Source organism: Neobacillus sp. D3-1R (assembly GCF_052180215.1).
Taxonomy (GTDB): Bacteria; Bacillota; Bacilli; order Bacillales; family Cytobacillaceae; genus Pseudoneobacillus.
In genome coordinates this window covers 1440107-2362852 of record NZ_CP197471.1, presented here as the reverse complement: position 1 = coordinate 2362852, position 922746 = coordinate 1440107, and the positions used below count along the sequence as shown (strand labels likewise).

The following is a 922746-nucleotide window of genomic DNA, read 5'->3' as shown; positions in this document are numbered from 1 at the left end:
ATGAGTCCTACAGAGATTGGTTCCTACACAAAGCGTCCTGATCGTGTAATGGCTATGCATTTTTTCAATCCTGTGCAAAAAATGCGCCTTGTTGAAATGGTACGCGGCCTAGAAACTAGCGATGAAACGGTTGAAAAGGTGAAGCTAGCCGCTGAAAGAATGGGGAAAGAAACGGTTACCATCAATGAATTCCCTGGATTTGTAACGAGTCGTATCAGTGCTTTAGTTGGAAACGAAGCGTTTTATATGCTTCAAGAAGGAGTTGGAACTCCAGAAGAAATTGATAAGGCTATTAAACTAGGACTTAATTATCCGATGGGCCCTTTTGAGCTTGGAGACTTAGTTGGGTTAGATACTAGACTTAATAATTTAAAATATTTGCATGAAAAGCTTGGGGAAAAGTATCGTCCAGCTCCTTTACTAGAGCAGTATGTAAAAGCGGGAAGATTAGGCAGGAAAGCTGGACGGGGAGTTTACGATTACAGAAAACAAGAATAGAAGGGAGGTTATTGGATGAAGGAAGTAGTCATTGTTGATGCAGTAAGAACACCAATTGGGCGCTACAAGGGGGCCTTAAAAAGCATCCGCCCAGATGATTTAGGAGCTATTGTTATAAAAGCATTATTAGAGCGTAACCCATGCTTAAATCCCCTCGACTTCGAGGAAGTTGTACTAGGTAATGCGAATCAGGCTGGTGAAGATAATCGTAATGTGGCTCGAATGTCTTCCCTTTTAGCTGGGCTTCCCATTGGGGTTGCTGGTACCACAGTCAATCGTCTTTGCGGGTCTGGTTTGGATGCGGTTAATTATGTTGCTAGGGCAATTATGGCAGGCGAAGGAGATATTTTTATCGCGGGTGGAACGGAAAGTATGACAAGGGCTCCGTTTGTCATGGCAAAGCCAAATGATGATTTCCCACGTGGTAATATGGAAATGTTTGATACAACGATAGGTTGGAGATTTACAAATCCTGTTTTAAAAGAAATGTATGGTGTTGATAGTATGCCGGAGACGGCTGATAATGTCGCCAATCGATATGAAATCTCACGAGAAGATCAGGATTTGTTTGCCTTTGAAAGTCAGCAGAGGGCCGCAAAAGCAATGGAGAGTGGATTTTTTCAAGATGAAATCATCCCTGTCCATTACAAGGATCGAAAAGGGAATGTGATAACAATCGAAACCGATGAACATCCGCGTCCTGATACGACTCTAGAAAAACTAGCAAAATTAAAGCCTCTTTTTCCAAATGGATCTGTTACAGCGGGTAATGCTTCAGGGGTAAATGATGGGGCAGCCGCCTTATTATTGATGAGTGCTGAAAAAGCTCAACAACTAGGTTTGAAACCATTAGCTAAGTATGTCGTTTCTGCTGTTGCTGGTGTTGAGCCATCTTGTATGGGGCTAGGTCCAATTGAGTCCACACGAAAAGCATTAAAGCGGACCAACCTTTCGATTGAAGACCTAGACTTGATTGAGCTAAATGAAGCTTTTGCTTCACAATCTTTAGCTTGTATTCGTGAATTAGGACTTGATAAAGAGAAGGTGAATGTAAACGGTGGTGCGATAGCATATGGGCATCCATTAGGTGCGAGTGGGGCGAGGATATTAACAACCCTTATTTATGAAATGAAACGACGCCGCTCTCGCTATGGTTTAGCAACCATGTGTGTAGGGGTAGGGCAGGGAATCTCAACGATTGTCGAAAATATTTCTCACGAATAAGGGGTGAACAGGGTGAAAAATATTCTTCTTGAAGTAAAGAATTATATTGCCTATGTGACGATTAATCGACCGAACGTTTTAAATTGCTTTAATTATGAAACGCTGCGTGAGCTTGGTAACCTAGTGGATGAATTATCGTCTAATCAAACCGTTCGTGTTGTCATTTTTACTGGTGCGGGGGATAAAGCTTTTAGTGCTGGTGCAGACCTAAAGGAGAGACAAGGACTGACTGAGCCTGAGGTAAAACGAAATGTACGGAAAATTCGTGAGGTCTTCCAAGCGATTGCGGATATGCCGCAACCAACTATTGCAGCAGTAAACGGTTTTGCCTTTGGTGGCGGGTTTGAACTACTATTAGCCTGTGATTTTCGCTTTGCGGTTGAACAGGCCAAAATGGGATTGACGGAAGTTAGTTGGGGGATTATTCCTGGAGCAGGAGGAACCCAGCGTTTAACAAGATTAATAGGAGAAATGAAGGCAAAGGAACTTATTTTTACCGCTCGAAAAATTTCAGCCTATGAGGCTTTCCATTATGGAATTCTCACAAAAGTGGTATCCAAAAATAGTTTAATGTCTTCCTGTGAAAAGTTAGCTGAAGAAATATTACAGAATGCACCGATTGCCATTAGACAAGCTAAGTATGCCATTCAACAAGGAAGCACCGTTGATATTTTAACAGGGTTGGAAATCGAGTCAAAGGCATATGAAGTGACCATACCAACTAGTGATCGATTAGAGGCCCTAACGGCTTTTAATGAAAAAAGAAAACCTGTTTTTACTGGGAAATAACTTTTAATAGCAACCACAGAATACTCTGTGGTTCTTTTATCATTATTTTCAAAAAACATTTTCTAATTCTCTGATTTTTAGTAAAATAGTGCTAAGGTCTATTTAGAGTGGATAGAAAGAGGATGAATGCAACGATGAATACAAGATCAATGATTTTTACATTATATGGAGATTATATTTCTCATTATGGAAATAAAATTTGGATTGGTAGTTTAATTCGATTTTTACATGAATTTGGCCATAATGATCAATCAGTTCGGGCGGCTATTTCGAGAATGAACAAACAAGGATGGGTACAAGCAGAGAAAATTGGAAATAAAAGCTATTATTCTTTATCAGATCGTGGGGTTAGAAGAATTGAAGAAGCATCCCAGCGTATATTTAAATTAAAGCCTGAAAAGTGGGATGGGAAATGGCGTATATTCATGTATTCTATCCCTGAGGAAATCCGTAATATCCGTGATGAGTTACGGAAGGAGCTTGTTTGGAGTGGTTTTGGTACGATGTCCAACAGCTGCTGGGTTTCTGCTAACATTAATGACTCACAAGTTCAAGATTTAATTGAGAAGTATGATATTGCTCCATATGTAGACTTTTTCGTAGCCGAATACAAAGGTCCTCATGAAGATCATAACATCGTTGAAAAAAGCTGGAATTTAGATGAAATTAATCAAAAGTATCAAGAGTTTATTGGAGAGTATTCGCAAAAATACGTAATTGATCGCAATAAAATTCAAAAAGGTCACATGACTGATGCAGAATGCTTCGTTGAAAGAACTAAGCTTGTTCATGAGTACCGAAAGTTTTTATTCGTTGATCCTGGGTTGCCGGAGGAATTATTGCCTGAAAAATGGTTAGGTGGTCATGCAGCTGCATTATTTAGTGAATATTACAAAGAACTAGCCGAACCTGCTTTGCGTTTTTTTGAGAGTGTTTTTCAAGAGGCTAACGAATTGAATCAAAAGGATGAAGCTTATGATGTCATGGATCATCCTTATATGATTGAATAACTAATCTACATGTAAAAACCGCACACCATAAAACGGGGTACGGTTTTTATTTTTCGGATTTTAAGAACTGCTTATATTCCTTCCCTTTTTGTACATATGAATCTATCGAGAGTTGGATTAATTCTAAATCTCGATCTGTTAACTCGCGTACTACTTTTGCAGGAGAACCAACAACAAGAGAGCGTGGAGGAATTTTTTTACCATTCGGGATTAAAGAATTGGCTCCGATAATACACTCTTCTCCTACTTCGACACCATCTAAGATGGTTGAACCCATTCCAATAATACTTCTGTTTCCAATTTTGCATCCATGGAGAATGGCGTTATGGCCAACTGTTACCTCATCCCCAACTACTAATGGGCTTCCTTCATATAAATGGCAGGTAACATTATCTTGAATACTAGTACGTTCTCCAATTGTAATCGGTCCTTCGTCGCCACGTAATACGGCATTGAACCAAATAGTAGATTCTTTCCCGATGGTGACATCTCCAATGATATGGGAACCTGGTGCAGTAAACACGGACTCGTGTACTTTAGGCTTTTTATCCAAATACGTATATTTCATACGAATTTCCCCCTTAACCAATTTTGATATTGTCCTAATATTAAAAATAGTATAACATTTAATTCACGAAGGGGGAATTTTTGTGCATCGGTTAACTAATCTATTAAACATCCAATACCCAATCATCCAGGGAGGTATGGGGAATATCAGTAACGCTCCTCTTGCAGCAGCCGTTTCAGAAGCTGGCGGGCTCGGAACAATAGGTGTCGGAACGATGACTCCAGAAGAAGTGGAGTCCATTTTAATAGATGTAAAAAAACGAACCAATAAACCATTTGCGATAAATATACCGATAACGGTGACTCCGTATTTAAAAGAAATGCTTTCACTTGCAGTTCAATATCAAGTACCGGTTGTTTCCTTATCCGCAGGAAATCCTGCCCCATTTATCGAAAAACTTCATGCTAATCATATAAAAGTAATCGCTGTTGTAGCTTCAGTAAAACACGCTTTAAAGGCAGAAGCATCAGGTGTTGATATTGTTGTTGCAGAAGGGTATGAGGCTGCGGGAATCAATTCTCCATTTGAATCTACAACGTTAACGCTTATTCCGCAAATTGTCGATCACGTTCGTATTCCTGTGATTGCAGCAGGTGGGATAGCGGATGGACGAGGATTAGCCGCCATGCTTACACTTGGTGCAAGTGGTGTACAAATGGGCACAAGATTTATCGCCACACAAGAGGCACCTTTCCACTTGAATTATAAAGAGAAATTAGTTTCTTCTGATGATACGAGTACAGTCATTGTCGGAAGAACGGTTGGGCGAATTCGACGTTTATTACAGACTCCTTATTCAGAAAAGCTTATTCATCTGGAGCAACAAGGGATGTCAGTGGATGATTATTTAGCTTTAACCTCTGAGGATTATCACAAAAAAGGAGCTATTGAAGGAAATGTAACGGACGGGTTTATGAATGCAGGGCAAATTGCTGGCTTAGTAGATAGTATTCCTACAGTAAAACAATTAATGGATGAAATGATGGATGGAGCAAGATTACATCTCGAAAGGTCATTTCAGTTATTTCAATAGTGGATAAGCGTACAGTTAATCGAATACTGTACGTTTTTTTAATTTTTTTAAGTATGCCAAATTTTTAGAATATTGTTGACTTTTATCACAATAGAATGATAGTATAACGATATATTTACGGTGTTAATAGTAAATATCATATTAGTTTTGGAAGCGATTACATACGAGCCGTTTTTCAGCAAGATCCAAGACATATCAAACAAAGAAACTTAATTTTAGGGGGAACTAAAATGAAAAAGAAGTTTCAAGCTTTGTCTTTTGCTTTAGCTGGAATGCTTTTGTTAGCAGGTTGCAGTAGTAGTACATCCTCTGGTGATAGTAAAAAAGACGATGAAAAGAAAACGTACAAAATTGGTTTAACTCAGTTCGGTCAACATCCATCACTGGATGCAGCTACGGAAGGATTTAAAAAGGCTCTAGAAGACCAAGGCTTTAAAGAAGGGGATAATGTAACCTTCGATGTGCAAGACGCGCAATTTGATATGAACAATACGAAAACAATTGCTGATAATTATGTAGGAGATAAAGTGGATTTAATTTTCGCCAACGCTACTCCAAGTGCTGTTGCGGCATTAAATGCAACAAAAGATATTCCTATTGTGTTCACTTCAGTTACAGATCCAGTTGGTTCAGGTTTAGTAGCAGCACTTGACCAGCCAGGTGGAAACATTACAGGGACAACGGATAATCATCCAGATGCAACGAAAACGACGATTGATTTTATTACAAAAGAAATTGGAGCTAAGAAGATTGGTGTTGTTTACAACTCAGGTGAACAGAATTCTGAAGTACAGGTAAAGGCTGTAGAAGAATTAGCTGCTGCAAACGGTGCTTCATTAGAGAAAGCATCTGTATCAACATCTGCTGAAGTAAAACAAGCAACCGAATCTTTAGTTGGTCGTGTTGACGCGATCTATATTCCAACTGATAACACTGTTGTTTCTGCATTAGAGTCTGTTATTTCTGTCGCAAATGATAAAAAGATTCCATTATTTGTTGGTGAGCTTGATTCAATGAAAAAAGGCGCTGTGGCTGCAAGTGGATTTGACTACTATGACTTAGGTTATGAAACTGGCTTGATGGCAGCTCAAATTCTAAAAGGTGAAAAGAAACCTTCAGAAATTCCGGTTGCTCTTCCTAAAACTCTTACTCTAGTTATTAATAAGAAAGCCGCTGAAGCTCAAGGGGTAGAAATTAAGTCAGAGTGGGAATCTAAATATGAAATGTATGATGGAGAATAATTTTTGCTAGAAAAAACATAAGCTTGACCGTTAAATGAGACGGTCGAGCTTATGCAAAAGGACAAATTCCAAATTAATACAGAAAGGATGAGGCCTATTGTTTACCGCTATATTCGGTTCCTTTGAGTCAGGCATCATCTATGCCATTATGGCTCTAGGAGTATATTTATCTTTTAGAATTCTAGATTTTCCAGACTTAACTGTAGACGGAAGCTTTGTTACAGGAGCTGCCATCTCAGCTGTTCTCATTATTTCTGGAGTGAATCCATTTTTAGCAACCGCATGTGCACTAGTTGTTGGATTTTTAGCAGGATGTTTAACGGGAATTATCCATACTTTTGGAAAAATTAACGCCTTACTCTCTGGGATATTAATGATGATCGCTTTATATTCTATTAATCTTCGAATTATGGGGCGTTCTAATATTCCATTGCTAAATCAGGAAACGGCTTTAACAAAGGTGCAAGAAGTATGGGAGAAAACAGGGATTGATACCTTTTTAAATAACATGCTAGTAGCTGTTGGTTTAGGTGATTACTTGCCAAAAACCTGGGGAATATTGATCTTCATGTTTGTCATTACTTTTGCGATTAAGTTTTTAACGGATGCCTTCTTGAAAACCGAAGTGGGGCTTGCCTTAAGAGCTACAGGTGACAACAAACGAATGATTCGCAGTTTCTCAGCAAATACGAATATGACGATTATATTAGGTTTAGGACTTTCCAATGCGATGGTGGCTTTTTCGGGGGCTATTATTGCCCAGCAAGGCGGTTTTGCTGATGTTGGAATGGGAATTGGAATGATTATTATCGGATTAGCTTCTGTCATTATTGGGGAAGCCTTATTCGGAACAAAGTCTATTGCCCGAACAACTTTCGCTGTTATCGGTGGATCGATTATTTATCGCATTGTTGTTTCCATGGCACTTCGAGTTGATTTTCTCAACCCAGGGGATATGAAATTAATTACAGCAACCATTGTTATTATTGCATTAGTAATGCCAAAAATGTTGGATTCCTATCGTGAGAAAAAGAGGAAGTCCCTTCGTAAAGCAGCGGCACAGTTACATGCTAGCAGTATTGCTTTAGAAAGAAAGGGGGAAGCCAATGCTGGACTTAATTCAGATTCATAAAGTATTTAATGAAGGAACACCAGATGAAAAAGTCGCTCTAGACCATGTTAGTCTTTCTTTAAAGCAAGGTGATTTTGTTACGGTTATCGGAAGTAATGGTGCAGGGAAATCCACTCTAATGAACATGATATCTGGCGTTTTACAGCCTGATATTGGAACCATTCATTTAGATGGTAAAAATGTGACGTTTTTATCAGAATACAAGAGAGCTAGAATGATTGGTCGCGTTTTTCAGGATCCGATGGCAGGAACAGCTCCATCCATGACGATTGAAGAGAATTTGGCGATGGCCTATTCCCGTAATAAACGCCGTACCTTAAGGTGGGGAGTAACAAAAGCGAGAAGAGATTATTTCCGCGAAGTTTTAGAATCCCTTCATTTAGGTCTAGAAAATCGCTTATCAGCTAAAGTGGGGTTGTTATCTGGAGGAGAACGACAAGCACTTTCCTTACTAATGGCAACATTTACTGAGCCTGCAATCCTTTTATTAGATGAACATACAGCTGCATTAGATCCTTCACGCGCCGAATTAATTACTCAGCTTACGAAAGAGATTGTTGAAAAATATGGACTAACAACCTTAATGGTTACTCATAATATGCAGCAGGCTATAGACCTAGGAAATCGCCTCATTATGATGGATAAGGGGCAGATTATTTTAGAAGTGAACGAAGAAGATAAGAAAAAATTAACGATTAATGATTTATTAGAAGAGTTCCAACGTATCCGCGGTTCAAAAATGACTAACGATCGAGCTCTTTTATCTTAAGCGTGTAAGGAGGGTTCGCTGGTGAAACCAGGTTTAGAAATAGGTCAAACTGCAACCATCCAAACGAAGGTTACTCCAGATATGTTTGCTCAATTTGATGGAAAAGTGGTTCACCCTGCCTATTCCACTGTATCGATGATTTATCACATGGAATGGGCATCTAGGGAGATTATCTTACCTTTCTTAGAAGAACATGAAGAAGGGATGGGTGGCGCTGTTTCAGCAAAGCATATTAGCCCTTCTATTGCGGGAGACGAACTTACGATTACGGCGGAATTAATACGTTACGATGCAAATATAGTAATAACAGAGGTTTCTGTTTTTCAGGATACTAATTTAGTGGGAATCGGCGAGGTTAAACAAGTCATCCTACCTAAACAAAAAATTGCTGAGATGTTAAAACAACAAATGAACCCATATGAAAAGAACGGCCTCTAAAGAGGTTGGTTTTTTTGTTTATAGGACTTTTACATTCTTTAAAGCGGTAAAGTGGTGGGGATCAGTCCCCCATCGCGTTAAAGCGACGGGGGACTGACCCCCGATGCTTTAAAGGAAGAAAGCGCTGTCATATTTATAAGGAGGAATTAAAAATGAATGTGTTTGAAAAAATTCGTGAACATGAACAGGTTGTATTTTGTAACGATGAAACAACAGGCTTACGGGCCATTATAGCAATACATAGTACGAAACTTGGTCCCGCTTTGGGCGGATGCCGCATGCTTCCATATAAAAGTGAAGAAGAAGCACTTGAAGATGTTTTGAGATTATCAAAAGGAATGACTTATAAATGTGCTGCGGCTGACGTGGATTTCGGCGGAGGCAAGGCAGTTATTATTGGAGATCCCCTAAAGGATAAAAGTCCGGAGTTATTTCGAGCTTTTGGTCAGTTTGTAGAATCATTGAATGGACGTTTTTATACGGGGACTGATATGGGAACAACACCAGATGACTTTGTTCATGCCTTAAAAGAAACAAATTGTATTGTAGGTGTGGATGAAGCTTATGGTGGAAGCGGTGACTCATCCATTCCAACCGCTCATGGGGTTATTTACGGAATCCAAGCCACCAACCAATTTATTTGGGGAACAGATGAGTTAGCAAATAAGAGTTACTCCATACAAGGACTTGGAAAAGTAGGCTACAAAGTTGCGGAACATCTATTAGAAGAAGGTGCAGACCTTTATGTAACAGACATTAATCAAGCTGCTATTGATCAACTTGTTGCGAAAGCAAAGGAATTAGGTGCTGGAATTAAAGTCGTTTCAAGTGAAGAAATCTATAGCTGCCCTGCGGATGTATTTATTCCATGTGCCATGGGTGGAATCATCAATGATGATACGATTGATCAATTACAAGTAAAGGCAATCGTTGGTTCTGCTAATAATCAATTATTGGAAGTTCGCCATGGAAAGATCCTTCATCAAAAAGGCATTCTTTATGCACCAGACTATATCGTTAATGGTGGCGGTCTAATTCAAGTAGCTGATGAATTGTATACACCAAATAAAGACCGTGTCTTACAAAAAACAAGAGCCATTTATACTTCACTACTGGATATTTACAAACAAACAGCGGATTCAGAAATTACAACAGTTGAAGCGGCTAATGCATTCTGTGAAAAAAGAATTGATACGCGAACTCGTCGTAATAGCTTTTTTTCCCATATGAAACGTCCTAAATGGGCCGTTAGAACATAATGAAAATAATTTATTCCTATTTAAGGAGTGAAGAAATGATTGAACAATTTCCAATCAAACAGATTCTTGATGAAAACGGATATGTTGTAAATGATGAATACTCTACCTTATTAAATGAAAAGATGGCTAAGAACTTTTACCGCCATTTATTACGAATACGTACCTTTGACCGCAAGGCAATTAGTTTACAACGTCAAGGTCGAATTGGAACCTATGCACCCTTTGAAGGGCAAGAAGCTTCTCAAGTTGGCAGTGCTCTTGCGTTAGAGGAAGATGACTGGCTATTTCCAACTTATCGTGACCATGGAGCAGCCATGACTTTTGGCCATTCACTTCGAAATATTTTGTTATTTTGGAATGGTCGAAACGAGGGCTGTGTTCCTCCTGAAGGGAAAAAAATATTCCCGCCTGGGATTCCGATTGCAACTCAAATTCCACATGCAGCAGGTGCAGCTTATGCCGAAAAACAAAAAGGAACAAAAAATGCTGCAATTGTTTATTTTGGTGATGGAGCTACTTCAGAGGGAGATTTTCATGAAGGAATTAACTTTGCCAGCGTAATGAAGGCTCCTGTTGTTCTATTTAATCAAAATAATGGATATGCGATTTCGGTTCCTTTGAGTAAGCAAATGAGTACTGAAACCATTGCACAGAAAGCTCTTGCCTATGATATTCCTGGTGTTCGCATTGATGGTAACGATGTATTTGTGGTCTATGTTGAAACATTAAAAGCGCTTGAGAGAGCGAGAAATGGCGAAGGTCCTACCTTAATTGAGGCGGTTACTTGGAGATATGGTGCTCATACAACAGCTGATGACCCATCGAAGTATCGCAATCAAGAAGAAAGCCAAATTCGCCGTCATACGACAGACCCATTATTACGTTTAGAAAAATATATGAAGCAACAAGGGTTTTATGATGAAACATGGGTAAGTGAGGTAGAGGAGCAGGCGCAAGCTGAGGTGGATAAGGCTGTGGAGGAAATGGAACAATACCCTGCAGCTAATCCAGCAGATATATTTGATCATGTTTTTGCACAACCAACATGGGGAATTCAAAAGCAAAAAGAGGAATATCTTAGATTAATAGGGGTGAACCCATGATGAAATCAGCGGTTGAAACGAAAACTCTTACCCTTGTTCAAGCCATTAATGATGCGATGGATTGCATGCTCCATGAAGATGAGAATGTCATTCTCCTTGGGGAAGATATCGGTAAAAACGGTGGTGTCTTCCGAGCAACCGATCAGCTTCAGGAGAAATACGGTGAAGACCGTGTGGTAGATACTCCTCTTAGTGAGGCTGGATTTGTTGGTGCAGCTATCGGAATGGCGGTTAATGGATTTCGCCCAGTAGTAGAAATTCAGTTTTTAGGATTTATCTATCCAGCCTATGAACAACTCATGACCCATGCATCGAGACTGCGGATGCGAACAATGGGCCACTTTACCGTTCCAATGGTTATTCGCGCTCCATATGGAGCTGGAGTACGTGCACCAGAAATTCATTGTGATAGTACCGAAGCGATTTTTACCCATATGCCAGGTCTAAAAGTTGTTTGCCCATCCAATCCGTATGATGCAAAAGGTCTGTTAATTGCGGCTATTGAGGATCCGGATCCTGTCCTATTTTTAGAACCGATGCGCTCATATCGCAGTAGTCGTGAAGAAGTTCCTGAAGGGAAGTATATCGTTGAAATTGGCAAAGGAAAGCGGCTTTTAGAAGGAGAAGATGTCACCGTTATTTCTTGGGGAGCTATGGTTCCAGTTGCCATGAAAGCAGCTCAGGAGATGAAAGAAAGAGGAGTCCATTGTGATGTCCTTGATCTAAGGACGCTTTATCCTTTAGACCATGAGCTTATTTCAGAATCTGTACAAAAAACGGGTAGAACCGTCATCGTTCATGAAGCCCACGCCACTGGCGGTGTCGGAAATGACGTCATTTCGATTATTAATGATACAGCTTTTTTATATCAAAAGGCGCCTGTCGAAAGAGTAACTGGATTTGATACTCCCGTACCTTATTTCGGCTTTGAAGACCATTACCTGCCTACTCCAAAACGAGTCATCCATGCGATTGAGAAGGTAATCAAGTTCTAGGAAGGTGATTATATGGAAGTTAAATTAAGTGATATAGGGGAAGGGATGACAGAAGCAACGTTAAATTGCTTTTTTGTTAAACCAGGTGATTTTGTCAAAGCAGACCAGCCTCTTGTTGAGGTGCAGACAGATAAAATGACAGCTGAAATACCCGCTCCAACTTCTGGCATTGTCAAGGAACTTAAGGTAGCGGCAGGAGAAAATATATTAGTAGGAACGACCCTATTAATTTTAGAAAAAGATAAGACTGAAACACTCAAAACCACCGTATCAGTTGTTCATTCGAGTAACGTTAAAGGGAGAGTAATGGCTTCTCCTTATACGAGAAAAATTGCTCGTGAAAACAGAGTGATGATTGAAGAAGTTGTCGGGACTGGACCAAGTGGTCGCATTACCGATGAAGATGTTTATCGATTCCTTGAACAACAATCATTACCAGAACAAAAGCAAAAGATTGAGCCACCAAATAAGGAAGTTGATTTTATTAAAGAGATTTATGTACCAACGGACGAAGAGTCTCAACAGGATATGATTCCTTTCCGTGGCAGACGAAAGCAAATCGCCAAAAAAATGGTTCAGTCACTTCAGACGATTGCTCATTGCACCCATTTTGAGGAAATTGATGTAAGTGCACTGCTGGAGTTTAGAAATGAATTAAAAAATAACAATCGAAATATGACTGTCACTGCCTTTTTCCTCAAAGCTTTATCGCTTTGTTTGAAGGAATTTCCAATTTTTAACGCGAACTTAAATGAAGAGCAAGAAGCTATTTATTTAAAGAAAGAGCATCATATTGGAGTAGCGGTTGATACAAAAGAAGGTCTAATTGTACCAGTCATGCGTCATGTGGAACGAAAATCGATTAGCCAATTACACCAAGAAATAAAGCTGATGACGGAAAAAGCTTTGCAAGATCAATTAACTGTTAAAGAGATTACGGGAGGAACGTTTACGATTAGTAATGTCGGTCCATTAGGAGGCAGTATTGGTGCAACACCAATTATCCAGCATCCTGAAGTGGCCCTTGTTTCCTTCCATAAAACAAAGAAAAGACCAGTTGTAACGGATGATGACCAAATTGTAATTCGTTCCATGATGAATGTATCTATGTCATTTGACCATCGTGTTGCAGATGGTGCTATGGCAGTTGCTTTTACCAACCGTCTTGCTGAGTTCATAGAAAATCCTAAACTAATGATACTGGAGTTGGTTTAATGGTAGTCGGTGAACTTGCTTATGAAAAAGACTTAGTCATTATTGGCGGTGGACCAGGCGGTTATCATGCAGCCATCCGTGCAGCTCAGCTTGGCTTAAAAGTTACTTTAATTGAAAAGGAAAAGCTAGGTGGCGTTTGTTTAAATGAAGGGTGTATTCCATCGAAAATCCTGACTTCAGCTGCGAGCAGATTAAATCTGCTGCGGGATAGTGAGGAAATGGGTATAGGTAGCTCTCAACCTACTTTTCAATATGAAAAGTTAAGAAACTATCAACAAAAAGTGATAGATCAATTACGGAACGGTGTTCAAAGTTTAATTCAGGCCAATAAGATTGAATTGGTTAAAGGAAATGCCTACTTCCTAAGTGATGACCGTATTGGGGTAGAAGGAAATGATCAATACGAGGTCTATCAATTTAAGAAAGCCATCATCGCTACAGGAACCCAGCAGCCAGTAATAAGTGGAGTTCAAATAGATGGAAATAGAATTTTTCACACGAAAATGCTGCAAGCAATACCTGTTATCCCGAAACACCTCTTAATCTATGGGCATAATGAGATTGCTTTAGAAATGGCAAGTTCATTTCATTCATTTGGATCTGAGGTAACGATTTTACTAGATAAAGAGAATTTTGGTTTTGATTCATCTATTGAAAAAGAGCTCAAACGAGTACTGAAGAAAAAGAAAATTCAAATTTTAAAAAATGCTCAATTAATGGGGGTTCAATACGCCGACCAAAATCTTCTCGTAGAGTTGCAGATTCAAGATGAAAAAATAAGCTTGAATGGGACCCATTTATTAATATCGACATCGGGCGTTCCAAACACGCGAGACTTAGGAATTGAGAGAATTGGGGTTTCTGTAAATGAAAGTAGATATATTCAGACCAATAAGCAATGTCAGACCACTGTTCCTAACATTTATGCTGTTGGAGATGTAGCGGATGGTCCTGCTATAGCGGTTAAGGCTATTTCTCAAGGTAAAATGGCTGCGGAGTCCATTGCTGGAAAGTTGGTAGAGTTCGATCCTAACTTTCTACCAAAAGTGGTTCATTTTCAACCACCTATTGCCTCTGTGGGGTTAACAGAAGAAGAAGCAGTAGAACTTGGAATGGACGTGAAAATGGGGCAATTCCCGCTAGCAAGTAATGGTTACGCCACAATATTAGGGAAAAAGGATGGATTGGTGAAGATAATTTCCGACTCTCAGACCGACACCTTACTCGGAGTCCATATGATGGGTGAGGGAGCCATTGAGCTTATATCTAGTGGAGTACTTTCATTGGAAATGGTTGCAAGAGAAGAAGATCTGAGATTCCCTTTTTATCCGCATCCAAGTATAAACGAAGGTATGCTAGAGGCAATCGAAGCATTAAATGGGGAGGCTGTTCATATGCCTCCAAAGAAAAATTCCAAAAAAGAATTGATAAAATAAGGAGGAAATATAAATGAAAGAACAAACATCTGTTACAAATCAAAAGGTAGAGGACTTTTTTCCAGTTCAAGACGTGGATTATTTAGAAATTTACACAGGAAACGCAAAGCAAGCAACCCACTATTTCTGTACGGCATTCGGTTTTAAGCCAGTTGCTTATTCTGGACTAGAAACAGGTAGTCGCGATACCGTTTCTTATGTACTTCAACAACGTAAAATTCGTCTAGTGATTACAGGATCATATAAGGAAGATACACGTGTTTCTCAATTTGTAAAGCTACATGGGGATGGAGTAAAGGACATTGCCTTATTATTTAATGATGTGGAAAAGGCTTATAATGAAGCGGTTTCACGTGGAGCTATTGCGATTACTCCTCCTTATGAAATAAAGGATGAATTTGGAACTGTGAAGAAGGCTGTCATTGGTACATATGGTGACACCATCCATACACTAGTTGAACGTAAGGATTATAAAGGGCCATTTATGCCTGGATATGTTGCTTATGAGGGAAGCCTTCCAGTCAAAGATGCTGGTTTAATTGCGATTGACCATGTTGTAGGTAATGTGGAAAGAATGCCTGAATGGGTAGATTATTATGCAAATGTAATGGGCTTTAAAGAAATGAAGCATTTCACAGACAAAGATATTACAACAGAATATTCAGCTTTAATGTCTAAGGTTATGCATAATGGCGGACGTATTAAATTCCCAATTAATGAGCCGGCAGAAGGAAAAAGAAAATCTCAAATTCAAGAGTATTTAGAGTTCTATAATGGACCAGGGGTTCAGCATTTAGCCATTTTAACAGAGGATATTATCGAAACAGTCCGCATTCTTCGTGATAATGGGGTTGAGTTCTTATCCACTCCAGATTCTTATTATGAAATGCTTTCAGAGCGTGTAGGGGAAATTGATGAGGAAATTGAAAAAATTCGCGAACTAAATATTTTAGTGGACCGTGATGATGAGGGCTATTTATTACAGATTTTCACAAAGCCAGTTGTAGATAGACCAACACTTTTTGTTGAAATTATTCAACGAAAAGGAGCTCGTGGATTTGGTGAGGGTAACTTCAAAGCATTATTCGAATCGATTGAACGTGAACAAGAGAGACGTGGAAATCTATAAAATAGCGTATAAGCGCTAAACCCTTGTTGTAAAAATTAAAGGGAGGGATCTTTTCCCTCCCTTTTCCTGAGGTGTTTAATATGAACGTAAAAACTAAAATCGAAATTGAAAGTATCAAACCTTATCCATTAGGAAAAACATTAGAGGATATTCAAAGAGAATATCAACCTAAATCCTTACGGAAGCTTTCTGACAATGAAAATGTTTACGGTTTTTCACCTTTGGTAGCGAAGGAGCTTCACGATTCGTTTCAATCTTTGTCTCTTTATCCAGATGGGACAACATCCAGGCTTTGTGAACAATTATCCAATCACCATCATCTACCAAAGGATCATTTTTTAATCAGCAATGGTTCTGAGGAACTAATTCGTCTCCTAACAAGAGCTTTTATTGCTAAAGGTGATGAAGCGATTATGGCCGAAATCACGTTTCCTATCTACCGTTCTAATATCGTCATTGAAGGTGGTACACCGATTTTAGTGCCAATATTGGATGGAACACACAATTTGGATGCGATGTACGAAGCCATTACAGAAAAAACAAAAATGATCTTTATCTGTAATCCGAACAACCCGACGGGAACTTGTGTTGACCCAGAAAAACTAAAGGGTTTTATTGAAAAAATCCCTTCTCACATTTTAGTAGTCCTTGACGAAGCGTATGATGAGTATATGGAAAGTGAGTTTAAATTAGATTCCATCCAAATGTTATCTAATACTGAAAACCTTGTCATTTTGCGTACATTTTCAAAAATTTATGGGTTAGCAGCTTTAAGAGTTGGGTATGGGATGATGGTACCATCTGTTATTGAACAGCTAGTAAAGGTTAAAGAAGTGTTTAATGTCAATCAAATGGCGCAAAATGCAGCGGCAGTTGCGATAAAGGATCAAGTGTTTGTTGAAGAGTGTGCCCAAAAAAATTTAATAGAAAGAAACTATCTTTCTACTAAATTACGTCATTACAATATTTCATTCTTTCCTTCACAAACAAACTTCTTATTCCTATATAATTTAGGAGACGTCGATGGATTGAATAAGGCGTTATTAAAAAAGGGGTTGGTTGTACGATTCTTCCCAATCCCGGCTTACAATGGATGTATGCGTTTAACCTTGGGAACGCGTCAAGATCATGATGAATTATTAGAAGTATTCCAGCACTTCTATTACCCCAAGGAAGTTATAAATAATGGGGATTAATCCCAGTTTATAGGAAAGCGATTAAGATAAGAAAAGCGCAAGCGCCTTGATCAGCCCCGACAAGCAAATGTTCTCAAGCGTAAGAAGCCTGAACTTTGACTTCTTACACTTGGGGTTATTTGACCTCGAGGGGCTAGGCGATGGAGCTAGACAATTTTCGAAGTCCCAAAAAGTTATACTTTCTTACCTATTAAAAAAAACTCGGCTTCTATCGTTGCCGAGTTTTTGACTTTTCATTATTTAGTGTTCCAGATAATGCCAATGGTTCCTTCTCCAGCATGTACGGCAATGGTAGAGCTAATATCACCGATAAAAATATCGAGTTTAGGATAGATAGATCTAATTTCTGTGGCAAGTTCCTGTGCTTTATTCTCTACATTTCCGTGCATAATTTGTATTTGCGAAATGACATTTCTGTCATAGGATTCTTTTAAGAGTTCAATCATTCTTGCCATGGCCTTCTTTTCTGAACGAACCTTCTCGAATAATTCAAACTCACCATTACGGTTTACGCGAATGATCGGTTTGATTTTTAAAATACTGCCTAATAAATAGGATGTTCCTGACATACGGCCACCCTTATAAAATTGATCTAAACTACCTAATAAAATATAGTTTTCGGAGTGATCAGCTATTTCCCTTAGGCTTTTTACAATATCGCTATATTCAATACCTTTTTCATTCATCTCTATTCCCTTTTCAAGAAGAAAGGTAATAGCATATGACATAAATTTTGAATCGATTGCTTCTAAGGGGAATTGTGCCATTTCTGCACCAGCCTTACAGCTTGCAAGGGTTCCGCTAAGTTTACTTGAAATATGAACAGATATAGCATGATCATATTCACCTTTTAATCTTTCGAATAGTTCAGCAAAACGTCCTGATGAGGGCTGTGAGGTTTTGGGTATTTCTTTATCTGAACGAATGCGCTGGTATAATTCATCTGTGTCTAAATCAATCCCATCTTCAAAGGCTTGATCTCCAAATATAATTCCAAGGGGAACGACGTACACATCAGGGTGATTTTTTAATTCATCTGTTATGAATGCTGTACTATCTGTAATCCAAGCAATTTTTTTCTTCATTTATATATAATCTTCCTTTACAACAAGAGATTTTTTTCTTTCATAAATAAATTCATTATAACTGATAATCGACAGTTTGTTACTTTTTCAAACAAGTTTATAGAAAAAACTATAAAAAATGTTGAAAATTCTACACATTTTTTAAAAAGCCAAATTTTCAATAATTGCCAAAAGTTTAATATAAAGGGTAAAATAGGCTGAATAATAAATGTTTTCGTAAAAATAGTAGAATGTTGATTTTTCGCTACAATCAACTGGTAAAACTTTTGATATAACCTTCATATTAAAGACAGAGGAGATAAACCGATGATTACGCTTGAAAAAATAACTGAATCTGAAGAACAAACTTTACATAATTTAATGCAATTTTATATTTACGAATTTAGTAACTATATCCCAGCTATTAAGCTTGAAGATAATGGATCTTTTAAACCCTTTGAATTAAACCAATATTGGCAACAAGAACATTATCATGCTTATTTTATTAAAGCAGAAAGTGAATTAATTGGTTTTGCTTTAGTAGAAGAGGGGACCAATGGTGAGCCTCATTCTATTAACGAATTCTTTGTCATGAAAAAATACTCTGGTAAAGGGCATGGAGCGATTGCGGCAATGACCCTTTTTGATGAATACAAAGGTAAATGGAAAATTACCCAAATATCAAACAATTATCCTGCTCAAGCCTTTTGGAGAAAGGTTATATACGTTTATACGAACGGCGATTATCGAGAATATTATGATGAACGGCGTTGCTCCATACAAGAATTTATTAGTGAATAATAGAAAGAGGAGACTGCCATGAGGAAAATAATGGTTATTGGGGTTTCCTCCGGAGTGGGTAAAACAACCTTTTCTCTTGAACTAGGAAAAGTCCTAGGTATAAAGGTTTACCATTTAGATGCCCTTTTTTGGAAGCCGGGATGGGTGGAGTCCTCACTGGAAGAATTTTCAGCAGCTCAGGAAAAAATACTGCAGTTGGATGAATGGATTATGGAAGGTAATTACAGCAATACCTTTAATCAACGGATGGAGCATGCAGATACGATGATTTACCTTGAACTCCCTTTATACGTATGTTTATATCGGGTTTTAAAAAGGTGGGTTCAGAATTTTGGTAAAACGAGACCGGATGTTGGGGAAGGCTGTACAGAAAAAATTGACTGGGCATTTATAAAATTTATTATGACAACCCACGGAGCGCGAAAAGAAAAAATGCTCAAAAGATTGAGGGTGTTTGGAGAAAATGGAGATGGACGAAAAACGTATATCTTAAAAAATAAAAAAGAGGTTGGCCAATTTTTACTAGAATTAAAGGAAGGAGTGTCCACAAAATGAATATACAGATTGTCGGAATACCAAGCCAAGCCGGGGCTTTATACGAAGGAACGGAATTAGCTCCTGAAGCCATTAGAGCAGCGGGGCTTATTCAAAAACTAACTGAACAAGGATTCTCTGTGAAAGATTTGGGGGATATTATTTCCGTCTCAAGTCTTCCAAGACATAATATTGGGCCAGTTCGTAATTGGCCTGCACCAAGAATCGTTTGGGAGGAATTAGATAATCGGGCGAAAGAACTTTTCCAAAACAACTCCTTTACGATTCTTTTAGGTGGAGATTGTAGTTTAGAGGTAGGAACCTTTCATGCCTTTCAAAAGGTATTTGGTTCAGACAGTCATCTTCTTGTCCTAGATGCCCATGTCGATACAATGGAGCCAAATGGTGATGTTTGTATAGGTGCAGCAGGAATGGGTCTTTGGTTTTTACAACAAAAAGAAAATCGTTGGTGGAAAGGGGAAGCCATTCCTTCTGAATCTATTTCGATTATTGGACCTCAACAAAATACGATTTTGAACCCAAATTTAAAAATAATATCCTATGAAGAATCTTGTCAGCCAAATGGTTTAACTAAAGTCAAGGAACATCTTAATTCCATTTCAGCCAGCTCCATTTTGGTTCATTTGGATGTTGATGTGCTACATAATAGCATTATGCCTGCAGCCTATGCGCCTAGTGAAATTGGATTTGAGCTACCTCAAATTGTAGAAATATTAACAACCATTTTGGCGGATCCGCGCGTTAAAGGGATAGAGGTTACTGAATTCTCTGCTAATAAAGATAAAGACCAAGCATGTGCACAATTGCTCGTGGATTTATTATGCCTTCTATCTATAAAAATGAATCAATAAACATCTTTCTTTTAGGCTCTTTTCTGAAACTTTGTTGCTTTTTGTAACTAATAAGTAGGCAAATCACAAATAGGGTGTGGTAAACTCATTTGAAAATGAAGAAAAGAGCTAGGCACTTCTTAAGAGAGCCTGTAAAAATCCGGCTTTAGGGATTTTTACGAAAACTACAATCTATACGAAAACAGCTTTCTTTTACAAAAGACGTCCAATTGTAAACGCAATGTAAAGATTATGTAAATTTTTAAGGGTAAATCTTTTCAAATTCGACATTTTTCGTATAAAATGATAAAGCTTGGCTTAAAATCATTTTACTGGGTATAAAAAAATGGGGGTAAAAAAAGATGGCTCTTAAGAAAAAGGATAAGTTTTCAAGTTTATTAAGTGACATGGCAGTCAATCTTAAAGAAAGTGCAAACTATTTTGCAGATTACAAGCTGAAAAATGTTAGTGACTTACAAATCTTTTTTGAAAAGATGAAGGAATATGAAACAAAAGGTGATACATACGTTCACGAAGTGATTAAAGAATTAAACAACGCTTTCATCACTCCTATTGAGAGAGAAGATATTTTACATCTTGCGATGAGTATTGACGATGTATTAGATGGTTTTGAGCATACAGCAGCTTTATTTGAAATGTATTCCATCATCCAAGCTGATGAGTATATGTTGAAAATGGTTGATGCCATTCGAAACGCTGCTATTGAAATTGAAAAAGCAATTGAACTATTAGCGAATAAGAAGTTATTACAAATCCGTGAACACGCGATTATTATTAAAGATTATGAATCAAAATGTGATGGTATTTTGAGACAATCTATTAAGCAATTATTTGCTGTTGAAAAGGATCCAATCCGTATTATTCAATATAAAGAAATTTATGAAAACCTAGAGGAAATTGCTGACGACTGTCAAGGTGTGGCAAATACATTAGAAACCATCATTATGAAAAACGCTTAAGGAGCTTAATTAAATGGATGCATTATTTATCTTAACGATGTTAGTTGTCATCTGCGCCTTAGCATTTGATTTCATAAATGGTTTTCATGATACGGCTAATGCTATTGCAACCTCTGTGTCAACTAAGGCATTAAAGCCGCGCCATGCCATCATCTTGGCAGGGGTTATGAACTTCGCTGGTGCAATGACCTTTACAGGTGTAGCAAAAACAATTACAACAGATATTATTGACCCAACTAAATTAGAAGCGGGTTCTCTGTTTATTCTGGCTGCTTTACTTGCAGCGATAGCATGGAATTTAATTACCTGGTATTATGGTATTCCTAGTAGTTCTTCTCATGCCATCATTGGAGCTATTGCTGGAGCAGGTATTACTGCTGCAGGATTTGGAGCTTTGAAGGCTGAGGGATTTATTAAAATTTTAAAAGCACTTATTATTTCACCACTTTTGGCATTTGTTATCGGTTTTATCCTTTATAGTATTTTTAAAGTTGTATTTAAAAACTTTAATTTAACGAAAACAAATCGTAATTTCCGTTTTATCCAAATTGCCACAGCAGCATTGCAATCCTTCACACATGGTACCAATGATGCTCAAAAGGCTATGGGGATCATTACGATGGCTCTAATTGCCGCTAACTACCAACAATCAACAGACATTCAATTATGGGTACAGGTATCCTGTGCACTTGCAATGGGTCTTGGAACATCTGTAGGTGGTTGGAGAATTATTAAGACTGTTGGCGGAAAGATTATGAAAATTCGTCCTGTCAATGGGGTTGCTGCTGACTTAACAGGTGCTGCTGTTATTTTTGGTGCTTCATACATTCACTTACCTGTAAGTACGACACATGTTATTTCTTCTTCTATCTTAGGGGTAGGTTCCGCTCATCGCTTAAAAGGTGTTAAGTGGGGTACAGCACAACGTATGGTGATTACCTGGTTTATTACTTTACCAATTTCAGGAACACTTGCAGCTATCATTTACTATATACTGAATTTATTCTTCTAAAAAAAACCCGGAAATGATCTTCATTTCCGGGTTTTCTTTATGGATACGTATGTGTTTTTTCTACTTTCTTATTTTGCTGCCTTTCTAAACCATTCGGAAAAGAAATCGGCTACAAAAACAAGTACTAAGTAGCAAAGCAATAATAAAGTGATTTCACTGTAATGAAAAAAACTCATGCTTAGTTTAAATTCTTGGCCTAAACCACCAGCTCCGATAAATCCAACAACAATTGTTGTTCGCATGATTACTTCCCAACGGTAAAAAATATAGGACAAAAATTTAGGCATGACAGTGGGGAATACACCATAAATTAACATTTGTGCTTTACTAGCTCCGGATGTGGCAAGATTTCGAACTGGTTTCTCATCCATTTCCTCTATGACCTCAGCGCAAAGCTTACCAAGTATTCCAAAGTTATGCAAAGCAAGAGCTAAAGCACCTGGAAGCAATCCAGGCTGAAGGATAAAGACGATAAGCATCGCCCATATTAACTCTGGAACTGCTCTTGAAAAAATATAGGAAATTCGAATAATCCCAAAGGCTATCCATTGCCAACCTTTTTTCGTTAACGTCAAGGAACCGTTGGCGAAATTTCGCGATGCTGGAATGACGGTTAAGAAACTTACCACAGACGCGATTCCTATGGCTATGACACTCATAACCAATGTTTCCCATGTTAGTCCAATAGCTGTTTTCCAGTTAGACCATACAAGATAGGCAGGTGGGTTTTCATCAACCCCAAGTAAGCCAGTGAAAAATCTTTTAGCATACTGCAAATTTTCTGCTGTGAACAGCTGTAGCAGATTAGCTTGTTGAGTAACGATAATATGATACCAGGATGTTATGATTAATAGACCGATGGCGAAGACAGAGACTCTTTTAGCGGTTAATCGATTATGGACTGTAGAGTTCATACCTCTTCTAAGTAGACTACTCCACAAATCCACTAGAACAACGAGAACAATTAAGAAAAATAAAAATGTCCAAACCTCATCGAATGCTAAATCCGCTAATGAAAGCTGAATTTGATAACCTAAGCCACCTAGACCAACAAAACTCATAATAGTGGAGGATCTAATGGAGCATTCAAATCGATATAAGGTATAGCTAATCATAGTTGCCCAAACGTATGGCATGTAGCCATAAATGAAACATTGCCAGTTCGAGGCACCTGCTGCTTTTAGCGCTTGTATAGGCTCGTTTGGAACATCATTTAATGCATCAGCCATAATTCTTCCTAAAATACCGCCATAAGGAATTGCTAATGCAAAGATAGCTGCATATGGAGAGAGTCCAAAGGAAGCGACAAACAGCCAAGCCCAAACGAGTTCGTGTATCGCTCTAGTAAAACTTAAGACCCCACGAAAAAAAGTAACTGTGAGTTTTTTTAGAGTAGGACTTTTCACAAGTATTCCTGAAGCCAAGGTTCCTGCCATAAATCCATATAGGATCGCTAATGTCATGCCAGCTACTGCATAAACTAAAGTAATCCATGTTGCTTTCAATGCAAGATTTATCATTTCTAGTGATAGGTTAGGTTGTAGAATGCTTTTTAAAATTTGTAGAATCATGATTCCACCACCAGGGTGAATGAGATCATCATTCCAATTAATCGCCGTAAAACTTAACAAAAAGGCTAGAATCAATAATAGATTTAAAAATAACCGTCTCCGGTGATCAGATGTAGTAAGAAGTTCATTCATCCTGGTTAAACTCCTTTAAACGGTATAAATCCTCCAATAAAGAGGGAGTTACCTCATCTGATGGCAGATCGAAAAACAAGTGGCCATTTTTAAGAGCGATCATTCTTGTAAAATATTTTGTCGCAAATTCAACAGAATGCAAGGTAGTAATTAATGTTTGATTATCCTCATCTGCTAATTTGGTCAGCATTTTTATTACATCCTCAGCGCGTGCTGGATCCAAAGATGAAACGGGTTCATCCGCTAAAACAATCTCTGGACTTTGAACTAATAGCCGGGCTAGTGCAACACGCTGTTGTTCCCCACCTGAAAGAGAAGACGTTCTTACATATATCTTGTCTTCAATCCCAACCCTTTTTAAAGCTTGGTAGGCAACTTGTTTGTCCTGAGGGAAAACGAAAGACCAAAGGGATTTGAAAAAACCCCAATCCTTTAATCGTCCGACTAAGACATTTTGAATAACAGGCAGGGATTCAACAAGATCAAATTGCTGGCGTATGACTCCAACTTTATTTGCCAGTTGTTTTTTTCTTTGCCAATAATCCAACGCTTGGCCATCTATAAGAATGGTACCTTCATAAGGAGAAACAATCCCCGTTAACAAATTAAAGAGAGTGGTTTTACCTGCACCACTCGGCCCAATAATAGCAATTTTTTCGCCCTTTTTGACTGAAAAAGAAAGGGAAGATAAAGATATCTTCCGCTCAAATGTTTTACCTAGGTTCTTCACCTCTAAGATCGTGGAGGTAGTCATGATGGTAATCACCTTCTATTTAATAATACCTAATTGCTTTGCCACTTTTTCGATTTCTTTGTAATTTTCATTGTTCGTTTCTATAAAGCTATCGGTTTGTAATAAATTCATCAATTCGCTGTCATCGCTTTTTATTGAAAGAATAGCTTCTTTGACCTTATCTTTAGTACCTTTACCGTACTGATCGTCTAAGTTGTTAATCGTCCAATTATAATCATAGTAAGGGGGAGTTGTGTAGAAAACTTCAACCTTATTTGTATCTACTTTACCTTCTTTCACAGCTGCTTCCCAAACAGAAATATTTAATGCTCCTGTTTCATAAGCTCCTGATTCAACTAGTTTGTAAGTGGTATCATGTGAACCAGAGTAGTTGGGCTTGCTCTTGAAATCCTTATCTGCATCAATACCTGCTTCCATTAAAAAGTAGCGTGGCATTAAATGTCCAGAAGTAGAGCTTTCACTTCCGAAAGTAAAGCTTTTTCCTTTTAAATCTGCAAGAGAATGAATAGGTAAACCTTTTTGTTTTATAAAAACAGATTCAAATTTTTCATCTGTTGGGCGTTGTGCAATTGCTTCTGCTCCTGGTACAACGTTTCTAGCTTGAACTCCGGTTAATCCCCCAAACCAGGCTAATTGAATTTCTCCACGTTCGAAGCCTGTCACTAAGGCAGAATAATCAACCGAAGGAACAAATTTTACATTTAATCCTGTTTTTTCAGATAAATAGGCAGCAAAATCATCCATGCTTCGATTAATATCAGCCACATTTTGATCCGGAATCATTCCAATATTAAAAACATCTTTTTTAGCATCTGTAGATTTTTCTCCCTGAGAACATGCAACTAAATTAATTAGTAACATGATCGTCATAAAAGGATAAAGCCATTTTCTCATAATATCCCCCTTTGTGTCCGTAACATAACAAACTTATTTTACAGGAATAAGGGGAATTTTCAAGAGAAGTGACAAATCATTACAAAAACAGGGAAAAAAGATTAAAAATAAAAAACCCCCTTACGTATTAAGTAGGGGGTAATCAAATAAAGGAGGGGAGAAGAATCGTTCTTTCACTTCTAATTTAGGAATCCATTTGTACGGTTCTTCCCTTGTAATAGCGCTTTTCCTCTACTAATTCATTTTCCTTTGCTGTTAAATTATCGGTTTTAATTTCAATGATTGACGTTTTACTGCCAAGTGAAGAACGATATCTTTCTACATGTGTCTGCGAAAGAGGCTGATCATAATAATCAGGAACATACTTTTCCAGCATTTTTTGCATGACGGCTGTCGCTTTTGGTAAATCTGTTAATGTTTTTGCTTCTCCAAAAATCATGACACTCATATAGGCAGTATCCGTTTTGGCTGGAACAGGGTCTGTCATCGTTCCATAGCTCGCACTTACGGTAAAACAAACATTTTGGTTTTCTGCTAAAATCTCCATCTTTTTCCCCTCAGAGGCTCCATGAAAATAAATATTTCCATTATGCCAAACAAAGTTTAAAGGAACGACATACGGGAAATCGTTTAATGATAGACCTAGGAACCCAGTATCAGTGTTTTCTAGGAAAGTATTTATTTTCTCTTGATTGGTACATTCTAATTTTTTCATTCTAATCATTTTCCATATCCTCCATAATTTTCATGATACAATCATTTTAGATAGAGATTGACCTTATCTAAAGTGACAGTTTTTAAAAATTTATAAAGGTCAGATGGAGTGGGAGAAATGGATAGAACCCCCTTTTTAAATAGTAAATTGAGGATTCCGTTATATGTACAATTGTATGAATACTTTAAAGAAGAAGTAGAAAGTGGGAGAATTTTAGAAAATACAAAACTACCATCTATTCGACAACTTGCCTTACATCTAAAGATCAGTCGGAATACAGTTGAAACAGCCTATCAACAGTTAATTGCTGAAGGGTATGTGGAAAGTAGACCTAAAAGTGGAGTAATCGTTTTAAAAATGGAAACCAAAGTGTCAACACCTGAAAAAGATAAAGTAACAGAGGAGATAGTGACTACTGAGAAAAAATCGTTTATCGATTTTCAATATGGAGATATAGAAGTAGAAAAATTCCCAATGAGGGAATGGCGTCGAAGTATTGTAAATGCAGTCAGTTATTCTAATGAGGCTTTGTTTACCTATGGAGATAAGCAGGGCCATCATGGATTACGAAAAGAAATTGCAAGCTATTTATTCGAAGCTAGAGGGATTGATTGCGATGCGTCTGAAATTGTCTTATGCGCTGGTACTCAACAATCCATCCTATTGGTTAGCTATCTCTTAGAATTATTTAATGAAAAGGTTGCCATGGAGGAACCAGGTTATGATGGTGTTCGTTCCGTCTTTGAGAAGCATCATTGCAATATAGAATCCATTCCTCTTGAGCATGATGGAGTAAATATTCAAAAGGTTAAAAGCAGTAAGGCAAAAGCTTTATATTTAACGCCATCTCATCAGTTTCCTTTAGGAATGGTTCTATCGATATCGAAAAGAAAAACATTACTGGAATGGGCCAATGAAGAAAACAGTTACTTAATAGAAGATGATTATGATAGTGAATTCCGCTATATTGGTCAACCCATTCCTTCTTTAAAATCACTCGATTCTTTTGAACGAGTTATCTATCTCGGTACGTTTTCAAAAGCTTTTTTACCCGCAGCAAGGGTTAGTTATATTGTTTTACCTAAGGTTTTGATACATAAATATAAAGAAGAATATTCATTCCTCCACCAGGCAATTTCACCTATCATTCAGGAAGCACTATATCAGTTTATGAAAAATGGTGAATTTGCGAAGCATATAAGAAAAATGAGGAAAACTTATCAATCCAAACACAAAAAACTTAATGAATGTCTGCATAAATATTTAGGTGAACATGTAACGATTATCGGTCAAAAAGCTGGCCTTCATCTACTCATTCAGATCAAAAACCAAAAGGTGGCTGATCTCATTTTGAAAGCTGAAAAAGCTGGAGTTAAGGTTTACCCAGCTCATACTTTTTGGAAGGGGAAGGTTAAAACCGTTGATGAAAGCTTAATGCTCGGATATGGTGGGTTATCAGAAGCGGAAATAGAGGATGGAGTAATTAAACTAAAAAGGGCTTGGTTAGGATAAACTTATGGAAGGTCAGTTAAACTGGAGGTATTGATATGTCAGGGAAAAAATTTATTGTTGTTCTCGTACTGGCGTTTGTATTTTCAGCCCTACTATCTTTTTTAAATATTAATCCTGTATTAATTTTTATTTTAACTTTTTTACTCATTTTCATTTTTTTCAACCCTAGGTTGGTTTATTTTTCCAATAACCTTAAAGAAATAGAGAAATTTCTTATAAAAAATCGAAAAATCCCTGAATATCAGCTTTTTTATGGTGCAGCTAATCATATTGAGGAAGATGTTCGTGAGGCGATTGGGAAGCTTCTAAAGAACTCGATTTTAAGATCCCAGTTTCCCACATATGAAACCATCCTAGCCCTTTTTAATAAGGATGTCGAAGAAGCTAAAAGACACATTGAGAAAATCAAACCATTACAATATCAACTATATTACCGTGCAATTATTTTAACAGAAGAGAATCAATTAGAAGAGGCAAGAGAACTAGTCAAAAGAATGAATAAGCTCTGGATGATTGAAGCGGTTAAAGTGGAATTGGCTAAAAAGGATGATCAACCTAAGATAGCAGAGGAACATGCCAAAAAGGCTGTTTCTCTGGCAAGGGGACTACAAAAATATGTATTGGCCAAAACATTTGAAAGAGAACTAGGTTTAAAAATTATATAATTTTTTTGTCCTCTTCACATGTACATTTTTAAAAAATATGATACAGTTATATTTATAATAAGTGTTGGTATATAAACAAAGAAAGCGATTACATCTGTCCTTTCTGTATGTACAATTGTTTATCCTGTAATGACATTGAAAGCGAATTAAAGGAGGAAATTAAATGTCAAGTCACAAACTAAATCAGTTTTTAACTGAAAACTTAGAAGATCTAAAAAGTAAAGGTTTATATAACGTTATTGACCCTCTTGAAAGTCCAAACGGTCCAATGATAAAAATTAAAGGCAAAGAATTAATTAATCTTTCCTCCAATAACTATCTTGGTTTAGCTACTGACGAACGATTGAAGAAGGTAGCTGAGGAAGCAATCGAGAAGTTTGGGGTAGGAGCAGGCGCTGTTCGAACCATTAACGGAACATTAGAATTACATACTCGTTTAGAAGAAAAATTAGCGGAATTCAAACATACAGAAGCAGCTATTGCTTATCAATCAGGTTTCAATTGTAATATGGCCGCTATTTCGGCTGTAATGGATAAAAATGATGCTATTCTATCCGATGAACTAAACCATGCCTCTATTATTGACGGTTGCCGTTTATCAAGAGCCAAAATCATTCGGTATAACCATTCAGATATGGACGATTTACGTGCAAGGGCAAAGGAAGCTACCGAATCGGGTCAATATAATAAGGTAATGGTTATTACCGACGGAGTTTTTTCAATGGATGGGGATATCGCGAAATTACCTGAAATTGTAGAAATCGCGGAAGAATTCGACCTTATTACCTATGTCGATGATGCACACGGTTCAGGTGTATTAGGAAAAGGTGCAGGTACAGTAAAGCATTTTGGGTTATCTGACAAAATTGACTTCCAAATTGGTACTCTTTCTAAGGCAATAGGTGTGGTCGGTGGTTATGTTGCAGGTAAAAAGGACTTAATTGATTGGTTAAAGGTTCGTAGCCGCCCATTCCTTTTCTCTACATCCTTAACCCCAGCAGACGTTGCTGCGAGCATTAGATCCATAGAGATTTTAATGGAAAGCACAGAATTAAATGAGCGTTTATGGGAAAACGGCAATTATTTGAAAAAGGGTCTTAAAAATCTAGGTTTTGATATTGGAGACAGTGAAACACCAATTACACCTTGTATCATTGGGGACGAAGTAAAAACTCAGCAATTTAGTAAACGTCTGTATGAAGAAGGTGTATATGCGAAGGCAATTGTATTCCCAACAGTACCACAAGGAACTGGCCGAGTACGTAATATGCCTTCAGCCGCACATACGAAGGAAATGCTTGATAAGGCCATTTCCATGTATGAAAAAGTGGGTAAAGAGTTAGGGATTATTTAATTTTTGTAATAAAGAAAACACTTCCTTGGAGGATTATATATGAAAAAGATTTTTATTACGGGAGCTCTTGGACAAATCGGATCGGAACTTACCTCAGCACTGCGTAGAATATATGGGGGAGATAATGTTGTTGCAACAGATATACGTAAAAATGATAGTGAAGCAGCAAATAATGGTCCTTTTGAGATTTTAGATGTAATGGATGGAAATAAGATGGTCGAATTGGCCAAAAAGCATAATGCTGATACAATCATCCATCTAGCAGCCTTATTATCTGCTACTGCTGAAGCTAAACCGCTATTTGCATGGAATTTAAATATGGGCGGTTTAATGAACGCATTGGAGACAGCGCGTGAACTAGATTGTCAATTCTTCACTCCAAGTTCAATAGGGGCATTTGGTCCATCAACACCAAAGGACAATACTCCACAGGATACCATTCAACGTCCGACAACCATGTATGGGGTTAATAAAGTAGCGGGAGAATTACTTGCTGATTATTATTATCATAAATTTGGTGTCGACACACGCGGTTTACGATTCCCTGGATTAATTTCTTATGTTACACCTCCAGGTGGCGGTACAACGGATTATGCAGTTGAGATTTATTATGAAGCGATTAAAAATGGTTCCTATACGTCATACATCGGCCAAGGAACATATATGGATATGATGTATATGCCTGATGCTCTTAATGCGATAGTAAACTTAATGGAAGCAGATGCGAGCAAACTTAAGCATCGCAATTCGTTTAACGTAACAGCCATGAGCTTTGCTCCAGAAGAAATTGCCGCTGAAATCAAAAAACATATTTCAGGATTTGAAATGAATTACCAAGTTGATCCGATTCGTCAAGGAATTGCGGACAGCTGGCCTAATTCCATTGATGCTTCAGCAGCAACCGAAGAGTGGGGATTCAAAGCTGATTATGATTTAGCAAAAATGACGAAGGATATGCTTGATAAGCTTTCTGTTAAACTTAAATAATTATTTTAAAAGGAACCCAATTTTGGGTTCTTTTTTTAGGGGGGAAAAGTTCTGCTTTTACCTTTACCAGAAGGGTTGGTAGTTGGAGTTTATCAGAGAAAAAGGCCTAACCATATGGTTAAGCCTTTACTATTTTACATAAATTAATTTTTCCTTAGCTTCTGTTACCTTTCCAATTATAGAAGCGTGGGATAAACCGTTTGCTTTAAGGTCGTTAATGTATAAAACGGCATCAGCTTCTGATAAAGACACTAATAGACCGCCAGAAGTAATTGCATCACATAAAATCAATTGATGTTCCACCGATAAAGAATCAAAATCAAGCTCATTTTCTAACCATTTTAAATTTGACTTCGACCCTCCTGGGACAACCCCATCTTTAGCAAGTTGATAGGTACCATCTAACACAGGTACATCTAAATGGTTGATTTCAAAACTTACATTGCTTCCACGAGCCATTTCACTGCCATGGCCTAATAGTCCAAATCCAGTGACATCCGTAACAGCATTTGGCTGGTGATTTTTCAAAAGCTCTGCAGCTGTTTTATTAAGCATGGCCATGGTTTCAGTGACGATTTTTTCTTGTTCAACTGTCACCGCGCCACGTTTAATACCAGTGGTTTGAATTCCTACACCTATAGGTTTCGTTATGACTAATACATCGCCTGGTTTTGCCCCAACATTTTTCCATACTTTATTAGGGTGTACGATCCCTGTGACAGATAATCCGAATTTCGGCTCTTGGTCATCAATCGAGTGACCACCAATAGTAATTGCGCCAGCTTCATGGACTTTGTCAGCTGCTCCAGTCAAAATTTGTGCTAATATTTCTGAACCTAATTTTTTAATCGGATAGCCAACAATATTTAGAACCGTTTTCGGTTCACCGCCCATAGCATAAACATCACTTAAGGCATTTGCTGCTGCGATTTGGCCAAACATATATGGATCATCAACAATTGGTGTAAAATAGTCAAGTGTTTGAATTAAGGCGATATCATCCGTTAATTGATAAACACCAGCATCATCAGATGTCTCATGACCAACTAGTAATTCTGGAACAGGATCAAATTTTGGTAATAGACGCAACACTTGCGCCAAGTCCTCAGGACCTATTTTGCATCCTCAGCCAGCTTTTGTTGATAATGAAGTTAGGCGAATTTTTTCATGTTCACTCATTTTTTCCACCTCCAAGGACAAGTATATAACTAAATGACTCCATATACCTAATAGAAACAAAATATTTGCCACAAAATATTACATATACTAAAATGACAATACATTCACAATATTGGAATATTCGTGAAATATGATGTAGGAGTGAAAATAAATGAGCACGTATGAAGTAAAAGTCGAATTCTGCATGAAGTGAAACTATGCACCAAAAGTCGCGAGTTTCGCGGAAGCGCTATTTACTCATTTCCGACACAATGTAACAAAGCTAGAACTAGTCCCTATTTCAGGAGGAGCGTTCGAAGTTACGGTAAATGGAAACAAAATTTATTCTAAATTGGATACAGGTATTTTCCCAAATACGCAAGAATTAATTCAAAAAATAGAAACACTATGACATCATCACAATAACGCATTAACGTGCCGGGGGTCTGACCCCCGGCACGTTAATGCGTTATTATGTTAAAGTTATTTGGCGGTTTTTAGGTTGTACTTGCTGTTTTTTGGATATAGATATTTCTAGTATGTCATTGGAATAAGTTGCATTTACCTTTTGGGCGTTTATCACAAAGGGAAAGGTGACAGTTCTTTCTCTTGTTTGGCCAGAAGATTCACAAGCTTTAATAATTATATGTGAATCATTTATGAAAATAGTGATATTTGCAGAAGAATAATTAGGAAGAAGCGCCTCAATAATCATCTCTGTTTCAGAGTCATATAAATCTATACGGAATTGGCTTTGATCTAAAAAACTTGTATTTGGATCTAAAAATAGAGATTCCAACCATTTCTCTAGCTCATTATCTGGGTCAAAAATCTCATCCTTTTGGTTTGAATTCATCATTTCTACGCTCCTTTCCTTCATATCATATTCCTCTGATATGCATAGGTGAGAAAAGTGATATACTAGAAAAGTACTATATTTGAAGGGGTTTTTCATTTGAAAGAGTGGCTACGTTTTATTCCTGCAATACATGAATTAAAATCTAATAAATCTTTTCAACATATACTCGAACATTCAGGACTTGATGACCTTGAATTAACCAAGCAATTGCGTTTTCTCGTCGATACGATTCGGGAACAATTATTAAACGAAAGTTGGTCCGGAGCTCATCCAAGTTCTGGTGCATTTATCGATGAACTTTTTGGACTTCTTGAAAAAAATGTTACGCAACAATATGCTTATACATTAAAAAGAGTTATTAACGCAACGGGTACCATTTTACATACAAATTTAGGAAGAGCTCGGCTTAGTCAAAACGCCATCTTTCATATGATTGATACAGCAAGACATTACTCCAATTTGGAATATAAGTTGGAGGAGGGCGAGAGAGGTTCTAGACATTCACATATAGAGGTATTGCTAAAAGTATTAACGGGTGCTGAATCAGCAATGGTTGTTAATAATAATGCAGCTGCCGTGTATTTAATTTTAAGGGCTTTAGCTAAAGATAAAGAAGTAATTGTCTCTCGTGGACAACTAGTGGAAATTGGTGGTTCTTTCCGTATATCTTCTATTATGGAGGAAAGTGGTGCCACACTTGTGGAAGTGGGGACGACGAACAAAACTCATTTATTTGATTATGAAAATGCAATAAATGAACATACAAAAATGATTTTAAAAGTACATACCTCTAATTTTAAAACAATTGGATTTACTAAAACTGTTGAAAGTGAAGAATTAGTCAATCTTTCCTCTCAGCACGAAAATATTATTTTTTATGAGGATTTAGGTAGTGGCGTCTTATATGATTTTACACAGCATAGAATAGGGGACGAGCCTGTCGTAAAAAGGATCGTTGAATTAGGTGCTGATCTTGTTTCATTTAGTGGTGACAAACTTTTAGGTGGTCCACAAGCGGGAATCATTGTTGGAAAAAAAGAATTAGTGGAAAAGCTCAAAAAGCATCAATTAGCACGTGTCCTTCGTGTAGATAAAATGACATTAGCAGCTTTGGAGGGAACTCTACTTGATTATTTAAAAGGCGAAAACGGCAGAATGAACATACCTACCTTAAGAGATATGCTATGGTGTAAAGAGGAAATAAAAAGCAGAGCGACTGATTTGATAAAAAAGCTTTTGGAAATGGCTCCTGAGTATGAAGTAGCCTTGATGGAAAGTACAAGTCAAGTTGGCGGGGGAACCATGCCAGATGTTGAACTTCCAACTGTTGTTCTTACAATCAAACACCCTAGAGTGTCTTCTGCAGCACTAGCCAAAAAATTACGCGTTGATTGCCAACCCGCTATTGTGACACGGGTTCAAAACGATGAATTACTTATTGACCTGCGAACAGTTGAGCCGGAAGAGGAAGAATTAATCCTAAATGCTCTTCAAATAGTAGGAAATTCAATTATATAGTAGAAAGCTACAGGTACTCGAAATAACCTGTAGCTTTTTTATTTAGATTTTATTACATATCATGGTGAGAATTGTGTTTTTGTCTTGTGTGGTTTCGGTTTTTAACCTTTTTAGATCCACTCATCGGTTCAGGTTGACCAGATTGTTTTGGTGCGTTTTTACGCATATCCTTACTGTCATTTTTGTTTGTCATCTTTTATCCCTCCTCAAAATTAGGATGTGAAGCGACGATTTTTTTATTCCAATATAACCTTGAATAATTTTCGCATGTTTGCACAATTTAACGTTACATAATTCAACAAGGAGTGAGATAAAAATGCCTTATCACAAGGATAAACAACAAGCTTTTCAAGCAGCTCAACAGGGAGTAGAGGATGCACAAGAGCTTTATCATGAAATCGTTCGTGATAGTGCTAGTTATGGTCATCAGTTAAAGCACTTAAAGCAAGAAGTAAATGAAGCATACCAATCCATTGAAAACGCCTTAGAAGTAGCTTCTGAACACCAAAGAAAGCAATTAGAAAGATTCCAGCAAGATTTGCAACAAATGGTTAATGAAGTCAATATGGATGAATAAAAATTTATCTTTTTCAAATAGAGGGAACAAAATAACCTCCACGTGTTGTGGGGGTTATTTTTACGAAATAAAAACAAAAAAGGTCTCCATTTAAGGAGACCTCCCAGATTACTGATTTTTCTTCCGCTTTTTATTATTTAATTTCTGAGCGGCGGTTAAAGGTTCATTGGAAAATTCCTGATTATATCCAGCACCCATTCCTTGAGCACTTGCTGCATTTGCCCCTGGAATAACATGATTTGCTTTACGTTTACCCATTAAAATTCCTCCTATCTTTCACTAAAGGACGATATAGGAGATTCATCTCCTAATGGTATTAGCATATCCTTCGATAAAAAAAGGTTACATGGAAAAATGTTTTAGTACAAAAATGGTTTTCCTTTATAAATAAATATGAAAAACTTCACGATTTATTGATTTAACCTTATTTTCTACTATTTATAATAAGAAAAACTTATTAAAAACTATAACATACTTGTTATTTACTTATGTAATTGGTTGTATTAAGATAAGAATTGTAAGAAAAGTAAGGATGGATGGGAATATTCTAACTTTTCGACCTTTCATATATTTTATGTGTACATATTGTCAAGGGGGTAAGAAAGATGTCTAAAGATGTTTTTAATGCACGCAGTTCATTTGAACTAAACGGCAAACGCTATCATTATTACAAATTAGCGGCCTTAGAAGATGCAGGAATTAAAAATGTATCAAAATTACCTTATTCAATTAAAGTGTTACTTGAATCTGTACTTCGCCAACAAGATGGTCGTGTTATTACTAAGGAACACGTGGAAAATTTAGCTAAATGGGGAACAGACGAGTTGAAGGAAGTAGATGTACCATTTAAGCCTTCTCGTGTTATTCTTCAAGATTTTACAGGTGTACCAGCAGTAGTAGACCTTGCTTCTTTACGTAAAGCAATGGCTGATATGGGTGGAGACCCTGATAAAATTAACCCTGAAAAGACTGTAGATCTTGTTATCGACCACTCTGTTCAGGTTGACCAATACGGAACGCCAGATTCTTTAGAAGCTAACATGGTGTTAGAATTTGAACGTAACGCTGAGCGTTATCAGTTCCTAAGCTGGGCACAAAAAGCATTCAATAACTACCGCGCTGTTCCACCTGCAACAGGTATTGTTCACCAAGTAAACCTAGAGTTTCTTGCTGATGTTGTTCATGTTGCTGAAACAGCAGATGGTGAATTTGAAGCTTATCCGGATACATTAGTAGGTACTGACTCTCATACAACGATGATCAACGGTATCGGTGTTCTTGGATGGGGTGTTGGTGGTATTGAAGCAGAAGCTGGAATGCTTGGACAGCCATCTTACTTCCCAGTACCAGAGGTTGTTGGGGTTAAATTAGTTGGAGAACTTCCAAACGGTGCAACAGCAACTGACTTAGCATTAAAAGTAACTCAAGTATTACGTAGCGCAGGTGTAGTAGGTAAATTCGTTGAATTCTTCGGACCTGGGGTTTTATCATTACCATTAGCTGACCGTGCAACAGTTGCTAACATGGCTCCTGAATACGGTGCAACTTGTGGATTCTTCCCAGTTGACGCAGAATCTCTTGATTACCTTCGTTTAACTGGCCGTGATGAAGAGCAAGTTCAAGTGGTTGAACAATATTGTAAAGAAAACGGATTATTCTTTGATCCAAGTTTTGAACCTGTTTACACTGATGTAATTGAAATTGATCTTTCTGTAATTGAAGCAAATCTTTCTGGTCCTAAGCGTCCACAAGATTTAATTCCTTTATCACAAATGAAAGATACTTTTGTTAAAGCTGTAAGTGCACCTCAAGGAAACCAAGGATTTGGTTTAACAGATGCTGAGCTTGACAGAGAGACAACTGTTCAATTCAATAACGGTGACCAAACGGTTATGAAGACTGGAGCAGTTGCAATCGCTTCTATCACTAGCTGTACAAATACTTCTAACCCATATGTACTTGTAGGTGCGGGTCTAGTTGCGAAAAAAGCAGTGGAATTAGGTTTAGAGGTACCTAAATTTGTTAAAACATCTTTAGCTCCTGGTTCTAAGGTTGTAACTGGATATCTTCGTGATTCTGGATTACTTCCATACTTAGAGCAATTAGGCTTCAACCTTGTTGGATATGGATGTACAACATGTATCGGTAACTCTGGTCCATTAAAGGATGAAATCGAAAAGGCTGTTTCTGAAAGCGACTTACTTGTAACATCTGTTCTTTCAGGTAACCGTAACTTCGAAGGCCGTATTCACCCGCTTGTTAAAGCAAACTATTTAGCTTCACCACCATTAGTAGTCGCTTATGCTCTTGCAGGTAACGTGAACATTGACCTACAAAAAGAAGCAATCGGTAAAGATCGTAATGGTAATGACGTCTTCTTAAAAGAAATCTGGCCAACAACTGCTGAAGTGGCTGATGTTGTTAAACAAACCGTTACTCCTGAGTTGTTCCGTAGAGAATATGAAAATGTATTTGGAGACAATGCTCGTTGGAACGAAATCAAAACTAGCAATGAACCTTTATATACATTTGATGATAAATCAACATATATCCAAAATCCTCCATTCTTTGAAGGATTATCTGCAGAACCAGGTGAAGTTAAACCTTTATCAGGACTTCGTGTAGTTGGAAAATTCGGTGATTCTGTAACAACTGACCATATTTCTCCTGCAGGTTCTATTGGAAGAAACACGCCAGCTGGAAAATATTTATTAGAAAACGGTGTAGAGCCTCGTGACTTTAACTCTTATGGATCTCGTCGTGGTAACCATGAAGTTATGATGCGTGGAACATTTGCAAACATTCGTATTCGTAACCAAATCGCTCCTGGTACAGAAGGTGGAGTCACTACTTACTGGCCAACTGGCGAAGTAACATCTATTTATGATGCTTGCATGCAGTATAAACAAGATGGCACTGGTCTAGTTGTATTAGCAGGAAAAGATTACGGTATGGGATCTTCTCGTGACTGGGCAGCAAAAGGTACTAACCTTCTTGGAATCAAGACCGTTATTGCTGAAAGCTTTGAGCGTATCCACCGTTCTAACCTTGTATTAATGGGTGTTCTTCCTCTTCAATTTAAAGAAGGCGAAAACGCTGATACTTTAGGATTAACTGGAAAAGAAACAATCGATGTTCAAGTTGACGAAAATGTAAGACCACGCGACCTTCTAAAAGTGACAGCAACTGATGAAGCTGGTAACAAGAAGGAGTTCGAAGTTCTTGTACGTTTCGATTCAGAAGTTGAAATCGACTACTACCGTCATGGTGGAATTTTACCAATGGTATTACGTGAAAAATTAAAAGCGTAATCACCTATTCTAGTCTATAAACCACTCTACAATGTGTAGAGTGGTTTTTTATTGACTTATTTCTTTACCAAATTTATACTTATGTTACATATACAAGAAAGGGATGAAAAAAGGGGAATGAAGTTATAATCTTATTTTTCAAATGATGATTCGAATAATCGAACATTCAGGAACTTGAAGAATAGGATTAGTCTGCCCTTTTTCCATACACGTGAAAAAACGATTGTGCTTGTTTAGGCATATCGTCTTATTTTGGTGTGATTTTTTTGTCATAAAGGCATTCTTAACCTCTTCAGGTTTCTGAAGAGGTTTTTATTTTTTAATAAATGCTTGAGGTGACATATATGAACGTGATGAAAATAAGAAATATAAAAAAGAGTTTTGGAGAAGTTGATGTATTAAATGATGTTCATTTTGATATAGCAGAGAACGCTACAATTGGCTTGGTTGGTTATAATGGAACCGGTAAAACGACTTTAGCCAATGTTATTGCCGGTAAATCACAGCCTGACTCTGGAACAATAGAAACCATTCAATCATTAAAAATTGGCTATTTAACACAATCGGTTGAGTATCAATTATTTGATTATCAAAAAGGGCTATTGGAATTAGATAATAAAGGATATTTGGAAGTGACTAGTCATTTAGGACTCGATAAGGTCCACAATTGGGAGGAAGATCGTTTTCATCATCTAAGTGGTGGAGAGAAACTAAAAATTGTTTTAGCCCAAATATGGAACTCTAAGCCGAATTTTTTATTATTGGATGAACCAACGAATCACCTTGATTTACAGGGTATAAACTGGCTTATTGATGAATTAAAAGGTTTTCAAGGCCCAGTAATCATTATATCTCATGACCGTTATTTTTTAGATGAGATTGCCACAAGCATTATCGAGCTAGATGATGGTCAAATAAATGAATATACGGGAAATTACACGAAATATCGTCATGAAAAAGATCTTCGTAAAAAAATACAACTGCATCATTATGAAGAACAGCAAAGATACAAGCAAAAAATAGAGAATCAAATGGAGCAATTACGGACATGGTCAGATAAAGCCCATCGTGAATCAACAAAAGGTGGAAGTCCTTCTGAAAGAAGACAAATTGGATTTAAGGAATACAATCGTAAAAAAGCAAAGAAAATGGATAATCAAGTGAAATCCAAAATGAAAAGATTAGAAAAAGAGTTAGAGAAAAAACAAATCCTAAAGCCGAAAGATGATCCTTCATTAGCCTTTCAATTTCAAGCGGAAGGTAAAAAAGGAAAAAGAGTCGTCGAAGCAAAGAATATAGGCAAATCATTTAACGGCAAATCACTATTTCATAACAGCCAGTTTTATATAAAGTTTGGGGAGAAGATAGGGATTATTGGACCAAACGGTTGTGGTAAGACTACTTTAATACGTATGCTCCTGGGTGAAGAAGAAATAAGCAATGGTGAGCTTTGGAAAAGTCCCAATCTAAAATTGGCATACTTGAGTCAAGATTTATTAGATCTAAATCCAGAGCAAACCGTACTAGAGTCATTTGGTAACCTTAATCGAGATGAAATATTCTCAGCAAGAACATTGATTTCGAATATAGGTTTACCTAGAGAAATCGTAGATAAAAAAATTGAGACATTAAGTTTAGGACAAAGAATTAGAGTGAAAATAGTTGATATGTTACTAAAGGAATACGATATATTAATCCTAGATGAACCAACTAATCATCTTGATCTCCCCAGTCGTGAACAATTAGAAAGCACACTTAAAGATTTTAAGGGGACGATTTTGACCGTCTCACATGATTATTATTTTATTAATAGTGTTTGTGATACTTTATTAGTGTTTGAACAAAACCGCATCAAACGGGTTGAAAAAACATTAGCTGAATACCAACATTATAAAAATGTGGACCAGGATACAAAGAAAAAAGAGGAAGAATTATTGATTATTGATAATCGATTAACAACGATCCTTGGTCAATTAAGTCTTCTGACTCCATCAGATGCAAAATACTCTGAATTAGATTCGCAATTTAAACAGCTTCTCCAATTAAAGAAGAAATTATCGTAAGTAGTCAAAATAGTAGCAATTATTCACATTTCTTAAACTTTTATTTCTCATCGATATTTTTCATGTTAAAATGAGCAAGTATATCGGAGATTGTCGAGTGAGAGAGGAGCAAGTAATAGTCATGACCGAAGCTTTTTTACAATCCGTTTCATATGAAAATGGAATCTTAACCATTTTAGATCAGACCAAACTACCAAATATAACTGAATTTATTCAAATAGAACGTATTGAGGATGCATGGGATGCCATTAAACAATTAAAGGTAAGAGGCGCACCTGCAATAGGGATAGCAGCGGCTTATGGACTTTTACTTGGAATTAGGGATGTAAGTGAAGAAAATTTTGAATCTTTTTACCATGAGTTTCAGAAGCATTCTGAGTATTTAGCATCATCAAGACCTACTGCGGTTAATTTATTTTGGGCTTTACAGCGAATGAATGATAGGGTGTTAAAAGAAAAAGACCTTCCTGTTTCCAAAATTAAAGAAAAATTAGAACAAGAAGCCCATTTAATTCGACAAGAGGACGAGGAAGTTTGTCGCTCCATTGGCGAGCATGCTCTTACACTTTTTAAAGATGGCATGGGAATCTTAACACATTGTAATGCAGGTGGGATAGCGACAGCCAAATATGGAACAGCTTTAGCGCCGATTTATTTAGCAAAGGAAAAAGGCTGGGATATTAAGGTGTTTGCAGATGAAACAAGACCATTGTTACAAGGTGCTCGTTTAACTACTTGGGAATTGATGCAGGCAGGTATCGATGTGACTCTTATAACAGATAGTATGGCCGCAATGGTGATGAGTAAAGGTTTGGTGCAAGCGGTTATTGTTGGCTGTGACCGTGTTGCAGCAAATGGAGATGTTGCCAATAAAATTGGGACATATGGAGTAGCATTATTAGCAAAGGCTCACAATATTCCATTCTATGTAGCTGCTCCGCTTTCTACAGTTGACCTTTCAACGAAAAACGGTAATGAAATACCGATTGAAGAGAGAGGGTCCCAAGAGATTACGGAGGGATTTGGTAAACTTACGGCACCAGAAGGAGTTAAAGTATTTAATCCTGCTTTTGACGTAACACCGGCAGAAAATATTACAGCTATCATCACAGAAAAAGGTGTTATAAAAGGTAATTACCAAGAGGAATTAGCAAAGCTATTTCAATAGGATAATGAGAAGGCAGGGAAATTATGATTTCGGAAATTAAACTAAAAACACAAATTTGTGATATCGGTAAACGGGTTTATGATAAAGGGTTTGTGGCTGCTAATGACGGCAACATATCGGTACGTGTCGATGAGAACACCTTTTTGGTCACTCCTACAGGGGTTAGTAAAGGGTTTATGACTCCTGAAATGTTGATTAAAATCGACAGTGAAGGAAATGTACTGGAGGGCGTTTGCAAGCCTACGTCTGAGATAAAATTACATTTACAGGTATATAAGGAACGTCCGGACATTCATTCGGTCGTGCATGTTCATCCACCCTATGCAACGGCATTTGCTATTGCAGGAATACCCTTAAATCAAGCCACAATGCCTGAGTCGATTGTGACTCTTGGAAGCATTCCGATTGCGGAATATGGAACACCTTCAACAGATGAACTATCAAAGTCTATCTGTCCACATATTCACAATCATAACGGTGCTCTTTTAGAAAATCACGGTGCATTAACATGGGGAGCTACTCTCGACCAAGCATATTTCCGTATGGAATCACTCGAATTCTGTGCCAAGGTAAATTGGATTGCACGTCAAATGAATGGAGATCGAGAACTTTCCTTTGCCAATGTTGAGAAACTCCTTGCTTTAAAGACCCAGCTTGGAATCACGGGAGAGTCTCCTGATGGAGTAATGACGAACAAACAAGCTGAAAAAGTGACTCCTCCACTTGAACGAAGTTTATCCTCAAAGGATATTGATACGATTGTGGAGAAAGTAACACAAGCAATAGCGAATCTAATAAAATAGATATAGATAAAAAAGGGACTAAACTGTTAGTCCCTTTTTGTCTATTTTGTACACCTTTTCGATCATCAGTGGTTATATTAAATGAATGTTTACGGATTCGTCACATTTATAACTAGTTTCTACGTTGTGCAAACTATCTTTTCCTTGTTAATATAGGGTAAATGGACTTCTTACAACAGTTGAGGGGGAAGCAGCAATGGTTAAAAAGGTAATAGCAGCAGTTGTCTTAATTGTCCTGTTTACAGTGGCTATTGTACAAGCTATGGACCGACCGGAATCATCTGTAACAAATAAAACGGGTACTGAAATAAAAGATAAGGCGCCTGATTTTGAATTAAAGACATTAGATGGAAAAACCGTTAAGCTATCAGAGCTTAGAGGAAAAAAGGTTATCTTAAATTTTTGGGCAACATGGTGTCCGCCATGTAAAGCTGAAATGCCAGAGATGCAAAAATTTCACGAAGAAGTTGGAGATGAAGTGATTATTCTTGCTGTTAACATCGATCCGCAATTAGATGTACAAAAATTTGTGGATGATATGGGAATTACCTTTACCATCCCTTTAGATGATGAAGACTTAGTTAATGCTGACTACCAAGTCGTCTCCATTCCAACCACCTATTTTATTGATACAAAAGGTGTTATTCAAGGAAAACATGTTGGAGCTATGACCTATGACAATATGAAGAACTACACGTCTAAATTAAAATGATGTGGGAAAGAACTTAACAATTTCGTTGAGTTCTTTTTTTATTATGAGCATTTATTTCAATAAATTATTTCAAAAATAAACTGTATTTTATTTAAGGCCTAAATTTTCAAAAAGTTGTAATAATTAAGAGCGTTTCTGGAAATAATAACTGATATTATAGAGATAAGGATGGTGATTACCTTGAGAAAACCAAGAAAACGTTCGTTTGCTGAACTTGTATTAGAAAATAAGCGCCAGCTTATGAAGGATAGAGATGCTATGGAGAGAATTGAGGAAAGAATTGAAGAGAAGAGACTAGGCAAAGCGGAGTAACCATACAATTCCAAACATGAGTCCTTCTTAAAGCGGGCATACTCCTATTGAGGAGGGATAACCATGGGAAATATGAAAGGACAACATCCAAAGCGTTTTAAGCCAGACCATATTGGTACTCAATCAAGAGGCTTTGGTGGAAATAAAGGCAAACAAATGCAGGATACATCAGGAGAACATGCACAAGTCATTCAAACTAAAGGTGAATAATTATTACATGACTCAAACCTCACTAGCCATTGTCTAGTGAGGTTTTTTTATCAAATAGTTAGCGGGTGCATTGTTCTTTTATTATAACTGGCGCAACGCTTTTCTTATTTGGTAAGAAAGCATAACTTTTTGGGACCTCGAAAATTGTCTAGCTCCAGCTGGGAAGAAAAGCAATTCATTTCTTCCTGCCTAGCCCCTCGATGGAAGAAGAAAAATCACTTCTTCCTTGGTCAAATAACCTCCCGCGTAAGAAGTCAAAGTTCAGACTTCTTACGCGAGAGAACATTTGCTTGTCGGGGCTTACCAAGGTGCTTACGCTTTTCTTTATTCCAAAATTTATCTGTGTGATAAAATCATTTTTTTCACATACTACTTCTGTAATGCATTATCTTTATGGGAGGAAGAAATATGACATACAACAATAAGCCAAATCCGGACGATCGTTCTGATAACGTAGAAAAGCTTCAATCCATGATTTTTCATACGATTCAAAACATGGAGGAAGCAGAGAAGTCATTAGAATATGCAAATGATGATACACAACGCGCCCAAATCGAAGCAAAAAATGAACGACGTCGTGAAAGTATTGATTCATTCCGAGCAGAGATTAAAGATGAGGCACATGCACAGGAAAACAAATACGAATAATCAAAGTAACGAGGGAGCTAAAAGACAAGCTCTCTCTTTTCATGTTCTAGTCTAAATATGTTAAGATAGAACGGAAAAATTTAAATAAAAAGTAGTGATCGTATGAATCAGCGAAAAACACAATTGTCTATAAATAATGAAATAAATCATTTAATATCCAAATGGGACCAAGAAATGGATGAAAATGGTTTTATAAAGGATGAGAGTGAAATCTATTCCGTTTTAAAGGATATGGACGAAACAGAAGAACCAAAGGTTTACTCCTATTTACTAACATTAATTGCCAGAGCAAAAAATAAAAAAGCAGGACATTCACCTGTTATTACTTCCCTTTTAGAAAAGGCATTTGCCCTTGATCCTAAAAATCAATTTGCAAAAGATTATTTATTTAAAGATCAATGGAAGACCTTTGAAGATCGATTAGAAATGTTGAATTTCCCTATTTTTAGAGAAACGGATAATCGAACAGCAAAGAAAAAATTGGTTGATGAGTATATTATGATTTGCCGCGAGTTCTTATCGTTAGCGGATGAAACCCTAGATGATATTAACAAACAATATGAACAGAGTCTTCGTCAAGACGAAAATGGTTACCTAAACAAGTTAGAAGCCATCCAGAATCTCTTTAATCAGATGTTTGATGAAGTAAGTAATCTCCTTAAAGCAGTAACTGAATTTAGCGAATCATTTTCTGGCGTTTTTTATGCTTCCGTACATTATGAGAGTATTAAACTTCATCTGGAAACCATTCAATCAATCAAAGAAGAATGGGAAGTTTTGTTTAAAGAGGATGAACCTGAATCTAATAGGAATCAGGATCAAAATGCACTAGAACAATTACACCATATGATTGGTCTTCAAACTGTAAAGGAACGGATTAATGCTTTTTATTCTTTCTTAAAATACCAGAAATTACGTCATTCACTAGGTTTTAAGACGAAGGATGAATTAAGTTTAAATATGATTATTACCGGAAATCCAGGTACAGGTAAAACAACATTAGCGAGACTTTTAGCAAAGATTTACTATGAATTAGGTGTTTTACCTAGAGAGGAAGTTATTGAAACAAATCGTTCTCAGTTAGTTGGGGCATTTGTAGGACAAACAGAGGAGAATGTACTATCCATCGTAAAAAAGGCTGTTGGTGGTGTCTTGTTTATTGATGAAGCCTACAGCTTGAAAAGAGAAGGGCAGTCCGGAAGTGATTATGGACAAGCAGCCATCGATACCCTTGTGTCTTTAATGACAGGTCATGAATATGGTGGGAAATTTGCGGTTATATTGGCAGGATACACGGAAGAAATGCGACAATTTTTAGAGGCAAATACTGGACTAAGAAGCCGTTTTCCTCAATCAAACCATATCCATCTTCCAAACTACACAAATGATGAATTAATTTCTATTGCTGAATCCATTGCAGACGAAAATGATTATATCCTTACAAGTGAAGCGAAAATGGAATTAGCTTCTCGAATTGAAAAAGAAAAAGTAGACGAAACCTTTGGAAATGCACGAACAGTAAAAAATATTGTGTTGGAGGCTATTTTTCAAAAGGGGTCTAAGAATATTGACAATCATGCTTCTTTTTTTCAATATACACTACTTGACCGAGAAGACTTTTTAGTAAAAAGTGAAGGAATGAATAAGGATCCTCATGAGCAACTAAAGAATCTTATTGGTTTAGAAAATGTGAAAAAAGAAGTAGAATCACTAATTGCCTATGTTAAAATGCAACAGGTTCGAAGAGAAAATGGTTTACCTAGTGTACCGATTCAGCTTCATTCGATTTTTAGCGGAAATCCAGGTACAGGTAAAACAACCGTTGCCAACATTTACGCCGAATTACTAAAGGAATGTGGAATTTTAAAAAGAGGTCATTTAATTATTACAAGTAGAGCAGATTTTGTTGCGGGCTATGTCGGTCAAACAGCTATTAAAACAAAGAAAAAGATTAGAGAGGCTCTAGGCGGTGTTTTGTTTATTGATGAGGCTTATTCCTTACTAAGTCAAACGAGTGGCGATTTCGGCAAGGAAATGATTGATACTCTAGTGGATGAAATGACGAAGCATAACGAAAATCTTGTTGTGGTTTTAGCAGGCTATCCTAATGAAATGGAAAAGCTTTTAGAAAGTAATCCTGGTCTCCGTTCTCGTTTTAAAAAATTCTTTCATTTTCCTGATTACTCCATTGATGAGTTAGTTGAAATGATGGAGAAATATGGAGAACGTTATCAATACCATTTAACAGAAAAAGCAAAGGATTATTTGCATGCTACACTACCTCAATTAGATTTAAGTGGAAATGGCCGTTTTGCGACAAATTTAATGGATGAGGCTTTCCAGGCTCAAGCCCTACGATTAATGGATGAAAATCTAGATGACCTTATTACACCTGCAATGTACATTGAGCAAGTAGATATAGAAAATGCGATTAGAAAATTAGGAAGGGGAGATTTTTGATGCTAGTATCAACAAAGGAGATAGAAGTTCGTTATGCTGAAACGGATCAAATGGGAGTTGTCTATCATGCTAACTACCTTGTGTGGATGGAGGTAGGGAGAACAAAACTAATTCAAGATTTAGGGTTTAACTATGCGGAAATGGAAAAGGATGGGATTATTTCACCTGTCCTTGATATTCAAATATCCTATAAAAAGCCATTACGTTATGGGGAAACAGCAAAAGTAAATACATGGATTGAAGAGTATGATGGAATTCGAGTTCTCTATGGATATGAAATCTTTACAAATGAAGGAGAATTAGCCGTTACGGCCACTTCAAAACATGTTTGTGTTAAGAAAGAAAGTTTTCGCCCAATTGTGATTCGTAAGCTTTATCCTGATTGGCATCAAGCTTATGAAAAGGCTAAAAAGTAGGTGACAATGCTATGGCCTTTGGTTTAAAAAAGGAACATTTAGATGATTGGAAACGAAAAATTGATAATGGGGAAATTGCATTTTTGACTCATTATTGGCAAGATGACCGTTTTCCTGGATGCAAAACGGTTACTAAAGTAGGCTGTTCTGATTTAGAAAAGTTAGCTGAATGGGGAAAAAAATATCAGCTACAAAAGGCATGGATTCACCATCGTAAAGATGGATACTCGCATTTTGATTTACTGGGAGATAAACAAAAGCAAATTCTTCGTGAAGAAGGTTTAATGGAACATATATGGTAAATGTAAAAACGAGCACTTGGATAAGTGCTCGTTTTATAAGATCATTTCTACTTTATTCCGTCCACGGTCTTTTGCAAGGTATAATGCGACGTCAGCTCGTTTTAATAAATCTTTGGCTCTTTCTTTTTCTCTGTATTCTGCCACTCCAAAGCTTGCTGTCACTTTAATTTGGTTTGTGAATTGAAAGTCTTCAATTAACTTACGAATTCTCTCGGAAAACGCGGCCGTTTGTTTACCATTCAAACCTGTTGCAAGGATGATGAATTCTTCGCCACCCCAACGTCCTACAATATCTTTCTCTCTCATATTGTCCTTCAATAAAAAAGCAAATTCTTTTAATACAGTATCACCAACATCATGTCCATATGTATCATTTATATGTTTAAAATAATCTATATCAAATAAGATGACAGAGAAGGATTCCTCATTATCCATGTATTGATGGATGCTTTTTTCCACATAACGACGATTCGGAAGCTTTGTCAGATAATCTGTATTGGCTAGCTGCTGGATAGCTTCTTTTTGAATAAATGCTGTTTTTAAGCTTTGTAAAAAATAAAGCGCGAAAATATAGGTTGCATTTGAAAGATAAAATTGAATCAACGAATCATAGGTCTGAATTTGAAACGAATGATGATAGGTAAAGCTCATCACCAGACCAATAAGTAAAGTGGCAGTAAAAACCGTCATGGCGATAAAAAGGGCTATTTTCTGATCAAAAATTAAAAACATAAAAATAAAAAATAGAGGAACCCAGTTGGTAAACTCGCCGAGACCGCCACTTAAAGAACCTGCCTTTAGGTTTAAGCTCATGGTATTGGCAAACCAAATACAATAAATTAGAGTGACAAAGACCAAAGAGATGATTTCTATAAATCTAGGTAAATGCTTTTTAACTAGTAGAAAAATAAAACAAAATAGTAACCAAATATCTAAAATTGGAAACAAGAAGAAATCAAGGGTTATTTCTACATTCGTGTTTACTAAATCCATTGTCCAACCTACACCAGTGGCAAAAATGATGAAGGGAAGGATGAACAAATAGATTTTTACCTTTAACCGGTCTAAGATGTATTCTTCATTTGAATTTTCCATAGATTCACCTAAATATAAATAAAATAATTTCTAAATTAATGCTTCAATGTTTAATTTTATCTGTCGAAAGATAAGGATGCAAGAGAGATATGATGAATTCAAGATATTTTTTATAAAATGAAATAAACAGACGCTTTATCGCGTCTGCTCGGTTTCAAATTCGAATTCAGGCTCATCTATCTTCGCATTGTAATGGACTAGTAAATCATGGTCAGAAAAATACCACAGATCCTTTTCCTCAATAAAAAATGTGATTCCTTCAACGGTTGCAGATGCCCCCATATCAAAGGGTTCTTCCTTTTCAACGCCTAAAGAAAATCCTCGATGAACGGTACTATGTCCTCCGTAACGGACAAAAAAACGAATTTTATCGCCATCTTTTAATAGCATTTCAGATTTATACCATTTTGCTGCTTCATTCGTGATTTGTATGTTCATTTCAATCTCCCTTTCTAAGCTGCTTCCTTCATTATAACAAAGGGGTGTTCAAAAAGAAAAATGACAGGACTTTTATGAATTCAATCAAAAAAGCCCCGTTTGGTTAACGGAGCCATTGTGTCATATGGTTCATAATTTCTTTATTTTTATTCGCTGCATCTTTTAGACCAAATGGGGCCGCATCCTTTAAAGGAACAATTCTGTATTCCTTTAAGTGCTTATTGGAAACATAGGTTGGCAAAAATTGAGGATTAGAAAGTTGGATCTCTGTTCCTTCGGGACTAACTTTTTTCAGAATATCGATAGTAGCCATACCCCCGATATCTTTATAATCCCACATTTGTCCAGATAAAAAGTTTCCAAGCGAATAAACGATAAAGGCATTTCGATGATCCTTTGTTTTTAGCATTTTCATGGGCTGAAGTACGTGAGGATGATGACCAAAGACAATATCAACACCTTCATCAACTAAAAACTGACCTAATTCTTGTTGTTGATCGGTTGGGATACGCTGATATTCATTCCCCCAATGAATACTCATCACAACCACGTCAGCTAAGTCTCTTGCTTTATGGATCTCCGCTTTCATCTTGTTTCGATCAATCAGGTTGACTAAATAATCTTTTCCTTCCGGGACTGGAATTCCATTTGTACCGTAAGAATAAGCTAAGTAAGCAATTTTTACACCATTTTTATGGATGACTCTTATGGTGCTTTGATCCTGCTTATCTTTAAAAAAGCCGACATAAGGTAATCCTACTTTTTCGTAATAACGGATAGAGGTTAAAATACCTTTTTCTCCTCTATCCAATGAATGATTATTGGCCGTAGAAACGATATCAACGCCAGCATCTATAATAGCATCGCCTACTTCTTGGGGGCTATTAAACATAGGGTAGCTGGAAAGCCCTAAATCAACTCCACCTAATACGGTTTCTTGGTTGGCTAACAACACGTCTGGCCCTTGTAAGGATGGCTTCATATATTGAAACATTGGCTTAAAATTATAGCCTGATCCAGTATAGGCATCCTCGTACACCCAATCATGTATTAAGATATCTCCGATTGCCCCTAATGTAATGCTTGTAGTAAATTCTTTTCCACTTAAGGAAACTTCTTTTGAAACATGGTTGGAGGCTGTAAAAACGGGGATTTCCTTTGAATCCTGATACATTTTTACTAGAATAGTAGATGATATGATAACTAGCCCGGCCATAAAAAGAATAGAGTAGATATAAGAACGCTTTTTCATTTGTTTCCCCTTTTTAAAATTAGGTTTTATTCCTTAAAAATACTATAATATATTTAATTGTCGAATGGTGTAATTTTTTAAAAATTTTCTGAAAGTAGAAGGGGGAATCTACATGTTTCAATTAACAGGAAGTGCCTATAAAAAGCTTGAGGAAATACTTCAATCAGAAAAGGAAACATTAGATGAAAAGCTATATATTCGCTTATCCATGGGAATCGGTTGAGGGGGGCCACAACTAAAGCTGTCTCTGGAGGAGCGGCCATTATCTGTAGACCTCGTTTTTGAGTTTAATGACTTAGAAATACTAATCCACCCAAATGATAGCGTCTATTTCGAAAATACGAAGTTAGATTATATTCAAAATGTTTTAGGTCAAGGTCAATACAAATTGTTAAAAATGTAAAACCGGGTTCTTATTACAAGACCCGGTTTTTAATAAATTTATTCTATTTAATTTGCTTTTTCATCTTCCCATTCTTCTAATAGGGAGATGAGATCATCAAAATTCTTTATCTGCCTATAATGGGAACCTTCACAACAATTCTCCATGTTATATTCAAATATTTCCACAAAAAAATCTTCCTCAGAAGTAACCTCTCCGCTATTAGTTGAAAATACATAATTATGTTGGTTCTTTTCCATGAGCTCGTGCTCCTTTCGAAAGTGGAAAAATGGTTCCTATTATTATTTTAGCTGAAAAAGGTCGAATCCTTTTTATTATTTTTTGACAAATTTTCGAATCCTTTCGAGTTGTAGAACGATTATCCTTCATAAACTGGCAATTGAATTCGAAAGGTGGTACCTGTTCCTTCGATACTTTCCACTAAAATGGTGCCGTTGTGTTCCTCGATCCATTTTTTACACATGCTTAACCCTATACCCGTCCCGTTTGTTTTCGTAGTATAAAAGGGATGGAATAGTTGCTTGGCAAGGGTTTTACTCATTCCACAGCCATTATCATGAATGCTTATTTGCACTTTGTTCTCTATCATCTCTGTTATAAGTTGGATCGTACCGCTAGAAATTTTATCACCTTCTATAATGGCCTCTATTGCATTTTTTACTAGATTAATCATCACTTGTTTTATTTTCTTTGGATTCGCCAATACGTAATCATTAATCCCTGTAAGATCCATACTTATCTCAATATGATGTAGCAGCGCTTCACCTTCATAAAGAAATGCAATGTCCTTCACTAATTGATTGATTGAAAGGGGTACAATTTTATCTTCAGACGGTTTGGAAGCATTTAAAAATTCAGAGATGATTTCATTTGCTCTTTTTAGTTCATCTATAGCGATATCTGCATATCGTTCTTTATCACTTTCTTTTAAGTAAGGTTTAAGAAGTTGGAGAAATCCAGAAACGGTTGTTAACGGATTTCGAATTTCATGAACAATACCAGCCGCTAATTTTTCAACCTGTTGATGATAACTATTTGTATTCATCCAGTTATTCAGCTCTATCAGGGTTTGGTCTATATATTGTTTTTTATCTTTTAGTTCTTGGTCAAAGCGAGTCAATTTACATTCGATTTGTTCTAATATATTTTCTACCAAACTTAATTCATTTTCACAATTCATAGAAATCATCCTTTTATCTGTTTTAAAATTAGAGAGTGAATGTCGTTCCATTCTATTTATATTTAACTATGTGTGAAAAATTACTAGATTGATAAATTTCGACATAAAACAAAGCTGTTTTCGTATAGAATGTGGTTTTCGTAAAAATCCCTAAAGCCGGATTTTTACAGGTGCTCTTAATAAGAGTGCTCAGCTCTTTTCTTAATTTTCAAATGAGTTTAACACCCTATATTGTGAAAAGCCCAATTATTAGTTACAAAAGGCAACAAAGTTTCAGAAAAGAGCCTAAACAAGACAAAAAAAACAGCAGAATTTTCTGCTGTTACATCCATTTTATTTTTGGTTCAGTTTTATTTAGAATTCTTTTTACATTCGTTCGATGCCTATAGATCACAAAAATGGCTAAAATGGACACGACATAAATTAATGGTTTGTCCCAAACGATTAATGCATAAATAAGGGCAGAAATCGCCGCTAGCATGGAAGATAGAGACACATATTTAGTGAGATATAAACATAAAAAGAAAATGCCAAGCATAATGACAAACATGACCGGTGCATAACATAATAATACGCCTCCGGAAGTAGCCACTGCTTTTCCACCACGGAAATTTGCAAAAACTGGATACATATGTCCTACTACAGCAAAGATTCCTACAAGTAATGGGTGTAGATCAAGGTCAAAGAAGAACGGTAATGACGTTGCCAGAGTTCCTTTTAAAATATCTGCAATGGTTACAGCCATTCCAGCTTTGACGCCTAACGTCCGAAAGGTATTGGTACCCCCAAGATTCCCACTGCCGTGTTCGCGAATATCTTTACCGTAAAACACTTTCCCAACGATGAGTCCAGAAGGGATTGACCCAAGAAGATAAGCTAAAATGATTACGATTATGTACATTGCCATGAAAATTTCCCCTTCAAATAATGTTCGTGCTTTATATTGTAACATTAATTGAACATGAATATCTATACATCCAACGTTATTTTTAAGAACCATCATAAACACTCATGATGTAAGATTCATTTTTGATTTCCATGAAAAAATGATTTCCATTTGCTAAATATATAGTACGATGAAAGAAGGGAGGAGAGAAAAGATGTCACGAGTAGAAACTTACCGTAAAACACCAATCCCAAAGAGGTGGATTATATCAGGGCTAATTTTAGCCATTGCGATGATTACCTCTGCAATTCTATTACTTTTATATCCTTTTGCTTCCAAAGAAAAGAATCACTATTTTACCGGAGAAAACCCTATACTTTATCAAAATAAACAACATGGGAATGCACTTATTATTAGAGATGCTGTTTTCATACCTATTGATTTTATAAAGGATAACTTAGATGATTCTATAATCTTTGATGAAAGCTCTCAATCTATTATTTTAACGACGAAAAATAAAGTCGTTCAAATGCCAACAGAATCATTAACCTACTACGTAAATGAAAAACCAGTTAAACTTCATGTTCCGACGACGCAAACTTCTAACGGCGAATTATATGTGGCTGTTGAACCGTTACTGAGCTATTATCCAATTCAATATGAAATATTAACGGAAACAAACGCAGTATGGGTTCAACAAAATGGAGATGAGCTAGTCCATGCGAAAGTGAGTGAAAAAGAGGTTCATCCTGAAAAGCTACGTTTACGAGTGAACCCAACACTACGGTCACCTTATCTTGCTGTCGTAATAGAAGGAGAAAAGCTTTTCTATGAGGGAGAAAAGGAGAAATACTACCTTGTTCGAAAAGAAAATGGTATTAGAGGCTATCTGCAAAAGGAGCTAGTCGATAAGGGGAAATCGGAAAAAATCTCGATTATTCGTGAAGAAAAGTCGGTTGTTCTCAAAAAGATCGATGGTCCGATAAAGTTAACATGGGAAGCAGTATACAATCGAAACCCGGATCCAACCAAATTACCTAAAATGCCAGGTATTAACGTTGTTTCACCAACTTGGTTTGAACTTGAAAATTCAGATGGAAATATTAAAAATCTAGGCTCCTTGGATTATGTAAAATGGGCCCATAAAAGAGAGTATCAAGTTTGGGCTTTATTTTCAAATGCCTTTGATCCCGAACTAACTCATTTAGCCTTTAAAAATTATGAAACGAGGCAAAAAATGATTCGTGAGCTCCTTCATTATAGTCAAATGTATCATTTGGATGGGATTAATTTTGATATTGAAAATGTAAATTTAGAGGATGGACCATTTATTACACAATTTATGAGGGAGGCTACACCTCTTCTTCATGAAGCGGGGCTAACCGTCTCTATGGATATTACTTTTATCTCTTCTAGCAGCAATTGGTCTGCTTTTTATGAAAGAGAGAAACTCGGTACGATCGTCGATTACCTAATGGTCATGGCTTATGATGAACATTGGGGATCATCGCCAATAGCTGGTAGTGTAGCAAGCTTACCTTGGGTGGAGGAAAATATGGAGGAGCTTTTAAAAATAGTCCCTCACGAAAAATTAATCCTAGGTGTACCGCTATATACAAGACTTTGGAAGGAAGAAATACTGACTGACGGACAAACCAAGGTTTCCTCTAAAGCATTTTCTATGACTAAAATAAAAGAATGGTTAGTAGAAAATAAATTAAAACCTTCATACGATCATCTTTCTGGTCAAAATTATGCTGAAGTCTTTCTAAAAGAAGAGAATGCAACTTATAGAGTTTGGTTAGAGGATGAATTGTCATTAAAAAAACGAGCTGATTTAGTATTAAAATATGAATTAGCGGGAGTGGCTAGTTGGTCACGTTTCTTTGCTGATGATACGGCTTGGGTAGCTTTACACTCCAATAAAAGTTTCACAAAAGCAGATAAAAAATAGTTTCGAGCAAATAACTAGTCATGAATTTTCCTAACAAGGTAAGATTAAGATAGAATGATTTCACGTATCTAGGAGTGATGAATTTGAGTATTTCTATACCGTCTCGTTCTGAGCTAGGAACGATTTTAAAAAAAGCAAAACGGATTGCGGTTGTAGGATTAAGCGCTGATCCTAATCGAACTTCCTATATGGTATCAGAAGCCATGCAGAAAGCTGGGTATGAGATTATTCCTGTGAATCCAACTGCTGACGAAGTATTGGGTGTTAAGGCTGTTGCTTCTCTAAAAGAGATTGAAGGTCATATTGATATCGTAAATGTTTTCCGTCGTTCAGAGTTTTTAATGGATGTGGCAAAAGAGTTTATCGAAATGGATGCGGATGTATTTTGGGCTCAATTGGGGTTAGTCAATGAAGAGGCCTATCACTTTTTAAAGGACAAAGGCTATGAAGTGGTCATGGACCGATGTATTAAAGTGGAACACGCACTAACGAAATAAACGTTGAAAAAGTGTAGGTTTTGATAACCTATGCTTTTTTATTAGGCTCTTATCTTAAACTTTGTTGCTTTTCTAATTTATTAAAAGGGGATTTCTCAAAGTAGAATGAAAAACTCGTATAAAAAATCTATTAATTGCTTTTTAAAAAGTTTCAAGTCGAATAATCCTTGACTTTATTGGTTTTTTTTATAATAAAATAGTAAATAGGCATTTGCCAAATTCCAATTAATCGCTAAAATAAACGGTAGACATTGCTAAAACTATGCTAAAATAGAGCTTGAGAACGAACGTTCTATTTGTGTAATGAAACATTTTTAAAGGAAAAAAGGGTATTTTCGCGAATACATAAGCGAAGTATAACTTAATACTTTTAATACATTTATTTCGTGAAAGAAGTAAGTACATTTTTTCTGGTATCAAAATGAGAGAGAGAAGCTTTAAACATTGAAAGGGGTATATTAGTGGCAAAAAATCAGCAAGCCTTTGAATACAATGATGATGCCATACAAGTGCTCGAAGGCCTAGAAGCCGTACGAAAAAGACCCGGTATGTATATCGGTAGTACAGATAGCCGCGGACTTCATCATTTAGTTTATGAAATAGTAGACAATTCTGTAGACGAAGCATTAGGAGGATATGGAAATCATATCACTGTTAAGATACATAAGGATAACTCGATTAGTGTTATCGATAGAGGACGCGGAATGCCTACTGGAATGCATAAGCTCGGTAAACCGACTCCAGAAGTCATTCTAACGGTTTTACACGCTGGTGGAAAATTTGGTCAAGGGGGCTATAAAACCAGCGGAGGATTACATGGTGTTGGTGCTTCCGTTGTAAACGCCTTATCAGAATGGCTGACCGTTAAAATTAAACGTGATGGTTTTGTTTATGAGCAACGCTTTGAAAACGGGGGTAAACCTGTAACCACTCTTGAAAAAGTGGGGAAAACAAATCAAACAGGTACAACCATTCATTTTAAACCTGATCCTCAAATCTTCTCAGCCACCACTTATAATTATGAAACCCTTTGTGAACGTCTAAGAGAATCAGCTTTTCTTTTAAAGGGATTAAAAATTGAAATTATGGATGAACGCCATGACGTACAAGATGTCTATCATTATGAAAATGGTGTAGAGGCATTCGTTGAGTATTTAAACGAAGAAAAAGATGTTCTCCATCCTGTTGTCAGCTTTGAAGGGGAACAAAATGGAATTGAAGCAGAATTTGCCTTCCAATTTAACGACGGGTATTCAGAAAATGTCTTATCATTTGTTAATAATGTTCGCACCAAAGATGGTGGTACACATGAAGCGGGAGCCAAGACTGCACTGACTAGAATTTTTAACGAATATTCTCGTAAAGTGGGATTATTAAAAGAAAAAGATAAAAACCTTGATGGTTCTGATATACGTGAAGGTCTTTCTGCGATTATTTCTGTTAGAATTCCTGAGGAACTACTTCAATTTGAAGGACAAACAAAAGGAAAATTGGGGACAAGTGAAGCAAGATCTGCTGTTGATGCGGTTGTATCTGAACATTTATCTTATTTTCTAGAAGAGAATCCTGATATAAGCTCCCTTTTAATAAAAAAGGCTATCAAGGCTTACCAAGCACGTGAAGCTGCTCGCAAGGCTCGTGAAGAAGCAAGAAGCGGTAAAAAACGTAAACGTTCTGAAGCCGTTTTATCAGGTAAGTTAACTCCAGCACAGTCGAGAAATCCTCAAAAGAATGAATTATATCTAGTTGAGGGAGATTCAGCCGGCGGTTCAGCCAAACAAGGCCGTGACCGCAGATTTCAAGCGATACTGCCGCTACGAGGGAAAGTTATCAATACAGAAAAGGCCAAGCTTTCTGATATCTTTAAAAATGAAGAAATCAACACGATTATTCATGCTATCGGAGCGGGTGTTGGTTCTGATTTTAGTATTGATGATATTAACTACGATAAAATTATTATCATGACAGATGCCGATACGGATGGAGCCCATATTCAAGTCCTTTTACTTACGTTCTTCTACCGTTATATGAAACCTCTTATCGAGGCAGGTAAGGTGTATATTGCTTTACCTCCACTTTATAAAGTAAGTAGAGGAACTGGAAAAAAAGAAGTCATTGAATATGCTTGGACTGATGATGATTTACAGGATGCTATTAAAAAGGTCGGCCGAGGATATATATTACAACGTTACAAGGGACTTGGAGAAATGAATGCAGATCAGCTTTGGGATACAACAATGGATCCAGAGACGCGTACTCTAATTCGTGTAAGAATTGATGATGCTGCTCGAGCCGAACGTCGTGTAACAACGCTGATGGGCGATAAAGTAGAACCACGTCGTAAATGGATTGAATCTAATGTCGCTTTTGGGTTAGAAGAGGATGGTAATATCCTAGAAAATGAAAATATTACTGCAATAGAGGAGGATTCTGAAGAATGAGTTTAGGAGAAAAATTTCGGGATCTCCCTCTTGAAGATGTTATAGGAGACCGATTTGGTCGATATAGTAAATATATTATTCAAGAACGTGCCCTACCGGACGCTCGTGACGGTTTAAAACCAGTGCAACGAAGAATTTTATATGCGATGCACGTAGATGGAAATACTCAAGATAAAGGGTTCAGGAAATCCGCTAAAACGGTTGGTAACGTAATTGGTAATTACCATCCTCATGGTGACTCGTCTGTATATGATGCAATGGTACGTTTAAGCCAGGATTGGAAAGTTCGTAATCTTCTAATTGAGATGCATGGAAATAACGGGAGTATGGATGGAGATCCTCCTGCCGCAATGCGTTATACAGAGGCAAGACTTTCTGCGATTTCTGGGGAACTTCTTCGTGATATCGAAAAAGAAACGGTAGAATTTATACCAAACTTTGATGATACCTCAAAAGAACCAACCGTATTACCTGCGATGTTCCCCAATTTATTGGTTAATGGCTCAACAGGAATCTCAGCAGGTTATGCTACAGATATCCCTCCGCACCATCTTGGAGAAGTCATTGATGCCGTTATTATGAAAATGGAAAAGCCTGATGCTTCTGTAGACGATTTAATGACCGTTATGAAGGGACCTGACTTTCCGACCGGTGGTATTATCCAAGGGGTAGAAGGAATTAAGAAGGCTTATGAAACGGGTAAAGGAAAAATTATTATTCGTGCCAAAACAGAGATTGAAGAAATTCGTGGTGGCAAACAACAAATCGTGATAACAGAAATTCCTTTTGAAGTAAACAAAGCCAATTTAGTTAAAAAAATGGATGAATTCCGACTTGATCGCAAGGTGGAAGGAATCTCAGAAATTCGCGATGAAACAGATCGTACTGGTCTTCGTATCGTCATAGAATTGAAAAAAGATGCAATTGCAGAGGGAGTTCTAAACTTCTTATATAAAAACAGTGATCTTCAAGTGGCTTATAATTTTAATATGGTGGCCATCAATCATAAACGTCCGATGCTTATGGGTCTTCGCGAACTGTTAAGTGCTTATATTGATCACCAAAAGGAAGTAGTCACAAGAAGATCGGAGTACGAGCTTAGAAAAGCGAGTGAACGTCAGCATATTGTTGATGGTTTAATGAAGGCTCTCTCTATTCTAGATGAAGTGATTGCAACGATCCGCGCTTCAAAAGATAAAAGAGATGCTAAGGACAATTTAATTGCCAAATATATGTTCACTGAGCCACAGGCTGAAGCGATTGTGTCTTTACAGTTATATCGTTTAACGAATACAGATATCACTGCTCTTCAAAATGAAGCCAATGAATTAGCGAAGAAGATTGAAGAACTAACAGCTATTTTAAATAGTGAAACAAAACTTCTTTCCGTTATTAAAAAGGATTTAAAAGAAGTGAAGAAAAAATATGCTGATGATCGACGTTCTAAGGTTGAAGCAGAAATTGAAGATATCAAAATTAACCTTGAAGTCATGGTTCCAAATGAAGATGTTATTGTAACTGTGACAAAGGAAGGGTATGTGAAACGTACAAGTCAACGTTCCTATGCTGCTTCAAATGGACAAGACTTTGGAATGAAGGATTCGGATCGTTTACTGGCCAAGATAGATACCAATACAACAGATGTTGTTCTGTTATTTACAAACAAAGGGAATTACCTATATTGCCCAGTACATGAATTACCAGATATTCGTTGGAAGGATTTAGGCCAGCATATTTCCAACATTATTCAATTAGATCGAGAAGAATTCATTATTAAGGCAATGCCAATAAAAGACTTTGAACAACCATCTTATTTATTATTTGTTACAAGAAATGGCATGGTTAAAAAAACGGAGCTAAATCAATATAAGGCTCAAAGATATTCCAAGCCATTAGTAGCCGTGAATCTTAAGGATGAAGATGAGCTTATTGATGTTCATTTAACAGATGGTACCCAGGACGTATTTTTAACTACTCATTTCGGTTACGCCCTATGGTTTTCGGAGGAAGAAGTTAATATCGTTGGGGCACGTGCAGCTGGAGTAAAAGGGATTAATTTAAAGGATGGAGATTATGTTGTTGGGGGGAAAATAATTTCTCCAACAGAAAATAAAGCCGTTGTGATTGTTACTCAACGTGGAGCCATCAAACGAATGAAATTAAGCGAGTTCGAGAGAGCATCCAGAGCAAAACGTGGAGTCATTATTTTACGAGAACTAAAGTCAAATCCTCATCGTGTCATTGGTTTTGCTCTTGTAAATGAGGGTGACAAAGTCTTTTTACAGTCCGAAAAAGGGGTTATTGAAAGCATTAATTCATCAGAATTACGCTTTAATGATCGATATTCTAACGGTTCATTCCTCTTAGATGAAACAGAAGCAGGTTCAACTAAGGAGATATGGCTAGTAGAAAAGGAAACTTCAGAAACACCGACTGAATAACAAAAAAAGAACTGGTTCTAGAAGAGCCAGTTCTTTTTTTGTTTTGGGGAATATTCAAAAATTTATTTAGTATACAAATATTTTAATATTTATTAGTTTTTCTTAAGAATATTGACTGATGGTATTAATTTTTTTCGTATACATGAAGAAAAATATAAATATATTATGCAAAAAGGAAATATTTATTACTTGTTTAGAATAATAAATTTTGCTAGATTATTAACTATATAGTTTAGCTGAGTAAAGTAAATAGAGTGGGATTTCATAAGAAATAAGGGGGAAAAGGAATGACTTTTATTGATTCAGTCATTGGTTTTTTAAATAATCTGTTATGGGCTTATATACTCATTGCAGTACTTGTTATCTCTGGTTTATTTTTTTCATTTAAATCGAAGTTTGTTCAGTTTACTAACTTCACAGAAATGTTCCGAATATTAGGAGATAAAGCATTATTATTAGCTGATGGGAAGAAAGGGATATCATCTTTTCAGGCATTTTGTATTAGTGCTGCTTCCCGGGTAGGAACGGGGAATATTGCCGGTGTCGCAACAGCGATTGCAGCTGGTGGACCAGGTGCCGTATTCTGGATGTGGATGATTGCCTTCTTAGGTGGAGCTTCTAGTTTTATTGAAAGTACTTTAGCACAGATTTATAAAGTAAAAGACAAAGACGGATTCCGTGGTGGCCCTGCGTATTACATGGAAAAAGGGTTAAAAAAGCGCTGGATGGGAATTACGTTTGCTGTCATCATTACGTTTTGTTTTGGTTTAGTATTTAACTCTGTTCAGTCAAACACGATATCGATTGCCTTTCACGATTCCTTTGGATTAAGTAAAATGACGATCGGACTGATCCTTGCTTCGTTAACAGCGATTATTATTTTTGGTGGGGTTAAGCGCGTAGCACAAGTATCATCCGTCATTGTTCCAGTAATGGCTGCAATCTACCTGATATTAGCCATTGTGGTTATTTTAATGAACATTACTGCTATACCAACGGTGTTAACTCTTATTATTAAAAATGCATTTGGTATGGACCAAGTAGTTGGCGGCGGTATTGGTGCGGCTATTATGATGGGAATTAAACGTGGACTATTTTCAAACGAAGCTGGTATGGGTAGTGCACCAAACGCAGCAGCTACAGCAACCGTTTCACATCCTGTAAAGCAAGGGCTTATTCAAACATTGGGTGTTTTTGTTGATACCATTTTAATCTGTTCTGCAACGGCTTTTATTATCTTATTATCCGATGCCTATACGAATCCAGATTTAACGGGGATCCAACTTACACAATCTGCATTAAGTGAACATATCGGTTCATGGGCAACGATGTTCTTAGCCATTGCTATTTTCTTATTTGCCTTCAGCTCCATTATTGGTAACTACTATTATGGGGAAACGAATATAGAATTTATTAAAAATAGTCCAACAGCTATCTTTGTTTATCGTGTAGCAGTTGTTTTAATGGTTGTATTTGGCGCTGTTGCTGAATTGACGACTGTATGGAACCTAGCTGATTTAACAATGGGCATTATGGCTCTTATCAACATCGTAGCTATCTTTATGCTTTCCAAAATTGCTCTAGCAGCCCTTAAAGACTATTTAGCACAAAGAAAACAAGGAAAAAACCCTGTATTCTATGTTGATAGTATTCCAGGCTTAGAAGGTATTGAAAGCTGGGAAAAGAAAAGCTCACAAAATATGAAAAAAGCACAATAAAAATAATGAGGAAACCTCTCTTACGTAAGAGAGGTTTTTTTATGGAATCGATCTGCTATTTTTCCTGTTTTACATGATTTTCCCATAAATGGTTACACTAAAAACGGATGACTATTTGGGAGGGATAATGATGAAAAAAGAATTACTTTTTGCGTTTATGGCGTTTTTTCTTATGTCCTTAACAGCAATCACTGGTGTGTATGCAACAAATAATGATGAAACAAAGAAAACGACACTTTTAAATAAACAAGTCGACATCACAGGGGATGGAAAGAAAGAAGAAATTATCATTTATGGAATTCCAAATAATAAAGATGAAAAGGTGTATAAAAAGATCCACTTAACGATAAAAACGGCGAACGGTAAAAACCTTGAAAAAAAATATGAATATGGTCTAGATCCAAAATTAAAGTTAATTGATTTTAATCATGACGGAGTAAAAGATGTATTTTTAACGATTCAAAGAAGTGAAAGTGGGGAAGGGAATGGAGGAGTAAAGGATTATTACTTATATTCATTTAAAGATATGATATTTGTAGAGCTGCCACTTCCAGAGACAATGGAGATAGAGGGACAGTTCACCAATGGTTATAAAGCCAAAATTTCTATACCTGATACAAATAAAAAAGTGGTTTTTGATTTAATGTTTAAAAAAGACCAATATGATAATCTTGGCATGTATCAAAATGGTAAATTAAACGAACCAACAGAATTAATTATACTCCCTTATGGGAAATTAACACCATTCATAACAAAAGATAACCATTTTGGACTTAGTGAAATGCAGCAAATTAGTGGAGTATCTGATTCTGACACTATTGCTTTTGTTGATTCCAAATGGTTTTATAAAAATGGCAAATGGATGCTATATGAAACAAAGATTCGGGGAGTTAGGAAATAAATGATATAGGATCTAGACTTCATCATGTACCTAAGTACGTGAAGATGTACTAAAGTACGTCAAATCTACTTAAGTATGTAAGGCGTAATAAAATACACCAACATTTTTAATCTAAGTAGTAACTTTCAATGTTGTATTAGGCTACTGTCACGATTGTTTATGTATTTTCATAGGATATGGTAAGCGCGGAAATATTTGAAAGGAGATGCTTGCCATGTCCCTTTTTATTCCTTCGAAACTTTCAGTATCCTATTTGCCACCTGCCACTCCTTTTAGACCACTTGATAATCGAAAATATACATTAACACATTCAGATACAACGGGTGAATTGTTTTTAACAATAGGCTGTCAATACGATAAAAATAAAATAAATATGAAATTAAGAGACGAAGTTTTAGCCGAATGGCTACCGCAAACAGGAGAATTTCAACTATGGGGAAATGTTTATATCAGTGGCGGAGAATTCGATGAATCCTATGCAAAAGTAAGGTTCATGATCTTTCAAAAAGAGCTTGAATTAGCAATAAAAGCCATTGTGTATGGAGATCAATCGTTTTATTCCTGTTATCCATGGTTATTAGACTCTCCGATTTATATCCGTTTTGATTCTGTGTATCCTCAATTCCAACAAGTACTTTATTATGGAACACCAAGACAGTACTTAACCGCAATATTTCAACAACCAGTTATAAAAACATAATTTCAATAATATTATTATGTAAACTAAAATATAAAAAATGACCGTATAAAGCGGTCTTTTTTTATGATTGGACTGGACGGATTTTGTTTTAACAGCTGTTTTTTATCATAGCAAAGAAAATATACGACCTTAATCCTTAATTTATAGTAAAAACATGCATAAATAGGATATTGATGCAAAAAATACATTTGAGGTGTATATATATATGAGAAATGATGATTTGGATCAAGCTGAAAAGGAATTAACCAGTGCTAGTTTATTAGGAGCTAAAGAAGACATCATTCATAAAAGTAATTCGGATGAAGGTCATGACTTAAGAGTTGCAAACCGATATGGAACAAATCTAATGCAAGAATCTGAATAAAACATGAAAAATCTCTGGCATAAATTCACCGGAGGTTTTTTTATTGATAATACAAATTTAAAGCATAAACATTTATATTTTTAAAAAATTTCATTTCGTCTCACTAATTTAAGTATACTTAGATATTGAGACCTCTATTAATTCCCACTCCGCAACTTCCTAGAATTTATATTATGTAAACTAGAAAATGGATAAAAAGGACATCTAGAATTGGTCCACCCCCTGCTCCTTACTATTTCTGTTGCATTTAAAATTACGTATAAAAAAATAGAAACACCCACATTATCAAATTTGAGTGTTTCTATTTTATTCCTCTTGGTTAATACTTTTTGTTTTTTCATAAAAAATCTAATGGCTTTATTTTAGATTGAATATTATATAGTCTGTTTAGGCAAATCACCATTTTTTTAGCAGCTTTGAAATCTGCTGTTTTCCAGGCTTCATTTTGATCAACGGTATAAACAAGGGAATTTTTATCTTTAAAATTGGCAAAGTACACACCGTCTAACACTTCTACAATAAGGTACTCTCTCATATTCACTCCCCCACTTCATTCTCATTGTTTAACATAAGAATGCCAAATATAAATGATCGTGGGTGTGATGTATGTTATATGTTTTAAGATTATTTATGTCGAAATTGTTAAAGAATTTAAGGGCTACTCTGCCTCTCTTTAATCTAATGCTAATACATATAAAAATGTAAATAAAAAGACATAGAATCCTGACGATTTTTTGAAAAAACGGTTTAATTTGTCAAATAATTCCTTTGATACATTAAGATGTATTAAGGAGGTGGTTTTGTTGAAAAATCAAATTTTATCCGTTTTTGGGTGGACCTTAATCATCCTTAGTTTGCTTGGTATATGGAATAGCATACTTGAAAATCCAACTGTTTTTATGAAAAAGTTCACGGTGATGTTGTTAGTTGGAATACTTCTTTATTTTATATATAAAATCTTTGGTCAATCTCTTGCTAAGAAAAAAGGAAAGATCATATTTCTGAGGGCAGCAAGAAATAGAAAAGTAAAAACTAATAATGTGAAAAAGACTATACCCATTATAAAACGAACCAGTTTAAACAAATTAACTGCATCACATCTAACTGTTATTAAAGGCAAAAATAAAAAGAAGAAACATCGAGTTTCTTCTTAGTTGATATAGTACTTTAGGGTGGGTTGCTCCCACCCTTTTATTGTTTATAAAGCATCCATTTATGAGTGAGTATTTTTTAGCCATTGAAAAATGAGGGGGCTTTAGTTATATGGATTGAAGATCGGAGACGGTTCTTTCATTTACTTGATTTCCTGTATTAAGAGTGGTTTTTGGTTCAAATAATAGAACATGAACTTCCTCTTCCGCAACTGGCAGGTGTTCAACCCCTTTAGGAACAATAATGAATTCACCTTCATTAATCCAAACATCTTTGTCCCTGAATTTTATTAATAACTGCCCCTTCACAACAAAGAACATTTCATCTTCATGTTCATGGAGATGCCAAATGAACTCCCCTTTTAATTTTGCAAGTTTCACATGTGTATCATTGATTTCTCCAGCAATTTTTGGACTCCAATATTCGTTAAATAAAGAAAATTTTTCGTTGATATTTACTTTTTCCATAAAAAACCCCACCTGTTATTGATTTTATTTAATTTTACCTCTAATTTTAGTTAAATAAAACTATCTTGTTTCCCTATGCACAATTTATGAAAAAACACCAATCGCTTATTGCGCGATTGGTGTGGAACATTGTCGGGCCGTTGCTTTTAAAATTTTTCTTTTGGAAATATAAAATCTTAGTTTTCGTAGTATTCAGCTATATTGTTCCATTCTTCTTTTATTTTAATGTCTATTTCTTTAGCAGAGTCTTTGTTGATTAATAACTTTAAGTTTTGAGGATATTGAACAGGCATTTCAGCGGGTGTTTTTTCCCCTTTTAGTATTTGTGCAGCCATTTCTCCAGCTTCATAACCAATATCGTAATATTCAAAACCGTATGCAGCAAATCCACCTCGTTTTACTGAATCTAATTCTCCTACAAATAATGGGATTTTTTGATCTTTTGCAAGTTTAACTACTGATTCTAGTGCAGTAACCACTGTGTTATCCCCGATAATGTAGATAGCATCGGCACGTCCTTTTAAAGAATCAGCTGCCTGCTGAACCTCAGATGAAGTTGAGACAGTTACCTTTACTAATTCAATTCCTGTTCCTTTTAATTCTTTTTCAACCATTTCAATTTGAGCCACCGAATTTTGTTCTCCTGAATTGTAAATGGTTCCGATTTTTTTTACATTGAATTGTTCTTTGATAAACTTAATTGTATTTGGAATTGCTTCTGGATGAGTATCTGTTGTACCAGTAACATTACCGCCTGGATTTTCCATTGATGCCACTAGTTGTGCTCCCACAGGATCTGTGACGGAAGTAAAAATAATCGGAATGTCTTTAGTTGCACTTAATGCTCCTTGTGCGCTTGGAGTAGAATTAGCAAAAATTAAGTCTACATTTTTACTCTTTAAATTATTTGCTATGGATTGGTTATTACTCATATCACCTTGAGCAATTTGAACATCAAATGTAAGGTTTTCCCCTTCTTTTAATCCATTATCTTCTAAAGCCTTTTTAAACCCATCAAAAGCAGCATCTAAAGATGGATGTTCAACAATTTGGGTTACACCAATGGTATACTGCTTTCCTTCTTTATTTTTCTCACTTTTTGTGCTAGCTTTTTCATTTGTAGCTCCACAAGCAGTTATTATCCCTAACATAAAAAATAAAACGATATAGTGAAAAATTTTATATTTATTTTTCATTTGGACACCCCAATTAATTAAGATATAATAAATCTTATTCTTTCTAATTTTGATATATTATTTTTTCACATATTCTATACATAGACTCAGTAGGAGTAATTCCTAGTTCTTTGGCATTTAGTAGATTTTCCCATGTTTTTACTGGAACTGTCTCTCTTATTCTATTGATTAAGCTATCGTAGTTAGCATTTTCGCCTTCTAAGTATTCTTCTGCTCCACATATGACACCAGCAACATTATGCCACCATGATTCTTGGAATAATATTCCTCGTTCTGAAATCAGTCTTGATAATCTTATTTCTTCATTTTGATTACTTGCTTTAAGTTGATTATTAGCCGGACCAAATATAATATCAAAGTTCAGGTTAGGAATGTTATCTTCACTTAAAATTCCGCCAATGGCACATGGGCATAATATATCAGCTTTTATTTTTAATATTTCGCTAGGATCTACGTATTTAATATCTTTATCTGGATGTTGATTTAAAAACTCTTCTACTCTTTCCTTATTAACATCAGTAATAATTAAATAGGTGTTTTCACTTGCAAGATGTTCTGCCATATACCAGCCAACAGCTCCTAATCCCTGAACAGCTATGGTTAAACCATCAAGTCTTTCAGTACCCTTTAGGAATTTAACAGCTTGCTTTAATGCTAAATATGTACCAAATGCTGTAGGCTTTCCAGTTTCACCTAAGGGACCTTTTGGCCCTCCAGTATATTGGATTGAAAAGTGTTCCTTCATCACATCTGCCATTTCAGTCGGAAAGTTCATATCTGGTCCTGTCATACTCCTTGTTTTATCCAAGGAAAATGCCAAAAATCCCATCATTTCAAGATTATTTAGGTCGAGAGGCTCCATTTGAACAGTCGTTTTGCAACCTCCAAATGCAAGATTTGCGGCAACATTTTTAAAGCTCATTGCCCTAGCTAAGTTAAGTCCATTTATGATGACATCCTTCTCCACGTGATCAAAACCATAACGTCGAATTCCGCCAGCTAGGGTTGCGTGTAATCTATTGTTAATTCCTAAAGCTAAACTGTGTATATTTCCCATAAACCTGATATTGTATTGGTCATTATAATAACAATCCATTCCGAAATGTTTACCTTGAATTAGTAAGTCTATTACTTGTTCTAGGTATTCTAATAAATCGTATTTTTCATATAGTTCTTTAACTTCGATGGTATTTAAATATCTAGCTTCATCAGTCAAAATACTCTCATTGTAGAAGGTTTTATTGTATGTAGAAAAATCAAAATCTTTTTCCCATTCCTTTGCTGCAAATAGATTTATACGTTGCTCTTTCCAATTGTATCTCAGCTTTAGGGTAGTTAATCCTTCCTTTTTTAATGGTGTAAAAAGACTTTTCATAAACTGAAATCATCCTCCTTCAAAAAAACATAGTATACTATGTTTTCATTAAATTAAGTTTAGCATTTTATGGAAGTAATCTCAATAAATATTTTAAAAATTCATTATTATCTGAAAATAACACTTTTAATATAATTGTCAGAATTGTAATTAAACATAAAAAAGCCTATATATTATAGGCTAGAAGTTCTTTAATTTATCCTTAATATCTAATTTTTAAGACTGATTTCATACTATTCTTATAGTGAAGATTTAATTTATCCTCTACATCCTCACATTTATTACTTTTAATTGATTCTAATAAGTCTTTATGTTCTTTTAAACTATTCATTTTATTCTTATTTTCTGTATGAAAATCTTGAACAACCAGATAAAATAGATCATTTAAGTTATTAAGAATTGAAATTAGCCGTTCATTTTCAGAAATAGTAACTAGACATTCATCAAATTTTATGGAGTACTCTAAAAATTTTGGGTTATTACCATCTTTAAAATATTGTTCCTGTTTTTGATAACACTCTTCCATGGCAGTGATTAATTCCTTTTGTTTTGATTGCTCTATACATAATTTATAACCACCGATAAGTAAAATTGCTATGGCATTTGAAATTTCTGTTATATCTCTTTTTGTTAGTTTAATTACCGTTATTCCATGCTTTGTATCATATTCGATAAGCCCTTCCTTCTTTAACATATTTACAGCTTCTCTAAGGGGGGTATTACTAATTTCAAGTGCTTTCGCTAATTTTTCAAGATTGATTCGTGTTCCTTGCTTATATTCACCTGATAATATTTTATCTTTTAAATAAAAGTATGCTTGGTCTTTTATGGTTTTTTTTTCTACTAATCCCATATTTTACACCTTTCTCCATATTAAAAGTTGATCGCAAAGTTTATTTACAACCTCAATACTTCTTTTATTATTGGATTCTTTTATAAGATTTTGGAATAGTGATATAGCTTCCATTATTTCATCTGTACTAGCGTTATGTTCGATTGAGATATTCTGTCCAGTTATCTTATTTAAGATATCGAGGATTTCAAGGACATCGTCATACTTAATATCAACTACTCTTGTACCTACATTTGTTTTATATATAAGTAATCCTTCTTGCTGAAGCATAAATATTGCCTCTCTAATTGGAATTTTACTTACTCCTAATGACTTTACCAATTCATCTATATTTATCTTCTCATTTTTTAGAATTTTACCAGATAAAATTTTCTTTTTTATATCCTTATATACTTTTTCAGTATACGATTCTTTTTTAAACATAACTAATTCTCCAAACTATAGATAGTATACTATTTAGTTTAATCTAAATTTTTAGTCAAATCAATTCGTGTTTTATACTTATCTGTATGGAGATAAACTTGTGAGAGAAATCACCTTGAAAATTAAGGATTAGCACAAAAAAACCCTCTATCGAGAGAGGGGTAAGAAAATAGACTTACTCTTAATTTATCTACTAAACAGCTAAAATAAATCAACTAGATCCAGTAAATCTTCTATACAATAATCATAATGACTTACTTCACCAAATCCATATTTCGCGTATACAAAGGGAATACCAGCAAATTCTGCTCCTTTTAAATCCCCTTCTGTATCCCCCACATAGACAGGAGAAGTTAAATTATTTCTTTCCATTATTAATTTAATATTTTCCCCTTTTGTAAGTCCCGTTCGGCCGGGATTCTCATAATCTACAAAGAATGTACCTAACTGATGATATTGAAAAAAAGATTCAATGTACCCTTCTTGACAATTGCTAACGATAAATAGCTTATACTTTTGGGATAAAGCCTTTAGAACTTCTTCTAAATTAGGATAGAGTGAACCCCCATGTTGTTCTAAAAAGTTACATTCAAGGTCACAACACGATTTTAAAAGGTGGTCACGCTTCTCGTCATTAAGACTAGGAAAAAGAATTTTACCAATATCTTTTACCTGGAGTCCCATCGTTTTTTTAAAATCTTCCTTTGTTAGCTCTATATTAAGTTCCTTACTTTCCTTAATTACCTTATTCCAGGCTATCAGAACCGTTTCTCTTGAATCCCAAAGAGTTCCATCCAAATCAAAAATGATACTATCCATCGCTCTATCTCCTAACATTTCTTATTCATGTTTACTACTAGACAAGAATTATTTTAGTAATAGTGCTTTTTCACTGCTTAGTAATATTTCGTACAGTTCCTCTAATTTTTGAATCTCATAGGTTGGTATGATTTCCGAATTTTTTACCTTTAAGTTAGGATTAAACCAGCATGTATCTAGACCGACCTGTTGTCCTCCCTTTATATCAGCACCCAATGAATCACCGATGATTAATGTTTGGTCCAATGAAAAGTTTGGTATTCGATTAAAGACATAATCGAAAAATTCTTTCATTGGTTTTTGATAACCAGTATCCTCTGAAACAAAAATCCCTTTAAATAACGGGAACAGTCCTGAATCACGTAAACGTTTATACTGAGTCCTAGATACTCCGTTCGTTACAATATATAGGTCATAATGGTTTTGGAGTTTGCTAATCATTTCAAAGGCCCCTTCAATCAGTTGATGGCCTTGTTCTAAATAATGACGATAATTTTTTTCGAGTAAAGTACCGTTCACTTCTTTACCTAGCTCCTTAAATAATAAGGAAAAACGTGTATTTACTACCTCATCGCGGCTCAATTTTCCTTCTTCAAAGGATTGCCATAAACCTTGATTGATCTTTTTATACATTTTTTCAATCTCAGGAGTTAAAATATGATTTTGCTCTTGAAAAAGTAGTTTCAAGGCTAATGTTTCTGCAGCACCAAAATCTAGTAATGTATCGTCTAAGTCAAATAATAATGTCTTGTAGTCTTTCATAAATATCTCTCCCGTGATGTCATTGATAGTTCATGTAAAATATTTAAAGGAATTAATTATAAATTTTACTGCACCTTTTGGAGTTTTTCTCTCGTGTTTAAATCGCTTAATTTAAAGACTAAGATACCGGCAATAATAATGAATACGCCGATCAAATCCTTAAAAGTAAAAGGAACCTTATGCAATCCAAACCAGCCTAATGAATCTAATATTAATGCAAATCCTAGCTGGGAGGACAGTGTAATGGATGTGGCGAAGGTAGGACCTAATAGTCTAATACTTTGTACTAAACAACTTACCACTCCAATTCCTATTATACCGCTAAACCAGTACCAGACTTTCATATTTTCTAAAATAAATAGATGTTTTCCTTCAAGAAATAATCCGATCGTAAACGAAGCAAGTGCGCCTAGTCCTAGTACGATGGCTGTTGTTGTCCATGTTCCTATCTGTTCATTTACCTTACTATTAAAGATGCTCTGTAGGCTGACCATTAAACCTGCTACAATGGCAAAGAATAATCCCAAAATCATTCTTGTTCTCTCCTCTTTGGTGGTTTACTAGATTAGACTATTCATAAATATTATCGCCAGCTAACAACTTTAATCCTTCTCTATCCTTTATGAAGAGGAATCCTTTCTTGCGCTCTATCACTCCATTAAGACAAAACTGATGAATGACACGATTCAGATGTCTATAGCTGGTTCCGATTAAGTTTGCTATATCAGTTAAATGAGAAGTACTTATTTGACCGTTAAGTTGTAGATTATCTTCATCAACGTTTATGGAAAGTAAATAGCTTGCTAGTCGAACTTCTACGGGATACATTAAATTAAAGCTCATGGAGTTAGATTTCAGATAAAATTTTTGTGTAATGATATCCAATAAAAATTGTAGAAATGGCGAATAATCTTTTAAGAAACTATTAAGTTTATCATGATGGACCCCGATCATATAACCGGCAGAAACAGCCTCAACGGTGTTAATGATATCAATCCCCTGTACGTATTCTATATCCCCAATCACTTCAAGCGGGTTCTTGAAGGATAGGATTAACGTTTTTCCTTCAGAAGAGGTGGTAAAGATTTTCACTTTCCCTTTAACGAGAACATATAGAAATTCAGTAGAATCTCCCTGAGAACAAATAAGCTCTCCTTGTTCAAAATGGTAAAGTGATAAGTAGGGTTTAATTTCATTATTGAATATAGAATCTATATTAAATGCCTTTAAATATGATTCTAATTGATCGCTATTATTTATTTTTCTCAAACTTTTATTCACATCCTGCTTTGTGTTAAAACTTTAATATTACTACTCCAACGATCATCATGCCAATTCCAATCAACTGTTGGATTTGAACTCTTTGTTTCAAATAACCAAACCAACCATTTTGATCGATTAAATACGTTAAGAATAGTTGGGCTATCAGTAAAATGGCTATTGACAGTGTAACACCAATTTGAATGATAGCGGTGATATTACAAAAAATAATGATTGCGCCAAAAGAACCCCCAGTTATAAATAAAGGTTTAACGTGTTTAAGCTTTTTCCAAGATGGGTCAGGGACAATAGTTAAGAGAAATATCGTCACTATAAATCCAATAAACTGTGTAAGAGAAGCTGTTTGCCAAGTACCGATATCTTCGCTAATTTTGGCGTTAAAAACCCCTTGAATCGTTATAAGCGCTCCCGCTAAAAATGCCAATAAACTACCTTTCAAATTAATCGCCCCATTTATTAAAGTTCTAAACTAATTAAAAAATAGTTATAAGCATTTTGAGAAGGACATATGTCCTAATTGGAAAAAGTATCTAATTAAATTTTAAACTGTAAGTGGAAGCTAGGAAAAAACGCAATTCACCTTATGAATTGCGCCTAAAGCCCTTCCTTATTTATGCTAACAACGATAAACCTTCTTCCGAACCTTTTCTGCCTCTTTAATATTTTCCTTTAAATACTCTGGAATATCTAGATGATTTACTATTTCTGAAGTGGACAACCAAACCACCTCATCGACCTCTTCAGGACTTTTAACAAAGGCCTCTCCCGCTTTTAGTTCACATTGAAAAACGATGTCCACTACATGTAAACCTGTTTCCGTAACAAAAGAGGAGCTATTTACATAGTTCAGATTCTGTATTTCTACCCCTACCTCTTCAAAGACTTCCCGCTGCAGAGTTCTTTCTAATATTTCAGTGGAGTTCCCTTCTGTATCCACCTTCCCTCCAACTAAGGAAAGGCTCCCTCCTGCATGTTCCTCTTTTTTACTTCTTAGAACTAATAACCATTTTTCATGATCGTAAATGGCCGCTTCTACATTAACAATAAACACATGATTACCTCCTAGTTAATGGTTAGTTAATTCCTTTACTTTTTCCAACCATTCTGTTAAAAACTCTTTTCAACATTCGTGTATCAATTTCAGTTGGGATACATACGTCTATTGTGAAAAAAATATTTTGGGGGTGGATTAATATAATCTATCTATATGAAACTCATATTACCATTAAGTGGTGAAAAAGGAAGGATTACCCACTCTATTAATCCATCTTTTAAAAATACCTTCAAAAAAAAGTGCCAGGTACCTTTTAATGGTTTCCTGACACTCTCTTTTTTTAGTGCAATTATGGATGAATGACTGCTTTCGTTTCTTTAATTTGCTCAATGTGTCGTTGCTCGTGTAAATAAATTAATTCAACCCATTGATGTAAACGAAGTTCTCCGAAGACTGGGTGTTTTGCTGACTTCTCTTCTAAACTGGATGGGTCTTTTATATTACTCAGGACATCTATTATTCTCTTTCTAGAATCATTTAATAAAGTAATGATTGGCTCAACCTCCATTAATTCCCTACTTGGATACACGATTTCAGGAGCGGGTAACTTTGTTGTTCGATCCAAGGCTAGGCTTACATTCTTAGAATTGGTAGGTTGACTGTTTTGTTTATTTAAACCATATACAATGGCATCGGCAAATACTTTTTCAGTTAAATATAAGTGATGACATATTTGGGCGATACTCCAGGTATGTGGATTGGGTTTATTGTTGAACTCATCAAATGGAAGTAAAACGATTTCGTTTATTAGATTAGTTCTTGTATGTGATAGTTGATCCGAAAATATATAATTCATGATATTTCCCCCTCTTGTACGAATGTTGTTTAATAAAGTCCCTATCATTTTCATATTCACAAACATACTAAATATTCCAAGGGATCATTTTATTAAATCACAAATACATAGGAACTTATTTAAAAACCTTATTAATCTCAACTCGATCATAATCTAATATCCAATCATTATATTCTTGATATTAAGGCAGAATAGTTTCTTTTTCTTTTGCAATAACATCACAACCACTATGACTAAAATGTTTACATTAAAAAAGAAAGCTGCCCAGGGGTAGCTTTCTGTAAGAGTATTTGGGATAAAATTGATTAAACCTTCTTTACGTATTCAGATTTTAATGACATAGCCCCAAACCCATCGATTTTACAATCGATATTGTGGTCCCCATCTACTAAACGAATACTTTTAACTTTGGTACCTACTTTTAAAACGGATGAACTTCCTTTTACTTTTAGGTCTTTGATAACTGTTACAGTATCACCATCGTTTAAGATATTACCGTTTGCATCTTTCACAACGTTCTGTTCCTCGTTATTTTCAGTTTCTATTTCTGTACTCCACTCATGTGCACATTCGGGGCATACGTAGAGATTACCATCTTCATAAGTATATTCGGAATGACATTTTGGGCAATTTGGCAACATAAATTTCTTCCTCCAAGATTGTATATGCCTTTATAGTGTCATACTATTATTACAATGACAAGGCTTCCATCAAAATCTTTTTTAATCGCTACAAAGATCTATGTCTAAAGATTGGCAGTATATATGATTAATTTCTTGGTGCAAACAGAATGACAGAAGCACCAATCAAGCATATAAACGCGCCAAGCCAGTCATAAAAATCCGGTGTCTTTTTATCGATTCCCCACCCCCATAATATGGATAGTACGATAAATACACCACCGTATGCTGCATATACCCTTCCGAATGATGGGAACGTTTGTAGCGTGGCAATAACCCCGTACAAAGCTAAAATAAAGCCCCCTATGACTCCCATATAAAGTGGTTGTCCTTCGCGTAACCATAACCAAATTAAATAGCCTCCTCCAATTTCAGCTAAACCTGCTACTATAAATAATACTATCGAGTATGTGATGTAAACCACTTCCTAAAAAATTTCACTATGGTTAGTATAATCTTAATTATTTTTAACAAACAACAAATAAAAAGCTGCCATGTGCGGCAGCTTAAAATTTATTTATCCGAAAGTTCACTTTCTGTCACCCATTTATGATTGGTTACTTTTTCCCCGCCATTTGTGGGTATATAATCAACCATGTAAACAGTCGTCTTTTCAGCCGATTCAACGACAGCAATGGCCCCCTTCATACCCTCCATATGGTCAGCTTCTACGGTTACTTCTTCTCCAGACTTATAAGGTGCGTTACGAGGATCCCTTATTTCTTCATGGATCACCCATTTATGATTGGTTACTCTTTCTCCGCCAATAATTGGGTCATAAGAGATGACATAAGCTATCGTATCATAGGCACCAACAATGGTAGCTTCTGCTCCCTTCATTCCTTCCATGTGATCGGCATTTATGATAGCTGTGTCTCCTACTTTGTACTTTGGATTTTGAGCTACTTTCAGACCCTCTGGAACATCAGCGGAACCTGTATGGTTCATTCCTTCATGTCCTCCATGACTGGAATTTTCTTGAGTGCTTTTTTCTATATTATCCATACTTTCCTGATTATTCTTTTGATCAGAATTGGAACATGCTACTAACAATAGTGAAGCAAAGATCGAAATCAGAAAAAATTTTAAACTTTTCATTTTATTCTCCTCCAGATAATCTGATTGCACAATAGTACAGAATAAATTTGGAGAATTTATGCAGTACGTTTGCTTATAATTGAATTTGGTGCTTTTGTCATAAACATAACTGGATTAGTCCATTATTGTTTTTTATAATTAAATTAATAGACAATATTTAGAGGAGATATACATGATAATCAGAAGAGTAAACGTTTCAGACGCTGAAAACTTTCTTGAACTAAACAAAACGTTAGATCAAGAATCCACGTTTATGATGCTCGAACCGTGGGAAAGAAAAACAACTATTCTAGAGCAAACAGAGTACATAAAACAAATCCTAGAAGAAGATTTGTCTTTAATACTTATTTGCGAAATAGATGGGGAAATTGTGGGTTATATAAGTGCTAATAAAGAAAATTTTAATAGAATGCGTCATAGTGTTTATATCGTGATCGGAATTCGGAAGGATTACACCGGTTTAGGTATTGGTACGAAGCTTTTTAATGAGATGGAAAACTGGGCAAGAATAAAAAATATCCATCGTCTTGAGCTTACCGTAATGTGTCATAATGAGGCTGGTATTGCTCTATACAAGAAAATGGGCTTTGAGATTGAAGGTATTAAAAAACATTCGTTAGTCGTTGATAATCAGTTTGTTGATGAGTTATATATGGCGAAATTAATTTAAAATCAGATAAACGAAAAAGAGATCGTTTTTAATGATAACGGTCTCTTTGGCATTAATAGGATGAAATGATTAACTTGTAGATTACAAACTCGCAAAATTCAGTTTGACCACCTAGGAAAAATTAACACTTACAAATCATTAATTGATTACCGTCTGGGTCTTTAATCGTAAAATAATGATCATGTTGTATTTCTGAGGTGATTGGAACTCCCTTCTTTAATAGAAAGGAATAGGCCTCTTCAATATTTTCGGAATTGAAATGAAATAAAGGGGTTTTTATTGTGTTTTCTTCTGAATAAATTTTGCTGTCTAAGACAATTCCTATTCCCTTCATTGGTAAAATATATAGATGACCAAACAGAATTTCCCCATCTGCTTCTAATGCTAAAATGTCACAATACCAATTTCTTGCCTTTTCTATGTCACTTACGGGGATAAAAACGGTCCCAATTTGGTTTAGGATAGGGCTTGTCATGAAAAACCTCCAGAAATTTTTTTGCTAACCCTTATGTATTCTTCATTTTAGCTGACTATCCTGCCTGTTTTAAAAAATAGGAATTATATAAAATATTAGTTCTTTACGATAATTCTTAAGGAAAAATGAAAACAGGTGATAATGTAAATATTCATGAATGACGCTCCCCTTTATTTAGATGTTAAGCTCTTTTTTAACCAAGTCCATTTATTCTCAAATACTTCATTTAAATATGGGTCAATGATAAAATCACATTTTAAATAGCATTGAAGAGCTGATTGATTATTTGGATTCACTCGCATATAAATTACTGGAAATGGAAAAAGCTTTGCTTTTTCCTCTAATTGACTAATAAGAATTTTTCCAAGACCTTTATTTCTCATAGAAGGATGTATAATTAAGTGGGCAAATTCAAGGTCTCCTTCGCTTTCATCCACCCATATTTCTCCATATCCAACAACCTGGTTATGTTCATTTATTAAGCTAAAGCAGTGTTGGTCATCCGCTCCTAGCCACTTCAAATAATCTTCTGTCAGAAATTCTTCTTTATTTGTAACAAGAAAGCATTCTTCCTTATTCTGTAACCAATGTTCTAAAATAGCGGCATCTTTTTCTGTCGCCTCTCTTATGTACATCAAGTCTCATCTCCCCCAAAATGACATAAATCTCCCAATAAAAAAAGACGATTAATCATATGGAAAAGTTTCATACCCTTCTTATGTCGAATCATGTAAAACCCCCATTTCCAAATTGGAATGGGGGTTTTACATGATTAAAGTCCTCCGCAAGAAGAAGGATGGTCAGTATTATTATTTTCCCCAGTTGGGTTAGTAACGGATTCTAGTCCATAACCGGTTGAACTAATTTCTAATCCTTCAGATTCATTCATTTGGGCATAGGTTCTTGAAGTTACGTCATCAGGCTGGTTTGTATTTTCCTTTTTCATGATTACCTCCGAATGTTTGTCTCTCCTATTATTGTTTCTTGATACATCCAGTGACATACGGGAAACCTACAAAATATTGCTTTTTTACAACAGCCCTAGGAAACATAAACTATTTTTTTCTAGGTGATAATAGTATAGAGGTGATTGAAAATGAATTTAAATCGAGTGAAAGAAATTTTGAATTCTGAAGATGAAATTAATGTTCATTATCATGGAGTACCTGTATGGATAGAAAGCATAGATGCTACATCAAGTATGGCTAAGGTCTCAGCAAGAGGAAATCATGATCACAGTAGACTGGTTGCTATTGATGTACTGGATGAAGGATAATCAATAAAAATCGTGAAGTAAAACAGCCCATGTAGATAAACTACATGGGTCCTTTATGTAATTCCTGATCCAACTTGTTAAGGGTTTCTCCAATCGATTCTTGTATCACATAGGAATCTCTTTGGAAATCGTACGGTGTTTTCCCTTTGTTAATGATAATAAGTGGAACACCCTCTCGTCTAAATCTAGGAAATATAGAGAATGGTGTCACTTGGAGACTAGTTCCTAAAACGAATACAACATCCGCATGATGTAGAATCTGAGTAATCGTTTGAAACCCTTCATCTGTAAACCAATCGCCTGTGTCCCCAAACAACACAACATTCGGTTTTATGTACCGAGTTCTTTTTTGTTTCGTTTCGCAGGCAGTACAGACGTAAAATTCCTCGGTTTCATTCATTAGCTCCACTAATTCATCGGTTGAATATTGTTTTCCGCAGTTGGTACAAGACAATGTCTTCATCGTTCCATGAAATTCAATGACCTGCTGACTCCCTGCCTTTTGATGAAGTCCATCAATGTTTTGCGTGATCACGTTTTTTACTTTCCCTTCTTTTTCCCATTTCGCAATGATCTCGTGACCTATGTTTGGCAATGCTTTTGGATGGTACAGATTCTCAATAGCAAATTCGTAAAATTTCCGAGGATGTTTATAGAAATAGTCCAGTGAAAGGATATATTCCGGAGCCAATTGATAAAGGCCGGTTCTCGAGCGGAAGTCCTTTATTCCAGACTCCGTACTGATCCCTGCCCCTGTTAATACCACAATGTTCTGAGCTTCTTTTAGTAAATGGCTACATGTATGTATCATCTTTGAATCCATCATTGACTCTCCTATTCTGTTCTATTCAACTTCATTCTTAAGATCCCTTAAACCTAACCTGCCGTTTTCATAGGAAATATGTAAACGAGGCAATTTGGATGCAACATCATCTTTATAGTAGATCGTTAATCCGTTCACTTCTTTATGGAAATCCCCTGTTTTTAACTCATCCAGAGTTAATTTAAATTTGGACAATCCTCAGTTGCTTTTTTCATTATAGCCAATACGAACACCTGTTTTGTTTCTTTTTTTCATAAATTGTTTCAAAAATTGGCTAGCTTCGTTCGAGATAAACAGAAGATTCCCCTCCATTTTTTAAGAAATTTATTAATAGTTTATCACAAAGATCCAAGGATTCAGATGCATTGAAAAAAACCTCCTTATTCAAAGGAGGTTCTTTAGTGGTTAATGACTATCCTTTTTATATTCATCTCGTGCCCGATATTGCTGCGGCGCCCGTGAAGGATATCGAACTGGAAAACTGAACATATGAACAAGTTTAGTAAATGGTATCGCTGCAAATAAAATAAACGAAACGATGATATGGACTTTAAATAAAGTTGGTACACCAAGCATCAAATCTGCTTTCGGATTAAAGGTAAATAAACTTCTGAACCATGGTCCAATCGATAGCCTATATTCATACTCACCTACAGTTGTATTGTAGATTAAAGTCATATAGGTTCCTAATCCAGCTGCGAGCAGCAGCCATAGAATTGTAAAATATCCACCAAACGTCGTATGTGCTCCCACACTAGGGAAAACAAATTTCCGAAGAAGGATCACAACTAAACCAAAAACGACCATCAAACCTGCGACCCCACCGCCGGCAATAGCAAAAAGGTGATACATATCATCTGTGACACCAATGGCATTATAGAACTCTAACGGGATTAATACTCCCATGACATGACCTAGAAAAGCAAAGATAATCCCATAGTGAAAAATAACGGAACCGACTCTCAACCATTTTTTTTCAAAAATTTCCGTGGAAGGAGCTGTCCAGCTTTTTCCTCGATAGATAAAGCGATAAAATGTTGCAACGATTAAAATGGTCCCACATATATAAGGAAAAACGGTCCACCAAAAAATGACTTCCATAACTGTGCCACCTCCCTTTATCGATACATTAATGGATATGGTAATTCGTCTAAATCTGCTTCCTCACGTTCCTTTTCAAGCAACGTAATATCTTCGGAAGATGGAATTTCGAATACAAACATCATTAAAAGCTCCATCACTCTGTAATAAGGGTGACTAGCAGGGAGATGATTCATAACACGATGAATCGCAAAGGCTAACCTTTTCGATAGGCGATTTACTGCTTCTCCTTCCGGGGCAACGGCTAGAAATTCCAACAGCATTGGAATATAGTCTGCTAATTCTTTCCCTTCGTACTCAAATCCGCTTTCGTAAATCAATTTCTGCAATTTGATTAATGCATCGCCCCGTTTTCGGCTATCTCCAAGCTCATGAGAAGTTAGATAAAGGCTGGTTTTATCCTTATAATCAAACGTTTCCACATAGAGTTTTTGGAGGTCTACTAAAGATAGCTGATAAAGTGATCTTAGGCGACTCATGATTTCCTTTTGAGTTTTCTTTGATGGAAGATTTTCTTTTATGAATTCTTCAATCATTGTACGCTCTTGCTCAAAATCATGATCAGGATATACCATTATTTTCGATAGGGTTAACAAAATCACTTTTTCCTCATTTGTCATGCATTTTCACTTCTCTCAAATGGATATGTGGTCATTCCTTCTGGCGGAGCCAAATATTCAATACTGCAAGCGCCTTGTCTGTAGTGAAGATCTTCTCTCATTTCCCTACGAGCCGTTGGTATGACGAATCGTTCGTTGTACTTCGCAACGGCAAGTAATCTTGCCATGTCCTCAATTTCTTCAGCGGTCGTATCGGCTTCTTGAAGAAGGGTTCTCACTTTAGTCTCATCCATTCCGCCAACGTTTTTCTGGCGCATGTATACACGCATTGCTGACATTTTTAATAAAACCTTTCGAATAACGCTCGTATCATCTGCTGATAAGATCGAAGCTAAATACTCCATAGGAATTCTCATTTGGTCCACCGCTGGAATATAGCCATCTGCACTTAATTCATGTTCATTTGTAATATGATTCATGATTGGACTAAGTGGCGGAACATACCATACCATCGGTAATGTTCGATATTCAGGATGCAGAGGCAAAGCAATTTTCCACTTTATGGCCATCTTATAGACAGGTGAATCTTGGGCACTTTGAATCCAACTATAATTGATGCCTTGTTTCTGTGCCTCTTCAATGACTTCTGGGTTAAAAGGGTCTAGGAAGACAGAAAGCTGTGACTCGTATAGCTCCTTGGGATCTTTAACGGAAGCGGCTTCCTTTACTCGATCTGCATCATATAAAACTACTCCGATATAACGAATACGCCCAACGCAGGTTTCGGAACAAATGGTTGGTAGGCCAGCCTCTGTTCTTGGATAGCAAAAATTACATTTCTCCGCTTTGTGAGTATTCCAGTTATAATACACCTTATGGTAAGGACATCCATTCATACAAAAACGCCAGCCGCGACAAGCATCTTGATCAACGAGAACGATTCCGTCTTCATCTCGTTTATATAACGCACCGGAAGGACAAGATGCCACACAGGATGGATTTAAACAATGCTCACATATCCGTGGCAAATACATCATAAAGGTTTTTTCGTATTCCATGGCAATATGTTCTTGCAGCTTACGTACGTTAGGATCCAACGGAACGGTTTCACTACCGCCCGCTAAATCGTCATCCCAGTTCGGACCCCATTCTGGCTTATCCATGTATTTTCCTGTAATCATGGACCTTGGTCTTGCTACTGGAATACTTTCACCTTTTTCTCTTTTGTGTAGATGCTGAAAATCATAGGTCCATGGCTCGTAAAAATCATTCATTTCTGCCATGTTTGGATTATAAAAGATGTTTGCCAGTTTCGATACGGGTCCTCCTGCTCGTAAATGCAGTTTGCCATTACGTAACACCCAACCACCTTTATAACGGTCTGTGTTTTCCCATTCCTTAGGATATCCAGCCCCAGGGCGTGTTTCTACATTGTTAAACCATACATACTCTGTACCTGGCCGGTTGGTCCATACATTTTTACACGTAACTGAACATGTATGGCAGCCGATACATTTATCCAAATGCATGACCATCGCAACTTGTGCTTTAATCCTCAAGCCAATCGACCTCCTTTAACGGTCGGATAATTGTCATGGTGTCTCTCTGACTTCCAGTAGGACCATAATAATTGAAGCCATAGCTTAATTGAGAATAGCCGCCAATCATATGGGTATTTTTCGGGTAGATACGTGTCACACTGTTGTGAGTCCCACCGCGTACTTTATTGATGCTATTTCCAGGTACCCCCATGGTTCGGTCCTGGGCATGATACATATAAACAGCCCCTCTTGGCATTCGATAGGTTAAGACGGCTCTTGCTACCACGACTCCGTTACGATTGAACAATTCGATCCAATCATTATCCTTAATCCCAATAGAAACAGCATCCTCTTCGTTCATCCAAACAACTTGCCATCCACGGAATAGCTGTACCATATGATTGGTATCCGTAAACATCGTATGAATGCCCCATTTTTGATGAGGCGTCATAAAGCGTAATGTAATCGATTTCCCATCATTTTTGATTTCAGGATCACCTTTAATAAATGCTCCTCTCGTAATAGGAGGAATATACACAGGAAGTCCTTCACCATAATCCAACATTACTTCATGATCCAAATAGAAGCTTTGTCGACCTGTTAGGGTATGCCAAGGAATATGGTATTCCTTATTGACCGTAAATGGTGAATAACGACGATTATCATTTTCTAAGCCGCTCCAAACAGGTGTAGATATAGCAGGGCGTGGCTGGACGGTTAAGGCATCTAATGTGTAATCTTCCTCTTCACGACCTTCAGAAATATGGCTAAGCTTTTTACCTGTCTTCTCCTCCATTGACTTCCAGCCCTCAACAGCACGCTTTCCATTCGTTGCACCGGACATAAGAAGAATCGCATTAATCGCTTTTTTATCAGAATATAAATCTGGATATCCTTTGCCTATTCCTTCGTGTTTAGATGGTCCCAGTCGGTCTAATAATTCCTTGTACACCTTGTCACCTGGAATTTTAACGCCCTTTGTTCCATAACCATTTTTGATATTAGGTCCGACTGTTATCCACATGTCATATACATTTGGGTAATCTCGTTTGACAAAATTGAAGTTAGGTAATGTTTTACCTGGTATAGCTTCGACTTCACCTTTTCGCCAATCCTTCACTTTTCCAAATGGCTGGGCAATCTCATTAATCGTGTCATGAGCAAGCGGTGACATAACAAGGTCTTCTTGTGCTGGAAGGTGATCCTTGGCAAGCTCTGAAAAAGCTTTCGCAATTTCTCGGAAGGCATCCCAGTCACTTCTTGTATCCCATGGCGGGCTAATGGCTGCATTAAATGGATGGACAAAAGGATGTAAATCAGTACTGCTAATATCATATTTTTCATACCAAGTCGCAGCTGGCAAAATGATATCTGAGAATAGACCAGAGCTGGTCATTCTGAAATCCATGGCAATAAACAAATCAGTTTTTCCTTCAGGCGGCTTTTCTGTCACATTGACATTCTCTGGCTGCCAGGAATTTTCACTATCTGTTAAAACAGAATCACTAGAACCGATGAGATGTTTAACAAAATACTCATGGCCTTTCCCGCTATCTCCTAATAAATTCGAACGCCAATTAAAGAATACGCGCGGGAAGTTCCGTGGATCATTTGGATTTTCAATGGCAAAATCTAATTTGCCTTCCGTAAGCTGCTTAGCAATATCAGCTGTAACAGCTTGATCATCACTGTTGCGTTCACGAGCCTCTCTCATCACGTCTAAAGAATTTTGCGAAAGCTGTGGGAAACTTGGTAGCCAGCCTAGGCGTGCAGAAAGTGCATTAAAATCTGCGGGATGCATATTCGAATACCTACTGCCCCACTCTGTTTGTTCTTCGTTTTTGTCATATTCATACCGGAATTGTTCAGTTGCAAAATAGAAGAAGGACGTTCCGTTCATAAATCTTGGTGACTTCACCCAGTCATTGGCAAAGGCAATTTGTGAAAAACCTTCTAATGGACGAACCTTTTCTTGGCCTACATAATGTGCCCATCCACCACCGTTAACCCCTTGAGTGCCTGTTAATAAAACAAGGTTCAAAATCGAACGATAAATTTGATCACTATGAAACCAATGGTTCGTTCCTCCACCCATGGCGATCATGGATTTTCCTTTTGTCAGAGCGGCATTTTCAGCAAATTCACGGGCAACTTGAATGACATGTTCCTTTTTCACTCCCGTAATACTTTCCTGCCAAGCGGGTGTATAAGGCCTATCGACATCATTGTAGTCAGCGGGATAATCTCCTGGTAAACCTCTTCCTACCCCTGTATGAGCAAGCATGAGATCATAAACAGTTGTAACAATTAATTCATTCCCGGAAATATCCTTCATTTTCTTAAAAGGAACGCCACGTTTAATGGTACCTCCGTCCTTTTCGCCAAAATAAGGAAATTCGACAAGTGCTACACCGTCGGAATCGTTCATAAAGCTCATCTTTGGGTTTATATTGTCTAAATCTAGATTCCACTTATTCCCTTGATCCCATCTGAATCCTTCACTACCATTCGGAAAAGCAGGCTGATTTGTCGTTTCATCCCAAACAACGGTCTTCCATTCACCAAGCTCCTGTTGGTCTGTCAGATCAGAAGCTCTTAAAAAACGGTCTGAACGGTAGGCTTCATTTTGATTCTGATGGTTCAGAGTGACTAGAAATGGTAAGTCTGTGTACTGTTTTACGTACTCTAAGAAATAAGGAGTTTCTTTATCAACATAGAATTCTTTTAAAATGACATGGGTCATGGCCATGGCAAGGGCACCGTCAGTCCCAGCTTTTGCTGGCAGCCACATATCGGCAAATTTTTCGTATTCGGCATAATCAGGGCTTACCCCAACCACCTTAGTTCCGTTGTATCTAGACTCCACCATAAAGTGGGCATCTGGTGTACGTGTTTGCGGAATGTTGGTACCCCAAATGATGAAATACTTTGTGTTGTACCAGTCTCCGCTTTCTGGAACATCTGTTTGATCACCCCAAACCTGCGGAGAAGCGGGAGGTAAATCTGCATACCAATCATAAAAGCTAAGGATTGTTCCCCCGATTAAAGATAGGAATCTAGAACCTCCCGAATAGCTAACCATCGACATGGCCGGAATCGGGCTAAATCCTAAGACACGATCGGGCCCGTACTTTTTAATCGTATAAATGGTAGCGGCTGCTATCATTTCGGTAATCTCTTTCCACGTGCCTCGGACAAAGCCGCCTTTTCCACGTGCCTTGACATATTGCTCGCGTTTTTTAGGGTTTGTGACAATATTTTCCCATGCTTCTACCGGGTTATTAGCTCTTGCTAATTCATCCTTCCATAATGCATAGAGATCCCCTCGTATATATGGATATTTCACCCTGGTAGGGCTATAGGTATACCAGGAAAAGCTTGCCCCACGTGGACAGCCCCTTGGTTCATACTCAGGAAAATCATCACCAGTGGAAGGATAATCCGTTTGCTGAGTTTCCCATGTGATGATGCCGTCTTTCACATGGATCTTCCAACTGCAGGAACCGGTACAGTTTACGCCGTGGGTAGAACGGACGGTTTTATCATGACCCCAACGATTCCGATAAATGGATTCCCAATCACGAGGACGTGGATTCTCCTCTGTCCATCCATCGTTTATTCGTTCACCTCTGACTAAGTGTTTAAGGGAATTGAAAAATTTATTTTTATTTTTCTCCATATCTAGCATCCTTTCCTTTCATCTCACTAAGCGGATTAAATTCTTCACCTAAGAGACGAAATGAACCTTCGCCATCCTGTAATTCCTTTATAAAAACACCCCAGGATGTTGCATTGGCCGCGGCCAATATCAGTCTTTGCAAGGTATTCATATCAGAGATTTGATAGATTTTTTCAACTAACTCCCCTGGAATGGTTCCAAATCTCATTTGCAGCACAGCAATGAGGTCTTCTCTGTCATCGACAAACATGGCGTCACTTTCAAAAGAAAACAATGGTATTCAACTCCTTCTACAGCTTGATCATTTTATAGTAGTCTGAAATTAACTTAGACTTACATTTTTCAGCTGTTTCTTTGAAAAATTGTGTCATTGACTCATCTGGGTTTGAAGCTTGTGCACTGCTAAAGTGAATGGAGACTTCTTCAAAAAATTGGGCAGAAAAACGAAGCATCACCTCAATTCCATCCTCCTTTTTCACAACCGTTCCATGAACGTCGTAAGAATGGATATTATGATCTGAAAATACCTCTATCATTTTTTGATAGATGGCAGGGGCAGCGAATCGTAATAATTTTTCTTCAAGTTTGGGTTTAGGAGCCATACTTTAGGTCCCTTGCATGATTATCAAGATACGAACGTTTGTCATTCGCTAGCAATTGATTCATTTCATCTTCATTATGTAATTCATCAATAATGATTAAACTTTCAATTAAGCTGATGAACCCTAGGTCAACTTTTTCCTGCGATAAAGTTTCCTTCATCATTCCAACAATACGACGCATCAAATCGTGATCACGTGTTAATTGATTTACTAATTTTTCCATATGAGGATGATCTCGGACCATATCTTTATAAAGTCCCTCTTCCTCCGCTTCCGCATGCTTTAGCGTTCGTGATTCCCAATGTTCAATCATGATGTCTGCTATCTGAAGTGCTTTGTCTTGGCTCGCATCCTCAATGGACCTTTGTAATAAATGCTTTAATTCTATCGCTTCATATAATGCAGCCTCATGGATAGAGGAATGTGCATCCTGCATTCTCAAGCTCGGACCTGACATCTTTTTCTTCCCTCCTATTTTTTCCATTCCTCATTAGCGTTACCAAAAAAACATTTCCTAAAACTGTCAGTATTGTTTTTCAAAATAGAAAAAAGCTGAGGTTTCTTCCCTCAGCTTTTTTGCTCTGTCATATCACTAAATAATCCAAGATAATATTTGGTTTCTCCTGCATCGTTTTTCACTTCACTGATGGTGAGCCACTCTAAATAAATGTCTCCATTTTTACGTTTATTCCATATTTCACCTTGCCAGTATCCATCTTGCTGGAGGGAATCCCACATTCGTTGATAAAAGGTTTGATCATGTTTGCCAGATTGGAGAATATTAGGCTTTTTACCGATAACCTCTTCAGCGGGGTAACCTGTTACCTTTGTAAAGGCATAGTTTACTTTTTCGATGGTACCGGCTACATTTGTAACCATCATACTTTGTCCGACATTCTCCATGATTTTCGTTTCTAATCCTATTTTTTCTAGATGATACATCCAGACGATAATCACAAAGCTTGCCAAGGCAAACATCGCCAGCGACATAAATCCAATCGCGTAATGCCCGGTAATTTTAAACACGATGGATAGAACGATAGGTGGAAAAAATCCCCCTAATCCCCCCATTGCCGAAACAATCCCGTTCACAATACCGGCTTGTTTGGAAAAATAATACGGTACAAGTTTGAATATCGTTCCATTCCCAATACCAGCACATAAAGCGATGGTGAGACAGCCGACGGTGTATAAGGTAATATTCGGTGAAAAGGACAATATTACACCTGAGAAGGTCAAAATATTAAACACGAACCCTAATATAACGAAGGGATTGAAGCGGTCCCCTAACCATCCTCCAATAGGTCGCATGATTGTGGCAATGGTTATGAACCCAGCTGTCCGCAATCCAGCATCGACCGAAGTTAACCCAAAGTTCGAAACAAGGAAATTTGGTAAATAAACGGTAAACGCAACAAAGGAACCAAACGTAACAAAATAAAATAAGCTTAAAAACCAAAGCTTCTCATTTTTATATACACTTTTAATTTGTCCCGAAAGCGGCTTATTGACCTTAGCTTCCTTTCTGTCACCAAAGAGAAAATTTAATAAAGCAAACAAAATAATTGGGATAAGAAATAAGCGAACGGTATTAGACCAGCCCAACTGGTTGGCTAAAACAGGAGCGGAAAAAGCAGTAATAGCGGTACCAATATTCCCCGCACCATATATCCCATTTACAAATCCGTGCTTTTCTTTTGGGTAATATTTAGGCAATGAAGTAACCCCAATCGAGAAAACAGCCCCACCCATCCCCAACACTAATCCGCCAATGATTAAATCCGTCATGGAGTTAGCTAAGCTGATATAAAAAACGGGAAATAGTATTATGATGAAGCTGATGACAAACATGATTCGGGCTCCAAAACGGTTTGCCCAATATCCTAAAAGGATTCGCATCAGAGAGCCTAAAATGACTGGGACAGCTGTCACTAAGGCTACCTCATTATCTGTAAGGGGAATATCCTTTTTTATGTATGGCATTAAAGATGAAATAAGCACCCAAACCATAAAGCCAACAACAAGGCTTAGCGTTTGAAGAGGGAGTTGTATTTTTCCTGAATGCATTGGTAATCTTCTCCTTTCAAAAAAAATCGTTTCTCTTCATTCCTCTTATTGTACGAAAGAATAAAGAAATAAAACCTTATTTTTATAATTTTTACCTATTTAAACAAAAAAAGGATGACATCATTCTATCATCCTTTTTAAAAATAAAATGTAACATTTCTTACATATTATTTAATCCTATTTTCTTACGAATCTCTTTCATAAACGGTACACTTTTCTTTCTTGCTTTTTCGGCACCAGCCATTAAAATTTCATTTAATTGATTTGGTGCAGCCATTAACTCGTTATATTTTTCACGAGGACCTTCCAAAAAGGCATTCATAACGCTAAACAATTCCTTCTTTGCATCTCCCCAGCCAATTCCATTAGCGTATTCCTCCCTCATCCGTTGCACCTGATCTGGTGTAGCAAATTCATTATAAAGAGAGAATATAATGGAATCATTCGGATCCTTTGGTTCGTTTGGCGGTGTCGAATCCGTTTTAATTTTCTTAATGAGCTTATACAGGGAGTCCTCATTTTCAAATAATGGAATCGTGTTATTATAGCTTTTACTCATTTTTCTGCCATCTAATCCTGGCAGAACTGCTGTCTCCTCTTCTACAATAAATTCCGGTAGGGTGAAGGTTTCTCCGTAATTTTTATTAAAATGCTCGGCAATATCCCGTGCGATTTCAACATGCTGAATTTGATCCTTTCCGACAGGGACAAGATTAGATTGAAACATTAAGATATCAGCTGCCATCAAAATAGGATACGTAAATATACCCATATTTACACCATCATCGGGTTCTTTATCGGCTAGTTTATTTTGGTCCACTAGAGCTTTATAGGCATGGGCACGATTCATAAGACCTTTTGGAGAAAAGCAAGCTAAGATCCAGGATAGCTCGAAGATTTCAGGGATATCAGATTGACGGTAAAAAATCACTTTTTCTGGGTCAAGTCCTAGTGCTAACCAAGAGGCTGCTACACCCATTGATAGCTCGCGAAGCTCGTTTGCATTTTGCGTTTTCGTTAAACCATGGTAATCCGCAACAAAGTAAACAGGTTGGTAGTCTGGATTGGTTGCCAGCTGAAGGGCAGGTTTGATCGCTCCGATATAGTTTCCTAAATGTATTTTTCCTGTCGGTTTAATTCCTGTTAAGACCGTTTTCATTTATAATCCTCCCTATTTTTTGGAACACAAAAAGGCTCCCCATCCTAAAAAGGACGGGAAGCCCGTGGTACCACCTTTATTCGTTTATCTTTTTTGATAAACGCACTCTAACCGCACGGAAAGTTCATTTCGATGCGTTGTCTCTTTTAACGGTAAGACCGATCCGCCCAACCTACTTGTACTTCGTACTTGTGTTCAGTCAGGAAGCTCAGAAGCCCATTCAACATAAGTCCCACACTGATTTTCACCAACCATCAGCTCTCTAAAGTGTTCCTTTATGCCTACTTTTCTTCGTCATTGCTCTACTTTATATTATTATGGTTATTTTAAAAGATAAAATAGTAAATTTCAATAGTTAGTTGGTGTTTTAAACGTTATCTAACCTTAAATTGAGTAACCTTTCCTTGCAGTTCATCAGCCATGGATGCCAAAGTATCAGTGGCAGCAGAAATTTCTTCAACTGAAGCAGTTGTTTCTTCTGTAGCTGCTGCTACTTCTGTTGCATAATTTGCAGACTGTTTAATATAATTTTCCAGTTCTTCTACTTGCTGCACCATTGTAGAGGCTTTAAGTTTTGTTTCTTCGATTGATTGTGAGACAGTAAATGTCTTGGAAGAAACTTGGTCAATCGTAGTGATAATTTCCTTAAACTTTTCTCCTGCTTCGTGAGCTAGAAGGATTCCATTACTTACTACCTCATTTTCACGTTGCATTACATCTTTGGCATTTTTTGATGAGTTTTGAATTTCGTTAATTAATTGACTAATTTTTGTTGCGCTTTCACCTGATTGTTCTGCTAATTTGCGTACCTCGTCTGCAACGACCGCAAACCCTTTACCATGTTCACCTGCTCTTGCAGCTTCAATGGCAGCATTTAAAGCGAGTAAGTTTGTTTGATTAGAGATTGATGTTATCATGGAAATAATTTCACTAATTTCATTTGATTTATTTGCTAATAGAGTAATGACGTCATCCATTTGTTTAGAATGATCACCAATAATGTCCATTTGTCCAATAACAGCTTCTATGGCTGTGTTACCCTCATTTGATTTTTTGTTTGCAATGTTCGTACTCTCACTTACCCAGTGTATTGTATGGTTGATTTGTTCCAACTGGTTATAAAAAGTTCTAAACAATCCAGATAAAATATCCATTCTTTCCATTTGTTTTTCGTTTCCAGCAGCAACTTCTTGTATGGAATTAGCTACATCCTCTGTTACCTTACTTGTTTCATCTGTAATGGCATTTAATTGAGCTGAAGAGGAAGCAACATGTTCAATCGTCTTAGTAACATCTTCAATGAAGATCTTAAACTTATTTGTTAATGTATTTACATCCTTACATAATTGCCCGATTTCGTCATTTGATTTAATAGGTAAATCTTCTAAAGCTAAATTACCATTTGATATTTCATTTAAGTGATTACCAATTAAAGTAATAGGGGCTGTAAATCGTTTGCTAAATAATAGAATAAGTACAATTCCAATGACTAAGGAAATAAAGATGATGATAGATACAAAATAGAGTAATTGATGACTATTAATTCGATACTCATCCATATATTGAGCAGATGAGACTAACCAACCCCATGTTGGTTCCTTTTCAGTATAGGCTATTTTCGTTTTAGTCACATCGGGTTTATCTGGAAGTGGAAACTCAAAATAGGAATAGCCTCCTCCATTCATAGCTTTAGAGATCATATCTTGGCCCCATAGAGTACCATCCTCTGTTTTTGCTTCCCAAATATTCTTACCTTCTGCGGCAGGATGAGCGAGAATATCTCCCTTTTCATTAAGGATAACCACATATCCATAATCGCCAATAGCAATTTCCTTGTTAATTGGTCGTTTACCCTCGGCATTTTTTTCTCCGAGCACGGATACTTTTACTCTTTCTTGAGCTTCTTCTAAACTAATAGAACCTTCTTTAACTAGTTTATCCATGGATTCTATCATTTGGATAACCATTTTTGTTTGTAACTTTAATCGTTCAGCAGCAATTTCATCTAAACTGTTTTGCGACTTATAAAAACTACCAACTCCGATAATGGAGCTTGGAACTAATAATAATACTAACGAGAAAATTATTAGTTTACTTTTAATACTTTTTAAAACTTTCATCCATATTCCCCTTTTTATAGTAAAATATTACTATTTTTTGAAAAACTAGTAGTATTTTCCCATATAGAAAAAGGATTGTTAAGCGTTAATTTTCGACAAATCCAACCATATTTCTTTAAAATTCCTCTTTTTTATATATTAATATAGAATATCCAGTCTATTAAAATAATAGAGTTGATTAACGCCTCTATCTTTTTACAATTATTTCAAAATTCATATGATAAGAGAAACTATTTCAAAATAAATAGCTCCAATAAATATTCTTTATCTTTAGTCTTTTCTGTTAATTGAAATATGTCCATTTTGGATAAAAAGAGATTAAAAGTATGGAGAATAAAAAAATCTTCATCTGTGCATCAGATGAAGATTTTTTTGTTTTCATTTGTAGATTATAGGGCTTTATTTTGTAGTATTAACTTTTCTTTTACATCTTTGTTTACAAGGTACGTTGGATAATATCCTGACAATACATCAGCTACGTTTTCAGCAGTCTTACGTTTTAATTCTAATTCTGCTTCTACTGAATAGAAGGCTGAATGTGGGTTAAGGATGACATTGTCCATTTTCAAAAGTGGATTATTAGGGTCAATAGGTTCTACTTCTAATACGTCTAATCCAGCTCCAGTAATTTTTCCTTCTTGAAGAGCTTCAATTAATGCTTGCTCATCAATAACTGGTCCACGAGCGGTATTAATGATGAATGCTTCTTTTTTCATCTTATTGAATTGATCATGGCTAATAATTTTTTCTGTGTGTTTGTTTAATGGCAAATGAACAGAAATGTAATCGGATTTTTCACAAAGCTCATCTAAGCTAACTAGTTTAACATTTAAATTTTCAGCCACTTCTTTTGGAACGAATGGATCATAAGCAATGACATTTAGTCCAAACGCTTGTGCTTTTTTAGTTACACTTTGAGGAATGTTACCAAATCCTACTAAACCAAGAGTACGTCCTCTTAAACGGAAAATAGGTACAGATACTTTGAAATCCCATGTTCCACTTTTTACAGCATTATTCATTAAGGTTACTTTACGAACACTTGATAAAAGTAGGGCCATTGCATGGTCAGACACTTCATCTAAGCAATAGTCAGTTACATTCCCAACCGCAATTCCCTTTTCAGTTGCCGCTTCGATATCAATGGTGTTAAAGCCTACTCCATAACGAGAGATCACTTTACAGTTATCTAGTTGTTCAATTACTTTTCTGCCAATAGGTGCATATTGGTTGATAAGTGCGTCTGCATCTTTACATGCTTCAATTACTTCATCCTCTGTTTTGCATTGGGCAAAAGTAAGTTCAATGCCAAGTTTGTTTAATACTTCATTTTCAGGTACAAAAGAATCGTATTCGTAATCTGTTACTACTACTTTAAATTTGCTCATTTTATATTCTCCATTCTATTGGTTATCTGATTACATCTTTAGCTTCATTAGTTGGCTTCATAAATTGTTCCACAGCTTCAAAGGTTGGCAGGCCTTCATAATCGCCTCTCATTCCAACGACGATGGCACCGATAGCATTCGCTCGTTTGACAATTAGTGGCCATGGGTCTTTTCGTAAAATTCCACTGATAATGCCGGCTGCAAACCCATCTCCTGCGCCTACTGGATCAACAACCTGCTGTACAGGAAATCCTTCAATATAGGCTTGTTCATTTTTAGTGTGCAAGTAAGCGCCTTTGCTGCCAAGCTTGATGATGATGGTTTTGTCCTGATCCCCCATTAAAGCTGCTGCTACTTCCTCCGGTTTGGTGAACCCAGTCATCAATTCACCTTCGTCCAGTCCTGGTAAAATCACATCCGCATGGGAAGCGATTTCAGTTAAGACCTGTTTTGCTTTTTCTTTTGACCAAAGTTTTAATCGTACATTGGGATCAAACACAATTAACATCTGATGTTTTTTAGCAATCTCGATGGCTTTCATAACAGCGTTATAACTGGATTCGCTTAAGGCAGGTGTAATTCCAGTAAGATGTAAAATTTTCGCTTGAGAAATATACTTCTCATTTAAATCCTCTGGTTCTATTAAACTTGCAGCAGAGCCTTTTCGATAATAATAAACATTCATATGATCTGCTGATAATTGTTCTTTAAAAATCAATCCAGTGGGTGCTTGGTCTGTAAAAAGACAAGTGGACGTTTCAACGCCTTCGCCACGAACCGTTTTAAGTATACACCTTCCAAAAGGATCATTCCCCAGCTTACTAAACCAACCAACTTTGTGACCAAGCCGCGTTAAGCCAATGGCCACGTTGGTTTCTGCTCCACCCATTCCCTTAGGAAATTGGTTGATATATTCCAAAGGCATCATTTGTTCTGGCTGGAACAAAACCATCGTTTCTCCAAAAGTAAAAACATCTAATTTATTCATATTATCAACCTGTTTTCTATATCAATTTTTGGTTAATATTTTGACACCGTTATCTTCACCCACGATGACGATGTCTGTCATATTTATAAATAATCCTGTCTCTACTACTCCAAGCAATTGTTTGATTTGGTGATGAAGAGTTACAGGATCCGAAATAGAGGTAAAATCACAATCCAAAATATAATTCCCATTATTGGAAACAAAGACTTCATTATCTCTGATTCTTAATTTTGGTTGGCAGCCAAGCTGTTCTAATTTACGAGCCGTATTTTGCCAGCCAAACTGCACGACCTCCACTGGTAAAGGAAAAGCTCCAAGTTTATCCACTAGTTTGCTATCATCTACGACAATTATTAGTTGGTCTGCAGCGTCGTTAACTAGCTTTTCTCTTAGTAAGGAACCGCCGCCTCCTTTTGTAAGGTTAAAATTGGGATCCACTTCATCAGCACCGTCAATGGCTAAATCTAAGCGGCTAACTTCGGAAAAATAGACTAATGGAACGCCAAATTCCTTTGCCCATCCCTCTGTCCTCACTGATGAAGGGACGCCTCTTACATTTAGTCCTTGTTTCACCAATTCACCTAATTTTTTCATCATCCAGTAGACAGTTGATCCAGAACCTAAACCGATCGTCATACCATCTTTTATATACTCAGTCGCTTTTTCGCCAACTACTTTTTTCTTTTCGTCGATCTTATTTAACATGGGTATCACCTCAAGTTCTTCATACAGCGTATGAAATACATTTTTGCTATTTTGAAGCTGCTATTTGTTCTTCATAAGGCCTATGAAATACATTTTTTCCATTATCAAAGTTCTGTTTGTTTTTCATATCATCAAATTAAAATTAGGTACTTTTTCTTTTAACTAATTCAACAGGTAATACCATAATGGACTGTTTGGGTCTTTCTTTTTTCTCAATAATATTTAGGAGAATTTCAGAAGCTTTTTCACCTAACCCTACTTTATCCTGATGAATGGTTGTTAATTCTGGAAAACTATATTTTCCAAAGGTGATATTGTCAAAACCGACGACCTTAATATCCTCTGGTATCCTTTTTCCATGCTCTCTTAAAGCTTGCATTGCTCCAAAGGCAAGCATATCGCTACAGGCAAATATGCCATCGAAATGTATTTGATTGCGAATAAGGTTTTGAACACATTCGTCTGCTTTTGAAACGTTAAAAGGGATTGGCTGTATCAATTCAAGATTTAGCGATAGGCCCCTCTTTTTTAATGCGTCACAATATCCCCTATATCGTTCATTCATCGGTACAATATCCCGTTCATCACGAATAATGATAATGCTTTTACAGCCTTTATTAAGGAGTTCTTCCGTTGCAATGAATCCTCCTTGATAGTTATCCGATTCAATGACGGTTATCTCCTGGCTCATTTCTTCTCGGCGGTTTACGCAGACAATGGGTAAGCGCTTTTTTAATGCTTCCTGGGGAACGCTCATTTTTCCTGATATGTAAATGAGCCCATCTACCCCACGTGATTCTAAATCTCTGATTAAAAGTTTTTCTTTTTCTGGATCTTCATCCGTATTGTAAATATAAATGGAGTAGCCTCTAGGTGCACAATATTTCTCAATGGCAAGGGCAATTAACGCATAATATTCGTTGGTAATATCAGGTACAATAATCCCAATCGTGTTTGTAAGGCTCGTACGTAAACTTTTGGCAACGACATTCATTTGATAATTAAATTTATCTAAGATTTCTAATACTCGTTGCTTCGTTTCGTCGGAATATCCGCCGCTATTATTTAACACTCTTGAAACCGTTGCAGTGGATACCCCTGCTAATTTAGCAATTTCCTTTATTGTGATAGTTGCCATCTAATTGAATTCACCCACTCTATATGAATACCCCTATTTTTTTAAAAAAATATAGCGTAATCGATTACGTACCTATACACATAATAATTAAAAATGAATACAACTTTCATATATTACTAAGATGTATTCTAAAATATATACGAATTTTAATTAACGTAATCGATTACGTAAATAATATAAATAATCATATAGTAAGTGCTTTCATTTTTCAATCTCTTTTTTAAAAAATTCTAACTCTGAATGGAAGGTTATCAGCCTATCTTGGAATTGGACATTCACCCATAGCAACTAAATTTGAATATATTGTAGGAGTCTATGGAGGTGATTTCATGAAAAAATTATATAGAGACGATCCCTCCCATCGTAACGAGCTGCAACAATGGGAAAAAGATGCATTAGAAAAATTTGAAGTGAAAATGAAAGATAAGTTAAGACCCTTCCCGTGTATACCTGCGACGATAGGATTTTCGACAAACCAACTAAGATATGGATTTGTTGGTGACCCTAGAAATTCTTCAACTTTAAAGGAAGTTGCTGAATTACTTAAAAAATATACCCACTCATCGAGAGAATTTGGCAACTATACCTCCCTAATCATTTTTTATGAAACTCCTAAAAATGTAAAAGAGACCCATACTGTCCAACAGTTTGAACAGTTATTTTGGGAACAATTAAGCGGTTTAGGTACTTTAGATGAGTTAGATTGGCCGCAGCATATCCCTGCCAATCCTCATAATCCAGTTTGGGAATTTTGTTTTCATGGAGAACCTTATTTTATGTACTGTGCTACCCCGTCCCATCAAAATAGACAAAGCCGACATTTTGATCATTTTATGCTCGCGATTACACCTAGGTGGGTCCTTCAAGAGTTTAATAAGTCTGAGTCATATGCTAAAAGTATTAAATCACAAGTTCGAAAAAGGTTAGAAAAATATGATTCTATTGAGATTCACCCTGATTTAAATAGCTATGGAAAAGAAGATAATTTTGAGTGGAAACAATACTTTTTACGCGACGATGATACCTCGTTGTTGAAATGTCCCTTTCATCAAATGCTCAAGGATCATATTGAATAACCAAAAAAGCGCAAAATCATCTGCGCTTTTTTGGACTTGGAGGGAGTGTTTAGAAACAATTATTTCACCTCCTTTTCCCATACAGTTTATGTATATCTGTGAACTTTGCATTATTTTGTCTTATATTCAAAAGTTTTGTCGAAGCTCTAGTAATCTTATCTTTTTTTGTTCATAATAAATTTCATGTTTAATATTTCTATAGGCGAAATTTTGAGGTTAATCGATGAATGCGACAATAAATGATAATGAATTATTAGAACAAATCGATTTATTACGAATGAAAATGATAGAAATAGGTATTGAAAAAGGGCTTAATAACATTGAAACCATTTCTATTAGTATGGAACTTGACCAACTACTTTTTACTTATCAATCACTAAGTCTAGTTAATAGAAATCTATCTGAATGACATTCTTTTGATGAAAGAAAATAAACTCACTTTTTTCGTTTAAAGTGAGTTTTTGTTATTGCTTATTTTTGACCATTCAAACTCAATGATTTCTTTCATTTCTTTGTTTCCGATAATTCCAGAATGGAAAGTGTTCGTATCTGCCCAGTAAAGTTGTCTAAAGGTTACGCCATTGTTTAGTTCTATCTCTAAAAAGACACGTTTCCCGTCTAACTTTCCCTTTTTAATTAAACTACCTACATCCTCTAATGTTAAAGAATACCAAGCATTTAAAAACTCTTCCTTCGAAGATTCTGAAAAGGTATGGATTCGACTTCCATCCTCTGTGCTTTCAAAATAGATATTTTTCACTAAATTTTTCATAGGGAATAATTCTCCCGCTGTTTTGGCCTTTTTGTTTTGGTCTGCTACATATACTTTGTCGTTAGCTAGAACTAAAAAGGACTTTGGATAACCTTTTAATGCATAAATGGGTGTTCCTTTTTCTAAGTATGCTGCATCGCCGTTCTTCATTTGGTGATTACTACAAGCGTTATCAGCCATTTTGTAGGTTACTTCCCCAAGTTTATCCCCTTTTTCGATTGTAAGAGGTATATTCTCTTTGTTTGGTTCAGGGAAATGATGCTCGTATTTAATATCATTGACCATAACCATATCGACCCATTCAATGATTCCATCTGGGCAACCGCGTATTGCATCAACTGGACTGCAAGAGGTTAATAAAACAATCAAAATAACAAGTGTTGAGATCACTTTTAAGAGTTTCATTGTCTCCCCCACTTCACTTTTCCATATTATAACATAATTGCCTTTATCTATTAATAATTCTTTGTGTCTATCAAGATTGATTGTTAAAATTTCAAAACTGCATAGAAAATGCATATTATTCTTATATAATACTAATTGGGGTATTTTTTAATACGTTTTTAAAAAATATTATTCGTTTTAATAGATTGTGAGGCATGGATTATGAAGAAAATTATTTTTGCAGCAATCATTATTATTCTTATTTTGGTACTAGGTGGATCGTTTTTCATGAAAAATATGAATATGGGAGGAAATATGCCAAGCTCAGGTATGAAGTACTCTGCTGAAGATAGTCAAAACAGCTTGGAATTTATTAGTGAAATCCCTTTACCTATCCCTCCACTACTGAAAGATGAAAATCCTGATCCAAATAAAGCAGAATTTACCCTTGTTGCTCAAAAAGGGAAAATGGAATTTTTAAAAGGAAAACAGACCCCTACTTACGGTTACAATGGTGATTTTTTAGGACCAGTCATTCGTGTTAAAAAGGGAGATGAGGTTTTAGTTAAGGTTAAAAATTCTTTGGACGAAGCTACCACTCTTCACTGGCATGGATTAGAGGTAGATGGTGATCAGGATGGCGGTCCTCATAATGGAATTCAACCGGGAACAATTTGGACCCCGGGTTTTAAAATCGAGCAGCCTGCTGCGACATTATGGTATCATCCCCACTTGTTTCATAAGACAGCTGAACACGTATATAAAGGTCTTGCAGGTTTGTTTTATATCGATGATGAAATATCGAATCGTTTAGATATCCCAAAAGATTACGGAGTTAACGATATACCTCTTGTCATTCAGGATAGAAAATTCAGTTCAAATGGAAAAATGGAATACGAACTCTCTATGCACGATGGCATGATGGGACTACAGGGAGATACCATTTTGGTAAATGGAGCCATTAATCCATACTTAGAGGTCCCTAAGGGAAAAGTAAGACTGCGTTTATTAAATGGTTCTAATGCAAGAATTTATCAATTTTATTTAACTAATAATCAAGAGTTTTTACAAATAGCTAGTGATGGTGGTCTTCTGGAAAATCCAGTTAAAATATCAAAGTTGATTTTAAGCCCTGGTGAAAGAGCAGAAATTATAGTAGACTTTTCAAGTTTACGCAATGGAGATACTTTGGATTTAACTGATCAGGGTTTCCCTTTTATGAAATTTAAAATAAATAAAAGTAAAGAGAATCAACAGTTTGTAATTCCAAACAAATTGACGGATATTCCGAAAATTGATCCATCTACTGCCGTAACTACAAGAAAATTTGTTCTCCAAGGAATGGGACCAAATGTAAATATTAATGGTAAGCAAATGGACATGGATAGAATAGATGAAACTCTTAAACTTCATGATACAGAAATTTGGGAAATAACCAATGAAAGTACTGGTATGATGGGAATGGCGCACCCATTTCATGCGCATGGAGTTCAATTTCAACTAATGGATAGGGATGGAAATCCTCCTCCAATGAATGAAACCGGTTGGAAGGATACGATTCTAATTTATCCCGGTGAAAAGGTAAGAGTGATTGCTACCTTTGATAAGAAGGGCATATTCATGTATCACTGCCATATACTTGAACATGAGGATGCCGGAATGATGGGACAATTTTTGGTGGAATAAATACTAAAAATGCTGCTTATTTGCAGCTTTTTTGAGGATTCAAATGTAATAACAATCTGGAATAACAAAAATGGATTGGATTAAATATTTCTTATATTGGTTAAAACAATCTTAGTAGGATATTATGAAAGATTGTGGTGATTTTATGTTAGAAATAACACAGAATAGATTTTGTGAACATTGTCAAAAAGAAACACTGCATCAAATTAGAGAAGATGCAACCGAAATTGAATACCGGTGCACAGTATGTAATTCAGAAGAAAATCAAATAAAGAGTTTCTTTTAACCTACCAATGTAAAAAGTCATTTAGCGTTTGCTAAATGACTTTAGTAATTTATACTAGGTTTTCTTTTAACGCTTTTTCAATAATCGCTTTAATAAAAGGTTCTTTTTTCTTTGTATAAGTGGGGCGATCGAATTGATATCGGGCAGCGAGTTTCCTTTTTAAAACAGAATACTCTCTAGCGGCTTGTGGATGTAATCTTAAGTAGTTACGAAATAATAGTTTATCTTTCCATTCAGTACTATTGAATTCACATAAATGTAAATGACAGGTCCCCTTCCCCCATTCTCCCTTCCTGAAAAATCTTCTATCCTTCAGTTCCGGTTTAGGAACATATTCATATTCAATCTCACTTAAAGGTATGATCAATTCCTGTAGAACATTTAAATCATCTACTCCAACCATAATATCTATGATTGGTTTTGCATCTAATTCTTTTATGGAGGTGCTACCTATATGTTTAATCTCTATTACTCTATGACCAATAACATTCATAATCCTTGCTTTTTCATTTTCAAATTGTAACTCCCAATTAGGATTATATGTTTCTAGATGAACCATTGGTTGTGTCATTCCTTTTCACCCTACCGATTAATCTTGACTTTCTAAAACGAAGTGAAATTCTTTAATACTGTTTAAGGTTAAATTGGGTTGCACGGTAAACTGGACAGTCTGGAAATTCGGTAACCATTGAACTCCAATGGTATAGATATTTGCTTGCTTTCCGGCGCTAATATCTGCATCACTATCACCAATAAAAATAGCTTCGTGATTTTGAACACCTAACATAGCTAATGCTTTATTAAGTCCCTCGGGATGAGGCTTTGGGATAGTAACATCATCACCAGTAATAATAACGTCAAACATTTCCTGCATCTGTAGTTCTTCTAAGGATATGTCTAGACTTCTGCTGCCTTTTCCTGTTACGACTCCTAATTTGTAGCCTTGACTTTTTAAATGGTTTAACAAGTCGTTTATTTCTTGATTATCCTGAACAATTTGAGGATGATGCTCCCGATATTTTTCATAATATCGTTCAATGGCCAGATCATGATTTTGATTTTTTAGATTTTCTTTAATGATCCCCGTTTCTGATGGTCCAAACATAGCGACAATTTCTTTTTCATTAATTTCAAGATTATCAAATTCTTTAAATACTGCTTGAAAGGCGTAAAAGCATACGGGTAATGTATCTGCAAGTGTACCATCAAAATCAAAAATAACAGCTTTTATTTTTAACACATCCTTTATTAGTTGTTCCGGTGGTAGTCTAGTATTCTAGAGAGGGTTTAGGAGCCTTTTATGATGTCACAAAAGGAACCATAATCACTTTGAATGAATGCTGCTCCGAAAGGTATTCGCCTCTCTTACTTCTAAGAATTCTTCTTCACTGATTTCTTGTTTTTCATCCAGTAAGATGGATTGAAAATTCTTATACAATAGTTGAATTTCAGCGTATTCATTTATCATTTTCATAGCTTTATTGTATTCTTCTTCATTTTTATATCTTGAAATTTCTACCCATTTTGTTTCTTCAGCTTTGCTTTTTAAGATGAAGGATTGAAACTCTATGTACTTACTATAGATTTCAGATGCTTGATCTTGGATTTTTATGTATTCATCGATTTTATCGGATTTAATATGAAACTGATAAACTTTTACAAACAGAGTTCTCCCCACCTTTTTAGGTCCATTAGTAAAAAATTCATTGTTTAAGAATTCGATTCGATAAAACATTTTTCCTCCAATTTCCAAAAGTAATGGTTAGGAACTTGAATCAATGGTCTTTATCTCTTTAATGCAAAACATTGAAAAGTCCCCATTGCGAATAAATTACGATATAATATACATAAAAAGCTAAAGGATTTGTTATGAAGATACAAATGAAGTTTCCATTCGTCGGAGGAAGAATTGTTAAAACGGGCATAGCTGTTATCATAACAGCTTTTATATGTCATATCCTGAATTGGCCAGCTATGTTTGCAGTCATAACGGCCATTGTAACGATAGAACCAACAACGGGAAATTCCGTTAGAAAAGCGTTTGTTCGTTTTCCAGCTTCAGCAATAGGAGCTGCCTTTTCTGTTTTATTCACTTTTTTATTTGGAGATAGTCCATACTCCTATGCTTTTGTTTCGCTATTTACGATTATTGCCTGTCATAAACTTAAATTACATGATGGAACATTAGTGGCAACATTAACTGGAGTAGCGATGATTTCAACTGTACATGAACATTACTTATCATCTTTCTTTATTAGGCTGGGAACTACTAGTACGGGGCTCATTGTGTCCTCATTTGTTAATTATTTAGTGATGCCTCCAAGATATTCAGAGATTATTTCTACGAAAATACATAGCCATTTCGAAGTTGCAGGAGATATTTTATATAAAAGAGGTTTAGAATTATCTCATATACAAGGTTGTCATAAAGAGATTCGACAGCAGTATCAAAACCTAATCAGTGAGATGGACAAAACAGAAACACTTTGCGGTTATCAAAAAGATGAATGGAAATACCACCGTTTTAACCGTAAAGATGTAAGAGAATTTCATTACGAATATAAAAAGCTAGATATTTTACGACAGATTACCTATCACCTTGGCAATCTTATCTACCTCCCTTCTCAATATGTTGAGATGGATCAAGGTAAAAATGAACAAATAATGTCTACTATTCAATCTATTAAAAACATTTTTAATGATGAAAAATTTTCGATATCAGATGAGCATCTTGAAAATATGACAAAAATAACAGAGCGGTTTACACATAGTAGGCAAAACCATTCCAGCATTAACCAAAAGCAGCATCATTTCTTATTACCTGAAACGGCCATTTTATATGAATTACTTTCGATTCATGATTTAACCGTGGAACTAAGTCAGTTACACAATCTGGAATTTCAGCATCATCAGCTTTTAGAAGGCAGATAAACAAGGGCTTCCCCTTGTTTATTTTTTTATTTCATTTTGAATCATAGCTGTAATCTGTTCCGTTCTTTCATGAGAATGTTCTTTTGGATTAGCTGTAATAATTATGGCTAACTCTATTGAAGGACATAGTAAGAGTTGCTGCCCTCCTGTACCAAGTCCGCGAATAATCGTGTGGTTCCCTAAATCTTTGATCCACCATCCTAAACCATAATCACCATATGCCATCGATGTTTGAACTCTATAAGCGAATGATTTATTTAACCAATTTTCTGAAATAATTCTTTTGTTATTGTATAGACCCCCATTTAAAAAGAGCTGCCCAATCTTTAATAAATCTTCTGCTTGTAATTGTAGTGATGTGCTCCCTAATGATATTCCAGATGGGTCGTTAGGCCAGACTGCATTTTTTATTCCAAGTGGATGAAACAGATTTTCATTGGCAAAATGCAAAGCTGATTGTTTTGTAATTTTCGTAATTAATCCGGAAAGAAGATGATAATCTACACCTTGGTAACAAAAATCTGGATTATGATTAACGGGTAACTCTAAAATATCCTGAATCCAATTACTGCTTTTCTTAGCAAGTTCATTCATTTCCCCATCTGGCAGATGAATACCGGATTTCATGTTTAAAAGGTGTTTGATTGTAATAGATGTAGGCGCATCGATGAAATAATAATGTAAAGATGTATCCATGCTTTCGATTTGTTTTTTTGAAAATAAGATTCCTATTAACACGGATATAATTGTTTTCGTTAAGGAACGAATATCGGCTGGTTTTCCATCTTCTTTTATATAACGGTAGATAGTTTCCTTCTGATTAGCGACAATTAAACTATTTATCCCCGGGAATTGATCGATAATAGTATCAAAATTCTTCTCCAATGTTGATCCTCCCTTTTATCAAGTATCTAAACTATTCATTGAAAAATAAAAAAATCCTCCTATATGGGAGGATTTTAATTATTTTTTATAGGTAGTTTATTTGTTTTACTAAATTTTCGTATTAAAAGGGTGAACCAATAAGCTGTATAGGCAATCAAGACATCAATAGCGAAAAGATGTAATTGATTAAATCCTTTATTTAAAATGAGTAAGCCCGACATTTTTTCAATGGAGGCAAAAATGAAAGCAAAAATGGCACTTAATAATACGGTATAGAGATAAAAATTTTTATGATGATTGGTGCAGTATTGATATATTAGCAAAAATCCCACCGGTAATAGGGACCCAGTAACATCTATAGTTTTAGGTAGTAGTGGTGTAAGATAAAAAGTATGGAAAAAATAATTATGATTTTCGAGGGCGATATCAATATAGGTCCACATTATATGGACGGTATAGCCGAAAAAGAAAATTTCAAAAATCTTTTTTCTATCTATTTTTTTGTATAGGATAATGAGTGGTACAAATAAAAGCAAAACAGCTACCCAAAATGGCCATGTATCAAAATCAGAATAATGGTTCCAGTAAGAGTCGAAAAGATCATTCAACTCTTTATTTTTCGCAAATATCTCTTGTAAAAACTTATCCTTCCCCATAAGTAACCTCCAAAAAGAAACGAATCTATTAGTTATGTTTTCCATTGAAAGAAAAAAATACACATCAATCGACATTTTTCTACAATTAGAGGAATAAAAAAATCCCCCATTATTGGAGGATGAAGGTTTATTCACGATCTGGACTATTTACCATAATACCGGCAACTTGTGTTAATCGATCATAAAAGGCTGGGCCAGCAGGATTATCAAATAATCCTATTTCTTCAAAAGCTTCTTTCATACAACGAAGCCAAGCACGTGCTCTTTTCGGAGTCACTTCAAATGGAAGATGACGATCCCGCATGGCAGGTGGGCCAAATTCCATGCTATATAATGCAGGGCCACCTAAAAATTGAGGCAAAAACATACGTTGCTTTCTCTTAATTTCATCCATATCCCCTTCAAATAAAGGTGCTAAATCATTATCCGCATAGACACGTGGATAAAATGCTTCAACTAATTGATCAATGGTTTCTTGTCCGCCTATTTCACTATATAGAGATTTAAATGGATATTCCAAGTTTTACACCTACTTTTGTTTTTTCTTGATTATATAGCGATAACAAATGATTTTTTGTGATATACATCACACCTAGTAAAAAAGTATTGTTTTCAATGAATTGAATTTTTCGCTTCAATCGATAAAAACATCCCATTAAAATATTTTTCTATATTTAAAATTTCTATTTGATGATCCCTCAACAATTTGACTGTGTCTTTATTTAAACAACAGCCTCCAGCTACTTTTTTCCAAGCGGGTGTAAAAAGATTTTGCATAGAAGCTAGAAGGTGATTCTCCATGATGACGTGTTCAAATAGCAGTATGTTGCCGCCAGGCTTACAAACCCTTTGTATTTCCTTGATGGCCTTTTCACCGTCTGGAATGGTACAAAATACTAATGTCGCCACAATACTATCAAAGTGATGATCTTGAAATGGCAGGTGTTCAGCACCAGTTTGAATGACTTCGATAGGGATTGTTGCCAGTTTCATTTTAGCGGATGATTGTTTAATCATGTATGGATTGGGTTCAATTGCTATTACAGAATCAGCTTGTTTATATAAAGGAAAATTAATTCCTGTGCCAGCCCCAATTTCTAACACTTTCCCTTTGGCTTTAGAAAGCAATTTTTTGCGTATTTCTAGAAATTTATTTTTCTCTAACGGATTCATAATCAAATCATACCAATTTGCAAATGTACGCTCCATTTTTCCCACTCCATATGATTGTTGGTTTTTTATAATAAATTCACCAATCTTAAGTGAAGCTCCTTTTGTCTATTAGCCTTCAATTAAAGCAAGATAGACGATTTCTTGCCCATTGTTTTCGACAATGAGAAATCCAACACCTTTGCTACTGGTTTGATAAATTTTTGTTCCTACTGGTAATTGACTAGAGACACCGTCAGTAAATAGACGGCCATTATGGGTCCTGTTAATAATTTTTCCAAGGAGCTCCCCTTTTTTGAACTCCTTTTCTTGAACCCAATCTAATTGAGACGCGTTTGAATAGATTAAACCTTCATACTGAAAAATATCTGCTTTCGGGTTTTCTTTTAAAACTTCAATGGCTGTAGGATTGTGAGTGCTATAGGAATGTTCGATTAGAGGGGAACAACCTGAAAGGAAAATGGTTAATACGGTTATGCTGAGGATTCTCATGGGGATACCTCCCTTTTAATTTTGTGGCTAAAAGTTGATAAATTTTAATAGCGGTTGATAAATGGTTCATTGCGGTTGATAAAATCCTGTTTTCGGTTGATAAAGTTTAAAAATCGGTTGATAAATGGATTATTGAAAGACTTTCAGGTGTCTGCAAGAAAATCATACCTTTTTAGCGAATCGTTTGTCTAATAAAAATTAAGGAGTTTCATGAAGGCATGCATTTTGCAAGCAATACTTGATTTGGAAAAATTTTTATAATAAAAAGAAGGACAAAGACCGGTAGTGGTCTTTGTCCTTTTAGCTTTCAGATAGAGAACGAATTCTTCGAAGTGACGGAAATAAATACATCCATAAACCTGCGACAACAATCGTTCCAAGGCCGCCGATGAAGGCTGCTGGTACTGCACCAACAAATCCCGCTAATGTCCCTGACTCGAACTCACCTAATTGGTTGGAAGTTCCAATAAAAAGAGAGTTAACTGCATTCACTCTGCCGCGCATCTCGTCTGGCGTTTGCAACTGCACAAGTGAAGACCGAATAACCACACTAATGACATCGGAAGCGCCAATCATTAGTAAAGCGACGAGCGATAAAATAAGATTGGTGGATACCGCGAACAGCATGGTTGATAACCCGAAAATGGCGAGTGCACCAAACAATGTGGGTCCAAAAGCTCTTTTTAGTGGATAATAGGCTAAAATGAGCGACATCAATAAGGCGCCGACAGCTGGTGCCGTACGCATTAATCCTAAGCCCCATGGGCCTGTATGTAAGATGTCTTGTGCAAATATCGGTAAAAGCGCTGTGGCTCCCCCAAGTAAAACGGCAAAAAGATCAAGTGAAATGGTACCTAAAATAACAGGTTTACGAAATACAAATTCTAAGCCGGAAAAAATCGAACGTAATGTGACTGGCTCTGCTTGTCGGATTGATTGTTCTACACGAATGAAAAAAGTTAAAATGGCTGCGACTAATAAAGCAATCGTTGAAGTACTGTATACAAAGGCAGGTCCAATTGAAAATAAGACTCCACCTAGGGACGGGCCCAATATTTGTGATGTTTGCCCGGCTGTCGTACTGATGGAGATGGCTTGCTGCAAAATCTTTTTTGGCACCAACATCGGTAAAAGTGCTGAGGATGTTGGTCCTTCGAAAGCTCGACAGGCACCGAGAATGGCAGCCGCTAATAATATTTGTTCACGACCTAGCCAACCGGCAAAATTTCCGTAAAGTAAAAGACCCGCAATCACACTTTCAATAATCTGACAGATAAACACAATTTTCCGACGGTCAAACCTGTCTGCCACTTGACCGACTACTAATGTAAGTAAAACCATTGGCACAAATTGAGCGAGTCCAACTAAGCCTAAGCTGAATGCATCATGAGTCAAATCATACATTTGCCATCCAATCGCGACGGATAGCATTTGAAAGGATGTCGACGATAAAATTCGCGAGAACCAAAAGTTCCTAAATGATGGTTGACTGAGAAGCGTTGTTCTGGATTGAAGCAAAATATAATTCACACCCTTTTTTTAAAAACGATTAAAAGAATTTCGGAACCCGAGGTATATTATACAATTTTTATTACGTAGTAGATAATTGTTTTTTTCGAATGGAGGGAATTTTTTATAAAGGAAATGGCTAATACAAGAGGGAAGATTTAAATGGCGCACCATCCTCCTGGTACGCCATTTTTTATACTATATAAAACTCATATCTCCCCAGCTAGTACTCTTTCTAATTAGAGTTTCTAGTAAAAGGAAGCCGTGTTCAAAATCATTTAAGTTTGCAACTTCCACTGGGGAATGGGAGTATCTGCGCGGGAATGTTAGCGCTCCTCCGAGAATGCCTTCTTTCACTAAATGTACCGCAGATAGATCGCTTGTTCCCATTGGAATGACAGATAGCTGATATGGAATATCTAATTGTTTAGCGAACCGAGTAAATAATTCCCTCATTTGCGGAGCCATAATGTTTCCCATAGCCCCTCCTCCTGACATTAAAGGCAGAACTGGGCCTTTGCCGATTGCGATTGGATAATGGTTCCCATCAGGTGTGTCAGCACATGCAATCGTATCTAAAACGATTGCGTAGTCAGGATTAACTTTGTAGGCGGCAGTAGTTGCCCCTCTTAACCCTACCTCCTCTTGTACGGCTACTAATCCAACTAGTGTTCCACTAAACTCTTTGTCTTGCAGTTTTTTGAACAATTCTACTAATAATACACAGCAGCTTCTATTATCAATAGCCTTCCCACAGATTAAATCTTGGTTACTAAATCGATCGAGATCACTTATGTAAGTAACAGAGTCTCCAATTTGTATTCCCATTGAAAGAACTTCTTCCCTTGAACTTGCCCCGATATCAACATAGAGATTCTCAATTCTTGGAATCTTTGTTTTTTCTTCAGGGGTTTGTAAATGGCCTGCCTTTACCCCTACCACACCAAAATGGCCGTTTACATTCACTTTTCGGCCAACTAATAGGGATTCAATCATTCCACCTGTTCGTTCCATTCGTAAAAAGCCTTTCTCATCGATGGCGCTCACCATACAGCCAATTTCATCTGAGTGGGCAGATACCATAATCGTAGGACCAGGCTTGTTTCCTTCAAGGACCGCATAAATATTCCCCATATGGTCCACTTCAACCTTGTCAGCGTATGGCTTCATCATTTCAAACAAACTTCTAACCACCAGTTGTTCTCGACCAGGACTACCGGGAATAGCTGCTAACTCTTTTAAACTTTGAAAAAAGGATTCTTTAAACATAATATCCCCCATTTATTTTGCTATTTTCTTAACTATATCACTTTTCTGAATATTTAGTAAGACGAAGTATCGTGGGTGTGTCCATTTTGTTAAAAGTTGATAATTTTGCATAACGGTTGATAAATGTTTGAAGTCGGTTGATAAATCTCTATATCGGTTGATAAGAATTCAAAAATGGTTGATAAATGAGATTTTGAGGTCCTAGTACTAATATTTTGCCATGTATTGTATGCTGATAACGTATTCCAAAATGGCATAGAAAAAGGAGGTGCTTTACACAACTCCCATCATTCGAGTAATTTTTATAATAAAATTAACAAGCATATTTCCTTATTCATCATAAGACAAATCTCGCAATATTAACCGACTCAAATACTTCATACAAAGTAAGCTGACTTGTATCCATATCCAACTAAAAACCATTGAGAATGTAAGAATTCCCAGTAAAAGATTCACACTTATCTCTGTCCATTCTGGTCCTAGGACAGGAAATTGAAACAAAGTTAGGAGCAGAACGATTCCGATGGATAAGCTGAGACCTCCAATACTTGTTACCGTTATGGTGCGTTTAAAGTGCTTGAGTCCAAGACCAATTCCAACTCCGAGGATCCCTGTTGTAAATAGAAACACTAAAACTTCTGTTGGTTGAATGATGAGTAACAGTATTCCAGTTAATAGATAAGTGAGTAAGCCGATTCGAACGGAAAGGATGGTTGCTAGAATAATTGGACCAGTAGCTAGTGTACTAAAAATGTACCCAATACCTGTAAAAAGTCCTGCAGATTGTAAAAGTCCAGCCATTGCTCCCAATATGCTCCCCAAAACTATTTTATTTGTTTTTGAATAGTTTTTGGTTACGATGTTGTGCTTTCCGCTAAATAAATGCACAAATTTTTTATTCATACACACCCTCCTCAATATAAGGTAGTGCGTTCCGTTACTGGATATTCCACCTAAACCTCTTCTTTATACAAAATAGAGATAGGGCCATATCAAGCATATACTTCTGAAGTTGTTCAAAAAAAGGCGATAATTCTTCTCAGCAATATCGCCTTAATACCAGTTTTTCCTTATCTTTTTAATGAAAATACTTAATCAATCTTCTAGATGTTATATTTTTCTTCCATAAGATTTATCTATCTTCTTGGCCTATCCATTGACTACCGTGATGTTCTCACTAAAATAATTTGCTTTAGATGGCAGCAATATAGTTGTTAAGAGAACTAATGCAAGTAATACCCCAACTGCCGAAAATGTAATACATACGAATTGTAAAGAGAACCAATCAGAGAAAAAACCTAAAGTGAGAGTAAACCCAATTTGGATCAATCCTTGTAACATATCAGCTATGCTTCCGAACCTCCCCATAATCGTCACTGGTACATTGTTTTGGAAAAAGGTTGCGTAACCTGTATTAGCAAATGCCATAAAAAAACCTAAAAAGGCAAATGCAACCGTTGCTGTTACAAAGTTATGGGACGAATAAAAGAAAACATAACCAATTGAAGTTAAAAGCATCCCAGCTCCTAGATAAAATTTTAACGGAACCTTCTTTGTTACCAGTGCCGAAATAAAGGCGCCAACTAAAGCACCAGCCCCGGTTATGCTAACAATAAGTCCGTAATCTCGATCTGATAAATGAAGGGTTTGTTTGATAAAGGTTACCTCTTGTGAATCTAAAGCAAACCCGATTAACATTGCAGCTTGAAATAATAAATAAACGATAATGAAAAATTTAGCTTTCGTGGCGAACTCTTTAACTGCTTTCCAATCTTCTAAAAGAGTTTGCATACGTATGGGGTCTCGTACATTTTCAATATTTTCATCTACGTTAGGAAGAAGATAAATGAAGAAGGCACAAATAATAAAACTAATAGCATTAATGATGATACATAGCTCAGTACCTACATACATAATTAAGATTCCAGCGATTGCTGGACCTAACAGAAAGGCACCTGAATTTGTCATACTCATAATAGAATTAAATTTTTTTCGATTTTCTGATGGAACCAATTTTGTTATATATACAGATGAACTTGGTCCAAAAAAGGCGCCTACCATATTGATTAAAAGCAGAATCATATAAATAATCCATATGTTGGCGATAAAAGGAATGAACAGCACCAATAACCCTCGTATCATATCAATCCATATCATCAATTTTCTTTTGTTTACTCGATCAATCACACTACCAGACCAAGTATTAGTGATCAAAATGGCGATAGGTCTAATGATAAAAAGACCCGCGACTGCTGCAGCAGATCCAGTCAAATCCAGAACGGAAATATTAAGGGCAACCAAATAAATCCAGTTTCCTAAATAGGATATTCCAATTCCTGAAATTAAAAGTATAGGATTCTTCCAAGCTTGCATTTACTCACCCTGTTCCTTAAAGAAATATTAAATATACCTTTTATTCAATAAACCATTTTTTATCAAATTCAAGGTTTAATGCATTGCCTAGATAAATGCCAAATCTAATAAAACCTCTTCCTCTTGCCGTTATGATATTTCCATCTTGTACGACAATGTCATCTGAGTAATTTTCTTTTTCAAAGATACCTAACTTCTCCATATCTTCCACCGTTAAACCAACCGTGTACTTTTTACCTCGTAACAGTCCTGCCTTTGCTAGAAGGAATGGAGAACTCGATATACTTGCGATGATTGTATCTTCTGAAGTTGCTTTTTTTATAAACTCTATTAATCCCTGTTCATCTATAAGTGTCATAATATCCATACAGCCTGGTAACAATAGACTATCAATCTCATCATCGTTTATTTCATGAATAGTAGTATCAGCTACACAAGTTAAACCAGACTCACCTTTTATAGGTTGTTTGCTTAGTCCAACAGTAACAATTGGCTTATTCCCCTGCATTAATATGGATAAAGCTACACTTAACTCATATTCGCTAAATTGTGGATATAATAAAACAGCAGTTTTTTTCAATAAACTTCTCTCCTAGTTTAACCTTTGGTTTTCTTATGTTTCATATTGTAACCTCCAAATGGTGGAACAATAATTCCCTGTGCTTAGTGAAAAACTTAAAAAAAGGCGTTAATCCTCTTAGGATCAACGCACTTTAAGGTCAGTTCTTAATATTTGCAATAAACTCCCCAACATTAATACCCAGTTGATAGAATCCAAACCAAATCCAAATGGTTAGAAATACCGAGGTTAGGACTGGATGATCTTCTGATATTCTTTTAAGTTCTTTTGAAAAATGATCCATCTAAAAAGTCCCCTATCCTATATTACGAATTTCCTATAATTTCATACTAAGCAAAATATTTACAATTAAATTATGGCATAAAATATCTTTTTACTCAAGATTTATCCTTTCATTTCCATTAAGCAAGCCCATAGAAAGTCTTCACCAAATATATCATCTGGTTGAATGATCTTTTTCATTCTTCTAAAATTCTTAATAGTAAATTCCTTTTCAAATATTTCTTTTAACCTTTCTTCCGTATAACCTATTCCGCCTTTTAAACTACGTTCTTTATATACTTCCCAATCAGGTGTGTCTAAAGCACCTTCAGTATTAAAGCATACAATTCCAAAATATCCATCTATTTTAAGTGCTTTTTTGATGATGTCTAGATAAGTTAAACGGCGATGTGGTGCTAAGTGATGAAACATTCCACAATCGTAAATAAAATCAAATGAATGCTTCTCAAATTCAAAATCAAAAAGGGAAACGCAGTGAAAATCAATATTTTCTCCTTCTTCATTGGCCCTTTCTTTAGCCCACTCCACTGCATTTTCAGATATATCTAATGCAGTTACACTACACCCCTGCTTAGCCATATAAATGGCATTTCTCCCAGGTCCAGAACCTATTTCTAAAACCTTTTTAGGAGCAATTCCCCTACTAAAATATTCAACTAGATTTTCGTCAGGTCCTTTTACCTTAAAAAAAGGAATATCCTTTGTTCTATCTTCATAAAAATTATCCCAAAATTCTTTAGGTTCTCTTAAAAAATCATCCAACATATCTAGTAAATCTTCATAATTTAAAATGGCTTTCTCCAATCTGATCCCCCTCCCTTAACTCTACTCCTATTTTACCAAAATCTTACTTTGGACTTGTTACAGCAAGGTTAAAATATGATGATATCGATGAAGTTAAGGACTGGAAATCTACTGTTAAAATAGCTTTTATTCTCTTTAATTTTGTTTATATCCTTCGATAATCCCCTTTTAATACATATACATGACAGAGTGGTTAAATCGTTCTGTTAGCTAATAAAACAATTCTGGGAAACTATCTTATTTATATGTTTCATTTTATTTGTCATATTTGTAACAATACTGTAATAATCTTATTCGTCTAAAGTGTTACTCTACTTCCAAAAATTAGGAGGTGTTAAATCTCGTTGTGGTTTGGTGGAGAAAAAATGAAAATTTGGCTAAATGGCTAAGCAGCATTGTCAAATACCTATAACCACTTAAGCTTTGCGAACTTATAGGACACACGTTCCGTTATTTAACTAAAATGCTTGGTTTTTTAGAGGTTATCGGACTGTGGTTCCTCTATTCATGAAAAATCATGATCTTTTCAATGATTATTTGGGAATAACGGATCCTGTGTCCTATAACATATAGAAAGACCTTGATTTTTACGAAATAACGGATTCTCTGTCCGATGACAACTAAAAAATCAACACAACTCTTTTAAAACAGCCAAAAAATAAAAGAATTCTACCATTTACCAAATTGTTTGATTTCTTTCCCTACCAATCTACCTAGCCCTATTCGGTGGTGCTAAAAAATAAATTTAAATCATTATATAACCAATCCCTGATTGACCAGTGTATGCTAAAAATAGCAAAAAATGTTAAGAAAGTAATTCTATTACCTGATAGTATTAGTAATAGGAGGTATGGGAATGGATTATGAAGTTTGTATTGGGCGAACACTTGATTACATTGAAGACAACCTGCAAGAAACAATCTCACTCGAAACACTAGCAGTAATTGCCTGTTTTTCACCTTTCCATTATCATCGTGTATTTCAAGCCCTAGTTGGAGAATCAGTCATGGATTATGTGAGAAAAAGACGGCTTACACGGGCAGCAGAACAACTTTTTTATTCGGATGTAAGAGTGGTGGATATTGCACTGGATGTCGGTTTTCAATACCAAGAGTCATTCAACAGGGCTTTCAAAAAAGTTTATGGCGTTTCGCCTAATCAATATCGATCAGCCAATGCACTATCTGGTCCTTTACGCGGAAAAGCCTACCTCAATAAAACGATCGTTCAAGGAGGACATATTATGGAACCAAAATTAATCACGAAACCAAAATTTCATGTCATTGGGTATGAACTGAAAACAAGAAATATAGATGGTCAAAACAATAAAGACATTCCTGAATTTTGGCAGTTATACCTTCAAAAGAAATTATATGAAAACATTCCGAATCCACTAAACTGCAAAGAGGAGCTTGGTATCTGCACTGATTTCTCCCCTGAAACGGGTGAGTTTGTATATTTAATTGGAATGGAAGTAGCAGAAGATACTCCAGCACCTGAAGGGTTAGTGTACAGAAGCTTTCCAGAGATGCAATATGCTGTGTTTACTACTCCAGAATCAGATAATGAAAAATTCTCTAGTTCTATTCAGTCCTCATGGAATTATGTTTTTACGGAATGGTTCCCTCATTCGGGTTATGAACATGCGGGGGTCCTTGATTTTGAGCTGTATGATGAAAGATGTCATGGGACTGAGATCAAAGTAATGGATATCTATATTCCGATAAAAAAACAAACAGTTAAGGCATAAAAAAAGGATGGTTCCTTGCTAGATTTAGAAGCAAATGAACCATCCTTTTAATCTTATTCAACGACTATATTGTTTGATTATGGTGTCTTTTTTACTTTATTTTATAGGAATGGTTTTATATGGGAAAAGTAGAATGAAAGGATGGTGTGTTGAAATGACTCTACTGGTTCAATCACTTGGTTTTGGGGTGGTATATGGGTTCATCATGTTGATTAGTAATTTTAAAAAGCCGAATAAATTCCGTTTAGCCCTTAAATATTTAATTTTAGGGACTTTAGGATATTTTTTATACAAATGGGCGCTTTATCTATGGTTTAGCTAATAATACCTTTGAAGCATTACGTTAAAAAAGTTTTTTACAAACTTAGGATAGTCAAGCTTTACGGCTATTCTTGTTTTACCTGTCTGACTTCCCGGCCGTAAATCTATATAAGATAACCCTTTGCCTTCTACCGTTCCATCAATCACCTTGGCATCATAGTAAATATACTCCACTATGGATGGATCATCTACTACCATTAACGTTACCAAATCATGGATGGGTGCACCTTGGATACCAGGCACCAATTTTTGGTAGGCATGATAATAAAATTCAAAAATAGGAGCAATTAAAAACTCAAAGGGTGTATTGGCTTCTTGAGTTAAATAATTCACCATATCAGAGGTTAGGATCGCGTATTGAGTTACATTTAGAGGTGTAATGGTTAAATTATGGGCAAATTTTAAAACATAGTTACTCGATGTAGGATCTCCATAAAAATTGGCCTCCGCTAAGGCTGTGACATTTCCTGGAACAAAAAAGGCGCCACCCATGACATAAAAAGCACCAACTTTTTTAATTTCTTCATTAAAAAGAATAAAGGCAGTTGCTAAACTGGTCGATCTACCTGTATCCACAATAATTAAATCCTTCTGATATCGATTGATAATATGTTTGATCGTATCAAAGGGATATTCCTGATACTTCATTTCACTTGGCGGATGAATAGGACCTATCCCCTCTGCTCCATGAATTTCTGGGTAGTATTTGACTGGTTCTTGTTGTACGGGGTTGGAAGCACCAGGAATAATTGGGATTTGTGTTTGATTAATGAGTTGAAGTAAATAATACGTATTTGCAGTTGCTTGTTGTTTGGTCACATTCCCGTAACTCGTTACGATTCCAACTAGCTCAAGGTTTGGGTTTAACAGTGTATAAATGATGGCCAATGAATCATCTATCCCAGGATCACAAAATAATAAGATTTTTTTCTTCATCCAATCCCCCCTTTCATCACTATTACATTATTCCGAGAAGAAAAGAATCATGTTTGAGAATAAAAAAAGCCAGCTTTCTTAAAAAGAAAACTGACTTTATATTTTTAACTCGGAAATAAGTCGGATGATAGGTAACGTTCGCCTGTATCTGGTGCTAAACATAATACTCTAGCTGACGATGGTAGTTCTTTTGCAATCTTGACAGCAAAATGAGCGGTAGCTGCTCCCGATGCACCTACGAAAATCCCTTCTTTGGCAGCAAGATTACGTGCCATTTGTTGAGCATCTTCATCATGGATATGAAGGATTTCATCGTAAATGTCACGATTTAATATTTTCGGAATGAACCCTGGGCCTGTTCCTGGAATTTTATGAGGACCGGGCTGTCCGCCTGATAAAACAGGTGAGCCAAATGGTTCAACTACGTATATTTTTATATTTGGGATTGATTTCTTTAATTCTTCTCCTACCCCAGTGACCGTACCGCCTGTTCCTGCTGTTACAACTAGGGCATCTAATTTCCCTTCAAATGCTTCCATAATTTCGACAGCGGTTGTTTGGCGGTGAGCATCGGCATTGGCGTAATTTTCAAACTGCATCGGAATAAAGCTATTAGGAATATCCTTTGCTAATCGATTAGCTTCTTCGATTGCACCGGTCATACGTTGGCTTGCAGGGGTTAAATGAACTTCTGCCCCATATGCTTTTAGTATTTTTACACGCTCTAATGTTGCGTTATCTGGCATGGTGATAATGCAACGATATCCTTTTACCGCACAAACCATCGCGATTCCGATTCCAGTATTCCCGGATGTCGGTTCAATGACCGTACTTTTTCCTGGAATTAACTTTCCTTCCGCTTCAGCACGATTGATCATGTTAGAAGCCGCACGGTCTTTTACACTTCCTCCGGGATTGAAGGATTCAAGTTTTATATAAACTTCAGCGCCAGATTCATCTGGTAATTTATTAAGTTTGACGATGGGTGTGTTCCCTATTAGATCAAGGACAGAGTTATAAAGCTTCAATTTTTGTCACCTCTAGATTTGTAATATCTTTATTATTGATTCTTTTATAGAAAAATGCAATTTTACTGTTTAAGTTACATCTTAATATCACCATAAAAAGCGGTTCATTATCCAACAAAAAGGAAGAGGATGCTAAGATTTTGCTCCTTAGCACCCCTCCCAATCGATTAGTTAATAAATTGAGTATCAATTAAAGAAGCAAAGTCTGGCTTTTCTTTTAAGAAGTGAAGATCAAAAGAAGAGTCAGCGAACTGTTGAATAACATCTTGATTGACTTCATCTGTAAAGCGGATATGTGTCCAAGCAGTATCTACTACGTCTTTGTCTAGGTCTTGTTTGGTGATTTCTTTAATACTCTTAATCGTAATTTCTTTCGCTTCTTCTGGATTTTGTTTGATGAATGCGATGGCTTCTTCTTGAGCTTTTACAATTTTAGCAATCACATCTTTGTTCTTTTCGATTTTTTTACCGCTAGAAACTAAAATCGTATTTGGTAATGTTTTACCATAAGCGATTTCGTTGCTATCAACAATAATTTTTGCGCCAACGTCTTTTACTAACTGAGAAGCCCATGGCTCTGGAACAGCAGCTAAATCAACTTTGCCTGATTCAAACATGCTTGCGTATTGAGCGGGATTTCCTGTTACATGCTTTAATGAACCGCCAATTCTTGCAGAAGTCACACCGTATTCTTGTAAAAAAGTTTCCATTTGAACATCATGTGTACATCCTACACCAGGAGTGATAAACGTTTTTCCACCGAAATCTTCAATGGAATCGATCCCACTCTTCTTGCTAGCAACAATCGCAGTCCCACCTGATGAAGCACCAGCAATAATTTTGACATCAGCACCGTTTGTAAAGTTGTTCATAACCGGACCTGGTCCAACTAAACCTGCATCAATATCACCCGTTTTTAGTGCTGTCATAAAAGCACCGCCATCTGGGAATGTTTTGTATTCTATATGAACATCTGAACCTAATTCCTTTTCATAATAGCCTTTTTCTTTTGCAACCATCGCTGGAGCATGATCAATATTTGGGAAATAACCAATTACAACCGTTTTTTCAGCTTTATCAGAACCAGCGCTGCCATTTGTGCTATCTGTGCCGCAACCTGCTAATAATCCCATACTTAGTAAAAATGATGCCCCTAAAATTTTTGTTTTCTTATTCATGTGTCTTCCCCCTTAGTTACTTGTTTCTAATCCCCAACGACGAATAACATTTTGTTCAATTCGTTGGAAGAAAATAATATCTACAATGGTGCCGATGACACCAATAATGATCATGATGCCAATTACCATACTCATGTTTCCGAAGTCTGAGGCATACTTAAGTGTGTAACCTAATCCAGGTCCCGTACTTAAAATCTCCCCTGCCATTAATGCGCGCCATGCAAAAGCCCAACCAAGTCTCACGCCAGTTACCGCGTATGGGATGGATGCTGGGAAAATCACCTTTGTAAACATATCAATTCCTCTAGAACCCATCGTTTGTGCTGCTTTAATGTAAAGCGGCGGTACATTCTTAATTCCAATTCTCATATTGATGGTCATAACAAGAGTGGCCCCCAATATAACAATAAAAATAACGGAGCTTTCATTTAGACCAAACCACATGATGGCAATTGGCAGCCAAACAATACTTGGTACACTTTGTAGGGCTAATATTAAGGTGCCTAATGTTTCGTCGGCTGTTTTATTTTTGGCTAAAAGAATTCCTAAACCAATTCCAATCACAATCGCAATACTTAAACCAATCGCTAATCTTCTAAAACTTGCCAAAATATCATAAATTAATGTTTTATCTGAAAATCCTTGGACTAGTGCGTTGGATACGTCTGTTGGTGCTGGCATCAGTGCGGATGAAATATCTAATCCTCTTACAACCATTTGCCAAATCACAAGCAAAAGTGCAAAGAATATAATTCGTTTAATTGTTCGCTGCATAAGCTAATTCCTCTTTCACGACTTTATCAATTTCTAGTTGTAGTAAGCCCATAATTTTTTCTTCCAATTTTGCAACCGCTTGTGGATGTGAGGCACGTGGTCTAGGAATCTTTACTTGAATATCTTCAAGTACGACTCCTGGTCTTGTTCCCATCACGATAATTCTGTCAGATAACTTAATGGACTCACTAATACTATGCGTAACAAATAAAATGGTCTTTTTCGTTTCCAACCAGATCTTTTCTAACTCATGATGAAGCCTTGAGCGTGTTTGTTCGTCAAGGGCGCCAAATGGTTCATCCATAAGTAATACCTTCGGATTCATCGAAAGGGCTCTCGCAATGGCGACACGCTGTTGCATCCCGCCGGATAACTCATGTGGAGAATGCTTGGTATAATTACTTAGCTGAACCATCTGTAAATAGTGATGAGCCAATTCTCTTGCTTCACTTTTTTTCATTTCTTTTCTTAATGGAAACATGACATTTTCTTCTACTGTCATCCATGGAAACAATGCGGCTTGTTGAAAAACCATTCCTCGGTCTTTTCCGGGTTTTTTAATCGGATTTCCATTTAGCAGCACCTCACCGCTTGTCGGTTTTGTTAATCCTGCCACAATGGATAATAAGGTAGATTTTCCACAGCCTGATGGGCCTAAAATGCAAACAAACTCCCCTTCTTTAATATCTAAATCAATATGTTTAAGAACATCACTGGTTTGTTTTTGATTGGTAAATTGTTTATTTATGTTTTTCATTTGTAAGAACATATCATCACCGCTTTTCGTATAATTCACATTAGTTTAATCGGAATTAAATCACTTAGTTTATTATATAATGGTTTAGGCTAATGTCAACTATTTTTATCGGAATTTGTGACTTTTAATGGCGAAATAAAAAAACACCTATTTCTTAGAAATAGATGCTGAATTTATTAATGAAAATAATCATAAGTGTTTTTAGCTAATAATAAAAAAGTAACTAGTATGAATAGTGCTCGAACATAGCCTGTCCCTTGTTTGATGGCAAATTTGGAGCCCACTATTGCTCCTGCCAACTGGGCAAGTCCCATTGGCAAACCGTATGCATAATTGATTTGTCCTAAATACATGAACATCAATAAAGCTGCAACATTGCTTCCGAAGTTTAAAAACTTTGCATTACCAGCTGCTTTTAAGAAATCAAAACCAAGCATTAAAAAAGCAAAGATTAAAAAGGAACCTGTACCTGGACCAATAAATCCATCATAAAAACCAATCGTAAAGATTAAAACGACAAATAAAATCATGTGATAAATCGATAATTCTTTTTTAACCGAAATCGTGCCCCAATTTTTTTTGAAAATGGTGTAAACCGCTACACCAGCGAGCATGACAAGCATTAAAGGCTTAAGGACTTCAGGATTCATTAAATGGACGATCCATGCCCCAATCATCGAGCCAATAAAAGTTAGTGGAAACAGCTTATACACCGATTTTATATCAAGCTTACCAGAACGATAAAACATAATCGTACTTGTTAGGGAGCCCATCGTTCCTGCGAGTTTATTGGTTGCAACCGCTGAAGCTGGGGAAAGACCTGTAAAAAGTAAAGCCGGCAAAGCAATTAATCCGCCGCCACCGACAACCGAATCAATAAATGCAGCTAAGAAGCCAAAAACAACTAATATCATTAATATTGACGGATCTAAATCAAACGGCATCAAATCATCCTTTTTTTCATGTAAGTTCTATGTTAGAAATCAAATTTAGTCTTCGTAAAGCATCCCACCGCATTTGGAACATCTTCTACCACCACTGTCTCTTACTTTTTTCTTACATGAATAACAAATAATTTTTCGCTCATTATAAAGAACCTTGTACATATAAGAAAAGCCCAACCAAAATAAAAACATCACAAAGGCATAGATTAGTATCATCATTCCTACTGACATGGTATTTTATCCTCCTACTCTATTTATTCTATAAGTCTAAATAGAAGCAAGCAAGATAGCGATAAAAATTTATATGAACTTTAAATAGACATAATAGTAATTTTAATACTAGTCAAAATGAAATAGTTAGTGTTAGTATAGAAAACGGATTTTAAAATGAAGGTTAACCGATAAGTTTTATCAACAATTAAAAATATGGGAGGTTTTACATGAAAAGCCTGCTTGAAAGTTCCAAAAAGGAAGCACCTAGATTTTCACTCCAGACAAATTCCTTTTTTTCGAAAAATATTCCTGGGATTGTATTTGTAATGGTAATTGGTTTTATAGCCAATTCCTTAGGGGAAGATTTTCCATTAATTGGTGGAGCTGTCATGGCTATTATTCTCGGAATTCTGATTAGACAATTTTTAGGGGTTCCTCAAATATTCTTGGATGGCATTAGCTATACGCTGAAAAAATTACTAAAACTAGCGATTATTTTACTGGGGTTCAGCTTTAGTTTTACTCAAATATTTAAGGTTGGTCTGAATGCGATTACCATCATACTCGTTGCCGTAATTGCTGGGATCTTTTTAACCTACTTTATTGGAAGATTGTTTAAATTAGAGGGCAATATTCCGTTATTAATCAGTTTAGGAACGGGGATATGTGGAGCCACGGCGATCGCTACTTCTGGGCCGATTATCAAAGCAACAGATGAGGATATCGTTTATGCCGTCAACACCATCTTTGCTTTTAACGTATTAGCTGTCCTGATTTATCCGTTTATAGGTCATGTTTTATCTATGCCAGATCATCAGTTTGGTGTTTGGGCAGGAACCGCTATTCATGATACCTCTTCTGTTGTGGCTGCCGGATATAGCTATAGCGGTCCTGCTGGGGATACCTCTGTTGTCGTGAAATTAATTCGAACATTAATGCTTGTTCCTGTGTCCATCATTTTATCCATCTATATTTCTATGAAAAATAGTAAGGTAGATTCGAATAAAAGTAAGCTGAAAATAAGTAAAGTCTTCCCTTTTTTCATTTTAATTTTTGCAGGGGCCGCCGCTTTAAATACCATTTTTCCTTTACCAACAACCTTTGTTCATATTTCTTCAGATGTGGCTAAGTTTATCATCTTAATGGTGATGGCAAGCGTTGGATTAGGAACTGATTTTAAAAAAATCAAAGCGGTTGGGATTCGACCGCTCCTTGTTGGGTTAATCTCGTCTTGTATTATGGGTACTGTTAGTCTATTTTTGGTTAAATTACTTTTTTAAAAGAAATGGGTCACCGTGTTCTACGGTGACCTTTTTTAGATGATAAGTATTTTATAATGTTGCTATTTCTTTAAATAAAAATAGATTAAGTTATCTTGTAGTTCTTCTTCTCTAGTAAATCCTAATTTCGTCATTAATTGAATAGACCTCTGGTTTTCTGGTTCTACGGTTGCATCTATCTTGGTAAGTCCCATTTGATTAAATCCATAGGCTATTACTTCTCTTATTGCTTCAGACATAATCCCTTTACCCCAGTATCTCTTTGCTAAATCAAATCCAATTTCGGCAATGAATTCATCAGTTGTTCTTCTGATATAGTGATAGCCGAGTGTTCCCATTAACTCAGAACTGTCTTTAGCAAATACTCCCCATCTGCATCCTGTATCCTGGAGATGAAAGTTAATAATTTCTTCAGCTTCTTCTATATTTTTACATGGATTAATATCCATAAACTCTGTAACATCCGGGTCGGAAAAATGTGTAAAAACGGCTTTGGCATCTTCCAAATTTAATATTTGAAGGTTTAGTCGATCTGTTTCAAGTGATGGATAATCCATAATACTTTTCGTCATGATATAAATCCTCTCATTCTTTTATATGTAATCCTATTTCTCTATTTTAAAAGGAAATTCCTTCTTTTCACCAAATGAAAAAAGATGAAATCAACTAGAATTTCATCTCTTTTCGTAGATATTTAAATACTCTCCTGCTTTAATACATCAATGATATTTTCCTTTTTCACCTTACTCATGGAGTAAATCATCGCTGAGCCGACAATGATAAAAATGGCTAAAATCACATAGAAAATACTTAACCATGGCAGAGTGAAACCATAATCAAATGTGTTTATTAGCGCACGATAGATGAGTGCCATAACCCCTATGCTAATTGGAATCCCATATAAAAGTGCCTTTAAACCATAGAAGATGCTTTCATAATGAATCATTTTTTGAAAGCTTTTTGGTGTCATGCCGACTGATTTTAACATGGCAAATTCACGTTTTCGCAGGGAAATGCTTGTTGAAATGGTATTGAAAATATTTGCCATCGAAATCAAGGTTATTAATACAATAAACCCATAGGTAAAGATAGACATTAGCATGACGATTTGTTGTTCCTGCTGTCGGGATTGGTAGATATTATAAATATGCATATCTGTTGTTTTTACATCCTCAAGTGCCTCTTGTGTTTCCATCGGGTCGGATGAATTCAAATACGCCATGGATTGGATTTGACTGTATAAATCCTTTGTGATGATGGAATTTATGGTTTCCTCAGGAACAATAATATCTAAACGGGCTGGTCCTCCCTGGTATTCGCCTACCGGAATTTTTTCAGTTAGGGCTCCTATCTTTATTTTACTAAAAAATTCTTCTTCACCATTTTCTGTATTTAATGAAAATAAATCAATGACTTGACCAGGTTTTGTATGAATGGATTTCGTCTCAATGACCTTATTGTTTACATAATCGTCATAAGAAATCTGGTCGATAACAATGGCAGATGGAATCTTAGAATCTTTTATTTCTCCCCAATTAACTCCTACATTTTGGGCATAATCAGCAAAGCTCTCTTGATCTAATCCATTCAGGATGACCATATAAGGATACTTCCCATCCTTCAAAATGCTTCTATCTTGAGCTAAATTCTCCTTTAATTCCTTTGAAATCATTGATTCATCTAGCCATGTAGTGAGATTGATTCTTTTCACAACAGAGTTATTGGTGACATTTTGAAGATTGGAAAAGCTTTTGAATACCTCTGCATTTTCAGCTTTACCACTATAAACTTGGATATCAAAATTAAAGTTATCTTGTGAAAGCACCAATGATTTCTTTAAATTTGTGGTAAAAAAGGAAACAGATAAAAATAGGACGATACTAATAATCAAGGAAAACACGGTAGCTTGATATCTTCGCTTATTTCTTTTTAAATTCTTTAACCCTATTTCCGCTTCAAATCCAAATAGCTTCCGAATGAACTTGGATGTTTTGACGGCTTTTCCGGTCAAATTAACATCTTGAGTCTGACGTATGGCATCAATGGCGGTTATCTGTGAAGCTTTTCGAGCAGGCAAGTAAGTTGAAATAAATATGGTAGTAATCGAGATGACACAAGATATAAGAATCGAAACGGGAGTCACAATCAACTTTAATTTTTCAGAAGTTCCGAGAGCATCTTCTAAAAAGGAATTGATAACCCAAAAGGTGACTCCTATTCCAACTAATCCTGATACAATTCCAATTGGGATACTAATGGTTCCAATCACGAATCCTTCAAAGAAAACGGAATTACGCTTTTGCTTTTTCGTCGCGCCTACACTTGAAAGCATTCCTAAATGTCTGGCTCGTTCTGAAACACTAATGGCAAAAGCATTATAAATTAAAGCAATAGAACCAATTATGATAACTCCCATAATCATAGCAGCTAACCCAAATAAGGTTGTTCTCAAATTGTCATTGTCGGTTACCCCATAGAAACGCAGCAAATTATCATTAAAATATATCTTCTCAATGCCAAGATGATGGGCTAAAGATTCAGCATGCTGAAACAATGAGGTTTTTATTTTTTTCACCACAACGATGGCATCTGCTTGATCTGTATCACCTAACAATCCTTTCTCCACATAACCAAGAACCGTGTACCCAGGAGACCAGGTTGGCTCCCAATTCGGACGTTCAATAATTCCAACAATCGTGAAGGAAGCGTTTTTTCCATCCTTTATCGTTTCGTTTATCTTATCTCCATCCCATTGTATGGATTCATTTTGTGTAAGTTCTTTCGAATCACCTTTGATAAAATGGCGAGAACCGATTTCTAACGAAATTTGATCGCCAATCTTGTACAGCTCTTTCGCGTTTTTGGCAATCTCCTCAGAAAGTAGAACTTCATTTTCTTTGGTAGGAAAGCGACCTTCTAGTAAGGAAATGGGAAAATTCTTAAACCCTTGTTTGTTAAATTCCTTTATAAATAGATAGGGTTTGTTATCATTTTTCGAACCTTCTAACCTGGCATAGCCGCGGTTCCTTGAAATCACTAGTTCTTTCGTTGCTTCGTCTTTTTCAATCTGTTCAATCTGATTGGGACTAGCATTCTTATATTGAACATGCCATTCACCGTCTGTTGATATCGTTTGTCTAATCAATAAATTTAAAAAGGAAACGCCAAGAGTGGCCACTGCCGTTACCATTGCTACCGATATAATGACACCGATAATCGTTACGAGTGTTCTTTTTTTGTTTTCTTTTAAATGTCTGATCGTCAGTTTGTTGATGATGTTCATGGACGAATCACCTCATCCTTTACAAGCTTTCCATCTTCAATCGCGATAACACGATCAGCTTGTAAGGCAATGCGTTCGTCATGAGTGATGACAATGAGTGTTTGCTTATAGGTTTTATTAAACATTTTTAACAGATCCATAATTTCACTGCTGTTTTTAGTATCAAGATTCCCGGTCGGTTCATCCGCCAGCATGATGGCTGGATTACTAATAATCGCTCTGCCAATGGAAACACGCTGCTGCTGTCCTCCTGATAGCTGGTTCGGCAAATGCTTTAAACGATTGGATAAACCTAATGTTTCAACCACTTTATGAAATTGGTTTGAATCCACCTTCTGTTCATCCAACAACATCGGAAGGGTGATATTTTCCTCTACTGTTAAAATCGGGATTAAGTTATAAAATTGATAAATTAAACCTATTTGTCTTCGTCTGAAGATTGCAAGCTGTGTCTCATTTAAATTATAAATATCCGTTTGATTTACTAACACTTGACCGCTGGTTGGTCGGTCTACCCCACCCAATAAATGCAGTAAGGTTGATTTGCCAGATCCAGACGGACCGATAATGACAACGAATTCTCCTTTTTTTACCGAAAAAGAAACATCATCTAAAGCTTTAACAGCCGTTTCACCTTTTCCATAGACTTTAGAGAGATTCTTTATTTCTAAAATATTCATTGTTTTTCCTCCAAAATGTTGATGATGTCTCTCAGTATATCTACCTAAGATGACTTTACGGTGACTATTTAGTGACAATTTAGTCACTTAAGGTTTTATACGACTAAGGCATAAAACTTAATATGAAACCTTGTTCCGTATTCCCTATCACTCGTAACCTCGATATCACCATTTTGGGAGGTAATAATGCTATATGCCATGGCTAAGCCAATTCCTACGCTATCTTCTCCTGCATTCTCGCCTCGATAAAAGCGTTTAAAGATATAAGGAATATCCTTATTCGCTATTCCTATTCCAGTGTCCTCAATGATGATCTCTGTGAATAGTGGGTTCTTAGCATAAGAAATGGATATGACTCCACCTTCTGGGGTATGTTCGACGGCATTTTTTAAAATATTTACGATAGCCTCCGTCGTCCAGTTTAAGTCTCCCACAAAGGTGACATCTTCTGCCCCATTTATCTTTAAACTCTGTTGTTTGATATCCATTGGAATTAAAGTAGACTCCGCTGCTTTTTCAATTAAACGATGAACGAACACCTGTTCCTTCTTGAAAATGGCAGTACCAGCATCAATTTTGGAAAGTTTTAATAAGGAAGAGACAAGCCACTGCATTCTCTCCAATTGGATACGAATATTTTGGGTAAACTCTCGTCTTTTTTCTTCAGGTAACTTCCCATCATTTAATAGATCAGCCATAATCATCATCGAGGTTAATGGTGTCTTTAGTTGATGTGAAATATCTGATATCGCATTCGTTAATTTCACCTTGTCCTGTTGTAAAAACGAGCTATGTTCTGAAAGCATTAAGGTTACTTTGTAAATCTCATTTTTTAAAATACTAAGTTCCCCTTCATCTTGTTCACGTACATCTAAAGTGTAATCACCATGACTAATTTTCCGTAAATAATGGGAAAGCTTGCTGATTTCCTGATAGCGCCATTTTGTAAAAATGAAATGACAGCCCACGAGGGAAATCGCCGTGACGAAAACAAATATTGAAATCTTAAAAGAGAAAAAAATAGCAGCTATTATAAAAGCTACTAGACTAATGGAACTTTGAATAAAAAGATAAATTTGAATCTCTCGGTTACGGAGCATGCTAATCACCAACCTTATAGCCCATACCGCGAACGGTTTTGATGATGATTGGATTCTGAGGATCCTCCTCAAGCTTTTCTCTTAATCTTTTTATATAAACTGTTAGGGTGTTGTCATTGACAAAATCACCTGCTACATCCCAAATTCGCTCTAATAATTGGCTTCTTGTTAAAACTTGTCCTATGTGGTTAGCAAAAATCAAAAATAAGCGATACTCTAATGCGGTTACGAATACTTCTGAACCATCTCGATAAATCTTTCCTTCCAAAGTATTTACTTTAATATTTTTAATTTCGATGATGGAATTTGTTTGAATCTGTTTGTTGTAGCGACGCAGTACAGATTTTATTCGTGATAACAGCTCCCGAATTCGAAACGGCTTCGTAATATAGTCATCTGCCCCCATATCAAGTCCCATCACGACATTCACTTCATCATCAAAGGCTGTTAAAAAAATGACGGGCTTATCAGAAAGCTTCTTCACAAGAGAACATAAATCATAGCCACTTCCATCCGGCAAAGATAAATCAAACAGACATAAATCGAGTGAATCTATCTGATTAGTAATAACCTGTTTGGCCTCTGCTGCATGATGACAAAGAATCGTTTCATAGTTCTCCTGCTGCAAGGAATACTCTAATCCTGAGGCAATGGTTCTATCATCTTCCACAATTAATATTTTCATAGATAACATCCTAACATTTACTTTATTTTCCTATTTATTTTAGATAAAAATCTTACTTGCGTCAAAATTACGCCAAAGTTACTTTTTTGGACTTTAATTTATCAACCGCTTTTTCAACTTTTATTAACCGCTTTGAAATGTTTATCAACCAGATTCAATGATTTTACGACCACTATCCTGTTTTATCGTCTTGATTCCACTCCACTTTTGTATTTTCATATTTTTAAGTTTTTTATTTTAGTATGTTGGTCTAAATTTGACTATAATTCTATATTTTTAAAATGTAAGTATTCCTAATAAATCCAAACCATTAAAGAAGGTGAAACCAGATGTTTGTTGTATCTTTTTATGAAAACAAAAATGTTTTATTGAGTCAGTTGCGTAAGAGTGTACCAGCAGTTGGAGATGATTTGACGATCAAAGGTCGTAAAGGTAAAGTTTCTAGCGTGGATACGATTGATGAGAAAAATGTTCATGTTCAAGTGACTTTGGAAAAGGTTTTGAAAAACAAACTGGCTGCCGAAGATCCGAAAAAGAAAAAACGATAAATAAGAAAGAGCGAACATTCAGCTAGTTAGATGTTCGCTCTTTTTTTGGTCTATATCATTGTGAAAAACCGAAACATAATCGATTCTCTTCAATACATCTTATCGAAATCTGCGAATTACAAAAACAAATAAAGTAACTGCAAATGCAATAGCTAGTTTATAGATATAATTTTCGGTAATACCATTTATAACAGACCCTGTTATTTTTTGAAAAAACGATGCTTCAGGAACCCAATCAATAACCACAAACCCTACTCCTAGAATGTCTGGAAGAGATACTAAAAGATAAATAGTTAAAAAAATGATCAACAATCGCTTATAACTCATATTTATCCCCCCTCTGTATCTGTCATTTTCTAGTGAAAAAAATTAGCTATGTGGGAATTGAGTCTTCTTCCGCAATCCCTCGCTCAGTAAATAAAAGGAGAACGAAGAAAAGGCAATAAACAAAGATGTCCAAAATGGGATCCATGGATGAATCCGAATATCTTGAATGACGTTGGTTAAGAGCATCGGCCATGTAATCGATGTATTCATCACATTAAAGGTGTCTAGTCCTGCCATGGCTACCTCGTGTGAAATGAATATTGAAAAAATCCCTAATTGCCCGATTAAAAAAATAGTTCTAGAAACATCTAATGAAAAGTTAATAACGATTTGCGGCAAAGTATGCGGCCAAAAATAGCGGACTACTAAACCACTAAATCGGTTTCCAACCATGATACCTGCACTTACAAAATCCTCTGATTTAATTTTTTCAATTTGTGCACTGACAAACTCCGATACTCTTCCGACTTCTATGAGGGCAATCAAAGCGATCATCCAATAGGTCCGTTTTTCTGAAAATAAAACGAATGGACTGTTTGCCAGAAGGATAATAATGAATATGGTTGGAACATACGATGATAACTTACTCCATATTTGAACGATTGTACGAAGATATTGTGGTCCGCTGGGATTGGAGACAATCAAACCAATGGGTACAGCAAGCAAATATCTCAATATGCATACATAAAGAACAAAGGAAAGGGTCGGTCTAGTCCCAACAATTAATAAACTAAGGAGATCCCGCCCGTTTTTATCTGACCCGAGTAAATAATCGGATGATGGTGCATAAGGTGCCACCTCCATGACCCCATTGTGATAGCGGAAAAATGGTTTTTCTTCTATTAAGTTAGAATCAACAATGGGTAAATAAGGACCTATAAAAGAGACGAATAAAATGATTAGCATCCCAATCGTTCCTAAAGTAAGAATTCGATTTTTTCTCATAAAATCACCTTCATCAATACACTTGAGACCATTTGAACAGGGATAAAATCTAAATCTCGAGGTAACAAGATAATCAAAGTGAGAATAACACCAACGATTAAAAATAACAGTAAAGAGCTAAACACATCTGTCATTTTTATCTGACTCGAGGGTACTACATAAGCCTTGATAATATTACTCACCCATAAGGCTACAAATAAGAATAATAGGAACATGACAATGATCCCTATCACCATAGTGGTTTCAATTTCAACAGACATAGGTTGGACCATTACTGGCGTGATTCCGAAAGCCTCTATCAGTCTTCGCGCTGCACCTCGATAAAATGTGAGGAATTCTACAATTGGTAAACTACCAATTAATAAAACCATGACCGTAAAAAAGTGAGAAAGAATGGTTAACATAGCATTTTTTAACATATGCTGTAAAAGTATATTTCTAGTTGAAGTACCTTTTGACCTGGCTGTTCGAACATAATCTTTGTTTTCCTCTGTTGCTAGAGCCGAGGAAGTAATCCGAGCTATGTAAAATAAGGGATACATCGATAAAAATACGATTGGAAAAAAGATGTTGTACCAATGGTCGTATCCGAATAAATCTAGTTTTGGAAACCCGATTCTTATCAACAATAACAGCACATATTGGATGGAAATGACAAAAAAGAAATCTGGCAAAGATTGTCCTAACCAAGTGGAGCCATTACCTATGACATTCCATTTTTTATCGGAAAAATAATAATCAAAGATCCCTTTTGCTATTCCTAGTAAAATACTTAAAAAGAAGGCTGGAAAAACAATCCAAAGACTTCGAGAAAAGTAATGTTTGATTTCCGTCGAAACAGGTACGTGATACTTTGATAAACCAAGCCCATGCTCAGTCTGTAACAAATGAACAAAATTATTTATATTATTTTGGTAGATATCCATGGAAAAGTGATAGACAGGTTTTACCTCTCTTTGAATAAGTATTTGATCTGTTTTCCCTGGTATGAGAAAAAGGATTAATATAATGGCTAAGATCAACCACCTTACCATTGAGTTTTTCCATAAAAAATTCATTGTTCCCTCTCCTGTTGCTGTACTATTAAACCTCTTTCTTTCAAACTGTCCATATTTTACCATAAATACCCTGAGTTGGTATATAATATGTATCCTTCCTGTTCTGTATGCACTCGTTTATAGTCCCTCGATTTTCAGAACTCCCCGTAGAAAATATGATGAAAAGATTTTTCTTTAGTTTCACATTATATTCAAAAAATAAAAGTACCCCAAATAAATGATTTTTCTATGCATTTATATTTTCTTTAAGGAGCTTTTTATTCAATTTTCCTAAAGATGTATAGGGCATTTGCTCCATAAAGATGATGTCCTTTGGGACCTGGAATCTAGCAACCCTTTGTTGTAACCATTCAAAAAGCTCAGCTTTTGATAGTTTACTATTATTAACAAGAGTAACAAAGGCTACTAATCTTTGCCCGAATAATTCATCGTTCACCCCGATAACGGCTGCCTCTTCTATTTCTGGATGATATAAGAATACATGTTCGAGTTGGTTAGGATAGACATTTTCACCAGCAGATACAATCATTTCATCCGTTCTTCCGCATAAAAAGAAATACCCTTTTGAATCTTGGTAACCTAAGTCGCCAGTTTTGATCCAAGACTTGTTTTTCATTATCCAAGAATTCTTCACACAAAATTGACCAACAGTCCCAATCGGAACCTTTTTCTTATGATCATCCAATACGTGTAAGAGGACTCCTTTTATTATTTTTCCTAATGTCTCTGGAGAGTATTTTAAATCCTTAGGTGTGGCAATCATACATAACCCTGCTTCAGTAGTACCGTACAAATTATAAAGAACTTCTCCAAGTTGTCTAAAAACCTCATTGACCAGCTTCGGGTTTAGTTTCGCTCCTCCTGAGGCAATACAAGCAAGGGGTTTTAAATCATTAACATTATGTTTTAGCATTTTATGTATCATTAGTGGTACAACAGTTATAACCTCAACTTCATGCTCACGAATCAAATGACAGGCTTTTTCTGCTTTAAATCCTTTGCATATTACTATTTTTTTTCCTAAAGCGATAAATAATAATAAAATGGCGATACCATATCCATGATAAATCGGAGTCGCAATGTAGGCCGTTTTATAGTGTAAGAGCCTTAATTTATGGAGTAAACTGACAAAGGGATTTAGATATTGAATCAATGATGGTTTGTGGGCTATTCTTTTCGATTCTCCTGTTGTCCCTCCGGTTAGTAACATCAGTTTACTAGTGGAATTTCTCCATAATCTGATTTTATCATCGGCAATGCTTAGTAATAAGTTATTGATGGCAGGTAATGTCGAATGATAACTTAAAATCTTCACTTTGTTATAGTCTGTTAATTCGATCATGGAAGTTATTTCATAATCGTAGACAAGATAATCAAAGTCATGCTGCGCCAATAATGATTTGAATTGCTCCCTGCTCATTTCTGCATTCAGTAAATAGAGGTCTGCACCTAATCGAGAAAACGCAAAAATAGACTGAACGAGTGAGGCATGATTTTTACATAAAAATGCTACCTTCTCTCCGTTCTTTACCTTATAGTTTTGCGATAGATTCATAGATAGTTTTTCGCAGAAGGTAAATAATTGATGGTAAGTGAAGGTCTCGTTTTCATCTACCAAGGCGGTATTATCCGGATAAATTTTACTGGCGAAACTTAATAGAGTCAATAAATTGATGCCACTACTAAAAATGGCTGAACTTAACTTAAAAATACCGATTGGGGAAAGTAATCTCATTTTAAAGAGGACATATATTAGCTTAATTATCTTCATATTCTCCCCCTTTTTTTCTAATAAATATAGCGAGTAATCGTTCCAAGTATTTACCGAAAATGAGTGATGCAAATTGTCCGAAAATGATCCACCACGGCTTATAGGTTTTCTTTTTCGTATACATAGATTTACATACTATTTTTGCCACATGCTGCGAACTCATTGCTGGCATGGTTTGATAAGCTCTAGTCGGTTGTATCATAGGTGTTTTTACTAATGGGAGATAAATAGTAGAGGTCGAAATACCAAGTGCATGTAATTCAGGACCTACTGAGCGAAACCACGTATCAAATGCCGTTTTTGAGGCTTGATATGCTGCCCAATAAGGGAATGGCCATAATAAGGCATTTATAGTTGAAATATTAATAATCTGCCCCTGATTTTTTTGTAATAAAGGGATCAAAGATAGAAGTAATTGTACAGGTGCAAAATAGTTAATGGCCATCGTTCGAGTAAAATCGTGGTAACGATCTAATGAATGAAAGATAGATCTTCTTATCGATTTACCTGCATTGCTCACAACAATATCTAGTCCTGCAGGAAGTTGATGAATGAACGCTAACAGATTTTGCACTTCTTCTTGATTTCGAAGATCAGCTGAAAATACACTTACTTTTGCTGTGCGCTTTTCAATTTGGGTTTTGAGGGTTAAAAGCTTTTCTTCTCTTCTGGCAACTAAAATCAATTGTACGGGGAAATCACCAAGAAAATCAGCAACCTGCTCTCCGATTCCTGAACTAGCACCGGTGATAAGGATCGTTTTACCTTGGAGTTTGTTTTTTAGTTTTTCTCGGTTTATATAAGTAGGAAAAAATAAAAATCTTTCGATAAGGTTATATTTAGGCATAATGATAGATCCTTTATTCTAATTTGGTATGGTCTTTAAACCTAAAAGTCTTCCAAGTAATTAACAAAGAAATGGAAAACGTAATCAAACTTGCAATAAAAAATCCGATTGCATAGGATGGAATACTCTCTTCAGTGACGTGATCATTTATTTCAATACCGAAAAAATGGATTCCTACGCCATCTCCATCCACAGCTGTACCCAAAGACCATAAGTGTACCCCTTTTAAGAATAAAAAGACTGTTATAAAAGAAAGAAAAACGATGATTAACAGACGATTTTTGTTGCTCATACAATTCCCTCCTTGATTTTATAATAGCATATTTTTTCCATTTTTTTTAAGGGTCTAAATAATTGGTAATGATGCAAATTACAAAATTTTTAAAAAGTCATTAAGGACAAAACCCCTTTAAATAGGATATGATTCGTTCATCATAAAGTCTCTGATGGACAAAACTGCTTTAGAATGGGGTCGAAATGTCCATCATATGGCCTCTGATGGACAAAACTGCTTTAGAATGGGGTCGAAATGTCCATCATATGGCCTCTGATGGACAAAACTGCTTTAGAATGGGGTCAGAATGTCCATCATAAGGCTTCTGATGGACAAAACTGCTTTAGAAAAGGAGTATAATGTCCTTCATATGTAACTTTATGGAAAAATAATTCTATAACATGTAAAATTGCTTGGTGTTATCTAGAACTTTTTCTGAAACCTCATTTTCTGATAGTTGTTTTATTTTAGCGATTATTGAAATTGATTCCTTCATCATCTTAGGATGAGTCATTTTTCCTGAAAAAGGACCATCGAATGGCCATGGACCGTCTGTTTCAATCATGATTAACTCTAGTGGGTAGGTTTGAACTAGCTTTTGAATTTTTTCCTTATAGACAATCTCTGGTGTAACGGAAATATAATATCCATTTTTAATCATCCTCGTAATGGTTTTCTCATCCCCTTTAAACCAATGAAAATGGGCTTTTTTCACTGAATGTTTTTCAAGAAGATCACAAACGATTGGGGCATCCTCATAAACGGCATGCAGTACTACTGGCTTATCCCATTTCTTAGCCAACTTCACGAACGTCTCTAATAGGTCAAAATATCGTCCATACTGGAAATTTGAAACCTTTTGATCCTGTCTTAAGTAATAGGGTAAACCTACCTCTCCAACAGCCATCATTTCACTAAGATGCAGATTCATCCAATCAATGAGTCTATTAAGCTCCGCTTCAGTTGGGAGACTTTGTTCGGGATGAAACCCAAATGCAGGCTTTACTTTATGATATTTTCTTGATAATTCAAGATTTCGCTTACAAGATTCAAAATCGTAGGAAACAGTCAATAATGCTTGAATCCAGTCCGAACCCTCCAGTATGAAATCAATTTCGTTATCCTTATATCGATCTAAATGTATATGAGAATCAATCATTTTCATATTGTTTTTTCACTTCCTAAATAGATTGTTTAAAAAAGCACCTCTGACATTTTTAATACTGGGAACGGACATAGGATCCGTTATTCTACTGAAAACCTATGATTTTTGTAACTAATCTACTCATTCCGATATGCTGTTATTTTGAAGCTTTTCTAACTGATTTTTGGCAAATAACGGAACTGGTGTCCGCAAATGATACAAATTAGAGGCATTTTTACAAAATAAGAGATTCTCTGTCCGCTACAAGAGGTATTCTAAAATACTCGTGGCTTTAGCGAGGAAGCAGAATAATAAAAAGACAAGCTCAGAGCATTAGAAACTCTGAGCTTGATGGGTTTATCTTAAACTGACGTACTACTTTTTAGGGATTTCACAACCATTTTCATCGCAGATAACTCCATCCTGGTCGTTTAATACCACGATTGCATCCTCTGCAATTACTTTCTTGAGTGCTTGAACGAATACTTCAGTTGGTTGTGCTCCAGTAAGGGCATATTTTTTATTAATAAGGAAGAAAGGAACTCCTGTAATTCCATATTGTTGCGCGGTTTGCTCATCCGCACGTACAGCTTCTGTCATATCATCGCTAGCAAGCATTTTTTCAACAGCATCTCGATTCAATCCGACTTCTACTGCTAATTCTGTTAATGTTTTATGGTCACCAATATGTTTGGATTCGGTAAAATGAGCACGTAAAATTCGTTCTGTCATTTCTTTCATTAAGCCCTGTGTTTGGGCAAACATCGTCAAACGATGAGCATCAAAGGTATTCGTTAATATTAGAGTATCCATTTGATAATCTAATCCAACTTCCTTCGCCATTTGGACCATGTTTTGTGTATTGGCTTTGGCTTGTGCTACACTCATGCCATATTTCTTTGATAATTTTTCATAGATATTTTCTTTAATATCTCTTTCTGTGTTTGGATCCAACTCGAAGCATCGATAGGTCACTTCAATTGGATGATTTATCTGTTTAATGGCATCCTCCAGACGCCTTTTGCCAATATAGCAAAATGGTCAAGCGTAATCAGTCCACATTTCAATATGCATGATTGTTCCCCCCAATTCATTATTCTTTTCTAGTATAAGAGGTATCCTCTAAATTTACACGTAACACGACTTGTTTACTCATAGTTATGAATCTATATGTGAGTATAAAAAGAAAGCCTGTAGTCTCGTCTATATACTCTAGACTTTTCTACAAGCAGCAAGTATTTCCCTTTTCGCTTTTTTACCTTATTTTACATATTGCATTAACGTTTCAGGATCAAAACCTAGTACCCAATGGCCATTTACCTTTGTCTGGGGTACACCCATCTGTCCGGTTTCTTGCACTAGCTTTTGAGCAGCTGCTTGATCCTCCTGAACATTTACTTCTTTATAAGTTAATCCTTGACCCTCAAGGAATTGTTTCATCATTGTGCAATAGGGTCAAGTATTGGTTGTATATACTGTAATATCATTCATATTACATTGCTCCTTTCTATTTTAATTGCCTTCTAATTTATATTATTATTTCCTTATTAATCAATAATATGATCTTTTCATTTTTTCGATTAAAAACTGTACTCCATATAAAATATAGGCTTTATAGTGGAGGTAAATAAAAAATTGAAAATGACTTAACCGATTGAGGCGAATAATTTTTAACCTTTTCAAAACATCCATAAAGAAAAACGCAAAAAGCCCATCTGAAATCACATTCAATAATATAAATTTTTTAAAGTTTCCGTATGACAATTTAAGTAGCCACATGGAAAGTGGCATATATGGCCCTATACTAAAAGGAAGTTCGTCCTTAATAAAGGATTTACGCTTGTCATAAAATTTCCACCATTTTTTTTTGTGTCCATAGAGATGGTTTATGATTTCAAAAATGACAATAAACACGCCTGTTAGTGAAAAGCGTTTTATACTGCGCTTCCCGATAAATAACAACGATAACCATGGAATAACGATAATAGATAAGTTAAATAATTTGTGCCTCTTTGATGCCATAAAAAGATTTCACCTCTACCTTTTTTTTATACCTTTTTTATCGTATCCAAAATTTAGAAAAAAAACCGTTCTTTGGATGTCAATTTCAATAACTGTAGCAAAGGAAATAAAAAAACCGTCTCTAAATCGAAAACGGTTTTTTGAGAGGTATGGGATTTAATTCCTTTTTTCCATAACGGCAAAATAATTATTTTCACTGTCTGCAAAATTAAATACCCTTCCGGAAGGCATATTAACAATTTCTCCTACAGTTACATGATTATTTTTTAAGTTGGTATATAATGGATCGAGTTCGTTTGTAAAAAATAATAAAGAAGGTGTCCCAAGATTTAATTCAGGCTCCATCTTCGCAATGAATTCCTTGTTGTGTAGTATTATACTCGTTTCAACTTCCTTTGTTGGAGCTATCTCGATCCATCGCATTCCTTCGCCGTTATTCTCTTCTGAAATGACTGTAAATCCTACTTTTTCTGTCCAAAACTTAACTGCTTCATCTTGGTTAGACACATATACCATAATTTGCCCTATTTTATTAATCAATGACCTTTCTCCTTTATGTTAGTTTAGAACTCGACATCCATAGTTTAAGTAAACATATCTTTTGTTTAAATGATTGACCTGCTAGAGCAATTTTTATCACTCTAAATCCATTTCCTTAACAACCAAATAATATACGACTCTTTTACATTCCTTTTGATATTGGACTGATTCGTTAAAAAATCTTTAATTTGAAGTTTTCTATTTGGTATTAATAAAAACGGAACTTTTTCTGGATGGAACCAAGCTAAATTGGATGTTTCAGTCCCGCACTTTATAGGTTTACCACCAACAATTTTAGCTGCGAATAGATGCTGGGTATCGTTATATTGTGGGCGATGATATTCTCCTACCTTTTTAATAATCTTAACTTGAAACCCGGTTTCCTATCTTGTCTCTCTAATTGCACATTGTTCTAAGGACTCTTCTTGTTCTAGTCTACCACCCGGTAAATCCCAAAGTGGATAATCAGTCCTTTTCACTAATAACAATTGATGGTCTTCATTTAAGACAATGGTAAAACAACCTTGTGTGTTCATAATTACTCCAAAATAAAAAATTTATTTCCATGATAAATTCGATAAATATTGGAATAACCCTCTTTAAATTTTTAATCAAATGCCCTCCTTTATAATAAAAAAAGTCCGAATACGTCATTTCCTGACGTATTCGGACTTTTCCATAGGAGGAGGTTATAAGAATAATCCTACAATTGTTCCAGTTAGGACCGAACCCATTGTCGCTACTAATAGAACCTTTAATCCAACTTTAGCTAACTGACTTGCTTTTTCATTATTGATAGCTTGTACCGTTCCTAGGATAATTCCAATTGAAGAGAAATTCGCAAATGATACTAAGAATGCTGAGATAATCCCAACCGTTTTAGGATCTAATTTAGGGATCATTTTCATGAAATCAAGCATCGCCACAAATTCGTTTGCTGCCACTTTTGTTCCCATTACCGAGCCGGCTTTTACGATTTCAGAGGTAGGAATTCCCATGATAAATGCTACTGGTGCAAACACGTATCCAACGATTTCTTGGAACGTCAAACCTACTATTTTGTTTAAAATGAAGTTAACCATGGCAAGCAATGCAATATAAGTAATTAACATTGCTCCTACAATTAATGCTGTTTTTCCGCCGATTATAGCTCCGTTACCAATAGCTTCAAATAAAGATTTTTCAGGAATCATTTCCTCGATATCAATATCTTCGTCCTCTTCTTTTGTTACGGGACATACCATTGACGATAAAATTAATCCGGAAAAAACGTTGATTGGTAAAGCAACTAATACATACTCAGCTGGTATCATCTGCATGTAGGCACCTAAGATCGAACAAGAAACAGCCACTAGAGATGAGGTAACCACAATAAACAAACGATTTGGAGAAAGTTTGTGTAACTGAGTTTTAACAGAAAGAATCGCGGTAGTATCACCAAAAACCATTGAGTTCACCGCTACAAAAGATTCAATCTTTGGTAGACCAGTAACTTTAGCTACAGCACCACCAATGTATTTTATCGCTAAAGGTAATATCTTTGTATACGTTAAAATGGAAAGTAGTGCAGACACGAAAATAATCATCATTAAAACATTGATGAAAAAATAGCCTTTTGTGGACAAATCACCGAATACAAAGGAAATACCTTCATTACCAAATGAAAGAACCTTGTTAAAAACATCAACGATTTTTTGTAAAACCTTTTTACCTATGGATGTATTTAGCATAAACCAAGCAATAAACAACTGTACCACCAGCATAATCGCGATAGCGCGGTAGTTAATATTTTTCTTATCATTAGACATTAACCAAGCAATTCCTATAAGGGCAAGAATTCCTATGATTCCAATTAAGATAGACATGATGTTACCTCCGAAATATTGATTCCTGTTTTAGAATGACTCTTTTTATTTAGTATTTCTTACGTTTAGACGAACAATCAAAAATAAAACGTGTATAGGATTTGAAATCAATCCTATTCGTCAACTATTGGTTTATTAAAATAATGATTTACTTTTCTGTTCAGGAAATAAAATCAGATTTACATTTGACTTAGTTAACGCTTCCATTTTTGATAATGTTATCTCGGGATAATAATAACATATTTTTCGAACATTTGTTAATAAGTAAATGAACATAATTTCTTTTTTATTTTTTTCCAATCCTCTATTTTTACCCACATACCTATATATCCCAATGAAAATATTCGGTGAATTCATAAAAAGGTGAAATTTTGTTCATCTTAAAATAAAAAAAAGACCGTCTTTGACGATCCAATCCTGTAACTCTTATTTTTTTATATAAAAATGCTTATAACAAAGTGCACTAATAATAAGGCCATTTAAAATGACACAGATATTCTGAAGGAATCCATTTTGAACAAAATGGCTAAAATACATAGCCATAAGCTTATCCCTCCATGTGGTTTATATTATACGTTTCTATTCTCTTGGTAATTATATGTAATGTAAGAAAAAATGGTTCCTATCATTTTCAGGAAATTGCTGATATAAGTGGGTATATAAAGGAATGAGAATAAGGTAAGGTACATTCTAATGAAGCCTTATAAACCAAAAATGGTCGCCATAAATTATTTATAGCGACCATCAAGAAATATTTTTTAGAAAATGACGATTATGACGTTTGCGGATGAATGTCTCTGTTCAATCATTTTTTCATTAATTTTCGTTTTTCAAGATAATAAGTAGGAACGATGATGGCTCCCCAGATAGCAAAGTAAGTCAGGATGACAAGGAATGGGTTATGGTTTCCGCCATGTCCTTCTCTTCTATGAAATTCACCCTTAGGTGGTCCTTCATGAAAATCATCTGACTGTGTATATAAATTATGACTCTCTTTACCATCGAAAAATGGATTTTTTTCGCCCTCTTTTTTAAAATCACTAATGTTGGATGCACTTGTTGTAGAGTACCATTGGATTCCGGTAGTTAATATAGCAAGTGATACAATCACCGCAACAATCATACCCTTTCTTAGTTTTCCATCCTTCGTTTTAAATACCTTTGTACAAATGGTTAGAATCCACTGCCAATGTAATCCAATATGAAGGCCGACTATGGCGAGTGTGGCGTCAGCTGATAATCCATGAATTTCTCGAATTTCATGTCCTCCTGTAAAGGCAAGGTTTGGGAATAGGACTTTTGAAATGAAAATTCCAGTAATAATCACCGTTGCCATTGAGAGTAATAAAAGTATGTTTAAAAGTAAACTAATTCGAGTTTTTTTAGCAAGTTGGGGATCAAATATTTTTTTAGTAGTCGTGATTACCCAACGGTAGTTTAATCCAATGTGTATCAGAATGGCCAGTCCAATGACCAAGCCAGCGATTTCATGAAATGGTAATCCGTTTAAAACTTTTGGCTCCATTAACAACACAAAGGTAATGGCCATTAATAAATCAAGTACAATTTTCAGATAGTTCTTTTTCAAGCTATTTCCTCCAATCCAATCTACGATTAGCTGCCTCAGATATATTTTTTTAATACGTCTCTCGACATTGGAACTCATGTCTTCCATTGTATTTTGCGCCTTGAAGCTGAAATCAGATTGAAGGAAATCTGAGAGTTTGCTGAAAGTTATGTGGAAAAAATCAAATGAAATTTTCATTGTTACTCCTCTATGCTGAAGATTATTAAATGAAAAATTGGAAAAAATATGGTTAGAATAAAAAGGAAGTGAACATTGCCTTTTCTCTTTTTAGAAAGATCTAGTATGATTCTACTTATTTGATTAGCAAATTTAAGATGTAAACAATAAATTTATTGGGGTAATGTTATGAATGATGACCAATTAAAAAAACTACATGATTTAGAAGAAACATCAAAGGATTTAGGGGAAGAATGGATAGATTATTGGCAGAAGTATTCTAATTTAGATACATGGCAATTCTGGGTTAATGTGGCACTTTTAGTTATACCTTTAGTCGTACTTTTTCTAAAACTTAATCGAAAAAGGGCATTTCATCTTGGTTTTTATGGATTTAGTGTTCACGTCTTCTCTACCTATGTTGATTCCTATTCTACCCGATTTGGAAACTGGGAATATCCCTATCAAGTTATTCCTTTTTTACCTATGAACTTTGGACTTGATACATCATTAATACCAGTTGTTTATATGCTAACTTACCAATGGACCATAAACCATAAGAAGAATTATTATATAGCCATATTTATTGCGGCTGCAATATTTTCCTTTTTATTTAAACCCTTTATGTCTTATTTACATTTGTTTCAATTATCCAATGGGACAACCTATTTACACCTCTTTTTTTGGTACTTATTAGGAGGTTTTGTTTCAAAATGGATCACTAATTTGTTTCTCTACTTTGAAAAGGGTTCAAACAGTAGATAACCTAACGTATTTTTAAAATATAACGTACTCCAAATCGGCTAAAGTGAGAAGTAAAGCAAAACGCATGGATATTATCCATGCGTTTAAAAGTTCCTATCAAATTTTGTATTCATATTTTTACTTATTCCAATAGGCTTTTGCTTCTTCCTCCAATACCTTTAACCTTCTATAATAATCCGGAAACTCATTGAGATGAGCCAATGCAATTTTTCCAGTAGTAATGGGATTATCGTTAGTAACGTTGGTCTGATTAGACCTCATTCCATGTTCAAGTTCTGTGTTAACACCCATCCAAAACTCATTTAAATTAAATTTACTCGTATTAAAATCAATTCCTAATAATAAAGCAATGGCAGCTGCTTCTTCCTTTGTAAAACTAGTTTTAATGGGAGTTGAATTTGTTGTCGAAGGATATCTATTTGGATTGTGGAATTGCCCATTATTATATCGAGAATCTTTTTTTGATGCCATCGCATCCGCTTTGGTCAAATGTACGGTACTAAAAGGATGGTTAGGTGGAAATGGTTTACCATAGTTGTATGGTGGCGTATGAACATGTTGTAGATGTTGGTTAGGAACATAATACATGATTTTCAATCCCTTCACATTTTATAGAAATATCGTATGCACTTGTAAAGGGAATGTACGTAGAAGAATCCTTTTGAATTCAAGAAGGATTCTTCTGTATGTATACAGGAGATTAGCACCATTAATCCTGTATGAATTTTTTAAATTCCTCCCGTGTCTTCTCATCATCTTCCTTATTTTTATAGGCAATTGAGCTTGCTTCGTTAGCTCTTGAAATACCTGGAAGATTTTGAATGGGTGTAAGAATTTCTATGGCATGATTGGCATATTTAATAATCTCATCAGGATCAACTTTTATTAGACCTTTGTTTCCTAAATCCGCTAAAATAATCCAATACCAGCCTACTCCCTGCTTATGGTCATAGGTATCTCCATCTTCAAATGATTTTTTGGCTTCGTTTAATAAACTCAATCCTTCTTCCATCTGCCTGTTGGATAGAAGGTTAATACCCGTTGAAAATAAACTCTGAGCATAGGCTATAGTACTGTCAGAAAGTCTAGCACTTTCTATTTCTTTTTTATTGATTACATTTGCTTCTTCTATCCTTCCTAACTGACGCAGCATTCCTGCTTGACGCAGGTAACATTGGGCTAACAGTTTATAAGCTTCGTTAGTTGGGACCATCTTATGTTCAATCATTTTACATACGTCTGTTTCAACTTGTTTATATTGCTCTAAGGCCATATCATATTTCCCTGTTTGTTCATATAAAATTAACGATTCTTCTAATCTTTTCTCTAAAGATAGTAGCTTATCTGACATTTTACTCCCCCCAAAATTGGTTTCTTTCTAATAGACGATTGATTTTTTTAAAAGTTACTTTTAAATTATAGACGGGGTTATGTAAGAAACATGTCGATTTACAACTTTAAGGGATTTTCATTATGAAAAAGCCCAACTTCTCTGCTTGTTAAAATAGAGAAGTTGGGCTTTTCCGAATTGTTTCTTCATGAGGCTTACCATTTTCATTTTGCTAACTCATCACGATCAGCTGCCATTGGAGGTTGCTCCATCCAACCGTTGTTAATTAAAATTTTGGCTCCATCTTCCGCGTATTTCGCAATCTCCACCATTAAACGAGTATACATGACACCTAAATCTCGTCTTGGACTTGTTGAAATGGCTGTTCCATATTGTCCAATCCCAGAAGCAACTAGCCCTGCAATATGAAACATCATCAATTTATCAGAGAACGGGGAAACTGTAGATTCGGACACCTCGGAAGTAATATTCTTCGTTGTCGATAAATTTTCTTTGTATAAAACTTTGCTAAATACTTCAAAATGTTTACCTGAAATTTCCCTTCCGCGTACCATATATTGACGAACCTCTTTTGATTTAGCAACTTGGCTGAAACCTGCAATCAAAGCTGCTCCTAAAGAATTTCTTTCTGCATTATAAACCAGGTTAGCGATTTCGATTCCTAAAAGAGGTCTTCGATCACCAAGCCATCCATTTAAAAAACTTTGTTTCTTTACGAAATCTACCTGATCTGGGATTGGTAAATAAGGTGCACGAATAAAAATTCCTTTCTCAATAGCTAGTTTTCTACCTTCATCTGCCAGTTTTTTGGATTGATCCAAACATTCAAGATAAAAGTGAGCAATGTCATCTCTAGCCGAGAACGAATAAAATAGGCTTTCCCCTGTAAGGCTAAATCTTCCCATATTCATCATATACCATAGGATGATCGAATCCGAGTAAAGTCGGGGTGCTTTTGTATCCACATCTTGATCGGTAAAACCTACTGGTATTGGGTAATTTTCTTTTTTCAAAATTTGTGTGATGGTCTGAATTCGTTTTTGAGTAAAGTCTAAAGCGTACTGTAAAAGTTTGTGTATGTTATCATCATCGACAGTTGCTAAAAAATACTTCACACCACAAATAACCATGGTGCTGGCTTGGTAAGATGTCCAAAGGCTTGATATTTCAGCAGAAGTTAATTTAGTATGATGATTGGATTCCATGCTTATCCCTCCTCTTTACCATGAGTTCAACTCATTTATAGTGTTTCTGCATGAAAGGTATCTCCACCCTCAATGCTACCGTTTTGAAATCCCTTATAAAACCATCGCTCCCTTTGTTCGGAAGTACCGTGTGTAAAGCTATCCGGTACCACATAGCCTTGTGCTTTTTTCTGGATATTATCATCCCCGACTGCATGTGCTGCATTTAGCGCTTCTTCAAGGTCTCCTTTTTCAAGGTAACCATTTCCTTGGGCGTAATGTGCCCAAACACCTGCCAAGTAATCTGCTTGTAATTCAAATCGGACTGAATAATCATTCGTACGTTTTTGTTTCGGTGATGCTTCTCCTCCTGTATTTAGAAGGGTCTGGACGTGATGGCCAACTTCATGGGCAATCACATACGCCATCGCAAAATCACCAGGTGCCTGGAACCTTTGTTTAAGTTCCTCGTAAAAACTTAAATCAATATAAAGCTTGTGATCACCCGGACAGTAGAATGGTCCTACAGCAGAACTGGTGTTTCCGCATGCAGATTGGACTACATCTCTATATAAAACAAGCTTCGGCTCTTCGTAAGTCAATCCTCTTTTCTCAAATTGTTCAGTCCATACATCTTCCGTATCAGCAAGGACGACTGAAACAAAGTTTGCGAGTTCCTCTTCTTGAGGTGACACATTCATAGGAACATTTGATTCGTTAGGTGGTGGAGGGTTACCTGCTAAATCATCCGGGTTACCTCCAAGTAGGGTAAAGAGGAGTACGATGATGATTCCCCCAATCCCTCCTCCAACCATTGTTTTGCCGCCAACACGCATTCCTCTACGATCTTCCACGTTTGAACTTTGCCTTCTTCCTTTCCATTTCATTTTTTACCCTCCTAATGGTTTTGGTTATGTATCAAACAGGATATTTTCTTCCATATTACTTTTTAACAATTCCTTTATTTAATAGTTATTTTTTGACTTATTTCCTAAATTTATTAATTGATGAAGGAAATCATCTAATTTAAGCCTTTAAAATCAAAAAAGAGCATCTCTTTAGTAAGAAATGCTCTTTCATTTTTGGTTTATTTCATTCTTTATTTTGAATTACTCGTTTTTCTCGTTTGTACCACCGAATGCCATACAATATTCGTCAGGGTCTACAACAGCAAACTCTTTCCAAGGACCGCCTGCTTGGTCAACCCAAGGTTCAATCACGACTTTTGCACCCTTATTTTTGAATTCCTCATAAAGTTCATCCAGTGCATTCCAATTTTCAACATAACAATAAATATCGGGTACAGGTTTTTGATTTTCCGTCATTATACCATTAGGTCGTACTTTTTCTTTTGTTTCAGCTTGAATCAGCTTGATGCCTAAACCTGAAAATCCATCACGAATCGCCCACCATTCTGTAACCTCGCAACCCATTACATCATTATAAAATTTCATAGATTTTTCTAAGTTTGAAACTAATAATACTTTTAATGAACTGTGAATTTTTTTACTCATTTTCAAACCTCTTTTCAAGTTATTTTTTTAAAAAACTATCACTGGTATCCATATAAATCTTTACTTTCTATCCAACTCTGAAAGTAGGAATTCTTTGCAAAATAATAATTCAACAAAAACGGCATTAATCCTTCTGGGATCAATGCCGCTCGTTAAAGATATGAGGTTAGTAATTGCTCGATGTTATTGAAAGTCCTTTTTCAATCCAATACTCTTCATCGGAATTTTTGATAATGATGTCAAAGTTTTGATGGTAGGGATGCATAAATAATTGGTATTGAATTCTGCGTTCTTCATGTGATTTTTTTAAATAATTGATATCTGTTCCTCTCTCAGATACATCACGTATACTTCTTCTCATGAACTCGGTTTCGCCATCGGTATAAAAGTAAATTTTAAGATCGTACAAATTAGGGTTTGTAAAGGTAACCGTCATGCCCTCTACGATATTCACTTTATTTTGCGCGGAAATGAATCTACTCTCTGTATAATTCGATCCTATTGTATAAATATCTAAACCTTTTTTTAGCATATGAATATCTCTTTCTAAAGCATATGTATGATGGGCAGATGGATGACACGCTGTCATTTTATCCTCATGAAGTTCATTCTGATATTCATAGTTGATCAGAGTGAACTTTCTAAGATGGGAACCGATGATATAAGTATCTGTATTAATATAATTCACATCGTCTTGCCCCAATATTTTCAATAGATTTTGAGCAAATGTTGTCTTTCCAGACGCACCATGACCTGAAATACCAATGGTCATTCTATTGTCATTCTTTTTTATCAAACTCGCTATCTCATGTAAAACCTTATCCATAAATTCCTCCCTTTTGAAATCACATATATTAATAAAAACGTTCATTGACCAATATGTGTTCCCTTTTATCTTTTTTTATATTTTTTATTTCAAAAAATTCTAGAACTTCTTTATAATAATCCTTGTTTTCCCTTTTGAGTTTATTTAACCTAGCCATATCTTCATCCTCTATGGGATAAATAAACACAGGGACATCTCCTTGTTGACTTAACTGCTTCTTTAGTTGCTTTAGTTCATCTAAATTAATGTTATCAATCCAATGAGACTTATTTTTGTAAAGATAAACTAATTTAATTTCAAAGGATGTCTCCCTTCTACTGACGTGTTTACTTGGCATAAATGCTACTTCCTGCATATCTTCCCACTTGATAACAGAAGGACTAACCTGAAAGTAAGGATTGGTCTCTACACCTTTGTAGGTAATCATGTCATAATTAAAAAATAATAGTACAAACGCTAAAAATGGAACAATCATAAATAAAAGAAATCGTTTGGCACCGTTCACCCAATACATGCAAGCAAAGGTCCAAAGGGTAATAAATATCATAACTAATATGGAAACACTATATTGAGTTGAAAATCCGATTGCATCATCTGTTTTAAAAAAGTGTTCCTTTATTAATGGTGGACCCACAAAAAAGAATGCTAATAAACTTAAACCTACTATCACTAGTAGTATGAGAGTCGAACATCCAAATATAGTATTCTTTACAGGATTTTTTACTGGTTGTTTATTCTTTATCTTTAATTCATCTATGCTATTATTATTTTCCATATTTAACCTCTTCTGACTAAAAAAATGAAATGTTGAACCTCATACTATTACATTATGGTTGTGTTAATATATGGCAGTCAATAGAAATATTGGAAGAAGAATAATCAGACTATTTATTTTCCATTCTTTTTATTATAAGATTTGAAAATTAACCAGACCGATGCCAATATCACAGCTATGAGGATTCCACTTGTAAGAAGTGTTTCTATTTTAAATAAAAAATGATGTAATTTCATCTGTTTCCCCCACATTCAATTTTTACTAACATAGACGAATTTTCCAAGAATCGGTTACAAAAGTATAACTGGAGTTTATGGAGTTCCATTTACGAGGAGAAAAGAGGATCGATTCAAGGTAATAATCATAGATTGATAGGGAAAGTTGGACTGATGCGAGTGAGAATCTATAAATAGCGGATTGTAGGTCTGATAAATGTTTTCTCTTATTTTTATCGGACACAGCGTACGTTATTTGTGTCAATTACGCTATTTTGGAGGTGTTATCGGACACAGGGTACGCTATTGGTTTATCAACGCACAAAAAAGGCACCTATTACCTCGATAGCGGAACGTGTGTCCTATAAGGGTGTGAAAACATCTATTTTTTTATAAATAACGGATTCTAGGTCCGATAAATGTTTTTTCTTATTTTTAGGACACAGCTTACGTTAGTTTGGACACATTAACAGCTAAAACAGCACTAGAATCAAGCGGATGACAATATCTATTGTCAAGTCCACCCGAATCAGGGTGCTGTTTACTATTCTATTTACAATGTTTCTCCTCAAAAGGGAGGTTTTATTCCCTTATTACTTTGCAGGTGGACCGAATTTTCCGTTATGAAAATCTCGATAAGCTTCTTTAATTTCTTCCATTGTATTCATGACAAAGGGTCCATAAGGAACAATATCCTCATTAATTGGTACACCAGAATAAATAAGTACTTTACATCTTCTACTTTTTGCCTCGATAACGAATTCAGTTAGTTCTTGTTCAGAACCAACTTCGTTATAGGTTAACGTGGCAACTCCATGTTTTTTTAGATTGACTTTATTTTCACCAAAATCCATATCTCCTGATAAGACATATAAGAAGGCATTATGGTTTTCTGGTAAACGATGGATATAGGTTGTCCCTTTTGATAATGATATTTCAGATAATGTGATCGGAACTTTTGCATCCATTGGACCTTTAACGTCTGCGATTTCCCCAGAAAAAACCTTTACAGAGCCACCTTCAAACTCTACAACAGGTGCATCCTCAGAATAAATATTTTGATAAGAAGTTTCTGTATGCTTTAAATGTTTTGGAAGGTTTAACCATAACTGCAGTGTATGGGCAATGTCATCACCAACCCCTTCTTCGGCGTGTCTAGCCGCCCATCCCGCATTCATATATTGGACATCACCGGGTTCAAGAATATCCCTTCCACCAGCATTATCTATATGTTCAAGTCTACCGTCTACAACATACGTTATGGTTTGAAAACCTCTGTGAGGATGGTCTGAAAACGTGCCCCGTTTAAACCAATCTTCGGCCATTAAAATAAACGGGTCAAAATCTGCCCAGCTTCCGACCGGTAGGACCCATCCCTTTTGTATCGAAGGAAAAGCTGTTTCTTCATATTTCACATACCAATGGTCCTTAATACTTCTTTTAAATTCTGTATGCAATTTGAAACACTCCTAACTTATTTTTCGTTTAGGGTAAACGAGAATCATTTTTACCATATAAAAAAGAATCATCACGATTACGATTACATTCACTATTTTGTTATTTTCGATCATAAGATTGCTTATCGTCCAAAAAATAATGGGTATGGTTAACGAAAAGGTCGTCATTTTCCAAAGCAAAGGAAATCTTAATTTTCTTTGAAAGAGTTTACTTAGCCCCCAACCTAGTAAAGTGAAAAGAGAGATTCCAATCAAGGCATAAAACATCATAAAAAAAGGATATAAAATGAGTACTGGCGAAACCGAATCACTCTTATTTTCAAAAAATAACTTTAACTCCATGGGGAATATCCAAACAAGCATCAATAGAAAAAAATAATAAAAAGTAGTTTTCATTTCTACTTTATTTAGTCGTAAAACAGCTTCACGTTTTGGAAGCGATAAGCAATTTTTAAATAAATCGAATAGGTTCATTCATCTTAAGCTCCATTTCATTTGATAAACTAGTTAAGCGTAAAAGGCCAATTCCTCTTCAATTTGCACTTTTATTTTATCAAGACATTCTTCCGCTGTAGAAGCAAAAATACGTTTTCCATTCACAATCGCATACGGTTTTTTCGCACACATTCCACAAAAGGATAAGCAACTGCTCTCGATTACTGCCACTTCAGAATAGTCTTGTTCTAAGGTTTTTTCAATATTTATTTCATTAATCAAACTTCCATCACAGATCTCAACCACTACGATTCCCATGTTACCCCTCCTTTAAATGGTTTAATATCGTTTTCAACTCTTCCGTTTTTTTATAGTTCTAGATTATCTGAATATAGTTGTTGTAGCAACTAATTGAGCATAAATGATACATTCAATGTAGCATAATTCCTTTCGGCTGTATTCGTCATAATTGATGAGTATGGTCTACGACTTTTGATGTAGTTGAGTGCAGAGTAGCCAATTGTTCCTATGCTTGTAAATTGACATAACCTTTTCATTTTTCTATACTTATTTTACAAATAGTATGTATAGCAACTAAATTTGCTCATCGTGAGGCGATCTTTTTGAAATTAACCTTAACGGAATATATTAGTATTAAATTACATAAAACCGATTTAATGCTTACTAGTTTCATTAAATCTAAATTGGATCCTTTTAACCTTGCACCCGAGCAAAATTTAATCATGATGTTACTTTGGGAAAAAGATGGATTAACCCAAAATCAACTAGTGGAAAGTTTGAACAAAGATAAAACCAATATTGCGAGAATGGCTTCCAATCTCGAAAATAAAGGTTTTATTAAGCGTGTCAATTGTGATGAGGACCGCCGCGCTGTTCGACTTTACTTAACGAAAGCTGGAAAAGAACTTGGCGAAAAGGTCATTCCGATAGCAGAAGAGTTCAATGATATTATTTGTCATGGAATCAGCAAAGAAGAACTAGTGGTAATGGAAAAAGTTCTTTCAAAAATGAATTCCAATGTTCAAAACTTAATGTAATTCCTTTTTGTTGTTTAGTAGGTACAAGAATATGATTTAAGGATAATACTATAAATAGAAGGATTACGCCTCTCTATTTATATATTATATAAATTTTAATTGGAGGTATTTTTCCTATGTATGAAATTGCAATTATCGGAGGCGGCCCTGCTGGTGTAAGTGCGGCTATCTTTGCTGCTAAAGCGGGCAAGAAAACATTGGTATTTGATAGCGGAAAAAGTATGACAGCTAGAGCTTGGATTGAAAACCACTATGGTGTAGCTGAAACAACGGGCCCTGCCCTACTTGAAACAGGAAGAAATCAAGCCACTAAATTTGGAGCAGAATTTGTGACAGATGCGGTTGTAGATATAACTCCAGAAGGCGAAGGATTTGTTGTGAAAACCGAAGGCCAAGAGTTTCAAGCTAAGCATGTTCTAATTGCTACAGGTGCCTTAACAGACCTTGCTGAAAAAGTTGGTTTAAACCTTGTTCCGGGTACAGAGCCAAGAATCAAATCAAATATTGAAGTAGATAAAGATGGACGTACGAATGTTAAAGGTATCTGGGCAGCTGGTACTGTAGCTGGTGTGAGTGTTCACACAATCATTACAGCTGGACACGGCGCAGCAGTAGCAATTAACATCATTAGTGAATTAAATGGTGAGCGTTACGTTGATCATGACGTTCTAAAATAAGAAGAAAAGGACAACGTTTTATGACGTTGTCCTTTTTCTTTTTATTAGGTATGAAAGCAGATTTTTGAGACTTCGAAAATGGTTTAGCTCCAGCATGGAAGAAAGCAATTCATTTCTTCCTAACTAGCCCCTCGAGGGAAGAAAACACTACATTTCTTCCTTGGTCAAATAACCTCTAGCCTTCTAGAATATTAGTAAAATGCTCTAAAATTTTCGAGTTTAAAAGTCTCCATAACATTGATAAAAGTAGTAATTATCAACATAATGGTCGATCCCCGCTTTAATATAGGCCATTAGGTTTTTTGTGGCTATTTGTCACATAAAAAATTCGTATGAATCGTTCTTTCCATTGTTATCATATTAAAATAGCTGGGTATATCTATTAAAAAGGAGTGTCTGTGTATGAACAGTAAAACAATGACTCCGAATATAGAGTTAAAAATTAAACTATTACGAAATAAGATGATAAGAATTGGATGTCAATGTGGATTAACAAATCAAGAGACATTAAGGTACAGTCAAAAATTGGACAAACTCATCTTTGAGTATCAATCTCAAAAAAATCAAATTAGATAATATGTTTAACTTGATTCCCTTTCCTTTATAGTACATAAAAAAACGATTCCTATATGGAATAGGAATCGCCAGTTCGTTAACGTTTTTTAAAATTTATGCATTGAGTCGACACGTAGAAATTTACATGATCAATTCTCTAGAATTTTCACTGCTTTTTCTAATGCCTCATCTTTTCCATCTGCTATCCCTTCTATCGTTCTTTCTACAGCGATAGTAGGATTAATCCCTTGGGCATGTGATACAGTTCCATCCCCATGCGTGACTTTCATATTGGTCCAATTAAAGGTTAGTTCCCCAGGAAGTTTTGTGGTGTGAATCCATCCATTCGTTCCTGCAGTTGTTTGCCCAACTATCTCTCCTAATTGGTTAGCAGATACAAATTCAAGGTAAGATTCTGCATCAGCAATTGAACCAGAGTAAGATAAGAATACGGCTTTCCCTTTGAATTTTGGTGTAGCTGGGTTTAACAACCATTGTTGCCCCACTGTTTCATCATAGCTAGGAACGTATTGGAAATTTGGATAAATCACTTGTGCCACTTTAAATCTTGATGCTTCTGTAGGCTCTGATAAGTAATGCTGCAGTAATTCCCTCGTAGATAAATCTGGTTTCCCTCTTAAATCAAAAATGACTCCTTTTGCCTGAGCGAGCTTTGGAAGAAATGGAACGATGTTTTCCATTTTGGTTTGATTTAAGTTCACATAATAGATTCCTATTTTCAGCTCTTTTACAGCTTCCTCTGTTCTTCCAAATTCATCAAGTTGATAGGTTTTTGTATTAAATAAGGTAATCCGTTTCTTTAAGCCATTGCGCTTTACCTTAAATATCACTTGATCGCCTCTAGTTCCTGTTGTGAATAATTCAAGAGCTCTATGAACCTTCCATTGTGTCGTACCTGAAAGGACACTCCCTTCTTTTTTTACAGCATCTAAGGCGTTGATACCGTCTTTTTCTAAAATGATATCTCCTTTTTGGAATTCTGATTCTGGGTCAGCAGCGGTAACAACCACGTCCCCTTTTATATATTCCGCCAAAAATGGTAAACGAACGAGTCTGCCTCCACCTTCATCCTCTTCACTCCAAATGCGGGTTTGACCGTCATTCATCGGAATGAGCAGTTGATTGATCACTGGTAAAAACTCATCTTTATTTTTAGTTTTTAAAGCTGTTTCTAAAGCAAGAGGCAATTCTTCCACCCATGGTTCTCTATCTTTGTCAAAGTAAGGATAGAAATGTTGGATTTGATTCCAGGCAATGATGGTATCGGCTAATCTTACCTCTTCATCATCAAAATCAACAGTTTTTAAATCGATCGTTTTTAGTTTTTCGATTAAGATGGTGAACTTTTGTCTTGAATCCTCTGTAAAACCTAGAGTCACATTATCTTTATCACTGTAAAGAATTTGCGGAATAACGGCTCTGATATTCTCACTTATTAGTTCATCAATATATTCTTTTGGTTTTGGTAAGGTTTCAAATAATAGGTCTGTTGTTTGGGTTTGATCTAAATTCGAATAAACGAGCTGACTTTTAAATAATTCTTCTTCAGGTGTTTTAATTGCATCCTTATCGAAAAATTTAGTTGGATCAAAATCCGGGCCAAGCCCTTGATGCTGCCACGTGACTAATCTCAAAGTTGGGTCATCTAGTTTTAAATCCTTAAATGGTTCGTTAATTTTTTCGTCTCTTGTATACAACTTCATGGTTGGAGCGATTGGAAAAAATAGTTCCTCTAGTTTTTTCTTTAATTCCTTTTCGTCTTTCGCGTTTTTCACTTGATCGACCCCATAAATGGCAAACCGATTCCAACCAAGATAAGATGCTTCGACACTCGGGTGAAAATAGCGAACATAGCCATAAAGCTTCGAAAAAGCACTAATATTTTCAATCAGTTGCTCTTCGCTCACTGCTATACTTCCACTGGCAGCATCTTTATTTCCAAATAGATATCCTTTTTGTACCAAAAAGACGCCACTAGCTGTTAAAAGAACAACGGCAATTCCTGTAGAAAGAAATAATTTTTGTGGTGAGATCTCTTTCAATCCTTCAATGAAATGGTCTGCCCATCTCTCAACTTTCTCTCTATCTGCTCGCGTTCTCTTTTTCGAAAATAAGGTTCTGAATCCTTCTCCTAAGATGGTAAACGAGATAATCGTAAAGGCGATACAAAGTGAAGTGAAAAACGGTATCCAAATGGCTTGGCGAATATCTTTAATAGCGTTCGATAAGTATATCGGCCATGATAGATATGTATTTTGATAGGACCACTGTCCTTCATCATTTTGCACATAATCATGTGATAAAAAGACGGAAACAAACCCTAATTGGGCTAGTAAAAACAGTGTTCTTCCTAATTCTGTTGTAAAATAAACAACTGTTTGCTGACGCATCTGCGGGAAATAATAATTGGTAAATAGCTTCAAACCCTTTGTCCCCGTGGTGATTCCAGCTAAGACATATTCTTGCTCACCAATTCTTTCAAATTCTTCTTTATAAATATTACCTAATCTCCCTACTTCGACAATCGCTATTAAGAAAATCATCCAATAAGGTCGTGCATCTGTATTCATAAAATAAGGGATGATCATAATAATCATGACTAAAAACAAGATAGGAAAAAAAGAAAATACCATTTGCAGCATTTTTAAAATAGCTGAAAACGGACCAATCTTTCTTGATGCTAAATAACCGAGTGGTATCGCCATTAGGAATCGAACAACCGTAATAATACAGACCATTAAAAGTGTCGCTTTTGCACCTAATACTAGTAAACTAAAAAGATCTTTTCCATTTCGGTCGGTACCGAACCAATATTCATGTGATGGTGGTAAGGGTGGTACCATGATTTTTCCATTCTCTAATTTTTTGTACATGAATTCTTTTAAATCTTTGTCTACAAAGTCCATGTTCGGTCCAATAAAGGAAAAATATAATAGGAAGAAAACTAGTAAGGAACTAACCACAAAAAGTGGGTACTGTCTGATAAACAGAACGACATTCCATAAAAAAGTGACAAGTGATACGAGAGGCTTTTTCAGCTTTCCTATTCTCTGTGGTTTCATCGATTTGTTTTCCCCGACGACAAAAGGCACCAGCAAATGGGAGGCTAAATCACTAATAAATAAGGTAATCCACATCATAATCAGAAAAGGAAATAATAACCCAATCGAGAGCATGATATCTTGATTTTGTATTGCTTTTAATAATTGATAACCCATTCCTGGATAAAAGGCAAGAAGTTCAATAATCGGTAGGCTTGTCAGTAAATACAACATAACCGTTTTCGTATTGGTAAAAATAGTACCCCAAATATTCCATAGCAAGTGGACAAAAATAATATACGTTTCTGACTTCCCTTTGGATTTAACCGTTACAACGTAATCTTTTACTGCCTCCGCTTCTAATTTAGAAAAGGTAATTCGATACATATAGAGAATCGGATATAAGCTTAGGGTAATAATCGGCAGTATAGTATTGTACCAATGTTCATGACCATACAAATCTAGTTGAGGAAAGCCAATTCGTATGGCTAATAATAGGCCATATTGAATAAGAATAAAGGCAAAAAAGTCCGGCAATGAGCTAAAAATAAGATTAAAATTCTTAATCAATTTTCCAAATAGATTAGATTGATTTCTATAGGCAAAGAGCCCGAGTAGTATTCCAATGATCATGCTGAAGAAAAAAGCCGGTAAAATAATTTTAATACTCCTTAATGTAAACCGAATCACCTGATCGGAAATAAGTCCCCCTGTCACTGACCTGCCAAGACCTTCTCCTGTTAAAATGTTGAGAACCGTAAATTTAAACATCTCAAACACAGACTTAAAATTTATCTGAGTAAGATGAAAAAAATTCTCTCTTTGAATATGAATCACAAAGATGAGGATGAGTGCGACACTCACCATGATAAGCAGGTTTTTTACCTGTTTTAATAATAAAATCAAAATTTAATACCCCTTTTATCGAAATAATTAGACTTCTCCTTTTACCTAATTAAGTTAGACGTAATATGTAGTGAAAAAGTTTCAATTTTTTTACATATTACTGGAATTTTTATTCCAATATTCTAAAATAAATCTTTCTTTCTCACATAACCCTAAAAAAAATAGCAAACTTCTAATCAAGAAGATTGCTATTTTTACTTTTATACAAATAAGATTTTCGATAAATAAACGACAATGGTTACTGTGATCATGCTAAATACGGTTGACATTAAAACGGCTTGGGCAGCATATTCTGGGTGATTTCCATATTCCAGGGCAAAGAGCGAGCTGTTTCTAGATGTTGGAAATGAGCTGGCGATAAACAATGCTTGAGCGGTGGTCCCTTCTAAATCTAATGTGAAAATGACCGCAAGCGCGCGATACAAGGTATCAACTTAATTGGGGAATTTATCAACCGCTTTTTCGATTTTATCAACCGATGAGATGGCTCTATTAAACTTTCACCTAATTTTATAAAAATAGACAAACTTCTCAAGCACAAACCTGTCTTGTACATACAATACAGTACAAGGCATATTGACATCTCCTCTAGCGATTACTTAAAAGCATTAAGTAATCGCCTTTTTTGGGCTCCGTATAAAATACAGGCACTGCCAGTAGAATGTTTGCTTCTACAAGCAGTGCCTGTTATTAATGATGTTTGATATATTAGTTATCTTTATCGGACACAGATTCCGTTATTTCCGTAAAATAGAGGTTTTTTCGTAGTCTATCGGACTGTGATACCGTTATTTACTATAATTCAATGGAAAAAGACATAGTTTAGGTGCAATAACGGAACCATAGTCCGATAACCCTTAAAAAACAACCCATTTCGTAAAATAACGGAACGTGAGTCCTTTAAATCAAATCTTAATTTTTATAAACCATTAATTGTCCTTTTCCGACGGGAACGACCATGGAGGAATAATTTTCGGAACGGTTAATCACGCTCATAAAGTCTTCTACTTCTGTACGATGTGAAATCACATTATCGATCACCATTAATGATCGAGGTTTTAGGACTCTATCTAAATCATTCCACCAATTCATATACTGACTTCTATCTGAATCTAGGAAAATAAAATCATAAGTTGCTTCATCTTGCTCTTTTAAAAATTCACCGGCATCTCCGACATGAAGAGTGATATATTCATCTAAGTGAGCTTTTGCAAAATTAGCCTCTGCCATTTTGGCTTTTTGGTTGTCAAATTCAAGTGTCGTGACATGTCCATCGGTTCCAATAAAGTTTTGGGCTAGCCAAATGGTCGAATATCCATTTGAGGTTCCTACTTCTAAAACCTTTTTAGCCCTACTGCTCTTTATTAAAATAGACAGAAATTCACCAGTGTCTTTCGTGATATTTTTCATTCTAAATCGACTTTCCGTTTCAACCTTGTCATTTTCAATTCCGAATAACTCTAATTCATTTAGTAAACTTTCAATTGTTCTCTCCATTTTGACCTCCTAATTACGTAAGCTACCTATTTTTTGATAAAAGCTAAAATGATCAACCGGATTTGAAAATTTATCAACCGCTTTGAAAAATTAACAACCGAAATCAAGTTATTATCAACCAGTTATAAGGTTTATAAAAAAAAGAGTAGAAAAAAGCCTCTATATAAAGGTTCTTCTACTCTTTTTATTTACAGCTACATAATTCTTATGAATTCGGTAATTCTTTCACCATATCATACCAAACGACTCCGCCGAGGATAGAGGTTGAAATACCTTTGTTCACATAGTTGTGTTTTTCATAGTAGGGAATTAATCCTTCTTTACAGGTGAGAGTGATCGTTTTGCGTTTTTTGGAAGTAGCCTCCCTTTCCAGGTGGTTAAGTAAAGCAGATGCGATGCCTTTTTTTTGAAATAATGGCGACACAGCTATCCCTAAGATACTTTGGTGGTCACCGCTCGATGGATTAGGCTCTATTTCTACGAATAAATCATCTGTAATGTATGCGTCTTTAATTACTGGACCATTAACAAAACCGATGATTGTTCCCTCTTCTTCTGCTACAAAGAAACTATCGGGAATTCTTAAAATACGTTTTTCAAGCGCTTCTTTGGTTGCTGCTTCATCTTTTGCAAAACATGTTTGTTCAATCATAAAAATATCATCTAAATCATGAATGTTCGCATTTCGTATGATCATTTCCACTTCTCCTCATTAAAATCTGACTGTACTTTGGAATTTATTTCTACTTACGAAATATCTCTATATTATCAGTCTAGCAAGTTTATTAGGAAAATTCTATTTATTTTTGTTAAATATAAAAAAATGGTCATATTTAAAACTGGCTATCTTGAGTTCAAGGTTTTCGATTGTTAAATTAGAAATGGTTAAATTCATGGAAAAAAGGAGCAATCGTATGATTAATAAATTTGGGAAAATCACGGTATATGTTAATGATCAACAAGAGGCAAAAGACTTTTGGTTAAACAAAATGAACTTTGTTTTAAAATTTGAACAAGCTATGGGTCCGAATATTTCTTGGATTGAAGTTGGGCCAAGTGAAGACGAATTTACAACTTTAGTTCTTTATTCTAAAGCTGCCATGGAAAAACAAAATCCATCTAAGGTTGCACATCCTTCCATTCTTTTCAGCACAACAGATGTTGAAGCGTCTTATGAAAAAATGAAGCAAAACGGTGTTGAAGTCGAAAACATGCTTCGCATGCCATTTGGAACGATGTTTACCTTTAAAGACCAAGATGGAAATGAGTACATATTAAGAGAAGATAAATAGTTATTAATAAAAAAAATCCTCACCATTTATGAATAAATGACATAATTGGCAATAAAAATGGCGTGCAAACTGATTACAGTTTTACACGCCATTTTTATTTTTAAAATTAATGTTGTTTTGCTAGACTATCTATGAAAAATTAAAACGGCCTCCGTTCCTGCCCCTTCCTTACTGGAAATCTTAATTTCTCCTTTGTGCAATTTCATAATACTCTTGGCAATATGGAGTCCTAAACCAGAGCCCCCAGTTTCTCTACTTCTTGACTTATCCACCCGATAAAAGCGTTCAAAAATTTGATCAATTTCATCCTCTGGGATTCCGATACCTTTATCTTTTAGCTTTATAATGGCGTGATGGTCAGTTTGTTCGATTAAAACCTGTATTTTGCCATTACTGTATTTAATGGCATTATCAAGTAGTATAATGATTACCTGTTTTATTTTTAATTCATCCGCAGAAATGATAATTGGATCATGATCATACTGTAAAGTGATTTCGCGCTTATAAACATCTTTGAGTTGTTTTAAAATATTTTGGCATAAAGTGACCAAATTCACCTGTATCATTTCTAAAACATTTTCTTTCTCTAGGTTAGCTATGTCAAGAAAAGTCTCAGTCATTTTTTGGATTCTAGTAGCTTCTGAATGAATGGCCTGAATCGCTTCTTCAGCGATTTCTTTATTTTCTATTCCATGCCTTCTTAAAAGATTTGCATAGCTTTTTATGACGGTTAATGGTGTCTTTAATTCATGTGAGGCATCTGATACAAACTGTGATTGCTTCGTTAGATTTTCCAGTATTCTATTAATCATCCGGTTAAATGTTTGAGCCATTGTTTGGAGTTCGTCTTTGGCTTTATTTTCAATGGGAATGGTCTTAGGAACACCACTAGTTTCAATTTCCTCCATTGTTTTTATCATATTAGAAATCGGTCTCATAATGGTACTAGCTAGCCATCTTCCTCCCAGCAAGGATAATACAGCAGCCAATATTATGCACATAATCATAATGGCTCTCAGAGTTTCTTTCCTTGCTTCTAGACCTACGAGTCGTTCTCCAATTTCTAAACTTTGGTTATCATTTTTCATTGGGACATGAACAATCAATATCTGCTCTTCTCCATGTTCTGTGGAGATGATATGAGTCTTAGCTTGTTTTTTTATTGTGAAATTTCCCTTTATTTTATGAGCAAGTACCTTATCATTCGTTACTTGATACATCATCTTATCATTAGGTCCCATAATTCGAATATAGGAATGTTCCGTTAAATGATCTCTAAAAGTTTCCTCTATTTCATTTGATGTTTGTTTTCCATCAATATCTTTTAATATATCTCCGGCCTTTTGATACTGCATATCTTCTTCCATATTTACGGTAGTTTGCATAAATAAAAAATAAACGACAAAATTAATGATAATTAAGATACAAAGCATCCATGCGGTAGTTAAAAGATTAATCTTTGTCGTAATCTTCATCCGTTTTCTCCTTCATGGTGAAACCTACCCCTCTTACGGTCGTAATCAGTTGAATAGGGAATTCTTCATCAATCTTTTTTCTTAGATGTCTTATAAAAACATCTATGACATTCGTTTCGCCTTCGTAATCATATCCCCAAACGTTCAAAATAATGTTCTCGCGTGTAACGACTTTATTTTTATTGATAACTAAGTAAACGAGAAAATCATACTCTTTTGGTGTTAAAGTGATGGATTTTCTACCTCTTTTTACTTCTCTTGTTTCTGTGTTTATGACCAAGTCCCCAACTATTAATAGGGTTTCATCTTCTTTGGAATCTGTATGGTAATATTTTCGAAGACAAACACGAATGCGCGCTAATAATTCTTCAATTTCAAAAGGCTTTGTCACATAATCATTGGCCCCTTGATCCAATCCAGACACTTTATCGAATGTTGTATTCCGAGCAGTCAACAGAATAACAGGTGTTTCGTTGTTTTCCTTCCTTAATCGCCTTAAGACTTCAATTCCACTTAAACCAGGTAACATGACATCCAATATAATCAAATCAATTTCTGATTGTAACGCCCTTTCAAGTCCTTTTTTACCTTCATGTTCCACTGTCACTTGATACCCTTCATATTCAAGCTCCATTTTTAACACACGAGCAATTTGAATCTCATCCTCCACTACAAGAATATGTTTTTTCAATACTCCCCCATCCTCTCTTTATACTTTTCTAAGACAAGCCTCAACATTTCAAACAACAAAAAGTTAAAGAATATCCAAACACCGCCATATACATATCCGCCCATAATATCACTTGGAAGTGTACTAGTTGATTCAATTTTTACAATGGCTATACCAGCCAATATAAGCAGAAACAATAAAGAAGTAAATATGGCTGTATAGCTCTTTTTCGAGTGACGGACAAGTAAAAAAAAGCTTGTCCCGTAAATGATGAACATAATAAAGGCATTCATATCAGGAAAATCCGCTGAGTGGAATTTCCCAAAGAACCCGAATGATTGAAGGTAAGTAAATGTCTTACTGATTAAATCATGGAAAGGCTTTGCTCCAGCTGTGGAAACGCCGAGTAGCAGATATTCTAGGAATCGGTTCCGTCCATTACTCCAAATCCAGATCATAGTTATGGCTATAATGGAAACCAATGAAATTGGGGATTGGAATACAACAAACCCTTTCATCCAGTCCGTATATACGACAGATTCTACCATATATTCAGCCAATTCGTTGAACTTACTAAACTCATCATCTAAATAATCTTGAGCAAGTCCAAGCATTAAGCTAACCATTCCGATTAAAACGAATGTAAGGAAAATGAGAAATAATTCCGTTGCTCTAATGGTTTTTAAACGTTCCATCAACCGTTTCAATAGATTGGTAAAAAAGTATTCGATTTGAATTTTAAAAAACCGGTAAGCAAAAAAGCCTGTTACCAATACAACAATGACAATAATGAAAATAACGAAATATTTACTTGCTGCTTCATGGAAAACTTTCCATTCAGGTCCTAAGACTTTCCCTAGAGTAATAAAACAAACGCCCCATAGAAATGCACCTGCATAAGCAGGAATGATAAATTTTCGAAATGGAATTCTAGATATTCCGGATACATAACCGGTAAAATGCCTAATTCCCGGAATGAAATAAGCAAAAACTAATAATTTACTGCCTGAGTGTTCAAACCAAGAAGAGACTTTTTTATATCTCTCAGGTCCTAGGTGGATATATTTCCCGTATTTTTCAATTAGTTTATATCCTCCTGCCTTCCCAATCCAGTAGGTTACAGTAATTCCAGCACCCCCTGATAAAAAAACGGTTAGAAGTGCCAAAATGTAATTCATTTTCCCCTGGTAAACAAAATACCCAGCGTAACTCATTAAGAATTCACCAGAAATGGGCAAAGCCATGAGTTCAAGAAAAATACCTAAGAACAAGATCAGATAACTGTGTTGTTCAAATAAATGTATTAAATATGACATCTAACTGCCTCCGTATATAGCAAAGATCCTACTTATATTGGTTTATACACTTCCATTTTGTTCTATATAAAAACAATGTAGCACGATAAAGAAACGCATTTTCAAAATTAATGGATTCTTAATGATGAATTAATTAAAAAAATAGATTGTTGGCTGTAAAAATAAAAAACCTATTCCCTTTGCGAACAGGTTACTAGCTTTTTCACATTGAATCTCAGTTAAAGTTTTTTTACTCTTATGGGGCTTACCATTAAAACAGCAAGGATGATGGTAATCCATGCATTACTATAGGAAAAGAATCCCATTGCAGCGATTGGCAATCCAGCAGCTGGAATAGGCAACCCGCTAAAATACCCTATAGTTGGTTTGACATTAAACCTTGCTAATCTTAATGCTCCTAATAAGGGGAAAAGGATAAATGCCAATGAAGTCAAAATAGACGGTGCAGCTATTGTGTGAAATAACAACGCAGGAGCAACACCAAAACTAACTATATCTGCTAAGGAATCCAATTGTACACCTAATTCACTGTTCACTTTTAATCCTCTAGCAATCCTTCCGTCAAGAAGATCAAAAATTGCTGAAATAAAAATGAAAACGGAAGCTACTTCTAAATAGCCACTCATATTACAGGTAATGGAAAGGACCCCGCACAATAAATTTCCCAATGTAAATAAATTGGGTACTGCTTTTGCTACTTGACTAAACAAGGTTATCTCTCCTGACCTTAAAATCATTTTATTTTGATTTTCTAGCTGTTCCCTTTTCTTTATTTTTAAACGACCTTTTGCATTTTAATGAAATATTAATGTTTTATTAGTGGAATATACAGATTCCTTTTGTATTATTAACTTGCCCAGATTGATTGAAGTACCATACTTGAATTCTCTACAAAAACGAAAAAGTTATTTGGGTTCTATTAATATAAGTCTTGGGAGGAAAAACAATGAAAAGACTTGTAGAGGCGACCATGCAAAGAGCCATTCTTATGATTGTATGTGTGGTCATTATCTTAGCTTGGGGAGGTATATCTGCTTACCAGATGCAAAGAGATTATTTGCCTGGAATTAACAATACTACCCTTTCTGTAAGTATGAGGGTATCTGGTTTACAAGCTGCACAGGTAAAGCAACTAGTAACAGATAATTTGGCAAGTGCCGTCAAAACAGTGGATGGTTTATCCAATGTAGAAACCACATCTTATGACGGTGGATTATTTATGAGTTTATATTTTCCAATGAATACAGACATGAAATTAGCCGAAGATCAAGTTAATAAAGCGTTGGCAAATGCAGACCTTCCGTCAACGATTACAAGCACTCCTTCGGTTACCCGATTAACAACTAGTTCATTCCCCATTTTGACTTATAGCGTAACTAGTTCAGTATTAGATGAACAAACATTACGTTCAACTGCCACACAAGAAATGGTCAAACAATTAAAGTCTGTGCCAGGTGTATCGGATGTATCAGTTATTGGTGGAGCAAAAGATGGATTAGTATTAACGGTTCGAATGAAAGACCTCGTGAAAAATGGATTGACTTTGGATGATGTGAATAAATCGTTTGCATTGGCTGTTCCATCCTTACCACAAGGAAATATCGTTAACAACCAATTATCCATACCCGTTTCTTTTGATGGATTACCATTAACACTAGAACAGATGGAGAACGCAACGATTAAGAATAAGGAAGGAAAAGCCATTCCGGTTTCAGCATTTGGAACCATTATTCATTCATTAAATGATGTTAAAACAGTTTCTAGAACAAATGGAGCACCAAGTGTTACGTTAAACGTTATTAAGACACCGTCTGCGAATATTACAGATGTAGCTGACCAAGTAAAGGATCGTGTTGCACATCTTCACTTAGATACTGTAAATCCAAAGGATGTATCGTTTAACGTATTACTTGACCGAGAAGAAGAATTAAACAGCTCTCTTTTCGGATTAGTTCGTGAAGGTTTACTAGGTTGTTTATTCTCTATGATTAGTGTGTTCTTCTTCTTCCGAAATATAAGAAGCACATTATTAATTACTATTTCATTACCAATTTCTTTGTTAGCAACCACAGCTTTTTTAAAGTCAATGGGTATTACGTTAAATATATTAACGGTATCAGGTTTGATTGTAGCAATGGGTCGTATTGTCGATGATTCGATTGTTATTTTAGATAACATGTATCGTAAACGTGAGGAAAACAAGGATAAATCTATGCTGTCTGTCCTTGCATCATCTGTTATCGAAATGATTCCTGCCATTTTAGGGTCTACGTTAACGACAATCGCCGTTTATATTCCGATTGCTTTTGTCGGTGGAGTAATTAGTGCATCATATAGTGGATTTGCTTGGTCAGTCGTAATAGCACTTATGATTTCTTTCTTTGTTGCTATGCTCGTCATCCCTGCTCTTGCTTTTATGGGATGGAAAGGTGGAAACGGAGAAAAACAAACAGTTACACTCGATGCAAAAATGAAACCCATTTTGCAATCAGCGTTTAAACACAAAAAAGCCATGATTATGGTTTCTATAGTCGTCTTTTTAGGTGCTGGTTTCTATTCTGCTTTTCTCCCAGTAAGCTTATTGCCAAGTGGGAAAATTGGACAAATTGCCATCAAAGCAGAATTGCCTAAAGGAAGTACATTAATTCAAGTAGATTCTGAAGTTCAAAAAATCGAAAAAACATTAAAGGAAAATCCCAAAGTGGATGCTTATTCAGCTAATTTCGGTTCCACTATGACACCACAAAGTGATGATGTTTTTGACCAAGGCGGAGGTTTTATCACCTATCCAAACGTGGCAAACCTAGCTGTAGTGTTGAAAAACGACAAAGATGCTAATTCTGTTATTAAACAATTACAACAAGAGCTACCGTCATTATCTAAGAATGTTATTTATACAGTAACCAGCCAGAATATATCTGGTGATGACTCACAAATGCGGATCCTTTTTACTGGTTCAGACCAAGCTACTTTGGATCAGGTAGCTCAAGAAGCAAGAACCCATTTATCAAATATAGATAACTTAAGTGTAGATGGAAAAGTAGATTTAACGAATGGTTCGCCTAGATATAAAGTCACTTTTGACCAAAAAGCAATTCAAGATAAAGGCATGAAAGTGGCAGACATTTTAACGGTCATTAATCGTTATATGTCCTCATCGAAAGATGCTACTGTTACAATGGATCATAAAGCTTTTCCTGTAGATCAATTTTTGGATCAAATTTCAACTGGAACAAACTCATCCATTTCGTTAAACGCAACGGCCGATGATGTGTTAGCTTCTCTTGGAGGTGAAACATTAAAAGGTCATAACGGCGAAATGGTACGTCTTGACCAAATAGCTAAGATTGAAAAGGATCAGTCACCTTCAACCATTAGCGAGCGAGATGGTCAACCATTTTCCTTAGTTACAGCACAAATCACATCAAATGATATTGGTAAAGTTTCAAGCCAAGCAGAAAAAGCTTTAAGTCATATGAAACTACCAAAAGATGTAACGTACTCATTGGGTGGAATTTCTGAACAAGTAAAAGACATGATTTTCGATATGTCTGTAGCCGTTGCTTTTTCTATTCTTTTGGTATTACTAATCACTTCTTCCATTTTCAAGGGATGGAGAGCACCTTTATCAGTACTATTAAGCATTCCGCTTGCTTTAAGCGGCGTAGTGATTTCACTTATTCTATTCCATGGCGAATGGAACTTAGCCGCATTAATTGGTGTTCTAATGCTTACTGGAATCGTGGTTACGAACGGTATTGTATTAATTGATAAAATCGAAAGAAATCGCAAAGAAGGAATGCTGGTTCAAGACGCTGTATTAAATGGTAGCCTTTCAAGGATTAGACCGATTTTAATGACAGCAGCTGCAACCGTTCTAACGTTGTTACCACTTGCCTTTACTCATAATGCCGATACGGTCATTTCACAAACGCTTGGAATTGTCGTAATAGGTGGTATGGTAACTTCAACTATCAACAGCTTTATCATCATTCCGATCATTTATGAATGGTTGCATAAAAAATCATCAACAAATGTATCTTTCGATGCAAAAAGTATGAACTAATAACTTCAAAAAGGCTGAGAGGTTTTCCTCCAGCCTTTAGTTTTTATGATTATCTTTTACATGGACTCGAAAAAACTTCTGGTTGTAATATGAAAATTGATTCTCCATTTAAAGTAATGAACCCAACGGGTATGGAGTATTGCTTTCTTTATCATTACAACCACTAACTAATAATGCCATTATAAAAACCGATAAAAATATCTGTTTCATATAACACCTCCGCTTAATTAGACGGAAAACAAATAAAATATGTTCCAAAAAATATAGAATGAGTTTTCTTCTTGAACAATCCTGCTCTACATTGGTTCTCATGACAAAAAGCCGAGATAACCAAGTCTTTATGAATAAAAACTTGTATAATCTTGGCTATAGCCATAAACATCTTATGGCATAATCGCTCTTGATTAGTGAATTAAGAAGTTTAGAAACTTTCATATTCCCTAATCCCCTTTTTAAAGTAATAATTACTTTTATTATGACGTTCTGACATTAACCTAACATTTGTAAGACTACAAGTTTGGCAAGAGGGACATTCAATACGCCAAGTGTCTATATAGACTTCTATTTCTTCAAAAGGCTTTTTTTGTAGAGTTAATGCGTGGTTCATTATACCTTCGTATACAACAATATCATATATGTTAGAAAGGATAGTATAGGAATGTTCACCATCTATTTCACCATTATATTCCCAATACTTTTCTAACTTCGTATGCTCATACCTACATTCTTCACATTTCAACATTTTCCCTCCGTTCAGTTTCTTAGGTGAAATTAAAACTCTTCGTTAGTTAAAATTGTCCTCTTTTTTTGGGATTCTCATATTCTTTTCTTTTAAAAAAGTCTGATGAGATTAAAAGGCCTGAACCGATAATAATCAAGATTATTATCATTGGCTTACTCATTTAAGTTAGAATATTTAGTTTTTTTAGAAATATTGGAACAAGAAAAATAGCTAAACCAAGTAATTTCATCAATAAAGATCATTTTGTGTTGTTTAATCATTGTTTTCCCCCCCACAAATTTCATACTGTTAAATATTAACTACTCCTAAAATTAATTCCTTGTTAAACTCAGCAGCCTAATTATCCTACTCACAAGAGTGGTCTAGAAGAGAAGTAGATACAAATAAAACTTTCCTATTCTGGACTTCTTCAAATAATTTGTTGAGGAACAATTTCTCACCTTTAAAACATTAAAAGACTCTACAACTTATTGAAGTAAAGCTCATCGTTACTTAAGCAAGATCTATCTTATTCTGGACTATCTAAGTTTTGTAATGCTTCAAACAATCTATTTTGTATACTTTCATTATCACTTACATAAAACACCAATATGTTATTTATTCCATATGCTTTATGTTTTATCACTTCTGCTGTTGCTGTCATCTCTTCAAACCTTTGAATTCCTTTACCTCTATCACTCGCAGAGGGAAAAACATATACTGAAAATGTATTATCTTCTAAATTATATACTTCAGGAACAATACCGTTTAATTCTTTAATAAACACATTATCACTTGGTAAATCCATCTTTTCTAATTCAAATCCTTGCTCTTTTATTACAGTTTCTAGATCTTTTAAAGATATATCGGTTGTTTCGGAATGTGCTTCTGCAACTGGTTGGCTACAAGCCACAAAACTTCCAAAAATGAATAAAAACGAAAATAGTAAACTTAAGAATTTCAATTTTAAACCTCCTAATTTGCTCTCCCATTATTTTACCAAATATCGTTGTTGTAAAGTTCAAATAATTTTTGCATCCTCAATTAATCTGGATCTTTACACCTTTAAGGTATGAAAATAAGCCAAAGATAAACAAGTTATGTATAAAAACTTGTTTATTTTTGGCTTTATAAAATCCATGTTAATGGAAGGATAGCTCATCGTTTGTTGAATAAGAATAACACAAATTTTTGAGTGTTTTGTCCTATTTCAAATATTTCTTGTAAGTTGGATATTTGGGCATCTAAGTACCTCCACAACTTTTTTCTAATATTCACTGATGCATTAGATATTTCTATAAAAAGACCAACATCTCTTTGCCGTTGTTTATGTCTTTCGTAAAATTCCTGATGCACTGGATACCTTTTGTCTCTCAATGCCTGGTAAAATTCATCTACATTTTCATCAATCACTTTTTCCTTATTTGCAGGATGTAGATATTCGATTTTATCTGATAGATTGGCTTGAGAATAGTAAGGATTAGGATAACACTACATAATGTATACAAACAAATTAAGAATAAATTTTTCATTTAGGCTTACTCCTTTTTAAAAGTAATGTGACTTAAATGTTTTTTTAAACTAACCTTCTCCCATACTTTCCGAAGGCTAAATAAAAAGCTGAAAACACAAGTAGTGAATAAAAACTTGTATGTTTTCAGCTTATTGGGATCGTTTTTTATAAAAGAACAGCTCTTACGTTACTTCCTTATGGTCAATACTATTCTCGTTTAACTCCTATATCTCCCTTACCTTCTTTATCGAAGATTGCAGCAACCAAAAACCTAAAAATGTAATTACCACACTTAGAAAAAGCCAATAATCTGGAGTTTTGATTGTTTTTGAAACATCTAATAAACAACCCAAAAACCCACTAGAAAAACCAAAGTAAAAAATTATTAATCCGAATTTACTAATGTACGATAAATTTCCCCACTTACTAGGTTTATAACTAATTTTTATTACATACCTTCCAAATTGTCATTTTCCTCTATTTCTATAAATTGGATTATTCCAAAAATATATAAACAATAAGGAGTAGAGTACACTTCCGCCTAAATAAAGATATGAAGCAATTTTGCCAATAGTATTTTTAGGTCTAAGAAACCTTAATAACTTTTTCAAAAAAACACCACCATTATTTGTAATTACATCAATATTAATTACTTTTATTCCTACTTAAAAATATATCATTGGAACTCATTTTACATCTTAGGTAAAATAATCCAAACCTAAGAGAAATAAAGTAAAATAACTTCGCCAATTGCACAAAAAAGCCTTACTCCTATTAAAGTAGTAAAGCTCTCCGGTAACGTATACATTTGAAAAAGTATTGTTTATTAACTTCTGATACTTATTAACTATTTCCTACAAAAAGCCTCATATTGTTCATTGGATATGTTTTCAACTTGATCTACATTTTCCAAATGAAAATCGAATGGTTGCTCAGGACCACTAGGACTGTCCATGAAAGTTATGATATATAAATCATTGGGAGGATTATGAGGCCCCGTAAAAGTAGTTAACCCTACTCTAATTAAATGCTTATTATCAAATCTTTCAATACTGAGGATCTTTTTACAATCATATAATCGGTTTGTTATCTTTAATAAATGTGAAGCATAATGCTGAAATAAAACGTCTTCCATCATTTCTTCTTTTGTTGATGCCGGATTAATTTTATTTGCTGCATATGCTCCTGGATCACTAGTAAAAACAAATATCAACAAAGCTAAGAAAAACTTCTGCATTGGTTTTTTCACCCTTTAAGATTTATTTATTTTACTTAGCATTCTCAAGAGTGTACTATTAGAGTCGTTTATACATAAAAGGAATTGTTATAAGCCACTGCTTTCCATTTTTCCATAATAAAAAGTAGATGCATTAGCAACTATGATATTTCACTAATGCTCTTACGTTAGTTCCTTTAATTTTCATCCATCTCATTTTCTGCTTTTATTTTCGTTTTTCTTAGATCAATATACATAAGGATATTAAACCAAAACAGACTAAGTAAAATATGTGTATTCGTATTAACATTATTAAAGAATATCATTGATAAATAACCTAATATAAAACTTATAATAACACCTACAATAATAGCCATTATTTTCATCCTCATCATTTATCTCCCGATCCATACTTAATTTATTATTTCAACAAAAAAAGCCTTACTTCCTGCTTTTGGCAGTAAAGCTCACCGTTACTTTAAGTACAATCCTTCACAAACTTTCTATAGAATATAAAAAGCGACCTACTATTTGTATAAACGCTCAATTGACTAACTATTTATCAGTAATATTTAAAGTAATGGTTGGATAAATTGAAACAACATCATTAAAATAAGACCGATTACGAACAAGATTGAAATAATTTTATATGGCTTCTGATACCATTTCGGAAATTGCTCTATTTTTTTGGGGGATTGAAAACCATTTACAATGTCGCCATGCTTTATCACATCATTAAAAGGTGTCCTGTCTAGTTCCATTGAATTTATTAATTGTTGAGGATTTTGGTGAGGCTCTATAGTATGATGAAAATCTTTTTCTTCTAAAATCTGCTTTGAGGAATTTTCCATTATCATTCCCTCCTTTCAATAAGTGCTAAGCTCTTTCTTCATTTTTATATGAGTTTAACACCTATATATGTATTGCCTATTTACTAGTTACAAAAACCAACAAAGTTTCAGAAAAGAGTTTTTTTAAAAAAAAGCACTAATTTACACTAATGCCTTTAAGGGTTAATTTTCAATTCGCTTTTCTAGAATAAAAAGTCTCTTAATCTATCATTCATTTCAACCAATAAATCCAAAATTTGATTTTCCATTCCGGTCACCTACCATTTCATATAAGGTATTTATTAATACCTTACTACTCTTTTAATAGACATTTCTCTTTTTAAACTATTTTTTACTTTGAATAAGTTTGTTATTAGGTTGTGGCAATATCTCATATGTTTTAGCTAATGCATATTTTTGACTAATCCAAAGTTTACCTTGTGCAATAAAAACCTCCGTTAGTTGCCCAAGGAAATATTGTTGCGAATTCTTTCTTTCCGTTAAGAATTCTATTAATTTTAATTAATAATTCTAAATTATATTGGGTAGATGTTAGCTGTAACAAGCATAGAAACCCATACTCCAATATATAAAGGAATGGAATACACGACTCAAACTTTAATTTTTGTTTCAATTGAGATTGCTACCTCTACTCATTTCGCAATACGTGTTCTCCACAATTTGAGAACATCTTCTTTAGTCATACCGGGTAATGCACAAACTCAAGTTGCACAATGGTGTACTTTAACGATGGTCCTTAAATGGAGAAACTTTTATCGTCCCAAATAGGGACGATCTTTTTATTTTGTCATCTTTATGTTAACCAAACTTTAGTTCGCTTTTTGGGTCAATTTTGACATAAGCATAGTATATCTAAGTAATTTACAAAAATAAACAAAGAGTAAACAATTGATAAGTAAAAACATACGTTCTCTGCAGATTAAGGCATACGTACATAGAATTAAACTAATCAATAGTTCTTATAACCAATTAGTTAAATGCCCATTCCTCTTTGAACATGGACACATACACTATTTTTGAAACAATTTGAGGAGGAGATATAAAATGGAAAGACAATTCTTTGGCGGTTACCCTGGTTATGGTATGGGTTATGGCGGTATGGGTTATGGCGGTATGGGTTATGGCGGTATGGGTTATGGTGGCATGGGTTATGGCGGTATGGGTTATGGCGGTATGGGTTATGGTGGCATGGGTTATGGCGGTCATGGTATGGGTTATGGTGGCATGGGTTATGGCGGTATGGGTTATGGTGGCATGGGTTATGGCGGTATGGGTTATGGTGGTCACGGTATGGGGTTTGGCGGTCATAGATAGGATTTCACTTAAAAAAATAAGTATTATTGTTAGTTTTACCACATAAAAAGCATTTGATTCCACGAATGTGGTTTAAGTCCAATAACATAAAAAATTTTACAGCTGTTTATATACATAACCTGTATATAAATGGCTTGTTTTGTTTTCTATGCCCACAAAACATACTGCCGGAACCAACACCTTAGATTGCAAATACATAAAAAAAAATTAAATTTAAGGGTATGCAATTTTTTCACCTGCTTTTGATGGGTGTATTTGTTATAAAACTCATCCAAAAATCTCTATATCTTCTGCTACTTAACTCCCCATTAACACAACAACAAAAGGAGCTGCTGCCACAACTCCTTGTAAGCTCTAGCTCCCCGTTAACTTAATAATAATTTCTTTAATTGTTAATTATAAGAGAAACTTGGAATGGAGGTTTTTTTATGAGAAAAAGCCGTTTCATATTGATTGCCTGCTTAACTCTTTTCTCTTATTCACCTGTTAAAGCTGAAACGGTAACTAAAAATGATGTACAGTTGCGTGATGACTTGATTTTCATTATGCTTTATCCCTCGATTCAACAGGAATTGAAGAAACAATATGGCGAAATTAAACAAAATATGTGTGGTAAAATAACCTAAATTAAGAAGCTGCCAATAGGCACTTACTTATTTAATGTCAGAGTGCAGGTAACGACATTTGAAGGTGCACACAGCCCCCCACATGATTTAGTGACAATCACTTTTAGTAATGAAAAAACCAAAGAGTGGCAGGCTATTGATTTCAAAAAAAGAAGGTTAAAACCAAATGAAATAACTAAATGCAGGCATCCTTTGTAAAAAAGGGTGTTTTTATTCTGATATTCATCAAATAAACTGCTACCGTTAGTACATTAAAAAAGACTCTACTCCTTATTGCCCAAAGCGTTCTTGCTTATGATAAAACCGCCTATCGTTAATGAAATAAAAGATAAATATTAATAGTACAAAAAGGCTAATTTCAAAATACCTATCATTGATATTTGGTAAATAATGTATAATAATAAGGAGGTGGTATTTTATGCCACTATGGAGTTTTATATTAATGATCTCTGGAGGATTAATTGGAATAGGCGTTATTAAATATCACCCTACAGTTATTTTAGGTGTATTTTTACCAAGAAAATTTCATTTATTCTTAAGCAACTAACCTTCCTCGTTAGTTTAAGTGAATTTATTCACAAGCTCATATTCAAAGGTTCCAACAATAAAACTGTTAAACTAATGCTGTAATTCCAATTATAGCGACTTTGAATTATCACGAATAATATTTTGGAAACGAATAAGCATGATGAGTTAATTCACCATGCTTTTTACAAGGTTATTTATACTGTTATGTATGATTTTGCTGTTCAAAAGAAAAACCGTTATTAATAGGTGGTGATCATTTTTTAAAACTATTAAGTAGATTTGAAATAATGATTGATTTCTTGCATATGTTTCCCCCATGTTGCTAGGGATTTCAGCGAAGGAACTAAATCCTCCCCCTCTTTTGTCAGTGAGTATTCCACTCTTGGAGGGATCTCCATGTACTGCTTTCGGAAAATTAGTCCGTATTCTTCCATTTCTTTTAAAGATTGAGATAATACCATATTGGTAATTCCATCTACTTGACGCTTCAATTCGTTATAACGGAGAGTTTTGTTTTGTCATAAAGCCCAAATAATCGGAAGGCGCCATTTTCCGCCAATAATATTCAAGGCATAATTTAATGGGCAATCTTCTTTTTTGGTGATTCCAGCTGGTGCACTATCCATGGAAAAACTCCTTTTAATTAGCATTTATTATTAAGTCAGTTTTTTCTGACCTACTCATCTTTTTCTGCGTACTTGATTTCATTTAGTCGTATCTTTAAATTATATAGTAGATACATAATTAATAGTTATAAAAGGAGAGGAAAATATGAATCTTACCTATGAAGTGATTCCTGAGGAAAAAAGTGAGTACTGCAGAGAATTATGCAATGAACTTATGACCTTTCAAAAATCAGTAGCCTCCATAAAACCGGAACTGTTTGATAACATGAATTTTGATACTAGAATGGTTCCATCCTTAAAGAATGCATCACACAATTATATTGTGGTTGTAAAAGATGAAGAAAAAGTAGTTGGTTACGTCTATTCTAATATCTCTCCAAAAGAAGTCTATTCCAATGAATTTGCTACATTTTTTGACCTTTCCTCGGTTAGTAAAAATCATGTCGGCTGCTTATCTCAATTTTACATTAAAGAAAATTACCGTAAATATGGCGTGGGCTCTACCCTCTTCAAGATGTCAATGGAATGGCTGAAAGGTTTTGAAGATGTAGAGGATTATTTTATCTATGTCTCTAACGGGAATCAAGATGCGTTAGAATTCTATAAGCGCAAAGGCTTTTTCGTTAGCCATGATATTTTAGGCGGGTTTATTACCGTTTTAAGAAATAAAGCTTTATAAATAACCTATTAAAACAAAAGACGTGCTTCCTTAAAAGCACGTCTTTTTCTAGTCCCTCTACCCTTTTATCAAAAGAGTCAGTTATTTTTCTTTTAAAAATTCACTATTTTCTTAAATTAGATTTTTTCTCAAGATTTGCAACTGTTTTGTTCAGCCAATAGGCAAACTTTTCTTTTTCTTCAAATTGAGGATAATGTGCAGAATGGTCGAATAGAACAAAATCTTTTACTGGAGCCTCAAGTTGGTCATAATAAGATTTTGCAGCATCTACAGAGGTCATATAATCATATTTTCCCATAACAAAATAAAATGGAATCTCCAGTCTATTTACGATCCTTGTAATATTAAGTTCTTTTTCTTCAGGTATCAAAATCTTCTGTGAAAGAGATACGCCTAACAAATAGCGGACAACATCAAGCAAGTTATATTCTGGACTAAAAAGAAAGCCAATATAATAATCCAAATTGTCATTAATATTTCTTGCTGCTCCACCATATTTTCGAACCAAATTTCTAGGCGTGATCTTTTCTCCACTTTCAATGGAGTCTCGAAGCCTTTCAAGTTTTTGAACATCTTTCTCGTTTTCGGCTAGTTCTGCCTGTTGGATGGTGTAGGCTAAGCTGTCCTTTTCGCTTTGAATGGTATCCGCTACTTGGCCGATACCAATATAGGCTTCAAATTTATCTGGTGCTTTGGCAGCCGCTTTCATTCCAATATACGTACCAAAGGAATGGCCAATCAGCAATACCTTTTTTTGATTAAACTGATCTGTCACATAATTTGTCAATTCCAGTAAATCTTCTACATGTAAATCAGTTGATAAATAGGAATAATCCTCGAAGAAATGATAGGATTTACCGCTTCCTCTCTGATCATAATGAACAATCGTATAATTTTTTTCTAGTAAATTTTGATACTTCCTGACATATGGAATCTCAGAACAGCCTGGTCCCCCATGAACAAAAATAATAATTGGATTTCTCCGGTCCGTCCCTCTTATCATTACTTCTAGTTTTGTCCCATTGATTTCAATTTGTTCCAATGAACTAATGCTATGATCACCTTTTATTTTTGGGGTCCAAGTAGGAAAAAGGAATCCCAATAAACATAAGATATTGAGGATTCTTATAATAATCTTCCATACTTTCAATTTATTCACACCTTTTAAAATCTAAAGTTACTGGACACATTATTGCTCCATCTTCTTTTTACGGTCTTTTATGAACATGAAAATGCTCAAGGTAGAAAAAGAAAGGCCGCCAATCATGAATATAATAAATTGTGTCCAGATTATGATGACCATCTTATCTGTTAAACCATTCCCGATTGGGCCAACTTTCGGTGCATAGGCGTAATATAATTGATAGGTTGATATCCCCATATAAATAAGTGCACTAAACATTAAGATGTATTTCCTCATTACGTTTCACCTCTTCCTTAATTTTACATTAACGAAACAATAAATTCCAAAAATGACAATCTGATTCCACTCTATGTACAGTATAATTTAGAGGAAGGAGTGATACTTTTGTTGGTAAAACCCATGCGTTTTTTGATTACTAGTCTAATTCTCTTTTCTATATAGGACAGGGAATCCGTTATTTTTATAAATAAGGCTATTTTAGAAGTCTTATCGGACACACAGTACGCTAATTGGTATTATCAGCCCAAAAAGACCACTTTTTACCTAAATAGAGGATCGTGTGTCCTATACAAAGGGAAAAACACTATGTTTTTCACAAATAACGGAATCTGTGTCCGATAAATTACTCTAATATTAATACTCATTTGATTCAGTCATAATTATTTTTTTAAGTAAAAGTTATTTTCATGCAGCTATTATCCTTTATTTTCTGAAAAGAAGCAAAAGTACATAAATTTCGCTTTACTAAATTCTTGTCAGCGTTAATAATAAAGAAACAGGTGCTTTAAAATACAAGAATAGGAGATGAATCCATGTTTAATTTTCCAATACCAAGTATCGAAAGCTATTTTCGCACTTTAAATATTATGGATTTTGATGTAAAGCCAGATGAAGAAGAAATTGTATACTCTACTAATCTAAACGGATATTACAATCTTTGGGCGATAAATCCTGATAAGCCTTATCCTTACCAGTTAACGACGGCCAATCAAATGAATTCCTTTGTGAAGTATGATCCTAAGAGCAGACATTTATTAACGGGGTATGACCATGATGGAGACGAAGATTACCATATTTATGCGGTCCCTCCTGCTGGTGGCGAAACCGCTCCCCTTTTACAAGCAAAGGGTGAAAAGTTCTATTACGGTGACTTATCAAAGGATGGCCGTACTCTTTATTACATAACAAGCGTGGATAATCCTAATTTTCTAAATATCTGCCGATTAAATTTAGAAACAGGCGAAAAAGAAGTACTGTTACGTGGTGAAGAAGGACCAAGTTATCTATTCTCCGTTAGTCCTGATGAGACTTCATTTACCTATTCAAAACAACTGGGAAATACAAGTTCATTTGGATATATTCTAAAAAATGGAGAGCCTATTCTCCTCACTCCTTCAAATGAAGAAGCCCATCGTGTGAATCAGGTTGAATATCTAGACAATGATACCGTTCTTATGGTCACCAACTACCAAAATGAATTTAGTTATTTAGCATCTTTTTCATTGAATACACGTAGCTTTGAAAAAGTAGTGGTGATTGAAGGCTATGAACTTACCAATCTAACATTGGATCAAGCTGGAAATAAAGTCTACTTTGTGGCTCAAAGAGGTGTGGAGGACTTACTTTACAGCTTTGACCTTGAGACAAAGCAATTGCAACAAATAGAGAAACCATTTGATATGGTAGATAAGCTAGTTGTAGGAAAAAAGGGAACAATTTTTGCATCTGGAAGATCGGCAACTCAGCCTGCTAATCTCTTCCGTACTTCTGATTTAAATGCTTGGGAGCAATTGACAAAGCATCAAATCATTGGAGTAAGTCAGAGTGAATTAACAGAACCTGAAGTAGGAACTTACGAAAGCTTTGATGGACTGGAAATGGAAGCTTTATTTTATCCAGCTAATCCTGAAACGAGTAATGGTCACACGGTTTTATGGCCACACGGCGGTCCACAGCATGCCGTTCGTAAAAACTTTACACCATTATTCCAATACCTTTGTGCACAGGGCTTCAATGTATTTGCCCCTAACTTCCGTGGAAGTACGGGTTACGGCGAAACATTTATGAAGTTAGTAAACAAAGATTGGGGTGGCGGTCCTCGTTTAGATATTGTCGCGGGAATGGACTGGTTAGATCAACAAGGCAAGTCTAGTTCTGACAAATGGTTCTGTATTGGTGGAAGCTATGGTGGTTACATGACCCTCCTTCTTCATGGTCGTCATGCTGATAAGTTCAAAGCGTTTGTTGATATCTTTGGACCTAGTAATCTATTTACAACGATTGAAACGGCACCTGAGCATTGGAAAGCTGCTGACAGAGAATTGATTGGTGATCCAGTGGAAGACCGAGAAAAACTGATCGAAGATTCACCAATGACTTATATTGAACAAATGACAAAGCCAATGCTTGTTATTCAAGGAAAGAACGACCCTCGTGTTGTAAAAGTGGAATCAGACGTGATTGTGGAAGCAATGGAACAACGCGGACAAGATGTGGAATATCTCGTTTTGGAAGACGAAGGACATGGCTTCTCCAAAACCGAAAATGCCATCAAAGTCTATAAAACAATGGTTGAGTTTTTAGGAAAATATATATAAGAGACACGGGGCCGGTTCTCATGCTTCAAAATGAAGCATAAGAACCGGCCCGTGTTTTTTTTGTTTGTGTTTTGGACAAGAATGAAAATAATAATGATTTCTTTTTTTAACATAGCATATGAAACCACTAATAACTCAAACTAAATAAACAATATGCATTTATTCCCTTTTACTCGTATGGTTTGAATGATTACTTTTCAAATTCAACGTTAAATAGAAGTCGTAAAACTTTTCGCCATTCTTTCTTTTAGGAGGATTATATGAAGGTATCTAATCTGATAGTAAGTTGTTTGGAAAATGAAGGTGTGGAATATGTATTCGGGATTGTAGGTAAGGAAATTCTTGACCTCGCTGATGCGTTATCAAAATCTACACAAATTCATTTTGTTAATGTTAGACATGAACAAGGTGCTGCATTTATGGCAGATGTTTATGGGAGATTGTCAAATAAAGTCGGTGTTTGTTTATCCACTTTGGGCCCAGGGGCAACAAATCTTTTGACTGGTATTGCCAGTGCTCAACTGGATCATTCTCCCGTGCTCGCATTGATTGGACAAGCAGGTGTCGAACGGAACCATAATGAGTCACATCAATATTTAGATATTGTTAAAATATTTGAACCAGCAACAAAATGGAGTACACAAATCAAGGATTCACAGACGATATCGACGGTGATTCGAAAGGGATTCAAAGAGGCAATGATGGAAAAGCCAGGTTCTGTTGCCGTTGTAATTCCTGAGAATTTTGCCACACAAGTGATTTCGAATACACCTATTCCGGTAACACCATTACCAGAAAGTGTTCCTGTAAAGGAAGTTATAAAGGATGCATCTACCCTAATCCATAAATGTACAAAGCCTTTTATTCTTATCGGTAACGGTGTAATTAGACAAAATGCAACTCCTGAGGTTTTGTCCTTTATAAATACCCTTCAATCCCCTGTTACACATAGCTTTATGGCAAAAGGAGTATTAGATAAAGAACATCCTTCCAATTATTTCACCTTTGGATTTAATGAAAATGATGAAGTATTAGAAGGGATCAATCAAGCTGATTTATTCATTACCATAGGTTTGGACTTTGTTGAAAAATTACCAAAGGATTGGAATCAAAAGAAAATACCCATTTTACATATTGATACCCTGCCAGCAGAAACAAATGAGTATTATCCTATTGAGGTTGAACTAGTTGGAAATATCAAAAAGACCATTCAACTACTTAATGAATCAAATCTCCCCGTCAAATCATGGGAACCTTTCGGAAATTTGAAAAGTAAAATATATAAAGCTTATCAAATAAATACGAATCAACCAAAATTGAACACTTTGCCATTGACGATTGAAAATATTCTTCATTGTATAGAAGATTACACATCAGATAACACGATTGTCGTTTCAGATGTTGGAGCCCATAAAGTTTCCATTGCCCGAACCTACCAGCCAAAAAATCCAAATCGGTTAATCATCTCAAACGGATTGGCCTCGATGGGAATCGCTATTCCGGGGTCAATTGGAGCTAAGTTAGCTTGTCCTAATGACCCTGTTATTTGTATTACCGGAGATGGTGGAGCACTAATGAATTTTGCTGAAATCGAAACCGCAAAGAGACTGGGTCTTTCATTCATCTTGATTGTATTAAATGATTCGAAGTTAAAACTTGAAATGCAGCAAATGGATAAATTGTTTGGAGATAGTTACGGTGTAACCTTTGAAAACCCCGATTTTGTTAAATTAGCTGATGGATATGGAATCAAAGGAGTGCGGGTTAGGACCTTAGTCGAATTTCAGACCGTGCTAAAAGAGTCTTTGATTAATTTAAAAGATATTGTACTAATTGAGGTTTTCCTACAATAACTACAACACAAAAAAGCCTTCTTTTTTATGTATTCTTACTAAAAAGAAGGCTTTTTACTATTCGGTTATTTCATTTTTACAGGTGTTACAACTGCATATAAACTTTCAGTTGGGTCCGATACATTCCATTCAATGATTCGATTCCCGCTTCCTGAATTTATGTTTTCATTCTTAATAATGATATTTGCTTGGTTGTTAGTCATTGTTGTACATCCTTCCTTCTGATTTCTCACACAGAAGTTAATATATGCTGGATTTTATAAAATGTTCCATTTCTTTTTAAAAAATTAGAAGGAGCTTCCAGTGAACAAAAGTTTTATGAAAGGAATTCATGTTTAAGTATACTCATTCTTAAACGGTCAATGAACTCGGTGTTTCTTAATCGGTCTTGCCTTAAAATTCCTTCCTCAATAAAACCGATTCTTTTATAAGACTTTATCGCTTTTTCATTATCTACTTCTACTCTTAGCCAAATCTTATTAAGTTTCAATTCATTAAACCCGAAGTGAAGCATTTCCTTCATGGCAGATAAACCATATCCTTTTCCCCAATAAGTTTGATCCCCGATGGTGATACCCAATTCAGCGTGTTGATTTAATTTATCGATATTCTTTAAGTCAATCCAGCCAATATGGTTTTCTTGCTCTGTCATGATTGCCTTCTGTATATAACCATTGGAGCGTTCTATACACATCCGAATCCACTGCTTGGTTTCCTCTAATGAAAAAGGCGGATACTTATCAGGCATATTAAGATGTTTTGTGACCTCTTTGTCTAAACACCATTTATAGCGGTCTTCTGCGTCTTCTATCTTTAATTCTCTTAAAATCACTTTCGGTAGTGTTTTTTTAGTCATTTTTTTCACCTATTTATATTTTTATGTAAGTTTTCCCATTCACTTAAAGAAAGAAATACTTGTTCAATATCGTTTCTTGGTCCTTCTGGTAACATCGCCAAAAATTCTAACCTGTTTCCGTCGTAATCATTAAAGAACACTGATGCACTGCCTAACCATGGATACACCATTGGTTCTTTCGTGATAGCTCCATCCCATCCTGGCAGGATCGTGATATTCCTATCTTCAAGAAAAGGAATCATGTTTGCTAGATTTTTAATATGAACCCGAAATGCCATGTGGCGAAGATTGGGATTTTCTTTCTCTACAATAGAAATCATGGATAGAGATTCATCACCCATGAGATAGAAAGCTCTTCTTCTTTCTTGATCAAGTAACCCTAATTTTAGTCCAATTTTTTCATAAAACTCCATAGATTTCTCTAAGTTTTTTACCTCTAAATGCGTTTCAAAAATTCCTTCTATGATGGTCATATCCGTCTCCTCCTAATGTTTAGTCTTTACTTGTCATCTTACAGATGAACGGCAAAGAGCGCATTAGAATTTAGATGTAACTTATCTCATTCAAAAGACTGAGGAGAGAATTTAATTAGAGAAACTACCCTTAATAATTACAATGATTCCACTAATAATGGTTAAAATGGCTATGATTCTATAAATAGATAAAGCTATAGTCGTTGGCTCTGAATCTTTTATTTGCCATCCAATATAAAGATACCAAGCAAGATAAGGCTTAATTGCTACAAATACACCGATAATCAATAGAATAATCCCGATTAACATCTCACACACCACCCGAAAATCATAATACTATTACTGTTTTTACTTATATTAAGCGACTTAAACCGATTTTTATTTTGCTTGTTTCCTTTTAGTCAATAGCTCTTGAACAGTCTCATAACATACTTCTAATTCTTCCGGGCTCACCACCGATGGATTATGTTCAAATGTAACATGGAATAAATCATTCTTTTTAGATAGATAAGATAAATAACTTAGCGAATCACCATAATTTGTGTCCGTTTCATGGAAAGGCAATACTGGCAGATGTCGTTGGTGCTTCTCTCCAAAACGAACATTACTATAATGAACTAGGTAGACATATTGATAGATTTGGTCCAACCATTTATATGGATCAAAACCAGGAAATGTTCTTTTATTGTGCTCCATTCTTTGAGTATCAATGACTAATTGTAACTGAGGATACTTTTCAAACATTCTACTAAAAACATCTTTGTATTCAGCGAAAAAATCATATTCTAAAACTATTTTTTGTTGATATTTATCTTGCAGTACTGACAGATCTTCAAATAACCGTTCACTTATGTACTTGAAATGATCTTCACCATAGTTTTCCGAATAATAATAAGCGTGATCAGGTGCACCATCCCAGTAACATCTATCAACTAGAGTGGAATAAATAGGAGGAAACGGATAATGGAGTAGTAGATAATCTGCTCCATAGTCTGCTGATACTTTCACTTGTTCTTCAACTGATAATATAGCTTTTTGATAAACCTCTTTATCTAATGAAGTGACTTCAGGAAGAGTCTTGTCATTCCCAAATACGGGTGTATGAATTCCAAATTTAAGGCTGTTATTGTTACAAAATAAGGATGCCTTTTCTAATTCAGAAATATCCTGATATTGGCTAATTTCTAGTCCAGTTATTTTATCGCTTTTATATTGATTCCATTGGTCTTCGCTGAATAGATGCCACATTCCCATTTGTAATCTTCTCATTGTTCCTCCTGCATACATTAGAACTCTTTTAATGATCATTTCGATGATGAATGTAAACTAGTAAACTATGTTTTCATAGTCTTGCTTTAGAAGCCCATAAATCTCTAAATCAACAATCCCTTTTCCTGACCAAAGAGTAGCTTGTCTCAATGTTCCTTCTTTAATAAAACCATTTTTTAATAATACATTTTTTGATTTGCTATTCGGAGGCATGACTTCTGCTTGAATTCGATTCACCTTTACTTGTGTAAATAAGAATTCGACTAATAAACGGACAGCTTCTGTAGCCAATCCTTTTCCCCAAGAGGTTTCTGCTAAAAAGTACCCGATTGTGACCATATTTACTTTTTGATTAAAATCCATTGCCTCTATAATACCCACTAATTTACGATCTTCGTTGGTATATATCCCCCATTTGATCCTCATTTTTTTAAGATAATCCCGTTCGAAGTGACCTATCATTTTTTTGACTGTTTCTTTGTTATGTTTAGGAATTATGCCACAAAATTCAAAAACGTTGTCATTGCTATATATTTCGAATACTTCTTCAATGTCATGAGGTTCTATTTTTTTTAGTGTTAGGAGATCTGACTTTAAAACAAGGAGTATATCGAATACAGTTGTTAGATTCATAGATAATTCCTTTCTATATGCCCATGTAGTATTATTTCCCTTGAAAATTTATATACCTTAGCTAGTTATTTTTTCGAAACAGTAGTTTTGGTTCTATTGTAAATCGATAAAAAAATAGAGTGCCTATTGAAGCGAACATATCAGTCAAAATGAAGAACGGCATTTTGTTCTCTGAAAATAAAGTGCAACTTAAAAAAGATAGAGAACTAAGATAAGAGAATAGACTTGCCAATAAAAAAAGTTTATATTTATCCAATTTTATCACCGGCATTATTTTACCATAAAAGACCATAATTGGTATAAAAACTTAAATTTGTAGGATAACTTTGTGATTAGATATTTCCCCTCGTTGATATGTTTGACATTCGATATTTTGGCCATTATATATTTAATGGATATCACTTTTAAATAAATATAGGTGAACATATATGAGTACTATTGAGAAATTAGATAAGTTAACGAAGGAAACTCATGAAATTGTAAAACAGATCATTGATCTATGGAGCCAGGAAGTGATTTTTACATGGCGTTGGTGGTTTGGTGTCATTTTAACCGTTCTTACATGGTTGCTTTGGTTTAAATTTCATAAAAAAGAGAGTAGATATCGATTGTTGTTAGCTGGATTTTTTGTCATGACAGTTTCGGTTAGCTTAGATGCCATTGGAGTACAATTGGGATTGTGGTCTTATCGATACGAGGTGTTTCCTCTTATCCCTGCATATTTGCCGTATGACCTTGCCTTAATGCCAGTTGTCATTATGAGCTTAATTCAGTTCAAACCCCATATTTCAACATTTAAAAAGGCCATAATATTCGGGCTTCTAACTTCATTTATTGGTGAACCGCTTATTGTCTGGATTGATATTTATAAACCGCTACATTGGAAGTTTTTTTATTCCTTTCCCATTTATATGGCCATTTATCTAATAGCTGAGTGGTTTATTTCTAGAAGAAAATTCGAGGATCTCAATAAGTGATAGTCCCTCTTTACCAAAAGTATTGATAAGAGTAATGTACTCCACTAGCAAAATCATAAAAAACGCTGATAATGTCAGCGTTTTTTTAAAACAGAGAAGTTAAAGAGATGGTTCTATTGCTAATATGAAACCAAAAGAACCGTCTACGTGCTTTATTCACTTTTCACATAAATGACTGGAGCAGAATCTACATCCTTCATCCAAATATGCTCTACGCCATTTAGCCCATCCTTCATCCACACATCACCTATAGCTAGGTTGTGATTCTTACGAAACCAAGTAAGATAAGACCCAACCACTTGGGGATCTCGATCCAATTCATTCTTTTTAGGAAATGAAATTTGTTTTTGTTCATTTGTTTTAATATTGATTGAAAAAAGTGATGTGTACATGGTTGGGACTGGTCCTTCTTTCCAATCCTTGTTTTCCTTTGAACGGGCTACAATGACGTCTTCTTGTGAAAACCACTCCAAACCTAGGTCAACATAACCTGTAGGTGTGTACTCCTTTTGTTGATGAAAGATGGGAATATCTACGATTTTTGTTTTTTTGTTATCAACGAAAAATCTACCTTCACCTGAAATATAGGCTAATTGGTTCGAGATGGGAGCCCACTTGACCCATTCTTTGTACCATAGCATTTTTCCAACAATCTGAAAATGTTCTCCTTGTGGTGATATCACACATAAGGTATTGCTATCGTTGGCCCAGGAAGCGGTTGGGATTGCTAAAAAACTAATCCACTTTCCATCTGAACTCCATTTAAAATAGTCTGCATCAATCGCAAACAAATCCTTTCCATCGGTCTTAATGGTATACAAATGCTTCATTTTACTCGCATCAAGATTGGCGTTCACTGGAATTTTATAAAGTGGAATTGGTCCCCATCCAGTAGGACGCAGCTTCGATTGCGATGAAACAATGAATTCTTGCCCGTTTGGATACCATTCAAAACCACTCACTCCTAATGAAACATTTTCAAATCCGGACGGGCGACCATTTTTCATTTTGGTTACATTTAATAAACCATGATCTGTATAAGCCAATTGATTTTTGGTTGGTGACCATTTAAAGTCGGAAGTTACAACTCTAACATAAGGCTGGTAGTTTACGTTATCCTTCGTATCATAGATGAATAAATCCGATTTTTCTCCCTTTTCATCACCATCAATATATGCAGTAAAACGACCGTCATAGGACCATTTTGGATTATACACATAACTATTTTTTGTGATCTGCATTTCTTTTTTTTCCATCTTGATCCATAGCTGATGGTCACGGATAAATGCAGCAGTGAGTTCAGTTTCAGCATGAATGATTGTTGAAAAAGGAAAACAGATCATGATAATAAAAATTAATAAAATCCGAATCATCAAGAATATCCCTCCTTTTTTAATAGGATGTCCTGATTTAATTTGGATTCTCACGAAAATTTTATACTCAAAGTAAATGTTTCTTAACAAAATAAAATCTATTTTATTCATCATCCGGAAAAGACCACTTCATATAAAGTGGTCTTTTCTAGATGATCTTTAAGATACAACTTCTTTTAAAAAACAGTAACAGATCGAGGACTTCTTATCTCAAGAAAATCCTTTATTTCATGAGTATGGTTAACTTCAACAACTGGAGCCTTTATCTTTGTGTTCGTCATATCGTTGATGGGGCTCATTTCTTCTGGGTCTCCCATATGCTTCATAGCTAAAGGATCGTTTTGATGTGTTGCCATTATTACCACCTCCAATTTTAGTATGACTTTTTTGTGGAAGTTTTACTTTTATTATTTAGATAAAAATGATGGTATTTGTTAGCCGTTTCAGTAGAAATTCTAAGTGGTAAAAATACAAATTAAAAAAGGAATACCCATTATAGATATTCCATTTGGAAAAGGTTTTAACTTCTTTTATTATTTGGTCCCTTTTCTTCTTTCTCAGGGAAATCCCCTTCATCTACTCGATCATTTTCTAAATTTTTTCGAATACTAACCGTGTATTTTCCTTCTTTGTATGATTTAACTCTCCACGATTTATCAGTCATTTATATCACCTTTCAAATTTAAAAGTATCTTAATGATATCTTCTCCAACAATATGATGATTAAGTATTTTAGGAAAGAATTTTTCATTTTCTTCCTACTTTTCGTGTTTGATTATCATACACCCTGTTAAATATAGAAAAAGTATTTGATTCACAAACTGATTTTCAGAGGAACCATTGAATATATAAAAATTTTTCGTTATTCTACTAAAGTATCAAAGTTTCAACAAACAAATACTTACAAAAGGTGAATGGTAAGGAGATAAGTATGAAGAAATATTTATACCCAGTTCTAGCGACGATTCCATTAATTGCTGGTTGTTCATCATCCTCTGATGAACATTCCGCTAGTGAACACCAACAACAAGGTGTTCCAGTTTTGACATACCAAAAAGGAAGCGATGATTGGTCCGTTATCACTTCAAATACTGACAGCCCAAAAATTTTGGAAGCCTATCAGTTCGCTGTAGAACATCCAGAAGTGCTGAATTATATGCCATGTTATTGTGGATGTTATGAAGAAGACGGTCATACAAGTAACACAAATTGCTTTGTCGATCATGTAAAAGAAAATACGGTTACCCTTGATACAATGGGCTTTGGCTGAGGAGTTTGTGTGGATATAGCCCGTGAGGCTAAAGCAGAGTATGAAAAGGGAACACCTTTAAAAGATATTCGAACGATGATTGACAAAAAATATGAAGGTCTAGGGACGCAAGCTACTCCTACGCCATTGCCAAAATCATAAAAAACGCTGATGCTGTCAGCGTTTTTTTAATAACAGAAAAACCAGAGCGATGGTTCTATTGAAACAGAAGAACCGTCCCCGTGCTTTTCTAGTTTCTTTAATACATAATGGTTCGCCCTTCATGTGCAGATTGATAAGCACACTCGATTAAACGGGTTAGCTGAATCGCAGCATCTATATCAAATTCGGGTAGAGACTCCCTATCAGAGGATAAAAGCTTTATAAATTGAGCACTTGGTGATTCTTCGTCCTTTGGTAAGTCTTCCACCGCAACTGGCATCAGATTTTCATACCCTTCAATATGTTTAGATTGAAGGAGTATTCGAAAATTAGAAGGAGTGGTTCCCGAGATGACTAAGCTTCCTTCTGTTCCAATAATCTCGAGCATATTATCTAAACGATAGGATACAAACGATGTATGAGCTGTTCCAATGGCGCCGCCTTCAAACTCCATGATGGTGGTAGAATTTTCATCACTGCCAGTGCCGAATAGTTCATTCATCAAACAGGTGATTTTTTTAGGAGTTCCACAAAAATACGGTAAAAGGTATAACCCGTGACAACCCAAATCCAAAGTCACTCCTCCCCCCGTCTGTTCCTTATCAAACCAATAATCTGGAAGCATATCGCGGTCTAAGGCTGCTTGGTGGGCACGTCGAAAATAAACAGCTGTTATCTTGCCAAGCTTTCCTTCGTCTACTAACTTTTTTGCATACTGATATGCACCAATGGTCTTTGACTCTAACGAAACCATAAATCTGACTTGATTTTCTTCAATGGATTGCTTTATTTCTAAACAGTCCTCCACGGTAAGAGCCAAGGCTTTATCTGTAAAGATATGCTTTTTAGCATTGGCAGCTCTTATAATGACGTCTTTATGTTGGGTCGTTACACACTCCACCATAACGGCATCCACATCTTCTCTTTTTAAAACTTTTCCCAATTCTTTTTCAAACGGTACTCCAAATTCTTTAGCAATCGCTTTTCCTCTTGTTGCATCCTCATCCCAGACGACGGTTAACTCCGCCAATCCAGTTTTTAAGGCATTCTCTAAAAATCCTTTTGTATGTACGTGCCATGCTCCTAATAAAGCTAACTGAATCATTTTTCTTTCTCCTTCTGTTTTGTCCTCTTTGCTAAATGATAAGCTGAGACTCTTTAATGTGTAAAGTTTTGCCTGAAGAAGAAAAAGATCACTCGTATGACGTTGCACGTATTCCTCGATCACATCAATTCCTTTTACAAAATCATCCACCAATAGATATGTGTATTTTTCATCCCATTCAAACTGGTTGATTCGATGAAGCTCTTCGGCAATTAATGGAAACCTATACTCCTCTATCAACAGCTTAACCTGATACAACTTATCTGGATTAAGACGGAAATGATTTTTTTCATGATATTTTTTAACCATTTTTATAAAAGCACGAATATGTTGAGACAACATGATTGCTTTTTGCATTTCAAAGTTCATTTCATCATCTCCTTAATGTATGTTTCAAATACATCAATTAAGAAAAGTGTATGATTTGGTAGGAAAATCTAATACATGAAAAGAGCCAGACTACACACTTAATGTCTGGCTCTTGGGTTTGGAAATTTTGATTTTATTTTTTTATCAACCGCTTATTACACTTTATCAACCTCATGATGAGTTTTTTCAACTGTTCTTGATAAACTAGTCATTTTGACCAAGAATTTCTTCCGGTATCTTCCAAAGATAATAATGTCTTGTAAACTGTCTTGTTTCCATAACGATCACTTTTTCATTTTTAACGAAAACAAGGGCTGACCCCAATTGCTCATGGAAATTCCAGCCTATATCACTCATATATTCTTTCAATATTTCATATGGATAATTTTCTTTGAATTCAGAGACATATTTTTCATCTGATATTTTTTCATAACCACTATTGGATAATTCTAGTTTCATAATGGATGTTAAAATCGGAATAGGATTGCCTTCTTGTGTTAATGCAGTTCCAAAACGAATGAATATGAATCCAAAACATAGAACAAATACAAACAAAACAGCAATTAGAACTTTCCTCAATCGTTATAACCTCCATTCCATAGGTCAACTAGTTATATTCCACACCTATTAAGACGATTGATTATGAGGAAAGGTTGCATTGCCTTTAGAAAAATTACTTATTTTTAAAAGTGTACGAGTTTAATAAAAATGCAATTAAAGCTTATGAAAAGTCAGGATTTGTCCATTGTAGTCGAAGTAGAGAGGCTCATGTGATCGGTGTGGTCAGAAATGGGATATTATATACATGGAAGCTTTAGCAACAGAATTCGAAAGTACGGTTATTAAAAAAGAACTTTTCTTTTGAGGCATCGGGAATATCTTCCCCATCGCTTTAGCTCCCCTCCATGTATAACAAAAAAAGGTAGCCAATTGGTTACCTTTTTTTAGTTATGAACTTGAAGTTTATTCCCTGTTGGATCGAAGAAATGAAAAAACAGATGGCCATTGTCCTCTTGTATTTCATCCACTACTACATCTTGATTAGTTAAATTTTCATGTAGCTGGTTAATATCTGATGTCGTGAAACCAATCGAAAACTCCGGCTGATGATTAATCGTAAAATGACCTCTGGATTCTTGATCCGCTTTCACTAAGACTAATAATGGGCCGCTAGTAAGCTCCAAAACAGCTAAACTGTCATTTTGATGTCTTAGCTTAAACCCTAAAATATTGGTGTACCACTGAATCGATTCAGATAAATCAATTACCGGTAACCTAAAATAATGCATTTCATTAATCAAAGTTGGTTCCATTATTTATCACCTCAAAATAATTAGTCTTGTAGAACATTCGCGACCGGACGGTTTAAATCCTTTTATTTCATTTGATAATAAAACTAATCATTTTATCTATTCATTGCACTTTTGGCCGATTATATTAGGAAAATTGACAAGAAATAAAATAATCCCACTCGTTTTTTCTTCGAGTGGGATTATTTTTGATTGTTAATTATTATTAATCATTTTACCTGCTGATAATGATCTGCGGTCAGATGCCCTTGGCGGTTCTTCTAACCAGCCATTTTCAATCATTATGTTTACCCCTTCTTCCCCATATTTGGTCAGTTCTGCGGTAAATATACCATATTGCAGGGCTAAATCTCTTCTTGAGGTAACACTTAAAGCTGCACCATAAAAAGCGATCGCTACTTGTGTAGACAATTGTACCTGATACATCATAAATTTATCGGAAAAAGGTGAATCAGATGAGTCTGTCACGAGTGATTGCCAAGTGATAGGCGAATTAAGTTTTTCTTCAAAGAATAAAGAGATGAATGTTTCAATTTGTTTATTGGATGTTTCCATCCCCTGTTTGATGTATTTTCTTATTTTATTAGAAGCACATACTTGACTATAGGCAAGCTTTAAGGCAACATGCAAATTCATTTTATTCATATTAAAGGTAATGTCTCCAATTTCCATTCCAGTTAAAGGGCGGCGTTCACCAAACCACCCAGTTAAGAAGCTTTTATGTTTAACAAAATCAATTTTCTTAGGAGGTGATAGCACTGGAGGACGTGAGAACAGCCCTTTTGATAACAAGGTATCCATAATTGTATCGTAATAGGACATGGTTTCTGTGTTGCAGGCTATGTAATATTTTCTTAGGTCCGCACGAATGGATGTACCTACAGAAAGGGAATAACCAGTTAATCCTTGCAGTGTCATGATATAGATGTAATACAAGTAAAAAGTATCTTGGAATAGACGAGGTGCTTTTACATTTACATCATCTTCTGAAAAACCTTGTGGTATTGGATATTTTTCTCCCTCAAAAAAGGTCTTGATTTGTAAGACATGCTGTTCTGATAACTGCAGCCCGGTCGAATATATTTCTTTAATATCTTTATCCTCGATATGTTCAAGCGCATACTTAAAAAAACAAATCGACATCGTTTCAAACAAATATTGTGTCCAAAGACTTGAAATTTCTGGAGCCGTTAAACGAATGCTGTTAGATTCCATTTCATCCATCCTTCTGGTAATTATTGTTATATACATACCATTTCCACTGTCATTATTTCTATACCCTTTAGGATGGATTCATTCTAATGTTTGTTTAATTTCTAGCCTGTGAACAGTTCTTATATTTTTAGAAACTTGCTCATAAAAATATCATCCACATATTCATTAGGACCTAATTTAGCTGCTTTTTTTCGTCTGCCTTCTTCTACAAAACCAAGCTTCGAATATAAGTGGATTGCTCTTTTGTTATTTGAGAAAACCTCAAGGGATATCTTCTCCACTCGGGGGTCTGCTTCAGCCCATTTTAAAAGCTCTTGGATTAAAGCCCTACCTATCCCTTTATTCGTGTAAGCTTCTTGTATGCTCATCCCAAATAACCCTTGATGTTGAAATTTTTTCTTACTTGATAAACGAAAATTTAGGAAACCAATGATTGTTTTATCCATTTCTGCCACTAATATAAGTCCATGCTCTTCATGGGTCTTTATAAATTCCCTTTCCTTTTCAACTGTTATGGAAAATTCCTCTAAACTCGTTCCCATAAATGGCGAATTCTCTTCTAACACTTTTTTCGTGTGTTGGATGATTTGCTCTGCATCCTTTTCTTCTGCTTTCCGAATGATAAAATGGCTTGTCAATGAAGGATCCTCCCTATTTTTATATGATTGATTCTGTTTTCCCCATTATAATCCTTTTAAAAATATCTTACTTACAAATTTTAAAAACAATTGAAATCATTTGAATTAAATGATATTTTTACCATGTGACTTTTTACCTACTATATTCTCGGTTTTAAAGATTCATAGAACTAACTAACTCGAAAGGAATTTGATATGAACTATAACCCTATTCTTTACATCATCATTCTTGTTGCTGCTTTTATTTTTTACCGTCAAGTCCTCACCATGTACAAACCGATTAAAGGGAAAGGAATTCGGATCATTAGTACATTATTTTTATTAACACCAGGATATTCACTAATCATGAATCCAAAAGCATCGGCAAGTTCGCTCGAAGTGGCTATCGCCATAGTGGTAGGTTTAATTATGTCTATCCCTTTAATTGTCACAACTGACTATGAAAGACGAATAGACGGAAAAATCTATGTAAAGAAAAGCATGCTATTCGTCATATTATTTGTCCTTCTATTTGCATTACGTTGGACAGTTCGTGGACTCCTTGATATGGATTCGGATACATGTATGATGCTCTTCTTCATTACGGCATGCAGCTACCTGCTTCCTTGGAAACTATCAAGTTTTTATAAGTTTCGCAAAGTTTACTCATCTAAATCAGATACGAATAACAGCCATCATATAACTGCTTAATTAACAATAAGGAACTTTAAAAGGTTCCTTATTTTTTTATGGCTGTTTTTAAATCGGTTTATGTTAAAACATGCATTCTTATCGGACACAGAATCCGTTATTATACGAAAAATGCTTGTTTTTAAGGATTATCGGACTGTGGTTCCGTTATGGTATCTAAAATATGCCTTTTCCCAATGTTTTATAGCGAATAACGGATTCTGTGTCCTATAAATTAGAAAAAACTTCGATTTTACCGAAATAGCGGTTTCTGTGTCCTATAAACCACGACTAATCTCAAACACAGCTTTTTTAATATCAGTCTATCCCATTTTTTTACAAACAAAATATCAATCTCATAAGCTCATTTATGTTATGATATTAAATGTACTTAATTTCGAAAGGAGCTAAATACATGTTAAAAAAATTAGCAAGTGAAGCTTTAGGCCTTAGTGATATTGGTACTATTATCAAACCAGCAGACTTTGACAAAACGGAGTCCGATGATTTTGTTCTAAGTGAAGATAATGAGAAGATTTTCTTCCTAATTAAATCAAAGAAAGATGAATATTGCTTTACCAATTTAGCACTTATTCATGTGGATGGAGAATCTGCGATTAGCTCCAAAAGAACGCTCAGACGTTATGATTATTACTTAAATGATATTACGGGAGTAAGTATTGAGACAGCTGGCACGATCGACTTAGACATCGAGTTGAAATTTACGATTGGCGGCTCTACATTATCAATTGATGTTCACAAGAAGCATTCTACAGAAGTGGCCGATATCTACAAAGCACTTCTTGCCATTTCTAAAATACAAAAAGAGAATGCAAGACTTCGTTCTTACGGTGATAAGAGCCTTCAGGTGGCGGAAGAAGTGATTCGCAATAATCGTACGATGGAAGCGAATGTGTCACAAGAATTTAACCAAATTGCTAAATTCGTCCATACATGGTTAACAGATATTCATCAAACACATACTACAAAAGACTTTTCTGATGTGTTCCAAAAATACATTCAAAATTAATCTTATCGAAATCATAGGTGTGTAATGTTTACACACCACACGAAAAAAGGTGCTTAGACGTAATTACGCCTAAGCACCTTTTTTTATATGAATTTATAACATTAGCACCAAGCAGCGCCAACAATAATCAGTAAAATAAATAATACGACAATTAAAGTAAATGTTCCTCTACCTGCTACAGGTCCAACTGGACCACCAAATCCACATCCACCATATCCGTATCCATATCCATACATAAGAATTCCTCCTTTTTTATTTTTGAGTTGTGTTTATCTTAGTATCGAACATAAGCAGAACCAACGATGATTAACAAGATAAATAACACTACGATTAAAGCAAATCCGCCACCAGCTACACCACTCATGACAACACCTCCTTAAAAAATCGTGTTTTCTCTGCTGTTTCAATTCAATCGACTAAATATATAAACCCAATCCTACAATCTTTTTCTGTGTTAATTACTTTCTATACTTATAACCTATTAAACATAGCCCGTCTTCGGTTGGGCCAATGAACATTTTTTTCGAAAATGATGAAAATGCCTATTTACTAAATGATGGAAATTTATGATGAAAGCACTCCGCTAATTGTCAGCTATACTTCTGCTAGCAGATAGATACATACAAAAAGACGGCCCTCATGCACATTTGCTTTGGCAAATGAAACACAAGAACCGTCCCCCTGATTTATTCTACTTCTTCTGTTGTGATTTCGGTATTTTCACTATATACCTTTAGGTAGTCTAGTACACGTTGGGCCATAAGTTTATAGCCGCTTGTGTTGGGATGAAAGTAATCATCGGATAATAGAGATAAGTCTGGATTCACAAATAAGTCCTTTGTTGGAACAAAAATCACATTATCATACTCTTCTGATACGGATCTCCCTGTCTCATTCCAAGTGTCGATGATAATACCTAATTCTTCAATATCACTAAAATATAGTTCAAATGGATTGTAAAAACCGATTATATAGATTTGGGCATCTGGATTTAACTCATTAATTTTATTGAAAATGGCTTTTAACCGTTCGACATAGCCTTCTCTTTCTTCTTGAAATTGTTCAATTTTTAGATGGGTAATATTGTTTTTTACCACCTTCATAATGTCGTTGGCACCAATGGTAATTAAAACAATATCAGCCTCTTTAATCGAGGAAGCGATCTTTTTTTCATCTAATCGTTTTAAAAGCTGATCGGAGCGATTTCCTCTTTTTCCGTAATTCTCTATTGTAATATTTATGTGATTATCTTCAAACGTGTGGTTCAGAATTCCGACATAACCGCCGCTCTCCGTTTCATCTCCGACACCTTGCGTGAGGGAATCGCCGATAGCCACAATCTTTTCATCTTTTTTAAAAATTTCAATGGCTCCTTCTAATACGGCCCTGACTTTTTCTTTAATTTCCTCTGTTACAGGTTTGGTCGTCTCGTCTTCTTCTTGCAGAGATTGCTCTTCTTCTGTAACAGAATTCTCTGATACAGCTTTCTCTACTTGTTTTTTCATAACAGAAGCTGGAGCATCCAAACTCACACTTACTTGCTTGGAAGGATTAAAATCAGGAAGAAACAAATATAGAAGGAAAGCCAGTGTCAGAAGACTAGCAATCAAAATAATCGCTTTCTTTCTATACATGCTAACACCACCATTTATCGTAATCTCATTTACTATAAGTATAGCAAAATAATACCTAGTTAATTTATACTATTCATTTTATCATGTATTTCTTATCGAAATTGTTAATAAATTATGGTAAAAACATACGAATGATTAAGAAGTAATCCCGTTTTGACAGCAAATAAAAAACCCCCAATCACTTGGGGTTAGAACGATCCATTAATCATTACCTTGCGCTTTTTTTTTCTTCCGACGCTTCATATCTTTTAATAAAAATCCGCCTTTAAAGGTTTTCGGCTCATAGGCTATGATGAAGGCAGCTGGTTCATAATCGCGGATCATTTCAAATAAACCTTCTTCTTGGTTGCGTTTCGTTAAAACTTCTAACTTATACCGTAAGGCGTCTTTCCCTTCACCCTCATAAACCGTTACACCGTAACCCTCTATACGAAGTTGATCCACCAGCTGCTTATTACGGTGACTTAAAACAACCTGTATGGTCGTATATCCAATAGCAAGTCGTTCTTCAATAAGTGAACCAATGATGATCCCTATACCAAAACCAAGCGCATAGACAATCATCACCACCATATTTTGTTCGCCATTAAATACTATCGCTAATCCAAAAATATAAATGAGAGATTCGATTAAGCCTAAAAGAGCCGCTTTCATTCGTAAACCCTTTACCAAAAAAATGGTTCTAAGCGTAAAAGCAGGAACATAAACCAATTGAAGAACGAGGACTAAAATAATATCTTTTAACATACCTGTTCCTCCTTTCTTTTTTTCATAATAAGGCTTAATTAGTAAATAAAAATGATTGTCTTTTTATCTTAACATTTATAAATAAAGATTTAAAACAAGAGAGTGTTCAACGTCAATTGCTAAAATACATAGATAAAAAATCGAGAAACATACTAATACCAAAAACAAATCAGTGTAGGTGAAGGAAAATGCTTCCTTGGATATTTATTGGCTTGGCACTTTTCTTTGGGGTTTTTTGGTTTTCTGGTAACGCTGCAAATATTTTAATCATTTATGTCATAGGATTAACAGGAATGGGAGTATTTTTGGTATTAACCAGTCTAACAATCTCCAAACAGTCAAACTTGCTTAAAAAAGCCTTTGAAACAGAAAAAAATTACCCACCTCTTTTGGTTAAGGCAATTCTTCTATTTGCAGGAATAGGGATGTTGTTTGGTTCAATCCGTTACTGGCAGGATGTCCCTTTCTATCAGGATCAAAATTTTTCGGTTATTAGTGGAAAACCTTCTTCGATTGATGAATATAATTCAAAAGGAACTGTTACCGAACTTTATGTTGAAATCAAAGGACATACCTTTGTATTAGATGCCGATATGCCACAGTTTCCAAAATATAAGAAATATGAAGAATTATTGGACAAGCATTTTACTATCTTATATCTGCCAAACTCTAATTGGATCATCGATTATAAGGTGGAATGATTCGTTTGCCTTACTATAATTGTATAGTTTGTTTTTTGGTTTACATAATTAAATTATGTTATACCTGGAACCCATATAGTCTACTCATTATTTTATTTATCACTTCGGATATGTTTACTAAGTGGTAATGATAATTCTTTTATTCCTTCCACAACGAGTTTTGCGATTTCCTTCGCACCCTTCTTTTGGAAATGGACATTATCTGCAATGCCACTTGGATAGTTATTAGAAACACCCGGATCTAGGAATAAAAATAGTTCCTTTGTTTGATCTGGACCTAGTTGTTGAAAGTAGATTTTGCTTTTCGCGGTAAGGTCAATAACCCGAACCTTTTCTTCCCTGCCAAGTTCTTTCATGGCAGAAGGATATTCTCCATGGGTGTCCATTACCTGTCCATCTTCCGTAAAGCTTCTTCTTTCTACTGGTGTAATAAGAATGGGGATGGCTCCTCTTTTTCTTGCACCATCAATATATGTTTTTAAATATTCTTTGTAGGTTGTATTTGGTTCCGTGTATCGACTTGGATCCTGGATTTTTTGATCATTATGACCAAATTGAATGAAGAGATAATCACCTGGTTGGATTTGTTTTAAAAGTGTGTCCAAGCGACCTTCCGCAATAAAACTTTTGCTACTTCTTCCGGGAACCGCAACATTTTTTACCACAACCTGCTCATCAAACATTCCCTCAATCATCTGTCCCCAACCGGCTTTCGGAGACTTTGAAAGCGGATAATTAGAAACAGTTGAATCACCAGCAAGATAAACGGTTACCTTTTTCTGTTCCGTTTGTGCTTTACTACGATAAAAATCCTTGAAAACCAACATGCCAACAACTAGAATAACAGTGCTTATGAACAACCATTTCCTTTTCAAAGATGTTCCCTCCGAAGATGTCCAAATGATAAAAACCTTCACACTCATGAAGGTTTTGTGATAGTACGTATTTTATCATAAAAATTTTCATACATTATGAATTTTCTTCATTTTCGTAAGCAATTAATACGACATTCTTATTTGCTTGCTCACTTAACTTTTCTTCGAGTAAATGAATTTCACTAATTAACTCTGGGGAAAGTGAGGCTGCTATAAAATTATTATCTTTGTCCATGTTAAACTAGCCCTCCATAACCTACTAAATCATTGGTTTACCAGCATCTGGGGACAAATTAGGGTCACCACCACCAGTGATCATCACACTATCTGTCTGAATATCGTTATTTTCTAAATTCACTTCAACGTCTTTACTGCTTGGATTTTCTTTTCCCTTATTTTGAAATTCCTGAGGGATATTTTGGTTATCTTTTTCCATGTTTTACACCACCTTTTAAATGGTAGTGTTTGATTTAATTAATATATTATGTATCGGGAATCTGCTCCTTTTGTTATTTAAAAAAAGGAAAACTAAAACCTCTACCCAATTGGATAGAGGTTTATTAAACTATGCTTCAACGGTTGTCACTGCTTGTTTCTTTTGCTTCTTTGGTGTTTCATACTTAGTCATGGTTAACCCTGTTATTCCATAGAACAGGGAAACTAATGGTGTGATAAGCGCCAAGAAACAGAATGGAAGATAGGCACCAGTTGCGATACCTAGTGCACCTGAGGTGTACAAGCCGCTTCCCGTCCAAGGAACAAGTGAAGCACTTTGGGTTCCGGTATCTTCCAAGATTCTTGAAAGATTTTCAGGCTTTAAATTTAATCGTTCAAAAATTGGTCTCATTAATGTTCCGCCCATTACGGTTGAAAAGTAAACGGATCCACCGATGGCCAATGTCGCATAACTCACCATGATCGTTACAAAAACAAGTGTTCCTGTGTGATGAATTTTATCAGCAAATGAAGCAATTAAGGCTTCTAATACACCTGATTCCGCTAGCATTCCACCCAATCCAAGGGCAAATAAGAATAAGGCAATCAAAGGAAGCATACTAGTTAAACCACCACGTTGAAGTAAACTATCGACCATTTCAATACCTGACTCTACTTGATATCCGCTATAGAAAATAGTTATTGTATCAGAAAAGCTGAATCCTTGGTAAATCATAGCGATGATTCCACCAACTGCTGCTCCGATAAAAATGGATGGAATCGCTGGTTTCTTTAAGACTAATAAAGCAATAAGAACCACAATGGGAATTAACGGAACAATCCCTAGATGAAAGTTTTCTTTTAAATAAGTAGTTAATTGAAGTACGTTCTCTGCGTCAACAGTGCCTGCATGATATTTTAACCCGATAAAGGTAAAAATCAAGGCTGTTATAATATAGGCCGGAATCGTAGTCCAAAGCATATGCTTGATATGAGAGAAGAGTTCTCCTCCTGTAACAGTTGGTGCTAAGTTCGTTGTATCAGATAACGGGGACATCTTATCTCCAAAATAGGCACCACTAATGATAGCTCCAGCTGTAAGACCAACCGGAATACCTAAAGTTGTTCCTACTCCCATCATGGCAACCCCTGCTGTACCGATGGTTCCCCAGGAAGTCCCGGTAGCAACGGATACAAGAGAACAGAAAAGTAACGTTGTCACTAAAAAGAACTGTGGTGATATCGCATGAATACCGTAATAAATTAGTGTAGGTACGGTACCCGAAGCAATCCATGCACCGATTAAAATGCCGACGGTCAACAAAATGATACCAGGCTGTAAGGCCTTCCCCATCGACGTCATCATCGATTTTTCTACTTGTTTGTACGTAAAACCTAACCCCATCATAAATGGAATCAAAACAAGCATACTGATAAACATCAGAATTTGAATCGGTGCATCAAAGGCAAGAATGCCAATTGATATGACAGCAATCGCTGCAACTAACATAGATAATGCATACATAAATGAAGGTTTTCTTAGATTATCGGTAACCAACAAACCACTCCTTTTTGATTTTTTTATATAGAGCTCTTTTCTGAAACTTTGTTGTTTTTTCTATTAATAAATAAGCATTACACCTTATAGGGTGTTAAACTCATATAAGTATGAAGAAAAGAGCTGAGCACTTATTAAGAGAGCTTGTAAAAATCCGGCATTAGGGATTTTTACGAAAACAACAATCTATACGAAAACAGCTTTTATAAAGATATCTAGGATAACTTTATGACATGGGTAGAGAAAAACGTGTGATTTTAAAACGCGGTTTCGAAAGGAATAAATGGAGAATGGAAGTTCCAAACGGTATATAAAAAGCTTACTATAGATGCCCATATCAGTAAAATTGAATATACATTCATATTTTAGGATTAAGTTTGCTGAGAGCTTTTGAGCAATACTCACCTATGAGAATACATAGAAATCCTTTCATATCCTCCAAGATGGTGTGGGATAGGAAGTGTGTTTGCTAGGTTTTTTATCAAAAAAAAGAAGATTGAATTCGCTTTGAATGGCTTTATGAAGCCTTAATTGGCTTATAAAAGCGAAATGGTAGCGGATCTGATCTTCCTTATATATATTTTCCAATCATTTGAATTGTGTATATTTATAGGACATACGTTCGGCTATTGCAGGTAAAACGCCGTGTTTTTGAGATATATAGGACATACGTTCCGCTATTAAGCGATTTAGAGCTATTTTTGATAGATTTTTAGCAAATAACGGATCTGGTGTCCTTTAACTTTGATAAAATGGGGAAAAATTAACAAATAACGGATTCTGTGTCCTATAGTGATAAACCGGGTGCCAAAGCACCCGATTTATTACTCCACTAATTGTGCATTTAACAGCAAGAAAATTCCGATTGCTTCCCCTGATTTATACCGCAACCAACAAATCCTTCCGGCGGTACACACTTAAAACCACACCTATTAAAACCGCATTTAATAAGGTAGGCATAATACCGTAACTCATGAATGGTAGAGATATCCCTACCAACGGGAAAATTCCCAAAATCATGGCTACATTGGTTGCTAACTGCGCTAGGTATAGAGCCACCGCTCCAACTAACAACAATTTGCCGTAAGAATCTTTGATGTTATAGGTTACCAATACAATTCTTAGTGCAAACAACGCTAAAACCAAAACTAAAGCTGCTGCCAGTAACCAGCCATAGTAATACGTGAAGGTAACAAATACAAAATCAGTATGCGCATCCGGGATAAATTCTTTTCTCCCGGTAGCCCCAAACCATCCTGCTTTCGATAGAAACTCCTCTATTCGTAAGTAAAGATACCCAGACGTGTCCGAGTAGTCCTCAGGTTTTAAAAAAGAGAGCCATCTTACTTTTTGGTATTCCTTGAGATAGTTCCATAAAAAGATACCCATTAGCAGAACAGAACCGATGCCTACACCTAATAGACTGATGACCGTTTTTCGACTAAATTGACTCCAATAAAGCATGATGCCAACCATTATCGTGTAAATATAAACACTTGTGACACTTGGTATGGCTAGAAACAATAACACAGGGAATATAAATAAAACGATAAACTGCCAAATTTTAAAACGAGCATGATTAAAAAAACTGGCCCATGCTAACATAAAAAATGGAACGGCCATTAAATTTTCAATCGTTAATGGTCCTATGTCAATTCGCGGGATGCCATTGATGATTTGATTCGGCAAAAACCGAATCGCTAAAAGAATGGATACCCCTATTCCGTAAAACACCCACCCTCTCTTTTGCCACTTACGATAATCGATGAACATGATTCCAACAGCTACTAAAGCACCTAAAATCACAATGATCACTTTATTTTGCATAAAGATTGGTGTTCCCAAATAGCCGTTTTGGTCTAGAGCCACTAATGGCAGGAACCCTAGAAGGAGAACTACCCCAAGCAGCGTGACCATCCACCAGTCCACTTTTGGTCGGTGTAGTTTGTTCATTTGGATACCAAGTTTAGTGGGACTGCCCATTTGCTCAATCGATTTCGCTTCAGCCTCTAGGTCCGTTAGACCTTTCTCTGTCCACGTTTTCTGAGCTTCATTGATGTGGTGCTTTAATTCATCAGCTACAAACTTTTTGGCTTCTTTTGATTTAATTTGTTGGGTGACTTCATTTAGAAAATCCTGCATTTTACTATTCGTCAATGAATCCACCACCTTCTAACAGTGCTTTAAACACCACTTGTTTCTTTGTTTGCTTTTTGTCTGCTTTCTTTAATAATTTTCTGCCTTTATCATTTAACTCATAATATTTAGCTCCTGAATCATCCCAGTTTGAATGTAAATATCCAGTCTGCTCCAATCGATGCAAGATTGTGTATATAGCGCCTTCCTTATTTTCAAATGCCCTAATTCCACGACCTCTTAAAAGAGCTGTTAGTTCAAATCCAGTTTTAGCTTGAACTAACAATTGTAGGACAGCCAGTTGAATATCTTCGTCTGTTTCGATGTGACGAGTTGCTTTTTCGAAAATGTTCTTCTTATGTTTTTCCGAAAAGGTAAAGTCCTGAAAGGTTCGCTGATCCATGATTTTCTTAAGGTTCTTTAAACGATCCTCCATTACAAATCCTCCAATCTTTCTTTTAGTAGTTCTTTTGCTCGTCGGAGTCTAGTTTTCACCGTATTATCACCAGTATCTGTAAGAACGGCGATTTCTTTTATTGGCAATTCCTCGTAATAGAACAGATAAATCACTTCTCTATATTTGATAGGAAGCATCATAATGGCCTGAATGAGTTGATCATCCTCCTCTTTTTGAACGACTGTCTCTTCAACCAAACCCATTTTTAAACCATTATCTGTCATGCTATCATCATTGGTTATGACCACATTTTTCTTATACCAGCTTCTAAGGAAATCTTTACAATGATTGATGGCAATTCGCCATAGCCACGTTCTTAGCTTCGACTTACCATTAAAGGTGTCGAATGACTTGAAACATTTGACAAATATATCCTGCGTCAAATCCTCAGCAATCGATTTATCTTTTACATAAGAATAAACAAGTTGTAAGATCTCTTGTCCATATCGATTCATCATTTCATCTAAAAGGATTTCTTTATCCTCGGCTTCCATTGCTGCAGCAACGATTTCTTCCATAAAGCCTAGCCTCCTCTCTACAAATCTTAGACGTAGTACTCTGGGAAGAAGTTTTTATAAAATAAAAAATTTCTTTCATTCTATTATTAAGGAATGAAATTCTATTAGGTTATGTAAAAAGTCTTTGTTAATCAGGGGCTAAAATTTTGAAAAATGAATCCGCTAAACATACTTATCGGACACTCATTCCGTTATTCTATAAAAATACTGCCTTTTTAGAGGTTTATCGGACTATGGTTCCGTTATTGCTCCTAAAGTATACCTATTTCTATGAAATATAGTGAATAACGGAACCTGTGTCCTTAAGACCAGGAAAAAACATCATTTTTACTAGAATAACGGAACCTGTGTCCTATAAAACAACAAGCATATCATTATATAAAAAAAGCATGCCAACAACATCAGCATGCTCCAATAATCTATACAGTAACTTCTTGTTCTATAGGCTTTTTCTTTAACCAAGGTTGGGATAGCCAACGTTTTAAGGCAAATACTCCTCGCACCCATTCATCAAGCCCTTGCGCTAGCCAAATTCCTAATAAGCCCAATCCAAGTGTGATTCCGAAGATGTAACTAAATACAACTGCTACTCCCCACATACAGATAATTCCGATGATAACAGGGAATCTTACATCCCCTACTGATTTTAAGGAACCCATTAGCACGATATTCATGGCACGACCAGGCTCGATAAACACAATCGCCCATAGTACGGGTAAAGCAATTGCCATAATAGTTGAATCCGTTGTAAATACATTCAAAACAGGCTTACCGATTAAGGCAATTGTGAGAGAAACAGCCGCTGATACGATGACAGAAATTTTTAACGTTTTAAGGCCTCTCTTAAGTGCTCTATCATATTGTTTAGCACCGATATACCGAGCAATTAAAAGCTGTGTCCCTTGAGCAATGGCGAATGTAAACAGGAAGCAAAGCATGGATATATTTAAAATGTATATACGTGCTGCCAATGCACCATCTCCAATTAGGGCCACAAAACTTGTAATCATCACTTGTGATAATTGGTAGGATAGATTTTCTCCTGCAGAAGGAACCCCAATAGAAAGCAGTCCCTTTACGTCTGTTTTATCGATTTTAAAAATATCCTTTATATGAAACTTTAAAGCTAGTTGCTTATAAACAAAGTAAAAGAGCGCGACAATGATAAAAACTCTTGCTACCACCATGGAATATGCTACTCCCGCCACCCCAGTTACAGGAAGACCGAATAAACCTTTAATGGCTATAAATGAACCGATGATGTTGATCACATTCATAATCACTGTCACAACCATCGTTTCTTTTGTATGTCCATAACTGCGTAATACCGCACTTAAAGCTAACGAAATAGCTTCTAGAAAAAGAGATAAACCTGTGATAGTTAAGAAGGTTAATGCAAAATCATACACTTCTCCGCTAAGTCCGTAAAATTTTAGAAACGTTCCACCAAATGCTGCCACCACAACGGCCATCGCAATTCCAACCCAAACATTTACACCAAATGCGGATTTGGCAAGGCGCCTTGCACGTTCCAAATGGTTGGCTCCTAAATTTTGGCCGATAAGGATGGTCGCCCCAATCGCCGTAACGTTAAAAACTAAAATAAAAATATTAATAATTTGATTAGCTACCCCAACCCCTGCCACAGCGTTATCGGAATAACCGCTCAGAATTAACGTAGAAATAATCCCCATACTCATATGAAGAGAAATCTCGATAAATAAAGGCCACGTGATGCTAAATAATGACTGATCCTGAAACTTGTTGTTTTTTATACTCAATGTCTTCGCCTTCTTTTTATAAATATAAACCCTATTTTAACGACATTTCAGCGAAAATGATACAAAAAAATGATGGAAACGTTTACACTTCATGCAGTATCCCACGTATTATTCTAGCTCATTTTACATCCAACTTATAAACATAAGGTCACAAGAAAAGGACCGCCAATGACGGTCCTTCGAAATTAATATTGTCCCAATCTAAAAATATAGCCTTCATTATTTTGCACACAGAATAAAACTATTTAACGATTGTTCGTCGCCATTGGAAGCATTCATAAGTTGATAATAACTTGTAATCATCGTTTGGATCATGGTTGGAACTTCATTAAATCGCTGCCGAATACTATTTGCATATCCCTTTTCCCACTGGCCATCTTGTAAATAGGTTGCATCCACCGTACTTTGTTTGTCGATAATAAACCCTGCTTTTTCAAGTAAGTGTTGAATTTGAGCTTTATCAAATAAATTTTGTATATTTCCATCATTATGTACGAAATTGGAATACATCGCTAGGATGGAGACGGCACAAAAATGAGCACGTTGATGAATGTGAGTAAATTCAAGATCCCATTCTGCAAAACAAATTCGTTTTACCATTCCTCGTAATTTTATAAAGTATTTTAGTAAATCTTCTGGTCTCTTAAAATACCAGGAAGAATGAGATAAAACAGCAATATCAAATGGAGTTTCCAATTCAAAGTCATTCAAATCCATTTCTAAATGGAAGGAAACACGATCACCTAATAATGACTTCTTAATCCGATCTGTTGCTTGACCAAGGGTGAAGGGTGCACCGTAATCAGGATGAGCAATATCTATGGCCACCACAAAGCCGCTTTCACCAACCGCATCGGCTAAGGCAACCGTTGTGTCACCTTGGCCACATCCTATTTCTAATACACGCATTCCTTTTTGAATCTCAAAATTCTCTACTAAATCCAAACGATGCTGTAACTGGATTTGTTGAACTGGATCATCTTCAAATAAAGAATAGTTGGATATAAAAGCGTCTGTTTTTTCGTTTAGTTGAAATGACTTCATCTATAACTCCCCTCCTTTAACCATCATCAATATATATTAGTAAAAGGGTATTTTGAATAAAAACCCTACGTTCTTATGTGATAACCATTAACAAAATACTCGATAGTTTCTAGTTCATCTTCCGTTAATTCTCGATTAAGAGATTGACCATATTCTTCCTTTATTTTCTCCTCATTGCCCCTACATGTCTCGGTATAGTGTGCAATCGATTTTAACAGTTGAGTTTCCTGTAAAAACTCTTCTTTTGTAATAGCTTTCCAATGAGATAGAATATAGGTTTCTGCATCAAATTCTTCCAACTGTTTGATTAATTCTAACGTTCGTTTCTTCGTATAGTTTCGTTTAGGTGAAAAAATGTCCGCATAAATGCAATCAGCTAAAAATAAAATTTTCTCTTCTTTTATATATATCACAATCGAATCGGGTGCATGATCTCCACCTACATGTTTCAATATACATGTCACACCGCCAAGATTGATTTCCATACGCTGTTTAAAGGTTATTTTAGGTAAAGCAATGTGTATATTTCTTTGATCACCATATTCTTTTTTGATACAACTAGCACAAAATTCAATTTCGGTCCCCTCTTGAACTCGCTGATCTAAAGCCTCATCTGTCCATTCATATGTTGATAGTTTCAACATCTCTTCTTTCGTGTCTACTGAGGAAATAGATAAAGCATTTTTTAAGGCGGATAGTCCAAATATATGATCCCAATGCCAATGAGTTAATACAACCAAATCTGGCTTGCTTATATTTTGTTCAGCAATTTTTTCTAAAAATAACTGCGCATGTGCTTCCGAATTTCCTGCATCAATCATCAAGGTCAAATCGTTGCCAACGACCATGCCTAATATCGGTCTGTCTGTTTCAGACACAGGAGTCAAATACCAAAATGATTCTCCAATTCTATTTAATTGCTGCATAGTTTCTCTCTCTTTTCATCGTTTATGGTATGTAAATAGGAACTTTATTCGAGATTTTGTTAGACTTCTTTATTATCTACTTTAATCATAAATCCATATTTTTTCAGTATTTCTGCTAACTTCATTGCATCTTCTAATTTCATATCTTTTATTTCTAAATACTCCTGCATCATCGCAGAAAAGATATTTTTTCTTCTTGTATAAAACTTAACCTTCTTTTCCATTCTTTTCACCTGCCTGAACATAAATACGGAAAGAATGAATGAAAGTTTCTCCAGCATCCATGTGGACTTAAAATTTATATGTATCATCAATAATGTTATACCAATGATATGGTTGCAACTCCGATAGGGTTTTAAAAATGACATCCCCAGTCTTTGATGAAATAGCTGCTTTCACATCCTTACCCCAATAAAAAAGTCTTTCCTGACATATGCCACAAGGTGAGAATATTTGAAAATGAGAATTCTCATCTTCTCTAAAAACGCAAATAGAATGAGTAATTTTTTTATTTAACTTGTGCGCCTCACATATGGCACCTGTCTCCACACAAATTTCAGTAGAAGGGTTAAATGTATGCGGAGCAACACTAGTTAAAATTTGACCATCTTCCGTAAGCATGGCAGCTGCATAGCCGTCTCCTTTAGGGTATCTAACTTTAATTAAGTTAGCCGCTGCATCAAACAATTCTTTTTCAATATTCATCTTTATATACTCCCTCAATATGATTGGTGATATTTATCTTTATATTGGCAATACCATAAGTGTTAATTGCAGCAAAATTCCTTTATCCTACTCATCTGCTTGAGTTTTCTCATTTTGTCCTTCCATGACGAAAAGGCTTGGATGGAACTGCTATGATGAATTAATCCATATTATACCTAAAATGTATTGTATTTGGCGAATTTGTCTTTTCAAATGCACCTAAAATCTATTTTAAAAAATCTACATCAAAGTGGGCTTTTTTTCATACTATATTTTGGAGGTGTAAGTATGCCAAGAGTAAATTACAGAACTTCTGATATTGCCTTGATGGCAAGGATGATGAGAGCAGAAGCCGAAGGTGAAGGAAAACAGGGAATGTTATATGTGGGGAATGTCATTGTCAATCGCCTGAAAGCCAATTGTTTAGATTTTAAAAATTTGCGAACCGTTTCCCATGTTATTTTTCAAGTTCAAGGAGGAAATTATTCCTTTGAAGCTGTTCAAAAAGGGAATGTATTTTATCAAAGAGCACGATCGGTTGAAAAAAATTTAGCGAAAAAAAATTTAGATTATTGGAGAGAACAGCCAGCGAAATTTGCACTTTGGTATTTTAATCCATATGCTCCATGTCCTCCAACATGGTTCGGTCAACCTTTTGCTGGGCAATATAAAAACCATTGTTATTATGAACCAAAAGGTGGAACCTGTGATGCGGTTTACAGCGGTTAAGCTTACTCTCTTGAGTAAGCTTTTTCTTTGATTCATCGAAAGGTTTGGCAATCACTAAGCTTTTTTCTAATTCATAATTTTAAAAAGAGGATAAATGATTCAGTAATGTCCCTTCAAAGTAAGAGGCTTTATTTCATCAAGAGTCTAGCTTGGCGAACTAGCGTTTCCACTAAGACTCCTCGCCTAAACGTCAAGATTTTTACCAAAACCACAATTTTTAGGAAAACATCCTTTATAAAAAAACGAATTTTATTTTTTATTATTCCTTTTAAGAAAAAGATAAATCATTACAAGAATCGGAAGAATATATACTAGTAAAACCATTCCTACAATCCAAGCAATAGAAAGAATATACTCCACATTCGTACAACCTAAACTTCCACAGACGGTTGTTCGAAACCCTCTTTCAGCTACATTTGTAATAAAACCAAGCAACCCAAAAAATCCGAAGCCAATGGCTACAAGTAACCATAATACAATGGGAATAATCAGTTTATTCTTATGACGGAACATAGTTTCACCTCATATGTTAAAATATCCCTTACCCTATCTTACATTCCTACCACCTATATTCTCTCTCCTGACAATTAATCATAATACTTAATATTTTTCGTTAGTTTATCCTAAATTATATTAGAATAATGTTTGTAATGAAATTGTAATATGTATGTGATGTCCCTGTTACATCATCCTAGTATATTAGAAATGCAAATCACACTAGGAGGTAACAATCATGCTAAAGAAAATCATCGTAACCTTTTTCTTGATCGTTTCTGGTGGCTCTTTGTTTGCTAACATGGGTGATAAAGCAGAAGCTGCTTATTACAATACAAAAGCAGTATCAGTGGCTAAATCTAATCTTGGAGTACCTTATGTATGGGGTGGAATTTCCCCTAGCGGTTTTGATTGTTCAGGTCTTGTAAAATATTCCTATGCAAAAGCGGGAAAGACATTAAACCGAACAGCTGCACAAATGTATTATGGAAATGGCTATCGTATTTATACGAATATACAGCCAGGTGATTTAATGTTCTATGCACCAACGAAAGCGAGTAGACCAACACACGTAGCGATGTATATCGGGTACGGTAAAATGATCATGGCATCATCTTCAAAAGGAGTCATGATTACTTATACAAACAATTCTTATTGGCATTCAAGGTACATCGGAACAAAACGCGTATAACGATATCCTTTTTTAATAAAAATGGTAAAAACTTTTAACTTTATATATATAAAAGCCTGTATCTAAGATGACTATTCTTGTACAGGCTTTTTATTATATTCCTTATTGCATTCGGAATAGGGTGTTTTATCTATGGTTTTCTTACACAAATGGATCTATTCGATGACATAAAAAACCTCCATCCAGAGAGGATAGAGCATTGGTTGTTCTTTGGAGGTAATTTTCTGAGCTTAGAATTTTTCAGCTTATCCTTGAACGCCATTGGAAAAACTAATGCCACTATAGGTATTAATATTACTTCCACTATTGGAAGATCCTGCACCATACCATGCTTTACTGACGGACTTGGGAGAAATAAATTGGACAGGACCAAATTGGACAATGGCTGATCCACCAACACTATCTATTGTGATTGGTCCAATATTTGTCATAAGCAATCATTCCTTTTGTCATATACTTCTAAAATATTCTTTAGTGGAAAGGTTGTGCACAGAACTGATTAAAATGGATTTCTGTTTAATCTTTCTCTTATTGTACCTTTTCTTTAAATTCGTCATATTTTTGTTTGTATTCTTCTGCGGTTACAGCATGAAATGTGAGTATATCGTCTGTTGCCCAAAACGACAGCTTCATTTCATTAACACTATTAAGGAATTTCCCCTCTAACTTTGTCTCTTTTCCTTCTACAGTTGTGTAGAACCTAACTCCATTTCCTCCCGTGACTCCGTTTAAAACATAGTTGTTTTCTTCATACGGATGGTCTTTATTCCCTGTTTCAGCCACCATAAGAAGAGAGCCTGTTAACTCACCTTCCAATAAAGCTTCGTCGATTTTGATAAATAATTGATACGAACTATTTTCTGAGGTATAGAGATATGCATAGACCTTACGAAGCTCGGTGAAAAATTTCCGTAATTGCTCGTTTTCTCTTTCTTCCTTGTAATAGTCAAGTAACGCTTTTTCATATTCATTGAGCTCTTTCTGGTCAACAGGATTGTATAATATACGCTCTTCATTCCCCTGCATTTGAATAGAAAGATGTGGTCCAGAAAACGATGCGTCATAGGAGAGCATTTTCTCACCTTTTTTAACTTGAAACACATACCCTTTTTCAATTACCTTTCCTGTTAGTGGGTACTTTTTTTTCTCAATAAATGGTGCTTTTCCCATTTCATCTATGAGCTTTTCCTCATGAAGGTTTCCTTCCACTTTTCCTTTATGACTCGTTAGCTCAAACCAATACAGCTTAGCATTATTACTGTATACAAACGCATCAGATTGATTCAGTGGTTCTATGAGGTCTTTAAACTTAGATATGCCCCACCATAAACCGATTATTAGCAGTATTCCGATAAACGGAAACATTCCCCTATATGTAAATTTCTTCATTTTTGTTTCCCCTCCCATTTTAAAAAAGGGTATGTTATTTTTTAAAAATATATGGTCATAATAATATTTATGTATGATTTATTTCTTAAATCAAAAGAAATTATTTGAGGTAAATAATAACCAAATTCGTCTTTAGGAGTGAAATAATGTCTGTTATTGTTTATCAAACCTTTCAAATCCAACAAAGCAAATTTAAAGAAGGTATAGATAACCTATTAGAAATTAAAAAATACCGAAATGGTAATTTTGACCATAATATAGAAATACTATCACCAATTACTGGGCAAGACCATACATATTCCTTATTAGCTACTTATGAAGGATTAGCTGAAATGGAATTGCAAAACAAAAAAATGTTTGATGATGAAGAGTATTTAAAATTGATTGGTGAGTTTTTTCTTGAAAACATTGTGCAAGGAAGTATGAATACGCAGATCTACCGTACGATGCCTAATAAGAAGGTTGAAAATTTGGGGAAAGATAAGAAGGAATAACGACTGTCTTATAAGTCGTTAAAAAAAGCAAGTGGGGAAAAAGCATGTCGTTTTTCTCCACTTGCTTTTTTTCATTCATGCCTATATCTTATTGAAGATCATCCTGTTTCTTATCAATATACAACGAACCATCCTGCTGTACTTCCCCATAAAAGATTTCAGAAATATCCTCCACTCCTGATTGCTTTAATTGTTGATCGACCCAATTTTGGTCTAGATTTAATTTTGTTAAATTTTTTTGATCAATGATTCCGTTTGAAATGATTGGTGTCGACATAGAATAGATATTTGGTTGTTTGGGTTTTCCCTTTACATCACTTACTGTTGCAGGCTGTTTGTTGCTTTTTTTCAACACCGAAAGCTTACCGTCCGTTTCAAAAATAGCAAATTCCACATCTGCCATGGAGAACACATTTTTCTGCCTCAGCATGGCGGTTAAACTGTTCGTACTAAGCCGAGTTTTCTTTAGTGATTGTTCCATAATTTTTCCACTCTTTACCAAAACTAATGGTTCTCCTTCTATGACTTTTCTTGCTTCTTTTGATTTAATATCCATGATCCCCATGGCAACGGTGAAGACACTCCACAATACTAAAGCAATGACACCAAAGGAAATCTTTAGGTCTGACATGGTAGCAAGACTGGCTGTTATAGAACCAATGGCAATAGCGGAAACAAAATTAAAAAAGGTCATTTGACTTATTTCTTTTCTTCCCATAATCCTAGTGAGTATAAATAATATAAAAAATGATAACCCAACCCTAATTATTAATTCCGGAAGCCCCAAATTGTCCACCTCTTCAATAAATTTATCTTTCTATTAGCTATTTCCAATTTAGGGTAATTTATTAAAAAATTACTTAGTTGTATCAATGTTATCATCACCTTGATTTTTCTTAGACCAAGTTCTTTTCAAGTATGATTTTATGTAAACCGTTTTCATCTGTATAAGTATCTAGTACATCAAACCCATTTTTAATATTCAAAATTAACATATTCCGCCATTTATTCATGGTTTTAGTTTGAACCACTTTATAACCCTTTTCCTTTAAATATTGATGTTGTTTTGCCATTAGCATGGATGCAACACCGTGTTTCCGGTAGTTTTTATCTACTCCACCTAACCAACTATAAAATGTAGTACGATTCAATTCATATCCAATCTTATATCCAACAATTTTTTTCTCATCCATCGCAGTGACAACTACCAGTTTAGGTTTATGATTCATTTTTTCAATCAAGTCATCTGAAGAACCGAAAATGTCTTCATGGAGTTTTAAAATACCATCTAATACATCTCTATGTGGGATGGAATGAAAAATCGTATAATCAAAATTCATGTGTCAAACTCCCCTCCCTAAAAATCTAAAATTTATCTATCTCTATTTTCTAAGTAAATCTTAAAAAAATGAAGCTGGATATAAAAACAAAAATAGTTTGTGGTTCCAATGTCAAACCCCCAAATAAAGTGCCTAAATCCCTAGTAAGTTTGCTAGTAGTTTTTGGTAAATATCATAATTTATCCTTCGTTTCGAACTACCAGAGAATAGAACGAAAAAAACTGTTTTTAACATTAATGGGGATTATTATCGGACATCAGTTCCGTTATTCGTTTGAAATTTGCTGTTTTTCCTCTTTTATCGATTAAGTCCTTATAATTGTGTAAAAAGAAAATGAGTCATTTTATTCCTTCTTGTCAACAATGTTTAACGACCAAGAAAAACATTGAAAAGAGGTATATAAAATGACTCAATTACAGTTTAACCTAGATATGGACCTTTTAAAAGACTCCATAATGAATTCTAATATTGAAACAGTGGTAAAGTCTGCAATCGTTTTAGTTTTAAATGAGTATATGGAAAAAGAACGAGATAATTATTTACAAGTTGGTTCCTATCAACGCTCATCAGAGCGCCGTGATTACAGAAATGGTTATTATGAAAGAGAACTTATTATCAGTATTGGAAAGATTAAATTACGAGTCCCTCGGACTAGGGAGGGTGAGTTCTCTCCAACAGTTTTTGAGAAATACTCACGGGTTGATCAAGCCCTTGTTCTCTCTATGTTAGAAATGGTGGTTAACGGTGTTTCTACACGTAAAGTTACAAATATAATTGAACAGCTTTGTGGTGAAGCTGTCTCAAAATCTTTCGTTTCATCATTAACGGAGAAGCTTGATCCTATTGTAAATAAGTGGGCTAATCGCCCTCTTAATGTTCAATATTATCCTTATTTATTTGCAGATGCTATGTATATTAAGGTGCGTGAGCATAATAAAGTCGTCTCAAAAGCAGTTTATATTGTTACGGCTATGAATGAGAAGAAAAAAAGAGAGATTCTTGGATTGAAAATTGATCATGTTGAAAGTTTTGAAGCCTGGCAAGGCTTCTTGCAGAGTTTAAAAGCGCGAGGTCTACAGTCCCCTAAACTTGTTATCTCCGATGCTCATAAAGGATTAAAGAAAGCAATTGAACGCGAGTTTATTGGAACGGCTTGGCAAAGGTGTACCGTTCATTTCAAGCGTAATATCATAAACAAGCTCCCTAAAAAGGAAATGAGTCAAGTTATCGCAGATATGAGAAGAATCTTTCAAACTATATCTTGTGAAGAAGCTAGATTATTTAAAGATGAATTTATTAAACGTTACGAAGATAACCCCAAAATTAAAAATGCAATTGAAATATTAGAGGATGGATTCGAAGATTCCATCCAATATTTTAATGAGCCAGAGACATACCATCGTCATCTTGCGAGTACAAACTCATTAGAACGATTAAACCAAGAAATCAGAAGACGAGAAAGAGTGATTCGTATATTCCCCAATACACAGTCGGCATTTCGTCTTATAGGAGCACTTTTAATGGAGAATGAAAATCTTATCGTGTTAAATAAAAGATACACGCAACGAAATTAATATAGAGAAACTCGAAGCGAAATTTGGATTACTGGAAAGGGGGGCCCCCCTTTCCAGTAATCCAAATTATAAAACACTAAATAACATATATAGGTTGTAACATTGGAGATAGGAATTTACACAATTGTTAGGACTTGACTCTTTTATCGGACACACGTTCCGCTAAGTAGGTGATTGGATATCATTTTAGGTAGTTTTTTAGTAAATAACGAACTGTGTGTCCTATAATAACTCTAATATAGCGTTTTTTATGAGAATAACGGATTCCCTGTCCGCTAAAATTTTGAATAGGACAAGAAAACCAAAAAAGCTATGATTGCCGTATGATTTAATAACAAATGATGGAATCTATTGATTTTTCGCTAAAAAAAACAAGGTGTGCTTTAGCAACACCTTGTTTCGTTCTAGTCCTTGATAGTTATGTAGAAAACGTTTATCTTTTTTAAAATCAAAAGATCTTAAACCCTTAGCGAGCCGCGGAAACCCCTGGCAGCATAGTAGGAGTCTGCTCCATTATGATACACAAAGACCGTGTCGTAGCGACGATCACAAAAGATTGCCCCGCCGAGTTTTCTAATATTTGCAGGTGTTTTCACCCAACTCGATGTTTTCGTATCGAAATTTCCTAGCTTCTGTAACTCACGGTATTCATCTTCCGTTAAAAGTTCAATGCCCATTGCAGCAGCCATATCCATAACAGTATTTTCTGGTTTATGGTTTTTCCTCGACTCTAGCGCTTCACGATCGTAGCAAACACTTCTGCGGCCTTTAGGACTTTCCGCGGAACAGTCATAAAAAATGTATTCGTCCTTCTCTATATCATAACCAACGACATCAGGTTCACCGTCAGTGCTTTCCATTTCATAAAGCGACCAAAGTTTATCATGATTTGCTAATAGCTTTTCTTCGACTTTAGCCCATCCAACACCTTCATGTCGGTTCATGTTTTTTTCAAAACGTACTTTCAATGCTGAAAGTAGTTCTTCCCTTTGTTCTACGGACAACTCCTTGTTCGCGATTGTCATATTAATTTCCCCCTTATTTTTTTCTCAAAATAGTTTACGGACAAAACAGCTTTATCTATTCTTTTTTGTTCACAGAATAATTGATATATATCGAGGGCGCTGTTTTCGATTATTTAATAAAATAATTAGAAATATTGTATAAACCATGTAATAAAATACTTGGATAAACGGACTCTGTTTTTTTACGAATCCAAGAAAAGATTGTGCCAAGTAAAAATGTGACTACACCATAGGCAATTGCGTTTATGAGTGTATTGCCAGCAGCTAAAGTGGATAAAAAGTGAATGATTCCAAACCCTATAGATGAATACCAAAAACCAAATTGTTTTTGTACAAAACCTCTCCAAAACAGTTCTTCTCCTATGGACACAAAGAGCAGTTGAAACAAAACGGTACTTAAAGATGGTAAGTAAAAGATCAATTCAACTTTAGAAAAATAATCACTTAATTTAGAAAGAAATAAAACACCAAAAGAGATTAAACTATACCAAACGATATTTTCTTTCCATTTACCTACTTGTAAACCTAATTCCCCCATCTTACTTTTTGTAATGTTCACAAGCAAAATAAATAAAATATAATTAAAAGAGACACCGATGTAATTCCATTCCCATGTGTTTCGTTGCCAAGCCATCAGATTGAAATCATTTATATGAATGTAAGTCGGAATGGATAGGGACAAAAATAAAGCTAAAATTAATAATATAAAAAATAATGTTTTCTTCAAACAAAATCCCCTTTTGATCTGGCTTCAATAAAATACTAATTTAATTTTACAATAGAATGATATAATTTCCAATTTTAGTACTATTAAACTGTTGTAACTCTATTATTTTTCAACAAAAATAGCGATGCCTTATGATAGCATCGCCAAACAATACAATTTGCCATTCACCTACTTTTTGACGTGGTCCCCCTATTATTTCATCATTTGTTGATAAATATAATATTTATAGATTGCTGGAATAATGAAAGCTAGAGTGAAACAAATGGTGGCTGCTATTTTAGATTGTTTAATGATTCGTTCTTCTCCCTTGCGCAACTGTTCAAAAAAAGTAAGAGTAAAATAAAAACATAGGATTATTAGACAAGTTGTAAGGATCCCAATCCAATTTCCAACACCAAGCATTCCAGAAGTTGACATCTATACCATCCTTTAAAGTTATTATCTTTACTAATTCTACTTTTATAAATAACTTCCTTCTTGAATCTTGCTTTTGCTCAAATCATCAAAAAAGAATTGCCCAAAACAACAAAGTTTAACACTATTTTCTTATTATATCCCGATAAAAAAGCAAGGCCACGTTAGGCCTTGCTTGTTATTGGACAACTACTTGTCCAACCATTCCTTCTCTATAATGGTACCGACAGATTAGTTCATATGTACCAGGCTTTTTCGGGTTCACGGTAATGGTTACTTCTTTTCCAGGTTGGATTTCCTCGTCAATTCCGAGCTTTTCCACTGTGAAGGTATGTTCTTTTACACCTGCGTTTTTCAATATCAACTTTGTTGCTTTTCCATTAGGGATCGTGATCACTTTCGGATTAAAGGAATCATCGTTCAACTGTACATCAACCGCTTGTACTGTCACCGCAGGTTGATTATCGTTACTAGTTTGAGCAACTACGCTATATGTTCCGAGCGTTGTGAGAACTACCATCATGGCAGGAAAAACAACCAATCCTGTTAACCACTTTTTTATAGACATTCGCAATCCCTCCTTTCCTAAACCATATTTTTTCCAATTTAACAAGTTTTATCAATAAATGAATTAGATTTTCACAGGCCTAATTTGGTACTTATAGAACCGTACTAATCATATTCTTATAAAAGAAATCAATAAGAAGGAGGTCATCTAAGTTGAAAAAAGTGAAGGTTAGTTTACGGCCAATCTTGAGCAAGATAAATTTGCCTACTGTTATAAAAACAACTATACTCCCAGGTGACTCTATAGAAAGATTATTTGTTGCAACCCAGGTTGGAGAAATCTTTTATATAGGAAACGGAAGTGTGAAGACTTTTTTAGACATCCGCCAGCGAATTTTAAAACTGGGAGGTTCTAGCGGTGGCTATGATGAGAGGGGCTTGTTAGGGCTCGCGTTTCATCCCTATTTTTATAATAACGGCCTATTTTATCTTCATTATTCAGTAGCTGGATCAGAAGGCCATGGTGCTCTTCCTGGTGGTTTTAAACCTGACCCGTGTGATCCTCAAACGTTATCCTTAAGCTGGATAAATAGAGAAACTCAATATGACCATATTGATACAGTAGAAGAATGGATTTTACAATCGAATGGTCAACCTCGAAAACGACGGACATTACTAAACATAAGGAGACCATTTTTTAATCATAATGGTGTCAATAGTTTAAACTTTTCACCTGAAACAGGAAAACTTGTTTTAACAACTGGAGATGGCGGCGCAGGTTATGATCCATTCAACTTAAGTCAGGACAATCTAGAAATCGCTGGGAAAATTATTGAAATTGATGTGAGTAAAAATACAACCATTAAGAATCCACCCATTGTCACACGTTTTAATGAACTCCCCCCTACGATTCAGGAAACCCTCTCGGTAATGGCCAAAGGGGTTCGGAATATACCAGGCATTTCTTTTCAAAAGTTTCATAATCAGTATTTGAAGTATGTAGGAAATGTCGGACAGGATTTGGTTGAATCCATCTTTTCATTCGTTCAATATCAACCAATTCCCGTTACTCAACTAATTCAAGCCTCTACCCAAACTTCTACTTTTAACCAAAAAGGATTAGTTAACTTTGGCTGGCGTGGATGGGAAGGTGCTTTTCCTACTTCAATCAATAGAGACTGCACAAAAAATCCGAATTTAGATGAGAAAGCAATCGCCTATTATAATGAAGCAGTCACCCTTTCAGGCAGTCGACTGCAACCTTTAACTAGTTATTATCACGAAGACGCCAGAACAGATAAGTTTGAAGGAACGGCACTTACAGGGGTGCAAGCTTATATGGGGAATGGAATCCCTGATTTAACAGGTAGCGTTGTATTTACGGATGTTGCTCGGAAGAAATCCCAACCTCAGGTTAGAGGGGCTTTAGCTTATACCCGCGTTAGACCAGATGGTAAACAAAATGATTTTAGTGTCATTCAAACAAACTATGATTTTGGATCTCCATCCGCTTATTATGTAAGTTTAGGTGCCAATCTGAATCAAACACGATTATATTTAGGAGTTTATGGCTCAATGAAAGTAACGGATTTTCATCAAGGCACTGTTTTTGAAATCATTCCTTAGCTCCCGTGATTTGGGAAATTTATTTAAAGGCACATTATTTCTCTTTTTGGAAATGAATGTTACGTTGCAAAGTAGCACCTAATATTGATATGCCGATTAAATATGGAACAATAAACATGCCATAACCAGTACCGTACTCAGTAATATCTGAAGTAGCATGAAGAAACACACCCCATAAAATATAAACAACATATCCAATAGTCATAGTGAAAAACCAAGTCCATTTTTTGGTGAGGAGTGGAAAAAGTAACGGACAAAGAAGAATGACAATTTGTGTAAAACTTATAGACATAATGTAACCTCTTTCGAATATCTCAATTTGAGTTCTGTATGCTAACCAATCCTTAAATCTTAAAATGAACAATACCTTAAGTTCATTCTTTAGTAGTTCAGGTGAAAGATAATCACATAAAGTTGAATATTCACGCTCTTAATTTTTTTTTTCAATATCCCTGTAAAACTTCTATTAAATAACTCAACTTTCTAAAAAACTTTTTAAAAAGTTTTAGTCATGATAAAGTCTGTTTGTTTTTCATCACCCATATAAAAGGAGTGGGCTCCAGTTTGGACGAACCCCATTTTCTTATAAAAGGCAATCGCATTTTCATTTTTTTCCCAAACACCAAGCCAAATTTTCTTTTTATTTTGTTCCTTCGCCAATTCAATCGCTTTATTAAAAAGATTTTTACCAAGTCCGTGTTTTTGTAATTTGTTCTTTATATAAATCCTTTCAATTTCTAGGGATTCATCACCCATTTCTTCTGACTGAGCATCATCGGTATTAACCTTTAAATATCCAGCAACTTCATTATGAAAATAAACAAAATAGAATTGTGAAGAAGGATCGGATAATTCTTTTTCTAATTGTTTTAAGTTAAATGCCTTTTCCAAATAGGCTTTCATATTTTCAGGTGAGTTCTGGTCCTTAAATGTATCATTAAATGTTTCGTAACTAATTTTTTGAAGGATGAATAAATCTTCAAGCTTGCACTCTTGTATGTTCATTGTCATTTTGTATGTCGCTCCTTTATATGATCAATAAATTCTTTTATTTCCTTTTTTAACGTATTCCCAGTCCACTTCTACATTTTTCCTCACTCTTTGAAGAAGATGATAGATGGTCTCCACTTCTACCTCAGAAAAACCCTCTAACGCAACTTTATTGGAAAAATCATTTTCTTTTTTGATGAACGGATAAACATTTTTTCCTTTCTCTGTTGGAAAGAGTTTTTTTATCTTTTGGTTTTGTTCATCGTCTTTCTTTTCTATAAATCCATTTTCTTCAAGCTTTTTTATCGCACGAGATGCAGTTGTTCGATCTACTTTTATCATCTCAGCTAACTTTTCTTGAATGATTCCCGGATTTTCACATATTCGCACAAGATACAAATACTGCCCTTTAGTAAGGTCATATTCTTTAAATTCGATATTACTTATAGAATCTAATGCCCTTGCTATCATCCCTATTTCACGGAGAATTTCCTTCATGCTGACCTCCTTAGCTCGTATTAATGTTGTAAATACAACAATAATAATATGAATTAAATTTAACTTAAATTTGTTGTATTTGCAACAAACTGTAATGATAAGAGGATCAAAATTTATTTTCCCGTTAACCTGATTCGAGGTATTTGAACAAAGAATAACCCAGAGTCTTATAGTCCTGGGTTTTACCTCTTTTCATCATCTTATACCATTAAGGCTCCTGATAACTGAGTAAAATTACTGAAACAAACCGAATATCCAAACAATCAAATACACAGGAACGGCAACAATCAACATTCCTGCAAGTAAATAACTAACAGATCTTATTATAAACTTAATAGCATTATATATAGCTCCAGCTAAGTCATCCACAAACCTCAACACTAATATAAACCTCCTAAAACGATAACTGTTATCCTAATTTTAGTATTACTTTCCTTGGAAAAATCAAATTAATTAGAGTTCATTTATCATTAATAGATTTATTTGAATAGATCAAATAATACAGGTAATAAAATAAGAATCATGATACTTTGAAAAAAGGTTAAAATAATATCTTTTTTCCACGTGTTCTTTTTGGGAAATCGATTCGTAACTCTTTGAAAAACAAGCAATATTAGCCACCAAAACAATAATGTTGATAATACGGTATGAAAGTCTTCATAGAACAAATGACTCCCCCCCTTTATTTTACGTTTATTAAACTACATACGTTTAAGAAAGGTATAAGTTCCCTTTAATCTTTATTTCGACCAGATTTTAAACCCAAGACACGGTTACAATCCTTGAAAAATGAATAAAATCCGTTGAATTTGTAACCATAAAACTAAAAAGAAGGTTTTCCGAATGAAAATAGTCATTTCCATACTATTAGTTTTTTTCTTTTTCTTTCCTGTATATAGGGCTACACCCCATTCGTCAAATATTGTATTTGCAGAACCAGATATACCTACCTATGCTAAATGGGGGAAAATCGCCATGCAAAAAACGAAGGAAAGGTATCCTAAAGCTGATATTATCGATTATCTTCATGTTGGTAGGGAAAAAGGATCAAAAACATCTACCGAAAAGTTTAAACTATGGCTAAAAGAAGGCAGTAAAGAATATGGAGTATATATTGATATTCAATTCGATAATAAAACAGAAAAAATCACTAACATTAAATATAAAAAAACAACTAAGTAAATAGGCTTATCAATATTTCTCTGAAACTAAAAAATGCTTATTGATATGTCAATACCGTTAGTTGTTACCTCTTAATAATGAAAAACGACCTTTACTCTTAAGCAAAGGTCGTTTAATTGTTTTCTTGAAGGGTGTTAAGAAAGCCCATTCTTTACACCATCTATACGTTTATAGCCTTACGTGTTTCTCTTCGAACGATTGGAGCTACTTCTGTCGCTAACAATTCAATTCCCTCGATTATTTTTTTAAATGGAACTCCGCCTATATCGATCTGCGCCATAAAACGCTGATGCCCAAAAAGTTCGTATTGTTGAAGGATTTTTTCTGCAATCTGTTGAGGGCTTCCCACAAATAACGCAGTATCAGGACCTGTCATTAGCTCAAAATCAGATTTGGATATTCTACCACTTGCTATACCTCGCTGACGATTTACATAAGACCGGTAATTGGAGTAATAAGGGTAAAATTCCTCCCTGGCTTGTTGGGTTGTCTTTGAGATATAACCATGACCGGTTACGCCTACTTGAAGTTTGTTAACATCATGTCCAGCTTCAATACCTGTTTTACGGTATAGGTCAATCAGTGGTTTAAATCGCATGGGATCACCACCAAGTATAGCTAAAGCCATCCCGACACCTAATCTGCCAGCACGAGCTGCACTTTCTGGAGTGCCTCCTACACCAACCCAAATGGGGATCTGACTTTGTAACGGTCTTGGGGCTATTTCAGCGTTTCTTAACGGAGAACGAAAGCTTCCATTCCATGTAACTGTCTCGTTTTCGTTAAGTTTTAAGAATAACTCCATATTTTCAGAGAATAAAGCATCATAGTCATCTAAGTCATAACCGAAAAGAGAAAAGGATTCCACAAATGCCCCACGGCCCGCAATGATTTCGGCACGTCCGTCTGAAACCAAATCTAAAGTAGCATAGTCTTCAAATAGCCGAACAGGATCAACCGTGCTTAATACAGTCGTTGCACTTGTCAACTTGATTCGTTTTGTTATTTGAGCGATCGCTGCTAAAACTACTGGAACGGCAGAAGTGGCATAGTCTAAACGGTGATGTTCACCTACTCCAAACACATCAAGTCCAGCTTCATCGGCAAGTTTAGCAGCTTCCATAATTTCTTTTATTCTTTGACTCGCACTAATGGGTTTACCCGAAAGAGGGTCTAAACTCATATCTCCTAGTGTATAAAGACCAATTTCTATTTCTGAATTATTATATCCTTCAAATTTTTTCATGATAGTAAATTCCTCCAACTTAAACTTTCAGGATCATTCGATTACCTGATGGATCAAAAGTAACATAAGAACCATTTACTTCAGTAATGGATGCGTCAATACTCTTTAACTTAGTAATCATTTTCAAAAATTTTCTCTAAAAATACGTATGATTTATCATAAAGTTACTTTACGTAAGTAAGTATATAATTATATTTAAATAAAATCAAAGTTAGCATTTTTTATATAAATTTTGTGTAAAGAAAGAATTTACATTGTAGAACCATTAGGTGATTTTGAAAATGATCCGAATTTAACTGACAAAAAATTTCATGGAAACCCAACACGTTCTTATAGGTCATTTATAAATTCATAACATTATAGTTTACGATACAGTTATCCCTGTATTAAGTCAGCGGCTTAACTCCTTTAAGGAATGAAAATAAGCCAAAGATAAACAAGTTATATATAAAACTTGAATTGAAAAAATCGAAAGAAACCGAAAAAAAGGAATGTCTGTTAAAGAAGCAATAATTCATATGATTATCACTAATATCGTTTTCAAAAAATACTTCTGATGGTGATGATTTAGTAAATTAATATTTTCCCATTAAATTTATAAATTTTCGTAGTTTCTCAGGAGGAATGGGTCTGCTAAATAAAAATCCCTGAATGGCATCACACGCATTCTCTTTAATCCGTTTCAATTGATCATCCGTCTCCACCCCTTCTGCAACGACCTTTAGTTTGAGATCGTGTGCCAAAGTGATAATAGCATGTGTCACAGCCTGATTGTTTTCATTTAGTGTTAGGTCTCGAATAAAAGATCGGTCTATTTTTAAAGTATCAACTGGTAATTCCGTAAGATAAGTTAAAGACGAATACCCCGTACCAAAATCGTCAATCGATAAATGGATACCCATTTCCCTCAACTTCTTCAATACAGTCACAGCTTTTTTCCTATCCTGCATTATGGCACTTTCTGTAATTTCCAACTCAAGCCACTGTGCATCCAGCCCGGTTTCCTTTAGAATTTTGGCTACTTTCTGTGGCAAATCTTGCTGCAATATTTGGATCGCAGATAAATTAGCAGCCACACGGATTGGAGGATATCCTTTTTGTTGCATTTCCTTGTTCTGCTGGCATGCCGTACGAATGACCCATTCCCCCATAGATAGTATTAAACCGCTTTCTTCTGCAAGCGGAATAAAATCACTTGGAGATATTAACCCTAATTCAGGATGTTGCCACCGTATGAGTGCTTCCATAGAAATAATTCGATTATGTTTTAAATCTAATTGTGGCTGATAATATAGTAATAATTGATTTTGAAGCAATGCCTTGTGTAAACTACTCTGTAAAATTAATCGCTCGAAACTACCTGCATGAACTTCAGCCCTAGCCCATTCATAATTATTTCTCCCTTGTCTTTTAGCACGATACATGGCTTCATCAGCACTTGTAATTAAAGATTCACTATCATCTCCATCATAAGGATAACGACTAATACCTATGCTTGCCGAAATATAAATTTCTTGCCCGTGAAGAAAAAAAGGCAGTGATAAAACATCTAAAATATGTTGAGCTACTGTTTCTACATCTCCTTCATCCCCAATGTTGTATAGTAAACAGAGGAACTCATCTCCACCCATTCTGGCAATTGTATCACCCTTTCGAAGACATGACTTTAAACGTTGAGCAGCCTCCATTAAAAGTTCGTCCCCAGAAGAATGTCCAAGAGTATCATTGACAAACTTAAAGCGATCTAAATCTACATAAAGAACGGCAAAAATTTTGTCGTGTGTATGGGCCATAGCTAAAGTTCTAATCATACAATGTTGAAAACAGCGCCGATTGGGGAGCTGAGTAAGTGAATCTCGGTAAGTTGTTGGATGGAAATCCCTATAGGTGTACATATGAAAATAAGTTTCATTTCCGTCGTTAATTAAGATTATTTCGAGTAATTGCATACGTACATCGCCATTTTTTTGAAGGACTAGAACCTCCCCCTGCCAATGCTGCTTATTAGTAGATTGTTGGAACCCTTCAAAAGGTTCATTATGAATTCCTAGTTCTTGAGCTTTTTTCCCTTCCACTTCCTTTTTTGAATATCCTGTCATATGTAAAAAGTATGGATTAGCCAATAGAATTTTCCCTGTAAGATCACAAACGAGAATTCCTTGATTAATTTGGTTAAATACATGATTTGAAAGATTGTTTGTGTTTAATATATCCATCATAAGTAAGACCTCTTTCATTTTCCTTCACTCTAACTTAAAGAACTTGTTGATTCCTTGATGTAAATCAAGTGAATTTAACCCTTTTCTTGAGATAATGAGACATAAGCATAGGGTTTATAGGAGGAATTAGTATGGAAAACTTTACATTTGAGGATATGAAAAAAATTAAACGGGAAGTTCTGGGAGATCATGTTCCTTTGGAATTATTTCGTGCAATTAGATTAATTGGTATGTATCAGGGACTCCCTATGCAAGGAAAAAGCACAACCATTACGGTTGGCCGAAAGATTGGTGAGAGTCTACCAGTAGAATCTATGGAAGATGTACTAGATTTGTTTACTCAATTAAAAATTGGAATCCCCCACATCATATATGAAGATGAAAATGAATTACACATTGCAGTGGATGATTGTTTCTGCGAAGGGTTACCATCACAAGGCGGTAAAATGGTATGTGATTTAGAAGGGGCTATTCTTGAAGGTGCCCTTACGAAAGTATGGAACCGGAAGATTTCTATTCGTGAGACAAAGTGTAATGTGAACGGAGACGATTATTGCGAATATAAGGTTAGCAAGCTTTAAATTTGAACAAATTCTATTTTTTCTTAAACTCCCTTTTCATATTATAGGATTAGCGTTACTTTTCTAGTTGAGTAAATTTTATTTGGTTTCACTTTTACGGTAGCTAGTGTAGTGTAGAGAGTCCCACCTTGGGAGGGACTTTCAATACTTACAAAACACTTCCAAATTACATAATTTACTGGTAACTTATTCAACCTTGTAATGTTTTAATATATTTCCCCTGCAATCTTTTTTATCTTTTCTTCAGCATTACACATTTTTGGTCAAATACACTGTTTTGGAGGAGTTGGCGGACTAAGGGTACGTTATTTGAGTCCTTAGTTCATCATTTAATTATATTTTAGTACCTGATCAGCCCGCTGTTAAACTAACTAGTTAATACATTCATTGATAAAAACACTTTTTTTATCATGTGTTTTAGTTTGCTTAACAGGATTTATATGTGATGAACTATTATTTTTTGCCAGGTAGACTTCCAATTTTTCTTAATAATCCGTTCCTCATAAATGGCAGCCCGTTCTATGGTTTCAATAAAAAAGGATGTTGGCTTGACTTCTAAATGGATTACATCATCAATTCCGCATGGAGCAGTTAGAATCACATGATCTTTCTCATCTAATTTTACTCCAAGAGCCGTTGCTGTTTCTGGAAATTTAGATATAGCATCAACTGAAGAAGTATAAGGTGGTAAATGGTTTACAATGTGCATTCTAGCTTCATTTTTTACGGACCAAGGTATATCAGGAATAATACTCCGTAATTGATCTTCCAAGTTCTTTTCTATTTTTTCATCGATATTTTCTTTATCAAAATAAATAACGTCCACATCCGGTGTTTTCGTTCTGTTATGAAAACCATGTAATGTATCCCAAATTTTAGAACGTACAAAACCCGCACAAATCCACCAGTCTGGTAAATCTAGTGATTTTACAGCCTTTAATACCTCCAGCATCCATTTATCTTCAGATATAATCTTTATTACATCCTCTTCTGTTTTTAACATCTTATCACCCCTACCGAACATATATTTCTATTGTAGCTTAAGGCACCTTTAATTAACTCTTGAAAAAAAGTTATTCCTTTTTCATTATTTTTTCAAAATGAAATACTGTATCGATAAGATACTTATCTGTAACTACATTACCACCATTACTGAACACTTTTACCTCAACCGTTTTATTTCCTTCAAGTATAATTCTTCCATCAGGACCGTGTTCGAATTGGATTTTGGTTATATCCTTTCTCAAACCCGTGTTGATTTTTTTAATGTATTCATCGATAACGTCTTTTTCAGTAATCACATATGGACCTTCTGTATCCCGGTTCAAATAAATGGTCATCTTCGTAAAGTTACTGCCCTTAATCGGTTGATTTAACCACTGATAGAATAGGATCCCAACCAGTGCTAAAATGATGGCAGTAACAGTTGGCAATACAAAATGACGATGTCTCATATTATCCCTCCCTTTTGCACATAGTAAAGGCTCTGTTCATCTTGGTTCTTGATTTCTTCCACTAAACTCCCGTGCTGTGAAGAAAAGGCGACCCCTCGTGATAGAAGAATCGCCCTTTTCTAGTTTCTAATCTCTACCTATTTTGATAGAGCTATTTTTACCTAAGTTTTATCTTCTAGCTATCATCTCGATTTCAACCTGTGCACCAAGTGGTAGGGATGACACACCTATAGTTGTACGAGCAGGATATGGCTCAGAAAATTGTTGAGCATAAACTTCATTCATTGCTGTGAAATGATTCATATCAGTTAAGAATACATTCACTTTTTGAACATGATCAGGTGTTAAACCTGCTGCTTCCAATACATTGAAAAGATTTTTAAAACATTGATTTGTTTGTTCAACAATATCACCTTCTACAAGCTTTCCAGTCTGTGAGTCTACTGGGGTTTGCCCAGATAAAAATATTATATCACCTGTTTCAATTGCATGTGAATAAGGACCAACAGCAACAGCTCCAGATGCACTAAAAGCTTCTCTTGACATATAAAACTCCTCCTTTAGATATAAAGAAAAAAATAGATAAATGGTGGAATTGTAAGGCATATGGAATATATGAGAAATATAACCGTCCCATCCAAGCAATACCTTTAGATGACCATCGTTTTATTATTTAAATATCAACCAATTATACCGAAGATAATTCTTATTAAAATATAGCACTTGAGTTTTCTTTAATAATCTTTGAATATTGTTCCATTTCATTTAATACCCTTGCTCTACCCTTTTCACTTTGGGTCCATTTGGTCGGTATGATTTCTCTGTCATCTTGAAGAGGTAATATATCTAGTACCTTCTCTTCATTTGCGTAAATAGATGCCAATAAATAAAATCGTCTACTAAAAAAGGACTTCCCAGCCAATAAAATATTTTTATGGCTTGTATTATTGAGGTAATCAAAAGCGGATTGAATGACTCCGTCCACGCCTTTTAAATCATGAGTAATAGGAATGGAAAGCAGCTTCTCTTTTTCGATCCCTCTGTTTACTAACAACGGAGCATAATAATCATATTCATTACACTCTAAGAACTGGTTAAAAACTCCAGGAATCATGATGACTTTTGCTCCAAATTGATGATAGTAATCTAGTAATTGTTCATTTAGTTCTGGAAAGTGACCGGGATGATAGAGAATCACATCCGGTTTTTCAAAAAGATTCAATTTTTCCATAAAGACAAGGTCATCTATACATTGAATGGTTGATTTTTTCATTGTCTGATACCCCCAACAAGATAGCTTAGCTCCATCATTAATTCTCTTAAAAATCAAAAGTTCCTGCTAGTTCTTGAAGTAAGGGGTTGTTTAGTTGCCATGAAACCAACATTATCATGAAAATCTTTCAGAAATTGAAAACCAAGACCAATTATTTGGTATTGATTCTAAATTTAACTTATCCCGTTAATATATCTTCGTTAGGATATTTTATCTTAGCTTTTTCAGGTCTTGCTAATGAGAACGCAAGAGTAAGTGGACCAATTTTACCTAAAAACATAATAAAAATAATGACTATTTTACCGATAAATGATAGTGATCCTGTTATCCCCATTGATAAACCAACCGTTCCAAAAGCAGAAATGACCTCAAATAGAATGGGTAGGAAAGATGCCTTTTCGGTGATATTTAAGATAAAAACCGCTACAAAAATAAAAACAATTCCAATCGTTGAAATCGCTAAAGAACGAACGATAAACGATTCATCGATAGATCTTTTGGCAATGACTATTTCTCGTTTACCTTTTAAGAAAGTTATTACACTAAAAATAATGATCATAAAGGTCGTTAATTTAATTCCGCCACCTGTAGAAGCACTTCCTGCCCCAACAAACATTAGGAGCAGCATTAAAAAGATCGTATCTTCATTTAAACTTCCTATGTCTAACGAATTGAATCCAGCCGTTCTAGGAGTAACAGCTTGAAAATAAGAAGCCCATAACTTATCACCAAGAGTAGGCAGTCCAGCCAATGTATTAGGATTTCCATATTCCAATGCAAAAATGAAAAGCATGGCAACCACGTTTATAACGAGAGTTCCGATGATCATAATTTTGGAATGAAGACTTAATTTACGAAAGGTATTTTTATATTTTAAATCTGCTAATACAGTAAAACCGATTCCACCTATTATAAATAACAACGAAATCACAATATTAATAGTCGGATCCCCAACAAATCTCATCAGACTATCTGACCATAGTGCAAATCCTGCGTTATTAAAAGCTGATATGGAATGAAAAATACTATAATAAAACCCTTTTCCCCAACCAAACTCTGGAACCCATCTATACGCCAGTAGGAGCATGGCTATAAATTCGACTGTGAAGGAAAATAAAAAAAGAGTTTTGACTAATTTTATAATTCCACCTATAGATGTCTGGTTTAAGGCTTGTTGTATTAATATCCGTTCCTTAATACCAATTTTTTTTCCTAACATAATATAAATTAATACAGCAAAGGACATGATTCCTAATCCGCCAAGTTGAATCAAGAATAAAATGACAATCTCTCCAAATAAGGTGTAAGTTTGTGCTGTATCAACGACTGCGAGGCCCGTTACTGTCATCGCAGATGTCGTTGTGAATAAAGCATCAATCCATGTAATTGGTTCGGTTGTAGCGAAAGGCAATTTTAATAATAGCGTTCCTATAAAGATAAAAATAAGAAAGATTATGCTTAATAACTGATAAGGCGAAAGGTTAATATTTTTATACTTCATGTTAAACGCCTTCTTCCTCGAACCTATGTATATCTGCATTATGACCAAGAACGATTAGTACATCCCCTTTGTAGATCATATCTTCTGCCGAAGGGGCAACAACAATTTCTTCTCCTCTTTGAAATCCAACAATATTACAGCCGTATTTTGCACGTACATCTAGGTCCATTAAGGTTTTATTATGGATTTTATCACTAGCTCGAATCTCTACCATACTGTAATTTTTGGATAACTCAATATAATCAATGATTTTATCAGTAACGATATGATTAGCTATTCTTTTAGCCATATCTCTTTCCGGATGAATAACACGATCTACCCCAACTTTTTCTAAAACCTTTTGATGATAATCATTCTGAGCCTTTGACCATACAATAGGAACTCCCAATTCTTTAAGCAATAGTGATGTTAAAATACTTGATTCAATATTGTCCCCAAAAGAAACGAATGCGTGATCAAAGTTTCTAACCCCTAATGCTTTTAGTGTAGACTCATCAATGGCATTACATTGGACTGCATGTGTGGCTATCATGGAATATTCATTTACCTTATCTTGATCTATATCGATTGCCATTACCTCAACACCAAGTTCTGAAAACTCTTTTACTAAACTTCCACCAAAACGCCCTAGACCAAAAACTGCAAACATTTTCTTCATTTAATATGATTTCTCCTTCCTAATGAACACAAAAAGACCACTCTTAAGAAAAGAATGGTCAATGAAATCATTAACCCTTCCCTCAAAACGCTTACGGAGTTAGCTGTCGGATTAGGGATTGAGAGTATCCCTTCTTAACTTAATATGTTAAGATTCACCCCAAGATAAACATGGTTTATCAAAAATTGGTTCCCCCGCTCAATTGATTCAGCAAAAAGGTTGAATTATAAAGATAAATATAAAATACGACTATTAACAAATTGTGTCAATAAAAAATTATCCATTATTTCTTTCTTAAAATCTGACAAGACTAGCTTTATTTCGAATTAGGTCTCTGTGAGCTAATTTCCATGCAACCTTTAGTTCAGAGGTACATACCCCGACAAGTCTACGATCTTTTGCCCTTGTTTGGATAGCATCCAATTAATAAATGTTTCAATATGAGGATTTTTACTATCAGCCGTGATAGCATAAAATTCAGCGACAATGGGATAGGTATTATTTTGGATATTTTCTTTTGTCGGTAATACACCTTCAACGGCAATATTTTTGATTTTTCCATTATGAACCATTTCCTGTGAAAAATGTCTGAAGGAAAAACCAATCGCATTTTTTCTATTTTGATAATTAGTCGTTTCTCTAATAATACCGCCCATTGCTGAGACAATATCTTCGGATGGAGCATCCATTAAAGGAGTACTACCCATAAACTTTTTCAACGTTGTTTGACTTCCGCTTCCTTCAGGTCGTTGAAAGGCACGTATTTCTTCCCTACTTCCCCCTACTTCCTCCCAATTTGTGATTTCACCGGAATAAATTCCTAGAATTTGTTTGAGTGAAAGTTGATCAACTGGATTTTTTGAATGGACAAAGAACACAAATGCTTCTCTGCCAATGGGAGTCAGGGTTAACTTTTTCCCTAATCTCTCAGCACGATTCATTTGTTCTTCTGAAGGGTGTGCCATAAAAATGATGTCAACTTCTCCGTTCATTAGACGGTCAAACGCACCGTTAGTTTGGCTGGAAACAACCTCGCCTTCATATAAGGGATACTCTTTTTTCGGGTAAACGGCTTGAACAAAAGATGAATATACAGGGTATAATGCCGTGGCGCCATCTAGTTTTGGGAGATTGTCTTTTATTTTAAAAGTGGAGGGATTATCTAAAGATACCGCTTTTGTTTCTTCAACAAATGGCCGATATTCAGACAGATTAACATCTTGGGTGCTTACTACTTCGAGACTCCTTAAATATGAATGATAGCCTTCAAAACCCATTATGGAAACCGCACTTATTCCAACAAAACCAATGGCACAAATCTTGGGTACTTTTTTCTTTAATTGACCATAGATTGCTAGAATAATAATGACAATGATACCAAACGTCATGATAGGGATCCCTAAGCCATAGAACTCATCATTCCCTGAAAGTAATGCCACTATAGTGCCCACAAATCCAAATAAACTAAAAACAATTATGGTCAATATGGAGCCAAACAATCTCATTCATCCATCTCCTATTGGTAGTAATATATTTTTAATAAATAATTCCAATTTTATTATACCAATTGGAACTCTTACTGTATGTTTATTTCAGTACTCACATCACTTTTGCTACACCGAGTGCGTAATGACTAAATAGGATATTCTCCACTAACTCTCCTTGAGATTCATTACAGTCCACGATCATAATAATCTCAGAATGGAATCCTTTTAATAATCTTCGTCTTTTTTTTATCACTATTTCTGTAAATAGACGAAGAGCTAAGCCAACGATAAATCCGATACATGCAGCTATTAACCCCCAATAGATTGGTCCCCCAAGCAAGCTTAAAACCTATACTTGCACCTATAACTGAAAAGGCAGTCGCAAGAGCCGCACCTATATCGACAAGTGAGGTACCGTCTGATCGATGGATGGTATCAAATAATTTACGTTCCTCGGTTCGGTTATCAAGAGGAAGTAAATAAAAAACCCTTCCAATCTTATGAAAAAATCGTAGTTTTATCGTTCACTTTTTATTGGTTTAAGAATGCGGTAAATTCTAATTTTATATACAAATTGGAACTCTTATAATATATTTATTGGAAGCTTTCTTTTACATAAAAGGTGATGAAATGAGACTAAATAACTTTTCAAAAAGTATCATCGTATTGGCGATTCCAGCCATCATTGAAAGCCTTCTTCAAAGTATGGTAGGTTTTGTTGATACGTTGTTTATTTCAAAATTAGGATTAAAAGAAGTCGCCGCAGTTGGGATTTCGAACGCCATTCTTCAAATATACTTCGCGGTATTTTTGGCTTTAGGAACGGCATCGTCCGTATTCGTATCCAGATATAATGGCGTAAATGATGAAAAGAGCGTTAAAGTGATTGCTACGCAATCTCTTATTCTAACCGTCATCATCGGAGGTATCTTTGGTGCCATATCCTTCTTCTTTTCAGAACAATTGTTAAGAGTAATGGGTGCGGATAAAGAAGTGTTAGAAGTTGGTACTACCTATTTTAGAATGGTAGCTACTCCTTCCATTCTTATATCCATGATGTACACAATTGGAGCCATTTTAAGAGGTTCGGGAGATACAAAAGCCCCCATGCGTGTCGGAGTACAGATGAATATAGTGCATTTCGTATTAGATTATGTACTGATTTTTGGCGTGTTTTTTAATGGACTTGGAATAGAAGGTGCGGCACTCGCAAGTATTTTGGCGCGTTTATTTGGTGTTATCTTGTTGCTTCGTCATTTATGGTTAAATGATTTCATCACTAGTAATTTGAAAAATTGGAAAATCAAAATAAATGTTATCAAGGATTTAGTGAGGATTGGGCTCCCAGCATCTTTAGAACGATTGTTCATGAGGTTCGGACAAATCATTTATTTCGGAATGATCATCCGGATGGGAACCGAAGTGTATGCCGCTCATACTCTTGCAGGCAACTTTACTATTTTTGCATCTGTCATTGGTACAGGATTTGCTACTGCCACGACTACGCTCGTGGGGAAAAGTATTGGTGCTGGGGATATCGAAAGTGCAAAGAAGTATAGCGTCTCTTCCATTAAATTATTAATCGTATCCATGACATTCATGTTATTTATTGTCTATTTATCTTCTCCACTAGTAAGTCCCATTTTTACAAAAAACTCCATTGTAATTGGCTTGATTACCAGTGTTCTATTGATTGATGTCATTACTCAACCAGCTACTGCAATTGTTACATCCCTAACGGCCACCTTACAGGCCGGAGGAGACACCAAGTACCCGATGTATATAACCGCTATTGGAATTTGGACCATTCGCACTGTAGGTGTGTATATATTGGGTGTTTATTTCCATTTAGGGCTCGTTGGGGTATGGATTTCCATTGGAATCGATAATTACATTAGAGCGATTCTGTTGATTTTGCGGTATCGATCTTTTAGATGGATTAAAAAACTGAATTAATTCAAAAAGAGCATCTAGATTGAAAGGATGCTCTTTTTTAGATGTATTTTTGATAAACGGTTAGTGAAAATGGATGGTGTTTTACTGTCGAGGAATTTTATCGGACTTACATTCCGCTATTGATAGAAATATGGGTGTTTTCACATCAGTATCGGACATACGATCCGTTATTTAGCTAAAAGTTTGCTATTTTGGTAGATTTAAACCCTGATAACGTACCCTGTGTCCGATAACATCTTGAAAATAGCCTTTTTTTTGAAAATAACGGATCTGGTGTCCGATAAAAAATGAAGAGTCCGCCATCCAAACAAAAAACGCATTTAATCTCATATGATCCATACGTTTTAAGTGCTATTACTATTTTTTCATTTTCTAAATGCAGAATTAAACGAACGATTTAAGAATTCGGAAGTGACCTTTACCAGGCACGTAGCCAAAGCTTCTATTAATTGATTGCATCGGAGCGTTATTTTCTTCCGAATCCGTGGTCATCGTATGTGCACCTAACTTAACCGCCTCATCAATCGAAATACGTTTTAACGCTTTGGCGATGCCGCGGCCACGATATTCTTTTTTAACAGCTGTGTAGTTCGTATAAAGCACACCATCATCTTCCGTGTTGAATAATTGAGTCACGCCCACGAATCGCGCACCGTCTACTGCAAGAAAAACCCAATCTTGACGTGAAATATCTTCTGGGAAAAACTCTTTTCGCCATTCCGCAAATGGAGGAAGGTTTGCGTATTGACCAGGATTATCTTTGGATGTTTCCACACATAATTCGTATAATTTATGTTCTGATTCCTCTCCTGGAAGGTCCGCTAACGTAACCAACTGAATACCTGACTTTATTGCTAGTTCTACTGAATCCGGATATTTAGTAGAGTCAAATTCTTTAAGATTTAGTTCTAAATCAAATACATGAGCATCCAACACAAAGCCTCGCTTTTGAGCAAAAGATAGTGATCCATCAATCCAATCCATGACGATTGAGGATAAAACGGAGGCTTGATGTTCATTCGCCCAATTTTCAAGATGTGATAGAATCAGATTCCCCACACCCTGCCCACGAAAATCGGGATCTACACAGAAAATACTAGCAAGTTGACCAGGTGCGGCCCAAGGAGCACGGAAGGCGGCACCATACCCAATGATTTGACCCTCTTCGTTTTCAGCTACAACTCGTGTTCTTCCGAAACCAACCAAGCAGCCATCCTCATTTTTTTTCAAATGAGAAGTAGTAGGCATATGCTGATCTTCTTCCTCAAGGGATTGAGCTGTGGTCGAACCAGGTTCAATCAAATTAAAAAGCTTGGCAATTGGTTCATAATCTTCAGGAATTAAAATCTCTCGTAGTCTAGCAACAAGAGGAGTCTTACTAGATTGATTTGAAGACATATTTTTCACCCCACATATTTAAGACTCTTAGTACGTTCCAGCTGATTGAAAACTGCCTTCACCCTTCACATAACTATTAAAAAATTCCAGAACGATTCCATTCATCTTTTGAAGAACTTTGTATTTATCAGCCGTTTCCGTAGTGTTGCCCTTATCTGATGATCCATTAATCAAGTTGGCGAGAACCGGTGATACAAGTGGTAAATCAGTAAGACTCAAGTGATTAGTTCCTTTGATATACACCTCATAGGCATCTGGAGCCGTATCCGAAATATACTGTTGCGGAAGGACGATACTTGGGTCCGTCACATCATCCATTAAATTCTTCATCGTATCAGAATAAATACTAAGTAAAGGGACTGGATAAATATCTTTATTGATGATTGGCTTTCCATTTTCAACTTCAAGATACTCTCCAAGTAAATCTGCATCAAGATTGATTACAGCAGCAATATCTTGACGATCTCTACCAAGCTTCTCAGCAGCTGCACCACCTAAGGAATGACCCATTAAACCAATTTTATTCGTGTCGATATGCTGATATACTTCATCTGTAGTCTGTGTTCCCGCTTGTTGTTTAATCGAATCAATGACAAAATTGATGTCGTCTGTTCTCAATTTCAACCATTTTTGCTCGAGCTCAAAGGTTTTTGCATCGTCATATACACCATTATTGACATCTTCTACTTCTTGCATAAAGGATTGATCTCCTAGCGTCATCTTTCCGACCGTATCTCTCGTAAACAAAGAGTGATAAGGATGGTCTATCGACACCACTACATATCCATTACTTGCTAGATTTTCATAGGTAGACGTATTACTTGCTTTAATTCCAAACGCACCGTGTGAAAAAACGATGAGTGGATATTTTCCATCAGCATTCTTTGGGTACCAAAATTCAATATTTACTTTTCTTTTTTCACCTGAATCAGTGAACGTTTCGATTCGACTGTCATCTGTTAACGTATACGATTTTGTCGTGAAAGCAAGGTTGCCGCTAGCTTCTACTTCCTTATGCTGAGGAAAAATGATCGCAGGTAACAACGCAACGGCGATTAATGCCCACATCCCGACTGCCTTAAAAAGGTTCCCAACAGGGCGATATTTTTTCTCTTCTTTATTCCGTAGTAATGAAATAACTGCTACGATTCCAAAAAGCAAAAGGACCGCAGCGGGTATCTCCCACTTTAAACTCCAGTTAATAATCGTTACAAAAACAACAAAAACGATCAAACTACTAATGCGTACCCAATTTCGAATGCGCTTTTGATTAGATTTCGTAACGATACTGTATATGAGTAATCCAACCTCCAAAATTCCAGCTAAAATAAGTAAAATGATTCCCATTTTTTCCTCCCTATTCCAAGCCATCTAGAACTCAACTACTGTCACTTAATGGATTGTTTACCTTTTTTTATGAAAAGAGTATAAGCTATCTAGTTTGAAAAGTATATATTTTTAATAGATTTGTAGTGCTAATTAACTAGAAAATAGAAAAGCACGCAAAAAAATAGCTTTACCTCTTTTATAGAAGTAAAGCTTTTCGTGAGTGATGTTGTTTCCATAACTTAGTGGACACAGGATAAATTATTTTTGAGGTATTAAAGGACACCAGGTCCGCTATTTATAAAAATAACGCAAGTTTTGAGGTGTTAAAGGACACCAGATACGTTATTTGCTTTTTACAAGCAAAAATACCTGCTTTTTATCTAAATAGAGGATCCTATGTCCGATACAACTGTAAAATCACCCCAAATGTCACAAATAGCGGAATGTAAGTCCGGTAAAAGTTCACCACCTAATCTTAATGAACATTTTTCTTTTTGAAATTCCCACCTTTTACTTCTGCCACATCATAAACGGTAACAAAGGCAGATGGATCAATTTCATTAATGATTTCCTTTAATTTTGTTTCTTCTAAACGGTTGATAACACAGGTAATTTCCTTAAACTTTTCATGGGAAAAACCGCCGTAGGCTTCTTTGTATGTTGCACTTCGCCCTAATCGATCCCGAATCGTTTCTACCATGTGTGCTGGTTGAGTTGTAATAATTTGAAAGGTTTTAGACCCGCTTAATCCTTCTTCCACAATATGTATCACTTTTGATGCAATAAAATAGGCGATTGCTGAAAGGATGGCCCCTTGTAAACCGAAAACGAATGTAACAAATATAAATACAAAAATATTTAAGAAAAGAATAAGATCACTTGTACCAAAAGGTAATTTTCGAGATAAAAGTACCGCAAGCATATCAATACCATCTAATGCTCCGCCATTACGTAAGGCCAACCCCATTCCAAAACCGAGGATAATACCACCCACAACGGTAATTAACAAAGTATCCCCTTCAATAATAGCTGGTGTATGATGCATTAAACTTGTCCCTGTTGCTAACGAAATAATACCGATAATCGATAAAACCGCAAAGCTTTTTCCGATTTGCTTATATCCTAACCAGATAAAAGGTATGTTTAGTAGAGCGATGAGAATTCCCAAAGGTACATGAAATAGTTGGGATCCAACGATACTAAGACCCGTCACACCACCATCAGACACGTGATTTGGGATTAATACGGTTTCTAAACCATATGCTGCGATAAATCCGCCCAAAATCACCATTAATCCACGTAAAGCAAATTTTAGTTTATTGGGCTTAAGTTTTCGAATTGTACTCATTTTTTTCCTCGTTTCATCTATATTTCATTTTTAAGTCTACCATAAATTGATACTTTCATTCTTTGTGCTGTATGTCATCCGTAAAGCAACCCTCCTCATTCAACATTCCCTTTAATCCACGGCATACTTCGAGTGATTTTTAAAAATAATAAGAATGAAATGACGAAAGGTAGGAGGAGTTGTATGCAACAAAATCAAGAAAATATGGGTTCTGTTATGAGCCCAAAATTCGCTGGAACGGATGCACAAAAAGTAAAACAAGAAATTCAAAAAGATGTCAGTGAAGGACAAGGGGCGATGACCTCTCGAGAGGCAGGAGCCATGAAAAAAGATTAAAAAAACCACTCCCGGGTGGTTTTTTATTTTTTCCATTATTAGATTCGATCATTTTCTATTCTTTATCATCTGAAAATATTTTAAATGCTCCCATTACTAATACTAATGGTAATAGAATCAGCACGAACCTGAGAAAATAAATTTCTAAGATAAAACTTAAAAGAACAAAAGGTAATCCAATCATAGACGTCATCGATGCAAATTTCGTATAACGGATGGCTGTTTTAGATATTTCGGGTTCCTCTTTATACATCCAGCGATTTCCAAATAATATACTTTCTTCTGGACAGCGGTAAGTCCAGATTAATACACCATATAAAGGAATTAAAATTATGACTGCAAAATAAATGTTTACAAACATAAGTCTTCCCCCCTACTCCATAAGAGTCCTCCTATGTTTACGATTTCGACTTGAAAAAGTTTCAATTTATCCAGTGTGTTACTTCGATTATTTTTCGAACTCGTTTCATTCTTTTTCTTGATTCAAGAAGAAAATACAAAAACGGCCCTCCGCTCAAATAGATTAGCAGAAAAACCGTCCCCGTGATTACATTAATTGCATGGTTGTGATGCACGTATTGTCGCCTTCAAAAGTAGAAAGTTCACCTTCTACTACTTTGTCCCCATGCTCTATTTTGGTTTTATATTTTTTATCTCTTGGTAACCATAAATCGATAAATCCATTAGGTTGTGATTTCATTTCCTTATCTAAAATCACATTACCATCCATATCTTCAATGTATACATTGAAATCTTCATTTACTAATTCACCTTGACAACCTGTCAAGCTATGGTTGGTTCAAGGATGGGTTTGATTTTCATACGGAGCAATCGAAACAAAAAACTCTCCATCCGTTAAGTCATAAGTCTTTTCGTTTCCATCCTTTTCAGTCACCATCAATTGTTCTGAAGTGATCGAGGCAGACTCTGCATCTATTGTTTTAGAACTAAACCCTTGAACTAATTCTTTTATATTAACAGGTTCTTTTTCTTTAGAAACTTCTTCGTCACTATTCGTTCCGTTACAAGCAGCTAATATTCCAGTAGCCAATAATGTGATCGCTAATAGATTACGTTTCATTTGTATTCACCACCTTGTCTATTGCTAGGTTTCAGTTTCTTTCCTAGAAAGGAATAGGTTTATCATACCTATTGTATAGTAGCATAAAAACTTGCAGAAATTGTGGAGGAATTGTGAAAAAATAGAGACGGTTCTTCCGAATAGAAGAACCGCTCCCTTTATTACAATGTTTCTGTCTCTAGTTTAAAGCCTTCAATCAATATATCTTCATTGAGCTCTATCAGAAGGCAACGTTTTCCGTTGTACATAATATATTTCACATTTTTTAACTCTTTCGGATTAATCGATAGGTTAGCTACATCCGTTTTCACCTTAATCGATTTTGGTACTAAGCTTTTCGCTTTAAATTCATGTTTTTCATCAGAGATAACATCTTTGAAGGCATGTTCCACTTTATCTTCATCTACATTTTCGACTCCGCTTACCTCTAAAATGCGGCTAACGTCCTTATAGTCTAGTTTCGGTGGTTCACTTTCTTCAGCTTCAGCACTTTCCTGGACAATTTTATCAATTTCCTCATAAACATTGGCGATAACTCTAGTATCTACTTGGTCTCCTACCACTTTATTAAGGATGACCTCAAAAATGTCCTTATCCTCTGCCGCAGTGATGATATCCTCACAATTGAGAACCGACTCAATATAAGATACATCTGGTTGATTGACTTTCCCCGCATAATAAAGAATACGATTGACATCTGCCGCATTGTCATTAAAAGCCGGGAACATAAATCCAGACATTGGTGCAGCTAAATTAAGAATCGGATCTGAGGCATTATTCGGCTTAAATTCTTTTTCAATATAATCAAACACTAACGCTTTTTTCGGCTGGTCCGTTTTATTGAGACTGCAAAGGGTAAAGTGGCTAGAATACACTTCATCATCTCCACCGTCTTCTGATTCCATATCCCGTTTTCGCGTCGGTTTACGATATTCACCGCGGATAAAAGTAACCACCGTATCAAATTCGTATTTAGCATGAGCAAACATTTTTTCAACGATTTGCAGCATACTTTCTTGCCAGTCTAGTGTACCGCCTTGCGTACCTTGAAATAGAAGGGTTTGTGTGCTGTCCTCTACACCATGCTGAAACTTTAGCTCAAACAGCTTGGAATCCACATCACCTGTCAGCACCTTTTTAAAATTGGCCAAAAACAATTCCTGAGTTTCTTTTTCTAACATTTGAAACGGTTGACAAAAATGATGATAGATTTCACCCGATTCCTTCTGAACATATACTGTAAAAAGTTCACGGATCACTAAAAGGTTGTTATTTAGCTTAAATTGCTTCCGGATATTTGCGATGTCTTTTTTATTCATTTATCTCAACTCCCATCCATGATTATACTGTTCAAAGAAAAAAATAGTAATACTTGAAATTTTTTTGATTTTGATAGCAATGATTAAAATTGGTGTTTGATTTTTTGGGTGAAAGGAGTTTGAAAATGTGGGTGGTCGGGAATTATCGGACTCTGGTTCCGTTATATTGGTGAAAAAGAGGGCTTTCTTGTTGTTAAAGGACCGTGGTTCCGTTATGTGGCAAAATAATGCGTTATTTTTGTATTTTTAAGCGAATAGCGGATTCTCTGTCCCATAATTTTTTTACACAACATAATTCATCATTGATTAAGGTTTCCCACCGTAGAAACTTTTTAATACCATTGATAAAAACAAGTTTACAAGATATATTCCTTGATAGAGAGATAAAAAGTTTACTAAAAAGGTGTGTATAGATATGTCTAATAAAGTAGTCGTAATAACCGGTGCCAATAGTGGATTAGGATTGGAAACGGCAAAATATTTTGTCAAAACAGGATACGAAGTCGTTATGACAGTGCGAGATGTAAAAAAAGGAGAAACAGCCAAAAAAAATCTCCTTCAATTATTTTCTGAAGGCAAAATTCATGTACGCTATTTGGATTTATCCAAATTAGCCAGTGTTCATAAATTTGCAGAAAAAATTTCAGAAGAATATCAATCATTGGATTTGCTGATTAATAATGCCGGGGTCATGATCCCGCCTTATTCCAAAACGGAAGATGGATTTGAACTCCAATTTGGCTGTAATCATTTAGGACATTTTGCTTTAACCGGTTTACTGCTCCCTTTACTGGAAAAAGGCCAGCATCCACGCGTGGTGACACTAAGCTCCCTTGCTCATCGAAGTGGTGTGATTGATTTTGATAATTTGGATGGCTCAAAGGGATACAAAGCGATGAAATTCTATAGCCAAAGTAAACTGGGGAACCTGTTGTTTGCCAAAGAGCTAGACAATCGTTTAAAAAGGAACGGATACAAAACGATCAGTTTAGCCGCGCACCCAGGAATATCAGCTACGAATCTATTTAGAATTGGAAAAGAAAAGACTCCTTGGTACGTTGATCCGATTATCAAACTAATTGCCCAACCTGCTGAAAAAGGAGCTTTGCCTTCGATAATGGCAGCAACGGACAATACATTAACGGGTGGAGAATATATTGGTCCTGACGGTCGAGGAAATCGAAAAGGAAACCCTGCAATTGAGGTACCGCACAAAAACGTCTATAACAAAGAAACGATGAAGAAATTGTGGGATGTTTCGGAGCAATTGACTTCGGTTTGTTATAACCTGAACTAGGAAATGAAGTTTCCAAAAAGAAACGGGACGGTTCAAATGAAGCAACAGAACCGTCCCCATGTTTCAATTTAAAAGAGTCAGTACACTGAAAAAGTGCATAATACTACCAGCAATGACGAAGAGGTGCCACACAGCGTGGTGGAACTTAAACCCTCTCCATATGTAAAAAACAGATCCTAACGTATACAATACTCCACCAATAATCAAATACAATAAACCGATAGAACTCATATTTTCGGAAATAGGTTTCCAAGCTAAAACAATAAGCCAACCCATTAGAACGTATAACGCCGTTGAAGTGAATAAAAACTTTTTCACAAAAAAAGATTTAAAAATGGTACCGCCAATAGCGATTCCCCATACTACCCCAAAAATCGTCCACCCTAACCAACCTTTAACGACTACAAACATAAATGGTGTATAAGTTCCAGCGATAAAGAAATAAATAGATGAATGGTCAAATATTTCGAATAGGTCTTTCACTCTACTTCCTTCAGGAAAGGCATGTAACAAAGTAGACGATGTATACATCAAAAACATGGTCGTACCAAATACCGTAAAGCTTATAATATGCCACGCGTTACCATACAGTGAAGAAAATACAATTAGTAACACAAGGGCAGATATACTTAAAAGAGCACCTATCCCATGCGTAATAGAATTTGCTATTTCTTCCCCCTTGCTGAAACTGTGTGTGTTAGCCATCATAATCATCCTTTACCATTGAATACCTTATTTATGGATCACGTAGCGTTTTAATTTTTTTTCAAAAAAGTTCCGTTCCCCGATTACCCCTTCTTTAATTAAGAAGTGAAAAGAAATGTACAATACTAGTATAACAATAATTAGCTATCTATAAGAAATATTATGAATATATAAATCAATTATCTTAGCAGTTATAGTACCGGGAAATCTTTTGAAGTGCAAAAAATTTCATGTACAAAAAAACATCGTGCAGAACCACGATGTTTAAGGGTTAGGACTATCAACGTTTCCGATAACTTGGTTCAAATGTGCTTGTTTTAAGATTAGGTCAGCTTCACTTGTATTTTTTGACCCATTACTTCGTTCAAATCTATATCCTTTTTTCTTTGCGATGAAATCCGTAAATACGCCAAACAAAATCAATGTAACGGAAAAGATTAATAATAACATCCATAGTGTCATAATAAATCACTCCTTTATATTTATTATACACAATATTTGGAAATTATCATTCCGTATTTTGAGAAATTCTATTTTACTATTTTTGATAACAACATTGGATCGTTGCCATTGAACTCATCTTAGAATCACTACATTCCTGAATGATAAAATGTAGACTGCCACTATCGAGAGTTAAAATCAAATCTGGTCCAAGAATTTACGAATGACTGCCGCAAACTCTTCTGGTTTTTCCAAAGGTAAGTGATGATATGCCCCTTCTATCTCATACAGTGTCCCACTGGTGATTTTTGTGAGCTGTTTGGCCTCTTCAGCCGGCATTACCACGCTATCTTTTGCTCGAACGAACGAGGTTGGGCAGCTAACCTGTCCGGCCAGTACCAATGTTTCCACTTTTTCAATGGCAAGTGTCCGCCGATCAAATCGCTCACCAAAGTGCCCATCTTCCTGTTCACGAAAACACTCCCCTGCAACTTGCTCAACACGCTCCATAGGCGCTGTATGCTGAGGTGGCAGCAGCTTATAACGGGCAACCGCGTCTTGCAGAGTATCGTAAATTCGTCCACTCTTCTCGGCAGCTTTGTGTAAGCCAGCCAGTTCTTCTTCCGAAGAGTCGATTTTTACATCAGCTACTAGTAAAGCGGAAGGTGGACAAATCTCGCGACTAGCTACTTTTAGCCCTATGTAACCACCCATTGAATGGCCAATCATAGCATAAGGACGGTCTAACTTCTTAACAAGCTCTTCAATATCCTCAGCGTAATCATCGTACCGATAGCTCTCCGCCCAAGTGCTCTGACCGTGTCCTCGCAAATCGGGAGCAATCACATAGTACTTTTTTTCCAAATAAGGCGCTACCCACCTCCACCATCCACTGTGACAGGCAAGTGCGTGTAAAAGTAATAGTGGTGGATTTTCAGGATTCCCCCAAGTGCGAACATTCATTTCCATTCTTTTTTTCCTCCATTCGATATTAATTTTTCAATCTAGAAATATGAATGACAAGTAAAATCCAAATGATGCTAAAAGGTAAATATTTTATTGCCTGGATCAAATCCCAGGTAATACTTCCATTAGAGAACCTATAAATCATTAAATCTCCTAAAATGGTTAAGGCAGCTAATAAACCTAAGAGGATAGTCAAAAGGCTAATAAGACGAAAAGAGCCATTCCTATATAGTTTAATTCCCAAAATAACCATTCCAACCGTAAATAGGAACCACGATAGATTTTGTAATAACCACCCTATAATCGCAATAGGTGTATTCCATTCAGTATGTGGATCTACTAACACGTTTTGCATAATTAAAGACACTAGAAGAAAAACAATACTTACTAGCACTATTTTATGTGAAAACCGATCGATTTTCTCATTTTTCAAAACGTATTTATTAAGACTAATTAAGGTTATTCCTAAACATATGTAAAAAAGAAATGCGATGGCTGTCAAAACAACAGCTTGATCCAAGCCGAAAATGGGTAACATTCTATTTTGTGGAGTCGTACCATGTGAGTAAGCAAAAATGACACCAAAGAGGAAAAATAGAATCCCTCCTAGAATTCCAGTAAACTTATAAAAATTGGACAAGTACGATTTGGTCATATCACTACTCCCCCCTCTTTATGTTTTGAGTAGAGCTCCCATTCAAGATTGGATATGTTACACAAACTAACTTTATAAACGAACAATGATAATATATTCCCTAAATACCTGGAAATTCCTCTTTATCTCTGTACTTAACAAAAGATTAGCCATACTTCGATTCTTGAAGTATGGCCACAATATATTTTCTACAAAGATCTCTTTTCTTTCACAAGAAGAACTCCTATCAAACCAAACATGGCGAAGATTACAGGCGTGATGAATCCGTAAAAATAACCTAGACTTATATCGGTTGAAACGACTTGAAAATGGTCCAATATTTTTCCAAAAATAATTGGCAGCAATACGGCGCTTAGAAATCCACCTGTATTGGCAAAGCCAGAGACAATGCCAGATTCTTTTAAAGGGAACGTTTGGCGAACAGTAGCAAATGTTAAGGCATTGGCGCCATAGGCAAGACCAATGATAAAAAATAGCGTGAACAGTAAATACAAAGGCGGATTCCCTTTCATCAGGAGAAAGACCGACCATGTTAAGAAAGAAATAAGGTGTACCACAATATATGGGCGTTTTAGGGCTCCTAATTGACTGGAAATCCAACCAGCAAGAGGAGCGCCAATAAGAGCCCCAATGAGACCAATCATCGTAAGCTGACTCGCATCGGTCCGTGTCATTTCATAAACATTCATTCCATAAGGCACTCCCCACGAACTGATGAATCCGACATAGGTTCCAACCAGCCCAAAATGACAAAGGAATAAGGCCCATGCTTGTCGTGTTGAAAAAATTCTTCGTAAAAGCGGCAAGATTTTTTCACGCTGTTGTGTTTCCACTTGGATAAAGAAAGTTTGCTTCGGTTTTTTTAGAAGGACAAAATAAAGGAAAATGCCACATAATGTTAAAAGGATTCCCGATGATAAGAAGGCCGCTCTCCAACCTACGAGGTCAATCAATACAGAAAAAGGAACCGTTGCCACTAGGAAACCAAGACTTCCTGTCATGGCAGCAATACCGATTAAACGAGTAAATTCCTTTGCATTGAACCATTGGCATAATATTAACACCATATTAACCCAAATGGTCGCGTCCCCCGTTCCGGTCAAAATTCTCGCAAAAAACAAGACAAACTCATGTGTGCCAAGACTATAAATGATTGTCCCTACCCCTGTAAGGATGGCACCAATAATCAGAAAAAAATTAGGGCCATATCGATCGGCCATGATCCCCATCGGAATCTGCAATCCTGTATACACAAAAAATTGGATACTTGTTAGTAACCCAATGGTTGTGGCTGTTACATGAAAATCCAACATGACTTGCTCGGTAATCAAACCGGGAGCCGTTCGTTGGCTCGAAATGATTAAGTAGGTAAATAAGACAGAAGCGAAAACAACCCATCTATATCGGCTATTTTGTTTTTCCAAATGCGATCTACTCCTGTTAGGCTTTTACACTATATATATGGGGTTTTAAGGTGGGGGGAACTTGTTTCTTAATCTTTAAACGTATAGAATTTTGATCTATCGGACACACGTTCCGCTATTTTACTAAAATGATAGTTTTTTTGGGGGTTATCGGACTATGGTTCCGTTATGAACCAAAAATAGACGTTTTTTCTTTGATTTATGGTGATTAGCGGAACCTGTGTCCTAAAAACTATAAAAATACCTCTTTTTTATATAAATAGCGGATTCTGTGTCCGATAATGTCAACTAAGAAGAAACGTTCCCATATCTCCTATTGAATGAAACCGCTTCTATAACAAAAATCATACATCAAAACAAAATAGAGCTCCATCCACAACTGAAGACTCTTTACTGTTTTATACGGTAATACCCTCTACAAAACTTTTTACAGGGACATAGCCATTGTAACTGTCTTAGTTTTAAATCCTAATTTTTCATACAATTTAATAGCGTGGTTCCCTTCAAATACACTAAGTCGAACTTCTGAATAACCATCTTGTTTTAGCTGGTCAATGCCTGTTTTCAATAACCTTTTAGAAATTCCTTGTCCTCTAAAGTTATCTAAAACAAATAGCTCATAAATAAAACCATTCACCTTATCGGTAATTTGGTCCTTACTTTTTCCTAAAAGAATCCACCCCATTAAAGTATCATTTTCTGTTGCTATTAGATAATAGCATCCCTTTTTTAAGAGTGGCACAATGAGTTGTTCAATTTTTTCGTTAGAAGGTTTAATCATACCTAATGTTCCATCATATATAGCTCGCGGGGAGAGGGACAAAATCTCTTTGAGTTCCAAGTCATTTGGTTTTCTTATATCCATTGCTTTAATCCACCCTTCAAAAATCTTATTGCTCATCTTTCAGTTAAAATGTCCTCTATAAATTCGTTACTTAGATTAATTTTCCTTCTTATGCTAACCTGCCTTATACTTTCCACAAAAAACAAAAAACCGAGATTATACAAAGGATGAATAATATCCCGTATAGTCTCGGCTTTATCGGATCAATCATTATGGAAGTTTAGCTCCCGAATGTTTATATATTCAAAAACATATGTCAGTCCAAAAACCCCTACCAACCATAAACTTCGATTAACACGCATATAAATCAATCTCTCTACTTACATTATACTGCAAATGATAAATGATTTATAGACTACACTTCTTAAATTTCCTGCCCTATACTGTTATATACAAATCTAAAAATATAAGAGGTGTATCATATGAATGACAAAAAAGTTGTCTTGGATAATGGTCCTTTTTTTCATGGTACTAAAGCAGAACTAAAAATTGGTGATTTGTTAGAACCGCAACACTTATCAAATTACCAAGACAAAAAATCGAACTATATATACTTCACTGGAACATTAGAGGCGGCTAAATGGGGTGCTGAATTAGCAACATCTAACTCAAAGGAAAGAATTTACATTGTAGAACCATTAGGTGATTTTGAAAATGATCCGAACTTAACTGACAAAAAATTTCCAGGGAACCCAACACGTTCTTATAGATCTAAATCGCCTTTGAAAATAATAGCTGAATTAGGTTCATGGGAAAGACATTCCGAGGAACAAATAAATCATATGCTTACAGCTCTAAAAAAGTTACGTGAACAAGGAAAAGCTGTAATAGACGACTAATCTAACATGATAGGTTGTTAACGAGAGGCTTCTTGGTCCAATATAGGTAAAGCGGCATGGTGTTATACCTTAAGCCTTAATAAGGTCGATTAACTTAATTTTATCGGACACACGTTCCGCTATTTTACTTAAATGATAGCTTTTTAGGTGGTTATCGGACTATGATTCCGTTATGAATCAAAAATAGGCAATTTCCCTTGGATTTAGGTTGAATAACGGAACCAGTGTCCTATAAACCATGAAAATACTCTTTTTTATAGAAATAGCGGATTCTGTGTCCTATAAAATCCTAGCTAAGAAGAAGCGTCGCCATAAATCCTAATGAATGAAATCGTCCCTTTAACAAAATCACACATCAAAAAAAGAGCCCCCGCTGCTACTGGTAGCTCTTTATACAACTATATGTAAGTAGTGGAGTGGCCTAAGGCGAAAAAATTCAACTTCTATCAGCTATATTTCAGGTGCTCAAAACACTTGACGCAATTCGATCTGGCCTTCCCCATTTCCTTGCGGGTCTGGCATTCGCATGGCCCACTCGATGGCTTCTTCCCTCGACTTCACATCAATCAAAATAAATCCGGCAATCAATTCTTCTGTTTCCGTAAATGGTCCTTCCGTAACCACCGACTTTTCCCCTGATTTTGGAAAGGAAAGTCGAATCCCATTTGAACTTGGATGAAGTCCTTTAGCCATAACCCGCACGCCTGCATTAACTAATTCCTCGTTATACTTCGTCATGGCTTCCATGAGTTCTGGGCTCGGGAGATTTCCGGCTTCAGAATTCTTCGAGGCTTTGACAATCATCATAAACAGCATAAAATACCTCCTTTATTTTTAGAGGCAAATTCTCGAAAATAACCTCTTTAAAAAAACCGCTATGTCAAAATCTTTCCTTCTAATTATTCAATAAAATATTTGGATATTCCTTCAATCTCCTCTTCCACTATCCCGTATCGGAAACGATATATTCTCCAAAAGTTACCAACCGTAAGACAGGTAAATAAATTTGCTTTTTTTAGAATTTAATAATGATTTTGGTGAAAAATAACTAAAAATACACTTGAAGGTAGGAGAAAAGAATGGGAAGTAAAATACTAAGATTACCTATCATTTTCCAAATGATCGCTTTATTGTTTATTGTTCTTTATCATTCGGAAGTCCGTGCCGACACGAATGTTCCACCAGATTTCGGTGCGAAAGGAGCCCTTCAGGATTCATCGATTACTTTAGAAGAAGCGTTAACTTATGCCATTCAAGATGAGTATCTTGCACAAGCTAGATACGATGCTATCATTGCAAAATTTGGTTCAAAAAGACCTTTTACAAATATTAAGTCCGCAGAACAAAGGCATATTTCAGCACTTCTTACGTTGTTTAAAAAATATAATGTAAAAGTTCCCGTAGACAATGCGAAACAGTATTCAAAAGAACCTGGATCCTTAAAAGAAGCTTTTCAAGCTGGCGTTGAAGGTGAAGTTGACAATATTGCCATGTATAATAAATTAGGATCATTACCAAATTTACCCCAAGATGTTAAAGCTGTTATGAAACAGCTTGGTGATGCCTCCCAAAATCATTTAGCAGCATTCAAAAGAGGTCTTAGTCAATATCAGTAAACTATAATCAAAAAACCCCTTTTTGGGGTTTTTTACTTTAGGTGTGCGTTGTTAGTTTTATATGTAAAACCATGTTCTTTTTTGCAGTACCTTATAGGTCATGTAGAAAGGCTTCTTGGTCCAATATAGGTAAAGTAGCATTGTTTTATACCTAAATCCTAGATAAGTTCGTTTACATTTAATATTATCGGACACACGTTCCGCTATTCTACTAAAATGATGGTTTTTTAGAGGACTATAGGACTATGGTTCCGTTATTAATCAAAATTAGGCGATTTTCCTTTGATTTATGTTGAATAACGGAACCAGTGTCCTAAAAACGATAAAATTACCTCTTTTTTATGGAAATAACGGATTCTGTGTCCGATAACATGGTAGCTAAGTATAAACGTCCCTCAAATGAACTGTTTCTTTACTTAACTACATCATAAAAGACTACCTCAGTTAAAAAAACGGGACCTATGAATCTAAAAAAAGGCAATATAGCTTTCATTACAGTACTTTATCTTTTATTAATATTTCCCACTCATCGAGAGTACAAGAAGCGTGGTTCCTTAAATGCTCAGGAATAGGAACAGAACACATAAATTCTAAACTATTTCCATCCGGGTCTTTGAAATATACTGACGCATTACCTTGATAGGGTCTAATAAAAGGATCAATCTTTTCCCTTGTCCCAAAAGGTACTGCTTCTATATTTCTCTCTTTTAACCAATTTAAAGATTGTTTCATAAATTCATATTCAACGCGAAAAGCTATATGTCTTAACGACGGGTGGTATGGTGTTTGAACTTCCTTTCCTTCCCAAAGACCAAGCCAACTCATTCCTTTTTCAATCCAAAAGAATGCTGTTTCCTCATCTCTATAGGCCATGTCTAAACCTAATTTTTTATAAAAATGAATGGATGATTCTAAATTACTTACTGGTAAATGTGCTTCAAATAGTCCCTTTATCATTTTTTCTCTCCAACCCTTTCTATTACTCCTTGGATTCACTTGATACTATAACTATATCAATACCAAATAACCCTGAATTCGATAGAAGGATTGAATTTTGATACAACTTTAGTCGGAGATTTTATAGACTCCGCAATAATGATAGAACCAATCGTAACACAGTCTCCCCAAAAACAAAGTAACCAACACATAAGCTTGGTTGATATAGAGAACTACATATTTTCGCTTATTAGAAAAATATCAAATCAAAGTAAAGAGCTCTTACGATAGTTGAACAAGGGCGTTTCAAATTAGTTGCTCATTATACACGCTAATTGGGTGTATTTTCTCTTGTAATAAGTTATTCATTATTTGCTTCATTACACTGGATTCTCGTAAGTCTTTGTTTTCAAATGTTATAAGCTCATTTACTTTTATCCACTTGCTGTCAGAAATTACATCTTCTTCGAGATTTAGAGAACCTCCTGTCACCTCACCAATAAAATGAAATAAAATAACTTGATCGTTTGTACTACTAACAAAATTATATACACCAGTAGTACCGATTAGTTTTACATCAAAACCTGTTTCCTCTTTAACTTCCCGCTTAGCTGAAAAGAGAATGTCTTCACCGTTTTCGACATGACCACTTGGAAAGTTCCACTTATCAATTGCAGTAGGTTTATTCTCTTTTATAATTAAGACTTTATCGTCATTAAAGATTGACACACTTGCTACTAAAACAATCCCATCTTGCGACATCTGATTCTCCCCAATTCCCTCTTAAATAGGTAATTAATTACCTTTTGAAAATGGTAGTATTAATTTATTCAGTAGCCAATAAACAATAAATACAACGATTGCTATACTTACTATTGAAAGCAAGTAATTGAAAAAAAGAATATCTGTTGGATGTTCTCTTGGATCCAACAGTCCTAACTTAAACGGGAAACTTTCATTTAACGGTGTCAAGGTTGTATGTTGTTCAATGATAGGCAGCGGAAAACCGAGTCTATGATGTTCTACTTGATTATAGTTAGTCACTAACACCGAATCGAATATTGGGGATATTGTAACAATCATAAATGCAATAATGAAAGAAAAAATATAACCTCTTTGTTTCATATCAAAGTCCCCTTTTATTCCCAATCTATGTATCTTATATCCCCACCAAATAATTTGTCTGCTATTAAGTTTCCAGCTTTATCAAATGCCCTAATTGTCCATGTATCCTCTGTATAATTATCTAAAACAAATAGAACATAATGATCTTTAACAGTCTTTATATTGTAAGAATCAGGATTCTTCTTTATATCATCAATAGATAACTCATAGGTAGTGGACGGAGTTACATTTTCCATGTGATTTCCAATGACAATATATTCGATATTTGAATTTTCAGCTGTTTTTACGGCTACTAAAAAAGCATGTTCATCTCCAATTCCAGTAGCTTGAAATGGTTTACCTTCTTCTATACTATAACCAAATGAACCACCATCATATCGGTATAGAAAACCAAACTTTTTCTCTAAACTAGCTACGCCAAAGGAATGATGGGTTTTATCTTCAAACAACACGGCTTTTCCATAGTCATCAATATCATAGGATTGTATTTTTTTAACATCGCCTCGAATGGCACCAATTTCTTTAAAATGATATCCACTTAACATACCTACTAATAGCAAACCTGATAATAGGCAAACAATTATTAAAACCTTTTTCATTCTCAATCCTCCAAATTCGTCGAAGTTCCAAATGGACAGGAAAGTAGTTACATTTAAACCCATATAGAATCTCAAATCTAACATTCAATCTATCTATCGGACACACGTTCCGCTATTTTACTAAAATGATTGCTTTTTATGGGGGTATCGGACTATGGTTCCGTTATTAAGCCAAAAATTGCTCTTTTCCGAAGAATTAGGGTGAATAACGGAATCTGTGTCCTATAAACTATGAAAATACCAATTTTTTATGTGAATAGCGGATGCTGAGTCCGATAACATGACTATAGCAAAGCAATTAATCATACAGAATGAACATTAGCTTTGCTACTTAATCAATCTTGATTCCCCACTTGAAAATTTAACAACCTGGTTTTCGAAACCATTCCAGCACTTTCAAGCGTTAATTTTGAATTAGTGTTATAGTACCAGCACCCACAAATCGGTGTTATCTCATTTTGATAGCACCATTCTTTTAAATGATGAATAATAGTACGGCCAATCCCTTGCTTCCGGAATGCATCATTCACAAACATGCCCACACTTGCGTATCCCTCTTGTAAAATACTTTTCTCCACAATCCCAACACCTAATAGTGTATTCTCATTCATCAACACATAAATTTGTCCTTCTTCAATACGATCTTCTAATCGATCAAAGAAGTCCTGGCTCACTTCCATAATCAGTTCTGCATCACTAAGCTCAGCCTTCCTAAATTGACCGCCTTCATATAATTTTTCCTGTAAAACTGGTACTTTACTATCTTGAAAAAAGTAAGCTTGTTTGGTCAGTTTGAAATCCTGATCTAAAACGGTACTTAATAAGAACTCATCACTTGTTGGCACAAAGATAGAGGAAATCGGGTGGCTGGCAAGTACTTGTTTAAAAAGCTCTTGGCTACTACTATACATCGATACTTTTAGAAAAAATTGAGTGAGTAATTGGTTTTTGAAAATTGCATAGTAACCAATTGCTTCTTCACCCGTGGTTATGCTATAAAAATTAGAGTTTAATATATGTTCTTCTAAAAATGAATCAAATGGAGATTGTAAGGTAGAAACATATTCATGTATCATTTCCTTTATTTCTTCTTTATTGCATAGTTTCAAGTCAAAGTTCATTTGTGTACTCCTATTCATTCGAAATTCTTACCATTTAAATAATAAGCAGATTCTAAAAAGACGGTAAAAGCTATTTCCACTTCAGCAATGCCGAGTGACTGAATATGTTTTGTCGTAATGTTTGCAAATTCATCCTGAATGTCCTGGCCGCGTTCAAACCACTTCACTTCTATGAATGGAAATCCTGGGACCTCCTCTTGATTAAAAACAAAAGTAGAATGAGTGATTTCTAATGTAAAATTATCTGTATCACAATCACAAAGCTCAGCAAGCTCCTGCACCAAAGGGGTACTAATTTTTTTCACTTGATCAACCGTTATTCCTTTAAAAATTAATTGCGGCATGTTGAGACCTCCAAAATTAAATGACTATTTAAATAAAATTTTTATAATTCCTCTTTTTTATAAATTTTAGCATAAAATGGAATTTCAATGGGTAAATATCTAGATTCTTATCAACAAGAAACAGAGCTAATTCATATGCGAATGGCTTTTATTCGATACTGTTATAAGTGTGTATTAAATTCCCTATCTAATTTAATAATTGGAACCTGTCGCATGCCCCTTTTAACATCATACGAGTTTTCTGGAACGAATGACTTTAAACTGGTATGGGGTGGTATCAATACTTAAATAAAGCAATCTTAAAGGACACACGTTCCGCTATTTTACTAAAATGATTGTTTTTTAGGAGGTTATCGGACTATGGTTCCGTTATTAACCAAAAATAGGCGATTTTCCTTTGTATTATGATGAATAACGGATTCTGTGTCCTATAAACTATGAAAATACATCATTTTTATGGAAATAGCGGATTCTGAGTCCGATACATGTCAGTATAAAACAAACGTCCTCAATGTTCCTCTTGAATGAAGCTAATCTTTACTTTATTTGGAAACATGTTATAATTTTAGTAATAAAACATAAATTAAAAAAGAGCTCCAGCTGCAACTGGAAGCTCTTTATACAGCTATCTGCAAGAAGTGCAGTGGCCTGAGGGCGAAATAATCCACCTACTCTACCAAAAAGCAGGGTGGGTTATTTCTTTTTACCTGAAGAAATCCCAACAGCGATTACTGCCACGATTAAACTTGCAAAACCAATCATAAGACTGATCCCTTCGTAAACAGTAAACATCAGCGTCACCCCCTTTACACAGGAAGTGCCACTGCCCACCCAACTTTTAGCTGTACTTCTAAATTATACCACATTAATCAAATATACGAATATATGTTTGTGTTTTAAAAGAATATTACCCCAACTTCATTATCTTATTCAAAGTATCAAAGTTTATTATTCTATTTACCCTTTATCAATGAAATTGCTTTTTCAAGAACTTCATCTTTATTTTGTTTAATTCCATCGATAGTCGGTGTTACAGTAATATCCGGAATAATCCCAACCCTTTGTGTGTCTGATCCATCTGAGTTATAGATACCGATACCTGATATAGCAGTTTGAATCCCACCAGGAAGCACGAAACGAGTCACATCCCCGTCTGCACCTGCTGTGGTACTTCCTAGCACCACCGAACCCGGAGCTTTTCTAAACGCCATAGCCAGAAATTCTGCTGCACTTTGGGTTTGTTCATTTATAAGAATAATTACCTTTCCTTTATAATAATCTTTATTTGTTCTACCAGCCTCCATTTCAAAAGCAGTTTTAAATAAACCTGGCTTTGCTAAGCTACCAGCAGAGAACTTAGCAAACTTTGTTTTTTCTGGTAGTAAATATTCTGATAGACTAAATCTGAGATCATCCGAAGGATACCCTCTTAGATCAATGATTAACCCATTGGTTCCTTGGATTTTAGCCATTATATCTGGAAAATCACTGTTGAAAATATCATCAATGTAAAAATAGGCAATGTCAGAATCCAACATTTGAAACCCTTCTTTATCGAGAGCTATATATCCTGTAGGATTTCCAAAAACAGACAATGGATAAACATCTAATTTAGCTTGTTCTGTTTTACCACTCCGGATAAACTCAATATTCAATTTTTCCTCATTTGTCCGTAATAATTTGGGTGCTATGTCTCTTAATTTTGTTGGGTAGTTGGAGGCAGGGATATACTTTAATTTTTCCTTAAAGATTCCTTCGACAGTTTCTCCATTAATTTTGGAAATGACATCACCATTAATTAAACCAGATTGCTTCCCGAATTCATCATCATAATACCCCGTAACAACTGGTTTATTTTCAATAAAAGATAGTCTCACAGGTGCGGAGTTCACTCCCCAAAACTCATCTAATGTAGCGTCCTCCATCCAAATATTTGCATGAGAATCATGAACCCGCCCAATAAGTTCTAAAACAGCTAGTTTATATTCCAGTTCATTCGAAGCAGATATGAATTTTGGAATAGAATCTTGGAGGACTACATCCCAGTCTTCTTCTATCAAATTTCTATATGGGTAAAAGTATTCAATAATATTCCAGTATCGAAATAATGCAAGTAAGCGGAAACCTTCATTTTCGTAATTCATTGAGTCATATTCCGCTTCATTAAATACAGGAAGCATGGGGTTCCCATCATATTCGACTAAAGTTACATATTTTTGCTTGTTAGGTTTTTTAGCATTTTTTACTTGGGTCAATTTTGATTCTAAGGGTTCACCAAGATTTAATTCGGTGATCCATTCTAAATCAGGTGCTATTACTACATCTTTATCGACTACTGGAGTTTTTTCCTCTTTAAACGAACCTAAATCTGTAATCCAATCTGCCAAAATCAAATCTCTATCTTGCGAACTACCGGATTCAAGAATTTTAGGGATGATTTTAAACAATTCGGCATCCCAATCCCATTGTCCTGTTGCAACATTCGGATGGTAATACTTTAAAAATCCCCATACTTTACCTAATATGTATAAATTACTTTTCGCTTGTTCCGATTGTATTATTTCACTATTAAACTCCACACTTTTAACATAAGTATTTATATCCACTTGTTTAACAGTATCTTTAGCAGGAGTACAACCTGTTATTAAAATACATATCAATGTAATTAGCCATAACTTCTTCATTTTTTCTCCCCTTTCCATTTAGATTGATTAGTATTACATATTTGACATACGTATAAGGAACCCTTTAAATATGTAAAAAATATACATAAACGTTAGGAATATTTTAATTTTATTTTTATGTCTGATAATAAATTGGACTATAATGGAAATGGACTTTAGGTATCCCTTTTAGACCTATGGTATATTAGGGAAGAGCAGTCTCATAAAGTTTAAAAATAGGAACTACTTTTATATTAAAGAAAAAAAGCTTGTGGTGTTTCTCAAGTTTTTGTGTGCTATTTGTATTGCTAAATTCCTTGTTATTTATGTTACGAAATCGTATATTATTTTTGTTGCGATAAGATTTTCTTCACATTATCGGAATTACTTATAAGGAGAAGATCATCCTTTAAATTTACTTTTAAAAAATGGGGAAACCAAGATGAATAAAAAAACCGCACTAATTGCAGGAGCTACTGGTTTGGTCGGAAATGAATTACTTCATATCTTACTAAACAGTCAAAAATATGAAAAAATTTTTGCTTTAGTTAGAAGACCACTTAAAGTGAAACATCCTAACCTTATGGAGGTCATTTGTGATTTTGAGCGACTGGAAGAATTCGAGCAATACTTTGCAGTTGATGATGTGTTTTGTACATTAGGAACAACTATCAAGAAGGCTAAGACTAAAGAAGCCATGTATCGGATTGATGTAGAATACCCGATTGCGATTGCTGAATTGGCAAAGGAGAAAGGTGCCAAGCACTTCCTCATTGTAAGTTCTGTTAATGCAAATAAAAATTCACGTATATGGTACTCAAAGATGAAAGGCGAACTAGAGGAGAAATTAAAAGAAATTCCGTATGAAACCATGTCTATTTTCCAACCTTCCCTGCTATTAGGGAATCGTAGTGAGTTTCGCTTGCTCGAAAAAATAGGTATTGGTATTGTTCGTGGTTTGGGTTCTCTATTGGGTAATGAATTAAGGAGTCGAATGGGAATAGAAGCGAATACAGTTGCAAATGCAATGTTTCATGTTGCTCAGATAGATCAAAAAGGTATCCATATTTATTCTTCTGGAGATATGGACAGCATCCAAAAAGCTAATCTTTAACTTACTCCACAAAATAGCAGAGTTAGTTCTTATACGAACTTCTCTGCTATTTTTAATGCTTTTATATTGTTTTGAAAGCTGCGAGTAATTACATAGTAATGGAATCAAGAATTCAGGGGAAGGCACTTAAATTGACGAGTAAATCCGTTACTTGTTACGATATATTAGTTGATTTGTAAATTGTGATACAGAGAGACATTTTCCTTCTCCAAATGACTGTACAGAAAGGTGAAAACAACATGAATAAACCTGTAGGATCGAAACGGTTACAACTTGCCATACTTTTAGGATCACTTGGACTCCTGGGGCCATTCACCATTGATATGTATTTACCATCATTTCCTACGATTGTTAATGATTATGGAACAACAGCATCTTTAGTACAAATCAGTTTAACAACATGTCTGTTAGGACTTGGACTGGGACAATTAATTATTGGCCCAATGAGTGATGTACAAGGTCGAAGAAAGCCATTGCTTATTTTTCTCACCTTATATTTAATCGCTTCTATTACGTGTTCCTTTGCCCCTTCTATTTATCTATTTATTGCAGCTCGTTTTATACAAGGATTTGCCGCAGCGGGAGGTCTCGTTATTTCTAGAGCCATTGTCCGGGATATCTATAGTGGAAGGGAATTGACCAAGTTTTTTTCTTTATTAATGTTGGTGGGGAACCTTGGTCCTATTGTCGCACCGATTATTGGTGGAGGAGTCCTGGCTGTTACGAATTGGAATGGAGTATTTATCGTATTAGCTGTTGTTGGCTTAGTATTGTTTCTTACGGTTTCCGTAAAACTTGAAGAATCTTTGCCGGTGGAAAAGCGTGTTCCAAGTAACCTAACTCAAGTATTAAAGAATTTTGAATCATTATTCAAAGATCGAGAATTCCTTGGTTATGCCCTTACACAAGGTTTTATAATTGCAGGAATCTTTGCATACGTTTCAGGCATTCCTTTTGTTTATCAAAATATTTATGGGGTTTCTCCTCAAGTATTTAGTTTACTATTTGGAGTGAATGGTTTGGCTTTAATTATTGGCACCCAATCAGTCGGCCGTTTAGCAGATATTATCCCAGAAAGAACTTTCTTGAAATTCGGATTATTTCTTTCCACTACAGCAGGCGCTTTTTTATTAGCTGCTCTTCTGTTAAAAGCACCACTTCTAGCAGTTGCTATTCCGATTTTCTTTTTAGTATGTTCTATTGGGATTATTGCCACAACTTCCTTCGCATTAGCGATTGAGACACAAGGACATATCGCTGGAAGTGCCTCAGCACTATTAGGGTTACTGCCATTTGTGCTTGGTTCGATCACTTCACCACTTGTAGGGGTAGCAGGAGAATATTCCGCGATTCCAATGGGTGTTGTCATTTTAACAGCAAGCTTACTAGCTCTTCTTTCCTATTTTGGGCTAGTTCGGAGAGCAACCATTCGTGTACAGACCGCAAAATAGAGTTCTTTTTAATTCATTTTACCTACTGATTCAGAAGTATTTAAATGTATAGGAAAAAATATACTTTTGTAAAAATCAAACACCTCTTATGTCGTATAGATTCTTCCATACGACATAAGAGGTGTTTTTAAATCATTTTCAATTAAAACGACCTCCCTCTGTCCCCCTGTGTTTTTAGCCGATTAAAATTCTTGCGAACGGTGTGGTAATAGATAGGAAAATATACGCATAGATTGTGCCCAAGTTAATGTCCCTTTAACATTTACACCTGTATTTCCTCCATCAATAATCTCCTTGTTCAACTAGGACCGAATGCTTCTAAAAAATAACTATTTTGGCATAAGATCTTGCATTACGGTTAAAATGATGAAGAACTACCCAGAACGGAGGAATACCATGAATGACAACAAGCTTACGAAAAAAGAACTACATAAGGTTATTGAAAAAAGAAGCACAGGAAAGACCAGTTTTGCTGAATTTTTGGATGAATTATCCAATATCGGGGTCATTCAATATGATATTGATGTTTCCACTGGTGAAGTCACTTACAAGAGCAAGCACTCAGAGCTAAAAACAGAACCTCAAGTTAACTTTTTGATTTCCAATCATTTTAATAAGGACGAGGCAATAGAAATAATCGCAAACATATCACTACCCTTTTTAGACTTCCTAAAAGAGTTAGCAAACGTAGGAATCGCAACCTATACGATAAATATATCTAATAAAAAAGCTACTTATGTGGGAATGAAGGGAGAACAAATAGTAGTAGAACTTCAACTTTAAAATGGGACAAGTGCCTGTCCCTCTGACCCATGTTTTTAGATAAGGGTACCTACGATCCCAAGGTACTCCTCTTTATCTCTGATAGATTTCCTTTTCAAAAACCTCTCCATTTTTAAAATAAACCTTGATAACTAATCGGTTAAAGTTATCTGGATCCACTTGGTTCAAGGAAAAATGAGCACCTTCAGATTGCATTTCTTCCTCATCAACAAGAGTTTTATTTTGATACTGAAGAAGTTCAACTTTTTTTATTAAACCCTCTTCATAATTAGAGACAAAAATTGAATTATGTTCTCCCTGGAAGTCCAAATCTACATTTATCACTCCGTAAGACTGAGACCCAAAGTCTCCTAAATATTGAGTCTGAATCTCAGAACTTTTCACGATATCATCTTGCGTAACTGAAACAAAATACTTCAATGACTGTTGTGCATATTCTTCTTGTAATTTTTCTTCAATTTTTTGTTTTGAATTTCCTGAGTCATTGCTTCTTTCCATCAAGTGAATTTCAAATCGTGGTACTACTGCCACATTGAGAGGTACTTCCACCTTATAAAATCCAGTTTGTGTTTCTTTTGGGACGATGGTTGTATACTCTTCCTGATCACCAAAATTATAATGAAATGTAACTTTGCTGTCCTTAGTGAATTCTTTTATTTGCCAATCAAAGTTAACATCTGTTTCTCCTTTTTCCAAACCTTGTGAGTTTATATCCATATTAATTTCACTAATCCAGCTTTGCTGTTTTTGTATATCATCCATGACCACTCGAATTTCACCGGCTTGACCATCGACGCGACTTATGATTTGTTGTTGCTGATTGGCCAAATTCATTAATTGATTTTCTACACTCTCTAAATGATTCAGCAATTTTACATTTATAATCAAACTAACCAATAGCATCATTGCAACAACATAGTTAAAATACTTCATATTTACTCCCTTCTGTACTATTCTTTATAAAATAATACGGAAAGGATTGGAAAAAGTTTCATAGAAAGTACACTGAGGGTTCTCTAACATTGGTTTAATATAGAGTGAGCACCCATTCTTGATATCCATTAAAACTATATAAAAAAACGTTTCTTTTGCAACCAAATTGGAAGCATAAGAAACGCCAATTTTTTTATTCAACATTTAACCCGTTTACTAGTTTACTTAACACATAGCTTTCACGTTGAATCCAGTCATTGGGATTTGGTTGGGTAAGAGCTTGATGGTTTTCCTTAATAGCTTCCTCTATGGTTACCCATTTCGGTGTAAATTGTTGAATCGATTCGTAGCCTTCTAGTTTTAAGGCAACTTTCTCTTCATCTATCAGATCACACACATAATAATGGGAAGTCATTTGAAAATATGCATTGGGCTCTTCCACATATTCGTCTATTTGTCTCTCAACCACTACCCCAATTTTATTTTTCACTACAGCGTTTATGTAACCCGTCTCTTCTGCAATTTCTCGCAAAAGAGCATGATCATGGGATTCACCCTTTTCCACTCCACCCCCGGGAAACTTATAATCCCCCTTGTTGGAATGAATAAGTAGAATTTGACCATCTCGGACAATGACAGCCCTCACTGCTTCTCTATACCGTATATTATGTTTCGATTCATCTAAACTACTAATTCCAAAAACCTCGTCGAATAACATAGTTCCTCCTCGTAAGTAGAAATGAAGGCTACTTGCCACTTCTAGTCCTAATATAACTCTTTTTTGTAAAAATTTAAATTCTATAATATAAATCAAAATCGGTTATTTTGCTTCATTTGAAGTAAGAATAACGTTTCTTTTCATCACAGTATTCGAAAACAATCCTTAACATAAAAAGAAAAATGCTTAATAAAAGCGGATAATAAACTGTATATACTATTTATCTGAACACGCTTGGATCAATACTTTAACGAGTCTGAAACAATTGTCCAAGTTCCTCCATCTCATCAACCGCCAATATACTCTCTGCCAACGGAAACAGCACTTTTTCTTCATTCGCGAAATGTTGTATTAAGGTAGTATAAGCCTGGACAGCTGATACGCTAATCCATTGCGCTTCAGTTTCATTAATGTCTTTTCCCTTGTTTTCAGCTTCAGTTAGAAAATCCTGTAGATGCTGCTCCGCCTTCTCATGTTCAAATTCCATGGTTGGGATTGTTCTGTCATTCTCACCTAGGTGGCGGGCCATCAAAGGGAATAACCCTTCTTCCTCACGTTTGGAATGTGCCTTCAACTTATCCGTGAAAGACGAAATCTGCTGGTACAATTCCGCAAACAGTTGAATCACAGCAGGACCAGCCTCACATTCTATCTCTTCTGTGGTCTCATAAAAAGAATTCATATCTGCTCTCAATGACCTATGCTCGTCCTTTAATTGGTGCAGTGGAGCACTTAAAACACCGTTCGTAGCATCCATCGGCAAATCCCTCCTCAAACTTCCTTACCATATCTCTATTTTACTTATATAGCTATTATTCATCTTGTTACTCTACTTAAAGCATATCCTAATAGTGTTAACTATTTAGTGATAGTAATCACGCAAAAAATCAGGTTAATTGATGTAATAACGCGTTAAATAAAAAAGGACTCGTGCATACTAGCATCGAATCCTTGACTTATTTTACTAAATAAAGACACAGAAATAATTAGCTAAATATCTTTTAAATTCTTAATCTTATCTAAAATAAATTGGTTTCTAGGATCCTTAAATAATTTATTCATCTCTCCAAATAATTCTTCTTCATTATCCCAATTATTAATAACCTTTGATATGGAAAACAATCTTGTATATCTTGCATATGGATCCTTTGATTTGGAAGAAAAATGGATACCTTGTATTTCAAGGGCTTTAATAATTGCTAATCGTTGATCTGGTTGTATTGGGCCAAGTTCTAGTGTTAATTTTAACCGGTCATCTTTTAATCGATCATACCAAAAGGTAAACACACTATTATGCCACCACCATTTTTCCCTTGTGGTCCCGTAAGTTTTTTCAAGTTCCCGAAATAATGGAAGAAGAAATGATGCATTACGATTTTGAATACGAAATAAATCTGAAGGTATTTCTAACTCATTTGCAAATTTTATAAATGGTCCCTTTGGAAACTTCCCTTTTTCTTGATAAACAGTATATTCAATACTTTCAATATCAGCTTTATCCTCTTGGTGGTTGTTCATTGTTTCTATAGCACTGGCTATATTTTTAAACATGGAATTTATATCTTGATCATGATATAAACGTTCCATTCCATCAACAATCTCTTTCTTATTAGCCCAATCCGAAACAATAGTTGTTTGTGTAAAAATTTTTGTATATTTTTTTCCTTCCATTTTAGCGGATTGTCTTAGTGATACTCCTTGGCTCTCAAGAGCAGTTAATAGCTTGTATCTTTTTTCAAAAGGGATTGGCCCAACTTCGATTGTTATTTTTAACCTGTCATCCCAAGTCCGTTCAAACCAATTAATTAAACCATAACCTAACCAATAACCTTGTTCTGGTTCACCAATCGATTCTTTAAAATCAACCCAATCAGGTAAAATAAAACTAGGTACTTGAACATGTGCCTTATATAAATCCTCTGGGATATTCTCTAATTTAATAAATGTTAAAAAAGCTTCTCGTAATACATTACTACCTATTTTAAAAATATAATTAATGGCTTGCTTCTTTTTTTCATAGATTTTTTTTAATGATTCATGGTACTGTTCCGGATACATATCCAACTCCAGATATATTTCACGATAACGTGGCTGTTTACGAAACTCATTGTGTTGACAAAGATAAAGAAAATCGATTGCAGCCTGATTGATTTCATAAACATCTAGAGCGAGTTGCACAGACTCCTCATCATGAACAAGTTCTTCTTTTAAGATATTTGTATAATATATTAAAAACTCATATACATTTTCAGACATTGTTTCACGATGTAGCTCAAGATGTAATAAAATAATTTCTAATACATCATGATAATCTAATATCCAGTAGTCCTGTAACGAAGGTGCATCACTTGTAAGGTTTAAGAAAATAGGAATAATCGTATAGTCTTCGTAATGACCTTTAGCATAAGAAAGATAATCCTCAAGTTGTCCCAGTGTTTCAGAAGCATAATATTTGTTTTCAATAACAAGTACAAGTTTTTTGGAAGGAACTACTACTACCAAATCAATGAAACGATTAGTACTTGTTTTAACTTCACGGTAAACCTCAGTATCGGAAAATGAAGAATATAAATATGTTAGAAAATCAATATGTTCTACCTTGTCTTCATTTTCTCCTCTAGTAACTAATCTTGATAAAAGTTTTTTTATAAAAAAACTACCCAATTGATGATTTTCATTAGGATTAAGTAACCAAGCTAGAACATTTGAATGACGAATCTCAAATTTATCTACTCTTAAAACTTTTAAAGGATTAAATTGATTAAACTTTTGATGTAAGCGAGCAAATTCTTTTGAATGATCGAGTTGTGCAATTGATTCAAACGAAATAGTCATTTTTTCTTAGGACCTCTATTCTTTATTACAATTTTCTCTAAATTACTAATATCAATCCTTATATTGATAATCCAGTACTTTTCGGCAACCAAATATCAGTAAATCCATTTTCATTGGAGTATTCGTAAAGCTGTTGGAGCTTATTTGGAGTATAAATCTTCATGTCACTCCTATTTTTTAGCTCTTTTTTGTTTAACAACTCACCATTTCGATCAATTAATATGTCTAAAAAGCTAATATGGGCAAGTTTATCACTTTTACCTAAATTACAGGAACTGCAAGCTATAACTAAATTCCATAACTGATCTGCTTGTACAAAACTCCATGGAATAAAGTGATCTACATGGGCGGAAGATTTCTTTTTAATTAACTTATCACAATAAAAACAACGTCCTTCATAATAAGAGGTAAGAAGCTGATAAAATTGATCAAGGGATGATCTTTTTGAAACATTTTCAACCTTAATGAGTATGTTTGTTGTATCGTCTTGTTCGTTAAATTTTTCTAAAAATAGTGCCAAATGATAATTTGTTAAGTAGTTCAGTACACGTTGGAAGCGTTGCATAAAAGAATAATAAGAAGAATTTAGTCTAACAACTTCTTTTTCATTGTCAAAATCATATATCGTTGATTCTGTATCGCCAAATATAGCACCCATAACATTTACTTTACATTTTCTCTTTACTTTATTAATAATTTCTAATTGAAATTCATCTGAAAGCTTATCAAAAACAAATTCTTTCGGTATATTATGTTTCATTTGAAAGTCCAAAAGTATTTTTTGTACCTCCGACTTTTTATCAACCATATTTATTTGATTGAGATCATGATGGACAACTAGATTCCAATAGATCTTTGCAAAACTTCCGAAAAGTTGAAAATAGTTTAACTCCAATTTCTCATTAACATTATAAAGATTTTCTAATATGGATTTAATTAAAACAAATTTATATGTAGTAGAATTTTTAGATTTTGTTGAAAAAATGTAATTGAAATGACTCCAAATCTCCTTATCAGTTAAATAGGAGGCTCTCATTTCTCCAACTTGTAATTTATGGCTCATTTCTTCCCTCAATTCAAGTTTAAATTAATCTTGGGTATCTTCAACCTCGATTAGGAACACTTTTTCCTTAAATCCTCCACGTTTTTTTTCTTTCGATTTTCGGACTTCCTCTATCTCATCAAAAATAGTCCCATGGTATTCTGCGAAAGCATGGATAATTTCAAGTAAATCTGCCAATTCTTCGATTGCGTCTTTATCATTATTTGTATGGATATATTCTTCTAATTCTTCGAAGCTTTTCTTTTTTAACTCGGTTATGTATTCATCTTCAGTTAAGATCCTTGTAGAAAACTTTTTACCTGTTGATTCTATGACTTCGGGTATTTTATCGCGAACTAATTTGTTATATATAGGCATATTATTTTCTCCTATGTTTAATTATTTACTTTTAATTATACAATAATATCCAATAAAAGATCTTAAAAAAAGGTCTAACTTCCATTAATAGTGGAGTTAGACCTTAATATTTATATGTGTGCTTCCAACTTTGGCTGCAGTTCCAATCCAAAATACTTCGCCAAATATTTATCAACCATTTGCTCTACTTCATCAACGGTTAGCATATCCAGAATCATTGCTCCACCCACAACATTTAAATACTTTGTGGCTTGAACAAAGTGATCACGTTTTATACTAATCTCTCTATCTTGAAGCTTGATAATAGATTTTAGAATCCCTTTTGAGATATTACGGTTAGATGTAAAGTTACTAGAGAAAAACACCACGCATCTGGCCGAGAAGTCTTTTTCACAGAAAAATTCTGTTAACCAAAATGGGTTGCTAGAATTAGATTCATCATAAGTCATATATCCTACCCACCATAAACGTGCGAGGATATGGACAAATAGAGAGCGTTTTCCACCATTTTTAAAGAACAAGGCTGTATTTATACGCTTATCATTATGATCTTTTAACTCATTTTTCAATCGGTAATAGGAAAACTCTCTTAATTGCAAGTGTGCTAGTCCTGACCACAATCGTTCCTGTGTAGCTTGCGAAATGGTTAAATGTTTTAAAGAGTCATAGATAACCTTTACATTTTCCTTATCACTTACAGCATAATCATCATTAAAGTTTAGGGATGGTACTTCAAAAGGAATACTAGATTCTAGCACTCTACCTTCCTCTTTAAAATAATCATCAAACCATTCTTTGTTTTGTTCATAATAATTTGTTTTATAAGCTTCGTAATTGGTTCTTAAATCCAAGAGAGTTTCATCAGAAAAAAACTTTAATTTCATATTAATCCTCCCTTCCATTGAGTTTTTCGATTTCTTCAAAGCTTGATCTTAATGGTTTTCTTAAAACTAGTTGAGCTGCTTTAAGTGGAGATAATAGGTCCGTTCCAACATCTTCGAGACGATAGTTATTTTCCGCAAAGATCTTTTCTAATACTTGATACCATGTGTATTGTTCTAAGTCTCCTCTGTTATCCCCTATTTTTGAGAAAACATAAACTAAAGAAGGAACAATGACAGTTGATAGAATCGTATTTTTTAATAAAGAATTCCCGCTTCCGGCATATTGATTGTATTCATACTCAGGTAGTGAAACGGTAATATTATCTGAATGGATATCCACATCCATAAACTCAGTCTTAAGTGATTTGGTCACGGTCATGATAGATGGCAGATTTAATAGCTCTGTTTGATCCTCAAATAAAGTCGTTTCAATGGCTTCACCAACGGCAAGAAAATTCCCTTTTTCAAACGTAATAGGAATACCACTATACCAGTCACTTAAAAATTCATTTGTATAATTTTCAATTCTTTCTTTAGACACGATGAAGGAGTGAATGTTTATTTTCCCACGTAATTGATTATTAGGAATAGATATTTCCAAGGTTGCCTCATTCGTTTCATATACGTTTCGAAAACTAGTATGACCACATTCAATATGAATGAGATATACACACAATCCGCTTTCTATTAAACTTTTAATTCCTGGATTATCTAACTGGAATCTTGCTTTAATTTGGACATAACCAAAAGAGTCATTCACTTCTAGGGACGTACTAAAGCTAGACTTTTTATAATCATCGTTGTTCATATATAACACTGGGTATGGATAAGAGGTATTAATTTTCATATAATTCTACCTCCATGACACAATAATCATCGTAGTCCACTTCAACATCAATCTTAAAACTCTTATTGGCTTTTAAAGATTGAAGATAAACGGAGTTGGAGCTAAACTTTTCCACTAATACATTGCTGTCATTTGTATAGGCATTTCGAATAGGTAAATCATAGTCACTTTGTTCACCTAACACTCTGAAAACAAGACGGCCATTCTCAAGTGATTTACTAGGTGAAATGACAAAGCGGTATTTTCCATTACTTCTTTCCACACAAACATATTTTTGCTGAATGTGAATAGGGTCTTTGCTAGGCTTTCGTTCTTTCTTTTTATCCGTATCACCGTCATGATCTTGGTTTAATTCATTTTGGCCACCTGGATTAGTAGAACCTCCGCTTGCATTGCCTCCATCACTATGCTCACCGGATCCATTCCCACCTTCGTCACCAGTAGGAGTAATTCCGTATTCTCCTACTAACTGTTCCTCAATATCGGATTCAGCTTTACCTTTGGTTTTCACTTTTCTAGCAGGTTCTTCTTTCTTTTCCTTTGTAATAATCGATTTAATAGAGGAATTGAGAGACTCTGTTCGATTTATTCCACTGGAAACTACTAAATTTTTGTTGGGTAAAAAGTCACTTAAACCAACAGCATCGATACTATCTGTGATTTGCTCTTGATAATGTTCTTTCACTTTTTCTCTAATAAAACTTCTAAGTTCTTTGTATATCTTGTCAGCTAATTTAGGATTTTTTTCATAACGCTCTGCGGACCATTCATTATGGGCAGGGTTTTCCATTTGTTTAAAAATATTATTCATGTGGACCCCTGTAATCATTAACAATCCGGTAAAGGAAATACTCCCGCTAATATTCTTTTGTTCAAAGATCCGCATACCTGTTTTTCTAGTCATTAATACACGTCTGTTTAAATCGTCACCATTTAACAAGTATAAAACTGCTTCTCCTTCTTCAAAGCTAATGCCTTTATAGTTCTTTGCAGGATAGTTAATTTTTACAGTTTTATTTGAGACTAGTAGATGAAAATAGTTCTTCAAATATCGATTTTCCTCATTATCTTCTAAATCATCTATTAATTGAGCAATGTTTCGCTCATTAATTTCAAAGTCATTAATTTTTACAATAAGCTTTTTATTAAAAATGGTAATAAAGAAGTTATATAAAACAGATTTGATGATTTCCTTTTCCCAGTCCTCAGATGGTTCAAATGCTGCAATATAAATATCCGTACCTGTATCTGTTCTATTAAAGTTAACATCTAGGTTCATTTGACCTGGTATGGCCAAGGATTTTTCATTATGAGTATAATAGCCATTCCCAAGAGTGATTTGGTCATTACTTTTTTTAAAAGACATAATGTTCCCTACACCAATATGAGATTCGTAGCCTGTTGTATCTAAGGAAGAATAGAAAAGAGTTCTTAAATTAGAATTTAAAAAAGGTGCCGATTTTCCAATCCCAAAGCTACCACCCGAACTATCATCTTTGTTTGATGACCCAGCTTCCTTCACTAAAGAACTCCAAGGTGACCCAAGTTCTCCCTCTCTAGCCCCTTCTAAACCTTTTGTATTATAGTCACTGATTCTCAGGAAATTAATCTGTTGTTTGTTTAATAGAATTAATGCGTTTTCAATAAAATCCTCACTCTTCTTGTTTCTACCCAGCCAGGTTTGTTTACATTGCCGAAACACTTCTATTAATTGATTCTTATTTGGAAAATTATTTATATCAGCTGCAAATCTAGTAAATTCAACAACAACCGGCTTGTTTTGATCTTTAACTGCATCTAATGAATTCTGGCAGATTTCTCTGGTTAACGAATCAATCGCATTGCCTCTAAATGTTTCCAATCCAGCGTTGTTGATCGAATTAATCATTCCACCCGTAGCTGCTGGAAAGTTCCAAAATGTATTCATCTTGTTCCCCCAATTGTTATTTCTCATAATATATATATATTTTCTTGTGTGTAAGTTAAATACAAGTTCATACGTAAAAATATCCACTAAATATTATTACATAAAATAAATTAAGTTATTAATGTTTTCACTAAAAATGTAATTATCATTTTTGGAAATCACATAAATCTAATGAAAATATTAAATTATAATATTGTAGAATTTTAACTATTAGTTTTATTGAAACTTTATTAAAATCTAACAAGTACTCAGCAAGAGTTAAAAAATGTAAATTTATCCACTAATAAATGGAACCTTGATCATTGATATACAATCTACTAAAATTATAATAAATAATAAAAATTAGAAATAGTTGAATAGGAGACTATGAAATGAGTATTAATAAACAGTTTAGTTCTGATGGACTTGTGCATATCAGTTCATTATTAGATGGGCATCATTTCTATAAAATTCCAATCATGCAAAGAAATTACGTATGGGGAGAAGAAAATATTAATGATTTTATTACTGATATAAGAGACAGTATGGATGAAGATCCCGATCAAGCTTACTTCATTGGCAGCATGGTTTTTTCTGAGGACGAGCCAAAATTGAGAATGGTTATTGATGGACAACAACGTATAACTTCAATAACATTATTGATTGCAGCTTCAATATATCACTTTAAAAGAACCGGATTTAAAGAACTTGGAGAATATTATAGTAGATTCCTAAAAACGAGCTTTCCTGGCCCCAATGGAAAACTTATTCATAAATATAGACTAACTCATCACAACATGGATAACGATTTTTACAAACAAATACTAGAATATAACCAAGACATTAAATACAGGACATACACTACTTCACAGGCGAATTTATTAAAAGCAATTGAAAAGTTTATAGAATTATTAAATCCAGATAATGGCTTTCCTTTATCAGATTTTATGGTCTATCTCACTAGTAATGTGTATATTGTTTCAATGGTATCTGGAAGTATAAATATGGCATTTCGTATATTCGAAACCTTAAATGATAGAGGAGCAAAATTGCAACCTGAAGATTTATTAAAAAACATGTTACTAAAAAATCTAACGGACGAACAATATCATACTATCGGTACAAGATGGGACGATTTCATTAACAAGTTAACTGATGAAAAAGGAAAACCTAAAGTTTCAACAACAACTTTTTTGAAACATTTTTTAATGTCAAAAGGATATCTTGTACAGAAAAAGGGATTGTATGACTGGTTTGAAGATCAATTAGGGGAAACTAAAAATCCTAAAAACCCCAAAATTTATGACTTAGATAAATATCAAGGTATTCTTGAATTTGTAATTGAAATTCAAGATGCAGCATCTACTTATATTAAAGCAATGGAAGGTAATATCAATAATGCTTTAACAGCTTGCTTACAACTTGGTGTAAAACAATCTTTTGTTATTGCACTAGCAGCTAACAAATTAGATGATACTTTTGAACAAGAAATTTACGAGAAACTTGAAACCCTAATATTTAGTTATGTTATCTCTGCTTCACGTTTTAACGAATTTGAAAAGAAATTCCCTTATATAGCAAAGGAACTTCGATTATCAAGAGGTAGAGATGAGCATTACAAAAATGCAATTCTAGAATTTCAAAAGCTAATAGAAGATAAAAAAGAAATAGCTCTTAAATCATTTGAACAGTATAAATTAAAAGGCTCAGATAAGAAAAAAATTATGTATATTTTATCTAAGTTAGCATCTTCATTTGACCAAGCTGATTATTCAAGTTTAACAATTGAACATATTCTCCCTGAAGAAAAGAGTGAACCATGGGCTTTTATTAAGGAAGAAGGAACGGAATATAAGAGTCTAGTTTCCAATATTGGAAATTTGACACTATTGTCAAAATCCGATAATAGTTCATTAAAGAACAAATCTTTTGAGGAAAAATTACTGGTATATAAAAACCAATCACCATTTACTCGTTCAATCTCTAGTAAAATCGAAACTGGCACAAAAAACACAAAACATGACAAAGCAGTAAAAAAATATGATTATACACCCCCAAATGATAAATGGGATGCAAATGAAATAAAAAGAAGATCAAAAGCTCTAACTAGATTAGCAGAATATGTTTGGTTCGAGTAACATAATATAAAGAAGGTTGTAGGTTCTACTACAACCTTTTTTAAAGTCAATCAATAAAAATTAAATTTATAGAATGATTTAAACTTTTAACTTTTTCAATGGTTTTCTTTAATAACAGTAACTATGTCCACTTGAAAAACATGGTATGGTACCTTGTATTTGAGACGGAATACTTAAAAACAAAGTCCGTAGGCATCTCTAATAATTATATATGCAGAGAACAAACTAAAACCATCCCCATACTCTTCTATTCATATTTCTCACTATCTTCTGCTACCTTCGATACCAATCCTGGTGACAAATCATTATCATTTCTAGTTTTATTTAACCTGTCTGTAAAATATTCATTTAATTCAGGGTCCGTACAAAAGATAAAGCACCCCTTTTGCCCACGTGTCATGAGTGTTCGGTAAGTATTACGAATAATTTGATCTGCAAGTTTTTGTGCTTTTTGAGAATCTTCCTTTGCAAGTGTTTTAATCCCTTTTAAGGATTGATCTGTTTTTGCACGTTTTAAATAATCTGTCATTACCTCACCGTTTTCATATCTCATATCAGGCCCTATGATTACTCCTACATAATCAAACTCTAGTCCTTGTGATGTGTGAATACATCCTGCTTCACTTACTGAACTTTGATCAATGGCCCAAATACTATCATTTAGGTTCCAACTGATTGCAAACTTATGTTCTGTAATACTAATATCTTTATATCTATTGTTACTACGTTCTGCAGATGGCCACTCCCAACAGTAGCCAGCCAGCATTCTTGATTTGTTGTTGATCTAATTTAATCTTTCAATTTCAACTAGCATTTCATTAGGATTATCAAATACTCGGAAGTCATAATTAACTCCATAATAATGGGTGTTTGCTGTTTCTCTTATTTGAAGGACATCATCTAACCAAGCAATATAGGCATCTGAACCATCACATCTGAACTGAGATACTAATTGACCAGATATAACCTCCGCATTAAACTCGTCAGCGTATTGCTTGATTAAATCGATACTACCAATGTCCTTTAAAGTAACTTTTTGATTTTCGTCTATGAAAAAAATCGTAAACTTTGAAGCTTTTATTAATTCTTTTACTTGGTTTTCACCTTGATTTCCGTAAAAACCAGACTTTTCATTTAAACGGTGTGCTTCATCGACAATTATGACATCAAATTCGTTCAACTTTGATTCAGTAAAACTTCCTGAACCCTTAAATAAGTTGTCAATCTCTGTCTTTCTTACTGTGCCTTTTAATTTTGAAGCATAGACATCTCTAGGGGCTGAGTTTTTTGAAACATATAATGACATTAACCCTTTGTTAATTAAATTCACTAACAAGTTTATGGCCATTACTGACTTACCAGTTCCAGGTCCGCCTTCAATGACCATTACTTGTTTCTTATTATTCTGTACACACTCAAATGCTAGATGAAAGGCATCTTCATAAAAAACCTTTTGTTCGTCTATCATGATAAATTCTTCATTGCCCTTTATCATGTTCGTAAGGGAGTCTTGTAAAGATTTCGAAGGCCGTATTCTACCATGCTCAATTTGGTATATTAACTTATTGTTGTCTCCCTTTCGAACATATTTTTTAATAAAATCTCTTAAATTTTGAATTTCCCCTTTTGTAAAAACAGGGGCTTTCTCTAAGTGATCCTGATAATGTTCATCTGTTAAAGGGTCATTAGGAGTTTTTCTATAGTTATGTAAATAGGCACAAGGCTTTAGTTGAATATGTTGATCCTGTACATTTTCGTTAAAATCAGCAATTAACGCTGCATAGGACCAAGCCTGGTAGGAAGGATGGGTAACCGATCTCTTAGCTCCACCGAGATAAGTATTTACAAGAGCATCTTTACATGATACCTTTTCAACTTCAGACCATTGCTTTAACTCTACAATGACAACATGATCTTGATTCCCGTCATTTCCCGCTACAATAAAATCAACACGTTTAGATGTATTAGGAATTTTAAACTCAATTGCAACAGCCGCATCAGTAGGTATGTCCTTATCTTGCATAACATTAGACATTCGTTGTAGAGAATTTTCCCATGATAGGATTTCTTGTTTGGAAGTACGTCCTATCTTTTCTTGGTACGAATTATATAAACGCTCTACTAATAATTCATTCGTTACATCCGATATAAACTCTAATTTTGTTGCTTCATATATAATCAAATCTACATCCCCCAAATTACCATTTAACTTTTACCATCATTTTCCTATCTACTATATAGAATTATACAAAAATAAGTTAAAGTATAAAACAATTAATCTTCTTGTTAAATAGATGTACTTCGAACACTCCTATTCTCATCCTTTTAAATTTTATTAAGGGGAGAATTACTTTCTTTTCTTTTAAATTAATGGTTCAAGAGGACTACCACGCTTATTCACCTTCTTATTCGATTTTTGATATTAAGTTTTAATGTTATCTACTATTTCGGGATTACCACATAATGTTGCGGTGATAATCAAAAAGTATGCGGTTTCTATGTAAAAAAACTCCTTACAATGAATATAAAGGTTATGACAAAGAGCGTTGAAACATAACTTCTAGATTGCCTCTTATTCTTATTGTTTTCAGATAAACGAAAGTAAGTTCCTAAAATAATAGAAAAGGAAAAAAGTGATGAAAATAGGATTAATTAGACATTTTCGCGTCCTTCACCCCTATCCACAGAAAACATTCGTAGACACTCAAGAGTTACTTCAGTGGTTTGAGGACTATGATAAAGCAGAGATAGAAACATCTGAAGTAGACTTAGAGGGTATCAATTGGAAGCATTGCTATTCAAGTGATCTCTATCGATGTTTACAAACAGCAAAACATTTCTATCCTGGCATAGTGATGAAAAGGAAAGAATTAAGAGAAATACCAATGACTCCATTTAAAATGAGTTTATCATTGCCATTCCTTTTATGGGCGATGTTAGTTAGACTATCATGGTCCACAAATCAAAAAAAGAAAAAGGAAATCATAAAAATTAGACAAGGAATAAACAAACTTCTTGATGATATTCTGGATAAAAAAGAAGATACTCTTATTGTTAGTCACGGTGCATTAATGATTTTTATAGAAAAGGAATTAAAAATGAGAGGTTTCCATGGTCCTAAATTAAGGAATCCACTAAACGGAAAACTCTATATTTATCAAAATGAAGATTAGACGTTCAATTCTTCATTTTATTTGAACTTAGTTATTATTCTAAATCATTTCCTAAACTGATACACCATACACGATTTTGCATATACTTGTAAAAAACACTCTACTATCTAAAAATAGAGTGTTTTTTTAGTTCATTTATAGTTGCATCTTAATAGAAATGGGAATGTATGGTGCCTTTTTATTTTGTTTTCTTCCCCAACCATAGAAGGCAATACTCACTAAAGAAAACAAAGCCATCGTAAGGAACATCACTTTTCCTCCATGACTAACTAACAAAACGCCTCCAAACCATGGGCCAATAAAATTCCCTATTTCACTAAAGCCTTGAGCACCATAGTACATACCCCTCATTCCTTTCGGGGTAATTTCATCAATCTGTGCATACTCTGAAGGTATAATCAATATTTCTCCTAAGGTAAAGATGATCATCGATAGGATAAAAGCTCCATTATGATGAGAAAAAGCAAAACCTATCTCACCCACTGCAAATAATAGACTTCCCATAATGATACGTTGAAAAAGGCCAAACCTTTCTGCCCACCTTGTCATGAATACTTGCGTTGTTATTACGGTAATCCCATTGATACTCATTAAATAACCGAACAATTTAATGCCATCTGTCATCGATCCTTCAAGATATTGGGACAAGGTGACAGACATTTCACCATGAACTGTTGTTAAAAGGACACTCCCTAAGATAAATAAAAGTAAAGCCTTATCCTTTCTAAAAACTTGCCATGCTTGAATAGGGCTGAAACTTTCTTCCTTCTCTTTAGGGTTTTCCTTGCTCATAGAAAACTTAATAGTCAGTATCATGAATAAAAAATAAATGAAATAAATGACGGCACTAAAGATAAAGGCGATAGAATTCCCCGCAAAACCAAATATGGTTCCAAGGATAGGACCGATGGAAAAACCTATATTTCCTGCCAAATACCTATTGGAAAAAACTCTAAATCTCCTTTCTTCAGGAGTTAAATCAGCCATGATGGCTTTTGATATGATATTAAAAAAAGATGAGAATAATCCACGAAAAATATTTAATATACATAGAAAGATAGGATTATTAAAATATAAAAAACCTAAAAATACAAAACACAACACAAGCAGACTGATAACTAGCAAACGCTGCCTCCCTATAAAATCAGATAAGGTCCCCCCTATAAATCCACCAAAAGTGGCCGTAAGAGCTCCTAATCCTACAATCGTCCCTACCATAACGGGATCCAATTCTGAGAAAGAAATCAAATAGATAGGTAAAAACACAACACTCATAGAGTTGGTTAGACTAATCAGTACTGCACCTAGCATGATCAAATGAACTATTGGATGATGGGCTCGCCAATAAGCTGCAAACTTATTCATATTTTTTCTCCTTTATAAATAGCAGAGGCGAAAACGTCATGTTTTCGCCTCTATTACTAGTTTTTAGGTACAGTAACGACATAGGAAACAGTAAATACCTTGCCGTCTTTTTGAAACTGTCCCCAAGTTTTATAGACTCCACTTTCAGAAAAATTGGTTGCAAATAGGGCATCAGGCCCACTGCCCTGACCATCTAACGCATGAACGTGTAAATAGCGTTCCCCATCTGCCGAAAAAACGACAGTATGACCGATTGATCCTAAATACGGTTCCAAATCTGTAATCGGCTGATCTGTTTTTTCATCCAAGAAGGTAAACTTGAGAGTCGATTCTACGCCAACTTCTAGTGGAGGATCAAAGCTTAACTTCACTTTCATGCCATTGACTCGTTTTTCAAGACTGTTATCAACCGTCATAGGTTTAGGTTGAGTCTGTTCACCTTCCACACTTAACCATTCCATTTTACTCATGGAGCTTCCATTCGTTGGTTTAAAGTCCGCTACCATTCTATATTCACCGCCTGCTGGGAAATCATGTAGTATTTCAAAAACACCTGCCCCCTTATATTCCGGGTGAACATGCTGAAAATAGGATAAATCCTTGCTCACTATAATTAAATGCAGTAATTTTTCATGATTGATATCAAAATCCTTTACCGCAACATCTCGATTCTTGATGATTAGACGGATCAACGTCCCATTAGGATCCTGATTAGTTTCAAGTTCCCAGGCCACATTTACATCATCCGTTACAACTCTGTCACTTACTTCAATGTTCTTCTCTTCCTCTTCCCAGGAACTATTTGCTCCACAAGCTGAAAGGAATATCGATAAAAAAAGAATGATTATACTTTTATTCATATCGCAATGCCTCGTTTAATGGAGTTTTTGCCGCTTTTTTTGCTGGACTAAAGCTTGAGATTAAACTAATGATAATTCCAAACAAGAAGATGATGGCCATGATTAACGGAGAAACACCAAATTCAAATGTGAGATTGTTTACCTCTACGAATCCAGATGTAATATAGATTAGTAGTATTCCAAATAAGAGACCAATCACTGTAGCAGCAAGACCCATTCCAAAGCCTTCGAGCATAATCATTTTGATAATCTGACCTCTTGTTACACCAACCGCACGCATCATTCCTATTTCTCGAACACGTTCCATAATATTTATGAGTAAAGTATTGGTGATTCCAATCCCAGAGACAATAATCCCTAAAATAACCAAACCATTCACGATACTAAATGCTCCTGTAATAGTTCCTCTCATAACCGATACCCAATCTTCTGGACCCCACATTTCCTCCACTCTTTCACCAAATTGATCATAGATGTTTTCTCTCAATTGAAGTCGGCTAGTCTGTTCATCCTTTAATACCAAAACATTTCTTTCATATTTCACACCGAAATTTTCTTTAAAATGATCATCTCGCATAAAAGCACCGTACCCGCTATTTTTCATGGTGTTGACCACATGAACCACTTTGAACGTTTTTTCACCTTCCAGAGTATCTAACTTGATGGATTCACCAACTTTTCCTCCCCAGACTTTAAACGAAATTTTATCGAGAATGATTTCATTGTTTTTTAATCCTTTTATCATTGATCCCTGTGAATCCTCTGGATCTGTCGTAAATAAAGGGAAGCGATCAATCCAATCAGCCCCTATCCCATATACAGGAAGCATTCGTTTTTCACCATTTAAATCCCAAACGATTCCCTGTAGGGAGTATGCCACTGCCTCTTTCACACCGTCAGTTTTCTTCAAAATGGGAAGATCGTCTTTTTCAATATGGTGGAACATGACATCTAGGTTGCCTCCATAAGAGCTATAAATCACTCTTTCGTAAGTTTGTAAAAGGGCAGAATTTAATGAACTCATTAACACAATCATGGCAATTCCAAGACAAAGGATTACGGATGTCATGGATGTACGACTAAGATTCCGATTTAAATTTCGAATAGCCAAATCGCCAGTAAAATTAAAGACAAGAAGATAAAATCGTTTTAATAGGAAGCTAAACAGCTTAAACAAATAAGGAAATAGTAGGGCAATCCCAATCATAAGCGGTAGGACTACAGCCAAATGTTTGATAAAGAAGCTTATTAAAATAAGTATAACACCCATAACTCCAAACCACTTTTGATGACTTGACACTTTCACTTTGTTTTCTTTTAAAATTTCAATCACACTAGCCCTTCCAACCTTACGAATTGGATACCATGAGGCAAGAATGGGAACGAACAAACCTGCAATTAATGACACACTTAAACCGGTTTTTAGCACCAAACCACTGTTGCTTTCTACACCATATAACATGAAAATAAGCGCTTTTAAACCGATTGCTAAACCATATCCAACTAACAGTCCGATACCTGTACCTATCACACCAAGCAAGATAACCTCTCTTAATACCATTCCTCGTAATTGACTAGGTATAAAGCCGATTGTCTTTAAAACCGCAAACTCATTCTTTCTCTCCTTCATACTTACAAATAATGAATTAAAAATGATAAACGCACTTAAGGCGATTCCTAGAAATCCAGCAATATATAAAGCTAAGAAAAACGTATTAAGGTCTTTATAAACTGAGTCAAAATCCACAATCATTGGCTGCATATAAACATCGTCGTTACTTTTTACCAAATGTTCCAACTCGTGCTCTACAGTTTCGATTTGATTTGGACGATCAGCCTTTACCTGAATAGCCTGGACTTTTCCGCTTAAATCAAACCAATTTTGAATGACAGGGAGTGGAACTGCCACAGCCCAGTGGTGGTATTTGGCCATATTCCAACTGGATGGTCCCATTAAGTCCTTGGTGTATTTGACGATGGCGGTGATGTTAATCTTTTTTATACCATCTTTTGTATCAAAGGTAATCGTGTCCCCCACTTTGGAGCCCCACACTTTTGCTGTCCTGTCTGTGATCAGTGCCCCATCGGAGTTTAAATTCCCATCTATCAGTTTAAATCCAGTTACAGGAGAGTCATATTGGCTATAGCCGGTTAACACGACTCTTTTCTGTATGGAAGATATTCCTTTTTCTTTAGTCACCAACTTCGAATTTTCCTTTAACATGGCTACAGAGGAATATTCATTGCTACTTTGCATCTGTTTGTGAACATCTTCAGTAAAATACGCATCCGTACCCGCAATATTAAAATCAGCTTTTGCAAACGCCTCTTTTAAATAGATGGGGAATACCTTTTCTGCTGTATCAACAGCAGCAATGACACCGAATGTGGAAGCCACTCCAATTAAAATAGACATCATTGTAAGGAAGGTCCGCATTTTACGTCGCATTAAATTACGCCATGCGATTTGCCACTGTTTCATTTCGATATCCCCCTTTACGCTCTTCCTCTAAAATCAATCCATCTCGCACCACGATGATTCTTTCAGCTACTTGTGCAGCTTGTTGATCGTGAGTCACCATGACAACGGTAATACCTTCTTCTTTATTTAGCTTTGATAAAAGCTTTAGTATATCTGCTCCATTTTTTTGGTCCAGGTTTCCAGTAGGCTCATCTGCTAAAATTAAACTCGGTTTCATCGCTAAAGCTCTTGCAATTGCTACCCGCTGCTGCTGACCTCCGCTTAATTGGGATGGAAACGCTGACTCTTTATCTTGAAGATTGACATCAATAAGCAGTTTTTGAACAATCGATTTCATTTGCGCATTCGAAGTATGATTAGCTGATAGGGATAAGGCGATATTTTCACCAACCGTCATCATTGGTAACAGCTGGTAGTTTTGAAAAACAAATCCAACCTTTTTACGTCGAAATAGCGTACGTTCTTTTTCATTTAATTGATTTAAATGAATACCATCTACTGTTATTTCACCAGTTGTCGGAAGATCAAGCCCTCCCAATAGTTGAAGTAACGTACTCTTGCCAGAGCCACTAGGTCCCATGATGGCAACAAACTCCCCCTTGCTGATGTGTATATGATTATTTTTTAAAGCGTGAAATTTCTCCGACCCTAGTGAATAAACTTTTGAAACATCCTTAACTAAAATCATCCAAAAACCTCCAGTTTTTTATTAGTCATACCATCACGAATAACGTGTTATTTATTCATGGTCTCATTGTACGGTGATTCCCTTATCCCCAAAACGCACACTTTTGGAGAAACACCGCAGATATTTGTGGTACCTCCGAACCTCTTTTACAAAAATGCTTTTTACGTATAACCTTTCTGCACCGGATAGCCCCTTTTAATTTATTAGAAAAGCAACAAAGTTTTAGAATACAAAAAAGCCCCAACTGTTCGTTAGGGCAAATACGAAACTTATATATTCTTTGTGATAGTTGCTTTTATTGACTTATCTCTATATTTATAAAATAAATAACCCACCACTAAAATCACTCCTACTAAAATAATCTTGAGTAGCACGGGCATGAACAATATAAAGATATAACACCAAGAAAAGAGTAAGGAAATAGGACTTGTTGCTCTTAATCCGAAATAGAGTAATTTCATAGTCTTTGAACGGACATATGCTGTAGATTCTATTAATAGTATTGTAGGATTCATCATCACTCCATAGATTAGTGGGATGATGACAAACAGAGGATATTCCGTCTTCAAAGCAAATTCAATCAAATAGGCAAAGCCTACTGCAAATGCTTGCATAAAAAAATCGAGATGAGCAGCCTTAAGCTTTCTTTGATTAATAAAAAACTTGCTCATTGGTGAATTTTTTTTATAATGAACAGCTGCAAGAGGCAGAGATAACACCATGCCGATCATAAAAGATAATAATCCCCATTGTAAAAGTTGAATATTCATTTCTTTTCCTCCTAAATAAAATCTTAAGATAAAAAAAGGCGTATTACTAATGTGTGTGCAAACTTTATTACATTACTAAACTCTTTTCTTTAACCTTTATAAAAATAGATTAAGATAAAAAGGGATGATCATTTACGCAATAATTAGCCGACTTATCCGCAAATATTTGCAATGGCCCGCAAAAAGTGATAATAAAGCAAAAAAGGAACTTGAAACAAAAGTTTCAAGTTCCTTGTAAAATCTACTAATAACTCGTTTATACTATGACGAATAACTTAATATAAATCTTCTGCAGGAAGTATGCCCAAAATTTTGGCTTTCTTTATTGCTTCAACCCGTGAATTCACACTAAGCTTTTGGAAAAGTTCGGTCAGACTGTATTCTAATGAACGTTGACTTATAAGAAGAGTCTTTGAAATCTCTTTGTTACTGTGACCCTTTGCTAATTCCCTCAGAAGATTTTCTTCTTTTTTACTGATGGTGGATTGATCATTACCTTTTTCACCTTGAACGACAATTTCTTGACGTCTCAGTTGTTTCAATAACTGCATCGGTATAATCGCTTCTTTTCTAGCTGCACACTTGATTGCTTGAATCAATTGTTCCCTGGTTGAGGTTTTAGCAATAAACCCTGAAACCCCTGAGTCCATTAACAAATTAAAATGAGGAGCAATATCGAATCCAGAATAAATGAGTATGACAGCGTCGGGCACATAAACGAGAACTTGTCGTGCTAAATCGGCGCCATTAATATGTGGCATATATAAATCAAATAAAATGACATCAAAATGTTGAATACGCACTAGATCAGATACACAATATACGTCGGTTTCGATAGTTACATTCATATCAGGCTCTGATTCGATAAGCATCTTCGTCCCTTCAACAACCGATCTATGATCATCAACTAATAATATTTTCATAGTACTCACCTTTTTGCTTCGAAGTAAATGGTATATAAATATCTACGTGGAATCCCTTTTGTGGAAACGACTTGATTTTCATTTCGCCTTCCAAACTTAAAACTCTGTTTTTCATACCAGCTATTCCCATATTGATAAATGAACCCTCATGTACAGCTATATCTGTACCTAATCCATTATCGTTATAGGAAAAATGAATACATTCATCCTCATCTTCTAAAAGCATTGTTACCAATGAAGCATTCGAATGCTTGGAAGCATTGTTCAAGAGTTCTTGGACGATACGATAAATGCCAAGAATTTGCTCTTCATTAAGCTCTCTATTCATATTATTAGCCGTAAATTCAATTTCGTAATTTGAAAACATTCGGGCATACGAAAATAGACTTTTTAAAGACTCGACAAGGCCCATTTTCAGCAGAAACGGCGGTCGTAACTCATTACAAGTTATTCTTATTTGATGAATGGCATCAAGTAATCCTTCCTCTATTTGACTTAACTGTGTATTTGTTTCCTCATTAAACGATGTTGTCGTTCTTAAGGATTCCAGTTTCCGGTACCAAATAATGAGATCTTGTAAAACAGAATCGTGTAAATCGCTCGAGAGTGAGGCTCTTTCTTTCTCAGAAAGCTTGAATAAAAGTCTTAGCATCCATTTTGGTGTTTCATTCGTGGCTATTATGTTTTCAAGACGTTCCATCAAATCCTCAATGAATTGTAGATTATCATAAAGGATGGTGACATAATGTATAGCTGTTTCCAGCCATTCCTTCTCTATCTTCAACAATTTCTGGGTCAATTCAATATTTAAATAGATAGGATGTTCCTTTTCTCCGATTTTTACAGATACTGTATTTTTATCATCGAACTCAGGTTCATCTTTTTTTATAATCTTGTCAATAGAAACATGATTGACAGGAAGAACTCTATTAACCTCTACAATTAGCCGATTCTCCAAGTCTGCAACCTTCATCACATTGGAAAGATCATTTGAAAAACGATTCATACTCTGTTGAAGAAACTTGTATCTTTCTTCACTTTGAATTAATTCCTGCTCTTCTCTTTTTCGATCTGTAATATCTTTTACAATGCCATGTACACCATTCAGTTCACCAAAGAAAAAGATAGGGACAAAGGTAATATGGACAATCCTTTCACCATTAAAGGACCTAACAATGCGGCACTCAATATCCCTTGGTTCTTTAAATCTAATAACATTTGAAAGTACTTGATAAACAGATTGTTGATCTTCATCGTAAATAAGTCCAATAAAACACAAGTTGGGTAGCAAATCTTTTTCTATTTGAGTAATTTTTTCAAATGAAACGTTAGCATTTACAAAATATCCCTTCAAGTCAATGGAAAAAACCCCGTCTAAATTATTCTCGAAAAGAGATTTATATCTTTGTTCACTTTCCTCTAACGCTAACTCTGTACGTTTCTTATCCGTTATATCCAAAATCAGTCCATCAAGACGCTCTACTTCTCCTTGATTGTTTAAATATGGATGTACGATTAATCGTCCCCATCTCGTTTCATTTTCCACATGTATATAACGAATAATTTTATTCACAGGTTTACCTTGATCAAGATCATGTTTTACTTCTCCCATTAACATTTCATTATCATCGTGATGAATATGATCATGTAATCGAATTGGATTATTCATAATTTCTTTCCTTGGAATTCCTGTCACTTTTTCAATGCTATCTGAACAAAAACTATAATAACTAAAATCTTTATCGGTAGACCAAACTGCAGCATTCACACTATCTAAAATATTTTCGAGAAGCTGTTCCGTTTTCTTTCGCTCTGTAATATCTCTTACCACTGCTACCACATACTTTACTCCTCCAAACTGGTCCAGAACAGGTTTTACACGAGTTTCCAAATGGATGATTGAACCTTGTTGGTGTACAAATCGATATTCTAAATTGACTTCCTCTTTTGTTTGAATCGCTTGGAGGTGTGATAATCTAACCCGTTCACGATCATCTGGGTGAAGAGGTTCAAATGCATCCATTCCTTCGTATTGTTCAAATGTATATCCCGTTGTGGCTAAAATCGAAGGAGATACGTAACGAACAATTGATTGATTATCCACTAAAACAATGATGTCAGATGTATTATCTGCAGCTATTTTATATCTCTCCACATCATTAAAAAAGTTATGAGTGGATTCTATCTGCAATATCCCTGTATACGCTATAAGACTATCTCTATCATGAACCGGGGTTAATTGAAGTCTAGAACAAATCTTTGTACCTTCTTTACCATTTATGATGATTGGGGTAGCCATTTCCTTTTCGTTAAAAATTAATGTTGCCAATTTGGTATCCCATATGGAAGAGTCTGAACCAAATTGTCTCTGAAACATATCGTTCATCCAAAAAATCGTATCATGAGTATCAATTATGTACATGGGCATGGGAAGTTTTTGCATTAATTGTTTAGCATTAGCAATAATGTCATGGATTGGACTCATATCAAATCCCCTTTTATACTTCTAGTTTTATTTACTTTTGTATATAACTACGTAAGGAAAAATTAAATTCTATAAAAATAAGAAGGTATTACCCATAACTATCATAAACTTAAAATAACACTAGTTTTATTTTAAGTTAAATTCTTAATTTTTTAACGCAAAAAAATGTGGTATATACGCAATTTTTTGCAAAAAAAATTTATTTGATCAATGAAAATACAACATAAGAAGAAACCAGGCAAAAAATATACCCGGTTTCTTTTATTTTAGCAAATAATATTAATCGCCGCCTCACTTGCAGCCCCACTTATAAACTCTCTCATGTAGACTAAATTTTCACAAACTATATTTACCCAAAGCTAAAAATATTAGCTCACTTCTTTATATAATTTTAAAATAGACTTCTTCATAATAAATATTCTGTCAAGACTGTAAGTGATTAACAAAGTCATTATAAAGATTAGTAGAATATTCATGTAAGTTTCAAAGGGGAACCGTTTACCCTCGAGATGAATACCATCGGCACGATATTCAAATCGTTTTACAGCATGATAAGCAGTTAATAGGTCTTCTTGTTTAGCTAAGTCTTCCAATGGTGCTTCGAAAACATATCTCTTTGGCGAATCACTATGGATAAGGAAGGGCTCTTTTGAATCACTATTTTTACTCCAAAGCTTTATTTCTTCTGCTGCTAGAGATTTTGCACCCCAACCTGGTATGATCATCTTGTCCAATGGTGGAGCATTAGATAAATGGTGTCTGGCTAGTATATTGAGATGATGTTTGGTAATAATGGGTTCATTTAAACGAGAAACGGTCAGGACTTGAGTCGTTCCAGTGTCTCCATAAGAATCAAATATAGAAGATAAGGCTAATTCATCCATATCTTTATATAGGAGTACCCCTAATTGTTTCTTATTCCAATGAAATCCTATATTTAGCCAATATGTTGCAAATTTCATATCCACGTTAAAAGGGAGGTTCACTTTCGGATTTTCTACAAAATGGTAAGAAGGATAGCTAATTTCCTTAGATATCTTAAAAGCCACGGATTCTCCTAGCTTCTGTGATATTAGGTGAAGAACTGCATCGATTCCTGCACTTTGACCAGCTGAAGTTAACGTATTTCCTTCCTGTACATACCTTACATCTTTATTCCAGTTTGTATTAGCATATTGCTTCATTAATATGGGTATGAACTGCCAATGTGACGTAGCAGATTTCCCTTTTAATAACCCTGCATCAGCAAGATTTTGTGACCCACCACAAATGCTGAGAAAAATCGTGTTTTTACTTTTTGAATGGTGTTGAATCCACTCACGAGTTGGTTGATATTTCGGTTTATCAATTCCAGGCATATAAGGGATCACAATTATATCTGGACTTTTATCTAATAGATTGTCTAGTTCCTTATAAGTGTAATGTGGAATGACATCCAGCCCTCCCGATAATGATTTCACGTTTTTGTCTGGTGCAACCGCATAAACATTGTAAGCATCTGTCATCGACAACAGTTCATAGGGAATAAGGAAGTCAAAATCTTCCGTAGGTATACTTGTATCCGCTAATACAACTGCAACTGTAGGTTTGCTGGGATTGTATTTTGGTATACTTACTCCTCCTTGTAAAGTAGGAACTGACTTATGACGGACGTTAAAGTAAAAATCCTTTTGATGACGATGAAATCCATAGTACTCGATACCCCCCACAAGGATCACAAAAATCAATACATAAACAACTAGACGTACTACTATCTTTTTCATTTTATCTTCCTCCATAAGTACTCTAAAATCTTGAAAGTGTTCTATTTAACAGGGTAATGATTTTCCGCCATTTACGACATCATTCTCGAAATGAGTGGAAATCATTTTAACAACTACTTTCAATATTGTACTTATTAGGAACATAATAATAACCGCACCCTTTTCGGGTATCCCCGCAGATTTTCGTAGTACCCCTCTAAGGTATATGATTCAGATCACCATAATACCTCTTAAAAAACTTTCATCATTGTTCCTAAAACTGGTTTTGACTTTGGACCAAAAATAAAAAACAGAGACTGAAAATAGCCTCTGTTAAAAATAGATTTAATGTAAAAACTTTGATTAACGAATCAATTCTATTGTAATGTTTATTTGCCTTTTTCCATAACAGCAAAATAATTCTCTTCATTATCTGCAAAATTAAAAACCCTGCCCGATGGCATATTTATAATATCGCCAACTTTAATTTTTTTATTTGATAAATTGTTATGTAATGATTCTAGATTTTCCGTAAAAAACATTAAAGATGGTGTACCTAAATTTAACCCCGGGGACATTTTTAGAACCCATTCCTTGTTATGTAGAATGAAGCTTGTTTCAGTATTTTTATTTGGAGCTATTTCAATCCATCTCATTCCTTGACCGTCGTCTACCTCTGAAATTACACAAAATCCTACTTGTTCTGTCCAAAAATGGACAGATTCATCTTGGTTATTTACATATAACATTATTTGTCCAACTTTATTTATCATAACGGTTAACTCCTCTAGTTTATTTATATGTACTCTCTAATTTCGCAGGAAAATATTACCATTACTACTCTATTTATAAAAATACATTAAAATGGATTATCAATCAAATCTTCTATCTTTACTCACTACTCATAATAAACTTTCCTTTGGTCTGGTGTTATTTACACTGTTATTTTATTTTGGTCCCCATCCGTTTTAAAGAGAATAACATTGTATTTTACAAATCATTGAACTCCTTGTGTTCTCCAAACTGCACCTTTAACGCAATAATGGCTTCTGTTTTCGACAGCCCCTTGTTCACCTATCTACTGCACCAAATAGTTTAACAAGAAATCTGTAAAGTTAGAGATGTAAATCAATTAAAGTCCCACTCAATTTTTATCTTATGTCTTCCGCCAACTCTAAAATAATTCCCTCTGGACCTCGAACGTAGCATAACTTATAACTTTCTTCATATTGCTGTATCTCACTAAAGATTTCTGTGCCTTTCTTTTTCAACTTAGCAACAATAGCTTCAATATCTTCAACAGCAAAACAAAGATGCCGAATACCTAGCGTATTTGCAAAAGTTTGCTGAATACCTTTTGCATCTGTTGGCGTATAAAATTTCACTAACTCTATCCAAGTTTGACCATTTGGCATACCCAATCCTACACATGCCGTTTTTACATCATTAAGCCCAACTATTCTGGCCAACTGTTCTCCATCCATTTCCCATTCCGCTTTCACTTCAAGTCCTAAATTAAGAAAAAACGCTTTAGCCTCTGAAAGATCATTTACGTTTATACTCACATGATCTATTCTATTGATCTTCATATCTCATCCCTCCTATGTTTCTGTTATTTCCGATATCTGTTTCGTGTATAGTTTGTTTGAAATTCTAATTCGCTTAAATGTGAAAAATATCCTTCTTCAATAAATCTTTAAGTTTCAATATCCAATTGGGCTGTTTCTACATCCCAAAGCAAATCGGACCAAGAAACCTCTCCTTCCGTACCTGTAAATAAAGAGTGAGCTTGTTTTATGTTTAGTTTTTTTAGGATAATAGAAATATAAAAAGATGTTTTTATTAATAGTTGCCTGAACAGAAAAAAAGCACATCTCTCACAGAGAAATGCACTTTTTCACAAATATTACGATGCTTTTTTAAGATTTCTTATCTTACTAACTTCATCTTTTAATAAAATGTATAGGGATGGAAGGATGAATACGAATAATCCGATGATTTCAAGGGCTTCTCCGCCACCAAAGATCATTTCTAACCCTTCTGCAAACATTTCACCACCAAGGAAGATTAATACAACCCCAAGTGCTTTGAAAAGGATAGATAAATTAAATTTCACCGTTGTTTTAAATAGAATGATTGTGACAATAACGGCAAGAGCAATCCCTAGAATGCTTCCAGTTGCCACTGTCATCGCATCTTGGCTTACTTGAGTTAAGTTAAAGATTACTAGTTCAATGCCTTCACGGAAAACTGATAAGAAGGCTAATATAAATAATCCAATAGCGGATGTTCTCTTATTGATCTGGTCTTTTACTGACTTAGTAACATTGTTGTTTCGATGCAACCATAAAATAAAGTAAGCGATCAATCCAGATGCAACAAACATCATGATTCCTTCAAAAATTTCTTCTGAAGCTTCTTCCATCTCTTTTGATTCATTGAATCCAATAAATCCTCCAATTAAGCTAACAGCCAAACCAGCAATAGCACCGAAGTAAACAGTCGATTTCAGGTCTTTTCTATTAATCTTTGTTAGATGCACTAAGATAATTCCGATAACTAAAGCGGCTTCTAATCCTTCTCGAAATGATAAAAACAAACTGGATAGCATGTATGTAATCCCCCTAATTGATAATAAATTTCATTATCATTAGTTTAACTGAGAAAGATTATCATTGTCAACACATTCTTTCAAACTTTCTTTTTATTTTTCAATTCTTTATATGGTATCTGGAACCACCAAAAAGACATACATAAGTTTTGTCTGTCTTTTACAATGAAACAAAAAAGAGGAAGCCTCAATACTCTTTTCGTATTGAGACTCCCTCTTTTCGTATTGAGACTCCCTCTTTTCGTATTACTATATTCATTTAAAATGGCGAATGGAGAATATCCATTTATCGCAGATACTGTTTACTTAAAATAGTTGATTTCTCAAGTGAATCCCATTATTTTTTACATTATAAGATTTTCTCAAGGTTATTAAACATTTTAAATATCATCACTCGTTCACCTGTACGAGAGCTTAAATCGGTATGAAAACTTTTTACTTCTTCTCCCGTTATCGTTCGTACCATATCCTTAAGTTCTTCTACACCGGATTCTACTAACTCCGAACGAGTTTTCTTTATCGTTAACATACCCTCTTTTGTTTCACATACCGTATATTCGGCTGGTGTTAAAATAGCTTGTAAATTAACAATGATCATATCCCGTAATATATCTGTCTTTACCGATACGGACCCACGTCCTAGAAAGTCTTTTTCCCATTGAGTAATGGATTTACTTATCTCTGATTCAATAGAACCTTTCGATATTTTCATCTTTCATGCATCTCCCAAAATTGGTCTATTCCAACTGTTTTCTATTACGATTTTTCACTCTATTGTAGGTACCCGTCGTCCATCCTGTATCCGAAATTTCCAGACGTGTGCTAGATATACATCGATCAGGACTGGATTGAAACTGCTTGATCCGTAGGAACCTCCACAATGGACACTGATTCATCTCTATTATCTATCAGTAAACCTCGAACTTTCACGTACGACGGAATTAATGGATGATTACGAATAATAGTAACACTCTTTTCAACATTATCACTAACATTTTCTTCTCCATTTAGCCACTCACGGAGCGTACCACCTGATAATTCTGGCTTGCTATTTTGAAAAAGATAATCTAATGTTTGGATCTTATCTTTCATTGATTCAAGTTGAGTTCGTATATCTACGCTAGTAGTCCGCTTATTTTTACTTCCTACAACAAAAATCTCCTCCACATTTTCCTGATAGATAGCAATGAGCACTGATCTCATTATATCTCCATTAGGGTGTGAAATGACACTACCATAGCTTTGGATCGTTAGCATGTTTTCAGGGCGAATATTCGTCGCTTCTTGTAAAATCGGCTCTAACCCGTTTTCAAGATCTGTTAAAAATAATACATTTTTAATAGGATCTACCTTCATTTCGTACACTCCTTCTTTATATTGATATATTTTTAATAGAGTTATTAAAGTTTGTGAGCTCTTACCAATTTTTCCAGTATCCTTCTGGATCTACACTAGCCAGTCGAAGCCATCCATTTTGAACTTTTTCTCGGAATGCGGAATCATTTTCTAATAGTCGTTTTACATATTCGTTAGGTGCTTGGATGACAATCAGCAAACGAAGCGGAGAATGATAAGCCTCGTGATCGGATTGCATGACAGATTGCCAAGGGAGTCCGCTTAACAAGTCACTTCCATTCCCCTGCATCACACCTAGGCCTGCCGTAACCGTTTGAGTTGCTTTATTTCCGCTACCATAATAATGAGGTGCGACGGTTGAAGCGTAATATTGCAGATTAATCCATTGGGTCACCGTTCCTGGTCCTGCGATAATGTTTGCTAGAAGGTCACCACTTTCATCCTGTTTCCAATCATAATTATGAAGGAAAGCTCTACCTTCCAAGTCACAATCCTCCGTTAGTTCACGTTGGCCGATAATAAAAGCAGCATTACGTGCTAGTCCCCATTCCGGACGGATCTCACTCCAATCTTCCGCAAATCGATGTGCCTCCGCCTTCGGATTTTTCATATCCGATTGGAAATTCGGTAATTGGGCTAGACGCTCTGCATTAGCCTGTTGGCTTACTTTCGGTAAAATAGCTTCGATACGATTAAATGCTTCTTTTGCTGCTTGGGAAAGCTCAGGAACATAGAGCCAGTGTAATTCATCCACCGTTGTTTGATGCTCAGCGGCTATGAAAACGGTGTCCGCAGGGATAATTATTCCTTCATAAGAAAGTGCTTCTCTTACTTCAGGAAGGTTGCATAAAGTGGCTAAAACCCTAGCATTGAATCCACCTGAAGCCCCTCCACAAGCACCACAGTCAAGAGAGGAAGCATAAGGATTGTTGGTACTTTTACTACCATGTCCGCATATGACAACTAATGGTGCGAAATCTTTGGTTAAGTTCATCATTTTCAAAGCTTGGCGCGCATAATTTACTTTTTCCTCCTTAGAAAAACCAACAGCTATCTCCTCTTCCCTATGTGGAACATGATTTAGAAAAAGTGTTGTATTCGGTTTGCGTAACCAAGTATGACCAAGATTACGAATAAAACGAGCTGCTGTTATTGGAACAAAACTACGTGCTACCATTTGAAGACTGAGAAAAGGTCCACTTAGCTCAGGTAAATGTAAGCTCGCAAGGACATTTTGTTTCATTGTTTTAAATGTATAGCTTATGGAATGGATTGCTAGTTTACGTTCTTGATAGGATTGGAGTGCCTTTTTATCGGCAGACTCTTTTATTTTATGTTTCGGTTTTAGGATCACCGGCAAGGAAGCATGGCTGTGTTGACTAGCAAGTTCACTTGTTGCAATCGGTACCCCGAAGAAACCGGCCATGCCCATTGTTTCAAACGGACCTTCTTTTTCAAGTTGACGACGAAAAGGTTCTGATCGTACATCAATGCAGAAGGCAAATTGTGCTAATACAGACTTTTTATCGTAAGTCTTACGTTGATTAGAGATGATCTTCTGACTTAATCGATCTGCGTATGTTTGCTCCCAAGCTTCTAACCATAGTTTCCTCTGAACCCTATCATCAAAGCTGTAGGCAAATGATAGATATTCCTTTTGTTTAGCTTCTGGCATCTCTGACCATTTCGCAATAGTAAGGTCACCCCAATAGATCCAAGATGATAAAAGAGGCGCAATCGAAGCTTTCTTTTCATATCGTTGATGGGACAAAGGTAAGTAAGGGTTTAGTAACGCCCACTCCATCGATATTCGAACCGCTAAATATTCGGTTAATAGTGCCTGCTCCTGTTTCGATTGTTGTGAACGCCAAAGCATCATTCCTGCCCATCCTGGTAAGGAAAGTAAATGACCTTCAAGATAAGTTTGTATTTCTGATTCAGGGATTTCTAGTAGGTGTAACGCTTTTTGTAAAGCCAACTCTGCCTCTTCTGGCCAATCTTTTAAACTATTACGCTGTTTTTTATGAAGTGCTGGATCATATGGAATCAGGCGCTTCCAAGCACGATAGAAACCTTCCTCACGATTTGGCATGGTCCAACCTGCTTGAGAGTCATCCAGATATAATTTGCACCACTTGATGACGTGATGATCGAGAATATTGACTAATCTTTCACCATTTTGATTCTCTACATGCGAGCTTATTGGTTGCATAAAAGTGTTTTCCGTACGGTCTGGATTTAGTCCGTTATATTCTTCTGCCCATTTCTCCAATTCAGGTGATGATAAAAGGTTTGCAGGTAATGGTTCTAATTTTAATGCATTAAGGCAAAATCGCTCTGCTTCGTCCTGTGGAATCGTAAAGGATTGTGAATCAAGCCAACGCTGAAGACCCATTTTTACAAAGTCTTCATCGATTTCCCCTATATTTTTTGCTGAAAGGATCATAGAAGCACTAGGGTAAATATCCACATCACGAGTATGTTTTAACCGATCTGCTACCTGGTGAAAAGTTTGCTTTTCTAGTCCCATCCAAGGATGACGTGCTGCAAACATAGAAATAGGCCAAAGTGGTGCAATCACTCGGCTTGCTGATTCTACTAAAACGTTTATATTACTTTCTGGAAGATTCGTATTTATATATTTCGTTTTTACATTTTCCTTCGTTAATACAGATGTGCCGCCCATCACCAATTACCTCCTTGAGATACATATTGTTTCAGGTAGTTTGGATGACTCTCAACTGTTTTGGGTTTTGCTTCACCTAATCGCACTAACCAAAGATAAAGGACCGCGAAGGAAACAGAAGAACGATTACGCGCCACCCACGTACCGATTGCACTACCCAGTAGTAAGAGACATACGACAATAATCACCACTAAAAGTGGAGGTTCAACACTTTGAAATACAGATGTATGTAACCACTCATAGAAAAGGTTATGAATGACAACATAAACGATGGCAGATCCTCCTAAAAATAATAAGCCTGCCATTCGCCCAATTCTTCCCTCTCCAAAAGCGACAAGCTGTGTCCAAGAAACAGACAGTGACCACCCCAAGATGAGTGCACTAATCAATTGATACCCGTCTCTAGGGTCCATGAGCCAAAAAGATATTCCTACACCGAAGCCTAAAAACCGACCAGACATGATCCATAAAAAGGATGAACTTTTATTCACACGAGGTGATATTTCGAAACGACGTACGGCCGAACCAGCCTGTAAAAACAGGGTTGCTTTGAACAAACCATGTAAGATTAAATGAATAATGGCTGCTATATACGCACCTAATGCACACTGAATGAGCATAAACCCCATTTGTGCCATTGTGGAGCCTACTAACTGACGTTTATAGTCGACCTGGACAATGCTAATTCCAGTTCCAATCAAAACAGATATGCTTGCCAAAATGAGTAAAATAATAGTTGCGATATCACCATTAAATAGAGGCGAAAATCGAGCTAGCATGATCCCACCCGCATTGACCAAACCTGCGTGCATAATGGCCGAAACCGGAGTCGGAGCCACAACAGACTCAATTAACCACCGTTGAAAAGGCCACTGAGCTGCAGGTATAATCACGGCTACTATCATCAATAGCTTAATCCCTATGCTCTCTCCTGCTCCCATTTGAGCGACATTTTCTGTTGTTAGAGCTAAAGGTAACTGCCATTGACCCGTGCCGTGAAAAAGCCAAAGCATCGCAACTAACAAAGATAACCAACTCACTATAAATAATCGACCAGAAACCTTGGCTGCTTCATTCGCAACTTTCCAAGCACGGTTTAACCTAATTAGTAAGGTTAAACCGACGAGAGTGGCTCCCCAAGATAGAACCATTAAGCGGAGATCCGCACTTAACCATGTAACGGAAGCAACACCTGTAGTAAATGTAAAAAGGGTAAAGTATTTACGATAATAGCGATCTCCCATTAAGTAACGGACAGAAAAACGCTGAATGATTAAACCAATGGCAAGAACAAAGAAAGCCATTAACCATGCTAAGGAATCCAAGTACCACGGACCAACAGTTCCATTTGCACTACTTTTAACAAGTGCCGCTAAGGAAACCAAAGGTGGTAAGGCCACTATCCCAATATGAATCCGAACATAACGTAAAGGGACTCGTGGATGTAAAAATAATAGTCCACTTAACCCAGCAGCTATAAGCGTCATAAAGAATATTTTTAATAATAAAGACATACTCAACGAAACTAGCAATTTCATTACTCCCTTTTAGGTGTTAATGCACCATAACCTTTTTAATGAAGAGTACTTCACACATATTGATTTCTTACAATTACTAGATAGTAAAATGCTATTTTTCCAAATAAAAAAGCCGACAACTCCAATCATTCAATGATCATTTAAAATCATTGAATAATTAAAAATTGTCGGCTTCTTTTCAACTAACTTCAGCGAAGTTTTTTGAAGAGCTACCTATTTATTGGACATTTTCACTTTATATTTTAGCTTTATTCTAAAAAGGACATATGTATTCATTATTTTTGAATGAATCGATTTACATTTACTTTTCCTTTTTTATTAGAAACTTTTTCATCCAGTCAATATGATATATTAAAAGAATGCTAAAATCCTAATTATTTAAAAAGGCATAAATAAACATCTACCAATTTTTATGATGAATATAGGATAGGCCATATTTTAAAACTTGTCAACAAGAAAGCGCTTAGGGTAAAGGGAAAGAGTAAATAGCGCCAATGCAAAACGGTCCAAAGCCCCGATAATTATAGAATCCCAAAGTTGGAATGAAATTAGTTCATCGCTTCTTTAAAATTAATTCAGATGAATATTAGGAAATCTAGTCAATACATTTTCGACATTTACTGTTAAATTTCATCAAATTAAGAGATTCTGAACATATATTTAAACTAACAATTGTCATTTTAATAAGAAAATTGCGCTTACCTGGGAAATGAATTATAAAAAAAGAGGACCAAGGGGACGGATACCACTTCAATGCAGAACGGACCAAGGAACCTATCTATCCGTCCGACGCGAGCTGTTTTTGGTGCACCTTTAACCCCAAAAAAGCACCTCCAAATTTTAGATCATGTCTAAAATTGGTGGTGCAGTTTGAATGAATTGCTTTTTTATGATACTTGTAACTTTTTAAAATGCTTATTATCAATCTTAATTTCAATTCTTTCAATTGCTTTTGAATCACTAACTATTTCTTGCTTATTTTGCAAGATTAATTCTTTAAAATTAAGTTTACGTTTTCTCATAATGATATTCCTACCTTTCTATTTCAAAAAAACTCTTTTTCCTGTTTATTGTGTCGGAAATCAATTTGACCATTGCTTCAACACTTGCTCTTTTGCAATGCGGTACACTTCTTCTTCTGTTTGATCTTTCTGAACAATAACATTGGTTTGATAAATTTTCCCTTCATGATGAACATTAATTGTGTACTTATACATAAAGATTTTGCCCTACTCTCTCTTTTTACTTTATTAGTTTGAATTATTAGCACTAGGCTTCATTTATTTGTTGATTCTGATTGAGTAAATGTTGTAGATAGTGAATATGCTGGTTATTAGTGACATCCCTACTCCACACTTCTAATTATTTCCACCGTGATTATATTGTTTTGTACATAACCGAATTATAAGGTATATAACATTATACTGAGAATGACCTTGGCGATTGTGTCCCTATTTTGTCACAATTCCTGTCACGATTTATTCATATTTTTCAATTTCCCCGCTAATTCCCTCGTCAAATGAAGAAGCCAAACTGTTCCTGACAATCTAAGAGTTAATTTGTTCTATGTATATAAAAAAGCCTCATTTACACAAGAACTGTGTTTATGAGGCTCTTTTAATTATTCCTTATTTAAGTAAAGCTACTTTAAGCACATTGTTTCACAAAGTTAATATACGTAGGTCAAGTAATTGCAAAAAGTAAAGAACAAGAGATCTCATATAAACGATGCTAACAAAAAAATGAGACTAATCCATACACAAAGAGGAGAATAGAAGGCAGTATCTTGTTTTGCAAATTTAGTATGTTTGATTTTCTTGAAAAAACCTACATATTTCCCTTCGCCGATAGCACGTAACAAGAAAACAACACCCCCAGCCATACAAAGCCATTTTGAAAAAGGAGAGGATTCGATGAATGAGAACAAATTGATTTGAACTAATAGAAGTACAGAAGCAAAAAAGCAAAGTAATCCGATAAAGAGTGTACCAAACATTCTTGGTCGTAAAACTGGTAATTTATTGTCATCTTTAGTTGGAAGAGCCGAATTCACTCCCCAACTTCCACCAAATGCCCAATAAACGTGTAACATACCAATAAATATAAATATTAGTGACGTTATTCCTATTAAAATTTTTATCAATTTACCACCTCTTCTGTATCTTATCGTCCACCGTATATAAATTGGTCCCATCATTTGTATACTCATTTATCAAGCATATTAGTACACTTTTCGCAAGGTGTCTGCTGAGCAGCAGAATCTTGCTAATAGAAATGCTAATCTCATTGCTAATTGACTCGTTAAAATCATTGAAACCCTTATCCACCCAATAAATGAAGCCCAATTTATATGAAAATTGGGCTTCAAGTGGTATGATTATTTTACTTTTTTTACATTAAAACCGAAACGGTTGGCACTATATATTCTAGCTTTTTTTGCCATATTCATATCAATCTTTTAAAAAGTAGTAGAATAAATACTAGACCCTGGTTTGATATTATTTAAACCAGCCCTTCTCTCTAAATCTTTTAATCGCTTCGATCCGGTTTGTGACTTCCAACTTATCTAAAATAACAGAGATATAATTGCGGACCGTACCGGTCGTAAGCGTTAATTGGGAAGCGATTTCTTTTGTATTTTTCCCATCCGCCATTAATAACAGAACTTCATTTTCACGTTCGGTTAAAGGATTTTCTTCATTGTATGCTTCATCTACAAGTTCTGAGGCGTAAATTTTTCTCCCAGCCATCACACTTCTGATCGAGCTCGCAAGCTCTTCACTTGGACTGTCCTTTAATAAATAACCATCTACCCCTGCCTTGACTGCCCTTTCAAAATAACCAGCCCGCGCAAACGTGGTAAGAATAATCACTTTGCAAGACGATTTTTTTAGCTGCTCCGCAGCATCCAGGCCACTTTTTCCTGGCATTTCAATATCCATGATACAAATGTCGGGTTTGTGCAGTTGAACTTGTTCGATTGCTTCATCCCCATTATTTGCTTTTCCGACCACCATCATGTCTTCTTCTAGATCAATTAATGCCCCCAATGCACCAAGCAGCATTTTTTGATCTTCGGCAATTACAATCCGAATCAAATCTACACCCCCTCATCGACTTGCTTATGCGATATTGGTACTTTAATCACCAATTTTGTACCCTGATTACTTTGAGTATCGAGACTTCCGTTCACAAACTCTAATCGTTCTTGCATCCCTTTTAGACCATTTCCATTAAACATATGGTTAAGATTCTGTATGCCTACACCATTATCTTCAATTTCTACCACAACTTCCGTTTCAGTTGGATGAATATTCAAGGAACAGGTGGTGGCCGAACTATGTTTTACCACATTTGTGACAGCTTCTTTCACACACATACTTATCACATTTTCGACCATGAGTGTAAGATTTGCGGGCTTAGAAACATAATTTGTTATGAATTCAATATCTGCTGCCTTTAAAATTTGTTTCACACGAAATATCTCATCTTCCAGCTTCGTTCCGCGCATTTTCGTGACCATTTCACGAACTTCCTTTAAGGCGATTCTAGCTGTTTTTTGAACATCTTGAATTTCCTCTTTTGCTCGTGAAGGATCCTTTGCGATCAGCCTACTTGCCAAATCGCTTTTTAAGCCGATAAGGGAAAGCTTTTGACCAAGTGTATCGTGAAGATCTCTGGCAATTCTTTGTCTTTCCTCCAACTTCACAAGCTCATTTATTCGTTTGTTTGCATCTTCCAGCTTTCCTTGCAGCAGCTCTTCCTTATTTTTATTAAATGTACTAACAGGAAGAAGGACTACGGCAAGTAAGCTAAGAAATACAAACGGTAATTGGGTGAAAAGGACATTATTATCCATGAAAAGACCGTAATTCACGGTTGAAAAGGTCGAGATTAATAGGATGAGATAAAGGATAATAAAGGCGATTCGGTTTTTAAGATTTCCAATAAAAAAGGCTAGGAAGAGTGAGAAATAAATATAAGCGAACTGGATACTCATTACGGTAGAGACGACAATTTGAATACTAGTCCAAAAATAAACAAGCCATCCTTTAGAAACAAAGGATAGCACATAACAAATAAAGAAAAGTATGATCATCGCAATTCCAAATGCCGTCTCGTACGTTGTAGAGGAATGGAAGAAATAAAAAGGGAGGATGTAGAATACGACCCATACATATGGGCTTAATCCCGTATTCTTACGAAAAAACTGACTCCACTTTTGCATTTTTTTCCACCCCTTTTTTTACTAATCATATCTAACCAAGTTTTATTCTGCAAGCTTCGGATTTTTAGCAGCTTTTAAGTTCATTTTAACAGGACTTACTCGTGCATCTTCCTGTTTAAGGGAGCGTTTCATTTCCTTAAAACTTAAAAATGTCTTCGTTTTTTCATCCCAAACTTTGAATTTTAATGATTTGAGACTTGTCTTAAGTGTAATGGTTGTTGCCTTTTGAAGAGGCAGCGTTTCATTGTGCGCTTTTTCTAAATTATAATTTGGTACTCTAGGTGCTAAATGATGAACATGGTGATAGCCTATGCTTCCGGTAATCCATTGTAATACTTTCGGAAGTTTGTAAAACGAGCTTCCTTCCACAGCAGCTTGAACATAGCTCCACTCTTCTTCATGTTCAAAATAGGAATCTTCAAATTGGTGCTGAACGTAGAATAACCATATCCCCATCACACCTGAAAGGAAGAAAACGGAACCTTGAATGATGAGAAAGCTTTGCCAGCCAATTGAATAGCACATGATGGCGGATATAAGGACAATAAAGAAATTGGTGATATACGTATTTACTCGCTCTTTACGTTTAGCCCCTTTACGGTTAAATCGATATTGAAGAAGGAATACGGCTATTGGACCGATGCCAAACATAACAACCGGGTTTCGATAAATGCGATAATAGACCTTTTTCCATAACGGTGCTGCTACATATTCATCCACTGTTAACAGCCACATATCTCCTGTCCCTCTTTTATCAAGATTACTGCTTGTCGCATGATGAACAGAATGAGAATGTTTCCATTGTCTATACGGAACTACCGTTAAAATCCCAGTGATGGTGCCTAAAATATCGTTTGCTTTACTGTTTTTAAAAAAGGATGAATGGCAACAATCGTGAAAAATGATAAAAATTCTTACTAATAAGCCTGATGCCACAATCAAGATTGGGATTGTTAAAAACAAGGAAACAGATAAGCTTTTATAGGCAAGAAACCATAGCACAAAAAACGGTAAAATGGTATTAAGAATTTGTATCACACTTGCTCTAGTATCAGTTTTTTCAAAAGGAGACACATTTTTCTTGAGTTCTCTGATTTGATTTTGCGTGTTTGACATCATTAACCTCCTGAGACTCTAATGAATCATTTCTTATTGGTTGGTCTTAGTATAAATTTCTGGTGTCATTTTTATAAGTCATAAATGTCAATAAAGGTATATGATAAATGTCATATATAAATAGCGAAAACCCTTACGTGGCAACGGTTTCTAACACTTTATATTTTTTCAAAAAAATCGTCTATATTATTGGTACCTGGTTCCAACAAAAGACAAGACTATGGATTTTTAGCGTGAGAAGAGTAGCACCTCGCATAAAAAATATTAGTTCAATAAAAACATAACCCTCACTTCTATTACTTAAGTAGTTGTCTTTTCTTTGTGTACAACCTTTCAACTTGTCTCGCTTCTTTATCTCCAACAATAAAGCGACTGTACAGGATCTTTTACCTTTATTACGGAAAAATATTTCTTTTTTTTATTTTATTTTGGTATTTATATTCACTATTCAGAATATTTTCGTACTACAATACTGTTCTATCGTTATTCCGGTTTCAAGGATAAACATTTACAGTAGTGACAACAAAATTTTGAGGGGGGCTTAAAATGAAAACGCTTAACAAATTTAGTATGATGTTTCTTTCCCTGGTCCTTTTGTTTAGTTTAGCAGCCTGTAATTCCTCTCCATCAGACTCTGGTAAGTCTAAAGATTCTTCCTCCAAAAAAGATAAGGTTGAAATTACGTTTTGGCATGTGTGGAGTGATCGTGATGCTGGTCCCATTAAAGCTCGCGTAGAAGCTTTTAATAAGAGCCAGGATGAAATTTTTGTAAAAGTCCTTGGAAATCAGGATGCAACGAAACAATTAACGGCTATTTCTGGTGGAAATCCCCCTGATATTGCATTAACCTATTGGAACAATATTGGTCCATGGGCAGATGCTGGAGCCATTGAGCCATTAGAGGATTATTTTAAGAAGGATCATTTTGATAAAAATATGTTTATCCCTGCTGCTCTTGAAAGAATGGTGATTAATGACCAAACCTACGGCCTTCCTTTCACCATGAGTATGGCTTCAAAATTAATGTATAACAAAAAAGTGTTTGAAGAAGCTGGTATTACGGCTCCTCCTGAAACCATGGAAGAACTATTTTCCTACGCACAACAATTAACGAAACGTGACGGTGATACCATCACACAAATCGGATTTATTCCTGATTATCCTTGGCTTGATAACGTATTTTGGCCAGTCGTTTTTGGTGGCTCTTTTTACGACTCTGATAAAGGCGTAGTGACTCCAAACCGAAGTGAAAATGTTAGAGCGATTGAATATGAACGCAAATTTTATGATGAATTTGGAATTGACCAAATTAGTCGATTCCGCTCTGGTTTAGGTACAGCCAATACGGAGCAAGATCCATTATTAACAGGAAAACTGGCGATGATGATTGGTTGGGAATATGACTTTAAAGAATACAGAGGTGCTGATGGTCCTATCGGTGTTGCTCCATTCCCATATCCAGCAGATCGTCCTGATTTAAAGGGCTCTGGAATGATTGGCCCTCGTGGCGTATTTATTCCTAAAAATGCAAAAAATAAAGAGGCAGCTTGGACCTTTATGAAATACTTATTAGGCAAGGATTCTCAAATTGAATTCTCCATTGATGCCTTTACGATTCCAACAGTTATTGAAGCATTAGATGACCCAAGAATTACGGAAAATAAAAAAACAGAACCAATGTGGGAATTCTATGAAGCAGCGAAAAGTGAAAATCTACAAGGGTTCCCAAATAGTGTTTACATTAATCAATATCTACAAGCTCTAACCGAACAAACGGAAAAAGCTCTAAAAGGAACGATCTCGGCTCAAGAAGCAATGGATAATGTAAAAGAAGCGATTCAACCACTAGCGGATGAAGTTAATTCAAAATAGAGGACCGTTGAAATCAAAGAGCTGATTCCTAGCTCTTTGATTTCAATTTAGGAGGTGTTTGATGTGGCAAAAGGTAAAATAATTGGAGTCAAACAGAGAGAGCGAAGAAATATCATCCATGGATTTCTCTTTGCAAGCCCATGGATCATCGGTTTTCTCGTCTTTTCACTATATCCTATCTTCATGTCCTTTTATTATAGTTTAACAGACTACAACCTCTTCTCCTCTCCCAATTGGATCGGTTTAGAAAACTATAAGGAATTGTTCCAAGACACGAAGTTTTATTTATCACTCTATAATACTCTTTACATTACGATTTTTGGCTTGATTCCACATTTAGCCTTTGCACTGCTGATGGCTTTAATTCTCAATATGAATGTAAAAGGACAATCTCTTTATCGAACCATTTATTTTTTACCTACATTAGTACCAGCAGTAGCTGGGTCCCTCTTATGGTTGTGGCTTTTTAATGCGCAATATGGATTAATCAATGAATTGCTAGGTTATGTTGGACTTGTACAACCAAGCTGGCTGATGGATCCAAAATGGACCAAAACAGCCATAATTATTATGGGATTTTGGGGAACTGGTACAACCACTGTTATGTATTTGGCAGCCTTACAAGATGTACCAAAAATCTATTATGAAGCGGCTGATATGGATGGAGCTAACTTTTTCCAAAAGTTTCGCCATATTACCCTACCGGCTATCTCTCCGGTTACTCTATTCCATGTCATTATGGGGCTAATTGGTTCATTCCAATTCTTTACTCAAGGCTTAATATTTGCAGAAGCCTCCCAATCGGTGGGTGGACCTGAAAATTCGATGCTATTCTATGCAATTTACCTTTATCAGGTCGCCTTTTCATTTTTAAAAATGGGCTATGCCTCCGCAATGGCTTGGGTCCTATTTATCATCGTACTTGTTCTGACCATTATTGTCTTTAAAACCTCTGCAAAATGGGTTTACTACGGAGGTGAAAAGTAGTGAGTAAACGTAGAAAAAGCGTCGCAAACGTTATGAGAAAATCGTTCCTTCCCCATCTAGGATTGATATTAGTGGGACTTCTTTTCTTAGGACCCTTTGCTTGGCTCGTTTTAACTTCCTTAAAAACAAAAAGTGAAATATTCGCCATCCCTATTGTCTGGGTTCCGGAGACCATCCAGTGGTCGAATTATGTAGACGCAACGCAAATGATTCCCTTTGTTCGTTATACATTGAATACCCTATTCATCTGCTTCTTTTCCATTCTTGGGCAGCTTATTGCTTCCCCATTAGTTGCCTACGCATTAGCAAGAATGAAATTTAAAGGACGGAATTTTATTTTCTTTCTTATGATGGGTACGATGATTCTACCCTTTCAAGTGACGATGATTCCTTTATATGTATTATTTAATAAAATGGGAATGCTGGATACGTATTGGCCTCTTATCCTACCTAACTTTTTTGGATCAGCCTTTTATATTTTTATGCTAAGACAATTTTTCCTCTCCATCCCATTTGAATTAACGGAGTCAGCAAAAATAGACGGTGCTTCAGAGTTTCGAATCTATTGGCAGATTATCCTACCATTATCAAGACCAGCTCTCTACACGGTTGCCTTATTTACGTTCTTAGCTTCATGGGGAGATTTCCTTGGACCACTCATTTACTTAAATGACCCAGAGAAGTGGACACTTTCCGTTGGATTACGATCCTTTATCGGTGAATACACGGTGGAATGGGGTATGTTAATGGCCGCCTCTACCTTGTTTACGGTTCCGATCATTGTTCTCTATTTCTTTGTACAGCGTCAATTTATTCAAGGAATTACTCTCACTGGATTCAAGTAAAAAAAGTAGGTGGATCATATGCTAACACTAGATGGAAAGATATACAAACTAGTAACGACATTTGCAAACTATTCCATATTAAATGGATTATGGATTGTATTTTCTCTACCGTTGTTTACGGTATTTCCTGCCTTTGTTGCCATGCTTGCCATCATTCGTGACTGGTCCAATGAAAAGGAGCTTCCTATTACTGCAACCTATTTAATGTATTTTAAAAAATATTTCAAAAAAAGTTGTATCATTGGTTTTATCCAACTGGCAGTGGTTAGTATTTTTCTTATTGATTTCCATGTCATTCTTCAGCTTCCTAAAACATGGGACATTCTCATACTTCCTATTTTCGCTGTCATGAGCCTTTTATTTTTATTAATGTCTATTTATATGTATCCATTACTTGTTTCGTTTACCATGACCGGCAAACAACTTATACGTAACAGCTTTTATTTATCTATTTCAAAACCTATCCCAGGGTTGTTTGTTGTTATACTTGTAGGTCTGATGCTAATATTATCCTTTTTTATAAGATTTCTATTTTTATTATGTACGTTTAGTGTTTGTGCTTTAATCGTTCATAAAATGATTCATACAAGTATGACTAAATTTCCGAAAATGATTGTACAGGAAAAATGACAGAACCGCTCGAAGACAGTCTCAGTATCTAAAGCTGAGTCTGTCTTTTTTAGTTTTAGGTCTTATGTTACTACCAATGATAGTTTTATTTTCAAATTTAATAGAAGAAAACTACAAATTATGTATATATTTTTTTCAGTTAACTACTGGTACCACCCCCATATAATATCCTCTAAATGATAGAAATAAAAAGACACATTCCTTATTTGGGAATGCGCCTGCTTGTGGAATACGTAGAATCGTTATTCTTGTTAAAAAGTAATCAAGGGAACAGCCTTTTGTTTAACTCCATGTATCCCCTTATTGACTAATAAGTGAGTCTAGTTTTTGGGCTTGTCCAGTGCTTGGTAGGCTAACTGGTACTTCCCTCCGTCCGCCACTTCTGAATGATACAATGCCTTAAGGGCATTGTTTTTTTCAAGACCGTGTTCGGACTTCAACTCTTTTAAGCGTGTATGCAATTCTTTATGATCCTTGATAAGCTGCTGCATTTGCGATTTCATATATTTCAAAATAATTATCTCCTTTTTTAAACCCAATCCGTTCCCCAAGTATAGCATTGTTAACCTTTATTTTTAAAATAAATTTAAAAATCCCTAGAGTTGATAGAAGATGGCTTCCATTTTTACAAATTTGGTTACCCTCAAAAGATGTCCCCTTGGCTATTATTTTTAAAAAGAATAATGCTTATTCTACTTAAATCCTATATAATAATATCGATTAAGGAGGTGATAGAAATGATGGAACAAATTTTAAAAGAAATTCAACAAATGAATGAAAACTTTCAACAAATCGATGAAAGATTTCAAAAGATGGATGACCGTTTCGAAAAATTAGAGGAGAAAATGGATCATAAATTCGATATGGTAGCAGAACAACTTGATCGAATGGAATCAACTCTAGATTCAGTTGCAAAGACAGCTAACGTTGATTCTATAGCCATTCTTGAAAGAATTGATAAGAATACTAGGAGCTTAAACCAAGATATAGAGTTTCTTTCTAAAAAGTCTGGTAGACATGAATTGTACTTTAATCGAATTCAAAATTCCTAGTGTGATTCCTTCTATCTGTTTATTTTTCAAACTCCATTTCCACATGACCTCTTCGACGTTCCTATTCAGAGACAAGCTCTGATAAACCACAGGTTTTTAGCTAACTTAATTAGTACACTTCCATTTTTTTATTACTAATATGCATACAAAAAAAAATAGTCACCGCGATGACTACTCTTTCGATGACTATTGATTTTTACTCCCTCTTAAATGAGAGTTCACTTTAACGCTATCCTAACCAGAAATAACCTGTTTAAAAAGCATCCTAAATTGCTCCCGGTCTTCTGCTGTAAATGGTTTTGGTCCCTTTGTTCGCTTTCCGCTTTTTCGAGCCATTGCACTTAAATAACGCGTTTGTAATAATTGGTCAATGTTTTCATTTGTATAACTAAACCCTTTATGATGGAGGACTATATTTCCTTTTGCTAATCCTAGCGAAGCAAGACCATAATCTTGCGTCACAATGATATCTCCTTTTTCAGCTAACTTCATAATACGATAATCTGCAGCATCTGCTCCAGAATCAACATAAATGGTTTCCACTCCTGATGGTTGTTCTGCATTAGAAAAGTGAGAAAAGCTCGTAACCAGGATAACTGGAATTTGCGCATTCCTACTTTCCGAAATAATAATATCTTTTACCGGGCAAGCATCTGCATCAACATAAATTTTCATCTTTTTATCTCTCCTGTAAAGAAGTTCGAATTAGTAGTGGTAGTATTCATAAATGGAGGTAATTTTAAATCATGTAAGCTGAATGCTCTTGTATTCAATAAACAAGAGTTTCTGCCATATGCTTCAATAGGCCAACCGATTTCATTAAGTTACTCCTAATATTACCCCACTGTTCTAGAGCGAACAACTATAGGGAGGAAGAATTTATGGTCCTCTCCCCTTTTACCCCTAAATCTTACTTCACACCAGCTTTTTAAAATCATATCTTTGATTGGTGTCCTTTGTTAGTGCAATATGCCGAATTATTTTGTATTAACTTTGTATTTTTTACACAAATTAATCCTCAGTATTGCCTGTTTCGATACATGGTACTCGTTGCATAACGAATTGTAAGTCCGGTAATTGATTACTCTAATTCTTATCGGACACAGAATACACTTACTTGGTTAATTACGCTATTTTAGAGGAGTTATCGGACACAGAGTACGTTATTGGCTTATAATGGAGCAGAAATAGGCACCTTTTGACTCGATAGCGGAACGTGTGTCCTATACGATCGTGAAAACACCCATATTTGTAAAAATAACGGATTGTGGGTCCTATAAATGCCTTCTCTCATTTTTTGAGGACACAGGATACGTTATAATGTTCTACTACATCCTAATGGCACCGGGGGTTAGGTTTGTTTCAGTGAGAAATTATAGTCTAATTACCTCCCTGGTATTTATATAATGGTTAACACCCCATCACGCTCATACCATCTTCCTAAAACACCCCGCCACAGCCGGAAATCTCTCAAACTCTTTCCTCATCTCCCGAAACGAAATCACATCATTTCCTCTAGTAAGCTCAAAATCTAGTGGATATTCGTGACAGTTTAATGGGGATTGATGAAAGTTTTCTTTATAGCATTGGATGGCAGCTTGCTGATTAAACGCATAGATAAAAACAAACTCCTCCTTACTTCTCTTTAGTGAGTAGATGTTTACCTTATGAAACCCTAGTACATTGTTCTGAATCATTTCCGCTACCTTCTGATGATTGACTTGATGCAAATCTACTTTGGACATGTCATCATCTAAAGTAATTTTCTTCTCCGCTAGTAAATGGTGTATGCAATGGGCCAGTGAAGTTTCTTCATTCTGGAAACAATACAGGTAAACATCTCTCACTAACATGTGATCACACCTCGGTATTAGGTTTATTTAAAGATTGGCTTCATTTTTTAAAAGTTATGATAGCTCCTTTACCTAAGTCATCTCCTCTAATACCACCGGATTATTCCAAAAATCTGTTCGCACCATTCGATACTTTGCCATCCTCAACCACTGTCCTTTCTTCTATTAAAATTCCTTCCATAGTACATATAGGTAAATATCAGGAATAAGGTCAGTACGTTTTTCATAAAAATGTGAAGAGTTTATGACAGAATGATTCAGTGGTAGTTGTTAGTTAAGATCTTTTTGTCGTAGATTGAGTAAAAACGTAGAACTGGTTCCATGCTCCAACCTATTTTTAAAAAACTAGATTTAATGACTAGAATTCGATAATATAAATATTGTGAAAATTAAAAAAAGAGGGAGAGTTATTCATGACACAAGATTTAAGTCACCAATATTATAAAGAACTAATTGATTTAAAAGATGTAGAAGGAATCGAAGCTCAAATTCAGAGTTTACTTAATGTTCAGATTGATTCCGTTTCTGATCTAGAAAAGTGGTTTATAGATGAAAAGAATTTAATGATTAAAATCAATGAGGCGATGACTGGTCACCAAGTGGACTTCTACCGGAACACAGAAGATGCGGATATCAAGGCAACTTATCTTCACGATCAGCAAGTCATCCAACCTCTTTTAATGAAATATGAAGCAAAACTGAATGAGAAATGCTGTGAATCACCTTATTTCAATCAATTAGATGAAAAACAGTACGGTTTAATGCGACGCGTTCGCGAATCCAAAGTGAAACTGTTCAGAGAAGAAAACATTTCATTAATGGTAAAAGAACAAGAGCTTAACACGAAGTATAGTGAAATTATGGGAGGGCTAACCGTTGAATGGGACGGAGAGCAAAAACCTTTTCCGTTTATCCAATCCCAACTTGACAATCTAGACAGAACCGTTCGTGAAAAAGCTTATCACGCGATGGGGTCAGCCTATCGTCAAATTAAACCCGATATGGATGTCATTATGGATGAACTCGTTCAACTACGTCATCAAATCGCTTTAAATGCAGGCTTTGAAAATTATCGTGATTATATGTTTGTCGTCAAAAATCGTGAGTATAGTGTCCAAGATTGTTATGACTTCCATGAAAATGTAGAGAAACATATTATCCCTGCTTGGAATCGACTTGCAGAAGTTTTTAAATCCAAGCTTGGTGTTGATACCTATCGCCCTTGGGATAACACAGCTAAATTGATGAAAAACCCACCATACACCGAGGTGTCTACGCTTATGGATGGCGTTTCTGAGATGTTAGGTAAGACCGATCCATACTTTGCAGACCGTTTCGAATACATGAGAGAAAACGGGTTACTGGATCTTGGAGATCGGAAAGGAAAAAGCCCAGGTGGTTTCTGTACCGGATTACCTGTTTCAGGGGATACCTTTGTATTTGCGAATTTTAGTCCATCCTTCTTCTCTCTGATCGCATTAATTCATGAAATGGGCCATGCAGTGAATGGCTACCTTGAGTTTGCCGCACACGGTCCTATTGAAGAATACCAGCACCGAATGGAAGTGGCTGAACTCTATTCTCATGGGATGGAATTACTCTTATTGGATAAGTTGGATCGTTTTTATCCAGAAGAAGAAGATTTTAAGAGCGCTCAGCGTGAAGAATTAAGACGTGCATTTACGATGTTATTCGGACCATTGTCAGGGGATCTCTTCCAGCATTGGATGTATACGAATCCTACACACACACCTAAAGAACGTGATGAAAAATTCTTTGAAATCTCAAAACGTTATGGCTTAAACCCTGTTGATACTACAGGACTTGAGGACCAAATTGGTATGAGCTGGGCAGGCACCCTTCATTATTTCCAAGTGCCTTTCTATAATATTGAATACTCCATCTCCATGCTTGGTGCTTTACAATTACTTGAAAATTATCAGAAAAACCCAGAGCAAGCTGTCGAATCCTTTAAAAAAGGGGCAAGTGCGGACTACAACCAATCCATCGCAGCTATTTATGAAGAAACTGGCGTGAGTTTTGATTTTTCAGAACCTGCCGTTAAGCGCATGGGTGAATTCCTAGAAAAAGTTATTCAAAACATTCATTAATAAAGTGGGCCTTCGGGTACGGTTCTTTTAGGTGACAATCGAAAGTTTTACGCGCAAAAAGGCACAACTAGTTAAATGATCTAGTTGTGCCTTTTGCTTTGCTCTCACTGAGGATGCTTTATAGGTATAAAGTTTATGTAGTCCCCTATGAAAGTCAAAAATATGGTCCCCCCTACCAGCCAAAGTTTGTAAGGGTAGAATAAATAAAATACATGGATATCAATACGGCAACAATAGTTAGAGCAATCATCCATATTTCTTTACAACGGTGCTTGAACAAACGATATATAGAAAAAATGGCTGTAGTAAACGTCATCAATATCATAATACGTCGTATCCAAAGGGCTCCTGACATAGTAGCCATCATATCTGTACTGCCACCTAATAGCATGAGAATCCCCATATGAATCCAATGGTGTGAAGTAGCAAGGAAGGAAAAGATAACAGAAGATATAGAAGTAGTTGCTTGCTTAGCTTTAAAATTCATTTTGTTTGCTCCTTTTTTGTGATAAAGCATCATTAAATAATTTAAATCCACTCAAAATTTGATACTGATCACCTTCTGAAACTCGATGCAAAATAGAACCGTAAAATTCGATTGAATGTTCTCTTACTTGTTTCAACGAATGTTCCCCTTTTTCAGTCAATGACACTAAAACTTCACGACGGTTCGCCTCGTTCAAAAATCTGTTTACAAAACCACCTTTTACAAGGGAATCTACCAAACGGCTCACCGTACTTCGTTCTAAAAATAATAAGTCAGCTAATTCACCGATGGTTAATGTTTTATTCTCTAATTCTTGTAAAGCAAATACTTGAGATGGAGACAAATGAAAACCACACGGAGTTACATTTTGCTCAAGCAAACCAAATAACCGAACAAACTTTTGGACTGTATTACGTACTTCTAAAATTTCTTCTCGATTCAATTTTTTCATCACCTTCTCCGATATCTAACATAATCGTGTATTACGCAACTGTTGTATGATACATATATTATCTAAACATTAATTATTTAGTCAACAAAATGCTTTTATCAAATGTTAAACAAGTGCCCCCTGTTAGTTCGTTAACAAATTGTATAGGACTCCTATTCCGTTATTTACCTATAAACCTTGTTTTTTTGGTGGTTATCGGACTGTGGTTCCGTTATTCGATCAAAAGTTTGTCTTTTGGGGATGGTTTTAGGTATATAACGGATCCTGTGTCCTATAAGTAACACAAAACGTACCTTTTTACCTAAATAGCGGATCTCCTGTCCTATAAAAACGTTTACTCTGATGTCAGGCTGCCCAACATAAAAAAGAGCTTTCCATTATTTGGAAAACTCTTTTTTAAAAATAGTACCCTTCTATTATCGACAGATCATAAATTCCAAGTCTCTCGGATAATAGGTCAACATTTCCATCCCATTTTCGGTCACTAAAACGGTATCTGAATGTCTAAATCCACCCAAACCTCTTACATAAATTCCGGGTTCTACGGTAAATACCATGCCAGGCTGCATGATGGTATGGTCTCCTAAATCAAAAAATGGTGCCTCATGTCCTAGTAATCCGATCGCATGTCCTGTGTGGTGCTGGGTTAAATGTGTAATATTGTTTTCCTTGAAATAGGCTTGGACCGCCTCTTCTACAGAGGAAGTGGGCATGCCAGGCTTAATGTGCCGGAACGCTACTTCCTGCGCCTCATACATGAATTGAAAGTATTTCAATTGTTCCTCGCTAACATCCTCGACAAACATTGTTCTCTCTAACTCACTATGATAACCCCATACGCAGGCGGCTGCACCCGTTACGAGGTTGTCCCCTTTTTTCAAAACAATGTTTTGCGTGACGGCATGAGGGAATGCCGACATTTCACCGATTTGGCCACGGAAGATAGCCATTGCTGTGTACCCATGCGGTTTATACTCTGGCCCTAGCGTCTCGATCATAGCCATTGTTGCCTCATTGCTCGCTTTACTCGTAATCTCTATTTCACTTAAACCCGCCTTAGAATATTTCTGTAAGAGACGGTGTGCTAGATTCCCCCAACGGCATGATTCTTTAATCAATTCAATTTCAGCAGCTGATTTGATAAAACGCAATTCTTCAATCACGCCTTTAAGTGAAACAAACTCTTTTGCTGATAAAAATTCACTGACTGCAGGTCCGCGATATCCCATGGAAGATCCGTAGCCAAGGGCATCATAACCGACTACTTTTCCTTCGAAACCTGATTCTAAAAGCACATCTTTAAAATATTCCATTGGATGGCGTAAACCTGGATATTCTGGATAGGAATGAACATAATCAACAAGCGCAAACTCCTCCGCATGTTCATGTTCCAAAGCTGGGACGAATAAGTGTACTTGTTTAGCAGGGTCTATCACTAATCCAATCGGACGTTCTGTTGGGTGAAAATGAAAGCCAGTTAAATAAAAAATATCCGTTACACTAAACAATATGGCACATTCGATTTGCTTTTCATCGATTATAGAAAAAAATTTGGACTGACGATGTGCTAATTCTTCTCTTGGAATGGATAATAACATTTTCACTACTCCTTTTGTTCTTATTTCGTATATCTAATAATAATAGAATAAATGATTGGGAATTGCCGCACCTCTACCCTTAGGATGAGTGATTATTCATTTTTATGATGGAACAGCTTGGACAATTTAAAGCAGAGCAAAAGTTACCGAACAGCCTTTTTTGCGGACACAGGTTCCGCTATTTTACTATATTGTTTGTTTTTTAGAGGTCTATCGGACCATGGTTCCGCTATTGCACCAAAAAAGGGCTATTTTCCATGAATTATGGCGAATAGCGGAACCTGAGTCCTATAAACGATGAAACAACGTCTTTTTTTACTAAATAGCGGATTCTGAGTCCGATAATCTAGAAAACAGAATTTATCTTACTAAAATAGAGGGTTATGAGTCTGGGAAAAAGACAACTTAGAAAACAACACATACGTATAAAAAAGGTTCATCTGCATCTGTTGTGAAAGCAGAAGAACCTTCTTCACTCATCTCGCTACTTTATCTCTAGATAAAGCCTGTTTAAACTGCTCAATGAGGATTGGAACGATTTCAAACGCATCGCCGACAATTCCGTAATGACAGTTTTGAAAAATAGGGGCATCTTTATCTTTGTTGATGGCAATAATTATACCAGAATTTTTCATTCCGACGATATGTTGAATGGCACCAGAAATGCCAATCGCAAAATAAATTTTTGGCGTAACGGTCACACCAGTTTGCCCTACTTGATGTGGATGGTCGATCCAACCCGCTTCTACCACATCGCGGCTTGCACCAACTGCTCCTCCAAGCGTTTCTGCTAATTGGTGGACTAACTGAAATCCTTGGTAGCTCCCTAATCCTTTTCCACCAGCAACAATGATGTCCGCTTCGTCAATTCTTACCTTCTTAACCGTTTCCTTGACGATTTCTAATACCTTTGTCCGAACATCTTTTTCCTCTAGGGAAATGGTTTCTTCCACAATCTTGCCTGTTCTCCCCGGTTCTGGAGGCAGTGCTTTCATGACTTTAGCGCGTACCGTTGCCATTTGCGGGCGGTATTTTTTACATAAAATGGTCGCCATAATGTTTCCGCCAAACGCTGGTCGGCTTGCCAATAGTAATCCTGTTTCTTCTTCCACATCCAACTCAGTTGTATCCGCTGTCAAACCTGTTGGCATATCAGTGGCTACCGCACTTGCCAGGTCTTTGCCAGTTGAAGTAGCGCCGAAAAGGATAATTTCTGGTTTATGTTTTTCCGTGCATTCGAGTAGGGCTTTCATATAGGTTTCGGTTCGGTAATGTTTAAAAATGGGCTGATCATATACATACACGGTATCTGCCCCATATTCAAAAACAGTCTTCGTTAAATGTTTAACATTTTCACCGATGAGAATACCCGCCAATTCCACTCCTCGTTTGTCTGCCAACTTTCTTGCGGCACCCAATAGTTCAAGGGAGACGGAAGCAACTGTATCATCCTTTTGCTCTATAAATACCCAAACACCTTTGTAATCTTGGAAATCCAATTATATTTCCCCCTTTGTTTCAAAGAGTTCTTTCTTTTCAAGCACGATGGAAAGCAATTGCTCTACTTGTGCCTTTGGATTGCCTTCAAGCAGCGTTCCTCCTGAAGGTTTTGCAGGAGCCCAAACTTTTGAGACAATGGTTGGGGAACCCTTCAACCCAAGCTGCTTGATATCAATATCCTCCAGATCATCAACAGACCAAATATGTGGTTTATATCTAGCCGCTTTGATCATGTTCGGAAGCGGAGAATACGGTACTTCATTGATGGTTTTTTCAACGGCCAACAAGCATGGTAAGGTGGAGCGAACGACTTCATGTCCGTCCTCTAACTTACGATGGACGACCGCATACCCTTCTTCTTGGTTAATTTCTTCTACTTTGTTCACCGAAGTCAGCGGTGGAATATCAAGCCTTCTAGCGATTCCGGGACCCACTTGCCCTGTATCACCATCGATGGACATTTTTCCACAGATAATTAAATCCACTGGCTTTATTTTTGCTATTTTTTCAATTGCCTTTGTTACCGCATAGCTCGTTGCTAAAGTATCGGCTCCGGCAAAGCGACGGTCTGTGATTAAATAGCCCTCATCCGCGCCTATTTCAATGCACTTTTTAATAGCGGTTACTGCTGGCGGAGGCCCCATTGTGACAACGGATACGATTCCCCCATACCTGTTCTTGAGACGAACCGCCTCTTCCACCGCATGGGCATCATACGGATTCAATATTGCAGGCGCCGTTCTGCGGTCCATCGTATTTGTTTTTGGATTCATCTTGATAATCTTGGTGTCAGGTACTTGCTTGATACAGGCGACAATATGTAACATTTAACCCCTCCCTATTTCATAAGCACAGAGTTCCTTTTTTACCTGTGGCTGCGCTAGGTGTTTTCTTGCAATCAACCATTTAATGCCCGTTTACTTTTACTTTATTAAAAGAAATGTACTTACATTCTAGTTTTCTGACAAATATGCTATGGAAATGTTGGGAATGAAAAGAAGAATACTAAAAAATTCCCTTCCCCTTTTGACGAAAATAAAAAAGTTTTCATTGCGTGGCCCATTTCTTTTACATTTTCTTCAAGAATAAATGGATTGGAAAGGAATATATAATTTACTAGTCATATTAAAGGGAGTGAAGGCTCTTGGCTAAAATGGTTATAATGTATGAAGAACCAAAGGACAAAGAGAAATTTGATAAGCATTATTTTGAGGTGCATGTACCTCTTGGCAAGAAAATCCCCAATATTATAAAAGATTCTGTACATCGTGTCGTTCATTCCGAAAATACAAATTTAAACCTTTATATTGTCACTGTTTTAGAGTTCGAAAATATGGAAAAGTTAACCGAGGCACTTGCCAGTCCTGAAGGAAAACAAGCAGAAGAAGACGCAAAGAATTTTTTCCATTACCTAAATAAACCTCCAATTGTTACCATTTTAGAATAGGTAAAACTTGATAGAAAGATTACTTTAAGTTCGCTGTGAAATACACAAATTGTTTGAGTACATCGCGTGGATATTTATCCTACCGTGTTACCCCGCGCCTGTCCCTCTCAACATTCATTGACAGAAAAAGAAGTAACCGCCTGCTCCGTTCAAAGATTAGGCGAATTACTTCTTTTTTTAAATAGCCAAAATAACAGCCGAATTGTTCCTTAAAAAAATTCATCAGCATGCCTTCTTAATTAACTTTTTAACGATAACCACTGAAAAGATACCATTGGTAAATACGTAGTTGGATACATGTCGAGTGGTTTTTTATTCAAAAGGTGGACTAGATAGGAATATTTTTTTATCAAAATAAGTTGAAAACTATACTTAATTAAGAGTAACCCCTGACAGGATTGGATTTATCAATTCCCTAAACCCAACAAGCACCCTTCCTTTTTCCTAGGCATATGGTAGTAATAAATGTTTGGAGGTTATGCTATATGGATAAGGAAAAAGTTCCCATTGTGAAATCAGGGTCATCTCGTAATTCCTGGCATATTTACGAAATTATTGGGATCCTATTAGTCTTTAGTTCTGTCATACTTCTGTTATTTTCGCCTGATTCATTGTCTAAGCTTTTTGATACGATTATTAAAGAAGTAAAGCCAATTGTGGTAGATATTTTTCTAACAAGTGAAGTTGGGATTGCGATAATTGTAAGCGTTATCGTAGGTCGATTATTGGAACGATTAGGATTTACAGATGGATTGATTCGACTTTTTGTCCCTATTATGAAATGGTTTAAAATTAATCCATCTGTGATTATTCCAAGTGTTTACAATATACTCGGGGATATTAATGCAGCAGGAAAAATTTCAGGACCCATTTTAGTAAAAGCCAACGCAACGAAAGCGGAACAGAAAATCGCGGTTGCTACGATGATTCAGTCTCCGCAGTCCTTTGCCACCTTTGTTCTCGGATTAATTGCGTTATCAGCCTTTAGTATCAATGCATTTCCGCTTGTTATCTTATCTATTTTTGTTCCTATTATCATGGTACCCTTCGTCCTTTCCAGAACGATTTATCGGGACACAAGAAAGGTAGAGCTTGATGAATTACCTCGATTCACTCCTAATACGACTTTTTCTCAAACCGTCTTTTCATCTGCAAAAGAAGGCGCTGAACTCTTATTTTTGATTATTATCCCAGCTGTTGCAGCTGTGTTCTTCTTTATCGGAGCACTAAAATTCATTGGAGTATGGGGTTTTATTGAATCAAATTTATCCGCTATTTTAACCTATCTAAGTATTGAACCTGGAACAGGGATAGTTTCGATTCTAGCGGCTCCAACTTTAGCTGTTGCTCAACTTGCTGACCTCGCAAGTTCGGTTGATCCAAGGTTAATCGTTGGTTCTTTTGTTTTAGCCAATTCTGGTTTACCATTATCCGTTATTTTTGGGCAAGTACCAGTCACTTGGGCGGAGTCCTCTAGTTTAAATGAAAAAGAAGTTTTAGGAGCTGCCATTATCGGAATGATTATCCGATTGATTACCGCCTGTGTTTTAGGTTACTGGCTTACTCCATTTTTGGTGTGATAAACGATGAAATACATGATTCGTGGAAAAAAGCTCGTTACGGTTAGTGAATTAGGAACGATTGATAATGGGGCAATGGTGATTGAAAATGGTGTAATTGTGGTTGTTGGGGAATGGGCTAAACTTCAACAAGACTTTCCAAACTTGGAGGACGTGGATTACTCAAATTTCGTGATTACTCCATCCTTAGTGGATTGTCATACCCATTTACTTGAATTTGCTCCAACCTCTCTTTATCCGGTAACGCCTGAAACGCATTTCGTAGCCGGAAAGGCTTTACTTTTCCATGCCTTATCTGCTGGAATCACCGCGTTAGGAGAGCAAATTTGCGGTCATCCGCTATGTGATTTTTCGATCGAGGAATATCGAAAAGCTGTAAAAGATTTTCCTATGGACATCTCATTTGCCACAACTAGTATCTCCATTGGATTTAGAGACTTAGCTCACTTTACTTCGGTTACACAATCACGGTCCGTAAAACAGAATGACTTGAGTGACCATCGTTTAGTAGAAAAATTAGCACAACATAGTGATTATCCTGGGGAGAATATTTTTATCAATGCGACTCCCGCCAATTTTACCGAAGAAATGGTTCCAAGGGCTGGAGAAATCATTTACACTGCTAATGAGTTAAAGAAAATTGTGGACATTTTTCATGAGACAGGTAAAAAAATCGGTTGTCATGTTGCTGGTGAAGAAGGAATTCAACTGGCACTGGATGCGGGCATCGATGTTTTACATCATGCCCATGGGATAACTGAGCCACAAATCCAGACGGTTTTAGAAAAAGGTGTTCAGGTTGTAGCCACTCCAATGGGAGGAACACATCTAAAGCCAAACTCACCAGAGGAAATCCTTCAGTTGGTTAAGCATAATGTGCCTGTCTCCATCTCAACCGATTCTTATTTGCCACCTTATCCTAAATTGTCGTGGTTGCCATTTCGTGATCAATCTCTAAAAGGACCAGACGTGTTAATGCTGATTGCTCACCCTTCCATGAAAATGTTGGCGGCGAAACAATTCGATGAAAATGAAGTTCTAGCATTACTTACCGCCAACCCTGCCAAAATTTTAGGAAAAGAAAAGTTATATGGTCAACTTACACCAGGACTCCAAGCAAACTTTCGTGGCAGAAGGTATCCCCGGACTTGAAATAACATGTGTGGAGGATATAAAAAAAGTATTCTATCAAGGCAGAAAAGTAATTGATAGAAATTAAGGAAACACAGGGACGGTTCTTGTGCTTCATTTTTATAAACAAGAATCGGCCACCTGCTCTTTATCGGACTCCTATTCCGTTATTTTGCTAAAATACTTGTTTTTTAGTAGGTTATCGGACTGTGGTTCCGTTATTTGGTTATAAGGAAGTCTTTTTTTATGGTTTTCCGGTTATAACGGAACCTGTGTCCTATTAGTGTAGAAAAAACGTGTTTTTCACATGAATAACGGATTCTGAGTCCTATAGAAAAGATAGTATGGGCGCAAACCTCCTCGTAGATGTGAACTTTCTAATTTTCGGGCCAAATTTCCCTAAGTATGTTATATCAAAAGTCTAGAACCCGCATAAAACAAAAAGAACAGAAGGAATATCCCTCTGTCCACTAGATTTGATTAAATTCTTATTTCGCATTTTCATCCGGCTGGTGTATGCCGAAGATGTTTCCTTCGGTATCAAGGTAGTATCCTTGCCATGCCATTCCTGGCAGGGCATATTTCGGCATGGCGACCTGACCGCCAAGATCTAGAATCTTTGCTTCCGTAGAATTATAATCTTCTACTCCCATCGTACAGGCATAGCCATTTAATGGTTGGTTTGGTTGTGGCGGCGGGCTTTGGCGCTTCATTAATGCCCCGTTAATGCCTGGCTCATTTGCATCACCCGTCACTGCACCAAAATATGGCATCCCCGCATACTCACTCCAATCTTCAAATGTCCAGCCAAATACTTCTCCGTAAAATTTCTTTGCCCGTTCCATGTCATCTACATGAATCTCAAAGTGAATTAATCTTCCCATAATTACTTCCTCAAATTTTTTAAAAAACCGTACTGCACGAAATCATTTGTATGTATTTTCTAGCAATAGTCTTGATTCTCCTTCATCATTATTGAAATAATGAGAGAATATTATTCACTTGTATATAATTAAAACTAGTTAAGTGTTTATTAAACAACGGGACAAGGGAACCTCTGTCCCTATTGTAAACGTTAGTGGAATTTTTGAAAGTTAATCTATGAGGAAAATATGTTTCTTATTTTTTGTAGACACAAAGAAGGTTGTTCTTATTAACGTATTTATGTGTGAGGTTTAATGATTTTTCAATTTATGAATTTCCCTTGAATGTTCTGAAATCATTTGATCATAATATTTTAAGTCATGTTTGATTGCCATGGAGTTCTTGATTTCTTTTACCTCGACAACGACGGATTCTACTTTCGATTCAAGAGCGTCCAGTTTTTTGTTTGTTTGAGTTATTTTTACATCTGTTGCTGCAACAGCATTTATTAAATGATGTAAGAAATCACCTTGTCTCTTTTGTTCACCCGACAGCCTTTCATCCATCTCATCAATTCTTTTCTCCATTGCATCAAACCTTTTGTCCATTGCATCGAACCTCTGCTCCATCGCAACAAATCTTTGATCCATCGAATTTAGCTTGTCCAAAATCAACTGAAGTGTTTGCTCCATATTCTTTCACCTCCCTTATTTTATTCTTATTTATTATAGCAGATTTATGTAGTTTTTTGTCGGAAATCACCCTGATAAAAAAGTGCCGCTCACGCTGAAACGACACTTTTTACGTCATAGATTGATCGCCCTGTATTTCAATACGATCGGGTCTTGTATAGATGTTTAACGAATGTTTACGAAGAAAACCAACGGTCGTGATATGAAGCTCTTCCGCCAGCCTTAATGCCAATTCGGTTGGAGCTGACTTGGATAGAACGATACCGCATCCGATTTTGGCTACTTTCAGTAGTACCTCCGAGGAGATACGTCCGCTAAAGACAATAATTTTGTCTGAAAGGGAGATGGAATTTTGGAGGCAATAGCCATATATTTTATCAAGAGCATTGTGTCGTCCAATATCCGATCTATCCACAATAATTCCATTTGTATCACAAAGGGCTGCATTGTGAACACCACCCGTATCTTGAAAAATCGTAGACGATTCCTGCATCATTTCCATCAAATGAAAGCACTGATTCACAGAAACAGAGACATCTACATTCTCTATTGGTTTAACCGTTCTAGCATCATTATAAAAATAAAAGCTTTGACGGCTTTTCCCACAGCAGGAGGTTACGACTCGTTTGGAGTGAAACAACTCGTTTAACTTGTTTACCTTATGCGTATTTACTATCGCACGGCCGGTTGCTTCAATGATCGTTAATTCCTTAATGTCTTTCATGCTTTTGATAATACCTTCTGAAGCCAAAAAGCCGACCACTAATTCTTCTAAGTGCTCAGGGCTGCAAACCAATGTTGCAAATTCCTGACCGTTTAGGACGATTGTCATGGGATATTCCGTCACAATGGTATCCATTACTCTGTGGACGACGCCCTCTTCATACCGCCAGATGCTGCTTTCCATTTTCATTGGCTGAGTCATAGTTTTTAACTCCTCCTTACTTTCCTTCAATCGGCTGGTCAAAAACGAATACAGTCATGGCAATATCTTCTTTAATATTAATATCAGAAAATAACCGAAGCACTTTTGCCCCCATTAAGTTTTCGAATCTTAACTGGACCTCTGGCTTTTTGTAGATTTCCTTTACGAAACTTGTTCTCGTTTCATGGACCATTTGTTCACCATGTTCTGAAGTAAGCATGAACTTCTCGACATTTGTGAGGTTCCCCTTCATTTCACTTACTGCCCAGGAACCTATAAATTTTGTGGAGATTTCCTTCGGTCCATTTCCGACATATTCTTTTCTAATTTCACGAACTAGCATACTAAATTGATGCTCCATATTTTTTGGCATTCATCGTTCCCCCTTATGGACACTACTTAGTTTAATTCTAAAGAGGAAACCCATTCATTACGTAACGAATGGGTTTGCATTTTTTTCTATCCAACTTACTCTTTTAAACTTTCTCCCATGCCTTTTAAAAGATTAAATCCGAAACCTAGCGCACGATTAATATCCGGGTCCTTTAGAGCTTTCATTAAGTCAAAAACTCCAAGCTTTGCATCTTCTTCAAGTCCCTGCTGAGCCTTTTGCAATCCGTTCGTTAAGCTTTTTGCGAGCTTAGTGGTAGTATTTGGGTCTAGCTCCGTTAGTATACCGCCTGCTGCCATCGCATTATTAATCAAGTTGGTCACTGGCTCTCGTGTCAATTGACCAACTGCAATTTTTGCCGCTTTTTCTTTTGATTTTAAAAGACTTCCTACAGCGTCCATGATCCCGCTGTCATGTAATTCCTGCAGCAAATTCAAAGTCTCGAGCAATGAATCTTTATTTTCCGCAACCCCGGAGAGTAGATTCTCCAGGGATTGCGTTTTCTTTTGTTCTTCTGTCAGCTCTATTTTTTGAATGATTTTTATCGGCTTTGCCATTACGCATTCCTCCTGTCATACAAACCAGGCTCAATATGCTCATTGATGCTAGCAATCGGAACGTAATCTCCACGTTCCCATTTACGATAGATTTCAAGGCCCATTTGCGGAGTACGAGTTGCATTTCGCGGATTGTACCTTGGAAGCGGATTTTCCCCTTTCAGTTCAAGAACTTCCATCCGCACTTTCGTTTGTTTGTAGGCTGGTGTATGTGTGACGACATCCACTGCCCCACCGGTTAGAAGGTTCACGGCACTTTCGTGGCTTGAAGAGTGCATTGGCACATAAACCGTTTTTCCTTCTACACGATCGGTTACCAGAACTGGTATCTTGATCGCTCCATACGGTGATACAAGACGAACAAGTGAACCGTCTTTTACGCCGCGTTCTTTCGCTAGTTCCGGAGATACTTCCACAAACACTTTTGGGAATTTGTAGTTTAGTCCCTCGGATTTCTGTGTTAAATTTCCTTCATGGAAGTGCTCCAACAGACGTCCGTTATCTAATGCGAGATCGAATTCCTGAGGGAACTCCACTGGCGGAACATAATCAAACAATCCGAAACGTGCTTTTTTATCTGGAAAATTAAAGCCATCTTTGAAAAGCAATGGCGTGTTGGATCCATCAAGTGATCCCCAATGGAAGCTGTTCCACCCTTCGAGAACATCATAATTACACTGACTGAAGAAAGGTGTTAAGCTAGCCATTTCATCAAAAATCTCACTTGGATGCGTATAATTCCAATCAAAGCCCATCTTTTTAGCAAGCTCTGTCAAAATCCACCAGTCTGGTTTACTATCCCCTAGAGGCTGTAAAGCTTGGTATAAGCGTTGTACACGGCGTTCAGTATTCGTAAACGTTCCATCCTTTTCAAGTGACGGAGCACCAGGCAAAATTACATCTGCAAATTGAGCGGTTGTGGTTAAGAAGATTTCTTGAACAACAAGGAATTCTAACTTCTCCAACATCGCCTGTGTATGGTTCGAGTCCGCATCAACCCATGCCATATCCTCACCCGCAATGTACATCGCCTTCATCTCGCCTCTATCAACAGCTCCAAGCATTTCGATATTATCCAGTCCAGGATTTTCAGGAATTTTTACTCCATAAGCTTTTTCGAATTTTTCACGGATTTCAACATTGGTTACAGATTGATAGCCAGGGAAGATATTTGGCATCGTTCCCATATCGGCTGCACCTTGCACATTATTATGTCCGCGTAATGGGTAGGCACCCGCGTTTGGACGCATCATGTTACCTGTCGCTAAAAGCAGGTTCGCAATCGCAACGGATGTGTGTGAACCCGCAATATTTTGCGTGACACCCATTCCCCAACAAATGACAGTTCCATCGGCATCACGGATCATTTCAGCCATTTGGATTAAGGTTTCTTCCGCAATACCTGTCATCTTTTCGGCCTCTTCTAAACTATAAGGCTCAATCATTTTCAAAAATTCATCATAGTGATTCACATGTTCGGTGATAAATTTTTCGTCATGCCATCCTTGGTCAATCATATACTTCGTAATAGCCGATAGCCATACATAGTCCGTCCCTTGTTTTGGACGAACGAACAAGTCGGCACGGTCACCCATTTCATGGCGGCGTACATCGACAGTGATTAATTTTTGACCATGAAGCTTTTGCGCACGCTTAATACGGGTTGCCAATACAGGATGTCCTTCTGCTGGCGCGCATCCTACTAACATAACAAGCCCTGCACTTGCGATATCTTGAATGGTTCCTGAGTCCCCGCCGATGCCTCCCGTTTGCTGTAACCCCCATGAAGCTGGTGACTGGCAATAACGTGAGCAGTTGTCGACATTATTTGTTCCAAATACTTGACGTGCTACCTTTTGAATAAGGTAATTTTCTTCATTTGTTATTTTAGAAGAAGAAATAAAACCAATCGAATCGCTGCCGTAAGTATCTTTAATACCACCGAGCTTCTCGGCAACGAGAGTAAGCGCCTCATCCCAGCTTGCTTCCACAAACACATCACCTTTACGTATTAAAGGAGAAGTAATACGTTCCTGAGAATTAACAAAATCCCAGCCAAATTTCCCTTTTACACAGGTCGAAACACTGTTTACAGGAGCGTTTTCAGATGGCTCAATTTTCAAAATTTCACGGTCTTTTGTCCACACTTCAAAGGAACAGCCAACACCACAGAACGTACAAACCGTTTTTGTTTTTTCAATACGCGTTTCACGCATCGCTGCTTCGACTTCCGATACGGCAAAAATCGTTTGATAATCAGGCTCTACTGCTTTCACAATGTCAATCATCGGTGTAAGCAAGTCATCAGAAATCCCCGACATGAAACCTGCATTTCCAAGCATTGATTTTTCCATTAAGGCGTTACAAGGGCAAACGGTCACACATTGCCCGCAAGATACACAAGAGGATTCGTTAATGCTTTTTCCTCCGTCCCATAAAACACGCGGCTGTCCGCTTTCCCAGTTAATGGTTAGCGTTTCATTCACTTGAAGATCCTGACAGGTCTCCACACAACGGCCACATAAAATACATTGATCAGGATCGTAGCGATAAAACGGATGAGACATATCGACTTCATAACCTTTAGAGCGATGAGGACGTGTTTGGTGTTCTACTCCCATCATTTCAGCCGTATTATGGACACGACAATTGCCGTTGTTATTGTCACAAACCGTGCAGTATAATAAATGGTTTTCTAATATGCGGTCCATGGCTTCCTCTTGAGCTTTTTTTGCAAGCTCAGAAGATGTCAAAATATCCATGCCTTCCTCAACCACAGTGGAACAGGCACGCATAATGCTTCCGTTTACTTCACACATACATGTATCACAGCTTTGGACGGGTCCAAGAACCTCCGAATAGCAGATATGCGGATGCTCCATTTCTTGTTTTAATAAATAATCTAAAATACGTGTTCCTTTTTCTACTTCATGTGCTGTTCCGTTAATCAGAACATTCACTTTTTCATTCACAATAAGTCCTCCTAGTAAAAACAGAAAAATTGATTCTAGTAAAATATATTTTTCTAAAAAACTCTTAAGTGATTAGCTAGCCTTCTTGATCATCGATTTTGCATTCGATCGTGATAAAAGCGAATCCTTGTGAACGGTCCAATAGATCAAGGCTACAAAAACTCCGCCTCCAATTGCATTTCCAATGAGAACCGGAACAAAGTTTGCGAAATAATCTGCCCATGTGAAGTGGCCCGCAAAGATCGCTGCAGGGATAACAAACATGTTAGCCACAACGTGCTGAAAACCAATCGCCACAAACGCCATGATGGGGAACCAAATCGCCAGTATTTTTCCACCGATATCATCCGCTCCAAATGCCAGCCAAACACCTAAACAAACCAGCCAGTTACAGCCGATAGCGGAAATGACGCTTTTTATAAATGATTCGTCAATCTTTGCTTCTGCAATGGCAACGGTTTTCGTAAGGAAAGGTCCTGTTTCGGTTAATCCAAGAACATGTCCGAAGAAATAAGCGACAAAAACAGCACCAATAAAGTTACTGATTAAAACTAAAAGCCAATTTCTCGCCAGTTGTCCTACGGTAGCACGCTTAGCAAAAACGGCCATCGGAAGTGCCATCATATTTCCTGTTAACAATTCTCCGCCTGCGATAATGATTAACATGAGTCCTACTGGAAAAACAGCGCCTCCCAATAATGAACTGAACGAACCCCATTCCTCCGGTAAATTGGCAATTACTCGAATATCCAATAAAAATCCAAATGCAATAAAGGCTCCACCTAAAAATCCTAATAATATTGCATGTAAAGCATGCATGGATGCCTTTTTCGCCCCTGCATCCACCGCTATTTCTGCAATACGCTGCGAACTATGAAACGCCATATTTTTTCCTCCAATTAGTTGAATATTATTCATGTTGTTAATCCAATGGGTGAATAGTCCATTGCTTTAAACGTTTGTACGATGGAATGAATAGACTAAAAGAATGTAAACGCAAAAAAGCCCACCATAAAATCGGTTTCCATGCCATACGCATGTACCGTTTTACAGTGGGCTGATAACTGAGCATTTTCTCATACTAGCCATCCATCCCGCTATAGACAAAATGGAAGAACAGGATGTCTAGTCAATTATGATTAACTGGCATCAATGAACTTTCCATACTCTATAAACCTTTTATATATTATCATGAAATAATAAATTTGTGAACTTTTTATGAACGTTGTAAAGAAAAAGAATCAGGTTCATTATTTTCCTAACTCCATTCGTTAGACCTTTATTTCTTTTTTTCATCCGTATTTAAATAATTAGTACGATATTGATCATCTATAGTTGAATATACATATCCTACACCTAAAGCAAGAGCACCAAAAAGAGAACCGAAAATGTAACCCCATTTATGATAGCCTAGTACAAAACCAGCAATGGTTAATATCAATGAAAGTAGTAATAGATAGAAAAATAGTTTCCCCATGAAGACCCGTCCTCCTCTTTCATTTAGTAAATATACAGCAGTTTTTTGAATAAGTTTCAAAATATTACAACAAATAGAAATATATGTTAAAATTTTAAAAATAGCATTTATGTAGTTATACATGATTTTGTTAAAGAAATGAGGGGATTTTTTGAGTCAAGAAACACCAACAACCTACACTCCACCTAAGCATATTGTTTCCGCAGCCACGATTGTCCTCAATGACCAAAATGAAATTCTATTAATTAAGGGACCTAGGAGAGGATGGGAAATGCCAGGTGGACAGGTTGAAGAAGGCGAATCTTTGAAAGATGCTGCCATAAGGGAAACAAAAGAAGAAACAGGCATTGATATTGAAATCATCCATTTTTGTGGAATCTTCCAAAACGTGAATCGTTCTATATGTAATACACTGTTCTTAGCTAAGCCAATCGGAGGCCAGTTAACGACTTCCCCAGAAAGTTTGGAAGTAGAATTCTATCCGATTGAACAGGCACTAGAAATGGTCACTTATGGGAATTTCAGACAAAGAATTGAGTATTGCTTAGACCGAAGCAAACAACCATTTTATATCGATTTTTAAAAGGTTGAACACTTCATAAATTAAAAAGTCGTTAAGCTCAGAGTGGTTTATCTCTGAGCTTTTTACTAATCCACACCTTAAAAGCACTAACGTAAATCTATTAAATCATAGACCTATTTTTTTTATAAAATAATACGCCCCCTACTATCAACATGATGATACCAATTGGCATAGCCTTTGCCTGGTAAGCACTCATAACGATTAGTTCCCAAAAATTGCTCGGGCCTGAATTTTCTGATAAATCATTAAACGGATAATCAATGAAAAATGGTATAGAGCCAAGAATGGTGATTATCATTCCTAATAGTAAAAAAATAAGTCCTAGTTTTTTGATAAAAATTCCTCCATCAAATTTAGTATAAAGGTACCTCCATTGGTGGTACCTTGGTTAGCAGATTCAATCAATCTATGGCCAAATTATACAAGCATTTCCTTACCGTATTCTCACACTATAATACCTCATGCCTTTTGGGACACCTTTTATGTCAAAAATTCCCTTATACACTAAGTTTCTCAACCGATATTCTAAAAAAGCGTCACTTACCTTACTTCCGATTTGAGCAAACACTTCGCCTATAATCCTGCCCGCTTTAATAAAATCCTTTTCACTTTGTTTGGCATGAATTTTTTGGGCAGTACGAATGATGAGTTCATCAAAACTATCTTCCGTTGCAGCAATGATTTTGTTATTTTCCCAAATCCGGACTATATCTTCAGAATGCGAAAGCTCAACCCATTCTTCTTCAAATGTAATTTTTTCCTCCGTTGACAATGGCTGAGTGACTGTCTTTTGAAAAATCAAATTTAATTTTTCAGGGTGAACTTCACCTGTATGTACCTCTTCATAAAGTTCATTGGAATGGAACAAATCCTGATAGGATAAGGTCGTGTTGACGACGAAAACTTCATTTGGTTTTTCCTTTAGTAAATACATGAAATAACGGAGTCCTGTTTGTTCATTGGCATTTTCAGCCGTCCAAATGACAATGGGTAAATGTTCTGGAATTGACTCTATTTCGGCAAGTGTTTTTAAAAATCTTTTTTGGTACTCTTCTTCAAAGTAATCATTGTGATAAGTTAAATGATCCTGTAACCATTCATGCCTATGTTTTTGTCCAACCTCTTTATGAAGCTCCCAAATCGGTCCTTCCGCAAAGAAATCTGGAAAACCAATTACCCTATTTTCACGATCCAGCCCTACTTTTAAAGAACCCGCTTGAGATTCTCCACATACCAAATGGACCGTTTTATATTCTCTTTCGAAATTTCTATTCATCGCTCCTTCAATGTTGTCGGATAAAAAGAATAATTTTTCCAACATTTTCTCTTGTGCTTCCGGAGCTGTTTTCATAAGTTTTATTTGATGCAGGATATGAAATAAAAAGCTTTTGGCCCGTTCCTCGCTTAATCCATTAATCGTTTTACGTAAATCATCCATCATTTTCACTACCTTCAAATCGCTATCGGACATACAATCCGTTATATATACCTATATGGCCAATTTTACCATTTTATAGGACACAGATTCCGTTATTTAGGAAAAATCAATAAAAAATCTCTTATTTTCTTGTAATAGCGGATCCTCTGTCCTATAAAGTCTACAAAATGGGCTATTTGTCACAAATAAAGGAACCTGTGTCCTTTCGGTTTCAAAAATAGCGCAGGTACCGTTCTCCAGAGCTTCCTAAAGACTGCTATGTACCAAATTAATTTCAAAATAAGGCTCTTCCTGGTTTGTCTCATCAAACCATTTCGTCCCTTTATATTCAAAGCCAATTTTTTCTAAGATTTTTAATGAACCAGAATTTTTGGGATCAGCTGATGCGTATATCTTGAATACTTGAGGATTTTTTTTTGCAAAATCAATACATGCGGATGCAGCTTCTGTAGCGTAACCTTTTCCCCATGCGCTTTTAGCATAATGGTAAATCAATTCAACAGATTCCAGAGTTGTTTGTACATTAAATCCAGCTGCCCCAATAACTCTTCCCGACTGCTTTTCTACTACCGCATAAACCGATAGACCTTTTGTCTGGTGACATGCTGCATAGGATGCTAGTACTTTCTGAAGATGCTCGTGAGGCAAAGAACCGAGACAATGCTCCATCACTTCTTGATCTCCCCAGAATGTCTTTGCATCCTCCACATCTATTTCATCAAAAACCCTCAACACAAGCCGTTCCGTTACCGCAATCACTTCCATATGTAATCCCCCTTTTTTCTCTTTGTTTTGGATTCGATATTCACGGGGTAAATTCCTTCTTTTGCCAATTGCTCACCATCTCTGTCTGAAAATTTTAACCAAACCGCTTTCACCAACGATTTTTAAAAATATATGAAAAAAAGATTAATCATTGTTAAGATTTAATCATCCATGTGTTTCAAGCATTCTATTTGATTCTAAGTACATTCTTTTCCCATTTGCATAGGATATTTTTATAACCTGTGAAAGGATTGAGAAATATGTACTATACCCCTCCTAATTATTATCAATATCCTTATTATGTGAATGCTCCTATGCAGAACTATGGCAACCAGTATGGCAACTGGACTTATCCTAATCCAAACGTTCATACAAGTAGATACGATTCCCATTACTATCCCAACAATGATAGTAGAGTAACGTTGAAAGATTATGGGAAACAACCATTTGTAGTAAATATCAATTCGGCAACAAAGCAAAACAAGACGTATCGTACGGCCTTATGGACAGGAACACATTTACAAACTACGTTGATGAGTCTTAAGGCTGGCGAAGATATTGGTTTGGAAATGCATCCTGATGTAGATCAATTCTTACGGATTGAGCAAGGTCAGGGAATTGTTCAAATGGGTAAGACAAAAGAAAATTTAGATTTCAAACGGAAGGTCTTTGATGATTTCGCGATTTTCATCCCAGCCGGAACATGGCATAATTTAACAAATACAGGAAATACGCCGTTAAAACTTTATTCGATCTATGCTCCACCTAACCATCCATTTGGTACGGTTCATGTGACCAAAGCAGAAGCAATGGCTGCGGAAAGAAATTTAGGTCGCACCGTTGTTGCTGGCAAAACACCAGATGAATGGATCAAGCACACCGAATTTTTGGTGAAAGAAGGACTAGAGGACGTCAAAAGAGGAATTAATGCTAAACACATTCTTCAAGAATTTATTCTTATGGGAGTTCTAGTTGGGAAAGGCTACTCTCCAGAAAATGCCTATAAAACGGTAGAGGAATGGGAACGTACAGGCGAATCCAAACTTCTTCAACAAAGCAAAAAACTGTAAAAATAAGTCCAAAATGAAAAAAGAAGTAATCACCTCTCTCCTAACATAGAAAGGCGCATTACTTCTTTTTTATATGAAAAATTTTTCTTCATAAACTTCCCCTATTAAAAAGAAACGTGACCCTCCCTCATTCAAGAGCTTTTTTGGATTTGTTTATATAAATATTGATAAGACTTTGACTCCTCTTCCATTCCTAATTCATGATATAGCTTCGTCAGCCATCCTATCGGGCGTGGATTCGTTGGATTGAGTTCTTCATCCCAAAGGAAACAATCTAAAGCTTTCGGAAGTTGATGTAGTTGGTAGTATAGTTCCCCAAGGATATGCTGTTGGTCCGGTTCCTCCCTTATTTCATACATCGCTTTTACGGTATTAATAAAGGGTAATGGATGATGCAGTATTGGCGTCAACCAATGATAAATATTTTTGATATCAAATTGTTCTAAAAGTTTTGGAGTTAAGACATTCAATATCTGTTCCAGCTGTTGGCTATCTGCATGAATCAAAATATCAGCTGTGAATTCCTTTAGATTGATGGAATTTACGTTTTTTATAGTGAGCAATACTTGATGCATTTGATTAGATGGTAAAGGTATTTTTTCTTTTGCCATGAATGCAAATGCGTCTTCATAATCCTCTAAAGCTATTAAATGGGAAAGTATATGTTGATGAATCCATTCTTTATTTTTTAAAGGAATGGATGGATGGTAAAACGATTCAAGAATGGATCTCGTTTCGATTTCCGAAAAATGAGTTGTGAGGGTTTCGATAAGACCGTTAAAATTTAATTTAAAGTCTTCAGGATTCGAGGATAATCGATGACAATAAAGTGCCAAGGATTCAAGAATTCGGGATTCTTCGCGTAGTTTCTTTTGGAGAAGGTTATATGCTTTTACGGAGTTTAGTTGTACATAAAGCTGATTTTCCGTATGAAGAGGATCCATTTCGAGTTCAGATTGATAATTGAGGCTATATTGTTCATAATCTTGGCGAGTCATAACGGATTTATCCCATATATGATTCGGATAGTTTTCCACCATTATTTTTTGAATACCTACTGACTGAAGGTAATTGTATGTTTCTTTGGATTGTACCACCATTTGGTTTAAAACGGATAGGATTTTGTCTTTTTTAATATAAGAATCAAAAATGGTGAGGATATGTGCTGCTTCTACTTTGTCGTTGTTTTTATTGATATTCTTCCAGGTCATATTAAATGTGGGGAATTTTTGAATGGAGTTGAGGCTTACTAACATATTGATGATCGGATGTGGTGAGGGTAAATAGATGCCTTTTGATACTATCTGTTTAAGCGTTGATTTTCGTTTCATTTTGCTGGTCATTTTACCAGTTAGAAATTGGTTTTTATAAAAGAATAGATAATAACATTCATCCTTATTGATCGTGAAGGTTTCCAAAACCTGAAATCCTTGATAAAGGTAGATACCCTGTATATCTAACTCTACTTGTTTAAGATTTTCATTCCATGTCATCACTGTTTCATTTCCCATTACGATCAATCCCTTCAAAAAATCTATATTTACATTATACCATATCTTAAAATTAGCGTTCCCTTTTTGGGAAAAGTTATCAATGAATCACAGGGACGGTTCTTATGCTTCTTGGTCATAATATACCATGAAGCAAGAGAACCGTCCCTGTGCATTATTTTACAATGGTCAATTTTTGACCAATATAGAGGGGTTGATTGATGTCGAGGTTGTTGGCTTTTAGGATGGAGTCGATGGTGACGCCAAATTTCTGGGAAATCTTCCAGAGGGTGTCTCCGGCGACAACGGTGTAAACCGTATAGGTTACCGTTGGCAATGTGATAATAAATTTTGCGACATAGCCTTGGTCGGAATAAATCGTGTCTTTCTTGTATTCTATTAAATACCAGTCTCCGAAAGAGGAAATGATTTTAATATCAGTATTCATTGGGAGCACTATTTTGGAACCATACTGCGTTCCAGGATTTGTTCTAACATTGGCATTGGTTCTTGTTGTGGCATTTTCGATGGCTAGAATCTCCTGATTGGAAGGTACACTAATTAACGGCTTAAAGATATACCCTTTCAGTACCGTGCTGATAACCCCGTACTCCACCTGATACCAATCACCTGTTTCCCCTGTAATAACAATTTCTGAACCAGCTGGGATGGTGGTCACGATAGCAACCGTTGTACTTGGCGTGGATCTCATGTTTGAATTTTTCAACGTTAAACCGAAGCCATCCGTAACCTGAATAATTTTGTCACGAGCTGTGTAGAGATTCTGATTACCGGCTAAATCGGTAATCTTGACAACTAGATAGTAATTTCCGCGAGTCACGTTGAAGCCCCGAGTATTTTTACCATCCCAATAAAAATTAGCTGTACCCTTCAAGTAACGACCTGACCAATTGCGAACAGCAAAGCCACTTTCATCAACGATGGTTACCTCCATATCGGCCGTTTCGCTTAGAGTAATCGGAATGATAACTTGTTTCTGCCCTTGTTGTTCAGTCAGCTGGCTGACGGCAGGTAAATCAATTGTGGCTGTAGGATTCACCGTATCGACTTGTGTCGCCTTTGGGACGGCATACGTATAAAGAATTTGGTTAGACTCTGTCACAAAAATTGTGTCTTGGATGACACCGATTGGCCTTACACCGGCTCCACCAGTAGGAGTCGAGAGCTGAAGCGTTGAAAAAATCAACTGACCATTTGCGGTATTAAAAAATTTAAGTTTATTGTTATTTCCCAAGATGATTTTGTCAGATGCTACGACCATTCCGCTTGAACCCGTAATCGTCTGAAGTCCACCAGCTACAAACTGATCGGCATACATCGTCTTCCATTTTTGAACACCTGTATTGATATCAACCGCCATGATATTGGTTTCATCTAAAACAATGAGTGAATCATTTGTTGCCGACATTGGCTGAGTATAATAGCCAGTTGGAGTAAATCTCCATAGTGTTCTTCCGCTAGCTGCTTCCATAGCATAAATGATTCTTGTCGATGTTTTCGTTTCAAAGAAAAGCTTTTCGTCCTTATACACTGGTGCTCCGTAGATGGGTAAACTGGATGGAAGGTCGAAGGTCCAGAGAACTTGACTAGTTGCGGCATTAAAGGCATATATTTTGGAAGTCATTTTGACAGGGTTCCGTATATTTGCATACAATCGGTTACCCCCTGCCGCTAACACTCCTTCCAATTGCTCCTGAGTTTTAAGCGGATACGTCCATTTCCTCTGACCTGTTTTGGCATCTATAGCTGCAATTGCATTTAATCCCTCGGCTGTTCTCGTGTAAAGATACAAGATATCTTGATCGATAAGTAACCGATTGGCAAAGCTATCGGCTACCCAAAGAGTTTGTGGAGCCGAGCCCGTATCACGAATCGCATAAATATTCGTCATCGTCGAAGCGTAAATGACACCGTCTTTTGCGATTAAATCAAGGAAGGCTTCTTGATTAGGTGTGGAGAACGTCCATTTTACGTTATACGTATCCAAGTCTGTTGCAGAAAGAATTTTTTTCGATATTCGTTCTACGGAGTATAGTTGATTGGAATTCACACTGAACAGGGAAGACGCATTTTCAAATGGATCTTTCTTTAACGTTAACTCCACCGGGACGGTAGCGGTCGAATACTTGGTATTGGCTTGGTCGGCTAAATGCATTTCCCAGTTTTGCGCATCTGCTCTTACCTCTTGATTCCTACTCTGTCCATCAAGATCTGCTAGCTTTTGACGTAATTGTTGGTTATGTTCCTTTAATTGATGATAATCACTTGTAATATGATAACTTCTTTTTGCTTCATCCCACGTTACATTAGCTCCTACTCTGCTAAACTCAGACATTGGCACATAATAGGATGGGTACGGAGCGTTTTCCGTTCGGACTTGTAAAACAGGATTGGCCCCTGTATTAATATCCACTCCATTCACATAAATAGGATGATTGGCAATATAGGTCTGAACTGTTTCAGGTGCATAAGGTCTATAGGTTTGGTAATTGTTCATTCTATAGTAATGATTAAAGTACATAGGTATATATCACACCTCCATTTTTCACCCTATCATTTTATGCATAGGTGCCTAGATGGTGCCGAGGGACAATTATGGTCAAGGTTCGACCCGCTCCCAATGTTCTTTTATGCTAAATACAAGAACGGTATTTGTGTATCATTTCCACCGAAATTTTCGCACAAAAACCTCCCAATTTTCCACAAAAACACCCACTGTTCCATTAATTGAATCTGTTTTATATATGACAAACTCTTTACTTTATTTGGAATGATGATTATAATTTTAATAGATATTCATATACTAAAAAAAGAGTCCCAGCCGTAACTGGGAACTCTTTATACAGCTAACTGCAAGAAGTGCAGTGGCCAGTTAGGAGAGAAATAATCCACCTACTTTGCCGAGCGGGGTGGGTTATTTCTTTTTACAAGAAGAAATACCAACTGCTATTACTGCAACGATTAAACTAGCAAAACCAATCATAAGACTGATTCCCTCGTAAACAGTAAACATCAGCGTCACCTCCCTTCTAAAGGAAGTGCCACTGCCCACCCAGCTTTTAACTGTACCACTAAATTATACCATATAACCCCATGCGCGAACATATATTCCTATACAAAAATAAAGCAATAGTACTTCTGCTAATAAATTGGAACAAAACAAGTATGAGACCCGTTCCAATATTCTTTTTTTGCAAAAAAAAGCAAGGAAACGCTCCCTTCTCCCTTAACTTAAGAGAACCGTTTCCTTGCTTCTATTTTGAAGGTAATTCCTTTCCAATTCCAAAGCAGAGATTGGTTTGGAAAAGATGTATCCTTGTACATGGTGACATTGATAGTTAGCAAGAGCCTGTAATTGATAGTCATGCTCTACTCCTTCAGCTACGATGTCGAGATTCAGGTTAGAGGCAATATCAATAATACCTTTTACTAAGGAATGGTCTTCATCCACTGTAATATCATCAATAAAGGTCTTATCAATTTTCAGTGTATTGATAGGGAGATTTTTTAATACATGTAACGAAGAGTATCCTGTCCCAAAATCATCTAAAGCGATTTTAACACCTAATTTTCTTAAGCCTCTTAGCACTTCTTTCGATTCTTGGACATTTTGCATAATACTCTCGGTAATTTCCAGCTCAAGTAGCTCAGGACTCAGCCCCGTTTCTACTAAAATTCTTTCTACCGTTTTGACTAAATTACTATTCTTCATTTGCTGCACGGAGACATTAACCGACATGCACAGTGATTGGAATCCCTTCTCTTGCCATCGTTTATTCTGCAAACAAGCCTGTTTTAAAACCCATTCACCAATACTTACAATTAACCCTGTATCTTCGGCTATCGGAATAAACTCTGCTGGAGAAATCGGGCCTAATTCGATACTATTCCAACGCAAGAGCGCCTCCATACCTGTCATTTCTCTCGTCATGACATGAAACTTTGGCTGATAGAGTAACGTTAGTTCATTTCTTCCTATCGCTTTTCGTAATTCATTTTCAAGAATCATCTTCCTCGTTAAAATTTGATTTAACTCCGAATCGTAAAATTGATAGTTATTTCTCCCTTTTCCTTTAGCAGTATACATCGCTGCATCGGCTGCTTTAAAAAGTGCATCACCGTCATTTGCATTATCTGGAAATGAACTAATCCCCACGCTAGGAGTAATCAAAATTTCATGTTGATGAATCGTAAACGTTCTATTAATCGCGAACATAATTTGATTAGCCGTTGCCATGCATTTTTCCTTTGTAGCGTCCTCTAGTAACACCACGAATTCGTCACCGCCAAGCCTATAAATACGGCAATCCTTACCTAACGAATTCCTCAGACGACGGGCCGTTACCTTTAAAACAACATCACCCACCAAGTGTCCTAATGTATCGTTTATCATTTTAAAACGATCTAAGTCGATTAATAATACAGCCAAAGTTCCATTAGCGTTTTTCGCCCTTGTAATCGCAGCCTCTAAATCGATCTTAAAACTACTTCTGTTCAATAAACCAGTCAGTTCGTCTCGGTAGGCAAGGTCATAGTATTCAAGCACCAGTTTTTTATTTTTAGAAATAATGAACAGCTGCCGCCCAATGGTCATGATAAAGACAAGTCCTACTCCCACACTAAGAGCATTGATCTTCCATTGAAAGCTTCCATACGTTAACACAATTAACACGACCGAACTAATATAAGAAAAGATCGATTCTTTTTCATCCACGGTATCTTTGACTTCACTAATGCTCTGATGATTTCTAGTTGCGATTAAGCCAGCAAAGCCAATTAATAATAAGGAGCCCACCCATAATGGCTCTATAAATAACTGATAGTAGTCTTTATTCGTTTTCATCATCGCTGTAATGGAATCTCCAAAAACTTGCAAATAAAAGGCACCAAGGAAACATAACATCATCGTTCGGTCCTTACTCTGCCTTAAAAGGTAGTAAAGGAACGTGGTCACGAATAGGATACTAATATCCACAACCGGATAAAATAAGCCAATCAACAGGAATTGAACCGGGTTCTCTTCTGTTGCAAGATATGGACTTACCAAGTAATGAATACTTATTGCTAAAATGACAACTATAAAAATGATTGTATTAAATAAATAAGGATTGGTTAGTATAGATGAATGGCTTATCAGTCTCATTTTATAAAAAAGGGCAATGAGAAAGAAAAAATAAGCTAATAGCCAAAATAAATAAGAACTATCAGGTGCTTTATAAATGCCGTTCGCTATGGCATCCAAAAACCAAATACCATTTCCTATCATATGTAGGATTAAGCCTATACTGAAAAGGAGCCAGATATATTTTTCCTTCCCCTTTTTCCATCGATAGGTTTTAAAAGTCCAAGTAAAACTCAAGGAACCTACGATAATGGGAAACAGACTTGTCCCTATCACACTCAAAAATTCAAAATCTTGAAGGATGATATTCCATAAATATACAAAAGATACTGTTGATATAAATAGAATCATCGCTGCCTTCTTTGTTAGTATCATTCATATCCCTCACCATCAAGGAGTGCCTACTGCTGAAATTTTTATTTTTAAAAATTATACAAGCTGTTTACTATCAGAGTTATACTCTATCAATAGATTACTAGGCTGTGATGATAGAATCATATCAAATGCTCCCCTAGAAGTATGAACAGAGAACTGAACGGACTTTCCAGTCACTGCTGCATTTTCACATACTTCTTGCGGCTTCATATTTAGCTCTATTCCCCAATTTGACATGTTTACTAAATAAATCCCATTATTTAGGTTTAAAAATTCACTCACCGATGCTTTGGAAAGCTCATCTATTTCCGTTAATTCTTCTTCCGCATATTTGGAAGCGATATATAGGAATAATTCCTTATTCATAGACATGGCTGTGAAAAGAGGAGTTTCTCCTACTATTTCCTGATGTACTAACATATTTCCATGTTGGTCATTTCGATTTTCAGACAGCTCTATATAAACTTGATCATCGATAAATCGAATCATATTTTTAGAAAAAAGAGTTAAATATCTTCCATATGAATCTTTATCTACCGAATCTAATCCATTAAGAATATTTTCAACAAATGCTTCCATATTACCGTTTTTCATCGATTCAAATTGATCATCTGAAAGGCTGTACTCTTTTTTAAAATCATTTAAGGCTGCCGCAAATTGTTCAATGGTCATATATTCACGATCCACAAGGGCTTGAGCTAAGAAAAGGTGATTTTGCTTTTGTTTGGAAACAAGCGATTCTACCTGATCACCCGTTAAGTATCCTAACTCTACTGCTATTTCACCAAAACGTTTATCTATCTGTTTTTGTTTTTCATGAACCGCTTCTACTTGTAATGGTGTCAGAAGCCCCTCATCTACCGCCAATACCCCAAATTTCACATGAACAGATTGTTGGTATTCTAATGCATCGGTTAGTTGTTCTCTAGTGATGAGTTCATGATTAAGTAAATATTGACCAAAGTATTGACTAAACATTTACTGTTCCCTCCTTCAATACTTTATCAATCAAATTCGTAACCGCTTCGAGCGTAATCGGCTTTTGAATAAAATCAAAGGCTCCATGTTCTAACGATTTTTTAAGCAGTTCATTTGTACCCGCAGAAGAAGCCATAACGACCTTCGTATTCGCATTGAACTCCATTATTTCTTTTAATGCTTCTATTCCATCTTTATCTGGCATTACAATATCCATAAAGATAACATCAGGGTTATTTAGTTTTACTAACTCCACGGCTTCATTGCCATTTGCAGCCTCGAAAATTTCTTTACATTTACACTTTTCTAATGTTGTTCTTAACTTTTTTCGAATTAAAACAGAATCATCACAAATTAACACTCTTAGTTGGTTGTCCACCTTTAAACACTCCTCATTTTTTCATGTTTGCTATATAGTTCTACAGACCCACTCCTAACTCCTTTTAAACAGATTGTAAAATTCGACAAAAATTGAATATTCCGAAATAATTTGAGCGAAATTCGTAAGAAATGTACGATAATCGACACCTCCTAAGAGTAAATATGATTGAAATATACCAAGCCATTTTGTATCGGACATTGGTTCCGTTATTTATCGAAAAAAGGCTATTTTATGAGTTCTAAAGGACACCGGTTCCGTTATTAGGTTAAAATCGAGCTATTTGGCATGCTTTTTAAGCCCATAGCGTACCTGTTGTCCGATAACACCTTCAAAATAGCTGTTTTTATTAAAATAACAGATCCTATGTCCTATATACTCGGCGTGGAGTCCACAAAAAAAAGCTTGGATTCCCCAAGCATTTTCCCTATTACTGAATCACCAAATTCCCAACATATTGAGCACTACCTGCGGAATTAGTAAATTCAACCTCCAATACATAATTACCTTTTGTATCCGGGAACTGAAATTCATTTGAATCGTTTAATTCAAGTTCGATTCGTTTGTCATCTTTTATTAGTGCCACCGTTATCGTTGGATCAGTCCAAATATCTCCACCATTATCTTCGTTCTCTTTCATTTCCAAAGCTACCTTTTGATTTGAAAACACCTTTATTTCATCTAGTGATGATGCGTATTCTTCTATATCTTCTATTGTTCGTTGTACATCCTCACTTGCGGTTTTCCACCTGATATTTGCTTCTGTTAAAGGAATAGATGCTAGATCGAAATTCAAATGTGCAGTTGGAACTCCGACATCGTAATCTTCAGCAAAACATCCTGTTAAGGTAACATTCAATAAAACTACAAATATTTTTAAAAACAACTTCATTTTGTACCACCTAATTTTATAGTTATGAATCTATTCGAACATCCTAACCTGTATGAAGTAAATTTTTTCCTATTTTTATTTTAACATAAAATGACAATTATCTATGGTATTTTCAATCATTGCTTAACCAGAACGAAACGGTTCTTCTTCAAAAAATAAAAGCAAGAGAACCACACCCCCTTGCTTCACCTGCCACTTCTTCTCGACTGATGGATACCTTTTTTTATTTCTTTTTCAAGTCGCTGCATAAATTTATCAATCGAACGATTGGCTTTTCCTTCTATTAACTGATTCGCTGCTAACGCCACTGAACCGGTTAGTTCGATATCCGCGTTCATCGAAAGTTTCGTTGCTCCTTGAGATTCATTTAGCAACAATTCTGCTTTCCCATGTATTTCGCCTATTTTCCCTTTTCCTTTTACATGATAATAAGAAGGCATGTTTTCTTTGATTCGACGTATTTCTAGGTTAAAAACGTCATTTAAGGGACCCAGTTGGACATTGATTTCAGCATGATAGACTCCGTTTGCTGTTTGCTCAAACATTTTACAACCTGTAATCGATTTTTGAAGAACCTTTTCATTCTTTAACCACTTCCAAACCAAATTGCGTGGCAATCCAATGGTATAAACGTATTCGAATTTCAACCTTCTCCCTCCTATTTAGTTGGAAAAGTTTAAGTGATTCCCTGTTTCAATTATTTCTATTTCAAATCTTTCGTTTTTAGAAGAACATGATGAAAAAAGAGCCCCAGTTGTAGCTGGAACTCTTTACTATAAGAGGAACTTTCCGAGTGGTGTGGTTCAGAGTTATTCCTTTGCTGCTTATTTAACTTTAATCCGTACTTCCTCTTTTGATTGTATCGTAGCTGGATAATCGATTAGCTTTAATTTTATTGGTTCTTGTACCTCCGTTGCGGTATACGGTACGGAATATAAAATAAAGTGATCACTTGATGAAAAGCTCATCCCCATTGACCCCATTATGTTTTGCCCCTCAATAGGATCGAGAGTATTAAATATCTCCTTCTTAAATGCAAATGGCTTTTCATTTAACTTTATTTGAAGCTCCTCATTTCTCATTACCACTTCAGTTATTTTCCCATCCTTTGGTGACACTAGAACTTTTTCCTTCTCTGGATCTATGACGACCCATAATTCATCCTTTTCTAAGGCACGTATGGTGTTAAAGGTTAAGTAAAGTTCCTTTGGCTTTTTAAAATAATGACTTTCCAGATAAAAGATAGCCTCATTTTCACTAATTTGTTCTGTTTCTAATGGAGTAGGATTCCATTTTTCGCCGTTTTCATCCACTAATTGAAGATCATTAAAACCAAAAATCTTTTTGCTATTCGCAGAATTGTACGTAACATGAACGGCTGTTACTGTAGGGTACATAGTGATTTCCTTTATCATGATCTCTTGGCCATCCACGACCACTTTTTTATCTAGTTTGACTTCTTCTTTTTCTAAAAATTTATCTTTATCCAGTATAACTGGAAAATTCCATTCCTTTTCTAGAACTTCACCAGAACCCAGTCTAAACGTAAACGAAAGAATAAGATTTTCAGGTAATTGGATTTCAGAAGATAGAGGAAATTTTATTTCCAAAAGAGATTCCTTGTTTTTAGTCCAAAGGGTCCCCTGTTTCATTTGAAATGGAAGTTTTTCGCCTTCACTATTTTTTAAAATGATGTCTTTGGGAAAAATATCTAGATTTTGATCTTCTGCTTCATACTTATAAAAAGCAATTAGATTTTTTTCATCATGAATGACAGAATCCAAACTTACTTTTAATCCATCATGGGAATCTACTATTCCAACTTTTTGTATGTAGTCATGGTCAACGGCTGCTACTAAACCTTTATCCTTTCGAATCACCTCTACCACTTTTTCGATTCCCGGTACATTTGATATAAACGCAGCCATTGTATCTGAAACTTTTACGGAGCCTACTAAACCTAAAAATACAATGCTAGCTGTTAAAAAAACCTTAGCCATTTGACGATTTCTCTTTTTGATTTTACCCGCTCTCCGAATACCATCCATAATCGCCTGATCACCAAAATCGCTTGGTATCTGTAAATCTTGATAGAGATGATTTAACTTTTCTAGTTCCTTTTCTTCTTTTTCAAACATTCAGTTCACCCTCTCTTCCAATTGCAATTGAAGTGCTCTAAGGCCTTTATATAACCATGTTTTGATTGTACTTTCAGGACTTTCCAAAATTTGTGCAATATCCTTAATTTTTAAATCATGGAAATACTTTAAGATAATGACTTCCCGAAGACGTAAATCAATCTTATTTAAAGCCTCTTGAATTTCGAGTGATTGCCCTACATTATCCTTTACTATGAGATTTTCGAACTGGTCTGTCATCTTGATATTTCTTCTTTTTCGACATTCATCATAACAGTAGTTGAGCATGATACGGATAAGCCAAGTAGACAAGTATTCCGTATGTTTTACTTTATGAATGGAACGATAAGCTCTAAAAGTGACTTCCTGCAATGCTTCTAATGCATCATTCTCATTTCGCAAATAGGTGAAAGCTATTTTTAATAAACGAACTTTATGAATTTGCATCAGTTCATAAAAGGATTGATCATCTCCTTTTTGTGCTTTTTTCATTAGTTTCGACACGTCCAAGAACCATTTCCCCCTTTCTCTTTTCTAAACGTTAGACATGGATCATTCTAAAAAAGTTTTAAATCTTTCATTATCTTTTAAAACAAAGAAAAGAGACCGCTGTTCACGATCTCAATATGTACACAAAACCATTAAGCTATATATTTACCGTTTTATTATTTGATTCAACGTTAAATCGGTCGCCAAAGCATCATTAAAAACCTAGTTTTCTACCTATTTTACCATATAATTGATTTTTTTAGATTTTACCTAAGCAAGAAATTTTATAGGGGTCTAAACTTTAATAGGAGAAGCATGGGGCCTGTTCCCCCTTAACCATTTGAGCAATAAAAAGAAGCCAGGGAACCGGCCCCTCGCTTCATTATTCTAATGAACCCACTGTTTGCAATAATTCATTGGATTGTGGTGTAACGTAGATGGTTCGGCTTGGAAAAGCGACTTCCACGCCTTCGTCCTCCAATATCCCCATGATTTGTAGGTTGATTGCATGTTTGATTTTCACGTGATCGGCCCAAACGGTCGTGTTGGTGAAGAAATAAATAAGGATATCAAGACTGCTATCATTATAATGATCAAAGGCAACCATGATGGTATCGGGATGAATATCTTCATGGTTGCTTAACATCTGTTCGATTCGATAAACAACGGTTTGAATTTGCTCTTTCGTCGTTTTATAGTTTAGTCCTAAGTGGAATGTAATTCGCCTTTTTCCCATTCGACTCCAGTTAGTAATCGGTTCGTTGGCCAACGTGGAATTCGGAACTGTGACGAGTGCTTGACTGAACGTTCTGATTTTCGTGCTTCGGAAATTAATATCTTCTACTGTCCCTTCCACGCTTGGGGTTAAAATCCATTCACCGATGGAAAAAGGCTTCTCTGTGACAATCACGATTCCACCGATTAAATTTCCAACCGCTTCTTTTGCCGCTAAAGCAAATGCCAAGCCCCCTAACCCAAGACCGGCCACCAAGCCATTTACATCATAATCAAATTCCTGGCCAATAATACTGATACTGATGGCAATTATGATGACTCGAATCGTTCTTGAAATAAACGGAAGAAGAATTAAATCAATTTTATTTTTCATCTTTTGATTTACACTAACTAAAATCCCTGTCGTTGGAGAAGAGATATTAAACAATCCCCATGTGATTAAAATAATTACCATCGAACGTAAAAATTTTAAAAATAAGGCATTATGCTGTTCGATGAAAGGAAAATACTCCATCGCTACATATAAACCAGTGATAATAAAAGCCCATCCTAAGGGACGCTCAAAGCCTAGACAAATTCGCGTAAAGAACTCATTTGGCGTTTTTTTCGACAATTTTAAAATCAACTGAAATACATACTTTGTAAATAAATTTCTAAATAGAATAAATACCGCTAAAATCCCAATCGAAATCCCCAAGTTTTTCAACATGTCATAATCCAAACTAGCTGGTAGAATTGCAGATTGCAAATACATTTAAAAATACCTCTCTTTTTTGATTGTCCTAATAATTACTTATATTTAGGAACACCTACTTTTAAAACCATAACATCCTCATATCTTAATGTTTCTAACACGATATTTGAATACCACAAAAGTATCAGATTAAAAGTAATGCAATGGGCTTATAAAAATGGAAAAGGCACTTCTTCATTTGAAGAAATGCCCTAAAAATATAATTATTTTAACCTATCTATTTCTTGAAGTATTTTTCGATTTCCACATTATCATCTTGTAAAATAATGTATGGATAGTTTCCCTGTCTAAGCATTTTTACTATTTGCAGTTTACTTTACTCAGTCATTTCAACCGTTTTTAACATTTCATAATACATATCGTAGTTTTCCATTTCTTTTGGATTATGAATGACCGCTAGAATATTGGGACGGTTCCCTTCGCTAGGTAATAGAATGGTGGAAATATTGATACCGTCATCTGATTCTCGGAAATAAACGAATGCTTTATCAAACCCTTCGTAATTAACAACATTTTTACTAAGTGTGGTATCCTGGTCTAAATTGCTTTTTTCTGTTTCAAAATCATTAGAATTTAAGGCTTTGAAATTCATATAAGATTTATCATTTAAGGTAAAAGTAAGATAGTCCTCATTTTCTGCCCCTAACTTAGCATTATACCCATCAAAGATATAAAAACTTACCGGTTGAGCATGACTCTTGTAAAGAGTGGCATGAACCGATTCTTCCATCCCTTCCCTATTGATTTTAAGAGTAGTTGCGGCAGCTCTGTCCTCTATTACGACTTGATCCTCACTTTCATTGGATGAAGTTACTTCTTCCTCGTTTTGTGAAGAATTATTTTGTTCTGCTTCCGTTTCTCCCTTTGTTTGAGAAGAATTATTTTGCTCTGCGTCAACTTGATGGGTTTCATCGGAAACAATTTTGGAACCACAAGCCGATAGCATGACGATCAATAAAGAAAAACTTACTAACCAAATAATTTTTTTCATGTTATCACTCCTTATCTATTAAGACGAATGGAGTAATAAATGGTTACAAAATTTTCTGCCAATGTGGATTATCTTTACGTGGCCATTGTTCTATACAGTTTGCCGTTCAAATCATTTAACAAATATCTGTTAATTTCTTCATCAAACTTATATTTCATTTTTCAACAGATAGGCTCATTTCCCCTGCCATTTAGTAGCGTTACCCACAAATAAAAAAGGCATATCGTTAAATACGCCTTTTTCACAAGTTATTAGGATTAGGAATCATTACTAACCCATTTTGCCTACTAAATCTTTTCGTTCTAAAACTCTACTAAATCCAGTTAATAGTGCAGCAAATAGAACCATAAGTGCCCCAATCCACGATGTATGGATGAGCCCAATCGAATCAGTTATAAGCCCGCCTATATATGAACCAATGGCAATCCCTGCATTAAACGCAGCAATATTGATAGCCGAAGCTACATCAACTGCACTTGGCACAAACCGTTTTGCTAAAATGACAACATATACTTGTAATCCCGGAACATTCATAAAAGCTAATAATCCCATAAAAAGGACTGTCAATAAGCCAGCAATTTTAAATGGAGCTGTAAACATTAAAATAAATAAAACAATGGCTTGTACTATAAACATATAAAACAAAGCGCGTACTGGATTTTGATTCGATAGCTTTCCTCCAATCATATTCCCTACCGCTATGGCAATTCCATAAATAAGTAGAATAAGGGCAACAGATTCTTCTTTAAAGCCTGTAATCGTTTGAAGTAAAGGTGATAAGAATGTGAAAACAACAAATGTTCCACCATATCCTAACGCTGTAATCATAAATACTAGTAACAATCGTCCATTTTTTACGAGCTTCAGCTGATCTCCAAAGGTTGTTTTTACACCTTTGCGTAAATTAGATGGGACAAGAATGCTATTGGCAATGAAAGCTATGACACCTGTAATAATAATAACGAGAAAAGCTGCTCTCCAGCCAAATTGTTGACCAATAAAAGTACCAAATGGCACACCCGTTACAGTCGCTACTGTCAAACCTGTAAACATAATGGAAATAGCACTAGCTCTTCGATTTTCTGGAACTAAGTCTGCCGCAATTGTAGAGCCGATAGACATAAAAACACCATGTGAAAGTGCTGATATAACACGTGCAACTAATAATATTTCGATCGAAGGAGAAAGAGCGGCAAGGCTATTTCCAATAATAAATACAACCATAATCCAAAGTAATAAAGTCTTCCGTGACATTTTCGATGTTAAGGAAGTTAAAATAGGAGCTCCAAACGTTACTCCTAATGCATATATCGAAACCGTTAACCCAGCAGTGGTAACTGGAATATGAAAATCCTCAGAGATTAAAGGCAATAAACCCACACTGATAAATTCAGTTGTGCCTATCGCAAACGCACTTACTGCTAAAGCAAGCAGTGCTAGTGTACTTGATATTTTACCTTTTTCCATCATATATCCTCCTCTTTGTTAAGTAAGAAAAGCTTTTACTTTTTGTCAGATAATAAAATATGGGTGAACTAGTATGAACGGCCGACAAATGTTATTATGTGATATATGATTCTAAAGGGAAAGTACGTACTTTTAAGTAATATAGGAACCAAAAAGTGCGATAGGCACTTTTTAGTTCCTATAGTCAGGAGGGAAAAATATGCAAAAAAAGAAGTACAATATATCAGTTGAAGCAACTTTAGAAGTGATTGGTGGTAAGTGGAAATGCGTGATTCTTTGTCATCTAACTCACGGTAAAAAACGGACAAGTGAATTAAAACGACTTATGCCGAATATCACACAAAAAATGCTGACACAACAACTCAGAGAACTTGAAGAAGATGGCGTAATTGAACGTATTGTCTATAATCAAGTACCTCCAAAAGTGGAATACCAATTAAGTGAATATGGAAAAAGCCTACAACACATATTGGACTCTCTATGTGCTTGGGGAGAAAGTCATATCGTCAAAGTATACGGGGATAAAACAGAGGTTTTAGAGGACAGCATCTTAAATAAGTAATAGATTAACGTTTACTATTAAATGAAGGGGAAGCCATTTTAGAAAAAGTTAAAAGAGTGTGCTTCCCTTCTTCAACTTCATTTTTCGACCTCTATAAAAAAGGGCCCCTGTATATTTCAATACGATTACCACAAAATAAACACAGAATGTGAAAAGAAGAAATTGGAGGTTTTTCCTATGGGGATTTTTAGGAAAACAAAGACCAACACTTTAACCGCTGCAGAAGTCTCTGGCCTTTGGCTTCAGTATTTGGGTGATAGTATGGCGATATGTGTTTACAAATATTTTCTTAACATTGTTGAAGACGAAGAGATAAAACCTATTTTACAGATCTCACTACAATTGTCTGAGAGCCATATTACGAAAATCACCGAATTCTTGAAAGATGCTAAATTTCAAATCCCAATAGGTTTTACAGAGAATGACGTGAATATCAATGCCCCGCGTCTATTTTCTGATCAATTTTTACTTTTTTATTCTTATATTATGACCATACATGGGTTAAACGCTTATAGCTTAGCTATTACCAACTCAGAGAGAGAAGACATCCAAAATTATTTTTTTGAATGTACAGTATCATCTAAGGACTTATTTCAAAAAATCATGGAATTAGCTAAAAAACAGCCAAAATTTACGAGCGTGCCTTCCATTCCTTCCCCTCATGGGACGGAGTTTATGGAAACACCAGGATTTATTTCCAATTTAATTGGTGACAAAAGACCACTAAATAGTTCAGAAATCAGCACCCTTTTCTTTAATTCTACGAAAACTGGTTTTATCCGATCGTTAAGTTTGGCTTTTAGTCAGGTGGCAGTACGGGAAGACGTACGTCAATTTATGTTAAAAAACGTTAAATTAGCAGGAAAAGATGCTGAAAGCTTTGACTTAATCTTGCAACAGGATCATTTACCAATACCAGAAAAATGGGATAATGAAATTACCGACTCTACGATAAGTCCATTTTCTGATAAATTGATCATGTTTCACGCAGGATTTTTAGTCAATGCGGCTCTTACTTATTATGGGGCATCATTAGGTTCCAGCTTCAGATCGGATATAATGGTTAACTATAGTAAAGTATTTGCGCATGCCATGGAGGCTGGTGCATTCTCATTCAATATTATGGTGAAACATGGATGGTTAGAAAAACTACCTGACACCGATTGTTAAAAATGATCCTTTCATTTGATGGGGATGTCATGTTTACCTATTTATAGGACACACATTCCGTTAATCACCTAAAATAGACGCTTTTTTCAAACTTAAAGGACACAGGTTCCGTTATTCCCTATATTTCACTAACAAATAGCATACTTTTAGTGAAATAGCGGAACCATAGTCCGATAATTCTCTAAAAACAAGCAATTTCTCAATATAACGGAACGTGTGTCCGATAAACACTACTACTTTGGCAATTTGTACTAGATTATACTCAACAATTATGCACTTTCTACTTGTTGCAGATCTTTTATTAACATCTCATATACATCCTCTATTTTTAAATGATGAGGATTTATTAATTTAGCTGTTTCAACCCATTCTTTAGCTAATTCGATTATGGTAGGATAATCTTCTGACATAAATTCACACATTGGAAGCCCTTTTTCGTAATTATTACTAAGGTCAAAATAAACATTAAGAAGAATGGATAACCACTCTAAATATTTCACGGGTCCCTCTATCACAATTGGTTTCTTATTAAGATAAGGTGTAGTCCCTCTCAAATTTGTACTACCGCCATATTTATCCTTTGCGGCATACTTAAGATTACGGATACCACTCATATAAAAAGCAGAAAAACAAAGGGGACAAGGTTCCACGGTAGAATAAAGAACATATGAGTTTACTTCTTTATGTATTCGATTGTCTAACTTTAAAAAGCATTAACCTCCGCATGAGCTAATTCATTATTTGATATGACCGTATTTGATAATTGTCCAAATGTAGCACTTTTACCTGTAGAAATTAAATTACCCTCATCATCTATTACAATGGCCCCGACAGGTCGAGATCGTTCTTGAAAGGACTCCCAAGCTACACGGAAACATTCTCACCATTCATTCGAAAATTCACTCCAGTTTATTTTAATCACCCCATAAAAAAATGTATATTCTTTAACCCAATCTAGGAAATAATCACATCAATATCTCTATTTCTAAAAAAAGTAAAACTGAAATCAACACACTTTTTCAAGAAGTCGTATTGAAACTACTAACAGTTTAATGTAATCCTACAAAGGTATACATACATAGAAAGATAAAAATAAAAGTAAGAAAAGCCCCTAAAAATAACAAGTTATTAATAAAACCATCTTCCTTAATCCTTTTTATTAATGAAATTAAATTTAGAAACCACATGGTACCGATTAGTGGAATGAAAAATAGCATCACAAATAGCAAAAAATCCTCTCCCCTAAATCATATAGAAGACCAATATAGAATTCTGTATTTAATTTTACCATAAATAACCAATCTTTTAATCAACTACCCTCACACTCTTGTATTCATGTATAACTCCCCTAGTGACTGGTTTCCAATCAGTGATTTTCGGTAAGTTGACGAGTAAGTTTATTATCATTCGTCTGACATTAACCATTTAATAGCATCATTGAAATCCTCTGCTACATAATTGGGTTTTACTTCTCCCCATCGACCAAAGAATTCATTGTTTATGTATTTTTCATAAGTTTCTTTTCCACTGCCCGTTTTCACTAAAATTTTTTTACATCCAACTTGATCGGCAGCAAGCAAGTCCGTCCATCTATCACCGATCACTACACATTGCTGTAAATCCAGATTATGTTCTTTGGCAGCCTTTTCTAACATGACTGATGATGGTTTGCGACATTGACATCCTTCATCATGTTGATGGGGGCATAGATAAACTCTATCAAAACCAAAATCTTGAAGTTCCTTTTCAAAACTTTGAAGTGTGGCTTCTCCCTTAGAGATTCCAGGCTGATTTGTAAAAGAAAAGATTAATATACCAGACTTTTTCAATAACTGTACGGACTCGGCTACATGGGGGAAAAGTTCAAACTCTCCAGGATAAATAACCTTATCACTACCTCCGATTGTCCCATCTCGATCGATGAAGACAGCTTGAATGTTCAACTATGAATCACCTCCGAAAAACATCTATTACATTTTCATTATTCTGCAATATGTGAAGGAATTCCTTTCTGTTTAGAACAACTTATCTTCCATTTACCTATTCTAAAACTGATTTAGCAGTAAAAAAGTCCAAGATACACAAGGTTTTATGAATAAAACCTTGCCTATTTTGGACTTCTTTAGACTACAAGAATAGTTATAATATAACTCCCGAAAAATTCCCTATCAATACTTGTTTCTCATTCTGATTAGTACATACGAAGGATGCCACAATTGATATTCTATTATTTTCTTGCATCTCATATTTTTCGATCGTTACTTCACATACGATGTTATCTCCGGTAAAAACAGGTATCAAAAACTCAAAATTCATTTCACGGGCCAGTACATTGTTATCCCCGCCAATTTTAGTAGGTAATGTAGCTGTCAACAACCCTTGTATGACAAGTCTTCCCTGAGCATCAGGTGTCATATGGTGAATACCTTCATCACCTGAAATCTTAGTAAACATTTGAACATCTTCCATTGTAAAAGTGCGTTCAAACGTAATGATATCGCCTACTTTTAAAGACAATCTTATTCCCCCCTTAACAGGTAGCATCATCGATCTAGTCTATTTTTATTGGTTTTTGAGCATCAACGATCAGAGATACGAAACAGAGTTTTCCATTTTGATTTCTATGATCAAAACGTTTGGAACGATAAATATACCCTTGATTTTCATCCCAATCATGAAAATGAAATTGACCGTTTTCATCACAATATTCTAATAGAGAAACATGAAAACCAGCCTCTCCAAACATGGAAGTAATCGTTTTATAATTATGTACAGTTTTATGACTTGCTGCAGGATGATCTTTCGGGCCTGGTCCTCCTATCTGCACAGCTTTCTGATAATCTTCATCAGAAAAAAACCCATCAGGAACAGCACAACGTAAATATCCTCCAGGCTTTAAAAAATCAAAGCATATCTTCGCAGCTTCAACGCCTTCTTCGTAAGTTAAATGCTCCCATACATGTTCCGCTAAAATCGCTTCTAAAGAATTAATGGAGAAAATTTTTTCCCAATCCACTCGTCTTAATAAATTCAATTCCTCTTATTGAGTTTGCAGCCAATCGGGATTGTTATTAAATTCTCCTGCCCCAATGACTACTTTAAGATTATCTATTTTGATCATTTAAATGAACCTCTCATTCGTCCATTAAGTAATTCTCTTTTAGGATTCAAAAATCAGTGGGCAAAGTTTACATTTCTTTTTCAAATTTTATCATTAGATCATTTAAACAGTTTAATATGATAAAAGAATAACTGGAAAATGGTAAAAGCAACGGTAGGCAAAATGGTGTGTGCTAAAATATAAAAAACACCCTCAAGTTTATGGTTCACTAGTAAACTATCTAAACTGCCTGTCATAATCAATGGTACCAAAATACTTAATAACAAACTAAGTGTAAATCTTAACCCTCTTCGTTCCAAGTTCTTCCCTTCCAAAAAACAAGCAATGCTAATGATAACTAATAAGCTAAATAATAGAACTCCCATGATATCACCTCATATGCAAACTATTCTAAAACTTCTCCAATATTCGTGTAAATTCCTTCAAAAGTTAACTTTCAATAAAAATAGGCACTAATCCTTATCGATTAATGCCACTCATAGTAACGTAATGCCCTTAAACTCAATAACAGCAATAAGGCAATAAATAAACCCATAAAAGAAGGAAGTTGATTTTCAACTTCCTTCTTTCAATCTTATAAACGATCCTAAAAATACTCACTAAATCTATTAATTACAACATGAAGATTCATTACTAGCAGTCCCACAACAGGATTCTTCCTTTTTATCCTCAACCTCTTTAATCTCAACACTGCAACAGCCAGGAGACTTCGGTGTTTCTAGACCTGTTAATTTTTTAATAAAGCTCATTTTTTTCACCTCCTCTCAATGAAATTAATAAATCAAATTATTTTGATTTATAAATCGTACAATAAATCAATTTTTTTTGATTTATAAACCAAGTATATTACCGATTTTTCCAGAATACAACTAATTAATCAAAAAAAATTGATGTTTTAATCACTTTAATCTCCCAATTAATTTAAAACTTAAGTTTAATCACAAATCACATGCTTATAACAAATTAGGATTATCTATTAGATGTTGGACTAATTCATCCATTATCTCGTAACCCTGTTCAATTGGTTCTAGAAATAAGTTCTCCATTGTGTCATCAGGAGTATGAATCCCCCTTTGATTTGGATCTGTTGGTTTTTGTCCAAGACCAATAGCAGTCATACCTTCTGCTTGAAATGCCATAGAGTCCTCTCCCCCAGCAATCCATGCAACTTCAACATTATGTTTACGAATGATGTCAGCTGACAAATCGGCCAGCCAATTTCCTGAATCTTTATGACCATTCCTCATTCTTTTCAAAGCAGGTTCAAATCCTAAACTATCCACATTAATAGCGGCATTTATTGGAAATTTTGTATTTTTTATAAAATGCTTGGCTCCGACTAAACCTGATTCTTCACCTGTAAAAAAGGCAAACAAAATATTAAAAGGGATTGTTTGTTTTGAAAGTCTTCTTGCCAAATCAAGTATGATAGACACACCAGATGCATTATCAATGGAACCTGGAAATCTAAACCCTTCCGGATCATCCCCTAAATGATCATAATGAGCAGACAGAACCAATGTTTTAGACATATCTTCCCCTCGTAAAATTCCCAACACATTTTGGCATGATAGATAATTAGAGATTAATGGCAAGCTAATGGTTACCAGTTCACCCTGTTGGTGTTCTAATTCTAAAGCTATTTTTTTCCTTACTTGAATAACAGGGATTGAATTTGCACTAGAACCATTCAAGCTTTTAGCAAACCAACCTGGTTCTCCTCCATCTATTAATAATGCTTTGACACCTAACTCTTCAGCTCCCTTAACGGTTCCAGTTAAATCAAACTGTTTAGGAGTCTCAGGAATTAAAACTACTTTCCCGCTTAATTGATTAGTTACCATTTCATCTCCATCTCGGATAACGATTAATTCTCCACTCACCATATTTCCATTAAGATTGGAAAACCGTGGGATTTCCCCAAAGTCGATTCGGTGTCTTAATGGTTTACCCCCAATAGATAATTTAATAGGACCGTTCAAACGCGCTGCATAGATATCAAGATACGTAAAAAATCCATTTTCCCCCGCAGGATGGACTCCAAAATTTGAAAGGTTTGTTGCTATGTATTTAGCAGCATTTCTTGCCCCTTTTGTTCCTGACAACCGACCTTCCGTTTCTTTACTGGTTAGAAACATTAAGTCATTTAAGAGTTGTGTTGATATTAGTGAAGTTTTCATATAATACCTCCTTTCGTTTGTTAAATCAAATTATTTTGATTTATTTAATCATATCCTTAACTGGCAATTTTGACAATATACTTTATCAAAAAAAGTTGATTTATATTTTAACACTCCCAGTTAACCTTAAATTATCTTTTTATTTGATTTGATTGACATGTAAAAAAAATTGATTATATGATAGTAGTATCAAATAAATTTGATTTAATTTAGAAGGTGAAAAAATGGATTTTAATATCGCTTTAAACGATATTTCAACAGAGAAAATATTTGAAAAATACGAGTCCAAATTTAAGGCCATTGCTGATCAAAAACGATTGCAAATTATGAATTTGTTAACCCAAAAAGGGGAGATTTCGGTAGGTGAATTGTCTGAATTGATTGGTATGCCTCAATCAAAACTTTCTTATCATTTAAAGATATTATTAGATGCAGAGATTATTATAAAGGAAACAAGAGGAACTTGGAGTTACTACCAGCTTAATCAAAAAGAAATCAATCATCTATTGTCAGAAGAATTATGTTGCTTGTTCAGACCTACCTGTTGCTAATATTTTTGAAAAAAAGCCGGTCACTGAAACCTTTCTTAGTGATCGGTTTTTCTTTTTCAACCATAAAACGGGAGGGCTTGAGATATTTTGTTTTTATAGGACAGACGTTCCGCTATTTCAGTAAAAATCACGATTTTCACGACCTTATAGGACCCAGATGACGTTATTCACTATATTTCATTAAAAAAAGTCATACTTTAGGTACATTTACGGAACCACAGTCCTTTAACCCTTTAAAAAACAACCATTTTCGTAAAATAACGGAACGTGTGTCCGCTAAAATTGAATGTTTGTCGGCAAACTCAGCCAAGTCAAAGAGCCAAAAAAAAAGCTGTCAAAAGGACAGCCGAACAAACGTCCTTCTAACAGCATCTACCTGTATTTCCTATCATTGAGATCCCCTTACCATTTCCACTTCGCTCTAAAATAAGGTCTTCCGTGTTTGGTTCGATAATGGGATCGATGGCTACTTTTATACCATTAATGGTGACGATGATATCGCCTTCTTCCGGCTCATCCAGAGCCAGTCCAATCCTTGGTTGTCCTCAGCCAAAGCCATCAAAAAAGATACGAATGTTTGTAGCATTCTCTTCCATGAACATCTTTTTAAATTCATCACGAGCTTGATCCGTAATTTTCAAGTCGAGCACCTCCTATTTTTTTAAAAAAAATTAATCCAAAAAATGGTTCATTTAGTCTTATTCTCCCGTTTTCGCAAATCGTTCAATTCTTTCTCCAATTTCATCACGGACACGTTGGAAGAAGGCCCATTTCTCTTCTTCCGTCCCTTCTGCCTTAGCAGGGTCATCAAATCCCCAGTGAACTCTTTTTACATGAGGTGGAGTCACAGGACAATGATCTGCCGCGTGACCGCATAGTGTCACAACTAAATCCGCATGATTTAAAATTTCTGGATCAATCACATCAGAAGTTTGAGTGGAAATATCTATTCCTGCTTCTTTCATCGCTTTCACCGCATTCGGGTTTAATCCATGCGCTTCAAGTCCTGCACTCTTTACTTCCCACTCATCAGCTAAATGCTTTTTAGCCCAGCCTTCTGCCATTTGGCTGCGACATGAATTTCCTGTACACAAGAAATAGATCGTTTTTTTGTTATTTTCCATATTCAATTCCACCTTTTTATGATTTTATCGCTTCTGTTGTGAAATACTTTCGTTGGAACCATAAAGCTACGTTTACTAATGCAATCATGACTGGCACTTCGACAAGAGGACCAATAACAGCCGCAAATGCTGCTCCTGAGTGAATGCCAAAAACTCCAACCGCAACAGCAATAGCTAATTCAAAGTTATTACTTCCTGCTGTAAACGCTAAAGTAGTGGTAACCGGATAACTGGCACCGAATTTTTTTCCCATAAAAAACGAAACGAAAAACATAATAATAAAGTAAATCAACAATGGGATGGCAATTCTTACCACATCTAATGGAAGGCTTACAATCACTTCCCCTTTTAAAGAGAACATTAAAATGATCGTAAATAACAACGCAATAAGTGTAATCGGACTAATTTTTGGAATAAAGACTTTTTCATACCATTGTCTGCCTTTAGCTTTTACTAAAATAAGTCTTGTTAACATTCCCGCAATAAAAGGAATTCCTAAATAGATAAATACCGATTTGGCCACTTCTGCCATGGTAATGCTAATGACGGCACCCTCTAATCCAATCCATTCCGGAATAATGGTCACAAACAAATAGGCATATAAGGAGAAAAATAACATCTGGAAAACTGAGTTAAAGGCAACTAATCCTGCCGCGTATTCAGTATCGCCTTTTGCCAGGTCATTCCACACGATAACCATCGCAATACAACGTGCTAAACCTATCATGATTAGTCCAACCATATATTCTGGTTTGTCTTGTAAAAAAATAATAGCTAATGCGAACATTAAGATCGGTCCGATAATCCAGTTTTGAACAAGAGACAGAACTAAAATCTTTACATCTTTAAAAACTCGACCCATTTCTTCATAACGAACTTTTGCCAATGGCGGATACATCATTAAAATCAATCCAATTGCTAGTGGAATGGATGTGGTACCCACCTGAAAACGGTTTAATCCATCCACAAAATCTGGCGAAATAAAACCAATTCCTATTCCTACAGCCATCGCTAAGAAAATCCACAGCGTCAGGTAACGATCTAAAAAAGATAACCGCTTTTTCCCCGAATGGTTCACAATAACCCCTTCTCTCTTTTCTTTTAATCACATGAAATGCGTAATCCCTTTTCTTCTAATTCTTTTAATTTAAAATCTTGATTTGGAAGGTGTTCCAACAATTCACTAACCATTGGATAAAACTCATTTTCTTTATTTAGTGAGTAAATAATCCATTGCCCTCTTCTGGTTTCATTCACTAACCCAGCATCTTTTAATTTACGTAAATGTTGACTTATAGCAGGCTGGCTCGTGTTAAACATCGCAACAAATTCACATACACAGCAATCATGACTAAATAATAACTTGATCATAGTTAATCGAGTTTTATCACCCAATAACTTTAAGATGTTTGCAGCTTTTTCTATTTCCACTGTTGCATTTACTAACAAATGAACCCCTCCCATCATATCCGAAAATTAGTATATAATAATTCACTTATATATTTCAATGACTTTTTTATATATTATTTGTAAAGATTTTATTAATATTTGTTTATTATTTTTGATTCTTAAAAATTAGCCCTAATACAGCCCATTAAAAAAAAGACCTAATTTTGGTCTTTTTATGTTTCAAATAATAAAACATCCTTTGTTTGCCCCTTAATAGGGACGCTCCACATTATCGCAAGTGCAAAACAAATTCCTCCGGCTAACCAAAACAAATGGATTAGTCCCATTTTTTGTTCTAATGTGAATCCTAGTATCGGGCCTAGTGCTGCTCCTAAATCTACAATAATGGTAAAAATGGTCATTATTACTATCTTATTGCTTGTCTTCGACGCATAATCACCTACAAATGTATCCATAACCATCGTTAGTACCGAGGCAATTAACACATGGACAAACAAAATAGGCAACCAGTATATTAAAGGAATGTCTAATGGGATGACCACAAGAAGTATGAAAGCACAGAATAGGAAAAAGACTAACATTCTATTTTTTTGTTTCGTCTTATCAAGCATGTTGCCAACCACCGGTACAACAAAAGGTGCGATTCCCCATCTTAATGCTTGTATAAATCCTGCAAGCGTAGCCGCTCCGACAACAATCCTAAAAACATCTATCTTATTTGTAAATTTAGCTTCGATGATATAACTCAACGTCGCGGTTAACATGCCATCAAGTATCATGACCAATAAAAATGCTGTTAACAATATCATAATGAGCTTTCTATTTAAAAATGATCCAATATTTTTCAGAAAAGAAGTTTTGTATTCATTACGTTCATTAGATTGTATAGACTTTGGAATGTATCTAATGATAATAGGAATGCTTAAAAAAGCAGAGATCCCTAAGAACATACTAATCAATTTTATTCCAAACAAATCGGATAACAGACCTCCCAATAACATTCCAAACAAACTTCCCAGCCTATATAATCCGTTATAGGTTCCCATGAAGTTTCCTCTGTTTGTATCCTGCGAATATTGTAAAATCAATAAATATCCGCCCAGTTTAAAAAGAGACCAGGCGAGCCCCCAGATCGAACGAAGAATAATCCAAATGCTAAAATTATCCACTAGCCCGTAACTAATCGTCGTAATCCCACTTAATATAACCGCAAGTAAAATTCCGTTTCTAAGATTCACTTTTTTATAGATATATCCAATTAAAGGATTTAAAGGCAGTCTCACAAATCGATTAACGGAAAGTAATATACCGACTTGAACTAAAGAAGTTAAGCCAACTTCTTTCCAATGAGTAGGCAATACAATATAGAGCATTGAGTCTCCCGCTAGGCATATGGCGGTGACCAACGCAATAGCTATTATGGGTTGTTTTGGGTTTAGTTTCATGTGACACCCCTCTCATAGAGACTTTATAAAAGACCAGTCTACATTTGCAGACTGGTCTCAAGATTCTCACCCACAGCAAGATTTCCCTTTAGTTGGACCTTCATCCTATATTTCTTCTAAGAATCCGTTAGTAGCTTCTCCATTGCCATAACATCCACGTATTGACCGTCTAACAAACCTTGGTTTTTAAAAATTCCTACTTCACGGAACCCTCTGCTTCTATACAATCCTTGGCCTAACTGATTAAAGGGAAAGGTAAACAGGACGATTTTATGAAAATCATTTTCTTCGGCGATGGTCTGAATCGCATCAAGAAGTTTCCCGCCAATCCCTTTGCCTCTACTTTCTCTTGAGATATAAAGAGACAAATCAGCCACTCCCAAATAGGCACAGCGATTATTATAGGGATTTAAAGCTGCCCAACCAAGAATTTGATCATCTTCTTCGGCAACGATTACTTGGTAACGTCCATTATGTTTTTCAAACCAATCCTTCATATAACTATAATCCTTTGTTTCCGTTTCCAAAGTTGCAATTCGGTCAACAATTCCTTCGTTATAGATCATCCGAATGGACTCAATATCCTTTTCTATTGCCTGGCGAATGAGTATTTCTCCCAACCCGTTCCCCCTCCTATTTTTAACACTTACTAATACCAACTATAATTGTTTAGACTAGATATCTTTGTACAGGTACCGTTTCTATCTTTTTTACGATAGAAGGTATGATAGAGAATGAGGTTTTCCTTAATCCTAGAATAAATCGGAATGTTGGTCCATGACTATGAGAAGACAAAGGACCTGCAAAATATAACCCGGGTACACTTGATTCAAAGGATTCATTTAATTTTGGAAATTTGTAAAACTCTTCTTCGCGCTCAATTTCAGATAATAAGGTTTCATCGAAAAACGGTACTTTATCGACGTTAATATGAAAGCCAGTAGCTGCAATGATATGGTTAACGATTTTTTCCGTTCCATCAGATAACACTAATCGAATTTCATCAGCACTTATCTGCTCTATTTTTTCAATCTCCACTCCCCCATTTTGTGGAACAATCCCTTCCACATAAGGTTTTAAGAAATGAGCGACACTACCTGCTGATTGCCCCCACCCTTGTTTCTTTTCTTCAAGAGGCAGATTGTAAAATATATCTCCAACATCTCGCAGTGCAATTTCATTTTCTCTGCTTCCTGCATAATTAGCCCCAGATTTACGATAAACCAATTCCACATCAGCACCATCGCGATGTAATAATCCAGCAGCTTCCCAAGCACTTTGGCCGCTTCCAAGGACAACGACTTTTTTCCCTTTGAATGGGGCAAAACTTGTGTAACCAGAAGTATGAGTAACTAAATGAGGTGGAAACCCTTTAAATAAATTTGGTAAGAATTTATAGTGTTCTACTCCCGTTGCAACTATAATATTTTTTGCTGCAAATGTATCTCCATTCTCAGAAGACACTTTATAGTAGCCATCTTTATGAACCACTTTTGTTACTAATTCAGGAGTAAACTCAATGCCTGCTTTTTTGGCAAACCAATTGGCATACTCCACAAAAATCGGTCTTGGAAGAGGTGTAATCAATTCAGTACCGGTTTCTTCCGAAAATTGCTGGATCGTGAATTCATCCTTCGAATCTGAAAAACTGACAAACTCGTGTGGTGTACGAATAAACATATCCTGAGGCATTTGATTTTTCCAAAAATCCATTGGGTATCCAAATAATTTGTATTGAAGCTTGTTTGCTACCACATGGGCCGCTAAAGAAATCCCAAAAGGACCTGAACCTATAATAATGACATCTAACATTCTACATCTTCCCCTTTTTTAAAAAAATTGTCTGTTCCGCTACTGCTTATGATTTACAACAAGAAGACCCGTTGGTATTCTCTTCTTTTTGGTCATCCTTCTTTTCGTCGTCCTTCACTTCGATGTATTGAATGTTGCAACAAGAGCTCGTGTTTTCCTTTTTTCCAAATAAATTTTTAAAAATACTCATTTCCATTTCCTCCTAAGTAATGATTTTTTTAGTAGTTAAACAATATAAAAGAGAAATCCTGAGATGGTTGACATCATAAATACTGATCCTACAAATGCTGTAACTAATTTCTTTTTAAAAATGCTGTTTAGAAGTGTCAATTCTGGAAGACTTGCTCCAGCAGAACTAATCATTAATGCCATAACAGGACCTAACGCCATCCCTTTGGCTACCATAATTTGTGAGATTGGAATCATCGTAGAAAGCCTAATGTATAAAGGAATACCGATAATCGCCGCAATCGGAACTAACCACCATTTGTCTCCACCCATATAAGTGGAAATCCAATCAGTTGGAACCGCCCCGTGGATAATGGACCCTATACCGGCCCCAATAATCAGATATGGATAAACTGTTTTCATTAACTGCAATGTTTCCGTTAAAGCTGCCTTTAAATTAAACCGTTTGGATTCTTGATTATAACCTGTCATAACCACGTTTCTGACTTGGTTGGCAAAACCTAATTTTTCTAATGTAAATCCAATGATGATTGATAAGATAGATGTAACGACGGTGTAAATAACGGCTACCTTCACCCCTAATATCGCTGTCATTAAGGTGATAATGGTTGGATCCAGTACCGGTGAAGAAAACAAGAAAATCATCACAATGCCGAACCGTACTTTTTTATTAAGTAAGTTCACCACTACCGGAATCGTGGAACAAGAACAAAAAGGTGTAATGAATGCAAAGGCTAAAGCAATAAGAGCACTAATTAACGGATGACTTTTTTCCATCCATCTTTCCATTTTTTCATACGGAATAAATCCTTGAATGAGGTTAATTAAAAACGAAATGGCTACAAACAAAACGGTCAATTCTAAAGCAATATACAAAAAGCTTTTTCCTATTTCTAACCAGTTAATATCCCACATGTTCTTTCTCTCCTTTTTTTAATTAATTGCAATTTGCAAGTAATGGTGATTTTTTTATGAGTAACAATTGTTACTCATAGTAATGGTTGACAGCAGTATGTCGATTTTCCCATGGCATTCGTCAATAGCTGAATGGACCGAAGCACTGTTTCCTTTTCAAATTCATTGAGATGAGAAAAAACCTCATCTAAATATTGTTTCATTTGTGCATCAATGGCTGTTGCCACAAACTTTCCTTCCGTCGTCAAAGATAGAATCGATATTCTACGATCATTGGGATCAGGAGTTTTTTTGACTAATCCCTGTTTGACTAAACTCTGGATTTGCCTGCTAAACGTGGTGATATCTATCCCTAAATTTTGAGCAATCTGTTGTATCGAAGGATTATGACCTTTATCTATTTCATATAAAATATGACTATGGACAACTGAGATTTCTAAATGACCAACGGTACAACAATTTTTACTTAAAAAACCAAAGCGACGAGTTAAGATCTGGAAGAGTTCTCGAGTATTTTCCATTTTTTTCACCTCTTGGATTTTATTATATATTATTATTTGCATTTTGCAAGTAATAATATTAAATTTTTTTAAGAAATTAAATTTCCTCATAAAAACCCAGTGTCCCTCATTTTTTCAAGTAGTTCACTAGAACCTCATTAAGCTGGTTGGCAATTAATTTAAAGGACACAGGTTCCGTTATTTTCACAAAAATGATCGTTTTTGGTGAATTATAGGACTGTGGTTCCGTTATTTCTCCTAATTACGTCTATTATCAAAGAAATCTAGTGAATAACGGAATCTGTGTCCTATAAACAATGAAAAAGCGGCTATTTTAATGTAATAACGGAACCTGTGTCCGATAATCAACTACAAAATTTTTTGTCTTATCTTAAATCTAATTTGTATTTCTAGCACAAAATAGCGCCCTCTGCCCATCAACTCTAACCTATTATAGTTAGGATGTTCCTTAGACAAAAACACCATTATTTCTTATTTCATTTTTGCTACAATTTTACCCCTAACATGTCTTTCTGAAAGACGAGATAAGGCATCTGGAACTTCCTCAAGGCTAATTATTTCATCTAGCATAGGAGAGATTTTTCCTTCATTTACTAGCTTAAGCATTTCCTCTCCTATTACCCCTAGGTCCTCTTGAGCCTTTTGACTACCAAATGGGTGTGCTGCACCAAGGGCAATTTCATGATAAGAAACTGATTTTGTAAAAGGTTTTATTTTTGTAAAATCAGGTGCACCAGAAATAAAGACAATGTGACCTAAAAAGGCTAATGCATCTAAGGAATCTGTTGCACTTTGTCTGCTTACTGCATCCACCACTGCATCTACTCCCCGCCCACTTGTAATCTCCATCACTCTTCCGATTACATTTACTTCATTGTAATCAATGACATAATCTGCACCAAGTGTTTTAACATAGTTATGATTATGACTGGAAGCTGTGGAAATAACCTTTTTACCTGCAAGTTTGGCTAATTGAACAGCAAAACCTCCTACTCCGCCAGCACCACCATGTATTAACATAGTTTCAATTTGATCCATTGGCAGTTTACGGAATAACGATTGGTATGCTGTATACCCGGCAGTCGGCAAAGCAGCAGCGTCTTGAAACGTTACTCCATCTGGAATTCGAGAAACAGTATGAGCAGTGGTTACAGTATATTCTGCAAAGCCACCTTTCTTAGTAAGGTCTCCATGATAGACTACTCGATCCCCTTTTTTCCACTTAGAGACACCTTCCCCAAGCTCTGCCACAGTACCCGCCACATCTAAACCAAGAATATGAGGATAAGACCAATTGGGATTGCCACCAGTAGCTGTTTTATAATCCACAGGATTTAACCCAACCGCATATACCTGAACTAATATCTCTCCTGGACCTGGTTTTGGAGTTTCTACTTCTTCTACCTTCATTTCTTTCCATTTATCTTTTTCACGCAATAGCAATGCTTTCATTTATCTCACCCTTTTTATGTATTATCCATAAGTTTTGAAACAAAGTATATATTATATACTGTTTAGGATGAAAACAAGAAAAATGATTTAGTTGACCTAACCGTTATTTCGTGTTAATTTGTATATGCAAATGAAAAAAAGGATTGATTACATGAATAATGAAGAAGAACAAATATTAATACATTGTCTATACTTTACAGCCAGTCGGTTTGCTCGTAACATTACAAAATTAGCCGAAAAAACATTTGATTTTGGCGACCTTGCTCCTTCCTATCTTTACATGATTATGATTGTAAAGTTCCATCCGGAAATCACACAGAAGGAACTATGTCATAAGTTATCTATTGCACCTTCGACAAGTACAAGGTTTATTGATAAACTTGAAAAATTAAACCTGGTCACCAGAAAAATGGATGGAAAACAATCACTGATTTCTTTAACAGAAGAAGGAGAAAAGGTGTACCTGCAGTTTCGGGTTTCTCTAAAAGAATTGTTTGATAGCTATTCTGAAATCTTAGGACGTGAGTTCAGTAAAGATTTAAGTAAATCTCTTCATGAAGCGAGCAATAAGTTAGAAAGAGAACTGTAATTTTTTTTAATCTTTCATTTGCATATACAAATAAGTAAGGAGGCAGTTGTTATGTCAGAAAAGATATTGCTCATTGTCGGCACAGGACCAGGCATTAGCTTAAATACAGCAAGGAAATTTGGAAAGAAAGGCTTTAAAGTCGCCATGATTTCGCGCAATATGGAGTCATTACAGAAATATGAAAATGAACTTAAATATGATGGGATTACAGCAAAAGGGTTTCCCGGGGATGTCTCTTCAGTTGAATCTTTAAAAACAGCCATTGACTCGGTTATTAAGACGTATGGGAAAATTGATGTACTGTTATACAATGCTGCTTCAGGAAGACCTGGCAAACCTACAACATTAAGCATTGATCAACTAGTGGATGATTTTAAAATCAGTGTAGCAGGTGCTCTTACCAGTGTAAAAGAAGTGATTCCCCATATGGTAAATGGAACTATTTTATTAACTGGCGGAGGATTAGCTCTTCACCCCTATTCTGACTATTCTTCATTAGCTATTGGAAAAGCAGGTATTCGCAATTTAGCATACAGCTTGCACCAAGAATTGAGCTCTAAAGGAATTTATGTTGGAACCTTAACGATTAAAGGATTTGTACAAGAAGGAACCTATTTCTCCGCTGAAAATATTGCGAATGCATTTTATAGCATGTACGAAAATCGAGCAGAAACAGAAATTATATTTGAAGAAAAATAAATTTTTTTGATATATCATTTGTATGTACAAATGATGAAATTTCCCTCACTAAGTGAAACCAAAAACTAAAAAAAGACAAAAGGAGACTTACTAATGAAAACCCTAGTCATTATCACCCACCCTAATTTGGAACAATCTCGCATTAACCGTACTTGGATGGAAGAATTGAAAAAACACGAAGAAATTACAATTCATACCCTTTATCAGGCTTACCCGGACGGGAAAATAAACGTATCACACGAGCAAAGTCTATTAGAAACACATGACCGTATTATTCTTCAATTTCCATTCTATTGGTACAGCACGCCTGCTTTGTTAAAACAATGGCAGGATGAAGTGCTTTCTTACGGCTGGGCATATGGCGAAGGAGGTGACAAGCTTCACGGTAAAGAACTAGGTCTTGCGATTTCAACCTTTGGACCGGAGGATTCTTATCAGACTACTGGCTATAATCATTTTACGATGGAGACCTTAACAACTCCTTTGCAGCAAACAAGCAACCTCATTGGCACGAAGTTTTTACCATTGTTTGTGTTGAATGGTGTTATGCATGTTTCAGATCAAGAACTTGCAGAAAATGTAAAAGCATATGTAGATTACGTTCTTCAGCCGTCAATGATAAAAGCATAATTTATTCACACACCACGGAATAACGATGAATCCCCAACTATCGGACTTTAATCGCAAAAAGGTATTTCCTCCACAGAAATACCTTTTGATGATTTTTATTTGAGTGTACTAACAATTGAAAGGTGATCAAGATGAAAACATTAGTTATTGTAGCCCATCCAAACTTGGAACAATCTAAGGTAAATAGAACGTGGATGAACCGTCTTCAACAAGAAGATAATGTTACAGTCCACAACCTATATGCACATTACCCAACATTTGAGATTGATGTAGAAAAAGAACAGCAGCTCCTATTGAAGCATGATCGTATCGTTTTGCAATTCCCCTTCTACTGGTATAGTTCACCCGCTTTATTAAAACAATGGCAGGATTTGGTTCTTACTTACGGTTGGGCATATGGGTCGAACGGAACGAAATTACGTGGCAAAGAGATTGTGTTAGCTATTTCAACAGGCGGACCAGAGACTGCCTATCAAGCTGGCGGATACAATCACTTCAGCATGAGCGAATTAACCAAACCATTCCAGGCAACCGCTAATTTGACCGGCATGAGGTTCTTACCTAGTTTTACGAAGCAGGGAGTACGCCTCTTAACGAATGAACAAGTCCTCGAAAGTGCTGAAGATCTGGTACGTCATCTAAAAAATAACTATTAGAAAAGAGGTTCTGTAATGAATTATAAATTATTAGGAAGAAGCGGCTTGCGAGTATCTGAATTAGCTTTAGGTACAATGACGTTTGGTGAAGACTGGGGATTTGGCGCTTCTAAAGAGGAAAGCCAAAAAATCTTCCATGCTTTCGTTGAAGCTGGTGGGAATTTTATTGATACGGCTGTCAATTATACGAATGGAACAAGTGAAAAATATGTGGGGGAATTTATTCGTGAAAATCGTGAACAGTTTGTTGTTGCGACTAAATATACACTGAACACTCGTCCAAATGATCCAAATGGCGGCGGCAACCATAGAAAAAATCTTGTTCAATCCGTTGAAAAGAGCTTAAAACAGCTACAGACCGATTATATTGATTTACTTTGGCTTCATGCTTGGGATTTCATGACACCGGTCGAAGAAGTGATGCGTGCTCTTGACGATTTAGTTCGTTCCGGAAAAATTCTTTATGTAGGAGTTTCGGATACACCTGCTTGGATTGTTTCACAAGCGAATATGCTTGCCACTCTCCGTGGTTGGACACCGTTTATCGGGTTGCAAGTGGAGTACAATTTGTTGCAGCGAACTCCAGAAAGAGATTTATTACCGATGGCACGCGCTTTAGATATTGGGGTTACCGCATGGGCACCAATGGCTGGCGGTGCACTCACGGGAAAATACAGCAATCCTTCATCAGAAAAAGGAAGATTATCACCTCAAAGTGCACGTTTAAATGAACGCAACCGGGCTATTGCTGCAGTTGTGGAAGAAATCGCAAAAGAACTAGCTGTTTCCCCTGCCCAAGTTGCAATAAACTGGGTCCGTCAACAAGCTGGTACCGTCATTCCGCTAATTGGTGCAAAACGAGAAGAACAAATGAAAGACAATCTTGGAAGTTTGGCTTTCCAGCTTTCAGAAACACATCTTACCCAATTAAATGAGGCTAGCAAAATTGACCTGGGGTTCCCTCATGATTTTCTTGCATCTGAATCTGTTTTAAATGCCATCCATGGTAAAACGTTTGAAAAGATAGAAAAAAAATAATAATGAATTGCTTGGAGAAAGGGTGAAATCGATGAAGGGGAAAATTTGTTTAATAACTGGCGGCAACTCAGGGATTGGCAAAGCAACAGCAATAGAATTAGCTATAAAAGGAGCAACCATTGTTCTATTATGCAGAAATGAGGAGCGCGGCAAAAAAGCAGTTCAAGATATTATGGAAGAAACAGGTAATACTCAAGTAGATCTCATTCTTACTGATTTATCCTCTCAGCGTTCCGTCAAACAAGCAGCGGATCAATTTAAGCAAAAGTATAACAAGTTAGATGTTTTAATCAATAATGCAGCCGTCTTTTTAGCGAAACGTTCTGAAACGGAAGATGGAATTGAAACCACATTTGCTACAAACTATTTATCTCATTTTATCCTTTCCCACCTATTACTGGAGTCGCTTGAAGCAAGTGGTGAAGGAAGAATTATTAATGTCGCCTCCAAGCACAACGGAATTAAAATGAACTTTAATGACCTCATGACCAAAGAAAATTATGCTTTTTTCAGAGCAGTAGGTCCTACTAAATTAGGGTTAATTTTATTCACGAAGGAATTTTCAAAGAAGCTTGAGGGGAAATGTGTGACCGTTAACAGCCTGCATCCCGGAATTATCCGCTCTAATCTTATGCATGACATGCCTTGGATCCTACGGACAATCTTCAAAACGTTGTCATCTAATCCGAAAAAAGGTGCGGTTACACCGGTCTATCTTGCTTCCTCCCCTGATGTTCTTGGCGTTAGCGGTAAATTCTTTGTTAACTGCAAAGAAACAGAAACTACTGAAGCTGCAAATGACCAGGATTCTGCCCGAAAATTATGGGATATCAGTATGAGCTTAATCAAGCCTGGAATCCTATCTTAAGTGCACCAAGTTTTTTGTAAAAAATCACTTGACCTCAACTTAGGTTGAGGTTGTATCTTTTAATTTGTATCATATCAAAATAAACTTTGGAGGAATGAAAATATGAACAAATTCGCTTTTGTAACTGGTGCTAATAAAGGGATTGGCTATGAGATCGTTCGTCAATTAGCAGAACAAAATTACCATGTATTTTTAGGATCACGTAATGAAGAACTAGGGAAAAAAGCTATACAATCTTTAGGCTTTGCGAATGTTTCATTTGTTCAAGTTGATATTTCAGACACAGATTCCATTCAAAACGCAAAAAATAAAATCCTTGAAGTAACGAATCACTTAGATTTGTTAATAAATAACGCAGGGATTGCACTCGATTTCGGCATATTGCCTAGTGAATTAAAAATAGAAACGTTGCGTAAAGGATTTGATGTTAACTTCTTTGGAACATTTCAGATGATCCAACAATTTTTACCACTAGTAAAAAACTCTCAAGGTGGGAAAATAGTAAACCTCACGACCGATATGGCTTCACAAACGATGTTTGACAATGGTCAAGCTGGACAACTTAATATATTAGGCTATAATTCATCCAAAACGGCTGTAAATTCTCTAACATTAGCCTTTGGTAAAGAATTTGGAGATAACGGACCTGAAATATTTGGTGTTACACCTGGTTTTACGACTACAGATCTTAATCATAATGCTCCAGGTGGGAAAACCCCTGTGGAAGGTGCACAAATTATTGTTAAATATGCATTGAGCGATACAAACTACAATGGGAAAATTCTTGATAAAAATGGGATAATCCCTTGGTAAATTACTATGAACATGAACTACACGATCGGTCAAGTTGCAAAAATGAATCATTTATCCATTTCTCAATTACGTTACTATGATAATCAAGGACTGTTCCCTTTTCTAAAAAGAACGGAAAAAGGTGATCGAGTTTTTGACGAAGATGCTCTTAATTTTCTGAAATTATTTTATGTTTAAAGAATACCGGAATGCCAATCAAGGAAATTAAACAATTTGTTGATTGGTCAATGAAAGGGAAAAATACTATTCCTCAACGACTCGAAATGATGAAACAACAAGAAATGAATGTTATACAACAAATTCGTGAAACGGAAGAAAATCTAAGAAAGATCCAACAAAAAATCATAAGATTAGAGAGTGAAATACAAAACTGATTCAAATTTCTCTTTGTGCAATTTGTTACCAAAAATGGACATGTGATTGATTTTTATACTATTCGTATGTTCAACTTAATTTTTGGGCTAATCAAAATAATATTTAGAAGAACTTGAACAATAAAAGGACGCTAATTTAGCGCCCTTTTATGGAACATCGAATAGATTATTCACCAAATTCAGAGATAGAATAATTTGTATTTTCAGGGAGCGTCTTAATAAGAAAATCTAATTGAGAATATCTATGATCATTTGAAATAAGAACTAATCCATTACCATCGTAATTTACCCATATTACAGTGGTATCTTCGATTAACGTGAGAATGGGTGTTTCTACATTTATATTTTCTCCCCTAAAACCTACAAAATCTCTAAATTCAATGCTATAAACATCCTTTTTAAGGGATAAACAAGCAAAATTGTTCATACTTCCATTACCATATAAATAAGGGAAGATTACGTTAAATTGGTCAATGTTTCGAATTACAACTTTATTATAATAGTCATTCTCATTCCATTTAGACTTTGTATAATCTATGGAGTTGGACGCATATTCTTCCTCCATTTCTTTTTGTTGAAAATCGTAACATTCAAAAAACGCATAAATAGGGAAAGGGTTTAATTTCTCCATCCACTTAGAAACAAACTCTTCTACTTGTCGTGCATCATTTCTTTCCAAGAAATGAACATCATAAAGATATGGAGTCTTTCCATCAATAGCATATGGAATATATCCTCCATCTTCTGGTTTGTCTGAAACATAACTCTGTGGAAGAATACCGATATCGATTTTTATAATATCTACCACCTCTATGTTATTTTTTTACTTACTCCTATTTACTAACTTCTCCCTATAGTAAATAGAATCGCCATTGATGATCTCTGTTATTAATCTATAGCTCACCTTTAGTTGAACAAAAGGAATCTGCTTAAAGATTTTAAACAAAATCTCTCCAGGTTTCTAATCTATTTATTCTATTATTCCAAAGTCTTTCCTTAACAATGAATACATATATAAATCATCAAATTTCCCACCAGTAAACTCATAATTTCTTAAAAGTCCTTCTCTAATAAATCCTTGCTTTTCTACCAACCTCTGTGATGATAGATTAGGTGGTTCAATTAAGGCTTCTATCCGTTGCAAGTTCAATTTTTCAAATCCGTATTTACATACAGCTTTAAGTGCTTCACTTGCAATGCTTTGTCCCCAATAATCTTTATGAAGTTCAAATCCAATTTCGGTACGATAATGCTTTGGAATCCTATTTAGAAATCCACAACTACCAATTACCTCATTATGATTTTTTAACGTAATCCCCCATCGAATACCGGTTTTCTTTTCAAATATGGATTGATACCATGATATTTCATCTAAAGCATCATTAATGGAGCCAAATGGTTCTAATCCATAGTACTTCATCACTTCTTTATCAGATAAATATGTTAAAACACTCTTCGCATCATCTGTATTTATTTCTCTTAAAATCAATCTATCTGTTTCAAGTACCGGATATGTACGTTCTTTCATTACATCTTCATCTCCCTTTGTTTGGAATTCCTGGTATTCTATAATAAAAATGGATATTCATTTCATCTATTTCAACACATCTTTTAATGACTGAACTTCCCTAAGGCAAAAAAAGCTGAAAAGAACAAGTTGTGAATAAAAACTTGTTTGTTTTCAGCTTAATGGGAACTTTTGTTATTGAAGAGTTACCCCTTTAATTTCAAATTCCTCAGATGTTGTTGATATACTTTATCTTTCCAAACGTAACCATGATGATCGAGTTCTATAAAACGAGTAATGTATTTCTCTTTTGAATATGTAACCCACTTATTTAATCTTTCATATTGGCTATGAATAAATTTTTTTACCGATACGTCTCTATTAAGCAAAGTCCCTTCTTAATCAAAGATGACAGCCTTAATCATATTTACTCAACTCCCCCTTTTATTATTGAGGGTCGTTTGTATTATCACTTTGCTTAACCCCTTTGCTTTTATACGGTTTGGCACTCTTTGCTTTATTTGCACTTGATTGCCAACGATTCCAGCCCTTCTTTCCCGTTCCTCTTCCAGTTCCGCCCTTAGCTTTAGCTTTACTCATCATATCAACTCCATAGTTAACTTTATTGTTTAGTTATATCCAATTGACTTTTTATTTTACCATTAAAGTCCTTAATAAAATACGAAATTCTATATTATCTTCTACCACTGAAAACACAAGTAGTGAATAAAAACTTGTATATGTTCAGCTTATTGGTATCTTTTTTTTGAAGATTAGCTTATCTAATTAAACAGGACAATAAAATAACTTTTATAGTAAACTATTAGTATTGAAAAAAGGAGCCTCATTCTTATGAATATTTTAATTTTAGGTGCAACTGGACGAGTTGGAAGTCAACTAGTTACTTATGCCCTTCATGATAGTCATCATGTTACCGTACTAGTTCGCACTCCAGAAAAAATTCAAATAAACAATGAAAATTTAACCATTATACAAGGGAATGTTCTAAATAAAAATGATATTGTACGTGCCATGCATGGGATTGATGTGATTATTAGTGCACTTAATACTGATGGCACAACTACTCTATCAGAAAGTATGCCACTTATTATCGAAGCAATGGAAAACGAAGGTATAAAACGAATCATTACGATAGGAACTGCGGGTATTCTGCAAAGTAGAACCACACCTAATTCTCTGCGTTATCAATCAAGTGAATCCAAGCAGAGATCAACCCGTGCAGCGAAAGAACATCATAAAGTATACGATATGCTCAAACAATCAACCCTCGACTGGACGATTGTCTGTCCTACGTACTTGCCGGATGGAAAAAAGGTAGGCAAATATCGAGTAGAACGAAATTATTTGCCGGAAGGTGGAGCTGAAATATCCGTTCCGGACACAGCAGAATTTACTTTTAAACAGATAAAATCTAGCGAGTATATAAAATCGCGTGTAGGTATCGCCTACTAAAATACCCTTTTCCTACTTTCATATAGGATTAACCCATTTGGTTGAAAAGGAAAATGGGATACGGCACTAATCCCAAATCTTCAACTAAATCTCTTCGTTACTATAATTAAAAGTGGTGAACAACGTTACTTCTTGAATGCATCAGTTTAAACTCGTAAAAAGCATAATGGAGAATACAATATAACCAAACATTAAAGCTCCCCAAGCAGTATGATTGGCGGTATTTTCATCGCCTTTCTGTATCTTCTTAGCCAATGAAACACAGTTAACAAAGAATATTATAGCTACAATTGGTGTTAAATAATAGAGAAATCCCATAGAACTTCATCCCCTTTCGACTGTTAAATTAACTTGCAATGTTTAATGATTATACGAACACATTTTTTAAACATATTAATATTTATTCGATAATGTTAACACCTTACCTGCATGTTAATTTAATTCCTCCTACAAAAAAAAAGTTCAAAATATCAAGGTATTAAATAATATCTGCCATATTATGGACTTCTTCCGTTTGTATATGGATGGGATAAAAAAATCTCATCATTACTTACATAATGATAATGATTTGTCTATTCCATCAGCAATTACTTTATCCATTTTTAAATCAGCTTTCAGTTGGTATCGATCATCTTCAAGTTTTTTAAGACTCTATTTTGTTTAAAAAGGATGAGACATATTTCTTTAGGGAGTCGTCTAACCAATGTCATGAAGAAATTAGTGTTAAAAGTAGGTGAATGAGACAATCATGGAAACAACATTGCCTTTACTTAGTAAAGAATTAATATTGGAGGAGTTGATACTAGAGTATGAGAAAAGTATTGTAAATCTTGCTTACACATATGTACATAATTGGAATACAGCTGAGGATATTAGCCAAGAGGTATTTATTAAAGTATTCAAGAAATTAGATTCATTTAATCACCAATCGAATATTAAAACATGGATTTATCGGATAACGATTAATCATTGTAAAGATTATTTGAAATCGAAATTTTTTAGATCAACATTTCTTACTGATATTATTCATCCATTCATTCCAAAATCGGAAGGTAATAGTTTAGAAATTGAGCATTTTAAAAAAATCGAGAATTCGGAACTGGCTTATGATGTTTTACAACTTAATATGAAGTATCGGGAGGCTATTATTTTATTTTATTATGAAGATTTGTCGATTTCAGAAATTAGTAGCCTATTAAACATCAATCCTTCAACAGTTAGAACCCGCCTGGAGCGTGGAAGAAAAAAATTACGTGAATTACAAGAGAGGAGACCTACAAGTGAATAATGAATTCAAAGAACTAAAAAAAGAATTGAATAATATATTTGATAGTCATCCCTACACTTCACGGAAGCAAGAAATTCTGAAAAGCGTTTTAAAGAAGGAAAAACACCCTTTTTTCTCATATAAGGCCTATAAACCAATTATTAATAGCCTGTTAACGTTTAGTTTACTAATTGGATTTGCCTATTTCTCCTATAACAATGTATTCAATGGATATTCAAATGGAGGTGTACAAATAAGTGAAACCGTTTCAATGAAAGAAATTCAATCATCGGTCGAATCAAAATGGAGTGAGCCCTTTGAGCAATTTCAGACTTTAAGAGGTTCTTATACTTTTACTGATCATATAGCCAAGCATACTGAAAATGTAACATATGCCATTTCAAACGAAAACAATACAATAAGAATCCTAAATTCAAATAATAATATTACTAGTATTATTGAAAACCAAAAAATAAACACTATATTTCATGATCAAAAATATTACCAAAAACTAAGTATCGTCGAACCGCCAGATATTTACTTAAAGAAATATCGTAATAATCCTATTTTAGCAGTATATCCTACACACTTTCATTATAGCTTATTTAGTGATGATTTTATTTGGACTCAAATGGAAGAAGCTAGATATCAAGGGTTTAATGTATATAAAATTAATGCGAAGAGAGAAAAAGGAAATGGAGATATAGATAACTATCATTTTATACTAGAAAAACAAACAGGATTTTTACTTGAACTTAAAGGATATTCGAAAGATAGGAACATGTTGCTTCAATATAAAACTCAAGAACTAGCGATTAATCCCAAACTTACACCTGAGATATTTAGTCCATCACTTGCAGGATACAAAGATATAGAAGAATATATAAAAGGCTTACCTGAATATCAAAATCGTGATAGTAACCAATAAGAGCATATTTATCTCGAAGTCACCCAAATTTTAAACGCTAAAAGGCTTTACTCTTCGATGGAGTGAAGCCTTTTTATAAGTGAAACTTGTTATTTTTAGCTAATTTGGAGCGTTTCTATGTAAGATTAGCCTTCGTATTTAAATCAATTTATACTTTTTATTGTAGAACAATTATTTAGGTAAATTTAGTTGCCACGAAACTCCAAATCGGTCATTTAGCCAGCCAAATTTCTTACTAAATCCATAATCTCCAAGTGGCATCAGTGCTTGTCCACCTTCGTTCAGTTTCAGATAAAGATGGTCAAGTTCTTCTTCAGTTTGACAAGTAACATATATGGAGAACGAAGGTGTAAAAGTAAACTGATGTTTTATATTACTATCAATGCACATAAATTCTTGACCTTTTAAGGTGAAGGTAGCCTGCATAACAGTTCCTTCATCCCCACTTTCGTTTGCACCATATCGAACAATATTTGTAATGGCTGAATCTTCAATCAGAGATGTGTAAAAATTCATTGCTTCTTCTGCTTTACCATCTTGGAACATTAAAAATGGTGTGACTTTTTCCATTCAAAATCTACTCCTTTTCGTATCTATTTTTTAAATATCATTCAATTCTAATATCACCAACAAATGTAGAGGCTAATAGCAAGACACCACCAAACATCTGAACAATTGTTGTTTTTTTCATCCAATATTTTCATTCCACAATCTTTGAACGTTGACCAATTCCTGTTCATTGAATTCCATTTTATAAATATCTGGTTTTGATGTACTATGTAAAAAATTTAAATCATAGTTGCTATCGAAATATCCCATCATCAAAGTCATAACAGCCCCGTGCGTACCTATTACTACTTTTTTATCCTTAAAAGTAACTAATAGTTGCTTTACTACTTCTATTGCTCTTCTTTGACAATCAGCATTTGATTCTCCACCCTCTAGTGAGTAGTTTGATTCAGAAAATGACTTTTCCAGGAGTGGATCCAATTCTATATCTGATAGTCGATTTTCATCAGAAAAATATTCTCTCTCTTAAATCTTCGAACACTAACACCTTTTTTCCTATTTGTTTAGCTAACTTTTCAACAGTTAAAATAGACCGTATGTATGGGCTTGAAACCACTGCATCAATATTTTCATCTTTCAATATATCAGTTAATCTTTGTGCATCCATTTCACCTTTTTGGGTTAATCCTCTTGTTCTATCATTTCCTATCTTCGGTGAATCACCGTGTCTCACCATATAAACAAACGTACTCATAATAAATTCCCTTCACATTTTTTGAATCGGCCTAGTTTGTTATTGGGAGTCCAACCATAAGTGTGGTGGTTATCCTCCCGAAGAAACTCATCCGTTGGTGAAACCTCAATCCAATAAGAAAAACAGCGATAATCTTAATAGAACGAATGCTGTTCGAAATTGGTATTAATAGTTTAAATAATTCCATACTTTTTCAATGCATAGTCAATTCCATCTTTACTAGATGGCTTAGTAACAAAATCCGCAATATTTTTAAGTTTTTGGTTTCCATTTCCCATTGCTATACCTAACCCAACTAATTCCAACATATCAATATCATTTTCACCGTCACCAAATGCGATAGCTTCCGATTTATCGATACCAAAGAAATCTAAAGTTTTCATTATAGCTAAGGACTTTGAAACATCCTCCTGTAACACATTTAACACATAAGGATGCCATCTCTTAAATGTTAGTTGCGGAAACTTTTGTTTATACTTCTCTACCGTTTCATCATTCGCAAACAAACACATTAAAAAGACGTCTTCTTTATGAATGAAATCATTAGTCTCAGGATACTCATTTAGAGACAAAGTTTCCTTCAATGCCGTTAGAATTTCCTTCTCATTAACACCATTCATACTAAATTTTTCTGTATAGAAAGACAAACCGTTATTCTCTAATTTGGCAAATTCTATAACCTCTTGAAAAATCTTTTTATCCATCGGTACTTTATGTATAACCTCTTGAACGTGCTTTACGTATCCACCATTTGCTGTTATAAATGTTTCTATGCCTAGTTCCTGTAGTTCCTTGCACATTGATAACGGTCTTCCTGTTGCAGCTACAACTCTAATCCCTTTGGTTTTCAAACTTTTTATAGCTTCAATAGAAGAATGAGGAATGCTGCCATCTTCGTGATTCGTAAGGGTCCCATCAATATCGAAAAAAACAATTTTATAACTCATATACTTCTCCCTAAAAGTAATTCCATATCTTTTCTACTATTCTACTTCTGAAAAGAAAATCCTTCTTAAGCTAACCTTCCACTTTTATTAAGATTTTGCATCTTCAATTCATATTATCCATTACAACCTACTAACCTGTTACTTCAATAAAAAAGGCGTTTCCACTTATTTTAGAAACGCACTTCGTTACAACCATTACTATTATTTTCTAATGCTTTTTCACTGTTCTTTTAAAATTAACACTAATCCCCACTATTTGATCCAAACCTTTTAGCTGATCTGATACGCGCACGTTCAGCTTCGTCCTCCCGATTACGAGGTTCAGAGTTAGTTTCCATTGCATTCAATAAATTTATAGTAACCATTGTAATTTCATTGATCGCTCGATTAAATGCTTCTTCGTTTAGCTTTGAAGGTTTATTATAACCAGTTATCTTCCTTACGTACTGTAAAGAAGCTGCATGAATTTCCTCTTCGGTAGCTGGTGGATCAAAATTAAATAGTGTTTTAATGTTTCTGCACATAAGTTACTCCTCTTTAAATTAATGATAATAAATAGTATTATATATATCTTTCCAACTCATCTTTTTGACGCAGATGATGACGAAAATGCATTCCAACCAAATCATACCATTCCTTTGCATTCAGCCAGCCGAACCCTCCATGTTCAACTTTATTATTTGGGTTCATATCATCCACTTTCGATTCCCAATGACTCAATCTTTGAATTAACTGATCCATCCGGCTAATTAGTTCTTCCTTGCTTTCTGAATTATTTGGTGGAGAATTTAGTTCATCTGGTAATCTTATTTTAATAGGCGGAAAGCCTCCGTTCCTAAATAATTGCTCACCAAACTGGGTTTTCCCAAGGGGTTGTTCCTCATTTAATGCAGCACATATTTCCATATTATCAAGATACTCATGGGCAACAACAATTAGATGGTCATACATCTGTCCGATAGACCAAACCCCTTCTTCCGAGATATATCTTAGCTGTTCCAATGAATAATGATAAAGATCACTTTTGAAGGTAATAAGCAGTTTATTATCTCTCATTTATATACTCCTTTGTAATAGTCAAATAAAATCTGAAATTTTTGTTTTTTTTATTTTATAAATAATAATACCATTAATGATGACAAATTCCTTCTACCACTTATATTCCAGCCTTCTGCATTAGCCTACATAAATAAAGATACTTACCCAAAAAAATTTTTTTCTGCCCGTATAATTCCTTTATAGTAAATCGTCTTAATATTGTAAGATATTTAAAAGGGAGGATTTAAAATGGAACAAACAATAATCTACAATGATTTAATCGACAAAACCCGTAAAAATAGAAAACATTTTGAGGAAATTGTTTCTGGTTACTCCGAGGATTTATGGAATTACTGTAGGTATATTACTGGTTCACCCTGGGATGGAGAAGATCTTTTCCAAGAAACAATGATTAAATCCTTTGGACTTCTTCCGAATAGATGGAGCGAAATTACTGATAAAAAATTCTACCTATTCAAGATTGCAACTAATACATGGTTCGACCAATGTAGAAGAGTTAAACGTAGTGTAGGAATTTTGGAGGAACTTCCTGAGCCCAGTATAGACTTTTCAGACAATCTGATATTAGAAGAAACTTTATCTTGTTTGGAATCATGTTTAACTCCAAAACAAGCAGCAGCATTTCTTTTAATGGATATTTTTCAATTTAATGCAGTAGAGGTAGCTGGTATTGTTCAAAGTACCCCGGGTGGTGTTTATTCTTCTATTCAACGTGCCAGAAAGAATTTATCCTCTGTAGATTTTTCTAAAACCAAAGCTACTCTAGAATCAAATCATAATAATGCCACTATCCAAGCATACCTAAAAGCTTTTAATAATGGTGATTTAGAAAGTTTACTAAAATTATTTAGCGATCAAGCACACAATGAAGCTTGTCTTGGATTTCAGGAGTTTTCAAAAGATGAAATGCTTAAAGGGTCTCTTAAATTTGGATTACCTGGTCACCTTGCTGTAGAAGCGTTTCTTTGGGGTAACCCAGTCATTATTATTCAGACAAAAGATAACGAAATTCATGATATTCAAATTCAAGAAATCGAAAACGGAAAAATAGTAAGTCATAAAAGCTATTTCTTTAGAAAAGAATTCATTCTAGCCGCTGCAAAAGATCTCGGAATAAAAGCACAACTAGTAAAACCTCCTGTTAGTTGGATTTAAACTTTTGGGGATGATATATTGTTATCTCTATAGCTCCTCGTTTAGTTAGCTAAATTGCATTTTTTAATAAAAGTTGGTAATTGGCAACCAACCATAAAAAAACAACCAACCTTTTTTGATATAAGGTTGGTTCTTTGATTTTAATACACAATTTTTAGAGATTGATACACTACCTAGTTTGAGGATTATTGCTTGTAAGGTGAGCATCGAACATATCAATTATCTCAAGGAATCTATCAGCTTCACGGAAAACATGGTCTGCCAACAAAGGGTGAATAATACTCTTAATCTTGCATTGTTCAATTAAATCACGGGCTGTTTTCTTGAAGTCCCTTAGAGATGCGACCGACACCCGATTTTGATCCAGGAATTGATCTAAAAGTGGGACGGTTTGAGATTGTGGCTTCATAGATTCTATGTCCCTTGCTTGATACAGCAATTGATCAAAATCGTTACTGAAGTTCCGTGCTACATCTATTAGTTTCCTCTCGGACGGATCAAGGAGATGACCAATAAATTTGGCATGGTCGGCCATAATCCTTAAGAAAAAGACATTTTCTTTAATAATGGCATCTGGGAGCGGTTGCAATTTTCCTTCATTCAATTCAATTAATCGTTTTCTAAAATAATTTGCTTCCCTGCTGGTATGGTCTACTAATAAGGGAAAATTATTTGCACCTGGTAGTTTGCATGTAAGAATTAATCCTAATACTTTCCGTTTAAATAAGAAAATATTAGATGCGGCTAGTTGAACTTCTGAATTAAATCTTCTTATTTGTTCTGGGTCCGTTTGATTATTAAAGGAATGTGAAGTTTGTTCGATTTGTTCAAATATTCGATAAAATTGATTAGCCTCTTGTATGAGTTGAGTATCCTCAGCTCTAAAACCTAATCGAAGAAATAAAGAATGCTCTTTCATGATTCTAGCCCAAAAACGTATTTCGTTTAAGGAACGCTCAACAAACATTACTGAGGTAACACCTGTATCAGTATGTAATTGTTCATTTCCATTCATTCCAATCCCTCCAATAATCAACCAATTACTCTATTCATATTATTTAATAAATATCAATATGCCAATAAATGGTTAGGACAACCTTGGTTAAACAGATCTAGGAAAATTGTATAACTTTGTTAGAGTTTTCGCGACATTTTAAGGGGCAGTACTTCAAGATACTATTGAAAGGCGAGGATCAAATTGGACCTCAATTTTAAGGATAAAAAAAATATCAGACACGTTATTTGCGCCTGATACTCATTAAAAAAAATTATCTTATTGTTTTTTATGCTCGCTCCAAGAAATCACTTCATCCAACATCGCATTTGAATTATTCAGCTGTACCTCTGTTGGTTTAAATTCCGAAACATTTCCAAAATCGGTAAAGAGACTCAATGTTGGGAGGATCCAAACATTTAGTACATAAATAACCTTAATTTTATACCAAAATATGGTACCCCTACAAGTGCACCTTTTTATAATATTAAAAAGGAGTTCGATAACAAAATGAATTTCATCTTCATTTATTTAATGATCGGGGTATTAATTAGTACATCCATTTATGCGGTGGCAGATTTTCGACCTTGGTATTTCTTTTCTGCATTATGCATTGCCTGGTTACCTCTAATATTCATTGGAATGATTATATCTTTATTTATGGATTTAGAAGAAATCTCCAATAAGCTAAACAGATAAAAGCACAAAACCAAGAAATAAATCCAAAAACCGTGACAATTGTAGTTTCGGACCACCCATACTTTAAGCCAAAATGATAATGAATCGGTGTCATTTTGAAAATTCGCTTATGAGTAAGTTTAAATGACGAAACTTGTAAAATAACCGAAAGTTGTTCAGCGAAATAGATAAAGAACAAAATGGGAATTAAAATTTCAACTTTCTCCATAACAGCAAGAAACGAAAGCGATCCCCCTATAGCTAATGATCCCGTATCCCCCATAAAAGCTTTTGCAGGATATATGTTATAAATAAGAAAGCCGAGTAAACATCCAATCATAATTAAACTAAAAATTTTCACCTCAGAACTGGCTGAAACCATAAAAAAGAAAAAGTATGAAGGGATTGCAACAACTCCTAAAAGACCGTCTAAACCATCCGTGAAATTTATGGCATTTGCAGAACCTACAATAAATAAGGTGATGATAATGACATATAAAACCATTGGAAGATCCAAGGAAATATTTTTATAAATATTAATCCTGGTGTCTATGCCTATTTCGTTAATCACGTAAAAAAGCAAAAATCCAGTAAAGATAAATTGAAAAATAAGTTTGGTCCTACTCGATACCCCTCCTGGATCTTGACGAGAAGCTTTCCAAAAATCATCCAAAAATCCAACAAAACTAAAAAGAATATAGGTAATAGATAGGAAATACATTAATGGAGTAGGTGAAAAAAGTATTGATACAATAATTCCTACAAAAAGAATCAATCCAAACATTAACGGAGTGCCTTTTTTTAACTGATGATCTGAAGGAAGTTCTTTTCTTATCGGTTGAATGAGCCTAAGTTTTCTCAAAGCAGCAATTAATAGTGGAGATAAAATTAAAACAATTACAAAAGCAATTAACCCTGGGATTATTTGTTCACTCACTATTCATTTTCTCCTTTTCTCTTTTTTATCTATAATAAATTCTATAAAACTCATTCATTACCTCTATTTCATATAAACCAATATTAGAAGGCGGAATTTTTGATTAAAGTAGATAACCCGCTCCCTTAATTGCAAAATAAAAAGGAACCGACTTAGCGATCCCTCTCATTAACTCTTTCTTTTCGATGATCTCTAAGAGTTTACCTAGTCAAAACATAATAAATCACATAGAACCAACTAAAGAACCCGTGAATGATTGCCCATAGAACTGATTTATGAATACTCCAAGATATTGTAATGGCCAATGCAGAGCCAAAAGTAATGGCGCTTTTAGAACCAACTGGGACATTCAATCTTTTTTCTGTCTTTTCTTTCATACCCCAACCTCCATTTTTTCTGAATCAATTTTTCCTTTTCTATTTGTTAATACTTATTCTTCATTTAAAAGGTTATTCCCTTCATCTATTAATATCTAAGAATGGCATTAGGCTAAACTTCCCCCATACTTTCGAAAGGCAAAATAAAAAGCTGTAAACACAAGTTGTGAATAAAAACTTGTATATTCCAGCTGATTGAGACCGTTTGATATGGAATTTATTATAAGCATTTTGGTTATCAATAGGTTTAATTTCTTTTGGTTCATTGCACACTGCTAAAATCAATGATATTAAACGGATAAAATTAAAAATATTCTCCTCTTCATAAACGTTCCTCATTTAATATTAGATATTACTTTTTTCTGCAATCTCTTTTAGGGCAGTTGCACGAGAAATAATAAATTCTCTCATATATTTCTCCAAAAACCATTTATCTGCAATAACTCCAAGTAAACCAAACGGTGACTTATATTCAAATCTATCTATCATTAAGGTGCCGCCTGCTTCTTCAATAAACTGATGGGTATGAACGAAGGACTGAAAAGCTCCTCTCACCATAATATCCACAAATTTATGGGGCTTTTCCATTAATGTCACTTGAGAGGTCAGCCTTTGTTTAAAACCAAAATGAACGGCTTCCCATGTAACAGTATCTCCTTGTTCTAAAAACCCTTTTGTTACACCTGAAACAGCTCTTTCTCTCGTTTTAGAGGTCGTTTGAGTATGAACATCTACGTTCCTTGCTAGGTCAAAGCAGACTTCAATAGGAGCTTTAATAAATTGATGATGCTCAATCACAGGCATTTTATTTCTCCTTATACGAGCTTTTATTCCAAATTTTTATATTTCAATTTACTACTATTGGAATTTCTAATTTATGTTTGATTGATCTTGTTAGTTCATTATCCAAAATCCAATGGTTAACAAAATCATTGAAAGGATAATACCGAATGATATTTGTAATAGCATTTGCTTGAATTTCTCATCATCATTTTGAGCTTCTTGGCAGTCCATAAAAAAAGACAATAATCCCGACGTGAATATGCTATCCCATATTTTCCATATTTTATCTTTCTTATTTATGTCATTTTTATCACCCAAGTTTATCCCTCCTTAATGTAAAGATTACCATATAAACCCATTGTCATTGTTAAAGTACACTGCTTTTTTATCGAAATTCGCACCAAAAAAGACGATATTAACAAGTTTTGATGAATAAAAACTCGTTTATTTTCGGCTTTCTGAATATTTACTTATGCTACAATAGTTTTCGTTAGTTCCTAACAAAAAAAGACTAGAATACTGAATTCAGAACAGGAATTATCCCAACAAATAGCAAGATAAGCATGAAGCGATATCTTTTATTATAAGTCTTTTAGCTGTTTTGTTATCTCCTCAAGAACCTGTTCGGAGTCGGATAATGTAAACCCGTCTGTTATTCTCATTTGCACGCTATATCCTCCAACTTTTGTATTAATATTTACTAAAACAAACTCGCCTGCATCTCTTTTGAAATGTTCATATTCAACAGTCATTCCATTTATTACCTTTTTCTGCACTCCGCTGTTTCCAAATTCTAATCTTCCTGGTCGGTATTGAATATTGATTACTTCTTTGCCAAGGTAAGGACCATAAAGTAATAAACTTTCCTGTTCCTTTTCCCACTTTTTTTGCTGATTGTCACTTTTAAATCGTGGATCTATCTCACCTTTTTCGTTTCCATACGAAATAGTCAGATCACTTGGATTATCTAGAAAAGCTGGTTTCGTAATTGCGGAAAAAATAATAGGGTATTCTTCCAATTCAGGAATTACGACAGATTTACCAAATTCGCCTACAGCAATTTTTTCAATGGAAGCAGAAACACTCTTGGAGTCAATAATTAAATTCCAAAGTAATACACTCAAAATCATCACCATACAGAACGCTGCTACAGCGGGGGCAATGAATTTTTTAAAAGTTTTCTTTGATTTACTTTTCATAGATTTTTCTATTATTGTAATAGCAAACTGAGCTGCTTCTGTTTCTGACAAATTAAGTTGATTGAAAAAGTGATTATCAAGAGACTTTTTTAATTTTTCATCATATCCCTCCATTAAAAGTCAAACCTCCTTTTCACAAGGTCTCTACTGCGGATAAGTCTTGTTTTTACAGTATTCACACTTAAATTAAGTAAACTACTAATTTCATTCGTATCAAGCCCCTGATAATAATAAAGAATAATCACTTCTCGATATTTAACTGGGAGTTGCATGATCAAATTTGCAAGTTCTTTGTCTCGAAAATTGCTTATGGTAATTCCCTCAACGTCCTTTTTCACTAGTTCGTCTTTTATTATCCAATTAGTTAGTTGAACTTTACGGTAATGCCAGCTTTTTAAGTAGTCCTTTGATTTATTAACTGCTATTTTTAATAACCAAGTCCTAATTGAGCTTTCCCCCCGGAAATTTTCAAGATTCTTATAGGCAGATATGAAAACTTCCTGCGTAATGTCCTCCATTGAATGATAGTTTTTAACATATGAAAACACTATTTTTCGGATATCATTCACGTATGTTTCAACAATTTTATTAAACTCATTCAAATTCTCACTTCTATCTTGCTCCACAGTCTTCCCCCTTTCATTTTCTATGCTATATAAAAGACGAATCTCAAAGTATGTAAGGTTCAAATATATATTTATTAAGGCTCTTTTCTGAAACATTGTTGCTTTTTGGTAACTAATAATTAAGCATTTCACAATATAGGGTGTTAAACTCTTATGAAATGAAGAAAAGAGCTGAGCACTTATTAGGAGAGCCCTAAAACCACAAACTATCCGAAAACAGCTTTTATTAATAACTTAAATGAAAACGGCTATAATTACATTTTCCATCAATTATTAAGTCTCCACAGTCATTAACTATAAAAAATATAAAAAAACCTGAAGATATACAAGTAATGTATAAAAACTTGTATATCTTCAGCTTCTTAAGAATGGTCTTAATTGTTAACGCTCTTCCCTTAGTTGCATAGAGTAAGAGCTATTGAAATCCTCCAATATCTTTGTTATCTCCCATTATATAGTTCGAACTCTCGCCTGGCTTAGTGCTTGGGTCAATAGTTATGTGTGGGTTATTGTTATTCCTCTTTCGTCTGCAGTCTATAAATAAAGCTATTGCCAAAATTAAAAGAATAAAGCCGATAAAAAAAATGCTCACCTTCATTCTGGGAACACTCCTTTCACTTCATAATATGTCATTAATATTTTTGGTAAACCTCTTATAAAATGAAAAAAGCCTATTTTTAAAAGTCTTTCTTACATTAAGTCTACTAACCGCTTTAAATAATTAAGATTATTATCATTGGCTTACTCATTTCAGTTAGAATATTTAATCTTTTTAGAAATATTGGAACAAGAAAAATAGCTAATCCAAGTAATTTCATCAAGTAATAAATTATTTTAGGTTGTTTAATCATTGGTTTCCACCTAAAAATTTCATACTGTTTAATCTCTATTCCTAAAAATAATTCCTTGTTAGACTAGCAAACTAATAATCCTTACTACACAAAAGTGGACTAAAAGAGAAATAGATATAAACAAACCTTGCCTGGACTTCTTCAAATAATTTGTTGAGGAACAATTTCTCTCCGTTACTTCTCGATAAAGTTATCGCTACATTATTTTACTTTTAAAATTCTCGGAATCGTATTTAAACTATATGTAGTTCTTCCGACAGTAGTAGGTGACATTTGTACGAATAATTCGTATTCTCCTTTTTCAAGGTTAAAATCAACTAGATTTTGGGAGAACTTTTCTCCTTTTTCCATTGTTGTTTTAACATTATCAAAATCAACCTGCTTTATAATACTTCCATTTTCTTTATTTCTAATAATAATCGTGATAATAGGTTCCTGATTTAACTGTATTTCTTCTTCTCCAAGGTATTCTAAGTAAGACTCTATTTCTATGGTTTCTCCTGTCTTATAAACCCCTTTATCTGTATTGATGACTAACTTAAAATCATCTGATTGTTTTTCTTCAATTATGGGATCTGTTGATATATTGGTACTACATCCAATAAGCATTAATATAAGACTGATAAGAATAAAATAAACTTTTTTCACATTTTCCTCTCCCTACATAGGACATCTATTTACTATATATACCATAAATCTTAACCCACTAACTTCTCCCATTCTTTCTGAACAAAAAATAAAAAGCTGAAAACACAAGTAGTGAATTAAAACTTGTATGTTTTCAACTTATTGAGCTTTTGTTATGGAAGAATAGCTAACCGTTACTTTGAGTATATTTTTTCACAAAGCCTCATTAGTAATTTTATAATTTTTATGATTGACAATGGTTATAAGTGGTTGGTTTTTTTCTTTATTGTATCCGTACTCAACAATAACAGAATTTTCTCTAACAACCGTAACATTACCTTTATAGCTTTGCCCTTCACGCTTAAATAATATATTGTCCCCGATTTTAGCAGTTGCCATTTTATCACCCCTATTTTATTATTTTCAACAAAGATAGAAAAATGCAGGAACAATTAAAATACAAACTGTAATTATTGAGAAAAAAGAGGGCTCCGCAGCAACCTTTTGTTTTTAACAATAGCTCTCCGTTAGTTGATGTTCAGTTAAAAAGTATTCTTCAATGCCTTTGCAGCTCTAGCTTCAAGACTGATTACTAAAGTAATTTTTATTACTTCAATCCTTCAATAGTTTTAAAAATTCTTGAATATAACTCTTTTATGTTTTCATCCGTTTTTAAATCATTATATAATCCAAATCCCCAACTTTTTAATGATTTATCTTCGTCTGATGTAATAACCCCAACAGCATAGTTATTGCCAGTAGTCCAATTCCAAGACTCATTAAATTCTGTTTCTTTTTCAGTAAAAGGGATATGACTATTGGCTGAAACAAAAAAGAAAGGAATAGTTGAGTCTAAGTAAGTATTTGCATACTTGCTTTCAGCAGCTTGGGGAAGATTTTCTTCTGTTATAAAGACTGCATCATATGAGCCTATTTCCTCGTCTGTTAGTTCGTCGAAAGAAATTTCACTAAAGGTAACTTGTTTCTCTTTCACTTCTGGTGTTTCTCCAACTACTGCTATTCTTAAAGATTTCCCTTCATACAACTCGAAATGATTACTTTGAGTACAAGCCGATAATGCGAATATTAGTATTATTAGGAATACATAAGATAAATAGTTCTTACCTTTATTCATATTCAATCCCTCACAATGATATTGTTTAATTGCAATTCCTTATCAATAATATTACGCATATAGCTAATGAAAAGTTTCAGTAATGACTCCTGCACTAACCTTCCCTATGCTTTTCGATGGCAATTTAAAAAGCTGAAGTCACAAGTAGTGAATAAAAACTTGTATATTTTCAGCTTATTGGTATCGGTTGTTATGAAAGAATAGCCTTCGTTAGTTATATAGGAAATTTGGATTTAGAGGTAATAGTAATAACAATAATCGGATTGGTAAGTCGAAAATTTCAGCATACAGAAATCTACATAAGTCCAAGATAAAAAAGAATTATAGCCAAAATTAAAATCCCTAAAATTATTAAAGGACTGGCTCCCGAACTATACATTATGTATATAAACACAGAAAGAAATATAAGCAAGAAAAGAGACAGAAAAATCGTTAGAGTCATATTTTTATTATTTTTCATAACAACTCAGCCCCTTACTGTTTTTCAATCTAAATATCCCCTGAACAAAGAAAAAGTAATGATAATATTTTACCACAAAAATCCAATTCCTTCTTAAACTAAACTGCTCTTTTAATGCCGTTTACAAACCAAAAAGTCCAAGATACGCCAAGGATATGAATAAGATCCTGCATATTTTGGACTTCTTATAATGTATTGTTATGGAAAAAACGCTCTCCATTAGTTGAATAATCTATATTTCTTTAGAGCTTCACTAATTGCCCAACTCTGATGTTCGTGAAATAAGTTATGTATAGCTTGAGATGGTTTAATCCATTTTAAAAAGTGGTCTTCCTCTATTGGGTTACTTACTTTCTTAACAATTTCGCAAATATAAAAATAGCCTTCACTTAGATAATACTTAAATTCATTTGTAGAATAGAAATATCTATTAGCACATCCTATAAAATCAACAATTTTAATGTCCAGTCCCATTTCTTCTAAGGCTTCTCTTTTTAGACATTCCTCGTGTGTCTCATTACCTTCTATTCCACCACCCGGAAGAAAATACTTTCCATCACCTGTTTGAATAATAGCTACTTTATTATTCAGGCCATTGAACATCACACAATAAACAGCAGGTCTTATTATGTACTCTTTGCCTTCTTCCTTTTTTCCAAATGTAATAATATCCATTACCAAATCACACCTTGTCCCTTTCATTCATCTAAAACAAACCTGCACCTTTAGTACCTAAAAAGGCAATACTTCTTTATGAAGTAAAGCTCTTACGTTACTTCCATATGCTTTCTTTGTTTAGCTCTTTCCGTAATTCGTTGCTTATTTAATTAAATTGAAGATTCATAAAAAAAAACGGTTCCTTTAAGGTTGAGTCGATTTCTTAAAATACAATAAGAGGTTGAAATTATTTGATTTCAAAATGCAACAAACTTTTAAAACAAGCTTTGTTTATTTATTTTCTTTTCGATATAGCTAGGTTTCCATTCGTTACTTTATATATATTTCTTCACAATATATTTCTCCAAATGAATTAGCAATATAATACTCCCATCGGAAATTGGAAATAATACCTGCGAGGTGATAATGTGGATACGGAAAAATTAAAACTTACATCTTCTGAAATAGGTTCCTTATGGGCTGAGTATATTAATGGAACAGCGACGGACTTAATAAATAGATATATGTACTCCATTATTGAAGATGAAGCAATAAAAGCTGTTTTTTATGATGCTATTCAGACATTCGAAAAACAGAAGAAACAAATTAAGACTTTTTTTGAAAATGAAGGATTTCCTGTCCCAATTGGATTTAATGAAGACGACTTATATTTAGGGAAAAAGAGATTGTTTACAGATGAATTCTGCCTGAATTATTTACACATAATGTCTTTACATGGATTATTAGGGCACTCTACAGCTTTAGGCATTTCTGTAAGGAAAGACTTAAGGGAATTTTACGACACATGCGATAATGACGCCAAAAAGATGTATCATCAAACTATTGAGTTATTGCTTGAAAAGGGAATTTTTCAGAGAGACCCATTATTTTATGCATATGAACGGCCAGAATATATTTCAAGCAAAGATTTTAAAGATGGTTATTTTGGGAAGGGCCGAACCCTTGCAGCGACAGAAATCATTAGTATTTCTTTAAATCTCAAAAAAAGTATACTGACAAAAACCCTTTCTATTTCATTCAGTCAGGTGGCAGGTTCAAAAGAGGTTAGAAAATTTTTAACTCGATCAGAAAACACTGCTGATGAACAAATAAAAGCATTTGCCAAAATAATGCAAGCTGATAACTTACCAGTTCCGAAATCCTTAGAAACAGAAGTTTCACCTTCAACTGAATCCCCATTCTCCGATAAATTATTACTGTATCATATGGGATTTTTGTTTCAAGCTGCACAAAATTATCATGGCGCAGGGCTGGCATCATCGATGAGAACAGACCTTGTGACAACTTATGAGTCAACTATCTTACAAAATCTTTTGATTACAAAAAATTGGTTTGATCTAATGGTAGAAAATAAATGGTTAGAACAACCTCCACTTGCACCTAATAGAAATGAAATTGCAAAACAAAAATAACCAAAATGCCCTACCAAATCGGTCGGGCTATTACTTTTTTAAATTTGCTTCAGCTTTGCATAAGAAAAGGAGGTTGCAACAGCAGCCCCTATTGTTACACTAACGCTCTTACGTTACTTCCTTAAGGTTAGAGCTTCTATTAACTGGTTTAGTTGAATAACAAAATCATTTGTTAATGGTTTCGTTAAAGGATTATTTCCACTGAATTAAGAATATAAAGTAACAAAGGTCTGAAAAATTGGAGAGTGTAAACATGATTCATGATATAAAGGAATATGTAAAATATTTAGATGGGATTCATAAACGTACGATGCAATATGTAAAAACAATACCTAATGAACTCCTTGATTGAAGCCTTCTGAAGATAAATTTTCAACAGGTGATTTATTGCGACATATCGCCTCATCTCGGTTGATGTTTCTAGGAATATTTGAACATGGTTCATGGACATACACAGGACATGATACTAGTAAGGCAGCTTCTCTTGAGGATATTTCAAATTATTTAGAGGCATGTCAGATTAAACTAACAGAGGGTCTATTAAAAGTTGGCAACGATGGATTGACAAAAAAGGTCATAACCCTTCATGGTCATGAAGTTAGTGTTTGGAGGATACTTATGGCAATTCCAGAACATGAAATCCATCATCTTGGACAAATCTCAACTTATTTGCAAATAAACAAAATTGAACCTCCTCAAATTTTCGGATTAAAAATTGAACAAGTTAAAACATTATAATTTTAAGAAAAAGCTTTGGACATCATCGTATATCCAAAGCTTTATTTTTATGTCTTGTTACACTCGCTGTAGTAACTCTCCGCAGGAGCCTGAAATTAAAAATAAGCAACACGGAAGGTACTATTCAACATATTGTAGGCTATCAAAAATTTTTACCGCTTCCTTAATGGGACCTTTATAGTAGAAATGATAAACAAATCCATCATCTGTTTCCCAATCAAAATTTGTGTATGCTTCACTTATTGTACCTCGAATATTAATACTTCCTTCGTGAATGTCTTTGTTTTTTAGCCAATTCGCTTTTTTCATAGCGCCAAACAAATCATCTACCTGTTGATAGGGCTCATCCCCATTATCACCATCAAAACGCATTTCCCACGGTCCGTGTTTTGCGTAAATGATAGATCTAATCCTTGGTTGAATCCATAATTTAACGCCGGCTTTCTGTTTGTAAAAAACAAATTCATTCGGTCGGTCACTGCGTGTAACACTACCAACATAACCTGCCAGTTCACCGATTCGACTTGAATCAGGTGGAGGGAATAATTCTGGGTCATTTCGATATGGCTTATCTGTTGATAAAAAATAAATCATGTATTCATTTTCATAAGCTTTCACCTTTACAGAAGTTTGCTTTTTTGATTTACTTTTCTGTACATTCCAATAGGTCGGCAACAAAACCGGAACATTTGTATGTTCTGTTACCCCACTCACAAACGGTCGTAAAAATGGCACGACTTCCAGTGGCTTCGCAAATGCAGAAAGAAAAAATATACTAAAAAGGGATAGTAGCACTAGCTTCTTCAATAAAAAACCCCTCTTTCTAAACATTTTTTATTATAATTCGCATTAACAAAAGCAACTATTTCTGAATTATTTTCTATAAAAAACTTAAATATTATAACTCTTGTACCAGAAAGCTCACTCTATTTGCCAGAAAAATGAGCGACTCCACCTTATTATATAAACCTGCCCCTTTAATTCCATAAAAAAGAGACCGCTTTTAACGATCTAGGTGTGTGACTAATGCTCTTCGTTACTTCCTTAGGATAGTATTGCTTTTAGTTGGATTTCTTCTGCCACTCCATTAAACTAAGATCATTGTTTAGGTCTTTAACTACTATAAAACCACATTTCTTATAACTTGAAATTGCTCTATTATTATTTTTTTTCACCTCTAATAAAACTCTAGAGGCACCTTTATTATCACTAAGGTAATCTAACAACAATTGAATCATTGTGGTACCTATCCCAATACCCCATAAGTACGTTTCTCCAATAAATTGGTCTATTCCATAGATAATTTTGTTTACTTTATAGCCGTATTTCTTTAATTCGGCTTCTGGTATTTCATAGTATTGAATATAACCTATTGGTTCATTTTTGTACTCAACTATACAAGGAATAACATAGTGCTTTCCTTCAATCCTTGGACCGTATTTTTTTATCACTACATCAATGCTTGAAGGTTGTTCTTCGTAAAACTCTAATACCTTTTGGTCATTTAGCCATTTAACCATTAAATAAAAATCATTATGATTCATAAGTCTAATAAGCAGCTCGTTACCAAGTATCATTTTAATTTTCACCCTTTTACTTCTTTAATTTAGAAATTCTATAAATCAGTCATCTTTCCTTCTTTTACTAACCCTGCTTTCTTAACACAAAAAAACGACTGTTCTTTTTGAACAATCGCTTATCGTTAATTTCAAATTCTTATGATATTTCTTCTCGGAACTTTAAATATCAAAATGCCTATTATCCCACCTAAAAAGCTTGCAATAATGAATACATTTTGAACAGACCCAAAACCTTGAGGATTTATTAAACCGATACTTTCTAATGTGAATTTTACAAATTGCATCCCTAAACAAGTTATGAGGAAAATTAAAATCAGTTTTTTAAGATGTTTCGGTTTAAAAAATATGCTAAATAAATTCCTAATGGGATGTATAAAAGTAAGTTTAGAATTAAACTAAAAGTATTAATATAGGAAGTTTTCATAACTAGGGTATCGTAAATACCAAACCAGTCACCAACAGAATGAAAAGAACGTGCAGTGTCATTTTCATTTAGTAGTGGCAGGACAATTCCTCCAGTCTTAAGTTGAAGTAAGTTTATAAGGTAAAAATAAAACTGTAAAAAATAACTCTTCTCACATTGTTTCTTTTCGTTTTTCTAAAATAATCGATGATTAATAAATCAGCGAATATATAAAGAAATAAAATTAATATCCCTGAAGTAGCGAGATTATAGACATTGTATGTTGACCACATAATTTCTTTCTCCCTCCGAAACTCTCTTTACATTAGCATATTTTTACAATTTGCACTTTAACAACTTCATCAAGTAACCTGCACTTTACTGGATCTCGTTCAAAAAAGCCGAGATAAACAAGTTTTCATAAATAAAAACTCGTATATTCTAGACTTTCTATATAAGCAGCTTAAGCAACAATCACTCCGTTACTTCCTTAAGAACCACTACTTTATAACGGGAGTTTCATTTCCATTTAACCAATCGAAAATAAATGGAGCTTGATGTGGATTTAAGTTATGAGGTAACTCAGCTTTATAAAAAAAACACAATTCGCGGCTCTCGTGATTAACTTGTAAAGTTCCATCGTATTCATCTACATAAAAAATAATCTGAACACTAAACACTTTATCGCCATTACCATATTGTGCAAACCCCTTTTCACCTGAATATATACCAAATAATTTAACACTGTTTATGGATAAATTGGTTTCTTCTAAAACTTCTCTTTTAACAGTATCCTCAAATGTCTCCCCTAACTCTAAAATCCCCCCAGGAATTCCCCATATATCAAGATCCGTTCTCCGTTGTAATAAGATACGACCAAACTTATCTAAAATAATTGCACCGCAACCTACTGTTAGCAGTGTTTCATGCCCTATCATCTTTTGCATTGTTTTAATATAATCATTCATTCTATTTACTTCTTTAATATTGGTTATAAGAATAGTTCTTTAAATCCCCTTAAATTCCTTTATCTATATAACTCTCCATAGTCATTTCTATTAAAAAAGCCTTACTCCTTATTTGGAGTAAAGCTCTAACGTTAGTTCCTTTAATTTTCATCCATCTCATTTTCTGCTTTATTTTTTTCGTTTTTTCTTAGATCAATATACATAAGGATAATAAACCAAAACAGACTAAGTAAAATATGAGTATTGGTATTCGTATTATTAAAAAATATCATTGAGAAATAGCCTAATATAAAACTTATTATAACACCTACAATAATAGCCATTATTTTCATCCCCATCATTTATCTCCCAATTCATACTTAATTTATATAATTCAACAAAAAAAGCATTACTTCCTGCCTTTGGAAGTAATGCCCTTACGTTAGTTAATCATCAAACTAAGATAAAGAAGAGCCACTAGATCATTTATTTTTCTTCTTTTTTTAAAATATTTTATTGTGAAATGTATTTTAGAGGAGAAAATAAACTAATGTAACACCAATAATTAATACAATTAGTGAAACAATATATCGTTTCGACTCCTTTAGCTATTTCAAATCTACAAATGACTGGAATCCCAATGCAGCTATTATAAAAATAATCCAAAACCACTTCATTGCTTCACTCTCAATATTAATAAAAATGAAAGTAATGATTCCAAGAGCTGAAAGTATTACCTTCCCCCAAAGGTCAACTGTCTTGCCTTCTTCTAGAGAGTTCTTTTCTTTCTGATCCAACAATGATTATCCTTAAAATTAAATGTGAAAATGCAATAATAATACATATTAATCCAATCATGGTAAATTCCCCCTCTAGCTAGTTTTAACCTTGAATAACAATAAGCAGGATATTTGAGACCGTTAAAGATTGTTAATTAATTAAATTCGCAAAATATCCTATATATTCATGCCAATTCCGCTTTAAAAGGGATTTAATCAAAACTTCTAAAAAAAGGAATTTAAGTTGAATAAAGGAAAATCAAAAAGCCCGAAATAAATAGTTTTGAAAAACCTTTCTATTTCGAGCTTGAATATTTAGATGCTTATGCCACAATCGCTCTTACGTTACTTTAAGTACAACATTTCACAATCTTTCTCTCTCCAACTAAACCATTAAATAATCAATTAGAATACCTAAGAAGATTAAACCAATACCGATAGTAAAATGGATCTTCTTTTCATTTAATCTGATCTTTTCAAAAATAGTAAAAATAATTCCAACTAGACTAATAAAGGCTGCACTTCTTATGAAATATGATGTATTTACAAAAAAGATTTCAGGGAATTTTTGAACAAGACCAGAGATTGTACCTATAACAAGTAAAAATAAAGGAATCCTTAGTTTCCAATACATCTAATCACCTCAGCATTATTTCAACTCAATACTTATACGTTTTAAGCGAAGAATAAGTTTCTCTTATTCAAACGCTGTTTTCGTTAAGTTTGTTGTTTTTAAGCACTTATTGTAAAAAAATCGTTATAATTTGAATAGATATATAAACATTGGGAGGCAGATTTATGGCTAAGAATGATTTTATTGTTTATCACATTGTTACTAGAACCAAAATGAACCTTGGACAAGTTATTAATTTTGACAATAAACAGAAAAATACTTTGTACAGTTTCTTCTTTGAAAGGGAGCGATTAAATTCTAAAAGAGAAGATTTTACAAAGATTTTGTTTGGGAACTATACGGGTGAAGGACTGAACTTAGATAAAGAAGATGCAGAAGTAGCTATTAAATATGTTGACCAAACAATCAGGGCTATTAGAGAAGTAATAGTTGAAATGGTTAGACTCCAAGAGTTTCCTGATTATCCTTCAAGGCTGTCTTGCCTTTACGCAGCTAAAAGCTATGAAGACGCTCTTAAATGGAAAGAGTTATTTGACTCTTACAACAGAAAAGTTTTACAGATAGTAAAACTTAAAGTGAACGGGAATTACTTTGAGGGTGACGGAAATCTTTTACCAAAGGAAGATGGGGTTCCGTTCTCCCGAAAAATCGAACAAGCTAGAGAGTATTGGAATGGTAATACACAAAATGAGCTCCCTGAGATTTTGATTAATGGGAAAATTGAAGTAGTAGAAATTATTGATGATTTTACAATGCCGCTTCAATAAGGTAACCAGTAAAAAAACCTTTAATGACCTCTAATGGAGGTCATTTTTTATGCCCTTCTAAATATTTCAACCTTATTATAGCTTGATTTTTGACAGGCAGAAATAAGCAGATGTTCTACTCGTTTTTCGAAGGACAAATGCTTACCTAATTCATGCCATCTAAACCATAAAGGTAATTATCAAGGGATTTTGTCGCAACACCTTGAAATCTACGCATCCAAGTTTTTAAATGGCTGTGAAAACTATTAACGTGTTGTATATGATATATCCCTTTCTTTACTCGTTCCTTTTTGCTATTGTTAATGGGTTCGTGAATTAACCCTTTGATTTTTGCGAATTTCTTATAGTTCTTAGCTGTATCCGTACATAGAACAGCAGTCTTAGGAATGTATGCCCCGATTGCGTCATCAATTTCTGTTGCTTTAACACGACCAGTGCCTGCTTTCTTAGCAACAATATTTCCATTACGGTCTTGAGCTACTACAACAGCTATTTTAAGGTCAGATATTCCTCTTTTATCGTCAGGATTCTTCCGTTTTTAGACTCTCGGTTAGTCACTTCCCGCCCTTTTAAAGACTCACGAAAGAAGGTTTCATCACTTTCCACTATACCTTCTAATTGATTAAATCCGTGCAATTCTAAAGCATTCAATATCTTATGTCTCCAATAAAATGCGGTTGAAATGTGTCTATCTAGACGTTCAGCGATTTTTGGCAGTGTGAGACCACCAACCATAAATTCAATATACTTCACCCATTTTTCCGGATAACGTGAACCTGAAAATAGTGTATTGGTCATATCATTAAAGGTTTTACCGCAATCCTTACATAGATAGCGTTGTCTAGTGCGATATTTGCCGTTGCGTTTCACTGATGTGCTTCCACAGTGGACACAAGCCAAGCCATTCCAAAAGTATTGAATTAGCTTTCAAAGGTATTCTATAAAAAGTAGTGACTATGGATATTCATAATTAATATTCTATCGGTTGAAATATAAAGCTCTTTGAGTAAATACCAATTCGACAAATTTCTACATTTGTGGTACATTCATCATGAAAGGGAAGTGGATTCATGAAGAAGATCAATAAAAATTTGAATAAGATGATTGAAGAAAATAAACGTGAAATTTTATCCAATCAAACAACTCTTAGTAATATAGAGAAAAAGGTAGACAGTAAAATTATTGAATATTGTAAATAAAAGTTATAATTACAGGCTACTTGTTTAAAGTAGTCTTTTTTATTGAAAGTCTTCCAGCTTAATTGTGCAACTAACCTTCCCGTTAGTATAGTAAAGCAAAGTTTAGAAAAATGTATAAATATTAACATCTATACATTTTATCTAAAAACCATTGCTAGAAGAACTGTAGTTAAAATTGTTAATTTCTATATTTCGTATTTTTGCTAATGTTTAACACGGTAAAAAATCATACTGTATATAATGCCTACTTAGCTGAATAACGAAAAAAAGAGTCGCCGGTCGCAACTCCCTGTTTTCTCAAGCAATTATTTGCAAAAGCAAACTCAATAGAAATAAATTTATCTCCCTAAGAGCTATAAACACTATTTTATTCTATAAAAAAGTTAAAAACCTATTGTTCCAGAGATTCTCATGATGTTCAATGATTGTTTTAGCTCCTAGTAAGTCATTGTTTAGGGTGGTAGTTAACCCTTTTTTCATAAATAATTCATATCCTAATCCATGAGCCATTCTAATAGTTGTATCTACACAATATTCCGTTTGTGCTCCACAAATTTCAAGTTTATTTATATTAAATCTCTTTAGTTGTTCTTGCAATTCCGTCTTGTAAAATGAATTTGCATGTGTTTTATCGATATAGAGATCCGTTTCTTTAGCATCCAGTTCAGGAAACAGTTGCCATTCAGGAGAATGAAGAACCAGATCACTCTCGTTATGTTGTACAAAAATGATTGGGTTGTTATTCTCTCTAAATAAACGAATTCTTTCATTAACTCCTTTTAATACATCCGCTAAGTTATAAAGTGCTGCATTTACAGGCTGAACACCAACCTGCAAGTCAATAATTAATAATGCTGTTTGTTCCATCATGATTATTCTCCTCATACCTTTTAAGTAGATTTCTCCTAATTCTACCTAAAAATAGTTTTATTATTTATATAGAAACTCTATCTTTTAGTTAGTTGTTTTAAAACTAATTAATTGGCTCTTCTATTTCCCTTACAATCACCCATTTTTCGTTCCGTAGATTCCAATTTTCGATGGTAAATAATCGTGCTAACACTTCCTCATCTTTTACAATCAATTGTTCATAAAATACTACCGCATTTTCGTTGTTCCTTAATCGAATCAATCTATTTTCAAACCTCTTACTTGCACCTAGGAAATGTCGAACTGATTGTTGCATACCATCTATAGCTTCTTGTTTTGAGAACATAATAGGATTTTCATTTCCGCTATTAAAAAAAGCAACATAATAATCTTCAGTCATTCGTTCTACTGAGGAGGTGTCACCTGAACTCATTGCATGGTTCCAATCCTTAATAAATCCATCATGCATATTAGTAAATTCATTTAAGCGATTCTGTAATTCAAGCAAGATAAAACCTCACCTTCATTTTTATCTATCAGTCTTTAATTCAACATGTCTATTTCTTTTCCCTTCTCAACTACCCAGACCAATTACTTAATATTTCATTTTGTTTAATAGAAAGTTTATTGAGGAATTTACCTGCAAAGATATACCATTATTTATTCATGAGAATAAACCACTATAGACAGTCTTATTTTTACACTAGATTATCTATAGTTAAAAACAGAAAAATAACAAGCACCCATTTTTTTGTGTACTTGTTACTTTCACTTTTTCTTTGGATGTATATTCGTATAATCCTTCATGATAAGTAAATAATGTAAATAAATATTATGTCCTTACTTTGGTTTAGGGGTTGAAGGTTTTGAACAAAACGAGGGCAAAAGAAGTTGTCTTTCTTTTTATTCTTTCGACTGGATTATTAAATCATGTCATTATTATTCCAGCCTTATTAGAAGCTGCAGGAAGAGATGCATGGATGAGTGTTGTTTGTGTTATTTTTCCTTACACACTTTACTTATTTCTCATTTTTTATATTTCCAAAAATATAAAAAATAAAAACCTATTGACATGGTTAAAAGATAAGTATGGGAATTTTACCCTATTATTATTTTATGTTCCAATAATCCTAATTTTATTTTCCAATACTTATATTACTCTTGTAGATACTTCCATTTGGGCCAAAACGTATTTTTTACCTGAAACACCGTTCTTAATTATTCTTTTACTATTCATTCTCTCTTGTTTTTGGTTATCCACTAGAACATTTAAGCAATTAACCCTTTTGGCAACCCTTGTACTACCAATTGTTGTATTTTTAGGATTTTTTATTATGAGTGTAAATTTCAAACATAAAAATTGGGAATATTTATTCCCATTATTTCTAAACGGTTATAAGCCCATGATAAAAGGAACCCTTTATTCCTTTTCTGGACTTATAGAGATATTTTTTGTCTTATTGGTGCAAAATCACTTAGAAAGTGCATATAAGATGAAACATATCGTTCTTCTTGGTTTGATATTAGTTGGATTAACTTTAGGACCACTATCTGCATCAATCATGGAGTTTGGACCAGTAGTTTCGTCTAATTTGGGATATCCAGCATATGAGGAATGGAAGTTATTACAGTTGGGAGATTTTATTTCTAGAATGGACTTCTTAGCTATGTTTCAGTGGTTAAGTGGTGCATTGTTTAGAATTAGCCTTTTTATGTATATGATTTCAAACTTTATCAACAAAAAGAATAGAGCGAAAGTCCTGTCTATTCTTTATTTATTTTTACTCTTTGTGGCATTAATCCCCATCAGTGGATACCAGCTACGTTGGATTCTTTACAATTATTTCTTGCCAATAAGCTTGGTTACTATTTTTTCCCTTTCAATTATTCTGTTTTTTTTAGTGCTTATCAAGAATAGAAAGGATCATTCACAAAATGCAGAAGAAATGGAACCATAAACAGATGGACAATCTTAATATAATCCAACATCTACAAAAGTCATTTATTCATTGTGAAGATATTGTATTTAAAAAAATACTGATCAATGAATTCCCCATTACCCTAATATATGCAGAACATTTAATTGATCCATCATTTATTGATAAATACATCTTGCCTAAGTTGGACAATCTTTCTCTAAATACAGAAAACTTTAATGAGTGTCTAATGAAAGAAATACAATTAGAAGACATAACAAGCTCTAAGGAAGAAGAAATTCAGTTAAAAATCTTAAATGGATATATTTTAATATACATTCGTGACGTGATATTTGCAGCCTCCGCAAATAGTATCCCAAAACGGACACCGGAAGAACCAGCTACTGAGCCATCCATTCGTGGACCAAGGGACGGGTTTATTGAAGATTTGGGCAGTAATATTGCGCTAATTCGAAAACGATTAAAATCAAATGAACTTAAAGTCGAAAAGTACATTTTAGGTAAAAGAAGTAATACCGCCATAGCAGTATTATAAGTGAACGATATTATTAATAAGGATTTACTCTCTACCATTCAAAGTAAACTGAAAAAAATTGAATTAGATATAGTAAGTAGTATTCAACAAATTGAAGCAGTGATTTCGGATCAACCTTACACACTAATCCCAACTTTCGATACTACTGGAAGACCAGATTTTGCAGTTGATTGTTTAAATCAAGGTAAGTTCTTATTATTAATGGATGGGCAACCGACAGCTTCTATTGCCCCAGTCCAAATTGCAAACTTATTTAAATCACCAGAAGATGCAAATTTGAATTTTGTATTTGTTTCATTTGAAAGATTACTTAGGTTTTTTTCTTTATTTATTTCTGTGCTATTACCCGGAACATGGGTTGCACTCACAACACATAATATTGAACAAATCCCCTATTTACTGGTTGCAACAGTTAGTTTAAATCGGTATGGAATACCTTTTTCAAGTCCATTTGAATTGTTATTAATGCTTTTATTATATGAATTATTCAATGAGGCTGGATTAAGATTACCCCGGGGAGCAGGACAAACTGTTTCTGTATTAGGTGGACTGATTATTGGGGACGCTGCTATTAGAGCTGGAATCACTTCACCTCCGATGCTCATCGTAGGTGCATTAACTTTTATTAGTGGATTTACTTTGGTAAATCAAACCCTTTCAACTAGTGTCACCTTATTTCGCTTTTTCATCTTTTTCCTTGGCGCTATGTTTGGGATTTTTGGAGTAGTATTAGGGTTTTTGCTTATCCTTTCCTATCTTGTTTCTTTAACATCAATCGGGGTTCCATTTTTGTCGATGACTTACCCATTTCGTTTATCAAATATCATGCGTTCCTTTTTAAAAGAACCATGGAAATCATACAAAACAAGAGGCAGTTTAGCTTCTCCAGAAGACAGAACTCGTCAGGAGGATTAACATATGATATTTAGGTCTACCATAATCATATTTATTTCCAGTCTTCTCCTGACTGGCTGTTATGGACAGAAGAATATCCAAGATTTGACTTATGTTACTGCTTTCGGAATTGATTATGATCATACAAAGGAAGAAATCATTGTTAAAGCCCTAGCCTTGGATTTCTCTAATGTAGCAAAACAAGAAGGCGCTAAATCCATTCCTCCACCACCAGAATGGATAGGTGAAGGAAGAGGAAAAACCGTAGAAGAAGCCATTTCTAAATTATATGAAGATAGCCAACCTGATTTGTTTCTTCAACATGTTAAAAGCATTATCCTTACTGAAAGTGCGATCACCCATAAATTTAAAGAAATTAATGAAAGTTTAGGGAGAAGTAATTTCTTTCGTTTTTCTGTTTATATGTTCGCTACCAACAGTTCATTAGATGACATTTTTAAAACCAAAGCCTTGTTTTTCTATCCACAAACATTCGCGGTATACATAAAACCATGGAAGGAGGAAGGCGAGTCCTATGTGCTATCAGCCAAAAGTTTTAGAGAATTTCTATCTGAATACTTCGAACCAGTAGGAGCAACTTACCTCCCCTCTTTAGAGGTTTCTAGCAAGTCATGGGAACAAGATAATAAAAAATATCCACTTGTTCAAATAAATGGTGCTTATTTTTTTGAAAATCAAAAATATCGAGGTCACCAACCATTACATGAAATCATGGGAATTAGATGGTTGGATGAGGAAAAAAAGAAAAATACATATATTCTTGAAGAACATACTCAGAAACGAACAGTTGTTAGAGTGACTACATCCAATCTTAACATTAATATCAAAGATCCAACCCAACCGTTATTTGAAATTCAGGTAAAGGGATCGGCAGAAATATTAGAAAATGTAAATAATCTTTCTGAAAAAGAAATTAAAAAGAAAATCGAGAAGTTAATTCATAAAGAGATAAAAAATACTTATTTAAAAGGAATTGAAATAAACTCAGATGTATTTAGACTTGGGACTTCCTGGTTCCGATTTTATAAAGAAGATTATTTAAATTTTTCCAAAGTAAATGCTGGAGGTTCTTATTTGAATAAGGACTCCCTAAAAAAAATAAAGGTAACCATTCATATTCGAACTTCAGATAATTATAAAAGTAAAACTCACTCTAATGTCTACGATACAAAATCCATATATGAAAAATAGTCCCATTTTTTTATTTCGGTTATTGAAAGATAAGAAACTTAGTGTTAATCTATAAATTATTCGATTGGAAAAAATTACTCATTGACAAATCTACTTGGTAATTTCATTCCTTTATTTCTCCAAGAACAACCTTGAACGGTTATGTTCTTGGTTTTTTACTGTTTATAGACGTTTTGTTTCAATTGTTTAAATAAGATAACTAGGAGAATACGATGATTAGTGGAGCAAGTAATTTAATTCTTAATTTATTAATTATCTTAAGTACATTAACTATTCACCAATTATGGATAGAAAGTAAACCAAATAATACCTTTATAAAAAAATATTCTGTATTTATAACTTCGGGTCTTGCAATCTTGTTATGCATGGTTTTTTCTGAGTATCAAGAAAAAAGGATCCATTTTGATTTAAGAAGAATTCCTCTTTGGTTTGGAACTCTATATGGGGGTCCTATAGTTGGTCTCCTTCTATCATTTGAAACGATATTTATCAGACAAGTTCAAGGGGGCAATGGGGTATTTGGTACCGTATTGACTACTTTTCTACTATATTTTTGTAGTGTATTCATTAGAGAATTCTACTTTAAGTTAGCTAAATTAAAAAAAGTCCTCCTAAGTGCAGGTATTAATTTTTTATTCTCTTTATTAGTTTTATGGATTATTTCAAAAATAGCCAATCAATCCATTGATAGCAATGTTTTAATCGAATATGTCACGATAAACTTACTTGGTATCATTTTAGTTAGTTTTTCAATTGAAGCCATTAGTAAAAATTACTTTATTCGCATGAAAATTTTCGAATCGGTACGTCTTGAAACAGTCAGTCACTTAGCAGCATCCGTTAACCATGAAATCAAAAATCCTTTAACTACTGTGAGAGGTGTGGTTCAATTTCTTAAGGATGATGACTCATTACCAATTGATACTAAACAAGATTTCTATCAATTGGTCTTAGATGAAACAGATAAAATTAATCGTGTTGTTTCAGATTACCTCACATTTGCAAGTCCTTATCCAGATTCATTACAAGAAATACATGTAAATAAATTGATTAATGAAGCCTTAAACATTATCCGTCCACTTGCTGATCAAGGTTCTATTATTATTAAAGATGAACTTCTCGATAATGGTTATGTGAAAGGAAACCATTCTAAATTTGTTCAAACTTTAGTGAATATACTCCAAAATAGTATTGATGCATTGCCAAACGGTGGGGAAATTGTGATTAATAGCTACTTAAAGAATAATGAATGCCTTATTCATATTAAAGATAATGGGATAGGAATGAGTAAGGAAATTATGGATAGATTAGGTGAACCTTTTTTTACTATGGATAGTAATGGTACTGGGCTAGGAATGATGGTTGTTTTTAAGGTCATTGAGCAAATGAATGGGCAAATTTATATTAATAGCCAAGAAGGAATTGGGACTGTAATAGTGCTATCTATTCCTAGTATTATGGAGTAAAGTTGTTTAAACTCCGATTTCACTTTGCCATTGTCTCTTTGAAATGTGGTTTGTGTACTTATTTAACATCCACTCTATTACTGTTTTCTCCGCCCTACTAATGAACAGAACTAATCATTCTCAAAACCATTAGTTTCGTTTTCAGAATGGTTCTGTTCTTTAATATCTAAATCATTGTTCATCATTAGATCTTGGGCGATTTGGCTTATATCACTAAAATCTGTTTCATTACCCAATTCATTACGAAACATATCATCGGAGTCGTTTTCTTCTAAAGAAGCTAATATATCATGTACATTTGTATGATCACCTGATATGTTGCCGAACCCTTGATTATGTTTCTTGAAATTGGTGAAACCGCTTGGAAGATTGTTTCCCAGATTTACACAAGATGCACCTTCAACTGTTCCAATTGAAATCGAACCTATAAAAAAAGATGGGGAAAATCTATTCAATATAAAACCTCCTCTCCCTAAAGAATTGAAAAAGGCATATGCTTCCCATTAACTTTCACTTGAATTTCTTCGATTTCATTTAATTCTTTTTCATTTAATATGGAATCGTCTTGGGAATTTTGCTCGCCTGTTTTAATTTTTGTTTGGACATTTGGCGATATAGTATTTCCCAGGTTTAACATTCCGCTTAAATCTTTTATATCTAGTTTTCCAAGATAAAAAGCTAGTTCTTCTAAGTTTAACTCTTTTAAATGAATCTCTTTAATGTCTATTTGGATATTTATAGGTGGTTTATTGTTTTCTTCCAAAGATTTCTCAAGAAAATTTACTTTTTTTATTAAATTTTCAATTCCCTCAATTAGTTCGTCAGCTTTCATCCAACTCAAATCCTTTTTAAAGATCCAAAATATCTAATGACTGGTTTTATTACTTTGAAAAATGCTATTGTTATTTTGCACTTTACTATTTTTCCCTTTAATGGAACCGAACCCCTCATTGATTATATTTGTGTTAACTCTTCCATTCTGCATATTAGTTCCAACAAATAATCCCGATGAGGAAAATATTTTATTTATTTTTAAGTGATCATATCTAATAAGAGTCATGACTTCCCTCCAAAATTACTTTTAGATTTTAGCCTTTAGTTTTGATTATTTTTTTCACAAGGAATTAGTATCAATAAAATACCGTTTTCATAAACAGTTTGTATTCGATTTAACAAACAATTATTAGGAACTAACACCTTTCTTTGAAAGGTTCCATAAAATCGTTCAAGAAGAAATATCTCTGATTTTTCTTTAAAATACCCATCTTCAATGTTACCTTCAATATACAAAATGTTTTTCTTTAATTTTACAGAGAGATTTTGCGGATTTATTCCAGCAATATCAGCTAAAATAAAGAAAGTGTCACCGTTACTAAATACATCCATTCTGGGACAAACGAAAGGAGATATTTCAGATAAAAGACTTGAGAAACTGTTCCCTAACATTTTTTTAACATTAGAATGGAATTTCTGTTTACCCAATATGTATCTCCCCCTTTTGGCAGACTCTACTTGGTATATTCATAAACTTATGTAAATCCCTAATTTTTCATCCTACCAATATATATATATATGTTGAAATAAAGACATCATGCAATAATTAAGATATAAGAGGAAATAGTTAATAATGTGACTATCATTCAAGCTTTTATATACAAAAACAGGTATCATTAACCAATGATGATTAATTTGATACCTGTTTTAATAGTAAAATATAAATTTAGAAATGAAGTGTTAGAGTTTATTACCAATTTCAAGTCAAATAGCATGAATTAATGGATTAACTTAAAACGGGTAAATTGTAGTTTTTGTTAATAAAGGTTATAAGGCTTGATTCTGTGCGCTTGGGGAAACATTTGCATTGTTCATCTGACCATCAATTGCATCTGTGTCTAAAATGAAAGCTCCATTCCCAGTAGTTAAAAAGATTCCCATTTGTGCGCCTATTCCGTTATTTATTTTCCTGTGTGCAGCCCAACCCGGCATTTGGTTTTCTCCTACGGAAATTGTTGAGTTTGTATTTTGAGAATTTACATTTATAGCACCAACTACAATACCTAGTGCCAAATAAATCCCTCCTCTTTAAGGTTAGAGGTAAATTTAAGATCCACTGTAATTATTGATTTGGGCATCTATTACATCTGAATCATAAACATGGTTAGTGTTTTGGGAATTTTGAAATGCACCTACCGATCTTCCTTGACCTGAATTTCGTTTACTGTGTGAACTCCATCCATTTAATACATTCTCACCAACCGATAAAGCAGAACTTGCATCCAAAACATTAATATTAACTTCACCTATACCTACATCATTTTTTATAACATTTGGCCACTGGTCCATGAAACAAACTGAATTATTATTAATCGGTGTATCAACTAAATCATTATCTATTACAAAACTTTGATTATAACAAATTAGAGAATTACTAACTGTGCCAAAACCATGATTACTCTTTCTGTGTGAGGACCAATTATTTGCATAATTGGTACCGATAAAAATTCCAGAAGCTGTATCAATGTTATTTACACAAATTTGATTAACAGTTACACGATGTTTTACTGTTTTTTTTGTCATATTTTTCAGTCCTTATGGAATAGACCCATTTCACTTCTTAATACCTTAAGTTATTCTCCTATATAAAAAATGTTCCTATATTATAAAATTACCCGTTCAATAACTTGAACCAATTTAAAACCATAAATTCGTTTAAGAAAATGTGGCAGGTGATGTCAATCTTCTGTTTCTAGACTTCATCTAGTCACAAGAGAATAAGTATTTTCATAATCGAAGCATTAATTCTAAAACTCATCAATATCAGAAATGACTCTTTTTAATAACTCAATAGATTTTATTGGATCTCTATCAAGCTCTAAATTGTGATTTCCACCCTCAACCACTTTTAATATCAGATTTTGATTACTTTTTAATTTTTCAAAGCGTTCCACAACAAAACAAGTACTGTCTTTTTCTCCAAAAATACAAAGTCCTTTATGATTACTGTTAACCATTGTATGAAATACGTCATCATTTTGTAGAACGGGAGTTAACCATACTACTTTTGCCTCTTTCAACATGGTATGATCGAGCAGATAACTCAATGCTTTTGTTCCGATTGATTTAGCCACTACATAAAAATGACTGTATTTCTTGTCCTTAATGGCGTTGGCGATGGCAAGTTGTACATCTCTTGCGAAATTCCTTTCATTTAGAGCAGACATTTCTTCCTTAGTAAATGTATAGTTAATATGTAATATATCAAAACCTTTATTGTAAAATAACCCTGTTGTAAAGTGTAACAATGGAGCTTGTGTGGTATATCCTGCACCAGGTAAGACAATAACTATACTATTTGTCTCTTCTTTTTGTTCAATCATTCTAAATGGAATACTTTTCAAACCTATCATTTCATTATTAGACATTTTTTTCTCATTCCCCCAAATTTATAATTGATTTCTACTCTTCCCTTTAAAATTTAGTATGTAAAATAACCTAGTAATCTATCAAAAGAATGGATTTCGGCATAAGGTTTTATTTCGGTGTCATTCTTGATCATATGAGGATTGAACCATATCCCCTTTATATTTGCATTTTGACAACCAGCAATATCCTTTTCTAAGTCATCCCCTACGAATAATGCGTCTTCCGCTTGCACATTGAGCACATTTAATGCTAATTCAAATATGCGTTTGTCAGGTTTACTACATCCCACTTCTTCAGAAATAATGATTGATTCAAAACAACTATTTAAATTAGTGTTCATTATTTTAGCTTTTTGTCTTTGAGTTGAGCCATTTGTTATGATCGCAACTTTAACATGCCTCTTAATGGTTTGTAAGATAGTTATTATATTATAGTCTATAGAAAAACACTGAGGAAAATGATGATTCCAAAAATCTTGAATGTCATGGCGGGGCAATCGATATTTTGGGGGAAATTCATCAAAAAATGATTCCAAAACGTTTGTTTTATCACTATAACCATAGTCTCTTCTATCATATTCTTTGAACTTTTGCAGCATTTCGTTTCTAGCTGAATGTTTAACATCCTCATAACACTTTTCTAAAATCTTTAAAAATATTATATTTACTGCCATATCCCTATTAAGTAGGGTATCATCTAAATCAAATAACATTGCTTTATAACCACTCAATTCCCTTCACAGCCTTCTCACTTTATATAAATAATCCCTAAAGTTTATCTCTTGGACCACTTATTGAATAAGCGATTTCTTCATTTTTAAAATATCAGTGTTCATCTTTAACCAATATTACCGTCATATGAATTAGAATAAAGATTTAGTTTTGAAGCAAACTATACCTACCAATATTAGGGAGGTATTACTTTTGAGTAATAACAATTTTGTAGTTCTACTATTTTTCTCCATTTTAAGTCTTGTGGCTACGACCATTTTCAGCAGTGTTTTAATATCACAGAATAAAAACATGAAATCTAGAATCGAAAATAGCAAAGCCTCTAAATGATTAACTATTCTACGTTTACACGATAAGGGGCTTCCATACGATAAGGCCCCTTTTGTAAAAGTACAAAAGTATACAAGTTCACTTTGCTTGGACAGGTACCGCACTTAATAAACTCTCCAAAATCATGGTTTAAGTCTGATCCTTTTCCACGCAGACAACTACCTTTCCTTTCGCGTGTCCTTCCCCTAGATAACGAATAGCTTCTGCAACCTGATTTAACGAGTTTCTTCTATCTATAATAGGTACAAGTTTGCCAGCAACAAAAAGTTCTTTTAAAAAATTTTGGTCATGTTTGTTTGGTTTATGTACAAGAATAGCCATCTTCTTGCTTTCTTTCTTATCAATCATGGGTCCCAACAACAATAGTTGCAAGATTAGAGATAGGGAGCCTCCTATCATCACATATGTTCCTTTAGGATTAAGTACCCGCTTGTAGTCGAAGATAGACCGATTTCCAACAACATCGAGAATCAAATCATAAAATTGGCCTCTTTGAGTGAAGTCTTCCTTAGTGTAATCAATTACATGGTCTGCACCGATGGACATAAGGATATCTAATTTTTTCTCACTGTCCACACAAGTTACTTCAGCCCCATATAATTTGGCCATTTGCAAGGCGAAGGTCCCAACACCCCCACCAGCACCATTGATTAAGACCCTTTTACCTTCTTGAATCTGTCCTTTATCACGAAGTCCTTGCAGAGCTAGAACTCCCGCTTGTGGGATCGCGGCAGCCTCTTCAAATGTCATACTGGCTGGCTTCAACGTCAATGCCTCTGCATGAACCGTTACATATTCCGCAAACCCACCCCAACCACACCAGGATATGTCACCAAATACCTCATCCCCTACGGAGATATCATTTACTTCGCAACCAATTGCTTCAACCCTTCCAGCTATATCCGCACCGAGGATTTTATATTTTGGTTTTAGAAGACCCCCAAGACGAGCCAGAAAAGGTTTACCTCTAAGGAGGTCCCAGTCCCAGGAATTCACAGAAACAGCATGAATCTTTACCAATACCTCATTTTGTTTAGGAGTAGGTATTTCTATATCTTTTAACTTAAGAACGTTAGTCGTTCCGTATTTATCGTATACCATTGCTTTCATAATGAATTCTCCTCACCTTTGCGTTTTGGTAAAATTTCATTCTGTTCCGACTAACTTTATCATTGGCATCTAATATATATGAGGAATATGGTTTATTTCTTCCTAAATTTGTAATTTCCTTCTTTCATTACTTTTTCAAGACATTACCAAATTAATAGGGACCGCTTTGCGATCTCACTAATTATCTATTAATCATGCTTTCAATTCGTTGTTTCATTTCAGTACTATTTCGAAAGCTTTCACGAACAATAGCCCATGCATTCTCTTTATAGAATTCATCTTGTATCAATGAGAGATTGACTTTTACCCCATATTTCGCCGAAGCAGCTGCAGACTCTGCCATGTTGGCACTTCCAGCTAGTTCCCCTAACACTCTTTTGTTTGATAGATGAATGAATTGTTCGACTCCAGTTAAAATGATTTCACTATTTTTCACAACAGAAACTAATGTATCCGTTGCCTTCTTCATTGCCTCTTCATACTCATCCGGAAAATCCGCCTTTGACTTTGATGTCTTTACTACCTCTGAGAGTGTTTTCATGTCTTCTGTTGCAAGGGCCAGGCACTGATTACGAACATCTTCTATTTGTTTTAAGGATATCGGTATATTTTCGCCACCCTTTCTTAAGGTCACTTTACAGGACATTTCTAGCAATGCTGCTGCCATCGCCGCAACGGTTGCTGCAGCACTGCCACTTGCCGGTCCCGGAAAATCAGGGGCTGCTAATTTTTCCATATATTCTTGGACTGTTAAACATTCAATCTGATCCAGACCCATCTCCACCTTCTTCTGATCTTGTCAATCGGATAAAACCAAACCATTTTTACATATTGATATATATTCGCTACTATTAACATCACACCTGCATATATGCACCTTTCATTCATTCGCACAAAGTCCAAATTAAACAATTTTTTAAAAAACCTGCACAATTTGAAATTAAGGTGAATTATTATAGGGGCAACTAGACAAAGGATTATGTTATATGATAAATTATTACAATAAAAATACCTTTTAAAAATCTACATATTTTTAAATCGTTGATGAGGAAAGTAGTTTTTGCTATATTCAATAGCGAGCCGGGGATGGTGGAAGCCTGGTGATGATGCATGAATGAAGAACACCTTTGAGTTCTAACCGAAAGAGATTTCTTAAGTAGGCTTAGACGTTACCAGCACGTTATCGACTGGGGTAAGCAAGTAGCTTTAAAGTTGGTCATAGGATGACAATTTGGGTGGTACCGCGGAAGTTAGTCTTTCGTCCCTTTTTCTGGGATAGAAGGCTTTTTTTATTGTGAAAAATTACCATAAGGAGGCTTATTATGATTAAGACTGTAGTAAAAGATTTATTCAGAAATCAAGAAAATTTTAAAGACCAAACGGTTCAAATTTCAGGTTGGATCCGTACTCTTCGCGATTCCAAAACCATTGGATTTATGGAGTTAAACGACGGAACATTCTTTAAGAGTGTACAAGTCGTTTTTGAGGATACCCTTGAAAACTTCAAAGAAATTGCGAAGTTACCTATTAGCTCTTCTGTTTTAGTAGAAGGAGAATTTGTTCCAACGCCTGAAATGAAACAGCCTTTTGAAATTAAAGCGACAAAAATTGTGATTGAAGGATTATCAGATACAGATTATCCTTTACAAAAAAAGAGACATTCTCTTGAATATTTAAGAACCATCGCTCATTTACGTCCAAGAGCCAATACTTTCTCAGCTGTTTTCAGAATTAGATCTCTTGCATCTTATGCGATTCATAAATTCTTTCAAGAAAAAGGATTCGTCAATGTACATACACCGATTATTACTGGAAGCGATACAGAAGGTGCCGGGGAAATGTTCCGTGTGACATCCATGAATTTGAACCAGCTTCCAAAAACGGAAGACGGAAAAGTGGATGACAATGCAGATTTCTTCGGTAAAGAATCCAACTTAACCGTTAGCGGTCAATTAAACGCTGAAACCTTTGCTCTTGCATTCCGTAACGTGTATACCTTTGGTCCAACGTTTAGAGCAGAAAATTCAAATACAGCACGACATGCCGCAGAATTCTGGATGATCGAGCCGGAAGTTGCTTTTGCCGAATTACCGGATATCATGGACCTCGGAGAAGACATGGTGAAGTATGTCATTCAGTACGTTTTTGAACAAGCACCTGAAGAAATGGAATTCTTTAATAGCTTTGTTGATAAAACACTTATTGAAAGATTGAAGAATGCATTAGAATCCGATTTCGGAAGAGTGACTTATACCGAAGCTGTTGAATTATTAAAGAACTCCGGTAAGGAATTTGACTACCCTGTTGAATGGGGTACGGATTTACAAACGGAACATGAACGTTATCTTAGCGAGGAAGTTTACAAGCGTCCTGTCTTCGTAACAGACTATCCCAAAGAAATTAAGGCATTTTATATGAGAGCAAATGAGGACGGCAAGACAGTTGCTGCGACTGACCTATTGGTTCCCGGTATTGGCGAGTTAATCGGGGGAAGCCAACGTGAGGAAAGAGAAGAAGTCCTTGCAAATAGAATTAAAGAACTTGGTATGGCAGTAGAAGATTACTGGTGGTATCTCGAGCTTAGAAAATACGGTGGTACAAAACATTCAGGCTATGGAATTGGCTTTGAACGACTTATCATGTACTTAACAGGAATGAAGAACATCCGCGATGTCATCCCATTCCCTCGTACACCAGGAAATGCAGATTTTTAAAATAAAAAATAGGATGCTTCGGCATCCTATTTTTATTTTGATATAATTGTTCTGTAAGTGGAAAAGGAGTCGTAAATCTCAATTCCTCTTTTCGCTTATGTTTACTAAATAAAATACGAATCTTTACAACTTGTTATTTCTCCCATAGCTCAACTAGTCTACCTTCAGGATCTTTAATCCAAATAAACTCACCAAATTCACTAACCTCTTTTTCCTTTTCAAGGGGAACACCCATTTTTTCAAGATAATTGATACAGTCATCTAAATTTTCAACTTGAAAGTTTAACATCACTTGCTGCTCTGATGGGAAATACTGGTCATCTTCTGTAAAGAAAGAAAAAATCGTTTCATTGTCTGATTGCGGTGTAATAATGGCTCCATTCCAATTTTCAAAATTGATCTTCAGCACTTCACCATACCATTTTTTTACAGCATCTAGATTTTTAGTTCTCCAAAAAATTCCCCCGAATCCTTTTATCATCATACACTCGCTCCCTTTTTTATTTTAGAGTAAATTAAAATTCAAGAAATAAATAACTACCTGCCCCTTTACTTCAACAAAAAAAGCTAATCTCCTTCTTTAAGATTAGCCTTACGTACTTGATTAATTACAGCTACCGTAACTTCAAAAGCTATCCCCTTCTAGAAGAGCACCATCGTTAGAATAAGTTAACTTATTCTCAAAATTTCCCAACATTACATTAATAATAATCAGATTGTTAATTCGTTGTCTGATTTTAATTCAATCGCATTTCTTAACAATTGCTGAAGTACAGCCGAGAAGAACGCAATAACAAGACTTGCAAAAATGACTGCTATACCAATAATGGCTATCCCAGGAAGCAAAGTGTTCAAGACAGCCATTAGCAACATTCCAATGACATAAATGATGGTAATGATCATGGCACAAATCATAATACGTCTTAACGGTATTACGGCTGCTTCTGAAAAGGCTTTTTTTAACTTTATAACATTTAGGAGATTGTATGACTGATACAAAGCGAAGAAAAATGGTATCACTGAAAAGTATAGTCCAGTTAGAACAGGATATTTTAAAAATGCAAACTCTGGATACATATGAGCTGTATAACTCGCAAGTGATGGTAATGCAAAGATACACAAGCTTAAAGTTACAAAACCAATAATAGACAAAGCCGATTTTAAAAAGGTTATTGTTCCACGTTCCATAAAGCACCCCACCCATTAAATTTATAACCATAATAATATAACATTTATCGATAATCAATATATTATTATTATATTTTATACTAAATTTATTGTTTAAGGACTTATACAATTCGAGAAATCCCACAAAAAAATCAAAAGCAAATTTATTCTTCTTTATCAAAAAAAGGAACGACCTTCTTATCCTTCTTCAACAAATCAAGAATTAAAAACAAATTCCTTTTTCAACCAATCTTCCACTTTACTTCAACAAAAAAGCTAATCTCCTTTTTCGAGATTAGCCTTACGTCCTTAATTAACCCTAAATTAATCCCAATCAACCTAGATAAAAGCTATTAAGCTATCTTAGTTCTCAAACATAAGCTTATCGTCAGTTATTTAAGAAACATCACTTATAAATCGCTAAAATAGATAGATATATACATAGAGCTGAAATAAATAATAAGATGATAGAAGTTTTACGATTACTCTTTAATTTAATTCCATATGCACCAAAAAAGATAGCAGCAGCTAATTTGGAGAAGCTTTGATAATAAGGATTATAAGAAAAATATGAACTGCTAAATATGATTGAAATAAGTAAAGTGGTTGAGATTAGTATCTTATACCATAAAGGCTCTTTTAAGAATTGTTTCAACATAAATCGAATCCGTTGCATACATAACTCTCCTTTTAAGGACTTTTGTAATAGCATATGGTAATTACTTCCAAAGTATCACATGCTTTAAAGTATTGGTATATTTAAAGTTAAAGGACACAGGTTCCGTTAAATTACGAAAAAAGGTTGTTTTTAGAGATTTATCGGACTATGGTTCCGTTATTGCCTCTAAAATAAGCTTTTTTTATAGAAATATAGTGAATAACGGAATGTGTGTCCTATAAACTAGGATAAACCATGTTTTTTACCCTAATAGCGGAATCTGTGTCCTATAAATAACTAAAATATCAACACGGAGAATATTTTATGAGAAATGGAAGAAATCATTTAACAATGAGCGTAAATCTGTTTTAACTGCTACTGCTCCTTTCTCTTACAAACAATTTGAATCGGATTACCATCGGGGTCTTGCACCCAAGCCGATCTTAATTTATTATCTAAAAAATCATGAGGTTCCGATACCAAAGTTGCTCCATTTTCTACTAAATATTGAATCGCTAAATCCGTATCATCTGTCCATAATACTATTTCACATCCGGCATTTTTTCCAGGGGTTACTCCATGAACTTCTTTTAAAGAATCTTTCGTGGCAATCCCTAAATTAAAACCATCCAGTAATAATTCATGATGAACTTCCTTACCCTCAATTTCAGCAGTAAAACTTAATTTGAATCCTAGCTTTTCATAAAATTGTTTGGATACTTCCAAATTTTCTACATAAAGGTTAATTTGAGGTGTCCTAAACTCCATCTGTTTTTTCCTCCTATAGACATAATTTTTTTCATATATTTTAAAAATACAAAAATGATATTCTCTAGAAACGCACCTTAAGTAAAAATACTTTTTTAATTCCTTTTATTTTTTTTACGAAACCAAATAATGGTTCCTACAAGTCCAATTATCCCACCCACTAAGACCCAAATGTATGGGCTAATGCCCGAGCGATTAAATTCATTTTCTAGATTTACATCTTGCGTAGGTGGCATTCCTTCACCCAATAGTAATAGATCTTTATTTGCATCATGATATTCATTAGTTAAATCACAAATGCCCGTAGAAAGATAATCCGTATCACCATATATGGAAGAATCATTCGCAAAAATCAAATATTCCTCACCTTGAGTAAATTTAACACCACAGTCACCTCCACCTTGCCCAGTGACAATAATCATTTGAGATTCAGAGACACCTTTCCAGGTCGTCTTCACCTCAAATAATACCTTCTTAACTATATATCCATCATTGACTTTTTGATCTTTAATCTCCATTACTTTTCCATAAAAAACAGCTTTTGAACGCTCAAACTCTTCTTTAACCCCCAGAGGTTTTGCACAGCTACAAGCAAAACTATTAGAAGGATTTATTGTCATAATTGAAATGAGGAAAATAAAGGTTATGACCAGTACTTTAGTTATTTTATTAAACAAATACCTTCCCTCCAACTCTATTCTTTCCATAGTCATATTCCACTTCCAGGAAAGAAATTCCTCTATTAACGAAAATAGACCGTCAGCTGACGGTCTACCATAAAGTCATTCATTTGATTAATGTATGGTTCCACAGTGCGGACAGGTTACGGATAAGGAACTATTGATTACTTTTTTCATAGGAGTGTAGTGTTTCCCACATACATGACATATCATTGGTTTACTGTCGTACAATAGGTCAAATGCTTTCCTTGAGAAATAAAAATAGATTGCTATAGGAATAATACAGATCAATAATATTACCCAAACAGGCATAAGCATTAATAAATTTCTCCTTTCAACAATCATTATTTTTTAGTATCCTGGAACAACCTTCACATCCTATTTTCTTCTATTCAAACATTAATATTTTCGGATCTTTTTGATAACAGTGAGTAAGGATGGCATGTAGTTGCCCTCTATGATGATAAACATGAGCCAAAATTTCTAATAACCATTCATATCTAGTGTAAGTGACACCCCAAAAAGAAGTAATTTCTTCTTGTAGTTCTACCTCTGTATAGTTCAGATAGGTTCCTTCAAGTATCCCAAAATTGACCAATAAGCCAGTTTTGATTTCGTGCAAATTTTTATATGTAGAAGATGAGTAAAAATCATTCATCTCATCGATTGTGGCTCCTTGAGCTATCAGGAAATCCGCTTTGCAAATTAAAGCAATATGTTCTAATAACTCGCCAATTGAATGTTTATCCGGTGTTGGTCTTTTTTGTAAATCCGACTCTTCCAACTGGTCCATGATTTCACTCGTTTTTGTTAATGCTATGTTAATTTGATTTAGAGCACTCTTGCAATATAAGTTCATTTTGTTTCTCCTATTAAACTATCAGAGTATAAAAAGTTCTCTGTTTTCAAGAGAATAAATTGCATGGGAACTTAATGGTAAACTTGGTCCCTTTGCCTTCTTCACTCTCTACATCAACGCTGCCTTTCATCGAGTGAATAATTTGATAGGATACAGTAAGTCCTACTCCAGTACCTTTTTCTTTCATTGAATAAAAAGGGGTTCCCAAATTTTTTAACTGTTTTTTGTTCATCCCTTTTCCGTTGTCTTGAATTTCAATCACAATCGTTTGCTCTTTTTGGAAGGCATTAACCATAAGTAGGCCACCTTTTTCCATTGCCTCGATGCCATTTTTCATAATGTTCACTAATACCTGTTTCATTTCATCCTTTAATCCTTTGAGGAACAAAGATTCCTGAATAGAGGACTCCACTTTTACATTTTTAATATTCGTGTAGGAGGTCATTAATTCGATCGTGTTATGTAGTTCTTCCGTTAAGTTTATTAAAGTCGGGCTCTTACTATTTGGTTTTGCTAGTGCCAGATAATCATTAATAATAGATTGAGCATGTTCTAACTCTTTTAATGAGATATCTATATACTTCTTGCCAGTCTTATCCAAGGTCGGATTACCTTGCAGTAATTGTAGAAATCCAAATACTGACGTCATTGGATTTCTGACTTCGTGCGCCACAGAAGCTGCAAGCTGGCTAATAACATTTAGCTTATCCGCCCTTTGCAGTTGGCTTTGTATTTTGGTTTGCTGTTCTAAATTTTCAATGACAAAGAAAACCGTAATTAACGTTAACCATGTTAAAAGCGAGAACGTTAACATAAAAGGAAGTTGATCATATTGTCCGGTTTTCATTAAGGTAAGACCTCTAGTTAAAGCAATAAACCAGTACAAAAGGCTGATGGTAATCATCTTGTTTCGAATTTGAAAATTTTTGAACTTACGATAAATGAACGAGATTATTAATGTTAGGATGAAATAATTAATTAACGTAATGTAAAAACCATTTCCACCAACAATAAATCGATAAATTAACATTAGTAATAATGTGATGGATCCTTGAAAAAATCCCCCATATAAAAACGCGATTAATATTGGAATCACTCTAAAATCATATAAGTATCCATTTTGATATTCCACAGGATAAGACATTGTACAAAACAACATGATGATAATAATAAAGCCAAACTTTAAATCTCTCTTTTGTTTATCCTGTTGTTTTCCGTATATGTATAAATGATGAAAAAAGATAGGAAAAAGTACAATTAAAACATGGTACAAAAACTGACCAAAATAAAACATTCAACTTCCACCGCCGCTTAAATAACATAGTAATCTTATAATTCTCCTAAAAGGATAAAATCCCCTTCTCAAATAGTAAATATTACCTAAAAAGTTGTATTCGTAATGAACTGGTGACAATGTTTTTCTTTGGAATTGGTAGGTTAAAAGATTTAAGCGGACATACATTCCTTTAAATGTGGCAATAATCTTGATTTCGCTTTTATAACGATACAGGTTCCTTTATAAATCAAAGATTGTAAAAACGATATAAAATGGCACAAATGCCTATTACCAATAGATTAAATATTTCATACCTTGTACTAAGTTATCTAAAAAAACATAAATAAGGAGATTTGTCATGTGCCAAAATATAAACATTAACCATATAAACGTAAAATGTTTGGGTCAAAATTCAAATATCAATATTGGTAAAACGCTTCAAAATAGCCATACCTCCAACTTTAAAACAAATGGGACTAATTTTACAATGGGCGACGGTTCTTCTACTGCATCCCATATAAACGCATGTTTCATCGATCCAGATAAAAGTGATCAAGGGCAAAGTGAAAGTCCGGGTAATGAAAATAACCAAAATGAGGCTGCTTCATAGAAGGTTTATCCCCATTAGTTGTCGTTTTTTTTATAGGTGTAGGCACTAGTTTCTTTACAATATCTAAGGATAAACCTTTGAAAGCCTTGTTTTTACTTTTATTACATACCCTTTTTAAAAAGGTTAAATTCCATCATTATTTCATTTCCGATTTCTATATGAAATAATAGTTGTTTTCAATGAAGCGTATGACCCTATAGCCGCATAACCATAAAACCACCCCATAAATAATCCTGTTATCAGGTGGTGTCGATGACTGATAAAAACCGAAATGATTAATCCAATCACAAGAGCGACCGTTGGTACAAAAACTCGTGGTATTTTCAAGAAAATCTTTAACAGCTGTGTTAAAACCAAAACAACCGGGACTGCAACTACAGCATCCCAAAAATTCGTATGAATCGTTGGAAAATCCATATTTAGAACACACCTTTTTTTATATTTCAGTATGCCCTTTATTTAATAGAAAAATTAAAATGTATCAAATTAATTTTCTCTTAGTTCTATCTTGTAGGAGATGTTCCCTTTTCGAGATTTTTATGGCTGAATAGCTTCTAAAGTTAGATTAAATATTTACATCTACTTTCCTACTTTTAAAGCTGTTTCACTAATAATGAAGCTAAGCTGTAACCGGATTAACCATTTTTCAGATTCACTCATCACTCTCAAGATTCCATTCGTTTCATCGTGATACTCCAATCCTTCAACTGAGGTGTAATCAATATTTAATTTAGCCATTCTATGTATAATCATTGCCCATTCAGCATCTGTCATCTTTTCCTTTGAATACTTGTTAATAAACTGAGCACTTTTCCTTGAAAAAGCACATGAACCAGCTGTTATATCAACATTTTTCCCCAATTCCAAAGAACAGATCAAATTGGTTATCTTTTCTGTTTCAATCCATTCCACCGGATGAGTGTTCATTGCACGCTTCGTACGCCCAAAAATAATATAGTCGTGATTTTGAATCTTTGAAACTGTCGTTTTTAATTCAAACAGATGGTTTTTCCCCCACGTTAACAGTCTGTCAAAGTCACAATAATGATAATACTCACTTTTACCTGATAGCCCAAACTTTACTACTTCTCTTCGTGCTTGAGCTGCACCTTGTTTAGGGATCAATTTCACTTTAAATCCACTTGCCTCCATTTCCTTTATTAACTCTATTGATGACTCATCGCTAATTGTTATATAAAGTTCCCCGTAAATATCCTTGATTTCCTTTTTTAATTCATTAAAAAGATTCATATTTTTACCCATTGGATCATGTGTTACAGTTAAAAGTGCAGCTTGTGACAAAATATCCACCTCAAAAAAATAAAATTTGTTTCTTTAAATATAAGCTCTGTTATTATTCATTGTTGATTTTCGTGTAGGTATGAGAATTAATAGCCGGAGAAACTCCTGCTAATGTATATAGAGGAAGCTAAATGAGCAGATATAAGCGGAGAAATTCCGATTAACGGCTCTAAATATTACGGAAACTCAAAGGTCTAGATATGATAACCGGAAAAACTCCCCTTATTTTTAAGGAAATATTGGTATTTCCCAAAATAAACGGAATTTTTCCGTTTATTTTTTCAAACACATTTAAATCAACATTCAGTGATAAAACAGCCTAAATATAAATTCTTTAAAAAATTCTATTTACCTTTTAAATAGGATAAAGTTACTAATGCTTACATAAAGAAAAGGAGTTGCCTTATCCGCAACTCCTTTTCTATTCGTATTTCATTACATTAAGCTTCTAGTCTCATAAGTGCTCCAAAGTATTGGGAAGCAGTGGTAAAAGTAATAAAGGCTATAAGTTCGCTTATCTCTGCCTCGCTTAAGCTTCCTTGCAAAACATGAAATAAGCTATCAGAAATATCATGTCCTTGCTTTAAAAATACCTCAGCAAAACCAACTGCAACGGAAGTTTTTTCATCAAACTTCTCAGGTTCAGGTGTACCTTTCGCTTTACAGTACTCACAACCATTACTTTGGGCCAATGTTCTCCTAACTTGTTCCTTTAGCTCATAAGTTAGCAAACCGCCCTTTTCAAATACGTTTCCTAAATTCGTCCACCCTTGCATCACTTCTGGGTTATGTCCCAAAAGACGTTGAAATGGTGTGTCTCCAAAACTAGACTCCTTGATTCTTGCCATATCATCTCCTCCTTTGTTAATTTAATTATAGAAAACAAGATTTCTAAATTACATTAAATCTGTTATTAAAAACCTTAGTTATCTTTCGTATTTTAACGATTAAAGGAGAATTTTATTAAAAATGAAAATAGATGATATCGACCGAAAAATATTAGATGAATTACATCACAACAGTCGCTTATCAATGAGTGAACTTGGAAGAAGAATTAATTTGTCGTCCCCTTCTGTCACTGAACGGGTAAGACAAATGGAATCATTCGGCATTATCAAAAGCTATACAGTAGAACTAGATTACGAAAAATTAGGATTACCTATCCAATGTATGGTAGAAGCAACCGTCAAAAATGGAGATTATAAGTCTTTTAAAAACTTTATTCAGAAACTCCCAAATGTACAATTCTGTTATCGAATTGCTGGAAATGCGTGTTATATGCTTAAGCTACACTTCGAAACCTTCTCACAAGCTGAGAAATTCATTGAAGACGTAAACCCTTACGCCCAAACAGTTACTCATTTTATTTTTTCACAAGTTCCTACATCCCCACGGATGAACTCTTAAACCTCTAAAGGTCAGGTTAACTAGTAACCTGACCTTGCTGAAATTTTTTAGTTTAACATTCTCATTCTTTCTGAAGTTGATAAATCTGAATTTCGGTTGATAAAAGTTCCAAACCGGTTGATAAATTCTCATTTTCGGATGATAAAAATTGAAAATCGGTTGATATGAGGTTGGCTATCTACTCTACTCTTCACCTAATCACCATGTGCAGTATGGAACCATACCTTAAGTGGACCTAATGACTCCCAACCACAAGAAATGGCATTGCTTACGTCTTCTCCTCGTTCGTATCCAACCAAATTGAAATTCGGTAATTGATTGGATACTAACTGAACAATATCCTTCCATAGCTTTTCACTTGGATATTCCTCTGAAAATACATTTGACACGCCAACGACCTCAGCATCTAGATGAGCGATAAACCCTGATAATCCTCCTTCATATTCATGTATAAAAACCTTCATATCCTCCCTTTTTAAGATACTTGGAAGGATGATATTCTCCGTACTATTAGCCATATTCCATTTTGCCAATTCATCCTCTGAAGTGACCGTAGTCCAATTTGAATCTATTTTCTCACTCGAAGTAACAGAAGGATGAAAAATCCACTCTGCATTAAATAGGACCTGAAAACCATAAGACTCCAACTCCAGATTCGCAAAACTATCCTTTAAAGATTTGATGTTCCTGTCACCCATAACATCTATGACTTCATTAGAAGTTGCAAGATTACTTGATGTAATCAGATCAGGGTAATATGGAGGGGCTTCCGACATCAGTCCCCAAACATTTTCTCTTGTAAAATCGCTTATACCATGAGTTTCACAAATTATTCCACACCAACTGATATTGTTCAAAACAGCAGCATCCAACCATTTATTCATTTTGCCTCCTACAGTAAACTGGCTTATTTTTTATCACAAAAAAGTACATATCCATACCAAATATATTACTTCTCCATCTATTCCTCCCCCACCTTTTCTAATTTACTTAACCTACATATATCCGTAATTTATACGCAAACTGTTAAAGATAACCATTGCCTATAAATAAAGGGGTTGTAAATTGAGTATGTTTTCGTGGATAAAAAGTGAGTGGGCATCCATTTTTAAAAAGTGGAAATTGCTCGTAGCTATTTTTGTCATTTTATTTGTGCCCTCCTTGTATAGCGGAACGTATTTATTAGCGAATTGGGATCCTTATTCCCATTTGGAGAGGCTGCCGGTCGCGGTTGTGAATGAAGATGTGGAGGTCCAATACCAAGGCACCACTTATGCCATCGGCGACGAACTTGTTACACAATTAAAACAGGATAAAAGTTTCCAATGGCAATTTGTCAGCAAGGAAGAGGCGGATAAAGGGCTGAAAAACAATCAGTATTATTTTGAAATCTACATACCGCGCGAATTTTCAAAACGAGCCACTACCTTAACGACTCAACATCCTACACCACTTGATTTGTATTACAAAGTTAATGTTGGGAGCAATTTCATTGCCTCGCAAATTGGCAGAACCGGTGTGGATAAGATTCGCACAAAACTATCACAGCAGCTAAGCAAAAATTATGCAGAAGCGTTATTTGATCAAATTACCACGGTTGGGAATGGCCTTACAGAGGCAAGTAAAGGTGCCGAACAACTCACAGCAGGAACGAACAAACTGTCACTAGGCACACAGGAAATCATTGATGGGATGAAAATGCAATCAAATCCACTCAGCCAATTATCATCCGGATCGAAAAAACTAAGTGGAGCCGCTTCCGAATTATCCAAAGGCGCCGATCAGATTCAGGCAGGTGCTTCACAAATGAATAGGGGAGTCCGTTCACTCGAAACTGGTTTATCCAAACTTAACACGAGCTCCGGTCAGCTTGAATCGAGCATGATGCAGCTTTCATCTGGAAGCAAGCAATTATCTCAAGCACTGGAAGGATACAGTAAAGCAAATCCAGAGTTAGAGAATGATCCAACATTCCAGGAACTAGTCAAAAGCAGTCAGAATTTAAGTGGTGGATTAGACCAGTTTTATTCCAATTTCACAGCCTTCGGTCAAGGCATTCATCAATCCTATCAAGGCGTTCAATCATTGAGTAGTGGCACTCAGACGATCACAACCAAACTCGGTAATCTATCTGATGGTGCTAAGAAAATCGCTGATTCTCAAACAACGTTATCAAATGGTACTGCCAATGTGTACAACGGTTGGAATGCTGTCATTGGGCACTTAAATTCACTTAAGAATGGTGAAGAACGCCTATCTTCTGGTAGTCAACGATTAGCGGATCAACTAGCCAGTGGAGCAAAAGAAATTCAGTCCATCCATCCTGGACAACCTATTTATGAAATGATGTCCAATCCGGTTAGACTAAAGGAACAATTGGTGCACAGTGTCCCTAACTACGGTACAGGGCTCGCACCGTATTTTCTGTCACTAAGTTTGTTTGTTGGAGCCCTTCTTCTTACCACCGTGCTTCCGTTAAAGGATACCATTAGTAAACCACCATCAGCATTGGCATGGTATCTTTCGAAATTTTTGCTGTTAGCACTCATTTCGGTTGGACACAGCTTGATAACCAACGTATTTTTAATTCATATGGTTGGATTGGACCCATTAAATAAGAGTTATCTGTATCTCTTCACTTTCTTTTCCAGCTTAATCTTTATGTCGGTTATATTATTTTTGGTGATTTTATTAGATAATGCGGGCAGGTTTATGGCGATCATTTTATTGGTTCTACAGCTGACTTCCAGTGCAGGGACGTTTCCAATTGAATTGACACCACCATTTTTCCAAACCATCCATTCACTCTTGCCAATGTGGTATACGGTCCAAGGATTTCGGACCATCATATCAACAGGTGATTACCATCTACTTCAAAGCGATGTGATGGCATTAACGGTTTACCTAGTGTTGTCAATACTCTTAACCATCATCACATTAAGATTTATGCATAAGAAAACCTTAACAACACTATAACAGGGAATTCTTAGCGCGAAATTTAACAAGAAGGATACCCAATTTTAAAAAAATAACAAAAAGGGCCAACTAAGTGGCCCTTTTCCTTATTGGCAGTTTCAAAATAAAATGGAAATCCTTAAAGGCCCATTTCAAGGCAGGAATATTCCTCTAGTTATACTTTTAGTTAAAAACCGATGATATTTAGCGGAAATAGATGATTTTATAGGTGAAATCCGTAAATATGACGAAATCAGTTTTTTTATTCTTTTGTTAAAGTAGTAATATGTACCTATTTTAAATAAAAGGTGAACCTATGGAATATTTTAACCAAGAAGTATTGTTCGAAGGGAAGATTTATCTAGTGCTGTATCAATACGATACAGGTTTCATAGAGATAAGAGAAAAAGATAGAAATCTGCTGTCTGATGTAAAATTAGTACATATGTCCGAGGTTACTTTTCAAATGGAGCTCCCTAAGTAAGAGGTTTGTTCTTTTTTGAACCCGTGGTTACTCTCTTTAAAACTATTAACTCAATATAAAAGAGGCATAACTCTTTGAATAGATTTATGCCCCTTTTACATAATCATCCTTCCCTATTTCGCAAAAACTCCTCGAAAAATAGTCTTGGTAATTCTTGTTCAATTGTTGAAAAATATCAGCATATACATGTTTTCCGTTTTAACCCTACGCGATTTTTCTCTTCAATCTTTTTAATAAAATCCGTAGCAAGGGGCACCTTACATGCCGTATTTCCGACATCTACTTGCACCTTTCCTATCTGTTCTGCTACTATTTTTGCTTCCTCATTTAGGTCCGTTACATAGGCACCTACACAAATAACAAAATTATTCATTACATAACGTACTCGATTTCTCTCTTCATGAATCGTATTTTTTACATGGTTTAAAAGTTCGTTAAGTTCCGCTATATCGAGTTTTTCATCAGGTGTGATTGATAAATAGTTGGAATAGGTACTCCACCCACAAACAGAAATCATTTCCTCATCGGATTCCATCCACTCTCTAGCCAGTTCAAGAGCGTAATTACTCTCTGCTGCCACCTGAGCCACTGTATATTCTGCAAGCATATACCAGTAAGCTTTCTGAACCCATTCTTGTAAGGATTCCTTTGACATGAGCTTCGGATTAACTGATAGACCCGCCAAATACATCGCATCATGATTTCCTGTTTGATATAATTGTAAGGTCAAGTCATGATCCTTTTTCACATACTTTACGAGCTTTTTCAAATCGCCTATTTTGACTCCAAAATTTGGCTCCTCTATCCCATGATTCATAAATGTACGCTTTGTTTGCTCAGAGCCCCATTCTTGAAGCTTTTGCATGATTGCCTCAAAGTCCATCATTCTCACCCTCACCTTTGAAAAATACAAATGAAAATAAAATCTTTAATAACAACATTACCATGTTACTATTAAAATAGAAAATCACTCTAATGAACAATATTAGGTTAGATACCCAAACTGTGAAAAGTAAGAATTAATTTAACCGAGGAGGCTTTATAAATGAGCATCATTCAAACCGAAAGACTTTCTATTCGAAAGGTGACCCTTAATGATTCAGGATTTATCTTAAGGTTACTAAATGAACCTTCTTGGATTCAATATATTGGGGATAAAGGGGTAAAGACAGAGCTTGATGCGAAGAAATACATTGAATCTGGACCTATTAAAATGTATCAGGAATATGGTTTCGGGCTGTACATCGTCGCGTTAAAGGAATTAGGCACGCCGATTGGATTATGTGGTCTTATCAAGCGAATCACCTTACAGTATGTGGACATTGGATTTGCTTATTTGCCAGAATACACAGGGCAAGGATATGCCTTTGAAGCAGCGGATGCCGTTATCCAATATGGAAAAAAGGCCTTTTCTCTTCATAAAATGGTAGCCATTACAACTTTAGATAATGTTAACTCACAAAAACTCCTTGGTAAGCTGGGCTTTGACTTTGATTCAACTATTAAAATGCCTCATGAAACAGAAACATTGAAATTATATATTAAGAACTTATCACATATATAAATATAAAGGTTTTATCAAAAAACCATTCAAATCTCTAACCCATGACCTAACGACCACTAAACACGTTTAACCACCTTCTCTAAAAATTCACAAACTATTCTAAAAAGACTGCCTAGATTCGATATAAAAAGTAATAAAATAGTATTATCAAATATTTTTTGTGAATCGAATTTCTTCTTAGGAGGGAGCTTTTATGAAGAAGCAAAACAAAGTTGAGATTGGTTCCTGGGTCGAATTTTTTGATAAAAATTCCAATAAAATGGTTTTTGGATTTGTTACCTCTATGGGCAGATTAGAAGCTAAGGTCTATATACCTGAGGTTAATGAGGAGTCTACGGTGTATGTCATGAAGGTAGTATCGCGCGACGAAGTGGAACTGGATCCACAAGATTTACAAACCTTAATCGATCTTGCTCTTGATAAACGAGATTTTTCTTGGCTTGACCATTTAGTCTCCCACTAAAAAAAGTGTCAGGGAATCGTTATGTATTTTACGAAACACCTGACACTTTTCATTTCATTTGGCAAAGGCATTTTAGCTTGGATATTTTATCCTGCAGATTTTTTTGGTCGAGCTGCTTTAATTGCTTGAAGCTGACTCCTTCTAATAGGTAATGACTAAATCCCCAAACAATCCTTTTGATTTCTTGACTTCCCTTTTCTACAATCATCATGAGTGCATCAAAGACAGCTAATATAACCGATATATCTTCCCTTCCATAATGACTTATTTGATAAAAGGTTAAATATAAAATTTCTTCAAATGGTTTTTGAGGAACAATGACTCTTGCTTTCATCTGCTCATCATTATAAATAAGGTAATGACCATCTAACCTACATACCTCCCCTAAGGCTAATCCAAGATGATGGATACAATCGATTGCCGTATTCGGATCATTGATAGCAGGTGAAATTGCCCGAAGCGTAATCTCGACAATTTTTCTCAAAGCAAATTCTTCATCTTGCATCGTCGTTCTTTCTCTACCAACAGTAATGATTGGCTGATAATCACCTTCTAGCTCTTCTCCTCGATGATAGACTGTCAATATACTATGATTTGTTGATATAAATTGACCGATTTTTTGGTTGATTTCAATGATTTGATCCTTTTCAACCGCTAACCTTAGCAGCTCGTCATAATCAAGAAGTTGAAGATATCCATGTTTTGGGCTATGAATTTTTGTTTTCATTTGATAGGAAGGCGGTATGAGATACACATCTTTCATGAAAAAAACATGTTTCTTTTGCTTTATCATATTTATTTTTGACTCAACAATTTTTAATACATCTTCTGTTAAAATATCGATTAAATTCGAAACTTGAATAAACGTCGCAACATGGTGAATAAAATGAGCAAAAAAAGCAAGACAAACTAAAGCAAATATCACTCCAACGCAAGAAGAAATAACCGGATGATGAAGATTACTTTTCATGAACAAAAGTGAAAAAATGGAGTACACAAATCCCCCCATAAATATCCCTAACACACGCATGGTCACTCGGTTGGTAACAAAATTCCGAAGGGTCCTAGGAGAAAATTGCGACGAATACGTCGTCAACACGACCATAATCGTTGAAAAAGTCAGCGTTGTCATCGTTAAAAGTGAACCTGCAATGGTTCCTAAAATGGTTTGCGATAAATCTACACTCGTTAACAGGATATCGGGTAAAGCCATTTCCGCTTGTTTATAAAATCGGGTATCAACCATAATCACACCAATCGCGATAACCAATGATAAAACACAATAAAAACCCGGAATCAACCAAATACTATTTTTAATTTTTAGAAGAACCCTCTGAATCATATTTGCCTCCGGAATAAGTAAATGACCTACATACCTTTCATTTTCTCCTTTCTCCTTTTTCTCAAACATGGGGACGGTTCTTCCGCTTCATTATTTCTACACCTATTTTGAAATATTAAATGCAAAACAAAAAAAAAACTAGAGAAATGTTCCCCCGCTTACATATCGCCATAGTTAAAGTATAAAGATTTGATCATACCAGCTGTTAAACCAGCCAGAGCTCTATGCGCATTGCTCCCCAACACACTATTTTCATCTGATAGTAAACTATCTATAATGATTGGGTGCTCTTTACCAAGTCCATGCTTTGTAGCTAAATGGCTTTCAATCGTATCCATAGCAACTTGATCACCACACCATGCTAGTTCATACAAATAAATTGTTTTATCCGTTTCTAAGTCAACATCCCTCGTATTGAACGAGTTACGACCATAAAAATCAACAAATACATCCGGCATGTATCCTTTTCTTGATAAAACCGTCAATAACCCTTGTTTAATTTGCTGGGCCTCATCCATAAACATAGATTTAGGATGATTTAATTCAAAGGTAGTCCCCGTTCCCATTTGGGCTAATCCTCTTGCCACCCAAGAGGCGTAACCTGTGGAGATAAATCCTCCATCCTTCCTGCCACCACCAATATTGTTTAAATGACCAATTGACCGATTTCCACTGTCACTCATCGAAATAGCCAATTTCCCAAGTTCCACTATTTCATTTCGATACTCATAACGATTCGGAGGAACTTCAGATAACAAGGCTCCATATAAACCTAAAGCTCCACCCATAATACTATAAACATTTAATGACCCGGCGAAGCGTTTAATTCCATTTGGGGCTACAATATGTCTCTTCTCTTCTGTCAGTTCCTCATACGTGAGCGTCCCGCTACCATCACCAAAGAGTGTTGGTTCCCAAGTGACGGTAGTTTCCTTGTAGGAATCAACAGCACTTCTTAAAAATAGCGGTAAATACGTTTCAACAATCGATGTGGCCATTGAGTCATATTTGTATTCTAGAGCGTTTATATTGTATTTTTTTACAAAAGTGAAGGCAATTAAATTCTGGGCAGTATACGGTGAAAATAGGTTAAGATAAAAGGTTTCTTGCTTCAGTTGCTCCTCTAATTTAGTTAAAGCTAAATTTAAATGTTCCAAAACAAGTTCCGCCAAATGGACTTCCCCATTTAATCTCCCTTGATGCTCCAAAATCGATAAAAATTGAATATCCGTTGCCAAACGCCAAGCGGTCTCTTTTTCCGCAACGGAGTTAGAAAGAGTCGTATTATGAGACGGGTAACCCACTTGAGTTTCAATGTGATTTCGTTTAACAAACACTTCCGTAAAAGCTATCTTGGAAGCTTCATACGATGAAATTGTTGTCATCCCTATTCTCCTAAACTATATTCTTTTTAATATAGTTATGTGTGAATGTGACAAACTTGCCTGTACCATCTTCAACTTCTATAAAGAAAGATGCCTAGCCACCACTTTTGGAAGCAGGCACCTATATTTATTTTCATAAAAATACTACACCTTACCATACATGGGTTCTGTTAAATACTTTCTCCCAAATTTTCTTTCGTCTTACAATCTTTAAGCGGTTCTTCGGTTTTGTCATTATGATTCGTACATAGCCATGGACAGGTAATAAAGATAAAGCAATCACTACAGTATCCTGTTTTCCCCATTTTCCCAACCTCCGTAACCTAAGGTGATAGATACTATCTATGTATATTTTATCCTTTTTTAGTTTGATTGTGATTCAATTCACAATAATTTCATTTTTCAACCAACATCTTCCAAAAAATTTAATATAAACGTTATTTTAGTTACAGATGACATCAAAATTAAATAAACCTGTAAAATTAAAATCTAGGATATATGATAAATTGAAATTAACCATTTTTTAATAGAAATAGGTGGCTAAACTAGTAACGTTAAACGAGTTGATTATATGTTAAATGTGAAGGAAGTAACGGAATTACTTAGCAGCGAAGGCATTACCAGTGATGAAGAGACCGTCATACGCTGGATACTAGATGGAAAAATGAGGGCAAAACGGACAAAGGATTATCATATTGACTTTCATATTTTTCCTGGAGATATTGCTAGCTTTATAGTAGAAAAGAAAATGGAGAATAAAAGCAAACAGTTTGGAGTTGATTTCGAACAGTGGGAAAAAACTTTTTACGAAAATCAACGTTTAAAAGAAGAATTGGAAGAATTAAAAACCACCATCAAAATTGCCCAAACGAAAGTTCATTCCTTAAAGAAAATGGTAAAAGCAGAATATGCCCTTTTTAACCAAGATCCGCCCTCCTTCCACACCTTATTAGGTGTAGATGAGGCAGCTGATAAGGATTTGCTAAAAAAAGAGTTTAAGAAATTATTAAAAGCCCTTCATCCTGACCGTGGTGGAGATGAACGATTATTTAAAGTATTCTATGAGCACTATCAAAAGACCATCTTAGCTGAATAATATGTCTAATTTTAGATGAAACAAAAATTAAAAATGGAAGGCGGTTATGCCCGTGGCAGACCTAACGATGCAACAAATTGTCGAAAGTATCCCTAAATCTCTACTCAATGCTTCAGACCGAGATTTAGAAGGATTTCAACGAATCCTCGAAGAAACAATCAAACTAAGAGAAGGACACAAAAACCTTCAAAAAATGATCAAAAACTTCTCCCTGAATAATCCGATCCAACGCCCATAAAGCAAAGGGACGGTTCTCTTGCTTCAAAAAGAAGCAAGAGAACCGTCCCCATGCATCACTCAAAATTTAACCGATTCGCTCTATTCAGTAAGAAGTTTTCAGGTTCACTGCCATATAGGTACAGACGATGCATGGGTCTTGTCATGGCGACGTATAGCAGTTTGATATCTAGGTCAACATCTGAATACGGTTCTTCTAAGGAAACAGCCAGAACGGCATCGAACTCTAATCCTTTTGATAAGTACGAAGGTAAAATGACCACGTTCCCCTTTTTCATATCTTCCTTTTCTTCTAAAAGCTGGATAGGCTGGTGACTCTTTTCCAGCATTTTATAGATTCGTTGACATTCTTTATCGGTTCGGCCAATTATCGCAATCGAGTTAAGTTCTTTTTCTTTTAAGGATGAAATATCCTCTTCCAACACTTGTCTTACCTTGTCATGTTGGCTAGGGTCAATTCTTTTAAAAAGAGGTTTTTCACCATGCCGGATAACCGGTTGCACCTGTGGTAAATCTTGATTAAGAATGTTAAGAATATCATTTGCCAGATTCATAATCTCTACGGTTGTACGATAGCTCTTTTGCAGCGCCTGGTAATTGGCCGTTGGAAAAATTTCCTTTACTAATGGTTCCCAGCTATTTAAGCCGCGATAAGAATGAATCCCCTGTGCCAAGTCTCCGACAATTGTAAACAAGTCTGTCTCAAAGCCCTCTTTTAAGGCAGCAAATTGAAAATAGCTGTAATCCTGCGCCTCATCGATAAAGATGCTTCTCATTTTATACTTTTCGTCGATTCCCTCTAATTTTGCTTTTAAATAAAATAATGGAGCTAGGTCCTCTAATTCATAGGCATCTTTCTCAAAAATCCTTCTGCAATGCTGACTAAGAACCTTGCATTCTTTATCTGAAAGAGTGGTGGAATACTTTTTCAAAAGCTCCTCCGAAGACATAAGCTCTTTGTATACAGTAAAAATATCCTTCATCACAAACTCTTTCATATAATTTTTTACCGCAACCTTTGCTTCTTGGTCAATCTTCTTTAATCTTTCTTCCTTCCGATCCATGATGGAGACCACTTTTTGTTTTCTTTTCTCTTCTTCCATCCTAGTGGTAAAAAGGGCACGATCCAGAACCTCATCATATTTCTTGACTACTTTTGATAACATAATGGCTTTCTTTGTTCGTAAATCGCTTGTTAATAAGTTCTTTATTTTATCGAGCCTCTTATAGATTGGTATATAGGTATATTCTTTTATAAATAGTTGTCTTAGGGTTTTCCCCTTCAACAGAACCGTCTTTTCAATGATAAAATCCTCTTTCGGAGCCAGTTTCAATTCCACATCTTTTATATAGCGGTTCAACAGGTCCATAAAAGCAAGGGAACCCTTATAACTCGAAACCCATTGGAGAGATTTGCTATTTCCACTTCCATCAAGAAGTTTCATCAGTTTCGTATTCGGAGAAAAAAGTTTGATTTTTTTACCTAGACAGCTTTTCATAAAATCAACAAAGGTAGTTTGGTTAATCTTGTTTACGCCTAGTTCGGGTAATACAGCAGATATGTAATCAATAAATAATCGGTTTGGTGCAAGAATCATTAATTTTTCTGGAGGAAATTGATAACCAAAGGTATAGAGAAAGTAGGATATTCTATGGAGTGCAATCGTTGTCTTCCCGCTTCCCGCAGCACCTTGAACGATAATAGGGTGTTTAAGTGATGCTCGAATCACTTCATTTTGCTCATTTTGGATGGTCGCTACGATTTCTGTTAAACGATTGTCTGCCTTTCCAGACAATGATTTTTGTAAAAGCTCATCGTGAGTTGTTAAATCGATATCGCGGATTTCTTTCAGCTTTCCCTCGATGATCTCATATTGCCTTTTTAAGGATAAGAAACCCGTTTGAGTCTCTCCATAAGCATCATACGAAACCTCTCCGAGACGTCCATCGTAGTACACACTGGCAATTGGTGACCGCCAATCCACAATAATTGGCTTTTGTGTTACACGATCAAACAATGAAACCTTTCCAATGTATAAAATTTCTTCGTTTTTATGACTGTCGCTCGTAAAGTTGATTCTCGAAAAATAAGGTTTGGTTATCACACTCTCTAACCTTTTAAGCTCGCTTTGAGCTAAATCGAGAAATCTTGCATTAGCCAGTAAGTCCGTATAGCTCGCACTACTATCAGAAGGATCTAAATTCGCAAAGGCTTGTTTCATATTCTCTACAAAAAATTCTTTGTTTCCCTTCGAAACATCTACAACCGTCCGGATATACTCCTTCGTAAACTCCAAACGTTCCACTTCTTCTTGATAATCCACATGCTCATAAACAGACAATTGATCATTCGAGCTCATTCTCTAACGAGTCACCTCTTATATTGAATTTGGGTTAGTTGTGTGAGCGGTTTACTTCCTTATAAATGCGCGGAATACTTAGATTAAACTAACAGAATTTTCTAGTCAAGTATTTTCTTCCCTTTTCATAAAATGTTTCTCTGCGCCAAATCAATAAAAACCTTCACTTAGGCAAACCTATACATATTGATGTCACTACTGTTGCGAAATTCCCAAAATCCTTTATTGCAACATTTATTAAGAGCATTTACATTCACATTCTGTTACTATATAAATTATATTTCTAGTTGCGAAATAACCCTTACATTGAAGGAAGTGACATCATGGAGGACCGTAAAGGTAAGATACTTATTGGCTTGTCTATTGCCGCCTTTTTAGGGCCGTTTACCCAAACGATTTATACGCCAAGTCTTGCGGAGGTTGGCCATTATTATGAGGTCAATCAATTTTTTGTTAATTTAACGATATCCTTGTATACCTTTGTTTTGGCAATCAACCAATTTCTTGTTGGGCCATTATCTGACACTCGTGGGCGAAAAGCGATTCTTCTTCCTGGAATACTTATTTTTATGGTTGGCTCATTGATCTGCTTTTTATCACCAAACTATTACCTGTTTCTATTTGGACGCGCCCTTCAAGCATTTGGAATTACCACTGGTTCTGTAGTGGCTGCTGCTGTCATCGGTGACATTTATGCTCCAAAGGAACGTGGTAAGGCCATGAGCGTCTATCAAACCATGGTTTTCCTTGGCCCTGTCCTAGGACCAGTCGTTGGAAGTTTAATAGCCGCTTATGCGGAGTGGCATTCAGCTTTTGCCATTTTAGCATTTGGTGCTTTATTCGCCTACATATATAACCGCATTGTTTTAAAGGAAACTTTAACAAAAGATATCGCATCAAAGAAGATAACGTTTCAAACCTTTAAAGGAATTTTAATGAACCGTGCCGCTTTTTCTGTCATTTTACTAGGTTTTGTTCAATTTTACGGCTATTACATATTTCTTGTATTCATACCTGGTTTACTAGACGAATTATATTCTGTCCCAATGGTGTATAAAGGTTTGTTTTTTATGCCGCTTACCGCTGGGATCGTCTTTGGAACTATCCTTGGTGGAAGAATTCAAGCCTTTTTAAACCATACATTCATCCTTTTGTACACAGCATATGGAACAGGAATCGTGGTTCTCGGCTTTTGGGCTTTTCTTTTCTTAAAAATTCTATCCATTCCAGCTTTAGTCTTATTTTTACTCTGCTACGGTGTGTTGCTTGGCATTAGTTTACCATCACAATCAACATCCTTGGTCAATCTATTTGTCCAACAAAAAGGTACAGCAATGGGTGTTTACAATTTTGTTCGATTTACAGGTGCCGCGATAGGACCGCTCCTCGGTTCACTGCTTTTTAACCTTGGAGGCGACAACATCTTATATATCACTCTGTCCATCTTCCTGTTAATTGGAGCCTTTGTCGTCCACCGAACCAGTCAAGCAACCCTAAAAGGTTTAGAATAGACTCTTATACAAAAAAAGACTTGAGAATAATCATCATTCCTCAAGTCTTATTTTGGTGACAGGCACCACCCGATTTTTCTTGTTCCACGATATTGTTTCACTACATTTATAATTGTTTACTAGTTTCAACCTTAATTGAATTTTTCCCTTTCACTTGCTTTAACGTTGCTACGATTAGAAAGCTAACAATAACTAATAAGAGCCAGGAACTCACCTTCCCTAGATGAACAAGACTCCAAGCTTCCTGTTGGTTTGGATATTTCCAAGCTCCAAAGAAGGTTGCGATATTTTCAGCTATCCAGATAAAAAATCCGATAAGTACAAAAGAAAGAGAGAGTGGCATACGATAACGTGTTCCATTGACCTCGTATGTGGCCCATGATTGCCAAAAGACGACTATGACAAGTACAGATAACCACCAACGAACGTCTATCCAATAATGGTGGGTGAAAAAATTCAAATAGATCGCAGCAGCTAGAGGTACAACTACCAAAAACGGGGGCCACTTCACTAGTTCAACCTTTAACCTTCTCCATGCTTGGCAAAGATAACTCGCCACACTCGCGTACATGAATCCACTATACAAAGGCACTCCGAATACTTTAGAATATCCTTCCTCAGGATATGACCAGGAGCCCATATGTACCTTGAAAAGTTCAAGTGCGAGTCCGATAAGATGGAATAATGTAATTACCTTTAATTCATCCCGTGTTTCAAGCCCAGAACGAACCATCCCCCACTGCATCAATAGGCAAATAAGTAGCAGCCAGTCATACCTTGGCAGGAAAGGTAGTGGGATGATTTGTGTCATTGCCAAAGAGGCAAAAATAACGACCGGGAACAGACAGGAGAGCGCCTGCTCCCAACCAAAACGAACAAGTTGTTTTACTGCTCCCATCATTTGCCTCTGCAAAGTTTTTTCTGAATAGCTAAGACCTGCTTTATTAGGCATCTTCATCACTTCGGTATTCTAAAATATCACCAGGTTGACAGTCTAAAGCTTTACAAATTGCATCTAAAGTAGATACTCGAATCGCTTTTGCCTTCCCATTTTTCAAAATAGAAAGGTTTGCCATCGTGATTCCCACCCTCTCCGAAAGTTCCGTCACACTCATTTTTCTTTTTGCCAGCATCACATCAATATTAATAATAATTGCCATCTTATTCACCTCAGACCGTTAAATCGTTTTCTGATTTTATATCTATTGCTTCCTGCAAAAGCCTTTGGAGAACAGCAGCAAATACTGCGATGACTGTTGAGGCAAAAATCAAGATCAATCCAATTACCATAACACCTGGAGCATCATCTGCATTTGCCACGAGATAGAAAAGTGGCAATCCAAGAACAAACAAGCTGCTAATTGTGATCGCACATTTTTTAATATTTTTTAAAGCCATAACCGATAATTCAGAGAACGCATTATTCTTGTCAATATAACTTAAAAGTTTAAAAGCCTGGTACAGTGCCATGTAAAAAGGGATCGCCGCTGCATACAAATCAATAAATACAAGATATTTCAAATAAGTATGACCTGGATACAATTCTGCTGCAAAATCCGCTATATTAGGCACCAAGAAGATGCACAAAGCAAGAATAGGAAGTCCAATCAGAATAACTGCCATCTTTAAAAAGAGTGTTGTTCCTTGTTTCATTAAAAAAGCACCTCTCTTATTTATTATTAAATTGATTTTAATATAATTTTTATCGTTTTACAATAAATTATTAACGAGTTTGTTTATATTATTATTGTTTTTATTTTTCCAAAACAAAGAAAAGAGCATTCCTCCTTATAAAGAAATACTCGAAAAATGAAACTATTAATTTTAATCAAAGCGTACTGTGTCTATACCATCTATTATATCCTCTAATTCTGTTAGGAAATTTATTTGAACAGGAGCAGGAATTTGCTCCATCCACTTTTTAACTTCAGGTAACTCTTCGGCTTCCTCCATATTCGTTGGTTTTGAATCAAGAGTTTGCCACCATATCTTCAATTCATCAATAAATTCATAAAAATAGCGCTCAAATCTTTCTGCCCATTCTGCTCCCTCATCACCTGTTGTCTTTTGCATCATTCTCCAGGCTTCCATTGCTGTTTCAAAATATTCATCTATCTTATTCATGGAAACTCCTTTCAACACCAATCTAAAAATAAAGACCTTCCCTTATCAACTGAATACTGAATCATAGTAAATCCGGAATGGTTTAACTTAATTTAGGTAAATCCCTTTTGTTTATTCTATTTTGCACGAAGGAAAAAAACAATACAGGCAACAATAATAAAACTGGTTTTGATAAATAATTCATTATATGAAACGGTGCTTTGTGAACATAAACCGCTTTTAGCCATTCTCTATCCCCTATCCTGACCGCTATCGCAGTATTATAAGGAACGCCAATGATTTCATAATATCCTGTTCCAATCGTGTATGCATTCGATGCATTTCCGTAATAGTTTCCCGTCATTTCAATTGGTTCTGTTTCAACGAAACCAATTCTCTTTTTAATATGAGATGAAGTCAACTTCTCATCTGTTACCTGATAAACATTCCCTTTCCAAACCACAAAAGGATAAGCCCAACTTAGAGCTTGAACAGAGGTATGAACTCCAAATATAAATAGGATTAATAATAATACAATTCTACTCATACGTTCACCTCTCTCTTTTTCATAATGTATTAAATGACTTGGTTAAACTTGCTTGTTAGATTTTAGCTTAAAAAACTTCTTCAAATAGTTCAACATAAAAAACCTTTCTTCCTGCTTTTGAAATAAAACTGCTTATATGAAGGTGATAAAATTCATTGAAGTCGTCTAATTTTGAAGAAAAAGGATAAAATTGCTACCATAGTAGGATGTAAACAGATTGCTAAAATTTGTAAAATAATAATTTAGAAGTTTCTATGTAATCATCAGCACTGAAAGGAAGGATAAGATGATAAAAACAATAAAGGATTGGATGTTTTCATTCCTTGTACTATTGGTATCCGTCACACTATTAAGCGGGTGTGCGTTATGGAATAAAGCCTGGACGAATACATATGAAGAAGATTATACAAAAACTCATAAAGAATTTTTAGATTATACATTAGGTGATTGGAAGATATTAAAGTCTGAAAAAGGGCATTACACTTCTAAAAATGAAAATGAAATGGGTAGAAATTACCTAAGCTGGAATATCCAATACAGTGATCAAAATGGGGATGTACTAACATTACATTTGGAAAATGATAAAGATATGGGTGAGAACTTAATCAAGCACACAGAGAACTTATTGAAACAAGAGTTTGAAAAGGAAATCGGAGAACCAACCTTCTTCTATTTAGGTGACCCCTATTTAACTACCAGCTGGTCAGACTCCACGAAGGCGTATAGAGAACACCCTGAAAAACTTACAGAAAACTATAAAGACGTGTTTAAGTTTCAGGATTTTACGCCAGAGCGTCCTTTTGAAAACTCCCCTGTTTATTTATCTATTGGTTTTGACTATAAAAATAGCCAGTTAACAGATAATGAAAAAGTAGCAAAATGGGATGAAACAAGAACAAAAATGTTAAAGATAGCCCCTCACATTAATATGAAAGTCGAATTGGAAGTAAATGATTCATTAACGAAATACCTATATTATGTTGATGGTGAGAATGTTGGCGAAGTAGACTACGAAAAGTACTTAAGAACAAAATACCCACAATTCGATGAAACAGATTTGGCAAAAGACAAGTAAATGGCCATAGCTTTAAAACCGTATTCGCACTAAAGGAATACGGTTTTTATTTCGGTTGCTTTCCCTCCTTACCGAATCAACATATCTTGTATCACTTTATACACACTAGACACTTCGTTACCTAGAACCACTTGAAGTTGATCACCGCTTATAATCGTTCCCATTACCCCTGGAATACGCTCTAGATTTCCCCGTTCCACTTTAGTTTGGTCATGGAGGTTTAAACGTAATCTCGTCATACAGTGCGTCACGGCATTCACATTTTCTTCTCCACCAACAAAGTTCAGAATGTCTTTAGCTGTCTTAGTGTAGTCCATTTTGAAGCTCCTCCTTTTTTATGGATGTTATAGTTATAGGACACTGGTTCCGTTATTTCCCTAAAATAGACCTATTTTTATATATTAAAGGACTCAGATTCCGTTATTAACAATATTTCATAGGCAAAAGGCATACTTTTAGTAAAATAGCGGAACCAAAGTCCGATAATCCTCTAAAACAAGCCATTTTCGTCGTATAACGGAACGTGTGTCCGATAAAATGGGATTTTATGAGTTTAGTTATTAAGCACTACTACTTTAGGTGTTTTTTTAAAAAAAGAACCCGAAAAGAACATGAACAGTTTAAAAATGAACCTTCTTATTCTTCTCAGGTTTTGCCTGCATATCCTTAATCAAATAGCTGTCAACGCTTTCATTTTCATGAAATTAATTTTGTTCCACAACTCTGGCAATATGAATCGTTAGATAGAGCATTTCTTCATTAGTTAGTTCATAATCATATTTTTCCAAAACGAACTTTCTAATTTGATCCGTACACGCCGCTGCTTCTGTATACCTTTCTTTTACCGTATGAAAAAGAAAATCGTCGTCACTTGTGAGGGAAGTTTTACTGAACATCCTTTGAGCAAAATATTTAAGATGGGTGACAAAACGATAATAGTTTAGCGATTCTTCATCAAACTCCATATGAAAATGATCTTTCACAAGAGTTAAAATTTCTTGAATTACCTTCGTGATATTTAAGATGTTTGGCATTTCTTCGTTTAGTTCCGCATTCACGACATGCAATGCGATAAACCCAGCTTCATCTTCCGGGAGGGCAACCCCAACCTTTTGTTCTATTATATTTAACGCTTCTTTACCGATGTTAAATTCGTCTCGATAAAGCCTTTTGATTTCCCAAAGCAAAGCATTTTTGATGTCCATTCCCTTTTGGTGTCTTTGAACGGCAAAATGAATATGATCGGTAAGGGATACATAAATGCTTTCATTCAATTTTTTTCCTAAGGTATCCTTCGCATAACTAATAATTTCATCGGAAATTTCCATATATTCCGTAGGTACTTCATTTAGAAGAGTTTTGAATCGATCGGAGACATCTTTATTTTCCAAAGTAAACACTTTTTCTATCAATTCTTCCTCAACAGGATCACCTGTTTTTTTCTTAAACGCCAAGCCTCTCCCCATCACAACCATTTCTTGATTGTTTTCTGTCAGCACACTGATGACATTGTTGTTTATCACTTTATGTATTTTCATATTTTAACCTCTTTAAGCATGATAAAATGAATTTTTTATATAGGCTGTTTGATTGTGTGCCTTTGATATCCTATACTAACTTTTCCACTTCTGTTTTTCAAGGTTAAAAAAAGGCCAGCTAAGCATTGCCTAACTGGCCTCCCAACATTTATTTATTTGTAGCTTGATTAACAGCTTCCATTACTTCACTTGTTGTAGACATTTGAAGTGCTTTGTCTGCTAATTCCTTCATTTCCTGTTTGGTTAAGCGTAGGATTTGAGAACGAGCTTTTAAGATGGAAGTGGCACTCATCGAGAACTCATCAAGCCCAAGTCCTAATAATAGTGGAATAGCTGTTTCATCTCCAGCCATTTCACCGCACATTCCAGCCCACTTACCTTCACGATGGGCAGCATCAATTACCATTTTCACTAAGCGTAAAATCGCTGGATTATATGGTTGGTAAAGATAAGAAACTTTTTCACTCATGCGGTCTGCCGCCATTGTATATTGGATTAAATCGTTTGTTCCAATACTGAAGAAATCAACTTCCTTCGCAAATTGGTCAGCCAGAACAGCCGTTGATGGAATTTCAACCATAATTCCAAGTTCGATTTTTTCAGATACAGCTATACCCGCTGCCACAAGCTTTTCCTTCTCTTCTAGTAAAATAGCTTTTGCGGCACGGAATTCATCTAAAGTTGCAATCATAGGGAACATGATTTTTAGATTACCATAAACGCTCGCTCTTAATAGAGCACGCAGCTGTGTTCTGAATAAATCCTGTTCCTCCAGGCATAGTCTGATGGCACGGAAGCCAAGGAAAGGATTCATTTCTTTTGGTAAATCAAGATATGGAAGTTCTTTATCTCCTCCGATATCTAATGTTCGTACGACAACCGGCTTTTCTTTCATTCCTTCAAGAACCGTTTTATACGATTCAAATTGCTCCTCTTCAGATGGAAGCTCATTACGCCCCATGTATAAAAATTCCGTACGGTATAAACCAACACCTTCTGCTCCATTGGTCATAACTCCTTCTAAATCATTAGGAGTCCCGATGTTTGCAGCAAGTTCAACATGATGACCATCAGCAGAAACGGTACTTTCGTTCACAAGCTTCGCCCATTCTGCTTTTTGCGCTTCAAAACGAACTTGTTCCTTTCTATATTGCTCAATCACTTCAGGTGTTGGGTTAATCAGAACCTCACCTTTTAATCCATTGACAATCACAATATCTCCATTTTGAATAGAGGTAGTCGCTGTTTTCGTTCCTACGACGGCAGGAATTTCCATTGATCGTGCCATAATCGCCGAGTGAGAGGTACGTCCACCAATATTGGTTGTGAAGCCTTTTACATAGTTACGATTTAATTGAGCTGTATCAGAAGGAGTTAAATCCTCTGCAATAATAATCACTTCTTCAGAAATTAAGCTTAGGTTCACCACTTGGACCCCTAAAAGATTAGCCAGTACACGGTTCGTCACATCACGAATATCAGCGGCACGCTCTTTCATATATTCATTGTCCATTTGTTCGAACATCATGATAAACATATGAGAAATATCTTTCAAGGCCTGCTCTGCATTTACTTTTTCTGATTTAACTTTGTCAGTAATCGGTGAAATCAGCTCAGGATCATTTAGAACTAAAAGATGCGCTTCAAAAATTGCTGCCTTGTCACTACCCAACTCTTCGTTAGCTTTATCTCTGATTTTCTCAAGCTCCGTGCGTGAGGTGGCTAAAGCTGTATTAAAGCGTTCCACTTCTGCTTCCACATTCGTGATGGTCTTTTTTTCAAAAGTTAAGTTCGGTTCGATTAACTTATATGCCTTAGCTATTGCAATCCCACTTGATGCGGCAATTCCTTTTAAAGCTTCCATTATTCGGCAAGACCTTCTTTCTTTAATGTCTCAGATATGAATTCCAATGCTTCCGCTTCATCTTGGCCTTCTGCACTTACTTCAATTTGAGCTCCATGGCTGAGTCCAAGTGACATTACGCCCATAATAGACTTTAAGTTTACAGTTTTACCGTTAAAAGATAGATTAATATCTGAATCAAATTTGCTAGCTGCTTGCACGATTAAAGTAGCTGGACGAGCATGAATTCCTGATTCTTCCACGATTGTAAATACTTGATTTTTCATATGATAAAATCCTCCAATTAATTAAGTTATTTAAATAAGGAATGTGTAACAAACTAGGCTTATAAGTTGGCTTTTTCATAGAGTTTATTTTACTTGGGCTTTGTTGGGTCTAGTTTGATGTAGGTTATCGTGTTCCTATTGGACAAGTTGGCTTGTTCTTGAGCAGGTTATGCCCAATAGAGACTTCCTATTGGACATTCCGACTCCTTCTTGAACCGGTTTTGTCCGATAGACCCTTCCTATTGGACATTCCGACTCCTCATCGAGCATCTTTTGTCCAATGGAACTCCATTCTGGACACCAAACGTCACACCATGGACTTTTTTTGTCCAACAACACCAATAAAATAGTCCCTCTATCAACTTTACCAAGTAAAAACGAAAAAACCCAAATAAACGATGCCTATAGTTAGACATAGTTTACTTAGGTTTTGCCTGCCGATACAGTAACAATCCTTACCTATTTCAAATCCAAGATTATTATAATGAAAATAATCTCGTTTCACAAGTATTTTGATACCGATTTACCACTATTTATTTTGACAAAATATTGTCTGCCGTCCTTCTTCTTCATTTTCTTCAAAAAAGAGGACATTCCAATCAGCAAATTCCTCTAGCAACTCTCTAGGCTGCAATTTATATTGATCCGATATTCCCTGATGATCATTTGGAGCTCTTGTCTGATAAAAGGTTTCCATAAAAAAGTAACCATTTTCTTTTATGATACCTTTTACAATCGGAAAAAGCTTCCGATCCAGGTAATAAGTGATGACCACAAGATCATATGGACTGTTTGGCCACTTTATCTTAGTCAGATCAGTAAGATCACAGATTTGAGGAGTAATATCAAGATTATGACCAACAGCCTTTTGTTCAATAAAGTGTATGGCTACATTCGAGATATCCAAAGCATCCACTTGATAATGATTTCGGGCAAGAAAAAAACTGTTTCCTCCAAGACCACACGCTACATCGAGTGCTTTACCACCGTTTAAAAAACTCACAAGATTCTTTAATCGTATATTTGGTGAAGGCTCCTCCACCAAAGCGATTCGCTCTTGGTGCTTTTTGTTCCATTTTAATTTGGAATCCATACCACTATACCACTTAAGTCCCGCAATAAGTTCTATATGGCAGTCCTGATGGTTCTGGCAATGTACAATAAGCAGCTTGTTCTGCAGAATACTCATATGGATTCGATAATATGTGCAGCAATTTCTCCATGACAGTGAAATCCCCTTCAACTGCCGCTTCCAAAGCCTCTTCTACACGATGATTTCGAGGGATGACCCCAGGATTATTTTTCCGCATAAGTTCGCGCGAAGATTCCTTCGACTCTTCCTGTCTATTTAATCTTGACTGCCACTTGGCATGCCAATCATCAAATTCCGCTTTCCCAAACAAAACATTATCTTCTAATTTACCTAGTGTTAAAGCCTTAAAGGTATTCGTATAATCCGCCTTATGCTCCTGCATCAAATCGAGAAGCTCTTTAATCAACGTTTCATCTTCATCTTCTTCGTTAAAGATTCCTAATTTGGCTCTCATCCCAGCTAACCAATGACTTTGATACAGTTTTCCAAATTCCCCAAGGGCTTCTTCAGCCATTTTAATCGCCTGATCCTGATTTTCATCTAAAAGAGGCACTAGGCTCTCCGCTAATCTTGTCAGATTCCACAAAGCCATATAAGGCTGATTACCATAAGCATAACGGCCCTCTCTATCAATAGAACTAAACACCGTTGCCAAATCAAACGTATCCATAAAAGCGCACGGCCCATAATCAATCGTTTCGCCGCTGATCGTCATATTGTCAGTATTCATCACACCATGAATAAAGCCAACTAATTGCCATTTACTAACCAAAGAAGCCTGTCTCTTTATGACGGCTTTTAAAAATAAGAGGTACTTACTCTCATCATCACTTATTTCCGGATAATGTCTCTCTATCGCATAGTCAGCAAGAGTTTTAAGTTCCTCCTTACTTCCCCACCTAACAGCATATTCAAACGTACCAACCCGCAAATGACTGGCAGCCACTCGTGTTAAAATCGCACCTGGCAAATCATTTTCACGAATCACCTTTTCTCCGGTTGAAACCACTGCTAAACTGCGGGTAGTCGGAATTCCTAAAGCATGCATTGCTTCACTGATAATATATTCACGAAGCATTGGCCCTAAAGCTGCCCGACCATCGCCCCCACGAGAATATGGCGTTCGACCTGGTCCCTTAAGCTGAATATCCACTCTATCACCTTTTGGAGTAATATGCTCACCAATCAGAATAGCACGACCATCTCCCAGCTTGGTAAAATGCCCGAATTGATGGCCTGCATAAGCTTGGGCAAGAGGTTCAGCTCCCTCAGGGATTCGGTTTCCGGCAAACACCGCAACACCATCTTCACTTTGAAGGTATTCCACTTTTAAACCCAATGAATGGGCTAGAGAATGATTTAGTACAACCAATCTCGGTGCGTGTACAGGAGTAGGGTTTTGACGAGTATAATAAATTTCCGGCAAACGAACGTAGCTGTTATCGAAATTCCAACCAGTTTGTGTCATATCTTTTGTCATAGGAACCCTCTCTCTTTTTTTAAAAATAAATGTAAAGTTACCTCATTTTAGTGTCTTCACTTGCCAGTTAAATATACCGAACTGCTAAGAGCTGTATGGTTTTAACGGTTCTCTCCGAAAAAGATCCTTCTCTTTTCAAAACAAGATGAACATCCGCCTACTTGGACAAAAGAAATTTCCCCAGAATCATATTCAAGATTTACGATAATTTCGGATGGACGATTCATCCCATAACCTTGTTCAAAACGATAATTCCATTCCATTCCCCGATAGTTAGCCAAATAACAAGCTAAAGCTGCATTAGAAGTACCTGTGGCACTTTCCTCATTAATATCATACAGTGGGGCGAAATTCCGACAGTGAGCAGAAGAATCATGCACTGTCTCTAGAGTAAATACATGATATCCGATTACATCCCATTTTCTAGAAATCTCTTTGATTTTTGAAAAATTAGGGTTTAAATTGTTTAAAACCGTTAAACTCTTCACAGGAATCATCATATCATGTAAGCCTGTTGAAACAATTTGGATTGGTAAATCCCCCGCCAAATCATCCTCTTCCAATCCTAATGAACGGACGATTTCATCTGCTGCTAATCTTGTTCCAAAAATCGGTCTGTTTTGTTCTAAATATACAGAATGATCTTTATTTACTTGTATATTTAGTAACCCTGCTTTTGTTTCAATCAAAAAGTTACTAGGTTGAACGAGCGTTTTCTGTAACAATAAAGAAAAGGTCGCAATGGTCGCATGACCACAAATATCCACTTCTTCATTAGGAGTAAAATATCGAATACGGTAGTCTGCTTGAGAGGATGGAAACACAAATGCGGTTTCGGAAAAACCAACCTTTTTAGCAATCTCAAGCATTTCAATATCGGTAAGACCATTTGTTTCCAACACTACTCCCGCAGGATTTCCTCCCCTACAATTCATGGTAAAAGCAGATAGTTCATAAACGTCCCGCCACATATTCGTACCCCCAGTCCGAACCCAGTATTCTTATTCATACACCTTCAGTGCTTCATACTGAAACCCAAGATATTGATAGTTTTGTTTGCGATACATATCCTTTGCAGTATCCTCACCATCCGCTACAAGAATAATCGTTTTATCCAAAAATTGGTCCATCACATATTTTTGCAGTCTGCTTCCGATTCCTTTTTTCTGGTAGTCTTCTAGAACCATAAAACTATCAATTTCTGCTGTATGTTCTGAAATAATCACATCCACAGATCCTACAAGTTTTCCTTGGTAAAAAGCAATGAACTGTTGAATATGTTCACGCTTAAAATTTCGCAGATGCTCGGCCTGTTTTTGTTCTGCATAATGATTTCCAAATTCAGCGTCTTGTTCTAACTTAAATTGTAAAAATAAATCAATCGTCTCATCCGTCACCTTTTTCATTTCCATGTCTGGATGTGCCTCTACTTCAGGAAACTGACTCGGCTGAATCGCGAATAATTCCAAAAATCCGATGGTGAATTTTTCATTAATTAAGTAATCCGTTAATTCAGAAGACAGAGTCTCTCCTTCTGGAAAATAAAAACGAACATGTTTCTGCCCATGTTTACTATGATAGTCTTTCAAGTAAGCTAAAGCCTCCTCGAACTCAGGGACAGTAGGCATTTTTTTAAACGCTAAAAAATTGCTGTCATATTGCAACAGCATCTCGGGATTATGATTATGCAAGTATAAATCATTTTCAAAAACTGGTTTACCTGGTTTGTAAATATTTTTAAAAGTAATATTGTTCATCCTTTTCTCCTCATTCCGCATATTTTTCCATATGTTGTCTATATAACTTCCATTCTCCTAATTCCTTTTTAAACACTTCCATAGCTAGTGCAGTTGCCACCTTTTCTCCTGATAGATAAAATTCTACAATTGAGGACAATATCAGTTCATTTGGTGTCCGTAAACTATGAGTTAGGTCTTTGTATTTCCAAAAAGGGTCTTTTCCTTCAAATGATTTGAAGGTTTCAACATTGTCCAACTTATAGGAATCTCCACGATAAACTTCGTAATCTTTATCCGCATAATACCCAACATATCCAATAAAATCATCAGAAACCCATTTATTTATTTCCATGACATTCCCTGTGTTTATAACTCTTCTATATTCTACCACTGCATTAAGAGCATCTTTTAACATTGATTCACTCTCCCTAAAACATCATTATATCTGAAATTACTAATTTTTGGGTATAAAATGTTTTTTTACCAGAATTAACTATTTGAATTATCTGAATATTTAATATATAATTTTAAAAAGGAAAAAGGAGTTGCTTACGAATGAAAAAGAATTATTATTTAAATCCACCCCAACACCCTGATCAAAGTCAAATGGATTCTATTTTTGCAGAGATGGTATTAGACAAAGCACTCCGTGATTTTCAAGTGGAGAAAATTCAAAAGGAAATCGATCTAGCCCTGCAAAATCTTGACAAAGACAACTTTCTAATTTTAACAGAGGAATTAAAGAAATATCTATAAATGCGAGAAAACCCGATTTCCACTATTTGAGATGGAAAATCGGGTTTATTTTTTTCTATAGGAGTCTAGTATTTCCACCGATAATGACCAGCAATAGGTGTCTTAAAAGAAGACAGCTTCACCTCAGCAGCATATGGTGGATTATTATTGATTAGATAAGGAGTCCCATCCTTTGCTCTTTTATCTGATACAATCCCGACGTGGTGATAGCCATCTAAAAACACAACAATATCTCCAGGTTGCCACTCCGTTAAATTTTCAATATCCCCAGGAATAAGCTCCGTCGTTAAAGACTCTGCAAATCTCTCAAAATAGACAAATTGATTGGGAACTCTACGAAAATCGATATTGGGATCCGGATTACCGTTTACTCTAGGATATAAATCTATATGATCTTTTATATCCAAGTCCATAATTTCTTTGAGATTAATATCGGCTCCCATTAACCCGCGCCAAATGACATCCGTACAGACCCCTTCATCTTCTGGAGGATATCCCCCTTGGTAATAGTTACTTTCATATTTCGTCCGTTGCTTTACTTCTTTTCGAGCTGTTTGCACAATATCGATCGGATCCGCTATTCCATTACGATTGCGGTCAATATCGCTATAAGTAAGAGGTACGATTACTTTTTTAACAAATGGGTTCTCAAACTCTAAACCAATTATATTAAGAATCAACCCATCTCTGAAAAAAATAATCGTGCTTGCCAGGACCAAAATAATGGCTGGTACAATCAGCTTTCTTTTTCGCATACATTCACCCTCAATGACAAAATAATCCATACATTAAGGTAAGACGTGATTGCGTTCTGATATGTTTCAATAAATTTAAGATTTATCATATCGGAAAGAACCGACTCCCGCCCAAAGAATCGGTTGTTTTTGTCCATTTTTATAAGGGTTTTCTTAAGAGCAGGATACCTAACCAAATTTTCCAAACCACGAATGCCCCTACGAATGAGAGAATACTAAACGCAATTCCGATTATACTCCCTCTGCCATATAAAGCTTCATATGCCCCTGAAAAGATGACCACGGCACCTATAAATAAGGTGAAAATACCAAATAATTTGGAAAACAAGTTTGATCGGAGGACTAACATCCCTATGATTATTAACCATACTCCTAAAAAAAGACTTGAAAGAGAGGATAAAACAAGACTTATTTCAACAATAGGATGTACCGTTTCAAGTGCTTCAGATATAGTCAAATCGGAGTTAGCGATATCATGGAGTACAGCTGCGGGAAGTAAAAGATATAAACAATATAGGAGTAAAAAGAAGTAGGCAAATCGTGAAAAATTGGTAGTCAATGTTGGAAAAAACGTTCGAAAACGTTCATCCAGCGCTTCCACTGTCCAAAAGAAAAGCATAAATGCCAATAAACCAGTCATCATCAGAGCCCAATTTGCAATCGGGTGGGCAGCCATGGAATGAACTGTTGTCTCATAAACATCCGATCCCGTAACCCCTCTCATAGCAACAACCTGGTATAGTACCATTACCAAAACAGAGAGTATAGCTGCTATAATCGAAAAAATACCGCCTATTTTTTGACGAGATTCCGCTGTAACAATCATATGCCTCATCCCCTTTCCTAAAAAAACTATTCTAAGGAACTAGGATATATGTCATATAATGCATGTGATTACCTGATTTAATTTTTTCATAATAAAAGGGTTTTCATCCATCCTATAAAGAGGAGGTGAAAACATTGGTAGAAAACAATCCGATTCAATATACAGGAAAAGTACTCGATCAACGAAATACCCTAACTGGCCCAGATGCAGATAAAGCAAATTATCCAAAAGCACCTAAACACGTACCGATTCAAAATAATAAAACAGATAAATAAGAACTCTAATGGCTGACTTCTCCGCTGGAGGGGTCTTTTTTTCATATGTAATTTGTTTGAAAGCATTTACAATTTTATCTCACATAATCCAACATCCAGTTTTGTCCATCATATCTATTGTGATGGACACTTCCTCCCTTTTCTCGCACGACTTTGTCCATCATCCCTCTTATGATGGACACTTCCTTCGTTGTCTCACTCCATTTTGTCCATCATCCCTCTAATGATGGACATTTCCTTCCTTTTCTCGCACGACTTTGTCCATCATCCCTCTTATGATGGACACTTCCTTCGTTGTCTCACTCCATTTTGTCCATCATCCCTCTAATGATGGACATTTCCTTCCTCTTCTCGCACGACTTTGTCCATCATCCCTCTTATGATGGACACTTCCTTCCTCTTCTCGCACGACTTTGTCCATCATCCCTCTCATGATGGACATTCCTCCATTTTCTCGCATGATTTTGTCCATCATCCCTCAATGATGGACACTTCCTCCATTTTCTAGCTCGATTTTGTACATCAACACTCACTTACGATGGAAATATCTAGAAAAAGCGATACTTATTCAAGTATCGCCAATCCATCTACATCCCCGGTTGTCTGCTCAATAAATGTTTTTGAAGATATTCAGCGTCTTTCCCCTCGGTTGGCATTTCAGTGGATACTTCACTTGTATCCACACTAGCAGTTACTCCTTCTTTACCAACTAGCTTAGAACTCTTAATCGTTGCGGAGTTAAGGTTATTGTTGGCAGCTGCTTGTTCATTCCAATCGCTCACCTATGAGACACCTCCTTTTCTTTAATATCTGTTGAAAGGCTTGTTTGTAAACTTTTATTTTAAAACTCCCTGCCGTTTCATTTCACCCCATCCCTGTTTTCCAAACAAGGCTTGGAACGTACCAATAAATCTCCAAAAAAGAGTAATAGGACGATACCAAAAGGATTCAAATAAAGCATAAAAGAATAAGATGGTTAACTCTCTAATCCTTCCATAAAACTGAAGTCCCCATTCTTCCAGAAGAATGCTGGAGACGGATAAAAATGAACCATAAAATAAACCAAGAAAAAACATTAACAGCACCAAGTCGGAAAGGTATCCAGCACGAATAGCTTCCAGAACAATCACCACATAACCTAAAAATTCGATGATTGGTCCAAATAATTCCACAATAAGGTAATAAGGCATCGATATCCATCCAATCCCTTTATACTTTGGATTAAATATCATATCTTTATGTTTCCATAAGCTTTCTAAAAGGCCACGATGCCATCTTGTTCGCTGATTTCTTAAGATTCTTAGTGAATTCGGAGCTTCCGTCCAACAAACAGATTGGGGGATGTAAATGATTTCGGCCGATTTTTTCTGTTCAATCCGATGCCGATGAAGCTTTAAGATAATTTCCATATCCTCACCGACCGTTTTTTCACTATATCCGCCTACTTCTAGCACCCATTTTTTCGAAAAAACACTAAACGCTCCTGAGATAATTGGTAAAAGGTTAAACTTACTTAAGCTAAAGCGACCGACGAGAAAGGCACGAAAATATTCAATAACCTGCATAACGACCAGTGGATTTTTCGGCAGCCCAATTTTCTTGACCTCTCCATTCTCTATTTTGCACCCATTGGCAATTCGCACGCTTCCTCCAACGGCAATGATTTCTTTTTTCGAATCCACAATCGGCTTCATAATCTTCAAAAGTGCGTCTTTTTCCAATATGGTATCCCCGTCTATGCTGCAAAAATACGGAAAATGGGAAAAATTAATCCCGGCATTTAAGGCATCTGCTTTCCCTCCATTTTCTTTATCAATGACATACAGATTGGAATACAGCTTGGACTGATAGATTGCACGAATAGGTTGATTCTTAAGCTGTTGACGAAAAATCGTATGTACCTGTTTCATTTCATATTTATGGAGGACTTCCTGTAGAGTTTGATCCTTTGACCCATCATTAATCACTATCATTTCGAAAGCAGGATACTGAAGCTTCATTAAGGAAGAAATCGTCGAAACAATCCCAACTTCTTCATTGTAAGCAGGAACCAAAACAGATAATGGAGGGGCACTTTCCGTTTGTTGCAAGAGGTCACTATATGCCTCTTTTAGGTTCAAGCGATAATCATCACGAATATACTTAGCCGCAATGACTAAAATCACCAGATAAAAAAGACAAAGCAAAATGATATAACTAATGATGATAAGACTGGTTACATATATGATATTTCCGAACCATTCATGAAACATCTCGCCGCACCACTCTTTCTATCCATTCTTTAGCCATATCGCGCGCAAATCGGTCTTTTCCCGTTTCTGCAATCCTGACGAGAATGTGCAGCCCCTTCCGATAACGTAAAATACCTTGAGCCGCTGTAGATCTTACCCACCAAGAAGAGTCAGAAAGCATGCGTATGAGGGGTAAAAGGAAGTATGAGGACTGAATGGCTCCCATTACTTTTGCGGCCATCATCCTTTCTTGCCAAGAGTCTGATGCAGTAAAAGATAATATACACTCACGATTATGAATTTGACCGATTTTACTAATCGCCTTTAATGCTCGTATCCGCAGCTCCATATCCTCTTCTTTCAGTAATTGTTCTAGTAAGGATAATGCTCGAAAATCTCTTTTATCACCTAGTACATCGACCAAGTTCAACTGAAGAGGTTTGGAACAAGTCTCGTATGTTGCAACATAATCTTGTAGGATTTCGTCATTTATTCTATGAAAAATGTCGCGATAAACCATATCTGCTAACCGTTCGCTTTCACATAGAATCGCTTTCAACCCTTTATATTGAAATGCAGCCAATATCCGATAAATTTCAAAACGTTCGATATCGGTCACCTTTTTCTTTGTTAAAATCAATAATAATTCATCCTCTAGGGACGTCATACAAAACTTATCAATCATCAGTAAAGTATTATAACGAACACTAAAACGAAAATGACGTAATCTATCTTTATAAAATGAAGTGAAGTAATGACTAGCAAATTCCGAAATTCTTTTCCTGCTGCGATTTCCTTTTAATACGTTCATATAGTCTGACAAGAGTTCTTCTATTACTTCTAGAACAATCCGTCTATTAGGAAATATATCTTGTTTGCAATCTCCATTCTTCACACATTGAAGAACGGCAAGCTTGACCTTCTTTCGCCAGCTTCTTTTTTGATAACGATAAAGAGATGTAATGATTTTTCGAAGGACTAGGTAAAAATAGAAGATGAAAAGTATAATTAATACGGTGAATATAGCATTTATTGTGAAAGTTCGTAACATGTACCCCTCTCTTTTCTATCGATACCGTTGTTTTTATTATTTTTCCTGGAAATGTTTAATACTATCCAAATTGATTTTTATCAATTGATATGGCTACATTTGATGTAACGAAAAGTTTTGAAAGGAGAAAAGTGCTATGGGATGGAGGAATTTCCTTTCATTTATGATTCTTATACCCGTTTTTCTCATCCTCATAACCCATACATCTCATGAAATGAAAAAGCCTGCTACCTTTTATCGCTCAACTTGGATCTGGAACCCTTTCCTTATCCAGACGGAACCACATCAAATCCTTTCTTTTTCAAAAAAGGAAGGAATAAAGGAAATTTACTTACAAATTAATCAAGAGTTGCCCCAAAAGAGGTATATGGATTTTATAGAACAAGCTCATAAAGAAGACATCCGCGTTTTTGCATTGGGCGGGGAACCAACATGGGGACTAGAGTCAGAAATTCAAATCCCTCTGCAGTTTTTAAAATGGATAGAAGAGTATAATGTAGGAGTTAATCAAGAACAACAATTCGATGGAATCCAATTTGATATTGAACCTTACCTATTACCGAATTGGTCTTCTAATCAATCTCAAATAATATCACAATGGATGTCCGTACTAAGTCAATTCGTTGAAGAAGCACATAAAGCTGAGCTCCAAGTAAGCGGTGTTCTTCCCTTTTGGTTGGATCAAATCTCGATTAATCATCCTCGCCAAACCTTAAGTGAATGGATCATTAATCGCTTTGACCATATAGTGGTGATGGCCTATCGTGACCAGGCAGAGGGACCAAATGGCATCCTTGCTATTAGTAAAACAGAGGTTTCGTATGCGAATAGCATCGGAAAACCCATTATGATCGCTATTGAAACGATGGATACACCTGAAGGAAAACACTTAACCTTTTTTCATAAAGGTCTTGAAAAAATGGAGATGGAATTGGAAAAAGTAATGATTAATTTTCAATCTTATCCTTACTTCAAAGGAATCGCTGTCCATCATTATGAAACATATCAGGATTTACGACCTTAAATAAGGAGTGTTTATGAATGGAATTACGACAATTAGTCTATTTCCTCGAAGCAGCCAAACATAAAAGCTTCACAAAAGCGGCAGAGGCGTTACATATCTCGCAGCCTGCTTTAAGTAAGATGATCAAGAGCTTAGAAGACGAATTAGATATGACCCTAATCGTGCGTTCCAATAAAACGAGTGAATTAACGGATGGCGGTTTAATCGTGATGAATTATGCTCAGAAAATCCTAACCCAAATGGATGAAATGACTCGAACACTAAATGACTTGACGAGTTTAAACCGCGGGTCTATTAGTATTGGAATTCCACCGATTATTGGAAGTCTTTACTTTCCAAGTGTGATGGCCGATTTTCATAAAATGTATCCTAATATTTCGATTAATATAACTGAATATGGTGGTGCAAAAGTGGTAAAGTCTGTCGAAGTAGGAGAATTTGAACTAGGGGTTGCCGTTCTTCCAGTCGATGATAGTGTATTTAACATTTATCCCATCGTCGAAGATCAAATGAAATTGGTCATTCATCATCAGCATCCACTCGCCAGTCATAATTTGATCCACTTAAAAGAGTTAAAAGATGAAGAATTTATTTTTTATCACGAGGATTTTGCTCTTCATGATATTATGTGGAAAAATTTTATCCGCGAAGGGTTTGAACCGAAGATTCTTTTTAAAAGTTCCCAATGGGATTTGATGACCGAGATGGTCGGAGCCAATTTAGGGGTAACCATCTTGCCTGAATCCATTTGTAAACGAGTGGAAAATAAACAGGTGAAAATCATTGCCATTAAGCCAGAAATACCATGGAATCTAGCTGTTATTACCAAAAAGGATAAATATCTTTCTTACGCGACAAAAAGGTTTATTGAATTTTTTCGTTAGCTTTTCATTATAACTATTAGTTATACACCTTATAGGAATTATGTATTTTACGAATAACACAAAACAGAGTAGCATGTTCTTTATCACCAAATCTTTGGTGTAAGGAGCTATGCTTTTTGCTCCTGTCGTCAAACAGGAGGATTATCAATGAAAATACTAACGATTATCATACAAATATTTTTTATACATCTATTTTTATTTTTGGGTGTTGGCGTAAAGCACTTTATTCCCGTTCCGATTCCCGCTTCTATGATTGGATTAATCTTATTATTAATCGCTTTATTTACGAAACTCGTAAAAATCGAATGGATTGAACAAGGCGGGAACTGGCTGCTAGCGGAATTATTGCTCTTCTTCGTGCCATCAGCGGTAGGAATCGTCAATTATAATGAAATTTTAAGCTGGGAAGGATTTGAGATGGTCTTGCTCATTGGGGCAAGTACATTTATAGTCATGGCGACAACCGCCTTTACGTCAGATTTTATCCACAAACGAAAAGGCAGTGTTGCCAAATGATGAACATTCTCTTTTTTACCTTTATTACTGTTGTTATATACAAACTTACCAAACTGGTCACGAAGAAGTGGACATTTCCACTTTTTCATCCTTTGATTATATGCCCTATTCTTCTTATTATCTTATTGAATCGTTTGCATATTTCAGCCAATTCTTATGTCGATGCATCAAAGCTGCTAACCCATATGTTAGGGCCAGCAACGGTCGCTTTTGCTATACCTATTTATAAAAATTTTCATTTAGTCAAAAAGTATATTGGAAATATCATCACGAGTGTTACCGTTGGTTCCTTAGCCGCCATTGCCTCTTCACTGGCACTTTCGATCCTATTTCATATCAATCCCGATTTTATTATTAGCATTTTACCAAGATCGATTACAACGCCCATTGCGATAGAAGTATCAAAAGAAATTGGCGGTATTCCAACACTAACCACCATTTTTGTGATTATCACAGGTATTTCAGGCGGAATCATGGGGCCAACTGTTATGAAAAGACTATCGATTAAATCACCGATTGCTAGAGGATTAGCTTTAGGAATGAGTGCACACGGAGTAGGAACCTCCAAAGCCATGGAATATGGCGAACAAGAAGCAACTTTTTCGACCCTTGCCATGATTTTTGCTGCTTGGATTACACTAGCTTGTGCAAGCTTTCTAATCCCGCCTCTTATGGATTTCGCGCATATGTAAAAGGTTGCGTTGTTTGATAGGTATATTAATAGAAAGAACCCACCTATTGGCGGGTTCTTTTTCAGTTTGAATAATTAGTGTAATTAGCTCTTTTTCAAACATAATCAGGCAGTTAAAGCTTCCAATAAATATAGTCTGGAGTAAAGTCTAGCCACTCTGCAAAATAAGGATCATCGACATCATAATGTTGTTTCATGAAACGAATAAATTCATCTGTGTTAACAATTTGATAGGTGTAGGTATGAAAGTAATCAGATAAAAACGCTAAAGCTTTATTTCCTGATGGATCTTCTTTACCCAAAACCTCCCAAAGTTTAAGTACTGGCTGCGCGTATAAGTAAGCGGCCGTTCCGCCATTCTCTTTATATTTTTCTAACGGTTCGTTTGATGGAAAGGGTTTTCTTTCATTATATAACCAATTTACCCAAGCAAAACTTTCATCCAATGACTCCTTCTCATGTACCAACAGAAATAGATCTGTACTTAATTCTGTTAATCCTTCATCAAGCCAACCGTCATTATACGTATCATTACTAACTAGGCCAAAAAACCATTGGTGGGCTACTTCATGAATGATAGGGTGCTTTTGAGATTCTAAATCCCCTTCGTCTGAAACCGTAACGATTCCTGGATATTCAATATTATAGTTGTAACCATAAACAACATCCAATTGTTTATATGGGTATTTCCCGATCTTTTGATCGAAAAACTTCAAAGATTCAGCTGCTATATCTAATACATAGTCGATTGATTGTTCATTTTGTTTTGAACCTATCACTCTAACTACTGTCTCATTCACTTTTTTTGTTTTAATAACGGTATCCTTGGTAAGGCTAATGTAAAACTCTTTTATTTTACGAGCTTCGAGAGTACCTGTTCTACTATGTAAAGGTGCATCTTCCTCTGCAGAACTGCTAAGAGTATAGCCATCTAAAAGTTCATACTGAACAGTAAAATCCGAATAACCAGTGAAAAAACTTTCCATTCCCGGATAAAAAGGGTCTTTTTGCCAACCATTCAAATAGGTACATAACATCGGATACCATTCCGCTAACGCAATGCTACCATCTAATCGAAAAAGACGTAAATCATCCTCTGGAGGTGTTAAAGTATAAGAAACGGATACCTCCATCTCCTTCCCCGTTTGTAAAGCCTTATTGAGAGTAATTCGAAGTGAATCCTCTGATAAGTAATACTTCATGACTTCTCCATCCACTTTTACTTCTTTAATCTCAGCTGCATTTATTAAATTTGGGATAAAATAAAACTGCAAATCCATCCAATTCGTTTCAGAACGGTTTTCTACTTTGATATTAGCCTCCACTAAAAACTGCTTTTCGCTAAACATTTTTAAAAATAATTGATAATTAGCATGGCTACCATCTGGAATAATCAAAGAATCACCAATATCCTTTGAATTCGTTTGCACTACTTCCTCTTCAATCCCTTTATCACTTTGTTGGGGTAGCGTACTCTTTTCTGAAAAATAGATAGAATGATAAACGACCAAAGAACAAGTTGTTATGAATACGAAAATAACCCAAAATGGCAGTATACTATTATAAATATTCATTGAGGTATTTAACTGATTAGAATACCTTACTTTATCTAAATTTGCTTTCGTGATTCCATCTTGTTTTTCATTAATAAATGTAAATCGACCTGATAACAATCCTTTTGACCTCCTATTTCCAACCAACAGGATATTTTTCAAATTTTTACCTTTTTATTTTACCATTTATCCCCTTTCGTGTCCTCTTTGATTCTATTAAAAAAGGATCATTCTAAAAGGGAGCCAATCTCCTAATAGAATCATCCTCATCTAAATCTATAACTCTTAAGTCTTTTCTTGCTCTTTTATATACTGATCGTACGCCTCTTTCACCCTGTCTTTGCTAGGTGCCAAAGTTGAAATTCTTTTATGAATGTTATTTAGTAAATAAAGTCCTCTAAACATACAGCCAACGACGATCGCAAAAGCAATAATTCCACCTACAAGCGGTCCCATCATCAATAAAACATAGCCTAAAATGGCACTTAAGATAATGCATAAAAGCAAATACATCTTATCTCCCCCATTCTCTGATCAAACTATTTATTTAACGGCACATCTATTTCATTCTCCAATTCCTTTACACTGTACATAAATGAATCCCAATTATTGCTGATGGTGATGCGCAACCCTAAACCAGCCTTTCTAAGCTTCTTCTGTAATTCTTCGAAATTTCGTTGATCCTGTTCCGTTAAGCTTGAAAATTGATATAACTCATCCGTTGGATATTGCCTCAGTTTAGCCGCAAGTTTTTCCAAAACCTCTCTATCCTGATTGGAAATGGTCCTTAAATACTTTCCATTGCTCAAACCAACATAAATTCCCTCGAGAACATCACCTAATTCAGTTGTGACTAAATTGGGTTCGGACCAATTGTCCTCCTTTTGATGAGCGATTAATCCCTCTAATTCAACTAAATTATCCTGTACTTCTGTGTAAAATAATTGTTCACTGGCAAAATGGATATTGATATATTTCCACACTATAAATAACACCAAAACAATGTTTAGGAATATAGAGCTTCTAAAAAGAATTTTTTGTTTCTTATTCAAACGACCACCCTCCCACTAATGTTCCACATATACCATTTTACACCATTTTTTCCTCCCATTAGGCAAAAAGGAGCAAATATAGTCTTGAATTCCTATGATATGGAATATATTGTTTATAATAGAATTAATTGAGAACGACAAAGAAAATCTTTTATAGACAGAAGTTTTAAATGGAGTGAAGCACGATGTAAGAGGAGGAATCGGAATATTGAAGAAAATGGTTATTTTTATCCTTACTTTAATGATTGAAGCCGGAATAACGTACTATTTTGCTGATAAGTTTTCGATAAGATTTATTGAGATAATGTTCTTTGCTGGTTTAGCTTTTTCTGTGATTTCATTTGGGTTTTCCAGTAGTGGTGGTACAGTCACAAGATACATCGATAGTCAAATAAGTGCTCAGACTGGAATCATTCAAAAACCACAAGGCTTCATATTTAGAAGAAATCCCATTTTCTATGGATCTTTCACTTATATGCTCATAGGCTTATTATTTCTTATTCTTTTAATCGTTGGGGTTATTCCACCAGTTACAAAATAAATAAAAAGTAATTGTAATTTAAGAATTAAAAAGGAGCTGTAGATATACAACTCCTGAGTACATTTCAAAATTATTTTTGTTAGCTTCCTTCTAAAATACCACTCGTATCCTTTTACTTATTTTGACTTTTTTGTGCTCTTAACGCTATTTTTTCAAGTCCATTTTCTCCGCCAAATTCAACATCTGCTTTAGGTAACGCATTTTTATTCTTTTTCATTTGATTATTTTTATTTTTAGCCATTTTTTCACCACCCTTTATTCAATTTTTTGGCACCACATTTTAATACGGTCCACTATTTTAGTTTGCTTATTTTTTCAAAAATTATCTTCTTGATATAAATACAAAAGGGTGGGATTACCCCACCCTTTTACATTTCTATTCTTTTTTATCATACTTCCCCTTGCAGTTCTGTCACTCTTTCTCGAGTAGACCAGACAATCACTGGAATTAACAGAAGAGATAGGAGCCCACCTGCAATAGAAAGAGTGGCGTAACTGGAATGAGCTACGACCATTCCAGAAAGGACTCCGCCAGTTGCACCAGATAACGCGACCATCACATCTACTGCTCCCTGCGTTTTGGCACGATTCGATAAAGTGGTAGAGTCTACTAAAATGGCTGTGCCGCTGATTAAACCAAAATTCCAACCTAGCCCTAGTAAAATGAGAGCGAGGGTAAGCAGAATAAAGGATTCGCCAGGTGCAAAAGCAGCCAAGACTCCAGCACCTAACAAGGTGATACCAGAGGCAATCGCCATCGAAACCCGTCCGATTTTATCAACTAACATCCCTGTTAAAAGGGATGGAAGATACATGGCACCAATATGAAAACCAATAATCATTCCAACGGCACTAAGACCATGTCCATAATGACCCATATGTACTGGGGTCATTGTCATAATCGCAACCATCACGATTTGAGTTAATACCATCACTGTGGCAGCAGCGATTATTCCGCGTTTATTTTTTTCTAGTGTTTCCTTTCGATCTATTGCATTACTCTGATTTTGATTTTTGGCAGAAGCAATAGCTTTAGCAACAACTAATGGATCTGGACGTAATAAGACTAATAACACAATCCCTGCGATAAAGTAAGCAGCCGCAGCTAATATAAATGGACCAGAAAGTGCAGGAATTCCCATAGAGGTTGCAAACTTCCCCATCACCTGAACTAAATTCGGCCCTGCCACAGCCCCCAATGTCGTGGATACCATAGCAATGCTGACGGCCGTTGCTCTCTGTTTGGAATTTGCTAAATCGGTTCCAGCATAACGTGCTTGTAGGTTTGTTGCACTGCCAGCACCATAAATTAGAAGTGATACAAATAAAAGGAAAATATTATTCGTGATTGCTGCCAGGACGACCCCTATCGCACCTAATCCTCCAGCAAGGAAACCTGATGCAAGTCCAGCTCTGCGTCCATAACGTTGCGACAGTCTCCCTACAAGCAAGGCAGCTCCTGCAGAACCTAATGTAAATAAGGCAATCGGTACTCCAGCAAAACTATCGGTTCCAAGCATTTCCTTTGCTAAAAGTCCTCCTACAGTAATACCTGCGGCTAGTCCTGCTCCGCCAAAGATTTGTGAAAGAACAACAATCCATAATGTCTTTTTATATAAATTCCTTTGTTTTTCAGGTGAATCTATATATTCTTGCAACCAACCTGGTTCTTGATTTTTCTGTTTCAACAACCCCAACTCCCCCCTTACAAAAACTCCTCTAGCCCATCTATTTATAATATGGTATTTATAACTAAGCCTTATTATACTATAAGGGGTATGTGTTGAACATATAAACTTATTCAGAAAAAAATACGTAAAAAAGAGACGGAGTTCATCTATCCGTCTCTAGTAAGCCTCTACTTATTATAGCTTGGAAAGTCCACTTCATGAATATGACCAGGCTCTTGTTTTTCCAATAATTCAAACAAAGCCGCTTCTAACACTTTTCGTTGTGTCTGTTTATCATGCGGTTTTCCTAAAGAATGACCAAATTCAAATCCTTTTGGATGAATCGCACGAGGAGGTCTCATTAAACTAGATTGTTCAACATCTAGTGTGATTAATGTAGTTGGAATCCCCTGCGCTTCAATTCCGCGCTGCACTGTAACTACAGTGCGATGACAGAGCGGTCAGCCAGCTGTTAAAAGGACGGCATCCGCTTTGGAGCGAACGACTTCTTTTACGAGAGCCGGAATGGTCTCTTGATTAATCTTGTTTAATCTCATGGAATAGCCCATCATCGTTAGATGTTTTTCTGCTACCCCGCCAAGATCTCCGTCGTCGACCATTTCACGTAACCGGTCGATTGGAAAAACGCAGTTAATATCCTCTTTAGGATAATCCGTATTATAATGCTCTTTTGGTGCCGCATGGGTAACGGTTAAGTCCTTTGGGTCTACATCTCCAGGAATGATACGAAAGGTTGCATCCCCTTGTGAGGGGTCCGTGTTATACGGTTCTTGATCCTTTAAATGCACTCCAGAGGTTGAAACAATCATAACCGTCATTTCATGAAGCGGTTTATTGACAGGTGTATATGGGATAGCTTTTCTAGAGAGTTCCATACACAACCTCCTTATATTTCATACTTATAACTTACGTAAGACATCAAATAACTCTTCATTATCTGGTTGTTTACCGATTGGGTGAACATCTATCCATCGAACAATCCCATCTTTATCAATGATAAAAAGAGCACGTTCAGCTGCACCATACGCTGGTTCATCAGGATTTTTACGAAGGACACCGTATTTTTCTGATACCTCTCCATGAGGATAGAAATCCGAACAAAGCGGGTAGGAAATTCCTCCGATTGATTTTGCCCACGCATCATGACTAGCCACACTATCTACACTTATACCCAAGACCTGGGTATCAAATTCTTCAAAACGAGGTAAATCGTCCTCGTAAGAAGGCATTTGCGCGCCTCAGACTGGAGTCCAATCTAAAGGGTAAAAGCATAAAAATACATTTTGGGATCCACGATATTCACTTAATGAAACCTTACGATCACCATGTGCCTTTAAAGTAAAGTCAGGTGCTTGATCACCCACTTTAAGCATACTTGTTTCAGTAGCTCCTTGCGGCATAATAACTCTCCTTTCATTTTCGTTATAAAAACTAACAATTTTTATTATCGACTTGTTTCCGTTTCTTTAATCTCAAAAATATTAAAAGTTTTCTTCATTTGAAAAAGCCATCCAAAAAACTGGATGGCCTTAATTTCTATTTTTCATCAACTATTTCTTTTAATATTTCATATGATCGTTTTTGTTTTTCTGCATCAAAAATGTAAGATACCGCCATGATTTCGTCCACATTATAAATAGATTGAAAACGAGTTAGCTGCTGGCGAACGGTTTCCTTACTTCCAAGTAATGTCACACTTGACATAGATGTAGCCATTTCCTCCTCCATCGGGTTCCATAGCTCATGGATATTTTCCACTGGTGGACGGAGTGGATTTTGAGTACCGCGTACCACATTGAGGAAAAATTGCTGCATGGTCGTTGATAACCATTTTGCCTCCTCATCGGTTTCAGCTGCAATCACATTTAGACAAACCATCATATATGGTTGATCCAAATACTGAGACGGCTGAAAGTTTTTACGATAAATATTGATCGCTTCTTCCATAAATCTTGGCGCAAAATGAGAAGCAAACACATAAGGCAACCCTAGGCTAGCCGCTAAATAAGCTGAATCTGTAGAAGAACCTAGGATGTAAATCGGTACATTTGTTCCAACCCCGGGATAAGCTTTGACAAAACCTTGCTCCTCTTCTGACCCAAAATAATGAAGTAAGGCCTTAACATCCTCTGGAAATGTATAAACCGAATCGTTTCGGGATCTTCTTAAGGCATTAGCTGTCTTCATGTCTGTTCCCGGAGCACGACCAAGTCCTAAATCAACACGATCAGGATAAATCGTTGCCATCGTTCCGAATTGTTCTGCAACCACTAAGGGTGCGTGATTAGGCAGCATAATCCCACCTGAACCCACCTTGATGGTATTCGTGTGCTCTAATGTATGCTTAATTAAAATGGCTGTAGCCGAACTCACCAATGTAGGTGTATTATGATGCTCCGCAATCCAATATCGTTCATAACCAAGTTTTTCAGCTGTTTGCGCAAGGTCCACCATTGCATCAATCGCTTCTTTTCGCCCCTGTCCCTCTCGGATCGGTGCTAAATTCAACATGGATACGGGTATATTTATATTTGACATTTAAAATGGTCCTTTCTTTTAAAAAGCTGTTTCGTATAGATTCTGGTTTTCGTAAAAATCCCTAAAGCCGGATTTTTACAGGTCCTCTTAATAAGTGATCAGCTCTTTTCTTCATTTCCATATGAGTTTAACACCCTATATCGTGAAATGCCTATTTATTAGTCTCAAAAAGCAACAAAGTTTCAGAAAAGAGCCTTTTAAAAAGATATACCACTATAGTATCAAATCAAAAAGCGAAAATATATTTATGTGCTTAAGTTAGAATTCCCTTTTGTTGCCGTTTCCATAAACGTCATTATAATGTTCTCACCTCTTTCTTGTACATTTTTTCCAGCCGATTAAAATCAGGTTTATTGTAAAAAATAAGAATCAAACGCATCATTAGGAGGTTTTGATTCATGCCAAAAGTAGAAGTTTCATGTGCGATATCCAACTGCACATTTTATGGACAAGGTAATATTTGTACAGCAGAAAAGATCATGGTTGAAATGGATAACCATGCGAGATATGATACAGAAATGTCTTCTGAGTTAACAGAAAAGAATCATCAAGATGAAGTAAGACACTCAGCAGAAACCTGTTGCAAAACGTTTAAGCCAAATAAATAGATAAATGTATATATTTTCCGCCCATAACTAAAACTAAGAAAAAAAGTATGAGGCGATGAAAATGGGCTTAATCAACGCATTTAACGATTGGCGGAATGCACGCTACGAAAACCACGTTTCGCAAATGAAGGAAGCAAACAAATGTCCTGAATGCTATGGCAAAGGATATGTCGTGTACCCTGCCATTGAATTCACTTACCAAAACATGTCATCCGATTGTCCAGGATGCAGTGGCAGCGGACAATACGCAGATTGGGAAACCTTAAGATAACCATTTCAATGGGATTTATCATTCTAAAGCATTAACGCGACGGGGGTCAGACCCCCTTCGTGTTAATGCTTTAATTGGATACACTATTTCTTTTTATTTTCACTTAGTCGAGTGTTACTTTCTGCATCCACTGGGATTGGTTCAGTTGATTCTGCTGCAGGATAGATATATTCTTCAAAGATATTTATATCTGTTAAATACGCTTTTGAAGTTTGTACGACGAGCAGGTTTAACTCAGGTACCATGACAATGTATTGTCCACGGTCTCCCATCGCAGATATTTCCTTATATCCATCCTTGGTAGTGGTTAACCAAAAATAATAACCGTAATGTTCTCCCCCTGTCATACCCGTTTGAATTAATTCACTCATAGAGGTCTTAACCCAATCTTCAGGAACAACTTGTTGACCATCCCACTTACCGTTATTCATATATAAATAGCCGAAACGGGCCATATCTCTTGGAGTCATCTCCATTCGATAACCGCCTTGATTCACACCTTGCACCTCTGGCCAATAAGCCGTGGTAATTCCAATCTTGTCAAAGATTTTTTCTTTTGCATAATCAGCGGTTTTCTTACCAGTTGTTTGTTGAACAATTGCTGATAAAATATGCGGTAAGCCTGTATTATAATCAAACTTACCGATAAGATTAGGATCAGTCGGTTTATTTAAGACAAATTGGACGGTATCATCTGTCGATTCAAAATCACTCCAGAATTGGTGCTTTCGATCCTTATCCAGCTCTCCCCAATCCAGCCCTGAATTCATCGTAAGAAAATCTTTAACCGTTAAATTCTTCTTGTGGTCATCCATGTTCTCCGCTTTTCGATCAGGAAAATAATCAAAAATAGGGTCATCAATACTCTTTATATACCCTTCATTTATCGCAACACCCGTAACAGCTGACATAAAACTTTTTGTGACTGAATTGATTTCATGAGATCGCTCGGGTCCATAACCATAACCGTATTTTTCCGCCACAATATAACCATTTCGAATGATAATCAAGCCATCTAACGGGCTATTGATTTCGTCTAGTTTTTCAAAAAGATCTGCTAGTTTTTTTGAATTCATCCCTTGCTGCTCAGGTAAACTAGTCTTCCATTCCATAGTCGGCCAATAGTTTGGCGGTTTTTCTGGAGTTTCACCTTTAGCATAGCCTTGTACCGTTACAACAGACTTATTGTTTTCTGGTTTATCTACTGAAGTAACCGTACAACCACTCAACATTCCTATGACTACAGCAAAATATAAAACTTGTTTTTTCAAAAATGACCCTCCCTCTTTTTCTAACTATCTATTCCATTAATACCATTATTTACAAGATAAAGTCAAATATTTTTCGGGAACGTTACCGAAAATCATCATCTATTTGCATATTACTCTATTAGGTTTATAATATTACATAGAAAACGTAACCATTCCTGTTAACGAGATCAAATCTATAAAAAATAGGGTAAGGAGGAAAGTGATGAGTGTTTCCATTAAGGATGTTGCCAAAAAGTGCGGGCTTTCTGTTAGTACAGTCTCTCGTGCACTGAATAATCAATATGGTGTTAGTCAGAAAGCCATTCAACTGGTTCAGCAAGCTGTAAAAGAGCTAGGTTATGTCCAGGACCAAAATGCGAAGGACTTGGTCAGTAAAAAAAGTAATTTAGTTGGCGTTATTATTCCGGAAACAGATTTTGAAGCAAGACCCGCTTTCTTTGAGATCCTTCCCTATTTAAGTCAGACTCTAGCTTTATACCAAAAGGAAATGATCATTTCACCTGTCACCGTCGTCCCACATCAGTACGAAAGTCAAACGCTTGAAATGATTATTCGAAAAAGAAAGCTTGATGGTTGTATTATTCTACCTGGTTTTATAAGTGCGCATCCTATTTATAAAGAAGCAAAAAAATTGAGTTATCCGATCGTATGTGTCGGCGAAAATATTATTTCTCGAACTTGTTCCAACATCAATATAGATGATCAAAAAGGAGCAAGCATGGCCGTAAACCATCTACTAGCAAACGGACACCGAGCAATCGGATTTATTAATGGCCCAAGCCATGCAAACATTTGCCTGGAACGATTGGAAGGCTATAAACAAGCCATGCACGAAGCAGGGATATCTTGGGAAGATAATTGGATGATGGAAAGTGACTTTACAGGTGAAGGTGGAGCAAAAAGTATAGAGAGATTACTTCAGACCTCCCCTACTCTAACTGCCTGTTTTTTTGCCAATGATTTAATGGCTATAGGAGCACTAGCCAAGTTAACTTCTTTAGGGATCCGTGTTCCTGATGACTTTTCTATCATCGGATATGATGGTAATTTCTTAACCAAGTATACATCTCCACCGTTAAGCACAGTCACCCTTCATAGTTCGAAATTTGGTATCAAAATAGCTGAACTATTAGTTCAATTAATAAATGGCGGCACTGGCAAATCTGAAAAATTAGCCCCTCACCTTATCTCGCGTGAAAGCGTGAAAAAAATATAATCACGATGATAATAGAGTTCATTATATTATGAACTCTATTTATTTTTGTTAATTCTCCATATAAGACAAGCTCTTATCGACTCTCGGCGAACATTAAAACCCTTTTTTTCTCCTCTCTTAAAAAATTGTCTTTTCTATGTAATCAAATTGTAATACTAAACTATCTCTTGCGTTCATAGAAATAGATTAAAGACAAGCCAACGAGCTGACTTTCATTTTTAGGAGGAAACGAACTATGAAAAAACTGACCACTACCATTATATTACTATTCTCTTTCATATTTGCCGCCAATCCTGCTTTTGCCTATACCGTAAATAACGGGGATACGATGACGAAAATCGCAGCAGAACATAATCTGACATTAAAGGAATTAGCCGAATTAAATCCACAAATTAAAAATCTTGACTTAATATACATAGGAGACGACATTAACACAGAAAAACCTAAAGAGAATGCACCTCAAACCGAAACGGTAACCAAATTAGATAAAGATGTAAATCTACTTGCTACATTAGTTAGAGCCGAAGCACATCAAGAAGAATTGGCAGTAGCTACTCAACAATATCCAATGATTAATATGACAAAGACCGTCAATGCAGAGGTACTAAACAATTTTTTTGTCAAAACAGAAATAGCTGACTACATGTATTATGATATTGACTTAATGGCAAGATTGGTACAAGCTGAAGCGCAAACAAAGGTATCTGAAGATGCAGAAAAAAAGGAAGAAGTGAAACCTGAAGCAAAATATACAGTTGCTAGCGAAACGGTTGTAAATGCAGAGCCGGTAGTAAAAGAAGAACCGAAAGTTACGGTCTCGTACACGGATTCAGAATTAGACCTACTTGCTAGATTGGTTAGAGCTGAGGCGCAAACAGAGTCACTTGAAGGAAAAATTGCAGTAGCTTGCGTGGTCCTAAATCGAGTAGAACATCCTTCTTTCCCTGACACCATTAAAGAAGTCATTTATGAACGCGGTCAATTTCAACCTGTAAGTAATGGTGAAATAAATAAACCAGCCGATGAAGATTCTATCGCAGCTGTTAAGGCTGCTTTATCTGAACAACGCCATATGGCAAAAGAATCTTTATTTTTCTATAATCCAGACATAGCTACTAGCCGTTGGCTTGATTCAAGAGAAACGGCACTCGTGATTGGTCAACATGTCTTCAAAAATTAAGGTGTACAAGCTTTTAACCCAACAAAAAAAAGCGGGTAAATCCCCGCTTTCATTAGAATTTTGTATGGTAATTGTCGATTTCCCAAGCATGAACAGCTGTACGATAGCTATCCCACTCTGCTTTTTTCATAGAAACATATTCAGTATAAACATGTTCACCTAAAGTTTTAGAAGCGATTTCGCCTGATTCTAAAGCCTTTAATGCTTCAGCTAAGCTTCCTGGAAGATTATCGATTCCTAAGAAAGCACGCTTTTCGTCGGTCATGTGGAAAATATCTTCGTTAATTGCTGCAGGTGCTTCTAAACCTTTTTCGATTCCATCTAAGCCAGCTGATGCAATAACGGCAAATGTTAAGTATGGGTTAGCTGAAGGATCTGGACAACGTAATTCTACACGAGTCGCAAGACCTTTTTTAGCCGGAATACGAATTAATGCCGAACGGTTAGATGCGGACCATGCGATATAGCAAGGTGCTTCGTATCCAGGAACTAAACGCTTATAAGAGTTTACTAGTGGATTTGTCACAGCCGTAAAGCTCTTGACATTTTCAAGTACACCCGCAATGAAATGATACGCTTTTTGTGATAATTGTAATTCATCAGAAGGATCAAAAAAGGCATTTTCGCTTCCTTCGAAGAAAGACATATTTACGTGCATACCAGACCCGTTGATTCCGAAAACTGGCTTCGGCATAAACGTTGCGTGTAAACCAAATTTCTTTGCCACTGTCTTTACTACCCATTTATATGTAGTAGCAAGGTCTGCAGCTTTTAAAACATCTGCATATTTAAAGTTAATTTCATGCTGCCCTTCTGCTACTTCATGGTGAGAGGCTTCGATCGTAAAGCCCATCGCTTTCAAAGCACGATAAATTTCTAAACGAACTCGATCGCCAACATCATGTGGTGATGGCTCAAAATAACCAGCTCTATCACCTAGTTCTTGAGTTGCGTATCCATTTTCATCATTTTTGAATAGGAAAAATTCTAATTCCGGTCCAACTGAAATCGTATACCCATGTTCTGCAGCACGATCAACCGTTTTCTTTAGGACATTTCTTGTATCGCCTTCATAGTCTGTTCCGTCTGGATTTTTCACCGAGCATAAAAAGCGTGCCTCAGAATAACCATTTTCAACTGTCCAAGGAAGGACTGCAAACGTATTTAAATCCGGTTGTAAATAAAGATCTGATTTATTAATAGGAGAGAAGCCTTTAATAGAAGAACCATCGAACATGATCTTACCTTCTACGACATCCTCTAATTGTTCAACTGTTACCGTGATATGTTTTAAAATTCCTTCAATGTCTACAAATTGCAGGTGTAATAATTCAACGCTTTTTTCTTTTATCGTTTCTATAATTTGATCTAATGTTGTTGTATTTACAGGTGTGTTTGAAATTAAAACTTCTGCCATGTCTCATTACCTCTCATTGTCATGTTATAAAACCTCACATCAATGAAATGATTATATTTAATATTTTTTAATCTGACAAGCATTTTATCTATTTTTTTATGAATATTTATGATTAATTTTAAGAAAGCGTTTTCACGGGAAAACCATATTAAAAAGGCCAAATCCGAATAGGACCTGACCTTGAATTAATGATTATGCACCACAATTAATAATTAAACAATAACCTAGTACCCTTTTTCCACATCGACCCTATTTCGCAACGGTTTACCTTCTTCCAGATTTTTTAGTGTCTCTACAAAACAAGCAACACCTTCATCTGGAGTGGTTACAGCAGAAATATGGGGAGTAATATATACATGTGGATGTTCCCATAAAGGGTTCTCTTTTGGTAGTGGCTCCTGGGCAAATACATCTAAAACAGCAAAGCGAACCTGTTCTTCCTTTAAAGCATCTAGTAATGCCTTTTCATCAACAGTTAGCCCTCTGCCAACATTCAAAAATCCAGCACCTGATAGCTGCCCAAATATATTTTTAGAAAATAAACGAGCTGTTTGATTCGTTAACGGTAAAGTATTAATGAGGTAATTCATTTCAGCTAAGCGTGACACATGATGCTCCATTGTCATGACTTCTTTAAAATGTTCTTTCCTTTTACCGCTTTGGGAAACTCCGTAAACTTCTACACCTAATCCTGAAAAAATTTGAGCCACTTTTTGCCCTATCTCACCTGTACCATAAATCATGACCTTTTGGTCACTTAATAATTTTGGCGTAAATGGTTTCCACTCCTTCTCATGCTTTGCCACATGAAAAGGTTCATGAAACTGTAGGTCTTTCAGTATGTAACTTAAACAGTACTCAGCGATTCTTTGCCCAAACGAACAAATCGTCCGAGTTAATAATACCTGTTCATTCCAAGTCTTACCATATAAAAAACGGTCCACACCAGCACCAAGCGAATGAACCCATTTGACCTGACTATAATCTATATCTGATTTTAAGTTAAAACTAACTAATGCATCAGCCCATTTCAAATCTTCATTTTCAAGCTCATTTTCAGGTATAAACCGAAAATTCTTTCGGATATTTTCTTTTTCGATTAGAGGTTGAAGTTCCCTGTACATCGGACTGACTACTAAAATATTGTTTATCTCCATTTTTTCACCCCAGGTTAAAACAGTTAATATACCATTACCCTTTCTATTATCTACTCAATAAGATTATAGTTCAAACTCTTTTTACAATATTTATATCTAGAATAACAAACAAGTAAAAGACTCTGTGGATTGTTTTAGACATTATTTTTTTTAAAATCAAACACTACTAGTTTACATAATAAAATTATGGTTATCTCTTTTGGTGTATAGGTTATTCATTCAAAATATTCCTTATTATGGTATTATAATGGTATATACCAGTTTGGAAGGAGTATGGCATTGCAAAGGAAAAAAACTTGGCTTTTTGTATTATTTATTCCCTTTATCATTTTTGGATATTTTTGCTATGACTATTATCATTTAGACGTTTATCGCCATGCGGAGGATCAATCTATTATCTATAAAAATGAACCATACGTGAATGCAAATCACGATGAGTTTTACACTTATCAAAATGAGAGAAAATTTGAGCTTGGGAAAACGATTGGCAGGTCAGATGACAGTCATTTATTTGGATTTAAAGAAACCATTTCCGAAATAAAAGGGAAACCGGATACAGAAGCTGTATTTATGAAAGGATTAATGGTAGAAGGTGTTTATGTTAAAAAACATTAAAAAGGCTTGGTGAATGCCAAGCCTTTATTTTCGGGTTCTCCCCCCTTATTATAACTCAATTATTATTTACGATCTTGCATATGTACTAACCTCTCCACGACGATTTTATTACCAATTCCCAATAATAGATAAATAACAAATGAAAAGACCAGCTTCCAGTTAAGAATATGATAAATATCAACGGAAGAAAAAAGAGGTTCCGCAATAAAGGCTGCTCCAAAAGCTAATATCATTTGCGCAATCAAAAAAGACTTCCATCTTTTAAAATATTGGTATACCACCATAAATGTCACTGGCATAATAGTTAAATCAATCGGATTCAGACGAGGACTAATAGGAAACAGCTGGTATTGATAAATCCACAATATAAAATGTGACCCAATATCATCAAGTAAAATGGAATAAAGGGAGATTAAACTTCCATAAAGGAAAATTTCAATTACTCTTTTCTTATCGACCCATTTCCACCATAAAAGCCATGGTAATATGGTCAACGAAAGTAAAATCCACCATTGGTAAGTAAAAATCACATTCTCCAACCAATATTCATTTCTTTTCTCCGCTAGTTTTCGCGTCAAATTGATCAGTTCTTGCATAATCCCATCCCTTCGTGAGTCGAAACAATCATACCATATCATAAACGAAACGACTTACATTTTGGACCTGTTTTGGTGAAAATTGTAATAAAGTTGTACACGTTTACTACTTTCGTACTAAACAAAATAGTGCCTTTTCAAATTAGAATAACCCCAAAATGTAAAAAAACCAGATCCGATAGATGAATCTGGTCCTAAAGAATACGATGATTAGTCATATATGAAACAATTCTAGTCATTAAATCTTCCCATCATGATGGTGTTGTAGTATTTTCCATCAGATAATAGCTTGTCTTTTTTTAATACTCCTTCTATTTCAAATCCAAGCTTTTCGTAAAGCCTAATGGCCTTTTCGTTTATTTCTGTCACATTTAAATTCATTTTCTTAATACCATTCAAATCAGCCCAAGAAATAGATTCTTTTAATAGATTTTTTCCAATCCCAAATCCCCAAAATTCTTTTAAAACACCGACCCCAAACTCTACTCTATGAGAGAATCTCTTCAGATTACTCCCTTCACATCTTGAGAATCCAACAATCCGCTCATTCGCTACAGCTACTAAAAAAAGATTTCTAGGATTCTTAGTATCTACTTTTATTACGTGTTCAAAGGCTTGTTGATCGAGGAAAGCCTCCCCTTTTTCTCTATCCATGTTTTCTGTCTCACCGTCAATTTGTAGTCTCAAATCTGACAACTCTTGTGCATCTTTTTTGACGGCAGAACGAATCGTATAATTTAACCCATTTACATGAAAATCTATCTTTTCAATGTTCATAAAATTTACTCCGTTCCATATGAAAATAGTAAAACAACGGATTTCAATTGTAATATTTATCCTGTTACTCAGTCAAGTAACCTGAATTACCTCTTAAAAAGGCATAACAATGGGATCCATTTTTTTAATATTGTTCAGCCTCTTGAACCAACCATTTACTAACCAGTTTATGGAAATCACATTTTCCCCAAGCAATAATAGCGTCCATCTCACCACGTGTTCTTACCTGACTTTGAAAAAACAAATCACCGAGAAAATAACCTAGTCTACTAAAACCATATTTATTCCCTCCGTTAATTGAAAACCATTCACGAAATATAGATAGCGATGTTTCTGTTAATAAATCTTTAGCAAAGGATTTTTTGATTTCTTTTATATTCTTCTCTGCAAAAGTTAACCAGTCTTTCCCTTCTGAATTATAGGAAAAATAAATAGAAGGTTCCAATCCCGGTGCGGTTCGGCGGGAAAAATGAGTGGCCGCTCCTTCTTGATAAAGCCACGTCAACGGGTTATCCCATTTTATCTTATTCCAGTCTATACCATTATCATTTGAAATAATATTATGGGCAGCATGACCGAATTCATGAGCAACAATCGTCCTTAAGTGGTCAGGTACAGGGGATAATTTTTCTAGTGCAAAGGTAATATTAGGAATGATTTGCCTGTGTGTAAATGCATTGGAACCAAACCCACCTACTATTAAATTGACTTCAATAGGAAACGTAATTTCATACAGTCTTTCGTATTCCGCAACAACTTCTTTTATAATCGGGACAATGTATTTATATACTTCCTTTATTGATGAAAAGTGGTCAGGATATTTTGCTATCGATTGCTGATGTCGTTCCTCTGTATCTTTACAATGATAAGAAAAATACTCACTGAAGATCGTTGGGTATTCACTGTAATAGGTTTTTAAAAAACTAACTGTAGGATGATAGTTATCTATAAAGAATGGGATTGTATCAATGATTTTCAATTTTATACCTCCTGATAAAATTTGAGAATAATTCTTTTATCGTAAACTATCTCAGTATGCAAAAGATCAACTTTCATAAAAACTTGCAATTTATAAATTAGATGAAATGTCATTTATCTTCATCACAAGAATAAATAACACGTCATAAACTGTCAATTTTTAGTAATTCCTTATTTAATTGTAAATACCTTTTAGATTACCACTCATAAATGAACCAATATTTAAAACATATTCTTGAGCTAATATTTTCATATCTATAAAATGGTTGTATAGTAAAGACAGTTAAGCTTTTGAAAGGAACGATTTTTATGATTAACAACCCTGATATTATTGAAAGATTGGGTTTACTGATTGGAAAAGAATTAACAGATAAAAGTTTACATGAAACCATTTTCTGTGAAGCCAAACACAAAAATATCTTACGTCGTTTTGGGCTTGGCAAACGCACTTATATCCAATCTAAACTAATAATTCAAGATAACCCTGACTCACCATCATTTGCTGACATATCTATTTTAGGGAACCCAAACACCTTTAGAGTCGGTATTGAAGAAAAAGAGGGAAAAATTATCATCAACTCTGATCCAAGAATCTCGTATACTTACTTATAATTAGAAGCATTCAGTTTATCGGACACACGATCCGTTATTTTTAAAAATTGCTTGTTTTTTGAGGATTATCGGACTATGGTTCCGTTAATGCCCTTGAAATACATCTTTTTTCAATGAAATATGGTCAATAACGGAACCTGTGTCCTATAACCCATGATAAAACGTCAATTTTACGAAAATAGCGGAACCTGTGTCCTATAAAACATAAACATAACTCCAAATATAAAAGGACCTACTAAGAGGTCCTTTTATCACTATTACATTGATGCTAAAATCTCTTGCATTTTTTTAGCAACTAATGGATAGAAATTATTTTTTGCAGCTGTTGTGGAATTACCACCGAAAAACTGTGTTCCAGGACACGTCTTAACAGGATGTCCTTCACTATGATCTAACACCCTTTCGCCTGAATTAATATCCCACCAATGATGGTAAGTAATGCTGTCAATGTTAGGTGTTAACCCGTATTTTATCATCAATAAAGCTGTAACCGTTACAATGGTTTCCCTTTGCTCGGCAGTCATTTGATTTGCATCAAAGTTTCCTACATTTTCAATCGCTAACGCATCCACTTCTATGGCATGCATAGCAGATTTATTCTGTAATCCAAATGACCCTTCAGGCGCGATATCAAACGGTCTTCCTACCACTAACTTTCCATCTGGAAAAGTAGTAATTTGTTGGCTTATCATACTCCAGTTCATTCCATTAATGTGATAGTCTTCCATTCCCTTCATTAAAGAGAAATGATTGGAGCCATTAAACGACTGATAATTCGGTTGATACGTATGATGTTGTTGGACCTTACCCACTTTACGTGTGAACTTTTGATTAAATATCCAATCCTTGAATTCATCTCTCGTCATTAAAATAAACTTACCATCCATGGTCAACTTCTTCGGAGGAATCTTTAACTTTTGACCAACATAAATCATATTGGATGTCAGCCCATTCGCTGATTTTATTAACGGGACTGTAGAAGTAAATGATTGTGAAAGCTGCCAAAGAGTATCCCCCGGAACCACTTCATACGAAATAGGAACTCTTAATTTTTGTCCAACGAATATCAAATCCGATTGTAACCCGTTGAATAACTTTAAGTCTGCAACTGATGTTTCATAGGTTTGGGCTATTTTCCAAAGGTAGTCCCCTGATCTGACCTCATAGATATTTCTTGGATTGTTTGCAGCTAGAGCAGAGGATAGATTCATTTGCAGAAACAAAAGCAAACTAATAATAAACACAAAGCTTTTTTTCATTTTTTTATATCCTTTCATTGAAATATAACAAGATATGAATAGAACATTTCCTATCTATTTATAGTTTGTAAAATGAATATCATATTATTCTGGATAAAAAAAATGCTTAACCCCATGTGAGGTTAAGCATTTTATGTACGGTTACATCATCCATTCGGCCAAAACCCATCCAATCCCTGCGAAAAGAACTCCTAATACAACCGAGCTGCTGACATAAAATAAAGCTTTTTTGTATACTTTATTTTCTATCATTTGAAGGGTTTCGTATCCAAAGGTTGAAAACGTCGTATACGCCCCAAGAAATCCTGTGCCACATAATAACCACACCCAATTTGGCATAAAAAGTCCTTGATGTAGAAATGCTAAAAGTCCAAGCACAAATGAACCAGTGAGGTTAATGACCCATGTTCCAAACGGAAGTACATTACTTGTCTTGCTAGAAATCCATTTCCCAAGGAGAAATCTAGTTATGGCCCCAAATATTCCACCAATGCCTGCGAATAACATTATTTTGTTTCTCCTTTCACAACCGTTTCAGAACGTACAGCACCTAGCTTTGCACCAAGTATAGCTAGCGCAATCCCTCCCAAAATACTTAATAATACATAGAGAAACGCAAGGACCGTTTGATAATTTTGTATAAGATTTAATGTTTCAACAGAAAAGGTTGAAAAAGTTGTAAAGGCTCCAGTGAAACCAGTTCCAATTGCTAATTTTAAATTAGGGTTTATTTTCCACCCTTTTGTGGTAATCGTAAAAAACCATGCCAAAAATAAACATCCTAAGAGATTAATCACTAAGGTTCCTAATGGAAAGCCATTTGGTGCAGGAATCCCTTTCCCAACCAAATACCTTAAGACAGCTCCAACAAAACCACCTATTCCAACTGCAATAATATTCATCATGTTCCTCCCACGTCTAACGGTTTCCAAAAAAACAGACCCCTACCAGTAATCATAACAAATTACTAGTAGGAGTCATTAGTCTTTATAGGCGGTTATGGCGAACTCCATCGCCGATTATATCTATATTTATTATAAAGCAGTGATTTATCTATATTCAAGCGAGACTAAAAAAACCTTTTTTTCCAAAAAATCAGTGCTGTTACACTCGCTAAAATAACGGAAATAATAATAGCAATTAAAAATGAATGCGGGTAATCTTGAAACGGAACCGGTACGTTCATGCCGTAAAAGCTAGCAACCATTGTTGGTAAAGCCATGATAATCGTAATAGATGTTAAAAACTTCATCACGATATTGACGTTATTTGAGATGACAGATGCAAAAGCGTCCATCATTCCACTTAAGATCGTGGTATGAGTTTCGGCCATTTCAATTGCTTGCTGATTTTCAATAATGACATCTTCTAATAATTCCTGATCGTCTTCATAGATTTTCAGATAATTACTCTTTAACATTTTTTGCATAACAATATTGTTTGATTTCAAGGATGTCGTAAAGTAAACCAAACTTTTTTGCATATTTAATAAGGAAAAGAGCTCCTTATTTTTCATCGATTGATGCAATTCGTTTTCAATTTTGTCCGTCTTTTTGATAATTTGTTTCAGGTACTTTAAAAAATAAGTAGAGATCAAATATAGGATTTGGAATGAAAACCGTGTTTTTTTATAAGTAAAAAATTGCTTCACTTTATTTTGCGCAAACACATGAACTAACGGATTATCTTTCAAACAAATAGTAATAAAGCATTCGTTCGTGATAATCATCCCTAAAGGTATCGTATCATAAATTGGAAGTCCATTTTCATCCTTTGATAATAAAGGTGTGTTTACGATAATAAGGACAGTTCCATTATCTTTTTCAATTCGGGATCTTTCCTCTTCATCCAAAGGGTCTTTTAGAAAATCCAATGGAATATCTAGTTGGTCGGCAATTTGATTAATTTCTTGATCGGTTGGAGCTACGAGATTAATCCAACAACCATTCGCAATATCGTTTATTTCTTGAAGCGTTCCATTTTCATCGGTTAAATAAATCTTTTTCATTTTGTAACCTCCTTTTTGGCAAGGAAGTCAAAAATTAAATTACCCCTGATAGTCAAAAGAGTTGATGTGTTTGAACGTAATCAATCTCTTGAGGAATAGTTTGTTCATGACTTCCCCATATGTCGAATCGGGTTCAGGTTCTAAGCTACTTCGATTACTCAAAAACGTTCAACTCCTTCTCCTTGGGATTTACCTTTAATATCATACTCTTATCGGAGTAAAATTGTAAACAATATCTATAAATAAAATACTAGAATTCAGATTTACTTCTAAATTTAAAATCAAACTGTCCATTACACCCGCTCTATCGGACAATACATTTTCTTACATCATCCAAACTGTCCAATACACTCGCTCTGTCGGACAATACACTTTCATACACCGACCAAACTGTCCAATACACCCGCTCTATCGGACATTACACTTTCATACAACCACCAAAATGTCCAATACACCCGCTCTATCGGACATTACACTTTCAAACAACGTCCAAACTGTCCAATACACCCGCTCTATCGGACATTACACTTTCATACAACCACCAAAATGTCCAATACACCCGCTCAATCGGACAATCACTTCTCTTAAACAAATTAAAAGGACTTACAAATTTGTAAGCCCTCATAACAATATCTTTAATTTGCTCTTTTTACATCCATTTTATAAAGTTTGATATAAAAAACCCCACTAAGAATCGCACTAATTAATATCAAGCTGAAAACACCCATCGACGGCACCCATGCCGATAAAAAAACAGTAACAGGGGCTAAAAATCTTCCAAAAGTGTATTGTAAACTTGAAGCTCCCATATATTGCCCTCTTGCATTTTCTGGAGCATAGTCACTGACAAAGTTTGTGGCGACCGGTGCACGAACTATTTCTCCAAAGGTAAAAATGATGGTTAATACAAACAGAATCCAAATATTCGTGGTAAGTCCAACTAAAAACATGCCCACCCCTGCCAAGATGCTCGAAAGGATAAAAACATTTCGATCCTTCCAGTTTTTCAACCACTTCGTAACCGGCATGATAAATAGCACAAACAACAGACCATTTAACCCCAATACCCAACCCAAAACTTCTGTGCTACTCAACATATTCGACCAATCTCCCCAAGTAAATAGCGGCTGTGATGGAACAAATTCAGTCACATAAATAGCCAAATATAAATCTAATTGCATGATAGCTATAGTTGAAAATACGCCTCCTAATATATAGAGGATAAAAACCTTATCACGAAGTATGCTTCCATACCCTTTCCATTGTTCTTTTACAGCAGCACCAATGCCCGTTAATCGAGGAGACGAAATATGTTGATTCGGCATTGTTTCTCGAGTTTTAAGAAAGATCATCAGAGAATAGATCAGCATAACAATCGAACAAGTCCACAAAAGCTCCGTTCGATAATGAAAAAAGAAAAAAGCACCAATGGCCGGGCCTAACACCGCACCAATATTATTAGTCGTCATAAAAGTAGCGTACACTTGTTTTCGGTCTTTCTGCGGAACAAGGTCGGCTATCATGGCATCATTTGCGGGACTATACAATGCACCGCCTAATCCTACACCAATAAAAGCCAAATATTGAATCCAATAAGACCCTGGCATCGCAAATAAAGCAAACATTACTGTCCGAACAGAAGTTCCAATCAACATGACTGGCCGTCTTCCCACTCTATCCGTTAAATAACCACCCACCATACTTCCGATTATGTTGATAATTGGAGGTAAAGTCATTAACAAACCTGCCATGTGATTCCCTAATGCCTTACTAAAATAAACAGCAATAAACGGAAAATACATCCAGTATAATAAGAAAAACAGTGACTCTCCTACTAAGCGAATTTTTAAATTTGTATCCCATGAATGTATCTTCAAAATATCCACCCCCCTCTTCTTTCGAGTCATCTATATACAAACCGCTAAGTAAATCAGCATTCCCTAGTCATCCCAATATTAAATAAATTTTCTGAATAAATATAGACTTATATTTCCAAATCTTTTATACTAATAATATGAAAATTGAAATTATTCACCTTCTAATTTGATTGTTTCATAAATCGAACGTATGTTTCTATATATAAATAAAAGACGCTCAAAGTGAGCGTCTTTTTTTATCATTAACTACTAATATTCATCCACGTATCCATAACTGATTCCAATTCATCATTTAATGCCAATTTCCTAGAATATAGCTTTTCTAGCTCTTCATAATTGATCTGGTCAACGGCCATGGCGACATCAATCTCTTTTATTTCTTGTTCAATACTTTCAATCTTGGCTAAAGTCTTTTCCTCAGAAGGACCCTTTTTGACTGGTTCAGGTTTCTTATTTTTTTCACGAACCACCACAGGCTCAGGCTCTACCTTTACCTTCAGATTTTCCTTTTCTAATTCACTTTTATAATAATCGTAATTCCCAAGATAGCTTTTCAGCCTATAGTCCTCAACAGCAATGATCCGCTCAGCCATTTTATTGATAAAATAACGGTCATGAGAGATAAAGAAAATCGTTCCTTTAAAGTCCTCTAACGCTTCTTCAAGGGTTTCAATCGAATCAATATCAAGGTGATTGGTCGGCTCATCTAGTATTAATAAATTGATATCTTGGTATAACAGCATGGCTAACTTTAATCTAATTCTCTCGCCACCTGATAAAAACTTGACCTTCTTATAGGGACTACTTTTATAAAACATGAATTTAGCCAGATATTCCCTTGCCTTTCCTTCCAGGATTGAAATATCCTCTCTAAACGTTTCGATCACGGTAAGTTCTTCATTTTTAAAAACAAACTTCTGTGGTAAATAAGCGGCCAGCACACTTGCTCCTAGTTTAACAACCCCATGGTCCGGTTGCTCCTCACCTAAAAGCATTTTAAGGAAAGTGGTTTTCCCACTGCCATTAGGCCCCACTAAGCCCACTCTTTCACCATAATGAATCATCGCATCTGCATTTTTGAAAATAACTTTATCTTCAAAGCATTTGGAAAGCCCGTTTGCTTTGATCGTTTCATTTCCAGAACGCTCAGCATTTTTAAAATCTAGCTTCATATTCTTTTTCTCAAAAACGGGTTTATCAATTCGTTCCATTTTATCGAGCTTCTTTTGGATGCTTGCGGCTCTTCTAAAGAATTTATCGTTACCGCCCCTTAATGCCCAATCTCTTAGACTCATTACGGTTTTTTCCATATTGTTAATCTTTTTCTGTTGTTCTCTAAAATGCTCATATTGAATGCGCAAATTTTCTTCTTTTTGACTCACGAAGGAGGAATAGTTACCTTTATAAGAGATGGATTCCATATCCTCTACTTCTACAATCTTCGTGACAACATTGTCTAAAAAATAGCGATCATGGGAAACAATAAGGACCATTCCCTTATAAGTCTTCAAATAACCCTCCAGCCATTCAATCGAATCCATATCTAAATGATTCGTCGGCTCATCTAGTAACAAGATATCTGGTTGATGGATTAAAAGCTTACCAAGTCCTACTCTCGTTTTTTCACCACCGCTTAATAAATCAAAATCTCTATTTAAAAAGCTTTCATTAAATTTCAAACCGGTGCAAACCTTGCTTAATTTTTCTTCTTTTTCATAACCGCCTTTTACATCAAATAATTGAACGAGATGACTGTATTGGTTTAACACCCTTTCCAAAGCCGTATCTTCTAAAAATTTCATTTGTTCTTCTAACTCACGCATTTGCTTTTCAATGTCATCCACTTCCGCAAATGCCATGTTTAAAACATCGATTACTTTTAATCCTTCTGGATATACCGGTGTTTGCTCAAGGTAGGCGGCAGTAGCACCTCTTGACATGTTAATTAACCCTTCGTCATAACCATAGCTAGAGGTTTGCGGATAACCAGGATAATAATTCATCGGCTCTATTCCAGCGATTAATTTAAGAATGGTGCTCTTTCCACTTCCATTTACACCTACGATACCAACCTTTTCGCCTTCATACACTTCAAAAGTAATATTCTTCAAAACAAGGGTGGCTTCCATATATTTTTTAATACCGTTTAATTTTAATTCAAACATACCTATTCCTTCTTTCATCCATAATATAGAGTTATGCCTTTATGGACCGGTTAGAAATGACTTATCTTTTAATGCTCTGCAAATTGTAAAGAGTCATTGACGGACCTAAATTCCGTTATTCACGTAAAATAAAGCCTAATTTTGATTCAAGAGGATACCTGATCACTTATTTCGTAAAATAACCATCTCATTTTTCGAATTTATTGTCCTGCAAATCCCATATAACCCCTTATCCAACAAAAATAACGGAACTGGTGTACGACACAACAACTCAAACAGAGCGAAATCTATAAAATAAAAAAGACCATAAGAAGATGGTTTCTTCTTACGGTCCTAAAATAGTCAATGAAAATAATTTAAACATATCGAAGCTAAATGAGCGCAAGGAAATAGAGCTTCACATATCTTCTGTCCAAGCATCCAAATAAACACCTGGAGACAATTAATAAATTATAATCTCGATTTCAGTAAAGTAAGTAACCTTCTAAATTGCCTGATTCATAAAGAGCATAACAAATAAACCTAACTTTAGTAGGTGAATTTCAACACTCAATAAAAATCCATATTAATTTTCAAAAAAATTAATCATTAGCAATTTGTTGGTTCCATAAACTTACTTACCCCCTTCGAAATTTCCTTTATTATCTCATTTTTACATTTTATTGTAAATATACTTTAGAGGGGAATTTTTTTGAGGAAGGTGTAAAGATGAAAAAACTGAACAAGGAGAATCTCAAAAACTTCACTAAAAGTCATGAATTTAAGGATTCTTTTAAAAAAGAAGTCTCAAAAAATCAAGGAGAGAAAACCAAAAAAACTGACTTAAAAGCTAAAGAATAAAGCTTCTAAGTCAGCACCTTAATCTTACATTAGATGAACAACTCTAAGATCTGAATGAAGATGTTCGTTTATATATTCTGCCAAAAAGCTGCGGTGGCATGTATGAGGTTTATGCTCACTGCAAAGTAAACAAACCGTTTTGCTCCCCATTAAGTCATCTATTTTTTCTTCGATTTTACGTTCTTTTAATAAATCGATGTACTGTTCTTTAAATTCTTCCCAGTTTATTTCTTTCTTTTTATAGGCCTTAAATATCTCCTCGGTTGGTGCCAATAGGGGTTCATGGATATACTCAATTCCTCTTAGCTCCATTACATACTCCAAATCATCCTTTTTGGAATAGCCTGCTAATTGGGAAGTGTTATGTAACCGAATATCGACTAGTTTTTGGACGTTATTCTCTTCCAGTAGTTCTACAAACCGGCGTAGATTTTTACTAGAAAAACCAATTGTACATAAATCGGTAGTCACAAAATCCCCTCCTTATTCTTTTTAGCCATTTCCTTATTGAACTACAGCTCTGTACGAATATCCCAAAGCTCCGGAAAGAAGCGGTGATCGAGTACTTTTTTCAAATACTTTACACCGGAGGAACCACCAGTACCTACTTTAAATCCAATGATTCTTTCTACCGTTTTCATATGACGGAAACGCCATTGCTGTAAACTATCCTCAATATCCACTAGCTTCTCAGCAAGTTCATATAAATCCCAGTATCGATCTACATTGCGATAAACTTCTATCCAAGCTTTTCTAACTGTATCATCCTCGACATACGGAGTCGATACATCCCTATTAAGAACATCTGGATTGATTTGAAAGCCAGCTTTTGCTAATGCCCGAATCGATACATCATAAATACTTGGTGCCTCAAACGCCTTCTTTAAAATATTGTAAAGCTCCTGATCTTTTTCATATATTTTTAAAATATGATTCGTTTTATATCCGAGAGCAAACTCTACCATACGATATTGGTACGATTGGAATCCTGATGCTTGACCTAGGGAATCTCTAAACTCAACATATTCTGACGGTGTTAAAGTGGAAAGGACATCCCATGATTGAATAATTTGTGATTGGATTCTCGACACTCTCGCTAATCTTTTGAATGCAGTCGATAAATCGTCATTTTTAATTGACTCAATAGCTGAGGTCATCTCGTGTAAAATCAGCTTCATCCAAAGTTCACTTACCTGATGGATTATGATAAACAACATCTCATCATGATGATCCGATAATCGATTTTGATTGGAAAGGATATTTTCTAATTTCAGATACTCCCCATACGTCATATTATTTTTAAAATCAGTATGAATATTCTTTTCAGAAGCTGTTGCATAGTACTCATTGTTATTCTCTTTTACCAAAACTTCCACTCCTTGTTTTTAAACTTTTTCTTTAGTAAGCACTTCAAATGCCGCCTTTAAATCGGCTTTGATGTCTTCAACGTTTTCCAAACCAATGTAAAGTCTAACTACTTGAATGTTTGTGTCATTTTTCCGGTGAAGAGTGACTAGGCTTTCATATCCACCCCAACTTACCCCAATTCGGAACATTTTCAGACTATTCACCATTTCCTTCACGACTTCATATGGCAAATCTGTCTCAAAGGAAAGCAAACTACCGAATCCAAACATTTGTTTTAATGCTAATGAATGGAATGGATTCGAAGGTAAACCAGGGAAATTCACTTTTTGAATAAAGGGTTGTTTCTCTAGAAAACTAGCAATTTCAAACGCACTCTTTTGATGCTGCTCCATGCGGATAGCCAGGGTACGCATTCCTCTTAATAAAAGAGAGGCATTCTGTGGTGAGAGAATTCCACCTAATAATAAATGCTCATTTTTATTGATATTCGTGATGAGCTCTTTATTTCCTACAACCACTCCCGCTACCACATCACTATGACCGCCCATATATTTAGTCAACGAATGAACGACTAAATCTACACCCATTGTAAGAGGCTTTTGGAAAATAGGTGTCGACCATGAATTATCAATAATCGTTTTTGCCCCTATTTCTTTTGCGAAATCAACACAGGCATGAATATCTTGAAGTTCAAAAAGTAGGCTAGTCGGACTTTCTAAATAAATCAATTTTGTATTCGGTAGTGCGGCATCCTTAATAGCCTCCATGCTGCTGCCATTAACAAACGTGGTAAGGATATTAAACTTTTTTAAGTATTCACCTAAAAACTCTCTAGTTGGTCCATAGGCTTGATCCACACAAATAATATGGTCCCCATACTGAACGGTTGATAGAATAGCCGAGCTAATGGCCGCCATTCCAGAAGCAAAGCAACGTGCTTGCTCCCCTTGTTCTAAGGCCGCAATCCTCTCTTCCAGTATTTTTACAGTCGGATTATTTCCTCTTGTATAAAGATAAGAATCTACTAACTGTTCGCGAGCTTTCTCATAATCTTCCACAGAAGCAAACGTAAATAAGCTATTTTGATAGATAGGAAACGTCACCGCACCTTGATGCTGCCCATCATGCTCATCATGCACTAACAAAGTATTATCTAATAAACCCCTATGCTCCAAACCATCCACCCCACAAACAAAAATTATTTATTATAAACATTCGCTAACAACCATATATTTTCCTTTATAAAAATAAAGGTGACTGGCACCACCCGAATTATCTTGATTCACATTACTGTTTCACACTTAAAAATTCCAGAAGAATTGATATGACCAAAAATCAATGAAAGGAATGTGAACTTTTTCAAAGTAATTTGAGGCAATTAGGTGTTCAATTTGTGAAAACCATCACAATATAGTGTTAACTCATTATAATTAAAAGTATTAATAGTGTTTGTTTTACCTTGAAGGGAGCCACTAACATGGGATTAATACTTGGTATTATTATTGGATTGGTTACAGGTGTTGTCATTGGGATAGCCATCTCATTTCCTATCGGATCAGCTGTTGGGATATTTATCGATAGAAGTTTTAGTAGTTGGGCTCTAGGAATCGAGTTTGGACTCATTTTATTGTCACTATATATCCTCTATTCATTTTTTAATGTTCGTTTAAAAAAAGCAAAATAAATCTTAAAAAGGTACAGAACATACTTGGTTCTGTACCTTTTTTTATTACTTAGAGATATCAATATTAATCATGCCGAAAATGAATGATAGGCAAAATGGCAGCTTGATAATTTACACCTAAGGACTCATACAAATTCTACTTATCGGACACAGGTTCCGTTATTTTAAGGAAATGGTTGTTTTTTAGATGCTTAACGGACTATGGTTCCGTTATTGCATCTAAAGTAGCTCTTTTTCCTATGAGATATAGTGAATAACGGAACCTAAGTCCGTTAACCTATGAAAATACGTTTATTTTACTGAAATAGCGGCACGAGAGTCCGATAAAAACTAAAATATCTTCATGGACACTAAACAAAATCATTATCATAAGCTTTTTCAAATAAATTACATAATTATAGTAGTCGATCCACCATATCTGTTATATAATATTATAAAACTATATAAACTGTTATATAATAAAACAAGGAGGAACAATCGAAATGAGTAAAACAGACTCTATTGCACGAAGAATTTTGGGATGGAAATTAAACAGATGGGATCGTTGGTATGACTTCGAACATCGTCTTTTCATTCACGAATCTGATTTCCAGCCGGAGCATAACCTAGACCACGCCATGATCATTGTTAACCGATTAGAACAGTTTGGCTACAAATATACGACCGATGGAGTTTCAGAGGTTGCTTTCAATGACGTTCGAGGGTCAGGGAAAACATTATCACAAGCTATAACAAATGCAGCCTATTCCATCATTGAACATCATTCAATTGCAAACAGCACTGGGTTGTGGCAAAAGCTAAGTTAACTAAAATCATACCAAAAAGGGTGTTCCTTATTTTAGGAGCACCCTTTCTTACTAGTTTACTTACTGGAATTTTCTGCTACCTTTAAAACAGCTTCCTCTATCATGAAAGCGAACGCTTTAGCGCCAGCCGGTTTTAAATGAACACCATCATTAAGAAAATATTCATTATGATTGGCACTCGTAGAATACCAGTCCACCACCATTGTATTTGAATAATCAGTTGAGATTTCCTTCAATTTCTTGTTCACCAGACTTTCCCAAGGACGCGGGACTCTTATATTTACTAAAAAAACTTTTCTCTCCTTGCCGATGAGTTCAAGTAAATCAGTTAATGTTTTGTCTGGAAATGAACCATTTGTCCCTAGTTCAATAATGACCATTTCACCTAAACGTTTTTTATGTTTCAGCTCTTTTACAATCTCCATCGCATCTCGCATTTGTCTGCTGACTTTAGCATCAATGCTGATAGCTGGAAATACTTTTTCTAAATATGGCGTTGGATTGATTAACACAGAATCACCTATGGCGGTTATTTTCTCCTCTACCATATTTGAAGGTGATGGCTTATCGGTGTTTTTAATCGGAACAGTGTTTTCATCCTTATTCTGAACAGGATTTGGACTGTTTACCTTCTGGTCATCACTAACCCCATTAGAATTTTCACTACCTTTATCTGAGTTATCTTTTACTGGAAGCTCATTCGTTACTTTATTTTGATACTGAATGGGAGGTCGGAATACATCATCTGGATCACCCTTCCCCACTATTGAATACCCCTTGTCATTGTTACTGTTATTAATAGGAGAATTTTCCACTATAGTGGATGCACCAATGTTTTTTAAAGGCACCGCTACCTTATTAAGAAAAAACACAATAAGAACTATACCAATTGCTGGCAGTATGGAATTTTTAAAATGAATGGGAATTTTGTTTTGACGGATTGGTTTTTCGATAAAGGTGTAGGAAATCGAAGCTATGCCAAAGATTAGGGTGATTTCGAGAATGATCTTTACAATGTTAATTCCATTTGTATTAATGTTGTTGTTCATTAGTAAAATGATGGGATAATACCATAAATAAATCCCGTAAGACCGTATTCCTATCCATTTTAATGGTTTCCATTCTAAAATCCAGGTTGCAATTACAGCCGAACGCCATGCAAGGGAAAACAATAAAAAAGCCGTTGTCATCGAAAGGAGCAACATTCCGCCTTGGTAGACAAAGCTATCGTATTGATTAGTGAAAGCGACCATCATCCAAAAGACAAGGATACCTAAAATACCTAGTATCTCGAGTATCCATCCTGCTATAGTCGATAGCTTTCTCCGAGGAGAAAGTAAGGCAAAGCTGGCACCAATTAGCAGCGAATAGATTCTTGTATCTGTCCCGTAATACACCCGACTGGGATCAAGATTTGGGTCGTACATAAAATACATCCGCAAAGCTGAAATTATACTTCCTGATAGAATGAAAATAAATATGATTTTTTTCCGTTTGATTGATTTAAATAGAAATAGAATGGCTACAGCCCAGACTAGATAAAATTGTTCTTCAATGGCTAAAGACCAAAAATGAGTTAACAACGAAGGCGTTTGAAACAACTCAAAGTAGGATAGATTTTGATAAATATAATGCCAATTACTGTAATAAAATAGGGCTGCTATCGTATCTTTCCTTAATCCTAATAGTAACTCCGGTCTTAGAAACGGGATAACTACGTTTAGTACGATTAACAACAGAAACATGGCAGGAAGTAACCTCTTCGCTCGACGAATCCAAAAATGTTTTAGGTCTACCCTACCCGTTTGCTCCCATTCCCATTTCAACAGACTGGTTATAAGGAACCCTGATAAAACAAAAAATACGGTCACACCTAAAAATCCACCTGATGTGTAAGGAATATTTAGGTGGTAAAAAATAACGCCCAAAACAGCCAAAGCTCTCAGCCCATCAAACCCAGGTATGTAGCGAATTGCCCCTTTATTAACACTTGCCATCCATACGACACCTCATTCTCATCCTGTCATCATTCCTATCCGCAGTCCGTATGGTAACCATATCTTTTACTTATAAATATGAATTGCTATTGGATATTATGTTAGATATAGGTGACAGGCACCGCCCGAATGATCTTGTTTCACCAATTGTTCCACATGATTCACCTCCTAAATTTAGTAATGGATAATCAAATAGAGACTTGCTTTTAAACCAATAAAAAAACAGGGTTCATCCCTGTTTTTAGAGCATGCTAACTTTCGGTTGTTTCCTTGGTCGTCTTACTAATTCTCCACCGCAATTTGGACATACATTCTGCATTTCCTCCGTGCATGGTGTGCAAAATGTACATTCGTAAATACAAATATACGCGATAGAGTTATCATCAATAGTAGAAAAACAACGCTCACAACTTTCTCTCATTTCTAATGCCATTTTCTAAAAGCCCCTCTCTTACTATTAATAGGAAAAATATAACATCTTTCCCACATTTCGATAAGGGACAGTTTTTAAAAATTTTTCAAGGACAGTAGAAACCTTTTTCACCCCAACGCCACATCCAGGATCATCATCACGACAAACCCTATCATTAACGAAATCGAAGCTAAATCATTATTACCATTTTCCTGTGAACCTGGAATTACCTCTTCGGCTACAACAAAGATCATCGCTCCCGCTGCAAAGCTTAGTGCATAAGGTAACATCGCTTGCATATAGGTTACCGCTAAAACACCAATGACGGCTGCGATTGGTTCCACCATGGCGGAAAACTGCCCATAGGCAAAGCTTTTTCTTCGCGACATTCCGTCCCGTCTTAAAGGCATGGAAACGGCTACCCCTTCTGGGAAGTTTTGAATTCCAATACCAATGGCAAGTGATAACGCCGCCGCTAAGGATGCCGATTCAAATCCAGCTGCCACTGCTCCAAATGCCACTCCTATCGCAAGGCCTTCAGGGATATTATGCAGGGTGATCGCAAGCACTAATAATGTACTTCTCCGTTTGTTAGCAGGATGATAACCTTCTGCTTTATTTTGTGGTGCATTCGGATGTAGATGCGGAAGGATTTTATCAATGGCCATTAAAAATATTCCGCCTAACAAGAAGCCAACTGCGGCTGGTATCCATTTTGGAATCGAACCGCCTTCAGACATTTCTAAAGCTGGAGATAAAAGCGACCAAAAACTCGCAGCAATCATGACTCCAGCAGCGAAACCTAACATTCCATCCAACAACTTTTGATTCACTTTTTTCGTTGTAAAAACTAGAGCAGCTCCTAGAGCCGTCATTCCCCACGTAAATATGGTTGCCAATAAGGCTTGATAAATAGGATCAAGGTTAGCTAAATAATCGATCATAAAACCCCTCCTTCTCCAATGGCCTAATAAATATCATATGGGAAATTGGGCGAAAGGGAACTTGTACAAATCCGTTCATCAAAAAAATAAAAAAATGCCGAAAATAACCAAGTTAAAATGGTAACTTGTTTCTTCGGCATGTCATTGAAGTTTTTTACTATTATATTAATTATCTTTCCCTGGTTTGTAGTAATAAGGGTCACTTGTGTGATCTTTTATTTCGTTATTATCTATAAATAAATTCCCATTTTCTAAATAAGTCGCTAAGATAATTCCCTCTACTTTTTCTCCCATCTTCTTAACCTCATTCAATAGCCATGCCCGCTCTAACTGAAGATATTTTAAATTATGATCCAAAATTTGACCGTCCATTATCAGTGGTATGGGAATATATTCTTTTTTCACCTTTAACTGAATATCACTTGGCTGAACGGGACGGTATTCTGATTTTGGGATCACACTAATACTTCCAGTACCTTCCATAATGGCAAGTGCAATATTTTGAGTATCGGTGTATCCCAATACTCTTAGATGGGACAATAATTCATTCATGGGCATATGTATCTTTTTTAATCCTTTTCGATCTATATCTCCATTACGTATTAAAATAGTCGGAGTTTCGTATAAAATCCATCTTAATTTATTATTTAGAGATAAACGGTCGAAAACTTTATATAATATCACGATGAGACCGGAATAAATGAGGGTTTTACCAATTTCCTTCACCTCTAATGGAGTACTAATAATATTAGTAAGAACGAGAATATACAATAAATCAAATGTATGCATTTGGGCTACTGCCTTTTTTCCAGTAATCCTTAAATACAAATACCCCATCACAAAAATGAGGAGTGTATGGTAAAATGTCTCCAAATTTGTCTCTCCCCTAAAGTGTTCTATAATAGTGCGGAATTTTTGACTACATAATGGTTAGTATTAGACGTTTGATTTGTGTTTAAACTGCATTAAATGTTTTTTTAGAAACTTATGTCCAAGAAAAAGGAGCAGTTCCTTGTATCAGAACTGCCCCACTAAAAGTTTTTATGTTCTCTTAAGCTTCTCTCTTTTATTTTCAGGCTGTTTGAACCAATGACGAATTCCTTTACCCGCTAAAGGCTCATCATTATACCTTGGAATAACATGAAAATGACTATGGAAAATGGTCTGGTTCGAAACTTTCCCGACATTCCAGCCGAGTGTATATCCATCTGGAGAAAACTTTTCATCAAGATATTCTTTTGCCTTTTGTAAAAGATCGTACGTATCGTTCCACTCTTCTTTGGTTAATTCAAAGGCATCTTGATGATGTTTTTTTGGAACAATAACACCAGAACCTTCTAATACATCTTGTTGCTTGTTGTGCTGTAAAAAATAACAGGATTCATTTTCAAATATAATATTTTGGTCCTTATCCTCGTGGGGATAACAAAAGGGACAATGGTCTTTGTAAGACATGAATACCTCCAACTATTTTTCAATAATTCTGATTATATCAAACAGGGTATACATTGTCCTCTTTCATCTCCATATTCCATTTAAAAACTAGACTCTTTGTAATAAAAAAGTAGCCTGCTTTTCAGAACGGTTAAGTTAAATGCAAGTAATCCTTAATGACCTGAACATATCTCTCTTTAGGATAGTTTTTATATAAACTAGTGGAAAGTCTTATAGGATCACCAAAGAAATATCTCTCATAGTGGGTTTGCCTTGTACCAAATGAGCTCATGGTTAAATCCCAGGCTAAACGAAATATCTTTACTCTTTCCTCTGCTGATCTATTTGCCCCTTGTAAATACTTTCCCAAATCACTACTTATTTCAGAACAAAAATCATTTTCTGATGGCAGTGTTACCATTCCACTTGCCCCAATTAATTGGATGATTTCCGTAAATCTCGGATAGATTCTTGGAAAAATATTACTTGCCACTTGTAGAGGTATCGAACACGGTCGTATATATCCCCATTCGTCTAGCTGGGCATCATTCTCGGACTTTTCTAGCAGTGCCTTCATTGTTTCAAGACCAATAATGATTTCTGATACTTTTTCATGAATATGTTGATACTCACTCACATTAATCGTCTCGATAAGAAGTTCCGTCAGCCCAAGAATAAATTCTGTTTTCACTATTTGTCTAGTAATCACTTGATGAAAACCATTTGGATGAAACGAACTTTGCTGCATAAAGTTTCTTGCTACTTCGATATTATCATAGAAAAAAACTCGATCCCACGGAACTAATACATGGTCAAATACAACAATGGTATCCATTTCTTCGTATTTTGAACTTAAAGGGTAATTAAAAAAGGAATCTCCACCCACAAATGACTCTCTGCAAAGAAATTTTAAACCTTTTGTATCAGAAGGAATAGAAAAAGCAAATGCTTCATCTGAGTCTATTAATCCAGGTGTTGAATAAACGAGTACCTCATCGGTTAACCCACCCTGTGTAGCTAAAATGCGTGCACCTTTAACAATTAAACCATTTTCATTTTTATCAATCACTCTAGCGGAAATAGGCTCCTTAGAAAATTCAAAATAAGCCTGTGAACGATTTATCTGTGGAGAAATGAGCGTATGCGTAAAGGAGAGGTCATGTTTAATTGCCCTTTCATATAGAGATACAACATTCTCTGGGAAACAATTATCTTTCCCTATTAATAGATTGGCAGAAGAAGCAAAACTCATAATCCCTGAATTCAAATAATCAGGACTTCTCCCCATCATCCCTCCCGTGTATTTTGCCCAGTGCTCCATCATCTTTCTTCTTTTTTTCAAATCATCCTTTGTTTTAGGCTTTAGGTAGGATAAACCAATCCTTTCACCTGTTTCTTGTGATATATATGTCATCTCTTCTTTTAAACCTTTCTCATGTTGTAAATCATATAGAGCAGATTTCGTCTGAAGAAGACCTTTAAATGCAGGATGCTCAGATTTTTTTCCTTCTACTTTCTTACCATCGTACCAAATTTCAGTACAAAGCTCGTCGATCCGGTCAATCAAGTCCTTTCCATAAATAATGCCCATATTACCACTCCGTTTTCATATAGAAATCCCAGGAAATTCGCGGTGTCCATAATGTTATTTTATAATCAGACAACCTAGCATGTTCCACCATTTCCGCTTAGGGATAAGCCTCATTTCATAATAGGCTATTTTAGGAGAGAAATTTCAATAGACACCTATATTATTGATTAAAATGGTTTGAATCTTTTTCCAGAAATGTTCATAATAATAGTTAACTATTATTAAAGGTGATGGATATGTTTAAAATTTTTTATAACCAATATAAATTAGCATTTTGGCTCATTCTTTCTCTATTACTTGCAAGTGGAACAATCACCAATTTCCTAAACGGAAGTACATTGGACGTCATTGTAAATGGTTTATTATGTTTCATTTCAATTGGCATTTCCTTAAATATCCTACGTAAAAGGAAATCTTAGATTACCCGAAAGGATTGACCTACTTGAAGTCTTTTTTTATCAATATTTTCCTTCGTTTTTTTTTCTATCCTTGTCCTAAGGTTCGTTATTCAAAGGAAGAAGAAAAGCTATTTAATGATATGTTTGAAGAAGGCTGTAAAAACACTGATAAGCTTATTCCTTACACTCTCTCGTTACCAAAATATCAGTTTTTACAATATCTTTCAGATACTAAATCTATTGTTTTTCACGGCTCTAATAAGATAATAGAGGTATTCGAACCACGGGAACAAACCCTATTTAATGGGGAAATGACAAAAGCTGTTTTTGCTACCAAAGATCCCATATGGGCTATGTTCTATGCTACTTTAAGAAAAGAAAGCATAGTAGATAATATTCGAAATGGCTCTATTTCGGCTAATCAAAAACAATGGTATCATTTTTACTCTCTTACTCAGGCTACATTTTCTAATCAGCCTTGGGAAAAAGGATACATTTATATTTTATCGACCAAAACCTTTGAGGCTCCAGCAAAAGGTCTCATACAATTTAATGAATGGGTAAGTAAAAAACCTGTTTCAGCAATATGCAAAATAGAAGTAACACCTAGCGATTTTTATTTTTTGAATAAGGTAGCCTGTCATGACCCAAATGAAAGTATAAGCAAAACATGGTTTCGATATAAATTTAGGACTATATTTTTGAAAAAATTTATAAATGACAATTACTAAATATTTCTATTTACTGACCGATACAAAACTAGGGGGTGAATAATTTGGATATTGCCGCACTATCTATTGGTATGAACCAAGCTTCTCTAAGTCAAAGCGTTGGCATTGCCTTAACAAAAAAGGTCATGGAAACGTCTGAACAAAATAGTGTTCAGCTTCTAAAAATGATGGAAGCTCCCCACCCTCATTTAGGTCAATCGATTGATATTAAAGGGTAAAAAAATGATGCATTCTTTTAGGAATGCATCATTTTTAATACAAAGGCAAGATTAAAGGCTTCGTTCTTTTAGTTGCTGAACTATTTTCTTTTTAAAATCTTCAAAGGATTCGCTTTCTGATTCTTGATTTCCAAATTTTCTAACCTTAACATTATCATCCATAACTTCCTGATCACCTAGGACGAACATATAAGGGATTTTCTTCATCTGTGCTTCTCTTATTTTGTATCCTAACTTTTCATTACTATTATCTATTTTCACTCTTACTCCTATATTTTTCAATTCAGATTGAACCTTTAAACAGTAGTCTAAATGAACAGATGAAACAGGAATAATTTGCACTTGTGTTGGAGCTAACCACACTGGGAAGGCACCGGCAAAATGTTCGATTAAGATTCCGAAAAAGCGATCAATCGATCCAAAAATCGCTCGATGAATCACAACAGGACGAACTTTTTCGTTATTTTGATTGATATAAGTTAAATCAAACTTCTCAGGCATTTGAAAATCGAGCTGAATTGTCGCGCATTGATGGCTTCGCTTTAAAGCATCTTTTATATGAAAATCAATTTTTGGTCCATAAAATGCTCCGTCTCCTTCGTTTAGGTGGTATGGAATGTTTAATTCAACCAGCACATTCTTTAAGGATCTTTCCGAAATCTCCCAAAGGCTATCATCCCCTAATGAATTCTCCGGGCGAGTAGAAAGTTCCACGGAATACTCAAAACCAAACGTACGATAAACTTGGTCAACCAATTGGAACACCTGTTTAATTTCACTTTCAATTTGGTCTTCCCTTACAAAAATATGGGCATCGTCCTGGCAGAAAGTACGAACTCGAAGCATTCCATTTAAAGCACCACTAAACTCGTGGCGGTGCACTTGACCGAACTCCGACAAACGAATAGGCAAATCACGATACGAATAAAGATTATTTTTAAAAATCAACATATGTCCCGGGCAGTTCATCGGCTTTAGCGCAAACTGTGTTTGATCCACCTCAGAAAAATACATGTTCTCATGATAATGATCCCAATGTCCTGATTGCTCCCATAATCTTTGGTTCATCATAAACGGTGTGCGAACCTCATCATAGCTAGCATGATTTTGAAGCTCCCGAGAAAAGTTTTCTAATTCATTTCGAATAATTTGACCATTTGGTAAGTAAAATGGCATTCCCGGTGCTTCTTCAGAAAACATAAATAACTCTAATTGTTTCCCTAACTTACGATGATCCCTTTTTGCTGCTTCCTCTAAGAAGTTTTCGTACTCCTGTAACTCTTTTTTATTTTTAAATACGACCCCATATAACCGTTGCAGTACTTCGTTTTGACTATCTCCCTTCCAATAAGCACCCGAGACTCGAGTTAATTTAAATGCTTTTATGAATCCAGTCGATGGAAGATGCGGACCACGGCAAAGGTCAATAAACTCCCCTTGTTGATAAAGAGTTATTTTTTCATCCTTCGGAATGCCCTGTAAAATCTCTAATTTAAATTTTTCATCTTTTTCCTTCCATAGCTTTTCTATTTCTTCGTAAGAGCCCTCTACCCGTTTGATTCCTAAATTTTCATTTACGATCTTCTCCATTTCTTTTTCAATAGCAAGCAAGTCATCAGAAGTTAAACTGTGTTCTAGTTTAATATCATAATAAAATCCATTTTCAATCACTGGCCCAATCCCCAGCTTTACTTTCCCGTAAAGTCGTTTTACTGCTTGTGCCAATACATGTGCCGAGGAATGCCTTAACACCTGCAATCCTTCTTCTGAATCAAGAGTTAAAACAGCTAATTTTACATCTTCTTCTAGCTTGTAACTTAAATCCACTAAATGCTCATTTACTTTCCCTACGACTGCATTTTTTCTCAAACTGGAACTAATCGATTGTGCAACACCTTCAACTGTAATACCCTTCGGAAACTCTTTTATACTTTCATCTGGAAATTGAACTTTAATTTTCTTGTCACTCATTTTAACCTCTCCTTTAATTGAATATATAAAAAAACACACTCATCCCTGACATAGGGACGAGTGTGTATTAACCCGTGGTTCCACCCAACTTCCCAAAAGATTAAAAAACCTTTTGGCTTTGGTGCTGTAACGTAGCATAGACGATATTGGATACTTCTGTTCCCCAATATAGCTCTAAGGTGGTAAATTATTTTCCTAAGTTAGGAAGTTCTCAGCACCCTTCCCTCTCTGGAAACCGTAAAAATAATTCATGTCCTTTTCATTGCATTACTTATTCATTTTAAAAAGAAAATAAAAAAACACCCGTCCCTAACATAAGGGACGAGCGCGTTATAACCCGTGGTTCCACCCAATTTCCCAAAAGTAAAAAATCTTTTGGCTTTGGTGCTGTAACGTAGCATAGACGATATTGGATACTTTTGTTCCCCAATATAGCTCAAAGGCGGTAAATTATTTCCCTAAGTTAGGAAGATCTCAGCACCCTTCCCTCTCTGGAAACCGTAAAAATAATTCATGTCCTTTTCATTGCATTACCTATTCATTTTTAAAAGCTGTTATCGTATAGTTTGTGGTTTTCGTAAAAATCCCTAAAGCCGGATTTTTACTACAGGCTCTCTTAATAAGTGCTCAGCTCTTTTCTTCATTTTCATATGAGTTTAACACCCTAATATGGTAAAATGCCTATTTATTAGTTACAAAAAGCAACAAAGTTTCAGAAAAGAGCCTTAAAAAAAATAAAAAACGCACCCATCCCTATCGTAAGGGACGAGCGCGCTTAACCCGTGGTTCCACCCAATTTCCCAAAAGTTTAAAAACTAATGGCTTTGGTGCTGTAACGTAGCATGGACGGTATTGGATACTTCAGTTTTCCCCAATACAGCTTAAAGGTGGTAAGATACTTTCCTGCGTTAGGAAGATTTCAGCTAATTCTTCCCTCTCTGGAAACCGTAAAAAGTAACTCATATCCTTATCAGTGCTTTTCAATTAAGATTTTTTATAGATTACCATATCTTACAAATTATAGCAATAACTCATTTTTAATTTTTTCTTAGAGATTACTTTTTACAAAATGATCATTTTTTAGTATAGGAACAGTTTGGTAATGATTTAACTGTAAGCTATGTTTTACATCCGCACTAAATCCCCGCTCACGCAGCTCCCTTCCACTTCCACATTCCCATAGCAATTCTGCTATTTTTTCTTTTGAATGTAAAAATGCTCCTAAACAAACTTCTGCTTCAGGAGAAAAATGCCCAACCAAGTATGAAAGAATCGCCCCGACTCCTAAATAGTCTTCTATTGCTGGGCGAAGACTATCTTCGTTTTCCTGAACCTCATTCCATTGCTCACCGCAAGGAACAATGGTTATGTTGGCATTCGTTTCTTTACTCAGGCTATTTGCAACTCTCGCAACAGATGATGCATTGATTATCGATCCAACTAATAATGCTGGAACTTTTGAAGCCATCCATGTACAAAAAGCACCATTAAAAGAAGACAAGACATAACTCTTGTTTGAATGTTCTTTATGAAAAGAAACCGGAGAAAGAGTAGCTTTTCCTATTTTAGCTGCCTCTGCTCTACCTAAAATATACTCTGCACCTATCTTTTCTGCATATTCCTTGCCATCTAGATGAGGAGGATAAGGATATATAATGGCTTCATATTCCAAAGCTGTAATCACCGTTGTTGAAAAACTTAATACATCTACGATAATGACAATATCTCCTCTATCTGCTGCCTCTCTTGCCCCACGTCTTCCCCATTCAACTCGAACTGAATATGGAGATTGATCAAAATACATCTAATCACCCTTTTTCTTTAAGATCCTATGACCTAAATTATACGATCTAAAAAAAGAAAGTATAGACTTATAATTTGAAATATTATAAAATTAGAGTTGAGTTCTGTCCAAAAAACACTCTCTTTGTGGGAGTGTTTTTATTTTTATCTAAAGGAGTACCCACGTGGAAGAAATTACAGTCGTAAAAGCATATCAACATAATGAAAAGCTTAGAAAAAGCTTTAATGAACTAGCAACTAGTATTTTTGGAATAGAGTTTGAAGATTGGTATCAGCATGGGTATTGGAGCAGCAAATACATCCCTTACTCTGTTATCATTCATGATCAAGTCATCGCTAATGTTTCAGTCAATCTATTAGAACTTGTCGTTCATAACAATAAATGGAGTGCTGTACAAATAGGGACCGTTATGACTCACCCTGACTTTCGTGGTAAAGGTTTCTCCCAACTTCTCATGAATACAGTATTAGCTGATTACAAAGATGTTGATTTGATTTATCTCTTTGCCAATTCATCCGTTTTAGATTTTTATCCAAAATTCGGATTCAAGCCCCACAATGAAGTTTCATACACCTTAGATTATTTCAATAATGCGGATTACCCAATTGAATTTACGAAACTGAATGGTAGAAAAAAAGAAGACCTAGATATTATTTATCAACATGCAAAGCGTCGTTTGCCCGTTTCAAGTCTATTTGGAACTGCAAATACAGCAGAATTATTACTCTATTATTGTCTAAATGTATTTTATGAAAATATATATTTTCTAAAAGAAGAAAATACCATTGTGATTTGTAAAACAGAAGATAATCACCTTCATGTATATGATGTGATTTGTGATACTCAAAAGGATATCCTAAAACTCCTACATGTATTTACTACTAAAGAGACGAAAGAAATTGTGTTTCATTTTACTCCTGATGACCAAACGATAGCTTTCAAACAGTCAGTATATGAGGATAATCATGTCTTATTCATTAAAAACAATTCTAACGTCTCTCTTCCAAATCACTTTAAACATCCATTAACATCTCAAGCATAATAGAAAATCGCCCCTCATGAAGAGAGTTGGGCGATTTTTTTATAGGATGTCACTTTCGAAAAAAGGAAGAGAAATGAATGGAAAAATAAATATAAATAGTAACCTATTGCAATCTGTTTTTTTACCACTAATAATGGAACACTATATTCAGAGGTGTTCATTTTGATAAAAAAAGTACTTATTTTTAGTGTACTGATTACGTTGTTTTTTCCTAGCTTTAAGGAAATTTACGCAAAGGACCGTGTCGTAGTATCAAGTATTTCTTCTGATGAATGGTATGATCATATCTATCTGTTAGCAGATAAATCCGAGGATATGACCTATACCAATTTTTCCGTACAAGTAGGTCTTGGTGGGGAATTACTTTATAAGTTCCCAAAATGGTACAATTCAAGGTATTCGCCTAAATTATTCAACCATGACTTAAATGGTGATAAGTTAAAAGATATTGTAGTCGTTTTAACTACTGGTGGTGGTACTTCTATATCTATAAAAGACATTCATATTTTAAATCAAATACACGATCCTTATCGAAGATTTCATGAGGTACCCATTGAACCTATAAACAAAATCATCAAACGATGGGTAAGAATGGAGAAAGTAGGAAACAACGCATCTATCTTGATCGGTAAAAAGAAATATACGATAGATGTCACAAAGTTAGGCTATAACCCTAAAAATATGGAAACTCCTTGGGCAAACCAATTAGAAGATTACGTAGTTAAAGATGGAAAACTTATTGGTTCAACTGTTGTATTTATTTCTCCCTCTGGAAGTGTCGGAAGTTTAGAAGTAGAATATTATTGGAATGGGAAGGCTTATACGGCCAAGTCAGTTACCTTCTTTCCTGTTCAATCCTAGTAAAAAATAAAGAACTTGGAATGCATTCAAGTTCTTTATTATATATGTTAAACTTTTATATATGTTTTCACTAAACTATTGCTCAATCTAAATAATGAGTGAAAGTTAGGCTACTGCAGAAAGTGGATGGATTTATTAATCGCATCTTTTGAGCTACTATTTTACAGCCTTCCAGATCGTCCATCTATCTTTTTCAATAATGGAATCAAGAGCTGAATGACCTACCTGTTCTTTAATATACTGAACAAGATCATTAAGTTGTGGATCACTTAATTCATGAAGAATAGATCGACCAGTTCTTTTTAAGAGATCTTTTTCTAAATCGTCCATGTTCGTATAAGATTTACGAATTTCCCATAATTTATATTCATTCTGTTCGCTGAATCCAACATTTGACATCTCTTGGAATACCTTTTCAGTGGAATATCTTCTAGAAATCTCTTTGTCAATTAGATTGGGAAACTTAGAAAAAAAGTAACCTCTAATATGTGTTGCACTGCCTTCTAATAAACAATCTTCAGGCGTCCGATCTTGTATAAGTAAAATCCCACCAGGTTTTAACACTCTATGAGCTTCTTTAAAACAAGTATTGATATCGTTTATGTGATGGACAACGGCTCTTATTAAAACAATATCAAATTGTTGATCAGCCAAGCCTGTGTTTAAAGCATTACCTAAATGAAAAGAGATATTTTCATATTCATTGCAGTTCTCTTTTGCAGCTGATAATATTTGCTCCGAAAAATCCAAAGCCCAAACCTCTGATGCACCCATTTTGACAAAGGCTTTAGAATATATCCCACCTCCACAACCTATATCTAGTACCTTTTTTCCTTCAGCATCGCAAATTTCTTTTATCCTATTCACCCAAGTGTTATCTGCTTCTCTTGTAGAATACGTAAAACGGTTCTCTTGATTTTGAAAATCAATGGTCATAATAATTCCCCCTTTTTCCAATTCTTACAAGAAAAATCATAACTCGATTTTTAATATAATAAAATATTATAGTTTTTATAATAATCAATAAGAAATTCTTATGAAGTTTTCTTTTCAAAAGAACTTAAAGCTAAACATTCATTTACTATCATTTCTTCAGTTTTGATAAACCCATTTTTTTCATAAAACTTAATAGCGGGCCTATTTTTTGCTCCTGTTGTTACAATCAAGGAGGTTATCCCTTTAAATTGGCATTCTACAAAATTTAATAATAATTGAGCTATCCCTTTTCTAAAATGATCAGGATGGACAATTAATCGATGTATATCCAAAACATTTTCATTCATTTTAAAAGAGATGACCCCACACAGCTCTTCCTCCAAAAAATATCCGAAGAAGGTTTCTTCACATTGCTGAAGGGATTCAATTGTATCCTTCAAAGGAGGTATATCTAGAAATGCTAATTTAAATATGTACATTCTTGCTTGAATAAAAATGTACAAAATCGATTGCTCATTTCATACTAATCTTGGGGGGATTAGTATGTATATAACGCTAAATGTTGAAACTAATTTTGAGATTAAGAGTCTTTCAGACTTGCCAAAATTTAAACAACTAATGGAGCATTTAAAAATGAAAATTAATAAAAGTAAATTAGCAGAAGAATTAGGTGTGGATCGAAGAACGATTGATAAGTATCTGGGGGGATTTGTCCCGAAACGCAAACGAGAAAAGCCTTCTAAAATTGATGAATACTATGAAGTTATTGCAGCCCTTCTTAGCGAAGATTCAAAGCAGGTTTTTTATTATCGGCGAGTGCTTTGGCAATATCTTAAGGATAACCACGGTTTAAATTGTTCTGATTCTGCATTCCGTGCCTATATTGCACGAACACCAGAATTTAAAGCCTATTTTGAGGATGAGAAGCGTATTTCTTCCCCTACGGGGACGGTTCGTTTTGAAACACCTCCAGGCAAACAAGCTCAACTAGATTGGAAGGAAAGTATTCAGTTTGAAACAAAAGATGGGGAAAAAGTAGAAGTCAATGTTGCGGTGTTACTTCTATCGTATTCTAGATTCCGTGCTTTCTATTTAAGTATCTCTAAGTCTCAAAGTGTACTGCTCTCTTTTTTAACGGAGGCATTTGAAGCATTTGGAGGCGTACCCACTGAAATTGTAACGGATAATATGAAAACCGTAATGGACGAGGCAAGAACAGAATTTTCTGGCGGGAAAGTAAATTCAAAGTTTGAGCAGTTTGCGAAGGATTTTGGTTTTAAAGTAAAACCTTGTATTGCAGGCCGCCCAAGGACCAAAGGAAAAGTAGAATCAACGATGAAGTTATTAGATGAAATTCATGCTTACCAAGGGCAATTAACTTTAGAAGAGCTACATCAGTTTATACAAGATTTATGTAATCGAATTAATCACGAGTTGCATCAAGGAACAGGTAAAATACCGGTTTTTGAATTTAAAAAAGAAAGGAATCACTTACTCCAGCTACCAACTGAAAAAGTAAGAGATTCCTATCGCATCAAACATACACAAGTAAAAGTCAATGCGTCTAACATGATTTCCTACAAATCCAATCAATATTCGGTACCAGCCGAATACCGAGGAAAAAAAGTAGGCTTACAAGTGTACGATGAACAACTATGGATTTATTATAACACGAAACTCATCGCTCAACACTCAATCAGTAACGCAAAACTCAATTATCAGGAAGAACATTATAGAGAAAGTCTACTTGTTTCAGCCCCGTATTATCCTGAGATTGATGAATTAGCCAAACAAAATCTAGCAGCGATTGGAAAGGTGTATAAATAATGAATCCCGGTACAAATTATCAACATTTACTAAATAATTTAGAGTATTTAAAACTCAAACAAATGATGGTGCATCTAAATCAAGTTATAGATTTCAGCGTACAAAACCAATTATCATTTGTGGACACCCTTATTAAATTAACAAATTACGAAATTGATGTGCGTGAACAAAATATGATTCATTCTATGGTGAAGGTTGGAGCTTTTCCACATTTAAAAGAAGTGAAGGATTTTGACTTTGATTTTCAACCGTCCATCAATCAACAGCAAATTTTCGATTTTTTAACGTTACGATTTATTGAGAAAAATGAAAATATCGTCTTTTTAGGACCGAGTGGTGTTGGTAAAACCCACTTGGCCACATCAATTGGGATTCACGCAGCTAAGAAGAGAACAAGTACGTATTTTATCAAGTGCCATGATTTGATACAGAATCTGAAAAGAGCGAGGTTGGAAAATCACTTAGAAAATCGATTGAAACACTATGCAAAATATAAGCTTTTGATTATTGACGAAATTGGATATTTACCGATTGATCAAGAGGATGCGAAAATGTTTTTTCAACTTATTGATATGCGTTATGAAAAGCGCAGTACGATATTTACAACGAATATAAACTTTAAAGCATGGGATGAAGTCTTCCAGGAGCCAAAGCTAGCTAATGCGATATTAGATCGAATTTTACACCATGCGACTGTGGTGACAATGGTAGGCAATTCATATCGTTTAAAAGATCATTTAGCTAAAGAAAACGAGTAATTTTGTACATCCTTATACAAGCGAAATTGTACATATTTGTGTTGACATTTATAGTATATCATAAAAATTAATGATCTCTGCCTCTACTCTATAAGATGGGATTTGAACATTTAGTACTTCTTTTGCACTTATCGGATTGGATATATCTATTTTTCTAATCAAGCTTAAACCCTCATTTACTACTATTTACTAATAGCTTATCAAATGAAAAACAATTTTTCTATAACACCTTTCTATTGTTCTTTTACCCTATTAAATATTGTTTATTTTAAAAATATAATGATACACTTAACTAAATGGAAAAAATAAGTAAAAAGAGGACAGTTTTCTTCAAATAGCATTAACCAATTATACTATGTATGCAGAAGGAGATATCCAATGTCAAATAATGTATTTACGCCGATCTTAATTGCCTTTTTGTCAGCTATCGTCTGCTGGTTAGCCTTTTTTATTAAGAAAAGAAGGAATAATTAAATTTACATAAAAACCTTATGGTTATAGACTAGTTACATATACACATGTGGGAGTTAACATGTAAAAACAACAAAAAAGCAACCCTATTTAGGATTGCTTTTTGTTGCCTGGCGACGTCCTACTCTCACAGGAGGAATCCTCCAACTACCATCGGCGCTGAGAAGCTTAACTTCCGTGTTCGGTATGGGAACGGGTGTGACCTTCTCGCCATCGCCACCAGACTATATTTTCTTGAGGTTTTTGTTCCCTCAAAACTAGATAATGTATTAGAAGAAGTAAAAACGAGTTGCCTAATTTGGATATCCAAATATTTTGGTTAAGTCCTCGAACGATTAGTATCAGTCAGCTCCACACGTCACCGCGCTTCCACCTCTGACCTATCAACCTGATCATCTTTCAGGGTTCTTACTAGCTTACGCTATGGGAAATCTCATCTTGAGGGGGGCTTCATGCTTAGATGCTTTCAGCACTTATCCCGTCCGCACATAGCTACCCAGCGATGCCTTTGGCAAGACAACTGGTACACCAGCGGTGCGTCCATCCCGGTCCTCTCGTACTAAGGACAGCTCCTCTCAAATTTCCTACGCCCACGACGGATAGGGACCGAACTGTCTCACGACGTTCTGAACCCAGCTCGCGTACCGCTTTAATGGGCGAACAGCCCAACCCTTGGGACCGACTACAGCCCCAGGATGCGATGAGCCGACATCGAGGTGCCAAACCTCCCCGTCGATGTGGACTCTTGGGGGAGATAAGCCTGTTATCCCCGGGGTAGCTTTTATCCGTTGAGCGATGGCCCTTCCATGCGGAACCACCGGATCACTAAGCCCGACTTTCGTCCCTGCTCGACTTGTAGGTCTCGCAGTCAAGCTCCCTTGTGCCTTTACACTCTACGAATGATTTCCAACCATTCTGAGGGAACCTTTGGGCGCCTCCGTTACTCTTTAGGAGGCGACCGCCCCAGTCAAACTGCCCACCTGACACTGTCTCCCACCCCGATAGAGGGGTGCGGGTTAGAATTTCAATACAGCCAGGGTAGTATCCCACCGACGCCTCCACCGAAGCTGGCGCTCCGGCTTCTCAGGCTCCTACCTATCCTGTACAAGCTGTACCAAAATTCAATATCAGGCTACAGTAAAGCTCCACGGGGTCTTTCCGTCCTGTCGCGGGTAACCTGCATCTTCACAGGTACTATAATTTCACCGAGTCTCTCGTTGAGACAGTGCCCAGATCGTTACGCCTTTCGTGCGGGTCGGAACTTACCCGACAAGGAATTTCGCTACCTTAGGACCGTTATAGTTACGGCCGCCGTTTACTGGGGCTTCGATTCAGAGCTTCGCTTGCGCTAACCCCTCCTCTTAACCTTCCAGCACCGGGCAGGCGTCAGCCCCTATACTTCGCCTTACGGCTTCGCAGAGACCTGTGTTTTTGCTAAACAGTCGCCTGGGCCTATTCACTGCGGCTTTTCGAGGCTATTCACCCCAAAAAGCACCCCTTCTCCCGAAGTTACGGGGTCATTTTGCCGAGTTCCTTAACGAGAGTTCTCTCGCACACCTTAGGATTCTCTCCTCGCCTACCTGTGTCGGTTTGCGGTACGGGCACCTTTTATCTCGCTAGAGGCTTTTCTTGGCAGCGTGGAATCAGGAACTTCGGTACTATATTTCCCTCGCTATCACAGCTCAGCCTTAACGGTAACGGGATTTGCCTCGTTACCAGCCTAACTGCTTAGACGCACATATCCAACAGTGCGCTTACCCTATCCTTCTGCGTCCCCCCATTGCTCAAACGATAAAGAGGTGGTACAGGAATATCAACCTGTTATCCATCGCCTACGCCTTTCGGCCTCGGCTTAGGTCCCGACTAACCCTGAGCGGACGAGCCTTCCTCAGGAAACCTTAGGCATACGGTGGATGGGATTCTCACCCATCTTTCGCTACTCATACCGGCATTCTCACTTCTAAGCGCTCCACCAGTCCTTACGGTCTAGCTTCAACGCCCTTAGAACGCTCTCCTACCACTGACACCATACGGTGTCAATCCACAGCTTCGGTGTTACGTTTAGCCCCGGTACATTTTCGGCGCAGAGTCACTCGACCAGTGAGCTATTACGCACTCTTTAAATGGTGGCTGCTTCTAAGCCAACATCCTGGTTGTCTAAGCAACTCCACATCCTTTTCCACTTAACGTAAACTTTGGGACCTTAGCTGGTGGTCTGGGCTGTTTCCCTTTTGACTACGGATCTTATCACTCGCAGTCTGACTCCCACGGATAAGTCTTTGGCATTCGGAGTTTGTCTGAATTCGGTAACCCGATGAGGGCCCCTAGTCCAAACAGTGCTCTACCTCCAAGACTCTTACTACGTGAGGCTAGCCCTAAAGCTATTTCGGAGAGAACCAGCTATCTCCAAGTTCGATTGGAATTTCTCCGCTACCCACACCTCATCCCCGCACTTTTCAACGTGCGTGGGTTCGGGCCTCCATCCAGTGTTACCTGGACTTCACCCTGGACATGGGTAGATCACCTGGTTTCGGGTCTACGACCACATACTCATTCGCCCTATTCAGACTCGCTTTCGCTGCGGCTCCGTCTCTTCAACTTAACCTTGCATGTAATCGTAACTCGCCGGTTCATTCTACAAAAGGCACGCTATCACCCATTAACGGGCTCTAACTACTTGTAGGCACACGGTTTCAGGATCTTTTTCACTCCCCTTCCGGGGTGCTTTTCACCTTTCCCTCACGGTACTGGTTCACTATCGGTCACTAGGGAGTATTTAGCCTTGGGAGATGGTCCTCCCTGCTTCCGACCGGATTTCTCGTGTCCGGCCGTACTCAGGATCCACTCAGGAGGGAACGAAGTTTCGACTACAGGGTTTTTACCTTCTCTGACCGATCTTTCCAGATCTGTTCATCTACCCCGTTCCTTTGTAACTCCATGTTGAGTGTCCTACAACCCCAAGAGGCAAGCCTCTTGGTTTGGGCTATGTCCCGTTTCGCTCGCCGCTACTCAGGGAATCGCGTTTGCTTTCTCTTCCTCCGGGTACTTAGATGTTTCAGTTCCCCGGGTATGCCATCAGTACCCTATGTATTCAGGTAAAGATACTACTCCATTACGAGCAGTGGGTTCCCCCATTCGGAAATCTCCGGATCAAAGCTTACTTACAGCTCCCCGGAGCATATCGGCGTTAGTCCCGTCCTTCATCGGCTCCTAGTGCCAAGGCATCCACCGTGCGCCCTTATTAACTTAACCTAAAGGTTAATTCTCTTACTAAAAAATAAGAGAGAAAAACTAAAATGGCGATTTTACTCGGTTTTTACTTGGTTTCTTCTATACGATTATCTAGTTTTCAAGGAACAAGGCTACGAATTTCAATCACATCGTGATGATCTTCCTAGCTTAACTTCATGCTGCCTTGCGACATAGCGTAGCGAAGGAGCAAGATTGAAAGTTTTTTACTTTTTACTCACGTAAAAAACTTGGTGGAGTCTAGGGGGATCGAACCCCTGACCTCCTGCGTGCAAGGCAGGCGCTCTCCCAGCTGAGCTAAGACCCCATTATGATGAGAGATTATTCTCTCAAAACTAAACACCAAACGATTAACACCAAAGATTTTAATGTTTTTGTGACCAATGGTAAAAATATTCATTTTTACTCGGTCACTTATATTCCTTAGAAAGGAGGTGATCCAGCCGCACCTTCCGATACGGCTACCTTGTTACGACTTCACCCCAATCATCTGTCCCACCTTAGGCGGCTGGCTCCTTACGGTTACCCCACCGACTTCGGGTGTTACAAACTCTCGTGGTGTGACGGGCGGTGTGTACAAGGCCCGGGAACGTATTCACCGCGGCATGCTGATCCGCGATTACTAGCGATTCCAGCTTCATGCAGGCGAGTTGCAGCCTGCAATCCGAACTGAGAATGGTTTTATGGGATTCGCTTAACCTCGCGGTCTTGCAGCCCTTTGTACCATCCATTGTAGCACGTGTGTAGCCCAGGTCATAAGGGGCATGATGATTTGACGTCATCCCCACCTTCCTCCGGTTTGTCACCGGCAGTCACCTTAGAGTGCCCAACTAAATGCTGGCAACTAAGATCAAGGGTTGCGCTCGTTGCGGGACTTAACCCAACATCTCACGACACGAGCTGACGACAACCATGCACCACCTGTCACTCTGTCCCCCGAAGGGGAAAGCCCTATCTCTAGGGTTGTCAGAGGATGTCAAGACCTGGTAAGGTTCTTCGCGTTGCTTCGAATTAAACCACATGCTCCACCGCTTGTGCGGGCCCCCGTCAATTCCTTTGAGTTTCAGTCTTGCGACCGTACTCCCCAGGCGGAGTGCTTAATGCGTTAGCTGCAGCACTAAAGGGCGGAAACCCTCTAACACTTAGCACTCATCGTTTACGGCGTGGACTACCAGGGTATCTAATCCTGTTTGCTCCCCACGCTTTCGCGCCTCAGCGTCAGTTACAGACCAGAAAGTCGCCTTCGCCACTGGTGTTCCTCCACATCTCTACGCATTTCACCGCTACACGTGGAATTCCACTTTCCTCTTCTGTACTCAAGTCCCCCAGTTTCCAATGACCCTCCACGGTTGAGCCGTGGGCTTTCACATCAGACTTAAAGGACCGCCTGCGCGCGCTTTACGCCCAATAATTCCGGACAACGCTTGCCACCTACGTATTACCGCGGCTGCTGGCACGTAGTTAGCCGTGGCTTTCTGGTTAGGTACCGTCAAGGTACCGGCAGTTACTCCGGTACTTGTTCTTCCCTAACAACAGAGCTTTACGACCCGAAGGCCTTCATCGCTCACGCGGCGTTGCTCCGTCAGACTTTCGTCCATTGCGGAAGATTCCCTACTGCTGCCTCCCGTAGGAGTCTGGGCCGTGTCTCAGTCCCAGTGTGGCCGATCACCCTCTCAGGTCGGCTACGCATCGTCGCCTTGGTGAGCCGTTACCTCACCAACTAGCTAATGCGCCGCGGGCCCATCTGTAAGTGACAGCCGAAACCGTCTTTCAGCTTTCCCTCATGAGAGAGAAAGGATTATCCGGTATTAGCTCCGGTTTCCCGAAGTTATCCCAGTCTTACAGGCAGGTTGCCCACGTGTTACTCACCCGTCCGCCGCTAACCTTCAGGAGCAAGCTCCTAAAGATTCGCTCGACTTGCATGTATTAGGCACGCCGCCAGCGTTCGTCCTGAGCCAGGATCAAACTCTCCAATAAAGAGTTGATATAGCTCATAAAGTTTACTCTGGCTTTTTTTAAAACTTCTATAATAGAAGCCTTACCTTTGTTAATGTTTGGTTGTTTAGTTTTCAAAGAACATCTTGTCATAAAAACGACTTTTAAATATTATCATACATACTTTCGTTTCGTCAACACTATTTTTCAAATAAGAAACGCGTCAACAAAAATTATATTAACATAACAATTCTCTATTGTCAACTTCTACGAAGAAACATTTGAAAACTAAAAACTATCATTTGTTTCATTCATTTAACGTGACAGCTTTAATAGATTATCACCAAATTGATGAATAAGCAATTATTAATTTTTTCCAAATGAGCTATTCCCAAATTCACTAAACTTATACATTTTGAAAAATTAGGCTACAATTATATATAGAAATGGAGGTTAAAATGATGGTTCGTTTTCTTAAATTCATGGCAATCCTATTTTTTCTCTATTTATCTTGGCCAATTATTGAGAAACAGCTTTTAAACACCAATATAGCAGAATCAATTGACCAGGTTCAATCAGAACTAAACACCATTAGAAACAACCCAGCCGTTAATCTAACCATAAACGGCTTATACAATGAATATAAACATGCAGTGGAAAAGCTAAACTCTCAATCTATAGAACCCAAAGAAAATCAACCAAATATATATCCGACAGATACAGTCAAATTAGAAACTCCAAACAAACAAACATTTTCTATTTATAATGTGGAGCTAGGAGATTCAAAAGAAGAAATTGAACGTTTTCTTGGAAAAGCAAAACGTATAACCGAAAATGAATATGGCACAAAATGGATGGCATACCACGATCATTATCAACACTTTTTAATAATTATGTATGATTCTAACAACAAGGTAGTGGGGTTATATACCAACCAGAATCTAGTAACATCTACAAACGGTCTTGAATTTGGCAGTACAAAAGATTCTGTCCGTTCTATACTTGGAGAACCGGTTTCTAGTATTCAAAAGGGCTTCACTATTTATCAGCTTCAAGAAAATCGTGAATATGATTTATTTTTAGTTGATGGAGCGTATGTAACTATTTTTTATGATAAACATGAAAATGATACCGTTACAGCTGTCCAAATAATTAATCAAAGTTTAGAAGAAGAAAAAACAGAAATATATACTAAAGATAGCCCTGAATTAAAGGAAGGCTTTGAATATCAGTTATTTGATCTAACAAATTCATCTCGTGTTCAGCATCAGCTTCCAATTTTAACTTGGGATCAGCATGTCCGAGAAACGGCCCGTAAACATAGTACAGATATGGCTGAACATCATTATTTCAATCATGAGAACCTAAAAGGTCAATCGCCATTCGATAGAATGGAAGCTGATCATGTCTTTTTTCACCTGGCGGGAGAAAATCTTGCATATGGGCAGTTTAGCAGTATTTTTGCACATGAAGGTTTAATGAATTCCCTAGGCCATAGGGAGAATATTCTTCGTAAGGATTTTGAGTACTTAGGAGTGGGAGTAGCTTTTAATGAACAATCACACCCCTATTACACAGAGAACTTTTATGCAAAGTAGTTCAAAAATATTCAAAAGAAGTAAAGTATTAGCCTTACTTCTTTTGAATGTTTATAACTTTAATTTAGCTACCTCTTCAAATGTTGGTAAAGCTGATATAGCACCAACCTTCGTACAAACTAATGCCCCCACTTTATTACTAAAGGAGATAATCGCTTTCAGTTTTTCAAAATCCGCTAAAGCTTCTTTAGGATTTTCTTCTTGTGCTAACTGGAATAAAGTTGCCCCAACAAATGCGTCCCCCGCACCTGTAGAATCAATGGAATGCACGGATATGCTTGGAATGATTTCCATTTTCTTTCCATTTGAAACCAATGTCCCTTCTTTTCCTAAAGTAACCGCCACTGCTTTTGCACCTATTTGATGTAAGCTTTTAACCCCTTCTGTTAAATCTTCCAATTTTGTAATAATCTTTAACTCTTCATCACTTACTTTTACAAAATCCGCTAGTGAAATGCCCTTTATTGATAGGTTTATAAAATCACCGATTCTACCTTTCCAAAGATCCCCTCTATAATTCGGATCAAAGGATACAAACTTTCCATCCCCATTTGCTGATTTCATTAATTCTAGATAAGTAGCCTGAAATGGATTTTCAAGTAAGGCTGTTGCTGAGCCAAAATGAATGATTTCGTGCTCCAACAGTCGGTCTTTATCAATATCTCTTTCAGTTAGATAGGCATCTGCTCCACGGTTAAACACAAAATCTCGTTCTCCATTTGCTTTTAAAGATACGAAGGCCAACGTGGTTGGATATTTCTCATCGAAAACCAGCATGGATGTATCCACATTCACATCCTCTAATGTATTCTTTAAAAATTGTCCAAAGGGATCTTTCCCTACTTTTCCCACGAAAAGTGCCTTTCCACCTAACTTCACAATAGACGCACATACATTTGCAGGAGCTCCTCCTGCCTGCTTTTCAAAATTTCTCCCTTTAATCAAATCTATATCCACATCTTTACAGAAAAAATCAATTAATAATTCTCCGATACAAACAACTGAGGAATTCATTTTTATAACGCACCCTTTCCCAACTTATTACAACCCACAATAAAGATAACATCATTTTTATAAAAGTTAAAAATAGAAGAAACAATTCCTATTTTATTCCGTCAAATTAGTTAAAAGGGAGGAGCCATCTTGAAGAAACATTTTATCATCTTTATTTTTTTATGTTTATGTTTAACAGCTTGCGGTGGAAGAAATGGCATTAAAGGGGCTATTGATATAAAAGGCACTGTTATCGATACAGGAGACAATCAAATTTTAGTAAATGATGCAAAAGCCGGTCTAATATGGGTATCGTTGCCCCAAAACGATAAAATAGAAGAATATGTAGAAGGTCAAGAGGTAGTGATTTGGACAACCGGAAATATAAGGGAATCCTTTCCAGCACAAGCATCAGCATTAAATATTGAAGTTACCAAAGAAGTTGATAATTCAAAAAAACCAACATTTGAGTTTGATGACCAATTTCCTCCTGCTACCCCTGGGTATATTAAAATCGGAGACACTCTAAATGATTTGGCAAAGGGAGGCTTTCAATGGAAAAAAGGGAATTCCGTCGTTACTACTGATGCAGCCTCACCTCTCCAAATTGCAGAAAGTTACAAACCGATTGAAGCTGATCAAAATACGGAAGCCATTATCATAATAGGACAAAATCCAAATTTAAAAATATATAGTTGGACAACAAAAGAAGATGTTCCTGTAGAAAAAAATAAAATAATCATGCCAGTAGCTGAAGGTAAATATATTTATGAAGTTCAAGCGAAATGGACAAATGGTGAGGTATCTTATACCTTTGTAGTAGAAATAAAATAGATTTATAAATAGGCGTGGTCCCCCTTATATAAGAGGTTACCACGCCTTCGTTTCTTCTATAATTTTCGAAGCTTCTTTGATTACACGTGTAATAAGAGATTCGACTGTTTCATTTCTAGCCAATCTTGCACTTTGACCCGCCCATAGGGACATATACTCTTTATTATATTGTTTAGACGCAGCTTTTCTAATTGATTGGGTTAACGTATTTTGTACAGGAAATTCGGGAAACTGTTCCTCATAGTCCTTCATTTCGGATATAAACTTATTATGTATCCCTCTCGCCCATTTACCCGAAAATGCACGGGTTAATACCGCTTGTTCCTCGTTTGATTGAAGTATCGCTTCTTTATGAAGGCGATGGGCTCCACTTTCTTCACAGGTCAAAAATGCCGTCCCCATTTGAACACCCTTCGCCCCTAAACATAAGGAACCCATTAATCCTCTGCCATCCATGATTCCTCCTGCTGCGATGACAGGAATACTGATTTGATCCACCACTTGAGGGATTAGGGACATTAATCCTATTAAACTCTCTTCTCCACTTTTTATAAAATTCCCCCTGTGTCCCCCAGCCTCACAGCCCTGAACAACTATGACATCCATCCCAACCTTTTCAAGTTCTATTGCTTCTGTAACGGTTGTAGCCGTTCCTATTAAGATCGTATTGTACTGTTTTAATTCCATAATTATTTCTGTAGTTGGAATCCCAAAAGTAAAGGAGCAAATAGGAACTTCTTCTTCTATTACTACCTTAATTTGTTCCTCAAAGGTTTTCATAATATCTGCTAGGTTCGGAATGTCTGAAGTCACATCGGAAAGCTGAAATTGTTCTCTTATTGGCTGAAGCAGTTGATTCGCCTTGATAATCTCATTTTCTTTCATATTTATGACATTTGGCGGTACAAAGAGATTAACAGAAAAGGGGTTTGTCGTTTTCGTTTTTAACTCATGAATTTGGTTACGTAATTGTACTGGTGAAAGATACCCCGCCCCAATGGATCCCAATCCGCCATGATTAGAAGCTTCAGCAACCAGATCGGATGTTGTGACTCCTCCAGCCATTGGCGCTTGAATAATTGGATATTTTATACGTAAAAGCTCGGTAAGTCTGTTTTTTAGCAAAAGCCATTCCTCCTTCAACCGTTCTTAATCAAGTGTTATTAAGATTATATCTGACTCATTTCAAAAAAATATCTATTCCATTAAAAAGGAGACACAATCATGTGTCCCCTTTCCTTCATTCATTATACTGTAGCATGAACAGGTTCACTTTGTAATTCTTTTACCACTACTCCACCTTTTACTACTACACGTATGTTATTGTTATCCTCTAATGAACGAAGGTCTGTTAAAGGATTCGTTTTTGTAATAACTACATCAGCTAGCTTGCCAACTTCTAAGGTACCTACTTGATCTTCCCAGCCCATACACTCTGCAGCTACCTTTGTTGTCGCCACAATCGTTTCCATTGGTGTCATTCCAATTTCGTTCATGAGGCCAAGCTCTCTTAAATTTGTACCATGGGCCATAACCCCAGCATCCGTACCCATTGCGATTTTAACACCGGCACGGTAAGCTTTAGCAATACTATCTTTATGAGCTTGAATCGATTCCTTTGCCTTCTTAATTCCGTATTCCGGCATTCCCGCTTCTGCTGCAAGTTCTAATACAGATACTGGTGCTAGCAAGGTTGGGACTAGGTAAGTTCCGTGTTTTAACATAAGCTCGATACATTCATCATCTAGGTAAATACCATGTTCTATAGAATGAATGCCTGCTTTTATCGCATTTTTAATTCCTTCTGCTCCTTGTGCATGTGCCATTACCTTTAATCCACGACGGAATTTCGCTTCTTCTACCATAACCTTCAATTCCTCGAGGGAAAATTGAGTAAATTCCGGATGATCTGTTGGACTTAATACGCCGCCAGTAGCATGCACTTTTACGACATCTGCCCCTGCACGTAGCACTTCCCTTACCGTTTTTCTGACACTTTCTACTCCGTCACAAATACCATTTGGCATACCTGGATATTCATCTAAAAGTAATTTAACCGTTTGTCCAGAAGCAGTATACGAATCACCATGTCCACCGGTTGTCGTAAGGGCTGTAATACTTACTTGCATTCGTGGTCCTAATACAAGACCTTGTTCGACTGCCTGTTTTACACCAGCATCTGTACCACCACAATCTCTAACTGATGTAATTCCAGCATTGATTGTGTTCTTCATATAATTCATAGCCTTATAAAAATTAAATGAGAAAGGTGTAGCTAATCTTTTTTCAACTGGTTCAAATTCTAACATGAGATGAACATGTGTATCGATAAATCCAGGAAGGATCGCTCCTCCTTCAGCATCAAGGTATCTCACCTCATCTGAAAAATTCGGTAAATCCTCTTCCTTTCCAACAAACACAATTTTTTCATCCTCAATAGCCAAAGCACCACGTAAGATTGGTTCTCCCCCATTTCCATCAATTAACGTACCATTTTTTATCACTGTAACCGTCATCCAAATCCCTCACTTCAGCTTTTATTAGAATTTTTAAAATTCCCTATATACGGAATATTCTATCTTTTCATTTTGTATTCCTGCTGGTTTTATAAAAATATTTCGTAAAACGAAAAAATAGTACGAGTTTCCTAAAATAAAAAAGAAGTAACTCCTCTGCAAGTAAGACTAGGAAAATTACTTCATTATCTATCAATTTTTGAAATTAAAATATATTAATTCAGCACCTTGGTACTACTTTTAATAAACTCACTAAACAATTGGTTCATTAGGACATTCGTACTTGTCATAGATTCTGGATGCCACTGGACACCAACTGTAAAGGTCGTTGGATGAATATACTCTACCGCTTCCACAATCCCATCTGCTGATCTTGCAACAACACGCAGCTCATCTGATACCTTATCGATTGCTTGATGGTGCAGACTATTTACTCTTATTTTTTCAGATCCAAAAATTTGGTATAATTTACTTTCTTTCGAGATCGTCACCCAATGCGTATCTCTACCTCTGTCTACTAGTTGTGAATGTTGGATAGGTTCGGTAACCTGGCTTGGAATATCCTGTATTAACGTTCCGCCCAAGGCTACATTCAATATTTGAATTCCTCTGCAAATAGCTAGAAGTGGGATATTGTTTTCCAATACATATTTTACGGTCTCCATTTCTACTAAATCACGTTCTGGAATGGTAGCACCTAGATGGAGATGTGGATCCTGACTATAAAATTGCGGATCTACATCCTCTCCTCCACTAAGAATAATTCCGTCACAAAGCTGCAGCATTTCCTTATTTGTTTCCGGAGTAGTAAAAGGAAGAATGATCGGAATACCTCCATTTGCTGCAACAGCTTTATGATAATCCTGATGAATATAGACACCTTCCATATGTTGATTATGTTTTACATAAGCGCCAGTAATTCCAATAATCGGTTTTTTCATTTCTCTTCCTCCTAGAATCACTACTAGATATTAGTAATATAGATGATTCATATAGTTAAAACAACAATCACTTTCTACTATTTAAACTTTTTTGTGAAAAAAATATTTCGCTAAACGAAAAAGATGTTACAATACTATTTATATAATTTTATAAGATGGAAGGGATTTAGATTGAAAAAGAACCTATGGCTTACATACACCATGTTAATTATTGCTACATCAACATGGGGAAGTGCCTTTATTGCAGGAAAATTTGCTGTTCAAAGCTTTGAACCTGCAACCGTTGCCTTTTTCCGTTTTTTCGGAGCGGCCATCCTTCTATTCCCTCTCATGTGGCTAATGGAAAAAGACCGGAAAAAACCAACTTTAAAAGACTATGGTTTGTTTGCCATTCTAGGTCTTACCGGAATCGCCATATATAATATTTGCTTTTTTATCGCTACAAAACAAGCACCAGTCATCAAAAGTTCCTTATTTATAGCTTCCAACCCTGTTCTGATTGTGCTCTTATCAGGTTTATTTTTAAAAGAAAAGATCACGAAGAATCATATAATTGGGATGTTCATCGCTTTAATCGGAGTTGTTTTTATCATTACAGACGGTCACTTACTTTCCTTATTTCAATACGGATTTGAACCTATCGATTTTGTCTTACTGGGAGCTGTCGTCAGTTGGGCATTATATAGTGTCGTCGGTAAAGTGGTTCTTAAAAAATTCAGCTCAGTCGAATCAACTACCTATGCGGTGGCATTTGGCACTATGTTTCTATTACCATTTGCTTCTGTTGAAACTACATGGCAGGAGGTTCAGCAAGCAAGCTTTACCACCTGGATTGCCATAGCCCATATGAGCATTTTTGTCACCGTCGTTTCCTTTGTCCTATACTATAATGGGATTAAAGAGATTGGGGCAGCTAAAGCTTCTATCTTTATTAATGTCATGCCCGTATCAGCCGTATTGATGGCAACCATCTTTTTAGGCGAAACTTTCACCTGGGCACATGGATTTGGAGCTGCCTTTGTTTTATCTGGCGTGTACGTTGGAACTAATGCTAAATTATTTAAAAAGAAACAATTTGGAAAAGGAAGTAGAAAAGAAATTGCATAAATATAACTAACCCCCACCTGTTTTTATGATAATAGGTGGGGGTTGTTTATTTTACCAAAAAAAATCTTTCTATTGTTCAGATATCCATTGAAAATTTACGCACCGTACCAATTATATGATCATCTTTATGGAAATATGATAAACTTTTCAAATATATACTCTACTTTTTTGAGGATTTGATTGACTTCTAAATTTTATGCTCGATTTTCTTGAAGATTTGCTCGATTTCTGCAGCGAACGCGGAACTCCTCATATTTGAATTCTTTTTTTTGGAACGTATGATTGACAAACTATCATCTTGGCCAATCACCGTTTTTTAGCTATATTAAAATATTAAAGGTAAAATTCTTAGAAAGATGGTGCAAAAGTGCAATATTTTATTGGTATCGTTCCCCCTAACGAGTACAAAGAACAAATCTCTTCATTTCGTAATCGTTGGGATAACAATCGGCTTAAGGAAGTTGTCGAGCCTCACATCACTGTTAAGGCTCAAGGTGGACTTACTGAAGATATGACCTGGCTTAAAAGAGTGAGAGAAGTTTGCTCATCTGTACAAAGTTTCCAATTGTCACTTACTGAGCCAGCAACATTCGGAACTGCGGTTATATTCCTCGGAGTCCAATCAAAAGAGATATACGAATTGCACAAACTACTGGTAGATACTGTATCACCCTTGCCTGAGCTTGTCGAACGTTATTTCGAATTGGATAACTTCCATCCTCATTTGACTTTGGGACAGACCTACTGGGGAATGAAAGAGTCGGAAATTGAAGAAATGAAACTCACATCGAAAAATGCTTTGGCACCTTTTCCGACTTTTAATGTAACGTACATTCGGGTGTATAAAGAAATTGAACCAAACAAATACGTAAAATTTGAAGATATTCAACTCGCCATTTAACCCCCTTATGCAAGGTCGGTTTTTTTGTTGGTTAATAATCAACATTAAATTTTAACATAGGCATTTATAATAGGGGCTACTTCACAGCCTTAATCACAACAGCTTCCCCTTGGAATGAAATAACTTTATCCCCTTCCATTTTCACCTTAAAATGATCTTTCACCTGTTGTGAGGAATGAATCATATATTGATTAAGCTTTTCCTTTTCGTTTTCAGGCAGGTGCATACGATTACACCATTGTTCATACACAAATGTTTTATCAAAGCGGTGTAGTTCATATACGTTTAATCCTGAGAATTCTAACATTTTTAACCACTCTGTTTTTTTCCAAGCACGATAATGACTGTAATCCCTTGTTTTTTCAACAATATTATAAAATTGATCTAATTCTTCATCTTCTGGTGAAACGTTGTCGTCTAGTAAAAATTGTCCACCCGTTTTCAAAACTCGATAGACTTCTTTAATGAATGCTTCAATATTTGGGAAGTGATGTGGTGCGATACGACACGTAACAATATCAAAGGTTTCAGCCTCGAATGGTAGCTTTTCTGCATCACCTTCTACAAACTTTACGTTTTCATGACCATTCCCTCTTATAAAGTTTTCAGCGGCAATCAACATTTCTTTCGTTAGATCAACCGCAACGACTTTTTCTACAAGTGGAGCAAAAGCATTCGCTGTATGTCCTCCGCCTGTAGCAATATCCAATACATGTTCATCACCATTTATAGCAGTAATCTCTACTAATTTTTGAAGGTCTTTCCCTTCCTTATGAATCTTACTATTTACATATGCTTCTGCACTCCGACCAAATTGTTCTTGAACACCTTTTTTAATCTCCATTTTGCAACCTCCCTCAATCATTCTATGTTTTTACTATATATGGAAATTTTAATAATTAAAATTATCAATTTTAACACTTTAACCATAAGTAAAACTTATAAATAAGACCAATTAAAGAATAAAAAATGGAGTTGTCACTTCAACAACTCGCAAAACTTTTAGCTATATACTTCTAGACTATGCTCTTCAATAACATCAATTGTCCTTTTATTTTCAACAAAATCCATAATGTGTTCCTTTATGTTTGGATACAAAATAATGTTATGTAATTCAGAAAGCGGAATCCATTTAACATCCGTTTGATTTTTGTCAGGATTTTCAGGTAATCTCGGTGTGTATCCATCTTTTATTTTGCATTCAAACATTAAGCCTAATGAATGCGTATTTCCGTATCGATTTGAGTTTAAATGTGGAGCATATTCATAAACAAATGCTAATGAACCTACCTCTACATCAATTGAGGCTTCTTCCCAAGCCTCTCTCTTTACTGCTTCCATAACGGATTCATTTGGATCTACCCCACCCGCTGGAAGATTATAGTGAAGACCGCTTTCATCGACGAATTCAACTAAAAGGATTGAGTTATTTTCAATAATCACTGCTCCAGCTCTTACTCTAATATGGTAACTCACTCTATTGTCCACCTCCAAAATTCTATAATTCTTTATGATTCATTAAAGGGATTAGATACTGAAATATTTCACTCTCAGGAGTTTCATATTTTTCTATCTTTGCACCTGATGGTCGGAAGCCATATTGTCTAATCATCTGAATGAATTGAAAACAGAGGAATTCATTACTAGATGAACATTCCATGCTAGCAAAAAGTGTAGGCTGCCATGTTTCCATATACATCTGTTCTTCTAATAAAGGAAGAACTCTTTCATCCTGTAACAGAAATCCTACTTCCCCTGTCATTTCTTGACCAATTGAATCAAGTACCCGTAAAAAATAACCTGGTGCTAACTTAATACCTAAATCTATTAAAAGGTTTCGCCCACTAATCATAGCTTCCCTAAAAGGGTTTATCTTTCTTTGCACTTTAAAAGGAATCCAAATGAAAGTAACTGGCTCCTCCCACCGAATTAACTGAATAGCATTCTCTTTTGGCATCAACCCTCCGAGGTATTGTTGGGCTATCTTTAAAGCAGAAAGTTTAGTATGTACATCGTCCCTCCACTTAGATATCAGATTCGACTTCTTCTGTTCACCGACACTCAAGAATTCTTTTATCTCCTCGATTTGAATATCGGCATTACGAAGGGAATGGATTATCATTGCATCGCTTATTTGTTCCTTGGTATAAGCGCGATATCCATTCTCAAGCCTGCGATTGGGCCCAATAATTCCTTTTTATCATAAAAACGTAATGTACTAGGAGACAAACCTGTTTTCTCTGAGAATTGTTGAATCGTTAGTAACATGAGTGCCACCTTTCATTTAAAACATAGTAGGGGGAACAGATTCCTTTATTGGATAAGGATTCTTATATGTTATCGCTTGTTCCCCAAATTGAATCCAACTCGTAATAAAGCTATTGATGTACGCCTTCCTATTCGCATAGGGATAAAATGGATCATTAAAATAGACGTATTGTTCATCATATCCTGTTAGTAAGACGGAGTGTACTTTTCTCGTAATCATTATTTCTCCACTGTGAGTTTTCCAATTCTCCCAAAAAGCTTGTGGAACATATTGAAAAGTACTTCCTACTATGACCCAAACTGGTTTTCCTTTGGAGAGCTGCTCCTTAAGCACTTTAAATGGAGCACCCGTTAAATCTTCAATTTGGTTAGGAGCAAACTTATTAGCTAAATTTAGGATTGGTTTAACCGAAACGGCAAGGCCAGGTTCATCGTAAGTGTACATACTTCCAACAAACCCCTCTGATGGATTTCCAAAATAGCCATCCTTTTCATAAGGAACCTTTTGAATTTCATTTGCAAGAGTCATTTTATTAACAGCAATACCTGCATCATTTAACAGCATTGTTAGACTAGTTACTTCACAACCTCTTGGTAGTTCAGGAAACTGAGTAATAACGGGAACATCTAATAATACTCTGTCTTTTATAAAAGCTTTTTCCAATATAGGCGTAGCTTTTTTCACGTGATTCGTTATAGCAATATGAGATGTCGTTTTGAAGGAACAACTAACTAAAACAAAGATTACTAAAAGAGGAAATAATAACCGAATAAGTAACAAACGAAAATACCCCTTAACGTTATTTTCTTATATACAACATACTTATTACTATCTACTAATCTTCATTACTTCTCTTTTCATAACCAATATTCCTGCTCTCACTTCACCTACATCATCTGATAGGACCAAACATTGATTTGATTTCCATCTGGATCATAGAAATGAAAGCCTCCCCAACCCTTCATCGGATTCCCGGCGATTTGTGATGGAATAAAACCATTTTTAATTAACTGATTATAGGCATCTAAAAACTCATCCGGTCTAATATCAAAATAGGTACGAACTGAGGGATTTCCTTTTACTGGCTCAGCTATTTTTTCAAGGAAAATATTATCCATCACCGTTTCTTTAAGAGCATGCTTAAAGTAAGCATCCTCCGTTTGCAAATGGGCGACTCCCTTATTTTCGTCCACTGATACAACCATAAATCCGAGATGATTTGTATACCAATCTACCGCTTTCTTTAAATCCGTTACTCCAATTCTTGTATTGACTTCCCCAAATCCCAACACTCTAGAATTTGGATATTGACCTTTTGATGTTGAATTTTCAAACACAGTAAATCTTGCATTTTCATAGCCAAAGAAATCAAAACTTTTCATACCATTTAATAAAACAGTTGGTTCCGAATAGGTAATGTTATTCTCCTTGAAATAAGCAATCGTATCGTCTAAATCTCCAATTTCAAAACATAGTCTTAGGTGCCCCTCTTCACCGTCTGTTCTATGGAAGTGTTCATAATCGCCTTCAAAAGATTTTAATGTTACCACACCCGCTTTAGGCATTTTCAAAAATGCTTTTTTACCTACTGGAGTCACAATTTTATCCAAGCATTCCCAGCCCATATGAGTGGTATACCAATTTACTGCATCATCAAAACCATCCCAAGAAACCATAATAAAACCGCCATCCCAACGAAACATCATTCTTTTCACGCTCCTAATCTATTCATTAACTCTGCTAATATCGTAAACCTTAAAGTAAGTTTAAGGTCAAGAATTTTCGAAAAATAAGTTTTTAAAAAATACAACTCTTTTAATTCCCTATCAAATTCTAATCCAAATTTTGGATTTAAGATACATTCCACAAAAATAATGTCGAATCCTTCTTTCTATTAATTTTTAGAAATTTTCAAATTATATATTTTCATCCTGTTATCTTTATTGTAGAGTAAATAGAAAACACTATTAAAGGAGCGCTCATCCATGATTCATAATCTAGAATTAAACAGTAAAAATCTACACGGATCCTTTAGTAAGGAATACCAAGCTATATTAACGGTAAACTCTGGAGATTCTATTCGTCTATCGACAGCAGATATCCAATGGGGATATTCCAAATCAAAGGATGAGGATAGAGTTATTTTTCAATCGAGAGAGAATGAAGAAAAACCTGGACACCCTATAATTGGACCAATTGAGGTTCGTCATGCTAAGCCTGGTATGGTGTTAGAAGTTAAATTAAATGATATAGTTCCTGGATGGTATGGGCGAAATTGGGCTGGAGGAATAAAAAGCTGGCAGAATGATCAGCTTGGATTAACAGGTTCAGAGAGAATTCAACTCGATTGGGAGCTCAATCCAACAACTATGACTGGAACCACTCAAATCGGTTCACGTGCGTTTCATGTCGGACTTCAACCGTTTATTGGCTTTATGGGGGTATCTCCTGTTGAACCTGGAATACATTCAACCTCTCCACCTCGTTATTGTGGTGGAAATATTGACTGCAAGGAATTAGTAAGAGGTAGCAGCTTATTTTTACCTATTTCTGTGGAAGGTGCACTTTTTTCAATCGGTGATGGCCACGCCGCGCAAGGTGATGGAGAGGTATCCGGAACCGCAATTGAATGTCCAATGGATTTAGTGGACATCACTTTAATTGTTCACGAAGACATGCAGCTTCAGTTACCAAGAGCCAATACTCCTTCTGGTTGGATTACTTTTGCTTTTAACGAAGATTTAAACATCGCCACAGCAGAAGCACTTAATGGAATGGTTGAGTTAATACAGGAATTCTACCTAGTGGAAAAAGCTGAAGCACTTGCATTAGCAAGTGTTGTCGTAGACTTAAGAGTTACACAAGTTGTGAATGGCGTTAAAGGTGTACATGCTATCTTGCCACATGGGGCTATCCGTTAATAAAAAGAGTGCTTGGATTAAATCCAGGCACTCTTCTTTTGTTTAATACTAGTTTGTTAAAACTAGTTATTACAAATCCGACACTATAGAACTTATTCCAATCCCGCTTCTTCCATACTAATTCTTGTAAGAGCTGCCCAATCCTGATGCTCACGTTCTTTCGCAGCAGAAGCTAAAAGTCTGTTATGTAGTAAATTAGCCAATGGCATCGGGGTTTTCGTCGCATTCGCTTCATTTAGCACAAGGTTACAATCCTTTAAACCAAGGGAAAGCTGAAAACCAGCAGGTTCAAATTCCTTTTTGGCAATCATCTGTCCATAACCATTGTAAATCGTACAGTCAAAAATGGATGATCCATAAACTTGTGCGGCAAGTTTTCGATCAATACCATTTTTCTCCGCTAAGTTAAACGTTTCAGCCATCGCTTCCATTGCAGCCATTATCATAAAATTACCGCCTAGCTTTAAGACATTGGCATTTCCCGGTTCTTCACCAATATCAAAAATACGTTGACTTAATGCTTCTTGGACCGGCTTGACTCGTTCCTTCGCTTCTTTAACACCAGATGTTAATATCGTTAATTGTTGTGCAGCGGCTGCTGCAGGTCTACCAAAAACAGGAGATGCCACATAAAGACCATTATATTTTTTATGGTAGGCAGCCAGTTTTCGTGAAGTATCTGGTGAAACAGTACTCATGGAAAGATGAATTCCACCTTCCCCTAATTTCTCTCCAAATCCGTTTGGTCCCATTACAACTTCTTCTAAAGCCTGATCATTGGAAACCATAGTAATCACAATGCCACCAGGAGAAGCCACATCTGATAGGCGTTCCACCTTTTCCGCACCAGCCAACACCACTTCGTTTGTTTTTTCAGGAGTACGATTAAACACCTTTACCTTATAACCAGCTTTTAACAAGTTCAACACCATTGGTTGTCCCATACTTCCTAGTCCGACAAATCCAATTTCATTTATCATTCCTTTTCCCCTCCTGTATAACATTTCCTCATCTGTATTATATTGCACACATTATCATAATAAATGAAAGAATTCTTATCATCTAAATAGCCTTTACTTTTATTATTTTTGATTTTTCATTTCAAAAAGATACAATTTTGCATTTTCCGCTCTATTAAACTTTTGTCCTTTAAATCCTCTTTTCTTTAATTCCCTTCTCATAAACATCATAATTCCACCATGGCCTACGATTAAGACATTCTCATTTGATTGTAGGATTATATCTAATGCTCTATTTATTCTATCCATGACTTCTTGTTTACTTTCCGCTTGAGATTTATGGTTGAATAACCAAGCCATTCTAATGAAAAGTAAATGAATAAACAGAGGAATTTTTACATTGGACTTAAAATAAGGTGAAAGTGTAACCTCTCTTAGTTCTTCCATATAAATAATTCCACCACTAAATGCTTTTTCAGCTGTCTTTTTAGCTCGCGGCAAATCACTCGAATAACATTTTTTCCATGGTATTGAGAATAATTCAATTTCCCTTTCTTCTACATCAGATTCATCATATTCTTTTACCCATTCCATTAGTTCTTTTGACGTCACTCGTTTATTCGGATATCCCCGTGTCACATTAAAATGCCTTAACAAACCAACCTTCACTTTCTAAATTCCCTCCCTTCTAAAATTCTTTAATATAGAAATTCCATTTTAAATCTATCCGTTTTAAATTTAACGAAAATTCACGAAAATGAAAAGTTAACTTCCTTTACTTTATTTGGAATACTGATTATAATTTATATAGATAATCATATACTAAAAAGAGCTTCCAGCTGGAACTGGAAGCCCTCTAAACAGCTAACTGCAAGAAGAGCAGTGACCTGAGGCGAAATAATCCACCTAACTTTGTCAGAGCTGGGGTGGGTTATTTCTTTTTATTCGAAGAAATACCAACAGCGATTACTGCAACGATTAAACTTGCAAAACCAATCATAAGACTGATCCCTTCGTAAACAGTAAACATTCAGCATCACCCCCCTTCAAAGGGAAGTGCCACTGCCCACCCAGCTTTTAGCTGTTCTACTAAATTATACCATACCGCTTTTTAAAAGACGAATGTATGTTTGTCTTTTGCTAATAAATAGAACTAAATTCCTAGAATTACATTTTACTCCTATCACTCTTGTTCATCAAAGGGTAAAAGGAAGGATGCCCTCAACGTTTAAAAAGGACATCCCTTAAGATTAATCATTCTCCATTTTCTAAATAGTGATGCTTTCGATCATTTTGACAGTTTTCACATAGGTGAAGCATTCGAGTTTGCATTCCTTCTTCTTCACCAACCTCAATTTCTTCTTCAAGTCCACATACTTCACATACCTTCACAATTTACACCTCGTTAAAATGACAGATTCTTAAGATTGTCCAATTTCATATCCTAAATCAAGAATAGCTTGTTCAAAATCATGAGGAGAAGCGGCTTGCTCATCATAGCTAAAAACAGCTTCTTTCGTGATAAGACTTACTTCTGCCTGACGAACTCCCCACACTTCATTGAGAGCCGAAAGTACCTTATCCGCATCATACTGGTTTTGTAAACCAGATATTTTAAACTTCCCATCTTGCATCCTCTATTCCTCCTACCGTTAGTGAAGTTCCTGCTGATCGCGATTAAATACTTCACCCATACCATGAAGAAATTCGACCATTGTAGACAACGAAGCGCGCACGTCCGGATTACGCATACTTGTTCCGAGTTTCCAAAGGCTTTGGAATTCTCCTTTTTGAATAACTTCCGTCGAACGCTCTAAGCCGTGACTTAAACCTTGTAAAATAGACTGTAGTTGTTCAGGATTCACAGACCCTAAAAATTTAAAGGCATTTATGCCATTTTTAATGGTGTTATGCATAGCTGGCTGATTCATTTGCTGAACGGCAATCGCTCCTACTTCCGTACGCTGTTCGAGCAAACCATGCAGGGCGTTTAATACGCCCATTTCATGCAAATGCTTCAGTATGCCTAATGTCGATAAAATAGCTTCACGATTTTCAGTCAATGATTCTAAAATATCTGAAATAGCCTGAGCTTGTTCTTCCACTGGATTTGGAACACTTTTCTTAATTTGCTTGATTGCTTTCGCCATACTCATCCCCCTCTAACCCAAACAGTTCAGGAATAGGAATAAAATCATCACGATTCCACTTTTCCTCCACCTTTACGCTAATCTGTGGTATACGGTTACCAAAGCGATAATTCACACGTGGTAAAGGCGGCTCTCCCTTCACTTCAAGAACCTCCATTTTCACACCCATCTCCTTGTAGTTCGGAGTATGTGTAATACGATCATGGTAACTGCTGGTTAAGCGATTAACCGCTTCGTGGTCTTCTCGCGAGTTCATGGTTAAGTACAACTCATTACCCGTTACCCGATCAGTCACCATCACGCGAACCTTGATAGAACCGTATGGAGAAGTTAATCGAACTAATGAACCGTCCTCTAGTCCACGTTCAGCAGCCAATTCTTTCGATACATCTAACCAAGGATGAGGGACTTTGTGTGTAAGTCCTTCAGAACGGTAAGTCATATTTCCTTCATGGAAATGCTCAAGTAAGCGACCATTATTTAAGTGTAGATCGTATTCTTCACCTGCAATAAATGGCGGAGTCCAATCTACCGGGTATAAACGTGCCTTTCCATCTGGAAATGCAAACTTTTCTTCATATAAAAGAGGTGTATCCGTTCCATCCTTCTTAACTGGCCATACTAAACTGTGCCAGCCTTCTAGGCGCTCATAACTCACTCCAGCAAACATGGTTGCTAAAGAAGCCGCTTCGGCCATAATTTCACTAGGGTGTTGATAATTCCAATTCGCACCCAATCTATTTGCTATCTCTTGGAAAATCATCCAATCTGGTTTAGAATCTCCTAGTGGTTCAAATACCTTATGAAATCTCTGAATTCGTCGTTCGGTATTCGTAAACGTTCCATCCTTTTCTAAGCTAGGAGCTGCTGGTAAAACCACATCCGCAAATTGAGCTGCTTTACTGAAAAATACATCCTGAACGACAAAGAATTCCAGCTTTTCAAAGGCTGCATCCACATGATTGGAGTTGGAATCAACAATTGCCATGTCTTCACCGAATAAATAAAAGGCCTTTAATGTTTCTTTATCGACACCCTCAATCATCTGGTGATTATCTAAACCAGGATGCTCTGGTAATGTAACTCCCCAAGCTTTTTCATACCGTTCTCTAACCTTAGCGTCTTGTACAGGTTCATAACCAGGCATCCAAGCTGGCATCGTTCCAAAATCACAAGCCCCTTGAACATTGTTATGCCCTCGTAATGGATAGGCACCTGTACCTGGACGACCAAAATTCCCTGTGACTAATAATAAATTAGCGATAGCAGTACTTGCATCCGTTGCTCCTTTATGCTGAGTGATCCCCATTGCCCATAACATACAAACCGATTTTGCTTGATGTATCATTTCAGCAATCTGAATAAGTTCGGCTTGGGTTAATCCTGTTGTTTCTTCTGCGTAGCTTAATGTAAATTTTTCTAACGATTCTTTATATTTTTCCACATCATTTACACGTTCTTTTAAGAACTCTTTATCTTCCCAGCCTTGGTCGAAAATATATTTAGTTACCGCTGATAACCATATCAAATCCGTGCTAGGCTTCGGATGTAAGAAGACATCTGCCCGCTCTGCCAACTCATTTTTTCTTAAGTCAGCCACTATTAATTTTTGACCGTGTAATTTATGTGACCGTTTAATCCTAGTAGCTAAAACAGGATGAGATTCAGCAGGATTTGCCCCGACAATGATCACTAAATCGGATTGTTCAATGTCCTTCATTGTCCCAGAGTCACCGCCAATTCCAACCGTGCGCATCAATCCAGCTGTTGCAGGTGATTGACAATAGCGTGAGCAATTGTCTACATTGTTTGTCCCCATTATTGCTCTTGCGAATTTTTGAAAAATGTAGTTTTCTTCATTTGAACATTTGGATGAAGCAATATAACCAACCGAGTCTGGTCCATACTTTTCCTTTATTTCAGAAAGCTTAGAGGCAATCAGACCGAGAGCCTCATCCCAAGTTGCTTCGACAAATTCATCACCTTTACGGATAAGTGGCTTCGTTAAACGCTCTTCGCTATTAACAAAATCCCAACCCCATTTCCCTTTTACACAAGTAGAAATTCCGTTTACTGGAGCCTCCACCTGTGGCTCAACCTTTAATATATGGCGGTCCTTCGTCCATATTTCAAAACTGCAGCCAACACCACAATATGTACAAACCGTTTTCGTTCTTTTAATCCGTGCTTTTCTCATAGCGGCTTCCATTTCGGAAATAGCAAAAATTTCTTTATATCCAGGCTCCACTTCTTTTGTAATATCAATCATAGGCTCTAGAATTTTTGGAGGGATATTGGTTAAATATCCTGCTTCACCGAGCATCGATTTTTCCATTAAGGCATTACAAGGACAAACGGTCACACAATGTCCACAAGACACACAGGATGATTGATCAATAGGAACATCATTATCCCAAATGACGCGCGGTGTTTCACGCGTCCAATCAATCGTTAACGTTTCATTTACTTGTAAATCCTGGCATGCTTCTACACATCGACCACATAAAATGCATTGATCTGGTTCATAGCGATAAAAAGGATGTGAATGATCTGGCGGATATGGTTTAGCTTCAAATTTATATTTCTGATGTTCAATTTCCAAATACTCCGCTGTGTTATGAACAACACAATTTCCATTGTTATTGTCACAAACTGTACAGTATAGCTCGTGATTTTTTAGAATTCTCGACATCGCTTCATATTGGGCATCTTTCACTGGCTTAGAAAGCGTATCTACCTTCATTCCCGGCTCTGCTTTTGTGGAACAGGACCTTACCATTTCATCACCCACATTGACAAAGCAAGTATCACAGGTTTGAATCGTTCCGAGATTTGGGTGATAACAAATACTAGGAATATAATAATCCTGTGATTGAGCAACATCTAAAATGGTTTGTCCTGGTTTTGCTTTGTATTCTTTTCCGTTAATCTGAATCGAAAAGGTTGAATCGTTCATTTTCTACCTCCTAAACTTTCGATCTCTGATTTGATAAAGATTTTTCTCTCCGATAACCGGTGCTGGCTGCAAATCTCTTCTATAGGAAAACCAATATGCCAGTGCAACAAACAGGCTTCCTCCAATAGCATTTCCAATAAATACTGGAATAAAATTTAACAGGTATTCTCCCCAGCTATACTGACCAGCAAAAATGGCCGCTGGAATCACAAACATATTGGCTACAACGTGCTGAAAACCAATCGCAACAAACCCCATAATTGGAAACCAAATCGCTAAGATTTTTCCTGAAATTTCCTCTGAACCGTATGCTAACCACACCGCTAATCCAACTAACCAATTACAGCCAATACCAGAAACTAAACTTTCCCAGAATCCTGCATCTAGTTTGGCACCAGCTACTGCGATGGTTTTGGTAAGAAAAGGACCATTTTCGGTTAATCCAGCAATATGACCAAAAAAGTAAGCAACAAATAAAGCTCCAATAAAATTACTAATGGTGATCCAAAACCAATTCATTAGTAAGCGTCCTAGGCTGACCTTTTTAGCGAGACATGCAATAGAAACAGCCATCATATTTCCTGTTAATAATTCCCCACCGGCAATAATAATCAGGATTAAACCTAATGGGAAAACTGAAGCACCTAAAAAGGTGGCAAACGATCCCCACTCATGCGGCAGATCAGCAATGACTCTAATGTCTAATAGATAACCTAATGAAATAAATGCTCCACCTAAAAAACCTAAAACAAGCATACTAGATATGGGAAGCATTGCTTTTTTGGAACCTGCTTCAATAGCTGACTCAGCAATCTGATTTGGCTTAAGAAATCCCATATTCCACCTTCCTTAATCAATTTCCGTTATTATTACCCTTTTTTCATTTGTTATAGAATAAAAGGTTAATTCGTGAATATCTGGTACAGCTGCATAGAAAGAAGTAAAATAGGTAATTAATTTTGTATGGATTGTTGATGATATTTTATTAAGGAAGAGGTGTTTGGAGATGGATAAAGAGAGGTTATACGAACGTGTTCATTCTATGATTACATCCTCCACAAAGGACCCAAAGTATATTTCGATATCCACTGTAAAAGTAGCGGATTTATTTGGAGTAAAACATAATGAAGTTGAGCAGGGTTTGCAGGATCTAGTAAATGAAGGTCGATTAAAAAAATTGAAAATGACGGATCCTCCTCATTTTGATATGTATCTATTGCCGTAATGTAGAAAAAAGCGGAAGCGCCTCGAAAAGCCCCGACAAGCAAATGTTCTGTAGTGTAAGAAGTCTGCACTTTGACTTCTTACACTACAGGTTATTTGACCTCGAAGGGCTAGGCGCTGGAGCTGGATTACGAAAAATGACCGCCTATTGTTAAAATAGACGGCCATACCAATTTTTCCTACAATTCCTTTTCTCCCTTAACCCCGTTAATGGAATAACTTACGATAATCTCCGCATTTAAGGAATGGGAAACAGAACAATATTTATCTTTAGATAATTGAATGGCACGAATGACTTTTTCTTCAGGCAGCTCCCCCTCTAAAGCATAGTGAATTCGAATGGTTGTAAATTTCTTCGGATGATCATCTGCTCGGTCACCCTCTACATCCATTTGAAAAGAGATTGGTTCTAAACGCATTTTTTGTAAAATCGATATAATATCGATGCCAGTGCAACCTGCTACTGCATTCAACAATAGCTCAGTTGGTCTTGCCCCTGAATTTTCTCCTCCTATTTCCTGCGCCGCATCCATTTTAATCTCATGTCCAGATGGTGTTACGCTAGAAAATGCCATTTTCCCTGTCCAATTAATGGTTGTCTTCATCATTCCGAATCTCCTTTTTACAGTATTTACTTATTATCATAATCCATTAAAGTTTATTTTAATAATGATATGATTTTTTGATTTTAAAGATAAGAGTAAAAAATAGGGCAAATCTTTTTTAAAGAAAAAATAAAAAGATCGTCATAGATGAGTTTTTATGGTTTCACTTGTCATTCAATTATCGTTAATAACGCTACCACCGAAACGATAGGAATTGCCGCAACCATTGCTACACCAATAAAAATCATCGCATTGAGAAAAGTTTTTGTTTCTGAATTCACATCATGGAAACCTAAAACATCCCTTCTAGTCAAAAGAATCTGAACTAAGGCGAATAGAAAAACACCAACAATAATGACAATTGGAAATAGAATATTAACCGGCTCTTCTAATTCTCCAATTAAGGTAAACCCATATACGATTAATAATATCGGTACAGCTTCTGAAATAGCTATTTTGATAAAAAAACGAGTTTGTTCTTTTTGAATCATTTCCATATTCAATCCCTGATCTTGTATTATCGTTTGAATTTGGGACATCATTATTTTAAAAGAAAATAATATTCCAATTACCGCAATAATTGAAGCAATGACAAAAAGCCAAGCTGGATTTAGCATTTCATCCCTCCTATAAATTATTTTTATCTTATCCTATTTTTTAATGTCTTAAAATCTTCATTTTTGATTATATATTTTCCACTAAACGTTCACTACTTGTCTAATATTTATGACAACCAAAGCCTTATACTAAAAATGGTGATGTATATGCAATGTCGTTCAAGTGAAGAATTAATGAGTTTTGTACAAGAAGCGAAAACGATGACTCAGTACGGAAAAGTTGCTAACTATATTCCTGCCCTCGGGAAAGCCCATCCAAATGATTTAGCGATTGCCATACAATACCCTGATGGCATTAGTTTTTCAGCTGGCGATATCCAAAAACGTTTTACCTTACAAAGTATCTCTAAGGTGATAAGTTTAGCTCTCGTTTTAATGGATCGTGGTTCAGAATATGTCTTTGAACGAGTAGGGATGGAGCCTACTGGAGATCCGTTCAATTCGATTGCTAAATTGGAAACAATGGCTCCTTCCAAGCCATTAAATCCGATGATTAATGCAGGTGCACTGGTTGTAACCCATATGCTTGTTGGACAATCTGTCGAGGACAGGTTTCAGCGGCTATTAACCTTTACACAAGAACTAGCAAATGATACTACAATAGGCTACTGTAAAGATGTAGCCCAATCTGAATTTGAAACGGCTCATCTCAATCGTTCCTTAAGCTATTTTTTAAAACAACATCAAATTATTGATGAGGATGTGGAAGAACTAATTGATCTATATACCAAACAGTGTGCGATAGAGATGAACACCTTAAATTTGGCACGAGTCGGGATGATTTTTGCGATGGATGGAAATGACCCACTTACTGGAAAACAACTCATGTCAGCAGATGTGGCCCGTATTTGCAAAACTTTTATGGTTACCTGTGGAATGTACAATGCTTCAGGGGAATTTGCGATAAAAATAGGTATTCCCGCTAAAAGTGGAGTATCTGGGGGAATAATGGGAGCTGTTCCTTGTAAGTTTGGGGTAGGTGTTTTTGGTCCCTCATTAGATGAAAAAGGCAATAGTATCGCAGGAGTGCACTTACTAGAGAGTTTATCAAAGACTTATCATTTGAGTATGTTTTAAAAGGCCACACATGAATGTGTGACCTTTTTTTAATAAATGGCTATGTTCAGAATTAGTGTTGATTTTTATTTATAGGACACACAATCCGTTATTTCCTTAAAATAGGCGGTTTTTACTAATTTAGCGGACTCAGATGCCGTTAAACACTATATTTCATCATCAAAAGGCCTATTTTAGTGAAATAGCGGAACTATAGTCCGATAATCCTCTAAAAACAATGATTTTCGTAATATAACGGAAACTGTGTCCGATAAAATGTATGTTATCGGACTGTTGAGGATTCATTTTTTTAACACTACTACTTTAGCCATTTGGTCAAATCAACAGAGATATTTAACATAGCCTAATAATTAAAGTGACAAATTTGGCTGTTTACGGTGTTTGGTTGCTTGTTCAAAAGAATAGGCTAATTTGATTAATGTCCCTTCACTGAAAGCTCCTCCCGCAAACGATACTCCAAATGGTCTGCCGTTTTCCATATATCCAGCTGGAAAAGCTATGGATGGATAACCAGCTTTGGCACTTATCGTGGACCCTATATATGATGGGAAAAGAATGGCATCAAGATGATAATTTTTTAAAGAATAATCCAAACCTTGGTCTTGTGAAAAATAGATATCGTCAAGCCTAGCTCTTAAATATTCTGGGTTTCTTAATGTGTTCGGTAATTTTTCTCTAAACTCTAACATACCTTGCCCATATTTAAGGGCTTTTTCTTCATGATTTCTATTAAATTCTATTAATTCAGAATCGGTATGGACTGGTAGCTGAGCCGGCAGTTTTGAAAGGTAATTATTAAAGCTATGCTTCATTTCATAAATGTTAACTCCCCAGCTCCAATCACGGTGAAACGATGGGATTTCAATCTCTTCTATGACTTCAGCTCCCTGCCCGCATAAATCATCGATAACTTGCTTAAACAGATTTTCATCATATTCACCTGATTGATAATAATCATAATAATCTGTGTTAAAAACTCCAATTCTCGCTCCCTTTAATCCATTTATATCTAAGTATTGGGTATAATCCTGTTCCACCCTACCTTCACTTTTATAGGTTGCTGGATCTTGTGGATCCACACCTGTTAAAGCACCTAATAATATAGCCGCATCTGTAACATTTCTTGCAAAAGGCCCCGCCGTATCCTGTGAATAGGTAAATGGAATAATCCCGGTCCTGCTAATTAATCCAACGGTCGGTTTAATACCTACAACGGAGTTTTGAATCGCGGGACTTAGAATGGAGGCATCCGTTTCAGTACCTACAGACAGAACAGTGAAATTAGAAGCAACTGCAGCAGCTGAACCTGAACTTGACCCTCCGATAAAAAATTCACCCGGTCCATAAGGATTTAAAACCAGTCCCCCTCTTGAACTGTATCCAGCCCACATATCACGTGACATGGCATTGGCTAACTCTGTCATATTCGATTTTCCTAAAATAACAGCACCAGCTTGACGTAACTTTTCTACTAGGAAAGCATCCTTTGAACTAAGATGGTTCTCTAAAGCTAATGTGCCTGCACTGGTATGCATGGAATCATTTGTTTCAATATTATCTTTTAGTAGTACAGGGATTCCATGAAGGGGTCCTCTTGAACCTTTTAACTTTCTTTCCTGATCTAATCCCTCAGCAATAAAAATCGCATGGGGATTAATTTCAAGAATGGAATTAATCTTGGGACCATCTTGGTCAAATCTCGCAATTCTATCAAGATAGTACATCACTACCTCTTTAGAAGTGATGATGCCATTATTCATCGCATCTTGGATCTCATTTATGCTAAGCTCTTCTTTTAAAAATTGATTGAATTTTATCTCCATTTATATCTTTCATCCTTAAAAAAATTATTTTGTATAAAATTTTATAGAAACAAGCCCATATTCCCACTCCTAACCTTAAATCTTTCTACTTGTCGGTAATTCTACATTTCTTTTAAATCTTTGATAAAATTCTTCACCACTTCACCGGCAACCTTTGGCTGCTGCATCCAAACAAACGCATGCAAGGAGTCTTTGATATGAACAATTTCATATGACTTTACAAAACTCGCAAATGTTTTCATGCTATTCATTATTTTTTCGTTTTGGCTTTCTTCCTCACTCGGAAGGAATAAAATCGGACAACTGATTTTTTTATAATATTCTTCAAATCGAACATCCCAATAGTTTTGAATATACTCTGTTCTAACGTAATTTTTATAATGACTTACAAAAAGCCCCTCGTCCGTTTCTTCTAGATAACTTTCAAAGTAGGTTCGAAAGTAATCATTCCAGAGCTCATCCTTTTCAAGGGACTCTCTTATTTCTGTTAAATAATCTGCTTTAGATGGATAAATAGGTAGTATTCTTTCAGCTAGTTGTTTGCTCCGGTTCTGCTTCTCTAGTTCTACCTCTTCTTCTGTGCCACTAAATAGTCCAAATTCTCCAAACTCATTAAATAACGCTCCTTCGCAGACTAGCGATAAGACCAATTCGGGATGTGTTGCTGCTAAGCTAAGTCCCACCTCTGCCCCCATGGAACTACCCACGATATGACACTTACTAATCTCTAATTCTTCCAGAAGCAAGTATAGATCGTTCGCCATATCATCAATATGGTAACCTGTTGGTGGTTTACTGGATTTCCCCTGCCCACGTAAGTCAGGTACAAGAATGCTATACTCCTTCTCAAAAAGAGGAACAATACCATTCCACATTTGTAGCGTACCCCCACTATAATGAAGGAACAGTATCGTAGGCTCATGTTCTTTTTTATAATGAATATTTAAGTCAATCGAATTTTTTAGTTTTATCATTTGCTCTTTAATTGTCGTAACCCCCAAAATAAAAAAATTCAGACAAATCCATACCTATGTAAATATTACCAAAACGATGTCAACATGACTAGTTAGATCTTCCCTTTAACAAATTAACGCACCGGGGGTCAGACCCCCGGTGCGTTAATTCGTTAAAGCGTTATTCTTTTATATCATTCTTTCTTTTTGCTCTTACTTATTTCATGATTTTACAGATGTTATTAGTGAATTCTACTGGATCTTGAATTGGAAGTCCTTCAATCAGAAGAGCTTGGTTGTACAGTAGATTTGTATATAAGTCTACCTTATCTTTGTCGTTTTCAAATGCATCTGTTAGCGATTTAAACACTTCATGGTTTGCATTAATCTCTAAGATTTTTTCTGCTTTCATGTTTGGATTATCAGGCATCATGGCTAAGATTTTTTCCATTTCGATTGTTAACTCACCGTCTGTTGAAAGACAAACTGGATGTGATTTCAATCGTTTAGATACTTTAACGTCTTTAACCTTACCTGCTAATGTATTTTTCATATAATCAAATAGTTCCTTGTGTTCATTCGCAACGGCTTCTGTTTCATTCTTATCATCTTCTGATTCAATACCTAAGTCTCCACTTGCAACTGATTTGAATTCTTTTTCTTTATAGTTCACTAACATTCTAATTGCAAATTCATCGATATCATCGGTAAAGTATAAAATTTCATAGCCTTTTTCTGACACAAGCTCTGTTTGTGGCAGCTTTTCTATTCTTTCATACGATTCACCAGATGCATAATAAATATATTTTTGATCCTCAGGCATTCTTGAAACATACTCATCTAACGTAATCAATTTCTTTTCTTTAGAAGAGTAGAACATTAACAAGTCTTGCAGCTCTTCTTTATGCATTCCATAATCGTTATAGACGCCAAACTTCAATTGTCTACCGAAGGATTTATAAAACTCTTCGTATTTTTCTCTATCATTTCTCAATAAGCTTTGTAATTCACTCTTAATCTTCTTGCTGATATTTTTAGCAATTAACTTTAATTGGCGATCATGCTGTAGGATTTCTCTTGAAATATTTAAGGATAAATCCTCAGAATCTACCATCCCTTTTACAAAGCTAAAATGATCAGGTAATAAATCAGCGCATTTATTCATAATCAAGACACCATTCGAATACAGCTCTAATCCTTTTTCAAATTCCTTTGAGTAATAATCGAACGGGATTTTTTCTGGAATATAAAGAATCGCATTATATCTGATAGACCCATCCACGCTGATATGAACATGCTTAATCGGTTTGTCAAAACCATAATGTTTTTCTTGATAGAATTTCTCGTAATCTTCTTCTGTTAACTCATTTTTATTTTTACGCCAGATTGGCACCATGCTGTTAATGGTTTGTTCTTCTTTGTAATCTTCCCAGTCGTTTTCACTGCCTTCTTTTAGGCGTCTTGAGGTTACTTCCATTTTGATTGGATAGCGTATAAAGTCTGAGTATTTTTTAATAATAGACTTTAATTGATATTCCTCTAAATACTCATCATATGACTCTTCTTCTGTATTCTCTTTGATTTTTAAAATGATTTCAGTACCAATTGCATCCTTTTCAACAGGCTCGATGGTGTATCCATCAGCACCAGTAGATTCCCATTTATAAGCTTGGTCACTGCCTAAAGCCTTACTAATAACTGTCACAACATCGGCAACCATAAAGGCCGCGTAAAATCCAACACCAAACTGACCAATGATATCGTGGCCATCCTTAATTTCATTTTCTGTTTTAAACGCTAGTGAACCACTCTTAGCAATAGTCCCTAAGTTAGTTTCCAGTTCTTCCTTTGTCATTCCAATTCCTGTGTCAGTAATTTTTAAAAATCTATTTTCGTGATCCGTTTCCACGTTAATATAATAGCTGTCTTTCTCAAAGCTTAATGAATCATCCGTTAACGCTTTGTAATAAATTTTATCAATCGCATCACTAGCATTCGAAATTAACTCTCTTAAAAATACCTCTTTCTTTGAATAAATGGAGTTAATCATCATTTCTAAAAGTCTTTTGGATTCTGCTTTAAATTGTGTTTTGGACATGAAAACCTCTCCTTTTTAGAAATATGTAATAATTTTATATTAGCACTCTTCTAACCTGAGTGCTAACAATGTTATATTTTTTTAATATCACATCTTCCATTTATGTGTCAATATATCCCTTTTATTAATAAGCAAAAAAATACATCGTCACTAAGTAACGATGTATTCATGATATGATTTTGTTTTTCAACCTCTCACCAGTATCTCAAACTTCACTTTTATTATTCATCCGGAAAAATCTTACCTGGATTTAAAATCCCCTTTGGATCTAGTGCCTGTTTAATCATTTTCATCGTATCAAGTGCTTTCCCATGCTCCTGCCGTTGATATTTTCTTTTTCCAACACCAACCCCATGTTCACCTGTACAAGTCCCACCTCTTGCAATGGCATATTCTACAATATGAGAATTAAGCTTAGATGCCAATTCAACTTCTTCCATGTCATGTATGTCAACCATAAAAAGCACATGGAAATTTCCATCGCCTACATGTCCAAGTATCCCGCCTTCTATACCCGCTTTTTCTATGGCTAGACGTGTATCATCAATAGCTCCTGCTAATTCATCGATAGGCACACTGACATCGGTAACCATCAGTTTTTTTCCTGGTGCCCCATGGATATAGGCATATGCTAAATTATGACGTGCTTCCCATAATTGATTAACGGCTTTCGTGTCCTCTTCAAATTGAAAGTTTTGGCAGCCAGCATCCTGTACAATTTCTCTGGTAAATTCAATATCTTGAATAAGTCCTGCCGAATTACCGTGAAATTCTAAAAATAATGTTGCCTGTTCCGCATAGGAAGTTCCACTATGCTTGTTTACTTGTTTCATAGAATGAGCATCCACTAGTTCAACACGTGCAATAGGTATACCGGCAGAAAGAATGCCAACTACTGCCTGAACTGCATCACTTGTAGTCAAAAAAGATGCTCGAGCAGCCATTGTTACTTCTGGTATGCCATACACTTTAACTGTTATTTCAGTAAAAATTCCCAATGTACCTTCTGAACCGACAAACAAACCGTTTAGATTGTAACCGGACGATGACTTAGCTGCTAACCCACCTGTATGTATAATATCACCATTTGCCAGGACTACTTCTAAATCTCTTACCTGATCACGCATGACTCCATACCGAACGGATGTTGTTCCGCTAGCATTAGTAGCAGCCATCCCACCTAATGTTGCATCTGCACCAGGATCAACGGAAAAAAATAAGCCATATTTCTTTAATTCTTTATTTAACTGTGTTCTTGTCACTCCAGGCTGCACTTTTACTAAAAAATCCTTTTGGCGAACCTCTAAAATATTATTCATTAAAGACGTATCCAATGAAATGCCGCCCTTGTATGGAATCACATGCCCTTCAAGGCTGGACCCCCGACCAAACGCAATAACAGGAATATCATTTTCATAAGCAAACTTCATAATTTTCGAGACTTCTTCCTTATTTTCAGGAAAAACAACAATATCAGGAAGAACTGGTGTGTGATACGATTCATCTTTACTATGTTGCTCTAATATCGTTTGATTGGTTGTGATTCGGTCAGCAGATATTAATTGGCTTAATTCAAGAGCGAGATTCATATGGTACCTCCATTTGAATAGATAAACTATCTTTATCTTAACATTTTTCCAGACAAATCTGAATAATAAAACCAAGTCCTATTTTATCTATAGAGGAATGGCTGATTCTACTAAACTTAAAACGGAAGCTTCATCAACCCCACCAAGGTCAAAATGGAGGTCATAAACCACAGTTTGATCAATAAATAAAAACACATGGACTTCTTCCTTTTTACTTCCCTCTAGTAGATCGGATTTCGTAATCACTTCGATTGCCTTTATTTTTGTATTTTTGAGTTCCACCTTTTTCTCGATTTCATTATGATTGGGTACTAGTTCCCCTATCTCTTCCGAATAACCCAATCCATCAATTCCACCAATCGCTATACCATCTTTAGAGAAAGTAACGGAATCGAGTCCTTGATTGACAGTCCACTGTTTAGAAACGTTTACCTGTAAATGATCAAGTTGGACTACAGACATTACTTGCATTTCTTCCACTTCCGCCGAATTAGCATTCTTTGATAACGAATTCTGTGACATTTGATTATTATGTTCCTCTATAGGTCCATTTGAAATTTGAGAACAACTAGTTAGTAGTAAACACATTAAAAGTAAAGTTATAAAACTCGTCTTCATATACTCTCTTCTTCCTTCCATTATTTATTTCCATTTATAACAACGGAACAAAATGTAAAAAGTTACAATCTAAATAAAAAATAAATAGGCTCAACTAGACAAATCCCCAATCATAGACTACTACTGTCGAAATCTATATTTTGGGGTGAAAAAATGGACTTTAAAGACAATTGTATCCTCCCTTTCTGTGCCCAAACAACCGATATTGCACCATCTTTTTTTGCGGAAGCCTATGATCCAATTCAAAAGAAAATTAGAAATATTGCATTAGGCGATTATCGTGGCAAATGGGTTATCTTATTTTTTTATGCAAGTGATTTTACATTTGTTTGACCGACAGAATTGGCAGCGGTCGCTGCTATTCATGAACAATTTAAGTATTTAAATGCAGAAATACTTGGGATTAGTACAGATAGTGTTTACTCTCATAAAGTTTTTACAGAAGTCTCCAAGTCTGCCTCCAAGGTCACCTTCCCTCTTCTAAGTGACCGAACTCATGAAATTAGTAAAGCTTATCGCGTTTTGAACCCGAAAACTGGCGCTACCTTTAGAGCAACAGTTATCGTTGATCCTGAAGGAAAAATTGTCTCAAAACTGGTTAATCCTTTAGAAGTCGGCCGAAATGTGTATGAAATTTTAAGATTGCTACAAGGAATTCAATACGGGAGACAAACAGGCGAAGGTGTTCCAGCAAATTGGGTACCCGGGCAACCTGGAATCATCCGTGATCCTTCCCAAATTGGAAAAATTTAAAACTGGATGGTATTAGCCATCCAGTTTTTCACAGAATTTCGTCATATAACTTTTTGAACCCTCTATCCGCCACTATCATAAAATGGTCAAAAAGGGAGTGAGCTAATGCCGTATACATATTTAGATTTCCTCTCCAAGTTTGGAATAGGTGGTGCACATCCTGGAGGACTTGCACTAACTAATGAACTACTTTCAAAAGAAAATATCACAAAAGACTCTCATATTCTAGATGTAGGCTGCGGTACAGGGCAAACCTCTGCTTACCTTTATAAAAAGTATCATGCTCATGTGTATGCTTTAGAGAACAATCCAAGAATGCTTAAGAAAGCTAAAAAACGATTTACAAAAGAGCAGTTACGCATTCCTCTCATAAATGCCCAGGTTGAGTTGATTCCAGTAAAGGACCATACTATTGACTTTGTTTTATCTGAATCCGTTCTTGCTTTTGTTAACAAATCTGCTGCCTTGAGAGAAATTTTTCGGGTATTAAAAAATGAAGGAAGGCTAGTTGCAATCGAAATGACACTTAATCAGGAAATCAATCAACATGCTCAACAGGAGATAAAAGAATTTTATGGTGTGGATTCCCTTTTAATGGAGGATGATTGGAGAACATTGCTTTTAGGTAGCGGATTTACAGACATCGAAATCAAACAAAAATCGATCTCTGACTTTCAAATACCAGAATTCCAGCCATCTAAAATCATAGCACCGGAATTACATGAAATTGCAAGGAGACATCAGTATATGTTATTAAAATACCAACATATCTTAACTCACCGTACCATCACTGCAACAAAACGAAACTCCTGATAGGAAGGTTTTGGCAATCTCCCTATCAAGAGTTTACCATAATTTAATTATGACAATTACTCAATGATAGCTACTTTTGGTTCAACTGAAATAAGGATACTATTTCTTAAGGTTTGTGAAATAAAGCATGCTTTTTCCGCTCTAACAGCCAGCTCTTCTAACTTTTCAACTGTAACTTGTGCGTCAGGACGAATGGAAATCACCGGTTTATGAACGATTTGCTTAAAATGTAATTTTCCTTCTACTTTGTCTACTGTGCCTTCAGAAACAACTTCCAATCTTGCTATTTCAATTTTTCGATTACTAATCATGGCTGATAGCGTAATCATATAACAATTGTTAGCTGAGGAAATGAGCAGCTCTTCTGGATTTGAACCAATACCTGGTCCATCAAATTCCTTTGGTACAGAAACTGTAATATTTAAGCCGCCTTCAGACTGAATCGTGCCAGTACCATTTCGATCCCCTTGCCAATTACCTTTTACAGAAAAGTGGGAACTTTCCATTGCTATTCCTCCATCCTTTTTTAAAAATATACATTTATTATATTACTATTTTGGTAATATGGTAAATTTTCTCTGTCTTTTTAATAATGAAAAAAATAGCCGCCATTCGAGGCGACTACTTTTTCATTTATAGTTCATCCTTTGTTATTCCACCAACACCCCAAAATTTCTTTGGAACCTCGTTTACCACGACGCGAACCTGGTCTGCTCTTACCCCTAGACATTTCACTGTGGAAGTTGTTAAGTCTTTGATTAATTCCTTTACTTGTTCATCCGTCCGACCTTCGAGAATCTGTACTTGAATGATTGGCATTTTCCACCTCTATTAATATCCTAATAGATTTGGAATCAACAAGGTTGTTTGATCCCAATACGTAATGATGAACAAAATAACAATTCCTAAAAGCAGTAGCGGCATAACGGCTCTGACTAATTTTTCAAATTTAATCTGAGCAATAGATGAAACAATAAATAACCCTGTACCTACTGGCGGTGTTAACAAGCCAATCGTTAAATTGATGCAAATAATGACACCAAAATGAATTGGGTCTATGTGGAAAGCAGTCACCAAAGGCATAAGAACTGGTACTAAAATAATTAAGGCGGCAATACCATCAATTAATGTTCCAATTAATAAAAGGAAAAGGTTTACTAAAAGTAAAAAAACGAACGGATTTTCTGAAATAGATAACATAGAATTAGCTATCATTTGAGGAATTTGTTCAAAGGCGATCATCCAGCCGAAAAGATTTGCCATGGCAATTAAGAAGGTAACCGTAGCTGTACCTGTAACGGTGTTAACTAAAATGCTCGGCAAATTTTTAAATTTGAGTTCTTTATAAAAAAACATTCCCACAATAAATGCAATAACACTAGCGATACCAGCTGATTCTGTTGCAGTGAAGGCACCGCTTAAAATTCCGACAGTTATGATAATCGGAACTAACAACGCTGGCATGACTCTTACAAAGGAATGCCAAATTTGCTTAAAATTAGATTTTTCGCTTTTAGGAAAATTATTCTTATAACCCATATAGGCAATCATACCAATAAATCCAATTCCGAAGATGATTCCAGGAATTATTCCAGCCATAAACATTGCACCAATAGATGTACCGGAAAGTGTGCCGTAAATGATGAATATCATACTAGGAGGTATGATGGGAGCTACAATGGAAGATGCCAATGTTAACGCAGAGGCAAAATCTCTCGTATAACCCTCTTTTTCCATTTCTGGCACCATCACTTTACTCATCATGGCAGCCTGAGCATTGGCCGACCCCAATATAGATGCTAAAAACATATTGGCGACAACCGTTACATAAGCTAGACCACCCCGTACGTGCCCAATTAATACCTTCGTAAAAGAAACTAACCGATTGGTTATTCCTCCACTATTCATTAATTCTCCTGTTAACATAAATAACGGAATAGCTAATAACCCATAGTTCTCCATACCTGAATAAAGTCTTTGCGGAGTTGATTCAAGTAATATGGTATTTCCAGTTGTTAAAAAATAGACGATTGTCGTCATTCCTAGGACTAAAGAAATTGGAATCCCCATTAGCAGAAACACCAAGAATGCTAGGACCACTAAAAACATCATTTCGATTGGCCTCCTTTTATGATTTCTAGGAGATTGTTTAAAATATGAATGGTAGCAAAGGAGAATCCTACTGGAATAATGGTATAGGGAATCCACATTGGTAATAATAGAGCACTAGACTTTTGAATTGCCACGTTTGGCGAACTAATCCATTTAAAACAGTAGAATAATATGATAGCCATGAACAATAACATAAAAAGATGACCGACGATGAAAACGATTTTTTTTACTTTTTCGGGTAAATAATCCGTTACGATGGAAACCGAAGCTTGCATCTTGTATTTCAGCCCTAAACTTCCCCCTAGGAAGGTAATGTAGATTAATAGAAAAATAGATACTTCTCCAGCCCAAAATAATGGCTCATTTAGGACATAACGGAAAATAACTCCTAGTGCTACTACGACAGCCATAGCAAACATGAGGACCATAGCCAGTTTCTTTTCGAAACTGGCTATGATATCACTAATATATCTCACCTTTTAACCCCCAAACCTATTTACGGAATGTATCAATAAACTCCTGAATTAATGGATCTGTTGGTCCATATTTTTCATCAAATTGCTTCATGTAAGGTTCAAATAAAGTTTGATCGATTTCATAAATTTTCATACCAGCATCACTTAATGTCTTTTTGAATTCTTCCTCTTGTGCTGAACGAGTCGTTACTGCATATTCAGCAGCTGCCTTAATAGATTCTTCAATAATTTTCTTATCGTCGTCAGACATATTATCAAACGTATTCTTATTCATCATTGCCACAGCCGGCCATACCATATGGTTTGTCACTGCGCCATATTTAGCAACTTCATAATATTTATTGGTAATGGTTGCATCTAAATCCATATCCATCCCATCAATAACACCTGTTTGAACGGCCGCATATACCTCAGGAAGTGGAAGTGACTCTGGTGATGCTCCTAATGATTTGTAAAAATCTTGAAGTGGTGGGCTTGGGGTTACACGGAAGCGAATACCTTTCATGTCTTCAGGTTTAAGAACTTCTTTATCCTTAAATAACATGACTCGGTTACCAGCAAATAAGTAATCTAAGCCTTTAATCCCCTGGTCATCAAGCGTTCCTAAAATCTTTTTCGCCACATCAGTATCTCGTGCAGCATTAGCACTTTCTAGATCCTTAAAAGCATAAGGAGCAAACCAAGCTGTAAATGCGGGTGCACGTGAACTTAAATACGCTGCTGTAATAAAACCAAAATCAACAGAGCCGGCAGAGATTTGTTGTACCATATCCGCTTCCGTTCCTAATTGACTGGCCGGATAAATTTCAAGCTGCATGCGTCCATCCGATCGCTTATCTAATTCTTCTTTGAATTTTTCTGCTGCTTTATGCCACATATGATCAGTAGGTGTAATATGAGCTAACTTAAAATTGTACGTTTTTCCTTCTTCTGTTTTCGGTTCACTTGAACCTTTTGTTTCTGAAGATGTGTTTTGACTGCAAGCTGCGGTAGTTAATACTAGCGCAGTGGTTAAAAATGCAATACCCCATTTTTTAATCCTTTTCAATTCCTTACACCCCTTTTAAAATGTAATCCTAAACAAAATGAAAACGCTCTCATTTTCAATCCTTCTTGGTACAAGTTGATTGTTCTTAATCGGATTATACGCCTTGCAACAACATGGAAGTGTAAAACAATTAACATATTCCGTGACTTTTATCACTATATTTTGAATATTCTAAACCATTAATTAATCTCTATTTTTAGTAGTTAGTTTAATAGTGTTTTAAAATACTTTAATGAAATAAAGCACAGGGTCAAAACTACGCACTTTATTTACATGTAAAAGACACACTTCCTAATTCAGCAAATTCTACATGGATGGTATCATTCGGCTCAAAGGCAATAGCTTCTGATACAGCTCCACTTAATATAATATCTCCCTTTTTAATACCTTTCCCTTTTTCACCTAGTTTGTTCACTGCCCAAGCAACTGAGGTTGCAGGATGTCCTAACACCGCAGCACTTGCTCCTACTTGTTCCACTCGACCATTTTTTGTCATGACCATCCCTAATTGTCCTAAATCAAGGGTTTCTGGTGACATCCATTTGCTGCCGATGACAAACTTGGCAGAAGAACAATTATCTGCAATTACATCTGCCAATGTAAATTTAAAGTTCAAATAGCGACTATCAATTATTTCAATAGCAGGTGCCACATATTGTGTAACGCGTATGATATCTTCAGCTGTCACATCGGTACCTATTAAATCTTCTTTGATAAAAAAGGCAATTTCAGGTTCTGCCTTTGGATGTATAAGCTGATGAAAATTCATCGGCTCCCATTCTAGTGATAACATGTCATCAGTAAGATAACCGTAAATCGCTTCATGGACACCCATCATTTGTTGTTTTGCTTTACTCGTTAGACCGAGCTTTAATCCAATTCTTTTCGCACCATCTGCTTCTCTTCTTTGAATTAATTTTTCCTGTATGGAGTAGGCTTCGTCAAAACTTAAATCAGGATACTGATCCGTTACCTTTATAACCTCACGTCGTTCTTTTTCAGCTGAATATAAATATTTAACAATTTCCATATCCCTGCCTTGAGTTACTGTCATTTTTACACCTCCACATTTCTTCTGGCTAACTCTGACGCCACTTCTAGAATCATGTCTTCTTGACCGCCTACGACCTTTCTTTTGCCAAGCTCTATTAAAATATCTCTAGGGTCTAAACCAAAGCGTTTCCCAGCTCGTTCTGCATGAAGTAAAAAGCTTGAGTACACACCTGCATAACCTAAAACGAGACTTCCTTTATTGATTTCTTGCGCACGCGGAAGCATGGGACCGACAATGTTTTCGGCCAGATCCATCATTTTGTAGATATCAATCCCTAAGTTCATTCCCATTCTGTCTAATACGGAAAGTAAAACCTCGGTTTGAGCATTACCGGCACCTGCTCCTAAACAACGAACACTGCCATCAATTCGAGTGGCCCCTTCTTCAATGGCTACAAGTGTATTAGCAACTGCCAAGGACAGATTATTATGAGCATGGAAGCCAACTTCAATAGTTAACGCGTTTCGTAACGCTGAAATTTTTTCACGTACCTCATGCTGTAAAAGTGCCCCAGCTGAATCAGTGACATAAACAGCCTGAGCCCCATAGCTTTCCATTAACTTTGCCTGCTCAACTAACTTTTCAGTTGGAACCATATGGGCCATCATAAGAAAACCTAATGTTTCCATCCCCAGCTCTCGAGCCACACTTATATGCTGTGCTGATACATCTGCTTCTGTTACATGCGTAGCAATTCGAACCAATCCTGCTCCCAATTGATAGGCTTGTTTTAATTCATGAACCGTTCCGATTCCAGGTAGAAGCAAAACAGCGACTGTTGCTTGCTTACATTCCTCAACCGCTGCCTCAATCAACTTCATTTCATCCACTAAAGATTTGCCATATTGAAGCGTTGACCCGCCCAATCCATCACCATGACTGACTTCAATATAGTGCATTCCTGCTTGGTCTAATGCTCTAGCGATTTCCCTTACTTGGCTTTCTGTATATTGATGTGCCATCACATGACTTCCATCTCGGAGGCAAACTTCAGTCATCTTTATAGGACTATCACTTTTTCTAATCATCGTTATCACCTTGCTTTCTATCTAACTTGATTTACATTGTTCAAGGTCTGCATCTGACGGGCAAAATCCTCAGCCACACGAGTTGCTGCAGCAGTCATAATGTCTAAATTGCCTGCGTAAATGGGAAAATAATCTCCTGCACCCTCTACTTCAAGAAAAACCGTTACACGGTTTTCATCAAATAATGGTTCTTGTTTTAGGCGATATCCCGGTACATATTGCTTTACGGTATGAACCATCTCATAAATGGAGTTCCTAACAGCATCTTCATCCATATTTTTCACTTCACAATAAACGGTATCTCTCATTAATATAGGTGGATCAGCAGGGTTAAGGATAATGATGGCTTTACCTCTGTCAGCACCACCAACTTCTTCAATTCCCCGTTTCGTTGTAATGGTAAATTCATCTATGTTTGCTCTTGTTCCAGGACCTGCACTCTTACTAGAAATGGTTGCAACAATTTCTGCATATGTAACATCTGCCACGCGATTTACCGCATGAACAATCGGAATCGTTGCCTGTCCCCCACATGTAATGAGGTTTACATTGGAATGCTCTTCATTGGATGAAAGGTCAACTGCTGGGCAGAAAAATGGGCCAACTGCTGCAGGTGTTAAATCAATCGCCAGTTTTCCTAGCTCTTTTAAAATCTTGGCATGTCTAATATGCGTTTTGGCGGAGGTGGCATCAAACACAATATCCGCTATTTCAGGATTTTCCTGTAACGCTTGAATTCCATTTGAAAACACATGATACCCTTTTTCATGGGCTCGTTTTAATCCATCAGATTCTGGATCAATTCCAATCATCGCTGTTAATTCGATGATTTCGCTTCTTTCAAGTTTATACATAAGGTCTGTACCAATATTTCCAGAGCCAATAATAGCTGCTTTCATTTTATTCAAGCTATTCACCTCTTTACTCAAATTTCACCGAAACAGACCCTAACGGACCAAAATGGGCAGAAAAACTATCTCCTTCTTTCACCGTAACTGCAGCATGTAGTGCTCCAGGAAGAATCAGTTCTCCCGCTTTTAGCGTCATATCAAACTCATTCAATTTATTCGCTAACCAAGCGATTGCATGTGCTGGATGCCCAAGTGCTGCGGCGCCAGCCCCTGTTGAGATTAACTCTCCATTGTTGTATAAAACCATCCCTAAACTACGAAGATCCAATCCGTCTATTTTTGTAAGTTTTGTACCGACCACAACCTTTGCAGATGAACCATTATCTGCTACCGTATCGACTAATCCGATCTTCCAATCTGCAATTCTACTATCGATAATTTCTAGGGTTGGCACAATATATTCCGTTGCCATTAAGACATCCAAAAAAGTTACCTTAGGACCTTTCAGATCTTCCTTTAGAATAAAACCAATTTCTGCCTCCACCTTAGGGCTAAGCATATCCGACACTTTTACCCTTCCACCATCTTCAACTCGCATATCATCGAGTAAATGTCCATAATCAGGCTCATCGACCCCAAGCATTTTTTGCATCGCTGTACTCGTTAATCCTACTTTTTTTCCAATGATGGTACGCCCTTCCGAGAGTTTTTTCTTTATCACTTCTAGTTGAATTTGGTAGGCATCCTCTACATTTAAATCTGAATATTGTTGAGTAAGTGGAGAGATTGCCTGTTTGCTTTTTTCCGCTTCAAGCAGAACACTGGCTATATCTTTGACTAGTAAACTCATACTTTCACTTCCTCTCTTTTTAAACAAATGGCTGTGATAAAGCGTAGTGTTGATATTATAGTTGTTTATCGGACACAGGTTCCGCTATCTTAGCAAAATACCCGTTTTTCTAAGTTTATAGGACACAGAAACCGTTATATCCTATTTATCAGTGGAAAATGACATACTATAGGTGCAATAACGGAACCATAGTCCGATAATCCTCAAAAAATGAACATTTTCTTAAAATAACGGAACGTGTGTCCTATAAATTTGCAAAGCTTATTTAAAACCGCTGCTTAGCCGCCATTTTAGCCATATATGATGCCATTACAACAACGAGATTTAAAACATCCAAACAAATAAAGAGTGACAGCGCACTCTCTATTTGTTTTATAGTTTCATCGTTATGGTTTTCGCCTCTGTGTAAAATTCAAAGCTATGACGGCCACCTTCACGGCCAATTCCACTAGCTTTTGAACCTCCAAAAGGCGTTCTTAAATCCCGGTAATACCAGCAATTAATCCATAAAAGTCCTGCATTTACCTTTGCTGCGACACGATGGGCACGGCGTAAGTCATTTGTCCAAACCACGCCTGCAAGACCATAAATAGAATCATTGGCAATTCGAATGGCATCCTCTTCCGTCTTAAACGGAATGACGGTTAACACTGGACCGAATATCTCCTCTTGCGCTACCCTCATTTTGTTATCGACATCATATAACACGGTTGGTTCAAAGAAGTTACCCTCTTCTAAACCGACAATTCTTTTTCCACCAATCGCAAGCTTTGCTCCTTCTTCCAGACCGATTTGAACATATTTTTCAACGGTTTCTAGATGGCTTTTCGAAACTAAAGCTCCCATATCCGTTTCTTCATTTAACGGATCGCCCACTTTAATCTTTTTCACAGCATTCACGAACTCATCTAAAAAGAGATCATAAATGCTTTCTTGAACGAGTAATCTCGATCCTGCTAAACAAATTTCTCCTTGATTTCGGAAAATGGCTTCAATGGACCCTGCTACTGCTTCCTCAATATCCGCATCCTCAAAGACAATATTTGCTGATTTCCCTCCTAATTCCAAGGAAACTGGAATCAGCTGAGAAGCAGCGTTTTGCATAACCGTTTTTCCGGTTGTACTTTCCCCAACGAATGAAATTCGTCTAACATGTGGATGTGTTGTCATAGTTGTTCCAACGGTTCCACCTGGTCCCGTTAGGATATTTAAAACTCCTGGTGGCAATCCCGCTTCATTGGCAATTTCACCAAGCATAACGGCACTTAAAGGCGTGTAGGAAGCAGGTTTTACTACCACAGTATTTCCAGCAGCCAGTGCAGCTGAAGCCTTCCATGTCATTTGCATAAATGGCAAATTCCACGGAATGATTAAACTCGTTACTCCTGCCGGGGCATATTTTGAATACGACATGAATCTGGACTGGTCATAGTGTTCATGATTGATATAGTTCGCCATCTCTGCAAAAAAACGTAAATTTGACGCTGCTCTTGGAATATCAAATCCACGGCTTTCTTTTATTGGCTTCCCAACATCAAGGGTTTCCACCAGTGCAAGTTCATCAACTCTTTCCATGACCAGGTCAGACATGCGGCAGAGAATTTTTGACCTTTCAGCTACAGGAAGTTCACTCCATATACCGCTTTCAAAGGTCTTTTGTGCGACTTCAATTGCCTGCTTCGTATCCTGTTCGTTTGCCTTTGCTACACTCGCCAACTTTTGATTTGTGGCCGGATCAACGGTGTCAAAGGTCTCACCCGAAATCGAATCCTTATATTCTCCATTTATAAAAAGCTTAGCATCCTTAATCACTTGTTGTTGAATCTTCATAGGATCCTCCTTTTACTCCTCTACCTCTACGATCATTTCCACTTCCACTGCATTATTATTTGGAAGTTGAGCCATTCCAACGGCAGAACGGCCATGTTTCCCTCTTTCACCAAACACTTCAACTAGTAAATCGGAGGCACCATTCATGACCTTTGGCTGGTCGGTAAAATCAGAGGTGCTATTGACAAACCCAAGTATTTTGACAACCCTCTTCACTTTGCTTAGCTCTCCAAGTTCCTGTTTCAATACTGTTAGAAGATTTACCATGCATTGTCTTGCCGCCTGATAACCTACTTCTATCGTTACATCTTCTCCCAATCTTCCTCGATATTCATCGGTTCCCTGACCTGCAGTAAAGATAAGATTCCCAGTTCGGACACAGCTAACATAATTCCCAGCTGCAGCTCGCGGTGATGGTAAAGTAATACCTAGCTCCGCTAATCTTTCTTCAGGAGTAAGTGTTTCATTTTTCATAATTTCACTCCATCCTTAACAGGGATATTTAAAAAACGAAGCGCATTTTTTCCAAACATTGCATCAGTTTGTTCTTCTGTCAGTCCAAGCGTTTCATCAATGACCTTACCGGGATGTACCTCTCTTAGCAAGAAAGGATAATCCGAGCCCATAATTATTTTTTCATGACCAAAATTTTGGATTAAATAGTTTAAATTAATCGGATCATTGACAAGTGAGTCAAAATAAAACTTTTTAGCATAAAAGCTTGGTGGCTTATCGAGTAATCGTAAATGCGGCCATACCTTCCACCCTTGGTCGAGACGTGGTAGTAAGTATGGTAAGGAACCTCCACCATGAGCAAAACAAATCTTTAAATTTGGAAATTTATCCATTACTCCGCCCAAGATTAGACTTGCACCTGCTAGAGCAGTTTCACTTGGCATTCCCACTGTGTACATTAAGTTATGGCGAGGCATGCGTTCCTTTCCAAGGGTTTCCCACGGATGGATAAATAATGGAACATTCCACTTCTCTGCCATTTCAAAAAAAGCAATAAAGGAAGGATCATCAAGATTCTTTCCATTTACATTTGTACCAATTTCAATTCCCTTTAACCCCAATTCATGAATACAGCGATCCATTTCACGGATGGCAACCTCTACATCCTGCATAGGAACAGTACCTAGACCAATAAATTTGCTAGGATACTCGGCACAGACCTCTGCTATGAAATCATTTTGAATACGGGCAAGCATTTCCGCTTCAGCGGCTGGAGCCCAGTACGAGAAAGTAACAGGAATAGGAGACAACACTTGGATATCGACCATTTCTCTTTCCATATCATTTATTCGCTTTTCTGGACTCCAAACTTGATCGGTTACTTCACGGAACACTTTTCCAGCAACCATAATATTCGCTCCACACGCACATGTCCGTTCTAAAGTCGGCCACTTTTCCCCTGTCAAGTGCTTTGTTAGTTCTGTAAAGTTTTCAGGAATGATGTGAGTATGAAAATCTACTCGCATTTCCATTCACTCGCTTCTGGTGGCATCATATGACCGCAATTTTTACATTTTCTTAATTCTTCATTTCCATTAAAGCCAGCGATTGCTTCTTTGACTTGTACTTCAATATTGGTCAGTTGAATGGTGACGCGATGCATTTGGTGATCACATTCATCACAGAACCAAACAAAGTCCTCCAGTTCACCTTGCGCACGGTTACGTTCAATAACTAATCCAATCGTATCAGCTACACGATGCGGGGAATGCGGAACATTAGCAGGCAGGTGGAACATTTCCCCCTCTTTTACTTCAACCACTTCTCGCTTTCCTTCATCGTTAATGACTTCTACATAACAGCTTCCTTTTATTTGATAAAAAATCTCTTCAGATGGATCCACATGGAAATCACGTCTTTTATTCGGTCCACCTAAGAGCATGACCATTAATTCCGCATCCTTCCAAATGACTTTATTATTTACAGGCGGCTTTAACTGATCTTTGTTTTCCTCAATAAATTTCATAAGATTAATAGGTAAAAATTTTGTAGCCATAAAAAATCGTCTCCCTTCCTATTCCATTAATCTAGTATTTTTTAAAAAAATGATTTACCTATACAAGCCGATTTTCATTTGACGGCCATCCAAGTAATAAATTGGATAGATGACGGTCTCCTTGGGATATCAATTGACGAATTCTAGTAGAAGAAATCGTTTTACCATTTGGACAACAAACAGGTTTACTCACCTTCACCTTAAAATACTGTTTTAGTAGATTTAGATCTCCCTCGCGGTTAAAACCAAAACGGAAATCCTCTCCTACATTTATTTCTAAAGGATTCAGTTTTGACAGGCTCTCTATGAATTCATATGCACTTCGTTTAGCGTAGGTTTGATCAAAAGAAGTAACAAATACATGATCGACACCTAACGATTCTAGCCTGGCTAATTTTTCAAAAAGAGGAGTCAAAACCCTTACTCCTTGGAAATAAACGCGAGGTGGAGGATCAAATGTATAGATCAGACTTGGTACCTTTAGTTGCTTACTTCTTTGTACTGCTTGCTTTATAACTGTTTGGTGCCCTCGATGCACACCATCAAAGGCTCCAATAGCAACAATCGAGCTAGGCAATGTAAGAGAAGTGTTATAATGTGTTTCCATTTGTCCTACTCCTCCCGAGAATGACAACCTACTTTTTAATAACCTCATTATCATCTAAAACGCTTGCCTTCAACGCTTCATCCACTAAATCTAGTGATCTTTGACGCTTATAGTTGTTGAAAAAGATGGCTCTTTTGCGAATTGGATCACCTGTATAATAGCGTTCGTATTGCAGTAGGCGTTGTCCAAATGCCTCTCCGCATAAATCCCAGGCAAGCTTAAAGATACTTACCCTTTCTTGTGAAGATACGCCAGCTCTCCCTACATAATACTTATCAATTTCTTCTCTTAATGCTTCGTTCATGAAGTCAGCACCTGTTGGAGACATGAGAAGACCACCAGCTCCCACAATTTGCATCACTTCAATTGCTCTTGGGTACATTTTTGGCAGCAGCCCTCGAATCGTTTCTAACGCAACATAATCTGGCATCGCTTCACCGTGATCTGTAAGGGTAAATTCATACTCTGCAACGTTCAGTAATGCTCTAATGGATTCAACCGATTGAATTAATTCCCCTAAATCATTTTGAACATTTAGATATCCGTCAACCCCAATGGTATCTGCTAATTTCATCGCTACTTCTGTCGCAAACTGTAGCTTTATTAAGCCACGTACTCCAGATTGGTGTGCTGGCTGTTGACCTGCACCTGTCATAGGATATAGCTTGTTTGCTGCCTCGACATTGTTATATAAAAATACGCGATCCCATGGAACCACTACATCATCAAAAACAAGTAAAGCATCCATTTCCTCAAATCTTGATGCAAGAGGATGATCGAATAATGGTCTTGTTCCATCCTGCATCGGTTCACGACAAATAATTCGAAGTCCCGGAGTATCAAGTGGTAACGCAAACGCAAGAGCATATTTTTCGTCACCTGGAGCAAAACCAGGGAATGAATAAATGATAACTTCATCTGTGATTGGAGCAAGAGTCGCGAGCATCTTGGCTCCTCTTACTACTAGTCCATCGGGTGTTTCCTTTACAGCTCCTAAATGTGTATACATATCATTCTGTTCATGTGAGGATTTACTACGGTCATTTTGCGGGTTAATAATGGCATGTGTTAAAAATAAATCATTGTCACGGAGGTATTTGTAATAATTGCGGATATTATCTGCCCAGTTTTTATTATATTTTTCGAAAAACCAGGCGTTATAGTACATTGAGGTGACCACCACATTTAAAAAATCAGGTGTTCTGCCCATTAATCCAAAAGTGGCTTTAGCGAAAGCTTCGAAAACAGCACGGCGCTTTTTTAAATCTTCATAGCTTTTCGGAACTAGAAATGAGTTATTCACTCTTTCTCCCGTTTCTTCACATATATGAGTGATTTTTTCTTGGAATTCCGGGTCATGCTGCATATCGTACAGCTTGGCAATTTCATGAATCGGCTGTTGAAAAACAGCTTCTTCATAAACGTTTGTTACTTTTCTACCAGATAACCAGATTTCTGGCTGTCGTGATTTTAATCCTTGAATGTATTGAGCTCCAGTGCGGATTCCCATACAATCCCTCCTTTTAGTAAGTAGTTTGAAAATTCTAACTGAATTGTAATACGGAATCCTTTTAACAAACTGTAAACGAATTAACGTATTTTTCAAGAAAGTATTCTAAAAAGTCAAAATAATCAATCTAATAGTAGTAAAATAATAATATTTAAACTATGATAATAGTGGAAACAAGAGCGAAGAGCGAAGAGCGAAGAACCAAGAACATGACAGCCTAAGCTAATACATCCGATTTTTGAATAGGAGGTACTGGTGTGGTAACGGTCTATGAAACGGCTTATAATTGGGAAGCTTATTTAAAGTACGGTACAAGGAAATTTTTCAAAGCAAAACAAACGATCTACTCTCAAGGAACCTGTGGTGGGGAGTTTTATTTTCTTCATAAAGGACTGGTGAGAATCGTAACTGAAACCGCTACAGGTAAAGAAAGACTACTAAATATTGTACTTCCAAATCAGTTGCTCGGAGTTCAAGCATTGGATCAAAACACTCATTTCACAACCGCTATTGCTGTCAAAGACTCCGTCCTCTATCACTTCTCCTGTGAGGAATTCAATCAATTGATTATGGTTCATCCAGAATTATTTAAACTTTTTTCAAGAACGGTCATTCATAAAATGAAAATTTTATTAGATCGCATTAATTTGAATGCGCTTACATCTGAACAAAAGATTGCCTTACTCCTACAAAATGTATGTGATGAATTTAAAAACTACGAGGTTCCCCTTTACCAACAAGATATTGCCAGTTGTACTGGGCTAACAAGAATAACCGTCTATAAAATCCTAAAACAATGGCAAGAAGACAATATTGTCGAAATCCAAAACCGAAAATACTATATAAAAAAACCAGACATCCTACGAAAGTTAGTAACATAAAAACACTGCAACACTTTAAAGCGCCGGGGGTCTGACCCCCGGCGCTTTAAAGTGTTGCAGTAATTTATTTTTTCGTCGCATTCTTCCTTATTCGATTAGGCTTCTTCTTGGTTACTTGCAATCGCTTTCATTTTTTCCATGTTTTTGATTGTGATTTGACGACTATTTAGTTCTATATAGTTATCCTGCTTCCATTTTTGAATCACTTTATTGACTGATATCCGAGATGTACCAATATATTTCGCGAGAGATGTTTGGTTCATTGGAACATTTCCATTTTCATGGTAAAGCTTTAGCAAATAGTAAGCCATTTGCTGTTCTACTGGACTATCGATATGTGAAATAATTTCTGCTAGAATTCTAAATTTATAAATAAGAGAATTGGTATAAACCGTGGCTGCTTCTGGGTGTTCTTTGCAAATGAGGGAAATCACTTCATCCGAAAAATGATATACCGTTGAAGGGCGAGTGGTTACAGCTCCAGTTAAATAAGGCTCATGTTGAACACCATGCTCTCCAAATAGCATTCCAGGTGGAACAATATTAATAATCCTTTCGTCTCCTTTATCTGATAAAAGATTAATTTTCACCTCTCCCTTACTCAAATAATAGATTCCACGACCTGTTTCACCTTGGCGATATATAACCTTATTTCTTTCCATTTCAAAAACTTGTCCATACTTTACATAAGGTTTCCATTTATAGCGCAAATTTATCATTCTATCACCTTTTCTAGTGAAAATATTCAACACCTATGTACCACCAATGGCTACCTACCGAACAATAAAACTTTTTTACATAATTCTTCCATTCAAATGGCAAAAAACCCTCTTTTTTACGTAAAATAAAAGAAAGCCCCAGCATACTGGAACTCTCTTTGCTCTTTACTCCATTTCCTTCATAAAGAGTGTGGTAAATAATTCGATTGCCCTAACAAAATGATCAATTCTAAGATTCTCATTATTTGTGTGTTGATTACAGTCATAATTAGATGTTGGCAAACACACAACGGGTATCCCAAGTCTCTCAAAAAGATATAACGGGAGACTTCCACCCTCTGTTGGCATCACAACCATTTGATCTTTGTATAATTGTTTAAGAACATTGATGACGTGTTGTGCTTCCTTTGAATCCAAATTCGTTTTAGTAGCAGAAAATCCAGCCTTTTTGGTCATCTTGACGATTTTCCTAAATTTTAACATCTCTTCTCGACTAGGATCCTTTTCCAAAACAGTCCAACCAAGATCTATGATATGCTGTTTTATTTTTTCAAAAGTGACCTCGGGATTCATCCCTTTTACCAATCTAATGTCCAATTCTGCACTAGCATTACTTGGGATAATATTTCGTGCTTCTTCTCCCAAAAACCCACCAGCCAAGCCCCGAATATTTAAAGTTGGCAAGTTAATCATCCTTTGCAAAGACAGACCCTTCATTTCAGGCTCCATAATACCAAAATTCTGACATATCTCAGCTTCTATAGCAGGTATACAATCCATAACCTTTAATTCAGAATCGGTTAATTCCTGCACCTCATCATAAAACCCTTTTACACATACCTTGCCAGAACGATCTTTCATTGAGGAAAGAAGATAACTTAAATCCAGTGCAGCATTTGGGGCAAAATTGCCAAAATGGCCACTGTGCAAATTCATTACAGATGTATATGTGGTTATATCTACTTGCAGCATTCCCCTTACACCTAGTTCCACAGTCGGCAAACCACTTTGATGAACCTCACCTGAAGCTGAAATCATTAAATCTGCTTTCCACATGTCTGGATTTGCTGTTAAGCATTCTTCTAAACTAGGTGATTCTATTTCTTCCTCCCCATCAAATAGGAATTTAATATTCACACCTGGCAATATCTCTTTTTCTTCTAATAAGTCTAAACTAAGTAAAATGGCTATTATCGCATTTTTGGAATCTGCAATGGAGCGTCCATATACTCGCCATTCCCCTGTTAAATAATCCTCATCGTCGTTAAAATCAAGACCGCCCCCCTCAGATCTTCTAAAAATCGGTTGATAAGGATCTGAATTCCATTTGTCCGCTTCAACCGGTACTCCATCATAATGACCATAAATAAGGATGTTTTTATTAGAAGGGTTCTTAAAAAGTTCACCATATATAAGCGGTCTGCCTGTTTTAGTAGGTATCACCTCTACCTTTATTCCCCGTTTTTTCATTATCTCAATTAAGAAATTGGCATTTTCAACAACTTGGTCAAGATTGAATACATTATTTGGAACCTTGACAAAATCTATTAACTCTTTCAAATATGCAGGTAAATTGGCTATAATTTGTTTTTTTAATTGGATTCCCATTTTTGCACACTCCTTCTACATTCTCCATAAATAAGTTCTAGTATAAACAATGAAAACAACTATATTTAAGAGACAAGCACTAATAAACACCGTAGACGTCCCCCACCATTCCACAACATATCCAGAAAAGTACATGGCTACTGGCATTCCTAATCGAAAAAGCGTCCCTGTAATGCCACTGATTTTTCCAATTAAATCTGCTGGAGTCTGTTCTAATCTAAAGGTATAAGCACAAACACCATAAATAGCACCTGCAAATCCAACAATAAATAAGGAAATGACTAAGAAATACGTATTTTCAGTAAAAAATAGACCAAGATACCCTATCGCATTCCAAATCGCCGTCAAACCAAATAGTTTTCCTATTCCATACCGTTCTCTTAACCTAGCAACAACGTTGCTTGCCATTATTCCACCAATTCCTGAAGCACTCATAACAATCGCAATCATAGATGATGACATGTTTAATTCTTCTTTTGCAAAAATGATGACCATCGTCGAAACAACTGTAAAACTACAGTTGAGAAAAATAATAAACATTGTCATCGTCAACAATGGCTTATTATTCATAAAGAAAACCCACCCTGTCTTTAAATCTTTGAAAAAAGGTTGTTTTTTACTTACAGTTTCCATAACAGGCAGCTTAATTTGGGTTAATAGCAAAAAGGCAATGAAATAAACGATTGACGTAATCCATAAACCATCATATAAAAATGGTAATAGTAAAATGAATCCAGAAATCATAGGTCCCATAATCGTGACAAATGTATCCATAAAGGAAAACTTTGCATTGGCTGCTGTAAGTTGACTTGAATGAACCGTTGTTTTAATTAAACTAACTTGTGCATTAAAGTAACCGTAGCTGAACGTCATTAGCAAAAATCCAATGGTATAATAAGGGAACAATAGGGTGGTATTCGTTTTGATGAGATATGCCATTCCAAGCAGTAATATCGCTTGACAACCAATCATCCACAATACCCACCTTTTTTTATTAACCCGATCAACCATTACCCCAATAAAAATGCCAAACAATAGATTGGGTAAAAGCTCTGCCGTTCTCATTGAACTTACCACCACGGATGAACGGGTTAACTCATACATAACTAATGGTAAAAGAAGCTCATATATTTTGTTTGCTATACTTAATAAAAACGTAGAAGCTAACAGGATAGAAAAGGATTTATTTTTCCATAAGCCGATTGATTGAACCCTTGATACTTGTAACGTCATTTTTACTCTCCTCCTTGTAAATAACTTACACCGGAAAATAGAAGGTAAAAATGGTAATTATGTAGTTTTTTATTTCAACTTTTTTTGGAGTGATTTCTTTTGAAGCACCAGCTAATTGATGACTTTGTTAAACTAAGAAACTATTATTCTCTAGAAGAACAATCCCATTCGGTCACAATGGATGAAATTTCGGGTATATTATTTTGCACCTCAAGAAATGCTAAATTGATCTTAAAAAAGATGATTGAACAAAATTGGATTGCCTTTATTTCAGGCCGTGGCAGAGGAAACAAATCTAAACTAGAATTTCTTATTACAGTGGATGAAGTGGTCCTTTCTGTTGGAAAAAGGTATATCGGGGATGGAGATATAACAGAAGGTTTACAATTAATTAGTCAATACGGCAGTATAAATGCAAAAAAAGAAATAACTAGTTGGATACATCATTTTTTCGGTTATGAAAGACAAGGATCTTCAAATGAATTTATTGATATTATTCGTCTTCCAATATTTAGAACGATTAATACTCTTATTCCGAGGAAAGCTTATTTTGATTTTGATGCGCATTTAATCAAACAAATTTATAACACCTTAGTTTTGTATAAACATGACAGTGATACAGTCACTGAAAGTCTAGCACATCACTGGGAATGTAATCGCGAAATGACCACCTGGAATTTTTATCTTCGTAAAGGCGTTCTTTTTCATCACGGTAAGGAACTAGATGCCTTTGACGTACAATTTACAGTGAACGAACTCATTCATAAGGACCATAAACAAAGTTGGCTAGTTGAAAACATTCAAGCTATCAAAATAATGGATAAATATACTCTTCAATTTCAGTTAAAAAAGAAATGTCCGTTATTTTTGCGATATTTATGCTTTCCAACCTTTTCTATCATTCCAGCAGATATCACTGATTATCATGAATTAAATTTACCGCCAGGAACGGGACCTTATATGGTCAAAAAATATCATCCAAATGCTTGTAGACTAGAAGTTTTTCCATCCTATTTTGAAGGTCGTGCTCATATCGACAGAATTGAAATTTCAAACATGCCAAAGGACTACTCAGACTTGTTAGAATCCGAAGTCATATTTGTTAATACCGGGGAAAGCAAGTATGAAAGTAATCCATCTTGGAACCAATCTGTAGGCAGTTATGCAGGTAGTACTTTATTTACTTTTAATCTTAATAAAATAAATTCTCCACAGAATAATCGTTATTTTAGAGAAGCCATTGAAAAAATAATAGATAGAGAAAAAATGATTAAAGAATTAGGTGAACCGAGGATTTATCCGTCTTCAGGTTTTGAAATTGATTTTTCTAGATTACATTACAAAAAAGAAAATGCATCATCGTCTGAAATCATAGGTTTACTTGAGAAAGCGGACTATCAACATGAAGAAATTTTCTTATACACGTATGATCGTCATGAACCAGATGCTTTATGGATAAAAGAACAATTTCAGAAATATCATATACAATTGAGGGTTGTCATTGTGGGTTGGCAGGAAATTCTGGATCCCGACTTCATGCAACAAGCCGATTGCATTCTATTTGAGGCCGTTTGGGGGGAAGATGAGCTGTCTAAACTCGAACAATACCTCTCAGACTATAGCTTTATTAAACAACATTGGCCAATAGAAAAGCTTCCATATTTAAACACAAAAATCAATGAAATCTTAGCAGAAGAAAGTAAAAAGGTTCGTGAACAAACATTTAATGAAATCACTCATACCATTCTTAACGAAAGATTAGCTGTATTTCTTGTTCATAAAACCATCGAATCCAGTTTCCACCCTTCCATCCAAGGCATTCAATTTAATGGAAGAGGCCATATTGATTTTAAGAAAATCTGGAAGAAACAAGAAAGTTTATAATAAAAATGACCCATTTAGGGTCATTTTTTTCAATTATGCACACGCTTTAGTAATAAAAGATATTCGTTCCAAAATTCTTCGTACATTTCCTTATCATACTCATCCGCAAATCTTTTTGTAGTTATGTCCTGGAAAAAATCTTTAGCTTCTAAAGCAAAAGAAACAAGCTGATCTTTATATTCCTGCCAGCTTATATCTACCTTAAGTTCAGGATAATAGATACTGCCGGTTTCTGAATTTGTAGTCGTTACTTTTATAAAATTAGATAAAATCACTCGATTCTTGAGATGCTTTACAGTCCAATGAATAGAGATTGGACAATTTACCATTAGGATTGCCCCACATCCATGGACAATAAGTCCCTCCCCGAATTCTATATCCGATTGATGATCAGTAAATAACGTTCGTAAAAGCGCTAAAGCCGATTCACTAATTCCCCATTCTTCATCTATACCAGCTTTTGTTAAAATTGTTCCATTTACACTTAAATAAATTTCACCATGAGAACATAGATCTTCATCATGGTTCTCAAGAAACCTTTGATTTTCAATCCTAATCATAAAAGGTTGACTCATATTTCATTCCCCCCTTTTACGTTAGTATCCCTTTTAAAAATAAAATATTTATTTTAAGTCATCAAACTCTCTGGCTATTCTTTCAGTGCTTGGTCTTACAGCCCTTCATATCCCCATTTCTTTTATGAATGAACCACCCTCCCATTCGACTGAAAATGTGTTTCTGCGATTAACCATTCCATCAAAGTTATATTTCATCAGAATTCCCCCTAATATTTGGATAACTTATACCTATTTAGAAAAGAATAAAAATAGTTTATATATTTATTCTTTTTAGCTACTTACTAGGAGTGCATCTAGTTGAACAAAAATCCTTCTCAAAGAAGAAACAGAGCCTATATTTCTCAGTTTTCAATCTCACAACTACATCTAAGGAATCCTTATGTCGTCGCTTTTTTTTCTTTTTCCTATCCAGGTTTTGGACACTTACTTCAGCATAGGTATTTATCAGCCTTTATCCTCATTTTATGGGAATTATTTATCAATAATTACGCAAAAATCAATACAGGAATATATTACAGTTTAATAGGTGATTTTGATAAGGCAAAGGATATACTCGAGGAAAGATGGTTAATGCTATATGTAGGCATTTACATGTTAGGAATTTGGGATAGTTTTAGAACCACAGTGGATATGAACAAGCAATATATCTTAGCCGATCGAGAAGATGCACCTATTACAACAATGATCATTGGTTCCTGGGACATCAATTATTTAGATAAACGAAAACCATGGGTTGCTGCTGCTTGGTCTGCTTTAGTTCCAGGTTTAGGACATCTCTATATACATAAAATGATTTCTGGTTTTTTTATATTTGGTTATACAGTAGCGATTTTGTATTTTGGACATATTCCAATAGGAATTAAACACACCATGATTGGTGAGTTTTTAAAGACTAAACAGGAATTAGATGTACAATGGTTACTTTATTTACCTTCCATCTATTTATTTATCATTTATGATGCCTATTCTTCTGCAGTTGAACAAAATAAGTTATTTGAAAAAGAAATGTCTAAATACTTACGTCAAAATTACCAAAATGAGGATTTTGAGTTTCCTGTTTGAATTCTAGGAGTGAGAAATAATGTTGGTTATTGCCACATTTGAAAATTCCACCTTTATTGAATTAGCCATAAGTGCTCTTGAACAACGTGGAATTCCCAAAAATAAAATTTTTGCCGCACCACTTGATAAACGAAAGGAACCCAGGCAGCTTTTTGATACCATTCATCGAGCAGATGGGTTTAGTTTGTTTGATGCCGCTGCGATTTTAGGAACATGCCTAATGCTCTTAGGATCCATTTATGGTTATGTTTTGAAATGGGGACCTATCATTTGGGGAATTATAGGAGCAGTCACTGGTATTATCTTAGGTTTAATAGTGAAGTTATTGCTTGTAAAAAAAAGAAAAAAAAGTAGCAATAGAATATCATCTGAAATCGTGGTCATGATTCGCTGTGACCTACATCAAAAAGAACTTGTTGAAAATATATTATGGGATAACTATGCACTAGGAATGACGTGTATTAATAAATAACTACAGAGTAAACCCGTTCGGTTGAGAGGGAGAAAACACGATAATTAAATAATGATCAAATGGCCAATATAACGTAACCTGTGTCCGCAAAAAAAATAAAAGAAAACATTTATCGGACCTACAATCCGCTATTAATAAAAATATGGGTGTTTTCTCACCCTTATAGGACACACGTTCCGTTATCCAAGTAAAAGGTGTCCATTTTTGTGCCATGATAAGCCAATAGCGTACCCTGTGTCCGATAACACCTCCAAAATAGCGTAAATGACACAAATAGCGTACTCTATGTCCGATAACTTCTTTAATTTCAAATCATTTATAAAACGAAAAAAAGCCCAACGAATTACGTTGGGCTTAAAGTACTTATTTATAATACTTTATTTAATTTTTAACTCTTCCAGTTTTAAAGAGATAGCTTCAGCTAGTTCTTCGGCTGTTTTAGGAACGACGGTTTTTAAAATATTATTAACCATCCCTCCCATAGCTCCTTCTGCATGAATATCTAGGAATCCTGTCATTTTTGTTTTTTCAGAGCTAAGCGGCTCTGCTGTAAAATAACCATTGCCACGGAACTTTTCATTGATTCCTGTTAACTGAAAGATCACCTTTGTTGGCTCAATCCACTCATTTATTGTAATCATTAAACTAACTTTCTTTTTCATAATTCCGATATCACTTTTAAATTCCCAAGTAGATTGTTTTTCATTTAATTTTTCATGTTGGATATATCCTGGTACAAGTGGTGCCCAATTGTCCATATCCTTGACAAAATTCCAAATGTCCTCAATCGGTAAGTTTATTTCGATATGATGTATTCCGCTTGGCATATAATATCCCCTTCTTTACTTATGATGTGTTGGCCAATTTGTCGGGAGTCTTGAATAGAAAAAATCCTTTCATAGACATATATGCCTTTCATTTAGTCTTTAGAAGAAATGGATATGGACAAAAAAGAAATGGATATATCGAAATGAAGTAGCCTATTTTAATTCAAATTCTTTTCCTCCCTCCTATTGGACACATACACTATGATGATTTCAACTGAGGAGGAAAGAATATGTATAGAGCTTATATTGGAACATTTGGACCTTACCCTTCCGCGGGTATGTTTGGAGGTTTTCCGGGTTATTTAGGAGTCGGATTGGGATATGGTGCCTATCCATACCATCATTTCCATACTCACGTTTCTCATATCCATCCGCATCACGGATATGGTGGTTATCCTTTTTATTGGTAATCGTAAAATTTATCAACCTTTTTTTACAAGCCCAAAGCAAACAAGCTTGGGCTTTTTCATTAAAATTTTTGTTACATCATTCTTAAATCATATTTAAAGTAATCATTAAATAAATTGATAAGGAAACAGAAAACCACACCGTACATACTTACTGTCTCAACCAACAAAATAACTTTATGGAGTGATACAATGAATAGAATTAGCAAGGATGATTTTGTCCAAGGATTTGTCCCACATCATAATCATGGTTCCGTGGATTACACAGGTATGGCTTCTGGCCATGTCCATCAATGTTTAGATGTAACTTCACCGCCGATTCCCACTCAAGATAACAATCATATACATTACACAGAAGGTTACGTAGTATTTGAAAATGGCCATACTCACCACTACAAAGCTTACTCTGGCCCTGCCATTCCAGTAGGAAATGGCATGCATGTTCATTATTATGATTTTTTCACATCAGAGGATAACGGACATAAACATCATGTAAAGGGCGTAGACCAACCGGCTCCTGGAACCAGATAAATAAACAAAGTCAACTCTAAAAAAGTTGGCTTTGTTTATTCAGCCATTGGCTGACTCTTTAAATACGAAAAGGAATGTTTTATTTTTTGAGCAAAGCTTAATGGTGGCTCAACAGATTGAATATGAAGATAGAGAACTAAAGGATTCATATATAACCAATGGTTGTGAAGCGCACTCACGATTAACCCTTGTTGGACAACAGAGTGCATAAACATAGGAATTTCTTCTTGCAATATCGCTATCTCTGCTAAATTGAGTGCATTCCCATTTTCATCTAATGATTCAAATAATACCTCTATAGGAGTGACAGATGAGCTAAGTTTTCCTTGCACCATCACTTTTAAGTGACGGTTTAGTGTAACGGAACAAACTCCATGTTTTACCTTACTTTTTCCATTTAATGTTTTCGCAAACTGATCACAAAGGTTATTAAAGTTACTCATCTTATTCCACCTTCCTAACTTACCTTTTCCCCTATGAGTTCCTCGTAATCTGTTATGGTGTCAATATCTCTAATTAAATCTTTATTTATCTCCGCAAATACAATTTGTTTCTGATATTTTTTCAATACAGATCTTGCGCCTTCATCACCTGATAAATTTAAAAGATGAGGAAACATCTCACGATCAAACAGGACCGGGTGTCCTTTTTCTCCCTTATAACAAGCCTGAACCATTAAAGATCCGTGGATATTGTATTCATAAATGACACGATTGATTTCTTCACTCGATAAAAGCGGCTGATCTCCAAGCAAGAACATGACCGCCTTCATGTCATTAGGGACAGAATTTATCCCTAACTTTATGGAAGTAGACATCCCCTTACTGGCTTGGTCATTAATAAGAATTTTATTTCCACCCTCCGCTTCCTGAAATAAACCTGGAATCTCAGGATTAACAACGACCGAAATCCCGCTTAATGATGAGTTTAAGCTTTGGTCAATGACATGACGAAGAATAGACTTATCCTTATAAGGCAATAACATTTTATCTGTTCCCATTCTTTTTGAGTATCCTGCAGCAAGAACAATCCCCCATACCTGATTCACCTGTAAACCTTCCATTCTACACTCTCCCATTCTTGAAAAGGGTTATCTCTTTCTTTTCTATTCACCATTATTTATAGATATGACGAAACTTTCATTGTTATCATTCTCTTCTAAAAAAATAAACAAAAATCACTTTAGTCTTATACTATTAACTCCTTTGATTCATCCTTTGAACTTACAAAGATTGAAAAAAAGAGAAATAGCCTGTAATCAAGGGATTACAGGCTTAGATAAGCTATATTAATTTCAAATGTTTTTCCACATCCGTTATGATTTCATCAACGTTTTCATAACTGCTATCTAATTTTAACATCCGACGAATAATATGTTTCGAGTTTTCATGAATACTTAATTCCTCTTCCCAGCTGTTCTTCTTGGAAGAGTGAACTTGATAATTGGAATATAGTAAAAATAAGACGAAATGTCCTAACGCATAAAAATCACTTTTGAATGATATTTCACGATACATTCTTTTTTCCAATGGCAGTGCTTCAAGGGGGATTGGTTCCTTTTCATGAATCCAAACTGCTAACCCTAGATCGATGACTGAAACCTTTTTATCTTGAATCAAAATATTAGGTAATCTTAAATCACGATGTACAATCCCATTTTCATGTAATGAACGAATAACCCTTAAAACTTCAAGTAAGGTTTCAAAGCTTTCTTTTTCATCATATTTAACTCGTTCATAGAAAATGATTTCCTCGACATTTTTACCTTCCATATACTCCATGATAAGGTAATATCTGTTTGCTTCTTCAAATAAATTTAGTAATTCAGGGATGGCAGGATGATTTAGACTGTTTAGTATTTTTGCTTCTCTTTCTAACAGCCTTTTTTGGGATCTATTTTTTCTTTTCCTTAATTGTTTAACAACCACCGTTTTTCCTGTCTTCTCATCCATTGCTTGATAGGCTAAACCATAACTACCTTTCCCAATAAAATGAGAGATCTGATACCGTTCATATAATAGATAACCATTTTTAAGTGGTCTTTCAAATAAATCTAAAACCTTATCAATCATTGTAATCAACTGCTGCTAAAGGATTTAAAGAAGCCGCTTGATTTGTGTTTCTTCTTATAATAGTGATGGCCATATTTAGATGGATGATGTCCATAATGCTTCTTTTTGTAATCACTGCTTGAGTAGTGATTACGCTTCCCATGTAATTTACTTTTAAAGATTTCCTTTAATAATTTTTTCAACATTTTATCACCCACTTCATTATTTTTACTCCTTTTCGATTTAAAAGGTATTAGAAAAAGAGTCTTATACAAAAAGGCACTTTTACAATTAGATAGTAAAAGTGCCTAGGTAAAAAGGGCCTTCACCATCATCGGTAAAGGTCTTGCTAACAACAAATGTTGCCACATAAAGCCGAGGAAAAATCCCGTATTGACGACTTTACTGTAAAAGCTACTCCCCTTTAGAACTATTCAAATGACAAGGTAACATAAAGCAATTGGTATTTCTTGCCTTTCATTTATTTTACCAAGATTCAAACTCATTTTCAATAAATAATTGTTGGTTAGACTCTGTTGTAAAATACTTAAATATTAAAACGCTTTCAACTTAAAAATGTTATTTCGCATCCCGAAACATCATGCTATAATGGATAAATCGTTATTTATTATAGAAAGGTAAGTGTTGGTACATATGACTTTTCGTCATCAAAAAGCCTTTATCAATTTATTTTTAGTTTCAGTGTTATGGGGATGTAATTACCCAGTAAGTGCCTATCTACTTCAGGGTTTCTCTCCCGTTTTTTTATCAACAGTGCGTATTTGTTTTACATCTTTATTTTTAATACTAGTTGCGATTTTCAATAAAGGTTTAAAAATCCCATCTGCAACTGAATGGAAATATTTAGCCGGTGTCGGAATTTTTGGCACGCTCTTTAACCAAACCTTTTATTTTACAGGGCTGCATCATACCACACCTGCTAACGCATCTTTAATCATAGCGATGTCACCGATTGCTACCATTCTATTAGAAAGATTAATCTACAAGGTAAAATTAACTGTAAAGAAAAGTGTAGGTGCCGTAATCAGTTTAATAGGCGTTTTCTCCATCATCGGAGTGGCTGGTGGCTCACTTAAAATATCATTTGGTGATCTAAATATATTCATAGCTATGTTATGTCTTTCGATCAGTATTCTATTTATCAGAGGTTTATCGAAAACAATGAACTCCTATGTTATCACTATTTACGCTACCGTTCTCGGAAGTGTATTAATGATTCCTGCAGCGGGTGTCGAACACTTTGTTAGTGGTTGGGTGATAAGTGATTCTTATTTAATGTGGGGACTACTGATTGCTGCAGGTATCATTGCTCAAGGTTTAGCTGGATTTTGGTGGAACAAAGGCGTCTCAGAGGTTGGGGCTGGAACCGCTTCTATGTTTATGAATATTCAACCATTTGTTGCGATTGTCGCTTCTCACTTTGTTCTCGGGAATCCTATTCTTCTTAGTCAAATAATTGGAGGTCTTATGGTATTAGTTGGGGTATTTATTGCAAATATGCCGGCTACTAAACCTTCCTTGGCTGTTGGATCTGGAAAAAGTGCTTAAAGATTAAGTTAGAGAGCCAGAATCGTAAGCTTCTGGTTCTTTTTTTTAAAAAAAGCTTTGAATTCTCGATAAAATTGCGTCACGTTTTTGAATTATACTCAAGTTTCAATTGGGTATGCTCGACTTTTTGATTTTATGCTCGAGTTTCAAATTGATTTACTACTCGACTTTTCGATTATCCTCAAACATAAATATCTATCTATTACGAAAAAACTGGATAGTACTCTATCCAGTTTTTTGTTACCCTATTTCTTTATAAAAATGACTTTGTGTTCCCTCGTTTTCATAAATCGTATAGCCAGTAGATTTATATAATTCAATAGCGCTAAACCATTCTATATTCGTTTCTAATAATAGCTTTTTGTAGCCTTTTTCGATAGCTAGGGACTCCAGTTGCTGAAGCATTTGCCTTGCGAAGCCCATACCTCTATATTCTTGCTTGACTGACATTCGTTGAATTCGCCCTACACCTTCCCTTTCTTTTGTAAGCGCCCCTGTACAGACAAGGATTTCATTTTTTACACCTACAAGAAACGTATCACCGATTTCAATATAATTTTTCATAATGTCGTTTAAATCTTGATTAAATGAATAGTCTAAAAATCCAAATCTTTCTTTCATACCTTCAAGGATAATCCCTTTGGCAACTTCTGTATCATTTATTTCAATCTCTCTAATAACAAAATCCAACTTATTTTCCGTCTGCATTTTCAAACCAACCTTATCATTTTTGTTATACCTAATAGCAAAAAGCATCTATTATTCAATTACAATGTTATTTTTTATCTTTACTTTCTATTGTAAAATAAACTTTACGTAATTACATAACAAAATTTGTCAGTACATTTCATAAAAAAAGAGGCAGATTTTTACAATCCACCTCTGAGCTTCTATTTATTTCTTAAAATGATATGGAAGTGTAGCTACAATTACGTTTCGATTGAACAGTAGGTACGTCCGAATCATTAAACTAGATTGGTTATGAAGGATATTGTGCCAACTCTTTTTAGGGACAAACTGAGGGATTAAAACAGTAACCCAATAATTTGATTCCCTTGCTTTATGTTCAACAGTATCAATAAATTTGGTTAACGGGTGGATAATACTTCGATATTGTGAATGTAAGGTTACTAATCTAACATCGGGATGGAGATTATTCCATTTCTCCTCAAATATTTTTTCATCTTCTCTTTCAAAAGCAATATAAACAGCAATGACTTGATCTGTTAAGGATTTCGCATAATTAATAGAATTCTCAACGACCTTTGTCATCCCCGCAACAGGAACTATGATGACATTCCCTTCAATTGGAATTGCTGGCTCATTCGGATTAATTCTTAATTGCTCCCCTACTAATTCGTAGTGCTTCTTAATACGGTGGAAAACGAAAACAATAGCAGGAACAAAAACTAAAACGGACCATACTTGTTCAAATTTTGTTAAAAAGAACATGATAGTAACCACAAAACTAATAAAAGCTCCTAAAGAATTTGCAAGTAGTTTAAAGATCCAACCTTTTGGTTTTTCACGAATCCACTTTATTGTCATACCAGTCTGTGAAAGCGTAAAAGGAATGAACACCCCGACCGCGTATAAAGGAATTAATTGCTCAGTATGTCCACCAAAAACAACAATTAAGAAAATAGATGCAATTCCTAACGTAATTATTCCATTTGAATAGCCTAGTCGGTCTCCTCGTATTGTAAACATTCTTGGTATATATTTATCTTTTGCTAAACTAAAAGCCAACATCGGGAAAGCCGAATAGCCCGTATTTGCAGCAAGAATAAGGATCAAGGCGGTTGTACCCTGGATAAAATAATAGACTACACTTCTACCGAAAGTATCTTCTGCTATTTGCGAGACAACCGTTTCTTCGACCTTTGGTGATATGCCATAGTAATACGCTAAGTAAATGATTCCTGAAAATAATATACCAAGCAGTATTCCCATTGAAGCAAGTGTTTTCGCAGCATTTTTCGGTGCCGGATCTTTAAAATTTGGAATGGCATTGGATATTGCTTCAACCCCGGTTAAAGCTGAGCTTCCTGATGCAAAAGCCTTCAGTAAAAGAAATAATGAAATTCCTGCAACTGGAGTCCCTATAGGTGCATGCAATTCTGGTGATACTTGACCAGTGAGTATTTTGTATATGCCAACCCCTATTAAAATAAACAAAGCAAGGACAAATAAATAAACCGGATAGGCTAAAAAAGAAGCAGACTCCGTTAATCCCCTTAAGTTTAAGATGGTAATAATAATAACAAAAATGATGGAAATGCCTACTGTATGCTGATGTAATGATGGAAACGCAGAGGTAATCGCATCTGTTCCAGCGGATACACTAACGGCAACTGTAAGTATGTAATCAACTAACAAGGAACCACCAGCAATTAAGCCATAATTTACTCCAAGATTTTCCTTAGATACAACGTATGCACCACCGCCATTTGGATAGGAATAAATAATTTGGCGATAAGATAATATAAGTGCTGCTAATAAAACCAAAACCCCTATAGCAATCGGGATTGAATACCAATAGGCAACAGTACTAACCGTTACCAATACTAATAAAATTTGCTCTGGACCATACGCAACAGATGAAAGGGCATCCGAAGAGAGAATTGCTAAAGCCTTTAATTTATTTAGCTTATGCTCTCCTAGTTCTGTTGATTTTAATGGTCTACCTATTAACAACCTTTTCAATGAAGAAAGCATGATGTTGCACCTCTGAAATGATATACTCTTCTTATTTTTCCCCTAATTTCTTAATTAACAAAAAAAAGTCCACATAGGCAAAGACATAGCCCTGTGGACATTTACAAATCGTGTCTCATCAGTTCCACCTTCTTCTCAATAAACGCTTACGAGGGTAGCTGTCGGATTCGGACCATGAGTAGCCCTACCTTTATAAAAGGATTCACCCCAAGTGATAAACTTTACCACACAAAATGGTTGCCCCGTTCTTTAATAGATTCAGCGATTTAGAAATTTGAAACAAAAATCATCATACTCCTGGCTGTTGCATTTGTAAAGTGTTTTTTTAAAACTACTTATGGTTATGGCAGCTCATAGCCCACACCTTTACATGCAGAGCATTTACTACCATTATCAAATGGAAAACGGACATTTGAATTTGATACCATCATAAAACCTATACCATTGCATTTTTGACACGTTTTTAAAACTTCCTTTTTAAGAAAACTTTTCTCTAAAGCTGTTACCTCTAAATGAAGAAAGGTATCAATCAAGCCCATTCCTGTCACCTCAAAAAAATATGATTATTTGTTTAGTATGAAGTAAAGATATCTATAATAAACCTGGTGATGAACCTTTTCAGACTCAAAAATCATAAAAAGCACTCAAATTAGTGAGTGCTTTTTACATTTATTATTAATTTACGTTATATTCACTTAGTCTTCCTTAATAAGAGCATAAATCTCGTGATCTTCCCAAACACCATTTATATTTAAGTATTTTTGGGAATAACCTTCCCTTTTAAAACCATTTTTTTCAAGAATGCGTTTGGAAGGAATGTTTTTTGGCATTACCGCAGCTTGTATTCTGTGTAAATTTAACTCCTCAAATGCCTTTTCTACTATTAACCCTACCACTTCCGTCACATACCCCTTTCCATTTTGATCTTGGCTCAAATAATAGCCTAAGTTAGCATTTTGAAAAGGACCTCGAACAATCCCTGATAATGTAATTCTACCAATAAGCTTATTTGTATTATATAAAAAAATCCCAAACGTATAGCCTCGGTCATTTTCAATATCAGATGTAGCTTTCCTTATTTCTCTTAATTGTTCCTCGTATGTAAAATGAGAATCTAACCTTATTGGTTCAAATGTTTGAAAAAAGTTTCGATTTTCCAATCGAATTTTCAGTAACTCCTCTGCGTCACTATCTACTAAATATCGAATATATATTTTGACTTGTTCCATGGTAACCTTCCTATTAAAACATATTTGCCTTTAATAGATTAACACCATTACGATAATATTCCAAATTTTCTTTACAAGGTTTTTTTTACACTGTACGATAAAATGGGGATGGAAAAACATTCCTATTTTACAAAAGGAGGATGATGCAGATGGATACAATCAAAAATCAAATCACTTATACAAAAAGGAACAAAGAAACTTAGTAAAACTTAAAGGAGAATCAATATATGAATAAAGTCATCGAAACCATTCAAATTGTCCAGTACCATGAAGGATTAGCAAAAGGAATTGCAAAAATGTGGAACTTGAGTCGTGACGGCTGGGGCGGAGATACACGAGTCATGACCGAAGAGCAAGTAAAGAAAAAAGAAGCTAATTCAGACAATATCGTTCTTTATCTGGCTGTGAATGGCGAAGAAGTTGTCGGCTATTGTGGTTTATCAGAATACAAGGAGGATACTGGTTCGTTATATATCCCCCTTCTAAATGTACGCCCGGATTATCATGGTCAAAAAATCGGTAAGAAACTCGTTTTAAAGGCAATTGAAAAAACGATTGAGCTTGGTTGGCCGCGACTAGATTTATATACTTGGCCAGGGAATACGAAGGCGGTACCTTTATATAAAAAATGTGGGTTTTTCTGGGAAGATCGAGATAATACGACCCATCTCATGAATTTTATCCCACAGATCATGAATACACCACTTTTAGCTCCGGTTTTTAAAGAACTTGATTGGTACGGTTCTAGTGTTAGAAAGATTGAAGTAAAGCCTGATGGTATCAAACAAAATGGATTTACCTTTTATGAATATGAATGGAAAAAAGATCATACATTTGCACGGGTTCAAATGGAGAGAACTGGACGGGGTATAAGTTTAATAGAAACAGATGAGTACTTACTGCAAATTCAATTAAACGACCATGAGTTAATTGAAAATACAAAACAAACATTTCAAATAAAACTACTAAATAAAACGAATACACCTATTACCTTTAAAGCTTCCGGTTCCGGTCATGATAGGATTGAATATTGTATTGAAGCTGAAGCGGAAGTGATCGATGAGGCAGTATTAACAAGCGAAATGTTGGTGAAATCTGGTGATGAACCGAATCCTTGGAGAACTCATCCAGTTGTTTCGGTTAAGGTCTCTCTAGATGGACGGGAATGTGAATTAAAGCTAGGCGTATTCCCAGAACAGCCTGCTAAAATCAAAGCATCCTATATCGGAAATGTTTGTCCGTTAAATAAAATGACCACGATTGAATTAGAAGTTAAAAACAATTTTAGGGATGATGCAGAATATTTGATTTTGTTACCTGAGAATGATCAGATAATATTTGAAGAAAACGAATTAGCTGTGATGGTGGCTGGAAAAGGACAAAAAACCCTTTCTATTCCTATAACTGTTAAGAAACACGGATTCTTTAACCCGCAGCTTCATGTAAAAGCAAGAAGAATGGATGGAACAAAACTAGCGTTTGAACAGAAAATAAGTATAGCTTTTAAAGGAATCGGCGAAAGATTTGGCGGCGAATCACTAGATTATTGGCATATTTATAATGGTCTTAGTCAAGTGAATGTCCGAAAAAGAGATTTAATCATGACTATTGGCAAAAACACAGCAACAAAGCAACCCTTTGCCATTTTGCCAGCTAGACTAGGAAAACCATATGCCAATGAGTTTACAAAAAAGAATCCAGAATCAGTAACCTGGGAAGTGGAAGCCTCTTCTATTCTCTTAACTATCCATTTAGCTTCGGATGAGATGGAAGGAATTCAGGTAATCAAAAAAGTGCAATTATTTGCAGATGGTATCGTAAATTACTGGATAGAGGTAAAAAATCAAGGATCAGCCGCTTATGAAACGGTTGCCCTATGTTTGCCAATTTATCATGAGCTTCGCCAAACTTATTTTCCATTAAACGATAAAATTGTCTATTTTTCAGAGAATCGTCCTCTTGAATTTGGGGATATACAGCCAAGTAGTATTTCAGGGAATTGGTATTTCTCTGAAAATGTTCATCCTATCGGAGTTTCATGGTCCCCTAGCTGTAATGCGGCACCTGAAGGATGGCAATTTGTTATTGAAGACGAATTAGGCTCCCTCCAACCTGGAGAATGTAAAGAAACAAATAAATTATTCGTTTCTTTTGGAACTTTTACTAATTGGGAAGAATTTGTTACAGTTGCAACTAATAATGATGTGATAAAAAAATTAGACAGCTGTAATGAGCTTTCGGTTGAATTAAATGATATAGTTGTAAATTCAGATTCTAATTTATCTCTCTCATTAAACACGTACAGAAACAGTTATTTAGACGGAAATTTAACCGTTTCTGTTAATGAAAATGAAATGTATAAAACTCATATTGATGCAGATGAAGAGAAAACCTCTCATTCGTTTGAATTGCCATTAAAAACCATAGAACCACTTGGAGTGTTAAAAGGAACATTTAAGGCAAGAGGCATGACTACCAATATAGAGGAAATAGTGATTTCCCCTACTAACACAAGCATTAAGCATCATATTGCTGAAAGTGATTCTTTTCAAACCGTTTCTGTTAGCAATGGCTGTATTACATTAAAGGCGGCACCTGACTTTTATCCTGGATTGTATTCGATGGATGTAAATGGTTCAGAATGGATGGATCATTCTTTTCCTCATACAACTGCAAAGAGCTGGTGGAATCCTTGGGTTGGCGGAATGAAAACCATCCCATCTGACTTAACTACTTTTTCCCTTTTAAAAGAAAAAACCACCTCTCAATTCATTGAAAAAGTGGACCAGCAAGGGAATAAATGGAGCGGATTAAGTTTAGTAACTGAAATTAATGAGCATGCCGGGTGGAAAGGTGTTCACTTTGTCCAATATTATCTAATGCTTCCTGGGGTACCAGTTCTTACGTCCTTTATTGAAGTCCTTCAAACAGGTGGTAAAAACCTACATTTTGAAAACTGGGTAACAGACTTATTTGTTGGTGGAGAAGATTTAACCAATCTTTTTATAGCTATCAATCGTAACGAACAAACTAAACAATACCATGCAGGAGTCCAAGAGGTTCCTATTCATATCGATTTAGATAGTTATCTTTCCTCCACGTCTAAGGGAGATCATTTTTATTTTGTTCCTAGCCTTTATTCTGAAGGTGCGGAGGTTTATACAAATAAAGAAGCGGTCCAAGTTCTTTCCACTCAGCCTAGTATTCCTGGAGAGAACAGCAATCGAACAGCTCCTTTCTTTTTAGTATTTGATAAGCGAATTTTAACGACAAATCTTTTACAAAAACTTAGAAAGATTCAATTTTAATAAGGAGAAGTTATGAAAATCATCGATGCTCATATTCATTTTTCAAACATTCAATCATTTCATGAAACAGCTAAAAATTTATCTTTTGTCTATTATTCTTCAGAAGGTATTCAAAAAGAATTTAACGAGGCTAATGTTGTTCTAGGAATTGCCATGGGTGTAACTGAAACGGATAAAATGGGCTTTCCAGACTATGAAGCTCAGACACCGATGGGAATTGACTTAGAATCAGTTATACCTGATTCTATTGTCTATTGTGCAGGTGTAAATCCTTATGACTTAGACGAACAAGCATTAAAACGCTTAGAGGTTGAACTGCAAAAACCAAATGTTGTGGGAATAAAAATTTATCTAGGATACTATCCTTTCTATGCTTACGATGAAGTATACGAACCGGTCTACAAACTAGCAGCAGCAAATAACCTGCCAGTTGTTTTTCATACAGGGGATACTTATTCAGAACGTGGATTATTAAAATATTCTCATCCGCTTGCCATTGATGAGGTAGCTGTTAAACATCGGAATGTTAATTTTATGATGGCCCATTTTGGTGACCCTTGGACATTAACTGGCGCAGAAATTATTTACAAAAACCCAAATGTTTATGCGGATCTTTCGGGGTTAATCGTTGGGACTGAAAAAGATTTATTGAGACGCAGTGAAGGCCGTTTCCTTGACCATTTGCGTCATGCCCTTGTCTTTGCCGATTCCTACGATAAGCTTCTTTTCGGTACCGATTGGCCACTAATTCCAATTGGACCGTACATTCAATTTATCAAAAACTTAATTCCAGAGGAATTTCATCAACAAGTTTTTTATGATACCGCTTTAAAGGTATTTCCAAAAATAAAGCCCTATTTGAAATAAAAAAAGAGGACTATCCATTCAAGAAACATGGATAGTCCTTTTTTTTACTTATCGGTTGGCAGTCTGATTCAAGAAATCTTGAACTTCTACAATTTGTTCATCCGTTTCAATCACTTTTATCATGACCTTATCTCCCTCTTTCGCCACAATAGAAAAAGGAAACTTTGTCATAGCCACTTTAAATAATTGATTTTGACCTTTTAAAGTAAAATATACATATACATCTTTATCTATGGTAACTACTTCTTTAGCATCCATTATACCGGTCAGTTCTTTTAAACCAAGGTTTTCACCTGGAACCACATTACCTGAAGCTTTTTTAGTAACGACGGCTGTTTTATAGGCGGCGAACGCTTCTTTTTTTGTAGCTGCTGTACCAATTATCGTTGCATCTTTAGCATTAACAAGAGCATAGGCTCGTAAAAGTCCGTCGCTGTCAACAACCGGTATAAACCATGTCATTTCTCCATAAATGTTATACAGCATCGGTTGGGTACCTTTCCACTTATTTACAGTATAAGTTTTATTTACAGCTCTAATGGCGGAATCCCCAGTAATTAATCCCTTAGCATTTTCCCCAGTATAAAAGGTAAAATCTCCTGTCCGAGCATTAATTAAAGAGTATCCCACCATACTAGATCCGCCATTTAATGTAGTAAAATCAGTAAACCAACTCATTTCACCTTTACTGTTATAAACAGGAGCAACCTCACTCTCCATTCCCCAATCAGTTGGTACAATTACTCCCTTTTTCCCCCACCACGAATTTAACCAACCGTTTCCATACTTGCCATACCAATCATTATAGACCGATGCAATATCATCTGCAGGTATTAGTTGGTCTACAAAGGTTGGGATATCGTTAGTTTTATAATCTTTCAATTTTCCGGTTACAGGATCAAAAAGAATAATTCCTTGTACTTTTGGTATATGACGATACTTTTGATAGCTTCCGTACGTCACTGCATAATAGGGCTTACCTTGGTCATCAGGTTCAAAGCTTGCTTCCATTAAAATTAACTTGGGATACTGTTTACGAATGATACGTTCTAGATTGTTAGAAAAATAAGCACTTGGCACATATTTCATATCCGTTTGTACCAATTTAGCTGGTGCTGTTTCATCTAATGCATTTACTAAAATATATCCTGGAGCAACTTTATCCGCCTTTTTCCATGTAGAGTAATCTTCAAATTCAATGGGAGTCACCCAAAATAATTCCTGGCCAATTTTTTGAATCGAAAAAACTCCTAAGTTATAAAAGCTTGAGTTGTCGAGTTCCCCCATTAGCTTTTCAGCTTTATATTCAGCATACACAAGTGGAACGGATGGGATATTTTTTTCATCGGTTTCAGCCAGTATGGTTTCCACTTTCTTCCCATCTACAACATTGTACTTATCATTTGCGAGATTAATAGGATAGATTAACACCATATATAAACTAATAAGAAAAATAATGAATCCAGCCAGACCTTGATAAATGATCGCATTTGATTTGGTCAGATAGGAAGTAACAAAACTATCTGCTATCCATGCTAACCCTAAAAACCAAGCAAAATAAGAAAAGACAGCACTTATTGATAAATCTACTAATCCAACATAGGTAATTAGAAACACATAACCAATACCGATTAGAACTTTCAAAATCTGCCATCCAATAAATAACGGATCTCTATTCCATGTTGTTGGAAAACTTACTAATAAAATGGGTAATAGATAATAAAGAATGATCATCTTTTCTTCACCTTATTTTAATGAAATATTAATACTCTGCTATACTAGCATAGTCTATAATACTTTTATATGGTTATATTACCCACTCCTTCCATTTCCAATTTTTTATCATTCTATCTTTAAATATCTAGATATTTGGATAAAATTAGAAATATATAGGAAAATAATACAATTAAAACAGGTGATGAAATGGATCAAAAAATAATGGATAAGTTATTAAAAATTCTTTCTTACACAATTAAGATTGGTGGCGTATTACTAATTTTGATTGGAATAAGTGCTTTTGTATGGACACTTTATATCCATTTTTATCATATCCAGCCTATTAAATTTTGGGAGGGAATATATAAAAATATAGGTACCTTAGCAGAAATTGTCGGTATCGGGGCAGGTTTAATTTGGGTTCTCCGAAAAATATGGATGACTGTAAAAAAGCAAAATTTATCCTTTGTTGAACCGTTTAAACAGCTTTATCTATTCTTTCGAGAGTATCATATCTATTTAGGAATTATTTTAATCATAACCGCTTTTGCCCACGGATTATATTTCTTTTTAAATCCCGAGGAAGATGTTTGGAATAACTATACCGGTATAGCCGCTTTTTTATCTTTAATACCACTGTCTTTACTTGGGTGGTATCACTATGAAAATAAGACCACAAAGAAAAACAAAAAGTCCAAAAGAAATCATACAACATTTGCCATTATTTTTACGGTTTTATTTCTTATCCATTGGTCTTTATAATAGATGAAAAATGAAACGACAGTCAGTATATGACTGTCGTTTTGGTTTAGTATGAATAATTTCCTATCACTTTTCTTAGATGCCTTGATTGTCTCTCAATTCAATTATGGTTCCTTCAGGAGCAACAATTTTACAAAGGTAACCGTTCTCCACTTGATAGATTTCTTTATCAGCTTTTAATAGAAAATGTACCCCTAACTCCTTTAAGTGCTGAACTTCTTTTTCTAAATCCTCAACCCATAAACAAAAATGAACCATTCCCTTAGAAAGAAGGTTTACATCAGCTAAATATTCCTCTTTTTTACCTGTTTGTAGTTCTATATAAAAAGATCCTAGTCTTAACCAAGAATTATAATCTCTGTTATGAAAATTGGGAATTTCTTGAACCAAACTAAATCCTAATGCTTGTTGATAAAAGTTTACGGATTTCTCATATTGATCCGTTTGTATACATAGATGATGAACGTATTTTGTAGTCATTTTATTCCCTCACTTAAGCTTTATCACCTGACAAAATCAAAGAAAATGCCATTACTGATTTTGACCGACTGTTTTAATAATTTCTTTGTTTCACAACTTATCCAATAGGTTTGAAGCTTATCTCCAAAGTAAAACCGAATACACCAAGCATCAACTTCCTCCATCCCATTTGATACTTTATCTATTTGCAATACTTGAAGGTTTGCTGATACTGTCTGATGTTCCATATGATTGAAGGTTTGTAGTTCTATGGAATAACCTATTTCTAAAGGTAAAATTCTAAGCAGTAATTCTATAGAGAATAAATCAAACACACCTTCCACTTTATCATGTAACGTTGAATTAACAATAATCTCATTAGATTGATAGATGATTTTCACATTGAAGGGACCGTCATCCGAACAGGAAATGGGTTCAAAAGTGGACCGTTTCAATACCAAATTAATCCTTCGAGGCGGCTTGTTTGGATCCAAGAAATGGAGTTCCTGTTTTCGGAATAACAGATCTTTCTCTTCATCTATCCATACCTCTTCAAAGGTTGATCCTATTTCCGTTATATCTCCATTATCAATCCAAACCACCTTCTTCCTATCAGAGCACGGACGAAATGATGACCAATTGATTGATGGATCCCCTGTTTTAAGCATGAACAATCTCCCCTATTTATTACTTAAGGTATATAACACAAACTTAAATATCTTTCTTGGAACGAAGAACAAACATATCCCTTCCGAAGTCGAGCATTTATTTTTAAACTCAAGCATATCCCTTCAAAAGTCGAGCATATTTTTTAAAACTCAAGCATATCTCTTCAAAAGTCGAGCATATTTTTTAAAACTCAAGCATATCCCTTCAAAAGTCGAGCATATTTTTTAAAACTCAAGCATATCTCTTCAAAAGTCGAGCATATTTTTTAAAACTCAAGCATATCTCTTCAGAAGTCGATTCTTTTATTTCAAAACTCAAGCTTATTTCTATATATCGTATAAATTTTTCACCTATTTTTAATACTTTTTGATTCAAAACACAAAAAAACATAACAAAAATCATATAAAAAGGACGACTTTTATACTAACTTTGCCATATAATACTGGTCAGCGTATTCCCCGTTTAATTTAATAGAATCCCTTTTTACACCCTCAATTTCGAAGCCCATTTTTTTATATAAAGCGACTCCTGCTTCATTTTTCGTTACTACGGTTAGTTCAAGTCTATGAATATGATGTTCTTGTGCCCATTGATCCAACTGCGTGAACAGCTTTGTTCCTACTCCCTTACCTCTGTATTCTTCTAGAATACCAACCACTAAATAGACTTGGTGGCTTGTTCTTCTGATATTATTCCCTATTACAAATAGAAAGCCTATTAAATTTTCATGATCTTCAGCTACAAGTATCGTTGAATTACTGCCCTCTTTTTTCATACTCTCAATGGTTTTCATTTGTTGTTCAGCTGTAATCGTTCTTTCTCCCGGTTCAAAGAGCATATATTCTGCTTCTTTCTCTACTTGTTTCATTAATAAAACCATTTTTTCAGCATCATCTATGCTAATTTCTCTTATTTTCATTTGTTCTCACCTTCTATATAATTTTCCAAAATAAGTTAATCTACTAATTCTTCAAAAAAGATACAATTCCTTTTTTCATAGTAAAAACACTCCTTAGACGGTTCCAAGGAGTGTAATGTTTCAAATTTTATACTACTTCTTTTAGGTGAGTACTAACAAATTTGTTTTTCTGGATATAAATTAGTCTTATAGATAAGCATATACCTGCAGCAAGTAGACCTAATGTTAAACCAATCCAATATCCTCTTGCCCCTAAGCTAGTATAATGAGCTAAAAAATACCCTACTGGTAAACAAATCAGCCAATAAGCGATAAGTGTCATGATAAAGGCAATATTTACGTCTTTATATCCACGTAAAGCGGCCAGCGCAGTTGCTTGAATGGCATCCGAAATTTGGAAAAATAAAGCATAGATTAAAAATTGTGCGGTTAAATTGATAACGGCTGCTTCATTCGAGTAAAATCCTGCTACTTCATGACGGAATAAAACAACTAATAATCCCGTAATTACCGCAATAATAACAGACAAATAAATACCTAACCAGCTGTACTCTTTTGCATCTTTATAGCGTTTTGCTCCCACTTCAAATCCGACAAGTACGGTTTGAGTCATCGAAATTCCCATCGGAATCATATAAAGGAAGGCAACAATATTTAATGCTGACTGATAAGCTGCAATAGTTGTGACATTAAACTTACTAATCAAAATGGTCACTACTGCAAACATACTCGTTTCAAAAAAGATGGACAGTCCCATTGGCACGCCAATTTTTAATATCTCCATACACTTTTCTAAGGACCACTTTTTAAAATAGGCAAGAGACACATAGGATGAAAAAGGTTCTTTTGTTTTAATAATAAATGCCGTGGCCCCTGCCATTACCCAATAAGTAATAGCTGTCGCATAACCTGCACCTGCTCCCCCTAACTCAGGAAAACCAAAATTCCCAAAAATCAGAAGATAGTTACTTATTAAATTAACAGGCAATGATAACAGAAGAATCACCATGACCACACGTGTCTTTCCTAATGCATAGATAAATGACCTTAGAACATTAAATAGGAATAACGGAATAATCCCTAACCCGACACCAATTAAATAATGGTGTGCGGTGTTCTCTACAACCGTTGGTAAATTCATTCGATCAAGAATAGGATTTATCGCAAAATATCCAACAACCATCACCAATAAAGCAATCATCAAAGCCAGATAGATGCCATGGGTCAATACGGAAGATACTTCATCTGATTTCTTTTCGCCAAACCGTTGTGCAGCAATAGGAGAGACAGCCAAAAGAATACCGCTTAAGCCGGTAAAAACCGGATTCCAAATGGCAGCTCCAATCGCAACTCCCGCTAGACTGGAGGGATCATATTTTCCGGACATAATGGTGCTAAAGAATACCATCGAAAACATTCCGAGTTGGGTAATTAATATCGGAATGAGCATGATTAATAATTGCTTTGTCTTTTCTTTCATTGTAAATGTTTGTTTCATTGATGTTTCTCCTTGAGTTTGGAATAGCAAGATTAATTATATTCGATATTGTCAAAAAAATCCCTAATTTTATTTCGAGTATAAAATTAAATAAGACCCCTTCTATTCGAATAGGTCTATTATTCAACATAGGGCTACCGTATTTTCCTGTACTCCGTACCATAGGTTGTCCAACGAGCTATTAATTGTTCACCTAGTATTGTTAATTTCCCCTCATCACCGAAATGTAAGATAACTGGTAAATCTTCAACATAATACTCATTTCCTGATCTAGAATAAATTTTTTTAGAAGAACCATCCGGATCAATCATAAAATCTCCTCTAACCTCCATATGGAGACCTAATTCTTTATTCACATATATTCCATTGAAATTACGTAATGGCTTAGGAACCTTATGTTCTTTCATACATAAGAATTCTCGGATTCTAGTATTATACATTATCCAATCTTCATTCGTTATATCGATAGCGATCTTATTAAAGGGAACCATATTAAAAAGCTGATTGGCTGTATGGTGATAATCTCTTAAAAATTCACGGTATCCTTCTGCCCCTTTTGGTTTATCTTGATAATATGGTTGTTGGCAATCTCTTGCCCATATCCCCTCTAAAAATTGAATCCCTCTTCTATTTTCCAAAAAGGCAATCGAATTTTCTACATTTTCTCTAGTTAAATAGATAAAACTAGGATCGAGATCTGTAACGATTGATACTAGCTTGTTGATAAATTCTTTAAGTTTATCAATAGGTGTATTTTTTTCAAGAAAGGTGTATATCTGAAATTGAAATATACTGCTATCTAAAATAAACGTTACTCCTGGTTCCTGCTTCACGTAATTGATAAAAAACTCCCATTTTTCCAATGCAACTTCCATATATTTTTCAAGCGGAAAATTCCAGACATTGAAAGTTTCCAGTTCCTCAAAAATGGTTGAATCCAATCCATCCATAAATTTCCATTTCAGTTCCAAAAGATCAATACTTACTGTATTTCCTCTTTTAATTTTTACTTTATCGAGTATTTTCTCAGCATCTGGGTACTTTAGTAGAAAACGATGATATTCCTCAATTCGTAAACAAGCTTCTTCAAAAAATAAAGTTGGATGGGGGCGTGCTACTTCATGGATCCATCTTACTCTTCTCCCCATTGCTTCCAATTGTGACATAATCATTCTTGAATTGGTTGACTTTCCTGTTCCAGGAAGCCCCTCTAAAAATAGTAATCTCATCTTTTGTTCCTCGTCGATTTTAATGGTTTGCCGCTATTTTACCATAGATTTCCTATAAAACAGGGGATTTATTATAAAAAAGAGAATAGTCTTAGTAGTTCAAAACCATATTATAAATTAGGCTTCATTTCATAAACTAAGATGAGGTGAAAAAAATGGATTATCGTATAGAAAAAGACACCATGGGTGAAATAAAAGTGCCTGCAAATCGATATTGGGGGGCTCAAACCCAGCGAAGTAAAAAAAATTTCAAAATTGGAACGGAGCAGATGCCGAAGGAAATTATCTATGCATTTGCTATTTTAAAAAGAAGTGCTGCTATAGTAAATGAGAAGCTAGGTAAACTAAATGAACATAAATTAAAAGCCATTCTATTGGCATGTGATGAAATCCTAGCAGGAAAACTTGATGACCATTTTCCGCTTGTGGTTTGGCAAACCGGGAGCGGTACACAAAGTAATATGAATGTAAATGAGGTTATTGCCTATCGCGGTAATAGTTGGTTAAAAGAAAATGGAATGGATGAGAAAATCCATCCCAATGATGATGTAAATATGGGCCAAAGCTCCAATGATACCTTTCCAACAGCCATGCATATTGCTGGTGTTAAAGCTGTTATGGAATCGCTAATACAAGCAATCGATCAACTGCACGCCACTTTACAATCGAAATCACAAGAATTTTCCCAAATTGTAAAGATAGGCAGAACTCATTTGCAGGATGCAACACCACTAACATTAGGACAAGAAATTAGTGGGTGGGTACATATGTTAGCGCGTTCAAAAGAAATGATTCAAGAATCCATCCTAAAAATGCAGGCATTAGCTATAGGCGGCACCGCGGTTGGAACAGGCTTGAACGCCCATCCTAAATTCGGGGAAATGGTAGCTGATGAAATATCTCGTTTTACAAAACTATCCTTCTCTTCATCCGAAAATAAATTTCATGCATTAACTAGTCATGATGAGACTGTTTATACTCATGGTGCATTGAAGGCATTAGCAGCTGATTTAATGAAAATCGCTAATGATGTAAGGTGGTTAGCTAGTGGTCCACGTTGCGGTATAGGTGAAATTACTATTCCAGAGAATGAACCCGGAAGCTCGATTATGCCTGGGAAAGTTAACCCTACTCAAAGTGAAGCATTAACGATGATTGCCGTGCAAGTAATGGGTAATGATACATCCATTGGATTTGCTGCCAGTCAGGGGAACTTTGAATTGAATGTATTTAAACCAGTTATTATCTATAATTTTTTACAATCCGTCCGCCTATTAGCTGATGGTATTCAATCCTTTAATGAGCATTGCGCTATAGGGATTGAGGCAAATGTCCCTATCATTACAAAATATGTAAATGAATCTCTTATGCTTGTTACAGCCCTTAATCCACATATTGGATATGAAAAAGCAGCATCCATAGCTAAATATGCACATAAACACGGCTTGTCCTTAAAAGAATCGGCCATTCAGTTGGGCATATTAACCGAACAAGAATTTAATACATTCGTCAAACCTGAGGAAATGATAAAGCCAAAAGAATAGATCTATTTACGAAAAAAAGGATACATAGTGATTTTTTAAACTATGTATCCTCTTTATTTACATTCACCCTTGTTTCACCATTTCCTTTTTACTTCTGAAAAAATTTGCCCAGTAACCTAAGGCATTTTCATTTGATATGGATGCCATTTTACAAATGGTTAAGGCAAAGTCCACATAATCCTCACCCTTTGCCGTTACAATATTACCGTCAACTACGACACCTTCATTTACAAATTTTTCTCTAGTAAAAGCATCAAACAATTCTAGATCGGTTGTAACGGAAGTAGTAAATTCTTTATCTTGTAATATACCCGCATCAGCTAATAATAATGGACCATAACAGATGGCACCAATTAACTTATTTTGCGTATTTAATTGCTGCAATAGATGTTGTAATTTTTCATTTCCTAAGATTGATGGTGCGTTTCCACCTGGAACAACCATCACATCAACATCGTTCACATCCACTTGGTCAATTTTAACATGTGGTTTCATGATAAAACCTTCAGCACTTTGTACTTCATCTTGTCCTAATGAAACGGTAACGATTTCATCTGAACGTCCCTTTAACCAACCTACTAAATCAGCTTCGAAGTGTGCATACTCATCGTAAATTAATATATAAATTTTCATTTTTAGTTCCCCTATCGATTATTTATTTTCTACCATAGTGTAAATAATTTTCGGGTACCAAAAAAGACCCAATTTGGTATAATTTAACTAGTCCAATTTTTATTAAAGAGATGGTGAGTATGGATCTTTTTTACACATTAGATTTGAATAACAAAAACTATAGTTATAAATATCAAGCAATCTATCAATTTCTTAAAGAAATCATCTTAGAAGGTAGAGTTGAGGTGGGCACTCGATTACCTTCTAGTCGGGAAATGGCTGCTAAATACGGGGTGAATCGTAATACCATCAAACAAGTTTACGAAATGCTTTATGCAGACGGATATGTGTCCACATTAGAAGGTAGTGGAACGTTTGTTGCTTATTCTCCACAAAAGCTTCGATTAATGGAAAGGTCTAATAAAAGTATTCAATTATCGGATTGGGCCATGAGAATCCCAACAAAAGAGCAGTCCAAGACCCAAAAAGGAAAAATCAATTTTAACGGTGCAGGTTTTGCACCAAATTTACGTCATTTTCCTATAGATGATTGGAAAAAGACTCTTTACCAAGCAACAAGGGAATTAAACTTTTTAGCTGATGTCGATGATTATGATCTCCAGGGTCTTATCCCACTTAGAGAAGCTATTGCAGCTTTCCTTCATCGAACACGTGGTATGAATGTAAATCCCCAAAATATTGTTATTATTAATGGTGTTATGCAGGGAATCGGGATATTGTCTCATCTATTAATAAATAAAGGTGATCAAGTAGTCGTAGAAGAACCCTCCTTTCAATCTATTCAAGCGAATTTTACAACAGCAGGTGCCACATTAATTCATGCTCCAGTTGAACCCAATGGATTTGAGGTTTCTAATTGGGATAGCCGGTTAATTTATGTAACCCCAAGTCATCAATTTCCTACCGGAAGAGTAATGAGATTGGAGGAACGACTAAAGCTGCTTCAGTGGGCAAAAGAACATAATGCGATTATTATTGAGGATGATTATGATAGTGAATTTCAAAGAAAAGGTAGACCGATTGAGCCATTAAAGGTATTAGATTTTGAAGACCGCGTTGTATACTTAGGAACTTTTGCAAAAAATATCCTGCCAGCACTTAGAATTGGCTATGCCATCCTTCCACAGGATCTGATTCCTACTTTTTTAAAAGCGCGTAATTTGTATGGTGAATACACCACTTCTATTATTGAACAAATGGCAGCTGCTATTTTTATCAAAACCGGGAAACTAGAACAGCACCTTAGAAGAATGAAACGAAATTATTCCCAAAAATATCAAGTGTTTCAAGACTCTTTATCGCAATACAATCTGGATACATTTGAGTGGGTTGATACGAATGCAGGTTTACATTTATTCGGAAGTTGGAAATACTCTAAAGAGGAATATCTACTTTTTGAACAAGCATGTGCAAAAAATGGGGTATCTTGGCAATCGTCCGATTATTACTTTACGAATCCTCCGCTTAAACCAACAGTCATATTTGGCTTCTCCCATTTAAGTGAGGAAGACATTCAATTTGGGATTAAAACGATGAGTGAAGTTTTTAAAAACTTAAACATTGGAAAGAACTAATATAGATAAATATTTTCATTCATTGTGAAATATGGTATGGTTAATTTTCTATGATGTTGACTATTCCAATTAGTATATATACATAGGTTACTTTTAAAAATAGGAAGTGATTATTTTGATAAAAATTGAAATACCTACGCCAGATGTTGTATTAACGAGAAAGAAGCAATTAGGAGAAAAAGTAGAATCTGTATTAAGCAGCGTTTATGGCTTTACTGATTATCACCGTATCTCTAGAGACAAAGGTGGAATCATCATGTTTTTTAATGCTGATGATGAATTATTATATGTAGGGAAAGCTAGAAAACTAAGACCTAGGGTAAAACGCCATTTTGAGGATACGGTATCTCCCATTAAAAACTACAGAGATGAAGTATACAAGATTGCTGTTATCCATGTAGAAAGTCCAATGGAACGAGAAATCTATGAAACCTATATCATCAATACACTAGAAGCGAAATACAATACAGATAAAGTATTCTATAAGTAGATATCAAATAAAAAAACAGACTTACATAAAAAAGTCTGTTTTTTTATTTAGTCTATATCTTTTTTATTTTTACCCTTCACAAATCGATAGAGTAAATAAGCAATATAAAGAGGTGTTGCTATGTAAATTAAATATGGAAACCGTCCATGTGTCTCTCGATAAATAACAAACAATAGACATCCTAAAAATATCGTAACAATAGTTCCGTATTTAGGTAGTGGAATTTCTTTAAAACTAGGAATTCGAATACGGCTCACCATTAAAAAGCAAAGCCCTGTAAAAACTACAGTAGTAATAATATTGGGAATACTGCCACCAAATAAAGTTAGTATAGCTAAAATACCACCAGCTGCCGTTATTGGAACGCCTATAAAATAATTTAATGATGTTTTATCAGAGCTTATGTTAAACCTCGCTAAGCGGTATGCCCCAAATAAAGGAAATAGAGCTGCTACCATTAACCCCAATAACCCAAATTGAAAAAAGTATGTATAATACACTAAAAATGACGGTGCTACCCCGAACGTAACAATATCAGCAAGTGAATCCAACTCTTTCCCTAGTGGACTATTCACTTTTAACATTCTAGCAACCCTGCCATCCATACTATCTAACATCATCCCAATTAATATCAGGATGGCTGCATTCCGATACTGACCACTGGCAGCGAATCCTACTGATAAAAAGCCGCAATATAAATTCCCAAGTGTTAACATATTCGGGATCGATTTTATTAAACGCACTAGTTTCCATCACTCTCCTAACTTTTTCAATACCAATTGAATGTTTGTCTTCACATGACCATTATACCATCTAGTTAATTTGATATGGAATACATATGTCTAGTCTTTTCATACATATAAAATCTATTCGTTTGTTAATACTTACTTATATACAAGTAAAATAGGAGTGGAATCTATGAGTAAGGATAAAATAACTATAATTCATTTCTTCTTATTATTGATAATCATGATCTTTTTTATCTGGTCTTTTATTAAGCCTATTAATTATGAAATATGGTCCATGGAAGTATTACCTGCAGTAGCCGTTATCATTCTCGCCATTAAGATATATCCCACATTTCGTCTTACTACATTATCCTATATCATTATCACTATTCTTACTATTTTGATGTCTATCGGTGGGCATTATTCGTATGCTAAAGTACCTTTATTTGATTGGATCAAGGACCATTTTGATCTTCAAAGAAATCACTATGACCGATTGGGCCATTTCCTAAAAGGATTAATGGCCATTGTCATTAGAGAAATATTATTACGATTAACCCCACTTTCAATCGGAAAGTGGTTAATTCTTATAACCTTTTGTATTACCCTATCCATCGGTGCTTTATATGAAATTATTGAATGGGCAGGAACAAAATTATTTGGAGGAGGAATGCCCTCAAAAGAATTTCTAGGAATGCAAGGAGATATTTGGGATGCACAGTGGGATATGTTTCTTTTAGCATTTGGTACCATTCTTGCTTTGTTGTTTTTATCAAAAATCCATACGAAACAAATGGGAAAACTAATCAAAATAAAGATAGAAAAAAAATGACGAAACCCTCCGTCATTTTTCTCCTATCTATTAAAATTTAAATAAATAAGTTCACATTTCCAACTTCTGCGTCAGCCAAGTAAGCTGCTACTCCAGCATACTCAATATTATCTAATAGTTCCTGTTGCTGAAGTCCTAATAAGTCCATTGTCATCGTACATGCTACTAATTTAACATCTTGCTCTTGTGCCATCTCAATTAATTGTGGAAGCGTCATGGCATTATGTTTTTTCATTACATCCTTAATCATTTTAGGACCAAATCCTGCAAAATTCATTTTTGATAATCCCATTTTTTCTGCACCGCGAGGCATCATTTTCCCAAACATTTTTTCCATAAAGCCTTTTTTTACTTCGATATTTTCATCTTTTCGTAAGGCGTTTAACCCCCAAAAAGTATGGAAAATAGTTACTTCATGGTCATATGCTGCTGCCCCATTTGCAATAATATAAGCAGCCATCGCTTTATCATAATCACCGCTAAATAATACTATTGTTGTCCTTTTTTTCGTTTCCATATCATTCATTCCCCCTGGTATATTTTTTACCCTCATAGGTATTTTTTCAGAAATAAAAAAAGAGGGATTTACCCCTATAGGTATGATGTTAACTTAAAACAAAGAACGTTGTCAACCATTTTTTATGCCTTAAAATGATTAACAACATCCATTTCCTTAGATAACATTATAAACCTGGAATTAAATTGATTTTTTTGCAATCGCAATTCATCAATGTATATCCTATTATTTGATAACCTTGTTTTCGTAAGAAACGGATACTCATATTTTTTTCTAGAGGATCCGCCGCAATGACATGAAGCTTTGTATTTGGAATTTCCTTTACATATCTTTTTAGGTATGCTATTGGTATATGAATAGACTTATGATTTGAATCTTTATAAGACTGATTATAATCTCGTACATCTATTATGATAACATCATCGTTTAGGGTGGCTGGTACATTCATACATTGAACACCACATACCGGAATGTATCTTCTATATAATAATATCAACAAAGCAGTCACGATCATGATGTTGAAAATAAGCATTTAATTCGCCTCTTTATAATTTAAAATTTAACCTACAGAGGATATATTAATACCTATACAGGTATGATGTCAACTGATAAATGTTTATTTTATTGGTAAGCCTCTTAATCATTTTAAAGGATGTCCGAGTATTCGTATCAAGAATGAAGGTGGAAACTATGTGTGGTAGATTTACTTTAACAGCAACAATAGAGCAACTATTAGATCGATTTGACATTGAGCATTTTTTGAATGAAGAAGATTATTCTCCAAATTATAATATAGCTCCTTCTCAGTCTGTATTAGCTGTCATCAATAACGGGACTGAAAACAAAATGGGGTTTTTAAGATGGGGCCTTATTCCTCCGTGGGCTAAGGATAGCTCTATTGGTTATAAAATGATTAATGCACGTTCAGAAACCTTAATGGAAAAACCAAGTTTTAAACCTGCTTATCAGAAAAAGCGTTGTCTTATTATTGCCGATAGCTTTTATGAATGGAAACGCATTGACCCTAAAACAAAAACACCTATGCGTATCAAGCTTAAATCAGATGAATTATTTGGTATGGCAGGCTTGTGGGAAAAATGGATATCACCTGAGGGACAATCGATTTTCTCTTGCACAGTGATTACAACCACCCCGAACGAACTTGTTAAAGATATTCACGATCGTATGCCAGTCATCATACAACGAGAGAATGAAAAAACTTGGTTAGACCCTTCTATTACAGATACAGCTGTACTAAACCAGTTATTAAAACCACTTGATAAGGAACTAATGGAAGCATATGAAGTAAGTTCCTTAGTTAATTCTCCTAAGCATAATACAATAGAATTAATTGAAAGAATTTGTTGAATACTTTACGAATTTTATTACCCTTTTATAAAAAAATATTCCCCATTCCAATTTAATGGAATGGGGATTTTTTTAACTTACTCTAAACTTATCAATTTCTTTTTGTAAACTAAACGCCAACTCTCTTAATGAATGAATAGAAGCCGTGATTTCTTCCATTGAAGCATTTTGTTCCTCTGCAGAAGCGGCAACATTTTGTGTATTCCCTAACGCTTGAATCGAAATCGTTGATATTTCATTGATTACTTGTACCATTCCTTCTGTACCTGAGTATACTTTTTCAACAACAGATGATACTTCCTCTGTTTGTGCAGAAATACCACCTACCATGTCAACGATTTCTTTAAAGGCTTTTTGCGTTTGATTCACATTTTGAATTCCTGATTGTACCGAAATATTTCCTTGCTTCATCGAGTTCACTACTTCACTCATTTCCTCTTGTATCTGCTGGATAATTTGACGAATGGATTCAGTTGCATGGCTAGATTGTTCAGCTAGTTTCCTTACTTCATCTGCTACAACAGCAAATCCTTTCCCATGTTCCCCTGCCCTTGCTGCCTCAATTGCAGCATTAAGTGCAAGTAAGTTGGTTTGAGCTGATAGTTGAGAGATCACTTCGGCAATTTTCCCTATTTCATTGGATCTTTCTCCTAAATGATTAACAATAGTAGAGGTATGTTCAACATGCTGATGAATTTGATTAATTTGACTAACAGTCTCTTGGGCAATACTATTTCCGGACATCGCCTTTTGGTTGGCAGATAGACTTAACTCAACAACTTGTTGAATGGATTTCGAAACTAGCTCCATTCCTTTGGATATATCTAAAACAACATGATTGGCCTGCGAAGAATACTGAGCCTGTCTTTCAGACCCAATCGCCACTTCTTGAATAGAGGAAGAAATTTGTTCAGTAGCATAGCTATTCTGCTCTGAACTGGCAAGTAGTTGTTCAGTTGAAGCTGCTACAAGCTCAGTATTTCCCCGAATTTGCCTGATCAAATTCGCAAGACTTGTGCCCATTATATTAAACGATTCCGCTAAAACCCCTATCTCATCCTTATTTTTTACTGAAATTGGGTCCATTGTAAGGTCCCCACTTGCAGCCTGATGTAGATTCTTTGTTACCCATCCCAAAGGTCTTGAAATAATCCTTGCTATAACAAATGCTATACCAAATCCAATTACAACTGTTAAAACAAGTAAAACAAAATTTATCAAACTTCCAACTTTGAAGCTACTTTCTGATTGCAAGCTGGCTTTTACTGTACCTTCCTTATTGATTTTCAACAGGTTATCTATATTTGATTGCATATTTGCAAACGCAAGCTCAGATTGTTCAATCGTCTCAAAAATGGCTAAACCATTCCCATTATTAGCTCCATAAATAATATCAACATCTTTCCCTTGGTTTAATAAGTCATTATGGACTGACTCATAGTCATTCCATTTTTGTTTTAATTCCTTAAACTCTTTTTTCTCCTTACTACTCATTTGGCTATTTTCATATTCTCCAAATGTTTGACTAATCACTTCTTCTGTTTTTTTCATATCTTCTTCCAGTGAAGCAAGTTTTTTAGGACTTAATTGTAAAATATAGGAGTACTCCAACGTTTTCATATGGTCTATTAAAAAATTCAAATGATTAATAACTTCGATTTTTGGAATCCAATTTTGGTTGATTTCTTTTGACTTCTCATTCATTTTTGTCATACTCCAATTTGATACACCACCTAAAATAGCGGTAAAGATAATGACAATGAGAAAGCCACCATATAATTTTTTCCGAACAGAAAAACGGCTTTTTTTCATGTTAAAAAAGTCCCCTTCATATAGAAATAATATAATCCTCTCTATTATATCGGCATTTTCTGACTTTTTTTAATATTTCACATAATAAATTTCACCAATAAACCAATATTCTTCCAAAAAAAAACCTTTGATAGAAGCTCTAGCCACATAAGTAGCTCTAACTTCTTACAAAGGTAATTTATTACTTGTACATACTTGATCAACCCGTATTTCTTAATCCTGCAGCAATTCCACTGATGGTTAATAAGACTTGAGTTAATAATTCATCATTTGGTTCATCTGATTTACGCAACTCTTTAATTAGTTCGACTTGTATAAAATTTAACGGATCTACGTATGGATTTCTACGATGAACGGAGTCTTTAATATTAGGTGTTTGATCTAATAATTCTTCATCCTTCGTTATTTTTAGAAGGACCTTTTTCGTTTTATTGTATTCCTCCACTATATTGTTAAAGATTCTCTCCCCGACTTGTTGATCATCTACAAGGGCTGCATATTCTTTTGCAGTTGTAATATCAGCTTTCATTAATGCCATTTGTAAATTATCAATCGTTGAACGGAAAAATGGCCACTGCTCATACATTTCTTGTAGAATTTTTATATTTTCTTTACCTTTTGAAGCATAACTATCTAGTCCAGTACCTGCTGCATACCAAGCAGGAAACAACTGCCTGCTTTGTGTCCAGGCAAATACCCAAGGTATCGCTCTTAAGTTTTCAAATTTCGCACTATTTTTACGACTCATAGGACGTGATCCAATATTAAGTTCACCAAGTTCTTTCAATGGGGTTGCTTGGTTAAAATAAGTTATAAAGTCATGATCTTGGAAGACAAGAGATTGATATTTTGTTAAAGAAACAGCTGATATTTCTTCTATCGCATCTACCCAACGTGCTTCACGAATACGACCTTGTTCCGACTCTTTTAAAACATGAGCAGATGCTTTTAATAACGTTGAAGTAGCTTGTTCTAAACTTCGATAAGCAATATCTTCGAGTAGATAGCGTGAAGATAATACTTCACCTTGTTCTGTAATTTTCACACCATCCCCTAATGTTTCAGCCGGTTGAGATAGTAAACTTCTTTGAAGGGTACCGCCTCCACGACCTAAAGAACCCCCTCTTCCATGGAAAAATTTGAGGCTAATTTTATAATTTTTCGCCATGGCGTGGATTTCCATTTGTGCCTTATATAACTTCCAATTAGCCGTTAAGGTTCCTCCATCTTTACTTCCATCTGAATAACCTAACATAATTTCCTGCTGGTCATTTAACTTTTCCAGATGCTTCCGATAAACAGGCATTTGAAAAAGAGTTTCCATAATTTTTGGGCCAGCAGTTAAATCATCAATGGTTTCTAATAATGGCGCAACATTTAAATCCGTTTCAACTGTTCCATCCGTATGAAGGCGGTAAATACCGGCCTCTTTAGCAAGCACTAACACTTCAAGCAAATCACTTGCAGATTGAGTCATACTTACTAAATAAACATAAATAGACCGTTTCCCAAACTCTTGATGTGCTTTTTTAATCAGTTGAAATACCTTTATCATCTCTTGTGTTTCCCTTGAGTAATCCTCATGTAAAAGTAACAGTGGTCTAGGGTCTTTTAAAATATTTTGTAACAGATCTAATTTTTCGTCTTCAGATAGGGTTGGGTAGTTATCAGTGATTCCAACCTTTCGCAAAATTTCTGCAATGGCAGCTTCATGCTCACCACTATGATTACGAATGTCCAAGGTCGCCAAATGAAAACCAAATAGTTGAACTTGACGAATAAATTTTTGGAGCATTTTCAATTCATGATTGGTTGGATGGTGATGATAGATGCTTCTCTGGACCATTAATAGATCTTGAAGAAATTCATCGGCTGAAGAATAACCTATTTCTGAATTACCTACTTGCTTTAATCTTTCTATCATAATGGCAAATTTACGGCGATACACCTCTATTTCATTTGGCCATCGTTGATCTATAGATAAATATTTTTCTTCATCTTCCTTTAAGGATAAGAAAAGTTCTTGGCTAACGTTTGCTCTTGTTGACGAGTGACTAAAACGTTTCATTAATTCAACTAATACGACTTTGTATTTTTTTAATACTAGTCTTCTTTGACGATTTAGCGTTTCCCATGTGATCTCTGGTGTAACATTTGGATTTCCATCACGGTCCCCACCAATCCATGAACCAAAACGCAGGAAATGAGGTACCTTCCAATCCTGTCCAGGGTAATGTACTTTAAGTGAATCTTCCACCTCTTGATGAATTTCTGGTAGAACATCAAAAAGAGTTTGATCAAAATAATAGAGACCATTTTTCACTTCATCCATAACAGTTGGTTTTGTATGTCTCAATTCATCTGTTTGCCAAAGAACGGTCACTTCATTAAACAAGCTCTCCTCCATTTTTTGGCGTTCTTTTTTTGAAATTAGTGGATTGTCTAAGCTTTTAAGAATATCCGCAATTCTCTTTTGAATTTCAAGAATGGATCTCTTTGTTGCCTCCGTAGGATGCGCAGTAATAATCAGTTCAAGAGATATTGTATTTAAGACATTTTGTAATATCTCTGAACTTATTTTATTTTCCTGGAGGGAAAATATCGCACTCTCTATAGACCCTGGCTGTACATTCACATCTGATTTTAATTGATATTCACGTCTACGACGGATTCGATGATTTTGTTCCGCAGCATTGATTAAGTGGAAGTATACAGAAAACGCTCGTATGATTTGTTTTCTGAGATTGGGGTCAAGATTTGTGATTTCTTGTTTTAGTGCTAAATAATTTACATCATCATTTTGATTTCGAAGAGCTTTACACATCTCTCTAATTTTTTCTACTTTATTAAATAGTTCTAATCCCCCATGATAAACTAGGATTTCACCAAGTATATTTCCTAGCATTTTAACATCCCGTCGTAACGGAAGGCTGCTGTCGTTTACTTTCATTTCTGTCGTCATATCGTATCACCTTCCCTGATAAGATTTTAGAATATTTAAATAATATAACATATCTTTAACTATTTAGTGTAGTAAAATCCATCATTTGTTTTTAATGATCTCAATAAAGTGGAATAAAATTCTAGCTGTTAATCCCCAAATTACCCTATTATCATAAAGGTAAAAGTATTCTTCCATTTGTCTGGCACGCCAATTATAGTCTTTTCCTCCAACTAATAATTCATAAGGAAAACCTTCCTCAGGTTCAACTCTAAAGTTTACCCGATATATTCTTGGGGTATTTTTTATGAAAAAAGATAGAGGAACAGTAAATACTTCTTCTACCTCAGCCTTATTTAGTCGAAACTTTTCTTGTTTAATGAAACCCGCATATGGAAACACCATCATTCCAAAAGGAGAAACGAGATAATCCAATGGAAACACGTCTGAAATATCTTCACGATTTAAACCTAATTCTTCCATTGTCTCTCGAATGGCTGTAAATTTTTCTATTTTATCATCCGGATCCATTCTTCCACCTGGGAAACAGATATCTCCTGGCTGTCTCCTTAATTGATGTGAACGAACTTCAAAAAGTACATGTATTTCATTTTCTTTCTGAATTAACGGTAGAAAGATAGCAAATCTAGAAAAACTCTCACTCCCCAAAATTTTCGGCTGATGACTTTCTAATATAGATTGGACTTTCTTTATATCCATAAGCAACACCTCACCTTATTTAGCACTATAGACATTTTCATTCACAGCTGTTTCTTGATAAAGCTTTGTTGTTTTTTCCCTTTTTAATCCATAAAAGAATAAAGCTATACCAAATACTACAAATATTGGCTCTAACCAATTGGCTTCAGGACCACTAGTAATTCTATGTAAATGGAAAAACCAATGAAATACGACTATATCAAAACTTAAAAAAAGACCAGTTGCTACTAAGAAACCGTGAAAAAAGGATGGAGAGAACCATTTTTTTAAAATGATCATGATAAGAAGAAGAATAACTAAACCAGTGCCTACAGCTCCTATTCTTTCCCCTGCTGATTGGAGCTGTACACCCATAGCATAAGCTTTTATGCTATGTAAAAATATTGACATGCTAAAATAACCTGAAATAAAACCTAATAATCGTTTTGTATGCATCCTATTTACCCCAATATTTTTTCTTTAATCATACCAATAATAATAGGTTGATTTCCATCGATTTCACTTTTTTAAAAACATCTAATCAAAAGCCATTCTTATCTAACTCATATAATTTTGTCTAAATTGTTACGAATTATATAAACAAAATTATGTTTGTAAAATAATCATTGTTCCTGTCGGAATCTCTCACTTCTCTCGCGAAAAATTGTAAATTTTTACAAGATTAACTCTAAAAATATTATTCACACATAGAAATAACGTTAAAGAAAATACAGAAATCCTCATTTGCAAACTTCCAAATTCTTCCTTGCTAATTTTGTCACATTTAATTTCGAGAAGGTATGTTATCATCATACGTGTAGTGAAAACTTAATACATAGCGGTTTTCACTACTTCCTTTTTGTTCAAGTTTGTGAACAAATGTACAAAAGTATGTGAATGATTGAACAATAATACCTTCAACTTTGTCCAATCTTTGAACAATTTATTATTCTACTAAATAATTTGTTTTTAACTGAAAGGAGTTGCAACATGAAATCGAAAAAACTTTTTGTCTGGCTTGTAGGAGTATTATCACTATCCATGCTTGCAGGCTGTGAAACCAATATGGTCGTTTTTGAACCTCAAGGACCAGCTGCAAGAAGTATTATGGACCTTATTAACTGGTCTCTTATTTGGATGCTACTTGTAGTGGTTGTCGTTTTCTCCTTGTTTGGTTACATTATCTGGAAATATAGAGAAAGACCAGAAAATAAAGATTATGAGCCACCTGAAGAACACGGTAGCATGGTATTAGAAATAATTTGGACAGCAATTCCAATCCTAATTCTTGTCGCTTTAACTATTCCAACGGTTAAGACCTTGTATTCATTAGAAGAAGTCCCAGTTGGGCATGAAGATAAAAAGCCAATCACAATTAATGTTACGGCCGCGGATTGGAAATGGATTTTCAGTTATCCCGAACAAGGTATTGAAACGATAAACTATGTAAATATTCCAGAAGATACACCTGTTAAATTTAAACTCACTTCTGCTGGTACCATGCAATCCTTTTGGGTTCCTGCATTAGGTGGACAAAAGTATGCCATGAATAAAATGGAAACAGAATTAATCCTCCTTGCTGATAACCCTGGTTCTTATCTTGGTAGAAATACGAACTTTAATGGAAAAGGTTATGCAGGGATGGAATTTGAAGTCCTTGCTCAAACAGACGATGAGTTTACGCAATGGGTAAAGGAAGCAAAGCAAACAGCTCCAAAGTTGACGGAAAAAGAATATAACGAATTACTTAAACCAACCCATCTTGGTCGTATGACTTTTTCAAATACTCATCTTGAATGGGTGAATCATGCTGAAATGAATTCAAAAGACTACACAAACCCTGAATTATATCGCGGTCACGGTTACCCTGGACAAATATTCGAGGATCCAGAGCAAGTAGATGGTAAACTTAGTGACCATGAAGGACACAACATGCAAGAGGAAGAATCCAATGGAGGTGGACATAGTGGGCATTAAATGGAATGAATTTTTTATTACTGGTGATCCTCTCATTCTCGGTTCCCAAATTGCCATTCTTTTAACGATGTTCGGTATTGTGGCTGGACTCACTTATTTTAAAAAGTGGAATTGGCTATGGACTGAATGGCTAACAACGGTTGATCATAAAAAAATTGGAATCATGTATATTCTTTCCGCGGTATTAATGTTTTTCCGCGGCGGAATGGACGGACTACTTATGAAAGTCCAAACTTCACGTCCAGAAATGCAATTTTTAGATGCTCAACATTATAATGAAATTTTCACAACTCACGGGGTCATCATGATTCTCTTCATGGCGATGCCTATGTTAATTGGTTTGATGAACGTTGTTATCCCTTTACAGATTGGTGCAAGAGATGTGGCTTTTCCTCAATTAAACGCCTTAAGCTTTTGGCTATTTTTTAGCGGTGCCATGCTATTTAATATATCGTTTGTTATCGGTGGTTCTCCTGATGCTGGTTGGACTTCTTACTTCCCTCTTGCGGGTAAAGAATTCACACCAGGAATCGGGAATAACTATTATGCGATTGCTTTACAGATTGCAGGTATCGGTACATTAATGACAGGTATTAACTTTATCGTAACCATATTAAAAATGCGTACTAAAGGCATGAGTTTGATGAAGATGCCAATGTTTACTTGGACGTCTTTAATCACATCTGTTATTATCGTTGCCGCATTTCCAATTTTCACTGTTGCATTAGCTTTAATGACATTTGACCGTCTTTTTGGAACACACTTTTTCACCGTGTCCGGTGGCGGTATGGATATGCTTTGGGCTAACCTGTTTTGGTTATGGGGACATCCAGAGGTTTATATCGTAGTACTTCCTGCTTTCGGTATGTTCTCTGAGGTTATCTCCACTTTTTCTCGAAAGTCTCTTTTCGGATATAAATCGATGGTTGTTTCTATTGTAGGGATTGCTTTCTTAAGTATGTTAGTATGGGTTCACCATTTCTTTACCATGGGTTCCGGCCCCCTTGTAAACTCAGTTTTCTCTATTACAACGATGATGATTGCGGTTCCTACCGGTATTAAAATTTTCAACTGGTTGTTTACTATGCGTAAAGGGCGAATACGATTTACGACTGCCATGTTATGGGCACTAGCGTTTGTACCTACCTTCGTTATTGGTGGGGTAACTGGGGTTATGTTAGCTATGGGAGCTGCCGATTTTCAGTACCATAATACGTTATTCCTGGTTGCACATTTTCACTATGTGTTAATTCCTGGTGTCGTATACGCAGTATTTGCTGGCCTTTACTATTGGTGGCCAAAAATGTTTGGGCATATGCTGAATGAGAAACTTGGTAAGTTCCACTTCTGGTTTTTCAATATTGGATTTAACTTAACCTTTATGCCGATGTTTTTCCTAGGATTAAACGGTGCTGTTCGACGTTCCTATACCTATTCAGTAGAATCAGGGTTCGCACCATTATTCTTGGTTTCGGCCATTGGATCAGCTATTTTAGCCATTGGATTTGCATTCTTCTGCTATAACATTTACTGGAGTGCTCGTTATTCTAGCCGTAATATCTCCCATGATCCTTGGGATGCTAGAACACTAGAATGGATGACAGCATCCCCTGTACAACACTATAACTTTGCAATAGTTCCTGAAGTCAAAACACTTGATGCTTTCTGGCACTTTAAAAAGCAAAATAAGGATCTAACCTTAAAAGATGAAGAATTAGAAGAAATTCATATGCCAAGTAATTCAGGATTACCTTTTTATATGGCTGTAGTCTTCGGCATAGTCGGATTCTTCCTTGTATTTGAATGGAAGGTGGCTGCTCTTGTGGCAACGGTTGGAATTCTTGTGGGCCTAATTATTCGCTCATTCGACTATAACGATGGATACCATGTAAAAATAGATGAAATTAAGAAAACAGAAAGTAAATGGAGAAACAATTCGAAAGGAGTGAATCATCATGTCAGCTAATGTGGATACGTCACTACCATTAGAATACCAAACCGAACAAAGCCGATTAAATATTCTTGGTTTCTGGATTTTTCTTGGAGCTGAAGTGATTTTATTCGCAACTCTTTTCTCCGTGTATGGTGTTTTAGGAAGTCGTCATGCAGGCGGACCGACACAACAGGACCTATTCGTTTTTAAAGATGCAATGATCATGACCCTTATTTTATTGACAAGTAGTTTTACTTGCGGACTTGCTATATTTGAAATGCGTCGCCATAACTTAAAAGGTCTAATCACGTGGCTTATCATTACACTGCTCCTTGGTGCTAGTTTCCTATTTTTAGAGATTAACGAATTTTCACATTATGTTCATGAAGGAGCAACCATGCAGACAAGTGCCTTCCTTTCTAGTTTCTTTGTACTAGTTGGTACGCATGGTTTACACGTAACAATGGGGATTGGTTGGGCTATTCTAATATTGATCCAGCTCTTCACTCGCGGATTAACTCCTGTTACAGCTCGTAAAGCATTTATTATCGGTTTATACTGGCATTTCCTTGATGTCGTTTGGATCTTTGTATTTACATTTGTTTATTTAGCAGGGATGGTGTCCTAATATGAGTAATCATACGAATTCACATAAATTCCCTGTCCACCATATCATTGGGTTTATATCATCTTTAGCATTAACTTTCTTCGCTGTGTGGGTCGCATTAAAAACCAACTTATCGTTTACAATGATTTTAATCATTATTGGAGGATTAGCCATCATCCAAGCAACTCTCCAGCTAACGATGTTCATGCACTTAAATGAAGGTAAAGATGGTAGAGTTCAGCAGATTAACATTATTTATGCAATTTTTACTGCTGTGGTGATTGTCGCTGGCTCGGTTTGGGTACTATCTTCCGGTCATAGTCATCTATAATGTCATTGCATCGGAGTTCATTTCATATGAACTCCGTTTTTTATTGCCTTAAATATCTGTTTAATAAGTTCCAATCATACTTGATATAAATCAAGGAAGAATCCAGGTTGTCAGATTATGATTAAACTAGTTTTTATGAAAGGGGCAAACAAATGTTAAACATTCAAAGAGAAGGTTCAAGAGCCATCATCGATGCTAGAGATTTAATAAAACAAGGAATTCATCCACGTGCTCAAATCATTGAATTTATAAAGGAAGCAGAGACTGGAACCATCATAGAGGTGCACCTTCCTTTACCTGGCCAACCACTTGTGGCAGCTGTCGAACAACTTGGACTAAACTGCGTCGTAAACGAAATCGGACCAGAACACTTCCGCTTACTCATACTAAAGCATTAACGCACCGGGGGTCAGACCCCCGATGCGTTAATATGGTAAAGCATTATCCAACTATTTCTTTAAGTTTTTCCGGATTTAGAAGTCGAATGCCGCGACGTCCATCTAATTCTAATATCTTTTGGTTTTGCAAATAAACTAGTTTTCGACTTAATGTTTCTGGTGTTGCTCCAATCAAAGAAGCAAAGTCTTTTTTAGGAACTGGAAGTTCAAAGAACTCTTTCTCCCTCTCCTTTTCAAAAAATAATAATAATGCTTTCGCTAATCTTCGCTCTACCTCTAGTAAACTAATGGTTCCTATCCATTCATCAGCCTTTTGAAGCAACTCACTTAATGCCAGCATGAAATTCATAGCCATTACTGGATTTCTCTCTAATATACCTTTAAAATCATTTTTATTTAATAGGCACACTGTTGTTTCCTCTAAAACCTCTGCATCCGCATAATGCATTTTATTGTCCAATAAAGCGTACTGTCCAAAAAAATCTCCTGGAAAAAGAATTCTTAGAATTTGTTCTTTTCCTTCATCCGATACCTTTGAGACCTTTATCGTTCCTTGATGGACAACGAAGAGTGCATCAGAAAGCTCACCTTCGCGAAAAATATATTCCCCTTTTGCAAAGGTTCGACTCTTAATCACAGACGATAGATCAATTAATTCTTCATCACTTAATCCTTTAAATACAGGAACAGTTCTAACACAAGACCCGCCATGTTGCTGTTTTCCACAACACATAATAAGCACCTCAACTTATGATTACTCCAAATTAAGGATACACTATTATTTGTGAATTTACTGTGTTCTATATCATCATCTTGATTTAAATCAATTTATTTTTAGTAAAAATCCATTATGATAAAGGCATAAGCAAAAGAAAATTATGGGAGGTTACATCATGGAAAGAAAATCTCTACAAGAACATTTAGATTATAATGAGGAAAAATTCACAAAACGAATTATCTATAAAAAAGGCGAAAGCACTGTATTTGTCTTAAACTTTATGCCAGGACAAAAATTGCCGGCACATAAACATCCCGGTACAGAAGTTTATTTACTTATGTTAGCTGGAAGTGGAACATTTACCATTGACGGTGTTAATACGACGGTTAATGAGATGGATGTTATTCATACCTCATCTGAAGAAGATCTCGCATTTGAAAATACAAGTAATGAACCATGTAGCATATATGTTATGTTAAATAAAATTCCAGATGAAAGATACGCTCAAAATATTTAAACAGGACATTTCAAAGATTGTGCTCAAAAACAAACAACTGCCCCTCATTATTAGACACTATCTAATAATAAGGGGCAGTTTGCGCTTTTGCTAATCATTATTTTATTGAAAAGATTTCATTTCCCTACGTTTAACTTCTTTGCGAAATATTGTAAAAAGTACCATATTGAAAAAGGCTAGTACAAGCATTAGGAAAGTGTGCTGATATGCATGTGCTTGAACTGTCAAGTAAACGTTCACAAAACAATAAAACGCTATGACTAAGTATAGGTACATAAGCAATTTGCCCAAATTCCATTCCTCCGTTCACTCTAAGTTAGTATTATTATACTTTGTTTATGTCAGAATTGACAGAATTTATTCACAAAAATTTCATATTTCCTTCAAATTCGTTATTGACAATCACTTTTTATTGATCCTATATATATATTTATTTATCAGTCGAAACATTAGTAGATGGAAAATGAATTAACAAAATTGAAGATTACAGATAAAAAAACGAATCTCTTAGAGGGATTCGTTTTTTCCTTTATTTATTGAGAAGTGATTACTTAAAGGCTGAATATTGATAACAGAATCAGATTGCTTAATTTCATAGACCTTGGAGTCTTCTTTTGAAGAATAGAGTCTTGCCGTCTCATCCTCTATAATCAACATTGTATGGTCTTCTAATCCAATTCCAATTTCTATCTTATGTTTTTTTAATAATTGATGAAATGATTCAGCTCTATCTTGATAATTATAATGAGACATGATGCATCCTTGAACAAAACCCAATCCCTCAACAATCGTGTAGCCAATCTCCTCTTCATTACTTCCAGCTTGGGAAAATAATGAGTGAGCTCCTGCACTAAACCCTGCCACTATTGCGCCATTCTCCAATGCCTGATTTAAAAAATGAATTGCGTTCGTATCTTTTAAGGTCTTGATTAATGGTATCGTCCACCCTCTACCTATGTAAATTAGGTCAGCATGAGGTAAGGTACTTTCTTTCCCTGGTTCAAGCAAATCCACCACACAACCAAGACCCTCATATATTTCTCGAAAACTTCTATAGTTGTCAATAAAATCTCGTGAGGCATAAGGGATAAATATTACCTTTGGTTTATCATTTTGAATAAATCCTCGAATGGTTGTTTCCAGTTCTTTATCAAAATCACCACCGTTATATCCCCCGCCGATTACAATCAATTTACTCATTTATTATCTCACTTTCATATTTTTTAAATCATATTCAATAAGGGAAATCATCCATTATAATCGTTACCGTTTTATTTTCCCAATCATGACGAGTCATGGCATAACCAACAGAATCAAATAAACTACCATTTTGTGGCCAAGACTCTCGGTGATACGCCTCTTTTATATAACCAGCTTTATAAAAAGTTTTTCTCATCGCAAAATTATCCTGTCTTGTATGCCCTTCGACCCGGTGAATATGAGAATAATTTATAAAAACATACTCGGCTATCCACTTAATGGCCTCTACCCCGAGCCCTTTTCCTCGACTCGAACTTCTAAATCGAATATCAAATAGGCAAGTAAGGTCCTCCAAGTCAAACAATCGAATTATCCCGATGATTTGCCCATCTTCACTTACCCAGAAGGTTCTATTCCCATTCTCTGTATAAAAACCTTTTTGAAACGAACTACTTATCGATTCTTTACTAGGGTTTACTTGTCCATGAAAATGCCATGGTTCAGATGTTAAAAAATGAACTAGTTCATTCAGTTGATCTTTTTGACATTCTTTAAAGGTAAGCACTTGAACAGTCCTTTCTATAAATAGTTAAGCCAGGTTTGTTGAGGTTCCATTATTTTAATTGATTCTATTAACCAATTTTTCTGCTCCTACATTTGAGTTAGTCATCTTCCATCTTTTATTCCTCTTACAAAAATATCATAATCCATTACTTGGAATCTAGTCATTTTACAGATAACATTGGGGAGAATAGTTAGTTCCTATTAAATGAAAAAACAAGCTCAATCAGCTTGTTTTTTCATTATTATTACAAAAGATAATATCCATAGCTGCTGCTATATTATTTATTAAACGTAAATATAGTTTAATTCTACTTTGAAAAGCATCTACAAAATTTACTTCCACACCTCTGTTAGTGTTTCTCTAAAAAGTTCATTAAGCTGTTTGGTTGGTTCGACCTTTATTGGATTCATATTTTTCGTATATGCTTCAATATCCATTAATTCAGCTTCAAGAGAGTGCTGAAGGTAATCTATTCTTGGTTGTTTATCTACTTCTTCACCCGCTTTTTTTCTTTCCAACAAATAGAAAATGTAATCTTTAAGCTCTCCTTCTTGAAGAACTCCGTTTAATATCTGTTCAAATTCAACTGGAGGAAAGGAACCATACTCTTTTATCCATTTTGCAGCAAAAATAGGTCGAAGAATGGTAAAGTATTTTTTAATTTTGACTTTCTCGCCATGAAGATAATCCTTTATGTTTCGTCTTGCCATTTTCAAATAATGAAATAAACAAGGTATGGGATCAAAGTTTTTTGATGATATCCACTTCATTCTATTTATAGTTGAATAAGCTTCGTAATAAACCATATCTGTATGAAGCCATTCAAGCAGGGTTGGATTTGATTTTCTGAGTAACTTTAAGGCTTTTTTTAACTCCCACCCATTTACATCTAATAAGGAATGTGTTTCGATTGAAAGTCGATCCTTCTTTGGAATTTCTATTACATCACGGTGGTCATCAATCGATAAATACCAATTTGGTTGATGAACATAAATGAATCTCATATCGAAATCACTTTCTGTTGAGGGATATCCCCAAGCTCTGCTTCCGGATTCACATGCATAAAGAACCTTTACCTCAAACTCTATTTCCACCTGTTTTAGCAACTTTAAAATGTGCTCATACAACACAATCCACTCCATATACTCCATATAAATCTATCTAAACACACTTGATGGAACGTCGAAAACATTCCAAAGCACTAGAATAAATACGACTGATAGACACCATGCCAATAGTGGCCTAAGATAATGAATTCTTAAAATAATAAACGCAACTGCATTAAATAGAAGCGACCAACCAAAATTCCAGCCATTATAATAATTTATTAAATGAAGTTTTGTATCAATGAATTCATTTATTCCATAGAAACCTACCCAACATAAGATATAGAATATTTGTTTTATATGATTACCTTCTGGAAATTTAGATAAATAAACCAGAATAGTTGCGGGGTACTTTACAGCCATAATGGACAAAGAAACATGAGAATTGGTAATACCTGCATTTTCATCAAAGCCCTGAGGGTTATACTTCCACATTGGATAATGGTCAGATAATAGATAAAGGTAAATAAAATCTCCTATGATAAAAAAAAGGATGGTTGGATAGTACTTTTTCCAGTTTCTCCAATCTCCCCATTTCCATAATATAAACAACCAGATGAAAGCATAAATGGCATTCACCATACTCACCTTCTTAACCTAATCTACTTACCATTTATTTACAATATTATCCCTATTTTTCTTAATCTAAACCCAACTTCATTAGAAAGAAGTTACCATTTTTATTTAGGGATTAAATGATGCTTTTCAATGGATTAATAATACATAATAAAAAGGAGCCATGATGAACCCCCATTCCAAATTTCCTCACTAATTTGGAACGGGAGGATCTTGCTCCTTTTTTGATAAATTATCTTGTTACCGCATTTTTAGAATAAGCCGTTACAACCCTAATAACACCATCCTGACCTTTGACTTGCCAAGTAAATTCTGCTCCCTTAAAGGTTGTTTCAAAAGCATTTGTTTGTATTCCAGGCTTAAAATCATTTATCATAGCTGACTCATTTTTTAGAACAGTTCCTTTAAACGTGCTTTCCTTAGCACTTAGAGTGACACCATTTAGATTTTGGTAACCCCAGATAGCTGTAAACGTTCCATCACCATTATTTACTACCTTGTTTACATTTGGAAGTAAGGCAGAATATTTTGGTGCATTGTTAGAAGAAGCTACAACATACTTTGTTTGCCCATCCGGTCCAGCTAATGCCCACATCAAATAGGTCCCTTTAAACACAACAGAAAAAGCTTCTTGATTTGTTCCACTTAGGAAATCTTTCTTCATAGGCTGCCCATTATTTAAAACTGTCCCTGAAATAAATTTACTTTCCAGAGCATCCACTGTTACACCACTGCCATTTTGATAACCAAAATAGGCTGTAAATGTTCCATCCCCATTATCATAAACTGCTTTTACGATTGGTGTTAAAGTACCATAGTTTATTGCATTATTGACACTAGCCACAGCTGTATAACTCGCTCCATTTGGCCCTACTAAATTCCAAGAAAGTGTTGTACTACTAAAAGTAGACTTAAACGCTTCATTTACTGTACCTGGAACAAAGCCTGTTTTCATTGGCACTGAATAATTTAAGGCTGGTGTAACATACTGGCTTATTTTAGCATCCACTTCTACTGCATTTTCGTTTTGGTAGCCAAAATACGCTGTGTAAGTACCATTCGTATTTTTGTAGACTCCTTTTACAAATGGTTGAAGAGATTTGTATGTTTTAGAATTACCCGCAAGTGCTGTAGCTGTTCTTTTCACTCCATCAGGACCGGTTAACTCCCAGCTAATTGAAGGGCCTGTAAAGGTAGTTTTAAATGCTTCCTCTACCTTCCCTTCTGTAAACCCTTTCTTTAATGGTGATGCATTATTAAAAACATACGCTGATGTTAATTGACTTGAGATAGCATCCACTGTCACGTCGTTTTGATTATCATAACCCCAGTAAACAGTGTAGGTTCCGTCACCATTATTATAAACATCTTTTACCAGTGGAATTAATGGTTCATTTTTAGTAAACGTTGTTAAGTCTTCTTTATTTTCATCTTCATTTTTATTTTTTACATCAATCCAATAATTGACGGTTCCTTTGCTCCCCGTTACTTTTGTTGGAGCATAAGTGTCTGTATTACTTCCCAGTTTAATAGAAAATGTTACATTTTTTGAAGCTTCAAATCCACTCGGTTTAGAAGCTTTGTAAAGGGTTCCATTTTGTCTGGTAAATTCTAATGTTTTCTTTATTTCTTTATCTTTACCTTTATGCTCATGTTTATCTTTCTTGTCTTTCTTTTTCTCTTTCACTTTATACTCAAGCGTTACTTTTGAATCTTTTGCAAGTTCTCCACCTTTTATATGGAGATGGATTTGTGTTTTTGCTGCCCCTAACACTTTTCCTTGAGGTAACGCAAAGCTAGTCATTAATACGAATGCCATTAATACGAAAACATCGATTCGAAAAAACCTTCTCATTTGTATTCCCCCATTAAATCGTTTATCGGATAAAACAGCCGTCTAAAATCCTCCCTTCCAAGTATTTCCTTAATAGGTTCGATTTTGCATTTTTAATTTATGGGGGTCATTTTTCAAACTTTCGAAAAATAGGAAAAAAGACACAAAAAAAACGGGTACTGAATGTCTAATTAACTCATTCAATACCCGTAACGTATTTTATTTTGGATTCCCAATTTCATTTATTGGAAAAAAGCGGAATTTCACTTCTCCAATAATAGAATCACTGGAAATGGTACCAAAAATTCTGCTGTCCTTACTATATAGGCGATTATCTCCCATCACAAAATACTGATCTTTAGGAACTGTGATTGGTCCAAAATCTTCTGTTAATCGATCCATTCCACTTTGACTTGCTAATTGACGATTATGTGCAAGATAACCTTCATTGTAAACTTTACCATTTATATATAACTGATCATTTTTCATTTCAATTTGATCTCCTGGAAGACCTATTACCCTTTTAATATAATTTTCATCTGCATCTGGAGCATGAAAAACAATCATATCAAAATGTTCAATTTTACTCATTTTAGACACTATTATTTTATTATCATCTTCAAATGTCGGTAGCATGGATTCACCTTGAACGGTTACAGGTGAAAAAATAAACTGACGGCATATAAATGCAATGGTTAAGGCAAATAAGATTGATTTAATCCAAGAAAATATTTCTTTTTTTGTACTTTCCTTCATCGACAATCCTCCCTATAAGGTAATGCTCTTCCATTGTATCATATATATAGTGATATTTATCTAAAATCGTATCGATTATATTTAAAAGATCAAAAATGCACAAAAAAGGGAATCACCCATCGAGAAGTGATTACCCTCTTGAACATTATTTTCTCTTTGGATCTTGTTCTTCTGCCATTTCCATACCATATGCAAGTTTTGGATTAAATCCAAGTGTTCTTTCGTTTGACGTTCCAACGGAAGTCCGCTTAACTATATATCGATGCACTAGTACCTCTGCTGCTGTAATTATAGTGGCAGATATAATACTCCCCCAAGCTATTTGAATATAGCTGTTAAGAACAACACTTCCAAAGACCCATACACTTATATAAGTCAGAAAAAAATCAACAACTAGTGCATTTCGGTTTCCAAGTCGAGTTAGAATCATCCGATCTCCAATAAAAAGGGAAATAACGGTAGTTGTTAAACTAAAGGATATGATTTCAGCCAGTGATGCATCAAAAAACAAATCTAACCCTATGGCAAACGCAAGCAAAGATACGACCAATTTTATAATAAAAATCCTTGTTATATCCATTAATAACTTCCTCCTTTGTTTTATTTTTTGGAGAAAAAAATGAAACCATACATCCATCCTTTTTGAAATCATAAAAAATGATTTTAATACCGCAAGAAGGGTTCAGCATATTTCTAGCGAATTTTAAAGAGAAAATAAACTTTATATGTAAGAAAGAAGGCAACGATATAATGGAGACAGTAAATGAATTCCTATTAAACCTTAATAAAGACATGCAAGTCCTACATAAGGACGTAACCGAAACAAGTTGGATGGCTCAAACAACCGGTGATCCAGAATGGGCAGAAAAATTAAGTAAAGCAGATACCGAATATAATCTATTTTTCTCAGATAAAGAAAAATTCGAAAAGACACAAGAATATTTAGAAGATCCTTCATTAACAGATATAGAAAAAAGACAGCTCGAACTTCTTTTGAATAACATGAAAGAAAACCAATTACCTGAAGAGATATTAGCAGATTTAGCTAAGCGATCTTCTGAATTAAACTTATTATTTAATACATACTCTCCTGAAGTAGATGGAAAGCAATATTCAGCAAATGAAATTAGAGAAATTTTACTTAATAGTACGGATTTTGAATTAAGAAAGAAAGTATGGTTCGCAAGTAAGGAAGTTGGGAAGGAAGTAGAAAAAGACCTTCTTGAGCTTGTAAAAAAACGAAACGAAGCAGCAAAGATGCTTGGATATGAGAATCATCACCAAATGAGCTTTGCCTTACAGGAATTAGATCGTGAAGAGGTATTCTCTATTTTTAATGATTTGATTGCTCAATCAGATGAAACCTACAGATCGATGAAGCAAGAACTTGATGAAAGATTAGCCAAAAAATTTGGTATTCAATCTTCCGATATTCGCCCTTGGCATTATGTTGATCCATTCTTCCAGGAAGCTCCGCCTTCCGAAACAACCAATCTAGATCCATTCTATAAAGGGAAAGATTTAGTTCAACTGACTACTGACACATTTGGATCAATGGGAATTGATATCTCTGATTTATATGAAAAGAGTGATCTTTATCCAAGGGAAAAGAAAAACCCAACTGCTTTCTGTACTGATATCGATCGCTCAGGTGATGTAAGGGTTCTTTGCAATCTTACTGAAAGTGCTTATTGGATGGAAACAAATTTACATGAATTTGGCCATGCTGCTTATTTTAAATATATTGATTCTGAACTCCCCTTTGCACTTCGTGGTGTCAGTCATACCCTAACAACAGAAGCTATTGCCATGCTTTTTGGTAAAATGGGTAAGGATCCTAGATGGTTAAAGCAATTTTTACAAGTCGATGAACAAACTATCGATCACATATCACCTGAATTACAACAATATCAACAATTACAAATGTTAATCTCAGCAAGATGGATAATCACATTCGTTTTCTTTGAAAGAGAATTATATGAAAACCCGGATCAGGATTTAAATTCGTTATGGTGGAAAACCGTACAGGAGATTCAATTAGTAACCCCTCCTGATTCCACTGATAATCCAGATTGGGCAGCTAAGATTCACTTTACTCTTGCACCGGTTTATTACCAAAATTATTTATTAGGTGAACTAACTGCTGCTCAGCTATTAGTCCATATTGAAAAGGAAATTTCACCAGATTTCTTCACAAAGGAAGCTGGGGAATTACTTGTGAATTCATACTTTAAACCCGGGGCACTTTATACATGGAATGAAAAGATTCAACGGGTTACTGGTGAAAAATTAAATCCTAATTATTTTGTACAAGTTTACTGTAAGTAGACCTATTCGGAGGTAGAAAGATGAGAAACCACGAAATTGATTACAAAATTTACGGTGATGATATGCAATTTGTCGAGGTCGAATTAGACCCGCAAGAAACAGTCATTGCTGAAGCTGGAAGTTTAATGATGATGCAAGATGGTATTCATATGGAAACCATCTTCGGAGACGGTACAGAGAGCTCCGGTTTTATGGGAAAATTATTTAGTGCAGGCAAACGAGTTTTAACAGGTGAAAGCTTATTTATGACTACTTTTACCAATAACGGAGTTGGAAAGAAACAGGTTTCCTTCGCTTCTCCTTATCCAGGTAAAATTATTCCCTTAAGCTTAGACGAGTATGGTGGTAAAATTATTTGTCAAAAGGATGCTTTTCTCGCTGCCGCGAAAGGAGTTTCAGTAGGCATTGAATTCCAAAGAAAGGTCGGAGTAGGATTTTTTGGCGGGGAAGGATTCATCATGCAGAAGCTTGAAGGTGATGGAATGGCTTTCGTACATGCAGGTGGTACCATTGTCAAAAAAGAACTTTCACATGGTGAATTATTAAGAGTAGATACAGGCTGTTTAGTCGCAATGACCAGCAGTGTTAATTATAATATAGAGTTGGCTAAAGGAGTTAAAACAGCCCTTTTTGGCGGGGAAGGATTATTTTTTGCTACATTAACCGGACCTGGAACTGTTTGGATCCAGTCCCTTCCATTTAGCCGTTTAGCTAGCAGAGTTTTTGCTGCTATGCCTCAAACAGGTGGCGCTAAGGATGAAGGAAGTATTGCAAGAGGTATTTTCAACTTATTTGATGGTGATTGATTCCATAAACAAAACTTAACTGCAAACAAAAAAGCTTGGATTTAGTTCCAAGCTTTTTTCATTAATTTTATCTACTATTTTCCTATTTCTTCATTTGGATACACCTTAAAACCCTTCCTTTTCCAAATTGATGCAAAATCTTATATAATAAATGATTATGATTAATTTTTAGGAAAGTTAGGAGATTATATGGAACGATTGCAGCCAGTTTGGGAAGTATTTATACGTTTCTGGAGAAAAAACCACCTAACGCAATTTATCTTACTCTTTATTTTAACCGGATTTTTACTTACTTTACTTTATTTTGTATGGTCAGCAAGTCGAGTAAATGTTCAATCATTGAAAGAAGGATTAAGTCAACCGACCGTCATTTATGATCATAAAGGTGAAATTGCAAGTAATGTCATTACGAATCGAACAAAAGGAGTATCCATTAAAAAGCTCCCCAAACATGTAGGGGATGCCGTTGTCGCAATAGAAGATGAGCGGTTTTATGAACATCATGGATTTGATATAAAAGGGATTACTCGCGCTTTTTTTAGTAATCTATTCTCCGGTCGAATTACTGGAGGAGGTAGCACGATCACTCAACAGTTAACAAAGAATGCCCTTCTCTCCCGTGAAAAGACATATAAAAGAAAGCTAGAAGAACTATTCTTAGCTGTAAAGATAGAAAAGGTATATGAAAAAGACGAAATATTACAGATGTATTTAAATCAGGTATACTTCGGAAGCGGATCATGGGGTATAAGCCAAGCTTCGAAAAAGTATTTTAATAAAGATATTACGGATATCTCCATAAGCGAGGCAGCTACCTTAGCTGCACTATTACAAGCACCTAGTGCCTTAAACCCTTATGAACATTATGATAAAGCCTTAAAGCGACGAAATGTTGTATTAGCGAAAATGAAAGAAAAAGGAATGATATCCAAGAAGGATTATGAAAAGTCTATCAAGGAAAAAATTCATCTTGAGGATGGTGGCGGAAGCTTTATTGAGCGTAAGTATCCTTATTATGTAGATTCGGTTATTGATGAAGCAATCGATTTATATGGTTTATCTCAGGAAGAAATATTAACAAGAGGCTATCGGATTTATACTGAGATGGATCAAGATTTGCAAACTGCTCTTGAAAAGGTATATAGCCGAGATTCCCTTTTTCCAAGAGGAAGGTCAGGAGTTTTGGTTCAAAGTGGTGCTGTTTTACTTAATCCATCAAATGGTGGAGTTCAAGCACTTATTGGAGGAAGAGGAGAACAGGTTTTTCGTGGGTTTAACAGAGCCACGCAATTAAAAACACAGCCTGGTTCAACTATCAAACCAATCGCTGTATACACCCCCGCTCTTGAGGAGGGTTATACGGTCACCTCTTCTCTAGTGGATGAACCAACAACATTTGGTCAATATAAGCCCGAAAATGCTTCTAAAAAGTATCAAGGCGAGGTTCCAATGTATAAAGCACTTGAGGAATCATTAAATGTTCCAACTGTTTGGCTACTAGATCAAATTGGTTTAAAAAAGGGTGTTGATTCCGTTAAACGATTTGGCATTCCTGTAGAAAAAGAAGATGAAAATCTAGCTCTTGCCCTTGGAGGAATGCATTACGGTATCTCCCCTCTTCAATTGGCAGCAGCCTTCTCGACTTTTCCAAATGAAGGAAAACGTCATGATGGTCATCTAATTACAAAAATTATTGGACCGACAGGGGATGTTCTTGCAGAACATAAAACCAAAACGGTAAAAGTGACTTCAAAAGCCGTGACGGATGAAATGAATTCTATGTTATTAAATGTCGTCGAAAATGGCACTGGAAAAGCTACTAAAATTCCCGATCTGCAAATTGCAGGAAAAACTGGAACTACTCAGCTTCCATATGAGGATATAAATGGTACGAAAGATCAATGGTTTGTCGGATATACTCCCAATCTAGTTGGAGCCATTTGGCTTGGATACGACAAAACAGATCGCGAGCATTATCTCTCAAACAGCAGCTCTCAAAATGTAGTTCCCATTTTCCGTGCTATAATGGAGCAAGCCAAACCATATATAAAAGCAGAAAAATTTGAAATAGCATCTATTAATGAAAGACTAAAAGATGATGAAGAAATGATTTTGTCAAAGAAGAAACTCGAAGAACAAGTGGAAAAGTTCAAAAAAGAGCTGACAGAAAACACAAATCTTCTAGAAGAAAAAATCAAAGAGGAATCACCAAAATGGAAGGAAAACTTTGATAAAAAGATGTATGAGCTTGGTCAAAGAATGAATGAATTCTTTCAAAAGCTTAAAGAACTGCAAAAATAAAAAAAGGCTCTAAAAGGTTAGTTTTCATCGCTTCCCTTTTAGAGCTTTTTTATTGACCTTTAAATTTTTTCTCTATATCCATATCAAAAACAAAAACAGACATCCCAAAATCTCTATCAATATCGATATCTACAAATAAATCTACAAAATTACTTTGAAGAAAATCTTCCATTTCAACAGGTCGATTTTTCTTATACATCTCTTTTACCATTTCTGTTCTAGCTGCCCGAACCATTTGCTTTCCATCTTCAGCACTGGCAATAAATTTTTCAACCGGGGATAAGTTCCCTTCCATTTCACAGATAGCCCAATTTTTACAAAAAGTGGTCGTAATTTTACTTGGACCTTTTCCCATATGTTTTTTTCGAAAGGAGCGTACCAAATTACTGAACTCTGCTTCGTACTTATTCATGGAATTTCCAACCCTCTTACCAACTATTTTCTTTAGTTTAAGCAATTGGCTAAAAAGTTGTCAATCTTATAGCTTCTACATTGATGTAATAATATTTCCAGTATCTTCATTGATTTTGGTAAAACTGAAATCTTTCAAATAAACGAAGTTTCATGTACTATAATAATATATTATTGACCTTGAACAGGAGCCTTAGATGAAGAAGAAAAAACTATTATTATATTACTTCATTGGAAGTTTAATTTGGATTTATGGAACAAACTACCTATTAGATTCATACATTTCTAACCAATATATTTATATGGTTTCACGGTTTAAAGAAATCCTATATGTCATTGTTACAGGTATTTTCTTCTATTTTTCCATCATTAAAAAGGAAGAATTAGATGCTTCCAAAGAGGAAGAAAAGAGACTCTCCACTCTTATTAATTCAATGGTTGACTTTGTAAACTTTAAAGATGGAGAAGGAAAATGGATAGAAGCAAATGAATTTGGATTAAAGTTATTTCAAATAGACCATGTGGATTACAGAGGAAAAAAAGACTCTGAGTTAGCTGAATACACTGCTTTTTACGCAGATGCTCTTCGTTACTGTGAGATTTCCGATGAGGACGCCTGGAAGAAAGGGAGCATTAGTCGTTATGAAGAGGTAATCCCATTACCTGACGGAACAACTAAAACCTTTGATACCATTAAAGTTCCTCTTTTCTATCCTGATGGCAAACGAAAGGGTTTAGTAATCATCGGACGAGATATTACAAAACTCAGACAAGCGGAAGAACGATTAAGATTGACGGAAAAGCTCTCAGTGGTTGGAGAACTATCTGCTAGTGTTGCCCATGAAATTCGAAACCCCCTAACATCCTTAAAGGGCTTTGTACAACTATTAAAAATGGAAGATGAAAAGCATCAATTTTACTATCAAATTATGCTAGATGAGCTTGATCGTATCAATCACATTGTCGGTGAACTACTCTTACTTGCAAAACCTCAGGAAATTAAATTCTCTGAGGCAGACCTCCATAAAATTCTAGCGGACGTCATTTCCTTATTAAGTACAGAAGCTAGTTTGCATAATATTCAGATTGACTTCTTAACAGAGCACAATGAATTATTAATTAACTGTGAACCAAATCAATTAAAGCAATTATTCATTAATGTCATTAAAAATGCAATTGAAGCTTCACATAAGGGTGGTTTAGTAAGTATTTCATTGAAACAACTCGAAAATCAAAAAGTCTCCATCATTATTCAAGACCAAGGTTGCGGAATCTCTCAGGAAAGACTAGAAAGAATTGGTGAACCATTCTATTCTTCTAAAGATAAAGGAACTGGCCTTGGGCTTATGGTAAGCTTTAAAATTGTCCAATCCCATAACGGAACCATCGTATTTGAAAGTGAACAGGATAAAGGAACAAAAGTTCAAATTGAATTACCAGTTTAAAGAAAAAAGATGCCATCGGATTCTTCCGATGGCATTTTTGAGTATTATCTTTGATATTGAACTCGATGTAGATTTGCAAAGATCCCTTCTTTTTCTATCAGTTCGTCATGTTTACCTTCTTCAGCGATTCCTTCTTCAGTAACGACAACAATACGGTCCGCATTTCGGATGGTGGCAAGTCGATGTGCAATAACTAGTGTCGTACGATTCTTTGCAAGCTCCGTTAAGGCTGCTTGAATAATCGATTCCGTTTCGGTATCCAAGGCAGATGTTGCTTCATCTAAAATAAGAATCGGAGGATTTTTTAAAAACATTCTTGCTATCGCGAGGCGCTGTTTTTGTCCACCAGACAGTTTAAGCCCTCTCTCTCCGATTTGAGTTTTATAACCTTCTGGTAAGGACGCAATAAATTCTTCCAAATGGGCTCTTCTAGCTGCTTCTCTAATTTGGTCATCTGTTGCACTTAACATTCCATATGCTATGTTTTCGCGTAATGTACCTGTAAATAAAAATACATCCTGCTGGACAATACCAATTTGTGAACGTAGAGATTTTTTTGTCATTTGTCGGATATCGATTCCATCAATCGAAATGCTTCCGTCATTGACATCATAAAATCGAGGAATGAGTGAACAAATGGTCGTTTTTCCAGCACCAGACGGACCAACAAAAGCAACCGTTTCCCCCGCTGGAATATGAAGATTTATTTTTTCTAATACAGATTTAGAATCCTCATATCGAAAACCTACATCATTAAATACAATATCTCCCTTTAATGAGGCGACCTCCACTGCATCCTTTACATCTTGGACGTCAGGTTCTCTATCCATCAACTCACTAAAGCGTTTAAAACCAGCCATCCCTTTCGGATATAACTCCATTAATGCACTAATCTTATCGATCGGCTTAAAAAGTACATTTACATAAAGAATAAAACCTACCAGCTCCCCATAACTCATTTGTTCAGTATAACTTAACCATGAACCATATACTAAAACGACTAAAATCATTAAGCGTGTCATAATAAATATACCTGACAAGCTAAAGGACATGACCTTGTAGGCAGAAAGCTTTGCACTACGAAACTTTTGATTATTTTTTCTAAATCTCTTAATCTCGAACTCTTCATTTGTAAAAGATTGAACCACACGAATACCTGATACACTGTCCTCTACCCGAGCATTGACTTCTGCAATATTACTATACATTCGATCCCATGCGGCGTTCATTTTCAAATTACATACGGTTATTAACCAAATTAAGAATGGAACAATAATGATCGTCACAAATGCTAATTTAACATTAATGGTTAACATAATCCAAAATGCACCCACAAACGTCATAATAGAAATAAAAAAATCCTCTGGTCCATGGTGTGCTAGTTCACCGAGGTCAAATAAATCATTTGTAATACGACTCATGATATGACCCGTTTTGGTATTATCAAAAAAACGAAAGGACTGCTTTTGAATATGTTGGAAAAGCTGCTGCCTCATATCGGTCTCGATATTAATTCCTAGCTTATGTCCTAAATAATTGACCACATATTGGAGTAACATACTCATTATATAGACCAAAAATAACCCTATACTAACCGATACGATTTGTGACCAATTTCCTTCCGGTAAAAGTGAATCAACAAACCAGGAAACTGCCAGCGGGAAAGCTAATTCTAAAAGAGCTACAATCACTGCACTGCTGAAATCGAGAATGAATAATTTTTTATGAGGAAGATAATACCTAAAAAATCGCCTAATCATAGATGGTCTCCTTCTTTTTTCAAAATATAATAGGATTATAGGCAAATAAGGAAATTTTTTCAAGGATTCAAATTTTATGACAATGAATAGATGTTTATAATTAATCATTTTTTAGATTAATTTCTAAATTTTCATAAAAATCCTTTATCTTTCATCAAAATTTCAGTATGATAATATTTAGATAAACGAAATAGTTTACTAACGAAAGAAGTGTTTACAAATGGATAGACAGAAAGAAGCAAAAAGAAATTTGATCATCATGTGGTTTGCTAATTTCTTTATCGGTGGAAGTATGACAATGGTCCTTCCCTTTATATCCTTATATATCGGAACTTTTGGAGATTTTTCCGAACAATATGTTCAACATTGGTCAGGATGGATTTTTGGAATAACATTTGTGACAGCATTTATTTTCTCTCCTATTTGGGGACGTATTGGTGATAAGTATGGCAGAAAGAAAATATTAATTTTTTCCGCATTAGGAATGACTCTTTCAATATTTTTAATGGGGGTTGTTACTTCTGTTATTCAATTATTCTTTTTGCGGCTATTTATGGGGATTTTCGCAGGTTTTATCTCCATGTCTCAGGCGTTTATTTCTACACAAACTCCAAAAGAAATTGCTGGACGTGTCCTAGGAACATTACAAACTGGGAATATTGCCGGTTCCTTACTTGGACCAATGCTTGGTGGAATTCTCGCAGATTCTCTAGGGTTTGCTACTACCTTTAAATGGACATCAATTGCCATTTTTATTTCTGCTATTCTTGTATTTGCAACAAAAGAATTTAGAGTACAAATAAAAAAGAATGAGAAATCTCATTTTTCCAGTAAGGAAGTGCTTTTACATATTGTAAAACATCCCGTTTTATTGGCAGTACTGGTCATATCAACCTTTATTCAAATTGCCCTTTTTAGCATTCAACCCATATTATCTTTATATGTAAATGAATTACATGGTCCTAGTAATGTTGCCTTCTTTTCTGGAATCGTCTTTTCTGCAGCAGGACTTGGAAACCTTATCATGTCACGAAAATGGGGAACAATAGGTGACCGATTTGGGTATGTTAGAATCTTAATTATCTTACTTCTAGTGGCTGGTATCGCTTATTTACCAGGAGCTTTCGTCACAAATATTTGGCAACTTGCAATTGTACGATTTGTCCTAGGATTTATTGTTGGCGGAATTATCCCTGTTAGACTTGCCTATATAAGACAAGAAGCACCTGTTTCCATGCAAGGAGAAGTACTAGGTTATAATCAAAGTTTACGTTTTTTAGGTAATACCATTGGGCCTATGATGGGTGGAATGATTGCAGGGTCATACGGTATTGCATCCGTGTTCTATTTAACAAGTGGCCTTCTTTTAATAAGCGGTATTGCTTTATTGGTTTCTATGCATCGTCATCCCGAAGTAGTCAAACAATTATCTTTAAAATAGGCTCTTTTCTGAAGAAAACAGCTTTAAAATAAAAACAAGGCTAACTTTATTCTCAAGTTAGCCTTGTTTTTTTATTTTATTGTAATTTCAATCCATCTTGTTACTTCACCGAAAACCTTTTTTTCCATATACTTTGGCTTATAATTATAAAAGTAATGTAATCTTAACCATTCAAACCCTTCGGATTCGTCAATCATTTTTTCAATTCTGTCCATTTCTTGTGGTGTGGCCAATATGTTTGTTTTTTTTATGGTTAATGGTATTGAAATTTTCCCTTTTTTTAAGTCCTCGTCGGTTACTCCTACTTTCGCTAACCTTTTTAACTTGCGATTCACTTCCCAAGTTGATACACCGTCAACCACTTGAAAGTGCTGAATGGTTTGATGAACAAGTTCTTTATTTTGCTCTTTTATTTGTTTAAATTTCTGTATTTTTTTGTTTTTCTCTTTTAAAAATTGTTCTAAAATAACGGTATCTTCTAGTTTAGTTTTTACTTTTTTTATCAGCTTTAAATCCTGCATTCTATCTAGTAGCATCTTGATGCCTCCAATAAAATAAACTCTACGTTTATAAATTCGAAGGCATTCATAGTTTTATAAGGGCTTTTGATTATTTATTTCATTAGATTTTCATTTATCAACTTTAAGATTTTTTCATAATAGCCTTTTGCATGTGGTGCAAATTCCTTTTTAGACATTACTTTCTTTACTTTCACTAGGTTATTATTGTTATCCATTTCAACCCCATATCCCTCTATATCCTCTCTAGCCCCAAAAAGAAGTTCATAAAAATCATTAAATCTTACCTTATATATCCCACTAACTTCGTCTTGCTGCAAGGTAAAATCCGCCATTGAACCTCTAAAATGATATAAAAAAACATTAGCCAATTCATTATCCATTAGATCACCATCTACTACACTATACTGAATGACACCCAATGGAATAAGCTCTTCCATTTGAATATCCACTCCGATTTCTTCTTTTACTTCTCTAATTCCATCTGCAATCGTTTCATGAGACAAAATGTGTCCAGCTGCTGTAATATCTAAAAGATTAGGATAATCCTTTTTCCGCTCACTTCGTTTCTGAAAATAAATATAATCTGTATCATTTTCTCTATCGATAAGCCAACAATGAAAGGTTTCATGCCAATAACCCTTCTTGTGTACTTCTTCACGTGTTGCTACTCCAATCGGTTTTCCATGTTTATCTAAAACTCTTATTAATTCCGTTTCCATATATACCCCTCTTATAAGTTCACTATGAATCATGTTTCTTATCATTATGATATATATACTAACAACAAGCTAGTAAGAGATTTTATTTCGATTTTTAAAATTCTTAATTTCTAGACAATTTATATAACTTATAGTAATTTATATATGACATTGATTAATGAGGAGGAATCCGGATGGAGTATCGTCGTCTAGGCAAAACAGGCTTAAAAGTAAGTGAAATCAGTTTAGGAAGCTGGCTTACATATGGTGGTTATGTAGAAGAGCAAAACGCCATTGCATCAATTGACAAGGCATTCGAGCTTGGTATTAATTTTATTGATACTGCAAATGTATATAAACGTGGAGAAGCTGAAATGGTTGTCGGTCAAGCTCTAAAAAATTATCCTCGAGATTCCTATGTTTTAGCAACAAAGGCATTTTGGCCAATGGGAGACGGTCCAAATGATCGTGGTCTTTCAAGAAAACATGTTACTGAACAATGTCATGCTAGTTTAAAAAGACTAGGTACAGATTATGTAGATATTTTTTATTGTCATCGCTTTGATCGCGAAACTCCTCTTGATGAAACGTTACGTGCTCTTGATGATTTGGTTCGCCAAGGGAAGATTTTGTACGTTGGAGTAAGTGAATGGACGGCAGAACAAATTACAGAAGCCGTTCATCTAGCAGATAAAAAACTTTTAGATCGTATTGTGGTTAATCAACCCCAGTATAGTATGCTTGAGCGTTATATCGAAAAAGAAATCATTCCTGTGAGTGAAAAGCATGGTATTGGGCAGGTGGTATTCTCCCCTCTTGCTCAAGGAGTCTTAACAGGTAAATATAAAAAAGGACAGCCAGTCCCTGAAGGTAGTCGCGCTTCTCAAGAAAACCTAAGTGGATTATTTGGTCATCTTAATGATGCAAATCTTGATAAAGCAGAAAAATTGAAGGTTGTTGCCGAAGAACTTGGTCTTTCATTAGCACAACTGGCTCTTGCCTGGATTCTACGTCAAGAAAATGTAGCTAGTGCCATTGTAGGAGCTAGTCGTCCTGAGCAGCTTGAAGAAAATGTTAAAGCATCTGGTGTGAAATTAAGCGAAGAAACACTTTCAACTATAGAAGAGATTCTAGTATAAATCCAAAGATCATTCAAAAGGCTAGATGGGGTAAAATCCACCTAGCCTTTTTATTATTGCGGTTCCTTATAACCAAGTGCTCTCTCACTATCACCATAACCCTTGGTAGTTGGATCTTGTATGACACCCATCATCGTTAACAATACAAGAACACTATTTATAACGGTTAATACTTCACTTTTTATTTGATCGGTAATTTGATAGTCTGTTATCCCTAAAGTATTTAATAGTGTTAATAATACTTGAGCCAAAATCATAAATTGTGAAACGAACGTTAATAACCAACCTTTATTTTTAAAGCGAACCTTCCAGTTAATCAATGTATTTCCCTCCTAAAAACCGTTTACTACATCATATGCAAAAAACTTCTCAAGTTTGTCCGCTATTGTCCTATCCTAGGAGGAAACCACTAATAAAACTAAAAGCAGCTCCCTTTTAGGAGCTGCTTTTACGGATTAATTTTACATATTTGTGTAGGTTTCTTCTGGAATCAAGCTTATAAGCGGGCTTATTTTTTCTTTCGAAAACAAATGAAGCTCGTGCATTGCCCTCGTACAGGCGGTATAGAATAATTTTCTTTCTTCATCCCTTGTATACTGAGCAGTATCATATATAATGACGGAATCAAATTCAATCCCTTTTGCAAGATAGGCGGGGATAATTAGGATTCCTTCTTCATAATTTAAGGTACCTTTTTCAATTAGACGAACAAGTAATTCATTCTGGATTAAATCAAAAACTATTTTACTTTCTTTTGCTGTTTTACAGATGATCGCAATTGTTTTATGTCCTTTTTGTTGAAGAGTTTTCACTTTATCTATTACATGAGATAGTAGATCACTTACATCATTGACAAGCTTTATGGACGGTTTTTCCCCATTACGATTAAAAGGCTCTATTTTTTCACCGTTTTCAATTAACCCTCTTGTAAATTCTACAATAGGTTTTGTAGAACGATACGTTTTGGTTAAAACAATTGTTTCAGTTTCTTCTGGTACTTCCGTATCTACTAAAACCGTCTGGGAATTTGTAACACCAGAATAAATAGCTTGGTTGATATCACCTAACAATGTTACTTTACTAAACGGAAAAAGCCTTTTAATAAAAGCAAACTGAAATGGTGAATAATCCTGGGCTTCATCTATAAACACATGACGAATAGCTGTATCAGCTTTTCTTCCTAAAACGAGATCTTGGAGGTATACGTATGGAGTAGCATCTTCATATGACATAAACCTTTGATTTAGTAATTTCATGCTAAATTCAGCCATTTCAGTCCAGTATGGTACAGTATCTTTTTCTTGTTGTTTAAAGATTTGCCTATACAAGCTTATCATATCAACAAACTTCAATTTCTTCACCCAGTTGAATAACCCTTTAAAACGCTTCTTAACTACCATATCAGCCAAAAATGCTTGTTCACGATCAAAGTCATCAAAAGAATCCTCTGAAAATCGTTCTTTATCTTGAAGGCTTTTGTACGCTTCTATATACTCCTCCTTATCTAAAAATTGGATTTCTTCCTCTACCCATGGTCTGGTTTTTTCTATTTTCATGGATCTTTTTAAGTGTTTAAACAACCAATCCTTAACTAATTCAACCTTATTAGCGATTGTAATATTTTTGTCCAAGCTATAAAAATATTCATAAATTTCTTCTTTTGTCATCAGCGTTTTGTTTCTAAAAACGACATCATGAAAAATCATGCCTTCTATCTGCAAAGAATCCATATAACGATCGATCATCTTTTTAAACCTAATACTTGCTTTATATCTGATACTCTTTACTCTAATAGAGTAGTCATCCTGTTTCTCACCAGTTAATAGGTATTCCATTTGTTCATATGCATCTTCTAAAAATAAATCACGGTCAATTCTGCTTGTTAAATATTCCTGAAAAGTGGTTTGCTGCATATTTTCTTCTCCCAATTCCGGTAAAACAGTTGCTACATAACTATTAAATAAAGTGTTCGGTGAGAAGAGCATAATATTTTCTGATTTTATCGTTCCGCGGTAACGATAAAGTAAATAAGCAACGCGTTGTAAGGCAGCAGAAGTTTTTCCACTTCCTGCTACACCTTGAACGATTAATAATTTTGCTTTTTCATTTCGGATAATTTTATTTTGTTCTTTTTGAATGGTTGCAACAATATTCTTCATTTGGGTATCTGCTTGTGCACCGAGTACCTCTTGAAGCATTTCATCTCCAATAGTTACTCCTGTATCGAACATTGCCTGCAGCACAGAATTTCGTATGATGAACTGTCGTTTTAATTTAATTTCACCTTTAAAGGTACCGCTTGGTGTTTGATATTGTGCCAGCCCAGGAGAATAATCATAGTACATACTTGCAATAGGTGCCCGCCAATCATAAATTAGAAATTCCTCATCCTTTTGATCCATAAGGGAGGCAATTCCAATGTATATCTTTTCTAAGTTTTCTTCCCCTTCTTCTAAAAAATCAATTCTACCAAAATACGGAGAATTTTTTAGTCTATTTAAGGTTCTTAGTTGTTTTTCAATTTGTCCATATGTTCGTTCCCTTTCGGAAAGAAGCTGAGCTTGTTGTCTAATACTATAGTGAGTTTCGATAATATCATCTGGTTCATCAAGATTAATGGTGACATCATTCCAGAAGGTGCTTTTGATCTCAAATACATCAGAAGTTACTTTATTACTCTTTTTTTCTTGGTCTGCGACTTTTTTCTCTACAACGTCAACAAGCTTGTTCACCATTTGTTGTTCCTGTATCCACTCTTGATTTTTTAAATCGCTCATTAAACCACACTCCTGATATATTTTTTGTTTAAATGTTTGACATCCCCTGGGAAATATGTTAATGTTATTATAGGGTATTTATTAACGTTAATAAATTTATCGAAAAATTACATTCAAATCCTATTCTACATGGGTCTATTTTAAATATCAAGTATTTTTGTTCATTTTCCCCACCATTATTATGGTGGGGTTTATTTGTCTTTTTAATACATTCTATTGATGTATCCCTCTTCTAATCTCTTTTTCATCGCCTCTTCATCCAATCCGGGTATTTTCACATGATCAGAGAGTATTTTTGGCCCAGAAGGAAGTTGTTTTTTGTCTAACCACGTATCAGGATTCCACAGATCTGAACGCTTTAATGCTTTTGCACATTGTAAAAAGCATTCTTCAATTTCTACTGCAATCCCCACTAAAGGATTTTTTGTCTTTTACTGCCATTTTTTCAAGCACTTCTTCATCTTGAATAATAGTTGCTCTTCCATTCACTCTCAAGGTTTCACCCATGCCTGGAATGAGGAATAGTAAGCCTATGTTGGGATTTTGAAGAATATTTCTTAACGTATCTACCCTTTTGTTACCTGGTCTTTCTGGTATCACCAGACATTTTTCGTTTAAAATCAAGACAAACCCAGGATGGTCCCCTCGTGGAGATACATCACAAAAACCATGTTTATCCGAAGATGAAATAACTAAAAAAGGTGATTTTGAAATATAATCCTGACAATGCTTATCAAGATGGTAGATTACCTTTTTACTAGCTACTTCACTTGGTTGACCCATAAATTCTCTTAACACATTCTCTGAATCAATTACTTTTTTAAACATGCATGCACCTCTTTTTCGTATAATTATAAATTGAATATTTCCTATGAAGCTATATTACTCTATAATGATAGTGTTTTACCAATCATTACCTTAAATTTTGGAGGAATCAAGTATATGAAAAAGACGATTTATGTGGATTGGGGAGGAAATCATATTAGACTTACTTGGCTTCCAGACTTTTTTCCTGACATAAGCAAAGTAACAAGTGTTCATGGCCCTTGTTTTGATAAAAATAAAGTATTGCTTGTCCAAATTAATGGAAGAGGATTTAATTTTCCGGGCGGGCATGTTGATTCAGGTGAAACCCCTGAGGAAGCTTTTCACCGTGAAGTATATGAAGAAGGCTATGTTAAAGGAATCGCTCACTTTTTAGGTTCCATTGAAGTTAGTCATGAAGATAATCCAGATTTTGACCCAAATGGAAAGTATCCATTAATTGGATATCAGCTATTTTACCGTTTGGATATAACGGAGTGTTTCCCATTTCAGAGATCAGATGAAGCAAATACAAGAATATGGGTAGAACCTTCTGAAGTTCCATACGTACTAAATGATCATGAATTAGCCTATCTAGTATTAAACGAAGCTTTACTCCTTTCTCCTGAAAATAGTAAGTAGTTTCCCTACAAAATGAACGATTTTTAAAATGAACCGAAATATACCATGTAATATAACTTCAACAATAATATTTATTAGAAATTCAAACAAAAAATTCATTATTAATTCCTCTAAGTTGTTTTATTTCTAGAGTTCTATATATGATAACCATTTATTCTAAAGGTCAAAGGGAATAAATACCATTGAATCACAGTGGTGAATACGATAATATACTAATACAAGCTGCGTTGTACGTAACGATAATAAAGTTTTAACCTTTAAGCTGTAATAGGGAGTTTTTATCAAAAGTGGAATGACAAGCCTCTGTCTATATGACAAGGAGGACATGCAGGAACCTTTTAGCGAACACCCACTTTGAGGAGTGGTGGTTTAAAACTTTCTTATCACTATATACGGCAAAGGCGGCTATTAATTCAAAGTATATAAACCAGTCTTCTACAAAAGAAGACTGGTTTTTTGTTTCTTAACATACATATAAACTTTTTATGAGTAAATGATAATAGCAAAAAATGAATAGGAGTGAGGATGTGCGGAAAGTATTTATTCTTTTATCTGTCTTGTTCCTTTGTTCCCCTTTTCTACCAATAAGAAAGATAAATGCCTATAATAATCCTCAGAGCGAACCAATTAGAGGTATATATGTAGCAGCCTCTAAAGTAAACGATCCATCCTTTAACGAACTTATCTCATTAATTGATAAGACAGATTTAAATGCAATGGTTATCGATATAAAAGATGACAACGGACGTCTGACCTTTAAACCTTTAAAAAACTCTCCATACTATCATGTTGGACATCCTTATATCAAAAACCCTCAAAAACTTATTCAAACCTTAAACGCTAAAAACATATATCCTATTGCTCGGATTGTCGTTTTTAAAGATAATGTATTGTCAAAAGCATATCCTAACCTCTCATTTCAAACACACAAAGGTATTTGGAAAAATGATCGTGGTGATTCTTTTACAAACCCATTTCTAAAAGAAGTATGGGACTATAATATTGGGATCGCTATTTTAGCAGCTCAAATAGGATTTAAAGAAATTCAATTTGATTATGTAAGATTCCCAGAAAAGTTTGAAACATTTGAAAAACAACTTTCCTACCAAGGAAATTTTCAAAAGGATCAAAATGGTCGTGAACGTGTGATGGCTGTAACCTATTTCGTAAAATATGCTAATGAGAAGTTAAAGCCCTATCACGTAAAAATGAGTGTTGATACTTTTGGAAATGCTACTGTCATTGACGAAGCACGTGGAATTGGTCAAAACTTTTCATTAATCGCACAGCATGTTGATGTTATATCAGCTATGATATACCCTAGTCATTGGAACACAATATTTGGTATACCAAAACCTGATACGCAGCCTTATCGACTTGTAAAAAATTATGCGCAGGTTGAAAATAGCCGGTTAAAAAAATTAAACGACCCACCCATATCTCGACCATGGATACAGGACTTTACTGCAACCTGGCTCGGTGAAGGAAACTATAAAGTATATGGAAAAAAAGAAATTGAAGACCAAATCAAGGCCTTACACTCCGAGGGTATTAATGAATTCTTACTATGGAATTCAAGAAATACCTACACACCAAATGTAGACTATACTCCGTTTTAAATAAAAAAAAGGGCAAAAACTCTTTGTCAAGGGTTTTTGCCTTTTATTTTTATACGGTAAACGTTTCAGTTAATTGAGGTACGATTTGTTTTTTACGAGATACTACACCTCTAAGTGTAGCTGCATTATTTTCAAGCACGACATTGAAGGCTTGTTCCACATTTTTAGCAGCCTCACCAATCGCAACGACGATCGAATCATTTGTTAAAATATTTGTTACGACAAAAGCAAATAGGTCTAAATTCTTCTCAGACACCGCTTGAGCAAGTGCAGTCTCTAATTCGTTTTGACGAGAAAGTACATCATTCGAATCAACAACATTCACTTGAGCTACCTCTACTTTTGCGTTACCCATAGGGAAAACTTTTGAATCTAGAGTGATTAATTGGCTTATTGATTTATTGCTTAAATTAGCTCCAGCTTTCAACATATCGAGTCCATACTCATCAAGATTTACTCCTGCGATCTCAGCCAATTGATGTGCTGCATCAATATCTTGTTGTGTACAAGTTGGTGATTTTAATAATAAGGTATCAGAAACAATGGCAGATAACATTAATCCTGCCATTTCTTTTGAGACAGCCACACCGTTTTCTTTATACATTTTATTTAAAATGGTTGTTGTACACCCAACAGGTTCTGCACGGAAATATAATGGATCCCTTGTTTCAAAATTCGCAATTCGATGGTGATCAATAACTTCTAAAATACGAACTTCACTAATATCCTCAACACTTTGTTGACGTTCGTTATGATCCACCAAAATAACATTTTGAACTTCATTTGCCACAGTGGATACTAAACGTGGAGCTTCTACCTTGAAATAATCTAATACAAATTGAGTTTCTTCTGAAATTTCACCTAAACGCACGGGTTCCACATTCATTCCTAATTGAGTTTTTAGGTTGGCATACACAAGTGCAGAACAAATTGAGTCAGTATCGGGATTTTTATGCCCAAAAATAAGCGCCTTTTCCATTTATTCATTTCTCCTTATCGGTTAAAGTTTATCATTACCTTTATGTAGTTTAATACTTTTCATGAATATAAAAATGCATCGCACAAACAATATCGATTTTACCATTAGTACTTCAATGAATTCAATAAAAAAAGGACTAAATGGCAAAGAACCCTCATTTAAGCTAGTGAAAGAAACAGTGATACATTACTAGATACAATTTAGTACATAATATTTCCAAAGGAGCAAGGATAAAATGGCCAAAATCAATTATATTCAAGCCGATGAAGATGATATCCTTAAAAGTTATTTCATCACTCTTAGTGATGTCTATTATTTTAATGTTTCTGAAGATAATTCAGAAAAAGAACAGTTACAAACTGAAAGCACTATAGAAAACATCTCTAGCCTTATTTTCCATGCGATTACGATTGAAGGTACTACGATAAGAGAGATGGATAATGAGGTTTACGAAAGAATATATAAAAGGTTTTACAATGATATTATGAATGCCATTAAGGAATGTGCAAAAAATGGAGTTATCTTCGAAGATTTTTTAGTTATTATTGATGAGATTATTGGTGCTGCGATAACACTTGCTTCTGCATTTGGAAAAATCGAACAAGTGAAAGCAGTAAACGAAGAAGTAGAGGTAGCGGAAGAAGATAGTGATGAACAACTTGATGAAGATGAAAAGTTGCTATAATTTAAATGGGACCGAAAATGATTCAGTCCCATCTAATATTAACTATTAACGTTGTACGCCGATTCCTGTATTTGATTTGACCAATACTTCCTCAAATTTCTTCACATCTGCTGGTTGACTAGAGAATAGAGTTGCAAGATAACCTGCAATAAACCCTAATGGGATCGAAACGATTCCAGGTGTGGTGTAAGGGAATATCGGATTTCCAACAAAGATGGCTTTGCCTACTTCTGGATTCATCACGCTTGGACTAATTAAAACTAACCCAATCGCTGAAATTAGACCAACAGCCATAGCCCAAATTGCACCAGTTGTATTAAAGCGCTTCCAATAAATTGTGTAAATAATGACTGGCAAATTTGCGCTCGCCGCTACTGCAAAAGCTAATGATACAAGAAAAGCCACGTTAAGGCTTTGAGCTCCTAGTGCTAGAATGATAGATATGACAGAAACTCCGATAGCTGCATATCTTGCCATACTCACTTGTTGTTTTTCTGTTGCTTTACCTTTTTTAAGAATTTCATTATAGAAGTCATGTGCAAATGCTGATGCTGCCGTTAACACAAGACCTGCTACTACGGCAAGAATCGTTGCAAATGCTACAGCGGATATAAAAGCAAATAACAAGTCCCCACCTAAAGCTTTCGCTAATAATGGTGCAGCCATATTACCAGCAGCATTGGCGGCTACTATTTCACTATTTCCAACAAATGCTGCAGCACCAAACCCAAGGAAAATCGTCATTACATAAAAGATTCCGATAATCCAAGTAGCGTAAACAACTGATGAACGCGCCGTTTTCGCGTCCTTTACTGTAAAGAAACGAACAAGAATATGCGGTAAACCTGCTGTCCCTAGTACAAGACACATATTTAAAGAAAGCGTATCAATTCCATCTTTGTACTTAACCCCAGGATTTAAGAATGATTCTTTCAATGGAGTTGCTGACTTCATTTGAGCAAACATATCCGTAATACTGAAATTAAATTTGGCAAAAACAATAATGGAGATAATTAACGTTCCACCCATTAAAAGAACCGCTTTGACGATTTGAACCCAACTAGTTGCATGCATTCCACCAAAAATAACATACACCGTCATTAAAACCCCAACAATCAAAACAGAGGTTGTATAATCCAGACCTAATAATAATTTAATAAGTGCACCCGCTCCTACAAGCTGAGCAATCATGTAGAAAATAGAGATTGCCATCGTATTCATGGCCGCAAATCCTCGAATCTTCTTTGCATCAAAACGTGCTGCAATCATATCTGCAAATGTATATTTACCTAGATTTCTTAATGGCTCGGCAACTAGGTATAGAACGACAAGATACGCTACCAAAAATCCAATGCTATAAAAGAATCCATCAAAGCCTGTTAAGGCAACAGCCCCAGCAATACCTAGGAATGATGCGGCAGACATATAATCGCCTGCGATTGCAAGTCCATTTTGCCAGCCTGTTAAACCGCCTCCAGCCGTATAAAACTCACTTGCATTTTTAGTGCGTTTTGAGGCGTAATACGTAATAACCAAAGTAACCAATACAATGGCAAGAAACATCATAAATGCAGTTGTATTCATTATTGAAGGCCCCTTTCATTTGTAACTTTTTCTGCTAATTCATCAAACTTGGCAGCCTTCTTGGAGTAGAGCATACAAAGTGCCCAGGTCATAATAAATTGTGCAAAAGCAAAGACCCAAGCCCAGGTAATATCACCAATAAACTTGTTATTCAAAACGGTTGAGTAGGATGTCATGATAGGTAATAAAAAATAAAAACAAAAGAAGAAAATCGTGATAGGTAAGATGAATTTTTTCTTAGCGGAGAGTAATTCTTGAAATGATGGTGATTGGGCAATGGAGCTGTAATCAATTTCAGCATTATTCTTTAGTTTTTTTGCTTGCAATGGAACCTTCCCCCTCTCAATTGAAAAACAATAAAACAAAAATGAGCAGTATGAAAAAAACTCGAACTAAAATTGACGGTTATAATACTGTGGTTTTCATTTATTGTACAAAACCCACCTCCTTATTATTACATATGACAGACTTTTCAAAATTTTTCAAATCTTGATTTTAATTATAATTTGGAAATAGAAATATTTGCAAGAAAAAAATAATAAAAACTAAATTAACAATACCTATGTAGTAAAAAAATAAGAAGCAGCATGTGCCGCTTCTTAAGAAAGTATTATTTCAAAAATTTTAGAACAACTTCATTAAACTCCTTAGGTTTTTCCATATTAATCATGTGAGCCGTACCATTTATGATCACTTTCTGTGAATCTGAAATCGTATGATTAAGGTATTCTGAAATCGCACTGAATTCCGGGAAGTCCATTTCTGGCGTTACAATAAGAGTTGGAACCTTTATATGATCTACTAAATCAATGGTTTTCGTTGGCGGTAAGATCATTTTTCCTGTTCCTCTTTCTTTTGAAAAATTATTTTTTACCATCTCAGAGAACAATTTTGGAACATTTTCATTTACCTCATATAATTCTCTGAATGGACCCGCAACCCATGATTTTGTCATAAGTTCAATGACAACTTCCTGGTCACCTTTTTCATAAGCTGCGTTTAATTCTTCATTAAATCTTTGTCTCTCTGGTGAAAGCTCGTTCCATCCTAATAATCCCGATGAAACAAGAATTAATTTATTCACTCTTTCTGGATAGGCTAGAGTAAAATCCATGCTAAGCATTCCGCCAACAGAAAGTCCTATTAGATGGATCTGTTCAATTTTTAAATAATCTAGCAAACCCTTAATATCCTCAACTAGTGAAAAATCATTTTCATGTACACCTGATTGTCCATACCCAGCCAAATCAAATCGAATAACTTGATATTTTTCTGAGAATACATCAAATTGGTAATCCCACATTCTTGAATCAAGCGGATGCCCATGAATCATTACTATTGGTTGACCTTCTCCCTTCATTTCATAAAAGATCTTTGCGCCATTCACTTCAGCAAAACCTGACTTTAAAGTGATCAATATATTATCCCCAATCTATTAAAATAATGGATTCAATGGATTTTGGTAACCAGAATAGCGATTATTTACGTTGCCCTATTTTACCTATTTGATAGAATTCATCTTCTTTAATATCATCAAAATCTCCCTTTAAGATCCTTTGGACATCTTGTAGGGTATCAGCTAATGAAACGGATTCACCTTTCTTTTTTGTAAAGGCTTCCGTTGTTAAAAATGGCTGTGTCAAATAGGATTCTAAACGTAAACCGCGATTATATATATCGATATCTGAAGCAGGCATTTTATCAAAGCCATAAGAGCTGCCTAAAAATCTTAGTTCTCGGTAGCGTCGAAGTAATTTTCTTGCCTGTTGTTGGATTTGCATATGTTCTTTCTCTACATGTGCTCCCTCAAGTAGAACAGATGTGGAAAAATTGGGATTGATAGCTGGATAGATTTTACGAGAAATCAATTCAGCATCAAACTGCCATAAAGTATCTAAAGGTCCATATGGTTCAACTTCGTCAACGACGTCACCTCGTAAATCAACTAGTAAAGTCGTAATCGGACCAACTCCTGTTTCATAAAGGTTTTCTAATAAAGAATAGATCTCACCTGTATTTACTGTTTGACGATCTGCTGCAAGAAAAACGTTTTGGTGTTTATCCAATTTTGTTATCACGTCAAATGCCTCAGTGGTAGATTGACATATAAATTTGCTTTCATTTAGAACATCCTCGATACCTAGTGCCAATTCTTTAGGTTTAATGAAAACAGTAGCTTCACCTCTTTGTGTTAACCTATGATAGATTTCCCCAAGCACCACCAATTGTCCCATTCCTGGTCTTGCTACAAAGCCAACCAAACCACCTTTTGTCAATGGAGCAAATAAATCGATTACTTTAATTCCCGTCTCAATCATTTCAGCTTCTTTATTTCGAATAATTAACTCATCAACTGAACAGTCAGCAAGTGTTGCAAGGGCAACAAGCGTTCGAACCTCCGCTCTTCCTAAAGGAATTTTCCCGGTACAAAGGTTAGAAACTGTAGCAGGACGTAATCCTACAGAAGCTGCAGCAACCGTTAAATTAGGTACTCTTTGTTTTAATAATTCAACATTTAATTTAATATCTTCCACACCATCACCTCTTACCCTTAAAAGAAATTTAATTTACTCTTAGGAGTAATATAATTCTAAATAATGAAAACTGTCAATATTTTTTCCAATTTTATCTAAATAAAAAAGCATATGGTTTAAAAACCACATGCTTTTAACAGACATATTATATAAATCGATCGAAGAATTCTAGGACTGCGCGATAAACTTTCATTTCATTTTCTTTTTTCGAGAAACCGTGACCTTCATCATCCAATACAATATACTCCACACTTGCTCCATTTTTTTGTAGGGCAGCAACGATTTGGTCAGATTCTGCTTTTACCACACGAGGGTCCATAGCTCCTTGTATGACAAGCATTGGCTTCACCATGCCCTCTAAATAAGTAATTGGTGAGTATTCGATTAGTTTTTCACGATCCTTTACTGGATCTCCTACCCATTGGTTCATAACAGGCTTCCAATGCTCTGGTACCGATTCTATAAAGGAGAATAAATCACTAGGTCCGAAAATATCTACAACCGATTTAAAATATTCTGCATGGCGGCCGTGTAGAAGAAGAGCCATATATCCACCATAGCTTCCGCCCATTAATAGAATCTTATCTCGGTCAGCGTAACCCTTTTTAATCAGGTATTCTAATCCTTCTATATTATCAAGTCGCGGACCATAACCCCAGTCACCCTCAACCATTTTCATGAATTTTAATCCATAACCAGCAGAGCCACGGAAATTTGGTGCAAAGATACTATACCCTCTGTTCACTAAAAATTGGAATAAGGAACGGAATTGTTTTCTTTCTGCTGCTTGCGGTCCACCATGTGGCCATAAAATCACATGTCCATTACTTGATTCTTCTTTTGCTTTAAAGAATAAAGCTTCAATTTCTAATCCATCATACGACGGATATGTTAACACTTCTGGGTCTACTAATTCCTCTTCTGCTACACCTGGTACACCATAATTGGTTAAAGCTTCCCAATTGGTTTGATTAGCCGCCTTTTTATAGATATTATGAGGGCGAGTTGCAGAACGGGCAAGAAGATAAAGATTACCACTTTCCGTTACTTCTAATTTTTCTACAATACTTGCTGGAATATCAATCTTTGATAATTCACCGTTTTGCATATCAAATTGATAGAGGTAATCTTCAACACCTTTTGAAGCAGCAAGATATAATAGATTGCTATTCTTGTCATACTTCAATTCAGTGAAATCTTCTCCATCTTTAGAAAGAACTTTTGTAAATTCTTTTGTATTAAGATTAAATTTTGCTAAATAAGATAAATCTTCATTGTAATTTGTTATCAAATATAATTCTTCCTCTGAAACGTAAACAGCTCCAGAAACCGTATGTTGTGCCTCTGTTGCAGGAGTTAATAGAATTTCTTCTTCTCCACGCTTCACATACCCAAGTGTATAGGTATTGGCAAAGTGCTTAATGTATAGATAACTTTTTTCAGAAGGACTTGTATTGTAAAGATACGTAGATGCACCAGAACCATCGATGACTACTTTTTCTTCTTCAGTTTCTAGGTTATAGCAATACGCTTTTAAATAAGTCGGATCATCCTTTGTAGAAGTGTAATATAATCGATTTCCATCCTTAGATAAGAAAGGATTCATATGACGCTGGCCTTCCTGCACTCGAAGTGGCTTCAGCTCTCCACCTTTGGTTGGCATAGCGTATAACTGAGCGTTCTCATCCCCATCTTTATCGAATCCCACTACAACAAAGTGACCTTGTTTATCATAGGTAATTCCGTGACAACTTTGATCCATAAATGTCAGTGGGTAAGGAAAAACATTTGGTAAGTCCATTGCCCATAGATTGTACTTGCCACTTAAGTTTGTACTAAAAATAAGCTGCGACTCGTCGTGATTAACGGCAAAATCTTGAATGGCATAGGTACGAAAAAACTGTTCTACATCTGGTTTTTTAAAAGATAGCATCCCTAGTAACCCCATTTCTCTATTTATTCTCTAATGTATATTCTATGAAAAAGGAACTAATTCCTGCTTAAATATTTCGTAAACAGAAATAACCCTCTACCACTTTAAAGCGCCGGGGGTCAGACCCCCGGCGCTTTAAAGTGGTGAAATCTATTAAAATTTTTATTGTTGATATGTTTCTTCCCATTCTTCTCTCAATAACCCCATTCTAATAGAATCGTAGTATATTCCATTATAAAATCGGCATTTACGCAGTCTTGCTTCCATAGTCATGCCTAACTTTTCACCAACTTTTATCATCCGATGATTACCGGACCATGTTGTAAATCCAACTCTTACAAGGGGAAGACTCGTAAATAATTGCTTAATCCATAATCCTAGAGCTTTTGTTCCGTAACCTCCACTCCAATAGTTAGGGTCATATATTCCAATCCCCATTTCAAGCCAGTTGGAAGGTTTGTGCTCCCAATAATAACTAACCGTTCCTATAATGAATCCATTAACTTCAATTATCCATATATCATCTTGCTCTATTAATTTATCTTTATTCATTAGATATTCTTCAAAAGAAAGGGCTTTATGCTCATAATAAGGAGCATCCCACTTCTTCCATTCTGGAGCCTCATCCTTATACGTTAACTCCCAAAGCCTCTTCAAATCTACTTCTTTTATTGGGCGAATCTTTAAATCTTTAACGTTATTATTCAATATAGTAAACTCCTTGTACACTTCTTCTTTTATTTCTTCCTCGGATTACTTTTGGACCTCTTTGTCTTTACCATTGCACTTGCTGGCTGCTTTTTAATCCATTTTAGATATTTATCTATTGCAGCATCTTTTTGCAAATCATTAATCGTATTTAATCTGATGGCAAGTTCTTTATTTGTATATAAGGCATGAATTTGTTTATGACAAGGTATACATAGATTCGCTTTTTCTAATTTTGAACCACCCTCTTCTCTTGGAATTAGATGGTGTACTGTAATCTCGATTTTATCTCTTTCACACAATTCGCATTTACCTACGTCTCCCATGATTTCACCTCTTACTTATTTTTTCTATAAAAAAGGGAGTCATACATGGGAGTGTCCATTTGACTAAAACTATTTTAACGCAAATTTAACAGCTTTCTCAGCATGAATAACGGTTGTATCAAATAGTGGTATTTTAACATCTTCTTGCTTAATTAGAAGACCAATCTCTGTACAGCCAAGAATAATTCCTTCTGCACCTTCTTGAACTAATTTTTCGATAACCTCTAGATAGTAACGTCTCGATTCTTCTCTTATATTCCCTAAACATAATTCCTCAAAAATGATCTGATTAATACGTTCTCGAGCATGTTGATCAGGGATGATGATGTCAATACCTGTTTCGATTATTTTAGATTTATAAAAATCCTGTTCCATTGTATATTTTGTTCCCAGAAGAGCAACCTTTTTTAACTCAGATTCGTTTATCTTTGCTGCAGTAGCCTCAGCGATATGTAAGACCGGAACTTGAATAGAGGATTGAATTTGAGGTACCACCTTATGCATCGTATTCGTGCAGATGACAATAAAATCTGCACCTGCTTTTTCTAGTTTTTGTGCAGCGGCACTTAAAGCTTCACCTGCAAGTTCCCACTGATTATTGGATTGATATTTTTCGATCTCATCGAAGTCTACACTATATAGAATACATTCTGCTGAATGTAGACCTCCCAATGCCTTTTTAATTCCTTCATTTATGATCTTATAGTAGGAAACAGTTGACTCCCAACTCATTCCACCAATTAACCCAATTATTTTCATTTCGAATCATCCTTTGCTTTATAATAGAAGGTTTATAGAATAACTCCATTCCAATATTGTTTCCTATTACCATACTAACCTATTAACGGAGTATTAAAACCCATTTTGGTAAATCTCACCATAAGTATAAAATATTCTTCAAGAATGTCATAGGTAAACTAAAAATAAAATTTTTTTTGATTTTGTAGCCGAAAAAATCCCCTCCGTATTCTAAATTAACTGGTTCCCTGACGAAGCAATTTGGCTAAATCCACATAATTTTATATGTAATGGATAATATACTTACTAAGATTAAAAAAATGAGGTATAGTTATGAATTTTTTTAAGAACATCAACACTAATATACTTTTTGTACTAATTAGTTTCGTTCAAATGATAACTGCTGTTACTGTCTCCCAAGTACAATCACGTAAAATTAAGAGTAACGCTAGAACAACTAAATTTATTCAATTAGGCTTTGCACTTTTTGTTTTTTTTATTAGTCTTGGACAAACAACATTAATTTTAAAAAAATTGAAATCTCAAAAGAAAACTAGATAACACCAGTGTTCATTCTCAAGTTTAATTGTCATTAACGTTGTTATTCCAATAAAAATAGCATGCTAAATCATATTCGATTTAACATGCTATTTGAGTTGTTTTTTAAGTTCTTGTACTCCGAGTACCTGTTACACTAAAAGGAAGGGTATTTTTCTATGAAGCTTTTTGCTCGTTAAGTACTGAAATGGTTTTTGATTTTAAATTTAGATTAAAGACAATATTTAATACAATTGCTGTTAAACTACCTGCAACAATTCCATTTCCTGTTAAAATCTGAATACTTGCAGGAAGCTGGGAAAAAAGGTTTGGCACTGCTGTTACTCCAAGTCCCATTCCCACGGAACATGCGATAATTAACAAATTCTCCTGTGATGCAAAATCTACTTTACTTAACATCTTTATGCCATAAGCGATAACCATTCCAAACATAGCAACCATTGCTCCACCAAGAACGGATGTCGGAATAACAGTAGTCAGTGCACCGATTTTAGGTACAAATCCAAGAACAACTAGAAAAGCACCTGCTGTATAAATGACATTAGTATTTTTAACCCCAGACAATTGAATAAGCCCAACATTTTGGGAGTAGGTCGTGTATGGAAATGCGTTAAATAGTCCGCCTAGCAGAATAGCCAATCCTTCGGCACGGTATCCGTTAACTAAATCTTTTTCGGTTATTTTTCGACCGGTAATATCTCCAAGTGCAAAATACACACCTGTTGATTCTACAAGACTAACCATTGCTACTAAAATCATTGTTAAAATGGCTGTAATTTCAAAAGTCGGTGTTCCAAAATAAAAAGGTTTGGCCATATGTAACCAAGAAGCATTACCTACTGCAGTAAAATCCACTTTCCCCATAAAGTACGCAACAATTGTTCCTGCAATTAATCCTAGTAATATGGCGACTGAACGAATAAAGCCTGTTGAAAAACGATATAGAAAAAGAATAAACACGAGTGTACCAAAAGCCAGTGAGATATTAGTAAGAGAGCCAAAATCAGGACTACCTTGACCACCAGCTATATTATTCATTGCAACAGGGATTAAGGTGATACCTATAATAGTAACGACTGAACCTGTTACCACTGGAGGAAAAAAGCGAACTAATTTTCCAAAATAAGTAGATATGAGAACAACAAATAATCCGGAAACTAGAATGGAACCATAAATAGCAGATATTCCATATTGGCCTCCAATGGCAATCATTGGTCCAACTGCAGTAAATGTACAACCTAAAACAACAGGTAATCCAATTCCAAAAAACTTATTTTTCCAAACCTGTAGAATGGTAGCCACACCACACATTAAAATATCAATAGAGACAAGGTAAGTCAATTGTTCTACTGTTAAACCAAGGGCTCCTCCTACAATTAATGGTACAATAACAGCTCCGGCATACATGGCAAGTACATGTTGTATTCCTAGTGATACGGTTTTAAATGATTTGTTCATAACGAGTTGACACCCCTTCTTGTAAAAATGTTACTCTACCATTCTCCAATGATTTGATTCTAACCAATGACTCCACTCTAAATCCTTCCTTACGAAGGAGATTACTACCTTCTTGAAAAGATTTTTCAATAACGATACCAATTCCAACCATTTCAGCGCCTGCTTTTTGTACAAGGTCAACCAATCCAAGGGCAGCTTGACCGTTTGCTAAGAAATCATCAATTATTAATACTTTATCTCCAGGAACAATGTATTGATTTGAAATGGAGATTTCGTTGGTTTCTTTTTTCGTAAACGAATGAACAGTAGAAGTAATTAAATCATTTACCAGCGTTAAAGAGTTTCTTTTTCTTGCGAAAATAATAGGAACATTTAACTCAAGGGCAGTCATTAGACCAGGTGCAATACCTGATGACTCTATTGTTAGTATTTTTGTTATACCCATATTTTGAAATCGGGCTGCAAATTCCTTTCCTATGGCAGCCATTAAGTGTGGATCGACTTGATGGTTTAAAAATGAATCCACTTTTAGTACATGATCAGAAATGACTCTTCCCTCTAATTCTATTTTTCTCTTTAATAATTCCATTTTCCCTCTCCTCACATGATTAAGAAATACAAAAAGCCTGAAAATCATTGCACTCCCCAAAAAATGAGTGAGTCAATGACCTTCAGGCTAAATTCCGAAGAAGGTAAATAGAATAAACACCTAAAATAGGCGTATTCCCATTGCCCACTCATAGTCGGATCATTTACGGTAATCCGGTAGAAACTTGCGAGCCATATTCCCGCGATTATATGAGTGAATGTGGTCCCATTCCTATTCTTAAGAATGGATCCTTCAATGATTTGTATGAATCGTATTATAGGATTAATTTATACATTTGTAAAGAGTCATTTCTTAACAATCTCACCAGAAATCAAGATTAATGTACGGTTTTTACAAGAAAAATATTTTTAACTAATGTTATCTCGTTATTAATAAACCATATTTGCTTTTAAACCTATTTAATATCTTTATCCAACTTTCCGCAAAAAGAAGTAAGAAGATCACATTTGAAATGGAATGCATAAAATCAAATAATGCACTTCCTGCAGCATAGGCAACAATAGTATGGATATTAATACCATCTTGAATAAAAGCAAACAATGACCATATATTCATAATCCAACCAAATACAAATCCCCAAACAATACCAAATGCAATTCTTCCCCATTTGGATGACATAATCCAACTTTTATTGAATAAACCTGATGTTAATCCTACCAATCCCCATGCAACCATTTGCCATGGAGTCCACGGTCCTTGACCTAATATCATATTTGAAGCTAATGCTGCTACTGCTCCAATCATAAATCCGCTTTCCGCACCAAAAACGAATCCGGACATCATAATAACAAAGGTCGTTGGCTGTACACTAGGGATACTAGCAAAGGGAATTCTGCCAACTGCAGCAATAGCTGCTAGAACAGCCAACAAAACTAATTCTCTTGCCTCAATCTTCTTTTTTTCAAATCGAACAATGAAAAAGAGGCCAGAAATAAGGACAATCCCAAAACTAATAAGTAAGTCATTAACATTCAAGAGAATAGTCACCCACAAAAGACCAACCAGTACCAAAAAAAAGGTGAAAAATACTATTCTATTGTTTTTTCGCATACTGATATGGCCTCCTGCAGGGTTACAACCTCGCTATCAGGTAGATGTCTAAATAATCGCTGAACCATAGTGGTATAAAAGAAATTACCGTTAAAAAATTTCCTTGGATTATTTTCGGAAGTTATATTTCCTTGAAACATCATCCCACAACGAGAAGCGTGGGCTGCCGCAAACTCTACATCATGTGTTGACATGAGGATAGTTATACCTTTTTTTTGCAATGAAACTAAGATATTTGAGAGATTCTCCTTTGATATCGGGTCTAAGCCTTTGGTAGGTTCATCTAGGATTAATATTTCTGGTTCTCTTAGCAATAAACAAGCTAGGGATGCCTTTTGTAATTCCCCTCCACTTAAGTCATAGGGATGATTGGATAGAACATGATTAATCCCTAAATTCTCTATCAATTTCCGTGCTTCATCATGATTAGAGAGTCCCCACAATTCCATTGTTTTTTGGATTTCCTTCTCCACAGTATCATGTATAAAGAACAACTTTGGATTCTGGGGAAGATATCCGATTTTTTTAGCAAGTTCTTTGGACTTATAAGATTTTAATGGTTTATTATGGAGAAGAATTTTACCTTGAGTCGGTTTTAAAATACCGGTTAACATTTTTAATAATGTGGATTTTCCAGAGCCGTTACCACCCAATAAAGCGTAAAATTCACCCGTTTTCAAGGAGAATTGCAAGTCCGTTAGTACAAAATCTTCCTCCCTATTGTAGCGGAAGAATACATCTTTTACTTCAAGAAGGCTTTTGTTGTATTTACCTGAAAACGGTTGAACAAATGTGTTTTCTGTCATTATCTTTTGATTGATTAACCAGCTTTTACCTTCTTTTACTGTCAACGGTATGGCGTTTCGTTCGTCCTTTTTTGTAGCACTAAAATATAACGAGGGTATGGTTGGAATAAAAGGACGATTAGATGATTCCCATATCTCGCTCAATACTTTTCGAGGTTCTCCTTCTGCTTTAACTTCACCGTTTTCCATCAACACGATCTTATCTGAAATAGTTAATATTTCTTCAAGTCGATGCTCTGCCAGTATGATTGTCATACCGAATTCTTCATTTAATCGAACTAGCATATCTAAAAACTCTTTTGCACTTACTGGATCCAGCTGAGCTGTTGGTTCATCCAGCAATAAGATATTTGGCTGCATTAAGAGAACCGAAGCTAAATTAATGTGCTGTTTCATTCCGCCTGAAAGCTCATTTGTTTTGCGATGAAGTAGTGGTTCTAGACCAAAATAATGAACCATTTCAGCCACACGGCCTCTCATTTCGTTAGTGGAGAGACCGAGATTTTCTAAACCGAATACTATTTCATGGAGAACATCATCTGCCACTACTTGATTTTCTGGATCTTGGAATACAAATCCTATATTTCCTTCCTGGCACACCGATTTATCGGCTTTATTCCCTTCAATCAGAATTTCACCTTTTAATTCGCCATGCGGCTGAATATCCTTTTTTAATAAGCGAAGAAGCGTGCTTTTCCCTGATCCAGATGAACCAAACAGAACAATAAACTGACCTTTTTCCACGTTAAGGGAAATATTGCGAAGTGCTGGTCTATCAGCGTTTGGATAGGTAAACGTAACATTTTTTATTTCGATAACCGCCATTTAACAGCACCTCCAATTTCAACATAAAGTGGAAAACAAACATATAATAAATAGACCATTAAAATGACATTATCTGCTGAAGTTAATGGGATTTGTTCCATTACAGGATAGATGGTTAAAGAACCTAAATGGTTAAAACGACCAATTAAGTTGATCCAAAATAGGGTAATCAAAAATGTAAAAGCCAATAGGTCAGAGCGTTTGAACCGAAAATATTCATAAGAAGTTCGATTTGCTTGACCGTACCCTCTTGCTTTCATTGAATCAGCTGTTTGAATCGCTTCTTCTAATGAATACGTTAATAATACTTGGATATAGAGCATGCTTTTTTGAATACGCTCCTTCCATGAACCTTGTGAGACTGATATCCCCTTACTTATCTGTACAGCAGAAATATCGTTAAGCCGTCTTTTCATTAGTGGAATGAACCTTAAAGTCAACATCAACAAAACTGCAAACTGTGGGAGAAATTTTGAAAATAAATATAGTAATTTATTAGGCGTCATTACTTCATTATAAGAAACAAATAACATCATAACACCTATAATCGTTAAGGCTGACATGGCACCATAAATGGTAGCTTCAAGGGTAAACCGATGACCGTAGAATTCAAATAAAACATTTTTTCCTCTCTCATTAAAGATAGGGTTGAATATTGATATGAAAAGTCCACTTATCAGGATAAAAAAAAGCCATCGCTGCAATTGTTTGCAGCGATCATGTATAAAGTGTATAGCTAAGATTCCGAAAATCCCAATTAAAAGGAATATAAGATGTTGAAATAACATCATTAATGCAATAGAGCCAATATAATAAAAAAAAGTAACAAATGGGTGATAAGAATGAAATCTGCTTTTCATCACTTATTCTCCGTAAAATCTTCCGTATAAATCCACTCTATTTGGTCATCTTTCTTAACTTTAACCGTTCCTGAACTTTTTCCCATTTCTGTACCATTCTGCTTAAAATTCCAACCACTTGTTGGACCGTAGTCAAATTCATAACTATTATCGATTCCTTCAATATAAGCCATTGCACCAGAACCACTATATTCAACTTGAAAATGATGCTCTTTAGCTGCTTTTAAGAGGACATCAAGAACCGTGTCACCCTCTTTGAATTCAATAGGTGATTTCGCTAAAATCGTGCCAACATCCTTTGGCCCCTTTATCGTCATGAATACTGTATTCTTAGGGACGATTTGTTTCTTTGTTTCAGATGTCTCCTTTACAGTTGTGGCACTGCTGACAGTGTTCGGCTTTTCTTTAGTCGCACTTGTTTTATTAGTAGATGTATCTGTTCCCCCAGCAGATGAATCTTTTTGGGTTGCTTCGGTCTTAGTAGTGTCAGTCTTGTTTTCAGCCACTTTTTCAATCGTTTGGTTAGGTTTCTTTAACGCTGCATTTGTTTCTGCCACTTTATCTGTTGTTTTCTGAGCAGAAGAATCTTGGACTTCTGTTTTTTTTACATCTTCTTTCGTTTGTTTTTCTACTTCTGAGACTGCACTTGCTTCACTTTTGGAATTTACTGAGGTTGAACTACAGCCAATTAAGCTGAAGGTCATAAAAAGTAAAAGTAAAGGTGTAAGTATCTTCATTAATCGGAACATAGACGAACCTCCTTCTATTTTCTTTTTGCGTTTATAATATATCGCTGCGGTGCATTCCCGACATAATGGAAAGGATAGCAGGTGGTTAATGTTAATTTTTCCACTGGAGCGGTGGAATGAATAACTGTCCGATCATTCGCTTCAACTATAAATGTCTCTTCAATAATGTAAGTAAAGCTGCCATAAGGCATTTCTACAACTAATTCATCTCCTATTTTAAGCTTACCTAATCGTTTAAAAACGGTATCTCGATGTCCTGATAAAACAATTTGATCGTGCTGATTGGGTAAGGCTGTTCCCTCATAGTAGCCTACTCCTTTTTCTAATGCCTCTTCTGTTACTCCTTTAACAATCGGTAATTTCTCATTAAGGGTAGGCAACTCAAGAACCCCTAGAACCTCTCCATTTTTAACGGTTTCTGCTTGGTCATCGAGAAGGGCTGTTTCTCTTTCTCTAACTTCCTTAATCGCGGTTGATAAGGTCTTCGTTTGGACAAAAGAAGACTTCACGATTTGATAACCAGCAAGAGTGATAAAAAAGAACCCCCCTGCCAGAAACAAAAGGGATATTCTCATTTTCATTCCCCATTAAGCCTTCTTTCTTTTCTCAATCATATAAAAAACAGTTCCGGCCAGCAAAAGGAGAAGACCAAATGCTAACAGATTATATTGATTGGTTGCTGTGTTTGGAAGTGGCTTCCCATCTTGAACTTTTTCTGAATCAGAAGTCGTTTTGTTTTCATTGCTAGATTCCTTTTTTTGTGTATTCGGCACAGCTTTTACAGGGTTCAATGGCAGGTTGTATAAAGATCCTTTACCATTTTGAAAAAGTTGAAAAGCTACTATTGCTTGATATGCTTGACTTGTGGAGAACACATCACTGCTATTCCCACCCTGCCAATCAAAACCGCCATCCACATTTTGATAGGTAAGTAGATAAGCTATGAGACTTACTCCATCTTTTGTAAATGCTGTTCCATTTGCATTTATTCCTAACGAAGATAAAGCAACGACTAATTGAGATGCTGTTGAACTATTATCAACCTTACCTGCAAGATATTGTGTAGATAAAAACTCAATTGCAGCCTCGATTGTTTCCTTTGTTTTCGCTTCATTTTTATAAGGTGCGATTGCTGTTATAACCATTGCCGTCGTATCGATATCACTTGTTGCGCTACCATCCCAAGACCAGCCCCCATCTTTATTTTGCTTTTCTAAAAGTTGGTTGACTAACTTTTCACGTGGCCATTTTGCATTATTAGGAATCTTAAAGTTAGCACTATCTATGGCGATAAGTGCATAAGCTACTCCATTTAGTCCTTGTTTGGTTACATCACCGTTATAGATTTTTTCAACAAGATTAACACCTGCAACATCCGTTGGATTTCCTCCTGCAGCCAGTATTCCTAAAGTATATCTCTCGTAATCTGTTATTTTTGAAAAGTGACCATTTTTGTCTTTGATAACTTTTGTCACATTGTCCAGATACGTTTTTGGCAGTGTCTTACCAGTTTGCTTTAATGCAATTGCATCCCATTCGCTAACTTGATTTTTCAATATATATTCGCTTGTAAGATTAATAGCTTTTTGAAGAGCCTTATTTGAAATCGCTACACCTGGAGTAGTGTTATTATCTTTATTGGTGCCATCTTCTTGTTTTTCCCATGACTCATATTGGAAGCTAATTTGGTCTCCCGCCTGAAGTTTATAGCTGTCAGCCCCGACCGTTGCCATTTGTCCATTTACATAAAATGCCCAATAATTAGTTCCTTCACCAGCAAGTCCATTAATAGAGGTGATCATTTTACCAAACTGAGTGTCAGAAAATGCAACCTTATCACCCCATAGAACCTGTAATAATTGGAAGGCAGTTGGTTCATTGATATACGATATATCAGCTACTTCTTTCATAACCTCCTTCTTCCCTGAAACCTTTATAGAAACCGTTTTTTCTGGTGAGACTGTGTAATCTACATAACGAAAGCTTAGGTGATCTCCGTCTTGGACAATATACTGGTCCGCACCAACTTGCGCTGAAAATCCATTTATGTAAAATGCCCAGTAGAAAGTATCTTTTGCTTTTAATCCATTAATGCCAGTAATCATTTTTCCATATGCTGATTCAGAGGTTTCAAGATTACTAGAACCAACAGCATTTACCAAAGCATCCAAAGCTGTTTTATGATCTACATCTACATTCATTTCAGGTAATAAAGGATTTTCTAGATCATTTCCAACTACCTCGACTGTTTCTTGGTTTGTACCGCCAGCTGCCTGCGCATTTGTTACAAAACAACTTGTAAAAAGAGCAATGACTACTAGAAGTACGGCAAACAAATTCATTCTTCGATTTAAAATCATTCTAACCTCTCCTTTTCCAATTTCTAAAGATTGGCATAAAAAAATCCTCCTAATTAAGGAGGAGTAGGTTAAGAAATGAAACGTATAAAAACGTTCTAACTTAACACCCCCCTATCCGCGTAGGCAATTGGTGCAATAAAAACAGGCAGGTTTCCTGGCTCATGATCATAGCTCCCTAAGTCTTCCCATCCTTTTGGACAGTGACGTTTTATAGGTTGCTCCCATTTACAGTGGCGGGACCGCGCTGGCTTTTAACCAAACTTCCCTATTAAGCTAAAATCCTTTTTTAAGATTTTAGCACCTGTTTTTGCCGATTCAATTTTTTTATGTTGACTTTATTATACAAAAAGAATTGTCGATTTGTATATCATTAAATCATTGTTTTAACAAAGCTGTTTTCGTATAGTTTGTTGTTTTCGTAAAAATCCCTAAAGCCGGATTTTTACAAGCTCTCTTAATAAGTGCTCAGCTCTTTTCTTCATTTTCAAATGAGTTTAACACCCTATATGGTGAAATGCTTATTTATTAATTAGAAAAAGCAACAAAGTTTCAGAAAAGAGCCTTTAACAAATACTGCCAAGGTACTATTTAGATATCCCAGTAGGACTAAATATTTCTTTACCTTTATGACTAGTACCCTTTAGTCCAAATAAAACCCTTAGAATGTATACTCTTTGAATCACAAAGTGGTATAGGAACATGATGATTCCAAAAGAGACAAAACATAGAAATAGTAGTTTACTTGGGATGTTCCAGGATTGTTGATAAAGATAGAATCCTAAACTAACAATAATCGGTTGATGAAGAACATAAAAGGGCATGGATGCTTGACTTACATACTTTAGACCCTTCTTTGGGGCTGCAAGGTATTTGTTACCTAAATAAAAAATAAATATTAGCCAATTCCAACCATTTAATACCTTTAAATATGTAAAGCATAAAGATAAAAGAGTTCCATTTTTCGGCATTCCTTTCAAAAACCAATAAATATATAGAACTGAAGTTAATAAGGCGATAAAACCGATCCATAGACCGTTTTTTCGATAAAAATTTCTAAAAGAATCCTGAGAGAAATAGATATAACCTACTAAATAGATAACAAAATAAAATGGCAATCCCCATCCACCTAAATTTACTATCTCGACAAACACAGATAAAATGAAAAGGATAAAAGAAAAAAGAACGTAATGTGTTAAGCTAAATTTATCGGCTACTTTTATTTTAGTGAGTATAGGCAACGATAAAAGTGAAAATATAAGCAAAACTAGTAAATACCATAAATGCAAACCGAAGAAAGCAAAATTACCAGTGCCATAAAACTCTAAATATACCCCATCAAAATAATGGGGGAAAAATTCAAAAAACGTTCCTCTAAACTGTTGGTTAGTTATTCTTTCGATATACACTTGGGGAGGGGTTAATACAAAGACCCCAAAAAGTAAAGGAATTCCTAGTCGAAGACATCGTTCCTTAACAAAGCCCTTCATATTTCTTTTTTTCAAAGCATGAAAGGTTGTAATCCCTGATATAGCAAAAAAAATCGGCATGATCCACGTTCCTACAAGAAGAGTAAAAACTAATATATAGCTCGTATTAATAACGTTATTTTTTACATGCCAATCGAAAGGGTTAAAAAACATTGAACAATGATACAAAAAGACCATTACAGTCGCTATAACCCTTATCCAATCTAAATCTACTTGACGATTAAGTGTATGATCCTTCATATATCAGACTCCTTTATAGTAAGAAATACCCATAAGAATAAAAAATTCGACAATATTTACTAAAAACCTTTTAAAAAAATAAAAAACCGTTAATGAATTAACGGTTAGTTCAATACTTTTAATTTTTGATTCAATAGATTTGCTTGTTGAATCGCCCACTCATCTTTATGTATATCACCAGGGATGCTAGCCTCACCGATTAAATATCCTTCAAATGTAGCCTTCATAAATTCAAAAATATAATTAAACTGACCAATCAATGGCAGCCCTTTTATCCTTGCTCCTTTTCCACCAACAATTACCACGTACATTTTTTTATCTTTCATGCGTTCCGCAAAATTTAAATCATTATCCCGTAAGCTTTGAGACCAGCGATCAATAAAGTTTTTCATATGTCCACTCATTCCATACCAATACAGCGGTGTAACAAATATAATCTCCTCATGATCTAACATTTGTTTAGCAACCTGATGATAATCATCCCCTACTTTTTGAAATCCTTCAGGATCGTGACGCTTATCGGTTATAGGAATGATATTTAAATCACGCAGGTACACCTCTTCTTTTGTTACTCCTTGAAAAATAATATTAGCCAACTGTTCTGTATTTCCACCTGGTCTAGAACTACCATAAATGACAAACATAGATTAACTCCTTTGCTATGATCTACAATGGTTTAAAATGGAGGGTGGATACCCTCCTCTTTCATTCCATCATGTCTTTACTATCTATTTCTAGATCCAAAGCTACCACTTTTGGAAGATGGTTTTCTAGATTGTTGATTCCTTGTTTTGCTGATTGAGGAACCGCTTCTTCGATTACCTTCTCTTTGCTCCATTCTTGGACCAGCGTCTCTATTCCGAGGATTACTTTCTCGCGACTCTCTTCCAGCTGCTGAACGTTGTTGGTAACCTTTTTCGGTTCTTCCCTTCGAGTTACCGCCCTTTGATTCTCTGCTTGGGCTTGAACCTCTTCCTTCTTCTCTTTTCCCCCTACTGCCTCCTCTTGATTCTTTTCTTTCTGTTGCTTCTCTACTTCTTCTATTTGCTGCTCTTTCGTTTTTACCTTTTTTTGCTCGTCGTGGTTTATCGTCTACTGCTGATTGTTCCTCTTGATTTCCTTCACCATCACCTAAGCCCTTTTTCTCATTTCCAATATTCTTCTTGGGAATAGTAAGGTTCAAATCCTTTTCAATATTTAATAAAGCATCACGGTCTTTCGGTGAGTATAGTGTAATGGCAATCCCTTGTCCTCCAGCTCTACCTGTTCTTCCAATGCGATGAATATAGCTTTCTGTATCTTCAGGAATGTCATAGTTAAATACATGGGTGACACCTTCTACGTCTAGTCCACGAGCTGCTACATCTGTAGCTATTAAAAACTGAATCTCTGCTTTCCGAAATCTCTTCATCACTTGTTCCCGTTTGGCTTGAGATAAATCACCATGTAATTCGTCACAGTTAAATCCGTTATCCTTTAATGCCTCATAAAGCTTACTAACCCTGCGCTTTGTTCTGCAAAAAATGACCCCAAGGAACGGACGATGGATATTTAATAATTCAATTAAATCCCCTTGCTTAGCTCTATCAACCGTGCTAATTGCCATTTGTTTAATATTCTCAAGTGGTGCTTGTGTCTTTTCAACTTGAATATTTTGTGGATTCTTCATATGTCTACGGGCCAATTTTCGAATTTCATCCGGCATCGTTGCGGAAAATAACATGGTTTGCCTATTGGTAGATGTTTCATTAATAATCTCTTCCACTTCGGGTAAAAAACCAATATGAAGCATTTGGTCAGCTTCATCTAATACTAAAAAGTCCGTCCGTGAGAAATTAACAGTCTGTCTTCTAATATGGTCTAATAATCTACCGGGAGTCCCGATTACAATATCTATACCTTTTTTCAATTTTTTCAGCTGTGATTCCACATCCTGTCCCCCATATATGGCAAGAACTCGGATATCTCGTCTATCCTCTAACAATTTTTTTACTTCATTTGTAATTTGAAGCGCTAACTCCCTTGTGGGTGTAACAATCAGAGCTTGTATATGATTATGTTGAGGATCTACCTTTTCTAGAATAGGTAAGATAAATGCAAAGGTCTTACCTGTTCCTGTTTGGGATTGAGCAATCACGTCTTTACCAGCTAATAATAAAGGAATGGCTTGTTCCTGAATCGATGTTGGAACCGCTACTCCATTTTTTTTTAAGGTCTTTACCAAAGACTCAGAAAGGCCAAGCGATAAAAAATTCGTCAAAAAATACCCCTACTTTCTATCCTAATAAAAAACTATTTTTATTATGACCTAAAAAGTAGGGTTAAGCTAACAATATTTGATTTTTATGTTCATTTTAACGAATCGCTCCATGCGGTAACACTGCATGAACACCTTTTGATTGGTTTAATATCATTGATTATCACTCTTATAATCGATAGTTATCAAGAAATACTATTTTTCATACGCATCGTTTTCTTTTTCTATTTATTTCGGATATAATCAAAAGGTATTTACATAAGAAATTTGAAAGGAGTTCATACATATGACTAAATACGCTGTAATCGACCTTGAAAAAGGCGGACAAGTTAAAATTGAATTATTCGAAAAAGAGGCACCTGGTACAGTAGCTAACTTTGAGAAATTAATTAAAGAAGGTTTCTACAACGGATTAAACTTCCACCGTGTTATTCCTGGCTTCGTAGCTCAAGGTGGATGCCCACACGGCACTGGAACTGGTGGTCCTGGTTACACTATTAAATGTGAAACTCAAGGAAACCCACATAAGCATGAACGCGGTTCTCTTTCTATGGCGCATGCTGGAAAAGATACTGGCGGTTCCCAATTCTTTATCGTATTCGAGCCACAACCACACTTAAACGGAGTTCATACTGTTTTTGGTAAGGTCGTTGAAGGTATGGAATTCGTAGATGATATTAAACAAGGCGACAAAATGAAAGAAGTAAGCATTGTTGAAGAATAAGAAAAGTACAAAAAGCTCATGACATTCATGAGCTTTTTTTATTTGATTATTTTTGATTCTAATTCCATAAATTTATTTCTTTTCCCCGTATAAAAGTCAATATCAAAATCCTGATTTAAACAATTTAAATGTCTTGCAACCTCTATTCCAAATTCTACAAAGGCATGACCTTGAGCTGTAATGATATTTTCTTCCTTTACTACTTCTTTATATATAAAATGGTTTTCCGGAATGCTTAAAAATCGACGTTGTTCTTTTGTCAAGGTGACGGTAAAAGGGTGATGTTCAAGTATCCCAGCTTTTGATAGAACAAATGGGCCACTACAAATGGCGGCAACTAATTTTTTTGCATCATAAAACCTTTTCACTAATGAAAACAGGTTATCCGCATCTTTTATGTAAAACATATCTCCCCCTGGGATAATGATAGCATCATAATCTTCTACCCTAATATCGTCAAAAAGTATATGTGAAGAGAAAAGTAAACCTGACTCTCCAACTATTTTTTCAGTATTAATAGAAACAGTTTCTATTTTATATTTCCTTTTTACTATCGAAGCTAATACGCATATTTCAAACTCACTAAAAGTTTCAAATATAACTAACAATACTTTCCTCTCCATATTTTCCCCCACTTTTTTAAATATCTTCTATATTTCTATAAAAGGTTACAAAAATCCTTTCATTAATAAATACCCTCCAAAAAACTGGAGGGTATTTCACCTTTAAACATGTAATATTTCTGTTTTTAATGGTGATAAGGCTTTTGTTTCATCTATATAAAAAAAGGCATTGTAGCGTTCTGACATGATGGAGGTTACGTAGTTACCGAGATGTTCATACTCCGGATTGTAGACAACACCAATTGCACGGTGCCCAATCTCCTTGCGAAAGCTAGTCTCATTTTGAGGGTTAAACAATAAATACTTATTAAAAGGGCCGGCTCTATGCATCAAATCCTCCCAGCTTCCATCTATTGCCATCGGTACACTCATTACCTGCATTTCTTCCCCCCATCGATTTGCAGCCATAACCGTTCCTCGATGGGTTCCAAATCCAACTGCGTAAACATTCTCGTGACCATATTTTTGTCTCATGATTTGGCCAACATTAACTAAACCTTCCCTAATCATATCTGTTGCCCTTGCATCACCAATATGGGTATTATGCTCCCAAACAATTACCTTCGTTTCTGTTCCATAAAACGAAACAATTTCATCAATGGCACTAACCATGTGGTGATCTCTAATATTCCAATCATCTGGACCACCCCTGACCATTGCCTTATAATACTTTTCAGCATTTTGTGTTACTAGTCCATTTACTTGGATATTAAGTGATTCCTCATGACCTTTTTCATATTGATAGTGATTTTTACGTAAAGTTGCTAATAGGTCCGAAACTTCATTTTGGCAATGCTCTCCGTAAAATGCTGCTGAAATCCCATAATTTTCTGGCCTTCTGTAAAAAGGTTCAAAACACGAAAAAGCTTTTTTTGCTTTTTCAACATCTCCAGTACCACTCGTTTCGAGGTTTTTTACAAGTGCTTCCATGGATTCCCACAGACTATAAACATCAATACCATAGAAACCAACTTTATTGTGAAAAATGGAATTATAAGTTTTCATCCAGTCAATAAGAGAAAGTATTTCTTCATTTGCCCACATCCAAGTTGGCCAACGATTAAAATCTTTGACTGCATCTAATGCCGATTGTCCTTTAAAACCCTTTATATATTCATTAACTGTAAAGCATGACGGCCAATCACCTTCTACCGCAATAACAGAAAACCCTTTTTCTGTTATTAAGCGTTTAGATAGCTCCATTCTAATTTGATAAAACTCGGAAGTGCCATGTGATGCCTCCCCAAGCAAGACAAATTGACGATCTCCAATTGCTTCTATTAGTTGGTCGAAATCACGATTCGTCTCAAAGGAAATCGCCTCATTTTTTATGGATGCAATCATCCTTTTTTCATAATCCATGTCATATTCCCTCCTACTATTACTTTAGTTTGTCCTTTTGCTTATTTCAAAAACACCTTTTTATAGACATAAAATTACCATGTAGACTTCGTGCATTTATATCAGCAGTAAGGTAATCCTAATTTTGTCCACATTTATGAAAGGTGGCACAAAAATGAACGTACTTAGGAGGTTTACTATGGGTATATTAAGTGGTAACCCGAAAGATGAACCAATGCATTACGGGGAAGTATTTGGAACTTGGAGCTTTTTATTAGGTGCAAAAGCGATGGTCGCTGGATATCAAACCATGTTAAACCACATCGGAGACGGTGATTTGCATAAATTAGTTGAGGAATCGATTGAAGCTGCCCAACAGGAAGCAAAACAAATTGAAATACTTCTAAAGGAAAATGGTATTGGTTTACCTCCTTCTCCTCCAGATCGACCAAAGGCATGTCTAGAAGAAATACCAGTAGGTGCTCGGTTTATGGATAATGAAATAGCGGCAGCTATTTCTGCTGATATTGCTGCTGGTTTAGTGGCCTGCAGTCAAATGATTGGTTCCTGTATTAGAGAAGATATTGCCATGATGTTTGGACAATTCCATACGCAAAAGGCAACACTTGGAGGAAAATATCTGCGACTTAATAAAGAAAAGGGTTGGTTAATTCCTCCTCCTCTTCACATTCACAAATCAGTTGAGTGCTAATATATTTTTAAAAATAAGCTGACGTCATAAGGTTTCTTATGACGTCTTTTTTATACCTTCCACTACCTAGCAAAAAAGTGCAGATAAAAGTGAAAATCATCTGTAATTTCATAAGGGATAAAATAACAAAAAAATATCGATTAAAAATAGTCACCCTAGGAAAAATAACTATGCAAGGTGTATAAAAAAGAACAGGAGTATACATATGGACGAAAAAATATTTAAGGTATTAAACCACTTCTCTGGCAGGTATCCTGTCATGGACTTTATCATGATTTTTTTCTCTAAGAAGATACGATATTTTTATTTAGTTATTCTTTTTTACTTACTTATAAGAAATAAGTCTTCCCGCGAGGTTGCATTGGATGCTATCAAATCTGCAGGTGTTGCTTGGCTACTTCATTTTGTATGTAAACTTATCTATTTTAAACCAAGACCTTTTCTTTATCATAAGGTAGGAATTCTAATACCCTCTAAGATGGATTCTTCATACTTTAGCAAACACACGCTGCTAGCTTTTGCTGTTTCAACATCTATTTTTCTAAAAAAACCTAGACTTGGCAAACTGATGACAAGATTATCTGCTGTTACCGGGCTATCAAGAATCTGGGTAGGACATCATTATCCATCTGATATTATTAGAAGTGCTGTTGTGGGTTCAACAATAAGCAACATCGTAAACATAATTAATCGAAACAAAAGCGACCCCCAGTAAGGGTCGCTTCCAATTTTTATACTTAATGTACCAGACATTTTATCTTATAGCAGCACATATTAACCCAAAGTATGTAGGTGCTTCGTAGGATAAAAATTCAACTTGGCGTTCTTCCGGTTTGATAGCTCCTGCTAAAATTAAGGCTTGCCATATACCATCCGGTTTTGCAGCTTCTACATACTCATCTGGGAACTCTGCCATTTGTTCAAAATGATTTTGTTTGATTAACGAAACAACCTCTTCATCTAATGTTTTTGCTGCAGAGTCATACCCGTATGGTCCGTTCACATCATGAGCATGTGACCAGTCACAGCTTGCGATAAGTGCTACACGTTTGTTAGACGACAAGACAGCTTCTCTTAAAGCATTTCCGAATTCAACATGCTTCTCATAAGAAACTTCTCTCGAAGGTGTAATCACCACAATTGGAACACTAGGCATAAATCTTAAAGGAACAATAGCTCCCCAATCTAAGGGTAAACAAGATAATGGGCCAGCAGCAGTAGCAAAATTAATCGTACCTACTGGCAGACCAGATCCGGAAGCCATTTTTGCAATCTTCCGTGCTAACTCTCGATCAATTTCTTTTTCCATTTTATAAATGGAATCGTTCTCCTCTACATCTCCCTGTATTCGTTCTGAATCCGTAATGGAAAATTGACCATTTATACGAGTTCCATGTGGAGTTAGGACAATAATGGTGTCTGGTTTAGCTCTTTCCATTTCAGTGCCTAAATTTACAAGACTATTCCTTGTTATAGACATTCTTTTTGGATCTTTTCCTGCTAATTCTGGTATAATTTCTCCCCCATGTGGTGCGATACATGCAAAAACAAATGGATTCATAACCTTCATCCCTTCTCCATAAGATATTCTCATCTATAAGAAATTATAGATGAAAGTAGCAAATTCCTGTTTTTATATAAAAAAACAACTCCTTTATGGGGAGCTGCATTTCATTCTATCTATTTTGTTATCCAAACCCGTTTATTTTCTATTCTTTTCGTTATATTCTTGGCATCCAAACGCTCTAGGAAAGGAATCATATATTTTCGAGATAGATCTAATATTTCCTTTGCTTTACTTACTTCAAAATCTTCTTCTGTCCCTTTTCTTAGAGTTTCTACTGCATGGAGGAAGACTTCAGAATGATAATAATATTGATCATCTAACGGAATGATCCACTCCTGTTCTTCCAAAAATCTCTTTAAATCAGGAATTAATGATTCAGGTATTCCTGCATTTTTTAAATAATCAGCTAAGTAAAGTGTTTTTAATCCATCTTGTTTCATTTGCTCTAATAAATTCTCTACCCGCTTTTGCCAATTTTTCGAGACATGTGGTTTAAATTCAGCTAAAAAGACGAATTGTCCATTACGAGCCAAGGTACCCTTCTCTATTCCTTTTTCAACAACAAAATCAAGGAGCCCTTTCGGATATAAACCTTGCATGGATTGTATAAGCTCCGCCTTATTTAACCCTTGTTTCATTGGATTTTTTTCATGATAATCATGTAAACGGCTTACTATTTCTTCCTCTATGTGATTGATAAGAATGGATAAAGTATATTCTTTTCCGTTGTAAAGGATAAAGTGATCCTGTTTTAAATTACTTAAAATGGTTTCTTCATCAATCGAAGTTCGCTTAATTAATTCATTTAATGTGAGACTTTTGGCTTCATATAAGGCAGCCGTTATTCGCTCAATCGGTGTCCCTTTTTTCTTTTTCTCTAGCTCTTCTATTGTCTTATCACCAAAACGGTATTTATTACCACTTGGGTCAATAATCCAACCTCCCCCAATGGTTTCTTGTGGACTTGGCCTACGTATAATAAACCGGTCACCGCGCTTTGTTACAATTTCTTCTTCTAAACGAAGCTGACATAAGATTTCACCGTTTTCATCTTTTAATTCGTTTCGGTCAAAAAACACAATTTTCCCCATTACTTCAGCTGTTCCCACATGTAGCTTGATTGGCATTCTCTGTTTAACCATATAATCAAGGTCTTCTACTACTCTTATCGCAACATCAATTGTATTAGTTACAATAAAATGTTCAGAAGAAACCAAAACGTCTCCCCGCTCAATTTCATCCTTAGAAACCCCAGATAAATTAATGGCTGCACGTTGTCCAGCATAAGCTCTTTCAGCAGGTGAATGATGAACCTGTAATTGCCGTGCACGAACTTCTAAACCCTTTGGCATAATTTTTAATGATTGTCCTTCTTCAACTGCTCCTTCATAAACCGTGCCACGAACTACCGTACCTTGTCCCTTTACGGTAAATACTTGGTCAATTGGTAATCGAAATGCCCCTTTGGAATCACGAGTAGATTGATTTTTTAAAGTATTTATAATTAATTGTTTTAGCTCTTCAATTCCCCTTTTTGTTAAGCTATCAACCATTACAAAAGGAGTATTTTCAAAAACAGTCCCTTGTAATTCACCTAAAATATCATCTTTGACAAGATCAATAAATTCATCATCTACACGATCAATTTTCGTTATCGCAACAATTCCATTCTTAACACCTAGAAACCCTAAAATATCCAAGTGTTCCTGAGTTTGTGGCATAACCCCTTCATCCGCGGCAACTACTAAAACGACTAAATCAATTCCTGCAACCCCCGCAATCATTTGTCGAATAAACCGTTCATGCCCTGGAACATCTATAACAGATATTTGGATTTCATGATCTTCATACAATGGCGCAAACCCAAGTTCAATGGAGATTTGCCTTTCCTTTTCTTCTTTTAATCTGTCCGTATCAACATTGGTTAAAGCTTTTGTAAGAGATGTCTTGCCATGATCAATATGACCAGCCATCCCAATTGTAAAATATCTTTTTTCCAATACATACACCTACTTCTATGTATCTTATTTTCAATGGGGGCTAAAGATTTTAACTTAGTGATAAAAAAGCACCCATTGCCCCACAAAATTCACCTTTTTTTAGAAATCTTGTATTTAACCCAAGCATGCCTTTATATGATTCCAATACATTTATTAATGGCTGATTTCCTTTAAATGTACTACCCATGTAAACAACTTCATTTGTATGGTGCATCGCCGCAGCCTGTAACGTTAATAATACAATCGTCTCTGCAACCATATTCGTAACAGCTGCCATTAAGTCTGCTTTCGATTGATTGTCAATTTTACCTCTAGCAAAATTACTGGCTGTTATGTTCCCATCAACAGGGGTCTCTTCTCCCATGTAAATATCGTTAACAGTTAGATCTACCTTTGTCTTATTTCCTATTTCCGATAATTGTACAAGACTGGCATACTCTTTTTCATTTGTTAAAAGTTCTCCTAGCCCCATGAATGTTCCACCGCCGATGCCGCTTCCAAGAATACGATCGTATTTGTCCCCTTGTAAATAAAACCATGATGTTCCGGTTCCAATATTAACTAATATACATGAATCAGGTTTGTTTCCTTCTTCCATTAGAAAATATCTTGCGCCATAACAAGCTGCTTCAAATTCAGGTACTTGAATAGCATTAGGAAAATACTTTTTAGATAAAAAAATAGCCTTCCCACCTGTTAAGGCGACTTTAGCATTAGGAGCTATCATTTTTAACCAGTCCATCGCACTTTCTAGCTGGGATATAGGATAAGTTTTATAATGTATATGGGTATTTTCTTCATAGACTAATTTGATTAACGTTCCTCCTGCGTCAATCCCAACTTTTTGGACACTCAACATAACTCCCCCAAAAAAACTATTTTTCTCTATTATAATCTATCATAGTCTCTAGAGAAACTTTTGCTATAAGACCAAGCCAAATGAAAAAGAGATGAGTAAAATCCCCCATCCCTTACATTCCTTTAGACACTCTGTTTAGTTAATGCTTCCCATTTACTTAAATGTACAGCTCCAACCTCAGGTTTGGATTTCCCATCAAGAACCGTAATATACTCTAGTGAATTTCCATCTGTATCTTCAAAGTAATAGCTAGCTGATGGCATCCAAGAATGAACAATGGGTTCGCTTGTATCTAATCCAAAACTTGGACTTATTTCTATTCCTTTTTCATTCAAGAAGCTTGGAACATTTATTAGTTCCTCTTTATTTACATAAAAGGCAAAATGGGATGGTCGAAACTTTTCCACTGGTACCTCCCAAATCCCTAACATCTGTTCTTTTATAGCTGAATCCCCTAACCAAAAGAAGGCAACCCTGCGTTCATTTATAACATATGCTAATTCCAAATCTAATTTTTGATAAAAAGAGATAGCTTCCTCTAAATTTTTTGTATAAACATGTGTTTCATATAATTTGGCGTTTTTCATCATTTGAACTCCTTTATTTAGAAATTATTTATAGCTTCATTGTAATGTAGAAGCTTCTAAATAAAATCCAAATAAAGACTGAAAGCTTTTACAACTTTAGTCTTATACAAAAAAGAGATCTTACGTTGGTTAAATTTCCAAAATAAAACTTCGAAACTTATACTTTAGAAAAATATGGTCATAATGATGCCGATTATTGTTGTTATGACAGTAAAGCCGATTAACACATATCCGATATACCGTATACCTTTTGGCAGGGTACTAAGTTTTATATGATTCTTTTTATACACGCCACCCGCTTCAATCCGTTGATAATCCTCTATAGGTGTATATAATTTATCTTCTTCTACATTTTTATAGGATTCCGACGATTGTGTTTCATGAATTTTCTTCATATTTTCCTCCTTCTCTCCCCCATATTCCGACTAGAATGGGAGTGACACAGCGTATTCCTTTATTTTATTATCATAATAAAGTTCGGTAGATCCCACCATCAACTTTGAAGGCTGAACCAGTGATCGCCGATGCCTGTTCAGACGCTAAAAATACGACTAAATTTGCCACCTCTTCTGGGTTAACAAACCGTTTTAATATCGAAGTATGTAACATAGAATGAAAAATATGACTTTCTATTGAGTCAAAATCAGAATTAGTTTCATTAGAATTTCCAGATAAGTGTTTCTCTACTTTTTCTGTTCTAGTTGGTCCTGGTATAAATGCATTAACCGTTACCCCATTTGTAACACTTTCTGCCAGCCCCCGAGAAAGAGCTAAAAGTGCGGCTTTGGTTGCTCCATAATGAACCATCTCACCAGAATAAAAACCCGAATACGCGCTTGCATTAAAAAGGATTCTTCCCCATTGATTTTTTGTCATATTAGGCAAATAAAACCTTGATAACCGAACAGCACTCATAAAATTAACTTGAATATATTCTTCCCAATCATCATCTGTTATTTCTACAAATGGTTTTGGTTCAAATATCCCTAAATTATTGACCAGAATATCCACTTGCGGCAATTCATGAAAGACCGTTTTTACACCTTCTTTTTTACTTAAATCCGCTGTAACACCATAAATCTCTGCATTTGGAACTGTCTTCTTAATACGCTGGATTGCATCATTGACACTCTCATTCGTGCGACCATTTATATATACCGTTGAACCTACTTTAACAAGTCCAAGCGCAATAGCAAAACCGATTCCAGATGTTGATCCACTGATAAAAGCCTTTTTACCACCCAGATTTATATTCATTTCTTCTCCTTTTACATCCTATTATTTTCTTTAAATCTGAAAATTAAGTAAATTTCTTCTTATTATCTTAACATATTTCGGGTACAGAAAAAACACCTAATCCATACATGATTAGGTGCCTATAAAAGCTAATTTGTAAAAATAAAATCTGTAGTACTACCCGATTGTGTGGAAGTAACTTCAAGTCTTGCGTCAATTCTTTCTTTTAATTCAGGCACATGTGAAATAATCCCGACTAACCGGCCGCTGCTTTGAATATCCATTAATGCCTCAATAGCATGATCTAATGATTCGGGGTCTAAGGTGCCAAACCCCTCATCAATAAACATCGTTTCGAGCGAAACCCCACCAGCATATTGTTGAACAACATCCGCTAGGCCTAATGCTAATGCTAAAGATGCTTTAAAACTTTCTCCCCCAGATAATGTTTTTACGTGACGTTCTTGTCCAGTATATTGATCAAATATTAATAATTCTAATCCGCTCTGTACATTACCTTTTGAGCGATCGGTTTTTCGTAAAAGCTGATAACGACCACCAGTCATTTTTACTAGTCTGTTATTCGCTTCTCTTAAAATATCATCTAGGAAAGCAGCAAGTACATATCGTTCAAAGGTAATTCGATACGTATTTTGACCTTTTGAAATTTCGAATAAATGACCAATAAGATTAAAACGTTCTTCTAGTGTCTTCATATTATCATTTAATTCTTTTACTTTAAGTAAAATCGTTTCATTATCACGTTTTTGAATGAGCAAACTTGTAAATTGATCATTTAACATTTTTAGTTGTTCAGAAACTTCTTCTAATTCTCTTGTTAAAGTGCTGATTTCAGGTGCTTTAACATCCTTTAGTATTTCAAGCAATTGTTGATATTGGTCTAAGACTGAGCGATATTCTTCGCGATATTGACGAATATCGTTTTCTAATTGAGATATCTGTATGTCTGAGCGCTTTGCTTCATGATATTGCTTATAGGAGTCGAATCCTTGAGCTAGCATATTTTGTTTAAATTGCTCTCTCTCTAACTCTAACTCTTGCTTTTTATCTTCAGAAAGCTTTGTAAAATCCTTTAATCTTGTACTCTCCGTTTCATATTTCATTTTCGTATCTTGGTATACCTTTTGTGCATTTTCTAATTTTTTCATCAATACTTCAAGATCTTTTATTGCTTGCTCATTTGCCTTTTCAAATGCTGAAATAGATCGGAGGTTTTCTGGAACAGTTGAACTAATACGATTTAAAAGAGCTGTTTTCTCAGCTAATTGTAATTTCTGGGTATTAATTTCATTGTTAAGGTTTTGCGAATGGTTTAACTGCTCTTTCTCATAAGACTCTAGTTGAACCTTATTCTGCAAAAGTTTTTCAAGCATCTGAGTTTTTGAAAGTAGAATATCTTGCTCCGATTGAATCTTTCTCATATCTGAACGGGCTTGTTCGATAATCTGAGTTAGTTGAGAATCATTCATTGGGCCTCTCCACTTTTCTAAATCTACATGCAGTTCTTTTAGTTTAATTTTCAAAACTTCTTCTTGCTCACGAGAAATAATAAATTGATGCTCAGCATTTGTTTTTTCTTGTTCTAATTCTGATAATTGTGTTTTTGCTTCTTTTAATTCAGCATCGGTAGGGATGGATTGTCCTTGTGAATCTGCTATTTGCGGGTGATGATTGGATCCACATACTGGACATGCCTCTCCTTCCTTTAGCTGTTTTGCTAAAATCGCTGCTTGTCCGGATATCCAATTTGTTTCTAGCATATCGACTAATACCCGTGCATCTTCATATCTTGCTTTTGTATAATCTAAAAGCTTTGTATTGGATTCTAATTGTGACTGTTTGGTTTGTAACTTTAGGTAATCTTGTTCATACTTTTCCAGTAAATGGATTTCATTTTGAAGCTTATCCTTTTTTCTCTCATTTTCTAAGTAGCTTATTTTATCTTTTTCAATCGATGCTATTTGATTTGAAATCTCTTCGATTTGAATTTTATTCTTTTGAATCGTTTCTTCTAGTCGGGTAAGGGTGTTTATGTTTCGTTCCATATTCTTTGAGAGCTGATTACTTTCCTCTTGCATTTGTGAAAACGAGTAAATGTCTTCTTTTACACGAAATAAATAATTTATTTTTTCTTGGGCTTGTTGACGACTCTCTTCACGGTCTATTTCATTTTTAAGTTCTAATTCATGTTTAGCTAATAACTGTTTTAATCTTTCCACATATTCAATTTGAGATTGCTGTTGTTCTGAGAGTATATCAAATTCTTTTTTTAACCGATGACATAGCTCATCCTGTTGAGTTAAAATGACGGCCTTCTGGGCTAATTTAACCTCTAGCTCTTTCGCATCGAAGGAAAACTTTTGTCCTTCAAGCTGTTCTTTACGAATCAAAAGTGAATCTCGTTTGGCAATTTGATCCATTAACTGCTTTGCATCAAAAATTTTCCTTTGGAGGTTATCACGCTCTTTTTGTTTATCCTCACTAGCACTCTTCATTTCTTCTAATTTTTTTTCCATCAAATCGATTTCGATTATTAGTTGAGGAAGAATAAGAACATCATTTTCACTTTCTGCTTCCATATAGCTGTTTAACTCTTCATTAAATAAAAAGTGAATTTGTCGAAGCAATTCACTTCTCTTTCTCAGCTTATCCTCTACTGAACGCTTCAATTCGTTTGATTCGTCTTTTAATCTATCTTCAATCATTTTATAAATTTCTGTATGAAATAGTCTTTGTAATATAACCTCTTTATCCTTTGAATCAGACGTTAATAATTTACGAAACTCTCCTTGAGGAATCATTAAAATTTGTCTAAATTGGTTACTATCAATTAGCATAATTTCTTTGATTTTATCTTCCACTTCACGTACATTTGAACCTAATAGCTTCTTTTTACCCGTCTCGTCCATTTCATAGAGTTCAGCCTTAGCAGGTATGGTGGTAGTGCCTTCTCCGGACTTTTTCTTCCTTTCTTGCTGTGGAGACCTTATAACAAGATATCTTTTATTTCTTAAGGAAAACTCTAAAGTCGCTTCCGTTAAAACATCCTCTGCGGCAAATTGGCTTCTTAGCTCCGGTCCGTTTCGATCTTCCCCACTCGCCTTTCCATAGATGGCATAACTTATTCCGTCAAAAATGGTTGTTTTTCCTGAACCAGTTTTTCCAGAAATAACAAACATCGTTCGATTTCCAAGTTGAGTAAAATCGATTGTTTCTATCCCTGCGTAAGGACCAAACGCTTGAAGTGTTAGTTTTAATGGTCTCATCTACCAGAATCCTCCTTCAACACCTTTTCAATTACTTGTGTCATAGCCTCTCGTTTTTCTTCACTAAACTCTAATGTCGTCATTTCTTGATAAAATTGCTCAAACAATTCCAATTCTGACTTTTTTTCATCTCGGTTTGTACTAAAAGATTGTTTTTTCTTCAAATCAATCACATTTATTTTTTTCTCCAAGTGCAGAACATTAGGATAAACCTGACGCAGCTTGTTAATCGGATCTAATAAAGCTCCTTCATCTAACAACGTGATCTTTAGATAATCATCTACTTTCTGTTTTTCATAAAACTGCGGGTCTAATAATTCTTCTAGGTACCCCTCTACTTCTCTTAAATCCTGTCTAGGAGTTAGAGAGTGATAGCGTTGTTGAAAACTACCGTCTTCATTCATTTCAATAATGGAAATCGACTTTTTATGGTTCGCTTCGGAAAACGAATATTTTAATAATGAACCAGAATATTTCACTTTATCATGGCGTATGGCATCTGGACTGTGAAGGTGTCCGAGTGCCGTATACGAAAATGGGTCAAATAAATCTGCCGTTACACAACCTGAACCACCAACTGACAAAATTCGTTCAGAGTCAGATGTTTGACCTCCTAATACAAAGGCATGTCCTACAAATACATTGGGTTCATTAGGATTCAGATTTCTTTCTATCCTTCCTATTACTGCCTTCATAGCATCCTGATGTGAATGAATAGAATCATCTTCTAATATCTGGCGAACAATACCAGGTTCAGCATAAGGTATTAAATAAAAATTAACTCCATTTACTCTAACGGGTTCAAAACTTGCCGAAAGTTTCCCAGATAAATAAAATTGACTATGTTTATACCACGAACTGCCAAATGAAAGACGTTCCGCACTATCATGATTACCGGCAATTGCAATAATAGGTGTATTAAGTTCCACGTTAATCTTAAATAACATTTCGTCCAATAATTCAACGGCTTCTGTTGGAGGAACAGAACGATCGTATAAATCACCAGCAATAACTACTGCATCTGGTTTTTCTGTTTCGATAACATGACAAAACTGAATCAAGGCTTCTCTTTGATCCGCTGTCATATAAACTCCATGAACAAGCTTACCTAGGTGCCAATCCGCTGTATGAATAAACTTCATATAATTCACCTCTACTGTTTCTGCACTATTTTATTCTCTAAGTATATCAAATTATTGTGTTATCCTAATTTGTAAAATCTAGTAGAGACAAAAAAAACTACCATTAATTATAGTGAAATGCCTCGTAATGTTATTTTTCTCAAACATTTACGAGGCATTTTCATAGTTGGTAGTTTTTTGCAGTTTATAAATTAAATTTTTGTACAAGACTTCTCAATTCATCAGCCATTTCGTTGAGTCGCTTAATCTGTTCTGAAATTTCTCCAACAAATTGGTCCTGTTCAAAGACCACTTTCTCAATAACTTTTGTTTGTTGAGCTGACTTTTCTGCCATTACAGATGATTCATTGACAGCAGCAGAGAATTCTTCAGTCGAAGCAAACATTTCTTCTGATGTCGCTGAAACTTCTTGGATTTTCATATCAATTTCCTTAATCGCTTGTAAAATCTTACTAAAAGACTCCCCAGCTTCTTCAACGACAGTTATTCCTTTTTGTACATCTGTAATAACTGTATTTAATGTTGAAACAGATTGGTTTGTTTCCTCACTCATGTTTATGATTAATTGGTTTATGCTTTCTGCAGATACTTGTGATTGCTCTGCCAATTTTTTCACTTCATTAGCTACCACCGCAAAGCCTTTACCATGTTCACCAGCTCTTGCAGCTTCAATTGCTGCATTTAATGCTAGGAGATTCGTTTGTGCTGAGATATCACTAATCATGTTTACAATACTAGAAATCTCTGATGACCTAGTTTCTAATTTCTTCATGGCTACTTCCGATAACTGAACAGAACGATTTATTGTAGCCATATGGTTTACTGCATCTTCTACCTTTTCAAATCCCTTTTCTGCTACAGCTAAAGTGGAACCGGAAACCTCCGTTACGGTCGAAGAGGCAGATGCTATTTGTTGAATCCCTTTTGTCATCTCTACCATTACAGAAGCACTTTCTTCTGAACTACGAAATTGTGTTTCGGCATTTTGGGAAACTTCGATAATAGATGATGCTACTTGCTTACTTCCTTCTTGAACTTCAGTGGCATTACTTAATAATTGATGTGAACTATTGATTAAATGACTAGAACTCTCATTAATCCCCAATATCATACTTCTTAAATCCTGAACCATTTGCTGAAAAGCATTCGTAAGAATACCTATTTCATCTTTACGTTCATTGCTTATATTTATTGATAAATCGCCCTTTCTAACCTTCTCTACCTGAACGGTTAATCGTTTTAAAGGACTTATAATATAATTAGAAAAGCCAAAAACAATTATTAATGCTACTAACAATACCCCTATTGAAATCATAAACATCTGCTTTTGATTTTTTGATAAGGCATTATAGACACCATTTGCATCATAATCTGCTCCAACAATCCCGATCACTTTTCCTGATGTATCTTTTATTGGAATGTAGGTTGTTACTAAACCTCCATAATCTTCTGTATTGGTCATTTCGGTTTGAATTTTTCCAGTATCAAAAGCAGCAATCATCTTTGGATAAGAATTAGCGTCTTCCTGGTCTCCCAATGCTGATGCATCTTCGTCTCCTGCAGGCATACCATCAACCATATAGTAATATTCATATGCATCTCCCTTTTTCTCCCGAGACATTGTATATAAATAAACTAGACCTGTAGTCTCTCTTAACTGATTTAATTCACTTCGAAGTTGATGATAATATTGATTTTCTCCCGATTGGATCGTAATTGTTTTATATTCTTCGATATCTATTAGCTTTAAAGCTTGCTTTGCAATCAATCCTGCTTGATTACTAATTGTGTCTTTTACTAGTTTTGTAGAAGAATAATAATTAACAGTAGTTATGATCAAACAAGCCATAAAAACAATAATCGAAAAACTCAACAGCATTTTAAACAGAATACTTTTTCTCATGGTGTAACCCCCTAAGGTATGGAAAAATAATTTAATTAAGGTAAAGAATTCCATAACACAGGACTATTTTACTAGAATCATTATATTAATACAATATTTAAATAGAGCTCTCGATAAAAAAAACACTAGAACAAATTTCGTTCTAGTGTTTTCACTTTTATGATGGCTCGTTCGTGATTTCTTTGTTAATCTCTACTCGTGCATTTCCCATTAAAAATACAGCAACAGCTGAAATTACAATAGGAAATAATGCCACAAAAAAAGTATAGGTGATAGAATGGGACATGGCAGCTACTATTTTATCTAAAACAAACCCAGGTATTTGCGTACGTTGACCTGGCTCAAAAATTTGCTGCGGATTACCAAAACTCATCATTCCCCCACTATCCATACCTTTAAAAGCTTCCTTTAAATCATTAGTAAACACTTTATTTTGTATCGTTCCGAATATGGTTATACCAAGTGTCATACCAAGTGATCGAAGAAATGAATTTGTTGAATTGGCAGAACCACGGTAGCGTGGATCTAATTTATGAATGGTTGCAGATGGTAATAACGAGAATGAAAAGCCCATTCCAAATCCAACGATAATCATATAAATCGTTAGGATTAATCGGGAGGTTTCAGGTCCTATTCCAGAAAGAAGGAACATTCCTATAAAATAAGAAATAACAGAAATGATCATTAAATTACGATAGGTTGTTTTGGTTTGAAAAATCCCACCAATTGCACTTCCTGCTACAGAACCTAACATCATAGGTGTTAAAACAAACCCAGCACTTTTTGCGGAACCACCATAAACGGCTTGTACAAAAATGGGTATAAATACAGCTAAAATAACAAATGTAGCTCCGTATAAAAATGCTAATATTTGCGAGGTTGCAAATAAGCGATTTTTAAACATCCAAAAGGAAATAATAGGGTCTTTCGCTCTCGTCTCTATGTAAAAAAAGAAAACAAAAAATAACCCAAATATTGTAAATAGACTTATGATTTGAATGGAATTCCACTCATACTCTTTCCCGCCTAATTCTAACCCAAACATTAGACTTACTACCGCCACAACAAGGGTAATTGCCCCCCACCAATCAATTTTTTGCTGTAAATGTTGGGGAGATTCCTTATAATACTTAACAATCAAGAATAAGGAAACAATACCTATTGGAACATTAATATAAAATACCCAGTGCCAACTAATTAAATCGGTAATGTAGGCACCAAGAAGCGGACCCAATACACTTGATAGTCCAAAAACTGCCCCAAGTAATCCTGTCATCTTTCCACGTTTTTCCGGTGGAAATACATCAAAAACAATCGTAAAAGCAATGGGCATTAAAGCTCCCCCGCCAATCCCTTGAATGGCACGAAAAACACTAAGCTGTTCAATCGTTTGAGCAATTCCACATAGAGCTGATCCAATTAAGAACAGTGCTAATCCAAAAATAAAAAATCGCTTTCTTCCGTACATGTCTGATAGCTTACCAAAAATCGGCATCCCAGCCATTACGGCAACCATATAAGCGGATGTGACCCATACAAATTTATCAAAACCCCCTAGGTCCGCTACAATGGTTCCCATTGCGGTCGCAACAATGGTATTATCCATTGCAGCCATGAAAATACCTAACAACAAACCCGCAACCACTAATTTAAGATTACTTTCTTTACCAACCATTCATCCTCACCATCTTTTTTTCGAAATAATTAAAAGAATAAACCAATTTTTACCGAATTGCAATTTTTATTATAAAGGGATGAAGCAAAAAAAAACTATGAATTCATTTAAATGAATTCATAGTTTTTCTTCCTACAAATTTAGTAAAATTTTATAAATAATCATTTAATTATTCATTACTTAATCTTAATTCACGCATATTACCATTTTCCCAATATCTTCTTCTAGTATTAAAGTGTTGTGTTGCCCCTCTTCTTCTACACCTTCTTGAGGTTCTATGACCTCTACGAGTCGTTCTTCTTGTTGTGCGACGTGTTGTACGTCCTCTGCGTGTTGTTCTTCTAGTTGTACGTCGTGTTGTGCGCCCTCTGCGTGTTGTTCTTCTTGTTGTACGTCGTGTTGTACGCCCTCTGCGCGTTGTTCTTCTTGTTGTACGGCGTGTTGTACGCCCTCTGCGTGTTGTTCTTCTTGTTGTACGGCGTGTTGTACGCCCTCTGCGTGTTGTTCTTCTTGTTGTACGGCGTGTTGTGCGTCCTCTGCGTGTTGTTCTTCTTGTTGTGCGGCGTGTTGTACGCCCTCTGCGTGTTGTTCTTCTTGTTGTGCGGCGTGTTGTACGCCCTCTGCGTGTTGTTCTTCTTGTTGTGCGGCGTGTTGTGCGTCCTGTACGCGTATTACGTCTTGTTGTACAACGTGTTGTTCTTTTTGTACAACGGGTTGTTCTTCTTGTTGTACGACGTGTTGTCCGACCACCTACACGAGTAGTTCTTTTTGTACGACGTGTTGTTTGGCCACCTACACGATTTCCTCTTCGGTTTGCTGTACGTCCTTGTTCCCTTGGATCATTGTGCATAAAATTATCTAATCCTGCATCAGTAGCTTGTTGAGCGGCGCGTCTAATGTCGTTTCTTCCAAAGTTAAACATAATAAAGCCTCCTTATTATTAAATAGAAAGACAGAATTAAAATAGGTAATTTATCTGCTTTCTCTTTATATTAAATTACGTATAAAAGACCATATTTGCCTTAGACAAACGTCCTTATTTCAAAAAAATAGACATCCATCCAAAGTGACAATACCTTTCATCATTTCATACTATTTAATAGCAAATAAAGGAGGTTATGGGCGATGGACCAAAACCAGCTACCTACTTATAACATTTTTATTCATCCAGATGACTTAAAGGAACTTCGCAGTGATTTATGGTGTGATGATCCCGTTCCAGGATACCTAAAAACAAACAATAAAAGATGGGATATTGATATTGTATATAGAGGTTCACATACACGAAAATTCAAAAAAAAATCATATTATATCAATTTTTTTAAACCTAAAACCTTTCAGGGTGTAAAAGAATTTCACTTAAATGCGGAATACAAAGATATCTCTCTTATGAGGAATAAATTATCCCTTGATTTTTTTTCAAGTATCGGAGTCTTATCACCTAGTTCTAAACATATTTTTTTGACTATTAATGGGAAAGCTGAAGGTGTTTATTTACAACTAGAATCTGTCAATGAAGAGTTTTTCAAAAAAAGAAACTACCCTCTCGGAGCCATTTTTTATGCCATTGACGGTGATGCTAACTTTTCTCTCTTAAGTGACCTAGATAAAGATGTGAAGGAATCTCTAGACCTTGGTTATGAAATGAAATATGGAACTGATGAGGACCTATTACATCTTCAGGAACTAATTTTTCAAATTAACACTTTATCAAAAGCTGATTTTGAAGAAAGGATTAAACAATATATTGATGTTCAACAATATTTAAAATGGCTTGCTGGTGTCATCTGCACCCAAAACTATGATGGGTTTGTACACAATTACTCTCTTATTAGAAATCAAGATACTGGTAAATTTGAGGTATCACCATGGGATTATGATGGTACTTGGGGAAGAGATGTAAATGGAAAAATAATGGAATATGATTATGTAAGGATTGAAGGTTTTAACACATTAACCGCACGGTTACTAGATATCACCTCCTATCGGAAGGAATACCAAAATATATTAAATCAAATCTTAGACAATGAATTTACAGCAGAAGTGATGAAGCCCAAAATTGACTATCTATATGAAACATTAAGACCATACATTATGAAAGATCCATATTTTCTTGACAAACTAAATGAATTTGATCAAGAACCAGAGTTTATTCTAAATTTTATAAAAGATAGAAATCAATATATTAAAGAAAATCTCTATAAATTAGATTAAAATCTAATAGGCTAGAGTTGATTTTTTTATAAATAGGCCGTTGCATAGGGTCCGTGCCCCTCCATGACACGTATATATAGAGTAGAAATTACCTATTATGATAAATGCCAAGGAGGAGTATTGGAATGTCAAAAAAGTCTTATGATGATCATATTAAAAAGAACCCTACTTCAGATCCCTACCATTCATTTTTACAGTCATTGAAAGGAAAACAAGTAACAATCTATAGGGGAGGTCCTGAGTCAAAGTCGGGTGTTCTATTAGATGTTCAACAAGATTATGTAACCGTATATGCACAAAACAACAACAACAACAACAATAATAACAACCAAAATAACGCACAAAACAATAACAACAATCAAAATAATCAAAATACCGTTGTTTACTATAATATTAGACATATAGCTAGCATTAGTGAAAACTCCGTTAATAATTCCACTTTAAACCTACAACAACAACTTTCAACTGAAAATCCAGAATTTGTTCAAGCGGATTCATTTACAGGCGTTGCAAGACACTTAAAAGATAAATATATTCAAATCAACCAAGGTGGTCCTGAAAAGAAAACTGGACTCGTTTTAGATGTTGTAGATGATTATGTTGTTCTGTTTGCTGAAGACGATGGTGTTGTTTACTTTAATGTTAATCATGTTAAGAGTATTTCTGAATACAACCAGAATAACAATCAGAACGAAGATGGCGAGGATAACACTCAGAATCAAATGGTACTTCCTGAATTTGAAAAAACAGCTACTTTCCATGATTTATTTGGCCGTATGGCCCATAAATGGATTGCCATTAATCGTGGCGGCCCAGAAGCAATGGAAGGTATTTTAGTTGAAAATGCTGGCGGTCACTACACATTGATCAATAACCAGGAAGTAATGAGAATTAATCCTTATCACATAAAAAGTATTAGCTCTGGTCCAAAAGGTGCCTTAAAGCAAAATAATCAAAATAACCAACAAGATAACGAAGAGCAAAAAAATGCAGAAGCAGAAAATTGTTCTAAGGATAATCATAGTGAAAAAACAACTAGCAGCTCAAGCAGATCCACTTATTCAAGACGCACTCACCGAGAAAGAGTAGTGAAATCTATCGATTATGTTTGGAGAGCGAGATAGTCTTTCATTTTCTACCCAATTATTCATTATTATTGGTGCATTAGTTAATCTCCACACTAGTGCACCTATTTTTTCTTCATTTTAATCTTTAAAGTAAGGAGGGAAACAAATTGAAAGGCATCTCAAATTATATAGGGAAACAAGTAAATATTGAAATAACCGGTAAAACAACATTTGTAGGGATTCTCGTGGATGTAGGTTTAGATATTTTAGTATTATTTGATGGAAAACAATATCTGTATATCCCCCTTCTACATCTCCATAATATTAAACTTAGCTCTGATGATCCTATAGAAATCATTTATCAAGACAAGCAACCATTTACAGATGATACTGATACCATTTCCTATCGAAAAATATTAAATAACGCTAAAGGTCTCTTTGTCGAAATCTATGTCACGGGAAATAAGTCAATTCATGGCTATATTACTAACATCTTAACTGATTACTTTGTATTTTACTCCCCTGTTTATAAGACATTATTTATCTCATTACACCATTTAAAATGGATGATTCCATACTCATCAAGTTTAACTCCTTATACTCTCAGTAACGAGGTTTTACCTGTTCAGCCACTAGGTATTCCACTATCAAGAACATTCGAAGAACAATTAAAAAAATATGAAGGTAAACTAGTGGTTTTTGATACTGGTGACCTCCCTGATAAAATAGGACTTGTTAAAAACATTCATAATAATATAGTAGAGCTCATTACCGCAAATGGTGAAACCATGTATTGGAAATTAATACATTTAAAATCAGCACATTTACCTTAAATACATCAAAAAAAGGACCTTACATTGGGTCCTTTTTCCTTTTAACTTACAAATATTATTAACAACCAATAGTACAAGCATAGAAGAGTAAAAATAATGGTAGGTGGAATAACTAGCAAAGTAACCCTGATATACTTTTTCCAAGAAATTTTTACCTTGTTTTCTTTTAAAATATGCATCCATATTAGTGTTGCAAGTGTCCCAATCGGAAGGAGTAAGGATCCAATATCACTTCCAATAATATTCGCTAGATACACGGTTTTTAATACCATGGGATCTAAACCCATTTGTGTAAGTGCCATTGTTCCGATCATAAGAGCAGGATGGTTATTGAACAAGTTTGACAAGATTGATATTAATACCCCCATCGTTAAACTTGCATGAAATAAACTACCCTCCACGATCGGTTTGGTATATTTTATTAAAATGTCCGTTAATCCAATATTGTGTAAGCCATATATAATCACATACATACAAAAGGCGAATAAGAGAATATGCCATGGTGTTTTTACAAGTATATCTTTCGGACTGATTTTTAAATAATACCATCTCCAAATTAATAAAATGAATGAACCTAATACGGCTACTAATGAGATAGCAATTCCCAAAAAGGAAGCAATAAATAAACTAATCCTTACAATAAAAACAAATATAAGCATATAGATCATTAATTTCTTTGGATAAGATGTAGATTTTTTTAAATTTACTTGAAGGGGATGTGACAGTTTAGTTCCATTTAGTGGCTGTATATAGGAGGATACGGGAATTATTTTTGGAATATTTTTTCGAAAAACTAGAAATAGAGATGTAGCAAGGAATAGTAATCCTAGTGTACTTGGAATAAACATCATAGCTGTTTGGAGATAAAGATCCATACCGACTATTTTAAGTGCAATTAAATTTACAATGTTACTGACTCCGATAGGGGCACTGGAGGCTGTGGCTATTAATGCACCACTTAATAGGTAAGGTATTTTTTGATGATTTTTTAAACCTAGATTTTTTAGAAGTAATATAAGAATTGGAGTGGTAATTAATATACTGCCATCATTATTAAAGAACAACGTCATTAAAAAGCATAATAGTAATGTAAACCAGAATAACCTTATCCCCGATCCCTTTGATTTTTTTAATAACAGCTCAGCTGTCCAATAGAAAAAACCGAAACTTTCTAACACAATAGCCATTACAATGGTAGCCAAAATGGTAATAGCAGCACCGTTTACTTTATTCGTTATATCTAGTAAATCTCCCATAGAGACACTTCCACTAAGGATAACAAGAAATGCACCAATTGAAGCTGGAATTGCTTCATTCATTTCTTTCGGACGGAAAAAAATCAGGATCATCGTCATTAAAAATGCGAATATCGTCATTATTTCCGTGAAATTAAGAAACATATAATTAATTTTTTCACTCCCTTCCAATGGAATGAGTACTATTACAACCTTTGTCTTTATCTATCAGTTGTACTGTAATTATACGTGTCCACTAGTATAGTTGTACTAAACGTATATCTCATTTTTCAATAAATCCGCAAGTAACTAGTAAAAAGTGCTTTTTCCCGTACACAGATACCTATTCTATGTTCTTATCTTACTAAACGATCGTCCTATTAGTAGATTTGCCTATTCTGACCAAATAAAAACAGCTCAACCTTCTAGGTTGAGCTGGATTTTAAAAGTTATTATTTTTTAGTTACGTTAGCAGCTTGTGGTCCACGAGCTCCTTCAACTACTTCGAAAGAAACTTCTTGACCTTCTTCTAAAGATTTGAAACCTTCAGTTTGAATAGCAGAAAAATGAACGAATACATCATTTCCATCTTCTGATTCGATAAATCCAAAACCTTTTTCAGCATTGAACCATTTTACTTTACCGTTTTTCATAAAACGAAAATCCTCCTATTGGCTAAAAAAGCCATGCGTAAAATTACCAAATACAACGTCATTTATAAAATATTAATCTGTTATAAACGTGACCGGTGCAAAGGTTGCCTACATTTTAGCACATTTCGGTTATACTGTAAAGGATTACTAAAAGTAATGCGCCTCTTTCTACCTATATGATACCTTAACTTTCTAATCCAACAAATCCCTTTAACTAAAAAGAGCCTTAATTGCCTCTATGATTGAGACAAAGAAATCTTTTAGTTTTGTTAGGAAAGTCTGACCTTCTTCAGATTGTAAAAATTTAGTCATTTTTTCTCTTGCTTGATTTAATTGCTCTCCAACCTGATTCCAATCAATGTTTAACTCCTTCATTTTATTAAACAAGTCCATTAAACTTTGTATTTGTTCCTCCGTAAGAGAAATTCCTAGTTCTTTTGCTGCTTGCTCAATAATCCCCCTCAACTCAGCATCGGACTGAGGAGCATTTTTCGCCATTTCTTCTTTAATTTTTGCCATTAAAGCTGCTGCATCTTCTGCTCCAATTTTATCTCCTAGTTTTGCTGTTTCGATCATTTCTTGATTTGCAACCTTTTTTACATCTTCAGGAATTACCTCATCAGAGGAAACTTCATATGCCTTTATTAGACCAGTTAAGGCAGCTGTTCCAGATACCTCAAAAGGTGCCACAACCTTAATTTTTGCATCTTTAACGCCAGCTGTGATTAACGCATTTAAGTACATGTCCTTTGTTACCCAATTAATATTATGAGTCTCAACCTCTAAACCTGTCCCTTTGGCTGTATAGGTAATAGATGAGGAAGATATTGCTCTAGTTCCTAATTGTGCTTTAGGAATCAAATCACCTAAATATTTTCTTTCTTCAGCATTTGAGACCGTTATCGTTTCTGAATTATCATTACCATTCAATTCTTTCAGCATAACTTCTTTTTGCTGTTTATCTAAATCCTCACCGAGAGTGATAATAACATCTCCCTCTGCGGTGTCAGCTAAAGCATATATCGGAGTTAATAATAAAGCAATTATACATAATATGGCCATTTTCCCTTTCAATCTCACTACCTCCAGTGTCAGACTTTAACATGCTTTTACCCTATTATGGTTATCGTAACCCTCTTTATGAGATAAAAAACTACGGAATCAGCATTCCAATTCCAATAATGGTGAAAATGATTCCTAAAATTCGATTCCATACTAACGCCAATTCACTAGGTTCTGCATCTTGAAGTTTCCAGCCAATCTCCAAATACCAAGCAATATAAGGTTTCCATGTAGAAAGAATACCAAAGATTATAAACAAAAAACCAAAAGGGTTCATAAATCCTTTCACCTCCATGTTCCTATACGGAATGAAAAGGATAAAAGTTCCATTCAAAAGGATTAATTGTTTAAAAAGGTATAAGAAATCAATAGCATAAAAAAATTGTCTAATAACTTTTGTTCTGACCGCAAGTCCATTCCTATATGATAAATACAACTTACATACGGGGAGGTGATCCATTGAAAAAGCAGCTTATCTTCACCTTTTTCATCCTTTTTATAGCTACCTCAATGATTCACTTTACAGATGCGCCCTCCAATTTTAAAGCTAATCATGAATATGACAAAATAGTATTAAACGAGCCATTAGGTGATCAACAGCTAGACTTCAAATATGATGATAAGAATTATTTTTCCATGGTCCTCTCTATTTTCACTGTTGGAGTATCTTTAATCCCTTTATCAAAAAGAGTTCAAACCAATCTTCCATTTATCAATAAAAAAAGAAGATACATGATACCTACTTTTTATCAATCAAATTTTATTATTCCCTTCCTTGAATTTTAAATAAAATTCAAAGGGAGGAATAAATATGTGGATGAGAATTATTATGATCGGGCTATTTTCGATATCTGCTACTAGCATCTTTTGTTATCAAGGTATCGAATTTTATCATGCTTTTGTTGACCTGTTTAAAAATAAATAAAAAAGAAAAGGCTAAACCGTTATATTTGGTTTAGCCTTTTGTTCTTTTGGAATTTTGATTCATTTTTATCATTTCATTTCTTTCTCCACCATCCGATAATTCCTCTGAAAACTCATGTTCTAATTTCTTATTTTTGAAGTTTGAATTTACATTATTCTTTTCTGCATAGATTCTAGAATTTCCCACTGATATTCACCCTCTTTCCATTATTTTTTCATATTTACATCACTATTATCCCTTGTATAAAACAAATAAACCTATCCAGTGGATAGGCTTTGGTGTCATTATGTATATATATTGGCGGGACTGCCTGGGAATCGAACCCAGCTAACCTGGCACGCAGGTCACAGGCGGTTTTGAAGACCGTGGAGGACACCAGTACCCCATTCAGCCCCAATATTATTGCCGACTTTTACTATTATGAACGATTTAAACATTATTCGCAACTGGTAAAGGACTGAAGGAAGAAATTACTTCCCTTTTACTTTCGTTGAATCAATTATGAACATTTTGAAACATTTTACTATCTATATGTAGTTTTTACACTAAAACGTGATTCACATCACAGAAACACCTTCAAAATATTTATAAATTATAGTTATAAATATTAGGAGGGAAAAACAATGTTTGTTGCGTATCTTATGACTTTTAGTTTATTTATCGGGTGCTATTATATTACAAGTGTAATTATTAATAATATGAAAGAAACGGAGAAAGAAGAATTAAAACAATTAGGAATGTAATGATAGAGCAGACACATATGTCTGCTTTTTTTATTAGTCATAATTATGACTCTGATGCTTGTCATCTCACAAAAAATCAGTCTATAATAAGAATTAAAAGATAATATTGTGGGTGAGAAAATGCAACAACTAGAAGGTTGGTTTTTATGGTTTATCCTTTTTTGGGTTCTTGTTCTATTGTTTTTGTTCGCCGTCGGCGGTTATTTTATGTTTAGAAAATTTCTAAAGAAGTTACCAAAAGAAGATGGTAAATCGATTATGGACTGGGAAGAGCATTATGTAAATGAAACAAGGCATTTATGGAAGGATGAACAGAAAGCACTGTTAGAGGATTTAGTTAGCCCTGTACCAGAGCTATTTAGAGATGTTGCCCGTCATAAAATTGCTGGAAAGATTGGAGAGTTAGCCCTTCATGAAAAGGCTAAGCTAATCTCTCAGGATCTAGTTATTAGAGGTTACATTCTTGCCACTCCAAAGAGAGATCATAAATTCTTAATAAAAAAGCTTCGTGAAAAGGAAATTGATGTACGACCTTATAAAGAACTTTTTTAATTTTTTAAAAAAACGCACCTAAAAATAGGTGCGTTTTCTTAATTAATTTATATTGCGGAGCTCCAATTGAAGTTTTCGGTAATTAACATACATTGCTATTCTCCAAGGAACGATCATTCCAAAAGCCAAAATCCAGAACATTCCACTTAGCTGTCCATAGTCAATGGAAGAACTCAATATTGACTTCATAATCACTCTAATTACTAGGAGACCTATTAGGATAAACACAAATGCTTTAGATCTTTTTAAGTAAATATCATTGTCTCTAATTTCAAATTTAGATGTTTTTACTAATAGTATCGAAAATAACATTCCAACCGTTAAAGCTTCTAAAATTTCTAACGGAGTTACACGAAAGTATGGGTGTAAGAACATCAAAGCCCCTGTACTCATAAATATTGGTGGAAGTATAATCTTTTTTGCAGATGCAGGTTTTTTAGCTGCTTTTACTCGGATGAACATGACAAGAATAGCCATGCCAATGGCTCCGATCGAAGATGCAATCACTAAGTTCATTTCATTCATCCTTTTTACTTTAATATATATTCATTATAGCCGAAAACTTAAAGAGTAAATAGAAATTTTCCTATTCTTTCATATAACTTTTAGAACACTCCTAACAAGATGAGTAAAAAGATCTAATATCCTATATAGTAGAAGAGCTTCCCATTAAAAAACCATTTAAGTATTTTACTACTTAAATGGTTTTTGGTACTAACTTAATACACGTTTGATAGCATCCAAAACTCGTCCTTCATCAAATGGTTTAACTATAAAGTCTTTCGCTCCTGCTTCAATCGCTTCTACAACCATTTTTTGTTGGCCCATCGCTGAACACATAATAATTTTTGCGTTTGGAAATTGCTCCTTTATTTCTTTTACAGCTTCTATCCCGCTTTTTTCTGGCATTGTTATATCCATTGTAACTAAATCAGGCTTTAATTCTTGATAAAGTTCTACAGCCTTTATTCCATTGTCTGCTTCACCAATGACTTCATGATTTGCCTTTACTAATATGTTTGAAAGAGTCATTCTCATAAATTTCGCATCATCAACGACTAGAATTTTTGCCATGGCTGCTTCCCCCTTACCTGTAAGTATATCTATTCTCACCTATGAAACTAGTGAAGTAAATATAAAAAATAATACTAAATTAAAATATAGCTGAAAAATAAAATTTTATCAATAAATTGAATTTAGAACCCTGTAAAATCACCAAAAATGGTTGAAAAAATAGAAATGAATCTCGTCATCCAGTCAAAGAATAATATGATCCCCATGACAATCATAATATATCCACCAATTTTTACGATTTTCACATTATGCTTACGAATCCACTGCATACGGCCAATGAAAAATGAAAGGATAAAGAATGGTATAGCAAAGCCTAAAGAATAAGCTAGCATGTAGAGAACCCCTGAACCCGGATTAGATGCAGCTAGAGCAATAACCGACATTAAAATGGGGCCAGTACATGGAGTCCACCCTGCCGCAAAGGCCATACCTATAAAAATAGATCCAATAAAACCAGTTGGTCTATTTTTAAACTCGAATCGTCTCTCCTTCATTATAAATTCCGGTTTAAAAACGCCAACTACTACTAAACCGAAAAGGATAATGAAGATTGCACCTAACTGTCGAATAAGGTCTTGATATTGTAAAAAGAATTGTCCAATAAAAGAAGTTCCAAATCCAATCGCAATAAAAATAATAGAAAATCCGATTAAGAAAAATAGCGTATGTAAAAGACTTCTTTTTTGCAACATCGCATTTTCACTCTTTAGCTCCCCTACTGACATACCTGTGATATAAGATAAAAATGCAGGATATAAAGGTAAACAACATGGAGAGATAAAACTTAAAAATCCTGCACCTAATGCAAGAAAAAAATTCACATCTGTCATAATAAACATCTCCTAAAAACATTTTTCACCATTTCGAAATATAACTAATATAAATGACTTTTGCCATTTTCTTTATTGTAGGGTATGATAATCATCATGAATTAGCAAGCTACATATTCCATTCTAACAAATGTTTAGTTAATTTGATATTAATGTAGTTGTGAACATTTTGTGACTCTAATAACAGGGCATCCGGCTTAAATCAATTACTTATTTACCTATGTTTATACTAAATTATCTCTTAAAAGGGAAAAATAGAATGGATATTTTTTTACAAATTTGTTTTGAAGTTATTACCATTATCCGTTATAATTACTAGTATTACGAAATATAAATAGAGTTTACATATATTTACTTGCTTAGAAAGGAACATCTATTGTGCTAAAAAACGACCTGCTTCATCTCATCGAAAAAAAGAGAGCCGAACTTATCGAAGTGGTGAATCAAAATGGGTTTACTTCTGCTATTGCTATACGCTATAGCCAAGAATTAGATCAATTACTTAATGAATATAACCGTATTTATATAAAAAAGGCATATACCTATTAAAAAAATCAGCTCGCCATATTTGGTCTGAGCTGATTTTTTTATCTTTCTTAAGAAACCGCATTTCTATCCTTTTCAAGACTACCGTTTTGTAATAAAAACATCTTGTGATAAAGACCTTTTTGGGATAATAATTCTTGATGTGTTCCTCTTTCCACAATTTCTCCCTGATGCATGACAAGAATTAAGTCAGCATCTTGAATGGTTGATAGACGGTGAGCAATCGCAATAGTCGTTCGCCCTTTACGCATTCGCTGTAAAGCAGTCTGTATAGCTTCTTCCGTTTCGGTATCAATATTTGCAGTAGCTTCATCTAAAACAAGAATTTTGGGGTCTGCAGCTATTGTTCTTGCAAAGGCAATAAGCTGTCTTTGGCCACTTGAAAATGTTGAGCCCCGTTCTACTACTTTTTGATCATATCTATCATCTAGTTTTTCTATAAACGTATGGGCTTGAACAAATTGTGCTGCTTCCTCCACTTGTTTCTGAGTAATGTTTTGATTATAGAGTCGAATATTATCTGTAATGGTTCCATAAAATAGAAACGGATCCTGAAGGACAAGTCCCATTTTTTCCCTAATTTCATCCTTCTTATAGCTTTTTAGAGAATGTCCATCGATAAGAATGTCCCCTCTATTAAATTCATAAAATCTCATTAATAGGTTTATAATAGAACTCTTTCCACTACCGGTATGACCAACTAATGCGACCGTTTGACCTGGCTCTGCCGTAAATGAAATATTTTTTAAAATATCCCTTTTCCCATCATACGAAAACGTTACATTTTTCAATTCAATTTTTCCAGACTGAATTCGGATGGATACATCTTCTTTTTGTTCCGGTGCTATTTCTTGCTCATCTAACAGTTTAAATACTCGAGCACCCGCTACGATCGCTTGTTGATATAAAGACAATCGCATCATCATATTATTGACAGGTTCAAAGAAACGGTCCAAATAATTAATAAAGGCATATAAAACACCTATTTCAATCGGGGCTTGATTGGAGCTAATTCCAAAGAAACTTAAAACAGTTATTAATGCAAATATATAGACAAGATCTACCGCTGGCCGAAGTAATAGGGCATCTACTTTAATATTTTTCATGCCAGCTTTATAATGCTTATCATTAATTTCATCGAATTCCATACGAAGTCTTCGTTCTTGGCGAAACACTTGAATGATCGCCATTCCTTGCAAGGATTCGCTTAATTTTGCATTTAACTGACTAAGGCGTTCACGCATGTCTTGATAAAAACGGGAGCTATATTTTCGGTATGCTGTCATGATCATAAATATGATTGGTAAGATAAAAATACAAAATATAGCCAGTTTTACATTTAAAATAAACATGGCAACAATAATTCCTGTTAATAAAAATGTACTTTGAAAAAAGGTAGCAATTACGGTGACAAACATATCCTTTATGGCTTCTGTATCATTTGTTACCCTTGAAACAATACTTCCAGCCGGTGTTTTATCAAAATACTTCAAGCCTAGAGAATGGACTTTTGAAAAAACATCTATCCGAAGCTGCTGAATAATTTTTAAAGCAATCTCCTGAAATTTAATGAGTTGTAGATAAGACACAATAACATTTGTTATTTGTAGGCCAATATAGGCAGCCGCCAAAAGGAAAAGTGGCTTAAATATTATATTTCTTGGAGTTAAATAATCATCAATAAATACTTTAACAAGAATAGGTCCTAAAATATCTACTACTGTTGTAACAAGTAATAAAGAAAACGCTAAAATAATCGTTTTTAGGTGCGGCTTTGTGTAGGAAAGTAGACGAAAAAGAACTTTTTTCTGTTCCTTTCCTTCTAGTATTTGATTCTTTTCCATTGGTTTTATCCTCCATGCTCCACAAGTTCTTCTAGTTGTTGGCGTAAATACATATCTTTATACCAGCCATCGTGATCCATTAATTCAGTATGCGTTCCCCGCTGTATAATACGACCTTCCTCTAAAACTAGAATAAGATTTGCATGCTGAATAGCACTTAACCGGTGGGCTGTAATTAGAGTGGTCTTCTCTTCTCGGTTTTCTTTTAATGCTTTTAAGATTTTTTCCTCTGTTTGTGCATCTACTGCTGAAAGAGAATCATCTAATATTAATACTTCTGCATCCATTAGGATGGCCCTAGCGATTGAAATTCTTTGCTTTTGCCCCCCTGACAACGAAACCCCTCTTTCTCCAACAACCGTGTCATACCCCTCTGTAAATTGAAGAATATCTTTGTGTATATGTGCTGTTTTTGCCGCTTCCTCTATTTCTTCCTTAGAAGCATTCGGATTGGCAAAAGAAATATTTTCTTTTATGGAAGAAGAAAATAGAAAATGATCCTGAGGAACATATCCAATCACTTTTCTTAAAGAATCCATTTTATAATGTTGTAAAGGTTCCCCGCCAAAACAGATGTTTCCGTTATAACCTTCAAATTCCCGAATTAATAACTTCAATAATGTTGTTTTTCCTGAACCAGTCTTTCCTACAATTCCTAGTGTTTCTCCCCGTTTCAGAGAAAAGTAAATGTCTTTCAGTACAGGTTCAACTTCATTCGGATACCGGAAAGATTGTAAGGCATATTCAATATCACCACTTGGAACTTTATCCAATGCATCTTTTGCTTCAGAAATGTCTATTTTTTCTGATAAAAGGTTGGTAATTCTGTCATAGGAAGCACGTCCTCTTTCAACAATATTAAATAGCCATCCAAATGCTAACATGGGCCAAATTAATAATCCTAAGTAACTTGTAAACGAAACCAACTGACCTAAGGTAAGGTCTCCTTCAATAACTTCCTTTGCTCCAAAGGTAACTGAAAGAAAGAATGAAATACCAACAATAATCGAAATGGTTGGATCGAACAGTGAATCTATTTTGGCGACACTGATATTTTTCTCTACAACATCCTTTGACAACTGTTGGAAATCTTCAATATCTTCCTTTTCTTGACCAAATGTTTTTATCACTTTTATTCCTGTAATACTTTCCTGTGTTTTGTCATTTAGTGACGAAAATGCTTCTTGTGCATGATGAAATCTCTTATGAAGCAACGTCCCATACCAACTCGTTAAAATCGCCATAAAGGGCATTGGAATAAGAGCAATCAGTGTTAGCTTCCAACTAATTGTAAAGGCCATTGCTATAATAACAAAACCACCGGTAGCCAAAGAATCCACTAACGTTAAAATCCCTGACCCAGCAGTTTGTTGAACAGCGGAAATATCATTTGTAGCATGAGCCATTAAGTCACCAATTCGTTTCTTTTGATAGAAAGCTTGGGACATCTTTGTAAAATGTTCATACAACATATCTCTTAATAATCGTGATAATTTTACGGCTGAACCAAAAATCATAATTCTCCAGTAATATCGAAGAATATACATTGAAAATCCGACTAAAAGGAGAATTCCAATATATTTTAAAAGGGATGTACTTGTAATAGAGTTATTTTTTATTAAATCGACAACCAATCCTATAATCTTAGGAGGGATCGTCTGAAGGAAAGCCACTAACAACAGCACTCCAATTCCTACTAAATAAGCTCTTTTCTCTTGTTTGAAAAACCACATCAAATCTAAAAACACTTTCATAAACTAAATCCTCCAAATGTATTTACGCTATGTTAGACTAGAATAGTTTAACAAATATTCACAAAATAAGGAAGATTTATAGTATTCCCCATATAAAAAAGCACTCAATAAATGAGTGCTTTTGTTCATGTCATTATTTAGATTGTTTATTCATTGCTTGCATCATTTGATTAATTTTCTTTTGGGATGGCTTTTGTCCCATTTGCATCATCATTACTTTTAACATTTGTTCATTAATAGGTGGGTTTTTCTTTAAATAGCTCATCATGTATCTACGAGCAATGAAAAATCCTAGTGCTACACCAGCTACTAATGCTAGTATACCAACTAAAAAATACATCATTAAACTTCCTCCTTCATGTTGTCTACCAAATACAGTCTAGCAAAACAATCGTTATTATACAATATTTCGTTTCAATTATACAAATTTTCTTTCCTTAATAGGCTTCAACCAGCCATATCGCTGGTGTTCAATATCTATTGCTAAGAACGATTGTTCACATTTTCTTAATACTTCAAAAAATATCGCTTCGGCTTCATAACTTCCTTCTGCTTGGACTAACACATACCCATCTTTAATCATTAATATCGCTTTACTATTTTTCCCTTGTACCTCCACTTTATATAATCCATTTTCCATCGTAAACCCTTTCATTTTTGAAAGCTGCTGATGAATCATTTGATGGATTCTTAATGAAGGAATTGATTTTGATATATACTGAATTTGTTTGTCTACTATGGTTTTTAATTCTCCGAAGGAACTCTTACTTTCAAGAAATAGTTCAAAGAACATACGCTCTCTACCAAAATAATGATTTGCAAATTCATCTTCAATCAAGTAAAGCTGGTATACTCGCATCCTGATCACTCCTCGTGGACAAACTCCTATTAACTATTATAGAAAATGGAAAAAGAAACGTTTGTCTGAAGATGTTAAATAAAATGACTTTTTTTGTCGAATTCACAATTTTCCCATAATTATTATATCAAATAAATGATTCCGTTGCTATTAAATATAATTTCTCTATTTATTATTGACATATTTACATAAAGTTGATATAATTAAATTTCCTTACAAATATAAGTAACTTGTCCATATAAAAGGTAAGTAAATTGGCATTCTACTATTGTTTTTATTAGGACTTATTCACACTGGATCGGCTTCGGAGCCGTAAGGATGTTAGAGAGGTAGGGCTGACATCGTTTAGGTTAAAACATTCAGGTGGGAAAGACCGCGGCAAATTTATTTTAAATTAAAAACAAATAAATTATTATTACTTGTGATGTAGCAAGTTACTTAATAGAGTACTCATTAATTAGTATTCAAATCAGGATAAAGCGAACTAGAAATTTTTCTAGTTCGCTTTTTTTAGTAAAAAAAGGCAATACAAAGGAATTTTTTACATTCCCCCGTATTGCCAACTCTTTCTTATTTTCCTAATAATGTTTTAACTCTTGATACAACATTTTCGACAGAAAAACCATATTCATTTAATACTACTTTTTCAGGTGCCGATGCTCCAAATTGATCAATAGCAAGGACATCGCCTTCATCACCTGTATATTTATGCCATCCTAAAGAAGCTGCCATTTCAATGCCTAAACGTTTTTTAACTGATTTAGGTAAAACACTTTCCTTATACTCTTTAGATTGAGCATCGAATCGGTCCCATGAAGGCATACTTACTACAGAAACCTCTATACCTTCCGTTTTTAATACTTTTTGCGCTTCAACAGCTAAATTTACTTCTGAACCCGAAGCAAGCAATAACGCATCTGGTGTTTCTTTATCCGAAGGAGAAAGTATATAAGCACCTTTTGAAACTCCTTCATATGCGTTTTTATCTGTCCCAGTTAAAGTTGGTAAATTTTGTCTTGTCAACACTAATGCGGTTGGCTTGTTTGTAGATTCAATTGACAATTTCCAAGCAGCAGCTGTTTCATTTCCGTCAGCAGGACGGATCACAGATAAATTTGGCATTGCTCTCAATGCAGGTAATTGCTCAATTGGCTCATGGGTAGGACCATCTTCCCCTACAGCAATACTGTCATGTGTAAATACATACGTTACTGGCAATCCCATTAATGCAGCTAAACGGATTGCTGGGCGTAAATAATCTGAGAACACGAAGAATGTTCCACCGAATACTTTTACTCCACCGTGTAAAGCCATTCCGTTTAAAGCAGCACCCATCGCGAATTCACGAACTCCAAACCAGATATTTCGTCCTTCAAATGATCCAGGTAAGAAATCTGGAGATCCTTTAATGCTCGTTTTATTTGAACCTGCTAAGTCAGCTGACCCACCGAAGAAAGTCGGCAGATTTTTAGCAATCCCGTTAATTACTTCTGCTGAGGAAGCACGGCTAGCTAAGCTTTTCCCTTCATTATATACCGGAATATCTTTATCCCATCCTGCAGGTAATTCATTTTTTATAGCAGCCTCAAGTTGGGCTCCAAGTTCAGGATATTCCTGTTTATATTGATTAAACAACTCATTCCATTCATTTTCTTTTTGTTGACCTTTTTCAGCCACTAATTTTTTGAAGTTATTATACACATCCTGCGAAACATGGAAATCTTCTTCAAAAGTCCATTTATAGGCTTCTTTTGTTAGTTTTAATTCATCTGCTCCAAGGGGAGAACCATGAACATCTGATGTACCAGCTCTATTCGGAGAACCATACCCAATAATAGTCTTTACTTCAATAAGAGTTGGGCGATCTAAATCTTGTTTTGCTTCTTCTAAAGCTTTGGCTATGGCAGCCAAATCATTACCATCTTCTACTCTAAGGTATTGCCAACCATATGCTTTAAATCGATCCGCAACACTTTCAGAGAAAGATTGAGATAACTCACCATCTAATGAAATATCATTTGAATCATATAAAACAACTAAACGCCCTAAGCGAAGATGCCCTGCAAGGGAAGCAGCTTCAGCAGAAACTCCCTCCATTAAATCGCCATCTCCACAAACACTATATGTAAAATGGTTCACAAGTTCATATTTATCTTTATTATAAACCGCAGCAACATGTCGCTCCGCCATTGCCATTCCTACCGCCATTGCAACACCTTGACCAAGTGGACCAGTAGTAGCTTCTACACCAGGAGTATGACCATATTCTGGATGCCCAGGTGTTTTGCTTCCCCATTGACGGAAAGCTTTGATATCATCCATCGATAACTCATATCCTGAAAGATGTAATAAACTATACAGCAACATCGAACCATGACCTGCTGATAAAACGAAACGGTCACGATTAAACCAATGTGGATTTTTAGGATTATGATTCATATAGCGAGTCCATAATGTATAAGCCATGGGAGCCGCTCCCATTGGCATACCTGGATGTCCTGAATTAGCTTTTTCAATTGCATCCATGGACAATGTTCTTATTGATGCAACAGATAGATTATCGATATTTTCTAACATGAAATACATTCCCTTCAATTAAAAGTCTTAGTAATAAATGCCAAAACCTTTGTTACACAACTTTAATATTAATGTCTCTACTTTATTAATACAAACAATATCTATTCTAATAAGGTAAAATAGCCACTTTGTTAAATAATTTGTCACAAAGTAAGCTTAATTATGTAAAAGGAGGAATTTTAAACCCTCCCTATTAATAAATTAGTGTAACTTATTTTTTGATTTTAACTGTTTAATTTTTTCCGGTGTTACATCATTTCCAAGCGGATCAATAATTTTTGTATTTGTTAACGTGTTTAACATGGAAGAACGAAATTCCTCAAGATATTCACGACGAAGTCTAGATTGTTCTTTCGCTTCTACTTCCGTTAATCCGGTTGTTTTTGCTTTTCTTGCCAACTCATTAATTCTAGCAATTCTTTCATTTGGCAGCATACTCAACCCTACTTTCTGCTTTCAATTTTCTATTTAAAAGGCGTCCCCTTTAAAATACTACATGATAGTACTAAAAAAAAGACCATTTGACAAGGCAAATGGTCTATTCCTCTAATGAATCAATATATTCTAAATATCTCCTATGAACCGTTGCTTTTGAAACCGTGTAGCCGAATCCCCTTAATGTGGCTGAGATTTCCGCAAATGTTAACTTATTTTTTCTAAGACGAACAATTTCTTCAATTGGCACCTCTATTTTTTCTCTACCAGATGTAACTCCAAGATTTTTTAAATTTTTTTGAGGTTCATAACCATTTTTAACTGCTCGTTTCATTCCCCTTTTAATTTTCAAATTATGTATTTTCCGTTGGTACTCCTCCACAATCCCAACAATTTGTAAAACCATTGAATCTGCTTCAGAAAGTTGCAATTCCCCTTGGTGGGAAATGGAGAATATCTTGACACCTTCTTTTCTAATACAATGTAAGAGCGCAATTTTCGTGTTTCCACGGCCTAATCTTGTTTCATCCTGAATTAGAATAGCATGAACTGACTCAACTTTGATTAAATGTAGTAATTCTAATATTCCTTCTCTCTCAAATTCGTATCCACTTGCCTGTTCCCTAAAAATTTTAACTATTTCAAACCCGAGTTTATGGGAAAGGAAAAGTAATTCCTCTTCTTGTCTTTTAAGGGAGGATTCTTGACTTTCTTTATTTGTACTAACCCTGCAATAAATAATAGCTTTCATTATTATTCTCCAACAGCACTCGCTAATTCAGTACCTTCTCCTAAGGAATTGTTTTTCACAGGAAGTATAATTTCCGCACCTGGATATAGTTGCTTATCAACTAGTTTATTATGAGAAACAACCCAATTAATAAACTGCTCCTTTGACAATTTGCTATCCATTGTGTATTGATCCGCCATTTCCCAAAGAGTATCTCCTGAGTTTACTTTAATTTTTATGTAATCCTCTTCATTTATATCCGTAGCCAACCTTAAAAATAATGCCGATATGCAACTAACTACTAAAAGTAAAATAGTATATGAGTATGTAGACCAAAGTTTTTTCATTATTAACACCTCTTATAGAATGTATGTTCGCTTTATATGAAATGATTATAATACGAACGTTTGTTTGTTGTCAATACTTTCACGAACTTATGTTTGTATGTATTGGAAATACATGCTATAATTAAGACAACAAATGGACACGAGGTGCGCTAATATGACAAAGTTATCAAAACGCCAGCAAGATATTCTGGCCTTTATAAAAGATGAGGTGCGATCAAAAGGCTATCCACCTTCTGTTCGCGAAATTGGTGAAGCCGTTGGTCTTGCTTCAAGTTCTACTGTACACGGTCATTTGGCTCGATTGGAAACAAAAGGTTTAATTAGACGTGACCCTACTAAACCAAGAGCCATCGAAATATTAGATTTAGAAGAATCTAATATCCCCACTCAAAATATAATTAACGTCCCTGTAATCGGAAAGGTAACAGCTGGTTTACCAATCACCGCTATCGAAAATGTAGAAGAGTATTTCCCTCTACCAGCAAGTTTTGCTCCTGCAGATGAAAATGTATTTATGCTTGAGATAATGGGTGACAGCATGATTGAGGCTGGAATTTTAGATGGTGATTATGTAGTAGTAAAACAACAAAGGACAGCTAATAACGGGGACATTGTAGTCGCCATGACAGAAGAGGACGAAGCAACAGTAAAAAGATTTTTTAAAGAAAAAGATTATTTCCGCCTTCAACCGGAAAACTCTTCACTCGAACCTATCATTTTACAGAATGTAACGATATTAGGTAAGGTTGTAGGTGTGTTCCGTCACATCCACTAATTTTATGATTTTATACTAGGATAGTAGAGTACCTTATGCTAGCATCGGAATATTCCGATGCTTTTATTTTTAAAAAGACATTCCAAAACCCAGTAAAAAACCCTTAACTCATACTAGAGTCAAGGGTTTTACTATTAATACAAGCTCATATATTGATCGCGTTCCCATTGATGTACTGATGTGCGGAACATATCCCACTCAATTTCTTTCGCTTCGACGAAGTGTTCTAAAATATGTTCACCCAGAGCTGAAGTAATAACTTCATCAGCTTTTAAATAATCTAGGGCCTGTGCTAAAGTTGCTGGAAGGTCGTAAACACCTTCTGCGATACGTTCTTCTTTTGTCATTACATAAATATTACGGTCTACCGGAGCTGGTGGAGTAATGTTATTCTTAATTCCATCTAATCCAGCTTTTAAAAGTACAGCCATTGCAAGGTAAGGATTTGCCGCTGGATCTACACTACGAACTTCAACACGAGTACTCAAACCACGTGAGGCAGGAATACGAATTAACGGTGAACGGTTCTGAGCTGACCATGCAACATAACATGGTGCCTCATATCCAGGAACTAAACGCTTATAAGAGTTTACTAATGGATTTGTCACAGCTGTAAAGTGTGGAGCATGCTTTAGAACTCCAGCAATGAATTGTTTTGCCGTGTCACTTAATTGTAAGTCTGCACTTGGATCGTAGAATGCATTTTCACCATTTTTGAAAAGAGAAAGGTTACAGTGCATCCCTGAACCATTTACCCCAAATAACGGCTTAGGCATAAATGTCGCGTGTAAGCCATGCTTACGTGCTATCGTTTTTACCACTAACTTAAAGGTTTGGATATCATCGCACGCTTTTAAAGCATGTGCATATTTGAAGTCAATCTCATGTTGTCCAGGTGCAACTTCATGATGAGAAGCTTCTATTTCAAATCCCATTTCTTCTAATTCTAATACGATATCACGTCGGCAATTCTCCCCTAAATCTACAGGTGCTAAATCAAAATAACCTGCATTATCATTAAGTTCTAGAGTCGGTTCACCTTTATCATTTAACTTAAACAAGAAAAATTCAGGTTCAGGACCTAAGTTAAAATTAGTAAATCCTAATTCTTCCATTTCCTTTAATACACGTTTTAAATTATTTCGTGGATCACCAGCGAATGGTGTGCCATCTGGATTATAAATATCACAGATAAGGCGTGCCACTTTACCTTTTTCAGCTGTCCAAGGGAACACAACCCATGTATCAATATCTGGATACAATAACATATCTGATTCTTCGATGCGAACAAATCCTTCAATAGAAGATCCATCAAACATCATCTTGTTGTCTAAAGCTTTGTCTAGTTGGCTTACCGGGATTTCAACATTTTTAATTGTTCCTAAAATATCCGTAAATTGTAAACGAATAAATTTAACGTTGTTTTCTCCTGCTAAACGCTTAATATCTTCTCTAGTAAACTTAGCCATATTTATTGTCCTCCTGTATGTGTAAATGATTGCTTTTTTTAGCATTGCAAGAAACGTTGTGAGAAATTCAAATTTGTCTAATGGAAGAATCGAGACATATCACCTTGTCTTAGTGATGCCCTATTAAAGCGTCCTGCTTGCAATATCTCATTACGCAGTAATTTTCGTAATTCCTCATTTGACAAATCTTTTCTTACTTTTTCAGCTTCCTGTTTCATTTCTTGAGTTAATTCATGTTGTTCATGAACAGCAAATAGTTTCTTTATTCCCGCCATGTTTACTCCTTGATCAATTAAATCTTTAATTTCAAGAAGCTTATCAATGTCAATTAAAGAAAAAAGCCTCCTATTCCCATCTGTTCTAGCTGGAGAAATTAAATTATGTTCTTCGTAGTATCGAATTTGTCTAGCAGTTAATTCCGTAAGCTGCATGACAGTTCCGATAGGGAACAATGGCATCGAACGGCGTATTTCCTTTCCGCTCATGATGTCTTCCTCCTAATTAAGTGATTTATGAAATTAGTATATTCTATGTAGAGTTAAGTGTCAATCTTATGTGAGGTTTTCTTACATGGAATTTACATGTCTTTATTATACCCTAACATTATATAAAAAACCCCCAAAGAACATTTTATCCTGTCCATTGGGGGTTATCATTATAAATTAATTAGACCCTTTTCCATTAAACGGTCTAGAGCGCTACAAATAGCTATTTTAACATGAGAATACGTTAATCCACCTTGTACATATGCTACATAAGGAGGTCTTGTTGGACCATCTGCTGTTAATTCAATGCTCGCCCCTTGAATGAAGGTACCTGCCGCCATTATTACATCATCCTCATATCCAGGCATATAACTTGGGTATGGTGTAACATGTGAATTAATCGGAGAAGAAAATTGAATCGCCTGACAAAAAGCCACCATTTTATCACGATTATCAAATTGTACCGATTGGATTAAATCTGTTCGTTTTTTATTCCATTTCGGTTCGGAATTCATTCCTAATCTTTCAAGCATTGCAGCAGTAAAGACCGCTCCTTTCAATGCTTGACCCACCACATGTGGTGCTAAAAAAAACCCTTGATACATTTCTTGCAAACTGTATAAAGACGCCCCGGCTTCTGCCCCTATTCCTGGTGAAGTCATTCGATACGAACAAGCCTCTACCCACTTTGTTTTACCTACAATATAGCCACCAGTTTTAGCAATGCCACCACCAGGATTTTTTATCAAAGAACCTGCCATTAAATCGGCTCCAACATGACAAGGTTCTAAATCCTCTACGAACTCCCCGTAGCAATTATCAACAAAAACGACAACATCTGATTTTATTTCTTTAACAAATTGAATCATCTCTTTTATTTCGTCTATCATAAATGAAGGTCTTGTTGCATAACCTTTGGAGCGTTGAATACCGATCATTTTGGTATTTGAGTTAATTTGTTTTGCAACTTCATCATAGTCAATTTTACCTTCATTTGTAAGATCAACACTTTGATATGAAATTCCAAACTCCTTTAAAGAACCGATGCCACTTCCTCGAAGTCCAACAATTTCTTCTAATGTATCATACGGTTTCCCTGTTATATAGAGTAGTTCATCACCTGGCCGAAGTACTCCAAATAATGCAATGCTAATCGCATGTGTACCTGAAATAATTTGCGGTCTAACTAGTCCCGCTTCCGCACCAAATACTTCAGCGTAGATTTTTTCTAATGTATCGCGACCTGTGTCATCATAACCATATCCGGTAGAAGGAATAAAATGTGAGTCACTCACCTTATGGTTTTGAAAACTATGTAATACTCTGAACTGGTTAGAATCGATCCGCTCTTCTATTTCTTGATGTATGGAACGAATTTGTTTTTCCACTTCTTGAACTAAAGGCTGAAGTATATCCCCATTTTTTAAATGTTGAAACATTTTGTTACTCCATTCTAAACTTTATATTTTAGTAATTGACCACTAATTTGATGATCTTTTAAGGCATAACCCTTACATTTATAGAAATCCTGTTCTTCATTATAGGCTAGTTCCCTTAAGATGGTTTCATTTTTCAATAATGCCAACAATTTTCCTTCTGAGGAAGGGACATTGACATGATATGGTTCCATCATCCCAATAATAACTTCTTCTATTTTCCGTTTAAGGTTGGAACGATCATCCTCATTAAAGGCACTAATAATTATAGCATTTGTGTTCGCACTTGGTACAAAATCTGGATGCTTTAAGTCACGCTTATTATAGACGGTTAGTTGGGGAATTTGTTCAATATCAAGCTCTTTCAAAATTTTATTCACAGTCTGTTCTTGTTGAAAATAATCTTGATTTGACATATCCACCACATGAAGTAACAGATCCGCTTCTTTCGCCTCCTCTAATGTTGAGCGAAAGGCTGCAACCAGTGTCGTTGGAAGGTCTTGGATAAATCCTACAGTATCCGTTATTAATGTAATATACCCGCTTGGTAAAACCATTTTTCTTGTCATCGGATCCAATGTGGCGAAAAGCTGATTTTCTTCATAAGACTCGGCTTCCGATAACCGATTGAATAAAGTTGATTTTCCAGCATTGGTATAACCCACTAAAGCTAATTGGAAGGCTTTATTCTTTTTCCTTCTTTCCCGGTACCTGTCACGATGCTGAACAATAACACGCAATTGTTCTTTAATATCATCAACTCGTCGACGGATATGGCGACGATCTGATTCGAGCTTGGTTTCCCCAGGACCACGAGTACCAATACCACCACCAAGTCTTGACAAAGCGGTTCCTTGCCCCATCAATCTTGGCATTAAATATTGTAATTGTGCGAGTTCGACTTGAAGTTTTCCTTCCTTTGAACGGGCTCTTTGTGCAAAAATATCCAGTATGAGCTGCGTTCGGTCAATGATTCGAGCATTTAAATGCTCAGCGAGATTTCGATTTTGACTTGGAGAAAGCTCGTCATTAAATATAATCAAATCTGCTTCCATTTCATCAGCTAAGGCTTTTAATTCCTCTACTTTCCCCTTACCTATATAGGTTGCAGGATGAATTCTTTCCCTTTTTTGACTAATCGATCCTAGGACTTTACCTTTTGCTGTTTCCACCAACGCTGCTAATTCATCTAAGGAATATTGAAATTTGGTGTCATCTTCTGTTGTCTGACAACCAACTAATATGACTTTTTCATATTCTGTACGTTGTTCCAAATAATCAGCCTTCTTTCCATCATTTTCTATCCTTACATAATACCAAAAAGCAAACCTAAATAAAAATACCTTTCATACTTTAAAGCATTGGGGGTCTGACCCCCAATGCTTTAAAGTATGAAAGTGAAAATAGTGATTGAATTTTTTGGTAGAAGTGATAAAATCAATATGTTTGCTTATTAGAGATTTCATCACGAGGGGTTAGGAAGATGACTTGGGAAGTTTTAAGTTTGATAGGGACAATTGCTTTTGCAATGAGTGGGGCATTTGTGGCAATGGAAGAGGAATATGATATATTAGGAGTTTATATTTTAGGAATTGTAACCGCTTTTGGTGGAGGAGCAATTCGTAATCTGTTAATTGGAGTTCCGGTTTCTGCAATTTGGGACCAAGGGATCTTTTTTCAAACCGCGCTATTAGCCATTACAGCGGTCTATATTTTTCCTAATAATTTATTAAAACATTGGCAACGATTCGGTAACTTTTTTGATGCAATTGGATTAGCTGCGTTCGCTATTCAAGGTGCTCTTTACGCCTCCAATATGAATCATCCAATGAGTGCTATCATTGTGGCAGCTGTTTTAACAGGGAGTGGCGGTGGAATCATCCGTGATTTATTAGCTGGCAGAAAACCCGTTGTTTTAAAAGCAGAAATTTATGCTGTTTGGGCCATCCTTTGTGGTTTCGCAATAGGGTTTAAAATTACTAAAACCCCTATTGAGCTTTACTCATTATTTTTAATTATTACTGTATTAAGAGTATTATCTTACACTTTTCAATGGAAGTTACCAATTAAAAGTATTCGCACTTCTACAACAACGAACACTTATTAATTAGGTTTAGTATAATAAAATAAATGCTTGACTTGTTTACTAGCAATCAAGTAAACTATTCTTAAAATTAAATACTTCTTCTATGAAGGGGAGTAGCTTTTACAGCAAAGTCGTCATTTCGGGATGTACATCCTCGGCTTTGTTGGCAACATTACCGTTGTTAGCAAGACCTTTACCGATTGGGTAAGGGTCTTTTTTGTTTTCTTCAATGACCTTTACACTTGTGTAAAGGTCATTTTTTTATGGCAATTACAAAAATCATGAGTAATAGGAGGTAATGTAAATTGAAAAAATTCTTTCAGCGCATACGATTCATTTTCAACGTAAAAAAGTTCATACCATTTTTATTTGATTTCTTCCGTTCCAAAGATATTTCACTAAAGAAAAAAGCTATTTCTCTTTTCTTAATTATTGTTTATTTTTATTTACCGCTTGATCTAATCCCAGATTTTATAGCATTTTTCGGGATTATTGATGATGTAAGTTTTTTCTTATTTATATTACAGCAAATTATTAAAATAGCTCCTTATTCACTAAAAGAAAAACACGGATTGCTTGAAAAGTAAAAGTAACCTATTAAATATTATTTTAGGAGGATGATGGAATGGAATTCTTTTCATCGGGATATTTATCAGCTTTATTAAGTATTATTATCATTGATTTAGTACTTGCAGGAGACAACGCCATAGTTATTGGTCTTGCTGCTAGAACATTGCCAAAAAACCAACAAAAAAAGGTAATCATTTGGGGTGCTTTTGGTGCTATTCTGATTCGAATATTAGCGACACTAGTAGTGGTTTGGCTTTTAAAAATTCCTGGTCTTTTATTAATTGGCGGAGTTCTTCTTGTTTGGATTGCGTTTAAGCTTCTTGTCGAAGATAAGAATCATGATGTTAAACCTTCAAAAAGCTTTTGGGCAGCCATTAAAACGATTGTAATCGCAGATGCATTGATGGGACTTGATAATGTTTTAGCAGTAGCAGGAGCAGCACATGGAGACTTCAGTCTTGTTGTAATTGGATTATTAGTATCAGTTCCTATTGTTGTTTGGGGAAGCACATTAATACTAAAGTGGGTTGACCGCTATCCGATTATTATTACTATAGGGGCTGGTGTTCTTGCATTTACAGCCTCCAAAATGATCACAGGAGAAAAATTTATAAAAGGGCTTTTTGATGATAATCCAATTCTAAAATGGGGGATATCTGCTTTAATTGTCATTGGCGTCATTTTATCAGGAAGAATAAAGAAGAAAAAGAAAGAAAATGAAATGGCTAAGTCCGCTTAATCATTTTGTCTGAGTTATCCACCAACCTATGCGATGACAATGGTTGGTGGATTTTATCATTTCTGATTAAACTTGTCTTACTTTTATTGTACATAGACTCGTTGCTACACCGACAAAGATAATCGTTAATACTGATAACAAAAACGTTTCACTTGATAGTAATAACCCACCTGCTCCTATCACAATGGCGTCAATCAAAAAAATAACGATACCAACGTTAATTTTTAAATTATCTGAAAGAAATTGCGCTAATAAATCGGTCCCACCTGTACTCGTTTCAAATCTCAGCATTACACCTATCCCAATTCCAACAAAAATACCACCCAAAATGGAGCTAACGATCGGGGGTAACTCAAAGACAGAAGAAAACTTCTCATGAAGTGGAAATAACAAATCTATTGCAAATGAAGAAAATAACATCCCATGAAGGCTATTAAAAAAATAAGCCCGATTATATAACCATGCTAATATAAAAACAGGTATACTTAAGAAAATAATAGCTAAACCTGCTTTTATCCCCATCAAATAATTAATAATTAATCCAATACCAATGATCCCCCCATCTAATAATTCAAATGGGACAAGAAAAAAATTGATTCCAATGGATAAAAATAAACTTCCTATTAAAATCGCAAAGGCTTTTTGTTTGTAAGTCATGTGATCACTCATCCCTAGTTACATTTGGACATGTTATATTTATATGCATACCTTGATTAATTAGAAGCCATTATAAAATTAACAGTTTGATAGTATATTGAACTAATATTCTCGTAATTTCCACTTGACAAGCACGTAATTATCTTGACTTCCTTACCATTTCTAATTAAAATATATTATAAGAAAATGATTCGTTTCATCCTTTTAAAGGGGAGTAGCTGTCACAGCAAAGTCGTCATTACGGGATATAATTCCCCGGCTTTGTTGGCAACAAAATTGTTGTTTGCGAGACCTTTACCGTTCAGTAGGTAAAGGTCTCTTTTTATGGGCCTTTATCTATTAGATAAAGGTTTTTTCTTTTGGTCCGGATCATCTGATAAAGGGATTATCCCTTTTTATCAAAACCGTAAGATATAAAATGTACAAATCTTTTTCCCCTATTCAATCGTTTGAATAGTGCTTTGAAAATAGGTTTCTATATATAAAAATACAAAAAGGAGGGAATCTTCATGAGTAGTGAGTTTCTAATTGGATTATTTGAAATTATCCTTATTAATATTGTTTTGAGTGGTGATAATGCCGTTGTAATTGCTCTTGCATGTCGTAATTTGGATGAAAAATACCAAAAGAAAGCAGTATTTCTTGGAAGTTTCGGAGCAATAGCACTAAGAGTCATATTAACCTTTGTGGCTGTCTATCTATTACAGATACCATATTTAAATTTAATTGGTGGAATTTTATTGTTATGGATCGCCATTAAACTATTAAAAGGTGAAGAAGAAGAAGATGTTGAGGGGAGTTCTAACCTAATTGGAGCTATAAAGACCATTATCATCGCCGACCTTGTTATGAGTTTAGATAATGTTGTAGCCGTTGCAGGAGCAGCAAATGGAAATATGTTGTTAATTCTAATCGGTTTAGCTATTAGTATTCCTTTAATCATTTGGGGAAGCCAACTTTTAATGGTCATAATGGAAAAGTTTCCGATTATTGTCATTCTAGGTGCTGCCCTTTTAGGATATACAGCCGGCGAAATGATTCTAAGCGATCGAGCAGTTGGTCATTTCTTCGAAAACCTCAATAGCAGCTTCCATATTATTCTTCCATTACTATTAGCAGCTTTTGTTGTAATAGTTGGAAAGCTAAGTGGATTATCCAAAAAAAGCGTTCAACATCATTCATAAAGGCTCTTTTCTAAAACTTTGTTGCTTTTCTAATTTATTTAAAGTGATTTCTCAGTGAAGAATGATAATACTCGTTTAAAAATCATGAAAAGAGCTACTCACTTCTTAAGAAGAGATGTAAAAATCCGACTATTGGGATTTTTACCAAAACCACAATTTATACGAAAACATCATTCATAATTTTAAAAATAAAAAGGGAGGACTTCCTCCCTTTTTCTATTCTTCTTGCAAATGTTCCTGACTATTCAAAAATACAATACTTAGGTAATTTCCATCTTTAACAACATAATGCACCCCTGTATCTCCTGTTAAAAATCTACTTCTATTATGTATGGGCAATCCTAAAAATGACTTTAATAAATTCGATATCATTCCCCCATGAGACACGATAACAATAAACTCCATCCCCTCTGATTCGGATAAAATCTTCGAAAGTGTTATTTCCGCACGTAATCTAAACTCCAGTTCAGATTCGCCATCTTTAATTCTCTCATGAGGTTTACGACCACCTATAGGTTCAGGGTATTGAATTTTAGCCTCCGAACGTTTCATTCCTGCTAATACTCCATTATTAAATTCTTTAAGCCCCTCTTCTTCCTTTATAGGTACTCCTGTTTCTTTACTCAGTATTTCAGCAGTCTCTTTTGCTCTATTAAGAGTACTTGTCCAAATCAAATCGGGTTTATATCTTTTTTTAACCCATTTGGACATTTTACTGGCTTGAATAGTCCCTAGGGGTGTAAGAGAGTAGTTAGCTCTTCCTTCATGAACATCCAATAAATCTGCTTCTGATTGTCCGTGCCGTATTAGTAATATCTTCATAGTTTTCTTTTCCTTTCTTATTGACATTTATTGATAAAATTCTACAGTGGTGTTTATTTATCCTTCCAAAAAGAAAACAGCGCTCCATTAAGGGCGCTGTGCTAAAAGATTAATAAAAAGAATTAATCCTCCTCAAATACTAAATCATTACTTCGAATTGTTACTAAATCATGTCGATCAAAGTTATTTAACATTAACAGCCTCATTGCTTGAGTTCTAATCGATTTTTCAATGACATTTCGTATATATCTACCATTCGAAAAGCTATTAGGGGTTAAACTGGATTTTAACCAGTATAGGTGATCCCTGAGTTTCTTCTCTGCCTCATGACTTAAGTTATATTCTCTTTCAACCAACATTCGGTTACCAATTTCCATTAATTGATCAATACTATAATCTGGAAAGTCGATCACAAGTGGGAAACGTGAATGCAATCCTGGATTCAAACTTAAGAAGTATTCCATTTCTCGTGAGTATCCAGCTAAGATAAGAATAAAATCATGCTGTTTATCTTCCATATGTTTGACTAATGTATCAATCGCTTCTTTTCCAAAATCTTTTTCCCCACCTCGACCTAAGGAATAAGCTTCATCGATAAAAAGAATCCCACCCATTGCTTTTTTTATTAAATCACGAGTTTTTTGTGCGGTATGTCCTATATATTCACCTACTAAATCTGCTCTTTCCGCTTCAATTAAATGTCCCTTAGATAATACATTCATTTTAAGAAATAATTTTCCTATAAGCCTTGCAACGGTTGTTTTACCTGTCCCAGGATTTCCTTTAAACATCATATGAAGTGCTTGTTTACCGGTTTTTAAACCAATTTCATCACGTTTTTTATTTACATATAGCCAGGCATATATTTCTTTTATCATTCTTTTCATTTCTTCCATTCCCACTAATTGCCCGAGCTCATCTTCAATTTCTTTTAATGCAGCATGCTCAGGAGGAATGGCCTTTGGAGCAACTGGGGTTTCCACTATTTCTTTTGCGAGAGAATTTCTCTTTTGAGAATTAAGAACAATGCTAATTTGCCCGTTATTTTTCATGCGCATCGGTTGATCCAAAGCTTTCACCTCTCATTCACCAGACAGTATACGCGTTGATGTGCACGTTTGTGACAAAAGCCTATTTACAATTAACCCTTCCCCTTCATTCTTTTTAATTTTCTTCAACTTTTCCCTTCGATCGTATATGACAAAATAATTGCAATTCCTGCATACACATTAAGAAATATGTTGTTTTTTGCGCTTTCCCGAGAAATATCTAAATATTTAATAACAAATCGAAAATACTTAAACCTATTCAATTATATTTATTCAAAAATGGTGCAATTCATTAAAGATTTTTGGAAGTTTGTTTAAAAAAAAGCTGTTTTCGTATAGATTGTGGTTTTCGTAAAAATCCCTAAAGCCGGATTTTTACAGGCTCTCTTAATAAGTGAGCAGCTCTTTTCTTAATTTTTATTATGAGTTTAACACCCTATATATTTGAAATGCCTATTTATTAATTACAAAAGCAACAAAGTTTCAGAAAAGAGCCTAAAAAAAATAAAGCCTACAAAAGTAGGCTTTGGTTTGTTTATTATTTATCTGTGTTTTCTAAGTCTAATTGAACATTTCTTTGTGGGGCAAATGTTGAAATCGCGTGTTTATATACTAATTGTTGCTTTCCTTCTGATTCAAAAAGGACTGTAAAGTTATCAAAACCCTTGATTTGACCTCTAATTTGGAAACCATTTAAAAGGAAAACTGTCACATTTGTGTTGTCCTTACGGAGTTGGTTTAAGTATTGATCTTGAATATTAATGGATTTGTTCATTTGGGGTATCCTCCTCTATTATCTCTAATATTATGTATTCGCTTTTATTTGAAGCTTTCCTTCAATAAATGAAGAAATTTCAAGCATTTTTTTCGATAAACTGTCCTTCTCAGTCATATCGAACCATTTGACATCCATTTTGTTACGGAACCATGTTAATTGTCTTTTAGCATATCTTCTTGAGTTTTGTTTCAACTTTTCTATTGCCTCTTGCCATTCGATTTTGCCATCCAAATATTCATATATTTCCTTATAACCAATTGCTTGGATAGATTGAACATCTTTAATTCCTTGTTCATAGAGCGATTGAACTTCTTCGAGGAGTCCTGCCTTTATCATTAAATCGACTCTTTTATTTATACGCTCATATAGTTGTTCTCTATCCATTGATAATCCGATAAGGGCCACATTATATAGAAGTTCTTTTTCTTGTTCTTCTTGATATTCTGATATTGTCTTCCCTGTAAAATGAAACACTTCTATAGCCCGGATTACTCTCCTTAGGTTATTAGGATGAATTCTTTCAGCACTTTCAGGATCAAGTCGTTTTAACATTTCATGAACAAACTCATTACCCTTTTCTTTTGCTTGCTCTTCTAAGGAAAGTCGAAAGGCTTCGTTTGAGATTACTTCTGAAAACTGATAATCATAAATGACAGATTGAATGTACAACCCGGTTCCCCCAACCAACATCGGAAGCTTTCCCCTACTTTGAATTTCAGAAATTTTCTCACGTACAAGTTCCTGGAAATCAGCAACAGAAAAGCTTTCATCTGGATTTCTTATATCCAGTAAATGATGGGGAATTCCTTCCATTTCTTCTGGTAAAATTTTAGCTGTTCCAATGTCCATCCCTCTATAAATCTGCATGGAATCGCCACTAATGATTTCACCATTATACTTTTTAGCAAGCTCAATACTTAGTTTGGTTTTCCCTACTGCAGTAGGACCAATAAGAACCAATAATCTTTCTTTACTATTCACTATTTCACACTGCCTTTTTAAACATACTTTCCTTCCATCCTAACATAAATCATGCAAGCAGTAGAACATCTAAAAATTATATCCATAAACTCGGCTTTTTATTCCCCCAGAGGTTATCCAAAATAACTAAATTTTTCATATTAGATTACAGTTATTTAACGGTTTGGTAACAAAGGACTAACGACCCCCAAAATCATGTTACCCTATCAGAAACATATATCGACAAATTTTTTACAAATATATTTGTCTATTTTGAATGAACCAATGAAAGTTTCATTCCTCTAACTTGTTTTTATATACAATATCCAAGGCTTTTTATACTCTGAAAACCTAATTTAGAAACACCCCAGATAGAAATAAATGAAATGGATGTGAATTTTAATGTTATCAACATTAGAACTAGGTATTGATTTAGGTACTGCAAATATACTTGTTTATAGTAAAAATAAAGGAATTGCTCTGAATGAACCATCGGTTGTAGCGATTGACACCGAAACAAAAAAGGTTCTAGCGGTGGGTACAGAAGCAAAAGCGATGATCGGTAAAACCCCTGGAAAAATCGTTGCCATTCGTCCATTAAAAGATGGCGTTATAGCAGATTTCGATATAACAACAGAATTGCTTCAGCATATTATGAGAAAGGCTTCCAAAACTCTTGGTTTTGCTATTCGAAAGCCGAATGTTGTTGTGTGTGCTCCATCTGGATCTACAAGTGTTGACCGAAGAGCCATACAAGATGCTGTCCGTAACGCAGGGGCTAAGAAGGTACATTTAATTGAAGAACCCGTAGCTGCAGCTATTGGAGCAGGTCTACCTGTAGACGAGCCTGTTGCGAACGTTATCGTGGATATCGGCGGGGGAACAACCGAAGTTGCCATTATCTCTTTCGGCGGTGTGGTTGCTTGCCATTCCATACGAATTGGTGGCGACCGTTTAGACGAGGACATTATCAACTACGTTCGAAAAGTATTTAATATTTTAATTGGGGAACGAACTGCAGAGCATATAAAAATGGAAATTGGATATGCCCTTGTTGACCATGAAGTCAAATCTATGAATGTAAGAGGAAGAGATTTAGTTACGGGATTACCTAAAACCATCACTCTTAAATCCACTGAAATTCAACAGGCAATGAAAGAGTCCTTATCCCATATTTTAGAAGCTATCCGTGCAACTTTAGAGGAATGCCCTGCTGAATTAAGTGGGGATATTGTAGACCGTGGAGTTATTTTAACTGGTGGAGGAGCTTTATTAAATGGAATGGAAGAATGGGTTAGCAAAAAAATAGATGTACCTGTTCATTTGGCTCCGAATCCTTTAGAATCTGTTGCACTAGGAACTGGTAAAGCACTAAAATATATAGATAAATTACATTCCATCGCAAAATAATTGAGGGGGGAATTCTCTTTAATCGAGAATTCCTTTTTTTATTGGAATAATAATTATTTCTTGTACCTTTCTTTTATACCAATTATGATAAATGTACTAACTTTCAAGGAATCAGGTGATTACAAAATGAAATTTTATATAGCATCTGGGTTGCAAAATAAAGAAATGGTGCAATACGTATCAGCCCATTTAAAGGCTTGCGGTCTCACTCACACATATGACTGGACACAAAACAATACTCCAAATAACTTTGAGGAATTAAAAAATATTGGAGAAGCTGAGAAAAAGGGTGTTTTGGAGGCAGATTTTCTCATTGTATTGTTACCTGGTGGAAAAGGTACCCATGTTGAATTTGGAATGGCACTTAGCCAACAAAAGAGGGTTTATCTTTATTCCCCTAATGAAGGTATACGCGATCTTGCGACAACCAGCACATTTTACTTTTTAGATGAAGTAAAATCTTTTGTCGGATACATAGATGACTTTATCAGTATGGTACTAGAAAGTGAAAAAACATTTGTCATCCATTAATATATAGAAAGCTGCGGAATTACCCGCAGCTTTTTAACATTACTCGTCTGATTGTTTTTTTCTAAGGCGATTAAAATAAAGAAAAATGGGCAATGGAATGATTATAAAACCTAGGCTTTTAATAATTTGGTTTTTAGCACTTTGAATCGCCCTCTCTTCTTCTTCTTGTATCATTTGATTGTAGTCCGCTCGTAATTCATTTTCTTTTATCTCTGTCTTTGTTTCACCTTGATCGATTCTCATTTGTTTATAATCACTGTAGTTCTGATAATAGGTCGGTGGACTAATTAAATCTGCAGCTCCCATAAAGATTGATATTCCCCCACCAATAACCATCATTAAAGTTGCAAAGAGCACCAAATACGTATATAAGTGTCGAATCACTTTTTCGCCTCCCTTTTCCTTATGTTTTACGGCATAAACTAAGACAAAAATAAAAATGACTATGGGTAAAAACGTAGTTAAAATCCCAAAAACAAACAATCAAACACCTCCTAAGCAGGACAATCTATTTTGAAATTAAAACCAATATACTTATTAATATTTGACGAGAATTCCCATATCATGTTTCATTCCATTCGTTTTTTTAAAAAAAGGCTGTTTTCGTATAGATTGTGGTTCAGGTAAAAATCCCAAAAGCCGGATTTTTACAGCTTTTCTTAAAAAGTGAGCAGCTCTTTTCTTGATTTTTTAAAGGAATTTTATCACCCGATATGGTGAAATCTCTCTTTTTTAGTTACAAAAGTAACAAAGTTTTAGAAAAGAGCCTAAAAAAAAAGCATCACTTCCATCAAGAAGTAATGCTTTTCTAATTAATTCTTTTGTTATGATTACATCACTCGTTTAAACATCTTTTCCATTTCATATGTTGAATAATGAATAATAATGGGTCTGCCATGAGGGCATGTAAATGGGTCTGAACTATTTCTTAAATCATTAAGTAGTGCCTGAATTTCGTCTTGACGCAGATGACGATTTGCTTTTATGGAAGCTTTACAACTCATCATAATGGCCGCTTCTTCTCTTAGCTTTTTCACGTCTACTTTTTTCATATCTAGTAGCTGTTCAATCATTTCTTCAATAATCTCTTTCTCCGATCCTTTTAAAAACCATTGAGGATGAGAGCGTACAATGAAACTGTTATGTCCAAACTCTTCAAAGAATATCCCTACAAGCTCTAATTCATTCTTAAATTCTACTATTTTTATATAATCGTCTGTAGAATATTCAAATGTTAAGGGAACTAATAATTCTTGTAGTTCATTTTCCACTTGTCCTACCTTCTCTCGAAAGTATTCATACTTAATTCTTTCTTGAGCAGCATGCTGGTCAATAATATATAATCCTTGGTCATTTTGTGCGAAAATATAAGTCCCATGCATTTGACCGATTGGGTATAGCATAGGAACTCTAGGTTCTGGTTTTTCCTCAATGTGTACGTCTTCAACTCTCTCTTCCTCAACTATATCCTCTTTAAACATTTCTATCGGAGAGATGTCTGGAATATCATTATTTTTAAAAGAAGAAGAGGTGTTCCAATTACTTAGTATTTCAGAATCAGGAGCAAATTCACGAACTGTTTCACCCACAAAATTTTGTTCTATTGGAGGTTTTTCAATCTCTCTATGGATGAAAGGTTTTTCCTCAAGTACTAATGCCGTTTGCTCCGTTTTGGGCTTCTCTACTTTTGAAGTTGGTGCTCCTGATGGGATCAACGTTTTAGTTTTAAAACTAGTCTTTATCGCGTTTGTAACCAAATCATTCAATTCTTGCTCTTTACTTAAACGGACCTCCATTTTGGAAGGATGGACGTTTACATCAACTAATATCGGATCCATTTCAATATTTAACAGGACTACCGGGTATCGTCCGATAGGTAGTAAGGTATGGTAACCTTCTTGAACTGCCCTTGCTAAGGCATAATTTTTGATAAAACGACCGTTAATCATGGTCGTAATATAGTTTCGGGAAGCCCGGGTAACCTCCGGTAAAGAAATATACCCAGAAACCTTAAAATCAAGAGATTCTGCCTTTATAGGTACAAGCATTTTTACTATACTCATTCCATAAATGGCAGCTAATACTTGGCGAACATCTCCGTTTCCATTCGTTTGAAGAAGCTTTCGTTCATTGTGTATCAATCGAAATGAAATTTCAGGATGAGACAAAGCGATTCGGTTCACAACATCTGTAATATTTCCAAGTTCTGTATGAATCGTTTTCATATATTTTAATCTAGCAGGAGTGTTATAAAAAAGATCAGATACCGTAATATCTGTGCCTTTACGACTGGAAGCTTTTTCGAAAACCTCCATTTTCCCCCCTTCAATAACTAAACGATTTCCAGCCTCATCTCCAGTTGAAGTTTTCATTTCTAGTCTTGAAACGGAGGCAATACTTGGTAAAGCCTCACCTCTAAATCCAAGTGTTCGAATACGGAATAAGTCATTTTCATTTTTTATTTTACTGGTGGCATGTCTTTGGAAAGCAGTTAATACGTCAGACTCCTCAATTCCATCGCCATTATCAGTAATACGAATCTTGGCAAGACCGGCTTCTTCAATCTCAATTTCAATCACTGTACTACCTGCATCTATTGCATTTTCGACTATTTCTTTCACAACGGAGGCAGGGCGTTCAACTACTTCACCCGCTGCAATCTTATTAGCAAGCGCATCATCCAATTGAATGATTTTACCCATTTTAATGCCACCTCCTATATTTTAGTTTTTTAATTTTTTTTGAAGGTCATATAATGTGTTCATAGCCTGCAAAGGAGTTAAGTCTAGGATATCAAGCTTTTTAATTTGCTCCAATACCTTCTTCTCCTTTTCTAGGACAGGTTTGAAACCTTCCTTTGGTTCGTCAAAAAAGGATAATTGACCGATACCAACGGACTTCTCCTCCTGTACCTTTGTTGTCGTTTGTGAGGATATTGATGGTTGGCTTTCTTCTTTAACACCAGCATCTTCCATTAGTTCCACGGCTTTCTGTTTTTGTTCCAACTTATTTAATAAATCATTTGCCCTTTTAATTAATTCTTTAGGCAGCTCCGCTAATTCTGCGACATGAATTCCATAACTTTTATCAGCTGCACCTTCCTTAATCTTATGAAGAAAGACAAGCTTACCATTATGTTCCATCGCGCTAACATGAATATTTTTTAAATTCTTTAACTCTTCCTCTAGAACAGTTAACTCGTGGTAGTGTGTTGAAAATAAGGTTTTCGCTCCGATATGTTCATGAATATATTCTATAATCGCCTGGGCTAGCGCCATTCCATCATACGTAGAGGTACCACGCCCAATTTCATCAAAGAGAATTAGACTATTTTTTGTTGCATTTACAATGGCGTTTTTAGCTTCAAGCATTTCCACCATAAAAGTACTTTGTCCTGAAATCAGGTCATCCGCTGCTCCTATACGCGTAAATACTTGGTCAAATATCGGTAAAGTTATCTGTGATGCGGGAACAAAACACCCAACTTGTGCCAAAATAGCGGTTAATGCAATTTGACGCATATAGGTACTTTTTCCGGACATATTTGGACCTGTGATTAATAAGATTTCACGTTCATTATCCATGTAGCAATCATTGGGAACATACTCTTGCGCTGAAAGAACTTTTTCTACTACTGGATGTCGACCCTCTTTAATATAAATTTTTCGTTCTGACGAAAAGATGGGCTTTACATAATGACGATCTTCACTCACTTGTGCAAAGCATTGTAAGACGTCAAGTTCACTAACCGCTACTGCCAACGCTTGAAGATTAGGAATGAATTCCTTTACACGCTCCCGAATTTGAGTAAAGATTTCATACTCTAATTCACCACTTTTTTCTTCTGCTTGTAAAATTAATGCCTCTTTTTCTTTTAATTCAGGTGTAATAAATCGCTCTGCATTTGTTAATGTTTGCTTTCGTTCGTACTGACCTTCTTCCAGCAAGTGTAAGTTAGCTCTTGTAACTTCGATATAATAGCCAAAAACACGATTATAGCCTATTTTTAATGACTTAATGCCTGTTTTTTCACGTTCCTGTCTTTCAAGTGCAGCAATCCAGGTCTTTCCATTTCGGCTTGCATCCCGGTAGCGGTCAAGTTCTTCATTAAAGCCATCACGAATCATATTTCCTTCTTTAACTGAAAGCGGAGGATGATCGACTATGGCACTCTCTAATAAGTCAGTTACCTGTTCACATGGGTCTAATCTATCAGCTAATCGATTGGTTATCTCATTTCCAAATGTGAGCAATATTTCTCTTAATGGTGGGATTTGTGTTAATGATTTTTTTAACTGAATAAGGTCTCTAGCGTTTACATTACCGAACGCCACTCTCCCAGCTAGACGCTCTAGGTCATAAACTTCTTTCAGTTTTTCTCGAATATCTTGGCGTTCAAAATAATTTTGAATCAACAATTCAACCACTGAATGTCTACGATCAATTTGTTTTTGATCGATAAGAGGTCGCTCCATCCATTGCTTGAGCTGTCTTCCTCCCATTGCCGTCATTGTTTCATCAAGTAACCATAATAAGGAGCCCTTTTTCCCTTTTGAGCGAATGGTTTCTGTAAGTTCCAAATTTCTTTTTGAGAAATAATCAATCTTCATGAATTGCTTGGTCTCGTATATTTTAACTGGCTGAAGATGATCCAAGCTTCTTTTTTGAGTTCGATATAAATAATGAAACATTCTTGAAACCGTTTTTTGCACCTTGTCCTCTGTGACCGTCTCTAAAAGTTGTCTAAAAGTAGGATCCATTTCCGTTTGGTCTTCAAAGGAAAGAGCTCTTACATTTCGATCACGCAGTTTCTTTTGCCATTCCATATCAAACTTTGAATCTATTACGACTTCTTTCGCTCCTAAAATCGAAATCTCGTTTAAAACATCATCGAAATTCCCAGATAGTAAAGTAGCCCGCCCTTCACCCGTTGTTAAGTCGTTATAAGCAAAACCAAACGCATCATCTGGAAAATAAGTAATCGTAGCTAAAAAGTTGTTCTCTTTATCGTGTAAACCACGCCCCTCCATTACCGTTCCTGGAGTAATAAGTTGAACAACTTCACGTTTTACGACACCCTTTGCTTGTTTGGGATCTTCTGTTTGTTCGCAAATAGCAACCTTGTATCCTTTTTCAATTAATTGTTCTATATAATTCGGAGCGGAATGGTATGGAACACCACACATTGGAATGCGTTCCTCTGTACCACCCTCCCTGCTAGTTAAAGTTATTTCTAATTCTTGAGATGCTTTAATAGCATCTTCAAAGAACATTTCATAAAAATCTCCTAAACGAAAAAATAAAAAGGCATCTTGGTATTCTGCCTTTACTTGAAGATATTGCTGTATCATCGGCGTATAAGTTGCCATAATTTCCTCCAACATTTCAATCTACTAATCGATCATTCGACAATTTATTATACCACAATGTCGACCTGCCTTCAGTCATTGGATTTGTTTAACAATAAATTAATTCCCCCTTAAAACTCACTAACTTTTACTTTTTTTATGTTCCACAAAAAAGGGACTAAAGCTTGATCGCTTAGTCCCTTTTTTAGCTCCTTATATATGAATTACACGAATTTCATTTCTAGTAATGCTTTTTTATCAATTTTACCGACATGTGTCTTTGGGAGCTGTTCTATAAAATAAAAGCTCTTTGGAATTTTATATTTTCCAAGTTTATGTGAACAATAGGTTATTAGTTCATCCTCTGAAATACTATTCTTATTTTTTAGGACAACAAAAGCAGTAACCATCTCTCCCCATTTTTGATCCGGTAAGCCAACAACAGCTACTTCATCGACCATTGAATGGGTTAAAAGCCACTGTTCCACTTCCAGAGGATACACATTTTCACCGCCAGTAATAATCATATCCTTTTTTCTACCAACAATATAAAAATATCCGTCTTTATCTTTCTTTGCCAGATCTCCTGTACATAACCATCCATTAATAAACGTATTTTTTGTTGCTTCTTGGTTATTCCAATATTCATAAAAGCAATGATTCCCTTTAATCCAAATTTCTCCAACTTCATCTACTTCTGCTTCCTGACCATGATCTTTCATTAATTTGATATTATTAAAAAGCATCGGTCTTCCTACAGATCCTTTTTTTACATGAGCTTCCTTTGGATCAATGAAAAAATTATTTGGCCCCGCTTCTGTTAACCCATATCCCTCTTTAAAAAATAAACTTTTTTCCCAAAATGCTTCATAAATTTCGTGGGGGCAAGGGGCCCCACCTGATAAAAATGTTTTCATATCAGGAAATTCCGCTTCTTGAAATTCTTCTAATTGTATGATCATATGGTACATTGTCGGTACAAACAGAACGATCGTACATCGGTATCTTTTTAAATATTCAATTGCCTTTTTGGGTTCGAACTGATCGGCTATAACGACTGTCCCACCAGTTAATAAAACAGGAACAGTTAAAGCATTTAATCCTCCCGTATGGAACATAGGAATATATGTTAGCGTTATATCATCACTGGATAAATTCCAGCTTAGAACCGTATTCATTCCGTTCCAAAGAACAGATTGGTTGGTTAGCACAACACCTTTAGGTTTTCCCGTGGTTCCTCCGGTATAAATCATTAAAAGAGGCGTATCATCCCTTATATCAGCCTCTTGAATAAGACAAGCCTTCTGAAGAGCTATAGCTTCATAATGTGCATTTCCTACAAAAAACTTTCTAAAGTCTGCACTGTGCCCAAGTTGGCAAAATACCTCTTGAAACCGAACATGGACTCCTACAAGTTTAGGTGTACAGTCTAATAGAATATCATTTATTTCTTTTATAGACAAACGAGAATTTAACGGTACAAAAATAGCACCGATTTTCTTACAGGCAAATAACATATCTAAATAACTAATATGGTTTGGTGCAAGTAGGGCAATCCGATCACCTTTATTTACTCCTTGTTCTAAAAGCCAATTAGCAAAGGAGATGGCACGTTCATTCAGTTGTTTATAATTCCAAATTGTATTTGTCTCCGCATCAATGACTGCCTGAGCCTTCGGAGTAATTCTTGCTCGATTTTCAAGCCAATCCAGTTCCCACCTCACTAAACAACTCTCCTTTATTATTGATGAAGATAGTGTACGTTTTTTTAGTTACAAGTTAGTTACAATAATAAAAAAAAGCACTGCATATGTGCAGTGCTTAACTCATTTATAATTTCAATCTTTTTAATGTAAAATAAACTCCGGTTGTATGACCATTAACATCTACGGGGAAAGAAGTAACTACTTGCCACCCCTCTGAGCTTAATATATTTAATTCACGGTCAACTTCTTCCAAATTAATCTCATTTTTGATAAATCCTTCAGGTTTAAATTTAATGGTTTTATATTCTAATTTTTCCATTTATATCCCCTCCAAGTATAGATACGTAATAAAAATACAGAGGGTTTCATTAAATTTAATCACTTTCTTCTCCAACAAAAAACGTAACATTTTTAGTAAAATGGAGTTCATTCAATTCTTTTATAGCAGGAATTGAAAATGGATATTTCCCAAAGTTGGGAACCTTCTCTCGAAATAAACTGACTTTTTTAAGGAACATTATTCTTTTTTATTCCTTCTCTTCTTTCTTTTTTGCTTCAAGTTCAGCCAGTTTTGCTATTAAAATGTGTTTTGGCATGTGCATAATTTGTTCGATAGGTACATTTAATTGTTCGGAAAGTTTCATTGCTGTTTCCGCTGAAATTTGCATTGGTCTCATATCGTTCATCCACCTTTTTGGCATTCAATTTCTTTCATTGTACCATTTTCATATATTTATTTCATTTTCGCTAAGTGTATATTTTTTAGTAATAAATTTGGGGGATTTTAATTAAAGTTGTGTAGCTCCTTGTAGCGATCATTTATTTTTTTTGGTCTTATATTATTCTAATCTTATCTGAGTGTATATCAAAGGGGATGATGGATAACGTCTTTGTTAGTGGATTATTAGTAGGAGAGGGCACTATACTTCATACCAAACGCTAAAAAAAGAATAAAATAAGCAGTAAGGTATTCATTTTATCATTGTGTAATTTTTAGTTCCTCTTTTATTGCAAATCATAACTAATGATTATGGACAATAAAAAAAACAGACTCTTCGTAAAGAGTCTGTTTCTATTTTTAAATCATTAAAATTAAGCTTTACGAACGTTAGAAGCTTGAGGTCCACGTTGACCTTGTTCTACGTCAAAAGTTACTTCTTGACCTTCGTCAAGAGTTTTGAAGCCTTCGCCTTGGATTGCAGAGAAGTGAACGAATACGTCGTCTCCTGCTTCACGCTCGATGAAACCGAAACCTTTTTCTGCATTAAACCATTTTACTTTACCTTTTTCCATTTTTGTTGCCTCCTACGTGTTCAGTGACACAATGTAATACTATCCTTGCTCTGGAACAATCAAGACAAAGCGCTTAACACTTATCCTACATCTCGAACAAAAATAATTCCTCTTTATAGTAACAGTAAATGGATAGATAATCAAGTTAATTGTTTTTGAAAAAGATAATTCGACTCCCAAAACACAGTATAGTAATTAATGTTTATCTAACTTATCTGTAATAGATATTGGTCCCTGTAAAAATGAAACAGGTTTCTGAAGAATCCTACCTGCCAATGAGATTTCAAACGTCTGTTTTGTTAAATACATCGGTTGATATAACGCTTCTTCTGTTCCTGTTAATTCTGCAAATGGTTCAAAACCCATTTGCTTATATAGTTTTAGTTGTCTTACTGTTCCTGAAATGACAGCAGCATCATAACCTTTTTTCAAACAATAGTTTGCCAAAAAGTTAGTTAAACCTAGGAATACTCGTCCATTTCTAAAATCTTTTTTTACTGCTAACAATCTTATTTCACATAATTTTGTCGACCTAATAGGAAGATGCGCTTCCACCTCACCTATTTTCCAGTCTAATGAAAAAGGCCTATTGTCTCTAACAGCTATCATCCCTACCACTTCATGATGGTTTAAACAGATGATATAAGTATTTTCATGATGATATGGATCTACTAATGTTTTTTGCTCATTTTTATTATGCTGTGGAATTTCTTCGGAAAAGGTTTGATAATTTAATTGATGAATTTGTTCAAATTCATATTGAAATAAGGCAATTTTATAAAAATAATCATTCTTTTTTTCCAATTTCACTCAGCCTCTCTTTTATGTTTTCCATATGAGCAATCAAAAGGAGGATGATTATACAAAGCAAAATGATACATGTCATGAAGGTATATCCTTTTATATAAAGAAATATGGGGATCATGAATAATGCCCCTAGCCCGGAGAAGGTAAAGCTTTTTGTAAAAGGAATCGTTAATAAAAATGCTATGATGATGACAATGACGTTAATAGGTTCAAAGGCGATGATTCCTCCAATAAAGGTCGATATACCTTTACCACCCTTAAATTTCAATACTGCTGGCTTTATATGGCCTAAGATGGCCATTCCTAAAGCTAATAGTTGAACAGATTCTGAGAAATTAAGAAATTTTCCGCATAAAACAACGATAATTCCTTTTATGGCATCACCTAAGAAAATTAAAATAAATGCCTTTTTTCCATAAACTCTTCCTGCATTACGGGCTCCCACATTACGACTTCCTTGGATACGAATATCTTGATGGTAGATAAACTTTGATACGAGGTAACCAAACATCAAGTTTCCTACAAAATAACTTGCAATTAAATAAGTCCAAATCATATTACTCTTCCCCTAGCTTTTTATTTCTATTTAGCAGAATAATCGTTTTCTTTACTTCCATTTACCTCAACCGCCTGCCAATATTGTTGGCTAATAGCTTCGGCAAGAATTTTAACTGTGTTTGTAATTTCTGTTTCGTTATTATCCACTCCACCAACTTCAATCACCAAAGAGTTTGGAGAAAGATCTTGATTATAAACTCCATCTACTCCATCACCATATTTTCCAAGTATCCCTTTACTCACTCCTGGGTAATTCGCATTTAAAAATTGGTTTAATTCCTTTGCTAATTTAAGGTTCTTTTCAAAATGATTATTTTCTTCTCCAATCACAAAGACAATTCTTGCATATGGCTTTTTATTTACGATGAATGTCGTTTGCTCTTTACGAGCTGAATCACGATGTAAGTCAATAAAGTATTCAAGATCATTATGTTGAGCCATAACAGTTTCGACAATATTTCTTGATATTTGGTAGGATTGATTGCTTGGCCAACCCTTTTTTTCTAACTCTTGACTAATATTTGTTTTATCTACCACAGCTGAAATGCCTTTTTGCTCTAATGCTTTTCCTAACATTTCCCCTACTTCAGTTATTTTAACTGGAACAACTTTTGGATTATCCGAAGAGGTATAGGACTCCCAGCTGTGTGTATGATAGATAAATACCTTTTTACCTTGACCTTGTATCTTGCCGCCAACGAGATTAACTTCGTTGCTCAATTGACTATTTTCAGTCGCTAAATCTCTTTCTCTCTTCAATTCTTCCAAAGGAGGCGCAGACTCGAAGGCAAGGTACATTTCTCCTTTTTCCATTTCTTTGACTGCCTTATAGCCAGGTATTTCATTTTGAATATAACTTAAAAGATTATTCATTTTTATATTAGTGATATTATTCATTACATTTATGGACTTAATAAGAATAGATTCACCCTCCTTATTCATATCGGTTCGAAGGGAGGCATTTTCAAAGCTAAGGAAAGTAAGTAATAAATCTGTTGTCACTATCTCATCATTAATACTATTATTCAAAAAGTTTTTATCTGAAATCGAAATAATGGTGGGTATAAGAAATAAGAAGATTATTAGAACGGGGATCATCAAAAGATTTTTCAGGTTGGACATTGTAAACTCCATATAATCATCCCTTTTCAAGCTTGGATTCTATTAAAATATTATGAACGGTACCTCTTGATTAGACTAGAAATAGGACCAAGGTTAAGGAGAATGTTTATGTACTAAGGCTCAGGAACATGGTTTCTGAGCCTTTAAGCATCGATCTTTTATTACAGTTTTACTTGAACAATTCTTTTCATTGTATGAATTTGTCCTAAGTGATTTGCTTCGTGGAAAAGAGCCATATTAGCCAATTGACCAAATGTTTCAAGTCCAAGAAACGGCTTTATTAAAGATTTATTTAAACTATCTTCTGAAATCCCATTTAGTCTACCTACTTGGTCTTTTAATTGCACCACTAATTCTTCCACTGATGGAACATTTTCTGTCCAATTTGCTGGTTTTGTACCGTTACCAAACAGTTCTAAATAATTAGGTGGAAGATTTGTCGTTTTTCGAGGAAACCCAAACATAAATTGTTCAGTCACTGTAAGTACATGACCAATATGCCAATGAATATTATTATTGAAACCATCTGGCTGAAAAGATGCCACTTCTTGAGAAATACCCTCAACCTCTTTAAGGAAAAACCCTCTAGTCATTTCAAAATTCTTAAAAACCAAATTATTCATCCCCACATCTCCCTTCTATAACTTCTTCTATAATTTATCAAAAAATCAAAAACATAGAAACTAAAACACCTCACTGCACCACTTTAAAGGACTGGGGGTCAGACCCCCAGTCCTTTAAAGTGGTGCAGTGTTGATTTGGTGTTGTTTTATGTTATTTATTGTCATTGTGTAGTTCGCTTTCAATCCATGTGTCTAGACGTATGATGCTATTTTTTGCTCTCTCATTGTCGATGGTTCTATAGTGGTGCATGCCGCCCTCTTCTTCATCCTTTTCATCTGCCCATTTCACTATTTGTTGTAAAGGCGTTCTTACGATATCGTTGGAAGGTAAAAAAGAATCTGTATGAAATAAAATCGCTAATGCAATAGCTTTTGCCTTTATTGGATTTTCACCTAGTCTAATTAAAAGTTTATGAGCCCTTTCCGCTCCCTTTATTGGATGTATATCATTTTGCTTATACAAATCGTAATCCCATTTTCCATTTCTATACCAGGTATAGTGTCCCATGTCATGAAGCAGTCCTGCTTTTGTTGCAATATCAAGGTCTTCTTTATGATCTTTAGCTAGGTGATAGGCATGATAAGCAACAGCAATGGCATGTGCTAAACCGGAACGGTTCAAATATTTTTGAGCTATATGGTGCTGAAATATTTGATATAAAGTGACATCTCTCATTATTATATCTCTCCTAAGCTGCTAATTTATTTCGATTGATAAAGAAAGCTGTTTTCGTATAGAATGTGATTTTAGGGCTCTCTTAATTAGTGCTCAGCTCTTTTCTTAAGTTTCATATGAGTTTAACACCCTATATGGTGAAATGCCTATTTATAGTTACAACAAGCAACAAAGTTTCAGAAAAGAGCCCTAAAGAAAAGACTCCAAATAGTTGGAGTCTTTAGCCACATTTCTATCATAACCAAAAATAATTAATTATTTTTACCCGCTCAGCAGAAAAATAAACTATACATATCTTTATCTTGAACTAACAACTGGTACAGTTTCCTTAACAGTAAACAAAATTTTAATATTCCTACGTAATTCCTTACCATCAATAGATTGGAACTTTCGATTAATATTTAATGTATAGTCCATTTTCGATTGATATCCCTCTATCGGAGGACTGATTAATATGGATTTAGGTCCGCTTCCTCTTGAAACTAAAATCTTTACCTGTTTGCCATGTTCATTAGTGACAAATATATATGGTTCCTTTAAGTAAGACGGGTCTACTTTTTCAGAAAAGGAAATCTCCCAGACTTTTTTTGGTGTAACAATAAATTCACTATCTTTTTTGGCCCATGCGGACTCTATTTGTAAGCCAGTAGAAAAATAAATGGTAATAGAAATAATCAATAGAAAGAACACAAAAATAGGAATTATCCATTTTTGATTCATACAGTATCCCTCCTCCAAAAGTATATGACGAGGGATTGTTTTATTTAGTTACAGAAAAAAAGACATTTTTTCCATTTTTATTAAAAAATTCCCAAGTCACTCACTTAATCTAGGAATCTATCCCTTATTTCAGGCGTAGGAAGCATACAACTTTCCTGTTTCCCGAACCATTTATATCTATTTTTAGCAATAATGTTATAAAAAAAGTCTCTTATTGTTACGGGCACCACTGTAAGTACAGACAATATCTTCCATGCTCCAGTTAATCTTCGACATATTTGTAAAGCGGCGGTAGACTTCATAAAATACTTTCCATCTATGAATAATACAATACTTTCAACATTTTCTGTTAACCCATGTTTCAGTAAAAGTTTTTTTCCTATTTCACTCTGAAGAGAAGCGTATTTAAAATATCCATTTGGGTCCCTCTTAATAATGAATTGGACACTGCTATTACAAAAATTACAAATCCCATCAAATAATATGATAGCTGACATAGGTCTACCTACCTCTTTTGGATCATTGTATCAAATTCGGTTTCCTTCAATAAAAAAGTCATTTCCTTTACAAATCCCAACTTCTCATATAATTTAATTGCCCGTTTATTAAAGCTCGCAACTGTTAATCGTAAGGGTTTCTTCTCAGTCTCTCTAATGGAATCAAGAATAAACGTTAGGAATTCAAACCCCTTACCTTGGCCAGTCAGGTCTGGTTTCATTCCTAAACCAAAATCAACCATATCTTCCGTATATGCTCCGTACCTTTCTCCAATTGGTACTTGAGCCGCTTTCCCAAAACAAAAAAATCCAATCAACTGATTAGTGTCATTAACTATGGCAAAATAGTTATTGTTTAGCAATTCCTCTAAAGCTTCATCCGAAAAATCTATATTATAAAAATCAAATGGAGCTTCGTATTTCCAAGTTAGGATTTCTTTTGCATAAACTTCATTCATATCCTTAGTAAATAAACTCATAGACTCACCCTTCTCCATTCTATGTTTATAGTTTTGTAAGTACTACTCCTAATAAAGCAGATAATACTCCCATTAACTGATATACTTTTAATTTTTCCTTATATATGTAGCACCCCGATAAAACCACTATTAAACAATTTAAGCTAACAACCGGAAACACAATAGATGAAATGCCATTCTGTATAGCATAGAAATAACAACTGTATCCTACAATACTAATAACTCCAACCATACTTCCGATTTTTACTTCTTGGGCTTTTACTATTTCTTTTCCTACCAAACTAGTAATCAAGAGATAGACACTTCCTCCTCCATACATAGCCATTAATATATGTAGGGAATCGATATGAAGAAAAGAGGTTGTTTTCATTAAAATCCCTAAGATTCCGAATGAAAGAATGGCCATTACTATACGAATGATCCAATGTAAATATTGAGTATTGCTTTTAGAATTTGGCGTATACTGAATAACCATTGCGGAGCAAAGCATAAAAATAATTCCAAGCCACTGGAAGGAAGAAATGGTTTCATGAAAAATCAGTCCTGCACCAATAATCGGAACAATTGCATTTGCCGCTATCAATGGTGCCGTTAAACTAGCTGGACCTTTCTCAAAGGCACGAGTCATTTGAATATTACCATTTGCATTTAATATCCCTATCAAAGCTCCTAAGATAATTGTCATAAGATTAAGATGAAAGGAACCAATAAGTATTGCGTAACCACTTGTTAAAATAAAAGCTATTACATAAAAAAATAGCTGAATATTCACTTTCGATAGTCCTTGTCCACTACTCCACTTAAAAATCGTATTGTTAGTTCCAAAGCAAATGGTTGTTACAAGTGCAGATAATAACCACATCTGATGTCCTTCTTTCTATTCTATGTATTCATTATCAACATTTTACAACTATTACCCTATTCTTTGTAGCTTTTTTCAAAGAGTGCTATAAATTATTTAATAAAAAAATCCTCTTGTTCGTAAAACAAGAGGATTTTTTTACTTCTTATTAAATGAAAGTATTTGTTTAAGATTTAATTTTCGTAGAACCTTAATATGATTTGGGTCTAGTCCTTTACCTAATACGCTATAGACCTTTCCATTATACATATCAACTAATTCATCTTCCTTAAAATACACTCTAGGCGTTTTTAAGAGAGTTAGCATTGCTTTTTCCATAGACATTTCATGATATCGTTCCGGCCACATTTCTTTAATTTTTTCTTTTACTAAAGGATAGAATTTTGAACTCATTCCAGGGAAAAGATGATGTTCAGTATGATACGAAAAATTAAAGTGTAACACATTTATCCATTTCGGTACCGTTACAGAAAGTGAGTTTGCTAAAGGATCATTGATATCTGTTTGTGGATTTAAATTATGATTTGTTGCAACATAGCTACTCATAATAAAGTTTGCAATCGCTGCCGGAATTAAATAAGCAAACATCCACTTTACAGGTCCAATTAAAAGCAATAATCCAATCCAAGTAGCCCACGGTATCAAAAGCTCTAATAAAACCAATGGCTGTTTGTTAGGTTTAAAGTCCTTTATAAAAACAAAAAACATTCTAGTAGAATGGAGCGTAAAATTAAAGGTTAAAAAGATAACAAAAAATATGGAACGAACAAACTTTGGTAATTTAAAAAACACAGCAAGAAGTGGTCTATCTGATATGAACTCAGCAGTTGCCCAAGTGTCTGGGTCTTTATGTTCGTGTTGAGTATGAATATGATGGTTCATATTATGCCACTTACGCCATAGCCTTGGACCAATGCTCAATGAGAAAAAGGAAACAGCCCCCAAAAAGTCTCTTAGGAGTGGTTTTCTTACAACTGTACCATGTAAGATTTCATGGCCTAAAAAACACATTCCTGCAAAGCCCAAACCAATCACTATAGAAATGATAATACTTGCCCAAATAGGTAATTCGATAAGCGATACCGATAAAATACCTGCTAGAGTGATAAGAAGATAAGCAAATCCTCCGAATAGACGTGTAGGAACCGGCTTAAAGGCTTCTTTTGGTAAATGAGGAGATACTCTTGCAGCATACCAACCAAAAGTTTTTAATTCTTTCATATTTTGCTCCTTTCGATCTAAAAAACAAACATTAATATAGGGAACAGATCTATTTTCCTTTTTAGTTCTAATTCCGGAATAAAATGAAAATTATTTTTCAAACTATTCCATCTAGTATCTAATCCTAACAGTAAATAACAATTAGAACAATGGGAAAATATTCATTATATTAAGAGATTTATCATATTGTGTTAAAACCTTATTAATACTAGGTACTAAATTTCCAATCCCATATTTTCCCCTAAGTTATTTTTTACAAATAATTATTTTTTAATTAAAAAATAAAAAAAACCTCCCAAAAAGGAGGTTCCAACTTCTTATACTTCTATAACCCATCCTTCAAAAGGAAGATAAAACACCTTATAATTGGGTAGTTGTTTGAATCCTATTTTTTTCGCAATCGCTATTGAATCCATTCGAAAACTTTCCGTCGTCCAATGTGGTGTGTAACCATTATGAAGACATTCTCGAACAAATTCGCGTGCTAAAGCTGTGGCTAATCCTTTCCCACGGTGCTCTGTACTATAAGTATTAATACCAATTTCATACTCTTTATCAGCCACAAAAACGGATATACAGGTTCCAATCACATTATCATTATTAGTAATACAATAGCCAATACCTATATTTAAAAATTGGTCTAATGACTCCCAAAACTTTAAGATTTCTTCTTCAATTACCCGATCACGATCCATATGAATTACATTTTGATCAATCAGATGGATTTCATATCCTTCAGCAAGCGTAAATGGCTTTTCAAAAAAATGTTTAAAAGAATCCTTTTCAAATATAAATGGTACTCTATAGCCCATCTTTAATGAAACTGAAAATAGATTAGGAACTTTCTCTATCCAATCTTGATAAGGATACACCTCAAGGTTAAAATCGGTATCACCTATCGCTAATGCCTCAGGTTTTATCGTGTTAAAAATAAATGATTCTAGTTGTCTTGTAAAATTGTGATTTTCACAATTACCAATCAGATAGAACATTTCCATTTTAGCCCAAACCAATGAGGTAGTTGGCTCATCAAGATTATCAACAAATATTTTCCCAACATTATTTCCTTGGATAACACCATTGATTACTGGATGATCTTCAAGTCCTCTTAATAGTGGCTTTATTTTAATATAATCATTCTTTTTAAGTTCAAATATCATCTTTACTCTCTCCATCTATTTTTTATTTTTCGCTATTCATTGAAAAATAAAAAACAGAAATGCGTTACGTTGTGTCGTTACAAATCTCCTCCATTTCTACTAAAATATTCCTATTACAAATCAACTTTATCATACATATCGTGATAATTAAATATTTAATATAAAAAAAGGAGATCCGCAAATTGGACTTCCTTTTTACAAGCTTTTTCTACATCATAATACCACCATCAACATGAAGAACAGTTCCATTAACATAATTGGACTCTTCAGAAGCTAAAAATAAATAAGCATTAGCAATATCCTCAGGGATGCCGAGTCTTCCAAGTGGAACCATCATTTTCATTTGATCTAAAATCTTATCTGGCACCTTTGCTGTCATGCCCGTTTCAATGAATCCTGGTGCTACTGCGTTTACATTTATCCCTTTACGTCCAAGCTCTTTAGCCCAGGTTTTTGTCATCCCTATTACCCCAGCTTTCGTTGCTGCATAATTGGTTTGACCAACATTTCCATAAACGCCTGAAACAGAAGAGGTACTAATAATTTTGCCTTTTCCTTGTTCAACCATTGCTGGAAGAACCGCTTGAGTACAATGGAAAACACCTGTTAAATTAACATCAATTACCTTTTGGAAGTCTTCTACACTTAATTTAGAAAGCATTCCATCCTTTGTAATTCCAGCATTATTTACGAGAATGTCTATTCTACCAAAAGTTTCTAATACATCAGATACCATGGAATTTACACTTTCACGTTCAGCTACATTCACTTGAAAAAAGGCAACATCATACCCTTTCTCCTTTAATAGATTTGTACTTTCGATACCTTGTTGCTCATTAAAATCAGCTAATGCCACCTTGGCTCCTTCACGTGCAAATACTTCAGCCGCAGCTAATCCAATCCCATTTGCAGCACCCGTGATAATGGCTACTTTATCCTTTAACCTCAACTTCAACACCTCGACTATTTAAAAATTCAGACATAGAGTTTAATAGCTGTGTTAAATCATCAACCAAAGGAGAATGTCCACAATCCTTTAACTCTATAAATTTTGCTTTTTCTCCTAAATCGCTTAAAAGCTCTTTATTCATCTGCTCAGAAATAACCAAATCACGGTCACCACGAAGAACAAGGATAGGGATATTCAGTTTATTTACTCCTCCTGTACCTCCTGCTGCACAATGATCTTCGTTGCTGATATTGAATGTATTTAATGCATGGTACACCTCGGCTAAATTTCTTTGGGTGATCATATCATCGACATACTCTTCGTATTTTTCTGGTTGAGGTTGATTTTTTGTATATATAAGAGAATTCCAGATGGCTTTTAACAAATCACGATTGCCAGAATCATAAGCCCCTTGTATTGGAATGGTTCTAATTGTATCATTTTTTATTCCCTCATAGGATTGAATCCTATTATGAAGATCAACTTGACCAGTACTGTCTGTTCCATAAAATGGATAGCCCCTTGTAGAGGCAGAAGCAAGAAGAACTAATTTTTCACAATACCCTGGATAGTCTGCTACAAATTGCATTCCTACTGCTCCACCTGTAGACCATCCAACAATTGAAAAATCCTTAAGACCAATTTCATCAACAAAAAGTTTTACATCATCAGAAAAATCTTTAATGGATTGAATTGGTTCGAGATAACTGGATCCACCAAATCCTCTTAAATCAACCGCAAATAGGTTAAAAGATTCATCCATATTTTCAAGTACCAAGTCCCAGTGTTTTGAGGATGTCATGTTACCATGAATGAGTAAAACCTTTTTTTCACCACCTTCTCGTTCTCGATAGGTAAGTTTTTCTCCATTTGGTAATAATGCTTCTTTAAACAAAATCTTTTTCATTGTTTATCGCCTCCCCATTTTATGGTTGTTGCTCCCCAGGCATATCCAATACCAGCACTTACAAGAACAACCAAATCTCCATCTTTCACCTTCCCATGATCAAGAGCCAGTTCTAATGATAATATTTGATCAATTTGTCCAATATGACCATAGTCTTCTAGATAAATAGATTGATCTTCAGACAAGCCTAATTCTCTTAAAACATATTCGTGTGCAGATCGTTTCATGTGAAGTATCCCAAGATAATTAATATCTGACACCTCATATCCACTCTTTTTAACGGAATTTTTAATGACCTTTAAAAAGTTGTCCATTGATTTTTGTTCAAGTCTTTGCTTCATACCTTCTGGGTCTAGCACATCTAAATAATTAAGCTTCGACTCAAGTGCTTCCTTAGAAATTGGATGTTTAGTCCCTCCTGCGACAACTACAACATCTTCTGAAAAAGAGCCATCTGTCATCATTTCGGTTTCAAGTAATAAATTTTCATGATGGTTTTTTCTAAGAATGATAGCTCCTCCACCTGCTGCTAGATTAAACATAAATCTAGTTCGTGGATTTTCGTAATTGATAAAATCCACATTACGATAGCCCCCTGCTAACAAAACAGTTTGAATAGAAGGATCTGTCATCATTAAACTTTTGGCTAGTTTTAAGGCCATCATCGTTGTTCCACATCGAAGCGCTACATCAAATGCCCACGCGTTATAGGCACCGATAGCTTCCTGAAGTTTAATTCCCGCTGTCCAAAGTGGATATTCCTTGTGTTCTTCACCAATATAAATAACCAAATCAATCTCAGATGGAAGGATGTTTTCTTTTTCTAGTGCTTTTCTAGCAGCTTTTATCCCCATTTCACAGGTGTGATCTTCGTCACCAGGAATAGGTTTTTTCATGATTCCCATTTTCTCTTCCACAACAGTAATGGGAATTCCTGCCTTTTCTGAAATTTCTTTACCAGTTATATAGTTTTCAGGTATATAGATACCGGTACTAACAATTCCAATATTCATGTGTGCACCTCAACTTATGAATCTTCTACCACTTTTTTCATAAAAACCATTGCATCCTCTATTGATTCAAATAGGTTTTCATCATCCTCTTGAACATGTGTTACCTTAATTCTCCATTGTTTCTCATTGGTTTCTTCTATTCGGTCTGTTAATTGAAAACGTACGATAAAGGATGAAATCTGCCTAGTTTCCATACAATCCTCTCCTAACGAGCTAACTCTTTTTCTTTCTTAACCACACTCGTTTGTTTTGTCCGCCTCCACTTTATGTTTTTTATTGTCCCTACAATTCCAAGCGGGAAAAACATAACTGCCAATATATATATGATTCCGAAGAAAATAATCCATCTTTCAAAAATCCAATGCTCTTTAGCAAGTGCCGTTAACCAATGATGGGCAAACTCGATGAGACCTGCACCAATTATCGCACCAACTAACGTTCCAACTCCTCCGATTATCGTCATCAGTAAGGCATCGAGTGTAATATCCATTGTAAAAACACTGGTATTCACGAATCGTAAGGAAATCGAATATAAAATTCCAGCTAATCCAGCTATAACCCCAGAAAAAATACTAGCAATAATTTTATAATGTAATACCTGGTATCCTAGTGACTCTGTTCTTTGTTCATTCTCTCTAATTGCTTGTAAAACTCTGCCTAGCGGAGAATTCGTAAATCTTTTTAAAATAAAAAACAGTAGGACCATACTTAGCAAACAAATCAAATAGAAATCTGTTCGATCTTTCAAAAATTCAGGTACGCGGAAGGTAAAACCATCATTCCCATACGTTAAAGTTCTCCACTTTTCTGCTAGCACGAGGAACAAACCTGACAATGATAAAGTTAACATCGCATAAAAATGGCTTTTTAATCTTAATGTTAATAAACCAACAAAAAAACTAATAATTGCTGTCAATACAATGGTTGTAATAATGGCTAACACAAAGTTAACTGTTGTTGCTTCAAATCGTTTCATAAAGATTCCTATCGAATACGCACCAATACCAAAAAACATCGCATGGCCGAACGAAACGATACCTGTATAACCAAGCAATAAGTCATAGCTCATGGCAAAGATAGAAAAAATAAATATTTGTGTCAACAAAATCAATAAACTCCGAGAATCATAGACAAAAGGTATGAGGAGTAAAAAGGCTGCAAAGAGAAGATAAATACCATTCATGCGATTGTTATGGATCCATTTCATTTCTTTCACCCCTTCATTCCAAATAATCCTTGTGGTCTAAAAACTAATACTACAGCCATCAATAACATATTTGCCGCTAAAGCTAAATCTGGAACATAATAGGCCATAAAAGACCCTGATAAACCCACTAATGCAGCTGCTAATAGGGATCCTTTGAAACTTCCCATTCCACCAATAACCACTACAATAAAGGCTAATATCGCGAATTCTAATCCCATTTCAGCATGGATAACTCCTGAATAAGGCCCAAGTAAAACTCCACTTAAAGCAGCCATACCTGCCCCTATCATAAAGACAAACATAAAAACTCTTTTAATATTTATTCCGAGTGCCTGAACCATCTCTTTATTCATCACACCCGCTCGTACAACCAAACCTATTTTGGTTTTTGATAGCATATATTGAACTGCTGCAAATACAAGAAGCCCGACAAATATGATAAACAATCGATATTTAATAATGATAACCCCACCGATATCCCAGCTACCCGCTAAATAGGAAGGAGGATTGGCTGAAATTTGATTGGGTCCCCAGATCACTTTTAACATTTCGGATAATACAAGCATTAGCCCTAACGTAATTAAAATTTGTTGAACATGATTTCCATATACGGGTTTGATAATCCACTTTTCTGTTAGAATACCAAGCAAAAACCCTACTAATATGGCACCGATTATCCCTATCAAAAAGCTGCCAGTTTGAGAATATATCCATATTCCGCTATACGCTCCCCAGGCGAATAATCCACCATGTGCAAAATTAAGAACATCCATTAAACCAAAGATTAGTGTTAACCCTGCAGCTAATAGAAAAACTAACATACCTGTAGCTAATCCGTTCAATGATAAATTCAACAATACTTCCAAAGTTGGCCCTCCTTTCTATGCAATTCCTAAATATTTTTTCCGCATTTCGGTGTCTTGTTTTAATTCATACATTTCTCCATTACTTACAGTTCTTCCATCATCTATAATGTAAAAACGATCCCCAATTGTACTTGCCATCATAAAATTTTGTTCCACTAGTACAATTGTTGTTTGATTTTTCATCTGAACAATTGATTCCATTACCTTTTCAACGACAATAGGTGCCAAGCCTTTACTAGGCTCATCAATTAATAATAATTCGTTATTATTAATATAGGCTCTCGCGATTGAAAGCATCTGCTTTTGCCCCCCACTTAGGAGTCCACCTGGTTTTTTCCAAAACTTTTTCAAATCGGGAAAAAGATCCAAAATATAATTCATTCTAGCATTTGTCTCTGCATCGTCTTTTTGAATAGCCACCCTCATATTTTCCTCAACGGTTAAACCCGCAAAGATCCCCTGGTCTTCCGGTACATATCCAATTCCTTTTTTTGCAACGGTGTAAGTAGGTAATTTCTGAATTTCTTCTCCTTTAAATGTAATTGTCCCCTTTGATGCAGGATTCAACCCCATAATAGTCCGTAAAGTGGTTGTCTTACCTGCTCCATTCCTCCCTAAAAGGACGGTTACTTCACCTTTTTTCACTTCAAGGGACACACCTTGCAGGATATGGTATTGACCAATATAGGTCTCAATTCCATTAAGTTTTAATAAATCACTCATCATAAAGGCCCCCTAAGTATGCTGACTGAACCAACTCATTTTGCATAATTTCTTCAGGTGTTCCATCAGCTAGTAATCTGCCATTGAATAACACCATTACTGAATCCGATAAATCGAGAATCATGTCCATTTTGTGCTCGATTAAAATGATGGTTCGATTTCCCTGCTCCTTTATTTTTCGGATAACCTCTAAGATAGCCGGAACTTCCTCTAATGACATTCCAGCAGTTGGTTCATCTAATAATAAAATCTCTGTTTCTAAAGCTAAGAGCATAGCAATCTCTAACTTTCTTTTTTCCCCATGTGCTAAATTTTTAGCTATCGAATCCTTTTTATCCTCTAACAAAACCAATCTTAACCACTCAATTCCCTTAGCCTCATACTCCTCGAATCTTTTAAAATGCGAAAACATCCTATAGCGATTACCTGCCTGAGATTGAACCGCTAAACGGACATTTTCGAGCACCGTTAAATTAGGAAACACATTCGTAATTTGAAATGACCTGCCGATTCCTTCGCGGGTTCTTTTGGTAGGACTATATTTCGTTATATCTTTTCCATTCAAATGTATGGATCCACTTGAAGGCATTAATTGTCCACTTAATAAATTAAAAAAAGTCGTTTTTCCTGCACCATTCGGTCCGATAATCGATTTAAAATGATTTCGAGGAACCGAGATTGTGACCTTATCAACGGCAGTATGACCACCAAAGGTAATCGTAAGATCTTTCGTTTCAATTAAAGTTGTCATACATTCACCCCACTTATAGAAATAATGAACTTCGGTAGACAATACCGAAGTTCATTTTTTGTTTTAATCAAGCTTAGTTTCTGATTGGAGGAGCAGTTTCCTCAGGCGTTAATTCACGGATTAATTCAGGAACTGGATATGGAACTCCATCCTTTTTCACCAATTTAATCGCATATAAGCTTTGTAAGGCTTGGTGATCCTCTGGACGGAATGTCATAGTACCTTTTGGCGTTTCAAAGCTCATTCCTTCCATTGTGCTAATTAGTGTATCTGCATTCGCATCCCCTTCAGTTTTCTTTAAAGCTTCTACAATCGCAATCGCAGCACTCATACCACCCGGAGTAAATAAGTCTGGTACTTCCCCATTAAAACGCTTTTTATGCTCATCTACTAACCATTTATTAATATCATTTTGCGGTAGGTCATGATAATAAACGGAGAAACCTTCCATGCCTATTAAAGCTTCCATTGTAGCTAAAGCTGGAATATCTGGAGCACCTGTAGAAATTTTAATTCCTTTATCTTGTACCTTCATATCAGCAATTTGGTTCCAAGGCGAATTAGCCCCCGCCCAAATAACAAATAGATAATCTGGTTTAGCATCAATGATCTTTTGAATATTAGAAGTAAAATCTGTTGCAGCAGGATCCGCATATTCTTCATGAATAATTTCTGCTCCAAGTTTTTCAGCAGCCTCTTTGAATGCCGTTACACCATCACGTCCAAATGAATAATCTGGAGCTAATGTAGCAATCTTCACACCCTCTTTAGCAATCGCCGCCGCACCCGCTACCGCATCCTGAGAAGAATTACGACCTGTGCGGAAAATATACTTATTGAACTCTGATCCTGTAATACTATCTGCGACAGCCGGTTCTACAACCATAATTTTTTCATATTCTTCCGCTAATGGAAGGACAGCTAAAGTATCTCCTGAGCTGGAAGATCCAACTAAGAAATCAACACCATCTTCTTCTAATAACTTGGTTGCCTTTTGAACAGCGACCTCTGGTTTTGTTTCAGTATCTTCAATAATTACTTGAATTTTTCTACCTGCCACTTCGTTTGTTCCGCCGGTTGCATATTCTAATCCAAGTTCAAATCCTTGAATCGTTTGTTTTCCGTAGGATTCAAGTCCACCTGTTTGTGAAGCAAGTAGTCCAATTTTGATAGGCTCTGTATTTTTCACTTCTGTTTTGTTCTCACCATTGTCCTTTGGTTCCTCAGAGGTTTTCTCTGAACTGGAACTACATGCACTTGTAAAAATCATTAAAAAAGCTAGCAACTGAATAAAAACCATTTTCCGTGAGAATATTTTCACTTTATTTCCCCCTTATTTTTTTGAAAACTCAAAAACTTTAACTTAATCATATTAGGGGACAGTTACAAAAGAGTTACAGACAAGAAAAGCGCAAGCGCCTTGGTTAGCCCCGACAAGCAAATGTTCTCTAGCGTAAGAAGTCTGAACTTTGACTTCTTACGCTAGAGGTTATTTGACCTCGAGGGGCTAGGCGCTGGAGCTAGACAATTTTCGAAATCCCAAAAAGTTATACTATCTTACCTATAAGTAAAAGCCAAAGTGAATTTTCACTTTGGCTATATTTTAATATATAATTTCCTCATGGAATTTGGATGACTCAATGATCATTTCGTACATGTGTCTGGTCGGTTCTAATGGGCTTACACCTAATTCCTCTTCTAATATTTCAATGCATTTTTCATACCATTTTATTGCTTGTGGTCGGTTATTTTTTCTATAAAAACAATACATTAAAAGTCGATAAGCTTCTTCCCAAGTCCGGTCCCTTTCTAAAATTCTCTCACACCAAAAAATAGCAGAGTCATAGTTTTCTTTACGAACATAGATCTGTGCCATTTTCTCAGCTCCACGTAAAAAGAAAACAAGCATTCTCTCTCTTTTATTAATACACCAATCCTCGTATCTTCGCTCTGATAGGTACTCTCCTTTATATAGACTTATCGCTTTTTCTAATAAAGGTAAGGTTTTTTCAACATCCATTTCCTTTAATCCAGTCTGAATCCATTCTTGAAATTGATTGGTATCTAATTCGATAGAAGCCAAGGGGTTTAATCCGTAGGTACTACCTTCACGAATAATAAAGAAAGGTGTGGACCTAGCTTTTCTACTAGGCTCTAAAACATTATTTAGAGCATTCATAGCGACTTTAAAGTCCCTTTCTGCACTCTGTTTATCTTGATTAGGCCACAATATTTGAGTGATTTCTTCCTTCGCAATAAACTGTTCAGGATTCGTAATAAATAGTTGGAATAACTCTTTTGCTTTTTCACGTTGCCAATCTCGTTCGCCTATTTCCTTTTCACCTAACCAGATTCGAAATGGTCCTAGAGTTTGGATTCTTAACGAGTAACCCGGGTGAGATTCCAAAGCTTTCATTCCCATATCCTGTAATAGTTTTAAAATGAATGATCGCTCGATATTTTCTTTATCGCATTGCAACAATAACGGGATGAACATTTGTAAATCTCTCGGACCGAAAGTAGTTCTTTTGTGCAAGAAAAATTCAAAACCATTCATTTGGATATTTTTTAAAAAGGAATTTATTTCTTCCTGAAATGAACCCAGCTCCTTATTTCGAAAAAACACATATGATTTCCAAAAATGACATAACATTTCGCCATAAATATCCCTGCATTCTTGAAATTGCCGTTCGGCTTTTTCTAAGTACTGCAGTGCTTCTATTAATCTTTCATTATAAATACATGCGATTCCCGTACTAAGAATGATTAAGGAGGACAGCCAATAATCTTTCACACTTTCTGTTTCATCAAGCGCTTTTCTGCCTGCCTCCATGGCTCTTTCATACTCTCCATTCGCTCCGTATAAAGCACAGAGTCCCATTAATGGCTCCGCTTTTCCCCTTGCTACTTGTATCTGATCCATCATTTCCAATGCCGTTTCGTAGCATTCCTTAGAAATTTGCAAATCATATTTATCCAATATTTGAACAGCATGCCCCATACGAATCCAGCCACATGCTTCTACAAACGGAGCCTTCATTTTAATACCAAGTTGAATCCCTGATTGTGCTAAATCTTTCGCTTCAGTCCCATTTCCAGTAAAGGAAGCTATTAAAGAAAGTAATAAATCTGTTTCGCGATGTGACTGTGGGAGAACGGTTGCGTTTTTAACATGATAACTTTCCTTTTTCTGCATTAATGTATTTTTTGCTTCATCAAATCTCCCTGTTCTTAGGTAAATCCTAGCCTCTAAATTACTATCTAAAAGAGAAACTTGATGAGTCTTGGCACGATTCAGCCATTTTTCTGATTTTACTGTTTTTCCTGAGTTTAATAGATTTTCCGCTAATAAGTGATATAATTTTCCTGTTTCTTCTGATGATTGAACTGTACTTGTTTCACGTAATTGAATGGCTTCATATAGTAATCTTTCCGCTCTGTGAGGTTGAATGGTATCAAGGTAAATCTTTGCTCTGCCTTCTAATACCCTACTCATTCCAACTAAGTTCTTTTTATTTTCATACAAACTATAAGCTTTTTGATAACAGGCTTCAGCTTCAGAATACTTCGAACGATAACGATGTACTTCTCCTTGTAAATACCAAAGATATTCATACCTACTTTTGTCCCGATCAGGAATTTTTGCAAGATGTTCGAGTAAACTTTCTAATTTCCCCGTTTCTAACATTTCCTTCCCTTTCTCCTGAAGGATTGATGCAATGGCGGAAAACTGATTGATTTTTTTATAATGACTAAGAGCTGCTTCCCACATGCCTCTTCTTTCAAAAACTCTAGCACTTTTTTCATGGAGGGTAGAAAATAGCCCCGGTTGTTTATCCTTTAACTGCATTTCTAAAAATTCCTTAAATAGTGCATGAAATCGATATTGCTTATCCCCTATTTTTTGTATAAATAAATTTCTTTCAATTAGTTGGTCTAATAATGCGGAGGCACCAGCAATTCCGACGATTTCATTGCAAATTTCTTCTGTTAATTCTTCTAAAACACAGGTTTGCTCAAGAAATTGTTGAATGATTAACGGTTGCTTTGAAAAGACCTCCATCGCTAAATATTGGAATAAGTCATTATGTGATGAATGCTCGTCAATTTCCATAAAACGATCATGAAATGGACCTTGTTGAGCAATCATACATAACGCAATTACCCACCCCTCTGTCAGCTTATATATACGTTCTAAATCTGAAACAGGTAATTCTATTCCATAGTTATCAATTAGTAATAGTTCCATCTCTTCTATTGATAAAATTAAATCTTCTTTTGTAATTTCTAAGAGGTGACCCATTACTTTCATTTTTGTTAACTGTTTCCAAACTGGTCGACTTCGACTAGAAATAACAAAATGTATATGAGAAGGAATATGCTCAAGGAAGGTTTCCATCCAACGATTTACTGTGTAGGAGTGTTCAATTTGATGAAAGTCATCCAAAATGACCGTCACATCCTCTTGAATCGTAAGAAGTTCATTAATAAATAAGGAACAAAGTAGATTAATCTCCTCTTCCCGAATATATCGATCTAATTGATTAATAAATGTCAAAAGCTCCGTACCAAAGTTCGAGTGAATTCCGCGTATTGCGTATGTTAGATAAGTTAAAAACGGGAGAATATCATCATCCATAGAAGATATCGAATACCAACAGCCTACTTGTTTTTCGTCTGTTAAAAATAATGAAAGCGCTGTACTTTTTCCGTAACCTGCACCAGAATGGATCAGAGTTAATGGATATTCCTCTATCTTTTTTAGTTTTTTTGTAAGTTTGGCTCTTCGAAGAAAATCATCTTTGACGGCAGGCACAATGAGTTTTGTTTTGATTATTGGAATCTTCAATTCGTAGCCTCCCTATTTTTTACTTTTTTTAATATTTACACTATTTTACCATATTTGGATAAAAAAAAAGAACTGATTCCAAAAAGCAGTTTTTTCATCTGCTTTTTTAGAATTAGTTCCTACAACCCTACTTTACTATTAGAAATAACGAAGATTGCTTTTTATTCATTACATTAGTTTGTACTGTGCTAATTGCTCTCCCCAAGGTGCTATTTCTGTTTCAATAAATCCTGCTTTTTTATAGGTATATCGAGCACCTGCATTTTCTGGATGATACCCTATCATAATCACAGGGATATGTGCAGAATTATTTTGCTTGATGTTTTCAATTACTTTTTGAACTGCTTGATGACCAAATCCCTGCCCTTGATAATTACTATCAACCATCAAACGATATATCCAGTAATTTCCATCCTCAGGATCTATACCAAACATCGTAAAGCCTATCATTCTATCTTCAACAAATATCCCCATTGCTTGAAAATTTTCTAAGAACTGAACCTCTGCTATAGAGTATAAATTAGAAGCCATAAACACTTCTTGTTCCTTATTAACCTTCAACTCAATGGCATCGTGCCAATTTTCATTTGTTATCGGTTTAATTGTAATCATTTTAACTTCGCTTCCCCCATTTTACTTTTTTCTATTTTATTTTTTTATTAAGGATCATGAATTCGATTCTAGTACTTTTGTCTAAAATTCTTTCATTTTCATCATATCAAAACATTTGATATTCACTTGAAAAATTATCATTTTTTTCCACTTCTTAAACAAAAAAACTAGGAAGTTTAACCTTCCTAGTAAACTTTTATTCCTCTTCAACACCAAGTAAGAAATCAGGATTTAAATCTTCAAATTCTTCGTCATCTAAATCAGTTCCCCACTCATCGTCACAGTCCTTGCATTCATCACGGTAAACCTTCACACAAACCTTTGTTTCACCGATAACTTCTACAAGAAACTCTCTTTCAACGTGAACAATTATTTTGTTCCCATTTGGTGAAATAACTGCTTCCACACAATTTGGCTGCTGTAGTACACGAGCGATGATTTCTTGATCATCTAAACAATCAGGATCACGGTATTTTAGCTTAATGACATCAGTATAGGAAACGCGCTCCGTCACAACTTCTGTTTTTGTATTATCGTTATAGGAGTACCAAACGTTAATGTCATAGTGACCACAAATTTCTACCGTTTTACCGACTTTTTTCGCCTCGTATTTATGGTTGATGATCCAACAGCCAAGTATGCTATTTGGATTATGTTCTGGGCGAATCGTGTGATTGGACTGGGTAAATTTTCGTCCTTTCGCTACGACCGCTTTCGCAAAAATCTCTCTGTATTCTCCCATATCGAGCGAACCCTCCTCATTCATTTTCATTTCATCCTATGCGGGACAATAGACTAGTGTGCGATATATTTTTTCAAATACTGGATAAAAGTTTAGTCATAATTCATCTTATGCTTTTCTAGGTGGGATGTTCCTAATCAAACATATCCCTTTTTTCTTTAACATCATATGCCGATTCGCAACAGTTAGAATGCATGAAAAATGAATAAGTTGCCAATGAAACTTTAAACAAAAAAAACAGGCTACTTATGTAGCCTGCACTCATTTTCTATTCATGATCGTGATCGCAGCCGTGGTCACAGCTTCCTTCATTTTTTAAACTTGCACCTGTTTCACCACGAAGTACGTCTCCACCAGTAGATGCAATAAGTTCATCTGTTACCGTATTGGAGATGGTATTTGCAATTAATTGAAGTAAATCATTTACTTCTAATTGTGATTGTTTAAATTCAGACACAATTGGAATCTCATCAAGTTCTTGTTCAATAGAAGCAATTTTATCCTCAACACGCTTTAATGCTTCCGGTTTACCATAATGCTGTAAATTCACTGCTTGTTTTTGTAATCCTTTAATATCAGAAATCAAAAGGCCAATTTTTTCATTATCGTGTATTTGAGCTTCTGCACGTTTGAAAAAATCAACTTCTTCTGTTTCAGCAATCATTTTTGCAATTTCTTTAGCGCGAGCTATGATATCATCTTTTGTATATTTAGCCAACCTATTTCACCTCAATTAATTCTTCAACCATTTCTCCGTTTAATGACCATGTTTTTGCTTCATTAATTTTTACTTTTACAATTTTACCAATAGCTGTTTTTGGACCTTTGAAGTTAACAAGTTTATTTTTAGTTGTATAACCTGCTAAAACTTCAGGATTATTTTTACTTTCCCCTTCAACAAGAACCTCTACGATTTGACCTTCGTATTTTTTCATTGCCTCAGCAGATAGCCCATTTACTAAATTATTTAAACGTTGAAGACGTTCCTTTTTCACTTCCATTGGTACGTTGTCTTCCATTTTTGCTGCTGGAGTACCCTCACGTGGTGAGTAGATGAAGGTATAAGCTAATTCAAAACCTACTTCACGATACAAGGATATTGTTTCTTCGAATTGCTCATCTGTTTCATTTGGGTATCCAACAATAATGTCTGTTGTAAATGAAACATCAGGTATAGCCGCTTTAATTTTACGAACTAACTCCAAATATTGTTCACGAGTATATTTACGAGCCATAATTTTTAACACATCTGTAGACCCTGACTGAACTGGTAAGTGGATATGGTTCATTAAGTTTCCACCTTTTGCTAACACCTCAATCAAACGATCATCGAAATCACGAGGATGACTTGTCGTAAAACGAATTCGAGGAATATCAATTTTACGAATTTCCTCCATTAAGTCACCGAGTCCATATTCTATGTCCTCGAAGTCTTTACCATATGCATTTACGTTTTGCCCTAAAAGAGTAATTTCTTGGTATCCTTGGGCCGCTAACTGACGAACCTCTTGAATGACGTCCTCAGGTCTACGGCTTCTCTCTTTCCCGCGTGTATAAGGCACAATACAATATGTACAGAATTTGTCACATCCGTACATGATGTTAACCCAGCCCTTAATGTTACCACGACGAACCTTAGGAAGATTTTCAATAACATCTCCCTCTTTTGACCAAACCTCAATGACCATTTCTTTTGACATGTATGCTTCATGAAGAATATTTGGTAAGCGGTGAATATTATGTGTTCCGAAAATCATATCTACTTGCTGATACGTTTTAAGAATTTTGTTTACGACCGATTCTTCTTGTGACATACATCCGCAGACACCTATTAATAAATCTGGGTTATTTTTCTTTAAGTGTTTCAAGTGACCAAGCTCACCAAAAACTTTATTTTCAGCATTTTCGCGAATTGCACATGTATTTAAAAGAATGACATTAGCATCTTCCACCGTATCGGTTGGTTCATAGCCAAGTGCCATAAAAATACCTGCCATTACCTCTGTATCATGTTCATTCATTTGGCACCCATATGTGCGAATATAAAATTTACGCCCATTACCCATGCCACGGTATTCCTCTGAAATTTGGAAGTCAGATTGATACTTTACTTCCTCTTTCCCACGCATTTTTGCATCCTTTAATGAAGGTGCTTGGAAAACAGTCTCAAAGTATTTGCTGTAGTCCTTGGCGGATTTTTTGTCCGAAGAATTAACAGTCTCTACTTGCTGAGATTCTGTACGTTGCTTTTCATTCATCTTAGGTAAATCCCCTTTCTTGTATCATAAATTTCTTATTAGAAATTATTATTAAAAAACAAGAGTCATCATGCTTTTTCTATCAGCACATTATAATAGTATAAAGGTTTTTCAGTCTTTAAACAATAGATAAACTAGGGTTGAAAAGGGATATCATTTCACCACAATATTTTTATTCTATTGGAATCAATGGAATTTGAAAGTGACATTTGTCACGTTGTAAACATTCTTTGTTAAAATTGGCAATGATTATTATTCATAATAAGAGAATATCAAGTCCATACTAGATTCAAACTGTATGTATGGAGGTCATAGGCTATGACAGATAGATATGAGAATGAAGTTTTTGGTTTTGGTATCGCTACCAATAATACAGCTAATGGAGCGACAAAGTTATCGGAAGACAGATATGAAATTTATGTGAACGAAGATTTTGTTGGATATAAATCATTACACAATGTAAGTGATCAAATATCAGATGTTGATGATTTTATAAAAAGCCAGGGGATCGTAGAATTCAAAGGACAACTTGAAGGAGACCATTATTACATAAATGGGGAGAATCCCGAAAGGCTAAAAGATATTTTATCTATCTATTGCCGAAATAGATAATTTAGTTTTTTGATTATCCTTCTAAATTAGGGAAACCTATTAGTAGGAGGGATTATCATGGCAAGAAGACGAAATAAAATACTTGTACCAGAGGCAAGAAGTGGTTTAGATGCCTTAAAAGCTAGAATTGCCAATTCTCAAAATCCTGAGGATGCCAAGTTTGAAGCAGCTGAAGAAATTGGAGTTCCACTAAAAGAGGGCTACAATGGACAACTAACTTCCTATCAGGCAGGCAAAGTTGGCGGCAGATTAGGTGGGAGTATGGTCCGAGAGTTAGTCAAAATGGCACAAGAAAACCTATCCAAAAAGCAATAAAAATGGACCTCTTTTTTCTTGAGGTCCATTTTTATTTAGGCTCTTTTCTAAAACTTTATTGTTTTTCTAATTTATTGAAAAGGAGTTTACAGTGTGGAATATAAAATTCGTCTATAAATCAATATGCCTTTGCCCAATAAACCATCTGTTTAGATTCTTTTCCACAACATAAACAAGTGTCCGCTACTTGTTCTTGCTCAAACGGAATACAACGAGAAGTTGCCCCTGTTTCTTCCTTTACTTTATCTTCACAAGCTCTATCCCCACACCACATGGCTTTAATGAAACCTGGTTTTGTTTCGAGGATATGATTTAATTCATCCAGTGTTTTAGCATGTAAAGTTCTATTTTCGCGGTGTTCTTTTGCTTTATTATACAGATTTGTTTGGATATCATTTAGAATCTCAACGATTTTAATCTCTAGATCATCCAGAGCAACGATTACTTTTTCACCTGTATCACGTCTTGCCAAAATCACTTGATTATTTTCAATATCTTTTGGACCTACTTCTAATCGAAGAGGGATTCCTTTCATTTCATATTCATTGAATTTCCAACCGGGTTTCTTGTCACTTGCATCAATGCCCACTCGAACATTTTTATTTAATTTATTTTTTAATTCATAAGCAAAATCAAGTACGCCTTCTTTATGCTGTGCAATTGGAACAATCATTACTTGAGTTGGAGCCACTTTTGGCGGAATGACCAAACCACGGTCATCTCCGTGAACCATAATCATTGCACCAATAATTCGAGTCGTAAAGCCCCACGATGTTTGTTGAACATATTGGAGATTCCCCTCTTGGTCTGTGAATTGAATTCCAAAGGCTTTAGCAAATCCATCCCCTAAATGGTGTGATGTTCCTGATTGAAGTGCTTTTCCATCATGCATAAGACTTTCAATCGTATAGGTGAATTTAGCCCCTGCAAATTTTTCCTTTTCCGTTTTTTGACCTTTAATGACTGGGATCGCCAGTATATTTTCACAAAGTTCAGCATATACATCTAACATTTTTTTTGTTTCTTCATGTGCCTCTTCATCGGTAGCATGACATGTATGCCCTTCCTGCCATAAAAATTCTAAAGTCCTTAAGAAAGGACGCGTTGTTTTTTCCCATCTAACTACATTTGCCCACTGATTATAAAGCTTAGGTAAGTCTCGATAAGAATGGATGATATTTTTATAATGCTCGCAAAATAGCACCTCTGAGGTTGGACGAACGCACCATCGTTCTGTTAATTCCTCCGAACCTCCATGCGTGACCCATGCTACTTCTGGTGCAAAGCCTTCAATATGATCCTTTTCCTTTTGTAATAGTCCTTCAGGGATAAAAAGAGGCATATAGACATTCTCATGACCTGTTTCTTTGATACGAGCATCCAATTCATTTTTAATGTTATCCCATAGAGCATAACCATATGGGCGGATAATCATTGACCCTCGAACACTTGAATAATCGATTAAGTCTGCTTTTGTAACTACATCTGTATACCATTGGGCAAAATCTTCTTCCATACCCGTAATATCTCTTACAAATTCCTTTGCCATTGCTACACCTCATTATATTTTAAAAATAAAAAAAGCCTTGATCACAAATAAGGGACCAAAACTTGGCGGTACCACCCTAATTTGCAAAGCAAAGCTTTACACACTTTCCATGATAACGGATATTATCCGCTTCAATCTGTTCGATTGAGAACTCGAAGGCAGGTTCAAATGATGTCTTTGGGAATCTTGCACCAAATAATTCCCTCTCTGTAAAAGACAGTGACACTTTACTTATCCTTTTCAACGTTTCTGCATTATTATTTTTTGAAATTATATATTACGTTTATCCTTAATGTCAATAGACACACTATTTAGTTTTTACTTTTTTGGTGCTTCCATACCAAGCATCGCCCATTCCTCTTGCGATGGTCCATAAATCCCAGGTACATTTAGACCTGCTTGGCGCATTAATACCGTCATTTGACCACGGTGATGAATTTGATGTTGAATTAAAAACATTAACAATTGACCATTAGGCATTTCTTGACCAAAGAAGTCGACTGTTTCTTGTAGGGTTTCATCAGTCCACTGAGAAGTTATAGCTTCAAAAAATGCTTCACAAGCTTGCGCATAGCTATCAGCAATAAACTTTGCAGAACGTGGAACAGGATAATCCTCAGCTGATGCAACAAAAACCAAATCTGTCTGTGATGTCATAGCTCTGATTGCTGTCACAATATGCCAAGACACTCGACCTAAGTTCCAATTTTCTGGAGTTATCTCCTGTTGAAGTGACTCGTCTGTCAGCTGATTTAAAAGCTTTTGTGTTGCTCCCGCTTCATACATCCAGAATTGTAAAAACCCATTAATCGAATAAAACATCATAATCCCCCTTAAACTGTCTATCCTTTAATAATTCTGCACCAATCGTTTTTTTCCTTCTACCCATTAAATTATATATTTATATAAATAATATTTTGTAATAGCTAAATATTCTCTACTATAAGATTTAAATAGGGCCACAACAGGTGTTTTCGCTGGTAGTCCATGAACCAGTAATCCTTGATCTCTAGCAATCTGTTTCGCCCGATATATATGAAAGTCATTCGTGACAAGAATTCCAGTCTTAGAGCTATTTGGTATAACCTTTTTTGAATAATAGATATTTTCAACCGTATCCGTAGATTTGTCTTCTAGAATAATTCTGGTACTAGTAATGTTTTGTTCCATTAATCCTATTTTGATAGCTTCTGCTTCTGTTATATCTTCTCCTTCTCCTTGTCCCCCAGAGGCGATAGCGATTGTATTTGGATTATTCGTAAGATATTCCGCAGCTTTATCGATTCTGTATTGAAGAGCTAATGATGGAATTGTTCCCTTAACTCTTGCACCAAGAATGATGAGGTAATCGACATTATTAGGTGCTTTACTATCAATATTTTCTCTGATTTTTAAATGTAAAGAACCAAAATATATAACAACGCATAGAAATAGTAATCCAATTATGAGTCTTACTTTTTTCCTTTTTATCATTTCCTCATCCCTTTATATTTTTATAAAAATTTTCATTTAACTCTTGAATTAATTTCCATATTGATAATATAATGTAAATCAATATCATTATCATAACGGCTTTGATGAGAAAAAGTAAAATGATGTAATTTTTCACAGAGAGCTTCGGGAGCTGAAAAGAAGCAAAAATACTCATTTGAAAAATGGTCTCTGAGCTTCGTACTGAACGTATTTTTAGTATACAAGTAGGCTACGACAAGTGTTGGTACTTGTTATCAAAACCACAGTATAAAAACATTTTTTGTGTTTTAGTACTTGTAGAGACTATTGGTGTAAATCGATAGTGAATTAAGGTGGTACCACGAGAATATAACCTCGTCCTTATTGTTTGACTTTTATGTCGGACATAAGGATGGGGTTTTTTTATTTTTTAAAGGAGGAATTAAAATGAATATTTTTATTGGTGGTGCATGGCCGTATGCAAATGGTTCGTTACATCTGGGTCATATTGCTAGTTTGCTACCTGGTGATATATTAGCGAGATATTATCGAACAAAGGGAGAAAATGTTTTATACGTATCAGGAAGTGATTGTAATGGGACTCCCATTACCATTAAAGCTAAACAAGAAGGTTTTTCAATCAAGGAAATTGCCGATCATTATCATCAAGAATTTACAGATTGCTTTAAAAAACTAGGATTTTCCTATGATTGTTATTCAAGAACGGATGAATCTCAACATCATCAGATCGTTCAAGAAATTTTTTTAACCTTACAACAAAATGGTCACATTTATAAAAAAGAAGTAGAACAAACCTTTTGTGAAACTTGTGATCAGTTTCTCCCAGATCGTTATGTGGAAGGGGTATGTCCACACTGCGGAAATCAGGCTCGTGGGGACCAATGTGATTTTTGTTCTGCTATACTAGATCCCATTGATCTATTAGAGAAGACATGTAAACTTTGTGGAAACTCTCCAACTATTAAACAAACTGAACACTTTTATTTTGCTTTAAGTTCATTCCAGAAGGAGCTTGAAGAATATGTAGAACAGGCGAAGAATCAACATTCATGGCGTGAAAATGCACTTCAACTAACTAAAAGATATTTAAAAGAAGGTTTAAAAGACAGAGCCGCAACAAGAGATCTACCGATTGGAGTAAGTGTTCCTATTAAAGGATACGAAAAAAAGAAGATATATGTTTGGATAGAAGCTGTATCTGGATATTATTCTGCAAGTAAAAAGTGGGCAAAGGAAACAGGAAAAGATAACTCTGATTTTTGGAATGAACAGAGCAGGTCTTATTATGTTCATGGCAAAGATAATATCCCCTTTCATTCTATTATTTGGCCAGCTATTTTAATGGGAATTGGCAGTAAAGCTTTACCAACACATATTGTTTCAAATGAATATTTGACCGTGGAAAAAAAGAAACTTTCTACAAGTAGAAATTGGGCAGTTTGGGTCCCAGAGTTCTTAGATAAATATCATCCTGATTCTATTCGATATTTTTTAACCATTAACGCTCCCGAAAATCGAGATACTGATTTTTCTTGGCGAGAATTTATATACCGTCATAATAGTGAACTACTTGGAGCTTATGGGAACTTAGTGAACAGAACCTTCAAGTTTATAGAAAAATATTATAACAATACTATTCCAACAGGAATTATCGAGAAAGAGATTGAATCGGACATTCAACTGCTTTACAAAAAGATTGGAAATTGTATTGAGAACGCAGAATTTAAGGAAGCGCTGTCAGAAATTTTCACATCTATTAGAAAAGCAAACAAATTTTTCGACGAAGAGCAACCATGGAAAAAGATAGTTGAGGATAAACCTTATTGTGACCATACTATTTCCAATTGTGTTTATTTAATAGCGAATCTAACACAATTGCTCTCTCCTTTTCTTCCTTTCTCAACCAAAGAAGTTAAGGAAATGATGGGAGTGGAGAAATGGAATTGGAAACCTATTAATCGCTGTTCAAACAAACTTACGATTATTAGACCCCTTTTTGAAAGAATAGATCTTAAAATCATTGACGAGGAACTATTTAAATTAAGTAATCAAGTTAAATAATTCGTTTTAGTTGAAAAAGGGATATTATTCATCAAAAATATAGAAAAAAACCCACGATTGGTGTCGTGGGTTTCGGATCTTACATAAATTCAGCTACTAATTTATCGAAATGTTCTTGATCAAGTTTTAGATTAGCTTGAGTTAGTGGAGTTTCTGAGTAGCCTTGAACTAATTCTTGATATGATTTACGTTCTTTATCTTGATAGATTAAACCAGTAACAAGGCCATTATGCTTCATTAATGTTTGCATAGCCAGTTCACGGTTAGAGCTATCATAGCCTTCAATATCAGAAAGCTTTGTTAAGTTTTCCTTGAACCAGTCATATGTGTTTACTTTATTGTATGTTACACATGGGCTAAATACGTTAATTAAAGAGAAACCTTTATGATTTAAACCAGCTTCAATTAAAGCTGTTAAATCTTTTAAGTCAGTTGAAAAACTTTGTGCTACGAAAGTAGCTCCAACTGTTAACGCCAGTTCCATTGGAGAAATCGCTTGTTCGATTGATCCAGAAGGAGTTGACTTCGTCTTGAAACCTGCAGCAGAACGTGGTGAAGTTTGTCCTTTTGTTAAACCATAAATTTGGTTATCCATAACAATATACGTAATGTCAAGATTACGGCGGATGGCATGAACAGTATGACCCATACCAATCGCAAATCCGTCACCGTCACCACCAGAAGCAATAACAGTTAGGTCGCGGTTAGCCATTTTTACACCTTGAGCAATTGGTAATGAACGACCATGAATTCCATGGAAGCCATAAGAATTAATATAACCAGAAATACGTCCGGAACAACCGATACCTGAAATAACAGCTAAATTTTCAGGCTCTAGACCAACATTTGCAGCTGCACGTTGAATGGCAGCTTGTACAGAGAAGTCGCCACAGCCTGGGCACCAGTTCGGTTTTACATTGTTACGAAATTCTTTAAAAGTGGCCATTTAGAACAACTCCTTACATTTTGTGTGTACTTCATGTGGTAAGAACGGATTTCCGTCATACTTTGTAATTTTTTGAATTTTTTCGCCATGACCAACATTCATTTTCATGATATTAGCCAATTGACCTGTTTTGTTATTTTCAATAACTGCTACTTTTTTAGCAGATTTAATTAAAGGAAGAATCTCATCAGTTGGGAACGGATGAATTAAACGTACATGTGCATGATTCACTTTAATTCCGTCATTTTCTAAACGGCTCATAGCTTCCTCGATGGCACCACGAGTTGAGTTAAATCCAACAATAAGTAAGTCAGCTTCCTCATGTGGAGCATTTTTATGCACTGGCGTGTTAAAGCGAATATTTTCAACCTTACGGAAACGCTTATCCATTTGAGCATTTCTGTTAGCTGCTGATTCAGATGGTTTTCCTGTTTCATCATGTTCTACTCCAGTAACATGGTGGATACCATTCTTCATTCCAGGAATAACACGTGGAGAAACACCGTCTTCTGTCACTTCAAAACGCTTGAAATAACCTTTGTCAGCCACTTCAGGAAGATCGCCAGTTACTAGCTTTCCACGGCGAATCTCAACCTTGTCAAGTTCTAAAGGTTCTACCGTTTGTTTACCAAGTGATAATTGAAGGTCCGTTAAGATGATAACTGGACACTGATATTCTTCAGCAAGATTTAATGCCTCAGCAGTATCATAGAATGCTTCTTCAACAGTACTTGGAGCCATTACAATTTTCGGAATCTCACCATGAGTTCCATAAATCATAGCCATTAAGTCTGACTGTTCTTGTTTAGTTGGTAATCCAGTTGATGGACCTCCACGTTGTGTATCAATGATAACAAGTGGTTGTTCCGTAATACCTGATAAACCAATTGCTTCCATTTTTAAAGATAATCCAGGACCTGCAGATGCTGTGATTGCACGTACACCACCGTAGTTAGCTCCAATGGCCATTGTTACCGCTGCAATTTCATCTTCTGTTTGAATAACAGTTCCACCAAGTGCAGGAAGCTTTTTAATTAAGTATTCCATTATTTCAGATGCTGGTGTAATTGGGTAAGCCGCCATAAAGCGAGTTCCTCCAGCCACTGCACCTAACGCTATCGCATCGTTACCAATCATGAATAATCGTTTCTTACCATCAGCTTTTTCAAGCTGCATTGTTTCAACGACACCTAGTTCTTTTTTCATATAATCAAAGCCAGCTTGGATGGCTTCCATATTTTTATCAACAACTTGTTGACCTTTACGTCCAAAGATTTCTTTAACAACTTCTTCAAAAACCTTAATATCTAGGTCTAAAACTGCTGAAGTAGCCCCAATTGCTACCATGTTCTTCATAAGGGATGTTCCTAGTTCAGTAGCAATATCTGTAAATGGAACCGTATACAATGCCGCATTCGTATCTTCCGGCTTTTTCGGATCAAACTTAGAATCCGCCATGATCACACCGTGGTCATGTAATTCCTTATAGTTTAGGTCGATAGTTTCTTGATCAAACGCCACAAGAATGTCTAAATCATCAGAAATGGAACGAACTTCTGTAGTGCTTACACGAATCTTATTGTTTGTGTGACCACCTTTAATACGTGATGAAAAGTGGCGATATCCGTATAGGTAATATCCTAAACGATTTAATGCGATAGAAAAAATTTCTCCGGTACTTTCAATACCTTCCCCTTGCTGCCCGCCAACTTTCCACGAAAGTTGCTTGATCATGACTTACACCCCTTTAGATATGTAAAAACGTTACATTAGTAATGGTAGTACCTTCCAGTAACTCTTTATAACTAGCCAATGGACTACTTATTGAATTAATTGGTAGCGTACTAAACGCTTTCAATTCTAGACCTATGTGCAAAAAAATGCAACCCTTAAAACCCAATTATTGAATAAAATATGAATATTTTTTAATAATTTGAAATAAGATTAACAATTTAATAGTTTCTTTCATTTTTATCCATAAAAAAACTGTGAAAGCCTTGTGCCTTCACAGTCCTTTACTTTTATCCTTTTGGGTACCGTAACGCCATATTATCAAATAAAAACTGTTTTACTTGTATATCACTATAGTATTTACATAATTCATTAACAAGCAAGTTATATCCTGCAATCGATTCAAGCCCCATAACAAATTCTTCTATTCCATCAAAATCTGAACCAAATCCAACATGCTTTTCTCCACCAAGCATACATATATGCTCTAAATGATTAAGAATATCCGAAATTGCGGCCTGCCTTTTACCGGAAAGAAATGGAGGATAGAAGGTAATTCCGATTACACTATCTCTATCTATCAGTGCTTCAATTTGTTCATCTCTAAGATTCCTAGGACTTGGACATAATGAATAGCAATTAGAATGAGAGGCTAATGGATAATCCCCCCACTCCATAATGTCCCAAAAAGCCTTTTCTGAGAGGTGAGATACATCAATCCATGTTTTGGTTTCATTTAAAAGTCCAATTACCTCTTTCCCAAATTTAGATATTCCAGCACCACGGTCTTCAAGGGCACCATCTGCTACATGATTTGCAAAATTCCATGTTAATCCAACAGAAGTAACGCCTAATCTTAATAGTGTTTTTAATTTAAGGAGATCCTTCCCAATAGGGTCACACCCTTCAAGAGTAAGAATGGCTCCGATTTCATCATTTTTTAATTTTTCAATATCCCTCTTGTTCCGCAGCAATTTAATTTGTGGATTTGGTCTAAGTATTTTCTCGTAAAACAAATCAACCATGTACAAGGTTGCATGAAATGATAGCTCAGGATGTAATGTCGTTGGAACAAAAATCGCAAAACATTGAATTTTCGTATTTACTGACTGCATCCCATTCATTGTTACCTGAAGTTTATGTGAATCTAGAAATTGGATGGTAGGGTCTAAAAACATTTTATATAAAACATCACAATGTGCATCAAAAATTTTCAACTTTCCCACCCTTTCCCAAGCTACTCTCTTTCTAAAAAGCTGTTTTCGTATAGTTTGTGGTTTTAGGGCTCTCTTATTAAAAGTTCAGCTCTTTTCTTCATTTTCATATGAGTTTAACATCCTATATGGTGAAATCCCTATTTATAAGTTACAAAAAGCAACAAAGTTTCAGAAAAGAGCCTTCTAAAAAAAGAACCTGCTTGCACAACTGCAACCAGGGACACAAATTTTTACAAAAAAATGATTCTATGGATAATGACTAGGCTCTAGATCAACAAACCTACCTGAAAATTATCTTGGCTCAACTATTAGTTTAATAGCTGTTCGTTCTTCACCATCAATCAAAATATCGGTAAATGCTGGGATACAAATTAAATCGACCCCGCTAGGCGCCACAAATCCTCTTGCAATCGCTACTGCTTTTACAGCTTGATTTAATGCACCCGCACCAATTGCTTGAATTTCTGCTGCACCACGTTCACGCAGAACCCCAGCAAGCGCACCAGCTACCGAATTAGGATTAGATTTTGCTGAAACTTTTAAGATTTCCATTCCTAGCTCCTCCTTGTTTAATCCCGATCCCGCATGAAATCCCATGTCCAATCAGGTTTAAATAATAACTTGATTAACAGGTTAAATATCCCACTAATCGAAAGTAGAAATAATCTGGTACTAGCCGGCATTTTCATTTATTAGACACCATGCCTTAAGTACTGATACATCGTTCCACTGCTACTATATTCAAGGATAAAAACACTTATTCCAGCTTGGACAAAATTTGTTTAAGTTTTGATTTTAATTAAAGGCTGTTTTCGTATAGATTGTGGCTTTCATAAAAATCCCAAAGCCGGATTTTTACAAATTCCCTTAATGAGTTAGCAACTCTTTCTTGATTTTATAAAGAATTTTATTCAAATTTTAATGTAAAATCTCTCTTTATTAGTTTTAAAAGCAACTAAGTTTTAGAAAAGAGCCTAATAAAATAAAATAACCTCCACTAAAGGAGGTTTTTTATTAAGAATAAAATGGGTTATCGTCATTAATTAGTATTCGCTCTATTTTTTTCGCCAGTCCTGTCTTCTGATCAATATGTATGAGAACAGCACTTAATAGGGTTCTTCCCTCTTTTGGGACTTCGAATCGTACAGGTAAGCTGGTTAAAAACCTTTTTAATACTGCTTCTTTTTCAACCCCTAATATCCCATCATATGGCCCTGTCATCCCGACATCCGTTAAAAAAGCAGTACCATTTGGTAAGATACGATTATCTGAAGTTTGTACATGGGTGTGCGTTCCAACCACTGCAGAAACTCTACCATCTAAATACCAGCCCATTGCCTGTTTTTCACTAGTTGCTTCAGCATGAAAATCAACAAAAATGATAGACGTTCTCTTTTTAGCTTCTTCAATTAATTCATCCGCTTTTTTAAAAGGACAATCAATGGCATTCATAAAGGTCCTTCCCTGAAGGTTTATTACAGCTACTTCTAATTCATTATATTTTAAAAAGACTAATCCTTTACCTGGAGTACCCTCAGGAAAATTAGCTGGTCGGACTAGATATTTTGCGTCATTAATAAATTCAAAAATTTCTCGATTATCCCATGAATGATTTCCTAACGTTACTGCTTGAGCCCCAACCTCTAAAAACTGACGATAAATACTCTGAGTAATCCCTTTCCCACCTGCTGCATTCTCACCGTTAATAATAGTAAGTTGCGGTCTATATTTTTCCTTAAGCTTAGGAACATATTCTTTTACCATATCTCTACCTGGGGAACCGACTACATCACCTATAAATAATATTTGCATAGTTTATCCTTTCTTCCTTACACTTTTAGCTTTATTTTAACACAATGGTACTTCAGTTATGAAACGGTCTTGATTCTTATATATAAGGGCTAAAAACAATAAAGCGGTGCATATGCACCGCTTTAAATTGTTCAATTATTTTGCATATTCAACAGCTCTTGTTTCACGAATAACTGTTACTTTAATATGCCCTGGATAGTCTAACTCTTCTTCGATTCGTTTTCGTATATCACGCGCTAAACGGTGAGCAGCTAAATCGTCAATTGTTTCCGGTTTAACCATAATACGAATTTCACGACCCGCTTGGATGGCAAAGGATTTTTCAACACCTTCATATGACTCTGAAATCTCCTCTAGCTTCTCTAAGCGACGAATGTAGTTTTCAAGTGTTTCACTTCTAGCTCCAGGTCTTGCAGCTGATAAAGCATCAGCAGCAGCTACTAGTACAGCTATAACCGAAGTCGGCTCTGTGTCACCATGATGGGATGCAATACTGTTAATTACCACTGCATTTTCTTTATACTTAGTGGCTAATTCTACACCAATTTCAACATGGCTTCCTTCTACCTCATGATCTATTGCTTTTCCGATATCATGTAGAAGACCTGCACGACGTGCTAATGTTTCATCTTCACCTAATTCAGCAGCTAATAAACCGGCAAGGTAAGCAACTTCAGTAGAGTGTTTAAGAACGTTTTGACCATAACTGGTACGGTACTTTAATCGCCCTAGAATTTTGATTAAATCTGGATGTAAGCCATGCACACCAACTTCAAATGTCGTTTGTTCACCAATTTCACGAATATGTTCATCCACTTCTCTACGAGCTTTATCAACCATTTCCTCAATACGAGCAGGATGGATACGTCCATCTTGAACAAGCTTATCTAATGCTAGGCGAGCAGTTTCACGGCGAATTGGATCAAAACCAGATAAAATAACTGCTTCCGGAGTATCATCAATAATTAAATCAATTCCAGTAAGTGTTTCTAGTGTTCTGATATTTCGTCCTTCACGACCAATAATTCGACCTTTCATTTCATCATTTGGTAGATTTACAACAGAAACTGTTGTTTCTGCCACATGATCGGCTGCGCAACGTTGGATTGCCAGAGAGAGAATTTCCTTCGCTTTCTTATCGGCTTCTTCTTTCGCGCGGTTTTCAGATTCTTTCACCATTATGGCAATGTCATGAGCAAGTTCTTGCTCCACACGCTCCAAAATGATTGCTTTCGCTTCATCTCTTGTTAAGCTTGAGATACGTTCCAGTTCAGTTTGCTGTGATCGTACCATCTCGTCCACTTTGCTTTCCATCTCTTCAATATGCTGTTGTCTTTGGTTAAGAGAATCCTCTTTTTTCTCCAATTGAATTTCACGTTTATTCAGTGATTCATCCTTTCGGTCAAGATTCTCCTCTTTTTGCAGTAAACGATTTTCTTGTTTTTGCAGTTCATTTCTTCGTTCACGAACATCTCGTTCTGCTTCTGTACGAAGCTTGTGAATTTCATCCTTTGCTTCAAGTAGAGCTTCCTTCTTCAAGGCTTCAGCATCACGCCTGCCATCTTCAAGAATTTGCTCCGCAGCATTTTTTGCACCAGCAATTTTTGCCTCAGCAATGGATTTTCGAATAAAATAGCCAACAACTGCACCGACGAATAGGCCAAGCAAAATGGAGATGATTGTAGTTAGTTCCATCGTTACACCTCCTCTTGCTATGAACTTTTTACGTTTTTTAAGTGTCGGCATGTACATTGTCAAAAATATCAACATACAGCACAAAGGCTTCTAAACACTTTAATTCTCAAAAAAATTGTAAAATATACATATTTAATTGTATAGTTGCATATAGGTTATTGTCAAGGGTTTGTCCTTGAAGGGCTTGAAAATATTTGAATTAGTGCAAAAGTTTGGATGAAATTTATGTAGTTTAAAAGGGGCTAGCTATGCTAGCCCCTAGAAAATTAATCTAAAAGTTCAAATTTCTCATCTTCTTCTGTTTCCGTAACGAAAACATCAGAATCAAGACCATAATTTTCGCGAATTTTCTTCTGTATTTCTATTCGTAAAGAAGGATTTTCTTTTAAGAATAATTTGGCATTCTCACGGCCTTGTCCTAAACGCTCATCATTATAGGAATACCATGAACCGCTTTTTTGAATGATATCTAGCTCAGAGCCAAGGTCAATAACTTCTCCTTCTTTTGAAATCCCTTCTCCATACATGATATCAACTTCGGCTGTACGAAATGGAGGAGCAACTTTATTTTTTACTACTTTTATTTTTGTTTTATTTCCGACCATATCAGTTCCTTGTTTTAAGGTTTCTGCTCTTCGAACCTCAAGACGAATAGTTGAATAGAATTTTAATGCACGTCCACCTGGTGTTGTTTCAGGGTTCCCAAACATTACTCCAACCTTTTCACGAATTTGGTTAATGAAAACTGCGATCGTTTTCGATTTATTAATTGCACCTGATAGCTTACGTAATGCTTGTGACATTAAACGAGCTTGAAGACCAACGTGAGAATCTCCCATTTCCCCTTCAATTTCTGCTTTAGGTACAAGTGCAGCAACAGAGTCAATAACAATGATATCAATTGCACCACTTCTTACAAGTGCTTCAGCAATTTCTAATGCTTGTTCTCCAGTATCAGGCTGAGATAATAATAACTCATCAATATTTACCCCAAGTTTTTGGGCATAACTTGGATCAAGTGCATGCTCAGCATCAATAAAAGCAGCTTGACCACCATTTGCTTGAACCTCTGCAATCGCATGTAATGCAACCGTTGTTTTACCTGAACTTTCTGGTCCATAAATCTCAATAATTCTTCCTCTTGGATATCCACCTACTCCAAGTGCAGCATCTAACGCTAATGATCCACTTGGAACCGTTGAAATTTTACTATCTGTTTTTTCTCCAAGCTTCATGATAGAACCTTTACCGAATTGCTTTTCTATTTGTTTTAGAGCCATTTCTAAGGCTGCTTGACGATCACTCACAATAGTTCCTCCTTAAATGAGGTAAGAAAAATCTATTAACTACTTTTTCTTACACCGATATTCTAAATCTACTATAAACGTTTTTCCTGAGTTTGTCGAGCAAAAAATCGAACACTTATTCGTTTTTTATCAAAAGGAAATTTAGCTCAAAATGTTAAAATTTCATAAGAATTAACGCTTTTCGCTTCTATTTTGGCGCAATTTAACCATTTTCTCTTATTATGCAAATATATATTACTATAATTTATATTTTAAAGTATAGCTTGATAGTTGAGGCAAAAAAAACAGGTAAACTATTAAAGTTTACCTTGTTTCGCTTTTAAATGTTTAACTAAATAATAATATCCGTATTTAACTGTTCTTATTCTAATAGCTTCTCTACTTCCAGCAAGTTCTAATTTTTCAACAAGTGGCGTTCTTCCATCTATATAAATTCCAATATAAACCGTACCTACTGTTTTGCCTTCAACAGGATCTGGCCCTGCCACTCCTGTAAAGCTAATACCGATATTTGAATTTAATTGTTGGGCAATATTTTCAGAAAGTTCGATTGCACATTGTTCACTTACTGCACCATACTGTTCTATTGTTTCAGGCTTCACTTGAACTAACTTCATTTTTGAATCATTAGAATAGCACACAACTCCACCATTTAACACACTTGAAGCACCTGGGAGAGCAGTGAGAAGTTCTTGAAACATGCCACCCGTTAAGCTTTCAGCACATGAAATTGTAAGATTATTTTCTTGAAGAAGGAGGAAAGCTTCCTTCATTAGAGACGTATCATTATATCCATACAAAAATTGACCGACCCTATCCCTAATCTTATTCTCCGTTTCATCCAATAGTCGCTTGGCTTCGTTATCATCATGATGTCTTGCTGTTAGCCTTAACGTAACCTCCCCATCTGAAGCAAGAGGAGCGATCGTGGGGTTAGACTGTTGATCAATTAAATCTTCAATTTGAGTTTCTAAGGCTGATTCTCCGATACCAAAAAAACGAAGGACCCTTGAAGTAATTCTACTTGCATGACTTATTTCATTTAATAAAGCAAATTTTCCATAATTAGAAAACATTGGCTCCATTTCCTTTGGAGGACCAGGTAATAATATATATACTTTATCATTAGATTTGAATAGCATTCCTGGCGCCATTCCATTATCATTTTGAAGTATTATACTTCCTTCCAGAACAAGAGCTTGCTTCTTATTGTTTTCCGTCATGACTCTTTTCGTTCTCACAAAAAATTCTTCAATGGATTTTAGCGCAATCTCGTCCATAACAAGCTGAGTTTTTAAATGTTTTGAAATGGTTTCTTTTGTTAAGTCATCTTTGGTAGGACCGAGACCGCCTGTAAAAATAATAATGTTCGCACGACTCTCCGCTGCTGCGATAGCTTCTTCTAAACGTGAAGGATTATCGCCAACTACTGTGTGGTAATAAACATTTACGCCTATTTCTGCCATTTGTTGAGATAAAAAACGGGCATTCGTATTCACGATTTGCCCTAATAATAATTCAGACCCTACAGCAATGATTTCAGCATTCATTTTGTAGCCTCTTTTCTAACCTACTTTGAATTTTTAAAGACCGCTTTATTTTTATCAAAATAATCCCAACCAGACCAAATAGTGAAAATTAGCGCAACCCATAGGGCAATATCAGCAAAAGGAATGGAAAGCAATTCAAAAATGATATTATGTAAAAGAAATGCAGAAATGGCCACGATTTGAGCCCACATTTTTATTTTCCCTAACATTTTAGCCGCAACTACTTCTCCTTGGTCAGCCAGTACTAATCGAAGACCTGTAATAGCAAATTCACGGCTAATAATAATGATTGCTACCCAAGATGGAATATAACCAAGTTCTACTAAAACAATCAATGCAGCTGAAACTAATAATTTATCAGCTAACGGATCTAAAAATTTCCCGAGATTTGTAACCAAATTATATTTTCTTGCATAATAGCCATCTACCCAGTCAGTCGAAGCTGCGAAAATAAATATTAGAGCTCCTATAAAATGAGTGACTGGCATAGTAGCACCCAATAAATGCATAGTGCCCCAATTAAATGGAACAAGCATAATAACTAAAAACAAGGGTATTAAAAAGATTCTTGATACTGTAATTTTATTTGGGATATTCATCCACAAAAACCTCCAATTGCCATTATAAAAAAGCGGAAAAAATAGTCATCTTTGGATGACTATTCTACCTTCTGAGAAAAGCGAATAACGATATCTTGTCTTACTTCATCCGTAGGTGCAATCGCATATTCCAGTTTTTGATCATTAATATAGATCTCTGTATTTACTGAATTTCCAATTACAAGGACTGCTTCAGTTTCCTTTGAATAATCTACGGTTTGACTTTCTGTTTGACCTTTTTTCAACATCCCTTGGTAAAGTGAAAATCCTTTTCCATTTTTCATATTGACCCAAGTTTCACCTGTTGAAACAAGCTTTAATTCAAAGTGGTCTGTATTTTTTAACTCATACACTGTTTCGGAGCCCTTTGTTGATACAATATTAACCTCTTGAACAGGGGTTTCAGCTTCTTCGGTTTCCGTTTCTTCTTCAGATGCTGTATTATCATCTGATTGACCATCTTCTTCAGTATTCGTGTCCGCAGACGTTTCTTGTTTGTCGTCCTGTTTACTTTCTAGGTTTTCCGATTGTTCAAAATTTACCGGTTCATTTCCAGTATTCACTTCCTCCTTGGTATTTTCACCAGCATTTTGTTGAAGGAAATAATATATTAATGCCGCAGCCCCAAGAATAAAAACACCTATCAATAATTTAGGAAGTATGTCAAACACCTTCGAATTTCCATCGGAAATACTTTTCCTCGTTTTTACTCGAGAGAGCTCTGGCAACTCGGTATTTACTACCGATGGTACCTCTTCTTTATAAAGATCAAAAAGCTCTTCAGGATTGAGATTAACCGCTTCTGCATATTGTTTGATAAATGCCCGAACATAAAATTTGCCAGGCATCATCGTGTAATTACCTTCTTCTATTCCAATTAAATATCTTTTTTGTATTTTTGTGATTGTTTGGAGATCATCTAAACTCAATCCTTTGGCTTCTCGAGCTTCTTTTAGTCGATTACCTAATTCCGTCAACTTTTAACACCTTCCAATATTTAAAAATCAAATCCTCCAAAATCAGAATCAGAGAATAGGTTATTCTGATTTACTACTTCATATGTAATTTCTTCATCAGGATCATTGCGAAGTTCTATAATATAGTCAAAATCATCAAGTGTGTACTCGGTATTCTGAACAAATATATCTGGATGTTCAACAACCTTTACCGCAGGTAACCTCATGATTTCACGTACCAATTGCCAATGTCGTTCATTAGCTCTTCGGGTTGAAACAATACCATCAAGGATAAAAAGATTATTTTCGTTATATTCATCCTCTACCAGTTGATTTCGAATCGTTTGTTTTAGCAATGTTGATGAAACAAAAAGCCATCGTTTATTTGCACAGACACTTGCTGCAACAATAGATTCTGTTTTTCCTACCCTAGGCATTCCTCTTATTCCAATTAGTTTGTGCCCTTCTTGCTTATATAATTCTGCCATAAAGTCAACCAATAAGCCAAGTTCGTCACGTACAAACCGGAAAGTTTTTTTATCGTCCGCATCTCTTTGGATATAACGACCGTGACGGACCGCGAGACGGTCTCTAAGCTTAGGCTCTCTTAACTTTATTACTTTTATTGTATCCATTGTGAGCAAAATAGACTCAAGTCTTTGGATTTGGTGATTGTCATTAGCTAATATTAATAAACCGCGTCGTCCTTCATCAACGCCGTTAATCGTTACAATATTAATCGAAAGCATTCCTAAAAGAGAGGAAATGTCGCCCAGCAACCCAGGACGGTTTTTTTGAATTTCATATTCTAAATACCATTCCTTCTTTTCCATAAAAACCTCCTAAGTATATACCCGACATGATTCAACAAAAACCCTGTTACTATCATATATGATTTTACCTTAATATGAAAGAAAAAACAGACATTCTAGGAATTCCTTTCCTCTAAAAACATTCCAACTCTAAAAATTCACTTACATTACCACTTTAAAGTAACGGGGGTCAGACCCCCGTTACTTTAAAGTGGTAAAAGGTATTAAAAAAGAGAAGGGATTCAATTCCCCTCTCACGTTTGGTTCTTATCCTTTAACAAGCTTGACCATCATGTTGGCAATAGCATGTTGTTCGTCTTCGTTAGCTACTGACCATAAATCAGCTAAAATTCTTTCTTGTTCGTTTTTTGGATCAACTTGAGCAGCTAAGTAGTCACCAATTTGATAAGCAAGGTCATTAACGACTCCCTTACTCATCCCTTCTGATTCAGCTTGGCTGAGTCGATCACCTAAAAAGTCTTTCCATTGTTGCCAATTATCTAATACAGACATACGGTGAAAACCTCCTTTAAAGTAATACAAATATATTTTGTTTCAAGAAGTTAAAAATATACGTTTGTAAATGATAATGAGAAAAACTTTAGATACATCTGAACATTTTATGAACAAAGCATTTACGTATACCATCCACCATTTATAGATAATACTTGTCCAGTAATATAGGATGATTGTTCTGACAATAAAAACGAAACACCTTTTGCGATTTCTTCTGGTCGTCCTAAACGCCCCATAGGAATTTCTTCTTTTAGGCTTTCCAATTCATCGGATTGTAAATGGTTGACCATTTTGGTTTCAACGGCTCCTGGAGCAATAGCGTTTACCCTAATACCATTTAAGGCAACTTCCTTGCTTAAAGCCTTTACAAAAGAAAGTTGAGCCCCTTTGACAGTGGAATAGGCTACCTCAAAGGAGCCTCCTATTTGTCCCCATATGGAAGAAATCACCACAATATTCCCATGTCGTTTCTGAACCATTTTTGGTAGAAGAAGCTTTGTAAGAAGTAATGGAGCCGAAACATGAACGTTTAATAATTCTTCTGTTGTTTGAGGATCAAGATCGGTTAGTAGTCCGTAATGTGATTGACCCCCATTATGCACAATCGCATCCAATGAAAAAATATGATTTACAATCCTTTCGTAATCGGAGACCTTACTTAGATCCCCTTGAACCGGAATATATTCCCCCTGAAAATGATTAATGGAATTCAATAGCTCTTCTATACCCTTTTTATTATGATTGTAATGTAAGTAGAGATTGTACCCTTCTTCTGCAAGTTGTCGTGCTATAGCCTGTCCAATCCCCCCACTTGCGCCTGTAATTAAAACAAATCCCATATAAACTCTCCTGTTTTTAACCTAATTTTAACGGATTTCATATATAGTTGAAAGAAAACAATGAAAAAGGAATGACTATTTACGCTGTCATTCCTTTTTACTATTACTTATTAGGCACTACTTGACAAACCGTAAATCGTTCCTCAGAGATAAATTCTGTACATAACGATTTAATTTCTTCTAATGTTATTTTTTCTAACGTTGGCACAACATCAAACAAATTCATATCATTAAAAGCATAGCGAGTAAATTGATTCGCAATATATTCTGGAGAATTGACTGAGCGTAAAAACGCGCCAATTTTTTTTCGCTTTGCTTTATTTAAGCTTTCTTCTGAAATGACATTTCCTGCGGCAGCATCCTTTACCATTTTCTCTAAAGTTTTTGCAAGCCCATCCGGATCTGATGTATCCCCACCGATCATCGCAAAACCGAATCCTTGTTCTTGGGTAAAATCATAAGAAAAAGTCTCATCAATTAATCCTTCCGAATAAAGCATCTGATAATTATCCGAACTTTTCCCAAAGAGAAGATCTAACAATAAATTAGTAGCTAATTCTTTCTTTAGCATTTCTTCACCTGTATATTCTTGAGGGAGGGCTTTAATCCCAAATAAACATTTCGAGGTTTGCACATTCATTTTCAACACTTTTTTCTTTTCTGCCACTTCAATCGGTTCATCTTCAAATTTACGTTGGATTTCAGGTTGGTCTTCAAAAGGCTTCTTTGTTTGATTTTCTTTGATAAAATTCATCGTAGCCTCTACATCTACAGGACCAACGACAAAGAGTAACATATTACTCGGGTGGTAGAAAGTATAATAGCATTGGTAAAGCATATCCTTTGTTATTTTAGCAATTGATTCAATTGTTCCAGCTATATCAATTTTTACGGGATGATTTTTATACATATTTTGAATTAGACCAAAATACAATCTCCAGTCCGCGTTATCATCATACATGGTGATTTCTTGACCGATAATACCCTTTTCCTTTTCAACCGTTTTCTCAGAAAAATATGGGTCTTGAACAAAGTCAATTAATGTTTCTAAATTTCTTTCAAAATTGGATGTACTTGAAAACAGATAAGCGGTTCTAGTAAAAGATGTAAATGCATTTGCACTGGCTCCTTGCTTACTAAACTGCTGAAAAACATCTCCATCTTCTTTCTCAAAAAGCTTATGCTCTAAGAAATGAGCAATTCCGTCCGGAACCTTTGTAAATTCACTATCCCCTTTTGCTACAAAATGGTTGTCAATAGAGCCATATTTCGTAGTAAAGGTAGCATAAGATTTATTAAAACCTTTTTTTGGCAAAATATAGACATCTAAGCCATTTGCCATTTTTTCGTAAAACAATTCTTCTTGAAGCTGGTCAAATGTTATTTTTTTCATTTTTGCCTGCCCCCAATCCAGTTAAGAAGTAAATTGTATCTAACTCTATTTTTTGCGCAACTGCAATAATTTCCTCTTTTGTTACTTTATTCATTTCTTCTATCCATTGGTCTAAGCCTATTTCTACTTTACTGACAACATTATGGTATAAAACCTCAACAATGCCTCGGGAAGTATCAATGGTTTCTAGTAATTGGTTTTCTATTACAGCTTTCGTTTGTGCGAGCTCGTCATCTGTAAAATTCCCCTTCCGCATTTCTTCCATTTGTTCATGGATAATACTAACCGCCTGGTTATAATTATTCATATCAATACCGGACATGACCATCATGATTCCTTTATGACTTTCCATTCGGCTTGCTGCATAATAAGCTAAGCTTGCTTTTTCCCTTACATTAATAAATAACTTGGAATGTGAAAAACCACCAAATATCCCATTAAACACTTGTAAAGCAAAGTAATCTGGGTCACCATAAACAATATTGGTTCGATAACCGATATTTAATTTTCCCTGTTTCACATCTTGCTCTTCTTTAACCTCATTGACCGTTTCAATATTTTTACGAGCATAATCAGATATTTCTTTAGGGGTACGCTCCTCAAATTGAAACAAATTATTTACCATTCCTTCTACTTCTGCTTCCTCCACATCGCCAATAATATATAGATCCATTTCATCTTCTTTTAAAGTCTTTTGATAGTATTGATATAGACTTTCAGCCGTAATACCATCCACTGCATCTAACTGGCCATTGACATGTAAAGAATATGGTTCTTCTTTAAACATTTCTTCCACAAGTCGTAGATTCGAATAGCGCATTTTATCGTCAAAAACGGATTGAATTCTTTGCTTTAATGTTTTCTTCTCTTTTTCAACTGTAGAAACATGAAAAGCTTGGTTTTCTTTATTAGGTTTTAGTAATATTTCAGCTAAAAATTCCATTGCTTTCTGAAGCAAGGGGGTGGAATCTGTTAGGAATTTTTCATTTGCTACTTCCATAACAAAACTCATGATCTGATATTCACCTTTTTTTGCTAAATCTACGTACAAAGTTGTACCATATAAATCGTCTAAATAAGAACGAAGTTGGGTAGTGGTTGGATATTTTTCAGAACTGCTTTGTAAAACGTGAGGAAGTAAAGCCCTTAATGTAACATCTTCTTTCGTTAAAGGGGTCTTCATTCTCCAAACGATTGTGTTGGTTTTATATTTATCTGTTTTGACCAGATGAAGTTTGTACCCTCTCATCTCTTTTACAGTTTCAGTGATAACTGGCATAGGATGTCCTCCTTAACACGTAATAAATACTATCCTATTCATCATATGTACCGATATTCTAACTTATTTTCCCATTAAAGGCTACATTACCCATAATGCAAAAGTTTTGCTATCTTCATTTTTTGCTTTTTCCATAAAAATAAACCTATTATTTCAATAAGACATCACAAATAAAACCTTCCGACAATAAAATCGGAAGGTTTTATTTTTATGAACTAATTAAATTTCTCTCACTAAGGTTATACTCATTAACGTACACTGTACCAGATTTAAAACAAGCACAATTCCTACCTTTAGCTTTTGCTTCATATAAGAGTCCATCAGCTTCTGCTAATAAATGACTATGTGTAGGAGCAGAGTGAGACAATGCAACTCCAAAACTCATCGTTATACTCCATTTTTCGTCCGTATACGTCGTCAAATGAAGTTCCTTATAAAGATCATTTAGAAAAAGTTTAATTTGGTTTTCAGTTGTTTGTTCTAAAATAATGGCAAACTCTTCTCCTCCATAACGAAAGGCGTGTCCATTAAATTTATCAACAAGTGTTTGAATTGTTTTTCCCAGCTGTTTTAATACTTCATCCCCAACTAAATGTCCATACTTATCGTTAATTTGCTTAAAATCGTCAATATCACCCATGATTAATGTGAATTCTGTTTGATTTAATGACAAATAAGCAAGATTTTCCTGAAAATGCCTATGATTATATAATCCTGTAAGATAATCTTGGACTAAGAGCTCTTGATAAATTTCTTTTTGTTTCATGTGTTTTCGTTCCCTTAATACGATTAATGAACCAAATAGTCCGACAATCCAAGTAAAAAAGGAATTAATTAAATATAAAAATATATGATCCAAGCCATTGTCTAAAATTAAATAAATAGCTGTATAACCAATTGAAACAGCAAGTGAGGAAATAAAAGCTCCCTTTGTTTTCCAATATATCGTAGCATGCATAATTAGCAGATAGGAAATAGGGAATAAATAACTTTCCACACCGCCTGTTAAGGCTAATAGCCAGATAAGGGCAATATAATCAAATACAATACCGAGTTTTGTTATTTTTTTGAACCATTCATCCTCAGGTTTAATCCTATTCAAGGCGATTTGTGATAAGGTCATATACAATATTCCTACAGAAAGTAAAATCGGGAATGTTGTATGATTGAAGCCAAGTATGGTTGAAATAGGTGGCACATAAAATAATATAATACTAATACCCAAAAAAACCCAACGCAGAATAGAAAAAAGTTTCTCAGTCTGATAATCGTTTAAATATAAAGAATACTTCATATATTGCTCCTTGTATAACAAAAATGAGAAAAGGTTTGATATTTAAAATTTTATCATTTTTTCCAAATAAATGAAATTATAATGTTTAGAAAATATTTTTTGATAAAATGAAAAGACACCTGTTTAATACAGGTGTCTTTACGTTTATCTTATTATCTCTTACCCTTTTCATATGGTTGACCGATTGCTTTAGGAGCATCTGCACGACCAATAAATCCAGTTAAAGCAAGTATGGTTAGAACATAAGGAGCTATTAATAAGTAAACACTCGGAATGTGTGCAAGGAAAGGTAAACTCTTTCCAATGATACTTAAGCTTTGCGCAAAACCAAAGAATAAGGCCGCACCCATTACTCCAAGAGGATTCCACTTACCAAAAATCAATGCCGCTAATGCCATAAAACCTTGCCCGCTTATCGTTGCATGACCGAAATCTGATGAAATTGCTTGAGCATAGACGCCTCCACCGATACCACCTAAAGCACCAGAAAGGATAACAGCAATATAACGCATCTTAATAACATTGATTCCCATCGTATCAGCTGCCATCGGATGTTCTCCTACTGCTCTTAGTCGAAGTCCAAATGGAGTTTTAAACATAACAAACCAAACAATAACAGCGAAGATAATAGCAACATAAGAAGTGTAATACGTATTTTGGAAGAAAAGTTCTCCAATAACTGGTATATCCTTTAATACAGGAATATCAACTTTACTAAAGCTCTTTTGAATAATATCCGTTTGCCCTTTACCATAAATCAATTTTACTAAGAATAAAGCTAATCCAATCGATAAAAGGTTAATAGCAACCCCAGATACAGTCTGATCTGCCTTAAATGTTATAGATGCTACTGCATGGAGAACGGAGAAGATTGCTCCAGCAATCATTGCTGCAATTAGCGAGACCCATGGTGTCGCTGCTCCAAACACACTATCAAATGTAAGGTTAAAAACGATTGCTGTAAATGCTCCTATTACCATTAAACCTTCCAATCCAATGTTAACTACCCCTGCGCGTTCGGAGAAATTTCCACCTAAACCAGTGAAAATAAGTGGTGCTGCCCAAAGTAATGTTGAAGGAATTATGATAAGTAAAATATCCATGAAGCCCACTTATTTCACCCCCTTTTTACTAAAACGATCCATAACCCAACGAATCATATAACTTGATGCTACAAAGAAAACAATTAAAGCAATAATGATATCTACTAATTCATTTGGAACTCCAGATTCAAGAGGCATATTTAATGCTCCAACCTTTAAAAATCCAAAAAGAATAGCTGCTAGTACGACTCCAAGTGCTGTATTTCCACCTAATAGCGCAACAGCGATACCATCAAATCCTACACCTGTAAAACCACCTTTTACTGATGCATATCCAAAAGTTCCTAATCCTTCCATTGCACCGGCTAAACCGGCAAATACCCCTGCAATAACCATAGATAGTATAATGTTTTTATTTACATTCATACCTGCATATTGAGAAGCATGCTGATTAAAACCTACCGCACGTAATTCAAATCCACGTGTTGTTTTCTCTAATAAAAACCACATAAAAATGGCACCGAAAATAGCAATGATGATTCCCCAGTGTAAACGTGAATAATCTGTAATAGATTCAAGGAAAGGAGAACGTAAAGAAGCAGATTCTAGAATTTTTTCTGTTTTATCACCACTAGCTCTAGCCATATAATTTCTAATAATATAGTTTGTTGCATGAAGAGCAATATAGTTCATCATAATCGTAACGATTACTTCATGAACTCTAAATCTAGCCTTTAAATATCCTGGAATAAAAGCCCATAAACCACCAGCAACCCCTGCCGCAATAACAGCTAAAGGTAAATGAATAATTCTTGGTAAATCAAAGGATACTCCCACCCATACAGCTGCTAGCCATCCTACGATTAATTGTCCTTCAACACCGATATTAAATAATCCTGTACGAAATGCAAATGCAACTGCTAATCCTGCTAAAATATAAGGAGTTACTTGTCTTACAACTTCACCAGTATAATAGATTTCACCAAATGCACCGTTCCATAAAGCCGTAAAAGCGGCAACCGCATCATATCCACTCACAATCATAATGATTGTTCCAACCAGCATACCTAATAGAACAGCAATCACCGGAATCGAAAGTTCTTTTAAGCGATTAGACATTTGTTTGTTCACCTGCTTCCTTTCGTTTCGATCCAGCCATCAATAGACCTAACTCTTGTTCGGTCGTTTGTTTAGGATCGACAACCGCAACAATTTTCCCTTCATAAATTACTGCAATCCTATCACTTACATTTATGATTTCATCTAACTCAAATGATACAAGTAATACCCCTTTACCATTATCACGTTGCTCAATTAGACGCTTATGAATAAACTCAATCGCCCCTACATCAAGTCCACGAGTCGGCTGTGCAGCAATTAATAAATCTGGATTTCTATCTATTTCTCGCCCGATAATGGCTTTTTGCTGATTTCCTCCAGAAAGAGCACGTGCTAATGTGAATTCACTTGGAGTTCTAACATCAAACTCTTCAATCAGACTTTTAGCTTTTTGATATATAGTTTTGAAGTTTAAAACACCATTTTTTGAATTTGGCTTTTGGTAATAGGTTTGTAAAACCATGTTTTCACCGATTGGATAGTCAAGGACCAAACCATGTTTGTGACGATCTTGTGGAATATGCGCAAGACCAGATTCTGTAATCTTTCTCGGAGGGAGTTTGGTAATATTTTTTCCATTTAATTTAACAGTTCCACTCTCAATTTTTCGAAGACCAGTTATAGCCTCAATTAATTCAGATTGACCGTTACCATCTACTCCTGCAATACCGACTATTTCCCCTGCTCTAACGGTTAAGTCCAACCCATTGACAACATTTAGTCCACGGGAATCCTTTACCATAAGGTTTTCAATTTCAAATACGGGATGTTTGGGCTTGGCTTCTACTTTATCAGTTTTAAACGTTACTTCACGCCCTACCATTAAGCTAGCTAATTCATTTGGGTTTGTTTCTGATACATTAACTGTACCAATCCCTTTCCCTTTGCGAATAACTGTACATCGATCACAAACTTCCATAATTTCTTTCAGTTTATGAGTAATTAAGATAATGGATTTCCCTTCGTTTATAAGCGTTTTCAAAATTTGAATAAGTTCAGAAATTTCCTGTGGTGTAAGAACCGCAGTAGGTTCATCAAAAATAAGAATTTCCGCACCGCGATACAGCGTTTTTAATATCTCAACCCTTTGTTGCATACCTACTGTAATATCAGAAATTTTGGCTTGCGGGTCAACTGCTAAACCATATCGTTCTGAAATTTCTCTAACTTCTTTTTCAGCCTTTTTAATGTCAATAACTCCACCCGAAGTAGTTTCTTTACCAAGGATAATATTCTCAGTAACAGTGAAAGTATCAACTAACATAAAATGCTGGTGAACCATTCCAATACCTAATTCATTTGCAATGTTCGGATTGGTTATTTTAACAGGTTTCCCATTGACACGAATTTCACCTTTTTCCGGCTGATACAGTCCGAAAAGAACGTTCATTAACGTAGACTTTCCAGCACCATTTTCACCTAATAAAGCATGAATTTCCCCTTTTTTCACTTGAAGGGTAATGTTATCATTCGCTACTATTCCCGGGAACTCTTTTCTAATGTTGAGCATTTCAATAACATAATCCATTATTTTCACTCCTTGCCCCAAAAAAGGAATTATTATGCATAAGTAGTAAGAGGTCAGACCTTTTGTTAGTTTTAAAAAAGGGGTATCCCCTATTTTAAAAAGTACGTGTTTTTCCTGACCTAACTAAAATCTTAAATGAAAAGTAGAAGACATTTCTACACTTCAGTTAGGATTCTATCCCTTATTTTGATATAAAAAAGGAATAAGTGGGCCGGCATTGCAAGCCCGCTTATTCCTTAAAAAAATTAACAGCTTATTTTACATCTGCACGTGCAGCAGGAACAACGATTTCACCGCTTACAATTTTATCTTTGTACTCTTGAACTTTAGCTTCGATATCAGCTTTGTTTTCAAGTTCTTCATTGATTGGCGCTAAACCTACACCATCAACATCTAAACCATAAACGATTTGTTCGCCGCCAGGGAATTCTCCATTAGCAGCTTTAGTAGAAAGGTCTTTAACTGCATTGTCAACACGCTTTAAAGCAGAAGTGATAATTACGTTATGTTGAGCTCCATCGATTTCAACTACACCTTCAGCAGTTTGGTCAGAGTCAACACCGATAGCCCAATAGTTCTTATCAGGATTTTTCTTCTTAAGGTCACGAGCTTCTTTGAATAATCCGTTACCAGTACCACCAGCAGCATGGAAAATTACGTCAGCGCCAGAAGAATACATAGTAGAAGCAATTGTTTGACCTAATTCAGCTTTGTCAAATGCACCTGCATATTGAACATCTACTTTTGCAGATGGATTTACTGCTTTAACACCAGATAAGAAACCAGCTTCAAAACGCTCGATAACTGGAATTTCCATACCACCGATGAAACCGATGATGTTAGATTTTGTCGCTAAACCAGCTGTGATACCAGCAAGGTAAGCAGCTTCTTGCTCTTTGAAAAGAATACTAGCAACGTTTGGTTGTTCAACTACAGAGTCAACGATTGCAAATTTAGTATCCTTTTGTTGTTGAGCAATTGCATTTACAGCGTCACCCATCATGAAACCAATACCAAAAACAAGGTTGAAGTTTTGACGAGCAAGAGTATTTAAATTTGTTTCATAGTCAGCATCAGATTGAGATTGAAGGTAATCAAATCCTTTAGTACCTTTTTCAAGACCATTATCCGAACCATAAGCTTGAAGACCTTCCCAAGCAGATTGGTTGAATGACTTGTCGTCTACTCCACCAACGTCAGTTACCATAGCAACTGTAAATGCTTTTTCTGTTTTTGTGTCTTCACCAGCAGCTCCATCGTTTTTGTCGTCTGCTTTACCGCAAGCACCTAAAAGTGTCCCAGCAGCAAGTACTAAAGATAGCGCTAAACCTAATTTACGCTTTTTCAAAATATGTACCCCCTATTTTTGGTAAAATGATTTTAGTAGAAAATGAGTCCAACGAATTTCGTCTTCATATTAAATACGTTTACGTAATACATGAAAACTAAACTTGTCAGCCTTAAAGTAGTTTACCGAAAAAAGGACTGGTTCATCCATCTCATCAAAATGCATTTGCTTTAAAACAAGCAAAGCAGTTTCAGGTTCACATTCAAGTATAGGAGAAATTTTTTCGTGATAACCAATAGGTTCTATTTGGGCAATTGCATAGGTGATTTTTCGGTTGGTCACATCCTCAATGATAGAAAAGATTGACTCTTCATCATGAGAGAACGTTTCTGGTAAGATTTTTTCAGGAATCTTATCAATACAGTAGACAACCGGATCTCCATTTGCTGTTCTTACCCTTTCAATCACGATTAACTCTTCTTCAGGTGAACATGAAAATCGACGAATATCCTCTTCGGTAGGACTCTGAGTTGATGAACTTAAAAAAATAGTTCCTGGTTTCATACCTGCCTGTTTTATCATGTTCGTAACACTATTTAATTGTTCGATACCGGATGTAAATAAGGGCCTTGAGTTAACAAACGTACCAACACCATGTCGGCGAATGATAACGTTTTCTTCCTCTAGTATTCTAAGTGCTTCTCTTAGAGTGGCTCTACTAACACCTAGCTGTTTTGCAAGATCAAATTCTGAAGGAAGCTTTTCTCTTTCTTTGTAGATTCCTTTGTCAATGTCTTGTTTTAATCGATCAATTACTTGTAAATACAGGTGTCGGTTATCTGACTTGATAGACATGCAGTTTCCTCCAACTATTTCCCTAAGACATCAGACCTCTGATGTGTAATCATTCCTACTAATCGAAAATACTATACCATTTTTCAAGTCATAAATAAATATGTTTTCAGGATTTTGTCGAAAAAAGACAATAATCATAAAATTTTTTACAATAATTCTTATGAACTTGGTTTTTCCTCTATATTTTTTAACTGAAAGCGATTACAATAGTATAACTTATTTTTCTTTTTTTAAAAAATGATTGTTTTCTTATAAATTGTGGTTTTGGTAAAAATCCCAAAAGCCGGATTTTTACTTCTTTCTTAACAGGTAAGCCGCTCTTTTCTTGATTTTTATACGTGTTTTATCATTCTGTACTGAGATATGTCTTTAAATTAATTGGAAAAGCAACAAAGTTTAGAAAAGAGCTTTAAAAATAGAACTAGGTTCATTCACCTAGTTCTATTTTCTCTATATATTTTAACTGCTTGCTTCTTCTTTTGGTTTTGCATTAACAAGAACAACACGAGGCTTGCTACCTTCATACGGACCAACAACACCTCTTGCTTCCATTTCATCAATAAGGCGCGCTGCTCTTGTGTATCCAATCCTAAACCTCCGTTGTAGCATAGAAACAGACGCGGTTTGCATTTCTATTATTAAATTAACCGCTTCTTCATATAAATCATCTTCTACTTCTCCTGTTGATTCAGGTATATCTTCAGGAATCATTTCTTCTTGGTACTGAGCCTTTTGCTGACCAATAACAAATTCAACAGCATCTTCTACTTCATTATCTGAAAGGAAAGCACCTTGAATTCTAATTGGCTTTGATTCACCAACTGGTAAGAACAACATATCGCCACGGCCTAATAGTTTTTCAGCCCCGCCCATATCAAGAATCGTTCGTGAATCTGTTTGGCTAGAAACAGCAAATGCAATTCTTGATGGTATATTGGCTTTAATTACTCCTGTGATAACATCTACAGATGGTCTTTGTGTTGCGATAATTAAGTGAATCCCAGCCGCACGAGCCATTTGGGCAAGTCTTGTAATGGAGTCTTCTACATCCGAAGAAGCTACCATCATTAAATCTGCTAACTCATCAACTATGACAACGATATAAGGAAGCAAAGGTTGTTTCTCACCTTCTTCGTGATTATATCGTTTAATATGATCATTATAACCTTCAATGTTTCGAGTTCCTGTATGGGAAAAAAGCTCATACCTTCTTTCCATTTCATTCACTACTTTTTTCAGAGCTTGAGAAGCCTTTTTAGCATCTGTTACAACAGGTGCTAGTAAATGAGGAATACCGTTGTATACATTTAGTTCAACCATCTTAGGGTCAATCATCATTAATTTTACTTCATGGGGCTTTGCCCTCATCAAGATACTTGTAATAATCCCATTAATACAAACACTTTTCCCGCTTCCTGTTGCACCGGCAACAAGTAGATGAGGCATTTTATTTAGTTCTGCAAGAACAGCTTCACCAGTGATGTCACGACCTAACCCTATTAATAGCTTTGAATCTGGGCGATCATTTTGTTTTGATTCCAAAACTTCTCTAAGCGAAACCATAGCAATCTCTGAGTTCGGCACCTCTATTCCTATTGCGCTCTTTCCCGGTATAGGTGCTTCAATTCTAATTCCTTTAGCTGCAAGAGCTAAAGCTAAATCATCACTTAGGCTAACAATTTTACTTACCTTTACACCCACATCTGGGTGGACTTCATACTTTGTTACAGCAGGACCCAAATGTACTTGTGTCACCTTTGCTTTTACCCCAAAGCTTTGAAAAGTTCTTTCAAGTTTTGCGGCATTGGCATGAATAAGCTCATATTCTCCACTTTGGTCTGTTTGTTTGGGCAGATTCAAAATATGTATAGGAGGAAGCTCATAATCATGGTTTTCAACTTCCGTAAATGTGATAGGCAGTCCTGATTCCTCTTCTTTTTCCACTTTGTCCATTTTAGGCTTTGGATCAGTATAATCCGCCTTAGTGGAATAAGCTTTTTCAGTAAAACTTGAAATAATGGGCTCAGATATGATTAGCTCTTCATCCTCTTGAGATTCAATTTGCATTCCATTAACTATAGGAATTTCTTCTTTTTGTTTTTCTTTATCTAAAGCTTTTTTCTCAGCCTTCTCTATCTTTTTATTTATAACATTGCTACGCCAATCTTGAAAATCTATTAAGAATTGATTCCACTGATTCACAATAAATGTGGAAATAGCTACTAACACTTTCGCTACTAAATCACCAAATGTACGTCCCGTAATTAAAATAAAGCCAATAATCATTAAAATAAACGAAACAAACTTAGTACCAGTCATTGCAAATAAATAATGGGAAACTGCGAATAAAACAGCACCTAACATCCCACCACCTAGATCATTGGTGCTTGTTTCACCTTTCACTTCCATCCAATAAAGCTCCCATGTATTTGCTATTACACTTGGATTTTCAAATTTCCCACCACTTGAAAGTAAAGTAAACAATGTCATATGACTCAATAATAAGATAGCGCTAATGATTAAGTATCCACCTATCAATTTCACATGGTAGAGTTTAGGGATGGTTCGTTTTAGCATCAAAAAAATACTAATCCCAACTAGTCCAAGTAAACTTAACATGTACCATTCTCCCATAAAAAACCGGAAGAAATAAACAGATGCTTGTCCTACTGCACCAAGTTTTGCTATGGATAAGATTGAAAAAGCAAGGAGTAAGAGTCCTGTTAGCTCAAACTGGATGGTTCGTTTAAATTGGTCTTTTTTATGCCCTTGTCTACGCTTCCTTTTTGCCAACATAATCACCTAACATGTTTAGAAATTAGAAAGCAGCCTAGCCGGCTGCTTTTTATGTTTCTCTATTATATCACACTGATGGATAGGAGAAAGGGGAAGCTTAACTAAATAGAGATAATTTTGTGCCTGGAACACAACGGCTATCTAAGAAATGATTAGGATCTGTGCTCATCACTCTAATTACTTGGTAATTTTGATCCGCCTGTTGTTCTACCAATAATGGAATACCATCATACTGAATCATCATTTGATTCCCATATTCAACCTCATTAGTAGGAAAAATCAATTCTTGTGGCATCATTGTATAAAGGATCATTGAATAATCCCACCCTGCTCTTCTTTTTGGAGATCAATTAATTGATTTAATTTTTTAATCGCTTGTCCTAAACCACCAACTTCATTCATTAAACCGTATTTTACTGCATCTTTACCAATTACATTCGTCCCAATATCTCTTGTTAAGTTGCCTTTAGCAAACATTAAATCCTTAAAGGTGTCTTCTGTAATATTTGAATGCTTTGTTACGAAATTCACCACTCTATCTTGCATCTTATCGAGATATTCAAATGTTTGAGGTACACCAATTACGAGTCCTGTTAATCGAACAGGATGAATAGTCATCGTTGCCGTTTCTGCAATAAAAGAGTAATCACAGGAAACAGCAATTGGTACACCAATAGAGTGTCCACCACCTAACACAATAGAAACCGTTGGCTTTGAAAGTGAGGCTAACATTTCTGAGATAGCTAATCCCGCTTCAACGTCTCCCCCAACTGTATTTAAAACAACTAATAATCCTTCTATTTTTGGATTTTGTTCAATGGCTACCAATTGAGGAATAAGGTGCTCATATTTTGTTGTCTTATTTTGCGGTGGTAATGCAAGATGTCCCTCAATTTGTCCTACTATTGTTAAGCAATGAATTTTCGAGTCATTGGATAATTGCGGGACATTTGTCTGTCCCAACTGTTGTATTTTTTCAATTAAACTTGAAGACTTTTCTTCCTTAGGTGTTTCTTGTTCTGTATCATTTTTAAATATATCCATCATAAATCTCCCTTCATTTCTTCATAAAGTTAGTATTATCCAGTTTAGGGATTTCAATGTGGCTTCATATAGAAAAATGATTAGAGTAAAAAGGAACAAAAAAAACACTGGATGGTGCTTTTCCTTAATAATTGTCCTAATTATTAAGGAAAAACCCCAACTAAACCCCAGTGTTATTATACTTCCATTATAATTGGCAGTATCATAGGTCTACGCTTGGTCTTTTCAAACAGATATTGATTTAGACCATCCCTAACATCTTGTTTCATTCCACCCCAATCAAATGAATCTTTTGAGAGATGGTTTTCAACAGACTCGCGAACTAGCTTTGTAGAATCTTCAATTAGCTTTTCTGATTCACGTACATAAACAAAACCTCTCGAGATAATCTCCGGACCGGAAACAATTCTTTTCTCGGATTTTTTTAAGGTAACGACTACAATCAAAATACCGTCTTGTGAAAGCAGCCTTCTATCTCGTAAAACAATATTACCTACATCTCCTACACCAATTCCATCAATTAAAATATTCCCCGAAGGAACTTTCCCGCTATATGAGATAGCGTCTCCTTTTATTTCAACCACTTCTCCCTTTTCAGGGATATAAATATTTTCATCTGGAATACCCATTTCACGGGCTAATTTAGAATGCGCGGTTAACATGCGATATTCACCATGGACGGGAATAAAAAACTTAGGTTTCATTAAATTCATCATAAATTTCAGTTCTTCTTGACTGCCATGACTTGAATCATGAAATGTACGTTTACTAGATATAACAGTCGCCCCAGCTCGATATAATAAATCAATCGTTTTCAAGAGAAACACTTCATTTCCTTTTAAAGGAGAAGTTGCAAGCAGAACCAAGTCGCCAGATTTAATATTAATTTGTTTGTGTACCTGTTTGGCCATTTTTTGAAGAGCCTCAATGGGTTCACCTTGATTACCAGTCATTAAAATAACTACTTGGTTATCACTAAATTGATCAATTTGCGAGATTGGGATGATAAGTTCTTCATGAATTTCAAGATATCCTAATTCTACTGCAATATCATATACACGTTGTAAGTTCTTTCCAGCTACCGCAACTTTTCGGTTATGTTCAAAAGCTACATCAATGATATGTTGAATTCGGATTAAATCTGAAACAAAACAAGCAGCAATGATTCTTCCCTTGGTATTATAAAACACATTAGAGATTTCTTTTTTTATGATAGATTCCGATGTACTATAACCTGGTCTTTCTGCATCCGTACTGTCTGATAGTAAACATAATACCCCTTCTTCACCGATTTGTGCCATTTTGCCAATTTCAGGTTTATATAAAGGAGCAGCAGCTTGATCAAATTTAAAATCACCTGTATATACAATGGCTCCTTCCGACGTATGTAAACAAACCCCAACTGAATCCGGAATACTATGGTTAGTACGGAAAAAGGAAACATCAATCGTATGAAATGACAGAATAGTATTGGAGTCAATTTCATCAAATTCAACTTGACCAGTATATTCTTGTTCTAGTAACTTTTCTTTTGCTAGCGCTAAGGTCAATTTAGTACCGTATACAGGTACTTTTATTTTTCGGAGAATATATGACAATGCACCAATATGGTCTTCGTGTCCATGAGTTAGAAATATCCCTTTGACTCTATCCTTATTTTCTACTAAATAGGTGAAATCAGGGATGACTATATCTATTCCCAGCATTCCATCCTCTGGTAACATTAGACCTGCATCAACCACAAAAATATCTTCATCCACTTCCGCAACGTACATGTTTTTACCAATCTCTCCTACTCCCCCAAGAGCAGTAAGCCTGATGCTATTATTCTTTCTGGTAATCAATTTTAGATCCTCCTATGATGATATAAGCCGACCGAAATCAGTTAGAATAATTATACTTGAAGTCTGAAAATGATTACAACCAATTTTATATACTAAAAAGGATAGACCATTAGCTCATGATAAGCTTTTGGGTCTATCCTTTATTAAAAACATATTATAAGGTGTTAATTAAATCAGTTAATGTTTTACGCTCTTGTTCTGTTAGAGGAACTAATGGAAGGCGAACAGAACCTACGTTTAATCCTTTTAACTGCAGAGCTGTTTTAACAGGAGCTGGACTTGGTGCAGCAAATAATCCCTGCATGATAGGCAGTAGTTGTTGATGTAACTTTGCAGAAGTTTGATAATCACCTTTTAAGAAGGCTTGAATCATTTCTTGCATTTCATTTCCGATGATATGTGAAGCAACAGAAACAATACCTACTCCTCCAATAGAAAGAACTGGTACTGCGATACCGTCGTCACCACTGTATAAAAGGAAATCTTCAGGAGTATTAGCAATAATATAAGTCATTGCATTTAAATCTCCACTAGCTTCTTTAACTGCAACAATATTAGGTATTTGAGAAAGTCGGACGATCGTTTCAGGTGATATATTTACAACCGCTCTTCCAGGAATGTTATAAACCATTACAGGTAAGGTTGTGCTTTCTGCAACTGCTTTAAAGTGCTGATATAATCCTTCCTGATTTGGTTTGTTATAATAAGGTGCAACTAACATGATTGCATCGACACCAATTTGTTCCGCTTTTTTCGTTAACTCGACTGATGCATATGTGTTATTGCTACCAGTTCCCGCAATAACTGGAACTCTTTTATCAACCACTTTAACAACATGCTGAAATAATGCTATTTTTTCTTCTTTTGACAATGTTGGAGATTCACCTGTTGTCCCAGCTACTACAAGAGAATCAGATCCATTTTCGATTAAATGATTGATTAATTGTGTTGTCTTTTCAAAATCAATATGCCCTCTATTATCAAATGGGGTCACCATAGCTGTTGAAACTCGACCAAATAATACCATAACTCCACTTCCTTATCTATAAGTCCGTTCGTTCAAATTCGAATGTTTCTTGTTCTAATTGAAAAGCATCATGCAAGGCATTCACAGCTGCTGCTAAATCTTCTTGTTTAACTAGAACCCATATTGTCGTGTGGCTGTCGGCTGATTGTAAAATACGAATTCCTTTTTCTGATAAGGCAGTTACAATTTTTGAGGCTACCCCTGGAACACCCGCCATACCAGCACCTACAACGGAAACTTTAGCACAGTGGCGCTCTAATACGGGATCATGACCTAAATGAGTTAAAATTTGAACAGCTTTGTTTGTCATTTCTTCCGTCACTGTATAAATAACACCGTTTGGAGAAATATTGATTAAATCAACGCTAATTTTCTCATTTGCCATCGCCTTAAATACTTCAGACTGTAAATTATATTGGTCTTTTTTTGCAAAAACCTTTATTTGTGTGACATTCGAAACGTGTGCAATCCCCGTTACCGGTCGCTCTTTTATATCAGTTCCTTGTGAATTTTTATTGATTGTTGTAACCAATGTGCCTAATCCGTCAGAATAAGTGGAGCGAATCCGAATTGGGATTTTCGCTTGCATTGCAATTTCAACAGCGCGAGGGTGAATAACCTTTGCACCTTGGTAAGCCATGTTACATACCTCTAAATACGTTACTACATTTAAAGGTCTTGCATTTTCTGCTACTCTTGGATCCGCAGTCATAATGCCATCAACATCAGTAAAAATATCGATCCACTCTGCATTTAATGCTGCACCTAAGGCAGCTGCAGAAGTATCACTTCCACCTCGCCCAATGGTTGTTACATCGCCATTCTTTGCAGCTCCTTGAAAGCCAGCAACAACAATGACATCATGTGTTTCCAATTCCCTTAATAAGCGATCACACTTCATATCTATAATTTTAGCATTTGAAAAATCATCGTTTGTTCTAAAGCCAGCCTGAGAACCGGTCATAGACATAGCTTTAATCCCATTATTTAAAAGTAAGTCAGTAAAGACAATACTTGAAATAACCTCACCACAAGAAAGAAGTAAATCTTGTTCTCTTTTACTGATGTGGCTACCGCTTCCTCCTATTAATGAAAGTAGCGTGTCGGTAGCATAAGGATCCCCTTTTCGGCCCATAGCAGATACAACCACAACCACTTTATAGTTATCTTCAAGTGCCTTTTTAATATGATTCATGGCATGTTCACGACTTTTTGCATCTTTAACGGAAGTACCGCCAAATTTTTGAACGATTATTTTCATTGTCACACCTCTATACCTTTTTAAAATGGTCAGAGAATCTAATAAATCTATTTAACTAATCCAAGCTTTACTAAACTTTCTGCAATTTGAACTGAGTTCCAGGCAGCACCTTTTAAAAGGTTATCTGACACAACCCACATATGGAACCCTAAATCTTCGTCAATATCTTTGCGGATTCTTCCTACAAATACATCATTCTTTCCAACAGCATTTGCTGGCATAGGATATACTTGATTTTCAGGATCATCTTCTAAAACAACACCAGGAGCTTCTTGTAAAAGCTGCTTCATTTCGTTTGCTGAAACTCCTTGTGAATCAATTTCAAAATAGACAGATTCCGAATGTCCTGTTTCAACTGGCAAACGTACACACGTAGCAGCTACATGTAATTCAGGCATATGCATAATTTTCTTTGTTTCATTGATCATTTTCATCTCTTCATAGGTGAATCCATTATCTGTAAACTTATCAATTTGAGGAATCGCATTAAAAGCAATTTGATAATGTTTTTGTTCTGACTTTACAGGTAAGATTTTAGCTTCATAACTTTCACCGTTTAATAAGCTTTTTGATTGTTCTTTTAATTCTTGGATAGCCGCTGCACCTGCACCAGAAACAGCTTGATAAGTAGAAACAATTACCTTTTTCAAGCCATATTTTTGTCGTACTGGTTCTAAAGCTACCACCATTTGAATGGTTGAACAATTTGGGTTGGCAATAATCCCATTATGTTTATGAAGATCTTCTTCATTTACCTCAGGAACAACCAATGGGATATTTTCGTCCATCCTAAATGCACTGGTGTTATCAATAACAATTGCACCTCTTTTAGCTGCTTCTGGAGCTAATTCTTTTGAAACACTTCCTCCTGCGCTAAAAAGAGCAATATCCACACCCTCAAAACTCTCAGGTTTGGCTTCTTGGACTGTATATTCTTCATTATTAAACATCACTTTTTTTCCTGCAGATCGTGCTGAAGATAATAATGTTAGTTGACTAATTGGAAAATGACGATTTTCTAAAGTTTGTAACATTTGCTGACCAACAGCTCCTGTTGCTCCAACAACTGCAACGTGAAATCCTTTTACCTGTCCCATCAAGAAATCCCCTTCCATCCCATTATATGAAAATAAACATATTCTTTATAGACTGGAAATAGGAGGCAGATTAATAGCCTCCAGTTCCATAATAAAACTTATTTTATCATATTACACTATTAAAGAATAATGTTTTTATACTCTTTTTTGAAGGGATAATGGTCTAATCTCCATCTCTAAATCTTTCAACTATAACAGGTTGGATCTGCTTTCCTTCTAAAGCTGCAAGAATCGTATCTGTAAGCATTGTCATTCTTGCAACCATAGAATTTTGCTTGTTAATTGGATCATCTTGACCAAAAGGTATAAAATATATATTCTTCGTCGACATTAACCGCATTAAATTAACCCCATTTAGTCCTAAAGCATCATTCGTAGAAATACCTAAAACAACTGGCTTTTGATTACGTAGGGTAGCTTTAGCCGCCATTAAAACCGGTGAATCATTCATTGCATTTGCAAATTTACTCATAGAAACACCAGTTAAAGGTGCAATGACCATACAATCTAACGGCATCTTAGGACCTAATGGTTCTGCTGCTACAATTGTATCAATTAATTTATTTCCAGTTAAATCTACAATCCTTTGTACCCAATCCTCACCCTTACCAAAACGAGTATCAGTATTTTTAACCGTTGATGTTACAATAGGTACAACTTCAACTCCTGCATTTACAAGCTTTTCGATTTCTGGATACACAGCATCGTACGTACAATGCGATCCCGTTAATCCAAATCCGATTCGCTTTCCTTTTAAATTCATGTTACTTCCCCTTTCTGCTAGCAAATTCATCTTGAAGTAGTTGAGAAAGAACGTTTGCCAAAATCTGTCCAGCCGTTTTTGGTGCAACAATTCCCGGCAAGCCTGGCGCTAAAAGTGCTTTAACACCTCGTTTTTCTGCATATCTAAAATCGGTTCCTCCTGGCTTTGAAGCAAGGTCAATGATCAATGTGTGACTAGGCATTTTGGAAATCACTGTTGCATTGACAATCAGGGTTGGAATAGTATTGATTAGAATGTCTACGTCCTTTACTTCTGCCTCTAAATTATTTAAATGAAAAGGCTCTAGAGCCATCTCGGTTATTCTTGCAAGATGCTCACTCTTACGTGCACCAACCTTTACCTGTGCACCTAGGGCATGAAAGGTCCTAGCCACACTCATCCCAACACGTCCTAGTCCTAAAATAGCTACCTTTGAACCGTGAATTGTAAAATCGGTGTGTTGGATTGCCATCATAATAGTCCCTTCAACTGTTGGAATGGAGTTATAGATAGCCACATCATCGCGTTCAAACAACTGAACTAACCGACGATTTGCTTTCTTTGTAATTCCATTTAAATAAGAATTACTTATGCCAGAATAAATAGTACAATTAGCTGGTGTTTTTAGGAGCATTTCTTCGATTAGAACTACCTTTTCATTCGAAAAAATGGTCTCTACATGTCCCTCAAGGTTAGTACCAGGAACTGGAAGAATAATGGAATCCACTTGGGTAAAATCCACTTCATCAAGTTTTTCTTTTACTGCCCCTGTAAAAGCATGGTCAAGCTGTTCAAAGCCAACCAGTGATAATTTTGCATCTAATTCTGTTAGTTTTCGTATTATTTCTAGCTGTCTAGCATCTCCACCAATAACAGCTATCTGCATCCCTGTTAGCATTTAAATATTCACCTTCTTTTAGAAAAATCAAACAGGAAATGATAATAAGTTTAAAAATTTATCTAGTGAACTACTTCAACATCTTATGTAGAGAACCTGAATTAGGTGATTTATCTATATAAAAAAGCCCAAGCAATCTTAAAGATTACTTGGGCTTTGAGGAGATTACATCTCCTCATTCTCTTCAATATCAATAATAATCATATCAGTTCCTACTTTTTTTATATGTTTCCACGGAACTCTAACTTCTCCACCTTGCTTTCTTAATCCGAACCATTTTAAAGAAGGTATAAGAAGTGCTTGAATTTGACCCGTTTTTTCATTTATCTCTAAGTCTGTTTGCCCAAGAACACCTAACCGTTCCGCCTTTTTTGCATCGACAATTTCTTTACCACTTAACTCACTTAATCGCAAAATTCTCCCCTCCTAAAATCCTTATATATTAGTTTATAGGAAGTCCTCTAGAAATAGACTAGGTGTGGGAACTGATTTGATGGATAAAAATAAAAACCTTTCCCATTTTGGAAAAGGTTTTAACCATTTTATGATTTTAGACTGTTTGGCAATTCACCCACAGGGCTAATTAAAGATACAGAATACTGGTCAGTGAAGGTTGAATTCGCCAGACGATCTACACTTTCTTTTGTGACTTGATCGATTTGCTCAACAATTTCATCTAAAGAACGATGACGTTTAAGCAGCAACTCGTTTTTACCATTTCTACTCATCCGACTATTTGTACTCTCAAGGCTTAACATTAAGCTTCCTTTAAGTTGTTCTTTACAATTAGACAGCTCTTTTTCCGTTAAGCCTTCTTTTTTAAACTTTTCAAGTGTTTCTTGTATGGTTTCAAATAGCAAGTCAAGTTGTTTAGCACCAGTTCCACCATAAATAGTCAGGATTCCGCTATCCTGGTAGGATGAGTGATAGGAGAAAACGGAATAAGCTAATCCACGTTGTTCACGTACCTCTTGAAATAAGCGACTGCTCATACTTCCACCTAGAACATTATTTAGGATAATTAAACTATAGATATCCTCATGACCAACCTTAAGACCTTCAAATCCTAAACATAGATGTGCTTGTTCTGTTTCCTTTTTTCGGGTAATTCGATTCGAATGAAAGATTGGAATGTTTTCGGTTTGGGTCGATGTACCCGCTTGATAAGAACCAAAATACTTCTCAACTTCTTTAATAAATGGTTCTGTTACATTTCCTGCTATAGAAATAACCACATTTTCAGGAGTATACATTTCATGCATATAATTTTTCAACGTTTCCCCTGTAAATGTGTCTAAGGTTTCTTCTGAGCCAAGTATTGGATATCCAAGTGGATGAGTTTCATACACCGCTTTACTTAATAAATCATGAACGATATCATCAGGTGTATCTTCATACATTTTAATTTCTTCATAGACTACCTTTTTCTCTTTTTTTAATTCCTCTTCATCGAAAGTTGAATGAAAAAACATATCTGATAATATTTCTAATGCAAAGTCTGCGTGTGTATCTAATACTTTCGCGTAGTAACAAGTATATTCCTTAGAAGTAAAAGCATTTACTTGTCCGCCAATACTATCAAATGATTCAGCTATTTCTCTAGCTGATCTCGTTTTAGTCCCTTTAAAAAACATATGTTCTAAAAAATGCGATATCCCATTATTTTGTGGATTTTCATTCCTAGAACCTGTACCAATCCATACACCAATTGCAACTGAACGAACTGTGGGAATATTCTCAAGTACCACTCTTACTCCATTTTGACATGTATATTTTTTGATCAACTAGATTCCTCCTGTTCATGGACATGTAGGATTTCATGTCCTTCCTTAGCGTGTACTTTTGTTTTTAGCATCTCCTAAATTTAAATTATTTTTCATCATTCTTTTTTCATCCAATACCTCTGAAACGGTTCCAATTTGAAGATTTTTTTCTTTAATGCTTCTGATAAGCGTATCTAAAGATTTAGAAGTCGATTCAGTCGGATGCATTAAAATTAAGGCACCATTATGAACCTTTCCTAAAACCCTATTTAACAATATATCTACAGAGGGTTTTTGCCAGTCGATCGTATCTACGCTCCATAAGATCGTACCCATTCCAGACTCCGCCGCAATTTTTACCGTTTCATCTCTAAAACTTCCACTTGGTGGGCCAAACCATTTAGGAGTTATTCCAGTGGTTGCTTTTATTACTTTATTTGTTTGGATGATTTCTTCCCTAGTTCTAGATGCAGAAAGTATCTTCATATCGGGATGTGTATAGGAATGATTACCAATCTCATGACCTGCTGCAACAATCATTTGTGCTATATCAGGATTTTTTTGGACCCATCTTCCTTCTAGGAAGAATGTAGCATGAAGATTATATTTTTTTAAGGTTTCTAGCATCGAAGATATGTACTCATTTCCCCAAGCAACATTAATAATAAATCCTACCATTGGTTTCTCTGGATGCCCTCTATAAATTGGCGAGGGTGGTAAATCATTTAAATGAATCTTAGGAGACACTTGTTCAAGAACTACCTTTTGCTCATCAAATCTTTTCTGTTTGGCCATATTTTTATATGATTCTTCAATATTTACTTTTAAACCATTGTATCCAGGCATTGCTTTCCATACTTTATCTATTTTGGCATCATTTGCCGGAATTTCAAAATCTTTTGCTCGAGATGTGATTTCACTTTTTAAGGAATGATCTATTTTTGCCACCTGAATAGACTCTGTTTTTATGGATAAAACATACCTATTAGTCAATGGATTGTTCACCAACATAATTGCAATGACCATCAACATCCCAAAATATATCCATCTTTTCATTTTACCCAACCTCCTTCCATAAAATTTATGAAAGGAAAGGACAAGGTAGAACGAAACAATAATAAGAAAAAAGGCGATTCTCTAGGACTTATAAGTATTAAAACTTATTTATTATGTAAAAGGCAAAAAGCCAGGGATTCCCTGACTTGCATTTTAATGTTTTATGCTATTTCCCCAAAATGGCTTTTTTGTTTATTGCTGTTCAGCCTTTTCTTTTTGTTCTTTAAGTACGACTTTTCTTGATAAATTTACACGACCCTGTTTATCAATTTCAGTAACTTTCACTAAAATTTCATCTCCAATGGAAACGACATCTTCTACTTTTCCAACTCGTTCTTCAGCCAGTTCTGAAATATGAACAAGTCCATCTTTACCTGCGAAGATTTCAACAAAAGCGCCAAATTTTTCAATTCGTTTTACTTTCCCTAGATACATTTGCCCTACTTCTACTTCACGGACAATATCTTCAATAATTTTCTTCGCTTTTTGATTCATTTCTTCATTTGTGGAAGAAATAAATACGGTACCATCTTGCTCGATATCGATCTTTACGCCAGTTTCTTCAATAATCTTATTAATTTGCTTCCCACTTGGTCCAATAACATCACGAATTTTATCAGGATTAATGGTCATTGTTAAAATTTTCGGAGCGTATCTTGAAAGCTCAGATTTCGGAGCAGAAAGTGTATCCAGCATGGATTGAAGGATTTGCATTCTACCGATTTTTGCTTGTTGAAGAGCTTCTTCAAGTATAGCTCGTGATAAACCTTCGATTTTAATATCCATTTGCAAGGCCGTAACACCTTTTGCAGTACCCGCTACTTTAAAGTCCATATCACCTAGGTGGTCTTCCATACCTTGAATATCAGTAAGCACTGTGTAATGTTCTCCTGATTTTACAAGACCCATCGCGATACCAGCTACTGGGGCTTTAATAGGAACTCCCGCATCCATCATAGCTAGAGTACTTGCACAAATACTTGCTTGAGATGTTGAGCCATTTGATTCTAGGACTTCTGATACCAAACGAATCGTATATGGGAAATCCTTTTCATCTGGGATGATAGGTTCTAATGCTCTTTCTCCTAAAGCACCATGTCCAATTTCACGTCTTCCAGGTCCTCTGGATGGTCCTGTTTCACCTACACTGAATTGAGGGAAATTATAGTGATGCATAAATCGTTTCTCTTCTTCAAGGCCTAAACCATCTAAAATCTGAACATCTCCTAATGCTCCAAGGGTACATACACTTAGAGCCTGGGTTTGACCACGCGTAAATAATCCAGATCCGTGTGTACGAGGCAATAAACCTACTTCAGAAGATAAAGGGCGAATTTCATCCGCTTTACGACCATCAGGACGTACTTTTTCAACTGTAATTAATCGACGAACCTCTGCTTTTACTAGCTTGTCCAAAACTTGTTTCACTTGTTTTAGAGTTTCAGCATCTGCTTCTTCTGCTTCGTATTTTGCAATTACATCATTTTTTACTATTTTAATGGCTTCTTCACGTGCATGTTTTTCTTGCACTTGGATAGCGTTGTTAAGCTCTGCTTCACACATTTGTCGAACAGTAGCTTCAATATCTTTATTTATTTCGTAGAGAGCGATTTCTCTTTTGTCTTTACCAACTTCGGCAACAATTTTTTCTTGGAATTCGATTAAACGCTTAATTTCCTCATGACCAAACATGATTGCCTCTAACATAACTTCTTCAGGTACTTCATTTGCACCAGCTTCTACCATGTTAATTGCATCCTTTGTTCCTGCAACCGATAAGTGAATGTCACTATTTTCCATTTGCGCTACTGTAGGATTGATAATAAATTGGCCATCAATTCTACCAACAATCACCCCAGCAATAGGACCTTCGAATGGGATATCAGATACACTTAGTGCTAATGAAGAACCAAACATTGCAGCCATTTCGGATGAACAATCTTGGTCCACACTCATAACAATACTTACAACTTGTACATCATTTCGGAATCCATCAGCAAATAGCGGACGAATTGGTCGGTCAATTAATCTGCTTGCTAAAATTGCCTTTTCACTTGGACGACCCTCTCTTTTAATAAACCCGCCAGGTATTTTCCCAACCGCATATAAACGCTCCTCGTAATTCACAGTTAATGGGAAGAAGTCTAAATTTTTTGGTTCCTTAGATGCTGTAGCAGTACTTAACACAGCTGTATCACCATATCGAATTAATACAGCACCACTTGCTTGTTTTGCAAGTTGGCCATGTTCAACAGTGAGTTGTCTACCAGCCCAATCTATGGAATAGATATGTTTTTCTTGTTCCATTATTTTTACCCCTCTCTATCGTCATAAAAAAGGTAGCGAAAAATTCTGAATTTTTCACTTCCCTAAGTATTTTCATCTTATATAAAAAAATATAAACATTTTTATCTGTACAATGTCCAATATTAGTATGACCAATAACTAAACAGTTCAAATCATTATGTATATGTATTTTTTCTTTAAACACTAAAAAAGCGGGAAAAATCCCGCTTCTTTGACTTATCGACGTAATCCAAGCTTGTTAATTAAAACACGGTAGCGTTGTACATCTTTGTTACGTAAGTAAGTTAAAAGATTACGACGTTTACCTACCATTTTTAATAGACCGCGACGTGAGTGGTGGTCTTTCTTATGAGTACGTAAGTGCTCATTAAGGTTATTGATTGATTCTGTAAGGACAGCGATTTGAACTTCTGCAGATCCAGTATCGCTCTCATGAGTTTTGAACTCATTGATAAGTTCATTTTTACGCTCTTGAGTGATTGCCATCCTATTCACCTCCTAAGATAATTTCAAATCCCCTGTTACCGAGCAAGCGTCGGTGAATCGACTTGCCAAGCAAAGGTTCAATTTGATACGTTAATAAGAATACAACGTTCTTCGAAAAAAAGCAAGTCTAACTATCATTTTTTCAGCTAAACACAATATTTTCAAGATAGTTCATAGCAAATTTCTTATCTTTTTCAATTTGTGCAACAAGTTCATTTATGCCATTAAATTTTTGTTCTTTTCGAATATACTTATGCCATTCTACTTTTACAATTTGACCGTAAATTTCTTTATTAAAATCAAATATATGCACTTCAACAGTAGGTTTGTCTCCGCTCCCATGGTTAAAAGTTGGCTTATGGCCAACATTACATACGCCATCGTACCAATTTCCCTCTACTTCAATTCTTACCGCATAAACACCTAGCGGCGGAAGCAAATAATCATCAGCCATATCAATATTGGCTGTAGGAAATCCAATCGTTCTTCCCCTCTTATCACCATGAATAACCTCACCTACAGTTTGGTAATATCTACCTAGTAGATTTAGGAGTTCTTCTGTCTTCCCATTTAAGATATATTGTCTAATCAAAGTTGAACTGATTTTTTCTCCCTCTTTTGCAAGCTTTGGGATGACAGTGTGGTGAAATTCATTACGCGAATGAAAAGGTAGTGTTTCCATTGTCCCTTTGCCCATTCTTCCATATGAAAAATCAAAACCAGCTACCACATGTTTTACATTTAAGCCAATGATGTATTCATCTACAAATTCCTGAGGCAAAAGATTCGCGAATTCTTGTGTAAAACTCACGATAAACACATAATCAATACCCAATTGGTCAAATATCCTTATTTTCTCATCAAGCGGACTTATATATTTAACATGTTTTTGGCCTTTTCCTAAAACCACAGAGGGATGCGGATCGAAAGTCATTACGGCACTTTTCAGCCCACTTTTTTTAGCTTCTTCTTTGGCTTCATTAATCACTTTTTGATGTCCAAGATGCACCCCATCAAAATACCCCAAAGCCATAACCATAGGTGGAAAATTAGACATTTTATGAGGATGCTGCAATTTTATAACTTCCACGATGTGACACCCTTTTCTAAATAACAGTACCTTATTTAAAATGTATCATTGCGTAAAACTTTTGTAGGCTTTAAAAAGTCAGGCTTACTTGGATGAATTGCGTATATTGCCAGTGCCTTTTCATTTTTAGTTTCCACGACAATAGGACCGTTTTGATTTAAAAGTTGTTCTGGAACAGGCAATAATGCCCCATTCTTTACTTTCTCTGCTACTGTATCACTTATTTGATATTTCGGCAAATGAGAAATACCAGCTTCTAATGGATATAAAATTTTATCCATTTCACCTTTTAGCATAAACTGTTCTACCTCTTCAAATGTAAAACAGTCTTGAAGTAAAAAAGAAGCGGATTGAATTCTTTTTAACTTTGACATATGCGCAGGAATATTAAGCATCTCACCAATCATCACAGCAAGCGTTCGAATATAAGTACCCTTACTGCAAGTAACACGAAAGCTAAAGGAAATAGTATCACCACTAAACGTATCTCTATCATCTAATAATTCAATTGAATAAATGTTAACCTTCCGAGTAGGTCTTTCTACTACAATCCCTTGCCTTGCATATTCATAAAGTTTTTTACCATTTACTTTAACCGCAGAATACATCGGGGGGGTTTGTACTATTTCACCTTGCAACGCCTGTAGTACCTCTAGAATCTTACTACGTAAAATCGGCGATTCAATCTTTCTTTGATCAACGATTTCCCCTGAAGCATCTTCAGTCGTTGTAGAAAATCCTAAAGTCACCTCCCCTTCATAAGATTTTCCTGCATCTGTTATGTATTCAGCAATTTTTGTAGCTCTCCCGATACATATGGGTAATACACCTGTTACATCAGGGTCAAGTGTTCCCGTGTGTCCTACCTTTTTTGTTTTTAATATCTTTCTTATTTTAAATACACAATCGTGTGACGTTAGTCCCGCTGGTTTAAAAAGCGGAAGGATACCTTCCATATCATTTACCTCCTATTAACTTTTTCACAAAAAAACTTTACCTCCTTACGTGATACAAAGAAGGACTGACTCAGGAGGGAATAAATAATATTCCATGAGTTCAGTCCTAAAAAAATTCATTCTAATCTTGCATGCTTTAAGATTTGCTATTCTTCTTCGTGTTTTTCATTATCTCTGCTGTCCTCTTGGAGCTGATGAAGTATACTATTAATTCGGTTTCCATAATTAATCGATTCATCCCATTCGAAAATAATTTCTGGGGTTTTGCGAAGTCTAATTCGTTGTCCTACTTCGGTACGAATAAACCCCTTCGCTTTTGCTAATCCCTTTAAAGTATTTTCTCTTTGCTCCTCGTCTCCTAATACAGAGATATAAACTTTTGCTTGTTGAAGATCTCCTGAAACCTGGACATCTGTAACGGTTACAAAGCCAATACGTGGGTCTTTTATTTTACGACCGATAATATCGCTTAGTTCCTTTTTCATTTGTTCTCCAACTCTATTTGCTCTGTGACTCATATATTTCACCTCATAATTAAAGCCATTCTAAATCGGTGATAGTGCGTTCTATCTCGGGAAAAGAATCAATAAGTTTGAGGGCATTCTGCAACTCGATTTCTGCTGAGACTTTTACCGATGCAACGGTTACAATCGCAATTTTTGTACGCTGCCATAAATCCTGATAATCAACTTCTGCGACAGAAACATTATATTTCTGCTTAATGCGCGTAATGATACGCTGCAAGACCGCACGTTTTTCTTTTAAAGAATGGGCATCGTAAATGATACACTCACATTCGGCTAAGCCGATGATCATTTACGTTCTACTTCTTCCATAATAAATGCTTCAATGATGTCGCCTTCTTTTACATCATTAAAGTTTTTAATGGTAATACCACATTCATATCCCTGGCTAACTTCTTTTGCGTCATCTTTAAAACGTTTTAAGTCATCGATGACACCTTCAAAAATAACTACGCCATCGCGAATCAAGCGTATTCCGCTATTGCGGGTAATTTTACCATCTGTTACATATGAACCCGCAATGGTACCTACTTTAGACACTTTGAAAGTCTGACGAACTTCAGCTTGACCAATGATTTTTTCAGCAAACTCAGGATCAAGCATCCCCTTCATTGCCGCTTCAATTTCTTCCATTACCTTATAGATGATACGATGTAAACGAATATCAACCTTCTCTGCTTCAGCAGCACGTTTCGCATTTACATCAGGTCTTACGTTAAAACCAATGACAATAGCATTCGATGCAGCTGCTAATGTAACATCGGATTCTGTAATAGCCCCAACTGCAGAGTGGATAATCTTAATGTTAACGCCTTCTACATCAATTTTTTGCAGTGATGCACTAAGCGCTTCCGCAGAACCCTGAACGTCTGCTTTAACGATAAGGTTTAGGTCCTTCATTTCACCTTGTTTCATTTGTTCAAACAAGCTTTCTAATGTAACACGTGATTTTTCACCACGTTGTGCAAGAAGGGCTTGTTGAGCACGATTTTCACCAACTTGACGTGCCGTTTTCTCATCATTAAATACAACAAAACGATCACCAGCCTGAGGAACATCACTTAATCCCGTGATTTCAACAGGTGTAGATGGACCTGCTTCTTTTACACGGCGCCCAAGGTCATTTACCATTGCACGAACACGCCCAAATGTATTTCCAACTACAATTGGATCACCAATTTTCAGGGTTCCATTTTGAACTAAAAGTGTCGCAACAGAGCCTCGACCCTTATCTAATTGTGCTTCAATAACTGTACCAACAGCATTTCGCTTTGGATTTGCTTTGTATTCCTCTACCTCTGCAACTAATAAAATCATTTCAAGTAGGTTATCGATACCTTCACCTTGCAACGCAGAAATAGGTACAAAAATAGTTTCCCCACCCCATGCTTCTGGTACTAATCCATATTCCGTTAATTCCTGCATTACACGGTCAGGGTTTGCTGATTCCTTATCCATTTTGTTAACAGCGACAATAATTGGAACTTCAGCTGCTTTCGCATGATTAATTGCTTCAATTGTCTGAGGCATAACACCATCATCAGCTGCAACAACAAGAATGGTAATATCGGTAATTTTTGCACCACGCGCACGCATAGTTGTAAATGCTGCGTGTCCTGGGGTATCAAGGAAAGTAATTCTCTTATCCTTCTCAACTACTTGGTATGCACCAATATGTTGAGTAATACCACCTGCTTCACCTGCAGTTACTTTTGTGTTACGGATAGAATCCAAGAGAGTTGTTTTCCCGTGGTCAACGTGACCCATTATTGTTACTACTGCAGGGCGTTCAACAAGGTTAGCACCCTCTTCTTCTTCAAAGTAGTTTTCTAAATCGGTCATATCGATTTTAATTTCTTCTTCTACTTCAACCCCGTACTCACCAGCGATTAACTCAATAGCATCTTTATCAAGAGTTTGGTTTATTGTTGCCATAACTCCTAATAAAAATAACTTCTTAATGATTTCAGAAGGTTCTCTGTGCAATTTTTTTGCTAATTCTGCTACAGTTAATGATTCAGTAAAAGTAATTTTAGTTGGAAGCTCTTTTTGTTTTTTAGGTTGTACTTGAGCTTGCTGAACAGGTTGATGCTTTTTGTTTTGGTGTTGAGGTTTTTTATTTTTATTAAAATTATTGTTATTACTATTATTTGGTTTAGTAAATACTTTATTTTCTTTTGATTGATATTCTTTATCATGTTTCTTACCTTCAAGGGTCTTTGGTCCTGTTTTTACCTTCACCTTTGAAGGATCCACATTTTTATCATCATCTTCTATAATTGCTTTTGCTTTTGGCTTCTCTTGTCCCACTGTTTTCACCTGTTGTTGTGGCTTATTTTGAGGTTTACTCCCGTTATTTTGCTGTGTTTTTGCAGCTTGTGATTTCGAGGAATTACCCGCTTCATTTTTTACATAAAGGCTATCTAACTTTTTTAAGGTATCATCTTCAATTGTTGCCATATGATTTGAAACCTCTATATTCATACCCTTTAATTTATGAATAACATCTTTACTTGAAACATTGTGTTTTTTGGCGTACTCATACACACGTATTTTACTCATATTTTCACCCCCGCTAAAATTAATCGAGCAAAGTCACCAGTTTTCTAGCAAATCCACCATCAAGTACTGCTACAACGACACGAGCTTCTTTTCCAATAGCTTGACCTAGTAATTCTCTGGATTCGACCGTCTTAAGAGGGACGTTATAAAAATTACATTTATCAGTAATTTTTTTCGTTGTATTTTGCGATGCATCTGCTGATAACAATATCAGTTTGGCTCTACCACTGCGAATTTCTTTTAGGGCAAGCTCTTCACCTGAAATAATTTTCCGTGCTCGATTGGCCAAGCCAAGCAATGACATCCATTGATTTGAGTTCATTAGGATAGTCGTTTCTCCTTCTCGATCATCTCTATAAGTTCTTCATATATGTTATCTTCAATAGCTGCTTGTAAATGATTCGATAGAATATTCTTCTTTTTAGCTAAAAGAACAGCTTCCGTATCTTTAGATAAATATGCTCCACGGCCAGACTTTTTTCCAGTAAGGTCAATACTGACCAAACCTTCTTTCGAGCGAACGATGCGAACAAGTTCTTTTTTTGGCTTCATCTCACCGGTTGCCACGCATTTTCTCATAGGAACTTTTTTACCGTTGTTCACATTCATTCACCTCACTTAAAAGTCGCTTTCTTCATGAAACTCATATTCACTTTCATCCTCATCATCACCAAACAAATTAAAAGCTTCTTCTCGAGGAAAGATTCCCGCTTCTCTTGCATCTGTTTCCGATTTTATATCAATTTTCCAATTTGTTAATTTTGCAGCAAGTCGTGCATTTTGACCTCTTTTACCAATTGCCAACGACAATTGATAATCTGGAACTACAACGGTTGTAGCTTTATCATTCTCATTCACAATGACATCCAATACCTTAGACGGACTTAATGCATTTGCCACAAAAACAACTGGATCTTCTGACCACTTCACAATATCTATCTTTTCGCCTTTTAGCTCGTTGACAATTGCCTGGACTCTTGAGCCTTTTGGACCCACACATGCACCAACTGGATCAACTTCATCATTTGCAGAGTAAACAGAAATTTTGGAACGGTCTCCTGCTTCACGAGCAACTGACTTGATTTCAACTGTACCATCAAATATTTCTGGCACTTCAATTTCAAATAACCGTTTTAATAGTCCTGGGTGAGTTCTAGACACAAAAATCTGTGGTCCTTTTGTGGTTTTCTCCACTTTAGTAATAAAGACCTTGATTCTGTCATGAGGTTTATAGCGTTCATTAGGCATTTGTTCATTTATTGGAAGTAGAGCTTCAATTTTACCTAAGCTCACATAAATGAATTTGGAGTCTAGTCGTTGAACAATACCAGTCATGATATCTTCTTCACGATCTATAAACTCAGAATAAATAATGCCACGTTCAGCTTCACGTACTCTTTGTGTAACCACCTGTTTTGCTGTTTGAGCTGCGATTCGTCCAAAATCCTTCGGTGTTACTTCAAGCTCAACAACATCTTCTACTTGATAATTCGGATTAATGCGTCTAGCATCCTCAATCGAAATTTCAAGTCTTGGATCGAACACTTGTTCCACAACTTCTTTTCTTGCAAATACACGCATCGACCCTGAACCAAGATTTAAGTCAATTCTTACATTTTGTGCTTGGTTAAAGTTCCGACGATACGCTGAAACTAAAGCTGCTTCGATCGCGTCGATTAAGACATCACGAGAAATCCCTTTCTCTTTTTCCAAAATCATAAGAGCATCCAGTAATTCACTGCTCATGAGATTTGTATCCCCCTTTAATCACACATCATTCAATTCTTTTTAAGAATATTATTAAAAAGTAACAGCTAACCTTGCATTAGCGACTTTTTCAAACGGAATTTCGATGATTTTTTTTCTTGTCTTTATTTTCACTTCAACTTTAATCATTTCACCATTAAATTCGATTAATGTACCTTCAAACCCTTTTTCACCTTCAATTGGTTCATATGTTTTAATGAAAACATTTTTACCAATAGCTCTTTCAAAGTCTTTATCCTTTTTAAGTGGACGTTCAGCTCCGGGTGAAGAAACTTCAAGAAAGTAGTTATGTGGAATAGGATCAATTTCATCTAATTTTTCGCTTAATTTTTCACTTATTAAACCGCATTCTTCAATATCAATACCATTTTCTTTATCTATGTATACTCGTAGGAACCAATCTCTTCCTTCTTTCACATATTCGATATCGACTAATTCAAGCCCAGCATCCGTTACAATTGGGGAGACTAATTCCGCAACTACCTCGGTAACTTTGCTCATATTTTACCTCCTTTACCTAACATCGCCTCTGATTTTCCAAAAAAATACATATACACAAGACGAAAGAGTGGGTTTCCCCACTCTTGTTGTACTGCGAGTTTATACGTAGTATTTCCAATAAAACTATACCATAACCAAAATATATATGCAAACAACGGTAATTATATAGACAGTATTAAAACCTATAATAATAACAAGAGCGACTCAGGGAAGCCGCTCTTGTTTTTTTAGAATAAAGATAATTGATTTTGTTCTGGTAACGCTGTTAGACATCCAAGATTATCTAAATATTCTAGAATTGTTTTCGAAACTTTACCACGTTGCTGTAAATCTTCTTTTGATAAAAATTCTCCTTCTTCCCGCGCTTTAACGATGTTAAAGGCAGCGTTTGTTCCTAAGCCAGGTATGGAATTAAAAGGTGGAATTAAAGAATCTCCATCTATTAAGAATTCGTTTGCACTTGAATTGTATAGGTCTACCTTTTTAAAGGAAAAACCTCTTTCATTCATTTCTAAGGCTAATTCTAAAACCGTTAATAGATTCTTCTCCTTAGTAGAAGCATCTAAACCTTTTACATTTATTTCATCAATTTTCGCCTTAATGGAGTGCGATCCCTTTACCATTGCCTCAATATCAAAGTCCTCTGCACGAACTGTAAAATATGCTGCGTAATAGAGAAGTGGATGATGTACTTTAAAATACGCAATACGAACGGCCATTAAAACATATGCGGCAGCATGCGCCTTTGGGAACATATATTTAATCTTTTTACAAGAATCTATATACCATTCCGGCACATTATTTTTGCGCATTTCCTCTTCCATATCATCTGATAGTCCTTTACCTTTACGAACAGACTCCATTATTTTAAAGGCAAATGCTGGTTCCAACCCTTGATAGATTAAGTAAACCATAATATCATCACGACAACCAATTACTTCACTAAGATTACAAATATTGTTATGGATCAACTCTTGAGCATTTCCTAACCAAACATCCGTACCATGTGATAATCCAGAAATCTGAACCAATTCTGAGAAAGTCGTTGGTTTCGTGTCCTCGAGCATTTGGCGAACGAATCTTGTTCCAAACTCAGGAATTCCTAGTGTTCCAGTTTTACACATAATTTGCTCTTCTGTGACGCCTAGCGATTCCGTGCCACTAAAGATTTTCATCACTTCTGGATCATCTGTTGGAATTGTTTTTGGATCAATACCACTTAAATCCTGAAGCATCCGAATAACAGTTGGATCATCGTGACCAAGAATATCTAGCTTCAGTAAATTATCATGTATAGAATGGAAGTCGAAATGTGTTGTTTTCCATTCAGAAGAACTATCGTCAGCAGGATATTGGATAGGTGAAAAATCATAAATATCCATATAATCAGGTACAACAATGATTCCCCCTGGATGCTGTCCAGTTGTTCTTTTCACTCCTGTACATCCTGATGCAAGACGATCTATTTCAGCTCCTCTTAATTGAAGATTATTTTCTTGTTGGTACGCTTTTACATAACCATAAGCCGTTTTATCTGCTACAGTACCGATTGTACCCGCACGGAATACGTAATCTTCTCCAAAGAGTACCTTAGTATAATTATGGGCACGTGGCTGATATTCACCAGAAAAGTTCAAATCGATATCAGGTACTTTGTCACCCTTGAATCCTAAGAACGTTTCAAACGGTATATCATGTCCGTCTTTTTTATAATGCTCCCCGCAATTAGGACAATCTTTATCCGGAAGGTCAAAACCAGAACCCACTGAACCGTCATTAAAAAATTCAGAGTGCTTACATGTTGGGCAAACATAATGCGGTGGAAGTGGATTTACTTCCGTAATTTCCTGCATTGTCGCGACTAACGAGGAACCAACAGATCCACGTGAACCTACTAGATAACCATCATCTAGTGATTTTTTTACAAGTTTATGTGAAATCAAATAGATAACCGCAAATCCATGGCCAATAATACTTTTGAGCTCTTTTTCAAGTCTTGCTTCCACTATTTCTGGGAGTGGGTCACCGTAAATACTTTTTGCTCGGGCGTAACTCATTTCCCGAACTTCATCTTCTGCACCTTCAATTTTCGGTGTGTACAAATCATCTTTAATCGGCTTTATTGTTTCAATTAGGTCAGCTATTTTGTTGGTATTTGTCACAACAATTTCTTTAGCTTTCTCAGCACCTAAAAAGGCAAAGGCATCTAGCATTTCATTGGTTGTTCTGAAATGTACATCTGGCAGTTGGTGACGATTTAGAGGATTAGCTCCACCTTGCGAATTTACTAGGATTTTTCTGTGAATTTTGTCTGTTTCATTTATATAATGGACATTTCCAGTTGCTACAACAGGGATGTCTAGCTTTTCTCCAAGTTGAACAATGTTTTTAATAATATCCTCTAATGCTTTATTATCTCGAACAAGTTCCATCTCAATTAGATGGGCATAAACTTGTTTCGGCATCACTTCAATATAATCGTAAAAACGAGCCATTTCTTCTACTTCTTCGGGGCCCTTTTGCATCATTCCTTCAAATACTTCACCTTTATCACATGCAGAACCAACTAGTATTCCTTCACGATGTTTTTGCAAGACGGATCGTGGAATTCTAGGTACCCGATAGAAATATTGTAATTGAGAAATAGATACTAGTTTAAATAAGTTTTTAAGACCAATCTCATTTTGAGCCAACAAGGTACAATGATACGGGCGTGCCCTTTGATAGGCATTTCCTTTTCCCATGTTATCGTTTAATTGGTCATGGTATTCGATACCTTTTTCTAGAGCATCCTTTAACATCTTTGTTAACAAGTAGCCTGTTGCTTCAGCATCATAAATCGCACGGTGATGCTGAGTTAAATCCACATCAAACTTTTTCGCTAACGTATTTAATCGGTGGTTTTTAAATTCAGGATATAAGAATCGAGCTAATTCAAGAGTATCTATAACCGGATTCTTTACTTTTTCAAGTCCCATTCTTTTATAGCCAACATTTAAGAAGCCCATATCGAAAGAGGCATTATGAGCAACAAAAACTGAATCCCCTGTCCAATCATGAAACTTCTGTAATACTTCTTCGATTTCTGGGGCATTTTCTACCATATCATCCGTAATACCTGTTAAATCAATAGTAGTTGCGGAAAGCTTATGATGTGGATTTGCGAACGCTTCAAATCGATCAATAATTTCACCTTCACGTATTTTCACTGCCGCAAGTTCGATAATTTTATCGTAGACAGCAGAAAGTCCTGTTGTTTCCACGTCAAATACAACATACGTGTCAGTTGCTAATAACCGATGCTCAACATTGTAGGCAATAGGAACACCATCATCGATTAAATTCGCTTCTACCCCGTATAGGATTTTAATATCATTCTTCTTTCCAGCCCCAAAAGCTTCAGGAAAGGATTGTACAACAGCGTGGTCTGTTACAGCAATAGCTTTATGCCCCCATTTTTTTGCTTGTGAAATTAAGGCACTTACAGGCGTAACAGCATCCATTTGGCTCATTGGAGTATGCAAGTGCAGCTCAACCCGCTTTTCTCCTTCAGGTGCTGTATCTTTTCTTTGAGGTCCTTTTATTTCGTTAATATCATTACCAATCATAACTAAGTCGCGTACAAATGTATCGTTCTGGATGCTGCCTCGAACCTTTGCCCACATCCCCTTTTTGACTCGTTGATACGCAGCTGCATCTTCTTTATCACGAGAAAACATTTTAACCATAATGGAGCTTGTGTAGTCTGTTATTTTAAAAGTAAGCAATGTACGACCACTACGAAGTTCCTTCGTATCTGCATCAAAAATATAGCCTTCTATTACTACACGGCGTTCCTCGTCCACTATTTCTTCTAAACGTTTAAGCTCTGAATCATCTTTAATTGTAAGACCAATCGAAAGCGGCCCCTCATCTGGAACAGATTGTTCCTGTTCAGTATCCTTCTTCTGCATTTCCACCATTGCAAGCAGTGCCTTTTCTTGGTCTTCCTTTTGTTTTGCTTCTAAGAATTGTTGATATTCTTCAGATGTTCCTTCGCTATTTAGTTCTGTATCAATAATTAGTTGAGGGAAACCAAAGGCTTGATAGATATTGGTAATATATTCAGCATATTTACGTTTGATTTGTGTACCTTCCGTTTCATTTCTAACAGATAGTATTACTTTTAAACCATTAACTTTAGGTACCTGCTCATTTAATAGTTTTAAAAGCGGTGGAGAAATACCATCAATTTCTTGGATACAGCTATTCCAATAATCAATGATATGTTCATTTGTAACTTGCTGGTTTACTACTTGAATTGTATAGGAAACTTTTGCAATATGCGCAAACGATTTTTCTAATTGGCTTGTAAACTGTTGAAAAATAGAAAATGGTAAGATATTTTCGAAGATAAATTGAAAATGCCAAGTTTTCTTTTGTTTTTCAACTAGTACTTTTTCAATCAAAGCATTGCGAAAGTGGTTTATTACAGCATCTTCTGTTAATTTAATTTGCTGTAATAAAATTTGAAAGCTTTCTTTTTTCTTTGAGGTTAGGTCGCCCAAATCTTCACTCTCCCCTCTAAATCTAGTAACTTACTATCAAAAAGAGACATAATTCTACAAACACATCAGTAATTATATCACAATTCAACGTCCTGTTTAGGATTCAGGTATTAACAATTAAAGGAATGTAAAAATAGAAGGAGTGCCACGGTTATTTATGGGCACTCCCTCTATTTTTTTATAGATTTGTTACTATTTTAGAAATTGTATTTAATAACTCTTCTTTATGAACTTCTTGTACTTCACCAGTTTTACGGGTTTTTAACTCAACGATGCCTTCAGCGGCTTTTTTACCTATTGTAATACGAACTGGAAGACCAATTAAATCCGAATCAGCAAATTTTACTCCAGGTCTTTCTTGTCGTTCATCAAATAGAACATCGTAGCGATTTTGTTTTAAAAGTTCATATAATTCTTCTGCCAAAGCAGATTGGTCCTGATCCTTCATATTCACGGCAATTAAATGAAGGTCAAACGGCGCTAAATTAACTGGCCATATTAAACCATTTTCATCATTAAACTGTTCTGCAACAGCAGCTAAGGTTCTCGAAACCCCAATACCATAACACCCCATGATCATTGGTTGGGTTCTGCCGTTTTCATCTAAATACGTTGCATTCATCGCTTCACTATAGCGAGTGCCAAGTTTGAAAACATGACCAACTTCGATTCCTTTAGCAAAGACAATTTGACCTTTACCATCAGGAGAAGGATCTCCCTCTTGAATAAATCGAAGATCTGCATACTGAGAAACCTGAAAATCACGATTAGGATTAACATTTATGTAGTGAAAATGTTCTTCATTTGCTCCACAAACCCCGTTAACAATGGCTTCCACTGCATGGTCAGCAATCACGACAATATTAGAGGCACCAATAGGTCCAAGTGAACCAATTTCACATCCTAATACAGCTTTTGTTTCTTCAGGACTAGCTAATTCAACAGAAGATGCTTCATAGATATTTTTTAATTTAATATCATTTACTTCATGATCTCCACGTACCAGAACCAGAATAAATTGATCATCAGCTTTAAATAATAATGACTTTATACATTTATTAGCACTTGTCTTTAAGAAGCTTGCAACCTCTTCAATTGTTTTTTTATTAATCGTTTCGACCTTTTCAAGTGCTTTTAGTTCTTCATTACTTTTTTCATAAATCATTTGTACAGGTGCCATTTCGATATTGGCAGCAAAATCGGAAGAGTTTGAATAAGCAATCGTATCTTCACCAATTTCCGATAAAACCATAAATTCATGCGTATCTTTTCCGCCCATTGCACCAGAATCAGCAATTACAGCACGAAAATCTAATTGGCATCTCGAAAAGACATTGGAATATGCTTGATACATTTTATTATAAACATCATCCAAGCTTTCTGGGTTCGAGTGGAAGGAGTATGCATCCTTCATTATAAATTCTCTACCTCTTAACAAACCAAAACGCGGCCTTTTTTCATCACGAAACTTTGTCTGAATTTGATATAAGGTAAGCGGTAAACGTTTGTAAGACTTTACCTCATCACGTACGAGGCTTGTAATGACTTCTTCATGCGTTGCTCCTAAGGCAAATTCACGATCATGACGGTCTTTTAATCGCATTAATTCAGGTCCATAAGTATACCAACGACCTGATTCTTGCCAAAATTCTGCTTGCTGTAGCGCAGGCATTAATAACTCTACTGCTCCAGCATTATTCATTTCTTCACGAACAATATTTTCAATTTTACGTAGCACTTTTTGAGCTAATGGTAAATAACTATATACTCCACTTGCATTTTGGCGAATGAAACCAGCTCTTAATAAGAGCTGGTGACTTTTAACTTCTGCATCCGAAGGTATTTCGCGTAGAGTAGGAATAAGGGTCATACTCTGTCTCATCTATTAGCACCTCTATTTAATTATACTGATTATAAGAAAAATCTTTGAATATCATTCCATGTTACAACTAGCATTAATAACATTAATAATGCAAAACCAATAAAATGAACCATACCTTCCTTGTGACGGTCGATCGGTTTACCTCTTAAAGCTTCCACTCCAAAGAACATGAGACGTCCCCCATCCAATGCTGGGAGCGGTAATAGGTTCATGATTCCCAAGTTAATACTCAAAATAGCAGCCCATCTCATTAAATTGAATATACCCGATTTGGCTACCGTATCTGTGGAAACATAAATCCCTACTGGTCCAGATAACATATTAATGGAAAATTGACCTGTTACCAGTTTACCTAGCATAACAAATATTTCTTTCGTCCAGAAATAAGTTTGTTCAAAACCGTAAGTTAGAGCCTTTATTGGTGATTTTTCTACAGGACTATAAACCCCAATAATCCCTATCTTTTGATCCTCTGATTCTACTTCTTTAGGAGTAACTGGAATTTCTAATGATTTTCCATCTCTATTAATCGAAAATGTTAATTCTTTATTCGGGCTTTGACGAATAATCTCAACTACGTCTGTCCATGTAGAAATTTCAGCCCCATCAATAGACTCAACTAAATCTCCCTTATGCAGACCAGCTTGCTTTGCCACCCCATCATCTGTTAAATTGCCAAGAACTGGATCGTTAGCAGGTACGCCTTGAAATAAGGCAATAATTAAAAAGACGAAGAAGGCTAAAATAAAATTCATCATCGGTCCAGCAAATATAGCCATCGTTCTTTGTCTAAGTGTTTTGGAGCCGAATTGACGATTATATGGAGCAATTTGTGTTTCTACACCATCCTCAATAATAAGGGCAGTAGGACTTAATTTAAAAGTGGATAATTCTTCAGGATTATCTTCCGCATATCCACTAATAACTAATTTATGATCAAGATCAGCAATTTCAACTTCTACAATTCTTGCATTAGGATATTTATCTTTATTGTTTAGAATAATCTTATCAACTAGACCATCGTTTAATGTTAGTCCTACACGATAACCTGGCTTAAGTTCAACGGTCTCGGGATCCTCTCCAGCCATTCGAACGAATCCCCCAATAGGCAATAGTCGAATGGTATAAATGGTCTCTCCTTTTTTAAAAGAAAGTACCTTAGGTCCAAAACCAATTGCAAATTCTCGACATAGGATACCAGCTCTTTTAGCAAAAACAAAATGTCCTAATTCATGAAAAAAAACAAGTGCTCCAAATATGACGATAAAGGCTATCACAGTACTCAATAAAAAAACCACCTTTTAAAGAAAATAAGTGAACTCATTTTACTTCGAAAATTGTCCAGCTCCAGCGCCCAGCGAAAAGTGTACTTCGCTCTCCTTCTTACGATAAGTCAACATCGAATCGCTACGCTCTTCGTGTTTCCTTTATCTCGTACGGAGCGCTCCAGTCCTGTCGTGCGCTGAACGGGCGCTTCCGCTTTTCTTATAGAAGTGAATGAACGAACTGTCGTGTTTCTTTATCAATCTCTTGAATGGTTGTTAAACTTGGATTAGAAATATTATCATGGGCTAACAATGCTTTCTCAATCAAATCTTCTATCTCTAAAAATTTTATCTTCCCTTCAAGGAATCCCGCGACAGCCACTTCATTTGCTGCATTTAAAACGGATGGTAATGTACCACCCTTCTTACCTGCTTCATAAGCAAAAGCTAAACAGCGAAAACGCTCAAAATCCATTTCTTTAAAATGAAGGGTTGCTATTTCAGCTAAATTTAGGCGCTTTGAAGTTTTTAGCGATAAACGGTCAGGATAGGTTAGAGCATATTGTATTGGAACCCTCATATCCGGTGTACCCAATTGCGCCATAATACTACTGTCATGAAATTCAATCATAGAATGAATAATACTTTCCTTATGTAATAAAACAGAAATTTTATCATAAGGCATTGAAAATAACCAATGAGCCTCTATTACCTCTAACCCTTTATTCATCATGGTAGCTGAATCAATTGTTATTTTTGCCCCCATTGACCAATTAGGATGGTTAAGTGCCTCTTTCACTGTAACCTGCTCAAGCTCTTTACGAGTTTTATCTCTAAAGCTACCACCTGATGCTGTTAGAATTAAGCGCTCGATATTTTTAGATTTTTCACCTTGTAGAGCTTGGAAGATAGCAGAGTGTTCACTATCAACAGGTAAGAGAGCTACTTTATTTCTTTGCGCAGCCTCCATTACAAGGTGACCAGCTGTAACGAGAGTTTCCTTATTCGCAATAGCAATTGTTTTTTTAGATTCTATTGCTTGTAAAGTTGGATATAAGCCAACACTTCCAAGAACGGCATTAACTAATACTTCGGCTTTATCGTATGTAGCAACTTCTGTTAATCCATCTTCACCATATGTAAATTTTATATTTGGAAATTCTAACTTTAATGTGTCGTACCCTGATTTTTCTTGGGTTGCAACCATTTCTGGACAATGTTCCTTGATCATTTTTCTCGCTAAGTCAATATTTTTACCAACAGACATTGCAACTAATTTAAACTCATTAGGATGTTGTAAAATCACGTCTAGTGTTTGTTGTCCAATAGAACCAGTTGCTCCCAGTAAACTAATTAATTTCAAAACTTTTCAACTCCATATTTTTTAAAAAACTTCATTATAACAAAAATAAGAAACTTAAAAGTGGCCATACAAACAATAAACTGTCGAAACGGTCTAAAATTCCACCATGGCCTGGCAAAAGGTTCCCAGAATCCTTAACATTAAAATGACGTTTTAGTGCAGATTCTACTAAATCTCCTATTTGCCCAAAGACAGAAAGAATCATGGTAATAACTAAAAGCTGCCATAATGATGCATCTATATCAGTTAAAATACTAAAAAGGATCGCAACAACAAGTGCAGAAATAACTCCTCCAAGGGAACCCTCAATAGTTTTATTCGGACTAATTTCTGGCCATAACTTTCTTTTCCCAGTGGCTTTTCCAATAAAATAAGCCCCTGAATCAGTAGCCCAAATGATAAATAAAGAATAAAAAACATAAGTAAGGCCGGCACTACGAGTTTCAATAAAGTAATAAAAGCCCAGTCCCACGTACAGTGTACCAAGTACAGCAAAAGATACATCTTCAAAGGTAAATTGATTTTTGGTTACAACGGTATAGGTTAAAAATAATAATACAATTAGGAAAAATAATTCCATTTTGGTAAAATTAAGCGCTATTAATACATCTTGATACTGCTGAGGCAGCAATGTCAGCCATAGTAATAATAAGGAAATGATACCTGGTATGGAGAAGAGATTAATATTTCTCATTTTTAATATTTCATATAACCCGATACTGGCAATTAAGTATGTCAAGACTAAAAACGGGATTCCACCATATAATACAATCGGGAGAAAAATGGCGGCTGCAATAATTGCTGTAATAATTCTTTGCTTCATTTATTATTCAACACCTTTTTTAAACTCCTCCAAATCTCCTTTGTCGGTTTTGGAATGCATTAACGGCATCAAGGAGATCTTCTTCCTTAAAATCTGGCCATAAGGTTTCCGTAAACCAAAATTCACTGTAGGCTAATTGCCATAGCATAAAATTGCTTAGGCGAATTTCACCACTAGTACGAATTAACAAATCCGGATCACTCAATTCGGAGGTCATTAAATAGGAAGAAAACACATCTTCCGTTAGTTCATTTTCTTTCAGTATACCACTTTTACAATCATTTAAGACATGCTTGACTGCTTCGATTATTTCGACCCTACTTCCGTAGTTAAGTGCAAAGTTTAAAATAAGACCATTATTGTTCTTTGTTTTTTCAATTGCTTTCTCAATTGCATTTAAAGTGAAACTAGGTAATTTATCTTTATGACCAATCATTTTAACTTGTACATTTTCTTCAATTAGTTCAGGTAGAAAGGTACCTAAAAATTCTTCAGGTAATTTCATCAGATAATCAACTTCCGATTTAGGGCGTTTCCAATTTTCAGTTGAAAATGCGTATAACGTTAATACATCAACTCCAAGCTCATTAGCTAGCTTGGTTATTTTCCGTACAACCTTCATACCCTCATGATGGCCGGCTACTCTAGGTAATGCTCTCTTTTTTGCCCAACGGCCATTACCGTCCATAATAATTGCAATATGCGAAGGAACCGATATTTTTTTTGTTTCAACGATACGATCTCGGAGATTGGAAGAATTTGCCCCTTTCTTCCATAGATTGATTTTATTTAACATAAGACAGCTCCCCCAAATAAAGTAATCTTACTCCGAATAACTTGTTTCAAATCCAAAACAAAAAAATATATATTTATTTTATCATAGCAGAAAAGTTAACATATATCTCTTAAAATAACTTATGTACGTCTTGCAAAAAACAGAATGATAATATTTATGTTCATCCATTGTAACACAATGTTTACCAATTGAAAAAAGGGCAAAAAAAACCCCCTTTTTAGAGGGTCTTCATTTTAATGCATTAAACTTCAAGAATTTCTTTTTCTTTGTCTTTTGCAATTTGATCTATTTTAACAATATGGTCATCGGTTAGTTTTTGAATATCATCTGAATAGCCACGTTGGTCATCTTCTGTAATTTCACCATTCTTTTCTAACTTTTTCAAGTCATCGTTAGCATCACGGCGAATGTTTCGAATCGCAATTTTAGCTTCTTCACTTTCTTTTTTAACCAATTTTACTAAGTCTTTACGACGCTCTTCTGTTAATTGTGGAATCGCAATTCGAATAAGAGAGCCATCGTTAGAAGGATTTAATCCTAAATCAGATTTAAGAATTGCCTTTTCAATTTCACCTAAGATAGTCTTGTCATACGGTTGGATAACAAGTAGTCTAGCTTCCGGAACACTGATACCAGCTAATTGATTAACCGGAGTTGGCGCCCCATAGTAATCTACCGTAATTCTATCTAATAAGGAAGCATTTGCTCTACCAGCACGAATACTAGCTAATTCTCTTGTAAAAGCTTGAATCGCTTTTGTCATACGATCCTTTGTATTTGCCATGACTGTTTTTGGCATAATTATTTCCCCCTCACAATAGTTCCAATATTTTCACCCATAACTACACGCTTAATATTCCCTTGTTCCATAATTGAGAACACAATTAACGGAATATCATTATCCATACATAATGAAGATGCTGTTGAATCCATTACTTCAAGACCTTCTTTAATAACATCTAGGAAAGTTATATGATTATACTTTTTCGCATTCTTATCAATTCGAGGATCAGCTGAATAAACACCATCAACATTATTTTTAGCCATTAATATAACTTCTGCTTCAATTTCTGCGGCACGAAGTGCTGCAGTAGTATCTGTTGAGAAATAAGGATTCCCAGTTCCTGCTGCAAAAATAACAACACGTTTCTTCTCAAGATGGCGAATTGCACGACGACGTATGTATGGTTCAGCTACCTGACGCATTTCAATCGATGATTGAACACGTGTTTCAATTCCTAATTGCTCAAGGCTATCTTGTAAAGCAAGTGAATTCATCACAGTTGCCAGCATGCCCATATAATCAGCATTTGCACGATCCATACCCATTTCACTTCCAATTTTACCACGCCAAATGTTGCCACCGCCAACAACGACTGCAACTTCCACATTCATTTCTGCTATTTCTTTCACTTGATTTGCAATGGATTTAATGACAGATGGATTAATACCAAAGCCTGCATCTCCTGCTAACGCTTCTCCACTTAGTTTTAAAACAACGCGTTTATATTTAGGGCTGGTCATAAGAACCTCCAAAGTCGAATTTACATCTTTATTTTTCCCTTTAAAAATAGGGAACACGCATTGTGTGTCCCCTATTACTAATTTTTAGCTATTTATACAATATCTTATTTCTTAATTTGATTCATTACTTCTTCAGCAAAGTTATCTTCACGCTTTTCGATACCTTCACCTACGCTATAGCGTACAAATTCACGAACTGTAGCGCCTTTAGATTCAACAAATTGACGAACCTTTTGGTCTGGGTTTTTAACAAAAGTTTGGTCAAGTAAGCAAACATCTTCAAAGTATTTACCAAGACGTCCTTCAACCATTTTTGCCACGATATTTTCAGGCTTGCCTTCATTTAGAGCTTGAGTTGTTAATACTTGACGTTCACGTTCTACTTCTTCTTGTGATACTTGATCACGAGAAACGTATAGAGGGTGAAGAGCTGCAGCATGCATAGCTACATCTTTAGCAGCATCAGCATCTGTAGTTCCTTCTAATACAGTTAAAACTGCAATGCGTCCACCCATGTGAAGGTACGCACCAAATGCATCATTGTCTGTTTTTGTTAAAACTTCGAAACGACGAAGAGTTAATTTTTCTCCAATTTTTGCAATTGCAGCGTTAATGTGGTCAGCAACCGTTGCACCATTTTCCATTGTTTGTGCTGATGCTTCTTCAGCAGATGCAGGTTTATTTTTCAGAAGATGTTGTGCTAATTCTTTAACAAGTACTTGGAAAGCATCATTTTTAGCAACGAAGTCAGTTTCTGAGTTTACTTCAAGAATAACAGCTTCATTTCCTTCTGTTAAGATATACCCTGTACCTTCAGCAGCAATACGGTCTGCTTTTTTTGCTGCAGATGCAATTCCTTTTTCACGTAAAAAGTCAACAGCTTTTTCCATATCACCATTTGTTTCAGTAAGTGCTTTTTTACAATCTAACATTCCAGCACCAGTTTTTTCACGAAGTTCTTTTACCATTTGAGCAGTAACTGCCATTTGAGTAGTCCTCCTTAAGGTATAATTACGGTTTCTTTTATGTAACCTATCACTATTGTTAGCAAAGTAACTAACAACTAATCCATGAAATAATCTTTAAAAAAAGGTGATAAAGGGTGCTTCCCTCTTATCACCTTTTAATAGCACCTAGTACATACTGTATAAGCTAATATTAAGCTTCAACAGCAGCAGTTAATTCTTCACCTTGTTTTGATTCTAAGATTGCATCAGCAATTTTAGCAGTAATAAGTTTAACTGCACGAATTGCATCGTCGTTTGCTGGAATTACATAATCAATTTCATCTGGATCGCAGTTTGTATCAACAATACCAACGATAGGAATGTTTAATTTATGCGCTTCAGCAACTGCAATGCGCTCTTTACGAGGGTCAATGATGAATAATGCATCAGGAAGACCTTTCATATCTTTAATTCCGCCTAGGAATTTTTCTAAACGCTCTTGCTCTTTCTTTAATTGAACTACTTCTTTCTTAGGTAAAACTTCAAAAGTTCCATCTTCAGACATTCTTTCGATATCTTTTAAACGTGCAATACGTTTTTGGATTGTTTCGAAGTTTGTTAATGTACCACCTAACCAACGTTGGTTAACAAAGTACATACCTGAACGTTCAGCTTCTTCTTTCACTGAATCTTGAGCTTGTTTCTTTGTTCCAACGAAAAGCATAGTTCCGCCGTTATCAGCAAGCTCCTTAACGAAATTGTAAGCTTCTTCAAACTTCTTAACTGTTTTTTGAAGGTCGATAATGTAGATACCGTTACGCTCAGTGAAGATATATTTCTTCATTTTTGGGTTCCAACGGCGAGTTTGGTGTCCAAAGTGTACACCAGCTTCAAGCAATTGCTTCATAGAAATTACTGACATGATTTTTTCCTCCTAGGTTTTTAATTTCCTCCGCTCATCTCATTTCTAAATGATAACTGTAAATACAGCACCAATCACTTAGATCCATGAACGTGTGTAATAACACCATGAAATAATATAGCATATGTCCTACCCACAATCAAGCTTTTCTTATAAATCTTGGCGAAATTTGAGTAAAAGTTGAATCTCTGTTTTACCTTTATTGAGTTTTTTGGCGATTTCTTCCTCGGAAAACCCCTGTTTTTGAAGAATAATGATGTCTTCTAATATCGTCCTATTATGACTGCTATTTTCTTCATTTTGTTTTTCAGATTTTTCCATTTTTTCTCTTTCGGCAATTTGGTGCCCTTTTTTATACGCGTTCACTACCTGAGATCTTACAACCTGAACCGGTTTAATCGGTAATTCGTTCATTTTTTCGGCAGATTGTTTTGGCACCAATATTTCGGGAGATGGATATACGTTTTCTTCTTTAATTTGATTTGGTATATATTTGTAATCATTCCTTATTTGATTCATATCTTTGATCTTTTCAAGAAATTCTTCGTTATCTTCCCTAATTTCTAATAAATATGAGGAAATAACCTCTTCCATCTCTTTTACAACTTTATCTTGTTTTTTCTCTAACTCAAAAAGTCTGTTCTGCCGTAAATATAAAATGATAATTCCAAACAATGCTACAAAATTTAAGATGAGTGAAATAACTATAAAAAAAGAATTCATAAAAACCCCTATCCGCTAAAATCAATTTTTGTCCCTTTGTATGGATGTTTACTATCTTTAATTTGATCCCTTTTTTGCTGATTAGACTTCTGTTGCTGATTTTCCTGATTCGATTCCCTTTTGTTCCTAAGGATTGCCTTTTCTGTCGTTTCATTTTTTATCACGGTTGAACGTTTTTTTTCTTGCTCTTTTTGAGATTGTTCAGCTATTTGGTCTTGCAAAATTTGTCCACGTTGTTGAATTTGTTCTTGTAATTTACCTGCATCCTGTGTCCTAGGTAATGCGACTTGTAATTCAATTGCTTTTAGACTCATCTAAACACTTCCTCATACCTGCCATTATCCTATTAATTTTATCATACCTTTTGATTAGCATATTTTAAAGCGTATAAAAAAAGAAAAACCTTCTTTATCAGGAAGAAGGTTTAATTATATTATATTAATTTAACTAAAGATTGGTTTAACTTAAATAAGGCACGTGAATGAATTTGTGAAATTCTAGATGTCGATAGGCTCATTACTTGACCGATTTCAGTTAAGGTTAATTCTTCGAAATAAAACAAACTTACGACCAATTTTTCTTTTTCATTCAATTTTTCAATTAATTTAGCTAAATCATCAACTAACTCACTTTTTATCAGCTTTTCTTCAGGATGAATTGCTTTTTCATCTTTAATAGCAAACCCTGCACTTTCTTTATCATCTAACTCCACAGGTTGTTCATCAATAGAAAGAACATTTGCATAAAAATGTTCATTAATTGTCGTACATACTTCATCTTCTGGAATACCTAATTCTACTGCAATTTCCGAAGATGATACATTTCTCATATATCTTTGCTCCAATTTTTCAATTGTCGCTTCAATTCTTTTTGCTTTTTCCCTGGTCGAACGTGGGAGCCAATCTTCTTTACGCAGTCCGTCAATAATTGCTCCTCTTACTCGAAAAGAAGCATACGTATCAAATTTAAGATCACGGGTTGGATCAAATTTTTCTAATGCATCCAGTAATCCAATCATACCTAAAGAATTAAGATCATCCCGGGAAACATTTTTAGGTAAACCAGTGGCGATTCGTTGTACATGGTACGACACTAGAGTTAAATATTTTTTGACTAGGAAGTTGCCTGCCTCTGCATCTCGAGATTTTGTCCATTGTTTCCAAGCTGTTTGTTCGTCAAATAAATAAGTCTGTACCATGGCTCCCCTCCTAACTCGGCTAAATCAATGTATCGCCATTATTTTATATGAAATGAATTCCCTTATTTACCGTTCGTATTTCAAGCATATAAGTATTAGTATCAAACTCAATTGTCCTACCACAGTTTCCGCCAACATCCTCTGATACGATAGGAATACGATGTTTTAATAATTCCTTTTTCACAGCTTCTACATTTCGAGGACCAATGCGCATAATATCGCTAGCAGAGGAAAATTGAAACATTTGGGCTCCACCCGCTATTTTGGATTTTAAATTACTCTGAAGTGCTCCAGATTGAGTCAATTGAGTAATTAATCCATCTACTGCTGTATCTGCATATTTGGCAATATTCATTCCACCAACTTTTGCTAGAGATGAATCTGGAAGCATGATATGAGCTAAACCAGCAATTTTACTAATTTGGTCGTAAATAACTATACCCACACAGGAACCCAGACCCGAAGTTCTTATGGAGAGGGGTGATTTTACTACTTTCAGATCAGATATCCCTACTTTTACTACGGTCATGCAGTCATTCATTTGAAGTAACTCCTAATGCTTTAAAAATGACAGGAAAAGAATCTGGGTCTGGTAAAAGGAAAAAGTTTCCTTTTACACTTTCATTCTCATTTGTTTCCAGCTCATTTAAAGCTGTATCAATAACAATAGCATGGTCCGACACCTGAGATAATTCAATAATTCCATAACTAATAATTGCACCAAACATGTCTATACTTAAAGCTGGAACTGATGGATATAATGATAAATTTGTAAAATCGGATAGAGCTGATAAATACGAACCTGATAGAATATTCCCTAGTTCTTGCAGAGCTGACATTGCAATTTCATTGTTTGGTTCCTCCATAAAGGAATAGTTAGGTTCATCTATCATCTGTTGAATGAACCTACTAGCTTGATGGATTGGAAGAACAAAAAACATACTACCTGATACATCGCCCTCTAATCTTAAAAAAACAGTAGCAACAATATTCTCTGGACCACCGACCATTTCCATCATTTCATCAAAACCTACTATTTTCACACTCGGAACATTCATATCGACCCGTTTATTTAATAGTTTCGAAAGAGCGGTTGCGGCATTCCCTGCGCCAATATTTCCAATTTCTCTAAGAATATCTAAATGAAGAGTGGTTATTTGGTTAACAAATGACATCCTTTTTTTACCCTTCGAGTCCTTTAGTTAATTTACCATCTTCTACATTTAATACTTTTGCTAAATCTAATAAGATTAATAGGCGCTTGTCTAATTTCACTACCCCGTTAATATATTCTGCTTCTGTTACACCAATTACTTCTGGAGGTGGTTCAATCGCATCCGCTTTAATATCAATCACATCGTTTGCGGCATCAACAATTAATCCAACTTCAATTTGATCAAAGGCTACGATAATAACTCTTGTGCTGTCAGTGTTTTCTTGTTCTTCTAACCCAAATCTTTTACGTAAATCAACAATTGGAGTCACTACACCACGCAGGTTGATTACACCCTTTATGTAGTCAGTTGTTCTAGGAACACGTGTAATATGCTGTAATTTTTCAATTGAGCGTACTTGGCTTACTGGGATTGCATATTCCTTTTCCTTTAATTGAAAAATAATGATCTTTAAATCTGTCATTACTAGTTCGGTCATTGTATTCACTCCTCTTAACATTGAAATCAGCAATATTATTTTATTAATGCATTGCAATCAACAATAAGTGCAACTTGTCCATCTCCCAATATAGTTGCACCAGAAATGGCAAATGCACTAGTTAAATAGCTTCCTAGTGATTTAAGTACAACCTCTTGTTGACCGATAAAGGAATCTACAACTAACCCAGCCATACGGTCCCCTTTTCTTACGATGACAACTGAATAAAATCCATCGTCCTCCTTGACTTCAGGAACTTCAAATAGATCTTTTAAGAAAAGTAGTGGTACAACCTTCCCTCGGAAATCAATAACCTTTTGGTTATGTGCATTTAAAATTTCTTCTCTTTTAACGATTGCTGTTTCAATAATAGAAGAAAGTGGAATTGCATATTTTTCTTTTTGAATTTCTACTAGCATAACTGAAATTATGGATAGAGTAAGCGGTAATTGGATTGAGAAAATAGAACCTTTCCCCAACTCAGAATCAATCGTAACAGAGCCACCTAATGATTCAATTGTATTTTTTACAACATCTAAACCTACACCACGACCCGAAATATCAGATATCTTTTCAGCTGTCGAGAAACCAGATGCAAATATTAATTCGTATACCTGTTTGTCCGTTAAGGAAGCCGCAACTTGTTCGCTTACAATTCCTTTATTAATAGCTTTTTGTAATACACGTTCTCTGCTGATTCCTGCACCATCATCTTCAATTTCAATAAAAACATGGTTTCCACTATGGTAAGCTTTCAGGACAATGGTACCCTCTTCATTTTTACCTCGTTGTCTACGAACATCAGGTGTTTCAATTCCATGGTCTATTGCATTTCGCAGCAAGTGAACAAGTGGATCTCCAATTTCATCAATAACGGTACGATCAAGTTCCGTTTCTGCACCAATGATATCTAGATTTAATTTTTTATTTAAATCTCTAGCTAATTGTCGAACCATACGTGGAAAGCGACTAAATACTGTATCAACAGGCACCATTCTCATATTTAGAATAATATTTTGAAGATCACCTGAAACTCTCGTCATTCTCTCAACCGTTTCATGAAGTTCCTGGTTATTTAATTCTCTAGATATTTGTTCCAAACGTCCTCTATCAATAACTAATTCTTCGAAAAGATTCATAAGGATATCTAATCTTTCAATATTCACACGAATGGTCTTATTAGCTACACTTACTTGTTTTGATTTTTTCTGTTCTTCCTCTACCTGAACATCATTATTTTCTTTAACATTAGATGGTTGAGATTCGAGTAGTCCTGCCTCAATAACAACAGCTTCAGTTTGTTGACGCAGTTGTTCAATATCAAGAGACATAACCTCTACTTTTTGAACCTCTGAAACTTTAAGAACTTTTTTCTCTATATCATCCGTTGTTTCTTTTGATACTACCGTAATAGTAAATGAGTGATCAAATTGTTCCTCTTCTAATTGATCAACCGAAGGATTTGATTTAATAACTTCACCAATTTTTTCAATGACTTCAAAAACCATAAATACACGTGCTGCTTTTAATAAACAATCTTCTCTTAAGGATACGGTAATTTCGAAACAATTAAATCCTTGTTCCTTTGATTGTTGAATAACTGTCATTTCAAACTCATCGTAATTATTTTTCCCTACTACTTTTTCTGTCATAACAGCAGCTGCAACTTCCTGTATGGTTGATGAGATTGTATTTATTGCTTCACCTTTTTCAATCTTTTTAAATTTTTCAACCACAGATGAAACATCACGTTTCCCGTCGCCACCTTCTGAAATAGACTGAACCATTGCTTCTAAGTGATCAACAGCTTCAAAAACTACGTCTAGAATTTCTGGGGTAACGGAAATTTTCAAGTTACGAATAGCATCTAATACATTCTCCATTTGGTGAGTCAAACTAGCGAGATCTTCATATCCCATTGTTGCAGACATACCCTTTAATGTATGAGCTGAACGAAAAATTTCATTTACAATCTTAATATCCTCTGGGCTCTTTTCTAATTCTAATAAATGAACATTGCAAGCTTGTAAATGTTCCTTACTCTCCTCAATAAATACCTCTAAATATTGATTCAATTCCATATCCCCACGCCCCTACTTAAACATATTTCAAAATCTTTTCAGCAATATTTTCTACCTCAGTTACCTCATCCACTAGTTTTGTAGCGATAGCTGCTTTAGGCATACCATAGACAATGGAGGTACTTTCAGACTCTGCAATCGCTTTAACGGTACCTTTATATTTTAACTGTCTTAGTCCTTGAGCCCCATCTGTCCCCATACCTGTCATAATAACGGCTATTTTGGCAAATCCACTAAGGTCACTAAGTGATTCAAACAATACATCTACAGATGGACGATGCCCGTTTCTTGCCTGAGTCTGATCCAATTGAATAGCTAAACTAGTACCCACTTGCTTCACTTTTAAGTGATATCCACCAGGTGCAATATAAGCTACTCCCTTTTTCGCTAACTCTCCGTCTTCTGCTTCCTTCACTTTAATTTGTGATAAAGAATCTAAACGACTTGCAAGAGATTTGGTAAAACCAGGTGGCATATGTTGGACAATAAACAATGGTGCTTCTACTTCTTTTGGAAGTTTTGTTAATACATGTTGTAAGGCACGAGGCCCACCGGTAGAGGTCCCGATACAGATGATTTTTTTGGATGACTTCTCCCACTTTTGACTAGTAATGAAAGTTTGATTCTCTAGTTCTATTTTACTATAATGAGTAAGTTTAGGAACAGATATTATTTGGTTAACTTTCGAATTTACTAATCTAGCGATATTAGCCTTTCGTGCTGAAAGAACCTTTTGAATTAATTCATCCTTCACCTTGTATAAATCTAATGAGATGGAGCCGGAAGGTTTTGCGATAAAATCAACTGCTCCATTTTGAATTGCTAATAGTGTATTTTCTGCTCCTTCTTTCGTTGTACTTGAAAGCATAATGACAGGAACAGGCGATGCTTCCATTATCATTTTTAAGGCTTCGATACCGTTTAACACAGGCATTTCTACGTCCATTGTGACAACATCTGGCTTAAGGTCCTTTATCTTTTTTATCGCATCTTCACCATTTCTTGCTGTCCCAATCACCTCTAGTTCAGGATGATCAGATAAAAAATCATGAATCAGCTTTCGCATAAATGCAGAATCATCGACGATAAGTACTTTTGTTTTCTCCATTTTCTGCACTACCTTTCAAAGAGAAATTTCTTTAACTTTGAAACAAATGGTAACGGTTTTATATATTCATCAGTAAACCTCTGTTTTTGATACCTTTCAGTTAAAGAACGAATAGCAATTGATGAAGGTGATTTTGGATTATAAAGTAAAAAAGGAACTTGGCGTTTTACGGCTTGCTGAATAGTTCGGTCCTCAGGAAGGTGACCTAAAGACGTTATTTCTCTGCCCAAAAAATTGCTTACGACAGTAGATATTTTTTTATACGTTTCTATTCCTTCTTTTTCCGACGAAGTTTTATTAACCACTAAATAAAATGGTAGGTTAGAATCATTTAAATGAATAAATTTCATCGTTGCATACGCATCCATAATGGATGTCGGTTCAGGCGTTGTAACGACAATGATTTCATGAACAGATAGAAGAATTCTTAACGAATCATTGGATATCCCAGCTCCCATATCAAAAATAACGAGGTCATATTTTTGAAATAGTAACTGTAATTGATGTGTAAATTCTTCAAGGATATCGGTATCAAAATTAATTAGCTGTGTCAGTCCGGTCCCACCCGCTATATAGTGCAGTCCTTCATTTCCTTCCATCACAATATCTTGAAGTGGGACTCGTTTTGTTAAATGGTCGACAATGGAGTATTCTGGAGCTTTCCCCATTAATATATCTAGATTTCCCATTCCAATATCCATATCTATTAATAAAACACGTTGTTTCAATCTTACTAGGGATAATGAAAAATTTAGTGAAAAATTTGATTTTCCCACTCCGCCTTTTCCACTTACAACTGCAATAGCCTTCGCATTCTGCTTATCTTCTATTTGAGTCTTTAATCTTAGACGTAATTTCTCAGCTTGATCATTCATTTCATTTCGACTCCAAGAATAGTATTAGCAATTGCTTCTGGTGTAGCCGTTATTAAATCATCCGGAACATCTTGCCCATTTGTTAAATAAGCCACTCCTAATTGACAATTAATGATGAGATTAAGCATTGAACCATAAACGGATGTTTCATCTACTTTAGTAAAAATTAACCGATCAATTTTAACAGTAGAAAATTGTTTAAAAATGTCCTCCATATCCTTTTGTTTTGAGGTTAGTGCTAATACTAGAAAGCTTTCCATATCTTTTTGGAAATCAATGATTTTTTTCAAATCTTCTACATACTGCTGATTTCTAAAATTACGTCCAGCTGTATCTATCAAAACCACATCATAATCTTGAAATTTTTTTGTCGCTTCATGAAAATCTTGAATGTTATAACATACTTCAATTGGTACATTTAATATTTTGGCATAGGTCTTTAATTGATCAATCGCTGCAATGCGATAAGTATCTGTAGTAATGAAAGCTACTTTCTTTTTATATTTAAGTACACACTCTGCAGCCATTTTTGCTAAAGTAGTCGTTTTTCCTACTCCCGTTGGACCGACCACATTTACATATTTCTTGTCAAATGAGATACCGGCATAGTGTAAATGCATAATCTCTTTTGAAATTTCTTCACTAGCCCAGCCTATTAATTCCTTTTCAGATGAATTTGCACCTTCTAAAAACCATTTTTCCAAAAGTTTTCCAACTAATTTTTCGATAAGTATTGAACTCATTTCCTGATTCTGTAAATGTAGTTCTATTTTCTGAATTGGCTCTGGCAATATGGCAGTTTTAACTTGTTGAGAGGCAAGATTCTTCATTAAAGACTTTAATTCTGTTATTTCCGAAAGCAATTCATCTGTATTTTTAGAATGATTTATTTTAACTTCTGGGTATTCCGTAGGTTCTTTATCTTTTTCAATTGGCTTATGTGTGATTGTTTGAGCCAAAGGTCGATTAACCTGATCACGTGTGGTAGACGTTTGATTCGGTTTAGGATCAATTGCAGCGATCACTTCAATATTTTTTTTCTTAAAAAAACCTAAAAATCCCCCAGTTTGAACTATTTTAGAATTTAAAATGACAGCATCATTTCCTAGTTCAGCACGAATAATTTTCATGACTTCAGGCATATTAGCTGCTACATATTTTTTTACCTTCACTCTATGTTCACCACCCCAACACTTTGAACTTCAACGCTTGATTCTAATTCATTATAAGAAAGGATAGGTACTTGCGGGAAATACCTTTCTGTTAATTGTCTAACATACATTCTCACTGCAGGTGAACACAAAATAATCGGTGATTGTTCCATTAACGAAAGTTGTTCTACCTGAACGGCAATGGTTTCTAAAATTGCTTGAGAATGAGCAGGGTCAATGGATAGATAATTGCCATGTTCCGTTTGCTGAATTCCATCCGCAATCAGTTTTTCTACTTTCCCCGACAATGTGACTACCTTTAATACATCTGATCTTCCACTGTATTGATTAGTAATTTGACGAGCAAGTGCTTGTCTAACGTATTCTGTTAAAATATCTGTATCCGATGTAACCTTTCCAAAATCCGCCAATGTTTCAAATATAATCGGCAAGTTTCGGATGGACACATTTTCCTTTAATAATTTTGCTAATACTTTTTGAACTTCTCCAACTGATAATGGATTTGGAGTGACTTCCTCAATTAAGATAGGATAACTTTCCTTGATGTGATCGATAAGTTGTTTGGTTTCTTGTCGTCCTAATAATTCATATGCATTTGCTTTAATGACTTCTGTTATATGGGTAGATACGACCGAGGGCGGATCAACTACGGTATATCCAAAAATTTCTGCTTGTTCTTTCATCGATTCCGTTATCCATTTGGCTGGCAACCCAAACGATGGCTCTATCGTATCAATTCCCTCAACGGAATCATCATCGACACCTGGACTCATAGCTAGATAGTGATCTAATAGTAACTCTCCTCGAGCCATTTCATTTCCTTTTATTTTTAATCGATATTCATTCGGCTGTAATTGGATATTATCTCTAATTCTAACCACTGGAATGACTAGACCTAACTCGATGGCAAGTTGCCTTCTAATCATGACAATACGATCTAATAAATCTCCACCCTGATTTGCATCAGCTAGTGGAATCAGTCCATATCCAAATTCAAATTCAATTGGATCAACGTTTAAAAGGTTTACGACACTTTCCGGACTCTTCATTTCGTCTGTTTCTAATTCCTGCTCTAACTCCTGAATACGCTCATCATCTTGTTTTGGAACACGAGAGAACATATACCCTCCAACTCCCAAAAGTGCAGCGATTGGAAGGGTCAACACATCATTTATTGGTGTAAACAAACCTAATAATAGAATGGTCCCACCAGTAACATAAAGCATGTATGGATATTTTAAAAGCTGTTGTGTAATATCTTGTCCAAGGTTTCCATCTGAAGCAGCCCGTGTTACCACAATACCCGTAGCAGTTGAGATTAACAATGCAGGGATTTGACTGACAATTCCATCTCCAACGGTAAGTAAAGAGTATTTCTTTGCAGCTTCTGCAATGGGTAATCCATCTTGCATCATCCCAATTACGATTCCGAAAATTAAGTTTATAAGGACAATAATGATACCAGCTATTGCATCCCCTTTAACAAATTTACTGGCTCCATCCATTGAACCAAAGAAATCGGCTTCTCTTCCAACTTTTTCTCTTCGTTCACGTGCCTGCTGTTCAGAGATCATTCCAGCATTTAAGTCAGCATCAATACTCATTTGTTTCCCAGGCATTGCATCTAAAGTGAAACGAGCAGCAACTTCAGAAACACGTTCAGAACCTTTAGTAATAACAACAAACTGAATAATAATTAAAATTAAGAAAACAACCATTCCAACCAAAGCATTTCCACCAACAACGAAGGTACCAAATGTTTCAACCACGCCTCCAGCTTCACCTTTTGATAGAATGGAACGAGTGGTAGAGACATTTAAGCCTAAACGAAACAAAGTTAAAAGTAATAATAATGAAGGGAAAATGGAAAAATCTAAAGGTTCATTCATATTCATGGAATTTAGTAAAACTAAAAGAGCAAGTGAGATATTCATAATAATCAGTACACTTAATAACCATGATGGAAATGGAATAATCAACATGGCTACAATTAATATAACACTGAGCAATACTGACAAATCTCTTGCTTTCATAAAATTCTCTCCTCACTCTGAAGCTAACAAAACGGCTAAATTTTATTTTTTGTGCGATAAACGAATGCTAATAGTTCCGCAACTGCTTTAAAGAACTCTTCGGGAATAGCATCGCCTATTTCTGTTTGACTGTATAAAGCTCTTGCCAAAGGTCGATTTTCTACTGTGATCACATCATTTTCCTTTGCGATTAATTTTATTTTTTGAGCAACATAGTCCACACCCTTAGCGACCACATATGGGGCATCCAATTTTTCTTCATCATACTTTAACGCTACAGCAAAATGAGTTGGGTTCGTGATAACAACATCTGCTTTTGGCACTTCTTGCATCATTCTTCTCATAGCCATTTCTCTCTGGCGTTGCTTAATTTTTGATTTAATAAGGGGATCCCCTTCAATATTTTTATATTCATCCTTAATATCTTGCTTTGACATTCGGATGTTTTTTTCAAAATCAAACTTTTGATATAAATAATCTAAAATGGCTAAAAATAATAAACCACCTGAACAAAATAGACCCATTTGAACGGTAATCGTACCAAGTGTAGCAAGTGCTGTTCCAATTGACTTTTGTGAAAGGACTAATATCTCATCTAGTCGATTCCATAGAATTCCAAATGCAATCGCACCTACAAACGAAATTTTCAATATCGATTTTATTAATTCTACTAAAGATCTTAAGGAAAAAATTTTTTTAAAACCTTGTATTGGATTTATCTTTTCCAGCTTCATCTGTATGGCTTCCGTAGAGAAGAGAAATCCAACTTGGGCATAATTTGCCGCAACAGCGGCTACCAAGGCTATGATTAAAATAGGACCTAAGAAAGAAGCCATCTCTCGTAATATCACAGTAAAGAAAGAGGAGAGATTTTGTTCTGTAATATCCATTAGTAAGTAGTCTTGATAGGAATGCCGAAATAAGTTTAGTAGTATTCCTAATAAATATTTACCCGCCATCCATAAGAATAGAAAAATAGCTAATAATAACACAGACGTATTGATGTCTTGACTTTTAGCAACCTGACCTTTCTTTCTTGCATCTTGCCTCTTTTTCGGGGTAGCTTTTTCCGTTTTTTCACCTGAAAAAAACTGTAAATCAAGTGATAGTAAGTCCACTTAGTCCCCCCCTAAAATTTCCATAAAATGACGCATAGTATAAAGCATAGTCTCTATCATATAAGAAACCGCAGTCATCATGACACTCATTAGTATAATAATGACAATAAAACTTACGGCCACTTTAATTGGCATCCCTACAACAAAAATATTTAGTTGCGGAACGGTTCTAGCCATTATTCCTAAGGCTACATCAACTAAAAAAAGGCAGCCTACAACGGGTAGTGACATTTGGAAAGCAATCATAAACATTTGTGAAAATGCTTTTAAAACAAATTCGATAAGATTCGAATCTCCAAAAGGCAGCCACTCTTGCTCTAGTGAAATAAATTGATAGGAATGAAAAATACCGTCAATTAATAAATGATGACCATTTATGGTTAGTAAAAATAATAAAGCTATGGTGTAAAAATATTGTCCCATAAGGGGACTTTGTGCACCTGTTTGGGGATCAATAACATTCGCAATAGCAAACCCCATTTGAAAATCTATTAATCCTCCTGCTACCTGAATGGCTGATAGCATCATATAGGCTACAAAGCCGATCATAATTCCTACTAAGGCTTCCTTCATGATAAGTAAATAGTAAGTACCATCAATTTCCAAGACAGGAACATCTAAAGTAAAATAAATAATCCAAGCTAAGAAAAATCCAATTCCTACTTTATGTGTCGTTGGAATCGTCCGATAAGAAAAGAGAGGCATCATTAAAAAAAATGAAGTCACTCTTACAAAAATTAATAAAAAAGCAGGGAAATGTGGGATAAAATCTAGCATTCCTTTAACCTACAAACCTCGTTAAATTTGAAAAAATTTCTGATGTATAGGAAAGCATATGACTAAGCATCCATGGTCCAAAAAAAACAATACCTAGCAATACAGCCACAATTTTTGGGACAAATGCGAGAGTTTGTTCCTGAATTTGAGTAGTCGCTTGGAAGATACTAACAATCAAACCAACTACTAATGCAAGCACTAGTATTGGTCCGCTAATCATTATGACCGTATAAATTCCTCGTTCTGCAATAGTAATGACTGTTTCTGAATTCATTTAGATCACCGCCTAAAAGCTTTGTAAAAGAGATTTGACTACTAGATACCAGCCATCTACCAAAACGAACAATAGAATCTTAAATGGCAAGGAAATCATAACAGGAGGAAGCATCATCATCCCCATAGACATTAAAACACTGGCTACAATCATATCAATCACTAGAAATGGAATAAAAATCATAAACCCAATCTGAAAGGCAGTTTTTATCTCACTAATAGCAAATGCCGGAACAAGTGCAGTTAAAGGAATATCTTCTATTTTTTCTGGCCTATCCACTTTTGCATATTCTAAAAATAGAGCTAAATCTTTTTGTCTGGTCTGACCACTCATAAACTCTTTAAAGGGAGTTGCTGCTTTTTCATAGGCTTGTTCAAGAGTGATCTTTTCATTAAATAAAGGAGTTAAAGCTTCTTTATTAACAGTTTGGAAGGTCGGAGCCATGATAAAAAATGTCAAAAATAAGGATAATCCAATAATCACTTGATTAGGTGGCATTTGTTGTGTTGCAAGCGCTGTTCTGACAAAGGAAAGAACAATAACAATCCTCGTAAAACAGGTCAATAAAATCAAAATACTTGGTGCAATGGAAAGAACGGTGAGAAGTAATAGCAGTTTAACCGATGTGGAGACATTCTCAGGAGCACTGCTATTAAAGATTTCCATGAATTCATTCATTGTTGATCAGTACCTTTCTTCTCCATTTCTTTCATAAACTTTTTTCTGCCATTTGAAATATCTTTTAATTGCTTTTTTAACAAAGTAGCAAATTGATTTTCATCTTCTGGTAACGAAGATTTGACCTTGTTTGTTCTTTCCAATAACTTTGTCACAATATCACTTGGTTGAATCATTTGTTCCATTCTTTGATTGTAAGCCTCAATCATTTCACGATATTCCTCTTGATCATCTATCTCTTTTAACAACTGAATGGTTTCCCCAACACCAACAACTAAAATCCGATTTCCTACTTTTATCATTTGAACTGATCGGTTTGAACCAAGACTTGTACCACCTAAATTTTCAACCATTTGTGTTGATTGGAAAGATTTACTTTTTTTGTTAACAAACTTTAACACAGCATATAAAAGTGCAATGACAAATAGTAAAGCAAAGATCATTTTGACAAAATCGAAAAATGTAACACCAACAGTACTTGTACTTTTATCGTTTTGTTTCCCCTGGTCCTTACCTTTATCTTGATTAGGAGCTAATTCTGGTTGCTCACAGTTTTTTGGGTTTTCATAGCAATCCTTCACACTATTATTTACTGGCTCTGCATAGGCCACTGATTGCGAACCTAGCAGAGCAATAAATACGAACAAAAATAATTTACTTATCCATGTTTTCATAAATTAGGTCAACACCCTTAATAAAGATTATCCAAGGGTTTTGCCTATGGCTTCTAAAACCCTGTCAGCTTGGAAAGGCTTTACGATAAAGTCCTTTGCACCTGCTTGGATAGCATCTATAACCATTGCTTGTTGCCCCATAGCAGAACACATAATTACTTTAGCATTTGGATTTATTTTTTTTATTTCTTTTAATGCGGTAATTCCGTCCATTTCTGGCATTGTGATGTCCATTGTAACTAAATCTGGTTGAGTTTCTTTATATTTTTCAACTGCTTGTGCCCCATCTGCTGCCTCTCCAACTACTTCGTATCCATTTTTACTAAGAATATCTTTGATCATCATTCTCATAAATGCTGCGTCATCAACAATTAAAATTTTATTTGCCATTTCCCCGTTAACCCCTATCTATTTATTTTAATTTTTTTATACGGTCGCTCTGACTAATAATATCAGTTACTCTTACACCAAAATTTTCATCAATAACAACTACTTCACCTTTGGCAATTAACCGGTTATTGACTAAAATGTCAACTGGTTCACCAGCTAATTTATCTAGTTCAATAATGGAACCCGATGATAGTTCTAATATTTCTTTCACTGACCTTTTAGTACGTCCTAGTTCAACACTAACCTGTAACGGTATATCTAATAACATATCTAAATTTTTAGGCTCCACTTCAGGAGCCCTATATGTCTCAAAGTTTGAGAATACAGCTGGTTGAATGTTTTGTGGACTCATGTTGGCTAAGTTGTTTCCAAAATGTTGTGGTGTATTTGGATACCCCACATTAGTTGGTGCCTGGTAACCATAATCTGGTTGATTAGGATATGGTTGCTGCCAGTTTTCCTGTTGTTGATTCAAAACAGGTGGTTGTGCGTTGCTAACCGAACTCACGGGTGCATGATCAGCTATCGGCTTATCTTCCACTTTAGGCTGTTGGTTAGTTGGTGCTGGTGCTGGTGAAGGATTTAACAACTCCTCCACTAATCCTTTTGCAAATTCCAATGGAACTAATTGCATAATGGATGAATCAATTAAATTTCCAACCTTTAAACGGAAGGAGATTTTCACCATCATTTCCTCATTTGGGATTCGGTGTGTCCCCTCGCCAGTTTGAGTATCAAGGATATCTATCATTGGGGGAGAAATATCTACCCTTTTGCTAAAAATCGTTGACATAGAAGTGGCAGCAGAACCCATCATTTGGTTCATTGCTTCCTGAACAGCACTTAATTGAATTTCTCCCATTAAGTCTCCAGGACTTGTGCCGTCTCCACCAAGCATCAAATCGGCAATAATAGCGGCATCACCTTGCTGAATAACCAATAAATTGCTTCCAGAAAAACCTTCTGTATAGCTAACTTGTATTGCAACATATGGATGTGGAAACTCTTCATTAATTTTTTCTCTTGGAATGACTGTAACTGAAGGTGTTGTTATATCTACCTTTTGATTTAATAACGTAGATAATGCAGTTGCTGAACTTCCAAATGAAATATTCCCTATTTCTCCTAAAGCATCTTGCTCCATTAATGATAAGTAATCTTCAACTAAAAATACATGGGATTCTTCTTCCATTTCTTCTGGATCAGAACCTCTTAACAAAGCATCAATTTCATCTTGGGATAGCATGCCATCACTCATCACCGTCGTCTCCTCCCTTCAATGTATCCAGTACTTGAATAGCTATCTTTTTATTTACTTTTCCTGGTTGTCCAATAAATTTAGGAATATCTCCAACTTTTATCGTTAGAGGTTGTACAATTAATTGATTTAACTCAATTACATCACCAACATCTAACATTAAAAAGTCTTGAATAGAAATTTCAGATTCACCTAATTCAACAACAACTGAAACATCTGCATTTTGAATTTGCTTTTCAAGTAATTCAACCTCATAAGGCTTTGTTTCTTTCTTTTCTTTTTGCATCCAATAATGGACAGATAATTTAGGGATAATTGGTTCAAGTACCACATGTGGAATACAGATATTGATCATTCCACTAACTTCTCCAATAGTAGTATTTAAGGAAATGACAACTACGGTTTCATTGGGTGATACCATTTGTAAAAATTGCGGATTCACCTCAAAAATATCCAACATTGGATCGATATCATATATCGAACTCCATGCTTCGGTTAAGTTTTCAAAGGCTCTCTCAAAGGTAGTTGACATGATTCTAGTTTCAATTTCTGTTAAATTCTCGACCTTGCTCATGCTGCTTCCTCGTCCACCTAGCATTCGATCCAACATAGCATAAGCGATATTTGGATTAACCTCCATTAAGATTCTCCCATCTAATGGCGGAACTTCAAATACGTTTAGTATAGTCATTTTGGGAATAGAACGTATGAATTCCTCATAGGGGATTTGGTCAGCTGATGCTACACTTATTTGTACATACGTTCTTAGTTGTGCTGAAAAAAATGTGGTTAATAACCTTGCAAAATTTTCATGAATTCTAGTTAAACTTCTTATTTGATCCTTCGAAAAACGAAGGGCACGCTTAAAATCGTAAGTTCTTACCTTTTTTTCGGTATGCTCCTTTTTTAACTCATCGGCATCCATTTCACCAGTTGATAATGCAGATAACAGAGCATCAATTTCACTTTGGGATAACACTTCTCCTGACAATATCCTCACCTCCAGTTTTGATCCTTTTTTAGATAAGAAGCATTAGTTATACAGATGAAAGTCTAATAAAATCTTCGTTCTTATCTTTATACCTCTTATTGGAGGAGAGATTGAGTAATGTAAACCTTCACCACTTTACCTTCTTGCATCAATTTATTGATATCTACTTTCAACGTTTCCTCTAACTTTTGTTTACCTTCTTTTCCTTGGAGATCCTCAACCTTTTTTTCTGATAACTCCTGAATGATAATATTTTTTACTTGGAAATCTCGCTTTTCTAGTTCCTCTTTTGCCTTTTTACCATCTGTTTGTATTTTAAATGAAATGCGAATAAAATCATTGGTAGCTAAATTTGTTGTTATTTCTTCGACATCTACCGTAGTTTTTAAAACCTCTTCGATTGTCGGTTCTTTTTCTTTTCCTTCATCGGACATTTTTAGCACAATCGTAAGTGCAATGGCACCGACAAGTGCAATGGCAACTAGCAAAACTACCATGATCATGAGCAGCTTGTTATTCTTCATTTTCTTTTTCCCCCAACTGTTGTCCTAGAAGGTTTACTGTTTGATAAAAATTTATAATGGCTTGGTGAACCTCATCCTCTGTTTCTTTTACAACATACTTCCGTCCATTTGTTAATGTAATGGTAGTATCAGGAAAGGACTCAATTGTTTCAAAGTATATAGCATTTAAGATGAATTTTTTTCCGTTTAATTTCGTTACCTTTATCACTTTATTTATTGGGGATAGAAGTTTTAGCTTCTATCCCCTTCCTCCTAAACTATCGTTTTAAGTTTACTAGCTCTTGAAGGATTTCATCTGAAGTTGTGATGATTCTTGTATTTGCTTGGAATCCACGCTGTGCTGTAATCATTTCAGTAAATTCTTCAGAAAGGTCAACATTGGACATTTCTAACGTTCCTGCCGCAATTGAGCCGCGACCTTCTCCGGGTACATCTACATTTGCTGCACCGGAGTTAATAGATTGTTGGAAAGTATTAGAGCTTGCTTTAGTTAAACCTGAAGGGTTACTGAATTTTGCTAGTGCAATAACTCCTAGAGTTTTTACTAAACCGTTTGAATACACCCCATTAACCTCTCCAAGAGAACCAATATTAAAACTTTCAAGTGTTCCTTCTGTATTTCCATCAGGAGTTACAAGAGCAGTAGTTGGACCTGATAGTTGTTTTAGGCCTGACAATTTCATTGTCATTGATGGCGCATTTCCACCAGTAGGAGTATATCCCCATGATACTGTACTTGGATTATTTGTAAGATTACCTGAAGCATCAAAAGTTAATGTAACTGGTGTATTTAAATTAGGTGAACTCATTATCCAAGTAGTAGCATTGTTCTTTTTAAACGTAACTTCTAATTTTTGAGGATTACCAGCTGTATCAATTACTTCAATTTGTTGTGAATATTCAGAACCATCCACTGCTTCTTTTGATAAATTATCGGTAAAATCAATTGTCTTTGTAGTAGTTGGAGGTAAAACACCATTTACGTTTACAGCAATATCCCCATATACATTTGTTGGATTTCCAGTTGCGTCTACCTTAAACGCTTGAACCTTAAATCCATCACCATTTACAAGTGTTCCATTATCATCTAAATAAAAGTTTCCAGCACGAGTATAAGATTCAGCATCACCTTGTTTTACTATAAAATAACCATCACCAGAAATTGCTAGGTCTAACGATCTACCGGTGGTCTGTAAACTTGATTGTGTATGAATAGTATCAATCGATGCCAGGGTAGAACCAAGTCCTACTTGCATTGGGTTCTTACCGCCTCTATTATTTTGTGCTGCACTCGCACCAGCTATTGTTTGGCTCATTGTATCTTTAAAAGTTACACGGCCTTTTTTATAGCCGTATGTATTAACATTGGCAATATTGTTACCAATTACATCTAATTTTGTTTGGAAATTTTTCATTCCACTAATTCCTGAGAACATTGAGCGTAACATTTGATTAACTCCCTTCAGATTATAGCTGCTTCAATCGATCCACAGCTTGGCCTCCAAAATTGGTCCAGCCATTAAGAATCTATAATTATTGTTCCGTTTATATTAGTGAAGATTTGTGTTGCTGCTTCATCACGAGCCATTGCCGTGATAACGGTGTTATTTTTGGCACTCACGATTAATGCAGCATCTTTTAAAAGAACTAATGAATCTTTAACACCCATCTTTTTAGCCTCTGCTACCTTATTTTCTATTAACCCCCACCGTTTTGAATCAATATCAATTCCTCTTTGGATTAACCTTTCTTTTGCATGTTTACTAACAGTCAATTTAGGTTGAACGGTAATAGCATTTTGCAAATGATGAGAAAAAGAGGTTGCAGCTGGTTGCATTTGTTTTTTCTGGATAACTTGTTGTGAGATGGGCTGAGTTGGCAACGGACGAAAAATTGATTTTTCCATCCAACCACTTCCTTTTCTCTATTCTATTTTCGTGATTTGTGCTGAAGTAATTTTAGTTCCGGTTTCATCATCAAGTTCAAATAATGTTTTTCCATCCTTAAATGATACAGATTTAACCGTAGCCATCATACTTTCATTACTTGCATCGCTATAAGTAACTTTTTTACCAATCATCATGGATGCTTGTATTATATGGTTTTCTGAAGGCATTTCACTAACTTGTGAAATATTTGCTGGTTCAAGCTTTGTTCCATCTTCCAAAATAAAATACACTTGATTTTCTTTAAACTGGATGGATGAAACGCGTCCTTTACCTTGCTCAATAGCTGGTGCAGATGAATCATCGGAAGCTTCAGATAATTTATGCCATGTTACTTCTTTCCCAACAAATTGGTTGTAAGTAACCATGCTATTTTGTTTTTGCAGCTCTACAAACTGTTCGATTGATTTTCCCATATTGGTCATTTGTTCAAGACTTGAGAAAGTAGCCATTTGAGCAACAAAATCCTTATCCTGCATTGGATTCAAGGGGTCTTGATTCTGTAATTGGGTCATTAAAATCTTTAAAAAATCATCTTTTCCTAATACATCAGACCCTGTTTTTCTTGTTTGAGCCTGATAACTCGATAATAATAACGATGAATTAATTGTATTTGCCATTTTTCATCACCTAAGCCTCTAATTCTAGTGCCTCTAAAAAAGATTGGGTAAATTCACCATTAGAATCTGATTTCTCTTGTTGCTTTTTTTGCTCCTCTTGTTCTCTTCTATGTTGTTCGGGATCCCGCTGAAAGGAACGTTCTTGGGAACTCATTTGTTCGGAGATTTCAATTCTTTCAACTTGGATATTTTGATTAGCTAGTGCTTGCTTAAGTCCATTAAGATGAGACTCTAAAGAATCCTTTGCTGCACCAGTTGTTGTCAAAATTTTCGCTACTAGCATCTGATCTTTTTGAATTAATTCTATACGTAAGGATCCAAGATGCTCTGGAGCTAATTTTATGAATAGCCTCTGCATGCCTTCCGTTTTTGAAAACTGACTCTTTGCTAGAAGATTTTCAAATTGCTGGATAAGTTGTTCCGCAGAAACAGGTCGTTTTACATCCCCAAGCATTAAGGTTAGTTGTTCAGATTTTGACATATGTTGTAAAAAATGATTACCCGATTCTAATCCTTCCACTTGCTTTACTGAAGTAGAAATATTTTTGTTTAAATCTCCGCTTAATAGGGTAAATGTTTTTTGAAGATAATCTGATTTAAAGTTTGAAGAAGAGTTTTTTATTACCTGCTCCAACTTTTCAGTCAATGATTCGATTAACTTCGAAATACTACTATTCGATTGCCATGTTGTATCTTGATTTTTCGAGAGTAAATCTACTAGTTTTGTAAATTTCATCAATTTAGCAAAATCTTGATCTACTATTTTTTTAAACTCCTGAATAGGTAAGCTTTGCATAGCTGTCAAAAGCGCTACAAGATCATCCATATTCTCGAATAATGTAGTATCGTCTTTAGAAAGGGTATCGTTTTCCTTAAGAATGCGACTTAATTTTTCGGTGATAGAAGTAAGTTCCTGCTCTGATATACCTAACATTTCTTTGGCTATTTGCTCTGGATTTATATTGGTATTTGACAGAAGCTTATCTAATACATCAGATCCATTTTCTAAGTTAAAAATATCCTGATTGCCTAAAAATGAAGTTAAATCCATAAGTTCCTGTTGCGATAATAAATCACCTTTTACCAGTTTGTTTTCGATGGATTTAGATGGATTAGAGTTCAAGATGGTAGTTAAAACTGCCCCAAACCCAGTGTATGATTTTGAATCAGGGTTTTTATTTCCGACTTTCATCTCAGCATTAGGAACTAATGCTACACTTCCGATATTCCCCATACTTTCACCTCCCTTCAATTAAACCAAATCATTATTCTTTGCTGCTTTCCGTCGTCAAAAGCTCGGTATACTTAGCGGCATCTTCTGCTGACATATTTTCCATAATTTTTGCTAATGTATCTGCTTTCACATTCGTTAAAATTTTTAGCGCTTCTTCCTCAGTCATACTTACAAGGATTGGTGCTGCTTTCTTAGGAGAAATGGTTTCATACGTTTGGACAATTTCTTTAAATGCTCGTTTATTCTCTTCTTGAATCGCCATTAATTCATCTATCTGAGCCTGTAATTGTTCTTTTTCTAACTTGGATCTATCGATTTCTTGGTCTTTACTTTCTAACTGAGACTCCAACTTATCTATTTTCGCTTTACCATCTTGTATGGAAGCCTCTAATGAAACAATATTAGATTCTAACTTTTCAATAGACTTAGCGTTTTCACCAGAAATATATTTAGAAACAAAAGGCACTTTCTGACCAACGTCTTTAACCGTTTCAAAAACGTTCTTACCAGCAACAGTCATAACAATAATCGTTACCGTAATGGCAAACAGCAATGGGATCAGTACGACAATTAAAAACCATTGAAATCGATTATACTTATTTTCATTTTGCTCTAGAGATTTATCCAATATAATCACCTAATTTTCACGATACATAAATTGTTGTATTGAAATATCATCCATCTGTTTACCTTCTAGATACTTCATCTCATTTAAGAACTTATGAAAATCCTTTTCTTTCATTTTGGTATACTTCTTTACTTCGATATTTTTTTCTTGGAGTTTTTCTTGGAGAAAATTCATTCTGTTTCTAGCATTCATCACCATTTTTTGATAATGTTCGATCGTCTTTTCCATGTTAATAATAAACTGTTGGTGATGTTTAATCTCTTGGACCGGAAGTCCTGTCCTTAATTTTTCAGATTGATAGCTTTCTAAATCCTCTTTTTTCTTAAGTAGTTCATATAATTTCTCAGCTGCATCTTCGAATTTTTTTACTGACTCGTTAAAGATGGAAAGGGCATCGTCCTTTTCCCTTTCTTTTATGTGAAGGATATTATCAAACCTGAATCGATAGCTCATGGGTTATTCCCCTTTTAAGATTAATTGATATAGATCTTGCAAGCATTCTTCCATTGAAACCTTTTCATGTGTACCTTGTTTTAAAAATGAAAGAATTTTTGGATATAACCTAATGGCTTCATCTATTTCACGTGAAGATCCTTTTTTATAAGCACCAATGTTGATTAGGTCTTCTGAGTTTATATACGTGCTCAACAAATCTCTTAATTTTTCAGCGGCTGCGATATGCTCAGTAGGAGCAATATTATTCATAATGCGGCTTATACTTTTTAAAATATTTAAAGCAGGGTATTGCCCTTTATTGGCAAGCTCTCTATCTAGTACGAAATGTCCGTCTAGAATTCCGCGCACCGTATCAGCGATGGGTTCATTCATATCGTCTCCATCTACCAATACTGTATAAAAAGCGGTAATGGATCCAAATTCATTTGTTCCAGTTCTCTCTAACAATTTTGGAAGAATAGCAAAAACCGATGGTGTATAACCTTTTGTTGTTGGAGGCTCTCCTGTAGCTAGGCCAACTTCTCTTTGTGCCATCGCCACACGCGTGACCGAATCCATCATTAACATGACGTTTAGGCCTTTATCACGAAAGTATTCAGCAATGGCTGTGGCCGTGTAGGCTCCCTTTATTCTCATTAATGCAGGTTGGTCTGAGGTAGCAACAACTACTATAGACCGCTTTAAGCCTTCTTCGCCTAAATCTCGTTCAATAAATTCTCTTACTTCACGGCCACGCTCTCCAATAAGAGCAATGACATTTAAATCGGCCTTCGTATTTCTGGCTATCATACCAAGTAATGTACTTTTACCAACACCACTACCAGCAAAAATACCAACACGCTGACCTCTTCCAACCGTTAATAGGCCATCAATCATTCTTACCCCAACCTCGATTGTATGCTCAATGGGTGGCCTTTTCATTGGATTCGGAGGTTCTTGTTCCGTTAATACTGGTGTTAGCCCTTTTGGTAATAAGGATCCATCTAATGGATATCCCATTGAATCGACTACATTTCCAACTAGTCCAACTCCTACTTTAATTTCTAGAGGTTTGGAGGTTGCTTCTACTAAACACCCAGAAGAAATATCATTTATTGTGGTATATGGCATCAGTAAAATATTTTCATCTTTAAACCCAACTACTTCTGCTTGAATCATTCTCTTTTTTTTGGAACCTATATGAATAATACACACATCACCTATTGAACTTTCGGGTCCTTGTGACTCAATCATTAGTCCAACCACACGTTTTACTCTTCCATACCTTTTAAACGTGTTCATTTGATTAATTTGGCTAATGACTTCGTTCCAATGCATTTCTATTCACTCTCCACTAGTTCTAATAGCTTCTTCTTCATTTCCTTTAATTGACTATCAATACTTGCATCTATTCTTCCATTAGAAGACTCTATGATACAACTCCACTCATCTAAAGAGTAGTCAGGATAAAGGTAAAAATCCGTTTCCCTAGGAAAAAGAGACATTAATTCGTCCTTTTGGGATAAAAGGAATCCATATTGAGAAGGATGAATATGAAGTTGAACCTCCCGATACTCTTTGGCTTCTTTTAGAGCTCCCTTTACAATTGGAAAAAATTGCTCGTGATTTTCTAGCTTTTGATTTAGAATTTTTTCAGCTACAGATAAAGCAATATTTAATATGGTTTGATCTGCAGAATCGATTAATTTCTGGTATTCATTTTTCGACGCAACCACAACTTCTTGAGCAGTTTGTATTAATTCTTGAAATTCGATATACCCTTGGTCACGCCCTTGCAAAATACCTTGATTAAACCCTTCTTCTTGAGCAGTAACAGCAAGTTGCTGTTTTTCATGCTCCCACTGTTTTTTTTCCATGTTTATCTGCTGAATGATTTTTTCAGCTTCTTCATTAGCATTTTTTAAAATGCTATTTGCCTCATTCTGAGCATCTAAAATAATCTCGTCTTTAGACTTTTCAAATACGTGATCAATGTTAAATTGAGTTTCATCTTCAGGCTGTACAATCGTCCTAATTGAAATGACTTTTTGTTCTAGTGGATTGGGGTTAGCCCACCCAGATTTAATCAACCTAGACAATAATATCATCCCCTCCACCGCGAGCTATGACAATCTCACCAGCTTCTTCAAGTCGACGGATTATAGCAACAATACGTGACTGGGCTTCTTCTACATCTCTTAAACGAACTGGCCCCATGAATTCCATTTCTTCTTTAAACGATTCAACCATTCGTTTAGACATATTTTTATATACAATATCTTTTACTTCTTCAGAAGAAACCTTAAGAGCTAACATTAAATCTTCATTTTCACAATCACGAATAACTCGTTGAATGGCTCTATTATCAAGAGTGACGATATCTTCAAAGACAAACATTCTTTTCTTAATTTCCTCAGCCAGTTCGGGGTCTTGTATTTCTAAGGCATCAAGAATGGTTCTCTCGGTTGCACGATCTACACCGTTCAGAACATCAACAACAGCCTCAATTCCCCCTGTTTGTGTATAATCTTGGCTTACAGTAGAAGATAATTTCTTTTCTAAAATTTGTTCTACTTCATTTATTATTTCTGGAGAAGTACTATCCATCACCGCAATCCTTCTAGCAATATCAGCTTGCATTTCCTGTGGTAATTCCGACAGAATCTGCCCAGCTTTGGCAGAATCTAAATAGGAAAGGATAAGTGCAATGGTTTGGGGATGCTCATTTTGGATAAAATTAAGAATTTGAGCAGCATCCGCTTTTCTAGCAAATTCGAATGGCCTTACCTGTAAGGAAGAGGTTAAACGGTTGATGATTATAGCAGCCTGCTCAGCTCCTAATGCCTTTTCTAATACGGTTTTTGCATAACCAATTCCACCCTGTGTAATATAATCTTGAGCTAATGCAATGCTATGGAATTCTTCAACGATTTCTTCTTTCGCCTGCGAATCTACTTTTCGAACTCCTGAAATTTCTAAGGTTAACTTTTCAATTTCTTCCTCATTTAAATGTTTATATACTGATGCAGATACATCGGGACCAAGCGAGATAAGGAGTATGGCCGCTTTTTGTTTGCCTGTTAATTCTCTTTGATCTTTTTTCGCCATTTTTGTCACATCTCCTCATTTCTATTCATCAGCAATCCACGTTCGTAAAAGTTTAGCAAAGTCTTCCGGCTTTTCTTTCGCCATCTTCTCAAGTTGTTTTCTTCGTAAACTACTTTCTGTTTCCGTTTCTTCATTCACATCAGGAATAAAAATTGGTTCGATTTCTTTAAGTGCTGCTGCTTGTTCTTCCACTTCACGTCGCTTCTTCGATCTAATATTTAAGAAGATTAATAAAAGAATAATAGCTAATAGTACGGCACCTACTGCATAGATCCACCAAGGCAGGGCTTGCTTTGTTGATTCGTTAAATTTAATTTTTCCATTAAACGGTTGAACAGAGACCACAATTTTATCTTTAAGAGCTTCATCAGTTAATTCAGTACCTAGTGCATCTTTATCAATGGTAGTTCGTACAATCGTACCTAATATTTTCGTGATATCATCTACACGCTCTTGTGGTAGTGAATTTACATCATTAGGGTTTGGTGGTTCAACCATTACCTGAATCCCTAAATCTCTTACTTTATACGGACTTTCTACAATTTCTTTTCGAATTCGGTTTACTTCATTATTTATCGTTTCTTCTATTTTCTCGTAATCACCGTTTGAGTTTGTTCCTTCCACATATGAAGGAGCGGTATCGGTTGACTGCTCACCTTGTGGAATACCGCCTGCTTGAGCTCCATTACCAGTAAATGTCTCCGTAAGCTTTTGAGCACTTACCGCAATGCCTTTCATATTTTCAGCATCCACAGGGGCAACAAGATTTTCTTCTCGATTTTCCTGAGTGAAATCGACATCTGCAGAAACTGAAACAACGACCTTATCTTGTCCCATTAATGTTCCAAGCATATTCTGAACTTGGCGTTGTACATCTCTCTCAATCTCTTTCTTAATCTCATTTTGAGAAGCAAATGTAGTGCCGTTGGAATTTTTTTCATCATTTAGAGAAAAATACTCAAAATATTGATTCATGATGACGATATTATCTGTAGGAAGATTAGGAACGCTTTTTGATACTAAATGATAAAGAGCTTTAATTTGAGAATCCTCAAATTGATATCCTGGTTTTGTGTTTAAAACAATAGAAGCTGAGGCTGCTTCAGTTTGATCACTCACAAAAATTCCTTTTTCAGGGAGTGTGATCATTACCTTCGCATCACTTATTCCATCTATGCCCTTTATTAGATTTGCTATTTCTGTTTGCATAGCATCCAATTTCATGACTTTAAACTCATTGTCTGTAGTTCCAATACCAGCATTTTGACTAAAGAAGGAATAATCAATACTACCAGATTTAGGTATACCTTGAGCTGCCAGCTCTACCTTTAAAGTATCCACAACCTCCTCTGGTACCTTAATAGTTGTTCCTCCATCACTAATTTCAGAAGCAATTCCTCTCCCATCTAGATTTTCCTTTATTCCACCTGTTTCCGACGGTGATAAATTACTGTAAAGCGGGACCATTGTTGTTCTAGAAGTAAAGTAAACAATTAATGACAGAGCCAAAACAAAAAATAAGAAAGAGCCTACATAAGTAAGCTTTTGCTTTTTGGTTCGATTGTTCCAATATTCTTTTATTTTTGTGAAATTTCTCTGAAACGATTCGTTCATAAATAACCCCCGGTTATTCTGTCTTGATAGTCGGCAGTTAATAACCGCTCCATTTATCAAAAAATCTTATTTTCTACTAAACTTGCATTCTCATCATTTCTTGGTAGGCTTCAACTACTTTATTTCGAACTTCTAGAGTAGCTTGAAGTGTGATACTAGCTTTTTGGGAAGCAATCATTACTTGGTGAAGGTCAATATTTTCTCCCCTTGCTAACTTATCAGTTAAAACATCTGATTCTATTTGTTGTTTATTAACATTATTTAAAGTTTCTTTTAATACGGACGCAAAACTTTTCTGAGCTTCGAATGGTGTAATAGAAGGACGAGTAGTAGGGCTTAATTTATTATTGGTAAATATCTGATTTACCGTTGGAAACATAACCTTATCCATTTATATTGGCACTCCTTTACTTTCCAATTTCTAGTGCTTTCATCAGCATACCTTTAGATGCATTAAAAACCGTAATATTCGCTTCATAAGAGCGAGTGGCACTTATTAAATCGACCATTTCTCTCAATGGATCAACATTTGGCAATTGAACATATCCTGCTTCATTTGCATCTGGATGTTCAGGATCATAGACCATTTTAAATGGAGTTTCTGTATCCTCCACAACTTTTGAAACTTTCACTCCATTACCAATTGTTTGATCATTATTCATCGCCACATTTAAAAAGGAATGAAAGGACCCTCCTTTTGGTTCTAAGACAACGGATTTACGGCGATATGGTACCCATTCACCATTTATATATTTACCTCTAGTAGAATCCACATTCGCCATATTAGAGGAGATGACGTCCATTCTTAATCGTTGGGCGGTTAACGCTGAGGCTGTTGTATTCATGCTATGAAACATTGACATCGCTCTTACTTACCTCCTCTTATTACATTTTGAAGTGTTGAAAATTTCCCATTGATTCGTTCTATCATTGCGTTATAGTAGATTTGATTTGTTGCTAAATCAGCCATTTCTTTGTCTAGATCCACACTATTTCCATTTTGATTATATTGAATAGGATTACGGCTAATCATATTTGAACCAACAGATGACTTGAAGTCAAAGTGACGTTTATCAGTTCGGATTGCTGCTATAGGTGTATGTAACTCATTCTCTAATACATCCTTGAAGCTGACATCCATCGCTTTATAATTTGGAGTATCAACATTTGCGATATTTTGAGAAATAATTTTTTGTTTAACACTAGAATAATTTAGTGATTGTTCTAATGTGGAGATTGTCCCAGAAAACAGCTTCATAATTCCACCTCGAAAAATATTGTAGATTCATAGAGAATTTTGTAGAAATCTACTTATCAATTGTAAAGAAAATGAAATATATTGTCTATGTCCAATTTGTAATTTTTTGTAGCTTATTCTACCTATTTTTCTTGGATTTACTGGTAAATAATTGACATCAATTAATTTGTATTGACAAGTAAATTGGCATAACTCAAAGTTTCTGCTGAAAATTTTGTCGAATTTTTGTAATATTATTATATTAATACATTTTTATCGATGATGGGTGGGTATTTTGCCCTAATTTTTTTCAAAAACTATCTTTCCTTTAATTATTTTGTAAAAAAAGCACTGATTGGAGGGTCCAATCAGTGCTTTTTTATGGTTAATTTGTTTTTAATTTTTCTAATTCAAATAAGAACTTATCATTTAATACCTTTATATAAGTTCCTTTCATTCCTAAAGAACGAGATTCAATAACACCAGCACTCTCTAATTTACGAAGAGCGTTTACGATTACAGAGCGAGTAATACCAACTCGATCAGCAATTTTAGATGCAACTAGTAATCCTTCATTTCCATTTAATTCTTCAAATATATGCTCAATTGCTTCTAATTCACTATATGAAAGTGAACTAATCGCCATTTGAACAACAGCTTTACTGCGTGCTTCTTCTTCTATTTCTTCCGCTTTTTCACGAAGAATTTCCATACCAACAACCGTAGCACCATATTCACCTAAGATTAAGTCATCATCATGAAACTTTTCTTCCAATCGTGCCAGAATTAATGTACCAAGACGTTCTCCTCCACCGATAATTGGAACAATGGTAGTTAATCCAGTGCGGAATAAATCCTTATTCTCAATAGGAAAAGCTGTGTATTCACTTTCCACATCAAGGTTTGGAGATGTTTCTTGGATATTAAATAAATTTTTAGTATACTCTTCAGGAAATTGACGGTCCTCAAGCATTTTTTTCATACGTTCATTTTCAATTTGTTGGTTAATTGCAAAGCCTAGTAATTTCCCTCTGCGTGACACTACGAAGATGTTTGCTTCAATGACTTCACTTAGAGTTTCTGACATTTCTTTAAAATTCACTGGTTTGCCTGCTGCCTTTTGTAATAAGGCATTAATCTTTCTTGTTTTTGTTAATAAATTCATCTTTCTTCCTCCTAATTTGCATCCACTATTATATATTCTCTATTTTTTTTCGATCCGTTACTATAATGAAGGAGTAAATAATTTCAATAAGTATAGAAACAATTATAGGATAAATTGACTTAGGTCTTTATCCCGAGCAATCGCACCTAATTTTTCTTCCACGTATTGCGGCGTAATCGTAATTTTTTCCATTGATATATCCGGAGCTTCAAATGACAGATCTTCAAGCAATTTTTCTAAAATGGTATGTAGTCGTCTAGCTCCAATATTATCCGTATTCTGATTTACCTCATATGCAACTTCTGCTATCTTACGAATAGCATCGTCAGAAAATTCAATTTGTATACCTTCTGTTTCCAATAATGCGCAATATTGCTTTACTAATGCATTGTCAGGTTCAACAAGGATCCGATAAAAATCATCCACCGTTAATTTCGTTAATTCAACCCGAATTGGGAATCGCCCTTGAAGCTCTGGGATTAGGTCTGATGGCTTCGCCATGTGAAAAGCTCCTGCAGCAATAAATAAAATATAATCCGTTTTGACTGAACCATATTTAGTAACAACTGTAGAACCTTCCACCACTGGTAAGATATCCCTTTGAACGCCTTCTCGGGAAACATCAGTCGAAGATCCACCCGAATTTTTACTAGCGATTTTATCAATTTCATCAATAAAGATAATACCTGTTTGCTCTGCTCTAACAATTGCCTCTTGCGTAACTTCATCCATATCTATAAGCTTTTGCGCTTCTTCATTCGTAAGGACTACACGAGCTTCTTTTACTGTTAATTTTCTTTTCTTACGTTTTTTAGGCATTAGGCTGCTAAAAGCATCCTGCATATTCATTCCCATTTGCTCCATCCCTGATCCTTGGAGCATGTCAAACATAGATGGTGTTTGTTCTTCCACTTCTACAGTAACGGTTTCGTTTTCGAGTTGACCTAATGCTAATTTTTCTTTGATAGAACGACGCTTTTCATTAATATCGAAATCTTCAGATGCCGTTGTATCTTGCTCTTGTTGTCCATTTCCACCACCAAATAGCAGTTCTAATGGATTTTTATAATTATTTGTTTTTTTGGCAGATGGTGCTAAAAGTTCCACTAAACGATTATTGGCATTGCGTTCAGCTCTTTCTTTTACATTCTGCATTTTATCTTCTTTTACAAGCCTTACAGAGGTTTCAACCAAATCTCGGACCATCGATTCTACATCACGGCCTACATATCCCACTTCTGTAAACTTTGTTGCTTCTACTTTAATAAATGGTGCACCTACAAGTTTTGCCATCCTTCTGGCAATTTCAGTTTTCCCTACACCAGTGGGACCAATCATTAAAATATTTTTAGGTACAATTTCTTCTCTTATTTTCTCATCCAATAAACTTCTTCGATATCGGTTTCTTAAAGCTACAGCTACAGCTTTTTTTGCGTCTTTTTGTCCAACAATGAATTGGTCAAGCTTATCTACGATTTGGCGGGGGGTTAAATTCGTTCCTTTTAACATGAATAAAGACTCCTTCCCGTTATAGCTCTTCCACAATGATATTTTCATTTGTATACACACAAATTTCAGCTGCAATTTCTAGAGCAGCTTTTGCAATTTCTTTAGCTGTTAAATGGTCACCGCTATATTTTTTTAAACTGCGACCAGCAGCTAATGCATAATTTCCACCTGAGCCAATAGCCAAAATACCATCATCCGGCTCAATAACTTCGCCTGTACCTGAAATTAAAAGCATATGTTCTTTGTTCATAACGATAAGCATTGCCTCTAATTTCCTTAATACCTTGTCACTGCGCCATTGTTTAGCAAGTTCAACCGCTGCTCTTTGAAGGTTTCCATTAAACTCCTCTAATTTCCCTTCAAACATCTCAAAAAGGGTAAACGCATCCGCTACAGAACCAGCAAAACCAGCTAACACTTTTCCATTAAACAACTTACGCACCTTACGTGCAGTGTGTTTCATCACTACTGCATTTCCAAAGGTAACTTGACCATCCCCTGACATGGCACATTCGCCTTTATGATGGATACCAAATATAGTCGTTGCATGAAATTGAGACATGTAATGCCCTCCTTATTTAAAGCACTTCTTAAAAATAAAAACTCGTTTACTAATCTATTTATGCTCGTGGATGGGTTTTTAAATACGTTTGCCTTAAATAATCTTTTGTAACATGTGTATAAACTTGTGTGGATGATAAAAAAGCATGCCCTAATAATTCTTGAACAGAACGCATGTCTGCCCCTTTATTTAATAAATGTGTTGCAAAAGTATGCCTAAGCATATGTGGATGTATCTTTGAGTTTAAAGAAGACTTTTCAATTATCGAATCTAAGACAGTTCGTATTCCTCTATCTGTTAGACAGCCTCCACGAAAATTCACAAACAAAAAATCATGTTTAGTGTTTTGATTTATCAACTTTTGCCTTCCATCTCTTATGTATAGTTGAAGTGCTTCTTGTGCGTAGTTTCCGAAGGGAACATATCTTTCTTTGTTACCTTTTCCATTTACCAAGACAGTTGATACTGTGAAATCAAGATCACTTAGACGAATCTGACTACATTCGCTAACACGGATTCCAGTTGCATATAACATTTCTAACAAAGCCTTATTTCTTTGACCAATCGGAGAGTCTATTTCACACGATTCAAAAAGCTGATTCATTTCCTCTTCGTAAAAGAACTCTGGCAGTCTTTTCTCAACTTTTGGGATAGACACAAGTGAAAAAGGGTTGTCTATTATAATTTCCTCTCTAAGAAGAAATTTATAAAAGCTCCTTAAGCATGAAATTTTTCGAGCAATCGTTTTTCGTGAAAGCTTTTTCTCAAAAAGCTTTGTTAGATAAAGGCGTGCATCCAAATATTGAACATCACTGAAGGTGGAAATGGATTGTTCAGTCATGAACATGATAAATTCACTAATATCATGGTGATAATGTTCAATAGTATATTTTGAATAGTTCTTTTCGATTTGTAAATATTCTTTAAACAACTGTAATGAAACGTTCACATTTTCCAACTTATTCACCTCACAAAGGCTATTAAATATTATCATACATTAATAGCCCTTGCAATTAATTTTACAAATTTTTCGCAAAGTTCTGAATTGTTTCTAATGCTCTATTAGCATGTTGTTCATATCTCTCTTTTTTACCTTTTATTTTTACTGGTAGTTCTGGGAATAGACCAAAGTTTGCATTCATAGGCTGAAAGTTCTTAGGATTTGCTGTTGTTATATAACGTGCCATACTACCAATTGCTGTTTCAGGCGGAAATTCAACGGTTTCTTCTCCGTCAACTAGTCTAGCAGCATTAATCCCAGCAATTAAACCACTTGCAGCTGACTCCACATATCCTTCTACTCCAGTCATTTGTCCAGCAAAGAATAAATTCGGGCGATTTTTAAATTGGTAGGTTGCATTCAAAACCTTTGGTGAATTAATAAAGGTGTTGCGATGCATAACACCGTATCTTACAATCTCTGCATTTTCTAATCCTGGAATTAACTGTAATACTTCCTTTTGAGGTCCCCATTTTAAATGAGTTTGGAATCCTACAATATTATAAAGAGTTCCTGCTGCATCATCCTGTCTTAATTGAACAACAGCATATGGTCTTTTACCCGTACGCGGATCTTCTAAACCTACTGGCTTCATCGGGCCAAATAACATTGTTTTCTTGCCTCGATTCGCCATTACCTCAATAGGCATACAACCTTCAAAAAAGATTTCTTTTTCAAATTCCTTCAACGGAACTGTTTCAGCAGAAATTAAGGCCTCATAAAAGCGATCAAATTCCTCTTCGTTCATTGGACAATTTAAATAGGCTGCTTCACCTTTATCATAACGGGATTTTAAATACACCTTATCCATATTTATGCTATCTTTTTCAATAATAGGAGCTGCCGCATCATAAAAATATAAATAATCTTCACCTGTCAGATTCTTCAAGCTAGATGAAAGAGCTGCGCTTGTTAATGGACCAGTTGCTATTATCGTTGGTCCCTCCGGAATTTCGGCTACCTCTTCATTTATGACTGTTACATTGGGATGATTTTTAACTAGATCTGTAACACGTGCTGCAAAATCATGTCGGTCAACCGCTAGTGCCCCACCAGCAGGGACTGCACATTCATCTGCTGCTTTTATAATAACGGAATCAAGATTTCTCATTTCTTCTTTTAAAACTCCAACTGCATTTGTTAAGGTATTAGCTCTTAATGAATTGCTGCAAACTAATTCAGCGAACTTGTCCGTATGATGAGCTGGAGTTTGTTTGACAGGGCGCATTTCATATAATCTAACATTTATTCCTCTTTTGGCAATTTGCCAGGCTGCTTCACTACCTGCCAATCCTGCACCAATAACATTTACATAAGTTTCATTCATGGATTTTCCTCCTGTTAGAAAAGCGAACTACTATAGTAGACTTCAAATTTAAAAATGATTCTTTTCTATTATGGTTATTTAGATATAATTTTCTACACTATTCTCATTCATACCCATTTTGCATTTTACAATACTACTATCAAATAAAAAAGCTTTAAGCATTTTTTTTACACAAAACAAAATGCGCAAGCGCCTTGTACAGCCCCGACAAGCAAATGTTCTCTAGTGGAAGAAGTCTGAACTTCGACTTCTTCCACTAGAGGTTATTTGACCAAGGAAGAAGTGATTTTTCTTCTTCCATCAAGGGGCTAGGCGCTGGAGCTGGATTACGAAAAACTTCGTCTACCGTTTTTCTTAAGTTCAAAATTTATAAATTTCTTAACCAAAAGAAAAGAGTGAGTCGTAAACTCACCCTTAACTTTGCTGTTCTTCCTTATAATCACATTGAATACATTGGACTTGTATTCCCTTTTTTAATTTCTTTTCTACTAAGAGACTTTCACACTTTGGACATGGTCTTGCAAGTGGTTTATCCCAAGATAAGAAGTCACATTCAGGGAATTGGTCACATCCATAAAAAATTCTACGTTTTTTACTTTTACGCTCAATAATATTCCCTTTTTCACAGTTTGGACATTTTACTCCAATATCTTTCACAATTGGCTTCGTATTACGACAATCTGGGAAATTACTGCAAGCCATAAATTTACCGTATCGACCCATTTTATATACCATTGGGCTTCCGCACTCTTCACAATCTTCACCAGCGGGTTCATCTTTTACTTCTACTTTTTCCATTTCTTTTTCAGCTTTTTCCAAATGGGTTTCAAAATCACGATAAAAATCATCTATGATTTTAACCCAATTCACTTTTCCATCCTCAATATCATCAAGTCCTTGTTCCATCTTCGCTGTAAACTCAACATTTATAACTTCTGGAAAAAACTCTAAAATTAATTGAGTAACGATTTCACCTAATTCAGTAGGTATAAAACGTTTATTGTCTAGAGTAACATATCCACGTTTTTGAATGGTATCTAAGGTAGGAGCAAAAGTAGATGGTCTACCAATACCTAATTCTTCTAGTGTCTTTACAAGACGAGCTTCCGTGTATCTTGGAGGAGGCTGTGTAAAGTGCTGCTTTGGATCGATATCTTTTTTTACAATAACATCACCCTCAGCAAGATTAGGAAGCAATTTGTCACGCTCATCCGTTTGGTCATCTGTACCTTCCACGTAAACCTTCATAAAACCAGGGAATTTTACTTTAGAACCGTTTGCTCTGAAAATGACATTGCCATTTTTCAAATCTACTGACATCGTATCCATAATAGCTGAAGCCATTTGGCTAGCAACAAAACGTTCCCAAATTAACTTATATAAACGGAATTGATCTCTTGACAAGAAATCCTTCATTGACTGCGGGTCTCTTAATGTGCTAGTTGGCCTAATTGCCTCATGAGCATCTTGTGCATTCGTCTGTTTCTTTTCTTTACGTGCAGCTTCAAGCAAATATTCTTTCCCATAGGATGTTTCAATAAAGCTATTAGCTTCAGCTTGTGCAACCTCAGAAATTCTAGTTGAGTCTGTTCTCATATAAGTAATTAAACCGACAGTTCCCTCTTTACCAAGTTCGATCCCTTCGTAAAGCTGTTGAGCAAGCATCATTGTCTTTTTGGTACGAAAGTTTAATTTTCGAGCAGCTTCCTGTTGTAAGGAAGATGTAGTAAACGGTGGTGCAGGATTTCGTTTACGCTCCTTTTTCGTAACAGAGTCTACTACGAACTTGTTATCACTCATTTGTTTTAAAATGGTTTTTACATCATCTTCGGAAGTTAGTTCTACCTTCTTCCCGTTCACACCGAAAAAGCTAGCCTCGAATGGTTCCTTCCCTTTTAAAAATTCACCTTCAATGGTCCAGTATTCTTCAGGAACAAACTCTTTGATTTCATTTTCCCGATCAATAATGAGACGGACTGCAACTGATTGAACTCTACCAGCACTCAGACCCTTTTTCACTTTTTTCCAAAAAAGAGGACTAATGTTATATCCAACTAGGCGGTCTAAAACACGTCTTGCCTGCTGTGCGTCCACCAAATCCATATTAATAGATCTTGGATGTTTAAAGGACTCCTTAATTGCCTCTTTAGTTATTTCATTAAATACTACCCGGCAATCAGATGTGGTATCGATATTTAACGTTTTAGCTAGATGCCAAGCGATAGCCTCTCCCTCTCTATCAGGGTCGGCTGCAAGATAAACTTTTTTCGCCTTTTTTGCAGCTGATTTTAATTCTTTTAAAATGGGACCCTTCCCACGAATGGTAATATATTTCGGTTCAAAGTTGTTTTCAACGTCTACTCCCATTTGGCTTTTAGGTAAATCGATAAGGTGCCCCATGGAAGCTTTTACTTTATATTTTTTACCTAAATACCTTTCAATCGTTTTCGCTTTTGCAGGCGATTCAACGATTACTAAAAACTCCGACATCATTTGTCCTCCTTAGAGGGATTAAAATATCCATTATTATTAACGATATATCCTACCGTTGTCAATAAACATTGTTAAAACTTATTATTTCGTTAGTAGACTCTTGGTCAAGAAAACGATTTCATTCAATCACTTAAAAATAAAATACCTGTTGCAAAATGTATACCATTACGGAAAGAATTTCAACCTTTTTCCACTAAATTCTTTGAAAATAACATGAATTCCCTGCATTTTAAACCTTATTTATGAAATATACAAGGATTTTGCCATTTTCATGATAAAAAAACTTGTGACCTTTAGCCCCTTAATTCTTCTAAAATATCTTCTCCTGTCATAATGAGCTTTGCACCTTGTTGAATTAACTCATTCGTCCCAGCTGAATAAGGGCTAAAAATACTTCCTGGGACCGCAAAAACCTCCCTACCTTCTTGAACCGCATAGTTAGCTGTTATTAATGAACCGCTTTTCCTTTTAGCCTCAATAATTAAGGTTCCCTCACATAGTCCACTAATAATTCGATTCCTTGCAGGAAATTGCCATTTGGATGGTCTTGTTTCGGGTGGATATTCAGAGATGATTAAATGTTCTGAAGCTATTTTAAATGCTAGTTTTCGATTTTCTTCCGGATAAATATGATAGTGTCCTCCAGCTATAACGGCAATCGTTTTTCCACCGTAATCAATCGTTGTTTGATGAGCAAGTGCATCAATACCTCTCGCGAGACCGCTAACAATTACTATATGATTATTCAAAAGTGTAGGGAGTATTTGTTGCAGGACATTTTGTCCATAAGGAGTAGCCTGCCTAGAACCTACTATAGCCAGCTTTTTTCCTTCTTCTAACAATGCTTTGTTTCCCTTAAGAAATAAGCACCAAGGTGGTTGGTAGATTTCTTTTAACATATTAGGATAATGCTTATCAAAATAAGTAACTACTTCTATGCCATTTGAGGAGTATTGTCGTATTTGGTCATGCAGATAATCGTGTGAGTTTTCATATAGAAATGATGAGGATGGGTGGGCATTCGCGGATAAAGAAATAGGTGATAAATGTCGCGGGTGATAGAGGTTAATGTTTTTAAGCTGAGGGTCACTCTTTAGGATTTGATATACCTCATTCCACGTTATTCCTGGATAGTGACATAGATAAATGAATCTTTGCCGAAATTCTTCCATTATATAGTTCCTCCCTAAGTTAAAATAGTCCCTCTTTAGAAGAGGGACTTTGTAAACAATGGTGTGTTAGATAGATATTAGTGTGTTTTACACTTATCGTATAAACCTTGCTCTTTAAGCACGCCAATTAATGTTTCACCCATTACAGAAGGAGTGTCAGCAACTTTAATTCCACATTCATTCATAACACGGATTTTTTCATCAGCAGTTCCTTTACCGCCAGAAATGATGGCACCAGCATGTCCCATACGTTTTCCTGGAGGCGCAGTACGGCCACCGATGAAGCCAACAACAGGTTTAGTCATATTCGCTTTTACCCATTCCGCTGCTTCTTCTTCGGCTGTTCCACCAATTTCTCCGATCATAATGACAGCATACGTTTCAGGATCTTCATTGAATGCTTTTAATACATCAATGAAGTTTGTACCATTTACAGGGTCTCCACCAATACCAACAGCTGTAGATTGACCAATTCCTGCTTGAGTTAATTGATGAACAGCTTCATAGGTTAAAGTTCCTGAACGTGATACAACTCCAACATGCCCTTTAGTGTGAATATACCCAGGCATGATACCAATTTTACATTCTTCTGGAGTAATAACACCTGGACAGTTTGGTCCAACTAGACGTGTTTTCTTGCCTTCCATATAACGCTTAACTTTCACCATATCTAATACAGGAATATGCTCTGTAATACAAATAGCTAAATCTAATTCTGCATCAACAGCTTCTAGAATAGCATCTGCCGCAAATGGTGCTGGAACGTAGATTACTGAGGCATTTGCTCCAGTTACTTTAACTGCTTCTTCTAAAGTATTAAATACAGGTACACCTTCAACTTCAGTGCCACCTTTACCAGGAGTTACACCACCGACAATTTTTGTACCGTACTCAAGCATTTGTTTTGTATGAAAAAGGGCTGTAGAACCCGTAATACCTTGAACAATGACTTTAGTATCTTTATTAATAAATACGCTCACGTCAATTCTCCTTTCAAAATCCTATTAAACTAATGAAACAATCTTCTGTGCACCGTCTGCCATTGATTCTGCAGCAATGATGTTAAGACCAGATTCGTTTAGAATTTGTTTACCTAAGTCAACATTAGTTCCTTCTAAACGAACAACTAGAGGTACAGATAAGCCAACTTGCTTAGCAGCCTCAACAACTCCAGTTGCAATTACGTCACACTTCATAATTCCGCCAAAGATATTAACAAATATACCTTTAACGTTTGGATCAGAAAGGATGATTTTGAAAGCTTCAGTAACCTTCTCAGCTGTAGCACCGCCCCCAACATCAAGGAAGTTAGCCGGGTCTCCACCATAATGCTTTACAATATCCATTGTAGCCATAGCTAAACCTGCACCATTAACCATACAACCGATATTTCCTTCTAAAGAAATATAGCTTAGGTCATATTTTGATGCTTCGATTTCTTTTGCATCTTCTTCGTCTAAATCACGGTATTCTAAAATATCTTTATGACGGTATAGAGCATTGGAATCAAAGTTAAGTTTTGCGTCTAATGCCATAACTTTTCCATCGCCTGTAACAACTAATGGATTGATTTCTGCAATAGAGCAATCCTTTTCAACAAATGCATTGTATAAGCCCATCATGAACTTAACAGCTTGACCGATTAGTTCTTTAGGAATATTTATGTTGAATGCAATTCGTCTTGCTTGATAAGCTGATAATCCAACAACAGGATCAATCACTTCTTTAAAGATTTTTTCAGGAGTTGCTTCAGCAACTTCTTCAATTTCTGTTCCACCTTCTTCAGATGCCATTAAAACGACTCTTGAAGTAGCACGATCTAGAACTAGACCAACGTAATATTCTTTTTTGATATCGCAGCCTTCTTCAATCAGTAAACGCTTTACTTCTTTTCCTTCTGGACCTGTTTGGTGCGTTACAAGTGTTTTCCCTAGGATTTCACTTGCATATGTACGAACTTCATCAAGGTTTTTAGCAACTTTTACTCCACCAGCTTTACCCCGTCCACCAGCGTGAATCTGCGCTTTCACAACATTAATCTGCGTGCCAAGCTCTTTGGCTGCTTCTACAGCTTCTTCTACTGTGAATGCCACTTTACCGTTTGGAACCATTACCCCGTATTGTCTGAGGATTTCTTTCCCTTGATACTCATGGATATTCATTTCCCATCCTCCTATCAAACTGTTCAAAAAAAATAACTGCGCTTTCATTTTATTAAATGACACATACCTTGTCTACCATTAAGCATAAAAAATTATATTTCTTTAGAAATTCCGGATAATAATTCCTTTATTTTATACCTTAAAATGGTTTGAAGTGCCTAATATTATTTTTCTAAAAAAACAAATACCATTGACTGGTCATATTAAATTCCCTGTCAATGGTCTTGATTTTTTAAATTTTGATCTGCACGATATATAAAAGCAAATACCTCCGCAACGACTTGGTATAATTCATCAGGAATCGTTTGATTTATTTCCAGTTGAGATAATAGTTGAACAAGTGAAGAATCCTCTTGTATCGGTATATTATTCTCTCTTGCTTTTTGAATGATATTATCCGCTACCAAACCAGAGCCTTTCGCCACTACTATTGGTGCATCTTGTTTTTCAGGTTTATATCCTAAGGCGATTGCTTCTTTTCTTTTTTGTTCCATCATACTTTTATATCCACCCCAGAATAGGATTGATTTTCATAAATCGTTGGAAATTCCCCTTTTCTTTCCTTACCCATTTGATCGTTATTTGCTTTTACAAATTGTAAAGAAGATAGATGATAATCCATTCCCTTTAAGTTTTCTTTTAATAAATCATGTAATGGTTTTAAATTTTGTAGCCATTGATGTTGATCATTAATAATTTTTATACTTACAACTCGGTTTTGTATTTTTAAATCAACCATTGTTTCTTTTAGATTTTCTAACTCCAAATAAAAGAGAATACGACAAAAGTTAGGATCAATTTTCCCTTCCTCTGTTTTTCGACCGCTCCATTGAAGTGTTAATTCTGGAACACTAGTCCATAATGGAATAGGGATTTGCATAACTACCTGCATAAGCGGCCCCATTTCCTTAGATAACAATTGCATTCCGTTTATTCTTTGTAATAGTTGTTCACCAGTTTGCTTTTCCGAAAAATTTGATTCATCCTTTACATACTGAATTAATAAACTCTTTAACGATTCTTGTTTTACAGGATCATTTTCTAAACCTTTAAAGTGATCAAAGATGTCTTTTTCATATTGAAAACCAATTGAATGAATCATTTTTTTAAAAATAGGATGAAATTGGTCATCAATTTCTCTGGATGATGGAAGGATTTCTGTTGATATGATTGTTTCTAAAAAGTGCTTTTCATTAACAGAGATAGATTGCTTCATCAACTCTATTAATTTTGAAGGTAACATCATAACGACTTGATCTTGTAATTTTAGAGACTGTAAAATTTGTTTAACTTGTTCATTAAGTTCAACCTGAGAACTTATTACATTTTGCCTAATTGTTGGTATTTTATCTGGAAAATTACTATTTTTCATGGTTTCTCTTAAGATAGTATTTTCATCCGTATGCATAGGGAAAAAACCCAACTTTTTTATGATTGAAAAAGGAACCCCATCATCTTCCTCGTTTACCCATTTAGTAATTATAGTTCGAAGTATTTTTTCTCCAACCTGCTTAGATTCATTTGTAATAAAGCTGGTTAGAATTTGTTTTAGAGAATTAGAAACGGTACTCTTATCGCCTTCTAAGTTTACCTGATCATAAAACTTCCTCATTAGTTCTGTTAAAGGAGTTTGAGATTGCATGGACACTAATGATTGAAAAATCTCTTTCTTCATCGGATAACCTTGCTGCATCATCCATTTAATTGTATTTAGCCCTTGTTCAGGATGATCCATATTTTTGATCCAATTAGCCGTTTGTTGAAGAATTTCCTTACTTACAGGCAATTGTTCCTTTAAAAAAAAGGGAATAATATCGAGATTTTCTTTTGAGCCAGTAAGACCAAATGCTCTTAATACCGCCTCAAGGCTGTCTTGATTGGACGAAACACCTGAAATATTATTTAGTACCTTCAAATAGATTTTACCCTCTCCTGGCTGAACCTGGAGCCAATAGCGGCTACCTGCCTGAAGAGCAATATCTAGCTGAGCAATCATTTTTTGATTTCCTATTTGTACTTCTGCCGTTTGATTTGGAAAAAGTTTCAGGATTTTTCCATTGAAAATTTGACCAGGTCTTAATGAAGTTGGCTGAAGTTGTTGTTTACTATCCTGTTTAAAAACGGAAGAAATGATAGAAGAAACGATTGTACTCACCCTCTTTAGTTTGCATTTAAATCTTTAATAGGTGCAAAGCTTTTCCGATGTAACGGGGTAATTCCATATTTATTTATGGCTTCAAGATGTTCTCTGGTCCCATATCCCATGTTTTGCTCAAACCGATAATAGGGGTATTGCACAGAATAATCCTTCATCATTCGGTCTCTTGTAACCTTTGCAATAATAGAAGCAGCTGCGATGGAGATACTTTTAGCATCCCCTTTTATGATGGATTCTGTTAAGAATGGCGTATCAAGCTTCATAGCATCAATTAAAATGACTTCTGGCTGCTTTGTGAGAGTGGATATTGCAATATTCATAGCCTTTTTAGTTGCCTCGTATATATTCATTTCATCAATAACTTCTGCCTCAACCATTCCCATGCCAATGGCAATAGCTTGTTCATTAATAATTCTAAAGTATTCCTCTCGTTTTTTATCAGACAGTTTTTTAGAATCATCAATGCCGCTTAAATAAAAATCTGCAGGTAATATCACAGCAGCAGCTACTACCGGCCCTGCTAAAGGTCCTCTACCAACTTCATCAACACCAGCTATTAATTGGTAACCCTTGCTACGATATTTCTTCTCAAAGAGGGTCATTTCTTCAAATTTCTCTTTTGCTAACTCAGCCTGATTAATTTTCTTTTCCCAACGATCCAGTAGTTGTTTAACACCTTTTCGTCTGTCTTTTGAAAGTATTTTTATAATTGGATTGTCTCTATCATCAATTTCTCTTAATAGGTTCTCGACTTCTTGCACAGTTTTCATAATCATATTCTTTTCTCCTAGGTTATGCTTTGATGCAAACGGGTTTTGAAAACTTTCTATTATTTTTATCGGCTGGTATTCGCAAAAAATAAAGGCCCTCTACTGGAGGACCTTTATCCTATTCTTCTTCCAAAATTAAATCTCTTGGGCTTTCTAACGAAATTCTCCCAAATTTTTCGGATCTAATTTCTCTAACAACAAGTTCAGAGACTTTATCATAATCAACAAGACCGCCACCAGCCAGACAACCACGCAATTTACCTACATGATCATAAAGTTCAACTAAATCATTAGGTATTTCCTTTAGCTTAAATCGTTCTTCTAAGCGTTCCGGGTACCGCTTTTCCAGCATTCGTAAGGCATAGACAGCTAAATCTTCCAGATTTAAAATCGTATCCTTTATTGCTCCAGTAACAGCCAATTTTAATCCAACGTCTTGGTCTTCAAACTTTGGCCATAAAATACCTGGAGTATCTAAAAGCTCTAATTCTTTTCCCACTTTAATCCATTGCTGTGATTTCGTAACACCAGGTGTATTTCCGGTTTTAGCAATATTTTTATTTGCTAGCCGATTAATTAATGTAGACTTTCCTACATTCGGAATTCCTACAATCATTGCTCGAATCGCCCTAGGATTAACAACACCCTTTGCTCTCAAACGATCAAATTTTTCTTTAAGGATTTCCTTCGCTGCAGAAACTATGGTTTTCATTCCCTCGCCTGCTTGTGCATTTATCGGTAAAGCTTTAATACCCTTTTCAGCAAAATAAGCTACCCATTCATTTGTTACGGATTGATCTGCCATATCTGCTTTATTTAAAAGTACTAAACGAGGTTTGTGTTGAATGATTTCATCAATCATCGGATTTCGCGATGATAGAGGAATACGTGCATCTAATAATTCAATAATAATATCTACAAGTTTAAGCTTTTCTGTGACTTCTCTACGAGCTTTGGCCATATGGCCTGGAAACCATTGAATCGTCAAGATAGCCACCTCCTACTACAACTATTTTACCAGACGAAAATCTTCTGGCGGCCAATAAATAATACTTGTATTTCCTAACACCTTTTCCATGGGTACGGTCCCAATATGTCGACTATCTTTACTAAACCGTCTATTGTCCCCCATAACGAATAAATGTCCTTCTGGAACAGTTTCTCTACCTATTTTCTCTTCTAAAGTAAATGGGTCTGTTAATGGACCATCAATAACTTGCTTTTTATATTCATCTAAATAGGGCTCTTCATAGGCTCTCCCATTTATGAAAAGTGTATCATCTTTGTATTCAATTTTATCTCCTGGAAGACCAATAATTCTTTTTATGTAGTCTTTGTTTTCAGGTGCATGGAAAACAATGATATCAAATCGTTTTGGTTCACTAATTTTATAATTTAATTTATTAACAATCATTCGATCTTGGTCATGAAGAGTCGGCATCATTGATAATCCATCTACTACAATCGGAGCGAAAAAGAAATAGCGAATAATCGCTGCTAACGCAACTGCAATCACGAGAGCCTTTGTCCATTCCCATATTTCACTTTTTTTCTTTGTCATCATTTCCCCACCATTCTAAGTTAAAGTTATATATACTTATTTTACAAAACTTCAGGATAATAAACACGATGGGAACAAATTTTTTACAATCGATAAAAAAAGGGCTTGATAACCAAGCCCTTTTCTTTTTTCATTATCGAATTTCTTTAATACGAGCTTTTTTACCACGAAGGTTACGTAGATAGTATAACTTCGCACGGCGAACTTTACCACGACGGATAACTTCTAGCTTCGCGATTTTTGGTGTGTGTACAGGGAATGTACGCTCAACGCCTACACCGTAAGAAACTTTACGTACTGTAAAAGTTTCGCTGATGCCACCACCACGACGCTTAATCACAACACCTTCAAATAACTGAATACGCTCACGAGTACCCTCGATAACTTTTACGTGTACACGTACAGTATCACCAGGACGGAAAGCAGGAAGATCAGTACGAAGTTGTTCTTGAGTGATTTCTTTAATTAATTGTTGCATCGTTTTCAACTCCTTCCAACAGATGCTCTTACAAATCTCTTTCGTTGCAGCGGAACATCTTAATACAGACAGGCATATTTGCCTAAGTCACAAATAGTATCTTATCATAACGAGTAAGGCTTTTCAATATCTAATTCATTTCTTTTCGAATTTCCTCAAGCCATTTTTGTTGTTCACTTGTAAGATCGATATGTTCAAGAAGATCAGGACGTCTTGTAAGTGTTCGACGAAGTGATTCTTTAACACGCCATTCTTTTATTTTCTGATGGTTTCCAGACATTAATACATCAGGTACTTTTAAACCGCGAAAATCAGCAGGGCGTGTGTAATGCGGATGTTCTAACAATCCAGTACTAAATGAATCTTGTTGATGTGACTCTTGGTTACCCAATACTTCAGGAAGGAGACGGACAACACTATCAATTACAACCATTGCCCCAAGCTCTCCGCCTGTTAACACATAATCACCAATTGAAATTTCATCCGTTACAAGATTTTCTCTGATTCTTTCGTCATAACCTTCATAATGACCGCATATAAAAATGAGATGCTTTTCTTCTGCTAATTCCTCGGCCTTTTTTTGTGTAAATCGTTCACCTTGAGGGCAAAGAAGAATCACTCTGCTAGATTGACCTTCATTTTTGCTTTGCAAACTCTGTACAGCACCAAAAATAGGCTGTGGCTTTAATACCATCCCAGCTCCTCCGCCATAAGGATAATCATCAACCGTTTGATGTTTGTTATCGGCATAGGATCGGAAATTGGTTACATGATAGTGAACAGCCTCTTTCTCTGCAGCTTTTTTTAAAATCGAATGTCCAAACACACCTTCAAACATTTCTGGAAATAATGTTAAAACATCTATTTTCATCATGATAAAAGACCTTCTATTGGATCAATGATGATCTTCTTATTTTTTACGTCAATTACTTTTACCACTTGTTCAATATAAGGAATTAAGATTTCCTTTCCGCCTTTACCTTTTATTACCCAAACGTCATTAGCACCAGGTGTTAAAATCTCTCTAATTTCCCCTACTAATTCCCCATCTAAAGTAAAAATCTCACAGCCAATAATCTCATGGAAATAAAATTCGTTTTCTTCTAATGGTGTTAATTGGCTTTCAGGGATTTTTAGGATTCCTCCCTTAAACTTCTCAACCAAATTAATATTCTGAAACCCTTCAAAAGTTAGCAGTTCAAAATTCTTATGAGTACGGTGACTAGCAATTTTCACTTCAAAAGGTTCCTTATTTTCATCCATAAATAAAAATAATGTATTTCCTTTTTTAAATCGTTCTTCTCCAAAGTCAGTAGTAGAGATTACTCGAATCTCTCCTTGTATTCCGTGGGTATTGACGATTTTTCCAACATTAAACCATTTTTCCATGCTTTCTTCACCTCTAGCGAATTTCTTGGACAATACCATCTTTGATAACAATCTCAGACCGACTCCAATTTTGCTCCCAATTGTCTCCAACTTTAATCTCTGAAATCGCTTGAACTTCTCTTTCCTTTATTTCACTCCCTAATGGAAGTAGTTTTAATTGTTCAATTTGAAATGAAATTAACTTTATTTTTTCGTGTCGTGCTTGAGTTTCTCTATTAAAATGATCGCGGACATTTTTGGTGAGTGTTTTGCTTTGTTTTTCAAATCTTTTTTGTTCAAACTGAAGCTGGTCAAATTCTTTTTGAAGCTGTGAGATGTTTTCCTCAAATTTTTTAAGAAGCTCTTTTTTACTTTTCTCCGTTAGCACTTGTTTTACCACGACTGTTTGAAGAATTTTCATGATGAACCTCCAATCAGTTTATTTGTGCAAGGCTCTTTTCTAAAACTTTGTGGCTTTTATAACTAATAAAGAGTGATTTTACATTAGAATTTGATTAAAATTCTTCTAAAAATCAAGAAAAGAGCTGCTCACTCATTAAGGAAAGCTGTAAAAATCCGGAATTTAGGATTTTTACTAAAACCTCAATCTATACGGAAACAGCCTTGTGCAAAGAAGGATATGTATTCCTTAGGCTGTTTATATGTAAAAGAAGGAGGGTTTCCCCTCCTTCTTTTGGATAATTACTCATTAATCTCTAAATAGATTTTCTTCTGTTGTGAAGTTCCTGCGGCATAGACAACAGTTCGTATCGCTTTTGCAACACGCCCTTGCTTTCCAATTACTTTTCCCATGTCATTCTTGTTGACAGAAAGCTGGTAGGTTACGCGATAATCCTCTTCTACGACATTCACATGAACATCTTCTGGATGATCTACAAGGGGTTTAACAATCGTCTCGATTAACTGTTTCATAGTCCGGCACTTCTTTCAATTACTTAGAGTTTTTTGCATTATGGAATTTTTCCATGATGCCTTCTTTAGAGAAAAGGTTACGCACTGTATCAGAAGGTTTTGCACCATCTTGTAACCATTTTAACACTAATTCTTCATTGATTTGTACTGCAGCTGGTTGAGTTACAGGATTGTAAGTTCCAACCACTTCAATGTAACGTCCGTCACGAGGAGAACGAGAATCTGCAACAACAATACGATAGAAAGGAGATTTTTTTGCTCCCATACGTTTTAAACGAATTTTAACTGCCATTTTAATAAGCACCTCCGAATAGTTTCACACAAGATAGAATAATAACAGAAATCCAAATGGTTTGTAAAGTGTTTTTTCTTTACATCCAAATTTTTCACAAAAAATTATTTGATAGTAAGTTAGAAAGGCTTAAACGGCAACTTAAAGCCACCTTTTTTCTTACCTTTTTGTTGCATACTAGTCATTTGCTTCATCATTTTTTTCATATCTTCGAATTGCTTTAATAGACGGTTGACTTCTGTAACAGAACGTCCACTACCTTTTGCAATCCGTTTTTTACGATTACCGTTGATCATTTCAGGCTGAGTTTTTTCCGCCTTTGTCATCGAACGGATGATGGCTTCGACATGTGCAATTTGTTTTTCATCCACTTGGATGTTGTTAAGACCTTTAATTTTATTAGCCCCCGGCATCATTTTTAGAATTTCATCTAATGGTCCGAGTTTACGAACTTGTCCTAATTGGTCAAGAAAGTCATCGAGAGTAAAAGATGCTGTTCTCATCTTCTGCTCTAATTCTTTCGCTTTCTCTTCATCCACTGAAGCCTGAGCTTTTTCAATTAAAGTTAATACGTCACCCATACCAAGAATACGGGATGCCATACGCTCTGGATGGAACGGCTCAAGGGCATCCATTTTTTCACCCATACCGATAAATTTAATCGGTGTGTTAGTGACAGCACGGATGGATAAAGCAGCTCCCCCACGAGTATCGCCATCAAGCTTTGTTAAAACAACTCCTGTAAGTCCAAGTTGTTCATTAAAGCTTTGCGCAACATTTACTGCATCTTGTCCTGTCATAGCATCCACAACAAGGAATATTTCATCAGGCTTTGTCAATTCTTTAATGTTTTTTAATTCATCCATTAAATGTTCATCGACATGAAGACGTCCTGCTGTATCGATTAAGACATAGTCATTATGGTCTTCTTTAGCCTTTTCGATTGCTTGTTTTGAAATTTCGACAGGACTTACTTGATCCCCTAGTGAAAAAACAGGCATACCTAATTGTTTTCCTAGTGTTTCAAGTTGTTTAATAGCTGCCGGACGATAAATATCACCTGCAACAAGTAAAGGGCTACGGTTGTATTTTTTTCGAAGTAAATTGGCTAATTTACCAGTTGTAGTCGTTTTACCGGCACCTTGTAATCCAACCATCATAATGACAGTAGGTGGTCGATGAGAAGCAGCTATTTTACTGTGCTCCCCGCCCATCAATTCGGTTAATTCTTCTTGAACTACTTTAATAATTTGTTGTCCTGGTGTTAAGCTTTTAAGAACTTCTTGTCCAACCGCTCTCTCACTTACCTTTTTAACAAAGTCTTTCACTACTTTAAAGTTTACGTCAGCTTCCAGCAATGCTAACCGAACCTCACGCATCATTTCTTTAATATCAGCTTCTGTTACTTTGCCTTTTCCACGGATTTTTTGGATTGTATTTTGCAGACGGTCGGCTAAACCTTCAAATGCCATATATGCCGCCTCCTAATCTAATTTCTCGAGTTCAGCAATTGCTTCGGCAATAGCCGATCGAGAGAGATTTTCTTCTTCAGCTAAGTCCTTTAAATTCTGAATTAGCTTATTTCTCTCTTTAAATTTCTGAAATAACAATAGCTTTTCCTCGTACTCTTCTAACATAGTCTCGGTACGTTTAATGTTGTCATATACTGCTTGTCGACTAACATTATACTCCTCCGCAATTTCACCTAGTGAAAAGTCATCTAAATAGTAGAGAGACATATAGCTTTGCTGCTTCGGTGTTAACAACGAATGATAAAAATCATACAAATAATTCATTCGCGTTGTTTTTTCAAGCATGCTACTTCCCCCTTGTTAAGTGAAAAGCCTTTACAAAAGATAGTTTACACAGATTTATAGGCAGTGTCAAGATGATAACTTTACACACTTACAGAGTTTTATTCTGCTGCTTCATTATCAATTAATTCAGCAAAGAGCCCATATACATACTTCTCTGCATCAAATTCTTGTAAATCATCCATTTTCTCACCAAGACCTACAAATTTCACTGGTATTTTTAATTCATTACGAATAGCTAGAACAATACCACCCTTGGCTGTTCCATCTAGCTTAGAAAGAACAATACCAGATACATTGGTTGCTTCTTTAAATGTTTTAGCTTGAATTAAAGCATTTTGACCAGTCGTAGCATCAAGAACCAGTAACACTTCATGAGGTGCACCTGGTACTTCTCGTTCAATGACTCGTTTTACTTTTTCTAATTCTTTCATTAGATTTACTTTGTTTTGTAAACGACCTGCTGTGTCACAAAGTAAGATATCCGCTTTTTTTGCCTTTGCCGACTGGATGGCATCATACATAACAGCTGCAGGATCTGATCCTGCCTCTTGTTTAATTACCTCCACGCCTACACGTTCGCCCCAAACCTCTAACTGTTCAATCGCACCAGCCCTAAAAGTGTCTCCAGCTGCTAACAAGACTGTTTTTCCTTCACTTTTATATTTGTGTGCAAGCTTCCCAATCGTGGTCGTTTTCCCAACTCCATTAACTCCAACAAATAGGACAACAGTAAGACCATTTTCTTGAATATTTATTTCAGGAGATGTTTCGTCAGCTTCTTTATAAATTTCTACGAGTTTCTCTGAAATGACACTTTGAATATCAGATGAATCTTGGATGTTTCTTCTCTTTACTTCCATTTTTAATTCATCAATCAACTGCATTACGGTGTCAAAACCAACATCAGCCTGAATAAGAATTTCTTCTAATTCCTCAAAGAATTCTTCATCAACTTTTCGATAACGAGCTACTAAATCATTAACCTTGTTAGAAAAGCCTTCTCGCGTTTTAGTTAATCCTTCTATAAACTTTTCTGTTACAGAGTCTGTTTGCTTTGTAATTTTTTCTTTTAACTTCTTAAAAAAACTCATTCTATCACTTCCTTTAACATTCACTTTTTCACATTAACGCACCGGGGGTCTGACCCCCGGCGGTTTACCGCGTTAAATCGGTGGTGCTTATATTCCTGGAACTAGTTCCTTTGAGTCTTCTAGTCTTACAGAGACGAGTTTGGAAACACCTGATTCTTGCATGGTGACACCATATAGAACGTCTGCCCCTTCCATTGTTCCCTTACGGTGGGTAATCACAATGAATTGATTCTCCACGCTATAGCGTTTTAAATACTGGCTGAAACGAAATACATTGGCATCATCAAGAGCAGCCTCTACTTCATCCAATACACAAAACGGAACAGGACGTACCTTTAAGATAGCAAAAAGTAAAGCAATAGCCGTTAATGCTCTTTCTCCACCAGACAATAACCCTAAATTTTGAAGTTTTTTCCCAGGAGGCTGCGCAACGATTTCAACACCAGTGTTTAATAAATCTTCTGGATTCGTTAACTTTAATTCTGATCGACCTCCGCCAAATAACGCTTGGAATACAGGTTCGAAATGACTCTTTATTCCCTCAAATGTTTGAGAGAAACGTTTTTTCATCTCATCATCCATTTCATCAATTACTTGGAATAAAGTATCCTTAGCTGCTTGAAGGTCAGTCTTCTGCTCTAATAAAAACTCATAGCGTTCTGAAACACGTTCATATTCTTCTATCGCACCTAAATTAACAGTTCCAAGTTCATCTATCGCCAATTTAATTAATTTAACTTTTTTACGAGCTTCATCGATAGGTATATCAAGTGGATACGTTTCCTTTGCCCCCTCGAAAGATAGTAAATATTCCTCACGCAAATGGGCAAGTTTATTTTCTAATTCCACATCTAAGCGGTTCAGCTTTACTTCCTCATCCCTTAAAGCTTCCACAAGACCTTTATATCTTCGCTTAAATTCCTTTATTTCTAGCTCAGAGTCCTCAAGTTGGTCATTTAAGCGAAGACGCTCTTCTCTTCTTGAAGTGATAAGCTTTAATGTTTCATTCTTATCCTGTAACTTCTTCTTTGCCGCCGTTTCTAGCTGTTCCTCACCTGAGTGACTATTATTCATCTCTGAACTTAAGATGGAAAGGTCCTCTTCAAATGATTTATGCTTATCAACATTTTCTGTTAATTGAATAACAATAAATTGCATTCTTTCTTTTGCATGACTAAGTTGTTCATTTTTTGCTGCATACTCAACTTTTAGATCACTTATTTCTTCGCTTAAGGAATCTTTTGAACTTTTTTCTGAGGTCCGCTGATTCGTTAATTTTTGAATTTGCTCATCTAAAAGAATGATAGCTTTTTCAAGTTCATTTAGTTGAGAATCTAATATCTCTTTTCTATCCAGAAGCTTTTGCTTATCAAGCTTAAATTGCTTCATCTCTATATCATACAGAGATAATCGTTCGTTATTATTTTTTTCTTCAACCTCAATTTCACGGAGATTTCCCTTTAAGGATTGCTCTTTTAAACGTAACTGCTCCCCGTTTTTCCTTAAGACTTCCATTCGTTCTTCTTGAATTTCAATATCCTGTTTTAACTTTTTAACCAATTGTTCTAGTTTGGAGGTTTTATCTTCCATATCCGCGAGCTTATTCTTTAAATCTTCCAATTCACCTTTACGTGATAATAATGATGAATTTTTTTGTTTAATAGCTCCACCGGTCATGGATCCGCCAGGGTTGACAATATCCCCATCCAAGGTAACCATTCTAGAACGATATTGTAAAAGCTTTGCTATCTCGTTTGCCCCTTTTAAATCCTTGGTAATCACTACATTTCCTAACAAATTCAAAATAACATCTTCATATTTAGAATCATACTTGATTAAATCTGAAGACATTCCAACAAAAGAGGGATGGCCTTTAATCATTTGTAATTGAGTCATTGAAAGACTTTTTCCTTTGATAATGTTCCTTGGTAGAAAGGTAGCTCTTCCATATGAATTCTGTTTTAAGAATTGAATCGCTGTTCTGCCGCTATCTTCATTTTCAACCACAATGTGCTGCATAGCTCCGCCAAGAGCTGTTTCAATAGCTAACTCGTATTCTTTTGGAACCTGAATTAGTTCAGCAATAGCCCCTTCAATCCCAGATAACTTTGTTCCTCTTGCCTTTAATACTTCTTTAACACCTTGGAAAAAGCCAGAAAAATCCTCTTCCATCTCTTCAAGCATTTCCTTACGAGATTTAGCTTGTTGGAGGAATTGATAGGCCTGATATAAAGTTTTTTCTTGGGTTTGATATCCATTTTTTAATGACTCAAGCTTTTTTTGGCTCTCTCTGTAGGCATAGACTTGTCCTTCAATTTCCTTTTGAGCGGAACTAATTTCTAACTGAATAACTTCTTTTTTTTCCAATATGACGTTTCGATCTGCAATATATTTTCCATTCTCCGTTTCAAGTTTCAAAGTCCGATTGCTTTGTTGTTCAAGCTGCTGGTCAATGTACTTGATTTCATTTTTAGCGTTAGCTTGTTCATTTAATTTATCAATATATTCACTTTTTAATGATTCAATTTTTTCGTCAATATTTTCGCTAAACAGTTGGAATTGCTCGCGTTTATGATTTAGTTGTTCCTGCAAGTCCTTAGCTTCTTTTTCAAGGGTCTGAACAATGAGTTCTTGCTCACTTTTTTGCTGGGATAACAAGGTAACTTTCTCAGCTAGCTCAATAATATTTTTTTCCAGCTGACCTCGATTCTGTGAAGCGTTCTTTTTACGTTCCTTTAACACTTCTTTTCTGCCTTCAAGCTTTTCAAGTTCTTCACTAGTATGAAGTAATACATTTTGAAGATCTGTAATGGATTCATCTAAAGCTGTGATGTGATCGCGCATTTCTTCAATCTTAGCTTCTTTTAACTGAACCTCTGAAGATAACTTAATATCATCATCTTTATGTTGTTCAAGTTGCTTTGAAATGGTCTCCCATTTCCGATGAAGGTCTTCTATTTCGTAAACAGTTAAGGCAACTTCAAATTTCTCCAGTTCTTCTTTTTTCTCTATAAATTCTTTAGCCATTGAAGCCTGAATTTTTAATGGTTCAACTTGTCCTTCTAATTCATGTAAAATATCTGTGACACGGTTCAAGTTTTCTTGCGTTTCGGTTAGTTTACCTTCAGCCTTCTTCTTCCTCGTTTTATATTTCAAGACCCCTGCAGCTTCTTCAAAAATCGTCCGGCGTTCTTCTGCCTTACTATTTAAGATTTCCTCAACTCTACCTTGGCTAATAATCGAAAAAGCTTCCCGACCAAGCCCTGAATCCATAAATAGATCAATAATATCTTTTAGACGGCTCGGCTGTTTGTTAATTAAGTATTCACTATCACCAGAGCGGTAAACCCGTCTAGTCACACTAACTTCACTATAATCGATCGGTAGAAAATGGTCTTCATTATCAAGGGTTAACGTAACTTCCGCAAAATTCAAAGCTCTTCTTGAATCACTTCCAGCGAAAATAATATCTTCCATTTTCCCACCACGAAGGGACTTAGCTGATTGTTCTCCCAGCACCCAACGAATTGCATCTGTTATATTACTTTTACCACTTCCATTAGGTCCGACAACAGCAGTTACACCCGGGACAAATTCAACAATACTGCGTTCCGCAAATGACTTAAAGCCAACGACCTCCAATCGTTTTAAAAACATATTTTTCCTCCTTCCCTAAAAAATTTTTTCTATCTATTTTCTTGTGTTTTTAGTTTTTGTAAAGCCATTTGCGCTGCATGCTGCTCAGCTTCCTTTTTTGACCTTCCTGTACCTTCCCCTAGTTCTACACCATTAAGCGTAACAACTGAAACGAACTCACGATTATGAGCAGGACCGATTTCTTGTAGAATGCGATATTCAAGTGTTCCATTTCCATCTCTTTGAATTAGTTCTTGTAGTTGACTTTTAAAATCCATCACATGAGAAAAAGCACCAGCATTAATTTTTGGATATACGTTCATTTCTAAAAATCCGATAACCGTTTCTATTCCTTTATCTAAATATAGAGCTCCGATGAATGCTTCAAAAACGTCAGCTAATAGTGCGGGACGTTCCCTTCCACCTGTCATTTCTTCTCCCTTACCTAATAGAATTAATTGACCAAATGAAAGCTCATTTGCAAAAGAAACGAGTGAAGGTTCGCAAACTATAGCTGCTCTTAACTTGGTAAGCTCTCCCTCGCTCATTAAAGGATATTTTTTAAATAAAAATTGTGAAACGGTTAACTCAAGAACTGCATCCCCTAAAAATTCAAGCCGTTCGTTATCCTCAAAAGGCTTTTTGCGATGCTCATTCACATAGGATGAATGTGTAAAAGCTTGTTTTAGTAATTTTTCATCAGCAAATTGAACTCCTATTTTTGCTTGAAATTGTTTAAATAGTTGATCCTTTGCGCGATTAGATTGACTTTCTTTATTGTTTTTGCGCATAACTTTCCACCTTACTTTCTAATTCCATAAGAAAAGCGCAAGCGCCTTGTTTAGCCCCGACAAGCAAATGTTCTCAAGCATATGAAGTCTGTATTTTGACTTCATATGCTTGAGGTTATTTGACCAAGGAAGAAGTGGTTTTTCTTCTTCCATCGAGGGGCTAGGCGCTGGAGCTCGACAATTTTCATAATACAATAATGTATACGTCTTCTTCTAAAACCCATTTTAAGAAATCCCTTCGCAAAACGCAAAGAAACTAAGACATACTTATATAGAATACCAATTTTTAATGTTTCGTGAAATAGGTGCAGAAGCGACTTTCATAATTTTTTGCTAGAAGAAAAATTCCGCTAAAAAATAGAAATAAAGCTCCGTTAATAAAAACGGAGCTTTTAAGCCTAACGATTACAATTTGCTTTGTATGTAATTCACAGCGTCACCGACTGTTGCGATTTTTTCAGCATCATCGTCAGAAATTTCCATATCAAACTCATCTTCTAATTCCATTACAAGTTCAACTACATCAAGGGAATCTGCACCAAGGTCTTCTTTAAAAGAAGCTTCAAGTTTCACTTGAGATTCTTCAACACCTAAACGGTCAATAATCACCTTTGTAACACGTTCTAATACTTCTGCCATGCTCGTTCACCTCCCCTCAAGCCATTATAGTGGATTTTGGAAAAAGAATAAAGTCATTCTTTATTCGTATTTACATAACCATTCCACCATCTATGTGTAATGTTTGACCAGTCATGTAGGAGCTGTCATCAGACGCTAGAAAAGCAGCCACTTTTGCAATATCCTTTGGCTCACCAAATCGAGCTAATGGAATGGCTTTTAGCATTTCATTTTTTACTTCCTCCGTTAATTTATCCGTCATATCTGTTGTGATAAACCCAGGGGCAATCGCATTAACTGTAATATTGCGAGCAGCTAATTCTTTAGCACTTGTTTTCGTTAACCCAATGACACCGGCTTTGGCCGCTACATAGTTAGCCTGACCAGGATTTCCACTTACCCCAACAATAGAAGCAACATTAATAATACGTCCGTAACGTTGTTTCATCATTTGTCGTGTAACAGCCTTTGTACAAAGGAAGACACCTTTTAGGTTGATATTGATAACATCATCCCATTCGTCCTCTTTCATTCGCATTAAGAGATTATCTCTCGTGATCCCTGCATTATTTACAAGAACATCTAATTTCCCAAAACGTTCAATGGTTCCTTTTACCATTTCTGTTACAGAATCAGAAATAGATACATCACATTTTACTGCAAAAGCATCTCTACCTAGTTCTTTTATCATATCAACAACTTCATTAGCTTTTGCCTCACTGCCAGAATAATTTACGGCAACATTAGCTCCCTGTCTCGCAAATTCTAAGGCTATCTCCCTTCCAATACCACGAGATGCTCCTGTAACTAGAACCACTTTTCCTTCTAAGTTCATTGCGTTACCTCCTTTAATGCTTCGACTGTTGCTTGACAGCTTTCTAAATCCGAAACAGCAAACGTTTTTACAGATTTGTTTACCTTTTTAACTAACCCAGATAAAACCTTCCCTGGGCCAATTTCAATAAAAGTATCTACACCTAGCTCGATCATTTTTCGAACTGAATCTTCCCATAATACAGGGGAATATAGTTGTTCAACTAATTTTTCTTTTATTTCTTTTGCAGTGGTAACGGGTTCCGCTGTTACATTAGCTATAACTGGGATGTTAGCATCCACGATATTCATTCCATCAAGAATTTCATTAAACTTTTCCGCAGCAGGCTGCATCAATGAGGAATGAAATGGACCGCTAACATCAAGTGGGATTGCACGTTTGGCACCAGCTTCTTTAGCCTTTTCAGATGCAAGTTCTACCCCTTTTCTTGATCCAGAAATAACGATTTGACCCGGACAGTTTAAATTAGCCAGTTGAACTGGATGCCCTGCATCTGATACAGTTTGTGTCAATTCGGCTAATGGTTCACGATCTAAACCAAGAATGGCTGCCATAGTTCCTTCACCATTCGGCACAGCAGCTTCCATTAGTTCTCCTCTTTTTCGAACAGCATAGACACCTTCCTCGAAAGAAAATGCCCCTGAAGCAACTAATGCAGAATATTCACCTAAGCTATGTCCAGCTACATAGTCAGCTTGTACGTTATATTCACGGAAATATTCTAAAATCGCAATACTTGTCGTTAATAAGGCAGGTTGGGCATTGGTTGTTAACGTTAGTTCTTCCTGTGGCCCATTAAATATCAAATTGGATAAGGAAGTTTGAAGGGTTTCATCAGCTTTTTTAAAATAAGAGTCAACCTTTTCATTTTGTTCCGCTAAACTTTTCCCCATACCTACTGTTTGAGATCCTTGACCTGGAAAAATAAAAGCTATTTTCCCCATATAAACACCCCTTAAAGAAATGATTTAATTTAAAATATCCTATTCAATCGCTTTACGAATTAATGGTGTCACATCTTGATCGACCATTTCTTTCGCCTGTCTAATCGCACTAAAAATGGCTTGGGCATCAGATGAACCATGTGCTTTTATAACCGGCGCTTTTAGTCCAAATAGGCCTGCTCCACCATACTCTGAATAATCCATTTTATTTTTTAATACTTTTAAATCAGGTTTTAATACTGCAGCTGCTAACTTGCTTTTTAAACTACTTGTTAAAGCACCTTTTAACATTTTAAAAACAGACATCGCTGTCCCTTCAATAGTCTTTAACACCATATTCCCCGTAAAACCATCTGTCACAACTACATCCGCTACTCCATCAAGCAAATCACGTGCTTCAACATTTCCGATGAAATTTACCTGAGCGGATTTTAAAAGTTCGAATGTCTGTTTCGTTAATTCATTTCCTTTTTTCTCTTCGGTTCCAATATTTAATAAACCCACACGTGGATTTTTTATGCCTCTTACCTTTTGACTGTAAATGGATCCCATAATGGCATATTGTAAAAGGTGTTCAGGTTTAGCATCCACATTTGCTCCAACATCAAGTAACAGAAAACCTTCCCCGCCAACAGTAGGTAATGTTGGTGTAAGAGCAGGACGTTCAATTCCTTCTATACGTCCGACAACAAATAATCCTGCAGCCATTAATGCACCCGTATTTCCTGCAGAGATACATGCATCCGCTTTTTGATCCGCTACAAGTTGAGCAGCAAGAACCATAGAAGCATTCTTTTTTCTACGTACAGCCCTTACTGGTTCATCTGTTCCAAGGATTACTTCATCGGTATGTAAAACTTCAATTCTTTCTTTGTTGGTTAAATATGTATTTATTTTTGTTTCATCCCCTACTAGGGTTATATCTAAATCAGAGTAATGCTGAATGGCCTTTATTGCTCCTAATACGATTTCTTTAGGTGCATGATCTCCGCCCATAGCATCTATAGCGATTTTCATCTGTCTCATCCTTTGTTAGCTATTTTTAGAACGGTACATATCAAAATCCCCAGTGAAAACTAATTCATTGTTAACATAACTATTCACTTCGACTTTGGTTCTACCATTCTGTTTATCTATTTTGACAACTCTAGCTTTCGCAATAACACGTTCACTTTCTTTTACTGCCCGCTTAAATTGAATATTGGACTTTGCTGTTAAGGCAAGTTCGTCATTAATAACTGCAACAGCTAATGAATTAGCTTGTGCAAATAAATGATGTCCCCGAGCAATCTTATTTCTTTTAAAAACATGCTCTTGTTTGACATCAAAGATAGAAATAGCACTTTGATCAAGTTGTATATCTATAATTTCCCCAATAACTTCTTCTATCGGTAAAGATCGAACTTCGTCTTCAAAGCTTTTTTCAGCAACAGATTTAATTCGCTCTCTTAATTCAGGTATCGAAAGTTCTAAACGGTCTAAACGAATGGTTTGTACACTGACGGAAAATTTTTCAGCTAGATCTTCGTCTGTGATAAACGGATTTTCTTTTATAGTATCAACCAGCAATTGTTGACGTTCTTTTTTATTACGTCTCATTCTATTCACACCATCCGAGATATTATGACTAGGTACTAATAGTAGTATAAAAGTTAAAAAAGCAGATTGCAAGAAATTCATCAGAACTTTGCATCTGCTTTTATAGTATTAATCTAATTTTTCCCCGGCCATCACACCAGATTGTTGCAGAAACTCTCTTAGTGGTAGGTAGTCAGGAGAATGCCAAAATGTTTCAGATTGGATTAGCTTTGACGCATCATCTCGCGCTGTTTCGAGAGCTCGATAATCATGAACCATATCAGCGACTTTAAATTCTGGAAGACCACTTTGTTTTTTCCCAAAAAAGTCCCCCGGCCCCCTTAATTCAAGGTCCTTTTCACTTAAAACAAAGCCATCGTTTGTTTCCGTCATGATTTTCATTCTTTCTTTTCCAACATCTGTTTTGGGGTCAGCAAGCAGAATACAATAGGATTGCTCTTGTCCTCTACCAACTCTTCCTCTAAGCTGATGGAGCTGTGAAAGCCCAAATCTTTCAGCGTCATAGATGAGCATGAACGTAGCGTTAGGGACATTTACTCCTACTTCAACAACTGTTGTTGAAACTAACACTTGAAGTGCATTTCCACTAAAAGCCCGCATCACTTCTTCTTTTTCATTTGAAGATAATCTCCCGTGCATTAAACCTACTTGAAAGCGATTTTGAAAATATTGGGTTAGCATACTATGAATGTCAATCGCATTTTGCACATCCAGTTTTTCTGATTCCTCAATTAAAGGACAAATGACATAGGCTTGTCTTCCTTGGGAAAGTTCTTTTTCCATAAAGCCCAGAACTCGGTCAATCATATTTTGTTTAGCCCAAAACGTTTCAATTGCTTTTCGCCCGGCAGGCATTTCATCTATGATGGAAACATCCATTTCTCCGAAAACTGTGATGGCCAAAGTCCTTGGAATTGGTGTAGCAGTCATGAAAAGAACATCGGGATTTTCACCTTTTTCCCGTAAAACTCTACGCTGTTCCACACCGAATCGATGTTGCTCATCCGTAATAACTAATCCTAAATTTTTAAACACCACTTCGTCTTGAATCAGGGCATGTGTTCCAATCAAGATGTTTATTTCACCTTGCTGTAACTGTTCTAATATTCTTTTTCTTTCCTTTCCCTTAATAGAACTCGTTAATAACTCACATTGAATCCCCCATGGGTGTAAGAGTTGTTGTAATGATTCAGCATGTTGTTCTGCTAATATTTCAGTTGGGACCATTAAGGCACCTTGAAATCCTGCTGAAACAGAAGCAAATAAGCAAATTGCAGCTACAACTGTTTTCCCTGAACCTACATCTCCTTGAAGTAAGCGATTCATTCGGAAAGGTGATTTTAAATCCCCCAATATTTCATTCACAACCCTTTTTTGAGCATTTGTTAATGGAAAGGGAAGCTTCTCAATAAAATTTTTAAGTTGATCAAGCTTATATGCTAGTGAAATACCTAGAGAGTTTTCTCGTTCAAACTTACGAAGAGCTTGCATTTTAATTTGAAATAATAAAAATTCTTCATAAACGAATCTTCGTCTAGCTTGTTTGACATCCTCACTTGAAAGAGGAAAATGGAGTGCTCTTAGAGCATCTCGACGATTCATTAATTTATATTTCCGTAAAAATTCTTGAGGAAGATTCTCCTCCATATCGTGGCCAAATTGAGAGATTGCTAGTTGAATAAATCTTCTAATTCCTTTTGTGGTTATCTTTCCCCTTATATGATAGACAGGCACAAAATCCGTTTTATTAGGCTGTTGATTATTTATTTTTGCCTCATTAGCTGTAATCGTCTGCCTATGCTGGTCCCACTTACCTGTTACCGTTATCGGTTCATTAATAGCCATTTTATTTTTCAAATAAGGCTGATTAAAAAACACCACATTTATTAAATATCGGTCCACTAGAACACGAACGGTTAATCTCGACCGCTTACGTCCAAAGTAGACAAGAGAAGGTTCACTATGAACCTTCCCTTCAATGGTCACTTTTTCATCATGTTTTACGTCTGCTAAATCACGAAGACGATAGTCCTCATACCGATACGGAAAATATTCTAATAAATCTTTAATCGTAAAAATATCTAAATCTGCTAAAAGTTCAGCTGTTTCCTCTCCAATACCCGTAATGGCGGTTACAGATTGAGTGAGAAGGGTACTCATTTTTTATGGAGTGGAATACCAAAGATTTTTGCTTCAAGCGCACGACCTGTAGGAGTTGCCGCCAAACCTCCTTGGGCCGTTTCTTTTAAAGCTGTCGGCATCGATTGACCAATTTTAAACATTGCTTCAATTACTTCATCACAAGGAATTCTACTTGTAATACCAGCCAATGCCATATCTGCAGCAACCATTGCATTTGCAGCCCCCATCGCATTTCGTTTCACACAAGGAACCTCTACTAATCCAGCTACAGGGTCACAAACAAGTCCCAACATATTTTTCAAAGTAATGGCCATCGCCTCCGCACATTGCTGCGGAGTTCCACCTGCCATTTCAACAATAGCTGCCGCAGCCATTCCTGAAGCAGAACCTACCTCTGCTTGACAGCCTCCTGCAGCTCCAGAAATGGATGCGTTATTAGCAACCACAAATCCAAAGGCACCTGAGGTAAATAAAAATTTAACCATTTCTTCACGGGTAGGTTTTAATTTTTCTTTAACCGCGAAAAGAGTACCAGGAACTACCCCGGCAGAACCCGCAGTGGGTGTTGCACAAATGGTTCCCATTGCTGCATTCACTTCATTAGTCGCAACAGCTTTACTAACTGCTTCTAATACAGTTTGTCCTGACAAAAAATTTCCTTTTTCTATATATTTCTGTAAAAGAACCGCATCACCGCCAGTTAGACCTGAATGCGATTTTACACCCTTTATTCCTTTTTCAACCGCTTCTTCCATCACGACTAGATTTCGTTCCATCATGCCCATTACTTCTTCACGAGTCCACTTCCGAATAGACATCTCTTGTTCGATCATGATTTCTGAGATTTGTTTATTTTGACTTACTGCCAATTCCACTAATTCTGCCACATTACGAAACACAGAATTTCCTCCCTATAGAAAAGCGTCGATATGATTACGCTTTCAACTTTTTATGCTTAATCAACTATTTTCGTAACCTTTAAGATATTTGGTAATTTTTCAATTTCATGAAGAACTTCATCTTCGATATTATGATCTACTTCAATAGTCATAAGTGCGAGCTTTCCGACTTCTTTACGCGATACTTCCATATGCCCAATATTAATTTCATAATTTGCCAAGATGGATGCTACATTAGCAATAGCACCAAAACGATCATTATGAACCACAAGAATAGCAGGGTGATGACCGGAAAGTTTTAATTTAAAACCATTTAACTCGGTAATTTCTATTTTCCCGCCACCAATGGATATTCCCACTAGCTCAAGTTCACCATTTTCATCTCCAATAAACACTCTTGCTGTGTTTGGATGTTCTGGAATGGCATCTTCCTCAATAAAGCTAACCTTCATCCCTTTATCATTGGCTATTTCTAAAGCTTGAATAATTCGTTGGTCATCAGTATCATAATCTAGTATTCCACCAATTAAAGCTACGTCTGTTCCATGTCCCTTATACGTTTCGGCAAAAGAACCATATAAGGAGATGGTTGCCCACTTTGGTTCACGCCCAAATAGATTTCTGGCTACTCTTCCAATTCGAGCAGCCCCTGCAGTATGAGAACTGGATGGTCCAATCATAATTGGACCTATAATATCAAATACACTTTTATACTTCAAAGGTTTCTCCCCCCTATGTCACGCTCTCAAAATAATATATATCTATAGTAATTATATTAAAAATATATACTGTTTGACTCCCTTTTTAAATGAATTCCCTAAATTTACATAAAAAATAGAAGGGAATCCCCTTCTATTTTAACCATTCTCTATTCAATTGCAAAGATAAAAGAATATAAAGGCTGCATACCATTATGAACTTCTACTTCAACATCTTTATACTGTTCCTCGATAAAAGCAACGATTTCTTCAACTTCTTCATCACTAGTATCTTCACCTTGTAAGATGGTTAATATTTCAGAATCCTCGTCCATCATATTAATGAGAAGATCTTTAGCAGCTTGTAATTTATTTTTATTCTTTACAGTGATTTTTCCATCGTTAATTCCCATAAAGTCATCTTTTTCAATCGTTAGGCCTTCAATGCTTGTATCTCTCACTGCAAAAGTAATTTGACCGGTCTTTACGTGCTTTAATGCCTCGCTCATTGCTTCCTCGTTTGCTGGAAGATCAGCAGTTGGATTAAATGCCAATAAAGCTGTCATACCTTGTGGAACTGTTTTGGATGGGATTACAACTACATCCTCATCTGTAACATCCGCTGCCTGTTGTGCAGCCATAATAATATTTTTGTTATTAGGCAGAATGATGACTTTCTTCGCATTTACTTCTTTAATGGCTTTTACAATGTCCTCTGTACTAGGATTCATTGTTTGGCCACCTTCAATAACAGCATGAGCTCCAATGCTACGGAATAAGTCGGCAATTCCTTTACCCATTGAAACTGTAACAATGCCGTACTCTTGTTTTTCAACTTTAGCAGCCGGCTTTTCCATTACTGGAGTATGAGAAGTGTCTCCGACAATATTCGTATGCTGTTGGCGCATATTTTCAATCTTAATATTGATTAAACTTCCATATTTTTGACCATAACCTAAACATGTACCTGGTTGTTCAGAATGAATATGAACCTTCACAACATCCTGATCAGAAATAACTAATAATGAATCACCAAATTGACTTAAGTCTTGACGGAAGTTTTCTTCAGAAAACGGTTGATTAGACAACTTTTCATCCTCAAATTTAACCATAAATTCAGTACAATAGCCAAATTCGATATCTGCTGTATTAATGTGACCTTGAACTGCCTTATGATGTTCTGCACTTACAAGATCGTCAATACTTGAAACAAAAGAAGCAACTTCCGGTAAGCTTTCTCCTTTTAAAACAGACAGAAACCCTTCATAAACTAAAACTAACCCTTGTCCACCACTGTCCACTACTCCAACTTCTTTTAATACTGGTAATAAATCTGGAGTACGATTTAAGGATGCCTTAGCTTCCTTTAATACTTCCTCCATAATTTTAATGAGATCTGTTTCCTTTTTAGCAGCTTGAACACCTTTTTTGGCAGAATCTTTTGCAACCGTTAAAATAGTACCTTCAACAGGTTTCATAACAGCTTTATAAGCTGTTTCAACTCCTAATTCAAGAGCCCCAGCAAATTCCTTCCCATTAATTTCAGCCTTCTGTTCGATTGCTTTGGAGAAGCCACGAAATAATTGGGATAAAATCACTCCAGAGTTTCCACGAGCTCCCATTAATAAACCTTTAGATAAAGCAATACCAACTTTACCAATATGATCTTGGATGTTATTTTTAACTTCCTTTGCCCCTGATGTCATTGATAAGTTCATGTTGGTACCAGTATCGCCATCAGGCACCGGAAAAACGTTAAGAGCATCTACCATTTTTGCGTTGGCAGAAAGGTGATTAGCACCTTGAATCACCATTTCAGCAAAACGTTTTCCATCTAATGCTGTAATTGACACAAATCTTTCCTCCCTTATTAGGTTCGTTTACTACGAACATAAGGTTCGTGTTTCATAAACTAAACGGTCATCACAATAGTTACGTCGGTACCGTTCTAGTTTATAAAATCACGAACAACAATGCTCTGCCAGAGCTAATTAGTTCCTTAGAACTTACGGGTTTGTTACGCGAACTCCCTGAACAAAAATGTTAACAGAGTCAACGGCAAGTCCGACTGTTTTGTCAAGCGTATATTTCACCTTGGATTGCACATTATGAGCGACTTCAGAAATTTTTGTCCCATAACTAACAATGATATACATATCAATATGTACTTCTTCATTTTCTTGACGAACTATCACGCCGCGTGTGAAATTCTCTCTTCTCAGAATTTCAGTAAGACCATCTCTTAATTGATTTTTTGAGGCCATACCAATGATTCCATAACAATCTACAGCTGCACCACCTGCAATGGTTGCAATTACTTCATTAGAAATATCAATCTGGCCATAATTCGTTTTCATTTCGATGGACATGAGTCGTTCCCCCTTTGGAAAATTGCTCCTTGACTACACACATTTTACTATATGATTAGGATTTTTAAAAGTCATACTTGCCCTAGTATATATAGAGCCGTAAATTAAATTGAATGTCAAGGGATTTTTCTTGAAAGCTTTCTTGTACAACTATTGCATTCAAAGAAGTTGTATGATAAATTATTAAAGTATGTTTTAGTAAGAAAAACATCTTTGATTTGTTTTTCTAATAATAACAGATTGCAAAATTTTAAAGTTAAGCATGAAAGAAATTTCAGCTTTTGATCGTAAGGAGGGAAATAATATGCCACGTAAATGTGTTGTAACTGGTAAAAAGACTCGTTCTGGTAACGCTCGTTCCCACGCTATGAACGCAACTAAGCGTACATGGGGTGCTAACCTTCAAAAAGTACGTATTCTTGTTGATGGAAAACCTAAGCGTGTTTGGGTTTCTACAAGAGCGCTACGTTCAGGTAAAGTTGAGCGCGTATAATTTTACATTTGTTTTTAGGACATCCTCTTTGGGTGTCCTTTTTATTTTTACCTTAATTCATTAAAAATAAAAGCACCCTTTTTAGGGTGCTTTTATTCCTTAGGGTTGTCTGTCTAATCTAAACCCAGGTTTCTTAAGTTTTATTCCTTTTTAAACGCACCAATCATTGCTCGGACAAGTCCACCCAAAAATTTCGGTAGTTTAATCGTATAAAACTTCATATTGTCCCTCCTCACCATCATCACACAAGCCAATTTGATTAACACCCTTATCATCTTATTCAAAAAAAGCAAATAAGTACTTGTAAAACTGCTATTAATCCTGACTTCTTATTACTATTAATATGCCGCTTAAAAAAGAATAAGTACCATAATCAGCAATAAGTTCATTACTAATACATAGTGTGGAACCGATAGAAATATTCCTATCATTTAAAGAATATTTAAATCCTTCAAGTGATAATTTTTCAATTGTCTGGTTAAACGGTAGGAATGATATATAATTTTTGTTAAGTAGTTTTGGTAGAGTATATGTACCTGGTGGTTTTAAATACATAATATTTTTTTTATCAATAATAGAAATAGGGTATTCCTTTTCTATACCCTTAGATAATAATTGTACATTAGCAATAAAGTGATCTAACCTACCACCGGTTGCTCCAAAAATTCTTATTTCATCTGGATTTTCAGCTAAGGCAGCATTTAGGGCAAGCTCCATATCCGTTTCATCCTTCTCAGGAATGAATTTATAAAGGTGCTTTACTTCTTTTTCCACTTTCTCTAATTCTCCATGAGATATGGAGTCAAAATCCCCAAACGCATAAGTTGGTTTTATCCCCCTAGTAAGAAGAGTGTAAACTCCCTTATCTACTCCAACCCAAATACAATTCTCAACATCATATTCATATAAATCTGGCAAATGGTCAACTGGTCCACCCGCAAGAATATTTATTATCATGACAACAAACACCTCCCTAGAAAAAAAGGCTAACCTCTAGGTTAGCCAAAAAACAACTTTAAGGTTTTAGAGCAGCGATAGCCTTTGCTCGATCGTGTTGATTGTAAATCGCGGATCCAGCAACTAAAACAGTCGCTCCAGCTTCAATACATAGCTTAGCTGTTTTTTCATTTACACCGCCATCAATTTCTATTTCCACATTTAACCCTTTTTCATCAATCATATTTTTCAAGGTTTTAATTTTTGTTAATACTTCAGGAATGAAGGCCTGGCCGCCAAATCCAGGATTAACAGACATTAATAAAACCATATCTACGTCATGAATGACATGTTGGATGGATTCTACAGGAGTAGCTGGATTTAATACAACTCCAGCTTTCACTCCAAATGATTTAATAAAATGGATGGTGCGATGTAAATGACGACAAGCTTCTACATGAACCGTTAAGTAATCAGCACCAGCCTTGGCAAATGCTTCAATATATTGATCAGGATTTTCTATCATTAAATGGACGTCCAACGGTAACTTTGTAACAGGTCTAATTGCCTCTACGATAAGAGGTCCAATTGTAATATTAGGAACAAAATGTCCATCCATTACATCCACATGAATATAATCTGCTCCAGCTTTTTCAACATCATTTATTTCTTCTCCAAGCTTGGAAAAATTTGCTGATAGAATGGATGGTGCAATTTTAACCATACCTTAATACCTCGGCTTTCTCTCTCTTATTTCTTGGATAAAATCCTTGTAATCCGAATATCGATATTCAGGAATAGAACCTTCTTCAACTCCCATTTTAACAGCACATTTAGGTTCGGCTAAATGTAAACATCCCCTAAATTTACAATTTTCACTAGCCCTTTGAAATTCAGGAAAACAAAAGTTTAATTCCTCCTGCTCAATTTCAAGAAACTCTAGCGAACTAAAACCTGGAGTATCTGCTACTAACCCATTTCCAACTTTGATTAACTCTACATGTCGTGTCGTATGCTTTCCACGTCCTAAATGGGAAGAAATATTATCCGTTTTTAAATCTAAATCGGGCTTTAATGCATTTAACAATGACGACTTTCCTACGCCTGATTGTCCAGCGAAAACAGATATTTTCCCTTCTAGGTGAGGGTAAAGTTCCTCAAGTCCCGCTTCGGTTTCAGAAGAGGTAAGGATCACTTCATAGCCTATATTTCGGTAATCCATTGAATATCGCTTTATTTGTTCACGGTCATTTTCATTAGTTAAATCCATCTTGGTAATGACGATGACTGGTTGAATATTATTATACTCTACTAAAACAAGAAAGCGATTTAATAACGCTGTGCTGAAGGAAGGCTCAACTGCAGAAAATATCAGTAAAGCTTGATCAACATTTGCTATTGGCGGACGAAGCAACTCATTTTTTCGCTCTTTAACTTCTAGTATATAGCCTTCACTATCATTTTCAGCTTGATAAACAACCTCATCACCAACAAGAGGTGTAACTTTATTTTTTCTGAAAACTCCACGTCCTCGACACTGTACGATTCCCTCTTCACTCATAACATAATAAAATCCGCTTAATGCTTTAAGAATCTTTCCTTCAGGCATAGCAACGCTCCTTGTTTCTTATTCTTCAGGATAATCCTCTACTTTATCAAGAATAACTACATCATCTCTAACCACTTTATATCCTGCTTTTTTCCCATAAGGTATATCAAGCTCAATGGTTCTTGTTGTCGTTTCCATAATTGGGAAGGTTTCGTACGGTACTGTCATATTTCTTGTCATATCTTCAATATAAATTCGTACGTCCTGTGCTTGACCATCGACCAATGGTTCGTAAGGAATTGTAATATCAACTGTTACTCTCTTTGGTGGAATTTCTTCCTTCCCTTTTGAGAGAACAACGACTACAGTATCCCCTTCTTTGAGCTTTGTTCCCGGTTGCGGATCCTGTTTAATTACCGTACCTTCGGGAATGGTCTCATGGAATTCTTCTTTACTCATGTCTATATTTAGTCCAAAGGATTGAGCGTAATCCTCCACACCTTTGACATTTAAGCCAGATAAATCTTTTAACGTAATTAATTCTGGACCTTTACTTACTGTAAATTCTAAATTCGTTTCATCAGGGACCACTTGATCTCCAGCCGAAGGTGATTGCTCCAATATAGTTCCCGGTTCACTGGAATCGTACACTTCATTTTTATCAATATCCTTAAAATTTTGGTTATCTAGTAATTGGACAACCTCATCGTATTGTCTACCAACATAATCCGATAACTCAAAGGTCTCTTTACCTTTACTGATATAAATGTCAATGGTATAACCCTCTTTTACAGTCTTTCCTGCCTTTGGATTTGTTTTAATGACATGCCCATCCTGAACCTCATCATTGTTTATCATGATTTCTTCACCGATTTTAAAGCCAGCTTCCTCTAGCTCCATTTTAGCTTCTCGGAAATCTTGGTTACTAACATCCGGGACTTCTACTTCATCAGGACCTAGTAACGAAGGTAAAACAGTCACAGTAAAAAGACCAAGTAACATTAAAGTAATTAAAGTGATTGCCACAACAATTGGCCATTTTCTTCGTTTTTTCTTTATTGGATTATACTTTTGCTCATCCGCGACATGATTATGTTTACTTGCTACTATCGTTTCATCCAAATTTTTAAAGGGGCGATCATTCGTAATAACAGGAATTGCTTTTGTCGCCTCATCATCTATAGGAATAGCAAATTTCTCTTCATGTAATCGCTCTGGATCTAGTGCCGTTATTAAATCCTCTTCCATCTCTTCTGCGCTATTATAGCGATGGAACGGGTCTTTTGCTGTTGCCTTCAAAACAATATTTTCCACACTTTGAGGAATAGTAGGATTCCATCGCTTCGGTGAAGGAGTCTCCGATTGTAAGTGTTTCAACGCAATCGAAACGGCAGATTCTCCTGAAAAGGGCAATCTGCCTGTTAACATTTCAAAAAGGACAATCCCCAACGAGTAAATATCGGATTTTTTATTAGCCGTGCCGCCTCTAGCCTGTTCAGGTGATAAATAGTGAACTGAGCCTAAGACAGAATTAGTCTGGGTAATACTAGTTGCACTTAAGGCCATTGCTATACCAAAATCAGTAATTTTAACATTTCCTTTTCGGTCTATTAATATATTATGTGGTTTAATATCTCGGTGAACAATATGGTTTTGATGGGCATGGGATATAGCAGATGTAAGCTGCTTCATAATTTCAAGAGCTTCATCTACCTTTAATGGAGCATGCTGCTGTATGTATTGTTTTAGTGTTTGCCCATCCACAAATTCCATTACGATATAATAAAGCCCATCTTCTTCTCCAACGTCAAATATATTGACAATGTTAGGATGTGCAAGACTTGTAGCAGATTGAGCTTCTCGATGAAATCTACGAATAAACTCTTCATCATTGGCAAAATCTAATCTTAGCATTTTTATTGCTACATCACGGTCTAAAATCATGTCATGTGCTAAATAGACATTAGCCATGCCGCCGCCGCCAATCATATCAATAATTTTGTAACGGCCACTAATTCTTTTTCCATTAATCATGATTGATCACCTGCTCCTTCAGAAGCAGAATGTTTCACAAGACACAAGGTAATATTGTCTTCGCCACCATACTGGTTAGCTAATCCGATAAGAGTCTCTGCATTTTGTTCTAAAGATTCCCTATTCGTTAAAATGTCAACCATCTCTTTTTCGTTGACTTTGTTGGATAACCCATCTGAACAAATCAGTAAGATATCTCCCTCTTCAAAAATCACAGTAATAATGTCAATTTCTACTTGTTGTTCCGTACCAAGTGCTCTTAAAATGACATTTTTTCTAGGATGATTTTCTGCATCTTCTTTTGAAATTTGACCAGTCCGAACTAGTTCATAGACTAGAGAATGATCTTCAGTTAGTTGCTTATAACCTGATTCATTTAATAAGTAACATCTACTATCGCCGATATGTGCTAAGGTTACAAAATTGTTGGTGCAAATAGCTGCAATGATTGTGGTTCCCATTCCATCACATTCAGTATGAATATTGGCATGTTGGAATAATTGTCGATTAACCTCATTTACTCTTAGTTTCAGCCATTCCTCTGCTTGCTCGGCAGTTTGAATATTTTCTGACTCCTCCCAAGATTTTTGAAGTAAATCAATCGTCATTTGGCTAGCTACATCTCCCGCACGATGACCGCCCATGCCATCAGCTACGATAGCAAGGCGGTTATGGTCGCGGTTTATAAAAATGCCGCCATTATCCTCATTATGAAGGCGAACTTTCCCTGGATCTGTTTTAAAGATTGATTTCATCCTTTCACCTCGTCTCCTCTTGCCGCTCCTTTGCACGAAGTTGTCCACATGCTGCATCTATATCATGACCGTGCTCGCGTCTAATAGTTACATTGACCCCATGATCCTTTAATGTTTTTTCAAAAGCAAAAATTTGATCTCTTGGTGTACGAACATAATCGCGTTCTGGAACATAATTTACTGGGATTAAATTCACATGACATTTTATCCCTTTTAAAAGTTTAGCTAATTCCTCGGCATGTTCAACCTGATCATTTACCCCACCAAATAAACCATATTCAAAACTAATACGTCGACCTGTTTTATTTATATAGTAACGTACAGCTTTCATAAGTTCTGGAAGACTATATGCTTTATTTATAGGCATTAAACGTGTTCTTAATTCTGTATTCGGTGCGTGAAGAGATATGGCGAAATTAATTTGAGTATCTTCATCAGCAAATTGGTATATCTTTGGAACAATACCACTAGTAGAAACGGTAATATGACGCGCTCCTATGTTAAGTCCTTGGTCATGGTTGATAATTTTTAAAAATGATAACATATTATCATAATTATCAAATGGCTCCCCAATCCCCATTATAACAACTGAACTAACTCTTTCATCTGTTTCATCTAATACCTGTTGTACATTTACAACCTGTGCAACGATTTCACCTGCTTCAAGATGCCTTTTTAAACCGCCAAGCGTAGATGCACAGAATGTACAGCCAATACGACAGCCAACCTGGGTAGTCACACAAACGGAGTTTCCATAGTCATGACGCATCAAAACGGTTTCAATCGAATAACCATCATGTAATTCAAATAAAAACTTAATGGTACCATCCGAAGATGTTTGTTGGATTATCGTTTTTAAAGTCGTAAGGGTAAAATGAGCCTGCAGCTTTTCCCTTAAGCCTTTTGCTAGATTTGACATATCTTCAAATGAAGTGACTCTTTTTTTATAGAGCCAATCAAAAATCTGCTCAGCCCTAAATGCTTTCTCATCATTTTCTTTTAACCAATTTTTTAATTCCTCTAACTGTAGAGAATAGATGGAAGGTTTGGTTTCTACCTTTGTTGTTACATTCGTTGTTGTTTCCATCACTACACCTTCTTTCTAAGACAAGCAATATAAAATCCATCAGAGCCAAAATCCTGTGGGAAAATTTGCAGGTCATAACTTTGTATAAGTGGTTGTATTGGTTCTGGCATTCGTTCTTTCCAGCCAACATCCCCGACAAACTCTTGATTCTGACTTAAAAACATTTGCACTACTTCTTCATTTTCTTTTTGATCCACGGTACAGGTACTATAAACAAGAATACCATCTTTCTTCACTAAAGGGGAAACTGCTTTTAATAAATCTAGCTGAATCGATTGTAGCCTATTTAAGTCCTCTTCTTTTTTTGTGTATTTCATATCTGGCTTTCTTCTCATGACACCTAGTCCTGAGCAAGGAGCATCTAATAAGATACGATCAAAAGTTTCCCTATCAAATTGTTCTGCTATTTTCCGGCTATCTAGAGCCTTAGCTTGGATATTTGCTAACTGAAGCCGGGTTGCATTTTGTTGAATAAGTTTTACCTTATGGTCATGTAAATCCATAGAATAAACCGTGCCAGTTCCTGAAAGTTTCTCTGCTATATGTGTAGATTTCCCACCTGGTGCAGCACAAGCATCGAGAATGGTTTCGTTTTCGGTTATTCCTAGTGCATATGCCACTAACATAGAACTTTCGTCTTGTATCGTTAAATATCCTTCCTTAAAGGCACGTGAAGATGCTAAATTTCCTTTTAAGCAATGTATAGATTCCAAAAGGATAGCACTAGGTTCTACTAAAAACCCTTCTTGTTTAAGCTTTTCCAAACATTCTTCTCGTGAAATCAGCGTCTTGTTAACACGAGCAGTTTGTTTAGGGGCAACTAGATTTAATTCACACATTGCCTTTGTTTTGTCTAAGCCAAATTGTGATACCCAACGATTAACTAGCCAAAGTGGGTGACTCGTCTCAATCGAAATGCGTTCAACTGGGTCCCCAATGGTTTCTAGAGATGGGAGACCTTCTCGCTGAATACTTCTTAGTATCCCATTCACCATACTTGAAATCCCTTTATGACCTCTTTTCTTGGCGATTTCAACGGCTTCAAAAATAGCAGCTCGATCAGGAATTTTATCCAAGTAGACCATTTGATAGAGAGTAAGTCTTAATAATTGACGCACCCATTTTTCAATTTTTTTTCGGCCATCAAGGAATGGTGTTAAATAAAAGTCAAGAGACAGCTGTCTTTGTAAAACACCATAAATCAATTCCGTTAATAGGCCAATATCGCGTTCAGGTACTTTATTTTTCTTTATCGCATCGTTTAAAAGGAGATTGCTATACGATTGGTTTTTCTCAATAGTCTCAAGTATTTCTAAGGCTGTTTCTCGGACATTCTTCAGCATTTTCGTCATATTTTTTGCCCCAATTTGTTGCCAAGAATATGATTATTTGCACCTCTTAAAAATTGTTCACCTGTCATTTTCTTTTTTCCAGCAGGCTGAAGTTCTGTAATTTTTATAGCCGTCTTATTTCCAGTTTGTACAACCATACCATCGTCCTCTAAACTAATAATGGTTCCAGGTTCAGCATCTATTTCCGTGGGATATTTTTCTCCCCACCAAACTTTCATTACAGCACCATCTAATTCTGTATAAGCAACTGGCCATGGATTTAAGCCTCTAATATGGTTATAAATTTCCTCACCCGTTTTTGACCAATCGATTCTTTCCTGTTCACGTTTAATATTAGGTGCAAAGGTTGCTGCTTCATCATTTTGAGGTATCGGGTTAATTTCTCCTTTTAAAAGCTTCGGCAAGGTCTCTGATAATAGATTTGAACCTGCAATGCTTAACTTTTCATGAAGGGTACCCACTGTATCTTTTTCCTCAATCGGTACCTCTACAGTAGTTAAAATATCACCAGCGTCTAATTTTTCTGCCATATACATAATCGTAATTCCTGTCTTTTCTTTCCCTTGAAGAATGGAAAAATGAATAGGAGCTCCACCTCTTAATTCAGGTAACAAGGAAGCATGAACATTGATACAGCCAAATTTTGGGGCATCTAAAAGTACCTTAGGTAATATCTGACCGAATGCTGCAGTTACAATTAGATCAGGCCTTAAGGCAAGAATGGGTTCCAACTCTTCTTGTCGGCGAATTTTTTCAGGCTGAAAAACTGGTATTCCATGTTTTTCTGCTTCTACCTTTACAGGTGGGGGAGTCATGATTCTCTTCCGGCCAACAGGGCGATCAGGTTGGGTAACGACACCGATTACTTCATAGCCGTCTTCCAATATTCTCTTAAGGACAGGAACAGAGAAATCTGGAGTTCCCATAAAAACAATCTTAGTCATTGCCCTTCCACTCCTTCCAATTCTTCTTCTGTAAGGTATCTTGATACTTTTGATGTAAATAGAATACCGTTCAAATGATCAATTTCATGTTGAATGGCTCTTGCCATAAACTCTTCTGCTTCAAAAGTAAATAATTTTCCTTTTCGGTCCTGTGCTTTTACTTTTACTTTATAAGGCCTAGATACCTCTCCATATAGGTTAGGAAAGCTTAAACAGCCTTCTGGCCCAGATTGTTCCCCAGAAGTCTCTATTATTTCAGGATTAATCAATTCGATAGTACCATTCTCATCTCCAATATCCACAATGGCAATCTGTTTGTCTATCCCTATTTGTGGGGCAGCAAGTCCTACTCCATCAAATTCAATCATCGTATCATACATATCATTTAATAATTTCACTAATTTTTTATCAAATACCTCTACCTTTGAACATTTTGTTTCTAAAATATCAGCAGGGTACATTACTATTTTGCGTATAGCCAAAGTATTTCCTCCAAAAAATTGCATGTTATAATAATAGACTTTCCTTACTGTTGGAATGTCTTCTTTGTATTTCTCGCCATGAAAGCTCTTTACCATCATTTTTTACCATTATGGGGAGCTTCATAACCTTTTACATTAAGATAATTGGATTTAAATCAATGGAAATTTGTAAACCTGTTTTTATCATTTCTTGTTGGTATTGATCAAGAATGGTTTTTAGAGCATTGGTAAGAACTGGTTCATTTTTGTATTTTATCAAACATTGATACCGATATCTATTATTGATTCTTGGGATAGGAGAAGCAACAGGGCCTAAAACTATGGCGTTATTTGACAATTTTGAACGTAGATATTTCGTTACCTTTTCCGTAACAGAAACAACCTTCAGCAAATCCTCATGTGTAATGGTAAGTAGTGTTAGAAAATAAAACGGTGGATACCGCCGAATTTTTCTTATCATCATCTCTTGCTGATAAAATTGATCGTAATCTTGTTGGCCTGACAGCACCACACTGTAATGTTCAGGGGAGTAGGTTTGAATGACTACTTCTCCGGGTAATTCATGTCTGCCAGCTCTTCCGCTAACTTGAGTTAATAATTGGAATGTTTTTTCAGAAGAACGAAAATCAGGCAAGTGAAGCATCGTATCAGCAGTCAAAACACCAACAAGAGTAATATTAGGAAAATCAAGCCCCTTGGCAATCATTTGAGTTCCCAAAAGTATATCAGCTTTTCCTTCTTGAAATGCTTGAAGCAATTTTTCATGTGAACCTTTTCGACTCGTTGTATCTACATCCATTCGAATCACTCTAGCTTCAGGTAATACTTTTCCAAGCTCTTCTTCGACCTTCTGGGTACCTGTTCCAAAATAACGAATATGTTCACTCAAACAATCTGGGCAATTTTGGGGTACATGCTCTTCATGACCACAATAATGACATTTCATTAATTGCTGACTTCGATGGTAAGTTAAAGAAATTTCACAATGAGGGCAATTGACCACATAACCACAGTCACGGCAAATGACAAATGAGGAATACCCACGCTTATTTAAAAGCAAAACAATTTGTTGCCTTTTTTCAATTCGGTCCTGCATTTTTTCAAAGAGAGAAGTTGAGAACATGGATCGATTCCCTTTTTTTAATTCGTCTCTCATATCAACAATTTCAACTGCCGGAAGAGATCGATTATTCATCCTTGACGGTAAGGATAATAATTCATAAACTCCTTTTTGAGCACGTGCAAAGGATTCCAATGAAGGGGTCGCACTTCCAAGTACAACTGGACATTGAAAATATTCTGCCCGTTTAATAGCTACATCACGAGCATGGTAGCGAGGTGTTTCCTCTTGTTTATAGCTTGTTTCATGCTCTTCATCTATAATGATAATTCCAATATTTTCAAAGGGCGCAAAAATGGCTGATCTTGCCCCAACGACAACAGATACTTCCTTTTTATGAATCTTACGCCACTCATCATATTTTTCACCAGCTGATAACCCACTATGAAGAACGGCAACTTGATCCCCAAAACGTCCCTTGAATCGATTTACCATTTGTGGAGTTAACGAAATCTCAGGTACTAAAACGATTGCTTCTTTCCCTTGTTCTAGAACAGTTTGAATCGATTGTAAATAAATTTCAGTTTTCCCACTGCCAGTTACCCCATACAATAAAAAAACCTTATGCTGATTTATTAGAATCGTTTGTTGTATGGGCTCAATGACTTTCTGTTGACCTTCAGTTAGTTTTAAAGGTAAGGTCTTTTGAAACTGACGATTTTGATAGGGGTCTCGGTAAACCTCAACTTCTAGTTCCTCAAGTATTTTTTTATCTACTAGACTAGAAACGGTTGCCGAAGATATATGAAGTTCTTCTAACAATCTTCTTAACTCAACAGGTTCATGATGTTGAATAAAATAATCGATTACTTTAAGCTGTTTCTCTGCTCTTGCAGATATATTATTTTTTTGATTTTTTAACTCTTCAACAGATAGGATAGGCTTAATGTGTTTTAATCTCTTTTTTCTCACTTTAGCTTTTACTTCATAAACAACATCAATGGTCCCGTTTGCTGCTTCTTTTTGAACTTCCGACAAAATCCCCATTTTTATGGCATCTTCCCATGAAAGTTCTTTTCTATCCAAAAATAATTGTTGAAGAGGTAAAATTAGTTGTTGCGGATCTGCATTTTTTGATAACACAATATTCTTTTCATACTTTGCTTTTAGTGCTGCTGGGAGCATCGCCTGGAAAGCTGATATTTTATAACAGAGCGTGACATCCGATAACCAGTTTCCTAGGTTTAATAATTCCTCTGTTAAAACTGGATACAAATCCATTGGTTCAACAATTTCCCGTAACTTAGTGAAATCAGAATCGGATTTTACATCTACTACAAAGCCTTGAATTTTTCTTGGCCCAAATGGAACCACAATTCTCATCCCAGGTAGTATACTTCCGATATATTGGTCAGGGATCACATAATCAAAGGATTTATCTGTTTGATGTGCTGGTACATCCACAATTACACTAGCAATATTCATTGCCCTTCATCCTCTAATAATTTGCTTATTTCAGTTAATAGTTGTTGGGCTACTTCATTTTTTGAAAGTAAAGGTAAAGGGATCGATTCTCCATTTCTTTTATAAAAAGTGACAATGTTGGTATCGGTACCAAAACCCGCCCCTTCCTTGGTAACATTATTAGCGACAATCATATCTGCATTTTTCCGCGCTAATTTACCTTTTGCATACTCCTCAACATCATTAGTTTCTGCAGCAAACCCAACCAAGATTTGCTTCTCTTTCCTTTTCCCTAATTCAAATAAAATGTCCTTCGTTCTTTCAAGTTCAATCTTTTCATCACCTGATTGCTTTTTCATCTTACGATTATATTGTACTTTTGGACGATAATCCGAAACAGCCGCTGATTTAATGACAACCTGAACCTCTGAGAAACGATTTAGTACAGCATTGTACATTTCCTCGGCACTTTCAACAGAGATAAATTGGACATTCTGTGGTGGTGACAAATGCACAGGACCCGATACTAAAATAACTTCTGCCCCTAATTTCACTGCCTCTTCGGCAACGGCGTATCCCATCTTCCCACTAGAATGATTAGTTATATAACGAACGGGATCAATTTTTTCTTTAGTTGGCCCGGCTGTAATTAGAATCTTTATACCTTTTAAAGATTTTGTACTTTGTGTATGAAAAAATTGAGAGAGACTCTCCACTATTTTTTCCGGTTCTTCCAAGCGTCCTTTGCCAACATACCCACAAGCTAAAAATCCTTCACTTGGTTCAATGAATTTGTAACCCATATCAGACAGGGTTTTAATGTTCTTTTTTACTGCTGGATGATCATACATATGAACATTCATAGCAGGCGCAAGCCAAATAGGAGCAGTTGTTGCCAATAATGTTGTCGTTAACATATCATCTGCTAATCCATTTGCTAATTTACCTATCGTGTTTGCTGTTGCAGGAGCAATTATCACCATGTCGGCCCAATCGGCTAAATCTATGTGTGCAATAACCTGGGGATTATGCTCCTCAAAGGTATCCGTATAAACAAAATTGCGAGACAAAGCTTGAAAGCTTAAGGGGGTAACAAATTTAGCAGCTGACTTACTTAAAATTACTTTTACATTTGCACCTGCCTGTACTAATTTACTTGTTAAAGCTACTGCCTTATATACCGCAATTCCTCCAGTAACACAGAGTAAGATATTTTTATTCGTTAGCATGTGTAAACCCCCATAAAATAAAAAGATAGACGATTCTAATTTATCTTTATTATGCAAGAAGAACTCAAAAATTTCATCTCTTAGGAGTGTTATTATGATTAAAAAACAAAAATAACAACCTATGGAAGTAGGTTGTTATCAAGATGGCTAATTTTGAGACTACTCGCTAATTTTATCTGAATTTTTCTTCACTATTAACTCGTCAGCATAAATTTCTTCAAGAGCTTTTCCAACATATTTGTAGGATACATATTTTGAAAGTCTTGGACTTTCACCTAATTGCATTTTTCTTGCACGTCTAGCAGCTACAGAAACAAGAGAGTATTTAGAATCAATTTTCGTTAATAAGGAATCGATAGAAGGATATAACATTATAATTCAACCTCCAGTAATTTTTTGTATCGGTGTTCTACCCGCTCACGGCGACAGTGTTCAGCTTTAATAATAGCCATTATTCTTTCAGCAGCAAGCTCTACTTGATCATTTTCTACGATATAATCATATAAGTCCATCATTTCGATTTCTTCTCTTGCGGTAAGCAATCGATTAGTGATCAAGTCATCTGTTTCTGTACCTCGAGTAACAATTCGATTTTTTAATTCACCTAAGCTAGGTGGCATTAGAAAAATGAATAAACCTTCAGGAAACTTTTCCCTTACTTGCCTTGCACCTTTTACTTCTATTTCTAAGAAGACATCTTTTCCAGAATCCAATGTTTGTCTCACATAATCCACTGGAGTGCCATAATAATTCCCAACAAATTCTGCATATTCTAGTAATTTATCCTGCTTAATTAATTCTTCAAATTCTTCTCTTGATTTAAAAAAATAATCAACTCCATTGACCTCACCCTCACGTGGAGAACGAGTTGTCATGGATATAGAATATTCAAATTCAGTTTCAGGCTGAGAAAATATCGTTTTTCGAACTGTACCTTTACCCACACCAGATGGTCCTGATAACACAATTAATAAACCTTTTTCCTGCATTAAAACACTACCCTTCATCGATAATATCATCACGGTCATTGAGTCGTGCGGCAACCGTTTCAGGCTGGACAGCCGATAATATAACATGGTCACTATCCATTACAATGACTGCGCGTGTTCTTCTACCGTATGTAGCATCAATTAATGAGCCACGGTCACGGGCATCTTGAATGATTCTTTTAATTGGTGCAGACTCAGGACTTACAATGGCGATTATTCGGTTTGCTGATACAATATTTCCGAAGCCTATATTGATTAATTTAATGGACATGATGCTCCCCCAGTCATCAGTTATTTATTTTCACCGCTATTTTCCATTTCTAAACTAGTATTACTCAATATTCTGGATTTGTTCTTTTAATTTTTCTAAAAGACTTTTCAATTCCACTACTTCTTTTGCGATTTTTGAATCATTCGCCTTTGAACCAATCGTATTCACTTCTCTATTCATTTCTTGCAATAGGAAGTCTAATTTTCTTCCAATAGGCTCTGGAAGACTTAATGTTTCTACAAATTGTGAGATATGACTTTTTAATCTAGTTAACTCTTCATTAATATCTGCTTTATCGGCAAAAATAGCAACTTCCGTCATTAGTCTTTGTTCGTCAAAGGATCCATTTAAAAATTCATTCATTCTCTTTGCAAGGCGTTCTCTATATTGACTTACAACGAGTGGAGAATATTGTTTTAGCTGTTCGATGATCCCCTCAAGTGATGTTAGTTGATGTCGAATATCTAGTTCAAGCTCATTTCCTTCTGAAATCCGCATCGACACTAATTGATTAGCAGCTTCTTCAACAGCAATGAAAACAAGATTAATAAGTTCCTCATTTTCAGATTCAACCTCATCCACCTGTAACCATTCCCCACGCTGTAATAAGTCTTGAATGGAAATATCCTGTTGAAGATCATATTTATTTTTGACCTGTTGTATGTATTGAAAATATTCTTCTAAAAGTGACCAATCTATGTTTACTTTTCGATGTACAGCACCACTACCTTCTATTGTAACAAAAACTTCGATTCTTCCTCTTTGAACATAGTCTCCAAGCTGTTTTTTTATCTTATCCTCAATTTTCAGCAATTGTCGAGGCATTCGAATATTATATTCACAAAATCGATGGTTGACGGTTTTAATCTCTACTGTGATCGAATAATCATTAGATTCCTTTTGGCTCCTTCCGAAACCAGTCATACTTTTGACCATAAGAAAAGCACATCCCATCTTAAATTCAAAAAAGCATGTTAGCTAGAAACAAGACCCTTATGTCAGTTTTGTTCAAAACAAAAGGTAATAGAGTTTTTTCTCTACTACCTTTTGGATTATAACATAATTTAATTTGTTTTTCTTACCAAAAACGTACCAGCCAATAAAAAAGTTGGAATAGAAGCCAACCCAAGGATTAATAACCAATCTCTCAAGATAATCGGAACCGTATGGAAGATAGGTTGTAACGGTGGATAATAGATGACTACTAGCATTAATAAAATAGAAGAAATAACAGACCATACTAGAAAAGGATTTCCAAATGGGTTACGAGATAGAACTGATTTTTCACTGCGACAATCAAAGACATGAATCAACTGTGCCATAACAAGGGTAGCGAAAGCGATGGTTTGCGCATAAATTAATTCATCAGGATGCTGCTTATAAGTAATCATGAAGGCAGCTAAGGTAACAGATCCAATAAGGAAGCCCCGAGAAATGACTTTCCAACCTAATCCTCTCGCAAATACACCCTCTTTTGGATGTCTTGGTTCACGTTTCATTACATTTTCTTCTGGTTTGTCTAAGCCTAATGCCATTGCTGGTAACCCATCTGTTACAAGATTTACCCATAGAATTTGAATAGGTACTAAAGGTAAAGGTAATGCTAGTAACATAGCAAATAACATCACTAATATTTCACCAACATTGGAAGCTAATAAATAACGGATGAACTTTCTAATATTCTCGTAAATATTTCGTCCTTCTTTTATAGCAGCTTTTATCGTAGCAAAGTTATCATCTAATAATACGAGTGAGGAAGCTTCCTTCGCAACATCTGTACCGGTAATTCCCATAGCAACCCCAATATCTGCCGCTTTAATAGCCGGAGCATCATTAACCCCATCACCAGTCATTGCTACGATATGTCCTCTATTTTGTAAGGCTTTTACGATTTTAAGTTTGTGTTCAGGAGAGACTCGGGCAAATACGGATACATCATCGACGATCTCTTCTAATTCATTTACTGACATTTCGGCTAATTCTTTACCCTCTAACACTTTACTATTACTTGAAAGGATTCCAAGTTGTTTAGCAATTGCCTTTGCGGTAATAACATGGTCTCCTGTAATCATAATGGTTTTTATTCCAGCTGCTTTACATTCTTTTACAGCTTCTTTCACCTCTGGTCTAGGGGGATCAATCATCCCTTGTAAACCAATAAAGATTAAATCTTTTTCAGCCTCTTTCTCAGTAAAGGATAAAGAATTTCCTGTTAAAGGTTTATATCCTATTGCGATTGTTCTTAGTGCTTGTGACGCTAACTCATTAATTGCTTTTTGAACTTCTTCTTTTGAATCCTTTGACATAAATTGAACTTTATCATTCACTAAAAGAGATTCACTAATTCCAACTAATACATCAGGAGCTCCCTTTGTAACAACAAATTCCTTTCCATTCGAATCCCTAACGATTATACTCATCATTTTTCTCGAAGAATCAAATGGGAATTCTTTGATAATTTGATATTGTTTTAGAAGACGGTTTCGATCAAAACCTGCCTTCATTGCGCTTACAAGTAATGCTCCTTCGGTAGGGTCACCATCAAGAACAAATTCCTCTTCTTTTACCATTAGATTTGCATGGTTACATAAAATACCGAACATTAAAAGCTGTTGAACAGCCTTTTCATTTCTAATGTCTACTTCTTTATCATTACGTAAAAATGTCCCCTTAGGTTCATACCCCACACCATCTACAGTCCACGTTTTTCCACCCGTCCATAAATGTGTGACAGTCATTTTGTTTTGAGTCATCGTACCAGTTTTATCAGAGCAGATAACGGATGCGCAACCAAGCGTTTCAACCGCGGGTAATTTACGTACTATCGCATTCTTTTTAATCATTTTTTGAACACCCAATGACAAGGCTACTGTTACAATAGCAGGTAAACCTTCCGGAATAGCCGCAACTGCCAGTGAAACCCCTGCTAAAAACATCGTATACAATTCATGACCTTGTATGACACCTACTACGACAACCAAAACCGTTAACAGCAAGGCAGTTGTAATGAGGATTTTACCTAATTGCTCTAAACGTCGCTGCAGAGGTGTTTCCATTGTTTCAGCATTTTGGAGTAAATCAGCAATTTGTCCCATCGCCGTTTTCATTCCAGTTGCTATAACAACCCCAACTCCACTTCCTCTAGTAACCATCGTCCCCATGAAAGCGATGTTTTCCATATCACCAATTCCGAGATCTTTTGCTTTTAATTGATCATTATGCTTTTGAACAGGTAATGACTCACCTGTCAACGCAGATTCCTCTATTTCTAGGCTAGTTGTTTGAATGAGTCTTACATCCGCCCCAATTCGGTCGCCGCTTGTAAATTTAATTACGTCCCCAACAACCAATTCTTTCGAAGGTATCTTTTCCCAAATTCCATCACGCAAAACTTGTACCTGTGGAGCAGACAATTCCTTTAAAGCCTGAAGTGATTTTTCTGCTTTTCTTTCTTGAAAAAACCCTAAAAATCCATTGATAATCACAATGGCTATGATTGCGATGGCATCGATATATTCTCCAAGTAAACCTGAAATAAATGTGGCTGCAAGGAGCACTAATACCATAAAATCTTTAAATTGGCTAAAAAATAAGAGTAAAGCGGATTGCTTTTCTCCTTCTTGTAACTCGTTATAACCATGCTGTTTTTGTCTGTGTCCTGCCTTATCCTCTGATAATCCATTTTTATAATCAGTATCCAAGGCTTTTTCGATATCTGCTTCAGTCATTTCATGGAATTTCATCCCACCATTTCACTTCCCCCTATCAATTTTGCAAGAAGAGTTGTCCTCACTCTAAAGAAAGCTTATTCAGACAAGTCCAAAAAAATGCTAAAATAAGAAACAGAGCTTAAAATATAAAATGATATTGAAAATATAATGTAGAGGATGTTTTACCATGTCTTTTGATGGTCTATTTACAAATTTAATGACGAAGGAGATTTCCTCCACCCTCATTAGTGGAAGAATCAATAAAATATATCAGCCTTTTAAGAATGAAATCATTTTGTTAATACGTGCAAAAGGTAAAAACTATAAGCTATTGCTTTCCGCACATCCAAGCTATGCAAGGGTTCAACTAACAAATGAATCTTATGATAATCCAAATGAGCCACCTATGTTTTGTATGCTCCTTAGAAAACATTTAGAAGGTGCGATTATTGAGGATATTTATCAAGTAGGATTAGACCGAATGATATGTTTAGAAGTAAAAGGTCGCAATGAGCTTGGGGATATGACATACAAAAAGTTAGTCATCGAAATCATGGGGCGCCACAGTAATATTGTTTTAATTGATAAGGAAAAAAATATTATTTTAGATAGTATTAAACATGTTTCTTTTGCTGTAAATAGCCATCGAGCTATTTTGCCTGGACAACCTTATATTCTTCCACCTCAGCAGGAAAAACTAAATCCTTTCTCCATTGATGAAAGTGATGTTTTAAAAAAAGTGGATTTTAACTCTGGAAAGCTGGATAAACAATTGGTAGAACATTTTGCGGGTATCTCTCCATTATTCGCAAAGGAAATTGTCTTCCGATCAGGTTTAGCTAATCGAATGACATTACCAAAAACATTTTACCAAATGGTACAAGAAATTAATAAAGGACATGTAATACCATCCATTACGGTTAATTCGCAAAAGGAAGCTTTTTACTTTCTTCCTTTAGAGCACTTAAATGGTGATTCTCGTACCTTTGAAAGTTTAAGTGAAATGGTTGACCGCTTCTATTTTGGGAAAGCTGAAAGAGATCGTGTAAAACAACAAGCTAATGACTTAGAACGCTTTATTCAAAATGAAAAAGATAAGAATGAGAAAAAGATTGAAAAACTTAAAGCTACTTTAGACGATGCTAAAAAAGCAGAAAACTACCAATTATTTGGTGAACTTTTAACAGCCAATATGTACTCTATACAAAAAGGCATGAAAGAAATAGAAGTAATCAATTATTATGATGAAAATGGGTCAACTATCAATATTCCTTTAAACCCCTTAAAAACGCCATCTGAAAATGCACAAAAATATTTCTCGAAATATCAAAAAGCCAAAAACTCCATTGATATTATTAAAGAACAAATTGTGCTTGCAAAAGAAGAGCTTACCTATTTCGATGCCCTAGGGCAACAGCTAATGTCCGCTTCTATAAGAGATATTGCTGAGATACGTGAAGAACTTGTCGAAGGTGGATATATCCGTGAAAGACAGAAGAAAAAAAATAAGCAAGCAAATCAAAGCAAACCACAATTAGAAGTTTATAAAGCTAGTGACGGCACCGAAATATTAGTAGGTAAAAATAATAAGCAAAATGATTATTTAACAAACAAAGTAGCTGGCAGGGATGAAATATGGTTACATACCAAAGATATCCCTGGCTCACATGTAGTTATTAGAAGTAAAGTGCCGAACGAAGAGACACTAAAAGAGGCCGCCACGTTAGCTGCCTATTTTAGTAAAGCAAGACTTTCTAGCTCTGTTCCAGTTGATTTTACAAAGGTTAGACATGTCAAAAAACCAAATGGTGCCAAACCAGGTTTTGTTATCTACGATAATCAGCAAACTATCTATGTAACACCAGATGAGGATAAAGTACTTTCATTAAAAATAAAGTAAGAACAAAAAGCGGAAGCGCCTCGAACAGCCCCGACAAGCAAATGTTCTGTAGTGTAAGAAGTCTGGAATTTGACTTCTTACACTACAGGTTATTTGACCTCGAGGGGCTAGGCGCTGGAGCTGGATTACGAAAAACTTTGTCTATGTTATCGACTAGATTAAATTTTTAATTTCTTTAACAATCAAAAATCTCCTAGCCTGTTTTGCTAGGAGATTTTTTGGGCTTTCTTGTATAATTATTCAGAAAAGAGAGAATCTTGTTGAATAAATTTGTAAATACCTGTAAAATTTGGAGTAACAGCCCTTATGGACGGTGAAACATGGAAATTACGAAGCACTTATTTTCTAATCTTACCATTTTCATTATTTTTTTGTTCTTCAGCTTAGTTTTGGTTGAAAAAAATCGTAAACCTAGCATGACAAAACTCCTATATATTATTTTGTTTGTCATCATATTGTGGACATGCATTCAGTTTTCTTATCATCCGGTTCCTTCTGCACGCTTTGACCTTAGAATAATACCTTATGTGATAGGTGGACTGTACTTTGGCATTGGTCCCTTACTTTCAGCTGTGATTGTTATTTTAAGAGGGTTTTACGGGATAGATACAGGTTTTTTCTTAACTATGGTCCTATATGTCCCCTTAGCCATTTTCCTATGGCGTTTCTATCCAAGGTTTAGGGAGCAATTGCCCAAAAAGCGGATTTTGTTTTCTGTAGGAATGGGGGTCGTTCTAGGGGCGATTACCGTCTCCGGGATGGAAATCATTAAAACATCGGACTACTGGTTTGATGCTTGGTTTGCCTATTTAGTTATTCCTCCTCTTGGAATCGGGATTATAGCATACTGTATTGAATTTGTTAAAAGAAATATTGAAATGAGACACCAGCTGATCAAAGCTGAAAAATTGCAGGCTGTGGAACAAATGGGAGCAGCAATTTCACATGAAATACGTAATCCATTGACTGCTGCGAGTGGATTTGTCCAATTACTTCAAGACGGTTATTTAACTAAACAACAACAGATGGATTACTTAAGTATCGTGAAAGAGGAGTTGAAGGCTGCTGAGAGGGTAATTGAAGATTATCTAACTTTTGCGAAACCATCCTTAGTAACGATTGAAGAACTTAATGTAAAAAAAGAACTTCAACAAGTTATTACCATTCTTCAACCGATAGCTAATCAAAATTCGGTCAAAATTTTAACTGACTTTTCTGTTATAGGATTTATTCAAGGAGACCGCCAAAAATTTCGTCAAGTATTTATTAATGTTCTTAAAAATGCCGTAGAATCTATGCCTACAGGTGGGTATTTAACCGTAGGTACTGAATTTACTCGAAATCACATAACCATCCAAGTAAAGGATACGGGGATAGGGATGGCAAAAGAACAGCTTGAACGGTTAGGAGAACCCTATTATTCGACAAAGGGTTCTAAAGGCACAGGTCTTGGAATGATGGTCGTATACAGTATTGTTAGAGCTATGAATGGAACGATAAAGGTTGTAAGTGAAGTAGGCAACGGAACTACCTTTTATTTTAAATTTCCAACGTATAAGTTATCGATAGAAAATCAAACAAAAGAAAAGTAGACAGCATGCAGAACCTTTGCTGTCTACTTTTTTGATTTAGATAGATAGTTCTTTGGCCCATACCTCCGGGTTCTTTTTCCATTCTAATAAGCTATCCAATTCTTCTTTTTGAATATATCCATTCTCAACTGCAGCACCTATCAATGTTGTGTAATCCGTTAACGATACAAAAGAAATTCCTTCTGATTCTAAGTTTTTTGTAGCAAGGTCTAGTTCGTATGTAAAGATAGAAACGACCCCTAATACCTCACAGCCTGCAGATCGTAAGGCTTGAACAGTTGTGATCACACTTCCACCTGTTGAAATAAGATCCTCCACAACAACAACTTTTTGATTTGGTAACGTCTGGCCTTCAATTTGCTTCCCTGCTCCATGCGCCTTTGCTTTTGATCGTACATAAGACATTGGTAAGTTTAGTAATTCACTAACCCATGCTGCATGGGGAATCCCAGCTGTAGCTGTTCCAGCAATACACTCTACTTGAGGAAATTTCTCAGTAATAAGTGCAGCCAACCCGCTTGCTATTTTTCTACGAACTTCAGGAAATCCCATAGTGCTACGATTATCACAATAAATAGGTGACTTTAGACCGGATGACCAGATAAATGGATTTGCTGGATTTAATGCGACAGCTTTGATCTTAAGTAAATCTTCCGCTATTTGTTTTTTCATGCTTTTACCCCACTCCATTCATTTAATATTAATCTATAGGCATCCACAGGATTTTCTGCCTGTGTAATTGGTCTACCAACAACAATGGCTGATACATCATTTGCTAATGCAATTTTTGGAGTGGCTACTCTTTTTTGATCTTGTACACTTAATGTACTTTGTCTAATCCCCGGACAGACTGTTAAGAAATCAGCACCTAATACTTCTTGTATTTTTCTTGATTCAAAAACGGAACATACGATTCCATCTAATCCAGCTTCCTTAGCAAGTGATGCATAGTTCAGTACCGAATCTTCTAGAGGAACCTTTATTAACTGCTCCTTCTGCATTTGTTCTTCGGAAGTACTCGTCAGTTGGGTAACAGCAATGCAATAGGGTCTAGTTTGACCAGCTAAAGTTCCTTCCTCTAGTCCTTCCAAAGCTGCCTTCATCATATCTGTCCCCCCTGCAGCATGAACATTAACAAGATCACAACCTATTGATGCCAATCCTTTCATGGCTCGGTAAACGGTATTGGGAATATCATGAAGCTTCAAATCAAGAAAAATTTGATGGCCTTTCCCTTTTAAAAAGGATAGAATGTCTGGACCTTCCTGAAAGAAAAGTTCCATCCCTACCTTTACAAAAAGCTTCTCATCTTGAAAAGGTTCCAAAAAACGTACGACGTCGGTTTTATTTGAAAAATCAAGCGCGATAATTAACGAGTTTTTCATGCTTTTTCCAGCTCCTTCCCGTACATTCAGAAATATGTCCAACTCCTAATTTCTCTAGCAATAATGGCAGTTCTTCAATAATCTTCGGACAGACATAAGGATCTACAAAATTAGCTGTACCAACTGCAACAGCACTTGCACCTGCATAAAAATACTCGATTACATCTTCAGCAGATTGAACTCCACCCATACCAATAATTGGTATAGAAACATTCTGGCTTACATCATAAATCATTCGAACCGCAACGGGTTTAATAGCCGCTCCAGATAGACCACCGGTTCGGTTGGCTAAAATCGGTTGGGCTGTCTTTAAATCAAGTCGCATCCCTAAAAGAGTGTTAATCATGGTTAATCCATCGGCTCCGCCGTCTTCCACAGCTTTTGCCATTTCTACAATGTTTGTCACATTAGGTGAGAGTTTTACATAGACCGGAACAGAAGATACTTCTTTCACTTTTTTTGTTAAATTCTTAGCTACTTCTGGGATTGTTCCGAACGCTATTCCACCTGTTTTAACATTTGGACATGAGATATTTAACTCAAGGGCATAAACATTTGGAGCCCTTGATATATTCCTTGCGACTTCTATATAATCTTCTTCTGTAGACCCAGCTATATTGGCTATTATAGGTACATCATATTGATTTAACCACGGAAGCTCCTCATTCATGACCTTTTCAAGTCCAGGATTTTGTAAACCAATGGCATTTAACATACCTGCTGATGTTTCAGCAACCCGAGGAGTAGGATTTCCGAAGCGTGGTTCAACGGTGGTTGCCTTAATCATAATCGCACCAAGTTGACTTAAGTCATAGAACTGACTAAACTCTCTCCCAAAACCAAAACATCCTGAAGCAGGCATAATTGGATTTTTTAAATGTAAACCTGGTAGATTGACTTCTAACGATTTCATAGCACTACCTCCCCCACCTTAAAAACTGGACCATCACTGCACACTTTTTTATAGGTAAAACCATGAGGATCATTAGCTGTATGACATACACAAGCAAAACAAGCACCAATGCCGCACCCCATGCGTTCCTCTAATGATAGATACACCTTTTTATCTGGATAATGATGCTCTAAAGCCTTTAGCATCGGAGTCGGCCCGCAAGCGTACATCGTCTCAAACGGCCATTGATATTGTTCAATGACGTCTGTAACAAACCCTTTAAATCCATAAGAACCATCCACTGTAGTAATGTATGTTTCACCTAATAGTGAAAACTCTTGCTCACCGAATACGACATTCTTCGATTGAAAACCTAAAACATGAATGACCCTTACCCCTAATACGGTTAGCTGTTTAGAAAGTTCAAGTAAAGGAGGTACCCCAATTCCCCCACCAACTAGTAAAGCGGTTTTTCCTGGTTGGGTTTCCTGAACAGGAAATCCATTTCCAAGCGGACCTAATACATCCACTGTCATTCCAGGGACTTTAGTTGCTAATTGAGAAGTTCCCTTCCCCTCTCGTCGATAGATCATCGTAAATTGTTTATTTTCCCTATCAATACTGGATATACTGATTGGTCTCCTTAGTAAAGGATTTAAACCATCTCCTATTTTTAAGTGAACAAACTGTCCAGGTGTTTTCATTTCAGTGACAAGCTCACCCTGTAAGGTGAGCTTAAAGATAGAATCAGCTATTTCAATTTGTTCTTTAATAAGGCAATGCTCTTGTTTTATCATACAAGAACACTCTCCTTGGATACCGAAGCAGCTTCCATCGCTTCTGTTGAGAATGTCATGGATTCAATTACACGTAAGAGAGCATTCGCTGTATCCAATGATGTTAAGCAAGGTATTCCATTCTCTACAGACTCACGACGAATTTTAAATCCATCCCGTTCTGGCTGTTTTCCTCTTGTCAAAGTATTAATAATCAGCTGCACTTCTCCTTTTCGAATCACATCAATTAATGTGACTCCTTCCGAGCCAATTTTTCCAACGATATCAACATCTACACCATTTGCCTTCATATAATTGGCTGTCCCACTGGTCGCTACCAGCTGATAACCAATAGAAGCAAAACGTTTTGCTAGAGCTAAAGCTTCATCTTTATCTTTATCCGCTACAGTTAAAAGAACCGTACCATACTTCTGAATTTTCATTTTTGCTGCAATCAAACCTTTGTAAAGGGCTTTTTCCAGCGTACTATCTTTCCCCATTACTTCACCAGTTGATTTCATTTCTGGCCCTAGTGTAATATCCACTCTCCGTAGTTTTTCAAAAGAAAAAACAGGTACTTTCACATAAACTCCAGTTTTTTCAGGGACAAGTCCTGGAGTATAGCCTTGATCTACTAGTGATTTTCCTAAGATAATTTTTGTAGCAATTTTCGCCATTGGAACATTGGTAATTTTGCTTAGGAATGGTACAGTCCTACTTGAACGAGGGTTCACTTCAATTACATAAACTTCCTCATTGTTAATGACATATTGTATATTTAGAAGCCCGATGATATTTAAGCCTTTTGCAAGCCTTTTCGTATATTCTACTAATGTTTGTTTAACAGATGGAGATAGAGTTTGTGGCGGATAAACAGCTATCGAATCACCAGAGTGTACGCCTGCTCGTTCAATATGCTCCATTATTCCTGGAATTAACACATTCTCTCCGTCTGAAATGGCATCGACCTCAATTTCTTTTCCTGTTAAATAACGATCAATTAATACTGGATGTTCTGGGTTAATTTTGACTGCATTCGTCATATAGTGAAGCAGTTCGGTTTCTTGATAAACAATTTCCATTGCTCTTCCACCAAGGACATAGGATGGTCGAACGAGTACTGGGTAACCAATTTCATTTGCAATTTCGACAGCTTCCTGCACAGATAGTGCTGTTTTCCCTAACGGCTGTGGAATGGAAAGTTTTACAAGTGCCTGCTCGAATTTATCACGATTTTCAGCTCTATCTAAATCTTCTAAACTAGTACCTAAAATTTTTACTCCTCGTTGAACAAGTTCAGATGCTAAATTAATAGCTGTTTGACCACCAAACTGTACGACTACTCCGATTGGTTGTTCCAAGTCAATAACATGCATAACATCCTCAATGGTTAGAGGTTCAAAATAAAGCTTATCTGATATGCTAAAATCGGTCGAAACGGTTTCCGGATTACTGTTGATAATAATCGCTTCATATCCCGCTTCCTTGATTGCCCAAACAGAATGGACAGTCGCATAATCGAATTCAATTCCTTGACCAATACGTATTGGCCCAGAACCTAGTACCAGAACACTTTTACGACTAGTAACGATTGATTCATTTTCTTCTTCATACGTTCCATAAAAATAGGGGGTCTCTGATTCGAATTCAGCAGCACAAGTATCAACCATCTTATAAACAGGAATAATCCCATTCTCTTTACGCCATTGATACACTTCTTGCGACGTAGATTCCCAAAACTTTGCAAGGGCAATATCTGAAAAACCTTTTTCCTTCGCCATTTTCCCAATTTCATAATCAAATTGATTCGTTAACACTGATTTCTCAAATTCAACAATTCCTTCTAGTTTCTTCAAGAAAAACAGATCAATTAAGCTCCATTCGTGAATGGTTTCAATGGAAACTCCTCTTTTTATAGCCTCAGCAATGTAAAATAAGCGTTCGTCGCCAGCTTTACGTATTCTTTTTTCAATGGTTTCATTATCGATTTGGTCTGCATCAGCTAATTCTAAATGATAGATATTAGATTCGAGTGAACGAATGGCTTTTAATAGTGATTCTTCAAAGGTTCTTCCAATCGCCATAACCTCGCCGGTCGCTTTCATCTGTGTTCCTAGAGATCGATTTGCTGATTCAAATTTATCAAATGGCCATCTTGGTATTTTGGTGACAATATAATCTAATGCAGGTTCAAAGCTTGCATATGTTTTTCCGGTAACAGGATTCATCATTTCATCAAGGGTTAATCCAACCGCTATCTTAGCCGCTAACTTAGCAATGGGATAACCTGTTGCTTTTGATGCTAATGCAGATGAACGGCTTACCCTAGGATTTACTTCAATAATATAGTAGTTAAAGCTATGAGGATCGAGAGCAAGTTGTACATTGCACCCACCTTCAATTTTAAGGGCACGAATAATTTTTAAAGACACATTCCTTAACAGCTGATATTCTCTGTCACTCAAGGTTTGACTAGGTGCCACAACAATGGAATCCCCTGTATGTACCCCAACAGGATCAAAGTTTTCCATATTGCACACTACAATAGCATTGTCATTTGAATCTCTCATCACTTCATATTCAATTTCTTTAAAGCCTGCGATGCTTCTTTCTAATAAACACTGGCCTACTGGACTATTCTTTATCCCGCTTGAAACAATCTCAATAAGGTCTGCTTCATTATGACAGATTCCTCCACCCGTCCCCCCTAGAGTAAACGCTGGACGAACAATAACAGGATATCCAACCTTACCAACAAATTCGTATGCTTCTTTTAAGTTATGAACGATATCACTTTCTGGGACTGGTTCTCCTAGTTCGTTCATTAATTCCTTAAATAATTCACGGTCCTCAGCTTTCTTAATCGCAGAAAGTTTTGTTCCAAGAATTTCAACACCACATTCTTCTAAGATTCCTGAATCCGCTAACTCTACTGCAATATTTAAGCCAGTTTGTCCACCTAGTGTTGAAAGGATCGCATCTGGGCGTTCTTTACGAATAATTCTACTTACAAACTCTAATGTTAATGGTTCTATATAAACAACATCAGCCATTTCCGTATCTGTCATGATAGTGGCTGGATTGGAATTGACCAGAATAACTTTATAGCCTTCTTCTTTTAGGGCAATACAAGCTTGTGTTCCAGCATAGTCAAACTCTGCTGCTTGACCGATAATAATGGGTCCTGATCCTATAACTAGAATGGAATTTATATCTGTACGTTTTGGCATGCTGAAACCCCTTCCTGTTTTTCACTTTTTATCATATTTAAAAATTGGTCAAAAAGATTATTGGCATCTTCTGGTCCAGGTGAGCTTTCCGGGTGATATTGAACCGTAAATGCAGGTACTTCTTTATGCTTAAGACCTTCTATTGTTCCATCATTTAGCGCAATATGGGTAATTTCTAATGGTGACCCAATAAGAGATGCTTCTTCCACTGTATAACCGTGATTCTGAGAAGTAATGGCAACTTTACCTGTTTTCATTTCCTTTACTGGATGATTAGAGCCTCGGTGACCAAATTTCATTTTTGAGGTATCAGCACCACAGGCTAAGGCAAAGAGCTGGTGACCTAAACAAATTCCAAACATCGGTACTTTTCCTAGAATTCCTTTAATCATCTCAACGGCTTCTGGAACGTCCTTTGGATCCCCAGGTCCATTTGAAAGCATGATTCCATCAGGACGAAGCTGAAGGATTTCTGTTGCACTTGTGTTATGCGGGACAACAATTACATCACAATCACGTTTGTTTAATTCACGTAATATCCCATGTTTCATTCCAAAATCCACAAGAACCACTCGGTATCCACGCCCAGGACTCGGATACGCTGACTTCGTTGAAACTTGTTCCACCTGGTTGGTAGGCAGACTGTTTCCGCGAAGTTTATTTAACACATCTTCCACATTTTGCTCTATACCGCAAATAGCCCCCTTAAGAGTTCCATACTTGCGGATGATTCTCGTTAATTTTCTAGTATCTACACCGCTTATAGCAGGAATATTACGCATTTTAAAATATTCATCAAGTGTCCATTCACTTCTCCAATTGGATGGAAAATCCGTTGCTTCTTTCACAATAAAACCGCTAATGGCTGGATGAATCGATTCAAAATCATCTCTATTAATTCCATAATTGCCGACTAAAGGATAAGTTAGCGTGACAATTTGCCCACAATAAGAAGGGTCTGAAATAATTTCTTGATAACCAGTCATCCCTGTATTAAAGACAACCTCACCCATTTTATCAACTTCACTACCAAAACCATTTCCAATAAAAACTGTTCCATCTTCTAAGATTAATTGTCGTTTCATGCTTCTACCCTCTCCTTTGTCCAGACAATTTTCCCTTCAACCATCGTCATTACCGGCCAGCCTTGACAGATCCAGTTTTCAAACGGAGTATTTTTACCTTTTGATAGAAATTCTTCCGGGTTAATGGATTCTTCTCTTTCTAAATCAATAAGTACAAGGTCAGCTGTCCTACCCACTTCTATCTTTCCGAAAGGGAGGTTAAAAGCTTCTGCAGGCTTTAAGGTTAAAAACTCAATTAATTGCTGTAAAGTGATAATTTCCTTTTTTACTAGATTGGTATAAAGCAAAGGGAAAGCTGTTTCTAATCCTACAATCCCAAACGGTGCCAGTTGCATCCCTTCAGCCTTTTCTTCTTGTGTATGTGGGGCATGATCGGTTGCGATAAAGTCAATCGTCCCATCAATTAACCCTTCAATTAGAGCTAAACGATCTTTTGCACCACGTAACGGAGGATTCATTTTGAAATTGGCATCAAGGGATGGAATATCTTCTTCACTTAATAAAAGATGGTGTGGCGTTACTTCGGCTGTCACCTTAATTCCTGCTTTTTTTGCATCACGAACTACTCGTACCGATTCCTTTGTACTAATGTGGCATACATGGTAATGGCATCCAGCACTTTCAGCTAGTAAAACATCACGCGCGATATGAACAGATTCACATACAGAAGGAATCCCATTTAATCCATTTTCATTTGAAAATATTCCTTCATGTACACAGCCCTTATTAATTAACGTATTATCTTCACAATGAGCCACAATTGCTTTATTCAATTTTGCCGCAATTTTCATTGCCTCAAGCATCATTCCAGCCGACTGTATACCTACACCATCATCCGTAAAAGCAAAGGCACCCGCTTCTTTTAATTCTGTAAAGTTGGTAAGTTCTTGACCTAATTCTCTTATTGTTATGGAGGCATACGGTAAGACACGGACATGTGCAGTTTCTTTTATTTTTTCATTTAACCAGTTAAGCTGTTCCTTACAATCTGGAACTGGTCTTGTATTTGGCATTGCCGCAATGGTTGTAAATCCACCCTTTGCTGCTGCTTTTGTTCCCGTTTCGATTGTTTCCTTTTTTTCCCCACCCGGTTCGCGAAGATGTACATGAAGATCTATAAAACCTGGCGTTAATAATAACCCTTGTGCATCAAAGGTTTCTTCACTACTAACGTTAATTTCCTGAGCTATATGTTCAATCTTTCCATCTTTTATTAAAACGTCGACAACTTCTAATCCCTTATCTGTAAGCAAGTTCGCTTTTTTGATTAACATGTGGTTGCCCTCCTCTTTGGGTTTCAAGTATATTTTTCAGTACGGCCATCCGAACAAATACTCCATTTTCCATCTGTTTAAATATCCTTGAACGTTCACATTCCACCAGTTCATCAGCAATTTCAACATTCCGATTAACTGGTGCAGGATGCATGATAATACTAGTTGGCTTCATTCTTTTCTCTCGTTCTAACGTTAAGCCGTATTTTTGATGGTAATCTTCTGCTGTCAACGATTCTTCATCAGCATGACGTTCATGTTGGATGCGTAAAAGCATGACTACATCGGCGGTCGTAATAGTTTGATCTATAGGTTCATATGGACATTGCTTCATCATTTCAAAATCAAACCAGTTTTCAGGTCCAGAAAATACGACCTCTGCTCCTAACCTAATGAGTGTATCAGCATTCGATCTTGCAACTCTGCTGTGTTTGATATCACCGATAATGGCGATTTTTAACCCTTTAAAGCTTCCAAATTGCTGTTGAATCGTAAATAAATCAAGCAACGATTGGGTAGGATGATGGCCGCAGCCATCTCCTCCATTTACAACAGAAATCTTCACATTATCCAACCAGCCTTCATAGTACCGGTCTTGTTCATGGCGGATAACAACCGCATTGACTCCAATTGATTCTAAAGTTTTAACCGTGTCGTAAAGGGTTTCTCCCTTTAAAACGCTGGAATAATTTGTTTCAAAAGGAATAATGGATAATCCTAATCGCCTTTGTGCAACCTCAAAGCTGCATTTTGTTCTAGTACTTGGCTCAAAGAATAAATTTGCTACAAACATCTGATTTTCAGGAGTCCACTGCATCCCCTCTGAAAATCCCTTTGCATCTTCTAATATTGACAGAATTTCATCCAAGCTTAATTCAGAGGTTGTCAACAAGTGATTCATTAAGCCTCTCCCCTTTTTTATTAGGCTCTTTTCGCCTTCATTATTGTTTTTAGCCCATCCTTAGTCCGTTGATTTCCGCTCCAGGCACTTGCTTTCCGCGGGGAGGGATGGGAGCCTCCTCGGCGTTACCGCCTGTGGGGTCTCCCACTTCCCTCTATCTCCCGCAGGAGTCAATTGCCCTCCGCTCCAATCAACTCAGTAGTGAAAGCAGCAGACTTTACAAAAAACAGCCTTAATATTAATTCTTTTTACTTTTTCAAAAAAAACACCCTGAACCATTTTGTTCAGGGTGTTTTTGGCCAGTGTGGAACAAAGGTTAAACTACCCTTTATCCCTACTAGACAGATGAAGCAAACACCCTTTTAAGCCTCTCTGGACTTGAATTAAAAGGTTTACGCTACTCGGTTTTCATTATTTGATTTTTCTTCAAAAAAGTCTTCTTTTACTGGTTCTCTTCCAGGTAAAACAAAGTTCAATACAATCCCAATGATTGCTGCTAAAGCCATTCCTTGAATTTGGAATTGATCTGATACTTTGATGAACGCTCCACCAATTCCAATCACTAAGATGACAGAAGAAATAACTAGGTTGCGTTTATCACCAAAATCAATTTTACTATCCACTAACATACGTAGTCCTGATGATGCGATGATTCCGAAAAGAAGGATTGATACTCCACCCATAACCGGAGTTGGAATCGTGCTGATTAAGGCCGTAATTTTCCCAACGAAACCGAAGACAGTTGCAAGAACTGCAGCTCCGAATATAACATAGACACTGTACACTCTTGTAATCGCTAATACTCCAATATTTTCACCATAAGTTGTCTTTGGTGGCCCACCAATTAAACCTGAAATCATTGTTGCCATCCCATCTCCTAAAATAGAGCGGTGTAAGCCAGGTTCTTTAAAGTAATTTCGACCTACTACTTTATTCAATACTAATTGGTGTCCAATATGTTCTGAAAGAGTTACAATTGCAACTGGTACCATTAATAAAACAATATCTAGGGTGATTTTAACTTGATAATCAACCCCAGGGAATAAGAAGTCAGGCATTTGAAGCCATTTTGCCTCTTGAACTGGTGTGAAGTCAACAACTCCGACTGCTAGTGCATATACATACCCTACGATAATTCCGAAAAGGATAGGGATTAAGCTCATCATCCCTTTGAAATAGATAGAGCAGATGATAGTTGCTGCTAATGTTACTAAGGCAATTGAGAAATGCAATAAGCTGTATTCATTCGTAACTGGATTGTTCATCGCCATGTTTACTGCAGTACCTGCTAACGCTAATCCAATGACAATGATAACTGGACCTACTACAATCGGCGGTAAAATATTCATTATCCATTTGTAACCGGCTTGCTTAATAATAAGTGCTACAATTCCGTAGACAAGTCCAGCTAGGAAGGTTCCAACCATAGCCGCCCCTGGCCCTCCAGTTGCTTTTGCGGCAATAACAGGAGCAATAAAGGCAAATGATGAACCTAAGTATGCAGGTACCTGAAACTTTGTAATAATAAGGAAGGCTATCGTTCCTAAACCACTTGAAATTAAAGCGATCGCAGGGCTTAAACCAACTAAATAAGGTACTAAGATCGTTGCTCCAAACATTGCAAATAAATGTTGTAAACTTAATGAAAGCCATTGTGAACTACTTGGTTTATCTGTTACATCTAAGATTGGTTTATTCATTTTAAGTCTCCCCTAATATTTATTTCCTATAAAAAATACCCTCTTGCAGATCCTAAAACAGGCGCAAAGAGGGTATAGATAAGTGACAAAGATTAATACCTTTGTAATTATCCCTTTGCTAGCCTCACAGGACTACATTTAAAGGGTTTGCTATTTATTTTTCAAAAATACTTACTTGTTCAATATTATCGACTTCTTTTAACTCAACGACAATTTTTTCAGAGCTAGAAGTAGGAATGTTCTTCCCAACATAATCTGCTCGAATTGGTAATTCACGATGGCCACGGTCCACTAGCACAGCTAGTTGAATAGAAGCAGGTCTGCCAATATCCATTAATGCATCCATTGCAGCCCGAACCGTTCGACCGGTATATAAAACGTCATCTACAAGAATTACTTTTTGGTTTGTAATATCGCAAGGAATATCAGACCCTTTAACAAGTGGCTCTTCATCATCAGTTTTTTTTGTTAAGTCATCACGATATAAAGTGATATCCAATTCACCTACAGGAATTTCTTTTTCTTCAATTTCTGTAATTTTTTCAGCAAGGCGTTTCGCAATGTAAATACCTCTTGTCTTTATACCTACAAGTACAATATTTTCTATCCCTTTGTTCTTCTCAATCACTTCATGAGCAATTCTTGTAAGTGCTCTTCTGATAGCTTGTTCATCTAAAAGGACAGCTTTTTGAGTCAATGTATTCACCTTCTTCCGACTTAAATGGGAAACGGGTTATTTTACTAAAAACAAAAAACCCTCTCACCGTTTGATGAGAGGGTAAACTAGTTATGTTTAAGAAAAGGGTATAGATATCCCTTTATAACCGTTTCCTTCTCAGCCTCACGGGACTGTTTTAAAGGACTTATTCAACTAACCTAATAGTAATGAAGAATGCGAAAAATGTCAACGATTATTTCTTAGGTTTTCTAATAACTCCTCAAAATCAGAGGGCAGAGGTGCTTCAAACTCTACATACTCACCTGTACGAGGATGGTTAAATCCTAATAATCCAGCGTGAAGAGCTTGTCCACCAATATCCAAGGTCTTTTTAGGTCCGTATTTCGGATCTCCTGCAAGAGGAAAACCAATATATTTCATATGAACACGAATTTGATGAGTTCTACCAGTTTCTAGTTGACATTCAACAAATGTAAAATCATTAAACCTTTCTAAGACATGAAAATGAGTAACAGCGTGTTTGCCGTTATCCACAATTGTCATACTTTGGCGGTCTCTTGGATCTCGCCCTAATGGTGCATCTATGGTCCCATAATCATGAGGGATATGCCCATGAACAACAGCTTTATATTTTCTGGTGACCGTTTTAGCTACCAGTTGATTGACTAAACTTTCATGAGCTAAGTCATTTTTGGCCACCATTAAAAGGCCTGAAGTATCTTTATCAATTCGATGAACAATTCCAGGGCGCATGACTCCATTTATTCCAGATAAATCCTTACAGTGGGCCATTAGACCATTCACTAACGTTCCTGAAGAATGTCCTGGAGCTGGATGCACAACCATACCCTTAGGTTTATTAACAACTAAAACATCAGAATCCTCGTAATAAATATCAAGATCCATTTCTTCAGGTACAACATCTAGTTCTTCTGGCTCAGGTATACTTATTTCAACCTTGTCATCGACATTACATTTATAGTTCGTTTTTATTTTCTGTCCATTTACAAGCACATGACCATCTTTAATCCATATTTGTACTTGGCTTCTCGACCATTCATCATTTAGAGTACTAATTACTTTATCAATCCGATCACTTTTTTCATCCTCACGAATGATGTGTTCCATCTTCTCCATTTTTTTTCTCCTTTGCTTCTCTCTCTTCTCGCAGCATCTGCAGCATTAAAAGCCCAACACCCACTACAAGCGCGGAGTCTGCAACATTAAATACCGGAAAATCATAGCTAAAAATATACGTATTAATAAAATCCACTACTTCTTTTCGAATAACTCGGTCAATAAAATTTCCGATAGCTCCACCCAGCATTAATCCAAGTGCAATTCCTAAGAGTATTTTTCCTTTTGCTGCTTTTTGTATATAATAGATAATTCCAATAATCACAATAACTGTAATTAAATAAAAGAACCACATTTGACCTTGTAGAATTCCCCACGCTGCTCCTCGATTACGATGTGAGGTAATATAAAGAAAATTTTCAATAATGGTAATACTCTCACCAAAAATCATTTTTTTCTCAACAAGCCACTTTGTTACTTGATCTAAAATAATAACAAAAAGGGCAATTATGTAATAAAACACAAAGAAACCTCCCAAACCTTTTATCTATGTTCCTTTGCATTTTAGCACACTATTCATATAAACGACAATGAAATTGGAAAAGGCAGTATAGTTAAAGCTAGTTAACAAGAGGTTTTTTAAAATACGTTTTCATTTTATTAAAATCATCAATGGATTGTGCGATAGGAACAGATGTTAACAAATCATACGGGATTAATTCCCCTGATATTTCACATTTGCCATAATCCCCGCATTCTATTTTCCTTAATGTAACCTTAATATCTTTAAGCTCTTCCTCCACATAATTTTTAATTTTGCTACTAACCATATTCAGTTCTAGTTTATTTTTCATTTCTCGTTCCATATCACGGAGTTCTTCATAAAGCTTCTTTTCAAAAACTTTCATCTCTAACACCTCCGTAATGATATTAAGGATAGTATCTGTTAGTTAGGAAAATTGAAACACAACAACTTTTGGTATTTCTGCAAAAAAAAGAAGCTAAACCTAAGTTTAGCCTCTTCGTATATTAGGATTGTGCTGCATAATTTTCTTTAATGACTTCTGCACAACGAGGGCATAAAGTTGGATACTCCTCTACCTTACCGACCTCTGGGGTAACCACCCAACAGCGTTCACAAGTTTCACCTTCTGCTTTAGAAACAACAATAGCTGAAGTTTCTAATTTCAATGCGTTTTCCGGTGCCTCTTCATATGAACCCGCAACTTCAAAAGCAGAAACAATAAAGAGTTGTTGTACATTTTCTTTGATACTCTCTAATAATGCTTTAGATTTATCATTCACATACAATGTGACCTTTGCTGTTAAAGATTTACCAATTACTTTTTCATTACGTGCTTCTTCTAATGCTTTTAACACTTCATCACGAAGTTTTAAGAATGCATTCCACTTTTCTTCTAATTCTTTAGCATTTTCTAGTTCTTGATATTCTGGCATATCTGTTAGCTGAACACTTTCTTCACTAACAGAAGGGATATAACCCCAAACCTCATCAGCTGTATGAGAAAGAATTGGAGAAACAAGCTTCGTTAACGCCATTAAGCTTTCATGTAGAACGGTTTGAATAGCGCGACGTTCCGGATGATTTTTAGCTTCGATATATAACACATCTTTTGCAAAATCTAAATAAAACGCACTTAAGTCTAAAGTACAGAAATTATTAATAGCGTGATAAATTCCTGCAAATTCATATTTCTCATATGCCTCTTTAACATACTTAATCAGTTTGTTCAATTTAACTAGCATATATTGGTCAACTTCACGAAGGTTTTCATAAGAAACCGCATCTGTTTCAGGATTGAAGTCAGATAAATTCCCTAATAAGAAACGGAATGTATTACGAATTTTACGGTATACTTCTGCTACTTGTTTTAAAATAGCATCTGATACACGAACATCTGATTGATAATCAACAGAAGCTACCCAAAGACGTAAAATATCTGCTCCCAATTGGTCCATTACTTTTGCTGGAACGACAACGTTTCCTATTGACTTACTCATTTTACGTCCTTCACCATCAAGAACGAAACCATGACTTAATACACCTTTATACGGAGCTTTACCTGTTACAGCAACACTAGTTGAAAGGGAAGAGTTAAACCAACCACGATATTGATCGGACCCTTCAAGATAAAGGTCAGCTGGGCGCTGTAAATCGTCTCTTTCTTCTAACACTGACTGGTGTGATGATCCTGAATCAAACCAAACATCCATAATATCTGTTTCTTTTGTGAATTTACCATTAGGACTGCCAGGATGAGTGAAACCTTCAGGTAATAATTCATTTGCTGATTTTTCAAACCAGATATTTGAACCATGTTGACGGAAAAGATTAGAAACATGCTCAATGGTCTCATCTGTAATAATTGCTTCGCCATCTTCAGCAAAGAATACAGGAATTGGCACACCCCACGCTCTTTGACGAGAAATACACCAGTCTCCTCTATCACGAACCATGTTAAATAATCTCGTTTCGCCCCATGCTGGAACCCATTTTGTTTCTTCTACAGCTTTTAGTAGTTGGTCGCGGAAATCTTTAATGGAAGCAAACCACTGAGCTGTAGCACGGAAAATAACTGGCTTTTTCGTTCTCCAATCATGTGGATAGGAGTGAGTAATAAAGGTTAGTTTTAATAAAGCACCCACTTCTTCAAGTTTCTGAGTAATAGGTTTATTAGCTTCATCATAAAATAATCCTTCAAATCCTACAGCTTCTTTTGTCATATTACCTTTATCATCAACAGGACATAGTACGTCTAAACCATATTTTTGCCCTACTTGGAAATCGTCTTCCCCATGGCCAGGAGCAGTATGAACGCAACCCGTACCAGCTTCTGTTGTAACGTGTTCTCCTAATACAACAATAGAATCACGATCATAAAACGGATGCTTACATACAACATACTCTAATTCATTACCTTTTAGTTTTTTAGAGACAGTTGGATTTTCCCAACCAATTTCCTTAGTAACCGATTCTAATAACTCTTCAGCTACAACGTACTTTTCTCCAGATACTTCAACGACTACATACATTAATTCAGGATGTAAAGAAATTGCCAAGTTTGCCGGAATGGTCCATGGAGTTGTTGTCCAAATGACCACATTTGTTCCTTCATTTAATTTACCCTTACCATCCTTCACTTTAAATCCAACATAAATGGAGGCAGAACGTTTGTCTTTGTATTCAATTTCAGCTTCTGCTAACGCTGATTCACTTGATGGGGACCAATAAACTGGCTTTAATCCTTTATAGATATAGCCTTTTTTAGCCATTTCACCAAAAACTTTAATTTGCTGAGCTTCATACTCTGGCTTTAAGGTGATGTATGGGTTTTCCCAATCTCCCCTTACACCCAGTCTTTTGAATTGTCCACGCTGATTATCAATTTGCTCATATGCGTACTCAGCACAAAGCTTTCTAAATTCAGCCACAGTCATTTCTTTACGCTTTACGCCTTTATTTGTTAATGCCTGTTCAATTGGTAATCCATGAGTATCCCAGCCAGGTACATAAGGGGCTTGAAATCCACTCATTGATTTAAAACGGACAATAAAATCTTTTAAGATTTTGTTTAACGCATGCCCCATATGGATATCACCATTTGCATATGGAGGACCATCATGTAATACATACATAGGACGTCCAGCAGTACGTTCTTGAACTTTTTTATAAATATCCATTTCATTCCATTTATCCTGAATTTCAGGTTCGCGCTTAGGTAAATTTCCTCTCATTGGAAATTCCGTTTGCGGCATTAATAAAGTATCTTTAAAATCCATTTCCCTTTCCTCCTGAACCTATATAAAATACATACTTTTGACAATATAACCCCAAAACTTGGGGTTCATACAATAGCCTTCCTTCGAGTTACAAGGAAAAATAAAAAAGCCCCTCATCCCAAAAGGGACGAGAGACTTTACCCGCGGTACCACCCTTATAGATTATTTACAATAATCCACTTTGAGCATTCGTAACGTGAATTTACGCCTATCCTACTTCCTCACAAAGGGTTCAGGTCGGGACTCAAGGGTGATTTTCCATTAATCATGCTTTGATGAGCTTACACCATCCTCATCTCGCTACAAAAAGCAGGCGACCATGTACTATCCCTATCACTGTCATTAGCACTATTATAATTATATTAAGAAATTATATGCTAGTTATAAGCAATTCGTCAAGAATTAGTCTCATTTTCCGCTTGTAAACTTTTTAATTCAGTGGCATCCACTTCGTATTGAAGCAGATGATCCCAATCATCATTATTAAGCATATCTAACTGGGCTTCGATAAGCATTTTAAAACGAGTTCTAAATACCTTTGATTGTTTTTTTAGATCCTCAATTTCAAGGGCAATTTTCCTAGCCTTAGATAATGCTTCATTTACAATACGATCAGCATTTTTTTCTGCTTCTTTTAAAATTAATTTTGCCTCTTTTTGAGCATTTCTTTTTACATCTTCCCCAGCTTCTTGTGCAATGACAATAGATTTATTTAATGTTTCTTCAATATTCGTGAAGTGGCTTAGTCTTTGATTCATTTCACTTAAACGCTCATCAAGTTCCTTTTTCTCACGAAGAATTAGTTCATAGTCTTTAATCACTTGATCAAGAAACTCATTTACTTCATCTTCATCGTAACCTCGAAATCCCCGATTAAATTCTTTATTGTGTATATCCAACGGCGTTAATGGCATTACGCCACCTCCCAGCATCAAAATTATCTCTTTATATGTACTATGCATAATTCGACATGCTTTTTGTTTTTCCTGCTAATTTTGGCAATTATTTTTGCTTTCCAGCCGTTATTCGCCACTTATCCTTTTTGGTTTTGCCTTCTATCGATAATATTTTTGTTCTCCCATATCCACGAACGGAAATCAAATCAAATTCTCCGCATTCAAAAGAAGGTTTAATAATGTTAGTAAAATTTACTTTTACTAGACCCTGTTCTATCAAAAGCTGGGATTTTTGACGAGAAATGTGATATAGAGCAGCAATAACAGTATCTAATCTTAAAGAGGATACTGTGGTCGTTTCCTCTTCCCATTTATTACGAATAGTAATAACATCGGTAAAAGATACTTCTTTTAAATTGATTTTGGCCCTACCAATCGATGATAGTTGCATCTGAATATAGGAATCAATTTCCTTAGCAACCACAACTTGGACTCGGTCGCCTTCAATCAAAATATCGCCAAATTTTTCTCTTTTTATCCCAAGTGACATCAAACTACCTAGAACCTGAGGATGTTCTATTTTGACAAATTTTTTTGGATATTCAATTTCAAAAAAACTAATTTGATAGTCCTCATTTTCAACTTGATAGTATTCAGGTATAATCAAAGCTCTTTGACGTTCCGTATATTCTGCTCCCCCAAAAAAATGACAACGGATATCCGTTGTTTCACCGATTATTAGTTTCACGATTTGTTGTTCTCTAGGGTCTAAAAAATCTGTCAATTTAGGGGTATAGGCATCTTCCACGTAGTTTTTCCATTGTATAACTTGATCAATAAATTCCCGCTCTTCCGGACGAAAATGTTGGTAAATATTCATACAATCTCCTTAAATCCATTCACAAAAGCGCCATGGGTAACGAATCATTTTTAGCCAATCCAGCGAAATACCTGACTTAATCCAGACGTTGCAAACCTTAAAACAAGAATGGCAACAATCGGTGAAATATCAATCATTCCTAAAGGTGGAATAATTCTTCTGAAAGGTTCTAAATATGGTTCACAAATCCGAGCTAAAAATTGTCCAAAGGATGATTCCCTTGCATTAGGAAACCAGGATAATAATATATAAATGATTAAAGCCCATGAATATAATTGAATAATCCAACTAAGAAAATATAAAATTGCATCCATTAAAAACTACCACCTCTTATCTTGATAATCCTGCTCATACATAATTTCCGAGATATTACCTGATACTTCAACATTATCTGGTGTGCATAAAAATATATTGGAACCAATTTTTTGTATATCGCCACCAATTGCATAAACGGTTCCACTTAAGAAATCAACAATTCGCTTTGCCTGGTCATGGTCGATACGCTGTAAATTCACAACAACGGATCGGCGATTCTTTAAGTGATCCGCAATGTCCTGGGCCTCCGCATATACCCTTGGTTCAAGTAGTATCATTTTAGAGGATTTTTGCAGACTTTGCAGACTAACAACATTTTGCTTCGCTGAAGCATGTTTATTCGACTTGACAGGCTCTATCTCTTCTTCAATATATTCGTGTTCTTGCTCTTCATATTCATCATCTAAAAAGAAAAATGTTTTAAATTTTGATTTAATACTCATTCTTGCACCTCCTCTTTTTCTCCTACAAGTGCTGTCCCTATCCGCACCATAGTAGCTCCCACTTCAATGGCAATTTTAAAATCATTGGACATTCCCATTGACAACTCTTTACACGGAGCATGTTCCCAATTTTTCTCCCCAATTTGAACTTGAAGTAATTTTAAGGTTTGAAAACATTGACGAATGATTTTATCATCATCTGTGTTAGGAGCCATTGTCATTAATCCATCAATAATGATATGGGGAAACTCCTTCAAATTTTCAATAAAAGGAAGAACCTCATTAGGTGATAGTCCATGTTTTGTTTGTTCACCTGAAACATTGACTTGCACAAAACATTTAATTGGCTGATTGGCACGCTTATTAATTTCCTCAGCGAGTGACATACGGTCAAGAGAATGAATATAATCGACAATGTCAATAATATTCTTTACTTTCCTAGATTGAAGAGTTCCAATATAATGCCATGAAGGTCTATCCCCTATTACCTTCCACTTTTCTAATAAGCCTTCATCTCGATTTTCACCCAGGTTCGTAATACCAGCCTCAATAGCTTCTATTGCTCTTTCAGTACTTACATATTTGGTAACAGCTATTATTTTTATTTCATCAGGGTTACGAGAAGCTCTTAGGCAAGCAGCTTGTATCTCTTGGCTAATTTTTTCTAAGTTTGATACTACTTTCATTAAAAAGGTTAATCCTCCTTCCAACCAATAAAGCCCATCATTCGTCCCGATTTGCCATAATCCCGTCGATGTGAAAAAAATTCATTATGATGGCAGCTTGAACAATAATTCGTAACAGAAATATTTGATTCGAGAACTCCAGATTGAATGAGTAATATTTTGTTAAGTTGTTTTAAGTTTAGCTGATATTGTCCCTCTTTTATTTGATTATATGGTTTTTCTTCGACATCTTCTAGTATCTTTTGTACAAAATCGATAACAAAATCATCAACTATATAACATTTTTCGCAAATAGAGGGGCCAATTGCGACTAATATGTTTTTGGGATCAATTCCTTCTTGGGTCCACTTTTGAATCATTTCTCTAGCAATGCCATGAACCGTTCCCTTCCATCCTGCATGAGCAACGCCAATCATTTTAGATTTCTTATCTAAAAAGTAAATAGGAACACAATCAGCATAACAAAGTGTAAGGAGAATCCCTTTTTCAGATGTATAAAAGCCATCTGTATCACGAATGGAATCACTGTATTCAAAAGTACCTCTGCCACTGTCAGACTTTGAGATTTTCTTTATATTTATACCATGGGTTTGTTCCGCAGCAACCCAATTAGTTGTTTGAATTTGTATAAGATCTGATAACTTCTGTTTATTTTTACATACCAATTCATTGGAATCGCCAACGTGTAGACCAAGATTTAAAGAAGAAAATTCTTCTTTACTATATCCGCCATTTTTCGTCGTAAACCCTGCAGTTAATTGCGGGAATTCATTTCCCCATTGCAGTAAATAAAAGTATTCCTTTGTTTTTAAAACAAATGGTTCCATTTTCCCCAGTCCTTCATATGTTTTCTATAGTTTACCATATAAAAGTATACTTACATAATCTATCCTAAAAAAGAAGAGACCCTAGGCCTCTTCTTCAATATATTTAACATCGTTTTCCTTATAGCGGACTAATATAACATCTTCCCCTATTTTTAATATATTCTTCCAAGGAATGATGATATCCTCATCTTTACCAAAAAAACCCAATACCTTTCCGGCTCCACTTACGATAACCGCATCAATTTTTCCTGTTGCTAAATTAATATCAATATCACCAATATTTCCCAATTTTTTCCCATCTCCCACGTTTACAACATCTTTTACTTGAAAATCAGATATCCTAACCATTTTTATCCCCCCAAGCTCATTCTCTTATATTAAATATATGAATTTAAAAAGAAAATATGGTTTCTTTAACATAATAAAAGATTTACACTGAGAAATCCCTTGAAATAAATTAGAAAAGCAACAAGGTTTTAGAAAGAGCATAATAAAAAAGCTGCACTTATGGCAGCTTTAACTTTGTATATTTTTATTCATTTGTTTAATGGCTGCTTTTTCTAGCCGTGAAACTTGTGCCTGTGATATTCCAATCTCTTCGGCCACTTCCATTTGAGTTTTCCCTTGAAAAAATCTCTTTCGAAGAATTAGTTTTTCACGATCATTTAATCTCCTCATACCTTCTTGAAGGGCAATTTCTTCAATCCAGTTAGAATCCTTATTTCGATCATCACTTAATTGATCCATTACATAAATCGGATCCCCACCATCATTATAAATTGGTTCAAATAAGGAAACTGGATCTTGAATAGCATCTAATGCAAACACAATTTCTTCGTGTGGAACTTCTAATACCTTTGCAATCTCTTCGGCTGTTGGTTCCCTTGAAGTTTCACTCATTAATCTTTCCCTTACCTGTAGTGCCTTATAGGCAATATCACGTAATGAACGGGATACTCTAATTGGATTATTGTCTCGAAGATATCTTCTAATTTCACCAATAATCATCGGAACAGCATAGGTAGAGAATTTAACGTTTTGGCTTAAATCAAAGTTATCAATTGACTTCATAAGACCGATACAGCCAACCTGGAACAGGTCATCTACGAATTCTCCACGATTGTTAAAACGTTGAATCACACTAAGGACTAAGCGGAGATTACCGTTAACAAGTTTTTCCCTTGCTGAAATATCTCCTGCCTGCATTTGCTTGAAGAGCAGTCTCATTTCTTCGTTCTTTAAAACTGGAAGCTTTGATGTATCAACACCGCAAATTTCTACTTTATTTCGAGTCAATCCTTTTCCCTCCTCACAGGAGTTGCTGTACAAACTTAAGTATCTCCGTGAGAAGGAAAAATATGCACCTTAACCCAAATAACAGATAACGAAAATGCACCTGAAAATGGGTTCATAATAGGAAAATAAAGGATTAATTCCAAATAAAAATTTTTTCAAAAAATCTTTTATACCATTTTATTAAATTCTTTTCTAAGTCTTTTGATAATTCTTTTTTCTAATCTAGAAATATATGATTGGGATATACCCAGCATATCTGCGACATCTTTTTGTGTTTTTTCTTCACCATTTGTCAGTCCAAACCTTAATTCCATAATTTGTTTTTCACGATCGGATAATTGATGTAAGGCTTTTACCAAAAGCTTTCGGTCCACATTAGCTTCTAAATCCTTTGTGATAATATCTTCATCAGTTCCTAGTACATCTGATAACAAAAGTTCATTACCATCCCAATCAATATTTAAAGGTTCATCAAACGAAACCTCTGAACGGATTTTATTATTTCTTCTTAAGTACATGAGAATTTCATTTTCAATACATCTTGATGCGTATGTAGCTAACTTAATTTTCTTTTCTGGATTAAAGGTATTAACCGCCTTAATTAGACCAATGGTTCCAATACTGATTAAGTCCTCAATATTTATTCCAGTATTTTCGAACTTTCTTGCTATATAAACAACCAAACGTAAGTTTCGTTCAATTAAGATAGACCTTGCAGCCTTATCTCCATTAGGCAACTTATTTAATAGAAGCTCCTCTTCTTCTTTACTTAAAGGAGGGGGTAATGCCTCGCTACCACCAATATAATAAATTTCATCCGTTTTAAGTCCAAATTTGATTAATAGCTTATACCAATAGTATGAAAGGCGAAGTTTTAAATTTTTCAAGTTAGGTCCTCCTTCTAAATTTTGCATTTTTGAGTATAGTAATATTAGCTTACCTTCTGTGAAGTTGTTTTTATATTTAGGTTTGTAAGCATTTTAGGATGAACAATGCATTGAAATGTTCCTTCCGGAGACAGCTGTTGTAAGGTCAAAGATATTAACGCCTTTTGAACATGATGAACAGCAGTATTGGTCGTTATTTCTAAATGGTTTGGTTTAAATGCCATAATTAGTTGATGGTCCTGTCCCACGACCCGACATGGAATGATCTTCATTTTGTTTTCCCATTCAATTGGAATCTCCTTTTCCCCAAAAATATAAGCATCAGGGTTTTCAACCATCTGAATAACTTCGGGAGGAAATCGATCCACAAATTGATGAACGGAAACAATCATGACAGGCGATTTGGTAATTGGGTCATACAACTGATTACCACTGTCGATCAATCCATCGATTGTAAATTCTCTTTCGTCAATCACAAAATGAACTTTAACCATTTGATCGAATTGAATCTTAGCCATTTCCATTTTCTCAATACCTGATTTTGAAAAATACCAAACAATAGGAAATCCTAACATGACAAATAACCAACTAATGGGATCACCGAACCCTTTGACACTTGCAAGTAAAACCTCTGATGTAAGCTGGTTATCAAACTTTATAAAATAATGGATTCCGATTAAAGAACCACCAGTTAAAAAGGTCGCAAGATAAAGGAACAGTAATGCCTTAAAGAAAAAACGAAAACGTTTAAACCCAAATGTCATTAGAATCATAAAAAAGGAAAATACCAATTTGATGATTGGATTACCTGCTATACTTGCGAAAGGCGAGAAGGATAATAAAATGATTAAACTACCAATGAAGCCTCCTGCAAATACTCTCCACCATTTGATTTGTCGTTTTAGCATGATCGAGGTTAAATATAGAAGCAGACTGTCAAATAGAAAGTTCAGAAACCATATAACATCCAAATAAACAGTCAATGGGTTTCCTCCTTAAAGGCTCATAGATCAAACTCTTTATTAAATTTTGAAATTTTTAATAGTTTCTATCATTCCGTTACGGAAAAGTATAACCTAACTGTTTAGGGGAAGTGTGTCATATTCTGTAAAAGAATTAGGAGAAATTTTCTCTATTATTTTGGTATTTTGTCAATTTATCTATTAATTCAGATATATTCCTAAAAGAAGGTTTCTTATATCATAATCTTTAAACAAAAAATAGTCTTCAACCTCCAAAGGAATCATAGAAAACAGCCTAAATAAAAAAGGTATGAATCCTTTAGGACTCATACCTTTTTTTGTATCTTTTAGTATTATCTTCTACGATTACGATTACGTAAGAAGGTTGGAATATCTAAGGTATCTTCTTGTTGAGAAGGTGTCGGTGCCGGATTACGGTACGTTTCTTGAGGAACTTCCTCACGTTTCGGTTCACGCTTAACAACGCCAATATTCGGCTTAACTTGTCCAAATGAAGGTCGTGTTGCTTTTGGCATCATCACTTCTTCGTTAAAACCAGTTGCAATAACTGTAACAATAATCTCATCTTTTAGGTTCTCATTAATAACAGATCCAAAAATCATATTAACTTCTTGATCGGATGCTGAGGCAACAATATCAGCAGCTTCTTGAACTTCATACAAGCTTAAGTTTGTACCACCAGTAATATTCATAAGGACACCTTGAGCACCATCAATAGATGTTTCAAGAAGTGGAGATGAAATGGCCTTTTTGGCAGCTTCAGCAGCTCTATTTTCACCAGTAGCTACCCCAATACCCATTAATGCAGATCCTTTATTTGCCATGATGGTTTTTACATCTGCAAAATCAAGGTTAATAAGACCAGGAACGGCAATCAAATCTGATATACCTTGGACCCCTTGACGTAATACATTATCTGCTTCACGGAATGCTTCTAGCATTGGGGTGCTCTTATCAACAATCTCAAGTAGACGGTCGTTAGGGATAACAATTAAGGTATCTACCGCCTCTTTCATTGCCGCAATACCACCACCGGCTTGAGTAGAACGTTTTCGGCCTTCAAACGTAAATGGACGTGTCACAACACCCACTGTTAATGCTCCAAGATCGCGAGCAATTTGAGCAATAACTGGTGCGGCTCCTGTCCCAGTTCCTCCACCCATACCAGCAGTAACAAACACCATATCCGCTCCGCGAAGAGCTTCTTCAATTTGTTCTTTACTTTCTTCAGCAGCCTTTTTTCCTACCTCTGGGTTTGCACCAGCACCAAGGCCACGCGTAAGCTTTCCACCAATTTGCATTTTTATTTCTGCTTTTGATAAGTTCAATGCTTGGGCATCTGTATTAACTGCAATAAAGTCAACACCCTGAACTCCGTGTTCAATCATTCGGTTAACAGCGTTATTTCCGCCTCCACCGACGCCAATAACTTTTATAGTAGCAAGTTGATCTAAATTCGTATCAAAATCCAACATGGCAGATCCTCCTAATTCGTCCATATTCCTATTAGCACAGTTTTATTCAAAAAAGTAACCTAGGAATTTTTTTACTCTTGATGTCATTTTTTCTTCCGGTTGCTTTTCAGTCTTCATCTTTTGTTGTGGTTGTTGTTTAACAACACGTTTTTCTTTTACATTAGTAGCCTTAATGGTTGATTCAAGCTCTCGACCTTGCAATCTAGCATTCTTGTAGGCATATTTAATCAAGCCAACAGAAGTGGTATATTGTGGTTCTCGAACTCCAATATAATCAGGAATAGCAATTCTTACACGGTTTTGAAAAATATCCTGTGCTAAATCAAGGACACCTTGCATGTTAGCAACACCACCAGAAAGGACAAATCCTCCAGGTAAGTCTCTAATTCCCATTCTCTTTAATTCATTTTGAACAAGTTCAAAAATTTCTTCAAGACGTGCCTCAATAATATCTGCTACTTCTAGCTGATTAAACTGTTGGTGCTGATCACTTCCGATAATTGGAACACTAAATACTTCATCTTCTGATGCATCATCATAAAAAGCATGTCCATACTTTATTTTAATTTTTTCTGCATCTTCTGTAGATGTTCTTAAACCGATTGAAATATCTTTTGTGATATGTTCCCCACCTAATGGTAGTACACTTGTAGCTCTTAAATTCCCTTGATCGAATATTGCAATCGTAGTAGAACCACCACCAATATCAATTAAGGCAACTCCTAAACTTTTTTCATCCTTTGACAAGGCAAAGGAACCAGCTGCAAGCGGTTGAAGGGTAATATCCAAAATATCAAGTCCGGCACGTTCCACACATCGAAGCGTATTATGTAGAATCGTTTTTGATCCTGTTATAATTGAACCTTCCATTTCAAGTCGAACACCAATCATTCCTCGTGGGTCCGTAATTTCATCTAAACCATCAACAATAAACTGTTTTGGAATAATATCTATTATTTCTCTTTCTGGAGGAATGGAAACAACCTTAGCAGCATCCATCACTCGTGCCACATCATCATTTGTAATTTCGCGATTTTCACTTGAAACTGCTACAACTCCATGACATGGCTGTAGGCTTACATGATTCCCTGTTATTCCTACAATAACTTGATTAATTTCCATGCCTATCATTCGTTCTGCTTGTTCTATCGCACTTTTTATAGAATGAACGGTTTCGTCAATATCAACGATGGATCCTTTTCTTAACCCTTCTGATTTTACATTTCCCACGCCAATGATATTTAAAGTGTCATTGACCATTTCACCAATGATTACCTTTACACTGGATGTACCGATGTCAAGACTTACATATATCTCATTGCTGTTCATTCTTTGGCACCTCCTTTATCACATTTCCTAAAATCCGAACAACAAATTTTTCACTTTTTAATTTACATCCATTTTCTTACTAAGAATATTCGTCAAAAAATAAGGGTTTCCCTTTAAAAAAACTTAATTTTTTTCAATTTTTTCTTGATTACTTGACCATTTAGTCAAAATAATTCTTCTAATAACAGCAATGTTTTGGAAAAGTCGTACACCAAAAGCAAAAACCGCTGCTAAATACAAGTCTACACCAAGATGTACGCCTAGGAAAGCCAAACTTGCAGCAAGAAGAATATTAAAGAAAAAACCTGATACAAAAACTTTTTCATCATATATATTTTGTAAATGTGCCCGGATTCCACCGAATAAGGTATCAAATGCTGCAAGTACAGCAATTGACAAATAATTGGAATATTCCTCAGGAATTCTAATTTCTGTTAATAATCCAAGAAAAGTCCCAACAATTAATCCTATAATTGGAAGCCACATTATGAACTTCCTCCTTTATCTGCCTTGATTGGCTCCATGTAACGAACTTTTATCGTATTGTCATAGGCAGGCACAGTTACCTTTTGAAAAGGCTTTGAAACAGTGACCTTTAAGTTATCAATAAAAAATTCTTCAATTGACTTCGAAACCTGCATACGATTATATAACTTTTCTGCTGTTTTCAAATCTTCCGCAACTACCTTAACCTCAAAAGGTATTTGAGAAAGTGGTTTACCGTCTATTTTCGTTTCACCATTTATATCCCTAATTACGGTTGTATTGATGATTCGATTACCATCAATAGAAACATATTTAGCTTCATACATATTTAATTCATTTAACAATCGTTGTAATAACTCAGGGGATACATCTGAAACAGGTTGTCCTAACACAATTTCATCAAAAATGGGTTCAATAGTTAAAACGATACCAGGGCCAATGATATCCGTTAATCCTGCTTCTTGTTTTAACTCCTCTAAGGTTTCTCTTAAGACTGCTTCTTTACTTTGGCTACGCTCCGTTTCATATGAAGCCAGTTTCTCTTCATTTGATCGGATTTCTTTCATTAACTTGGATTGCAATTCTTTTTCCTTTAATAAATCTTCTCTTAGTTCCCAAACATCCCTTGTATCACGGACAACAGGCTTACGGACTGTTTGAAATTGAATAGCAATCATAAAACCAATGACCAAAGCGATAATGGTGAAACTCCAATTTTTTTTTATGCTCACCTTATCACCCAACCTTTTACTTTATTTTTCTAATTTCCTAATATCGGATCTAAGGTAATATTTTCATTAGTAGCTAAAGTAACAATTATATTATCATTTACCAATTGGTCGGTTACACCACCTGCCAAATTTAGTGCAGACGATAAAATCTCAGGGTCTCCAATAGCAGTAATAACAAACGGGGCTGGGTGTTGAAAACCGTCCACTGTAATTACAGGACCATTGCAATTAATATAAGAATTATGTGATAATCTCTGTCCATTTATCGCAACTGCTGAAGCCCCAGATATATATAATTCATTTATTACTTTAAATACGTGATGCTCATGAACGATATAATTATTAGCGTTTTCTTCTAAGGGATTATAATCACCATCCGCTAATGTCACTTCTACACCTTTCCCATTCACTTTTACTTTTCCTAAAAACATACGATACTTCTCCGTATCTTCTGCTAAATTTGCATATACTGTAGCTTCTTTAGAAAGTTCTTTTTCAAATTCTAATACTTTTTCTTGTTTTTTGTTTAATTCTTTCTGCAATTCTCTATTTCTTTCTTGTTCATTAATAATTTGATTTCGTAAACTTATATTGCGTTCCCATTGCTTATTAGTTTTGGGGGCTTTTTCATTTACACGTTCAGTTAAATGGTATGAAAAAGCAATCATATATCCCAGAACGAGAGAAACGAGGGCAAGAATAACATGATTACCTTTCACTTTCATTTTCAATCACTTCCTCCCCTTCCGATTCATAGGCTTTAAAGTAGGATCCCACCTCTAAATCAATGACGCCTTTTACATTTGGATCCAACTGACTAAGAATTGAGGGATAATGTGACATTTTTTCAGTAAACGTCCTTAAGGTTGCGCTGACTTCAAATCCATCATTCATAAATAATGTAATATGATACAAGTCTGTATCGTTAGGTGTATGGTGAATTTCTGAAATAGAATTTACTACTTCAGATGGTAATTCCTGTAAACTATATATCATTTCTTTTAAAACTTTTCCTTCTGAAAACTTTTTTAAGATTGGCGCATCTAGTGGAAGTTGTGTAAGTTTTTGCTCCTTTAATATTCTTCCATTTTCCAGAATAGGAAAGTAATTCGTTTCTTTTGCGAAATAAGCAATTCTTTTATATTCTTCTACATGAATTAAAACAGTATTTGGAAACTTTATGGTTACCTTAGCTTCTTTTACCTCTGGTAACTCTTTAATCTGTTTTTGGATTCCTTTTTTATCTAAGTTCCAAATATTTTGAAATTTAGAAAGACCAGATTCATTGATGATTTGTTCTTCCGTATATAAATCTTGACCTGATATGTTTATATTTTTAACCTTGCTTAGTGGGGATTGGAAATAAGAGATGCAGGCAATTAAAGAAAAGAATAACAGTAATAATAAAATTAATCGACGATTTGCCTTTTTTTTTCTTTGTTGTTTCAACTTTGGAACACGATCTTCAAGCGAAACAATTTTTCCTTTACCCACCTTCTCCACCACCTCTAAGCATGTCCAAAATTTTTAAAAAGTACGGCATGAACCAAAAATCATGCCGTTACTAAAAAAATATTATATCACAATATTTGTAAATCGTAAGAGGTTTTTTGAATAAATTCCCTTACTATTTACTTTCTTCCGATTATTTCTACTTCTGTTTCCATATGAATTTCATATAGATTATAAATCGTATCCTTTACATACTGAATTAAGGCCAAAACATCAGCTGCCTTCGCATTTCCAGCATTAATTATAAAATTGCCGTGCATATCTGATATTTTTGCTCCACCAATTGAGAAACCCTTTAAGCCTGCAACTTCGATTAGCTTACCAGCATAGTTTGGTAATGGGTTTCTAAAGATACTTCCTGCACATGGATAGTTCCATGGTTGGGTTTCTTTTCGATAATCTTTATTTTTTTGCATTTCAGCAACTATATGTTCTTTCTCACCTTGTCTTAAAAGTAAAACTGCCTCTAATACAATCCCTGGTTTTTTCTTTTGCAGCACGGAAGTCCGATAAGAAAATTCCATTTCAGCATTATTTAGCCATTGAATTGATCCATCCTCAAATAAAATCTTTGCTTTCTCTAATATTTTGGAAATATCCGAACCATGAGCACCGGCGTTCATATACACCGCCCCACCTACTGACCCAGGAATTCCACTAGCAAATTCAAGACCTGAATAACCTTTTTTGCTGATTAGCGTAGCTAAACTGACTAACGAATGGCCACCGCCAACTTTTATTCTTGTTCCGTCTATATCTAGGTGATCAATGCCAGATCCAAGTTTAAGAACAACCCCCTCAATTCCCTTATCGGAAACTAAAAGATTGGACCCCCTGCCAATGGCTCTCCATGGGATGTTTTTTGCCCTTACACAATCCATTACCTTTTCTAACGCTTCTAGAGATGATGGCTCTACAAATATATCTGCTGGACCACCAATTTTGATAGTAGTATGATTTGCCAATGGTTCATTTTCTTTTACTTTACCTATATTTAGACTCTGCAATTCTTTTAATAATCCGTCCATATATTAACCTCCCTTTCTAGCTGTAACAGGGTTATTTTAGTTTATGCAATCAATTAATTTGGGCCACATATTTATGGTTTATATCCTTATTTTAACCAATGGGGTAGAGCTAATCACTTCCTCGGTTTACCCTATTCTACTATAACTCAAACAGTATAAAATATCTGAGTCAAGATTGTTATGTAAATGTAATAATTCTTATTTTTAGAAAAAGAAAAAAACGTTTCCGAAAATATTATTGCTTTTATAATAAGGGTTGACTTCCACTCTAGGATGCTCGCTTTCCGCGGGGAGAATTATGAAAAAGTCCTAGTTCCGACTTTTTCAAAGAACAAATTCTCCCTTGGGGCGGGCGGTGAGCCTCCTCGGCGCACCAGCGCCTGTGGGGTACAAATGATCCCTCTTGTGGATCATTTTACTAGGTCTCACCTGTCCCGCTGCTCCCGCAGGAGTCTCGCACCTTCCGCTCCAGTCAACGTTTTATTAAAGAAAATCCATTTCAAACCTCAATCTTTTAGAGATTTTCCAAAATAAAAAAACAAAAAGACCCTGCGAGGAACAGGGTTGGTTTAAAACCTTAATATCTTGCATACCTACTAATGTTTAATAGTACACCAATTGCCATAAGCATTAATGTCAGAGAGGATCCCCCATAGCTTAAGAACGGTAATGTGATACCTGTAACAGGCATTAATCCTGTTACAACTCCTATATTGATCATTACCTGAATGGCAACCATCGCAATTATTCCAACTGCTAAGAAGCTTCCAAATAAATCTGGCGCACCTAATGCGATCCTTATCCCTCTCCATAATAGAAGAGCAAAGAGAAGGAGAATAAATGACCCGCCAATAAATCCTAATTCCTCTGCCAAAATAGCAAAAATAAAATCTGTTTGGGGTTCGGGTAGATAAAAGAACTTTTGTCGACTTTGTCCTAGTCCGAGGCCGAATAACCCGCCAGGTCCAATGGCATACAAGGATTGGATAATTTGGAATCCACTCCCTAAAGGGTCTTGCCATGGATCTAAAAAGGATGTAATTCGTTTTATACGGTAAGGCGCCGAGATAACTAGAGCAACAAATCCAGCAACTCCTAGTAGACCAAAAATAGCAAAATGACTAATTCGTGCTCCTGCTACTAAAATCATAACGACACAGGTACCAACCATTACTGTTCCAGTTCCAAGGTCGGGTTGGAGCATAATTAATCCAAAAGCTAGAAAAACTAGCCCCAGAGAAGGAATTAGACCTTTTTTAAAGGAGGTGATTAATTTTTGATTTTCAGATAAAAATTTTGCAAGGAAAGCAATCATAGCTAGCTTCATAAACTCAGAAGGTTGAATGGAAAAAGCTCCTACTCCGATCCAGCTTCTTGATCCGTTTCTAACATTACCAACACCTGGAATTAAAACAGCTATTAGCAGTACAAAACAGACAATTAACAGTACTTTGGCCCAAGTTCGCCAAGTCCAATAATTAACATTCATGATAAAAAACATCGCCACAATACCTACACCGGCAAATAGCATTTGTCTTTTAGCAAAGAAGAAAGAATCTTGGAACTTATAATCCGCCCAAACAGCACTTGCACTATAAACCATAATCAGTCCAATCGCTAAAAGGGTAAAAGTTGCAATCATCAATATTAAATCAGGAGTACTTTTTTTTGTCGACACTATTTCCACACCTCGACTGCAAATTTTAGGGCTTTTCGAGAATAAATAAAGCTTCTCGAACCACTTTCGAGTCAGGCGGTACACCGATTACTTTTTGTAGACAAGCCCTTACTAAAGCTTATGCACAGCTTCTATAAAAATGTCTCCTCTTACTTCAAAAGTTTTGTATTGATCCCAACTTGCACAAGCTGGAGACAGAAGTATCACATCATTAGCTTCAGAAAGGTCATATGCTACAGGCACGGCCTTTTCAACATTATCGACACGCATGATTGTTTTTATTCCCGCAGCTTTGGCAACTCGCTCAATTTTTTCAGCTGTTTGACCAAAGGATATTAATGCTTTTACATTTTTCATTGAAGGAATGAGTTCATCAAATTCATTACCACGATCTAATCCGCCGGCTAATAGAATAACCGGTTGATTAAAGGCAGCTAAGGCGTTTTGGGTTGCTAATATATTGGTTGCTTTTGAATCATTATAAAATTTTCTACCGTCTTTTTCACCGATATACTGAAGGCGATGTTTTACCCCAGTGAAAGTAGATAAGATATGTTGGATGGCTAAATTATCAACTCCTGTTAATTTAGCTGCAGCAATGGCGGAAAGGATGTTTTCTAAATTATGGTCTCCTGGTAAGCTAATGTTACTTCTTTCCATAATAGCCTCTCCGTTAAAATAAACCCATCCATCTTTAATCGAAGCTCCATCCTCTAAAAATTGTTTTGTTGAAAATGGAACAATGGTTGCATTAGATAATTTAGCAATCGCCATGACTTCTTCTTGTTCATAATTTAAAACGAGATAGTCTTCCGAAGTTTGATTTTTAGTGATGAATGCTTTCGCTTCATGATACTCTTTTCTTGTTCCGTGATAATCAAGATGAGCATCATATAGATTAGTGATGACAGCAATTTTTGGCTTAAATGAATCAATCCCCATCAACTGGAAAGATGATAGTTCAATAACAATTTGATTTTCTTCTGTGGCAATTTGAGCAACATCGGATGCAACAGTTCCAATATTTCCTGCAATAAGAGGTTTTTTATGGCCTTTTTCAAGCATCTCATAGATTAATGTTGTCGTAGTTGTTTTACCATTTGTCCCGGTAATCCCAATAAACGGTGCATCTGATACTTCATAGGCTAATTCTACTTCCGTTATAATTGGAATTCCTTTTTCTACCGCTCTTTCTATCATTGGATTATGATAAGGAATTCCAGGGTTTTTAACCACAAGTTCAAATCCCTCATCTAATAAATCCACTGGGTGTTCGCCACAAATCACAGTAATTCCTTGTTCCAATAATCCTTGTGCTTCAGGGTTATCGGATAGTGGTTTCTTATCATTGATCGTTACAAACGCACCTAATTTATGTAATAGGGTTGCAGCACTAACCCCACTTTTAGCTAATCCTAGCACTAATATTTTTTTATGTTGATATTTTTTTATATGTTTCAACTATAACCACACCTCAATATAAATTCCAAGTATTGCAAATAAAAGACCTACACTCCAGAATGTAACGACAACCCTCCACTCAGACCAACCAACTAATTCATAGTGGTGATGAAGAGGACTCATTCTAAAAATTCTCCTACCAGTTGTTTTAAAGGAAGCCACCTGAAGGATGACCGATAAAGTTTCAATAACAAAGACTCCACCAATAATAATAAGAATAATTTCAAGCTTAGTCAAAATCGCAATTGCCGCTATTGCTCCACCAAGCGCTAACGAACCAGTGTCTCCCATAAATACTTTTGCTGGATGGGCATTAAACACAAGGAAACCTAATACGGCACCTACAACCGCAACAGCAAAAATAGCAATTTCCAATTGTGACAAACTCCAAGCTAAAACCGCAAAGGCACCAAATGCAATCGCAGCCGTACCAGAAACTAACCCATCAAGCCCATCTGTTAGATTAACAGCATTGGAAAAACCAACTAGCCAAAAAACAATAAAAGGAAAGTACAGCCATCCTAAATCAAAAGAAAGATCGGTTAATGGAATGGATACGATTGTTGAAAAATCCTCGTGTTGTTTAAAAATAAAATAAAAGACCGTCGCGATTATTATTTGCCCTAAAAGCTTTTGCTTGGATGTCAATCCAAGATTTCTCTTCATAACTACTTTAATAAAGTCATCTAAAAATCCAAGTAAACCGAATCCAAGGGTTACAATTAGCAGCAAATAGGTTTTTACTGTTAATACTTCAAATTTAGCTGTCATCACGATACTTGTAATAATAATGGATAAAAGAATCATTACTCCACCCATTGTTGGAGTTCCAGATTTTTTTTGGTGACTCTTTGGACCTTCTTCACGAATACTTTGCCCAAATTTTAGCCTTCTTAAGAAAGGAATAAAAATGGGAGAAAGTAAAACAGTAATTAAAAAACCCATAATAATAGAAAAAATTAAAACTTGCTCCAACATTTCTATCCCCTCCTTTCTTGTTTAGATACAAATTTAAATACAGGTTTATCATATGAAGAAAAGCTTTCATTCAGAAGCTTTTCTTCAATAAAAAGGAATTTTGTCATATTCATAAGATCATTATTATCTCCAGTGAATTGTTCTAAATAAAATGCAACAATCGTTTCGAAAGCATTTTTAATATCTTTTGTAAAAAAAATAGGAAATTGATTTGGAACATAAGACGGTAAAGTTTGCTGCTCTTCCCAAATGGCAGCAATAGCCCCATTATGAATGGCTTCTTTTAACTCCCCAGAATCATCAAAAACAGGGATAAATAATCCCTTGGGTTGTATCAAAGAGGCATCTGTTGAAACCGTCTTAAATTGTAAATCGTCCTTAATCCCTTGCGATTTTGGAAAAAGTTTGACCAAATCGCTATTTTTTAATAACATTTTATCTCTCCTCAATAGCCTCTTTCGCAACTATACGGTCATCAAAATCATAAGTTGTGTCTCCAATTATTTGATATGTTTCATGGCCTTTTCCAGCAATTAAGACAACATCACCTGTTTTAGCCTGACTAATCGCATAATGAATAGCTTGTTTACGGTCAACAATGGTAAAATACTTTTCTCCTTGGACACCAGCTTCCATATCCTTAAGAATCTGTTCAGGATTCTCACTACGTGGATTATCGGATGTAAAGATAGGCTGAGTACCATATTGACACGCAATTTTTGCCATTAAAGGCCGTTTGGTTTTATCACGGTCCCCACCACAACCAACAACAACATATATATCTTTCTGGGTAATCTGTTGGATTGTTTTTAAAACATTTTCTAAACTATCAGGGGTATGAGCATAGTCTACAATAACCGTAAAATCTTGACCTGAATTTACTAATTCAAACCTTCCTGCTACTCCTTCAATACCTTCTAATGAAGTGATAATACTAGACATGTCAATTTTTGAAACTAAAGCTGCTGCTATACTTGCTAACGTATTATAAATATTAAATTTCCCTACTAATTGAATAGAGATTGGATATTTTTCACTTCCAATAACGACATCAAACTCTGTACCTTTTGCTGTTAACTTGATGTTTGTTGCTCTAATATCTGCTTCTTGATCAATACCGTAGGAAATGAGATGTGCAGCAGTTATTTTCTTATAGTCATCAATTGTCTCATCATCCGCATTTAGGATAGCGTATTTGGGACGATTGGCATCAAAAACATTGCCCAATTGAGAAAACAATAAACCTTTTGCATGCTTATAATCTTCCATCGTTTTATGATGATCTAAATGATCTTGACTTAGGTTAGTAAAAATCGCAATATCAAAATCGCAGCCGTGTACCCTACCTAAATCTAAAGCATGTGAGGATACTTCCATTACTGCTATTTCCACTTCTTTATCTAACATTTTTCGAAAAGTCTTTTGCAATGTTAAGCTCTCAGGAGTAGTATTTTTTGTTTCTATTTTTTCATCTAATATCTTTGTATACATGGTACCAATTAAACCAGTCTTTATTTTTTGATCAGAGAATATTTTTTCAATTAAATGACTGGTAGTGGTTTTTCCATTTGTGCCTGTGATACCAATTAATTGGATTTGATGGCTAGGTTGCCCGTAATAATAATCGGCCAAAACCGCCATTGCTCTATAAGTATCCTTTACTACAATAACAGGTACATCTAAATCAAGTAACTTTTCTGCAATGATGGCAGAAGCACCATTTTCTACTGCAGAATTTGCAAAATCATGACCATCAACAGTTTTTCCTTTTAAACAAATAAAAAGACTACCTTTTTTTACCTTGCGATTGTCATTTTCAATGGAAGTAATCTCTGGATTTGGACCATTATATGGAACAAGTAAATGCAATTCATTTACTAATTGAAGTAAGTTCATACGTTTTTCATATCCCTTCTATACTAAGACAAAACAATTGTTGTGTTATATTTTACATGAATTTAATCAAAATCTCCATTTCAACCTAGAAGGACAAAGTCAAATAGAGTAAAACAGGAAAAATTACTCAAGCATAAATAGGCGGCGATAGAGGTGCCGCCCATTTTAATCTTATTCACTTGATTTTTTTTCTGAAAAATAAAGCCGGATGGTTGACCCTTCCTTAATCTTTGTACCAGGGTCCGGAGCTTGTTTTACCACAACATCTCCTTCTCCACTTGCATCTATTTTCAGATCAATTAATTGTTCTTGTATTTCTTTCTTTGTTAATCCAATTAAATCTGGAACCTCAATGAAAGGGACATCTTCCCAAGTCATTTTCTTTGGAATTTGATTTTTTCTTGGTTTAACATCGAGTGCATGTAAACTATCTTCCATTATAGCCCCTACAATTGGCGCGGATACTACACCCCCAAATTGAACGGTACCTTTTGGATTATCAACAGCTACATATACAACAATTTGCGGGTCATCAGCAGGAGCAAAACCTATGAATGACACAATATGGTTATTTTCAAGATAACGTCCATTTTGCGCTTTCTGTGCTGTACCTGTTTTCCCACCTACTCTGTAGGAATCAACAAATGCTCTTCCTCCTGAACCTTTAGCAACGACACTTTCGAGAGCATGACGAATTTCTTTTGAAGTTTCTTCAGAAATGACTCTGTGTTTTGCCTTAGGTGTATTTTTCATTACAACTTCTTTCGTTATTGGATCTATTAGCTCTTTTGCTATAAAAGGTGTATAAAGAGTTCCCCCATTTACAGCTGCAGAAACAGCCGCAACCTGTTGAATTGGAGTAACGGATACCCCCTGACCAAATGCTGTCGTGGCTAATTCAACAGGCCCTACTCTAGGTAGACTAAACAAAATCCCTGTACCTTCGCCTTGTAGGTCAATTCCTGTTTTTTGTCCAAAACCAAAGTCCTTAATATATTTAAATAATGTATTTTTTCCAAGTCGTTGTCCAAGTTCAACGAATCCAGGGTTACATGAATTTTGCACTACTTCTAAAAAGCTTTGTGAACCATGTCCACCTTTTTTCCAGCATCTTAGTGTTGCCCCTTCTACTTTAGCATACCCTGGATCATGAAAGTGTTCTTTTTCTAGATTCACCTTTCCTTCTTCTAGAGCTGCAGCAAGTGTGATAATTTTAAAGGTTGAACCCGGCTCATAAGTACTCCAAACCGGTAAGTTACGGTTGTACACTTCTTGAGGTACGTTTCGGAAATTAGCCGGATCAAAATCTGGACGACTGGACATCGCTAATATTTCACCAGTATTAGGGTTCATAGCAATGGCAATGATCCCATCTGGGTTATATTTTGCCTGTGCAATATCCAATTCTCTTTCAACAATGGTTTGCACCTTTGTATCAATCGTTAATTTCAAATCCAGTCCATCAATAGGTGCCTCATAATCATCAGCCATATCATTCATCCGTTCACCTTTTGCATTTGCATAAAATTGAACAGATCCTCTTTTCCCACTTAATTCTTTATTATAAAAAAGCTCCAGCCCCATTAAGCCTTGATTGTCAATTCCAGCAAATCCTAAAACATGGGACAAATAACTA

The 922746-nt window shown here is 35.6% G+C and carries 941 protein-coding genes, 2 tRNA genes, 3 rRNA genes, 1 other RNA gene, 14 pseudogenes, 5 riboswitches and 8 other annotated features (2 of these 974 only partly in view); of the genes and pseudogenes, 221 read left to right on the top strand and 740 right to left on the bottom strand.

Translation table 11 applies throughout. From position 1 onward, the window contains the following. From ACSBPO_RS12160 to paaX, 4 genes are all read left to right on the top strand, one after another. A protein-coding gene (locus tag ACSBPO_RS12160; RefSeq protein ID WP_442593582.1) for a 3-hydroxyacyl-CoA dehydrogenase crosses the window boundary here: on the top strand, positions 1–498 show its 3' portion. 357 nt of this gene lie to the left of the window's left edge; only the last 498 of its 855 coding nucleotides appear in the window; its start codon lies off the left edge, out of view; its stop codon occupies positions 496–498. Positions 499–513: 15 nt separating this feature from the next. Next, positions 514–1722 (top strand): 3-oxoadipyl-CoA thiolase, encoded by a 1209-nt coding sequence (gene pcaF / locus ACSBPO_RS12155; RefSeq protein ID WP_442593580.1) that lies wholly within the window; start codon positions 514–516, stop codon positions 1720–1722. A 12-nt stretch (positions 1723–1734) separates the two neighbouring features. Beyond that, on the top strand, positions 1735–2511 hold the full coding sequence (locus ACSBPO_RS12150) for an enoyl-CoA hydratase-related protein (RefSeq protein WP_442593578.1): 777 nt from the start codon (positions 1735–1737) through the stop codon (positions 2509–2511). 134 nt (positions 2512–2645) lie between these two features. Next, positions 2646–3521, top strand: coding sequence for a phenylacetic acid degradation operon negative regulatory protein PaaX (gene paaX, locus ACSBPO_RS12145; RefSeq protein WP_442593576.1), 876 nt, complete (start codon positions 2646–2648; stop codon positions 3519–3521). Positions 3522–3567: 46 nt separating this feature from the next. Here paaX and ACSBPO_RS12140 read toward each other — a convergent pair whose 3' ends face one another. Next, positions 3568–4089: a gamma carbonic anhydrase family protein gene (locus ACSBPO_RS12140; protein WP_442593574.1), complete on the bottom strand. Its 522-nt coding sequence runs from the start codon at positions 4087–4089 to the stop codon at positions 3568–3570. 82 nt (positions 4090–4171) lie between these two features. On the opposite strand from ACSBPO_RS12140, the gene ACSBPO_RS12135 reads away from it, so the two are divergent. The 12 genes from ACSBPO_RS12135 (at position 4172) to hisC (ending at position 17035) form a co-directional block, all read left to right on the top strand. Continuing rightward, positions 4172–5122: an NAD(P)H-dependent flavin oxidoreductase gene (locus tag ACSBPO_RS12135; protein WP_442593572.1), complete on the top strand. Its 951-nt coding sequence runs from the start codon at positions 4172–4174 to the stop codon at positions 5120–5122. 230 nt (positions 5123–5352) lie between these two features. Then, the gene (locus tag ACSBPO_RS12130; protein ID WP_442593570.1) at positions 5353–6363 is read left to right on the top strand and encodes an ABC transporter substrate-binding protein; all 1011 of its coding nucleotides are present in this window, start codon (positions 5353–5355) and stop codon (positions 6361–6363) included. A 97-nt stretch (positions 6364–6460) separates the two neighbouring features. Next, complete coding sequence (locus tag ACSBPO_RS12125; protein WP_442593568.1) at positions 6461–7495, top strand: ABC transporter permease; 1035 nt, start codon at positions 6461–6463, stop codon at positions 7493–7495. Beyond that, complete coding sequence (locus tag ACSBPO_RS12120) at positions 7470–8264, top strand: ABC transporter ATP-binding protein (RefSeq protein ID WP_442593566.1); 795 nt, start codon at positions 7470–7472, stop codon at positions 8262–8264. Before ACSBPO_RS12125 ends, ACSBPO_RS12120 begins: the two co-directional genes overlap by 26 nt. A 21-nt stretch (positions 8265–8285) precedes the next feature. After that, positions 8286–8702: a thioesterase family protein gene (locus ACSBPO_RS12115; RefSeq protein WP_442593564.1), complete on the top strand. Its 417-nt coding sequence runs from the start codon at positions 8286–8288 to the stop codon at positions 8700–8702. A gap of 152 nt (positions 8703–8854) precedes the next feature. Beyond that, the gene (locus ACSBPO_RS12110) at positions 8855–9961 is read left to right on the top strand and encodes a Leu/Phe/Val dehydrogenase (protein ID WP_442593562.1); all 1107 of its coding nucleotides are present in this window, start codon (positions 8855–8857) and stop codon (positions 9959–9961) included. Between the two features lie 35 nt (positions 9962–9996). After that, entirely contained in the window at positions 9997–11064 is a 1068-nt protein-coding gene (gene pdhA, locus ACSBPO_RS12105) for a pyruvate dehydrogenase (acetyl-transferring) E1 component subunit alpha (RefSeq protein WP_442593560.1), read from the top strand. Continuing rightward, complete coding sequence (locus tag ACSBPO_RS12100; protein ID WP_442600357.1) at positions 11064–12059, top strand: alpha-ketoacid dehydrogenase subunit beta; 996 nt, start codon at positions 11064–11066, stop codon at positions 12057–12059. The genes pdhA and ACSBPO_RS12100 overlap by 1 nt, the downstream gene beginning before the upstream one ends. A 12-nt stretch (positions 12060–12071) precedes the next feature. Further along, a complete protein-coding gene (locus ACSBPO_RS12095; RefSeq protein WP_442593558.1) occupies positions 12072–13274 on the top strand; it encodes a dihydrolipoamide acetyltransferase family protein in 1203 nt (400 codons plus the stop codon). Continuing rightward, positions 13274–14710, top strand: coding sequence for a dihydrolipoyl dehydrogenase (gene lpdA, locus ACSBPO_RS12090; RefSeq protein WP_442593556.1), 1437 nt, complete (start codon positions 13274–13276; stop codon positions 14708–14710). Before ACSBPO_RS12095 ends, lpdA begins: the two co-directional genes overlap by 1 nt. Positions 14711–14723: 13 nt before the next feature. Beyond that, positions 14724–15839 carry a 4-hydroxyphenylpyruvate dioxygenase gene (hppD, locus tag ACSBPO_RS12085; RefSeq protein ID WP_442593554.1) on the top strand — a complete coding sequence of 372 codons (1116 nt, stop codon included), beginning with the start codon at positions 14724–14726 and terminating at the stop codon, positions 15837–15839. 80 nt (positions 15840–15919) lie between these two features. Then, positions 15920–17035, top strand: a complete 1116-nt coding sequence (gene hisC, locus ACSBPO_RS12080; RefSeq protein WP_442593552.1) for a histidinol-phosphate transaminase — start codon at positions 15920–15922, stop codon at positions 17033–17035. Between the two features lie 236 nt (positions 17036–17271). Here hisC and ACSBPO_RS12075 read toward each other — a convergent pair whose 3' ends face one another. After that, positions 17272–18120: a DegV family protein gene (locus tag ACSBPO_RS12075; RefSeq protein WP_442593550.1), complete on the bottom strand. Its 849-nt coding sequence runs from the start codon at positions 18118–18120 to the stop codon at positions 17272–17274. Between the two features lie 306 nt (positions 18121–18426). Here ACSBPO_RS12075 and ACSBPO_RS12070 point away from each other — a divergent pair, with 306 nt between their 5' ends. The 5 genes from ACSBPO_RS12070 to ACSBPO_RS12050 all read left to right on the top strand — a co-directional run bounded on the left by ACSBPO_RS12070 (position 18427) and on the right by ACSBPO_RS12050 (position 22277). Continuing rightward, positions 18427–18900: a GNAT family N-acetyltransferase gene (locus tag ACSBPO_RS12070; protein ID WP_442593548.1), complete on the top strand. Its 474-nt coding sequence runs from the start codon at positions 18427–18429 to the stop codon at positions 18898–18900. Between the two features lie 18 nt (positions 18901–18918). Continuing rightward, positions 18919–19455, top strand: a complete 537-nt coding sequence (locus ACSBPO_RS12065) for a topology modulation protein (protein ID WP_442593546.1) — start codon at positions 18919–18921, stop codon at positions 19453–19455. Beyond that, positions 19452–20306: an arginase family protein gene (locus ACSBPO_RS12060; RefSeq protein ID WP_442593544.1), complete on the top strand. Its 855-nt coding sequence runs from the start codon at positions 19452–19454 to the stop codon at positions 20304–20306. Before ACSBPO_RS12065 ends, ACSBPO_RS12060 begins: the two co-directional genes overlap by 4 nt. Positions 20307–20647: 341 nt before the next feature. After that, positions 20648–21265: a DUF47 domain-containing protein gene (locus ACSBPO_RS12055; RefSeq protein WP_442593542.1), complete on the top strand. Its 618-nt coding sequence runs from the start codon at positions 20648–20650 to the stop codon at positions 21263–21265. A 13-nt stretch (positions 21266–21278) separates the two neighbouring features. Further along, entirely contained in the window at positions 21279–22277 is a 999-nt protein-coding gene (locus tag ACSBPO_RS12050; protein ID WP_442593540.1) for an anion permease, read from the top strand. A 68-nt stretch (positions 22278–22345) separates the two neighbouring features. Here ACSBPO_RS12050 and ACSBPO_RS12045 read toward each other — a convergent pair whose 3' ends face one another. The 4 genes from ACSBPO_RS12045 to ACSBPO_RS12030 form a co-directional block, all read right to left on the bottom strand. Then, positions 22346–23980: a PhnE/PtxC family ABC transporter permease gene (locus ACSBPO_RS12045; RefSeq protein WP_442593538.1), complete on the bottom strand. Its 1635-nt coding sequence runs from the start codon at positions 23978–23980 to the stop codon at positions 22346–22348. Continuing rightward, positions 23973–24734 (bottom strand): phosphonate ABC transporter ATP-binding protein, encoded by a 762-nt coding sequence (locus tag ACSBPO_RS12040; RefSeq protein WP_442593536.1) that lies wholly within the window; start codon positions 24732–24734, stop codon positions 23973–23975. Before ACSBPO_RS12040 ends, ACSBPO_RS12045 begins: the two co-directional genes overlap by 8 nt. 15 nt (positions 24735–24749) lie before the next feature. Next, positions 24750–25628: a putative selenate ABC transporter substrate-binding protein gene (locus ACSBPO_RS12035; RefSeq protein WP_442593534.1), complete on the bottom strand. Its 879-nt coding sequence runs from the start codon at positions 25626–25628 to the stop codon at positions 24750–24752. 184 nt (positions 25629–25812) lie between these two features. Beyond that, positions 25813–26352, bottom strand: a complete 540-nt coding sequence (locus ACSBPO_RS12030) for a pyridoxamine 5'-phosphate oxidase family protein (protein WP_442593532.1) — start codon at positions 26350–26352, stop codon at positions 25813–25815. A gap of 108 nt (positions 26353–26460) precedes the next feature. On the opposite strand from ACSBPO_RS12030, the gene pdxR (ACSBPO_RS12025) reads away from it, so the two are divergent. The 4 genes from pdxR (ACSBPO_RS12025) to ACSBPO_RS12010 all read left to right on the top strand — a co-directional run bounded on the left by pdxR (ACSBPO_RS12025) (position 26461) and on the right by ACSBPO_RS12010 (position 30861). Further along, positions 26461–27855, top strand: a complete 1395-nt coding sequence (pdxR, locus tag ACSBPO_RS12025) for a MocR-like pyridoxine biosynthesis transcription factor PdxR (RefSeq protein ID WP_442593530.1) — start codon at positions 26461–26463, stop codon at positions 27853–27855. A gap of 35 nt (positions 27856–27890) precedes the next feature. Then, positions 27891–28520, top strand: coding sequence for a hypothetical protein (locus ACSBPO_RS12020; RefSeq protein WP_442593528.1), 630 nt, complete (start codon positions 27891–27893; stop codon positions 28518–28520). A gap of 163 nt (positions 28521–28683) precedes the next feature. After that, the gene (locus tag ACSBPO_RS12015; RefSeq protein ID WP_442593526.1) at positions 28684–29874 is read left to right on the top strand and encodes a glycine C-acetyltransferase; all 1191 of its coding nucleotides are present in this window, start codon (positions 28684–28686) and stop codon (positions 29872–29874) included. 39 nt (positions 29875–29913) lie between these two features. Beyond that, complete coding sequence (locus ACSBPO_RS12010; RefSeq protein ID WP_442593524.1) at positions 29914–30861, top strand: L-threonine 3-dehydrogenase; 948 nt, start codon at positions 29914–29916, stop codon at positions 30859–30861. Positions 30862–30990: 129 nt separating this feature from the next. Here ACSBPO_RS12010 and selD read toward each other — a convergent pair whose 3' ends face one another. Then, a complete protein-coding gene (gene selD, locus ACSBPO_RS12005) occupies positions 30991–32040 on the bottom strand; it encodes a selenide, water dikinase SelD (RefSeq protein ID WP_442593521.1) in 1050 nt (349 codons plus the stop codon). Between the two features lie 253 nt (positions 32041–32293). Here selD and ACSBPO_RS12000 point away from each other — a divergent pair. After that, positions 32294–32431 (top strand): annotated as a pseudogene (locus ACSBPO_RS12000) (Rdx family protein); the annotation flags it as partial. A gap of 60 nt (positions 32432–32491) precedes the next feature. On the opposite strand, the gene ACSBPO_RS11995 reads toward ACSBPO_RS12000, so the two are convergent. Then, positions 32492–32878, bottom strand: coding sequence for an Hsp20/alpha crystallin family protein (locus tag ACSBPO_RS11995; protein WP_442593519.1), 387 nt, complete (start codon positions 32876–32878; stop codon positions 32492–32494). 96 nt (positions 32879–32974) lie between these two features. Here ACSBPO_RS11995 and selA point away from each other — a divergent pair, with 96 nt between their 5' ends. After that, the gene (gene selA, locus ACSBPO_RS11990; RefSeq protein ID WP_442593517.1) at positions 32975–34396 is read left to right on the top strand and encodes an L-seryl-tRNA(Sec) selenium transferase; all 1422 of its coding nucleotides are present in this window, start codon (positions 32975–32977) and stop codon (positions 34394–34396) included. A 52-nt stretch (positions 34397–34448) separates the two neighbouring features. On the opposite strand, the gene ACSBPO_RS11985 is transcribed toward selA, so the two are convergent. Continuing rightward, positions 34449–34589, bottom strand: coding sequence for a small acid-soluble spore protein P (locus ACSBPO_RS11985; protein WP_442593515.1), 141 nt, complete (start codon positions 34587–34589; stop codon positions 34449–34451). Between the two features lie 123 nt (positions 34590–34712). Between ACSBPO_RS11985 and ACSBPO_RS11980 the strand changes: the two genes are divergently transcribed. After that, the gene (locus ACSBPO_RS11980) at positions 34713–34973 is read left to right on the top strand and encodes a DUF2524 family protein (RefSeq protein WP_442593513.1); all 261 of its coding nucleotides are present in this window, start codon (positions 34713–34715) and stop codon (positions 34971–34973) included. A gap of 108 nt (positions 34974–35081) precedes the next feature. Here the strand turns inward: ACSBPO_RS11980 and sspO are convergent, their stop codons facing one another. Beyond that, a complete protein-coding gene (sspO, locus tag ACSBPO_RS11975) occupies positions 35082–35231 on the bottom strand; it encodes a small acid-soluble spore protein O (RefSeq protein WP_442593511.1) in 150 nt (49 codons plus the stop codon). Between the two features lie 347 nt (positions 35232–35578). On the opposite strand from sspO, the gene acnA reads away from it, so the two are divergent. The 11 genes from acnA to ACSBPO_RS11920 all read left to right on the top strand — a co-directional run bounded on the left by acnA (position 35579) and on the right by ACSBPO_RS11920 (position 47378). After that, positions 35579–38284 (top strand): aconitate hydratase AcnA, encoded by a 2706-nt coding sequence (gene acnA / locus ACSBPO_RS11970; RefSeq protein ID WP_442593509.1) that lies wholly within the window; start codon positions 35579–35581, stop codon positions 38282–38284. A 344-nt stretch (positions 38285–38628) separates the two neighbouring features. Next, the gene (gene abc-f / locus ACSBPO_RS11965) at positions 38629–40347 is read left to right on the top strand and encodes a ribosomal protection-like ABC-F family protein (RefSeq protein ID WP_442600273.1); all 1719 of its coding nucleotides are present in this window, start codon (positions 38629–38631) and stop codon (positions 40345–40347) included. 121 nt (positions 40348–40468) lie between these two features. Continuing rightward, a complete protein-coding gene (gene mtnA / locus ACSBPO_RS11960) occupies positions 40469–41515 on the top strand; it encodes an S-methyl-5-thioribose-1-phosphate isomerase (protein WP_442600356.1) in 1047 nt (348 codons plus the stop codon). A gap of 23 nt (positions 41516–41538) precedes the next feature. Then, positions 41539–42318 (top strand): class II aldolase/adducin family protein, encoded by a 780-nt coding sequence (locus ACSBPO_RS11955; protein ID WP_442600272.1) that lies wholly within the window; start codon positions 41539–41541, stop codon positions 42316–42318. Between the two features lie 196 nt (positions 42319–42514). Continuing rightward, positions 42515–43030, top strand: a complete 516-nt coding sequence (locus ACSBPO_RS11950; RefSeq protein ID WP_442600271.1) for a peroxiredoxin family protein — start codon at positions 42515–42517, stop codon at positions 43028–43030. A 180-nt stretch (positions 43031–43210) separates the two neighbouring features. Further along, positions 43211–43342 carry an FbpB family small basic protein gene (locus ACSBPO_RS11945; protein ID WP_442600270.1) on the top strand — a complete coding sequence of 44 codons (132 nt, stop codon included), beginning with the start codon at positions 43211–43213 and terminating at the stop codon, positions 43340–43342. Positions 43343–43414: 72 nt separating this feature from the next. Beyond that, positions 43415–43552: an acid-soluble spore protein N gene (locus tag ACSBPO_RS11940; RefSeq protein WP_442600355.1), complete on the top strand. Its 138-nt coding sequence runs from the start codon at positions 43415–43417 to the stop codon at positions 43550–43552. Positions 43553–43960: 408 nt separating this feature from the next. Further along, a complete protein-coding gene (tlp, locus tag ACSBPO_RS11935; protein ID WP_442600269.1) occupies positions 43961–44200 on the top strand; it encodes a small acid-soluble spore protein Tlp in 240 nt (79 codons plus the stop codon). 102 nt (positions 44201–44302) lie between these two features. Continuing rightward, positions 44303–46660, top strand: a complete 2358-nt coding sequence (locus ACSBPO_RS11930) for an AAA family ATPase (protein ID WP_442600268.1) — start codon at positions 44303–44305, stop codon at positions 46658–46660. Continuing rightward, positions 46660–47076, top strand: a complete 417-nt coding sequence (locus tag ACSBPO_RS11925; RefSeq protein ID WP_442600267.1) for an acyl-CoA thioesterase — start codon at positions 46660–46662, stop codon at positions 47074–47076. The genes ACSBPO_RS11930 and ACSBPO_RS11925 overlap by 1 nt, the downstream gene beginning before the upstream one ends. A gap of 11 nt (positions 47077–47087) precedes the next feature. Continuing rightward, positions 47088–47378, top strand: a complete 291-nt coding sequence (locus ACSBPO_RS11920) for a hypothetical protein (RefSeq protein WP_442600266.1) — start codon at positions 47088–47090, stop codon at positions 47376–47378. Between the two features lie 33 nt (positions 47379–47411). Here the strand turns inward: ACSBPO_RS11920 and ACSBPO_RS11915 are convergent, their stop codons facing one another. The 6 genes from ACSBPO_RS11915 to plsY form a co-directional block, all read right to left on the bottom strand. Continuing rightward, positions 47412–48473 carry a GGDEF domain-containing protein gene (locus ACSBPO_RS11915; RefSeq protein WP_442600265.1) on the bottom strand — a complete coding sequence of 354 codons (1062 nt, stop codon included), beginning with the start codon at positions 48471–48473 and terminating at the stop codon, positions 47412–47414. A gap of 135 nt (positions 48474–48608) precedes the next feature. Then, complete coding sequence (locus ACSBPO_RS11910) at positions 48609–48911, bottom strand: HesB/YadR/YfhF family protein (RefSeq protein WP_442600264.1); 303 nt, start codon at positions 48909–48911, stop codon at positions 48609–48611. A 103-nt stretch (positions 48912–49014) separates the two neighbouring features. Next, positions 49015–50163 (bottom strand): CapA family protein, encoded by a 1149-nt coding sequence (locus tag ACSBPO_RS11905; RefSeq protein ID WP_442600263.1) that lies wholly within the window; start codon positions 50161–50163, stop codon positions 49015–49017. Positions 50164–50613: 450 nt separating this feature from the next. Continuing rightward, a complete protein-coding gene (locus ACSBPO_RS11900; protein WP_442600262.1) occupies positions 50614–50805 on the bottom strand; it encodes a hypothetical protein in 192 nt (63 codons plus the stop codon). Positions 50806–50924: 119 nt separating this feature from the next. Further along, positions 50925–51746: an ATP-binding protein gene (locus tag ACSBPO_RS11895; RefSeq protein WP_442600261.1), complete on the bottom strand. Its 822-nt coding sequence runs from the start codon at positions 51744–51746 to the stop codon at positions 50925–50927. Positions 51747–52068: 322 nt separating this feature from the next. Next, entirely contained in the window at positions 52069–52653 is a 585-nt protein-coding gene (gene plsY, locus ACSBPO_RS11890; RefSeq protein WP_442600260.1) for a glycerol-3-phosphate 1-O-acyltransferase PlsY, read from the bottom strand. Between the two features lie 193 nt (positions 52654–52846). Here plsY and ACSBPO_RS11885 point away from each other — a divergent pair, with 193 nt between their 5' ends. From ACSBPO_RS11885 to ACSBPO_RS11850, 8 genes are all read left to right on the top strand, one after another. Next, a complete protein-coding gene (locus ACSBPO_RS11885; RefSeq protein ID WP_442600259.1) occupies positions 52847–54586 on the top strand; it encodes a glycosyl hydrolase family 18 protein in 1740 nt (579 codons plus the stop codon). A gap of 83 nt (positions 54587–54669) precedes the next feature. After that, the gene (locus ACSBPO_RS11880; RefSeq protein ID WP_442600258.1) at positions 54670–55083 is read left to right on the top strand and encodes a CoA-binding protein; all 414 of its coding nucleotides are present in this window, start codon (positions 54670–54672) and stop codon (positions 55081–55083) included. A gap of 461 nt (positions 55084–55544) precedes the next feature. Next, a complete protein-coding gene (gene parE / locus ACSBPO_RS11875; protein WP_442600257.1) occupies positions 55545–57524 on the top strand; it encodes a DNA topoisomerase IV subunit B in 1980 nt (659 codons plus the stop codon). Beyond that, positions 57521–59965, top strand: a complete 2445-nt coding sequence (gene parC, locus ACSBPO_RS11870) for a DNA topoisomerase IV subunit A (RefSeq protein WP_442600256.1) — start codon at positions 57521–57523, stop codon at positions 59963–59965. Before parE ends, parC begins: the two co-directional genes overlap by 4 nt. A 287-nt stretch (positions 59966–60252) precedes the next feature. Next, positions 60253–61683: an alanine/glycine:cation symporter family protein gene (locus ACSBPO_RS11865; RefSeq protein WP_442600255.1), complete on the top strand. Its 1431-nt coding sequence runs from the start codon at positions 60253–60255 to the stop codon at positions 61681–61683. A 130-nt stretch (positions 61684–61813) separates the two neighbouring features. Continuing rightward, positions 61814–62584: a hypothetical protein gene (locus ACSBPO_RS11860; protein WP_442600254.1), complete on the top strand. Its 771-nt coding sequence runs from the start codon at positions 61814–61816 to the stop codon at positions 62582–62584. 214 nt (positions 62585–62798) lie between these two features. After that, positions 62799–63284 carry a staygreen family protein gene (locus ACSBPO_RS11855; RefSeq protein ID WP_442600253.1) on the top strand — a complete coding sequence of 162 codons (486 nt, stop codon included), beginning with the start codon at positions 62799–62801 and terminating at the stop codon, positions 63282–63284. A 205-nt stretch (positions 63285–63489) separates the two neighbouring features. After that, complete coding sequence (locus ACSBPO_RS11850) at positions 63490–63648, top strand: hypothetical protein (protein ID WP_442600252.1); 159 nt, start codon at positions 63490–63492, stop codon at positions 63646–63648. A 337-nt stretch (positions 63649–63985) separates the two neighbouring features. Here the strand turns inward: ACSBPO_RS11850 and ACSBPO_RS11845 are convergent, their stop codons facing one another. After that, positions 63986–64183 carry a hypothetical protein gene (locus ACSBPO_RS11845; RefSeq protein ID WP_442600251.1) on the bottom strand — a complete coding sequence of 66 codons (198 nt, stop codon included), beginning with the start codon at positions 64181–64183 and terminating at the stop codon, positions 63986–63988. A 268-nt stretch (positions 64184–64451) separates the two neighbouring features. Between ACSBPO_RS11845 and ACSBPO_RS11840 the strand changes: the two genes are divergently transcribed. Then, the gene (locus ACSBPO_RS11840; RefSeq protein WP_442600250.1) at positions 64452–64802 is read left to right on the top strand and encodes a hypothetical protein; all 351 of its coding nucleotides are present in this window, start codon (positions 64452–64454) and stop codon (positions 64800–64802) included. 105 nt (positions 64803–64907) lie between these two features. On the opposite strand, the gene ACSBPO_RS11835 is transcribed toward ACSBPO_RS11840, so the two are convergent. From ACSBPO_RS11835 to ACSBPO_RS11765, 15 genes are all read right to left on the bottom strand, one after another. After that, positions 64908–65267 carry a cupin domain-containing protein gene (locus ACSBPO_RS11835; protein WP_442600249.1) on the bottom strand — a complete coding sequence of 120 codons (360 nt, stop codon included), beginning with the start codon at positions 65265–65267 and terminating at the stop codon, positions 64908–64910. A 176-nt stretch (positions 65268–65443) separates the two neighbouring features. Further along, positions 65444–66463, bottom strand: a complete 1020-nt coding sequence (locus ACSBPO_RS11830; RefSeq protein WP_442600248.1) for an ABC transporter substrate-binding protein — start codon at positions 66461–66463, stop codon at positions 65444–65446. Positions 66464–66506: 43 nt separating this feature from the next. Next, positions 66507–67838, bottom strand: coding sequence for a Glu/Leu/Phe/Val dehydrogenase dimerization domain-containing protein (locus ACSBPO_RS11825; protein WP_442600247.1), 1332 nt, complete (start codon positions 67836–67838; stop codon positions 66507–66509). A gap of 202 nt (positions 67839–68040) precedes the next feature. After that, complete coding sequence (locus tag ACSBPO_RS11820; protein WP_442600246.1) at positions 68041–68691, bottom strand: GntR family transcriptional regulator; 651 nt, start codon at positions 68689–68691, stop codon at positions 68041–68043. 3 nt (positions 68692–68694) lie between these two features. Then, entirely contained in the window at positions 68695–69114 is a 420-nt protein-coding gene (locus tag ACSBPO_RS11815; protein ID WP_442600245.1) for a GntR family transcriptional regulator, read from the bottom strand. Between the two features lie 201 nt (positions 69115–69315). Continuing rightward, a complete protein-coding gene (locus ACSBPO_RS11810) occupies positions 69316–69933 on the bottom strand; it encodes an HAD family hydrolase (protein WP_442600244.1) in 618 nt (205 codons plus the stop codon). A 48-nt stretch (positions 69934–69981) separates the two neighbouring features. Further along, a complete protein-coding gene (locus ACSBPO_RS11805; RefSeq protein ID WP_442600243.1) occupies positions 69982–70695 on the bottom strand; it encodes a YjjG family noncanonical pyrimidine nucleotidase in 714 nt (237 codons plus the stop codon). A gap of 65 nt (positions 70696–70760) precedes the next feature. Next, a complete protein-coding gene (locus tag ACSBPO_RS11800) occupies positions 70761–71228 on the bottom strand; it encodes a DMT family transporter (RefSeq protein ID WP_442600242.1) in 468 nt (155 codons plus the stop codon). A gap of 37 nt (positions 71229–71265) precedes the next feature. Continuing rightward, positions 71266–71964: a Crp/Fnr family transcriptional regulator gene (locus ACSBPO_RS11795; protein ID WP_442600241.1), complete on the bottom strand. Its 699-nt coding sequence runs from the start codon at positions 71962–71964 to the stop codon at positions 71266–71268. A 25-nt stretch (positions 71965–71989) separates the two neighbouring features. Continuing rightward, the gene (locus tag ACSBPO_RS11790) at positions 71990–72415 is read right to left on the bottom strand and encodes a DMT family transporter (protein ID WP_442600240.1); all 426 of its coding nucleotides are present in this window, start codon (positions 72413–72415) and stop codon (positions 71990–71992) included. A gap of 177 nt (positions 72416–72592) precedes the next feature. Beyond that, the gene (locus ACSBPO_RS11785) at positions 72593–73027 is read right to left on the bottom strand and encodes an NUDIX domain-containing protein (RefSeq protein WP_442600239.1); all 435 of its coding nucleotides are present in this window, start codon (positions 73025–73027) and stop codon (positions 72593–72595) included. Positions 73028–73319: 292 nt separating this feature from the next. Continuing rightward, positions 73320–73826 carry a DinB family protein gene (locus tag ACSBPO_RS11780; RefSeq protein WP_442600238.1) on the bottom strand — a complete coding sequence of 169 codons (507 nt, stop codon included), beginning with the start codon at positions 73824–73826 and terminating at the stop codon, positions 73320–73322. A gap of 305 nt (positions 73827–74131) precedes the next feature. Beyond that, complete coding sequence (locus ACSBPO_RS11775) at positions 74132–74467, bottom strand: zinc ribbon domain-containing protein YjdM (RefSeq protein ID WP_442600237.1); 336 nt, start codon at positions 74465–74467, stop codon at positions 74132–74134. A gap of 127 nt (positions 74468–74594) precedes the next feature. Continuing rightward, positions 74595–74921, bottom strand: a complete 327-nt coding sequence (locus ACSBPO_RS11770) for a YnfA family protein (protein ID WP_442600354.1) — start codon at positions 74919–74921, stop codon at positions 74595–74597. 98 nt (positions 74922–75019) lie between these two features. Further along, a complete protein-coding gene (locus ACSBPO_RS11765; RefSeq protein WP_442600236.1) occupies positions 75020–75604 on the bottom strand; it encodes a DUF1541 domain-containing protein in 585 nt (194 codons plus the stop codon). 172 nt (positions 75605–75776) lie between these two features. Here ACSBPO_RS11765 and ACSBPO_RS11760 point away from each other — a divergent pair, with 172 nt between their 5' ends. Continuing rightward, positions 75777–76274 carry a GNAT family N-acetyltransferase gene (locus tag ACSBPO_RS11760; protein WP_442600235.1) on the top strand — a complete coding sequence of 166 codons (498 nt, stop codon included), beginning with the start codon at positions 75777–75779 and terminating at the stop codon, positions 76272–76274. Between the two features lie 121 nt (positions 76275–76395). Here ACSBPO_RS11760 and ACSBPO_RS11755 read toward each other — a convergent pair whose 3' ends face one another. The 3 genes from ACSBPO_RS11755 to ACSBPO_RS11745 all read right to left on the bottom strand — a co-directional run bounded on the left by ACSBPO_RS11755 (position 76396) and on the right by ACSBPO_RS11745 (position 77695). Then, a complete protein-coding gene (locus ACSBPO_RS11755) occupies positions 76396–76749 on the bottom strand; it encodes a VOC family protein (protein ID WP_442600234.1) in 354 nt (117 codons plus the stop codon). A 170-nt stretch (positions 76750–76919) separates the two neighbouring features. Further along, complete coding sequence (locus ACSBPO_RS11750) at positions 76920–77384, bottom strand: GNAT family N-acetyltransferase (RefSeq protein WP_442600233.1); 465 nt, start codon at positions 77382–77384, stop codon at positions 76920–76922. A 137-nt stretch (positions 77385–77521) separates the two neighbouring features. Next, complete coding sequence (locus ACSBPO_RS11745; protein ID WP_442600232.1) at positions 77522–77695, bottom strand: hypothetical protein; 174 nt, start codon at positions 77693–77695, stop codon at positions 77522–77524. Positions 77696–77845: 150 nt separating this feature from the next. On the opposite strand from ACSBPO_RS11745, the gene ACSBPO_RS11740 reads away from it, so the two are divergent. Further along, positions 77846–78025: an H-type small acid-soluble spore protein gene (locus tag ACSBPO_RS11740; protein WP_442600231.1), complete on the top strand. Its 180-nt coding sequence runs from the start codon at positions 77846–77848 to the stop codon at positions 78023–78025. Positions 78026–78065: 40 nt separating this feature from the next. On the opposite strand, the gene ACSBPO_RS11735 is transcribed toward ACSBPO_RS11740, so the two are convergent. The 16 genes from ACSBPO_RS11735 to ACSBPO_RS11660 form a co-directional block, all read right to left on the bottom strand. Continuing rightward, a complete protein-coding gene (locus ACSBPO_RS11735; protein WP_442600230.1) occupies positions 78066–78848 on the bottom strand; it encodes an NAD-dependent protein deacylase in 783 nt (260 codons plus the stop codon). Positions 78849–78869: 21 nt separating this feature from the next. After that, positions 78870–79043, bottom strand: a complete 174-nt coding sequence (locus ACSBPO_RS11730) for a hypothetical protein (protein WP_442600229.1) — start codon at positions 79041–79043, stop codon at positions 78870–78872. Positions 79044–79253: 210 nt separating this feature from the next. Further along, the gene (narI, locus tag ACSBPO_RS11725) at positions 79254–79949 is read right to left on the bottom strand and encodes a respiratory nitrate reductase subunit gamma (RefSeq protein WP_442600228.1); all 696 of its coding nucleotides are present in this window, start codon (positions 79947–79949) and stop codon (positions 79254–79256) included. A 17-nt stretch (positions 79950–79966) separates the two neighbouring features. Beyond that, the gene (narJ, locus tag ACSBPO_RS11720; RefSeq protein ID WP_442600227.1) at positions 79967–80569 is read right to left on the bottom strand and encodes a nitrate reductase molybdenum cofactor assembly chaperone; all 603 of its coding nucleotides are present in this window, start codon (positions 80567–80569) and stop codon (positions 79967–79969) included. Then, positions 80566–82068, bottom strand: a complete 1503-nt coding sequence (gene narH, locus ACSBPO_RS11715) for a nitrate reductase subunit beta (RefSeq protein WP_442600226.1) — start codon at positions 82066–82068, stop codon at positions 80566–80568. The genes narJ and narH overlap by 4 nt, the downstream gene beginning before the upstream one ends. Then, positions 82058–85729: a nitrate reductase subunit alpha gene (locus ACSBPO_RS11710; protein WP_442600225.1), complete on the bottom strand. Its 3672-nt coding sequence runs from the start codon at positions 85727–85729 to the stop codon at positions 82058–82060. The genes narH and ACSBPO_RS11710 overlap by 11 nt, the downstream gene beginning before the upstream one ends. Continuing rightward, positions 85716–86003, bottom strand: a complete 288-nt coding sequence (locus tag ACSBPO_RS11705; protein ID WP_442600224.1) for a hypothetical protein — start codon at positions 86001–86003, stop codon at positions 85716–85718. Before ACSBPO_RS11705 ends, ACSBPO_RS11710 begins: the two co-directional genes overlap by 14 nt. Before the next feature lie 16 nt (positions 86004–86019). Further along, a complete protein-coding gene (locus tag ACSBPO_RS11700; RefSeq protein ID WP_442600223.1) occupies positions 86020–86331 on the bottom strand; it encodes a hypothetical protein in 312 nt (103 codons plus the stop codon). Beyond that, positions 86321–86788 carry a hypothetical protein gene (locus ACSBPO_RS11695; RefSeq protein ID WP_442600222.1) on the bottom strand — a complete coding sequence of 156 codons (468 nt, stop codon included), beginning with the start codon at positions 86786–86788 and terminating at the stop codon, positions 86321–86323. Before ACSBPO_RS11695 ends, ACSBPO_RS11700 begins: the two co-directional genes overlap by 11 nt. A gap of 110 nt (positions 86789–86898) precedes the next feature. Then, positions 86899–88398, bottom strand: a complete 1500-nt coding sequence (locus ACSBPO_RS11690; RefSeq protein ID WP_442600221.1) for a nitrate/nitrite transporter — start codon at positions 88396–88398, stop codon at positions 86899–86901. Between the two features lie 160 nt (positions 88399–88558). Beyond that, positions 88559–89557 carry a tryptophan--tRNA ligase gene (locus tag ACSBPO_RS11685; RefSeq protein ID WP_442600220.1) on the bottom strand — a complete coding sequence of 333 codons (999 nt, stop codon included), beginning with the start codon at positions 89555–89557 and terminating at the stop codon, positions 88559–88561. A 46-nt stretch (positions 89558–89603) separates the two neighbouring features. Continuing rightward, positions 89604–89864, bottom strand: a binding site (T-box leader). Between the two features lie 67 nt (positions 89865–89931). Then, entirely contained in the window at positions 89932–91677 is a 1746-nt protein-coding gene (locus tag ACSBPO_RS11680) for a methyl-accepting chemotaxis protein (RefSeq protein WP_442600219.1), read from the bottom strand. Between the two features lie 389 nt (positions 91678–92066). Next, complete coding sequence (locus tag ACSBPO_RS11675; RefSeq protein ID WP_442600218.1) at positions 92067–93065, bottom strand: C-terminal binding protein; 999 nt, start codon at positions 93063–93065, stop codon at positions 92067–92069. A gap of 22 nt (positions 93066–93087) precedes the next feature. Beyond that, on the bottom strand, positions 93088–94053 hold the full coding sequence (locus tag ACSBPO_RS11670; RefSeq protein WP_442600217.1) for a sugar kinase: 966 nt from the start codon (positions 94051–94053) through the stop codon (positions 93088–93090). A gap of 21 nt (positions 94054–94074) precedes the next feature. Then, positions 94075–94758 (bottom strand): ribose-5-phosphate isomerase RpiA, encoded by a 684-nt coding sequence (rpiA, locus tag ACSBPO_RS11665; protein ID WP_442600216.1) that lies wholly within the window; start codon positions 94756–94758, stop codon positions 94075–94077. Positions 94759–94900: 142 nt separating this feature from the next. Beyond that, positions 94901–95896, bottom strand: a complete 996-nt coding sequence (locus tag ACSBPO_RS11660; RefSeq protein WP_442600215.1) for a LacI family DNA-binding transcriptional regulator — start codon at positions 95894–95896, stop codon at positions 94901–94903. Between the two features lie 329 nt (positions 95897–96225). Here ACSBPO_RS11660 and ACSBPO_RS11655 point away from each other — a divergent pair, with 329 nt between their 5' ends. Together ACSBPO_RS11655 and ACSBPO_RS11650 are read left to right on the top strand one after the other, a co-directional pair. Next, positions 96226–96972 carry a YqcI/YcgG family protein gene (locus ACSBPO_RS11655; protein WP_442600214.1) on the top strand — a complete coding sequence of 249 codons (747 nt, stop codon included), beginning with the start codon at positions 96226–96228 and terminating at the stop codon, positions 96970–96972. A 223-nt stretch (positions 96973–97195) separates the two neighbouring features. Continuing rightward, complete coding sequence (locus tag ACSBPO_RS11650) at positions 97196–97381, top strand: Spo0E family sporulation regulatory protein-aspartic acid phosphatase (RefSeq protein WP_442600213.1); 186 nt, start codon at positions 97196–97198, stop codon at positions 97379–97381. Positions 97382–97420: 39 nt separating this feature from the next. Here ACSBPO_RS11650 and ACSBPO_RS11645 read toward each other — a convergent pair whose 3' ends face one another. Then, complete coding sequence (locus ACSBPO_RS11645) at positions 97421–98149, bottom strand: hypothetical protein (RefSeq protein ID WP_442600212.1); 729 nt, start codon at positions 98147–98149, stop codon at positions 97421–97423. A 201-nt stretch (positions 98150–98350) separates the two neighbouring features. Between ACSBPO_RS11645 and ACSBPO_RS11640 the strand changes: the two genes are divergently transcribed. Next, positions 98351–99814, top strand: coding sequence for a multicopper oxidase family protein (locus ACSBPO_RS11640; protein WP_442600211.1), 1464 nt, complete (start codon positions 98351–98353; stop codon positions 99812–99814). Between the two features lie 335 nt (positions 99815–100149). On the opposite strand, the gene ACSBPO_RS11635 is transcribed toward ACSBPO_RS11640, so the two are convergent. From ACSBPO_RS11635 to ACSBPO_RS11625, 3 genes are all read right to left on the bottom strand, one after another. Then, positions 100150–100671, bottom strand: coding sequence for a GrpB family protein (locus ACSBPO_RS11635; RefSeq protein WP_442600210.1), 522 nt, complete (start codon positions 100669–100671; stop codon positions 100150–100152). An 18-nt stretch (positions 100672–100689) separates the two neighbouring features. Continuing rightward, on the bottom strand, positions 100690–101331 hold the full coding sequence (locus tag ACSBPO_RS11630) for an HAD family hydrolase (protein ID WP_442600353.1): 642 nt from the start codon (positions 101329–101331) through the stop codon (positions 100690–100692). 93 nt (positions 101332–101424) lie between these two features. Beyond that, positions 101425–101835, bottom strand: a complete 411-nt coding sequence (locus ACSBPO_RS11625; protein ID WP_442600209.1) for a hypothetical protein — start codon at positions 101833–101835, stop codon at positions 101425–101427. Positions 101836–101969: 134 nt separating this feature from the next. Between ACSBPO_RS11625 and ACSBPO_RS11620 the strand changes: the two genes are divergently transcribed. Continuing rightward, positions 101970–103031, top strand: coding sequence for an aromatic acid exporter family protein (locus tag ACSBPO_RS11620; RefSeq protein ID WP_442600208.1), 1062 nt, complete (start codon positions 101970–101972; stop codon positions 103029–103031). 18 nt (positions 103032–103049) lie between these two features. Here ACSBPO_RS11620 and ACSBPO_RS11615 read toward each other — a convergent pair whose 3' ends face one another. The 12 genes from ACSBPO_RS11615 to ACSBPO_RS11560 form a co-directional block, all read right to left on the bottom strand. Next, positions 103050–103916 carry a serine hydrolase domain-containing protein gene (locus ACSBPO_RS11615; protein WP_442600207.1) on the bottom strand — a complete coding sequence of 289 codons (867 nt, stop codon included), beginning with the start codon at positions 103914–103916 and terminating at the stop codon, positions 103050–103052. A gap of 74 nt (positions 103917–103990) precedes the next feature. Continuing rightward, on the bottom strand, positions 103991–104572 hold the full coding sequence (locus ACSBPO_RS11610) for a hypothetical protein (protein ID WP_442600206.1): 582 nt from the start codon (positions 104570–104572) through the stop codon (positions 103991–103993). Positions 104573–104699: 127 nt separating this feature from the next. Then, the gene (locus ACSBPO_RS11605) at positions 104700–105092 is read right to left on the bottom strand and encodes a globin domain-containing protein (protein WP_442600205.1); all 393 of its coding nucleotides are present in this window, start codon (positions 105090–105092) and stop codon (positions 104700–104702) included. 92 nt (positions 105093–105184) lie between these two features. Beyond that, the gene (locus tag ACSBPO_RS11600; RefSeq protein ID WP_442600204.1) at positions 105185–105781 is read right to left on the bottom strand and encodes a class I SAM-dependent methyltransferase; all 597 of its coding nucleotides are present in this window, start codon (positions 105779–105781) and stop codon (positions 105185–105187) included. Between the two features lie 72 nt (positions 105782–105853). After that, complete coding sequence (locus ACSBPO_RS11595; RefSeq protein ID WP_442600203.1) at positions 105854–106234, bottom strand: hypothetical protein; 381 nt, start codon at positions 106232–106234, stop codon at positions 105854–105856. A 300-nt stretch (positions 106235–106534) separates the two neighbouring features. After that, on the bottom strand, positions 106535–107764 hold the full coding sequence (locus ACSBPO_RS11590) for an MFS transporter (protein ID WP_442600202.1): 1230 nt from the start codon (positions 107762–107764) through the stop codon (positions 106535–106537). 177 nt (positions 107765–107941) lie between these two features. Continuing rightward, entirely contained in the window at positions 107942–109012 is a 1071-nt protein-coding gene (locus tag ACSBPO_RS11585) for a M42 family metallopeptidase (RefSeq protein ID WP_442600201.1), read from the bottom strand. Between the two features lie 330 nt (positions 109013–109342). Beyond that, a complete protein-coding gene (locus tag ACSBPO_RS11580; RefSeq protein ID WP_442600200.1) occupies positions 109343–109915 on the bottom strand; it encodes a hypothetical protein in 573 nt (190 codons plus the stop codon). Positions 109916–110161: 246 nt separating this feature from the next. Next, positions 110162–111385 (bottom strand): MFS transporter, encoded by a 1224-nt coding sequence (locus tag ACSBPO_RS11575; protein ID WP_442600199.1) that lies wholly within the window; start codon positions 111383–111385, stop codon positions 110162–110164. A gap of 40 nt (positions 111386–111425) precedes the next feature. After that, on the bottom strand, positions 111426–111965 hold the full coding sequence (locus ACSBPO_RS11570; protein WP_442600198.1) for a DJ-1/PfpI family protein: 540 nt from the start codon (positions 111963–111965) through the stop codon (positions 111426–111428). 139 nt (positions 111966–112104) lie between these two features. Next, positions 112105–112248: a hypothetical protein gene (locus ACSBPO_RS11565; RefSeq protein WP_442600197.1), complete on the bottom strand. Its 144-nt coding sequence runs from the start codon at positions 112246–112248 to the stop codon at positions 112105–112107. A 101-nt stretch (positions 112249–112349) separates the two neighbouring features. Beyond that, complete coding sequence (locus tag ACSBPO_RS11560) at positions 112350–113051, bottom strand: class I SAM-dependent methyltransferase (RefSeq protein ID WP_442600196.1); 702 nt, start codon at positions 113049–113051, stop codon at positions 112350–112352. An 856-nt stretch (positions 113052–113907) separates the two neighbouring features. On the opposite strand from ACSBPO_RS11560, the gene ACSBPO_RS11555 reads away from it, so the two are divergent. Beyond that, a complete protein-coding gene (locus ACSBPO_RS11555; protein ID WP_442600195.1) occupies positions 113908–114801 on the top strand; it encodes an AraC family transcriptional regulator in 894 nt (297 codons plus the stop codon). Positions 114802–115119: 318 nt separating this feature from the next. Here the strand turns inward: ACSBPO_RS11555 and ACSBPO_RS11550 are convergent, their stop codons facing one another. The 7 genes from ACSBPO_RS11550 to ACSBPO_RS11520 form a co-directional block, all read right to left on the bottom strand. Continuing rightward, positions 115120–116058, bottom strand: coding sequence for a nucleoside hydrolase (locus ACSBPO_RS11550; RefSeq protein ID WP_442600194.1), 939 nt, complete (start codon positions 116056–116058; stop codon positions 115120–115122). 104 nt (positions 116059–116162) lie between these two features. Continuing rightward, the gene (cysK, locus tag ACSBPO_RS11545) at positions 116163–117086 is read right to left on the bottom strand and encodes a cysteine synthase A (protein ID WP_442600193.1); all 924 of its coding nucleotides are present in this window, start codon (positions 117084–117086) and stop codon (positions 116163–116165) included. Between the two features lie 167 nt (positions 117087–117253). After that, positions 117254–118264: an aliphatic sulfonate ABC transporter substrate-binding protein gene (locus tag ACSBPO_RS11540; RefSeq protein ID WP_442600192.1), complete on the bottom strand. Its 1011-nt coding sequence runs from the start codon at positions 118262–118264 to the stop codon at positions 117254–117256. A 12-nt stretch (positions 118265–118276) separates the two neighbouring features. Next, positions 118277–119038, bottom strand: a complete 762-nt coding sequence (locus ACSBPO_RS11535; RefSeq protein WP_442600191.1) for an ABC transporter permease — start codon at positions 119036–119038, stop codon at positions 118277–118279. After that, the gene (locus ACSBPO_RS11530; RefSeq protein WP_442600190.1) at positions 119022–119807 is read right to left on the bottom strand and encodes an ABC transporter ATP-binding protein; all 786 of its coding nucleotides are present in this window, start codon (positions 119805–119807) and stop codon (positions 119022–119024) included. The genes ACSBPO_RS11535 and ACSBPO_RS11530 overlap by 17 nt, the downstream gene beginning before the upstream one ends. Positions 119808–119971: 164 nt before the next feature. Beyond that, positions 119972–120739 (bottom strand): TSUP family transporter, encoded by a 768-nt coding sequence (locus ACSBPO_RS11525; RefSeq protein ID WP_442600189.1) that lies wholly within the window; start codon positions 120737–120739, stop codon positions 119972–119974. Positions 120740–120784: 45 nt separating this feature from the next. Beyond that, the gene (locus tag ACSBPO_RS11520) at positions 120785–120970 is read right to left on the bottom strand and encodes a hypothetical protein (protein ID WP_442600188.1); all 186 of its coding nucleotides are present in this window, start codon (positions 120968–120970) and stop codon (positions 120785–120787) included. Positions 120971–121179: 209 nt separating this feature from the next. Here ACSBPO_RS11520 and ACSBPO_RS11515 point away from each other — a divergent pair, with 209 nt between their 5' ends. Then, the gene (locus ACSBPO_RS11515) at positions 121180–122232 is read left to right on the top strand and encodes a YeiH family protein (RefSeq protein ID WP_442600187.1); all 1053 of its coding nucleotides are present in this window, start codon (positions 121180–121182) and stop codon (positions 122230–122232) included. A gap of 62 nt (positions 122233–122294) precedes the next feature. Here the strand turns inward: ACSBPO_RS11515 and ACSBPO_RS11510 are convergent, their stop codons facing one another. The 5 genes from ACSBPO_RS11510 to ACSBPO_RS11490 all read right to left on the bottom strand — a co-directional run bounded on the left by ACSBPO_RS11510 (position 122295) and on the right by ACSBPO_RS11490 (position 127980). Continuing rightward, the gene (locus ACSBPO_RS11510; RefSeq protein ID WP_442600186.1) at positions 122295–122804 is read right to left on the bottom strand and encodes a GNAT family N-acetyltransferase; all 510 of its coding nucleotides are present in this window, start codon (positions 122802–122804) and stop codon (positions 122295–122297) included. A 122-nt stretch (positions 122805–122926) separates the two neighbouring features. Beyond that, on the bottom strand, positions 122927–125515 hold the full coding sequence (locus ACSBPO_RS11505; protein WP_442600185.1) for an ABC transporter permease: 2589 nt from the start codon (positions 125513–125515) through the stop codon (positions 122927–122929). Then, a complete protein-coding gene (locus ACSBPO_RS11500) occupies positions 125512–126195 on the bottom strand; it encodes an ABC transporter ATP-binding protein (protein ID WP_442600184.1) in 684 nt (227 codons plus the stop codon). The genes ACSBPO_RS11505 and ACSBPO_RS11500 overlap by 4 nt, the downstream gene beginning before the upstream one ends. A gap of 95 nt (positions 126196–126290) precedes the next feature. After that, positions 126291–127295: a sensor histidine kinase gene (locus ACSBPO_RS11495; RefSeq protein WP_442600183.1), complete on the bottom strand. Its 1005-nt coding sequence runs from the start codon at positions 127293–127295 to the stop codon at positions 126291–126293. Between the two features lies 1 nt (position 127296). Further along, positions 127297–127980 carry a response regulator transcription factor gene (locus ACSBPO_RS11490; RefSeq protein ID WP_442600182.1) on the bottom strand — a complete coding sequence of 228 codons (684 nt, stop codon included), beginning with the start codon at positions 127978–127980 and terminating at the stop codon, positions 127297–127299. A gap of 329 nt (positions 127981–128309) precedes the next feature. Here ACSBPO_RS11490 and ACSBPO_RS11485 point away from each other — a divergent pair, with 329 nt between their 5' ends. Then, positions 128310–128528, top strand: coding sequence for a hypothetical protein (locus ACSBPO_RS11485; RefSeq protein WP_442600181.1), 219 nt, complete (start codon positions 128310–128312; stop codon positions 128526–128528). 99 nt (positions 128529–128627) lie between these two features. Here ACSBPO_RS11485 and ACSBPO_RS11480 read toward each other — a convergent pair whose 3' ends face one another. From ACSBPO_RS11480 to ACSBPO_RS11415, 14 genes are all read right to left on the bottom strand, one after another. Continuing rightward, positions 128628–128855, bottom strand: coding sequence for a hypothetical protein (locus tag ACSBPO_RS11480; RefSeq protein WP_442600180.1), 228 nt, complete (start codon positions 128853–128855; stop codon positions 128628–128630). A gap of 42 nt (positions 128856–128897) precedes the next feature. After that, positions 128898–129800, bottom strand: a complete 903-nt coding sequence (locus tag ACSBPO_RS11475; RefSeq protein ID WP_442600179.1) for an ABC transporter permease — start codon at positions 129798–129800, stop codon at positions 128898–128900. After that, positions 129797–130858 (bottom strand): ABC transporter permease subunit, encoded by a 1062-nt coding sequence (locus ACSBPO_RS11470; RefSeq protein ID WP_442600178.1) that lies wholly within the window; start codon positions 130856–130858, stop codon positions 129797–129799. The genes ACSBPO_RS11475 and ACSBPO_RS11470 overlap by 4 nt, the downstream gene beginning before the upstream one ends. 226 nt (positions 130859–131084) lie before the next feature. Further along, positions 131085–132629 (bottom strand): AMP-binding protein, encoded by a 1545-nt coding sequence (locus tag ACSBPO_RS11465; RefSeq protein ID WP_442600177.1) that lies wholly within the window; start codon positions 132627–132629, stop codon positions 131085–131087. Then, positions 132616–133476 (bottom strand): SDR family NAD(P)-dependent oxidoreductase, encoded by an 861-nt coding sequence (locus tag ACSBPO_RS11460; protein ID WP_442600176.1) that lies wholly within the window; start codon positions 133474–133476, stop codon positions 132616–132618. The genes ACSBPO_RS11465 and ACSBPO_RS11460 overlap by 14 nt, the downstream gene beginning before the upstream one ends. Positions 133477–133489: 13 nt before the next feature. Beyond that, positions 133490–133768: a hypothetical protein gene (locus tag ACSBPO_RS11455; RefSeq protein ID WP_442600175.1), complete on the bottom strand. Its 279-nt coding sequence runs from the start codon at positions 133766–133768 to the stop codon at positions 133490–133492. Between the two features lie 376 nt (positions 133769–134144). After that, positions 134145–134915, bottom strand: coding sequence for a TatD family hydrolase (locus ACSBPO_RS11450; protein WP_442600174.1), 771 nt, complete (start codon positions 134913–134915; stop codon positions 134145–134147). A gap of 354 nt (positions 134916–135269) precedes the next feature. Next, positions 135270–135875, bottom strand: a complete 606-nt coding sequence (locus ACSBPO_RS11445) for a DsbA family oxidoreductase (RefSeq protein ID WP_442600352.1) — start codon at positions 135873–135875, stop codon at positions 135270–135272. A gap of 279 nt (positions 135876–136154) precedes the next feature. Continuing rightward, a complete protein-coding gene (locus ACSBPO_RS11440) occupies positions 136155–136385 on the bottom strand; it encodes a glutaredoxin family protein (protein WP_442600173.1) in 231 nt (76 codons plus the stop codon). A 60-nt stretch (positions 136386–136445) separates the two neighbouring features. After that, positions 136446–136916 carry a hypothetical protein gene (locus ACSBPO_RS11435; RefSeq protein ID WP_442600172.1) on the bottom strand — a complete coding sequence of 157 codons (471 nt, stop codon included), beginning with the start codon at positions 136914–136916 and terminating at the stop codon, positions 136446–136448. Positions 136917–137072: 156 nt separating this feature from the next. Continuing rightward, positions 137073–137456 (bottom strand): VOC family protein, encoded by a 384-nt coding sequence (locus ACSBPO_RS11430; RefSeq protein WP_442600171.1) that lies wholly within the window; start codon positions 137454–137456, stop codon positions 137073–137075. A gap of 383 nt (positions 137457–137839) precedes the next feature. Continuing rightward, on the bottom strand, positions 137840–137992 hold the full coding sequence (locus tag ACSBPO_RS11425) for an NUDIX hydrolase (protein ID WP_442600170.1): 153 nt from the start codon (positions 137990–137992) through the stop codon (positions 137840–137842). A gap of 153 nt (positions 137993–138145) precedes the next feature. After that, the gene (locus tag ACSBPO_RS11420) at positions 138146–139321 is read right to left on the bottom strand and encodes a NupC/NupG family nucleoside CNT transporter (RefSeq protein ID WP_442600169.1); all 1176 of its coding nucleotides are present in this window, start codon (positions 139319–139321) and stop codon (positions 138146–138148) included. A gap of 805 nt (positions 139322–140126) precedes the next feature. Then, entirely contained in the window at positions 140127–140909 is a 783-nt protein-coding gene (locus tag ACSBPO_RS11415; protein WP_442600351.1) for a DUF4405 domain-containing protein, read from the bottom strand. Positions 140910–141254: 345 nt separating this feature from the next. Between ACSBPO_RS11415 and ACSBPO_RS11410 the strand changes: the two genes are divergently transcribed. Beyond that, entirely contained in the window at positions 141255–141830 is a 576-nt protein-coding gene (locus ACSBPO_RS11410; protein ID WP_442600168.1) for a CBO0543 family protein, read from the top strand. A gap of 117 nt (positions 141831–141947) precedes the next feature. Here ACSBPO_RS11410 and ACSBPO_RS11405 read toward each other — a convergent pair whose 3' ends face one another. The 10 genes from ACSBPO_RS11405 to ACSBPO_RS11360 form a co-directional block, all read right to left on the bottom strand. Further along, entirely contained in the window at positions 141948–142418 is a 471-nt protein-coding gene (locus ACSBPO_RS11405) for a DUF5661 family protein (protein ID WP_442600167.1), read from the bottom strand. A gap of 121 nt (positions 142419–142539) precedes the next feature. Then, positions 142540–143181 carry a hypothetical protein gene (locus ACSBPO_RS11400; RefSeq protein WP_442600166.1) on the bottom strand — a complete coding sequence of 214 codons (642 nt, stop codon included), beginning with the start codon at positions 143179–143181 and terminating at the stop codon, positions 142540–142542. A 203-nt stretch (positions 143182–143384) separates the two neighbouring features. Then, complete coding sequence (locus ACSBPO_RS11395) at positions 143385–144386, bottom strand: DUF3231 family protein (protein ID WP_442600165.1); 1002 nt, start codon at positions 144384–144386, stop codon at positions 143385–143387. 35 nt (positions 144387–144421) lie between these two features. After that, positions 144422–145252: a KPN_02809 family neutral zinc metallopeptidase gene (gene ypfJ, locus ACSBPO_RS11390; protein ID WP_442600164.1), complete on the bottom strand. Its 831-nt coding sequence runs from the start codon at positions 145250–145252 to the stop codon at positions 144422–144424. Between the two features lie 222 nt (positions 145253–145474). After that, the gene (locus ACSBPO_RS11385) at positions 145475–145879 is read right to left on the bottom strand and encodes a VOC family protein (protein ID WP_442600163.1); all 405 of its coding nucleotides are present in this window, start codon (positions 145877–145879) and stop codon (positions 145475–145477) included. 166 nt (positions 145880–146045) lie between these two features. Continuing rightward, complete coding sequence (locus tag ACSBPO_RS11380) at positions 146046–146705, bottom strand: uridine kinase family protein (RefSeq protein ID WP_442600162.1); 660 nt, start codon at positions 146703–146705, stop codon at positions 146046–146048. Positions 146706–146733: 28 nt separating this feature from the next. Beyond that, the gene (locus tag ACSBPO_RS11375) at positions 146734–147480 is read right to left on the bottom strand and encodes a hypothetical protein (protein ID WP_442600161.1); all 747 of its coding nucleotides are present in this window, start codon (positions 147478–147480) and stop codon (positions 146734–146736) included. Positions 147481–148288: 808 nt separating this feature from the next. Then, the gene (locus ACSBPO_RS11370; RefSeq protein WP_442600160.1) at positions 148289–149152 is read right to left on the bottom strand and encodes a pirin family protein; all 864 of its coding nucleotides are present in this window, start codon (positions 149150–149152) and stop codon (positions 148289–148291) included. Between the two features lie 12 nt (positions 149153–149164). Beyond that, the gene (locus tag ACSBPO_RS11365; RefSeq protein WP_442600159.1) at positions 149165–149626 is read right to left on the bottom strand and encodes a DUF1189 family protein; all 462 of its coding nucleotides are present in this window, start codon (positions 149624–149626) and stop codon (positions 149165–149167) included. Positions 149627–149659: 33 nt separating this feature from the next. After that, entirely contained in the window at positions 149660–149905 is a 246-nt protein-coding gene (locus ACSBPO_RS11360) for a DUF1450 domain-containing protein (RefSeq protein WP_442600158.1), read from the bottom strand. A 305-nt stretch (positions 149906–150210) separates the two neighbouring features. Between ACSBPO_RS11360 and ACSBPO_RS11355 the strand changes: the two genes are divergently transcribed. The 3 genes from ACSBPO_RS11355 (at position 150211) to ACSBPO_RS11345 (ending at position 151898) form a co-directional block, all read left to right on the top strand. After that, positions 150211–150645, top strand: a complete 435-nt coding sequence (locus ACSBPO_RS11355; protein ID WP_442600157.1) for a MarR family winged helix-turn-helix transcriptional regulator — start codon at positions 150211–150213, stop codon at positions 150643–150645. Between the two features lie 116 nt (positions 150646–150761). Continuing rightward, a complete protein-coding gene (locus ACSBPO_RS11350) occupies positions 150762–151322 on the top strand; it encodes an FAD-dependent oxidoreductase (RefSeq protein WP_442600156.1) in 561 nt (186 codons plus the stop codon). Positions 151323–151724: 402 nt separating this feature from the next. Further along, positions 151725–151898 (top strand): aspartyl-phosphate phosphatase Spo0E family protein, encoded by a 174-nt coding sequence (locus ACSBPO_RS11345; RefSeq protein WP_442600155.1) that lies wholly within the window; start codon positions 151725–151727, stop codon positions 151896–151898. Positions 151899–152026: 128 nt separating this feature from the next. On the opposite strand, the gene ACSBPO_RS11340 is transcribed toward ACSBPO_RS11345, so the two are convergent. From ACSBPO_RS11340 to ACSBPO_RS11325, 4 genes and pseudogenes are all read right to left on the bottom strand, one after another. After that, positions 152027–155845: an ABC transporter permease subunit gene (locus tag ACSBPO_RS11340; RefSeq protein ID WP_442600154.1), complete on the bottom strand. Its 3819-nt coding sequence runs from the start codon at positions 155843–155845 to the stop codon at positions 152027–152029. A gap of 200 nt (positions 155846–156045) precedes the next feature. Beyond that, a pseudogene (locus ACSBPO_RS11335) lies at positions 156046–156261 on the bottom strand (AEC family transporter); the annotation flags it as partial. 496 nt (positions 156262–156757) lie between these two features. Then, a complete protein-coding gene (locus tag ACSBPO_RS11330; protein ID WP_442600153.1) occupies positions 156758–157342 on the bottom strand; it encodes an O-methyltransferase in 585 nt (194 codons plus the stop codon). Between the two features lie 205 nt (positions 157343–157547). Then, positions 157548–158039: a GNAT family N-acetyltransferase gene (locus ACSBPO_RS11325; RefSeq protein WP_442600152.1), complete on the bottom strand. Its 492-nt coding sequence runs from the start codon at positions 158037–158039 to the stop codon at positions 157548–157550. Between the two features lie 217 nt (positions 158040–158256). On the opposite strand from ACSBPO_RS11325, the gene ACSBPO_RS11320 reads away from it, so the two are divergent. Beyond that, the gene (locus tag ACSBPO_RS11320) at positions 158257–158634 is read left to right on the top strand and encodes a VOC family protein (protein ID WP_442600151.1); all 378 of its coding nucleotides are present in this window, start codon (positions 158257–158259) and stop codon (positions 158632–158634) included. Positions 158635–158759: 125 nt separating this feature from the next. Here ACSBPO_RS11320 and ACSBPO_RS11315 read toward each other — a convergent pair whose 3' ends face one another. The 4 genes from ACSBPO_RS11315 to pssA (ACSBPO_RS11300) all read right to left on the bottom strand — a co-directional run bounded on the left by ACSBPO_RS11315 (position 158760) and on the right by pssA (ACSBPO_RS11300) (position 162832). Continuing rightward, positions 158760–160109, bottom strand: a complete 1350-nt coding sequence (locus ACSBPO_RS11315) for a sensor histidine kinase (RefSeq protein WP_442600150.1) — start codon at positions 160107–160109, stop codon at positions 158760–158762. Next, positions 160087–160800, bottom strand: coding sequence for a response regulator transcription factor (locus tag ACSBPO_RS11310; protein ID WP_442600149.1), 714 nt, complete (start codon positions 160798–160800; stop codon positions 160087–160089). Before ACSBPO_RS11310 ends, ACSBPO_RS11315 begins: the two co-directional genes overlap by 23 nt. Then, a complete protein-coding gene (locus ACSBPO_RS11305) occupies positions 160797–162095 on the bottom strand; it encodes a VTT domain-containing protein (RefSeq protein WP_442600148.1) in 1299 nt (432 codons plus the stop codon). The genes ACSBPO_RS11310 and ACSBPO_RS11305 overlap by 4 nt, the downstream gene beginning before the upstream one ends. Before the next feature lie 218 nt (positions 162096–162313). Next, positions 162314–162832: a CDP-diacylglycerol--serine O-phosphatidyltransferase gene (gene pssA, locus ACSBPO_RS11300; RefSeq protein ID WP_442600147.1), complete on the bottom strand. Its 519-nt coding sequence runs from the start codon at positions 162830–162832 to the stop codon at positions 162314–162316. 209 nt (positions 162833–163041) lie between these two features. Between pssA (ACSBPO_RS11300) and ACSBPO_RS11295 the strand changes: the two genes are divergently transcribed. Then, entirely contained in the window at positions 163042–166161 is a 3120-nt protein-coding gene (locus tag ACSBPO_RS11295; protein ID WP_442600146.1) for an efflux RND transporter permease subunit, read from the top strand. 421 nt (positions 166162–166582) lie between these two features. Here ACSBPO_RS11295 and ACSBPO_RS11290 read toward each other — a convergent pair whose 3' ends face one another. From ACSBPO_RS11290 to ACSBPO_RS11270, 5 genes are all read right to left on the bottom strand, one after another. Continuing rightward, entirely contained in the window at positions 166583–166900 is a 318-nt protein-coding gene (locus ACSBPO_RS11290) for a hypothetical protein (RefSeq protein ID WP_442600145.1), read from the bottom strand. Between the two features lie 511 nt (positions 166901–167411). Continuing rightward, on the bottom strand, positions 167412–167846 hold the full coding sequence (locus ACSBPO_RS11285; protein ID WP_442600144.1) for a hypothetical protein: 435 nt from the start codon (positions 167844–167846) through the stop codon (positions 167412–167414). Between the two features lie 1396 nt (positions 167847–169242). Then, positions 169243–169632 carry a hypothetical protein gene (locus ACSBPO_RS11280; protein WP_442600143.1) on the bottom strand — a complete coding sequence of 130 codons (390 nt, stop codon included), beginning with the start codon at positions 169630–169632 and terminating at the stop codon, positions 169243–169245. 176 nt (positions 169633–169808) lie between these two features. Beyond that, positions 169809–170003, bottom strand: a complete 195-nt coding sequence (locus ACSBPO_RS11275) for a hypothetical protein (RefSeq protein ID WP_442600142.1) — start codon at positions 170001–170003, stop codon at positions 169809–169811. Between the two features lie 180 nt (positions 170004–170183). After that, positions 170184–170462, bottom strand: a complete 279-nt coding sequence (locus ACSBPO_RS11270) for a hypothetical protein (protein ID WP_442600141.1) — start codon at positions 170460–170462, stop codon at positions 170184–170186. A 1044-nt stretch (positions 170463–171506) separates the two neighbouring features. On the opposite strand from ACSBPO_RS11270, the gene ACSBPO_RS11265 reads away from it, so the two are divergent. The 4 genes from ACSBPO_RS11265 (at position 171507) to ACSBPO_RS11250 (ending at position 172949) form a co-directional block, all read left to right on the top strand. Then, the gene (locus ACSBPO_RS11265; RefSeq protein ID WP_442600140.1) at positions 171507–171776 is read left to right on the top strand and encodes a hypothetical protein; all 270 of its coding nucleotides are present in this window, start codon (positions 171507–171509) and stop codon (positions 171774–171776) included. 428 nt (positions 171777–172204) lie between these two features. Continuing rightward, complete coding sequence (locus ACSBPO_RS11260; RefSeq protein ID WP_442600139.1) at positions 172205–172402, top strand: hypothetical protein; 198 nt, start codon at positions 172205–172207, stop codon at positions 172400–172402. Between the two features lie 42 nt (positions 172403–172444). Beyond that, the gene (locus ACSBPO_RS11255) at positions 172445–172600 is read left to right on the top strand and encodes a hypothetical protein (RefSeq protein ID WP_442600138.1); all 156 of its coding nucleotides are present in this window, start codon (positions 172445–172447) and stop codon (positions 172598–172600) included. A gap of 220 nt (positions 172601–172820) precedes the next feature. Beyond that, positions 172821–172949 (top strand): hypothetical protein, encoded by a 129-nt coding sequence (locus ACSBPO_RS11250; RefSeq protein WP_442600137.1) that lies wholly within the window; start codon positions 172821–172823, stop codon positions 172947–172949. Positions 172950–173199: 250 nt separating this feature from the next. Here the strand turns inward: ACSBPO_RS11250 and ACSBPO_RS11245 are convergent, their stop codons facing one another. Continuing rightward, positions 173200–173391 carry a winged helix-turn-helix transcriptional regulator gene (locus tag ACSBPO_RS11245; protein ID WP_442600136.1) on the bottom strand — a complete coding sequence of 64 codons (192 nt, stop codon included), beginning with the start codon at positions 173389–173391 and terminating at the stop codon, positions 173200–173202. Positions 173392–173448: 57 nt separating this feature from the next. Then, positions 173449–173556, bottom strand: coding sequence for a winged helix-turn-helix transcriptional regulator (locus tag ACSBPO_RS11240; protein ID WP_442600135.1), 108 nt, complete (start codon positions 173554–173556; stop codon positions 173449–173451). 145 nt (positions 173557–173701) lie between these two features. On the opposite strand from ACSBPO_RS11240, the gene ACSBPO_RS11235 reads away from it, so the two are divergent. Next, positions 173702–174235, top strand: a complete 534-nt coding sequence (locus tag ACSBPO_RS11235) for a GNAT family N-acetyltransferase (protein WP_442600134.1) — start codon at positions 173702–173704, stop codon at positions 174233–174235. A 103-nt stretch (positions 174236–174338) separates the two neighbouring features. Here the strand turns inward: ACSBPO_RS11235 and ACSBPO_RS11230 are convergent, their stop codons facing one another. Further along, positions 174339–175385: an alpha/beta fold hydrolase gene (locus ACSBPO_RS11230; RefSeq protein WP_442600133.1), complete on the bottom strand. Its 1047-nt coding sequence runs from the start codon at positions 175383–175385 to the stop codon at positions 174339–174341. A gap of 39 nt (positions 175386–175424) precedes the next feature. Further along, on the bottom strand, positions 175425–175655 hold the full coding sequence (locus ACSBPO_RS11225; RefSeq protein WP_442600132.1) for a hypothetical protein: 231 nt from the start codon (positions 175653–175655) through the stop codon (positions 175425–175427). Between the two features lie 536 nt (positions 175656–176191). On the opposite strand from ACSBPO_RS11225, the gene ACSBPO_RS11220 reads away from it, so the two are divergent. Both ACSBPO_RS11220 and ACSBPO_RS11215 read left to right on the top strand, forming a co-directional pair. Then, on the top strand, positions 176192–177976 hold the full coding sequence (locus tag ACSBPO_RS11220; RefSeq protein ID WP_442600131.1) for a S9 family peptidase: 1785 nt from the start codon (positions 176192–176194) through the stop codon (positions 177974–177976). 260 nt (positions 177977–178236) lie between these two features. Beyond that, positions 178237–179829 (top strand): acetolactate synthase large subunit, encoded by a 1593-nt coding sequence (locus ACSBPO_RS11215; RefSeq protein ID WP_442600130.1) that lies wholly within the window; start codon positions 178237–178239, stop codon positions 179827–179829. A gap of 65 nt (positions 179830–179894) precedes the next feature. Here the strand turns inward: ACSBPO_RS11215 and ACSBPO_RS11210 are convergent, their stop codons facing one another. The 6 genes from ACSBPO_RS11210 to ACSBPO_RS11185 all read right to left on the bottom strand — a co-directional run bounded on the left by ACSBPO_RS11210 (position 179895) and on the right by ACSBPO_RS11185 (position 183060). Next, positions 179895–180032: a hypothetical protein gene (locus ACSBPO_RS11210; protein ID WP_442600129.1), complete on the bottom strand. Its 138-nt coding sequence runs from the start codon at positions 180030–180032 to the stop codon at positions 179895–179897. A 113-nt stretch (positions 180033–180145) separates the two neighbouring features. Beyond that, positions 180146–180685 (bottom strand): GNAT family N-acetyltransferase, encoded by a 540-nt coding sequence (locus tag ACSBPO_RS11205; protein WP_442600128.1) that lies wholly within the window; start codon positions 180683–180685, stop codon positions 180146–180148. Between the two features lie 5 nt (positions 180686–180690). Further along, on the bottom strand, positions 180691–181158 hold the full coding sequence (locus tag ACSBPO_RS11200) for a VOC family protein (protein WP_442600127.1): 468 nt from the start codon (positions 181156–181158) through the stop codon (positions 180691–180693). A 111-nt stretch (positions 181159–181269) separates the two neighbouring features. Then, complete coding sequence (locus tag ACSBPO_RS11195) at positions 181270–181467, bottom strand: DUF6199 family natural product biosynthesis protein (protein WP_442600126.1); 198 nt, start codon at positions 181465–181467, stop codon at positions 181270–181272. Between the two features lie 69 nt (positions 181468–181536). Beyond that, the gene (locus tag ACSBPO_RS11190; protein ID WP_442600125.1) at positions 181537–182427 is read right to left on the bottom strand and encodes a sugar phosphate isomerase/epimerase; all 891 of its coding nucleotides are present in this window, start codon (positions 182425–182427) and stop codon (positions 181537–181539) included. Positions 182428–182484: 57 nt separating this feature from the next. After that, entirely contained in the window at positions 182485–183060 is a 576-nt protein-coding gene (locus ACSBPO_RS11185) for a GNAT family N-acetyltransferase (protein ID WP_442600124.1), read from the bottom strand. Positions 183061–183488: 428 nt separating this feature from the next. Here ACSBPO_RS11185 and ACSBPO_RS11180 point away from each other — a divergent pair, with 428 nt between their 5' ends. After that, positions 183489–184037, top strand: coding sequence for a CBO0543 family protein (locus ACSBPO_RS11180; RefSeq protein WP_442600123.1), 549 nt, complete (start codon positions 183489–183491; stop codon positions 184035–184037). 152 nt (positions 184038–184189) lie between these two features. Here the strand turns inward: ACSBPO_RS11180 and ACSBPO_RS11175 are convergent, their stop codons facing one another. From ACSBPO_RS11175 to ACSBPO_RS11165, 3 genes are all read right to left on the bottom strand, one after another. Then, positions 184190–185413, bottom strand: a complete 1224-nt coding sequence (locus ACSBPO_RS11175; RefSeq protein ID WP_442600122.1) for a translocation protein TolB — start codon at positions 185411–185413, stop codon at positions 184190–184192. Between the two features lie 173 nt (positions 185414–185586). Beyond that, entirely contained in the window at positions 185587–185766 is a 180-nt protein-coding gene (locus ACSBPO_RS11170) for a hypothetical protein (RefSeq protein WP_442600121.1), read from the bottom strand. A 164-nt stretch (positions 185767–185930) separates the two neighbouring features. Continuing rightward, positions 185931–186074, bottom strand: a complete 144-nt coding sequence (locus tag ACSBPO_RS11165; RefSeq protein WP_442600120.1) for a hypothetical protein — start codon at positions 186072–186074, stop codon at positions 185931–185933. 267 nt (positions 186075–186341) lie between these two features. Between ACSBPO_RS11165 and ACSBPO_RS11160 the strand changes: the two genes are divergently transcribed. Further along, the gene (locus ACSBPO_RS11160; protein WP_442600119.1) at positions 186342–186821 is read left to right on the top strand and encodes a PCYCGC motif-containing (lipo)protein; all 480 of its coding nucleotides are present in this window, start codon (positions 186342–186344) and stop codon (positions 186819–186821) included. A gap of 97 nt (positions 186822–186918) precedes the next feature. Here ACSBPO_RS11160 and ACSBPO_RS11155 read toward each other — a convergent pair whose 3' ends face one another. The 5 genes from ACSBPO_RS11155 to ACSBPO_RS11135 form a co-directional block, all read right to left on the bottom strand. Further along, complete coding sequence (locus ACSBPO_RS11155) at positions 186919–188295, bottom strand: Gfo/Idh/MocA family protein (protein ID WP_442600118.1); 1377 nt, start codon at positions 188293–188295, stop codon at positions 186919–186921. 204 nt (positions 188296–188499) lie between these two features. Next, the gene (locus ACSBPO_RS11150) at positions 188500–188874 is read right to left on the bottom strand and encodes a hypothetical protein (protein WP_442600117.1); all 375 of its coding nucleotides are present in this window, start codon (positions 188872–188874) and stop codon (positions 188500–188502) included. 365 nt (positions 188875–189239) lie between these two features. Next, positions 189240–189608: a VOC family protein gene (locus ACSBPO_RS11145; RefSeq protein WP_442600116.1), complete on the bottom strand. Its 369-nt coding sequence runs from the start codon at positions 189606–189608 to the stop codon at positions 189240–189242. A gap of 192 nt (positions 189609–189800) precedes the next feature. Beyond that, the gene (locus ACSBPO_RS11140; protein WP_442600115.1) at positions 189801–190820 is read right to left on the bottom strand and encodes a DUF3231 family protein; all 1020 of its coding nucleotides are present in this window, start codon (positions 190818–190820) and stop codon (positions 189801–189803) included. A gap of 119 nt (positions 190821–190939) precedes the next feature. Continuing rightward, a complete protein-coding gene (locus ACSBPO_RS11135; RefSeq protein WP_442600114.1) occupies positions 190940–191458 on the bottom strand; it encodes a GNAT family N-acetyltransferase in 519 nt (172 codons plus the stop codon). 195 nt (positions 191459–191653) lie between these two features. On the opposite strand from ACSBPO_RS11135, the gene ACSBPO_RS11130 reads away from it, so the two are divergent. Both ACSBPO_RS11130 and ACSBPO_RS11125 read left to right on the top strand, forming a co-directional pair. Continuing rightward, positions 191654–192148: a CcdC protein domain-containing protein gene (locus tag ACSBPO_RS11130; RefSeq protein ID WP_442600113.1), complete on the top strand. Its 495-nt coding sequence runs from the start codon at positions 191654–191656 to the stop codon at positions 192146–192148. Positions 192149–192542: 394 nt separating this feature from the next. After that, complete coding sequence (locus ACSBPO_RS11125) at positions 192543–193157, top strand: PH domain-containing protein (protein ID WP_442600112.1); 615 nt, start codon at positions 192543–192545, stop codon at positions 193155–193157. Positions 193158–193258: 101 nt separating this feature from the next. On the opposite strand, the gene ACSBPO_RS11120 is transcribed toward ACSBPO_RS11125, so the two are convergent. The 4 genes from ACSBPO_RS11120 to ACSBPO_RS11105 all read right to left on the bottom strand — a co-directional run bounded on the left by ACSBPO_RS11120 (position 193259) and on the right by ACSBPO_RS11105 (position 195538). Then, a complete protein-coding gene (locus tag ACSBPO_RS11120) occupies positions 193259–193393 on the bottom strand; it encodes a YjcZ family sporulation protein (RefSeq protein ID WP_442600111.1) in 135 nt (44 codons plus the stop codon). Positions 193394–193431: 38 nt separating this feature from the next. Next, a complete protein-coding gene (locus ACSBPO_RS11115) occupies positions 193432–193521 on the bottom strand; it encodes a YjcZ family sporulation protein (RefSeq protein ID WP_442600110.1) in 90 nt (29 codons plus the stop codon). 322 nt (positions 193522–193843) lie between these two features. Next, a complete protein-coding gene (locus tag ACSBPO_RS11110; RefSeq protein ID WP_442600109.1) occupies positions 193844–194791 on the bottom strand; it encodes an SGNH/GDSL hydrolase family protein in 948 nt (315 codons plus the stop codon). 201 nt (positions 194792–194992) lie between these two features. Further along, positions 194993–195538: a DUF5698 domain-containing protein gene (locus tag ACSBPO_RS11105; protein WP_442600108.1), complete on the bottom strand. Its 546-nt coding sequence runs from the start codon at positions 195536–195538 to the stop codon at positions 194993–194995. 188 nt (positions 195539–195726) lie between these two features. On the opposite strand from ACSBPO_RS11105, the gene ACSBPO_RS11100 reads away from it, so the two are divergent. Then, positions 195727–196239, top strand: coding sequence for a hypothetical protein (locus tag ACSBPO_RS11100; RefSeq protein WP_442600107.1), 513 nt, complete (start codon positions 195727–195729; stop codon positions 196237–196239). Between the two features lie 92 nt (positions 196240–196331). Here the strand turns inward: ACSBPO_RS11100 and ACSBPO_RS11095 are convergent, their stop codons facing one another. The 12 genes from ACSBPO_RS11095 to ACSBPO_RS11040 all read right to left on the bottom strand — a co-directional run bounded on the left by ACSBPO_RS11095 (position 196332) and on the right by ACSBPO_RS11040 (position 206674). Continuing rightward, positions 196332–197114, bottom strand: coding sequence for a rhamnogalacturonan acetylesterase (locus ACSBPO_RS11095; RefSeq protein ID WP_442600106.1), 783 nt, complete (start codon positions 197112–197114; stop codon positions 196332–196334). Between the two features lie 94 nt (positions 197115–197208). Then, on the bottom strand, positions 197209–197349 hold the full coding sequence (locus ACSBPO_RS11090) for a hypothetical protein (RefSeq protein WP_442600105.1): 141 nt from the start codon (positions 197347–197349) through the stop codon (positions 197209–197211). 24 nt (positions 197350–197373) lie between these two features. After that, a complete protein-coding gene (locus ACSBPO_RS11085; protein WP_442600104.1) occupies positions 197374–197550 on the bottom strand; it encodes a hypothetical protein in 177 nt (58 codons plus the stop codon). Positions 197551–197679: 129 nt separating this feature from the next. Further along, complete coding sequence (nhaC, locus tag ACSBPO_RS11080; protein WP_442600103.1) at positions 197680–199107, bottom strand: Na+/H+ antiporter NhaC; 1428 nt, start codon at positions 199105–199107, stop codon at positions 197680–197682. Positions 199108–199986: 879 nt separating this feature from the next. Beyond that, complete coding sequence (locus tag ACSBPO_RS11075; protein WP_442600350.1) at positions 199987–201249, bottom strand: FtsW/RodA/SpoVE family cell cycle protein; 1263 nt, start codon at positions 201247–201249, stop codon at positions 199987–199989. Positions 201250–201253: 4 nt separating this feature from the next. Further along, positions 201254–201679 carry a PadR family transcriptional regulator gene (locus tag ACSBPO_RS11070; protein WP_442600102.1) on the bottom strand — a complete coding sequence of 142 codons (426 nt, stop codon included), beginning with the start codon at positions 201677–201679 and terminating at the stop codon, positions 201254–201256. Then, on the bottom strand, positions 201679–202218 hold the full coding sequence (locus ACSBPO_RS11065; RefSeq protein WP_442600101.1) for a sigma-70 family RNA polymerase sigma factor: 540 nt from the start codon (positions 202216–202218) through the stop codon (positions 201679–201681). Before ACSBPO_RS11065 ends, ACSBPO_RS11070 begins: the two co-directional genes overlap by 1 nt. Positions 202219–202637: 419 nt before the next feature. After that, positions 202638–203999: an MATE family efflux transporter gene (locus tag ACSBPO_RS11060; RefSeq protein WP_442600100.1), complete on the bottom strand. Its 1362-nt coding sequence runs from the start codon at positions 203997–203999 to the stop codon at positions 202638–202640. A 219-nt stretch (positions 204000–204218) separates the two neighbouring features. Then, entirely contained in the window at positions 204219–205043 is an 825-nt protein-coding gene (locus ACSBPO_RS11055; protein WP_442600099.1) for an SAM-dependent methyltransferase, read from the bottom strand. Positions 205044–205108: 65 nt separating this feature from the next. Beyond that, positions 205109–205969: an MBL fold metallo-hydrolase gene (locus tag ACSBPO_RS11050; protein ID WP_442600098.1), complete on the bottom strand. Its 861-nt coding sequence runs from the start codon at positions 205967–205969 to the stop codon at positions 205109–205111. 59 nt (positions 205970–206028) lie between these two features. Next, positions 206029–206193 (bottom strand): hypothetical protein, encoded by a 165-nt coding sequence (locus ACSBPO_RS11045; protein WP_442600097.1) that lies wholly within the window; start codon positions 206191–206193, stop codon positions 206029–206031. Positions 206194–206260: 67 nt separating this feature from the next. Continuing rightward, positions 206261–206674 carry a cytidine deaminase gene (locus tag ACSBPO_RS11040; RefSeq protein ID WP_442600096.1) on the bottom strand — a complete coding sequence of 138 codons (414 nt, stop codon included), beginning with the start codon at positions 206672–206674 and terminating at the stop codon, positions 206261–206263. Positions 206675–206962: 288 nt separating this feature from the next. Between ACSBPO_RS11040 and ACSBPO_RS11035 the strand changes: the two genes are divergently transcribed. Then, positions 206963–207403 carry a cell wall hydrolase gene (locus ACSBPO_RS11035; RefSeq protein WP_442600095.1) on the top strand — a complete coding sequence of 147 codons (441 nt, stop codon included), beginning with the start codon at positions 206963–206965 and terminating at the stop codon, positions 207401–207403. A 249-nt stretch (positions 207404–207652) separates the two neighbouring features. On the opposite strand, the gene ACSBPO_RS11030 is transcribed toward ACSBPO_RS11035, so the two are convergent. Next, on the bottom strand, positions 207653–207916 hold the full coding sequence (locus ACSBPO_RS11030; protein ID WP_442600094.1) for a hypothetical protein: 264 nt from the start codon (positions 207914–207916) through the stop codon (positions 207653–207655). Positions 207917–208136: 220 nt separating this feature from the next. Between ACSBPO_RS11030 and ACSBPO_RS11025 the strand changes: the two genes are divergently transcribed. After that, positions 208137–208589: a C40 family peptidase gene (locus ACSBPO_RS11025; RefSeq protein ID WP_442600093.1), complete on the top strand. Its 453-nt coding sequence runs from the start codon at positions 208137–208139 to the stop codon at positions 208587–208589. Positions 208590–208834: 245 nt separating this feature from the next. Here ACSBPO_RS11025 and ACSBPO_RS11020 read toward each other — a convergent pair whose 3' ends face one another. Both ACSBPO_RS11020 and ACSBPO_RS11015 read right to left on the bottom strand, forming a co-directional pair. After that, on the bottom strand, positions 208835–209020 hold the full coding sequence (locus ACSBPO_RS11020; RefSeq protein ID WP_442600092.1) for a spore germination protein: 186 nt from the start codon (positions 209018–209020) through the stop codon (positions 208835–208837). A gap of 97 nt (positions 209021–209117) precedes the next feature. Beyond that, positions 209118–209978, bottom strand: coding sequence for a hypothetical protein (locus tag ACSBPO_RS11015; RefSeq protein WP_442600091.1), 861 nt, complete (start codon positions 209976–209978; stop codon positions 209118–209120). Positions 209979–210124: 146 nt separating this feature from the next. Between ACSBPO_RS11015 and ACSBPO_RS11010 the strand changes: the two genes are divergently transcribed. Then, on the top strand, positions 210125–210472 hold the full coding sequence (locus ACSBPO_RS11010) for a hypothetical protein (protein WP_442600090.1): 348 nt from the start codon (positions 210125–210127) through the stop codon (positions 210470–210472). An 88-nt stretch (positions 210473–210560) separates the two neighbouring features. Here ACSBPO_RS11010 and ACSBPO_RS11005 read toward each other — a convergent pair whose 3' ends face one another. Both ACSBPO_RS11005 and ACSBPO_RS11000 read right to left on the bottom strand, forming a co-directional pair. Next, on the bottom strand, positions 210561–211268 hold the full coding sequence (locus ACSBPO_RS11005) for a YetF domain-containing protein (RefSeq protein ID WP_442600089.1): 708 nt from the start codon (positions 211266–211268) through the stop codon (positions 210561–210563). 100 nt (positions 211269–211368) lie between these two features. Then, a complete protein-coding gene (locus ACSBPO_RS11000) occupies positions 211369–211812 on the bottom strand; it encodes a GNAT family N-acetyltransferase (protein ID WP_442600088.1) in 444 nt (147 codons plus the stop codon). Positions 211813–212216: 404 nt separating this feature from the next. Between ACSBPO_RS11000 and ACSBPO_RS10995 the strand changes: the two genes are divergently transcribed. Further along, complete coding sequence (locus ACSBPO_RS10995) at positions 212217–213386, top strand: IS256 family transposase (protein ID WP_442598645.1); 1170 nt, start codon at positions 212217–212219, stop codon at positions 213384–213386. A gap of 458 nt (positions 213387–213844) precedes the next feature. Here the strand turns inward: ACSBPO_RS10995 and ACSBPO_RS10990 are convergent, their stop codons facing one another. From ACSBPO_RS10990 to ACSBPO_RS10975, 4 genes are all read right to left on the bottom strand, one after another. Beyond that, complete coding sequence (locus ACSBPO_RS10990; RefSeq protein ID WP_442600087.1) at positions 213845–214411, bottom strand: DUF4256 domain-containing protein; 567 nt, start codon at positions 214409–214411, stop codon at positions 213845–213847. Between the two features lie 109 nt (positions 214412–214520). Continuing rightward, positions 214521–215138 carry a CPBP family intramembrane glutamic endopeptidase gene (locus tag ACSBPO_RS10985; RefSeq protein ID WP_442600086.1) on the bottom strand — a complete coding sequence of 206 codons (618 nt, stop codon included), beginning with the start codon at positions 215136–215138 and terminating at the stop codon, positions 214521–214523. A gap of 192 nt (positions 215139–215330) precedes the next feature. Further along, positions 215331–215555: a hypothetical protein gene (locus ACSBPO_RS10980; RefSeq protein WP_442600085.1), complete on the bottom strand. Its 225-nt coding sequence runs from the start codon at positions 215553–215555 to the stop codon at positions 215331–215333. 175 nt (positions 215556–215730) lie between these two features. Continuing rightward, the gene (locus ACSBPO_RS10975; protein ID WP_442600084.1) at positions 215731–216120 is read right to left on the bottom strand and encodes a cupredoxin domain-containing protein; all 390 of its coding nucleotides are present in this window, start codon (positions 216118–216120) and stop codon (positions 215731–215733) included. Between the two features lie 152 nt (positions 216121–216272). Here ACSBPO_RS10975 and ACSBPO_RS10970 point away from each other — a divergent pair, with 152 nt between their 5' ends. Continuing rightward, complete coding sequence (locus tag ACSBPO_RS10970; protein WP_442600083.1) at positions 216273–217685, top strand: PQQ-dependent sugar dehydrogenase; 1413 nt, start codon at positions 216273–216275, stop codon at positions 217683–217685. Positions 217686–217719: 34 nt separating this feature from the next. Here the strand turns inward: ACSBPO_RS10970 and ACSBPO_RS10965 are convergent, their stop codons facing one another. The 5 genes from ACSBPO_RS10965 to ACSBPO_RS10945 all read right to left on the bottom strand — a co-directional run bounded on the left by ACSBPO_RS10965 (position 217720) and on the right by ACSBPO_RS10945 (position 219841). Then, positions 217720–217977 carry a hypothetical protein gene (locus tag ACSBPO_RS10965; RefSeq protein WP_442600082.1) on the bottom strand — a complete coding sequence of 86 codons (258 nt, stop codon included), beginning with the start codon at positions 217975–217977 and terminating at the stop codon, positions 217720–217722. Positions 217978–218180: 203 nt separating this feature from the next. Then, entirely contained in the window at positions 218181–218696 is a 516-nt protein-coding gene (locus tag ACSBPO_RS10960) for a GNAT family N-acetyltransferase (protein ID WP_442600081.1), read from the bottom strand. 24 nt (positions 218697–218720) lie between these two features. After that, positions 218721–219173, bottom strand: coding sequence for a MarR family winged helix-turn-helix transcriptional regulator (locus tag ACSBPO_RS10955; RefSeq protein WP_442600080.1), 453 nt, complete (start codon positions 219171–219173; stop codon positions 218721–218723). 234 nt (positions 219174–219407) lie between these two features. Next, positions 219408–219554, bottom strand: coding sequence for a hypothetical protein (locus ACSBPO_RS10950; RefSeq protein ID WP_442600079.1), 147 nt, complete (start codon positions 219552–219554; stop codon positions 219408–219410). 98 nt (positions 219555–219652) lie between these two features. Then, entirely contained in the window at positions 219653–219841 is a 189-nt protein-coding gene (locus ACSBPO_RS10945) for a hypothetical protein (RefSeq protein WP_442600078.1), read from the bottom strand. Between the two features lie 175 nt (positions 219842–220016). On the opposite strand from ACSBPO_RS10945, the gene ACSBPO_RS10940 reads away from it, so the two are divergent. Continuing rightward, positions 220017–220355: a DUF3889 domain-containing protein gene (locus ACSBPO_RS10940; RefSeq protein WP_442600077.1), complete on the top strand. Its 339-nt coding sequence runs from the start codon at positions 220017–220019 to the stop codon at positions 220353–220355. 160 nt (positions 220356–220515) lie between these two features. Here the strand turns inward: ACSBPO_RS10940 and ACSBPO_RS10935 are convergent, their stop codons facing one another. Then, complete coding sequence (locus tag ACSBPO_RS10935) at positions 220516–221601, bottom strand: LLM class flavin-dependent oxidoreductase (protein WP_442600076.1); 1086 nt, start codon at positions 221599–221601, stop codon at positions 220516–220518. A gap of 247 nt (positions 221602–221848) precedes the next feature. Between ACSBPO_RS10935 and ACSBPO_RS10930 the strand changes: the two are divergent. Beyond that, a pseudogene (locus ACSBPO_RS10930) lies at positions 221849–221941 on the top strand (NAD(+)--rifampin ADP-ribosyltransferase); the annotation flags it as partial. 235 nt (positions 221942–222176) lie between these two features. Here the strand turns inward: ACSBPO_RS10930 and ACSBPO_RS10925 are convergent. Then, positions 222177–223820: an EAL domain-containing protein gene (locus ACSBPO_RS10925; RefSeq protein WP_442600075.1), complete on the bottom strand. Its 1644-nt coding sequence runs from the start codon at positions 223818–223820 to the stop codon at positions 222177–222179. Positions 223821–223951: 131 nt separating this feature from the next. On the opposite strand from ACSBPO_RS10925, the gene ACSBPO_RS10920 reads away from it, so the two are divergent. Then, entirely contained in the window at positions 223952–224401 is a 450-nt protein-coding gene (locus tag ACSBPO_RS10920; protein ID WP_442600074.1) for a V4R domain-containing protein, read from the top strand. A gap of 436 nt (positions 224402–224837) precedes the next feature. On the opposite strand, the gene ACSBPO_RS10915 is transcribed toward ACSBPO_RS10920, so the two are convergent. The 8 genes and pseudogenes from ACSBPO_RS10915 to ACSBPO_RS10880 form a co-directional block, all read right to left on the bottom strand. After that, positions 224838–225404 carry a nucleotidyltransferase family protein gene (locus ACSBPO_RS10915; protein ID WP_442600073.1) on the bottom strand — a complete coding sequence of 189 codons (567 nt, stop codon included), beginning with the start codon at positions 225402–225404 and terminating at the stop codon, positions 224838–224840. 70 nt (positions 225405–225474) lie between these two features. Beyond that, a complete protein-coding gene (locus ACSBPO_RS10910) occupies positions 225475–225855 on the bottom strand; it encodes a hypothetical protein (RefSeq protein ID WP_442600072.1) in 381 nt (126 codons plus the stop codon). A 168-nt stretch (positions 225856–226023) separates the two neighbouring features. Beyond that, complete coding sequence (locus ACSBPO_RS10905) at positions 226024–226401, bottom strand: RidA family protein (RefSeq protein ID WP_442600071.1); 378 nt, start codon at positions 226399–226401, stop codon at positions 226024–226026. Positions 226402–226564: 163 nt separating this feature from the next. Next, positions 226565–227128, bottom strand: coding sequence for a hypothetical protein (locus tag ACSBPO_RS10900; RefSeq protein WP_442600070.1), 564 nt, complete (start codon positions 227126–227128; stop codon positions 226565–226567). Positions 227129–227306: 178 nt separating this feature from the next. Beyond that, complete coding sequence (locus tag ACSBPO_RS10895; RefSeq protein ID WP_442600069.1) at positions 227307–228629, bottom strand: TrkH family potassium uptake protein; 1323 nt, start codon at positions 228627–228629, stop codon at positions 227307–227309. A gap of 1 nt (position 228630) precedes the next feature. Continuing rightward, positions 228631–229287 carry a potassium channel family protein gene (locus ACSBPO_RS10890; RefSeq protein WP_442600068.1) on the bottom strand — a complete coding sequence of 219 codons (657 nt, stop codon included), beginning with the start codon at positions 229285–229287 and terminating at the stop codon, positions 228631–228633. A gap of 72 nt (positions 229288–229359) precedes the next feature. Continuing rightward, a riboswitch (cyclic di-AMP (ydaO/yuaA leader) is annotated at positions 229360–229510 on the bottom strand. Positions 229511–229646: 136 nt separating this feature from the next. Beyond that, positions 229647–230792 (bottom strand): PstS family phosphate ABC transporter substrate-binding protein, encoded by a 1146-nt coding sequence (locus tag ACSBPO_RS10885; RefSeq protein WP_442600067.1) that lies wholly within the window; start codon positions 230790–230792, stop codon positions 229647–229649. Between the two features lie 94 nt (positions 230793–230886). After that, a pseudogene (locus ACSBPO_RS10880) lies at positions 230887–231256 on the bottom strand (hypothetical protein); the annotation flags it as partial. A 148-nt stretch (positions 231257–231404) separates the two neighbouring features. Here ACSBPO_RS10880 and ACSBPO_RS10875 point away from each other — a divergent pair. After that, positions 231405–232730: an MATE family efflux transporter gene (locus tag ACSBPO_RS10875; protein WP_442600066.1), complete on the top strand. Its 1326-nt coding sequence runs from the start codon at positions 231405–231407 to the stop codon at positions 232728–232730. Positions 232731–233114: 384 nt separating this feature from the next. Here the strand turns inward: ACSBPO_RS10875 and ACSBPO_RS10870 are convergent, their stop codons facing one another. The 3 genes from ACSBPO_RS10870 to ACSBPO_RS10860 form a co-directional block, all read right to left on the bottom strand. Beyond that, the gene (locus tag ACSBPO_RS10870) at positions 233115–234128 is read right to left on the bottom strand and encodes a GNAT family N-acetyltransferase (RefSeq protein WP_442600065.1); all 1014 of its coding nucleotides are present in this window, start codon (positions 234126–234128) and stop codon (positions 233115–233117) included. A gap of 27 nt (positions 234129–234155) precedes the next feature. After that, entirely contained in the window at positions 234156–235475 is a 1320-nt protein-coding gene (locus ACSBPO_RS10865) for an alpha/beta hydrolase family protein (RefSeq protein WP_442600064.1), read from the bottom strand. 457 nt (positions 235476–235932) lie between these two features. Next, the gene (locus ACSBPO_RS10860) at positions 235933–236805 is read right to left on the bottom strand and encodes a YitT family protein (RefSeq protein WP_442600063.1); all 873 of its coding nucleotides are present in this window, start codon (positions 236803–236805) and stop codon (positions 235933–235935) included. 183 nt (positions 236806–236988) lie between these two features. Between ACSBPO_RS10860 and ACSBPO_RS10855 the strand changes: the two genes are divergently transcribed. Then, complete coding sequence (locus ACSBPO_RS10855; RefSeq protein ID WP_442600062.1) at positions 236989–237141, top strand: hypothetical protein; 153 nt, start codon at positions 236989–236991, stop codon at positions 237139–237141. A gap of 55 nt (positions 237142–237196) precedes the next feature. On the opposite strand, the gene ACSBPO_RS10850 is transcribed toward ACSBPO_RS10855, so the two are convergent. The 3 genes from ACSBPO_RS10850 to ACSBPO_RS10840 all read right to left on the bottom strand — a co-directional run bounded on the left by ACSBPO_RS10850 (position 237197) and on the right by ACSBPO_RS10840 (position 239541). Next, a complete protein-coding gene (locus tag ACSBPO_RS10850) occupies positions 237197–237502 on the bottom strand; it encodes a hypothetical protein (RefSeq protein WP_442600061.1) in 306 nt (101 codons plus the stop codon). Between the two features lie 186 nt (positions 237503–237688). Beyond that, on the bottom strand, positions 237689–238222 hold the full coding sequence (locus ACSBPO_RS10845) for a CueP family metal-binding protein (protein ID WP_442600060.1): 534 nt from the start codon (positions 238220–238222) through the stop codon (positions 237689–237691). A gap of 161 nt (positions 238223–238383) precedes the next feature. Further along, positions 238384–239541: a DUF4317 domain-containing protein gene (locus ACSBPO_RS10840; protein ID WP_442600059.1), complete on the bottom strand. Its 1158-nt coding sequence runs from the start codon at positions 239539–239541 to the stop codon at positions 238384–238386. Between the two features lie 415 nt (positions 239542–239956). Between ACSBPO_RS10840 and ACSBPO_RS10835 the strand changes: the two genes are divergently transcribed. Further along, positions 239957–240838, top strand: coding sequence for an oxidoreductase (locus tag ACSBPO_RS10835; protein ID WP_442600058.1), 882 nt, complete (start codon positions 239957–239959; stop codon positions 240836–240838). Between the two features lie 63 nt (positions 240839–240901). Here ACSBPO_RS10835 and trhA read toward each other — a convergent pair whose 3' ends face one another. The 6 genes from trhA to ACSBPO_RS10805 form a co-directional block, all read right to left on the bottom strand. Continuing rightward, a complete protein-coding gene (gene trhA / locus ACSBPO_RS10830; protein WP_442600057.1) occupies positions 240902–241543 on the bottom strand; it encodes a PAQR family membrane homeostasis protein TrhA in 642 nt (213 codons plus the stop codon). Between the two features lie 264 nt (positions 241544–241807). Beyond that, positions 241808–242005: a hypothetical protein gene (locus ACSBPO_RS10825; RefSeq protein WP_442600056.1), complete on the bottom strand. Its 198-nt coding sequence runs from the start codon at positions 242003–242005 to the stop codon at positions 241808–241810. A gap of 177 nt (positions 242006–242182) precedes the next feature. After that, entirely contained in the window at positions 242183–242953 is a 771-nt protein-coding gene (locus ACSBPO_RS10820) for an alpha/beta fold hydrolase (RefSeq protein ID WP_442600055.1), read from the bottom strand. A gap of 22 nt (positions 242954–242975) precedes the next feature. Continuing rightward, positions 242976–243605, bottom strand: coding sequence for a hypothetical protein (locus ACSBPO_RS10815; protein ID WP_442600054.1), 630 nt, complete (start codon positions 243603–243605; stop codon positions 242976–242978). A 188-nt stretch (positions 243606–243793) separates the two neighbouring features. Then, entirely contained in the window at positions 243794–245029 is a 1236-nt protein-coding gene (locus ACSBPO_RS10810) for an MFS transporter (protein ID WP_442600053.1), read from the bottom strand. 427 nt (positions 245030–245456) lie between these two features. Further along, the gene (locus ACSBPO_RS10805) at positions 245457–245894 is read right to left on the bottom strand and encodes a GNAT family N-acetyltransferase (protein ID WP_442600052.1); all 438 of its coding nucleotides are present in this window, start codon (positions 245892–245894) and stop codon (positions 245457–245459) included. A gap of 401 nt (positions 245895–246295) precedes the next feature. Here ACSBPO_RS10805 and arr point away from each other — a divergent pair, with 401 nt between their 5' ends. After that, complete coding sequence (gene arr, locus ACSBPO_RS10800; protein ID WP_442600051.1) at positions 246296–246712, top strand: NAD(+)--rifampin ADP-ribosyltransferase; 417 nt, start codon at positions 246296–246298, stop codon at positions 246710–246712. A 465-nt stretch (positions 246713–247177) separates the two neighbouring features. Here arr and ACSBPO_RS10795 read toward each other — a convergent pair whose 3' ends face one another. Further along, positions 247178–247528 (bottom strand): YciI family protein, encoded by a 351-nt coding sequence (locus ACSBPO_RS10795; protein WP_442600050.1) that lies wholly within the window; start codon positions 247526–247528, stop codon positions 247178–247180. A 263-nt stretch (positions 247529–247791) separates the two neighbouring features. Here ACSBPO_RS10795 and ACSBPO_RS10790 point away from each other — a divergent pair, with 263 nt between their 5' ends. Then, positions 247792–248328: a DUF2202 domain-containing protein gene (locus ACSBPO_RS10790; protein ID WP_442600049.1), complete on the top strand. Its 537-nt coding sequence runs from the start codon at positions 247792–247794 to the stop codon at positions 248326–248328. Positions 248329–248820: 492 nt separating this feature from the next. Here ACSBPO_RS10790 and ACSBPO_RS10785 read toward each other — a convergent pair whose 3' ends face one another. The 8 genes from ACSBPO_RS10785 to ACSBPO_RS10750 all read right to left on the bottom strand — a co-directional run bounded on the left by ACSBPO_RS10785 (position 248821) and on the right by ACSBPO_RS10750 (position 255137). Further along, positions 248821–249285, bottom strand: coding sequence for a VOC family protein (locus ACSBPO_RS10785; RefSeq protein ID WP_442600048.1), 465 nt, complete (start codon positions 249283–249285; stop codon positions 248821–248823). Positions 249286–249570: 285 nt separating this feature from the next. After that, entirely contained in the window at positions 249571–250026 is a 456-nt protein-coding gene (locus tag ACSBPO_RS10780) for an NUDIX hydrolase (protein ID WP_442600047.1), read from the bottom strand. Between the two features lie 33 nt (positions 250027–250059). After that, positions 250060–250389: a hypothetical protein gene (locus ACSBPO_RS10775; RefSeq protein ID WP_442600046.1), complete on the bottom strand. Its 330-nt coding sequence runs from the start codon at positions 250387–250389 to the stop codon at positions 250060–250062. A 14-nt stretch (positions 250390–250403) separates the two neighbouring features. After that, a complete protein-coding gene (locus ACSBPO_RS10770; RefSeq protein WP_442600045.1) occupies positions 250404–250988 on the bottom strand; it encodes a hypothetical protein in 585 nt (194 codons plus the stop codon). Between the two features lie 335 nt (positions 250989–251323). Further along, a complete protein-coding gene (locus tag ACSBPO_RS10765) occupies positions 251324–252109 on the bottom strand; it encodes a GNAT family N-acetyltransferase (protein WP_442600044.1) in 786 nt (261 codons plus the stop codon). A gap of 14 nt (positions 252110–252123) precedes the next feature. Beyond that, positions 252124–252453, bottom strand: coding sequence for a DUF1904 family protein (locus ACSBPO_RS10760; protein ID WP_442600043.1), 330 nt, complete (start codon positions 252451–252453; stop codon positions 252124–252126). A gap of 693 nt (positions 252454–253146) precedes the next feature. Further along, a complete protein-coding gene (locus ACSBPO_RS10755) occupies positions 253147–253245 on the bottom strand; it encodes a putative holin-like toxin (protein ID WP_442600042.1) in 99 nt (32 codons plus the stop codon). Positions 253246–253406: 161 nt separating this feature from the next. After that, on the bottom strand, positions 253407–255137 hold the full coding sequence (locus ACSBPO_RS10750) for a S41 family peptidase (protein ID WP_442600041.1): 1731 nt from the start codon (positions 255135–255137) through the stop codon (positions 253407–253409). Between the two features lie 421 nt (positions 255138–255558). Between ACSBPO_RS10750 and ACSBPO_RS10745 the strand changes: the two genes are divergently transcribed. The 3 genes from ACSBPO_RS10745 to ACSBPO_RS10735 all read left to right on the top strand — a co-directional run bounded on the left by ACSBPO_RS10745 (position 255559) and on the right by ACSBPO_RS10735 (position 258464). Next, positions 255559–256230, top strand: coding sequence for an oxidoreductase (locus ACSBPO_RS10745; RefSeq protein WP_442600040.1), 672 nt, complete (start codon positions 255559–255561; stop codon positions 256228–256230). A 239-nt stretch (positions 256231–256469) separates the two neighbouring features. Next, positions 256470–257681: a multidrug effflux MFS transporter gene (locus ACSBPO_RS10740; protein ID WP_442600039.1), complete on the top strand. Its 1212-nt coding sequence runs from the start codon at positions 256470–256472 to the stop codon at positions 257679–257681. Positions 257682–258077: 396 nt separating this feature from the next. Beyond that, positions 258078–258464, top strand: coding sequence for a DUF1398 family protein (locus ACSBPO_RS10735; protein ID WP_442600038.1), 387 nt, complete (start codon positions 258078–258080; stop codon positions 258462–258464). Positions 258465–258536: 72 nt separating this feature from the next. Here ACSBPO_RS10735 and ACSBPO_RS10730 read toward each other — a convergent pair whose 3' ends face one another. The 9 genes from ACSBPO_RS10730 to ACSBPO_RS10690 form a co-directional block, all read right to left on the bottom strand. After that, on the bottom strand, positions 258537–259397 hold the full coding sequence (locus ACSBPO_RS10730) for a hypothetical protein (RefSeq protein WP_442600037.1): 861 nt from the start codon (positions 259395–259397) through the stop codon (positions 258537–258539). A 193-nt stretch (positions 259398–259590) separates the two neighbouring features. Next, entirely contained in the window at positions 259591–260115 is a 525-nt protein-coding gene (locus ACSBPO_RS10725; RefSeq protein WP_442600036.1) for an NUDIX domain-containing protein, read from the bottom strand. Between the two features lie 247 nt (positions 260116–260362). Continuing rightward, complete coding sequence (locus ACSBPO_RS10720) at positions 260363–260872, bottom strand: hemerythrin domain-containing protein (RefSeq protein WP_442600035.1); 510 nt, start codon at positions 260870–260872, stop codon at positions 260363–260365. 233 nt (positions 260873–261105) lie between these two features. Further along, positions 261106–262950 carry a PD-(D/E)XK nuclease family protein gene (locus tag ACSBPO_RS10715; RefSeq protein WP_442600034.1) on the bottom strand — a complete coding sequence of 615 codons (1845 nt, stop codon included), beginning with the start codon at positions 262948–262950 and terminating at the stop codon, positions 261106–261108. 58 nt (positions 262951–263008) lie between these two features. Next, positions 263009–264013, bottom strand: coding sequence for an HNH endonuclease domain-containing protein (locus ACSBPO_RS10710; RefSeq protein WP_442600033.1), 1005 nt, complete (start codon positions 264011–264013; stop codon positions 263009–263011). A gap of 24 nt (positions 264014–264037) precedes the next feature. Next, positions 264038–264370 carry a nucleoside triphosphate pyrophosphohydrolase gene (locus ACSBPO_RS10705; protein WP_442600032.1) on the bottom strand — a complete coding sequence of 111 codons (333 nt, stop codon included), beginning with the start codon at positions 264368–264370 and terminating at the stop codon, positions 264038–264040. A 110-nt stretch (positions 264371–264480) separates the two neighbouring features. Beyond that, a complete protein-coding gene (locus tag ACSBPO_RS10700; RefSeq protein ID WP_442600031.1) occupies positions 264481–265254 on the bottom strand; it encodes a DUF6339 family protein in 774 nt (257 codons plus the stop codon). Between the two features lies 1 nt (position 265255). Continuing rightward, complete coding sequence (locus tag ACSBPO_RS10695; protein WP_442600030.1) at positions 265256–266101, bottom strand: hypothetical protein; 846 nt, start codon at positions 266099–266101, stop codon at positions 265256–265258. Further along, positions 266091–268028, bottom strand: a complete 1938-nt coding sequence (locus tag ACSBPO_RS10690) for a hypothetical protein (RefSeq protein WP_442600029.1) — start codon at positions 268026–268028, stop codon at positions 266091–266093. The genes ACSBPO_RS10695 and ACSBPO_RS10690 overlap by 11 nt, the downstream gene beginning before the upstream one ends. A 371-nt stretch (positions 268029–268399) precedes the next feature. Between ACSBPO_RS10690 and ACSBPO_RS10685 the strand changes: the two genes are divergently transcribed. Then, complete coding sequence (locus tag ACSBPO_RS10685; protein WP_442600028.1) at positions 268400–270145, top strand: DUF262 domain-containing protein; 1746 nt, start codon at positions 268400–268402, stop codon at positions 270143–270145. A 247-nt stretch (positions 270146–270392) separates the two neighbouring features. Here the strand turns inward: ACSBPO_RS10685 and ACSBPO_RS10680 are convergent. After that, positions 270393–272327: pseudogene (locus tag ACSBPO_RS10680) on the bottom strand (DNA/RNA helicase domain-containing protein). 454 nt (positions 272328–272781) lie between these two features. Between ACSBPO_RS10680 and ACSBPO_RS10675 the strand changes: the two are divergent. Next, the gene (locus ACSBPO_RS10675) at positions 272782–273318 is read left to right on the top strand and encodes a histidine phosphatase family protein (RefSeq protein ID WP_442600027.1); all 537 of its coding nucleotides are present in this window, start codon (positions 272782–272784) and stop codon (positions 273316–273318) included. A gap of 135 nt (positions 273319–273453) precedes the next feature. Here ACSBPO_RS10675 and ACSBPO_RS10670 read toward each other — a convergent pair whose 3' ends face one another. The 21 genes and pseudogenes from ACSBPO_RS10670 to ACSBPO_RS10570 all read right to left on the bottom strand — a co-directional run bounded on the left by ACSBPO_RS10670 (position 273454) and on the right by ACSBPO_RS10570 (position 298168). Beyond that, on the bottom strand, positions 273454–274683 hold the full coding sequence (locus ACSBPO_RS10670; RefSeq protein WP_442600026.1) for an MDR family MFS transporter: 1230 nt from the start codon (positions 274681–274683) through the stop codon (positions 273454–273456). Between the two features lie 56 nt (positions 274684–274739). Continuing rightward, positions 274740–275543, bottom strand: a complete 804-nt coding sequence (locus tag ACSBPO_RS10665; RefSeq protein WP_442600025.1) for a hypothetical protein — start codon at positions 275541–275543, stop codon at positions 274740–274742. Further along, positions 275536–278025 (bottom strand): FtsX-like permease family protein, encoded by a 2490-nt coding sequence (locus ACSBPO_RS10660; RefSeq protein ID WP_442600024.1) that lies wholly within the window; start codon positions 278023–278025, stop codon positions 275536–275538. The genes ACSBPO_RS10665 and ACSBPO_RS10660 overlap by 8 nt, the downstream gene beginning before the upstream one ends. Then, a complete protein-coding gene (locus tag ACSBPO_RS10655; protein ID WP_442600023.1) occupies positions 277997–278713 on the bottom strand; it encodes an ABC transporter ATP-binding protein in 717 nt (238 codons plus the stop codon). The genes ACSBPO_RS10660 and ACSBPO_RS10655 overlap by 29 nt, the downstream gene beginning before the upstream one ends. A gap of 269 nt (positions 278714–278982) precedes the next feature. After that, complete coding sequence (locus tag ACSBPO_RS10650; RefSeq protein WP_442600022.1) at positions 278983–279483, bottom strand: hypothetical protein; 501 nt, start codon at positions 279481–279483, stop codon at positions 278983–278985. Positions 279484–279758: 275 nt separating this feature from the next. Then, positions 279759–280406, bottom strand: a complete 648-nt coding sequence (locus tag ACSBPO_RS10645; RefSeq protein WP_442600349.1) for a response regulator transcription factor — start codon at positions 280404–280406, stop codon at positions 279759–279761. Next, positions 280387–282891 (bottom strand): sensor histidine kinase, encoded by a 2505-nt coding sequence (locus ACSBPO_RS10640; RefSeq protein WP_442600021.1) that lies wholly within the window; start codon positions 282889–282891, stop codon positions 280387–280389. The genes ACSBPO_RS10645 and ACSBPO_RS10640 overlap by 20 nt, the downstream gene beginning before the upstream one ends. A gap of 368 nt (positions 282892–283259) precedes the next feature. Beyond that, complete coding sequence (locus ACSBPO_RS10635; protein ID WP_442600020.1) at positions 283260–284654, bottom strand: DJ-1/PfpI family protein; 1395 nt, start codon at positions 284652–284654, stop codon at positions 283260–283262. Positions 284655–285022: 368 nt separating this feature from the next. Then, a complete protein-coding gene (locus ACSBPO_RS10630) occupies positions 285023–285406 on the bottom strand; it encodes a VOC family protein (RefSeq protein ID WP_442600019.1) in 384 nt (127 codons plus the stop codon). Between the two features lie 378 nt (positions 285407–285784). Continuing rightward, entirely contained in the window at positions 285785–286222 is a 438-nt protein-coding gene (locus ACSBPO_RS10625) for a VOC family protein (protein WP_442600018.1), read from the bottom strand. 317 nt (positions 286223–286539) lie between these two features. Beyond that, on the bottom strand, positions 286540–287244 hold the full coding sequence (locus ACSBPO_RS10620; protein WP_442600017.1) for an FTR1 family iron permease: 705 nt from the start codon (positions 287242–287244) through the stop codon (positions 286540–286542). Positions 287245–287593: 349 nt separating this feature from the next. Continuing rightward, positions 287594–287956 carry a DUF2294 domain-containing protein gene (locus ACSBPO_RS10615; RefSeq protein WP_442600016.1) on the bottom strand — a complete coding sequence of 121 codons (363 nt, stop codon included), beginning with the start codon at positions 287954–287956 and terminating at the stop codon, positions 287594–287596. A 112-nt stretch (positions 287957–288068) separates the two neighbouring features. Next, positions 288069–288600, bottom strand: a pseudogene (locus ACSBPO_RS10610) (carbonic anhydrase); the annotation flags it as partial. 61 nt (positions 288601–288661) lie between these two features. After that, a complete protein-coding gene (locus tag ACSBPO_RS10605; protein WP_442600348.1) occupies positions 288662–291286 on the bottom strand; it encodes a DUF2309 domain-containing protein in 2625 nt (874 codons plus the stop codon). Then, the gene (locus ACSBPO_RS10600; protein WP_442600015.1) at positions 291286–292818 is read right to left on the bottom strand and encodes an NADH dehydrogenase subunit 5; all 1533 of its coding nucleotides are present in this window, start codon (positions 292816–292818) and stop codon (positions 291286–291288) included. Before ACSBPO_RS10600 ends, ACSBPO_RS10605 begins: the two co-directional genes overlap by 1 nt. 893 nt (positions 292819–293711) lie before the next feature. Next, positions 293712–293846, bottom strand: a complete 135-nt coding sequence (locus ACSBPO_RS10595; protein WP_442600014.1) for an FbpB family small basic protein — start codon at positions 293844–293846, stop codon at positions 293712–293714. A gap of 60 nt (positions 293847–293906) precedes the next feature. Continuing rightward, the gene (locus tag ACSBPO_RS10590; RefSeq protein WP_442600013.1) at positions 293907–294041 is read right to left on the bottom strand and encodes a BA3454 family stress response protein; all 135 of its coding nucleotides are present in this window, start codon (positions 294039–294041) and stop codon (positions 293907–293909) included. Between the two features lie 500 nt (positions 294042–294541). Then, entirely contained in the window at positions 294542–294967 is a 426-nt protein-coding gene (locus tag ACSBPO_RS10585) for a DUF3995 domain-containing protein (protein WP_442600012.1), read from the bottom strand. A 355-nt stretch (positions 294968–295322) separates the two neighbouring features. Further along, positions 295323–295922, bottom strand: a complete 600-nt coding sequence (locus tag ACSBPO_RS10580; RefSeq protein ID WP_442600011.1) for a response regulator — start codon at positions 295920–295922, stop codon at positions 295323–295325. Between the two features lie 2 nt (positions 295923–295924). Continuing rightward, positions 295925–297052: a sensor histidine kinase gene (locus ACSBPO_RS10575; RefSeq protein ID WP_442600010.1), complete on the bottom strand. Its 1128-nt coding sequence runs from the start codon at positions 297050–297052 to the stop codon at positions 295925–295927. Between the two features lie 42 nt (positions 297053–297094). Then, positions 297095–298168, bottom strand: a complete 1074-nt coding sequence (locus ACSBPO_RS10570; protein ID WP_442600009.1) for a fatty acid desaturase — start codon at positions 298166–298168, stop codon at positions 297095–297097. A gap of 546 nt (positions 298169–298714) precedes the next feature. Here ACSBPO_RS10570 and ACSBPO_RS10565 point away from each other — a divergent pair. The 4 genes from ACSBPO_RS10565 (at position 298715) to ACSBPO_RS10550 (ending at position 302502) form a co-directional block, all read left to right on the top strand. Next, entirely contained in the window at positions 298715–300040 is a 1326-nt protein-coding gene (locus ACSBPO_RS10565; protein ID WP_442600008.1) for an ABC transporter substrate-binding protein, read from the top strand. A 63-nt stretch (positions 300041–300103) separates the two neighbouring features. Next, positions 300104–301027, top strand: coding sequence for a carbohydrate ABC transporter permease (locus tag ACSBPO_RS10560; RefSeq protein WP_442600007.1), 924 nt, complete (start codon positions 300104–300106; stop codon positions 301025–301027). Between the two features lie 32 nt (positions 301028–301059). Then, positions 301060–301872 (top strand): carbohydrate ABC transporter permease, encoded by an 813-nt coding sequence (locus tag ACSBPO_RS10555; protein WP_442600347.1) that lies wholly within the window; start codon positions 301060–301062, stop codon positions 301870–301872. Positions 301873–301890: 18 nt separating this feature from the next. Continuing rightward, the gene (locus ACSBPO_RS10550) at positions 301891–302502 is read left to right on the top strand and encodes a YesL family protein (RefSeq protein WP_442600006.1); all 612 of its coding nucleotides are present in this window, start codon (positions 301891–301893) and stop codon (positions 302500–302502) included. A 320-nt stretch (positions 302503–302822) separates the two neighbouring features. Here the strand turns inward: ACSBPO_RS10550 and ACSBPO_RS10545 are convergent, their stop codons facing one another. Further along, positions 302823–303014: a hypothetical protein gene (locus tag ACSBPO_RS10545; RefSeq protein ID WP_442600005.1), complete on the bottom strand. Its 192-nt coding sequence runs from the start codon at positions 303012–303014 to the stop codon at positions 302823–302825. A gap of 225 nt (positions 303015–303239) precedes the next feature. Between ACSBPO_RS10545 and ACSBPO_RS10540 the strand changes: the two genes are divergently transcribed. After that, positions 303240–303554, top strand: coding sequence for a hypothetical protein (locus ACSBPO_RS10540; protein ID WP_442600004.1), 315 nt, complete (start codon positions 303240–303242; stop codon positions 303552–303554). A 234-nt stretch (positions 303555–303788) separates the two neighbouring features. Here ACSBPO_RS10540 and ACSBPO_RS10535 read toward each other — a convergent pair whose 3' ends face one another. Together ACSBPO_RS10535 and ACSBPO_RS10530 are read right to left on the bottom strand one after the other, a co-directional pair. Beyond that, positions 303789–304229 carry a YaiI/YqxD family protein gene (locus tag ACSBPO_RS10535; protein ID WP_442600003.1) on the bottom strand — a complete coding sequence of 147 codons (441 nt, stop codon included), beginning with the start codon at positions 304227–304229 and terminating at the stop codon, positions 303789–303791. 752 nt (positions 304230–304981) lie between these two features. After that, the gene (locus ACSBPO_RS10530) at positions 304982–305407 is read right to left on the bottom strand and encodes a hypothetical protein (protein ID WP_442600002.1); all 426 of its coding nucleotides are present in this window, start codon (positions 305405–305407) and stop codon (positions 304982–304984) included. A 413-nt stretch (positions 305408–305820) separates the two neighbouring features. Here ACSBPO_RS10530 and ACSBPO_RS10525 point away from each other — a divergent pair, with 413 nt between their 5' ends. Beyond that, positions 305821–307518 carry a M3 family oligoendopeptidase gene (locus ACSBPO_RS10525; RefSeq protein WP_442600001.1) on the top strand — a complete coding sequence of 566 codons (1698 nt, stop codon included), beginning with the start codon at positions 305821–305823 and terminating at the stop codon, positions 307516–307518. Positions 307519–307690: 172 nt separating this feature from the next. On the opposite strand, the gene ACSBPO_RS10520 is transcribed toward ACSBPO_RS10525, so the two are convergent. The 5 genes from ACSBPO_RS10520 to ACSBPO_RS10500 form a co-directional block, all read right to left on the bottom strand. Continuing rightward, complete coding sequence (locus ACSBPO_RS10520; RefSeq protein WP_442600000.1) at positions 307691–308005, bottom strand: hypothetical protein; 315 nt, start codon at positions 308003–308005, stop codon at positions 307691–307693. Further along, positions 307995–308456, bottom strand: coding sequence for a MarR family winged helix-turn-helix transcriptional regulator (locus tag ACSBPO_RS10515; protein ID WP_442599999.1), 462 nt, complete (start codon positions 308454–308456; stop codon positions 307995–307997). Before ACSBPO_RS10515 ends, ACSBPO_RS10520 begins: the two co-directional genes overlap by 11 nt. Before the next feature lie 416 nt (positions 308457–308872). Continuing rightward, the gene (locus tag ACSBPO_RS10510; RefSeq protein ID WP_442599998.1) at positions 308873–310054 is read right to left on the bottom strand and encodes a M24 family metallopeptidase; all 1182 of its coding nucleotides are present in this window, start codon (positions 310052–310054) and stop codon (positions 308873–308875) included. 476 nt (positions 310055–310530) lie between these two features. Next, complete coding sequence (locus ACSBPO_RS10505) at positions 310531–311553, bottom strand: electron transfer flavoprotein subunit alpha/FixB family protein (RefSeq protein ID WP_442599997.1); 1023 nt, start codon at positions 311551–311553, stop codon at positions 310531–310533. Further along, positions 311554–312381 carry an electron transfer flavoprotein subunit beta/FixA family protein gene (locus ACSBPO_RS10500; protein WP_442599996.1) on the bottom strand — a complete coding sequence of 276 codons (828 nt, stop codon included), beginning with the start codon at positions 312379–312381 and terminating at the stop codon, positions 311554–311556. 326 nt (positions 312382–312707) lie between these two features. Between ACSBPO_RS10500 and ACSBPO_RS10495 the strand changes: the two genes are divergently transcribed. The 3 genes from ACSBPO_RS10495 to ACSBPO_RS10485 all read left to right on the top strand — a co-directional run bounded on the left by ACSBPO_RS10495 (position 312708) and on the right by ACSBPO_RS10485 (position 315733). Further along, on the top strand, positions 312708–313001 hold the full coding sequence (locus ACSBPO_RS10495) for an EthD family reductase (protein WP_442600346.1): 294 nt from the start codon (positions 312708–312710) through the stop codon (positions 312999–313001). Positions 313002–313486: 485 nt separating this feature from the next. Then, positions 313487–314581: a hypothetical protein gene (locus tag ACSBPO_RS10490; protein WP_442599995.1), complete on the top strand. Its 1095-nt coding sequence runs from the start codon at positions 313487–313489 to the stop codon at positions 314579–314581. 6 nt (positions 314582–314587) lie between these two features. Then, complete coding sequence (locus tag ACSBPO_RS10485) at positions 314588–315733, top strand: amidohydrolase family protein (RefSeq protein ID WP_442599994.1); 1146 nt, start codon at positions 314588–314590, stop codon at positions 315731–315733. A 467-nt stretch (positions 315734–316200) separates the two neighbouring features. Here the strand turns inward: ACSBPO_RS10485 and ACSBPO_RS10480 are convergent, their stop codons facing one another. The 8 genes from ACSBPO_RS10480 to ACSBPO_RS10445 all read right to left on the bottom strand — a co-directional run bounded on the left by ACSBPO_RS10480 (position 316201) and on the right by ACSBPO_RS10445 (position 323590). Further along, the gene (locus ACSBPO_RS10480) at positions 316201–316596 is read right to left on the bottom strand and encodes a VOC family protein (protein ID WP_442599993.1); all 396 of its coding nucleotides are present in this window, start codon (positions 316594–316596) and stop codon (positions 316201–316203) included. A gap of 291 nt (positions 316597–316887) precedes the next feature. Next, the gene (locus ACSBPO_RS10475) at positions 316888–317268 is read right to left on the bottom strand and encodes a hypothetical protein (RefSeq protein ID WP_442599992.1); all 381 of its coding nucleotides are present in this window, start codon (positions 317266–317268) and stop codon (positions 316888–316890) included. 109 nt (positions 317269–317377) lie between these two features. Next, entirely contained in the window at positions 317378–318193 is an 816-nt protein-coding gene (gene fdhD, locus ACSBPO_RS10470; protein WP_442599991.1) for a formate dehydrogenase accessory sulfurtransferase FdhD, read from the bottom strand. Positions 318194–318209: 16 nt separating this feature from the next. Then, positions 318210–318566, bottom strand: coding sequence for a DUF2294 domain-containing protein (locus ACSBPO_RS10465; RefSeq protein WP_442599990.1), 357 nt, complete (start codon positions 318564–318566; stop codon positions 318210–318212). A gap of 95 nt (positions 318567–318661) precedes the next feature. Then, complete coding sequence (locus ACSBPO_RS10460; protein ID WP_442599989.1) at positions 318662–319141, bottom strand: DUF1641 domain-containing protein; 480 nt, start codon at positions 319139–319141, stop codon at positions 318662–318664. Beyond that, positions 319141–322113: a formate dehydrogenase subunit alpha gene (gene fdhF / locus ACSBPO_RS10455; RefSeq protein WP_442599988.1), complete on the bottom strand. Its 2973-nt coding sequence runs from the start codon at positions 322111–322113 to the stop codon at positions 319141–319143. The genes ACSBPO_RS10460 and fdhF (ACSBPO_RS10455) overlap by 1 nt, the downstream gene beginning before the upstream one ends. 72 nt (positions 322114–322185) lie before the next feature. Beyond that, positions 322186–322998, bottom strand: coding sequence for a formate/nitrite transporter family protein (locus tag ACSBPO_RS10450; RefSeq protein ID WP_442599987.1), 813 nt, complete (start codon positions 322996–322998; stop codon positions 322186–322188). 394 nt (positions 322999–323392) lie between these two features. Then, positions 323393–323590: a hypothetical protein gene (locus ACSBPO_RS10445; RefSeq protein ID WP_442599986.1), complete on the bottom strand. Its 198-nt coding sequence runs from the start codon at positions 323588–323590 to the stop codon at positions 323393–323395. Between the two features lie 151 nt (positions 323591–323741). Between ACSBPO_RS10445 and ACSBPO_RS10440 the strand changes: the two genes are divergently transcribed. Beyond that, positions 323742–324173, top strand: a complete 432-nt coding sequence (locus ACSBPO_RS10440) for an NUDIX hydrolase (RefSeq protein WP_442599985.1) — start codon at positions 323742–323744, stop codon at positions 324171–324173. A 433-nt stretch (positions 324174–324606) separates the two neighbouring features. On the opposite strand, the gene ACSBPO_RS10435 is transcribed toward ACSBPO_RS10440, so the two are convergent. Then, positions 324607–325614 carry a DUF1835 domain-containing protein gene (locus ACSBPO_RS10435; RefSeq protein WP_442599984.1) on the bottom strand — a complete coding sequence of 336 codons (1008 nt, stop codon included), beginning with the start codon at positions 325612–325614 and terminating at the stop codon, positions 324607–324609. A gap of 243 nt (positions 325615–325857) precedes the next feature. Continuing rightward, positions 325858–326376, bottom strand: a complete 519-nt coding sequence (locus tag ACSBPO_RS10430) for a GNAT family N-acetyltransferase (RefSeq protein WP_442599983.1) — start codon at positions 326374–326376, stop codon at positions 325858–325860. Positions 326377–326636: 260 nt separating this feature from the next. Here ACSBPO_RS10430 and ACSBPO_RS10425 point away from each other — a divergent pair, with 260 nt between their 5' ends. Next, entirely contained in the window at positions 326637–327446 is an 810-nt protein-coding gene (locus tag ACSBPO_RS10425) for a cupin domain-containing protein (protein ID WP_442599982.1), read from the top strand. Positions 327447–327577: 131 nt separating this feature from the next. On the opposite strand, the gene ACSBPO_RS10420 is transcribed toward ACSBPO_RS10425, so the two are convergent. The 13 genes from ACSBPO_RS10420 to ACSBPO_RS10360 form a co-directional block, all read right to left on the bottom strand. Next, positions 327578–328957: a hypothetical protein gene (locus ACSBPO_RS10420; RefSeq protein ID WP_442599981.1), complete on the bottom strand. Its 1380-nt coding sequence runs from the start codon at positions 328955–328957 to the stop codon at positions 327578–327580. A gap of 154 nt (positions 328958–329111) precedes the next feature. Further along, entirely contained in the window at positions 329112–331478 is a 2367-nt protein-coding gene (locus tag ACSBPO_RS10415) for an outer membrane protein assembly factor BamB family protein (RefSeq protein ID WP_442599980.1), read from the bottom strand. A gap of 393 nt (positions 331479–331871) precedes the next feature. Next, the gene (locus ACSBPO_RS10410) at positions 331872–331970 is read right to left on the bottom strand and encodes a putative holin-like toxin (RefSeq protein ID WP_442599979.1); all 99 of its coding nucleotides are present in this window, start codon (positions 331968–331970) and stop codon (positions 331872–331874) included. A gap of 213 nt (positions 331971–332183) precedes the next feature. Beyond that, positions 332184–334454 (bottom strand): putative bifunctional diguanylate cyclase/phosphodiesterase, encoded by a 2271-nt coding sequence (locus tag ACSBPO_RS10405; RefSeq protein WP_442599978.1) that lies wholly within the window; start codon positions 334452–334454, stop codon positions 332184–332186. Between the two features lie 54 nt (positions 334455–334508). After that, on the bottom strand, positions 334509–335432 hold the full coding sequence (locus ACSBPO_RS10400; protein ID WP_442599977.1) for a hypothetical protein: 924 nt from the start codon (positions 335430–335432) through the stop codon (positions 334509–334511). After that, entirely contained in the window at positions 335425–335811 is a 387-nt protein-coding gene (locus ACSBPO_RS10395) for a response regulator (protein WP_442599976.1), read from the bottom strand. Before ACSBPO_RS10395 ends, ACSBPO_RS10400 begins: the two co-directional genes overlap by 8 nt. A gap of 430 nt (positions 335812–336241) precedes the next feature. After that, positions 336242–336703, bottom strand: coding sequence for a hypothetical protein (locus ACSBPO_RS10390; RefSeq protein ID WP_442599975.1), 462 nt, complete (start codon positions 336701–336703; stop codon positions 336242–336244). 185 nt (positions 336704–336888) lie between these two features. Further along, positions 336889–337350 carry a CoxG family protein gene (locus ACSBPO_RS10385; protein ID WP_442599974.1) on the bottom strand — a complete coding sequence of 154 codons (462 nt, stop codon included), beginning with the start codon at positions 337348–337350 and terminating at the stop codon, positions 336889–336891. A gap of 177 nt (positions 337351–337527) precedes the next feature. Then, on the bottom strand, positions 337528–338841 hold the full coding sequence (locus ACSBPO_RS10380; protein ID WP_442599973.1) for a DUF4179 domain-containing protein: 1314 nt from the start codon (positions 338839–338841) through the stop codon (positions 337528–337530). Continuing rightward, entirely contained in the window at positions 338842–339345 is a 504-nt protein-coding gene (locus ACSBPO_RS10375; RefSeq protein WP_442600345.1) for a sigma-70 family RNA polymerase sigma factor, read from the bottom strand. It lies immediately after the preceding gene. A 367-nt stretch (positions 339346–339712) separates the two neighbouring features. After that, a complete protein-coding gene (locus ACSBPO_RS10370; protein ID WP_442599972.1) occupies positions 339713–340819 on the bottom strand; it encodes a mechanosensitive ion channel family protein in 1107 nt (368 codons plus the stop codon). 316 nt (positions 340820–341135) lie between these two features. Next, positions 341136–341810, bottom strand: a complete 675-nt coding sequence (locus ACSBPO_RS10365) for an LptM family lipoprotein (protein ID WP_442599971.1) — start codon at positions 341808–341810, stop codon at positions 341136–341138. A 270-nt stretch (positions 341811–342080) separates the two neighbouring features. After that, on the bottom strand, positions 342081–343277 hold the full coding sequence (locus tag ACSBPO_RS10360; RefSeq protein WP_442599970.1) for an MFS transporter: 1197 nt from the start codon (positions 343275–343277) through the stop codon (positions 342081–342083). Between the two features lie 199 nt (positions 343278–343476). On the opposite strand from ACSBPO_RS10360, the gene ACSBPO_RS10355 reads away from it, so the two are divergent. Continuing rightward, on the top strand, positions 343477–343839 hold the full coding sequence (locus ACSBPO_RS10355; RefSeq protein WP_442599969.1) for a winged helix-turn-helix transcriptional regulator: 363 nt from the start codon (positions 343477–343479) through the stop codon (positions 343837–343839). Positions 343840–344016: 177 nt separating this feature from the next. Beyond that, complete coding sequence (locus tag ACSBPO_RS10350) at positions 344017–345009, top strand: DUF3231 family protein (protein ID WP_442599968.1); 993 nt, start codon at positions 344017–344019, stop codon at positions 345007–345009. Between the two features lie 269 nt (positions 345010–345278). Here ACSBPO_RS10350 and ACSBPO_RS10345 read toward each other — a convergent pair whose 3' ends face one another. The 7 genes and pseudogenes from ACSBPO_RS10345 to ACSBPO_RS10315 form a co-directional block, all read right to left on the bottom strand. Further along, a complete protein-coding gene (locus tag ACSBPO_RS10345; RefSeq protein ID WP_442599967.1) occupies positions 345279–345563 on the bottom strand; it encodes a hypothetical protein in 285 nt (94 codons plus the stop codon). 849 nt (positions 345564–346412) lie between these two features. Further along, a complete protein-coding gene (locus tag ACSBPO_RS10340; RefSeq protein ID WP_442599966.1) occupies positions 346413–346952 on the bottom strand; it encodes an HAD-IIIA family hydrolase in 540 nt (179 codons plus the stop codon). 196 nt (positions 346953–347148) lie between these two features. After that, positions 347149–347526: an enoyl-CoA hydratase gene (locus ACSBPO_RS10335; RefSeq protein WP_442599965.1), complete on the bottom strand. Its 378-nt coding sequence runs from the start codon at positions 347524–347526 to the stop codon at positions 347149–347151. A gap of 34 nt (positions 347527–347560) precedes the next feature. Then, positions 347561–348130 (bottom strand): annotated as a pseudogene (locus ACSBPO_RS10330) (class I SAM-dependent methyltransferase). A 98-nt stretch (positions 348131–348228) separates the two neighbouring features. Continuing rightward, complete coding sequence (locus tag ACSBPO_RS10325; protein WP_442599964.1) at positions 348229–348495, bottom strand: hypothetical protein; 267 nt, start codon at positions 348493–348495, stop codon at positions 348229–348231. A 243-nt stretch (positions 348496–348738) separates the two neighbouring features. Then, positions 348739–348879: an alcohol dehydrogenase gene (locus ACSBPO_RS10320; protein ID WP_442599963.1), complete on the bottom strand. Its 141-nt coding sequence runs from the start codon at positions 348877–348879 to the stop codon at positions 348739–348741. A 204-nt stretch (positions 348880–349083) separates the two neighbouring features. Next, positions 349084–350310 carry a M28 family metallopeptidase gene (locus tag ACSBPO_RS10315; protein ID WP_442599962.1) on the bottom strand — a complete coding sequence of 409 codons (1227 nt, stop codon included), beginning with the start codon at positions 350308–350310 and terminating at the stop codon, positions 349084–349086. A 224-nt stretch (positions 350311–350534) separates the two neighbouring features. Between ACSBPO_RS10315 and ACSBPO_RS10310 the strand changes: the two genes are divergently transcribed. Further along, positions 350535–350861 carry an ArsR/SmtB family transcription factor gene (locus tag ACSBPO_RS10310; RefSeq protein WP_442599961.1) on the top strand — a complete coding sequence of 109 codons (327 nt, stop codon included), beginning with the start codon at positions 350535–350537 and terminating at the stop codon, positions 350859–350861. A gap of 698 nt (positions 350862–351559) precedes the next feature. Here ACSBPO_RS10310 and arsC read toward each other — a convergent pair. From arsC to ACSBPO_RS10260, 10 genes are all read right to left on the bottom strand, one after another. Beyond that, the gene (gene arsC, locus ACSBPO_RS10305) at positions 351560–351985 is read right to left on the bottom strand and encodes an arsenate reductase (thioredoxin) (RefSeq protein WP_442599960.1); all 426 of its coding nucleotides are present in this window, start codon (positions 351983–351985) and stop codon (positions 351560–351562) included. A 16-nt stretch (positions 351986–352001) separates the two neighbouring features. After that, positions 352002–352994, bottom strand: a complete 993-nt coding sequence (gene arsB / locus ACSBPO_RS10300; protein WP_442600344.1) for an ACR3 family arsenite efflux transporter — start codon at positions 352992–352994, stop codon at positions 352002–352004. Between the two features lie 92 nt (positions 352995–353086). Further along, positions 353087–353434 (bottom strand): ArsR/SmtB family transcription factor, encoded by a 348-nt coding sequence (locus ACSBPO_RS10295; RefSeq protein WP_442599959.1) that lies wholly within the window; start codon positions 353432–353434, stop codon positions 353087–353089. A gap of 173 nt (positions 353435–353607) precedes the next feature. Then, positions 353608–354840 (bottom strand): MFS transporter, encoded by a 1233-nt coding sequence (locus ACSBPO_RS10290; RefSeq protein ID WP_442599958.1) that lies wholly within the window; start codon positions 354838–354840, stop codon positions 353608–353610. Positions 354841–354956: 116 nt separating this feature from the next. Then, positions 354957–355460, bottom strand: a complete 504-nt coding sequence (locus ACSBPO_RS10285; RefSeq protein ID WP_442599957.1) for an arsinothricin resistance N-acetyltransferase ArsN1 family A — start codon at positions 355458–355460, stop codon at positions 354957–354959. A gap of 49 nt (positions 355461–355509) precedes the next feature. Beyond that, positions 355510–356652 carry an NAD(P)-binding domain-containing protein gene (locus ACSBPO_RS10280; protein ID WP_442599956.1) on the bottom strand — a complete coding sequence of 381 codons (1143 nt, stop codon included), beginning with the start codon at positions 356650–356652 and terminating at the stop codon, positions 355510–355512. Positions 356653–356698: 46 nt separating this feature from the next. After that, entirely contained in the window at positions 356699–356842 is a 144-nt protein-coding gene (locus ACSBPO_RS10275; RefSeq protein WP_442599955.1) for a hypothetical protein, read from the bottom strand. A 35-nt stretch (positions 356843–356877) separates the two neighbouring features. After that, entirely contained in the window at positions 356878–357756 is an 879-nt protein-coding gene (locus tag ACSBPO_RS10270) for a permease (RefSeq protein ID WP_442599954.1), read from the bottom strand. A gap of 74 nt (positions 357757–357830) precedes the next feature. After that, on the bottom strand, positions 357831–358277 hold the full coding sequence (locus tag ACSBPO_RS10265; RefSeq protein WP_442599953.1) for a MarR family winged helix-turn-helix transcriptional regulator: 447 nt from the start codon (positions 358275–358277) through the stop codon (positions 357831–357833). 471 nt (positions 358278–358748) lie between these two features. After that, positions 358749–359729, bottom strand: a complete 981-nt coding sequence (locus ACSBPO_RS10260) for a zinc-binding dehydrogenase (RefSeq protein ID WP_442599952.1) — start codon at positions 359727–359729, stop codon at positions 358749–358751. Positions 359730–359880: 151 nt separating this feature from the next. On the opposite strand from ACSBPO_RS10260, the gene ACSBPO_RS10255 reads away from it, so the two are divergent. From ACSBPO_RS10255 to ACSBPO_RS10220, 8 genes and pseudogenes are all read left to right on the top strand, one after another. Next, positions 359881–360318 (top strand): MarR family winged helix-turn-helix transcriptional regulator, encoded by a 438-nt coding sequence (locus ACSBPO_RS10255; protein ID WP_442599951.1) that lies wholly within the window; start codon positions 359881–359883, stop codon positions 360316–360318. Positions 360319–360369: 51 nt separating this feature from the next. Next, complete coding sequence (locus tag ACSBPO_RS10250; RefSeq protein ID WP_442599950.1) at positions 360370–361017, top strand: SDR family oxidoreductase; 648 nt, start codon at positions 360370–360372, stop codon at positions 361015–361017. A gap of 93 nt (positions 361018–361110) precedes the next feature. Further along, entirely contained in the window at positions 361111–361647 is a 537-nt protein-coding gene (locus ACSBPO_RS10245) for an NAD(P)H-dependent oxidoreductase (protein WP_442599949.1), read from the top strand. A gap of 131 nt (positions 361648–361778) precedes the next feature. After that, positions 361779–362303, top strand: a complete 525-nt coding sequence (locus tag ACSBPO_RS10240) for an NAD(P)H-dependent oxidoreductase (RefSeq protein WP_442599948.1) — start codon at positions 361779–361781, stop codon at positions 362301–362303. 15 nt (positions 362304–362318) lie between these two features. Continuing rightward, positions 362319–363341, top strand: a complete 1023-nt coding sequence (locus tag ACSBPO_RS10235; protein ID WP_442599947.1) for an aldo/keto reductase — start codon at positions 362319–362321, stop codon at positions 363339–363341. A 31-nt stretch (positions 363342–363372) separates the two neighbouring features. Next, a complete protein-coding gene (locus ACSBPO_RS10230) occupies positions 363373–364209 on the top strand; it encodes an SDR family oxidoreductase (protein WP_442599946.1) in 837 nt (278 codons plus the stop codon). A 102-nt stretch (positions 364210–364311) separates the two neighbouring features. Next, the gene (locus ACSBPO_RS10225) at positions 364312–365022 is read left to right on the top strand and encodes an SDR family NAD(P)-dependent oxidoreductase (RefSeq protein ID WP_442599945.1); all 711 of its coding nucleotides are present in this window, start codon (positions 364312–364314) and stop codon (positions 365020–365022) included. Between the two features lie 12 nt (positions 365023–365034). After that, positions 365035–365396: pseudogene (locus ACSBPO_RS10220) on the top strand (MerR family transcriptional regulator). A gap of 166 nt (positions 365397–365562) precedes the next feature. Here ACSBPO_RS10220 and ACSBPO_RS10215 read toward each other — a convergent pair. The 3 genes from ACSBPO_RS10215 to ACSBPO_RS10205 all read right to left on the bottom strand — a co-directional run bounded on the left by ACSBPO_RS10215 (position 365563) and on the right by ACSBPO_RS10205 (position 367503). Next, on the bottom strand, positions 365563–366204 hold the full coding sequence (locus ACSBPO_RS10215; RefSeq protein ID WP_442599944.1) for a hypothetical protein: 642 nt from the start codon (positions 366202–366204) through the stop codon (positions 365563–365565). A gap of 162 nt (positions 366205–366366) precedes the next feature. Continuing rightward, positions 366367–366924: a GNAT family N-acetyltransferase gene (locus tag ACSBPO_RS10210; protein WP_442599943.1), complete on the bottom strand. Its 558-nt coding sequence runs from the start codon at positions 366922–366924 to the stop codon at positions 366367–366369. 426 nt (positions 366925–367350) lie between these two features. Beyond that, positions 367351–367503: a DUF3934 family protein gene (locus ACSBPO_RS10205; protein ID WP_442599941.1), complete on the bottom strand. Its 153-nt coding sequence runs from the start codon at positions 367501–367503 to the stop codon at positions 367351–367353. A 252-nt stretch (positions 367504–367755) separates the two neighbouring features. Here ACSBPO_RS10205 and ACSBPO_RS10200 point away from each other — a divergent pair, with 252 nt between their 5' ends. Beyond that, entirely contained in the window at positions 367756–368376 is a 621-nt protein-coding gene (locus ACSBPO_RS10200) for an NAD(P)-dependent oxidoreductase (RefSeq protein ID WP_442599940.1), read from the top strand. A gap of 141 nt (positions 368377–368517) precedes the next feature. On the opposite strand, the gene ACSBPO_RS10195 is transcribed toward ACSBPO_RS10200, so the two are convergent. Further along, the gene (locus ACSBPO_RS10195; RefSeq protein WP_442599939.1) at positions 368518–368694 is read right to left on the bottom strand and encodes a hypothetical protein; all 177 of its coding nucleotides are present in this window, start codon (positions 368692–368694) and stop codon (positions 368518–368520) included. 430 nt (positions 368695–369124) lie between these two features. Here ACSBPO_RS10195 and ACSBPO_RS10190 point away from each other — a divergent pair, with 430 nt between their 5' ends. Together ACSBPO_RS10190 and ACSBPO_RS10185 are read left to right on the top strand one after the other, a co-directional pair. Beyond that, positions 369125–369664, top strand: coding sequence for a sigma-70 family RNA polymerase sigma factor (locus ACSBPO_RS10190; RefSeq protein WP_442599938.1), 540 nt, complete (start codon positions 369125–369127; stop codon positions 369662–369664). Then, entirely contained in the window at positions 369657–370571 is a 915-nt protein-coding gene (locus ACSBPO_RS10185; RefSeq protein ID WP_442599937.1) for a hypothetical protein, read from the top strand. Before ACSBPO_RS10190 ends, ACSBPO_RS10185 begins: the two co-directional genes overlap by 8 nt. A 171-nt stretch (positions 370572–370742) precedes the next feature. On the opposite strand, the gene ACSBPO_RS10180 is transcribed toward ACSBPO_RS10185, so the two are convergent. The 5 genes and pseudogenes from ACSBPO_RS10180 to ACSBPO_RS10160 form a co-directional block, all read right to left on the bottom strand. Next, a complete protein-coding gene (locus ACSBPO_RS10180; protein WP_442599936.1) occupies positions 370743–371141 on the bottom strand; it encodes a VOC family protein in 399 nt (132 codons plus the stop codon). A 117-nt stretch (positions 371142–371258) separates the two neighbouring features. Continuing rightward, positions 371259–371835, bottom strand: a pseudogene (locus ACSBPO_RS10175) (histidine phosphatase family protein). A gap of 173 nt (positions 371836–372008) precedes the next feature. Beyond that, positions 372009–372782, bottom strand: coding sequence for a Cof-type HAD-IIB family hydrolase (locus ACSBPO_RS10170; RefSeq protein WP_442599935.1), 774 nt, complete (start codon positions 372780–372782; stop codon positions 372009–372011). 242 nt (positions 372783–373024) lie between these two features. Further along, entirely contained in the window at positions 373025–373306 is a 282-nt protein-coding gene (locus ACSBPO_RS10165; protein WP_442599934.1) for a DUF2277 domain-containing protein, read from the bottom strand. A gap of 37 nt (positions 373307–373343) precedes the next feature. Further along, a complete protein-coding gene (locus ACSBPO_RS10160) occupies positions 373344–373838 on the bottom strand; it encodes a DinB family protein (protein WP_442599933.1) in 495 nt (164 codons plus the stop codon). A gap of 231 nt (positions 373839–374069) precedes the next feature. On the opposite strand from ACSBPO_RS10160, the gene ACSBPO_RS10155 reads away from it, so the two are divergent. Further along, complete coding sequence (locus ACSBPO_RS10155) at positions 374070–374996, top strand: sigma-70 family RNA polymerase sigma factor (RefSeq protein ID WP_442599932.1); 927 nt, start codon at positions 374070–374072, stop codon at positions 374994–374996. 169 nt (positions 374997–375165) lie between these two features. Here ACSBPO_RS10155 and ACSBPO_RS10150 read toward each other — a convergent pair whose 3' ends face one another. The 11 genes from ACSBPO_RS10150 to ACSBPO_RS10100 form a co-directional block, all read right to left on the bottom strand. Further along, complete coding sequence (locus ACSBPO_RS10150) at positions 375166–376011, bottom strand: DUF2935 domain-containing protein (protein WP_442599931.1); 846 nt, start codon at positions 376009–376011, stop codon at positions 375166–375168. Between the two features lie 637 nt (positions 376012–376648). Next, positions 376649–377605, bottom strand: a complete 957-nt coding sequence (mraY, locus tag ACSBPO_RS10145; protein WP_442599930.1) for a phospho-N-acetylmuramoyl-pentapeptide-transferase — start codon at positions 377603–377605, stop codon at positions 376649–376651. A gap of 200 nt (positions 377606–377805) precedes the next feature. Next, positions 377806–377982 carry a hypothetical protein gene (locus ACSBPO_RS10140; protein ID WP_442599929.1) on the bottom strand — a complete coding sequence of 59 codons (177 nt, stop codon included), beginning with the start codon at positions 377980–377982 and terminating at the stop codon, positions 377806–377808. 345 nt (positions 377983–378327) lie between these two features. Continuing rightward, positions 378328–378786, bottom strand: coding sequence for an SRPBCC family protein (locus ACSBPO_RS10135; RefSeq protein ID WP_442599928.1), 459 nt, complete (start codon positions 378784–378786; stop codon positions 378328–378330). A 90-nt stretch (positions 378787–378876) separates the two neighbouring features. Next, positions 378877–379083 carry a hypothetical protein gene (locus tag ACSBPO_RS10130; protein WP_442599927.1) on the bottom strand — a complete coding sequence of 69 codons (207 nt, stop codon included), beginning with the start codon at positions 379081–379083 and terminating at the stop codon, positions 378877–378879. 263 nt (positions 379084–379346) lie between these two features. Continuing rightward, positions 379347–380078 carry a hypothetical protein gene (locus tag ACSBPO_RS10125; protein ID WP_442599926.1) on the bottom strand — a complete coding sequence of 244 codons (732 nt, stop codon included), beginning with the start codon at positions 380076–380078 and terminating at the stop codon, positions 379347–379349. Continuing rightward, positions 380078–380590, bottom strand: a complete 513-nt coding sequence (locus tag ACSBPO_RS10120) for a sigma-70 family RNA polymerase sigma factor (RefSeq protein ID WP_442599925.1) — start codon at positions 380588–380590, stop codon at positions 380078–380080. The genes ACSBPO_RS10125 and ACSBPO_RS10120 overlap by 1 nt, the downstream gene beginning before the upstream one ends. Before the next feature lie 1052 nt (positions 380591–381642). Next, the gene (locus tag ACSBPO_RS10115) at positions 381643–382089 is read right to left on the bottom strand and encodes a hypothetical protein (protein WP_442599924.1); all 447 of its coding nucleotides are present in this window, start codon (positions 382087–382089) and stop codon (positions 381643–381645) included. A gap of 192 nt (positions 382090–382281) precedes the next feature. Continuing rightward, positions 382282–382467: a DUF2187 family protein gene (locus ACSBPO_RS10110; protein WP_442599923.1), complete on the bottom strand. Its 186-nt coding sequence runs from the start codon at positions 382465–382467 to the stop codon at positions 382282–382284. A gap of 208 nt (positions 382468–382675) precedes the next feature. Continuing rightward, on the bottom strand, positions 382676–383203 hold the full coding sequence (locus tag ACSBPO_RS10105) for a hypothetical protein (RefSeq protein ID WP_442599922.1): 528 nt from the start codon (positions 383201–383203) through the stop codon (positions 382676–382678). Between the two features lie 679 nt (positions 383204–383882). Next, positions 383883–384338, bottom strand: a complete 456-nt coding sequence (locus ACSBPO_RS10100) for an NUDIX hydrolase (protein WP_442599921.1) — start codon at positions 384336–384338, stop codon at positions 383883–383885. Between the two features lie 410 nt (positions 384339–384748). On the opposite strand from ACSBPO_RS10100, the gene ACSBPO_RS10095 reads away from it, so the two are divergent. Next, positions 384749–385753, top strand: a complete 1005-nt coding sequence (locus tag ACSBPO_RS10095; RefSeq protein WP_442599920.1) for a DUF3231 family protein — start codon at positions 384749–384751, stop codon at positions 385751–385753. 348 nt (positions 385754–386101) lie between these two features. Further along, positions 386102–386491: a DinB family protein gene (locus ACSBPO_RS10090; RefSeq protein WP_442599919.1), complete on the top strand. Its 390-nt coding sequence runs from the start codon at positions 386102–386104 to the stop codon at positions 386489–386491. A gap of 120 nt (positions 386492–386611) precedes the next feature. Here the strand turns inward: ACSBPO_RS10090 and ACSBPO_RS10085 are convergent, their stop codons facing one another. The 6 genes from ACSBPO_RS10085 to ACSBPO_RS10060 form a co-directional block, all read right to left on the bottom strand. Beyond that, on the bottom strand, positions 386612–387298 hold the full coding sequence (locus ACSBPO_RS10085) for a hypothetical protein (protein ID WP_442599918.1): 687 nt from the start codon (positions 387296–387298) through the stop codon (positions 386612–386614). 254 nt (positions 387299–387552) lie between these two features. Further along, positions 387553–388068, bottom strand: coding sequence for a GNAT family N-acetyltransferase (locus ACSBPO_RS10080; RefSeq protein WP_442599917.1), 516 nt, complete (start codon positions 388066–388068; stop codon positions 387553–387555). Between the two features lie 906 nt (positions 388069–388974). Beyond that, positions 388975–389442 carry an NUDIX hydrolase gene (locus ACSBPO_RS10075; RefSeq protein WP_442599916.1) on the bottom strand — a complete coding sequence of 156 codons (468 nt, stop codon included), beginning with the start codon at positions 389440–389442 and terminating at the stop codon, positions 388975–388977. Between the two features lie 140 nt (positions 389443–389582). Further along, positions 389583–389765: a hypothetical protein gene (locus ACSBPO_RS10070; protein WP_442599914.1), complete on the bottom strand. Its 183-nt coding sequence runs from the start codon at positions 389763–389765 to the stop codon at positions 389583–389585. Between the two features lie 264 nt (positions 389766–390029). Further along, complete coding sequence (locus ACSBPO_RS10065; RefSeq protein ID WP_442599913.1) at positions 390030–390218, bottom strand: hypothetical protein; 189 nt, start codon at positions 390216–390218, stop codon at positions 390030–390032. A 367-nt stretch (positions 390219–390585) separates the two neighbouring features. Continuing rightward, positions 390586–390834: a hypothetical protein gene (locus ACSBPO_RS10060; RefSeq protein WP_442599912.1), complete on the bottom strand. Its 249-nt coding sequence runs from the start codon at positions 390832–390834 to the stop codon at positions 390586–390588. Between the two features lie 164 nt (positions 390835–390998). On the opposite strand from ACSBPO_RS10060, the gene ACSBPO_RS10055 reads away from it, so the two are divergent. Further along, positions 390999–391601: a DUF2441 domain-containing protein gene (locus tag ACSBPO_RS10055; RefSeq protein WP_442599911.1), complete on the top strand. Its 603-nt coding sequence runs from the start codon at positions 390999–391001 to the stop codon at positions 391599–391601. Between the two features lie 47 nt (positions 391602–391648). Here the strand turns inward: ACSBPO_RS10055 and ACSBPO_RS10050 are convergent. Continuing rightward, positions 391649–392513, bottom strand: a pseudogene (locus ACSBPO_RS10050) (IS1595 family transposase); the annotation flags it as partial. Between the two features lie 158 nt (positions 392514–392671). Between ACSBPO_RS10050 and ACSBPO_RS10045 the strand changes: the two are divergent. Then, positions 392672–392800 (top strand): FbpB family small basic protein, encoded by a 129-nt coding sequence (locus ACSBPO_RS10045; protein ID WP_442599910.1) that lies wholly within the window; start codon positions 392672–392674, stop codon positions 392798–392800. 372 nt (positions 392801–393172) lie between these two features. On the opposite strand, the gene ACSBPO_RS10040 is transcribed toward ACSBPO_RS10045, so the two are convergent. Together ACSBPO_RS10040 and ACSBPO_RS10035 are read right to left on the bottom strand one after the other, a co-directional pair. Beyond that, complete coding sequence (locus ACSBPO_RS10040) at positions 393173–393667, bottom strand: cysteine hydrolase family protein (protein ID WP_442600343.1); 495 nt, start codon at positions 393665–393667, stop codon at positions 393173–393175. Between the two features lie 106 nt (positions 393668–393773). Beyond that, positions 393774–394178 carry a hypothetical protein gene (locus tag ACSBPO_RS10035; protein ID WP_442599909.1) on the bottom strand — a complete coding sequence of 135 codons (405 nt, stop codon included), beginning with the start codon at positions 394176–394178 and terminating at the stop codon, positions 393774–393776. Between the two features lie 358 nt (positions 394179–394536). On the opposite strand from ACSBPO_RS10035, the gene ACSBPO_RS10030 reads away from it, so the two are divergent. The 4 genes and pseudogenes from ACSBPO_RS10030 to ACSBPO_RS10015 all read left to right on the top strand — a co-directional run bounded on the left by ACSBPO_RS10030 (position 394537) and on the right by ACSBPO_RS10015 (position 399714). Further along, positions 394537–395628 (top strand): endospore germination permease, encoded by a 1092-nt coding sequence (locus tag ACSBPO_RS10030; protein ID WP_442599908.1) that lies wholly within the window; start codon positions 394537–394539, stop codon positions 395626–395628. Further along, a pseudogene (locus tag ACSBPO_RS10025) lies at positions 395606–397057 on the top strand (spore germination protein). Before ACSBPO_RS10030 ends, ACSBPO_RS10025 begins: the two are co-directional and overlap by 23 nt. Before the next feature lie 3 nt (positions 397058–397060). Beyond that, a complete protein-coding gene (locus ACSBPO_RS10020; RefSeq protein WP_442599907.1) occupies positions 397061–398248 on the top strand; it encodes a Ger(x)C family spore germination protein in 1188 nt (395 codons plus the stop codon). Positions 398249–398460: 212 nt separating this feature from the next. Then, a complete protein-coding gene (locus tag ACSBPO_RS10015; protein ID WP_442599906.1) occupies positions 398461–399714 on the top strand; it encodes an ATP-binding protein in 1254 nt (417 codons plus the stop codon). A gap of 110 nt (positions 399715–399824) precedes the next feature. On the opposite strand, the gene ACSBPO_RS10010 is transcribed toward ACSBPO_RS10015, so the two are convergent. The 9 genes from ACSBPO_RS10010 to ACSBPO_RS09970 all read right to left on the bottom strand — a co-directional run bounded on the left by ACSBPO_RS10010 (position 399825) and on the right by ACSBPO_RS09970 (position 406086). After that, positions 399825–400169 carry a hypothetical protein gene (locus ACSBPO_RS10010; protein WP_442599905.1) on the bottom strand — a complete coding sequence of 115 codons (345 nt, stop codon included), beginning with the start codon at positions 400167–400169 and terminating at the stop codon, positions 399825–399827. 17 nt (positions 400170–400186) lie between these two features. Beyond that, positions 400187–400546, bottom strand: coding sequence for a hypothetical protein (locus tag ACSBPO_RS10005; protein ID WP_442599904.1), 360 nt, complete (start codon positions 400544–400546; stop codon positions 400187–400189). A 263-nt stretch (positions 400547–400809) separates the two neighbouring features. Further along, positions 400810–401196, bottom strand: a complete 387-nt coding sequence (locus ACSBPO_RS10000) for an Hsp20/alpha crystallin family protein (protein WP_442599903.1) — start codon at positions 401194–401196, stop codon at positions 400810–400812. Positions 401197–401535: 339 nt separating this feature from the next. Continuing rightward, on the bottom strand, positions 401536–401781 hold the full coding sequence (locus ACSBPO_RS09995) for a hypothetical protein (RefSeq protein ID WP_442599902.1): 246 nt from the start codon (positions 401779–401781) through the stop codon (positions 401536–401538). A 33-nt stretch (positions 401782–401814) separates the two neighbouring features. Beyond that, positions 401815–402291: a hypothetical protein gene (locus ACSBPO_RS09990; protein ID WP_442599901.1), complete on the bottom strand. Its 477-nt coding sequence runs from the start codon at positions 402289–402291 to the stop codon at positions 401815–401817. A 224-nt stretch (positions 402292–402515) separates the two neighbouring features. Then, entirely contained in the window at positions 402516–403136 is a 621-nt protein-coding gene (locus ACSBPO_RS09985) for an alpha/beta hydrolase (RefSeq protein WP_442599900.1), read from the bottom strand. 53 nt (positions 403137–403189) lie between these two features. Further along, entirely contained in the window at positions 403190–403849 is a 660-nt protein-coding gene (locus ACSBPO_RS09980) for an HAD family hydrolase (protein WP_442600342.1), read from the bottom strand. Positions 403850–404327: 478 nt separating this feature from the next. After that, complete coding sequence (locus tag ACSBPO_RS09975; protein WP_442599899.1) at positions 404328–405308, bottom strand: NAD(P)-dependent alcohol dehydrogenase; 981 nt, start codon at positions 405306–405308, stop codon at positions 404328–404330. 181 nt (positions 405309–405489) lie between these two features. Then, positions 405490–406086: a cyclodeaminase/cyclohydrolase family protein gene (locus ACSBPO_RS09970; protein ID WP_442599898.1), complete on the bottom strand. Its 597-nt coding sequence runs from the start codon at positions 406084–406086 to the stop codon at positions 405490–405492. A gap of 254 nt (positions 406087–406340) precedes the next feature. Continuing rightward, positions 406341–406577: a binding site (T-box leader), on the top strand. A 53-nt stretch (positions 406578–406630) separates the two neighbouring features. On the opposite strand from ACSBPO_RS09970, the gene asnS reads away from it, so the two are divergent. Then, positions 406631–408022: an asparagine--tRNA ligase gene (asnS, locus tag ACSBPO_RS09965; protein ID WP_442599897.1), complete on the top strand. Its 1392-nt coding sequence runs from the start codon at positions 406631–406633 to the stop codon at positions 408020–408022. 133 nt (positions 408023–408155) lie between these two features. Here asnS and ACSBPO_RS09960 read toward each other — a convergent pair whose 3' ends face one another. From ACSBPO_RS09960 to ACSBPO_RS09930, 7 genes are all read right to left on the bottom strand, one after another. Then, positions 408156–408503: a VOC family protein gene (locus ACSBPO_RS09960; protein WP_442600341.1), complete on the bottom strand. Its 348-nt coding sequence runs from the start codon at positions 408501–408503 to the stop codon at positions 408156–408158. Positions 408504–408733: 230 nt separating this feature from the next. Further along, positions 408734–409210 carry a DUF2975 domain-containing protein gene (locus tag ACSBPO_RS09955; RefSeq protein ID WP_442599896.1) on the bottom strand — a complete coding sequence of 159 codons (477 nt, stop codon included), beginning with the start codon at positions 409208–409210 and terminating at the stop codon, positions 408734–408736. Between the two features lie 385 nt (positions 409211–409595). Next, positions 409596–409865 (bottom strand): hypothetical protein, encoded by a 270-nt coding sequence (locus tag ACSBPO_RS09950; protein WP_442599895.1) that lies wholly within the window; start codon positions 409863–409865, stop codon positions 409596–409598. Between the two features lie 357 nt (positions 409866–410222). Further along, a complete protein-coding gene (locus ACSBPO_RS09945; RefSeq protein ID WP_442599894.1) occupies positions 410223–410615 on the bottom strand; it encodes a VOC family protein in 393 nt (130 codons plus the stop codon). Between the two features lie 95 nt (positions 410616–410710). Beyond that, complete coding sequence (locus tag ACSBPO_RS09940) at positions 410711–411292, bottom strand: hypothetical protein (protein ID WP_442599893.1); 582 nt, start codon at positions 411290–411292, stop codon at positions 410711–410713. A 391-nt stretch (positions 411293–411683) separates the two neighbouring features. Then, positions 411684–412154 (bottom strand): DinB family protein, encoded by a 471-nt coding sequence (locus ACSBPO_RS09935; protein ID WP_442599892.1) that lies wholly within the window; start codon positions 412152–412154, stop codon positions 411684–411686. Between the two features lie 46 nt (positions 412155–412200). Continuing rightward, a complete protein-coding gene (locus tag ACSBPO_RS09930) occupies positions 412201–413448 on the bottom strand; it encodes an ATP-binding protein (RefSeq protein WP_442599891.1) in 1248 nt (415 codons plus the stop codon). A gap of 340 nt (positions 413449–413788) precedes the next feature. Between ACSBPO_RS09930 and ACSBPO_RS09925 the strand changes: the two genes are divergently transcribed. Further along, the gene (locus tag ACSBPO_RS09925; protein WP_442599890.1) at positions 413789–414040 is read left to right on the top strand and encodes a spore germination protein; all 252 of its coding nucleotides are present in this window, start codon (positions 413789–413791) and stop codon (positions 414038–414040) included. A 141-nt stretch (positions 414041–414181) separates the two neighbouring features. Here the strand turns inward: ACSBPO_RS09925 and ACSBPO_RS09920 are convergent, their stop codons facing one another. From ACSBPO_RS09920 to ACSBPO_RS09910, 3 genes are all read right to left on the bottom strand, one after another. Then, positions 414182–414457: a hypothetical protein gene (locus ACSBPO_RS09920; protein WP_442599889.1), complete on the bottom strand. Its 276-nt coding sequence runs from the start codon at positions 414455–414457 to the stop codon at positions 414182–414184. A 162-nt stretch (positions 414458–414619) separates the two neighbouring features. Further along, the gene (locus ACSBPO_RS09915) at positions 414620–415342 is read right to left on the bottom strand and encodes a hypothetical protein (protein WP_442599888.1); all 723 of its coding nucleotides are present in this window, start codon (positions 415340–415342) and stop codon (positions 414620–414622) included. A 440-nt stretch (positions 415343–415782) separates the two neighbouring features. After that, positions 415783–416190, bottom strand: coding sequence for a carboxymuconolactone decarboxylase family protein (locus ACSBPO_RS09910; protein WP_442599887.1), 408 nt, complete (start codon positions 416188–416190; stop codon positions 415783–415785). A gap of 121 nt (positions 416191–416311) precedes the next feature. On the opposite strand from ACSBPO_RS09910, the gene ACSBPO_RS09905 reads away from it, so the two are divergent. After that, entirely contained in the window at positions 416312–416749 is a 438-nt protein-coding gene (locus ACSBPO_RS09905) for an Lrp/AsnC family transcriptional regulator (protein WP_442599886.1), read from the top strand. Between the two features lie 194 nt (positions 416750–416943). Here ACSBPO_RS09905 and ACSBPO_RS09900 read toward each other — a convergent pair whose 3' ends face one another. Further along, on the bottom strand, positions 416944–417633 hold the full coding sequence (locus tag ACSBPO_RS09900; RefSeq protein WP_442599885.1) for a hypothetical protein: 690 nt from the start codon (positions 417631–417633) through the stop codon (positions 416944–416946). Positions 417634–417820: 187 nt separating this feature from the next. Here ACSBPO_RS09900 and ACSBPO_RS09895 point away from each other — a divergent pair, with 187 nt between their 5' ends. Beyond that, positions 417821–419725, top strand: a complete 1905-nt coding sequence (locus ACSBPO_RS09895; protein WP_442600340.1) for a YhgE/Pip family protein — start codon at positions 417821–417823, stop codon at positions 419723–419725. Positions 419726–420363: 638 nt separating this feature from the next. Here the strand turns inward: ACSBPO_RS09895 and ACSBPO_RS09890 are convergent. Beyond that, entirely contained in the window at positions 420364–421071 is a 708-nt protein-coding gene (locus tag ACSBPO_RS09890; RefSeq protein WP_442600339.1) for a DNA alkylation repair protein, read from the bottom strand. A gap of 162 nt (positions 421072–421233) precedes the next feature. Between ACSBPO_RS09890 and ACSBPO_RS09885 the strand changes: the two genes are divergently transcribed. After that, positions 421234–421752: a GNAT family N-acetyltransferase gene (locus tag ACSBPO_RS09885; protein WP_442599884.1), complete on the top strand. Its 519-nt coding sequence runs from the start codon at positions 421234–421236 to the stop codon at positions 421750–421752. Positions 421753–421945: 193 nt separating this feature from the next. Then, a complete protein-coding gene (locus ACSBPO_RS09880) occupies positions 421946–422215 on the top strand; it encodes a hypothetical protein (protein ID WP_442599883.1) in 270 nt (89 codons plus the stop codon). 49 nt (positions 422216–422264) lie between these two features. On the opposite strand, the gene ACSBPO_RS09875 is transcribed toward ACSBPO_RS09880, so the two are convergent. The 3 genes from ACSBPO_RS09875 to ACSBPO_RS09865 all read right to left on the bottom strand — a co-directional run bounded on the left by ACSBPO_RS09875 (position 422265) and on the right by ACSBPO_RS09865 (position 425247). Further along, complete coding sequence (locus tag ACSBPO_RS09875) at positions 422265–423557, bottom strand: DUF2254 domain-containing protein (protein ID WP_442599882.1); 1293 nt, start codon at positions 423555–423557, stop codon at positions 422265–422267. A 158-nt stretch (positions 423558–423715) separates the two neighbouring features. Continuing rightward, complete coding sequence (locus tag ACSBPO_RS09870; protein ID WP_442599881.1) at positions 423716–424942, bottom strand: hypothetical protein; 1227 nt, start codon at positions 424940–424942, stop codon at positions 423716–423718. 170 nt (positions 424943–425112) lie between these two features. Next, a complete protein-coding gene (locus tag ACSBPO_RS09865; RefSeq protein WP_442599880.1) occupies positions 425113–425247 on the bottom strand; it encodes a hypothetical protein in 135 nt (44 codons plus the stop codon). A 266-nt stretch (positions 425248–425513) separates the two neighbouring features. Between ACSBPO_RS09865 and ACSBPO_RS09860 the strand changes: the two genes are divergently transcribed. Further along, entirely contained in the window at positions 425514–426038 is a 525-nt protein-coding gene (locus ACSBPO_RS09860) for a hypothetical protein (RefSeq protein ID WP_442599879.1), read from the top strand. Positions 426039–426090: 52 nt separating this feature from the next. Then, on the top strand, positions 426091–426276 hold the full coding sequence (locus ACSBPO_RS09855; protein ID WP_442599878.1) for a hypothetical protein: 186 nt from the start codon (positions 426091–426093) through the stop codon (positions 426274–426276). A 55-nt stretch (positions 426277–426331) separates the two neighbouring features. Here ACSBPO_RS09855 and helD (ACSBPO_RS09850) read toward each other — a convergent pair whose 3' ends face one another. Next, on the bottom strand, positions 426332–428635 hold the full coding sequence (gene helD / locus ACSBPO_RS09850) for an RNA polymerase recycling motor HelD (RefSeq protein WP_442599877.1): 2304 nt from the start codon (positions 428633–428635) through the stop codon (positions 426332–426334). 323 nt (positions 428636–428958) lie between these two features. Between helD (ACSBPO_RS09850) and ACSBPO_RS09845 the strand changes: the two genes are divergently transcribed. Beyond that, positions 428959–430146 (top strand): MFS transporter, encoded by a 1188-nt coding sequence (locus ACSBPO_RS09845; protein WP_442599876.1) that lies wholly within the window; start codon positions 428959–428961, stop codon positions 430144–430146. A 106-nt stretch (positions 430147–430252) separates the two neighbouring features. Here ACSBPO_RS09845 and ACSBPO_RS09840 read toward each other — a convergent pair whose 3' ends face one another. The 5 genes from ACSBPO_RS09840 to ACSBPO_RS09820 all read right to left on the bottom strand — a co-directional run bounded on the left by ACSBPO_RS09840 (position 430253) and on the right by ACSBPO_RS09820 (position 432796). Beyond that, positions 430253–431044 carry a DUF817 domain-containing protein gene (locus ACSBPO_RS09840; RefSeq protein WP_442600338.1) on the bottom strand — a complete coding sequence of 264 codons (792 nt, stop codon included), beginning with the start codon at positions 431042–431044 and terminating at the stop codon, positions 430253–430255. Positions 431045–431090: 46 nt separating this feature from the next. Continuing rightward, positions 431091–431306 carry a helix-turn-helix domain-containing protein gene (locus tag ACSBPO_RS09835; RefSeq protein ID WP_442599875.1) on the bottom strand — a complete coding sequence of 72 codons (216 nt, stop codon included), beginning with the start codon at positions 431304–431306 and terminating at the stop codon, positions 431091–431093. Between the two features lie 10 nt (positions 431307–431316). Then, positions 431317–431799: a DUF2975 domain-containing protein gene (locus ACSBPO_RS09830; RefSeq protein WP_442599874.1), complete on the bottom strand. Its 483-nt coding sequence runs from the start codon at positions 431797–431799 to the stop codon at positions 431317–431319. Positions 431800–431970: 171 nt separating this feature from the next. Then, positions 431971–432270 (bottom strand): hypothetical protein, encoded by a 300-nt coding sequence (locus tag ACSBPO_RS09825; protein ID WP_442599873.1) that lies wholly within the window; start codon positions 432268–432270, stop codon positions 431971–431973. Between the two features lie 82 nt (positions 432271–432352). Next, positions 432353–432796, bottom strand: coding sequence for a hypothetical protein (locus ACSBPO_RS09820; protein ID WP_442599872.1), 444 nt, complete (start codon positions 432794–432796; stop codon positions 432353–432355). Between the two features lie 286 nt (positions 432797–433082). On the opposite strand from ACSBPO_RS09820, the gene ACSBPO_RS09815 reads away from it, so the two are divergent. Beyond that, complete coding sequence (locus ACSBPO_RS09815) at positions 433083–433871, top strand: hypothetical protein (RefSeq protein WP_442599871.1); 789 nt, start codon at positions 433083–433085, stop codon at positions 433869–433871. A gap of 89 nt (positions 433872–433960) precedes the next feature. Here the strand turns inward: ACSBPO_RS09815 and ACSBPO_RS09810 are convergent. The 9 genes and pseudogenes from ACSBPO_RS09810 to ACSBPO_RS09770 form a co-directional block, all read right to left on the bottom strand. Then, a pseudogene (locus tag ACSBPO_RS09810) lies at positions 433961–434188 on the bottom strand (PTS transporter subunit EIIB); the annotation flags it as partial. A 387-nt stretch (positions 434189–434575) separates the two neighbouring features. Then, complete coding sequence (licT, locus tag ACSBPO_RS09805) at positions 434576–435409, bottom strand: BglG family transcription antiterminator LicT (protein WP_442599870.1); 834 nt, start codon at positions 435407–435409, stop codon at positions 434576–434578. Positions 435410–435557: 148 nt separating this feature from the next. After that, positions 435558–437273 carry a phosphoenolpyruvate--protein phosphotransferase gene (gene ptsP / locus ACSBPO_RS09800; protein ID WP_442599869.1) on the bottom strand — a complete coding sequence of 572 codons (1716 nt, stop codon included), beginning with the start codon at positions 437271–437273 and terminating at the stop codon, positions 435558–435560. Next, entirely contained in the window at positions 437273–437539 is a 267-nt protein-coding gene (locus ACSBPO_RS09795) for a phosphocarrier protein HPr (RefSeq protein ID WP_442599868.1), read from the bottom strand. Before ACSBPO_RS09795 ends, ptsP begins: the two co-directional genes overlap by 1 nt. A 529-nt stretch (positions 437540–438068) precedes the next feature. Beyond that, on the bottom strand, positions 438069–438632 hold the full coding sequence (locus ACSBPO_RS09790) for a class I SAM-dependent methyltransferase (protein WP_442599867.1): 564 nt from the start codon (positions 438630–438632) through the stop codon (positions 438069–438071). 13 nt (positions 438633–438645) lie between these two features. Continuing rightward, the gene (locus ACSBPO_RS09785; protein ID WP_442599866.1) at positions 438646–440112 is read right to left on the bottom strand and encodes a protein adenylyltransferase SelO; all 1467 of its coding nucleotides are present in this window, start codon (positions 440110–440112) and stop codon (positions 438646–438648) included. A gap of 101 nt (positions 440113–440213) precedes the next feature. Continuing rightward, positions 440214–441083, bottom strand: a complete 870-nt coding sequence (locus ACSBPO_RS09780) for a PhzF family phenazine biosynthesis protein (protein WP_442599865.1) — start codon at positions 441081–441083, stop codon at positions 440214–440216. 30 nt (positions 441084–441113) lie between these two features. Further along, positions 441114–441869 carry a GNAT family N-acetyltransferase gene (locus ACSBPO_RS09775; RefSeq protein ID WP_442599864.1) on the bottom strand — a complete coding sequence of 252 codons (756 nt, stop codon included), beginning with the start codon at positions 441867–441869 and terminating at the stop codon, positions 441114–441116. Positions 441870–441879: 10 nt separating this feature from the next. Continuing rightward, entirely contained in the window at positions 441880–442266 is a 387-nt protein-coding gene (locus tag ACSBPO_RS09770; protein WP_442599863.1) for a DUF4440 domain-containing protein, read from the bottom strand. Positions 442267–442406: 140 nt separating this feature from the next. Between ACSBPO_RS09770 and ACSBPO_RS09765 the strand changes: the two genes are divergently transcribed. Then, entirely contained in the window at positions 442407–442607 is a 201-nt protein-coding gene (locus ACSBPO_RS09765) for an IDEAL domain-containing protein (protein ID WP_442599862.1), read from the top strand. Positions 442608–442672: 65 nt separating this feature from the next. Here ACSBPO_RS09765 and ACSBPO_RS09760 read toward each other — a convergent pair whose 3' ends face one another. Both ACSBPO_RS09760 and ACSBPO_RS09755 read right to left on the bottom strand, forming a co-directional pair. Continuing rightward, the gene (locus ACSBPO_RS09760; protein WP_442599861.1) at positions 442673–443362 is read right to left on the bottom strand and encodes a DUF1287 domain-containing protein; all 690 of its coding nucleotides are present in this window, start codon (positions 443360–443362) and stop codon (positions 442673–442675) included. Positions 443363–443501: 139 nt separating this feature from the next. Further along, a complete protein-coding gene (locus tag ACSBPO_RS09755; RefSeq protein WP_442599860.1) occupies positions 443502–444188 on the bottom strand; it encodes a hypothetical protein in 687 nt (228 codons plus the stop codon). Between the two features lie 134 nt (positions 444189–444322). On the opposite strand from ACSBPO_RS09755, the gene ACSBPO_RS09750 reads away from it, so the two are divergent. Next, complete coding sequence (locus tag ACSBPO_RS09750) at positions 444323–444463, top strand: hypothetical protein (protein ID WP_442599859.1); 141 nt, start codon at positions 444323–444325, stop codon at positions 444461–444463. A gap of 316 nt (positions 444464–444779) precedes the next feature. On the opposite strand, the gene ACSBPO_RS09745 is transcribed toward ACSBPO_RS09750, so the two are convergent. The 4 genes from ACSBPO_RS09745 to ACSBPO_RS09730 all read right to left on the bottom strand — a co-directional run bounded on the left by ACSBPO_RS09745 (position 444780) and on the right by ACSBPO_RS09730 (position 447745). Beyond that, a complete protein-coding gene (locus ACSBPO_RS09745; RefSeq protein ID WP_442599858.1) occupies positions 444780–444935 on the bottom strand; it encodes a hypothetical protein in 156 nt (51 codons plus the stop codon). A 115-nt stretch (positions 444936–445050) separates the two neighbouring features. Further along, positions 445051–445245, bottom strand: a complete 195-nt coding sequence (locus tag ACSBPO_RS09740; RefSeq protein WP_442599857.1) for a hypothetical protein — start codon at positions 445243–445245, stop codon at positions 445051–445053. A gap of 54 nt (positions 445246–445299) precedes the next feature. Continuing rightward, entirely contained in the window at positions 445300–446715 is a 1416-nt protein-coding gene (locus ACSBPO_RS09735; protein ID WP_442599856.1) for a glycosyltransferase family 2 protein, read from the bottom strand. After that, positions 446705–447745, bottom strand: coding sequence for a HEAT repeat domain-containing protein (locus ACSBPO_RS09730; RefSeq protein ID WP_442599855.1), 1041 nt, complete (start codon positions 447743–447745; stop codon positions 446705–446707). Before ACSBPO_RS09730 ends, ACSBPO_RS09735 begins: the two co-directional genes overlap by 11 nt. A gap of 136 nt (positions 447746–447881) precedes the next feature. On the opposite strand from ACSBPO_RS09730, the gene ACSBPO_RS09725 reads away from it, so the two are divergent. From ACSBPO_RS09725 to ACSBPO_RS09710, 4 genes are all read left to right on the top strand, one after another. After that, on the top strand, positions 447882–448769 hold the full coding sequence (locus ACSBPO_RS09725; protein WP_442599854.1) for a hypothetical protein: 888 nt from the start codon (positions 447882–447884) through the stop codon (positions 448767–448769). A gap of 17 nt (positions 448770–448786) precedes the next feature. Next, positions 448787–449653 carry a LysR family transcriptional regulator gene (locus tag ACSBPO_RS09720; protein ID WP_442599853.1) on the top strand — a complete coding sequence of 289 codons (867 nt, stop codon included), beginning with the start codon at positions 448787–448789 and terminating at the stop codon, positions 449651–449653. 147 nt (positions 449654–449800) lie between these two features. Further along, a complete protein-coding gene (locus ACSBPO_RS09715) occupies positions 449801–450169 on the top strand; it encodes a CidA/LrgA family protein (RefSeq protein WP_442599852.1) in 369 nt (122 codons plus the stop codon). Continuing rightward, positions 450166–450861 carry an LrgB family protein gene (locus tag ACSBPO_RS09710; RefSeq protein WP_442599851.1) on the top strand — a complete coding sequence of 232 codons (696 nt, stop codon included), beginning with the start codon at positions 450166–450168 and terminating at the stop codon, positions 450859–450861. Before ACSBPO_RS09715 ends, ACSBPO_RS09710 begins: the two co-directional genes overlap by 4 nt. A gap of 112 nt (positions 450862–450973) precedes the next feature. Here the strand turns inward: ACSBPO_RS09710 and ACSBPO_RS09705 are convergent, their stop codons facing one another. The 3 genes from ACSBPO_RS09705 to ACSBPO_RS09695 all read right to left on the bottom strand — a co-directional run bounded on the left by ACSBPO_RS09705 (position 450974) and on the right by ACSBPO_RS09695 (position 453465). Further along, positions 450974–452533, bottom strand: coding sequence for a M1 family metallopeptidase (locus ACSBPO_RS09705; protein WP_442599850.1), 1560 nt, complete (start codon positions 452531–452533; stop codon positions 450974–450976). A 165-nt stretch (positions 452534–452698) separates the two neighbouring features. Then, on the bottom strand, positions 452699–452926 hold the full coding sequence (locus ACSBPO_RS09700; protein WP_442599849.1) for a hypothetical protein: 228 nt from the start codon (positions 452924–452926) through the stop codon (positions 452699–452701). A gap of 26 nt (positions 452927–452952) precedes the next feature. Further along, entirely contained in the window at positions 452953–453465 is a 513-nt protein-coding gene (locus ACSBPO_RS09695) for a hypothetical protein (RefSeq protein WP_442599848.1), read from the bottom strand. A 217-nt stretch (positions 453466–453682) separates the two neighbouring features. Between ACSBPO_RS09695 and ACSBPO_RS09690 the strand changes: the two genes are divergently transcribed. Then, the gene (locus tag ACSBPO_RS09690) at positions 453683–454006 is read left to right on the top strand and encodes a hypothetical protein (protein ID WP_442600337.1); all 324 of its coding nucleotides are present in this window, start codon (positions 453683–453685) and stop codon (positions 454004–454006) included. 112 nt (positions 454007–454118) lie between these two features. Here ACSBPO_RS09690 and ACSBPO_RS09685 read toward each other — a convergent pair whose 3' ends face one another. From ACSBPO_RS09685 to ACSBPO_RS09660, 6 genes are all read right to left on the bottom strand, one after another. Continuing rightward, complete coding sequence (locus ACSBPO_RS09685) at positions 454119–454247, bottom strand: hypothetical protein (protein ID WP_442599847.1); 129 nt, start codon at positions 454245–454247, stop codon at positions 454119–454121. 148 nt (positions 454248–454395) lie between these two features. Further along, on the bottom strand, positions 454396–455697 hold the full coding sequence (locus tag ACSBPO_RS09680; RefSeq protein ID WP_442599846.1) for an MFS transporter: 1302 nt from the start codon (positions 455695–455697) through the stop codon (positions 454396–454398). Positions 455698–455864: 167 nt separating this feature from the next. Further along, a complete protein-coding gene (locus ACSBPO_RS09675) occupies positions 455865–456110 on the bottom strand; it encodes a hypothetical protein (protein ID WP_442599845.1) in 246 nt (81 codons plus the stop codon). Positions 456111–456137: 27 nt separating this feature from the next. Further along, complete coding sequence (locus ACSBPO_RS09670) at positions 456138–456572, bottom strand: glycine/sarcosine/betaine reductase selenoprotein B family protein (RefSeq protein WP_442599844.1); 435 nt, start codon at positions 456570–456572, stop codon at positions 456138–456140. A gap of 24 nt (positions 456573–456596) precedes the next feature. Beyond that, entirely contained in the window at positions 456597–457070 is a 474-nt protein-coding gene (locus tag ACSBPO_RS09665) for a redoxin domain-containing protein (RefSeq protein ID WP_442600336.1), read from the bottom strand. 163 nt (positions 457071–457233) lie between these two features. Then, positions 457234–458235, bottom strand: coding sequence for an LLM class flavin-dependent oxidoreductase (locus tag ACSBPO_RS09660; RefSeq protein ID WP_442599843.1), 1002 nt, complete (start codon positions 458233–458235; stop codon positions 457234–457236). Between the two features lie 398 nt (positions 458236–458633). On the opposite strand from ACSBPO_RS09660, the gene ACSBPO_RS09655 reads away from it, so the two are divergent. Further along, the gene (locus ACSBPO_RS09655; protein ID WP_442599842.1) at positions 458634–458843 is read left to right on the top strand and encodes a DUF1540 domain-containing protein; all 210 of its coding nucleotides are present in this window, start codon (positions 458634–458636) and stop codon (positions 458841–458843) included. 61 nt (positions 458844–458904) lie between these two features. Continuing rightward, a complete protein-coding gene (locus ACSBPO_RS09650) occupies positions 458905–459114 on the top strand; it encodes a methionine aminopeptidase (RefSeq protein ID WP_442599841.1) in 210 nt (69 codons plus the stop codon). Positions 459115–459197: 83 nt separating this feature from the next. On the opposite strand, the gene ACSBPO_RS09645 is transcribed toward ACSBPO_RS09650, so the two are convergent. Further along, complete coding sequence (locus ACSBPO_RS09645) at positions 459198–460385, bottom strand: serine hydrolase domain-containing protein (protein ID WP_442599840.1); 1188 nt, start codon at positions 460383–460385, stop codon at positions 459198–459200. Between the two features lie 202 nt (positions 460386–460587). On the opposite strand from ACSBPO_RS09645, the gene ACSBPO_RS09640 reads away from it, so the two are divergent. Both ACSBPO_RS09640 and ACSBPO_RS09635 read left to right on the top strand, forming a co-directional pair. Further along, on the top strand, positions 460588–461601 hold the full coding sequence (locus ACSBPO_RS09640) for a LacI family DNA-binding transcriptional regulator (RefSeq protein WP_442599839.1): 1014 nt from the start codon (positions 460588–460590) through the stop codon (positions 461599–461601). 235 nt (positions 461602–461836) lie between these two features. Then, the gene (locus tag ACSBPO_RS09635) at positions 461837–462781 is read left to right on the top strand and encodes a cell wall hydrolase (RefSeq protein ID WP_442599838.1); all 945 of its coding nucleotides are present in this window, start codon (positions 461837–461839) and stop codon (positions 462779–462781) included. A gap of 52 nt (positions 462782–462833) precedes the next feature. Here ACSBPO_RS09635 and glnA (ACSBPO_RS09630) read toward each other — a convergent pair whose 3' ends face one another. Together glnA (ACSBPO_RS09630) and ACSBPO_RS09625 are read right to left on the bottom strand one after the other, a co-directional pair. After that, positions 462834–464198 (bottom strand): type I glutamate--ammonia ligase, encoded by a 1365-nt coding sequence (glnA, locus tag ACSBPO_RS09630; protein ID WP_442599837.1) that lies wholly within the window; start codon positions 464196–464198, stop codon positions 462834–462836. Between the two features lie 224 nt (positions 464199–464422). Beyond that, on the bottom strand, positions 464423–465355 hold the full coding sequence (locus ACSBPO_RS09625) for a D-2-hydroxyacid dehydrogenase (protein WP_442599836.1): 933 nt from the start codon (positions 465353–465355) through the stop codon (positions 464423–464425). A gap of 279 nt (positions 465356–465634) precedes the next feature. On the opposite strand from ACSBPO_RS09625, the gene ACSBPO_RS09620 reads away from it, so the two are divergent. After that, positions 465635–465970, top strand: a complete 336-nt coding sequence (locus ACSBPO_RS09620; RefSeq protein ID WP_442599835.1) for a hypothetical protein — start codon at positions 465635–465637, stop codon at positions 465968–465970. A 62-nt stretch (positions 465971–466032) separates the two neighbouring features. Here the strand turns inward: ACSBPO_RS09620 and ACSBPO_RS09615 are convergent, their stop codons facing one another. The 3 genes from ACSBPO_RS09615 to ACSBPO_RS09605 form a co-directional block, all read right to left on the bottom strand. Then, positions 466033–466566, bottom strand: a complete 534-nt coding sequence (locus ACSBPO_RS09615; RefSeq protein WP_442599834.1) for a CBO0543 family protein — start codon at positions 466564–466566, stop codon at positions 466033–466035. Between the two features lie 231 nt (positions 466567–466797). Further along, positions 466798–467343, bottom strand: a complete 546-nt coding sequence (locus ACSBPO_RS09610) for a GNAT family N-acetyltransferase (protein ID WP_442599833.1) — start codon at positions 467341–467343, stop codon at positions 466798–466800. A 124-nt stretch (positions 467344–467467) separates the two neighbouring features. After that, positions 467468–468322, bottom strand: coding sequence for a hypothetical protein (locus tag ACSBPO_RS09605; protein WP_442599832.1), 855 nt, complete (start codon positions 468320–468322; stop codon positions 467468–467470). A gap of 308 nt (positions 468323–468630) precedes the next feature. Between ACSBPO_RS09605 and ACSBPO_RS09600 the strand changes: the two genes are divergently transcribed. Further along, positions 468631–468933, top strand: a complete 303-nt coding sequence (locus ACSBPO_RS09600) for a hypothetical protein (RefSeq protein ID WP_442599831.1) — start codon at positions 468631–468633, stop codon at positions 468931–468933. A 257-nt stretch (positions 468934–469190) separates the two neighbouring features. On the opposite strand, the gene ACSBPO_RS09595 is transcribed toward ACSBPO_RS09600, so the two are convergent. The 6 genes from ACSBPO_RS09595 to abc-f (ACSBPO_RS09570) form a co-directional block, all read right to left on the bottom strand. Next, entirely contained in the window at positions 469191–470192 is a 1002-nt protein-coding gene (locus tag ACSBPO_RS09595) for a LysM peptidoglycan-binding domain-containing protein (RefSeq protein WP_442599830.1), read from the bottom strand. A gap of 141 nt (positions 470193–470333) precedes the next feature. Beyond that, the gene (crcB, locus tag ACSBPO_RS09590) at positions 470334–470699 is read right to left on the bottom strand and encodes a fluoride efflux transporter CrcB (protein ID WP_442599829.1); all 366 of its coding nucleotides are present in this window, start codon (positions 470697–470699) and stop codon (positions 470334–470336) included. Beyond that, positions 470699–471094 carry a fluoride efflux transporter CrcB gene (gene crcB, locus ACSBPO_RS09585; protein ID WP_442599828.1) on the bottom strand — a complete coding sequence of 132 codons (396 nt, stop codon included), beginning with the start codon at positions 471092–471094 and terminating at the stop codon, positions 470699–470701. Before crcB (ACSBPO_RS09585) ends, crcB (ACSBPO_RS09590) begins: the two co-directional genes overlap by 1 nt. A gap of 62 nt (positions 471095–471156) precedes the next feature. Then, positions 471157–471218: riboswitch (Fluoride riboswitch) on the bottom strand. 43 nt (positions 471219–471261) lie between these two features. Next, positions 471262–472200, bottom strand: coding sequence for a magnesium transporter CorA family protein (locus ACSBPO_RS09580; protein WP_442599827.1), 939 nt, complete (start codon positions 472198–472200; stop codon positions 471262–471264). Between the two features lie 635 nt (positions 472201–472835). Next, the gene (locus ACSBPO_RS09575) at positions 472836–474077 is read right to left on the bottom strand and encodes an MDR family MFS transporter (protein ID WP_442599826.1); all 1242 of its coding nucleotides are present in this window, start codon (positions 474075–474077) and stop codon (positions 472836–472838) included. Positions 474078–474319: 242 nt separating this feature from the next. Continuing rightward, positions 474320–476242, bottom strand: a complete 1923-nt coding sequence (abc-f, locus tag ACSBPO_RS09570; protein WP_442599825.1) for a ribosomal protection-like ABC-F family protein — start codon at positions 476240–476242, stop codon at positions 474320–474322. Between the two features lie 708 nt (positions 476243–476950). Between abc-f (ACSBPO_RS09570) and ACSBPO_RS09565 the strand changes: the two genes are divergently transcribed. Then, entirely contained in the window at positions 476951–477082 is a 132-nt protein-coding gene (locus ACSBPO_RS09565; RefSeq protein WP_442599824.1) for a hypothetical protein, read from the top strand. A 24-nt stretch (positions 477083–477106) separates the two neighbouring features. On the opposite strand, the gene ACSBPO_RS09560 is transcribed toward ACSBPO_RS09565, so the two are convergent. From ACSBPO_RS09560 to ACSBPO_RS09550, 3 genes are all read right to left on the bottom strand, one after another. After that, complete coding sequence (locus tag ACSBPO_RS09560; protein ID WP_442599823.1) at positions 477107–477553, bottom strand: DUF488 domain-containing protein; 447 nt, start codon at positions 477551–477553, stop codon at positions 477107–477109. Between the two features lie 41 nt (positions 477554–477594). Beyond that, positions 477595–478374: a tryptophan 2,3-dioxygenase gene (gene kynA / locus ACSBPO_RS09555; protein WP_442600335.1), complete on the bottom strand. Its 780-nt coding sequence runs from the start codon at positions 478372–478374 to the stop codon at positions 477595–477597. A 93-nt stretch (positions 478375–478467) separates the two neighbouring features. Continuing rightward, entirely contained in the window at positions 478468–479625 is a 1158-nt protein-coding gene (locus ACSBPO_RS09550; protein WP_442599822.1) for a trans-sulfuration enzyme family protein, read from the bottom strand. Positions 479626–479927: 302 nt separating this feature from the next. Here ACSBPO_RS09550 and ACSBPO_RS09545 point away from each other — a divergent pair, with 302 nt between their 5' ends. After that, a complete protein-coding gene (locus ACSBPO_RS09545) occupies positions 479928–480134 on the top strand; it encodes a hypothetical protein (protein WP_442599821.1) in 207 nt (68 codons plus the stop codon). A 482-nt stretch (positions 480135–480616) separates the two neighbouring features. Further along, positions 480617–480940 carry a BC1872 family protein gene (locus ACSBPO_RS09540; protein WP_442599820.1) on the top strand — a complete coding sequence of 108 codons (324 nt, stop codon included), beginning with the start codon at positions 480617–480619 and terminating at the stop codon, positions 480938–480940. 56 nt (positions 480941–480996) lie between these two features. Here ACSBPO_RS09540 and ACSBPO_RS09535 read toward each other — a convergent pair whose 3' ends face one another. The 7 genes from ACSBPO_RS09535 to ACSBPO_RS09505 all read right to left on the bottom strand — a co-directional run bounded on the left by ACSBPO_RS09535 (position 480997) and on the right by ACSBPO_RS09505 (position 487703). Then, positions 480997–482937, bottom strand: coding sequence for an acyltransferase family protein (locus tag ACSBPO_RS09535; protein WP_442599819.1), 1941 nt, complete (start codon positions 482935–482937; stop codon positions 480997–480999). 241 nt (positions 482938–483178) lie between these two features. Further along, the gene (locus ACSBPO_RS09530; RefSeq protein ID WP_442599818.1) at positions 483179–483370 is read right to left on the bottom strand and encodes a DUF1272 domain-containing protein; all 192 of its coding nucleotides are present in this window, start codon (positions 483368–483370) and stop codon (positions 483179–483181) included. A gap of 107 nt (positions 483371–483477) precedes the next feature. Further along, on the bottom strand, positions 483478–484293 hold the full coding sequence (locus ACSBPO_RS09525) for a ZIP family metal transporter (protein ID WP_442599817.1): 816 nt from the start codon (positions 484291–484293) through the stop codon (positions 483478–483480). Between the two features lie 165 nt (positions 484294–484458). Next, complete coding sequence (locus ACSBPO_RS09520) at positions 484459–485166, bottom strand: DUF421 domain-containing protein (RefSeq protein ID WP_442599816.1); 708 nt, start codon at positions 485164–485166, stop codon at positions 484459–484461. Between the two features lie 168 nt (positions 485167–485334). Further along, positions 485335–485748, bottom strand: a complete 414-nt coding sequence (locus tag ACSBPO_RS09515) for an HIT family protein (RefSeq protein WP_442599815.1) — start codon at positions 485746–485748, stop codon at positions 485335–485337. 130 nt (positions 485749–485878) lie between these two features. Then, entirely contained in the window at positions 485879–487318 is a 1440-nt protein-coding gene (hpaB, locus tag ACSBPO_RS09510) for a 4-hydroxyphenylacetate 3-monooxygenase, oxygenase component (protein WP_442599814.1), read from the bottom strand. 250 nt (positions 487319–487568) lie between these two features. Next, positions 487569–487703, bottom strand: coding sequence for a hypothetical protein (locus ACSBPO_RS09505; RefSeq protein ID WP_442599813.1), 135 nt, complete (start codon positions 487701–487703; stop codon positions 487569–487571). Positions 487704–487760: 57 nt separating this feature from the next. Between ACSBPO_RS09505 and ACSBPO_RS09500 the strand changes: the two genes are divergently transcribed. After that, entirely contained in the window at positions 487761–488447 is a 687-nt protein-coding gene (locus tag ACSBPO_RS09500) for a hypothetical protein (RefSeq protein ID WP_442599812.1), read from the top strand. A 44-nt stretch (positions 488448–488491) separates the two neighbouring features. Then, positions 488492–488665, top strand: a complete 174-nt coding sequence (locus ACSBPO_RS09495) for a YjfB family protein (protein ID WP_442599811.1) — start codon at positions 488492–488494, stop codon at positions 488663–488665. Positions 488666–488716: 51 nt separating this feature from the next. Here the strand turns inward: ACSBPO_RS09495 and thrS are convergent, their stop codons facing one another. Together thrS and ACSBPO_RS09485 are read right to left on the bottom strand one after the other, a co-directional pair. Then, the gene (gene thrS, locus ACSBPO_RS09490) at positions 488717–490636 is read right to left on the bottom strand and encodes a threonine--tRNA ligase (RefSeq protein WP_442599810.1); all 1920 of its coding nucleotides are present in this window, start codon (positions 490634–490636) and stop codon (positions 488717–488719) included. Between the two features lie 49 nt (positions 490637–490685). After that, positions 490686–490908, bottom strand: a binding site (T-box leader). Positions 490909–490950: 42 nt separating this feature from the next. Beyond that, positions 490951–491171, bottom strand: a binding site (T-box leader). Positions 491172–491394: 223 nt separating this feature from the next. Then, positions 491395–491619 (bottom strand) — a binding site (T-box leader). A gap of 65 nt (positions 491620–491684) precedes the next feature. Continuing rightward, the gene (locus tag ACSBPO_RS09485; RefSeq protein ID WP_442599809.1) at positions 491685–492440 is read right to left on the bottom strand and encodes a 2-phosphosulfolactate phosphatase; all 756 of its coding nucleotides are present in this window, start codon (positions 492438–492440) and stop codon (positions 491685–491687) included. A gap of 163 nt (positions 492441–492603) precedes the next feature. Here ACSBPO_RS09485 and ACSBPO_RS09480 point away from each other — a divergent pair, with 163 nt between their 5' ends. Continuing rightward, on the top strand, positions 492604–493482 hold the full coding sequence (locus ACSBPO_RS09480) for a GNAT family N-acetyltransferase (protein ID WP_442599808.1): 879 nt from the start codon (positions 492604–492606) through the stop codon (positions 493480–493482). A 162-nt stretch (positions 493483–493644) separates the two neighbouring features. After that, positions 493645–494343: a hypothetical protein gene (locus ACSBPO_RS09475; RefSeq protein WP_442599807.1), complete on the top strand. Its 699-nt coding sequence runs from the start codon at positions 493645–493647 to the stop codon at positions 494341–494343. A gap of 156 nt (positions 494344–494499) precedes the next feature. Here ACSBPO_RS09475 and ACSBPO_RS09470 read toward each other — a convergent pair whose 3' ends face one another. After that, entirely contained in the window at positions 494500–495279 is a 780-nt protein-coding gene (locus ACSBPO_RS09470; RefSeq protein ID WP_442599806.1) for a class I SAM-dependent methyltransferase, read from the bottom strand. 98 nt (positions 495280–495377) lie between these two features. Continuing rightward, complete coding sequence (locus ACSBPO_RS09465; RefSeq protein WP_442599805.1) at positions 495378–495782, bottom strand: GNAT family N-acetyltransferase; 405 nt, start codon at positions 495780–495782, stop codon at positions 495378–495380. A 40-nt stretch (positions 495783–495822) separates the two neighbouring features. Here ACSBPO_RS09465 and istA point away from each other — a divergent pair, with 40 nt between their 5' ends. Both istA and istB read left to right on the top strand, forming a co-directional pair. Continuing rightward, positions 495823–497106 (top strand): IS21 family transposase, encoded by a 1284-nt coding sequence (gene istA, locus ACSBPO_RS09460; RefSeq protein ID WP_442594257.1) that lies wholly within the window; start codon positions 495823–495825, stop codon positions 497104–497106. After that, entirely contained in the window at positions 497106–497864 is a 759-nt protein-coding gene (gene istB / locus ACSBPO_RS09455) for an IS21-like element helper ATPase IstB (RefSeq protein ID WP_442594255.1), read from the top strand. Before istA ends, istB begins: the two co-directional genes overlap by 1 nt. A gap of 579 nt (positions 497865–498443) precedes the next feature. Here the strand turns inward: istB and rrf are convergent. The 4 genes from rrf to ACSBPO_RS09435 all read right to left on the bottom strand — a co-directional run bounded on the left by rrf (position 498444) and on the right by ACSBPO_RS09435 (position 503561). Further along, positions 498444–498559 (bottom strand): 5S ribosomal RNA (gene rrf / locus ACSBPO_RS09450). Positions 498560–498650: 91 nt separating this feature from the next. Beyond that, positions 498651–501587 (bottom strand): 23S ribosomal RNA (locus ACSBPO_RS09445). 228 nt (positions 501588–501815) lie between these two features. Continuing rightward, positions 501816–501891 (bottom strand) — tRNA-Ala (locus ACSBPO_RS09440). Positions 501892–502011: 120 nt separating this feature from the next. Continuing rightward, positions 502012–503561, bottom strand: a 16S ribosomal RNA gene (locus ACSBPO_RS09435). Together the 16S, 23S and 5S rRNA genes with 1 tRNA gene alongside form the textbook arrangement of a ribosomal RNA operon. Positions 503562–503977: 416 nt before the next feature. On the opposite strand from ACSBPO_RS09435, the gene ACSBPO_RS09430 reads away from it, so the two are divergent. Beyond that, a complete protein-coding gene (locus ACSBPO_RS09430) occupies positions 503978–505117 on the top strand; it encodes a CAP domain-containing protein (RefSeq protein ID WP_442599804.1) in 1140 nt (379 codons plus the stop codon). Positions 505118–505168: 51 nt separating this feature from the next. Here ACSBPO_RS09430 and ACSBPO_RS09425 read toward each other — a convergent pair whose 3' ends face one another. Further along, entirely contained in the window at positions 505169–506131 is a 963-nt protein-coding gene (locus ACSBPO_RS09425) for a carbohydrate kinase family protein (RefSeq protein WP_442599803.1), read from the bottom strand. Positions 506132–506260: 129 nt separating this feature from the next. Between ACSBPO_RS09425 and ACSBPO_RS09420 the strand changes: the two genes are divergently transcribed. Beyond that, on the top strand, positions 506261–506944 hold the full coding sequence (locus tag ACSBPO_RS09420) for a DUF3221 domain-containing protein (protein ID WP_442599802.1): 684 nt from the start codon (positions 506261–506263) through the stop codon (positions 506942–506944). Positions 506945–506980: 36 nt separating this feature from the next. On the opposite strand, the gene ACSBPO_RS09415 is transcribed toward ACSBPO_RS09420, so the two are convergent. From ACSBPO_RS09415 to ACSBPO_RS09405, 3 genes are all read right to left on the bottom strand, one after another. Beyond that, on the bottom strand, positions 506981–508069 hold the full coding sequence (locus tag ACSBPO_RS09415) for an NAD(P)H-dependent flavin oxidoreductase (RefSeq protein ID WP_442599801.1): 1089 nt from the start codon (positions 508067–508069) through the stop codon (positions 506981–506983). Between the two features lie 122 nt (positions 508070–508191). Continuing rightward, entirely contained in the window at positions 508192–509460 is a 1269-nt protein-coding gene (locus ACSBPO_RS09410; RefSeq protein WP_442599800.1) for an amidohydrolase family protein, read from the bottom strand. Between the two features lie 215 nt (positions 509461–509675). Next, positions 509676–510401 (bottom strand): gamma-glutamyl-gamma-aminobutyrate hydrolase family protein, encoded by a 726-nt coding sequence (locus tag ACSBPO_RS09405; protein ID WP_442599799.1) that lies wholly within the window; start codon positions 510399–510401, stop codon positions 509676–509678. 201 nt (positions 510402–510602) lie between these two features. On the opposite strand from ACSBPO_RS09405, the gene ACSBPO_RS09400 reads away from it, so the two are divergent. Continuing rightward, positions 510603–511508 carry a DMT family transporter gene (locus ACSBPO_RS09400; protein WP_442600334.1) on the top strand — a complete coding sequence of 302 codons (906 nt, stop codon included), beginning with the start codon at positions 510603–510605 and terminating at the stop codon, positions 511506–511508. A gap of 367 nt (positions 511509–511875) precedes the next feature. Further along, entirely contained in the window at positions 511876–512409 is a 534-nt protein-coding gene (locus ACSBPO_RS09395) for a 2'-5' RNA ligase family protein (RefSeq protein WP_442599798.1), read from the top strand. A 76-nt stretch (positions 512410–512485) separates the two neighbouring features. On the opposite strand, the gene ACSBPO_RS09390 is transcribed toward ACSBPO_RS09395, so the two are convergent. From ACSBPO_RS09390 to ACSBPO_RS09365, 6 genes and pseudogenes are all read right to left on the bottom strand, one after another. After that, complete coding sequence (locus tag ACSBPO_RS09390; protein WP_442599797.1) at positions 512486–513253, bottom strand: class I SAM-dependent methyltransferase; 768 nt, start codon at positions 513251–513253, stop codon at positions 512486–512488. 158 nt (positions 513254–513411) lie between these two features. Then, a complete protein-coding gene (locus tag ACSBPO_RS09385) occupies positions 513412–513885 on the bottom strand; it encodes an NUDIX domain-containing protein (RefSeq protein WP_442599796.1) in 474 nt (157 codons plus the stop codon). 22 nt (positions 513886–513907) lie between these two features. Then, the gene (locus ACSBPO_RS09380) at positions 513908–514366 is read right to left on the bottom strand and encodes a hypothetical protein (protein ID WP_442600444.1); all 459 of its coding nucleotides are present in this window, start codon (positions 514364–514366) and stop codon (positions 513908–513910) included. A 162-nt stretch (positions 514367–514528) separates the two neighbouring features. Then, a pseudogene (locus tag ACSBPO_RS09375) lies at positions 514529–514677 on the bottom strand (MerR family DNA-binding transcriptional regulator); the annotation flags it as partial. Between the two features lie 16 nt (positions 514678–514693). Beyond that, positions 514694–515458 (bottom strand): C39 family peptidase, encoded by a 765-nt coding sequence (locus tag ACSBPO_RS09370; RefSeq protein WP_442599795.1) that lies wholly within the window; start codon positions 515456–515458, stop codon positions 514694–514696. Between the two features lie 107 nt (positions 515459–515565). Further along, positions 515566–516384, bottom strand: a complete 819-nt coding sequence (locus ACSBPO_RS09365) for a VOC family protein (RefSeq protein WP_442599794.1) — start codon at positions 516382–516384, stop codon at positions 515566–515568. 279 nt (positions 516385–516663) lie between these two features. Between ACSBPO_RS09365 and ACSBPO_RS09360 the strand changes: the two genes are divergently transcribed. Continuing rightward, entirely contained in the window at positions 516664–517599 is a 936-nt protein-coding gene (locus tag ACSBPO_RS09360; RefSeq protein WP_442599793.1) for an acetamidase/formamidase family protein, read from the top strand. 92 nt (positions 517600–517691) lie between these two features. Here the strand turns inward: ACSBPO_RS09360 and ACSBPO_RS09355 are convergent, their stop codons facing one another. The 8 genes from ACSBPO_RS09355 to ACSBPO_RS09320 all read right to left on the bottom strand — a co-directional run bounded on the left by ACSBPO_RS09355 (position 517692) and on the right by ACSBPO_RS09320 (position 524501). After that, positions 517692–518579, bottom strand: coding sequence for an NAD(P)-dependent oxidoreductase (locus ACSBPO_RS09355; RefSeq protein ID WP_442599792.1), 888 nt, complete (start codon positions 518577–518579; stop codon positions 517692–517694). A gap of 102 nt (positions 518580–518681) precedes the next feature. Beyond that, on the bottom strand, positions 518682–519227 hold the full coding sequence (locus ACSBPO_RS09350) for a histidine phosphatase family protein (protein WP_442599791.1): 546 nt from the start codon (positions 519225–519227) through the stop codon (positions 518682–518684). A 262-nt stretch (positions 519228–519489) separates the two neighbouring features. Further along, positions 519490–519588 (bottom strand): putative holin-like toxin, encoded by a 99-nt coding sequence (locus ACSBPO_RS09345; RefSeq protein ID WP_442599790.1) that lies wholly within the window; start codon positions 519586–519588, stop codon positions 519490–519492. Positions 519589–519812: 224 nt separating this feature from the next. Next, on the bottom strand, positions 519813–519950 hold the full coding sequence (locus tag ACSBPO_RS09340) for a hypothetical protein (RefSeq protein WP_442599789.1): 138 nt from the start codon (positions 519948–519950) through the stop codon (positions 519813–519815). Between the two features lie 29 nt (positions 519951–519979). Continuing rightward, entirely contained in the window at positions 519980–520192 is a 213-nt protein-coding gene (locus tag ACSBPO_RS09335; RefSeq protein WP_442599788.1) for a heavy-metal-associated domain-containing protein, read from the bottom strand. A gap of 18 nt (positions 520193–520210) precedes the next feature. Beyond that, entirely contained in the window at positions 520211–520708 is a 498-nt protein-coding gene (locus ACSBPO_RS09330; protein ID WP_442599787.1) for a DUF1641 domain-containing protein, read from the bottom strand. Beyond that, positions 520683–523664: a formate dehydrogenase subunit alpha gene (gene fdhF / locus ACSBPO_RS09325; protein ID WP_442599786.1), complete on the bottom strand. Its 2982-nt coding sequence runs from the start codon at positions 523662–523664 to the stop codon at positions 520683–520685. Before fdhF (ACSBPO_RS09325) ends, ACSBPO_RS09330 begins: the two co-directional genes overlap by 26 nt. Before the next feature lie 3 nt (positions 523665–523667). Beyond that, positions 523668–524501, bottom strand: a complete 834-nt coding sequence (locus ACSBPO_RS09320; RefSeq protein WP_442599785.1) for a formate/nitrite transporter family protein — start codon at positions 524499–524501, stop codon at positions 523668–523670. Positions 524502–524670: 169 nt separating this feature from the next. Between ACSBPO_RS09320 and ACSBPO_RS09315 the strand changes: the two genes are divergently transcribed. Further along, complete coding sequence (locus ACSBPO_RS09315; RefSeq protein ID WP_442599784.1) at positions 524671–524889, top strand: hypothetical protein; 219 nt, start codon at positions 524671–524673, stop codon at positions 524887–524889. Positions 524890–525067: 178 nt separating this feature from the next. Here the strand turns inward: ACSBPO_RS09315 and ACSBPO_RS09310 are convergent, their stop codons facing one another. Together ACSBPO_RS09310 and ACSBPO_RS09305 are read right to left on the bottom strand one after the other, a co-directional pair. Beyond that, positions 525068–525493 carry an OsmC family protein gene (locus tag ACSBPO_RS09310; RefSeq protein ID WP_442600333.1) on the bottom strand — a complete coding sequence of 142 codons (426 nt, stop codon included), beginning with the start codon at positions 525491–525493 and terminating at the stop codon, positions 525068–525070. A 170-nt stretch (positions 525494–525663) separates the two neighbouring features. Further along, on the bottom strand, positions 525664–526110 hold the full coding sequence (locus ACSBPO_RS09305; RefSeq protein ID WP_442599783.1) for a hypothetical protein: 447 nt from the start codon (positions 526108–526110) through the stop codon (positions 525664–525666). A 147-nt stretch (positions 526111–526257) separates the two neighbouring features. Here ACSBPO_RS09305 and glsA point away from each other — a divergent pair, with 147 nt between their 5' ends. After that, positions 526258–527187: a glutaminase A gene (glsA, locus tag ACSBPO_RS09300; RefSeq protein ID WP_442599782.1), complete on the top strand. Its 930-nt coding sequence runs from the start codon at positions 526258–526260 to the stop codon at positions 527185–527187. 350 nt (positions 527188–527537) lie between these two features. On the opposite strand, the gene ACSBPO_RS09295 is transcribed toward glsA, so the two are convergent. From ACSBPO_RS09295 to ACSBPO_RS09275, 5 genes are all read right to left on the bottom strand, one after another. Beyond that, a complete protein-coding gene (locus ACSBPO_RS09295) occupies positions 527538–529010 on the bottom strand; it encodes an amidase family protein (protein WP_442599781.1) in 1473 nt (490 codons plus the stop codon). Positions 529011–529111: 101 nt separating this feature from the next. Continuing rightward, positions 529112–529885 carry an alpha/beta fold hydrolase gene (locus ACSBPO_RS09290; RefSeq protein ID WP_442599780.1) on the bottom strand — a complete coding sequence of 258 codons (774 nt, stop codon included), beginning with the start codon at positions 529883–529885 and terminating at the stop codon, positions 529112–529114. Between the two features lie 295 nt (positions 529886–530180). Further along, positions 530181–532061, bottom strand: coding sequence for a molecular chaperone HtpG (gene htpG, locus ACSBPO_RS09285; protein WP_442599779.1), 1881 nt, complete (start codon positions 532059–532061; stop codon positions 530181–530183). A gap of 221 nt (positions 532062–532282) precedes the next feature. After that, positions 532283–533650 carry an FAD-binding oxidoreductase gene (locus ACSBPO_RS09280; protein WP_442599778.1) on the bottom strand — a complete coding sequence of 456 codons (1368 nt, stop codon included), beginning with the start codon at positions 533648–533650 and terminating at the stop codon, positions 532283–532285. Between the two features lie 87 nt (positions 533651–533737). After that, positions 533738–534268: a hypothetical protein gene (locus ACSBPO_RS09275; RefSeq protein WP_442599777.1), complete on the bottom strand. Its 531-nt coding sequence runs from the start codon at positions 534266–534268 to the stop codon at positions 533738–533740. 153 nt (positions 534269–534421) lie between these two features. On the opposite strand from ACSBPO_RS09275, the gene ACSBPO_RS09270 reads away from it, so the two are divergent. Continuing rightward, complete coding sequence (locus ACSBPO_RS09270) at positions 534422–535021, top strand: peroxiredoxin (RefSeq protein ID WP_442599776.1); 600 nt, start codon at positions 534422–534424, stop codon at positions 535019–535021. Positions 535022–535126: 105 nt separating this feature from the next. Continuing rightward, entirely contained in the window at positions 535127–535834 is a 708-nt protein-coding gene (locus ACSBPO_RS09265) for a class I SAM-dependent methyltransferase (RefSeq protein ID WP_442599775.1), read from the top strand. 56 nt (positions 535835–535890) lie between these two features. Here ACSBPO_RS09265 and ACSBPO_RS09260 read toward each other — a convergent pair whose 3' ends face one another. The 15 genes from ACSBPO_RS09260 to ACSBPO_RS09190 all read right to left on the bottom strand — a co-directional run bounded on the left by ACSBPO_RS09260 (position 535891) and on the right by ACSBPO_RS09190 (position 549211). Next, positions 535891–536340: an OsmC family protein gene (locus ACSBPO_RS09260; RefSeq protein ID WP_442599774.1), complete on the bottom strand. Its 450-nt coding sequence runs from the start codon at positions 536338–536340 to the stop codon at positions 535891–535893. A 127-nt stretch (positions 536341–536467) separates the two neighbouring features. Beyond that, the gene (locus tag ACSBPO_RS09255; protein WP_442599773.1) at positions 536468–536653 is read right to left on the bottom strand and encodes a 4-oxalocrotonate tautomerase; all 186 of its coding nucleotides are present in this window, start codon (positions 536651–536653) and stop codon (positions 536468–536470) included. 12 nt (positions 536654–536665) lie between these two features. After that, positions 536666–537946, bottom strand: a complete 1281-nt coding sequence (locus ACSBPO_RS09250; RefSeq protein ID WP_442599772.1) for a TRAP transporter large permease — start codon at positions 537944–537946, stop codon at positions 536666–536668. Beyond that, positions 537943–538422 carry a TRAP transporter small permease gene (locus ACSBPO_RS09245; protein WP_442599771.1) on the bottom strand — a complete coding sequence of 160 codons (480 nt, stop codon included), beginning with the start codon at positions 538420–538422 and terminating at the stop codon, positions 537943–537945. Before ACSBPO_RS09245 ends, ACSBPO_RS09250 begins: the two co-directional genes overlap by 4 nt. 16 nt (positions 538423–538438) lie before the next feature. Then, positions 538439–539470 (bottom strand): TRAP transporter substrate-binding protein, encoded by a 1032-nt coding sequence (locus ACSBPO_RS09240; RefSeq protein WP_442599770.1) that lies wholly within the window; start codon positions 539468–539470, stop codon positions 538439–538441. A 265-nt stretch (positions 539471–539735) separates the two neighbouring features. Next, positions 539736–540524 carry a 2-keto-4-pentenoate hydratase gene (locus tag ACSBPO_RS09235; protein WP_442599769.1) on the bottom strand — a complete coding sequence of 263 codons (789 nt, stop codon included), beginning with the start codon at positions 540522–540524 and terminating at the stop codon, positions 539736–539738. A gap of 2 nt (positions 540525–540526) precedes the next feature. After that, complete coding sequence (gene dmpG, locus ACSBPO_RS09230) at positions 540527–541552, bottom strand: 4-hydroxy-2-oxovalerate aldolase (RefSeq protein WP_442599768.1); 1026 nt, start codon at positions 541550–541552, stop codon at positions 540527–540529. Positions 541553–541569: 17 nt separating this feature from the next. Further along, entirely contained in the window at positions 541570–542460 is an 891-nt protein-coding gene (locus ACSBPO_RS09225; protein ID WP_442599767.1) for an acetaldehyde dehydrogenase (acetylating), read from the bottom strand. Positions 542461–542473: 13 nt separating this feature from the next. After that, the gene (locus ACSBPO_RS09220; RefSeq protein ID WP_442599766.1) at positions 542474–543253 is read right to left on the bottom strand and encodes a 2-keto-4-pentenoate hydratase; all 780 of its coding nucleotides are present in this window, start codon (positions 543251–543253) and stop codon (positions 542474–542476) included. Between the two features lie 372 nt (positions 543254–543625). Then, complete coding sequence (locus tag ACSBPO_RS09215) at positions 543626–545083, bottom strand: aldehyde dehydrogenase (RefSeq protein WP_442599765.1); 1458 nt, start codon at positions 545081–545083, stop codon at positions 543626–543628. A gap of 12 nt (positions 545084–545095) precedes the next feature. Continuing rightward, positions 545096–545557, bottom strand: a complete 462-nt coding sequence (locus tag ACSBPO_RS09210) for a RidA family protein (RefSeq protein WP_442599764.1) — start codon at positions 545555–545557, stop codon at positions 545096–545098. Beyond that, positions 545554–546570, bottom strand: coding sequence for an amidohydrolase family protein (locus ACSBPO_RS09205; RefSeq protein WP_442599763.1), 1017 nt, complete (start codon positions 546568–546570; stop codon positions 545554–545556). The genes ACSBPO_RS09210 and ACSBPO_RS09205 overlap by 4 nt, the downstream gene beginning before the upstream one ends. Beyond that, the gene (locus ACSBPO_RS09200) at positions 546555–547094 is read right to left on the bottom strand and encodes a 3-hydroxyanthranilate 3,4-dioxygenase (RefSeq protein ID WP_442599762.1); all 540 of its coding nucleotides are present in this window, start codon (positions 547092–547094) and stop codon (positions 546555–546557) included. The genes ACSBPO_RS09205 and ACSBPO_RS09200 overlap by 16 nt, the downstream gene beginning before the upstream one ends. Before the next feature lie 58 nt (positions 547095–547152). Beyond that, positions 547153–547701 carry an FAD synthetase gene (locus tag ACSBPO_RS09195; RefSeq protein WP_442599761.1) on the bottom strand — a complete coding sequence of 183 codons (549 nt, stop codon included), beginning with the start codon at positions 547699–547701 and terminating at the stop codon, positions 547153–547155. Between the two features lie 28 nt (positions 547702–547729). Next, positions 547730–549211, bottom strand: a complete 1482-nt coding sequence (locus ACSBPO_RS09190) for a 4-hydroxyphenylacetate 3-hydroxylase family protein (protein ID WP_442599760.1) — start codon at positions 549209–549211, stop codon at positions 547730–547732. A gap of 257 nt (positions 549212–549468) precedes the next feature. Between ACSBPO_RS09190 and ACSBPO_RS09185 the strand changes: the two genes are divergently transcribed. After that, positions 549469–550092 (top strand): Crp/Fnr family transcriptional regulator, encoded by a 624-nt coding sequence (locus ACSBPO_RS09185; RefSeq protein WP_442599759.1) that lies wholly within the window; start codon positions 549469–549471, stop codon positions 550090–550092. Positions 550093–550187: 95 nt separating this feature from the next. Here ACSBPO_RS09185 and ACSBPO_RS09180 read toward each other — a convergent pair whose 3' ends face one another. The 3 genes from ACSBPO_RS09180 to ACSBPO_RS09170 form a co-directional block, all read right to left on the bottom strand. Then, entirely contained in the window at positions 550188–550811 is a 624-nt protein-coding gene (locus ACSBPO_RS09180) for a Crp/Fnr family transcriptional regulator (protein ID WP_442599758.1), read from the bottom strand. A 165-nt stretch (positions 550812–550976) separates the two neighbouring features. Next, positions 550977–552419: a M20/M25/M40 family metallo-hydrolase gene (locus ACSBPO_RS09175; RefSeq protein ID WP_442599757.1), complete on the bottom strand. Its 1443-nt coding sequence runs from the start codon at positions 552417–552419 to the stop codon at positions 550977–550979. A 15-nt stretch (positions 552420–552434) separates the two neighbouring features. Further along, positions 552435–553652 carry an MFS transporter gene (locus ACSBPO_RS09170; protein WP_442599756.1) on the bottom strand — a complete coding sequence of 406 codons (1218 nt, stop codon included), beginning with the start codon at positions 553650–553652 and terminating at the stop codon, positions 552435–552437. Positions 553653–553751: 99 nt separating this feature from the next. Between ACSBPO_RS09170 and ACSBPO_RS09165 the strand changes: the two genes are divergently transcribed. Next, positions 553752–555536, top strand: coding sequence for an ABC transporter substrate-binding protein (locus ACSBPO_RS09165; RefSeq protein WP_442599755.1), 1785 nt, complete (start codon positions 553752–553754; stop codon positions 555534–555536). Positions 555537–555565: 29 nt separating this feature from the next. Here ACSBPO_RS09165 and ACSBPO_RS09160 read toward each other — a convergent pair whose 3' ends face one another. Further along, positions 555566–556111 (bottom strand): hypothetical protein, encoded by a 546-nt coding sequence (locus ACSBPO_RS09160; RefSeq protein ID WP_442599754.1) that lies wholly within the window; start codon positions 556109–556111, stop codon positions 555566–555568. A gap of 300 nt (positions 556112–556411) precedes the next feature. Between ACSBPO_RS09160 and ACSBPO_RS09155 the strand changes: the two genes are divergently transcribed. Next, positions 556412–557176 (top strand): hypothetical protein, encoded by a 765-nt coding sequence (locus ACSBPO_RS09155; RefSeq protein WP_442599753.1) that lies wholly within the window; start codon positions 556412–556414, stop codon positions 557174–557176. Between the two features lie 19 nt (positions 557177–557195). Continuing rightward, a complete protein-coding gene (locus tag ACSBPO_RS09150; protein WP_442599752.1) occupies positions 557196–557648 on the top strand; it encodes a hypothetical protein in 453 nt (150 codons plus the stop codon). A gap of 377 nt (positions 557649–558025) precedes the next feature. Here ACSBPO_RS09150 and ACSBPO_RS09145 read toward each other — a convergent pair whose 3' ends face one another. Beyond that, complete coding sequence (locus ACSBPO_RS09145; protein WP_442599751.1) at positions 558026–558475, bottom strand: CoxG family protein; 450 nt, start codon at positions 558473–558475, stop codon at positions 558026–558028. 230 nt (positions 558476–558705) lie between these two features. Here ACSBPO_RS09145 and ACSBPO_RS09140 point away from each other — a divergent pair, with 230 nt between their 5' ends. After that, entirely contained in the window at positions 558706–558885 is a 180-nt protein-coding gene (locus tag ACSBPO_RS09140; protein ID WP_442599750.1) for a hypothetical protein, read from the top strand. Between the two features lie 189 nt (positions 558886–559074). Beyond that, positions 559075–559413: a YmaF family protein gene (locus ACSBPO_RS09135; protein WP_442599749.1), complete on the top strand. Its 339-nt coding sequence runs from the start codon at positions 559075–559077 to the stop codon at positions 559411–559413. A gap of 35 nt (positions 559414–559448) precedes the next feature. Here the strand turns inward: ACSBPO_RS09135 and ACSBPO_RS09130 are convergent, their stop codons facing one another. The 4 genes from ACSBPO_RS09130 to ACSBPO_RS09115 form a co-directional block, all read right to left on the bottom strand. Continuing rightward, the gene (locus tag ACSBPO_RS09130) at positions 559449–559856 is read right to left on the bottom strand and encodes a DUF1259 domain-containing protein (protein ID WP_442599748.1); all 408 of its coding nucleotides are present in this window, start codon (positions 559854–559856) and stop codon (positions 559449–559451) included. Positions 559857–559870: 14 nt separating this feature from the next. After that, complete coding sequence (locus ACSBPO_RS09125; RefSeq protein ID WP_442599747.1) at positions 559871–560476, bottom strand: nucleotidyltransferase family protein; 606 nt, start codon at positions 560474–560476, stop codon at positions 559871–559873. Between the two features lie 220 nt (positions 560477–560696). Further along, the gene (locus ACSBPO_RS09120) at positions 560697–561485 is read right to left on the bottom strand and encodes a serine/threonine protein kinase (RefSeq protein ID WP_442599746.1); all 789 of its coding nucleotides are present in this window, start codon (positions 561483–561485) and stop codon (positions 560697–560699) included. A 5-nt stretch (positions 561486–561490) separates the two neighbouring features. Next, positions 561491–561670: a hypothetical protein gene (locus tag ACSBPO_RS09115; RefSeq protein ID WP_442599745.1), complete on the bottom strand. Its 180-nt coding sequence runs from the start codon at positions 561668–561670 to the stop codon at positions 561491–561493. A 448-nt stretch (positions 561671–562118) separates the two neighbouring features. Between ACSBPO_RS09115 and ACSBPO_RS09110 the strand changes: the two genes are divergently transcribed. Further along, positions 562119–563033, top strand: coding sequence for a DMT family transporter (locus ACSBPO_RS09110; protein WP_442599744.1), 915 nt, complete (start codon positions 562119–562121; stop codon positions 563031–563033). A 240-nt stretch (positions 563034–563273) separates the two neighbouring features. Here ACSBPO_RS09110 and ACSBPO_RS09105 read toward each other — a convergent pair whose 3' ends face one another. The 4 genes from ACSBPO_RS09105 to ACSBPO_RS09090 all read right to left on the bottom strand — a co-directional run bounded on the left by ACSBPO_RS09105 (position 563274) and on the right by ACSBPO_RS09090 (position 566980). Further along, positions 563274–563741 (bottom strand): GNAT family N-acetyltransferase, encoded by a 468-nt coding sequence (locus ACSBPO_RS09105; RefSeq protein ID WP_442599743.1) that lies wholly within the window; start codon positions 563739–563741, stop codon positions 563274–563276. Between the two features lie 186 nt (positions 563742–563927). Continuing rightward, entirely contained in the window at positions 563928–565751 is a 1824-nt protein-coding gene (locus ACSBPO_RS09100) for an APC family permease (protein ID WP_442599742.1), read from the bottom strand. A 127-nt stretch (positions 565752–565878) separates the two neighbouring features. Further along, positions 565879–566025, bottom strand: a riboswitch (cyclic di-AMP (ydaO/yuaA leader). A 67-nt stretch (positions 566026–566092) separates the two neighbouring features. Continuing rightward, positions 566093–566290, bottom strand: coding sequence for a hypothetical protein (locus ACSBPO_RS09095; protein ID WP_442599741.1), 198 nt, complete (start codon positions 566288–566290; stop codon positions 566093–566095). A 156-nt stretch (positions 566291–566446) separates the two neighbouring features. Next, positions 566447–566980, bottom strand: a complete 534-nt coding sequence (locus tag ACSBPO_RS09090) for a GNAT family N-acetyltransferase (RefSeq protein WP_442599740.1) — start codon at positions 566978–566980, stop codon at positions 566447–566449. Between the two features lie 227 nt (positions 566981–567207). On the opposite strand from ACSBPO_RS09090, the gene ACSBPO_RS09085 reads away from it, so the two are divergent. Both ACSBPO_RS09085 and ACSBPO_RS09080 read left to right on the top strand, forming a co-directional pair. Continuing rightward, positions 567208–570288: a GNAT family N-acetyltransferase gene (locus ACSBPO_RS09085; RefSeq protein WP_442599739.1), complete on the top strand. Its 3081-nt coding sequence runs from the start codon at positions 567208–567210 to the stop codon at positions 570286–570288. Between the two features lie 12 nt (positions 570289–570300). After that, entirely contained in the window at positions 570301–571155 is an 855-nt protein-coding gene (locus ACSBPO_RS09080) for an amidohydrolase family protein (RefSeq protein ID WP_442599738.1), read from the top strand. Between the two features lie 48 nt (positions 571156–571203). On the opposite strand, the gene ACSBPO_RS09075 is transcribed toward ACSBPO_RS09080, so the two are convergent. Then, positions 571204–572889: a hypothetical protein gene (locus ACSBPO_RS09075; RefSeq protein ID WP_442599737.1), complete on the bottom strand. Its 1686-nt coding sequence runs from the start codon at positions 572887–572889 to the stop codon at positions 571204–571206. A gap of 189 nt (positions 572890–573078) precedes the next feature. Here ACSBPO_RS09075 and ACSBPO_RS09070 point away from each other — a divergent pair, with 189 nt between their 5' ends. After that, positions 573079–573633 carry a hypothetical protein gene (locus tag ACSBPO_RS09070; RefSeq protein WP_442599736.1) on the top strand — a complete coding sequence of 185 codons (555 nt, stop codon included), beginning with the start codon at positions 573079–573081 and terminating at the stop codon, positions 573631–573633. 75 nt (positions 573634–573708) lie between these two features. On the opposite strand, the gene ACSBPO_RS09065 is transcribed toward ACSBPO_RS09070, so the two are convergent. From ACSBPO_RS09065 to ACSBPO_RS09045, 5 genes are all read right to left on the bottom strand, one after another. Then, entirely contained in the window at positions 573709–574113 is a 405-nt protein-coding gene (locus ACSBPO_RS09065) for a VOC family protein (protein WP_442599735.1), read from the bottom strand. A gap of 23 nt (positions 574114–574136) precedes the next feature. Then, the gene (locus ACSBPO_RS09060; protein ID WP_442599734.1) at positions 574137–574760 is read right to left on the bottom strand and encodes a hypothetical protein; all 624 of its coding nucleotides are present in this window, start codon (positions 574758–574760) and stop codon (positions 574137–574139) included. 419 nt (positions 574761–575179) lie between these two features. Continuing rightward, entirely contained in the window at positions 575180–575680 is a 501-nt protein-coding gene (locus tag ACSBPO_RS09055; protein WP_442599733.1) for a GNAT family N-acetyltransferase, read from the bottom strand. A 127-nt stretch (positions 575681–575807) separates the two neighbouring features. After that, the gene (locus ACSBPO_RS09050; RefSeq protein ID WP_442599732.1) at positions 575808–577178 is read right to left on the bottom strand and encodes an MATE family efflux transporter; all 1371 of its coding nucleotides are present in this window, start codon (positions 577176–577178) and stop codon (positions 575808–575810) included. Positions 577179–577312: 134 nt separating this feature from the next. After that, positions 577313–578407 carry a hypothetical protein gene (locus tag ACSBPO_RS09045; RefSeq protein ID WP_442599731.1) on the bottom strand — a complete coding sequence of 365 codons (1095 nt, stop codon included), beginning with the start codon at positions 578405–578407 and terminating at the stop codon, positions 577313–577315. 155 nt (positions 578408–578562) lie between these two features. Here ACSBPO_RS09045 and fumC point away from each other — a divergent pair, with 155 nt between their 5' ends. After that, positions 578563–579951 (top strand): class II fumarate hydratase, encoded by a 1389-nt coding sequence (fumC, locus tag ACSBPO_RS09040; protein WP_442599730.1) that lies wholly within the window; start codon positions 578563–578565, stop codon positions 579949–579951. Positions 579952–580014: 63 nt separating this feature from the next. Here the strand turns inward: fumC and ACSBPO_RS09035 are convergent, their stop codons facing one another. After that, a complete protein-coding gene (locus ACSBPO_RS09035; RefSeq protein ID WP_442599729.1) occupies positions 580015–580584 on the bottom strand; it encodes a DJ-1/PfpI family protein in 570 nt (189 codons plus the stop codon). A gap of 119 nt (positions 580585–580703) precedes the next feature. On the opposite strand from ACSBPO_RS09035, the gene pdxR (ACSBPO_RS09030) reads away from it, so the two are divergent. Together pdxR (ACSBPO_RS09030) and ACSBPO_RS09025 are read left to right on the top strand one after the other, a co-directional pair. Continuing rightward, positions 580704–582158, top strand: a complete 1455-nt coding sequence (gene pdxR, locus ACSBPO_RS09030; RefSeq protein WP_442599728.1) for a MocR-like pyridoxine biosynthesis transcription factor PdxR — start codon at positions 580704–580706, stop codon at positions 582156–582158. A 115-nt stretch (positions 582159–582273) separates the two neighbouring features. Next, complete coding sequence (locus ACSBPO_RS09025; RefSeq protein ID WP_442599727.1) at positions 582274–582648, top strand: nucleotide excision repair endonuclease; 375 nt, start codon at positions 582274–582276, stop codon at positions 582646–582648. Between the two features lie 47 nt (positions 582649–582695). Here ACSBPO_RS09025 and pssA (ACSBPO_RS09020) read toward each other — a convergent pair whose 3' ends face one another. Then, positions 582696–583391 carry a CDP-diacylglycerol--serine O-phosphatidyltransferase gene (gene pssA / locus ACSBPO_RS09020; RefSeq protein ID WP_442599726.1) on the bottom strand — a complete coding sequence of 232 codons (696 nt, stop codon included), beginning with the start codon at positions 583389–583391 and terminating at the stop codon, positions 582696–582698. 175 nt (positions 583392–583566) lie between these two features. Here pssA (ACSBPO_RS09020) and ACSBPO_RS09015 point away from each other — a divergent pair, with 175 nt between their 5' ends. Next, complete coding sequence (locus tag ACSBPO_RS09015; RefSeq protein WP_442599725.1) at positions 583567–584208, top strand: DUF2238 domain-containing protein; 642 nt, start codon at positions 583567–583569, stop codon at positions 584206–584208. Between the two features lie 37 nt (positions 584209–584245). Here the strand turns inward: ACSBPO_RS09015 and ACSBPO_RS09010 are convergent, their stop codons facing one another. Together ACSBPO_RS09010 and ACSBPO_RS09005 are read right to left on the bottom strand one after the other, a co-directional pair. Continuing rightward, the gene (locus ACSBPO_RS09010; protein WP_442599724.1) at positions 584246–584725 is read right to left on the bottom strand and encodes a DsrE/DsrF/DrsH-like family protein; all 480 of its coding nucleotides are present in this window, start codon (positions 584723–584725) and stop codon (positions 584246–584248) included. A gap of 166 nt (positions 584726–584891) precedes the next feature. Further along, positions 584892–585257, bottom strand: coding sequence for a hypothetical protein (locus ACSBPO_RS09005; RefSeq protein ID WP_442599723.1), 366 nt, complete (start codon positions 585255–585257; stop codon positions 584892–584894). 158 nt (positions 585258–585415) lie between these two features. On the opposite strand from ACSBPO_RS09005, the gene ACSBPO_RS09000 reads away from it, so the two are divergent. Continuing rightward, entirely contained in the window at positions 585416–586093 is a 678-nt protein-coding gene (locus ACSBPO_RS09000) for an SOS response-associated peptidase (protein ID WP_442599722.1), read from the top strand. Positions 586094–586165: 72 nt separating this feature from the next. On the opposite strand, the gene ACSBPO_RS08995 is transcribed toward ACSBPO_RS09000, so the two are convergent. The 4 genes from ACSBPO_RS08995 to ACSBPO_RS08980 form a co-directional block, all read right to left on the bottom strand. Beyond that, the gene (locus ACSBPO_RS08995) at positions 586166–587905 is read right to left on the bottom strand and encodes a methyl-accepting chemotaxis protein (protein WP_442599721.1); all 1740 of its coding nucleotides are present in this window, start codon (positions 587903–587905) and stop codon (positions 586166–586168) included. Between the two features lie 199 nt (positions 587906–588104). Continuing rightward, on the bottom strand, positions 588105–590867 hold the full coding sequence (ppc, locus tag ACSBPO_RS08990) for a phosphoenolpyruvate carboxylase (protein WP_442599720.1): 2763 nt from the start codon (positions 590865–590867) through the stop codon (positions 588105–588107). A gap of 81 nt (positions 590868–590948) precedes the next feature. Further along, a complete protein-coding gene (locus tag ACSBPO_RS08985) occupies positions 590949–591566 on the bottom strand; it encodes an NUDIX hydrolase (RefSeq protein ID WP_442599719.1) in 618 nt (205 codons plus the stop codon). Positions 591567–591581: 15 nt separating this feature from the next. Next, complete coding sequence (locus tag ACSBPO_RS08980; protein WP_442599718.1) at positions 591582–592001, bottom strand: hypothetical protein; 420 nt, start codon at positions 591999–592001, stop codon at positions 591582–591584. A 534-nt stretch (positions 592002–592535) separates the two neighbouring features. Here ACSBPO_RS08980 and qoxA point away from each other — a divergent pair. From qoxA to ACSBPO_RS08955, 5 genes are all read left to right on the top strand, one after another. Next, positions 592536–593522 (top strand): cytochrome aa3 quinol oxidase subunit II, encoded by a 987-nt coding sequence (gene qoxA, locus ACSBPO_RS08975; protein WP_442599717.1) that lies wholly within the window; start codon positions 592536–592538, stop codon positions 593520–593522. After that, a complete protein-coding gene (gene qoxB / locus ACSBPO_RS08970) occupies positions 593512–595488 on the top strand; it encodes a cytochrome aa3 quinol oxidase subunit I (RefSeq protein ID WP_442599716.1) in 1977 nt (658 codons plus the stop codon). The genes qoxA and qoxB overlap by 11 nt, the downstream gene beginning before the upstream one ends. Then, on the top strand, positions 595478–596083 hold the full coding sequence (gene qoxC / locus ACSBPO_RS08965) for a cytochrome aa3 quinol oxidase subunit III (protein WP_442599715.1): 606 nt from the start codon (positions 595478–595480) through the stop codon (positions 596081–596083). The genes qoxB and qoxC overlap by 11 nt, the downstream gene beginning before the upstream one ends. Before the next feature lies 1 nt (position 596084). Further along, positions 596085–596393: a cytochrome aa3 quinol oxidase subunit IV gene (qoxD, locus tag ACSBPO_RS08960; protein ID WP_442599714.1), complete on the top strand. Its 309-nt coding sequence runs from the start codon at positions 596085–596087 to the stop codon at positions 596391–596393. A gap of 152 nt (positions 596394–596545) precedes the next feature. Next, positions 596546–596791, top strand: a complete 246-nt coding sequence (locus ACSBPO_RS08955) for an amino acid decarboxylase (RefSeq protein ID WP_442599713.1) — start codon at positions 596546–596548, stop codon at positions 596789–596791. A gap of 43 nt (positions 596792–596834) precedes the next feature. Here the strand turns inward: ACSBPO_RS08955 and ACSBPO_RS08950 are convergent, their stop codons facing one another. Further along, a complete protein-coding gene (locus tag ACSBPO_RS08950) occupies positions 596835–597524 on the bottom strand; it encodes a Crp/Fnr family transcriptional regulator (protein WP_442599712.1) in 690 nt (229 codons plus the stop codon). A 160-nt stretch (positions 597525–597684) separates the two neighbouring features. Here ACSBPO_RS08950 and ACSBPO_RS08945 point away from each other — a divergent pair, with 160 nt between their 5' ends. Beyond that, complete coding sequence (locus ACSBPO_RS08945; RefSeq protein WP_442599711.1) at positions 597685–598026, top strand: cupin domain-containing protein; 342 nt, start codon at positions 597685–597687, stop codon at positions 598024–598026. Positions 598027–598533: 507 nt separating this feature from the next. Here the strand turns inward: ACSBPO_RS08945 and ACSBPO_RS08940 are convergent. The 7 genes from ACSBPO_RS08940 to ACSBPO_RS08910 form a co-directional block, all read right to left on the bottom strand. Then, positions 598534–599226, bottom strand: a complete 693-nt coding sequence (locus tag ACSBPO_RS08940; RefSeq protein WP_442599710.1) for a Type 1 glutamine amidotransferase-like domain-containing protein — start codon at positions 599224–599226, stop codon at positions 598534–598536. Between the two features lie 34 nt (positions 599227–599260). Continuing rightward, positions 599261–599791: a GNAT family N-acetyltransferase gene (locus tag ACSBPO_RS08935; protein WP_442599709.1), complete on the bottom strand. Its 531-nt coding sequence runs from the start codon at positions 599789–599791 to the stop codon at positions 599261–599263. Between the two features lie 332 nt (positions 599792–600123). Further along, positions 600124–600921 carry a nucleotidyltransferase domain-containing protein gene (locus tag ACSBPO_RS08930; protein ID WP_442599708.1) on the bottom strand — a complete coding sequence of 266 codons (798 nt, stop codon included), beginning with the start codon at positions 600919–600921 and terminating at the stop codon, positions 600124–600126. A 27-nt stretch (positions 600922–600948) separates the two neighbouring features. After that, positions 600949–601479 carry a CBO0543 family protein gene (locus ACSBPO_RS08925; protein WP_442599707.1) on the bottom strand — a complete coding sequence of 177 codons (531 nt, stop codon included), beginning with the start codon at positions 601477–601479 and terminating at the stop codon, positions 600949–600951. 226 nt (positions 601480–601705) lie between these two features. Next, positions 601706–603328 carry a hypothetical protein gene (locus ACSBPO_RS08920; protein WP_442599706.1) on the bottom strand — a complete coding sequence of 541 codons (1623 nt, stop codon included), beginning with the start codon at positions 603326–603328 and terminating at the stop codon, positions 601706–601708. Between the two features lie 198 nt (positions 603329–603526). Next, a complete protein-coding gene (lepB, locus tag ACSBPO_RS08915; RefSeq protein WP_442599705.1) occupies positions 603527–604063 on the bottom strand; it encodes a signal peptidase I in 537 nt (178 codons plus the stop codon). A gap of 145 nt (positions 604064–604208) precedes the next feature. Then, positions 604209–604643 carry a DUF2512 family protein gene (locus ACSBPO_RS08910; protein ID WP_442599704.1) on the bottom strand — a complete coding sequence of 145 codons (435 nt, stop codon included), beginning with the start codon at positions 604641–604643 and terminating at the stop codon, positions 604209–604211. A 170-nt stretch (positions 604644–604813) separates the two neighbouring features. On the opposite strand from ACSBPO_RS08910, the gene ACSBPO_RS08905 reads away from it, so the two are divergent. The 3 genes from ACSBPO_RS08905 (at position 604814) to ACSBPO_RS08895 (ending at position 609498) form a co-directional block, all read left to right on the top strand. Then, on the top strand, positions 604814–606391 hold the full coding sequence (locus ACSBPO_RS08905; protein ID WP_442599703.1) for a M2 family metallopeptidase: 1578 nt from the start codon (positions 604814–604816) through the stop codon (positions 606389–606391). 20 nt (positions 606392–606411) lie between these two features. Continuing rightward, on the top strand, positions 606412–607197 hold the full coding sequence (locus tag ACSBPO_RS08900) for a TIGR00266 family protein (RefSeq protein WP_442599702.1): 786 nt from the start codon (positions 606412–606414) through the stop codon (positions 607195–607197). 189 nt (positions 607198–607386) lie between these two features. Next, positions 607387–609498 carry a PBP1A family penicillin-binding protein gene (locus ACSBPO_RS08895; RefSeq protein ID WP_442599701.1) on the top strand — a complete coding sequence of 704 codons (2112 nt, stop codon included), beginning with the start codon at positions 607387–607389 and terminating at the stop codon, positions 609496–609498. 49 nt (positions 609499–609547) lie between these two features. Here the strand turns inward: ACSBPO_RS08895 and ACSBPO_RS08890 are convergent, their stop codons facing one another. Then, entirely contained in the window at positions 609548–609910 is a 363-nt protein-coding gene (locus ACSBPO_RS08890) for a DUF2294 domain-containing protein (protein ID WP_442599700.1), read from the bottom strand. A 196-nt stretch (positions 609911–610106) separates the two neighbouring features. Here ACSBPO_RS08890 and ACSBPO_RS08885 point away from each other — a divergent pair, with 196 nt between their 5' ends. Continuing rightward, complete coding sequence (locus ACSBPO_RS08885; RefSeq protein WP_442599699.1) at positions 610107–611354, top strand: ATP-binding protein; 1248 nt, start codon at positions 610107–610109, stop codon at positions 611352–611354. Between the two features lie 44 nt (positions 611355–611398). Here the strand turns inward: ACSBPO_RS08885 and ACSBPO_RS08880 are convergent, their stop codons facing one another. Then, positions 611399–613114: an ABC transporter ATP-binding protein gene (locus ACSBPO_RS08880; RefSeq protein WP_442599698.1), complete on the bottom strand. Its 1716-nt coding sequence runs from the start codon at positions 613112–613114 to the stop codon at positions 611399–611401. A 220-nt stretch (positions 613115–613334) separates the two neighbouring features. Between ACSBPO_RS08880 and ACSBPO_RS08875 the strand changes: the two genes are divergently transcribed. Next, a complete protein-coding gene (locus ACSBPO_RS08875) occupies positions 613335–614555 on the top strand; it encodes an MFS transporter (RefSeq protein WP_442599697.1) in 1221 nt (406 codons plus the stop codon). Positions 614556–614626: 71 nt separating this feature from the next. Here the strand turns inward: ACSBPO_RS08875 and ACSBPO_RS08870 are convergent, their stop codons facing one another. Together ACSBPO_RS08870 and ACSBPO_RS08865 are read right to left on the bottom strand one after the other, a co-directional pair. Then, on the bottom strand, positions 614627–615091 hold the full coding sequence (locus tag ACSBPO_RS08870; RefSeq protein WP_442599696.1) for a hypothetical protein: 465 nt from the start codon (positions 615089–615091) through the stop codon (positions 614627–614629). Between the two features lie 77 nt (positions 615092–615168). Continuing rightward, on the bottom strand, positions 615169–615795 hold the full coding sequence (locus tag ACSBPO_RS08865; protein WP_442599695.1) for an NUDIX hydrolase: 627 nt from the start codon (positions 615793–615795) through the stop codon (positions 615169–615171). A 173-nt stretch (positions 615796–615968) separates the two neighbouring features. Between ACSBPO_RS08865 and ACSBPO_RS08860 the strand changes: the two genes are divergently transcribed. Further along, on the top strand, positions 615969–616913 hold the full coding sequence (locus tag ACSBPO_RS08860) for an aldo/keto reductase family protein (protein ID WP_442599694.1): 945 nt from the start codon (positions 615969–615971) through the stop codon (positions 616911–616913). Positions 616914–616966: 53 nt separating this feature from the next. On the opposite strand, the gene ACSBPO_RS08855 is transcribed toward ACSBPO_RS08860, so the two are convergent. The 3 genes and pseudogenes from ACSBPO_RS08855 to ACSBPO_RS08845 form a co-directional block, all read right to left on the bottom strand. Continuing rightward, the gene (locus tag ACSBPO_RS08855) at positions 616967–617233 is read right to left on the bottom strand and encodes a phage holin (RefSeq protein ID WP_442599693.1); all 267 of its coding nucleotides are present in this window, start codon (positions 617231–617233) and stop codon (positions 616967–616969) included. Positions 617234–617374: 141 nt separating this feature from the next. Then, complete coding sequence (gene helD / locus ACSBPO_RS08850; RefSeq protein WP_442599692.1) at positions 617375–619690, bottom strand: RNA polymerase recycling motor HelD; 2316 nt, start codon at positions 619688–619690, stop codon at positions 617375–617377. Between the two features lie 203 nt (positions 619691–619893). Beyond that, positions 619894–620518 (bottom strand): annotated as a pseudogene (locus ACSBPO_RS08845) (pyridoxamine 5'-phosphate oxidase family protein). A gap of 114 nt (positions 620519–620632) precedes the next feature. Here ACSBPO_RS08845 and ACSBPO_RS08840 point away from each other — a divergent pair. The 3 genes from ACSBPO_RS08840 to ACSBPO_RS08830 all read left to right on the top strand — a co-directional run bounded on the left by ACSBPO_RS08840 (position 620633) and on the right by ACSBPO_RS08830 (position 622755). Further along, positions 620633–621136, top strand: a complete 504-nt coding sequence (locus ACSBPO_RS08840; RefSeq protein WP_442599691.1) for an NUDIX domain-containing protein — start codon at positions 620633–620635, stop codon at positions 621134–621136. 216 nt (positions 621137–621352) lie between these two features. After that, positions 621353–621548: non-coding RNA, 6S RNA (ssrS, locus tag ACSBPO_RS08835), on the top strand. 115 nt (positions 621549–621663) lie between these two features. Beyond that, positions 621664–622755 (top strand): putative glycoside hydrolase, encoded by a 1092-nt coding sequence (locus ACSBPO_RS08830; protein ID WP_442599690.1) that lies wholly within the window; start codon positions 621664–621666, stop codon positions 622753–622755. Positions 622756–622804: 49 nt separating this feature from the next. On the opposite strand, the gene ACSBPO_RS08825 is transcribed toward ACSBPO_RS08830, so the two are convergent. Beyond that, on the bottom strand, positions 622805–623734 hold the full coding sequence (locus ACSBPO_RS08825; protein ID WP_442599689.1) for a manganese-dependent inorganic pyrophosphatase: 930 nt from the start codon (positions 623732–623734) through the stop codon (positions 622805–622807). 235 nt (positions 623735–623969) lie between these two features. Here ACSBPO_RS08825 and ACSBPO_RS08820 point away from each other — a divergent pair, with 235 nt between their 5' ends. After that, entirely contained in the window at positions 623970–624419 is a 450-nt protein-coding gene (locus ACSBPO_RS08820; RefSeq protein WP_442599688.1) for a hypothetical protein, read from the top strand. 45 nt (positions 624420–624464) lie between these two features. Here the strand turns inward: ACSBPO_RS08820 and ACSBPO_RS08815 are convergent, their stop codons facing one another. From ACSBPO_RS08815 to ACSBPO_RS08725, 19 genes are all read right to left on the bottom strand, one after another. Then, a complete protein-coding gene (locus ACSBPO_RS08815; RefSeq protein WP_442599687.1) occupies positions 624465–626003 on the bottom strand; it encodes a solute symporter family protein in 1539 nt (512 codons plus the stop codon). Next, entirely contained in the window at positions 626003–626329 is a 327-nt protein-coding gene (locus ACSBPO_RS08810) for a DUF485 domain-containing protein (protein ID WP_442599686.1), read from the bottom strand. Before ACSBPO_RS08810 ends, ACSBPO_RS08815 begins: the two co-directional genes overlap by 1 nt. A gap of 284 nt (positions 626330–626613) precedes the next feature. After that, a complete protein-coding gene (locus ACSBPO_RS08805; protein ID WP_442599685.1) occupies positions 626614–627420 on the bottom strand; it encodes an alpha/beta fold hydrolase in 807 nt (268 codons plus the stop codon). 61 nt (positions 627421–627481) lie between these two features. After that, positions 627482–628537 carry a hypothetical protein gene (locus ACSBPO_RS08800; protein WP_442599684.1) on the bottom strand — a complete coding sequence of 352 codons (1056 nt, stop codon included), beginning with the start codon at positions 628535–628537 and terminating at the stop codon, positions 627482–627484. Between the two features lie 145 nt (positions 628538–628682). Then, on the bottom strand, positions 628683–630470 hold the full coding sequence (locus ACSBPO_RS08795) for a S9 family peptidase (RefSeq protein ID WP_442599683.1): 1788 nt from the start codon (positions 630468–630470) through the stop codon (positions 628683–628685). Between the two features lie 162 nt (positions 630471–630632). Continuing rightward, positions 630633–631178 carry a GNAT family N-acetyltransferase gene (locus tag ACSBPO_RS08790; RefSeq protein ID WP_442599682.1) on the bottom strand — a complete coding sequence of 182 codons (546 nt, stop codon included), beginning with the start codon at positions 631176–631178 and terminating at the stop codon, positions 630633–630635. Between the two features lie 29 nt (positions 631179–631207). Continuing rightward, on the bottom strand, positions 631208–631504 hold the full coding sequence (locus tag ACSBPO_RS08785) for an HNH endonuclease (RefSeq protein WP_442599681.1): 297 nt from the start codon (positions 631502–631504) through the stop codon (positions 631208–631210). Between the two features lie 69 nt (positions 631505–631573). Continuing rightward, on the bottom strand, positions 631574–632263 hold the full coding sequence (locus ACSBPO_RS08780; RefSeq protein ID WP_442599680.1) for an aspartate/glutamate racemase family protein: 690 nt from the start codon (positions 632261–632263) through the stop codon (positions 631574–631576). A 693-nt stretch (positions 632264–632956) separates the two neighbouring features. Continuing rightward, a complete protein-coding gene (locus ACSBPO_RS08775; protein ID WP_442599679.1) occupies positions 632957–634258 on the bottom strand; it encodes a nucleobase:cation symporter-2 family protein in 1302 nt (433 codons plus the stop codon). Further along, positions 634242–634847 (bottom strand): xanthine phosphoribosyltransferase, encoded by a 606-nt coding sequence (locus ACSBPO_RS08770; RefSeq protein WP_442599678.1) that lies wholly within the window; start codon positions 634845–634847, stop codon positions 634242–634244. The genes ACSBPO_RS08775 and ACSBPO_RS08770 overlap by 17 nt, the downstream gene beginning before the upstream one ends. Positions 634848–634978: 131 nt before the next feature. After that, positions 634979–635080: riboswitch (purine riboswitch) on the bottom strand. Positions 635081–635225: 145 nt separating this feature from the next. Next, positions 635226–635918: an ECF transporter S component gene (locus ACSBPO_RS08765; RefSeq protein ID WP_442599677.1), complete on the bottom strand. Its 693-nt coding sequence runs from the start codon at positions 635916–635918 to the stop codon at positions 635226–635228. Then, complete coding sequence (locus ACSBPO_RS08760) at positions 635897–637549, bottom strand: ABC transporter ATP-binding protein (RefSeq protein WP_442599676.1); 1653 nt, start codon at positions 637547–637549, stop codon at positions 635897–635899. The genes ACSBPO_RS08765 and ACSBPO_RS08760 overlap by 22 nt, the downstream gene beginning before the upstream one ends. Next, complete coding sequence (locus ACSBPO_RS08755) at positions 637531–638409, bottom strand: energy-coupling factor transporter transmembrane component T (protein WP_442599675.1); 879 nt, start codon at positions 638407–638409, stop codon at positions 637531–637533. The genes ACSBPO_RS08760 and ACSBPO_RS08755 overlap by 19 nt, the downstream gene beginning before the upstream one ends. After that, positions 638409–639158 (bottom strand): DUF4430 domain-containing protein, encoded by a 750-nt coding sequence (locus ACSBPO_RS08750; RefSeq protein WP_442599674.1) that lies wholly within the window; start codon positions 639156–639158, stop codon positions 638409–638411. The genes ACSBPO_RS08755 and ACSBPO_RS08750 overlap by 1 nt, the downstream gene beginning before the upstream one ends. Before the next feature lie 14 nt (positions 639159–639172). Then, entirely contained in the window at positions 639173–639739 is a 567-nt protein-coding gene (locus ACSBPO_RS08745; protein ID WP_442599673.1) for a class D sortase, read from the bottom strand. A gap of 6 nt (positions 639740–639745) precedes the next feature. Next, entirely contained in the window at positions 639746–641518 is a 1773-nt protein-coding gene (locus tag ACSBPO_RS08740) for a DUF4430 domain-containing protein (protein ID WP_442599672.1), read from the bottom strand. A 127-nt stretch (positions 641519–641645) separates the two neighbouring features. Beyond that, positions 641646–641838, bottom strand: a riboswitch (cobalamin riboswitch). Between the two features lie 264 nt (positions 641839–642102). Next, the gene (locus ACSBPO_RS08735; RefSeq protein WP_442599671.1) at positions 642103–643245 is read right to left on the bottom strand and encodes an acyltransferase family protein; all 1143 of its coding nucleotides are present in this window, start codon (positions 643243–643245) and stop codon (positions 642103–642105) included. A 104-nt stretch (positions 643246–643349) separates the two neighbouring features. Next, positions 643350–643889 (bottom strand): flavodoxin family protein, encoded by a 540-nt coding sequence (locus tag ACSBPO_RS08730; RefSeq protein ID WP_442599670.1) that lies wholly within the window; start codon positions 643887–643889, stop codon positions 643350–643352. Between the two features lie 80 nt (positions 643890–643969). Then, a complete protein-coding gene (locus ACSBPO_RS08725; RefSeq protein WP_442599669.1) occupies positions 643970–645505 on the bottom strand; it encodes a DEAD/DEAH box helicase in 1536 nt (511 codons plus the stop codon). A gap of 283 nt (positions 645506–645788) precedes the next feature. Here ACSBPO_RS08725 and ACSBPO_RS08720 point away from each other — a divergent pair, with 283 nt between their 5' ends. Further along, positions 645789–646226 (top strand): peptidylprolyl isomerase, encoded by a 438-nt coding sequence (locus ACSBPO_RS08720; protein WP_442599668.1) that lies wholly within the window; start codon positions 645789–645791, stop codon positions 646224–646226. A 38-nt stretch (positions 646227–646264) separates the two neighbouring features. On the opposite strand, the gene ACSBPO_RS08715 is transcribed toward ACSBPO_RS08720, so the two are convergent. Next, positions 646265–646849: a DJ-1/PfpI family protein gene (locus ACSBPO_RS08715; RefSeq protein ID WP_442599667.1), complete on the bottom strand. Its 585-nt coding sequence runs from the start codon at positions 646847–646849 to the stop codon at positions 646265–646267. 102 nt (positions 646850–646951) lie between these two features. Beyond that, positions 646952–648211, bottom strand: a complete 1260-nt coding sequence (locus tag ACSBPO_RS08710; protein ID WP_442599666.1) for an erythromycin esterase family protein — start codon at positions 648209–648211, stop codon at positions 646952–646954. 178 nt (positions 648212–648389) lie between these two features. Here ACSBPO_RS08710 and ACSBPO_RS08705 point away from each other — a divergent pair, with 178 nt between their 5' ends. Together ACSBPO_RS08705 and ACSBPO_RS08700 are read left to right on the top strand one after the other, a co-directional pair. Next, the gene (locus tag ACSBPO_RS08705; RefSeq protein WP_442599665.1) at positions 648390–648902 is read left to right on the top strand and encodes a DUF3231 family protein; all 513 of its coding nucleotides are present in this window, start codon (positions 648390–648392) and stop codon (positions 648900–648902) included. Between the two features lie 205 nt (positions 648903–649107). Then, the gene (locus ACSBPO_RS08700; RefSeq protein WP_442599664.1) at positions 649108–649617 is read left to right on the top strand and encodes a phosphatase PAP2 family protein; all 510 of its coding nucleotides are present in this window, start codon (positions 649108–649110) and stop codon (positions 649615–649617) included. 39 nt (positions 649618–649656) lie between these two features. On the opposite strand, the gene ACSBPO_RS08695 is transcribed toward ACSBPO_RS08700, so the two are convergent. The 11 genes from ACSBPO_RS08695 to ACSBPO_RS08645 form a co-directional block, all read right to left on the bottom strand. Further along, positions 649657–650463 carry an extradiol ring-cleavage dioxygenase gene (locus ACSBPO_RS08695; RefSeq protein WP_442599663.1) on the bottom strand — a complete coding sequence of 269 codons (807 nt, stop codon included), beginning with the start codon at positions 650461–650463 and terminating at the stop codon, positions 649657–649659. A gap of 119 nt (positions 650464–650582) precedes the next feature. Continuing rightward, positions 650583–652442 (bottom strand): selenocysteine-specific translation elongation factor, encoded by a 1860-nt coding sequence (gene selB / locus ACSBPO_RS08690; RefSeq protein WP_442600332.1) that lies wholly within the window; start codon positions 652440–652442, stop codon positions 650583–650585. Between the two features lie 76 nt (positions 652443–652518). Beyond that, the gene (coaW, locus tag ACSBPO_RS08685) at positions 652519–653325 is read right to left on the bottom strand and encodes a type II pantothenate kinase (RefSeq protein WP_442599662.1); all 807 of its coding nucleotides are present in this window, start codon (positions 653323–653325) and stop codon (positions 652519–652521) included. 125 nt (positions 653326–653450) lie between these two features. Beyond that, positions 653451–653915, bottom strand: coding sequence for a VOC family protein (locus tag ACSBPO_RS08680; protein WP_442599661.1), 465 nt, complete (start codon positions 653913–653915; stop codon positions 653451–653453). A gap of 164 nt (positions 653916–654079) precedes the next feature. After that, the gene (locus ACSBPO_RS08675) at positions 654080–654310 is read right to left on the bottom strand and encodes a hypothetical protein (protein WP_442599660.1); all 231 of its coding nucleotides are present in this window, start codon (positions 654308–654310) and stop codon (positions 654080–654082) included. A 70-nt stretch (positions 654311–654380) separates the two neighbouring features. Continuing rightward, on the bottom strand, positions 654381–655172 hold the full coding sequence (locus ACSBPO_RS08670; RefSeq protein ID WP_442599659.1) for an SDR family NAD(P)-dependent oxidoreductase: 792 nt from the start codon (positions 655170–655172) through the stop codon (positions 654381–654383). A 128-nt stretch (positions 655173–655300) separates the two neighbouring features. Continuing rightward, the gene (locus ACSBPO_RS08665; RefSeq protein WP_442599658.1) at positions 655301–658438 is read right to left on the bottom strand and encodes an AAA family ATPase; all 3138 of its coding nucleotides are present in this window, start codon (positions 658436–658438) and stop codon (positions 655301–655303) included. Continuing rightward, a complete protein-coding gene (locus tag ACSBPO_RS08660) occupies positions 658435–659580 on the bottom strand; it encodes an exonuclease SbcCD subunit D (RefSeq protein ID WP_442599657.1) in 1146 nt (381 codons plus the stop codon). Before ACSBPO_RS08660 ends, ACSBPO_RS08665 begins: the two co-directional genes overlap by 4 nt. A 184-nt stretch (positions 659581–659764) precedes the next feature. Then, complete coding sequence (locus ACSBPO_RS08655) at positions 659765–661483, bottom strand: methyl-accepting chemotaxis protein (protein WP_442599656.1); 1719 nt, start codon at positions 661481–661483, stop codon at positions 659765–659767. A gap of 157 nt (positions 661484–661640) precedes the next feature. Next, positions 661641–663158, bottom strand: coding sequence for an MDR family MFS transporter (locus tag ACSBPO_RS08650; protein ID WP_442599655.1), 1518 nt, complete (start codon positions 663156–663158; stop codon positions 661641–661643). 169 nt (positions 663159–663327) lie between these two features. Beyond that, positions 663328–664080 (bottom strand): CotG/ExsB N-terminal domain-containing protein, encoded by a 753-nt coding sequence (locus tag ACSBPO_RS08645; RefSeq protein WP_442599654.1) that lies wholly within the window; start codon positions 664078–664080, stop codon positions 663328–663330. Positions 664081–664283: 203 nt separating this feature from the next. Between ACSBPO_RS08645 and ACSBPO_RS08640 the strand changes: the two genes are divergently transcribed. The 3 genes from ACSBPO_RS08640 to ACSBPO_RS08630 all read left to right on the top strand — a co-directional run bounded on the left by ACSBPO_RS08640 (position 664284) and on the right by ACSBPO_RS08630 (position 667272). Continuing rightward, a complete protein-coding gene (locus tag ACSBPO_RS08640) occupies positions 664284–665372 on the top strand; it encodes a CotH kinase family protein (RefSeq protein ID WP_442599653.1) in 1089 nt (362 codons plus the stop codon). Positions 665373–665497: 125 nt separating this feature from the next. Continuing rightward, positions 665498–666496: a spore coat protein gene (locus ACSBPO_RS08635; RefSeq protein WP_442599652.1), complete on the top strand. Its 999-nt coding sequence runs from the start codon at positions 665498–665500 to the stop codon at positions 666494–666496. A 110-nt stretch (positions 666497–666606) separates the two neighbouring features. Further along, entirely contained in the window at positions 666607–667272 is a 666-nt protein-coding gene (locus ACSBPO_RS08630) for a DUF2642 domain-containing protein (RefSeq protein WP_442599651.1), read from the top strand. 41 nt (positions 667273–667313) lie between these two features. Here ACSBPO_RS08630 and ACSBPO_RS08625 read toward each other — a convergent pair whose 3' ends face one another. The 4 genes from ACSBPO_RS08625 to ACSBPO_RS08610 all read right to left on the bottom strand — a co-directional run bounded on the left by ACSBPO_RS08625 (position 667314) and on the right by ACSBPO_RS08610 (position 670499). Beyond that, entirely contained in the window at positions 667314–668648 is a 1335-nt protein-coding gene (locus tag ACSBPO_RS08625) for an arsenic transporter (protein ID WP_442599650.1), read from the bottom strand. A gap of 311 nt (positions 668649–668959) precedes the next feature. Then, positions 668960–669160 (bottom strand): cold-shock protein, encoded by a 201-nt coding sequence (locus ACSBPO_RS08620; protein WP_442599649.1) that lies wholly within the window; start codon positions 669158–669160, stop codon positions 668960–668962. A 210-nt stretch (positions 669161–669370) separates the two neighbouring features. Then, a complete protein-coding gene (locus tag ACSBPO_RS08615) occupies positions 669371–670234 on the bottom strand; it encodes a DUF1002 domain-containing protein (protein WP_442599648.1) in 864 nt (287 codons plus the stop codon). 79 nt (positions 670235–670313) lie between these two features. Then, positions 670314–670499 carry a DUF6199 family natural product biosynthesis protein gene (locus ACSBPO_RS08610; RefSeq protein ID WP_442599647.1) on the bottom strand — a complete coding sequence of 62 codons (186 nt, stop codon included), beginning with the start codon at positions 670497–670499 and terminating at the stop codon, positions 670314–670316. Between the two features lie 182 nt (positions 670500–670681). Here ACSBPO_RS08610 and ACSBPO_RS08605 point away from each other — a divergent pair, with 182 nt between their 5' ends. Further along, a complete protein-coding gene (locus tag ACSBPO_RS08605) occupies positions 670682–671008 on the top strand; it encodes a hypothetical protein (RefSeq protein WP_442599646.1) in 327 nt (108 codons plus the stop codon). Between the two features lie 169 nt (positions 671009–671177). Here ACSBPO_RS08605 and ACSBPO_RS08600 read toward each other — a convergent pair whose 3' ends face one another. Further along, entirely contained in the window at positions 671178–671333 is a 156-nt protein-coding gene (locus ACSBPO_RS08600) for a hypothetical protein (RefSeq protein ID WP_442599645.1), read from the bottom strand. A 112-nt stretch (positions 671334–671445) separates the two neighbouring features. Next, positions 671446–671542: transfer RNA gene (locus ACSBPO_RS08595), tRNA-Sec, on the bottom strand. Positions 671543–672010: 468 nt separating this feature from the next. Here ACSBPO_RS08595 and ACSBPO_RS08590 point away from each other — a divergent pair. Further along, positions 672011–672442 carry a DUF2621 family protein gene (locus ACSBPO_RS08590; RefSeq protein ID WP_442599644.1) on the top strand — a complete coding sequence of 144 codons (432 nt, stop codon included), beginning with the start codon at positions 672011–672013 and terminating at the stop codon, positions 672440–672442. Between the two features lie 42 nt (positions 672443–672484). On the opposite strand, the gene ACSBPO_RS08585 is transcribed toward ACSBPO_RS08590, so the two are convergent. The 3 genes from ACSBPO_RS08585 to ACSBPO_RS08575 all read right to left on the bottom strand — a co-directional run bounded on the left by ACSBPO_RS08585 (position 672485) and on the right by ACSBPO_RS08575 (position 674346). Then, entirely contained in the window at positions 672485–672958 is a 474-nt protein-coding gene (locus ACSBPO_RS08585; RefSeq protein ID WP_442599643.1) for a CcdC family protein, read from the bottom strand. 198 nt (positions 672959–673156) lie between these two features. Then, positions 673157–673516, bottom strand: a complete 360-nt coding sequence (locus tag ACSBPO_RS08580) for a response regulator (protein WP_442599642.1) — start codon at positions 673514–673516, stop codon at positions 673157–673159. Positions 673517–673638: 122 nt separating this feature from the next. Further along, a complete protein-coding gene (locus tag ACSBPO_RS08575) occupies positions 673639–674346 on the bottom strand; it encodes a cytochrome c biogenesis CcdA family protein (protein WP_442599641.1) in 708 nt (235 codons plus the stop codon). Between the two features lie 378 nt (positions 674347–674724). Here ACSBPO_RS08575 and ACSBPO_RS08570 point away from each other — a divergent pair, with 378 nt between their 5' ends. After that, on the top strand, positions 674725–674895 hold the full coding sequence (locus ACSBPO_RS08570) for a Spo0E family sporulation regulatory protein-aspartic acid phosphatase (RefSeq protein WP_442599640.1): 171 nt from the start codon (positions 674725–674727) through the stop codon (positions 674893–674895). Positions 674896–674942: 47 nt separating this feature from the next. On the opposite strand, the gene ACSBPO_RS08565 is transcribed toward ACSBPO_RS08570, so the two are convergent. From ACSBPO_RS08565 to yneA, 8 genes are all read right to left on the bottom strand, one after another. After that, positions 674943–676736: an ABC transporter ATP-binding protein gene (locus ACSBPO_RS08565; protein ID WP_442599639.1), complete on the bottom strand. Its 1794-nt coding sequence runs from the start codon at positions 676734–676736 to the stop codon at positions 674943–674945. Between the two features lie 5 nt (positions 676737–676741). Further along, the gene (locus ACSBPO_RS08560) at positions 676742–678490 is read right to left on the bottom strand and encodes an ABC transporter transmembrane domain-containing protein (RefSeq protein ID WP_442599638.1); all 1749 of its coding nucleotides are present in this window, start codon (positions 678488–678490) and stop codon (positions 676742–676744) included. A 133-nt stretch (positions 678491–678623) separates the two neighbouring features. After that, positions 678624–678833, bottom strand: coding sequence for a YneF family protein (locus ACSBPO_RS08555; RefSeq protein ID WP_442599637.1), 210 nt, complete (start codon positions 678831–678833; stop codon positions 678624–678626). 75 nt (positions 678834–678908) lie between these two features. After that, positions 678909–679349 carry a sporulation inhibitor of replication protein SirA gene (sirA, locus tag ACSBPO_RS08550; RefSeq protein WP_442599636.1) on the bottom strand — a complete coding sequence of 147 codons (441 nt, stop codon included), beginning with the start codon at positions 679347–679349 and terminating at the stop codon, positions 678909–678911. A 570-nt stretch (positions 679350–679919) separates the two neighbouring features. Beyond that, entirely contained in the window at positions 679920–681926 is a 2007-nt protein-coding gene (gene tkt / locus ACSBPO_RS08545) for a transketolase (RefSeq protein ID WP_442599635.1), read from the bottom strand. A 201-nt stretch (positions 681927–682127) separates the two neighbouring features. Further along, on the bottom strand, positions 682128–682361 hold the full coding sequence (locus ACSBPO_RS08540) for a DUF896 domain-containing protein (protein WP_442599634.1): 234 nt from the start codon (positions 682359–682361) through the stop codon (positions 682128–682130). 103 nt (positions 682362–682464) lie between these two features. Next, the gene (locus tag ACSBPO_RS08535; protein ID WP_442599633.1) at positions 682465–683112 is read right to left on the bottom strand and encodes a YneB family resolvase-like protein; all 648 of its coding nucleotides are present in this window, start codon (positions 683110–683112) and stop codon (positions 682465–682467) included. A gap of 2 nt (positions 683113–683114) precedes the next feature. Next, positions 683115–683438 (bottom strand): cell division suppressor protein YneA, encoded by a 324-nt coding sequence (gene yneA / locus ACSBPO_RS08530; protein WP_442599632.1) that lies wholly within the window; start codon positions 683436–683438, stop codon positions 683115–683117. A gap of 154 nt (positions 683439–683592) precedes the next feature. Between yneA and lexA the strand changes: the two genes are divergently transcribed. After that, complete coding sequence (lexA, locus tag ACSBPO_RS08525; protein ID WP_442599631.1) at positions 683593–684213, top strand: transcriptional repressor LexA; 621 nt, start codon at positions 683593–683595, stop codon at positions 684211–684213. A gap of 134 nt (positions 684214–684347) precedes the next feature. Here lexA and glnA (ACSBPO_RS08520) read toward each other — a convergent pair whose 3' ends face one another. From glnA (ACSBPO_RS08520) to hflX, 4 genes are all read right to left on the bottom strand, one after another. Continuing rightward, positions 684348–685682 carry a type I glutamate--ammonia ligase gene (gene glnA / locus ACSBPO_RS08520; protein WP_442599630.1) on the bottom strand — a complete coding sequence of 445 codons (1335 nt, stop codon included), beginning with the start codon at positions 685680–685682 and terminating at the stop codon, positions 684348–684350. Positions 685683–685759: 77 nt separating this feature from the next. Beyond that, positions 685760–686167 carry a MerR family transcriptional regulator gene (locus ACSBPO_RS08515; RefSeq protein ID WP_442599629.1) on the bottom strand — a complete coding sequence of 136 codons (408 nt, stop codon included), beginning with the start codon at positions 686165–686167 and terminating at the stop codon, positions 685760–685762. Positions 686168–686337: 170 nt separating this feature from the next. Next, complete coding sequence (locus tag ACSBPO_RS08510) at positions 686338–687606, bottom strand: methionine gamma-lyase family protein (RefSeq protein ID WP_442599628.1); 1269 nt, start codon at positions 687604–687606, stop codon at positions 686338–686340. 14 nt (positions 687607–687620) lie between these two features. Beyond that, complete coding sequence (gene hflX / locus ACSBPO_RS08505) at positions 687621–688877, bottom strand: GTPase HflX (protein ID WP_442599627.1); 1257 nt, start codon at positions 688875–688877, stop codon at positions 687621–687623. A gap of 209 nt (positions 688878–689086) precedes the next feature. On the opposite strand from hflX, the gene ACSBPO_RS08500 reads away from it, so the two are divergent. The 3 genes from ACSBPO_RS08500 (at position 689087) to ACSBPO_RS08490 (ending at position 690998) form a co-directional block, all read left to right on the top strand. Further along, complete coding sequence (locus tag ACSBPO_RS08500; protein WP_442599626.1) at positions 689087–689710, top strand: trimeric intracellular cation channel family protein; 624 nt, start codon at positions 689087–689089, stop codon at positions 689708–689710. A 284-nt stretch (positions 689711–689994) separates the two neighbouring features. Next, positions 689995–690276 carry a YkvA family protein gene (locus tag ACSBPO_RS08495; protein WP_442599625.1) on the top strand — a complete coding sequence of 94 codons (282 nt, stop codon included), beginning with the start codon at positions 689995–689997 and terminating at the stop codon, positions 690274–690276. Between the two features lie 38 nt (positions 690277–690314). After that, positions 690315–690998, top strand: a complete 684-nt coding sequence (locus ACSBPO_RS08490) for a TerC family protein (protein ID WP_442599624.1) — start codon at positions 690315–690317, stop codon at positions 690996–690998. 66 nt (positions 690999–691064) lie between these two features. Here ACSBPO_RS08490 and ACSBPO_RS08485 read toward each other — a convergent pair whose 3' ends face one another. Further along, on the bottom strand, positions 691065–691655 hold the full coding sequence (locus ACSBPO_RS08485; RefSeq protein WP_442599623.1) for a YitT family protein: 591 nt from the start codon (positions 691653–691655) through the stop codon (positions 691065–691067). Positions 691656–692164: 509 nt separating this feature from the next. Between ACSBPO_RS08485 and ACSBPO_RS08480 the strand changes: the two genes are divergently transcribed. After that, positions 692165–692839 (top strand): TerC family protein, encoded by a 675-nt coding sequence (locus ACSBPO_RS08480; protein ID WP_442599622.1) that lies wholly within the window; start codon positions 692165–692167, stop codon positions 692837–692839. 216 nt (positions 692840–693055) lie between these two features. Here the strand turns inward: ACSBPO_RS08480 and ACSBPO_RS08475 are convergent, their stop codons facing one another. The 4 genes from ACSBPO_RS08475 to miaA form a co-directional block, all read right to left on the bottom strand. After that, positions 693056–693661 carry a histidine phosphatase family protein gene (locus ACSBPO_RS08475; protein WP_442599621.1) on the bottom strand — a complete coding sequence of 202 codons (606 nt, stop codon included), beginning with the start codon at positions 693659–693661 and terminating at the stop codon, positions 693056–693058. Between the two features lie 122 nt (positions 693662–693783). Beyond that, complete coding sequence (gene spoVK, locus ACSBPO_RS08470; protein WP_442599620.1) at positions 693784–694731, bottom strand: stage V sporulation protein K; 948 nt, start codon at positions 694729–694731, stop codon at positions 693784–693786. A 517-nt stretch (positions 694732–695248) separates the two neighbouring features. After that, a complete protein-coding gene (hfq, locus tag ACSBPO_RS08465) occupies positions 695249–695485 on the bottom strand; it encodes an RNA chaperone Hfq (RefSeq protein WP_442599619.1) in 237 nt (78 codons plus the stop codon). Positions 695486–695515: 30 nt separating this feature from the next. Beyond that, positions 695516–696469, bottom strand: a complete 954-nt coding sequence (miaA, locus tag ACSBPO_RS08460; protein WP_442599618.1) for a tRNA (adenosine(37)-N6)-dimethylallyltransferase MiaA — start codon at positions 696467–696469, stop codon at positions 695516–695518. A 381-nt stretch (positions 696470–696850) separates the two neighbouring features. Between miaA and mreBH the strand changes: the two genes are divergently transcribed. Continuing rightward, positions 696851–697858: a rod-share determining protein MreBH gene (gene mreBH / locus ACSBPO_RS08455; RefSeq protein WP_442599617.1), complete on the top strand. Its 1008-nt coding sequence runs from the start codon at positions 696851–696853 to the stop codon at positions 697856–697858. A 126-nt stretch (positions 697859–697984) separates the two neighbouring features. Then, on the top strand, positions 697985–698389 hold the full coding sequence (locus ACSBPO_RS08450) for a nucleoside 2-deoxyribosyltransferase (protein WP_442599616.1): 405 nt from the start codon (positions 697985–697987) through the stop codon (positions 698387–698389). 39 nt (positions 698390–698428) lie between these two features. Here the strand turns inward: ACSBPO_RS08450 and ACSBPO_RS08445 are convergent, their stop codons facing one another. The 32 genes from ACSBPO_RS08445 to miaB all read right to left on the bottom strand — a co-directional run bounded on the left by ACSBPO_RS08445 (position 698429) and on the right by miaB (position 730338). Continuing rightward, positions 698429–698872 (bottom strand): hypothetical protein, encoded by a 444-nt coding sequence (locus tag ACSBPO_RS08445; protein WP_442599615.1) that lies wholly within the window; start codon positions 698870–698872, stop codon positions 698429–698431. Between the two features lie 347 nt (positions 698873–699219). Then, entirely contained in the window at positions 699220–701091 is a 1872-nt protein-coding gene (gene mutL, locus ACSBPO_RS08440) for a DNA mismatch repair endonuclease MutL (protein ID WP_442599614.1), read from the bottom strand. Between the two features lie 21 nt (positions 701092–701112). Beyond that, complete coding sequence (gene mutS, locus ACSBPO_RS08435) at positions 701113–703758, bottom strand: DNA mismatch repair protein MutS (RefSeq protein ID WP_442599613.1); 2646 nt, start codon at positions 703756–703758, stop codon at positions 701113–701115. A 203-nt stretch (positions 703759–703961) separates the two neighbouring features. Next, a complete protein-coding gene (locus tag ACSBPO_RS08430; RefSeq protein WP_442599612.1) occupies positions 703962–705461 on the bottom strand; it encodes an acyl-CoA synthetase in 1500 nt (499 codons plus the stop codon). A gap of 106 nt (positions 705462–705567) precedes the next feature. Next, positions 705568–705762 (bottom strand): DUF4177 domain-containing protein, encoded by a 195-nt coding sequence (locus tag ACSBPO_RS08425; RefSeq protein WP_442599611.1) that lies wholly within the window; start codon positions 705760–705762, stop codon positions 705568–705570. 208 nt (positions 705763–705970) lie between these two features. Beyond that, the gene (locus ACSBPO_RS08420) at positions 705971–706120 is read right to left on the bottom strand and encodes a YycC family protein (protein WP_442599610.1); all 150 of its coding nucleotides are present in this window, start codon (positions 706118–706120) and stop codon (positions 705971–705973) included. Positions 706121–706535: 415 nt separating this feature from the next. Further along, positions 706536–706736, bottom strand: a complete 201-nt coding sequence (locus tag ACSBPO_RS08415) for a cold-shock protein (RefSeq protein WP_442599609.1) — start codon at positions 706734–706736, stop codon at positions 706536–706538. Positions 706737–706931: 195 nt separating this feature from the next. Beyond that, entirely contained in the window at positions 706932–707540 is a 609-nt protein-coding gene (locus tag ACSBPO_RS08410) for a GNAT family N-acetyltransferase (RefSeq protein ID WP_442599608.1), read from the bottom strand. After that, entirely contained in the window at positions 707524–708099 is a 576-nt protein-coding gene (locus ACSBPO_RS08405) for a glycerol-3-phosphate acyltransferase (RefSeq protein WP_442599607.1), read from the bottom strand. Before ACSBPO_RS08405 ends, ACSBPO_RS08410 begins: the two co-directional genes overlap by 17 nt. Positions 708100–708125: 26 nt before the next feature. Then, complete coding sequence (spoIIP, locus tag ACSBPO_RS08400) at positions 708126–709223, bottom strand: stage II sporulation protein P (RefSeq protein ID WP_442599606.1); 1098 nt, start codon at positions 709221–709223, stop codon at positions 708126–708128. A 161-nt stretch (positions 709224–709384) separates the two neighbouring features. Beyond that, entirely contained in the window at positions 709385–709846 is a 462-nt protein-coding gene (locus ACSBPO_RS08395; RefSeq protein ID WP_442599605.1) for a DinB family protein, read from the bottom strand. A gap of 151 nt (positions 709847–709997) precedes the next feature. Next, positions 709998–710522: an HD domain-containing protein gene (locus ACSBPO_RS08390; RefSeq protein ID WP_442599604.1), complete on the bottom strand. Its 525-nt coding sequence runs from the start codon at positions 710520–710522 to the stop codon at positions 709998–710000. Between the two features lie 297 nt (positions 710523–710819). Continuing rightward, entirely contained in the window at positions 710820–711242 is a 423-nt protein-coding gene (locus tag ACSBPO_RS08385) for an Ig-like domain-containing protein (RefSeq protein WP_442599603.1), read from the bottom strand. Positions 711243–711346: 104 nt separating this feature from the next. Continuing rightward, on the bottom strand, positions 711347–711739 hold the full coding sequence (locus ACSBPO_RS08380; protein ID WP_442599602.1) for a thiol-disulfide oxidoreductase DCC family protein: 393 nt from the start codon (positions 711737–711739) through the stop codon (positions 711347–711349). An 8-nt stretch (positions 711740–711747) separates the two neighbouring features. After that, entirely contained in the window at positions 711748–712218 is a 471-nt protein-coding gene (locus ACSBPO_RS08375) for a GNAT family N-acetyltransferase (protein ID WP_442599601.1), read from the bottom strand. Between the two features lie 25 nt (positions 712219–712243). Then, entirely contained in the window at positions 712244–713080 is an 837-nt protein-coding gene (locus ACSBPO_RS08370) for an EamA family transporter (protein WP_442599600.1), read from the bottom strand. Between the two features lie 138 nt (positions 713081–713218). Then, positions 713219–714301 carry a fatty acid desaturase family protein gene (locus ACSBPO_RS08365; protein ID WP_442599599.1) on the bottom strand — a complete coding sequence of 361 codons (1083 nt, stop codon included), beginning with the start codon at positions 714299–714301 and terminating at the stop codon, positions 713219–713221. A 317-nt stretch (positions 714302–714618) separates the two neighbouring features. Continuing rightward, complete coding sequence (locus tag ACSBPO_RS08360) at positions 714619–715461, bottom strand: GNAT family N-acetyltransferase (protein ID WP_442599598.1); 843 nt, start codon at positions 715459–715461, stop codon at positions 714619–714621. Positions 715462–715669: 208 nt separating this feature from the next. Further along, the gene (fabG, locus tag ACSBPO_RS08355; RefSeq protein WP_442599597.1) at positions 715670–716410 is read right to left on the bottom strand and encodes a 3-oxoacyl-ACP reductase FabG; all 741 of its coding nucleotides are present in this window, start codon (positions 716408–716410) and stop codon (positions 715670–715672) included. Then, a complete protein-coding gene (gene phaZ / locus ACSBPO_RS08350) occupies positions 716394–717317 on the bottom strand; it encodes an intracellular short-chain-length polyhydroxyalkanoate depolymerase (protein WP_442599596.1) in 924 nt (307 codons plus the stop codon). The genes fabG (ACSBPO_RS08355) and phaZ overlap by 17 nt, the downstream gene beginning before the upstream one ends. Further along, a complete protein-coding gene (locus ACSBPO_RS08345) occupies positions 717314–718330 on the bottom strand; it encodes a 3-oxoacyl-ACP synthase (RefSeq protein WP_442599595.1) in 1017 nt (338 codons plus the stop codon). Before ACSBPO_RS08345 ends, phaZ begins: the two co-directional genes overlap by 4 nt. A 14-nt stretch (positions 718331–718344) precedes the next feature. After that, the gene (locus ACSBPO_RS08340; RefSeq protein WP_442599594.1) at positions 718345–718524 is read right to left on the bottom strand and encodes a hypothetical protein; all 180 of its coding nucleotides are present in this window, start codon (positions 718522–718524) and stop codon (positions 718345–718347) included. An 11-nt stretch (positions 718525–718535) separates the two neighbouring features. Further along, positions 718536–719537: a branched-chain amino acid ABC transporter permease gene (locus ACSBPO_RS08335; protein ID WP_442599593.1), complete on the bottom strand. Its 1002-nt coding sequence runs from the start codon at positions 719535–719537 to the stop codon at positions 718536–718538. A gap of 5 nt (positions 719538–719542) precedes the next feature. Continuing rightward, the gene (locus ACSBPO_RS08330; protein WP_442599592.1) at positions 719543–720403 is read right to left on the bottom strand and encodes a branched-chain amino acid ABC transporter permease; all 861 of its coding nucleotides are present in this window, start codon (positions 720401–720403) and stop codon (positions 719543–719545) included. A gap of 15 nt (positions 720404–720418) precedes the next feature. Further along, positions 720419–721126 (bottom strand): ABC transporter ATP-binding protein, encoded by a 708-nt coding sequence (locus ACSBPO_RS08325; RefSeq protein WP_442599591.1) that lies wholly within the window; start codon positions 721124–721126, stop codon positions 720419–720421. Continuing rightward, complete coding sequence (locus ACSBPO_RS08320) at positions 721119–721877, bottom strand: ABC transporter ATP-binding protein (protein WP_442599590.1); 759 nt, start codon at positions 721875–721877, stop codon at positions 721119–721121. Before ACSBPO_RS08320 ends, ACSBPO_RS08325 begins: the two co-directional genes overlap by 8 nt. Before the next feature lie 73 nt (positions 721878–721950). Then, positions 721951–723177 (bottom strand): substrate-binding domain-containing protein, encoded by a 1227-nt coding sequence (locus ACSBPO_RS08315; protein ID WP_442600331.1) that lies wholly within the window; start codon positions 723175–723177, stop codon positions 721951–721953. Between the two features lie 303 nt (positions 723178–723480). Then, positions 723481–726726 carry a BTAD domain-containing putative transcriptional regulator gene (locus ACSBPO_RS08310; RefSeq protein ID WP_442599589.1) on the bottom strand — a complete coding sequence of 1082 codons (3246 nt, stop codon included), beginning with the start codon at positions 726724–726726 and terminating at the stop codon, positions 723481–723483. Between the two features lie 168 nt (positions 726727–726894). Continuing rightward, the gene (locus ACSBPO_RS08305) at positions 726895–727338 is read right to left on the bottom strand and encodes a GNAT family N-acetyltransferase (protein ID WP_442599588.1); all 444 of its coding nucleotides are present in this window, start codon (positions 727336–727338) and stop codon (positions 726895–726897) included. 196 nt (positions 727339–727534) lie between these two features. Then, entirely contained in the window at positions 727535–728080 is a 546-nt protein-coding gene (locus ACSBPO_RS08300; RefSeq protein ID WP_442599587.1) for an outer spore coat protein CotE, read from the bottom strand. Between the two features lie 268 nt (positions 728081–728348). Continuing rightward, positions 728349–728798: a RicAFT regulatory complex protein RicA family protein gene (locus tag ACSBPO_RS08295; RefSeq protein ID WP_442599586.1), complete on the bottom strand. Its 450-nt coding sequence runs from the start codon at positions 728796–728798 to the stop codon at positions 728349–728351. A gap of 1 nt (position 728799) precedes the next feature. Then, on the bottom strand, positions 728800–730338 hold the full coding sequence (gene miaB, locus ACSBPO_RS08290) for a tRNA (N6-isopentenyl adenosine(37)-C2)-methylthiotransferase MiaB (RefSeq protein WP_442599585.1): 1539 nt from the start codon (positions 730336–730338) through the stop codon (positions 728800–728802). A gap of 318 nt (positions 730339–730656) precedes the next feature. On the opposite strand from miaB, the gene ACSBPO_RS08285 reads away from it, so the two are divergent. Further along, positions 730657–730950, top strand: coding sequence for a hypothetical protein (locus tag ACSBPO_RS08285; RefSeq protein ID WP_442599584.1), 294 nt, complete (start codon positions 730657–730659; stop codon positions 730948–730950). Positions 730951–731007: 57 nt separating this feature from the next. Further along, positions 731008–731265 (top strand): small, acid-soluble spore protein, alpha/beta type, encoded by a 258-nt coding sequence (locus tag ACSBPO_RS08280; RefSeq protein WP_442599583.1) that lies wholly within the window; start codon positions 731008–731010, stop codon positions 731263–731265. A 118-nt stretch (positions 731266–731383) separates the two neighbouring features. Here ACSBPO_RS08280 and proS read toward each other — a convergent pair whose 3' ends face one another. The 3 genes from proS to ACSBPO_RS08265 form a co-directional block, all read right to left on the bottom strand. Then, positions 731384–732814, bottom strand: coding sequence for a proline--tRNA ligase (gene proS, locus ACSBPO_RS08275; protein ID WP_442599582.1), 1431 nt, complete (start codon positions 732812–732814; stop codon positions 731384–731386). 47 nt (positions 732815–732861) lie between these two features. Continuing rightward, positions 732862–733067 (bottom strand) — a binding site (T-box leader). 65 nt (positions 733068–733132) lie between these two features. Further along, the gene (locus tag ACSBPO_RS08270) at positions 733133–733636 is read right to left on the bottom strand and encodes a DinB family protein (protein ID WP_442599581.1); all 504 of its coding nucleotides are present in this window, start codon (positions 733634–733636) and stop codon (positions 733133–733135) included. 66 nt (positions 733637–733702) lie between these two features. Next, positions 733703–734287: a YdcF family protein gene (locus tag ACSBPO_RS08265; RefSeq protein ID WP_442599580.1), complete on the bottom strand. Its 585-nt coding sequence runs from the start codon at positions 734285–734287 to the stop codon at positions 733703–733705. A 92-nt stretch (positions 734288–734379) separates the two neighbouring features. Continuing rightward, positions 734380–734652: a binding site (T-box leader), on the top strand. Between the two features lie 61 nt (positions 734653–734713). Here ACSBPO_RS08265 and metG point away from each other — a divergent pair. Continuing rightward, positions 734714–736348 carry a methionine--tRNA ligase gene (gene metG / locus ACSBPO_RS08260; protein ID WP_442599579.1) on the top strand — a complete coding sequence of 545 codons (1635 nt, stop codon included), beginning with the start codon at positions 734714–734716 and terminating at the stop codon, positions 736346–736348. Between the two features lie 79 nt (positions 736349–736427). Here the strand turns inward: metG and ACSBPO_RS08255 are convergent, their stop codons facing one another. The 123 genes from ACSBPO_RS08255 to ACSBPO_RS07645 form a co-directional block, all read right to left on the bottom strand. Beyond that, positions 736428–737294, bottom strand: a complete 867-nt coding sequence (locus ACSBPO_RS08255; protein WP_442599578.1) for a 2-oxoacid:ferredoxin oxidoreductase subunit beta — start codon at positions 737292–737294, stop codon at positions 736428–736430. Next, positions 737295–739028 carry a 2-oxoacid:acceptor oxidoreductase subunit alpha gene (locus tag ACSBPO_RS08250; protein ID WP_442599577.1) on the bottom strand — a complete coding sequence of 578 codons (1734 nt, stop codon included), beginning with the start codon at positions 739026–739028 and terminating at the stop codon, positions 737295–737297. A gap of 287 nt (positions 739029–739315) precedes the next feature. Next, positions 739316–740242 (bottom strand): dipeptidase, encoded by a 927-nt coding sequence (locus ACSBPO_RS08245; RefSeq protein ID WP_442599576.1) that lies wholly within the window; start codon positions 740240–740242, stop codon positions 739316–739318. Between the two features lie 291 nt (positions 740243–740533). Then, on the bottom strand, positions 740534–740794 hold the full coding sequence (gene spoVS / locus ACSBPO_RS08240; protein ID WP_003211281.1) for a stage V sporulation protein SpoVS: 261 nt from the start codon (positions 740792–740794) through the stop codon (positions 740534–740536). A 462-nt stretch (positions 740795–741256) separates the two neighbouring features. Then, a complete protein-coding gene (locus ACSBPO_RS08235; RefSeq protein ID WP_442599575.1) occupies positions 741257–742054 on the bottom strand; it encodes a TIGR00282 family metallophosphoesterase in 798 nt (265 codons plus the stop codon). A 135-nt stretch (positions 742055–742189) separates the two neighbouring features. Further along, positions 742190–743749: a ribonuclease Y gene (gene rny, locus ACSBPO_RS08230; RefSeq protein ID WP_442599574.1), complete on the bottom strand. Its 1560-nt coding sequence runs from the start codon at positions 743747–743749 to the stop codon at positions 742190–742192. Positions 743750–744015: 266 nt separating this feature from the next. Beyond that, the gene (gene recA / locus ACSBPO_RS08225) at positions 744016–745056 is read right to left on the bottom strand and encodes a recombinase RecA (protein WP_442599573.1); all 1041 of its coding nucleotides are present in this window, start codon (positions 745054–745056) and stop codon (positions 744016–744018) included. Between the two features lie 296 nt (positions 745057–745352). Continuing rightward, the gene (locus ACSBPO_RS08220) at positions 745353–746606 is read right to left on the bottom strand and encodes a competence/damage-inducible protein A (RefSeq protein ID WP_442599572.1); all 1254 of its coding nucleotides are present in this window, start codon (positions 746604–746606) and stop codon (positions 745353–745355) included. A 20-nt stretch (positions 746607–746626) separates the two neighbouring features. Beyond that, the gene (gene pgsA / locus ACSBPO_RS08215; protein WP_442599571.1) at positions 746627–747205 is read right to left on the bottom strand and encodes a CDP-diacylglycerol--glycerol-3-phosphate 3-phosphatidyltransferase; all 579 of its coding nucleotides are present in this window, start codon (positions 747203–747205) and stop codon (positions 746627–746629) included. 59 nt (positions 747206–747264) lie between these two features. Then, positions 747265–748182, bottom strand: coding sequence for a RodZ domain-containing protein (locus ACSBPO_RS08210; protein WP_442599570.1), 918 nt, complete (start codon positions 748180–748182; stop codon positions 747265–747267). Between the two features lie 20 nt (positions 748183–748202). Next, positions 748203–748994, bottom strand: a complete 792-nt coding sequence (locus ACSBPO_RS08205; protein ID WP_442599569.1) for a DUF3388 domain-containing protein — start codon at positions 748992–748994, stop codon at positions 748203–748205. 246 nt (positions 748995–749240) lie between these two features. Beyond that, on the bottom strand, positions 749241–749486 hold the full coding sequence (locus ACSBPO_RS08200; protein ID WP_442599568.1) for a DUF3243 domain-containing protein: 246 nt from the start codon (positions 749484–749486) through the stop codon (positions 749241–749243). Positions 749487–749608: 122 nt separating this feature from the next. Then, positions 749609–750328: an elongation factor P 5-aminopentanone reductase gene (gene ymfI / locus ACSBPO_RS08195; RefSeq protein WP_442599567.1), complete on the bottom strand. Its 720-nt coding sequence runs from the start codon at positions 750326–750328 to the stop codon at positions 749609–749611. A 103-nt stretch (positions 750329–750431) separates the two neighbouring features. Then, positions 750432–751721, bottom strand: a complete 1290-nt coding sequence (gene yfmH / locus ACSBPO_RS08190; RefSeq protein WP_442599566.1) for an EF-P 5-aminopentanol modification-associated protein YfmH — start codon at positions 751719–751721, stop codon at positions 750432–750434. Continuing rightward, complete coding sequence (yfmF, locus tag ACSBPO_RS08185) at positions 751702–753000, bottom strand: EF-P 5-aminopentanol modification-associated protein YfmF (protein WP_442599565.1); 1299 nt, start codon at positions 752998–753000, stop codon at positions 751702–751704. The genes yfmH and yfmF overlap by 20 nt, the downstream gene beginning before the upstream one ends. A gap of 208 nt (positions 753001–753208) precedes the next feature. Then, a complete protein-coding gene (locus ACSBPO_RS08180; RefSeq protein WP_442599564.1) occupies positions 753209–754294 on the bottom strand; it encodes a GGDEF domain-containing protein in 1086 nt (361 codons plus the stop codon). Positions 754295–754446: 152 nt separating this feature from the next. Further along, positions 754447–755406 carry an ABC transporter permease gene (locus ACSBPO_RS08175; protein WP_442599563.1) on the bottom strand — a complete coding sequence of 320 codons (960 nt, stop codon included), beginning with the start codon at positions 755404–755406 and terminating at the stop codon, positions 754447–754449. Continuing rightward, positions 755407–756456, bottom strand: a complete 1050-nt coding sequence (locus ACSBPO_RS08170) for an ABC transporter permease (protein ID WP_442599562.1) — start codon at positions 756454–756456, stop codon at positions 755407–755409. Next, positions 756449–757984 carry an ABC transporter ATP-binding protein gene (locus tag ACSBPO_RS08165; protein ID WP_442599561.1) on the bottom strand — a complete coding sequence of 512 codons (1536 nt, stop codon included), beginning with the start codon at positions 757982–757984 and terminating at the stop codon, positions 756449–756451. The genes ACSBPO_RS08170 and ACSBPO_RS08165 overlap by 8 nt, the downstream gene beginning before the upstream one ends. A gap of 253 nt (positions 757985–758237) precedes the next feature. Continuing rightward, positions 758238–759332, bottom strand: a complete 1095-nt coding sequence (locus ACSBPO_RS08160) for a BMP family lipoprotein (RefSeq protein ID WP_442599560.1) — start codon at positions 759330–759332, stop codon at positions 758238–758240. Between the two features lie 69 nt (positions 759333–759401). Next, complete coding sequence (locus ACSBPO_RS08155; RefSeq protein ID WP_442599559.1) at positions 759402–760127, bottom strand: GntR family transcriptional regulator; 726 nt, start codon at positions 760125–760127, stop codon at positions 759402–759404. 459 nt (positions 760128–760586) lie between these two features. After that, complete coding sequence (locus tag ACSBPO_RS08150; RefSeq protein ID WP_442599558.1) at positions 760587–762920, bottom strand: DNA translocase FtsK; 2334 nt, start codon at positions 762918–762920, stop codon at positions 760587–760589. Positions 762921–763020: 100 nt separating this feature from the next. Beyond that, positions 763021–763236 carry a YlzJ-like family protein gene (locus tag ACSBPO_RS08145; RefSeq protein ID WP_442599557.1) on the bottom strand — a complete coding sequence of 72 codons (216 nt, stop codon included), beginning with the start codon at positions 763234–763236 and terminating at the stop codon, positions 763021–763023. Then, entirely contained in the window at positions 763233–763967 is a 735-nt protein-coding gene (locus ACSBPO_RS08140) for a ClpP family protease (protein WP_442599556.1), read from the bottom strand. The genes ACSBPO_RS08145 and ACSBPO_RS08140 overlap by 4 nt, the downstream gene beginning before the upstream one ends. Before the next feature lie 176 nt (positions 763968–764143). Beyond that, a complete protein-coding gene (locus ACSBPO_RS08135) occupies positions 764144–765811 on the bottom strand; it encodes a ribonuclease J (protein WP_442599555.1) in 1668 nt (555 codons plus the stop codon). Positions 765812–765965: 154 nt separating this feature from the next. Beyond that, positions 765966–766838 carry a 4-hydroxy-tetrahydrodipicolinate synthase gene (gene dapA / locus ACSBPO_RS08130; protein WP_442599554.1) on the bottom strand — a complete coding sequence of 291 codons (873 nt, stop codon included), beginning with the start codon at positions 766836–766838 and terminating at the stop codon, positions 765966–765968. Positions 766839–766854: 16 nt separating this feature from the next. Further along, positions 766855–768099: an aspartate kinase gene (dapG, locus tag ACSBPO_RS08125; protein ID WP_442599553.1), complete on the bottom strand. Its 1245-nt coding sequence runs from the start codon at positions 768097–768099 to the stop codon at positions 766855–766857. Between the two features lie 47 nt (positions 768100–768146). Beyond that, positions 768147–769196 (bottom strand): aspartate-semialdehyde dehydrogenase, encoded by a 1050-nt coding sequence (gene asd, locus ACSBPO_RS08120; protein ID WP_442599552.1) that lies wholly within the window; start codon positions 769194–769196, stop codon positions 768147–768149. Between the two features lie 163 nt (positions 769197–769359). After that, positions 769360–769959, bottom strand: a complete 600-nt coding sequence (locus ACSBPO_RS08115; RefSeq protein ID WP_442599551.1) for a dipicolinate synthase subunit B — start codon at positions 769957–769959, stop codon at positions 769360–769362. A gap of 1 nt (position 769960) precedes the next feature. After that, positions 769961–770857: a dipicolinic acid synthetase subunit A gene (dpaA, locus tag ACSBPO_RS08110; protein ID WP_442599550.1), complete on the bottom strand. Its 897-nt coding sequence runs from the start codon at positions 770855–770857 to the stop codon at positions 769961–769963. A gap of 165 nt (positions 770858–771022) precedes the next feature. Further along, entirely contained in the window at positions 771023–771271 is a 249-nt protein-coding gene (locus ACSBPO_RS08105; RefSeq protein ID WP_442599549.1) for a YlmC/YmxH family sporulation protein, read from the bottom strand. Between the two features lie 128 nt (positions 771272–771399). Further along, positions 771400–772641 carry a M16 family metallopeptidase gene (locus ACSBPO_RS08100; RefSeq protein WP_442599548.1) on the bottom strand — a complete coding sequence of 414 codons (1242 nt, stop codon included), beginning with the start codon at positions 772639–772641 and terminating at the stop codon, positions 771400–771402. 45 nt (positions 772642–772686) lie between these two features. Then, positions 772687–773676: a polysaccharide deacetylase family protein gene (locus tag ACSBPO_RS08095; protein ID WP_442599547.1), complete on the bottom strand. Its 990-nt coding sequence runs from the start codon at positions 773674–773676 to the stop codon at positions 772687–772689. 192 nt (positions 773677–773868) lie between these two features. Then, entirely contained in the window at positions 773869–775983 is a 2115-nt protein-coding gene (gene pnp, locus ACSBPO_RS08090; protein ID WP_442599546.1) for a polyribonucleotide nucleotidyltransferase, read from the bottom strand. 216 nt (positions 775984–776199) lie between these two features. Beyond that, the gene (gene rpsO, locus ACSBPO_RS08085; RefSeq protein ID WP_442599545.1) at positions 776200–776469 is read right to left on the bottom strand and encodes a 30S ribosomal protein S15; all 270 of its coding nucleotides are present in this window, start codon (positions 776467–776469) and stop codon (positions 776200–776202) included. 142 nt (positions 776470–776611) lie between these two features. After that, complete coding sequence (gene ribF / locus ACSBPO_RS08080; RefSeq protein WP_442599544.1) at positions 776612–777559, bottom strand: bifunctional riboflavin kinase/FAD synthetase; 948 nt, start codon at positions 777557–777559, stop codon at positions 776612–776614. A 35-nt stretch (positions 777560–777594) separates the two neighbouring features. Further along, positions 777595–778515 (bottom strand): tRNA pseudouridine(55) synthase TruB, encoded by a 921-nt coding sequence (gene truB, locus ACSBPO_RS08075; protein ID WP_442599543.1) that lies wholly within the window; start codon positions 778513–778515, stop codon positions 777595–777597. Positions 778516–778661: 146 nt separating this feature from the next. Then, on the bottom strand, positions 778662–779033 hold the full coding sequence (gene rbfA, locus ACSBPO_RS08070; protein WP_442599542.1) for a 30S ribosome-binding factor RbfA: 372 nt from the start codon (positions 779031–779033) through the stop codon (positions 778662–778664). A gap of 16 nt (positions 779034–779049) precedes the next feature. Further along, positions 779050–779331, bottom strand: coding sequence for a DUF503 domain-containing protein (locus ACSBPO_RS08065; RefSeq protein WP_442599541.1), 282 nt, complete (start codon positions 779329–779331; stop codon positions 779050–779052). Then, positions 779328–781601 carry a translation initiation factor IF-2 gene (gene infB / locus ACSBPO_RS08060; RefSeq protein WP_442599540.1) on the bottom strand — a complete coding sequence of 758 codons (2274 nt, stop codon included), beginning with the start codon at positions 781599–781601 and terminating at the stop codon, positions 779328–779330. The genes ACSBPO_RS08065 and infB overlap by 4 nt, the downstream gene beginning before the upstream one ends. A gap of 19 nt (positions 781602–781620) precedes the next feature. Beyond that, complete coding sequence (locus ACSBPO_RS08055) at positions 781621–781923, bottom strand: YlxQ family RNA-binding protein (protein ID WP_442599539.1); 303 nt, start codon at positions 781921–781923, stop codon at positions 781621–781623. Continuing rightward, positions 781923–782204 carry an RNase P modulator RnpM gene (rnpM, locus tag ACSBPO_RS08050; RefSeq protein ID WP_442599538.1) on the bottom strand — a complete coding sequence of 94 codons (282 nt, stop codon included), beginning with the start codon at positions 782202–782204 and terminating at the stop codon, positions 781923–781925. Before rnpM ends, ACSBPO_RS08055 begins: the two co-directional genes overlap by 1 nt. Before the next feature lie 15 nt (positions 782205–782219). Further along, positions 782220–783347: a transcription termination factor NusA gene (gene nusA, locus ACSBPO_RS08045; protein ID WP_442599537.1), complete on the bottom strand. Its 1128-nt coding sequence runs from the start codon at positions 783345–783347 to the stop codon at positions 782220–782222. A 54-nt stretch (positions 783348–783401) separates the two neighbouring features. Then, positions 783402–783869, bottom strand: a complete 468-nt coding sequence (gene rimP / locus ACSBPO_RS08040) for a ribosome maturation factor RimP (RefSeq protein ID WP_442599536.1) — start codon at positions 783867–783869, stop codon at positions 783402–783404. Between the two features lie 227 nt (positions 783870–784096). Further along, entirely contained in the window at positions 784097–788416 is a 4320-nt protein-coding gene (locus ACSBPO_RS08035) for a PolC-type DNA polymerase III (protein WP_442599535.1), read from the bottom strand. A 178-nt stretch (positions 788417–788594) separates the two neighbouring features. Continuing rightward, complete coding sequence (locus ACSBPO_RS08030) at positions 788595–790298, bottom strand: proline--tRNA ligase (protein ID WP_442599534.1); 1704 nt, start codon at positions 790296–790298, stop codon at positions 788595–788597. 29 nt (positions 790299–790327) lie between these two features. After that, positions 790328–791584: an RIP metalloprotease RseP gene (rseP, locus tag ACSBPO_RS08025; RefSeq protein WP_442599533.1), complete on the bottom strand. Its 1257-nt coding sequence runs from the start codon at positions 791582–791584 to the stop codon at positions 790328–790330. A 199-nt stretch (positions 791585–791783) separates the two neighbouring features. Beyond that, on the bottom strand, positions 791784–792926 hold the full coding sequence (locus ACSBPO_RS08020) for a 1-deoxy-D-xylulose-5-phosphate reductoisomerase (protein WP_442599532.1): 1143 nt from the start codon (positions 792924–792926) through the stop codon (positions 791784–791786). 34 nt (positions 792927–792960) lie between these two features. After that, on the bottom strand, positions 792961–793749 hold the full coding sequence (locus tag ACSBPO_RS08015) for a phosphatidate cytidylyltransferase (RefSeq protein WP_442599531.1): 789 nt from the start codon (positions 793747–793749) through the stop codon (positions 792961–792963). Between the two features lie 19 nt (positions 793750–793768). Then, entirely contained in the window at positions 793769–794545 is a 777-nt protein-coding gene (locus ACSBPO_RS08010; RefSeq protein ID WP_442599530.1) for an isoprenyl transferase, read from the bottom strand. Positions 794546–794786: 241 nt separating this feature from the next. After that, complete coding sequence (gene frr, locus ACSBPO_RS08005) at positions 794787–795344, bottom strand: ribosome recycling factor (RefSeq protein ID WP_442599529.1); 558 nt, start codon at positions 795342–795344, stop codon at positions 794787–794789. 2 nt (positions 795345–795346) lie between these two features. Beyond that, positions 795347–796069 (bottom strand): UMP kinase, encoded by a 723-nt coding sequence (gene pyrH, locus ACSBPO_RS08000; RefSeq protein ID WP_442599528.1) that lies wholly within the window; start codon positions 796067–796069, stop codon positions 795347–795349. Between the two features lie 104 nt (positions 796070–796173). Continuing rightward, a complete protein-coding gene (tsf, locus tag ACSBPO_RS07995; protein WP_442599527.1) occupies positions 796174–797055 on the bottom strand; it encodes a translation elongation factor Ts in 882 nt (293 codons plus the stop codon). Positions 797056–797227: 172 nt separating this feature from the next. Further along, the gene (gene rpsB, locus ACSBPO_RS07990; protein ID WP_442599526.1) at positions 797228–797938 is read right to left on the bottom strand and encodes a 30S ribosomal protein S2; all 711 of its coding nucleotides are present in this window, start codon (positions 797936–797938) and stop codon (positions 797228–797230) included. A 150-nt stretch (positions 797939–798088) separates the two neighbouring features. Further along, positions 798089–798661, bottom strand: coding sequence for a hypothetical protein (locus ACSBPO_RS07985; RefSeq protein ID WP_442599525.1), 573 nt, complete (start codon positions 798659–798661; stop codon positions 798089–798091). 8 nt (positions 798662–798669) lie between these two features. After that, the gene (locus ACSBPO_RS07980) at positions 798670–798975 is read right to left on the bottom strand and encodes a hypothetical protein (RefSeq protein WP_442599524.1); all 306 of its coding nucleotides are present in this window, start codon (positions 798973–798975) and stop codon (positions 798670–798672) included. A 119-nt stretch (positions 798976–799094) separates the two neighbouring features. Beyond that, positions 799095–799859, bottom strand: coding sequence for a FliA/WhiG family RNA polymerase sigma factor (locus ACSBPO_RS07975; protein ID WP_442599523.1), 765 nt, complete (start codon positions 799857–799859; stop codon positions 799095–799097). A 43-nt stretch (positions 799860–799902) separates the two neighbouring features. Then, positions 799903–800400, bottom strand: a complete 498-nt coding sequence (locus ACSBPO_RS07970; RefSeq protein WP_442599522.1) for a chemotaxis protein CheD — start codon at positions 800398–800400, stop codon at positions 799903–799905. After that, on the bottom strand, positions 800393–801034 hold the full coding sequence (locus ACSBPO_RS07965) for a chemotaxis protein CheC (RefSeq protein WP_442599521.1): 642 nt from the start codon (positions 801032–801034) through the stop codon (positions 800393–800395). Before ACSBPO_RS07965 ends, ACSBPO_RS07970 begins: the two co-directional genes overlap by 8 nt. A 7-nt stretch (positions 801035–801041) precedes the next feature. Continuing rightward, entirely contained in the window at positions 801042–801497 is a 456-nt protein-coding gene (locus ACSBPO_RS07960) for a chemotaxis protein CheW (protein WP_442600330.1), read from the bottom strand. 50 nt (positions 801498–801547) lie between these two features. Further along, on the bottom strand, positions 801548–803593 hold the full coding sequence (locus ACSBPO_RS07955; RefSeq protein ID WP_442599520.1) for a chemotaxis protein CheW: 2046 nt from the start codon (positions 803591–803593) through the stop codon (positions 801548–801550). A gap of 16 nt (positions 803594–803609) precedes the next feature. Beyond that, positions 803610–804701 (bottom strand): protein-glutamate methylesterase/protein-glutamine glutaminase, encoded by a 1092-nt coding sequence (locus tag ACSBPO_RS07950; RefSeq protein WP_442599519.1) that lies wholly within the window; start codon positions 804699–804701, stop codon positions 803610–803612. Positions 804702–804709: 8 nt separating this feature from the next. After that, positions 804710–805576 (bottom strand): MinD/ParA family protein, encoded by an 867-nt coding sequence (locus ACSBPO_RS07945; RefSeq protein ID WP_442599518.1) that lies wholly within the window; start codon positions 805574–805576, stop codon positions 804710–804712. Further along, entirely contained in the window at positions 805573–806748 is a 1176-nt protein-coding gene (gene flhF, locus ACSBPO_RS07940) for a flagellar biosynthesis protein FlhF (RefSeq protein ID WP_442599517.1), read from the bottom strand. Before flhF ends, ACSBPO_RS07945 begins: the two co-directional genes overlap by 4 nt. Further along, a complete protein-coding gene (flhA, locus tag ACSBPO_RS07935; protein ID WP_442599516.1) occupies positions 806745–808781 on the bottom strand; it encodes a flagellar biosynthesis protein FlhA in 2037 nt (678 codons plus the stop codon). Before flhA ends, flhF begins: the two co-directional genes overlap by 4 nt. 35 nt (positions 808782–808816) lie before the next feature. Continuing rightward, positions 808817–809899: a flagellar biosynthesis protein FlhB gene (gene flhB, locus ACSBPO_RS07930; RefSeq protein ID WP_442599515.1), complete on the bottom strand. Its 1083-nt coding sequence runs from the start codon at positions 809897–809899 to the stop codon at positions 808817–808819. Further along, entirely contained in the window at positions 809900–810676 is a 777-nt protein-coding gene (gene fliR / locus ACSBPO_RS07925) for a flagellar biosynthetic protein FliR (RefSeq protein WP_442599514.1), read from the bottom strand. Between the two features lie 4 nt (positions 810677–810680). Next, positions 810681–810950 (bottom strand): flagellar biosynthesis protein FliQ, encoded by a 270-nt coding sequence (gene fliQ, locus ACSBPO_RS07920; protein WP_442599513.1) that lies wholly within the window; start codon positions 810948–810950, stop codon positions 810681–810683. 12 nt (positions 810951–810962) lie between these two features. Continuing rightward, complete coding sequence (gene fliP / locus ACSBPO_RS07915; RefSeq protein ID WP_442599512.1) at positions 810963–811628, bottom strand: flagellar type III secretion system pore protein FliP; 666 nt, start codon at positions 811626–811628, stop codon at positions 810963–810965. Next, the gene (locus ACSBPO_RS07910; RefSeq protein ID WP_442599511.1) at positions 811625–812302 is read right to left on the bottom strand and encodes a flagellar biosynthetic protein FliO; all 678 of its coding nucleotides are present in this window, start codon (positions 812300–812302) and stop codon (positions 811625–811627) included. The genes fliP and ACSBPO_RS07910 overlap by 4 nt, the downstream gene beginning before the upstream one ends. A 27-nt stretch (positions 812303–812329) precedes the next feature. After that, positions 812330–812692 (bottom strand): response regulator, encoded by a 363-nt coding sequence (locus tag ACSBPO_RS07905; protein WP_442599510.1) that lies wholly within the window; start codon positions 812690–812692, stop codon positions 812330–812332. A gap of 22 nt (positions 812693–812714) precedes the next feature. Then, positions 812715–813953, bottom strand: coding sequence for a flagellar motor switch phosphatase FliY (gene fliY, locus ACSBPO_RS07900; protein ID WP_442599509.1), 1239 nt, complete (start codon positions 813951–813953; stop codon positions 812715–812717). Further along, positions 813943–814941: a flagellar motor switch protein FliM gene (gene fliM, locus ACSBPO_RS07895; protein ID WP_442599508.1), complete on the bottom strand. Its 999-nt coding sequence runs from the start codon at positions 814939–814941 to the stop codon at positions 813943–813945. Before fliM ends, fliY begins: the two co-directional genes overlap by 11 nt. 95 nt (positions 814942–815036) lie before the next feature. Then, complete coding sequence (fliL, locus tag ACSBPO_RS07890; protein WP_442599507.1) at positions 815037–815465, bottom strand: flagellar basal body-associated protein FliL; 429 nt, start codon at positions 815463–815465, stop codon at positions 815037–815039. After that, positions 815455–815673, bottom strand: coding sequence for a flagellar FlbD family protein (locus tag ACSBPO_RS07885; RefSeq protein WP_442599506.1), 219 nt, complete (start codon positions 815671–815673; stop codon positions 815455–815457). The genes fliL and ACSBPO_RS07885 overlap by 11 nt, the downstream gene beginning before the upstream one ends. A 49-nt stretch (positions 815674–815722) precedes the next feature. Then, positions 815723–816913 carry a flagellar hook protein FlgE gene (locus ACSBPO_RS07880; RefSeq protein ID WP_442599505.1) on the bottom strand — a complete coding sequence of 397 codons (1191 nt, stop codon included), beginning with the start codon at positions 816911–816913 and terminating at the stop codon, positions 815723–815725. 71 nt (positions 816914–816984) lie between these two features. Continuing rightward, positions 816985–817371 carry a TIGR02530 family flagellar biosynthesis protein gene (locus ACSBPO_RS07875; protein WP_442599504.1) on the bottom strand — a complete coding sequence of 129 codons (387 nt, stop codon included), beginning with the start codon at positions 817369–817371 and terminating at the stop codon, positions 816985–816987. Positions 817372–817389: 18 nt separating this feature from the next. After that, entirely contained in the window at positions 817390–818031 is a 642-nt protein-coding gene (flgD, locus tag ACSBPO_RS07870; protein ID WP_442599503.1) for a flagellar hook assembly protein FlgD, read from the bottom strand. Positions 818032–818041: 10 nt separating this feature from the next. Beyond that, on the bottom strand, positions 818042–819265 hold the full coding sequence (locus ACSBPO_RS07865) for a flagellar hook-length control protein FliK (protein WP_442599502.1): 1224 nt from the start codon (positions 819263–819265) through the stop codon (positions 818042–818044). Positions 819266–819296: 31 nt separating this feature from the next. Beyond that, a complete protein-coding gene (locus ACSBPO_RS07860; RefSeq protein WP_442599500.1) occupies positions 819297–819893 on the bottom strand; it encodes a MotE family protein in 597 nt (198 codons plus the stop codon). A 9-nt stretch (positions 819894–819902) separates the two neighbouring features. Continuing rightward, positions 819903–820346 carry a flagellar export protein FliJ gene (gene fliJ, locus ACSBPO_RS07855; RefSeq protein ID WP_442599499.1) on the bottom strand — a complete coding sequence of 148 codons (444 nt, stop codon included), beginning with the start codon at positions 820344–820346 and terminating at the stop codon, positions 819903–819905. A 3-nt stretch (positions 820347–820349) separates the two neighbouring features. Further along, positions 820350–821666: a flagellar protein export ATPase FliI gene (gene fliI, locus ACSBPO_RS07850; RefSeq protein WP_442599498.1), complete on the bottom strand. Its 1317-nt coding sequence runs from the start codon at positions 821664–821666 to the stop codon at positions 820350–820352. A 2-nt stretch (positions 821667–821668) separates the two neighbouring features. Further along, positions 821669–822427, bottom strand: a complete 759-nt coding sequence (gene fliH / locus ACSBPO_RS07845) for a flagellar assembly protein FliH (protein WP_442599497.1) — start codon at positions 822425–822427, stop codon at positions 821669–821671. Further along, positions 822420–823436 (bottom strand): flagellar motor switch protein FliG, encoded by a 1017-nt coding sequence (fliG, locus tag ACSBPO_RS07840; RefSeq protein WP_442599496.1) that lies wholly within the window; start codon positions 823434–823436, stop codon positions 822420–822422. Before fliG ends, fliH begins: the two co-directional genes overlap by 8 nt. Before the next feature lie 21 nt (positions 823437–823457). Beyond that, complete coding sequence (gene fliF, locus ACSBPO_RS07835; protein ID WP_442599495.1) at positions 823458–825050, bottom strand: flagellar basal-body MS-ring/collar protein FliF; 1593 nt, start codon at positions 825048–825050, stop codon at positions 823458–823460. 76 nt (positions 825051–825126) lie between these two features. Continuing rightward, positions 825127–825441 carry a flagellar hook-basal body complex protein FliE gene (gene fliE / locus ACSBPO_RS07830; protein ID WP_442599494.1) on the bottom strand — a complete coding sequence of 105 codons (315 nt, stop codon included), beginning with the start codon at positions 825439–825441 and terminating at the stop codon, positions 825127–825129. 16 nt (positions 825442–825457) lie between these two features. Continuing rightward, complete coding sequence (gene flgC, locus ACSBPO_RS07825; RefSeq protein WP_442599493.1) at positions 825458–825913, bottom strand: flagellar basal body rod protein FlgC; 456 nt, start codon at positions 825911–825913, stop codon at positions 825458–825460. A 5-nt stretch (positions 825914–825918) separates the two neighbouring features. After that, on the bottom strand, positions 825919–826308 hold the full coding sequence (flgB, locus tag ACSBPO_RS07820; protein ID WP_442599492.1) for a flagellar basal body rod protein FlgB: 390 nt from the start codon (positions 826306–826308) through the stop codon (positions 825919–825921). 364 nt (positions 826309–826672) lie between these two features. Then, positions 826673–827452, bottom strand: coding sequence for a GTP-sensing pleiotropic transcriptional regulator CodY (codY, locus tag ACSBPO_RS07815; protein WP_442599491.1), 780 nt, complete (start codon positions 827450–827452; stop codon positions 826673–826675). Between the two features lie 102 nt (positions 827453–827554). After that, positions 827555–828961: an HslU--HslV peptidase ATPase subunit gene (gene hslU, locus ACSBPO_RS07810; RefSeq protein ID WP_442599490.1), complete on the bottom strand. Its 1407-nt coding sequence runs from the start codon at positions 828959–828961 to the stop codon at positions 827555–827557. 19 nt (positions 828962–828980) lie between these two features. Next, positions 828981–829523, bottom strand: a complete 543-nt coding sequence (gene hslV / locus ACSBPO_RS07805; protein ID WP_442599489.1) for an ATP-dependent protease subunit HslV — start codon at positions 829521–829523, stop codon at positions 828981–828983. Positions 829524–829581: 58 nt separating this feature from the next. After that, positions 829582–830481: a tyrosine recombinase XerC gene (gene xerC / locus ACSBPO_RS07800; protein ID WP_442599488.1), complete on the bottom strand. Its 900-nt coding sequence runs from the start codon at positions 830479–830481 to the stop codon at positions 829582–829584. A gap of 61 nt (positions 830482–830542) precedes the next feature. Further along, complete coding sequence (gene trmFO, locus ACSBPO_RS07795) at positions 830543–831850, bottom strand: FADH(2)-oxidizing methylenetetrahydrofolate--tRNA-(uracil(54)-C(5))-methyltransferase TrmFO (protein ID WP_442599487.1); 1308 nt, start codon at positions 831848–831850, stop codon at positions 830543–830545. A gap of 414 nt (positions 831851–832264) precedes the next feature. Further along, on the bottom strand, positions 832265–834340 hold the full coding sequence (topA, locus tag ACSBPO_RS07790; RefSeq protein ID WP_442599486.1) for a type I DNA topoisomerase: 2076 nt from the start codon (positions 834338–834340) through the stop codon (positions 832265–832267). Positions 834341–834636: 296 nt separating this feature from the next. After that, positions 834637–835515 (bottom strand): DNA-processing protein DprA, encoded by an 879-nt coding sequence (dprA, locus tag ACSBPO_RS07785; RefSeq protein ID WP_442599485.1) that lies wholly within the window; start codon positions 835513–835515, stop codon positions 834637–834639. A 77-nt stretch (positions 835516–835592) separates the two neighbouring features. Continuing rightward, positions 835593–836495 (bottom strand): succinate--CoA ligase subunit alpha, encoded by a 903-nt coding sequence (sucD, locus tag ACSBPO_RS07780; protein ID WP_442599484.1) that lies wholly within the window; start codon positions 836493–836495, stop codon positions 835593–835595. A 24-nt stretch (positions 836496–836519) separates the two neighbouring features. Continuing rightward, complete coding sequence (gene sucC, locus ACSBPO_RS07775) at positions 836520–837677, bottom strand: ADP-forming succinate--CoA ligase subunit beta (RefSeq protein WP_442599483.1); 1158 nt, start codon at positions 837675–837677, stop codon at positions 836520–836522. Between the two features lie 215 nt (positions 837678–837892). Further along, positions 837893–838171 (bottom strand): EscU/YscU/HrcU family type III secretion system export apparatus switch protein, encoded by a 279-nt coding sequence (locus ACSBPO_RS07770; RefSeq protein WP_442600329.1) that lies wholly within the window; start codon positions 838169–838171, stop codon positions 837893–837895. Next, positions 838171–839832, bottom strand: a complete 1662-nt coding sequence (locus ACSBPO_RS07765) for a hypothetical protein (protein ID WP_442599482.1) — start codon at positions 839830–839832, stop codon at positions 838171–838173. The genes ACSBPO_RS07770 and ACSBPO_RS07765 overlap by 1 nt, the downstream gene beginning before the upstream one ends. Positions 839833–839837: 5 nt before the next feature. Continuing rightward, positions 839838–840611, bottom strand: a complete 774-nt coding sequence (locus ACSBPO_RS07760; RefSeq protein WP_442599481.1) for a ribonuclease HII — start codon at positions 840609–840611, stop codon at positions 839838–839840. A gap of 112 nt (positions 840612–840723) precedes the next feature. Beyond that, positions 840724–841593: a ribosome biogenesis GTPase YlqF gene (gene ylqF / locus ACSBPO_RS07755; RefSeq protein WP_442599480.1), complete on the bottom strand. Its 870-nt coding sequence runs from the start codon at positions 841591–841593 to the stop codon at positions 840724–840726. A gap of 21 nt (positions 841594–841614) precedes the next feature. Continuing rightward, the gene (lepB, locus tag ACSBPO_RS07750) at positions 841615–842166 is read right to left on the bottom strand and encodes a signal peptidase I (RefSeq protein ID WP_442599479.1); all 552 of its coding nucleotides are present in this window, start codon (positions 842164–842166) and stop codon (positions 841615–841617) included. 133 nt (positions 842167–842299) lie between these two features. Further along, positions 842300–842644, bottom strand: a complete 345-nt coding sequence (rplS, locus tag ACSBPO_RS07745; protein WP_377876144.1) for a 50S ribosomal protein L19 — start codon at positions 842642–842644, stop codon at positions 842300–842302. A 130-nt stretch (positions 842645–842774) separates the two neighbouring features. Further along, entirely contained in the window at positions 842775–843518 is a 744-nt protein-coding gene (gene trmD / locus ACSBPO_RS07740) for a tRNA (guanosine(37)-N1)-methyltransferase TrmD (protein WP_442599478.1), read from the bottom strand. Continuing rightward, complete coding sequence (gene rimM, locus ACSBPO_RS07735; RefSeq protein WP_442599477.1) at positions 843515–844033, bottom strand: ribosome maturation factor RimM; 519 nt, start codon at positions 844031–844033, stop codon at positions 843515–843517. The genes trmD and rimM overlap by 4 nt, the downstream gene beginning before the upstream one ends. 13 nt (positions 844034–844046) lie before the next feature. Continuing rightward, a complete protein-coding gene (locus ACSBPO_RS07730) occupies positions 844047–844433 on the bottom strand; it encodes a YlqD family protein (protein ID WP_442599476.1) in 387 nt (128 codons plus the stop codon). 281 nt (positions 844434–844714) lie between these two features. Next, positions 844715–844945 carry a KH domain-containing protein gene (locus tag ACSBPO_RS07725; protein WP_442599475.1) on the bottom strand — a complete coding sequence of 77 codons (231 nt, stop codon included), beginning with the start codon at positions 844943–844945 and terminating at the stop codon, positions 844715–844717. 19 nt (positions 844946–844964) lie between these two features. Further along, positions 844965–845237, bottom strand: a complete 273-nt coding sequence (gene rpsP, locus ACSBPO_RS07720) for a 30S ribosomal protein S16 (protein WP_442599474.1) — start codon at positions 845235–845237, stop codon at positions 844965–844967. Positions 845238–845356: 119 nt separating this feature from the next. Further along, entirely contained in the window at positions 845357–846709 is a 1353-nt protein-coding gene (gene ffh / locus ACSBPO_RS07715; protein ID WP_442599473.1) for a signal recognition particle protein, read from the bottom strand. A 12-nt stretch (positions 846710–846721) separates the two neighbouring features. Further along, positions 846722–847054 (bottom strand): putative DNA-binding protein, encoded by a 333-nt coding sequence (locus ACSBPO_RS07710; RefSeq protein WP_442599472.1) that lies wholly within the window; start codon positions 847052–847054, stop codon positions 846722–846724. A gap of 98 nt (positions 847055–847152) precedes the next feature. After that, on the bottom strand, positions 847153–848145 hold the full coding sequence (ftsY, locus tag ACSBPO_RS07705; protein WP_442599471.1) for a signal recognition particle-docking protein FtsY: 993 nt from the start codon (positions 848143–848145) through the stop codon (positions 847153–847155). A gap of 87 nt (positions 848146–848232) precedes the next feature. Further along, complete coding sequence (gene smc / locus ACSBPO_RS07700) at positions 848233–851802, bottom strand: chromosome segregation protein SMC (protein WP_442599470.1); 3570 nt, start codon at positions 851800–851802, stop codon at positions 848233–848235. A gap of 29 nt (positions 851803–851831) precedes the next feature. After that, positions 851832–852572, bottom strand: coding sequence for a ribonuclease III (gene rnc / locus ACSBPO_RS07695; protein ID WP_442599469.1), 741 nt, complete (start codon positions 852570–852572; stop codon positions 851832–851834). 405 nt (positions 852573–852977) lie between these two features. Then, positions 852978–853211 (bottom strand): acyl carrier protein, encoded by a 234-nt coding sequence (gene acpP / locus ACSBPO_RS07690; protein WP_442599468.1) that lies wholly within the window; start codon positions 853209–853211, stop codon positions 852978–852980. Positions 853212–853281: 70 nt separating this feature from the next. Continuing rightward, the gene (gene fabG / locus ACSBPO_RS07685) at positions 853282–854025 is read right to left on the bottom strand and encodes a 3-oxoacyl-[acyl-carrier-protein] reductase (RefSeq protein WP_442599467.1); all 744 of its coding nucleotides are present in this window, start codon (positions 854023–854025) and stop codon (positions 853282–853284) included. Further along, positions 854022–854969, bottom strand: coding sequence for an ACP S-malonyltransferase (gene fabD, locus ACSBPO_RS07680; RefSeq protein WP_442599466.1), 948 nt, complete (start codon positions 854967–854969; stop codon positions 854022–854024). Before fabD ends, fabG (ACSBPO_RS07685) begins: the two co-directional genes overlap by 4 nt. A gap of 39 nt (positions 854970–855008) precedes the next feature. Further along, the gene (gene plsX, locus ACSBPO_RS07675; RefSeq protein WP_442599465.1) at positions 855009–855986 is read right to left on the bottom strand and encodes a phosphate acyltransferase PlsX; all 978 of its coding nucleotides are present in this window, start codon (positions 855984–855986) and stop codon (positions 855009–855011) included. 15 nt (positions 855987–856001) lie between these two features. Further along, complete coding sequence (gene fapR, locus ACSBPO_RS07670; protein ID WP_442599464.1) at positions 856002–856568, bottom strand: transcription factor FapR; 567 nt, start codon at positions 856566–856568, stop codon at positions 856002–856004. A 108-nt stretch (positions 856569–856676) separates the two neighbouring features. Further along, positions 856677–858728, bottom strand: coding sequence for an ATP-dependent DNA helicase RecG (gene recG / locus ACSBPO_RS07665; protein WP_442599463.1), 2052 nt, complete (start codon positions 858726–858728; stop codon positions 856677–856679). Then, the gene (gene sdaAA / locus ACSBPO_RS07660) at positions 858725–859609 is read right to left on the bottom strand and encodes an L-serine ammonia-lyase, iron-sulfur-dependent, subunit alpha (RefSeq protein ID WP_442599462.1); all 885 of its coding nucleotides are present in this window, start codon (positions 859607–859609) and stop codon (positions 858725–858727) included. The genes recG and sdaAA overlap by 4 nt, the downstream gene beginning before the upstream one ends. A gap of 56 nt (positions 859610–859665) precedes the next feature. After that, entirely contained in the window at positions 859666–860328 is a 663-nt protein-coding gene (gene sdaAB / locus ACSBPO_RS07655; RefSeq protein ID WP_442599461.1) for an L-serine ammonia-lyase, iron-sulfur-dependent subunit beta, read from the bottom strand. A 149-nt stretch (positions 860329–860477) separates the two neighbouring features. Then, on the bottom strand, positions 860478–862160 hold the full coding sequence (locus tag ACSBPO_RS07650) for a DAK2 domain-containing protein (protein WP_442599460.1): 1683 nt from the start codon (positions 862158–862160) through the stop codon (positions 860478–860480). Between the two features lie 153 nt (positions 862161–862313). After that, a complete protein-coding gene (locus ACSBPO_RS07645; RefSeq protein ID WP_442599459.1) occupies positions 862314–862676 on the bottom strand; it encodes an Asp23/Gls24 family envelope stress response protein in 363 nt (120 codons plus the stop codon). A 304-nt stretch (positions 862677–862980) separates the two neighbouring features. Between ACSBPO_RS07645 and rpmB the strand changes: the two genes are divergently transcribed. Continuing rightward, positions 862981–863169: a 50S ribosomal protein L28 gene (gene rpmB, locus ACSBPO_RS07640; protein ID WP_230495715.1), complete on the top strand. Its 189-nt coding sequence runs from the start codon at positions 862981–862983 to the stop codon at positions 863167–863169. Positions 863170–863309: 140 nt separating this feature from the next. Here the strand turns inward: rpmB and spoVM are convergent, their stop codons facing one another. The 17 genes from spoVM to ACSBPO_RS07555 form a co-directional block, all read right to left on the bottom strand. Beyond that, a complete protein-coding gene (spoVM, locus tag ACSBPO_RS07635) occupies positions 863310–863390 on the bottom strand; it encodes a stage V sporulation protein SpoVM (RefSeq protein WP_090758061.1) in 81 nt (26 codons plus the stop codon). Positions 863391–863484: 94 nt separating this feature from the next. Further along, positions 863485–864126, bottom strand: coding sequence for a thiamine diphosphokinase (locus ACSBPO_RS07630; protein WP_442599458.1), 642 nt, complete (start codon positions 864124–864126; stop codon positions 863485–863487). Between the two features lie 58 nt (positions 864127–864184). Further along, a complete protein-coding gene (gene rpe, locus ACSBPO_RS07625; protein ID WP_442599457.1) occupies positions 864185–864829 on the bottom strand; it encodes a ribulose-phosphate 3-epimerase in 645 nt (214 codons plus the stop codon). Positions 864830–864832: 3 nt separating this feature from the next. Then, positions 864833–865714, bottom strand: a complete 882-nt coding sequence (gene rsgA / locus ACSBPO_RS07620; RefSeq protein WP_442599456.1) for a ribosome small subunit-dependent GTPase A — start codon at positions 865712–865714, stop codon at positions 864833–864835. Between the two features lie 18 nt (positions 865715–865732). Further along, positions 865733–867688: a Stk1 family PASTA domain-containing Ser/Thr kinase gene (gene pknB / locus ACSBPO_RS07615; protein WP_442599455.1), complete on the bottom strand. Its 1956-nt coding sequence runs from the start codon at positions 867686–867688 to the stop codon at positions 865733–865735. After that, a complete protein-coding gene (locus ACSBPO_RS07610; RefSeq protein WP_442599454.1) occupies positions 867685–868443 on the bottom strand; it encodes a Stp1/IreP family PP2C-type Ser/Thr phosphatase in 759 nt (252 codons plus the stop codon). Before ACSBPO_RS07610 ends, pknB begins: the two co-directional genes overlap by 4 nt. A 4-nt stretch (positions 868444–868447) precedes the next feature. Further along, positions 868448–869530 (bottom strand): 23S rRNA (adenine(2503)-C(2))-methyltransferase RlmN, encoded by a 1083-nt coding sequence (gene rlmN, locus ACSBPO_RS07605; RefSeq protein WP_442599453.1) that lies wholly within the window; start codon positions 869528–869530, stop codon positions 868448–868450. A gap of 2 nt (positions 869531–869532) precedes the next feature. After that, positions 869533–870882, bottom strand: a complete 1350-nt coding sequence (gene rsmB / locus ACSBPO_RS07600; protein ID WP_442599452.1) for a 16S rRNA (cytosine(967)-C(5))-methyltransferase RsmB — start codon at positions 870880–870882, stop codon at positions 869533–869535. Then, entirely contained in the window at positions 870879–871826 is a 948-nt protein-coding gene (gene fmt / locus ACSBPO_RS07595) for a methionyl-tRNA formyltransferase (RefSeq protein ID WP_442599451.1), read from the bottom strand. The genes rsmB and fmt overlap by 4 nt, the downstream gene beginning before the upstream one ends. After that, positions 871823–872308 carry a peptide deformylase gene (gene def / locus ACSBPO_RS07590; protein ID WP_442599450.1) on the bottom strand — a complete coding sequence of 162 codons (486 nt, stop codon included), beginning with the start codon at positions 872306–872308 and terminating at the stop codon, positions 871823–871825. The genes fmt and def overlap by 4 nt, the downstream gene beginning before the upstream one ends. Before the next feature lie 130 nt (positions 872309–872438). Continuing rightward, a complete protein-coding gene (gene priA / locus ACSBPO_RS07585; protein WP_442599449.1) occupies positions 872439–874853 on the bottom strand; it encodes a primosomal protein N' in 2415 nt (804 codons plus the stop codon). Continuing rightward, positions 874850–876061: a bifunctional phosphopantothenoylcysteine decarboxylase/phosphopantothenate--cysteine ligase CoaBC gene (coaBC, locus tag ACSBPO_RS07580; RefSeq protein WP_442599448.1), complete on the bottom strand. Its 1212-nt coding sequence runs from the start codon at positions 876059–876061 to the stop codon at positions 874850–874852. Before coaBC ends, priA begins: the two co-directional genes overlap by 4 nt. Positions 876062–876220: 159 nt before the next feature. Continuing rightward, positions 876221–876433 (bottom strand): DNA-directed RNA polymerase subunit omega, encoded by a 213-nt coding sequence (gene rpoZ / locus ACSBPO_RS07575; RefSeq protein ID WP_442599447.1) that lies wholly within the window; start codon positions 876431–876433, stop codon positions 876221–876223. After that, positions 876433–877050, bottom strand: coding sequence for a guanylate kinase (gene gmk, locus ACSBPO_RS07570; protein WP_442599446.1), 618 nt, complete (start codon positions 877048–877050; stop codon positions 876433–876435). The genes rpoZ and gmk overlap by 1 nt, the downstream gene beginning before the upstream one ends. 7 nt (positions 877051–877057) lie before the next feature. Then, a complete protein-coding gene (remA, locus tag ACSBPO_RS07565) occupies positions 877058–877321 on the bottom strand; it encodes an extracellular matrix/biofilm regulator RemA (RefSeq protein WP_230495728.1) in 264 nt (87 codons plus the stop codon). A gap of 60 nt (positions 877322–877381) precedes the next feature. Continuing rightward, the gene (locus ACSBPO_RS07560) at positions 877382–878257 is read right to left on the bottom strand and encodes a YicC/YloC family endoribonuclease (RefSeq protein ID WP_442599445.1); all 876 of its coding nucleotides are present in this window, start codon (positions 878255–878257) and stop codon (positions 877382–877384) included. A gap of 128 nt (positions 878258–878385) precedes the next feature. Further along, the gene (locus tag ACSBPO_RS07555; protein ID WP_442599444.1) at positions 878386–881064 is read right to left on the bottom strand and encodes a calcium-translocating P-type ATPase, SERCA-type; all 2679 of its coding nucleotides are present in this window, start codon (positions 881062–881064) and stop codon (positions 878386–878388) included. A gap of 154 nt (positions 881065–881218) precedes the next feature. Here ACSBPO_RS07555 and ACSBPO_RS07550 point away from each other — a divergent pair, with 154 nt between their 5' ends. Together ACSBPO_RS07550 and ACSBPO_RS07545 are read left to right on the top strand one after the other, a co-directional pair. Beyond that, entirely contained in the window at positions 881219–882931 is a 1713-nt protein-coding gene (locus tag ACSBPO_RS07550) for an Rqc2 family fibronectin-binding protein (protein WP_442599443.1), read from the top strand. Between the two features lie 320 nt (positions 882932–883251). Continuing rightward, positions 883252–884523, top strand: a complete 1272-nt coding sequence (locus ACSBPO_RS07545; RefSeq protein ID WP_442599442.1) for an ATP-binding protein — start codon at positions 883252–883254, stop codon at positions 884521–884523. A gap of 36 nt (positions 884524–884559) precedes the next feature. Here ACSBPO_RS07545 and pyrE read toward each other — a convergent pair whose 3' ends face one another. The 37 genes from pyrE to ACSBPO_RS07360 form a co-directional block, all read right to left on the bottom strand. Beyond that, entirely contained in the window at positions 884560–885195 is a 636-nt protein-coding gene (gene pyrE / locus ACSBPO_RS07540; protein ID WP_442599441.1) for an orotate phosphoribosyltransferase, read from the bottom strand. Beyond that, on the bottom strand, positions 885192–885908 hold the full coding sequence (gene pyrF / locus ACSBPO_RS07535; RefSeq protein ID WP_442599440.1) for an orotidine-5'-phosphate decarboxylase: 717 nt from the start codon (positions 885906–885908) through the stop codon (positions 885192–885194). Before pyrF ends, pyrE begins: the two co-directional genes overlap by 4 nt. After that, entirely contained in the window at positions 885880–886821 is a 942-nt protein-coding gene (locus tag ACSBPO_RS07530; RefSeq protein WP_442599439.1) for a dihydroorotate dehydrogenase, read from the bottom strand. The genes pyrF and ACSBPO_RS07530 overlap by 29 nt, the downstream gene beginning before the upstream one ends. After that, positions 886818–887597, bottom strand: coding sequence for a dihydroorotate dehydrogenase electron transfer subunit (locus ACSBPO_RS07525; RefSeq protein WP_442599438.1), 780 nt, complete (start codon positions 887595–887597; stop codon positions 886818–886820). The genes ACSBPO_RS07530 and ACSBPO_RS07525 overlap by 4 nt, the downstream gene beginning before the upstream one ends. Further along, a complete protein-coding gene (gene carB / locus ACSBPO_RS07520; RefSeq protein ID WP_442599437.1) occupies positions 887594–890806 on the bottom strand; it encodes a carbamoyl-phosphate synthase large subunit in 3213 nt (1070 codons plus the stop codon). The genes ACSBPO_RS07525 and carB overlap by 4 nt, the downstream gene beginning before the upstream one ends. Next, positions 890785–891891 (bottom strand): carbamoyl phosphate synthase small subunit, encoded by a 1107-nt coding sequence (locus tag ACSBPO_RS07515; RefSeq protein WP_442599436.1) that lies wholly within the window; start codon positions 891889–891891, stop codon positions 890785–890787. The genes carB and ACSBPO_RS07515 overlap by 22 nt, the downstream gene beginning before the upstream one ends. Beyond that, positions 891888–893165: a dihydroorotase gene (locus tag ACSBPO_RS07510; RefSeq protein WP_442599435.1), complete on the bottom strand. Its 1278-nt coding sequence runs from the start codon at positions 893163–893165 to the stop codon at positions 891888–891890. Before ACSBPO_RS07510 ends, ACSBPO_RS07515 begins: the two co-directional genes overlap by 4 nt. Then, positions 893131–894066, bottom strand: a complete 936-nt coding sequence (locus tag ACSBPO_RS07505; protein ID WP_442599434.1) for an aspartate carbamoyltransferase catalytic subunit — start codon at positions 894064–894066, stop codon at positions 893131–893133. The genes ACSBPO_RS07510 and ACSBPO_RS07505 overlap by 35 nt, the downstream gene beginning before the upstream one ends. A gap of 392 nt (positions 894067–894458) precedes the next feature. Then, a complete protein-coding gene (locus tag ACSBPO_RS07500) occupies positions 894459–895766 on the bottom strand; it encodes a solute carrier family 23 protein (RefSeq protein ID WP_442599433.1) in 1308 nt (435 codons plus the stop codon). A 154-nt stretch (positions 895767–895920) separates the two neighbouring features. Further along, the gene (gene pyrR / locus ACSBPO_RS07495; RefSeq protein ID WP_442599432.1) at positions 895921–896463 is read right to left on the bottom strand and encodes a bifunctional pyr operon transcriptional regulator/uracil phosphoribosyltransferase PyrR; all 543 of its coding nucleotides are present in this window, start codon (positions 896461–896463) and stop codon (positions 895921–895923) included. 207 nt (positions 896464–896670) lie between these two features. Then, positions 896671–897582, bottom strand: coding sequence for an RluA family pseudouridine synthase (locus ACSBPO_RS07490; protein WP_442599431.1), 912 nt, complete (start codon positions 897580–897582; stop codon positions 896671–896673). Beyond that, positions 897554–898045 (bottom strand): signal peptidase II, encoded by a 492-nt coding sequence (gene lspA, locus ACSBPO_RS07485; RefSeq protein WP_442599430.1) that lies wholly within the window; start codon positions 898043–898045, stop codon positions 897554–897556. The genes ACSBPO_RS07490 and lspA overlap by 29 nt, the downstream gene beginning before the upstream one ends. A 97-nt stretch (positions 898046–898142) precedes the next feature. Further along, positions 898143–898430, bottom strand: a complete 288-nt coding sequence (locus ACSBPO_RS07480) for a hypothetical protein (RefSeq protein WP_442599429.1) — start codon at positions 898428–898430, stop codon at positions 898143–898145. 121 nt (positions 898431–898551) lie between these two features. Next, complete coding sequence (gene ileS, locus ACSBPO_RS07475; protein ID WP_442599428.1) at positions 898552–901323, bottom strand: isoleucine--tRNA ligase; 2772 nt, start codon at positions 901321–901323, stop codon at positions 898552–898554. Positions 901324–901443: 120 nt separating this feature from the next. Continuing rightward, positions 901444–901669 (bottom strand) — a binding site (T-box leader). A gap of 49 nt (positions 901670–901718) precedes the next feature. Continuing rightward, positions 901719–902237, bottom strand: a complete 519-nt coding sequence (locus ACSBPO_RS07470) for a DivIVA domain-containing protein (protein WP_442599427.1) — start codon at positions 902235–902237, stop codon at positions 901719–901721. A gap of 88 nt (positions 902238–902325) precedes the next feature. After that, the gene (locus ACSBPO_RS07465) at positions 902326–903099 is read right to left on the bottom strand and encodes an RNA-binding protein (RefSeq protein ID WP_442599426.1); all 774 of its coding nucleotides are present in this window, start codon (positions 903097–903099) and stop codon (positions 902326–902328) included. A gap of 50 nt (positions 903100–903149) precedes the next feature. Beyond that, the gene (locus tag ACSBPO_RS07460; protein WP_442599425.1) at positions 903150–903413 is read right to left on the bottom strand and encodes a YggT family protein; all 264 of its coding nucleotides are present in this window, start codon (positions 903411–903413) and stop codon (positions 903150–903152) included. Between the two features lie 6 nt (positions 903414–903419). After that, positions 903420–903857 (bottom strand): cell division protein SepF, encoded by a 438-nt coding sequence (locus tag ACSBPO_RS07455; protein ID WP_442599424.1) that lies wholly within the window; start codon positions 903855–903857, stop codon positions 903420–903422. Then, on the bottom strand, positions 903854–904543 hold the full coding sequence (locus tag ACSBPO_RS07450; protein WP_442599423.1) for a YggS family pyridoxal phosphate-dependent enzyme: 690 nt from the start codon (positions 904541–904543) through the stop codon (positions 903854–903856). The genes ACSBPO_RS07455 and ACSBPO_RS07450 overlap by 4 nt, the downstream gene beginning before the upstream one ends. A gap of 8 nt (positions 904544–904551) precedes the next feature. Then, a complete protein-coding gene (pgeF, locus tag ACSBPO_RS07445) occupies positions 904552–905370 on the bottom strand; it encodes a peptidoglycan editing factor PgeF (protein ID WP_442599422.1) in 819 nt (272 codons plus the stop codon). Positions 905371–905451: 81 nt separating this feature from the next. Beyond that, on the bottom strand, positions 905452–905718 hold the full coding sequence (locus tag ACSBPO_RS07440) for a YlmC/YmxH family sporulation protein (protein WP_442599421.1): 267 nt from the start codon (positions 905716–905718) through the stop codon (positions 905452–905454). A 168-nt stretch (positions 905719–905886) separates the two neighbouring features. Beyond that, positions 905887–906666, bottom strand: coding sequence for an RNA polymerase sporulation sigma factor SigG (gene sigG / locus ACSBPO_RS07435; protein ID WP_442599420.1), 780 nt, complete (start codon positions 906664–906666; stop codon positions 905887–905889). A 167-nt stretch (positions 906667–906833) separates the two neighbouring features. Next, positions 906834–907553, bottom strand: coding sequence for an RNA polymerase sporulation sigma factor SigE (gene sigE / locus ACSBPO_RS07430; protein ID WP_442599419.1), 720 nt, complete (start codon positions 907551–907553; stop codon positions 906834–906836). 44 nt (positions 907554–907597) lie between these two features. Then, the gene (gene spoIIGA / locus ACSBPO_RS07425; RefSeq protein WP_442599418.1) at positions 907598–908536 is read right to left on the bottom strand and encodes a sigma-E processing peptidase SpoIIGA; all 939 of its coding nucleotides are present in this window, start codon (positions 908534–908536) and stop codon (positions 907598–907600) included. 332 nt (positions 908537–908868) lie between these two features. Beyond that, positions 908869–910011: a cell division protein FtsZ gene (gene ftsZ / locus ACSBPO_RS07420; protein WP_442599417.1), complete on the bottom strand. Its 1143-nt coding sequence runs from the start codon at positions 910009–910011 to the stop codon at positions 908869–908871. A 42-nt stretch (positions 910012–910053) separates the two neighbouring features. Further along, positions 910054–911340, bottom strand: coding sequence for a cell division protein FtsA (gene ftsA, locus ACSBPO_RS07415; protein WP_442599416.1), 1287 nt, complete (start codon positions 911338–911340; stop codon positions 910054–910056). Between the two features lie 123 nt (positions 911341–911463). Next, the gene (locus ACSBPO_RS07410) at positions 911464–911826 is read right to left on the bottom strand and encodes a small basic family protein (RefSeq protein WP_442599415.1); all 363 of its coding nucleotides are present in this window, start codon (positions 911824–911826) and stop codon (positions 911464–911466) included. Continuing rightward, complete coding sequence (locus ACSBPO_RS07405) at positions 911826–912557, bottom strand: DUF881 domain-containing protein (protein WP_442599414.1); 732 nt, start codon at positions 912555–912557, stop codon at positions 911826–911828. Before ACSBPO_RS07405 ends, ACSBPO_RS07410 begins: the two co-directional genes overlap by 1 nt. Positions 912558–912586: 29 nt before the next feature. Then, entirely contained in the window at positions 912587–913282 is a 696-nt protein-coding gene (locus ACSBPO_RS07400; RefSeq protein WP_442599413.1) for a DUF881 domain-containing protein, read from the bottom strand. Next, positions 913266–914051: a cell division protein FtsQ/DivIB gene (locus ACSBPO_RS07395; protein ID WP_442599412.1), complete on the bottom strand. Its 786-nt coding sequence runs from the start codon at positions 914049–914051 to the stop codon at positions 913266–913268. The genes ACSBPO_RS07400 and ACSBPO_RS07395 overlap by 17 nt, the downstream gene beginning before the upstream one ends. A gap of 137 nt (positions 914052–914188) precedes the next feature. Then, entirely contained in the window at positions 914189–915097 is a 909-nt protein-coding gene (gene murB / locus ACSBPO_RS07390; RefSeq protein ID WP_442599411.1) for a UDP-N-acetylmuramate dehydrogenase, read from the bottom strand. A 577-nt stretch (positions 915098–915674) separates the two neighbouring features. Next, positions 915675–916775: a stage V sporulation protein E gene (spoVE, locus tag ACSBPO_RS07385; protein ID WP_442599410.1), complete on the bottom strand. Its 1101-nt coding sequence runs from the start codon at positions 916773–916775 to the stop codon at positions 915675–915677. Positions 916776–916886: 111 nt separating this feature from the next. Further along, entirely contained in the window at positions 916887–918236 is a 1350-nt protein-coding gene (gene murD, locus ACSBPO_RS07380) for a UDP-N-acetylmuramoyl-L-alanine--D-glutamate ligase (protein ID WP_442599409.1), read from the bottom strand. Beyond that, positions 918237–919214: a phospho-N-acetylmuramoyl-pentapeptide-transferase gene (gene mraY, locus ACSBPO_RS07375; protein WP_442599408.1), complete on the bottom strand. Its 978-nt coding sequence runs from the start codon at positions 919212–919214 to the stop codon at positions 918237–918239. Between the two features lie 2 nt (positions 919215–919216). After that, positions 919217–919648 carry a hypothetical protein gene (locus tag ACSBPO_RS07370; RefSeq protein ID WP_442599407.1) on the bottom strand — a complete coding sequence of 144 codons (432 nt, stop codon included), beginning with the start codon at positions 919646–919648 and terminating at the stop codon, positions 919217–919219. Position 919649: 1 nt separating this feature from the next. Next, complete coding sequence (locus ACSBPO_RS07365) at positions 919650–921110, bottom strand: UDP-N-acetylmuramoyl-L-alanyl-D-glutamate--2,6-diaminopimelate ligase (RefSeq protein ID WP_442599406.1); 1461 nt, start codon at positions 921108–921110, stop codon at positions 919650–919652. A 171-nt stretch (positions 921111–921281) separates the two neighbouring features. Next, positions 921282–922746 carry the 3' portion of a stage V sporulation protein D gene (locus ACSBPO_RS07360; protein WP_442599405.1) on the bottom strand. Its footprint extends 464 nt past the window's final position, so only the last 1465 of its 1929 coding nucleotides appear in the window; its start codon lies off the right edge, out of view — the gene reads right to left on this strand; its stop codon occupies positions 921282–921284.

Bases quoted from the DNA above. Each gene is read 5' to 3' on its own strand.
- pcaF (WP_442593580.1), top strand. From the start codon at position 514: ATGAAGGAAGTAGTCATTGTTGATGCAGTAAGAACACCAATTGGGCGC.
- paaX (WP_442593576.1), top strand. From the start codon at position 2,646: ATGAATACAAGATCAATGATTTTTACATTATATGGAGATTATATTTCT.
- ACSBPO_RS12140 (WP_442593574.1), bottom strand. From the start codon at position 4,089: ATGAAATATACGTATTTGGATAAAAAGCCTAAAGTACACGAGTCCGTG.
- ACSBPO_RS12130 (WP_442593570.1), top strand. From the start codon at position 5,353: ATGAAAAAGAAGTTTCAAGCTTTGTCTTTTGCTTTAGCTGGAATGCTT.
- ACSBPO_RS12120 (WP_442593566.1), top strand. From the start codon at position 7,470: ATGCTGGACTTAATTCAGATTCATAAAGTATTTAATGAAGGAACACCA.
- ACSBPO_RS12110 (WP_442593562.1), top strand. From the start codon at position 8,855: ATGAATGTGTTTGAAAAAATTCGTGAACATGAACAGGTTGTATTTTGT.
- pdhA (WP_442593560.1), top strand. From the start codon at position 9,997: ATGATTGAACAATTTCCAATCAAACAGATTCTTGATGAAAACGGATAT.
- ACSBPO_RS12100 (WP_442600357.1), top strand. From the start codon at position 11,064: ATGAAATCAGCGGTTGAAACGAAAACTCTTACCCTTGTTCAAGCCATT.
- ACSBPO_RS12095 (WP_442593558.1), top strand. From the start codon at position 12,072: ATGGAAGTTAAATTAAGTGATATAGGGGAAGGGATGACAGAAGCAACG.
- lpdA (WP_442593556.1), top strand. From the start codon at position 13,274: ATGGTAGTCGGTGAACTTGCTTATGAAAAAGACTTAGTCATTATTGGC.
- hppD (WP_442593554.1), top strand. From the start codon at position 14,724: ATGAAAGAACAAACATCTGTTACAAATCAAAAGGTAGAGGACTTTTTT.
- hisC (WP_442593552.1), top strand. From the start codon at position 15,920: ATGAACGTAAAAACTAAAATCGAAATTGAAAGTATCAAACCTTATCCA.
- ACSBPO_RS12075 (WP_442593550.1), bottom strand. From the start codon at position 18,120: ATGAAGAAAAAAATTGCTTGGATTACAGATAGTACAGCATTCATAACA.
- ACSBPO_RS12070 (WP_442593548.1), top strand. From the start codon at position 18,427: ATGATTACGCTTGAAAAAATAACTGAATCTGAAGAACAAACTTTACAT.
- ACSBPO_RS12065 (WP_442593546.1), top strand. From the start codon at position 18,919: ATGAGGAAAATAATGGTTATTGGGGTTTCCTCCGGAGTGGGTAAAACA.
- ACSBPO_RS12060 (WP_442593544.1), top strand. From the start codon at position 19,452: ATGAATATACAGATTGTCGGAATACCAAGCCAAGCCGGGGCTTTATAC.
- ACSBPO_RS12055 (WP_442593542.1), top strand. From the start codon at position 20,648: ATGGCTCTTAAGAAAAAGGATAAGTTTTCAAGTTTATTAAGTGACATG.
- ACSBPO_RS12050 (WP_442593540.1), top strand. From the start codon at position 21,279: ATGGATGCATTATTTATCTTAACGATGTTAGTTGTCATCTGCGCCTTA.
- ACSBPO_RS12045 (WP_442593538.1), bottom strand. From the start codon at position 23,980: ATGAATGAACTTCTTACTACATCTGATCACCGGAGACGGTTATTTTTA.
- ACSBPO_RS12040 (WP_442593536.1), bottom strand. From the start codon at position 24,734: ATGACTACCTCCACGATCTTAGAGGTGAAGAACCTAGGTAAAACATTT.
- ACSBPO_RS12035 (WP_442593534.1), bottom strand. From the start codon at position 25,628: ATGAGAAAATGGCTTTATCCTTTTATGACGATCATGTTACTAATTAAT.
- ACSBPO_RS12030 (WP_442593532.1), bottom strand. From the start codon at position 26,352: ATGATTAGAATGAAAAAATTAGAATGTACCAATCAAGAGAAAATAAAT.
- pdxR (WP_442593530.1), top strand. From the start codon at position 26,461: ATGGATAGAACCCCCTTTTTAAATAGTAAATTGAGGATTCCGTTATAT.
- ACSBPO_RS12020 (WP_442593528.1), top strand. From the start codon at position 27,891: ATGTCAGGGAAAAAATTTATTGTTGTTCTCGTACTGGCGTTTGTATTT.
- ACSBPO_RS12015 (WP_442593526.1), top strand. From the start codon at position 28,684: ATGTCAAGTCACAAACTAAATCAGTTTTTAACTGAAAACTTAGAAGAT.
- ACSBPO_RS12010 (WP_442593524.1), top strand. From the start codon at position 29,914: ATGAAAAAGATTTTTATTACGGGAGCTCTTGGACAAATCGGATCGGAA.
- ACSBPO_RS11995 (WP_442593519.1), bottom strand. From the start codon at position 32,878: ATGATGAATTCAAACCAAAAGGATGAGATTTTTGACCCAGATAATGAG.
- ACSBPO_RS11985 (WP_442593515.1), bottom strand. From the start codon at position 34,589: ATGACAAACAAAAATGACAGTAAGGATATGCGTAAAAACGCACCAAAA.
- ACSBPO_RS11980 (WP_442593513.1), top strand. From the start codon at position 34,713: ATGCCTTATCACAAGGATAAACAACAAGCTTTTCAAGCAGCTCAACAG.
- sspO (WP_442593511.1), bottom strand. From the start codon at position 35,231: ATGGGTAAACGTAAAGCAAATCATGTTATTCCAGGGGCAAATGCAGCA.
- acnA (WP_442593509.1), top strand. From the start codon at position 35,579: ATGTCTAAAGATGTTTTTAATGCACGCAGTTCATTTGAACTAAACGGC.
- abc-f (WP_442600273.1), top strand. From the start codon at position 38,629: ATGAACGTGATGAAAATAAGAAATATAAAAAAGAGTTTTGGAGAAGTT.
- mtnA (WP_442600356.1), top strand. From the start codon at position 40,469: ATGACCGAAGCTTTTTTACAATCCGTTTCATATGAAAATGGAATCTTA.
- ACSBPO_RS11955 (WP_442600272.1), top strand. From the start codon at position 41,539: ATGATTTCGGAAATTAAACTAAAAACACAAATTTGTGATATCGGTAAA.
- ACSBPO_RS11950 (WP_442600271.1), top strand. From the start codon at position 42,515: ATGGTTAAAAAGGTAATAGCAGCAGTTGTCTTAATTGTCCTGTTTACA.
- ACSBPO_RS11940 (WP_442600355.1), top strand. From the start codon at position 43,415: ATGAAAGGACAACATCCAAAGCGTTTTAAGCCAGACCATATTGGTACT.
- tlp (WP_442600269.1), top strand. From the start codon at position 43,961: ATGACATACAACAATAAGCCAAATCCGGACGATCGTTCTGATAACGTA.
- ACSBPO_RS11930 (WP_442600268.1), top strand. From the start codon at position 44,303: ATGAATCAGCGAAAAACACAATTGTCTATAAATAATGAAATAAATCAT.
- ACSBPO_RS11925 (WP_442600267.1), top strand. From the start codon at position 46,660: ATGCTAGTATCAACAAAGGAGATAGAAGTTCGTTATGCTGAAACGGAT.
- ACSBPO_RS11920 (WP_442600266.1), top strand. From the start codon at position 47,088: ATGGCCTTTGGTTTAAAAAAGGAACATTTAGATGATTGGAAACGAAAA.
- ACSBPO_RS11915 (WP_442600265.1), bottom strand. From the start codon at position 48,473: ATGGAAAATTCAAATGAAGAATACATCTTAGACCGGTTAAAGGTAAAA.
- ACSBPO_RS11910 (WP_442600264.1), bottom strand. From the start codon at position 48,911: ATGAACATACAAATCACGAATGAAGCAGCAAAATGGTATAAATCTGAA.
- ACSBPO_RS11905 (WP_442600263.1), bottom strand. From the start codon at position 50,163: ATGAAAAAGCGTTCTTATATCTACTCTATTCTTTTTATGGCCGGGCTA.
- ACSBPO_RS11900 (WP_442600262.1), bottom strand. From the start codon at position 50,805: ATGGAAAAGAACCAACATAATTATGTATTTTCAACTAATAGCGGAGAG.
- ACSBPO_RS11895 (WP_442600261.1), bottom strand. From the start codon at position 51,746: ATGAATTGTGAAAATGAATTAAGTTTGGTAGAAAATATATTAGAACAA.
- plsY (WP_442600260.1), bottom strand. From the start codon at position 52,653: ATGGCAATGTACATAATCGTAATCATTTTAGCTTATCTTCTTGGGTCA.
- ACSBPO_RS11885 (WP_442600259.1), top strand. From the start codon at position 52,847: ATGTCACGAGTAGAAACTTACCGTAAAACACCAATCCCAAAGAGGTGG.
- parC (WP_442600256.1), top strand. From the start codon at position 57,521: ATGAGTTTAGGAGAAAAATTTCGGGATCTCCCTCTTGAAGATGTTATA.
- ACSBPO_RS11865 (WP_442600255.1), top strand. From the start codon at position 60,253: ATGACTTTTATTGATTCAGTCATTGGTTTTTTAAATAATCTGTTATGG.
- ACSBPO_RS11860 (WP_442600254.1), top strand. From the start codon at position 61,814: ATGAAAAAAGAATTACTTTTTGCGTTTATGGCGTTTTTTCTTATGTCC.
- ACSBPO_RS11855 (WP_442600253.1), top strand. From the start codon at position 62,799: ATGTCCCTTTTTATTCCTTCGAAACTTTCAGTATCCTATTTGCCACCT.
- ACSBPO_RS11850 (WP_442600252.1), top strand. From the start codon at position 63,490: ATGAGAAATGATGATTTGGATCAAGCTGAAAAGGAATTAACCAGTGCT.
- ACSBPO_RS11845 (WP_442600251.1), bottom strand. From the start codon at position 64,183: ATGAGAGAGTACCTTATTGTAGAAGTGTTAGACGGTGTGTACTTTGCC.
- ACSBPO_RS11835 (WP_442600249.1), bottom strand. From the start codon at position 65,267: ATGGAAAAAGTAAATATCAACGAAAAATTTTCTTTATTTAACGAATAT.
- ACSBPO_RS11830 (WP_442600248.1), bottom strand. From the start codon at position 66,463: ATGAAAAATAAATATAAAATTTTTCACTATATCGTTTTATTTTTTATG.
- ACSBPO_RS11825 (WP_442600247.1), bottom strand. From the start codon at position 67,838: ATGAAAAGTCTTTTTACACCATTAAAAAAGGAAGGATTAACTACCCTA.
- ACSBPO_RS11820 (WP_442600246.1), bottom strand. From the start codon at position 68,691: ATGGGATTAGTAGAAAAAAAAACCATAAAAGACCAAGCATACTTTTAT.
- ACSBPO_RS11815 (WP_442600245.1), bottom strand. From the start codon at position 69,114: ATGTTTAAAAAAGAATCGTATACTGAAAAAGTATATAAGGATATAAAA.
- ACSBPO_RS11810 (WP_442600244.1), bottom strand. From the start codon at position 69,933: ATGGATAGTATCATTTTTGATTTGGATGGAACTCTTTGGGATTCAAGA.
- ACSBPO_RS11805 (WP_442600243.1), bottom strand. From the start codon at position 70,695: ATGAAAGACTACAAGACATTATTATTTGACTTAGACGATACATTACTA.
- ACSBPO_RS11800 (WP_442600242.1), bottom strand. From the start codon at position 71,228: ATGATTTTGGGATTATTCTTTGCCATTGTAGCAGGTTTAATGGTCAGC.
- ACSBPO_RS11780 (WP_442600238.1), bottom strand. From the start codon at position 73,826: ATGAATTATATATTTTCGGATCAACTATCACATACAAGAACTAATCTA.
- ACSBPO_RS11775 (WP_442600237.1), bottom strand. From the start codon at position 74,467: ATGTTGCCAAATTGCCCAAAATGTCATTCCGAATATACTTATGAAGAT.
- ACSBPO_RS11765 (WP_442600236.1), bottom strand. From the start codon at position 75,604: ATGAAAAGTTTAAAATTTTTTCTGATTTCGATCTTTGCTTCACTATTG.
- ACSBPO_RS11760 (WP_442600235.1), top strand. From the start codon at position 75,777: ATGATAATCAGAAGAGTAAACGTTTCAGACGCTGAAAACTTTCTTGAA.
- ACSBPO_RS11755 (WP_442600234.1), bottom strand. From the start codon at position 76,749: ATGACAAGCCCTATCCTAAACCAAATTGGGACCGTTTTTATCCCCGTA.
- ACSBPO_RS11750 (WP_442600233.1), bottom strand. From the start codon at position 77,384: ATGTACATAAGAGAGGCGACAGAAAAAGATGCCGCTATTTTAGAACAT.
- ACSBPO_RS11745 (WP_442600232.1), bottom strand. From the start codon at position 77,695: ATGAAAAAGGAAAATACAAACCAGCCTGATGACGTAACTTCAAGAACC.
- ACSBPO_RS11740 (WP_442600231.1), top strand. From the start codon at position 77,846: ATGAATTTAAATCGAGTGAAAGAAATTTTGAATTCTGAAGATGAAATT.
- ACSBPO_RS11735 (WP_442600230.1), bottom strand. From the start codon at position 78,848: ATGGATTCAAAGATGATACATACATGTAGCCATTTACTAAAAGAAGCT.
- narI (WP_442600228.1), bottom strand. From the start codon at position 79,949: ATGGAAGTCATTTTTTGGTGGACCGTTTTTCCTTATATATGTGGGACC.
- narJ (WP_442600227.1), bottom strand. From the start codon at position 80,569: ATGACAAATGAGGAAAAAGTGATTTTGTTAACCCTATCGAAAATAATG.
- ACSBPO_RS11710 (WP_442600225.1), bottom strand. From the start codon at position 85,729: ATGGAGAAAAATAAAAATAAATTTTTCAATTCCCTTAAACACTTAGTC.
- ACSBPO_RS11700 (WP_442600223.1), bottom strand. From the start codon at position 86,331: ATGGCTCCTAAACCCAAACTTGAAGAAAAATTATTACGATTCGCTGCC.
- ACSBPO_RS11695 (WP_442600222.1), bottom strand. From the start codon at position 86,788: ATGTCAGGTCCGAGCTTGAGAATGCAGGATGCACATTCCTCTATCCAT.
- ACSBPO_RS11690 (WP_442600221.1), bottom strand. From the start codon at position 88,398: ATGCATTCAGGAAAAATACAACTCCCTCTTCAAACGCTAAGCCTTGTT.
- ACSBPO_RS11685 (WP_442600220.1), bottom strand. From the start codon at position 89,557: ATGAAAACGGTCTTAACAGGAATTAAACCGACAGGAAAAATACATTTA.
- ACSBPO_RS11680 (WP_442600219.1), bottom strand. From the start codon at position 91,677: ATGAAAGTTTTAAAAAGTATTAAAAGTAAACTAATAATTTTCTCGTTA.
- ACSBPO_RS11675 (WP_442600218.1), bottom strand. From the start codon at position 93,065: ATGAGCAAATTTAAAGTAGTAGTAACAGATTACGAATACGATTCTTTT.
- ACSBPO_RS11670 (WP_442600217.1), bottom strand. From the start codon at position 94,053: ATGAATAAATTAGATGTTTTTACTTTTGGAGAAACGATGGTTTTGTTC.
- rpiA (WP_442600216.1), bottom strand. From the start codon at position 94,758: ATGTTAAATAAGATCGACGAAAAGAAAAAAGTAGTTGGCGAAAAAGCG.
- ACSBPO_RS11660 (WP_442600215.1), bottom strand. From the start codon at position 95,896: ATGGCAACTATCACAATAAAGGAAATTGCTAAATTAGCAGGGGTATCC.
- ACSBPO_RS11655 (WP_442600214.1), top strand. From the start codon at position 96,226: ATGAAAAAATTATATAGAGACGATCCCTCCCATCGTAACGAGCTGCAA.
- ACSBPO_RS11650 (WP_442600213.1), top strand. From the start codon at position 97,196: ATGAATGCGACAATAAATGATAATGAATTATTAGAACAAATCGATTTA.
- ACSBPO_RS11645 (WP_442600212.1), bottom strand. From the start codon at position 98,149: ATGAAACTCTTAAAAGTGATCTCAACACTTGTTATTTTGATTGTTTTA.
- ACSBPO_RS11640 (WP_442600211.1), top strand. From the start codon at position 98,351: ATGAAGAAAATTATTTTTGCAGCAATCATTATTATTCTTATTTTGGTA.
- ACSBPO_RS11635 (WP_442600210.1), bottom strand. From the start codon at position 100,671: ATGACACAACCAATGGTTCATCTAGAAACATATAATCCTAATTGGGAG.
- ACSBPO_RS11625 (WP_442600209.1), bottom strand. From the start codon at position 101,835: ATGTTTTATCGAATCGAATTCTTAAACAATGAATTTTTTACTAATGGA.
- ACSBPO_RS11620 (WP_442600208.1), top strand. From the start codon at position 101,970: ATGAAGATACAAATGAAGTTTCCATTCGTCGGAGGAAGAATTGTTAAA.
- ACSBPO_RS11610 (WP_442600206.1), bottom strand. From the start codon at position 104,572: ATGGGGAAGGATAAGTTTTTACAAGAGATATTTGCGAAAAATAAAGAG.
- ACSBPO_RS11600 (WP_442600204.1), bottom strand. From the start codon at position 105,781: ATGGAGCGTACATTTGCAAATTGGTATGATTTGATTATGAATCCGTTA.
- ACSBPO_RS11595 (WP_442600203.1), bottom strand. From the start codon at position 106,234: ATGAGAATCCTCAGCATAACCGTATTAACCATTTTCCTTTCAGGTTGT.
- ACSBPO_RS11585 (WP_442600201.1), bottom strand. From the start codon at position 109,012: ATGTTTAAAGAATCCTTTTTTCAAAGTTTAAAAGAGTTAGCAGCTATT.
- ACSBPO_RS11580 (WP_442600200.1), bottom strand. From the start codon at position 109,915: ATGAATAAAAAATTTGTGCATTTATTTAGCGGAAAGCACAACATCGTA.
- ACSBPO_RS11575 (WP_442600199.1), bottom strand. From the start codon at position 111,385: ATGCAAGCTTGGAAGAATCCTATACTTTTAATTTCAGGAATTGGAATA.
- ACSBPO_RS11565 (WP_442600197.1), bottom strand. From the start codon at position 112,248: ATGGATCATTTTTCAAAAGAACTTAAAAGAATATCAGAAGATCATCCA.
- ACSBPO_RS11555 (WP_442600195.1), top strand. From the start codon at position 113,908: ATGGATTATGAAGTTTGTATTGGGCGAACACTTGATTACATTGAAGAC.
- ACSBPO_RS11550 (WP_442600194.1), bottom strand. From the start codon at position 116,058: ATGAAGAAAAAAATCTTATTATTTTGTGATCCTGGGATAGATGATTCA.
- ACSBPO_RS11540 (WP_442600192.1), bottom strand. From the start codon at position 118,264: ATGAATAAGAAAACAAAAATTTTAGGGGCATCATTTTTACTAAGTATG.
- ACSBPO_RS11535 (WP_442600191.1), bottom strand. From the start codon at position 119,038: ATGCAGCGAACAATTAAACGAATTATATTCTTTGCACTTTTGCTTGTG.
- ACSBPO_RS11530 (WP_442600190.1), bottom strand. From the start codon at position 119,807: ATGTTCTTACAAATGAAAAACATAAATAAACAATTTACCAATCAAAAA.
- ACSBPO_RS11525 (WP_442600189.1), bottom strand. From the start codon at position 120,739: ATGCCGTTTGATTTAGATCCGTCAATATTAATGATATTAGTTGTTTTT.
- ACSBPO_RS11520 (WP_442600188.1), bottom strand. From the start codon at position 120,970: ATGTCAGTAGGAATGATGATACTAATCTATGCCTTTGTGATGTTTTTA.
- ACSBPO_RS11515 (WP_442600187.1), top strand. From the start codon at position 121,180: ATGAAAAGCCTGCTTGAAAGTTCCAAAAAGGAAGCACCTAGATTTTCA.
- ACSBPO_RS11510 (WP_442600186.1), bottom strand. From the start codon at position 122,804: ATGACGAAAAGTATTATGGATTATCCATCACTTGAAACAGATCGACTA.
- ACSBPO_RS11505 (WP_442600185.1), bottom strand. From the start codon at position 125,515: ATGAACATCATCAACAAACTGACGATCAGACATTTAAAAGAAAACAAA.
- ACSBPO_RS11500 (WP_442600184.1), bottom strand. From the start codon at position 126,195: ATGAATATTTTAGAAATAAAGAATCTCTCTAAAGTCTATGGAAAAGGT.
- ACSBPO_RS11495 (WP_442600183.1), bottom strand. From the start codon at position 127,295: ATGCTCCGTAACCGAGAGATTCAAATTTATCTTTTTATTCAAAGTTCC.
- ACSBPO_RS11490 (WP_442600182.1), bottom strand. From the start codon at position 127,980: ATGAAAATATTAATTGTGGAAGATGATAGAACCATTGCCTCAGGATTA.
- ACSBPO_RS11485 (WP_442600181.1), top strand. From the start codon at position 128,310: ATGTTTGTTGTATCTTTTTATGAAAACAAAAATGTTTTATTGAGTCAG.
- ACSBPO_RS11480 (WP_442600180.1), bottom strand. From the start codon at position 128,855: ATGAGTTATAAGCGATTGTTGATCATTTTTTTAACTATTTATCTTTTA.
- ACSBPO_RS11475 (WP_442600179.1), bottom strand. From the start codon at position 129,800: ATGAGAAAAAATCGAATTCTTACTTTAGGAACGATTGGGATGCTAATC.
- ACSBPO_RS11470 (WP_442600178.1), bottom strand. From the start codon at position 130,858: ATGAATTTTTTATGGAAAAACTCAATGGTAAGGTGGTTGATCTTAGCC.
- ACSBPO_RS11465 (WP_442600177.1), bottom strand. From the start codon at position 132,629: ATGAAGATAATTAAGCTAATATATGTCCTCTTTAAAATGAGATTACTT.
- ACSBPO_RS11460 (WP_442600176.1), bottom strand. From the start codon at position 133,476: ATGCCTAAATATAACCTTATCGAAAGATTTTTATTTTTTCCTACTTAT.
- ACSBPO_RS11455 (WP_442600175.1), bottom strand. From the start codon at position 133,768: ATGAGCAACAAAAATCGTCTGTTAATCATCGTTTTTCTTTCTTTTATA.
- ACSBPO_RS11450 (WP_442600174.1), bottom strand. From the start codon at position 134,915: ATGAAAATGATTGATTCTCATATACATTTAGATCGATATAAGGATAAC.
- ACSBPO_RS11435 (WP_442600172.1), bottom strand. From the start codon at position 136,916: ATGGCATCAAAGAGGCACAAATTATTTAACTTATCTATTATCGTTATT.
- ACSBPO_RS11425 (WP_442600170.1), bottom strand. From the start codon at position 137,992: ATGAACACACAAGGTTGTTTTACCATTGTCTTAAATGAAGACCATCAA.
- ACSBPO_RS11420 (WP_442600169.1), bottom strand. From the start codon at position 139,321: ATGTCTATCTTAATTGGAATCATAGGAATTCTTGCCCTTATAGGAATT.
- ACSBPO_RS11410 (WP_442600168.1), top strand. From the start codon at position 141,255: ATGAATGATGACCAATTAAAAAAACTACATGATTTAGAAGAAACATCA.
- ACSBPO_RS11405 (WP_442600167.1), bottom strand. From the start codon at position 142,418: ATGTATTATGTTCCTAACCAACATCTACAACATGTTCATACGCCACCA.
- ACSBPO_RS11400 (WP_442600166.1), bottom strand. From the start codon at position 143,181: ATGTCAGATAAGCTACTATCTTTAGAGAAAAGATTAGAAGAATCGTTA.
- ACSBPO_RS11395 (WP_442600165.1), bottom strand. From the start codon at position 144,386: ATGGAATCCAATCATCATACTAAATTAACTTCTGCTGAAATATCAAGC.
- ypfJ (WP_442600164.1), bottom strand. From the start codon at position 145,252: ATGAAATGGAAAGGAAGAAGGCAAAGTTCAAACGTGGAAGATCGTAGA.
- ACSBPO_RS11385 (WP_442600163.1), bottom strand. From the start codon at position 145,879: ATGAGTAAAAAAATTCACAGTTCATTAAAAGTATTATTAGTTTCAAAC.
- ACSBPO_RS11380 (WP_442600162.1), bottom strand. From the start codon at position 146,705: ATGGATAAGGTTTTACATGAGATAGCGAGTTTGATAAAAAAGAATGAC.
- ACSBPO_RS11375 (WP_442600161.1), bottom strand. From the start codon at position 147,480: ATGGAAAATAATAATAGCATAGATGAATTAAAGATAAAGAATAAACAA.
- ACSBPO_RS11365 (WP_442600159.1), bottom strand. From the start codon at position 149,626: ATGAACCTATTCGATTTATTTAAAAATTGCTTATCGCTTCCAAAACGT.
- ACSBPO_RS11360 (WP_442600158.1), bottom strand. From the start codon at position 149,905: ATGGGAATCGTAGTGGTTGAGATCTGTGATGGAAGTTTGATTAATGAA.
- ACSBPO_RS11350 (WP_442600156.1), top strand. From the start codon at position 150,762: ATGTATGAAATTGCAATTATCGGAGGCGGCCCTGCTGGTGTAAGTGCG.
- ACSBPO_RS11345 (WP_442600155.1), top strand. From the start codon at position 151,725: ATGAACAGTAAAACAATGACTCCGAATATAGAGTTAAAAATTAAACTA.
- ACSBPO_RS11330 (WP_442600153.1), bottom strand. From the start codon at position 157,342: ATGGAGAGAACAATTGAAAGTTTACTAAATGAATTAGAGTTATTCGGA.
- ACSBPO_RS11325 (WP_442600152.1), bottom strand. From the start codon at position 158,039: ATGATCATACGAAATGCGAACATTCATGATTTAGATGATATTTTTATG.
- ACSBPO_RS11320 (WP_442600151.1), top strand. From the start codon at position 158,257: ATGATTAATAAATTTGGGAAAATCACGGTATATGTTAATGATCAACAA.
- ACSBPO_RS11315 (WP_442600150.1), bottom strand. From the start codon at position 160,109: ATGAAGATTACGACAAAGATTAATCTTTTAACTACCGCATGGATGCTT.
- ACSBPO_RS11305 (WP_442600148.1), bottom strand. From the start codon at position 162,095: ATGTCATATTTAATACATTTATTTGAACAACACAGTTATCTGATCTTG.
- pssA (WP_442600147.1), bottom strand. From the start codon at position 162,832: ATGATTTTAAGGTCAGGAGAGATAACCTTGTTTAGTCAAGTAGCAAAA.
- ACSBPO_RS11295 (WP_442600146.1), top strand. From the start codon at position 163,042: ATGAAAAGACTTGTAGAGGCGACCATGCAAAGAGCCATTCTTATGATT.
- ACSBPO_RS11280 (WP_442600143.1), bottom strand. From the start codon at position 169,632: ATGCAGAAGTTTTTCTTAGCTTTGTTGATATTTGTTTTTACTAGTGAT.
- ACSBPO_RS11275 (WP_442600142.1), bottom strand. From the start codon at position 170,003: ATGAGGATGAAAATAATGGCTATTATTGTAGGTGTTATTATAAGTTTT.
- ACSBPO_RS11270 (WP_442600141.1), bottom strand. From the start codon at position 170,462: ATGGAAAATTCCTCAAAGCAGATTTTAGAAGAAAAAGATTTTCATCAT.
- ACSBPO_RS11265 (WP_442600140.1), top strand. From the start codon at position 171,507: ATGGAAAGACAATTCTTTGGCGGTTACCCTGGTTATGGTATGGGTTAT.
- ACSBPO_RS11260 (WP_442600139.1), top strand. From the start codon at position 172,205: ATGAGAAAAAGCCGTTTCATATTGATTGCCTGCTTAACTCTTTTCTCT.
- ACSBPO_RS11250 (WP_442600137.1), top strand. From the start codon at position 172,821: ATGCCACTATGGAGTTTTATATTAATGATCTCTGGAGGATTAATTGGA.
- ACSBPO_RS11245 (WP_442600136.1), bottom strand. From the start codon at position 173,391: ATGGTATTATCTCAATCTTTAAAAGAAATGGAAGAATACGGACTAATT.
- ACSBPO_RS11240 (WP_442600135.1), bottom strand. From the start codon at position 173,556: ATGGATAGTGCACCAGCTGGAATCACCAAAAAAGAAGATTGCCCATTA.
- ACSBPO_RS11235 (WP_442600134.1), top strand. From the start codon at position 173,702: ATGAATCTTACCTATGAAGTGATTCCTGAGGAAAAAAGTGAGTACTGC.
- ACSBPO_RS11225 (WP_442600132.1), bottom strand. From the start codon at position 175,655: ATGAGGAAATACATCTTAATGTTTAGTGCACTTATTTATATGGGGATA.
- ACSBPO_RS11220 (WP_442600131.1), top strand. From the start codon at position 176,192: ATGTTTAATTTTCCAATACCAAGTATCGAAAGCTATTTTCGCACTTTA.
- ACSBPO_RS11215 (WP_442600130.1), top strand. From the start codon at position 178,237: ATGAAGGTATCTAATCTGATAGTAAGTTGTTTGGAAAATGAAGGTGTG.
- ACSBPO_RS11210 (WP_442600129.1), bottom strand. From the start codon at position 180,032: ATGACTAACAACCAAGCAAATATCATTATTAAGAATGAAAACATAAAT.
- ACSBPO_RS11205 (WP_442600128.1), bottom strand. From the start codon at position 180,685: ATGACTAAAAAAACACTACCGAAAGTGATTTTAAGAGAATTAAAGATA.
- ACSBPO_RS11200 (WP_442600127.1), bottom strand. From the start codon at position 181,158: ATGACCATCATAGAAGGAATTTTTGAAACGCATTTAGAGGTAAAAAAC.
- ACSBPO_RS11195 (WP_442600126.1), bottom strand. From the start codon at position 181,467: ATGTTAATCGGGATTATTCTATTGATTATCGGTGTATTTGTAGCAATT.
- ACSBPO_RS11190 (WP_442600125.1), bottom strand. From the start codon at position 182,427: ATGAGAAGATTACAAATGGGAATGTGGCATCTATTCAGCGAAGACCAA.
- ACSBPO_RS11185 (WP_442600124.1), bottom strand. From the start codon at position 183,060: ATGAATCTAACAACTGTATTCGATATACTCCTTGTTTTAAAGTCAGAT.
- ACSBPO_RS11180 (WP_442600123.1), top strand. From the start codon at position 183,489: ATGAGTACTATTGAGAAATTAGATAAGTTAACGAAGGAAACTCATGAA.
- ACSBPO_RS11170 (WP_442600121.1), bottom strand. From the start codon at position 185,766: ATGGCAACACATCAAAACGATCCTTTAGCTATGAAGCATATGGGAGAC.
- ACSBPO_RS11165 (WP_442600120.1), bottom strand. From the start codon at position 186,074: ATGACTGATAAATCGTGGAGAGTTAAATCATACAAAGAAGGAAAATAC.
- ACSBPO_RS11155 (WP_442600118.1), bottom strand. From the start codon at position 188,295: ATGAACTTTGAAATGCAAAAAGCAATCATGTTGTCTCAACATATTCGT.
- ACSBPO_RS11145 (WP_442600116.1), bottom strand. From the start codon at position 189,608: ATGGAACCAACTTTGATTAATGAAATGCATTATTTTAGGTTACCGGTA.
- ACSBPO_RS11140 (WP_442600115.1), bottom strand. From the start codon at position 190,820: ATGGAATCTAACAGCATTCGTTTAACGGCTCCAGAAATTTCAAGTCTT.
- ACSBPO_RS11130 (WP_442600113.1), top strand. From the start codon at position 191,654: ATGAACTATAACCCTATTCTTTACATCATCATTCTTGTTGCTGCTTTT.
- ACSBPO_RS11125 (WP_442600112.1), top strand. From the start codon at position 192,543: ATGTTAAAAAAATTAGCAAGTGAAGCTTTAGGCCTTAGTGATATTGGT.
- ACSBPO_RS11120 (WP_442600111.1), bottom strand. From the start codon at position 193,393: ATGTATGGATATGGATACGGATATGGTGGATGTGGATTTGGTGGTCCA.
- ACSBPO_RS11115 (WP_442600110.1), bottom strand. From the start codon at position 193,521: ATGAGTGGTGTAGCTGGTGGCGGATTTGCTTTAATCGTAGTGTTATTT.
- ACSBPO_RS11110 (WP_442600109.1), bottom strand. From the start codon at position 194,791: ATGTATAGAAAGAAAGCGATTATTTTGATTGCTAGTCTTCTGACACTG.
- ACSBPO_RS11105 (WP_442600108.1), bottom strand. From the start codon at position 195,538: ATGTTAAAAGATATTATTTTAGTCCTCGTTCTTCAATTGGTTTATGTT.
- ACSBPO_RS11100 (WP_442600107.1), top strand. From the start codon at position 195,727: ATGCTTCCTTGGATATTTATTGGCTTGGCACTTTTCTTTGGGGTTTTT.
- ACSBPO_RS11090 (WP_442600105.1), bottom strand. From the start codon at position 197,349: ATGGACAAAGATAATAATTTTATAGCAGCCTCACTTTCCCCAGAGTTA.
- ACSBPO_RS11085 (WP_442600104.1), bottom strand. From the start codon at position 197,550: ATGGAAAAAGATAACCAAAATATCCCTCAGGAATTTCAAAATAAGGGA.
- ACSBPO_RS11075 (WP_442600350.1), bottom strand. From the start codon at position 201,249: ATGCAGGATTTTCTAAATGAAGTCACCCAACAAATTAAATCAAAAGAA.
- ACSBPO_RS11070 (WP_442600102.1), bottom strand. From the start codon at position 201,679: ATGGAGGATCGTTTAAAGAACCTTAAGAAAATCATGGATCAGCGAACC.
- ACSBPO_RS11065 (WP_442600101.1), bottom strand. From the start codon at position 202,218: ATGGAAGAAATCGTTGCTGCAGCAATGGAAGCCGAGGATAAAGAAATC.
- ACSBPO_RS11055 (WP_442600099.1), bottom strand. From the start codon at position 205,043: ATGAAGTCATTTCAACTAAACGAAAAAACAGACGCTTTTATATCCAAC.
- ACSBPO_RS11050 (WP_442600098.1), bottom strand. From the start codon at position 205,969: ATGCAGCAATTAAATAGAATTGGAGAATCATTTTGGTATTTGACTCCT.
- ACSBPO_RS11045 (WP_442600097.1), bottom strand. From the start codon at position 206,193: ATGGAAAAGAAGGTTAAGTTTTATACAAGAAGAAAAAATATCTTTTCT.
- ACSBPO_RS11040 (WP_442600096.1), bottom strand. From the start codon at position 206,674: ATGAATATTGAAAAAGAATTGTTTGATGCAGCGGCTAACTTAATTAAA.
- ACSBPO_RS11035 (WP_442600095.1), top strand. From the start codon at position 206,963: ATGCCAAGAGTAAATTACAGAACTTCTGATATTGCCTTGATGGCAAGG.
- ACSBPO_RS11030 (WP_442600094.1), bottom strand. From the start codon at position 207,916: ATGTTCCGTCATAAGAATAAACTGATTATTCCCATTGTATTATGGTTA.
- ACSBPO_RS11025 (WP_442600093.1), top strand. From the start codon at position 208,137: ATGCTAAAGAAAATCATCGTAACCTTTTTCTTGATCGTTTCTGGTGGC.
- ACSBPO_RS11020 (WP_442600092.1), bottom strand. From the start codon at position 209,020: ATGACAAATATTGGACCAATCACAATAGATAGTGTTGGTGGATCAGCC.
- ACSBPO_RS11015 (WP_442600091.1), bottom strand. From the start codon at position 209,978: ATGAAGAAATTTACATATAGGGGAATGTTTCCGTTTATCGGAATACTG.
- ACSBPO_RS11010 (WP_442600090.1), top strand. From the start codon at position 210,125: ATGTCTGTTATTGTTTATCAAACCTTTCAAATCCAACAAAGCAAATTT.
- ACSBPO_RS11000 (WP_442600088.1), bottom strand. From the start codon at position 211,812: ATGAATTTTGATTATACGATTTTTCATTCCATCCCACATAGAGATGTA.
- ACSBPO_RS10995 (WP_442598645.1), top strand. From the start codon at position 212,217: ATGACTCAATTACAGTTTAACCTAGATATGGACCTTTTAAAAGACTCC.
- ACSBPO_RS10990 (WP_442600087.1), bottom strand. From the start codon at position 214,411: ATGACAATCGCGAACAAGGAGTTGTCCGTAGAACAAAGGGAAGAACTA.
- ACSBPO_RS10980 (WP_442600085.1), bottom strand. From the start codon at position 215,555: ATGTCAACTTCTGGAATGCTTGGTGTTGGAAATTGGATTGGGATCCTT.
- ACSBPO_RS10975 (WP_442600084.1), bottom strand. From the start codon at position 216,120: ATGTCTATAAAAAAGTGGTTAACAGGATTGGTTGTTTTTCCTGCCATG.
- ACSBPO_RS10965 (WP_442600082.1), bottom strand. From the start codon at position 217,977: ATGTCTATAAGTTTTACACAAATTGTCATTCTTCTTTGTCCGTTACTT.
- ACSBPO_RS10960 (WP_442600081.1), bottom strand. From the start codon at position 218,696: ATGACAATGAACATACAAGAGTGCAAGCTTGAAGATTTATTCATCCTT.
- ACSBPO_RS10955 (WP_442600080.1), bottom strand. From the start codon at position 219,173: ATGAAGGAAATTCTCCGTGAAATAGGGATGATAGCAAGGGCATTAGAT.
- ACSBPO_RS10940 (WP_442600077.1), top strand. From the start codon at position 220,017: ATGAAAATAGTCATTTCCATACTATTAGTTTTTTTCTTTTTCTTTCCT.
- ACSBPO_RS10935 (WP_442600076.1), bottom strand. From the start codon at position 221,601: ATGAAAAAATTTGAAGGATATAATAATTCAGAAATAGAAATTGGTCTT.
- ACSBPO_RS10925 (WP_442600075.1), bottom strand. From the start codon at position 223,820: ATGATGGATATATTAAACACAAACAATCTTTCAAATCATGTATTTAAC.
- ACSBPO_RS10920 (WP_442600074.1), top strand. From the start codon at position 223,952: ATGGAAAACTTTACATTTGAGGATATGAAAAAAATTAAACGGGAAGTT.
- ACSBPO_RS10915 (WP_442600073.1), bottom strand. From the start codon at position 225,404: ATGTTAAAAACAGAAGAGGATGTAATAAAGATTATATCTGAAGATAAA.
- ACSBPO_RS10910 (WP_442600072.1), bottom strand. From the start codon at position 225,855: ATGAGACATCGTCATTTTGTATTGCCAACTGTTACTGCCATCATTTTA.
- ACSBPO_RS10905 (WP_442600071.1), bottom strand. From the start codon at position 226,401: ATGTCAAGAGAAGCTTTTAGTGCATCTGGAGCTGTTGCTGTTGGTCCT.
- ACSBPO_RS10900 (WP_442600070.1), bottom strand. From the start codon at position 227,128: ATGAAAAAATCAACCATTCAATGTATAGATGACCTTGTCTTTATGGAA.
- ACSBPO_RS10895 (WP_442600069.1), bottom strand. From the start codon at position 228,629: ATGAAGTATAAAAATATTAACCTTTCGCCTTATCAGTTATTAAGCATA.
- ACSBPO_RS10890 (WP_442600068.1), bottom strand. From the start codon at position 229,287: ATGAAGAAAATGTTTGCAGTTTTTGGTCTAGGGCGTTTTGGTGGAAGT.
- ACSBPO_RS10885 (WP_442600067.1), bottom strand. From the start codon at position 230,792: ATGAGATTGTTTGGCTCCATATTGACCATAATTGTTTTTAGTTTATTT.
- ACSBPO_RS10875 (WP_442600066.1), top strand. From the start codon at position 231,405: ATGAGACTAAATAACTTTTCAAAAAGTATCATCGTATTGGCGATTCCA.
- ACSBPO_RS10870 (WP_442600065.1), bottom strand. From the start codon at position 234,128: ATGTCTTCAAATCAATCTAGTAAGACTCCTCTTGTTGCTAGACTACGA.
- ACSBPO_RS10865 (WP_442600064.1), bottom strand. From the start codon at position 235,475: ATGGGAATCATTTTACTTATTTTAGCTGGAATTTTGGAGGTTGGATTA.
- ACSBPO_RS10860 (WP_442600063.1), bottom strand. From the start codon at position 236,805: ATGAGTACAATTCGAAAACTTAAGCCCAATAAACTAAAATTTGCTTTA.
- ACSBPO_RS10855 (WP_442600062.1), top strand. From the start codon at position 236,989: ATGCAACAAAATCAAGAAAATATGGGTTCTGTTATGAGCCCAAAATTC.
- ACSBPO_RS10850 (WP_442600061.1), bottom strand. From the start codon at position 237,502: ATGTTTGTAAACATTTATTTTGCAGTCATAATTTTAATTCCTTTATAT.
- ACSBPO_RS10840 (WP_442600059.1), bottom strand. From the start codon at position 239,541: ATGAATAAAAAAGACATCGCAAATATCCGGAAGCAATTTAAGCTAAAT.
- ACSBPO_RS10835 (WP_442600058.1), top strand. From the start codon at position 239,957: ATGTCTAATAAAGTAGTCGTAATAACCGGTGCCAATAGTGGATTAGGA.
- trhA (WP_442600057.1), bottom strand. From the start codon at position 241,543: ATGGCTAACACACACAGTTTCAGCAAGGGGGAAGAAATAGCAAATTCT.
- ACSBPO_RS10825 (WP_442600056.1), bottom strand. From the start codon at position 242,005: ATGACACTATGGATGTTATTATTAATCTTTTCCGTTACATTGATTTTG.
- ACSBPO_RS10820 (WP_442600055.1), bottom strand. From the start codon at position 242,953: ATGGAAATGAATGTTCGCACTTGGGGGAATCCTGAAAATCCACCACTA.
- ACSBPO_RS10815 (WP_442600054.1), bottom strand. From the start codon at position 243,605: ATGACCAAATCGTACTTGTCCAATTTTTATAAGTTTACTGGAATTCTA.
- ACSBPO_RS10805 (WP_442600052.1), bottom strand. From the start codon at position 245,894: ATGGATATAAGAAAACCAAATGACTTGGAACTCAAAGAGATTTTGTCC.
- arr (WP_442600051.1), top strand. From the start codon at position 246,296: ATGAATGACAAAAAAGTTGTCTTGGATAATGGTCCTTTTTTTCATGGT.
- ACSBPO_RS10795 (WP_442600050.1), bottom strand. From the start codon at position 247,528: ATGCTGTTTATGATGATTGTCAAAGCCTCGAAGAATTCTGAAGCCGGA.
- ACSBPO_RS10790 (WP_442600049.1), top strand. From the start codon at position 247,792: ATGGGAAGTAAAATACTAAGATTACCTATCATTTTCCAAATGATCGCT.
- ACSBPO_RS10785 (WP_442600048.1), bottom strand. From the start codon at position 249,285: ATGATAAAGGGACTATTTGAAGCACATTTACCAGTAAGTAATTTAGAA.
- ACSBPO_RS10780 (WP_442600047.1), bottom strand. From the start codon at position 250,026: ATGTCGCAAGATGGGATTGTTTTAGTAGCAAGTGTGTCAATCTTTAAT.
- ACSBPO_RS10775 (WP_442600046.1), bottom strand. From the start codon at position 250,389: ATGAAACAAAGAGGTTATATTTTTTCTTTCATTATTGCATTTATGATT.
- ACSBPO_RS10770 (WP_442600045.1), bottom strand. From the start codon at position 250,988: ATGAAAAAGGTTTTAATAATTGTTTGCCTATTATCAGGTTTGCTATTA.
- ACSBPO_RS10765 (WP_442600044.1), bottom strand. From the start codon at position 252,109: ATGAACTTTGACTTGAAACTATGCAATAAAGAAGAAATAAAGGAAATG.
- ACSBPO_RS10760 (WP_442600043.1), bottom strand. From the start codon at position 252,453: ATGCCGCAATTAATTTTTAAAGGAATAACGGTTGATCAAGTGAAAAAA.
- ACSBPO_RS10755 (WP_442600042.1), bottom strand. From the start codon at position 253,245: ATGTTTACTGTTTACGAAGGGATCAGTCTTATGATTGGTTTTGCAAGT.
- ACSBPO_RS10750 (WP_442600041.1), bottom strand. From the start codon at position 255,137: ATGAAGAAGTTATGGCTAATTACATTGATATGTATTTTAATAACAGGT.
- ACSBPO_RS10745 (WP_442600040.1), top strand. From the start codon at position 255,559: ATGAATAAAAAAACCGCACTAATTGCAGGAGCTACTGGTTTGGTCGGA.
- ACSBPO_RS10740 (WP_442600039.1), top strand. From the start codon at position 256,470: ATGAATAAACCTGTAGGATCGAAACGGTTACAACTTGCCATACTTTTA.
- ACSBPO_RS10735 (WP_442600038.1), top strand. From the start codon at position 258,078: ATGAATGACAACAAGCTTACGAAAAAAGAACTACATAAGGTTATTGAA.
- ACSBPO_RS10730 (WP_442600037.1), bottom strand. From the start codon at position 259,397: ATGAAGTATTTTAACTATGTTGTTGCAATGATGCTATTGGTTAGTTTG.
- ACSBPO_RS10725 (WP_442600036.1), bottom strand. From the start codon at position 260,115: ATGTTATTCGACGAGGTTTTTGGAATTAGTAGTTTAGATGAATCGAAA.
- ACSBPO_RS10720 (WP_442600035.1), bottom strand. From the start codon at position 260,872: ATGGATGCTACGAACGGTGTTTTAAGTGCTCCACTGCACCAATTAAAG.
- ACSBPO_RS10715 (WP_442600034.1), bottom strand. From the start codon at position 262,950: ATGACTATTTCGTTTGAATCAATTGCACAACTCGATCATTCAAAAGAA.
- ACSBPO_RS10710 (WP_442600033.1), bottom strand. From the start codon at position 264,013: ATGAGCCATAAATTACAAGTTGGAGAAATGAGAGCCTCCTATTTAACT.
- ACSBPO_RS10705 (WP_442600032.1), bottom strand. From the start codon at position 264,370: ATGCCTATATATAACAAATTAGTTCGCGATAAAATACCCGAAGTCATA.
- ACSBPO_RS10700 (WP_442600031.1), bottom strand. From the start codon at position 265,254: ATGAAATTAAAGTTTTTTTCTGATGAAACTCTCTTGGATTTAAGAACC.
- ACSBPO_RS10695 (WP_442600030.1), bottom strand. From the start codon at position 266,101: ATGAAAATTAATACCTCTTATCCATACCCAGTGTTATATATGAACAAC.
- ACSBPO_RS10690 (WP_442600029.1), bottom strand. From the start codon at position 268,028: ATGAATACATTTTGGAACTTTCCAGCAGCTACGGGTGGAATGATTAAT.
- ACSBPO_RS10685 (WP_442600028.1), top strand. From the start codon at position 268,400: ATGAGTATTAATAAACAGTTTAGTTCTGATGGACTTGTGCATATCAGT.
- ACSBPO_RS10675 (WP_442600027.1), top strand. From the start codon at position 272,782: ATGAAAATAGGATTAATTAGACATTTTCGCGTCCTTCACCCCTATCCA.
- ACSBPO_RS10670 (WP_442600026.1), bottom strand. From the start codon at position 274,683: ATGAATAAGTTTGCAGCTTATTGGCGAGCCCATCATCCAATAGTTCAT.
- ACSBPO_RS10665 (WP_442600025.1), bottom strand. From the start codon at position 275,543: ATGAATAAAAGTATAATCATTCTTTTTTTATCGATATTCCTTTCAGCT.
- ACSBPO_RS10660 (WP_442600024.1), bottom strand. From the start codon at position 278,025: ATGAAACAGTGGCAAATCGCATGGCGTAATTTAATGCGACGTAAAATG.
- ACSBPO_RS10655 (WP_442600023.1), bottom strand. From the start codon at position 278,713: ATGATTTTAGTTAAGGATGTTTCAAAAGTTTATTCACTAGGGTCGGAG.
- ACSBPO_RS10650 (WP_442600022.1), bottom strand. From the start codon at position 279,483: ATGAATATTCAACTTTTACAATGGGGATTATTATCTTTTATGATCGGC.
- ACSBPO_RS10645 (WP_442600349.1), bottom strand. From the start codon at position 280,406: ATGAAAATATTATTAGTTGATGATCATAGATCGGTTGTTGAAGGGACG.
- ACSBPO_RS10640 (WP_442600021.1), bottom strand. From the start codon at position 282,891: ATGAGTCCAATCCATGACATTATTGCTAATGCTAAACAATTAATGCAA.
- ACSBPO_RS10635 (WP_442600020.1), bottom strand. From the start codon at position 284,654: ATGAAAAAGATAGTAGTACGTCTAGTTGTTTATGTATTGATTTTTGTG.
- ACSBPO_RS10630 (WP_442600019.1), bottom strand. From the start codon at position 285,406: ATGATAAATAAAGTTGGACAAATAATGTTATATGTAAATAACCAAGAT.
- ACSBPO_RS10625 (WP_442600018.1), bottom strand. From the start codon at position 286,222: ATGAAGATCAATAGAATAGATCATGTGAGTATAAACGTAAATGATCTT.
- ACSBPO_RS10620 (WP_442600017.1), bottom strand. From the start codon at position 287,244: ATGCTATCCAGTTTGTTTTTATCATTTCGAGAAGGATTAGAAGCCGCT.
- ACSBPO_RS10615 (WP_442600016.1), bottom strand. From the start codon at position 287,956: ATGAAAATATCGAAAGGTTCTATTGAATCAGAGATAAGTAAATCCATT.
- ACSBPO_RS10605 (WP_442600348.1), bottom strand. From the start codon at position 291,286: ATGGGCGGCACATCTGTATTAACGAAGGAAAATGTAAAAACGAAATAT.
- ACSBPO_RS10595 (WP_442600014.1), bottom strand. From the start codon at position 293,846: ATGAGAAAACGTAAACTTAATTTTAAAGAATTAATCTTGCAAAATAAG.
- ACSBPO_RS10590 (WP_442600013.1), bottom strand. From the start codon at position 294,041: ATGTATAAGTACACAATTAATGTTCATCATGAAGGGAAAATTTATCAA.
- ACSBPO_RS10575 (WP_442600010.1), bottom strand. From the start codon at position 297,052: ATGCAAAAGTGGAGTCAGTTTTTTCGTAAGAATACGGGATTAAGCCCA.
- ACSBPO_RS10570 (WP_442600009.1), bottom strand. From the start codon at position 298,168: ATGTCAAACACGCAAAATCAAATCAGAGAACTCAAGAAAAATGTGTCT.
- ACSBPO_RS10565 (WP_442600008.1), top strand. From the start codon at position 298,715: ATGAAAACGCTTAACAAATTTAGTATGATGTTTCTTTCCCTGGTCCTT.
- ACSBPO_RS10555 (WP_442600347.1), top strand. From the start codon at position 301,060: ATGAGAAAATCGTTCCTTCCCCATCTAGGATTGATATTAGTGGGACTT.
- ACSBPO_RS10550 (WP_442600006.1), top strand. From the start codon at position 301,891: ATGCTAACACTAGATGGAAAGATATACAAACTAGTAACGACATTTGCA.
- ACSBPO_RS10540 (WP_442600004.1), top strand. From the start codon at position 303,240: ATGATGGAACAAATTTTAAAAGAAATTCAACAAATGAATGAAAACTTT.
- ACSBPO_RS10535 (WP_442600003.1), bottom strand. From the start codon at position 304,229: ATGAAAATTTATGTTGATGCAGATGCTTGCCCGGTAAAAGATATTATT.
- ACSBPO_RS10530 (WP_442600002.1), bottom strand. From the start codon at position 305,407: ATGTTAGTGAGAGATGTTTACCTGTATTGTTTCCAGAATGAAGAAACT.
- ACSBPO_RS10525 (WP_442600001.1), top strand. From the start codon at position 305,821: ATGACACAAGATTTAAGTCACCAATATTATAAAGAACTAATTGATTTA.
- ACSBPO_RS10520 (WP_442600000.1), bottom strand. From the start codon at position 308,005: ATGAATTTTAAAGCTAAGCAAGCAACTACTTCTATATCTTCTGTTATC.
- ACSBPO_RS10515 (WP_442599999.1), bottom strand. From the start codon at position 308,456: ATGAAAAAATTGAATCGAGAAGAAATTTTAGAAGTACGTAATACAGTC.
- ACSBPO_RS10510 (WP_442599998.1), bottom strand. From the start codon at position 310,054: ATGTTATTATCCATTCCAAGAGAAGAATTAGCACATCGTCAGTCCAAA.
- ACSBPO_RS10500 (WP_442599996.1), bottom strand. From the start codon at position 312,381: ATGTTACATATTGTCGCCTGTATCAAGCAAGTACCTGACACCAAGATT.
- ACSBPO_RS10495 (WP_442600346.1), top strand. From the start codon at position 312,708: ATGGTTATAATGTATGAAGAACCAAAGGACAAAGAGAAATTTGATAAG.
- ACSBPO_RS10490 (WP_442599995.1), top strand. From the start codon at position 313,487: ATGGATAAGGAAAAAGTTCCCATTGTGAAATCAGGGTCATCTCGTAAT.
- ACSBPO_RS10485 (WP_442599994.1), top strand. From the start codon at position 314,588: ATGAAATACATGATTCGTGGAAAAAAGCTCGTTACGGTTAGTGAATTA.
- ACSBPO_RS10480 (WP_442599993.1), bottom strand. From the start codon at position 316,596: ATGGGAAGATTAATTCACTTTGAGATTCATGTAGATGACATGGAACGG.
- ACSBPO_RS10475 (WP_442599992.1), bottom strand. From the start codon at position 317,268: ATGGAGCAAACACTTCAGTTGATTTTGGACAAGCTAAATTCGATGGAT.
- fdhD (WP_442599991.1), bottom strand. From the start codon at position 318,193: ATGACTCAGCCAATGAAAATGGAAAGCAGCATCTGGCGGTATGAAGAG.
- ACSBPO_RS10465 (WP_442599990.1), bottom strand. From the start codon at position 318,566: ATGCCAAAAAATATGGAGCATCAATTTAGTATGCTAGTTCGTGAAATT.
- ACSBPO_RS10460 (WP_442599989.1), bottom strand. From the start codon at position 319,141: ATGGCAAAGCCGATAAAAATCATTCAAAAAATAGAGCTGACAGAAGAA.
- ACSBPO_RS10450 (WP_442599987.1), bottom strand. From the start codon at position 322,998: ATGGCGTTTCATAGTTCGCAGCGTATTGCAGAAATAGCGGTGGATGCA.
- ACSBPO_RS10445 (WP_442599986.1), bottom strand. From the start codon at position 323,590: ATGGGGAAACTATTTTTCTATCTATTACTACTTTCATTGATATTAACC.
- ACSBPO_RS10435 (WP_442599984.1), bottom strand. From the start codon at position 325,614: ATGATGGATGATTTACGTAAAACGATTAATGGATTAAGCGAGGAACGG.
- ACSBPO_RS10430 (WP_442599983.1), bottom strand. From the start codon at position 326,376: ATGGAAGTGATTGCGGTAACGGAACGGCTTGTGTTGAGGGTTTTTGAT.
- ACSBPO_RS10425 (WP_442599982.1), top strand. From the start codon at position 326,637: ATGTACTATACCCCTCCTAATTATTATCAATATCCTTATTATGTGAAT.
- ACSBPO_RS10420 (WP_442599981.1), bottom strand. From the start codon at position 328,957: ATGGGAAATGAAACAGTGATGACATGGAATGAAAATCTTAAACAAGTA.
- ACSBPO_RS10415 (WP_442599980.1), bottom strand. From the start codon at position 331,478: ATGTACTTTAATCATTACTATAGAATGAACAATTACCAAACCTATAGA.
- ACSBPO_RS10410 (WP_442599979.1), bottom strand. From the start codon at position 331,970: ATGTTTACTGTTTACGAGGGAATCAGTCTTATGATTGGTTTTGCTAGT.
- ACSBPO_RS10405 (WP_442599978.1), bottom strand. From the start codon at position 334,454: ATGATACTAACAAAGAAGGCAGCGATGATTCTATTTATATCAACAGTA.
- ACSBPO_RS10400 (WP_442599977.1), bottom strand. From the start codon at position 335,432: ATGTTTAGTCAATACTTTGGTCAATATTTACTTAATCATGAACTCATC.
- ACSBPO_RS10390 (WP_442599975.1), bottom strand. From the start codon at position 336,703: ATGAAGTTGTTTTTAAAAATATTTGTAGTTTTATTGAATGTTACCTTA.
- ACSBPO_RS10380 (WP_442599973.1), bottom strand. From the start codon at position 338,841: ATGTTTGAAAAAGAAGAAAAGGAACTAGAAAAGTTAAATCATCTCTAT.
- ACSBPO_RS10370 (WP_442599972.1), bottom strand. From the start codon at position 340,819: ATGTATTTGCAATCTGCAATTCTACCAGCTAGTTTGGATTATGACATG.
- ACSBPO_RS10365 (WP_442599971.1), bottom strand. From the start codon at position 341,810: ATGAAAAAAATTATTTGGTTAGTAAGTTTTTCTTTATTGATCGTCATG.
- ACSBPO_RS10360 (WP_442599970.1), bottom strand. From the start codon at position 343,277: ATGGAAAAAGGTAAAATATCAAGTACACTAGCACTGCTTGCTTTAGCA.
- ACSBPO_RS10355 (WP_442599969.1), top strand. From the start codon at position 343,477: ATGCAAAAAAAGAAGTACAATATATCAGTTGAAGCAACTTTAGAAGTG.
- ACSBPO_RS10350 (WP_442599968.1), top strand. From the start codon at position 344,017: ATGGGGATTTTTAGGAAAACAAAGACCAACACTTTAACCGCTGCAGAA.
- ACSBPO_RS10325 (WP_442599964.1), bottom strand. From the start codon at position 348,495: ATGGGAGTTCTATTATTTAGCTTATTAGTTATCATTAGCATTGCTTGT.
- ACSBPO_RS10320 (WP_442599963.1), bottom strand. From the start codon at position 348,879: ATGAGCTTTATTAAAAAATTAACAGGTCTAGAAACACCGAAGTCTCCT.
- ACSBPO_RS10315 (WP_442599962.1), bottom strand. From the start codon at position 350,310: ATGAAAACTTCACTAATATCAACACAACTCTTAAATGACTTAATGTTT.
- ACSBPO_RS10310 (WP_442599961.1), top strand. From the start codon at position 350,535: ATGGATTTTAATATCGCTTTAAACGATATTTCAACAGAGAAAATATTT.
- arsC (WP_442599960.1), bottom strand. From the start codon at position 351,985: ATGGAAAATAACAAAAAAACGATCTATTTCTTGTGTACAGGAAATTCA.
- arsB (WP_442600344.1), bottom strand. From the start codon at position 352,994: ATGGCTGTAGGAATAGGAATTGGTTTTATTTCGCCAGATTTTGTGGAT.
- ACSBPO_RS10290 (WP_442599958.1), bottom strand. From the start codon at position 354,840: ATGAAACTAAACCCAAAACAACCCATAATAGCTATTGCGTTGGTCACC.
- ACSBPO_RS10280 (WP_442599956.1), bottom strand. From the start codon at position 356,652: ATGTTAGATGTCATTATTATAGGTTCAGGTCCTTTTGGGATTTCTTTA.
- ACSBPO_RS10275 (WP_442599955.1), bottom strand. From the start codon at position 356,842: ATGAGTATTTTTAAAAATTTATTTGGAAAAAAGGAAAACACGAGCTCT.
- ACSBPO_RS10270 (WP_442599954.1), bottom strand. From the start codon at position 357,756: ATGTGGGATATTAACTGGTTAGAAATAGGAAAAAGCTTTTTGTATATT.
- ACSBPO_RS10265 (WP_442599953.1), bottom strand. From the start codon at position 358,277: ATGGAAAATACTCGAGAACTCTTCCAGATCTTAACTCGTCGCTTTGGT.
- ACSBPO_RS10260 (WP_442599952.1), bottom strand. From the start codon at position 359,729: ATGAAAGCATTGCTATTGCGTGAAAAAGATAAATGGAAAGAAATGAAG.
- ACSBPO_RS10255 (WP_442599951.1), top strand. From the start codon at position 359,881: ATGAATAATGAAGAAGAACAAATATTAATACATTGTCTATACTTTACA.
- ACSBPO_RS10250 (WP_442599950.1), top strand. From the start codon at position 360,370: ATGTCAGAAAAGATATTGCTCATTGTCGGCACAGGACCAGGCATTAGC.
- ACSBPO_RS10245 (WP_442599949.1), top strand. From the start codon at position 361,111: ATGAAAACCCTAGTCATTATCACCCACCCTAATTTGGAACAATCTCGC.
- ACSBPO_RS10240 (WP_442599948.1), top strand. From the start codon at position 361,779: ATGAAAACATTAGTTATTGTAGCCCATCCAAACTTGGAACAATCTAAG.
- ACSBPO_RS10235 (WP_442599947.1), top strand. From the start codon at position 362,319: ATGAATTATAAATTATTAGGAAGAAGCGGCTTGCGAGTATCTGAATTA.
- ACSBPO_RS10230 (WP_442599946.1), top strand. From the start codon at position 363,373: ATGAAGGGGAAAATTTGTTTAATAACTGGCGGCAACTCAGGGATTGGC.
- ACSBPO_RS10225 (WP_442599945.1), top strand. From the start codon at position 364,312: ATGAACAAATTCGCTTTTGTAACTGGTGCTAATAAAGGGATTGGCTAT.
- ACSBPO_RS10210 (WP_442599943.1), bottom strand. From the start codon at position 366,924: ATGAAAGAACGTACATATCCGGTACTTGAAACAGATAGATTGATTTTA.
- ACSBPO_RS10205 (WP_442599941.1), bottom strand. From the start codon at position 367,503: ATGAGTAAAGCTAAAGCTAAGGGCGGAACTGGAAGAGGAACGGGAAAG.
- ACSBPO_RS10200 (WP_442599940.1), top strand. From the start codon at position 367,756: ATGAATATTTTAATTTTAGGTGCAACTGGACGAGTTGGAAGTCAACTA.
- ACSBPO_RS10195 (WP_442599939.1), bottom strand. From the start codon at position 368,694: ATGGGATTTCTCTATTATTTAACACCAATTGTAGCTATAATATTCTTT.
- ACSBPO_RS10190 (WP_442599938.1), top strand. From the start codon at position 369,125: ATGGAAACAACATTGCCTTTACTTAGTAAAGAATTAATATTGGAGGAG.
- ACSBPO_RS10180 (WP_442599936.1), bottom strand. From the start codon at position 371,141: ATGGAAAAAGTCACACCATTTTTAATGTTCCAAGATGGTAAAGCAGAA.
- ACSBPO_RS10170 (WP_442599935.1), bottom strand. From the start codon at position 372,782: ATGAGTTATAAAATTGTTTTTTTCGATATTGATGGGACCCTTACGAAT.
- ACSBPO_RS10165 (WP_442599934.1), bottom strand. From the start codon at position 373,306: ATGTGCAGAAACATTAAAACACTATTTAATTTTGATCCACCAGCTACC.
- ACSBPO_RS10160 (WP_442599933.1), bottom strand. From the start codon at position 373,838: ATGAGAGATAATAAACTGCTTATTACCTTCAAAAGTGATCTTTATCAT.
- ACSBPO_RS10155 (WP_442599932.1), top strand. From the start codon at position 374,070: ATGGAACAAACAATAATCTACAATGATTTAATCGACAAAACCCGTAAA.
- ACSBPO_RS10150 (WP_442599931.1), bottom strand. From the start codon at position 376,011: ATGAATGGAAATGAACAATTACATACTGATACAGGTGTTACCTCAGTA.
- ACSBPO_RS10140 (WP_442599929.1), bottom strand. From the start codon at position 377,982: ATGAAAGAAAAGACAGAAAAAAGATTGAATGTCCCAGTTGGTTCTAAA.
- ACSBPO_RS10135 (WP_442599928.1), bottom strand. From the start codon at position 378,786: ATGCCTGTGATTGAGCATCATCAATTTATTAAAGCTCCTATTGAAGTC.
- ACSBPO_RS10125 (WP_442599926.1), bottom strand. From the start codon at position 380,078: ATGGAGGGATATGATGAAAAATTAAAAAAGTCTCTTGATAATCACTTT.
- ACSBPO_RS10110 (WP_442599923.1), bottom strand. From the start codon at position 382,467: ATGGCAACTGCTAAAATCGGGGACAATATATTATTTAAGCGTGAAGGG.
- ACSBPO_RS10105 (WP_442599922.1), bottom strand. From the start codon at position 383,203: ATGAATAAAGGTAAGAACTATTTATCTTATGTATTCCTAATAATACTA.
- ACSBPO_RS10100 (WP_442599921.1), bottom strand. From the start codon at position 384,338: ATGGATATTATTACATTTGGAAAAAAGGAAGAAGGCAAAGAGTACATA.
- ACSBPO_RS10080 (WP_442599917.1), bottom strand. From the start codon at position 388,068: ATGATACTTGGTAACGAGCTGCTTATTAGACTTATGAATCATAATGAT.
- ACSBPO_RS10075 (WP_442599916.1), bottom strand. From the start codon at position 389,442: ATGAATGATTATATTAAAACAATGCAAAAGATGATAGGGCATGAAACA.
- ACSBPO_RS10070 (WP_442599914.1), bottom strand. From the start codon at position 389,765: ATGGCTATTATTGTAGGTGTTATAATAAGTTTTATATTAGGCTATTTC.
- ACSBPO_RS10060 (WP_442599912.1), bottom strand. From the start codon at position 390,834: ATGTATTGGAAACTAAGGATTCCTTTATTTTTACTTGTTATAGGTACA.
- ACSBPO_RS10055 (WP_442599911.1), top strand. From the start codon at position 390,999: ATGGCTAAGAATGATTTTATTGTTTATCACATTGTTACTAGAACCAAA.
- ACSBPO_RS10045 (WP_442599910.1), top strand. From the start codon at position 392,672: ATGAAGAAGATCAATAAAAATTTGAATAAGATGATTGAAGAAAATAAA.
- ACSBPO_RS10040 (WP_442600343.1), bottom strand. From the start codon at position 393,667: ATGGAACAAACAGCATTATTAATTATTGACTTGCAGGTTGGTGTTCAG.
- ACSBPO_RS10020 (WP_442599907.1), top strand. From the start codon at position 397,061: ATGATATTTAGGTCTACCATAATCATATTTATTTCCAGTCTTCTCCTG.
- ACSBPO_RS10015 (WP_442599906.1), top strand. From the start codon at position 398,461: ATGATTAGTGGAGCAAGTAATTTAATTCTTAATTTATTAATTATCTTA.
- ACSBPO_RS10005 (WP_442599904.1), bottom strand. From the start codon at position 400,546: ATGAAAGCTGACGAACTAATTGAGGGAATTGAAAATTTAATAAAAAAA.
- ACSBPO_RS09990 (WP_442599901.1), bottom strand. From the start codon at position 402,291: ATGACAAAAAAAACAGTAAAACATCGTGTAACTGTTAATCAAATTTGT.
- ACSBPO_RS09985 (WP_442599900.1), bottom strand. From the start codon at position 403,136: ATGTCTAATAATGAAATGATAGGTTTGAAAAGTATTCCATTTAGAATG.
- ACSBPO_RS09980 (WP_442600342.1), bottom strand. From the start codon at position 403,849: ATGTTATTTGATTTAGATGATACCCTACTTAATAGGGATATGGCAGTA.
- ACSBPO_RS09975 (WP_442599899.1), bottom strand. From the start codon at position 405,308: ATGAAAGCAATGGTATACGATAAATACGGAACGACTAACGTTCTTAAG.
- ACSBPO_RS09970 (WP_442599898.1), bottom strand. From the start codon at position 406,086: ATGGGTCTGGATCAGATTGAATGTTTAACAGTCCAAGAATATATGGAA.
- asnS (WP_442599897.1), top strand. From the start codon at position 406,631: ATGATTAAGACTGTAGTAAAAGATTTATTCAGAAATCAAGAAAATTTT.
- ACSBPO_RS09960 (WP_442600341.1), bottom strand. From the start codon at position 408,503: ATGATAAAAGGATTCGGGGGAATTTTTTGGAGAACTAAAAATCTAGAT.
- ACSBPO_RS09955 (WP_442599896.1), bottom strand. From the start codon at position 409,210: ATGGAACGTGGAACAATAACCTTTTTAAAATCGGCTTTGTCTATTATT.
- ACSBPO_RS09950 (WP_442599895.1), bottom strand. From the start codon at position 409,865: ATGCAACGGATTCGATTTATGTTGAAACAATTCTTAAAAGAGCCTTTA.
- ACSBPO_RS09945 (WP_442599894.1), bottom strand. From the start codon at position 410,615: ATGGAGTTTAGGACACCTCAAATTAACCTTTATGTAGAAAATTTGGAA.
- ACSBPO_RS09935 (WP_442599892.1), bottom strand. From the start codon at position 412,154: ATGAACTTATATTGCAAGAGTGCTCTAAATCAAATTAACATAGCATTA.
- ACSBPO_RS09930 (WP_442599891.1), bottom strand. From the start codon at position 413,448: ATGTTTTATTTTGGTCAGTTTTTGTACCATGTTTTAATTGTACTTTTT.
- ACSBPO_RS09925 (WP_442599890.1), top strand. From the start codon at position 413,789: ATGTGCCAAAATATAAACATTAACCATATAAACGTAAAATGTTTGGGT.
- ACSBPO_RS09920 (WP_442599889.1), bottom strand. From the start codon at position 414,457: ATGGATTTTCCAACGATTCATACGAATTTTTGGGATGCTGTAGTTGCA.
- ACSBPO_RS09910 (WP_442599887.1), bottom strand. From the start codon at position 416,190: ATGGCAAGAATCAAGGAGTCTAGTTTTGGAGACACACCATTTCAACGT.
- ACSBPO_RS09905 (WP_442599886.1), top strand. From the start codon at position 416,312: ATGAAAATAGATGATATCGACCGAAAAATATTAGATGAATTACATCAC.
- ACSBPO_RS09900 (WP_442599885.1), bottom strand. From the start codon at position 417,633: ATGAATAAATGGTTGGATGCTGCTGTTTTGAACAATATCAGTTGGTGT.
- ACSBPO_RS09895 (WP_442600340.1), top strand. From the start codon at position 417,821: ATGTTTTCGTGGATAAAAAGTGAGTGGGCATCCATTTTTAAAAAGTGG.
- ACSBPO_RS09890 (WP_442600339.1), bottom strand. From the start codon at position 421,071: ATGGACTTTGAGGCAATCATGCAAAAGCTTCAAGAATGGGGCTCTGAG.
- ACSBPO_RS09885 (WP_442599884.1), top strand. From the start codon at position 421,234: ATGAGCATCATTCAAACCGAAAGACTTTCTATTCGAAAGGTGACCCTT.
- ACSBPO_RS09880 (WP_442599883.1), top strand. From the start codon at position 421,946: ATGAAGAAGCAAAACAAAGTTGAGATTGGTTCCTGGGTCGAATTTTTT.
- ACSBPO_RS09875 (WP_442599882.1), bottom strand. From the start codon at position 423,557: ATGATTCAGAGGGTTCTTCTAAAAATTAAAAATAGTATTTGGTTGATT.
- ACSBPO_RS09870 (WP_442599881.1), bottom strand. From the start codon at position 424,942: ATGACAACAATTTCATCGTATGAAGCTTCCAAGATAGCTTTTACGGAA.
- ACSBPO_RS09865 (WP_442599880.1), bottom strand. From the start codon at position 425,247: ATGGGGAAAACAGGATACTGTAGTGATTGCTTTATCTTTATTACCTGT.
- ACSBPO_RS09860 (WP_442599879.1), top strand. From the start codon at position 425,514: ATGTTAAATGTGAAGGAAGTAACGGAATTACTTAGCAGCGAAGGCATT.
- helD (WP_442599877.1), bottom strand. From the start codon at position 428,635: ATGAGCTCGAATGATCAATTGTCTGTTTATGAGCATGTGGATTATCAA.
- ACSBPO_RS09845 (WP_442599876.1), top strand. From the start codon at position 428,959: ATGGAGGACCGTAAAGGTAAGATACTTATTGGCTTGTCTATTGCCGCC.
- ACSBPO_RS09840 (WP_442600338.1), bottom strand. From the start codon at position 431,044: ATGGGAGCAGTAAAACAACTTGTTCGTTTTGGTTGGGAGCAGGCGCTC.
- ACSBPO_RS09835 (WP_442599875.1), bottom strand. From the start codon at position 431,306: ATGGCAATTATTATTAATATTGATGTGATGCTGGCAAAAAGAAAAATG.
- ACSBPO_RS09830 (WP_442599874.1), bottom strand. From the start codon at position 431,799: ATGAAACAAGGAACAACACTCTTTTTAAAGATGGCAGTTATTCTGATT.
- ACSBPO_RS09825 (WP_442599873.1), bottom strand. From the start codon at position 432,270: ATGAATAAGATAGATGAATATTTTGAAACAGCAATGGAAGCCTGGAGA.
- ACSBPO_RS09820 (WP_442599872.1), bottom strand. From the start codon at position 432,796: ATGAGTAGAATTGTATTATTATTAATCCTATTTATATTTGGAGTTCAT.
- ACSBPO_RS09815 (WP_442599871.1), top strand. From the start codon at position 433,083: ATGATAAAAACAATAAAGGATTGGATGTTTTCATTCCTTGTACTATTG.
- licT (WP_442599870.1), bottom strand. From the start codon at position 435,409: ATGAAAATACATAAAGTGATAAACAACAATGTCATCAGTGTGCTGACA.
- ptsP (WP_442599869.1), bottom strand. From the start codon at position 437,273: ATGGAAGCTTTAAAAGGAATTGCCGCATCAAGTGGGATTGCAATAGCT.
- ACSBPO_RS09795 (WP_442599868.1), bottom strand. From the start codon at position 437,539: ATGAAAAATCAAGTATTTACAATCGTGGAAGAATCAGGAATTCATGCT.
- ACSBPO_RS09790 (WP_442599867.1), bottom strand. From the start codon at position 438,632: ATGGATTCCAAATTAAAATGGAACAAAAAGCACCAAGAGCGAATCGCT.
- ACSBPO_RS09785 (WP_442599866.1), bottom strand. From the start codon at position 440,112: ATGACAAAAGATATGACACAAACTGGTTGGAATTTCGATAACAGCTAC.
- ACSBPO_RS09780 (WP_442599865.1), bottom strand. From the start codon at position 441,083: ATGTGGCGGGACGTTTATGAACTATCTGCTTTTACCATGAATTGTAGG.
- ACSBPO_RS09775 (WP_442599864.1), bottom strand. From the start codon at position 441,869: ATGAACAATATTACTTTTAAAAATATTTACAAACCAGGTAAACCAGTT.
- ACSBPO_RS09770 (WP_442599863.1), bottom strand. From the start codon at position 442,266: ATGTTAAAAGATGCTCTTAATGCAGTGGTAGAATATAGAAGAGTTATA.
- ACSBPO_RS09765 (WP_442599862.1), top strand. From the start codon at position 442,407: ATGAAAAAGAATTATTATTTAAATCCACCCCAACACCCTGATCAAAGT.
- ACSBPO_RS09760 (WP_442599861.1), bottom strand. From the start codon at position 443,362: ATGCGAAAAAGAAAGCTGATTGTACCAGCCATTATTTTGGTCCTGGCA.
- ACSBPO_RS09755 (WP_442599860.1), bottom strand. From the start codon at position 444,188: ATGATTGTTACAGCGGAATCTCGTCAAAAAATAGGCGGTATTTTTTCG.
- ACSBPO_RS09745 (WP_442599858.1), bottom strand. From the start codon at position 444,935: ATGGACAAAATCATGCGAGAAAATGGAGGAATGTCCATCATGAGAGGG.
- ACSBPO_RS09735 (WP_442599856.1), bottom strand. From the start codon at position 446,715: ATGTTTCATGAATGGTTCGGAAATATCATATATGTAACCAGTCTTATC.
- ACSBPO_RS09730 (WP_442599855.1), bottom strand. From the start codon at position 447,745: ATGTTACGAACTTTCACAATAAATGCTATATTCACCGTATTAATTATA.
- ACSBPO_RS09725 (WP_442599854.1), top strand. From the start codon at position 447,882: ATGGGATGGAGGAATTTCCTTTCATTTATGATTCTTATACCCGTTTTT.
- ACSBPO_RS09720 (WP_442599853.1), top strand. From the start codon at position 448,787: ATGGAATTACGACAATTAGTCTATTTCCTCGAAGCAGCCAAACATAAA.
- ACSBPO_RS09715 (WP_442599852.1), top strand. From the start codon at position 449,801: ATGAAAATACTAACGATTATCATACAAATATTTTTTATACATCTATTT.
- ACSBPO_RS09710 (WP_442599851.1), top strand. From the start codon at position 450,166: ATGATGAACATTCTCTTTTTTACCTTTATTACTGTTGTTATATACAAA.
- ACSBPO_RS09700 (WP_442599849.1), bottom strand. From the start codon at position 452,926: ATGTATTTGCTTTTATGCATTATCTTAAGTGCCATTTTAGGCTATGTT.
- ACSBPO_RS09690 (WP_442600337.1), top strand. From the start codon at position 453,683: ATGGTTATTTTTATCCTTACTTTAATGATTGAAGCCGGAATAACGTAC.
- ACSBPO_RS09685 (WP_442599847.1), bottom strand. From the start codon at position 454,247: ATGGCTAAAAATAAAAATAATCAAATGAAAAAGAATAAAAATGCGTTA.
- ACSBPO_RS09670 (WP_442599844.1), bottom strand. From the start codon at position 456,572: ATGGAACTCTCTAGAAAAGCTATCCCATATACACCTGTCAATAAACCG.
- ACSBPO_RS09660 (WP_442599843.1), bottom strand. From the start codon at position 458,235: ATGTCAAATATAAATATACCCGTATCCATGTTGAATTTAGCACCGATC.
- ACSBPO_RS09655 (WP_442599842.1), top strand. From the start codon at position 458,634: ATGCCAAAAGTAGAAGTTTCATGTGCGATATCCAACTGCACATTTTAT.
- ACSBPO_RS09650 (WP_442599841.1), top strand. From the start codon at position 458,905: ATGGGCTTAATCAACGCATTTAACGATTGGCGGAATGCACGCTACGAA.
- ACSBPO_RS09640 (WP_442599839.1), top strand. From the start codon at position 460,588: ATGAGTGTTTCCATTAAGGATGTTGCCAAAAAGTGCGGGCTTTCTGTT.
- ACSBPO_RS09635 (WP_442599838.1), top strand. From the start codon at position 461,837: ATGAAAAAACTGACCACTACCATTATATTACTATTCTCTTTCATATTT.
- glnA (WP_442599837.1), bottom strand. From the start codon at position 464,198: ATGGCAGAAGTTTTAATTTCAAACACACCTGTAAATACAACAACATTA.
- ACSBPO_RS09625 (WP_442599836.1), bottom strand. From the start codon at position 465,355: ATGGAGATAAACAATATTTTAGTAGTCAGTCCGATGTACAGGGAACTT.
- ACSBPO_RS09615 (WP_442599834.1), bottom strand. From the start codon at position 466,566: ATGCAAGAACTGATCAATTTGACGCGAAAACTAGCGGAGAAAAGAAAT.
- ACSBPO_RS09610 (WP_442599833.1), bottom strand. From the start codon at position 467,343: ATGAACATTGAAAAGATAGATTTTCATGTAAATGGGTTAAATTATACG.
- ACSBPO_RS09600 (WP_442599831.1), top strand. From the start codon at position 468,631: ATGATTAACAACCCTGATATTATTGAAAGATTGGGTTTACTGATTGGA.
- ACSBPO_RS09595 (WP_442599830.1), bottom strand. From the start codon at position 470,192: ATGAAAAAAAGCTTTGTGTTTATTATTAGTTTGCTTTTGTTTCTGCAA.
- crcB (WP_442599829.1), bottom strand. From the start codon at position 470,699: ATGTTATTCGCAGGCATTGGTGGAATATTTGGGGCCATAACTAGATTT.
- crcB (WP_442599828.1), bottom strand. From the start codon at position 471,094: ATGAATATTATTGCAGTTGGAATAGGTGGTTTTGTTGGAGCTGTCTTA.
- ACSBPO_RS09580 (WP_442599827.1), bottom strand. From the start codon at position 472,200: ATGAAAAAGATTTATTTAACCGATGAAAATGGAACGCTTCAAGAAATA.
- abc-f (WP_442599825.1), bottom strand. From the start codon at position 476,242: ATGTTTGAATTAAAATTAAACGGTATTAAAAAATATATGGAAGCCACC.
- ACSBPO_RS09565 (WP_442599824.1), top strand. From the start codon at position 476,951: ATGAAAAAACTGAACAAGGAGAATCTCAAAAACTTCACTAAAAGTCAT.
- kynA (WP_442600335.1), bottom strand. From the start codon at position 478,374: ATGACGTATGGGGAGTATCTGAAATTAGAAAATATCCTTTCCAATCAA.
- ACSBPO_RS09545 (WP_442599821.1), top strand. From the start codon at position 479,928: ATGGGATTAATACTTGGTATTATTATTGGATTGGTTACAGGTGTTGTC.
- ACSBPO_RS09540 (WP_442599820.1), top strand. From the start codon at position 480,617: ATGAGTAAAACAGACTCTATTGCACGAAGAATTTTGGGATGGAAATTA.
- ACSBPO_RS09535 (WP_442599819.1), bottom strand. From the start codon at position 482,937: ATGGCAAGTGTTAATAAAGGGGCAATTCGCTACATACCTGGGTTTGAT.
- ACSBPO_RS09530 (WP_442599818.1), bottom strand. From the start codon at position 483,370: ATGGCATTAGAAATGAGAGAAAGTTGTGAGCGTTGTTTTTCTACTATT.
- ACSBPO_RS09525 (WP_442599817.1), bottom strand. From the start codon at position 484,293: ATGATCGATTATTTAGCTAACCTTGATCCTATTTATCAAGCCTTATTG.
- ACSBPO_RS09515 (WP_442599815.1), bottom strand. From the start codon at position 485,748: ATGTCTTACAAAGACCATTGTCCCTTTTGTTATCCCCACGAGGATAAG.
- hpaB (WP_442599814.1), bottom strand. From the start codon at position 487,318: ATGGGCATTATTTATGGAAAGGACTTGATTGACCGGATCGACGAGCTT.
- ACSBPO_RS09505 (WP_442599813.1), bottom strand. From the start codon at position 487,703: ATGCCAATTGAAATGAAACATAATAAACCATTTACAATGACGTCCAAT.
- thrS (WP_442599810.1), bottom strand. From the start codon at position 490,636: ATGAGTGACAAGAAAATTAAAGTTCAATTTCCAGATGAAAGTATAAAA.
- ACSBPO_RS09485 (WP_442599809.1), bottom strand. From the start codon at position 492,440: ATGTATTTTGATCAATCTCCATATTCAGTTCGAGTTGAATGGGGAAGA.
- ACSBPO_RS09470 (WP_442599806.1), bottom strand. From the start codon at position 495,279: ATGACCATTGATTTTCAAAATCAAGAGAACCGTTTTACGTATTCTACA.
- istA (WP_442594257.1), top strand. From the start codon at position 495,823: ATGTATATAACGCTAAATGTTGAAACTAATTTTGAGATTAAGAGTCTT.
- istB (WP_442594255.1), top strand. From the start codon at position 497,106: ATGAATCCCGGTACAAATTATCAACATTTACTAAATAATTTAGAGTAT.
- ACSBPO_RS09430 (WP_442599804.1), top strand. From the start codon at position 503,978: ATGATGGTTCGTTTTCTTAAATTCATGGCAATCCTATTTTTTCTCTAT.
- ACSBPO_RS09425 (WP_442599803.1), bottom strand. From the start codon at position 506,131: ATGAATTCCTCAGTTGTTTGTATCGGAGAATTATTAATTGATTTTTTC.
- ACSBPO_RS09410 (WP_442599800.1), bottom strand. From the start codon at position 509,460: ATGACGGTTACAGTGATAAAAAATGGTACGTTAATTGATGGAAATGGG.
- ACSBPO_RS09405 (WP_442599799.1), bottom strand. From the start codon at position 510,401: ATGAAAAAACCGATTATTGGAATTACTGGCGCTTATGTAAAACATAAT.
- ACSBPO_RS09400 (WP_442600334.1), top strand. From the start codon at position 510,603: ATGTTAATTATTGCTACATCAACATGGGGAAGTGCCTTTATTGCAGGA.
- ACSBPO_RS09390 (WP_442599797.1), bottom strand. From the start codon at position 513,253: ATGGAGATTAAAAAAGGTGTTCAAGAACAATTTGGTCGGAGTGCAGAA.
- ACSBPO_RS09380 (WP_442600444.1), bottom strand. From the start codon at position 514,366: ATGCCAAAAGAGAATGCTATTCAGTTAATTCGGTGGGAGGAGCCAGTT.
- ACSBPO_RS09365 (WP_442599794.1), bottom strand. From the start codon at position 516,384: ATGATGTTTCGTTGGGATGGCGGTTTTATTATGGTTTCTTGGGATGGT.
- ACSBPO_RS09360 (WP_442599793.1), top strand. From the start codon at position 516,664: ATGATTCATAATCTAGAATTAAACAGTAAAAATCTACACGGATCCTTT.
- ACSBPO_RS09355 (WP_442599792.1), bottom strand. From the start codon at position 518,579: ATGATAAATGAAATTGGATTTGTCGGACTAGGAAGTATGGGACAACCA.
- ACSBPO_RS09345 (WP_442599790.1), bottom strand. From the start codon at position 519,588: ATGTTTACTGTTTACGAAGGGATCAGTCTTATGATTGGTTTTGCAAGT.
- ACSBPO_RS09335 (WP_442599788.1), bottom strand. From the start codon at position 520,192: ATGCAAGATGGGAAGTTTAAAATATCTGGTTTACAAAACCAGTATGAT.
- ACSBPO_RS09330 (WP_442599787.1), bottom strand. From the start codon at position 520,708: ATGGCGAAAGCAATCAAGCAAATTAAGAAAAGTGTTCCAAATCCAGTG.
- fdhF (WP_442599786.1), bottom strand. From the start codon at position 523,664: ATGAACGATTCAACCTTTTCGATTCAGATTAACGGAAAAGAATACAAA.
- ACSBPO_RS09320 (WP_442599785.1), bottom strand. From the start codon at position 524,501: ATGGGATTTCTTAAGCCAAATCAGATTGCTGAGTCAGCTATTGAAGCA.
- ACSBPO_RS09315 (WP_442599784.1), top strand. From the start codon at position 524,671: ATGGATAAAGAGAGGTTATACGAACGTGTTCATTCTATGATTACATCC.
- ACSBPO_RS09310 (WP_442600333.1), bottom strand. From the start codon at position 525,493: ATGAAGACAACCATTAATTGGACAGGGAAAATGGCATTTTCTAGCGTA.
- ACSBPO_RS09305 (WP_442599783.1), bottom strand. From the start codon at position 526,110: ATGCTAAATCCAGCTTGGCTTTTTGTCATTGCTTCAATTATTGCGGTA.
- glsA (WP_442599782.1), top strand. From the start codon at position 526,258: ATGCAATGTCGTTCAAGTGAAGAATTAATGAGTTTTGTACAAGAAGCG.
- ACSBPO_RS09295 (WP_442599781.1), bottom strand. From the start codon at position 529,010: ATGGAGATAAAATTCAATCAATTTTTAAAAGAAGAGCTTAGCATAAAT.
- ACSBPO_RS09290 (WP_442599780.1), bottom strand. From the start codon at position 529,885: ATGTGGAATGGTATTGTTCCTCTTTTTGAGAAGGAGTATAGCATTCTT.
- htpG (WP_442599779.1), bottom strand. From the start codon at position 532,061: ATGTCCAAAACACAATTTAAAGCAGAATCCAAAAGACTTTTAGAAATG.
- ACSBPO_RS09280 (WP_442599778.1), bottom strand. From the start codon at position 533,650: ATGAATCTCGCTCTTGAATTAAGCCAATTAATATCTGCTGACCGAATC.
- ACSBPO_RS09275 (WP_442599777.1), bottom strand. From the start codon at position 534,268: ATGAAGACGAGTTTTATAACTTTACTTTTAATGTGTTTACTACTAACT.
- ACSBPO_RS09265 (WP_442599775.1), top strand. From the start codon at position 535,127: ATGCCGTATACATATTTAGATTTCCTCTCCAAGTTTGGAATAGGTGGT.
- ACSBPO_RS09260 (WP_442599774.1), bottom strand. From the start codon at position 536,340: ATGGAAAGTTCCCACTTTTCTGTAAAAGGTAATTGGCAAGGGGATCGA.
- ACSBPO_RS09255 (WP_442599773.1), bottom strand. From the start codon at position 536,653: ATGCCAATCATTCAAGTACAGATTCTCGAAGGTCGGACGGATGAACAA.
- ACSBPO_RS09250 (WP_442599772.1), bottom strand. From the start codon at position 537,946: ATGATGTTTTTAGTGGTCCTAGCATTCTTGGTGTTTCTGCTAATGGGG.
- ACSBPO_RS09235 (WP_442599769.1), bottom strand. From the start codon at position 540,524: ATGACAGTAACTCAAGGCAGGGATATGGAAATTGTTAAATATTTATAT.
- dmpG (WP_442599768.1), bottom strand. From the start codon at position 541,552: ATGATTAGAAAAAGTGATAGTCCTATAAAGATGACTGAAGTTTGCCTC.
- ACSBPO_RS09220 (WP_442599766.1), bottom strand. From the start codon at position 543,253: ATGAGTTTACTAGTCAAAGATATAGCCAGTGTTCTGCTTGAAGCGGAA.
- ACSBPO_RS09215 (WP_442599765.1), bottom strand. From the start codon at position 545,083: ATGAAGATTCAACAACAAGTGATTAAGGATGCTAAGCTTTTTATAAAT.
- ACSBPO_RS09210 (WP_442599764.1), bottom strand. From the start codon at position 545,557: ATGAAAAATGAAACACTTACTCCTGAAGAAAGATTAGCGGAGCTAGGT.
- ACSBPO_RS09205 (WP_442599763.1), bottom strand. From the start codon at position 546,570: ATGGAAATGCGAGTAGATTTTCATACTCACATCATTCCTGAAAACTTT.
- ACSBPO_RS09200 (WP_442599762.1), bottom strand. From the start codon at position 547,094: ATGGCTACAAAATTTTTACCTATTAATCTTATGAAATTTATTGAGGAA.
- ACSBPO_RS09195 (WP_442599761.1), bottom strand. From the start codon at position 547,701: ATGGAAACACATTATAACACTTCTCTTACATTGCCTAGCTCGATTGTT.
- ACSBPO_RS09190 (WP_442599760.1), bottom strand. From the start codon at position 549,211: ATGGGAATCCGCACTGGAGCTCAATACATTCAAGGATTAAAATCACGA.
- ACSBPO_RS09180 (WP_442599758.1), bottom strand. From the start codon at position 550,811: ATGATAAATTTGCGCTATAAATGGAAACCTTATGTAAAGTATGGACAA.
- ACSBPO_RS09175 (WP_442599757.1), bottom strand. From the start codon at position 552,419: ATGGGAATCCAATTAAAAAAACAAATTATAGCCAATTTACCTGCATAT.
- ACSBPO_RS09170 (WP_442599756.1), bottom strand. From the start codon at position 553,652: ATGACGTTACAAGTATCAAGGGTTCAATCAATCGGCTTATGGAAAAAT.
- ACSBPO_RS09160 (WP_442599754.1), bottom strand. From the start codon at position 556,111: ATGAGTCAACCTTTTATGATTAGGATTGAAAATCAAAGGTTTCTTGAG.
- ACSBPO_RS09150 (WP_442599752.1), top strand. From the start codon at position 557,196: ATGTTGGTTATTGCCACATTTGAAAATTCCACCTTTATTGAATTAGCC.
- ACSBPO_RS09145 (WP_442599751.1), bottom strand. From the start codon at position 558,475: ATGCCAAGCGGAATACATCATATCGAAATAAACTTACCGATTGAGGAC.
- ACSBPO_RS09140 (WP_442599750.1), top strand. From the start codon at position 558,706: ATGTATAGAGCTTATATTGGAACATTTGGACCTTACCCTTCCGCGGGT.
- ACSBPO_RS09135 (WP_442599749.1), top strand. From the start codon at position 559,075: ATGAATAGAATTAGCAAGGATGATTTTGTCCAAGGATTTGTCCCACAT.
- ACSBPO_RS09130 (WP_442599748.1), bottom strand. From the start codon at position 559,856: ATGAGTAACTTTAATAACCTTTGTGATCAGTTTGCGAAAACATTAAAT.
- ACSBPO_RS09125 (WP_442599747.1), bottom strand. From the start codon at position 560,476: ATGGAAGGTTTACAGGTGAATCAGGTATGGGGGATTGTTCTTGCTGCA.
- ACSBPO_RS09120 (WP_442599746.1), bottom strand. From the start codon at position 561,485: ATGATTGATAAGGTTTTAGATTTATTTGAAAGACCACTTAAAAATGGT.
- ACSBPO_RS09115 (WP_442599745.1), bottom strand. From the start codon at position 561,670: ATGTTGAAAAAATTATTAAAGGAAATCTTTAAAAGTAAATTACATGGG.
- ACSBPO_RS09110 (WP_442599744.1), top strand. From the start codon at position 562,119: ATGACTTTTCGTCATCAAAAAGCCTTTATCAATTTATTTTTAGTTTCA.
- ACSBPO_RS09105 (WP_442599743.1), bottom strand. From the start codon at position 563,741: ATGCAGACGGAAAATAAGTTGGATTTTGTTATTAGAGAGATTGAAATA.
- ACSBPO_RS09100 (WP_442599742.1), bottom strand. From the start codon at position 565,751: ATGCTTTCTTCATTGAAAAGGTTGTTAATAGGTAGACCATTAAAATCA.
- ACSBPO_RS09095 (WP_442599741.1), bottom strand. From the start codon at position 566,290: ATGGGCTTGATTGATACCTTTCTTCATTTAGAGGTAACAGCTTTAGAG.
- ACSBPO_RS09090 (WP_442599740.1), bottom strand. From the start codon at position 566,980: ATGGAACAAGTCAAAATATATATTCGATATTTAGTAGATAGTGACGCA.
- ACSBPO_RS09085 (WP_442599739.1), top strand. From the start codon at position 567,208: ATGAATAAAGTCATCGAAACCATTCAAATTGTCCAGTACCATGAAGGA.
- ACSBPO_RS09080 (WP_442599738.1), top strand. From the start codon at position 570,301: ATGAAAATCATCGATGCTCATATTCATTTTTCAAACATTCAATCATTT.
- ACSBPO_RS09075 (WP_442599737.1), bottom strand. From the start codon at position 572,889: ATGATCATTCTTTATTATCTATTACCCATTTTATTAGTAAGTTTTCCA.
- ACSBPO_RS09070 (WP_442599736.1), top strand. From the start codon at position 573,079: ATGGATCAAAAAATAATGGATAAGTTATTAAAAATTCTTTCTTACACA.
- ACSBPO_RS09065 (WP_442599735.1), bottom strand. From the start codon at position 574,113: ATGACTACAAAATACGTTCATCATCTATGTATACAAACGGATCAATAT.
- ACSBPO_RS09060 (WP_442599734.1), bottom strand. From the start codon at position 574,760: ATGCTTAAAACAGGGGATCCATCAATCAATTGGTCATCATTTCGTCCG.
- ACSBPO_RS09055 (WP_442599733.1), bottom strand. From the start codon at position 575,680: ATGAAAATAAGAGAAATTAGCATAGATGATGCTGAAAAAATGGTTTTA.
- ACSBPO_RS09050 (WP_442599732.1), bottom strand. From the start codon at position 577,178: ATGAAACAAACATTTACAATGAAAGAAAAGACAAAGCAATTATTAATC.
- ACSBPO_RS09045 (WP_442599731.1), bottom strand. From the start codon at position 578,407: ATGAGATTACTATTTTTAGAGGGGCTTCCTGGAACAGGAAAGTCAACC.
- fumC (WP_442599730.1), top strand. From the start codon at position 578,563: ATGGATTATCGTATAGAAAAAGACACCATGGGTGAAATAAAAGTGCCT.
- ACSBPO_RS09035 (WP_442599729.1), bottom strand. From the start codon at position 580,584: ATGAAAATTTATATATTAATTTACGATGAGTATGCACACTTCGAAGCT.
- pdxR (WP_442599728.1), top strand. From the start codon at position 580,704: ATGGATCTTTTTTACACATTAGATTTGAATAACAAAAACTATAGTTAT.
- ACSBPO_RS09015 (WP_442599725.1), top strand. From the start codon at position 583,567: ATGAGTAAGGATAAAATAACTATAATTCATTTCTTCTTATTATTGATA.
- ACSBPO_RS09010 (WP_442599724.1), bottom strand. From the start codon at position 584,725: ATGGAAACGAAAAAAAGGACAACAATAGTATTATTTAGCGGTGATTAT.
- ACSBPO_RS09005 (WP_442599723.1), bottom strand. From the start codon at position 585,257: ATGCTTATTTTCAACATCATGATCGTGACTGCTTTGTTGATATTATTA.
- ACSBPO_RS09000 (WP_442599722.1), top strand. From the start codon at position 585,416: ATGTGTGGTAGATTTACTTTAACAGCAACAATAGAGCAACTATTAGAT.
- ACSBPO_RS08995 (WP_442599721.1), bottom strand. From the start codon at position 587,905: ATGAAAAAAAGCCGTTTTTCTGTTCGGAAAAAATTATATGGTGGCTTT.
- ppc (WP_442599720.1), bottom strand. From the start codon at position 590,867: ATGACGACAGAAATGAAAGTAAACGACAGCAGCCTTCCGTTACGACGG.
- ACSBPO_RS08985 (WP_442599719.1), bottom strand. From the start codon at position 591,566: ATGGATATAAAGAAAGTCCAATCTATATTAGAAAGTCATCAGCCGAAA.
- ACSBPO_RS08980 (WP_442599718.1), bottom strand. From the start codon at position 592,001: ATGCATACAAAACGATTATTAGGTTTTATTTCAGGTTATTTTAGCATG.
- qoxA (WP_442599717.1), top strand. From the start codon at position 592,536: ATGAAATCGAAAAAACTTTTTGTCTGGCTTGTAGGAGTATTATCACTA.
- qoxC (WP_442599715.1), top strand. From the start codon at position 595,478: ATGTCAGCTAATGTGGATACGTCACTACCATTAGAATACCAAACCGAA.
- qoxD (WP_442599714.1), top strand. From the start codon at position 596,085: ATGAGTAATCATACGAATTCACATAAATTCCCTGTCCACCATATCATT.
- ACSBPO_RS08955 (WP_442599713.1), top strand. From the start codon at position 596,546: ATGTTAAACATTCAAAGAGAAGGTTCAAGAGCCATCATCGATGCTAGA.
- ACSBPO_RS08950 (WP_442599712.1), bottom strand. From the start codon at position 597,524: ATGTGTTGTGGAAAACAGCAACATGGCGGGTCTTGTGTTAGAACTGTT.
- ACSBPO_RS08945 (WP_442599711.1), top strand. From the start codon at position 597,685: ATGGAAAGAAAATCTCTACAAGAACATTTAGATTATAATGAGGAAAAA.
- ACSBPO_RS08940 (WP_442599710.1), bottom strand. From the start codon at position 599,226: ATGAGTAAATTGATTGTAATCGGCGGGGGATATAACGGTGGTGATTTT.
- ACSBPO_RS08925 (WP_442599707.1), bottom strand. From the start codon at position 601,479: ATGGTGAATGCCATTTATGCTTTCATCTGGTTGTTTATATTATGGAAA.
- ACSBPO_RS08920 (WP_442599706.1), bottom strand. From the start codon at position 603,328: ATGAGAAGGTTTTTTCGAATCGATGTTTTCGTATTAATGGCATTCGTA.
- lepB (WP_442599705.1), bottom strand. From the start codon at position 604,063: ATGAAGGAAAGTACAAAAAAAGAAATATTTTCTTGGATTAAATCAATC.
- ACSBPO_RS08910 (WP_442599704.1), bottom strand. From the start codon at position 604,643: ATGGATATAACAAGGATTTTTATTATAAAATTGGTCGTATCTTTGCTT.
- ACSBPO_RS08905 (WP_442599703.1), top strand. From the start codon at position 604,814: ATGGAGACAGTAAATGAATTCCTATTAAACCTTAATAAAGACATGCAA.
- ACSBPO_RS08900 (WP_442599702.1), top strand. From the start codon at position 606,412: ATGAGAAACCACGAAATTGATTACAAAATTTACGGTGATGATATGCAA.
- ACSBPO_RS08895 (WP_442599701.1), top strand. From the start codon at position 607,387: ATGGAACGATTGCAGCCAGTTTGGGAAGTATTTATACGTTTCTGGAGA.
- ACSBPO_RS08890 (WP_442599700.1), bottom strand. From the start codon at position 609,910: ATGAATAAGTACGAAGCAGAGTTCAGTAATTTGGTACGCTCCTTTCGA.
- ACSBPO_RS08885 (WP_442599699.1), top strand. From the start codon at position 610,107: ATGAAGAAGAAAAAACTATTATTATATTACTTCATTGGAAGTTTAATT.
- ACSBPO_RS08880 (WP_442599698.1), bottom strand. From the start codon at position 613,114: ATGATTAGGCGATTTTTTAGGTATTATCTTCCTCATAAAAAATTATTC.
- ACSBPO_RS08875 (WP_442599697.1), top strand. From the start codon at position 613,335: ATGGATAGACAGAAAGAAGCAAAAAGAAATTTGATCATCATGTGGTTT.
- ACSBPO_RS08870 (WP_442599696.1), bottom strand. From the start codon at position 615,091: ATGCTACTAGATAGAATGCAGGATTTAAAGCTGATAAAAAAAGTAAAA.
- ACSBPO_RS08865 (WP_442599695.1), bottom strand. From the start codon at position 615,795: ATGGAAACGGAATTAATAAGAGTTTTAGATAAACATGGAAAACCGATT.
- ACSBPO_RS08860 (WP_442599694.1), top strand. From the start codon at position 615,969: ATGGAGTATCGTCGTCTAGGCAAAACAGGCTTAAAAGTAAGTGAAATC.
- helD (WP_442599692.1), bottom strand. From the start codon at position 619,690: ATGAGCGATTTAAAAAATCAAGAGTGGATACAGGAACAACAAATGGTG.
- ACSBPO_RS08840 (WP_442599691.1), top strand. From the start codon at position 620,633: ATGAAAAAGACGATTTATGTGGATTGGGGAGGAAATCATATTAGACTT.
- ACSBPO_RS08825 (WP_442599689.1), bottom strand. From the start codon at position 623,734: ATGGAAAAGGCGCTTATTTTTGGGCATAAAAATCCCGATACTGACTCA.
- ACSBPO_RS08820 (WP_442599688.1), top strand. From the start codon at position 623,970: ATGGCCAAAATCAATTATATTCAAGCCGATGAAGATGATATCCTTAAA.
- ACSBPO_RS08815 (WP_442599687.1), bottom strand. From the start codon at position 626,003: ATGAATACAACTGCATTTATGATGTTTCTTGCCATTGTATTGGTTACT.
- ACSBPO_RS08795 (WP_442599683.1), bottom strand. From the start codon at position 630,470: ATGCTATCTTTTAAAAAACCAGATGTAGAACAGTTTTTTCGTACCTAT.
- ACSBPO_RS08785 (WP_442599681.1), bottom strand. From the start codon at position 631,504: ATGGGAGACGTAGGTAAATGCGAATTGTGTGAAAGAGATAAAATCGAG.
- ACSBPO_RS08780 (WP_442599680.1), bottom strand. From the start codon at position 632,263: ATGAAAATAATTGGGTTAATTGGTGGAATGAGTTGGGAGTCAACTGTT.
- ACSBPO_RS08775 (WP_442599679.1), bottom strand. From the start codon at position 634,258: ATGAACAAATCATTTAAAACCGTATCACTAGGAATACAACATGTACTT.
- ACSBPO_RS08770 (WP_442599678.1), bottom strand. From the start codon at position 634,847: ATGGAATTATTAAAGAGAAAAATAGAATTAGAGGGAAGAGTCATTTCT.
- ACSBPO_RS08765 (WP_442599677.1), bottom strand. From the start codon at position 635,918: ATGCGAAAAAACAATAGAATAGTATTTTTCACCTTTTTTTTGGTACTG.
- ACSBPO_RS08760 (WP_442599676.1), bottom strand. From the start codon at position 637,549: ATGGCGGTTATCGAAATAAAAAATGTTACGTTTACCTATCCAAACGCT.
- ACSBPO_RS08755 (WP_442599675.1), bottom strand. From the start codon at position 638,409: ATGAAAAGCAGATTTCATTCTTATCACCCATTTGTTACTTTTTTTTAT.
- ACSBPO_RS08750 (WP_442599674.1), bottom strand. From the start codon at position 639,158: ATGTTCCGATTAATGAAGATACTTACACCTTTACTTTTACTTTTTATG.
- ACSBPO_RS08745 (WP_442599673.1), bottom strand. From the start codon at position 639,739: ATGAAAATGAGAATATCCCTTTTGTTTCTGGCAGGGGGGTTCTTTTTT.
- ACSBPO_RS08740 (WP_442599672.1), bottom strand. From the start codon at position 641,518: ATGATTTTAAATCGAAGAATGAATTTGTTTGCCGTACTTCTAGTAGTC.
- ACSBPO_RS08735 (WP_442599671.1), bottom strand. From the start codon at position 643,245: ATGAAGGATCATACACTTAATCGTCAAGTAGATTTAGATTGGATAAGG.
- ACSBPO_RS08730 (WP_442599670.1), bottom strand. From the start codon at position 643,889: ATGTTTGTCATTTATGGTAGTTCTAGACCAGGTGGAAATACAGAACAG.
- ACSBPO_RS08720 (WP_442599668.1), top strand. From the start codon at position 645,789: ATGACTAAATACGCTGTAATCGACCTTGAAAAAGGCGGACAAGTTAAA.
- ACSBPO_RS08715 (WP_442599667.1), bottom strand. From the start codon at position 646,849: ATGGAGAGGAAAGTATTGTTAGTTATATTTGAAACTTTTAGTGAGTTT.
- ACSBPO_RS08710 (WP_442599666.1), bottom strand. From the start codon at position 648,211: ATGGATTATGAAAAAAGGATGATTGCATCCATAAAAAATGAGGCGATT.
- ACSBPO_RS08705 (WP_442599665.1), top strand. From the start codon at position 648,390: ATGGGTATATTAAGTGGTAACCCGAAAGATGAACCAATGCATTACGGG.
- ACSBPO_RS08700 (WP_442599664.1), top strand. From the start codon at position 649,108: ATGGACGAAAAAATATTTAAGGTATTAAACCACTTCTCTGGCAGGTAT.
- ACSBPO_RS08695 (WP_442599663.1), bottom strand. From the start codon at position 650,463: ATGAATCCATTTGTTTTTGCATGTATCGCACCACATGGGGGAGAAATT.
- selB (WP_442600332.1), bottom strand. From the start codon at position 652,442: ATGGCTGGTCATATTGATCATGGCAAGACATCTCTTACAAAAGCTTTA.
- ACSBPO_RS08680 (WP_442599661.1), bottom strand. From the start codon at position 653,915: ATGAAAAACGCCAAATTATATGAAACACATGTTTATACAAAAAATTTA.
- ACSBPO_RS08675 (WP_442599660.1), bottom strand. From the start codon at position 654,310: ATGAAGAAAATTCATGAAACACAATCGTCGGAATCCTATAAAAATGTA.
- ACSBPO_RS08670 (WP_442599659.1), bottom strand. From the start codon at position 655,172: ATGAATATAAATCTGGGTGGTAAAAAGGCTTTTATCAGTGGATCAACA.
- ACSBPO_RS08665 (WP_442599658.1), bottom strand. From the start codon at position 658,438: ATGAGACCATTAAAACTAACACTTCAAGCGTTTGGTCCTTACGCAGGG.
- ACSBPO_RS08660 (WP_442599657.1), bottom strand. From the start codon at position 659,580: ATGAAGTTTATTCATACAGCGGATTGGCACCTAGGTAAGCTTGTTCAT.
- ACSBPO_RS08655 (WP_442599656.1), bottom strand. From the start codon at position 661,483: ATGAGAAAAAGTATTCTGTTTAAAATGCTGTTGAGTTTTTCGATTATT.
- ACSBPO_RS08650 (WP_442599655.1), bottom strand. From the start codon at position 663,158: ATGGTTGGTAAAGAAAGTAATCTTAAATTAGTGGTTGCGGGTTTGTTG.
- ACSBPO_RS08645 (WP_442599654.1), bottom strand. From the start codon at position 664,080: ATGTTTAACTTTGGAAGAAACGACATTAGACGCGCCGCTCAACAAGCT.
- ACSBPO_RS08640 (WP_442599653.1), top strand. From the start codon at position 664,284: ATGGACCAAAACCAGCTACCTACTTATAACATTTTTATTCATCCAGAT.
- ACSBPO_RS08635 (WP_442599652.1), top strand. From the start codon at position 665,498: ATGTCAAAAAAGTCTTATGATGATCATATTAAAAAGAACCCTACTTCA.
- ACSBPO_RS08625 (WP_442599650.1), bottom strand. From the start codon at position 668,648: ATGACGATATTCGCATTTTTAATGACGATGATCCTGATTTTTTTCCGT.
- ACSBPO_RS08620 (WP_442599649.1), bottom strand. From the start codon at position 669,160: ATGAAAAACGGTAAAGTAAAATGGTTCAATGCTGAAAAAGGTTTTGGA.
- ACSBPO_RS08610 (WP_442599647.1), bottom strand. From the start codon at position 670,499: ATGAACCCTTTTGGTTTTTTGTTTATAATCTTTGGTATTCTTTCTACA.
- ACSBPO_RS08590 (WP_442599644.1), top strand. From the start codon at position 672,011: ATGCAACAACTAGAAGGTTGGTTTTTATGGTTTATCCTTTTTTGGGTT.
- ACSBPO_RS08585 (WP_442599643.1), bottom strand. From the start codon at position 672,958: ATGAACTTAGTGATTGCATCTTCGATCGGAGCCATTGGCATGGCTATT.
- ACSBPO_RS08580 (WP_442599642.1), bottom strand. From the start codon at position 673,516: ATGGCAAAAATTCTAGTCGTTGATGATGCGAAATTTATGAGAATGACT.
- ACSBPO_RS08575 (WP_442599641.1), bottom strand. From the start codon at position 674,346: ATGACAGATGTGAATTTTTTTCTTGCATTAGGTGCAGGATTTTTAAGT.
- ACSBPO_RS08565 (WP_442599639.1), bottom strand. From the start codon at position 676,736: ATGGAAAAGAATCAAATACTAGAAGGAAAGGAACAGAAAAAAGTTCTT.
- ACSBPO_RS08560 (WP_442599638.1), bottom strand. From the start codon at position 678,490: ATGAAAGTGTTTTTAGATTTGATGTGGTTTTTCAAACAAGAGAAAAGA.
- ACSBPO_RS08555 (WP_442599637.1), bottom strand. From the start codon at position 678,833: ATGATGTATTTTTTAGTTGGTATACTAGCATTAGTAGCTGGTGTAGCA.
- sirA (WP_442599636.1), bottom strand. From the start codon at position 679,349: ATGCGAGTATACCAGCTTTACTTGATTGAAGATGAATTTGCAAATCAT.
- tkt (WP_442599635.1), bottom strand. From the start codon at position 681,926: ATGTTAGAAAATATCGATAATCTATCTGTTGCATCAATAAGAACATTG.
- ACSBPO_RS08540 (WP_442599634.1), bottom strand. From the start codon at position 682,361: ATGCTGCCAAATGAAAGAATTGCTAGAATTAATGAGTTGGCAAGAAAA.
- ACSBPO_RS08535 (WP_442599633.1), bottom strand. From the start codon at position 683,112: ATGAAAGCTATTATTTATTGCAGGGTTAGTACAAATAAAGAAAGTCAA.
- yneA (WP_442599632.1), bottom strand. From the start codon at position 683,438: ATGAAAAAACTTTGGTCTACATACTCATATACTATTTTACTTTTAGTA.
- lexA (WP_442599631.1), top strand. From the start codon at position 683,593: ATGACAAAGTTATCAAAACGCCAGCAAGATATTCTGGCCTTTATAAAA.
- glnA (WP_442599630.1), bottom strand. From the start codon at position 685,682: ATGGCTAAGTTTACTAGAGAAGATATTAAGCGTTTAGCAGGAGAAAAC.
- ACSBPO_RS08515 (WP_442599629.1), bottom strand. From the start codon at position 686,167: ATGAGCGGAAAGGAAATACGCCGTTCGATGCCATTGTTCCCTATCGGA.
- ACSBPO_RS08510 (WP_442599628.1), bottom strand. From the start codon at position 687,606: ATGTTTCAACATTTAAAAAATGGGGATATACTTCAGCCTTTAGTTCAA.
- ACSBPO_RS08500 (WP_442599626.1), top strand. From the start codon at position 689,087: ATGACTTGGGAAGTTTTAAGTTTGATAGGGACAATTGCTTTTGCAATG.
- ACSBPO_RS08490 (WP_442599624.1), top strand. From the start codon at position 690,315: ATGGAATTCTTTTCATCGGGATATTTATCAGCTTTATTAAGTATTATT.
- ACSBPO_RS08485 (WP_442599623.1), bottom strand. From the start codon at position 691,655: ATGACTTACAAACAAAAAGCCTTTGCGATTTTAATAGGAAGTTTATTT.
- ACSBPO_RS08480 (WP_442599622.1), top strand. From the start codon at position 692,165: ATGAGTAGTGAGTTTCTAATTGGATTATTTGAAATTATCCTTATTAAT.
- ACSBPO_RS08475 (WP_442599621.1), bottom strand. From the start codon at position 693,661: ATGAAGATATTACTAATACGGCACGGACAATCAGAAGCAGATTTATTG.
- hfq (WP_442599619.1), bottom strand. From the start codon at position 695,485: ATGAACAAATCCATTAATATTCAAGATCAATACTTAAACCAACTCCGT.
- mreBH (WP_442599617.1), top strand. From the start codon at position 696,851: ATGTTATCAACATTAGAACTAGGTATTGATTTAGGTACTGCAAATATA.
- ACSBPO_RS08450 (WP_442599616.1), top strand. From the start codon at position 697,985: ATGAAATTTTATATAGCATCTGGGTTGCAAAATAAAGAAATGGTGCAA.
- mutL (WP_442599614.1), bottom strand. From the start codon at position 701,091: ATGGGTAAAATCATTCAATTGGATGATGCGCTTGCTAATAAGATTGCA.
- mutS (WP_442599613.1), bottom strand. From the start codon at position 703,758: ATGGCAACTTATACGCCGATGATACAGCAATATCTTCAAGTAAAGGCA.
- ACSBPO_RS08425 (WP_442599611.1), bottom strand. From the start codon at position 705,762: ATGGAAAAATTAGAATATAAAACCATTAAATTTAAACCTGAAGGATTT.
- ACSBPO_RS08420 (WP_442599610.1), bottom strand. From the start codon at position 706,120: ATGAGACCAATGCAAATTTCAGCGGAAACAGCAATGAAACTTTCCGAA.
- ACSBPO_RS08415 (WP_442599609.1), bottom strand. From the start codon at position 706,736: ATGGAAAAAGGTAAAGTAAAATGGTTTAATGCAGAAAAAGGTTTCGGT.
- ACSBPO_RS08405 (WP_442599607.1), bottom strand. From the start codon at position 708,099: ATGATTTGGACTTATTTAATTGCAAGTTATTTTGTAGGAAACTTGATG.
- spoIIP (WP_442599606.1), bottom strand. From the start codon at position 709,223: ATGTCCAACCTGAAAAATCTTTTGATGATCCCCGTTCTAATAATCTTC.
- ACSBPO_RS08395 (WP_442599605.1), bottom strand. From the start codon at position 709,846: ATGAATAATTTGGTTTTTAAGAATTTTGAAATGACTAGAGGGTTTTTC.
- ACSBPO_RS08390 (WP_442599604.1), bottom strand. From the start codon at position 710,522: ATGAGAGATGTCACTTTATATCAAATATTTCAGCACCATATAGCTCAA.
- ACSBPO_RS08385 (WP_442599603.1), bottom strand. From the start codon at position 711,242: ATGAATCAAAAATGGATAATTCCTATTTTTGTGTTCTTTCTATTGATT.
- ACSBPO_RS08380 (WP_442599602.1), bottom strand. From the start codon at position 711,739: ATGTCAGCTATCATATTATTTGATGGGATTTGTAATTTTTGTAATAGC.
- ACSBPO_RS08375 (WP_442599601.1), bottom strand. From the start codon at position 712,218: ATGAGTTTATTTACTAAGGATATGAATGAAGTTTATGCAAAAGAAATC.
- ACSBPO_RS08370 (WP_442599600.1), bottom strand. From the start codon at position 713,080: ATGTGGTTATTATCTGCACTTGTAACAACCATTTGCTTTGGAACTAAC.
- ACSBPO_RS08365 (WP_442599599.1), bottom strand. From the start codon at position 714,301: ATGAAAGAATTAAAAACTTTTGGTTGGTATGCTGCAAGAGTATCTCCT.
- ACSBPO_RS08360 (WP_442599598.1), bottom strand. From the start codon at position 715,461: ATGATATTTGAACTTAAAAAGAATGATTATATTAAAATAAAGCCACTA.
- phaZ (WP_442599596.1), bottom strand. From the start codon at position 717,317: ATGAAAAAGATTTTGTTTAAAGAAGCATTATTACCAAATGGAGAAAAA.
- ACSBPO_RS08345 (WP_442599595.1), bottom strand. From the start codon at position 718,330: ATGAATATTGGAATTGTTAGTACCGGTATCTATATACCTGAAAACTAT.
- ACSBPO_RS08340 (WP_442599594.1), bottom strand. From the start codon at position 718,524: ATGGAAACTAGGCAGATTTCATCCTTTATCGTACGTTTTCAATTAACA.
- ACSBPO_RS08335 (WP_442599593.1), bottom strand. From the start codon at position 719,537: ATGAAATGGATCCATAACAATCGCATGAATGGTATTTATCTTCTCTTT.
- ACSBPO_RS08325 (WP_442599591.1), bottom strand. From the start codon at position 721,126: ATGAGTGATTTATTAAAACTTAATGGAATTGAGACCTATATTGGTCAA.
- ACSBPO_RS08320 (WP_442599590.1), bottom strand. From the start codon at position 721,877: ATGACAACTTTAATTGAAACGAAAGATCTTACGATTACCTTTGGTGGT.
- ACSBPO_RS08315 (WP_442600331.1), bottom strand. From the start codon at position 723,177: ATGGTTTTTATTCAGTTGCTAGCTTTTTTAATGATTTTTACAAGTGCA.
- ACSBPO_RS08305 (WP_442599588.1), bottom strand. From the start codon at position 727,338: ATGATTACAATTAAACCGATAACAAATGAAAATTGGCACGATGCCATT.
- ACSBPO_RS08300 (WP_442599587.1), bottom strand. From the start codon at position 728,080: ATGGGAGAATACAGAGAGATTTTTGCGAAAGCGGTCGTAGCGAAAGGA.
- miaB (WP_442599585.1), bottom strand. From the start codon at position 730,338: ATGAATGAAAAGCAACGTACAGAATCTCAGCAAGTAGAGACTGTTAAT.
- ACSBPO_RS08285 (WP_442599584.1), top strand. From the start codon at position 730,657: ATGACAGATAGATATGAGAATGAAGTTTTTGGTTTTGGTATCGCTACC.
- ACSBPO_RS08280 (WP_442599583.1), top strand. From the start codon at position 731,008: ATGGCAAGAAGACGAAATAAAATACTTGTACCAGAGGCAAGAAGTGGT.
- proS (WP_442599582.1), bottom strand. From the start codon at position 732,814: ATGGCAAAGGAATTTGTAAGAGATATTACGGGTATGGAAGAAGATTTT.
- ACSBPO_RS08270 (WP_442599581.1), bottom strand. From the start codon at position 733,636: ATGTTTTATTCGATTAATGGGTTTTTACAATTCTGGATGTATGAAGCG.
- ACSBPO_RS08265 (WP_442599580.1), bottom strand. From the start codon at position 734,287: ATGATAAAAAGGAAAAAAGTAAGACTCATAATTGGATTACTATTTCTA.
- metG (WP_442599579.1), top strand. From the start codon at position 734,714: ATGAATATTTTTATTGGTGGTGCATGGCCGTATGCAAATGGTTCGTTA.
- ACSBPO_RS08255 (WP_442599578.1), bottom strand. From the start codon at position 737,294: ATGGCCACTTTTAAAGAATTTCGTAACAATGTAAAACCGAACTGGTGC.
- ACSBPO_RS08250 (WP_442599577.1), bottom strand. From the start codon at position 739,028: ATGATCAAGCAACTTTCGTGGAAAGTTGGCGGGCAGCAAGGGGAAGGT.
- spoVS (WP_003211281.1), bottom strand. From the start codon at position 740,794: ATGGAAATCTTAAAAGTTTCAGCAAAATCTAATCCTAATTCGGTAGCT.
- ACSBPO_RS08235 (WP_442599575.1), bottom strand. From the start codon at position 742,054: ATGCAAATATTATTTATAGGTGATGTAGTCGGTTCCCCAGGTAGAGAT.
- rny (WP_442599574.1), bottom strand. From the start codon at position 743,749: ATGGAACTAACTACAATCATCTCCATTTTGCTTGGCCTATTCGTCGGT.
- ACSBPO_RS08220 (WP_442599572.1), bottom strand. From the start codon at position 746,606: ATGAATGCTGAAATCATTGCTGTAGGGTCTGAATTATTATTAGGGCAA.
- pgsA (WP_442599571.1), bottom strand. From the start codon at position 747,205: ATGAATATCCCAAATAAAATTACAGTATCAAGAATCTTTTTAATACCC.
- ACSBPO_RS08205 (WP_442599569.1), bottom strand. From the start codon at position 748,994: ATGGAAAAGAAGGAATGGTATTTAGAATATGAAATTCAAAAAAACCGT.
- ACSBPO_RS08200 (WP_442599568.1), bottom strand. From the start codon at position 749,486: ATGTCTGTATTAGATAATTGGCAACAATGGAAAGACTTTTTAGGTGAT.
- ymfI (WP_442599567.1), bottom strand. From the start codon at position 750,328: ATGGGATTTGTTTTAATTACAGGCGCAAGTGGGGGGATTGGACAGGCT.
- yfmH (WP_442599566.1), bottom strand. From the start codon at position 751,721: ATGAAAAAAATAACATTTGACCAGCTTCAAGAAGAATTGTTTTACGAA.
- yfmF (WP_442599565.1), bottom strand. From the start codon at position 753,000: ATGCCAGTTATCACTGAAACTGTAAAAGAGATGAGAGGGTACAAACTT.
- ACSBPO_RS08180 (WP_442599564.1), bottom strand. From the start codon at position 754,294: ATGAAGTATTCTTTATATTTAAACGATTATCAGACTGAGAAACTTTTT.
- ACSBPO_RS08170 (WP_442599562.1), bottom strand. From the start codon at position 756,456: ATGTCTAATCGCTTAAAAGAACTTTCGATTCCGGTGATTGCTGTTCTA.
- ACSBPO_RS08165 (WP_442599561.1), bottom strand. From the start codon at position 757,984: ATGGATTATGTTATTGAAATGCTCAACATTAGAAAAGAGTTCCCGGGA.
- ACSBPO_RS08155 (WP_442599559.1), bottom strand. From the start codon at position 760,127: ATGTCTATCAAGTCAGATAACCGACACCTGTATTTACAAGTAATTGAT.
- ACSBPO_RS08145 (WP_442599557.1), bottom strand. From the start codon at position 763,236: ATGATCCTTTATACAATGATGCCACAAGAATTGATTTTTCCTACTAAT.
- ACSBPO_RS08140 (WP_442599556.1), bottom strand. From the start codon at position 763,967: ATGGATATATTTAAAAATGATACAGAACAAGAAACACCTAAGGAAGAA.
- dapA (WP_442599554.1), bottom strand. From the start codon at position 766,838: ATGGTATTATTTGGTCGAGTTTCAACAGCTATGGTGACCCCATTTGAT.
- dapG (WP_442599553.1), bottom strand. From the start codon at position 768,099: ATGAAAATAATCGTTCAAAAATTTGGCGGTACTTCCGTTAAAGATGCA.
- asd (WP_442599552.1), bottom strand. From the start codon at position 769,196: ATGGGACAGGTAAAAGGATTTCACGTTGCAGTTGTTGGAGCAACAGGA.
- ACSBPO_RS08115 (WP_442599551.1), bottom strand. From the start codon at position 769,959: ATGAATTTAAAAGGAAAGCGAATCGGATTTGGATTAACGGGATCGCAT.
- dpaA (WP_442599550.1), bottom strand. From the start codon at position 770,857: ATGCTAACAGGGATGCAGATAGCTGTTATTGGTGGAGATGCTAGACAG.
- ACSBPO_RS08095 (WP_442599547.1), bottom strand. From the start codon at position 773,676: ATGAAAAGATGGATATATTTTGGGATGTTGATGGTCATTGCAATTATG.
- pnp (WP_442599546.1), bottom strand. From the start codon at position 775,983: ATGGAACAAGAAAAACATATCTATTCCATAGATTGGGCTGGTAGACAA.
- rpsO (WP_442599545.1), bottom strand. From the start codon at position 776,469: ATGGCAATCACTCAAGAGCGTAAAAATGAACTTATCAATGAGTTCAAA.
- truB (WP_442599543.1), bottom strand. From the start codon at position 778,515: ATGGAAGGTATCCTTCCGCTTTTTAAACCAGCGGGACTAACGTCACAC.
- rbfA (WP_442599542.1), bottom strand. From the start codon at position 779,033: ATGAGTCACAGAGCAAATAGAGTTGGAGAACAAATGAAAAAGGAACTA.
- ACSBPO_RS08065 (WP_442599541.1), bottom strand. From the start codon at position 779,331: ATGATCATCGGCTTAGCCGAATGTGAGTGTATCATTTACGATGCCCAT.
- infB (WP_442599540.1), bottom strand. From the start codon at position 781,601: ATGAGTAAAATACGTGTGTATGAGTACGCCAAAAAACACAATGTTTCA.
- ACSBPO_RS08055 (WP_442599539.1), bottom strand. From the start codon at position 781,923: ATGAACTCAAATCAATGGATGTCATTGCTTGGCTTGGCCAATCGAGCA.
- nusA (WP_442599537.1), bottom strand. From the start codon at position 783,347: ATGAGCAGTGAATTACTGGATGCTCTTATGATTTTGGAAAAAGAGAAA.
- rimP (WP_442599536.1), bottom strand. From the start codon at position 783,869: ATGAGCAAAGTTACCGAGGTAGTTGCGGAATTAGTCTCCCCAATTGTA.
- ACSBPO_RS08030 (WP_442599534.1), bottom strand. From the start codon at position 790,298: ATGAGACAGAGTATGACCCTTATTCCTACTCTACGCGAAATACCTTCG.
- ACSBPO_RS08015 (WP_442599531.1), bottom strand. From the start codon at position 793,749: ATGAAGCAAAGAATTATTACAGCAATTATTGCAGCCGCCATTTTTCTC.
- ACSBPO_RS08010 (WP_442599530.1), bottom strand. From the start codon at position 794,545: ATGTTAAATAAAATCAATCTATGGAAGAAAGGGGCAAATTCTTCCAAT.
- frr (WP_442599529.1), bottom strand. From the start codon at position 795,344: ATGCCAAAAACAGTCATGGCAAATACAAAGGATCGTATGACAAAAGCG.
- pyrH (WP_442599528.1), bottom strand. From the start codon at position 796,069: ATGACCAGCCCTAAATATAAACGCGTTGTTTTAAAACTAAGTGGAGAA.
- tsf (WP_442599527.1), bottom strand. From the start codon at position 797,055: ATGGCAGTTACTGCTCAAATGGTAAAAGAACTTCGTGAAAAAACTGGT.
- rpsB (WP_442599526.1), bottom strand. From the start codon at position 797,938: ATGTCAGTAATTTCTATGAAGCAATTGCTTGAAGCTGGTGTACACTTT.
- ACSBPO_RS07985 (WP_442599525.1), bottom strand. From the start codon at position 798,661: ATGAATTCTTTTTTTATAGTTATTTCACTCATCTTAAATTTTGTAGCA.
- ACSBPO_RS07980 (WP_442599524.1), bottom strand. From the start codon at position 798,975: ATGAGTCTAAAAGCAATTGAATTACAAGTCGCATTACCTAGGACACAG.
- ACSBPO_RS07975 (WP_442599523.1), bottom strand. From the start codon at position 799,859: ATGGTACAGACTTATTTATTTGACGAACAAACAGCTTGGAAACAATGG.
- ACSBPO_RS07970 (WP_442599522.1), bottom strand. From the start codon at position 800,400: ATGAATGACTGCATGACCGTAGTAAAAGTAGGGATATCTGATCTGAAA.
- ACSBPO_RS07965 (WP_442599521.1), bottom strand. From the start codon at position 801,034: ATGTCATTTGTTAACCAAATAACCACTCTTCATTTAGATATTCTTAGA.
- ACSBPO_RS07960 (WP_442600330.1), bottom strand. From the start codon at position 801,497: ATGACAGATTTAAAGATCATTATTTTTCAATTAAAGGAAAAGGAATAT.
- ACSBPO_RS07955 (WP_442599520.1), bottom strand. From the start codon at position 803,593: ATGGAATTGAATCAATATTTAGAGGTATTTATTGAGGAGAGTAAGGAA.
- ACSBPO_RS07950 (WP_442599519.1), bottom strand. From the start codon at position 804,701: ATGGAGAAAACAAAAGTACTTATCGTCGATGATTCTGCATTTATGCGA.
- ACSBPO_RS07945 (WP_442599518.1), bottom strand. From the start codon at position 805,576: ATGAATGATCAAGCTGAGAAATTACGTCTAAGATTAAAGACTCAAATA.
- flhA (WP_442599516.1), bottom strand. From the start codon at position 808,781: ATGAAAGCAAGAGATTTGTCAGTATTGCTCAGTGTTATATTAATTGTA.
- fliR (WP_442599514.1), bottom strand. From the start codon at position 810,676: ATGCTAGATTTTATCCCACATTTCCCTGCTTTTTTATTAATTTTTGTA.
- fliQ (WP_442599513.1), bottom strand. From the start codon at position 810,950: ATGAATTCAGAAACAGTCATTACTATTGCAGAACGAGGAATTTATACG.
- fliP (WP_442599512.1), bottom strand. From the start codon at position 811,628: ATGAATGAATTCATGGAAATCTTTAATAGCAGTGCTCCTGAGAATGTC.
- ACSBPO_RS07910 (WP_442599511.1), bottom strand. From the start codon at position 812,302: ATGAAAACATGGATAAGTAAATTATTTTTGTTCGTATTTATTGCTCTG.
- ACSBPO_RS07905 (WP_442599510.1), bottom strand. From the start codon at position 812,692: ATGGCAAATAAAATTTTAATTGTTGATGACGCAGCATTTATGAGAATG.
- fliL (WP_442599507.1), bottom strand. From the start codon at position 815,465: ATGAAGAATAACAAGCTGCTCATGATCATGGTAGTTTTGCTAGTTGCC.
- ACSBPO_RS07880 (WP_442599505.1), bottom strand. From the start codon at position 816,913: ATGTTACGCTCAATGTTCTCAGGAATTAGTGGAATGAAAAATTTCCAA.
- ACSBPO_RS07875 (WP_442599504.1), bottom strand. From the start codon at position 817,371: ATGGAAAAATCAATTTTTCGTCCGTTGCCAACTCAGCCCATCTCACAA.
- flgD (WP_442599503.1), bottom strand. From the start codon at position 818,031: ATGGCAAATACAATTAATTCATCGTTATTATTATCGAGTTATCAGGCT.
- ACSBPO_RS07865 (WP_442599502.1), bottom strand. From the start codon at position 819,265: ATGGGGAATATCGGAAGTGTAGCATTAGTTCCTAATGCTGAGATGAAA.
- fliJ (WP_442599499.1), bottom strand. From the start codon at position 820,346: ATGAGCTATCGATTCAGGTTTGATAATATCCTTCACATAAAAGAAAGG.
- fliI (WP_442599498.1), bottom strand. From the start codon at position 821,666: ATGCATTGGAACGAAGTCATTAGCCAAATTAATCAAATGAACACGTTT.
- fliG (WP_442599496.1), bottom strand. From the start codon at position 823,436: ATGGCGAAAAAAGATCAAAGAGAATTAACAGGCAAACAAAAAGCGGCC.
- fliF (WP_442599495.1), bottom strand. From the start codon at position 825,050: ATGAACGAATCGTTTCAGAGAAATTTCACAAAAATAAAAGAATATTGG.
- fliE (WP_442599494.1), bottom strand. From the start codon at position 825,441: ATGGATAAGGTTATGTTTCCAACGGTAAATCAGATATTTACCAATAAT.
- flgC (WP_442599493.1), bottom strand. From the start codon at position 825,913: ATGTCAATGTTTCATAGCATGAATACAACAGCCTCAGCGTTAACCGCC.
- flgB (WP_442599492.1), bottom strand. From the start codon at position 826,308: ATGAAGCTGTTTTCTGGGACAATCTCCACATTAGAACAATCACTAAAT.
- codY (WP_442599491.1), bottom strand. From the start codon at position 827,452: ATGAATTTATTAACAAAAACAAGAAAGATTAATGCCTTATTACAAAAG.
- hslU (WP_442599490.1), bottom strand. From the start codon at position 828,961: ATGTTAAAAGGAACGAATTTAACCCCCCGCCAAATCGTAGATAAGCTT.
- hslV (WP_442599489.1), bottom strand. From the start codon at position 829,523: ATGTCTCAATTTCATGCAACGACTATATTTGGTATCCATCATAAAGGC.
- trmFO (WP_442599487.1), bottom strand. From the start codon at position 831,850: ATGAATGAAACTTATGTAAATGTTATTGGTGCAGGATTGGCAGGTAGT.
- topA (WP_442599486.1), bottom strand. From the start codon at position 834,340: ATGTCGGAGTTTTTAGTAATCGTTGAATCGCCTGCAAAAGCGAAAACG.
- dprA (WP_442599485.1), bottom strand. From the start codon at position 835,515: ATGGAAGAATTTCGGCAAAGATTCATTTATCTATGTCACTATCCAGGA.
- sucC (WP_442599483.1), bottom strand. From the start codon at position 837,677: ATGAATATCCATGAGTATCAAGGGAAAGAAATCCTCAGACAATACGGG.
- ACSBPO_RS07770 (WP_442600329.1), bottom strand. From the start codon at position 838,171: ATGGAACAAAAAAGAAAAGAAGCAATCGCCTTAGGATATAAACCTGAA.
- ACSBPO_RS07760 (WP_442599481.1), bottom strand. From the start codon at position 840,611: ATGATTATGAAAACTGTGCAAGAAGTCGAGAACCTATTAAGAGAAATT.
- lepB (WP_442599479.1), bottom strand. From the start codon at position 842,166: ATGACAAAGAAAAAAAGTGAAATATGGGAATGGACAAAGGCTCTCGTG.
- rplS (WP_377876144.1), bottom strand. From the start codon at position 842,644: ATGCAACAATTAATTAAAGAAATCACTCAAGAACAACTTCGTACTGAT.
- trmD (WP_442599478.1), bottom strand. From the start codon at position 843,518: ATGATGAAAATAGATGTTTTAACATTATTTCCAGAAATGTTTGAAGGT.
- rimM (WP_442599477.1), bottom strand. From the start codon at position 844,033: ATGGAAAAATGGTTTAATGTTGGAAAAATCGTCAATACCCACGGAATA.
- ACSBPO_RS07730 (WP_442599476.1), bottom strand. From the start codon at position 844,433: ATGAAAATTCTTCAAACAGTCGTGGTAAAACAAGTGCTAACGGAGAAA.
- ACSBPO_RS07725 (WP_442599475.1), bottom strand. From the start codon at position 844,945: ATGAAACAGTTAATCGAGACGATTGTTAAACCCCTTGTAGATCATCCA.
- rpsP (WP_442599474.1), bottom strand. From the start codon at position 845,237: ATGGCAGTTAAAATTCGTTTAAAACGTATGGGAGCAAAAAAATCTCCT.
- ffh (WP_442599473.1), bottom strand. From the start codon at position 846,709: ATGGCATTTGAAGGTTTAGCCGACCGTCTGCAAAATACAATCCAAAAA.
- ACSBPO_RS07710 (WP_442599472.1), bottom strand. From the start codon at position 847,054: ATGCTTGAAAAAACAACGCGAATGAATTATTTGTATGATTTTTATCAT.
- ftsY (WP_442599471.1), bottom strand. From the start codon at position 848,145: ATGAGTTTTTTTAAGAAGTTAAAAGAAAAAATTACAAAGCAAACAGAC.
- smc (WP_442599470.1), bottom strand. From the start codon at position 851,802: ATGTTTTTAAAACGATTGGAGGTCGTTGGCTTTAAGTCATTTGCGGAA.
- rnc (WP_442599469.1), bottom strand. From the start codon at position 852,572: ATGCGCAAAAACAATAAAGAAAGTCAATCTAATCGCGCAAAGGATCAA.
- acpP (WP_442599468.1), bottom strand. From the start codon at position 853,211: ATGGCAGAAGTATTAGAACGTGTTACAAAGGTGATTATTGACCGTTTA.
- fabG (WP_442599467.1), bottom strand. From the start codon at position 854,025: ATGAACTTAGAAGGAAAAGTGGTTCTAGTTACAGGAGCATCTCGTGGT.
- fabD (WP_442599466.1), bottom strand. From the start codon at position 854,969: ATGGGGAAAATAGCTTTTATTTTTCCAGGTCAAGGATCTCAAACAGTA.
- plsX (WP_442599465.1), bottom strand. From the start codon at position 855,986: ATGAAAATCGCTATAGATGCTATGGGCGGAGATCATGCACCTAAAGAA.
- fapR (WP_442599464.1), bottom strand. From the start codon at position 856,568: ATGAGACGTAATAAAAAAGAACGTCAACAATTGCTGGTTGATACTATA.
- recG (WP_442599463.1), bottom strand. From the start codon at position 858,728: ATGAGTACCCTTCTCACTCAATCTGTAACCGCCATTACGGGTATTGGA.
- ACSBPO_RS07645 (WP_442599459.1), bottom strand. From the start codon at position 862,676: ATGTCCATCGAAATGAAAACGAATTATGGCCAGATTGATATTTCTAAT.
- rpmB (WP_230495715.1), top strand. From the start codon at position 862,981: ATGCCACGTAAATGTGTTGTAACTGGTAAAAAGACTCGTTCTGGTAAC.
- spoVM (WP_090758061.1), bottom strand. From the start codon at position 863,390: ATGAAGTTTTATACGATTAAACTACCGAAATTTTTGGGTGGACTTGTC.
- ACSBPO_RS07630 (WP_442599458.1), bottom strand. From the start codon at position 864,126: ATGATAATAAATATTCTTGCGGGTGGACCAGTTGACCATTTGCCAGAT.
- rpe (WP_442599457.1), bottom strand. From the start codon at position 864,829: ATGGTTAAAATTGCACCATCCATTCTATCAGCAAATTTTTCCAAGCTT.
- rsgA (WP_442599456.1), bottom strand. From the start codon at position 865,714: ATGCCTGAAGGAAAGATTCTTAAAGCATTAAGCGGATTTTATTATGTT.
- pknB (WP_442599455.1), bottom strand. From the start codon at position 867,688: ATGATTAATGGAAAAAGAATTAGTGGCCGTTACAAAATTATTGATATG.
- ACSBPO_RS07610 (WP_442599454.1), bottom strand. From the start codon at position 868,443: ATGAAATCAATCTTTAAAACAGATCCAGGGAAAGTTCGCCTTCATAAT.
- rlmN (WP_442599453.1), bottom strand. From the start codon at position 869,530: ATGGAAACAACAACGAATGTAACAACAAAGGTAGAAACCAAACCTTCC.
- rsmB (WP_442599452.1), bottom strand. From the start codon at position 870,882: ATGACGAAAATGCTGAAGAATGTCCGAGAAACAGCCTTAGAAATACTT.
- fmt (WP_442599451.1), bottom strand. From the start codon at position 871,826: ATGACTAAGATTGTTTTTATGGGAACTCCAGATTTCTCTGTTCCTGTC.
- priA (WP_442599449.1), bottom strand. From the start codon at position 874,853: ATGAATATTGCTAGTGTAATTGTGGATGTACCAGCACATCAAACAGAT.
- coaBC (WP_442599448.1), bottom strand. From the start codon at position 876,061: ATGCTAACGAATAAAAATATCTTACTCTGTGTTACTGGAGGAATTGCG.
- rpoZ (WP_442599447.1), bottom strand. From the start codon at position 876,433: ATGTTATATCCTTCTATCGATTCCTTATTAACGAAAATTGATTCTAAA.
- gmk (WP_442599446.1), bottom strand. From the start codon at position 877,050: ATGCAGGAAAAAGGTTTATTAATTGTGTTATCAGGACCATCTGGTGTG.
- remA (WP_230495728.1), bottom strand. From the start codon at position 877,321: ATGTCCATTAAATTAATCAATATAGGCTTCGGAAATATTGTATCAGCA.
- ACSBPO_RS07560 (WP_442599445.1), bottom strand. From the start codon at position 878,257: ATGGTCAAAAGTATGACTGGTTTCGGAAGGAGCCAAAAGGAATCTAAT.
- ACSBPO_RS07555 (WP_442599444.1), bottom strand. From the start codon at position 881,064: ATGAAATTCCATGAAATGACTGAAGCAGATATCGAAAAAGCCTTGGAT.
- ACSBPO_RS07550 (WP_442599443.1), top strand. From the start codon at position 881,219: ATGTCTTTTGATGGTCTATTTACAAATTTAATGACGAAGGAGATTTCC.
- ACSBPO_RS07545 (WP_442599442.1), top strand. From the start codon at position 883,252: ATGGAAATTACGAAGCACTTATTTTCTAATCTTACCATTTTCATTATT.
- pyrE (WP_442599441.1), bottom strand. From the start codon at position 885,195: ATGAAAAAACAAATAGCGGAAGATTTACTTAAGATCAAAGCTGTCGCA.
- pyrF (WP_442599440.1), bottom strand. From the start codon at position 885,908: ATGAAAAACTCGTTAATTATCGCGCTTGATTTTTCAAATAAAACCGAC.
- ACSBPO_RS07530 (WP_442599439.1), bottom strand. From the start codon at position 886,821: ATGAAATCGTTAGAAGTCAATCTACCAGGTTTACATTTAAAAAATCCA.
- ACSBPO_RS07525 (WP_442599438.1), bottom strand. From the start codon at position 887,597: ATGATAAAACAAGAGCATTGCCTTATTAAAGAACAAATTGAAATAGCT.
- carB (WP_442599437.1), bottom strand. From the start codon at position 890,806: ATGCCAAAACGTACAGATATAAATTCCATTCTAGTTATAGGATCAGGA.
- ACSBPO_RS07515 (WP_442599436.1), bottom strand. From the start codon at position 891,891: ATGAAACGACAATTAATCTTAGAAGATGGAACAGTTTTTATTGGAAAT.
- ACSBPO_RS07510 (WP_442599435.1), bottom strand. From the start codon at position 893,165: ATGTTAATCAAAAAAGCGAACTTGCTTACAGATAAGGGATTAGAAGTT.
- ACSBPO_RS07505 (WP_442599434.1), bottom strand. From the start codon at position 894,066: ATGAATCACTTGTTGACAACCTCTGAATTAAGCTTGGATGAAATTCTG.
- ACSBPO_RS07500 (WP_442599433.1), bottom strand. From the start codon at position 895,766: ATGAATAAACCAATCTTAGATGTAACAGATAAACCAAGTAGTTCACAA.
- ACSBPO_RS07490 (WP_442599431.1), bottom strand. From the start codon at position 897,582: ATGGAGAAGATGGAACACATCATTCGTGAGGATGAAAAAAGTGATCGG.
- ACSBPO_RS07480 (WP_442599429.1), bottom strand. From the start codon at position 898,430: ATGAAAGTTTTTGAAAAGAAGCTTTATGAAGAACTCCGTGATATGGAA.
- ileS (WP_442599428.1), bottom strand. From the start codon at position 901,323: ATGGATTTTAAAGATACTTTATTAATGCCGCAAACGGAATTTCCAATG.
- ACSBPO_RS07470 (WP_442599427.1), bottom strand. From the start codon at position 902,237: ATGCCATTAACGCCGTTGGATATACACAATAAAGAATTTAATCGGGGA.
- ACSBPO_RS07465 (WP_442599426.1), bottom strand. From the start codon at position 903,099: ATGAATATTTACCAACATTTTCGTCCGGAAGAGCGGGAATTTATTGAT.
- ACSBPO_RS07460 (WP_442599425.1), bottom strand. From the start codon at position 903,413: ATGGATGCAATTTTATATTTTCTTAGTTGGATTATTCAATTATATTCA.
- ACSBPO_RS07455 (WP_442599424.1), bottom strand. From the start codon at position 903,857: ATGAGTATTAAATCAAAATTTAAAACATTTTTCTTTTTAGATGATGAA.
- ACSBPO_RS07450 (WP_442599423.1), bottom strand. From the start codon at position 904,543: ATGAAAGTAGTATCAAACTTAGAAAAAATTAGCCAAGAGATACAAGCT.
- pgeF (WP_442599422.1), bottom strand. From the start codon at position 905,370: ATGGAACCATTTGTTTTAAAAACAAAGGAATACTTTTATTTACTGCAA.
- ACSBPO_RS07440 (WP_442599421.1), bottom strand. From the start codon at position 905,718: ATGGTTAGGATATCTGATTTTCAAGTAAAAGATGTTGTAAACGTGGGA.
- ftsZ (WP_442599417.1), bottom strand. From the start codon at position 910,011: ATGTTGGATTTTGATACGAATTTAGATCAACTTGCTACTATAAAAGTT.
- ftsA (WP_442599416.1), bottom strand. From the start codon at position 911,340: ATGAACAGCAATGAGATATATGTAAGTCTTGACATCGGTACATCCAGT.
- ACSBPO_RS07410 (WP_442599415.1), bottom strand. From the start codon at position 911,826: ATGTGGCTTCCAATTATAGGATTAATTGTTGGGACTTTTCTTGGATTA.
- ACSBPO_RS07400 (WP_442599413.1), bottom strand. From the start codon at position 913,282: ATGAAAGTGAAAGGTAATCATGTTATTCTTGCCCTCGTTTCTCTCGTT.
- murB (WP_442599411.1), bottom strand. From the start codon at position 915,097: ATGGACGGATTATTAAAAGAATTGCAGAGTCTAAATATAGGTAAAGTA.
- mraY (WP_442599408.1), bottom strand. From the start codon at position 919,214: ATGTTGGAGCAAGTTTTAATTTTTTCTATTATTATGGGTTTTTTAATT.
- ACSBPO_RS07370 (WP_442599407.1), bottom strand. From the start codon at position 919,648: ATGTTATTAAAAAATAGCGATTTGGTCAAACTTTTTCCAAAATCGCAA.
- ACSBPO_RS07365 (WP_442599406.1), bottom strand. From the start codon at position 921,110: ATGAACTTACTTCAATTAGTAAATGAATTGCATTTACTTGTTCCATAT.